The sequence below is a fragment of the Pseudomonas sp. B21-028 genome, from assembly GCF_024749045.1.
Classification (GTDB): Bacteria; Pseudomonadota; Gammaproteobacteria; order Pseudomonadales; family Pseudomonadaceae; genus Aquipseudomonas.
In genome coordinates this window covers 5501447-6411583 of sequence record NZ_CP087184.1, presented here as the reverse complement: position 1 = coordinate 6411583, position 910137 = coordinate 5501447, and the positions used below count along the sequence as shown (strand labels likewise).

General features: G+C 61.1%; 823 protein-coding genes, 11 tRNA genes, 3 rRNA genes, 1 other RNA gene, 16 pseudogenes and 1 riboswitch (2 of these 855 only partly in view). Of the genes and pseudogenes, 453 read left to right on the top strand and 401 right to left on the bottom strand.

Annotated elements, in window-relative coordinates:
• The 3 genes in view from LOY35_RS28030 to LOY35_RS28020 are tightly spaced (at most 10 nt apart) and all read right to left on the bottom strand, a layout consistent with a single transcriptional unit that may run on beyond the window.
• Positions 1-217 carry the 5' portion of a GNAT family N-acetyltransferase gene (locus LOY35_RS28030; RefSeq protein ID WP_258629378.1) on the bottom strand. Its footprint begins 461 nt before the window's first position, so 217 of the gene's 678 nt are visible here — the first part of the coding sequence; its start codon is at positions 215-217; its stop codon lies beyond the left edge, outside the window.
• Positions 218-227: 10 nt separating this feature from the next.
• Positions 228-674, bottom strand: a complete 447-nt coding sequence (locus LOY35_RS28025; RefSeq protein WP_258629377.1) for a GNAT family N-acetyltransferase — start codon at positions 672-674, stop codon at positions 228-230.
• Between the two features lie 2 nt (positions 675-676).
• Positions 677-1318: an FMN-binding negative transcriptional regulator gene (locus LOY35_RS28020; RefSeq protein ID WP_258629376.1), complete on the bottom strand. Its 642-nt coding sequence runs from the start codon at positions 1316-1318 to the stop codon at positions 677-679.
• 100 nt (positions 1319-1418) lie between these two features.
• Here LOY35_RS28020 and LOY35_RS28015 point away from each other — a divergent pair, with 100 nt between their 5' ends.
• The gene (locus LOY35_RS28015; RefSeq protein ID WP_258629374.1) at positions 1419-3044 is read left to right on the top strand and encodes a PLP-dependent aminotransferase family protein; all 1626 of its coding nucleotides are present in this window, start codon (positions 1419-1421) and stop codon (positions 3042-3044) included.
• 40 nt (positions 3045-3084) lie between these two features.
• On the opposite strand, the gene LOY35_RS28010 is transcribed toward LOY35_RS28015, so the two are convergent.
• The 10 genes from LOY35_RS28010 to aspA all read right to left on the bottom strand — a co-directional run bounded on the left by LOY35_RS28010 (position 3085) and on the right by aspA (position 21393).
• Complete coding sequence (locus LOY35_RS28010; protein ID WP_258629373.1) at positions 3085-7698, bottom strand: dermonecrotic toxin domain-containing protein; 4614 nt, start codon at positions 7696-7698, stop codon at positions 3085-3087.
• A 1030-nt stretch (positions 7699-8728) separates the two neighbouring features.
• A complete protein-coding gene (locus LOY35_RS28005) occupies positions 8729-9829 on the bottom strand; it encodes a polyamine ABC transporter substrate-binding protein (protein ID WP_258629372.1) in 1101 nt (366 codons plus the stop codon).
• Between the two features lie 9 nt (positions 9830-9838).
• A complete protein-coding gene (locus tag LOY35_RS28000) occupies positions 9839-10870 on the bottom strand; it encodes a histone deacetylase family protein (RefSeq protein ID WP_258629370.1) in 1032 nt (343 codons plus the stop codon).
• 235 nt (positions 10871-11105) lie between these two features.
• Positions 11106-13433, bottom strand: a complete 2328-nt coding sequence (locus tag LOY35_RS27995; protein ID WP_258629368.1) for a S8 family peptidase — start codon at positions 13431-13433, stop codon at positions 11106-11108.
• Positions 13434-13621: 188 nt separating this feature from the next.
• Entirely contained in the window at positions 13622-14605 is a 984-nt protein-coding gene (locus LOY35_RS27990) for an AAA family ATPase (RefSeq protein ID WP_258629366.1), read from the bottom strand.
• A 242-nt stretch (positions 14606-14847) separates the two neighbouring features.
• Entirely contained in the window at positions 14848-15210 is a 363-nt protein-coding gene (locus LOY35_RS27985; RefSeq protein WP_144928990.1) for a DUF6124 family protein, read from the bottom strand.
• A 533-nt stretch (positions 15211-15743) separates the two neighbouring features.
• Positions 15744-16736, bottom strand: coding sequence for an AraC family transcriptional regulator (locus LOY35_RS27980; protein ID WP_258629364.1), 993 nt, complete (start codon positions 16734-16736; stop codon positions 15744-15746).
• Positions 16737-16935: 199 nt separating this feature from the next.
• Positions 16936-17940, bottom strand: a complete 1005-nt coding sequence (locus LOY35_RS27975) for an asparaginase (RefSeq protein ID WP_258629363.1) — start codon at positions 17938-17940, stop codon at positions 16936-16938.
• 132 nt (positions 17941-18072) lie between these two features.
• Positions 18073-19521, bottom strand: coding sequence for a sodium:alanine symporter family protein (locus tag LOY35_RS27970; protein WP_258629361.1), 1449 nt, complete (start codon positions 19519-19521; stop codon positions 18073-18075).
• Between the two features lie 447 nt (positions 19522-19968).
• A complete protein-coding gene (gene aspA, locus LOY35_RS27965; protein WP_258629360.1) occupies positions 19969-21393 on the bottom strand; it encodes an aspartate ammonia-lyase in 1425 nt (474 codons plus the stop codon).
• Positions 21394-21574: 181 nt separating this feature from the next.
• On the opposite strand from aspA, the gene LOY35_RS27960 reads away from it, so the two are divergent.
• The 5 genes from LOY35_RS27960 to LOY35_RS27940 all read left to right on the top strand — a co-directional run bounded on the left by LOY35_RS27960 (position 21575) and on the right by LOY35_RS27940 (position 25505).
• Positions 21575-22477 carry a LysR substrate-binding domain-containing protein gene (locus tag LOY35_RS27960; RefSeq protein ID WP_258629358.1) on the top strand — a complete coding sequence of 301 codons (903 nt, stop codon included), beginning with the start codon at positions 21575-21577 and terminating at the stop codon, positions 22475-22477.
• A 467-nt stretch (positions 22478-22944) separates the two neighbouring features.
• Positions 22945-23436: a 5-(carboxyamino)imidazole ribonucleotide mutase gene (purE, locus tag LOY35_RS27955; RefSeq protein WP_003196369.1), complete on the top strand. Its 492-nt coding sequence runs from the start codon at positions 22945-22947 to the stop codon at positions 23434-23436.
• 12 nt (positions 23437-23448) lie between these two features.
• Complete coding sequence (locus LOY35_RS27950; protein ID WP_258629357.1) at positions 23449-24534, top strand: 5-(carboxyamino)imidazole ribonucleotide synthase; 1086 nt, start codon at positions 23449-23451, stop codon at positions 24532-24534.
• A 100-nt stretch (positions 24535-24634) separates the two neighbouring features.
• On the top strand, positions 24635-24880 hold the full coding sequence (locus LOY35_RS27945) for a GlsB/YeaQ/YmgE family stress response membrane protein (RefSeq protein ID WP_003187057.1): 246 nt from the start codon (positions 24635-24637) through the stop codon (positions 24878-24880).
• Between the two features lie 88 nt (positions 24881-24968).
• Positions 24969-25505, top strand: a complete 537-nt coding sequence (locus LOY35_RS27940) for a DUF3299 domain-containing protein (protein ID WP_258629355.1) — start codon at positions 24969-24971, stop codon at positions 25503-25505.
• A gap of 132 nt (positions 25506-25637) precedes the next feature.
• On the opposite strand, the gene LOY35_RS27935 is transcribed toward LOY35_RS27940, so the two are convergent.
• Both LOY35_RS27935 and LOY35_RS27930 read right to left on the bottom strand, forming a co-directional pair.
• Positions 25638-26537, bottom strand: a complete 900-nt coding sequence (locus tag LOY35_RS27935; RefSeq protein ID WP_258629354.1) for a D-hexose-6-phosphate mutarotase — start codon at positions 26535-26537, stop codon at positions 25638-25640.
• Positions 26538-26594: 57 nt separating this feature from the next.
• Complete coding sequence (locus tag LOY35_RS27930; protein WP_024777863.1) at positions 26595-26999, bottom strand: acyl-CoA thioesterase; 405 nt, start codon at positions 26997-26999, stop codon at positions 26595-26597.
• 384 nt (positions 27000-27383) lie between these two features.
• Between LOY35_RS27930 and LOY35_RS27925 the strand changes: the two genes are divergently transcribed.
• From LOY35_RS27925 to LOY35_RS27890, 8 genes are all read left to right on the top strand, one after another.
• A complete protein-coding gene (locus LOY35_RS27925; protein ID WP_258629353.1) occupies positions 27384-28682 on the top strand; it encodes an MFS transporter in 1299 nt (432 codons plus the stop codon).
• A 239-nt stretch (positions 28683-28921) separates the two neighbouring features.
• On the top strand, positions 28922-29920 hold the full coding sequence (locus LOY35_RS27920) for a phosphate ABC transporter substrate-binding protein PstS (RefSeq protein ID WP_258629352.1): 999 nt from the start codon (positions 28922-28924) through the stop codon (positions 29918-29920).
• A 470-nt stretch (positions 29921-30390) separates the two neighbouring features.
• Complete coding sequence (locus tag LOY35_RS27915) at positions 30391-32424, top strand: ABC transporter permease subunit (RefSeq protein WP_258633758.1); 2034 nt, start codon at positions 30391-30393, stop codon at positions 32422-32424.
• A gap of 15 nt (positions 32425-32439) precedes the next feature.
• On the top strand, positions 32440-34110 hold the full coding sequence (gene pstA, locus LOY35_RS27910; RefSeq protein ID WP_258629351.1) for a phosphate ABC transporter permease PstA: 1671 nt from the start codon (positions 32440-32442) through the stop codon (positions 34108-34110).
• A 138-nt stretch (positions 34111-34248) separates the two neighbouring features.
• On the top strand, positions 34249-35082 hold the full coding sequence (pstB, locus tag LOY35_RS27905; protein ID WP_258629350.1) for a phosphate ABC transporter ATP-binding protein PstB: 834 nt from the start codon (positions 34249-34251) through the stop codon (positions 35080-35082).
• 112 nt (positions 35083-35194) lie between these two features.
• On the top strand, positions 35195-35956 hold the full coding sequence (gene phoU / locus LOY35_RS27900) for a phosphate signaling complex protein PhoU (RefSeq protein WP_258629349.1): 762 nt from the start codon (positions 35195-35197) through the stop codon (positions 35954-35956).
• 167 nt (positions 35957-36123) lie between these two features.
• Complete coding sequence (locus tag LOY35_RS27895; protein WP_258629348.1) at positions 36124-37077, top strand: response regulator; 954 nt, start codon at positions 36124-36126, stop codon at positions 37075-37077.
• Between the two features lie 164 nt (positions 37078-37241).
• Positions 37242-38138: a M23 family metallopeptidase gene (locus LOY35_RS27890; protein ID WP_258629347.1), complete on the top strand. Its 897-nt coding sequence runs from the start codon at positions 37242-37244 to the stop codon at positions 38136-38138.
• Between the two features lie 184 nt (positions 38139-38322).
• On the opposite strand, the gene LOY35_RS27885 is transcribed toward LOY35_RS27890, so the two are convergent.
• The 3 genes from LOY35_RS27885 to phoB form a co-directional block, all read right to left on the bottom strand.
• Positions 38323-39663 (bottom strand): hemolysin family protein, encoded by a 1341-nt coding sequence (locus tag LOY35_RS27885; RefSeq protein WP_258629346.1) that lies wholly within the window; start codon positions 39661-39663, stop codon positions 38323-38325.
• 124 nt (positions 39664-39787) lie between these two features.
• Positions 39788-41074: a phosphate regulon sensor histidine kinase PhoR gene (phoR, locus tag LOY35_RS27880; RefSeq protein WP_258633755.1), complete on the bottom strand. Its 1287-nt coding sequence runs from the start codon at positions 41072-41074 to the stop codon at positions 39788-39790.
• Between the two features lie 148 nt (positions 41075-41222).
• Positions 41223-41912, bottom strand: a complete 690-nt coding sequence (gene phoB / locus LOY35_RS27875; protein ID WP_003177195.1) for a phosphate regulon transcriptional regulator PhoB — start codon at positions 41910-41912, stop codon at positions 41223-41225.
• A 152-nt stretch (positions 41913-42064) separates the two neighbouring features.
• Here phoB and LOY35_RS27870 point away from each other — a divergent pair, with 152 nt between their 5' ends.
• Complete coding sequence (locus tag LOY35_RS27870; protein WP_258629345.1) at positions 42065-42448, top strand: hypothetical protein; 384 nt, start codon at positions 42065-42067, stop codon at positions 42446-42448.
• Positions 42449-42645: 197 nt separating this feature from the next.
• Here LOY35_RS27870 and ubiA read toward each other — a convergent pair whose 3' ends face one another.
• Positions 42646-43536, bottom strand: coding sequence for a 4-hydroxybenzoate octaprenyltransferase (gene ubiA, locus LOY35_RS27865; protein ID WP_258629343.1), 891 nt, complete (start codon positions 43534-43536; stop codon positions 42646-42648).
• Positions 43536-44099 (bottom strand): chorismate lyase, encoded by a 564-nt coding sequence (locus LOY35_RS27860; protein WP_258629342.1) that lies wholly within the window; start codon positions 44097-44099, stop codon positions 43536-43538. The genes ubiA and LOY35_RS27860 overlap by 1 nt, the downstream gene beginning before the upstream one ends.
• Positions 44100-44275: 176 nt before the next feature.
• Here LOY35_RS27860 and LOY35_RS27855 point away from each other — a divergent pair, with 176 nt between their 5' ends.
• The 3 genes from LOY35_RS27855 to LOY35_RS27845 all read left to right on the top strand — a co-directional run bounded on the left by LOY35_RS27855 (position 44276) and on the right by LOY35_RS27845 (position 46094).
• Entirely contained in the window at positions 44276-44443 is a 168-nt protein-coding gene (locus tag LOY35_RS27855) for a rubredoxin (RefSeq protein WP_139641244.1), read from the top strand.
• Between the two features lie 34 nt (positions 44444-44477).
• Entirely contained in the window at positions 44478-45626 is a 1149-nt protein-coding gene (locus LOY35_RS27850; RefSeq protein WP_258629341.1) for an NAD(P)/FAD-dependent oxidoreductase, read from the top strand.
• A 192-nt stretch (positions 45627-45818) separates the two neighbouring features.
• On the top strand, positions 45819-46094 hold the full coding sequence (locus tag LOY35_RS27845) for an HU family DNA-binding protein (protein WP_024777879.1): 276 nt from the start codon (positions 45819-45821) through the stop codon (positions 46092-46094).
• Between the two features lie 170 nt (positions 46095-46264).
• On the opposite strand, the gene LOY35_RS27840 is transcribed toward LOY35_RS27845, so the two are convergent.
• The gene (locus tag LOY35_RS27840) at positions 46265-46642 is read right to left on the bottom strand and encodes a hypothetical protein (RefSeq protein WP_258629340.1); all 378 of its coding nucleotides are present in this window, start codon (positions 46640-46642) and stop codon (positions 46265-46267) included.
• A gap of 224 nt (positions 46643-46866) precedes the next feature.
• Between LOY35_RS27840 and LOY35_RS27835 the strand changes: the two genes are divergently transcribed.
• From LOY35_RS27835 to LOY35_RS27820, 4 genes are all read left to right on the top strand, one after another.
• The gene (locus LOY35_RS27835) at positions 46867-47301 is read left to right on the top strand and encodes a DcrB-related protein (protein WP_258629339.1); all 435 of its coding nucleotides are present in this window, start codon (positions 46867-46869) and stop codon (positions 47299-47301) included.
• Positions 47302-47328: 27 nt separating this feature from the next.
• Entirely contained in the window at positions 47329-48624 is a 1296-nt protein-coding gene (locus tag LOY35_RS27830) for a PAAR domain-containing protein (RefSeq protein WP_258629338.1), read from the top strand.
• Positions 48621-49154 (top strand): hypothetical protein, encoded by a 534-nt coding sequence (locus LOY35_RS27825; RefSeq protein WP_258629337.1) that lies wholly within the window; start codon positions 48621-48623, stop codon positions 49152-49154. The genes LOY35_RS27830 and LOY35_RS27825 overlap by 4 nt, the downstream gene beginning before the upstream one ends.
• Before the next feature lie 180 nt (positions 49155-49334).
• Positions 49335-50816 (top strand): hypothetical protein, encoded by a 1482-nt coding sequence (locus LOY35_RS27820; protein ID WP_258629336.1) that lies wholly within the window; start codon positions 49335-49337, stop codon positions 50814-50816.
• 334 nt (positions 50817-51150) lie between these two features.
• Here LOY35_RS27820 and LOY35_RS27815 read toward each other — a convergent pair whose 3' ends face one another.
• From LOY35_RS27815 to tssA (LOY35_RS27755), 13 genes are all read right to left on the bottom strand, one after another.
• The gene (locus tag LOY35_RS27815) at positions 51151-51444 is read right to left on the bottom strand and encodes a hypothetical protein (RefSeq protein WP_258629335.1); all 294 of its coding nucleotides are present in this window, start codon (positions 51442-51444) and stop codon (positions 51151-51153) included.
• Positions 51445-51472: 28 nt separating this feature from the next.
• Complete coding sequence (locus tag LOY35_RS27810) at positions 51473-51907, bottom strand: DUF1795 domain-containing protein (protein WP_258629334.1); 435 nt, start codon at positions 51905-51907, stop codon at positions 51473-51475.
• A gap of 18 nt (positions 51908-51925) precedes the next feature.
• Positions 51926-53857 (bottom strand): type VI secretion system tip protein VgrG, encoded by a 1932-nt coding sequence (locus LOY35_RS27805; protein WP_258629332.1) that lies wholly within the window; start codon positions 53855-53857, stop codon positions 51926-51928.
• 158 nt (positions 53858-54015) lie between these two features.
• Positions 54016-56706 (bottom strand): type VI secretion system ATPase TssH, encoded by a 2691-nt coding sequence (gene tssH / locus LOY35_RS27800; protein WP_258629330.1) that lies wholly within the window; start codon positions 56704-56706, stop codon positions 54016-54018.
• Complete coding sequence (tssG, locus tag LOY35_RS27795; RefSeq protein ID WP_258629328.1) at positions 56699-57751, bottom strand: type VI secretion system baseplate subunit TssG; 1053 nt, start codon at positions 57749-57751, stop codon at positions 56699-56701. Before tssG (LOY35_RS27795) ends, tssH (LOY35_RS27800) begins: the two co-directional genes overlap by 8 nt.
• The gene (gene tssF, locus LOY35_RS27790) at positions 57715-59574 is read right to left on the bottom strand and encodes a type VI secretion system baseplate subunit TssF (protein WP_258629327.1); all 1860 of its coding nucleotides are present in this window, start codon (positions 59572-59574) and stop codon (positions 57715-57717) included. The genes tssG (LOY35_RS27795) and tssF (LOY35_RS27790) overlap by 37 nt, the downstream gene beginning before the upstream one ends.
• On the bottom strand, positions 59571-60083 hold the full coding sequence (gene tssE, locus LOY35_RS27785) for a type VI secretion system baseplate subunit TssE (protein WP_024776797.1): 513 nt from the start codon (positions 60081-60083) through the stop codon (positions 59571-59573). The genes tssF (LOY35_RS27790) and tssE (LOY35_RS27785) overlap by 4 nt, the downstream gene beginning before the upstream one ends.
• Entirely contained in the window at positions 60077-60514 is a 438-nt protein-coding gene (locus LOY35_RS27780) for a hypothetical protein (protein WP_258629326.1), read from the bottom strand. The genes tssE (LOY35_RS27785) and LOY35_RS27780 overlap by 7 nt, the downstream gene beginning before the upstream one ends.
• Positions 60511-60969, bottom strand: coding sequence for a type VI secretion system amidase effector protein Tae4 (locus LOY35_RS27775; protein WP_258629325.1), 459 nt, complete (start codon positions 60967-60969; stop codon positions 60511-60513). Before LOY35_RS27775 ends, LOY35_RS27780 begins: the two co-directional genes overlap by 4 nt.
• An 80-nt stretch (positions 60970-61049) precedes the next feature.
• Positions 61050-61538: a type VI secretion system tube protein Hcp gene (locus LOY35_RS27770; protein WP_258629324.1), complete on the bottom strand. Its 489-nt coding sequence runs from the start codon at positions 61536-61538 to the stop codon at positions 61050-61052.
• A gap of 214 nt (positions 61539-61752) precedes the next feature.
• Positions 61753-63249, bottom strand: coding sequence for a type VI secretion system contractile sheath large subunit (tssC, locus tag LOY35_RS27765; protein WP_258629322.1), 1497 nt, complete (start codon positions 63247-63249; stop codon positions 61753-61755).
• Positions 63250-63251: 2 nt separating this feature from the next.
• A complete protein-coding gene (tssB, locus tag LOY35_RS27760) occupies positions 63252-63758 on the bottom strand; it encodes a type VI secretion system contractile sheath small subunit (RefSeq protein WP_003177230.1) in 507 nt (168 codons plus the stop codon).
• Positions 63759-63839: 81 nt separating this feature from the next.
• Positions 63840-64877, bottom strand: coding sequence for a type VI secretion system protein TssA (tssA, locus tag LOY35_RS27755; protein ID WP_258629320.1), 1038 nt, complete (start codon positions 64875-64877; stop codon positions 63840-63842).
• Positions 64878-65296: 419 nt separating this feature from the next.
• Between tssA (LOY35_RS27755) and tagH (LOY35_RS27750) the strand changes: the two genes are divergently transcribed.
• From tagH (LOY35_RS27750) to LOY35_RS27690, 13 genes and pseudogenes are all read left to right on the top strand, one after another.
• Positions 65297-66844 (top strand): type VI secretion system-associated FHA domain protein TagH, encoded by a 1548-nt coding sequence (gene tagH / locus LOY35_RS27750; RefSeq protein WP_258629318.1) that lies wholly within the window; start codon positions 65297-65299, stop codon positions 66842-66844.
• A 66-nt stretch (positions 66845-66910) separates the two neighbouring features.
• Positions 66911-67410: pseudogene (gene tssJ, locus LOY35_RS27745) on the top strand (type VI secretion system lipoprotein TssJ).
• A 15-nt stretch (positions 67411-67425) separates the two neighbouring features.
• Positions 67426-68760, top strand: coding sequence for a type VI secretion system baseplate subunit TssK (tssK, locus tag LOY35_RS27740; protein ID WP_258629317.1), 1335 nt, complete (start codon positions 67426-67428; stop codon positions 68758-68760).
• 6 nt (positions 68761-68766) lie between these two features.
• The gene (locus tag LOY35_RS27735; RefSeq protein WP_258629311.1) at positions 68767-70071 is read left to right on the top strand and encodes a DotU family type VI secretion system protein; all 1305 of its coding nucleotides are present in this window, start codon (positions 68767-68769) and stop codon (positions 70069-70071) included.
• Positions 70068-73568, top strand: coding sequence for a type VI secretion system membrane subunit TssM (gene tssM, locus LOY35_RS27730; RefSeq protein WP_258629310.1), 3501 nt, complete (start codon positions 70068-70070; stop codon positions 73566-73568). Before LOY35_RS27735 ends, tssM (LOY35_RS27730) begins: the two co-directional genes overlap by 4 nt.
• Positions 73565-74218, top strand: coding sequence for a type VI secretion system-associated protein TagF (gene tagF / locus LOY35_RS27725; RefSeq protein WP_258629309.1), 654 nt, complete (start codon positions 73565-73567; stop codon positions 74216-74218). The genes tssM (LOY35_RS27730) and tagF overlap by 4 nt, the downstream gene beginning before the upstream one ends.
• Positions 74219-74950, top strand: a complete 732-nt coding sequence (locus LOY35_RS27720; RefSeq protein WP_258629308.1) for a PP2C family serine/threonine-protein phosphatase — start codon at positions 74219-74221, stop codon at positions 74948-74950.
• Positions 74947-78048, top strand: a complete 3102-nt coding sequence (locus tag LOY35_RS27715) for a serine/threonine-protein kinase (RefSeq protein WP_309475893.1) — start codon at positions 74947-74949, stop codon at positions 78046-78048. The genes LOY35_RS27720 and LOY35_RS27715 overlap by 4 nt, the downstream gene beginning before the upstream one ends.
• The gene (locus LOY35_RS27710; protein WP_258633751.1) at positions 78048-78764 is read left to right on the top strand and encodes an ABC transporter ATP-binding protein; all 717 of its coding nucleotides are present in this window, start codon (positions 78048-78050) and stop codon (positions 78762-78764) included. The genes LOY35_RS27715 and LOY35_RS27710 overlap by 1 nt, the downstream gene beginning before the upstream one ends.
• Positions 78764-79960 (top strand): ABC transporter permease, encoded by a 1197-nt coding sequence (locus tag LOY35_RS27705; protein ID WP_258629307.1) that lies wholly within the window; start codon positions 78764-78766, stop codon positions 79958-79960. The genes LOY35_RS27710 and LOY35_RS27705 overlap by 1 nt, the downstream gene beginning before the upstream one ends.
• Positions 79953-81698, top strand: coding sequence for a formylglycine-generating enzyme family protein (locus tag LOY35_RS27700; RefSeq protein WP_258629306.1), 1746 nt, complete (start codon positions 79953-79955; stop codon positions 81696-81698). Before LOY35_RS27705 ends, LOY35_RS27700 begins: the two co-directional genes overlap by 8 nt.
• Positions 81699-81782: 84 nt before the next feature.
• A complete protein-coding gene (tagQ, locus tag LOY35_RS27695) occupies positions 81783-82721 on the top strand; it encodes a type VI secretion system-associated lipoprotein TagQ (protein WP_258629305.1) in 939 nt (312 codons plus the stop codon).
• A 1172-nt stretch (positions 82722-83893) separates the two neighbouring features.
• A complete protein-coding gene (locus LOY35_RS27690) occupies positions 83894-84271 on the top strand; it encodes a helicase (RefSeq protein WP_258629303.1) in 378 nt (125 codons plus the stop codon).
• A 175-nt stretch (positions 84272-84446) separates the two neighbouring features.
• Here LOY35_RS27690 and LOY35_RS27685 read toward each other — a convergent pair whose 3' ends face one another.
• The 6 genes from LOY35_RS27685 to exbB form a co-directional block, all read right to left on the bottom strand.
• Positions 84447-85844 (bottom strand): aminoacyl-tRNA deacylase and HDOD domain-containing protein, encoded by a 1398-nt coding sequence (locus tag LOY35_RS27685; RefSeq protein ID WP_258629302.1) that lies wholly within the window; start codon positions 85842-85844, stop codon positions 84447-84449.
• Between the two features lie 79 nt (positions 85845-85923).
• Positions 85924-87999: an ATP-dependent DNA helicase RecG gene (gene recG / locus LOY35_RS27680; RefSeq protein ID WP_258629300.1), complete on the bottom strand. Its 2076-nt coding sequence runs from the start codon at positions 87997-87999 to the stop codon at positions 85924-85926.
• A 9-nt stretch (positions 88000-88008) separates the two neighbouring features.
• Complete coding sequence (locus tag LOY35_RS27675; protein WP_258629298.1) at positions 88009-88929, bottom strand: hydrogen peroxide-inducible genes activator; 921 nt, start codon at positions 88927-88929, stop codon at positions 88009-88011.
• Between the two features lie 260 nt (positions 88930-89189).
• Positions 89190-89948 carry an energy transducer TonB gene (locus LOY35_RS27670; RefSeq protein WP_258629296.1) on the bottom strand — a complete coding sequence of 253 codons (759 nt, stop codon included), beginning with the start codon at positions 89946-89948 and terminating at the stop codon, positions 89190-89192.
• The gene (exbD, locus tag LOY35_RS27665; RefSeq protein ID WP_258629295.1) at positions 89945-90373 is read right to left on the bottom strand and encodes a TonB system transport protein ExbD; all 429 of its coding nucleotides are present in this window, start codon (positions 90371-90373) and stop codon (positions 89945-89947) included. Before exbD ends, LOY35_RS27670 begins: the two co-directional genes overlap by 4 nt.
• Positions 90374-90379: 6 nt before the next feature.
• A complete protein-coding gene (gene exbB / locus LOY35_RS27660) occupies positions 90380-91375 on the bottom strand; it encodes a tonB-system energizer ExbB (protein ID WP_258629293.1) in 996 nt (331 codons plus the stop codon).
• Positions 91376-91562: 187 nt separating this feature from the next.
• Between exbB and LOY35_RS27655 the strand changes: the two genes are divergently transcribed.
• Positions 91563-92420 (top strand): SDR family oxidoreductase, encoded by an 858-nt coding sequence (locus LOY35_RS27655; RefSeq protein WP_258629292.1) that lies wholly within the window; start codon positions 91563-91565, stop codon positions 92418-92420.
• A 153-nt stretch (positions 92421-92573) separates the two neighbouring features.
• Here the strand turns inward: LOY35_RS27655 and LOY35_RS27650 are convergent, their stop codons facing one another.
• The 17 genes from LOY35_RS27650 to LOY35_RS27570 all read right to left on the bottom strand — a co-directional run bounded on the left by LOY35_RS27650 (position 92574) and on the right by LOY35_RS27570 (position 113797).
• Positions 92574-93449, bottom strand: coding sequence for a serine/threonine-protein kinase (locus LOY35_RS27650; protein ID WP_408981269.1), 876 nt, complete (start codon positions 93447-93449; stop codon positions 92574-92576).
• Between the two features lie 65 nt (positions 93450-93514).
• Positions 93515-94243 (bottom strand): PP2C family serine/threonine-protein phosphatase, encoded by a 729-nt coding sequence (locus tag LOY35_RS27645; RefSeq protein WP_258629291.1) that lies wholly within the window; start codon positions 94241-94243, stop codon positions 93515-93517.
• Positions 94243-97656, bottom strand: coding sequence for a type VI secretion system membrane subunit TssM (tssM, locus tag LOY35_RS27640; RefSeq protein WP_258629290.1), 3414 nt, complete (start codon positions 97654-97656; stop codon positions 94243-94245). Before tssM (LOY35_RS27640) ends, LOY35_RS27645 begins: the two co-directional genes overlap by 1 nt.
• A 12-nt stretch (positions 97657-97668) precedes the next feature.
• On the bottom strand, positions 97669-98532 hold the full coding sequence (icmH, locus tag LOY35_RS27635) for a type IVB secretion system protein IcmH/DotU (protein ID WP_258629289.1): 864 nt from the start codon (positions 98530-98532) through the stop codon (positions 97669-97671).
• 5 nt (positions 98533-98537) lie between these two features.
• Positions 98538-99869: a type VI secretion system baseplate subunit TssK gene (tssK, locus tag LOY35_RS27630; RefSeq protein WP_258629288.1), complete on the bottom strand. Its 1332-nt coding sequence runs from the start codon at positions 99867-99869 to the stop codon at positions 98538-98540.
• Complete coding sequence (gene tssJ / locus LOY35_RS27625) at positions 99866-100369, bottom strand: type VI secretion system lipoprotein TssJ (RefSeq protein WP_258629287.1); 504 nt, start codon at positions 100367-100369, stop codon at positions 99866-99868. Before tssJ (LOY35_RS27625) ends, tssK (LOY35_RS27630) begins: the two co-directional genes overlap by 4 nt.
• 5 nt (positions 100370-100374) lie before the next feature.
• The gene (gene tagH / locus LOY35_RS27620; protein WP_258629286.1) at positions 100375-101577 is read right to left on the bottom strand and encodes a type VI secretion system-associated FHA domain protein TagH; all 1203 of its coding nucleotides are present in this window, start codon (positions 101575-101577) and stop codon (positions 100375-100377) included.
• Positions 101578-101592: 15 nt separating this feature from the next.
• On the bottom strand, positions 101593-101733 hold the full coding sequence (locus tag LOY35_RS27615) for a hypothetical protein (RefSeq protein WP_055127520.1): 141 nt from the start codon (positions 101731-101733) through the stop codon (positions 101593-101595).
• A gap of 44 nt (positions 101734-101777) precedes the next feature.
• Positions 101778-103295 (bottom strand): sigma-54-dependent Fis family transcriptional regulator, encoded by a 1518-nt coding sequence (locus LOY35_RS27610; RefSeq protein ID WP_258629284.1) that lies wholly within the window; start codon positions 103293-103295, stop codon positions 101778-101780.
• A gap of 10 nt (positions 103296-103305) precedes the next feature.
• The gene (tssH, locus tag LOY35_RS27605) at positions 103306-105876 is read right to left on the bottom strand and encodes a type VI secretion system ATPase TssH (protein WP_258629283.1); all 2571 of its coding nucleotides are present in this window, start codon (positions 105874-105876) and stop codon (positions 103306-103308) included.
• Positions 105877-105881: 5 nt separating this feature from the next.
• Positions 105882-106895 carry a type VI secretion system baseplate subunit TssG gene (tssG, locus tag LOY35_RS27600; RefSeq protein ID WP_258629282.1) on the bottom strand — a complete coding sequence of 338 codons (1014 nt, stop codon included), beginning with the start codon at positions 106893-106895 and terminating at the stop codon, positions 105882-105884.
• Complete coding sequence (gene tssF, locus LOY35_RS27595) at positions 106859-108643, bottom strand: type VI secretion system baseplate subunit TssF (RefSeq protein WP_258629281.1); 1785 nt, start codon at positions 108641-108643, stop codon at positions 106859-106861. The genes tssG (LOY35_RS27600) and tssF (LOY35_RS27595) overlap by 37 nt, the downstream gene beginning before the upstream one ends.
• Before the next feature lie 6 nt (positions 108644-108649).
• Positions 108650-109060: a type VI secretion system baseplate subunit TssE gene (tssE, locus tag LOY35_RS27590; RefSeq protein ID WP_258629279.1), complete on the bottom strand. Its 411-nt coding sequence runs from the start codon at positions 109058-109060 to the stop codon at positions 108650-108652.
• Between the two features lie 9 nt (positions 109061-109069).
• Positions 109070-110557 (bottom strand): type VI secretion system contractile sheath large subunit, encoded by a 1488-nt coding sequence (gene tssC / locus LOY35_RS27585; protein WP_258629277.1) that lies wholly within the window; start codon positions 110555-110557, stop codon positions 109070-109072.
• 25 nt (positions 110558-110582) lie between these two features.
• The gene (tssB, locus tag LOY35_RS27580) at positions 110583-111086 is read right to left on the bottom strand and encodes a type VI secretion system contractile sheath small subunit (protein ID WP_258629276.1); all 504 of its coding nucleotides are present in this window, start codon (positions 111084-111086) and stop codon (positions 110583-110585) included.
• Between the two features lie 32 nt (positions 111087-111118).
• Complete coding sequence (gene tssA / locus LOY35_RS27575) at positions 111119-112675, bottom strand: type VI secretion system protein TssA (RefSeq protein ID WP_258629275.1); 1557 nt, start codon at positions 112673-112675, stop codon at positions 111119-111121.
• A gap of 762 nt (positions 112676-113437) precedes the next feature.
• Positions 113438-113797, bottom strand: coding sequence for a hydrogenase maturation nickel metallochaperone HypA (locus tag LOY35_RS27570; protein ID WP_258629274.1), 360 nt, complete (start codon positions 113795-113797; stop codon positions 113438-113440).
• 266 nt (positions 113798-114063) lie between these two features.
• Here LOY35_RS27570 and LOY35_RS27565 point away from each other — a divergent pair, with 266 nt between their 5' ends.
• Positions 114064-114240, top strand: a complete 177-nt coding sequence (locus LOY35_RS27565; RefSeq protein ID WP_258629273.1) for a hypothetical protein — start codon at positions 114064-114066, stop codon at positions 114238-114240.
• A 349-nt stretch (positions 114241-114589) separates the two neighbouring features.
• Here LOY35_RS27565 and LOY35_RS27560 read toward each other — a convergent pair whose 3' ends face one another.
• Together LOY35_RS27560 and LOY35_RS27555 are read right to left on the bottom strand one after the other, a co-directional pair.
• Positions 114590-115303 carry a hypothetical protein gene (locus tag LOY35_RS27560; RefSeq protein WP_258629272.1) on the bottom strand — a complete coding sequence of 238 codons (714 nt, stop codon included), beginning with the start codon at positions 115301-115303 and terminating at the stop codon, positions 114590-114592.
• A gap of 566 nt (positions 115304-115869) precedes the next feature.
• Positions 115870-116463 carry a papain-like cysteine protease family protein gene (locus tag LOY35_RS27555; protein ID WP_258629270.1) on the bottom strand — a complete coding sequence of 198 codons (594 nt, stop codon included), beginning with the start codon at positions 116461-116463 and terminating at the stop codon, positions 115870-115872.
• A gap of 489 nt (positions 116464-116952) precedes the next feature.
• On the opposite strand from LOY35_RS27555, the gene LOY35_RS27550 reads away from it, so the two are divergent.
• Positions 116953-117402 (top strand): GNAT family N-acetyltransferase, encoded by a 450-nt coding sequence (locus tag LOY35_RS27550; protein ID WP_258629269.1) that lies wholly within the window; start codon positions 116953-116955, stop codon positions 117400-117402.
• A gap of 12 nt (positions 117403-117414) precedes the next feature.
• Here the strand turns inward: LOY35_RS27550 and LOY35_RS27545 are convergent, their stop codons facing one another.
• From LOY35_RS27545 to LOY35_RS27535, 3 genes and pseudogenes are all read right to left on the bottom strand, one after another.
• Positions 117415-117546: a transposase domain-containing protein gene (locus LOY35_RS27545; RefSeq protein ID WP_258629268.1), complete on the bottom strand. Its 132-nt coding sequence runs from the start codon at positions 117544-117546 to the stop codon at positions 117415-117417.
• A gap of 35 nt (positions 117547-117581) precedes the next feature.
• Positions 117582-118118 (bottom strand): annotated as a pseudogene (locus tag LOY35_RS27540) (transposase); the annotation flags it as partial.
• 295 nt (positions 118119-118413) lie between these two features.
• On the bottom strand, positions 118414-118623 hold the full coding sequence (locus tag LOY35_RS27535; RefSeq protein WP_258629267.1) for a hypothetical protein: 210 nt from the start codon (positions 118621-118623) through the stop codon (positions 118414-118416).
• Positions 118624-118651: 28 nt separating this feature from the next.
• Here LOY35_RS27535 and LOY35_RS27530 point away from each other — a divergent pair, with 28 nt between their 5' ends.
• Positions 118652-119065 (top strand): hypothetical protein, encoded by a 414-nt coding sequence (locus LOY35_RS27530; RefSeq protein WP_258629266.1) that lies wholly within the window; start codon positions 118652-118654, stop codon positions 119063-119065.
• Between the two features lie 4 nt (positions 119066-119069).
• Positions 119070-119618, top strand: coding sequence for a hypothetical protein (locus tag LOY35_RS27525; protein WP_258629264.1), 549 nt, complete (start codon positions 119070-119072; stop codon positions 119616-119618).
• 301 nt (positions 119619-119919) lie between these two features.
• On the opposite strand, the gene LOY35_RS27520 is transcribed toward LOY35_RS27525, so the two are convergent.
• Both LOY35_RS27520 and LOY35_RS27515 read right to left on the bottom strand, forming a co-directional pair.
• Positions 119920-120210: a hypothetical protein gene (locus LOY35_RS27520; protein WP_258629262.1), complete on the bottom strand. Its 291-nt coding sequence runs from the start codon at positions 120208-120210 to the stop codon at positions 119920-119922.
• Positions 120211-120888: 678 nt separating this feature from the next.
• Positions 120889-121689, bottom strand: a complete 801-nt coding sequence (locus tag LOY35_RS27515; RefSeq protein WP_258629261.1) for a hypothetical protein — start codon at positions 121687-121689, stop codon at positions 120889-120891.
• A gap of 840 nt (positions 121690-122529) precedes the next feature.
• Between LOY35_RS27515 and LOY35_RS27510 the strand changes: the two genes are divergently transcribed.
• Positions 122530-123960, top strand: a complete 1431-nt coding sequence (locus LOY35_RS27510; RefSeq protein WP_258629259.1) for an IS1182 family transposase — start codon at positions 122530-122532, stop codon at positions 123958-123960.
• Between the two features lie 190 nt (positions 123961-124150).
• Here LOY35_RS27510 and LOY35_RS27505 read toward each other — a convergent pair whose 3' ends face one another.
• Together LOY35_RS27505 and LOY35_RS27500 are read right to left on the bottom strand one after the other, a co-directional pair.
• Positions 124151-124399 (bottom strand): hypothetical protein, encoded by a 249-nt coding sequence (locus LOY35_RS27505; RefSeq protein WP_258629257.1) that lies wholly within the window; start codon positions 124397-124399, stop codon positions 124151-124153.
• 125 nt (positions 124400-124524) lie between these two features.
• Positions 124525-124836 (bottom strand): annotated as a pseudogene (locus tag LOY35_RS27500) (hypothetical protein); the annotation flags it as partial.
• Positions 124837-125482: 646 nt separating this feature from the next.
• Between LOY35_RS27500 and LOY35_RS28735 the strand changes: the two are divergent.
• The 4 genes from LOY35_RS28735 (at position 125483) to LOY35_RS27485 (ending at position 128308) form a co-directional block, all read left to right on the top strand.
• The gene (locus LOY35_RS28735; protein ID WP_408981174.1) at positions 125483-125713 is read left to right on the top strand and encodes a rhodanese-like domain-containing protein; all 231 of its coding nucleotides are present in this window, start codon (positions 125483-125485) and stop codon (positions 125711-125713) included.
• A gap of 67 nt (positions 125714-125780) precedes the next feature.
• Positions 125781-127085: an MFS transporter gene (locus LOY35_RS27495; protein ID WP_258629255.1), complete on the top strand. Its 1305-nt coding sequence runs from the start codon at positions 125781-125783 to the stop codon at positions 127083-127085.
• A 43-nt stretch (positions 127086-127128) separates the two neighbouring features.
• Entirely contained in the window at positions 127129-127512 is a 384-nt protein-coding gene (locus tag LOY35_RS27490; RefSeq protein WP_258629253.1) for a hypothetical protein, read from the top strand.
• The gene (locus tag LOY35_RS27485; RefSeq protein WP_258629251.1) at positions 127493-128308 is read left to right on the top strand and encodes a hypothetical protein; all 816 of its coding nucleotides are present in this window, start codon (positions 127493-127495) and stop codon (positions 128306-128308) included. Before LOY35_RS27490 ends, LOY35_RS27485 begins: the two co-directional genes overlap by 20 nt.
• A gap of 349 nt (positions 128309-128657) precedes the next feature.
• Here the strand turns inward: LOY35_RS27485 and LOY35_RS27480 are convergent, their stop codons facing one another.
• From LOY35_RS27480 to LOY35_RS27455, 6 genes are all read right to left on the bottom strand, one after another.
• The gene (locus tag LOY35_RS27480) at positions 128658-129398 is read right to left on the bottom strand and encodes a hypothetical protein (protein WP_258629250.1); all 741 of its coding nucleotides are present in this window, start codon (positions 129396-129398) and stop codon (positions 128658-128660) included.
• 55 nt (positions 129399-129453) lie between these two features.
• Positions 129454-129834, bottom strand: a complete 381-nt coding sequence (locus tag LOY35_RS27475) for a RidA family protein (protein WP_014340863.1) — start codon at positions 129832-129834, stop codon at positions 129454-129456.
• A gap of 34 nt (positions 129835-129868) precedes the next feature.
• Positions 129869-131974 (bottom strand): bifunctional GTP diphosphokinase/guanosine-3',5'-bis pyrophosphate 3'-pyrophosphohydrolase, encoded by a 2106-nt coding sequence (gene spoT, locus LOY35_RS27470; RefSeq protein ID WP_258629249.1) that lies wholly within the window; start codon positions 131972-131974, stop codon positions 129869-129871.
• Between the two features lie 60 nt (positions 131975-132034).
• On the bottom strand, positions 132035-132298 hold the full coding sequence (gene rpoZ / locus LOY35_RS27465) for a DNA-directed RNA polymerase subunit omega (RefSeq protein ID WP_003177259.1): 264 nt from the start codon (positions 132296-132298) through the stop codon (positions 132035-132037).
• Positions 132299-132465: 167 nt separating this feature from the next.
• Positions 132466-133086 carry a guanylate kinase gene (gene gmk / locus LOY35_RS27460; protein WP_258629247.1) on the bottom strand — a complete coding sequence of 207 codons (621 nt, stop codon included), beginning with the start codon at positions 133084-133086 and terminating at the stop codon, positions 132466-132468.
• A 12-nt stretch (positions 133087-133098) separates the two neighbouring features.
• On the bottom strand, positions 133099-133962 hold the full coding sequence (locus tag LOY35_RS27455) for a YicC/YloC family endoribonuclease (protein ID WP_258629246.1): 864 nt from the start codon (positions 133960-133962) through the stop codon (positions 133099-133101).
• Positions 133963-134229: 267 nt separating this feature from the next.
• On the opposite strand from LOY35_RS27455, the gene rph reads away from it, so the two are divergent.
• A complete protein-coding gene (gene rph / locus LOY35_RS27450; RefSeq protein WP_258629245.1) occupies positions 134230-134952 on the top strand; it encodes a ribonuclease PH in 723 nt (240 codons plus the stop codon).
• A gap of 29 nt (positions 134953-134981) precedes the next feature.
• On the top strand, positions 134982-135350 hold the full coding sequence (locus LOY35_RS27445; RefSeq protein ID WP_258629243.1) for a DUF4870 domain-containing protein: 369 nt from the start codon (positions 134982-134984) through the stop codon (positions 135348-135350).
• A gap of 174 nt (positions 135351-135524) precedes the next feature.
• Here LOY35_RS27445 and LOY35_RS27440 read toward each other — a convergent pair whose 3' ends face one another.
• Positions 135525-136304, bottom strand: a complete 780-nt coding sequence (locus LOY35_RS27440; protein WP_013694557.1) for an exodeoxyribonuclease III — start codon at positions 136302-136304, stop codon at positions 135525-135527.
• Between the two features lie 82 nt (positions 136305-136386).
• Here LOY35_RS27440 and pyrE point away from each other — a divergent pair, with 82 nt between their 5' ends.
• Positions 136387-137031: an orotate phosphoribosyltransferase gene (gene pyrE / locus LOY35_RS27435; RefSeq protein ID WP_041023878.1), complete on the top strand. Its 645-nt coding sequence runs from the start codon at positions 136387-136389 to the stop codon at positions 137029-137031.
• 49 nt (positions 137032-137080) lie between these two features.
• Here the strand turns inward: pyrE and LOY35_RS27430 are convergent, their stop codons facing one another.
• The 6 genes and pseudogenes from LOY35_RS27430 to coaBC form a co-directional block, all read right to left on the bottom strand.
• A complete protein-coding gene (locus LOY35_RS27430; RefSeq protein WP_258629240.1) occupies positions 137081-137950 on the bottom strand; it encodes a hypothetical protein in 870 nt (289 codons plus the stop codon).
• Positions 137941-138996, bottom strand: a complete 1056-nt coding sequence (locus tag LOY35_RS27425; protein ID WP_258629238.1) for a type IV toxin-antitoxin system AbiEi family antitoxin — start codon at positions 138994-138996, stop codon at positions 137941-137943. The genes LOY35_RS27430 and LOY35_RS27425 overlap by 10 nt, the downstream gene beginning before the upstream one ends.
• 138 nt (positions 138997-139134) lie before the next feature.
• Positions 139135-140040, bottom strand: a complete 906-nt coding sequence (gene argB, locus LOY35_RS27420; protein ID WP_258629234.1) for an acetylglutamate kinase — start codon at positions 140038-140040, stop codon at positions 139135-139137.
• 27 nt (positions 140041-140067) lie between these two features.
• Positions 140068-141471, bottom strand: a pseudogene (locus LOY35_RS27415) (phosphomannomutase/phosphoglucomutase); the annotation flags it as partial.
• 254 nt (positions 141472-141725) lie between these two features.
• Entirely contained in the window at positions 141726-142181 is a 456-nt protein-coding gene (dut, locus tag LOY35_RS27410) for a dUTP diphosphatase (protein WP_047702584.1), read from the bottom strand.
• Between the two features lie 6 nt (positions 142182-142187).
• Positions 142188-143396, bottom strand: coding sequence for a bifunctional phosphopantothenoylcysteine decarboxylase/phosphopantothenate--cysteine ligase CoaBC (coaBC, locus tag LOY35_RS27405; protein WP_041022862.1), 1209 nt, complete (start codon positions 143394-143396; stop codon positions 142188-142190).
• Positions 143397-143541: 145 nt separating this feature from the next.
• Between coaBC and radC the strand changes: the two genes are divergently transcribed.
• Positions 143542-144216, top strand: a complete 675-nt coding sequence (gene radC / locus LOY35_RS27400; protein ID WP_258629230.1) for a RadC family protein — start codon at positions 143542-143544, stop codon at positions 144214-144216.
• 127 nt (positions 144217-144343) lie between these two features.
• Here the strand turns inward: radC and LOY35_RS27395 are convergent, their stop codons facing one another.
• On the bottom strand, positions 144344-145930 hold the full coding sequence (locus LOY35_RS27395) for an ABC transporter substrate-binding protein (protein ID WP_258629229.1): 1587 nt from the start codon (positions 145928-145930) through the stop codon (positions 144344-144346).
• 435 nt (positions 145931-146365) lie between these two features.
• Here LOY35_RS27395 and rpmB point away from each other — a divergent pair, with 435 nt between their 5' ends.
• Positions 146366-146599: a 50S ribosomal protein L28 gene (rpmB, locus tag LOY35_RS27390; protein WP_003177273.1), complete on the top strand. Its 234-nt coding sequence runs from the start codon at positions 146366-146368 to the stop codon at positions 146597-146599.
• Positions 146600-146610: 11 nt separating this feature from the next.
• Positions 146611-146766, top strand: coding sequence for a 50S ribosomal protein L33 (gene rpmG, locus LOY35_RS27385; RefSeq protein WP_003177274.1), 156 nt, complete (start codon positions 146611-146613; stop codon positions 146764-146766).
• 131 nt (positions 146767-146897) lie between these two features.
• On the opposite strand, the gene LOY35_RS27380 is transcribed toward rpmG, so the two are convergent.
• Positions 146898-147260, bottom strand: a complete 363-nt coding sequence (locus LOY35_RS27380) for a cupin domain-containing protein (RefSeq protein ID WP_258629227.1) — start codon at positions 147258-147260, stop codon at positions 146898-146900.
• Between the two features lie 233 nt (positions 147261-147493).
• Here LOY35_RS27380 and LOY35_RS27375 point away from each other — a divergent pair, with 233 nt between their 5' ends.
• Both LOY35_RS27375 and LOY35_RS27370 read left to right on the top strand, forming a co-directional pair.
• On the top strand, positions 147494-148987 hold the full coding sequence (locus tag LOY35_RS27375; RefSeq protein ID WP_258629225.1) for an aldehyde dehydrogenase: 1494 nt from the start codon (positions 147494-147496) through the stop codon (positions 148985-148987).
• Positions 148988-149145: 158 nt separating this feature from the next.
• Complete coding sequence (locus tag LOY35_RS27370) at positions 149146-150288, top strand: MFS transporter (protein WP_258629223.1); 1143 nt, start codon at positions 149146-149148, stop codon at positions 150286-150288.
• A gap of 41 nt (positions 150289-150329) precedes the next feature.
• On the opposite strand, the gene LOY35_RS27365 is transcribed toward LOY35_RS27370, so the two are convergent.
• Both LOY35_RS27365 and LOY35_RS27360 read right to left on the bottom strand, forming a co-directional pair.
• On the bottom strand, positions 150330-151898 hold the full coding sequence (locus tag LOY35_RS27365) for a phospholipase D family protein (protein WP_258629221.1): 1569 nt from the start codon (positions 151896-151898) through the stop codon (positions 150330-150332).
• A gap of 61 nt (positions 151899-151959) precedes the next feature.
• Positions 151960-153393, bottom strand: coding sequence for a PLP-dependent aminotransferase family protein (locus tag LOY35_RS27360; RefSeq protein ID WP_258629220.1), 1434 nt, complete (start codon positions 153391-153393; stop codon positions 151960-151962).
• A gap of 181 nt (positions 153394-153574) precedes the next feature.
• Here LOY35_RS27360 and LOY35_RS27355 point away from each other — a divergent pair, with 181 nt between their 5' ends.
• Positions 153575-153820, top strand: a complete 246-nt coding sequence (locus LOY35_RS27355; protein WP_258629219.1) for a DUF1127 domain-containing protein — start codon at positions 153575-153577, stop codon at positions 153818-153820.
• Between the two features lie 67 nt (positions 153821-153887).
• Here the strand turns inward: LOY35_RS27355 and LOY35_RS27350 are convergent, their stop codons facing one another.
• Positions 153888-155201, bottom strand: a complete 1314-nt coding sequence (locus tag LOY35_RS27350; protein WP_258629218.1) for an FAD-binding oxidoreductase — start codon at positions 155199-155201, stop codon at positions 153888-153890.
• A 146-nt stretch (positions 155202-155347) separates the two neighbouring features.
• On the opposite strand from LOY35_RS27350, the gene LOY35_RS27345 reads away from it, so the two are divergent.
• Complete coding sequence (locus tag LOY35_RS27345; protein WP_139641138.1) at positions 155348-155701, top strand: YkgJ family cysteine cluster protein; 354 nt, start codon at positions 155348-155350, stop codon at positions 155699-155701.
• A gap of 133 nt (positions 155702-155834) precedes the next feature.
• On the opposite strand, the gene LOY35_RS27340 is transcribed toward LOY35_RS27345, so the two are convergent.
• Positions 155835-156323 (bottom strand): Lrp/AsnC ligand binding domain-containing protein, encoded by a 489-nt coding sequence (locus LOY35_RS27340; protein ID WP_003206849.1) that lies wholly within the window; start codon positions 156321-156323, stop codon positions 155835-155837.
• A gap of 156 nt (positions 156324-156479) precedes the next feature.
• On the opposite strand from LOY35_RS27340, the gene dadA reads away from it, so the two are divergent.
• The 6 genes from dadA to LOY35_RS27310 all read left to right on the top strand — a co-directional run bounded on the left by dadA (position 156480) and on the right by LOY35_RS27310 (position 162607).
• Positions 156480-157784 carry a D-amino acid dehydrogenase gene (dadA, locus tag LOY35_RS27335; RefSeq protein ID WP_258629214.1) on the top strand — a complete coding sequence of 435 codons (1305 nt, stop codon included), beginning with the start codon at positions 156480-156482 and terminating at the stop codon, positions 157782-157784.
• Positions 157756-158109: a RidA family protein gene (locus tag LOY35_RS27330; RefSeq protein WP_041023333.1), complete on the top strand. Its 354-nt coding sequence runs from the start codon at positions 157756-157758 to the stop codon at positions 158107-158109. Before dadA ends, LOY35_RS27330 begins: the two co-directional genes overlap by 29 nt.
• Before the next feature lie 94 nt (positions 158110-158203).
• Positions 158204-159277 (top strand): alanine racemase, encoded by a 1074-nt coding sequence (gene alr, locus LOY35_RS27325; RefSeq protein WP_258629213.1) that lies wholly within the window; start codon positions 158204-158206, stop codon positions 159275-159277.
• Between the two features lie 128 nt (positions 159278-159405).
• A complete protein-coding gene (locus LOY35_RS27320) occupies positions 159406-159954 on the top strand; it encodes a cupin domain-containing protein (RefSeq protein ID WP_024780576.1) in 549 nt (182 codons plus the stop codon).
• A 169-nt stretch (positions 159955-160123) separates the two neighbouring features.
• Complete coding sequence (locus LOY35_RS27315) at positions 160124-160549, top strand: cytochrome c5 family protein (protein WP_258629211.1); 426 nt, start codon at positions 160124-160126, stop codon at positions 160547-160549.
• Positions 160550-160684: 135 nt separating this feature from the next.
• A complete protein-coding gene (locus LOY35_RS27310) occupies positions 160685-162607 on the top strand; it encodes an acetyl-CoA hydrolase/transferase C-terminal domain-containing protein (RefSeq protein WP_258629209.1) in 1923 nt (640 codons plus the stop codon).
• Between the two features lie 63 nt (positions 162608-162670).
• On the opposite strand, the gene LOY35_RS27305 is transcribed toward LOY35_RS27310, so the two are convergent.
• Positions 162671-163243 carry a xanthine phosphoribosyltransferase gene (locus tag LOY35_RS27305; RefSeq protein ID WP_258629208.1) on the bottom strand — a complete coding sequence of 191 codons (573 nt, stop codon included), beginning with the start codon at positions 163241-163243 and terminating at the stop codon, positions 162671-162673.
• 56 nt (positions 163244-163299) lie between these two features.
• Positions 163300-165309, bottom strand: a complete 2010-nt coding sequence (rep, locus tag LOY35_RS27300; protein ID WP_258629207.1) for a DNA helicase Rep — start codon at positions 165307-165309, stop codon at positions 163300-163302.
• A 247-nt stretch (positions 165310-165556) separates the two neighbouring features.
• On the opposite strand from rep, the gene LOY35_RS27295 reads away from it, so the two are divergent.
• Entirely contained in the window at positions 165557-167227 is a 1671-nt protein-coding gene (locus LOY35_RS27295; protein WP_258629205.1) for a bifunctional diguanylate cyclase/phosphodiesterase, read from the top strand.
• A gap of 126 nt (positions 167228-167353) precedes the next feature.
• On the opposite strand, the gene LOY35_RS27290 is transcribed toward LOY35_RS27295, so the two are convergent.
• Positions 167354-168754 carry a NorM family multidrug efflux MATE transporter gene (locus LOY35_RS27290; protein WP_258629203.1) on the bottom strand — a complete coding sequence of 467 codons (1401 nt, stop codon included), beginning with the start codon at positions 168752-168754 and terminating at the stop codon, positions 167354-167356.
• Between the two features lie 138 nt (positions 168755-168892).
• Between LOY35_RS27290 and LOY35_RS27285 the strand changes: the two genes are divergently transcribed.
• From LOY35_RS27285 to LOY35_RS27275, 4 genes and pseudogenes are all read left to right on the top strand, one after another.
• Positions 168893-169813: a LysR substrate-binding domain-containing protein gene (locus LOY35_RS27285; protein WP_258629202.1), complete on the top strand. Its 921-nt coding sequence runs from the start codon at positions 168893-168895 to the stop codon at positions 169811-169813.
• A gap of 132 nt (positions 169814-169945) precedes the next feature.
• A pseudogene (locus LOY35_RS28730) lies at positions 169946-171073 on the top strand (Cache 3/Cache 2 fusion domain-containing protein); the annotation flags it as partial.
• Between the two features lie 42 nt (positions 171074-171115).
• The gene (locus LOY35_RS28725; RefSeq protein ID WP_408981268.1) at positions 171116-171976 is read left to right on the top strand and encodes a methyl-accepting chemotaxis protein; all 861 of its coding nucleotides are present in this window, start codon (positions 171116-171118) and stop codon (positions 171974-171976) included.
• A gap of 269 nt (positions 171977-172245) precedes the next feature.
• Positions 172246-173460, top strand: a complete 1215-nt coding sequence (locus LOY35_RS27275; RefSeq protein ID WP_258629199.1) for an aldose 1-epimerase family protein — start codon at positions 172246-172248, stop codon at positions 173458-173460.
• Positions 173461-173466: 6 nt separating this feature from the next.
• Here the strand turns inward: LOY35_RS27275 and LOY35_RS27270 are convergent, their stop codons facing one another.
• Positions 173467-174960 carry a YifB family Mg chelatase-like AAA ATPase gene (locus tag LOY35_RS27270; RefSeq protein WP_258629198.1) on the bottom strand — a complete coding sequence of 498 codons (1494 nt, stop codon included), beginning with the start codon at positions 174958-174960 and terminating at the stop codon, positions 173467-173469.
• A gap of 200 nt (positions 174961-175160) precedes the next feature.
• Between LOY35_RS27270 and LOY35_RS27265 the strand changes: the two genes are divergently transcribed.
• Positions 175161-176438 (top strand): sensor histidine kinase, encoded by a 1278-nt coding sequence (locus tag LOY35_RS27265; protein WP_258629197.1) that lies wholly within the window; start codon positions 175161-175163, stop codon positions 176436-176438.
• 20 nt (positions 176439-176458) lie between these two features.
• On the opposite strand, the gene LOY35_RS27260 is transcribed toward LOY35_RS27265, so the two are convergent.
• Positions 176459-176719, bottom strand: coding sequence for an accessory factor UbiK family protein (locus LOY35_RS27260; protein ID WP_258629196.1), 261 nt, complete (start codon positions 176717-176719; stop codon positions 176459-176461).
• Positions 176720-176928: 209 nt separating this feature from the next.
• Complete coding sequence (locus LOY35_RS27255; RefSeq protein WP_258629195.1) at positions 176929-177135, bottom strand: hypothetical protein; 207 nt, start codon at positions 177133-177135, stop codon at positions 176929-176931.
• Between LOY35_RS27255 and glnK the strand changes: the two genes are divergently transcribed.
• The 4 genes from glnK (at position 177134) to sutA (ending at position 179903) form a co-directional block, all read left to right on the top strand.
• On the top strand, positions 177134-177472 hold the full coding sequence (gene glnK / locus LOY35_RS27250) for a P-II family nitrogen regulator (protein WP_002555808.1): 339 nt from the start codon (positions 177134-177136) through the stop codon (positions 177470-177472). The genes LOY35_RS27255 and glnK overlap by 2 nt on opposite strands.
• Before the next feature lie 33 nt (positions 177473-177505).
• Positions 177506-178840, top strand: a complete 1335-nt coding sequence (locus tag LOY35_RS27245) for an ammonium transporter (RefSeq protein WP_258629193.1) — start codon at positions 177506-177508, stop codon at positions 178838-178840.
• 212 nt (positions 178841-179052) lie between these two features.
• On the top strand, positions 179053-179478 hold the full coding sequence (locus tag LOY35_RS27240; protein WP_024780561.1) for a secondary thiamine-phosphate synthase enzyme YjbQ: 426 nt from the start codon (positions 179053-179055) through the stop codon (positions 179476-179478).
• A 101-nt stretch (positions 179479-179579) separates the two neighbouring features.
• The gene (gene sutA, locus LOY35_RS27235) at positions 179580-179903 is read left to right on the top strand and encodes a transcriptional regulator SutA (protein WP_258629192.1); all 324 of its coding nucleotides are present in this window, start codon (positions 179580-179582) and stop codon (positions 179901-179903) included.
• A 187-nt stretch (positions 179904-180090) separates the two neighbouring features.
• Here the strand turns inward: sutA and LOY35_RS27230 are convergent, their stop codons facing one another.
• The 6 genes from LOY35_RS27230 to lptM are packed head-to-tail and all read right to left on the bottom strand — an operon-like array spanning position 180091 to position 184692.
• Positions 180091-180795 (bottom strand): HAD family hydrolase, encoded by a 705-nt coding sequence (locus tag LOY35_RS27230; RefSeq protein WP_258629191.1) that lies wholly within the window; start codon positions 180793-180795, stop codon positions 180091-180093.
• Positions 180792-181691, bottom strand: coding sequence for a tyrosine recombinase XerC (gene xerC / locus LOY35_RS27225; protein WP_258633749.1), 900 nt, complete (start codon positions 181689-181691; stop codon positions 180792-180794). Before xerC ends, LOY35_RS27230 begins: the two co-directional genes overlap by 4 nt.
• Before the next feature lie 2 nt (positions 181692-181693).
• The gene (locus LOY35_RS27220) at positions 181694-182419 is read right to left on the bottom strand and encodes a DUF484 family protein (RefSeq protein WP_258629188.1); all 726 of its coding nucleotides are present in this window, start codon (positions 182417-182419) and stop codon (positions 181694-181696) included.
• A gap of 13 nt (positions 182420-182432) precedes the next feature.
• On the bottom strand, positions 182433-183263 hold the full coding sequence (gene dapF, locus LOY35_RS27215) for a diaminopimelate epimerase (RefSeq protein ID WP_258629186.1): 831 nt from the start codon (positions 183261-183263) through the stop codon (positions 182433-182435).
• Between the two features lie 4 nt (positions 183264-183267).
• On the bottom strand, positions 183268-184515 hold the full coding sequence (gene lysA, locus LOY35_RS27210; protein WP_258629184.1) for a diaminopimelate decarboxylase: 1248 nt from the start codon (positions 184513-184515) through the stop codon (positions 183268-183270).
• Positions 184516-184524: 9 nt separating this feature from the next.
• Positions 184525-184692, bottom strand: coding sequence for an LPS translocon maturation chaperone LptM (gene lptM, locus LOY35_RS27205; RefSeq protein ID WP_258629181.1), 168 nt, complete (start codon positions 184690-184692; stop codon positions 184525-184527).
• Positions 184693-184917: 225 nt separating this feature from the next.
• Here lptM and cyaY point away from each other — a divergent pair, with 225 nt between their 5' ends.
• The 3 genes from cyaY to rnk all read left to right on the top strand — a co-directional run bounded on the left by cyaY (position 184918) and on the right by rnk (position 186187).
• Entirely contained in the window at positions 184918-185250 is a 333-nt protein-coding gene (cyaY, locus tag LOY35_RS27200) for an iron donor protein CyaY (protein ID WP_258629180.1), read from the top strand.
• Between the two features lie 4 nt (positions 185251-185254).
• On the top strand, positions 185255-185473 hold the full coding sequence (locus LOY35_RS27195) for a DUF1289 domain-containing protein (RefSeq protein WP_258629179.1): 219 nt from the start codon (positions 185255-185257) through the stop codon (positions 185471-185473).
• A gap of 303 nt (positions 185474-185776) precedes the next feature.
• Positions 185777-186187, top strand: coding sequence for a nucleoside diphosphate kinase regulator (rnk, locus tag LOY35_RS27190; protein WP_258629178.1), 411 nt, complete (start codon positions 185777-185779; stop codon positions 186185-186187).
• A 5-nt stretch (positions 186188-186192) separates the two neighbouring features.
• Here the strand turns inward: rnk and LOY35_RS27185 are convergent, their stop codons facing one another.
• The 3 genes from LOY35_RS27185 to LOY35_RS27175 all read right to left on the bottom strand — a co-directional run bounded on the left by LOY35_RS27185 (position 186193) and on the right by LOY35_RS27175 (position 189975).
• Positions 186193-189036, bottom strand: coding sequence for a class I adenylate cyclase (locus LOY35_RS27185; RefSeq protein WP_258629176.1), 2844 nt, complete (start codon positions 189034-189036; stop codon positions 186193-186195).
• Positions 189037-189212: 176 nt separating this feature from the next.
• The gene (locus tag LOY35_RS27180) at positions 189213-189458 is read right to left on the bottom strand and encodes a TIGR02647 family protein (RefSeq protein WP_258629174.1); all 246 of its coding nucleotides are present in this window, start codon (positions 189456-189458) and stop codon (positions 189213-189215) included.
• A 232-nt stretch (positions 189459-189690) separates the two neighbouring features.
• Positions 189691-189975 (bottom strand): hypothetical protein, encoded by a 285-nt coding sequence (locus tag LOY35_RS27175; RefSeq protein WP_258629173.1) that lies wholly within the window; start codon positions 189973-189975, stop codon positions 189691-189693.
• Between the two features lie 124 nt (positions 189976-190099).
• Here LOY35_RS27175 and LOY35_RS27170 point away from each other — a divergent pair, with 124 nt between their 5' ends.
• On the top strand, positions 190100-190759 hold the full coding sequence (locus LOY35_RS27170) for a glutathione S-transferase family protein (protein WP_258629171.1): 660 nt from the start codon (positions 190100-190102) through the stop codon (positions 190757-190759).
• A gap of 129 nt (positions 190760-190888) precedes the next feature.
• Here LOY35_RS27170 and argH read toward each other — a convergent pair whose 3' ends face one another.
• Positions 190889-192283 carry an argininosuccinate lyase gene (argH, locus tag LOY35_RS27165; protein ID WP_258629169.1) on the bottom strand — a complete coding sequence of 465 codons (1395 nt, stop codon included), beginning with the start codon at positions 192281-192283 and terminating at the stop codon, positions 190889-190891.
• A 314-nt stretch (positions 192284-192597) separates the two neighbouring features.
• Between argH and LOY35_RS28720 the strand changes: the two are divergent.
• From LOY35_RS28720 to LOY35_RS27130, 8 genes and pseudogenes are all read left to right on the top strand, one after another.
• Positions 192598-192747, top strand: a pseudogene (locus tag LOY35_RS28720) (sensor histidine kinase); the annotation flags it as partial.
• Positions 192744-193490, top strand: a complete 747-nt coding sequence (locus tag LOY35_RS27160; protein WP_047702548.1) for a LytTR family DNA-binding domain-containing protein — start codon at positions 192744-192746, stop codon at positions 193488-193490. The pseudogene LOY35_RS28720 and the gene LOY35_RS27160, both read left to right, overlap by 4 nt.
• Positions 193491-193629: 139 nt before the next feature.
• A complete protein-coding gene (gene hemC, locus LOY35_RS27155; protein WP_258629167.1) occupies positions 193630-194571 on the top strand; it encodes a hydroxymethylbilane synthase in 942 nt (313 codons plus the stop codon).
• Positions 194571-195314 (top strand): annotated as a pseudogene (locus tag LOY35_RS27150) (uroporphyrinogen-III synthase); the annotation flags it as partial. The gene hemC and the pseudogene LOY35_RS27150, both read left to right, overlap by 1 nt.
• A 36-nt stretch (positions 195315-195350) precedes the next feature.
• Positions 195351-196481, top strand: coding sequence for a uroporphyrinogen-III C-methyltransferase (locus LOY35_RS27145; protein ID WP_258633747.1), 1131 nt, complete (start codon positions 195351-195353; stop codon positions 196479-196481).
• Positions 196478-197725 carry a heme biosynthesis protein HemY gene (locus LOY35_RS27140; RefSeq protein ID WP_258629164.1) on the top strand — a complete coding sequence of 416 codons (1248 nt, stop codon included), beginning with the start codon at positions 196478-196480 and terminating at the stop codon, positions 197723-197725. The genes LOY35_RS27145 and LOY35_RS27140 overlap by 4 nt, the downstream gene beginning before the upstream one ends.
• Positions 197726-198015: 290 nt before the next feature.
• Positions 198016-198546 carry a disulfide bond formation protein B gene (locus tag LOY35_RS27135; protein ID WP_258629162.1) on the top strand — a complete coding sequence of 177 codons (531 nt, stop codon included), beginning with the start codon at positions 198016-198018 and terminating at the stop codon, positions 198544-198546.
• 174 nt (positions 198547-198720) lie between these two features.
• Positions 198721-199179, top strand: a complete 459-nt coding sequence (locus tag LOY35_RS27130) for an Rsd/AlgQ family anti-sigma factor (RefSeq protein ID WP_041022643.1) — start codon at positions 198721-198723, stop codon at positions 199177-199179.
• 56 nt (positions 199180-199235) lie between these two features.
• Here the strand turns inward: LOY35_RS27130 and LOY35_RS27125 are convergent, their stop codons facing one another.
• The gene (locus tag LOY35_RS27125; RefSeq protein WP_258629160.1) at positions 199236-199901 is read right to left on the bottom strand and encodes an FKBP-type peptidyl-prolyl cis-trans isomerase; all 666 of its coding nucleotides are present in this window, start codon (positions 199899-199901) and stop codon (positions 199236-199238) included.
• Between the two features lie 191 nt (positions 199902-200092).
• Here LOY35_RS27125 and LOY35_RS27120 point away from each other — a divergent pair, with 191 nt between their 5' ends.
• Positions 200093-201271, top strand: a complete 1179-nt coding sequence (locus LOY35_RS27120; protein WP_258629158.1) for an AlgP family protein — start codon at positions 200093-200095, stop codon at positions 201269-201271.
• On the opposite strand, the gene LOY35_RS27115 is transcribed toward LOY35_RS27120, so the two are convergent.
• Positions 201268-201732, bottom strand: coding sequence for a TIGR02444 family protein (locus LOY35_RS27115; protein ID WP_258629155.1), 465 nt, complete (start codon positions 201730-201732; stop codon positions 201268-201270). The genes LOY35_RS27120 and LOY35_RS27115 overlap by 4 nt on opposite strands.
• Before the next feature lie 50 nt (positions 201733-201782).
• On the opposite strand from LOY35_RS27115, the gene abc-f reads away from it, so the two are divergent.
• The 5 genes from abc-f (at position 201783) to LOY35_RS27090 (ending at position 208151) form a co-directional block, all read left to right on the top strand.
• Entirely contained in the window at positions 201783-203693 is a 1911-nt protein-coding gene (gene abc-f, locus LOY35_RS27110) for a ribosomal protection-like ABC-F family protein (RefSeq protein WP_258629153.1), read from the top strand.
• Positions 203693-204274 carry a mechanosensitive ion channel family protein gene (locus LOY35_RS27105; RefSeq protein ID WP_258629152.1) on the top strand — a complete coding sequence of 194 codons (582 nt, stop codon included), beginning with the start codon at positions 203693-203695 and terminating at the stop codon, positions 204272-204274. Before abc-f ends, LOY35_RS27105 begins: the two co-directional genes overlap by 1 nt.
• 97 nt (positions 204275-204371) lie before the next feature.
• Positions 204372-205004: a homoserine/homoserine lactone efflux protein gene (rhtB, locus tag LOY35_RS27100; RefSeq protein WP_258629151.1), complete on the top strand. Its 633-nt coding sequence runs from the start codon at positions 204372-204374 to the stop codon at positions 205002-205004.
• A gap of 279 nt (positions 205005-205283) precedes the next feature.
• Positions 205284-207380, top strand: a complete 2097-nt coding sequence (tssI, locus tag LOY35_RS27095) for a type VI secretion system tip protein TssI/VgrG (RefSeq protein WP_258629150.1) — start codon at positions 205284-205286, stop codon at positions 207378-207380.
• 24 nt (positions 207381-207404) lie between these two features.
• Positions 207405-208151 carry a DUF4123 domain-containing protein gene (locus LOY35_RS27090; RefSeq protein ID WP_258629149.1) on the top strand — a complete coding sequence of 249 codons (747 nt, stop codon included), beginning with the start codon at positions 207405-207407 and terminating at the stop codon, positions 208149-208151.
• A 35-nt stretch (positions 208152-208186) separates the two neighbouring features.
• On the opposite strand, the gene LOY35_RS27085 is transcribed toward LOY35_RS27090, so the two are convergent.
• Both LOY35_RS27085 and LOY35_RS27080 read right to left on the bottom strand, forming a co-directional pair.
• Positions 208187-209023, bottom strand: a complete 837-nt coding sequence (locus LOY35_RS27085; protein ID WP_258629147.1) for an IS3 family transposase — start codon at positions 209021-209023, stop codon at positions 208187-208189.
• The gene (locus LOY35_RS27080; protein ID WP_258629145.1) at positions 209020-209325 is read right to left on the bottom strand and encodes a transposase; all 306 of its coding nucleotides are present in this window, start codon (positions 209323-209325) and stop codon (positions 209020-209022) included. Before LOY35_RS27080 ends, LOY35_RS27085 begins: the two co-directional genes overlap by 4 nt.
• Before the next feature lie 187 nt (positions 209326-209512).
• Between LOY35_RS27080 and LOY35_RS27075 the strand changes: the two genes are divergently transcribed.
• Together LOY35_RS27075 and LOY35_RS27070 are read left to right on the top strand one after the other, a co-directional pair.
• Positions 209513-209980 carry a DUF3304 domain-containing protein gene (locus tag LOY35_RS27075; RefSeq protein WP_258629143.1) on the top strand — a complete coding sequence of 156 codons (468 nt, stop codon included), beginning with the start codon at positions 209513-209515 and terminating at the stop codon, positions 209978-209980.
• Positions 209965-212490, top strand: a complete 2526-nt coding sequence (locus LOY35_RS27070; protein WP_258629142.1) for a DUF2235 domain-containing protein — start codon at positions 209965-209967, stop codon at positions 212488-212490. The genes LOY35_RS27075 and LOY35_RS27070 overlap by 16 nt, the downstream gene beginning before the upstream one ends.
• Here LOY35_RS27070 and LOY35_RS27065 read toward each other — a convergent pair.
• From LOY35_RS27065 to LOY35_RS27050, 4 genes are all read right to left on the bottom strand, one after another.
• Positions 212487-213230: a hypothetical protein gene (locus LOY35_RS27065; protein ID WP_041021879.1), complete on the bottom strand. Its 744-nt coding sequence runs from the start codon at positions 213228-213230 to the stop codon at positions 212487-212489. The two genes, LOY35_RS27070 and LOY35_RS27065, sit on opposite strands and share 4 nt — an antisense overlap.
• A gap of 3 nt (positions 213231-213233) precedes the next feature.
• Positions 213234-213821 carry a penicillin-binding protein activator LpoB gene (lpoB, locus tag LOY35_RS27060; RefSeq protein ID WP_258629141.1) on the bottom strand — a complete coding sequence of 196 codons (588 nt, stop codon included), beginning with the start codon at positions 213819-213821 and terminating at the stop codon, positions 213234-213236.
• A gap of 155 nt (positions 213822-213976) precedes the next feature.
• A complete protein-coding gene (locus LOY35_RS27055) occupies positions 213977-214348 on the bottom strand; it encodes a YcfL family protein (RefSeq protein ID WP_003206754.1) in 372 nt (123 codons plus the stop codon).
• Between the two features lie 18 nt (positions 214349-214366).
• Positions 214367-215764 (bottom strand): COG3014 family protein, encoded by a 1398-nt coding sequence (locus LOY35_RS27050; RefSeq protein WP_258629139.1) that lies wholly within the window; start codon positions 215762-215764, stop codon positions 214367-214369.
• A gap of 311 nt (positions 215765-216075) precedes the next feature.
• Here LOY35_RS27050 and LOY35_RS27045 point away from each other — a divergent pair, with 311 nt between their 5' ends.
• Together LOY35_RS27045 and LOY35_RS27040 are read left to right on the top strand one after the other, a co-directional pair.
• Positions 216076-217974 carry an FTR1 family protein gene (locus LOY35_RS27045; RefSeq protein ID WP_258629138.1) on the top strand — a complete coding sequence of 633 codons (1899 nt, stop codon included), beginning with the start codon at positions 216076-216078 and terminating at the stop codon, positions 217972-217974.
• Complete coding sequence (locus tag LOY35_RS27040; RefSeq protein ID WP_258629136.1) at positions 217974-218435, top strand: YaiI/YqxD family protein; 462 nt, start codon at positions 217974-217976, stop codon at positions 218433-218435. The genes LOY35_RS27045 and LOY35_RS27040 overlap by 1 nt, the downstream gene beginning before the upstream one ends.
• Positions 218436-218544: 109 nt before the next feature.
• Here the strand turns inward: LOY35_RS27040 and elbB are convergent, their stop codons facing one another.
• On the bottom strand, positions 218545-219213 hold the full coding sequence (gene elbB / locus LOY35_RS27035; protein WP_258629134.1) for an isoprenoid biosynthesis glyoxalase ElbB: 669 nt from the start codon (positions 219211-219213) through the stop codon (positions 218545-218547).
• A gap of 113 nt (positions 219214-219326) precedes the next feature.
• Here elbB and LOY35_RS27030 point away from each other — a divergent pair, with 113 nt between their 5' ends.
• The gene (locus LOY35_RS27030) at positions 219327-220562 is read left to right on the top strand and encodes a sterol desaturase family protein (RefSeq protein WP_258629131.1); all 1236 of its coding nucleotides are present in this window, start codon (positions 219327-219329) and stop codon (positions 220560-220562) included.
• Here LOY35_RS27030 and LOY35_RS27025 read toward each other — a convergent pair.
• A complete protein-coding gene (locus LOY35_RS27025; protein WP_258629130.1) occupies positions 220513-221166 on the bottom strand; it encodes a DedA family protein in 654 nt (217 codons plus the stop codon). The genes LOY35_RS27030 and LOY35_RS27025 overlap by 50 nt on opposite strands.
• 203 nt (positions 221167-221369) lie before the next feature.
• On the opposite strand from LOY35_RS27025, the gene hemB reads away from it, so the two are divergent.
• Both hemB and ppk1 read left to right on the top strand, forming a co-directional pair.
• Positions 221370-222383, top strand: coding sequence for a porphobilinogen synthase (gene hemB / locus LOY35_RS27020; protein WP_258629129.1), 1014 nt, complete (start codon positions 221370-221372; stop codon positions 222381-222383).
• A 17-nt stretch (positions 222384-222400) separates the two neighbouring features.
• Positions 222401-224620 carry a polyphosphate kinase 1 gene (gene ppk1 / locus LOY35_RS27015; RefSeq protein WP_258629128.1) on the top strand — a complete coding sequence of 740 codons (2220 nt, stop codon included), beginning with the start codon at positions 222401-222403 and terminating at the stop codon, positions 224618-224620.
• 75 nt (positions 224621-224695) lie between these two features.
• On the opposite strand, the gene ppx is transcribed toward ppk1, so the two are convergent.
• The 5 genes from ppx to LOY35_RS26990 form a co-directional block, all read right to left on the bottom strand.
• The gene (ppx, locus tag LOY35_RS27010) at positions 224696-226198 is read right to left on the bottom strand and encodes an exopolyphosphatase (protein WP_258629127.1); all 1503 of its coding nucleotides are present in this window, start codon (positions 226196-226198) and stop codon (positions 224696-224698) included.
• Between the two features lie 183 nt (positions 226199-226381).
• A complete protein-coding gene (locus tag LOY35_RS27005; protein ID WP_258629125.1) occupies positions 226382-227119 on the bottom strand; it encodes an amino acid ABC transporter ATP-binding protein in 738 nt (245 codons plus the stop codon).
• Complete coding sequence (locus LOY35_RS27000) at positions 227106-227756, bottom strand: amino acid ABC transporter permease (protein WP_258629124.1); 651 nt, start codon at positions 227754-227756, stop codon at positions 227106-227108. Before LOY35_RS27000 ends, LOY35_RS27005 begins: the two co-directional genes overlap by 14 nt.
• A complete protein-coding gene (locus tag LOY35_RS26995) occupies positions 227753-228433 on the bottom strand; it encodes an amino acid ABC transporter permease (protein ID WP_258629122.1) in 681 nt (226 codons plus the stop codon). Before LOY35_RS26995 ends, LOY35_RS27000 begins: the two co-directional genes overlap by 4 nt.
• 22 nt (positions 228434-228455) lie before the next feature.
• The gene (locus LOY35_RS26990; RefSeq protein WP_258629121.1) at positions 228456-229241 is read right to left on the bottom strand and encodes a transporter substrate-binding domain-containing protein; all 786 of its coding nucleotides are present in this window, start codon (positions 229239-229241) and stop codon (positions 228456-228458) included.
• Positions 229242-229495: 254 nt separating this feature from the next.
• Between LOY35_RS26990 and LOY35_RS26985 the strand changes: the two genes are divergently transcribed.
• The 7 genes from LOY35_RS26985 (at position 229496) to LOY35_RS26955 (ending at position 237741) form a co-directional block, all read left to right on the top strand.
• Positions 229496-230203, top strand: coding sequence for a FadR/GntR family transcriptional regulator (locus LOY35_RS26985; protein WP_258629120.1), 708 nt, complete (start codon positions 229496-229498; stop codon positions 230201-230203).
• 121 nt (positions 230204-230324) lie between these two features.
• A complete protein-coding gene (gene trxA / locus LOY35_RS26980) occupies positions 230325-230654 on the top strand; it encodes a thioredoxin TrxA (RefSeq protein WP_003206727.1) in 330 nt (109 codons plus the stop codon).
• Between the two features lie 240 nt (positions 230655-230894).
• Positions 230895-232154 carry a transcription termination factor Rho gene (gene rho / locus LOY35_RS26975; RefSeq protein WP_003206716.1) on the top strand — a complete coding sequence of 420 codons (1260 nt, stop codon included), beginning with the start codon at positions 230895-230897 and terminating at the stop codon, positions 232152-232154.
• Positions 232155-232311: 157 nt separating this feature from the next.
• Positions 232312-234267 (top strand): acyltransferase family protein, encoded by a 1956-nt coding sequence (locus tag LOY35_RS26970; protein WP_258629119.1) that lies wholly within the window; start codon positions 232312-232314, stop codon positions 234265-234267.
• 78 nt (positions 234268-234345) lie between these two features.
• Positions 234346-235812, top strand: coding sequence for a 4-hydroxy-3-polyprenylbenzoate decarboxylase (gene ubiD / locus LOY35_RS26965; RefSeq protein ID WP_258629117.1), 1467 nt, complete (start codon positions 234346-234348; stop codon positions 235810-235812).
• Positions 235812-236780, top strand: a complete 969-nt coding sequence (locus tag LOY35_RS26960; RefSeq protein ID WP_258629116.1) for a CDP-6-deoxy-delta-3,4-glucoseen reductase — start codon at positions 235812-235814, stop codon at positions 236778-236780. The genes ubiD and LOY35_RS26960 overlap by 1 nt, the downstream gene beginning before the upstream one ends.
• A 292-nt stretch (positions 236781-237072) precedes the next feature.
• Complete coding sequence (locus LOY35_RS26955; protein WP_258629114.1) at positions 237073-237741, top strand: gamma-glutamylcyclotransferase; 669 nt, start codon at positions 237073-237075, stop codon at positions 237739-237741.
• Here the strand turns inward: LOY35_RS26955 and glpT are convergent.
• A complete protein-coding gene (gene glpT / locus LOY35_RS26950) occupies positions 237717-239066 on the bottom strand; it encodes a glycerol-3-phosphate transporter (RefSeq protein WP_258629108.1) in 1350 nt (449 codons plus the stop codon). The two genes, LOY35_RS26955 and glpT, sit on opposite strands and share 25 nt — an antisense overlap.
• A 234-nt stretch (positions 239067-239300) precedes the next feature.
• Positions 239301-240278, bottom strand: coding sequence for an NADPH:quinone oxidoreductase family protein (locus LOY35_RS26945; protein WP_258629105.1), 978 nt, complete (start codon positions 240276-240278; stop codon positions 239301-239303).
• 151 nt (positions 240279-240429) lie between these two features.
• Between LOY35_RS26945 and LOY35_RS26940 the strand changes: the two genes are divergently transcribed.
• Positions 240430-240846, top strand: coding sequence for a flagellar basal body-associated protein FliL (locus LOY35_RS26940; RefSeq protein WP_258629103.1), 417 nt, complete (start codon positions 240430-240432; stop codon positions 240844-240846).
• 124 nt (positions 240847-240970) lie between these two features.
• On the opposite strand, the gene LOY35_RS26935 is transcribed toward LOY35_RS26940, so the two are convergent.
• Complete coding sequence (locus LOY35_RS26935; RefSeq protein WP_258629102.1) at positions 240971-241423, bottom strand: EVE domain-containing protein; 453 nt, start codon at positions 241421-241423, stop codon at positions 240971-240973.
• A 195-nt stretch (positions 241424-241618) separates the two neighbouring features.
• On the opposite strand from LOY35_RS26935, the gene LOY35_RS26930 reads away from it, so the two are divergent.
• Entirely contained in the window at positions 241619-241765 is a 147-nt protein-coding gene (locus LOY35_RS26930) for a hypothetical protein (protein WP_258629100.1), read from the top strand.
• A gap of 35 nt (positions 241766-241800) precedes the next feature.
• Here the strand turns inward: LOY35_RS26930 and LOY35_RS26925 are convergent, their stop codons facing one another.
• The 4 genes from LOY35_RS26925 to LOY35_RS26910 all read right to left on the bottom strand — a co-directional run bounded on the left by LOY35_RS26925 (position 241801) and on the right by LOY35_RS26910 (position 243257).
• Positions 241801-242406 carry a 5-formyltetrahydrofolate cyclo-ligase gene (locus LOY35_RS26925; RefSeq protein ID WP_258629097.1) on the bottom strand — a complete coding sequence of 202 codons (606 nt, stop codon included), beginning with the start codon at positions 242404-242406 and terminating at the stop codon, positions 241801-241803.
• Between the two features lie 117 nt (positions 242407-242523).
• Positions 242524-242703: non-coding RNA, 6S RNA (gene ssrS, locus LOY35_RS26920), on the bottom strand.
• A gap of 30 nt (positions 242704-242733) precedes the next feature.
• Positions 242734-243051, bottom strand: coding sequence for a cell division protein ZapA (locus LOY35_RS26915; RefSeq protein ID WP_024780504.1), 318 nt, complete (start codon positions 243049-243051; stop codon positions 242734-242736).
• A complete protein-coding gene (locus LOY35_RS26910; protein WP_003177365.1) occupies positions 243048-243257 on the bottom strand; it encodes a TIGR02449 family protein in 210 nt (69 codons plus the stop codon). Before LOY35_RS26910 ends, LOY35_RS26915 begins: the two co-directional genes overlap by 4 nt.
• Before the next feature lie 128 nt (positions 243258-243385).
• Between LOY35_RS26910 and LOY35_RS26905 the strand changes: the two genes are divergently transcribed.
• From LOY35_RS26905 to gcvH, 8 genes are all read left to right on the top strand, one after another.
• Entirely contained in the window at positions 243386-243940 is a 555-nt protein-coding gene (locus LOY35_RS26905; protein WP_258629096.1) for a YecA family protein, read from the top strand.
• Positions 243941-243967: 27 nt separating this feature from the next.
• The gene (gene pepP / locus LOY35_RS26900; protein WP_258629094.1) at positions 243968-245302 is read left to right on the top strand and encodes a Xaa-Pro aminopeptidase; all 1335 of its coding nucleotides are present in this window, start codon (positions 243968-243970) and stop codon (positions 245300-245302) included.
• Complete coding sequence (gene ubiH, locus LOY35_RS26895) at positions 245299-246486, top strand: 2-octaprenyl-6-methoxyphenyl hydroxylase (protein WP_258629091.1); 1188 nt, start codon at positions 245299-245301, stop codon at positions 246484-246486. The genes pepP and ubiH overlap by 4 nt, the downstream gene beginning before the upstream one ends.
• A gap of 67 nt (positions 246487-246553) precedes the next feature.
• Complete coding sequence (locus LOY35_RS26890; protein WP_258633745.1) at positions 246554-247771, top strand: 2-octaprenyl-3-methyl-6-methoxy-1,4-benzoquinol hydroxylase; 1218 nt, start codon at positions 246554-246556, stop codon at positions 247769-247771.
• A 215-nt stretch (positions 247772-247986) separates the two neighbouring features.
• Complete coding sequence (locus LOY35_RS26885; RefSeq protein WP_258629090.1) at positions 247987-248991, top strand: extracellular solute-binding protein; 1005 nt, start codon at positions 247987-247989, stop codon at positions 248989-248991.
• 195 nt (positions 248992-249186) lie between these two features.
• On the top strand, positions 249187-250803 hold the full coding sequence (locus LOY35_RS26880) for an iron ABC transporter permease (protein WP_258629088.1): 1617 nt from the start codon (positions 249187-249189) through the stop codon (positions 250801-250803).
• A gap of 317 nt (positions 250804-251120) precedes the next feature.
• Positions 251121-252203 carry a glycine cleavage system aminomethyltransferase GcvT gene (gene gcvT, locus LOY35_RS26875; RefSeq protein WP_258629085.1) on the top strand — a complete coding sequence of 361 codons (1083 nt, stop codon included), beginning with the start codon at positions 251121-251123 and terminating at the stop codon, positions 252201-252203.
• 52 nt (positions 252204-252255) lie between these two features.
• Positions 252256-252642 (top strand): glycine cleavage system protein GcvH, encoded by a 387-nt coding sequence (gene gcvH, locus LOY35_RS26870; protein ID WP_258629083.1) that lies wholly within the window; start codon positions 252256-252258, stop codon positions 252640-252642.
• Between the two features lie 158 nt (positions 252643-252800).
• Here gcvH and LOY35_RS26865 read toward each other — a convergent pair whose 3' ends face one another.
• The 3 genes from LOY35_RS26865 to LOY35_RS26855 all read right to left on the bottom strand — a co-directional run bounded on the left by LOY35_RS26865 (position 252801) and on the right by LOY35_RS26855 (position 255464).
• Positions 252801-253121, bottom strand: coding sequence for a DUF2388 domain-containing protein (locus tag LOY35_RS26865; protein ID WP_173668678.1), 321 nt, complete (start codon positions 253119-253121; stop codon positions 252801-252803).
• Positions 253122-253204: 83 nt separating this feature from the next.
• Positions 253205-254989 (bottom strand): GspE/PulE family protein, encoded by a 1785-nt coding sequence (locus tag LOY35_RS26860; protein ID WP_258629080.1) that lies wholly within the window; start codon positions 254987-254989, stop codon positions 253205-253207.
• Positions 254990-255134: 145 nt separating this feature from the next.
• Positions 255135-255464: a hypothetical protein gene (locus LOY35_RS26855; protein WP_258629077.1), complete on the bottom strand. Its 330-nt coding sequence runs from the start codon at positions 255462-255464 to the stop codon at positions 255135-255137.
• Between the two features lie 125 nt (positions 255465-255589).
• On the opposite strand from LOY35_RS26855, the gene LOY35_RS26850 reads away from it, so the two are divergent.
• Positions 255590-256060, top strand: a complete 471-nt coding sequence (locus LOY35_RS26850; RefSeq protein ID WP_047702505.1) for an Lrp/AsnC family transcriptional regulator — start codon at positions 255590-255592, stop codon at positions 256058-256060.
• An 88-nt stretch (positions 256061-256148) separates the two neighbouring features.
• Here the strand turns inward: LOY35_RS26850 and LOY35_RS26845 are convergent, their stop codons facing one another.
• A complete protein-coding gene (locus tag LOY35_RS26845) occupies positions 256149-257516 on the bottom strand; it encodes an inorganic triphosphatase (protein WP_258629074.1) in 1368 nt (455 codons plus the stop codon).
• Between the two features lie 238 nt (positions 257517-257754).
• On the opposite strand from LOY35_RS26845, the gene argE reads away from it, so the two are divergent.
• From argE to LOY35_RS26830, 3 genes are all read left to right on the top strand, one after another.
• Positions 257755-258915: an acetylornithine deacetylase gene (gene argE, locus LOY35_RS26840; RefSeq protein ID WP_258629071.1), complete on the top strand. Its 1161-nt coding sequence runs from the start codon at positions 257755-257757 to the stop codon at positions 258913-258915.
• 132 nt (positions 258916-259047) lie between these two features.
• Entirely contained in the window at positions 259048-260346 is a 1299-nt protein-coding gene (gene argA, locus LOY35_RS26835) for an amino-acid N-acetyltransferase (RefSeq protein ID WP_258629069.1), read from the top strand.
• A 487-nt stretch (positions 260347-260833) separates the two neighbouring features.
• Positions 260834-262153: an OprD family porin gene (locus LOY35_RS26830; RefSeq protein WP_258629067.1), complete on the top strand. Its 1320-nt coding sequence runs from the start codon at positions 260834-260836 to the stop codon at positions 262151-262153.
• A gap of 63 nt (positions 262154-262216) precedes the next feature.
• On the opposite strand, the gene hepT is transcribed toward LOY35_RS26830, so the two are convergent.
• Entirely contained in the window at positions 262217-262645 is a 429-nt protein-coding gene (hepT, locus tag LOY35_RS26825) for a type VII toxin-antitoxin system HepT family RNase toxin (protein WP_258629065.1), read from the bottom strand.
• On the bottom strand, positions 262635-263030 hold the full coding sequence (gene mntA, locus LOY35_RS26820) for a type VII toxin-antitoxin system MntA family adenylyltransferase antitoxin (RefSeq protein ID WP_258629063.1): 396 nt from the start codon (positions 263028-263030) through the stop codon (positions 262635-262637). The genes hepT and mntA overlap by 11 nt, the downstream gene beginning before the upstream one ends.
• A gap of 334 nt (positions 263031-263364) precedes the next feature.
• Between mntA and LOY35_RS26815 the strand changes: the two genes are divergently transcribed.
• From LOY35_RS26815 to LOY35_RS26775, 9 genes are all read left to right on the top strand, one after another.
• Positions 263365-264003, top strand: coding sequence for a peroxiredoxin (locus LOY35_RS26815; protein ID WP_047702500.1), 639 nt, complete (start codon positions 263365-263367; stop codon positions 264001-264003).
• 299 nt (positions 264004-264302) lie between these two features.
• Complete coding sequence (gene ssuE, locus LOY35_RS26810) at positions 264303-264896, top strand: NADPH-dependent FMN reductase (protein WP_258629060.1); 594 nt, start codon at positions 264303-264305, stop codon at positions 264894-264896.
• An 85-nt stretch (positions 264897-264981) separates the two neighbouring features.
• On the top strand, positions 264982-265947 hold the full coding sequence (locus LOY35_RS26805; protein WP_258629058.1) for a sulfonate ABC transporter substrate-binding protein: 966 nt from the start codon (positions 264982-264984) through the stop codon (positions 265945-265947).
• Between the two features lie 23 nt (positions 265948-265970).
• Positions 265971-267119 (top strand): FMNH2-dependent alkanesulfonate monooxygenase, encoded by a 1149-nt coding sequence (gene ssuD, locus LOY35_RS26800; protein ID WP_258629056.1) that lies wholly within the window; start codon positions 265971-265973, stop codon positions 267117-267119.
• A gap of 7 nt (positions 267120-267126) precedes the next feature.
• The gene (gene ssuC, locus LOY35_RS26795; protein WP_258629054.1) at positions 267127-267909 is read left to right on the top strand and encodes an aliphatic sulfonate ABC transporter permease SsuC; all 783 of its coding nucleotides are present in this window, start codon (positions 267127-267129) and stop codon (positions 267907-267909) included.
• The gene (gene ssuB / locus LOY35_RS26790) at positions 267906-268712 is read left to right on the top strand and encodes an aliphatic sulfonates ABC transporter ATP-binding protein (RefSeq protein WP_258629053.1); all 807 of its coding nucleotides are present in this window, start codon (positions 267906-267908) and stop codon (positions 268710-268712) included. The genes ssuC and ssuB overlap by 4 nt, the downstream gene beginning before the upstream one ends.
• Positions 268713-268816: 104 nt before the next feature.
• Positions 268817-269032, top strand: coding sequence for a molybdopterin-binding protein (locus tag LOY35_RS26785; RefSeq protein WP_024780485.1), 216 nt, complete (start codon positions 268817-268819; stop codon positions 269030-269032).
• Between the two features lie 277 nt (positions 269033-269309).
• Positions 269310-269627 (top strand): transcriptional regulator, encoded by a 318-nt coding sequence (locus LOY35_RS26780; protein ID WP_258629050.1) that lies wholly within the window; start codon positions 269310-269312, stop codon positions 269625-269627.
• Entirely contained in the window at positions 269627-270841 is a 1215-nt protein-coding gene (locus LOY35_RS26775; protein ID WP_258629047.1) for a type II toxin-antitoxin system HipA family toxin, read from the top strand. The genes LOY35_RS26780 and LOY35_RS26775 overlap by 1 nt, the downstream gene beginning before the upstream one ends.
• A 3-nt stretch (positions 270842-270844) precedes the next feature.
• Here LOY35_RS26775 and LOY35_RS26770 read toward each other — a convergent pair whose 3' ends face one another.
• Together LOY35_RS26770 and LOY35_RS26765 are read right to left on the bottom strand one after the other, a co-directional pair.
• Complete coding sequence (locus LOY35_RS26770) at positions 270845-271480, bottom strand: TetR/AcrR family transcriptional regulator (protein ID WP_258629045.1); 636 nt, start codon at positions 271478-271480, stop codon at positions 270845-270847.
• Between the two features lie 218 nt (positions 271481-271698).
• Complete coding sequence (locus LOY35_RS26765; RefSeq protein ID WP_024780479.1) at positions 271699-273075, bottom strand: glutamine synthetase family protein; 1377 nt, start codon at positions 273073-273075, stop codon at positions 271699-271701.
• 615 nt (positions 273076-273690) lie between these two features.
• On the opposite strand from LOY35_RS26765, the gene LOY35_RS26760 reads away from it, so the two are divergent.
• From LOY35_RS26760 to LOY35_RS26730, 7 genes are all read left to right on the top strand, one after another.
• Positions 273691-275049: a glutamine synthetase family protein gene (locus LOY35_RS26760; protein ID WP_024780478.1), complete on the top strand. Its 1359-nt coding sequence runs from the start codon at positions 273691-273693 to the stop codon at positions 275047-275049.
• 59 nt (positions 275050-275108) lie between these two features.
• Positions 275109-276473 (top strand): aspartate aminotransferase family protein, encoded by a 1365-nt coding sequence (locus LOY35_RS26755; protein ID WP_258629044.1) that lies wholly within the window; start codon positions 275109-275111, stop codon positions 276471-276473.
• Between the two features lie 180 nt (positions 276474-276653).
• Complete coding sequence (locus tag LOY35_RS26750) at positions 276654-277751, top strand: polyamine ABC transporter substrate-binding protein (RefSeq protein ID WP_258633742.1); 1098 nt, start codon at positions 276654-276656, stop codon at positions 277749-277751.
• A 184-nt stretch (positions 277752-277935) separates the two neighbouring features.
• A complete protein-coding gene (locus LOY35_RS26745; RefSeq protein WP_258629035.1) occupies positions 277936-279033 on the top strand; it encodes a polyamine ABC transporter substrate-binding protein in 1098 nt (365 codons plus the stop codon).
• 61 nt (positions 279034-279094) lie between these two features.
• Positions 279095-280237, top strand: coding sequence for an ABC transporter ATP-binding protein (locus LOY35_RS26740; protein WP_258629032.1), 1143 nt, complete (start codon positions 279095-279097; stop codon positions 280235-280237).
• Positions 280234-281154, top strand: a complete 921-nt coding sequence (locus LOY35_RS26735) for an ABC transporter permease subunit (protein WP_258629030.1) — start codon at positions 280234-280236, stop codon at positions 281152-281154. The genes LOY35_RS26740 and LOY35_RS26735 overlap by 4 nt, the downstream gene beginning before the upstream one ends.
• Positions 281151-282035 carry an ABC transporter permease subunit gene (locus LOY35_RS26730; protein ID WP_258629028.1) on the top strand — a complete coding sequence of 295 codons (885 nt, stop codon included), beginning with the start codon at positions 281151-281153 and terminating at the stop codon, positions 282033-282035. The genes LOY35_RS26735 and LOY35_RS26730 overlap by 4 nt, the downstream gene beginning before the upstream one ends.
• A 171-nt stretch (positions 282036-282206) precedes the next feature.
• Here LOY35_RS26730 and LOY35_RS26725 read toward each other — a convergent pair whose 3' ends face one another.
• Entirely contained in the window at positions 282207-282845 is a 639-nt protein-coding gene (locus tag LOY35_RS26725) for an HD domain-containing protein (RefSeq protein ID WP_258633739.1), read from the bottom strand.
• A 192-nt stretch (positions 282846-283037) separates the two neighbouring features.
• Between LOY35_RS26725 and LOY35_RS26720 the strand changes: the two genes are divergently transcribed.
• A complete protein-coding gene (locus tag LOY35_RS26720; RefSeq protein ID WP_258629026.1) occupies positions 283038-284003 on the top strand; it encodes a GlxA family transcriptional regulator in 966 nt (321 codons plus the stop codon).
• A gap of 1 nt (position 284004) precedes the next feature.
• Here the strand turns inward: LOY35_RS26720 and LOY35_RS26715 are convergent, their stop codons facing one another.
• The 3 genes from LOY35_RS26715 to LOY35_RS26705 form a co-directional block, all read right to left on the bottom strand.
• Positions 284005-284346, bottom strand: a complete 342-nt coding sequence (locus LOY35_RS26715) for a carboxymuconolactone decarboxylase family protein (protein ID WP_139640956.1) — start codon at positions 284344-284346, stop codon at positions 284005-284007.
• Between the two features lie 105 nt (positions 284347-284451).
• Entirely contained in the window at positions 284452-286860 is a 2409-nt protein-coding gene (locus tag LOY35_RS26710; protein ID WP_258629023.1) for a penicillin acylase family protein, read from the bottom strand.
• Positions 286861-286869: 9 nt separating this feature from the next.
• The gene (locus LOY35_RS26705) at positions 286870-287454 is read right to left on the bottom strand and encodes a DUF6436 domain-containing protein (RefSeq protein WP_258629021.1); all 585 of its coding nucleotides are present in this window, start codon (positions 287452-287454) and stop codon (positions 286870-286872) included.
• Between the two features lie 107 nt (positions 287455-287561).
• On the opposite strand from LOY35_RS26705, the gene LOY35_RS26700 reads away from it, so the two are divergent.
• Positions 287562-288509 carry an alpha/beta hydrolase gene (locus LOY35_RS26700; RefSeq protein WP_258629019.1) on the top strand — a complete coding sequence of 316 codons (948 nt, stop codon included), beginning with the start codon at positions 287562-287564 and terminating at the stop codon, positions 288507-288509.
• A 129-nt stretch (positions 288510-288638) separates the two neighbouring features.
• On the opposite strand, the pseudogene LOY35_RS26695 reads toward LOY35_RS26700, so the two are convergent.
• A pseudogene (locus tag LOY35_RS26695) lies at positions 288639-288821 on the bottom strand (hypothetical protein); the annotation flags it as partial.
• 372 nt (positions 288822-289193) lie between these two features.
• On the opposite strand from LOY35_RS26695, the gene LOY35_RS26690 reads away from it, so the two are divergent.
• Both LOY35_RS26690 and LOY35_RS26685 read left to right on the top strand, forming a co-directional pair.
• The gene (locus LOY35_RS26690) at positions 289194-289667 is read left to right on the top strand and encodes a hypothetical protein (protein WP_258629016.1); all 474 of its coding nucleotides are present in this window, start codon (positions 289194-289196) and stop codon (positions 289665-289667) included.
• Positions 289668-289918: 251 nt separating this feature from the next.
• Positions 289919-290083 (top strand): annotated as a pseudogene (locus tag LOY35_RS26685) (alpha/beta hydrolase); the annotation flags it as partial.
• Between the two features lie 131 nt (positions 290084-290214).
• Here LOY35_RS26685 and LOY35_RS26680 read toward each other — a convergent pair.
• Complete coding sequence (locus LOY35_RS26680) at positions 290215-290958, bottom strand: DUF2059 domain-containing protein (RefSeq protein WP_258629014.1); 744 nt, start codon at positions 290956-290958, stop codon at positions 290215-290217.
• 140 nt (positions 290959-291098) lie between these two features.
• Here LOY35_RS26680 and LOY35_RS26675 point away from each other — a divergent pair, with 140 nt between their 5' ends.
• Both LOY35_RS26675 and LOY35_RS26670 read left to right on the top strand, forming a co-directional pair.
• Positions 291099-291731, top strand: coding sequence for a 2OG-Fe(II) oxygenase (locus tag LOY35_RS26675; RefSeq protein ID WP_258629012.1), 633 nt, complete (start codon positions 291099-291101; stop codon positions 291729-291731).
• A 2-nt stretch (positions 291732-291733) separates the two neighbouring features.
• A complete protein-coding gene (locus LOY35_RS26670; protein WP_258629008.1) occupies positions 291734-292213 on the top strand; it encodes a DUF523 domain-containing protein in 480 nt (159 codons plus the stop codon).
• A 181-nt stretch (positions 292214-292394) separates the two neighbouring features.
• Here the strand turns inward: LOY35_RS26670 and LOY35_RS26665 are convergent, their stop codons facing one another.
• Complete coding sequence (locus LOY35_RS26665) at positions 292395-293768, bottom strand: GTPase/DUF3482 domain-containing protein (protein WP_258629004.1); 1374 nt, start codon at positions 293766-293768, stop codon at positions 292395-292397.
• Complete coding sequence (locus LOY35_RS26660) at positions 293761-295128, bottom strand: DUF2868 domain-containing protein (RefSeq protein WP_258633738.1); 1368 nt, start codon at positions 295126-295128, stop codon at positions 293761-293763. Before LOY35_RS26660 ends, LOY35_RS26665 begins: the two co-directional genes overlap by 8 nt.
• Positions 295129-295223: 95 nt before the next feature.
• Between LOY35_RS26660 and LOY35_RS26655 the strand changes: the two genes are divergently transcribed.
• Positions 295224-295736, top strand: coding sequence for a dihydrofolate reductase (locus LOY35_RS26655; protein ID WP_258629002.1), 513 nt, complete (start codon positions 295224-295226; stop codon positions 295734-295736).
• Between the two features lie 285 nt (positions 295737-296021).
• Positions 296022-297077 carry a haloacid dehalogenase-like hydrolase gene (locus LOY35_RS26650; RefSeq protein ID WP_258629000.1) on the top strand — a complete coding sequence of 352 codons (1056 nt, stop codon included), beginning with the start codon at positions 296022-296024 and terminating at the stop codon, positions 297075-297077.
• 180 nt (positions 297078-297257) lie between these two features.
• On the opposite strand, the gene ilvD is transcribed toward LOY35_RS26650, so the two are convergent.
• From ilvD to LOY35_RS26625, 5 genes are all read right to left on the bottom strand, one after another.
• A complete protein-coding gene (gene ilvD, locus LOY35_RS26645) occupies positions 297258-299099 on the bottom strand; it encodes a dihydroxy-acid dehydratase (RefSeq protein WP_258628997.1) in 1842 nt (613 codons plus the stop codon).
• Between the two features lie 258 nt (positions 299100-299357).
• On the bottom strand, positions 299358-300560 hold the full coding sequence (locus tag LOY35_RS26640; RefSeq protein ID WP_258628995.1) for an MFS transporter: 1203 nt from the start codon (positions 300558-300560) through the stop codon (positions 299358-299360).
• Positions 300553-301506: a diiron oxygenase gene (locus tag LOY35_RS26635; RefSeq protein WP_258628992.1), complete on the bottom strand. Its 954-nt coding sequence runs from the start codon at positions 301504-301506 to the stop codon at positions 300553-300555. Before LOY35_RS26635 ends, LOY35_RS26640 begins: the two co-directional genes overlap by 8 nt.
• Positions 301503-302585 carry a SagB family peptide dehydrogenase gene (locus tag LOY35_RS26630; protein WP_258628990.1) on the bottom strand — a complete coding sequence of 361 codons (1083 nt, stop codon included), beginning with the start codon at positions 302583-302585 and terminating at the stop codon, positions 301503-301505. The genes LOY35_RS26635 and LOY35_RS26630 overlap by 4 nt, the downstream gene beginning before the upstream one ends.
• A gap of 435 nt (positions 302586-303020) precedes the next feature.
• Positions 303021-304217: a class I SAM-dependent rRNA methyltransferase gene (locus LOY35_RS26625; RefSeq protein ID WP_258628987.1), complete on the bottom strand. Its 1197-nt coding sequence runs from the start codon at positions 304215-304217 to the stop codon at positions 303021-303023.
• A gap of 282 nt (positions 304218-304499) precedes the next feature.
• Between LOY35_RS26625 and LOY35_RS26620 the strand changes: the two genes are divergently transcribed.
• From LOY35_RS26620 to LOY35_RS26610, 3 genes are read left to right on the top strand one after another with little or no spacing between them, the layout of a single operon-like run.
• Positions 304500-305315: an HDOD domain-containing protein gene (locus tag LOY35_RS26620; protein WP_258633737.1), complete on the top strand. Its 816-nt coding sequence runs from the start codon at positions 304500-304502 to the stop codon at positions 305313-305315.
• 29 nt (positions 305316-305344) lie between these two features.
• Complete coding sequence (gene mutM, locus LOY35_RS26615; RefSeq protein WP_258628984.1) at positions 305345-306157, top strand: bifunctional DNA-formamidopyrimidine glycosylase/DNA-(apurinic or apyrimidinic site) lyase; 813 nt, start codon at positions 305345-305347, stop codon at positions 306155-306157.
• A gap of 56 nt (positions 306158-306213) precedes the next feature.
• Complete coding sequence (locus tag LOY35_RS26610; protein WP_258628981.1) at positions 306214-306534, top strand: multidrug transporter; 321 nt, start codon at positions 306214-306216, stop codon at positions 306532-306534.
• A 152-nt stretch (positions 306535-306686) separates the two neighbouring features.
• Here LOY35_RS26610 and LOY35_RS26605 read toward each other — a convergent pair whose 3' ends face one another.
• From LOY35_RS26605 to LOY35_RS26585, 5 genes are all read right to left on the bottom strand, one after another.
• The gene (locus LOY35_RS26605) at positions 306687-306938 is read right to left on the bottom strand and encodes a YfhL family 4Fe-4S dicluster ferredoxin (RefSeq protein ID WP_144926124.1); all 252 of its coding nucleotides are present in this window, start codon (positions 306936-306938) and stop codon (positions 306687-306689) included.
• Positions 306939-307074: 136 nt separating this feature from the next.
• Positions 307075-307554, bottom strand: a complete 480-nt coding sequence (gene coaD, locus LOY35_RS26600; RefSeq protein ID WP_040071510.1) for a pantetheine-phosphate adenylyltransferase — start codon at positions 307552-307554, stop codon at positions 307075-307077.
• A gap of 115 nt (positions 307555-307669) precedes the next feature.
• A complete protein-coding gene (locus LOY35_RS26595) occupies positions 307670-309265 on the bottom strand; it encodes a GMC family oxidoreductase (protein ID WP_258628976.1) in 1596 nt (531 codons plus the stop codon).
• Positions 309266-309411: 146 nt separating this feature from the next.
• Entirely contained in the window at positions 309412-309957 is a 546-nt protein-coding gene (locus LOY35_RS26590; protein ID WP_258628973.1) for a twin-arginine translocation pathway signal protein, read from the bottom strand.
• Positions 309958-309985: 28 nt separating this feature from the next.
• Positions 309986-311416, bottom strand: coding sequence for a coniferyl aldehyde dehydrogenase (locus LOY35_RS26585; RefSeq protein WP_258628972.1), 1431 nt, complete (start codon positions 311414-311416; stop codon positions 309986-309988).
• A gap of 148 nt (positions 311417-311564) precedes the next feature.
• Between LOY35_RS26585 and LOY35_RS26580 the strand changes: the two genes are divergently transcribed.
• Complete coding sequence (locus tag LOY35_RS26580; RefSeq protein WP_258628971.1) at positions 311565-312236, top strand: TetR/AcrR family transcriptional regulator; 672 nt, start codon at positions 311565-311567, stop codon at positions 312234-312236.
• Positions 312237-312286: 50 nt separating this feature from the next.
• On the top strand, positions 312287-313141 hold the full coding sequence (locus LOY35_RS26575; protein WP_258628969.1) for a sulfurtransferase: 855 nt from the start codon (positions 312287-312289) through the stop codon (positions 313139-313141).
• 504 nt (positions 313142-313645) lie between these two features.
• On the opposite strand, the gene LOY35_RS26570 is transcribed toward LOY35_RS26575, so the two are convergent.
• Genes LOY35_RS26570 through LOY35_RS26555 form a run of 4 tightly spaced genes read right to left on the bottom strand, consistent with a single transcriptional unit; the run spans position 313646 to position 318124 of the window.
• Positions 313646-314644 carry a hydrolase gene (locus LOY35_RS26570; protein WP_258628967.1) on the bottom strand — a complete coding sequence of 333 codons (999 nt, stop codon included), beginning with the start codon at positions 314642-314644 and terminating at the stop codon, positions 313646-313648.
• Between the two features lie 30 nt (positions 314645-314674).
• Positions 314675-315286 carry a 16S rRNA (guanine(966)-N(2))-methyltransferase RsmD gene (rsmD, locus tag LOY35_RS26565; RefSeq protein ID WP_258628966.1) on the bottom strand — a complete coding sequence of 204 codons (612 nt, stop codon included), beginning with the start codon at positions 315284-315286 and terminating at the stop codon, positions 314675-314677.
• Positions 315286-316776: a pitrilysin family protein gene (locus tag LOY35_RS26560; protein ID WP_258628964.1), complete on the bottom strand. Its 1491-nt coding sequence runs from the start codon at positions 316774-316776 to the stop codon at positions 315286-315288. Before LOY35_RS26560 ends, rsmD begins: the two co-directional genes overlap by 1 nt.
• A complete protein-coding gene (locus LOY35_RS26555) occupies positions 316769-318124 on the bottom strand; it encodes a pitrilysin family protein (RefSeq protein WP_258628962.1) in 1356 nt (451 codons plus the stop codon). The genes LOY35_RS26560 and LOY35_RS26555 overlap by 8 nt, the downstream gene beginning before the upstream one ends.
• A 344-nt stretch (positions 318125-318468) precedes the next feature.
• Between LOY35_RS26555 and ftsY the strand changes: the two genes are divergently transcribed.
• The 4 genes from ftsY to rpoH all read left to right on the top strand — a co-directional run bounded on the left by ftsY (position 318469) and on the right by rpoH (position 322494).
• The gene (gene ftsY, locus LOY35_RS26550) at positions 318469-319839 is read left to right on the top strand and encodes a signal recognition particle-docking protein FtsY (protein WP_258628961.1); all 1371 of its coding nucleotides are present in this window, start codon (positions 318469-318471) and stop codon (positions 319837-319839) included.
• The gene (gene ftsE / locus LOY35_RS26545) at positions 319836-320507 is read left to right on the top strand and encodes a cell division ATP-binding protein FtsE (RefSeq protein ID WP_030137923.1); all 672 of its coding nucleotides are present in this window, start codon (positions 319836-319838) and stop codon (positions 320505-320507) included. Before ftsY ends, ftsE begins: the two co-directional genes overlap by 4 nt.
• Positions 320504-321526: a permease-like cell division protein FtsX gene (gene ftsX, locus LOY35_RS26540; protein WP_258628957.1), complete on the top strand. Its 1023-nt coding sequence runs from the start codon at positions 320504-320506 to the stop codon at positions 321524-321526. The genes ftsE and ftsX overlap by 4 nt, the downstream gene beginning before the upstream one ends.
• Positions 321527-321639: 113 nt before the next feature.
• Positions 321640-322494: an RNA polymerase sigma factor RpoH gene (rpoH, locus tag LOY35_RS26535; protein ID WP_024778906.1), complete on the top strand. Its 855-nt coding sequence runs from the start codon at positions 321640-321642 to the stop codon at positions 322492-322494.
• 183 nt (positions 322495-322677) lie between these two features.
• Here rpoH and mtgA read toward each other — a convergent pair whose 3' ends face one another.
• Positions 322678-323400: a monofunctional biosynthetic peptidoglycan transglycosylase gene (gene mtgA / locus LOY35_RS26530; RefSeq protein ID WP_258628955.1), complete on the bottom strand. Its 723-nt coding sequence runs from the start codon at positions 323398-323400 to the stop codon at positions 322678-322680.
• A gap of 73 nt (positions 323401-323473) precedes the next feature.
• On the opposite strand from mtgA, the gene LOY35_RS26525 reads away from it, so the two are divergent.
• The 4 genes from LOY35_RS26525 to trmB all read left to right on the top strand — a co-directional run bounded on the left by LOY35_RS26525 (position 323474) and on the right by trmB (position 325730).
• Positions 323474-323854, top strand: coding sequence for a DUF423 domain-containing protein (locus tag LOY35_RS26525; protein ID WP_258628953.1), 381 nt, complete (start codon positions 323474-323476; stop codon positions 323852-323854).
• Between the two features lie 98 nt (positions 323855-323952).
• Positions 323953-324153, top strand: coding sequence for a sulfur carrier protein ThiS (gene thiS, locus LOY35_RS26520; protein WP_024778903.1), 201 nt, complete (start codon positions 323953-323955; stop codon positions 324151-324153).
• Positions 324154-324200: 47 nt separating this feature from the next.
• Positions 324201-324995, top strand: a complete 795-nt coding sequence (locus LOY35_RS26515; RefSeq protein ID WP_003177480.1) for a thiazole synthase — start codon at positions 324201-324203, stop codon at positions 324993-324995.
• Between the two features lie 9 nt (positions 324996-325004).
• On the top strand, positions 325005-325730 hold the full coding sequence (gene trmB, locus LOY35_RS26510; protein ID WP_042731255.1) for a tRNA (guanosine(46)-N7)-methyltransferase TrmB: 726 nt from the start codon (positions 325005-325007) through the stop codon (positions 325728-325730).
• Between the two features lie 151 nt (positions 325731-325881).
• Here the strand turns inward: trmB and LOY35_RS26505 are convergent, their stop codons facing one another.
• The 9 genes from LOY35_RS26505 to LOY35_RS26465 all read right to left on the bottom strand — a co-directional run bounded on the left by LOY35_RS26505 (position 325882) and on the right by LOY35_RS26465 (position 332609).
• The gene (locus LOY35_RS26505) at positions 325882-326205 is read right to left on the bottom strand and encodes a DUF3392 domain-containing protein (RefSeq protein ID WP_258628951.1); all 324 of its coding nucleotides are present in this window, start codon (positions 326203-326205) and stop codon (positions 325882-325884) included.
• Between the two features lie 18 nt (positions 326206-326223).
• Positions 326224-327423, bottom strand: a complete 1200-nt coding sequence (gene hemW, locus LOY35_RS26500) for a radical SAM family heme chaperone HemW (protein WP_258628948.1) — start codon at positions 327421-327423, stop codon at positions 326224-326226.
• Positions 327420-328016, bottom strand: a complete 597-nt coding sequence (gene rdgB, locus LOY35_RS26495; RefSeq protein ID WP_258628946.1) for an RdgB/HAM1 family non-canonical purine NTP pyrophosphatase — start codon at positions 328014-328016, stop codon at positions 327420-327422. Before rdgB ends, hemW begins: the two co-directional genes overlap by 4 nt.
• On the bottom strand, positions 328013-328447 hold the full coding sequence (locus LOY35_RS26490; RefSeq protein ID WP_258628945.1) for a DUF4426 domain-containing protein: 435 nt from the start codon (positions 328445-328447) through the stop codon (positions 328013-328015). The genes rdgB and LOY35_RS26490 overlap by 4 nt, the downstream gene beginning before the upstream one ends.
• Before the next feature lie 28 nt (positions 328448-328475).
• Positions 328476-329096 (bottom strand): methionine biosynthesis protein MetW, encoded by a 621-nt coding sequence (gene metW, locus LOY35_RS26485; protein ID WP_041023980.1) that lies wholly within the window; start codon positions 329094-329096, stop codon positions 328476-328478.
• A gap of 7 nt (positions 329097-329103) precedes the next feature.
• Positions 329104-330243, bottom strand: coding sequence for a homoserine O-acetyltransferase (locus LOY35_RS26480; RefSeq protein WP_258628943.1), 1140 nt, complete (start codon positions 330241-330243; stop codon positions 329104-329106).
• A gap of 217 nt (positions 330244-330460) precedes the next feature.
• Positions 330461-331051 carry a YggT family protein gene (locus LOY35_RS26475; protein WP_258628940.1) on the bottom strand — a complete coding sequence of 197 codons (591 nt, stop codon included), beginning with the start codon at positions 331049-331051 and terminating at the stop codon, positions 330461-330463.
• A 10-nt stretch (positions 331052-331061) separates the two neighbouring features.
• Positions 331062-331880, bottom strand: a complete 819-nt coding sequence (gene proC, locus LOY35_RS26470) for a pyrroline-5-carboxylate reductase (protein ID WP_258628939.1) — start codon at positions 331878-331880, stop codon at positions 331062-331064.
• 36 nt (positions 331881-331916) lie between these two features.
• On the bottom strand, positions 331917-332609 hold the full coding sequence (locus tag LOY35_RS26465) for a YggS family pyridoxal phosphate-dependent enzyme (RefSeq protein WP_258628937.1): 693 nt from the start codon (positions 332607-332609) through the stop codon (positions 331917-331919).
• Positions 332610-332664: 55 nt separating this feature from the next.
• Between LOY35_RS26465 and LOY35_RS26460 the strand changes: the two genes are divergently transcribed.
• Positions 332665-333699: a type IV pilus twitching motility protein PilT gene (locus LOY35_RS26460; protein WP_258628935.1), complete on the top strand. Its 1035-nt coding sequence runs from the start codon at positions 332665-332667 to the stop codon at positions 333697-333699.
• 171 nt (positions 333700-333870) lie between these two features.
• Here the strand turns inward: LOY35_RS26460 and LOY35_RS26455 are convergent, their stop codons facing one another.
• The gene (locus LOY35_RS26455) at positions 333871-334482 is read right to left on the bottom strand and encodes a C40 family peptidase (protein ID WP_258628932.1); all 612 of its coding nucleotides are present in this window, start codon (positions 334480-334482) and stop codon (positions 333871-333873) included.
• Between the two features lie 249 nt (positions 334483-334731).
• Between LOY35_RS26455 and LOY35_RS26450 the strand changes: the two genes are divergently transcribed.
• Positions 334732-335160: an NINE protein gene (locus LOY35_RS26450; protein ID WP_408981173.1), complete on the top strand. Its 429-nt coding sequence runs from the start codon at positions 334732-334734 to the stop codon at positions 335158-335160.
• Positions 335161-335283: 123 nt separating this feature from the next.
• Here the strand turns inward: LOY35_RS26450 and LOY35_RS26445 are convergent, their stop codons facing one another.
• The 7 genes from LOY35_RS26445 to gshB form a co-directional block, all read right to left on the bottom strand.
• Entirely contained in the window at positions 335284-336555 is a 1272-nt protein-coding gene (locus tag LOY35_RS26445; RefSeq protein WP_258628931.1) for a dihydroorotase, read from the bottom strand.
• Positions 336552-337556, bottom strand: a complete 1005-nt coding sequence (locus LOY35_RS26440) for an aspartate carbamoyltransferase catalytic subunit (RefSeq protein WP_003177495.1) — start codon at positions 337554-337556, stop codon at positions 336552-336554. Before LOY35_RS26440 ends, LOY35_RS26445 begins: the two co-directional genes overlap by 4 nt.
• A 24-nt stretch (positions 337557-337580) precedes the next feature.
• The gene (pyrR, locus tag LOY35_RS26435; RefSeq protein ID WP_258628928.1) at positions 337581-338087 is read right to left on the bottom strand and encodes a bifunctional pyr operon transcriptional regulator/uracil phosphoribosyltransferase PyrR; all 507 of its coding nucleotides are present in this window, start codon (positions 338085-338087) and stop codon (positions 337581-337583) included.
• Between the two features lie 82 nt (positions 338088-338169).
• On the bottom strand, positions 338170-338607 hold the full coding sequence (gene ruvX / locus LOY35_RS26430) for a Holliday junction resolvase RuvX (RefSeq protein WP_041023970.1): 438 nt from the start codon (positions 338605-338607) through the stop codon (positions 338170-338172).
• Complete coding sequence (locus LOY35_RS26425) at positions 338607-339176, bottom strand: YqgE/AlgH family protein (RefSeq protein ID WP_258628926.1); 570 nt, start codon at positions 339174-339176, stop codon at positions 338607-338609. The genes ruvX and LOY35_RS26425 overlap by 1 nt, the downstream gene beginning before the upstream one ends.
• A gap of 185 nt (positions 339177-339361) precedes the next feature.
• A complete protein-coding gene (locus LOY35_RS26420; RefSeq protein ID WP_041023969.1) occupies positions 339362-340258 on the bottom strand; it encodes an energy transducer TonB in 897 nt (298 codons plus the stop codon).
• A 101-nt stretch (positions 340259-340359) separates the two neighbouring features.
• Entirely contained in the window at positions 340360-341331 is a 972-nt protein-coding gene (gene gshB / locus LOY35_RS26415) for a glutathione synthase (RefSeq protein WP_258628924.1), read from the bottom strand.
• A 223-nt stretch (positions 341332-341554) separates the two neighbouring features.
• Here gshB and LOY35_RS26410 point away from each other — a divergent pair, with 223 nt between their 5' ends.
• The 15 genes from LOY35_RS26410 to madM all read left to right on the top strand — a co-directional run bounded on the left by LOY35_RS26410 (position 341555) and on the right by madM (position 359518).
• Positions 341555-341983: a PleD family two-component system response regulator gene (locus LOY35_RS26410; protein ID WP_258628921.1), complete on the top strand. Its 429-nt coding sequence runs from the start codon at positions 341555-341557 to the stop codon at positions 341981-341983.
• A 47-nt stretch (positions 341984-342030) separates the two neighbouring features.
• A complete protein-coding gene (gene pilH / locus LOY35_RS26405; RefSeq protein ID WP_024778880.1) occupies positions 342031-342396 on the top strand; it encodes a twitching motility response regulator PilH in 366 nt (121 codons plus the stop codon).
• A gap of 10 nt (positions 342397-342406) precedes the next feature.
• Positions 342407-342946, top strand: coding sequence for a chemotaxis protein CheW (locus LOY35_RS26400; RefSeq protein ID WP_258628915.1), 540 nt, complete (start codon positions 342407-342409; stop codon positions 342944-342946).
• Between the two features lie 180 nt (positions 342947-343126).
• A complete protein-coding gene (locus LOY35_RS26395) occupies positions 343127-345181 on the top strand; it encodes a methyl-accepting chemotaxis protein (protein WP_258628913.1) in 2055 nt (684 codons plus the stop codon).
• Positions 345182-345352: 171 nt separating this feature from the next.
• The gene (locus LOY35_RS26390) at positions 345353-351277 is read left to right on the top strand and encodes an Hpt domain-containing protein (RefSeq protein ID WP_258628910.1); all 5925 of its coding nucleotides are present in this window, start codon (positions 345353-345355) and stop codon (positions 351275-351277) included.
• The gene (locus LOY35_RS26385; protein ID WP_258628907.1) at positions 351270-351731 is read left to right on the top strand and encodes a chemotaxis protein CheW; all 462 of its coding nucleotides are present in this window, start codon (positions 351270-351272) and stop codon (positions 351729-351731) included. The genes LOY35_RS26390 and LOY35_RS26385 overlap by 8 nt, the downstream gene beginning before the upstream one ends.
• A gap of 534 nt (positions 351732-352265) precedes the next feature.
• A complete protein-coding gene (mdcA, locus tag LOY35_RS26380) occupies positions 352266-353936 on the top strand; it encodes a malonate decarboxylase subunit alpha (RefSeq protein WP_258628905.1) in 1671 nt (556 codons plus the stop codon).
• Positions 353936-354811, top strand: coding sequence for a triphosphoribosyl-dephospho-CoA synthase (locus LOY35_RS26375; protein WP_258628902.1), 876 nt, complete (start codon positions 353936-353938; stop codon positions 354809-354811). The genes mdcA and LOY35_RS26375 overlap by 1 nt, the downstream gene beginning before the upstream one ends.
• A complete protein-coding gene (locus LOY35_RS26370; RefSeq protein ID WP_258628900.1) occupies positions 354811-355110 on the top strand; it encodes a malonate decarboxylase subunit delta in 300 nt (99 codons plus the stop codon). Before LOY35_RS26375 ends, LOY35_RS26370 begins: the two co-directional genes overlap by 1 nt.
• Positions 355103-355954: a biotin-independent malonate decarboxylase subunit beta gene (locus LOY35_RS26365; RefSeq protein ID WP_258628897.1), complete on the top strand. Its 852-nt coding sequence runs from the start codon at positions 355103-355105 to the stop codon at positions 355952-355954. Before LOY35_RS26370 ends, LOY35_RS26365 begins: the two co-directional genes overlap by 8 nt.
• Positions 355951-356754 carry a biotin-independent malonate decarboxylase subunit gamma gene (gene mdcE / locus LOY35_RS26360; protein ID WP_258628895.1) on the top strand — a complete coding sequence of 268 codons (804 nt, stop codon included), beginning with the start codon at positions 355951-355953 and terminating at the stop codon, positions 356752-356754. The genes LOY35_RS26365 and mdcE overlap by 4 nt, the downstream gene beginning before the upstream one ends.
• On the top strand, positions 356751-357371 hold the full coding sequence (locus LOY35_RS26355; protein WP_258628894.1) for a malonate decarboxylase holo-ACP synthase: 621 nt from the start codon (positions 356751-356753) through the stop codon (positions 357369-357371). The genes mdcE and LOY35_RS26355 overlap by 4 nt, the downstream gene beginning before the upstream one ends.
• Positions 357368-358288 (top strand): malonate decarboxylase subunit epsilon, encoded by a 921-nt coding sequence (gene mdcH, locus LOY35_RS26350; RefSeq protein ID WP_258628892.1) that lies wholly within the window; start codon positions 357368-357370, stop codon positions 358286-358288. The genes LOY35_RS26355 and mdcH overlap by 4 nt, the downstream gene beginning before the upstream one ends.
• A gap of 67 nt (positions 358289-358355) precedes the next feature.
• Entirely contained in the window at positions 358356-358748 is a 393-nt protein-coding gene (madL, locus tag LOY35_RS26345; RefSeq protein ID WP_258628890.1) for a malonate transporter subunit MadL, read from the top strand.
• A 5-nt stretch (positions 358749-358753) separates the two neighbouring features.
• Positions 358754-359518, top strand: a complete 765-nt coding sequence (gene madM / locus LOY35_RS26340; RefSeq protein ID WP_258628888.1) for a malonate transporter subunit MadM — start codon at positions 358754-358756, stop codon at positions 359516-359518.
• 124 nt (positions 359519-359642) lie between these two features.
• On the opposite strand, the gene LOY35_RS26335 is transcribed toward madM, so the two are convergent.
• A complete protein-coding gene (locus LOY35_RS26335) occupies positions 359643-360563 on the bottom strand; it encodes a LysR substrate-binding domain-containing protein (RefSeq protein ID WP_258628886.1) in 921 nt (306 codons plus the stop codon).
• Positions 360564-360886: 323 nt separating this feature from the next.
• On the opposite strand from LOY35_RS26335, the gene LOY35_RS26330 reads away from it, so the two are divergent.
• The gene (locus LOY35_RS26330; protein ID WP_258628884.1) at positions 360887-361504 is read left to right on the top strand and encodes a PAQR family membrane homeostasis protein TrhA; all 618 of its coding nucleotides are present in this window, start codon (positions 360887-360889) and stop codon (positions 361502-361504) included.
• Here LOY35_RS26330 and LOY35_RS26325 read toward each other — a convergent pair.
• The gene (locus LOY35_RS26325; RefSeq protein ID WP_258628880.1) at positions 361501-362418 is read right to left on the bottom strand and encodes a LysR family transcriptional regulator; all 918 of its coding nucleotides are present in this window, start codon (positions 362416-362418) and stop codon (positions 361501-361503) included. The two genes, LOY35_RS26330 and LOY35_RS26325, sit on opposite strands and share 4 nt — an antisense overlap.
• Before the next feature lie 105 nt (positions 362419-362523).
• Between LOY35_RS26325 and LOY35_RS26320 the strand changes: the two genes are divergently transcribed.
• Both LOY35_RS26320 and LOY35_RS26315 read left to right on the top strand, forming a co-directional pair.
• Positions 362524-363765: a D-amino acid dehydrogenase gene (locus LOY35_RS26320; RefSeq protein WP_258628877.1), complete on the top strand. Its 1242-nt coding sequence runs from the start codon at positions 362524-362526 to the stop codon at positions 363763-363765.
• 23 nt (positions 363766-363788) lie between these two features.
• Complete coding sequence (locus LOY35_RS26315) at positions 363789-364691, top strand: transporter substrate-binding domain-containing protein (RefSeq protein ID WP_258628874.1); 903 nt, start codon at positions 363789-363791, stop codon at positions 364689-364691.
• A gap of 126 nt (positions 364692-364817) precedes the next feature.
• On the opposite strand, the pseudogene LOY35_RS26310 reads toward LOY35_RS26315, so the two are convergent.
• A pseudogene (locus tag LOY35_RS26310) lies at positions 364818-365536 on the bottom strand (16S rRNA (uracil(1498)-N(3))-methyltransferase).
• Between the two features lie 166 nt (positions 365537-365702).
• Positions 365703-367109, bottom strand: a complete 1407-nt coding sequence (locus LOY35_RS26305; RefSeq protein ID WP_258628870.1) for an adenosylmethionine--8-amino-7-oxononanoate transaminase — start codon at positions 367107-367109, stop codon at positions 365703-365705.
• Positions 367110-367330: 221 nt separating this feature from the next.
• Here LOY35_RS26305 and LOY35_RS26300 point away from each other — a divergent pair, with 221 nt between their 5' ends.
• The 3 genes from LOY35_RS26300 (at position 367331) to LOY35_RS26290 (ending at position 371546) form a co-directional block, all read left to right on the top strand.
• Positions 367331-369088 (top strand): flavin monoamine oxidase family protein, encoded by a 1758-nt coding sequence (locus tag LOY35_RS26300; protein WP_258628867.1) that lies wholly within the window; start codon positions 367331-367333, stop codon positions 369086-369088.
• 1277 nt (positions 369089-370365) lie between these two features.
• Positions 370366-370917 carry a cytochrome b gene (locus LOY35_RS26295; protein WP_258628865.1) on the top strand — a complete coding sequence of 184 codons (552 nt, stop codon included), beginning with the start codon at positions 370366-370368 and terminating at the stop codon, positions 370915-370917.
• A gap of 32 nt (positions 370918-370949) precedes the next feature.
• Positions 370950-371546, top strand: a complete 597-nt coding sequence (locus LOY35_RS26290; RefSeq protein WP_258628862.1) for a YceI family protein — start codon at positions 370950-370952, stop codon at positions 371544-371546.
• Between the two features lie 241 nt (positions 371547-371787).
• On the opposite strand, the gene LOY35_RS26285 is transcribed toward LOY35_RS26290, so the two are convergent.
• From LOY35_RS26285 to ahcY, 4 genes are all read right to left on the bottom strand, one after another.
• Positions 371788-373641, bottom strand: a complete 1854-nt coding sequence (locus LOY35_RS26285; protein WP_258628858.1) for a DEAD/DEAH box helicase — start codon at positions 373639-373641, stop codon at positions 371788-371790.
• 250 nt (positions 373642-373891) lie between these two features.
• Positions 373892-374656 carry an ABC transporter substrate-binding protein gene (locus LOY35_RS26280; protein WP_258628855.1) on the bottom strand — a complete coding sequence of 255 codons (765 nt, stop codon included), beginning with the start codon at positions 374654-374656 and terminating at the stop codon, positions 373892-373894.
• A gap of 160 nt (positions 374657-374816) precedes the next feature.
• A complete protein-coding gene (gene metF, locus LOY35_RS26275) occupies positions 374817-375662 on the bottom strand; it encodes a methylenetetrahydrofolate reductase [NAD(P)H] (protein WP_258628853.1) in 846 nt (281 codons plus the stop codon).
• Between the two features lie 187 nt (positions 375663-375849).
• A complete protein-coding gene (gene ahcY, locus LOY35_RS26270; RefSeq protein ID WP_024778853.1) occupies positions 375850-377259 on the bottom strand; it encodes an adenosylhomocysteinase in 1410 nt (469 codons plus the stop codon).
• A 23-nt stretch (positions 377260-377282) separates the two neighbouring features.
• A riboswitch (S-adenosyl-L-homocysteine riboswitch) is annotated at positions 377283-377388 on the bottom strand.
• A gap of 190 nt (positions 377389-377578) precedes the next feature.
• Here ahcY and LOY35_RS26265 point away from each other — a divergent pair.
• Together LOY35_RS26265 and LOY35_RS26260 are read left to right on the top strand one after the other, a co-directional pair.
• Entirely contained in the window at positions 377579-377983 is a 405-nt protein-coding gene (locus tag LOY35_RS26265; RefSeq protein ID WP_309475891.1) for a hotdog domain-containing protein, read from the top strand.
• A 192-nt stretch (positions 377984-378175) separates the two neighbouring features.
• A complete protein-coding gene (locus LOY35_RS26260; RefSeq protein ID WP_258628851.1) occupies positions 378176-379066 on the top strand; it encodes a formate/nitrite transporter family protein in 891 nt (296 codons plus the stop codon).
• On the opposite strand, the pseudogene LOY35_RS28715 reads toward LOY35_RS26260, so the two are convergent.
• A pseudogene (locus LOY35_RS28715) lies at positions 379020-379190 on the bottom strand (MFS transporter); the annotation flags it as partial. The gene LOY35_RS26260 and the pseudogene LOY35_RS28715 sit on opposite strands and share 47 nt — an antisense overlap.
• A 288-nt stretch (positions 379191-379478) precedes the next feature.
• Between LOY35_RS28715 and LOY35_RS26255 the strand changes: the two are divergent.
• On the top strand, positions 379479-380312 hold the full coding sequence (locus LOY35_RS26255; RefSeq protein ID WP_258628849.1) for an EamA family transporter: 834 nt from the start codon (positions 379479-379481) through the stop codon (positions 380310-380312).
• A 52-nt stretch (positions 380313-380364) separates the two neighbouring features.
• On the top strand, positions 380365-380748 hold the full coding sequence (locus LOY35_RS26250) for an MAPEG family protein (RefSeq protein ID WP_258628846.1): 384 nt from the start codon (positions 380365-380367) through the stop codon (positions 380746-380748).
• A gap of 137 nt (positions 380749-380885) precedes the next feature.
• On the opposite strand, the gene LOY35_RS26245 is transcribed toward LOY35_RS26250, so the two are convergent.
• Positions 380886-382073 (bottom strand): murein transglycosylase A, encoded by a 1188-nt coding sequence (locus tag LOY35_RS26245; protein WP_258628843.1) that lies wholly within the window; start codon positions 382071-382073, stop codon positions 380886-380888.
• A gap of 125 nt (positions 382074-382198) precedes the next feature.
• Here LOY35_RS26245 and LOY35_RS26240 point away from each other — a divergent pair, with 125 nt between their 5' ends.
• Positions 382199-382648 carry a cytochrome c gene (locus tag LOY35_RS26240; RefSeq protein WP_258628840.1) on the top strand — a complete coding sequence of 150 codons (450 nt, stop codon included), beginning with the start codon at positions 382199-382201 and terminating at the stop codon, positions 382646-382648.
• A gap of 91 nt (positions 382649-382739) precedes the next feature.
• On the opposite strand, the gene LOY35_RS26235 is transcribed toward LOY35_RS26240, so the two are convergent.
• Positions 382740-383135 (bottom strand): DUF1090 domain-containing protein, encoded by a 396-nt coding sequence (locus LOY35_RS26235; RefSeq protein ID WP_041021252.1) that lies wholly within the window; start codon positions 383133-383135, stop codon positions 382740-382742.
• An 89-nt stretch (positions 383136-383224) separates the two neighbouring features.
• A complete protein-coding gene (gene ligB, locus LOY35_RS26230; protein ID WP_258628836.1) occupies positions 383225-384898 on the bottom strand; it encodes an NAD-dependent DNA ligase LigB in 1674 nt (557 codons plus the stop codon).
• A gap of 208 nt (positions 384899-385106) precedes the next feature.
• On the opposite strand from ligB, the gene LOY35_RS26225 reads away from it, so the two are divergent.
• Positions 385107-385727: a LysE family translocator gene (locus tag LOY35_RS26225; RefSeq protein WP_258628833.1), complete on the top strand. Its 621-nt coding sequence runs from the start codon at positions 385107-385109 to the stop codon at positions 385725-385727.
• Between the two features lie 127 nt (positions 385728-385854).
• Here LOY35_RS26225 and metK read toward each other — a convergent pair whose 3' ends face one another.
• Together metK and LOY35_RS26215 are read right to left on the bottom strand one after the other, a co-directional pair.
• Complete coding sequence (metK, locus tag LOY35_RS26220; RefSeq protein ID WP_258628829.1) at positions 385855-387045, bottom strand: methionine adenosyltransferase; 1191 nt, start codon at positions 387043-387045, stop codon at positions 385855-385857.
• A 19-nt stretch (positions 387046-387064) separates the two neighbouring features.
• A complete protein-coding gene (locus tag LOY35_RS26215) occupies positions 387065-388060 on the bottom strand; it encodes a metalloregulator ArsR/SmtB family transcription factor (protein ID WP_258628827.1) in 996 nt (331 codons plus the stop codon).
• 255 nt (positions 388061-388315) lie between these two features.
• Here LOY35_RS26215 and tkt point away from each other — a divergent pair, with 255 nt between their 5' ends.
• The 6 genes from tkt to fba all read left to right on the top strand — a co-directional run bounded on the left by tkt (position 388316) and on the right by fba (position 394676).
• Positions 388316-390313, top strand: a complete 1998-nt coding sequence (tkt, locus tag LOY35_RS26210) for a transketolase (RefSeq protein WP_258628826.1) — start codon at positions 388316-388318, stop codon at positions 390311-390313.
• Positions 390314-390478: 165 nt separating this feature from the next.
• The gene (gene epd, locus LOY35_RS26205) at positions 390479-391534 is read left to right on the top strand and encodes an erythrose-4-phosphate dehydrogenase (protein ID WP_258628825.1); all 1056 of its coding nucleotides are present in this window, start codon (positions 390479-390481) and stop codon (positions 391532-391534) included.
• A gap of 24 nt (positions 391535-391558) precedes the next feature.
• Entirely contained in the window at positions 391559-392722 is a 1164-nt protein-coding gene (locus LOY35_RS26200) for a phosphoglycerate kinase (RefSeq protein WP_258628819.1), read from the top strand.
• A gap of 31 nt (positions 392723-392753) precedes the next feature.
• The gene (locus LOY35_RS26195) at positions 392754-392975 is read left to right on the top strand and encodes a hypothetical protein (RefSeq protein ID WP_258628817.1); all 222 of its coding nucleotides are present in this window, start codon (positions 392754-392756) and stop codon (positions 392973-392975) included.
• Between the two features lie 56 nt (positions 392976-393031).
• Positions 393032-393364, top strand: a complete 333-nt coding sequence (locus LOY35_RS26190) for an MliC family protein (RefSeq protein WP_258628816.1) — start codon at positions 393032-393034, stop codon at positions 393362-393364.
• Between the two features lie 247 nt (positions 393365-393611).
• The gene (gene fba, locus LOY35_RS26185) at positions 393612-394676 is read left to right on the top strand and encodes a class II fructose-bisphosphate aldolase (protein WP_024778835.1); all 1065 of its coding nucleotides are present in this window, start codon (positions 393612-393614) and stop codon (positions 394674-394676) included.
• A gap of 510 nt (positions 394677-395186) precedes the next feature.
• Here fba and LOY35_RS26180 read toward each other — a convergent pair.
• The 4 genes from LOY35_RS26180 to LOY35_RS26165 all read right to left on the bottom strand — a co-directional run bounded on the left by LOY35_RS26180 (position 395187) and on the right by LOY35_RS26165 (position 398156).
• Complete coding sequence (locus LOY35_RS26180; RefSeq protein WP_258628814.1) at positions 395187-395459, bottom strand: I78 family peptidase inhibitor; 273 nt, start codon at positions 395457-395459, stop codon at positions 395187-395189.
• Positions 395460-395740: 281 nt separating this feature from the next.
• The gene (locus LOY35_RS26175) at positions 395741-396025 is read right to left on the bottom strand and encodes a fructose-bisphosphate aldolase (protein ID WP_258628812.1); all 285 of its coding nucleotides are present in this window, start codon (positions 396023-396025) and stop codon (positions 395741-395743) included.
• A 492-nt stretch (positions 396026-396517) separates the two neighbouring features.
• The gene (locus tag LOY35_RS26170; protein WP_041022574.1) at positions 396518-397186 is read right to left on the bottom strand and encodes a polysaccharide lyase family 7 protein; all 669 of its coding nucleotides are present in this window, start codon (positions 397184-397186) and stop codon (positions 396518-396520) included.
• 298 nt (positions 397187-397484) lie between these two features.
• Positions 397485-398156 (bottom strand): polysaccharide lyase family 7 protein, encoded by a 672-nt coding sequence (locus LOY35_RS26165; protein WP_041022573.1) that lies wholly within the window; start codon positions 398154-398156, stop codon positions 397485-397487.
• Positions 398157-398469: 313 nt separating this feature from the next.
• Between LOY35_RS26165 and LOY35_RS26160 the strand changes: the two genes are divergently transcribed.
• Genes LOY35_RS26160 through LOY35_RS26150 form a run of 3 tightly spaced genes read left to right on the top strand, consistent with a single transcriptional unit; the run spans position 398470 to position 401440 of the window.
• Complete coding sequence (locus tag LOY35_RS26160) at positions 398470-400593, top strand: bifunctional diguanylate cyclase/phosphodiesterase (protein ID WP_258628810.1); 2124 nt, start codon at positions 398470-398472, stop codon at positions 400591-400593.
• A gap of 42 nt (positions 400594-400635) precedes the next feature.
• The gene (locus LOY35_RS26155) at positions 400636-401139 is read left to right on the top strand and encodes a M48 family metallopeptidase (RefSeq protein WP_258628809.1); all 504 of its coding nucleotides are present in this window, start codon (positions 400636-400638) and stop codon (positions 401137-401139) included.
• A 4-nt stretch (positions 401140-401143) separates the two neighbouring features.
• Positions 401144-401440: a winged helix-turn-helix domain-containing protein gene (locus LOY35_RS26150; protein WP_258628807.1), complete on the top strand. Its 297-nt coding sequence runs from the start codon at positions 401144-401146 to the stop codon at positions 401438-401440.
• A gap of 67 nt (positions 401441-401507) precedes the next feature.
• On the opposite strand, the gene LOY35_RS26145 is transcribed toward LOY35_RS26150, so the two are convergent.
• Positions 401508-401960, bottom strand: coding sequence for a GNAT family N-acetyltransferase (locus tag LOY35_RS26145; RefSeq protein ID WP_258628804.1), 453 nt, complete (start codon positions 401958-401960; stop codon positions 401508-401510).
• A gap of 255 nt (positions 401961-402215) precedes the next feature.
• Here LOY35_RS26145 and LOY35_RS26140 point away from each other — a divergent pair, with 255 nt between their 5' ends.
• Complete coding sequence (locus tag LOY35_RS26140) at positions 402216-402953, top strand: ABC transporter substrate-binding protein (RefSeq protein ID WP_258628802.1); 738 nt, start codon at positions 402216-402218, stop codon at positions 402951-402953.
• A gap of 118 nt (positions 402954-403071) precedes the next feature.
• Here the strand turns inward: LOY35_RS26140 and yccS are convergent, their stop codons facing one another.
• The 12 genes from yccS to LOY35_RS26080 all read right to left on the bottom strand — a co-directional run bounded on the left by yccS (position 403072) and on the right by LOY35_RS26080 (position 420634).
• Entirely contained in the window at positions 403072-405255 is a 2184-nt protein-coding gene (yccS, locus tag LOY35_RS26135; protein WP_258628800.1) for a YccS family putative transporter, read from the bottom strand.
• A 218-nt stretch (positions 405256-405473) separates the two neighbouring features.
• Positions 405474-406652, bottom strand: a complete 1179-nt coding sequence (locus LOY35_RS26130; protein WP_258628798.1) for an NAD(P)/FAD-dependent oxidoreductase — start codon at positions 406650-406652, stop codon at positions 405474-405476.
• Between the two features lie 148 nt (positions 406653-406800).
• A complete protein-coding gene (gene dbpA / locus LOY35_RS26125) occupies positions 406801-408138 on the bottom strand; it encodes an ATP-dependent RNA helicase DbpA (protein ID WP_258633733.1) in 1338 nt (445 codons plus the stop codon).
• 302 nt (positions 408139-408440) lie between these two features.
• The gene (gene mdtD, locus LOY35_RS26120) at positions 408441-409868 is read right to left on the bottom strand and encodes a multidrug transporter subunit MdtD (RefSeq protein WP_258628796.1); all 1428 of its coding nucleotides are present in this window, start codon (positions 409866-409868) and stop codon (positions 408441-408443) included.
• 223 nt (positions 409869-410091) lie between these two features.
• Positions 410092-411429 carry a TldD/PmbA family protein gene (locus LOY35_RS26115; RefSeq protein WP_258628794.1) on the bottom strand — a complete coding sequence of 446 codons (1338 nt, stop codon included), beginning with the start codon at positions 411427-411429 and terminating at the stop codon, positions 410092-410094.
• Positions 411429-412871, bottom strand: coding sequence for a TldD/PmbA family protein (locus LOY35_RS26110; RefSeq protein ID WP_258628792.1), 1443 nt, complete (start codon positions 412869-412871; stop codon positions 411429-411431). The genes LOY35_RS26115 and LOY35_RS26110 overlap by 1 nt, the downstream gene beginning before the upstream one ends.
• A gap of 357 nt (positions 412872-413228) precedes the next feature.
• Positions 413229-414932: a choline dehydrogenase gene (betA, locus tag LOY35_RS26105; protein WP_258628790.1), complete on the bottom strand. Its 1704-nt coding sequence runs from the start codon at positions 414930-414932 to the stop codon at positions 413229-413231.
• A gap of 218 nt (positions 414933-415150) precedes the next feature.
• Positions 415151-416623 carry a betaine-aldehyde dehydrogenase gene (gene betB / locus LOY35_RS26100; RefSeq protein WP_258628788.1) on the bottom strand — a complete coding sequence of 491 codons (1473 nt, stop codon included), beginning with the start codon at positions 416621-416623 and terminating at the stop codon, positions 415151-415153.
• Positions 416624-416707: 84 nt separating this feature from the next.
• On the bottom strand, positions 416708-417328 hold the full coding sequence (gene betI, locus LOY35_RS26095; RefSeq protein ID WP_258628787.1) for a transcriptional regulator BetI: 621 nt from the start codon (positions 417326-417328) through the stop codon (positions 416708-416710).
• 273 nt (positions 417329-417601) lie between these two features.
• Entirely contained in the window at positions 417602-418780 is a 1179-nt protein-coding gene (gene choV / locus LOY35_RS26090) for a choline ABC transporter ATP-binding protein (protein ID WP_258628785.1), read from the bottom strand.
• Positions 418777-419622: a choline ABC transporter permease subunit gene (choW, locus tag LOY35_RS26085; RefSeq protein WP_258628783.1), complete on the bottom strand. Its 846-nt coding sequence runs from the start codon at positions 419620-419622 to the stop codon at positions 418777-418779. The genes choV and choW overlap by 4 nt, the downstream gene beginning before the upstream one ends.
• A 64-nt stretch (positions 419623-419686) precedes the next feature.
• The gene (locus LOY35_RS26080; protein WP_258628780.1) at positions 419687-420634 is read right to left on the bottom strand and encodes a choline ABC transporter substrate-binding protein; all 948 of its coding nucleotides are present in this window, start codon (positions 420632-420634) and stop codon (positions 419687-419689) included.
• A 427-nt stretch (positions 420635-421061) separates the two neighbouring features.
• On the opposite strand from LOY35_RS26080, the gene LOY35_RS26075 reads away from it, so the two are divergent.
• Both LOY35_RS26075 and LOY35_RS26070 read left to right on the top strand, forming a co-directional pair.
• On the top strand, positions 421062-422438 hold the full coding sequence (locus LOY35_RS26075; RefSeq protein ID WP_258628778.1) for an L-serine ammonia-lyase: 1377 nt from the start codon (positions 421062-421064) through the stop codon (positions 422436-422438).
• 589 nt (positions 422439-423027) lie between these two features.
• A complete protein-coding gene (locus LOY35_RS26070; protein ID WP_024776554.1) occupies positions 423028-424131 on the top strand; it encodes a GlxA family transcriptional regulator in 1104 nt (367 codons plus the stop codon).
• Between the two features lie 142 nt (positions 424132-424273).
• Here the strand turns inward: LOY35_RS26070 and LOY35_RS26065 are convergent, their stop codons facing one another.
• From LOY35_RS26065 to choX, 7 genes are all read right to left on the bottom strand, one after another.
• Positions 424274-424537, bottom strand: a complete 264-nt coding sequence (locus LOY35_RS26065; protein WP_024776555.1) for a hypothetical protein — start codon at positions 424535-424537, stop codon at positions 424274-424276.
• A gap of 86 nt (positions 424538-424623) precedes the next feature.
• Positions 424624-424800, bottom strand: a complete 177-nt coding sequence (locus LOY35_RS26060; RefSeq protein WP_258628775.1) for a hypothetical protein — start codon at positions 424798-424800, stop codon at positions 424624-424626.
• Positions 424801-424887: 87 nt separating this feature from the next.
• Positions 424888-426051, bottom strand: coding sequence for a gamma-butyrobetaine dioxygenase (locus LOY35_RS26055; RefSeq protein WP_258628771.1), 1164 nt, complete (start codon positions 426049-426051; stop codon positions 424888-424890).
• A 20-nt stretch (positions 426052-426071) separates the two neighbouring features.
• Positions 426072-426548: a thioesterase family protein gene (locus LOY35_RS26050; protein WP_258628770.1), complete on the bottom strand. Its 477-nt coding sequence runs from the start codon at positions 426546-426548 to the stop codon at positions 426072-426074.
• A gap of 164 nt (positions 426549-426712) precedes the next feature.
• Positions 426713-427678, bottom strand: coding sequence for an L-carnitine dehydrogenase (locus LOY35_RS26045; RefSeq protein ID WP_258628767.1), 966 nt, complete (start codon positions 427676-427678; stop codon positions 426713-426715).
• A 145-nt stretch (positions 427679-427823) separates the two neighbouring features.
• A complete protein-coding gene (locus LOY35_RS26040) occupies positions 427824-428711 on the bottom strand; it encodes a 3-keto-5-aminohexanoate cleavage protein (protein ID WP_258628764.1) in 888 nt (295 codons plus the stop codon).
• Between the two features lie 72 nt (positions 428712-428783).
• Complete coding sequence (gene choX / locus LOY35_RS26035) at positions 428784-429734, bottom strand: choline ABC transporter substrate-binding protein (RefSeq protein ID WP_258628758.1); 951 nt, start codon at positions 429732-429734, stop codon at positions 428784-428786.
• Positions 429735-429915: 181 nt separating this feature from the next.
• Here choX and LOY35_RS26030 point away from each other — a divergent pair, with 181 nt between their 5' ends.
• On the top strand, positions 429916-430857 hold the full coding sequence (locus LOY35_RS26030; RefSeq protein ID WP_024776561.1) for a GlxA family transcriptional regulator: 942 nt from the start codon (positions 429916-429918) through the stop codon (positions 430855-430857).
• Between the two features lie 118 nt (positions 430858-430975).
• Here the strand turns inward: LOY35_RS26030 and LOY35_RS26025 are convergent, their stop codons facing one another.
• The 5 genes and pseudogenes from LOY35_RS26025 to LOY35_RS26005 form a co-directional block, all read right to left on the bottom strand.
• Positions 430976-431392 (bottom strand): DUF3010 family protein, encoded by a 417-nt coding sequence (locus LOY35_RS26025; protein ID WP_258628756.1) that lies wholly within the window; start codon positions 431390-431392, stop codon positions 430976-430978.
• Positions 431393-431470: 78 nt separating this feature from the next.
• On the bottom strand, positions 431471-432247 hold the full coding sequence (locus LOY35_RS26020; protein WP_258628752.1) for a DUF4239 domain-containing protein: 777 nt from the start codon (positions 432245-432247) through the stop codon (positions 431471-431473).
• 70 nt (positions 432248-432317) lie between these two features.
• Entirely contained in the window at positions 432318-432779 is a 462-nt protein-coding gene (locus LOY35_RS26015; protein ID WP_258628748.1) for a hypothetical protein, read from the bottom strand.
• Between the two features lie 154 nt (positions 432780-432933).
• Positions 432934-433155: pseudogene (locus LOY35_RS26010) on the bottom strand (helix-turn-helix domain-containing protein); the annotation flags it as partial.
• Positions 433156-433172: 17 nt separating this feature from the next.
• A complete protein-coding gene (locus LOY35_RS26005) occupies positions 433173-433574 on the bottom strand; it encodes a lysozyme inhibitor LprI family protein (protein WP_258628745.1) in 402 nt (133 codons plus the stop codon).
• A 234-nt stretch (positions 433575-433808) separates the two neighbouring features.
• Here LOY35_RS26005 and LOY35_RS26000 point away from each other — a divergent pair, with 234 nt between their 5' ends.
• From LOY35_RS26000 to LOY35_RS25955, 10 genes are all read left to right on the top strand, one after another.
• The gene (locus LOY35_RS26000; protein ID WP_258628743.1) at positions 433809-434786 is read left to right on the top strand and encodes a dipeptidase; all 978 of its coding nucleotides are present in this window, start codon (positions 433809-433811) and stop codon (positions 434784-434786) included.
• Positions 434787-434866: 80 nt separating this feature from the next.
• Positions 434867-435397, top strand: coding sequence for a DUF5943 domain-containing protein (locus LOY35_RS25995; RefSeq protein ID WP_041021573.1), 531 nt, complete (start codon positions 434867-434869; stop codon positions 435395-435397).
• A gap of 15 nt (positions 435398-435412) precedes the next feature.
• Positions 435413-437473, top strand: coding sequence for a dimethylglycine demethylation protein DgcA (dgcA, locus tag LOY35_RS25990; RefSeq protein ID WP_024776568.1), 2061 nt, complete (start codon positions 435413-435415; stop codon positions 437471-437473).
• A 169-nt stretch (positions 437474-437642) separates the two neighbouring features.
• Positions 437643-439592, top strand: a complete 1950-nt coding sequence (gene dgcB / locus LOY35_RS25985; protein ID WP_258628739.1) for a dimethylglycine demethylation protein DgcB — start codon at positions 437643-437645, stop codon at positions 439590-439592.
• Positions 439592-440812, top strand: coding sequence for an electron transfer flavoprotein subunit alpha/FixB family protein (locus LOY35_RS25980; RefSeq protein ID WP_258628736.1), 1221 nt, complete (start codon positions 439592-439594; stop codon positions 440810-440812). The genes dgcB and LOY35_RS25980 overlap by 1 nt, the downstream gene beginning before the upstream one ends.
• A gap of 15 nt (positions 440813-440827) precedes the next feature.
• Positions 440828-441598, top strand: coding sequence for an electron transfer flavoprotein subunit beta (locus tag LOY35_RS25975; protein WP_258628734.1), 771 nt, complete (start codon positions 440828-440830; stop codon positions 441596-441598).
• A 193-nt stretch (positions 441599-441791) separates the two neighbouring features.
• Positions 441792-442358, top strand: coding sequence for a GNAT family N-acetyltransferase (locus LOY35_RS25970; protein ID WP_258628731.1), 567 nt, complete (start codon positions 441792-441794; stop codon positions 442356-442358).
• Positions 442359-443399: 1041 nt separating this feature from the next.
• Complete coding sequence (locus tag LOY35_RS25965) at positions 443400-446852, top strand: GMC oxidoreductase (protein ID WP_258628727.1); 3453 nt, start codon at positions 443400-443402, stop codon at positions 446850-446852.
• A gap of 132 nt (positions 446853-446984) precedes the next feature.
• Positions 446985-448853, top strand: a complete 1869-nt coding sequence (locus LOY35_RS25960) for a hypothetical protein (RefSeq protein ID WP_258628724.1) — start codon at positions 446985-446987, stop codon at positions 448851-448853.
• 27 nt (positions 448854-448880) lie between these two features.
• Complete coding sequence (locus tag LOY35_RS25955) at positions 448881-450125, top strand: metallophosphoesterase (protein ID WP_258628723.1); 1245 nt, start codon at positions 448881-448883, stop codon at positions 450123-450125.
• Positions 450126-450232: 107 nt separating this feature from the next.
• On the opposite strand, the gene gbcA is transcribed toward LOY35_RS25955, so the two are convergent.
• A complete protein-coding gene (gene gbcA, locus LOY35_RS25950; protein WP_258628720.1) occupies positions 450233-451528 on the bottom strand; it encodes a glycine-betaine demethylase subunit GbcA in 1296 nt (431 codons plus the stop codon).
• Between the two features lie 283 nt (positions 451529-451811).
• Between gbcA and gbcB the strand changes: the two genes are divergently transcribed.
• Positions 451812-452912 (top strand): glycine-betaine demethylase subunit GbcB, encoded by a 1101-nt coding sequence (gbcB, locus tag LOY35_RS25945; RefSeq protein WP_258628712.1) that lies wholly within the window; start codon positions 451812-451814, stop codon positions 452910-452912.
• 165 nt (positions 452913-453077) lie between these two features.
• Here gbcB and LOY35_RS25940 read toward each other — a convergent pair whose 3' ends face one another.
• From LOY35_RS25940 to LOY35_RS25930, 3 genes are all read right to left on the bottom strand, one after another.
• Positions 453078-453608: an REP-associated tyrosine transposase gene (locus LOY35_RS25940; protein ID WP_258628709.1), complete on the bottom strand. Its 531-nt coding sequence runs from the start codon at positions 453606-453608 to the stop codon at positions 453078-453080.
• A gap of 178 nt (positions 453609-453786) precedes the next feature.
• A complete protein-coding gene (locus tag LOY35_RS25935) occupies positions 453787-454038 on the bottom strand; it encodes a hypothetical protein (RefSeq protein ID WP_258628707.1) in 252 nt (83 codons plus the stop codon).
• A 281-nt stretch (positions 454039-454319) separates the two neighbouring features.
• Entirely contained in the window at positions 454320-455360 is a 1041-nt protein-coding gene (locus LOY35_RS25930) for a low specificity L-threonine aldolase (RefSeq protein WP_258628704.1), read from the bottom strand.
• Positions 455361-455552: 192 nt separating this feature from the next.
• Between LOY35_RS25930 and LOY35_RS25925 the strand changes: the two genes are divergently transcribed.
• From LOY35_RS25925 to fdhA, 8 genes are all read left to right on the top strand, one after another.
• Positions 455553-456257, top strand: coding sequence for a conjugal transfer protein TraX (locus LOY35_RS25925; protein ID WP_258628702.1), 705 nt, complete (start codon positions 455553-455555; stop codon positions 456255-456257).
• 313 nt (positions 456258-456570) lie between these two features.
• Positions 456571-457824, top strand: a complete 1254-nt coding sequence (gene glyA / locus LOY35_RS25920; RefSeq protein WP_024779447.1) for a serine hydroxymethyltransferase — start codon at positions 456571-456573, stop codon at positions 457822-457824.
• A gap of 21 nt (positions 457825-457845) precedes the next feature.
• Positions 457846-459096: a sarcosine oxidase subunit beta family protein gene (locus LOY35_RS25915; RefSeq protein ID WP_258628700.1), complete on the top strand. Its 1251-nt coding sequence runs from the start codon at positions 457846-457848 to the stop codon at positions 459094-459096.
• Between the two features lie 14 nt (positions 459097-459110).
• Positions 459111-459440, top strand: coding sequence for a sarcosine oxidase subunit delta (locus tag LOY35_RS25910; RefSeq protein ID WP_024779445.1), 330 nt, complete (start codon positions 459111-459113; stop codon positions 459438-459440).
• A complete protein-coding gene (locus LOY35_RS25905; protein ID WP_258628697.1) occupies positions 459437-462454 on the top strand; it encodes a sarcosine oxidase subunit alpha in 3018 nt (1005 codons plus the stop codon). The genes LOY35_RS25910 and LOY35_RS25905 overlap by 4 nt, the downstream gene beginning before the upstream one ends.
• A 159-nt stretch (positions 462455-462613) precedes the next feature.
• Positions 462614-463246: a sarcosine oxidase subunit gamma gene (locus LOY35_RS25900; protein ID WP_041022257.1), complete on the top strand. Its 633-nt coding sequence runs from the start codon at positions 462614-462616 to the stop codon at positions 463244-463246.
• Between the two features lie 206 nt (positions 463247-463452).
• The gene (gene purU / locus LOY35_RS25895) at positions 463453-464310 is read left to right on the top strand and encodes a formyltetrahydrofolate deformylase (protein WP_047702346.1); all 858 of its coding nucleotides are present in this window, start codon (positions 463453-463455) and stop codon (positions 464308-464310) included.
• Positions 464311-464438: 128 nt separating this feature from the next.
• On the top strand, positions 464439-465638 hold the full coding sequence (gene fdhA / locus LOY35_RS25890) for a formaldehyde dehydrogenase, glutathione-independent (RefSeq protein ID WP_258628693.1): 1200 nt from the start codon (positions 464439-464441) through the stop codon (positions 465636-465638).
• Between the two features lie 129 nt (positions 465639-465767).
• Here fdhA and LOY35_RS25885 read toward each other — a convergent pair whose 3' ends face one another.
• Positions 465768-466346, bottom strand: a complete 579-nt coding sequence (locus tag LOY35_RS25885) for a hypothetical protein (RefSeq protein WP_258628690.1) — start codon at positions 466344-466346, stop codon at positions 465768-465770.
• A gap of 84 nt (positions 466347-466430) precedes the next feature.
• On the bottom strand, positions 466431-466844 hold the full coding sequence (locus LOY35_RS25880) for a DUF3757 domain-containing protein (protein ID WP_258628688.1): 414 nt from the start codon (positions 466842-466844) through the stop codon (positions 466431-466433).
• 245 nt (positions 466845-467089) lie between these two features.
• On the opposite strand from LOY35_RS25880, the gene LOY35_RS25875 reads away from it, so the two are divergent.
• Positions 467090-467662, top strand: coding sequence for a DUF2780 domain-containing protein (locus LOY35_RS25875; RefSeq protein ID WP_258628686.1), 573 nt, complete (start codon positions 467090-467092; stop codon positions 467660-467662).
• Here the strand turns inward: LOY35_RS25875 and LOY35_RS25870 are convergent, their stop codons facing one another.
• Complete coding sequence (locus LOY35_RS25870; protein WP_258628683.1) at positions 467663-468550, bottom strand: acyltransferase; 888 nt, start codon at positions 468548-468550, stop codon at positions 467663-467665.
• 234 nt (positions 468551-468784) lie between these two features.
• Between LOY35_RS25870 and LOY35_RS25865 the strand changes: the two genes are divergently transcribed.
• The 4 genes from LOY35_RS25865 (at position 468785) to creD (ending at position 473041) form a co-directional block, all read left to right on the top strand.
• On the top strand, positions 468785-469291 hold the full coding sequence (locus tag LOY35_RS25865) for an ATP-dependent zinc protease (RefSeq protein ID WP_258628681.1): 507 nt from the start codon (positions 468785-468787) through the stop codon (positions 469289-469291).
• 69 nt (positions 469292-469360) lie between these two features.
• Entirely contained in the window at positions 469361-470047 is a 687-nt protein-coding gene (creB, locus tag LOY35_RS25860) for a two-component system response regulator CreB (protein WP_258628679.1), read from the top strand.
• Positions 470047-471465 carry a two-component system sensor histidine kinase CreC gene (creC, locus tag LOY35_RS25855; RefSeq protein ID WP_258628677.1) on the top strand — a complete coding sequence of 473 codons (1419 nt, stop codon included), beginning with the start codon at positions 470047-470049 and terminating at the stop codon, positions 471463-471465. The genes creB and creC overlap by 1 nt, the downstream gene beginning before the upstream one ends.
• Before the next feature lie 202 nt (positions 471466-471667).
• Entirely contained in the window at positions 471668-473041 is a 1374-nt protein-coding gene (gene creD / locus LOY35_RS25850; protein ID WP_258628675.1) for a cell envelope integrity protein CreD, read from the top strand.
• A 183-nt stretch (positions 473042-473224) separates the two neighbouring features.
• Here creD and LOY35_RS25845 read toward each other — a convergent pair whose 3' ends face one another.
• From LOY35_RS25845 to LOY35_RS25810, 8 genes are all read right to left on the bottom strand, one after another.
• Positions 473225-473854, bottom strand: coding sequence for a glutathione S-transferase (locus LOY35_RS25845; RefSeq protein WP_258628674.1), 630 nt, complete (start codon positions 473852-473854; stop codon positions 473225-473227).
• Positions 473855-474048: 194 nt separating this feature from the next.
• Entirely contained in the window at positions 474049-474228 is a 180-nt protein-coding gene (locus LOY35_RS25840) for a hypothetical protein (RefSeq protein ID WP_258628671.1), read from the bottom strand.
• On the bottom strand, positions 474225-475355 hold the full coding sequence (locus LOY35_RS25835) for a PepSY domain-containing protein (RefSeq protein WP_258628669.1): 1131 nt from the start codon (positions 475353-475355) through the stop codon (positions 474225-474227). Before LOY35_RS25835 ends, LOY35_RS25840 begins: the two co-directional genes overlap by 4 nt.
• A gap of 112 nt (positions 475356-475467) precedes the next feature.
• Complete coding sequence (locus LOY35_RS25830) at positions 475468-477906, bottom strand: TonB-dependent siderophore receptor (protein WP_258628666.1); 2439 nt, start codon at positions 477904-477906, stop codon at positions 475468-475470.
• 250 nt (positions 477907-478156) lie between these two features.
• Complete coding sequence (locus LOY35_RS25825) at positions 478157-479131, bottom strand: FecR family protein (protein WP_258628664.1); 975 nt, start codon at positions 479129-479131, stop codon at positions 478157-478159.
• Positions 479128-479646 carry an RNA polymerase sigma factor gene (locus tag LOY35_RS25820; RefSeq protein ID WP_144926501.1) on the bottom strand — a complete coding sequence of 173 codons (519 nt, stop codon included), beginning with the start codon at positions 479644-479646 and terminating at the stop codon, positions 479128-479130. Before LOY35_RS25820 ends, LOY35_RS25825 begins: the two co-directional genes overlap by 4 nt.
• A 220-nt stretch (positions 479647-479866) precedes the next feature.
• A complete protein-coding gene (locus LOY35_RS25815) occupies positions 479867-480574 on the bottom strand; it encodes a PolC-type DNA polymerase III (protein ID WP_258628661.1) in 708 nt (235 codons plus the stop codon).
• Positions 480571-482511: a putative nucleotidyltransferase substrate binding domain-containing protein gene (locus LOY35_RS25810; protein ID WP_258628659.1), complete on the bottom strand. Its 1941-nt coding sequence runs from the start codon at positions 482509-482511 to the stop codon at positions 480571-480573. Before LOY35_RS25810 ends, LOY35_RS25815 begins: the two co-directional genes overlap by 4 nt.
• Positions 482512-482762: 251 nt before the next feature.
• Between LOY35_RS25810 and LOY35_RS25805 the strand changes: the two genes are divergently transcribed.
• Positions 482763-483209 (top strand): response regulator, encoded by a 447-nt coding sequence (locus LOY35_RS25805; protein ID WP_041022276.1) that lies wholly within the window; start codon positions 482763-482765, stop codon positions 483207-483209.
• A 92-nt stretch (positions 483210-483301) separates the two neighbouring features.
• On the opposite strand, the gene LOY35_RS25800 is transcribed toward LOY35_RS25805, so the two are convergent.
• Positions 483302-485479, bottom strand: coding sequence for a malate synthase G (locus LOY35_RS25800; RefSeq protein WP_258628656.1), 2178 nt, complete (start codon positions 485477-485479; stop codon positions 483302-483304).
• A 580-nt stretch (positions 485480-486059) separates the two neighbouring features.
• Here LOY35_RS25800 and LOY35_RS25795 point away from each other — a divergent pair.
• Positions 486060-486578, top strand: coding sequence for a glycine cleavage system protein R (locus LOY35_RS25795; protein ID WP_258628655.1), 519 nt, complete (start codon positions 486060-486062; stop codon positions 486576-486578).
• A gap of 216 nt (positions 486579-486794) precedes the next feature.
• Here the strand turns inward: LOY35_RS25795 and rarD are convergent, their stop codons facing one another.
• The 5 genes from rarD to LOY35_RS25770 form a co-directional block, all read right to left on the bottom strand.
• On the bottom strand, positions 486795-487682 hold the full coding sequence (rarD, locus tag LOY35_RS25790) for an EamA family transporter RarD (protein WP_258628652.1): 888 nt from the start codon (positions 487680-487682) through the stop codon (positions 486795-486797).
• Between the two features lie 216 nt (positions 487683-487898).
• Positions 487899-488873: a serine/threonine protein kinase gene (locus tag LOY35_RS25785; RefSeq protein ID WP_258628649.1), complete on the bottom strand. Its 975-nt coding sequence runs from the start codon at positions 488871-488873 to the stop codon at positions 487899-487901.
• Between the two features lie 171 nt (positions 488874-489044).
• Positions 489045-490946, bottom strand: coding sequence for a PhoX family phosphatase (locus tag LOY35_RS25780; RefSeq protein ID WP_258628647.1), 1902 nt, complete (start codon positions 490944-490946; stop codon positions 489045-489047).
• Positions 490947-491013: 67 nt separating this feature from the next.
• On the bottom strand, positions 491014-491778 hold the full coding sequence (locus tag LOY35_RS25775; RefSeq protein ID WP_258628644.1) for a TOBE domain-containing protein: 765 nt from the start codon (positions 491776-491778) through the stop codon (positions 491014-491016).
• A gap of 57 nt (positions 491779-491835) precedes the next feature.
• Complete coding sequence (locus LOY35_RS25770; protein ID WP_258628641.1) at positions 491836-492576, bottom strand: ComF family protein; 741 nt, start codon at positions 492574-492576, stop codon at positions 491836-491838.
• 91 nt (positions 492577-492667) lie between these two features.
• On the opposite strand from LOY35_RS25770, the gene bioB reads away from it, so the two are divergent.
• The 11 genes from bioB to LOY35_RS25715 all read left to right on the top strand — a co-directional run bounded on the left by bioB (position 492668) and on the right by LOY35_RS25715 (position 505737).
• Positions 492668-493723: a biotin synthase BioB gene (bioB, locus tag LOY35_RS25765; RefSeq protein WP_258628638.1), complete on the top strand. Its 1056-nt coding sequence runs from the start codon at positions 492668-492670 to the stop codon at positions 493721-493723.
• A 169-nt stretch (positions 493724-493892) separates the two neighbouring features.
• Positions 493893-495071, top strand: a complete 1179-nt coding sequence (gene bioF, locus LOY35_RS25760) for an 8-amino-7-oxononanoate synthase (RefSeq protein ID WP_258628636.1) — start codon at positions 493893-493895, stop codon at positions 495069-495071.
• Positions 495064-495795, top strand: a complete 732-nt coding sequence (locus LOY35_RS25755) for an alpha/beta fold hydrolase (protein ID WP_258628634.1) — start codon at positions 495064-495066, stop codon at positions 495793-495795. The genes bioF and LOY35_RS25755 overlap by 8 nt, the downstream gene beginning before the upstream one ends.
• Positions 495788-496600 (top strand): malonyl-ACP O-methyltransferase BioC, encoded by an 813-nt coding sequence (gene bioC, locus LOY35_RS25750; RefSeq protein WP_258628631.1) that lies wholly within the window; start codon positions 495788-495790, stop codon positions 496598-496600. Before LOY35_RS25755 ends, bioC begins: the two co-directional genes overlap by 8 nt.
• The gene (bioD, locus tag LOY35_RS25745; protein WP_258628628.1) at positions 496597-497277 is read left to right on the top strand and encodes a dethiobiotin synthase; all 681 of its coding nucleotides are present in this window, start codon (positions 496597-496599) and stop codon (positions 497275-497277) included. Before bioC ends, bioD begins: the two co-directional genes overlap by 4 nt.
• A gap of 105 nt (positions 497278-497382) precedes the next feature.
• A complete protein-coding gene (locus tag LOY35_RS25740) occupies positions 497383-497679 on the top strand; it encodes a pyrroloquinoline quinone biosynthesis protein PqqE (RefSeq protein ID WP_144926547.1) in 297 nt (98 codons plus the stop codon).
• A gap of 273 nt (positions 497680-497952) precedes the next feature.
• Positions 497953-499758, top strand: a complete 1806-nt coding sequence (locus tag LOY35_RS25735; protein WP_258628624.1) for a phenylacyl-CoA dehydrogenase — start codon at positions 497953-497955, stop codon at positions 499756-499758.
• Positions 499759-500091: 333 nt separating this feature from the next.
• Positions 500092-501381: a diguanylate cyclase gene (locus LOY35_RS25730; protein WP_258628620.1), complete on the top strand. Its 1290-nt coding sequence runs from the start codon at positions 500092-500094 to the stop codon at positions 501379-501381.
• Between the two features lie 91 nt (positions 501382-501472).
• Positions 501473-503269: an acyl-CoA dehydrogenase C-terminal domain-containing protein gene (locus LOY35_RS25725; protein ID WP_258628618.1), complete on the top strand. Its 1797-nt coding sequence runs from the start codon at positions 501473-501475 to the stop codon at positions 503267-503269.
• A 201-nt stretch (positions 503270-503470) separates the two neighbouring features.
• A complete protein-coding gene (locus LOY35_RS25720) occupies positions 503471-505249 on the top strand; it encodes an acyl-CoA dehydrogenase C-terminal domain-containing protein (RefSeq protein ID WP_258628616.1) in 1779 nt (592 codons plus the stop codon).
• A gap of 329 nt (positions 505250-505578) precedes the next feature.
• Positions 505579-505737, top strand: a complete 159-nt coding sequence (locus tag LOY35_RS25715; RefSeq protein ID WP_003177654.1) for a YqaE/Pmp3 family membrane protein — start codon at positions 505579-505581, stop codon at positions 505735-505737.
• Between the two features lie 258 nt (positions 505738-505995).
• Here LOY35_RS25715 and LOY35_RS25710 read toward each other — a convergent pair whose 3' ends face one another.
• The 11 genes from LOY35_RS25710 to LOY35_RS25660 form a co-directional block, all read right to left on the bottom strand.
• Complete coding sequence (locus tag LOY35_RS25710; protein WP_258628614.1) at positions 505996-507819, bottom strand: S9 family peptidase; 1824 nt, start codon at positions 507817-507819, stop codon at positions 505996-505998.
• The gene (gene pqqE, locus LOY35_RS25705; RefSeq protein ID WP_258628612.1) at positions 507785-508936 is read right to left on the bottom strand and encodes a pyrroloquinoline quinone biosynthesis protein PqqE; all 1152 of its coding nucleotides are present in this window, start codon (positions 508934-508936) and stop codon (positions 507785-507787) included. The genes LOY35_RS25710 and pqqE overlap by 35 nt, the downstream gene beginning before the upstream one ends.
• Positions 508908-509183, bottom strand: coding sequence for a pyrroloquinoline quinone biosynthesis peptide chaperone PqqD (gene pqqD, locus LOY35_RS25700; RefSeq protein WP_041023926.1), 276 nt, complete (start codon positions 509181-509183; stop codon positions 508908-508910). Before pqqD ends, pqqE begins: the two co-directional genes overlap by 29 nt.
• Positions 509180-509932, bottom strand: coding sequence for a pyrroloquinoline-quinone synthase PqqC (gene pqqC, locus LOY35_RS25695; protein WP_258628609.1), 753 nt, complete (start codon positions 509930-509932; stop codon positions 509180-509182). The genes pqqD and pqqC overlap by 4 nt, the downstream gene beginning before the upstream one ends.
• A gap of 205 nt (positions 509933-510137) precedes the next feature.
• Complete coding sequence (gene pqqB / locus LOY35_RS25690; protein ID WP_258628607.1) at positions 510138-511049, bottom strand: pyrroloquinoline quinone biosynthesis protein PqqB; 912 nt, start codon at positions 511047-511049, stop codon at positions 510138-510140.
• Between the two features lie 80 nt (positions 511050-511129).
• Entirely contained in the window at positions 511130-511204 is a 75-nt protein-coding gene (gene pqqA, locus LOY35_RS25685) for a pyrroloquinoline quinone precursor peptide PqqA (RefSeq protein ID WP_003177660.1), read from the bottom strand.
• A gap of 157 nt (positions 511205-511361) precedes the next feature.
• Positions 511362-513794 carry a pyrroloquinoline quinone biosynthesis protein PqqF gene (gene pqqF / locus LOY35_RS25680; protein ID WP_258628605.1) on the bottom strand — a complete coding sequence of 811 codons (2433 nt, stop codon included), beginning with the start codon at positions 513792-513794 and terminating at the stop codon, positions 511362-511364.
• Between the two features lie 55 nt (positions 513795-513849).
• Entirely contained in the window at positions 513850-514644 is a 795-nt protein-coding gene (locus LOY35_RS25675) for a carbon-nitrogen hydrolase family protein (protein WP_258628604.1), read from the bottom strand.
• 26 nt (positions 514645-514670) lie between these two features.
• Positions 514671-516353 (bottom strand): NAD(P)/FAD-dependent oxidoreductase, encoded by a 1683-nt coding sequence (locus tag LOY35_RS25670; RefSeq protein ID WP_258628602.1) that lies wholly within the window; start codon positions 516351-516353, stop codon positions 514671-514673.
• A gap of 279 nt (positions 516354-516632) precedes the next feature.
• Positions 516633-517094 (bottom strand): Lrp/AsnC family transcriptional regulator, encoded by a 462-nt coding sequence (locus LOY35_RS25665; protein ID WP_060743121.1) that lies wholly within the window; start codon positions 517092-517094, stop codon positions 516633-516635.
• A gap of 35 nt (positions 517095-517129) precedes the next feature.
• Positions 517130-519559, bottom strand: a complete 2430-nt coding sequence (locus LOY35_RS25660; protein WP_408981267.1) for a hypothetical protein — start codon at positions 519557-519559, stop codon at positions 517130-517132.
• 189 nt (positions 519560-519748) lie between these two features.
• Between LOY35_RS25660 and LOY35_RS25655 the strand changes: the two genes are divergently transcribed.
• A complete protein-coding gene (locus LOY35_RS25655; RefSeq protein ID WP_258633732.1) occupies positions 519749-520000 on the top strand; it encodes a helix-turn-helix transcriptional regulator in 252 nt (83 codons plus the stop codon).
• Complete coding sequence (locus LOY35_RS25650) at positions 520000-521196, top strand: type II toxin-antitoxin system HipA family toxin (RefSeq protein ID WP_258628598.1); 1197 nt, start codon at positions 520000-520002, stop codon at positions 521194-521196. Before LOY35_RS25655 ends, LOY35_RS25650 begins: the two co-directional genes overlap by 1 nt.
• Before the next feature lie 127 nt (positions 521197-521323).
• On the opposite strand, the gene LOY35_RS25645 is transcribed toward LOY35_RS25650, so the two are convergent.
• The 5 genes from LOY35_RS25645 to rpsU form a co-directional block, all read right to left on the bottom strand.
• A tRNA-Ile gene (locus tag LOY35_RS25645) sits at positions 521324-521400 on the bottom strand.
• Positions 521401-521415: 15 nt separating this feature from the next.
• Positions 521416-525159 carry a bifunctional diguanylate cyclase/phosphodiesterase gene (locus tag LOY35_RS25640; RefSeq protein WP_258628596.1) on the bottom strand — a complete coding sequence of 1248 codons (3744 nt, stop codon included), beginning with the start codon at positions 525157-525159 and terminating at the stop codon, positions 521416-521418.
• Positions 525160-525282: 123 nt separating this feature from the next.
• Complete coding sequence (gene rpoD / locus LOY35_RS25635) at positions 525283-527130, bottom strand: RNA polymerase sigma factor RpoD (protein WP_258628592.1); 1848 nt, start codon at positions 527128-527130, stop codon at positions 525283-525285.
• A gap of 67 nt (positions 527131-527197) precedes the next feature.
• A complete protein-coding gene (dnaG, locus tag LOY35_RS25630) occupies positions 527198-529156 on the bottom strand; it encodes a DNA primase (RefSeq protein WP_258628590.1) in 1959 nt (652 codons plus the stop codon).
• Between the two features lie 478 nt (positions 529157-529634).
• A complete protein-coding gene (gene rpsU / locus LOY35_RS25625) occupies positions 529635-529850 on the bottom strand; it encodes a 30S ribosomal protein S21 (RefSeq protein ID WP_002551877.1) in 216 nt (71 codons plus the stop codon).
• A gap of 199 nt (positions 529851-530049) precedes the next feature.
• Here rpsU and tsaD point away from each other — a divergent pair, with 199 nt between their 5' ends.
• A complete protein-coding gene (tsaD, locus tag LOY35_RS25620; protein ID WP_258628589.1) occupies positions 530050-531075 on the top strand; it encodes a tRNA (adenosine(37)-N6)-threonylcarbamoyltransferase complex transferase subunit TsaD in 1026 nt (341 codons plus the stop codon).
• Between the two features lie 5 nt (positions 531076-531080).
• Here tsaD and plsY read toward each other — a convergent pair whose 3' ends face one another.
• Positions 531081-531650 carry a glycerol-3-phosphate 1-O-acyltransferase PlsY gene (gene plsY / locus LOY35_RS25615; RefSeq protein ID WP_024777402.1) on the bottom strand — a complete coding sequence of 190 codons (570 nt, stop codon included), beginning with the start codon at positions 531648-531650 and terminating at the stop codon, positions 531081-531083.
• 74 nt (positions 531651-531724) lie between these two features.
• Between plsY and folB the strand changes: the two genes are divergently transcribed.
• Together folB and folK (LOY35_RS25605) are read left to right on the top strand one after the other, a co-directional pair.
• Positions 531725-532078 (top strand): dihydroneopterin aldolase, encoded by a 354-nt coding sequence (folB, locus tag LOY35_RS25610; protein WP_258628587.1) that lies wholly within the window; start codon positions 531725-531727, stop codon positions 532076-532078.
• Positions 532069-532596 (top strand): 2-amino-4-hydroxy-6-hydroxymethyldihydropteridine diphosphokinase, encoded by a 528-nt coding sequence (gene folK, locus LOY35_RS25605; RefSeq protein ID WP_258628586.1) that lies wholly within the window; start codon positions 532069-532071, stop codon positions 532594-532596. The genes folB and folK (LOY35_RS25605) overlap by 10 nt, the downstream gene beginning before the upstream one ends.
• A gap of 126 nt (positions 532597-532722) precedes the next feature.
• On the opposite strand, the gene LOY35_RS25600 is transcribed toward folK (LOY35_RS25605), so the two are convergent.
• The 11 genes and pseudogenes from LOY35_RS25600 to LOY35_RS25550 all read right to left on the bottom strand — a co-directional run bounded on the left by LOY35_RS25600 (position 532723) and on the right by LOY35_RS25550 (position 546813).
• Positions 532723-533949 (bottom strand): multifunctional CCA addition/repair protein, encoded by a 1227-nt coding sequence (locus LOY35_RS25600; RefSeq protein ID WP_258628584.1) that lies wholly within the window; start codon positions 533947-533949, stop codon positions 532723-532725.
• Positions 533950-534013: 64 nt separating this feature from the next.
• Positions 534014-535579, bottom strand: coding sequence for a SpoVR family protein (locus tag LOY35_RS25595; RefSeq protein WP_258628581.1), 1566 nt, complete (start codon positions 535577-535579; stop codon positions 534014-534016).
• A complete protein-coding gene (locus LOY35_RS25590; protein ID WP_139640604.1) occupies positions 535576-536847 on the bottom strand; it encodes a YeaH/YhbH family protein in 1272 nt (423 codons plus the stop codon). Before LOY35_RS25590 ends, LOY35_RS25595 begins: the two co-directional genes overlap by 4 nt.
• Before the next feature lie 120 nt (positions 536848-536967).
• Positions 536968-538890 (bottom strand): PrkA family serine protein kinase, encoded by a 1923-nt coding sequence (locus LOY35_RS25585; RefSeq protein WP_024777408.1) that lies wholly within the window; start codon positions 538888-538890, stop codon positions 536968-536970.
• Positions 538891-539190: 300 nt separating this feature from the next.
• A complete protein-coding gene (glpE, locus tag LOY35_RS25580) occupies positions 539191-539520 on the bottom strand; it encodes a thiosulfate sulfurtransferase GlpE (RefSeq protein ID WP_258628579.1) in 330 nt (109 codons plus the stop codon).
• A 31-nt stretch (positions 539521-539551) separates the two neighbouring features.
• Positions 539552-540433: a symmetrical bis(5'-nucleosyl)-tetraphosphatase gene (locus tag LOY35_RS25575; RefSeq protein ID WP_258628577.1), complete on the bottom strand. Its 882-nt coding sequence runs from the start codon at positions 540431-540433 to the stop codon at positions 539552-539554.
• Complete coding sequence (gene apaG / locus LOY35_RS25570; protein ID WP_258628575.1) at positions 540433-540813, bottom strand: Co2+/Mg2+ efflux protein ApaG; 381 nt, start codon at positions 540811-540813, stop codon at positions 540433-540435. The genes LOY35_RS25575 and apaG overlap by 1 nt, the downstream gene beginning before the upstream one ends.
• A 106-nt stretch (positions 540814-540919) precedes the next feature.
• A pseudogene (gene rsmA / locus LOY35_RS25565) lies at positions 540920-541737 on the bottom strand (16S rRNA (adenine(1518)-N(6)/adenine(1519)-N(6))-dimethyltransferase RsmA).
• Positions 541734-542721 (bottom strand): annotated as a pseudogene (pdxA, locus tag LOY35_RS25560) (4-hydroxythreonine-4-phosphate dehydrogenase PdxA). The pseudogenes rsmA and pdxA overlap by 4 nt, the downstream one beginning before the upstream one ends.
• Positions 542718-544040, bottom strand: a complete 1323-nt coding sequence (surA, locus tag LOY35_RS25555) for a peptidylprolyl isomerase SurA (RefSeq protein ID WP_193753959.1) — start codon at positions 544038-544040, stop codon at positions 542718-542720. The pseudogene pdxA and the gene surA overlap by 4 nt, the downstream one beginning before the upstream one ends.
• Entirely contained in the window at positions 544015-546813 is a 2799-nt protein-coding gene (locus LOY35_RS25550) for an LPS-assembly protein LptD (protein WP_258628564.1), read from the bottom strand. The genes surA and LOY35_RS25550 overlap by 26 nt, the downstream gene beginning before the upstream one ends.
• A 130-nt stretch (positions 546814-546943) precedes the next feature.
• Here LOY35_RS25550 and LOY35_RS25545 point away from each other — a divergent pair, with 130 nt between their 5' ends.
• Genes LOY35_RS25545 through LOY35_RS25535 form a run of 3 tightly spaced genes read left to right on the top strand, consistent with a single transcriptional unit; the run spans position 546944 to position 549406 of the window.
• Complete coding sequence (locus tag LOY35_RS25545; RefSeq protein ID WP_258628562.1) at positions 546944-547969, top strand: aminoglycoside phosphotransferase family protein; 1026 nt, start codon at positions 546944-546946, stop codon at positions 547967-547969.
• A complete protein-coding gene (murU, locus tag LOY35_RS25540) occupies positions 547966-548637 on the top strand; it encodes an N-acetylmuramate alpha-1-phosphate uridylyltransferase MurU (protein ID WP_258628560.1) in 672 nt (223 codons plus the stop codon). Before LOY35_RS25545 ends, murU begins: the two co-directional genes overlap by 4 nt.
• 1 nt (position 548638) lies before the next feature.
• A complete protein-coding gene (locus LOY35_RS25535; RefSeq protein ID WP_258628558.1) occupies positions 548639-549406 on the top strand; it encodes a TerB family tellurite resistance protein in 768 nt (255 codons plus the stop codon).
• An 88-nt stretch (positions 549407-549494) separates the two neighbouring features.
• On the opposite strand, the gene LOY35_RS25530 is transcribed toward LOY35_RS25535, so the two are convergent.
• Positions 549495-550490 (bottom strand): alpha/beta hydrolase family protein, encoded by a 996-nt coding sequence (locus LOY35_RS25530; RefSeq protein ID WP_258628557.1) that lies wholly within the window; start codon positions 550488-550490, stop codon positions 549495-549497.
• 74 nt (positions 550491-550564) lie between these two features.
• Here LOY35_RS25530 and LOY35_RS25525 point away from each other — a divergent pair, with 74 nt between their 5' ends.
• The 10 genes from LOY35_RS25525 (at position 550565) to trpE (ending at position 563233) form a co-directional block, all read left to right on the top strand.
• On the top strand, positions 550565-552961 hold the full coding sequence (locus tag LOY35_RS25525; protein ID WP_258628552.1) for a PAS domain S-box protein: 2397 nt from the start codon (positions 550565-550567) through the stop codon (positions 552959-552961).
• 318 nt (positions 552962-553279) lie between these two features.
• Entirely contained in the window at positions 553280-553909 is a 630-nt protein-coding gene (locus tag LOY35_RS25520) for a response regulator transcription factor (protein WP_047702279.1), read from the top strand.
• 337 nt (positions 553910-554246) lie between these two features.
• Complete coding sequence (locus tag LOY35_RS25515) at positions 554247-555371, top strand: ABC transporter ATP-binding protein (RefSeq protein WP_258628550.1); 1125 nt, start codon at positions 554247-554249, stop codon at positions 555369-555371.
• A gap of 53 nt (positions 555372-555424) precedes the next feature.
• Positions 555425-556468, top strand: a complete 1044-nt coding sequence (locus tag LOY35_RS25510) for an ABC transporter substrate-binding protein (protein ID WP_258628548.1) — start codon at positions 555425-555427, stop codon at positions 556466-556468.
• 208 nt (positions 556469-556676) lie between these two features.
• Complete coding sequence (locus tag LOY35_RS25505; RefSeq protein WP_258628545.1) at positions 556677-557924, top strand: ABC transporter permease; 1248 nt, start codon at positions 556677-556679, stop codon at positions 557922-557924.
• Between the two features lie 12 nt (positions 557925-557936).
• A complete protein-coding gene (locus LOY35_RS25500; RefSeq protein WP_258628543.1) occupies positions 557937-558761 on the top strand; it encodes an ABC transporter permease in 825 nt (274 codons plus the stop codon).
• A 203-nt stretch (positions 558762-558964) separates the two neighbouring features.
• Positions 558965-560113, top strand: coding sequence for an iron-containing alcohol dehydrogenase (locus LOY35_RS25495; RefSeq protein WP_258628540.1), 1149 nt, complete (start codon positions 558965-558967; stop codon positions 560111-560113).
• A 78-nt stretch (positions 560114-560191) separates the two neighbouring features.
• The gene (gene rpe, locus LOY35_RS25490; RefSeq protein WP_258628538.1) at positions 560192-560866 is read left to right on the top strand and encodes a ribulose-phosphate 3-epimerase; all 675 of its coding nucleotides are present in this window, start codon (positions 560192-560194) and stop codon (positions 560864-560866) included.
• A complete protein-coding gene (locus LOY35_RS25485; protein ID WP_258628536.1) occupies positions 560863-561681 on the top strand; it encodes a phosphoglycolate phosphatase in 819 nt (272 codons plus the stop codon). Before rpe ends, LOY35_RS25485 begins: the two co-directional genes overlap by 4 nt.
• 70 nt (positions 561682-561751) lie before the next feature.
• Positions 561752-563233, top strand: a complete 1482-nt coding sequence (gene trpE / locus LOY35_RS25480) for an anthranilate synthase component I (protein ID WP_258628534.1) — start codon at positions 561752-561754, stop codon at positions 563231-563233.
• 129 nt (positions 563234-563362) lie between these two features.
• Here the strand turns inward: trpE and estP are convergent, their stop codons facing one another.
• Positions 563363-565261, bottom strand: coding sequence for an esterase EstP (gene estP, locus LOY35_RS25475; RefSeq protein WP_258628532.1), 1899 nt, complete (start codon positions 565259-565261; stop codon positions 563363-563365).
• 402 nt (positions 565262-565663) lie between these two features.
• Here estP and LOY35_RS25470 point away from each other — a divergent pair, with 402 nt between their 5' ends.
• The 4 genes from LOY35_RS25470 to LOY35_RS25455 are packed head-to-tail and all read left to right on the top strand — an operon-like array spanning position 565664 to position 568846.
• On the top strand, positions 565664-566257 hold the full coding sequence (locus LOY35_RS25470; RefSeq protein WP_019693903.1) for an aminodeoxychorismate/anthranilate synthase component II: 594 nt from the start codon (positions 565664-565666) through the stop codon (positions 566255-566257).
• A gap of 9 nt (positions 566258-566266) precedes the next feature.
• The gene (gene trpD / locus LOY35_RS25465; protein WP_258628530.1) at positions 566267-567316 is read left to right on the top strand and encodes an anthranilate phosphoribosyltransferase; all 1050 of its coding nucleotides are present in this window, start codon (positions 566267-566269) and stop codon (positions 567314-567316) included.
• Complete coding sequence (trpC, locus tag LOY35_RS25460) at positions 567313-568149, top strand: indole-3-glycerol phosphate synthase TrpC (protein ID WP_258628528.1); 837 nt, start codon at positions 567313-567315, stop codon at positions 568147-568149. The genes trpD and trpC overlap by 4 nt, the downstream gene beginning before the upstream one ends.
• A gap of 4 nt (positions 568150-568153) precedes the next feature.
• Positions 568154-568846 (top strand): lipoyl protein ligase domain-containing protein, encoded by a 693-nt coding sequence (locus LOY35_RS25455; RefSeq protein WP_258628526.1) that lies wholly within the window; start codon positions 568154-568156, stop codon positions 568844-568846.
• 46 nt (positions 568847-568892) lie between these two features.
• On the opposite strand, the gene crp is transcribed toward LOY35_RS25455, so the two are convergent.
• Positions 568893-569537, bottom strand: a complete 645-nt coding sequence (gene crp / locus LOY35_RS25450) for a cAMP-activated global transcriptional regulator CRP (protein ID WP_258628524.1) — start codon at positions 569535-569537, stop codon at positions 568893-568895.
• Positions 569538-569775: 238 nt separating this feature from the next.
• Between crp and LOY35_RS25445 the strand changes: the two genes are divergently transcribed.
• Both LOY35_RS25445 and speD read left to right on the top strand, forming a co-directional pair.
• Entirely contained in the window at positions 569776-570198 is a 423-nt protein-coding gene (locus tag LOY35_RS25445) for an OsmC family protein (protein WP_003206127.1), read from the top strand.
• A gap of 239 nt (positions 570199-570437) precedes the next feature.
• A complete protein-coding gene (gene speD, locus LOY35_RS25440) occupies positions 570438-571232 on the top strand; it encodes an adenosylmethionine decarboxylase (protein WP_024777437.1) in 795 nt (264 codons plus the stop codon).
• 68 nt (positions 571233-571300) lie between these two features.
• On the opposite strand, the gene coq7 is transcribed toward speD, so the two are convergent.
• The 6 genes from coq7 to hemJ form a co-directional block, all read right to left on the bottom strand.
• On the bottom strand, positions 571301-571948 hold the full coding sequence (gene coq7 / locus LOY35_RS25435) for a 2-polyprenyl-3-methyl-6-methoxy-1,4-benzoquinone monooxygenase (protein ID WP_258628522.1): 648 nt from the start codon (positions 571946-571948) through the stop codon (positions 571301-571303).
• A gap of 74 nt (positions 571949-572022) precedes the next feature.
• Positions 572023-572361, bottom strand: a complete 339-nt coding sequence (locus tag LOY35_RS25430) for a histidine triad nucleotide-binding protein (RefSeq protein WP_047702266.1) — start codon at positions 572359-572361, stop codon at positions 572023-572025.
• Positions 572362-572441: 80 nt separating this feature from the next.
• On the bottom strand, positions 572442-573230 hold the full coding sequence (locus tag LOY35_RS25425) for an SDR family oxidoreductase (protein ID WP_258628518.1): 789 nt from the start codon (positions 573228-573230) through the stop codon (positions 572442-572444).
• A gap of 62 nt (positions 573231-573292) precedes the next feature.
• A complete protein-coding gene (locus tag LOY35_RS25420; RefSeq protein ID WP_258628515.1) occupies positions 573293-574249 on the bottom strand; it encodes a DUF805 domain-containing protein in 957 nt (318 codons plus the stop codon).
• Between the two features lie 52 nt (positions 574250-574301).
• Positions 574302-575270, bottom strand: coding sequence for a nitronate monooxygenase family protein (locus tag LOY35_RS25415; RefSeq protein WP_258628509.1), 969 nt, complete (start codon positions 575268-575270; stop codon positions 574302-574304).
• Positions 575271-575305: 35 nt separating this feature from the next.
• Entirely contained in the window at positions 575306-575737 is a 432-nt protein-coding gene (gene hemJ / locus LOY35_RS25410; RefSeq protein WP_041023620.1) for a protoporphyrinogen oxidase HemJ, read from the bottom strand.
• A 132-nt stretch (positions 575738-575869) separates the two neighbouring features.
• Between hemJ and argC the strand changes: the two genes are divergently transcribed.
• Positions 575870-576904, top strand: coding sequence for an N-acetyl-gamma-glutamyl-phosphate reductase (gene argC / locus LOY35_RS25405; RefSeq protein WP_258628504.1), 1035 nt, complete (start codon positions 575870-575872; stop codon positions 576902-576904).
• 155 nt (positions 576905-577059) lie between these two features.
• Complete coding sequence (gene erpA, locus LOY35_RS25400; RefSeq protein ID WP_003177727.1) at positions 577060-577410, top strand: iron-sulfur cluster insertion protein ErpA; 351 nt, start codon at positions 577060-577062, stop codon at positions 577408-577410.
• A 79-nt stretch (positions 577411-577489) separates the two neighbouring features.
• Here erpA and LOY35_RS25395 read toward each other — a convergent pair whose 3' ends face one another.
• The gene (locus LOY35_RS25395) at positions 577490-578581 is read right to left on the bottom strand and encodes an anhydro-N-acetylmuramic acid kinase (RefSeq protein ID WP_258628501.1); all 1092 of its coding nucleotides are present in this window, start codon (positions 578579-578581) and stop codon (positions 577490-577492) included.
• Between the two features lie 3 nt (positions 578582-578584).
• Positions 578585-580000: a peptidoglycan DD-metalloendopeptidase family protein gene (locus tag LOY35_RS25390; RefSeq protein ID WP_258633731.1), complete on the bottom strand. Its 1416-nt coding sequence runs from the start codon at positions 579998-580000 to the stop codon at positions 578585-578587.
• Between the two features lie 210 nt (positions 580001-580210).
• Here LOY35_RS25390 and tyrS point away from each other — a divergent pair, with 210 nt between their 5' ends.
• From tyrS to bfr, 56 genes are all read left to right on the top strand, one after another.
• A complete protein-coding gene (tyrS, locus tag LOY35_RS25385) occupies positions 580211-581410 on the top strand; it encodes a tyrosine--tRNA ligase (protein ID WP_258628495.1) in 1200 nt (399 codons plus the stop codon).
• A 561-nt stretch (positions 581411-581971) separates the two neighbouring features.
• Positions 581972-583508, top strand: a 16S ribosomal RNA gene (locus LOY35_RS25380).
• Between the two features lie 65 nt (positions 583509-583573).
• Positions 583574-583650: transfer RNA gene (locus LOY35_RS25375), tRNA-Ile, on the top strand.
• Between the two features lie 26 nt (positions 583651-583676).
• A tRNA-Ala gene (locus LOY35_RS25370) sits at positions 583677-583752 on the top strand.
• A gap of 250 nt (positions 583753-584002) precedes the next feature.
• A 23S ribosomal RNA gene (locus LOY35_RS25365) occupies positions 584003-586894 on the top strand.
• A 170-nt stretch (positions 586895-587064) separates the two neighbouring features.
• Positions 587065-587180, top strand: a 5S ribosomal RNA gene (gene rrf / locus LOY35_RS25360).
• Together the 16S, 23S and 5S rRNA genes with 2 tRNA genes alongside form the textbook arrangement of a ribosomal RNA operon.
• A 134-nt stretch (positions 587181-587314) precedes the next feature.
• Positions 587315-588271: a bifunctional biotin--[acetyl-CoA-carboxylase] ligase/biotin operon repressor BirA gene (gene birA / locus LOY35_RS25355; protein WP_258628493.1), complete on the top strand. Its 957-nt coding sequence runs from the start codon at positions 587315-587317 to the stop codon at positions 588269-588271.
• Positions 588261-589010: a pantothenate kinase gene (locus LOY35_RS25350; protein WP_258628491.1), complete on the top strand. Its 750-nt coding sequence runs from the start codon at positions 588261-588263 to the stop codon at positions 589008-589010. Before birA ends, LOY35_RS25350 begins: the two co-directional genes overlap by 11 nt.
• A gap of 7 nt (positions 589011-589017) precedes the next feature.
• Positions 589018-589461 carry a hypothetical protein gene (locus LOY35_RS25345; RefSeq protein ID WP_258628489.1) on the top strand — a complete coding sequence of 148 codons (444 nt, stop codon included), beginning with the start codon at positions 589018-589020 and terminating at the stop codon, positions 589459-589461.
• Positions 589462-589603: 142 nt separating this feature from the next.
• Positions 589604-589688, top strand: a tRNA-Tyr gene (locus LOY35_RS25340).
• A 25-nt stretch (positions 589689-589713) separates the two neighbouring features.
• Positions 589714-589787, top strand: a tRNA-Gly gene (locus LOY35_RS25335).
• Between the two features lie 26 nt (positions 589788-589813).
• A tRNA-Thr gene (locus LOY35_RS25330) sits at positions 589814-589889 on the top strand.
• An 84-nt stretch (positions 589890-589973) separates the two neighbouring features.
• Positions 589974-591167 carry an elongation factor Tu gene (gene tuf / locus LOY35_RS25325; protein ID WP_053191465.1) on the top strand — a complete coding sequence of 398 codons (1194 nt, stop codon included), beginning with the start codon at positions 589974-589976 and terminating at the stop codon, positions 591165-591167.
• Positions 591168-591221: 54 nt separating this feature from the next.
• A tRNA-Trp gene (locus LOY35_RS25320) sits at positions 591222-591297 on the top strand.
• 45 nt (positions 591298-591342) lie between these two features.
• Positions 591343-591711, top strand: coding sequence for a preprotein translocase subunit SecE (gene secE / locus LOY35_RS25315; protein ID WP_024776457.1), 369 nt, complete (start codon positions 591343-591345; stop codon positions 591709-591711).
• 9 nt (positions 591712-591720) lie between these two features.
• Positions 591721-592254 (top strand): transcription termination/antitermination protein NusG, encoded by a 534-nt coding sequence (gene nusG / locus LOY35_RS25310; RefSeq protein WP_010443972.1) that lies wholly within the window; start codon positions 591721-591723, stop codon positions 592252-592254.
• Positions 592255-592371: 117 nt separating this feature from the next.
• On the top strand, positions 592372-592803 hold the full coding sequence (rplK, locus tag LOY35_RS25305) for a 50S ribosomal protein L11 (protein ID WP_003176435.1): 432 nt from the start codon (positions 592372-592374) through the stop codon (positions 592801-592803).
• On the top strand, positions 592803-593498 hold the full coding sequence (rplA, locus tag LOY35_RS25300) for a 50S ribosomal protein L1 (RefSeq protein ID WP_003186095.1): 696 nt from the start codon (positions 592803-592805) through the stop codon (positions 593496-593498). The genes rplK and rplA overlap by 1 nt, the downstream gene beginning before the upstream one ends.
• Positions 593499-593696: 198 nt before the next feature.
• A complete protein-coding gene (rplJ, locus tag LOY35_RS25295) occupies positions 593697-594197 on the top strand; it encodes a 50S ribosomal protein L10 (RefSeq protein ID WP_024776458.1) in 501 nt (166 codons plus the stop codon).
• 78 nt (positions 594198-594275) lie between these two features.
• Positions 594276-594641: a 50S ribosomal protein L7/L12 gene (gene rplL / locus LOY35_RS25290; RefSeq protein ID WP_258628485.1), complete on the top strand. Its 366-nt coding sequence runs from the start codon at positions 594276-594278 to the stop codon at positions 594639-594641.
• A 219-nt stretch (positions 594642-594860) separates the two neighbouring features.
• The gene (gene rpoB, locus LOY35_RS25285) at positions 594861-598934 is read left to right on the top strand and encodes a DNA-directed RNA polymerase subunit beta (RefSeq protein ID WP_024776460.1); all 4074 of its coding nucleotides are present in this window, start codon (positions 594861-594863) and stop codon (positions 598932-598934) included.
• A 64-nt stretch (positions 598935-598998) separates the two neighbouring features.
• Positions 598999-603198, top strand: a complete 4200-nt coding sequence (rpoC, locus tag LOY35_RS25280) for a DNA-directed RNA polymerase subunit beta' (protein ID WP_258628484.1) — start codon at positions 598999-599001, stop codon at positions 603196-603198.
• 216 nt (positions 603199-603414) lie between these two features.
• Positions 603415-603786: a 30S ribosomal protein S12 gene (gene rpsL, locus LOY35_RS25275; RefSeq protein WP_003186084.1), complete on the top strand. Its 372-nt coding sequence runs from the start codon at positions 603415-603417 to the stop codon at positions 603784-603786.
• A 103-nt stretch (positions 603787-603889) separates the two neighbouring features.
• Positions 603890-604360 carry a 30S ribosomal protein S7 gene (rpsG, locus tag LOY35_RS25270; protein WP_024776462.1) on the top strand — a complete coding sequence of 157 codons (471 nt, stop codon included), beginning with the start codon at positions 603890-603892 and terminating at the stop codon, positions 604358-604360.
• Between the two features lie 30 nt (positions 604361-604390).
• Positions 604391-606493, top strand: a complete 2103-nt coding sequence (gene fusA, locus LOY35_RS25265) for an elongation factor G (protein WP_258628481.1) — start codon at positions 604391-604393, stop codon at positions 606491-606493.
• Between the two features lie 31 nt (positions 606494-606524).
• The gene (gene tuf / locus LOY35_RS25260; protein WP_053191465.1) at positions 606525-607718 is read left to right on the top strand and encodes an elongation factor Tu; all 1194 of its coding nucleotides are present in this window, start codon (positions 606525-606527) and stop codon (positions 607716-607718) included.
• 156 nt (positions 607719-607874) lie between these two features.
• The gene (gene rpsJ, locus LOY35_RS25255; protein ID WP_003186070.1) at positions 607875-608186 is read left to right on the top strand and encodes a 30S ribosomal protein S10; all 312 of its coding nucleotides are present in this window, start codon (positions 607875-607877) and stop codon (positions 608184-608186) included.
• Positions 608187-608266: 80 nt separating this feature from the next.
• Positions 608267-608902 carry a 50S ribosomal protein L3 gene (rplC, locus tag LOY35_RS25250; protein ID WP_041022493.1) on the top strand — a complete coding sequence of 212 codons (636 nt, stop codon included), beginning with the start codon at positions 608267-608269 and terminating at the stop codon, positions 608900-608902.
• 12 nt (positions 608903-608914) lie between these two features.
• Positions 608915-609517, top strand: a complete 603-nt coding sequence (gene rplD, locus LOY35_RS25245; RefSeq protein ID WP_003186057.1) for a 50S ribosomal protein L4 — start codon at positions 608915-608917, stop codon at positions 609515-609517.
• On the top strand, positions 609514-609813 hold the full coding sequence (rplW, locus tag LOY35_RS25240; RefSeq protein ID WP_002555488.1) for a 50S ribosomal protein L23: 300 nt from the start codon (positions 609514-609516) through the stop codon (positions 609811-609813). Before rplD ends, rplW begins: the two co-directional genes overlap by 4 nt.
• Positions 609814-609827: 14 nt before the next feature.
• Positions 609828-610652 carry a 50S ribosomal protein L2 gene (rplB, locus tag LOY35_RS25235; protein ID WP_007924198.1) on the top strand — a complete coding sequence of 275 codons (825 nt, stop codon included), beginning with the start codon at positions 609828-609830 and terminating at the stop codon, positions 610650-610652.
• A 16-nt stretch (positions 610653-610668) separates the two neighbouring features.
• Positions 610669-610944, top strand: a complete 276-nt coding sequence (gene rpsS / locus LOY35_RS25230; protein WP_002555486.1) for a 30S ribosomal protein S19 — start codon at positions 610669-610671, stop codon at positions 610942-610944.
• Between the two features lie 11 nt (positions 610945-610955).
• Positions 610956-611288, top strand: coding sequence for a 50S ribosomal protein L22 (rplV, locus tag LOY35_RS25225; RefSeq protein WP_003103908.1), 333 nt, complete (start codon positions 610956-610958; stop codon positions 611286-611288).
• 13 nt (positions 611289-611301) lie between these two features.
• Positions 611302-611988 (top strand): 30S ribosomal protein S3, encoded by a 687-nt coding sequence (gene rpsC, locus LOY35_RS25220; protein WP_024778328.1) that lies wholly within the window; start codon positions 611302-611304, stop codon positions 611986-611988.
• Positions 611989-612000: 12 nt separating this feature from the next.
• The gene (gene rplP, locus LOY35_RS25215; protein WP_003186052.1) at positions 612001-612414 is read left to right on the top strand and encodes a 50S ribosomal protein L16; all 414 of its coding nucleotides are present in this window, start codon (positions 612001-612003) and stop codon (positions 612412-612414) included.
• On the top strand, positions 612414-612605 hold the full coding sequence (rpmC, locus tag LOY35_RS25210; protein WP_002555481.1) for a 50S ribosomal protein L29: 192 nt from the start codon (positions 612414-612416) through the stop codon (positions 612603-612605). Before rplP ends, rpmC begins: the two co-directional genes overlap by 1 nt.
• Positions 612606-612607: 2 nt before the next feature.
• The gene (rpsQ, locus tag LOY35_RS25205; RefSeq protein ID WP_003194644.1) at positions 612608-612874 is read left to right on the top strand and encodes a 30S ribosomal protein S17; all 267 of its coding nucleotides are present in this window, start codon (positions 612608-612610) and stop codon (positions 612872-612874) included.
• 23 nt (positions 612875-612897) lie between these two features.
• Positions 612898-613266 (top strand): 50S ribosomal protein L14, encoded by a 369-nt coding sequence (rplN, locus tag LOY35_RS25200; RefSeq protein WP_024778329.1) that lies wholly within the window; start codon positions 612898-612900, stop codon positions 613264-613266.
• An 11-nt stretch (positions 613267-613277) separates the two neighbouring features.
• Positions 613278-613592, top strand: a complete 315-nt coding sequence (gene rplX, locus LOY35_RS25195) for a 50S ribosomal protein L24 (RefSeq protein ID WP_003186046.1) — start codon at positions 613278-613280, stop codon at positions 613590-613592.
• A gap of 20 nt (positions 613593-613612) precedes the next feature.
• Positions 613613-614152 carry a 50S ribosomal protein L5 gene (gene rplE, locus LOY35_RS25190; protein ID WP_258628467.1) on the top strand — a complete coding sequence of 180 codons (540 nt, stop codon included), beginning with the start codon at positions 613613-613615 and terminating at the stop codon, positions 614150-614152.
• Positions 614153-614165: 13 nt separating this feature from the next.
• Positions 614166-614471, top strand: coding sequence for a 30S ribosomal protein S14 (gene rpsN, locus LOY35_RS25185; protein ID WP_003186042.1), 306 nt, complete (start codon positions 614166-614168; stop codon positions 614469-614471).
• 209 nt (positions 614472-614680) lie between these two features.
• Positions 614681-615073: a 30S ribosomal protein S8 gene (gene rpsH / locus LOY35_RS25180; RefSeq protein WP_017848802.1), complete on the top strand. Its 393-nt coding sequence runs from the start codon at positions 614681-614683 to the stop codon at positions 615071-615073.
• Between the two features lie 12 nt (positions 615074-615085).
• Positions 615086-615619 carry a 50S ribosomal protein L6 gene (gene rplF, locus LOY35_RS25175; RefSeq protein ID WP_258628465.1) on the top strand — a complete coding sequence of 178 codons (534 nt, stop codon included), beginning with the start codon at positions 615086-615088 and terminating at the stop codon, positions 615617-615619.
• Between the two features lie 10 nt (positions 615620-615629).
• Positions 615630-615980: a 50S ribosomal protein L18 gene (gene rplR / locus LOY35_RS25170; RefSeq protein ID WP_003186037.1), complete on the top strand. Its 351-nt coding sequence runs from the start codon at positions 615630-615632 to the stop codon at positions 615978-615980.
• Between the two features lie 3 nt (positions 615981-615983).
• Positions 615984-616484 (top strand): 30S ribosomal protein S5, encoded by a 501-nt coding sequence (gene rpsE, locus LOY35_RS25165; protein ID WP_003186035.1) that lies wholly within the window; start codon positions 615984-615986, stop codon positions 616482-616484.
• 2 nt (positions 616485-616486) lie between these two features.
• Positions 616487-616663: a 50S ribosomal protein L30 gene (rpmD, locus tag LOY35_RS25160; protein ID WP_003176408.1), complete on the top strand. Its 177-nt coding sequence runs from the start codon at positions 616487-616489 to the stop codon at positions 616661-616663.
• Positions 616664-616666: 3 nt separating this feature from the next.
• On the top strand, positions 616667-617104 hold the full coding sequence (gene rplO, locus LOY35_RS25155; protein ID WP_003186032.1) for a 50S ribosomal protein L15: 438 nt from the start codon (positions 616667-616669) through the stop codon (positions 617102-617104).
• Positions 617105-618433 (top strand): preprotein translocase subunit SecY, encoded by a 1329-nt coding sequence (gene secY, locus LOY35_RS25150; RefSeq protein ID WP_024778331.1) that lies wholly within the window; start codon positions 617105-617107, stop codon positions 618431-618433. It begins immediately after the preceding gene.
• A 30-nt stretch (positions 618434-618463) separates the two neighbouring features.
• A complete protein-coding gene (gene rpmJ, locus LOY35_RS25145; protein WP_002555468.1) occupies positions 618464-618580 on the top strand; it encodes a 50S ribosomal protein L36 in 117 nt (38 codons plus the stop codon).
• A 130-nt stretch (positions 618581-618710) separates the two neighbouring features.
• Positions 618711-619067 (top strand): 30S ribosomal protein S13, encoded by a 357-nt coding sequence (rpsM, locus tag LOY35_RS25140; protein WP_024778332.1) that lies wholly within the window; start codon positions 618711-618713, stop codon positions 619065-619067.
• A gap of 30 nt (positions 619068-619097) precedes the next feature.
• On the top strand, positions 619098-619487 hold the full coding sequence (gene rpsK, locus LOY35_RS25135) for a 30S ribosomal protein S11 (RefSeq protein WP_002555466.1): 390 nt from the start codon (positions 619098-619100) through the stop codon (positions 619485-619487).
• An 18-nt stretch (positions 619488-619505) separates the two neighbouring features.
• A complete protein-coding gene (gene rpsD / locus LOY35_RS25130; protein ID WP_003176404.1) occupies positions 619506-620126 on the top strand; it encodes a 30S ribosomal protein S4 in 621 nt (206 codons plus the stop codon).
• Positions 620127-620148: 22 nt separating this feature from the next.
• The gene (locus tag LOY35_RS25125; protein ID WP_003186012.1) at positions 620149-621150 is read left to right on the top strand and encodes a DNA-directed RNA polymerase subunit alpha; all 1002 of its coding nucleotides are present in this window, start codon (positions 620149-620151) and stop codon (positions 621148-621150) included.
• A 42-nt stretch (positions 621151-621192) separates the two neighbouring features.
• Positions 621193-621579 (top strand): 50S ribosomal protein L17, encoded by a 387-nt coding sequence (gene rplQ / locus LOY35_RS25120; RefSeq protein ID WP_024778333.1) that lies wholly within the window; start codon positions 621193-621195, stop codon positions 621577-621579.
• 224 nt (positions 621580-621803) lie between these two features.
• Positions 621804-623252: a catalase gene (locus tag LOY35_RS25115; protein WP_258628463.1), complete on the top strand. Its 1449-nt coding sequence runs from the start codon at positions 621804-621806 to the stop codon at positions 623250-623252.
• A 158-nt stretch (positions 623253-623410) separates the two neighbouring features.
• A complete protein-coding gene (bfr, locus tag LOY35_RS25110) occupies positions 623411-623875 on the top strand; it encodes a bacterioferritin (protein ID WP_024778335.1) in 465 nt (154 codons plus the stop codon).
• Positions 623876-624035: 160 nt separating this feature from the next.
• Here bfr and uvrA read toward each other — a convergent pair whose 3' ends face one another.
• On the bottom strand, positions 624036-626870 hold the full coding sequence (uvrA, locus tag LOY35_RS25105) for an excinuclease ABC subunit UvrA (protein WP_258628462.1): 2835 nt from the start codon (positions 626868-626870) through the stop codon (positions 624036-624038).
• A 179-nt stretch (positions 626871-627049) separates the two neighbouring features.
• Here uvrA and LOY35_RS25100 point away from each other — a divergent pair, with 179 nt between their 5' ends.
• Together LOY35_RS25100 and LOY35_RS25095 are read left to right on the top strand one after the other, a co-directional pair.
• Entirely contained in the window at positions 627050-628447 is a 1398-nt protein-coding gene (locus LOY35_RS25100) for an MFS transporter (protein ID WP_258628459.1), read from the top strand.
• A gap of 9 nt (positions 628448-628456) precedes the next feature.
• Positions 628457-628972, top strand: a complete 516-nt coding sequence (locus LOY35_RS25095) for a single-stranded DNA-binding protein (protein WP_024778338.1) — start codon at positions 628457-628459, stop codon at positions 628970-628972.
• Positions 628973-629073: 101 nt separating this feature from the next.
• Here the strand turns inward: LOY35_RS25095 and LOY35_RS25090 are convergent, their stop codons facing one another.
• Positions 629074-629631, bottom strand: coding sequence for a cysteine hydrolase family protein (locus LOY35_RS25090; RefSeq protein WP_258628456.1), 558 nt, complete (start codon positions 629629-629631; stop codon positions 629074-629076).
• A gap of 95 nt (positions 629632-629726) precedes the next feature.
• Between LOY35_RS25090 and LOY35_RS25085 the strand changes: the two genes are divergently transcribed.
• The 3 genes from LOY35_RS25085 to LOY35_RS25075 all read left to right on the top strand — a co-directional run bounded on the left by LOY35_RS25085 (position 629727) and on the right by LOY35_RS25075 (position 632786).
• Entirely contained in the window at positions 629727-630722 is a 996-nt protein-coding gene (locus LOY35_RS25085) for a GlxA family transcriptional regulator (RefSeq protein ID WP_258628454.1), read from the top strand.
• A gap of 206 nt (positions 630723-630928) precedes the next feature.
• A complete protein-coding gene (locus tag LOY35_RS25080) occupies positions 630929-632038 on the top strand; it encodes a DUF3182 family protein (protein ID WP_258628452.1) in 1110 nt (369 codons plus the stop codon).
• Complete coding sequence (locus LOY35_RS25075) at positions 632028-632786, top strand: S9 family peptidase (protein ID WP_258628450.1); 759 nt, start codon at positions 632028-632030, stop codon at positions 632784-632786. Before LOY35_RS25080 ends, LOY35_RS25075 begins: the two co-directional genes overlap by 11 nt.
• A gap of 107 nt (positions 632787-632893) precedes the next feature.
• On the opposite strand, the gene LOY35_RS25070 is transcribed toward LOY35_RS25075, so the two are convergent.
• Genes LOY35_RS25070 through LOY35_RS25055 form a run of 4 tightly spaced genes read right to left on the bottom strand, consistent with a single transcriptional unit; the run spans position 632894 to position 636939 of the window.
• Positions 632894-633910, bottom strand: a complete 1017-nt coding sequence (locus LOY35_RS25070) for a lysylphosphatidylglycerol synthase domain-containing protein (protein ID WP_258628448.1) — start codon at positions 633908-633910, stop codon at positions 632894-632896.
• Positions 633897-635195: a cardiolipin synthase ClsB gene (gene clsB, locus LOY35_RS25065; protein WP_258628446.1), complete on the bottom strand. Its 1299-nt coding sequence runs from the start codon at positions 635193-635195 to the stop codon at positions 633897-633899. The genes LOY35_RS25070 and clsB overlap by 14 nt, the downstream gene beginning before the upstream one ends.
• Positions 635192-636016: an endonuclease/exonuclease/phosphatase family protein gene (locus LOY35_RS25060; protein ID WP_258628441.1), complete on the bottom strand. Its 825-nt coding sequence runs from the start codon at positions 636014-636016 to the stop codon at positions 635192-635194. The genes clsB and LOY35_RS25060 overlap by 4 nt, the downstream gene beginning before the upstream one ends.
• Entirely contained in the window at positions 636013-636939 is a 927-nt protein-coding gene (locus LOY35_RS25055; protein WP_258628439.1) for a DUF72 domain-containing protein, read from the bottom strand. The genes LOY35_RS25060 and LOY35_RS25055 overlap by 4 nt, the downstream gene beginning before the upstream one ends.
• Before the next feature lie 337 nt (positions 636940-637276).
• Here LOY35_RS25055 and LOY35_RS25050 point away from each other — a divergent pair, with 337 nt between their 5' ends.
• Positions 637277-639364: a mechanosensitive ion channel family protein gene (locus tag LOY35_RS25050; protein WP_258628438.1), complete on the top strand. Its 2088-nt coding sequence runs from the start codon at positions 637277-637279 to the stop codon at positions 639362-639364.
• Positions 639365-639495: 131 nt separating this feature from the next.
• On the opposite strand, the gene LOY35_RS25045 is transcribed toward LOY35_RS25050, so the two are convergent.
• Positions 639496-643809, bottom strand: coding sequence for a DEAD/DEAH box helicase (locus LOY35_RS25045; protein WP_258628436.1), 4314 nt, complete (start codon positions 643807-643809; stop codon positions 639496-639498).
• A gap of 287 nt (positions 643810-644096) precedes the next feature.
• On the opposite strand from LOY35_RS25045, the gene LOY35_RS25040 reads away from it, so the two are divergent.
• Entirely contained in the window at positions 644097-644981 is an 885-nt protein-coding gene (locus LOY35_RS25040; protein WP_258628434.1) for an NAD(P)-dependent oxidoreductase, read from the top strand.
• Positions 644974-645903, top strand: coding sequence for an NAD-dependent epimerase/dehydratase family protein (locus LOY35_RS25035; protein WP_258628432.1), 930 nt, complete (start codon positions 644974-644976; stop codon positions 645901-645903). Before LOY35_RS25040 ends, LOY35_RS25035 begins: the two co-directional genes overlap by 8 nt.
• Before the next feature lie 136 nt (positions 645904-646039).
• Here the strand turns inward: LOY35_RS25035 and LOY35_RS25030 are convergent, their stop codons facing one another.
• The 5 genes from LOY35_RS25030 to LOY35_RS25010 all read right to left on the bottom strand — a co-directional run bounded on the left by LOY35_RS25030 (position 646040) and on the right by LOY35_RS25010 (position 650212).
• The gene (locus tag LOY35_RS25030; RefSeq protein ID WP_258628430.1) at positions 646040-646738 is read right to left on the bottom strand and encodes an OmpW family protein; all 699 of its coding nucleotides are present in this window, start codon (positions 646736-646738) and stop codon (positions 646040-646042) included.
• 215 nt (positions 646739-646953) lie between these two features.
• Complete coding sequence (locus LOY35_RS25025) at positions 646954-647472, bottom strand: DUF3299 domain-containing protein (protein ID WP_258628429.1); 519 nt, start codon at positions 647470-647472, stop codon at positions 646954-646956.
• A gap of 11 nt (positions 647473-647483) precedes the next feature.
• Complete coding sequence (locus LOY35_RS25020; RefSeq protein WP_258628427.1) at positions 647484-648749, bottom strand: ABC transporter permease; 1266 nt, start codon at positions 648747-648749, stop codon at positions 647484-647486.
• Between the two features lies 1 nt (position 648750).
• A complete protein-coding gene (locus LOY35_RS25015; protein WP_258628425.1) occupies positions 648751-649461 on the bottom strand; it encodes an ABC transporter ATP-binding protein in 711 nt (236 codons plus the stop codon).
• Positions 649462-649621: 160 nt separating this feature from the next.
• Positions 649622-650212 carry a DUF2796 domain-containing protein gene (locus LOY35_RS25010; RefSeq protein ID WP_258628422.1) on the bottom strand — a complete coding sequence of 197 codons (591 nt, stop codon included), beginning with the start codon at positions 650210-650212 and terminating at the stop codon, positions 649622-649624.
• A gap of 132 nt (positions 650213-650344) precedes the next feature.
• Here LOY35_RS25010 and LOY35_RS25005 point away from each other — a divergent pair, with 132 nt between their 5' ends.
• On the top strand, positions 650345-650698 hold the full coding sequence (locus tag LOY35_RS25005; protein WP_258628418.1) for a hypothetical protein: 354 nt from the start codon (positions 650345-650347) through the stop codon (positions 650696-650698).
• Here the strand turns inward: LOY35_RS25005 and trxA (LOY35_RS25000) are convergent.
• From trxA (LOY35_RS25000) to LOY35_RS24990, 3 genes are all read right to left on the bottom strand, one after another.
• Positions 650695-651567, bottom strand: a complete 873-nt coding sequence (trxA, locus tag LOY35_RS25000) for a thioredoxin (RefSeq protein ID WP_258628416.1) — start codon at positions 651565-651567, stop codon at positions 650695-650697. The genes LOY35_RS25005 and trxA (LOY35_RS25000) overlap by 4 nt on opposite strands.
• A gap of 156 nt (positions 651568-651723) precedes the next feature.
• A complete protein-coding gene (locus LOY35_RS24995; protein ID WP_258628413.1) occupies positions 651724-652383 on the bottom strand; it encodes a methyltransferase in 660 nt (219 codons plus the stop codon).
• Positions 652380-652844 (bottom strand): hypothetical protein, encoded by a 465-nt coding sequence (locus LOY35_RS24990; RefSeq protein WP_258628412.1) that lies wholly within the window; start codon positions 652842-652844, stop codon positions 652380-652382. Before LOY35_RS24990 ends, LOY35_RS24995 begins: the two co-directional genes overlap by 4 nt.
• A 127-nt stretch (positions 652845-652971) precedes the next feature.
• On the opposite strand from LOY35_RS24990, the gene nrdR reads away from it, so the two are divergent.
• The 11 genes from nrdR (at position 652972) to LOY35_RS24935 (ending at position 660962) form a co-directional block, all read left to right on the top strand.
• Entirely contained in the window at positions 652972-653436 is a 465-nt protein-coding gene (gene nrdR / locus LOY35_RS24985; RefSeq protein ID WP_013694316.1) for a transcriptional regulator NrdR, read from the top strand.
• Entirely contained in the window at positions 653433-654566 is a 1134-nt protein-coding gene (ribD, locus tag LOY35_RS24980) for a bifunctional diaminohydroxyphosphoribosylaminopyrimidine deaminase/5-amino-6-(5-phosphoribosylamino)uracil reductase RibD (protein WP_258628411.1), read from the top strand. Before nrdR ends, ribD begins: the two co-directional genes overlap by 4 nt.
• A gap of 46 nt (positions 654567-654612) precedes the next feature.
• The gene (locus LOY35_RS24975) at positions 654613-655278 is read left to right on the top strand and encodes a riboflavin synthase (protein ID WP_041022468.1); all 666 of its coding nucleotides are present in this window, start codon (positions 654613-654615) and stop codon (positions 655276-655278) included.
• 16 nt (positions 655279-655294) lie between these two features.
• Positions 655295-656386, top strand: a complete 1092-nt coding sequence (gene ribBA, locus LOY35_RS24970; protein WP_024778362.1) for a bifunctional 3,4-dihydroxy-2-butanone-4-phosphate synthase/GTP cyclohydrolase II — start codon at positions 655295-655297, stop codon at positions 656384-656386.
• 223 nt (positions 656387-656609) lie between these two features.
• Complete coding sequence (gene ribE / locus LOY35_RS24965; protein ID WP_003206025.1) at positions 656610-657086, top strand: 6,7-dimethyl-8-ribityllumazine synthase; 477 nt, start codon at positions 656610-656612, stop codon at positions 657084-657086.
• Positions 657083-657583, top strand: coding sequence for a transcription antitermination factor NusB (nusB, locus tag LOY35_RS24960; RefSeq protein WP_024778364.1), 501 nt, complete (start codon positions 657083-657085; stop codon positions 657581-657583). Before ribE ends, nusB begins: the two co-directional genes overlap by 4 nt.
• Entirely contained in the window at positions 657584-658549 is a 966-nt protein-coding gene (gene thiL / locus LOY35_RS24955) for a thiamine-phosphate kinase (protein ID WP_258628410.1), read from the top strand. It abuts the gene before it with no gap.
• Positions 658546-659049 carry a phosphatidylglycerophosphatase A gene (locus LOY35_RS24950; protein WP_258628408.1) on the top strand — a complete coding sequence of 168 codons (504 nt, stop codon included), beginning with the start codon at positions 658546-658548 and terminating at the stop codon, positions 659047-659049. Before thiL ends, LOY35_RS24950 begins: the two co-directional genes overlap by 4 nt.
• An 11-nt stretch (positions 659050-659060) precedes the next feature.
• Positions 659061-659819, top strand: a complete 759-nt coding sequence (locus tag LOY35_RS24945; RefSeq protein WP_258628406.1) for an ABC transporter substrate-binding protein — start codon at positions 659061-659063, stop codon at positions 659817-659819.
• Between the two features lie 109 nt (positions 659820-659928).
• On the top strand, positions 659929-660546 hold the full coding sequence (gene ribA / locus LOY35_RS24940) for a GTP cyclohydrolase II (RefSeq protein ID WP_258628404.1): 618 nt from the start codon (positions 659929-659931) through the stop codon (positions 660544-660546).
• The gene (locus LOY35_RS24935; protein ID WP_258628403.1) at positions 660543-660962 is read left to right on the top strand and encodes an MFS transporter; all 420 of its coding nucleotides are present in this window, start codon (positions 660543-660545) and stop codon (positions 660960-660962) included. Before ribA ends, LOY35_RS24935 begins: the two co-directional genes overlap by 4 nt.
• A 162-nt stretch (positions 660963-661124) precedes the next feature.
• Here LOY35_RS24935 and dxs read toward each other — a convergent pair whose 3' ends face one another.
• The 4 genes from dxs to LOY35_RS24915 form a co-directional block, all read right to left on the bottom strand.
• A complete protein-coding gene (gene dxs, locus LOY35_RS24930; RefSeq protein WP_258628401.1) occupies positions 661125-663023 on the bottom strand; it encodes a 1-deoxy-D-xylulose-5-phosphate synthase in 1899 nt (632 codons plus the stop codon).
• A gap of 113 nt (positions 663024-663136) precedes the next feature.
• Positions 663137-664024 (bottom strand): (2E,6E)-farnesyl diphosphate synthase, encoded by an 888-nt coding sequence (gene ispA, locus LOY35_RS24925; protein WP_258628399.1) that lies wholly within the window; start codon positions 664022-664024, stop codon positions 663137-663139.
• Positions 664021-664263, bottom strand: a complete 243-nt coding sequence (locus LOY35_RS24920) for an exodeoxyribonuclease VII small subunit (RefSeq protein ID WP_003185917.1) — start codon at positions 664261-664263, stop codon at positions 664021-664023. Before LOY35_RS24920 ends, ispA begins: the two co-directional genes overlap by 4 nt.
• A 142-nt stretch (positions 664264-664405) precedes the next feature.
• Positions 664406-665542, bottom strand: coding sequence for a Fic family protein (locus LOY35_RS24915; RefSeq protein ID WP_258628395.1), 1137 nt, complete (start codon positions 665540-665542; stop codon positions 664406-664408).
• Between the two features lie 236 nt (positions 665543-665778).
• Between LOY35_RS24915 and LOY35_RS24910 the strand changes: the two genes are divergently transcribed.
• From LOY35_RS24910 to LOY35_RS24885, 6 genes are read left to right on the top strand one after another with little or no spacing between them, the layout of a single operon-like run.
• Entirely contained in the window at positions 665779-666567 is a 789-nt protein-coding gene (locus LOY35_RS24910; RefSeq protein WP_258628391.1) for a YfaP family protein, read from the top strand.
• Positions 666568-666600: 33 nt separating this feature from the next.
• Positions 666601-668310, top strand: coding sequence for a DUF2138 domain-containing protein (locus LOY35_RS24905; protein ID WP_258628385.1), 1710 nt, complete (start codon positions 666601-666603; stop codon positions 668308-668310).
• A 59-nt stretch (positions 668311-668369) separates the two neighbouring features.
• Positions 668370-668945: a DUF1175 domain-containing protein gene (locus LOY35_RS24900; protein WP_258633730.1), complete on the top strand. Its 576-nt coding sequence runs from the start codon at positions 668370-668372 to the stop codon at positions 668943-668945.
• Positions 668942-673510: an alpha-2-macroglobulin gene (locus tag LOY35_RS24895; protein WP_258628383.1), complete on the top strand. Its 4569-nt coding sequence runs from the start codon at positions 668942-668944 to the stop codon at positions 673508-673510. The genes LOY35_RS24900 and LOY35_RS24895 overlap by 4 nt, the downstream gene beginning before the upstream one ends.
• 1 nt (position 673511) lies before the next feature.
• A complete protein-coding gene (locus LOY35_RS24890; protein ID WP_258628380.1) occupies positions 673512-675131 on the top strand; it encodes a DUF2300 domain-containing protein in 1620 nt (539 codons plus the stop codon).
• Positions 675132-675134: 3 nt separating this feature from the next.
• Complete coding sequence (locus tag LOY35_RS24885) at positions 675135-675986, top strand: YfaP family protein (protein WP_258628378.1); 852 nt, start codon at positions 675135-675137, stop codon at positions 675984-675986.
• 56 nt (positions 675987-676042) lie between these two features.
• On the opposite strand, the gene LOY35_RS24880 is transcribed toward LOY35_RS24885, so the two are convergent.
• Together LOY35_RS24880 and LOY35_RS24875 are read right to left on the bottom strand one after the other, a co-directional pair.
• Positions 676043-676336 (bottom strand): type II toxin-antitoxin system RelE/ParE family toxin, encoded by a 294-nt coding sequence (locus LOY35_RS24880; protein WP_258628371.1) that lies wholly within the window; start codon positions 676334-676336, stop codon positions 676043-676045.
• The gene (locus tag LOY35_RS24875) at positions 676326-676565 is read right to left on the bottom strand and encodes a type II toxin-antitoxin system RelB/DinJ family antitoxin (RefSeq protein ID WP_047702740.1); all 240 of its coding nucleotides are present in this window, start codon (positions 676563-676565) and stop codon (positions 676326-676328) included. The genes LOY35_RS24880 and LOY35_RS24875 overlap by 11 nt, the downstream gene beginning before the upstream one ends.
• 218 nt (positions 676566-676783) lie before the next feature.
• Between LOY35_RS24875 and LOY35_RS24870 the strand changes: the two genes are divergently transcribed.
• Positions 676784-677674 (top strand): MBL fold metallo-hydrolase, encoded by an 891-nt coding sequence (locus LOY35_RS24870; RefSeq protein WP_258628367.1) that lies wholly within the window; start codon positions 676784-676786, stop codon positions 677672-677674.
• A gap of 61 nt (positions 677675-677735) precedes the next feature.
• Here LOY35_RS24870 and LOY35_RS24865 read toward each other — a convergent pair whose 3' ends face one another.
• The 6 genes from LOY35_RS24865 to LOY35_RS24840 are packed head-to-tail and all read right to left on the bottom strand — an operon-like array spanning position 677736 to position 683472.
• Complete coding sequence (locus tag LOY35_RS24865) at positions 677736-678668, bottom strand: phosphatidate cytidylyltransferase (RefSeq protein WP_258628366.1); 933 nt, start codon at positions 678666-678668, stop codon at positions 677736-677738.
• The gene (locus LOY35_RS24860) at positions 678668-679288 is read right to left on the bottom strand and encodes a 1-acyl-sn-glycerol-3-phosphate acyltransferase (protein WP_258628365.1); all 621 of its coding nucleotides are present in this window, start codon (positions 679286-679288) and stop codon (positions 678668-678670) included. Before LOY35_RS24860 ends, LOY35_RS24865 begins: the two co-directional genes overlap by 1 nt.
• A gap of 9 nt (positions 679289-679297) precedes the next feature.
• Positions 679298-679753 (bottom strand): hypothetical protein, encoded by a 456-nt coding sequence (locus LOY35_RS24855; RefSeq protein ID WP_258628363.1) that lies wholly within the window; start codon positions 679751-679753, stop codon positions 679298-679300.
• Positions 679743-681080, bottom strand: a complete 1338-nt coding sequence (locus LOY35_RS24850; RefSeq protein WP_258628361.1) for a phosphatase PAP2/dual specificity phosphatase family protein — start codon at positions 681078-681080, stop codon at positions 679743-679745. Before LOY35_RS24850 ends, LOY35_RS24855 begins: the two co-directional genes overlap by 11 nt.
• Positions 681080-682837: a bifunctional alpha/beta hydrolase/class I SAM-dependent methyltransferase gene (locus LOY35_RS24845; RefSeq protein WP_258628359.1), complete on the bottom strand. Its 1758-nt coding sequence runs from the start codon at positions 682835-682837 to the stop codon at positions 681080-681082. Before LOY35_RS24845 ends, LOY35_RS24850 begins: the two co-directional genes overlap by 1 nt.
• An 11-nt stretch (positions 682838-682848) precedes the next feature.
• A complete protein-coding gene (locus LOY35_RS24840; RefSeq protein ID WP_258628357.1) occupies positions 682849-683472 on the bottom strand; it encodes a CDP-alcohol phosphatidyltransferase family protein in 624 nt (207 codons plus the stop codon).
• Between the two features lie 424 nt (positions 683473-683896).
• Between LOY35_RS24840 and LOY35_RS24835 the strand changes: the two are divergent.
• Positions 683897-688752, top strand: a pseudogene (locus tag LOY35_RS24835) (RHS repeat-associated core domain-containing protein).
• A 4-nt stretch (positions 688753-688756) separates the two neighbouring features.
• The gene (locus tag LOY35_RS24830) at positions 688757-689152 is read left to right on the top strand and encodes a hypothetical protein (RefSeq protein WP_258628355.1); all 396 of its coding nucleotides are present in this window, start codon (positions 688757-688759) and stop codon (positions 689150-689152) included.
• Positions 689153-689320: 168 nt separating this feature from the next.
• Here the strand turns inward: LOY35_RS24830 and LOY35_RS24825 are convergent, their stop codons facing one another.
• Positions 689321-689542 carry a hypothetical protein gene (locus LOY35_RS24825; protein WP_258628353.1) on the bottom strand — a complete coding sequence of 74 codons (222 nt, stop codon included), beginning with the start codon at positions 689540-689542 and terminating at the stop codon, positions 689321-689323.
• Positions 689543-689644: 102 nt separating this feature from the next.
• Between LOY35_RS24825 and LOY35_RS24820 the strand changes: the two genes are divergently transcribed.
• The gene (locus LOY35_RS24820; RefSeq protein WP_258628351.1) at positions 689645-690061 is read left to right on the top strand and encodes a hypothetical protein; all 417 of its coding nucleotides are present in this window, start codon (positions 689645-689647) and stop codon (positions 690059-690061) included.
• Positions 690062-690258: 197 nt separating this feature from the next.
• Here the strand turns inward: LOY35_RS24820 and LOY35_RS24815 are convergent, their stop codons facing one another.
• Positions 690259-691170 carry a LysR family transcriptional regulator gene (locus LOY35_RS24815; RefSeq protein ID WP_258628345.1) on the bottom strand — a complete coding sequence of 304 codons (912 nt, stop codon included), beginning with the start codon at positions 691168-691170 and terminating at the stop codon, positions 690259-690261.
• Positions 691171-691267: 97 nt separating this feature from the next.
• Between LOY35_RS24815 and LOY35_RS24810 the strand changes: the two genes are divergently transcribed.
• Positions 691268-691714 (top strand): ester cyclase, encoded by a 447-nt coding sequence (locus tag LOY35_RS24810; RefSeq protein WP_258628343.1) that lies wholly within the window; start codon positions 691268-691270, stop codon positions 691712-691714.
• Between the two features lie 13 nt (positions 691715-691727).
• Positions 691728-692648, top strand: a complete 921-nt coding sequence (locus LOY35_RS24805) for an NADP-dependent oxidoreductase (protein ID WP_258628341.1) — start codon at positions 691728-691730, stop codon at positions 692646-692648.
• 28 nt (positions 692649-692676) lie between these two features.
• Here LOY35_RS24805 and LOY35_RS24800 read toward each other — a convergent pair whose 3' ends face one another.
• The 3 genes from LOY35_RS24800 to LOY35_RS24790 all read right to left on the bottom strand — a co-directional run bounded on the left by LOY35_RS24800 (position 692677) and on the right by LOY35_RS24790 (position 693908).
• The gene (locus LOY35_RS24800; RefSeq protein ID WP_258628339.1) at positions 692677-692904 is read right to left on the bottom strand and encodes a hypothetical protein; all 228 of its coding nucleotides are present in this window, start codon (positions 692902-692904) and stop codon (positions 692677-692679) included.
• On the bottom strand, positions 692901-693122 hold the full coding sequence (locus tag LOY35_RS24795; protein WP_408981172.1) for a hypothetical protein: 222 nt from the start codon (positions 693120-693122) through the stop codon (positions 692901-692903). The genes LOY35_RS24800 and LOY35_RS24795 overlap by 4 nt, the downstream gene beginning before the upstream one ends.
• Positions 693123-693302: 180 nt before the next feature.
• Positions 693303-693908, bottom strand: coding sequence for a gamma carbonic anhydrase family protein (locus LOY35_RS24790; RefSeq protein WP_258628337.1), 606 nt, complete (start codon positions 693906-693908; stop codon positions 693303-693305).
• Between the two features lie 182 nt (positions 693909-694090).
• Between LOY35_RS24790 and LOY35_RS24785 the strand changes: the two genes are divergently transcribed.
• From LOY35_RS24785 to LOY35_RS24735, 11 genes are all read left to right on the top strand, one after another.
• Positions 694091-695368 (top strand): cystathionine gamma-synthase family protein, encoded by a 1278-nt coding sequence (locus LOY35_RS24785; protein ID WP_258628334.1) that lies wholly within the window; start codon positions 694091-694093, stop codon positions 695366-695368.
• 150 nt (positions 695369-695518) lie between these two features.
• Complete coding sequence (locus LOY35_RS24780; RefSeq protein WP_258628330.1) at positions 695519-696949, top strand: amino acid permease; 1431 nt, start codon at positions 695519-695521, stop codon at positions 696947-696949.
• 36 nt (positions 696950-696985) lie between these two features.
• On the top strand, positions 696986-697876 hold the full coding sequence (locus tag LOY35_RS24775; protein ID WP_258628326.1) for a LysR substrate-binding domain-containing protein: 891 nt from the start codon (positions 696986-696988) through the stop codon (positions 697874-697876).
• A gap of 16 nt (positions 697877-697892) precedes the next feature.
• The gene (thrC, locus tag LOY35_RS24770; protein WP_258628324.1) at positions 697893-699272 is read left to right on the top strand and encodes a threonine synthase; all 1380 of its coding nucleotides are present in this window, start codon (positions 697893-697895) and stop codon (positions 699270-699272) included.
• A 9-nt stretch (positions 699273-699281) separates the two neighbouring features.
• Positions 699282-699719: an Lrp/AsnC family transcriptional regulator gene (locus LOY35_RS24765; protein ID WP_258628315.1), complete on the top strand. Its 438-nt coding sequence runs from the start codon at positions 699282-699284 to the stop codon at positions 699717-699719.
• A 1494-nt stretch (positions 699720-701213) separates the two neighbouring features.
• On the top strand, positions 701214-702263 hold the full coding sequence (locus LOY35_RS24760; protein ID WP_258628310.1) for a homoserine dehydrogenase: 1050 nt from the start codon (positions 701214-701216) through the stop codon (positions 702261-702263).
• A gap of 3 nt (positions 702264-702266) precedes the next feature.
• Entirely contained in the window at positions 702267-703679 is a 1413-nt protein-coding gene (locus LOY35_RS24755) for an aldehyde dehydrogenase family protein (RefSeq protein WP_258628302.1), read from the top strand.
• A 360-nt stretch (positions 703680-704039) separates the two neighbouring features.
• Positions 704040-704498, top strand: a complete 459-nt coding sequence (locus tag LOY35_RS24750; protein WP_258628299.1) for a GNAT family N-acetyltransferase — start codon at positions 704040-704042, stop codon at positions 704496-704498.
• A 31-nt stretch (positions 704499-704529) separates the two neighbouring features.
• The gene (locus tag LOY35_RS24745; RefSeq protein WP_258628296.1) at positions 704530-705291 is read left to right on the top strand and encodes a DKNYY domain-containing protein; all 762 of its coding nucleotides are present in this window, start codon (positions 704530-704532) and stop codon (positions 705289-705291) included.
• 353 nt (positions 705292-705644) lie between these two features.
• Positions 705645-706103, top strand: a complete 459-nt coding sequence (locus tag LOY35_RS24740) for a GNAT family N-acetyltransferase (protein WP_258628294.1) — start codon at positions 705645-705647, stop codon at positions 706101-706103.
• A gap of 489 nt (positions 706104-706592) precedes the next feature.
• A complete protein-coding gene (locus LOY35_RS24735; protein ID WP_258628292.1) occupies positions 706593-706952 on the top strand; it encodes a DUF6124 family protein in 360 nt (119 codons plus the stop codon).
• 318 nt (positions 706953-707270) lie between these two features.
• Here the strand turns inward: LOY35_RS24735 and LOY35_RS24730 are convergent, their stop codons facing one another.
• A complete protein-coding gene (locus LOY35_RS24730) occupies positions 707271-707888 on the bottom strand; it encodes a hypothetical protein (RefSeq protein ID WP_258628290.1) in 618 nt (205 codons plus the stop codon).
• A 171-nt stretch (positions 707889-708059) separates the two neighbouring features.
• On the bottom strand, positions 708060-708269 hold the full coding sequence (locus LOY35_RS24725; protein WP_258633727.1) for a restriction endonuclease: 210 nt from the start codon (positions 708267-708269) through the stop codon (positions 708060-708062).
• A 549-nt stretch (positions 708270-708818) separates the two neighbouring features.
• Between LOY35_RS24725 and yhdJ the strand changes: the two genes are divergently transcribed.
• Together yhdJ and LOY35_RS24710 are read left to right on the top strand one after the other, a co-directional pair.
• Complete coding sequence (yhdJ, locus tag LOY35_RS24720) at positions 708819-709772, top strand: adenine-specific DNA-methyltransferase (protein ID WP_258628288.1); 954 nt, start codon at positions 708819-708821, stop codon at positions 709770-709772.
• Between the two features lie 208 nt (positions 709773-709980).
• Positions 709981-711177: a hypothetical protein gene (locus tag LOY35_RS24710; protein WP_258628287.1), complete on the top strand. Its 1197-nt coding sequence runs from the start codon at positions 709981-709983 to the stop codon at positions 711175-711177.
• A gap of 670 nt (positions 711178-711847) precedes the next feature.
• Here the strand turns inward: LOY35_RS24710 and LOY35_RS24705 are convergent.
• The 9 genes from LOY35_RS24705 to LOY35_RS24665 form a co-directional block, all read right to left on the bottom strand.
• Entirely contained in the window at positions 711848-712579 is a 732-nt protein-coding gene (locus LOY35_RS24705; RefSeq protein ID WP_258633726.1) for a helix-turn-helix transcriptional regulator, read from the bottom strand.
• Positions 712580-712773: 194 nt separating this feature from the next.
• Positions 712774-713301, bottom strand: coding sequence for an inorganic diphosphatase (ppa, locus tag LOY35_RS24700; protein ID WP_041022311.1), 528 nt, complete (start codon positions 713299-713301; stop codon positions 712774-712776).
• 110 nt (positions 713302-713411) lie between these two features.
• Complete coding sequence (locus tag LOY35_RS24695; RefSeq protein WP_258628284.1) at positions 713412-714224, bottom strand: zinc-dependent peptidase; 813 nt, start codon at positions 714222-714224, stop codon at positions 713412-713414.
• Positions 714225-714230: 6 nt separating this feature from the next.
• Positions 714231-714878, bottom strand: a complete 648-nt coding sequence (locus LOY35_RS24690; RefSeq protein WP_047702720.1) for a DedA family protein — start codon at positions 714876-714878, stop codon at positions 714231-714233.
• A gap of 367 nt (positions 714879-715245) precedes the next feature.
• Complete coding sequence (locus tag LOY35_RS24685; RefSeq protein WP_258628282.1) at positions 715246-715710, bottom strand: N-acetyltransferase; 465 nt, start codon at positions 715708-715710, stop codon at positions 715246-715248.
• A gap of 107 nt (positions 715711-715817) precedes the next feature.
• Entirely contained in the window at positions 715818-716642 is an 825-nt protein-coding gene (gene eutC / locus LOY35_RS24680) for an ethanolamine ammonia-lyase subunit EutC (protein ID WP_258628280.1), read from the bottom strand.
• Positions 716643-716653: 11 nt separating this feature from the next.
• Positions 716654-718048: an ethanolamine ammonia-lyase subunit EutB gene (locus tag LOY35_RS24675; RefSeq protein ID WP_258628278.1), complete on the bottom strand. Its 1395-nt coding sequence runs from the start codon at positions 718046-718048 to the stop codon at positions 716654-716656.
• A 238-nt stretch (positions 718049-718286) separates the two neighbouring features.
• Positions 718287-719657: an ethanolamine permease gene (eat, locus tag LOY35_RS24670; protein ID WP_258628272.1), complete on the bottom strand. Its 1371-nt coding sequence runs from the start codon at positions 719655-719657 to the stop codon at positions 718287-718289.
• 237 nt (positions 719658-719894) lie between these two features.
• Complete coding sequence (locus LOY35_RS24665; protein WP_047702716.1) at positions 719895-721415, bottom strand: aldehyde dehydrogenase family protein; 1521 nt, start codon at positions 721413-721415, stop codon at positions 719895-719897.
• A gap of 515 nt (positions 721416-721930) precedes the next feature.
• Between LOY35_RS24665 and LOY35_RS24660 the strand changes: the two genes are divergently transcribed.
• The 4 genes from LOY35_RS24660 (at position 721931) to LOY35_RS24645 (ending at position 726293) form a co-directional block, all read left to right on the top strand.
• Positions 721931-723838, top strand: coding sequence for a sigma-54-dependent Fis family transcriptional regulator (locus LOY35_RS24660; RefSeq protein ID WP_258628267.1), 1908 nt, complete (start codon positions 721931-721933; stop codon positions 723836-723838).
• 184 nt (positions 723839-724022) lie between these two features.
• On the top strand, positions 724023-725372 hold the full coding sequence (gene mpl, locus LOY35_RS24655; protein ID WP_258628262.1) for a UDP-N-acetylmuramate:L-alanyl-gamma-D-glutamyl-meso-diaminopimelate ligase: 1350 nt from the start codon (positions 724023-724025) through the stop codon (positions 725370-725372).
• Positions 725369-726016 carry a flavin prenyltransferase UbiX gene (gene ubiX / locus LOY35_RS24650; protein ID WP_258628259.1) on the top strand — a complete coding sequence of 216 codons (648 nt, stop codon included), beginning with the start codon at positions 725369-725371 and terminating at the stop codon, positions 726014-726016. Before mpl ends, ubiX begins: the two co-directional genes overlap by 4 nt.
• Complete coding sequence (locus LOY35_RS24645; RefSeq protein WP_041023160.1) at positions 726009-726293, top strand: YceK/YidQ family lipoprotein; 285 nt, start codon at positions 726009-726011, stop codon at positions 726291-726293. Before ubiX ends, LOY35_RS24645 begins: the two co-directional genes overlap by 8 nt.
• A gap of 178 nt (positions 726294-726471) precedes the next feature.
• Here LOY35_RS24645 and LOY35_RS24640 read toward each other — a convergent pair whose 3' ends face one another.
• The 3 genes from LOY35_RS24640 to LOY35_RS24630 form a co-directional block, all read right to left on the bottom strand.
• Entirely contained in the window at positions 726472-727113 is a 642-nt protein-coding gene (locus LOY35_RS24640; protein WP_258628255.1) for an oxidoreductase, read from the bottom strand.
• A gap of 27 nt (positions 727114-727140) precedes the next feature.
• Entirely contained in the window at positions 727141-728859 is a 1719-nt protein-coding gene (locus LOY35_RS24635; protein WP_258628254.1) for a C13 family peptidase, read from the bottom strand.
• Positions 728860-728961: 102 nt separating this feature from the next.
• Positions 728962-729417: a MaoC family dehydratase gene (locus tag LOY35_RS24630; RefSeq protein WP_258628253.1), complete on the bottom strand. Its 456-nt coding sequence runs from the start codon at positions 729415-729417 to the stop codon at positions 728962-728964.
• Between the two features lie 187 nt (positions 729418-729604).
• On the opposite strand from LOY35_RS24630, the gene LOY35_RS24625 reads away from it, so the two are divergent.
• From LOY35_RS24625 to LOY35_RS24615, 3 genes are read left to right on the top strand one after another with little or no spacing between them, the layout of a single operon-like run.
• Positions 729605-729973 carry a CidA/LrgA family protein gene (locus LOY35_RS24625; protein WP_258628252.1) on the top strand — a complete coding sequence of 123 codons (369 nt, stop codon included), beginning with the start codon at positions 729605-729607 and terminating at the stop codon, positions 729971-729973.
• Positions 729970-730686: an LrgB family protein gene (locus tag LOY35_RS24620; protein WP_258628251.1), complete on the top strand. Its 717-nt coding sequence runs from the start codon at positions 729970-729972 to the stop codon at positions 730684-730686. Before LOY35_RS24625 ends, LOY35_RS24620 begins: the two co-directional genes overlap by 4 nt.
• A gap of 9 nt (positions 730687-730695) precedes the next feature.
• Positions 730696-731286 carry an LON peptidase substrate-binding domain-containing protein gene (locus tag LOY35_RS24615; protein WP_258628249.1) on the top strand — a complete coding sequence of 197 codons (591 nt, stop codon included), beginning with the start codon at positions 730696-730698 and terminating at the stop codon, positions 731284-731286.
• A gap of 138 nt (positions 731287-731424) precedes the next feature.
• Here the strand turns inward: LOY35_RS24615 and LOY35_RS24610 are convergent, their stop codons facing one another.
• Both LOY35_RS24610 and LOY35_RS24605 read right to left on the bottom strand, forming a co-directional pair.
• The gene (locus LOY35_RS24610) at positions 731425-732741 is read right to left on the bottom strand and encodes a bifunctional DedA family/phosphatase PAP2 family protein (RefSeq protein ID WP_258628247.1); all 1317 of its coding nucleotides are present in this window, start codon (positions 732739-732741) and stop codon (positions 731425-731427) included.
• Between the two features lie 410 nt (positions 732742-733151).
• Positions 733152-733832: a DNA-3-methyladenine glycosylase gene (locus tag LOY35_RS24605; protein WP_258628244.1), complete on the bottom strand. Its 681-nt coding sequence runs from the start codon at positions 733830-733832 to the stop codon at positions 733152-733154.
• 186 nt (positions 733833-734018) lie between these two features.
• Between LOY35_RS24605 and LOY35_RS24600 the strand changes: the two genes are divergently transcribed.
• From LOY35_RS24600 to LOY35_RS24540, 13 genes are all read left to right on the top strand, one after another.
• Positions 734019-735290 (top strand): glutamate-5-semialdehyde dehydrogenase, encoded by a 1272-nt coding sequence (locus tag LOY35_RS24600; protein ID WP_258628242.1) that lies wholly within the window; start codon positions 734019-734021, stop codon positions 735288-735290.
• On the top strand, positions 735259-735978 hold the full coding sequence (nadD, locus tag LOY35_RS24595) for a nicotinate-nucleotide adenylyltransferase (RefSeq protein ID WP_408981171.1): 720 nt from the start codon (positions 735259-735261) through the stop codon (positions 735976-735978). The genes LOY35_RS24600 and nadD overlap by 32 nt, the downstream gene beginning before the upstream one ends.
• A gap of 70 nt (positions 735979-736048) precedes the next feature.
• Positions 736049-736543 (top strand): ribosome silencing factor, encoded by a 495-nt coding sequence (gene rsfS / locus LOY35_RS24590; protein WP_258628236.1) that lies wholly within the window; start codon positions 736049-736051, stop codon positions 736541-736543.
• Positions 736544-736552: 9 nt separating this feature from the next.
• Complete coding sequence (gene rlmH, locus LOY35_RS24585) at positions 736553-737020, top strand: 23S rRNA (pseudouridine(1915)-N(3))-methyltransferase RlmH (RefSeq protein ID WP_007937439.1); 468 nt, start codon at positions 736553-736555, stop codon at positions 737018-737020.
• Between the two features lie 10 nt (positions 737021-737030).
• On the top strand, positions 737031-738926 hold the full coding sequence (gene mrdA, locus LOY35_RS24580) for a penicillin-binding protein 2 (protein WP_258628234.1): 1896 nt from the start codon (positions 737031-737033) through the stop codon (positions 738924-738926).
• Positions 738927-738957: 31 nt separating this feature from the next.
• The gene (gene rodA / locus LOY35_RS24575; protein ID WP_258633725.1) at positions 738958-740061 is read left to right on the top strand and encodes a rod shape-determining protein RodA; all 1104 of its coding nucleotides are present in this window, start codon (positions 738958-738960) and stop codon (positions 740059-740061) included.
• A 17-nt stretch (positions 740062-740078) separates the two neighbouring features.
• On the top strand, positions 740079-741086 hold the full coding sequence (gene mltB, locus LOY35_RS24570; RefSeq protein ID WP_258628232.1) for a lytic murein transglycosylase B: 1008 nt from the start codon (positions 740079-740081) through the stop codon (positions 741084-741086).
• The gene (locus LOY35_RS24565) at positions 741086-742111 is read left to right on the top strand and encodes a septal ring lytic transglycosylase RlpA family protein (RefSeq protein WP_258628229.1); all 1026 of its coding nucleotides are present in this window, start codon (positions 741086-741088) and stop codon (positions 742109-742111) included. Before mltB ends, LOY35_RS24565 begins: the two co-directional genes overlap by 1 nt.
• 167 nt (positions 742112-742278) lie before the next feature.
• Positions 742279-743436 carry a D-alanyl-D-alanine carboxypeptidase family protein gene (locus LOY35_RS24560; protein WP_258628220.1) on the top strand — a complete coding sequence of 386 codons (1158 nt, stop codon included), beginning with the start codon at positions 742279-742281 and terminating at the stop codon, positions 743434-743436.
• Positions 743437-743515: 79 nt separating this feature from the next.
• On the top strand, positions 743516-743791 hold the full coding sequence (locus tag LOY35_RS24555; protein WP_041024391.1) for a DUF493 domain-containing protein: 276 nt from the start codon (positions 743516-743518) through the stop codon (positions 743789-743791).
• Entirely contained in the window at positions 743791-744438 is a 648-nt protein-coding gene (gene lipB / locus LOY35_RS24550) for a lipoyl(octanoyl) transferase LipB (protein ID WP_041024390.1), read from the top strand. The genes LOY35_RS24555 and lipB overlap by 1 nt, the downstream gene beginning before the upstream one ends.
• Before the next feature lies 1 nt (position 744439).
• The gene (gene lipA / locus LOY35_RS24545; RefSeq protein ID WP_024776648.1) at positions 744440-745462 is read left to right on the top strand and encodes a lipoyl synthase; all 1023 of its coding nucleotides are present in this window, start codon (positions 744440-744442) and stop codon (positions 745460-745462) included.
• Between the two features lie 452 nt (positions 745463-745914).
• On the top strand, positions 745915-746865 hold the full coding sequence (locus LOY35_RS24540; protein ID WP_258628215.1) for an LD-carboxypeptidase: 951 nt from the start codon (positions 745915-745917) through the stop codon (positions 746863-746865).
• Positions 746866-746975: 110 nt separating this feature from the next.
• On the opposite strand, the gene LOY35_RS24535 is transcribed toward LOY35_RS24540, so the two are convergent.
• From LOY35_RS24535 to leuS, 5 genes are all read right to left on the bottom strand, one after another.
• Positions 746976-748298, bottom strand: coding sequence for a lytic murein transglycosylase (locus LOY35_RS24535; protein ID WP_258628212.1), 1323 nt, complete (start codon positions 748296-748298; stop codon positions 746976-746978).
• 72 nt (positions 748299-748370) lie between these two features.
• Positions 748371-748535, bottom strand: coding sequence for an alternative ribosome rescue factor ArfA (gene arfA / locus LOY35_RS24530; protein ID WP_041022108.1), 165 nt, complete (start codon positions 748533-748535; stop codon positions 748371-748373).
• Between the two features lie 253 nt (positions 748536-748788).
• A complete protein-coding gene (gene holA / locus LOY35_RS24525) occupies positions 748789-749826 on the bottom strand; it encodes a DNA polymerase III subunit delta (RefSeq protein WP_024780839.1) in 1038 nt (345 codons plus the stop codon).
• A 39-nt stretch (positions 749827-749865) separates the two neighbouring features.
• Complete coding sequence (gene lptE / locus LOY35_RS24520; RefSeq protein ID WP_258628205.1) at positions 749866-750471, bottom strand: LPS assembly lipoprotein LptE; 606 nt, start codon at positions 750469-750471, stop codon at positions 749866-749868.
• A 90-nt stretch (positions 750472-750561) separates the two neighbouring features.
• Complete coding sequence (leuS, locus tag LOY35_RS24515; RefSeq protein WP_258628203.1) at positions 750562-753168, bottom strand: leucine--tRNA ligase; 2607 nt, start codon at positions 753166-753168, stop codon at positions 750562-750564.
• 292 nt (positions 753169-753460) lie between these two features.
• On the opposite strand from leuS, the gene LOY35_RS24510 reads away from it, so the two are divergent.
• Together LOY35_RS24510 and LOY35_RS24505 are read left to right on the top strand one after the other, a co-directional pair.
• Complete coding sequence (locus tag LOY35_RS24510) at positions 753461-753781, top strand: hypothetical protein (RefSeq protein WP_024780842.1); 321 nt, start codon at positions 753461-753463, stop codon at positions 753779-753781.
• 115 nt (positions 753782-753896) lie between these two features.
• Positions 753897-754658 carry a YdcF family protein gene (locus LOY35_RS24505; RefSeq protein WP_258628201.1) on the top strand — a complete coding sequence of 254 codons (762 nt, stop codon included), beginning with the start codon at positions 753897-753899 and terminating at the stop codon, positions 754656-754658.
• Between the two features lie 191 nt (positions 754659-754849).
• On the opposite strand, the gene lnt is transcribed toward LOY35_RS24505, so the two are convergent.
• From lnt to miaB, 5 genes are all read right to left on the bottom strand, one after another.
• Entirely contained in the window at positions 754850-756373 is a 1524-nt protein-coding gene (gene lnt, locus LOY35_RS24500; RefSeq protein ID WP_258628200.1) for an apolipoprotein N-acyltransferase, read from the bottom strand.
• 27 nt (positions 756374-756400) lie between these two features.
• Entirely contained in the window at positions 756401-757240 is an 840-nt protein-coding gene (locus tag LOY35_RS24495) for an HlyC/CorC family transporter (RefSeq protein ID WP_024780845.1), read from the bottom strand.
• Positions 757241-757280: 40 nt separating this feature from the next.
• Positions 757281-757739 carry an rRNA maturation RNase YbeY gene (gene ybeY / locus LOY35_RS24490; protein WP_047702684.1) on the bottom strand — a complete coding sequence of 153 codons (459 nt, stop codon included), beginning with the start codon at positions 757737-757739 and terminating at the stop codon, positions 757281-757283.
• Positions 757732-758739, bottom strand: a complete 1008-nt coding sequence (locus LOY35_RS24485; protein ID WP_258628188.1) for a PhoH family protein — start codon at positions 758737-758739, stop codon at positions 757732-757734. The genes ybeY and LOY35_RS24485 overlap by 8 nt, the downstream gene beginning before the upstream one ends.
• Before the next feature lie 227 nt (positions 758740-758966).
• Positions 758967-760295: a tRNA (N6-isopentenyl adenosine(37)-C2)-methylthiotransferase MiaB gene (miaB, locus tag LOY35_RS24480; protein ID WP_258628183.1), complete on the bottom strand. Its 1329-nt coding sequence runs from the start codon at positions 760293-760295 to the stop codon at positions 758967-758969.
• A 133-nt stretch (positions 760296-760428) separates the two neighbouring features.
• Between miaB and LOY35_RS24475 the strand changes: the two genes are divergently transcribed.
• Positions 760429-760758 (top strand): DUF1820 family protein, encoded by a 330-nt coding sequence (locus tag LOY35_RS24475; protein ID WP_003185742.1) that lies wholly within the window; start codon positions 760429-760431, stop codon positions 760756-760758.
• A gap of 154 nt (positions 760759-760912) precedes the next feature.
• Here LOY35_RS24475 and LOY35_RS24470 read toward each other — a convergent pair whose 3' ends face one another.
• From LOY35_RS24470 to LOY35_RS24455, 4 genes are all read right to left on the bottom strand, one after another.
• Positions 760913-761467 carry a tetratricopeptide repeat protein gene (locus tag LOY35_RS24470; protein ID WP_258628181.1) on the bottom strand — a complete coding sequence of 185 codons (555 nt, stop codon included), beginning with the start codon at positions 761465-761467 and terminating at the stop codon, positions 760913-760915.
• 217 nt (positions 761468-761684) lie between these two features.
• Positions 761685-762968, bottom strand: a complete 1284-nt coding sequence (hemL, locus tag LOY35_RS24465) for a glutamate-1-semialdehyde 2,1-aminomutase (RefSeq protein WP_258628175.1) — start codon at positions 762966-762968, stop codon at positions 761685-761687.
• Between the two features lie 23 nt (positions 762969-762991).
• The gene (thiE, locus tag LOY35_RS24460) at positions 762992-763618 is read right to left on the bottom strand and encodes a thiamine phosphate synthase (protein WP_258628165.1); all 627 of its coding nucleotides are present in this window, start codon (positions 763616-763618) and stop codon (positions 762992-762994) included.
• Between the two features lie 45 nt (positions 763619-763663).
• Complete coding sequence (locus LOY35_RS24455) at positions 763664-764461, bottom strand: hydroxymethylpyrimidine/phosphomethylpyrimidine kinase (protein ID WP_258628160.1); 798 nt, start codon at positions 764459-764461, stop codon at positions 763664-763666.
• 301 nt (positions 764462-764762) lie between these two features.
• Between LOY35_RS24455 and LOY35_RS24450 the strand changes: the two genes are divergently transcribed.
• From LOY35_RS24450 to LOY35_RS24435, 4 genes are all read left to right on the top strand, one after another.
• On the top strand, positions 764763-767147 hold the full coding sequence (locus tag LOY35_RS24450) for a hybrid sensor histidine kinase/response regulator (protein WP_258628157.1): 2385 nt from the start codon (positions 764763-764765) through the stop codon (positions 767145-767147).
• Between the two features lie 73 nt (positions 767148-767220).
• Positions 767221-768870: an acyl-CoA dehydrogenase family protein gene (locus LOY35_RS24445; protein WP_258628154.1), complete on the top strand. Its 1650-nt coding sequence runs from the start codon at positions 767221-767223 to the stop codon at positions 768868-768870.
• Positions 768871-769102: 232 nt separating this feature from the next.
• On the top strand, positions 769103-770602 hold the full coding sequence (amn, locus tag LOY35_RS24440; RefSeq protein WP_258628152.1) for an AMP nucleosidase: 1500 nt from the start codon (positions 769103-769105) through the stop codon (positions 770600-770602).
• A 139-nt stretch (positions 770603-770741) separates the two neighbouring features.
• The gene (locus tag LOY35_RS24435; RefSeq protein ID WP_258633724.1) at positions 770742-771308 is read left to right on the top strand and encodes a pseudouridine synthase; all 567 of its coding nucleotides are present in this window, start codon (positions 770742-770744) and stop codon (positions 771306-771308) included.
• Here the strand turns inward: LOY35_RS24435 and LOY35_RS24430 are convergent.
• Entirely contained in the window at positions 771303-771512 is a 210-nt protein-coding gene (locus LOY35_RS24430; RefSeq protein WP_003185724.1) for a DUF2788 domain-containing protein, read from the bottom strand. The genes LOY35_RS24435 and LOY35_RS24430 overlap by 6 nt on opposite strands.
• A 237-nt stretch (positions 771513-771749) precedes the next feature.
• The gene (locus LOY35_RS24425) at positions 771750-772229 is read right to left on the bottom strand and encodes an Lrp/AsnC family transcriptional regulator (protein WP_024780290.1); all 480 of its coding nucleotides are present in this window, start codon (positions 772227-772229) and stop codon (positions 771750-771752) included.
• A 436-nt stretch (positions 772230-772665) separates the two neighbouring features.
• On the opposite strand from LOY35_RS24425, the gene LOY35_RS24420 reads away from it, so the two are divergent.
• Positions 772666-773679 carry a DUF6515 family protein gene (locus tag LOY35_RS24420; protein WP_258628150.1) on the top strand — a complete coding sequence of 338 codons (1014 nt, stop codon included), beginning with the start codon at positions 772666-772668 and terminating at the stop codon, positions 773677-773679.
• A gap of 174 nt (positions 773680-773853) precedes the next feature.
• Here LOY35_RS24420 and LOY35_RS24415 read toward each other — a convergent pair whose 3' ends face one another.
• Both LOY35_RS24415 and LOY35_RS24410 read right to left on the bottom strand, forming a co-directional pair.
• Positions 773854-774747: a cation diffusion facilitator family transporter gene (locus LOY35_RS24415; protein WP_258628147.1), complete on the bottom strand. Its 894-nt coding sequence runs from the start codon at positions 774745-774747 to the stop codon at positions 773854-773856.
• Between the two features lie 28 nt (positions 774748-774775).
• Complete coding sequence (locus LOY35_RS24410) at positions 774776-775195, bottom strand: polyribonucleotide nucleotidyltransferase (protein WP_258628146.1); 420 nt, start codon at positions 775193-775195, stop codon at positions 774776-774778.
• A gap of 95 nt (positions 775196-775290) precedes the next feature.
• Between LOY35_RS24410 and hrpB the strand changes: the two genes are divergently transcribed.
• Positions 775291-777807 carry an ATP-dependent helicase HrpB gene (gene hrpB / locus LOY35_RS24405; RefSeq protein ID WP_258628144.1) on the top strand — a complete coding sequence of 839 codons (2517 nt, stop codon included), beginning with the start codon at positions 775291-775293 and terminating at the stop codon, positions 777805-777807.
• Between the two features lie 195 nt (positions 777808-778002).
• Here the strand turns inward: hrpB and LOY35_RS24400 are convergent, their stop codons facing one another.
• Both LOY35_RS24400 and LOY35_RS24395 read right to left on the bottom strand, forming a co-directional pair.
• Positions 778003-779082 (bottom strand): endonuclease/exonuclease/phosphatase family protein, encoded by a 1080-nt coding sequence (locus LOY35_RS24400; RefSeq protein ID WP_258628142.1) that lies wholly within the window; start codon positions 779080-779082, stop codon positions 778003-778005.
• Entirely contained in the window at positions 779079-779738 is a 660-nt protein-coding gene (locus LOY35_RS24395; protein WP_258628139.1) for a YciC family protein, read from the bottom strand. The genes LOY35_RS24400 and LOY35_RS24395 overlap by 4 nt, the downstream gene beginning before the upstream one ends.
• A gap of 177 nt (positions 779739-779915) precedes the next feature.
• Here LOY35_RS24395 and LOY35_RS24390 point away from each other — a divergent pair, with 177 nt between their 5' ends.
• From LOY35_RS24390 to LOY35_RS24380, 3 genes are all read left to right on the top strand, one after another.
• Positions 779916-780686 (top strand): DUF2076 domain-containing protein, encoded by a 771-nt coding sequence (locus LOY35_RS24390; RefSeq protein WP_258628135.1) that lies wholly within the window; start codon positions 779916-779918, stop codon positions 780684-780686.
• 139 nt (positions 780687-780825) lie between these two features.
• Entirely contained in the window at positions 780826-781305 is a 480-nt protein-coding gene (locus LOY35_RS24385; protein WP_030140338.1) for an NYN domain-containing protein, read from the top strand.
• Between the two features lie 22 nt (positions 781306-781327).
• Complete coding sequence (locus LOY35_RS24380) at positions 781328-781939, top strand: PolC-type DNA polymerase III (protein WP_092205262.1); 612 nt, start codon at positions 781328-781330, stop codon at positions 781937-781939.
• 163 nt (positions 781940-782102) lie between these two features.
• On the opposite strand, the gene LOY35_RS24375 is transcribed toward LOY35_RS24380, so the two are convergent.
• A complete protein-coding gene (locus LOY35_RS24375) occupies positions 782103-782555 on the bottom strand; it encodes an Lrp/AsnC family transcriptional regulator (RefSeq protein ID WP_258628130.1) in 453 nt (150 codons plus the stop codon).
• A 161-nt stretch (positions 782556-782716) separates the two neighbouring features.
• Here LOY35_RS24375 and yedA point away from each other — a divergent pair, with 161 nt between their 5' ends.
• Together yedA and LOY35_RS24365 are read left to right on the top strand one after the other, a co-directional pair.
• Positions 782717-783619, top strand: a complete 903-nt coding sequence (yedA, locus tag LOY35_RS24370; RefSeq protein ID WP_144930621.1) for a drug/metabolite exporter YedA — start codon at positions 782717-782719, stop codon at positions 783617-783619.
• A 58-nt stretch (positions 783620-783677) separates the two neighbouring features.
• Positions 783678-785015, top strand: coding sequence for a DEAD/DEAH box helicase (locus LOY35_RS24365; RefSeq protein ID WP_258628123.1), 1338 nt, complete (start codon positions 783678-783680; stop codon positions 785013-785015).
• A 124-nt stretch (positions 785016-785139) separates the two neighbouring features.
• Here LOY35_RS24365 and LOY35_RS24360 read toward each other — a convergent pair whose 3' ends face one another.
• Both LOY35_RS24360 and LOY35_RS24355 read right to left on the bottom strand, forming a co-directional pair.
• A complete protein-coding gene (locus LOY35_RS24360) occupies positions 785140-786381 on the bottom strand; it encodes a TIGR03862 family flavoprotein (RefSeq protein WP_258628122.1) in 1242 nt (413 codons plus the stop codon).
• Positions 786382-786661: 280 nt separating this feature from the next.
• Complete coding sequence (locus LOY35_RS24355; RefSeq protein ID WP_258628121.1) at positions 786662-787582, bottom strand: histone deacetylase; 921 nt, start codon at positions 787580-787582, stop codon at positions 786662-786664.
• Between the two features lie 121 nt (positions 787583-787703).
• Here LOY35_RS24355 and LOY35_RS24350 point away from each other — a divergent pair, with 121 nt between their 5' ends.
• From LOY35_RS24350 to LOY35_RS24340, 3 genes are all read left to right on the top strand, one after another.
• A complete protein-coding gene (locus LOY35_RS24350) occupies positions 787704-788273 on the top strand; it encodes a GNAT family N-acetyltransferase (RefSeq protein WP_258628119.1) in 570 nt (189 codons plus the stop codon).
• A 96-nt stretch (positions 788274-788369) separates the two neighbouring features.
• On the top strand, positions 788370-789239 hold the full coding sequence (gene tesB, locus LOY35_RS24345) for an acyl-CoA thioesterase II (protein ID WP_041023053.1): 870 nt from the start codon (positions 788370-788372) through the stop codon (positions 789237-789239).
• Positions 789236-789829: an HAD family hydrolase gene (locus tag LOY35_RS24340; protein WP_258628115.1), complete on the top strand. Its 594-nt coding sequence runs from the start codon at positions 789236-789238 to the stop codon at positions 789827-789829. Before tesB ends, LOY35_RS24340 begins: the two co-directional genes overlap by 4 nt.
• Positions 789830-789944: 115 nt before the next feature.
• Here the strand turns inward: LOY35_RS24340 and LOY35_RS24335 are convergent, their stop codons facing one another.
• Entirely contained in the window at positions 789945-790892 is a 948-nt protein-coding gene (locus tag LOY35_RS24335; RefSeq protein ID WP_258628113.1) for an alpha/beta hydrolase, read from the bottom strand.
• Positions 790893-791777: a neutral zinc metallopeptidase gene (locus LOY35_RS24330; RefSeq protein WP_258628110.1), complete on the bottom strand. Its 885-nt coding sequence runs from the start codon at positions 791775-791777 to the stop codon at positions 790893-790895. It abuts the gene before it with no gap.
• A 273-nt stretch (positions 791778-792050) separates the two neighbouring features.
• Between LOY35_RS24330 and LOY35_RS24325 the strand changes: the two genes are divergently transcribed.
• Both LOY35_RS24325 and LOY35_RS24320 read left to right on the top strand, forming a co-directional pair.
• The gene (locus LOY35_RS24325) at positions 792051-792827 is read left to right on the top strand and encodes an IclR family transcriptional regulator (protein WP_258628104.1); all 777 of its coding nucleotides are present in this window, start codon (positions 792051-792053) and stop codon (positions 792825-792827) included.
• A 46-nt stretch (positions 792828-792873) separates the two neighbouring features.
• On the top strand, positions 792874-793752 hold the full coding sequence (locus tag LOY35_RS24320) for a DMT family transporter (RefSeq protein WP_258628102.1): 879 nt from the start codon (positions 792874-792876) through the stop codon (positions 793750-793752).
• Between the two features lie 156 nt (positions 793753-793908).
• Here LOY35_RS24320 and LOY35_RS24315 read toward each other — a convergent pair whose 3' ends face one another.
• A complete protein-coding gene (locus tag LOY35_RS24315; protein ID WP_408981170.1) occupies positions 793909-795246 on the bottom strand; it encodes an MFS transporter in 1338 nt (445 codons plus the stop codon).
• A gap of 271 nt (positions 795247-795517) precedes the next feature.
• Between LOY35_RS24315 and quiC the strand changes: the two genes are divergently transcribed.
• Positions 795518-797419 carry a 3-dehydroshikimate dehydratase QuiC gene (quiC, locus tag LOY35_RS24310; RefSeq protein WP_258628099.1) on the top strand — a complete coding sequence of 634 codons (1902 nt, stop codon included), beginning with the start codon at positions 795518-795520 and terminating at the stop codon, positions 797417-797419.
• Between the two features lie 103 nt (positions 797420-797522).
• The gene (locus LOY35_RS24305; protein ID WP_258628096.1) at positions 797523-798200 is read left to right on the top strand and encodes a TetR family transcriptional regulator; all 678 of its coding nucleotides are present in this window, start codon (positions 797523-797525) and stop codon (positions 798198-798200) included.
• A gap of 107 nt (positions 798201-798307) precedes the next feature.
• On the opposite strand, the gene LOY35_RS24300 is transcribed toward LOY35_RS24305, so the two are convergent.
• The 4 genes from LOY35_RS24300 to LOY35_RS24285 all read right to left on the bottom strand — a co-directional run bounded on the left by LOY35_RS24300 (position 798308) and on the right by LOY35_RS24285 (position 802311).
• Positions 798308-799159 carry a shikimate dehydrogenase gene (locus LOY35_RS24300; protein ID WP_258628094.1) on the bottom strand — a complete coding sequence of 284 codons (852 nt, stop codon included), beginning with the start codon at positions 799157-799159 and terminating at the stop codon, positions 798308-798310.
• A 5-nt stretch (positions 799160-799164) separates the two neighbouring features.
• A complete protein-coding gene (gene aroQ, locus LOY35_RS24295) occupies positions 799165-799605 on the bottom strand; it encodes a type II 3-dehydroquinate dehydratase (protein WP_258628092.1) in 441 nt (146 codons plus the stop codon).
• Positions 799606-799939: 334 nt separating this feature from the next.
• Positions 799940-801019, bottom strand: coding sequence for a tRNA (uridine(54)-C5)-methyltransferase TrmA (trmA, locus tag LOY35_RS24290; protein ID WP_258628089.1), 1080 nt, complete (start codon positions 801017-801019; stop codon positions 799940-799942).
• Positions 801016-802311, bottom strand: coding sequence for an NCS2 family permease (locus tag LOY35_RS24285; protein WP_258628086.1), 1296 nt, complete (start codon positions 802309-802311; stop codon positions 801016-801018). Before LOY35_RS24285 ends, trmA begins: the two co-directional genes overlap by 4 nt.
• Before the next feature lie 213 nt (positions 802312-802524).
• Here LOY35_RS24285 and LOY35_RS24280 point away from each other — a divergent pair, with 213 nt between their 5' ends.
• The 5 genes from LOY35_RS24280 (at position 802525) to LOY35_RS24260 (ending at position 807442) form a co-directional block, all read left to right on the top strand.
• Complete coding sequence (locus tag LOY35_RS24280; RefSeq protein WP_258628085.1) at positions 802525-802968, top strand: YolA family protein; 444 nt, start codon at positions 802525-802527, stop codon at positions 802966-802968.
• 72 nt (positions 802969-803040) lie between these two features.
• Positions 803041-803607, top strand: coding sequence for a DJ-1 family glyoxalase III (locus tag LOY35_RS24275; protein WP_258628081.1), 567 nt, complete (start codon positions 803041-803043; stop codon positions 803605-803607).
• Positions 803608-803733: 126 nt separating this feature from the next.
• Positions 803734-804258 (top strand): (2Fe-2S)-binding protein, encoded by a 525-nt coding sequence (locus LOY35_RS24270; protein WP_258628077.1) that lies wholly within the window; start codon positions 803734-803736, stop codon positions 804256-804258.
• Positions 804255-805244: a xanthine dehydrogenase family protein subunit M gene (locus LOY35_RS24265; protein ID WP_258628076.1), complete on the top strand. Its 990-nt coding sequence runs from the start codon at positions 804255-804257 to the stop codon at positions 805242-805244. The genes LOY35_RS24270 and LOY35_RS24265 overlap by 4 nt, the downstream gene beginning before the upstream one ends.
• A complete protein-coding gene (locus LOY35_RS24260) occupies positions 805241-807442 on the top strand; it encodes a xanthine dehydrogenase family protein molybdopterin-binding subunit (protein ID WP_258628075.1) in 2202 nt (733 codons plus the stop codon). Before LOY35_RS24265 ends, LOY35_RS24260 begins: the two co-directional genes overlap by 4 nt.
• On the opposite strand, the gene LOY35_RS24255 is transcribed toward LOY35_RS24260, so the two are convergent.
• Positions 807420-808670 carry an MFS transporter gene (locus tag LOY35_RS24255; protein WP_258628074.1) on the bottom strand — a complete coding sequence of 417 codons (1251 nt, stop codon included), beginning with the start codon at positions 808668-808670 and terminating at the stop codon, positions 807420-807422. The genes LOY35_RS24260 and LOY35_RS24255 overlap by 23 nt on opposite strands.
• Positions 808671-809153: 483 nt before the next feature.
• On the opposite strand from LOY35_RS24255, the gene LOY35_RS24250 reads away from it, so the two are divergent.
• From LOY35_RS24250 to LOY35_RS24240, 3 genes are read left to right on the top strand one after another with little or no spacing between them, the layout of a single operon-like run.
• Complete coding sequence (locus LOY35_RS24250) at positions 809154-810593, top strand: cytochrome ubiquinol oxidase subunit I (RefSeq protein WP_258628072.1); 1440 nt, start codon at positions 809154-809156, stop codon at positions 810591-810593.
• A gap of 3 nt (positions 810594-810596) precedes the next feature.
• Positions 810597-811604 (top strand): cytochrome d ubiquinol oxidase subunit II, encoded by a 1008-nt coding sequence (cydB, locus tag LOY35_RS24245; protein ID WP_258628071.1) that lies wholly within the window; start codon positions 810597-810599, stop codon positions 811602-811604.
• 20 nt (positions 811605-811624) lie between these two features.
• Complete coding sequence (locus tag LOY35_RS24240; RefSeq protein ID WP_258628069.1) at positions 811625-811789, top strand: DUF2474 domain-containing protein; 165 nt, start codon at positions 811625-811627, stop codon at positions 811787-811789.
• A gap of 51 nt (positions 811790-811840) precedes the next feature.
• On the opposite strand, the gene LOY35_RS24235 is transcribed toward LOY35_RS24240, so the two are convergent.
• The 4 genes from LOY35_RS24235 to LOY35_RS24220 form a co-directional block, all read right to left on the bottom strand.
• The gene (locus LOY35_RS24235) at positions 811841-812347 is read right to left on the bottom strand and encodes a GNAT family N-acetyltransferase (RefSeq protein ID WP_258628066.1); all 507 of its coding nucleotides are present in this window, start codon (positions 812345-812347) and stop codon (positions 811841-811843) included.
• A 9-nt stretch (positions 812348-812356) separates the two neighbouring features.
• Positions 812357-812758, bottom strand: coding sequence for a hypothetical protein (locus LOY35_RS24230; RefSeq protein ID WP_258628065.1), 402 nt, complete (start codon positions 812756-812758; stop codon positions 812357-812359).
• A gap of 80 nt (positions 812759-812838) precedes the next feature.
• Entirely contained in the window at positions 812839-813969 is a 1131-nt protein-coding gene (locus LOY35_RS24225) for a class I SAM-dependent methyltransferase (protein WP_258628059.1), read from the bottom strand.
• A 177-nt stretch (positions 813970-814146) separates the two neighbouring features.
• The gene (locus LOY35_RS24220) at positions 814147-814860 is read right to left on the bottom strand and encodes an autoinducer binding domain-containing protein (RefSeq protein WP_258628057.1); all 714 of its coding nucleotides are present in this window, start codon (positions 814858-814860) and stop codon (positions 814147-814149) included.
• 294 nt (positions 814861-815154) lie between these two features.
• On the opposite strand from LOY35_RS24220, the gene LOY35_RS24215 reads away from it, so the two are divergent.
• Complete coding sequence (locus LOY35_RS24215) at positions 815155-815931, top strand: ferredoxin--NADP reductase (protein ID WP_258628055.1); 777 nt, start codon at positions 815155-815157, stop codon at positions 815929-815931.
• Positions 815932-816053: 122 nt separating this feature from the next.
• Here the strand turns inward: LOY35_RS24215 and mscL are convergent, their stop codons facing one another.
• On the bottom strand, positions 816054-816467 hold the full coding sequence (gene mscL / locus LOY35_RS24210) for a large-conductance mechanosensitive channel protein MscL (RefSeq protein WP_175364205.1): 414 nt from the start codon (positions 816465-816467) through the stop codon (positions 816054-816056).
• A gap of 280 nt (positions 816468-816747) precedes the next feature.
• On the opposite strand from mscL, the gene katB reads away from it, so the two are divergent.
• From katB to radA, 3 genes are all read left to right on the top strand, one after another.
• Entirely contained in the window at positions 816748-818289 is a 1542-nt protein-coding gene (gene katB, locus LOY35_RS24205; RefSeq protein WP_258628053.1) for a catalase KatB, read from the top strand.
• A 73-nt stretch (positions 818290-818362) separates the two neighbouring features.
• Positions 818363-818911 carry an ankyrin repeat domain-containing protein gene (locus LOY35_RS24200; RefSeq protein WP_258628050.1) on the top strand — a complete coding sequence of 183 codons (549 nt, stop codon included), beginning with the start codon at positions 818363-818365 and terminating at the stop codon, positions 818909-818911.
• 42 nt (positions 818912-818953) lie between these two features.
• A complete protein-coding gene (gene radA / locus LOY35_RS24195) occupies positions 818954-820321 on the top strand; it encodes a DNA repair protein RadA (protein ID WP_041023273.1) in 1368 nt (455 codons plus the stop codon).
• Between the two features lie 41 nt (positions 820322-820362).
• Here the strand turns inward: radA and LOY35_RS24190 are convergent, their stop codons facing one another.
• Positions 820363-820719, bottom strand: coding sequence for a PilZ domain-containing protein (locus tag LOY35_RS24190; RefSeq protein ID WP_258628046.1), 357 nt, complete (start codon positions 820717-820719; stop codon positions 820363-820365).
• 159 nt (positions 820720-820878) lie between these two features.
• Here LOY35_RS24190 and LOY35_RS24185 point away from each other — a divergent pair, with 159 nt between their 5' ends.
• From LOY35_RS24185 to yjiA, 3 genes are all read left to right on the top strand, one after another.
• Positions 820879-822945, top strand: coding sequence for a carbon starvation CstA family protein (locus LOY35_RS24185; RefSeq protein WP_258628042.1), 2067 nt, complete (start codon positions 820879-820881; stop codon positions 822943-822945).
• 16 nt (positions 822946-822961) lie between these two features.
• Positions 822962-823159 (top strand): YbdD/YjiX family protein, encoded by a 198-nt coding sequence (locus LOY35_RS24180; protein ID WP_003201656.1) that lies wholly within the window; start codon positions 822962-822964, stop codon positions 823157-823159.
• Positions 823160-823852: 693 nt separating this feature from the next.
• Positions 823853-824821 carry a GTPase gene (yjiA, locus tag LOY35_RS24175; RefSeq protein WP_258628040.1) on the top strand — a complete coding sequence of 323 codons (969 nt, stop codon included), beginning with the start codon at positions 823853-823855 and terminating at the stop codon, positions 824819-824821.
• On the opposite strand, the gene LOY35_RS24170 is transcribed toward yjiA, so the two are convergent.
• The 6 genes from LOY35_RS24170 to LOY35_RS24145 all read right to left on the bottom strand — a co-directional run bounded on the left by LOY35_RS24170 (position 824813) and on the right by LOY35_RS24145 (position 834004).
• On the bottom strand, positions 824813-825526 hold the full coding sequence (locus LOY35_RS24170; protein WP_258628033.1) for a GntR family transcriptional regulator: 714 nt from the start codon (positions 825524-825526) through the stop codon (positions 824813-824815). The genes yjiA and LOY35_RS24170 overlap by 9 nt on opposite strands.
• Before the next feature lie 22 nt (positions 825527-825548).
• Positions 825549-826250 (bottom strand): FadR/GntR family transcriptional regulator, encoded by a 702-nt coding sequence (locus LOY35_RS24165; protein ID WP_258628030.1) that lies wholly within the window; start codon positions 826248-826250, stop codon positions 825549-825551.
• Between the two features lie 60 nt (positions 826251-826310).
• The gene (locus LOY35_RS24160; protein ID WP_258628028.1) at positions 826311-827624 is read right to left on the bottom strand and encodes a C4-dicarboxylate transporter DctA; all 1314 of its coding nucleotides are present in this window, start codon (positions 827622-827624) and stop codon (positions 826311-826313) included.
• A gap of 298 nt (positions 827625-827922) precedes the next feature.
• Positions 827923-828447 (bottom strand): hypothetical protein, encoded by a 525-nt coding sequence (locus LOY35_RS24155; RefSeq protein WP_258628022.1) that lies wholly within the window; start codon positions 828445-828447, stop codon positions 827923-827925.
• A 232-nt stretch (positions 828448-828679) separates the two neighbouring features.
• A complete protein-coding gene (gene glyA, locus LOY35_RS24150) occupies positions 828680-829933 on the bottom strand; it encodes a serine hydroxymethyltransferase (RefSeq protein WP_144929931.1) in 1254 nt (417 codons plus the stop codon).
• 222 nt (positions 829934-830155) lie between these two features.
• Positions 830156-834004: a bifunctional diguanylate cyclase/phosphodiesterase gene (locus LOY35_RS24145; RefSeq protein ID WP_258628017.1), complete on the bottom strand. Its 3849-nt coding sequence runs from the start codon at positions 834002-834004 to the stop codon at positions 830156-830158.
• A 272-nt stretch (positions 834005-834276) separates the two neighbouring features.
• Between LOY35_RS24145 and ettA the strand changes: the two genes are divergently transcribed.
• On the top strand, positions 834277-835941 hold the full coding sequence (gene ettA, locus LOY35_RS24140; protein WP_041022763.1) for an energy-dependent translational throttle protein EttA: 1665 nt from the start codon (positions 834277-834279) through the stop codon (positions 835939-835941).
• A gap of 141 nt (positions 835942-836082) precedes the next feature.
• Here ettA and LOY35_RS24135 read toward each other — a convergent pair whose 3' ends face one another.
• The 4 genes from LOY35_RS24135 to LOY35_RS24120 form a co-directional block, all read right to left on the bottom strand.
• Positions 836083-836574: a GreA/GreB family elongation factor gene (locus LOY35_RS24135; RefSeq protein ID WP_258628015.1), complete on the bottom strand. Its 492-nt coding sequence runs from the start codon at positions 836572-836574 to the stop codon at positions 836083-836085.
• 70 nt (positions 836575-836644) lie between these two features.
• The gene (locus LOY35_RS24130) at positions 836645-837001 is read right to left on the bottom strand and encodes a hypothetical protein (RefSeq protein WP_258628014.1); all 357 of its coding nucleotides are present in this window, start codon (positions 836999-837001) and stop codon (positions 836645-836647) included.
• 275 nt (positions 837002-837276) lie between these two features.
• On the bottom strand, positions 837277-839130 hold the full coding sequence (locus LOY35_RS24125; RefSeq protein WP_258628012.1) for a DUF4105 domain-containing protein: 1854 nt from the start codon (positions 839128-839130) through the stop codon (positions 837277-837279).
• Positions 839131-839218: 88 nt separating this feature from the next.
• Positions 839219-839707, bottom strand: coding sequence for a DUF3015 domain-containing protein (locus tag LOY35_RS24120; protein WP_024780764.1), 489 nt, complete (start codon positions 839705-839707; stop codon positions 839219-839221).
• 294 nt (positions 839708-840001) lie between these two features.
• On the opposite strand from LOY35_RS24120, the gene LOY35_RS24115 reads away from it, so the two are divergent.
• The 4 genes from LOY35_RS24115 (at position 840002) to LOY35_RS24100 (ending at position 844518) form a co-directional block, all read left to right on the top strand.
• Positions 840002-842440, top strand: coding sequence for a Lon protease family protein (locus LOY35_RS24115; protein ID WP_258628011.1), 2439 nt, complete (start codon positions 840002-840004; stop codon positions 842438-842440).
• Positions 842441-842750: 310 nt separating this feature from the next.
• Positions 842751-843092 carry a hypothetical protein gene (locus LOY35_RS24110; RefSeq protein ID WP_258628010.1) on the top strand — a complete coding sequence of 114 codons (342 nt, stop codon included), beginning with the start codon at positions 842751-842753 and terminating at the stop codon, positions 843090-843092.
• A gap of 123 nt (positions 843093-843215) precedes the next feature.
• Entirely contained in the window at positions 843216-843704 is a 489-nt protein-coding gene (locus LOY35_RS24105; protein ID WP_047702619.1) for a TIGR00645 family protein, read from the top strand.
• A gap of 196 nt (positions 843705-843900) precedes the next feature.
• Positions 843901-844518: an FKBP-type peptidyl-prolyl cis-trans isomerase gene (locus tag LOY35_RS24100; RefSeq protein WP_041022757.1), complete on the top strand. Its 618-nt coding sequence runs from the start codon at positions 843901-843903 to the stop codon at positions 844516-844518.
• 117 nt (positions 844519-844635) lie between these two features.
• Here the strand turns inward: LOY35_RS24100 and LOY35_RS24095 are convergent, their stop codons facing one another.
• From LOY35_RS24095 to LOY35_RS24085, 3 genes are all read right to left on the bottom strand, one after another.
• The gene (locus tag LOY35_RS24095; protein ID WP_042731942.1) at positions 844636-844893 is read right to left on the bottom strand and encodes a hypothetical protein; all 258 of its coding nucleotides are present in this window, start codon (positions 844891-844893) and stop codon (positions 844636-844638) included.
• Between the two features lie 203 nt (positions 844894-845096).
• On the bottom strand, positions 845097-845438 hold the full coding sequence (locus LOY35_RS24090) for a zinc ribbon domain-containing protein YjdM (RefSeq protein ID WP_258628006.1): 342 nt from the start codon (positions 845436-845438) through the stop codon (positions 845097-845099).
• A gap of 217 nt (positions 845439-845655) precedes the next feature.
• A complete protein-coding gene (locus LOY35_RS24085; RefSeq protein WP_258628004.1) occupies positions 845656-846624 on the bottom strand; it encodes a polyprenyl synthetase family protein in 969 nt (322 codons plus the stop codon).
• Between the two features lie 239 nt (positions 846625-846863).
• Here LOY35_RS24085 and rplU point away from each other — a divergent pair, with 239 nt between their 5' ends.
• From rplU to LOY35_RS24060, 5 genes are all read left to right on the top strand, one after another.
• A complete protein-coding gene (gene rplU / locus LOY35_RS24080; protein WP_003176051.1) occupies positions 846864-847178 on the top strand; it encodes a 50S ribosomal protein L21 in 315 nt (104 codons plus the stop codon).
• Positions 847179-847213: 35 nt separating this feature from the next.
• A complete protein-coding gene (gene rpmA, locus LOY35_RS24075; RefSeq protein WP_003176049.1) occupies positions 847214-847471 on the top strand; it encodes a 50S ribosomal protein L27 in 258 nt (85 codons plus the stop codon).
• 190 nt (positions 847472-847661) lie between these two features.
• Positions 847662-848885 carry an Obg family GTPase CgtA gene (cgtA, locus tag LOY35_RS24070; protein ID WP_258628001.1) on the top strand — a complete coding sequence of 408 codons (1224 nt, stop codon included), beginning with the start codon at positions 847662-847664 and terminating at the stop codon, positions 848883-848885.
• Between the two features lie 277 nt (positions 848886-849162).
• Positions 849163-850281 carry a glutamate 5-kinase gene (proB, locus tag LOY35_RS24065; protein ID WP_041024783.1) on the top strand — a complete coding sequence of 373 codons (1119 nt, stop codon included), beginning with the start codon at positions 849163-849165 and terminating at the stop codon, positions 850279-850281.
• A gap of 9 nt (positions 850282-850290) precedes the next feature.
• Positions 850291-850755 (top strand): CreA family protein, encoded by a 465-nt coding sequence (locus LOY35_RS24060; RefSeq protein WP_258627995.1) that lies wholly within the window; start codon positions 850291-850293, stop codon positions 850753-850755.
• A gap of 263 nt (positions 850756-851018) precedes the next feature.
• Here the strand turns inward: LOY35_RS24060 and rpsT are convergent, their stop codons facing one another.
• A complete protein-coding gene (gene rpsT / locus LOY35_RS24055) occupies positions 851019-851297 on the bottom strand; it encodes a 30S ribosomal protein S20 (protein ID WP_020798646.1) in 279 nt (92 codons plus the stop codon).
• A 254-nt stretch (positions 851298-851551) separates the two neighbouring features.
• On the opposite strand from rpsT, the gene murJ reads away from it, so the two are divergent.
• The 6 genes from murJ (at position 851552) to ispH (ending at position 859022) form a co-directional block, all read left to right on the top strand.
• Complete coding sequence (murJ, locus tag LOY35_RS24050) at positions 851552-853090, top strand: murein biosynthesis integral membrane protein MurJ (protein WP_258627981.1); 1539 nt, start codon at positions 851552-851554, stop codon at positions 853088-853090.
• 129 nt (positions 853091-853219) lie between these two features.
• On the top strand, positions 853220-854158 hold the full coding sequence (gene ribF / locus LOY35_RS24045) for a bifunctional riboflavin kinase/FAD synthetase (protein ID WP_258627974.1): 939 nt from the start codon (positions 853220-853222) through the stop codon (positions 854156-854158).
• A gap of 13 nt (positions 854159-854171) precedes the next feature.
• Positions 854172-857003 (top strand): isoleucine--tRNA ligase, encoded by a 2832-nt coding sequence (ileS, locus tag LOY35_RS24040; RefSeq protein WP_258627972.1) that lies wholly within the window; start codon positions 854172-854174, stop codon positions 857001-857003.
• Entirely contained in the window at positions 856996-857508 is a 513-nt protein-coding gene (gene lspA, locus LOY35_RS24035; protein WP_041024779.1) for a signal peptidase II, read from the top strand. The genes ileS and lspA overlap by 8 nt, the downstream gene beginning before the upstream one ends.
• Positions 857501-857938 (top strand): FKBP-type peptidyl-prolyl cis-trans isomerase, encoded by a 438-nt coding sequence (gene fkpB / locus LOY35_RS24030; RefSeq protein WP_258627969.1) that lies wholly within the window; start codon positions 857501-857503, stop codon positions 857936-857938. The genes lspA and fkpB overlap by 8 nt, the downstream gene beginning before the upstream one ends.
• A 136-nt stretch (positions 857939-858074) precedes the next feature.
• The gene (ispH, locus tag LOY35_RS24025) at positions 858075-859022 is read left to right on the top strand and encodes a 4-hydroxy-3-methylbut-2-enyl diphosphate reductase (protein ID WP_230167279.1); all 948 of its coding nucleotides are present in this window, start codon (positions 858075-858077) and stop codon (positions 859020-859022) included.
• On the opposite strand, the gene LOY35_RS24020 is transcribed toward ispH, so the two are convergent.
• On the bottom strand, positions 858999-859514 hold the full coding sequence (locus LOY35_RS24020) for a GspH/FimT family pseudopilin (protein ID WP_258627962.1): 516 nt from the start codon (positions 859512-859514) through the stop codon (positions 858999-859001). The two genes, ispH and LOY35_RS24020, sit on opposite strands and share 24 nt — an antisense overlap.
• 215 nt (positions 859515-859729) lie before the next feature.
• Between LOY35_RS24020 and LOY35_RS24015 the strand changes: the two genes are divergently transcribed.
• From LOY35_RS24015 to LOY35_RS23980, 8 genes are all read left to right on the top strand, one after another.
• On the top strand, positions 859730-860203 hold the full coding sequence (locus LOY35_RS24015) for a GspH/FimT family pseudopilin (protein WP_047702607.1): 474 nt from the start codon (positions 859730-859732) through the stop codon (positions 860201-860203).
• Positions 860200-860658, top strand: coding sequence for a type IV pilus modification protein PilV (gene pilV / locus LOY35_RS24010; RefSeq protein ID WP_258627958.1), 459 nt, complete (start codon positions 860200-860202; stop codon positions 860656-860658). Before LOY35_RS24015 ends, pilV begins: the two co-directional genes overlap by 4 nt.
• The gene (locus LOY35_RS24005) at positions 860655-861368 is read left to right on the top strand and encodes a PilW family protein (RefSeq protein ID WP_258627956.1); all 714 of its coding nucleotides are present in this window, start codon (positions 860655-860657) and stop codon (positions 861366-861368) included. The genes pilV and LOY35_RS24005 overlap by 4 nt, the downstream gene beginning before the upstream one ends.
• A gap of 11 nt (positions 861369-861379) precedes the next feature.
• Positions 861380-861859, top strand: a complete 480-nt coding sequence (locus tag LOY35_RS24000) for a PilX N-terminal domain-containing pilus assembly protein (RefSeq protein WP_258627954.1) — start codon at positions 861380-861382, stop codon at positions 861857-861859.
• Positions 861846-864968 (top strand): pilus assembly protein, encoded by a 3123-nt coding sequence (locus LOY35_RS23995; protein ID WP_258627951.1) that lies wholly within the window; start codon positions 861846-861848, stop codon positions 864966-864968. Before LOY35_RS24000 ends, LOY35_RS23995 begins: the two co-directional genes overlap by 14 nt.
• Before the next feature lie 11 nt (positions 864969-864979).
• Positions 864980-865378 carry a type IV pilin protein gene (locus LOY35_RS23990; RefSeq protein ID WP_258627934.1) on the top strand — a complete coding sequence of 133 codons (399 nt, stop codon included), beginning with the start codon at positions 864980-864982 and terminating at the stop codon, positions 865376-865378.
• Positions 865379-865435: 57 nt separating this feature from the next.
• Complete coding sequence (gene thiO / locus LOY35_RS23985; RefSeq protein WP_258627930.1) at positions 865436-866536, top strand: glycine oxidase ThiO; 1101 nt, start codon at positions 865436-865438, stop codon at positions 866534-866536.
• A gap of 918 nt (positions 866537-867454) precedes the next feature.
• Positions 867455-867820, top strand: coding sequence for a DUF6124 family protein (locus LOY35_RS23980; protein ID WP_258627928.1), 366 nt, complete (start codon positions 867455-867457; stop codon positions 867818-867820).
• A gap of 204 nt (positions 867821-868024) precedes the next feature.
• On the opposite strand, the gene LOY35_RS23975 is transcribed toward LOY35_RS23980, so the two are convergent.
• From LOY35_RS23975 to LOY35_RS23960, 4 genes are all read right to left on the bottom strand, one after another.
• Complete coding sequence (locus LOY35_RS23975) at positions 868025-869368, bottom strand: sigma-54 dependent transcriptional regulator (RefSeq protein ID WP_258627926.1); 1344 nt, start codon at positions 869366-869368, stop codon at positions 868025-868027.
• Positions 869365-870954, bottom strand: coding sequence for a nitrogen regulation protein NR(II) (locus tag LOY35_RS23970; protein ID WP_258627925.1), 1590 nt, complete (start codon positions 870952-870954; stop codon positions 869365-869367). The genes LOY35_RS23975 and LOY35_RS23970 overlap by 4 nt, the downstream gene beginning before the upstream one ends.
• A complete protein-coding gene (locus tag LOY35_RS23965) occupies positions 870944-871177 on the bottom strand; it encodes a PP0621 family protein (RefSeq protein ID WP_258627923.1) in 234 nt (77 codons plus the stop codon). The genes LOY35_RS23970 and LOY35_RS23965 overlap by 11 nt, the downstream gene beginning before the upstream one ends.
• A 125-nt stretch (positions 871178-871302) precedes the next feature.
• Positions 871303-872319: an outer membrane protein assembly factor BamD gene (locus tag LOY35_RS23960; RefSeq protein ID WP_258627921.1), complete on the bottom strand. Its 1017-nt coding sequence runs from the start codon at positions 872317-872319 to the stop codon at positions 871303-871305.
• Positions 872320-872469: 150 nt separating this feature from the next.
• On the opposite strand from LOY35_RS23960, the gene rluD reads away from it, so the two are divergent.
• The 9 genes and pseudogenes from rluD (at position 872470) to LOY35_RS28705 (ending at position 880067) form a co-directional block, all read left to right on the top strand.
• On the top strand, positions 872470-873432 hold the full coding sequence (rluD, locus tag LOY35_RS23955) for a 23S rRNA pseudouridine(1911/1915/1917) synthase RluD (RefSeq protein WP_041021343.1): 963 nt from the start codon (positions 872470-872472) through the stop codon (positions 873430-873432).
• Entirely contained in the window at positions 873429-874154 is a 726-nt protein-coding gene (gene pgeF / locus LOY35_RS23950) for a peptidoglycan editing factor PgeF (protein ID WP_258627917.1), read from the top strand. Before rluD ends, pgeF begins: the two co-directional genes overlap by 4 nt.
• An 851-nt stretch (positions 874155-875005) precedes the next feature.
• Positions 875006-877570, top strand: a complete 2565-nt coding sequence (gene clpB / locus LOY35_RS23945; RefSeq protein WP_258627914.1) for an ATP-dependent chaperone ClpB — start codon at positions 875006-875008, stop codon at positions 877568-877570.
• Positions 877571-877880: 310 nt separating this feature from the next.
• Positions 877881-877956 (top strand) — tRNA-Asn (locus LOY35_RS23940).
• A gap of 7 nt (positions 877957-877963) precedes the next feature.
• A tRNA-Pro gene (locus tag LOY35_RS23935) sits at positions 877964-878040 on the top strand.
• 5 nt (positions 878041-878045) lie between these two features.
• Positions 878046-878121: transfer RNA gene (locus LOY35_RS23930), tRNA-Lys, on the top strand.
• Positions 878122-878215: 94 nt separating this feature from the next.
• Positions 878216-878292: transfer RNA gene (locus LOY35_RS23925), tRNA-Pro, on the top strand.
• A gap of 149 nt (positions 878293-878441) precedes the next feature.
• A pseudogene (locus tag LOY35_RS28710) lies at positions 878442-879212 on the top strand (MCP four helix bundle domain-containing protein); the annotation flags it as partial.
• Positions 879204-880067: a methyl-accepting chemotaxis protein gene (locus LOY35_RS28705; RefSeq protein WP_408981266.1), complete on the top strand. Its 864-nt coding sequence runs from the start codon at positions 879204-879206 to the stop codon at positions 880065-880067. The pseudogene LOY35_RS28710 and the gene LOY35_RS28705, both read left to right, overlap by 9 nt.
• Before the next feature lie 367 nt (positions 880068-880434).
• Here the strand turns inward: LOY35_RS28705 and LOY35_RS23915 are convergent, their stop codons facing one another.
• The 3 genes from LOY35_RS23915 to LOY35_RS23905 all read right to left on the bottom strand — a co-directional run bounded on the left by LOY35_RS23915 (position 880435) and on the right by LOY35_RS23905 (position 882713).
• Positions 880435-881733 carry an NAD(P)/FAD-dependent oxidoreductase gene (locus LOY35_RS23915; RefSeq protein ID WP_258627909.1) on the bottom strand — a complete coding sequence of 433 codons (1299 nt, stop codon included), beginning with the start codon at positions 881731-881733 and terminating at the stop codon, positions 880435-880437.
• A gap of 81 nt (positions 881734-881814) precedes the next feature.
• Positions 881815-881988 carry a DUF3094 domain-containing protein gene (locus LOY35_RS23910; protein WP_258627905.1) on the bottom strand — a complete coding sequence of 58 codons (174 nt, stop codon included), beginning with the start codon at positions 881986-881988 and terminating at the stop codon, positions 881815-881817.
• Between the two features lie 98 nt (positions 881989-882086).
• Positions 882087-882713: a DUF1780 domain-containing protein gene (locus tag LOY35_RS23905; protein ID WP_003185538.1), complete on the bottom strand. Its 627-nt coding sequence runs from the start codon at positions 882711-882713 to the stop codon at positions 882087-882089.
• Positions 882714-883018: 305 nt separating this feature from the next.
• Between LOY35_RS23905 and LOY35_RS23900 the strand changes: the two genes are divergently transcribed.
• Positions 883019-883705, top strand: coding sequence for an energy-coupling factor ABC transporter permease (locus LOY35_RS23900; RefSeq protein WP_258627898.1), 687 nt, complete (start codon positions 883019-883021; stop codon positions 883703-883705).
• A 63-nt stretch (positions 883706-883768) separates the two neighbouring features.
• Complete coding sequence (locus LOY35_RS23895; protein WP_258627894.1) at positions 883769-883984, top strand: hypothetical protein; 216 nt, start codon at positions 883769-883771, stop codon at positions 883982-883984.
• A 5-nt stretch (positions 883985-883989) separates the two neighbouring features.
• Here LOY35_RS23895 and yacG read toward each other — a convergent pair whose 3' ends face one another.
• The 5 genes from yacG to pilB are packed head-to-tail and all read right to left on the bottom strand — an operon-like array spanning position 883990 to position 888618.
• Positions 883990-884196 carry a DNA gyrase inhibitor YacG gene (gene yacG, locus LOY35_RS23890; protein WP_024779578.1) on the bottom strand — a complete coding sequence of 69 codons (207 nt, stop codon included), beginning with the start codon at positions 884194-884196 and terminating at the stop codon, positions 883990-883992.
• Entirely contained in the window at positions 884193-884816 is a 624-nt protein-coding gene (coaE, locus tag LOY35_RS23885; protein ID WP_258627889.1) for a dephospho-CoA kinase, read from the bottom strand. The genes yacG and coaE overlap by 4 nt, the downstream gene beginning before the upstream one ends.
• Before the next feature lie 10 nt (positions 884817-884826).
• Complete coding sequence (locus tag LOY35_RS23880; protein ID WP_258627888.1) at positions 884827-885696, bottom strand: A24 family peptidase; 870 nt, start codon at positions 885694-885696, stop codon at positions 884827-884829.
• Between the two features lies 1 nt (position 885697).
• Positions 885698-886915 (bottom strand): type II secretion system F family protein, encoded by a 1218-nt coding sequence (locus LOY35_RS23875; protein WP_258627887.1) that lies wholly within the window; start codon positions 886913-886915, stop codon positions 885698-885700.
• A 2-nt stretch (positions 886916-886917) separates the two neighbouring features.
• Entirely contained in the window at positions 886918-888618 is a 1701-nt protein-coding gene (gene pilB / locus LOY35_RS23870; protein ID WP_258627884.1) for a type IV-A pilus assembly ATPase PilB, read from the bottom strand.
• Between the two features lie 223 nt (positions 888619-888841).
• Here pilB and LOY35_RS23865 point away from each other — a divergent pair, with 223 nt between their 5' ends.
• Together LOY35_RS23865 and LOY35_RS23860 are read left to right on the top strand one after the other, a co-directional pair.
• Complete coding sequence (locus LOY35_RS23865; RefSeq protein WP_258627881.1) at positions 888842-889252, top strand: pilin; 411 nt, start codon at positions 888842-888844, stop codon at positions 889250-889252.
• Between the two features lie 355 nt (positions 889253-889607).
• A complete protein-coding gene (locus LOY35_RS23860; protein ID WP_258627876.1) occupies positions 889608-889961 on the top strand; it encodes a BON domain-containing protein in 354 nt (117 codons plus the stop codon).
• Between the two features lie 297 nt (positions 889962-890258).
• On the opposite strand, the gene LOY35_RS23855 is transcribed toward LOY35_RS23860, so the two are convergent.
• The 15 genes from LOY35_RS23855 to dksA all read right to left on the bottom strand — a co-directional run.
• Positions 890259-890555: a DUF2845 domain-containing protein gene (locus LOY35_RS23855; protein WP_144929969.1), complete on the bottom strand. Its 297-nt coding sequence runs from the start codon at positions 890553-890555 to the stop codon at positions 890259-890261.
• Position 890556: 1 nt separating this feature from the next.
• Positions 890557-893490: a DUF748 domain-containing protein gene (locus LOY35_RS23850; RefSeq protein ID WP_258627874.1), complete on the bottom strand. Its 2934-nt coding sequence runs from the start codon at positions 893488-893490 to the stop codon at positions 890557-890559.
• A gap of 117 nt (positions 893491-893607) precedes the next feature.
• Positions 893608-894624 (bottom strand): class I SAM-dependent rRNA methyltransferase, encoded by a 1017-nt coding sequence (locus tag LOY35_RS23845; RefSeq protein ID WP_258627872.1) that lies wholly within the window; start codon positions 894622-894624, stop codon positions 893608-893610.
• Positions 894625-894841: 217 nt separating this feature from the next.
• A complete protein-coding gene (gene acs, locus LOY35_RS23840) occupies positions 894842-896782 on the bottom strand; it encodes an acetate--CoA ligase (protein WP_258627869.1) in 1941 nt (646 codons plus the stop codon).
• Positions 896783-896973: 191 nt separating this feature from the next.
• Positions 896974-898638, bottom strand: a complete 1665-nt coding sequence (gene pgi, locus LOY35_RS23835) for a glucose-6-phosphate isomerase (RefSeq protein WP_258627867.1) — start codon at positions 898636-898638, stop codon at positions 896974-896976.
• A 351-nt stretch (positions 898639-898989) separates the two neighbouring features.
• A complete protein-coding gene (gene panD / locus LOY35_RS23830) occupies positions 898990-899370 on the bottom strand; it encodes an aspartate 1-decarboxylase (protein WP_007963888.1) in 381 nt (126 codons plus the stop codon).
• Positions 899371-899573: 203 nt separating this feature from the next.
• Positions 899574-900431, bottom strand: a complete 858-nt coding sequence (gene panC / locus LOY35_RS23825; protein ID WP_258627862.1) for a pantoate--beta-alanine ligase — start codon at positions 900429-900431, stop codon at positions 899574-899576.
• Positions 900428-901228, bottom strand: coding sequence for a 3-methyl-2-oxobutanoate hydroxymethyltransferase (gene panB, locus LOY35_RS23820; protein WP_024779591.1), 801 nt, complete (start codon positions 901226-901228; stop codon positions 900428-900430). Before panB ends, panC begins: the two co-directional genes overlap by 4 nt.
• Before the next feature lie 365 nt (positions 901229-901593).
• A complete protein-coding gene (gene folK / locus LOY35_RS23815) occupies positions 901594-902079 on the bottom strand; it encodes a 2-amino-4-hydroxy-6-hydroxymethyldihydropteridine diphosphokinase (RefSeq protein ID WP_258627858.1) in 486 nt (161 codons plus the stop codon).
• Positions 902080-902082: 3 nt separating this feature from the next.
• Positions 902083-903480 carry a polynucleotide adenylyltransferase PcnB gene (locus LOY35_RS23810; protein WP_139649759.1) on the bottom strand — a complete coding sequence of 466 codons (1398 nt, stop codon included), beginning with the start codon at positions 903478-903480 and terminating at the stop codon, positions 902083-902085.
• A gap of 814 nt (positions 903481-904294) precedes the next feature.
• The gene (locus tag LOY35_RS23805; RefSeq protein WP_258627856.1) at positions 904295-905728 is read right to left on the bottom strand and encodes a sigma-54 dependent transcriptional regulator; all 1434 of its coding nucleotides are present in this window, start codon (positions 905726-905728) and stop codon (positions 904295-904297) included.
• A gap of 22 nt (positions 905729-905750) precedes the next feature.
• A complete protein-coding gene (locus tag LOY35_RS23800; RefSeq protein ID WP_258627854.1) occupies positions 905751-908705 on the bottom strand; it encodes a sensor histidine kinase in 2955 nt (984 codons plus the stop codon).
• Positions 908689-908865, bottom strand: coding sequence for a hypothetical protein (locus tag LOY35_RS23795; protein WP_003176118.1), 177 nt, complete (start codon positions 908863-908865; stop codon positions 908689-908691). The genes LOY35_RS23800 and LOY35_RS23795 overlap by 17 nt, the downstream gene beginning before the upstream one ends.
• Positions 908866-908942: 77 nt before the next feature.
• Positions 908943-909833 carry a tRNA glutamyl-Q(34) synthetase GluQRS gene (gene gluQRS, locus LOY35_RS23790; RefSeq protein ID WP_258627852.1) on the bottom strand — a complete coding sequence of 297 codons (891 nt, stop codon included), beginning with the start codon at positions 909831-909833 and terminating at the stop codon, positions 908943-908945.
• Positions 909834-910039: 206 nt separating this feature from the next.
• Positions 910040-910137, bottom strand: partial view of an RNA polymerase-binding protein DksA gene (gene dksA / locus LOY35_RS23785; protein ID WP_024779597.1) — the final stretch only. Its footprint extends 346 nt past the window's final position; only the last 98 of its 444 coding nucleotides appear in the window; its start codon lies off the right edge, out of view; its stop codon occupies positions 910040-910042.

Genomic DNA, 910137 nt, shown 5'->3' with positions numbered 1-910137 from the left:
GATTTTCCAGCCATGCGTCGAATGCCTTGCGCTCGGAAAAGGGGCCGTAGGGCAGATAGTCCCAGAGTTTCGGGTCGGCCCCGGGGCCTTCCAGTGCTTGCCACAGACCGTCGGCGTGCCGTGCCGGATCGAGTTTTTCCAGGCGGATGAAGCGCCCTTCGATCAACTGGGTGGACGGTGCCGGGGCACCTTTCCAATCGGCGAGTGAAGTCAACATGCAGCGCTCCTTACAAGGCTTGGCGAAATTGGATGTAGCCGGGACGTTCGGCGATGCGCTCGTAGAGCTGGATCGCCGTGGCGTTGGTCTCGTGGGTCAACCAGTGCACTTTGCAGCAACCATCGGCCTTGGCGGTGGCGTAGACAAACTCGATGAGCTGGCGGCCGACACCGGTGCCGCGGCTTTGCTCCGTGACCAGCAGGTCCTGCAGATAGCAGGAGTTCTCGAGGCTCCAATTGGACCGATGGTAAATGAAGTGCACCAGGCCGATGGCTGTGTCGCCGCGCCAGGCCAGGGCCCCGTGGGTCGGCTCGCGCTCATCGAGCAAGCGTTGCCAGGTGCTTTGGCTGACCGCCGCCGGCAATTCGGTCTTGTAGAACGTCAGGTAGGCCTGCCACAACGGCAGCCACGCGGCGTGATCGTCGGCGGTAACGGGGCGGATCTGGATCTGGCTCATGGTCACTCCTTGGTCGAAAAGTCGGACATCAGGCGCGCGACGGCTTGGTCCTGGGGATCCTGGCTGGCCGCCAATTCCCGGCGCACGCCTGCGGCGTCGGCGGGAGCGCGGTTCTGGCTGAGTTTGCGCTTGCCTTCCAGGCGCTGGATGGGCAGGGCGAAGCCGACGATGGCCTTGAGCATGCTGTCGATGTACTCCGCCGGCGCATCGTCGAGGCTCCATGGCTGGGCGCGGCCGCTTTCGTGGCGGTCGGTGAGGGCGCTCACCAGATTGCGCACACGATGAGCATCGCTGAACACTTCGGCGCTGCCATAGGCGTGTACCGCCTCGTAGTTCCAGGTCGGCACGACTTTGCCGTGTTCGGCCTTGCCGGGGTAGAAAGCCGGGCTGACGTAGGCATCGGCCCCGGCAAATATCACCAGCGCCTCGGCCCCGGCCTCCAGATCGCGCCATTGTGGATTGGCCCGGGCCATATGCCCGTAGAGGCTGCCGTTGGGGCCTTGCCGGGTGTCCAGCACCAGCGGCAGGTGGCTGGCCTGCAAGCCATGCTCGCCATGGGTGACCAGCAGGGCCAGGCGACACGCTTCCATCATCCGGTGCAATTGGGACAGGTCTTCGACGGCAAAGGCTTTGGGGTTGTACATGACGATTTTCCTTGGCGAATGCGAGCATCGTAGGCAGGCTATTGGTCTGTTGTAAGAGCCACTTAAGACCAATTCGATAGGTCCATTTGCGAGGGTTGTCATGAGCAACACCGTGCCGCCACTGTCGTTCAACCCTGCGGGAATCGAGCTGGATCGTCGCCAGGGCCTCAGCCGCCAGCTTTACCAGGCACTGCGGGCGCGGGTGCTGGATGGACGGTTGGGTAGCGGCACGCGGCTACCGGCCAGTCGTGACCTGGCGGCGGCGTTGTCGATTTCACGTAACAGCGTGGTCCGGGCCTATGACCAGCTCTATGCCGAGGGTTTTATCGAGGGGCGGGTGGGGGATGGCACCTATGTGGCGGAGCTGTCTTCTCTCATGCTGGGCCGGCCTCATCGCGAGCAGGCTCGCTCCCACGTTGGAAAGGGTGCCCCTGTGGGAGCGAGCCTGCTCGCGATGGGGTCTACGCCGGAAAACATATCCACAAAAGTGTCCACAGGGTTTTCAACAGGCTTATCCACGGGGTTATCCACAGACTGGCTGGATTTGCCTGTGATTTCATCCAGTAAAGTTATCCACAGTGGCGCCTTGGAACGGGTCGAAAATCACCATTTGCCGCCGCCTCCCAGTGGTCCGCCGCGAGCGTTTCGGGTGGGCGTTCCGGCTTTCGATCTGTTTCCTTTTGACGTCTGGGCCAAGCTGAACGCGGCTTTCTGGCGCAAACCGGACTTGCAGCAGCTGTGTTATGGCGACTCCCAAGGTGATGCGCGTTTGCGTGGGTTGATCGCGGCTTATTTGCGCAGTTCCCGTGGCTTGCACTGCACGGCTGAGCAAATTGTGATCACCAGTGGCGCGCAGCAGGGCATCAGCCTTTGTGCACAGCTGCTGGTGGACCCTGGCGACGTCGTGGCAGTGGAAAACCCGGGCTACCGCGCAGCCGGGCATGCCTTTGCCGTTGCCGGTGCCGACGTGCAAGGCGTGCCGGTGGACGGCGATGGCCTGGACTGCACCGCGCTCGCCTCGTTGAATGCCTGTCGGCTGGCTTATGTGACGCCGTCCCACCAATACCCCACCGGGGTGGTCATGAGCCTCGCGCGGCGGCTGGAGTTGCTGGCCTGGGCCGAGCGCAACGACGGCTGGGTCGTCGAGGACGACTATGATGGCGAGTACCGCTACAGCGGCGCGCCGCTGGCGCCGTTGGCCGCTCTGGACCGTCAGGGGCGGGTGCTCTACGTCGGGACGTTCGGCAAGGTGGCGTTCCCGGCCTTGCGCTTGGGCTATCTGGTGTTGCCTCCCGGCCTGGTGGACGCCTTTGCCCGTCGCCGTGCCGTGGATGTGCGCCACTCCGAAGTCAGCACCCAGGCGGTGATGGCGGAGTTCATGGCGGCGGGGCATTTCCAGCGTCACATCAGGCGTATGCGGCGGGCCGCATTGGCGCGGCGTGATGCGCTGCTGGCGGGCTGGCCAAAAAACATCGCGGGTGTCGGCGTCATGCCGACCGTCGTGGCCGGGCTGCACGTCACGGTGCCGGTGGACAGTATCGAACGTGAGCGCGAACTGATCGCCCGGGCGACGGCGGTGGGGGTTGAAGTCAACGGTTTGAGCAACTACTGGTTGCCCACCACCACTTCGCCAGTGCGTGGTGGACTGGTGCTGGGATTTGCAGCGGTGCCACCTGCGGCGATCGCCACCGCGCTGGCGAGTCTGGTGAACGCCTGGAAGAGCTGATGTGTGAAGGCCGGGCATCGGCAGATGCCCGGCTGTGCATCTATGGCCGCGTTTTTCCAAAGAACACGTCCTTGGCCTGATCCACGGCGATTTCAGCGCGGTAATGGTCGATCAGTTGACGTTGGGTGAGGGATTCGGTGCCGGCAATGACGGTGGTCCTGTGATTGGCTTGGGCAACGGTTTTCAAGCGTGCGGAAAGGAATGTGTAGGTGGGTACCCAGTTTGTCGAGTAACGGAAGTCCGCAAACCAGAGCGCTTTACCGGTTTTCAGGTCCTTGATCTCATACCGGTCGAGAAAGCCATAGGGCGGATACTTGATGCGTTGCCGGCTCTTCTGTTTGGTGATGGAAATCAGGTTGCGACTTTTAAGCCATATGATGCTGCTCATGGTCGGCGGGCGCTGTTTGATGACATTCAGGACGGTTTCGAAGCCCAGGACATAAAGGGCGCTCGCTTCCTTCTCGAGCCGCGCGCGCAAGGTTTCGGCCGAACGTCGCTGCTCTTGCGGCAGTTCGAACGTTTCGTTCGATGCCACGCCTTGGGCCTGGTCGAGGGCTCTTTTGATGGCCGCACTGACTTTCTCCATCCTGCCCGCGTGGGCATTGAGGATCATCCCGATGCCGGCAGGTGTCTTGCCAGGCTGGTTCACGGTTTCCTCTATTTGCGCCTTGAACGCCGTCAGGCCGTTGATCAGGTCGTTGCCCTTCGTGATGCTGACGTCCAGCGCCGGGACGACGGGGGGCGTGGCGTCGGCTTTCATATGCGGGATCCATTCGCCGGTTTCCTTGCGATGGAACGTGACGATGATGTCTCCCGAGAACGGGTTCTTTACATCGAGCCAATCGGTTTCCTCCATCGATCGGGATAAACGCGGCTCGCCGCTGACCAGGCCCCAGAAGCGCGCCCGGATGAACTTTTTCCTCGGCCTGGGGCGTTGCTCATACGGGGAACCCGCGTTCCGCCGATCCCTTCTTTCATCGAGGGCGGTCGCCAGGTGACGCAGTGTCCATTGTTCAAGCGTAGCGATCCCCGAGCGCAGTCGTGCGAGTTGGGGCTGACGCACGCTGCCCTTGTACTCGTTGTTCAGATAGTCGAGGTGTTCGTCGATGGCGGCGAACTGTTCGGCCAGGCTGCCGAATGCGTCGATCCGCTCATCCAGCCGGATCACGCTGCGCTCATCGATCGCATCGCGCAGGCTTTGGTACGCCACCGTGGCGTTATCGACAACCTGGTTGAGCGCTTCCCAGCCTTCGGGCATCGACTCGACACTTTCCAGTGTCAGGCACAGGTGACGAAACATATCGATCTTGATCAGGCGAAGATCGGCGGCCGTATAGATCGGCATCTTCTTACGGTGCCGGCGGATGAATTCGAAGCCTTCATAGCCGATGTTCTTCAGTTCGGTGAAGCGCGTCTCCATGTAGTCCAGGCGCTCGATCATGTCGTCACCGACGCTGACCATGTTCTCGGCGGCGTCAATGTGTTGTTGCTCCAGCACCTTGACCCCGGACGTGATCATGCCCTTGGCTTTGCTCAAGGCCGGGATGAAGCGTTCCTGGAGCGCCTCCATTTCGGCGAACGTGAAGTTAACCTGGGCATTGAGGTAGCCGAGCCGGGTGCGAGGGTAGTCGGGCCTTGACTGGAAAAGTGGCCATTCCATCAGCGTTCGCAACGCTTGCTCGTAGTTTGCCCGCTGGGTTTTCAGCGTGGTGACATACACATCGCGTTTGACTTCCCTGGCAGCGCCCGACGCCTCGTCCATGGCCTTGGCGTGCATTGTCAGGATTTTCTGACTCTGCGGCTTCTTCTCTTCGAATTGATTCAGTGAAGCCAGCAGATCAATCCGACGCCGTTGCGCGTCGGCGATGACTTTGCGCCTGACGCCTTTGGAGCCGCTGCCGCGTATCCGCAGGCGTGTATCGATGTGCCATTTGCCGTGGGCATCACCCATCAGGGGAGGGCCCTCGCGGGCAGGGTTTTTTCCGTCGACGATAGAAACCAGCTCGCCTTCGACCCGCACCTTGAACCACTTGCCCGCCATTTTTGCGTGCCAGTCTCCCATCTGTTCGTAGAGCCCCTTGAGCGTGCCCTCGGTTTGAAGCTCGCCCGGATCTGCGGGCTCGTCGATGCTGAAGGTGTCGATAAACCGTGCGCTTTCCCGCGATCTGCCCATCAAGGCGCCAACGGAACGGATGGTCTGGTAGTGCTCGGTCGGCAGCGACGTATTCGCAAGCGCTCCGAGCTGCTCTATCACCAGTTTATGGGGGGGTTTTGGCAGGTTTTCCAGTTCGCGCACCTCTGGCGAGGCTTTTGCCCGATGCGGACTCCTGGCAGCCCTGGCGCGGTCGATGGCGTGGGTAATGATCGCCAGCGCAATATTCAGCAGCAGGTCAGTGAACGCCTCCCACTTGGCCGGTCGCTCGGCCTCTGGTCTGGTCTGCGTCAACGCATCGACATCGTCCAGGATCTGCCAGAGCCAGGCCGCGGTGCCTACAGCGGTTCCCAGGTAAGGCAGGGTCAGGTTGAACATCAGCCAGCCTGCCCGCTTGAAGGTTTCCCAGCGATTTTCCTGGTTGGACACCGATTGCCGGTCGGCCAGCTCGACCAGGGCATCGGCATTGGCTTTGAACAATTGCGGCAGGAAATCCGTCCCCAGGGTTTTGTCGGTCAAACTGACGGGGCCGCTATACACCAGAGAGGTCAGAGGGTCGGCAACGAACGCCACGATGCTCCAGGGAGAGGGCAGCAGGTCCGGGAAAACCAATCGGCCGTAATCGTTACGCACCCCATCGGGCAGCCAGGCCAGCACCGATTGGCGTAACGAAGGGATTTGCCTGATCGCATACAACAGATTGCTGAACGAGGGGTACTGGCTCAACTGCGGCTCCAGCATGGGGCGATACAGCAGGCAAGGCCCGGCGCTCGCGTCCTCGGGGCCGATGACGAACATATTGGTCACGACGTCTTCCGAGTCACCCAGTTGCAGTTCGGGTACGAAGGCCAGTTGGCGCACGACAATGGTTTTTCCGTCCACCTGGCGATCGGCTTCGTCAGCTTCCATCAGCGCGGCGACGTAGCGGTACCCCCTGTCGTCCAGGTGTCCTTCCCCACGAATTTTGCATTCCAGCGCCAGCATCGGCAGCTGGATGCGCAACTGCGAGGTGTACAGCTTTTCGCGGCGGCTCGACTCTGCCGGATCGTCGAGCAGTTTGCCCTTGACCAGTTCGAGGTAAGTGCGACCGATATCGACTTGGGTGATGAGGTTCTCGATGTAGGCCACGGTCATCCATTCGGGCAACTCGGCCTCGCCCAGGGACTGGACGGTTTTGTCGCCCAGGGGAAGCGCAATCAGGTTCTGCAAGGCGAGCTCAACGAGGCTGAAGCGGGTGGTGTCGATCTTTCCGGGCACGACGAAGCTTCCCCAGATAACGGGGCTGCGCACTTCGAATTCGATTTCATTCAGGTCGAGCGTCGAGGCATCGGGGTGGTCCGAGACCATCTGCTTTTTCAGCTCGCTCAACGCATAGTCCTTGATGGCAGGAATTCCATCCAGATAGGTTTTGCCGACATGGGACTGATTCAATATCGACAGGTTTTTCATGTGCTGGGCAAACAGCGTCTGATCGGACGGCGAGGCCTCCAGCAGCCAATGGGGCATTTGTTTCTGGAACCAGGCCACGAGCGCGTCCTCATCGGCTTCTTCGCCGTTGACAGGAGGCTCGTACGTCACCCATGTCTGCGGAGAAGTGCCGATGACCTTGACCTGCTCGGCAATCATCCCGCAGGCCTTGTGATCGAAAATGTTGCCGTCGGGCTCAAACAGCCGCCACTGGATTTTGCGGTAGGTGGCCGTACCGAAATGGGCCGGGAGGGATTGGCCCAGGGCGTGCTGTGAATCGTACTTCTCGTAACCGTTGACGATCGAGTACTTGAGGATGACCTCCTTGCCTTCGATGGTGCCGATCAGCACTACGATTGAATTGTCGCCCAGGCGGGTCACCTCGGGACCATCCACCTTATCGACGTCGATCAGATAGGCGTGGGAGTCATAAGGGTCGCTTTCCTTGCGGTCCTTGCGGTCGGGGTACTGAAACAACTGCCTGGCCATGTCGCATTCAGCTGCCGTCCAGCCCTCGACGCGCTTGACGTTCCACGCCTTGCGCAGGGCGCTGGAGAGTTCATGCCAGCGTGGGCCGGACTCGCCAAGTGATGCGTTCCAGTACGCCAGTTGTTGTTCCTGGCAGGCCGTCAACATGGCCGGCACCAGTTCATTGATCAAGCGCCCGATCTGGTCGATACGCACCGGCAAATGCACATCCGGGGACGTCAGTGGCAGCTGGGTCAGGTAATGCAGCCCTTCGATCAGCAGCATCGGGTCGCTTTTTTCGTTCACCAGGCCGGCCAGCATTTCGGCAAGGGTTTCATAGCGGGTCGGGCGTCGCACGATTTCGTCGTCGACAATCTCCCAGCTCGGTTCGCCGACCACGGTGTTGTGTGGGTCTAGGTTCAGCGCGGGATAGAGCTTCTTGAGGCCGTCGCGCAGAAGTATGGACGCGACCTCCGGGTATGTGGGCCCGGCGAGCAATTGGTTGAGTACAGCATCCCTGGGGTTGGTGTCGGCCTCGGAGGGCGTGGTGGTAGAAGTGGTTGTCATCTGAGTCTCCCTGTCTCGCGATGAATGGAATCCCGAAGCCGAACGCTTCGGGATATCCATGCTAGTGGGGCGAGAAACAGAGGAGGTGGTAACTATGTATTGCTTGTGTCGTTAAGGGCCAGACGCTTCCAATCTCGATTCTGTGGGAGCGGGCTTGCTCGCGAACGCGTCGGCACATCCAGCATCGCGATAACTGACCCACCGCCATCGCGAGCAGGTTCGCTCCCACAATGGGGTTGGTGGCGTACTCAATATTCATGCACGCCGCAGACCCTGTGGGAGCGAGCCTGCTCGCGATGACATCGGCACATCCAGCATCGCCGGTAACTGACCCACCGCCATCGCGAGCAGGCTCGCTCCCACAATGGGGTTGGCGGCGTACTCAATATTCATGCACGTCGCAGACCCTGTGGGAGCGGGCTTGCTCGCGAACGCGTCGGCAAATCCAGCATCGCCGATAACTGACCCACCGCCATCGCGAGCAGGCTCGCTCCCACAATGGGGTTGGCGGCGTACTCAATATTCATGCACGCCGCAGACCCTGTGGGAGCGGGCTTGCTCGCGAACGCGTCGGCAAATCCATCATCGCCGGTAACTGACCCACCGCCATCGCGAGCAGGCTCGCTCCCACAATGGGGTTGGCGGCGTACTCAATATTCATGCACGTCGCAGACCCTGTGGGAGCGAGCTTGCTCGCGAACGCGTCGGCAAATCCAGCATCGCCGATAACTGACCCACCGCCATCGCGAGCAGGCTCGCTCCCACAATGGGGTTGGCGGCGTACTCAATATTCATGCACGCCGCAGACCCTGTGGGAGCGAGCCTGCTCGCGAACGCGTCGGCAAATCCATCATCGCCGGTAACTGATCCACCGCCATCGCGAGCAGGCTCGCTCCCACAATGGGGTTGGCGGCGTACTCAATATTCATGCACGCCGCAGACCCTGTGGGAGCGAGCCTGCTCGCGAACGAGTCGGCAAATCCAGCATCGCCGATAACTGACCCACCGCCATCGCGAGCAGGTCCCTTGGTCATTGACCCGATTTGATCCGGGTCCAGGCACGCGTCCGCGCCCGTTCGGCATCCCTCGGCAAAGGCTGCAAGGTATACAGGGTCGCCATGGCCGCTTCCGTCGGGTACAGGTTGGGATTGCCACGAATCGCCGGATCCACTTTCTCGGTAGCATCCTTGTTCGGATTCGGATAACCCACGAAATCACTTACCGGCGCAATTACCTCTGGTTGCAGCAAGTAGTTGATGAAGGTGTACGCGTCATCCGGATTCTTCGCCCCTTTTGGAATGGCAAGCATGTCGAACCAGATCGGCGCGCCTTCCTTGGGCAGGCGCATGTCCACCGTCACACCGTTCTTGGCATCCTTGGCCCGATTGGCCGCCTGGGAAAAACTCCCGGAATACCCAACCGCCACGCAAATGTCGCCATTGGCGATATCCGCCATGTACTTGGAAGAATGGAAATACGTAATGTGCGGCCGGATCTTCATCATCAACGCCTCGGCCTTGGCATAGTCCGCCGGCTGCTTGCTGTTGGGGTCCAGCCCCAGTTGCTGCAAGGCCAGGGGCAGGATTTCCGAAGGCGAATCCAGCAGCGCCACGCCGCACTGCTTGAGCTTGCTGATGTTCTCCTCCTTGAAGATCAGATCCCAACTGTCCACCGGCGCGTTGTCACCCAGGGCCGCCTTGACCTTGTCCGGATTGAAGCCGATCAGAATGGTTCCGTACATGTACGGCACGGCGAATTTGTTGTCCGGATCGTTGGCCTCGATCAACTTCATCAACTTGGGATCGAGGTGGTTCCAGTTCGGCAACTTGCTGCGGTCCAGCGGCTGGAACACACCGGCCTCGATCTGCTTGGCAAGGAACACATTGGAAGGCACCACTACGTCATAGCCGGAATTACCGGTCAGTAACTTGGCCTCCAAGGCCTCATTGGTATCGAAGATGTCGTAGACCAACTTGACCTGACTGTTCTGCGCCTTGAAATCTTCCAAGGCCTTGGGCGTGATGTAGTCGAACCAGTTGTAGACGCGCAAGGTCCGCTCTTCGGCCTGGGCGGCGCTACACAGCAGCGCAGTGCAGAGGGCGGGAACCATCCAACGCTTGAGTCTTTTCATGTTCTTTCCTCATTGGGCGCTTTGAAAACCTTCGAGAACGTTTACGGCATTGATGCCGATTTCTGCCACCGCATAGCCGCCTTCCATCACGAACAGCGTCGGCTTGCCGAGTGCCGCGATGCGCTTGCCCATCGCCAGGTAATCCGGGCTGTCGAGCTTGAACTGTGAAATCGGATCGTCCTTGAAGGTGTCCACGCCCAGCGAGACGACGATGACATCGGCGTCGTAGCGTTGGGTTTCGCCGCAGGCTTGCTCCAGCGCGGCGCTCCAGGTATCCCAGCCTGAGCCTGCGGGCAAAGGGTAGTTGAAGTTGAAGCCTTCGCCGCCACCTTCGCCGCGTTCGTCCGCATAACCGAGGAAGAATGGGAACTCGGCTTCCGGATGGCCATGGATCGAGGCGAACAGCACATCGCTGCGCTCATAGAAGATCGACTGCGTGCCATTGCCGTGGTGGTAATCCACATCGAGGATCGCGACCTTCCCACGGCCCTGGTCGAGAAAAGCCTGGGCGGCGATGGCCGCGTTGTTGAGGTAGCAATAACCCCCCATCAGATCACTGGCCGCGTGATGCCCTGGCGGCCGACACAGTGCAAAGGCACTGCGCGCACCCCGTTGGATTTCGGCCTGGGCGGTGAGGGCGACCTGGGCCGCACTATAAGCCGCCTGCCAGGTGCCGGCGGTGATCGGCGCGCCACCGTCGAAGCTGTAATAACCGAGTTGGCCGTGCAAGCTCTTCGGGATGACCGTGCGCAAGGTGCGAGCCGGCCAGGTGAAGGGCAGCAAGTCGCCGTCGCGGTTGTATTCGGCCCAGCGATCCCAGGCGCCTTTGAAGAACTCCAAGTAAGCGGGGGTGTGGATGCGCTGGATCGGGGCTAGTCCGAAGTCCTTTGGCGCTTCCACCGGCCCCAGCGCGCGAGCCTTGACCCGTTCCAGCACGTGGTCGGCGCGGGAGGGCATTTCGAAACAGGGCATGAGCTGCCCGTCCATGAGCTCGCAACGGCCGTGGTGCAGGTGGTGATCGTCTGAGTAGATCGTCAGCATTTGTTGTTCTCCGCAAGAGGACTGATCGGTTGAGGATAGTCTTGCGGCGGGTGGCGCTCAGGAGAACGGTGGGAGAGGCCAAAAGGGGATTGAAATGGCCAAAAGGTTTGACCGGAAATGGCTCTTTGGTGGGGGCATGGGTTCAGGATATGGGCGATTGCGGACTGATCCGACCTTGTGGCAAAGCCCATTCATGTCAGCTTGGCTGAGCATGACTGGGCTAATCCAGGGCGACTTACACAGGGTTTACAATCGCTGTTCTAGCCGCAATCACGTTCTGGATCGCTGCATAGAGGTCGACGTCGGCTTGCTCAGTTTTGATTGAGACAATGAGACTGTACCGGGCACGATCGTTATAGCGCTCCTGCTTTAATAGGGTCTTCCACCAGCCGAGGGCCGGGTAAATGCCGATCATGCTGCGGTCGGCCAGTTCAACGGCGGTACCACGCCAGATATCAGAGTGTAGTGAGCCCCTGTGCCGCGTTTGGGGTCCCAATATCCAGTTCGGATCTGTTCCACCGCCCTGATAGATCCCGTCTTCTTCGTCGCGTGCGCGTTTGTTTATACGCTGCCGGAACTGAGCCTTCTCTTCCGTCGGACGGCTTACATCGAACCGCAGACCGTGAGACTCGTACCTGTAACGTCCTTTGATACCGCGCTCGACGACCCCTGGGTTGGGCTCTACGAAGTAGGAAAGTGTCACTCGCATCTCTACGTTGGTGTTGCCAAGATCGAGTAATTCTTGTGTCGGCCAGGGCAGATCATGGAGATGCATGTCGCGAGCTGTGGGATTGCCCTTTATAGGTTTCATGAACGGTTGCAGCTCGTCCTCAACAATCAAGGTAAGCGAGTCGCCGGCGCTCCACAGTGCTCGCCCCAGGTTGGGCACCCCAAAGCCGCAAGTTTTCACCAATCGCTCGTAATCAGCTTTCGATCCTGCACCCAAGAAGTCGCGCTTCATGCGTTCGGTCCACTCAGCAGAGTGGACCATTAACGCCCGAACAGTTTCGGGCCAGAAGACCGGGTACCTGGACGAAATCTGTGCGGCCATACGAGCTGCCAATGCTGAAGCAGCGCTAGTGGCTCTAGTGAGGTCGAGCAGCCTTACAGCAGGAGTGTGGGAGGTCGTCAGTAAGGAGACGGAGGGGTAGTTGTAAGCGGCCAACTGGTCCTTAACCAAGTTACCGCCCTCGAACACCACATCAGGCTTGAGTGGCCAGGCGGTGCGCTGCCAAGTCAACGACGTGGTGCTGTAAGGGCTCAGGCTTCCTGTGGGCGCCACTAGCTGCAACGTGACATCAGGCGGGTCAATTGTGCCTTTTTGAGTATAAGCCCCTACGCAGAGCGCGTTCCAGGATTGCCCAGGGTCATGAATACCGTCAGTAGCATTGCTGTTTGGGTAGTGCAACGCCTGATTCTGATCTGCATTACCGGCCGAAACTACGATCAGCCGTGGATTCGCCCGCTCGCCGAGAACATCGGAGGCTAATCCATCGACTGCTGCGGACCAAGCAGAGGGACGCCCGCGGTCACGAGAGTCGGTGCTTGTAATGGCCATGCTGAACACCCGAGCCACATTCGGTTTTGCGATTTCTGGTAAGGCAATTGCCGCCATGGTGAGGGCACCATAAGGCTCCTTCTGGTTACCCGTGGCGGTCTGCAGAAGCTTCACCGACTCGACCCGATGCTCAATCGTGATGGGACTTTGTGACGATAGCGGCTCAACCAGATCACCATAAAGGGCGAGCCCAGCCAGACCTGTACCGTGCCCCACGTCGTCCTGGATACCCCACGCTGGATCGACGCTGTGCAAATCGTTGAGACCAACATGCGGAGCCAAAAGTGGGTGTCCCGGGTTCACGCCAGTGTCGAGGAGACAGACGCGGACGCTGTTCTCATCGCCCGCAGCGGTCCGTACGAGCAATTCATCGATCCATGTGCGCTGCTCTATTGCGGGCAGAGTGTCGAAGAATTCTGCGGTTTCCTTTGCCCTTCGAATTTCTGCGACTTCATTGAGAAGCAGAATAGATTGGGTAATTGCCGCCTTCGATGCGAAGACGTTCAGCACCGTGCGCTCAGGGAAGTGAAGAGTTTTGTCCGAGGTGTTGAAGCCGGAGGCTTCTGCGATAGCGCGGAATCGACTGAGTACGGCCTCGCGATCTTGTCGGACCGGCAACCAGAACTCCCACCATATCGCATCAGTATCGTTTGTAGGGAGCACCGAGAGATCATCGGTCCACAGTGCATTAAACGCGGCGAACCGGATCTCCTGGATGGGGTTGAGCAGCGGTGCATTGCGTGGCTGCCCCTTGGTCGTGTTCGCCTCTAGGTACTGGCGTATAAGATTCTCAAAAGCCTTTAGCTGGCCATCAGGAACGAAAACTGTCGCCATGTCGACATGGTTCTTTCGGTCACGGCGAAAGTTGAGCAACTCGATGCGTTGCGCTCCACGGGCAAGTCCCTCGAAGGCCAATTCGAATCCCGGGAAGCTTCTGAACTCGATCTGCAGGCCAAACCCACTATCTCGACCGGATTGGCGTTGAAGGTTAATGGCCTCGGTCATCTGCGCGTCAACGGATCGCAGTTGGCCAAGCAAGGCCGCACCGTGTGTGTTTCGGTCTTGACGCGGGAAGTGTGGGTCTCTGCTTGCGGATGCTGTGGAACGGAATCGTTCTGGCTGTCCCGTTCCCTGGAAATGAAAGTGTGGTCGCTGTCCTGCCTTGGGTTCCGTCATTTAGAGGCTTTACTTCCTTAAGAACGTTGTCTCCCGTGGAAAGCCTTGCGCTCTTCAAGGTGCTTTTCCACATCCTTGATGTCGACCTGTGGGCGGTCCTGAATGATCGCGTCCTTGATCGCATCGTCTGCTGCTTTTCCCAGCTCTGCGTAGCTGAGCCCCTCTGCAATCTTGCAGAGCTTGTCCCAGCTACGAATCGACTTCGAAAAATTAACAAGTCGATTCTTTAGCACTGCTTTGGTTTGTTCCTGATTAGGAAGCCCGTATTCGATAACGTCATCGAAACGGCGGAACAAGGCGTAGTCGAGAATTTCTGGGTGGTTGGTGGCCGCAATGATTAGGCTGTTGGACTGATCCTGCTCAATCATTTGCAGGAAACTGTTCAGAACGCGACGAATCTCGCCTACGTCGTTAGCCAGACCGCGTTGCGAACCGATCGCATCGAACTCGTCAAAAAAATAGATGCCGCGAGTATCGCGTATGGCATCGAAGATCTGTCGGAGCTTCGCAGCAGTCTCCCCCATGAATTTGGTAATGAGACTGTCTAGTCGAACAACGTAGAGAGGAATGCCTAATTCGCCAGCAAGTGCGGAGGCGGTCATGGTCTTGCCGGTACCGGGTGGGCCAACAAGCAGGAGCTTGCGACGTGGCGATAAACCGTGAGCGCGGATCTTCTCGAAGTTACGCTGCTCATTGATGATCCGGGCTAAGCGATTGTGTGTGGCCTCATCCAAAATCATTTCCGCAAATCGAGTACGAGGTAGAGCGGCAGACAGCAGATTGCCCAGCTCGCCCCGTGGTTGACCGATCGGAACCGGAGAGCTCAAGGGCATGCGATTCTTCTTGGCCGAGTCGATGAGAGCTCGCAGGTCTTCCGCAAGCTTTCCATGCCCCTGTTTTGCTTCATGGGCCGCTACCTGCATAGCGACAGACAGGAAATGGGCATCATCTCCCTTGATGTGTGAGCGCAGAAGCGCTTTTAGATGTTCGCTGCTAGCCATAATGTCCAATCCTGCTGTGCCGGTAGTGTAACCGCTTAGAGGCGATTAGCCCTGATCGGATCAATTTTTCCGCTGCTTGGTAGCGGTCCGTGTTGGGCTGAGCGTTTCATTGTCGAGCCGCCTAGATTGACCGGAACTCATTAATGGATGATGGCTGCTTCTGGCCGATTATTGCCTGGTGCCAAGCAGATGAAAGCAAGCCCGACGCAACGCGTCGGGCTTTTATTGTAGGAATTTTGTAGCTACCGCGGCTCAACGTTATCCAACGCCCGGTTCGCCAGTAATGAACTCAGCTCGATCAATTGCTGAATGCCAAGGGCAACGTGGCGGCGAGAGCCATCCAATTCGAATGCGAGATCACTGACCATCGCGTCAGCCGAAGCCAGGGTTTCGCTGAGGTTGGCGAGCAGGCATTCGGTGTCGACGTCTTCTACGACGGTGAACAGCTGACCCGGTTGAGTGGTGGCTTCAGGTTTTTCCGGTTTCGGTAAAAGGTAGAAATCCAGGGCACGTTTGGCGGCGGCGTCGAGTTTTTGGGCGTTGATGCCGTCGGCGTAGGGGGAGGTGGGGTCTGCTTCAGGAGGATTGGGGGTGATCTTGAACATGGTGGTGCTCCTTTCGTAAGAGGAATCGTCACCGTCTGCCGCCAAGCAGATGGGGTGACGGATTACACAAGGTTGGCGGACCGGAACGAAAGGAACCCGGCATCCCCGAGGGGATCCTTGCGCAACCCGTCATAACAAGAGCATGCAAGGCCAGGGGCATTGCAATCATGTTTGAGGGTATTGCGCCTTTCGTGTTCCGGGCCGCCAAGCCCGGTCGCTGAGTGTGCAGCGACGGGGATTACGATAGGGGCCAGGGCCTGGGCGCACAAGCGGGCGGATTCTGGCGTAGTTGTAGGCAAAGGCGCAAGGTTGGGTAGCCTGGTGGAAGGCTGGCGGTCAGGGCATGCGATGCGGGCTGGAGATGGCTGCAAAATGTATGGCGAAGGAGCTTGCTCCCGTTCGGCGGCGTAGCCGTCGTGGGTTGGCTGGTGTGGTTTTCGGTAGGAATGCGTCGGCTGGATTGGGGCTGCTGCGCAGCCCGGCGGGGATAAATCCCCTCGCCACAGGAGATAAAAGCTGTCCCCAGGATGGGCTCAGGGTCTGAACTGGCTCGGCGCCACGCCGCTCCAGCGGACGAAGGCGTGGCGGAAGCTGGCGGTTTCGCTGAAGCCCAGCAGTTCGGCGATGCGGTGGATAGGGAGTTGGTCCTCGCAGAGCATCTGTTTGGCCCGTTCGAAGCGCAGTTCGTCCAGCAGTTCCTGGTAGCTGCAACCCGAATCCTTGAGATGACGGCGCAGGGTGCGGGCGGAGCAGTTCATTTGTTCGGCCAGACCTTCCAGACCTGGGGCGGCGTCGAGTTGGGCGGCGAGCAGTTGGCGGATGCGGCCCAGCCAGGCCTGGCGGCCGGTGAATTCGATGTTTTGCTTGCGGCAGCGTTCGACCATGGCGTGGTGAGTGATGGGGTCGGCCAGGGGAAGGGGGTGGTCGAGCCAGGGGCGGTCGAAGGCAAAGGCGTTGTCGACGGCATCGAAATGGACCGGGCAATCGAAAAGGGCCCCGTAGCGGGCGTGGTAGTCCGGTGCCGGGTGTTCGAAGCGCGCCGCGCGCAAGGGCAGCGCGTGGCCGAGCAGGTCGTTGCAGATGACCTTCAGCGAAACCATGCAGAATTCGGCGTTGAACGCGGCCAGCGCCGGGTTCTCCCGATAATCGCTGGCGCTGAGCCAGACCGCTTCATCGTCTTCCTCCAGGTTCAGCTCGAAGAGTGTTCCCAATAGCGCCGGATAGCGTAGCGCCAGTTGCAAGGCGTCACCTAAGGTGGCACTGGTGAGCAGGGCGTAGCCGAGGATGCCGTAGGAAGAAACGTGCATGCTGCACCCCAATTCCAGGCCGATGTCGCGCTTGAGGGCCACGGCGTTGGCGCAGACCTGCATTTCCTGATTGGTGGTGATACGCGTGTCGGCCCGGCTCAGGTCCGCCGCGCTGATGCCGCTGCCGGCCAGTAATACGTCACTGGGCGGGCCCTCATGTTTGAAGGCGTTGAGCACCAGGGAGACGGCGTTGAGGGTGGTGAGGTGGGAATGAAGCATGTCCGTTTCCAGCCTGGGGAAGCTGTAAATGGAGCAAGTTGTGTGCCGGGAGTAAAGCCCAAAGCTGCCATGCCTCGTGGCAGCAAACTGTAGGAGCAAAGCCTGCTCGCGATATATCGCCGCGATTTCTGAGGATCGCGTCAACTTTGTCGCGGGCAAGCCTTGCTCCCACAGGCCACTCGTCAGGTGTGCGTGGCGGTCAGATCAGCTCGCCGCACAGGTCCAGCTCAACCAGCCGCCGAACCTCGTCCACCGGCAGCCCTGCGCCGATCAGCGCCTGCAACTTGCCGAACGCCGCCTCGCGGGTCATGCCGCCGCCGGACAACACGCCGACGCCGCGCAAACGGCTGCCGGCCTCGTACACGTCCAGCTCGACGCCGCCTTCATGGCATTGCGTCACGGCCACCACCACCACGCCGCTGTCCCGCGCTCGGGCGAGGCTGGCGAGGAAGGCCGGGTTGTCGCTCGGGCCGGTGCCGCTGCCGTAGCATTCCAGCACCAGGCCCTGGATGCCGCTGCCCAGCAGGCCGTCGAGGATGTCGGCGCTGATGCCCGGAAACAGCGGCAGTGCCGCGACGTTGGCCAATTGCTTGGGCTGGTTGTAATTCAGCTGTGCCGGCAGCGAAGTGGCTTTGGCGCCGCCGCCCTGGCGCTCCAGGCGTTTGAACGGATGGCGACCGAAGCTGCGCACTTTCGCGCAACGGGTCGGCGCCAGCAGTTCGCCGTGGAAGTACAGGTGCACACCTGGCGCCAGGCCCTGGCCGAGAGCGACCAGGGCGCCGCTGAGGTTTTCCCAGGCGTCGCTGTCGGTCACACCGGCGGGCAGCATGGAGCCGGTGAAGCAGACACGGGCAGGCAAGCCCAACAGCTGGAAACTCATCGCCGCCGCGCTGTAGGCCAGGGTGTCGGTGCCGTGCAGGATCAACACGCTGTCGCAACCCTGCTCATCCACGGCGTCGACTACTGCTTCGCGCAGTTGCTGCCAATAGGCGGGGGTCATGTTGGCGCTGTCGATCAGCGGCGACATTTCCCGGAAGCGCCATTGCGGGATGACCAGTTCAGGTTGGCTGTGCAGGTAGTCGCGCATGCGTGCTTCGAAGCCGGAGGCCGGGGCGAGGCCGTGGGCGCTGGCTTGCATGCCGATGGTACCGCCGGTGTAGAGCACCATGACGTGCTGGGCGGTAGGGTAGGTCGAGGAATTCATGGTCGTTCTCCGAGGACGAAAACGGCAGCTTCGTCGAGCTGCCCCAACATAAGGTCGAGCATGACGCCGACCTTACGCTGTGTCACGCCGGGCGCAGGGGATGCGCCCGGTTTTTTGCAGCAGGCTTGCCGATCAGCGTTGCGCTGCGGCCACACCGGTCACCGCGTCAGGCTGGGGAGCCGATGCGGATGGGGTGGCTGGCCAGGCTTTGCGGTCCAGGTCCAGGTCCGGGAATTTGCTGGAATCGAAGACCGGAGTCTTGATGCCGGCCGAACGCTGGGCGTCGTAGTCGCGCAGGATGCGCATGCCGACCTTGAACAGCAGGAACAGCGCGATCAGGTTCACGAACGCCAGCAGGGTCATGGTGATGTCGGCGAAGGCGAACACGGTGCTGAGGTTTTCGATGGCGCCCCAGAAAATCAGCACCAGTACCAGTGCGCGATAACCGATCAGTGCCTTGCGGTTTTCACCGAGCATGAAGCGCAGGTTGTTCTCGCCCAGGTAGTAGTTGTAGAGGATCGAGGTGAACACGAACAACGCCAGGGCCACGGAGATGAACATCCGGCCCCAGTCACCGACCACGGCGGCCAGGGAGTTCTGGGTCAGGGCAATGCCGTCGCCTTCGAAGCCAGGGGTGTAGAAACCCGACAGCAGAATCAGCAACGCGGTGCAGGTGCAGATCACGAAGGTGTCCAGGAACACACTGAACGCCTGGACCACGCCTTGGGCGACCGGGTGCTCGACCGATGCAACGGCGGCCACGTTAGGCGCACTGCCCAGGCCCGCTTCGTTGGCGAAGACGCCGCGCTTGACGCCCATGACGATGGCGCTGCCGATCAGGCCGCCGAACGCCTGGTCCAGACCGAAGGCACTCTTGACGATAGTTGCCAGCATGGCCGGTACGTGGTCGAACTGCAGCACGATCACGTAGATGGTCACGGCGATGTAGGCCAATGTCTTGACCGGTACCAGCAGGTCCGCAACCTTGGCGATACGCTTGATCCCGCCGATGAACACCAGGCCCAGCAGCACCGCCAGGCCCAGGCCGGTGTAGGTGGTGTCGAGGCCGAAGGCGTTGTTCAACGAGTGGGTCACGGCGTGGGCTTGCAGGCCGTTGAAGGCGAAGCCGAAAGTGACCAACAGCAGGAAGGCCATGATCATGCCCAACCAGCGCTTCTGCAGGCCGTGCTGGATGTAATAGGACGGGCCGCCACGGTACTGGCCTTCGGAGTCGCAGCGCTTGTACAGCTGGCCGAGGGAACACTCGAAGAAGCTGCTGGACATGCCGACCAGCGCGGTCACCCACATCCAGAACACTGCGCCGGGGCCGCCGAGGGTCACGGCGATGCCGACGCCGGCAATGTTGCCCGCGCCGACACGACCGGCGAGGCTGAGCATCAGGGCCTGGAAGGAACTGAGCTGGTCGGTGCTGCTTTTGAGGCTGTCACGGAACACCGCGAACATGTGGAAGAAATGACGGAACTGGACGAAACGCGAGCGGATCGTGAAGTAGCTACCGAGCCCGACAATGAGCAGGATAAGCACTTTCCCTGAGAGGAAGTCGTTGATGACTTCGAGCATGAGTATTCCTCGCTGTTTTTTGTTTAAGCAAATGCTGGCCATTTGGAAACATCCCGAAACATCCGTCGGCGCACGGCTTGACAGGTGAGGCGAGGTTTCGTCCCGGTCCAATTCGCGGGTTGTTATTAGTTCGGGTTTCGCATGTTTAAGTCTCGCTACCGACGACCACACATGGCGAAGAGGGGCGGCACTATACCTATCAGTGCGATGCCCGTCTGCACGGTTGTGGTGCAAGCGACGAAACGACGCGCTGGAATTAACGAAAATCGCAGCCTTCGACAGCCCTTTTCAGGAGCTGTCGAAGGCTGCGATCTTCTTTCGGTGTTGTCGTTTTCGGCATAAGGCCTCCGTGGCAGTGGCAAAAAAAGGGCTTGGGGAATAATCCCCAAGCCCTCAAAAGGTGAGAGGTGTCTAGTCCCTCGACCTGGTGAGCGGTGGTTGCATCGATCACGCTTTCAGCGGGACCAGACGCGGAGCAATCATGTTTTCCGGGCGCAGGATGTCGTCGAGCATGGCGTCGTCGAGCAAGCCTTCTTCACGCACCAGTTCCAGCACGCCACGGCCGCTTTCCAGGGCAACACGGGCGATGCGGGTGGCGTTTTCATAGCCGATGTACGGGTTCAGGGCGGTGACCAGGCCGATCGAGTGCTCGACCAGTTCGCGGCAGCGCGCTTCGTTGGCGGTGATGCCGACGATGCAGTGCTCGCGCAGCATGTCCATGGCCCGTTGCAGCAGGCGGATCGAGTCGAAGATCTTGAAGGCGATCAGCGGCTCCATCACGTTCAGCTGCAGTTGGCCGCCTTCGGCTGCCATGGTCAGGGCCAGGTCGTTGCCGATGATCTGGAACGCCACCTGGTTGACTGCTTCGGGGATGACCGGGTTGACCTTGCCGGGCATGATCGAACTGCCTGGCTGGCGGACCGGCAGGTTGATTTCGTTGATGCCGGTACGTGGTCCGCTGGACAGCAGGCGCAGGTCGTTGCAGATTTTCGACAGCTTCACCGCGGTGCGCTTGAGCATGCCGGAGAACAGGACGAAGGCACCCATGTCGGATGTGGCTTCGATCAGGTCGGCGGCCGGTACCAGCGGTTGGCCGCTGATGGTTGCCAGGCGCTGCACGGCCAGGGCCTGGTAGCGCGGGTCGGCGTTGATGCCGGTGCCGATGGCGGTGCCGCCCAGGTTCACTTCGGTGAGCAGTTCGGGCGCCAGGGTTTTCAGGCGTGCAAGATCTTCGCTCAGGGTGGTGGCGAAGGCGCGGAATTCCTGGCCGAGGGTCATCGGCACGGCGTCCTGCAGCTGGGTACGGCCCATTTTCAGGACGTGGCTGAACTCTTCACTCTTGTTGGCGAACGACTGGATCAGGCTGTCGAGGCTGGCCAGCAACGCGTCATGACCCAGCAGCAGACCCAGGCGGATCGCGGTCGGGTAGGCGTCGTTGGTAGACTGCGCCATGTTCACGTCATTGTTCGGGTGCAGGTACTGGTATTCGCCTTTCTGGTGGCCCATGGCCTCCAGGGCGATGTTGGCGATGACTTCGTTGGCATTCATGTTGGTCGACGTGCCGGCGCCGCCCTGAATCATGTCCACCACGAATTCTTCGTGGAAATCGCCGCGGATCAGACGGGCACAGGCTTCGCTGATGGCTGCATGCTTGGCTTCGCTGAGTTGGCCCAACTCGCGGTTGGCGTCAGCGGCGGCCTGTTTGACCATTGCCAGACCGACCACCAGCTTGGGGTAATGCGAGATCGGAACGCCCGAGAGACGGAAGTTGTTCACCGCTCGCAGGGTCTGGATGCCGTAATACGCTTGCGCTGGTACTTCGAGTACGCCAAGCAGGTCTTTTTCTGTGCGGAATGATGCAGCGGAGGACATGATGGAAATCATCTCGATAAGGACCCGGTCTGTGCCGGAACGCTGTGGATCGTAGGCTTTCGTAAACGTAAGGGCCAATGCTGTTAAACACTGCCCTATGCTTATTCGGCATAATGTGGATGTGACGTCGGCGGTACGGCGGACGTGTGACCTGTTTTGGTGCATGTTTCGGGAGAACGTGATGAATCTTGAAAGCAAATGGCTCGAGGACTTCAGTGCCCTGGCGGCTACCCGCAGTTTCTCCCAGGCGGCCGAGCGGCGTTTCGTCACGCAACCGGCGTTCAGCCGGCGGATTCGTAGCCTGGAAGCGGCGCTGGGGCTGACCTTGGTCAACCGCTCCCGCACGCCGGTCGAGCTGACGGCGGCAGGGCAATTGTTCCTGGTGACGGCGCGCACCGTCGTGGAGCAACTGGGCGAGGTGCTGCGGCATTTGCATCATCTGGAGGGTGGACAGGGCGAGGTGATCCAAGTGGCGGCCGCGCATTCCCTGGCCCTGGGCTTCTTCCCGCGCTGGATCGCGCAACTGCGCAACGAAGGCATGAACATCGCCACGCGCCTGGTGGCAACCAACGTCGGCGATGCCGTCCATGCCCTGCGTGAGGGCGGTTGCGACCTGATGCTGGCGTTCTACGACCCGGATTCGGCGATGCAGATGGATCCGGAAATCTTCCCTTCGTTGCACCTGGGCCAGACCGAAATGCTGCCGGTGTGTGCCGCCGACGCCAACGGCAAACCGCTGTTCGACCTCGAAGGGGAGGTCAGCGTGCCGTTGCTGGCCTACAGCGCCGGGGCGTTTCTCGGCCGCTCGGTGAACCAGTTGCTGCGCCAGCGGGCGCTGCGCTTCACCACGGTCTATGAAACGGCCATGGCCGACAGCTTGAAAAGCATGGCCCTGGAGGGCCTGGGCATCGCCTGGGTGCCGCAACTGAGCGTGCGCGCCGAACTGGCCAGGGGCGAACTGGTGATTTGCGGCGGCGCGCAATGGCACGTCCCACTGGAGATCCGCCTGTACCGCTGCGCCCTGGTGCGCAAGGCCAACGTGCGGTTGTTGTGGCGCAAGCTCGAAGGCGGCGCTGGCTCCTGAAAGCACGCACAACCCTGTGGGAGCGAGCCTGCTCGCGATAGCGGTGGGTCAGGCAACATTGATGCTGAATGTCAGCCCGTCATCGCGAGCAGGCTCGCTCCCACAGGGTTTGTGTCGTTCACAACGTATGGAATCAATACAGATCAGATGTGGGAGCGGGCTTGCTCGCGAAGGCGGCGTGCCAGTCACCACCTTCTGCACTGATACTCCGCTTTCGCGGGCAAGCCCGCTCCCACAGAGGGATCTGGGGTGTTCTTGTATTGACCTTCAAGTCAATAAAACCGCCGTCCACGCACAAATGACAGATGGTCGCGACAGGGGCTGTTTATCTGCTTCATTGCGGTATACTGCGCGGCCTTCGGCCGGTCCAGATCGGCCATTATTCGTACAACAAGCCACGCCGGTTTCCCGCGTGGCTTGTTGTTTTTTGACGCGCCTGCGGGCGCCCAGAGAGAAGAGGCACATTGATGAGTGCATTGGTTGGCGTGATCATGGGCTCCAAGTCCGATTGGTCCACCCTTAGCCACACCGCCGATATGCTGGAAAAGCTCGGCATCCCTTATGAGGTGAAAGTGGTCTCCGCCCACCGCACCCCGGACCTGCTGTTCCAGTACGCCGAAGAGGCCGAGGCCCGTGGCATCGAGGTGATCATCGCCGGTGCCGGTGGCGCGGCTCACCTGCCAGGCATGTGTGCAGCCAAGACCCACCTGCCGGTGCTGGGCGTGCCGGTGCAGTCGTCGATGCTCTCGGGCGTCGATTCACTGTTGTCCATCGTGCAGATGCCGGCCGGCATTCCGGTCGCGACCCTGGCCATCGGCAAGGCCGGCGCGATCAACGCCGCCCTGCTGTCGGCGAGCATCCTGGGCGCCAAGCATCCACAATTCCATACCGTGCTGAAAAAATTCCGCGCTGAGCAGACAGACAGCGTCCTGGACAATCCAGACCCACGCATTGCCTGAGGTTGTTGACGAATGAAGATCGGTGTAATCGGTGGCGGCCAGTTGGGTCGCATGTTGGCCCTGGCGGGTACGCCGCTGGGGATGAACTTCGCTTTCCTGGACCCGGCGCCGGACGCCTGTGCCGCCGCGCTGGGTGAACACCTGCGAGCCGACTACGGCGACCAGGATCACTTGCGCCAACTGGCCGATGAAGTCGATCTGGTGACCTTCGAGTTCGAGAGCGTCCCGGCCGAGACCGTTGCCTTCCTGTCCCAGTTCGTCCCGGTCTACCCGAGCGCCGAAGCCTTGCGCATCGCCCGTGACCGCTGGTTCGAGAAGAACATGTTCAAGGACCTGGGCATTCCCACCCCGGCCTTCGCCGACATTCAATCCCAGACCGACCTGGAAGCCGCCGTCGCTGCCATCGGCCTGCCGGCCGTGCTCAAGACCCGTACCCTGGGTTATGACGGCAAGGGCCAGAAGGTCCTGCGCAACCCTGAAGACGTCGCCGGTACGTTCGCCGAGCTGGGCAGCGTGGGCTGCCTGCTGGAAGGTTTCGTGCCGTTCACCGGTGAAGTCTCGCTGATTGCCGTGCGCGCCCGCGACGGTGAAATCCGTTTCTACCCGTTAGTACACAACACCCACAAGGACGGCATTCTCAAGCTCTCCGTGGCCAGCACCGACCATCCGCTGCAGGCCCTGGCCGAAGATTATTCCAGCCGGGTGCTCAAGCAGCTCGACTACGTCGGCGTGATGGCGTTCGAGTTCTTCGAAGTGGACGGCGGTCTCAAGGCCAACGAAATCGCGCCGCGGGTGCACAACTCCGGGCACTGGACCACCGAAGGCGCCGAGTGCAGCCAGTTCGAAAACCACCTGCGGGCGGTCGCCGGGCTGCCGCTGGGCTCGACCGCCAAGGTCGGCGAAAGCGCGATGCTGAACTTCATCGGCAAGGTACCGGACACCGAAAAGGTCCTGGCGATTGCCGATTGCCATCTGCATCACTATGGCAAGGCGTTCAAAGTCGGGCGCAAGGTCGGTCACGCCAATCTGCGTTGCGCTGACCGGGCCACGCTGGCCCAGCAGATCATCAAGGTCGAGACGCTGATCGCCGAGCAATAATCTGCAACACGATTGGAACCATTCGTCGGCCGGATTCTCTCATGGCAAGGTGCCAAAGTCTGACTAGGCTTTGGCTATCTCACTTAAAAGGGGAATTGCCATGGGAATCATCGGAACCATCTTCATCGGCTTGATCGTTGGCCTGCTGGCACGCTTCCTGAAACCGGGCGATGACAGCATGGGCTGGATCATGACCATCCTGCTCGGTATCGGCGGTTCGCTGGCAGCCACCTATGGCGGCCAGGCCCTGGGTATCTACCAGGCCGGGCAAGGCGCCGGTTTCATTGGCGCCCTGGTCGGCGCGATCGTGTTGCTGGTGATCTACGGCCTGATCAAAAGAAACTGAGTCAATGCGACAAAGCCCTCTGCGCATGGCGCGCGCAGGGGGCTAGAATGCCCGGCGTTCCATCCATCACTCATTGCCGAGCCCTTTCATGCGCCGTCTAGTGTTGACCCTTCTTCTGCTGGGCAGTGGCCTGGCCCATGCTGCCGAGCTGCCGGAAACCGACTGGCTCGAACTGATGCCCAAGTCGGACCAGAAAGCCCTCGAGGCCATGCCCGAGATCGACCACAATTCCCCCGAAGCCAATGGCACCTTCACCAACAAGGGTGGCCTGAAGCAAAGCAAAGGCTTGCCGGCGGTGATGTATTCGACCAAGACCGTGGCCTCGATGAACGACAAGCACATCCGCATCGGCGGCTACCCGGTGCCGCTGGAAACCGACGCCAAGGGCCGCGGTACGTTGTTCTTCCTGGTGCCATACCCCGGCGCCTGCATCCACGTCCCGCCACCGCCGCCTAACCAACTGGTGCTGGTACGCTACCCCAAGGGCCTGAAGCTGGACGACATCTACACGCCGCTGTGGGTGACCGGCACGCTGAAGATCGAAAAGGTCGACAACGACCTGGCGAGCGCGGCGTATGCGCTGGATGCGGAGAAGGTGAGGGTGGTGCAGGAATCGGATTTGTAGCTTAAATCGACGTGACGCAGATCCCTTGTGGGAGCGAGCCTGCTCGCGATAGCGGTGGATCAGTCAAGGTAATGGTGGCTGACAGATCGCTATCGCGAGCAGGCTCGCTCCCACAGAGGGATGTGATGGGGCTTAGAGCGGTTTGCTCCTGATGCTCACGCCCAGGGTATGACTGGCCTCGGGCAACAGCGTCACCACATCGTCCATCACGTTCGCCGTCTCGATACACAGCATGCGCTGCCAGCCATCGTCGGCCATGTCGCTGAAGGCCTTGGCGCGTTCGGTCCAGGGGTTCCAGATCACCGCCGAGCGTGAGCCGCTGCTGGTCAGTTCGATCCGTCGTTCCCAATGTGGGTCGACGATGCTCAGTGTCGCCGGGGTATCGAGATAGACACGGTCGGTCTCGCCGGCAAAGTGCAGGTCGCCGGCCTGGATGGCGGTTTTCCAGTCGTCCAGGGTTTCGATGTAGTTCAAGCCGGCCACGCCTTCGACGTGCACGTTGCGCACGTCGCTCACGGCGAAATAGCTGTGCAGCGCCTGGCTGAGGCTGACGGTTTCGCTGCCGCGGTTATGGCTGGTGAGACTGATGTGCAGTTGCGCGTCCATCACGATGGTCAGCGTCAGATCGACCTGATGAGGCCAGCCCGCCAGGCCGTTTTCGGGGTAGGGCAGTACGAACTCGATTTTCAGGCCTTCGCCCTCGGCCTCGATGCCTTTCAATTCCCAATCCATCGCCCGCACCAGGCCATGGGCGGTGGCCGGCTCGTTGCTCACGCGCATGGCCTGGACGCTGTCGGGGTTGCGGGTCAGGTTGCCGAACCATGGCCAGCACACCGGCACACCGGCGCGGATGCTCTTGCCGGCCTTGAAGGTCGCCTGGTCGTTGAGCCAGATCAGCGGCGGTTGGCCATTCACTTGATAGCTGAGGATATGCGCGCCTTGCTGGGCCACCAGCAACTCGGCTTGACCGTGACGGATACGCCAGCCATTGAGTTCATCCAGTTTGACGGCTTCGACATTGGGCGTGGGCATACTGCAAACCTCGTTCAGGAACAGGAACCGCAATGGACCACAAAACGGTCGTCGCGTTTAACGAGCGCGCGGCGGAACCGAACGGGTGCGGCCACTGCCGTCGATGGCGACGAAGACGAACACCGCCTCGGTCACCTTGCGCCACTCACTGGACAGCGGGTCGTCGCTCCAGACCTCGACCATCATCTGGATCGAGCTGCGGCCGATTTCCAGGGTCTGGGTGTAGAACGACAGCTGTGCGCCCACGGCCACTGGCACCAGGAACGCCATGCGATCGATCGCCACGGTCGCCACGCGCCCGCCGGCTACCCGGCTGGCCATTGCCGTGCCGGCGAGGTCCATCTGGGACACCAGCCAGCCACCGAAGATATCGCCGAAACCGTTGGTGTCGCGGGGAAGCGCAGTGATTTGCAAGGCAAGGTCGCCTTGCGGGATTGGATCTTCTTGTTCGAGCTCTATCATGCCGGGGGTGCCTCTGACCCGTAACGCTGTCTTGTACTTCAGGTGAATAGCCGTCTTTGTAAAAAACGATTCAGCCCGAACACAGTGCGTTCGTCACGTTTTTCGTAAAGGCGCGCTAAAGGGAGACTCTGCGAAACCGGCTGGCCCTGGTGTTTTCTCCTACAAACCCTGCACCACCAACGACGTTTTCGCACAGCAACCCCTTACAGAGTGTCGCAAGCTAGCGAGTATATCGGGCGATAGCCGTCGAGACGACCACCCGGTTCTGATTTCGACCGAGAATCACGCGCCTCCCTGTGCTTTTTCCAACAATTTGCTATCGTGCCGAACTGCTTCAACCCCGATTTGCGGGTTGCAGAACCGACTATAAGAGAAGCCTTCGCCATGACCACTGCGCCTTCGAGCACGGCAGCCCCTGCGCAACCCGCCCGTCCGCTGACCCGCAACGACTACAAGACCCTGTCGCTGTCCGCCCTGGGCGGCGCCCTGGAGTTCTACGATTTCATCATTTTCGTGTTCTTCGCCACCGTGGTCGGCAAATTGTTCTTCCCCGCCGACATGCCCGAGTGGCTGCGCCTGATGCAGACGTTCGGCATCTTTGCCGCCGGCTACCTGGCCCGGCCCCTGGGCGGGATCGTCATGGCGCACTTCGGCGACCTGCTGGGGCGCAAGAAGATGTTCACCCTGAGCATCTTCATGATGGCCGTACCCACCCTGATCATGGGCCTGTTGCCCACCTACGCGCAGATCGGCATGTGGGCGCCGATCCTGCTGTTGCTGATGCGGGTGATCCAGGGTGCGGCCATTGGCGGTGAAGTGCCGGGGGCCTGGGTGTTCGTCTCCGAACACGTTCCGGGGCGCCACATCGGTTATGCCTGCGGCACGCTCACCTCGGGCCTGACGGCGGGGATCCTGCTGGGTTCCTTGGTGGCCACCGTGATCAACAGCCTCTATACGCCGGTGGAAGTGGCGGATTACGCCTGGCGCATTCCGTTTCTGCTGGGCGGTGTGTTCGGCCTTTTTTCGGTGTACCTGCGCCAGTGGCTCCACGAAACCCCGGTGTTCGCCGAGCTGCAACTGCGCAAGGCCCTGGCTGAAGAAGTGCCGCTGCGCGCGGTGCTGCGCGATCATCGCGGTGCCATTGTTATCTCCATGCTGCTGACCTGGCTGTTGTCCGCCGCCATCGTGGTGCTGATCCTGATGACCCCGACGGTCTTGCAGACGGTCTACCATTTCGCGCCGACCACTGCCTTGCAATCCAACAGCGTGGCGATCGTGATGCTGAGCATCGGCTGCATCCTGGCAGGGGCCCTGGCGGACCGCTTCGGTGCGGGGCGGGTCTTCGTTTTCGGTTGCGCCGCATTGCTGGTCAGTGCCTGGACCTTCTACCACAACCTGGCCGACCATCCGCAGTGGCTGTTCCCGATGTATGCCCTCACCGGCCTGCTGGTGGGCACCATCGGTGCGGTGCCCTACGTCATGGTCAAGGCCTTCCCGCCGGTGGTGCGCTTCAGCGGCCTGTCATTCTCCTACAACGTGGCCTACGCGGTTTTCGGCGGCCTGACGCCGATGATCGTCAGCCTGCTGCTCAAGGAAAGCCCGATGGGGCCGGCTTATTATGTGGCGGTGTTGTGTGGGGTCGGGATGGTGGTGGGTGGCTATCTGTGGAAGAAGGGGCGCTAGCCGTTCGTTTTTCATCGACTTTACTGGCCTCATCGCGAGCAGGCTCGCTCCCACAATGGTTCTGCGCCATCGCGTAAACCCTGTGGGAGCTAGCCTGCTCGCGATAGAGGACTCTGCGAATCATCCTGTAAAACTCAATGCTGGCCTTTCATCCAATTGTCATATTTCAGCCATAGAGTGTTCACACGGCTTACCGATACTTGGCCGACTTAACACACCCTATCTGCTAGGAGTAAGGCATGAAACTGAAGCGTTTGATGGCGGCAATGACTTTTGTCGCTGCTGGCGTTGCGACTGCCAACGCGGTTGCCGCTGTTGACCCTGCGATCCCGAGCTACACCAAGACCACTGGTGTGTCGGGCAACCTGTCCAGCGTCGGCTCCGATACCCTGGCAAACCTGATGACCTTGTGGGCCGAGAACTACAAGAAGGAATACCCGAACGTAAACATCCAGATCCAGGCCGCCGGTTCCTCCACCGCGCCGCCCGCGCTCACCGAGGGCACCTCCAACCTGGGCCCGATGAGCCGCAAGATGAAGGACAACGAACTGCAGGCCTTCGAGCAGAAGTACGGCTACAAGCCAACCGCTATCCCGGTTGCCGTGGACGCCCTGGCTGTATTCGTGCACAAGGACAACCCGATCCAGCACCTGACCATGGAACAGGTCGACGCGATCTTCTCGTCCACCCGCCTGTGCGGCGCCAAGGCTGACGTCAAGACCTGGGGCGACCTGGGCGTGACCGGTGACCTGGCCAACAAGCCGGTCCAACTGTTCGGTCGCAACTCGGTATCCGGCACCTATGGCTACTTCAAGGAAGAAGCCCTGTGCAAAGGTGACTACAAGCCAAACGTCAACGAACAGCCTGGCTCGGCTTCGGTCGTGCAGTCGATCAGCTCCTCGCTGAACGGCGTGGGTTACTCGGGTATCGGCTACAAGACCGCCAGCGTGAAAACCGTCGCCCTGGCCAAGAAAGGCGGCACCGAGTTCATCGAAGACACCGAAGAAAACGCACTGAACGGCAAATACCCGCTGTCGCGTTTCCTCTACGTGTACGTCAACAAGGCACCGAACAAGCCTCTGGCCCCGCTGGAAGCCGAGTTCGTGAAGCTGGTCCTGTCCAAGCAAGGCCAGGAAGTCGTGGTCAAGGATGGCTACATCCCATTGCCAGCCAAAGTAGCCGCCAAGGCGCTGGCTGACCTGGGTCTGTCGGAAGGCGGCAACGTCGCCAAGCAGTAACACCTGAGCCCGGGCCAACGCCCGGCTCTTTGTGGGAGCGGGCTTGCTCGCGAATGCGGTGGATCAGTCGGCATCGATGTTGAATGCTGGTCCCTTCGCGAGCAAGCCCGCTCCCACAGACACTAATTTCCTCTCCGCTGCCAGTTTCCACGGGTGGCGGATTTGTTGCGTCACTGCATTGTCATCTTTCTGTCATACAGGATCGCTAGGGTGTGCGCATGAATGATCTGGCCAATTCCACAATGACTACGACTTCCCCTCCCAAGCGCATTGATTTCAATACGCCTGAGCTGCAACGCAAGCGCCGTATCCGCGCGCTCAAGGACCGCCTGACCCGCTGGTACGTTCTGGTCGGCGGCCTTGCCGTCCTGGCTGCCATTACCTTGATCTTCTTTTTCCTCGCCTACGTGGTGCTGCCCCTGTTCCAGGGCGCGGAACTGACGGCCAAGGACTCGATCACCCCGGCCTGGATGCAGGATGCCGGCAAGCCGCTGATGATCGCCATCGAAGAACAGAACCAGGTCGTCATGCGGGTTTCCGACAAGGGCCAGGCGTTGTTCTACAACATCGACAGCGGTGCCGAGTTGCGCCGTGTCGACCTGCCGGTGCCCGCCGGTGTCCGCGTAACATCCATTGGCGAAGACCAGCCCGGCAGCCCGCTGGTGGCCATCGGTCTGTCCAATGGCCAGGCCCTGGTGTTCCGTCACACGTATAAGGTCAGCTACCCGGACGGCAAGAAGACCATCAGTCCGGCCGTCGAATACCCTTATGGCGAAACGCCTATCGCCCTGAATGAACAGGGCGCGCCGCTGGAGCATGTCAGCCTCAACGCCACCGATTCGACCCTGCTGATCGCCGGTTCCAGCGGCGCCCAGTTGCAGGTGCTGTCGATCACCAGCGAAGAAAACATGATGACCGGTGAAGTTACCAGCGAGCAGACGCGGATCGATCTGCCGCAGATGACCGAGCCGGTGAAGAACATCTTTGTCGACCCGCGCCAGCAGTGGCTCTATGTGGTCAACGGCCGGGCCCAGGCCGACGTGTTCAGCCTGCGGGACAAGAGCCTCAACGGGCGCTACAAATTGCTGGAAAACGCCGACGCCCAGGTGACCACTGCGACCCAACTGGTGGGCGGGATCTCGTTGATCGTCGGCGACTCCAAGGGCGGTCTGTCCCAGTGGTTCATGGCCCGGGATCCTGACGGCGAGCAACGCCTGAAGCAGATCCGCACCTTCCAGATGGGCACCGCGCCCATCGTCGAGATCACTGCCGAAGAGCGCCGCAAAGGCTTCGTCGCCCTCGACGCCGCCGGCAAGCTGGGTGTGTTCCACAGCACCGCCCACCGTACATTGCTGGTGGACCAGGTGGTCGACGGACAGGGCATATTCGGCATGTCGCCCCGGGCCAACCGGCTGATCGTGGAGCAGGGCGGCAAGCTGCAGCCGCTGTCGCTGGACAACCCGCACCCGGAAGTTTCCTGGAGCGCGTTGTGGAGCAAGGTCTGGTACGAGAACTACGATGAGCCAAAATACGTCTGGCAATCGACCGCCGCCAACACCGACTTCGAACCCAAGCTGAGCCTGTCGCCGCTGACCTTCGGTACGCTGAAAGCCGCGTTCTACGCCATGTTGCTGGCGGCTCCCCTGGCGGTGGCCGCCGCCATCTACACCGCGTACTTCATGGCCCCCGGCATGCGCCGCAAGGTCAAGCCGGTGATCGAACTGATGGAAGCCATGCCGACGGTGATCCTCGGCTTCTTCGCCGGCCTGTTCCTGGCGCCCTATGTCGAAGGGCACCTGCCGGGCATCTTCAGTCTGCTGATGCTGTTGCCGATTGGCATCCTGGTGGCCGGTTTTGTCTTCAGCCGCCTGCCGGAGTCTATTCGCCTGAGGGTGCCGGACGGCTGGGAAAGTGCGCTGCTGATCCCGGTGATCCTGTTCGTGGGCTGGCTCTCGTTGTACATGAGCCCGTACATGGAAGCCTGGTTCTTCGGCGGCGACATGCGCATGTGGATCTCCCATGACCTGGGCATCACCTACGACCAGCGCAACGCCCTGGTGGTGGGGCTGGCGATGGGCTTCGCGGTGATCCCGAACATCTACTCCATCGCCGAGGACGCCGTGTTCAGCGTGCCTCGCGGCCTGACCCTGGGCTCCCTGGCCCTGGGCGCCACGCCTTGGCAGACCATGACCCGGGTGGTAATCCTCACCGCCAGCCCGGGCATCTTCTCGGCGCTGATGATCGGCATGGGCCGCGCGGTGGGCGAAACCATGATCGTCTTGATGGCCACCGGCAACACTCCAGTCATGGAAATGAACCTGTTCGAAGGCCTGCGGACCCTGGCGGCCAACGTGGCGGTGGAAATGCCCGAATCGGAAGTCGGCGGCAGCCATTACCGCGTGCTGTTCCTCTCGGCGCTGGTGTTGCTGTTGTTCACGTTCATCATGAACACCGTCGCCGAGCTGATCCGTCAGCGTCTGCGCAAGAAATATTCGTCGCTTTAAGAAAGGTAGAAGTCTGTGAAACAGAACTCCCTGAAAGGATGGTTCAAGAGCGGCGCCCCCGGCGTCTGGATCAGCGGTGGCGCGGTGTCCATCGCGGTTATCATGACCATTGGCTTGCTGGCGGTGATCGCCGTGCGTGGCCTGGGTCATTTCTGGCCGGCGGACCTGATCCACGCCAACTACAACGTGCCGGGCATGCCCGCGCACCTGGTGGTCGGCGAAGTGGTGCAGAAGGAAGAAGTGCCCCGTGAGCGCCTGAAGAGTGCCGGCCTGCCAGTGCCGGACGAAGGCCCCGAGTTCATGACCCGCGAGCTGATCAAGGTCGGCAACCGGGACCTGAACGGCACCGACTTCACCTGGATCGTCGGCGACTGGCTGAACGACCAGACCACGCCGCCGGAGCTGATGGCCATCGAGCGCCGTGAGTGGGGCAACTTCTACGGCTACCTGGTCAACGTCAAGGAAGAAGGCAAGGTCGTCGCCGAGGGCGAGGCTGCCTGGCCGCAGTTGCAGGCTCGCATTGCGCGGGTCAACCAGCTCGCCGCCGAGCTCAAGACCCTGGAAAAATCCGATATCGGCGCGATCAACGCCGGCCTGGAGCGTATCCGCCTGCACGGTCGCAAGCTGGAGCTGGAGGGCAAGCTCGATGCCGCGGCCCAAGCCGATATGGCCAGCGAACGTGCCGAGCTCGATGCGCGCTACAAGGAAATTGAAGCGCGCCTGACCGATCTGCACGCCCAGTTCAACCGCGACAGCCTGACCGCCCGCGATGCCAACGGCAAGGAAGTGGAAATCGGCATCGGCAAGGTGGTGCGCGCTTACCAGCCGAACGGCATGGGCACCTTTACCAAGCTCGGATTCTATTTCAGCAAGGTCTGGGAGTTCCTCAGCGACGACCCCCGTGAAGCCAACACCGAAGGCGGGATCTTCCCGGCGATTTTCGGCACGGTGATGATGACCCTGATCATGGCGATGATCGTGACGCCGTTCGGCGTGCTGGCGGCGGTCTACCTGCGCGAATACGCCCGACAGGGCCCGATGACCCGCCTGATCCGTATTGCGGTGAACAACCTGGCGGGCGTACCGGCCATCGTTTATGGCGTGTTCGGCCTGGGCTTCTTCGTCTATGTGCTGGGTGGCTCGGTTGACCGTCTGTTCTTCCCCGAAGCGCTGCCGGCGCCGACCTTCGGCACCCCGGGCCTGCTCTGGGCCTCTCTGACCCTGGCCCTGCTGGCAGTCCCAGTGGTGATCGTGGCGACCGAAGAAGGCCTGGCGCGGATCCCGCGTACCGTGCGTGAAGGCTCCCTGGCCCTCGGCGCAACCAAGGCCGAGACCCTGTGGAAGATCGTCCTGCCGATGGCGAGCCCGGCGATGATGACCGGCATGATCCTCGCGGTGGCCCGCGCCGCCGGTGAAGTGGCGCCGCTGATGCTGGTGGGCGTGGTGAAACTGGCGCCGTCGCTGCCCCTGGACGGCAACTACCCCTACGTGCACCTGGACCAGAAGATCATGCACCTGGGCTTCCATATCTATGACGTGGGCTTCCAGAGCCCGAACGTCGAAGCGGCGCGGCCCCTGGTCTACGCCACGGCGCTGCTGCTGGTGTTGGTGATCGCCACGTTGAACCTGTCGGCCGTATGGATCCGTAACCACCTGCGCGAGAAATACAAAGCACTGGATAGCTGATTTCACACTGATTTTCTGTGGGAGCGAGCCTGCTCGCGATGGCATCACTTCGGTGCAAAGCCAAACCGAGTCGCCTGGATCGCGAGCAGGCTCGCTCCCACACAACCGAACCGAATTTGTTAGCACAGGGAGCCTCCCATGCAACACGAAGCACATACACGCGGCATCAACATGTCGGCCCTGGGTCGCAACAAGCAGAGCCTGAACCTGGCCGATGAAACCGTCGCCATCGAAGTGCCTGGCCTGAGCCTGTTCTACGGCCAGAAGCAGGCCTTATACGACGTCAGCCTGAACATCCCGAAACAACGCGTGACCGCATTCATCGGTCCGTCGGGCTGCGGCAAGTCGACCCTGCTGCGCACCTTCAATCGCATGAACGACCTGGTGGACGATTGCCGCGTCGAGGGTGAAATCAACCTCTACGGCAACAACATCTACCGCAAGGGCGAAGACGTTGCCGAGTTGCGCCGTCGCGTGGGCATGGTGTTCCAGAAGCCCAACCCGTTCCCGAAGACCATCTACGAGAACGTGGTCTACGGCCTGCGCATCCAGGGCATCAACAAGAAGCGCATTCTCGATGAAGCCGTGGAATGGGCGCTCAAGGGCGCGGCCCTGTGGGATGAGGTCAAGGACCGTCTGCATGACTCGGCCCTGGGCCTGTCCGGTGGTCAGCAGCAACGCCTGGTGATTGCCCGCACCATCGCCGTGGAACCGGAAGTGCTGCTGCTCGACGAACCCTGCTCGGCCCTGGACCCGATCTCGACGTTGAAGGTCGAAGAGTTGATCTACGAGCTCAAGTCCAAGTTCACCATCGTCATCGTGACCCACAACATGCAGCAGGCGGCGCGGGTTTCCGACTATACGGCCTTCATGTACATGGGCAAGCTGGTGGAATTCGGCGATACCGACACCTTGTTTACCAATCCGGCCAAGAAGCAGACCGAAGACTACATCACCGGTCGCTACGGCTAGCGGCAGCTGCGAGCCGTAAGCTTCAGGCGGCAAGTAAAAGCAGTTCAGCGTAACGACACAAATCAGCTTGCAGCTTGAAGCTTGCAGCTCACAGCTTTTGCGGAGCAAAACCATGATTTCGAAGGAAGGCCTTACTCACCACATTTCCGCCCAGTTCAACGCCGAGCTGGAGGAGGTGCGCAGCCACCTGCTGGCCATGGGCGGGCTGGTGGAGAAACAGGTCAACGACGCGGTGACTGCGCTGATCGAGGCTGACTCCGGCCTGGCCCAGCAGGTGCGTGAGATCGACGACCAGATCAATCAGATGGAACGCAACATCGACGAAGAATGCCTGCGCATCCTGGCCCGTCGCCAGCCGGCCGCTTCCGACCTGCGGCTGATCATCAGCATCTCCAAGTCGGTGATCGATCTTGAGCGGATCGGCGACGAAGCCACCAAGATCGCCCGTCGCGCCATCCAGTTGTGCGAAGAAGGCGAGGCGCCACGGGGCTATGTCGAAGTGCGTCATATCGGCGACCAGGTGCGCAACATGGTGCGTGATGCCCTGGACGCCTTCGCCCGCTTCGACGCCGACCTGGCGCTGTCGGTGGCCCAGTACGACAAGATCATCGACCGCGAATACAAGACCGCCCTGCGTGAACTGGCCACCTACATGATGGAAGACCCGCGCTCGATCTCCCGGGTGCTGAGCATCATCTGGGTGCTGCGTTCCCTGGAGCGTATCGGCGATCATGCGCGCAACATCTCCGAACTTGTGATCTACCTGGTGCGCGGTACCGACGTACGGCACATGGGGCTCAAGCGAATGAAGGAAGAAGTTGAGGGCACCCCGTCCGAAACCACTAATGTTCCGGGCGAAACTGACGATAAGTAGGATTGCCAAGAAAAGCGCCCGGCCTTCTGGTCGGGCTTTTTTTTGCCATTTTTTTTATCGACAGCAGCACCCCGTGAACGAAAAGTCCCGGCGTGACTGAAGGTTTTTGGCGATGTGCCATCAGTAAAAGCGGTATGCTTGCCGGGATTTTTTAGAGGTGTATCTGGATGAGTAAGGTCAGTGTGTTGGTCGTGGACGATGCTTCGTTCATTCGTGACCTGGTGAAGAAGTGCCTGCGCAATTACTTCCCGGGCATCCGTATCGAAGACGCAGTGAACGGCAGAAAAGCCCAGGCCCTGCTGGCCCGCGAGGCGTTCGACCTGGTGCTATGCGACTGGGAAATGCCGGAAATGTCCGGCCTGGAGTTGTTGACCTGGTGCCGCCAGCAAGACAACCTCAAGGGCATGCCGTTCGTCATGGTCACCAGCCGTGGCGACAAGGAAAACGTGGTCCAGGCTATCCAGGCCGGCGTTTCCGGCTATGTCAGCAAGCCCTTCACCAACGAACAGTTGCTGACCAAGGTCAAGCAGGCCCTGCACAAGGTCGGCAAGCTCGACACCCTGATGAACAGCGCGCCGACCAAGATGAACTCGGCGTTCGGCAATGATTCCCTCAGTGCCCTGACGGGTGGCAAGGCGGCGCCAGTCGTCGCGGCTACTGCACCTGCGCCTGCGCCCACCAGGCCAGCCGCTGCGGCGCCTGCCGCCCCTGCCGCTGCGCCGGCCCGTGGCCTGCTCAACAGCCCGCCGGTCAAGGCACCCGCAGCATCCGCTTCTGCCGGCGCCAACCGCGGTCAGGGCCAGTTGCGCCTGGCCAGCGGCACCCAGCAATGCGTGATCAAGGCCCTGAGCCTCAAGGAAGCGCTGCTGCTGGTCAAACGCTCCGATACCCTGCCGCAAGTGCTCGAGAGTTCGGTGCTGGACATGGAGCAGGGCGACAACGCCGAAACCGCGCGTCTGAACGGCTACCTGCACGCCATCGTCGCCCACGAACAGACGCCGGACAGCGAGTGGCTGCAACTGACCTTCCGCTTCGTCGACAAAGACCCGCAGAAACTCGACTACATCTCCCGCCTGATCGCCCGCGGCACCGCGCAGAAGCACTTCGTACCGGGCGCCTGATCCGGCGGCGCTTATTGGTCAGCCATCGCGAGCCTGCTCGCGATGGGGCCTTCAAATTCAACATCACTCTCTGATCCAATTTTGCAACATCCGTCGATTACGCATGTCCACCCCAGCTGCTAGGCTGCTGGACAGGCCTCCATTTCTCGACAGAACTTTCGCCCATGCTCGCGCCCCTGCTGTTCGCTTGCGGTCTTGTCCTGGCCTCCACGTCGGCCATGGCCATGACGATCTACAAATCCACGGATGCCAACGGTGTGGTGTCCTACAGCGACCGCCCCAGCCGAGGCGCTCAGGTGTTCGTGTTTCGCGACCGCATGGTCGAACACCTGGAACGCCAGGTATTTCTCGATATCAAGAAGCAGAAGGGCGCGGATGCGGTGTTCGTGCGCAATGACCTGTATGCACCGGTGGAGATCGAGTTGAGTTTCGCCGGGCTGGACAATGTGAGCGGGGCACCGAGCCGGCCGATTCGGCGGGTCCTGCCGGCGCGCAGCAACCTGCGCCTGGCGCTGCTCACGGCCATCCAGCCCGGAAAGCCGTTGATGTACACCCCCAGGTTCGAATATTCCCTGGGTGACCCGGCAGACGCGACACAGGCCTATCGCTACCCGTTGCCATGGCGCGGCGGGCCGTTCCGGTTGAGCCAGGGCGCTAACGGCCAGTACAGCCACTACGGTCCGAAGAGCCGCTACGCCATGGACATTGCCATGCCCGTAGGCACGCCGATCATTGCGGCGCGGGGCGGCGTGGTGATCAAGACCGAAAATGAGCAGACCGGTCGTGGCGATGACCCTTCGGGCAACTTCGTGCGGGTGCTGCACGATGACGGCACCATGGGTGTCTACTTGCACTTGCAGAAAGGTTCGGTGAGTGTTCGGGAAGGGCAGCGGGTGGCGGTGGGCACGCCATTGGCGTTATCGGGCAACACCGGCAACAGCTCCGGGCCGCACCTGCACTTCGTGGTGCAACGCAATACCGGGTTGGGGCTGGTGTCGATTCCCTACCAGTTCGATCAACCGGTGGGGGAGCTGCCCAACTTTGCGGTGGGCAAGCAATAGGCTGGAGATGTGCCAAGGGAGTTTTTGTGGCGAGGGGATTTATCTGTGGCGAGGGGATTTATCCCCGCTGGGCTGCGCAGCAGCCCCCAATACAGCCAACTCAATCCGCCTGAGGCACCGCGCTGCCTGGTTTCAGGGCCGCTTCGCGACCCAGCGGGGATAAATCCCCTCGCCACAGTGATGCTCAATCGAGCATCAACACCTTCGCCAGAATGATCTTCGGTCCTTTCATCTTCTTGATGATGATCCGCAGACCTTCGACTTCCAGCACTTCTTCCTCTTCCGGCACCCGCTTGAGGGTTTCGTAGACCAGCCCGGCAAGCGTCTCGGCTTCGATATGGTCCAGGTCAATGCCCAGCAGACGCTCGACCTTGAACAAAGGTGTGTCGCCGCGTACCAACAGCTTGCCCGGCTGATAGGCCAGGATGCCGCGCTCGGCCTTGCGGTGTTCGTCCTGGATATCGCCCACCAGCACTTCCAGCACGTCTTCCATGGTCAGGTAGCCGATGATGTTGCCATCGGCTTCCTCGACAACGGCGAAGTGCGAGCCGCCCTTGCGGAACTGCTCCAGCAATTGCGACAACGGCATGTGCCGCGACACGCGCTCCAGGGGGCGGGTCAGTTCGGCCAGGTTGAACGACTCGGGAATGTGGTCCAGGGCCGCCAGCTCCAACAGCAGGTCCTTGATGTGCAGCAGGCCGACGAACTCCTGGCGCTCGCTGTCGTACACCGGATAGCGGCTGAATTTGTGGCGACGGAACAGCGCCAGGATTTCCTTGAGCGGCGCGTTGAATTCCAGCGTCACCAGGTCTTCCCGGGAGTTGGCCCAGTCCACCACTTCCAGCTCGCCCATCTCCACGGCCGACGCCAGGACGCGCATGCCCTGGTCGCTCGGGTCCTGGCCACGGCTGGAGTGCAGGATCAGCTTCAGTTCTTCACGGCTGTAATGGTGCTCGTGATGGGGGCCGGGCTCGCCTTGGCCGGCGATGCGCAGGATGGCGTTGGCGCTGGCATTGAGCAGGTAGATCGCCGGGTACATGGCCCAGTAGAACAGGTACAGCGGCACGGCGGTCCACAGCGACAGCAGCTCGGGTTTGCGGATCGCCCAGGATTTGGGCGCCAGCTCACCGACCACGATGTGCAGGTACGAAATGATGAAGAACGCGGTGAAGAACGAAATGCCCTTGATCAACTCCGGCGACTGAACGCCTACCAGGTCCAGCAACGGTTCAAGGATGTGGGCGAACGCCGGCTCGCCGACCCAGCCCAGGCCCAGGGAGGCGAGGGTGATACCCAACTGGCAGGCGGACAGGTAGGCGTCGAGCTGACTGTGAACGGTGCGCAGGATGTGCCCGCGCCAACCGTTCTGGTCGGCGATGGCTTCGACCCGGGTCGAGCGCAGCTTGACCATGGCAAATTCGGCCGCAACGAAAAAACCGTTGAGCAGAACCAGGATCAGAGCAAAAAGAATCATGCCGAATTCGGTGAAGAGTGTAACGAGGGACAAGCCAGGGGAAGGGTCCATGATGGAGTTTTGCAGGTTCCGTAATAGCTGTAGAGGTTAAAAATGAGGGCCTGAAAAAGCAGGCAGAAGTCAGCCAATGTAGCGGCTGACTCAGCGATTGCCTAGGGGGTAGTGCCGACCGGCGTCAATCGGCAGGGTTGGCGAGGCGCGCGCGAACCACCTGTGCCGGGGCGAAATGGCAGGTAAACGTGCTGCCATGGCCGGGTACGCTGCTGATTTCCATGCGTGCGCGATGGCGCAGCAAGACGTGTTTGACGATCGCCAGGCCCAACCCGGTGCCTCCCGTGTTGGAGTTGCGGCTGGAGTCGACGCGGTAGAAGCGCTCGGTCAGGCGTGGCAGGTGCTTGCTGTCGATGCCGATGCCCGAGTCCTGCACGCTCAGGTGGGCACCTTGCACATCGCCCCACCAACGGATGTGGATCCGGCCTTGCTCCGGCGTGTACTTGACCGCGTTGAACACCAGGTTGGAAAACGCGCTACGCAGTTCCGCCTCGCTGCCCTTGAGCTGCACCGCGGGGTCGACTTCCAGGGTAATGGTCTGCTGCTTGGGACCGGACAGCTCCTGGGCGTCCTCGCTGATGATCTGCAGCAGGTCGTCGACGGGCACCGGCTGGTTGTCCGACGGGTAATCGGTGGCCTCCAGTTTCGCCAGCAACAACAAATCGTTGAGCAGGGTCTGCATGCGCCCGCCCTGTTGCTGCATCTGCTGCAAGGCCCGACTCCAGCGCGGATTCACCTCATCGACGTTGTCGAGCAAAGTCTCCAGGTAGCCGCAGATCACCGTCAGCGGCGTGCGCAGTTCGTGGGACACGTTGGCGATGAAATCCTTGCGCATCTGTTCCAGCTGATGGATACGCGTGACATCGCGCACCAGCATCAAGTGCTCATTGTTGCCGTAGCGGGTGATGTACAACTGGATGCGCAACCGGTCGTTGGTCGGCGAGGGAATCTCCAGCGGCTCGGCGTAGTTGTCCTGCTCGAAATATTCCTTGAAGCGCGGATGACGCACCAGGTTGGTCACCGGTTGCCCGCTGTCCTGGGGCGTCTTGAGGCCCAGCAGGGTCTCGGCGGCGCGGTTCCACCACTCCAAATTGCCGTCGCTGTCGAGCATGATCACCGCGTCTTTCAGCGCGGCGGTGGATTCCTGGACCCGGTCGATCACCGCCTGCAGGCGGCCGCGCACGCGCTGGTCGCGCCGTTGCAGGTGATAGATGCTGTCGAACACCTCGCCCCACAGGCCATAGCCGTCGGGTGGCGCTTCGTCGGGCTTGTGCAGGCGCAGCCATTCATGCAGGCGCAGCAGTTGCTTGAGGGTCCAGGCCAGGTAAAGCCCCAGGCCCGCGGCCAGACTCCAGCCGTAATAGCCGCTGATCAGGCCGATCAGCAAACAGCCGGTCACCAGCAACAACATGTGGCGAATCAGGGTGCCATGCCAGTTTTGATTCACGGGGCTTCCTTTGGAAGCAGCTGAAAGCTGCAAGCTTCAAGCTGCAAGTTTGAAGCGGGTCGGTAGTGGCTTTTGCTTGCAGCTTGTAGCTTGAAACTCGCAGCTGCTTTTCTCATGCCTTGGTAGAAAAACGATAACCGGTGCCGCGTACGGTTTGTACCAGATTCTCGTAGGCGTCACCGAGGGCTTTGCGCAGGCGACGGATGTGCACATCCACGGTGCGTTCCTCGACATAGACGTTGCCGCCCCAGACTTGATCCAGCAGTTGCCCGCGGGTGTAGGCGCGTTCCTGGTGAGTCATGAAGAATTGCAGCAGGCGATATTCGGTCGGGCCCATCTCGGCGGGTTTGCCGTCGATGGTTACGCGGTGGCTGATGGGGTCCAGCAGCAGGCCGCCGACTTCAATCGGCGCTTCGCCATCGGTCGGCCCGGCGCGACGCAACACGGCTTTCAGGCGCGCCACCAACTCCCGTGGGGAAAACGGCTTGGTGATGTAGTCGTCCGCACCCACTTCCAGGCCCTGGATCTTGTTGTCTTCCTCGCCCTTGGCGGTGAGCATGATGATCGGGATGTCCCCGGTCAGCTCATCGCGCTTGAGACGGCGCGCCAGCTCGATGCCGGACGTGCCGGGCAGCATCCAGTCCAGCAGGATCAGGTCGGGCTTGCGGTCGACGATGATGGCGTGGGCCTGTTGGGAGTTCTCTGCTTCCATGCAGTCATAGCCGGCCATCTCCAACGCAACGGCAATCATCTCGCGGATGGGCGCCTCGTCGTCGACGATCAGAATGCTCCTGCCAACCATGGGGTAATCCTCTTGTCATTTAACTGTCTTGCGCCGCATTAGATAACGGAATTATTGCAGTCGTGTGACAGTTGTTTCGATGGCCAACGGCGGAGAGGATTCTGGACTACGCTTTTCAGTCCGAATCCTGACAACCACCAAAGAAGGTTTCCATGACTTATTTCACGCAATCCCTCAAGGCGTTAGCGGTAACGGCTGCCCTGGCGTTACCGTCGTTGGCCTTCGCGGCTGAGCCGGCGATGGAAAAGGAGGGCATGCTGACGGACCACAAGGGCATGACGCTGTACACGTTTGCCAAGGACGCGGCCGGCAAGTCGATGTGCAATGACAAATGCGCCGCCAACTGGCCACCGCTGAAGGCTGATAGCGATGCAAAATCCATGGGCAAATGGACCGTGATCAAGCGAGACGATGGCTCGATGCAGTGGGCTTACGATGGCAAGCCGTTGTATACCTTCGTGATGGACAAAAAAGCGGGAGACAAGACCGGCGAGGACAAGATGGACGGTGCCTGGCAGATCGCCAAGCCTGACTGACCCAAGTCTGGCGGAAGACTATTGTGGCGAGGGGATCTATCTGTGGCGAGGGGATTTATCCCCGCTGGGCTGCGCAGCAGCCCTAGAACCAGGCAACTCGGTGCCTCAGATGGATTGAGTCGGCTGTATGGGGGGCTGCTGCGCAACCCAGCGGGGATAAATCCTCTCGCCACAGGATTGCTGTTCAGCAATGAGTCTCAGCGCAACGCGTAATCCAGCACAATCCCCACGAAAATCGCCAGCCCGGCCCAGTGGTTGTGCAGGAACGCCTGGAAACAGCGCATCCGGTCGCGGCCACGGGTGTACCAGAATTCCCAGGCAAAACATCCGGCGGCGACCAGCAGTCCCAGGTGGAACCAGCCGCCCAGCTTGAACTGCGAACCGGCCAGCAACAGGCAGCCCAGGGCCAGGCCCTGCAGCGTCAGATTGATCACCCGGTCGGCATCGCCAAACAGAATCGCCGTGGACTTCACGCCAATCCGCAAGTCATCGTCCCGGTCGGTCATGGCGTAGTAAGTGTCATAGGCCACGGTCCACAGCAGGTTGGCGATGTACAGTAGCCACGCGGCCGCTGGCAAATGGCCGGTTTCGGCGGTGAACGCCATCGGCATGCCCCAGGAGAACGCCGCGCCCAGCACCACTTGCGGATAATAGGTGTAGCGCTTCATGAACGGGTAGGTGAGGGCCAGCGCCAGCCCGCCGAAGGACAGCAGGATCGTCGGCGTGTTGGTGCACAGCACCAGCAGGAAACTCACGGCCATCAGTACGGCGAAGAACACCAGGGCTTCCTTCGAACTGATCTTGCCGCTGGCCAGCGGACGCTGTGCGGTGCGCTTGACGTGGCCGTCCACCTTGCGGTCGGCCCAATCGTTGATCACGCAGCCACCGGCGCGGGTCAGCGTCACGCCGAGGACGAAAATCACGACGTTGGACAGCGACGGCGAGCCGTCACCGGCAATCCACAGCGCCCATAATGTCGGCCACAGCAGCAGATAAATGCCGATGGGCTTGTCCATGCGGGTCAGTTGCACGAAATCCCACGCCCGTGGGTTCAGGCGATTCAAGGATTTGAGCAGTTGCACGTACATCAGCAATTCTCCGAATAGGCACGGGCGACGGTCCATAAGCGGGGCAGGAAGATTTCCGCGACCAGCACGCTCAACGTCCCGCGATCGAAACGTGAACGGCGACCCCACAGGCCGCTGGCGCGTACGTCTTCCGGCAATCCGGCCTCGGGGTAATGGCAAACCTCGATGGCCCGGCGCTGGAACGCCTGGTCGCAAAACAGCAGTTCGCCGAGGGAGCGGCTGCCCAACGCGTCCATCTGTAATCCGTCACCTTGCAAGGCGCTGCGCGCCGCCACACTGCGGGCGAACACCCATGGTTGGTCGCGGCCGCGCAGATACACTTCGCGTACCCAACCCTCGCTGCCCTCGGCCAGGTCCAGCGCGACACATTCGTCGGGGCGCAATGGCTGCCAGCCTTCGAACAATGGTGTCACGTTGAAATGGCCGTCCGACAGGCGTGTAAGGCGCCGGGTCAGGGAGCCTTCGTCGAACAGCCAGTCGAGTACACCTGCATCGGGACGGGGCGACAGCAGGTGCTGGGGTAACCATTGAAGTGTAGGAAATATCGAATTTGTATGCGGCACAGAGGTCTTGAATGGCAGCAAATGAGGCCGCGAGCTTACCATGTCGGACGCTGGTTTTGACTGGCCCGGCCTGCAGCCGGCCGATCGTGCTTGCATCTGCCGCGAGCGATCAGTACAAAACGGCCCTGAGCCGGAAAATACCGGCCAAGGCCCTGACATCTTGAGGAAGAATTGGAATGAAGAAGTGGCAATGTATCGTCTGTGGCCTGATCTACAACGAAGCTGACGGCTGGCCTGACGATGGCATCGCGCCTGGTACCCGCTGGGAGGACGTGCCAGACGATTGGCTTTGCCCGGACTGCGGTGTCGGCAAAATGGACTTCGAAATGATCGAAATCAACTGATCATCCTTCACGTAAAAGCCCCATGGAGAGCAACATGAGCGCACCTGTCGTCATCGTCGGTACCGGTCTGGCCGGTTACAATCTGGCCCGGGAGTTTCGCAAACTCGATAGCGAAACCCCGTTGCTGCTGATCACCGCGGATGACGGTCGCTCCTACTCCAAACCGATGCTGTCCACCGGCTTTGGCAAGAACAAGGACGCCGATGGCCTTGGCATGGCCGAACCTGGGGCCATGGCCGAGCAACTGAAGGCCGAAGTGCGCACCCATACCCGCATCAGCGGCATCGATCCGGGCCACAAGCGCGTGTGGATCGGCGAAGAAGCGCTGAACTACCGCGACCTGATCCTGGCCTGGGGGGCCGAAACCGTGCGCGTGCCGGTGCAAGGCGATGCGGCGGACCTGATCTTCCCCATCAATGATCTGGAAGACTACGCACGTTTTCGCGCCGCGGCCGCCGGCAAGCGCCGGGTGCTGTTGCTGGGCGCCGGCCTGATCGGCTGTGAATTCGCCAACGACCTGATCCTCGGCGGCTACGAAGTGCAACTGGTAGCGCCCTGCGAGCAGGTCATGCCGACGCTGCTGCACCCGGCTGCTGCCGCCGCGGTGCAGGCTGGCCTGGAAAGCCTGGGTGCGCGCTTTCACCTGGGGCCGGTACTCAACCGCCTGCAACGGGGTGCCGACGGGTTGGAGGCGCACCTGTCCGACGGTCAGGTGATCGCCTGCGACCTGGTGGTCTCGGCCATCGGCCTGCGTCCTCGTATCGACCTGGCGGCCGCCGCCGGCCTGGTGGTCAACCGGGGTGTCGTGGTCGACCGACACCTGAAAACATCCCACGCCAACATCTACGCCCTGGGCGACTGCGCTGAGGTCGATGGTTTGAACCTGCTCTACGTGATGCCGCTAATGAGTTGCGCCCGCGCCCTGGCCCAGACCCTGGCCGGAAATCCGACCACCGTCGGTTATGGCCCGATGCCGATTACCGTGAAGACGCCGGTATGCCCGTTGGTCGTATCGCCACCCCCACGGGGCCGCGAAGGTGTCTGGAGCGTCGAAGGGCAGGGCTCCGACATCAAGGCGCTGTGCCGCGACGCCGAAGGCAACCTGCTGGGCTATGCCCTGACAGGCGCGGCGGTGATGGAAAAACTGGCCCTGAACAAGGAACTTCCGCCCCTGCTGGCGTAAATACTGGGGGTTCTGTCGTAAAAGCCATGCTTTTGATGCCACAAAGGTCGCCCTGACACTGGCGTCGTGTCCGGCCCCGTGCCATCCTCACTCCCGTCTGCCGCAGAGTAGAGCCTGCGGTGCCTTAGAGGCTGTTTCCCGAGAGAACAGTCCAGACATAACAACAAAAAAACCGTCAAAGGGGCTTCATTCATGCGTAAACCAGAACTCGCTGCCGCCATCGCGGAAAAAGCGGACCTCACCAAAGAACAAGCCAACCGCGTCCTCAACGCCGTCCTGGAAGAAATCACCGGCGCCCTGCACCGCAAGGACAGCGTCACCCTGGTTGGCTTCGGCACCTTCCTGCAACGCCACCGCGGTGCCCGCACCGGCAAGAACCCACAAACCGGTGAGCCAGTGAAAATCAAGGCCAGCAACACCGTTGCTTTCAAACCGGGCAAGATGTTGAAGGACAGCGTTAACCCGTAATTGCTACGGGCTCCTCGGGCAGAGGAGATAAAGCAGCAACGAAAAAGGGCATGACGAGGGAGTCGGGTGCCCTTTTTTATGGCTTTTTTTCAGTGGTCTGTGCCTGGTAGCCGAGGGATCTGCGAACGACCCCAATCCATTGTGGGAGCGAGCCTGCTCGCGATAGCGGTCTATCGACCCACCACCGGGTAGTGCCTGATGCGGCACGCATAATCATTGCCATCCCCCTTGCAGATGCCATCCAGGTACCGGTAGTCGACGCGCACCGACTGCCCTTTCCCAGGCCATCGCTTGCGGGGCAGTGTGGTTTGGTAGTCGGGTGTTTCCGGTGTGAACGTGAGGCTCGTTCCTTCCTCCGGACATTCGGTCGCGGGGGATTTGCGACTCACTTTCAGGACCTGGGCCTGTAGCTGCGGATACGGCTGCTTCAATACCTCGACGATGCGCAGATCCATACGGCAGATTTGCCACGTTGCCGCGTGTACCGGCGCGCACAGGATCGGAAGGGTCAAGGCCAATAGCGCGCGGCACATTGCCTGGTTGTTCATGATTGTGCCACTCGGATGGGGACTGGAAGGAAGCTTACCTGGCGCCGGACGCAATTCCGAATGGAGTCGCAAACGGGTGACCAGGCAGGCTGCTGGCGAGAGAAAATGAGACGGCTGTCATGGGCCCGTAAACGACCCTTCTCCGTGCCTTGATTGTTACCATCTATTGCTTGAAGATCTGCCGCTGACTCCGCCACTCTCCTTGCCTGGAAACAACCCGAATCATGCCGCTCTATCGCCTCCAAGAAGCCGATCTCGACATTCCCGACAATTGGCATGACCAGAGCATCAACATCTTCAAGTTGCCCGCCGTCGGACCGGCCAGGGAGGCCAGTTTCGTCATCAGCCGCGACCCGGGCCGGGGCGATACGCCGTTCGACGACTACGTTGCCGCGCAACTGGCAAGCGCCGAACAGCAGTTACCCGGATTCAACCTGATCAAACGCTGGGATTTCGCGCTCCATGGCCATGGGGCGGTGTTGCTCGATTACAGCTGGCAGCGCGAAGGGCGGGAGCTGATGCTGCGCCAGGTGTTCATCGACCGCCAGCCCGTGGGGTTGATCACGACACTGACCACCACCCCGAACGATCTCGTGCACCACGAGCCGGCCTGGAAGATGGCCATGCACTCGCTCAAGTTGCGTCCACAGACTGCCTGATTACCCTGCGCGAAGACGATAACTCCAATGGATATGCTGGCTGCTGCGCGCCTTGGCGATGAAATTGCCCACGGTTTTGGTGTTGCCGCGATGGTGGCGGGGGCCGTTGCCGGTGCCTTGATCGGTGCAGCGGTGGTCGCCGCCACCGTGGCGACTGGCGGCGTGGCGCTGGCGATCATGGCCGGTTCGATCGCGGCGGGCGGCTTGTCGATGTTTCAGATCATCAAGGGCCTGAACACCATCTTCAACCTGCCCGAGCCGACCACGGGGGTGTTGATCATGGGCAGCTTCAACGTCCAGATCAACAACCGCAACGCGATGCGTGCGGGCGCAGACGTGTCGTCCACCTGTTCGGGCCTGCCGATGAATCACCCGATCTGGCCATTCCCGGTACTGATCGCCGAGGGTAGCGCAACGGTTTTCATCAACGGCAGGCCGGCGGCGCGGTTGCAGAGCAAGATGGTCTGCGGCGCGCACATCAAGAGCGGCAGCCCCAATACGTTCATTGGCGGGCCGACGGTTGCGGTCGCCTTCGTCCTCGATATCGAAGGCTGGCTGCATACGGGGCTGGAAGCCCTGGGCATGGTCGCCATGGGCGCCGCCGCGGTACTGGCGGCCATGGCTGGTGCGGCGGCCTTTGCCGGGTTCGTGGTGATCGGTGGCGCGATGATGGGGGGCATGGCGCTGTTGGGTCAGTTGGGCGACCGCCTCGGCCCCGGCTATCGCGACTTGCTCCAGGGCATCGCCGGCATGGCGCTGCTGGGCCTGGGGCCGAAAATGGCCCGCCTCGGCGCGGCCTCTACACCCCGCGCGGCGGCCTACAAGGCGGGCGTGACCGAAGCCGATATCATGGCGATTCCCAAGGGCAGCCGACCGCCGCCGCGGGATTATCTGGAAGGCCCGTATGTCGATAAGCACCTCAAGACCTTCGAGGAGGAGGGCGGGAGTTTCCTGTTCACCTCAGACGATATCGCCAACCCCAAATACGGTTCGTTCAACCCGAACAAGTTCGTCATGGCAAAATCCGACCTGAACGCGGTGGTTGCCGAGTACAAGAAAACCGGCGACGTCTCGGTACTGGAATCGGCCCTGGGTTACGATCCGGGATCGCTGGTGGGCAAAGACATCTACATGATGAACCTGGACAACCCCAAGGTGCTGATGCCCACCGGTAACGAAGGCGGGGTGAACTCGCTATGGCGGCCGGGCGGTCTGACCCATCCGGGCGGCATGCGCGAGGCGGTGCTGGACAACGTGCCCATCGCCCACGGCAACGACATCAACGCGTTGATGACCACCCGAGACGTAGTGAGAATCCAATGAGTAATCCAAGCGACAACGTGCTGCTGCTGGCGTTGGCCAATAACGATCTGGACAAGTTCCTGGTGGGCGAGCCGTTCTACTTTCTCGAAGCCAAGAGCGATAACGACGAACCGCAGAACGTGGTGGCCGCGTTCGACCAGTTGATCATGCCGTACTGGCGCCAGACCCACGACGCCAGCTTCCCCATGCGCTTCGTCTCGGCACTGCTGACGATGCTGGCGACGTACCCGGACCGCACGCGGGCGATCTACATCGCTCATGACTGGGTCTGGTACTACCGTTTCTGCCAGGACAAACAGCGCAAGCAGCCGCAAGGCCCTTATGGCGATCTGTTTGACGTGGACATGGGCAGTGTTGCCGTCGCCCTCAAGCGCCTGCTGGAGCGGCACAAGGCCGAACTGGTGGCCGATACCCGCTGGGCGGGCGCGGCGTGGAACAGCCCGGACGGCATGTGGACGCCGTTGATGCGCTCGGCGGTGACGGTACGCGACAAACTGGGCGGTCCGGATTTCGTACCGGCCAATATCTGACGGGGCTGGTCCTAATGCCAGTCAGTGAGGGAATCAAACGGTGCAAAAACCTGTGGAAGCGAAGCTTGCTCGCGATAGCGGCAGGCCGGTCAACATTATTGGTGACTGACTTACCGCTATCGCGAGCAAGCTTTGCTCCCACGGGCTTAACTGACTGGGATTTCAAGGAAGGCAGGCGTGATGCAATCTCGTTTTGATCCGCTGGTGCATATCGACTGGAAAACACCCGGCGGCGAACTCCTTGGGTTGCTCCAGCATTACTACCCCGATATCGACCTGTTTACCGGCCAGCCATTCGAGGCGTTGCTGGATGAACTCTCCAATGAAATGCCCGAGATCTGCTTCCAGGCGCTGGCGAACGCCCTGGCCGAACGCGGCTACGACCTGTGGAACCTGGACGCCTGCGGTGATGATTACCGCCCGGTCATTGTCGCGGCCGATCAGCGCGAGGCATTTGCCAGGCACTGGCAAGACCAGGAGGACTTTACACCGAGCCTGATCGAGCCCGAGAAGCCCGTTGCCGCTGAGGGAAAGGCCGCACGCAAGCCGGCCAAGTCCAAGCGCAGCAAGTTGAACTGGCTGCAGGAAGTGCATGACTATCCCGGCCCCACTTATGTCCATGACGACAACTACCACAACGGCTGGGCCGGCATTACCGAGCAGGACGATGAGCAGTGGCTGTGCTTCCTGATTGACTACAACCAGTGGCCACCTGAAGAGCACGACATGCTTGAGCATCGCACCGATGGGCTCGACGGCGCCGATCTGCAACTCATCGACGCCAATGCCCAGCGCAGCCTGTGGCGGCGCCGAGTCAGGAGGGGCGACTACAGCTCGGACGACCGCTATAAGTACGAAGTTCGCCAAGGCGACGACATCCAGGATTTCGGCCCTGCCCAAGTGGAGTGGCCCGGGTTTGAACAACCCGGCGTCGTGGTGGATGCCGAGGTATTCGAACGCCAGCGCATCTACGAACCGGTGCCGGTGACGCGTATCTGGCGGATCACGGCGCAGGCCAGCGACGTCGTTTTCGAACACCCGGATGAACTGACGATATTGCCCTTCGGTCCCCGTCGCCTGCTGTTCATGCAGCACAACGGCCCACTGTGCTGGATCTGGAGCCTCGACCCACCGCACCAGGCCATCGCCGCCAAGCCGATGCCGGCGGTGGACGGCTACCACCTCAGGGCCTCGACCGCCTATCTGGGGGGCGATGAGATCCTGCTGTTCAGCGAAGACAAGCGAAAGAACCTCGAAGACCCGCGCTACCACGAGACCGTACTGCTGGCGTGGCGCTTCAACGTGGTCACGGGCGCCGCAACGAAGGCGCTGCTCGATGGTTTTGGCAGCGAGGTACGCCAGGACACCCGCCTGCTCGTCACAGAGCCAAAGAACCTCATCACATTACGGACGTTCCACGGGCGTGTTCATGTCAGCCGGGGACACGGTGACTGGTGGGTCTGGAACTACGCCACCAACACGTTCGGCTCGTACACCCTGGCCTGGTTCTGGAATCAGCTCGATAATCAGGGTGCTCAAACTGTCCAGCCAGGATATCCGGCGTATCAAGCCGCAGGTGCGTTACCTGCCGGCCCAGGACCGCTACCTGGCGTTCGAAGCGGATTTCGTTGCCAGGTTGCCGGTGTTCAGCGAAATGCTTGAAGCCAAGGGTGGCGAGGTGCTGGGGTTCGACTGAGGGAGGCGGCAGTCAGGTCGTGCTAAACCCCCTCTTCTCTCTTGGGGGGACAGGTTACGTAGCCTGGCCGAGCGGGTAGGCATGCTGTAGGCATGCTCTGAAAGTAGCCCGCAATCCGTGGCGAGGGGATTTATCCCCGCTGGGCTGCGCTGCAGCCCCAACAACCATGCACTGAGGGGGCTGCTGGAAGACCGCATGAACCTGACTATGGCTGCTGCGCAGCCGAGCGGGGATAAATCCCCTCGCCACAGGATTGTGTTCTTGGTAAGCCTCGATTTCCATTGCATCTTTTTCCGTTGGTTACGGCATGCTCATCAGTGCCATTCTCAGGCGCTTGATCAGTTTCGGACCCTTGAGACAATCGACCGGCCGTATGTTACCCAAGGCGGGCACGACCTGTTCCATCCACCACAAGCCCTCTTTGAGCCCCCGTTTTCCATACAGCACGACGGCCATATCGAGGTTGTCGTCCATGGACTTGGCGAGCGTCCGGGCGCTGTCGTCGAGGTAGTCTTCTTCGTACCGGCGCACGAAAGTTTGCCATTCGGTGTCACCGACGTATTCGTCTTCCAGGCCCATTTCAACAACCTGCAAAGGCGATCAAGTCGCAGCCGCCCATTGATCAGGCCGGCACGTCGAACAACAGCGAACCCTTGATCGTTGCCCAATGCGCGGCCTCGGCATCGCCGAGTGGCTCGGCCTTGACGTAGCTCAGGGCAAACATCTTGCGAGTGCCGGGCAGCACGAGGGCCAACTGGTACTGGAAGACTTTTTCGTTGCCCTTGCTGAACTGGCTGCGCAGCTCGATGCCTTCGACTTCCTGGTTGGCGCCCAGGTGTACCGTGGCGCCCGGTTGGCAGCGCAGTTCCTGTACCTGTTTTTCCAGGCGCTTGAGCTGGTCGTCGAGGTTGCTTTGCAGGGTTTCGCCGTCGGCCAGCAGGCTGCGACTGACGATCAAGGACGTGCCCAGTTCGGGGAACTTGAGGATGTTGATCGTCGCGTCCAGCAATTCGCTGGGCGGCAATTGAAACTGGAACTCATTGATGCGGTAAGTCATGGCGCCTGAATCTCTGGATTAACCCTTGGGGAACGCGGCTTTGACGTTGGCGTCGATGCTGGCCTTGACGCCTTGGCCGTCAGGGGTGGCACCAGGGCCGCCGCCATTGTTCAGGTGCAGGACGCCGCCGGTGTTGAATTCGGCATCGCCCTTGGCATAGAAGCTGATCTGCACGCCGGTCAGGTTGATCTGGCCGCTGGCATTGAGCTCCAAAATGCTTTCACCGCACACCAGCCGCAGGTTCTCGCCCACTTCAATGACGTAGCTCTGGCTGATGCTGTCGGTCTTGCGCAGGCCCACCGAGAGGATGTCTTCCTGTTTGACGATGCGCAGGCGGTTGTTGCCGATGGTCACTGTCTCGTCATGGCCGATGCTCTTGTTGCGGTCATGGCCCACCGAATGACTTTCGTCCATCTCGACCACGATGTCCTGGTTGCGCTCGGCATGGATGTACAACTGCTCGGCGCCTTTCTTGTCCTCCATGCGGATTTCATTGAAGTTCGCCGGCGTGCCGCCCTTGCTCGAGCGGCTCTTCATGCCGCTCTGGGTGGCGTTGTCGGGCAAGTCGTAAGGCACGGTCTGCTCGGCGTTGTAGACGCGACCGGTGATGATCGGCCGGTCGGGGTCGCCTTCGAGGAAGCTGACGATCACTTCCTGGCCGATGCGCGGGATCTGCATCGAGCCCCAGTTCTTGCCGGCCCAGGATTGCGACACGCGGATCCAGCACGAGCTGTTCTCGTTGGACTGGTCGTGACGGTCCCAGTAGAAGTGCACCTTCACCCGGCCGAACTGGTCGGTCCAGATTTCCTCGCCTTTGGGGCCGACCACCAGGGCGGTCTGCGGGCCTTTGACGATGGGCCGGTGGGTGTGGGGCAGTGGGCGGTAGCTCTGCTGGGCGTCGATGCAGGTCAGGCTGCTTTCGAACTGTGCCGAAGGGGCGCCGCCACTGGTTTCGCCGCTTTCCTGGGACAGGTAGTAACGGGCCCCGACGATCAGGTACTCGCGGTTCTGGTCCTGGCGGGTGAAGCCGATCAGGCTGAACAGATGACCCGAGCCCAGGCCCCGCGCATTACCGGCCAGCTCGACCTGTTCGTGCAGGGTCTGCAAGGCTTCGATGCGGGTGCGTGCGTAGTGTTCGCCGTCTTCGCTTTGCACGTAGGTGCCGGGGTAGTCGTACAGCGGATAGTCACCGGCGGCATGGGGACGGGGCATCGCCGAACGTACGTCGATGCGTGCACTGGGACGCTGGAAGTCATAGTCGTTGAGCTCCAGCGAGCCCGGCTGAACCTCCTGGGCCAGGTGCCAGTCGTGAATGTGGTCACGCTCGCGTTGCTGTTCGTTCTTCGGGTAGTAGGGCACCGAGGCGTAGCCGGGCGCGCTGGTGTGCGCCCCGTAGGCATCGGCCAGCACCAGCACGTGACGGCCCTGTTCATGGCGGAAGAAGTAGTAGATCCCTTCCTGTTCCATCAGGCGGCTGACGAAATCGAAGCTGGTCTCGCGGTACTGCACGCAGTATTCCCACTCGCGGTAGGGGCGGCTCAAGGCGTCTTCGAAATCGGAGAAACCCAGGTCGCGGAACACCTGCTTGATGATTTGCGGGATGGTCAGGTTCTGGAAAATCCGGCAATCGGAGGTGCGCGTCAGCAGCCACAGCCAGGGCCGTAGCGTGGCCTGGTAACTGGCGAACTGGCCTTGGTCGACGTTCTGGCTGAAGCGGGCCACGATGCCGTGGAAATGCCGCTCACCACCGCCGTCCAGCTGCATGCTCACGCACATCGGTTTACCGAGCACCTGATGGAGGTCGATGGCGTTGTCCAGCGAGTGCAGCTGCAACTCATAGTTGAACAGCCTTCCCAGCTCTTCGCCGCCGCCCATGTCCTTGAGCAGCAGCACCTCGGGCCCCAGCGGGCTGGTGATTTTGGCCAGGCGTGTGGCTTGGTTGAATAACATCGAGTGTCCCGTGCAAATTGTGTTTGGCTGAAGGAACGCAACCCACTTTGGGAGCGAGCCTGCTCGCGATGGCGGTGTATCAGTCAACACTGGGTTGAATGTAACTCCGCTATCGCGAGCAGGCTCGCTCCCACAGGGCTTTCTGTGTTCCTGTCAGGTCAGACCGCGTCGCTGAAATCGTATTGCAATTCGTTATCCACCGCGCTGATCCGCACGCCGGCCATGGCCTTGCCTTCGAGCATGCGGGTCAGGAACTCGCGGCTCATGTCCGGTAGCAGGCTGTTGGTCAGGATGGTGTCGATCATGCGGCCGCCGCTTTCGGTTTCGGTGCAGCGCGAGACGATCAGGTCGATCACCGCGTCGTCGTAGTCGAACGCGACCTTGTGGGTGCTCTCCACGCGCTTCTTGATGCGGTTGAGTTGCAGGCGGGTGATGGCCTTGAGCATCTCGTCGCTGAGCGGGTAGTACGGGATCGTCACCAGGCGGCCGAGCAGGGCCGGCGGGAAAATCTCCAGCAGCGGCTGGCGCAGGGCCTTGGCGATTTCCTCGGGTTCGGGCACGTCCTGCGGGTTCTTGCAGACCTCGGCAATCAGCTCGGTGCCGGCGTTGGTGGTCAGCAGGATCAGGGTGTTCTTGAAATCAATCACCCGGCCTTCGCCATCCTCCATCACGCCTTTGTCGAACACCTGGAAGAAGATTTCGTGCACGTCCGGGTGGGCTTTCTCCACCTCATCCAGCAACACCACGCTGTACGGTTTGCGCCGCACGGCTTCGGTCAGCACGCCGCCTTCGCCGTAGCCGATGTAGCCCGGTGGCGCGCCCTTGAGGGTGGATACGGTGTGGGCTTCCTGGAACTCGCTCATGTTGATGGTGATGACGTTCTGTTCGCCGCCGTACATGGCTTCGGCCAGGGCCAGGGCGGTTTCGGTCTTGCCCACGCCGGAGGTACCGGCGAGCATGAACACGCCGATGGGCTTGCTCGGGTTGTCGAGGCCGGCGCGGGAGGTTTGGATGCGCTTGGCGATCATCTGCAGGGCATGGTCCTGGCCGATGATGCGTTTCTTCAGGTGCTGGTCGAGGTTGAGCACGGTTTCCAGTTCGTTGCGGGCCATGCGGCCCACCGGGATACCGGTCCAGTCGGCGACCACCGAGGCCACGGCCTGGTAATCCACGGTCGGCAGGATCAGCGGGGTTTCGCCTTGCAGGGCGGTCAGGCGCTGTTGCAGGTCCACCAGTTTTTCCCGCAGGGCGTGGCTTTCGTTGTCGGAAGCTTCGCTGGCGTCCTCGCTGTCCACCACGCCGACGCGCTCGCGCAGGGTGGCGCGGGTGGCGAGCAGTTCGTCCACCAGGGTTTTTTCTTCGGCCCAGCGGCTTTCCAGCTCGGCAAGGCGTTCGCGCTCGGCGCTCAGCAGGCTTTCGGTCTGGGTCTGGCGTGTGCCGATGACCACGCCAATCGCGTGCTCGCGGGCGATGATCTGCAGCTCGGTTTCCAGCGCTTCGATGCGCCGACGGCTGTCATCGACTTCGGCCGGCACCGCGTGCAGGCTGATGGCGACGCGGGCGCAGGCGGTGTCCAGCAGGCTCACGGACTTGTCCGGCAACTGGCGCGCGGGAATGTAGCGGTGGGACAGCTTGACCGAGGCTTCCAGGGCTTCGTCGAGGATCTGCACCTGGTGGTGCTGCTCCATGGTCGAAGCCACCCCACGCATCATCAGCAGGGCCTTGTCTTCCGACGGCTCGGCCACTTGCACCACCTGGAAACGACGGGTCAGGGCCGGGTCTTTCTCGATGTGTTTCTTGTACTCGGCCCAGGTCGTGGCGGCCACGGTGCGCAGGGTGCCGCGGGCCAGGGCCGGCTTGAGCAGGTTGGCTGCGTCACCGGTACCGGCGGCGCCACCGGCACCCACCAGGGTGTGGGCTTCGTCGATGAACAGGATGATCGGCTTCGGCGAGGCCTGGACGTCTTCGATGACCTGGCGCAGACGCTGTTCGAACTCGCCCTTCATGCTCGCGCCGGCCTGCAACAGACCGACGTCGAGGCTGCGCAGCTCCACGTCCTTGAGGGACGGCGGCACGTCACCGGCAACGATGCGCAGGGCAAAGCCTTCGACCACGGCGGTCTTGCCCACGCCGGCTTCACCGGTGAGGATCGGGTTGTTCTGCCGGCGGCGCATGAGGATGTCCACCAGTTGGCGGATCTCTTCGTCACGGCCGACGATCGGGTCGAGTTTGCCGCTGCGGGCCTGCTCGGTGAGGTCGACGGTAAAGCGCTTGAGGGCTTCCTGCTTGCCCATGGCGCTGGGGGCCATGGCACCGCTGGCTTCGCCCGGCACACTGCCGGCGTTGAAGCCATCGCTGGCGGTCAGGGCGTTTTCCGGGGAGTCGCCGACGTACTCGTCAAAGCGCTCGCTCAGGGCTTCGGCCTTGACCTTGTCGAACTCCGACGACAGGCCCAGCAGGGCATGGCGCAGGCTCGGGGTCTTGAGGATGCCCAGCACCAGGTAACCGGTGCGCACCTGGCTTTCGCCGAACATCAGGCTGCCGTAGACCCAGCCGCGCTCCACGGCCTCCTCGACGTGGGAGGACAGGTCGGTGATCGAGGTCGAGCCCCGTGGCAGGCGGTCCAACGCGTCGGTCAGGTCCCGGGCCAGGCGCGCCGGCTCGACATTGAACTGGCGGATGATGCGGTGCAGGTCCGAGTCCTGCAGTTGCAGCAACTGGTGAAACCAGTGGGCCAGTTCCACATAGGGGTTACCGCGCAATTTGCAGAACACGGTGGCGGCTTCGATGGCTTTGTAGGCCACGCTGTTGAGTTTGCCGAACAACGCGGCGCGACTGATTTCACCCATGCTCATGGCTCCTTGAGGTCTGTGAGGTGTTGGCCTGTTCGGCGTAATGCCGGGCCAGTATTAGATCGTTGGCATCGGTTTCGGGCTGCCCCAGCCAGGTATTGAACCCCAGGCGGAAGCGGCCGTTGAGTTGCAGCGCCGGCACCTCGGGCTGTTCCAGGACCAGGTTCAGGTCCCAGTCCAGTTCATGGCCCAGGTACTCGGCGACCCAGGCCACCAGCTCATTGAACGGCTCACCACCGGGCAGCATGCCCATGTAGTCGACGAGCTTGAGCGGCCCGAGGCGAATGCGGAATTTGTGTTGGCGATCCCACACGTAGCGGCCCAGGCAGAAGTCCACGCCCAGTTGATGGGCGCTGACGCCGACGCGGCTGCGCTCCGGCAACTCCAGCCATTGGCCGACGTATTCCTCGATCTCCACCGGCAGGCCGAAGTACTCGCTGAGGATAGCCTTCAAGCCGTCCGGGTAGCGGGTTTGCGCCGCCAGGTGACCGCTGTAATGCAGCTTCGCCGTGTCGGGGATCAGCCCCTGCTTGAGCAGACTCGGCATGCCCCGGCCGCTGAGTGCCGCCAGCCGTGCCGACCAGTAGTCGTCGTCCGGGCGGTCGTGACTGACCGTTGGCCGTGCTTCGGCCCAGGCCCGATAGAACAGGCTGAGCAGGCGATGGTGGAACACATCGAGAAAGCGCTTGCTGGTGCTGTCGGCGTTGTTGCGCTGACGCTCGCGCACGTATTCGGTCATGTGCAATGGCATCGGACCGTTGGGGCCGCCGAGGCCGAAGAAGAACTGTTCCAGCCGCGCCGGCGCACCGTCGACACCCGGCTGCACCGAGGCGAGGGTGGCCGGGGCAAAGGTGCAGTCGGCCTGTTGCCCGAGGCGCAGCGGGTCATCGGCCAGGCGCAGGGAATGGCCCAGGCGCGGCAGCTCGGGGGTTTCGCACTCGATGCGCCGCAACGCCTGGAAGAAGTCGTATTCCCAGGGTTCCTGGTGCATCGCGTCCAGGGTACTCACAGGGTCGGACGACGTCCGGGCTTGGCTTTCCATCGCATGATCTCGCCGCGTTCGGTGGTACGGATCACCGTCTCGGTAAAACTGTTGATCGACACGTAGCGTGCCAGGAAACGTTCGAACACCGCACCGAGCAGAAACACCCCGGTGCCGCGAAACGCGTTTTCATCGAATTCCAGAGTGATCTCCAGGCCCCGGCCGAACACAATCGGGCCGGGCATCGGCAAGCGTCGCGTGCAGGCCTTGCTGCTGACGTCCCGCAGGCCTTCGATCTGCAATTGCAGCGCCGCGTCGTTGCTGTCGCCGTACAGGCGCAACAGTTCGCGCAGGGCGGCGGCGCCCTGGCCTTGTTCACTGAGGGACAGGTAATTCAGCGACAACTGGCTGATCAGCCGCCAGGCCTTGGCGTCGTGGGCATGGCTGGCCCGCGGCCGACTCGGCCCGGCGACGCAGCGCACGGCGCCGACCGGCGCACTGTCGGCCAGGGTGAAGTCGGTCTTGCCGTTGCCCACGCTCATGAACAACGGCAGGTCGCGGTTGGTGCACAGCGCGGTCACGCCCAGTTGGCGCAGGTCATGGCGGTAGGGCGCCTGGTGACTGTCCACCAGGCTGACAAAGGTTTCGCTGCCGATGTAGGTCGAACGCGGGCCGTTGCGTCGCTGATCGCTGGACAACACCCGCGGTTCACGGCGCACCGTGTAATAGGCCTGGTCGCGGCCATAGCGGGACGGGTCGCGCACGGCATAGAACGGCAGGAACGGCTGCTCCGGCCCGGTGCCGTGGCCGGTGAGGCCGGTCAGCGAATGCACTTCGAAATCCATCGGCCGGGTGCGGTCGGCGATCACGTGATGCTCGTTGACCCGGTCCGACAGGTGGATGCGGTCCAGGCGCTTGGGGAACAGATTGACGGCCGGGGTGCAGAACGGCAGGAACTGCGCGGCACCGACGCTGCCTTCCAGGCTCGGGTCGTGGCGGTCGAACAGCACGATCAACTCCAGCTCCTGGCCATCGCAACGTTTGACTGCCCGGCTCAGTTGGGTGAAGTCGACGAACAGGAAGCGCTGGGGCAGGGCGAAGTATTCCTGCAGCAGGCGATAGCCCTGGAACGCTCGCGGCACCACCGGCAGCGCCGCGTCGACGTCATCGAAGCCGCGCGAGCGCAGTGCATCCTGGGGCAGCCGTTCGACCCAATTGCCGCCGGGTTGGCGGGCGAACACCGCGCAGGCGCTGCCCAGCAGTTGTTCGTACAGGCGGAACGGTTGTTCATCGGCGCCACTGAGGTACAGCGGCAGATTGTCCAGGGCCAGGCTGTTGAACGGCAATTCGGCGCCGGTGCGCAGGGTCAGGCGCAAGCCGGCCTTGGCTTTCGGCTCACTGGCGGCCAGGCGTCCGAGCACCGTGGACGGGTTGCCGAAGTACTCGGCCTGGCTGACCTGCAACGGCCACAGCGTCACCGAGTGGGCGGTGCGGTATTCGCAGCAGGTCTGGGTTTCACGCCCCAGGGCGGCGCGCAGGACGCTGTCCCGGGGCAGCTCGAAGCCGCTGCTCAACGACCCTTCGTCCGGGTCGGCCTGCATCTGTACCACGGTCATCGACGGCGTCGGCGCCAGATAATGGGGGTAGGCGATTTCCAGCAGGTTGTGGGTGAAGGTCGGGTACTCGGCGTCGAGCTTGAGTTGGACCCGCGCCGTCAGGTAGGCGAAACCTTCCAGCAGCCGCTCGACATACGGGTCGGCGCAGTCCATGCCGGACAACGTCAGCCGACTGGCGATCTTGGGGTATTCCTTGGCGAACTCCGCCGCGCTTTCGCGCACGTGATGCAGTTCCTGATTGTACAGCTCCAGCAGGCGCGGGTTCATGAGCGTCTCCGCTGATCGGCGTTGACCACGCGCACATGGCCGGTTTCCAGGTCCAGGTCGGTTTGCAGCATCAGGCGCAGCGGCACCGGCTGCGCCCAGAGGTCGCCTTCGATCTCGAAGCTCAAGGCGTTGTGGTTCATCTCGGCCGTCGCCCGGGCCCGCACGCGCAAGGTATGGCGCAGGATACGCGGCTCGAAAGTGGCGATGGCTTGGTGGATCAGGGCTTCCAGCGCCGAAAGATCGACGTTCGAGGCGCTGTTGCCGGCCAGCGCCGGCAGCCCGAAATTCACCACTGAGGTGCCCGCCGGGGTGTGCAGCGTGGCATCGGCGTCGAGCAACGAAGTGGTGTTGAGCAGCCACGCCAGGTCACGCAGCACCGAGGCTTTCAACTGGGTGAGCGACAGGACGCGCTTGTCGGCGCTTTCCTTGGGGTTGGTCGGATCGTCATCGGTCAACCGGTCCAGCAGGGAAGGTTGCAGGCGATCGCGGGTGGCAATTTCGGTTACCAAGTGAACAGGCCTGTGTAATTCTTCTGGTCACCTGCGCCGCTCATGCAACTGGCGGTATTAGCGATGATTGAAGGCTCAAGTTGCCCATTAATCAGGCGGATGGCGCGGTACGCCGAACGACATTCGTGGTTCTCAGCGTCTGCCACCATATGCATAACGATAACAATGGGCACTTCGCCGAAGGTCTCGACGTGCGGTTTTCCATGTCGGTCAACAGTGAACTGGCAAGGCCATGACAAGTCGAGTGGTAGGGTCTGGTCCGGTTTACGTAACACACAGCGCTGTTGGTTGTTCTCCAGCGTCACCTGTTGTCCGCCCATCATGACGACTTGTTGTCCCCCCGTTGCTGATGGCATTGCCAACTGCTGAGCGCAGGCAGTCAAGCTCGATAACAAGCCTCCAACCAATATTGCGCAGTGAGCCTTGATCATAAGAGCTCCCAGAACCAGATCGCCCTTGATCGATAGGAGGGGTCGTCATACCGGCTAGCGGTAAGGCCACGGTTCCAAAGATCAATATGATCGCCAGTGCGGCTATCTGATGACTCGCCCAGTTGTTGAAAACAATCCTTGAAGAAAATGAGCCCCCGTTTGTCCATCAGCTTGCGGCGCTCTTCTGCGCTGCCGCCGAGAATCATCGGGCGCCCCAGATGATGCTTCCACAACCAGTTCGCCAGCGATTCGGCGCCTCGGGCGTGTTCATGGGCACACTTGGGTTCGGTGTAGGTGGATTTGTTGACCTTGATGGTCAGTTCTGCATTCAGCGTGATGCTCATGCGAATGGCGCACTGGTTTGCCCACGGCCCATCGCAGGGTTTCGCGTCGGGGTAGGTCACAAGCAGATCGGAATAGGCTTTCCACAAATTGATAAACGAAGGCTTGGCCATGACTCAGATACCGCGCGCAAAGGATTGGATGAGAGCAAGCACCAAACACCCCCGGCGCGTGGCACCGGGGGCGTGTTCGATTACACCTTGACGTTCTGACGCACGTTCCAGCCGAACTTGACCGGACCGCCTTCCTTGCTGCCGTCGGCTTTCTGCGGCTGGTAGTCCACCAGCACCTTGGCGAAGTTCAGGGTGACGTTTTCGGTCAGGCGATCATCGCTGCCCGAGCCGCCGGTGCTCAGAGAGGTGATCAGCACTTCTTCCAGGTTGATGATCATGTACTCGACCTGGCTCTCACCGCCGGCCTTGCGCACGGTCAGCTTGACCTTGTCGATGTGCTTGCCGCTGGCGCAGTGCATCATCAGGTTCGGCGAAGCCTTGTCGACGTATTTGGTCAGCGACAGGTCCTGGATGTTCACCTTGCCGGCGCCACCGCCACTGCCGGTGTGCATGTTGCCGGACTGGGACATGCCCCAGCTCCAGTTCAGGACGTCGATCTCGTCCTTGTGGGCCTTGTCCATGGACTCGCCCTTGATGTCGCCGATCTTGATGAAAATATCAACAGCCATGTTTTCTCCCTGTGTGGTTTCTAACCACATTGTTTGGTTTGACGCCGACCTGCGAATTCTGTGTTCAACAGGGATCTTCAACTCAACGAAGATCCCTGTGGGAGCGAGCCTGCTCGCGATGACGGCGTGTCAGGCGATACAACGGGTGACTGATCCACCGCCATCGCGAGCAGGCTCGCTCCCACATTTCTACCGCGTACCGTTCAGCTGGTTGTTACGCGCCCTTGGCCGAAGGCAGTTTCGACACCAGGCGCAGCGACACGGTCAGCCCTTCGAGCTGATAGTGCGGGCGCAGGTAGAACTTGGAGTTGTAGTACCCCGGGTTGCCTTCGACTTCTTCGACGATCACTTCGGCCGCAGCCAGTGGGTGCTGGGCCTTGGTGGTTTCGGTGGAGTGCGCCGGGTCGCCGTCGACGTAGTTGAGGATCCAGTCCTGCAACCAGCGCTGCATCTCGTCCTTCTCTTTGAAGGAACCGATCTTGTCGCGCACGATGCACTTCAGGTAGTGGGCGAAACGGCAAGTGGCGAACAGGTACGGCAGGCGCGCGGCCAGGTTGGCGTTGGCGGTGGCGTCCGGGTCATCGTACTCGGCCGGTTTCTGCAGCGACTGGGCGCCGATGAACGCGGCGAAGTCGGTGTTTTTCTTGTGCAGCAGCGGCATGAAACCGTTCTTCGCCAGTTCCGCTTCACGGCGGTCCGAAATGGCGATCTCGGTCGGGCACTTCATGTCCACGCCACCGTCATCGGTGGGGAACGTGTGGGCCGGCAGGTTTTCCACTTCACCGCCGGACTCCACGCCACGGATGCGCGAGCACCAGCCGAAGTGTTTGAACGAACGGTTGATGTTCACCGCCATTGCGTAAGCGGCGTTGGCCCAGGTGTATTTCGAGCTGTCGGCGCCGTCGGTGTTTTCTTCGAAGGCGAAGGCTTCCACCGGGTCGGTCTTGGCGCCGTACGGCAGGCGCGCCAGGAAGCGCGGCATGGTCAGGCCGATGTAGCGCGAGTCTTCCGATTCACGCAGCGAGCGCCAGCCGGCGTATTCTGGCGTGGTGAAGATCTTGGTCAGGTCGCGCGGGTTCGACAGCTCCTGCCAGGAGCCCATGCCCATCACGGTCGGCGAGGCGGCGGAAATGAACGGTGCGTGCATCGCCGCGCAGACTTTCGACAGTTCGCCCAACAGCTCCACGTCCGGTGGCGACTGGTCGAAGTAGTAGTCGCCCACCAGGCAGCCGTAAGGCTCGCCGCCGAACTGGCCGTATTCTTCTTCGTACATCTTCTTGAAGAGCGGGCTCTGGTCCCACGCCGTGCCCTTGAATTTCTTCAGGGTCTTGTGCAGGTCCGGCTTGGAGATGTTGAGCACGCGGATCTTCAGTTGCTCATCGGTCTCGGTGTTGTTGACCAGGTAGTGCAGGCCACGCCAGGCGCTTTCCAGCTGCTGGAAGTCCGGGTGGTGGATGACCTGGTTGACCTGCGCGGTGAGCTTGGCGTCGATGGCGGCGATGATCGATTCGATCGACTTGATGGCGTCGTTGGACACCAGGTCGGTCTGCGCCAGGGCCTGCTCGGCCAGGGTACGCACGGCGGTCTCGACCGCTTCGCGGGCACGCTCGGTCTTGGGCTTGAATTCTTGCAGCAACAGGGACGCGAATTCGCTGGTTTCTTCAGTCGCGCCCAGGTTCTGTGCGCCTTCGCGGACGGTATTGTCGGTCATGATCATTGATCCTGTGCTGGCTTCGGCGCGCTCGCCAGGGCCTGCAACAGCGCTGGGTCCTTGATCGCCTTCATGATGATTTCTTCAGCGCCGGTCTTGCCGTCCATGTAGGTCAGCAGGTTGGCCAATTGGGTGCGTGCTTCGAGCAACTTGTTCAGCGAGTCGACCTTGCGGGCCACGGCCGCCGGGCTGAAGTCGTCCATGCTTTCGAAGGTCAGGTCCAGGCTCAGGTTGCCTTCGCCGGTCAGTTCGTTGGGCACATGGAACGCTACGCGTGGTTGCATGGCCTTGAGGCGCGAGTCGAAATTGTCGACATCGATTTCAAGGAACTTGCGGTCGGCCACGGGTGCCAGAGGCTCGGCGGGCTTGCCGGCGAGGTCGGCCATTACGCCCATGACGAAGGGCAACTGGACCTTTTTCTCGGCGCCGTAGAGCTCGACGTCGTACTCGATCTGCACTCGAGGCGCGCGGTTGCGCGCGATGAATTTCTGAGAACTTTGCTTCGCCACGTTGCTGCTCCTGGTCGCTTGAGCGACGGTGTTGGCGTCATCCGGTGGGGCCGGTGACGTGACTGCGTGATCCGCTCGCTGTTATTCGCTGTCCGGGCCGCGCAGGTTTTCAAATTGACTCATGCCGTCGGGAATCAGGTTGCGCACGATGGCCGCGAAATCGGCGTGCACCAGATTCTTCGCCCGATTCAACAGCACCGGCAGGGGGCTGGAGGGCTCGTGACGAGTGTAGTAAGCGAGAATCCGGTCCAGGCTGCGCAGCACGTCGTCGCGGTTGTTGATTTCACCGCTGATCGTGCTCATGCCGGTGTTGCGCGGCGTGCTCGGCGCGCTGGTGTATTCGGCTGGCGCAGCGCTGTCGTCGGCGACCGTGTCCGAAGGGGCGCTGTCGCCGCTCTGCGGCGCGAACTGACCAAGAATCTGCAAGGCCATCTTCAGTGGCTGCTTCAGCGGGCCGAGGTCCACACCCTGGGCGGAACCGACCTGATCGCTGACCTGCTGTTCGATGGCTTCGGCGGCGGCGCGGGCTTCTAGCAGCGCCGCACGGGTGAGTTCCAGCTGTTCGGGGTCGCAGTCGAGCAACGCGCCGGCAAGCTGTTCGGCACCAAGACTTTCGTCGGCGAAACTTTGCAGGCCGCTGGCGTTGGCGGCGGCGCGCAGGCTGACGGGGCCGAACGCACGCGAGCGGGCCAGGATGCTCTCACGCAGCAGGCGGATGGTGATATCGGACGTCAGCCCGGCGAGGGCGTTGATGCGCACGGTGGGATCGTTGTCGTCATCGGCATCCAGGCGCGGGTGCAGGTCGGCCCAGTATTGCTTGAGCAATTCGCTGATCAGCGTCAATACGCGGGCCAGGCCCGGGAGACCTTCGAGGGCCAGGGAGCTCTGCAACAGGAAATGGGTGATGCGCAGGTCTTTGCTGCGTTGCAGCAAGTCCAGGCTCTGTTGCTGGATGCTGCGCCACTCGGGAGGTTCGGCGGGCAATATCGAGTCGCCCATGCTGCGCTCGGGTTGGCCTCGGGAATCACGCTCCAGGCGCAGGAAATCCGCGTCATATTCCAGGTCTTCGCCACAAGGCGAGTTCGCGGAAACGGCGGCGAGCAACAAAGGCACATCCACTTGGATCGATCTCCCTATCGCCCGCTGAACAATGAAGTCGGGGCAGTTCACACGCAAGTTCCGGATGGAACTTCCCGTGTCCCTTGACGGTAATGGCCCGTTAGATGCTATATGATCTTAAAGTGCCATCATTGATATTCAAGAAGTTGTGCATTTTTGGTGTAGTACTTATCGCTTGTCAAGGTAAGCTATTTCCACTCTGTTACAGTTGTGAGGCGCTTAACAACCCGTGCGACTGACAGGTCGAGGAAGGTACTGAGAGCGGTTTTTTGTCATGCAGGCCGGTTAATATCAGCCTTCATGCTGGCAAAAAGCCGTTTTGCGGTTGTTTGCAAGGTTTTCCGGTGAGCCAGCAGGGCGAATTTTCCCCTCGACTCACCCGCGCGCAGGCGTGTGAAAGTATTTGGCAAGGAGGCGAGATGCCGCTGTGTTTGACTATCACTAGTTATCACAAGATTACCCCCGGTCAGTGTTCTGAAAAGTCCATGGACCAGGGAGTGATGGCAATTGGCCGTAGTTCCGATAATGACTGGGTATTGCCGGATCCTGAACGGTTGGTATCCGGTAAACATTGCGTTATTCAATACAAAGACGGCCGGTATTATTTAACCGATAACAGCACCAATGGCGTGGAACTGGTCAAGGCCGGTGTTCGCCTGCGCAAAGGCAACAGTGAACCCTTGCAGGACGGCGAGATCATCCGCATCGGTGATTATGAAATCCAGGCGCGTGTCGACTTCAACCTGCCGGTCACCGACAGCAATCCCTTTGCCGAGTCGCCCAGCAGCTTCGAAGCGTTGATGGGCCGCCAGGCGGCCGCGCCCGTGAATACCCCCGCGCCGATCCCCATGGTTCCGCCGGCGCAGTTCCAGGGCGTGTCAGCCATGGACACGATGCCGGACCTGTTTGATTTCCTCGCGCCGCCCAGCGTGCCGCCGGCCACCCAGCCGGATCATGTGCCGGCCCAGCAGCACGATTTCCGCCCGCCAACGCCGATTCCCCGTCCCAGCCCACCGCCTGTGGTCGAGCCGGTGACGATGGGTTCTGCCTCGGTGATCCCGGAGGATTGGGACCCGTTCAGCGACAAGCCGGCGCCCGTGCCCGTTGCCCCGGTGGCCGTCGCCCCGCCGCCGGTCGCACAAGTGCCGACGGTCGAGCCGGTCGCGGTAGCCGTGCCTCAGATACCCGAGCCAGCGATCCCGGTGCCGGACATCTTTGCGCCTGAGACGAGTGTCGCCGAGTTCAACCTGGCGGATGTTCGCATACCGACCGAACCTGCGCCGCTGCCCGAACCGCCAGTGGCCCGTGTCGAGCCGCCGGTCGCTCCAGTCGCGCCGGTTATGCCCGTTACGCCTGCTGTTCCGGTAGACGCCGCCCAGCCCGACCTGCTGCAAGCCTTCCTGCGCGGTGCAGGTCTGGATCAGTTGCGCCTGGACAAGGCCCAGGCCGAGGCGCAGATGGAAAGCATCGGGCGCAGCTATCGGTTGATGGTCGAAGGTCTGATCGACGTTTTGCGTGCCCGTAGCAGCCTCAAGGGCGAGTTCCGTATCCAGCAGACGATGATCCAGCCAGTGGAAAACAACCCGCTGAAATTCGCCCCTAACGTCGATGAAGCCCTGTTGCTGCTGTTGCGCCACGGCAACCAGGCGTTCATGGCGCCGGACGCGGCCGTGCGTGACAGCTTCGATGACCTACGGGCCCATCAACTGGCGGTCATGGCCGGTGTGGAAGCGGCGATCAAACATTTGCTGGCGCGCTTCGAACCGGCGCAACTGGAAGAACGCATGGGCAAGCCTGGCGGGCTGTCGGGGATTTTCAGCGGTTCGCGGCAGGCCCAGTATTGGCAGCAGTTTACCGAGCTCTACAGCAATATTTCCCGGGAAGCCCAGGAGGATTTCCAGGACCTGTTCGGTCGTGAATTCAGTCGTGCCTACGAAGAACACAGTACCCGACAGCGACGCCGTTGAGCGTCGCTGTCCATAACCCTTCACAGGACAAACAACGGATAGCTCAAACGTCATTGAGGACGCAGGATGATTTCCAGGTTTTTACTCGCAGTTGCCGCCGCGCTTCTGTTGACGGCGTGTGCCAAGGATGCGGCCAACCCCAGTCCGAAGAGGCTGATACCGCCGCCGTCGAGCTGCACTTCCACGCCATCAACGGTCTCAACCCCGGTGCCACCGGCCAGCCGGCCCCGGTGCGGGTGCGGATCTTCGAATTGAAAAATGCGGCGACCTTCGGCCGCTCCGATTATTTCGCCCTGGCCGAACGGGCCCAGGCGACCCTGGGCGCCGATCTGATCGATCAGGACGAAGTGCTGATCCAGCCCGGCCAGCAGCTGAGCCTGCAGCGCGACCTCGACCCGTCGACCCGCCACATCGGCATCCTGGTGGGCTACCGCGAACTGGATCAGTCGTTGTGGCGCACGGTGTTGAATGTGCCGCCGCGTGAGTACACCGAATACCAGATCAGCCTCGATGTGCGCGCCGTGCGCAGCGACGTCGTCGTTCCCCCATCCAGCCCTGCCCAATAAGCAATCGGAGCCCCCATGTCCTGGAACAATCGCGTGGTCTGGTCGGAAGGCATGTTCATCGGAACGCAGCACTTCCAACAGCACGACCGTTACCTGGAAAACCTCATCGACGCACGCAGCCGGCCTTTGTCGGCCGGCGCCTGGGGCTTTTCCGAATTGCTCATCGACCAGGGCCTGCTGGTCCAGGGCAAGCTGGCGATCATCTCGGCGCGGGGCCTGTTGCCGGACGGCACGCCCTTCAATATTCCCCAGGATGACGTGGCGCCGACCCCGCTGAACATCGACGACAACCTGCGCGACGGCCTGGTCTACCTGGCCCTGCCGCTCAAGCGTGCTGGCGCTCGTGACACCGTGGATGAAGGCGAGCCCCTGGGCGCAGCGCGCTATGTCAGCCAGGTCAGTGAAGTGCGCGACGACAACGCACCGTTTGAAAACCGCGCCCCGGTGGCCCTCGGCTCCCGGGCATTGCGCCTGTTGACCAGCCAGGACGGCATTGGCGACTACGCCGCCGTCGGCGTGGTGCGCATCAAGGAGAAGCGCGCCGACCGCGCCCTTGTGCTCGACGACACCTACATCCCGCCGCTGCTGGATGTGGTCGCCTCCAAGCCGCTGGCGGCGTTTCGCAGTGAGCTGCTGGGCCTGCTCCATCAACGCGGCGAAGCCCTCGCCGGACGGGTGGTGGCATCCGGTGCCGGTGGCGCTTCGGAGATCGCCGACTTCATGCTGCTGCAACTGGTCAACCGTGCCCAGCCGCTGGTCCAGCACCTGAGCCAGCTGAGCCCGCTGCACCCCGAGCGCTTCTACAGCGAACTGGTGGCATTGGCCGGAGAGTTCTCCACCTTCACCGCGTCCGGGCGACGACCGCAGGAATACCCGCCCTACCAGCATGACGACCTGGTGCTGAGCTTCACGCCGGTGATGCAGGCGCTGCGCGAGGCCTTGTCGATGCTGATCGACAGCAAGGCCACACCGATTCCGATTGTCGAGAAAGCCTACGGTATCCACGTGGCAATGCTGGCCGACAAGACCCTGCTCGACAGCGCCAGTTTCATCCTGGTGGTGCGCGCCGACGTCCCCGCCGAAACCCTGCGCAGCCGTTTCGGCCAGCAGAGCAAGGTCGGTTCGGTGGAGCACATCCGCGACCTGGTCAACCTGCAACTGCCGGGCATCGGTCTGCTGCCGTTGCCGGTGGCGCCCCGTCAGCTTCCGTACCACGCCGGTTCCACCTACTACGAACTCGACCGGGGCAGCGACCACTGGCAGCAACTGAGCAACTCCGGCGGTTTTGCGTTCCACATCGCCGGCCAGTTCCCAGGGCTGAACCTGGCGTTCTGGGCGATCCGAGGATAATTCGCGATGAGCAACGACGATCGTACCCAGTTCATGCCAACGCCCGGCGGCCGTGGCGCCGATCCGTTCCGCCCGGATGCCGGTCGCCCTCAGCCCGCACCCGCGCCGCTGTCGATGCCGGCCGCGCCGGTGCTGACCGGCAAGGCCCAGGGCCTTAACCCGCTGGAAAGCGCCGCCGGGCCGCTGCTGGCCCTGCTGACGCGCCTGCGCAGTACCATCGCGCACCCGGCCCCGGCCAGCCTGCGCGCACAACTGCTGGCCTACCTGCGCCAGTTCGAAGAGCGCGCCGAGGCTGCCGGGGTGGTGCGCAACGACGTGCTGCTGGCCCGCTATGCCTTGTGCACCGCGCTGGATGAAGCGGTATTGAGCACTCCCTGGGGCGGCACCAGCGACTGGGGCAAGCAGAGCCTGTTGATCACCGTGCACAACGAAGCCTGGGGTGGCGAGAAAGTCTTCCAGCTGTTGGAACATTGCCTGCAAAGCCCACGGGAACGCTTGTACTTGCTGGAGCTGTTGTACCTGTGCATGTGCCTCGGTTTCGAAGGGCGCTATCGGGTGATGAACGACGGTCGCAGCCAACTCGAAGCGTTGCGCGAACGCACCAGTGCGGTGATCCGCAGTGCCCGTGGCGACTACGAACGCGAGTTGTCGCCACACTGGCGCGGCGTCACCGTGGCCCGCGACCGCCTGGCGCAATTCATGCCGCCATGGATCACCGTGGCCATCGGCGCGGCCTTGCTGCTGGCGCTGCTGTTCGGTCTGCGCATGAAACTCGCCTCCGATGCCGAACCGGTGTTCAAGAACATTCACTTCCTCGGCGAGATCCCGGTGCAGACCATCGACCGCCCTGTGGTGCAGCCGAAAGTGGTCGAGCGTCCCCGCCTGGCCGGTTTCCTGGCCGATGAAATCCGAGCCAATCGGATCGCGGTGGAAGACGCCGTCGACCGTTCGGTGGTGACCATCCGTGGCGACGAACTGTTCGCCTCGGGCAGCGCCAGCATCAAGGACGATTTCGAGCCGTTGATGCTGCGCATCGCCGATGCGGTGCGCAAGGTCAAGGGCCAGGTCCTGGTGACCGGCCACAGCGACAATCGTCCGATTGCCACGTTGCGCTTCCCGTCCAACTGGGCGTTGTCCGAAGCGCGGGCGCAGTCGGTGCTGCAGATTCTGTCGGCCAAGACCGGCCAGCCCGAGCGCTTCAGCGCCGAAGGCCGCAGCGACACCGAACCACTGGCGTCCAACGCCACCACGGAAGGGCGTGCACGCAACCGTCGGGTTGAAATCACCGTATTGGCGGAGGGAGTCGAGTGAAGGCGTTTTTCAGTTTCATGATCCGCTGGGTCATCCCGTTGCTGGGGCTGATTGCCCTGAGTCTGATCATCTGGTTCGTCGGCCCGCTGCTGGACTGGCTGGTGCCCGAAGGGCGGCGCTGGGCGTTGATCATCCTGGTGTTCGCGGTGTGGATCGCCTACCGCGTGTTCCGCATCATCCAGGCCCGTCGTCAGGCCGCCGAAGTCATGCGCAGCCTGGCCGAGCAGACGCCGCCCGACCCCACCAGCATCGCCACCGCCGAAGAACTCGAAACCCTTCGCCAGCGCATGGACGAAGCCCTGGCGCTGTTGAAGAAGGCCAAGCTGGGCGGTGACGAGCGTCGTAACCTCTACGAACTGCCGTGGTACGTGATCATCGGCCCGCCGGGGTCGGGCAAGACCACCGCGCTGGTCAACTCCGGGCTGCACTTCCCGTTGGCGGCCCAGTTGGGCGCCGGTGCGGTGCGCGGCGTCGGCGGTACCCGCAACTGCGATTGGTGGTTCACCGACCAGGCCGTCCTGCTCGACACCGCCGGGCGCTACACCACCCAGGACAGCGACGCGGCCATCGACAAGGCTGCCTGGCTGGGCTTCCTGGGGCTGCTGAAAAAGCAACGGGCCCGGCGTCCGATTGACGGCGCGTTCATCGCCATCAGCCTGTCCGACCTGCTGCTGGGCAGCGACGCCGAGCGCGCTGCCCATGCCGCCGCGATCCGCCTGCGTATCCAGGAGTTGTACACCCAACTGGGCGTGCGCTTCCCGGTCTACCTGATGCTGACCAAGCTCGACCTCGTGCCCGGGTTCATGGAGTACTTCGACACCCTGAGCAAGGAAGAGCGCGCGCAGGTCTGGGGCATGACCTTCGCCCTCGACGATGGCAAGAGCAACGACAGTCCGCTGGCGCACCTGCAAAGCGAATTCACCGGCCTGGAACAGCGCCTCAACGACCGGCTGGTGGAGCGCCTGCAACAGGAACGCGACCCGGCGCGGCGTGATCTGATCTACGGTTTCCCGCAGCAGTTCGGTGCCTTGAAGGATTGCCTGCAAAGCTTCCTCGACGGCGTGTTCAAGCCCAACGCCTTCGAAGAGCGCGTGCTGCTGCGCGGTGTGTATTTCACCAGCGGCACCCAGGAAGGCAGCCCGATCGACCGCCTGATCGGCTCCATGGCCCAAAGCATGAACCTGGACCGCCAGCACCTGGCGCGCCAGACCGGCACTGGGCGCAGCTACTTCATCGAAAAACTCTTCACCGCTGTTGCCTTCGCCGAGCGTGGGCTGGTGGGCGTCGACCCGAAAGTCGAGCGTCGGCGCAAATGGATCGCCCGGGGCGTATTGGCCTCCACCGTGCTAGTGGTGCTGGTGGTCAGCACGTTGTGGTGGGTCAGTTATCGGGCCAACCAGGCCTACATCGCCCAGGTCGACCAGAAGGTCGCGCCGCTGGGCCAGACCGTGCAGAACCTCAGCCCGGCACAGCGCGATGTGCTCGCGGTGCTGCCGTTGCTCAACGCCGTTAAACACCTGGCGGGTGATGCGCCGGATTGGGCCGAGGGCCTGGGTCTGTACCAGGGCGACATGCTGGAAGCCGAGTCCGGCAGCGTCTATCGCAAGTTGCTGATCGCGGTGTTCGCGCCGCGCCTGCTGACGCGCATCGAAGAGCAACTGCACAGCGGCGGCAATTCGGATTTCCTCTACGAAGGCTTGAAGGCCTACCTGATGCTCGCCGACAACGAGCATTACGACGCCGACTTCATCAAGGCCTGGATTGCCCTGGACTGGGATCGCAGCCTGCCCCGTGACCTGCCGGCCGAACAGCGGCTGGCCCTGAGCGAGCATCTGCAAGCGCTGTTCGAACGTCACCCGCCCACCGCACGGCTGGACCCTCGGCTGATCGAAGACCTGCGCCGGCAGTTGCAACAGCTGCCCGTGGCCCAACGCGTCTACGACCGGATCAAGCGGCAGAAACTGCCCGAGGGCATCCCGGACTTCCGCATCAACGAAGCCGCCGGGCGTGACGCCGCGCTGGTGTTCAGCCGCAAGAGCGGCAAGCCGCTGGGCGAGCCGTTGAGCGGGTTCTTCACCGTCAAGGGCTACCGCCAGGGCTTCTTGCTCACCAGCCTGAGCCAGACCGGCACCCTGGCCGAAGAGCAATGGGTGCTGGGCCATGAAGAGGCCGATCAGCAGAACGTTGCCAGCCTGGCCGCCGATGTGCGCCGGCTGTACTTCCAGGACTATCAGCGTCAATGGGATGCCTTGCTCGCCGACATCGATTTCGTACCGATCACCAGCGTGGCCCAGGCCGCCGATGTGCTACGGGTGATTTCCGGGCCGACCTCGCCGTTGAAAAAACTGTTGGTGGCGGTGGCGAAGGAAACCGACCTGCAACAGGACGAACGCCTGCTGGCCGCCAAGGGCGCGCCGGTGGAGGGCGGGGTGGACAAGCTCAAGGAACGCCTGGGCAGCTTGCTCGGCCAGGAGCAGGCGACGCAAAGCGCACCGCAGGCCAGCGACGACCCGATCACGGCGCACTTCGCCGAGCTCAACAGCATCGTCAGCAAAAACGAAGGTGAACCGGCCGCCATCGATGGCTTGCTGGCCGACATGAATGCCTTGTACGTGCAGGTCAGTGCCATGGTCGGCGCCAGCGGCGATGCCTTGCTCGGCGAAGCCAAGAACCAGGCCGCGGCGGCCGCCACCCGGGTCAGCCTCAACGCCGAGCGTCAGCCGCCGTTGGTGCAGGGGTTGGTCAAGTCGGTGGTTAACTCCACCACCAACAGCATGATGGGCGGGGTGCGCAATCAACTGAACGCCGCCTGGACCAGCGAAGTGGTGAACATCTACCGCCAGTCCCTGGCCGGGCGTTATCCGATGTCGCCGGGCAGTGCCCGGGACGCGACCCTGGATGACTTCGGCCAGTTCTTCGGCGTCGGCGGGGTGATGGACAACTACTTCCGCAAGTACCTGCAACCTTACGTCGATACTTCCACACCGACCTGGCGCTGGCAGCCGGGTGCGGCGCAGAAACTCGGCATCGCCCCTGGCGTGCTGCAGACCTTCCAGCGCGCGGCGGCCATTCGCGACGCGTTCTTCCGTTCCGGCGGCACCCAGCCGATGGTGCGCTTCGAGCTCAAGCCGGTGGCGATGGACTCGACCATCACCCAGTTTCTGCTCGATCTCGATGGCCAGCAGTTGAGCTACGACCACGGCCCGAGTCGCCCGACCGCCATGCAGTGGCCGAACCCGGGCAGCATCGGCGTGGTGCGGATCTCGGTCATGCCGCCGTCCTCCAACGGTCGCTCCGGTATCACCCTGGATGGGCCGTGGGCCTGGTTCCGGCTGCTGGAGCAGTCGGACCTGACCGCCGGCAACTCGCCGGACCGCTTCAACCTGCGGCTGCGGGTCGATAACGCCAGCGCTTCCTACGAGCTGCGGGCCAGCAGTGCCTTCAACCCGTTCAAAAGCCGCGTGCTCAGCGGCTTCAGCCTGCCGGAGCGGCTATGAGTACACCGGGTTTCTATGGAAAGTTGGCCAGCCGTGGGGATTTTGTCAGCCGTGGCTTGCCCCAGAGCTTTATTGGCCCGTGGGACTCGTGGCTGGCGGCCGGTTTGCTCGCCAGTCAGACCTGCCTCGGCGAGCGATGGCTGGATGCCTATCTGGTCAGTCCGCTGTGGCGCTTCATGGTCGCCCCCGGCGTGTGCGGGCCGGACGCTGCGGTTGGGGTGGTGATGCCGAGCATCGACCGGGTCGGTCGCTATTTTCCGCTGACCGTCGCGGTGTTGCTGGAGCCCGATGCGGACCCGGCGTCGGTGGTCGGCGGTGCGGATGAGTGGTTCGAGCGGGTGGAGAACCTGCTGCTGAGCACATTGAGCGTAGAGGCCACGTTCGAAGCCTTCGGCGCGGAACTGGAAAACCTTGGCAGCCCGATGTTTCTGCCACGTATCCCCAGCAACCGGTTTGCCAGCCTGCATCGCTTCGATGCCACCGACCCGCAGCGGCGCATGAGTGCCCTGGCCGAGTCGGCATGTGAGGGCGCGAGCCTGTGGTGGGGGCAGGGTTCGGAGCGCATCGCGCCCGGTTTGATGCGCTGCCAGGGCCTGCCGGCCGCTGCTGACTTTGCGCAATTTTTGCTCGGCCAAGAAGGTGTTGTGTAGATGCGTCCAAGTGCTGGGAAAGCCTGCAAATCTGCAAGCAAGAGCCACGTTGGCATGGTCCGCCAGGTTAACGAAGATGCGTGCCTGGACCTGCCGGAAAACGGCCTCTGGGTGGTCGCCGATGGCATGGGCGGGCACGCGGCCGGCGACTACGTCAGCAGCCTGATCGTCGACAGCCTGCGCAACATTGCCGTGGGCCGTTCGCTGGACGAATACATCGCGGCGCTGCAAAGCGACCTGCAGCGGGTCAACGCCGCCGTGCGTGAAGAAACCGCCAACCGTGGCGTGACCATGATGGGCAGCACCGTGGTGGTACTCGCCGTTCGTGACCTGCGCGGCATGTGCCTGTGGGCCGGCGACAGCCGCTTGTATCGCCTGCGCGACGGCGTGCTGGAAGGCATCTCCCGGGATCACAGCTACGTCCAGGACCTGCAGGACAGCGGCCTGCTCAGCGAGGCCGAAGCCCGGGTGCATCCCCGGGCCAATATCGTCACCCGCGCCATCGGTGTCGAGGCGCAGTTGAACCTGGCGATGACCGAGCTGCTGCTGGTGCCCGGCGACAGCTACCTGTTGTGCAGCGACGGGCTGACCAAGACCGTCGAAGACGAAGAAATCCGCGAAGTGCTGAGCCACGACGAACCCGGCGAAATTGCCAGCAGCCTGGTCTCCCTGGGCCTGATGCGCGGCGCCCCGGACAACATCACCGTGGTGGTTGTGAAGGTGCCGTCATGAACTCCGTTTTGAACATCCAGATCCCCGGCTACGACATCGACGGCGAGATCGGCGAAGGCGCGATGGCCAGTGTTTACCTGGCGACCCAGCGCTCATTGGAGCGCAAGGTGGCGCTCAAGGTCATGGCGGCCGCGCTGGCCGCCGACCCGACGTTCTGCGAGCGCTTCCTGCGCGAAGGCAAGACCCTGGCGCGCCTGTCGCACCCGCACACCGTCACCATCCATGACATCGGCAATGTCGGTGAGCTGTATTACATGGCGATGGAGTACCTGCCCAACGGCACGCTCAAGGAACGCATCGCCGCCGGCCTGTCGCCGGAGCAGGGCCTGACCTACATTCGCCAGATCGCCTCGGCCCTGGGCTACGCCCATGGACTGGGCCTGGTGCACCGCGACGTCAAGCCGGCGAACATCCTGTTCCGTGCCGACGGCACGGCGGTGCTCTCGGACTTCGGCATCGCCAAGTCCCTGGACGATCGCACCCAATTCACCCAGGCCGGTTTCGCGGTGGGCACGCCCAGCTACATGAGTCCGGAACAGGCTCGCGGGCAGGACATCGACGGCCGTGCCGACCTGTATGCCCTGGGGGTGGTGCTCTACGAAATCCTCGTCGGCAAGTTGCCGTATACCGGCAACGATGCGCTGTCCACGGCCCTGGCCCACCTGACCGAACCGCTGCCGGAACTGCCGGTGCACCACGGCCGCTACCAGGATGTGCTGCGCAAGCTGTTGGCGAAGGACCCGGCGGAACGGTTCCCGGATGCGGCAGCGCTGTTGCGGGCCCTGGATAACCTGCCGGCGGATTCGGCCGAGGCGACCCTGATCCGGCCATTGCCGCTGCCCGTGCCGCCGCCATCGAGCCGCGATGACCTGGCGGGATTGACGCCGATGTCCATCGACATCCCGAGCGGCCCCGCGCAGCCCCAATCGCAACCGAAGCCACAACCGACGCCAGTCCCGCCACCGGTGAGCCCGCCCCAGCGCCCTGCCGCCACGCAGCCGCGCAAGACCCCGGTGTTCGCCCTTGCCGCCGTCGCGGTGGCCGTGGCGTTGGCCTTGGGTGGCGCGGGGTATTGGTGGTTGTCCGGTGACAGCGGCAAGACCGGCAAGCAGTCCGTGGCATCCACGACCTCGTCCAGCAAACCGCCGGTAAAAGTGCCTGAGACGCCTCCGGTGAAGAACCCCGAGGCGCCACCGGTCAAGCCGCCAGTCAATCCGCCCGTGGCGACGGAAGCCGATGGCGGCCAGCGTCCTTTGTTGATGGCCGGCAAGAAAACCCTGTTCCAGCGGGTGCTGAGCAAACCGGGGGCGAAGCTCGCCGCCGAACCGGGCGCCGCGCCGGGCAAGGAGCTGCCGGCGTTCTCGGTGCTGTACGTGTACCAGCGCAAAGACGTCAATGGCGGCGCCTGGGTGCGGGTCGGCGCCGCCACGGACGGGCGCAGCGACGGCTGGTTGCCGGCTGCCCAGGTCAGCGACTGGAAACAGAGCCTGGTGCTCAAGTTCACCGAACGTTCCGGCCGCGCGCCGGTGATGTTCCTGCGTCAGCCTGGCGAAGTGGAAAAGCTGCTGGCCAACCCGTCGAACGCCAAGAACGTGCTGCTCAAGGCCCAGCAGAACCGCGAGGATAACCAGCAGGTGCTGGCCCTGGAGCCGGCCGCCAGCGCCGTACCGCAGAACCAGTTCTACCTGTTGCCGATCTTCGACTCCCGCGAGAGCTTCGATGAGAATGGTCAGCCGGTGCAGTTGCTCAACGTGGCCTCCATCGACCCTGGCAACACCCCTCGGGCAGCCTCCAACAACACGCCGATCCTGACCGCCAATGCCGATGCGTTCCGCACTGCGGTGGTGCTGGTGGTGGACACCACCGTGTCCATGCAGCCCTACATCGATCAGGTGCGCGACGTGGTGCACCAGTTGCAGGCTCGGATCGCCGAGCGTGGCGAGTTGGACAGCGTCAGCTTCGGCATGGTGGGTTTCCGCAGCAGTGTCAAGAAAACCCCAGGCCTGGAATACGTGGCCAAGACCTTGATCACCCTGGAACAGGGCCGCGACCCGCAACGCTTCCTGGACCTTGCACGGCAGGTCAAGGCGTCCACGGTGTCGAGCCATTCCTTCAACGAGGATGCGTTTGCCGGCGTGATGGAAGCGGTCGAGGGCATGGACTGGTCCGGCTATGGCGGGCGCCTGATCCTGCTCGTTACCGACGCCGGTGCCTTGCGCAAGAACGATCCCTTTGCCGCGACGCAGATGAACGAAGCCGAAGTGCGTCAAGCCGCCCTGGGCAAGCAAATCAAGATCTACGCCCTGCACCTGCTCAGCGACGCCGGCAAGAAAACCCACGCCGGTGCCCAGAGCCAATACCGCACCCTGACTGCCGATGCCAACCCGCAGATCGGTGACTTGTACATTCCCGTCGCCGGCGCGGATGTGCACAAGCTGGGCGAGCGGGTGGACGAGATCGGTTCGGTGTTCGCCGACCTCGTGCATCAGGTGCGCAGCAACAAAGTGCAGGCGGTTCCGCAGTTGAGTGCCGCGCCGAGTCTGGCTGACAAGTCGGCGGCGGTCGGTTATGCCATGCACATGGACTTCCTCGGGCGCAAGGCCGCCAGCCAGGCGCCGCAACTGGTCAGCGCCTGGACCGCCGACCGCGACCTGACCAACCCGGCGCTGCCGGCGTTCCAGGTCTGCGTGATGCTCACCAAGCTGCAACTCAACGACCTGCAACAGTCGCTGAAGCTGATCGTCGACGCGGCCCGCAAGACCCAGAGCTCGCCCAAGGATTTTTTCCAGGAAATTGCCAGTGCCAGTGCCTACATGAGCCGCGACCCCTCGGCTTTGCGCAAGGGCGGCAACCTCGCCGACGGCGGCATCCTCGGCGAGTACCTGGAGGGGCTGCCGTACCGCAGCAAGTCGCTGAGCATGACCCAGGACCTGTGGCTGTCCTTGAGCGTGGCCGAGCAGGAAGACTTCATCGATGAGCTGGATTCGAAAATCCGCCTCTATGAAACCTTCCACAACGACCTCGCCAACTGGGTGCGCTTCGGCGACGCCGAGCCGGGCGATGCGCTGTACCGCGTTCCGTTGTCGACCTTGCCATGATGCTGAGCCTGAGTGCGGTGCACAAAAGCCGGGGCGCCGGCAGCCAGCGCTATAGCCTGGTGATCCCACGGCTGCAATTGCGTGCCGGTGAACAACTGGCGCTGGTCGGCCCCAGCGGCTGCGGCAAGAGCACTTTGCTGGACATGCTGGCGCTGGTGTTGGCGCCGGATCAGGCCGCGCAGTTCGACTTTGCCCCTGCCGATACGACGCTGGACATCGCCCGGCTGTGGCGTGGCACCGGGCAAAATACGCTGGCGCAGCTGCGCAGCCGGCACCTGGGTTATGTGCTGCAAACGGGCGGCTTGCTCGGGTTCCTGACTGTGCGCGGCAACATCGAGCTGTCGCGCAAACTGCTCGGCTTGAAGGATGACGGCAGCGTGGCGCGCCTGGCCGGGCAACTGGATATTGCCGATCAACTGGACAAGAAACCGGCGGACCTGTCCGTCGGCCAGCGCCAGCGGGTCAGTTGTGCCCGGGCCCTGGCCCACGGTCCGCGGCTGCTGCTGGCGGATGAGCCGACGGCGGCCCTCGACCCGTTGAACGCCGAGCGGGTCATGCAGTTGCTGGTGACCCAGACCCGTGACAGCGGCGTGTGCTGCGTGGTTGCCACCCACGATGAAGCCCTGGCCCGCGCCAGCGGCTTGCAGGTGCGGCGCATCAGTTGCCGTCGCGACGTCGACGGCGGTGTCACCGCCACCCTTGGGGAGGCTTGCTGATGCGCGGCGCGCTGGTGGCTTCCCTGGCCTGGCAGGACTATCGCAACGACGCCTGGCTGTCGGCCTGCTCGGTGCTGGCGCTGGTGGCGGTGGTGGCGCCGTTGCTGGTGCTGTTCGGGCTGAAATTCGGCCTGGTCAGCAGCCTGACCGAGCGCCTGCAAAGCGACCCGGCCACCCGGGAGATCATTCCCCTGGGCGGTGGTCGCTTCAGCGCCGAGTTCATCGAACAGTTGGGCCGGCGCGGCGATGTGTCGTTCGCCCTGCCGCGCACCCGGCAGATCGCCGCGACGGCGGACCTGAACAACGCAACGGCGGCCGTCACCGTCGAGATGATCCCCACCGCCGCCAACGACCCCTTGCTCGACCACCTGCCGTTGCCCCAAGGGTTGGACGAGGTGGTGCTCAGCCAGACCGCTGCCGAGAAGCTTGGCGCCAAGGCTGGCGATTGGTTGCAGGCCAGTTTTGGCCGGCAGGTGGCCGGTCGCAGTGAGGCGCAGCGGACCCGGGTCCGGGTGCTGCACGTATTGCCGCTGGAAGCCTTTGCCCGTGATGGATTGTTCGCGCCGCTGGCCCTGCTGGAAGCGGCCGAGGACTACCGCGACGGGCGTGCGGTGCCCGCGCTCGGCTGGCCGGGCGATGCGGTGGGTGTTGCCGGGCAGCGCGTCTATCCGGCGTTTCGTCTGTACGCCCGCAGCCTCGGCGATGTGGAACCGCTGCGGCAGTATTTCGTGGCGCAGAATCTTTTGGTGTCGACCCAGGCCCAGACCATCGCACAAGTGCAATCGTTGAGCCGCAACCTGTCGATCGTGTTCTGGATCATCGCCGGGTTGGCGTTGGCCGGGGCGTTCGCGGCGATTTTTGCCGGAGCGCTGGCGGCGGTCGAACGCAAGCGGCGGGAGCTGTCGGTGTTGCGCCTGTTGGGGGTGTCCACCGCCGCGCTGCTGCTGTTCGTGGTGTTGCAGGCGCTGTACAGCGCCAGCCTCGCGGCTCTGCTGAGTGCCGGGTTGTACGGCCTGGCGCAGTCGGGCCTGAATCATTTATTTGCACAGATGCCGGGCGAGTACGCCAGCCATCTGCTGCTGCGTCACTACACCCTGGCCCTGGTGGCCGTGCTCGGCGTCAGCGCCGTGGCGGCGGCCTGTGGCGGCTGGCGGGTGGCGCGCATCCAGGCCTCTGAAGGAATCCGTGATGTATAAGTTACTGGGCGCCGCCGTGGCGCTGAGCCTGGCCAGTCTGGCCGCTCTGAGCAACATCGCCAGCGCCGATGAAGGCAGCGACAAGCTGGACAACCCCAAGCCGTTGCCCGATGACGTCAGCCTGCCGCTGCCGTGTGACGGACAGATGGTGTTCCGCTACGTCTACATCCTCGCCCAGGGCACCCTGGACGACCGTGAGATCAGCCTGGGCTACCCGTTCAGCGAGGGCGAGGCCGGTTACCAGCAGTCGTTCATTTCCGGCTACCGGCGCGACTTCATCAACGGCCAGTTCACCCTCAAGGATCTGCCCAAGGACTGGAACAAGACCATCACGCCGTTGATGCCCAAGACCGACGCCCAGACGCCGCTCAAGCCGATGCTGTACTTCATCGGCAAATACGAAGTCACGGCGCGCCAATACGCCCAGGTCATGGCCCAGGCCCAGTCCCTGGCCAGCGGTGAGCCGGCACCGGCCTGCGAGACCCTGCAAGCCGAGCTGCCCCAGGGCATGGCCGGGCGCTTGCCCAAAGTGAAACTGTCGAAGTTCGAGGCCGAGCGTTTCTCGGCGGTGTACAGCGCCTGGCTGATGAAATACCACAAGGACCTGCTGCCGGTGAGCGGTCGCGGCACCTCCGCCGAAGACGGCGGGCTGGGCTTCGTGCGCCTGCCCACCGAAGTCGAGTGGGAATTCGCCGCCCGTGGCGGGCAGGCTGTCAGCCGCCAGGACCTGGAAGGACGGCTGTTCCCACGGCGCCTGGAAGGCAGTGAAAGCGACGGACCATTAGCCGATTGGGCGGTGTTCAACCAAGTGGCCGGCGGCACGGGCCAGGCGGCGCGACTGATGCCCATCGGCACCAAGTTGCCGAACCCCGTCGGCCTGTTCGACGTGATCGGCAACGCGGCCGAAATGGTCCAGGAGTCCTTCCAGCTGGTGCATTCCGGACGACGCCAGGGCGCCTACGGTGGTTTCGTGGTCAAGGGCGGCAACTACCTGGAAGGCGAGGGCACGCTGTTCACCGGCATGCGCCGTGAATACCCCTTGTTCACAGCCGACGGCACCGAGCAAAGCAACGAAACCACGGGCTTCCGGGTGGCTGTCGGCGCGCTGTCGGCACCGCGTTCGCGCTACAAGGAACTGTTCGCCCAATGGCAGAAAGAAGGTCGCCTCGCGTCCCTGACCGATGCCATCGACGACGCCCAGGATCCGACCAAGCGCCTGGACAGCATCATCGCTGCCAGCGTCGACCCGCGGCTGCAAGCCGAACTGGGACTGGTCAACGAAGAACTCAAGCGCAACGTCTCGCTCATCGCCCAGCAACGCGAGGAAGCGGCCGGCAACCTGATCCAATCGGCGGCCCTGGTGGCCGAGACCGTCAACAACTACAACATCCGCCTGACCAATCTGCAGCGCAGCCACCAGGTGGCGGTGGACGCCAAGGACGATGCCAGCGCGCAACTGTTCGCCACGGCCATCGACAACGGCCGCAGCGCGCTGGATGGCGCGGTGGCGATCTATATCGACAACCTGGCGACCGGCACGCGTTACACCGATGCCGTGATCCAGGCGCAGTTTCAACGCATCAAGGAGGAGATGGAGCGCAAGCCGGTGCTGGGCAAGAGCCTGGTGGCGCGCGCGACCTTATTCGTTCGTCATGTCGGGGAATATCGTCAACAAAAACGAGCCGACCCGGCGGCGATATTGAAGGAATTGCTGGCAACGAGCGCCCTGCGGTCTTGAGTGCTCACTGTTGGCAAGCTTGGAGGGAACCCATGCGGCGTCGGGCCGTGCTGGGTTGGTCAAAACTTAAAAGAGAACACAACTATGCTTTTCTCCCGTAAACCTTTTGCTTCGGTTTCCAAGCGTCATTTGCTGATGGTCGCCGTCGGCTTCAGCACCGTACTGACCGGTTGCGCGACGTCGCCGACGTCCAAGGTCGCGTCGAGCACCAAGGTCGAGTACTACCCTAACTGCTACGAGCCGGTGCAGCACCTGCGCGCCACCGAAGGCAACATGACCCAGTCGGTTATCACCGGCGCCGCTGTCGGCGCGGTGGGTGGCGCACTGCTGGGTGCCTTGACCGGTGACTCCGATAACCGTGGCCGTAACGCCGCCATCGGTGCCGCGGGCGGCGCCCTGGCCGGTGGTGCAGCCGGTTACTACACCGAGCGCCAGAAGCAGATCGCCGATGACAACCAGCGCATCGCCTCCTACGCCGCTGACGTCAACAAGCGTGTGGGCGACATCGACCGCAGCACCGCCTACGCCAAGGCTTCGCAGCAGTGCTACCAGAGCGCGTTCACCAAACTGGTCGCCGACCGCAAGGCCAAGACCGTCAACGACACCGAAGGCCGCAAGCGCCTGGCGGAAATCGTCGCCGGCCTGAAAGAGTCCAACGACCTGATCGTCGCGGTCAACGGCAAAGCCTCCGAAGACCTGAACAACTACACCCAGGCCTACGAGAAAGACCTGCAGCAAGTAGGTGTGCAGCGCACTGACGTGGTCACCGTGGCAACTGCCGACACTACGCCGGTCGTGACCTCGACCAAGACAAAGAGCAAGACCAAGATAGTCGCGGCGAAGAAGAAAGAACTGCCAACCGTGCCGAAAGAAGCGGTGACCACCGAGAAAACCCTGCAGACCGCCAAGGCCAAGCAGGATGAAAGCAAGCAAGTCGCCAGCGCCGGTAACACCCAGGTCAACAGCATGTGCAAAAACCCGGACCTGGGCGACTGGGCACCGGTTCCTTGCCCGAATGTTTGATTGAGTGATTGCTGCTGATCATTTGATCACTGCATAAACCCTGTGGGAGCGAGCCTGCTCGCGATGGCGTCGGTTCAGTTGGCTTCAATGTCGACTGAGCCTCCGTCATCGCGAGCGGGCTCGCTCCCGCAGTTGTTTTGTGGTGGTCGCAAAATCCGCGTTATCCCCGATTCCCTTGTGGGAGCGGGCTTGCTCGCGAAGGCGGCCTGACAGTTGGCGGGGATTTGTTGATCGGGTGCATATCCATTGCCGCGGTAACGGCTACTTATGGTTCCGCTTTTACAGCGGGTTACTTTTGGCAAACGCCCGGAATGCCGGCCCAGCCAAAAGTAACCAAAAAGGCTTGGCCCCACCACTCGGCACCTCGCCAAGGCGAGGTGTTCCCTCACTCCGGCATTGCTCCGTGGGCCCGCCGCGAAGGGCCATCCATGGCCCAGCGCGGCTATCCCGGCATCCATGCCGGAATGCCCACTACGCAACGCCTGCGTTCGGCCGTCGTGGTTAACGGGGCCTGAAGATCAAAAGCAAAAGCAAAAGCAAAAGCAAAAGCGCGGCGGTCTTATAGCTGACCTGTCTCTTGCGGCTGTACCCGATCCCATTGTGGGAGCGAGCCTGCTCGCGATGGCGGAAGCCCGGCTTGCATCAAGGCTGGCTGACTTACCCCTTGCCTCCCAGCGCCGCCGTCTCCTGCGCTTCCAGACGATCCAGCGCCCGTTCCACCAGCAACTGACCGCTTGCACGCGATTGAAGGTGGCAGCTGTGAGCGAGTGTGCAAGACCGGGTAAAGCCAACCAAACCCCGGCAGACTTCAAGAGTCTCCCGAACACAGCCGCCATAGAACACAGGCACGAACGCGCCTTGAATCGACGGAGGCATTTTGAGGTGGCTGTTTTACTCGGACTTGCACGTCCGTGTCACCGTTTTTTGCGATGACGGATAAAGGTTATCGGTGCCTCGGTCCACTGCCTAGTTCATGAACAGCCCGACGTTTTGAAGGAAATATCTGAAGCGGCTGACGAAAATGAAAGCCCAGGCGTTTATCTGTAAGACGTGACTTGGTAGTCATCTTGCAGGAAAACCTATTCATCTCCCATTAAAGCGATCAGATGATGGCGTTTGGCCGAAGAATCGCTAAACTGCGCCAGCCATTAACTTTCTTCGAGACGTTGCCCATGAAATTTCGTTTCCTGTTGTGGATGCTGGGCTTGCTGATGGGCAAGGCCAGTCGGACCAACCCGGCGTTCCAGCAACAATTGGGCGACAAGGAACTGGTGTTCCAGCTGCAAACCCTGGACGGCAAGGTCGCCCGGCATTTCACCGTGAAGAACCAACGCATCACCAGCCACTCCGGCACCTACCCAACCCCGGCTTTCGCCATCGCCTTCAAGGACGCCGCCTACGGCTTCGCCACGATGCAGGCCAAGAACAAGCAACTGGCGTTCATGAACGGGATTCAGGACAAGGCGATCCAGATCAAGGGCAACCCGGCGCTGGTGATCTGGTTCCAGGGGTTGATGCGGTATCTGAAGCCGAGGAAGACGAAAGCCTAGTGATTGCCTTTGTGGCGAGGGGATTTATCCCCGCTGGGCTGCGAAGCGGCCCTAAAAATCTGCATGCGGGGTGTGCCAGGCTGACTGTATCCAACCTTTTGGGGCTGCTTCGCAGCCCAGCGGGGATAAATCCCCTCGCCACAAAGGCTCGGTGATGCAGTGACCCGCGTGGCCTTCAGCCATGGAACTGCGAAGCCAACTCCCGCAACAACACTTCAGCTTCCAGCACTTTGCTGACCACGTCGTTAGCCTTCTCCCGGGTCAAACCCACACGCTCGAGCAGCGCATCGGGGATTTCTTCGTCCGGGCCGGAGCCGACGCTACGGGCCCGCAGCAGGCGCACGGCCAGGCAGACCAGGTTCGGGTAGGCGGCGTATTCGCCGTCGTAGTGCGGGTCGTGCTGGAAGCGCAGGGCGGTGGCCAGTTCGTCGGGCATGTCCCAGTAGCGCATCAGCCAGGCGCCGATCTGTTCGCGGCTGATGCCTAGCAGGTGCTGTTCCACGTAGCTGTGACACAGGTGCGGGTTGACCTCCAGGTGGCGGCAGATCAACGAGAAGTGCGGTGGGAACACGTGGGCCAGCAGCAAGTAGCCGAAATTGTGCAGCAGGCCGGAGAGGTACGTCAGCCCCCCTTCCGGGCGCTGGGCGCGAGGCATGGCACGGGTCAGGCCTTCGATGACTGCAGCGGTGTAGATCGACTGGTGCCAGTACGGCGTGGCGTGTTGCGGGTGGTCCTTGGGCAGGCTCAGGGTCTTGCCCAGCGCCAGGCCCAGCGCCAGGTTGATCACCAGGTCGAAACCCAGCACCCGGACGATGGCATCTTCCACCGAACGGATCTTGCCCGGCGAGGCGTAGTAGGGCGACGCGGCCCAGCTCACCACCTGCGCGGCCAGGGCCGGGTCGGTTTCGACGACACCGGTGATGTCATCGATGGTGGCATCGGGGTCGACCCGCAGCTTGATGATTTTTTGCGCGGTTTCCGCCAGTGGCGGGATCTCGATGGTTTCTTCCAGTCGTTGCTGGATCCGGCGCGCGGTGAAGGCCTGCACAGCCTGGGTGATTTCCGCGCGGTCGTCGTGCGGGCGGTCCAGGTTGGGAGTGATATTGCTCACGGGCTCGCCGAACGTCGCGGCGCTGGCCTTGGTGAGCATGCTCTTGAAGGCCTCGCTGGTGACTTCCAGCAACACCCCCGGCTCGCCCGAATGGATCAGCAGCTTCGGCTCGCGCAGCAGGCTTTCTTCATACAGGCACGGCGAGCTGGTCAAGGCCGGCAGGCCGGGCAGCAGGCTCAGGTTGTGTTTGCCGAGCATGCGCTCCAGGCGTTCGGTCGGTACCGCCGTGAGTTTGCGACCGGTGAGTTCGGCCAGGCGGTTGAGGTCCAGGAGCTGGCTTTGTGGAAACAGCACCATGAGCGCGCCGACGGCATCGTGCAGCAGAACCGCCTGCACCTTGCGGGCGGGGTTCAGGCTCGGTCGTTCTATCACTTCGTCAAAGCCGATGCCTAATTTCTCGAGCAACTGCCGAATCACTGACGGAGCGTGCGGAATTTCGGGGGCGAGGGCAGCTTCAGTCATGGTCTGTATCCGTTTTCCTACAAGTGCAGCAGTATAACCAGCTTGCCGAGGCAGATGCGCCCGGAAACTGCGAGCGTGCTCACACTTGGCCGTATTGCTGCCCGTGGCGCAGCCAGCGGTCCAGCAGCGGGCTGACGTGGTCGGGCCAGCGTTCCAGCAGAGCCTGGGCGGCGTCGCGTACCGCAGGGAGCAGGTCGGCGTCGCGCATCAGGTCGGCTACCTTGAATTGAAGCAGACCGGTCTGGCGCGTGCCGAGCATTTCACCGGGGCCGCGCAATTCGAGGTCTTTTTCAGCGATGACGAACCCGTCATTGGTTTCACGCATGATGCCCAGGCGCTGACGGCCGATCTGCGACAGCGGCGGGTGATACAGCAGCACGCAATGGCTGGCGGCGCTGCCCCGGCCAACCCGGCCGCGTAGCTGGTGCAGCTGCGCGAGGCCCAGGCGCTCGGGGTTTTCGATGATCATGAGGCTGGCATTGGGCACGTCCACACCGACTTCGATCACCGTGGTGGCGACCAGCAATTGCAGAGCGCCGGCCTTGAATTCGGCCATAACGGCGGCTTTCTCGACGGGTTTCATGCGGCCGTGGATCAACCCGACCTTCAACTCACCGAGGGCGGCGGTGAGGTCTTCGTACGTGGTTTCGGCGGCCTGACAGGTCAGCTCTTCGGATTCCTCGATCAACGTGCACACCCAGTAGGCCTGCCGCCCCTCGGCGCAGGCGCTGCGCACCCGTTCGATCACCTCGACCCGCCGGGTGTCGGTGACCAGCACGGTGTTGACTGGGGTACGCCCGGGGGGCAGTTCGTCGAGGATCGAGGTGTCGAGGTCGGCGTAGGCGCTCATGGCCAGGGTCCGCGGAATCGGCGTGGCGGTCATGATCAACTGATGCGGGCACATGCGCCCGCCCACGCCTTTCTGGCGCAGGGCCAAGCGTTGTTGCACACCGAAGCGGTGCTGTTCGTCGATGATCACCAGGGCCAGGTTCTTGAACTGCACTTCGTCCTGGAACAGCGCATGGGTGCCCACCACCATCGGCGCGCCTTCGGCGATCTGCGCCAGGGCGGCGGTGCGGTTCTTGCCCTTGAGCTTGCCGGCCAGCCAGGCGACTTCGATGCCCAACGGTTCGAGCCAGCGCTGGAAGGTAATAAAATGCTGCTCGGCGAGGATCTCGGTAGGCGCCATCAGCGCCACCTGGTAACCAGCTTCCAGGGCCTGGAGCGCGGCGAGGGCGGCGACCACGGTCTTGCCCGCGCCCACGTCGCCCTGGATCAGCCGCAGCATCGGCTCGGGTTGGCTCAGGTCGTAGGCGATTTCGTTGCCGACCCGTTGCTGGGCACCGGTGGGCGTGAAGCCCAGGTTGGCCAGGTAGCGCGCCGGCAAATCCCGGGCCTTGGGCATGGCCGGGGCGCGCAGCGAACGCAGGCTTTCACGCAGGCGTTGTTGCGACAGTTGATGGGTCAGCAGTTCTTCGAAGGCCAGCCGGTGCTGGGCCCAGTGATGACCGAGGGCCAGCTCCTCGACATCGGCATCGGCCGGCGGATGGTGCAGGTAACGGATCGCATCGGCCAGCGGTGCCAGTTGATAGTCCCGGGCCAGCTCCTTGGGCAGCCAGTCGGGCAGGCTGCTGGGGCCCAACAGGGTCAGGGTCTGCTGGCAGAGCTGGCGCAGGCGCTGTTGGGTCAGGCCTTCGGTGAGCGGATAGACCGGGGTCAGGGTTTCGTCCACCGGCGGCGGTTCGTCGCCGGTGATGGCGCGGTATTCCGGGTGATAGATCTCCAGCCCCGACGCGCCGGGCCGCGCTTCGCCATAGCAGCGCACGCGGGTGCCCCGCTTGAGGCCTTCCTTCTGTGCATTGCTGAAGTGATAGAAGCGCAGGCTGAGCCCGCCGGTGCCGTCCTGCAGGCGCACCACCAGGCTACGGCGGCGGCCCATGACCACGTCGGCGCCGCTGACGGTGCCTTCGATCACCGCATCCTGTCCAGGGCGCAAATGGCCGATGGGCACCACGCGGGTGCGGTCCTGGTAACGCAGCGGCAGGTGGAACAACACGTCCTGGAGGTTTTCCAGACCGACCTTGGCCAGCTTCTCGGCCATGGCTTCACCGACACCCTTGAGGGTCGTGACCGGTACCTTGGACAGCTCAGTCATGGTCGAGGCTTACTTGGCCGAAGGCGGCTTGGCCACGGAACACAGGCGGATCGAGTCAGCGAGGATCTCGATGGCCTTGGGCCGCGGGAAGCTGGCGCGCCAGGCAATGGCAACGGTGCGGAACGGCACGGGTGCCGTCATCGGGCGGACTTCGATCACCCCAGGGGCATAGTGATGGCTGTCCACCGCCGACAGCGGCAGGATCGAAATACCCAGGCCCGACGCGACCATGTGACGGATGGTTTCCAGGGAGCTGGATTCCACCGTGGTGTGCTTGGCGCCTTCGCTGCCCTTGGTCAGGGTCGGGCAGGCTTCGAGCACCTGGTCACGGAAACAGTGGCCCTCGCCGAGTAGCAGCAGGCTCTTGTCGTTGAGCAGGCCGGCGTCGATGGACTTTTTCTGGGTCCAGGGATGCTGGGCCGGCATCAGCACGTAGAACGGCTCGTCATAGAGCGGCAGGGTCAGCACGTCGGCTTCGTTGAAGGGCAGGGCGATGATGATCGCGTCCAGCTCGCCGTTGCGCAGCTTGTCCCGCAGCACGTGGGTGAAGTTTTCTTCGATATACAACGGCATCTGCGGGGCGACCCGGTGCAGTTGCGGGATCAGGTGCGGAAACAGGTACGGGCCGACGGTATAGATGGCGCCGACTTTCAACGGCGCGGTCAGCTGGTTCTTGCCAGCCTGGGCCAACTCGCGGATGCCCTGGGCCTGCTCAAGCACTTTCTGCGCCTGGGCCACGATGCCTTCGCCCACCGGCGTCAGGCGCACGGCGCTCTTGCTGCGCTCGAAAATCAGCACGCCGAGTTCATCTTCCAGCTTTTTCACACCCACCGACAGCGTCGGCTGGCTGACATGGCAACGCTCGGCCGCATGGCCAAAGTGCTGCTCTTGGGCGAGGGTCACGATGTAGCGTAATTCTGTGAGGGTCATGGCGAGCGTCCGTGAAGTTGCGAGCCAAGCATACCGGCTGCAATCGATAGACGCACGTTATCAGACTGGGGGCGCGATGTGACACTGTCCAATGTCGTGTGGCGAGGGGATTTATCCCCGCTGGGCTGCGCAGCGGCCCCAAGGCGATCCGTCTGGTATGCCGAGGTGTGTGGTTTCAGGGCCGCTGCGCAGCCCAGCGGGGATGAATCCCCTCGCCACAAATGAGGCAGCCCCTTTGTAACAGGGGCTTGCACATTGAGTCAGCGCCGCCGCTTCTCGATGGAATACACAAACGGCGCCACGATTTCGATGGAGCCGTTGGTGAGCATGTCGGCCGGTGGCTTGGGCAGCGGCTGGGCGTTGCGGATCATGTCCAGGGTGGCCTTGTCCAGGGACTCGGTGCCGGCGCTGTCCACCAACTTGAACGACAGCACGTTACCTTGGGCATCCACCACGAAGCGCAGGCGGTTGGTGCCTTCCTTGTTCATCTGCCGGGCCCGCATCGGGTACTTCTTGTACTTGGCCAGGTGCGCCAGCAGCGTGCCTTGCCAGTTGGCCTTGGCCGCCATTTGCGCCGGCGACGGGCCAGGGGCCGGTTGCGCGGATTTCTCGCTTGGGGCCTGGGTCGGCTGGGTGTCGCTTGGCTTCTTCTCCGACGGCTCTTCCTTCGGCGGCTCCGGCTTCTTCTCTTCCACCGGCTTGGGCTTGGGTGGTTGAGGTTTGGGCTTGGGCTTGACCGGCTTGGGCACGGAGATTTCCGGCTTCGGCGCTTCGGCGAGCTTCGGCAACGGCAGTTCTTCAACCGGCTCCGGCGGCCGCGGTGGCGTGACGACTTTCGGCGGCGCCGGCGGTGGCGGGGCCGGCAGCGGCGCCAGCTCGACCATCATGGCCTGGGGCGGCAATTCCAGGGGCGGGCGCGACGTCCAGTTCAGCGCCAGCGCAATGGCGAGCGCATGCACGCCCAGCACCACCGCCAGGCTCGCGCTGTAACGCGTCAGCTTTTGGCGCGTCTTGATCATTTTTTCGGCGCCGTCTCGAGTCCGACCAGGCCGACCTTCAGGTAACCGGCGCCGCGCAGGGCGTCCATCACACTCATCAGGTCGCCGTAGTCCACGCCCTTATCGGCCTGGAAGAAGATCGTCGTGTCCTTCTTGCCCTGGGTCTTGGCGTCGAGGGTGGCGCCGAGGGTTTCGGCCTTGACCTCGTCTTCCCCCAGGAACAGGCGCTGGTCGGCCTTGACGCTGAGGAACACCGGCTTTTCCGGACGCGGCGATGGCTTGGCCGTCGACGCCGGAAGGTCAACCTTGATGTCCACGGTCGCCAGCGGGGCGGCCACCATGAAGATGATCAACAGCACCAGCATCACGTCGATGAACGGCGTGACGTTGATTTCGTGGTTCTCGGCCAGCTCGTCGTCTGCGCCTTCCTTCAAATGCAAGCCCATGGCTGATTACCCCACTTTCACCATGTGCGGTTGCGAGCTGCGCTCGGACGGCTGGTGGTCGAGGTCGCGGCTGACCAGCAGCAGCACCTCGGCCGAAGCGTCGGACACCTGGGCCTTGTAGCCGGCGATGGAGCGGGCGAACACGTTGTAGATGACCACGGCGGGAATGGCCGCCACCAGCCCGAGGGCGGTTGCCAACAGGGCTTCGGCGATGCCTGGGGCGACAACGGCGAGGTTGGTGGTCTGGGTTTTGGCGATGCCGATGAAGCTGTTCATGATGCCCCACACGGTGCCGAACAGGCCCACGAACGGCGCCGTCGAACCGATGGTGGCGAGTACGCCGGTGCCGCTGCTCATGTTGCGGCCGCAGGCGGCCACCAGACGCTCGAGGCGGAAGCTCACGCGTTCCTTGATGCCTTCCTTCTCGCGGCTGTTGGCCGACAGGCGCATTTCTTCGAGCGCATCGTGCACCAGCAGGTTGGCGAGGGTGCCTTCCTTCGCCGCCGTGGCACTGGCCTCCTTGAGGGTGGCGGCTTTCTTCAGGGCCGCGATCTCACCGCGCAAGCGACGCTTGGCGCCCATCAGCTCGAAGCCTTTGGCGATCCAGATGGTCCAGGTGATGATCGAAGCGATGGCCAGGCCAATCATCACCAGTTTCACGATGATGTCGGCGTTCTGGTACATCCCCCATGGGGACAGGTCGTGGGCCATGCCCAGGGAGTTGTCGGCCTTCTGCTCCTCTCCCAGATGGTTCATGGCTTCACCGAATTCAGCCAGCGCCTTTTGCATTTCGGGCGTGAGGGCCGAGGTATCGACGCTGCCGTCAGGGTTTCTCGGCACGTCTGCCTGGGTGTTCGCGGCGGGTTCATTGGTGGTCGCAGGGGCGGTGGCATCGGCGAACGCGGCGGCCGGAGCCAGCAGCAGGCTGCACAGCAGCGCTGCCACGGCGCCCCAGGCGCGAGGTCGGTTGGTTGGCGAAGCGGAGGATAGAGAGTGTTTCATGCTGGCCGGACCTGAGAAGTAAAAAAGTCGATGTTCTTCCAGGCCTCGTGAGGCCGAGAACAAAAGTGGGGTGCATTATTGCAATTAATTCTTGTTAACAAAAGTAATACAGTATCTTTTTTTCCTGCATTCCTAGCCGGCCGTCTCTTCCGCACGCTAGTCTGCGGCTTTACCCGAGGAGAGCTTGATGTCCGTTTCTTCTGTTTTGATCGCCGGTTGTGGTGATATCGGTGGCCGCCTCGCCAGCCAATTGCTGGCCGAACATTGGCAGGTCCATGGCCTGCGACGCTCGGTTTCGAGCCTGCCGGCGGGGGTTATCGGGGTGGCGGGGGATTTGTTCAGCGCGCAATGCCCAGCCGCTTGGCCGACCGGGCCGCTGGATTACCTGGTGTACAGCGCCGCTGCCACCGAGCACGACGAAGCGGGCTATCGGGCGGCCTATATAGAAGGGTTACAACATGTGTTGGGCTGGCTGAAGCAGCACGGCCAGCAGCCCAAACGGCTGCTGTTCGTGTCCAGCAGCAGCGTGTACGGGCAGAAGGCGGGGGAGTGGATCGATGAAACCTCGCCCACCGAGGCTGACGGCTATTCCGGCCGGCTGATGCTCGAAGCCGAGCAACTGGCCCTCGACAGCGGCATCCCGGCCAGCCGCGTGCGCTTGACCGGCATCTACGGCCCGGGCCGCGAATGGCTGCTGAGCCAAGTGCGCCAGGGCTATCGCGTAGTAGTCGACCCGCCGCTGTACGCCAACCGCATCCACGCCGACGATGCCGCGGGCTTGCTGGCATTTCTGCTGGAAGCGGATCGCCAGGGCAAACCCCTCGACGACTGCTACATCGGCGTCGACGACGCCCCCGCCGCACTGGCCGAGGTGGTGGGCTGGCTGCGCGAATACATGGGCGTCACCGAATGGGCCGAAGACGCCAGCGTGCGCCGCGCCGGCAGCAAACGCTGCAGCAACGCCCGCGCCAAAGCCCTGGGCTGGACCCCGCGCTACCCGAGCTTTCGCGAAGGCTATGCGGCGATTCTGGAAGGGCGCTGCTGAAAGGCCAATGAGCCAAACGCAGACCCCCTGTGGGAGCGAGCCTGCTCGCGATGAGGCCGGAACAGTCAACATTGATGTTGACTGACAGGTCGTTATCGCGAGCAGGCTCGCTCCCACAAGTTTTTGGGCTTGGCTGACACGTTCCAAAGCCCCTCACCACCAGAACGAAACACTCCCCATGGCATCACGCAACTGAGCCGCGCTTATATTGCGTCTCCGCGGATCAAGCGCCAGGGCCGTTCGCAACGCCGGCCAACAGCGCCTGGGCAGGTTGGGCGGGGCCTTGAGCTTGCATTCCAGCCCGTCATCGCGGGCCTGGGTTGAAGGGAGGCGGCGGAACGGGTGCCTCCCGCTCGCCAGTTCATACAACACGCAAGCCACGCCATAGAGATCGGCCCCCGCCGACAGAGGCGAGCCGTCCAACAGTTCAGGCGCGGCATAGCCTGGGGTCCAGGCGTTGAGGCGATTGCGATTCAGGTGGGGCAGGTCTTTCAAGGGGCCCTCCGTTGCCAGGCCCAAGCCAAAATCGAACAGACGTACGCCGTCTTCGCTCAGCATTACGTTGCTTGGTTTCACATCGCCGTGCAGAACGCCTCGGCGATGGATGTAGGCCAATGCGTCGAGCAGGGGCACGGCAATCGCGTGCCATTCCTGCCAGGGCAATCCGAGGGGGCGCTCGCAAAGCAGTTTGTCCAGGGTCAGGCCGCGCATCAGGTCCATGGTGATGAACGCCCGTCGCTGGGCCGCATCCACTTCGAAGGTGTAGGGGCGCAGCAGGTTCGGATGATGCAATCGCCGGGTCAGGGTGAACTCGCTATAGAGCAGGGCACTGGCGTCGGGGGACTCGTCAACGTCCTCATTGAGCATTTTCAGCGCAATGTATGGATCGGGATCGCTGTATTGCTCCTGCAGCAGGTCTCGTGCGCGGTAGACGACGCCCATGCCGCCGGCACCGAGCAGGTGTTCGAGGCGATAGCGTCCCGCAAGGACGTCCGGCATTTCGCCGATGCACCGTTGGCCGAACGGCATGGCGGATGGAGGGTCGGCGAACGCGACATACGTGGGCTGAGGGGGCGGGGCTGCTTCAGGAGAAGTCACCTTGTGATCACCACGGCCGTCAGGTTATCGCGCGCCGAGCCGTGCAGTACCTGTTCAAACAGATAGTCCAGCGCCATCTGTGGCGAGGACAGGCTCAACCCATGCCCCAGGGTTTGGCCGCTGAGATCCTGATGCAAGCCGTCACTGCACAGCAAGAACGTGTCATCGGGCTTAACGTCCAGCTCCAGTACTTCCAGTGCCAGATCAGGCGCGGCGCCCACCGCACGAGTCAACGCCTTGGCCGCGGGATGAGCGCTGGCCTCGTCGACGCTCAGTTGTTGCTTGTTGATCAGTTGCTGTTGCAACGAGTGATCCTTGGACAGTTGATACAGTCGTCGATCGCGCCACAGGTAACAGCGGCTGTCGCCTGCCCAGATGCACGCACCCCGATCACCTTCCAAGAGCAGCGCCACCACGGTGCTGCCGATGATGGCGGGGTGCTGTTCGGCGGTGATGGTCAATTCCTGGCTGAGTCGTCGATTGGTCCAGCGCAGGCATTGGCGCACAGCCTTGGAACGCTCCCTCAGGTCCGAGTGCAGCGGCAACGCGGCCAGGTTGGCGACAATCAACTGACTGGCGATATCACCGCCGCCATACCCACCCATCCCGTCGGCTACCGCCCACAGCCCCTGCTGCGGGCAGTCGAGAAAGGCATCCTCGTTCCGTGGCCGAAGTTTGCCGGGGGCGGTGCGCGCCGCACTGCGCCAGGTACCTGTGCCGGGCATCAGAGCTGCACCGGCATGCGGAATGTGCGCAGTGCGCCCATGTCGAAAGGGTTCGGCGTGCGCTGGCTCATCAACAGGAAGTTGGCCCGCAGACCGCCCAGGTCTGCCTTGAGCACCCGTACATCGCGTCCGGTCAGGTATTCGGTTTCCATCAGGTCGAAAAGACGAAACAGCGACCACGGCCCGGTGTTTTTCTCGATACCCACGCCGCGTCCGACCCATTTTTCCAATACCAGGGCGGCCCGACCGTCTTGCGCATCGCTCGGCCAGGTGAACGCCACGGGCAGGATCGGGCCATGACGGTATTCAAGCGCCTTGTCGCCGAAACGGAACTCGGAACGACTCACTGCAGGGTCGAGCGTGTACGGTTCAAGTTTGAACTGCACCTGCGGCTCGGCCGGGTTTTCGGCGAAGAAACTCCGGCGGATGGTGTGCGCGGCCGCCAGTTGATCCAGGAAGGCTCGCGATATCGGCAAGCTCTGGCCGTCGATGCCGCGAAGGCGGTAGTGCCCCGCAGAGCCGCTGACGAAAGGTTGCAGGTAGCGCTCGAAGAAGCGATCGACAATACCTTCGTCCTTGAAGAACTCCCGGAAATCGTTGATCGCGACGTCACTGGCGCTGTGGGCGCTGAACGGATAGCGCTTGTTGATTGCCTTGCCGTAGAAGCTGTACAGCTCGCTCTGATAACGCTGGTTCACAAAGCGGTATGAATCGTTGAGCACCAGACGCCAGCTGTCGTCGGCCAGCTTGTTGAACCATGCGCTGATCGGCCGGGGCTGACGAGTGGACGCATCACGCAGGTTGCTCAGGGCATCACGCTTGCCGCTCATGCGACTCCTGGCCAGTTCAAACGCAGCCTGCTCCGGCACGCTGGCACGGGCCAGGCTCGCCAATTGCAATTGCACTTCATCGAGGGCGCGCAGGGCCTGGGTCAGGTCGGCAGAAGGGCCATTGTCAGGGTCCAACAGACGGTGCAAGGGTTCGAAGCGCCGCTGCAGGGATTTCTGCGCGGTGTCCGGCAACTTCTCGGCGAGACTCCCGGAGATTTTTTGGGTGGTGGCCACCAGTTGCACTGCGGCGCTATCCCCGACGCCAGGCATCGCCTCGTCGATACGTTCGGCAACGGTCTGGAGCCGGGTGTTTTCCCGCACCTGGACCAGCATCTGCAGGATCGGCGAATGGGCCGATGTCAGCCCCGCCAGTTGTTCGGCCCCTTCGCCGGTGCCACCGAGCGATTGCAACGCTACGTGCCCAATCGCTTCGCTCCACTGGTCGGCATAGTCGCGAAAGTACAGCTGTTCGAGCTCGGTTATCAGGCGTCGCAAGTCTCCACCGTTGAGGGTTGTGCCTTCGCCCAGTACCCAGTTGTCCCGCAGCAGTTCGGTGATCAGTGTCATACCCTGAACCGAGAAGTAATGTTCGTACCCTCGGCGTGTGTAGAAGCCGGGGATCGGATGATCGATGCCGACCAACAGCCGCCCCTGCGACCCCAGATGCTGGCTGAAGCGGTACTGCGGCAGGTGTCTGGCCTGCTCGCGCAGTATGCGATAGACCACGGCGGCCATGGATTCGCTGCGCAGGACTTCTCGGGCCTCAGCCACTAGAGAGTCATCGAGCCGCTGGGTGAACGGTTGTTGCAGCAAGCGCTCGAAGTGACCACTCAAGCCGTCCGGTAGCGCCGTGTTGCCGGCGTAACGCAAGGACCAATCTTGAGTAACCCGATCCTTGAGCCACGGGGCATCGCGTCGTTCCTGCCGGTTCAGCATCAGGTACGCACGCAAGCTGTTGAACAGGTTTTCGCGGTTATCCAGATTGTCCCGGATATGTCCTTCAAGCATCTGCGTGACCCGGGGTAGCAATTGCTCTCGCAATTCACGCCTGTAGGCGTCAGTCACGGCCGGTTCGCTCGGTTCGCCCTGATACAAGCCGACGCGCTCATGCAGCGGCACCTCTCCAGCGGGCGGGAAAATCCGCGTGGCTGCGAAACGCGTATCGAGGGATTCGCTCAGGGCGAGCCAATTATCATCCAGTTGCAGGGCGAAGTACTTTTGCTCCCAGCGTTGCGCCAATGTGCGCAAGTGTTCCAGACGCTCATGGTTGGACGAAAAACCGTTCGCCCACAACAGCCCGAGCAGGCCGAGGATTGACAGCGCTCCCACGTACAGAGCCCGCTGTCCCCAATGGATACGGTTGCGCTCGCGTTGATCAAGGCCCGCCAGATCGGCTTCGGGGAAAATGATCCGATTGAGGAGTGATTGGATGAACCGTGGGCGTCTGCCAGGCGCGGCACTGGTCAGGTAGAACCCACGCAGCGGGCAAACGCTCCCGGTAAAGGCTTTCTCCACCAGCAGGTACAGATTGGTGCCGATCTGCCCCAACTGATGAGGGAAGTCGAGAATGTGACTGCGGCGCTGGAGATCGCGCTCTTCGTGCATGCGCATGATCACCTGGCTATTGAGCCGATGGAGCAGCGCCTCGAGCTCGTCCCGCAACACGGTCACGTCGGTGCCTCGCTGGTTCCGACTGAACGTCGCCCCCAGCACCTGGTCGCTGTCCTCGCGAGTCAGCGAATCGAAGAACTCGTTGAAGCCCGGCACGCAGTCTGCCTTGCTCAGTACCAGGTAAATGGGTGCATCCATGTGCAGTTGCCGTTGCATCTCCTGCAAACGACCACGGATGTGACAGGCCAGAGTGATGACCTCATCCTCGCTCCCGCGACGCAAGAGCTCGATGGGTACAGTGACCAGAACGCCACTCAGGGGCCGATTGCGGCGACGCTTGCGCAGCCGTTCGAGCAAGGTGTTCCAGGCACTGCCGTCGACTTCGGTGTCCACCTGGCTCAGATAGCGTCCTGCGGTATCGACCATCACCGCCTGCTCGGAAAAGTACCAGTCGCAATACCGGGTGGCCGATGCACCGTCAGTTGGCTTGCGTTCAGGCCGGTCGATGAAGAATTCAATGCCCGAGCAATCGAGCAGGCTGGTCTTGCCGCAGGCTGGCGGGCCTATCAGCAAGTACCACGGCAAACCGTTGTGCAGGCGCAAGTTGTGGCCGGCGTGCGCGGGTGAAGCGTCAGGTATGCGCAACGCTTGCTTGAAGCGCGAGTGCAGTTCGCGTCGTTCATCGTCCATGCTTGCCTGGCGAAGACGGTGATGCCTGTCGGTATCGATTGCCTGGGACGCCGCGCTGGCGCCAGTACGTCCATTGATGAACACCATTGCCAGCCCCCACCCCAGCAACAATGCACTGATGGTCAGCAAACGTGCCGTCGGGCTTGCCCAGAACTTATAGTCATTGACCGCCAGCAGTGGCCCAAGGAACCACACCAACAGCGTTGCGCAAAGGATCAGTAGCAACGTCCAGACCCAGGCTGGACGCACCCAGGCGCCCACCTTCCTGAAAAGAAATTTCATGACACATCCCTGTTATGGCAACGGTTGAGCGGTGACCGGCGCTGGTGATTGATAAGGGTGCAGGACAGTCTTGCGGTGCTCGGCCAGTACCCAGGCAAAGCTCGAATACATCATCCCCAGGCATATCAGGGTGAAGAGCGCCACGGTCCAGGCCTGAACGATGCGAACGGGGTCGCGACGTACCCCTTCGAGGCTTTCGCAATGAGGTGACAGTTCATTGGGAACCTCGCCACGTACCTGGCGGATCAGCCGGTAGAGGCTGTCGCGGACGCCTTCGAGCTCCAGTGCTCCGCGCGCCTGAACCCGGTATTTGCCCTCGAAACCGAGGGAGAGGCACAGGTACAGCAACTCGAGTATCGGCAAGTGTCTGGTGGGATTTTTCGACAAGCGATCCAGCAACTGGAAGACCTTTTCGCCGCCGAAGGTTTCGTTATGGAAGGTACTGAGCAGGCTCATCTGCGACCAACCGTTTCCATTGCCCCATGATGTAGTGACCACCGCTTCGTCGATCACTGTGCAGAGCACATAACGGGCGGCGACCAATTGGCTGCTCTCGACACCGCTCTGCACGGCGCGGGCTTCGAACTGTTCCAGATCCCGGGTCAGTTCGAGTTTGAGGGTTCGCAAGTCCTCACGATCGCGACCATGTTTGAGCCTTGCCAATTGCGACAGCAACCCGGATGCCGCCGCTACCAGCGGATTGAGGCCCGTCGTTGATGTCCGCGTGGATGGCTGGTGCGCGGCGTAGATCATGCGCTCCTGCAACTGCTCTATTCGCGGCGGCGCGGCGGCATTGGTCAATGGCTGCGAAGCCGGACGTTGGCCGTGATGATCGAGCAGGACGGTGGTTTCGTCCTGAGGATTTTCCTTGTCCATTTCAGTCAGTTCCTGATGGCCCAGAAGTTCAGTTCAAGCTCGGTGAAGTCTCCGGAAACATGAAAGGCAAAGCCTGCCGAGCGCTTCAGTTGGGACAGGTCTTCGGGGTTGGGCTCGAGGATGAAGTAGGTCTTGTTGGCATGGAATGCAATCTGCCGCGGCGCCACGGGCAGGGGCCTGATCCGGATCCCGGGCAAGTGCAGATTGACCAACTGACGGATGCGTTCCACCGGACCGACCTTGAGCTGCGAGGGCAAACGCTGGCGCAGCTCTTCGCCGTCGCAATGGGCGCTCGCCGCCAGGACGAACGAAGCCGAGCCCAGCAGTGATAGGTCGTGGACCGGCGAGACGATGATTCCGTATTGACGTGCCTGCAAGGGCAGTTCGATCACATGCTGTTCAAGCACCATGGAAAGCATCTGGCGGATGCCCTGCATCAAGCTTCGAAAGCAACCACCCTGGTCACCGTGGCGATAATGGTTGTTGAGCGGTGGGCGTTTGCTCTCACCGGAAAACGTCGCCAACTCACCCAGCAGGCTCAGCAAGGTGCGGTACAGCCGTTCGGGGTGTACCTGCTCCAGATCCAGGTCATGACGCAACAGCAGTTCGTTACGGTTGATCAACTGCAGCATCATGAAGTCGCCGACTTGCGTGCCTCCGGCCTTGCCGTTGGAGCGAATCCGTTCGGCGAGGCTGTCGCCCCGGTGTCCCAGCATGCCGATGACCTCCTTGAGACACGAGCGCAGATAACTGGATGAACCGGCCTGGATGAAGGTCGGCACAAAGTCCGGATCGAGCCTGATCACCCCATCGGACGTGGTATCGAGTACCTCGCAAAGCTTGAGCTTCACGAACGCCTGATCGGTCTGCTGTTCGCCGAGCAGCAGGCGCAGATCCGGACGGCCGCAACTGATCTGGCTGCTGAGCGTGTCTGCGGCATTGCAATCGGCCACCTGCATTTCGTAGGTGATGTAGCGCGCGAGTACATCAGAATGCTCTGGACGACGGGACTCGACGCGATTGCCGGTTACCAGCGGCAAAGCAAGGTAGATCGACGTATTGCTGGTATTGGGAGGGACTTCCAGGACCAGGGGGCCGGCGCTGCTGTTCAAGTCGAACAGGCTGCCGTCCGGCAGGACGCCAGAGGCTTGGCTGACCACCAACTGACCCATGTTGAGAAACTGGGTGTCGATTTCCAGCGCCAGGAATCCCCAGGTGTACTGGGCCAGGAAGCGCGTGCGGAATTTCAACTGGTGATCGAAGTAGCGATCGTTGTGCTGCAAATGCTGTGGGCGCAGCAGCATGCCTTCCTGCCAGATGACTTTGTCGTGATTCATCGGGCGTCGGTTCCGGCAGGTGTTTCAATGGCGTTGGTAATCCCATCCTGATCGAGGATCAGGCTTGCCTTGTTGAGCTGCGCCGCGGTGACTGGCAAGGTATAACGCCAGCGCGCTTGTGGCAGGTCACGGTACGCAGCGACGACTCCGACGTAACGACCACCGCCAGCGATGTCGAGCTTCAGCTCTACAGTCTCACCCGGGCGCAGCTCCAGTTCTTCGCTGGAAAGCAGGTCCGGCGACAACGTCTCCCTGGCGCGTTCATAGAGGCTGAAGAAGTCCGAATTTTCGAAGGCCACCGGGTGCCTGAGCTCAAACAGCCGCACTACCACCGGCGATGGTCGTCCGTTGAGGTCCGGGTTGAGTTGATCGCTGGCCGTCAGCGTGAGGGCGAGTTTAGTCATCGTCGAAAACGGCGACAGCGTGGTGCAACCGGCCAACAGCAACGTCGTGACAACGGTCGTCAAGGTGGTGAGGAAAAGCATCGTGCAACGAGACATGTGCATCATCCATGGTGATCGGTGTGCAGGGTGGAGACCAGGCGAACCTGTTCTTCGTAGGCCTGGGCGAAATCTCGGGCCAGCAATCGTCCTGTCCAGTCGTCGTCCTGGCACAAGGCCTGGTGATAACGGCCGTAAGCTTTCCAATAGCGACCGCTCGTCCTGATCAGCGGTTTGTAGTCCCGTTCCAGTCGGAACATCAGTCGTTGGGGTGAAAAATGTTCCAGCGTCGCGCGCAACGTGGCGCGGCTTGCGGTGAGCAGCGCCACTTGATGGGCCTGTAGATCGCGGAAGGCGCGGGCAATGGCCTGGTCGGCCGATAACAGGGCAGGTTTGTTCGGTTGCAAAAGCACCTGCAGAGCTTGCTGGGCGTCGTCAGCGAACTTCAATGGGTTCTTCGGCTCACCCTGGATGAGCGTCTGGGCCAGGCGCAGTTCATTCTTCAACTCCGACCGGGTATGCAGGCTTTGCTGCAATCCCTGGATGCTTTGCCTGAGCAACCTCACGACAGTCAATGCCAGGGCTTCGCGGGCCTCGTTGTCCAGGTTTCCAATGTCTATCCCCAGCGCCGTGCCGAAACGTTCCCAGAAGTCTTCATCTGGATGAAGGGGTGTAGTGACCGGCGAGACCGGCTCCAGTTTGGGTTTGGGCGACGTTTCGACCAGCTCCGGCAACAGCAGGTTTTCCATGTCGATGGGGGCGTAGTCGGAGCCCTTGAAAGCATCCGTGGGCATGACAGAGGGGCTGACAAGTTCATCTATTTCCGAAACCACGCCGGGTTGTTGCTCCAACGCCTTCAGCGGGTCGAGACCCAGAAAAGCATCGTCAGGGATCAGGCTATCGACCGACATTGGACGGTCTGGCGGTGCGGTGCCGCTCGTTTGACCGGAAGCCAGCCGCGCCTGAATTTCGAAATCGCCCATGAGGAAGACATCCCCGTCCTGGATGCGTACCGGCTCGCCCTTGGGCAGGCGTGCACCACTTGCGCGATGGCTCACGCCGTTGCCACTGGTGTCGGTCAGGAAAAATGCACCTTCGCGCGCGCTGATCTGCGCATGGCGTTTGGATAACAGGCGCTGGCGGTCGGGAATGATCCAATCACAACTCTCGCCCCGGCCTATCACACCGCCAGCCGCCCGGAACGTCATGCGGCACAGCGGCGCCGGAATAAACTGTCTGGCGTTCAGCATTTCAAGAACAAGCTCCATCGATACTCCTTGCGGTCACTTGCCGCGATTGACGGCCTGGGGATCCCCCAGGGGGCGGTAATCGCTGTCATTGAATTTGTAATTGCCGTTGCAGCCGCCGAGGCCGAATGACACGACGATGGCCAGCAGGACGACTTGCCAGGAAAAATCAGGCATCGGAAGGACTCCAGAATTGAAAGGGCCGGGGGCAGGCGATGGGGTCAGTCATCGAAGTCCCTCGGTTGAATCTTCAGGCGCCCGAGGCGATAGAGCAGGGTGCGGCGTGGCAAGCCGAGTTCGCGGGCCGCCAGCGTCTGGTTGCCGGCGTTCTTGCGCAGGCAATCGATCAGCAGGCCACGCTCGATCTGCCCCAGTCGTTCGCGCAGACCCATGGAGGCACGGGCGGCCGGCGTGTCGAGGTGCAACGCGAAGTGCTCGACCTGCAGCTCGCCGCCCTCGCACAGCAATACGGCCCTTTCCACGAGGGCTTTGAGTTCGCGCACATTCCCGGGGAAGCCATAGGCGGCCAGATGGTCTAAGGCTGCGTCGGACCAACACACGGGATCGCGCCGCAAGAAAGTACAAGCCTTGTCGGCAAAGTGTCGCGCCAGTTCGATGATGTCGCCTTCACGCTGGCGCAATGCCGGTAACTGGATCGGGAACTGGGCGAGTCGGTAGTACAAGTCTTCGCGAAACTGACCTTCTTCCACCCGTTGTTTCAGGTCGCGGTGGGTCGCAGCGATGATCCGAACGTCGATCCTATGGGTTTTGCTGGATCCCAGCGGACGGATTTCGCCTTCCTGCAACACCCGCAGCAGCTTGGCCTGAAGAGACAATGGCATGTCACCGATTTCATCGAGCAATAGCGTGCCGCCCTCAGCCGCATCGAACAGCCCGAGACGATCCCGGTCGGCCCCGGTGAACGCGCCCCTGCGATAGCCGAACAGCTCGCTTTCCAGCAGGTTCTCGGGGACCGCTGCACAGTTCTGCACGATGAATGCCTTGGTTCGACGCGGACCACAATCGTGAATGGCCCGGGCCACCACCTCCTTGCCGGTGCCCGTCTCGCCACGGAGCAGAACGGTGTAGGGGCTGTGCAGGACTTTGCTGATCAACAGGCAGGTCTGGCGCATTGCCGGACTCTTGCCGATCAGGCCGTAGCCGTTGATGCCAGGCACGGTTGTGGTGCCGGCGTCAGGCACGCAGGTGGGCCGGTGCAAGCGCTGCAACAGAGATTTCTGCCGAAGCATGAAAGCACCAAGTTGACTCAGGGATCTGGCAAACCCATGCAGGTCGAGATGCTTGCCGGTGGCGCACAACAACAGGCCTTCGACGGTTTTGCGTGAATTGAGGAGTGGCACGCAGAGCAGCGACTGCCAGGGGGGCGACCGGCTCGGCAGGAAGCCGGTTTCGTGAAGGCTTGAGTTCAACGCGTCGAGGCTGACCACACGGTTCTGGCACAGGGCGAATTGCAGGAGTTGTTCACCGCTGTAATCGGAGGGCAGCAGAGTCCGGTCGCGGAACTGCAACTGGCTCTCCAGGCATTCGGTGTGCATTTCCAGATGGGCATGGGTGGCATCGAGCAAATACAACTGTGTCAGTTCACAACCGCTGAGGCGGGCTGCGGCCTGGATAAAATCCTCCAGTAACGTAGTGATATCCGTTGCGCCTGACAGGCTGGAGAACTGCGTCAGCAAAGCCTCGGCATAAGCCAACGGTTGCGGAACCTGCTCGAACATCGCATCCATCTCAGGTGAACTCACAGACGATGTCAGCGTTGCCATCAAGGGTGGCATGCACCTGTCGCAACGATTCGCCACTGGCCATGGACGCGAGCAGGCGATCGGTTACCTGAGGCACCAGGTGCCGGTCGAGCAGGCGGTCGATTGCGCGTGCGCCACTGTCGCTGCGGATGCAGTGTTCAGCCAAGTGCTCCAACAGCTGTTTGCAGTAACTGAAGCCCAGCCGGCGAGCCTGCAGGCGCTCGCCCAGGCGGTCGAGTTTGATGGCCGCCAGCTCGCGCAGCACCGGGCCACTGACCGGGTAGTACGGCACCACGCACATACGCGCCAGCAGTGCCGGTTGGAAATGCCGGCTGAGTATCGGACGGAGGCTTTCCTCGAGGGATTCGGCGCTCGGTCGCGTGCCGCTTTCGCACTGTTCGCTGATGCACTCACTGCCCAGGTTCGATGTCATCAGAATCAGCGTGTTGCGAAAATCGATTTCTCGCCCTTCGCCATCATTGGCAAGGCCTTTGTCGAAGATCTGATAGAACAGGTTCATTACGTCCGGATCGGCTTTTTCGACCTCATCGAGCAGAATCACTGAATAGGGTTTATGCCGCACGGCTTCGGTGAGCATGCCGCCCTCGCCAAAGCCAACATAGCCCGGCGGTGCGCCGATCAGTCGGGAAACGGTGTGTTTGTCCTGGAACTCGGCCATGTTGATCACGGTGATAAAGCGCTCGCCGCCGTACAACAGGTCGGCCAGGGCCCGCGCCGTTTCGGTCTTGCCGACACCGCTCGGTCCCACCAGCAGGAACACGCCCACCGGGGCATCGGGTCTGTTCAGGCCGGCGGCGGCCGCGCGCATCGCGCGGTCAAGGGCCTGCACGGCCTGTTCCTGACCGCGGATACGGGCGCGCAAATCTGCGGCGAAACCGGCAACGCTCGTGCTGTGTTCCCGCGCCAGTTGTGCCAGCGGTACGCCGGTCCAGGCATTGATGACTTCGGCTACCAATCTTGGACAGACTTCGAAACTGACCAGGCGCTCCTGAGCTTGCGCGGCCATCAGCGCATCATGGGTTTCGCGCAGCGCCGACTTCAGGATCTCGACGTCCGATGTTTGATCCGCCGCGGCCAGTTGCTGACGTAGCGATAGCAGGCGTTCGGCGAGGATGCGTTGCTTGCTCCAGTCTGCTTCCAGCGCCTGGCGCTCTTTTTCGATGGCGTCCAGACGCGTTTCCAGCGCTTCCAGCGCCTGGAAATCAATCGGCAGGCCAGCCTGGGCGTCGCGGCGCAGTGCCTGGCGCTGACGCTCGCCTTCAGCCAGTTCGCCGCGCACCCGCTCGAGGCTTTGCGGCGCAGCGGCGAGGCTGATACGGACGCGAGCGCAGGCGGTGTCGAGCACGTCAACGGCCTTGTCCGGCAGTTGCCGGCCAGTCAGATAACGGGCTGACAACTGCGCAGCCGCGACCACCGCATCATCGCGCAGGTAGATGCCGTGGCTGCTCTCGTAGACCGGGGCAAGGCCGCGCAAGATGGTGACCGCATCCTCGACGGTAGGCTCGTGCAGTTGCACCGGCTGGAAACGGCGAGCGAGGGCAGGGTCTTTTTCAAAGTATTTTTTGTACTCGCTCCACGTGGTGGCGGCGATGGTACGCAGCTCACCCCTGGCCAAGGCCGGCTTGAGCAGATTGGCTGCGTCGGCACCACCGGCGTTGCCGCCCGCGCCGATCAATGTGTGGGCTTCGTCAATGAACAGGATGATGGACTTGGGCGAAGCCTTGACCTCATCGATCACGCCCTTGAGGCGGCGCTCGAATTCCCCTTTGATACTGGCGCCGGCCTGCAGCAACCCCATATCCAGGGAACGCAGTTCGACGTCTTCAAGTACCGCTGGGACTTCCCCTGCAACGATGCGCAAGGCCAGTCCTTCCACGATGGCGGTCTTGCCCACACCTGCTTCACCCACCGCAATCGGATTGTTTTTGCGGCGGCGTGTCAGGATGTCGATCATTTGCCTGATTTCAGCATCCCGGCAAAGCACTGGGTCCAACTGACCGTCGCGGGCTTGTTGGGTCAGGTTCTGGGTAAAGCGCTCCAGCAGCGCATCGCTCTTGGCAGCGTATGAATCGGGGATCGGTTGGGCCAGTTGCGCCAAGGCATACTCTTTCAACCGGCCGATGTTGAGCTCGGCAAGCAACGTTTGATAAGGCGTGCCGGCGTGGTGGGCCGGGTGACGCAGCAACGCCAGGATCAGAGCGGCTTGTCCGACCTGGCGCTCTCCCAGCTCCAGGCTGGCTACTCGCAAGGCGTCTTGCAGCCACTGCACCAGCTCCGGGGCAAATGACGGATTGCATGAGACGCTGTGCCCAGGACGGGGCTGCAGAGTAGCGATCAATTCGCCCGGACTGATGCGAGCATCCTGCAAGGCGCGGGCGAGCAGACTGTCCGGACGTTCCAGAAGGCCCAGCAGCAGGTCTTCCACCAGGACCTTGTCAGTTCCACGGGCCACGCACTGCTCGGCCGAGCGTTCCAGGTCGTTCCTGGTGTCGGCATCCAGCGCCTGGATGAGTTGCTGGAGGTCTACGTTGATCATGTCATTCATTCCCAATGAATTTTGCTGCCCAGGATCACCACGCCATCGGCGCGTTCGTGGCCCAGCCAACTGGTCCATCCCAGGTGGCAGGTGTTCTGTTCGCCAATGCGCAATGCACGTATTTCCTGCCTGCGCAGGACCAGGCGGATGTCATATTCGAGTGGATCGCGCAGGGTGAAGCGCACCAGCGCGCACAGCGGTTGGTAACCGACACCGATCGGCAGGAATTCGTGGAAGCGTTGCCAGCCCAGGTTGCGGATGTGGATGCGGAACTTGCCGCCGCGGTCGCGGACCTGTTCGCCGAGCACCAGATCCTCATGCAGCGCACTGTTGGCGAGCCCCAGGCGATTGCGCTGTTCATCGATGATGTCCACGCGGCGCTCGATGCACTGTTCGAGATTCAGCTCGGCGTGTTTGAAGTAATAGCGCAACACCGCTTCGATCAGCGCCGCCGAGTGAGCGCGAAGGCTCAGGAGGCCCAGGTAGGGCAGCAGTCGTCTCCAGTTCAGTTGAGTGGCCTGGCGGATGGCATCGCCACCCAGGCCAACCAGGGCAAATAGCTGCTTGGAAAACGGGTCTCGGGCACCGCTCCGGAAGCTTGCGCTATAACGGTATTTGCACCAGATCGGCAGCATCAACCGTTGAAGACGATGGTGGAACAGATCGAGGAATTGACGAGTCGGATTGCCGTCCCCGTCATCCCCCAGGGCTTGTTCGCCATAGAACGCCGGCAACGGTGAGCCTGCGCCCACCAAGCCAAGAAGATTCAGGCGCAGGCGTGCCCGCAGTTGCCCATGCTCTTGGAAAAACTCCACGCGATCGATGTCGCTGGCCGCAAACCCGAGGCTTGGGTTGGCCTGGAACTCCAGTAGCTCGTACAGCTGCTCGTCGCTCAGAAGCGGATGGGCGTCGCGGAGTCGGTCGATGACCAGCAACACGGCCTGGAACAGCGAGTATTCGCGTATTCCCCGCGTGAGTACGCTTATAGAAGTGGTTGCTGGCCCATGCGGGGTGTCCATTGGTACACCTCTCCCTGTGTGCTGTTCACCCGCAATTCGTGATACGAATTGAGGCTGGCATAAAGCGCAAAGAACTCATTGAGAACCGACGCGAAAACGAACAGGTCCCCCTCACCGAGATAGCCTTGCGGGTCGATGGTCAGTTCGGTGCGCAGACCGCGAATCGGCAGGCCCCGGTGCAACCGGTCGACATGCCGATGTCTGATGGACTTGAGCCCGTCCAACAGGCACTTGCTGGTTCTTTCTGCCTGTTCGTCGTAATAACGCGGGAAATCGTAGGTTTCGAGAATGACCTTGAGGGCATTCACGTCCGCCAGCGACAGGTAGTTGAGTGACATGTTGCTGATCAGCTTCCAGAGGAAATCCTGATCGAGCGGCGGCGCGAAGCTGGACGTGACCGGGCTGATGTTGCGAAAACCCAGTGACTGAGGGCTTTTTTCACCGGGCTGGTCGATGTCACCCAGTTTGAGTTGACGCGGCAGGTTCTGGTTGGTGCACGTCAGTTCGATCGACAGGGTTTCATGGTGCTGAATGTCCCGGGTACCAAAACCCAGGCAGGTGTCCAAGCCGTCATGCAGCGGCGATGACCGTTGCCGGACGCTGTAATAGGGGCGACCCTGAACATCGACGCTTGAATCGTGTTCGAAGGACTCGAACGGTACATAGGTTCGGTATCCCAAGCCGCCGGGGTTCCAGCCGGTCACGCTTTGCACTGAATACACGCCACAGTGCTCCCGGTCGTAACTGGCCGGCAGCAACAAATACTCGTCCTGCTTTCCATCCAGCCTGATCGGCTCCGCGTCATGCTTGAACAGGTTGACGATGGGGGTGCAATAAAGCTTCACGTTATCCAGTGTCGGATGCAGCCGCTGGATACCGTTCTTGCCGATATCGAAGCGCAGATCCAGGCCACGCATCTGTTTCAGGACGGTTTGTGGCAGGGCATGGAGTACGTTCAAGCCTGTGACGTCGACGAACAGGAACTTGTCCTGAAAGGCGAAATATTCCTGAAGGTAGCGATAGCCGCGAAAGGTATTCAATGGATACGGGACCAGAGCTTCCTCTTCGGCAAACCCCACCGGTTGGACACGGCTGGCAGGAATGCTGAACGTCATTGGCGTGCCGCTGGTCGAGATGACAGGTTGGCCGGCACCGTCCAGCGGGATCAGCTCGATACCTTCGAGATTGCGCAGGAGGCTGAGATAGAGCATCTGGCTGATGTAGCGTTCACCGGCAAAGTGCAAGCGCAAGCGGTTCAATTGCACCTCGCCCAAGTGACCTTCACCGTGCATCTCCAGGCGCAGGTTCAGCAGTGAGCCATCGCCCTTTACCGAATAACTCAGGTTCGTCAGGTCCAGTGGCAATACCTCAGTCGAATAGCACGTACGAAAACGGCATCGCACCCCCAGGACAGGCTTGCTCTCGACCGGCGTATCGCGCTCCACCCGTAGTGGAGGCCCGGACCGCCCCAACGGGTCGAATTGCAGAATGCTGAAAGCCGGCAGCGGCCGCATGTAGTTCGGCCACAACAGCTGCATCAGCGAATGACTGAGTTCTGGCAATTCGTCATCGAGCTTCTGGCGTAATCGTCCGGTCAGGAACGCGAACCCTTCGAGTAAACGCTCCACATCCGGATCCCGTCCGGCCTGGCCCAGGAACGGTGCCAACGCCGGGTTGCGCTCGGCAAATCGCCGGCCCAACTGACGGAGCGCGGTCAGTTCGCTTTGGTAGTAGTGGTTGAATGACATGGTTGGCTATCCTTGGCTGACCTTGACTTGCCCGTTACCGTCCAGGCAAACGGACAAGTTCATCCGTCGCTTCAGGCCCTGCGCATCAAGCAAGGCATCGATGCTGAAGAACAGGCAAAGCGGATTGGCGTCATTCGGTATCGAGGTGACACGGACGTTGTCGAGCCGAGGCTCATGAGCCTCGATGAATGTCCTGATCGCGCTGACGGCCTGGCTCCGCGCGTCATGCAGGCTCAGGCGCATGTCGTTGAGATCGGGTAACCCATAATCGAGTGACGTCTGCGCGCTACCCGCGCGGGTACCCAGCATCCTGGCCAGATGAGCCGCCACGGAGGCCATGGCGCAGGCCTCGCGGCTCAAGCCCGCACGGTCCTCGACATCGCCGTTCAGGCGTTCGAAAAGACTGCCGTAAGTCATGGGCGGCGCTTATGCCTTGTCCAGCTTGCCGACCAGCGACAAGGTGAAATCGGCTCCCATGTACTTGAAATGAGGACGTACATTGAGACTGACCCGGTACCATCCGGGCTCGCCTTCGACATCGCTGACGGCGATCCTGGCCGCACGCAGGGGACGACGGCCACGGACTTCGGCGCTCGGATTCTCCTGGTCGGCCACGTATTGGCGGATCCAGTTATTGAGTTCACGCTCCAGGTCCGTGCGTTCCTTCCATGAGCCCAATTGCTCGCGCTGCAAGACTTTCAAGTAATGGGCCAGGCGATTGACGATCATCATGTACGGCAGCTGGGTACCCAGCTTGTAGTTCAGCTCGGCCTCCTTGTCCTCGGCACCGATGCCGAAAAACTTCGGTTTCTGTACGGAGCTGGCGGAGAAGAACGCGGCGTTGTCGCTGCCTTTGCGCATGGTCAGGGAGATGAACCCCTCTTCGGCCAGCTCGTATTCGCGACGATCGGAAACCAGCACCTCGGTTGGAATCTTGGTTTCGATTTCGCCCATGCTTTCGAAGTGATGCAACGGCAGGTCCTCGACCGCGCCTCCGCTTTGCGGGCCGACGATGTTCGGGCACCAGCGGAATTTGGCAAAGCTGTCGGTCAGCCGTGTGCCGAACGCATAGGCCGTGTTACCCCACAGGTAATGCTCGTGGCTGTTGGCAACGGTTTCCTTGTACACGAACGACTTAACCGGGTTCTCTTCCGGATCGTACGGGGTGCGCAGCAGGAAGCGCGGTACGGTCAGGCCGACGTAGCGAGCATCCTGCGACTGGCGGAAGCTCTGCCACTTGGCGAATTGCGGGCCTTCGAAATGGTCTTTCAGATCCTTGAGGTCCGGCAGGCCAGTGAAGCTTTCGAGGCCGAAGAACTTCGGGCCGGCGGCAGCGATGAACGGCGCATGGGCCATGCAGGCCACGCTGGCGACGTACTGCATCAATTTCACGTCCGGCGAGCTTGGGGACATGAAGTAATTGGCGATGATCGCTCCTACGGGCTGTCCGCCGAACTGACCGTATTCGGCGGTGTAGATATGTTTGTACAGGCCCGATTGCATGACCTCCGGCGAATCTTCGAAGTCATCCAGCAAATCGTCCTTCGAGACGTTGAGCATCTCGATCTTGATGTTTTCGCGGAAGTTGGTCCGATCAACCAGTAGCTGCAGACCACGCCACGCCGACTCCAGTGCCTGGAATTCCGGATGATGAAGGATCTCGTCCATCTGGTGGCTGAGCTTGGCATCGATCTCGGCGATCATGCGGTCGACCATGGCTTTTTTGACGGGCTCGCCGCTGTTCTGTGGTTTGAGCAGTTCCTCGATGAAGGCCGACACACCACGCCTGGCAATGTCATAGGCTTCATCGTCTGGAGTCAGGCGGGTCTGGGCGATGATGCTTTCGAGAATGCTGTATTCGCCATGGTCATGGCTTTGGTCCTGACGCTGTTGCAGTGCTGCATGGGTGCTCATGTTTCGGCTTCCTTGTCTGTCGGGGTCAAGCGTCCGTGGCTGGGGCGTTCAGGCCCAGCTCGTCCAGTACGCGTCCACGGGATTCATCGTCGGTCAGCACATCTTCGATAGCCTTGCGAAACGCTGGCGTATTACCCAGTGGCCCCTTGAGCGCCACCAGGGCATCACGCAGCGCCATCAGCTTCTTGAGCTCTGGCAGTTGCTCCACCAGGTTGGCGGGAGTGAAGTCCTTCATCGAGTTCAAGCGCAGTTGAACGGCCAGTTCGCTGGGGTCGCTCTCCTCCTGAAGACGGTTCGGAACGCTCAGGGTCAGGCTCAGCTCTTGCTTGGCCAGGACTTCGTCGAAGGTCATCTTGTCGACGCTGATCGGCTTGCGGTCCTCGATCTTGCGGTCATCCTTGCGATGGGTGTAGTCACCGATCGCCAGCAGCTTGAGCGGCAGTTCGATTTCCTCCTGAGCGCTGCCAGTGGCAGCCTTGAAGGTGACGTTGATACGTTCCTTGGGGGCGACCGAGCCTTCTTTGGCCATGATTTTTCTCCTTACAATGGGGACCCGGAGGCCTATTCAATGACCCGTTCCAGGTCGAGGTGACACAACCTGCGGAATGTCTCTTCCTTGCGTTCGCGCACGGGGTGGTTCTGCGGCAGCAACTCGCAGCAGTGGTGCAGCAGATGCAATATTTGCAATGCCAGTTCGGGCTCCCACGCGTTCAACTCCGGGTTTTGCAGCCTTTGATCGAGTGCTTCGAGCTGGACCTTGGCGAGATCGTATTTCTTGGCCGAAAAGCACAGCCGGGCCATTGCGAACCGCCAGAGAAACCGCTCGCGAGCACCGTTGGCGGCCTGCATGCCCTGCCGGAGCGACTGCACGGCAGTTTTGAGCCCCTCCCTGAGTACGATTGCCTGAGCTTCTTCCAAAGCCAGCTCCCATGGCGCCTGTTTGTCGGCTACATCGACGGCGGGCGAGGCGCTGGGGTATTGCAGATGGGGCATGATCTGAGCCGCAATCCACGTCCGGGTGGCGGGATCGGCGAACGGGACGCTGTCATGCCAGCGCAGTTCGACAATGCCCGGCAGACGCTGGATGAACAGCGCGAAATGGATCTCCAGCTCACGCATGGCCAGCTCAGCACCGAGGCCTTGCAGGCATTCCCAGGCGAGCCTCTGGCCGTCGAGCCAGAACGGCGCTTTCGCCAGGCTGGCCTCGATCTCCACCAGCAGATCCGCATAATTGCCCCGTTGGAGGCTGTCTTGATAACCCTTGAGCTTGTCCGGCGGCAGCCCGCGCAACAGGGTGATCTGTTCGGCGTTGTGCTCGGGTACTGCATCGATGGCCAGCCAGGGCAAGACGCGATTCAGCCGCAGGGCCCGCACGTCGGTAGCTTTTTGCTTGAGCCACCAGGCGCACAGCGAACGCGCACTATCCTGTTGGGCACGTAGCGCCTTATGGGCTTCTTTTTCGGTTTCGATATGAGTGACAGGGCTGAGCAGTTGAGTGGCGGCTTGCTTCACCTGGGCCACCACCGTTTCGATGGCCGCGGGTGCTGACGAATGCTCGGTAACGCGCCGGATCATGTTTTCTAGCCGGCGGCTCAACGGCAATATCAGGGGAGCTTCATTCCCGAGGTGAGCGGTGCACACGGTCTCAAGGCCTTCAAGCTGTTCCAGCAGATGGCGGAACAACAGCAACTGCTCTTTGATCGCCACATCGTCGCCCAGCGCCTGTTCCAGGCGAGGTAACAGCCAACTGAAACTGGCTGCACGGGTTCTTGCCTTGGCGGGATGGATCTCGGCCCAATGGTGATTGCACAGGTAGTGCAGGAGGCAGAGGCCGGCCAACAGACCCTGGAAAGATTCGCGCTGATACAACGCCCATGTCAGCCAAGCCGCCACTCGCAAATCTTTCGACTGGGTGCGCAACAGGGCTTCACTTTGTTCAAGGACCTTCAACCAATCGACGTGACCGCACGCATGAACTGATTGGGCTTTCCCCAGTTCGCATTCCAACGCTTCGAATTCATTTGAAAAACGTACGTCCACACCCGCGAAGCTGTCCTTGGAAACAGGTGTTCTGGCGAGATCCAGGTAATGGGCGGACAGTTTGTTTGCGTAGGACAATCCATGGCCTTTTGGGGTGGTACGGTTATTGGAACTTTCGGCAGTCAGCAAATGGCTACGAACTTCAATGCGTATTTTCAGCGTTACATGTAGGAAATTTCGCATCGCATAGCCGAATGCTTCGAAACACAGCTCAATCAAACATGGAGCCGCGATTCGGTGCGAAGAATGCCAAAAATAAAAAATGAGGGATGTAGGATTATTCTGTAAAAGAGTTCATCAAAAGGTACTTTGAGATGTGAGGTAACTTTCCGTTAACTATTGGGTGGGCTTTTGAGAAGTTACAATTTCTTACGGGTAGGGTGTTGCATTTACTTGCTTATAAAGGTGAGGGCGCTCCTCAGTGGTTAATGAACTGATGGGGCTGCCGTCTTCGAAGCGCAATTTCCCCAACACCACTCCCCTCTGTGGGAGCGAGCAGGCTCGCTCCCACAGAGGGATCCAAGGCGGCCGCAAAGCCTAGGAAATCCGGGCGCGGCTCAAATACTGATGATAGCTGTGCGCAGGGCGCCCTCGGGCGCGCCGGGTTCCTAGGTCCCCGGTCTACTAACGGAGCACTTAGGGGGCACTAGCCAAGCACTGGAGGACTGCAATTGCCCCTTTACGGTCGTTCACTGCTTGAACTATCTGCGATCGTCCATAAACGACGACTGGCCGGGGCGAACGACAGACTAGGCATGCGATGCAATCGCACTGACGACAGGGTTGGAAAGCATTGCCAATCACTTGCGGTGAGAGTCCATATACGGGTTATTAGCCGCTTTAGAGACCCCAACCACCAATAAACCAGGGACGTGCAGCACTGCCTCTATGCCCTTCATACTCCGATTTCTTTTTAAGCTGTTCTCGACAATAAAATAAACTGATCACTGCTGGAATAAATAATAAGTTGAACAGCCACTGGCGCGCATCGGTTGATTTTGAGGTAATCGCTGCAAGAAAATTGATTAGAGCCACGCCAATGATTAAAAGGTTATATCCAATATGTCGACGCTTCATTAAGGCAAAGCTTTCCCAATCATAACTCAGCCATTCGTGGGAAAATTTGTCACACGTAGGACACCTATGGGTGGGCGGAAGGGAGTCTGCGATATAACCACAGCTAGGGCATCGAAATTTCATGGCGCTATCCTAATACTCTCTCATTAGGTGAAATGCCATATCGCGTTTCTTGTCGCGGTAGCGCGAGGTCTATCGAGGGGAACGTGACAGGAGTGACGGCAAGCCCGACTATGGTAAGAGGGTAGCAGGGCACCACTTATTTGCCACTGGTCTGTCCACCGACTGCTTGGGGCCGATTTCTGCCTGTCGTGAGGGGCAGCAAACGACCCGTTGCGGCTATCCGCAAGAGCCACCAGAATCGGGGACTGTTTGTGGTGAGGTGACGCATGGCGACGATTGAAGTATCAGAAAAAGCCGACTGGAAACTTTTCAAGGACGTGGCCCGGGTTCTTGAGCAAGGGTTGGGCGGTCGCTGGAAAGAGAAGCTTGATGGCCTGGACCAGCGCTACTGGGATCTGTTGGTGGGCAAATACACGCTCATCCTGCACCTTGAGCACATATAGGCATTTTCAATAGTTGTTCCCGATAGCGCAGATGACACAGCTCAAAGAGTATGTGCGTTGCTCAAGCAGCCTCCTTGTGGGTAAGCCCGCTCCAACAAAGATCACAACTGGCTGAATTCTGACCGTCGTGAAGGGCTGAAACCGGCCGAGGCTGTGTAAAAAACGCTTTTGAGCGCGGCAGTTACTCAAAATCGAACTGAAAATTGCGCTTCTACGCGAAATCCACATCTGCTGGCATGCAGATAAATTTCAGATTTAACGTAGACGCGCACACTTCAATTTTGGCGAAGCGTTTTTACACACTCTGGGCCGATTGCCGCCCCTTCAAGCCCAACTCTAATTCAACGATTCATAGCTTGGCATACGCAGCTTCAAAATCACGGAGCGCTTGGTTTACCTTGTATCGAAGCATCAGCGAAGCGGAAAGCTTCACCATTGCCTCGAACAAGACATGTCCTGATTGAATCTCACACTGACCGACGCAATGCTCGGCATACTCCCCAGGCTCATAAGCGTAGACAGTGTAAAAAACCCTGCCGGACTCGCGATTCAGTCCTGCCGAGATACGAGTGACAGAACTCTCTGTCACGCTCAAGTCAGGAAGCGAAAACTCCAAGACGTCATCGAATGGAATGAACATAGCTGAGGCGGACATAACAAATAGACTCGCGATATCCAACGCCTCTTCAACTTTTCCAAGCTCAGGAGTCGCATACTCGTGCTCAAGAATATTTCGTATATCGACGACTTTACGCAACAGACTCGGCGCCAATAACCCAAGTGCCCTTAGCCGTTCGATCTTCTTCGGCACATTCCATCGAAGTGACGAGTAACCAAAAGAGATCAACAACTGATCAAACTGACAGGCAATGGCGCGTTTTGCATTGGTCGTTGCATTGACGAGAGCCGCCAAACCGCCCCGTTCAAAATCATCTTCCGCCAAGGTCAAAAATTCGACAGGTGAGGTTTTCAACTCTGTCATTCCAAAACCACCACCGCCTAACGCGACTCCACATTTGCTCATATCAAATCCATGAGCAAGGCAAAATTCTTTGATATCCATCTCACGCCCCTGTGTATTGGCGGCCAACAGGTGTTCGTTAACAATAGCGTATCAGCGATAACACAGGAAATCTCTGCTGTCGCTAGTGATCAGCATCGAAGCCCCCATCACCCTGATCCCTGCTGCCAATGCACCGCTAGGCCGACCGCTATCGACTCATAGCTGTCGATAGCAGACTCTCGTCGCTATCCCAGCATCCGCTCGGCGAGCAAACCTACAGCGATAAACACTATCGTTGTTCCTGAGGTGCGACTGACCCATTTGGCTGGCGATGGTCTCGTCCGAAGAACTATGTGCGCGCCGAACCCTACGATGAGATAGATCACCGCACAGCTGGCCATATGAATTAGCCCGAGCGTGATGATTTGCAATAGAACAAGGGGTTTTGGTCGCCGAAGGGAGGGAAGGACTCTTTAGCGTGGTCGAGGCCAGTAAGTACGGCAATTGGACCAACATCAGTGGCAGTCGCTGGTGTTGCCGCCTCACTGCAATGGGAAGTGCTGACCTATACGGCCGAGGCAGAATTTGGGGCAGCCCCGAATTCTGCTCGCGTCACATTTAGAGTCTCAAGCGCTCTCAATATCGACAAGCCAGTGTCCGACTACTTTCGACACGTACTGCTTTCCGGTCAGCAGATGGATGTCGCCGTCAGCAGGATCGATGTAGTAAACGCTGTTCAGTTGGTCATGCTGTCCAGGTCTTGCAAGCACGTTGGCGACATACGCGATTACCACGTGATCCATGGTCGGCGACAGGCGCAACTTCAGAATGATGGGGCGTTTGTCTCGTAGCTCGGAAACAGTCAATTCAGGCGAAGGCGATCCGTTAGAAAATTTAGCTGATGATCGCCAGGGTATGCCTTTATGAGTGAATCCCCACGAATTGAGGAATGCTGACATCTCATAGTCGGTTGCTGTTTCGATGGTCACATGCCCCTTCATGGCTGCGACGATTTCAGGCTGGCTCCACTCGATACCCCGATAGTCCAGTAGGGTCTGAATAACAGCTGCCCAGCACCAGACTGGCGTGAGTTGTTGTCTTGCGTGTTTTTTGAAGCCAGGTATGCCAACAGGCTCAGCATTGGCTATCGGAACAAATGCCGTTAGCATCGCGCCGACCCCCGCGATTATCACTTTCCTTCGTGTAAGTGAAATACTCATATTCCCTAGTCCTCAAACGTTGGCTGCGAGAAGTGTTGTACGGGGGGCGGGATAACAGAGGGGCGTTGATACATATCCGCAGCCCATCCCTCCTCTGTATAGCAGTTATGCGGCCGGTCGTTGGGGTTGATCTCAGGGATTAAAAACTGTCGCAATCAGCGCAACCTTCCTCGGCCGCTGCCATTTTCGAAGGCAAACAAGCCTAAAGACAGCTTATCTAGCAGTGCTTTCCCGGAACACTCGTTTTGGCCCTCTCAGTGGGCGTTGTCAGACCATAGGTATTCCTCGTGAATCAAGCATGCCGCCATTGGAACCATTCGGTTGGCCGCAGCCCAAGCCCTTAAGCTTTTGCCGACCTACTGGGACAGGGACGCTCACCGGCTGCATTGGGTCGTTCTCTGCCGGTGATGGTTACGAAGTATGGTAAGCGTCCGGGGAAGGCACATTGCGATGCGCTAAGCTGTAATCCTTTAGGATTGAGGTCTCAGCATGGAATGCGACGTTCGTCCCGCTACGAGCAGAGATGCAGCAGCAATAAGCCGCGTAGTTATAGCCGCCCTGCGTGAGTCAAATTCACAGGACTATCCGCCTGATGTGATCGCTCAGGTTGAGCAGAGCTTTTCTGCTGAGGCCATCACCATACAGCTTACGAAGCGTATGGTCTTCGTTGCCTTATTGGGCGAAAACGTTATTGGCACTGCCGGTCTCGACGGTGATGTCGTCAGAAGTGTTTTCGTTGACCCAGCTCACCAGAAAGGCGGTATCGGGCGGCACTTGATGGATGTCATTCACACAACTGCTACCAGCGCAGGTATTGGAGCTGTACGTGTGCCATCGTCGATTACAGCTGAAAGGTTTTATACCGCGTTGGGTTACCAGAAAGTCCGCGACGAGTTTCATGGGGCGGAGCGCACCATCGTTTTGGAGAAGCAGCTGTAGGATTAGCCCAGACTATTTACCGCAGTTCTGCGGCAACAAATTAGTGATATCACTGGCCCGTTGGGTCGGCAGCCGCATCAGCACATCCTTGAGATAGGTATACGGATCCTGCCCATTCATGCGCGCCGACTGGATCAGGCTCATGATTGCAGCCGCCCGCTTATCGCTGCGCAGCGATCCTGCTTCAGCACGGTCTCACGCAGTGCATCGACCAATGGCTGAAGCCGCACGCCGGTTTGTCCGACCCACTGCGACAGGGTCGAGCGAGCAATTGCCAGCCCGGCGCGACCAAAGATTTTCTCCTGCCGGTACAGCGGCAAGTGATCGGCAAACTTGGCCACCATGACGTGGGCTAGCAAGCCTGCGGTTGGGATACCTTTGTCGATAACTTGGGCTGGTACCGGCGCCTGGATCAGTGTTTCGCACTGACGGCAGGCCCATTTGCCACGCACATGTTGCTCGACAGTAAAAACGCCCGGCGTGTAATCCAGCCTCTCGCTGACGTCTTCGCCGATGCGTTGAAGTTGGCAGCCACAGGCGCACTGGGTGTTTTCGGGTTCGTGACGAATCAACGTGCGTGGAAACTGCGGCGGCAATGGCGAACGTTTCGGGGATTGCCGTGGTTCGGCCTGTGGCGCAGCTGGGAGGAGCTGTTTTAGCTCGGCCTCGATAGCTTCAAGGTCTGTGTCGAGCAGGTCATCCAGCAAGCTGCTTTGCGCTCTGCATATCCAACAAATTTCGGCGTGATGAACAGCCAACCCTGAACTGAAGAAGCTCGGCAACCTCTGACTCGTCAATCAGCTTCTTTCGATGCAAGGTGTAGGGTAGATCGTCCGCAGTTGTGTAGCGTCCTGTCGCTCGGGCAAGAGCAGCGTCTGCAACGCTTGGAGGTCTTCTGCTAATGGGTGCATACCTTTACTCCTTTCGTCCTGCGCCGGAGCAGGTCGGTAGAACATTTTTTACCAGAAAAGCGTTTGACCGGTAGCCGCTAACGCGATTGATCGAAATGACTCAGCCCCTTGCTGCTTGCGTGTAGCTTCCGTCAACCACTTCTCCGCTTTCTTCATTCTCTTGTAAATATTTCCCATGATACTTAATGTTTGTTGTTGCTCCAAATATACCATTTGCAGAAATAAAGTTACGCTTGGCAATAAAAGTCTCTTGACGAAATCGAAATTTCTGCGCTATATCGTCTGTGGCGAATGGCAAAGAGCCTTTCAAAATATGATCACTTCATGCTGAGGTTCTTATGTCGCAACAGCTTTTGCTTGTAGAATTTCCATCTGACGAAAGTGGGAAAATATATGAGCCAGAAACTAATACTATCCTAACAGCTTCCGTAAATAATGCTCTGGTTGAGTATCTTTCTAAAGAGGATCTATTCGAGGAGACCAGTCTTTATGAAGACTCTTCATTTGAAGAGTACACAACAATATTACGCCTGAAGGAGGACCAGATTGGTAATGCCTTGGACTGTATTACAGCGATGTTAACCCAACTTTTGGAGACAGAGCGTGTAGAGAAAATTAAAGCCCTTCAGACAGAGGCTGACATTTCTAACCTGATGAGCGAATTTCAAGTAATCTCTAGTTCATATCAGCTAATCAAACTGAAGCGTGACAATTTTGCCACCTCAATATCAACTATCGTAATGTTGGGGTGATCGCATGAGTAATAACCAAGGAAAAGATGGAGAGATGCGCTTCGCAATAGCGATTGCTGGAGCCTCCATTCGAGAGAACAGTCTCGACTTCACCCGGCATTCTGTAACAAATCAGTCGGACTTAGGTGTTGATTATACCTTGCAAGGCAAAGTTGAAACCTTGATTAGTTTTTGTGAAACGGCAGCAGGCACGAGTTTACCAATGCTTTCAGAAACTCTAGGCGATTTAACCAAAACCGTGGAGGGTCGAGTAGATGTTAAAACAATGGATAGAAAGCTTACTAACGTAGAGGTTAATAAGTTCATTGCAGACATTAAAAAACATCCCAATACTGAGTTGCATATTCTCGCAGGGGGAACTGCACTCACCAAAACTGCACAAAAAAATTTCAACTCTCAGCAAACTAACTTTCGGGAGAATGGCAAAGCGCTTGAATATATTTCAAACACCGGCATTAGGCGATTAGCGAACGAATATAAACCTGAAATACTAAGCGCTTTAGAAGGTCCGGTAGGCTCGAAGCGGAGTCCTTCTGATAATACAGAAAAGTAATGCACCTCATCATACCTTGATACGCACTCGGCTTTCATGTGCTGGAGTGGTTGAGCAACGGTCGCTTCAAGGGTAGAACTGGTTTGGGGGGGGCGCCAAAATTGTCTTGGTGATGCTCATACCATTCATCGCATGGCTCATCTATACCGGCAACCAGTAGAGCCAGCGTCCGCCATGGGTCGATTTCGGTCGGTCGTGAGCGGCAGAAAACGGCCTAAAGCGGCCGCCCACGATCGACCGTTTTCGACCCATTGCAGCCCTGCGGCATGTGGCTAAAATCGGCCACAAGTGGACATGCGAGCTACGCCACCGTGCGAAGCATGTCCATAAACATCGGCCCCGAGAGATCTCGTACCAGGCCATCGTCAGCAACCAGGCACCCCGCAGCACCAGCGAATGACTCTTGTTCATGAGCCGGGATGTTCAAACTGCAATGGATTCGGTAGCGAAATAGCCAACCATCAGCGACGCGACCGCACAGTTCTACTACCTGCTGATAGCCTTCAACCGCCAGCGGCCCGGCACCGTGGTCCTGAGCACGACGATCTGCCGCGCTGTAGGTCGATTCACTGCCTGAAAGTTCTTTTTTCATGCGCATTCGAAATGACAGATGTTGGGCCAATTATCTACATATTCGGACTGAATGTCCGTAGTCAGCATTGGGTCGATTTCTGCCGGTGCCGACCTGCTGCAATGGGTCGTTTGCTGCCCCTCACGACAGGCAGAAATCGGCCAAAAGCGGACGTTTGCCGCGCACCGAAACAAGCCGTCGTTCACTCCTGTGGATAAGGCGCTTCATCTGTCGACTGATGCCAAATAGAACCATGCGCCCGGCTGAGCTCGACGGAATATCTGTCGCACAACATCTCGATGGCAGCTTTATCAAGCGCCTGATCTGAAGAGGAGATCGCCCCACCACAGGTCAGGTACAGGTACAATGCACACAGCGCCTCCAGCCTCGACGAGTCGGACTGCACGGTAAACCTAGAGTCATCTACCTCGCTCGCTTGGATTTCTATGCAAGGGTCATCGCTCTCCCTGTCTTTCACATACAGACATGTCCAGGAGCGGCTGTTCACAGGGTATGAATTACCCTCTGTGTCTACGTTTCGCCCAGGGCCATATAACAGATCCAGGAAGCACCTGAAGTCGGGCCGTTCGCGAACGACGGTCACTGTGTACATCGGTTCTCCTCAGCCTCGTGTGTATCGTCCGCTACAGGTCGGCATCCCGTTGAACAGCTCGAAAGTATAGAGGCAAATCTATAAACTTAAAGTGCAGATCGCTTTTGTTTTGCGGCAGCTGAATTTTTATAGCTATTAATGAAGTCATGTTTTTTAGTTTTAATTTTGAGATCAGCCAGATAGAAATTTCCGCTTCCAACTAACCACATAAGTTTATCAAATTCATAAGGCACAATATTCTGCGCGGAGCAGTATGCGATGACGTCTTTAAAAACCCCGAAGTCAGTCTTGGCCGAGCTTATTCCGACAGCACGACAAATATCATTTATATGCGTGTCTGGCTTGGCGAAACCCGAGTACCCATTCTCTTTCAAAAAGTCACATGACAGAGCGAAGCCAAAGCCCTCTATTTCTTCTTTCAATAAAAGTGGCAGTGCAAGTCGGGAGTATGGGCTCCCATAGAATGACTCTACAAAATCATGGAATTCATCAGCTTTCTTGAAAGAGGCGAGAAACTTTGCCGAAGATATTGCGGATTTTAAGTATATAGACCAGTGGCTGCGATTGTTATTTTTGTCAATTTTTACCGGCGTTTTTACGTTGGCCTTCTTGATTGCATCAATCAAGTCAAAATGATTGTCGTATGCGTCAATAACCTTAGCTGGATTAAACTTGAAAAGTATCTCGGAAAGTTTTTCGATGTCGCCAATGGTATTAGGCATCGACTGTCGATTTTTTGCATGGTTTAGCATTGAGCGATATAGCTTGGGAATTGACGTTTTCTTTCCTACTTTCCACTCAAACAGATGGATATCGATCAGCTCATCATCCACGCCATCGAATGATAGAAGATATGCTCTTGCGCTTCGCATTAATGGTGTCGGCATTTATACTCCAAATCTTCAGTGCTCATCGCCCATTTGTATGAACACCCTCTGTAGCGCCTCTGGGAAATAGAGTGCTTATATTGAGGAAAAACCTATTGCCAGAATTTTTTGAGTTCCAAGACACCATTTCTGTATTGAGCGCAGGGTCTGCCAACTAACTGGCAACGCGCTCATGAATAAATAATGACGTTATGCTACTCATACGTTTCCTTGACTATATTTTTGAGCTTTGCAGCACGCCTAAAAAATCGAAATCTATTAATGACTATCGGCTAGGCCTGAGGAAGCTTTAGTGAGTTCTTTAGCTGTTGGCGGTATCAAGCATCCTTCGGCCACTGTCCGCTTCTGGCCCAGAGTGTGTCAAAACCCTTGTTAGCCGCTTCCACTCTGGAATGCTTTGCCCTACTCAGCCCAGGTCAGACGTCAGTTGCTCAGATTCAGTATAAGATTCCGGAGATCAGCAGGCGCGCCGACAACGTGGGCTAAAGGCTAGAAATCTGGGGGTTGGATGATTGCAAGCAACGTTTCATATCTTTGTCCGGTTTGTGGATACCCCGGGCTTGAAGAGCCTCCATACGATGAGGTTGGTTGCTCTTCGTTTGGCATGTGCCCGTCCTGCGGTACGCAGTTTGGCTACGATGACGCGACATCTGCTCATGCTGATTTGCGGAAATTATGGATCTCTAAAGGAATGCTTTGGTGGAGCAAAGCTCAAGCGTCGCCGAGTGGTTGGGACCCGGTAAGGCAATTACAGGCGGTCGAAAAACGCATCAATGTCTGAACAGAATACCGCCCTTAGCCCTGCTATGATTTCTGTGGATTTCATCGCAGGGATCGCCCATGAAGCGCTTCATCCAAGGTGAACATCGAGGCCAAGGCACCTTACTTCCCGAAAGCCTCGACGACTACGTCAGCGATACCAATCCGGTGCGCATAGTCGACGTCTTCGTCGATGAACTCGACTTGGTCAGTCTGGGTTTTGACGGTGCTATTCCTGCTGACACTGGCCGGTCTGCTTACCACCCCGCAATCCTGCTGAAGATCTATATCTACGGTTATCTCAACCGCATCCAGTCGAGCCGACGTTTGGAGCGAGAAGCCCAACGCAACCTCGAGCTGATGTGGCTGACCGGCCGTTTGATGCCCGATTTCAAGACCATTGCCAACTTCCGAAAAGACAACAGCAAGGCCATCCGAGGCGTTTGTCGCCAGTTCGTCGTACTCTGTCAGCAGTTGGGATTGTTTGGAGAAAATCTGGTCGCCATCGACGGCAGCAAATTCAAAGCCGTCAACAATCGCGACCGCAATTTCACCAGCGCCAAACTGAAGCGGCGCATGGAAGAAATTGAATCGAGTATCAACCGTTATCTGGCGGCACTCGATGCTGCCGATCGGCAAGAACCCACAGTCTCTGAGCCCAAAGCCGTGCGGCTGGAAGAGAAAATCGCCAAGCTCAAAACTCAAATGAAAGAGCTTCAGGCGATCGAAATCCAGCTCAATGAATCGCCCGATAAACAGGTCTCACTGACCGATCCAGACGCCCGTTCCATGATGACGCGCGGCACGGGAATCGTCGGTTACAACGTGCAGACGGCGGTCGATACCCAGCACCATTTGATCGTTGCGCACGAGGTGACCAACGTCGGTTCCGACCGAGATCAACTCAGCTCGATGGCCAAGCAAGCCCGCGAGGTGATGGCGTCAGATACGTTGTCGGTAGTGGCTGACCGAGGTTACTTCAAAAGCGAACAAATCCTCGCTTGTCACGATGCAGGTATCACCGCCTACGTGCCCAAGCCGATGACCTCTGGAGCCAAGGCTGACGGGCGTTTCAATAACGATGCCTTCATCTATGACGCGGCAAAAAACGAATACATTTGTCCAGCTGGCGAGGCGCTGATCTGGCACTACTCCTACGTTGAAAAAGGCCTGAAGTTGCATCGTTACTGGAGTTCGAAATGCCAGGGCTGCGCGTTGAAGACGCAATGCACACCGAGCACGGAGCGACGAATTCGGCGCTGGGAGCATGAAACCGTATTGGAGGACATGCAGCTTCGGCTGAGCAAAGCGCCGGAGATGATGCGAGTCCGAAAACGGACGGTTGAGCATCCCTTCGGGACGCTCAAACAATGGATGGGAGCGACGCACTTCCTGACGCGAAAACTGGCCGGGGTGAGTGCGGAGATGAGCTTGAATGTGCTCGCCTACAACTTGAAACGGGTCATGAAAATCATCGGTACCAACGGTTTAATGAACGCGCTGACGGCCTGAAAAGACTGATTTTGGCCCATTCGAGAGGCTATAAAAGCGGCGTTACGTGCTCCAGGACGCTACCGATGCGTCCCGCGGCACTGACCATACGATCGCTCAACCAACGAAGGTCGATGTTCCAAGCGATGAGGCCCGTGAGCGTTTTTACACACTTTGGGCCAGGAGCAGCCAGTCGGATATGTCTGGATAATCAGGGGAGATCCAGTCGCTTGGTTTTCTCGGTCTTAGATACAGACCGCCGATTTTTTACAATCCTTTCTACCAACTCATTCAAAGCAAACCACACCACAAGCAATAGCCCGACAAAGACCAACGTATTTTGATTATGGAACAGCCCTTGCAGCTTTCCTGCGACCCATGCCGAGACCACGATCAGCGATACAAAGCGCAGTCCTGTGAGTACGGCTTTAACGTATTCATTACCTAGATTTTCGAGCATTCCATGGTCTCTTTAGGTTGCGTATCACACGTTGATTGAAGCTGTCCTTACGGCAGATTACTTTCTGGGGGGGATAGACACAATGCATTGTGTCGCCATCAATAAAATCGAATGCCTAAGTCGAAGATCTGCTTCCCATCCCGGGCAAAGATCCAGGTATTCCCATGGCCGTTCTGTTGCAGCCAGATGGTGTCGTTGCCGTTGCTCATGGTGGCGCAGTCGCCTGCCAGGCACAGGGCGTAGCGGTCGGCTCCCGGCAGGCCGCTGACCTGGCCGTCGGGTTGGAATTCTACGGTGGCGCCTTGGCTGGGGCCGTTGGCGATGTTCCGGGTGCCGCTCAGGTAGGCGGCATATAGCGCTCGCTCGAAACTGGCGCCGATGGGGGCGCCTTCCGGTACCTTGACCTGCATGTGGTAGAACAGCTGCCTTGGGTTGTTCGTCACCAATGGGTTGCACAACCCATGGATGGTAATGCCGTTGTTAGCCATTTGAAGCTCCAACGGTAGTTGATTTACCCGTTCCAGCATCACATCTGCAACGCCGTCGAATGCCTTCGAATAACGTGTGAAAGCACAGAGGCTGCTGAAGATTCAATGATTCGCTTCGTTGTAGCGTAATCAGCCCTATGTCTGAAAGCACGTTAATTGATGAATGACCCGCCGAGGAAGCTTTCGCGGTGAAAACAATCATCCGTCCCAGCGGAATTGCCTCTAACGTAGCCATTTACTGCAAGAAAATTCTCTATGCTGTGTAAGTTATATCCGTAAAAGCAAAACCCCCGCCGAACCATAATAAAAATAATTTGACGACAAGTGTAATGCTGGCCAAAAATTTACGCCGCAGTAGTGTTGAGTCTGCCTGAAGATATGAAAGTCGCAGCCTGAAAAAATGGGAGGGTAACTATTCCCTCCACTCTATTTCGAGCATAACATTGGAGCTTGCTTATACCCCTCATTTCTGGTGGTGCAATAAATTATGCGCAGGTTAAGCTCTAGTCTTCGTCGCCGTAATGCCGAAAAAACTTTAAGGTTATTATCAATGATTTAGCCCCTCGCTTGGGTATTACCAGGGTACAGACACAACTTGGCTAGATTGCATCGGCATTCCAGCTCCTTGGGCGGCAAACTAATTCCGCTTAAAGATATCATCAAACGCCAAGACGAATTAGATCCCGCCCGCCGTGTTGTTTTTTATTGTAAATCCGGAGTGAGAAGCAAGGCAGCCTTACTGGCAGCTCGCAGCGTCAGACATGATGCAGAATTCTATTGCCTTGAGGGTGGTATCGAGCGCTATTTAGCTGTCTATCCAGATTAATCTGTCCCCGTCGTTTCTTGAGCGACCCACTGGCAATAGTCGCCTTATCCAGATCAAAGGTACGTCAATGAGCGTAAAGTTTACTGGTGTAAATTGGAGCTTGCCCGACATCGACCGACGTCTACTAAAGGTACAATTCAGTTTTTTTCTCATGGTATTGGGCGGACGTTGTAATCAACTGGCGGTGGCTTGGTGGGCTTTGCAGGAAACAGGCTCTGCGCTCTATTTTACCAACATGATTGCCTGTTCTATCGCGGCGGAGGTGCTAGCCAAACCTCTGTTGGGTTGGCTCGGTGATAAGTACAATAAAATACTCATTGTCAAACTGACCTCATTGATCAGCTTTCTCGCAGTATTATTGATGGTTTTATTGTCTGCCTCGCAGACATTCAACCCTTGGGCAGTAGGCGCCCTAATGATGCTCAGCAGTGCGATTGTCGGCGTGCGAGACCCTCTCCAGGCGTCGATTATTCCGTTGTTTGCAAATGACGATAAAGTTTCCTTAGCCTTTCGAACTAAAAGTGTGATGTCTTCCTTTTCTATTCTTTTGGGACCGGTACTGGCTAGTGGGTTGATTTATGGGTTCGGTATCACTATGGCCTTTGTCGCCGATTTTTTTGCAGTTCTCATCGCTGGGATGCTGATTGCAACTATCTCGACTCACATCGGTGCAGTTGATCGTTGCGAAAAAGCACCGCGTGCCAGTGGTTTCAGTATGATCTTTTCGGGCTTCAAAGTAGTTTATGGCGTGAAAATCGAGTTTTACTTGGCTATTATCGCGATGCTGATCAATTTCGCGCTTTTTCCATTTTTTACTATCTTGATCCCGTTGTACGTAAAGGACGTCATTCAATATTCGGTCACTTATATTGGTCTTCTTGATTCGTGCTTCGGGCTGGGTATTTTGCTGGGGAGTTACAAAATCATCGGATGGCTATCCGAACGGGTACCTCGGGATATTTGCATTTCCGCTGGTTTTGCACTACTGGGAGGTAACCTGGTGGTGGTTGGCACTGTTTCATCGTCGCTCATCGTACCATTAGCCTTTTTTTGCGGCGGCGTTGGCCTGATGTTAATCAATATCCCTACCTCTGCAGTGAGGTTGCTGGCGACGCCCAAGCTCCATCGCAATCGGATTTTTGCCACGGTTTCTTTTCTGTCTGCAGCGGCAAGCCCCTTAGGCAGTTTTGCGATGAATGCCTTGATCAGCTACTTGGGAGTTACGCTGACAATCACGCTACTAGGCGTCATGGTGTTGTTGTTATCACTAATGGTGCTTCTTGTACCAGACTTTAAACTTTTCATGCGTTCTAAAGATACGCAACTCAGTAATGCATACCTAAACAAATATCCAAACGCGTTTGCACACTAACGTGCCTCACCGTACTCGTGCCTTTTTAACAGAGCGGTCTTATATGATGCGGGACCTCAAGGATCGACCTGGATCTACTCAACACGAACAGATCTTTTGCGGTCAGTATTATGATGACATGGGCTGCATTGGCTTTCTGGGGAACCCGGCTAAGAGTCGTATTTCGATTCTGATGCTGGGACTTTCAGACGGTGTAGCGCTGGCACCAATCGCGGCCAGCAGCAGAGTGGCCAGTCTATTGGCTATTGATCTGGACGAGACAGCACTGATACGCAGCCTCGAAAACCGGAACCGATTGGCTGCGCATATCGATATTGCCACCAAGATCGCTGATGCAGAGCGCTTCCTCGTCGACAACCCTGACCATTATGACGTCATTATTGTCGACCTTTACACTAAGGACGGTTATGCCCCCGATCGTGTTTGAGCACAGCTTCCACCAACTATTGAAGAGCCGCCTCAACCCCCTCGGCCACGTCGTGTTCAATGGCTTTGGTGTCCCAATGAACCTGACTCCATTTGACGGTCCTACACCCCAAGCCTGGCTCGCACACTGCTTAAACCACAGTTGGGGAGACGTTCATTACCTGCCCCACAGACGCAATGCGACGTTCATTATTGGACCTCCGCCATCAGCTAAATTTGACGCGGTACCTGCCGTGGAGTCGTTATGCGCCAGTGACCGACTTTTTATGGACATCATGAGCCTTCGTCTGCGCTACTTGGTGCCTACCGTTATCCAGCACACACCGCCAATCCACCCGGCGCTAGATTTCGCAGGAATTGATCAAGAAGTACGAAAACGTTGGGTGGACGCGTTACCAGCGTTGTCTGCGCTGCTTCCAGCCTCGTTGCGGCTGAAGAAGCCCGACGATCTTCATTCGATATTGGATAACCCCGAAGCTTGTCAGGCGCTGCAAGAGCGATTAGTGAATGAAAAGTCTTCGTTACGCATTACGCTCGCATTGCTGATCGCTGGCGAGGTCAACTTCTCGGACCGGGATGTATCGTGGCTACCAGATTGGGTAGTATCCACGTTAGAAAACAGCGCAGTTATCCACCCGAGAGATTGGCTGGAAGGTCTCCTCCCCTACGCCTACGGTGTCATTACCCATAGGACGAGAGGGGACTTATCAAAATTGGAAGGCTTTCGACGGGCCATAGCACGATTATCAGTCAGCGTATTCCTCACGCCCGCGGGAACAAAATCCACGTCAAAATAGTTCAACTGTCGAGTATCAAATGATCATCCACAACAGGGGGGCTGTTCGGGATTGACGGGTTATCAACGTTGACCAAAATTGCTCAACAGCTCAGTACAGCTCGCAGGCAATTTTTAGAACCTGCTCGGCGGTCCTGGTTTTTTTTGCGTGAAGGAAAAGCAATGAAAAAACGGACAGCGGTTTTGGTGGGCGGCGGCTAGCTCGTGCGTTTTTTATCAGAAAGCACTTCCGTCGTGATTTCGTTCTCACTGCGGAGCAACTGAACACCATCATGCGAGGTTCTTCATACCCATTCTCGTACATGGGGCGCCCGCCGCTGAAGCGGGCGGGCTAGTGCAGGGAGAGCGGGTTACTGCTTTTCCAGCACCCACTGCCGAGGCCCCGCCGTATACGACGGTATCTCATCCGCCAACGACGCATTCACAGCCTGGAATATCTCCAGTCGCTTCCCATCGCGAGCAAAGATCCAGGTATTCCCATGGCCGTTCTGTTGAAGCCAGATGGTGTCGTTGCCGTTGCTCATGGTGGCGCAGTCGCCTGCCAGGCACAGGGCGTAGCGGTCGGCGCCCGGCAGGCCGCTGACCTGGCCGTCGGGTTGGAACTGGATGGTGGCGCCTTGACCGGGGCCGTTGACGATGCTCCAGGTGCCGCTCAGGTAGGCGGCGTACAGCGCACGCTCGAAACTGGCGCCGATAGGGGCGCCTTCCGGTACCTGGACTTGTGCGCGGTCGAAGAGCTGTTGCGGCTCGTTCTCGGTGGCGGTCTGGCTCAGTTGGTCGCCGTCGCGCTTGAGTTCGCTGGCGGCGCTGCCGTAGATGTCGACTTTCCACGTGCCGTCTTCTTGGGCCAGTAACTTGCCTTCGACGTTTTCAAAGCCGTTGGTGTAGCGCGCCTGGCCGGCCCGGGTGTTGACGTCCCATTCCAGGTTGGGGCCATAGGCCTGCAGCGCTTCGCGCAGGGGGCCACCCTTGGCGGCAGCGTCGATGGCGGCCTGGTTGATCCAGGTGCCGCTGATGTCACGGTCGGCAGGGTCGCTGGCGCAGCCGGCCAGGAGGAGGGCGAGTAGCGGGAGAGCAAGCGCTTTGCGCATGGTGGAATCCTTTCAAAACGAAAACGGCGCAGCGGGGGACGCTGCGCCGGCCTTGTTACTCGATGACCAGGATGGCATCCATCTCGACCTGCGCGCCCTTTGGCAGGGCCGCTACGCCGATGGCGGCGCGGGCAGGGTAGGGCTGGTCGAAGTACTTGCCCATGATCTCGTTGACCTTGGCGAAGTGGCTCAGGTCGGTGAGGAAGATGTTGAGCTTGACGATGTCCTTGAACGACCCGCCGGCGGCTTCGGCTACTGCTTTAAGGTTTTCGAAGACCTGTACGGTCTGGGCTTCGAAGCCTTCCACCAGCTCCATGGTTTTCGGGTCCAGGGGGATCTGGCCCGACATGTACACGGTGTTGCCCGCCTTGATCGCCTGGGAATAAGTACCGATGGCGGCCGGGGCCTTGTCGCTGGTGATGACGGTTTTGGTCATGTATGACTCCTTGTAATGGCTGGGCTATTGGGGGTTATGCGCGCATGCGGGTGATGCGGATAACGCCGGTCAGGGCTCGCAGTTTCTTGATCACGCGGGCCAGGTGTACGCGGTCGTGCACGCTGACCACCAGTTGGACGACGCTGATGCGGCCGTCGCGCTCGTCCATGCTGATTTTCTCGATGTTGCCGTCGGCGGCGTTGACGCTGCTGGCCAGCAGGGCGATCAGGCCACGCTGGTGTTCCAGCTCGACCCGCAGCTCGACATTGAATTCGCCGGTGACATCCTTGGCCCAGGAGAGCTGGATACATTTTTCCGGGTTGTGGCGGATTTCGCTGATGTTGCGGCAGTTGTCCAGGTGCACCACCATCCCCTTGCCGGCGGACAGGTGGCCGACAATCGGGTCGCCCGGGATCGGCGTGCAGCACTTGGCGTAGCTGAGCACCAGGCCTTCGGTACCGCGAATCGCCAGCGGGCCTTCGGGGCTTGGCAGTTGTTCGCCTTCGCCCAGCAGGCGGCGGGCGACGACATAGGCCATGCGATTGCCCAGGCCGATGTCTTCGAGCAGGTCTTCGACCAGTTCGAGGCGGTATTCCTGGAGCATCGCCTGCACGCGCTCGGTCGGGATCTTTTCCAGCGAGCTGTCGAAACCGTTCAGCACCTTGTTCAGCAGGCGTTCACCGAGGCTGATGGATTCGGAGCGGCGTTGCAGTTTCAGGGCGTGGCGGATGTGGGTACGGGCCTTGCCGGTGACCACGAAGTTGAGCCACGCCGGGTTCGGCCGCGCGCCAGGGGCGCTGACGATTTCCACCGTGGAGCCGCTTTGCAGCGGTTCGGACAGTGGCGCCAGGCGACGGTTGATCCGGCAGGCGATGCAGCTGTTGCCGACGTCGGTGTGCACCGCGTAGGCGAAGTCGACCGCCGTGGAGCCTTTGGGCAGCTCCATGATCCGGCCCTTGGGCGTGAAGACGTAGACCTCGTCCGGGAACAGGTCGATCTTGACGCTCTCGATGAATTCCAGGGAGTTGCCGGCCCGCTGCTGCATTTCGAGCACGCCCTTGACCCACTGCCGGGCCCGGGCATGGGTGCTCTTGGGTTGTTCGTCACCGCTGGATTTGTATAGCCAATGGGCGGCGATGCCGTTGTTGGCCATCTCTTCCATTTCGCGGGTGCGGATCTGGATCTCGATCGGTACGCCGTGCATGCCGAACAGCGTGGTGTGCAGCGATTGGTAGCCGTTGGCCTTGGGAATCGCGATGTAGTCCTTGAAGCGCCCCGGCAGCGGTTTGTACAAATTATGCACAGCACCCAGCACGCGGTAGCAGGTATCGACCTTGTCGACGATGATCCGGAACGCGTAGACGTCCATGATCTCGTTGAAGGCCCGACGCTTGCCGCGCATTTTCTTGTAGATGCCGTAGAGGTGTTTCTGCCGCCCGCTGACTTCGCCTTCGATGCCGTCGATGGCCAGGCAGTGGCTCAACGACTCTTCGATCTTGTTGACGATTTCCTTGCGGTTGCCCCGGGCACGCTTGACGGCCTGGTTGATGCGCGCCGAACGCATCGGGTGCATGGCCTTGAAGCCGAGGTCTTCGAATTCGATGCGGATCGCATGCATGCCCAGGCGATTGGCGATGGGCGCGTAGATTTCCAGAGTTTCCTTGGCGATGCGTCGGCGTTTTTCGCCGGACAGCACTTCCAGGGTGCGCATGTTGTGCAGGCGGTCGGCGAGCTTGACCAGGATCACGCGAATGTCGCGGGCCATGGCCATGGCCATTTTCTGGAAGTTTTCGGCCTGGGCCTCGGCCTTGGTCTCGAAGTTCATCTGGGTCAGTTTGCTGACCCCGTCGACCAGTTCGGCCACGGTTTCGCCGAACTGCGCTTGCAGCGCTTCCTTGGCAATACCGGTGTCTTCGATCACGTCATGGAGCATGGCCGCCATCAGGCTCTGATGGTCCATGTGCATGTCGGCAAGGATGCCCGCTACCGCGAGCGGGTGTGTGACGTACGCTTCGCCACTGCGGCGGCGTTGGCCGTCGTGGGCTTGTTCGGCGTAGAAGTAGGCTCGGCGGACCAGATTGACCTGGTCCGTGCCGAGGTAGGCCGATAAGCGATCGGCGAGGGCGTCTATGCTCGGCATGATGATGACTCCTGCCGTTTGCTGTGACCCCGCGCCGTGCTACGTCGACCAGGCATAGATTTAGACCGCCTCGTTGGACTCGTCCTCGAACGCTGCGAACAGCGGTTCGTCTTCAACGATTTCAGCGTTGGCGATGAACTCGTAGCTCATCAGGCCTTCGGCGATTTCACGTAGCGCTACCACGGTAGGCTTGTCGTTTTCCCACTGGACCAATGGCTCTTTGCCGCCGGTGGCCAGTTGACGGGCACGCTTGGTAGAGAGCATGACCAGCTCAAAGCGGTTTTCCACGTGTTCTAGGCAGTCTTCAACGGTTACGCGGGCCATGGTATTCCTCGGAGCGAATGCAATATGCGCGCTGCCCGGTTGGGCGAGCGGACTCGACAGTTTAAAAAAACACCAGCGTTTAGGGAAGCGCTGATTTTTTGACCAACCCCCTCGGCGCGCTGCAAGTACCAATGTAAAGCCGTTGCAGCGGTTTTGGGAAGGGCCGGTCAGCCCAGCAGTTCGGCCAATAATTTACCGAAACGTTGCTGCTGGCGTTTCTGTTGCAGCTGATTGGCGCGGAAAACCGCTTTCAGGTCGTCCAGCGCCTGGGCGAACTCGTCGTTGATGATCAGGTAGTCGTAGTCCACGTAGTGGCTCATTTCGCTGACCGCTTCACGCATCCGGCCTTCGATGATCTCGTCGCTGTCCTGGCCACGGTTGGTCAGGCGCTGGCGCAAGGCTTGCTGGCTGGGTGGCAGGATGAAGATCGAGCGGGCCTGGGGCATCAGCTTGCGCACTTGTTCGGCGCCTTGCCAGTCGATTTCCAAGATCAGGTCGTGGCCTTCGTCCAGGGTCTGCTGCAAGTAGCTCTGCGAGGTGCCGTAGAGGTTGCCGAAGACTTCGGCGCGCTCCAGGAAGTCGCCGTGCTCGGCCATCCTCACGAATTCTTCGCGGTCGACGAAGTGGTAGTTCACGCCGTTCACTTCACCCGGGCGCATGGCGCGGGTGGTGTGGGAAACCGAGACGCGGATCTGCGGCTCGGCGTCGATCAGGGCCTTGACCAGGCTGGTCTTGCCGGCGCCCGAGGGCGCGGAAATGATGTAGAGAGTGCCGGTGCTGTGGGTCATGTCGGGTTAGCCTTACTCAATGTTCTGCACTTGTTCGCGCATCTGCTCGATCAACACCTTGAGGTTGACCGCAGCCTGGGTGCTGCGCGGGTCGAAGGCTTTGGAGCCCAGTGTATTGGCTTCGCGGTTGAGTTCCTGCATCAGGAAGTCCAGGCGGCGACCGGCCGCACCACCGGACTTGAGCACCCGGCGGACTTCGATGATGTGGGTGCTCAGGCGATCCAGTTCTTCGGCCACGTCGCTTTTCTGCGCGAGCATGACCATTTCCTGTTCCAGGCGCTGCGGATCCAGCTCGGCCTTCATGTCGGCAAAGCGGTCCAGGACTTTCTGGCGTTGGGTGGCGAGCATCTGCGGAACCAGTTCGCGCAGGGTCGTCACGTCTTCTTCGATGGAGGTCAGGCGCTCATTGATCAGCCGTGCCAGTTCCGCGCCTTCACGCTCACGGCCGGCCTTGAGTTCCTTGAGCCCCTGGTTGAACAGCGCCAGCGCCTCGGCGTTCAGGGCCTGGGGATCGCTGGCATCACCCACCAGCACGCCGGGCCAGGCCAGGACTTCCAGCGGGTTCAGGGCGGCGGGGTGCTTGATCAGGCTGGCGACGGTTTCGGCAGCGGCCACCAGTTGGGCGGCGCGTTCGCGGTCCACTTGCAACGGCTTGCCGGTGCTTTCCTCGGTGAAGCGCAGGGTGCATTCCAGCTTGCCCCGGGACAGGCCCTGGCGCAGTGCTTCGCGCACGCTGCCTTCCAGGTCGCGGAAGGACTCGGGCAGGCGCAGGTGCGGCTCCAGGTAACGGCTGTTGACCGAGCGCAGTTCCCAGCTCAGCGTGCCTTGGGCGCCGGCCTTTTCGACGCGGGCGAAGGCGGTCATGCTGTGCACCATGGGAGGTTCCTCGCAATGCAGGCCGGGCACGACCGGGGTCGTGGCGCCTGGAGTCTGTGGATAAAAAGCCGACGGGCAGCAAAGGCGCAGGATTGTAGCGCAGTGAGGCTCATGCCCCCAAACCGCGCCTGTGACAAAGCGCTGCAGCCCGTCGGGCGGGTCTTTGAGGCGGCGGTTTTTAAAACGGCGCGACGTTTTAAACTGCCCTAGGACGATTCGCGGCTTTATAATGCCGGCAGTTTTCCGTCCTCTGTACAGGTGTTCCCTATGAAACGTCCAAGTGGTCGCGCTGCCGATCAGCTCCGCTCGATCCGCATTACCCGCAACTACACCAAACACGCCGAGGGATCTGTACTGGTCGAATTCGGTGATACCAAGGTCATCTGCACCGTCAGCGTCGAAAACGGCGTGCCTCGGTTCCTCAAGGGCCAGGGCCAGGGCTGGTTGACGGCCGAGTACGGCATGCTGCCGCGCGCCACCGGTGAGCGCAACCAGCGCGAGGCCAGCCGTGGCAAGCAGGGCGGGCGTACCCTGGAAATCCAGCGCCTGATCGGCCGTTCGCTGCGCGCCGCCCTGGACATGTCCAAGCTGGGCGACGTGACGCTGTACGTCGATTGCGACGTGATCCAGGCCGATGGCGGCACCCGCACCGCGTCCATCACCGGTGCCATGGTTGCATTGGTCGACGCCCTGAAAGTGATCAAGAAGCGCGGCGGTCTCAAGGGCGGCGACCCGCTCAAGCAGATGATCGGCGCGGTGTCCGTGGGCATGTACCAGGGCGAGCCGGTGCTGGACCTGGATTACCTGGAAGACTCCGCTGCCGAGACCGACCTGAACGTGGTGATGACCAGCGCTGGCGGCTTCATCGAAGTCCAGGGCACCGCCGAGGGTGCGCCATTCCAGCCTGAAGACCTGAACGCTATGCTGGAGCTGGCGAAGAAAGGCATGAGCGAAATTTTCGAACTGCAAAAGGCCGCCCTGGCCGATTGATCTATAGCGCTTCAGACAAGGAGAGCGTCATGAGTGATGAACAAGTGGTACTGCCCCAGCCAGACAGGGAGGCGCGTCAATGGGCGATGTTCTGCCACTTGTCCGCCTTGTCGGGCCTGGTGATTCCGTTCGGTACGCTGATCGGGCCGTTGGTGATCTGGCAGATCAAGCGCGAATCCGATCCGTTCATTGATGCCCAAGGCAAGGAAGCGCTGAACTTCCAGATCACCGTAGCGATTGCCTCGCTCATCAGCTTCCTGTTGATGATCGTGGTGATCGGCTTCTTCCTGTTCGGGCTGATCGCCATCGGCGCGCTGGTGTTGACTATCATCGGGGGGATCAAGGCCAATGAGGGGCAGCCGTACCGGTATCCGTTTACCTGGCGGGTGATCAAATAACGATCAATGCGTAGCCCTTGTGGGAGCGAGCCTGCTCGCGATGGCGATGGGTTAGTCAACATCGATGTTGAATGTTGAGCCCTCATCGCGAGCAGGCTCGCTCCCACGGGGGAAGTGATTGCCTACAAAAAAACCGACAGTGCTGTCGGTTTTTTTGTATCTGCGAAACGACCCTTAGATCGTCAGCGTCCAGTCGTAATCCACGATCAGCGGCGCATGCTGCGAGAACCGTGGCTGGCGCGGCAAGCGGGCGCTGCGCACGAAACGGCGCAGGCCGGGCGTCAGCAACTGGTAGTCGAAACGCCAACCGAGGTTGAGCATCTCGGCCTGTTCGTTGTCCGGCCACCAGCTGTACTGGTCGCCTTCGCGGCTGACTTCGCGCAGGGCATCGACATAGCCCATGTTGCCGATGATCTCGTCCATCCAGGCCCGTTCAGGCGCCAGGAAACCCGGAGATTGCTGGCTGTCGCGCCAGTTCTTGATGTCCAGCTTCTGTTGCGCCACGTACAGCGAGCCACAATAAATGTACTCGCGACGTTTGCGCCGCTGCTTATCCAGGTAACGGGCGAAATCGTCCATCAACTTGAATTTCTGATTCAAATCTTCATCGCCGTTCTGCCCCGAAGGGAGCAATAAGGTCGCGATGCTGACCTTGTCGAAATCGGCTTGCAGGTAGCGCCCGTAGCGGTCCGCCGTCTCGAAACCGAGACCGTTGATGACAGCCTTCGGTTGCAGCCGCGAGTACAGAGCCACGCCACCCTGGGCGGGGACTTCGGCATCGCAGGCATAAAGGAAGTAACCATCCAGTTGGAAGGCTGCATCGTCCAGTTCAAAGGCGGAGGCGCGGGTGTCCTGCAGGCAGATGACGTCGGCATTCTGTGCTTGCAGCCAACTGAGCAAACCTCGCTCCACTGCAGCCTGAATACCATTGACGTTCACACTGATGATCCGCATAAATGGCCCCAAAAATCACGTGCGTGTATGATACACGCCGTGTACCTATTTAGCTAAATCCGCGGTATTTGAGGCTTTTTTCATGCAGGCGTATCAGCGCGATTTCATTCGCTTTGCCATCGATCGCGGGGTTTTGCGCTTCGGTGAGTTCACCCTCAAGTCCGGGCGCACGAGCCCGTACTTCTTCAATGCCGGCTTGTTCAACAGCGGTTCCGCGCTGGCCCAGCTGGGTCGTTTCTATGCGGCGGCCATCGTCGAGAGCGGCATCCCGTTCGACGTGCTGTTCGGCCCGGCCTACAAAGGCATCCCGCTGGCCGCCACCACCGCCGTCGCGCTGGCCGAACACCACGACCGCGACCTGCCCTGGTGCTTCAACCGCAAGGAAGCCAAGGCCCACGGTGAAGGCGGCAGCCTGGTGGGCGCGCCACTGACCGGTGACGTGCTGATCATCGACGACGTGATCACCGCCGGCACCGCCATCCGCGAAGTGATGCAGATCATCGCTTCCCAGGAAGGCGCCAAGGCCGCCGGCGTGCTGATCGCCCTGAACCGTCAGGAGCGGGGCAACGGCGAACTGTCGGCGATCCAGGAAGTGGAGCGCGACTTCGGCATTCCGGTCATCAGCATCGTTTCGCTGACCCAGGTCCTGGAGTTCCTGGCCGATGACCCGCAGCTCAAGCAGCATTTGCCGGCGGTTGAGGCTTATCGGGCGCAGTTCGGCGTCTGAAAAAAATCCAGGGCTCTACCCACAGGGCCCTGAATTTTCAAGTGGAGGCTCAAGCTCGTAGACGAAGGGCGCGCAGTAACGCATCCACTTGCCCAAAAGCATCCATTTGCCACTGCTCCGAGGTTCGATTTTCAAGGATCTGACTGTCTTCGACGAAGCGTCTTACGGAAGTTGGGCCGTAGCCGTCGACTCCATCGAATTTTTGGCAAATGTACAGGAAGCCTTGTTCGCCGCTACCAGTCTCGATGACTGGCCGACACTCCTCAGCGAGTGCTGCTATGCCACCAGGATAATTTCGAACGCAATAGTAGATGTCGTAAGCGTCTTTTTGCTTATGCCGTCCGTTAAGCGCATATCCCTTCATCGCGAGTAAGGCGGGGATTGAGCACACGGCAACCTCGACGCGGTTGGTACCGCCCGTGGGCATAGGACCTTCAATCGCAACCATTTGGTAGAACCGCGTTGCCAGGTCGGCACCGTCAGCGCGCTGCACAGCAAAGTCACTGAGAATAGGTGGCTTATTCTGGATAATCTCGGCGTCGCGTGGCATCAGAAAGTCCACGATTACGTCTATTGGAGCACCCCCGTCGACTACAGGAACCTGACGAACAAGCTGGAATCGCCGTAACTCTCCTCGCTGCTCATACCCGTTTCCCATCAAGGCTTCGACCAGTGTCGCGTACTCTCCATCGCCAAGCGCCTGTGCATCAAGACTCAAGTCGACATCGAGCGTGCCGACATGCTGCATGTCGTTATTTGCCAGAAGCAGCCAAGGCACCGCGCCGCCGATGACAGTGAATTTACCCTTGAAACTACCCAGAATCTGGCCCATTTCGACGAGTACCGCCTTTACAGCATTCGTCGTTCTGTCTTCATAATCCAAGGCGGATTGAGGCTCTTGCGGCACGACTAAGACCATGTCAGTTTTTCCTGGCGTAAATGCTCGGCTGCTTCTTGCGCGCGCTCCCCGGCAACGGATAGGTCCAAATAAGTTTGGGCGGGGCTGGTGCATATGACGCCGGGGGCGGCCTCGACGGTGTCCAGTAGAAGTCCTTCGTCCTTGGGGATTGTGATCACCACATTTTCGCCCTTGGATGCGGGAATAAGCTCTAGTGCCTTGATCAGCTTTTCCAGCCCTTCGCTGTCCGCATAGAAATGGTGGCTGCTCACCCGGGCATAGGGGGCGAGCCATTGCGCAGCGGAAAATGAGGCGAAGAGCGCACGCCCATTGCTATTTTCACTGACAGCGCTTCGCGCTGCTTTCTCCAAGGCACTACCGTGCAAGGTGGTGTAGAACTTCTTACGTTCCCCTAATGGGGGCTCGTAAACCTGGACCCAGGCGTCCAAAAGGGCTGGGGGATCGCGTAGAACGAATCCGTCGCTTGTCGTTTGTCCCCATTCCCGATCGAGCAGAGCTGTTCGGATATTGCTGACCAGGCCCAGACTTACCCCAGCTACGTAAGAGAGTTCGGAAACTCGCCATGCACGGTTCGGTTCTCGCAACATCGTGCGAAGAATTTGCGCTGATTTTGGTTTGAAAAGAGACTTCAGCTCCCTGTGTTCCGAGGAGGGCTTGTCGGCAACTTGACGGTCAATGAATACGCCATCGAATGAGAGCCACGCATTGCCCAGCAGATCCAAATACCCAACACCCTTTTCCCGACATGCTTGCCTGGTAACAGGCGAAAGATAGGGGGCTATTACGATAGGTGTGGCATTGATCTCCTTGCCAATCACGTAGTCACGAAGCTGAAGTACGGCCGCAGTTACAAATCTGGGCTGTCCATTTGCTTTTATCGTACAGATTAGGAAACGTGATTTGCCTGATACCTCTATCTCCACAATGAAATCAGGATTCCACGCTTGTGTCTGCAGCGCGGTTTTCAGGTTTCTAATTTCAATGAGAGGCACTGTGCTAAGAAGGCTGCTGAGCGCCTCTTTTGAACGTATTTCGAGCTCTTTCATCAAATCTGCCTCTTTCAACGAATGCTGAAAATAGCCATATTAGTGAAAATCGTCTAGCGATTTCACCAGATATAGCTATTTCAGCGTTTGCTGAAGCCCCGCTTTTACTGAAATCCGAGCGGGTCTTCGAGGCTGATATCAGTTGCGCTTGCGATTACTGATCAACGTACCCACACCGGTATCGGTGAAGATCTCCAGCAGGATCGCATTCGGCACTCGGCCGTCGATGATCAGCGAGCTGCCGACGCCGCCTTGCACCGCTTCCAGCGCGCAACGGATCTTCGGCAACATGCCACCGTAGATGGTGCCGTCCGCGATCAGATCGTCGACCTGTTGGGTCGACAGACCGGTCAGGACCTTGCCCGACTTGTCCATCAGGCCGGCGATGTTGGTCAGCAGCATCAGCTTTTCAGCTTTCAGTGCTTCGGCGACCTTGCCGGCCACCAGGTCGGCGTTGATGTTGTACGACTCACCGTTGGCGCCCACGCCGATAGGCGCGATCACCGGGATGAAGTCGCCCTTGACCAGCAGGTTCAGCAGGTCGGTATTGATCCCGACCACTTCGCCTACCTGGCCGATGTCGATGATTTCCGGCTGGGTCATTTCCGGCGTCTGGCGGGTGACGGTGAGTTTCTTCGCCCGGATCAGCTCGGCGTCCTTGCCGGTCAGGCCGATGGCGCTGCCGCCATGGCGATTGATCAGGTTGACGATGTCCTTGTTCACCTGGCCGCCGAGGACCATTTCCACCACGTCCATGGTCTGCGCGTCGGTGACGCGCATGCCATCGATGAAGTGGCTTTCGATCGCCAGGCGCTTGAGCAGGTCGCCGATCTGCGGGCCGCCGCCATGCACCACCACCGGGTTGATGCCCACGGCCTTCATCAGCACGATGTCGCGGGCGAAGCCGGTCTTCAGCTCCTCGCTTTCCATCGCGTTGCCGCCATATTTGATCACCAGGGTCTTGCCGACGTAGCGTCGGATATAAGGCAACGCTTCGGACAGGACCTTGGCGGTGTTGGTGGCGGCTTCGCGTTCGAGGGTCATTCAGGGCTCCAGTGGCGCTTCAAAAAATCAAAACGGTAGTTGAAGATCGGGTGCAACACGTTTGAGTTGGGTGTGGAACACATCCTTGATGCGCTGCAGCTCGGCTTCGTTATCGGCCTCGAAACGCAGGACCAGCACCGGTGTGGTGTTGGACGCGCGAACCAGGCCCCAGCCGTGGGGATAGTCGACCCGCACACCATCGATGGTGGTCAGTTCGGCCCCTTCGCCCCATTGAGCGTCGTGCAGTGCATCAATGATGCTGAATTTGCTCTCTTCGGTCACATGGATATTGATTTCCGGCGTAGAAATATCGTTCGGGAAGGTCGCGAACAGGTCTTCGGCGCTGGATTGTTCCTTGCTGAGGATCTCCAGCAGGCGCGCGGCGCTGTAGATGCCGTCGTCGAAACCGAACCAGCGCTCCTTGAAGAAGATGTGGCCGCTCATTTCGCCGGCCAACAGGGCGCCGCTTTGCTTCATTTTCTTCTTGATCAACGAATGACCGGTCTTCCACATCAGCGGACGACCGCCGTATTCCTTGATCAGCGGTATCAGGCGACGGGTGCATTTGACGTCGAAAATGATCTCCGCATCGGGGTTGCGGGCCACGACGTCCTTGGCGAACAGCATCAGCAGGCGGTCAGGGAACACGACGCTGCCGGTGTTGGTCACCACGCCCACGCGGTCACCGTCGCCGTCGAAGGCCAGGCCCAGGTCGGCGTTGGTTTCCTTGACCTTGGCGATCAGGTCTTCGAGGTTTTCCAGTTTGCCCGGGTCCGGGTGGTGGTTGGGGAAGTTGCCGTCCACCTCGCAGAACAGCGGGATGACCTCGCAGTTCAGGGCTTCGATCAGTTGCGGGGCGATCACGCCGGCCGCGCCGTTGCCGCAATCGACCACCACTTTCAGGCGGCGGGCGAGCTTCACGTCCTTGACGATTTCGTCGCTGTAGCGCTCAAGGATGTCGACCTTGGTGACGGTGCCCTTGCCGCTGCTCAGGTCGTTGGTCTTGAGGCGGGTATGCAGGGCCTGGATCTGCTCGTTGGCGAGGGTGTCGCCGGCGATGACGATCTTGAAGCCGTTATAGTTCGACGGGTTGTGGCTACCGGTGAGCATCACGCCGGATTTGCCGGCCAGTACGTTGGCGGCGTAATACAGCGCCGGGGTCGGGACCAGGCCGACGTCGCTGACGTGGCAGCCGCTGTCGGCAACACCCTTGATCAACTGCTCTACCAGCTCGGGGCCGGACAAGCGCCCATCGCGGCCGACGCACACGTTCGGTTCGCCCTGGGCCAGGCTCTGGGAGCCAATGGCGCGGCCGATCCAGTAGGCGGTTTCGCCAGTCAGGGTTTCCGGCACGACGCCACGGATGTCGTAGGCGCGGAAGATGCTGTCAGGGAAGATCGGTGCGATTGCGGCTGGGGTGTTCATGGGCGGGACGCTCTATTCAGAAGGTGACTGGACAGGCCGACGGTCAGCGTCGGCAGGCTCAAGCTGAAGGGTATGACGGCGTTTTTGACAGAGAGTTCGTGGTGGGAAAGTGCCATGAGACAGCGTTACCCTGGCCTCGCTCGCCTAATACCTTGATTCCGGATGGGAAACCTAGCAGAAAGCCATTGCGCATTTTTTGCCCTGAAACACAAGCTTAATAATAAACCGGCCGGGCAGCGCGCCCGGCCTGATCCCACTGGTCAGTGGCTGCCGGAATGCCCGAAACCACCCGCGCCGCGCTGGCTCTCGTCGAATTCCTCGACCAGTTCGAAGTGGGCCTGGACCACCGGTACCAGCACCAGTTGGGCGATGCGTTCACCCACTGCGATGTTGAAGGCCGTTTGGCCACGGTTCCAGCACGACACCATCAGCTCGCCCTGGTAGTCGGAATCGATCAAGCCCACCAGGTTGCCCAGCACGATGCCATGCTTATGGCCCAGGCCCGAACGCGGCAGGATCAGCGCGGCCAGGCCCGGATCGCCGATGTACACCGACAGGCCGGTGGGAATCAGCAGGGTCTGGCCCGGCTCCAGGACGGTGTCCTGCTTGAGCATGGCCCGCAGGTCGAGGCCGGCGGAGCCCGGCGTGGCGTATTGCGGCAGCGGGAATTCGTTGCCGATGCGAGGATCGAGGATCTTGGCTTGTAGAGCGTGCATGGAAAATTAAACCTGGTTCAGCCGTTCGGCGATGAAAGTGATCAGTTGGCGGGCAATCTTGCCCTTGCTGGTCTGGGCGAAAAGGGTGGCGTGCAACTGGCGGTCGATCACGCTGCAGGCGTTTTCTTCGCTGTTGAAGCCGATGCTCGGGTTGGCGACGTCGTTGGCGACGATCAAGTCCAGGTTCTTGTCCTTGAGCTTGCGCGCGGCGTAATCGAGCAGGTTTTCGGTCTCGGCGGCGAAGCCGACACTGAAGGGGCGGTCGGGACGGGTGGCGATGGTGGCCAGGATGTCCGGGTTGCGGACCATTTGTAATAACAGGCCGTCGCCGCTCGTAGGGTCTTTCTTCAATTTTTGCGGGGCGATGACTTCAGGGCGGTAGTCCGCTACCGCTGCCGAGGCGATGAACAGGTCGCAGGGGATGGCTGCTTCGCAAGCCGCGAGCATGTCCCGGGCGCTGACCACGTCGATGCGGGTCACCCGATCTGGCGTCGGCAGGTGCACGGGGCCGGTGATCAACGTCACCCGGGCGCCGGCTTCCACCGCGGCCTCGGCCAGGGCGAAGCCCATTTTGCCGGAGCTGTGGTTGGTGATGTAGCGCACCGGGTCGATGTTTTCCTGGGTCGGTCCGGCGGTGATCAACACGTGCTTGCCGGTCAGGGCGTGGCGCTGGAAGCAGTCGGCGGCACATTGGGCCAGGTCGGTGGCTTCGAGCATGCGGCCCATGCCGACATCACCGCAGGCCTGGCTGCCGGAGGCCGGGCCAAAGACTTTCAGGTCGCGGCTTTCGAGCAGTTGCAGGTTGGCCTGGGTGGCCGGATCGCGCCACATGGCCTGGTTCATGGCCGGTGCCACGGCGACCACGGCGTCGGTGGCGAGCACCAGGGTGGTCAGCAGGTCATTGGCGATGCCCTGGGCCAGGCGGGCAATGAGGTCGGCCGTCGCCGGGGCGATCAGCACCAGGTCGGCCCACTTGGCCAGTTCGATATGGCCCATGGCGGCTTCGGCCGCCGGGTCGAGCAGATCCAGGTGGACCGGGTGCCCGGACAGGGCCTGCATGGTCAGCGGGGTAATGAATTCACTGCCGCCACGGGTCATGACGACGCGCACTTCCGCGCCCTGGTCGATGAGTCGGCGAACCAGTTCGGCGCTCTTGTAGGCGGCAATGCCGCCGCCGACGCCCAGAACGATGCGTTTCCGATACAGCCGCTGCATAAGCCTGCCTTTGGATTTCAGTGGTCAATGCAGGACGAACCTCTCGACAGCAGCCTGCCAGGGTGCAAATCGCCTGCAAAAAAGATGGGCTACGATATCACAGCGACCGCTATGGAACAGCGGTGCCCACCATCAGGGAGAGCCTATGAGTATTCGGGATTGGCCCGTGGCCGAGCGGCCGCGGGAGAGGTTGTTGGCATCGGGGGCGGGAAGTCTTTCGGACGCCGAATTACTGGCGATTTTCTTGCGCACCGGCGTGTCGGGTAAAAGCGCGGTGGATCTGGCGCGACAACTGTTGACTCAATTTGGCAGCCTGCGCGCGCTGCTTGAAGCCGACCAGATCACGTTCAGCAGCCATATGGGCCTGGGACCGGCGAAATTCGCGCAGTTGCAGGCGGCACAGGAGATGAGCCGGCGGCATCTGGCCGAACGGGCGCGGCAAAGAACGACATTGGAAAGCCCGGGGATCGTCCGTGAGTACCTGAAATCGATGCTGCGCCACGAGCCCCACGAAGTGTTTGGCTGCCTGTTTCTCAATTCCAGGCATCAGGTGCTGGGCTTCGAGACGCTGTTTCGCGGCTCCATCGACAACGCCAGCGTGCATCCCCGGCAAGTGGTCAAGCGCGCCCTGGCCCACAACGCCGCCGCGCTGATCCTGTGCCACAACCATCCCTCCGGCAGCACCGAGCCCAGCCAGGCCGACCGGTTGCTCACCGAGCGGCTTCAAGAGGCGCTGGAGCTGATTGACGTGCGGGTGCTCGATCACTTCATCGTCGGTGATGGGGAGCCGCTGTCGATGGCGGAGTATGGGTGGATGTGAGCGAAGTCGGACGCCCGGAAAATCCTTTGTGGGAGCGAGCCTGCTCGCGATAGCGGTTGGTCAGTGACATTGCCTGTGCTGACACTCCGCAATCGCGAGCAGGCTCGCTCCCACAAGGTTCACCGCATTACTTGAGGCTGACCTTCGAATAATCCTGGCGCCCAAACGGGCTGACCGCATAACCCTGCAGGTCCTTGCGGACCAGGGCGAACGCGGTCGGGTGCGCCAGCGGTAGCCACAGGGCCTGTTGCTGGATCTGTGCCTGGGCCTGCTCATAGAGCTTGGTGCGCACGCCCTGTTCGCCGGTGGTCTTGCCGGCGCTGATCAGCTTGTCCAGGTCCTGGTTGCAATAACGGGCGAAGTTGGTGCCGGACTTGACCGCCGCGCAGGAAAACTGCGGCGTCAGGAAGTTGTCCGGGTCGCCGTTGTCGCCGGCCCAGCCCATGAACAGCAGGTCATGCTCGCCGGCCTTGGCGCGACGGATCAGCTCACCCCATTCGATCACCCGGATCTCGGCCTGGATGCCGATTTCCGCCAGGTCGGATTGCAGCAGTTGCGCGCCGAGGCTGGGGTTGGGGTTCAGCAGGCTGCCGGAAGGACGGGTCCAGATTGTGGTCTGGAACCCTTCCTTCAAGCCGGCCTTGGCCAGCAGCTCGCGGGCCTTGGCCGCGTCATGGGCATAGCCGGGCAGGTTCTTGGCGTAACTCCAGGTGTTCGGCGGATAGGGGCCGTTGGCCGCTTCGGCGGTGCCTTCGAAGACGGCCTTGAGATAGCTGGCCTTGTCGAAGGCGAGGTTGATGGCCTGGCGCACCTCGGGCTTGTCCAGGGGGGGATGCTGGCTGTTGATTGCCACGAAAGCGGTCATGAAGGCGTCGGTCTGCTCGACCTTCAGGGTCGGTTCCTGTCGTGCGGCCTGCACGTCTAGCGGCTTGGGCGACAGGGCGATCTGGCATTCGTTGCGCCGCAGTTTCTGCAGGCGCACGTTAGCATCCGGCGTAATGGCGAAGATCAGCGGGTCGACCTGGGGCTTGCCGGCAAAATAATCGTTGTTGGCCTTGTAGCGAATCGAGGCGTCCTTCTGGAACCGGTTGAAAATGAACGGGCCGGTGCCGATGGGTTGGTTGTTGAGTTTTTCCGGGGTGCCAGCCTTCATCAGTTGATCGGCATATTCAGCCGAATAGATCGAGGCGAAGCCCATGCTCAGGGTGGCCAGGAAAGTGGAATCCGCGTGATCGAGGGTAAAGCGCACGGTCAGCGGGTCCAGGGCGTCGATTTTCTTGATCAGCGCCGGCAGTTGCATGGATTGGGCATGCGGGAAGCCGCTCTGGGCGACTTTATGCCAGGGGTTGGCAGGGTCCAGCATGCGCTCGAAGCTGAACTTCACGTCTTCGGCGCTCAGGTCGCGATGGGGCGTGAAGTAGTCGGTCTGGTGGAACCTGACCTTTGGATGCAGCTTGAACACATAGGTCAACCCGTCGGGCGAGACGTCCCAGTGCTCGGCCAGGCTGGGGACCAGCTTGCCGCTGGCGGCGTCGAAATCCACCAGTCGGTTCATCAGTACGTCGGCGGAGGCGTTGGTAGTCGTCAGTGAGTTGTATTGGACGACATCGAATCCCTCCGGGCTGGCCTCAGTGCAGACGCTCAGGGCGGCAGCCTGGGCCAACGGACTGATCAACAGAGGGGCGAGCAACAGTGATAGGGCAGCGAGGCGCATGATCGGTTTCCTTGTCGGGTCGAAGGCCCATCTGCGAGTGCAGTCTGGAAAAGGCCTACCCTAGTGGGCTCGCTGCCAAATGACTATCCCCTTTTTGCTTTTTCCGGCACGCTTCACCGGCCCATGGATGCGTCAGAACCGGTCGGCGTTGAAAAAAACCGGATGCCGCGACGAGCGGTCACAAGCTTCACCAGCCTTTGCCGCAGCCGTTCGGCACGGCTGGTGGAGGATCCTCGGCAAAGACAAATCACACGGGCTGTTGTTGCACCGAGGTCTTTCTGGTATAAAGCAGCGCTCTTTTCTAGGGGCCCGGTTCCTTCACTGTAGGTGTAGCCGGTAAGACCCTTAAAGAAACGCGGCGCCTGGCGCCAAATGACTGAGAGATTAAGCGGCCAACCCATGCCGGGTTGGGCATGTGGTTTAGAGGGCTGAGGCATGTCTAGAGTCTGTCAAGTTACCGGTAAGGGTCCGGTGACTGGGAATAACATTTCCCACGCAAACAACAAAACCCGTCGTCGTTTCCTGCCGAACCTGCAGCATCACCGCTTCTGGGTTGAAGAAGAGAAACGTTTTGTGCGTCTGCGCGTATCTGCCAAGGGCATGCGTATCATCGACAAGCGTGGCATCAGTGTCGTGCTGGCCGAACTTCGTCGCGATGGCAAGGTTTAAGGGAGCTAATCATGCGTGAATTGATTCGTTTGATCTCGAGCGCCGGTACTGGTCACTTCTACACTACCGACAAGAACAAGCGTACTACCCCGGACAAAATCGAGATCAAGAAATATGATCCGGTTGTTCGCAAGCACGTGATCTACAAGGAAGGCAAAATCAAGTAATTGATTTTCCCTCTTTACAAAAAAGGCCCGTATCGCGAGATACGGGCCTTTTTTGTGGCTGGCTTTCAGGCCTGACCCAATCCCTGTGGGGGCGAGCCTGCTCGCGATGGGTCAGCCCGGCCAACGAAAACTCAAGCCTTCTGCTCAAACACCACATAGATCTTGCGGCACGGCTCCAGCACTTCCCAGGTGCCCTTGAAGCCCGCTGGAATCACGAAGCGGTCGCCTGCGCGAAGTGTCTTGGCATTGCCGTCATTGTCCCGCAACACGGAAACGCCCTGGACGATCTCGCAGTATTCATGCTCGGTGTAGTTGACCATCCACTGGCCGACCGCGCCTTCCCAGACCCCGGCATTCATTTGCCCGCAGGGGCTGTTGTAGTGGTTGAACACGGCTTGTTCGGGATCGCCCTTGAGAACCTTCGCCGGCTCCGGGCGATAGCGATCGGCGACGGTGCTGGCCTGGTTGAAGTCGACGATGTCCTCGATGCTCATTTTGCGAAATCCCCCGTGATTGCTTGGAAGGCTCGAGTCTATGTTTATTAAAACGAACATCGCAAGGCTGTTTGCCGGCCTTGTGTCAAATATATTGAAACTTGAGGGGCGGCTGGTTTAGGGTGGCGGGTGCCCTATGCTGAAAATGTGCGCCTCAACAGGCTGGCTGGGCAGAATTCCTGAGCGTTGCATCCCCTGCGACGCTCATACCCCAATAAGAGGAGGACACACGCATGACCACCCTGACTCGTGCTGACTGGGAGCAACGCGCCCGCGATCTGACCATCGAAGGTCGCGCCTTCATCAACGGCGAATACACCAATGCGGTGTCCGGCGAAACCTTCGATTGCCTTAGCCCGGTTGACGGCCGCTTGTTGGGCAAAGTCGCCAGCTGCGATGCTGCCGACGCCCAGCGTGCCGTCGAAAACGCTCGTGCGGTGTTCAATTCCGGCGTCTGGTCGCGCCTGGCGCCGAGCAAACGCAAAGCCACCATGATTCGTTTCGCCGGCCTGCTCAAGCAGCACGTCGAAGAGCTGGCCCTGCTCGAAACCCTGGACATGGGCAAACCGATCAGCGACTCCCTGAACATCGATGTGCCCGGCGCGGCACAAGCGTTGAGCTGGAGCGGTGAAGCCATCGACAAGCTCTACGACGAAGTGGCGTCGACCCCGCACGACCAGCTGGGCTTGGTCACCCGCGAGCCCGTCGGTGTGGTGGGCGCTATAGTACCGTGGAACTTTCCGCTGTTGATGGCCTGCTGGAAGCTCGGTCCGGCCTTGTCCACCGGTAACTCGGTGGTACTCAAGCCGTCGGAAAAGTCCCCGTTGACTGCCATCCGCATCGCCGCACTGGCCGTCGAAGCCGGGATTCCGAAAGGCGTGCTCAATGTGCTGCCAGGCTACGGCCACACGGTCGGCAAGGCCCTGGCCCTGCATATGGATGTCGACACGCTGGTGTTCACCGGCTCCACCAAGATCGCCAAGCAACTGATGATCTACTCCGGCGAATCCAACATGAAGCGCATCTGGCTGGAGGCCGGCGGCAAGAGCCCGAATATCGTGTTCGCCGACGCGCCGGACCTTCAGGCCGCCGCCGAAGCCGCGGCCAGCGCCATTGCGTTCAACCAGGGCGAAGTCTGCACCGCCGGCTCGCGACTGCTGGTGGATCGCTCCATCAAGGACACCTTCCTGCCGCTGGTGATCGAGGCCCTCAAGGGCTGGAAGCCGGGCAACCCGCTGGACCCGGCGACGACTGTCGGTGCCTTGGTCGATACCCAGCAGATGAATACCGTGTTGTCCTACATCGAAGCCGGGCACAGCGACGGCGCCAAGCTGGTGGCCGGTGGCAAGCGGATTCTTGAGGAGAGCGGTGGTACGTATGTCGAGCCGACGATTTTCGATGGCGTGAGCAACGCGATGAAAATTGCCCAGGAAGAGATTTTCGGTCCGGTGTTGTCGGTGATCGCCTTTGATACCGCCGAAGAAGCCATCCAGATTGCCAACGACACGCCGTATGGCCTAGCGGCGGCGGTATGGACTCGGGATATCTCCAAGGCCCACCTGACCGCCAAGGCCTTGCGCGCCGGCAGCGTGTGGGTGAACCAGTACGACGGCGGCGATATGACCGCGCCGTTCGGTGGCTTCAAGCAGTCGGGTAACGGCCGCGACAAGTCGCTGCACGCTTTTGACAAATACACCGAGCTGAAGTCGACCTGGATCAAGCTGTAACAGCACAACGCTGGTCCCCTGTGGGAGCGAGCCTGCTCGCGATAGCGGTATGACAGTCGACAGCTTTGTTGAATGTTGCGCCGCTTCGCGAGCAGGCTCGCTCCCACATTGTTTTTGAGGAATGCCCGGAATCGATGACTACCCACAGGAGCATGGAAATGCGTTGGGCGACTTATTTCGCCGTGTTGGCCTCTGTCCTGAGCGTCGGCCTTGCCCTGGGGGTAAGCATGCCGCTGGTGTCGCTGCGCCTGGAAGGCTGGGGTTATGGTTCGTTCGCCATTGGCGTGATGGCGGCCATGCCCGCCGTTGGGGTGTTGCTCGGGGCCAAGGTGTCGAGTCGTCTGGCGGCGCGGTTTGGGACGGCGACGTTGATGCGCCTGTGCCTGTGGGGCGGGGCGGTGTCCATCGGATTGTTGGCGCTGTTGCCCAGTTACCCGGTCTGGCTGGTGCTGCGGCTGGTGATCGGGGTGGTCCTGACCCTGGTGTTCATCCTCGGCGAGAGCTGGATCAATCAACTGGTGGTCGAACAATGGCGCGGGCGGCTGGTAGCGCTGTATGGCGCCAGTTATGCCCTCAGCCAACTGTCCGGCCCGCTGTTGCTCGGTGCGCTGGGTACCGTTCACGACTATGGATTCTGGGTGGGCGTCGGCTTGCTGCTGGTGGCGCCCTTGTTGTTGCTCGGTCGCAGCGGCGCGCCTACCAGTGAAGCGGGTAGCGTTACTTTTGGCGATCTATGGGCATTTTGCCGAGGTCTGCCGGCGATCGCCTGGGCGGTGTCGTTGTTCGCGGCTTTCGAGGCGATGATCCTGACGTTGTTGCCGGTGTATTGCCTGCGCCAGGGCTTCAGTGCCGACATCGCGCTTGCGATGGTCAGCACCGTGGTGGTCGGTGATGCCTTGCTGCAACTGCCCATTGGCGCCCTGGCCGATCATGTGTCCCGGCGAGCCTTGCTCACGGGCTGCGCGGTGGCGCTGACCTTGTCGAGCCTGGCGGTTCCGTTGTTGATCGATACCGTACTGATCTGGCCGCTATGGGTGCTGTTCGGTGCCAGCGCGGGTGGCTTGTTCACCTTGTCGTTGATCCTGATTGGTGAGCGTTACCGCGACGATGCGTTGGTGCGGGCCAACGCCCATATTGCCCAGCTGTGGGGAATCGGTTGCCTGATCGGTCCCTTGGTGGCGGGAGCTGGCAGTCAGTGGATCAGCGGGCATGCGCTGCCGTTGTTCATGGCGGCTGGGGCGTTTGGACTGGTGATTCTGTTGTTGCGCCAAGGTGCGTTCGGGGCTACGCAGCCTGCCTGAAAACCCTATGGCGAGGGAGCTTCTTGTGGCGAGGGGCAGCCTTACAACATTTTTTCCAACCCCACAGTCGTCGCAAACCAGGCATTGAACCGGCGCCACCAGCTACCGGGTTCGCGGTCCAGGTCATGGAGTTTGCCGTTGTCTTCGGTGGTCCAGACGAGCTTTCCATCTTCCAGTCGCGCCTGGTAGCTCAGAGCCGGTGCCATGCCCTGCAAGGCCAGTTCACGGACCTGGTCGGCGAGTTCGGGGCTGTCCACCAACACGCCAACCTCGGTGTTCCACAGCACTGAGCGTGGGTCGAAATTGAATGAGCCGATGAACGATTTCTGTCGGTCAAAAATGATCGCCTTGCTGTGTAGGCTCGAGTCCGATTCACCATAGGACTTGCTGTAGAACAGGTGAGGGCTGCTGCCTCCCGTATCCCCGGGTTGGCGCCGCAACTCGAACAGCCGCACACCGTGTTGCAGCAGCGCCTTGCGATAGGGCGCGTAACCGCCGTGCACCGCCGGCACGTCGGTGGCCTCCAGGGAGTTGGTCAGCAGGCTGACCGACACGCCGGCATCGGCGCGGCTGGTCAGGTACACCAAGCCCGGCTGGCCCGGCACGAAGTAAGCCGAGATCATGATCAGTTCTTTGCTGACGCCCGCCAGTTCAGGGCCCAATTGCGTGGTCAACAACAGGTGCGGATCCGGCTCGTCCTTGGCCAGGACTTTGCTGGGCGCATCCCACAGCGCCTGGTTCCAGGCCCAGACCAACTCGTTGCGCCAGATATCCAGCCGCGGCTGGGTCCGGTAGGTGGTCAACTGCTGGTACAGCGCGTGGTTTTCCTTTTGCGTCTGTTCCAGGGACTCTTGCAGGCGCAGGCGGCTGTTGGCCAAGTCCTTGGCGGTGGGTCGATGGGACAGGAATTGTTCAATGGGCTTGCTCAGGGCGCTGTTCCAGTACTGGTCGAAGCTGTGCCCCAACTGTTCGGCCACCGGGCCGACGCTGAGCAGGTCGATATCCGTGAAGTTCAGATGAGGTTCGGCATCGAAGTACTCATCCCCAAGGTTACGCCCGCCGACGATGGCCATGCTGTTGTCCGCCAGCCAAAGCTTGTTGTGCATCCGCCGGTGTTGCAGCGACAGGTTGAACAGCCGGCCGAGGCTGCGGGTCACGCCGGTGGCGCGCCCCAGGTGCAACGGGTTGAACAGGCGGATCTGGATCTGCGGGTGGGCGCCGAGGGTCGAAATGACCTGTTCCTGGCCATCGCTGGTGGTGTCGTCCAGCAGGATCCGCACGCGCACGCCCCGGTCGGCGGCCTTGAGCACCTCATCCACCAGCATCCGGGTGCTGATGCCGTCGTGAACGATGTAATACTGCAGGTCCAGGCTGCTTTGCGCGTTGCGAATCAGCTCGGCCCGGGCGGTAAAGGCATCGGTGCTGTTGGAGAGCAGGCGAAACCCCGAGCGTCCTTCGTGGGGGGCGGCCTGGGCCTGGACGGAGCGTCCGAATGAAGATTCGGAGGCCGGCAGTGCCTGGGAAGGCTCGCGGGTGATATCAACGCTGGCACAGCCTCCCAACAGTGAGGCGACAAGCAGTAGCGCAGGCAGGATCGGTTTGGATCTCACGTCGGATCGTTCCGCTTGTTGGCGTTGATTGACTGTCGGGTGCTGCTTATCCCAGTAGAATTCAGACGCCGTCGCCCTGGGTTTCGTTCAACAGCGCAATGGCGGCGGCCCCTACCTTGCGCACGGCCTCCTCGATCTGTGCCGTTGGCTTGGCAGCGTAGTTCATGCGCAGGCAATTGCGGTACTTGCCCGATGCCGAAAAAATGCTGCCGACCGCAACCTGCACCCCTCGATCATGCAAGACCCGGTTGAGCTTCAACGTATCGAAACCCTCGGGCAATTCGACCCACAGCATGAAGCTGCCCCGGGGGCGACTGGCACGGGTGCCCGAGGGAAAGTAGCGGCTGACCCAATCGATCATCACGTCGCGATTACGCTGGTATTGCGTGCGCATCCGGCGCAAATGGGGTTCGAAATGCCCGTTCTTGAGGAATTCGGCGATGGCGATCTGCGGCTGCGGTGCGGTAGAGCCGGTGCTGATGTACTTCATGTGCAGCACCCGTTCCAGATACCGCCCCGGTGCGACCCAACCCACTCGCAGGCCCGGCGCCAGGGTTTTGGAAAAAGAACTGCAGAGCAGGACGCGGCCATCTTCATCGAAGGACTTGATCGTGCGTGGTCGTGGGTAGGTGTAAGCCAGATCCCCATACACATCGTCTTCGATGATCGCCACGTCGAAGCGCTGTGCCAGGGTCAACAACGCGCGTTTATTCGCTTCCGGCATGATGTAGCCCAGCGGGTTGTTGCAACTGGGCGTCAACTGTATGGCCTTGATCGGCCATTGCTCCAGCGCCAGTTCCAATGCCTCCAGGCTGATGCCGGTAAGCGGGTCGGTGGGGATCTCCATGGCCTTCATGCCCAGGCCCTTGAGGGTTTGCATGGCACCGTGGAAGCTGGGCGAATCCACCGCGACGATATCGCCTGGTTCGCAGGTGGCGCGAATGCTGACCGATAGCGCCTCGTGGCAGCCGGTGGTGACAATCAGATCGTTGGCGTCCAACTGACAGCCCGAATCCAGCAACAGACGGGCAATCTGTTCGCGCAACGCGAGGTTGCCGTAGATGTTGTCGTAATACAGGCCGGGCATGTCCTGCCGACGGCTGATCTGCGCAAGGCTGCGCAGCAACGGCTTCATGGTCGGCGAATGGATGTCCGGCATGCCGCGCCCCAGTTGCACCACATCTTTGCGTGGTACGGCGCGTATCAGTTCCAGCACTTGGTCCCACTGTGAAATGTCCACGGGACGCTGGGCCGGACGGCCTATCGCCGGCAAGTCCGGCAGTTCGCGGCTGACCGGGACGAAATAGCCGGACTTGGGTTTCGGCATTGCCAGTCCGTTGTCCTCCAGCACGCGATAGGCCTGCTGCACCGTACTCAGGCTGACGCCATGTTCCGTACTCAAAGCCCGCACCGACGGCAGCCGGTCGCCGGGGCGATAGAAACCCTGTTCGATGCGGGTGCCGAGCAATTCGGCGAGGTTCACGTAGAGGGTCATGGCGTGCTCTCGATAGGTTGGGGCAACAGGTAACCAATACAGTTGGCCGCTAAAAACAGCATTCAGTGGCAAAAATGCCTTATCTGTATGTAAATAAAATACAGATGTTGAATCTGTATTGATCCTGGCCGTCCGCGCATCATGAAACCTCTGGCTACCCAAGTAAACAGGAGCGACGAAAATGAACGGCTTGAGCGATGTGCGGCTGACGCTACACAGTCAGGAACTGGAGGCTGGACAGGAAAAGGGACTTCGCGGCGCAAGCTTTCGAACTGCCCCAGCCTGCCTGAGCCGCTGGGACTTGTTCTGGCATCGTCTGCATACACGCCGAGTCTTGCTGGAGCTGACACCCGAACAGTTGCGTGATATCGGGATAAGTCGGCAGCAGGCGCGGGAGGAGGGCTTAAAGCCGTTCTGGCGTAGCTGATCCGGGGCGAGGGGATAAATCCCCTCGCCACAAAACAGCACCAGGCTTACCTATAGGGCCATTCGAATCAAACCAGCTCTTTCAACTTGTGCCACAACATCCCCAGCGCCAGCAGCGGCGAACGCAGGTGCTGGCCGCCGGGAAAGGTGATGTGCGGGACCTGGGCGAACAGATCGAACCCACCGCCTTGCTGGCCACTGATGGCCTCGGCCAATAGCTTGCCGGCCAGGTGTGTGGCGTTCACGCCATGGCCGGAATAAGCCTGGGCGAAGTACACGTTGGGCTGGTCCTTGAGCCGGCCGATCTGCGGCAGTCGGTTGGCGCCGATACCGATCATCCCGCCCCATTGATAGTCGATCTTCACCTCCGCCAGCTGCGGGAAGACCTTGAGCATCTTCGGACGCATATAAGCGGCAATGTCCTGCGGATCGCGTCCCGAATAGTGACAAGCCCCGCCGAACAGCAAGCGTCGATCTGCCGAAATCCGGTAGTAATCCACGGCCACTCTCTGGTCGCAGACCGCCATGTTCTGTGGCAACAGCGCTTGGGCCTGAGCCTGGCTCAGAGGCTCGGTGGCGATGATGTAGCTGCCGGCCGGCAGTACCTTGCCGCTCAATTCCTTGTTGAGGCCATTGAGATAGGCATTGCAACCGAGTACCAGGGTCTTGGCGCGAACCGAGCCGTGCTGGGTATATACCTTTACTTCAGGACCATAGTCGATCCGGGTCACCGCCGATTGTTCGAACAGCTTGACCCCCAGCCGCTGCGCGGCGTCGGCTTCGCCCAGAGCCAGGTTCAGTGGGTGCAGGTGGCCGGAACCCATGTCGATCAGGCCGCCGACATAGCGGTCCGAGCCCACCACGCTGTGCATCTCATGGGCTTGCAGCAGCCGGGTCGGGTGACGATAGCCCAGGCTGCGCAGCTCTTCGGCGTCCTCGGCGAAGCCTTCCAGCTCGGAGGGTTTGTTGGCGAGGTCGCAGTAACCCCAGGTGAGGTCGCAGGCGATCTGGAAACGCTCGACGCGCTGCCGGACGATTTCCACTGCCTCGAGGCCCATGAGTTTCATCTGGCGGACGCCCTCGGTACCGATCACCGGAGCGAACTGATCCAGGCCATGACCGACCCCGCGGATCAATTGGCCGCCGTTACGCCCACTGGCTCCCCAGCCGATCTTGTGCGCTTCGAGCAACACGACGCTCATGCCGCGCTCGGCCAGTTCGATGGCCGTGTTCAGCCCCGAGAACCCGCCGCCGACCACGCAGACGTCCGCCAGCAGCTCGCCTTGCAGCAACGGATGGTCCGGTTGCGGCAGGCTGCTGGCGGCATAGTAGGAGGCGGCGTGCGCGTGGCTCGGGACAGGTTGCTGAACACGGGCGTTCATGTGCGTAATCCTGATTATTGTGTTTGAGAAATTTTACGGAGCATAAGCCGCGGATTCCTCCTCGGGCAACAGTGGTCGGCTGGCGCTGTCTGGTCCAAGGCTTTTAGGGCAGAATCCGGGTCAGTCCCGACCAGGTAACCGCCTCGATGAGTTGCAACAGTCAGAAAATCCGTACGCTGCGCCAGCAGATTCCTTCGTTCGAATGCGTACCCGGTTGCCACGACTGCTGCGGGCCGGTAACCACCTCACCCGAGGAAATGGCCCGCCTGCCGCGCAAGACCCGCGCCGAACAGGACGCCGCTCTGGAAGCACTCGATTGCGTGCACCTGGGGCCGAACGGTTGCACCGTGTATGACGAGCGGCCGCTGATCTGCCGGTTGTTCGGTACCACGGCGACGTTGCCATGCCCCAATGGGCGGCGACCGGTGGAGTTGATCCATCCCCGGGTCGAGCAGCAGATTCATGAGTACATGGCTGCCAATCGGCAGGTGTTGGTTTGAAAGTTGCCTGAAGCAGGCTCTTCGGGCCGACCCCATCGCGAGCAGGCTCGCTCCCACATTTGATCTGAGGTGAACGCAGATATCCCGTTCATCTATGGACCCCTGTGGGAGCGAGCCTGCTCGCGATGGCGGTTCAATCTGGAATCGGCAGGTTCAGGCTCTCCTTCACCTCTTCCATCACGATATAACTCTTGGACTCCCGCACATGGGGCAGTTTGAGCAGGATATCGCCCAACAGTTTGCGGTATGAGGCCATCTCGGAAATCCGCGCCTTCACCAGGTAGTCGAAATCCCCCGACACCAGGTGGCACTCCAGCACGTGAGGCAGTTTCAGCACGGCACGTCGGAACTCTTCGAAGGTGTCGCCGGATTTGTAATCGAGGCTGATCTCGACAAACACCAGCAGGCTGCCCTTCAAGTGCTGCGGGTTGAGCCGGGCGTTGTAGCCCATGATGATCCCTTCGCGCTCCAGACGCCGTACCCGCTCGGTGCAGGGCGTTGTGGAGAGGCCGACCTTTTCCCCCAGTTCGGTGAAGGAGATCCGCCCGTCTGCCTGGAGGATACGCAGGATGTTGCGGTCGATCTTGTCCAGCTCGCGCTTGGTCTGGGTATTGGTACGCACAGGGGATGCGCCTCCGTGAAAAGGGTTTTTGCCGAGAATTCTCGCCAAATATAGGCATTTATATAGTGAAAAGCACTGCCTATTCTTTTTTACACTGCGCTCATTACAGTTCTGTACAACAAACGTCAGCGGTTCATCCGCGATGAGGGCGACAACATGCGAGTTCTGGTCTTGGGTAGCGGCGTCATCGGTACCGTCAGTGCTTACTACCTGGCGCGGGCCGGGTTCGAAGTGGTGGTGGTCGACCGTCAGCCGGCGCCTGCCATGGAAACCAGTTTCGCCAACGCCGGCCAGGTGTCGCCGGGTTATGCCTCGCCTTGGGCCGCGCCGGGCGTGCCGCTGAAGGCCATCAAATGGCTGTTGCAGCGCCACGCACCGCTGGCCATCAAGGCGACCGCCGATATCGACCAATACCTGTGGATGGCACAGATGCTGCGCAACTGCACTGCCAGCCGCTATGCCATCAACAAGGAACGCATGGTGCGCCTGTCCGAGTACAGCCGCGACTGCCTCGACGAGCTGCGCGCCGAAACCGGCATTGCCTATGAAGGCCGTAGCCTGGGAACTACACAGTTGTTCCGTACCCAGGCACAGCTCGATGGCGCGGCCAAGGACATCGCCGTGCTGAAAGAGTCCGGTGTGCCGTTCGAAGTGCTCGATCGCGAAGGCATCGCGCGGGTCGAGCCGGCCCTGGCGAATGTCACCGACATCCTGGCCGGTGCCTTGCGTCTGCCCAATGACCAGACCGGCGACTGTCAGATGTTTACTACGCGCTTGGCGGAAATGGCCGTGAAGCTGGGTGTGGAGTTCCGCTTCGGCCAGGATATCCAGCGCCTGGAGCAGGCCGGCGACCGCATCAACGGCGTCTGGATCGATGGCAAGCTGGAAACCGCCGACCGCTACGTCCTGGCCCTGGGCAGCTATTCGCCGCAACTGCTCAAGCCCCTGGGGATCCGTGCCCCGGTGTACCCACTCAAGGGCTATTCCCTGACCGTGCCGATCACCAACCCGGCCATGGCGCCGACCTCGACCATTCTCGACGAAACCTACAAGGTCGCCATCACCCGTTTCGATAACCGCATCCGTGTCGGCGGCATGGCGGAAATCGCCGGTTTTGACCTGTCGCTCAATCCACGTCGCCGTGAAACCCTGGAGATGATTGTCAACGACCTTTATCCTCAGGGCGGTGATCTGGCCCAGGCCAGTTTCTGGACCGGTTTGCGTCCGACCACGCCGGATGGCACGCCGATCGTCGGCGCCACCCCGTTCAAGAATCTGTTCCTGAACACCGGCCATGGCACCCTCGGCTGGACGATGGCCTGCGGTTCCGGCCGCTTGCTGGCGGACCTGATGGCGAAGAAAAAGCCGCAGATCAGCGCCGAAGGTCTCGATATTTCCCGTTATGGCAGCAAACATCAGGAGTCTGCAAAACATGTCAATCCAGCGCCAGCTCACCAATGACCGCATGAGCCAGGTGGTCGTGCACAACGGCACCGTCTATCTGGCCGGACAAGTCGGCGACGACATGAGCGCCGGTATCGAGCAGCAGACCCGCGAAACCCTGGCCAATATCGAGCGTTTGCTGGACTTGGCCGGGACCGACAAGAGCCGGTTGCTGTCGGTCACGATCTACCTGAAAGACATCGAGGCCGATTTTGCCGGCATGAACGCGGTCTGGGACAAATGGCTGCCCAATGGGGTGGCCCCGGCCCGCGCTACGGTAGAAGCCAAGCTGTGCGAGCCAGAAATCCTGGTGGAACTGTCCGTCGTGGCCGCGCTGCCTTAAAGCTGTCGAAACGATCCCTCTCCCGGCGCTGTTGGTGGTCACGACCATCAGCCGGCGCCGGTTTTTTTCATGTTTGCCTATGAAGCCTGCCGTCATGCGTCCTGCTCGTGCCCTTATCGATCTTCAAGCCCTGCGCCATAACTACCAACTGGCTCGCGAAGTCACGGGGGCCAAGGCCCTTGCGGTGATCAAGGCCGATGCCTACGGGCATGGCGCGGTACGTTGCGCCGAGGCTTTGCAGGACACCGCGGACGGCTTTGCCGTGGCGTGCATCGAAGAGGCCCTGGAGCTGCGGGCCGGCGGTATTCGTGCGCCGGTGTTGCTACTGGAAGGGTTTTTCGAAGCCGATGAGCTGTCGTTGATCGTTGAGCACGATTTCTGGTGTGTCGTGCATTCGTTGTGGCAACTCGAAGCGATTGAAAAGGCGGCGCTGGGCAAACCGATCACGGTCTGGCTCAAGCTGGATTCGGGAATGCACCGGGTCGGCCTGCACCCGCGAGACTATCAGGCCGCCTATCGTCGACTGCTGGCCAGTGGCAAAGTCGCGAAAGTCGTGCTGATGAGCCACTTTGCCCGTGCCGATGAGCTGCACGACCCCTCCAGCACCCGGCAACTGGAAGTGTTCGAAGCCGCCTGCCAGGGATTGACGGCCGAGACCAGCCTGCGCAACTCCCCGGCGGTACTGGGTTGGCCGCAGATGCCGAGCGACTGGGTCCGTCCGGGCATCATGCTGTATGGCGCGACGCCTTTCGATGAAGCCAACGCCACCGCCTCGCGCCTGCAGCCGGTGATGACCCTGGAGTCGAAAATCATCTGCGTACGCGAACTGCCGGCCGGCGAGCCGGTGGGGTACGGCGCCCATTTCGTCACCGCGCAGACGACCCGGGTCGGGGTGGTCGCCATGGGCTATGCCGACGGCTACCCGCGCCAGGCCCCGAGCGGAACTCCAGTACTGGTGGACGGCCAGCGCAGCCAGTTGGTCGGGCGTGTGTCGATGGACATGCTGTGTGTCGACCTGACGAACATCCCCCATGCTGGTCTCGGCTCGACCGTGGAACTATGGGGTAAACATGTGCTCGCCAGCGATGTGGCGAAGGCTGCCGGTACCATTCCCTATCAGATTTTCTGTAACCTGCGACGGGTGCCACGGCTCTATTTCGGGGGCTGACGCGCAACCGGATCGACCGAAGGTCGCTTCACCGCACAGGATTCGGGTCAAGGTGTTGTAAATACTGAACGCTGTCGCCATGATAACGCTCACTTTCCACACAACCTGATCCCCTGGAGGTTCCAGCATTGGACGTCGGTGAACGACTGCAAGCCATTCGTAAACTCAAAGGCCTTTCCCAGCGTGAACTCGCCAAACGTGCGGGCGTCACCAACAGCACCATTTCGATGATCGAGAAAAACAGCGTCAGTCCCTCGATCAGCTCGCTGCGCAAGGTCCTTGGCGGCATCCCCATGTCCATGGTCGAGTTTTTCTCCGAAGAAATCCTCCAGGAGAAGCCGACCCAGATCGTCTACAAAGCCAACGAACTGATCGATATCTCCGACGGCGCCGTGACCATGAAGCTGGTGGGCAGGGCACACCCGAGCCGGGCGATTGCCTTCCTGAATGAAATCTACCCGCCTGGCGCCGATACCGGTGACGAAATGCTCACCCATGAAGGCGAGGAAACCGGGATTCTGGTGGAAGGGCGCCTGGAGTTGGTCGTCGGTGCCGAGACGTTCGTGCTCGAGGCCGGAGACAGCTACTATTTCGAAAGCACCAAGCCGCACCGTTTCCGTAATCCGTTCGATGTGCCGGCGCGACTGATCAGCGCAGCCACACCGGCCAATTTCTAAGGAAGGAGGCGCCAGGCCCATGCGGCAATGGCGCCCAAGGGGAAGGCGGTCACGACGAACAAGACCCTTGTGACTTTAGGGTTGTTTCAGTGTGACAGGCTTACCGCTATACTTGCGCCCGCCTGCAACCGTGGCCGCAGGCGTGACTAGCCACCATGAGGGTGTACGCGTGAACCTAATTATGAAAATGCTGGCTGCACCAGCAACCGTATTGGCCCTTTGGGCAGTCAGTGCCCAAGCGGCAACCAACGACGAAATCGCCAAGCGCCTCGAGCCGGTCGGCCAGGTTTGCGTTGCGGGACAGGAATGCAAGGGCATGGAAGTGGCTGTTGCGGCGGGTGGCGGCGGCAAGAAGACGCCGGATGACGTAATCGCTAAACATTGCGGGGCTTGCCACACTGCAGGCGTGCTGGGCGCTCCCAAAATCGGTGACAGCGGAGCTTGGGGCGAACGAGCCAAGAAAGAAGGCGGCGTTGACGGTCTGCTGGCTAAAGCCATCTCCGGTATCAATTCCATGCCGCCTAAAGGTACCTGCGCCGATTGCTCGGATGAAGAACTCAAAGGCGCCATCCAAAAGATGTCCGGCCTGAAATAAGCCAGCATCCTTCGAAAAAGCCGCTTTCGAGCGGCTTTTTTGCGCCTTGGAAACGACCACTCAGGACTATTCATCGCAACCAAGACCCGGCAAGCTCGGTCCAACCCACATTCACGGAATGACCCGGAGGGTAGGATGGTGCAATTGTGTTCAATCGAGCAGGCAGTGGATGACGTCCTGGAACGCCTGCCAGCGCATATCCATCTCGGCATGCCCCTGGGGTTGGGCAAACCCAACCTGTTCGCCAACGCGCTGTACCGGCGCATCGCCCAACTGCCCGAACGACAACTGATTATCTACACGGCCCTGAGCCTGGGCCGGCCGAACCTGGGCGATGGTTTGCAGAAGCGTTTTCTCGAGCCCTTCATCGAACGGGTTTTCGGCGATTATCCAGAGCTTGATTACCTGGCCGATCTGCAACGGGACAGCCTGCCGCCCAACATCCGGGTCGAGCAGTTCTTTCTGCAACCCGGGAGCCTGCTGGACAGCGCTTCGGCCCAGCAGAACTACGTCAGCAGCAACTACAGTCACGCCGCCCGGGACATCAACGCCGCCGGCTTGAACCTGATCGCGCAACTGGTGGCGAGCGATCCGCAGCATCCGGATCGCCTGAGCCTGAGTTGCAACCCCGACATCACCCTCGACCTGCTGCCAATGATCGAGAAGCGGCGGGCGGCAGGGGAGACCATCCTCATGGTCGGTCAGGTCCATAGCGATCTGCCCTACATGCCGGGGGATGCGGAAATCGGCATCGACGCTTTCGATCTGTTGATCGACGAGAAGGACAGCCACACGCTGTTTTCCACGCCGAACATGCCGGTGGGGTTCCAGGACCATTTCATCGGCCTGCACGCAAGCAGCCTGGTGCGTGATGGCGGCACGCTGCAGATCGGTATTGGCTCGATGGGCGATGCGCTGACGGCGGCGCTGCTGGCGCGTCAGGCGGATAACGCCGGGTATCGGGAGTTACTGGATGACCTGAACCTCAGCCAGTGGGCGCAACTGATCGAACGCGAGGGTGGGGTCGAGCCGTTTGCCAAGGGGCTGTACGGTTGCAGTGAGATGTTCGTCAACGGTTTGCTGGTACTGGCGGAGGCCGGGATCATCCGGCGCAAGGTTTACCCCGACGAGTCGACCCAGGAGCGGGCCAATGCGGGTACGCTCGACGAGGCGGCCCAGCCCGATGGCATCTGTGTCCATGGCGGTTTCTTTCTTGGCCCGTGCAGTTTCTACCAGCGCTTGCACGAGTTGCCGCAGAGCCGCCGGCTCGAATTCAACATGACCCGCATCAGCTACATCAACGAGTTGTATGGCCAGGAACGCCTCAAGCGTTTGCAGCGTCTTGATGCCCGCTTCATCAATACCGTGTTCACCATGACCCTGCTGGGCGCCGGGGTGGCCGATCAGTTGGAAGACGGACGGGTGCTCAGCGGTGTGGGCGGGCAGTACAACTTCGTCGCCCAGGGGCATGCGCTGGAAGGCGCGCGTTCCATTTTGCTCTTGCGCAGTTGGCGGGAGTCCGGGGGCGAGATCAGTTCGAACATTGTCTGGGAATACGGCCATTGCACGATTCCCCGGCACCTGCGGGACATCGTGGTGACCGAATACGGTATCGCCGACCTGCGGGGCAAGACCGATGCCGCGGTGATCGAAGCGTTGCTGAACATCAGCGATTCACGCTTCCAGCCGGGGCTGATCGAGCACGCGCAGAATGCGGGCAAATTACCGAAGGATTTCCGTCTCGACCCGCGGTTCGCCGACAACACGTCGGAGCGCTTGCGGGCGATCCAGGCGCGGCATCCGAATCTGTTTCCGGAGTATCCGCTGGGCGCTGACTTCGATGGGGTGGAGCGGGACCTGTTGCGGGCGCTGAACTGGCTCAAGAGCAAATTCAAGCTCACTGAAATGCTCGAATTGGGCAAGGCCGCGCTGGATGCCCCGGAGCCTTCGTTATACCCCGAGCATCTGGAGCGGATGCAACTGGCGAGCACCGATGGGCTGAAGGAAGACCTGTTCCAGCGCTTGTTGCTCGCGGGCCTCAAGGCCACTGCGCAATAGCGGCCGACCCGAAACCTTGTGGGAGCGAGCAGGCTCGCTCCCACAGAGGGGGATTCGTGGCGGTCAGTCGATGAAGGTCACCACCCCGCCCGTCAGGGATTTCACCCGCGCCAGGGACTCGACACGATAGCCCTGGGCATCGAGTTCCGCGCGGCCACCCTGGAACGACTTCTCGATCACGATCCCCAGCCCGGCCACGGTGGCGCCGGCCTGTTTGATGATGGAAATCAGCGCCTGGGAGGCTTTGCCGTTGGCCAGGAAGTCATCGATGATCAGCACCCGGTCGCTGCTGGTCAGGTGACGGGGGCTGATGGCCACGGTGCTTTCGGTCTTTTTGGTGAACGAATACACGGTCGCCGACAGCAGGTTTTCCGTCAGGGTCAGGGACTGTTGCTTGCGGGCGAAAATCACCGGCACGCCAAGATTCAGGCCGGTCATGATGGCCGGGGCGATACCCGAGGCTTCGATGGTGACGATCTTGGTGATGCCCGAGTCCTTGAACAGCGCGGCGAACTCATCGCCGATCTGTTTCATCAATTGCGGGTCGATCTGGTGGTTCAGGAACGCGTCGACTTTCAGGACCTGGTCGGAAAGGACGATGCCTTGCTCACGGATTTTCTGGTGCAGGGCTTCCATGAAGCCTCCTCTGATAACGCCTCAAGGGCTCTGAAGGCGGGGAAAAGTAGTCGATTCTAGCGCTTTAGCATCGCTCGTATATCGGCCAAAGCGCTGTTGCCGCGAACGGCTTTTACTTCAGTCGGGGTGTCGTCGTTGCCTTCCCAGGCCAAGTCGTCCGGCGGTAGCTCATCGAGAAAGCGGCTCGGCGCGCAGTCGATCACTTCGCCGTATTGCTTGCGCTTGGCGGCAAAGGTGAAGGCCAGCGTCTGGCGGGCCCGGGTAATACCCACGTAAGCCAGGCGCCGTTCTTCTTCGATGGTGTCGGCCTCGATGCTGGAACGGTGCGGCAGGATTTCTTCTTCCATGCCCATGATGAACACGTAAGGGAATTCCAGGCCTTTGGACGCGTGCAGCGTCATCATCTGCACGCCTTCGGCACCGTCTTCCTCTTCTTGCTGACGCTCGAGCATGTCCCGCAGCACGAGTTTGCCGATGGCGTCCTCGACGGTCATCTCACCGTCTTCGTCTTTTTCCAGGGTGTTCTTCAAGGCTTCGATCAGGAACCAGACGTTGCCCATGCGGTAGTCGGCGGCCTTGTCGCTGGAGCTGTTGGTGCGCAGCCAGTTCTCGTAGTCGATGTCCATGACCATGCTGCGCAGGGCCGCGATCGGGTCTTCCCCGGCGCACTGCTCGCGGACGCGGTCCATGAAGCGCTTGAAGCGCGCCAGGCGGTCGGTGAAACGGCTGTCCAGGTGTTCGCCCAGGCCGATTTCGTCGGTGGCGGCGTACATCGAGATCTTGCGCTCGGTGGCGTAGTTGCCGAGTTTCTCCAGCGTGGTCGAGCCGATTTCCCGACGCGGAACGTTGATCACCCGCAGGAAGGCGTTGTCATCGTCCGGGTTCACGATCAGGCGGAAATAGGCCATCAGGTCCTTCACTTCCTGACGGCCGAAGAAGCTGTTGCCCCCCGACAGACGATAGGGAATCTGGTGATGCTGCAACTTCAACTCGATCAGCTTGGCCTGGTAGTTGCCGCGGTACAGGATTGCAAAATCGCTGTACGGCCGGTCGGTGCGCAGGTGCAGGCTGAGGATTTCCATGGCCACGCGCTCGGCTTCGGCGTCTTCGTTGCGGCAGCGGATCACACGGATCTCGTCGCCGTGGCCCATCTCGCTCCAGAGCTGCTTTTCGAACTCGTGGGGGTTGTTGGAAATCAGCACGTTGGCGCAGCGTAGGATGCGGCTGGTGGAGCGGTAGTTCTGCTCCAGCATCACCACTTTGAGCGACGGATAGTCTTCCTTGAGCAGCATCAGGTTTTCCGGACGCGCGCCACGCCAGGCGTAGATCGACTGGTCGTCGTCGCCCACCACGGTGAACTGGTTGCGCTTGCCAATGAGCAGTTTCACCAGCAGGTACTGGCTGGCGTTGGTGTCCTGGTATTCGTCCACCAGCAGGTAGCGAACCTTGTTCTGCCATTTTTCGAGGATGTCGGCGTGTTCCTGGAACAGCTTGACCGGCAGCAGGATCAGGTCGTCGAAGTCCACCGCATTGAACGCCTTGAGCGTGCGCTGGTAATGGGTGTAGACGATGGCAGCGGTCTGCTCCTTGGGGTTGCGGGCGTTTTCCAGGGCTTCGGCAGGCAGCACCAGGTCGTTTTTCCAGGCGCCGATCATGTTCTTGATCTCGTCGACGCCGTCGTCGCCCGCGTACTCCTTCTGCATGATGTCGGTCATCAGGGCCTTGACGTCGGTCTCGTCGAAAATCGAGAAGCCCGGCTTGTAGCCCAGTCGCACGTGTTCCTTGCGGATGATGTTCAGGCCCAGGTTGTGGAAGGTGCAGACCGTCAGGCCACGGCCTTCGCCGGCGCGCAGCAGGCCGCCGACCCGTTCTTTCATTTCCCGGGCGGCCTTGTTGGTAAAGGTCATGGCGACGATGTACTGGGCGCGGATGCCACAGTTCTGGATCAGGTGCGCGATCTTGCGGGTAATCACGCTGGTCTTGCCGGAGCCTGCACCGGCGAGCACCAAAAGAGGGCCGCCGACATAGTTCACGGCTTCTTGCTGCCGGGGATTGAGTCGGGACATGACAGGGTCAGGGAGTCGTTTGCGAAAAATGGGTCGGCATTTTAACAGGCTTGGAGAATTGTGCTGCCCTGTCCGACATCAGGCCGTTTCGCCGCCTTGCCGCAGGGATTTGGGGTGAATTGGCGCTGATGTTCGGCCCGGAATGGAAAAAAATCGGCAGAAGCCGGTTTTTGAGAACTATTGGCACTGGTCATTGTCGGTCGGCAAGTCATAATGCCCAGCGCCTACCAGAGTCTACGGAGTCAGCTTGTCCACGCCTGTCGAACCCTTGCGTTTGCTGTTATTGGCCGAAGAGCCTGAGTGGTCAGCGATATTACGCGAGTGCCTGGCACCCATGGCGGGTTCGGTCGTGTTGATCATTGCCCCGAGCTGGGAGTCGGTCAGCAGCCTGTTCGAAGACAATCGCAACGCGGTGCTGTTGACGGTCGCAGCCTTGCAACCGGCTCCCGGCCGTTGTCCTCTGCCGACCATCCTGCTGCTGGAACACGAGCCCGCGACACTGCCCGATGGCGCCAGCGACTGGCTGGTGCGTGACCTGCTCGATACCGCGACCCTGCGCCGTTGCCTGCGTCATGTGCGTGAGCGCGGCGTACTGGAAAGCACCTTGCAGCGTCTCGCCGAACAGGACCCGCTGACCGGCATTGCGAACCGCCAGGGGTTCCAGACCCTGCTGGCGGCGCGCCTGGCTGAAAGCGAAGGCCGGGGCCTGGCGCTCGGTCACCTGGACCTGGACAACTTCCGTCACGCCAACGACGCCCTCGGGCATCAGGCCGGCGATCGCTTGATCCTGCAGGTGGTCTCGCGTCTCAAGGGGGCGCTCGAAGCCGGCGATCAACTGGCGCGGCTGGGCAGCGACGAGTTCGCCTTGCTGATCGACACCCGCCGGGCGCCTCTGCGGGCCGAATGGATGGCCGAGCGCATTACCCAGGCCATGGCCGAGCCCTATTGGGTGGACGGCGAAAGCCTGCTGATCGGCTGCAGCCTGGGCATCGCCCACGCTCGGGCCCAGGCGGGTGCCGATCCGCTGATGTGGCACGCCCACATCGCCATGCAACAGGCCAAGAGCACCCAGGGGTGCACCTTCCATGTCTTCAACGAGCGCATCAACCGCAACGCCCGCAGCCTCGCCGACCTGGAAAGCGAACTGCGCCGGGCGCTGCGTCGTGACGAGCTGGAGCTGCACTACCAGCCCCGCCTCGACCTCGAGGGCGGCCACATCGTCGGCCTCGAAGCGCTGGTGCGCTGGCGTCACGGCGAGCGCGGGCTGCTGCCACCGAGTGAATTCGTGCCACTGGCCGAACAGAGCGGCCTGATCGTCCCACTGGGTTACTGGGTGATTTCCCGCGCCCTGCGGGATATGCAGGCCTTGCGCGAACGCGGTCTGGCGCCGCTGCACATGGCGGTCAACCTGTCGTTCCGGCAGTTCCAGGACAGCCAGTTGCTGCCGACCTTGAGCCGGCTGATCGCCGAACGGGGCGTTGAAGCCCAGTGGCTGGAGTTCGAACTCACCGAAACCGCGGTCATGCGCCGCAGCGAACTGGTCAAGCAGACCATGGATGCCCTCGGCCGTCTGGGGGTGCGTTTTTCCCTGGACGACTTCGGCACCGGCTTTTCTTCGTTCGTGCACCTCAACAGCCTCCCCATCGCCCTGCTCAAGATCGACAAGAGTTTCGTCGGCGGCATGGAGCAACGCGAGGAGAACCGCAAGCTGGTGCACGCGATGATCAACCTGGCCCACAACCTCAACCTGGAGGTGGTGGCCGAGGGTGTGGAAACCCGTGAGCAACTGGACCTGTTGCGCGGCTTCGGTTGCGATCAGGTGCAGGGGTTCCTGATCAGCAAACCGTTGCCGTTGCCTGAGTTGGTGGAATATCTGACGTTCGATGAGCATCAGGCAACGCGGGACTTGGTGGTCTGACCCCAAGCCGGCGGGCTGGCAAAATCCCCTGTGGGAGCGAGCCTGCTCGCGATGGCAGTCGATCAGTCTAGATCGATGTATCAGGCACACCGCTATCGCGAGCAGGCTCGCTCCCACACCGGAGGTTCATTCAGTCTGGATGATCTCGAAACCCTGTTGTCCCGACTCACTCCTGATCATCCGCTTCATCTTCTCTTCGAATGCCAGCGTCAGGCTCACCGCTGCGCAGGCCAGCCCCAGGGCCAGTCCCCACCAGACACCGGTCGGCCCCCAGTTCAGGTGAAACGCCATCCACCAGGCCGCCGGCGCGCCAATCAGCCAATAACAGCCCAGGCCCACGAGGAACGTGGTCTTGGCGTCCTTGAGCCCGCGGATGCAGCCCATGGCGATGGTCTGGGTGCCGTCGAACAGTTCGAACCACGCCGCCACGGCCAGCAGGCTCACCGCCAAGTCGATCACCGGACGGAACGCCGGGTCGTTGTGGTCCAGGAACAAGCCGATCAACTGATTCGGCAACAGCCAGAACACCATGGCGAAGGTCAGCATCACCGCGGCGCCGAAGCCAATGCCGACCCGTCCGGCCAGTCGCGCCATCAGCAGTTGACCGGCGCCGTAGTGCTGGCCGATGCGCATGGTGATTGCGTACGACATACCTGCCGGAACCATGAACGCCACTGAAACGATCTGCAGGGCGATCTGATGGGCCGCCAACGGCGTGCTGCCCATGGTGCCCATGCACAGCGCGGCGAACGCGAACAGCCCGACTTCCACGGCATAGGTGCCGCCAATCGGCAGGCCCAGGCGCCACAGCTCCTTGAGGTACTGGCGATTCGGTCGGAACAGCCCCTCAAGCAGTGGGTATCCGCGGTATGCCGGATGCCGGTGAATATGCCAGGCCAGCGCCAGGGCCATGCAGCTGGCAACGATGGCCGTGACCAGGCCGATGCCCATCAAGCCCAGTTTCGGCAGCCCGAACATACCGGTGATAAGCGCGTAGTTGAGCAGGAAGTTGGCCACCGTGCCGCCGAGGCTGATCACCATGACCGGCGTGGCCCGGCCGATGGCGCTGGTAAAGCCGCGCAAGGCCATGAAGCTCAGATAGCCGGGCAAGGCAAACGGCAGCACCAGCAGGAATTGTCCGGCGGACAGCACGTTGGTTTCGGTCTGGCCGAACATCAGCAGCACCGGCTTGAGGTTCCACAGCAGCAACCCTGCGACCAGCGCCATCAGCCAGGCCAGCCACAACCCGGCCTGGGTCAGTCGGGTGGCCCCCTCGATGTCGCCAGCGCCGTGACGGATCGCCACCAGCGTGCCCACCGCCGCGATCACGCCGATGCAGAAAATCGACACGAATGAATAACTCGCCGCCCCCAGTCCGCCGCCGGCCAGGGCTTCGGGGCTCAGGCGCGCCATCATCAAGGTGTCGGTGAGGACCATCAACATGTGCGCCAGCTGCGAGGCAATCAACGGCCCCGCCAGCCGCAGGATGGCCCGGAGTTCGGTACGCACGGGATGCTGCATGATCATCACGCTCCATGTTCAAACAAGGCTGTAGAGCAACGATTCTCGGCGCTTGCGATGCTTTGCACAAAAGGATAAAAGCGATGGCAGATATGATTAAAACTCATGTATAGGATCTTTTTGCCAGGACTGGAGCGTTTCCCGATGTCGCGTCGTCTTCCACCTCTTTATGCGCTGCGGGCATTCGAAGCGGCGGCGCGCTACAGTTCGTTCACCCGGGCCGCGGAAGAGTTGTCGATTACCCAGAGTGCGGTCAGCCGCCACATCCGCACGCTCGAGGAGCATTTTGCCTGCCGGCTGTTCCAGCGCAGCGGTCGCAATCTGCAATTGACCGAAGCGGCGCGGTTGCTGCTGCCAGGCATCCGCGATGGCTTCATGGCGTTGGAACGGGCCTGCCATACGCTGTCGGGTGAGGACGGCATCTTGCGCATGAAGGCTCCCTCGACCCTGACCATGCGCTGGCTGCTGGCGCGCCTGAGTCGCTTCCGACATCTGCAGCCGGGCAATGAGGTACAGCTGACCAGCGCCTGGATGGACGTCGATTCGGTGGACTTCAATACCGAACCTTTCGATTGTGCGGTGTTGCTGGGCAACGGACATTTTCCGGCGGATTGGGAGGCCAGTTTTCTGTTCCCCGAGGAACTGATCCCGGTGGGCGCGCCGAATCTGTTGGACGATCAACCGTGGGATGTGCAGCGGCTGGCCAACGCCGAACTGCTCCATCCCACGCCGGACCGTCGCGACTGGCGCAGCTGGCTGGCGCGCATGGGTTTGTCCGACAAGGTCTCGCTCAAGGGCGGGCAGGTGTTCGATACGCTGGAGTTGGGCATGATTGCGGCGGCACGCGGTTACGGTGTTTCCATGGGTGATCTGTTGATGGTGGCCGAGGATGTGGCCCAAGGGCGCTTGAGCCTGCCGTGGCCGACCGCCGTCGCCAGTGGCGAGCACTATTATCTGGTCTGGCCGAAAACCCGCCCGGGAGGTGAACGTTTGCGTCGGCTCAGCGACTTTCTGCAAGGCGAAGTCAAGGCCATGCAAATGCCTGTGGTGGAGCGTCTTGGCTGAAACGTTGCAGTACGATTAGTGGCATCCTGACATTAATCCTTCCTGGCCGCTCAAGTATCTGGCTTTGCGGCCGAACCCGTGACATGGAACCCTCGTTCAGAAAGGGCAAAACATATACCTACCTTGAATAAAATGCCGAGCGTGCGACGTGATCAGGATGATCCGGTGTCTCGGCCAGGAGCCGTCATGTCTCAACCCCGTGCCCGGATTGCCTCACAGCTAGGCCTTGCCCTTGCCGTGATACTGGCGATCGTGATCTCCGGCAGTACCGTCTTCGCCTTGCGTTCGCTGGACGCCGCCAACCTCGCCACCCGTGAAGAACATCTGGCCAGCGAAGCGCGCCTGATGGCCGATCAGCTCAATACCTTCCATGGCACCTTGCGCGAAAGCACGCAGCGCTTGGCTGGCCTGTTCGAGAAGCGCTTCAGCGCGGGCCTGCAAGTGCACCCGGACCAACCGGTTGCGGTGGCAGGCGTGCAGACGCCGAGCCTGAGCCTGGGCAGCGAAGTGCTGAACAACAACTTCAAGGAAGTTGACGAGTTCAAGCAGATGACCGCCGGGACCGCCACCGTGTTCGTGCGCAGCGGCGACGATTTCATCCGCGTCAGTACGTCGGTGGCCAAGCAGGACGGTTCGCGAGCCATTGGTACCGTGCTTGACCATGCCAGCCCGGCCTACGCCCGCTTGACCAGTGGGCAGAGCTATATTGGCCGTGTCTTGCTCTTTGGCCGTTACTACATGACCCAGTACAGCCCGGTGCAGGACAGCAGTGGCAAGATCATCGCTGCGCTATATGTCGGTTTCGACTACACCGACGCGCAAAATGCGCAGTTCGAGAACCTCAAGCGCTTCCATATAGGCAAGACCGGCTCGTTGGCCCTGCTGGATGAGCAAAACAAATGGCTGGTGCCGCCGGCCAGGGTCCAGGCCCTTGATGCCGCCGTCACCACCGTCGCAGGTTTGGTAAAAGAACCGGGCAAGGGCGCGTTCTGGAGCGATACCGCGGAAGATTTCTACAGCGTTGCCGTACCGTTCGAGGGGGGACCATGGGCGGTGGTGGCGAGCATGCCAAAGGCCGAGATTCGCGAGGTGACCTGGAGCGTCGGTACGCAGCTGGCCATTGGCAGCCTGTTGGCAATGCTGCTGGCGGTCGGTGCGGCGATGTGGCTGCTGCGCAGCAAGCTGGCCCCCCTGGGCGATCTGGTGCGTCAGGCCGAAGCGCTGGGCGCCGGCGACCTGAGCGTACGCCTGAGCGTGTCGAGCCATGACGAAATCGGCCAACTGTCCCGTGCTTTCAATCAGATGAGCCAGGCGTTGTCGACCATGGTCGAGCACATCCGCAAGGCCTCCCAGGAGGTCAACAGCCGTGCCCAGACCTTGTCGGGGCTGTCCAGCGGTGCCTATGAGGGGATGGAGCAGCAGTCCGGCGAAATCACCAGCATGGCCGGCGCGGTGGAAGAGTTCAGCGCTACTTCGTTGAACATTGCCGACAACATGGGCAATACCGAGCGGCTGGCTCAGGAAAACACCCAGCAGACGCGTATCGGTCGGACATCGATGGATGAAGCGTCTTCCTCCCTGGAGCAGATTGCCGGGGCGTTGAACAGCACCGCCACGGTCATCAACACCTTGGGCCAGCGTTCCCAGGAAATCGGCGGAATTGTTGGCGTGATCACCTCGATCGCCGAGCAGACCAACCTGCTGGCCCTGAACGCTGCCATCGAAGCCGCCCGTGCAGGCGAGCAGGGGCGTGGTTTCGCCGTGGTGGCGGATGAGGTCCGCAGCCTGGCCTCCCGCACCCGTCAGGCCACTGACGAGATCTCCAGCATGATCACCAGCATCCAGCAGGAAACCGGCAACGCCATCAGCACGATGGAGCAGGGCAACCTGTTGATGCAGGAAGGCCTGTCGCGCAATGCCAACGTGGCTTCGGCCCTGGCGCGCATCGACGAGCAAAGCCGTTCGGCCGGCCAGCAGTTCGCGGCGATCACCACCGCCACCCAGGAACAAAGCAGCACGGCGACCCTGCTCAGCAGCAATCTGCAGAGTATCGCCATGGCCAACAGCGAACAGCGCCAAGTGGTCTCGAACCTGGCAATCACTGCCAAGGAACTGGAAAAACTGGCGCAGGACCTGCGCCAGGAAGTTGATCGGTTCCGCTAAGACCCAATAACCGCCGCCAGCAGGCTCACCCCAGACCACTGTGGGAGCGAGCCTGCTCGCGATGGCGTCGACACAGGCGACATCTGTACGACCTGAGCTACCGGAATCGCGAGCAGGCTCCCACAGGTTTCCGGTTTCAACCGCCAAGACTCCAACCTCCCCGACTATTTTCCTCAGCGTGCTTTTTAAGGTTATTGCTGTTTTTAAGCTTGCTGAAACGTTTCTTCAAGTCTATAAAAACCGCACAACTCCAATAAAAGGCCAAGTCCATGACTCCGCTCAAACTCCTTGTCACCCTCGGCGCCCTGGGCGCTGCCTCCCACGCCATGGCCTGGGACTATGTCCTGCTCGATACCGATAAAGCCGCGCAGCCCTGGCAGATCACCAGCCAGCAGCTCGGTGTGAAAACCGACAAACCCTTTTCCGTGACGATGCGCACCCTGCACGGCGGTCGTCAGGAAGGCGTCAGCATCGTCGACATCGACAACGGCACCATGAAGCTTTCGGTCGTCCCGACCCGGGGCATGAATGTGCTGCAAGCGTCGGTCGGGAATGCGCGGATGGGGTGGGACTCGCCAGTCAAGGAAGTGGTCAATCCGGCCTTTATCGAACTCAACGGTCGTGGCGGCCTGGGATGGCTCGAAGGTTTCAACGAGTTGGTCACCCGCTGCGGTTACGAGTGGGTGGGGCACCCAGGCATGGACAATGGTGAACTGCTGACGCTGCACGGTCGCGCCGCCAATATCCCGGCCAACAAGGTCACCCTGCACATCGATGAAAAAGCGCCTTATGCCATTACCCTGAGGGGCGAGTTGAAAGAGCAGGCGTTCAAAAAGGTCGATTTTTCGGTGCAGACCGAACTGGTCACCGAACCTGGCAGCGTAACCTTCGCCCTCAACGACACGTTGACCAACAACGGCGATTATCCGAAGGAGTACCAGGCGCTCTATCACAGCAACTTCAGCACGCCGTTCCTGGAGCAGGGCGCCCGCTTCGCTGCGCCGGTCAAGCAGGTCTCGCCATTCAATGACAAGGCCAAGGGCGATCTGGCCGACTGGCAAACCTACCGCGCGCCCACCAAGGATTACGACGAAACCGTCTATAACGTGGTGCCCTACGCCGACGCCAAGGGCGACACCCTCACCGTACTGCACAACAAGGCCGGTAGTCTCGGTGTATCGGTGGGCTTCAACACCGCAACGCTCCCCGTGTTCTCCTTGTGGAAAAACACCGATACCCAAGGCCAGGGTTACGTGACCGGGCTGGAACCGGGCACCAGTTTTTCCTATAACCGCCATTACCAGCGGCCGCTGGGCCTGGTGCCCACCATCGCGCCGAAAGAGCAGAAGCACTTCCAGATCCACTACAGCCTGCTGGCGGACAAGGGCGCTGTGGACAAAGCGCTCAAACACATCGGTGAGATCCAGGGCGATCGCAAAACCGAGGTGCGAAACACGCCGTTGGTGGACCTGACCAAGCCGTGACACGGTTCAGGCCGTAGCAGGTCGGTATTGCAAGGCTTCAGCCAGATGCTCCCGGCTGATACGGCCCGCTTGCTCAAGGTCCGCCAGCGTCCGGGCGACCTTGAGCAGACGATGGGCGGCCCGCAGCGACAAGGTCAACCGTTCGCAAGCCGTTTCCAGCCACGTTTCATCGGCGGTGGATAACGTGCAGTGCCGACGCAAACCGGGCAGATCCAGAAAAGCGTTGGCACACCCCTGGCGCGTTTGCTGGCGTTCACGGGCTTCGGCCACCTGTTCGGCCACGGTGGCCGTGTCCTCTCCCGATTCGCCCCTGGGGTTCAGTGCCGTGGCTTCCCGTGCGACTGTCAGGTGCAGGTCAATGCGGTCCAGCAAGGGGCCCGAGAGCTTGTTGCGATAACGCTGCACCATGTCGGGCGTGCAGGAGCAACGGCCGCTGGGCTCGCCAAGGTATCCACAAGGGCAAGGATTCATCGCTGCCACCAGTTGGAAGCGCGCCGGGAAGCGCACGCGGTCGCGGGCGCGAGACACGACGATGTAGCCTGACTCCAATGGCTCCCGCAGGACCTCCAGTACCTTGCGGTCGAACTCCGGCAATTCATCCAGAAACAACACGCCATGATGGGCCAGGGTGATCTCGCCCGGCTGGGGTTTGGATCCTCCACCGACCAGCGCCGGACCGGATGCCGAGTGATGGGGCTGGCGAAAAGGGCGTTGCGGCCAATGGCTCAAGGGCACGCAACTGGCAACCGACTGGATCGCCGCGACCTCCAGGGCCTCGCTCTCGGCCAATGGCGGCAGCAGTCCCGGCAGACGACTGGCCAGCAGTGTCTTGCCGGTACCCGGTGGTCCGCTGAACAGCAGGTTGTGCGCGCCGGCGGCAGCGATCAGCAAGGCACGCTTGGCACCGACCTGGCCTTGCACTTCATTCAGGTCGGGGTAGGGCTTGCTGGCCGAGAGCAGCCCGTTCGAAACGAAAGGCTGGACCGGAGCGTGGCCGTTGAAGTGCGCCACCACTTCAAGCAGATGGTCCACGGCGATCACTCTCAGGCCCGACGCCAGGCAAGCTTCCTCGGCATTCGCCCGCGGTACCACCAGCATGCGTCCGGCCTTGCGTGCGGCCAGTGCTGCGGGCAATACCCCGCGCACAGGTCTTACGGCGCCGGATAATGCCAGTTCACCGAGGCATTCCACGTCGTCAAGCGTCAGGGTCGGCACCTGCACGCTGGCCGCCAGGATCCCCAAGGCAATGGCCAGGTCGAACCGCCCGCCGTCCTTTGGCAGATCCGCCGGCGCCAGGTTCAGGGTGATGCGGCGCGCCGGGAAGTTCAGCCCCGAATTGATGATCGCGCTGCGCACCCGGTCCTTGCTTTCCTTCACCGCCGCTTCTGGCAGACCGACCATCGTCAGCGACGGCAAGCCATTGGCAAGATGGACCTCTACGGTAACGGCGGGAGCCTCCACCCCCACCTGGGCGCGGCTATGGACAATGGCGAGCGACATGAATCGTTCCTTGAAAGAGATGAAAGACCGCGTCCTGCGGTGCTTGAAGGTTAGTCAGAGGGGAGTGCTTCGGCGTGGCAACTGATGAGCGAAATTTTGGCAGGATGTTGCGGGGTACGATGGCGGCCTGGGGAATGAGCAAATCGGCCTCTGCTAGACTGCAATCTGTGGCAATTCAATAGCACAGGGAGGACGCGGCCATGAACGATCTGCTGGCGCTGTTGACCGATAACCGCTTCATGCCCCACGGGCATTGCTATCTGTGGCGCCCGGATCTGCTCTGGACCAACGTGATTGCGGACGGGCTGATCACTTTCTCCTACGTCACCATTCCCTTTACGCTCATCTACTTTATCCACAAGCGCAAGGACGTGCCTTTCGACTGGATGTTGGCGGCCTTCGGCGTCTTCATCCTGGCCTGTGGGACCAGCCATGTGATGGAAATCCTGACCATCTGGCAACCCTACTACTGGCTGTCGGCGCTGGTTAAGGTGATCACCGCGGTTGCTTCGGTGATTACCGCCATCCTGCTGGTCCGGCTGGTGCCCGCAGCCCTGAAGATCCCCAGCCCGCAGCAAATGGCCCGGGTCAACGATGAGTTGCGCGAGGCTCAGGCCGAACTGGTCACTACGGCACGCCGGGCCGGCATGGCGGAAATCGCCACGAATGTGCTGCATAATGTGGGCAACGTGCTCAATAGCGTCAATGTGTCGGCCCAGGTCCTGTACGACAAAGTGCACACATCCAAAGGGCAGGGGGTCGCCAAGGTTGTTCAATTGATGAAGGAGCATTCCGATGATCTCGGCGATTTTTTCAGCAGCAACCCAAAAGGTCGCGCATTGCCGAACTATCTCGGCAAGCTGGCCGAGTCACTGGCCATCGAGCAGCAGAGCATGATCAACGAGTTGGCGCAGTTGACCAGGAGCATCGACCATATCAAGGAAATCGTCGCCACCCAGCAGTCCTATGCCGGCAACTCCAGCGTGTTGGAGTCGGGCTCGTTGCGAGAGTTGATCGAGGATGTGGTGCGCATCTGCCATGTGTCCCTGTCCCGCCATCAGGTGACGCTGGTCAAGGAGCTCAACGACATCCCGATCATGGCGCTGGATAAGCACAAGGTGCTGCAGATATTGATCAACCTGATCAACAACGCCAAACAGGCGCTCGATCCGGTCACGGATCGCCCGTCCCGGATCACCCTGCGTCTGAGGGCCGTTGACGACAAGCGCGTACGGATCGAGGTCGAGGACAACGGCGAGGGCATCTCCATGGACAATCTTCCCCGCCTGTTCGAGCACGGCTTCACGACACGCGTCGACGGCCACGGTTTCGGCCTGCACAGCTGCATCCTGGCGGCCCATGAAATGGGCGGTGAACTGACCGTACAGAGTGCCGGGCCTGGGCAGGGAGCCTTGTTTGCGTTGGAACTGCCGATAGCCGTTGATCAGGAGCAATCCCTGCACGCAGCGGGTGGTTGAGCAGGCTTTCTCGCCGCTGTTTACTCCTGCGCTGGAGCCAGCCGAGCCTCCAACTCCGCCACCTTCGCCTCCAGACTTTCCAGCCGCGCCCGGGTACGGGTCAGCACGACCATCTGACTGTCGAATTCTTCCCGGCTCACCAGGTCCAGCTTGCTGAAGCCGCTTTGCAGCAGCGCCTTGAACTGGCTTTCGATTTCGCTTTTGGGCAGCGGAGTGTCGCCGCTCAAGAGGCGGGAAGCGTGGCCGCTGAGGGCGTCGAGCAGGTCTTTGGGGGCAAGCATGGCAGCAATCCTGAAAACGATGGCGGCAGTGTATCACGCAGTGTCTATAGTCAATCCGCGTGCACCGGATGCACGTTTTTCGCGCACAGGGTCGAGCGATGTCGCACTGTTGTTGTGCGTATCGCTGCGGTTCGTGGGGCGGCGCACGTTGATGCGGCAGGTAAGTCACTGAAATCAGGGGACTTTGGCACAGATGGCAAGGTTTCTGCTTAGAGGCTCATGACCCATGCACTGATGCAGTCGTTGTGACGAATGCAGTGCAGCCAGGCGAAGCGGGGAGCTTCGTCAGGCACGGTTGACTGGCGCTGGTCGGGCAACTTGGGCCGACGATGCGTTACAAAGCCAGGCACTGCGCTTAGACTTGAGTCGGGTTTGTTTTCCTGGGGCAAGTCCACCAATTCGGGAGAGAGTTTCATGAAACTAGTCACTGCCATCATCAAGCCGTTCAAGTTGGACGATGTGCGCGAGTCGTTGTCCGAGATCGGCGTGCAGGGCATTACCGTCACTGAGGTCAAAGGCTTCGGCCGGCAGAAAGGTCACACCGAGCTGTATCGCGGCGCGGAATACGTGGTCGATTTCCTGCCCAAGGTGAAGATCGACGTCGCCATCGACGACAAGGATCTTGACCGGGTGATCGAGGCAATCACCAAGGCCGCCAACACCGGCAAGATCGGTGACGGAAAGATCTTTGTGGTCAATCTGGAACAGGCTATCCGCATCCGTACCGGCGAAACCGATACCGACGCCATCTAAGCCGCCAAACCCAACGCCCCAGGAGAAAACAATATGACTCTGCGTAAATTCGCAGGGCTAGGAGCCCTGTTGTCCTTCGTAATGCCTGGCCTGGCCATGGCGGAAGAAGCGGCAGCCCCTGTCCTCAACTCCGGCGATACCGCCTGGATGCTGACTGCCACGATTCTTGTACTGTTCATGACCATTCCTGGCCTGGCGCTGTTCTACGGCGGCATGGTTCGGTCGAAAAACCTTCTTTCCGTGATGATGCAGTGCTTTGCCATTACCGGTCTGATCAGCGTCCTGTGGGTCATTTATGGCTACAGCATTGCGTTCGACACCACCGGCATGGAGCAGGGCGTCGTCAATTTAAATTCCTTCATCGGCGGCCTGGGCAAGGCGTTCCTGGCGGGCGTGACCCCGGCGAGCATCACCGGCCCGGCGGCGCTGTTCCCTGAAGCGGTGTTCGTCACCTTCCAGATGACGTTCGCCATCATCACCCCGGCCCTGATCGTCGGCGCCTTTGCCGAGCGAATGAAGTTCTCCGCCATGCTCATCTTCATGGGCGTGTGGTTCACCCTGGTGTATGCACCGATTGCGCACATGGTCTGGTCTGGTAACGGTGGCCTGCTGTGGGACTGGGGAGTGCTGGATTTCGCTGGCGGCACCGTGGTGCACATCAACGCCGGTATCGCAGGCCTGGTGGCGTGCCTGGTACTGGGCAAGCGCAAAGGCTTCCCGACCACGCCAATGGCGCCGCATAACCTGGGTTACACCCTGATGGGCGCCGCGATGCTGTGGGTCGGCTGGTTCGGCTTCAACGCCGGTTCCGCCGTCGCTGCCAACGGCACCGCCGGCATGGCGATGCTGGTGACCCAGATTGCTACCGCCGCCGCTGCATTGGGCTGGATGTTTGCCGAGTGGATCACCCACGGTAAACCAAGTGCACTGGGCATCGCCTCGGGCGTGGTGGCGGGTCTGGTTGCGATCACTCCGGCTGCCGGCACCGTGGGCCCGATGGGTGCCCTGGTCATCGGTCTGGCCGCAGGCGTGGTGTGCTTCTTCTGCGCAACCACCCTCAAACGCAAGCTCGGCTATGACGACTCCCTGGATGCCTTCGGCGTGCACGGCATCGGCGGTATCCTCGGCGCGATCCTCACCGGCGTGTTCGCCGCGCCGGCCCTGGGTGGCTTCGGCACCGTGACTGACATTGCCGCGCAAGTGTGGATTCAAGTCAAAGGCGTGGGCTTCACGGTGATCTACACCGCGATCGTTACCTTCATCATCCTCAAGGTCCTGGACGCCGTCATGGGTCTGCGTGTCTCCGAGGAAGAAGAGGCTGTTGGCCTGGATCTGGCCCAGCACAACGAGCGTGGCTACAACCTGTAAACCCAGGCAAAAAAATATGCCCGGTTCGCCGGGCATTTTTTTGCCTGGGATTTGTCAACGCTCACAGGAGGAGCCGGTTTTTCCGAAGCCTTTTTGTCTGGTGAGCGACACGGCTTTTCCAGCGCCAAAGGCTTACATCGAAGGTGGAATATTAGGCTCTTTGTTTTTTTCCTGAGCGCGCTAGAATGCGCGCCGAGCGTGCGGAGAACTGTATGTGGCAACAGACGCTGATAACCCTGCGGGCAAGGCCCCGGGGCTTTCATCTGGTGACGGACGAGTTGCTCGCCGGCCTGCCTGAACTCCGGGCGTGTCGCGTCGGTCTGTTGCATCTGTGGCTGCAGCATACCTCGGCCTCGTTGACCATCAACGAGAACGCCGATCCGGCGGTACGTCGAGACTTCGAACGATTTTTCAATCGGCTGATCCCACAAGGAACCGCCGACTATGAGCACAACGACGAAGGCCTGGACGACCTCCCGGCGCACTTCAAGGCCAGCGTGCTGGGATGTCAGCTCAGCCTTCCGGTAACGGACGGGCGACTGGCATTGGGTACCTGGCAAGGTGTTTATCTGGGCGAGCACCGTGATCATGGCGGTGCTCGTAAAGTCCTCGCCACCTTGTACGGTGAAGGGGCATGACCGCCGATTGCCGGTGGATGTTGAATTTTTTCTGGCAGCCTTCGACAGATGGCGTAGCTGGGCTATAACTAATCTGCTTTTCGCAAGTCATGAGGTAGAACATGAGCGACGATGATCTGGAAAACGACGACCTCGAAGTCGGTGAAGAAGACGAGGCCGAAGACGGCCTGGAAGCGGCGGCTGAAGACGTTGCCGACGATGATAGCGCCGATATTCCGGCCCCGACCGCCAAGGGTAAGGCCAAGGCTGCGGTGTCGGTCGACGAGTTGCCGAGCGTAGAGGCCAAGAACAAGGAGCGTGACGCGCTCGCCAAGGCCATGGAAGAATTCCTGGCCAGGGGTGGAAAGGTGCAGGAAGTGGAGGCCAATGTGGTCGCTGATCCGCCCAAGAAGCCTGACAACAAGTACGGCAGCCGCCCTATCTGAGTTCTGCTCCCTGCTTGCTGAAAAAGCCCGCCGTCGTCGCGGGCTTTTTCATGGGCATAGGACTGTTACACAGTCCCTTGTGGGAGCGAGCCTGCTCGCGATGGCGGTGTGTCTGTTAAATGAATGTCACTGGCACTCCCTCATCGCGAGCAGGCTCGCTCCCACAGGGGTGACAGTCTTTCCAGATTCAGCCCTGGCTGTGCCACCCCGCCAACAACCCCGGCAATTCGGTCAGGCTGCGAATCTCTGCATCCGGTACATGGTCGGCGTCCCAGGCTTTGCCTGTCGGGTTGAACCACACCGCCCGCAGGCCAGCCTGTTGAGCGCCGGCGATGTCGTCGCCGGGATGGTCGCCAACATGCACGGCGGTCTGCGCCGTGGCGCCGCCGCGTTGCAAGGCTTCGTGGAACAATCGCGCATCAGGTTTGGCGATGCCGATGTCCTCGGCGCACAGCGCGAACTTGAAGTAGTCCGCCAGCCCGAGGCGACGCACATCGGCGTTGCCATTGGTGACCACGCCGAGGGCGAAGTGGTTGGCGAGGATTTCCAGGGTGGGCTGCACCTCGGGAAAGACCTCTAGTTGATGGCGAGCATGCAGGAACGTTTCGAAGCCCTGGTCCGCCAGTTCGGACGCTTGCCATTGGTCATATCCGGCTTCCTGCAGCGCACGGAACAGCACCCGCCGCCGCAATGCGCTGATGCGGTGCTTCAGGCCGGGTTCTTCGCGCAACACCTGCTCGCGAATCGAAAAAAGATGCTCGACCGGCAAGCCGCCCAGGTTCGGTGCGTTGTCGGTCAGCCACTGGCGGAGAACGGCTTCGGCCGTGGCGATCACCGGGGCGGTATCCCACAAGGTGTCGTCGAGGTCGAAAGTGATGAGCTCGATGGTCATGATTCGTCGCCCTTGATGCGTTTGGCCCTGGGATGGGCATTGTCATAGACCGTCGCCAGGTGCTGGAAGTCCAGGTGGGTATAGATCTGAGTGGTCTTGATGTCCGAGTGGCCCAGCAACTCTTGCACGGCGCGCAGGTCCTGGGAGGACTCCAGCACATGGCTGGCGAAGGAGTGCCTGAGCATGTGCGGGTGCAGGTTCTGCCCCAGCTCGCGTGCGCCGGCGGCCTTGACCCGCACCTGGATCGCCCGTGGACCGAGGCGCCGCCCCTGCTGGCTGACGAACACCGCGTCATCGGCGGGATTGCTCAGGGCGCGTAGCGGCAGCCACAGTTCCAGGGCTTCCCGGGCCTTGCGGCCAATGGGCAGCAGGCGGGTCTTGCTGCCCTTGCCGAGTACCTGGACCATGCCGTCGGCCAGGTCCAGTTGATCCAGATTCAACCCTGTCAGTTCGGAAAGCCGCAGGCCGGAGGAATAGAACAGTTCGAGAATCGCCTGGTCCCGTCGCGCCAGGAAATCATCTTCGACCGCGCCTTCAAGTAATTGCAGGGCGCGGTCGGTGTCGAGGGTTTTCGGCAGGCGGCGCTCGCCCTTGGGCGGTGCCAGGCCGGTGGCCGGATCGTGATCGCACAGGCCTTCGCGGTTGAGGTAGTGATACAGCCCGCGTACCGCCGAGAGCAGGCGCGCCAGGCTACGGGAAGACTGTCCCTGCTGATGCAGGCGCGCCACCAGGCTGCGCAGGCGCTGAATGTCCAGCGCCTGCCAACTGCCGACGTTCTGCTTCTGGCACCAGCCCAGCACTTTTTCCAGGTCGCGGCGATAGGCCGATAACGTGTGGGGTGACACCTGGCGCTCACTGCGCAGATGTTCGCAGTAGGCGTCCAGCTGTCGTTCCATCATCAGCGTACCGAGCGCAGCGAACCGGCAACCCGTGGCAGTACCCGGCCGGTGACTTCGGCGATGTAGCTCAGGAACAACGTGCCCACCGAGCTCTTGTAGTGCTGGGGGTCTCGGCTGGCGATGGCCAGCACGCCATGGACGCCTTGGTGGGCGATGGCGACGACGGCGGTAGAGCCGATCTGCTTGCGTTGTTCTTCACCGAACAGAAAGTCCAGCTCATGTTCGCGCAAGCTGCCACTGACGCTTTTGTTCTCGGTGAGCAGGCCGCCAATGGCGGTCTGCGCTTCGGCGTGAGTCACCCAGCGCCCCACCGGCATGGCGTTATCGCCGAACAGGATCAGGCTGACAAAGGGCACCTGGAAATCCTGGCGCAGGCTGTCTTCGACGCTCATGACCAGGTCTTCGAGGGTGCTGGCGTCCATCAGGGCCAGGATCAGGCGACGGGTCTTGTCGAAGAGCCGGTCGTTGTCCCGGGCGACGTCCATCAGGTGCGAAAGGCGGTGGCGCATCTCGATGTTGCGCTCACGCAGGATTTTCATCTGGTGCTCCACCAGCGACACGGTGTCGCCGCGCCGGTGGGGGATGCGCATCAATGCAAGCAAGTCTTCACGTTCGACGAAGAAATCCGGATGAGCCTCCAGGTAAGCGGCCACCGCCGCGGCCTCCGGAAGCGGGCTCGAGGATTCATCGGGCTGTGGCGCTGGAACCTGTGGCTTGTCGGTCATGGGTTTGGCTCATTCAAAGACGGACTTGTCCTTCGTATACGCGTACTGCCGGGCCGGTCATCATCACCGGTTGGCCGGGGCCTGCCCATTCGATGGACAGACGCCCGCCGGGCAGGTCGATCAGCAGGGGCGAATCCATCCACCCCTGGCTGATCGCAGCGACTGCAGCGGCACAGGCGCCGGTGCCGCAGGCCTGGGTCTCCCCGGCACCGCGTTCCCAGACCCGCAATTGCGCGCGGTGACGGTCGATAACCTGCAGGAAGCCCACATTCACCCGTGCCGGAAAGCGCGGATGGTGCTCGATCTTCGGCCCCAGTTCATGCACCGGCGCGCTATTGATGTCGCTGACCCGAAGCACGGCATGGGGATTACCCATGGACACTGCCGCCAGTTCCGCCGTGGTGCCATCGACGTCCAGCTGATAGCTCAGGGCCTGGGCCGCTGCTTCAAACGGAATATCCGCCGGCACCAGGCGCGGGGCGCCCATGTTGACGCCGATCTGGCCGTCGCTGCGCACGTCCAGCTCGATGATGCCGCTTTTGGTCTCGACGCGAATTTTGCGCTTGGCCGTCAGGCGCTTGTCCAGCACGAAGCGGGCGAAGCAGCGCGCGCCGTTGCCGCATTGTTCCACTTCCGAACCGTCGGCGTTGAAGATCCGATACCGGAAGTCCACGTCCGGGTTATTGGGCGCCTCGACGATCAGCAACTGGTCGAAACCGATGCCGGTGTGCCGATCGCCCCATTGCTTGGCATGTTTGGGCAGGATGTGCGCGTGCTGGCTGACCAGGTCGAGAACCATGAAGTCATTGCCCAGGCCGTGCATCTTGGTAAAACGCAGCAGCATGGTTTTACTCCGGTAGCAGGCTTTCGCCGGCAAACAACTCGGCTACCGTCTCGCGGCGACGCACTTCGAACGCTTGATCACCGTCCACCAGCACCTCGGCGCAGCGGCCGCGGGTGTTGTAGTTGGAGCTCATGACAAACCCGTAGGCACCGGCGGAATGCACCGCCAGCAGGTCGCCTTCTTCCAGTGCCAGCTCCCGGCCCTTGGCCAGGAAGTCACCGGTTTCGCAGATCGGGCCGACGATGTCGTAGTCGCGGGCGGCGGTATCGCGGGGGCGCACGGCGGTCACATCCATCCACGCCTGGTACAGCGCCGGGCGGATCAGGTCGTTCATGGCCGCGTCGACGATGGCGAAGTCCTTGTGCTCGGTGTGTTTGAGGTACTCGACCTGGGTCAGCAGCACGCCGGCATTGGCCACGATGTAGCGGCCCGGTTCGAACATCAGCGCCAGGTCGCGACCGGCCAGGCGCTCCCGAACGGTCTTGACGTAGTCGGCCACCAGTGGCGGCTCTTCATCGCGGTAACGCACGCCGACACCGCCACCCAGGTCGATATGACGCAGGTAGATGCCGCAATCGCCGAGGCGGTCGACCAGCGCCAGCAGGCGGTCGAGGGCATCGAGGAACGGCTCCAGGGTGGTCAGTTGCGAGCCGATGTGGCAATCGACGCCCAATACTTCCAGGTTCGGCAGTTGGGCGGCACGCACATAGACGTCTTCGGCGTCGGCGATGGCGATGCCGAACTTGTTTTCCTTCAGACCGGTGGAAATGTACGGGTGGGTGCCAGCATCGACGTCCGGGTTCACGCGCAGGGAAACCGGCGCGCGCACGCCCAGCTCGGCGGCGACGACCTGGAGGCGCTCCAGTTCGTCGGTGGATTCGATGTTGAAGCAATGCACGCCGACTTCCAGGGCACGGCGCATGTCTTCGCGGGTCTTGCCGACGCCGGAGAAGACGATTTTGTCCGGGCTGCCGCCAGCCGCCAGTACACGTTCGAGCTCGCCGCCGGAGACGATATCGAAACCGGCACCCAGGCGCGCCAGGAGATTGAGCACACCCAGGTTGGAGTTGGCTTTCACGGCGAAGCACACCAGATGTGGCATGCCGGTGAGGGCGTCGGCGAAGGTCCGGTATTGGGCTTCGATGTGAGCACGGGAGTAGACGTAGGTCGGCGTGCCGAAACGTTCGGCAATGGCGGACAAGGCAACACCCTCCGCGAACAGCTCTCCGCCACGGTAGTTAAAAGCGTCCATGGCGTTCCCTTAGTAAGTGGTGGTGTCGTGCGCGTGGGCTTTGGATTGCGACGACTTGGCCTGCTCTTCAGGGGACTTGCTGTCATCAGGCAGGTACAGCGGACCTTTTTGACCACAGGCTGTCACAAGGCAGGCAACCGCGACGAGCGCAGCAAGGGAAGAGATCAGGCGCTTCATGGCGAAATCCTTGAAAATGCGTTAATTGCGCCGGAGTATACCGGCCACCCGGCGGCTTGCCTATGCAACGGGGCTCCCGTCCGGCGGGGCTGTTGGCCGATATGGCCGGTTCCGTGGACATTTCACGGCCCCCGGCAGTGGTTGTCGGTTATCCTTTGCAATCATCGGGAAGCGCCCGTATCTTGCGGCGCTTGAGCATGAGCAGATATTTTCGAGGTTGCCGCAATGAGTTTGACTGAAGCCCGTTTTCACGATCTGGTCGATACTGCCCAGCAAGTGCTGGAGGATATTTTCGATGACAGCGAACTGGACATCGATCTGGAAAGCTCCGCCGGTGTGCTCACCGTCAAGTTCGAAAACGGCAGCCAGTTGATCTTCAGTCGCCAGGAGCCGCTGCGGCAGTTGTGGCTGGCAGCGGTGTCCGGTGGTTTCCACTTCGACTACGACGAGGAAAGCGAGCGCTGGATGTGCGACAAGAGCGAGGAGCAGTTGGGCGAGATGCTCGAGCGCATCGTCAAGCAGCAAGCCGGTGTGGAACTTGAGTTCGAAGGCCTGTGACAACGTGAGCCAGACCGTCCCGGCGCGGCCGCCCAAGCCGCTCTACAGCAACGTCAGTCCTGCCGTGCCGTCGCCGTGCACCAGCGTGTGCAAGCTGGATGAGCAGAAGGTCTGCCTCGGCTGTTTCCGCCATGTGGAAGATATCCGTGAGTGGCGCTCGGCCGATGATGCGCGCCGGCGGGTGATCTGTGCCGAGGCGCTCAAGCGTCGGTCTTTGGTGTAGTTTGTGGCGAGGGGATTTAGCGAAACGTCGCACCGCCCCGCTGGGGCGCGAAGCGGCCCTAAACCTGACGCCTCGATTTGTCAGATAGATTGCTTTGGGGCTGCTTTGCAGCCCAGCGGGGATAAATCCCCTCGCCACAGTTCTACATCTCATGCAATGAGTGCGACCACCTGTGGGTTGTATATTTTTTGAGCTGTGATAGTGTCCGGCTACGCCTCAACTTATCGAGGCTTGTGAAAAACCCCGTCTTTTTGTGGCGGGGTTTTGCTTTTTTCGTGCAGAAGAAAGGAGTCTGCCTGGATCATGACCGCACCTTCCATCACTCTTACCCGCCTGGACGTACAACGTCTGGAGCGCCTGATCGACAGTCTCGACGAAACGCTGCCGGGCGTGATTGCGTTGCAAACCGAACTGGATCGCGCCGAGACCCTGGTGGGTCATGAAGACGTGCCCGCCGATGTCGTGACCATGAACGCGCGCGTGCATTGCCGCGAGGAGGGTAGCGGCAAGGACTACCACCTGACGCTGGTCTATCCGCAGGACGCGAATGCCGACGAAGGCAAGGTCTCGATCCTCGCGCCGGTGGGCAGCGCCTTGCTGGGACTGAAGGTTGGCCAGCACATCGATTGGCCGGCACCGGGCGGCAAGACGCTGAAGCTGACGCTGCTGGCGGTGGAATATCAGCCCGAAGCGGGCGGCGACTTCCACCTCTGAGGGCTTCAGACCAGGGCCAGCGCTTCGTTCAGGGCGCGTTCCAGATCGGCCTTGTAGCGCAGGTACAGATTGCTTGAGCAAGCGCTGTCACCCACCAGGCCCGAGAGGTCCAGGTCGGTGATGTAGCAGCGATAGCGTTCGGCCTCGCGGCGCTGCTCGACGATCTCGCTGGCGACCACACGGAACAGTTGGTCGCCATGTTCCAGTTCCGAAAACTCCTGTTGATTGCAGTACAGCGTGACGTTGACCTGACCATGGGTCGCTTTGCCGATGATGGCCTGAACGTCGTAGAACGGCTTGTTCTCGGGTGTCTGCGGCGCCGGGCGCATTTCGACCCGGCGTGCGCGTCCGTTACCCGAGGGCAGGAGCTGGTAGTAAAGGGTGTCCAGGCTCAACGGCTGGTCGGTTTCCATCGACAGCAAGGCGTCCTGACGGTACAGCACCGATTGCAGGAAGCGCTGCAGCGGTACCAGCAGGCTGTGTTCGTCGTGATAGGGCAGGCGCTGTTGCCACAGGGCATTGAGCTCATCGAGCACATACAGCTCGGCTTCGTCCTCATTGACCCGGTAGAACACCTGGACGCATTCCGGCTGACCCATCGGCAGGATCAGCGCCAGATCGTGGTCTTCCAGAGCCATCGGGTCCAGGTGCAGCGGGCTGTAGGCATTCAGTTCTTCGCCCAGGTAATCCAGCAGCGCCGACAGGCTGCCCAGCGCCACGTGCCTGACTTGGCCGGGGACCAGCTCCAGCACGTGATAATACTGTTGCACCTGCAGCAAGTAGCGGTGATTGAGCCTGCTCAGCAGCAGGGTCTGGGCCGTTTCGATGACTTCTTCGACCCGTCGTGCGATGAACTGCGCCCGGTTGTGGCAGAAACAGCGTACCTGCAAGCGCGGCTGGCGCGCAGTGGCGGGCAGGTCGTTGAGGTAGTCGCGCAGGCAATCAAGCAGCGCGTGTTCGCCATCGAAGCGGTTGACCAGCACTTCATTCCAGCTGTTGAGCGTGACCTGGTCGAGCGTCAGCACCAGGTTTTCCCTGACCCCGGCATAGCTCAGGGAGTCGGTGCGCTCGGTGGTCATCAGGATGTTCAGATCGCGGTGATGCTTGAGCGGGTCGACGCCGACGTTCACCAGGATCAGCACTTCACTGGGAACGCTGGCGTGCAGCAGCTGTTCTTCGCCGACCGTGACCAGGGGCAGGGCAATGGACTGTTGCAGGCTGCCCAGCAGGTTGAACAGTTCGAACTCGCTCAGATCGCTGTCGCCCGGGTGCAGCGCCAGGCGTGTGCTGCTGTCGATCACGCCGTTGCGATGGCACCAGGTCAGCAGCTCCAGCAGTTCGCGGCTGCGCTTGATCGGCGCGAAGTTCTCCCACTCCAGGGCGTTGAGGCTGCCGTTGTAGAGGCCCCACTGGTTCTGCCCGGGTTCTTTTTTGTTGGGCGACTGGACCAGCGTGAGGGTGTCCTCGGCCAGGTCCGGGGCGATGCCGGGGTTGATGAACTCGACCTTGTCGGCCTTGCGTTCGAAGGCTGCATACAGCCGTCGGCCAAGGACGTTGAGGTCGCGCTTGTTGATCAGGCTGACGGTTTTTTCGGTGCGGGCGAACTGGGTCAGGAAGCGGTAGCTGTAGGTCAGTTCGTTGACCAGCGCGCGACGTTCGTTGCTGACCTGGCGCACTTTCCACTGGCTGCGGCTGTCCAGTAACGTGAGCTGGCGCGGGTCCCAGCCCCATTCTCCGGCCAGGCGCTCGAGCAGCGTTCGCTGCCAACTGTTGCTGCGCCCTTGACCGGTGAGCTTGCGGTTGACCTTCAGGTACAGCGCGCGCCGGATCAACTCCAGGCGCTCGGGTTCGCCGCGAGCGTTGAGGTATTCCTCGATACGGCGATACACCAGCATGTATGGGTCCAGCTCCTCCAAGTCCAAGCGGTTGGCGAACACAGCTTGCTTGAAGCGCAGGCTCAGACAGCGGACATCGGGGTGTTCGCTGGCGTAGACCTCCGTCAACAGCAGCTTGAGCACGGACTTGTAGGGCGACTCGATGCCCTTGAACAACTGCCAGAGCCCGGCGCCAATGAACTCGCCCGGCGGAATGTAGGCCAGGTGTCCGAGGTCCAGGGTCTCATCGGCGCGGATGAAGCGCTTGGAAAGCAGCGTATGGGTGTACGCCTCATAATTGTCTTCCTCGTACACCGGCACCAGCCACCAGATCGGTGTACGCCCGGCCAGCCAGATCGCCGTGCGGTAGAACTCGTCCAGCAACAGGTAGTGCTGGGTCGTGCCGCAATCGTCGGAACTGAGTTGATTGTCCCGCTCACCCCGCACGAACCGGGCCGGGTCGATCAAGAAGAAATGCGCTTCCGCGCCCTGGGTCGCGGCCCAGATTTCGAGCAGTTGGCATTTCTTGCGCAGCTCGGCCAGTTCGTTGTCGCTCAGGTCTGGACCATGGCAGACCCAGACATCCATGTCGCTCTGATCCGCCTGGGCGAGCGTGCCCAGGCTGCCCATCAGGTACAAGCCCAGGATGGGGCGCGGCGGATTGTTGCCATGGCGTGGCTTGTAGGAAAACGAACGGGTCAGTCGCTGGGCGTCGGCGAGGACGCTGGCGTCGGGCTCGTAGTTCGACAGCCCGGCCGGTGTACTGCCGGAGACGTAGCCTGGCAGCAGGGGATGGTTGACGTGGAAAAACAGCGGAAGCAGCGTCAGCACGCCTTGCTGGCGAGGCGACAAGCCTTCCATGGCGCGATTCATCCGGACGGTGTTGAGCTTGAGAAAGCGTGCACGCAGTTGGCCGAGAACCTTACGGTCGATTCCTTCGTCCAGATCGGGGCGTATTTCGTGATTGCGGGTCATGTCGGCTCAAACCGGCTCGCGGCGTCGAACGTGGGAAATCAGAAGTGATGGAAGTTTAGCGTCCGGGTTGGGGAATTCTTAAGCTGAAAGTAAGACGTGGACGTCAGATTTTTCATGCAATGCGCCCGCGCCTGCGGAAATCCGGCGAGGCAGATTTCCGTGGGCGACAGGGGGAGTCAGGCGGCTTCTTGAACGCTGAGTATCGTCAGGACGGTTTGTACGTTTTGCGCGGCGTCACGACCCAGGCTGGTCAGGTAACCACCGTCGGGTTGGGTGATCAGTTCCTTGTCGTACAGGCGTTGGGCGGCGGCAACAGCTTTTGGGGCAGCGGTCTGATGGATTTTCAGGCCTTCCTGGGAACTGTCCAGGTTGAAGAGCGCAAGGATTTCCAGTTCGGCAACCAGCTCAGGGGTAAGCGACATAAGGACTCCAGACTTTCTAGGAATATGGTCGATAGCGTCACTAAGGTGAGCGCACTCGGCCGAGCTGTCCAGTGCCGGAGGCAGGCTTTTTTGTTTTTGTGCGACGGAGCGTTAGTGGGAGCAAAGCTTGCTCGCGACGCAGGCGCCTCGATTCATGAGCGATCGCATCGCTTTCATCGCGGGCAAGCCTTGCTCCCACAGTATTTGAAGCAGTCCTCCCGCCACAGCGGGTTCAGTTCTTTTCCGGTGGCAGCTCAGGCAGCTTGCGCAACGCCTCTTCGTACCATTGGGTATCAAAAGGGCGGTCTTCCTCCAGCATGGCGTCGATCTCGAAGGCCAACACATGGGCCATGAGGTTCAGGATGTCTTCGCGCTCGTAATTGACCAGGGTCAGTTTGTTGAAGGTGGCCTTGGCTGCTGGCGGGTTGCCGCTTTCGATCTGGTTTTCAATGGCTTCGATCAGGGTCGACTCGACGAACTCTTCTTCGTCGTTGTCGATGTCGGTTGGCTCGCTCATGACAGGCTCCTGTGGTAAAGGCGCCAGTTTACCTGCATTCAGCGGCGTGATGCGTCTGGCGCGAAAGCTCCCGACAGTCTATAACCCAAGGCTGCCCAACCCACACGGACCGGAGGTACTTGCGATGCTCGAGCTTTATGGTTTCTGCGCCAGTAATTATTACAACATGGTCAAGCTGGCGTTGCTGGAGAAGGGCGTGCCCTTCCAAGAAGTACCATTCTATGGCAGCCAGACTGCGGAAATACTCGCCATCAGCCCACGGGGCAAAGTGCCGGTACTGAAAACCGACCAGGGCTTCATCAACGAAACCAGCGTGATCCTCGAATACATCGAGCAAACCCAGCCCGGCAAGGCCCTGCTGCCCGCCGATCCGTACGAGCGAGCCCAGGTCCTGGCCCTGTGCCGGGAGATCGAGTTGTACATCGAACTGCCAGGGCGTGCTTGCTACGCCGAGGCATTTTTCGGCATGTCTGTACCCGATGTCGTCAAGGAAAAGAGCAAGGCTGAACTGCTGCTGGGGTTCGCTTCGCTGGGCAGGCACGGCAAGTTCGCGCCCTATGTGGCGGGCGATAGCCTGAGCATTGCCGACTTGTACTTTCTCTACGGTGTTTCGCCCGCCTTACAGGTGGGCAAGAAGTTGTTCGATATCGATCTGTTCGCAGACATGCCGGCCGCCAAGGCGCTGATGGAGCGGTTGGGGGCGAATCCGAATGTGCAGCGGATCGCGGCGGACAGGGAAGCGGGGATGCCAGAGTTTTTGGCGATGATCGCTGCCAAGAAGTGAATTTTATACTGCTCTAGCGATTGCTTTCGCGAGCAGGCTCGCTCCCACAGGGGATCTCCATATGTTCACAACTTTGTGTTCACTGAAGATCCATTGGGGGAGCGAGCCTGCTCGCGATGCTTTTAGCTTTTAGCGACTGGCAAGCAGCGCCTGGCCACGTACCACGGCAGCCTTGACCTGTGCTGGCGCCGTGCCGCCGATATGGTCACGGGCGTTGACCGAGCCTTCCAAAGTAAGCACCGCAAACACGTCCTGCTCGATCTGATCGCTGAACTGGCGCAGTTCGTCCAGGCTCATTTCCGCCAGATCCTTACCGTTGTCCACACCGTATTTCACGGCATGCCCGACGATCTCATGGCAATCGCGGAATGGCAGGCCACGGCGCACCAGGTAATCGGCCAGGTCTGTCGCCGTGGAGAAACCACGCAGGGCCGCTTCGCGCATCACCGCGTGCTTGGGCTTGATGGCCGGGATCATGTCGGCAAAGGCGCGCAGCGAATCGCGCAGGGTGTCGGCGGCGTCGAACAGCGGCTCCTTGTCTTCCTGGTTGTCCTTGTTGTAGGCCAGCGGTTGGCCTTTCATCAGGGTCAGCAGGCCCATCAGCGCGCCGAACACCCGGCCGCTCTTGCCCCGTACCAGTTCCGGCACGTCGGGGTTTTTCTTTTGCGGCATGATCGAGCTGCCGGTGCAGAAGCGATCCGGCAGGTCAATGAACTGGAATTGCGCGCTGGTCCATAGCACCAGCTCTTCGGAGAAGCGCGACAGGTGCATCATCGCGATGCTCGCGGCGGCGCAGAATTCGATGGCGAAATCGCGGTCCGAGACGTTATCCAGGGAGTTGCCGCCCACGGCGTCGAAGCCCAGCAGTTGGGCGGTGTATTGGCGATCGATCGGGTAGGTGGTGCCGGCCAGCGCGGCGCTGCCCAGGGGCATGCGGTTGGTGCGCTTGCGGCAATCGACCAGACGCTCATAGTCGCGGCTGAGCATTTCGAACCAGGCCAGCATGTGATGCCCAAACGTTACAGGCTGGGCGGTCTGCAAGTGCGTGAAGCCGGGCATGATGCTCTCGGCCTCACGCTCGGCCTGCTCCAGCAAGCCTTTCTGCAGACGGGTGATTTCGGCCAGGATCAGGTCGATTTCATCACGCAGCCACAGGCGGATGTCGGTGGCGACCTGGTCGTTGCGGCTGCGGCCGGTGTGCAGCTTCTTGCCGGTCACGCCGATGCGATCGGTCAGGCGCGCTTCGATATTCATGTGTACATCTTCAAGGTCGACACGCCAGTCGAATTGACCGGCCTCGATTTCGCCCTGGATGGTCTTCAGGCCGTCGATGATGCTGTCGCGCTCGGCATCGGTCAGCACGCCGACCTTGGCCAGCATGGTGGCGTGGGCGATCGAACCCATGATGTCGTGGCGATACAGGCGCTGGTCGAAATTGACGGAGGCGGTGAAGCGGGCGACGAAGGCGTCGACGGGTTCACTGAAGCGGCCGCCCCAGGACTGATTGGTCTTGTCAGTGCTCATGAATTCGCTCGTGATCGGCTGTGGAGAAAGTAGCGGTTAAAGGCTGCGGCGGATGATAGCAGGGTTGCCGGGGCCAGCGCTGGCACTGGTCGGCAGGTTTTTTACGCATGAGCCGGGCATTCAGGCGGGTTTTGCGCACAACGATATTTTCCGATTGAGCAATATCGTCTTGGCAACCGTCTACAGTGGACGATAGGAGTTTTGCTTTTCCATCATGGGCATGGGTCGAATCAACCAGGGGGTGCTCAATATTGATCAGATTGAAAATGAACCATCCCTACGGCGACGCCGTGCGACAACGGGCCTCGAGCATCGGTCGGCAAGCGCTGGTAAAGATAGGCAACCGCCTCGCGGCACTTTTTGGCCCTCGGGCGAGTCTTAGCGTGGATCGCGGTGACGGATGTCACTTCCCCTGTCTACGCTATCCTTGTGCGAGACTCACGCAGGAATCCAGCGCAATATGAATGTCCTGATCGTTGATGACGAACCACTGGCCCGCGAGCGCCTGAGCCGAATGGTTGGCGAGCTCGAGGGTTACAGTGTCCTGGAGCCGAGCGCCACTAATGGCGAAGAGGCGTTGGCCCTTATCGACAGCCACAAGCCGGATATCGTGCTGCTCGACATTCGCATGCCTGGCCTGGATGGTCTGCAGGTGGCGGCGAAGCTGTGCGAACGAGAGTCGCCCCCCGCCGTGGTGTTTTGCACCACCCGGGACGACTTTCCGCCCGAGGTGTTGCAGGCCGGTGCCGTGGGCTATCTGGTCAAACCGGTGGCATCCGAGGCGTTGCTCGACGCCTTGCGCAAGGCTGAGCGGCCCAACCGCGTGCAGCTGGCGGCGCTGACCCGCCCGGCAGCGGAAAGTGGCAGCGGCCCGCGCAGCCACATCAGTGCGCGAACCCGCAAGGGCATCGAGCTGATCCCGTTGAACCAGGTGGTCTATTTCATCGCCGACCATAAGTACGTGACCTTGCGCCATGAGAGTGGCGAGGTGCTGCTGGACGAGCCCCTCAAGGCCCTTGAAGACGAATTCGGCGAGCGGTTCGTGCGCATCCACCGCAATGCCCTGGTGGCCCGCGAGCGCATCGAACGTCTGCAACGTACGCCCCTTGGGCACTTCCAGCTGTTTCTGAAAGGCCTCAATGGCGACGCGCTGATTGTCAGCCGACGACATGTGGCCGGCGTACGCAAGATGATGCAGCAGCTCTAGTGCAACGCCCCAACGGCATTGCACTTTCGAATTTCCAGGACATTTGACGGCCAGGGAGGCCTTGGGGTCGTGATTCAAGTCAAAGCGGATTTGGCTGAGCTGTTATTATCCGTCGTATCTTTTAAGTACGGATTGATCCATGTCCCCTCGCGAGATCCGCATCGCCACCCGTAAAAGTGCCCTGGCCCTCTGGCAGGCCGAATACGTCAAAGCCCGTCTGGAAGCCGCCCATCCCGGCCTGATCGTGACGCTGGTGCCCATGGTCAGTCGCGGTGACAAGCTGCTGGATTCGCCGCTGTCGAAAATCGGCGGCAAGGGTTTGTTCGTCAAGGAACTGGAAACCGCGCTGCTGGACAACGAAGCCGATATCGCCGTGCATTCGATGAAAGACGTGCCCATGGACTTCCCCGAAGGCCTGGGCCTTTTTTGCATCTGCGAGCGGGAAGACCCGCGCGATGCGTTCGTCTCCAACACCTTTGCCAGCCTTGAAGCGCTGCCTGCCGGGAGCGTGGTTGGCACGTCCAGCCTGCGTCGCCAGGCGCAACTGTTGACCCGTCGCCCCGACCTGCAGATCCGCTTTCTGCGCGGCAACGTCAACACTCGCCTGGCCAAGCTCGACGCTGGCGAGTACGACGCGATCATCCTTGCCGCCGCCGGCCTGATCCGCCTGGGCTTCGAGGACCGCATCACCTCGGCCATCAGCGTCGACGACAGCCTGCCGGCGGGTGGGCAAGGAGCGGTGGGCATCGAATGCCGCAGCGCCGACAGCGAGATCCACGGGTTGCTCGCTCCCCTGCATCATGAAGATACCGCGACCCGGGTCTTTGCCGAGCGCGCCCTCAACAAGCACCTCAATGGCGGCTGCCAGGTACCGATTGCCTGCTACGCCGTGCTCGAAGGCGAGCAGGTCTGGTTGCGTGGCCTGGTGGGTGATCCGGACGGCGGCACGCTGCTCAGTTCCGAAGCCCGGGCGCCCCGTGGCGATGCCGAAGCGCTGGGGGTGCGGGTCGCTGAAGACCTGCTGAGCCAGGGCGCTGGGGCCATCCTCAAGAAGGTCTACGGCGAGGCTGGCCACGCGTGATGGGCTGGCGGTTGCTGCTGACCCGGCCGGAGGATGAGTCGTCGGCCCTGGCGGCTGTCCTGGCCGAGGCAGGGGTATTCAGCAGCAGCCTGTCGTTGCTGACTATCGAACCGCTTCCCTTGTCCGATTCCGGCCGGGCGCTGCTGCAGCGGCTTGACCAGTACTGCGCTGTGATCGTCGTCAGCAAGCCGGCCGCCCGGTTGTGCCTGGAGCAACTGCGCGAGCATTGGCCCGAGCCGCCGGAACAACCCTGGTTCAGTGTGGGGGCGGCCACCGGGCAGATCCTGGCCGATGCGGGCCTCACGGTGTTTTATCCGGACGAGGGCGACGACAGTGAAGCCTTGCTGGAGCTCCCGGCCTTGCGCCAGGCTCTGATCCGGCCCGATCCCCAGGTTCTGATCGTGCGTGGCGAGGGTGGTCGTGGCTTGCTGGCAGAGCGCTTGCGCGAGCAAGGTGCCAGGGTCGATTATCTGGAATTGTACCGGCGAGGCCTGCCTGAGTATCGCGAAGGCGAACTGCTGGCGAAGGTCGAAGCGGAACGCTTGAACGCACTGATGGTCAGCAGTGGGCAGAGCTTCGAGCATCTGCGCCGCCTGGCGGGGGCCGCGTGGCCCGATCTGGCGCGGTTGCCGTTGTTTGTTCCAAGCCCCAGGGTGGCCGAGATGGCGCGGGCCGCCGGGGCCCGATCAGTTGTGGATTGTCGTGGCGCCAGTGCCGCGGCTTTGCTGGCGGCGTTACGGGAACAATCCGTGCCGTTTTCTAATGCAAAGGATGGATACGTGAGCGAAACAGCCTTGCCAAAAGATCAAGACCGACCCGTGATCGATGCACCGGTGGAAACGCCGGCACCGGTGGCGCCGCGTCGCGGTAACGGGTTGGCCATTGTCGCATTGCTGCTGGGGGCCGCTGGCGTGGCCGTTGGCGGCTGGGGTGTCTGGCAGGTGCGTCACCTGCAGGCCAACAACCAGCAACAGTCCGCCCAGGTCCAGGCACTGAATGATCAGGCCCAGAACCTCAAGCTTAATGAGCAACGCCTCAGCGAGCGCCTCGCACAGATGCCGGCGGCCGAAGAGCTGGAGGAGCGACGCCGTCAGGTCGCCCAGTTGCAAGGCGACCAGCAGCACCTGAGCCAGCGTCTGGAAACCGTACTCGGTGCCAGCCGCAAGGACTGGCGGTTGGCCGAGGCCGAGCATCTGCTGCGCCTTGCCAGCCTGCGCCTATCCGCCCTGCAGGACATCAGCAGCGCCCAGGCTCTGGTCCAGGGTGCCGACGAAATCCTGCGGGAACAGAATGACCCGGGCTCGTTCGCTGCCCGCGAGCAATTGGCCAAGACCCTCGCGGCGTTGCGCAGCACCGAGCAGCCGGATCGCACCGGGCTGTTCCTGCAATTGGGGGCCTTGCGCGAGCAAGTGCTGCAACTCACGGAGCTGGCGCCCGAGTACAAGGATCGTGGCGAATCCCTGCTGGGCTTGACGGCCGATGGCGATGGAACCAGCCGCTGGGCGCAGTGGTGGGATCAGATCTCGCGCTATATCCGCATCGACTTCAATGCCGACGAGAACGTCCGTCCGCTTCTGGCCGGGCAGAGCCTGATGCAGGTGCGCCTGGCCTTGAGCCTGGCACTGGAGCAGGCGCAATGGGCAGCCCTCAACGGGCAGGCGCCGGTGTATACCCAGGCATTGGACGAGGCCCGCGATGTACTGAAGAACAACTTCAACCAGGACAACCCGCAGAGCAAAGTCATGCTCGAGCGAGTGGCCGAACTGGCCAAACAGCCGGTGACGGTGGTCACGCCGGACCTGACCGCGACCCTGAGCAGCGTCCAGGCCTACCTGGAGCGCCGCAACCTGAATGCCGAGGAGTCGGTCAAGCCGCTGGCCAAGCCTGCTGAGCAGGAGGCCACGCCATGAAGCGTCTCTACGTGATTCTGTTCGTGGTCATCGCTGCCGCCGCCCTGTTGGGCGTGGCGATTTCCGAGCATTCGGGTTACGTGCTGGTGGCGTACAAGAACTTCCGCTACGAAGCCGGCCTGTGGGTCACCCTGGCGTTGGTGGCGGTACTCTGGCTGTTGTGGCGGGGCGTGCGCGCCCTGATCGGCCTGGTGACCACCTCCGGCGGCGTGGTCAACCCGTGGTCGCGGCGCAATCGCAGCCGACGCGTGCAAGTGGCTATCGAACACGGTCAACTGGACCTTGCCGAAGGTCGTTGGGCCAGTGCCCAGCGGCATTTGCATCGTGCCGCGGAAGCCGAGCGCCAGCCGTTGCTGTATTACCTCGGCGCGGCCCGTGCGGCCAACGAACAAGGTCTTTACGAGCAGAGCGACAACCTGCTGGAGCGCGCCCTGGAACGCCAGCCCCAGGCGGAGCTGGCCATTGCGCTGAGCCACGCGCAGTTGCAGGTGGACCGGGGTGACACCGATGGCGCCTTGGTCACGCTGCAAGCCATGCATGATCGTCATCCCCATAACGTCCAGGTCCTGCGCCAGTTGCAACGGTTGCATCAGCAGCGCGGTGATTGGTCGGCGGTGATTCGCCTGTTGCCGGAACTGCGCAAGGACAAAGTATTGCCTGCGGCGGAGCTGGCGGAACTGGAACGCCGGGCCTGGGGTGAAAACCTCTCCCTGGCGGCCCATCGCGAAGAAGACGGCAGCGTCGGTTTGCAGTCGCTCAACCGCGCCTGGCAACAGTTGACCTCTGCACAGCGCCAGGAGCCGGCGCTGGTGCTGGCCTATGCCGAACAGCTGCGACAGCTGGGGGCACAGGGCGAGGCCGAGGAAGTATTGCGCACCGCGCTCAAGCGTCACTACGACAGCCACTTGGCGCGCCTGTACGGGCTGGTCCGCGGCAATGATCCGGCTCGACAGCTGCAAGCGGCCGAAGGCTGGCTCAAGGATCATCCGGCCGATTCCAGCCTGCTGTTGACGTTGGGCCGCCTGTGTTTGCAGAACAGCCTCTGGGGCAAGGCGCGGGATTATCTGGAGGGCAGCCTGCGGATCCAGCGCAATCCCGAAGCCTGTGCCGAACTGGCGAGACTACTGGCACAACTGGGCGATGCCGAGCGCAGCAACCAGTTGTTCCAGGAGGGCTTGGGGCTGTTGGACGAACGCTTGCTTGCTGCGCCGTTGCCGGTTCCGGCCCAGGCGCTGTCCAGCTAGTGGCCTGTGTGGCTAATTCGTGTACTCGAATTAACCGTACAGGTCACCAGGAACACTGATGGCGGTCGGCGGTTCCAGTCGGTTTTGCCAGGCGGACGACTGCCGATTGCTGCGTAACTCCGGACTCGAATGATGTCTTCGGGAAAGTCCTACAGGGGATTGCGCTGAATCCCCTCGCCTCTGTCGGGAATTCCCTACACCCTTGGTGAAGTGTCTGCGCGGGCCTGCCTTGAAAGCCCCGAGGGCTTTCCTCTACCGTAACTGCTTGTCTCTTCTGTTACGGAACCGCCATGTCTTTGGCTTGCTCTCGCTTCTTGTTTTTCATGGCTTCCGCCGCCGCGGCCCTGGCTTTGGGCATCGCCAGCTATCTGGAGTACGCAGTCGGTCTGACGCCTTGCAGCCTATGTGTCTTGCAGCGTTTGTGCCTGGTGCTGTTCCTGGTGAACGGTCTCGCGGCCTGCATACATGGCCCGGGTCGAAAGGGCAGCATCCTCTACGGTGTGACGGGACTGGTTTTCGTGTCGGGAGGAATGGCTCTGGCCTGGCGTCAGGTTCTGTTGCAAAGCCATTCGCCCGATTGCCTGACCCAAATGAAGGGCGCAAGCTCATGGTGGAGTGCCATGCAGCACGTCCTCGACGGCGCGGTCGATTGTGAGGGTGTCACCTGGACATTGTTCGACCTGAGCATCCCCGAATGGAGCCTGCTGTTTTTTCTCGCCGTATCCATTGCCATGACCTACCTGCTGCTTCGCCTTGTCTGGACCGCTCTGATCCGACCGCTGGGCGACAAGGCGTCGCAATTCGTCCGGGTAGCGGATTAAACACTTGTATGAACTTTGTCGCCTGCGTACCTTGAAGCGGCTGTCGTGCGGGCATAATCTGGCCCGCACGTATCATTGGAATTATGCCGCTCGATATGTTGTGTCCGGCTTGCCATGAATCATCAAGGTATATGCAGGCTGCGAGGGGCATGACTCACAAGGGAAGAAATCGCCATGCTCGAAAGTTGTCAGAATGCTCAGGAACGATGGGGTGGGGTGCATCTGCTGATCGATCGCTGGTTGCAGGAGCGTCACGAACTGGTTCGGGCCTATGATGCTCTCGGTGACAAACCTGAAGCGTTAGGTGAAAGCCGTAAGCCGTTGCAGGAATTCTGCGGTGTGCTGGTGGACTATGTCTCTGCCGGGCATTTCGAGATCTACGAGCAACTCACCGGCGAGGCCAAGGCTTTCAACGACAAGCGTGGCCTGGAGCTTGCCGAACAGATCTACCCGCGCATCGACGTCATCACCGAGAAGCTGCTGGCATTCAATGACCTGTGCGATGAAGGCAAATGCGTAGCGGAAAAATTCAAGGAGCTGGGTGGCCTGCTGCACGAGCGCTTCGAGCTGGAGGACTGTCTGATCGAGGTGCTGCACAACGCCCATAAGGAAGAGGCGGCCGTTCAGGCTTGATGGTTTCGCTAAAAAAAAACGGTGCGCATTGCGCACCGTTTTTCGTTTGGGCGATGTCAGCTCGTCGCACCCAGCAACTCGATCTCGAACACCAGTGGCGTGAACGGCGGAATCACATCCCCGGCCCCTTCGGCGCCATAGGCCTGGGTCGAAGGAATCACCAGTCGCCATTTCGCGCCTACGGGCATTTGCGGTAACGCGCTGCGCCAGCCATCGATCACGCTGTCGAGACTGAACCATTGCGCCTGGTGGTTGGCGTCGAACACGGTGCCGTCGGGCAAGCGACCGGTGTACAGCACCTGCACCTTACCGTGGGGTCCGGCTTTCACCCCATTACCAGGTTTGAGCTCCGTCAGCAGGATGCCGTCTTCCAACTGTTTCACACCTGGCCGGTTTCTTTCTTCGTTGAGAAACTTCTGCTCACTCTTCAGCGCCACTTCTATCTGTGGTGTCGTCGATTGCGCGCTCAGCTGTGCCTGATGCTTGGCCAGGATCTGCTCGATGCGTTCATCCTTGAGCGCCAGTGGCTTGCCCTGATAGGCCTGTTGCAGCCCTTCCACCAATGCCTGGATCTGCAGGTCGGGTACGTCCTGGCGCAGGCGCTCACCCAGGCTCGCGCCCAGGCTGTAGGCCAGGTCGTGGGCATCGTTTGCGCCGGTTTTTTCTACGGCCTGGACCATGGAGCAAACCATGCACAGGAGGAAAAACAGGTGACGCGACATGTGTGCTCTCCGGGCTCGAATGGAGGAATTATGCCTGCGCCGATTGCCGCGAAGTGAGATTGCTCCGGCAATGGCGCAGAAGATTTTTTGTCTCTTGCAACGCAACGTCCTGTGTACTGTCAACATGCCCTAGCGGCGGTTGTAGCAGAGGTCTAGTATGAGCCGCACTCACGTCAGTCAGGAGGTAAACCATGTCGGCCACCAAGAAGCCTGTAAACACTCCGTTGCACTTGCTCCAACAACTCTCGGGCGCCTTGCTCGAGCATTTGGAAAACGCCTGCTCCCAAGCCCTGGCTGATGCTGAAAAACTGCTCGCCAAACTGGAAAAACAACGCGGCAAGGCGCAGGAAAAACTGCACAAGTCGCGCACCAAACTGCAAGACGCGGCTACCGCCGGCAAGGCCAAGGCACAAGCCAAGGCCAAGGACGTCGTGAAAGAACTCGAAGACCTGCTCGATGCCTTGAAGGATCGTCAATCCGAAACCCGCGCCTACATTCTGCAACTCAAGCGTGATGCCCAGGAAAGCCTGAAGCTGGCCCAGGGTGTGGGTCGCGTGCAAGAAGCTGCCGGCAAGGCGCTGACGCTTCGTGCTGCCAAGCCTGCCGCTGTATCGGCCAAAAAACCGCTAGCTAAACCCGTTGTGGCAAAAGCACCGGCCAAGGCAACTGCCAAGCCTGCCGCGAAAGCACCGGCCAAAGCGGCGAGCAAGCCTGCGGCTAAACCAGTCGCTGCCAGCGCTGCTAAACCAGCGGCCAAAAAACCGGCTGTCAAAGCTGTCGCCAAGCCTGTTGCAAAAACAGCGGCCGCCAAGCCTGCTGCGAAAGCTGCTGTGAAACCGGTCGCTAAAAAAGCAGCCGCCGCCAAACCCGCCGCGTCGAAAACTGCGGCTGCCAAGCCTGCTGCCAAAGCCCCTGTCAAAGCCCCTGCAAAAGCTGTCGCAGCGAAGCCAGCGGCCAAGCCAGCGGCGACAAAAGCGGCTGCGGCCAAGCCCGCAGCGACGAAAACCGCTGCCGCTAAACCTGCTGTAACTGCCAAGCCAGCCGCTGCCAAAGCGCCCGCCAAGGCTGCAACTAAACCCGCCGCGGCCAAATCCGCCGCCAAGCCTGCTGCCGCCAAGCCTGCCGCTGCAAAACCTGCTGCTGCAAAACCGGCAGCGAAACCTGCTGCTGCCAAACCCGCTGCCAAGCCAGCAGCCAAACCCGCTGTGAAAAAGCCAGCCGCTGCCAAACCCGCGACTGCGCCTGCCGCCAAGCCTGCTTCGTCGGCCTCGACAGCGACCCCTGCTCCAGCCGCCAGCACTCCGGCTTCGACGGTCAGCCCATCCGCCTCCGTTGCGCCGAGCACCAGCACCCCAACCAGCGCTTCCTAAGTGCTGGAGACCGCGACGCGCAGTTGATGCAGCGCGTCGCGGTTCGCTGGTCCGGCACTCGCCGCCAGTTCTTGCAGCCATTGCGCTGAATCGCTCTGTTGGCCCTCAGGCCAACGTGCAGCCACTGCCTCCAATCGCTCCAACAAACACTGTTCGGCTTCAAGCTCCAGTTTCTTGACCTGCTCGCGCAGGTGCGTGAGGTCCGGGTCTTGAACGGCATCCGCTTTCCATTGGGTGCGAAGCGTTCGTAATGGCTGTACCACCTCTTTGTCCCAAGGCTCTGCCAACTGCCGGAGTTGTTGCAGTCGTTGTTCATCGCAGGCCACGCCGCGCTGTTCCAGCCACAGGCCGCAAAGCAGCAGGCAGACGCTCGCGCCGGCCTCTTGCAATGCCAGGCAGCTTTGCTCCACGCCGGGCCGGGCATAGAGGTCGAGAGAGAAATTCCACAGGTCAGAGGACATCGTGCTACTCGCGCCAGTTGCGAGCGAAGCTGGTAGACTCCGCCGCCATTATGATCCGACTTCAGAACCTGACTTTACAACGTGGCCCGCAACGTCTGCTAGAAGACGCCGAGCTGACCCTGCACGCCGGCCATAAAGCCGGCCTCATCGGTGCCAACGGCGCCGGTAAATCGAGCCTGTTCGCCTTGTTGCGGGGCGAGCTTCACCCGGACTCCGGCGATTGCTCGCTGCCCGCCGACTGGCGTATTGCCCATATGCGCCAGGAGGTCGATACCCTCGAACGCCTGGCGGTGGACTACGTGCTCGACGGCGATATACGCCTGCGTCAGGTTCAACGCGACCTGGCTGTCGCCGAAGCGGCTCACGACGGCGCCGCTCTGGCCCGATTGCATTCGGAACTCGACAGCGCAGACGGTTATACCGCCGATGCCCGCGCCCGCAAACTGCTCGCCGGCCTGGGGTTTACCAACGAACAGATGGATCGCCAGGTCGGGGATTTCTCCGGCGGCTGGCGGATGCGCCTGAACCTGGCGCAGGCTTTGATGTGCCCGTCGGATCTACTGCTGCTCGACGAGCCGACCAACCACTTGGACCTCGACGCCATCATCTGGCTCGAGGACTGGCTCAAGAGTTACCCGGGCACGCTGCTGCTGATCTCCCACGATCGTGATTTCCTCGACGCGGTGGTGGACCACGTGGCTCACGTCGATCAGCGCAAGCTCGTCCTGTATCGCGGCGGCTATACGGCTTTCGAGCGTGCCCGTGCCGAGCGTCTGGCCCAGCAACAGCAGGCCTACGAGAAGCAGCAGGCGCAGCGTGCGCACATGGAAAGCTACATTGCCCGCTTCAAGGCCCAGGCCACCAAGGCCCGTCAGGCCCAGAGCCGGATCAAGGCGCTGGAACGGATGGAGGAGCTGTCCGCAGCCCATGTCGATTCGCCGTTCGATTTCGTCTTCCGCGAGTCCACCAAGATCTCCAGCCCGTTGATCGACCTGTCCGATGCGCGACTGGGTTATGGCGACAAGACCGTGCTGGAGAAGGTCAAGCTGCAGCTGACGCCCGGTGCGCGGATCGGTCTGCTGGGTCCCAACGGTGCCGGTAAATCGACCCTGATCAAGAACCTCTCCGGTGAACTCCAGCCCCTGGCCGGGCGCCTGACCCGTGGCGAGAACACCGTGGTCGGCTATTTCGCCCAGCACCAGCTGGATTCCCTCGATGCCAAGGCCAGTCCGTTGTTGCACTTGCAGCGCCTGGCGCCGACCGAACGCGAACAGACCTTGCGTGACTTCCTCGGCGGTTTCGACTTCCGGGGCGCGCGCATCGACGAGCCGGTGCTGAATTTCTCCGGTGGCGAGAAGGCACGGCTGGCCCTGGCCTTGATCGCCTGGGAGAGGCCTAACCTGCTCTTGCTCGACGAACCGACCAACCACCTGGACCTGGAAATGCGCCTGGCCTTGACTATGGCCTTGCAAGAGTTCAGTGGGGCGGTGCTGGTGGTGTCTCACGATCGACATCTGCTCAAGAGCACCACGGACAATTTCTTCCTGGTGGCCGACGGCAAGGTCGAAGAGTTCGACGGCGACCTCGAAGACTATGCACGCTGGCTGGTGGACTACCGTCAGCGCAATGCGCCGGTCAGCACTACACCCGTGAACCCGGACAAGACCGACAAGAAAGCTCAGCGCCAGGCCGCCGCTGCCTTGCGACAGCAGTTGGCGCCGCACAAGCGCGAGGCTGACAAGCTCGAGTCCGAGCTGGGCAAGCTGCATGAAAAACTGCATCAAATCGAAACCAGCCTCGGGGACAGTGGTCTCTACGAGGCAGCGCGCAAGGATGAACTGCGCGATCTGCTGGCCGAACAGGCCCGGCTGAAGGTTCGGGAAGCGGAGCTTGAGGAGGCGTGGATGCAAGCCCTGGAATTACTGGAAACCCTGCAAGCGGAGCTGGAGGCGCTGTCCTGATGGAAGCGTTGACCTTGCCCATCCCGGTCATGTGGATCGAGCCACTCTGGCTCGGTGTGCAAGTCCTGTTGATCCTGCTGGCCGGTTATGTGATGCAGCGTATCGTGGCGCGTGGGCTCACGGGGCTCGGCGAGCGCTACCCGTTTCCGCCCCACCTGCTGATCGTCCTGCGGGGCGTGCTGCGCTGGCTGATCATGGGCAGCGCGGTGCTGGTAGTGCTCGAGCGCCTGGGGGTCTCGGCCACGGTATTGTGGACGGCGATTTCCGGCTTCGTCGCGGTAGCGGCCGTGGCGTTTTTCGCCATCTGGAGCGTGTTGTCGAACCTGTTGTGCGCCGTCCTGATCTACACCGTCGGGCCATTTCGCCTGGGCGATGTGGTCGAGCTGGTGGAAGCGACCGACAAGCCTGGCATCAAAGGACGGGTGGTCGCGATCAATCTGCTTTACACCACCTTGATCGAGCCTGAGGAGCTCGGCACCGGCAGCTCCATGGTGCAAGTGCCCAACAGCCTGTTCTTCCAGCGTTCGGTCCGACGTTGGCGCGGCAGCGAGGCTTTTCCGGTGGGTGGATTCGTCGAATAGCCAGCCCTGGCCCGTCACGGTTTTGAAAAAAACGATGGTCAGCCGCTCGACGGCGCATTAGCTTAGTCGTCTGGACGAATCTTGGCCGAGGTGTGCAATGGTGCTGGAAACATGGCTTGCGTTTTTCGCCGCTTGTTGGGTAATCAGTCTTTCTCCGGGTGCCGGTGCCATCGCATCGATGTCCAGCGGTCTGCAGTACGGTTTCTGGCGTGGCTACTGGAATGCCCTGGGCCTGCAATGGGGCCTGGCATTGCAGATCGTGATTGTCGCCGCGGGCGTCGGCGCGATCCTCACCGCCTCGGCCACGGCGTTCTATGCGATCAAATGGTTCGGGGTCGCCTATCTGGTGTACCTGGGCATCAAGCAGTGGCGAGCCATCCCTGGCGAAATCAACGACGATGCCGCCCCTCGGCCCATCGGCAAGCCTTTGGCGCTGATGTTCCGTGGCTTTCTGGTGAACATCAGCAACCCCAAGGCATTGGTGTTCATGCTGGCGGTGCTGCCGCAGTTCATCGACCCCCATGCTCCCCTGGTCAAGCAGTACCTGATCCTGGGCGTGACCATGATCTGTGTCGATCTCATCGTCATGGCCGGCTACACCGGGCTCGCCGCCAAAGTCTTGCGCCTGTTGCGCACCCCGAAGCAGCAACGGCGGATGAACCGGACCTTCGCCGGCTTGTTCATTGGCGCGGCGGGACTGCTGGCGACGATTCGCAAAGCCGCCGTGTAAACGCTGGTACTGCATAAGGAAATCAGTGTGGGAGCGGGCTTGCTCGCGAATATGGTTTGTCAGTGAACGTGTTTTTGACTGATGAATCGTATTCGCGGGCAAGCCCGCTCCCACTTTTTTGTGTCTTGCGGTAGGCATCAGCCTACAAATCCGCCTTTTCTGACAGACCAAACTGGGGGTAAGCAGGGAATTTGCCTATGTGGTGTTCGGATTGGGGCGGCATACGACCTGCGTCGATTTTTCGATCATGGAGCTCTCTCGTCCATCCGGTGACCGCAGATGCCCGTTTCCTCCACAGCCCAGTTCAGATTGACGATCGACAACCTGCCCGATGAGTTCGGTGTTCTCGCCTTCGAGGGTACGGAGGCAATCAGTCGGCCTTTTGAGTTCAGGATCAGGCTCGTCAGCGAACATGCCGGCCTGGCGCTTGAACGGTTTCTGCACCGCTCCGCCTTCCTGGCTTTCGACGCGCAGGGCAATGGCATCCATGGACAAATCGCGGACTTCGCCGTGGGCGAGTCCGGGCGAAGGCTGACCCACTATCACGCGACGCTGGTGCCGCGCCTCAGGAGCCTCGACCTGGCTTTCAATCGGCGAATCTTCCAGCGGCAGACCGTTCGCCAGATCATCACCGAGGTGCTCAAGCTGCATGGTCTGCTGGAAGATGCCTTTCGTTTTCAACTGGGCCCCACGAAATATCCTCCCCGGGACTATTGCACCCAGTACGAAGAAAGCGACCTGGCCTTTATCCAGCGCCTGTGCGAAGAGGAGGGTTGGCATTACCACTTCGAACATGGACCGCAGCAGCATGTCCTGGTCGTGGGTGATGACCAGTCCCGGTTCAGGAGTCTGCCCCCCACGCCGTTCGTGCCCGACGGTGCGATGGTCGCCGACGGACCCACGATCCGGACCTTTTCCGTTCGGGTGCGAGGCGCCACCAGCCGCGTAACCTGGCGGGACCATGATTTCAAACAGCCTCGCCTGATCCTGGAAGGTGCCGCTCGCCACAAACCGTTGGCTGAAGAGGGAGCGCAACCGGACCGCGAGGACTATGCCTATGCGCCAGGGCGTTTCCTGACGTTGGCCCAGGGCCGACGGACTGCCCTGCGGGCCCTGCAGCGGCGGCAAAAGGACAGCTGCGTTGCCGAAGGCAGCAGCAATCAACCGGTCTTGGTGAGCGGGCATTTCATGAGGCTGGAGAATCATGCTCGGGCTTGCTGGAACCAGCGCTGGCTGCTCACCTGGCTCAGGCATGAAGGCGCGCAACCCCAGGTTCTTGAAGAAGCCATTGGCAATGTGGCGGAGGGGGTACCGGAGCAGGGCTATGGCAACCGGTTCAAGGCGGTTCCGTGGGACGTGTTCTATCGCCCGTCCGTAAGGCATCGGCGACCGTTGCTGGTCAGTGAAACGGCCACGGTCAGCGGCCCGCAAGGCAGCGAGATTTATTGCGACGAGTATGGCCGGGTCAAAGTCCGTTTCCATTGGGACCGTGCCGAAGGCAACCCGGAGCGGAGCAGTTGCTGGGTGCGGGTCGCCACGGGGTGGGCGGGGGATGGGTTTGGCACCCAGTTGATCCCCCGGGTTGGCATGGAAGTCGTGGTCACCTTCCTGGCGGGCGATCCCGATCAACCGCTGATCACCGGTTGCGTGCCGAACCAGGTCAACCCCGTTCCCCATGGGTTACCCCTCAACGACACCCGCAGTGTCTTCAAGAGTCGGAGCTCTCCGGGCGGGGGCGGCAGCAATGAATTGCACATCGAAGACCGAAAGGGGGCTGAACGGATCTATCTGCGGGCCGAACGCGATCTGTTCGCCAAAGTGCGCAATGACCACACGCTGGAGATTGGCCGCGATCAGCGCATTACCCTGGCGGGTCAGCGTTACAGCGAAGTGCGGGGCGAGGAGCACCACACCGTTGGAGGGCATCGCGTGACGCAACTGGATGCCGACGACTTTCTCAACATCAACGGCAGCCTCCATGCACAGGCCGGCGAGACGCTGGTGATTCGCGCCGGGCAGGTCCTGCAGCTCGAATGCGCGGGGGCGCTGACAGTCAAGTCCGGATCGCAGCTGACTCTGGAGGGCGGTGGGCATTTCCTGCGCATTGGGGCCGACGGCATTTTCAGCAGCACCCCCATCGAGCAGGGAGGTGGTCCGGGTCCCGGAGCGGCGCTGCGGTACAAACCTGCCCGCCGGCCGGGTGAAACCGATGAGCCAGTGGTCGGACGCGCAGGCCTTTCGACTGGCGTCGTCGCGATAAGCGAAGGCGCGACCGGGCCCCCGGCAGGTAACTCGCCCTCATCGATCGGCGTGCTGTGCAAGCGTTGCTTTCAACAAGCCCAAGCCCAGGCCAGAGGCTTGGCCACCCGTCTCTGAGCGGGTCAACTTTCAAGGATGATCATGTCTCCAACTGCCCTGCAATGGTTGCAACATCTGTACGTTCAGGCCAAGGCCTGCGGCCTCGCTCACATGGATCTGCTGATCAACTGCGCGCTATTCGATTATCCGCTGTTGCGACGTTTGAACGAGCTCACGCCGTCGCCGCGCTACCGGCTGCTGCTCCAGGACTCCCCCGAACGAGCCTTCGCTGACCAGGGGCCGGTGCTGGTGCGGGTTCTGCTTTTCAATACCGCGCAGCGGCGCTGGCTGACGGACTTCATCCAGAGCTGCTATCGCCATTCGCGGGTGCTGGCGCTGTTCAGTCGCTGGTCGTTCGACGCCCTTGGCGAACGCCTGGGACGGTGCACCCAGGCCGAATGGGCCCAGGGTCACAGAAGCGGCGTGCTGCGCTACTACGACACCCGCTTGTTCAGGGTCTTGTGCGAACTGCTCGATCCCGATCAGCTCAGGATGCTCCACGAAGGCGTCATCCATTGGCAGTGGATTGACCGCGACGGCAAGGCCTGTCGGATGGCGGGGTTCGATGTCCGGCAAAGGGAGGCGGTGCGGGGCGCGCCAGTGTTGCGGTTGAGCGACGAGCAAGTCACCGGAGTGGGCGTTCTCAGCGACGCGCAGCAATGGTGTGCCCGGCAGGAAATTCTTCCGGGCACTTACGGTTTTGATTCGTTCGAGACGTTCATCTACCAGGCTTTTCGCGTTCATGTCGATGCAGACCGCCAGCATCTGATGGGAGTGGCGCGGGAGTGAACTGGTCAAGTAATCCCGGACACCGGTTACGGTGTTTATGCCGCTTTTTGCTCCATGGCTATTGGCGACAGATAGTTGTTGTAGCTGTGGAGCCTCGTGCGGTTGTAGTACATGAAGAAGCGCACCATATCGGTTCTGGCTTCCTCGATCAGGCTGTAGCCGCCACGAGGCACCCACTCGGACTTCAGCGTGCCGAAAAATCGCTCTGTTGGAGCGTTGTCCCAACACTGCCCGCGATGGCTCATGCTTTGCAGAATGCCATGGCGCATCAGTTCTTCTTGAAACTTGCGACTGGTGTACTGGCAGCCCTGGTCTGAGTGAAACATCAGTCCCGACGGACACGTTCGTACCGCTGTCGCCATGCGTAACGCTTTGCTGACCAAGTTGGCATCGTTGACCAGAGAAAAAGCCCAGCCAATGACCCGGCGAGCATACAAATCAATCACGATGGCCAGATGAACCCAGCGTTTACCCACCATCAGGCTGGTCACGTCGCCACACCAAACCTGATCGATTGCAGTCGGTTTGAAGTTGCGCTTAAGTCGATTGGGCGCGACAAATGCTTCTACACCTTTGGATCTGAAGGGGTGGGGCTGGCGTTGTTTACTGACAATGTTAGCCTCCCTCATCAGCGCTCTGACAAGGCTCCTTCCAGCAATTATTTTCTGAGACTTCAGGCCCATGCTGATCATCCTGGAACCCATGGCCTCCCGGCTTTCGCTGTGCAGTTCAACCACTTTCAGCTTGAGCTCTTCGCGTCTGATCCGCGGTTGGGCTCTGCGCTGAAGCCACTCATAAAAACTGCTGCGTTTCACATCGAAAACACGACACACAATGGCCGTCGGGAACGACTCTCTTAATTCCGCAATCATCGAAAACGATCGGGATCCGACATCAAGAGAGCGGTAGCCTTTTTTAAGATTTCAGCTTCCATCTCCATACGCTTGATCTTGGCTTTTAACTCCTGGATCTGGCGCTGATCTTCGGTAATTGCCTTGGTGCCTTTAACTGGCTGGCCCTCGCTTTCCTTACGAACCTGATCAACCCAGCGTCGTAGAGCGGTGGGCCCGATATCCAGCGAAGCACAGACATCTGGAACCGGGCAATTATCATCAAGCACCATGCTGGCAGCATGCAGCTTGAATTCGCGGGTGTAGACCTTTCTTTCGTTCATGGAACCTCCAAGTTGGCGAAATCATATCGCCCTTAAGAGGTGTCCGGAATTATTAGGCCAGTTCAGAGCAGTTCCTCCAGGGGTGGCTCGCCAAGTGTGCCGCCCAAGCGAAGGGTGAACGAGGTATCAGCCAATGACGTTTCCAGGGACATGGAGGCTGTCGCTCTTTAGTGCTCTTTGCGGTTGCATGCCTGCGCAAACCGGCCTGATCGGTACGCCCATCGAAGGCTATAACCACACGTCGGCGGCCATCCATCACTTTAGTGTCAACCGCAACGGTGGGCCGGACATCGGGCCTTATGGCGGTGGCGGCAAGCAGAACTGTTGCATCGGGATGCCCGTCCAATGGCGTCCGGGGCTGAAGGTGTTGGTGGAGTGGGAGAAGGATCCGGCGCCCCACGCTTATGGCCGTTGGCCTGAGCGTCGACACACCGATGAATGGCGGGCGCGGATGAGCGCACATCGGGCCGGCTACAGCCGGCACAGCGTCTGGGCTGAGGTGGCGTCCTACGAGCGGCTCGGTGTGGTTGACGTGCACTTCCTGCCTTGCGATCAAGTGGCCGTGTCCGCGGGAGTGATGTTGCCAGGCAAGCCCGGTTACCCCTTCGGTTTCCCCCGCAGGATGGAGGCGCCGTCGCCATGCCCGGCAAATTGAAAAACAGGTCACAGGCCCTGGCCGTCACGCCATTCTTTACGAACGAGGGCCTGTTGCCGCGAACGCCCAAGGACGTTACGCGCAATCAGGTCGAACAGCAGAGACTCCTGACTGAGGCTGCGAACATTTCCAGGACGGCTTGCAGGGCGGCGAACGTTCCCTATTCCGGCCCACCCTGCATGGATGTGTTGCACATCACGTTGTGTTTTGACGGCACCAATAACCACGAACCCACGGACAAGCGAAACCACCCGCCGACCACCAGCAACGTGGCGCGGCTGTATCACGCCAGCCTGGGTGGCGATACCGGTCCGGGGCAAAGCCGGGCCAACGAGGCAGGTTTCTATGCCTATTACATGCAGGGTGTCGGCACCGGGTTCCCGGAGGTCGGTGAGTTTGAACCCGACGCCATGGGGTTGGTGGCTGCTCGTGGTGGCGAAAACCGCATCAACTGGGGCCTGACGCGGCTGATCGATGCCTTGCGTCGACACTGTGGGGAGCCGCACCTGGAACCGGCGCAAGCCTTTGCCTGGGTCCGGCAGATGAGCAGTGGCTTAGGTGATGCGCTCAATACCGGACAAGCGCGTAGGCGCGCCGTACTGGAGGAGCCATTGACAGCTTTGCGCGAGACCGTCGAGCGTTTGCACGCCAGTCACGCGATCCCACGGATCAAGGCCCTGCGCCTGTATGTCTATGGATTCTCCCGTGGCGCCGCTCAGGCCCGGACGTTTACCCAGTGGTTGCGTCAACTGACCGAAGTCGAGGCGAACGGCGAAACCTGCCACCTGTTTGCCGGCGTGCCCATCAGCATCGGTTTCCTCGGTCTGTTCGACACGGTGGCGTCGGTGGGCATGGCGTACCTGGCGCCCTTTGTCAGCGGACACATGGGCTGGGCGGACGGTTCGTTGCGGTTGCCCGAGTCGCAGGTATTCCTGGAGCGCTGTGTGCATATGGTGGCAGCCCATGAGCAGCGTGGCAGTTTTCCCCTGGATTCGATCCGTCGAAAAGCCGACCCTGACGATCCCGATTGTCCCTCCACCTATCGTACGGACACATTTGAATACCTCTACCCGGGTGTGCATTCGGATGTCGGTGGGGGGTATCCGCCGGGAGACCAGGGCAAGGCGTTGGGAGGCAATCACGAACTGCTGTCCCAGTTGCCCTTGCAGCACATGTTCCATGAGGCCTATCAGGTCGGCGCGCCCTTGCAGGCACCGGCCGATGCCCTTAGCGATGAGCAGAAAGAGCGCTGGCCGTGGTTGGTCATGGACGGTGGGACATACGACGCGTTCGACATCTCCCCAACGCTGGTCCATCGTTTCAACATCTGGCTCGACGCCCAGGACAATGGGCCGCTCGAACAGGTGATGGCCCGGGAGGCCGGCTTGATCACCGGTTGGCGCATCAGCCGTTATGCCAATTTTCTCTTTCGCACGACCCCGGCCTGGGCCCATGTGCAGGGCAAGGACATGAGCGAAGAGGAGCGTTCGGCCTTCGCCGCGCTACACCGGCGACAACGGGAGGAAGACACGGCCCTGCGTGCCGGCAAGGAGCCTCCCGCCGTACCCGTTGATCATGAAAGCCACTTGGCCCTGAAGCGTGCTTATGAACAACGGACCAGTGTAGGCGAGATCGCGCTCAATACGGCGAAAACGTTCGAACCGAGCCTGGATCAGCGTCAACTGCACGGCGCCATGCTGGATTTTCGCCGCGACTACGTGCCTGAGTGGAACCTGAATCCCTTCGGTTCAGGCCTGAGTCAAGGTCGCCTCATCAATGCCTCGGTCGGCGGCCTGGTGTACCTGCTCAACGAGCAGGATGAGGCGGAGGAATACCGTGACCTGCGCCGGGCCGGCACTCGGGAAGTGACGCGCTGGTTCGGTGAGGACCTTGTGCCTCGGGATGATGAAGCGTGGGAGCTGGCGCGGTTGTTCGATGAGCATGTCCACGACTCTCGCGCCTGGTTCATGAACGCGGTGCTGGACGAGCGGGAAGTGTTCAGTGACTACTTTCGATATCGAGCGATTTTTTTCGATGACGAGTCCAATAAGCGCCTGTCGCTGTTGGCAACGGCCGGGCAGGTCATTGGCGTGGCCGTGGCGCTCGCCGGGGTTGGCTTGAGTGTCAGCCGCCGCGATCCGCGCCTGTTGGTGGGCCTGCTGATGCCGGGGCTCGGCATCCCGGTGCTCCGTGGCAAGCTTGGCATCGTTCCGACGATCGAGGCCTTTGATAGCGCCACCGGTATCGTCCTGCCGTTGGTCGAGGGGCTCGATGAGGTTCGTGCCTACACGCGGCAAGTCGGCAATGTCCTGAAGCTGGCACAGGCCTTACCGTCCCCAACACCGCTGAACGAGCAAACGGCGGATAGCCGCGGGTGGCAGCCATTGCTGGACGCGATTCAATCGGTGAGAAAGCCGGAGGGTGGCTGGTTGGGACGGCTCAGACAGGTGCGTGATGACGCTACAAAAGCCCCTGTCCCGGATCCGGGAGGCAGGGGCTCTGGTGCTTAGCGCAGGATCACCGGTGCGGTGTCCCTGGGCAGGTTGTTGCGCGGTACCGGCTCGCCGGGCAGCTCATGGCTTGGGCCGCCAAGCTGTTCGCTCAGCTGTCGCGCCACGTCTTCGCCCAGGGCCTTGGACACGTCGCGTACCACGCGGGGGCGGTTGAGGCTGATGCGCGCGTCCCGGTGGTTCAGCAATTTGGTGTCCTGGCCTTCACCCATGGCGGTGAACGCCGAGGTGATTTCGAAGGTCCGGGTGTTGATCAGGCTGAAGTCGGCCACCAGCGTCAGCCCAAGCACCGCCGAGTAACTGTCGGTGTTGGCCAGTTCATTGATGTCGCGGGTGAAGTCGATGTCCGACACCGTGCCGAACAGCACGTAGTCGGCGCCCTTGAAGCGTCCGGCCTTGATGCGCTTGATCACATCGTAGACGTCTCCGGTGGAGGACTCGGTGTGAGGCGTGCCCTGTACCAGCTGGAACATGCCGCTGCGCAGGATTTCACCCTTGATGTCTCCGGTGAACTTGCGCAACTCGCCCTGCTCGATGTAGCTGCTGGTGGCTTCCATCTCGTCGTAGCTCGACGACGCGCTGGCACTGTAGGTGTTCGCCTGGAAATTGCTCTGGGCCGAAACGGTGTGGATATATTCCTCCACCCGTTGCTGGTAGGCCAGGTCGGTAACGGCGACTTTCGGGGCCGCCTGCGCGCCGAACGCGCAGGCCAGGGCCATGATGCCTATCCATGTGCGCATGGCTTAGCGCTCCGTGGTCTTGCGGATTTCTTTTTCGTCCATCCACTCGGCCAGACCGCTTTCGACGTCGATCAATTGCAGGCTGAATTTGTAGAAGACGTCCTTGTAGTCGCTGCTGCGCTTGACGATCGAGCTGATGGAGCCCTCGAGGCGGTATTTGGCGGCGATCATGTTGCCGGTCTTGGCCACGGTGCTCTTCTTGTACAGGCCGCTCTGGTTCTGCAGCTTGAGCTGGTCGACCTGGCTGTCCATGGCGGTGTTGTCGCTGGCGAAGCGCGCCGCGCCGGTCTTCATCAGCTGGGTCTTGATGCTGGTGGTGATCTCGCGGGTATCGATGTACTCGCTGGTCTTGTTCTTCACGTCATAGACCTGGACCACCGGACGACCGTGCAGGATGCCGGACTGGGCCAGGGAGCGGGTCATGGACTCGGCGATCATCTGCAGATCGGTGGAGCCGAACTCGTTGGTCACGGTTTCCACGGCCTTGGTGTCGCCGTAGGTAATGTTCTTGTTGCCCAGTACCGGGGAGTTGTTGGCGCAGCCGCTGACCAGCAGGGCGGCGAGGGTGAGGAATGCAATGCGTGTGAACATGGAAGAGCTCTCTAAAGCTGAAAGGGTTAACGCAAGTTGCCGTCAGTCAAAGAACCTTGTGGGGGCGAGCCTGCTTGCGATAGCGATTTTCCAGCCACCGCTTCGCGAGCGGGCTCGCTCCCACAGGGTTTGTATCCGACTGTCGGTCATCAGGCTCAAGGCGTATTGATTTCCAACCGGAAGTCCACGGCCTTGGGTGTCGGCGCGATAGCCGGCAGGAAACTGGTCTGTTCGCCGTACAGCGTCAGGCTCTTCCAGGTTTCCTCTTCGGCAATCGGAAAGCCTTCAGGCCCCAGCCAGGCAAAGCGGTAGTACATGGTCTTGTTGTTGTAGCTGGTGTTGCTCAGCTGCACGTTGACGGTCATGTAGCCATTTTCCCGGGCTACGCGCATGGCGCCGACCACGATGTTCTTCGTCTTGCCCATCGCCACGACCTTGCTGGCGGCGCTGCCCGGCTCAGGGGGCGGCGGGGTGGCGCAACCGGCCAACAAGGCCAGGGCGCCGACGGCGATCAGTTTTAAACGCATGTGAACAAGACTCCGTTCTTAAGGTTGTTTGAGACTGACGACGGCGGTCGGGTCGACACCTGGCATCACCTGGGCGGCCAGGCCACCGGCGAAGACCTGATTGCCCACGGCCCGCAGGGTGATGACCTGGTAGCGCTGGTCGACGACCACCTTGACCACCGAGCCGCCTACCGCGTTGGGCAGGGTGACCTGGTGCTCGCCCTTCTTCAGGCGCAGGCGCACCACTTGGGTGTAGTCCGGCAGGGTGCGCCAGGTCCGGGTATCGGCGCCTTCGAGCACGGCCGAGGTGAGGCCCACGGCCAGGCCGGCCAGAGGATTGGTATCGTTGATCTGCTTTTGCGCCACGCCACGGGTGACGGCTCGCACAGTGGTGCGCAAGATGATGCCGGGCATGTCGTCGCGAAGGGCGCGGCGGGACATGGCGGTGATGCTGTTGAGCTGGGTCAGGTCCATCTGGCGACCGTCGACACCGATCTGGGCGAAGGTCGCGGTGGAGGTGTCAGGCTTGATCACCGGGAACGACAGTGGCGTGATGACGAGGTTGCCACTGATAGGCAATGGCAGAGGGATGCGGATCGAGTCGCGGGACGGCGCCAGGCCGCTTTGCACCACGATCAGGATATCGCTGTCATCGTTCTTGGCGGCAGGCTTGTCCAGGTTCAGCAGTGCCTGCTCCAGCAAGGGGGTGTTGGGGCGCAGCTCGGCGGCCTTGCGATAGCCCGGAGCGGCCAGGTCTTTTTCCCCCAGGGCTTCGTAGACGAAACCGGCCAGGTAATGGCTGAACGCGCTCTGGTAGCTGTTTTTCAGGCCCACCACTTCCGGCGCGTCGAGGCTGGCCACGGGGTAGCCCTGGAGGTCTTTGTACTCGGTCTTGACCCCTTGCTGCTCGGCCTCTTCCTCGCGCTTGAGGTATTCCTTGTCCCGCAGATCGGCAATTACCGCTTCGCGTTCGTGGGTCTTCTTGATCTGGGTCCGGGCGCCGTCGAAATCGTTCACGGCCAGCAGATTCAGGGCCATCTGCGTGGTCAGCATGACCTTTTCGTAATCGTAGCCCTCGTAGCGCCGGACCTTATCGTTGACCAGGAAACTGCCGAACTGCGCCACGTACTTGGCGGTGTCGAGCTTGACCGAATCTTCCCACTGGCCAACCTGCCGATCGGCGCTGGTCCAGGCCGTCTGGCTGCCGGACAGATCGCCTTTGGCACGCAGCAGCTCACCTTTTTCAAAGTAATACAGCAGGTCCCGGTCCTGGCTGGTGTTGTTTTTTTCCAGCAGGGTCAACGCGGCGTCGACGTTGCCAGACGCCAGTTGCTGATTGGTCTGGGCCAGTTCACTGTCGTAGTTGCGAAAAACCGAACAGCCGGACAGCAAGGTGATCGCTCCGAGGGCGACCGAAAAAACGGCACGGGAGGCCATGAACATTCTTCCCTGAGTAGCAGCCAGGTGGGCGGGTCGGGCTGGGTCGATCCACGGACGGCGTAAAGACGCTATCGGTTCCTCATAACCAGAGGAGCTTTTATGCCAAGTTCTTATAAGAAGGCCGCGGGATTATAGACATGGCTGTTAGCTATGTAATGGCTTTTCAATCTCTAAATGGTGTTTTTGTGACATCACTTCCAAAGCATGAAAATCCGATGAAAATGTGCCACCACCGCACATTCACTCTTGAGCCAAAGCTTGTGAGAGTGAACAATGTGTTACTTCTTATTTTCAATTGAGAGTCATTCATGATTGCCCCGCTTCGTTTTCTGGCCTGGCTTGCGCTGCCGTTGCTTGCCCTGTGCAGCAACCCATTGCTGGCCAACACCGTCGAAGGCGCTCCCCAGGCCTTGCACTTGCTGGATTACATCGGGGCGGATTACCCGCAAACCGTCGAAGCGGGCAAGGTCATCGACGAGTCCGAATATCGCGAGCAGCTGGAATTCACCCAGGTGCTGGAAGGGCTGATCGTTGCATTGCCGGCCAAGCCGGAAAAGGCAGAGCTCACGCAGGGCATCAGTGCCCTGCGCCAAGCGATCACCCAACATCAGGATGGCGGCGACGTCGCCCGCCTGGCACGTCAGCTGGGGGCGAAGCTGGCGGTGGCCTATGAAGTCAGCCAGGCGCCGGTCATTACCCCGGACCCGACCCGCGGTGCGCCGCTGTATGCCCAGAACTGCTCGGTGTGCCACGGTGACAGTGGCGCCGGCGACGGCCCTGCCGGTGTCGGCCTGGTACCGGCGCCCTCCAACCTGCGCGATGGGCGGCGTCTCGATCACCTGAGCCTCTACGCGATCTACAACACCCTTGGCATGGGCATCGAAGGGACCGACATGCCGGCCTTCGCCGATCAGCTCGATGAACGTCAACGCTGGGACCTGGCTACCTATATCGCCAGTTTCAGTGCCGACCCGGCGGCGACCAAGAGCGAACAGACCTTCAACCTCGCCGACCTGGCCCGACAGACCCCGGCTGAAGTGCTGGCGGCCCAAGGCCCCGCCGCGGCGGCAACGTTCCGCGCCCAGCGTGCCCAGCCGCCGCAGGTGCAGCGTGGCCCGGCGCAGTTGCTCGACTACACCGCCGCCACCCTGGATAAAAGCATCGCGGCCTATCGTGCCGGTGATCACGACCAGGCCTATGACTTGTCGGTCGCGGCCTACCTGGAAGGCTTCGAGCTAGTGGAAAGCTCGCTGGATAACGTCGATGCGACTGTGCGCAAGGACACTGAAAAGGCCCTGATGGCTTACCGCCAGTCCCTGCAGGACGGCTTGCCGGTGGAGCAGGCCGAACAGCGCCTGGATGCGGCCAAGGCCAAGTTGAAGGCGTCGGCAGGGCTGTTGGGTGGAGACGGCCTGAGTTGGTCGCTGAGCTACATCTCGGGTTTGCTGATTCTGTTGCGCGAAGGGCTGGAAGCGATCCTGGTGCTGGCGGCGATCCTCGCGTTCCTGCGCAACACCGGCCAGGAGTCGGCGGTTCGCAGCGTCAACGCGGGTTGGGGCCTGGCGTTGCTGGCCGGTCTGGCGACCTGGGGCCTGGCGGCGTACGTGATCGACGTCAGCGGTTCCCAGCGTGAATTGCTGGAAGGCGCAACGGCGTTGTTCGCCAGTGTGATGGTGCTGTGGTTGGGTGTGTGGATGCACGATCGCCGTCACGCGGCGGCCTGGCAGGATTACATCAAGAGCAGCCTGGTCGGTGGTGGCGGCCGTTTCGGCTTCGCCGTCCTGGCGTTCTTCTCGGTGTATCGCGAACTGTTCGAAGTGATCCTGTTCTACGAAACCCTGTGGCTGCAAGCCGGCCCCGCCGGGCATAACGCCGTGCTGGCCGGTGGCGCGACGGCGCTGGTGCTGCTGGTAGGACTGGCCTGGGTGATCCTGCGCGGGTCGGCGCGACTGCCATTGGCGCTGTTTTTCAGCATCAACGCCGCGTTGCTGTGCGCGCTGTCGGTGGTCTTCGCCGGACATGGCGTGAAGGCCCTGCAGGAAGCCGGGATCTTCGGCACCCGCCCGGTGGCGTTCTTCGACTTCGATTGGCTGGGTATTCACGCCGATGCCTATTCGCTGACCGCTCAAGTGATCGCGATCCTGGCAATTGTCGTGTTGTATGGCCGTAGTTGGGTGGCGGAGAAGCGTCGGGTGCAGGTTTCCTGATGCGTGTCTGGATCGACGCTGACGCCTGTCCCAAGGCGGCGAAGGAGCTGGTGGTCAAGTTCGCCTTGAAACGCCAGTTCGAGGTCGTGCTGGTGGCCGGACAACCGCAGATCAAGCCAAGCCTGGCCTGCGTCAAGTTGATCGTGGTCCCCAGCGGCCCTGATGCGGCGGACGATTATCTGGTGGAGCACGCGGGGCCGGGTGAGCTGGTGATCTGTAGCGACGTGCCCCTGGCCGACCGGTTGGTGAAGAAGGGCGTTGCAGCCCTGGACCCCCGCGGCAAGGAGTTCAACCCACAGAACATGGGCGATCGGCTGGCGGTGCGCAACCTGTTCACCGATTTGCGTGAACAGGGTCAGATGGGCGGTGGCCCTGCGGCCTACAGCGAGCGGGACAAGCAGGGGTTCGCCAATGCGCTGGATCGGATCCTTACGCGTTTGAGCCGGATGTCCGGAGCCTGACACTGTTCCTTTGTGGGAGCGAGCCTGCTCGCGATGGCGGTGTGTCAGCCAACCGAAGTATCAACTGAACCGACGCTATCGCGAGCAGGCTCGCTCCCACATGGGGTGCTCAGGCATCGTTTTCGTGGGTCAGCTCGAGTATCCGGTCCACCAGCTTGTTGATCCCCGATGCCGCTTCGCTGATGTTCTGCGCCAGCATGTAGGCCGGGGTGCTGACCAATCTGCGTGCGCGGTCTTCGACGATGTCGGTGACGGCGCAGTCTTCATGAGTACCGCCCATTTTGTTCACCGCAGCGGCGGTGTCGGCATCCGTACCGATGGTGCAGGTCACGCCGGGGCCGTAGATTTTTGCCGCCAGGGCCGGGGAAATGCAGATGAGCCCCACCGGCTTGCCAGCCTCGGCGAAGGCCTCGGTCAGCGCCAGGAGCTCCGGCTGGACGGTGCAATCCGCGCCTTCGACGGCAAAGTTGGAGAGGTTCTTCGCCGAACCGAAGCCGCCGGGTACGATCAGGGCGTCGAAGTCCTCGGCCCTGGCTTCGCGCAAGTCCTTCACGTTACCCCGGGCGATCCGCGCCGACTCCACCAGCACGTTGCGGCTTTCGGGCATTTCTGCACCGGTCAGATGATTGATCACATGCAGTTGGGCGATGTTGGGGGCGAAGCACTGGACCTGCGCGCCGCGTTGGTCCAGGCGCAGCAGGGTGATCACGCTTTCGTGGATCTCGGCGCCGTCGTACACGCCACAGCCGGAAAGGATCACTGCAACTTTTTTGCTCATGGGTTTTTCTCCAGATTCATGGCGTTAAATGTCCACTAATTTGTCACTCGTTGCCATAGGGTTGTCCGGCGGCTAAACCTAATCTGCCGACTATCTCCTGCCCGGGTCGCATCATGAATTTCATTCTGTATGCCGTGCCGTTTTTCTTCGTGCTGATCGCCGTCGAGCTGCTGGCCGACCGCTGGCGTGGCGTGAGTCATTACCGCATGGCCGATGCGATCAACAGCCTGAGCACTGGCGTGCTGTCGACCACTACCGGTTTGTTGACCAAGGGCGTGGGGCTGGTGACCTACGCCTTTGCCCTGAAACATCTTGCTCTTGTCCGGCTGCCTGCCGACCAGGCCTGGGTCTGGGTGTTTGCCTTCGTGTTCTATGACTTCTGCTATTACTGGCTGCATCGCATGGGCCATGAGCGCAACATCCTCTGGGCGGCTCATTCGGTGCATCACCAGAGCGAGGACTACAACCTCTCCACGGCGCTGCGTCAGACCAGCACCGGATTCCTCCTGAGTTGGGTGTTCTACCTGCCGCTGGCCGTGCTGGGCGTGCCGCTGACGGTGTTCGTCAGCGTCGCGGCGCTGAACCTGCTGTACCAGTTCTGGGTCCACACCCAGCACATCCCCAAGCTTGGCTGGCTGGAGTGGTGCTTCGTCACGCCGTCCAATCATCGTGCCCACCATGCGCAGAACCCTCTCTACATGGATCGCAACTACGGCGGGGTGTTCATTATTTGGGACCGTCTGTTTGGCACCTTCCAGGAGGAAGACGACCGCGAACCGGTGATTTTTGGCGTGACAACGCCGTTGGCGAGCTGGAACCCGTTGTGGGCCAACCTGCAGTTCTATGTGCAGTTATGGATGGATGCCCGACGGGCCGGGCGGTGGTGGGACAAGCTGCGGATCTGGTTCATGCCCACCGGGTGGCGACCAGCTGACGTGGCGGTGAGATACCCGATGGAAAAGCCGGATTTGAGCCTTTTCCGCAAATTCGAGGTGCCGCTGGACGGACGCCAGCGAGGCTACGTGGCGCTGCAGTTCTGCCTCTACATCGCGCTGGGCAGTTATTTGATGAACCTGGAGAACAGCCTGCCCGTCGCTGCCTTGGTGCTGGGTTGGGGGGCGGTGGCGTTCGGGCTGTTCGTACTGGGCGTGGCCCTGGAAAATCGCCCATGGGCGCAGAAGCTGGAGTGGTTGCGGCTGGCCTCGAACCTGCCGCTGGCGTGGCTGGCGCCGCTGGCCGGATTGTGGCCGGGCGGCCCCGTGGCCTGGGTCGGCGTGCTCAGCTACAGCCTGCTCAGCCTCATGGGGCTCTATTACTGTCGCAACCGGTTTGCTCGGCTGGTGTCGTAGGTTCGCCAGCGGTGGCGCGCTCAAGCCGTTCGGCTTCGAGGACTTTTTTCGCCAGTCGCGCATTCTTGATGCGTCGACGCAACCACAGGCACAAGCCCAGCACCAGTAACGCGCCGAGTACCCACAATTCATATTTCTTGATACTGCCCAGCATGCCTTCGAGCACCGCGCCGAAGTGATAGGCGGCTGCGGCCAGCGCGGTCGCCCAGATCGCCGCGCCAATGCCGTTGAGCAGCAGGTAACGCCCTGGCGGATAGCCTGACAGGCCAATGGCCACCGGCATCACCGTACGCAGGCCATAGACGAAGCGAAAGCTCAGGACCCAGATGTCCGGATGCTTGCGGATGTGCTCCAGGGCACGGTCACCCATCAGTTGCCAGCGAGGCTTGCGCGCCAGCAGCTTGCGTCCATGCTTGCGTCCCAGGAAATACCACAGTTGATCGCCCGCATAGCTTCCGCAAAACGCCACGACCACCACGAGGTTGATGTCCATGTAGCCACGGAACGCCAGGAAACCTGCGAGCACGAGGATGGTTTCGCCTTCGAAGAACGTGCCGATAAAAAGGGCCAGATAGCCGAAGTCATGTAGAAATTGCTGGAGCATTGTCTGGGTGCTGGCGAAATGAACGCGCAGCCTAACCCTTCGGGCACATTCAGGAAAGTGTCGAAATGTGTCTCGACGTGAACATTTCCTACAACGACAATGACTGAGACGAAAGGTCACAGGTGCACATAACTGTCATACGTTGGTCATAATGGCCGCCTATAACTGTCACGCTCGCCCGTCAGTGGGCTCAGGAGTCTGCCGTGAGCTTTACCCCCGCCAATCGTCTGTTCCCTGCCACTCGTCTGCGTCGCAATCGCCGTGATGAGTTCTCTCGCCGGCTGGTGCGTGAGAACGTGCTGACCACCGATGACCTGATCCTGCCGGTGTTCGTGCTGGACGGTGAGAATCGGCGCGAAGCGGTGGCATCGATGCCCGGGGTGGAACGCCTGACCATCGATCTGCTGCTCGAAGAAGCCGTCCAATGGGTGGAACTGGGCATTCCGGCGCTGGCGCTGTTTCCGGTGACGCCGCCGGGCCTCAAGTCCCTGGACGCCGCCGAAGCCTGGAACCCGGACGGCATTGCCCAGCGTGCGACCCGTGCCCTGCGGGCACGCTTCCCGGAGTTGGGGGTGATCACTGACGTGGCGCTGGATCCGTTCACCACCCACGGGCAGGATGGCATCCTCGACGAAGACGGCTATGTGCAAAATGACATCACCGTCGACGCCTTGGTCAGACAAGCACTGTCCCATGCCGAGGCCGGTGCCCAGGTGGTGGCGCCGTCGGACATGATGGACGGTCGCATCCAGGCGATCCGTGAAGCCCTCGAGGTGGCGGGACACGTCAACGTGCGGATCATGGCCTATTCGGCCAAGTACGCCAGTGCCTATTACGGCCCGTTCCGCGACGCGGTCGGCTCGGCCCTGAACCTGGGCAAGGCCAACAAGGCCTCTTATCAGATGGACCCGGCCAACAGTCAGGAAGCCTTGCACGAAGTGGCGGCCGACTTGTCAGAAGGGGCGGATATGGTCATGGTCAAGCCTGGCATGCCTTACCTCGACATCCTTTGCCGGGTCAAAGACGAATTCAAAGTGCCGACCTTTGTCTATCAGGTCAGCGGCGAGTACGCCATGCACATGGCGGCGATCCAGAACGGCTGGCTGAGCGAAGGGGTCATCCTCGAATCCCTCACCGCTTTCAAGCGCGCTGGTGCTGACGGGATCCTGACTTACTTCGCCGTGCGCGCCGCCCAATTGCTACGAGAGCAGAAATAGCCTCCCAGGAACTTGCGATGAATACCGAAGGACTCTCTGAAGTTGCCGTAAAAGACGCTCAACCCGTGGTCGAGCAAATCGCCGAAACACCACCGGAGCTGGAGCCCGCTCCCCCGGTGGTCGCCGCCGAACCCGCCCCGGCCCCGGCGATTGCAATCCCCAGCCTGGATGACAGCAGCTTGTACATCCATCGCGAGCTGTCGCAACTGCAGTTCAACATCCGCGTACTGGAACAGGCGCTGGACGAGTCCTATCCCTTGTTGGAGCGGTTGAAGTTCCTGTTGATCTTCTCCAGCAACCTGGATGAGTTCTTCGAAATCCGCGTTGCCGGCCTGAAGAAACAGATCACCTTCGCCCGTGAACAGGCCGGTGCCGACGGCCTGCAACCCCATCAGGCACTGGCGCGAATCAGCGAGCTGGTCCATGGTCACGTCGACCGCCAATACGCGATCCTCAACGACATCCTGTTGCCGGAGCTGGAAAAGCACCAGGTCCGCTTCATCCGTCGTCGCCACTGGACTACCAAGCTCAAGACTTGGGTACGCCGCTATTTCCGCGACGAGATCGCGCCGATCATCACGCCGATCGGCCTCGACCCGACGCACCCGTTCCCGTTGCTGGTCAACAAGAGTCTGAACTTCATCGTCGAGCTGGAAGGCATCGACGCCTTCGGCCGCGATTCCGGCCTGGCGATCATTCCCGCGCCACGCCTGCTGCCGCGCATTATCCGCGTACCGGAAGACGTCGGCGGCCCTGGCGACAACTATGTGTTCCTGTCGTCGATGATCCACGCCCACGCCGATGACCTGTTCCAGGGTATGAAAGTGAAGGGGTGCTACCAGTTCCGCCTGACACGTAACGCCGACCTGTCGGTGGACACCGAGGATGTGGAAGACCTGGCCCGCGCCCTTCGCGGCGAGCTGTTCTCCCGTCGCTACGGCGACGCGGTGCGCCTGGAAGTGGCCGACACTTGCCCGAAACACCTGTCCGATTACCTGCTCAAGCAGTTCAACCTGCATGAGACCGAGCTGTATCAGGTCAACGGTCCGGTCAACCTGACCCGGCTCTTCAGCATCACCGGCCTGGACAGTCATCCGGAGCTGCAATATTCGCCGTTCACGCCGCAGATTCCGAAGCTGCTCCAGAACAGCGAGAACATTTTCAACGTGATCAGCAAGCAGGACATCCTGTTGCTGCACCCGTTCGAGTCGTTCACGCCGGTGGTCGACCTGCTGCGCCAGGCCGCCAAGGATCCTCACGTCCTGGCGGTGCGCCAGACCCTGTACCGCAGCGGCGCCAACTCGGAAATCGTCGACGCCCTGGTGGATGCGGCGCGAAACGGCAAGGAAGTCACGGCGGTGATCGAATTGCGTGCCCGCTTCGACGAGGAGTCCAACCTGCAATTGGCAAGCCGTCTGCAAGCGGCCGGTGCGGTGGTGATCTATGGCGTGGTCGGTTTCAAGACCCACGCCAAGATGATGCTCATCCTGCGCCGCGAGGCCGGCGAGATCGTGCGTTATGCGCACCTGGGCACGGGCAACTACCACGCTGCCAACGCCCGCCTGTACACCGACTACAGCCTGCTGACTTCCGACGATGCCTTGTGCGAAGACGTCGGCAAGCTGTTCAGCCAGTTGATCGGCATGGGCAAGACGCTGCGCATGAAGAAACTGCTGCATGCGCCGTTCACCCTGAAAAAGGGCATGCTCGACATGATCGCCCGGGAGACCCAGTTCGCCCTGGACGGCAAACCGGCGCACATCATTGCCAAGTTCAACTCGCTGACCGATCCAAAAATCATCCGTGCGCTGTACAAGGCCAGCCAGTCGGGCGTGCGCATCGACCTGGTGGTGCGCGGCATGTGCTGCCTGCGGCCAGGTATCCCGGGGGTCTCCCATAACATCCACGTGCGTTCGATTATCGGGCGCTTTTTGGAGCACACGCGGGTGTTCTACTTCCTCAACGGCGGCGAGGAGCAGATGTTCCTGTCCAGCGCCGACTGGATGGAACGCAACCTCGACAAGCGCGTCGAGACCTGCTTCCCGGTAGAGGGCAAGAAGCTGATCCTGCGGGTCAAGAAAGAGCTGGAAAGCTACCTCACTGACAACACCCACAGCTGGAGCCTGCAGTCGGATGGCCGTTACATCCGCAACACGCCGACCGGCAACCAGAACCCGCGCAGCGTCCAGGCGACGTTGCTGGAACGTCTGAGCAGCCCGGTGCTGGCGGTTAATTAAGGAACTGCGAGTTCAGTTTTTTTTGTGGCGAGGGGATAAGTCCCCTCGCCACAGAGGATCTCAGTGGCTGTCTGATCAGTGGATATTCAGCACAATCCCGACCCGGGTCAGCCATTCCGCTTCCTGGGCGAAGTCGGCCTGGGTCAGTTGGTTTTCTTCCAGCCAGCCCTCGGGGAACATCACGTCAAGTTGAAAGCCGTCGGCGCGCAATGCCACCTGGGGCATTTCCTGGGTGCCGCGGATGTGGTGGAACAGGATCGCGAACCGTAGCAGCACGCACAGGCGAATCAGCTTGATGCCTTCATCGCCGAATTCGGCAAATTTATCCTTGGGAATGTTGCGTCGATGACCGCGTACCAGGAGGGCGAGCATCTGCTGGTCTTCCCGGGAGAAGCCGGCCAGGTCCGAGTGCTCGATCAGGTAGGCGCCGTGCTTGTGGTAGTGGTAGTGAGCGATGTCCAGGCCGACTTCATGGACCTTGGCGGCCCAGCCTAGCAACTCGCGCCAGACCCCATCGTTGAGGTCCCAGTCGTCGGCCACCTGGTCGAAGGCATGCAGCGCCTTGCGCTCGACGCGCACGGCCTGTTCCTGGTCGACGTGATAGCGTTCCATGAGCGAGCCCAGGGTGCGTTCGCGGACATCTTCGTGGTGATGGCGTCCGAGCAGGTCATACAGCACACCCTCACGCAGGGCGCCTTCGCAGTGGTCCATGCGTTGCAGTTCGAGGGCGTCGAAAATGGCTTCGAGAATCGCCAGGCCCGCTGGGAAAATCGCCCGCCGGTCGGGTTTGATGCCTTCGAAATCGATCTTGTCCGAGTCGCCGAGTTTGAACACCTTGCGCTTGAGCCAGGCCAGGCCCTCGGCGTTGACCTCGCCACTGCCATGGCCGCCGGCCTTGAGGGCCAGGCCGATGGCGCGAATGGTGCCGGAGGAGCCGATGGCTTCATCCCAGGTCAGGCGGTGCAGGGCATGCTCGATGCTCATGATTTCCAGCCGCGCCGCCGTGTAGGCCTGGGCGTAGCGGGCCGGCGTGATCTTGCCGTCGCGGAAATAGCGCTGGGTGTAGCTGACGCAGCCCATCTGCAGGCTTTCGCGCAACAGCGGCTCGAAGCGCTGGCCGATGATGAATTCGGTACTGCCGCCGCCGATGTCCGCCACCAACCGCTTGCCGGAGGTATCGGCCAGGGTGTGGGAGACGCCGAGGTAGATCAGGCGGGCCTCTTCGCGGCCGGAAATGACTTCCACCGGATGGCCGAGGATCTCTTCGGCGCGGCGGATGAACTCGCCACGGTTGCGCGCCTCGCGCAGGGCGTTGGTGCCGACGATCCGCACGGCGCCCAGTGGCATGCCGTTGATCAGTTGGGCGAATCGCTTGAGGCAGTCGAGCCCGCGCTGGATGGACTCTTCGCTCAGTTTGCGTTCTTCATCGATGCCGGCGGCCAGTTGGACCTTTTCACCGAGCCGCTCAAGAATGCGGATTTCCCCGTTCTGGGCCTTGGCGACAACCATGTGGAAACTGTTGGAGCCCAGGTCAATGGCGGCGATCAGGGACAGATTCTTGGCTTGGGATGGCGGCATGTCGGAAGGTCTCGGTCGATAACCCTGCCATCCTGCCACGATCAACCGCTTACGCCAACGCAAAGGCGACCGCTTCGCGGTCATTCGCGAGCAGGCTCGCTCCCACAGGGATTTCGAACACCCCGGAATCAGTGTGAGAGCGAGCCTGCTCGCGAAGAGCGCCGGACCTGACGGCGCGGATTTTCAGACAGCAGGCTCGATCATTCCGATAAAATTCGCCAGTTCGGCCGTCTTCGGAGCGGCAAACAGCACCTTGGGATCCCCCACCTCATGCACCTTGCCCTGGTGCATGAACACCAGTTTGTCCCCCACCTCGCGGGCGAAGCGCATCTCGTGGGTGACCATGATCAGCGTCATGCCTTCCTTGGCCAGTTGCCGCACCACGCCGAGCACTTCATTGACCAGCTCCGGGTCCAGGGCCGAGGTGATCTCGTCGCAGAGCAGTACCTTGGGTGACATCGCCAGGGCCCGGGCAATCGCCACCCGTTGCTGCTGGCCGCCGGACAAGCGGTCCGGGAAAGCGTCGAATTTTTCACCGAGCCCGACCCGCTCCAGCATCTCCCGCGCCAGTTCGCTCGCCTTGGCCTTGGATACTTTTTGTACAACCTGCGGCGCGAGCATCACGTTTTCGCCAACGGTCAGGTGTGGGAAGAGGTTGAATTGCTGGAACACCATCCCGACTTTCTGCCGCAGGCTGCGCAGATCGGCGCGAGCGGCATCGAGGTACTCGCCGTCCACTTCGATCACGCCATCGTTGATCGACTCCAGGCCATTGAGCGTGCGCAACAAGGTGGACTTGCCCGAGCCGCTGCGACCGATGATCGCGACCACCTGGCCTTCTTCGACGGTCAGGTCGATGCCTTTGAGCACGTGATGATCGCCGTAGTATTTGTGCAGGGCGGTAATTCTAAGCAGAGGCATGCAGTCTCCTTTCCAGGTAGCGTGCGCTGAGGGACAAGGGGTAGCAAAGGAGGAAATAGCCGAGGGCAACCAGGCCATAGACCATGAAGGGTTCGAATGTGGCGTTGGCGAGCATGCCGCCGGTCTTGGTGAGCTCGGTGAAGCCGATGATCGAGGTGACAGCCGTGCCCTTGACCACTTGCACCGAGAAGCCCACGGTCGGCGCCACGGCGATGCGCAGGGCCTGGGGCAGGATCACGTAGCGCAATTGCTCCAGCCGGTTCAGCGCCAGGCTCGAGGACGCCTCCCATTGGCCATTGGAGATCGCTTCGACGCAACCGCGCCAGATCTCCGCCAGGTAGGCGCTGGTAAACAGCGTCAGGGCAATGGCTGCGGCCATCCACGGCGAAATCTCCACCCCGGCCAGGGCCACGCCAAAGAACACCAGGAACAGCTGCATCAACAACGGTGTGCCCTGGAACAACTCGATATAGGTGCGGGCGACGTGGCGGGGCAGGGGGGCTCTGGCGATGCGCATCACCATGACCAGCAAACCGATCACGCCGCCACCGATAAACGCCACCAGCGACAGCGCGAGGGTCCATTGCAGGCCCGTGAGCAGGTTGCGCACCACGTCCCAGAAAGTGAAGTCGCTCATTGGTCGCTCCTGGCGCTGCTCTTGTACAGGCAGCGACGGCCCACCCAGTTCAGTAACTGGCGGATCAACAACGCCATGCACAGATAGATCAGTGTGGTCAGTGCATAGGTTTCAAAGGCGCGGAAATTGCGCGATTGAATGAAGTTGGCGGCAAAACTCAACTCTTCGGTGGCGATCTGCGCACAGACCGCCGAGCCGAGCATGACGATGATGATCTGACTGCTCAAGGCCGGCCAGACCTTGCCCAGCGCCGGCAGCAGCACCACGTGACGAAAGGCTTCGAAACGACTCATCGCCAGGGCCGCGGCGGCTTCCAACTGCCCGTGGGGGACAGCCTGGATGCCGGCGCGGATGATTTCGGTGGAGTAGGCGCCGAGGTTGATCACCATGGCCAGGACCGCCGCCTGCCATTCGGAAATCTGCACGCCCAGGGACGGCAGGCCGAAAAAGATGAAAAACAGCTGCACCAGGAACGGTGTGTTGCGGATCAGCTCCACGTACACCCCGAACATCGCCGCGAACGGGCGGATCTTCCACGCCCGCACCACGGCGCCGACGATGCCCAGGCCGATCCCGAGCAACGCGCCGATGGCCGTCAGTTCCAAGGTGAACAGCGCACCGCGCAACAGCAGCTCGGTGTTTTGCATCACCGGCAGAAAATCGAACTGATAAGCCATGCTCAGCCTCTCAAAATGGCGGTCAGAGATCGGCCGGCAGCGGCTGCTTGAGCCAGGTCTGGGCGTTTTTCTCCAGGCTGCCATCGGTCTTGGCCGTGGCGAGGATCCGGTTGACCTTGTCCAGCAGCGCGGGCTCGTTCTTGTTCACGCCGACGTACACCGGCGAGTCCTTGAGTTTCACTTTCAGCGCCGGGACACGCTTGGGGTTGCGCTCGCTGATGGCGACCATCACCACGTTGCCGCTGGCGATCAGGTCCACCTGGCCGGCGAGATAGGCCGCGATGGTCGAGTTATTGTCTTCGAAGCGCTTGATGGTGGTGCCTTCCGGGGCGACCTTGGTCAGCTCGATGTCTTCGATGGCGCCCCGGGTGACGCTGACGGTCTTGCCCTTGAGGTCGTCCAGGCCATTGATGGCGGCCTCGGGCGGGCCGAACACGGCGAGGTAGAACGGTGCGTAGGCGCTGGAAAAATCGATGACCTTCTCGCGCTCCGGGTTCTTGCCCAGGCTGGAGATCACCAGGTCGACCTTGCCGGTGGTCAGGAACGGGATGCGATTGGTGCTGTTGACCGGGGTCAGCTCAAGTTTGACCTTGAGCTGGTCGGCCAGCAGCTTCGCGGTATCGATGTCCAGGCCGCGGGGCTTCATGTCCGGGCCTACCGAGCCGAACGGCGGGAAGTCCTGGGGCACCGCGACTTTGAGGGTGCCGCGCTTGACCACGTCCTCCAGCCCGTCGGCATGGGCGGGCAACTGGCAGAGCATCAGGCTGGCAAACAGAACGGTGAGCAGGGCGCTGCAACGCTGGATCATGGCGAATCTCCGCGGTCGATGATGTGATTGCTGCGTTCGGACAGAGCACAGGCCATGCCAACGCGCTTTCAAACCCTGCGAGGCCACGGATTTGCTGGCGGGGTTCGGTCTGACTGGTCTGAACAGTTGGGGCGCGTTTCGCACCTTTATCGGGCGTCGGTATTTGCTGTCGAACCCTGCTGGGGCACGACTTGCCGGGCGCGGCGAATAGCTTTACAACTAGCCGCTCACTGGCTCGATATACCCGAAAAAACATGAATTCCATCTCTCGTGCGGTTCCCGAAGTGGCCTTGCAAGGCATCCGCAAACTGATCGCCGATGAAGGCTTCGGTCCGGGGGATGCGCTGCCGTCGCAACGGGACCTGGCGCTGCAGCTGGGCGTGAGTCGGGCGTCGTTGCGTGAGGCCCTGTCGTCATTGAGCGCGTTGGGGATGATCAGCGTGCAGCCGGGCAAAGGAGTATTCGTGCAATCGTCAGTGGAGGTTTCGCGGGGTGAGCCGACACCGGGCTGGCCGTTCGCGGCCCAGGTCTCGCCACTGGATATCTTCCAGCTGCGCTATGCCCTGGAAGGCTTCGCGGCCGGAATGGCGGCGATGACGCTGAGCCCCGATGAGCTCGATGTGCTGGGAGACAACGTCGAGGCCATGCGCCGGGAGCTGAAATCAGGGGACTTCGACGCGGCGGCGCGGCTCGATTTCGAGTTTCATCGGCGAATCCTGCAGGCCGGCGGCAACCAGGCAATGCTGAACATCCTCACCGCCAGCGCCGAGATATTCCTGGAGAGCCAGAAGTTGCCGTTCATCAGGGCGCAAAGGGCCCTGGAAACCTGGCAGGAGCATCGAAAAATCCTGCGGGCGCTGTCCCGGCGTGCCTCGGGCTCCGCCCAGAAAGCCATGCAGGACCACGTCCGTAACGCTGCACTGCGCACCGGAATCTGCTTCGTCACCCCGGCCACCCCATGACCCGGGTCATGTCCAAATGCGTCCGGCGCCATAGCGAGACTCAATCAACAGTGACTTCCTGAACCCGGGAAGGGCAGCTATGATGGGCCACGTTTTTTTGCTGACAACCCCGGAGATTTCCATGAGCAGCGATCTGATCAAACACGTTAGCGACGCTAGCTTCGAGGCTGACGTACTCAAGGCCGAAGGCGCTGTACTGGTGGACTATTGGGCTGAGTGGTGCGGTCCGTGCAAGATGATCGCTCCGGTCCTGGACGAAATTGCCGAGACCTACAAGGGCAAGCTGACCGTCGCCAAGCTGAACATCGACGAAAACCAGGAAACCCCGGCCAAGCACGGCGTGCGTGGTATTCCGACGCTGATGCTGTTCAAGAACGGCAACGTCGAGGCCACCAAGGTCGGTGCGCTGTCGAAGTCGCAACTGGCTGCTTTCCTCGACGCCAACATCTAAGCGCCGAATGCCGTTGAAAAAGCCCCGCCAATCGCGGGGCTTTTTCGTTATTCGGGGCTAGACGCTCGCAAATCCAGGTGGTACATTCGGCCCCGCACTGGTTTCTCCATTGCCCCCTGCAAGCCGTCGCCGACGCACTCCTTTCGAATAAGTACGCGATCCTGTCGCCTTCTCCGCGGCGCGGCCTCATTAAGCCAAAAGCTTAATTTCCCCCTCCATAAATGATTACGTCATTCCTATATGAATCTGACTGAACTCAAGCAAAAGCCGATTACCGAACTGCTCGAATTGGCCGAACAGATGGGCATAGAAAATATGGCCCGTTCGCGCAAGCAGGACGTGATTTTCTCCCTGCTCAAGAAGCACGCGAAGAGCGGCGAGGAAATCTCCGGTGATGGCGTGCTGGAGATTCTCCAGGACGGCTTCGGCTTCCTCCGTTCCGCGGACGCTTCCTACCTCGCCGGCCCGGACGATATCTACGTCTCGCCGAGCCAGATCCGTCGCTTCAACTTGCGCACCGGTGACACCATCGTTGGCAAGATCCGCCCTCCGAAGGAAGGCGAGCGTTATTTCGCGCTGCTCAAGGTCGACACGATCAACTTCGATCGTCCGGAAAACGCGAAGAACAAGATTCTTTTCGAAAACCTGACCCCGCTGTTCCCGACCGTGCGCATGAAGATGGAAGCCGGTAACGGTTCCACCGAAGACCTCACCGGTCGTGTCATCGACCTGTGTGCCCCTATCGGCAAAGGCCAGCGCGGTCTGATCGTGGCGCCGCCGAAAGCCGGCAAGACGATCATGCTGCAGAACATCGCGGCCAACATCGCCCGCAACAATCCTGAAGTTCATCTGATCGTGCTGCTGATCGACGAGCGTCCGGAAGAAGTGACGGAGATGCAGCGTACCGTGCGCGGCGAAGTGGTCGCCTCGACGTTCGACGAGCCGCCGACCCGCCACGTGCAGGTTGCCGAAATGGTGATCGAGAAGGCCAAGCGCCTGGTCGAGCACAAGAAGGACGTGGTCATCCTGCTGGACTCCATCACCCGTCTGGCCCGTGCCTACAACACCGTGATCCCGAGCTCCGGCAAGGTACTGACCGGTGGTGTCGATGCCCACGCCCTGGAGAAGCCGAAGCGTTTCTTCGGCGCCGCGCGCAACATCGAAGAAGGCGGCTCGCTGACCATCATCGCCACCGCACTGGTTGAAACCGGTTCGAAGATGGACGAAGTGATCTACGAGGAATTCAAGGGTACCGGCAACATGGAACTGCCCCTGGACCGTCGCATTGCCGAGAAGCGCGTGTTCCCGGCCATCAACATCAACCGCTCCGGCACTCGCCGTGAGGAGCTGCTGACGGCCGATGACGAGCTGCAGCGCATGTGGATCCTGCGCAAGCTGCTGCATCCGATGGACGAAGTGGCTGCCATCGAGTTCCTGGTCGACAAGTTGAAGACGACCAAGACCAACGATGAGTTCTTCTTGTCGATGAAGCGTAAGTAACACGAAGTTAGCGCAAGCGACACAAAGTTAGACTGTTAAAAAAGGGCGTCTCGAAGAGGCGCTCTTTTTTTTTCAAAAAATTGTATCGAAATGCACAACTTCCTTAGGTCGTAAGTGTCCGTGTTCATCATGGGTCTTCAAAGCGACAAGGAGCGTTATGCATACGTTTGGCAACCGCCGCGACATTGATGGCTTGAGGGCGCTGGCCGTTATTCCGGTAGTTCTGTTTCACTTCGGTTTTGGCGCATTCAGTGGCGGTTTCGTCGGCGTCGATGTCTTCTTCGTCATTTCCGGGTTCCTGATCACCAGCATCCTGTTTCGCGAGATCAGTGCGCAGCGTTTCAGCTTCGTCGATTTCTGGGCGCGTCGGGCGCGACGTATCCTCCCGGCCTTGAGCGTGGTGCTGCTGGCTTCGTTGGCCGTGGGCTGGTTGCTGTTGACGGCCAAGGACTTTTCAGAGCTTGGCAGGACGGTTCGTTATCAATCGCTGTTTATCTCAAACATCCTGTTCATGCGTGAAGATGGCTATTTCGCGCCTGCCTCGGATTTGAAGCCGCTGCTTCACACTTGGTCCCTGGCTGTTGAAGAACAGTACTACATCTTTTTTCCATTGCTGATGGTGCTGCTGATGCGCCATGTTCGCCATTGGCGTTGGATGCTGTTTGCCCTGCTGCTGATTTCTTTCGGGCTGAATATCGCTTACATCGACCGCAAGCCTGACGTCGCTTTCTTCTCGCTGCCGACCCGCGCCTGGGAGCTTTTATGCGGGGCGATGCTCGCGGTCCTGCCTGCGCCCAGACGCGCTGTTCAACCGTGGGTCTGCCAATTCGTCGCCGTGGCTGGGTTGGCGGCGGTGCTGGCAGCGGTTTTCACCTTCGACGAAACAACGGTGTTTCCAGGCTGGGCCGCTTTATTTCCTGTGCTCGGTGCCACGGCGTTGATCTGGTCGGGCGCTCGGTGTTCAACCTGGGTCGCTCAGGTGTTAAGTACCAGGGCTCTGGTCTGGGTTGGTTTGCTTTCCTATTCCTTTTACCTGTGGCATTGGCCGGTCTACGTCTATGCCAACGCCATCTCCATCGACGGAATCCAGCCCTGGGAGGCGGCGGGCTGGATTCTGCTGGCACTGGTTCTTGCCTGGCTGAGTTGGCATTTCGTTGAGCTTCCGTTCCGTGAGAAACGCTTGCTGGCCGGACGCAAGCCAGTGTTGGTGGGAGGGCTGCTGGCCATGACCGCCCTGGCTGTAACGGGTTCGGTGGTGCGGTCGGCGGATGGTTTTCCTCAGCGCCTTACCGGTAAAGCAATGGAGTACGCGCAGGCACGGGAGTGGCGAGCGGGGCAGATGGAGTGCATGTTGGTGACTTCAGACAAACGTCTGGACAAGGCATGCCTGCTGGGCGGGCACAAGGACGCCCCGGCGACCCGGCTGTTCTGGGGCGACAGCCACGCTGCGGCGCTGTTGCCGGCGATTGAAAGTAGCATCGCGCACGGTAGTGGCCCGGTCTGGCTTTACAGCATGAGCGCCTGCCCGCCAATTCTCAGCGATGACCCGAGGCCGCGTTGCAAGGATTTCAACGAGCGGACCATGGAGCAGGTTCGTCACCTGAAGATCAAGGACGTGGTGCTGGCATCCAACTGGAGCCTTTATGTCTACGGTCGTGAGGACGGCGACAAGAAGGTGTTGCTCGATCCCCGCGACAATACCGCCGAAGCCGAGGCGCGCATGGCCGCAGCGCTCAAGGCACGCGTCGCAGCAATCAGGGCGACGGGTGCGCAAGTCTGGTTGTTCAAGGAGGTGCCATTGCAGCGTAAGGGTGCCATCGGCCGACTGACGAGCCTGGCGCGGATAGGGCGTTCAGCCGAGGGGCTGGGCCGCCCGATCTCGGAACACCTGGCACGCCAACATTTCCTGAGCGCTTTGTTCGACTCGATGAAGGCAGCCGACCCCGGGGTACATGTCATCGACCCTACGCCGTTGATGTGCTCGGATCGGGTCTGCCCAATCGAGGCCAATGGTTACTCGCAATACCGGGATGAAGATCATTTGTCAGACCTCGGTAGCACTCGCCTGGGACCGTTGTTTGCTCCGCTGCTGCTGGGTACGGCTGATAATTGACCGCTCTGCGCATGCGCGGGCTGCTGTTCGGGCGCTGGAGCAGGTAGGATGTACGCCTATTTTCGGGGTGGCATCTCAATGAAATTCAAGGATCTTCGGGATTTCGTGCAGCAGCTTGAGCAGCGCGGCGAGTTGAAACGCATCCAGGTTCCCATCTCTCCCGTGCTGGAGATGACGGAAGTCTGCGACCGCACGTTGCGGGCCAAAGGCCCGGCGTTACTGTTCGAGAACCCAACGGGCTATGACATACCGGTGCTGGGCAACCTGTTCGGCACGCCGGAGCGCGTGGCCATGGGCATGGGCGCCGAGTCGGTCGACGAGCTGCGCGAGATCGGCAAGTTGCTGGCGTTCCTCAAGGAGCCCGAGCCACCCAAGGGCCTGAAGGACGCCTGGTCCAAATTGCCGATTTTCCGCAAGATCATTTCCATGGCGCCGAAAGTCGTCAAGGACGCGATCTGCCAGGAGGTGGTGATCGAGGGTGATGATGTCGACCTCGCGATGCTCCCGGTGCAGACCTGCTGGCCGGGCGATGTGGGGCCGCTGATCACCTGGGGCCTGACCGTCACCAAAGGCCCGAACAAGGATCGCCAGAACCTCGGTATCTATCGCCAGCAGGTGATTGGTCGCAACAAGGTCATCATGCGTTGGCTGAGCCACCGCGGCGGTGCGCTGGACTATCGTGAGTGGTGCGAAAAACACCCCGGCCAGCCCTTCCCGGTGTCCGTGGCCCTGGGCGCGGACCCGGCGACTATTCTCGGGGCGGTCACGCCAGTGCCGGACAGCCTCTCCGAATACGCCTTCGCCGGCCTGCTGCGTGGCAACCGCACCGAATTGGTGAAGTGCCGCGGCAACGACCTGCAAGTCCCGGCCACCGCCGAGATCATCCTCGAGGGTGTGATCCATCCGGGTGAAATGGCCGATGAAGGTCCCTACGGCGACCACACCGGCTACTACAACGAAGTCGACAGCTTCCCGGTGTTCACCGTCGAGCGCATCACCCATCGGATCAAACCGATCTACCACAGCACCTATACCGGCCGTCCGCCCGATGAGCCGGCCATCCTCGGTGTGGCGCTGAACGAAGTGTTCGTGCCGATCCTGCAAAAGCAATTCCCGGAGATCACCGACTTCTACCTGCCGCCGGAAGGTTGCTCGTACCGCATGGCCGTGGTGACCATGAAGAAGTCGTATCCAGGGCACGCCAAGCGGGTGATGCTGGGTGTCTGGTCGTTTCTGCGACAGTTCATGTACACCAAGTTCGTTATCGTCACTGACGACGATATCAATGCACGGGACTGGAACGACGTGATCTGGGCCATCACCACGCGCATGGATCCCAAGCGCGACACGGTGATGATCGACAACACGCCGATCGACTACCTCGACTTCGCTTCGCCGGTCTCCGGCCTGGGGTCGAAGATGGGGCTCGATGCCACGCATAAATGGCCCGGAGAAACCACCCGTGAGTGGGGCCGGGTCATCGTCAAGGATGAAGCCGTTACTCAACGGATCGATGCCATTTGGAATCAGTTAGGAATAGATTGATGCGTGTGACCTTGCAGCCATCCGGTGCGGTGCTGGAGATACGGCCCGCCGAGCGAATTCTCGATGGTGCGCGGCGCCTGGGCTATGAGTGCCCGCAAAGCTGCCGCAACGGCAACTGCCATGTCTGTGGCGCGTTGCTGGTGGAAGGCCGCGTGGAGCAGGCTGGCGACGTGCGTGATCACGGAGAGATCTTCACCTGCATCGCCGAGCCCCTGGAGGACTGTGTGGTGTTGTGGGACGGGGTGTTGGCGCCGGGCGAGTTGCCGGTGCGTCGCTTGGCGTGCCAAGTCATTGGTTGTGTCGATGTGGGTGGCGATGTCTGGCGGGTCAGCCTGCGTGCGCCGGCGGGCAAGCCGCCGCGCTATCACGCTGGGCAGTATCTGATGATCGAGCGGGAGAATGGCGATAAGTCGGCATTCTCCCTGGCGTCGGCGCCGCATTCGGGGCGCGATCTGCAATTGCACGTGCTGGTGCGCGAAAACAGTGCGAAGGCGCTGCTGGAGCAACTGCAGCGCAACCCCAACGTTCATGTCGAAATGCCTTTTGGCGATACTCACTTGTCCGAATTGCCCGACGGCCCCTTGGTGTTGATCGCCGCCGGTACCGGCATGGCGCAGATGCACAGCCTGATCGAGCACTGCCGGGCAGAAGGCTTCAAGCATCCGGTGCATCTCTATTGGGGCGTGCGGCGGCCGGACGATTTCTATGAAATCGAGCATTGGGACGAGTGGAAGAAACTGCCGAACCTGTTCCTGCACAAGGTCGTCAGCGACTTGTGTGGCTGGGAAGGGCGCTGCGGGATGCTCCACGAAGCGGTTTGCGAAGACATCAGTGACCTCTCTGGCGTGCACGTCTACGCCAGCGGTTCGCCGGCCATGATCTACGCCACCCTCGACGCACTGGTGGAAGCCGGGATGGACGCCCACCAGATGCGCGCCGACGTGTTTGCCTACGCGCCTCGCGGCTGAGCCTTGATCTTGAACGATTCTGGATGATGCTTTTTTGTGGCGAGGGGATTTATCCCCGCTGGGCTGCGTAGCAGCCCAAACGGTCCGTCTGGGACACCGAGGTGTCAGGTTTGAGGGCCGCTTCGCGCCCCAGCGGGGCGGTGCGACGTTTCGATAAATCCCCTCGCCACAGGGATTTTCCAGTGTCATGGGGGGACTGGCATCCAACTTGCCTGGGATCTGGCAAGCGTCAGGCCCATGACGCGGGCCAATCCATTTCCCGATCCTCGCGAGGAGCCTTCCGCTACCGGCCATGACCGCTATCGAAACCGCCATTAGCTGCGCCCTGTATCCGCCACGACTCGACCTGGGCGCGCAACTGACCCGAGAACAATTGCTCGCTTCGATGCAATCGACCATGCGTCTTCACCAAGGCGGTCCGGTCTGGCTGTTCGCCTATGGTTCATTGATCTGGCGGCCGGAATGCACGGCAGTGGAGCGGATACGTGGGCGGGTCCACGGTTATCATCGCGGTTTGTACCTGTGGTCCCATGAGCATCGCGGCACGCCGGAGTTGCCGGGGCTGGTGTTCGGGCTGGATCGCGGCGGCTCATGCAGCGGTTTTGCCTACCGATTGCCGGAGGAGAATCTCGAGGACTCGTTGTTTGCCTTGTGGCAACGGGAGATGCCGGTTCCGTCCTATCGTCCGCACTGGCTCAGTTGCCGGCTTGAGAACGGCAACCGCGTGCAGGCCTTGGGCTTTGTGCTGGAGCGACACCTGCCCAGCTACGCCGGCAACCTGCCGGACCATGTGCTGAGCCAGGTGTTCGAAAGTGCCTGCGGGCGTTTCGGCACGACTCGCGATTATGTCGAGCAGACCATTCACGCCCTGCGTAGCCACGCCATGCCGGATCGGAATCTGGAGGCGCGGCTCAAGCGTTGCAGATCAACCCTCGATCAGGCCACCGCTTCGCGGCTCTGACTGCTGACTTGCTTGTGCCCCAGGGTTGGCGCGAGGAACGCCATGGCCAGCAGGCATGCGGCGATCAGCAGGATGAAGCCACCGTTCCAGCCGAAATAGTCCACCGTGTAGCCCATCAGGGCACTGGCCGCGACTGAACCGCCCAGGTAACCGAACAGGCCGGTAAAACCGGCAGCCGTACCGGCCGCTTTCTTGGGTACCAATTCCAGCGCCTGCAGGCCCACCAGCATCACCGGGCCATAGATCAGGAAGCCGATCGCGAACAACGAGATCATGTCGACCATCGGGTTGCCCGGTGGATTCAGCCAGTACACCAGGGTTGCGACCGTCACCAGCGCCATGAACACCATACCCGTCAGGCCACGGTTGCCACGGAAGATCTTGTCCGACATCCAGCCGCACAGCAGCGTGCCCGGGATCCCTGCCCATTCGTACAGGAAGTAAGCCCAGGACGTCTTGTCGAAGTCGAAGTGCTTGACCTCTTTAAGATAGGTCGGCGCCCAGTCCAGGATGCCGTAGCGCAGCAAATAGACGAAGACGTTGGCCAGTGCGATGAACCAGAGCATTTTGTTGCGCAGCACGTATTTGACGAAGATTTCCTTGGCGCTGAATTCGTTCTCGTGGCTGGCGTCGTAACCTTCCGGGTAATCGTTCTTGTATTTCTCGATGGGCGGCAACCCCGTTGATTGCGGGGTATCGCGCATGACAATGAAGGCAAATACAGCCACCAGCAGGGCTACGGCGGCCGGCACGTAGAACTTGCTGTGCCAGTCGTTGAACCACCCCATGCCGAGGATCGCCAACGGGCCGATCAGGCCGCCGCCGACGTTATGCGCGGTGTTCCATACCGAAACCACTCCGCCGCGTTCTTTCTGCGACCACCAGTGCACCATGGTTCGCCCGCTCGGTGGCCAACCCATGCCTTGCGCCCAGCCGTTGATAAACAACAGGATGAACATGATAGTCACGCTGGACGTCGCCCACGGTGCGAAACCGAACACGAACATCACCGCGGCGGACATCACCAGGCCAAAGGGCAGGAAGTAGCGAGGGTTGGAACGGTCGGACACGATGCCCATCAGAAACTTGGAAAGACCGTAGGCGATCGCAATCGCCGACACCGCCACGCCGAGCTGGCCCTTTGTATAGCCTTGGGCGATGAGGTCTGGAAATGCCAGGGTGAAGTTCTTGCGCAGCAGGTAGTAACCCGCATACCCAATGAAAATCCCGGCGAAAATCTGCCAGCGAAGGCGTCGGTAGGTGCTGTCTATTTTTTCTTCAGGCAGGGGTGCCTGGTGTGCGGCAGGGCGAAAGAAAGCAAACATTCAAGGACTCCGGATTCTTGTTATGACTGCGAATGCGAATATTACAGTTTCGTTACCGAAAATAGCATCGCTTGTTTTGCTCTGCACAGGGGAAATGTTGCCGGAAGGATGTTCATAAACGAACGCGTCGCCCAGGTATAAGTTGACGACGTTGTGGGTCTCGGTGCTGCAAGCGTTTCGATGCCATGGCAGTCGCGGCCTGACGCCATTGGCGTCCGGGCCGCATCGATGCAGTCAACGCACCTGCACAACCACCTTTCCCACAGCCTTGCGCTGGCCGAGGTCATTGATCGCCTGGGCGGCGTTGTCCAGTGGATACAACTGCGAGACCAGCGGCTTGAGCCTGCCCTCGGCGAACCAGACGAACAATTGCTGGAAGTTGGCGGCGTTGTCCTGGGGCTGGCGCTGGGCAAAGGAGCCCCAGAACACACCCACCACGGCAGCGCCTTTGAGCAGGGCCAGGTTCACCGGCAATTCGGGGATGCGGCCGCTGGCGAAACCGACCACCAGCAGCCGGCCATTCCAGGCGATGCAGCGGATGGCCTGGTCGAACAGATCGCCGCCCACCGGATCGTAGATGACATCGGCGCCCTGGCCGTCGGTGAGGCGCTTGATCTCGTCCTTGAGGCTGGTTTCGCTGTAGTTGATCAATTCGTCGGCGCCGGCGGCCTTGGCCACGGCGAGTTTTTCCGCGCTGCTGGCGGCGGCGATCACCCGCGCGCCCATGGCCTTGCCGATCTCCACCGCCGCCAGGCCCACGCCGCCGGAGGCGCCGAGCACCAGCAGGGTTTCACCAGGTTGCAGATTGGCCCGCTGCTTGAGGGCGTGCATCGATGTACCGTAGGTCATGCTGAAGGCTGCGGCAGTGTTGAAGTCCATGGACGCCGGGATCGGCAACACGTTGTAGCCCGGCACCGCGACCTGTTCGGCAAAGCTGCCCCAACCGGTCAGTGCCATCACCCGGTCACCGACCTTGAGGTGACTGATCTTTTCGCCCACTTCCCTCACAACCCCCGCCGCTTCTCCGCCGGGAGAAAACGGGAAGGGCGGCTTGAATTGATACTTGCCCTCGATGATCAGCGTGTCAGGGAAGTTCACCCCGGCGGCATGCACGTCCAGCAGCACTTCGTTCATCTTCGCGACGGGGCTGGCGACGTCTTCCAGCACCAGCGATTCGGCGGGGCCGAATTCTTTGCACAGCACGGCTTTCATCAGGGCTATTCCTTTGGGAGTGATGGCCGATAAGTGTAGGTGTGAGAGTCAACGGGTCAACGAGCATGCCCCGCCCTGATAGCCGGCCATAAGCTTGTGCTTGGACGGCGGGTCGGTATGCTGGGCCGCAAAACCGGATGAGGAGTCGAATGTGAAAGCGTGGATCGTGTTGATGCTGGCCTTGTCGCTGCCTGCGGCAGTGATGGCCGAAGAGGCCAAGGAAGCAAAAGAAGGTGAGGCGCCGAAGGTCAGCTACATCACCCTGAGCCCGCCCTTCGTGGGCAACTATGGTCTGGATGGCACGGCGAAACTGAAGGTCTACAAGGCCGACGTGGCCCTGCGCGTGACCGGCGATGCCGCTGCAGCGGCGGTGAAGGCCAATGAACCGCTGATTCGCAACCAATTGGTTGCGCTGTTCGCCCAGCAGAGCAGCGAGACAATGAACAACCTTGAAGCCAAGGAGAAGTTGCGCCAGGAAGCGTTGAAGCAGACCCAGCAAGTGATGAACGACGAGACCGGCAAGCCGATGGTCGATGATCTGTTGTTCAACAACCTGATCATCCAGTAAGTCTTGTGCTGTCTGGGCGGGCCTCATCGCGAGCAGGCTCGCTCCGACACTGGATCTCCACTCGATGAAGACCCCTGTGGGAGCGAGCCTGCTCGCGATAGCGGACTGAGGGGCGCCGATAGCGCTACGACTTCAACGCCATTACCGCTGCCCATTGCTCCGCCGTCACCGGCATCACCGACAGCCGTGAGCCCTTCTGCACCAGCGGCATTTCGGCCAGGGCGGTTTGCTGTTTGAGATAGTCGAGTTTCAGTACGCGGGGAAAGGTTTCGACATGGGCGACATCGATCGCGCTCCAGGGGTTCTTATCCGGACTGGCCTTCGGGTCGAAGTAGTGGCTGTCGGGCTCGAGCGCCGTCGGGTCCGGGTAGGCCGCCCGGACGATCTGTCCGATTCCGGCAATGCCCGGCTCCGGACAGCTGGAGTGGTAGAAAAAGAAGGAATCGCCTTGCGTCATGGCCCGCAGGAAATTGCGCGCCTGGTAGTTTCGGACCCCGTCCCAGCGTGCCTGGCCGAGCTTTTCCAGGTCCTGGATGGACAGTTCGTCGGGTTCGGATTTCATCAGCCAATAGGCCATGACGTCTACTCCTGCGCAATGTGCTAAAAATAGTTCAGCGATTTTATGACAAACCGACGGTCGGTTGACGCCAGCGTTTGCGTGGCGGTCAAGGTTGTCGCAAAATGCCGGCCTTCCAAGCTTGACGCTGCTGCACGGCCAAATAAGAAAACCGCTGCTGTCATCGTGTGTGATATGCCTTGAGGGGGGCAATCGATGAAACGCAAACCGGATTTGTTGTGGGTTCTGGTCATTCTGTTCGGTCTGGGTGTCGTGACCACGGGTTACGCCCAAAGTCTATGGTCCAACAAGACCGAGGCGCCGATGGACATCACCCAATCTGCGCCACCGCTTAAACGCTGAATCTGTCTGCCAGGCGCCGCTGGGTTTCGCGGCGCCTACCCTGCGATATACCAATGCCTGTCACTGACCGTTCCTTGCAACGGTACATCCCAGCTCGCCTGCGCCAGTCTTTCGACTTTCTGGCATTCATGGGCCAGCCCCAGCAACATTGGCTTGCGCCATAGCTTGCGTCGCGCCAGGTACGCCAGGCTGCGGTCATAGAACCCGCCTCCCATGCCCAATCGGCCGCCCACATCGTCGAACCCCACCAGCGGCAGCAACACCAGGTCCAATGCCCAGACCTTGCGTTGCCGGGCGACATCGATCCGTGGTTCGAGGATACGAAAACGATTGGGGTGCAGTTGTTCCCCGGGGCGGATGCGCTGGAAAACCATCTTGGTCCGCGGCCATGGGCTGAGCACCGGCAGGTAAGTGGCCTTGCCCCGGCGCTGGGCGGCGCGCAGCAGCAGGCGAGGGTCGATCTCGCCGTCGTTGGGCAGGTACAGGGCAATGTGCCTGGCGCGGCGAAACATTGGGTGCTGGGCCAGTTGCCGGTAGAGCCCTTGGGCGGCTTGTCGTTGTTGGGCGGGCGTCAGGGCGCGACGGGCCTGGCGCAGCAGGCGTCGAAGTTGGGGGCGGGGCAGCAACGCGGGTTCGGACATGGTCGATGCTTCGAGTCTGGCTTGGATGACACAGCGTAACCGCAAATGTTGCCGCCAGAAATGCCTGTGCCAGACACGACAATGCCAGTCCTTGAGACTGGCATTGTCTGGAAAATCAGGCTCCCCGGATGAACCGCTGCCGGCTTAGCCCTTGAACCCGAGAGTTCAAGGTGGAAGTTGCAGGAGGCGTTAAGGCTTTCCGTCAAGCGGACATGCACACCGGCCCCAACGTGCAACCCCCGTGGTTGTGCGTATCGGCTCAGGGACATCACCAACTGGCAAGCACCCCAGGGAGTGACGCAAGTATACCCCAGGCAGCTTCGCGAATCAGCCCTTGCTGACGTCCGGGTCGGTGGCCAGCACCAGATCCACCCGTTCCAGCAGGTCGCGCACCTGTTCACGGGTCGATCCGCTGACCTGCACGTCCGGCGTATCCTGGCGATGCAGCAGGTCGTGGGTAATGTTCAAGGCGGCCATCACGGCGATACGGTCGGCGCCGATGACTTTGCCGCTGCTGCGGATCTCGCGCATCTTGCCATCCAGGTAACGGGCGGCGCTCACCAGGTTGCTGCGCTCTTCCTGGGGGCAGATGATCGAATATTCTTTGTCGAGGATCTGCACGGTAACGCTATTGCTTGAACTCATGAGTCTTGCTCCAGGGCCTTGAGGCGCGAAATCATCGATTCGACCTTACGCCGGGCGATTTCGTTTTTTTCAATGAGGTGAGCGCGTTCCTCGCGCCAGGTTTTTTCCTGAGCTAATAAGAGTCCGTTCTGGCTCTTTAGTTGCTCGACCCGGTCAATTAGCAATTCGAGTCTGGCCATCAGCGCTTGCAGGTCGGTGTCTTCCATTGTGTCCACTGAAGATTGTGTCTGATGGGGAGGTGTGTCGCACAGCCTCTGATAGTCTTGGCGAGTCTGTCGATGTAGGATACAAGGCCTCCATTCTAGACATAGCGCCGTCTGGCGCCTAGCTGCCCATGCCCATTCAGAATTCCCCGTATCAAGCTTTCGCCACCCTGCTGAACACCAGCGGCCACCCCGTATCGCCTGCCGAACTGCATGGCCTGCTGCTCGGCCGTAGCTGCGCGGGCGCTGGCTTCGACGCCGAAGGCTGGCTGGCCGACGCTGCCGAGCTGCTCGAAGGCGAGCCGGCGGACAATGTCCGTAATGCCCTTATCGGCCTGCAGGAAATGGTCAAGGGCGAGCTGACCAGCGATGACATGACCGTCGTCCTGCTGCTGCCCACCGACGACGCGCCGCTGGCCGAGCGCGCCGCAGCCCTGGGCCAGTGGTGCCAGGGCTTCCTCGCCGGCTTCGGCCTGACCCGCCGCGAATACGCGCTGAGTGAAGAGGCGAAGGAAGTGTTGCAGGACCTGGCGGCGATCTCCCAGGTCCAGGATGCGCTGGAAGAGTCCGATGACGGCGAAAGCGACTACATGGAAGTGATGGAATACCTGCGGGTCGCACCGCTGCTGCTGTTCACCGAGACGAAAAAAACCGCTGAGCCAGCCGCCAAACCGTCCTTGCACTGATCGCTTGAAAGGGAACACCGTCTGCCCATGATCCATATCCCGAAATCGGAATACAGCCGTCGCCGCAAGGCCCTGATGGCGCAGATGGAGCCCAACAGTATTGCAATCCTGCCCGCCGCCGCCGTTGCGATCCGCAACCGCGACGTCGAGCATGTCTACCGCCAGGACAGCGACTTCCAATACCTCAGCGGTTTTCCCGAGCCGCAGGCGGTGATCGTGTTGATGCCCGGTCGGGCCCATGGCGAATACATCCTGTTCTGCCGCGAGCGCAACGCCGAGCGTGAATTGTGGGATGGCCTGCGTGCCGGGCAGGAAGGCGCGATCCGGGATTACGGCGCTGACGACGCATTTCCCATCACCGACATCGACGACATCCTGCCGGGCCTGATCGAAGGGCGCGACCGGGTATATTCGGCCATGGGCAGCAACCCGGAATTCGACCGGCACCTGATGGAGTGGATCAACGTGATTCGCTCCAAGGCCAACCTCGGCGCCCAGCCGCCGAACGAATTCGTTGCCCTGGATCACTTGCTGCACGACATGCGCCTGTATAAATCGGCGGCGGAAGTGAAAGTCATGCGTGAAGCGGCGCGGATCTCCGCCCAGGCGCATATCCGGGCGATGCAGGCGGCACGTCCCGGGCTCTACGAATACAGCCTGGAAGCCGAGCTGGATTACGAGTTCCGCAAGGGCGGGGCAAAGATGCCGGCCTATGGCTCGATTGTCGCGGCGGGCCGCAATAGCTGCATCCTGCATTACCAGCAGAACGACGCGCTGCTCAAGGATGGCGACCTGGTGCTGATCGATGCCGGTTGTGAAATCGACTGCTACGCCAGCGATATCACGCGGACCTGGCCGGTCAACGGCCGGTTTTCCCCCGAACAGAAGGCGATCTACGAATTGGTGCTGGCGGCCCAGGAAGCGGCGTTTGCCGAGATCGCGCCGGACAAGCACTGGAATCAGGCCCACGAGGCGACGGTCCAGGTCATTACCGAGGGCCTGGTGCGCCTTGGGTTGCTGGAGGGTGAGGTGGACGAGCTGATCACCAGCGAAGCCTACCGGGCGTTCTACATGCACCGCGCCGGTCACTGGCTGGGCATGGATGTGCACGACGTGGGCGAATACCGGGTCGGCGGTGAATGGCGGGTGTTGGAAGTCGGCATGACACTGACCGTGGAGCCGGGCATCTACATTGCCCCGAACAACCGCAGCGTAGCGAAAAAATGGCGCGGCATTGGCGTGCGGATCGAGGATGACGTGGTGGTGACCAGAAGCGGCTGTGAAATCCTGACCCGGGGCGTGCCCAAGACCGTCGCCGAAATCGAGGCCCTGATGGCCGACGCACGGGAACAAGTGGCATGAGTCGGGTCAACCTGGCGATCATCGGCGGTGGCCTGGTCGGTGCGAGCCTGGCCCTGGCCCTGCAAGCGGGTGCCAAGGCCCGGGGCTGGAAGATCGTCCTGATCGAGCCCTTCGCCCCTGGCCATGCCTGGCAACCGAGCTACGATGCCCGTTCTTCGGCGTTGTCCTTTGGCTCCCGGCAGATCTATCAGCGCCTGGGGCGCTGGCAGGAAATTTCCCAGCGTGCCGAGCCTATCAAGCAGATCCATGTGTCCGACCGGGGACGGTTTTCCACGTCCCGGCTGTCGGCCAGCGAAGAAGGTGTCCCGGCCCTGGGCTACGTGGTGGAAAACGCCTGGCTTGGCCAGTGCCTGTGGCAGGGCCTGGACCAGGACGTGGTCAGTTGGCGTTGCCCGGCGCAAGTCACCCGGATGGAGCCGCAGGTTGGCGGTTATCGTCTGACCCTGGATGACGAAACGCTCCTGGAATGCGACCTTGCGGTGCTGGCCGACGGCGGTCGTTCCGGTCTTCGGGAGCAACTGGGCGTCGGGGTGCGCCATCGACCGTATGACCAGAGCGCGTTGATCGCCAATATCACCCCCGGCGAAGCCCACGATGGCATGGCCTTCGAGCGCTTCACCGATGACGGGCCGATGGCCTTGCTGCCGATGCCGGAGAATCGCTGCGCCCTGGTCTGGACTCGTCAGGGCATGGATGCGCAGCGGCTGGCGGACCTCGACGAGCGCAGTTTCCTCAGCGAATTGCAAAACGTGTTCGGCTATCGCCTGGGTGCCTTGAAACAGGTGGGCGTGCGACATCTGTACCCGTTGGCGCTGGTGGAGGCCGAGGAGCAGGTACGCCCGCATCTGGCGATCCTGGGCAACGCCGCCCACAGTTTGCATCCGATTGCCGGGCAAGGCTTCAACCTGTCGCTGCGCGATGCCCAGGCTCTGGCCGATGCCTTGCTGGACAGCGAAAGCGCACCGGGGGATTTTGCCGTGCTGCAGGCCTATCGCGAGCGCCAGCGGCTGGACCAGACCTTGACGGTGGGTTTCTCCGACCAGGTCACGCGGTTGTTCAGCAGTCGCCTGCCGCTGGTGTCGGTGGCCCGTAACCTCGGCCTGCTCGGTCTCGACGCGCTACCCCCCGCCAAGCGCTGGTTTGCCCGCCAGGCCATGGGCCTTGGGACCCGGCCCGATGTGTAGGCATGGGGTTGAACATTCTTTTCTTGGGCGGCTGATGTCGCCCGCAAAACAGGCTTAAAGCATGGAATTGCGTGCAGATCTGCTGATTGTCGGTGCCGGTATGGTCGGCAGCGCCCTGGCGCTGGCGTTGCAGGGCAGTGGCTTGCAGGTGCTGTTGCTCGACGGCAGCCCGATGAGCGTCAGACCCTTCGATCCCGAGGCGGCATTCGAACCCCGCGTCAGCGCCTTGTCGACGGCCAGCCAGCGGATCCTCGAACGCCTTGGTGTCTGGGACGGTATCGCCGCCCGCCGCGCCAGTCCCTACACCGACATGCACGTCTGGGACGGCAGCGGCACCGGGCAGATTCATTTTTCCGCCGAAAGTCTGCATGCCGACACCCTGGGGCATATTGTTGAGAACCGTGTGGTGCAGGACGCATTGCTGGACCGGTTGCATGATTGCGACCTGGGCCTGCTCGCCAACGCGCGGCTCGAGCAGATGCGCCGCTCCGGCGATGAGTGGCTGCTGACCCTGGCCGATGGTCGCACTCTGCGGGCACCGCTGGTCATCGCCGCCGACGGCGCGAGTTCCGCCGTGCGCCGCCTGACGGGGATCGCTACCCGTGAGTGGGATTACCTGCACCATGCCATCGTTACCAGCGTGCGCAGCGCCAAACCCCATCGAATGACGGCGTGGCAGCGCTTCACTGACAACGGTCCGCTGGCTTTCCTGCCCCTGGAGCGCGACGGCCGACACGATTGGTGTTCGATTGTCTGGTCCACGACCCCTGGCGAGGCGCAGCGCTTGATGGCTCTGGATGACGCCGGTTTCTGCACCGAGCTGGAGCGGGCCTTCGAAGGCCGGCTCGGCCAGGTCCTCAGCGCCGACCCGCGCCTGTGCGTACCGTTGCGCCAGCGCCACGCCAAGCGCTACGTGGCCGAAGGCCTGGCCTTGATCGGCGATGCGGCTCACACCATTCACCCGCTGGCCGGACAGGGCGTGAACCTGGGCTTCCTCGATGCCGCCGTGCTGGCCGAGGTGCTATTACAGGCAGCCGGACGGGGCGAGCGGCTGGCGGACGTCAAGGTGTTGAGCCGCTACGAGCGACGACGCATGCCCCATAACCTGGCGCTGATGGCGGCGATGGAGGGGTTCGAGCGGCTGTTCCAGGCCGATCCATTGCCGGTGCGCTGGTTGCGTAATACCGGGTTGAAGCTGGTGGATCGCCTGCCTGAGGCCAAGGCGCTGTTCGTGCGCGAAGCGCTGGGACTGATAGGGGATCTGCCGGATCTGGCCAAGGCTTGAGATTTTGGTCTGGAGCTTATGGCCTCATCGCGAGCAGGCTCGCTCCCACAGGGAAATGCAATCCAATGTGGGAGCGAGCCTGCTCGCGATGACGGTTGCATGGCTAGCCTACCATCACGGCAACATTTGGAAATGTCTCCACCCACTGTTTGATTGAGCTGCCAAATGTGAGTCTTTATCATTTGCGCTCGTTCATCCACCGAGAGATCGCTTCCATGTCGGCATCCAAGCGCTTGCTGTCCGTCCTCGCCCTGACCCTGATCGGCTCCACTGCCGTGCAGGCCGCCGATGAGGTGGTGGTCTACTCCTCACGCATCGATGAGCTGATCAAGCCAGTCTTCGATGCCTACACCCAGAAGACTGGTGTATCGGTTAAGTTCATCACCGACAAGGAAGCGCCGTTGATGCAGCGCATCAAGGCCGAAGGTGAAAATGCCACCGCCGACCTGCTGCTCACCGTCGACGCCGGCAACCTCTGGCAGGCCGAGCAGATGGGCATTCTCCAGCCATTCACCTCCCCGGTGATCGACGCCAACATCCCGTCTCAATACCGTGCCTCCTCCCATGCCTGGACCGGCTTGAGCCTGCGGGCACGGACCATTGCCTACTCCACCGACCGGGTCAAACCCGACGAGCTGACCACCTACGAAGCCCTGGCAGACGATCAATGGGAAGGTCGCCTGTGCCTGCGCACTTCGAAGAAGGTCTACAACCAGTCCCTGACCGCCACCCTGATCGAAACCCACGGTGCGAAAAAAGCCGAGAAGATCCTCAAGGGCTGGGTTCGGAACTTGTCCACCGATGTGTTTTCCGACGACACCGCATTGCTTGAGGCGATCAACGCCGGGCAGTGCGACGTCGGCCTCGTCAACACCTATTATTACGGTCGTCTGCACCAGCAGAAGCCGGACCTGAAAGTGAAGCTGTTCTGGCCGAACCAGGCCGACCGGGGCGTGCACATCAATCTGTCGGGCATCGGCCTGACCCGGCACGCGCCGCATCCCGAAGCGGCGAAGAAACTGGTGGAGTGGATGACCACGCCTGAGGCACAGAGCATCTTTGCCGACGTGAACCAGGAGTTTCCGGCCAATCCCAAAGTGGAGCCGTCGAAGGAAGTCGCAGCCTGGGGCAAATTCAAGGCCGACACGCTGCCGGTTGAGGTGGCGGGCAAGCGCCAGGCCGAAGCCATTCGCATGATGGACCGGGCGGGTTGGAACTGACAACAAGGCGAGGTCCCCTGTGGCGAGGGGATTCATCCCCGCTGGGTCGCGGAGCGACCCTGATGGAAGCCATGCGATGTGTCAGGCGGACTGAGTTGTTTTCCATGGGCTTGCTTCGCAAGCCAGCGGGGATGAATCCCCTCGCCACAGGTTTTGTGTGAGCCTGCCCATGCTTCATTTGAACGAGCGCCTTCCTTGACCCACCCCGCCCAACGCCGCTGGTACCCCCTGGTCTTCGCCATCGCCGCGCTGGTCCTGTTGCCCTTGAGCGTGCTGTTGCTGTCCTGGCAAAGCATCGACCTGCAAATCTGGTCCCACCTGTGGGACACCCAGATGCCGCGTCTGTTGGGCAATACCCTGACGCTGATCGTGGGGGTGGGGGTAGGTGTGACGGTGCTGGGCGTCAGTCTTGCCTGGCTCACCAGTCTGTGTGAGTTCCCGGGCCGGCGTTGGCTCGACTGGGCATTGATGCTGCCGTTCGCGATTCCTGCCTACGTGCTGGCGTTTGTCTTCGTGGGCCTGCTGGACTTTGCCGGCCCGGTGCAAACCCTGTTGCGTGACTGGTTCGGCAGCGGCCTGCGCATGCCCCGGGTCCGCTCCACCGGCGGAGTGATCCTGGTGCTGGTGCTGGTTTTTTACCCTTACGTGTACCTGCTGGCGCGCAGTGCGTTCCTGGCCCAGGGCAAGGGCTTGATGGAAGCGGCCCGGGTACTCGGACAATCACCGTGGCAGGCATTCTGGCGGGTGGCTTTGCCGATGGCCCGGCCGGCCATTGGGGCGGGCGTGGCGTTGGCGTTGATGGAGACCCTGGCGGATTTCGGGGCGGTGTCGGTGTTCAACTTCGACACTTTCACCACAGCCATCTACAAGACCTGGTACGGCTTCTTCAGTCTTTCCAGTGCTGCCCAACTGGCCAGCCTGTTGTTGCTGGCGGTGATGCTGGTGCTCTATGGCGAGCGCCGGGCCCGGGGCGCCCAGCGGGCCAGTAGCGAACGGCCCAGGGTCAAGGCCTTGTACGCCTTGCGCGGCCTCAAGGCAGCAGCGGCCAGCGGTTGGTGCCTGCTGGTATTCGCCTGCGCATTTGTCATTCCCGTCCTGCAACTGGTGGTGTGGTTCTGGCAGCGAGGCCGTTTCGATCTGGATGAGCGCTATGTCGGGTTGATCGTCCACACCCTTTACCTGGGTGGCCTGGCGGCGCTGATCACCGTTTGCGTGGCCTTGTTGCTGGCTTTCGCCCGGCGCCTGGCCCCGACCCGCGTCATTCGCGCTGGCGTGGGGCTGGCGAACCTGGGGTATGCCTTGCCTGGCTCGGTGCTGGCGGTGTCGATCATGCTTGCGTTCAGCTATCTGGACCGTGAACTGGTGATCCCGCTGTCGACCTTGCTCGGCGGCGCGGGCAAACCGTTGTTGCTGGGCAGCCTGTCGGCGCTGTTGCTGGCATATCTGGTGCGCTTCCTGGCCGTGGCCTACGGTCCGTTGGAGAGCAGCCTGGCGCGGATTCGTCCGTCCTTGCCCGAAGCGGCACGCAGCCTTGGGGTAAGTGGGCCACGACTGTTTTTCAATGTGTATCTGCCGTTGCTGTTGCCCGGCACCCTGAGCGCAGCCTTGCTGGTGTTCGTCGACGTGCTCAAGGAAATGCCCGCGACCTTGCTGATGCGCCCGTTCGGCTGGGACACGCTGGCGGTGCGGGTCTTCGAGATGACCAGCGAAGGGGAATGGGCGCGTGCCGCGTTGCCGGCGCTGACGTTGGTCCTGGTGGGGTTGTTGCCGGTCATCGGATTGATACGACGTTCGGCCCATCGAAACAGCTAGTGTTCTGTCTCGGAAATACGTTCTCTTTTGGCGAGTGGCTTGGGTGTCCGGACAAGGCGCCGCGACGAGTCATAGCAGGGCTATGGCGAGGAGTGGCAACGCCGGCCGGGCGCCCAAGACGCCGCCAACAGTGAACAGCTTATTTCCGAGACAGAACACTAGGTGCCAGTCCTACCTCATGCGGCTACAATGCGCGGCATTCGGTGCGGTCCGTCTGTCGGACCGGACAACTGAGAGCGTCGGAAAACTCCTTTTTTCAGACGCTCGCGCTATGCAGTGTCCATCCGCACCTTCGCCAAGCCCGGAAGGAGAAACCCATGGGACAGCGTACGCCTCTGTATGACCTTCATCTCGCCCTCGGCGCGAAGATGGTCGATTTTGGCGGTTGGGATATGCCTCTGCATTACGGCTCGCAAGTCGAGGAGCACCATCAGGTACGTCGCGATTGCGGTGTGTTCGATGTATCCCACATGACGGTGATCGATGTCGCCGGTACCCAGGCCAAGGCCTGGCTGCAGCGCTTGCTCGCCAACGACGTCGATCGCTTGCGGGACACGGGAAGTGCCCTCTACAGTGCCATGCTCAACGAGCAGGGCGGCATCGTCGACGACATGATCGTCTACCGCGTCGACGAGGGTTACCGGCTGGTCTTCAACGCCTCGACCCGGGATCAGGATCTGGCCTGGATGCAGGCGCAGCTCGGGGAGTACGACGTGCAATTGCGCGAACGTCCCGAACTGGCGATGCTGGCCATCCAGGGGCCCCAGGCCCGGAACAAGATTGCCGAGCTGGTCTCGCAATCGCGCGGTCAGTTGATCCAGCAGCTCAAGCCCTTTGAAGGCCGTGCCGACGGTGACTGGTTCATCGCGCGCACGGGCTACACCGGTGAAGACGGCCTGGAGATTGTCCTGCCCGCCCACGAGGCACCGAGTTTCTTCAATGATCTGGTGGGGGCGGGTATTTCCCCCATTGGCCTTGGTGCTCGCGATACCTTGCGTCTGGAGGCTGGCATGAACCTCTACGGCCAGGACATTCACCAGGACATTTCCCCGTTGGCCTCGAACATGGCCTGGAACATTGCCTGGGAGCCGGCGAGCCGTCAGTTCATCGGGCGCGGTGCGCTGGAAGCCGAGTTGGCGGGGGGCGTGCAACACAAACTGGTTGGCCTGGTGCTGGAAGAGCGCGGCGTCTTGCGCGCCCATCAGGTGGTTCGCATTGCCGATGTGGGCGAAGGTGAGATCACCAGTGGCAGTTTTTCTCCTACGCTTAGCAAGTCAATCGCCCTGGCACGTGTTCCGATGGCTACCGCCGACCGTGCCGAGGTGGAAATTCGTGGTAAGTGGTACCCGGTACGGGTGGTCAAACCGACCTTCGTCCGCCATGGCAAGACCCTGATTTAACCTTTCACGGCGGGTCGCTGGCCGCTGACACTTTCTCTTGAGGACACAGAATATGAGTGATATCCCTGCCGAACTGCGTTTTGCCGAAAGTCATGAGTGGGCGCGCCTGGAAGCTGACGGTAGCGTCACCGTGGGCATCTCCGACCATGCCCAGGAAGCGCTGGGTGATGTGGTGTTCGTCGAGCTGCCGGAAATCGGTAAGGAGTTTGAGGCCGGTGATGCAGCAGGTGTGGTGGAGTCGGTCAAGGCTGCTTCCGACATCTATGCCCCGGTCGGTGGTGTAGTGATCGCTGTCAACGAGGAGCTGGCCGGCTCGCCCGAGCTGTTGAACTCCGAGCCGTACACCGCCTGGATCTTCAAGCTCAAGCCTTCCAATGCCGCTGCTGATCTCGGCAAGCTGCTTGATGCGGCTGGCTACAAGGCTGCCATCGGCGAGTGACGAACAGCTGATGTGGGAGCGAGCCTGCTCGCGATGGCGGCGTGTCAGTCAGCATGAATATTGCTGACCTGCCGCTATCGCGAGCAGGCTCGCTCCCGCAGGAGGTTACTTGCAGGCAAAAAAATGCCGCTCGATCGAGCGGCATTTTTTATGGGCTATCAGTCCTGGGCGACAGCGTTTTTCGCCAGGATCGCGTTAGCCAGTTCCATGTCGGTGGCCTGCAAGCCCGGGTTGTCGGCACGGACCTTCTGCATCGCGGCTTCCAGGTATGGGCCGCGGATGTTGCCGTCACTGGCGACGAAGCTACCGGCGTCGTCCTGGGCGGCGACGATCAGTTTGTGGTCCTTGAAAGTCAGGTAGGTGGAACCGGTGGTTGCACCGGATGAGATGACGTTACGCCAAAACGTGTCGGCCATTGCCGAGCCAACAGGAAGAGACAGCAAGGCTAGGGTAGCGACAGCAAGTTTGAGACGCATGATGGTGACTCCACTGGGTTAACTATGACTTTGGATTACCTGCCCCTGGATTCAGTTCCGTGACTTATCGGTCAGCGTTACCGGGCTCACTTGTGCTCGCTTTGCGGCGTTACCCGCAGCACCTCCTCGACAGTCGTCAGCCCGGCGGCGATTTTTTGCGCGCCGGACAGTCGCAAGCTGCGCATGCCTTCCTTGAAGGCCTGGCGGCGTACTGCCAGCAGGTCGGTGTCGGCATGGATCAGCCCCTTGATGCTGTCACTCAGCTGAAGTATTTCGTAGACCCCGGCGCGGCCGCGGTAACCGGTATCACGGCATTCCAGGCAACCGACGGCTTGTTGGGCATTGCTCGGCAGCGGGGCCTGCCAGGGCCGGGTCAAGGTCTGCCAGTCTTCCTCGTCCAGGGCCAGGGGCGCCTTGCAATGAGGACACAGCGTGCGCACCAGGCGCTGGGCCATGATCCCGAGGACCGTGGCCTTGATCAGATAGTGGGGCACGCCGAGCTCAAGCAGGCGACTGATGGCGCTCGGCGCATCGTTGGTATGCAGCGTCGAAAGCACCAGGTGCCCGGTGAGCGCCGCCTGGATCGCCATCTCGGCGGTTTCCAGGTCACGGATTTCGCCGATCATGATGATGTCCGGGTCCTGCCGCATGAGCGCGCGCACCCCTGCGGCGAAACTCAGGTCGATGTTGTGCTGCACCTGCATCTGGTTGAAGGACGACTCGACCATCTCGATCGGGTCCTCGATGGTGCAGAGGTTCACCTCCGGCGTCGCCAGCTTCTTCAGGGTGGTGTAGAGCGTGGTGGTCTTGCCGGAACCGGTAGGGCCGGTCACCAGGATGATGCCGTTGGGCTGACGCGTCATGTCTTGCCAGCGGCGCAGGTCGTCGGCGGAGAAACCGAGCTGGTCGAAATCCTTGAGCAGGACTTCGGGGTCGAAGATCCGCATGACCATTTTTTCGCCAAACGCCGTGGGCAATGTCGACAGGCGCAATTCCACCTCGTTACCGTCCGGGGTCTTGGTCTTGACCCGGCCGTCCTGGGGTTTGCGTTTTTCCGCGACGTTCATCCGTCCCAGGTTCTTCAGGCGGCTGATGATCGCCATCGTCACCTGGGGCGGGAATTGATAGACGGTATGCAGCACGCCGTCGATGCGGAACCGCACCGTGCCCTGCTCGCGACGCGGCTCGATGTGGATATCACTGGCGCGCTGCTGGAAGGCGTACTGGAACAGCCAGTCGACGATATTGACGATATGCGCGTCGTTGGCGTCCGGCTCCTGGTCGCTGGCGCCCAGGTTGAGCAACTGTTCGAAGTTGCTGAGGTTGCTCGGTTGCTGGTCGGTCGTGGTGGCGCCGCTGACCGATTTGGCGAGGCGATAGAACTCCACGCTCAGGCGCTGGATGTCCACGGGGTTGGCGACCACCCGCTTGATCGGCAGCTTGAGTACATGGGTCAGGTCCGATTCCCAACTGCTGACGTACGGTTGGGCACTGGCGACGGTGACGGCGTCGCGATCGACGGCCACCGCCAGGATCTTGTGGCGCTGGGCAAAGGCATAGGACATCAGCGGCGTAACGGCGGCGACATTGATCTTCAGCGGGTCGATGCGCATGTACGGCTGGCCGGCCTGCTGGGACAACCACAGGGTCAGGCTCTCCAGGTCCAGGCGCTTGCCGGGGCGGCTGAGGTCGTCCAGATGCTGGTTGGCGATGAACTCCAGCGGGTGCAGCTGGTTGTTCGCGGTGTGGCGTCGCCGGGCATTGAGCGCGGTTTCGGCCGAGTCCTGGCTGATGAAGCCCTGGGTGACCAGTTGGCGCAGTAGATCGTTGAGGTCCAGCCAGCGGTCCTGAGTGGCGTGTTTGGTGGACATGCGGGTTCCTATTGGACAATTGCAGCAAAGCCGCGATACAGACGCTTGCGCGTCCGGAGCCGGTCTGCAAAAGAATAGTCCCGACCCTATGAACCGTTGGGCCACTACCCGACCAATGCGTTTCGAATTCTTGCAGTGCAGCGCTTTAAGCGGTCGCCTGGACCGGCCCAGACCACACATTGTCAGCGCGTTGCAGATCCACCGAGCACACGCTGATCAGGTTGCGTAATTTTTCCGCAAGCACCTGGGCACGGTGCCAGCTCAACCCTTCGATGAGGATCTCCATCGCCAGCAGTTCGCCCTGGCGTTCGACGTGAACCTGCTCTGGCATCAAGCCCTGCAGGGCGAACAGGTTCAGGGCCCGGCACAGCAGATCGGCTTCGGCTTCGGCCAGCAACCGGTATTGCACGCGGCAATGGGCATTGGCGGTATGCCAGACATCGGCGCGCGGGACGAGGGTTTCGAATATGGGCATGGACGGTCTCCTGGGCTGGAGAGAAATATTTACATGCGTGAGGGGGTATTTCTTATCTAAGATGAACGAATTCGTCGAGTCAGTGAATTATTCAATTCTGTATTTGATTTTTTATAGGTTTATTTATGCACAGCGAGCTGGATGGTTACGACCGCAGGATACTGGCGCTTCTACAAGAGGATGCCTCACTGTCCAGCGCGCAGATCGCCGAACAGGTGGGCCTGTCCCAGTCGCCGTGCTGGCGACGGATCCAGCGGATGAAGGAGGAGGGCATCATTCGCGGTCAGGTGACGTTGCTCGACCGCAAGAAAATCGGACTCAACACGCAGATTTTCGCCGAAATCAAACTCAACGCCCACGGTCGTTCGAACTTCACCGAGTTCACCGAGGCGATTCGCGGCTTTCCCGAAGTCCTGGAATGTTATGTGCTGATGGGGTCGGTGGATTTTCTGCTGCGCATCGTCACAGCGGACATCGAGGCGTATGAGCGATTCTTTTTCGAGAAGCTGTCGCTGGTGCCGGGGATACAGGAAGTGAACTCGATCGTGGCGCTCTCGGAGATCAAGTCCACGACGAGTTTGCCGGTGGTGCGCTGATTTTTGCTGTGTCTGTTCCGGCCCCATCGCGAGCAGGCTCGCTCCCACATGGATCCTTGTGGGAGCGAGCCTGCTCGCGATGGCGGTATTACAAGCGCAACAACATCTTCCAGGCCCGATTCTGGTACACCGCAATCGCCTGATGCTTGCGTGCATCCAGGGCTTCGTCGGTAATGGGCTCGTTGGCCAATTGCGCCAGTTTGTTCAGCTCGCCGTAGAGGCGGTCCATCTCAGGTATGTCCAGCACCGCACGGGCATGGTGCAGCCAGACCTGGATGCGCTCGATGCGCGGGAGTTGTTCGGCCAGGTCTTCCGGTTGCTGCTGGTAGCGTTGCAGTTGCAGGGATGAGGCTTCCTCGCCCAGCAGCCGTGGCAGCCAACTGTTGAGTTGCGCCGCGCCCTGGCGATTGCCGCGGGTGTTGCGCTCGGTCGTCCAGCCGCGAGCCAGCAGCCAGCGCGAAACGTTCAGGGAAAACAGGCCCCAACGCGGGTCCTGCAGCTCCTCAAGGAATTGCTCCGGCGCGGCCTTGCGCACGTCTTCGTCGTCCAGGCCGGCCTGGACCAGCGGACGCCAGTCTTCCAGCAGGGCGTCCAGGGCGACGCGCAAGTCGTGGGTCGATTGGCGTGGTGCGGCCTGGCCGAGGCTGCTGAGCAAGGCGCGCAGTTCAGCGAGGTTTTCCACCCAATCCAACAGCAGACGCCAGTGGCCGTTGAAGCGGTATTGCTCGGCCAGGCGCTGGCTGCTGCCCAGCAAATGCCAGCTCAGCGCGGCGAAGGCGTCGTCCAGCGGCATTTCGGCGGTCAATTGCGGGGCGGGCAGGCTCAGGGCGTAGCTGCTTGCATCGTGCAGGCGGTAGCCACGTTCGGCCTTGCTGATGTCGCAGGGCATCAAGGGCAGGGTCGCGGCCAGTTCGGCGGCCAGTTCCAGCAGCGCGGCGGGCTCGCCTTCGCGCAGTTCCAGTTCCAGTTCGCAGATTTCTTCCTTCTGTTTGCCGACCACGACATGGCCCAGATCCAGCGCGGCTTCGATGACTACTTTGCTTTTGCCGCGACCCCAGGCGATTTCGGCGCGTTCGCGGACGAAATCGGTGGTGAAGATGGCCTTGAGGGTTTTCTTGTCCAGTTCGGCCAAGGCCTCGGGCCAGCATTCGCCGTCGAGTTTCTTCAGGTCGAGCTTGGCTTTGGGCAGGTGCCAGTCGTATTCGTTGCGCTCGGACAGGCCGGCGATGCTCTGGCCACGGGTCTTGAGGGTCTGGATTACCTCTTCACCGTCGCGGCGCAGGCGCAGGGCGACCTTGGCCCGGGCCAGATCACGCTCGGGCGTGTCGAAATACTGGTTCATCAGCTCACGGCGTTCCCAGCCGCCTTTGTTGCGTTTTTTCAGCAGCGGATGCTCGCGCAAGGCTGCCAGGGTCTCGCGGCTGACGCGGAGTTTGATTTCGGTTTCTTTCTGCATGGCCGGAAAATCCAGGGATCGGGTGCGCAGCCGGGGGAAGGTGTGGCTGCCAAGGCCGTGCAGTGTACAGGACTCCTCCGTCCTACGCGCCGCGACGAGTCATAGCCCGCTATGGCGAGGAGCGGCAACGCAGCATGACGGCAACGGACACCGTCAAAAAAGAACAGTATTTGTGATGCAGGACACCAGCACCGGATGGTTCTATGATGGGTGTCAACTTGTGAGTCCGGAGCCAGCGATGCCTTTGCCGTCCATGAAAGATCAGTTCGCTGCCCTGATCGCCGCGCCTTCGGTCAGTTGCACGCAGCCTGGACTGGACCAGTCCAACAGCGCTGTGATCGAACTGCTGGCGGGCTGGCTTGGCGACCTAGGGTTCTCCTGTGATATCCAGCAGGTCAGCCCCGGCAAATTCAACCTGCTGGCGAGCTTTGGCAGCGGCCCCGGCGGCCTGGTGCTGGCCGGGCACAGCGACACGGTGCCGTTCGACGGTGCGTTGTGGCAGACCGACCCGCTGAAGCTCACCGAAGTCGATGGGCGCTGGGTCGGGCTGGGCAGTTGCGACATGAAAGGCTTTTTCGCCCTCGCCATCGAAGCGCTCAAGCCACTGCTGGATCAGCCGTTCAAGCAGCCGTTGCTGATCCTCGCCACCTGCGATGAAGAGAGTTCCATGGCCGGCGCTCGTGCCCTGGCCGATGCCGGACGGCCTCTGGGACGCGCCGCCGTCATCGGTGAGCCGACCGGCCTGCGGCCGATTCGCCTGCACAAGGGCGTGATGATGGAGCGCATCGATATTCTCGGGCGCAGCGGTCATTCCTCCGACCCGAGCCTGGGCCACAGCGCGCTTGAAGCCATGCACGACGCCATGGGCGAGCTGCGCGGCCTGCGCCTGCAATGGCAGCGCGAGTTCCGTAACTCGCAATTCACCGTACCGCAACCGACCCTGAACTTCGGTTGTATCCACGGTGGCGACAATCCCAACCGGATCTGCGGCCAATGCTCCATGGAGTTCGACCTGCGTCCCTTGCCGGGCATGGATCCGCAGGTGTTGCGGGCGGCCATCCTGCAAAAGCTCAACCCCATCGCCGAGCGGCACAAGGTCAAGATCGACTACGCGCCGCTGTTCCCCGATGTGCCGCCGTTCGAGCAGTCCGAGGACGCCGAACTGGTCCGCGTGGCCGAGCGACTTACCGGTCATCGCGCCGAAGCAGTGGCGTTCGGCACCGAAGCGCCTTATCTTCAGCGCCTTGGTTGCGAAACCCTGGTGTTGGGCCCTGGCGATATTGCCTGTGCCCACCAGCCGGGCGAGCACCTTGAAATGTCACGTCTGCAACCTACCGTGCAATTGTTACGACAGTTGATCGAACACTATTGCCTGACACCAGCCACCGCCGGCTACTAGATTGCCCCTGTCCGGGCCCATATTCATGAGGAGAGCGCGCGTGTCGCCAAGCCTGTTCCGACGATAACCATCAGCCTGCTGTGCGTTCCGTTTCGTCTTTTTTCGGCTGTTATTTATTACAGGTCCAGGTTCATGCCCGAATACGTCAATTGGCTTCGTCACGCTTCACCCTATATCAATGCCCACCGCGACTGCACCTTCATCGTCATGCTGCCTGGAGACGGGGTGGAGCACCCCAATTTCGGCAACATCGTCCATGACCTGGTACTGCTGCACAGTCTCGGTGTGCGGCTGGTGCTGGTTCATGGGTCGCGCCCGCAGATCGAAACCCGTCTCGCCGCGCGGGGGCTGACCCCGCATTATCACCACGGCATGCGCATCACCGATGCCGCGACCCTGGAATGCGTGATCGATGCGGTTGGCCAGTTGCGCATTGCCATCGAGGCTCGCCTGTCGATGGACATGGCTTCCTCGCCGATGCAGGGCTCGCGGTTGCGGGTCGCCAGCGGCAACCTGGTCACCGCAAGGCCCATCGGCGTGCTGGAGGGCGTGGACTATCACCACACCGGCGAAGTGCGCCGGGTCGACCGCAAGGGTATCAATCGCCTGCTGGACGAGCGCTCCATTGTCCTCCTGTCGCCGTTGGGCTATTCGCCTACCGGCGAAATCTTCAACCTCGCCTGTGAGGATGTCGCCACCCGGGCCGCCATCGACCTGGCGGCGGACAAACTGCTGCTGTTCGGCGCCGAGCAGGGGTTGATAGGCGAAGATGGACGCCTGGTGCGCGAGTTGCGCCCGCAGCAGGTCCCGTCCCATATGCAGCGCCTGGGCAGCGACTATCAGGCCGAACTGTTGGATGCCGCAGCCCAGGCCTGTCGTGGCGGCGTGGCTCGTAGCCACATTGTCAGCTATGCCGAGGACGGTGCGCTGCTGGCCGAGCTGTTCACCCGTGATGGCAGCGGTACGTTGGTCGCCCAGGAGCAATTCGAAGTGGTACGCGAAGCGGCCATCGAAGACGTCGGCGGCTTGCTGGACCTGATCAGTCCGCTGGAAGAGCAGGGCATCCTGGTGCGTCGCTCCCGCGAAGTGCTGGAGCGGGAAATCGAGCAGTTCAGCGTGGTCGAGCGCGAGGGCATGATCATCGCTTGCGCGGCGCTCTACCAGATCGCCGATTCGGACGCCGGAGAGCTGGCCTGCCTGGCGGTGAATCCTGAGTACCGCCACGGTGGCCGAGGCGACGAACTGCTGGAGCGGATCGAGAGCCGTGCTCGCGCAAAAGGGCTCAAGACCTTGTTCGTGCTCACCACCCGTACCGCCCACTGGTTCCGTGAACGCGGCTTTGAGCCCAGCAGCGTTGAACGTCTGCCGGCGGCACGGGCGTCGTTGTACAACTATCAACGCAACTCGAAGATCTTCGAGAAAGCCCTGTAGGGTCCTCCTCTCCATGCGCCCCATTTTCGTGCAATGGGTTGCACTCTTTTTGATTTCAGACAATGAAGTGTCTGTCTCAAAACCTTCACGATTGTGATCTATGCTGCGCCGGACGCATTGAGATAGAGACATCGAGGCTTGCACGGCGAGCCTCGATGTCCAACCTTTTTGCCCTGAAAAAGTGCATGGAAAATAGCCATTCAAGTATTCGCAGGCTGGCCGATATGCCGGGTCTGCCATGAAGAAGCGTTGACGGCATCCATATCTCTAAATTGACTGAAAACTTATGAAACAATTCTTTTTGGATTTATAAATTTTCCCTTATTCTCCCGGCCGGTGTTTCGGCGTTAGACCATCGTCGTAGACACAATTGGTTGCGATTGACTTGTCAGTCACTGTCTGGCGCTAATCGCGCATCCGCGGATTCCGGGCGTTCGATCCAGAACCACAGATACACAAAAGAATTAGAAAACGAGAGGAGCGAAGCATGAAAAAGTCCACCTTGGCCCTGGCTGTGGCCGTTGGGGTTCTGGCGCAGCAAGCAGGCGCCGCCGGTTTTATCGAAGACAGCAAGGCGTCGGTCAGTTCTCGCACGCTGTACTTCAATAACGATAACCGTGATGGCAATGAGGATCTGCGCGAAACAGGCACCGGCCTCAAGTTCGACTACAAGTCTGGCTTCACACAAGGTGTCGTGGGTTTCGGTATCGATGCTCAGGCGCTGGTGGGTATTCGTCTCGATGGAGGCAGGGGCCGTAACGCCGGCTCTTATATGCCAAGCGATACCGATGGTGCTGCGGTGCATGACTGGAGCCGTTTGTCGGGCAACGTCAAGGCGCTGTTCTCCAAGACCGAGGCTCACGTAGGTGGTGCATTGGCACCGAACCTGCCGATCCTGGTGTCCAACGACAGCCGTCTGCTGCCGCAGACCTTTGAAGGTGGCACCATCACCTCCAAGGAAATCGACAACGTGACTTTCAACGCCGGTCAGCTGGAACATGCCACTGGCCGGGCGTCGAGCAACAGCACCGGTCTGGCGATCGCAGGTGGTACCGAGGACAGCAACCAGTTCCGCTTTGCCGGTGCCGATTGGAAGGTCACCAAAGACCTGACGCTGCAGTACTACTACGCCAACCTGCAGGATTACTACAAGCAGCACTTCCTGGGCGCGGTACACGTTTTCCCGATCAGCGAAGGCCAATCGTTCAAGACCGACCTGCGCTACTTCGACAGCAGCTCGGATGGCCGTAACGGCGACGCGACTCACTTCTTCACCAACAACGGCGGGTATGCCAAGAAGCCTGGCGAGGTCGATAACAAGACCTGGAGTGCCATGTTCACCTACACCCTGGGTGGCAGTGCTTTCCTGTTGGGTCACCAGCAAGTCGGTGATGACGGTGGCTTCGTCTACCTGAACCAGGGCAATGTGGTTAATAGCAACGGTCGTCCCGAAGGTGCCGGTGGCGCGAGCTTCTACCTGTTCACCGACAGCATGATCAACGGGTTTGTCCGTGCCGGTGAAAACACCACCTTCGGTCAATACTCCTACGACTTCGCTTCCTTGGGCGTTCCAGGCCTGAAAGCCTCGGTTGCCTACCTGCGTGGTGACGATGTCAAATCGTCTACTGCTGGTGGTAGCGATTACTCCGAGTGGGAACGCGACATGCGTGTGGATTACGTGATCCAGCAAGGCGCATTGAAAGGCTTCGGTACTACCCTGCGTCAGGGTACCTACCGCAGCAGCGGCGCTGGCGACAGCCAGGATCAGACCCGTCTGATCTTCAACTACACTTACAACTTCATGTAAGACGTAGAGCCGTAAAAAAGCCCCGTCCGGCACATGCCGGGCGGGGCTTTTGCGTTTTTTGGTTCAGGTGGCGGACCTTGTCGAATCCTTACGTAGGATGAATGCGCTGAATTCCAGAAAATCATCCAGGTGCCGGGTAATGATGGCGACCATGATCGGCAGTTGCAGGGCTTGATAATCATGCACGGCGATATTTCTGAAACCCACCATGTTTTTCAGATTCTTCACCAGGCCTTCCGCCACCCAGCCACCTTGAAAAAGTAGCTCGAACACGTCCCGAGCGCTTTGTGGCACTCCCAGGCGCTCCCGGCGAATCAAATGCTGACCCATATCCAGCGCCGCTTCACATGCACGCTGAATATTCAGGACGGCCGAATCCTGACGGGTGAAATCAGTGGCGAAGGTGGAGGGATCTTTCTCGTACTCTTCTCGTACCCTGGCGACGCAACGCTCGATGCTTGCCGCTTTGTTGATCAATACATCATCGACCATACACGGTGCCTTCTTCGTGAATATCCTTGAGTAGACCCGCCCGGGCTGTGTCGAAAGCGGTTTTTTCACTGAGAATGAAACTCTCGAACAACCCCGCCTGTACGTCTTTGGCCCACAAGCGCTGACCTCCGGTCACGATCTGGTATTGCATCACAGTGGTTGCCGCGCGCAGATCGATCAGATCGACCGGGCTCCCGGCGATATCCGCCAGGTCTCCCGAAAGCTGCCATAAAAACACCGGGTCGACATGACCGGGTACGAGCACAGCGATATCGACATCGCTATGAGGTCCGGCGGTTCCCTGTGCGTGGCTGCCGAACAGGTACACGGCCAATAAATCGGGCAGATGGTTTTGCAGATACGTCAGCAAGGCTTGATTGTTCATGCTGCCTATCCTAGCCGTTCGTCCTGAAATCGCGGCAATAATTTCCGTAATGTGAATACAAAACAAAAAAAGCCCCGCCCGATAACGCCGGGCGGGGCTTTTACGTTTCGAGTCAAGCCCACCCCTGTAGCCTTCCCCGAAGCGTCTCCTCTTTACAGCAACTCGAGGCCTTCTCGAAACCTCGTCGGGGATGTTGAGCCCATAGGTACATCAGGGCCAGTGAACAGTTTTTTATATTCACAAAAAATCTAGAGAGATCAATATTCATTCTTTTTAAAACCGCCGGAACCGAGGCACAGTCAGGCTCCACAAGATCTCATCCAGGAGCCACACCATGAGCCTTAGACTGGGCGACATCGCCCCCGACTTCGAACAGGAATCCAGCGCCGGCAAAATCCGCTTCCACGAGTGGCTTGGCAACAGCTGGGGTGTGTTGTTTTCTCACCCGGCGGACTTTACGCCGGTCTGCACCACTGAGCTGGGCCTCACCGCCAAGCTCAAGGATGAATTCGCCAAGCGCGGCGTCAAAGCCATTGCCCTCTCGGTCGACCCGGTGGATTCGCACCACAAATGGATCGAGGACATCAACGAAACCCAGAATACCGTCGTCAATTTCCCGATCCTGGCTGACGCCGACCGCAAGGTGTCGGACCTGTACGACCTGATCCACCCTAATGCCAGCGATACCTTGACCGTGCGTTCATTGTTTGTGATCGATCCGAACAAAAAAATTCGCCTGACCATTACCTACCCGGCCAGCACCGGGCGCAATTTCAACGAAATCCTGCGGGTGATCGATTCCTTGCAGCTGACCGACAACCACAAGGTCGCCACGCCGGCCAACTGGCAGGACGGTGATGAAGTGGTGATCGTGCCGTCGCTCAAGGATGAAGAAGAGCTCAAACAGCGCTTCCCCAGAGGATATCGCGCCGTGAAGCCGTACCTGCGCCTGACGCCGCAGCCTAATCGCTGACGCAAAACTTTTGTGGGAGCGAGCCTGCTCGCGACAGCGGTGATCAGTAAATCTTCATGCTGACTGACACGCCGCCATCGCGAGCAGGCTCGCTCCCACAGGTTCTCCATACACCCAAGGGTTCTGGCCGTTTCGACGGCCTTTTTTTGTGGCTTGGAAAAAGATCACCGTATATTTCCTAATTGAATAAATAAATGAATAAATATGATTTATGGATATATAAGCGCCCTGCTATGGTTTGACCCATCCAGCGAGATCGCCCACTGCGAATCGCACAGCGCGTTAAGGAAATGGCAGGCATGTTGGTCGTCTCACTCGGTGGCAGTCCCAGCCAGCGTTCCCGCTCCGGGGTACTGCTGGAACGCTCGCAGCGCTGGTTGCAACAGCACGGTGTGGAAGTGGTGGGCTATCGGGTGCGCGATTTTCCGGCCGAAGATCTGCTCCATGCCCGCTTCGACAGCCCGAAGGTCATCGACCTGCTCCAGCAGATCGAAAATGCCGATGGCCTGTTGATCGCGACACCTGTCTACAAGGCGTCTTTTTCCGGCGCGTTGAAGACCGTGCTGGATCTGCTGCCCGAGCGTGCCTTGAGCCATAAAGTGGTGTTGCCCATGGCCACTGGCGGCAGCATCGCCCACATGCTGGCAGTGGATTACGCGCTCAAGCCAGTGCTGTCGGCGCTCAAGGCCCAGGAAATGCTCCAGGGGATCTTTGCCGAAGACAGCCAGATCGCCTACGGCGAAAGCAGCGCCCAGGCGCAGTTGGCGCCGGCCCTGCAGCAACGGCTGGATGAGGCGCTGGAGCAGTTTTACAGCGCCATGGCCCGTCGCTCCAAGCCGTTGGAGCCAAGCATGTTGAACGAACGCCTGTTGAGTGCTCGCTGGAGCATCTGAACCCGATACCTGATTCAACTCACCTTACTCAGCCGCCAACGGCCCAGCAGGTGCAGCCAAACCCACAGCAAAAAGGAGAAGCGCCATGCGCTCTGTCATTTTGCGTCGCGGGCTGGTCGCTCTGTTTGCTGCGGCTGTGTCCTTCGGCGTCATTACCCAGGCTCAAGCCGAGACCTTGCGGATCGGTTATCAGAAATACGGCACCCTGGTCCTGCTCAAGGCCAAGGGCACGCTGGAAAAACGCCTCGCCGCCCAAGGCGTTGACGTGCAATGGACCGAGTTTCCGGGCGGCCCGCAGTTGCTTGAAGGCCTGAACGTCGGCTCCGTCGATTTTGGTGTCACGGGTGAAACCCCGCCGGTGTTCGCCCAGGCTGCCGGGGCCGATCTGCTCTACGTCGCTTATGAACCGCCGGCCCCCAACAGTGAGGCCATTCTGGTGCCCAAGGACTCGCCGATCCATTCGGTGCAGGACCTCAAGGGCAAGAAAGTCGCGTTGAACAAAGGCTCCAATGTCCATTACCTGCTGGTGCGGGCGCTGGAGGATGCCGGCCTCGCATATGCCGATATCCAGACCGTGTTCCTGCCGCCGGCCGACGCCCGTGCCGCCTTCGAGCGGGGTAGTGTCGACGCTTGGGTGATCTGGGATCCGTACCAGGCTGCCGCCGAACAACAATTGCAGGCGCGCACCCTGCGCGACGGCAAAGGCATCGTCGACAACCATCAGTTCTACCTCGCCACCCGAACCTATGCGCAGAAAAATCCCCAGGTCATCAGCGCCCTGGTGGAGGAAGTGCGCGCGGTGGGGGAGTGGTCCAAGGCCAACCCCGAAGACGTGAGCCGACAGGTGTCGCCACTGCTCGGCCTGCCTGAGCCGATCACCCTGACGTCGATGAAGCGCCAGGGGTTCGGGGCCTTGTTCCTCACGCCGGAAGTGGTCGCGGCGCAGCAGAAGATTGCCGACACCTTCTACCAACTCAAGCTGATTCCCAAGCCCCTGAGCATCCGGGACGTGATCTGGACGCCGCCGACGGCCGTTGCGAACGCGCAGTAATCGGCCCCTATAGGAGAGCACTCATGAGCCTCAATATTTTCTGGTTCCTGCCTACTCACGGCGACGGCCATTACCTGGGCACCGTCGAAGGCGCCCGCGTCGTTGATCACGGCTACCTGCAACAGATTGCCCAGGCGGCGGATCGACTGGGTTTCGGCGGCGTGTTGATTCCCACCGGACGCTCCTGCGAGGATTCCTGGCTGGTGGCCGCGTCGTTGATTCCAGTGACTCAACGCCTGAAATTCCTCGTTGCCCTGCGCCCCGGGATCATCTCCCCGACGGTAGCGGCGCGTCAGGCGGCGACCCTGGACCGGTTGTCCGGTGGCCGGGCGCTGTTCAACCTGGTGACCGGTGGTGATCCGGAAGAGCTGGCCGGTGATGGCCTGTTCCTGGATCACGAGGCGCGTTATCAGGCTTCGGTGGAATTCACCCGCATCTGGCGCCGTGTGCTGGAAGGCGAAACCGTGGACTACGACGGCGAACACATCAGCGTGAAGGGTGCCAAGCTGCTCTACCCGCCCATCCAGCAACCGCGTCCGCCGCTGTATTTCGGCGGTTCGTCGGAGGCGGCCCAGGACCTCGCTGCCGAGCAGGTGGAAATGGTGCTGACCTGGGGCGAGCCGCCTGCCGCCGTGGCAGAAAAAATCCAACAGGTGCGTGTCAAAGCCGCGAAACTCGGCCGTACCGTGCGCTTCGGCATACGCCTGCATGTGATCGTGCGCGAAACCAACGCCGAAGCCTGGCAAGCCGCCAACCGGCTGATCTCCCATCTGGACGACGACACCATTGCCCGCGCCCAGGCTTCCCTGGCGCGTTTCGATTCGGTGGGCCAACAGCGCATGGCCGCGCTGCATGGGGGGCGGCGTGACAAGCTGGAAGTCAGCCCCAACCTCTGGGCCGGTGTCGGACTGGTGCGTGGCGGTGCCGGTACGGCGCTGGTGGGCGACGGCCTGACGGTGGCGGCGCGGGTCAAGGAGTACGCCGACCTGGGGATCGACACCTTTATTTTCTCCGGTTATCCACACCTCGAAGAGTCGTACCGCGTGGCGGAGCTGTTGTTTCCGCATCTGGACGTAGAGCGTCCGGAGCTGCCGAAGGGCCAGGGCTATGTCAGTCCGTTCGGGGAAATGGTCGCCAGTGACATTCTCCCTAAAGCCGCATCCCAGAGCTGAGGCGGCCATGAAGAAACTTATCCACAACCTGACGCCCTGGGCTCTGCCGCTACTGTTGCTGGCGGTGTGGCAACTGGCGGTTTCAGCGGGCTGGTTGTCCACGCGGATCCTGCCCGCCCCGGTGGCAGTGGTCGAGGCCGGAGTCAACCTGGTGCGCAGCGGTGAAATCTGGACCCACCTGGCGATCAGCGGTTGGCGGGCGACGGCCGGTTTCCTGCTCGGTGGGAGTATCGGGCTGGTGCTGGGCTTCATCACCGGCTTGTCGAGATGGGGCGAACGCCTGCTGGACAGTTCGGTGCAGATGGTGCGAAACGTGCCGCACCTGGCGTTGATTCCGCTGGTGATCCTGTGGTTCGGCATCGACGAGTCGGCGAAGATTTTCCTGGTGGCGCTTGGCACGCTGTTTCCGATCTACCTCAACACTTACCACGGCATCCGCAATGTCGATCCGGCGCTGGTGGAAATGTCTCGCAGCTACGGTTTGTCCGGCTTCAGCCTGTTTCGCCAAGTGATCCTGCCGGGCGCGTTGCCTTCGATCCTGGTGGGGGTACGGTTTGCGCTGGGTTTCATGTGGTTGACGCTCATCGTTGCGGAAACCATCTCCGCCAGCTCCGGCATCGGCTACCTGGCGATGAATGCCCGGGAATTCCTGCAGACCGACGTGGTGGTGCTGGCGATTCTGTTGTACGCCGTGCTCGGCAAGCTGGCCGACCTGGCGGCTCGTGGACTTGAGCGGGTCTGGCTGCGCTGGCATCCGGCGTATCAGGTGAGCAAGGGGAACGCCCCATGACCGCCCAACAACCCCCACGCCTGTTGCGAGGCATTCCACTGGCGGTGCGCCAACTGCAGAAAACCTTCGGTTCGCGCCAGGTGCTGCGAGACATCGACCTGCATATCCCGGCCGGACAATTCGTAGCGGTGGTCGGTCGCAGCGGCTGCGGCAAAAGCACCCTGCTGCGCTTGTTGGCCGGCCTCGATCAACCTTCGGATGGTCAACTGCTGGCAGGCTCGGCGCCGTTGAGCGCCGCGCAACAGGACACCCGCTTGATGTTCCAGGAGGCGCGCCTGCTGCCCTGGAAGAAAATCATCGACAACGTCGGCCTGGGGCTCAAAGGCAACTGGCGAGCCCAGGCATTGCAGGCGCTGGATGCGGTAGGCCTGGCCGACCGTGCCGATGAATGGCCGGCGGCATTGTCCGGCGGCCAGAAGCAACGGGTGGCCCTGGCCCGCGCATTGATTCATCGGCCGCGCCTGTTGTTGCTCGACGAACCCCTGGGAGCGCTCGACGCCCTGACCCGCATCGAAATGCAGCAACTGATCGAACGCCTGTGGCAGCAACACGGCTTTACGGTGCTACTGGTCACCCACGACGTCAGCGAAGCGGTAGCCATCGCCGACCGGGTGATCCTGATCGAAGACGGCCGGATCGGCCTCGATCTGCTCATCGATCTGCCACGCCCGCGGATTCGCGGCTCTCATCGCCTGGCGACCCTGGAGACCGAAGTCCTCAACCGCGTGCTGTCCTTGCCCGGCCAACCGCCGCAACCCGAACCCGTTTCACCCTTGCCCACGCAACTGCGCTGGGCGCAATGAAGCAGCTTCAAGCGGCAAGCTACAAGCTGCAAGAAGAGGCGCGTGCTTTTACTTGCAGCTTGTAGCTCGCTACTTGCAGCTCATTTCGACCTAGGAGAAATAGCATGACCATCAAAGCCATCAACGTGCGTAACCAGTTCAAAGGCATCATCAAGGAAATCGTCGAAGGCGACGTACTCTCGGAAATCGATGTCCAGACCGCCTCCGGCATTGTCACCTCGGTCATCACCACCCGTTCGGTCAAGGAGCTGGAACTGGCGATCGGCAGCGAAGTGATCGCCTTCGTCAAATCCACGGAGGTGTCTATCGCCAAATTGTGAACGGTGTGCACCCGATGCCCCGAACGGCGTTGGCCTTTTGGGGCTCATCCCACGCTCTTTGTTTGGGAGTGCGCTGCGGACACATTTGGAACACGGAGCGTCTCTGGCTGCGCTACCACGTAGCGTAGATGGAATTATAAGGGGTCTTTAAATGCTCTTTATTGAAGATAAAGAGACTTATAAGGATGTTAATGCCTGACTTTTTCTAGCGTTTATTTTATTTAAGCGGTGCTATAGTTTGCTTTAGCATGTCTTAGCAGCCTCTGAGCGCCGTTTAATGAATGAGTTTTTCCCTATCGAATGTGCCGACAGCCTCCACGCCATTGGGGTATTGGTAAAAAGCAGGCGCCTGCAAAGCCGACAGCGACAAAAAGATCTCGCCGCGTCATTGGCCGTTTCGGAAAGAACGGTGCGCAAGATCGAGGCCGGTGACCCGTCCGTGGAATTGCGATCATTCATGCTGGTTCTGTGGCAATTGGGATTGACCCAGGAAGTGTTTCAGAGTCGCCAGCAGATCGAAGCCTCATCCCTTGCGTCCGTTCAAGCACCACACAAAACCCGCGTGCGGCTGGCCGGTGCTAAGGGGGACTTCTGATGCCCAAGGCTTATATCTATGTGGAAGATCCCGAAACTGGAGAGGTTCATACACTGGGCCGGTTGAGCATCGAGAATGGTCAGGGGGAGTTTATTTACGACCCCGATTATGTTGCCGGCCATGTCTGGGTACCCGACCCGATCCGTTATCCACTTCGTGTCCAACCCTTCGTTGGCATTGCCACTAACCGTGGCGTACCGGGTTTCATCAACGATGCAATGCCTGATGGTTGGGGGGAGCGCGTTTTGCGGGACCTTCATCGAACGGATCTGAGCCCTGTCGGATATTTACTCAAGTCACCGAACAACGATCGCGCAGGCAATCTGATGGCTGGTGCAACTCCTCATCCGCCCCATGGTGTCGGCCAGGAAGCGTTGCCTTCCTTGAAAGGCCTCGCTGCGTTTATCGAAGCGGCCGACGCCATCTTCGATAACCAGCTGGATGATGAGGCGATCAGGACTCTCCTGCTACGTAAGCAACGCTCCTCTCTGGGGGGCGCAAGACCGAAGCGAACATTGCAGGATGAGGGCGTGTTCATTCTGGCCAAACCCCGGGATCGCTATGACATCTGTGATGTTCCGGCCATGGAGCATGCTTGTATGACGTTCGCGGCATCCAAGGGGCTGAATGTCGCGAAAACTGCGCTATATGCCGGCGCACCCTCAACGCTGCTGGTCAAACGATTCGACCGTTTTCCAATCGCTGAAGCCGGGCGCCGCATACCAATGCTCAGTGGGTTGACATTGCTGGATGCCGATTGGCAATCCAATGATCGCAGCGCCTGGGTTTATGCCGGGCTTGCGAATGAAATGAAGCGGCGGGGAGTACCGGATGACGACTTGCGTGAACTATTCAAGCGCATGTGTTTTAACGCGTTGGTTGGCAATGACGACGATCATCCGAAAAACCACGCAATCCTTTGGCTCAAGGGGCGATGGCGGTTGGCGCCGATGTACGACGTGGTGCCAGGACTCGATGGTTCTTCGCCGCCCTATCTTTCGATGGCAGTCGGTCGGAGTGGGCGAGTCGTCACCCGGGAAAACCTGCTCAGCCACTGTATGCACTTCGCCTTGACGCCCCAGCAGGCAGCCAGTGTCCTGGACGAAGTGATCGGGTGGGAAGATGAGCTTGGCGCCCATTACGGGCGCCACCTGGATGGCGCTGAGCTGGAGCTCGCTCTAGGCGCAATGGGTGCTGTACGTATGAAGGGCTGAAGATCAGACCACGTCGCGCTTGGGCAGATACGGCGGCAGATACAACCCCAGGTATGCATCGAACACTCGCATGCCTTCTTCAGCCAGGCGCGGGGTGATCTGGCCGTGTTGTTGCACCGAGCGGGCGTAGACCCGGTCGCCCAGCTCCATGGCGAGGGCGAAGACGTCGACGTCATTGGGCAGTGTCGGCAGTTCGAAATGCCGGGCGAAGACTTTGTGCATCAGGTCACTCAGCTCGAGATCGTGCTGGCGGTCGGCCTGGGTGACTTCGGTCAGGCCATGCTGGGCCAGGATCAACTGGCGTGCAGCTGCGTCCTGGCCGTAGATCGTCAGCATGCGCTGTTCCACCAGTCGCGACAGGTCGTGCCAATGGTGCAGCGCGTCATGATCGATCGGTGCCTGGAGGCACGCGCGGAAGGCGGCGTGAACGTCGGCGGTGAGCGCTTCGAGCAGGGCCGGCACGCTGGCGAAAAAGTGATACACGGAGGAGGGCGGGATCTCGGCGCGCTCGGCCACGCTGTAGATCGACAGGCTGGCCACGCCTTCAGCCGCCAGCAGCGTGCGGGCGGCATCGAGGATCGAGTCGATCCGGGCCTGGCTGCGTGCGCGGGGTTTGCGAGGGGTGGCGGTGCGTGTCATGGGGGCTCTCCTGCAGGGCTGCGCGCATTGTACGCAGAGCAAGCCGATGATCCATACGCTTTTGTGGCGAGGGGATTTATCCCCGCTGGGCTGCGCAGCAGTCCCCAAAAAAGAAGGGCCGCTTCGCGCCCCAGCGGGGATAAATCCCCTCGCCACAACGGCCATAAAAAACGCCGCGGCCCTGAGGGCGGCGGCGTTTCTCTTTTTACCGCAACCGTTTAAACGGTATGCAGGTACCAGTTGTACTCAAGGTCGGAGATGGAGTGTTCGAACTCTTCCAGCTCGCTTTCCTTGCAGGCCACGAAGATATCGATGTACTTCGGATCGATGTACTTGGCCATGACTTCGCTGTCGTCCAGCTCGCGCAGGGCATCGCGCAGGTTGTTCGGCAGGCTTTGCTCGTTCTGCTCGTAGCTGTTGCCTTCCACCGGTGCCCCCGGCTCGATCTTGTTGACCAGGCCATGATGCACGCCCGCCAGTACGGCGGCCATCAGCAGGTACGGGTTGGCATCGGCGCCCGCCACGCGGTGCTCCAGGCGTACGGCGTCGGCGGAGCCGGTGGGTACGCGCAGGGCCACGGTGCGGTTGTCCAGGCCCCAGGTCGGCGAGTTCGGCACATAGAACTGTGCGCCGAAACGACGGTAGGAGTTCACGTTCGGGCAGAGGAACGCCATCTGCGCGGGCAGGGTCTCGAGCACACCGCCGATCGCGTGACGCAGCGCGGCGTTCTGCTCGGGATCCTCGCTGGCAAAGATATTCTTGCCATCCTTGTCCAGAATCGAAATGTGAACGTGCAGCCCATTGCCTGCCTGGCCCGGATACGGCTTGGCCATGAAGGTGGTGTCCATTTCATGGTCGTAGGCGATGTTCTTGATCAGGCGCTTGAGCAGTACCGCATAGTCGCAAGCCTTGATCGGGTCGGCCACATGGTGCAGGTTCACCTCGAACTGCGCCGGGGCACTTTCCTTGACGATGGCGTCGGCGGGAATGCCTTGCTCCTTGGCACCTTCCAGGATGTCCTGGAGGCAGTCGACGTATTCGTCCAGATCGTCGATCAGGTAGACCTGGGTCGAGTGTGGGCGTTTACCGGAGATCGGCGAGCGGGGCGGTTGTGGACGTCCATTCACGTTCTCCTGGTCGATCAGGTAGAACTCCAGCTCGAATGCCGCGCAGATGGTCAGGCCCAGTTCGTCGAACTTGGTCACGACCTGGCGCAGGACCTCACGAGGGTCGGCGAAGAACGGCTCGCCTTCCAGTTCGTGCATGGTCATCAGCAGTTGCGCGGTAGGGCGCTTCTGCCAGGGTTCGTTGGAAAGGGTGCCCGGGATTGGATAGCAGATCCGATCGGCGTCGCCGATGTCCAGGCCCAGGCCGGTGCTTTCCACCGTCGAGCCATTGATGTCCAGGGCAAACAGGGAGGCCGGCAGGTTGATGCCTTTCTCGTAAACCTTGTGGAGGCTGGTGCGTTCGATGCGCTTGCCGCGCACCACACCATTCATATCCGCAATCAGAAGGTCAACGTACAGAACCTCAGGATGTTCCTTAAGGAACGCGTTCGCTTCGTTAAGCTGAACGGCACGCGGGGGTACCGACATGATGCAACACCTTTGTTGTTAAAAATATCAATCATTGATCTCTTCGAAAGCCAGTCAACCCGAACGGCATGCCGAAGTCAAGCAGGGCCTTTTTTGCCCTAAAAAAGCACCTGGGGGGCTTTTTTGAGGCAGTTTGGGGCGCTTTTTTCCCTTTGAGGGACTTGGCGCCCGCAAGCTTGAGCGGGCCGTGTTGTATTTTTTACGGGGGTGTTGTGTAAAAAAATGAACAAGGCTAAGCTCGATTCAACCCATAACAGCAATAATACCGGGGTGCTTCATGTCTCGCCTGCCGTACCAACGGCCTCACCAACTGTTCCAGCAGATCGGTTGGCATGCTCGTCGCAATGCTCATCGCATCAGTGGCGACACCCGCTCCCCGGCCACGACGAGGGCCACCAGGCGCTTGCCCATGCTGATGTCGCTCCCGGCGGATCAGTCGTCATCATCGTCCAATATTCTGGACGCTCTGGACGAATTTCTCTTTAGCGGCTCTCCTTCAACTTTAGAATCTTTTTCCGGCCGATGGTCGGGCAAGGGCTACACAACGCGACGCCGATGCGTCAAACAACGCCTGGCTACTGAAAGCAGCCAGGAAACTCACGCCTAGAGGCATTTATGAGTAACAACCTCGACCAGCTCACCGATTGGTTGAAAAACCATAAGATCACAGAAGTCGAATGTATGATTGGCGACCTGACCGGCATCACCCGGGGCAAGATCTCGCCGACCAACAAGTTCATTGCCGAAAAAGGCATGCGCCTGCCCGAGAGCGTCCTGCTCCAGACCGTTACGGGCGACTATGTCGAAGACGACATCTATTACGAACTGCTCGACCCTGCCGACATCGACATGATGTGCCGCCCGGACGAAAACGCAGTGTTCCTCGTGCCCTGGGCCATCGAGCCCACCGCCCAGGTGATCCACGACTCCTACGACAAACAGGGCAACCCCATCGAGCTGTCGCCACGCAACGTGCTCAAGAAGGTGCTCAAGCTCTATGCCGACAAGGGCTGGCAGCCGATTGTCGCGCCGGAAATGGAGTTCTACCTGACCAAGCGCAGCGACGACCCGGACTTCCCACTACAACCGCCCGTGGGCCGTTCCGGTCGCCCGGAAACCGGACGCCAGTCGTTCTCCATTGAAGCGGCCAACGAATTCGACCCGTTGTTCGAAGACGTCTACGACTGGTGCGAATTGCAAGAGCTGGACCTCGATACCCTGATCCACGAGGACGGCACGGCACAGATGGAAATCAATTTCCGTCACGGCGACGCGCTGTCCCTGGCCGACCAGATCCTCGTCTTCAAGCGCACCATGCGCGAGGCGGCGCTCAAGCACAACGTAGCCGCTACCTTCATGGCCAAGCCCATGACCGGCGAGCCCGGCAGTGCGATGCACCTGCACCAGAGCATCATCGACAAGGAAACCGGCAAGAACGTCTTCTCCAATGAAGACGGGACCATGAGCGAGCTGTTTCTGCACCACATCGGTGGCCTGCAGAAATTCATTCCCGAGCTGCTGCCGCTGTTCGCTCCCAACGTCAACTCGTTCCGCCGCTTCCTGCCGGACACGTCGGCGCCGGTGAATGTGGAGTGGGGTGAAGAGAACCGTACCGTGGGCCTGCGGGTGCCGGATGCCGGGCCGCAGAACCGTCGGGTGGAAAACCGCTTGCCGGGTGCCGACGCCAACCCGTACCTGGCGATTGCCGCCAGCCTGTTGTGCGGCTTCATCGGCATGGTCGAAGGCATCAACCCGAGCGCGCCGGTGGTGGGTCGCGGGTACGAGCGACGCAACCTGCGCTTGCCGCTGACCATTGAAGACGCCCTGGAACGCATGGAAAACAGCAGCACCATCGAGAAATACCTGGGCAAGAAATTCATCACGGGCTACGTCGCGGTCAAGCGGGCCGAGCATGAAAACTTCAAGCGCGTCATCAGTTCGTGGGAGCGGGAATTCCTGCTCTTTGCCGTCTGAGGCGCCGGGCGGGGTTGCCTCAGGCAGCCTCGCCCCCACCGATATAAAGGAGAATTCGCATGACCCGCAACAATCCGCAAACCCGTGAATGGCAGGCCCTGAGCAGCGATCATCACTTGGCCCCGTTCAGCGATTTCAAGCAGCTCAAAGAGAAAGGCCCGCGCATCATCACCCACGCCAAGGGCGTCTATCTCTGGGACAGTGAAGGCAATAAGATTCTCGATGGCATGGCCGGCCTCTGGTGCGTGGCCGTTGGTTACGGCCGCGATGAGCTGGCCGATGCCGCCAGCCAGCAGATGCGCGAGTTGCCGTACTACAACCTGTTCTTCCAGACCGCCCACCCGCCGGCGCTGGAGTTGTCCAAGGCTATCGCCGACATTGCTCCTGAAGGCATGAACCATGTGTTCTTCACCGGCTCCGGCTCCGAAGGCAACGACACCATGCTGCGCATGGTCCGCCACTATTGGGCGATCAAGGGCCAGCCGAACAAGAAAGTCATCATCAGCCGCAAGAACGGTTATCACGGTTCCACCGTGGCCGGCGCGAGCCTGGGTGGCATGACTTATATGCACGAGCAGGGCGACCTGCCGATCCCGGGCATCGTCCACATCGCCCAGCCTTACTGGTATGGCGAAGGCGGCAACATGAGCCCCGAGGAATTCGGCGTATGGGCGGCCAATCAACTGGAAGAGAAGATCCTGGAGATCGGCGTGGACAACGTCGGCGCCTTCATCGCCGAACCGATCCAGGGCGCGGGTGGTGTGATCGTGCCACCGGACAGCTACTGGCCACGCATGAAGGAGATTCTTGCCAAGTACGACATCCTGTTCGTGGCCGACGAAGTGATCTGTGGCTTCGGCCGCACCGGTGAGTGGTTCGGTAGCGACTTCTACGGGTTGAAGCCACACCTGATGACCATCGCCAAGGGGCTGACCTCCGGCTACATCCCCATGGGTGGCCTGATCGTGCGTGACGACGTGGTCGAGGTGCTCAACGAGGGCGGCGACTTCAACCATGGTTTCACCTACTCCGGTCACCCGGTGGCCGCCGCGGTGGCGCTGGAAAACATCCGCATCCTGCGTGAAGAAAAGATTATCGAGCGGGTCCACAGCGAAACGGCACCCTATTTGCAGAAACGCCTGAGGGAACTGAACGACCACCCACTGGTGGGTGAAGTGCGCGGTGTCGGTCTGCTGGGAGCGATCGAACTGGTCCGGGACAAGGCCACGCGCCAGCGCTACGAAGGCAAGGGCGTGGGCATGATCTGCCGGCAGTTCTGCTTCGATAACGGGCTGATCATGCGTGCCGTGGGCGACACCATGATCATTGCGCCGCCGCTGGTGATCAGCAAGGCCGAGGTGGATGAACTGGTGACCAAGGCGCGGCAGTGCCTGGACCTGACCCTCAGTGCGTTGCAAGGCTAAGTGCTAGGCTCTGTGCGAGGCGCTTTCAAGGGCCTCGCACAGTCTGAACAAAAGGTTGGGCTTGTGTTGAAAGCCTGCCCTGTAACTTGCCAGACTACCGTTGTTCAAGTTGCCCGCGAGCCGGCTACTGAACTGTGGCTAAAAAGAATAACTGGAGCATCATCCATGAAGGCAATAGGTATGAAGATAGCTGGCAAGACCCTCCTCGCCATGTCCCTGATGGGCGTGATGGCGAGTGCCGTTCAGGCGGACGATAAAGTGCTGCATGTCTATAACTGGTCCGACTACATCGCACCGGACACGGTCGCCAAGTTCGAGAAAGAGTCGGGGATCAAAGTGGTCTACGACGTGTTCGACAGCAACGAAACCCTGGAGGCCAAGTTGCTCGCCGGCAAGTCGGGCTACGACATCGTGGTGCCGTCGAACAACTTCCTGGCCAAGCAGATCAAGGCCGGCGTCTACCAGCCGCTGGACAAGTCCAAGTTGCCGAACTGGAAAAACCTCGACACCGACCTGCTCAAGGCCGTGGGCGATGCCAGCGACAAGGGCAACCAGCATGCCTTCCCTTATATGTGGGGCACCATCGGTATCGGCTATAACCCCGAGAAGGTCAAGGCTGCCCTGGGCGTCGACAAGATCGACTCGTGGGACACCCTGCTCAAGCCGGAAAACATCGCCAAGCTCAAGGGCTGCGGCGTGAGCTTCCTCGATTCGCCGACCGAAATGATCCCGGTGGCATTGCACTACCTGGGCTACCCGACCGACAGCCAGGACAAGAAACAACTGGCTGACGCCGAGGCGCTGTTCCTCAAGGTCCGTCCTTCGGTCAGCTATTTCCATTCATCCAAGTACATCTCTGACCTGGCCAACGGCAACATCTGCGTGGCCGTGGGTTACTCGGGTGATATCGAGCAGTCCAAGTCCCGTGCTGCCGAAGCGGGCGGCAAGGTCAAGGTGGCCTACGCCATTCCGAAAGAAGGCGCCGGCTCGTTCTACGACATGGTCGCTATTCCAAAGGATGCCGAGAACGTCGAGGCTGCCTACAAGTACATGAACTTCCTGATGAAGCCGGAAATCATGGCCGAAATCACCGACAACGTGCGCTTCCCGAACGGCAACAAGGCGGCTACGGCGTTGGTGGACAAGGAAATCTCCGGTGACCCGAACATCTATCCGTCGGACGAAGTGAAAGCCAAGCTCTACGCGATCAGCGACTTGCCGCCGGCCACCCAACGGCTTATGACCCGCAGCTGGACCAAGATCAAATCCGGTAAATAAACCGGTCTGAAGCATTTTCCTGTTGTCGCCATCATCGCGGCGGCGGCAACAGGAGCAATTAAATAACTAAAACTTTTGCTGGATCGGTTTATCGAGGGTAAGTTGCGCGCCGGTTTTGTTGCAGGGCTCATCGTGGCCAGGTAACGGGGGCAACTTGAGCCCGACTATTTAAGAGGACCTCCACGTGCCAGTCTTTTCTTTGTTACGCAACGCCTTGCTGGTTGGTGCAGGCCTGACGCTCGCGGTCAGCGTCCAGGCTGCCTCCACCGTGCATATTTATAACTGGTCGGACTATATCGGCGAGACCACTCTGGCGGATTTCGAAAAAGCCACCGGGATTCAGCCGGTCTACGACGTGTTCGACTCCAATGAAACCCTGGAGGGCAAGTTGCTGGCCGGTCATACCGGTTACGACGTGGTCGTGCCGTCGAACCATTTTCTGGGCAAGCAGATCAAGGCCGGGGCCTTCCAGAAGCTCGACAAGGCCCAGTTGCCCAACTACGCCAATCTCGATCCGGCGCTGCTCAAGCGCCTTGAACGTAACGATCCGGGCAACCAGTACGCCGTGCCGTACCTGTGGGGCACCAACGGTATCGGCTACAACGTCGAGAAGATCAAGGCGGTCCTGGGGGTCGACAAGATCGATTCGTGGGCCATGCTGTTCGAGCCGGAGAACATCAAGAAGCTCTCCAGTTGCGGCGTCTCGTTCCTTGATTCAGGTGACGAGATGATCCCGGCGATGCTCAATTACCTGGGGCTGAACCCCAACAGCGAAAACCCCGAAGACTACAAGAAGGCCGAGGCCCAGCTCCTCAAGATCCGGCCTTACGTGACCTACTTCAACTCCTCCAAGTACATCTCCGATCTGGCTAATGGCGAGATCTGCGTGGCGGCCGGCTTCTCCGGCGACATCTTCCAGGCCCGTGAGCGTGCCAGCGAGGCCGGCAAGGGCGTCGACATCGCCTACGTGATCCCCAAGGAAGGCGGCAACCTCTGGTTCGACATGCTGGCGATCCCCCGTGACGCCACCAACGTCAAGCAAGCCCATGCGTTCATCAACTATTTGCTCAAGCCTGAGGTTATCGCCCAGGTCAGCGACACCGTCGGTTATGCCAACCCGAACCCAAAGGCTGGCGAACTGATGGATCAGAAGGTCCGTACCGACGAAGCGGTTTACCCACCGCAAGCAGTCGTCGACAAGCTCTACGTCAACTCCGAGTTGCCGCGCAAGATCCAACGACTGATGACCCGCAGCTGGACCAAGGTCAAGTCGGGTAAATAACTGCTCAAAACCAAGGTTCGTCCGTATGGGGCGAGCTGTAAATTCTGTGGGAGTTTCGTAAATGGCTGTTGCCTCCGGCGCCTATAAGAAAGCCCTCGAGGGCGACCAGACACCCAAGCAGGTGCTGGTCAAAATCGACCGGGTCACGAAGAAGTTCGACGAGACGATTGCCGTGGACGATGTGTCCCTGGAAATCAAGAAAGGCGAGATCTTCGCCTTGCTCGGCGGTTCGGGTTCGGGCAAATCCACCTTGCTGCGCATGCTTGCCGGCTTCGAGCGGCCCACGGAGGGGCGTATTTTCCTCGACGGTGAGGACATCACCGACATGCCGCCCTATGAGCGGCCGATCAACATGATGTTCCAGTCCTACGCCTTGTTCCCGCACATGACCGTGGCGCAGAACATCGCCTTCGGTCTGCAGCAGGACAGGATCCCCAAGGCCGACATCGATGCTCGCGTGGCCGACATGCTCAAGCTGGTACAGATGAGCCAGTACGCCAAGCGCAAGCCGCACCAGCTCTCCGGCGGCCAGCGTCAGCGCGTGGCCCTGGCCCGTTCCCTGGCCAAGCGTCCGAAGCTGTTGCTGCTCGACGAACCGATGGGGGCTCTGGACAAGAAGCTGCGCTCGCAAATGCAGCTTGAGCTGGTCGAGATTATTGAGCGGGTCGGCGTGACCTGCGTCATGGTGACCCACGACCAGGAAGAGGCCATGACCATGGCCGAACGTATCGCGATCATGCACCTGGGCTGGATCGCCCAGATCGGCAGCCCGATCGACATCTACGAAACCCCCACCAGCCGCCTGGTCTGCGAGTTCATCGGCAACGTCAACATCTTCGAAACCGAAGTGGTGGACGACGCCGAAGGCCACGCGGTGCTGACCTGCAAGGATCTGGACCGCAACATCTACGTGGGCCACGGCATCAGCACTTCGGTGCAGGACAAGTCGGTAACGTACGCGATTCGCCCGGAAAAACTGCTGGTGACTGTCGAGCAGCCGACCTGCGAGCACAACTGGTCCAGCGGCAAGGTCCATGACATCGCCTACCTGGGCGGGCACTCGGTGTTCTACGTCGAGCTGCCGAGCGGCAAGCTGGTGCAGTCCTTCGTCGCCAACGCCGAGCGCCGTGGCCAGCGGCCCACCTGGGGCGACCAGGTGTTCGTCTGGTGGGAAGACGACAGTGGCGTGGTGCTTCGCTCATGAACATGCGCAAATTCAAACGCCGACTTGATCGAATAACGCCCGGTGGCCGTCAACTGGTCATCGGGGTGCCCTTCCTCTGGCTGTTCCTGTTCTTCATGTTGCCGTTCTTCATCGTCCTGAAGATCAGCTTCGCCGAAGCCGATGTGGCCATTCCGCCGTACACCGAGATTTACAGCTACGTCGACCAGAAGCTGCAGCTGCTGCTCAACTTCGCCAACTACGCGATGCTCAGCGAGGATGAGCTGTACATCGCCGCCTACCTGGGCTCGTTGAAAATGGCCCTGATCAGCACCGTGTTGTGCCTGCTGATCGGCTATCCGATGGCCTATGCCATCGCCAATGCCCGCAAAGAGATGCAGACGGTGCTGGTGCTGCTGATCATGATGCCGACCTGGACCGCGATCCTGATCCGCGTCTACGCGTGGATGGGCATCCTCAGCAACAACGGCCTGCTCAATGGCTTCCTGATGAGCATGGGCTGGATCAGCGAACCGCTGCAGATTCTCAACACCAACCTGGCGGTCTATATCGGCGTGGTCTATTCGTACCTGCCGTTCATGATCCTGCCGCTGTTCGCCAACCTGGTCAAACATGACCCCAGCCTGTTGGAGGCGGCCTCCGACCTGGGTTCGAGCACCTTCAACAGTTTCTGGAAAATCACCGTGCCGCTGTCCAAGAACGGCATCATCGCCGGCTGCATGCTGGTGTTCATTCCAGTGGTGGGCGAGTTCGTGATTCCGGAACTGCTGGGCGGCCCGGAAACCCTGATGATCGGTAAAGTGCTGTGGCAGGAATTCTTCAATAACCGTGACTGGCCGGTGGCGTCCGCTCTGGCGGTGGTGATGCTGGCGATCCTGATCGTGCCGATCATTCTGTTCAACCGTAGTCAGGCCAAGGAAATGGAGGGCAAGGAATGAAGCGCTTCAGTTTTTCAAGCCTGATGCTGGTGCTGGGATTGCTGTTCATCTACGCGCCGATGCTGATCCTGGTGATCTACTCGTTCAACGCCTCGAGACTGGTGACGGTGTGGGGAGGCTGGTCGGTCAAGTGGTACGTCGGCCTGCTGGACAACACCCAGTTGATGGGCTCGGTGGTGCGCTCGCTGGAAATTGCCTGCTACACGGCGGTCGCCGCGGTGGCCCTGGGTACGTTGGCGGCCTTTGTGCTGACCCGCATCACCCGTTTCAAGGGGCGCACGCTGTTTGGCGGGCTGGTCACCGCGCCACTGGTGATGCCGGAAGTGATCACCGGTCTGTCGCTGTTGCTGCTGTTCGTGGCCATGGCGCAGATGATCGGCTGGCCCCAGGAGCGTGGCATCGTCACGATCTGGATTGCCCACACCACGTTCTGCGCGGCCTATGTGGCGGTGGTGGTCTCGTCACGCTTGCGTGAGCTGGACCTGTCCATCGAAGAGGCGGCCATGGACCTCGGTGCGCGGCCGTGGAAGGTGTTCATCCTGATCACCATCCCGATGATCGCGCCATCGCTGGCGGCGGGGGGCATGATGTCGTTCGCGTTGTCCCTGGATGACCTGGTACTGGCGAGCTTCGTGTCGGGCCCGGGTTCGACGACCTTGCCGATGGAAGTGTTCTCGGCGGTGCGCCTGGGCGTGAAGCCGGAGATCAACGCCGTGGCGAGCCTGATTCTGTTGGTGGTGTCGCTGGTCACCTTCCTGGTCTGGTACTTCAGCCGTCGCGCTGAAGAAAACCGCAAGCGGGCCATCCAGCTAGCCATCGAGGAAAGCGCCGCCGATTCCTGGAAGCAGCCTGAAGTACGCCGGGCGGCTGAGCCAGTCTAATCGCACGCAGGCCATGTGGGAGCGAGCCTGCTCGCGAAGGCGGTGTGACAGTCGACGAAGATGTCGATTGTCCATCCGTCATCGCGAGCAGGCTCGCTCCCACAGGTTTTGCGTTGCCCGTTGCATCCCCGATCCGCTATGTGGGAGCGAGCTTGCTGGCTCCCACAGGGGTCATGAGTTCCAGGGGGATGTGCGGATGATGTCCACAAAGTTCATCGGCTTGAACCCCGGCTCCTGGTCTACCAGGACATCGGTCTTCACATTGCCGAAGGTAGTCTGCGGGCGATGCCGCAAGCCGCTGGCGAATGCGCAGATGATGCACTCCTTGAACCCCTCCCCACGTGGGTGGGCGTGCACCACGGCTTCACGCTGCGCTGCCGGGAAGGCGGCATAGTCCATGCCCAGTACATCCATCTCCACCCCGGCGGTCACCAGGGCGACGGTGGGACGCAAGTGTTTCGGTATGCCCGGCGTGGTATGCAGGGCGATGGACAGCCACACCTGTTCGATATCGTCATCGCTCAGCCCATAGGGTTTGAGAAACGCTGCGGCAGCATTTGCGCCGTCCACTTCAAAGCGTTCATCGTCGCTGCGATGGCCTTCCACCAGGCCTATGTCATGGAACATCGCACCGACGTACAGCAGCTCCGGGTCGCAGGCCAGTTGCCGACGCTGGCCGCTCAAGGCTCCGAACAGAAACACCCGGCGGGAGTGGTGGTACAGCAGATCGGATTCAACGTCGCGGATGTATTCGGTGGTGGCGCGGGCAAGGGCGCTGTCGGGGATCTTGACGCCGGCGATGCTGTTCATGCTGCTCTCCTCTTGACGATGCGCCAGGGCGGCGCCGAAGGCACAAGTCTGGTCGCCGGGATGCGGGGCAACAATCTTCTCGTGGCTGCGATCCATGCCAATGAACCTCGGTTTCGTGCCAAGTGGCGTCCTGCTGATGGATTGGCTAGCGTAGGCTGTGATCCCGTTCAGCTCGAAGGCAAGCAGGCACCCATGGAAAAAACGGTTGCGATCGTGGTGTTCGCTGGCGTCCAGTCGCTGGACGTGAGCGGGCCCATGGACGTGTTCTGCGAGGCCAATCGGTTCCTGGCCCCGGAGGATCACTATCGGCTTGAGGTCATTGGGATCGAGCCGGGAGCAGTTCCCTGTTCCAACGGTTTGTCCCTGAATGCCCATCGTCAATTCAGTGAAGCTACACAGGCATACGACCTGCTGTTGGTGGCGGGCGGGCCGCATTTGCCGTTCATGGATTTCGGCGCGACGTTCGATGCCTGGTTGCGTGAGGCCTGTGGGCGGGCGCGGCGCTTTGGCTCGATCTGCAACGGCGCCTTCATGCTCGCCCGGGCCGGGTTGCTGGCGGGGCGGACCGTCACCACCCATTGGGGCGATGCCGGGGCGCTGGCGCAGTTGTGTCCTTCGACCCGGGTCGAAGCGGATCGCCTGTACGTGCAGGACGGCGTGCTCTATACCTCGGCCGGGGTCACCGCCGGGATCGACTTGTCGTTGTTCCTGCTGGCGCAGGATCATGGGGCGGACGTGGCTCTGAGCGTAGCCAAGCGGCTGGTGGTATTTACCCAGCGTTCAGGCGGGCAATCGCAGTTCAGTCCTTTTCTGGTGCCCCATGCCGCGCCGACGTCCGCCGTGGCTCAGGTCCAGACCTATGTGCTGGCAAACCTGAACGGTGACTTGGGCCTCGCCGATCTGGCCAAGGCCGCGAACATGAGCCAGCGCAATTTTTCCCGGGTATTCACTCGGGAAGCCAAGGTCACCCCGGCGGAGTTCGTCGAACGGGCCCGGGTAGACGCCGCGCGCGTAATGCTGGAAAGCACCCGGGCCCCGCTCAAGACCGTGGCTTGGCAATGCGGCTTTCGCGACGCCCAGCACATGCGCAACGTCTTCAATCGCAGGCTGGGGGTGACGCCGCAGCAGTTCAGGCTCAATTTCGCGGCAATTGTGTAGTTCATTTCTTCAGCGTGTCATGCGCCTCCAGCGCCCGTAGCGAGTAGATGTAGGCCGCGCCGGCATTCAGTGACACAGCGGTGGCCAGGGTTGCGGCGATTTCTTCGCGGGTGGCGCCGGCCTTGATGGCGGCGTCGGTGTGTACGCCGATGCAACCGTCGCAGCGGGTCGTGATCGCCACGGCGATGGAAATCAGCTCCCGGGTCTTGGCATCGAGCACGTCGTTCTCGGCCGCGGCTTCATCCAGGGCCATGTAGGCCTTGACCATTTTCGGGTTGCTCTTGCCCAGGGCACCAAAGGCGCTCTTGATGGTGGGCAGCAGTTCGGACCAGTTATTGAACATCGCAGTGACTCCATTGGGGGATGGACGCAGGGGGAACCCCTGTAGTCTTGACCAACAATGACCATCAAGCCTGTCGGTGACGAAAAAAAGTGAATGCCGTCCGGCTCAGGGCGCTGTCCTGGCCGGCAACAGCTTCAGGGTGTCATGGGTGTTGGCGGTCACTTCTTCCTCGGCCAGGTGCGCCTGGTGAAACAAGCCCTCGATGTAGGCGTCGGCCTGATCGGCGTAATACTTGTCGAACGGCACGCCACTCTGGCCGACCGGGTTGATGGTGACGCTGTGGGTCGGGTCTGCGAAATCGATGATGCGGCGGGTGGATGGGCCGTAGGTGACCGGCCAGGGTGCCGGGCCGATCCTGGCGGAGAGGTTGTTGGGCACTTCATGGGTACCGGGTGCGGCGAATGGGCCGACGTTGAAGATCCGGTCCAAGGGCTTTTGCATGCCCAGTGGGTGCCCGTGGGTGAGGGTATGGGCATTGCCCCATTGCCATTGCGTGGCATCGTCACCGAAGGTGGCCTTCAGGTGCGCCAGGCTCTTGCTCCAGGCCGTCTTTACGATGTCGGCACGGGTTTCCTTGCCCAGGGTCGTGCGATCGTCCCACCAGGGCGAATCCGCCGAGGCGGTCAGACGCGGTAGCGCGGCGTCGATCACTCGGGTCGACAGCGCGGTGTCGAAAAAGCCATCCCCCAGTTCATCGCGCAGGGCGGCATCAGCCAGATTGAACAGGAACTGGTTGAACAGCGTGGCGCTGACTGAATCCAGCGGGTAATCGCCCTGCCATTGCGCCAATTGCTCCACCCACTTGCGTTCCTGCGGGTCGCTGACCACGCTCCTCAACACCGGCAGCAAAGGTGCCAGCAAGCGCGGGCCATAGCCGGTGGTGGTCCCCAGTTGCAGCTTGCGGGTGGTTTCGATGTCCCACTTGGCCTGTTTGTCGCTGAGCTGGAGGTTGAGTTGCTGCCCACGGTCGGCGAGGTTGTAGTAGCCCGGAATCTCGATACCGCCGGGTGAAACCGGCTGGAAATTCGCCGACACGATATAGCCGCGGGCCGGGTTCTCCTCCTGGGGATTGTTGCTGAAGGGGTAGAAGCCTTCCTTCTCCGCCTCCGGGCTGCTGCCGTCGAGCAGGAAGCCAGGTTTCACCCCCGCCGGCCGCTTGGGCAGTTGGGCGGCGGCCCACCAGCCGATATCGCCCTTGGCATTGGCCCAGACGACATTCAACCCCGGTGCATGGATCTTGGCTGACGCTCCCCGCGCCTTGGCCAGTGTGTCGGCACGGTTGAGTTGGTAGAAGGCCTCGAGGATCGGATTGCGGCTTTCCAGGAAACCCCACCACATGGCAATCGGCGTGTGGCCGGCATTGGCGCCGAGTAAATCGTTGACGATCGGGCCGTGGGGCGACTGGCGCAGCACCAGCGTCACCGGCGCCTGGCCTTTTACCGCGATCTGCTGTTCGCTGCGGGTCATGTCCACCCACCGGTCGCGATACCAGACCTGTTCGGGATTGTCCGGGTTGATCTTCTCGGCAATCAGGTCCAGGTCGTCGTTCTGGAACATGGTGACGCTCCAGCCAAAATCCTTGTTCATGCCCAGCGTCGCAAACGGCAACAATGCCTGGTAGTGCCCGTAGAGTTCGAAGCCCGGCGCCGAAAGGTGGGCCTCGTACCACACCGAGGGAGCGGAAAAGCGAATGTGCGGGTCTCCCGCCAGCAAAGGTTTGCCACTGCGGGTATGGCTGCCGGCAACGGCCCAGGCGTTGCTGCCTTCGAATTGGGGCAAGCCGCTTCCGACCAGGGCCTGTTCGCTCAAGCGGGCCAGGGCATCGAGCCCTTTCCAGTCGGCATCGGCCAGGGGCAGGGCGGTTCTGCGGTGTTCGCCCAGCGCACCCTTGGGCTGCCAGTCGAGGTCGAAAATATTCAGGTAGTCGGTGCCCAGTTGATCGCGCACGTAGGTCAGCAGTGGTTCGGTACGAAAGGCGGCGGCGAAGCTGTAGGCCATGTAGCCGGTGATGCTCACCGTGTCTTCGGCGGTGAACGGGCGCTTGGGGATGCCCAGGACATCGAACTCCACCGGCCGGGCGTGGCTGTCCTGATAGCGGTTGATGCCGTCGAGATACGCCTGCATCGCAATCCAGGCCGGGGATTGCGGGTCCTGTTCCGCCACGTAGCGGGCGGCGCGCTCGCGGATACGCAGGCTGCGCATCAGCTTATCGGTGTCGAGCAGCTTCGGCCCCAGCACCTCGGCGAGCTCGCCCCGGGCAAGGCGGCGCATGACCTCCATCTGAAACAATCGGTCCTGGGCATGGACATACCCGAGCGCACGGTACAGGTCGGTTTCGTTCTCGGCGCGGATATGGGGCACGCCGCGCTCGTCGTAACGCACGGTCACCGAGCCTTGCAGCCCCTGCAACTGCACGGTGCCCTGGCGGGTGGGCTGCTTGCTGTAGAGGTAGCCGCCGGCGACGATAATGGCGGTGACGACCAACGACAGAAATGCAATGAGGCTGCGTTTCATGGTGTTCCCTTATTCGGATGATGCGTCCTTGCCCCATGGACAATAACAGCCCACCGCCATCGTGTGGGTTGCATTGACGGCGCGCCCCACGTTCAAGGCCTCGAGAATCGGCTCGATGAAGCTGTTGCTCGAATTGCAGGTCAAGCCTTCGCTGTAGGGACCGAAGTAGGCCAGTTCGCCGGTGCGATTCCAGATCGCTACGGCCGGGCTGGCGGGAATCTGCTCCGAGCCGGGCAATGCCGGAAGCGGCTTGAGGCTGCTCAGCGTGGCCGGTAGCTGGCCTCGAGTGCCGCTTTTCTGTACCGCGTAGAACTCGACACCCTGCGGTGCATATTTATCGACCAGTTCGGACAGGTGCTGCTGATTGCCGACGTTGCACGGGCAGGCCGGATCCCAGAAGTGCACCAGGCGGATCGGGCCGGGCCCGGCCAGCTCGGGCGGCAGGCGCAGAGGGTCGCCGGAAAACACCGCCGTGTGCTGGCTGAAAGCTCGCAGGAAACGTCCCTGGAACCAGTCGTAGGCGACCCACAACACGGCAGCGCAGCCAAGGGCAAGCAGACCGGCAAACAGGGTTGTGCGGTGGGACGGGCGCATGGATTCATCCTCTGAAGCCGCGTAGCTTGCCATGCCTGTCGCGACAGATGAATATCGCAGGTCTACAAAGTCTGTTTCGCGCCTTGTGCATTTGCCTGGAAATATCGATGCCTGCCACTTTTGACCCCGATCACCTGCGTGCCAGCCTGCAACCGTTGGCCCAGTGGCAACCGCTGTCTGCGCAGGCGCAGGCCTACCAACGATTCTATGGTTTGGATTTTCCCCAGCGGACCTTGCGCAAGGGCCTTGGGCGTTTCGAGATCGATGGGTATGAGTTGGTCGGTCAGGTCTGGTGGCCGGAAAAAGCCGTGGCAACACTGTTTGTGTTCCACGGTTACTACGATCACATGGGGCTTTACCGGCACTTGATCGAATGGGCGCTGGAGCAACAGTTTGCGGTGATCGCCTGCGACCTGCCGGGCCATGGGTTGTCCAGCGGTGAACGCGCCAGCATCGGCGACTTTGCCGAGTACCAGGCCACGCTGCAGGGGCTGCTGGCCGAGGCCGGGAAACTGGAGCTGCCGCAGCCCTGGCACCTCTGTGGGCAAAGCACCGGCGGCGCCATCGTGGTCGATCATGTGCTCAACCAAGGCGCAAGCAGCCCGGCCCAGGGCCAGGTCATCCTGTTGTCGCCGCTGGTGCGTCCTCGGGCCTGGGGCTGGTCACGGCTGAGTTATTACCTGCTCAAGCCCTTCGTGACCGGCATCGCCCGGCGCTTCAGCGAAAACTCCACCGATCCGCAGTTCCTGCCGTTCCTGCAAGCCGACCCGTTGCAACCGCTGCGCCTGCCTACCGCCTGGGTGGGTGCATTGGGCCGGTGGATCAAGCGTATCGAAGCCGCTCCGAGCAGCCCGCGCCGGCCCTTGATCGTGCAGGGGCAGGCGGACATGACGGTGGATTGGAAACACAATCTGCAAGTGCTGCACGGCAAGTTCGACCGGCCCCAGGTGCTGATGCTGCCCGAGGGCCGGCATCACCTGGCCAATGAAGTGCTGGCGATGCGGCAGGAAATGTTCGGGTTTCTGACGAAACGGATGAGCCGGATCCGGCGGTGACTACAAAGGCCCTATCGCGAGCAGGCTCGCTCCGACAGGGTATCGAGTGAACTTGGATTCTGCGAACGCCGAAGGTCCAGTGTGGGAGCGAGCCTGCTCGCGATGGCGGAATCTCAGGCGCTGAAGTTTCTACTGCCCGAGATTCTGCCCCACCGCCAACCCCGCCCGGATCGCCGCCAGGGCCGCCTGGTAATAGGCCTGGCCCTCGGCCGATTCGGCAAACGTGGAAAACTTCTCCAGCTCGGTATCGCTCAGGTCGCGGTAGACGTACAGCAATGTGTTGCTCAGGTCCGCGTCGATCTGCTCCATCAAATTTATATGATTTTGTTTAAAGTAAGAGAAATAAATAATGTGGGGATAAATAAGGACGGCTCATGGTTTGGGCTGCCTTGAGTTCTGGTTTCAGATTTTACCTGTCGTTGAGTGGCTTGTTTTTCCAGCGAAAGTGAATGGGTCGGCTTGGTGTTAAATATTTTGGCGAGATTCGGAGTCTCCAAAATATCGATTGGTTATCATGATGGCGGTATATATTTCGGATGAATCTAGCGACCTGTAATTTCTGTCAGTAGGTCGGCCTGTAAATTCGAGCTAGTCTGCTCGTGACTAACCAATAAGTTTTAAAAATGGTTTAGTTGGGCTGCGTTAATAAGGCAGTTTCTTTATATTTATTTGAGAAAGTTTGCCATGCAAAATGATACCGAAACCCTGGACCATAACCAGCCAGCCACTGGCTCTTTCCCTGGAACCTACAAGTTATATAGTTTTGCGGATCCTGCTAAGGTACTTGGGATGCGTACGGTTGAAGGAGTGCGCTATGTCGTGTTGGTTTCTGACTCTGACGACTGGCGAAATTGGTGGAGAATTGAGCTGGTTACCGATCACGGATATGTTCTCCGTCAAGGAACGGAGTCCCTTTTTATGAATTTAATGGATGATGGTGGTGTTCAATGTGTATTTGCCAGCTCCGCGGATCGTAACATTTGGTATCTTAGAAGTTCGGCTGATGTAGCTGTGTATTACATTCAAAATCTCCAATGGTCCGATAAATTTCTCTCTGTACTGTTTCCGCATCTACCGGGTACGGAGCCCCGTATTGTCGGCGGGCTCTATAATGAATCAACCCATATGTGGCAAAAATTCAAAGTGGTAAGGGTGTGAAGTTCTGGCAGTCTGAGCTTTCGGAGTGTTGCGAAGTTACGCCGCAGCAGTCATCAGTCGCCCGTTTGATATGCTAGTTATTCAATCCACTTGCGCTGACAAAGATGACGGCGGTGACAACCGGTAATAGGAAGGCAGCGAGTAAGCGTCTTTATCGGGTGACAGTGGTCCCATGAGCTCGCTGTTGGCCCCCTGTTTTCCTCGGAGGGATTGTTGTCTTATTTACTCACTGGAGGGTCTTGGTCCCGAGGACGGTGGACTGGGTGCACAACCTGCAAGTGCTGCGTGGAAAGTTTAACCGACCGCAGGTGTTGATGTTGCCGGAGGGGCGGCACCGCCTGGCGAACGAGGCCTTGGCGATGCGGCAGGAGATGTTTGGGTTTCTGACCAAGCGGATGAGCCGGATCCGGCGGTGACTACAAGGGCCCTATCGCGAGCAGGCTCGCTCCCACAATGAATCTCGGCGGGTCACAAAATCCGTGTACGCACCCGATTCCCTGTGGGAGCGAGCCTGCTCGCGATGGCGGAACCTCAGGCGCTGAAGTTTCTACTGCCCGAGGTTCTGCCCCACCGCCAACCCCGCCCGGATCGCCGCCAGGGCCGCCTGGTAATAGGCCTGGCCCTCGGTCGATTCGGCAAACGTGGAAAACTCCTCCAGCTCGGTATCGGTCAGGTCGCGGTAGACGTACAGCAGCGTGTTGTTCAGGTCGGCGCCGATCTGATCCATCAGCCGCTGGCGCTGGCCGTTCAGCATGCCCTGGGCCTGGCCGCCGCCCAGCAGGCCGGGGATCATCGAGCTCAAGCTGTCGGCCGCCACGCCGGCGATGGCCAGGCTCACTTCGGCGCCGGCCTCGCGGGCGGGCAGGGCCTGGGCCAGGTGGCCGATGATCAGCAGGCGGTTATCGCTGGCCGGCATCTTGGGCAGGCCCTTGGCGTTCTTTGCCAATTGGTCGCGCCGGGTCGCCAACAGCTCGGCGGCCACCACCTTGCGTCCCAGGGGCGACTGGAAAAATGCCAGCGCCGGATTCGGATCACGAAGATGTTTACGCATCTGCGCTTCGGCCCGCTGGTCCATGGCCTGGGGGGCGAAGCGCTGATTGCTGTTGTTCACCAGGGCCTGAAACACCGCCGGCGGCAGGCTGTTCTGGTAACGCTGCTGCGCGGCGCTCAAGGCATCGTTGAAATGCGCCCGCTGTTCCGGCCAGCCGGCGACCTTGTACAACTGGTCGTAGCTGTCTGCCCAGGCGGGCAAAACGCAGAACATCAACAGTGAGAAAAGCAAACGGCGCATAGGGACTCCTGTCAGCAGCCGACTATTCTCCGTGGGGTGCGGGAACTTGTCGAGAATTCGTATCAAGTTCGTACGGCGGTGCCACCTGGCGCTGCACACCCGCTGCGTGGCGCTGTCGGTTTTGCGGGTACAGGCATACTATGCGCGCCATGCAAATACCATCCGATCACCCGTTGCTGTTACGTATCGTCGACGACCTGGCCGAGCGCGGCTGGTCGCAGCAGAACATCTTCCTGCCGGATGCGCTGACCCGTGCCCTGGCGGCCGAGTGTCGCCAGCGCGCCGCCGAAGGCGAACTGGCCCCGGCTGCGGTCGGGCGCGGCTTGTCTTCGGAGATCCGCGAAGGCATACGGGGTGATCGCATCCAGTGGATCGAACCCGGCCAGGCCGAGGCCTGCGACCGTTATTTGGGACTGATGGACAGCCTGCGCGAGGCGTTGAACCGTGGGCTCTTCCTGGGCCTGGAGGACTTCGAAAGCCACTTCGCCCTGTACCCGCCCGGCGCGTTCTACCTCAAGCACGTCGACCGTTTTCGCGATGATGACCGGCGCATGGTGTCGGCGGTGGTCTACCTCAATGACGGCTGGTTGCCGGAGCATGGCGGCCAGTTGCGCATGTACCTGGAAGAAGGGAGGGAGCAGGACGTGGTGCCCACCGGCGGCTGCCTGGTGGTGTTCCTGTCGGGAAACATCCCCCATGAAGTCCTGCCGGCCACGCGGGATCGCCTGTCCTTGACCGGCTGGTTTCGACGCCGTGGCAACGAGTTGTTCTGAGCATGGAAAAGATTCTGGTCAGTCGTTGCCTGCTCGGACATCGTGTGCGTTATGACGGTGCTGCCAGCGGGCCGTTCGAACAACTCCAGCGGTGGCTCGATGAAGGCCGCGTCGTGCCACTGTGCCCGGAAGTCGCCGGCGGCTTGCCCACGCCTCGGGCAGCGGCGGAAATCCCCGGCGGGCAGGGCGCACAAGTGCTCGATGGCCAGGCGGCAGTGATGACTACCGAGGGGGAGGACGTGAGTGCGCAGTTCCTGACGGGTGCGTACCAGGCCCTGGAGCTGGTGCGTGAACACAGTATCCGGATCGCCGTGCTCAAGGCCAACAGCCCGTCCTGCGGCAACCTGCTGACCTATGATGGGACGTTCGGCGGCGTGAAGGTCCCTGGCGAAGGCGTGACCGCGGCGTTGCTCAAGCGTCACGGGGTGCGGGTGTTCAGTGAGTTGGAGTTGGTTGAGGCTGCGGCGGCGCTCAAGCTTTGATCAACTGCTGATCTCCACCTGAAATTACCGCTTTTGTGGCGAGGGGATTCATCCCCGCTGGGGTGCGCAGCGCCCCCAAAAAGGATTGACGCGGTCTACCTGACACACCGCGGTGTCAGGTTTTAGGGGCGCTGCGCACCCCCAGCGGGGATAAATCCCCTCGCCACAAGGATCGTGTCGCCTATAGCTGCGTGGCCAACTGCTCGATCTGCTCTTGCCGCTCGGCCTGGTTCAACTTTGGATGGGGGTTGAGCGATGACCACTGTGGATACGCTCGAGCCTTGTTCAAGGCTTCGGGCAGTTTGCCTTCGCGCCAGCTTTTGTCCTGGGGCGTGTCGATTCGAATGCTGTCCAGCGCTGCATGGCCGCGCTGGTTCAGGGCCAGCAGCAGTTGCCGTTGGCGCAGGGCCAGCAGGCGCAGCACGCTATCGTCCACCGTCAGTTCCCGCTGGCCCTTGAGTTTGCCCATCAACCGGTTGCCATAGCCGCGGACGGTTTGCAGGGCGCCGCCGGCAATAGCGCCGACCAGGGCGGCGGCACCGAGGGTCAGGCCGCCCACGAGCAAATCCACCCCCGCCCCGGCTGCCGCCCCGGCCGCGATTCCGCCGCCGACCCGTACGCCCAGTTGCTTGAGGGTTGCCGGATTGAACAGGTCATCGCCCCAGCGTCCATCGAGCAGCGGCAGATCACTGGCCGCGGCGTCCCGGGGACGGAAGGCGTAGAGCTTGAGCAGGGCCTCGACGCAGCGTTGTTCCCGTTGGCGCACCGCGTTGCGCAGCTCGCTGATGGCTTGGCCCTCCAGCTCGGCGTCGCTGGTCACGCTGCGTCGGCAGGCGGCGCAGTCGATCAGCAACTCGGCGATCAAGCGCGCCGCACTCTGCTGGCGCGCCAGGCGTTGGGCCTGTTGATCGGCAATCAGTCGTTCCAGTTGGCCACGCGCGTTTTCCAACAACAGCGCAAGACTTTCATACAGCCGCCGCTCGCCATCCTCGGGCGGGGCAACGCTGTCGAAACGCACCAGGGCGTGCAGCCCCAAGCGGGCCAGGGCCTCGCGCCAGTCGGGTTCGCGGTGCTGGGCACTGCTGACGAAATTCAGCACCGGCAGCAGCGGTTTGCCGCAGCTGGCGAGGACCTCCAGTTCATCACGGTACTTCGCCAGCACCGGCTCCCGGGCATCGATCACGTAGAGCCCGGCATCGCTGGCGAGCAGTTGCCGCAGCACTTTGGCTTCCTGCTCGAAACGTTGTCGCGCCTCGCTGCCCTCCAGGAAACGGGCCAGTCGCGCCGGACCGTCCAGGCGTTCGCCGGGACGTTCCAGGCGCTCGAGGTAATCGAGCAAGGCAATGGCATCCTCCAGGCCCGGCGTGTCGTACAGCTCCAGCAGCGCTTCGCCGTCCACCGACAGGCGCGCGCCCTCTACGTGCCGGGTGGTGCTCGGGCGGTGGGACACTTCGCCAAAGCCGACGTCCCGGGTCAGGGTGCGCAGCAGCGAGGTCTTGCCGACGTTGGTGTGGCCGACCACGGCCAGTTTCAGTGGCTTCATGGGCTCAGTCATGGCCGGTCTCCAGCCAGTTCAAGGGCGCGCAGTCGGCGAAGGGCAGCTGCAACTGTTGCAGCGCGTTGTGCCAGTCGCCCAGGCGCTCGGCGTCCAGGGCCTCGCCGGGGGGCGCTTGCAACAGCCAGACGCGGGTCGCACTGGCGCTGCGGGCCAGTTCGGCGATCAACGCCAGGCTACCGCGGTCCGGTGAGCGCCGTGGGTCGCAGGCAATCGCCAGGCGCGCCGGAGGAAAGCGCGACAGCTGTTCGAGGAGCTTGTGACGTGACTCGCGGCTGTCGAGGACGCCGGCGTTTTTCACCGAATCCGGCAGCGTCGGCGGCCAGGGCCGCTCGTCCAGTTCGATCGCCACCAGCAGTGCACCCGCGCTGTCCATCGTGGCGACGGAACGCTCGATCTGATGCAACTGTCCGGGCGCGGCGTCGTTGACCCCCAGCCGCTCACTGCTGGGCATCAGGTGTTCGCGCAATTGCGCGTAGCCTGGCAGGTTCAAATCCAGGCGCAGGGTGGCGCGGCCGCGCCGCCAGCGCCACAGGCACAGCAGCGCCAGGCCCAGGCGCGGCAGCACGCCATACACCAGCATCACGCCCACCAGCCACGCGGCCCAGGCCTGACGAGCGCTTTCGATGTTCAGGGCGCCGTCGCCGCTGGCGCGGATCATCTCGACGGTCGGGACACTGAACCCCAACAGCGCTGGCAACGCGCCCAGGGTGCGGGTCAGGGTAACGAAGGTTTCGCCACCGAGAATGGTGGTTTCCCAAACGAAGCCATAGCGTCGGGTCGCCATCAGCAGCAGTACGATGACCAGCGCACTGAGCATTGCCAGCAGCCACAGACCGTTGACCAGCATGCCGAGGGCCCAGCGATTGAGTTTGTGTCGTTGCAGCAAGAGCAACAAGGCCGGCGCCAGTTGGGCGGCCTTGGCATCGCGGGCGAGTTTTTCGCTGAGCCACAGCCACAGGCGTCCCAGTGTCGCGCCTTGTTCCCCGGCGAATACCAGGCCCAGGGCCCAGCCGATGAGCAGGATCAGGTTCACTCCCAACAGGCTGCCGAGGGCCCAGAATACGTTGACGGGCGTTCGACCGTCGCCGAGCGCGGCAAACCCCAGGCCGGCGCCGCTGATGATGGCGAAGACGGCCAAGACGATCAGTGCCAGGCGTGCCCCTTGCAGCCAGTGGCGCAGGGCTTCGGTGAGGCCGTCACGCTCGGCCAGCCGGTGGGCGCGATGGTGGATGCGGGTCGATAGATCGCCGCCGGCCGCGCGGGCCAGGCGATTGGCTTCCTGGTCTTCGAGCGGACCTGCATGTTCTTCACGCAGGCGTACCGTTTCGGTCAGCCAGAGGTTCTGCAGTTCAGTCAGGGGAGCAGTCACGTGCGCTTCCGTTGCAAATGAGCGTTGAGGATAACCGCTGAGCGCCTGTCAGGGTACGTTGAGCCTCTGCTATCCTCGGCGCCATGAAAAAAACTCTCCCCTTAAGCCTGATCGCAGCCCTCGGTGAAAACCGTGTGATCGGCGTCGACAACAGCATGCCCTGGCACTTGCCGGGGGATTTCAAGTATTTCAAGGCCACCACCCTGGGCAAGCCGATCATCATGGGTCGCAAGACCTGGGATTCCCTCGGCCGGCCGCTGCCGGGGCGCTTGAACATCGTCGTCAGTCGTCAGCCGGGCCTGGTGCTCGAAGGCGCGGAAGTCTTTTCCTCGCTGGAGGCAGCGGTGGAGCGGGCCAACGGGTGGGCGCTGGAGCAGGGTGTCGATGAGCTGATGCTGATCGGCGGCGCCCAGCTGTACGCCCAGGCCCTGGAGCAAGCAGATCGGCTGTACCTGACCCGCGTGGCCCTGAGCCCGGAAGGGGATGCGTGGTTTCCGGAGTTTGATTCGAGCCGGTGGGAATTGGTTTCGAACCAGCCGAACCCGGCGGAAGGGGATAAGCCGGCGTACAGCTTTGAGGTTTGGGAGAAGCGCTAGAAGCATCGCGAATAGGCTTCGCTCCGACAAGGGAATCTTCGTTACCAAAGAGTCTCCGCTAAGACTTGCCAGCCACCTGAAGCTGAGACTGCGAGCAGGGAAGCCTAACAGTCTGAAAATTAATGAATTAATACTAAAAAAGCATGTTGAATGTCGTTTATGGAATAAGGGCTTGGCGTTTGCAGATACGTCGCTGGCGTTATCAAGACGCAAGCGGTCGTGGACAGGCGAGGATCGTCATAAGCATTTGTTAGCGTCGGATCTTTGAATCTGGGAGAAATGCCGATGAAGCTCGTACCTCGTTTTCTCGCTGTCGCCCTGAGCCTTGGCCTCGCCGGCCAGGCACTTGCCACCGAACTCAAGCATTGGCCGGCGGAACAGGCCAAGGCACTGGATGCGATGATCGCGGCCAATGCCAACAAGGGTAACTTCGCGGTGTTCGACATGGACAACACCAGTTACCGCTACGACCTTGAAGAATCGTTGCTGCCGTTCATGGAAAACAAGGGCCTCATCACCCGGGAAACCCTGGATCCCTCCCTGAAGCTGATGCCGTTCAAGGATACGGCCGATCACAAGGAAAGCCTGTTCAGTTACTACTACCGCCTCTGCGAAGTGGACGACATGGTCTGCTACCCATGGGTGGCGCAGGTGTTCTCCGGCTTCACGCTCAAGGAACTCAAGGGCTACGTCGACGAGCTGATGGCGTCCGGCAAGCCTGTACCAACCACGTATTACGACGGCGACAAGGTGGTCAACTACAACGTCAACCCACCGAAAGTCTTCACCGGCCAGGCCGAGCTGTACAACAAGCTGATGGAAAACGGCATCGAGGTCTATGTCATGACCGCGGCGTCGGAAGAGCTGGTGCGCATGGTCGCCTCCGATCCGAAATACGGCTACAACCTCAAGCCGCAGAACGTCATCGGCGTGACCACGCTGCTCAAGGATCGCAAGACCGGCGAGCTGACCACCGCTCGCAAGCAGATCACCGCCGGCAAGTATGACGAGAAGGCCAACCTGGACCTGGAATACACGCCTTACCTGTGGACCCCGGCCACCTGGATGGCCGGCAAGCACGCGGCGATCCTGACCTATATCGACGAGTGGAAAAAACCTGTCCTGGTGGGCGGCGACACGCCGAGCAGCGATGGCTACATGCTGTTCCACGATGTGGACGTGGCCAAGGGCGGTATCCATCTGTGGATCAACCGCAAGGACAAGTACATGACCCAGATCAACGGCATGATGGCCAAGCACGCTGCCGCCCAGGCCAAGGAAGGGCTGCCGGTTACGGCGGACAAGAACTGGGTGATCGTGAAGCCTGAGGACATTCAGTAAACCCAGTAACTCCTGTGGGAGCGAGCCTGCTCGCGATAACGGTGTGTCAGGCACATCGATGCAACTGATCCACCGCTATCGCGAGCAGGCTCGCTCCCACGGTTGATCACCCTTTGCCATGGGATATCAGGCAATAAAAAGCCCCGCACTTGCGGGGCTTTTTATTGCGGCGCTGGAGGCCTACAGCCCGTCCAGCATCGCCTTGTTACGCACCGCGCCCTTGTCGGCACTGGTGGCGAGCAGGGCATAGGCCTTGAGGGCGGTGGTCACTTTACGTGGACGCACTTCCACCGGCTTCCAACCTTTCTTGTCCTGTTCGACGCGGCGCGCGGCCAGTTCTTCGTCGCTGATCAACAGGTTGATCGAGCGGTTCGGAATGTCGATCAGCACTTTGTCGCCGTCGCGCACCAGGCCGATGGCGCCGCCAGCGGCAGCTTCTGGCGAAGCATGGCCGATGGACAGGCCCGAGGTGCCGCCGGAGAAACGGCCGTCGGTCAGCAGGGCGCAGGCTTTGCCCAGGCCCTTGGACTTGAGGTAGGAGGTTGGATAGAGCATTTCCTGCATGCCCGGGCCACCTTTCGGGCCTTCGTAGCGGATGATCACGATGTCGCCGGCCTGCACTTCGTCGGCAAGGATCCCGCGCACGGCGCTGTCCTGGCTTTCGAAGATCTTGGCGTTGCCTTCGAACACGTGGATCGACTCGTCGACGCCGGCGGTTTTCACCACGCAGCCGTCCAGGGCGATGTTGCCGTAGAGCACGGCCAGGCCACCCTCTTTGGAGTAGGCATGTTCGACGCTGCGGATACAGCCATTCTCACGGTCGTCGTCCAGGGTTTCCCAGCGAGTCGACTGGCTGAACGCGGTTTGCGTCGGAATGCCCGCCGGGCCGGCCTTGAAGAAGTGGTGCACGGCTTCGTCGGTGGTCTGGGTGATGTCCCATTTGGCGATGGCGTCGGCCATGGTCTTGCTGTGCACGGTCGGCAGGTCGGTGTGCAACAGGCCGCCACGGGCCAGGGAGCCAAGGATGCTGATGATCCCGCCGGCACGATGCACATCTTCCATGTGGTACTTCTGGATGTTCGGCGCAACCTTGCACAGTTGTGGCACGTTCCGGGACAGGCGGTCGATGTCGCGCAGGTCGAAATCGATCTCGGCTTCCTGGGCGGCGGCCAGCAGGTGCAGGATGGTGTTGGTGGAACCGCCCATGGCGATGTCCAGGGTCATGGCGTTTTCGAAGGCCTTGAAGTTGGCGATGTTGCGCGGCAGCACCGACTCGTCGTTCTCGCCGTAGTAGCGCTTGCACAGCTCGACGATGGTCCGTCCGGCCTGCAGGAACAGCTGTTCGCGATCGCTGTGGGTGGCCAGGGTCGAACCATTGCCTGGCAGGGCCAGGCCCAGTGCTTCGGTCAGGCAGTTCATCGAGTTGGCGGTAAACATGCCGGAGCACGAACCGCAGGTCGGGCAAGCGCTGCGCTCGTACTCGGCGACCTTCTCGTCGGAGGCGCTGGAGTCGGCGGCGATGACCATGGCATCCACCAGGTCCAGGCCGTGGCTGGCGAGCTTGGTCTTGCCAGCTTCCATCGGGCCGCCGGACACGAAGATCACCGGGATGTTGAGGCGCAGGGCAGCCATGAGCATGCCAGGGGTGATCTTGTCGCAGTTGGAGATGCACACGATGGCGTCGGCGCAGTGGGCATTGACCATGTATTCGACGGAGTCGGCGATGATTTCCCGGCTCGGCAGCGAATAAAGCATGCCGTCGTGGCCCATGGCGATGCCGTCGTCCACGGCAATGGTGTTGAATTCCTTGGCCACACCGCCAGCGCGTTCGATTTCGCGGGCAACCAGTTGGCCCAGGTCCTTGAGGTGTACGTGACCGGGTACGAACTGGGTGAAGGAGTTGGCAACGGCGATGATCGGCTTCTTGAAGTCGTCATCCTTCATCCCCGTGGCGCGCCACAGTGCGCGGGCGCCGGCCATGTTGCGGCCGTGGGTGGATGTTTTCGAGCGGTAATCGGGCATGGAGCACTCCGGGCGGCTAATCAGATATCAAGGGGAAAGTGAGCTTCTATTGACGTCTGGAGCACTCGGGGTTGGCCGTGTGTCCGGAAGTGGCCGATGACTGTGCAGGATCGCTGCGCGTCTCAGCATGAGCTCATAAACCCGCCGGGGGATGAATGGCGATGAATGTCGCGATTCTACACCGCTGGCGCCAGGATGAAATGACGCAAAGCGCTGATCGGATGCCAATGTCGTGCTCGGGATGACGACCGGCGGCGCTCAGCCGGTCAATAGCCCCCGGCGACGATGCCGGATCAGGCCATTGAGCGCCAATCCCAGGAGGCTGAGCAGCACCAGGCACAACGCCAGGGTGGTTTGCAGGTCAAGCGGCGTGAGGCTGATCGCGGCACTGGTCAGCCCGCCGACGATGAAGATCAGCACGCTGCCAGCCGAAGCGGACGTACCGGCTTGCTCAGGGAACAGGTTCATGGCCCGGGTGTGGGCCGCCGCACGGGCGATGGTAGTTCCGGCGGTACAGATGATCATGGGCAGCAATACCGTGGTGACCGATAACCCGAGATGGCTGGAAAGCCCGAACATCAAGACGCCCGCCAGCAGGATCAGGCTCAGGCCGGTGATGATCTGTGTCTGTGGGTCGATCCGGTTGCTCAGCACTGTCGCCACCGCGCCGCCGCCGATGTAGGCCAGTCCGTAACCCAGCAGTGCCAGGGAAAAAGCCTCGGGCGAGAGCTGTAGCTGGTCGATGAATACCAGCGGAGAAATGACGATGAATGAAAAGTGGCAGGAAAAAGCCAGTGCCGAGGTCAGCCAGTAGGCCATGAAGCTGAAATCACCGCATACCTTTCGATAGGCGCCGATGAAGTTCAGGCGCCTGTCTTGGCTGCTCGCCGTGGAGTGGCTTAATAAACGCCAGGCGCTCACGAATACGCCGGCTGCCAGGGCAATGAACACCAGAAAGCTGCCGCGCCACCCCATCCAATGCTGCAGCCCGGTACCGGCCAGGGGAGAAACGGAAATGAAAATACCACCGCAGGTGACCAGGAAGATGCGCAGCCGCTGTTGTTCCAGGCCGCTGAACAGGTCCTGGATCAACGCCTGGGACAGCACGAAACAACCGCATCCCAACGCCTGGACGACGCGGAAGAACAGAAATGCCCCGTAGTCGTCGGTGAGTACGCAACCCGTGGCTCCGGCGGCTGAAACGGTGATCCCGATCAACAGCAGGTTCTTGCGTCCCATTGTGTCGGAGAGCGGGCCGATCAGCAGTTGCGAAAGGGCGATGCCTATGGCGAACAGGCTGACCGACAGGGCGATGTCGGACGAGGAACGTCCGAAATGTTCGGACAATGCCGGGAACGAGGGCAACACGACGTCGATCGGGAACACACCGAGCAGGGTCATCGTGACCAATAAGCCGACGGTGGCGGGTTTGCGGCCTGGAAGGCCATTGGGCTCAACCATCGATAAACCCTGTCTGGGCGAAAAGCCGCCGATGGTGTTCGTCGTCGAAAAAACCTGCCTTGCGCATGGCCGCGAAGGTCGACACCGCCCCCGAGCGCACTCGTTGGCCCTGGGCGTCCGGCAGCAGGAGGTCGCCAACGATCTGGAGGGCAGACCGTTCGTTGAAACCGACGCTGGCGAGGCTGCGCTTCAGCCAGGGCATGTCCGGCTTGAAATAGAGGCCGATGATCTGCAGCAGCAGGGTTGCGGCCAGGTCGCGCTGCGTGGGATCCAGGGCGGCCCACAGGTACTGGAACACTTCGCTGAAGTAGCGACTGTGGCGTGCCTCGTCCTCGAGATGACTTCTGAGCATCCGGTATACGGTGCACACCAGGGTGTCGCGGGTAATGGTCAGTAACTCCTTGGCGATGATCGTCTCGGAGACGAACCCCAGCAGGAACCACGCCAGAGGCCGGTCCCCGGGAGCGACGGTATCGATCATGCCCAGCAGGCGCTGGATACGCCTGGGTGGTGGCCGGTCGCTGATCCCGTAGAGGGTCGCGATCTGTTCAGCCACTTCATTGGAAAAAAGTGCGTGGTAGCCCTCGTCGGTATAGAGCTGCAGGGCCGCGGTTTTCATCGGCAGGGGAATCGGCAGGGGCAGCTCGCCATGGACGATGGTTTCCACGGCGCGATTGACGACCCGGTGTTCGAGCAGCGTGGTGTAGTCGAGGAAATGCACCAGGTGGTTGGCCGCAAGGCGCTGTGCAATGGAGCGGCCTGCCTCGTGGATCAACGGATGTTCGATATAGGGAATGAAGGCTGGCGGAAACCAGTCTCGACTGCGGAGCTGTTGTTCCAGGTTCTCCGGCAGACGATAGTCGCCCTTGCCGACGCGTACGGCGGCCTTGTGATCCCAATCGCCCAATGTGTAATGAGGCGCCCGGCTGGAGGCTGAGCTGGTCATGAAGCGACCTCCTGTCGGTCGATCAACGCCATCAGCTCCTTGCAATGCACCTGTCCGTCGCCATGGCCGCAGCCGACAAAAAACAACGGTTGTTCGCAAGTACCTTCAAGGCCGAGCAGGTGTTCGACTTCACGGTCGGCCAATGCTCCGGTCAGCCAGGTATCGAGGCCCAATGCAGTCGCAACCATCAGGAAGGTCTGGGACACATGACCGGTTTCGACAAAAGCCATCCGGTAGGCGCGAGAGTGAGGGTATTTCCACCAGAGCTTGTCGAAGCGCGAGGTGAGGAACAGCCCGAACGGCAGGGGATTGATGAAGTGCTGACCGCACAACAGATTGCCCAGAGATTCGGCGGGCAGCGGCTGGATCAGGCTCAGGGCATGTGCGTCCGGATGATAGGCGTAGACGCCGGGTGCCAGGCCCGTCACGTTGCGTACGTACAGGTAACCCTCGCAGGCATTCAGGCCTCCCCCCGAGGGGCTGCTGCGTCTTGCCCCCAGCGCATCGGGACAGGTGGCCCCCTGGGTGCCCCGGCGTTCGTTCAGGTACCCCAGGGCCAGGTACAGGAGCGTGCCGACCTGTTCGATCGAGATGGCTTGTTCGCTGAATGAGCGGGACGTGCGTCGATCGACCAGGGTCTGGGGCAGAGAAACGTCCGGCATGTCGATCAACGTGCAGGGAGGCAGGACGATCCGGTCGGCGGGATACGTTCTTGTCCGGGTGGGAGGCACTGGTGAAGACAGCACTTCATTGCAATGCTGCAGGTACTCGGTCGCCCATTCATTCACGTCTCTGGGAACTTGTGCACAAGGAATATTCTTTGTGCCGATGTGGAATATCCTGGACAACTCATCCCAGTGCCACTCAATGGGGCTTCCCGGTTCTTCGATGAGTATGTTCGCGTTCATGAAATCGGCATCGATTGAATTGTTGATGTCGAATTGCAGTGGGTTGGCTATAAGTTGCGCCAGTCGTGTCGAATAATGCAGGTCGAGTTCGAATTGGGTATGACGCTCGTAGTTCCATATAACTTGGTGCGGCGGGCGCGCAAGAACGAAGAGGCACGGATTTATATACATGCAAAGGGGTTCCGCTAGGGGTAAGACTTTCCGGATGAGGCTGAGACGCCGGCACTCCTCAGCCCATCGTTTACTTCAAGCTCTTACTGGCTTAGCGGCTCTTTGGAGTAATCAGGCCCGCCAGGTTTGCGATTTTGTCAGCTTCCAGATTGATTGCTTTCATGATGCAGCTCCTTTGCGTTGAATAAATGTTGTGTTCTCAATATTTGTCACTTGTTCAGTGACTGTTCAATCATAGTTTTTAATGAATACTTGGCAAGGGGAGATTGAGTAGGAAAGCTCCAGTAATAATGTGAGAGGGTTCTTACAAAGATGCCGGGTGGGGGTATTAACTTCGAGGTTGGGTAACTTTTCTTACGCAAAAAACAATCGCAGCCGAAGCTGCGATTGTGGGTAGGCCGGATGCCGATGCTCAGGGCGCAGGGCCCCGGTCCATTAGCTGTTGGGCAACAGCCGGCAGGTGATGCTCTTGATATAGCGGGTTTCCGGGATGGCCGGGTGAACCGGATGGTCCGGCCCTTGACCGCCGCGTTCAAGCAATTGAATGTTGCGGTCCAGGTGACGGGCACTGGTCAGCAGGATGTTCTGCAGGTCGTCTTCGGGCAAGTGCATCGAGCACGACGCGCTGACCAGGATGCCGTCCTTGGTGAGCAGGCGCATGGCCTGTTCATTGAGGCGGCGATAGGCACCTTCGCCATTCTTGAGGTCTTTCTTGCGCTTGATGAAGGCCGGCGGGTCGGCCACGATCACGTCGAAACGCTCTTCGCTGGCCTTGAGTTCCTTCAGGGCTTCGAATACGTCGCCTTCAATGCAGGTCAACTTTTCGGCAAAGCCATTCAGTGCCGCGTTGCGTTCGACACCGTCGAGGGCGAAGGCCGAAGCGTCGACGCAGAAGACTTCGCTGGCGCCGAACGCCGCGGCTTGCACGCCCCAACCGCCGATGTAGCTGAACAGGTCCAGTACCCGCTTGCCCTTGGCGTAGGGGGCCAGGCGCGCGCGGTTCATGCGGTGATCGTAGAACCAGCCGGTCTTCTGGCCTTCCATGACCGGCGCTTCGAATTTCACCCCGTTCTCTTCCAGGGCAACCCATTCCGGCACCAGGCCGAACACGGTTTCGACGTAGCGCTGCAGGCCTTCGGCGTCGCGGGCGGCGGAGTCGTTCTTGAACAGAATGCCGCTGGGCTTGAGCACCTGGGTGAGGGCCGCGATCACGTCATCCTTGTGGGCTTCCATGGTGGCGGAAGCGATCTGCACCACCAGGATGTCGCCGAAGCGGTCGACCACCAGGCCCGGCAACAGGTCGGAATCGCCATAGACCAGGCGATAGAACGGCTTGTCGAACAGCCGCTCGCGCAAGGACAACGCGACGTTGAGGCGATGCACCAGCAGGGATTTGTCCAGCGGCAGCTTGGCGTCACGGGACAGCAGGCGGGCGCAGATCAGGTTGTTGGGGCTCATCGCGACGATGCCCAGCGGCTTGCCGCCGGCGGCTTCGAGGATCGCCTGGTCGCCGGCCTTGAAACCGTGCAGCGGGGTGGCGGCCACGTCGATTTCGTTACTGTAGACCCACAGATGGCCGGCGCGCAGGCGACGGTCGGCGTTGGCTTTGAGGCGCAGGCTGGGCAGGGACATGACGTCGCTCCGAAAAAAAGAGCGGGAGTATACCGTGTTGGGGGAGCCGGCGGGCCCGGAGGTCGATATGTGGCAACCGGATCGCCGGTACGAAAAACAGTTCAAGCTCAATGGTGTTGCTGCCGACTCAGGCCTGAGTCTCCATGAAAGTTTCGCCGATCTACCCAAGCGGTGTGTCGGATCCGTCTTTCAGGGTTAGAATCCTTGCCTGTCCCAGAGTGTGTGCCCATGTCCAACGAGCTTTCCGCCGAACAGATCCAACAGTCCCTGCAAGGCATCAGCGTGCCGCCCCAGCCGCAGATCATGGTGGATCTGCAGATGGAACAGTACATGCCCGATCCGGACCTGGAGACCATTGCCAAGCTGATTTCCCAGGACCCGGGGCTTTCGGGGGCCTTGCTGAAAATCGTCAACTCGCCCTATTACGGCCTGCGCAACAAGATCACCTCGATCCAGCGCGCGGTGAACCTGTTGGGCAGCCGTTCGATTATCAACCTGATCAATGCGCAGTCGATCAAGGGCGAGTTGCACGACGATGCCATCGTCACCTTGAACCGCTTCTGGGATACGGCCCAGGACGTGGCGATGACCTGCCTGACCCTGGCCAAGCGGGTCGGCCTGGAGAATGGCGATGAAGCCTATGCCTTGGGGCTGTTCCACGATTGCGGCGTGCCGCTGATGCTCAAGCAGTTCCCCAGCTACATGGCCGTGCTCGAGGAGGCCTACGCCAGCGCGAGCGCCGAATGCCGGGTGGTGGACACGGAGAACCGCGTATTCAATACCAACCACGCCGTGGTCGGTTACTACACCTCCAAATCCTGGCGCCTGCCGGATCATGTCAGCCAGGCCATCGCCAATCACCACAACGCCCTGGCGGTTTTCAGCGACGACTCTTCACGCAACAACAGCTCGCTGAAGAACCTGTTGGCGATCCTGAAGATGTCCGAGAACATCTGTGCATCGCACCGGGTGCTGGGCAATCAGGCCGAAGACCATGAATGGGATTGTGTCGGTCCCCTGGTGCTCGATTACATCGGCTTGTCGGAATACGACTTCCAGACCCAGAAACAGGAAATCCGCGACCTCGCCACTCGTTGAGTGCCCAGCTCGCCTGACTCGAGAGCCTCATGCCAGAACTGCCGGAAGTCGAAACCACCCGCCGCGGAATCGCGCCACACCTTGAAGGGCAGCGGGTCAGCCGTGTGATCGTGCGCGACCGCCGCCTGCGCTGGCCGATTCCGGAAGACCTCGATGTGCGGCTCTCGGGCCAGCGTATCGTGCAGGTGGAGCGGCGAGCCAAGTACCTGCTGATCAATGCGGAGGTCGGTACTTTGATCAGCCATTTGGGCATGTCCGGTAACCTGCGGCTGGTGGAGGTGGGCATGCCTGCCGCCAGGCACGAGCATGTGGACATCGAGCTGGAATCTGGCCTGGCCTTGCGCTACACCGACCCGCGACGCTTTGGCGCGATGCTCTGGAGCCTCGACCCGCTCAACCATGAATTGCTGGTACGCCTCGGGCCGGAGCCGTTGACCGATCTGTTTGACGGTGAGCGTCTGTTCCAGCTCTCCCGTGGGCGTTCCATGGCGGTCAAGCCGTTCATCATGGACAACGCGGTGGTCGTGGGTGTGGGCAACATCTATGCGACCGAAGCGCTGTTTGCCGCCGGCATCGACCCGCGTCGGGCCGCTGGAGGCATTTCCCGGGCCCGCTACCTGAAACTGGCCATCGAGATCAAACGCATCCTTACCCATGCCATCGAGCGTGGCGGCACCACGTTGCGGGATTTCATTGGCGGCGATGGCCAGCCCGGGTATTTCCAGCAGGAACTGTTCGTGTACGGCCGGGGCGGGGAGCTGTGCAAGGTCTGTGGCACGGGCTTGCGGGAAATTCGCCTGGGGCAGCGTGCGAGTGTCTGGTGTCCGCGTTGCCAAAGCTGATTCGTCCTACGGTCTATAGTCAGTAGTCATACTGATCAGCCGAAGGATCGACCCCCATGAGACTGTTTCGACCTGTTGTTTTAATGCTGCTGCTGACCCTGGGTTTGCCTGTTCTGGCGAACAGCGGCAGTGGTGATCCGCGCTACACCATCCAGAATCCGCCCGCCTTCGCCATGATCGGCGACTTGCTGATCGCCCGCCCGCTGCTGCTCGCCGCCACCGTAATCGGTGCGGGGGCGTTCGTGGTGTCGTTGCCCTTTACCGCGTTGGGTGGCGGAGTCGGCGATGCGGGGAAGGCGCTGGTGGTGGATCCGGCGAAGGCCACGTTTGTGCGGTGCCTGGGGTGTGTCGGGGAAGGGTTTGAGCAGCAGGAGTGAATCGTGCGGTGGTGCTGATGGCCTCATCGCGAGCAGGCTCGCTCCCACAGGGAACCTGCTGTGATCAGGGCAGGTGTGTCCGATCCAGATCCCTTGTGGGAGCGAGCCTGCTCGCGATGAGGCCGGTGCAGACGCTACACAAACTTTCTGGCTCAACCCTTGCCAGTGATCTTGCGATATTTCGCCATCAACTGCTCTTCGGTTTCCGGATGGGCCTCGTCCAGCGGAATGCAATCCACCGGGCAGACCTGCTGGCACTGGGGCTCGTCGTAATGGCCGACGCACTGTGTGCACAGGTTCGGATCGATGACGTAGATCTCTTCGCCTTGTGAAATGGCCTCGTTCGGGCATTCGGGTTCGCAGACGTCGCAATTGATGCAGTCGTCGGTGATGATCAGGGACATGCAGGCTCCTGCCGGGGCGTTGGGCCCGGGCATCTGAAAACGAATATGCGCAATTGTGCCGCATTGGCGAGCGCAGTGCACGCGGGTGCGATGGACTGCGTTCGTTCTGCCGCGAAGTGGATCGCAGTCAGTCGGACTACTTCTTGAAGCGCAGGGTCAGCGCATCGGCCACGGCCGGGTGGACGAACTTGGTGATGTCGCCGCCCAGGGCAGCAATTTCGCGTACCAGGGTCGATGAGATGAAGGAATAGCGCTCCGACGGCGTCAGGAACAGACTTTCGACGTCCGGGGCCAACTGGCGGTTCATGTTGGCCAGCTGGAACTCGTACTCGAAGTCCGAAACCGCCCGCAGGCCGCGCAGGAACACATTGGCGTTCTGTTCCTTGGCAAAGTGCGCCAGCAGCGTCGAGAAGCCGACCACCTCTACGTTGGGCAGGTGCTTGGTGACTTCACGGGCCAATTCCACCCGTTGTTCCAGCGGGAACAGCGGGTTTTTCTTCGGGCTGGCGGCAACGGCAATGATCACATGGTCGAACAGGCGCGCGGCGCGTTCGACCAGATCGCCATGGCCCTTGGTAATAGGGTCGAAGGTACCTGGGTACAACACTCGGTTCATCGCGTCGTCCTGGCGGGAGTCCGTTGGGGAGTCGGATGGTATCGCAGCCTTCTCGGTCGGCCAAGTCGGCTGTGGGGTAAGAAAGCACTATAGACGCTGCGAATGATCTGGATATTCATGAATTTCTCAGACGTTCGGCCAGGGATGTCGCCAGTTTTGCCGTCAACCCATACACCGACAATTGCGGGTTGGCACCGATGCTGGTGGGGAACAGCGAGCCGTCGTGGATCGAAAGGTTGCTGAGTTGATGATGACGGCCGAGGCTGTCGGCGACAGCGGTTTGCGGCGTTTCGCCCATCGCGCAGCCGCCCATCACATGGGCGCTGCCCAGGCGTGTGCGATACAGGGCAAGGTCCAGTCCGTCGATCAGGCTTCGGGCCTCGGCCAGGGTGTTCACGTAGCGGGCATCGCTGTGCAGCGGCATGACCGCCCTGGCGCCGCCGGCGAACTGAATCTCGGCCATGCTGTGGAACGCACGGCGAAAGCCGTCCCAGGCGTAGGGTGAAACGCGGTAATCGAGCACCGGGGTGCTATCGCTGCGCAACTCGACACTGCCGCCGGGGCTGTCCGGATGAAAGCCGTCGCGCAGCAAGGCCAGCATGGCATGGGTATGGGGCAGTTGCGCCATGCGATCGGCGTTCTGTATGCCGAAACCGCCCAGCAGCGTGGCAGCGAGGGCGGGGTGCAAGGGGGGGACTTCGAGTTTGTAGGACATTTTGCCGGTAGCGCCGTCCTGCCATTGGAAGTGATCCGAATAGATCGACTGTGGCGCGCCGTAGAACGGGTTGATGACCTCTTCGAACTGCCCGGCCGACATGTTCACCAGATGCAGGAATGTCCGTTTGCCCAGGCGTTCATGGGGGTCTGGTGCATCGGAGCGCAGTAACAATGCCGGACTGTTGATGCCGCCGCCGGCCAGCACGTAGTGGCGCGCCTTGACGGTAATGCGCCGCCCGGTGGGTGCCACACAGCGTTCATCCATGGCCAGGCATTGCAGGTCGACGACCGCATCGTTCTTGAGGGTCAGGCGCTCGGCCCGCGCCAGGTAAAGCAACGCGCCGCCCTTGTCGAGCAGGCTCGGGATGGTGGTGACCAGCATCGACTGCTTGGCGTTGGTCGGGCAGCCCATGCCGCAGTAGCCCAGGTTCCAGCAGCCGCGCACATTGCGCGGGATGACGTGCCAGCTATAGCCCAGTCGTTCACAGCCTTTGCGGATGACGTCGTTGTTGGCATTCGGCGGAATCAGCCACGGTGCCACGCCCAGGCGTTGTTCCATCCGCTCGAACCAGGGCGCCATCTCGGCAGGACTGTGCCCTTTGACGTTGTGCTCGGCCGCCCAGTGATTCAGGGTCTGGTCCGGTGTGCGGAAGCTCGAGGTCCAGTTGATCAAGGTCGTGCCTCCCACGGCACGGCCCTGGAGGATGGTGATGGCGCCATCCTTGCTCATGCGCCCCAGGCCTTCCTGGTACAGGCTGGTGTAGGCCTGATCTTCGAGCAGTTTGAAGTCGCTGCTGGTCTTGAGGGGGCCTTCCTCGATCAGCAATACGTTGTAGCCGGCCGCGCTGAGGATCTCCGCCGTGGTACCGCCGCCCGCGCCGCTGCCGATGATTGCCACGTCTGCTTCCAGGGTCAGGTCCTGGCTCAGCCGAGCGCCGTTGTAGGTGGTCCAGCCGCGGGCAAGGCCCTCGCGGAAGGGGTCGGGTACGGGCATGTTCAGGCTCTCTTGTTGTTCTGGGTGGGCGGTGGTCTTCTTGTGGGAGCGAGCCTGCTCGCGAAAGCGGTGGGCCAGTAACATTGAGGTTGGCTGACACTCCGCCATCGCGAGCAGGCTCGCTCCCACAGGGATTTCGGTGGGTCTCAAACCGTTGGCGGCCCCGGATAGCCGCAATGTGCCCAGGCCTCGGCCCGGCTGTACCACGCCATCATCACCATTTGCAGCAACGAACTGTGGCCCTGGCGCAGCAGGTCCAGCGAGCTGTTTTCCCAGCGATCGAGGAACTGGCGAATGTCATCGGCGCTGGCGGTTTCCCACGGGCCCCAGACGCCGGTCAGCGGCCCGCGGGTAATGCCCAGCGTGAGTACGTCGAACAGTTGGCGGGTGAGCTTGAGCATGGGCGGGGACAGGTGGGCCAGGCCGGTATCCAGGCTGCCCAGGGTGGCGTCAGCAGCGGCTGGAAGTTGTTCGACCGTCACGGCGCCCTCCAGCATCACGGGGATGACGGCGCGTAAAAACGGCAGGTCGCTGTCTCGCAGGGCGGCAAGACCCTTGGCCGGTTGGCTTGGCGAGCAACCGCTCAGGCTGGCTCCCAACCCGACGGTGCTCAGGAATACGCTGGCGCCGAGGCTGAATTTCAGCAGGCCGCGCCGCGACAGTGCGGGTGTATCGGTCAGGCTTGGGTTCATTATTGTTATTTCCCGCTCAGGCACCCGGTTAACGGACAAACAGCTTCTGAATCAACTTCTGGAGCGGCTTGCCGTAGGGCGGATAAATCAGTCTGGCGGCATTGAAGCGTTGTTTGCTCAACACGCCCTTGGCTTTGCTGAAGGTGAGGAAACCTTCGTGCCCGTGGTAATGCCCCATGCCCGAAGGACCAATACCACCGAACGGTAAGTCATCCTGGGCAACGTGCAGCAAAGTGTCGTTCAGGCAAACGCCGCCGGAATGGGTTTCGTGGAGTACGCGATTCTGCTCGGCCTTGTTGTAGCCGAAATAGTAAAGCGCCAACGGACGAGGTCGTTGATTGATGTAGGCAAACGCCTGGTCCAGGTCGTCATAGGGCACGATAGGCAGCAGCGGGCCGAAGATCTCGTCCTGCATGACGGTCATGTCGTCATTGACGTTGAGTAGGAGGCTGTGGGGCATGCGGCGTCCCTGGCCCTGGTCGAACAACTCGATCAGCAACCCGCCCTTGCCGGTCGCGTCGCTGATGTAGCCGTTGAGTCGTGCCAGTTGTCGTTCGTTGATGATCGCGGTGTAGTCCGGGTTGTCAGCCAGGGTCGGATAAAGCCTGCGAACCGCCTCGCGATAGGCATCGACGAACTCGCCGACGCGGTTTTGCGGCACCAACACGTAATCTGGCGCGACACAGGTCTGCCCGGCATTCAGCATCTTGCCGAAGGCGATGCGCTCGGCGGCATCGCTCAGGGGCACGTCGGTGGACACGATGGCGGGCGACTTCCCACCCAGTTCCAGGGTGACGGGGGTCAGGTTCTCGGCAGCGGCCCGCATGACATGCTTGCCAATGCTGGTAGCGCCGGTAAACAACAGATGATCGAACGGCAACCTGGAAAAGGCTACGCCGACATCTGCCTCGCCGAGCACCACGCACACCAGGTCCTGGGGGAAGATCCGCGCCAGCAATTGCTTGAGCAGAAGTCCGGTGGCCGGTGTGGCTTCGCTGAGCTTGAGCATCACCCGGTTGCCCGCCGACAACGCCCCGACCAACGGCCCGATGGCCAGGAACAGAGGATAGTTCCACGGCACGATGACCCCGACCACGCCCAGCGGCTGATAGATCACCTTGGCCGAGGCCGGCTGGAAGGCCATGCCTACCTTGCGCCGGGAGGGTTTCATCCAGCCCTTGAGGCGTCGGCTGGCGTAATGGATGCCGTGCAGGCTCGGCATCAGCTCGGCCAACAGCGTTTCGTCGGCGCTGCGGTGGCTGAAATCCTCGCTGATGGCGTCGATCAGGGCCTGTCGTTCGTTGCTCAGCATTTCCCGGAGGGACTTGAGCCATTGCCGACGCTGCTCGGCGGGAGGCATCGGATGAACGGCATACGCCTGGCGCTGTGCCTCGAAGAGTGACTGCAGCTCATCCAATTGCCGTTGGGAGTCGCGCAGATAAGCAATGTCGGCAGGCATCATCAGGCACCAGTTCTTATTAGTGTGGGTGTTTTCTAGAGCTTATGCTCTATGAAGTCAAATGACATCCTTGATGCCTTTTGGGGTTGTCCTCTGGGCGATAGGTCGTAAGATGCCCCAATGCTTTCGTCGAATTAAAGCCCAAGCCATGGCCATACGAATGAAAACCAGCGAGCGCATCGTGCAAAACAGCCTCGAGCTGTTCAACCAGCAGGGCGAGCGCAGTGTCAGCACCAACCACATTGCCGCCCACATGGACATGTCCCCGGGTAACCTCTACTACCACTTCCCCAACAAGCAGGCGATCATCGCCGTGCTGTTCAGTGAGTACGAAAACCTGGTGGACAGTTTCCTGCGCCCGCCCCAGGGGCGGGCGGCCACGGTGGAGGACAAGCGCTTCTATCTCCAGGAGTTGCTGTCGGCGATGTGGAGTTATCGCTTCCTGCACCGGGACCTGGAGCATCTGCTCGACAGCGATCCGGACCTTGCGGCTCGCTATCGCCGGTTCTCCCAGCGTTGCCTGATCCACGGGACCGCCATCTATGAGGGCTTCGTCGCGGCCGGCATTCTGGAGATGGATCGGGTGCAGATCGAATCCCTGACCCTCAATGCCTGGATCATCCTGACATCCTGGGTGCGATTTCTTTGCACCACGCGGGAAAACTTCAATCATTTGAGCGAACAGGCCATCAAGCGCGGGGTATACCAGGTGTTGGTGCTGGAGGCCGGTTTCGTGACCGATCAGGCCCGCGAAGCGGTGGATGCACTGTTCAAAGAGTATTACGTCCCTCTGCCCCAGACCCTGGAGGACGGGCAGTAGGTATCGGATCTGAACCCTAAAGGCCACTCATTCCGCCACAGGAGCTCTCCATGCCCATCGCGCAACTCATCAGCCCTCAAGCCCTCGAGCAAAGGAAGGCGCAGCCCGGGCTGGTGATCCTCGATTGCCGTTTTGCCCTCGATGACCCGGATTACGGCCAACGCAGCTACGCCGAGGGACATATTGCCGGTGCGTCGTTCGCGGACCTTGAGCGCGACCTGAGTGGCCCGGTGATCAAGGGAGTGACCGGACGCCATCCGCTGCCGGATCCTGGAGCGTTGATAGAGCGCTTGCGGGCTTGGGGTATCAGCAACGACAGCGACATCGTGCTGTACGACGACGGTCCCGGTGCCTATGCGGCCCGGGCTTGGTGGTTGCTGGCCTGGCTGGGCAAGCGCGAGGGTGTTTACCTTCTCGATGGTGGGCTCAAGGCTTGGCATGCCAATGGTTTGCCCTTGAGCCTCGATCCGCCGGCGGGCAGCGTCGGGACGTTCAACGGTTCACCGGATGAAGCTCTGTTGCTTGACGCCCAGGCGCTGCAACAGCGTCTCGGCCAAGCGGAGATGACGCTTCTGGATGCTCGTGCGTTGCCGCGTTTCAAGGGCGAAGTCGAGCCGATCGATCCGGTGGCCGGGCACATCCCGGGGGCGCAATGTGCGGCATTTACCGACAACCTTGGCGCTGATGGGGGTTTTCTGCCGGCAGATCGGCTCAGGCAGCGTTTTGCCGAGAAACTGGGGGAGCGTTCGCCGACTGAGCTGGTGGCCTATTGCGGTTCCGGGGTGACTGCGTGTCATAACCTGTTTGCCTTGTGCCTGGCGGGGTATCCGTTGGGGAGGTTGTATGCCGGGTCGTGGAGTGAATGGATTAATGATCCGGGGCGTGGGGTGGCGAAGGGCGAATAGCTGCGAATGGCGACCTGACAGTCGACCTGGTGTTTTTGACTGGGTACATATCCGTTGCTGCGGTAACGGCGGCTTATGGTTCCGCCCTTACGGCGGCTTACTTTTTTTCAAACGCCAAAAAAAGTAAGCAAAAAAGGCTTGGCCCCACCACTCGGTGCCTCGCCTAGGCTCGGCATCCCCTCACTCCGGCATTGCTCCGTGGGCCCGCCGCGAAGGGCCATCCATGGCCCAGCGCGGCTAACCCGGCATCCATGCCGGGTTGCCCACTACGCAATGCCTGCTTTCGGCCGTCGTGGTTAACGGGGCCCGAGGATCAAAAGCAAAAGCAAAAGCAAAAGCAAAAGCAAAAGCGAGACGGCCGTATAGTCGGCCTGTTTCTTCCTGCTGGCGCTAGTCCCTGTGGGAGCGAGCCTGCTCGCGATAGCGGCGGGTCAGCAACGTTGAAGTGACTGATACTCCGCTATCGCGAGCAGGCTCGCTCCCACAGGGGGGGGTGGCGGCGGTTCACCAGTGACCCAGGCTTGCCAACCACTGGGGAATACGTCGCTCCAGGTAGTATCCGGGCGAGCGCAAGGTGCCTTCGACGAATCCGACGTGCCCACCCTGGGCATGCAGTTCAAGTTGGGTGCAGGCGGACAGCTCGTGGGGTTCGGGCAGGCTGTGGGGGAATACGAAGGGGTCGTCGGCGGCCTGGATGACCAGGGTTGGCGTGTTGATTTCGCTCATGAAATAACGGCTGGACGCGCGGCGGTAATAGTCCGAAGCGTCGGAAAAACCATGCAACGGCGCGGTCACGCGGCCGTCGAAGTCCCAGAAGGTGCGCATGTTTTCCAGTGGGCCCAGTGCCGCCAGGGTGGCCAGGCCTTCGTGGCGCCCGTCGTGCTTGAACCGGCGTTGTTTGTTGCGCACGTAAGCCACCAGTTCGCGCATGAAATGCGCCTGATAGAACCTGGAAAATCCTTGTCCGATGCGGTCGGCACACTGGTCGAGACGAAACGGCACCGAAACGGCCACGGCGCCGAGCAGTTGGCTGTCGTTGCCGGTTTCTCCCAGGTGCTTGAGCAGTACGTTGCCACCTAACGAATAGCCCACCGCAAACAATGGCGCCAGGGGGCGTCGCGTCCGCAGGTGAGCGATGACGGTGACCAGGTCTTCGCTGACGCCTGAGTGGTAGCTGCGCGGTAGCAGGTTCGGTTCGCCTGAGCAGCCGCGCCAGTTCAACGCGACACTGGTCCAGCCCTGATGATCAAGGGCTTGTTGCAAACCGGCCACGTAAGGCGAGTTGGAGGAGCCCGTCAGCCCGTGAAGCACCAGCACCAGTGGCGCCTTGGCGCTGTGGGGGCCATGCCAGTCGAGGTCGAGGAAGTCACCGTCGTCCAGCCACAAACGTTCGCGTTGGCGAACGATGTGCGTGGTTTTGCGCCATAACGGGCCCCACAGGGTTTGCAAGTGCGGGTTGCCAAGACCCCTGGCGGGGATGAATCGTTCAGATGCAGCGGCCATTATTATTGTTCTCGATACTGCGGCCAGCCGTCAGCCGACGGCTTCTGCCATGCGTTGCCACAATGCGTAGTACACCCGTCCGGATTTCTGCTCGCGATGCAAGCGCCAATTGCCCGGCAAGCCGAGGGTCGACGGAGCGGTTTCGCTTTCAGTGTAGACCCAGGCATCATCGGCCAGCCACTGGCGTTCTTCGAGTAACGCGCAGATCGTCGGCAACAGGTTCTGGTTGAACGGCGGGTCGAGAAACACCAGGTCGAAAGGGCTGGCCGGTTGGCTGTCCAGATAGCGCAAGGCGTCGGCGGTCTGCACCTGGCCGACCGTGCAGCGCAGGGTGCCCAGGTGTTCTTTCAGGCTGGAAACCGCCAGGCTGCTAGCGTCCAGTGCCTGGCCCATGGCGGCGCCACGGGACAGGGCTTCGAGAAACAGCGCGCCACTGCCGGCGAACGGGTCGAGTACCCGGGCGCCTGCCACGTAGGGTGCGAGCCAGTTGAACAGGGTTTCACGCACCCGGTCCGGTGTCGGGCGCAAGCCCGGGGCGTCGGGGAAGCTCAGGCGCCGGCTGCGCCATTCACCGCCGATGATGCGCAACTGGTTGATGCCGTTGTGAGTGGGCTTCTTGCTGGAATTCGATGGACGGGCCATTAGTGCTCCGGAACCCCGAGCGGTTGCTCGGCGGGTTTGTCAGTGGGGGCCGGCAACGGCTTTTGCGGCACGGTCGGACCGGCGGTGACGATGACCATCTTGTCGGTGCTCAGGTGCTTGTTCAGTGCTGCCTTGACCTGTTCGACCGTCAACGCCTGAGACTGGCGCATGAAGTCTTCCAGGTAGCTCAGCGGCAAATCATAGAAACCCATGGCCCCGAGTTGGCCGACGATGTCGGCGTTACTCGCGGTGGACAGCGGGAAACTGCCGGCCAGCTCGCGCTTGGCGTCATCGAGTTCCTTCTGAGTCGGACCGTTCTTCAGGTACTCGGCAAACACTTCCTGCACCAGCTTGAGTGTGCCTTCGCTCATTTCGGCACGGGTCTGCAGGTTGATCATGAACGGGCCGCGAGCCTGCATCGGCGTGAAGCCGGAGTACACACCGTAGGTCAGGCCACGTTTTTCCCGTACTTCGGTCATCAATCGCGTGCCGAAACCACCGCCGCCGAGGATCTGGTTGCCCAGGGACACGGCCGCAAAGTCCGGATCATCCCGGTCGATGCCCAGTTGTGCGAGCATCAGGTTGGTCTGCTTGGACGGAAACTCGATGTGGCTGGCGCTCGCCTTCGGCTCCGCTGGCGGCGGGGTTTTTGCCAGGGCCGGCCCTTTGGGCAGCGCGGCGGACACCTGGTTGGCGATCGCCTCGGCCTCGGCGCGGGACAAGTCGCCCACCAACGCAATCACCGCGTTGCCGGCGGCATAGGCCTTGGCATGAAAGGCTCGGGTCTGGGCCAGGGTGATCGGTGGAATGCTTTGCGCGGTGCCATCGCTGGAGTGGGCGTAAGGGTGATCACCGTACAGGCGCTTCATCAGTTCCAGGCCCGCCAGTTTGCCGGGGTTCTGCTTCTGGTACTCGAAGCCGGCGAGCATCTGGTTCTTGATGCGGGCGAAGGAGTCGGCGGGGAAGGTCGGCTTGCCGACCACTTCGGCGAACAACTTCAGTGCCGGCTCCCGCTTGTCCACGGCGCTGAGGCTGCGCAGCGAAGCCACGGCCATGTCCCGGTAGGCACCGTTGCCAAAGTCCGCGCCGAGGTTTTCGAACCCTTCGGCGATGGCGCTGACATCCTTGCCGGCCACGCCCTCGTTGAGCATGGCGTTGGTCAGCAACGCCAGGCCGGGGGCGTTGCCGTCCTGGCTGCTGCCGGCGGCGAAGGTCAGGCGCAGGTCGAACATCGGCAGTTCGCGAGCCTCGACGAACAACACCTTGGCGCCGTCAGCGGTTTTCCAGGTTTGCACGTCGAGCTGGCGGTGGCCGGGCGCCTTGCCGTCCAGTTCCGCCAGCGATTGCAGTTTGTTGCCGGATTTGGCGTTATCCAGGGCCTGGCTGGCCGTGACGTCAGTGGCTGGGGACAGGTAGAAGGCCAGGGCCGCGACCAGGGCGATGACCATCAGGCCGATCAGCAGCAAGCGTGATGATTTGCGCTCACTCATGAGCTTTCTCCTCGGGCAGGACGTGCGCAACGCTCAGGCGCGAGCGGGTGAAATACAGCTGGGCTGCCTTCTGGATGTCTTGCGGGGTCACGCTTTGCAATTCGGCGAGTTCGGTGTCCATCAGCTTCCAGGACAGCCCGACGGTTTCCAGCTGGCCGATGGCGGTGGCCTGGCTGGTGATCGAGTCGCGCTCGTAGACCAGGCCGGCGATTACCTGGGCACGGACGCGCTCCAGCTCAGCGGCGGTCGGGGCGGTGGTTTTCAACTGATCGAGCAAGCGCCACAGGCCGGCTTCGGCCTGGGCCATGGTCTTGTTCTTCTGGGTGTTGGGTGCCGCCGACAAGGTGAACAGCGTATCGCCACGGGTGTAGGCGTCATAGCTCGACGAGCCGCCAGACAACAGCTCTTCCCCGCGCTCCAGCTGGGTCGGAATCCGGCCGCTGTAGCCGCCATCCAGCAGGGCCGAGATCAGCCGCAGGGCGTTGACCGAGCGCTTGTCGGTCGCGGTGGCGATGCTCGGCACGTTGAAGGCCAGCATCAGGCTGGGCAGTTGGGTCTGCACATGCAGGGTGATCTGGCGTTCGCCGGGTTCGGCCAGCTCCAGGGGAATTTTCGCCGTCGGCACTTCACGTCGGGCAACCGGGCCGAAATAACGCTGGGCCAGGGCCTTGACCTCGTCCGGTGTCACGTCGCCGACCACCACCAGGGTGGCATTGTTTGGCGCGTACCAGGATTCGTACCAGTGGCGCAGTTCCTGGACGGTCATGCGCTCCAGGTCGGCCATCCAGCCGATGGTGGGCGTGTGGTAGCCGCTGGCCGGATAAGCCATGGCCTTGAAGCGCTCGAAGGCCTTGGACATCGGCTTGTCGTCGGTGCGCATGCGGCGCTCTTCCTTGATGACTTCGATTTCGCGGCTGAACTCTTCAGGCGGCAGGCGCAGGCTGGCCATGCGGTCGGCTTCCAATTCGAAGGCCACACCCAGGCGATCCCGGGCCAGCACCTGGTAATAAGCGGTGAAGTCATCGCTGGTGAAGGCGTTTTCCTCGGCACCCAGGTCCCGCAGGATCAGCGACGCTTCGCCGGGGCCGACTTTTTCGCTGCCCTTGAACATCATGTGTTCCAAGGCGTGGGACAAACCGGTCTGGCCCGGCGTCTCATAACTGGAGCCGACCTTGTACCAGACCTGGGAAACCACCACCGGCGCGCGATGATCTTCGCGCACCACGACCTTCAGGCCGTTGTCGAGGGTGAACTCATGGGTGGGTTGTGCATCGGCAGCCAAGGCTGAAAGGGGCAGACAAACTGTGCTGAACAGCAGGCCAGCAACGCGGCGGGCAAGAGCATTCATTCGTGTTTAAACCTGTTGGGCTGCCCGCTAGGTCTTAGCGTCGGCGGGCGAGAGGGTGCTAGGATACTGATCCGTTTTACTGGCGGCCACGCCTATCGGGCCTTTTATCGGCCCAGGGTTGTCCGGGTTTTGCGCAGAAGCATCGGGTTTTTCCGTGGATCCCTGCGTTTTCGCCGACGATGCCTTGCCAGTCCTTCGAAAAAATCGACGATGAGGTGTCCTTGGGACATTTCGACAATCTGTTGCGCGTGAACAAGCTGGATGAAACGCAGTCTGTTCAGCATCGAATATTCATCACCGAGGCGCCCTCGTGGCGCGTCGCTACCGTGAGATAGCCGTCCTCCATGTTTGGTTCCAACGACGACAAGAAGACCCCAGCTGAAGCTGGCGAGAAAAAAGGCCTGTTCGGATGGCTGCGCAAGAAGCCGCAGGAAACCGTCGTCGAGCAGCCGCAACCGCTGACCGAGCCTGCCGCGGAACCTGCCGCCGAGGCGGTGGCCGAAGAGGCTGCGCCGATCGTTCTGCCACTGGCCGAACCCGTGCTGCAACCGGCCGAGCCTGAGCCCGTTGCCGCGCCGGCGGTCGAGCAGCCACTGACGCCCCCCGTCGGGCAGAGCCCCTGGCTGACCCTGCCGGTGGCGGAAGAGCCGGTGGCATTGGTCGAGGATGCGCAGGCTCCCCATGTCACGCCGCCGATTCCAGCCCCGACGCCATCTGTTGTGGAGCCGGTTGTCGAAGCCCCGCCGGCCATCGTCGAGCCAGCGCCTTCCTCCGAGTCGGGCAAGGTCGGTTTCTTCGCCCGCCTCAAGCAAGGCCTGTCCAAGACCAGCGCCAGCATTGGCGAAGGCATGGCCAGCCTGTTCCTGGGCAAGAAAGTCATCGACGACGAATTGCTGGATGACATCGAAACGCGCCTGCTGACCGCCGATGTCGGCGTCGAGGCGACGTCGGTGATCATCCAGAGCCTGACCCAGAAGGTCGCGCGCAAACAATTGACCGATGCCGACGCGCTGTACAAATCCTTGCAAGCCGAACTGGGCAACCTGCTCAAGCCGGTGGAGCAGCCGCTGGTGATCGCTTCGCAGAACAAACCGTTCGTGATCCTGGTGGTCGGCGTCAATGGGGCCGGCAAGACCACCACCATCGGCAAGCTGGCGAAGAAACTGCAACTTGAAGGCAAGAAGGTCATGCTGGCCGCCGGCGACACCTTCCGCGCCGCGGCGGTCGAGCAACTGCAAGTGTGGGGCGAGCGCAACAAGATCCCGGTGATTGCCCAGCACACCGGTGCCGATTCCGCTTCGGTGATCTTCGACGCGGTACAGGCCGCCAAGGCCCGTGGCATCGACGTGCTGATCGCCGACACGGCGGGTCGCCTGCACACCAAAGACAACCTGATGGAAGAGTTGAAGAAGGTTCGCCGGGTGATCGGCAAGCTCGATGCCGACGCGCCCCACGAGGTTCTGCTGGTGCTGGACGCCGGTACCGGCCAGAACGCCATCAACCAGGCCAAGCAATTCAACCAGACCGTCGAACTGACCGGGCTGGCCCTGACCAAGCTCGACGGTACCGCCAAAGGCGGGGTGATCTTCGCCCTGGCCAAGCAGTTCGGCCTTCCCATCCGCTACATCGGCGTGGGCGAAGGCATCGACGACCTGCGTACCTTTGAAGCCGAGCCCTTTGTCCAGGCACTGTTTGCCGAGCGGGAGCATTCATGATTCGTTTCGAACAGGTCGGTAAACGCTATCCGAACGGTCACGTCGGCTTGCATGAGCTGAGCTTTCGGGTGCGTCGGGGTGAGTTTCTGTTTGTCACCGGCCATTCCGGCGCCGGAAAAAGCACATTGCTGCGCCTGCTGCTGGCAATGGAGCGGCCCACCACCGGCAAGTTGCTGCTGGCCGGCCAGGACCTGAGCACCATCAGCAACGCCCAGATCCCCTTCCTGCGGCGGCAGATTGGCGTGGTGTTCCAGAATCACCAGTTATTGTTCGATCGCACCGTGTTCAACAACGTGGCGTTGCCCTTGCAGATCCTCGGCCTGTCCAAGGCCGAGATCAACAAGCGGGTGGATTCGGCCCTGGAGCGGGTGGCCCTGTCGGACAAGACCGACCTGTACCCGGGCGACCTGTCCACCGGCCAGCAGCAGCGCGTCGGCATCGCCCGCGCCATCGTTCATCGCCCGGCCTTGCTGCTGGCGGACGAACCTACCGGTAACCTCGACCCGCGTCTGGCGGCGGAAATCATGGGCGTATTCGAAGATATCAACCGTTTGGGCACCAGTGTGTTGATCGCCAGTCACGACCTGGCCCTGATCGCGCGCATGCGCCACCGCATGCTCACGTTGCAGCGCGGTCGTTTGATCGGTGACGGGGAGGCTGGCGTATGAGCGCAACCCGCAGCCCGAAAGTGGCCGAGCGCGTGGCCCCGAAGGCCTCCGACCCGCAACCGCAAAAGAAAAAGCGCGACGATGACGACGGCCCGGACTTCAGCACGCTGCTGCATGCCTGGATCGAAAGCCATCGCGCCAGCCTGCTCGACAGCCTGCGACGCCTGGGTAAACAGCCGATCGGCAGTTTCTTCACCTGCATGGTCATGGCGGTCGCCCTGAGCCTGCCGATGGGGCTGTCATTACTGCTGAATAATGTGGAGCGCCTGGGAGGCTCCTGGCAGCGCGCGGCGCAGATTTCCCTGTACCTGCAACTGGAAGCGACGCCGGGCGAAGGCCAGGCGTTGCGCGAGCAGATCAAAGCCATGCCGGGCGTGGCCGATGCCGAATACATCGGCCGCGATCAGGCGCTTGAGGAGTTCCAGCAGCAGTCCGGCCTGGGCGAGGCGCTCAAGGAGCTGCCGGAAAACCCATTGCCGGGCGTGGTGCTGGTGACGCCGAAGGAAGTCGACAAGCCGACCCTTGAAGCATTAAGACAAAGACTTTCCGAGTTGCCGAAGGTACAACAGGCGCAACTTGATTTAGTCTGGGTCGAGCGTCTTGCGGCGATCCTCAAGCTCGGCGACCGGTTTGTCTTCGGTCTGACGGTGCTGCTGGTGTCTGCATTACTTTTGGTGATAGGCAATACCATTCGTCTTCATATTGAAAACCGCCGCACCGAGATAGAAGTGATTAAACTCGTCGGCGGCACGGACAGTTATGTGCGCAGACCCTTCCTTTATATGGGCGCGCTGTATGGCTTTGGTGCCGGGCTCCTGTCCTGGGGTGTATTGGCGTTCGGCCTGGACTGGCTGAACGATGCGGTAGTGGGGCTGGCCGGTTTGTACGGCAGTGATTTCGCGCTGGCCGGAGTGCCAGTCGCCGACGGTCTGTCGCTCTTGCTTGGCGCGGTGCTGTTGGGTTATATCGGTGCATGGATTGCGGTCGCACGCCACTTGCGTGAGCTTGCGCCAAAATAGAGTCATTTTGCGCGTATTGACCTTTCGGTTTTTGTGGGAACTTGTCCTATGGTTCCCGGTCAATTTTCGCAGTGCTGAACTGCACGAGTTATGTGAGTCGGAGGTTTTTTCGTATGACCACTTCTTTGCAACCTGCGTATGCTCTGGTCCCGGGTGCGAACCTGGAGGCCTATGTGCATACGGTGAACAGCATTCCCTTGCTGACACCCGAGCAGGAGCGTGAACTGGCCGAGAGTCTCTATTATGAGCAGGATCTTGAGGCGGCTCGGCAAATGGTGCTCGCCCACCTGCGTTTTGTCGTACATATCGCCCGCAGCTATTCCGGTTACGGGCTGGCCCAGGCCGACCTGATCCAGGAAGGCAACGTTGGCCTGATGAAAGCGGTCAAGCGCTTCAACCCGGAAATGGGTGTGCGCCTGGTATCGTTCGCAGTGCACTGGATCAAGGCGGAAATCCACGAGTTCATCCTGCGCAACTGGCGCATCGTGAAAGTCGCGACCACCAAGGCCCAGCGCAAGCTGTTCTTCAACCTGCGCAGCCAGAAAAAGCGTCTGGCCTGGCTGAACAACGAAGAAGTCCATCGGGTAGCCGAAAGCCTGGGGGTGGAGCCTCGTGAAGTCCGCGAGATGGAAAGTCGCCTGACCGGCCAGGACATGGCCTTCGACCCGGCCGCCGAAGCCGACGACGACAGCGCCTTCCAGTCGCCGGCCAACTACCTGGAAGACCACCGGTATGATCCGGCGCGTCAGCTGGAAGACGCCGACTGGAGCGACAACTCCAACACCAACCTGCACGAAGCCCTGGAAGTGCTGGACGAGCGCAGTCGCGACATCCTCTACCAGCGCTGGCTGGCAGAGGAAAAGGCCACGCTGCACGACCTGGCGCAGAAGTACAACGTGTCGGCGGAGCGGATTCGCCAGCTTGAGAAAAGCGCGATGAACAAGCTCAAGCTGTCGATTGCGGCTTAACCGAGCAACGGCAATGAAAAACGCCCCGATCAGCGATGATCGGGGCGTTTTCATTCCAGACCCAAGCCATCCCCTGTGGGAGCGAGCCTGCTCGCGATAGCGGTATACCTGATACATGACTGCTGACTGACACACTGCTATCGCGAGCAGGCTCGCTCCCACAAGGGAACTGTGGTGTGGCGGCTATTGAGCCCAGGGCGCTCGCCGAGAATCATTGAGTCCCAACAGGTAACTGTCGCCCCCCAACTGGCTCATCTGCTGGCGTATCCAGCTTGCCCGTCGCAGTACATAAGGGCTTGGGCGGCTGGCGCTCCATTTCCGTGGGTTGGGCAGTACCGCCGCCAGCAGGCTTGCCTGCTGGCGGGACAAGGCGTTGGCGCCAACGCGGAAGTGATGTCGCGCGGCGGCTTCGGCACCGAATACGCCGTCATCCCACTCCACGCTGTTGAGGTACACCTCAAGAATGCGCTGCTTGGGCCAGAGTATCTCGATCAGTGCGGTGAACCAGGCTTCGAAGCCTTTGCGCAGCCAACTGCGGCCGGACCACAAGAACAGGTTCTTGGAGACTTGCTGGCTGAGGGTGCTGGCGCCCCGGATCGAGCCGCCGCGTCCGTTATGGGCGAAAGCGGCCTGGATCGCACCGATGTCGAAGCCCCAGTGTTCGGGGAATTTCTGGTCTTCGCCGGCAATCACCGCGACCTTGAGGTTGTCGGAGATCCGGTCCCAGGGCTGCCAGGTGCGTTGCAGGTCAATCGGGTCGCCGTCGACCCAGGATTCAACCTTGCGCTCGATCATCAGCGCCGTGAACGGCGGCGGCACCACACGCAATAGCAGCACCAGGACTGCGCTGCCAACGGCGAACCAGAGCAGGGCTTTGAGGAATCGTCGAAACAATGTACGCAGCATAGAGATGGCTTGGCCGAACCCGTCGAGCGGGCCATTATACAGACCCTGTCCACCGAGTCTGACTGGAGTTCTCATGCTGCGTAGCTTTCTGATGCTGGCTGCTTTTTTCGGTTTCACCGGCGTGGCACTCGGAGCCTTTGCCGCCCACGGCCTGAAAAACCGCCTGAGCGCCGATTACCTGGCGATTTTCCACACCGGCGTCACCTACCAATTGGTGCACACCCTGGCCTTGTTCGGCGTTGCGCTGCTGGCCACGCACATCCCCGGGCGCATCGTCACCTGGGCCGGAATTTCATTCGTGATCGGTATTCTGTTGTTCTCCGGCAGCCTCTACCTGCTCACCCTGACCGGCATCAGCAAACTTGGCATCATCACCCCGTTCGGCGGCCTGGCGTTCCTGATCGGCTGGCTCTGCCTGGGGCTGGCGGCCTGGCGCCTGCAACTTGCCGCTTGAAGCTTGAAGCCTGAAGCCTGTAGCTGACCAAGGGACTTGGGTCCCCCAGACTGATCGGGCTAGAATGCCAGCCCCTAAAAATGATGGCGGCATCCGGCATGCGCATTCAGTTGAACGGCGAACCCTTTGAATTGCCCGACGGTGAAACCGTTGCGGCCCTGTTGACCCGCCTGGATCTCACCGGGCGCCGCGTCGCGGTGGAACTCAATCTGGATATCGTCCCACGCAGCCAGCACGCCGACACCGCCCTCAACGAGGGTGATCAGGTTGAAGTCGTACACGCCATCGGCGGCGGCTAGGTTTCGCAGCATTTTCGCAAGAACCTCACCCCAACAGAGGATTTCCCATGAGCATCGTTCGTAGCGACAAGCCCTTCGTCCTGGCCGGTCGTACCTACCAGTCGCGCTTGCTGGTAGGTACCGGCAAGTACCGCGATATGGAAGAAACCCGCCTGGCCATCGAGGCTTCGGGCGCCGAGATCGTCACCGTCGCGGTGCGCCGGACCAACATCGGCCAGAACCCGGGCGAACCGAACCTGCTGGATATCCTGCCGCCGGATCGCTACACCATCCTGCCCAACACCGCCGGCTGCTTCGACGCCATCGAAGCCGTGCGTACCTGCCGCCTGGCCCGTGAGCTGCTCGATGGCCACAACCTGGTGAAGCTGGAAGTGCTGGCCGACCAGAAGACCCTGTTCCCCAACGTGATCGAAACCCTCAAGGCCGCCGAAACCCTGGTCAAGGAAGGTTTCGACGTCATGGTGTACACCAGCGATGATCCGATCATCGCCCGGCAACTGGCGGAAATCGGCTGCATCGCGGTCATGCCACTGGCCGGCCTGATCGGTACGGGCCTGGGGATCTGCAACCCGTACAACCTGCAGATCATCCTCGAAGAAGCCAAGATCCCGGTGCTGGTGGATGCTGGCGTCGGTACCGCGTCCGACGCCACCATCGCCATGGAACTGGGCTGCGAAGCGGTGCTGATGAACTCCGCCATCGCCCACGCCCAGCAGCCGATCCTGATGGCCGAAGCCATGAAGCACGCCATTGTTGCCGGGCGCCTGGCCTACCTCGCCGGCCGCATGCCGAAAAAACTTTACGCCAGCGCCTCTTCGCCGCTGGATGGTCTGATCAAGTAAGAGCCATTGATGACTGAATCGAATGACACGCCTGTCCAGCCGGACGAAGGCGAAGAGCGCCAACACCGCCGCATCAAGAGTTTCGTGATGCGCGCCGGGCGCATGACCGAAGGCCAGCAACGCGGCCTGGAGCAGGGCGCCCCTCTGTTCGTCCTGCCGCTGGCCGATGCGCCGGTGGACTTCGACCAGGTGTTCGGCCGCTCGGCCCCGCGCTCGCTGGAAATCGGTTTCGGCATGGGCCACTCGCTGCTGGAAATGGCCGCCGCCGCGCCGGAGCAGGATTTCATCGGCGTGGAAGTGCACCGTCCCGGTGTCGGTGCGCTGCTCAACGGCGTCCTGACCCAAGGGCTGACCAACCTGCGGGTCTACGATTGTGACGCCATCGAAGTGCTCAACCGTTGCGTGGCCGACAACAGCCTGGACCGGCTGATGCTGTTCTTCCCGGACCCGTGGCACAAGAGCCGTCACCACAAGCGCCGTATCGTCCAGGCTTCGTTCGCCGAGCTGGTGCGCAGCAAGTTGAAGGTCGGCGGTGTGCTGCACATGGCCACCGACTGGGAACCCTACGCCGAATACATGCTGGAAGTGATGAACGTCGCCCCGGGTTATCGCAACCTCGCCGAAGACGGCCAGTACGTACCACGCCCGGCCGAACGGCCGATTACCAAGTTCGAGCGCCGTGGCGAGCGGCTTGGGCATGGGGTCTGGGATCTGAAGTTCGAGAAGCAGTCCTAGGCGATAGCTGTGGGAGCAAGGCCTTACCTGTGGGAGCAAAGCTTGCTCGCGACAGCGGTAGACCAGTCGAGATTGTTGGCGGCTGACCTACCGTAGTCGCGAGCAAGCTTTGCTCCCACAGAGCCTTGCTCTCACAGGTGTATCCGGGCTATCAGCGCCGATCCGCCACCACCCCGATCAACACCAGCACCACCAACAGCACCGGTGCCAGGCTGTAATTGTTGAACTGGCTCAGCCCCCGCACCACCCACGGCGTGGCGTAGATCAGCGCCGCGCCGCTGCCAATCATGCACAACAGCGCGATCAGTGGAACGCGCAACGCGCCGGCGATGCTGCCCAGGCGTTGTTCGACCCAGGCCTTGATGTCTGCGCCGAACAGCACCAGCAGGCAGCCGATCAGTGCCAGGGAGATTTCCGACAGGTTGCTGCGGCTCCAGCGGGATACGGTGGCGAGCAGGTCGAGTACCAGATCCATTCGATTTCCTTGTGTTGATCAGCTCAGAAATTTCTGCAGCAAGTCATTGAGAAACAGCTGTCCGCGCTCGGTGGCCGCCAGACGTGACGGTTCGACCTGCAACAACCCGCTTTGTTCGGCTTCATGGCGACCTTCGGCCAGGCTTTGCAGGGGCAGGCCGGTGCGTTCCGGGTATAGCCGCGCTTCCACCCCTTCGGTCAGGCGCAGGGCATTCATCAGGAATTCGAACGGCAGCTCTTCGTTGGCCAGGTTTTTCTCGCCGGCCAGGAAGCGTTTGGCCGGGTTGAGGTAGTCCTTGGGCAGGCGGGTCTTCCAGGTGCGCACGATGCGCCCGTCCGGATGGCTGAGCTTGCCGTGGGCGCCAGCGCCGATGCCGATGAAGTCGCCGAAGCTCCAGTAATTGAGGTTATGCCGTGCCGCTCGACCCGGTTGGGCGTAGGCCGACACTTCATATTGGGCGTAGCCGTGCTCGGCCAGCAGTGCTTGTCCAGCTTCCTGGATGTCCCACAACGTGTCGTCTTCCGGCAATGTCGGCGGCTGGTTCCAGAACACCGTGTTCGGCTCCAGTGTCAGCTGATACCAGGAGAGATGGGTCGGCTTCAGGGCGATGGCCTGGCGCAGGTCGTTCAAGGCGTCGTCGAGGGATTGGTCGGGCAGGCCGTGCATCAGGTCCAGATTGAAGTTATCAAACCCGGCCTGGCGTGCCATGCCGGCGGCGCGCACCGCTTCGTCACCGTTATGGATCCGGCCCAGGGCTTCGAGCTTGGCCTGCTGGAAGCTCTGGACACCAATGGACAGGCGATTGATGCCCAGGGCCCGGTAAGCCACGAATTTCTCTTGCTCGAAGGTACCGGGGTTGGCCTCCAGGGTGATTTCGATGTCGTCGGCGAAGGCTATCCGCGCCTCGACACCCTTGAGCAACCGGCCCAGGGCCTGGGCGCTGAACAGGCTGGGGGTGCCGCCGCCGAAGAAGATCGAGCTCAGTTTGCGGCCATAGACCCCGTGCAGATCCTGGTCGAGGTCGGCCAGCAAGGCGTCGACGTACTCTTCTTCCGGCAGCTGCGGGCTGGCGGTGTGGGAGTTGAAATCGCAATACGGGCATTTGCGTACGCACCACGGTATGTGGACGTACAACGCCAGGGGCGGCAGCACTGGCAGCGGCGCCCGCGGCGTGTGTGCGCCGCCATGAATCAGCGGCGCGGGAGAGTCTTTGTTCATTGCAGGCCCAGGCGTTGACGCAGCAGGGCCATGGCGCGGGCGCGGTGGCTCAGTTGGTTCTTTTCCACCGGACCCAGCTCGGCGCTGGAACAGTTGCGCTCCGGCACCCAGAACAGCGGGTCGTAGCCGAAACCGTGCTCGCCGCTGGCCTCGGTGAGGATGCGTCCCTGCCACAGGCCTTCGCAAAGGATTGGCAGCGGATCATCGGCATGTCGCACCAACGCCAGGACGCAAACGAACTGTGCGCCACGCTCGGCTTCAGGCACGTCCTTGAGGGCGTCGAGCAGCTTGGCGTTGTTCGCCGCGTCACCCTTGCCGTCGGCATAACGGGCCGAGTAGATGCCCGGCGCGCCGCCAAGGAAATCCACCGCCAACCCGGAATCATCCGCCAGCGCCGGCAGGCCGGAGATGCGCGCGGCGTTGCGGGCCTTGAGAATGGCGTTTTCGACGAACGACAGGCCGGTTTCTTCCGGCTCCACTTGGCTGAACTCACCAATCGAGCGCAAGTGCACCGATCCGCCGAGCATGGCCTGGAGTTCCTTGAGTTTGCCGGCGTTATGGCTGGCGAGTACGAGTTGGGTGAAATTCATCATTCGGCCGGGAACAGTTCCTGGTTGAAGTTGAGGGTGTTGACCTTGTCGCCCATCTTTACCTTGATCTCGAAGGTGCGGGTTTCCTGCTGCTCTACCGGATACTGGGCGATGTAGTAGATCGCGCCTTGTTCGCTGATCTGGCGGAACGTCAGGGGGACCGTCTTGCTGGTCAGGTCCTTGATCGTGCCGCTGACCTCGGCCATCAATGGCTTGCCATCCTTGATCACCGACACATTGATCACGCCCTGGTTCTTGCTGCGGACCAGCTCGGCGGCCTTGGCAATGTCCGATGTCAGGTAGGTGGAGTTGAAGGTGTTGTAGTGCACGGTGACGTCACCGAACACTTCCTTGCGCTCGGCCTTGATGGCGTCGGCGGCCATGACGCCGGCGCAGAGGCAAGCGGTGATGAGGAACAACGCGAGACGTTTCATGTTGTGCTCCTGGCAATAGGGTCGGGGTTTACACGGCGACCTGATGATCGGCAAGGCCTGGGCTGCTGACCCGATAGATGCCTATTTCACCTAATAGATTAGGCCATAGCTTGCTGGCCCACCCGTGGCGGTGCTGCTGATCCACCGCCAGGCGATCGATGACCTTGGCCTGGCGTTCGCGGCACAACGCTTCGAAATCCTCGAAGGTGCAGAAGTGGATGTTCGGTGTGTTGTACCAGGTGTAGGGCAGGAACTCCGATACCGGCATGCGGCCCTTGCTCGCCAGGTACCAGCGGCAGCGCCAGTGCCCGAAGTTGGGGAAGGTGATGATGCACTGGCGTCCGACCCGGAGCATTTCGTCGAGGATCCGGTCCGGGTAATGCACCGCTTGCAGGGCCTGGGTCATGACCACGATGTCGAAGCTATTGCTGGCGAAGTTGCCCAGGCCCTTGTCCAGGTCCTGTTCGATGACGTTGATGCCCTTGGCGACGCACTCGGCGATGTTGTCCGGGTCGTTTTCCAGGCCGTAGCCGGTGACCTGCTTGTTGTCCCGCAGCCAGGTCAGCAGTTCGCCGTTGCCGCAGCCCAGGTCGAGCACGCGGCTGCCGGCGGGGATCCATTCCTGGATGATGTCCAGATCGGCTCTCATGGCGTCCTCACAGCGTAATACGGTTCATGTAGTTACCGAACGCCTGCAGGTAGCGCGGGATCGGAATCAGAAAGGCGTCGTGGCCCTGGGGTGCGTCGATTTCCAGGTAGCAGACGTCCTTGCGTGCGGCCATCAGCGCGTCCACCAGCTCCCGCGAGCGCGCCGGGGAGAAGCGCCAGTCGGTGGTGAACGACATCACGCAGAACCTGGCGGTGGCATTGGCGAAGGTTTTCGCCAGGTCATCGTCGAAGTTCGCCGCCGGATCGAAGTAGTCCAGGGCTTTGGTCATCAGCAGGTAGGTGTTGGCGTCGAAGCGCCCGGAGAATTCCTCGCCCTGATAACGCAGGTAGCTTTCCACCTGGAACTCGACGCTGTGGAAGTCGTAGTTGAGCTTCTCGCTCTTGAGGCCACGGCCGAATTTCTCGCCCATGGAGTCGTCGGACAGGTAGGTGATGTGCCCGACCATCCGCGCCAGCATCAGCCCGCGCTTGGGAATCACGCCGTGTTCCTGGAACGAACCGCCGTGGAATTCCGGGTCGGTGAGGATCGCCTGGCGCGCCACTTCGTTGAAGGCGATGTTCTGTGCCGACAGCTTGGGGGCCGAGGCGATCGCCAGGCAATGGCGCACGCGGTCCGGGTAGGTGATGGTCCATTGCAGGGCCTGCATGCCGCCCAGGCTGCCACCGATCACCGCCGCCCATTGCCCGATGCCGAGACGGTCGGCCAGGCGGGCCTGGCTATGGACCCAGTCTTCCACGGTCAGCACCGGAAAATCGGCGCCGAACGGCTTGCCGGTGTCCGGGTTGAGGCTGCTGGGGCCGGTGGAACCGTTACAGCCGCCGAGGTTGTTCAGGCTGACCACGAAGAACCGGTTGGTGTCGATCGGCTTGCCGGGACCGATGCAGCTGTCCCACCAGCCGGGCTTGCGCTCGTCGACGCTGTGATAGCCGGCGGCATGATGATGCCCCGACAAGGCGTGGCAGATCAGCACGGCATTGCTCGCCGTGGCGTTGAGCGTGCCGTAGGTTTCGTAGATCAGGTCATAGGCTGGCAACGAACGACCGCAGGCCAGGGCCAGGGGCTCGCTGAAATGCGCCATTTGCGGCGTCACCAGACCAACGGAATCGGGGGGAAAGGCAGCTGGCATCGACCCTGCTCTCGTTGAAATGAGGCGTAAGTCTAAAGACCGCTGGGGTTAGCGGCAAGCAACCGACGGCGCTGATTCTTCGGTGAACGTAGACCCTGTGGGAGCAAGGCTTGCCCGCGATGGGGACTATGCGGTCTTTTGGGGACCGAGGTGCCTGTTTCGCGAGCAAGCTTTGCTCCCACAGAGATCGGTGCTGATTGATCAGGCCGGTATCGGGTCAGATCAGCAGACGCAAGATCTCCGGCATCATGGTCATGGCCGCGAGGTTGTTGATCACCAGCATGTCGAGCAGCTTGAGCACCATGAACGCCAGGATCGGCGAGATATCCAGGCCGCCGAGGTTCGGCACGATGCGACGGAATGGGGCCAGGGCCGGTTCGCAGATCTGGTTCACCAGTTCGGCGCCCGGGTTGTGGCTGCCCGGGGCGACCCAGGACAGGATCACGCTGATGATCAGGGCGAAGAAGAAAATCTTCAGGAACAGCGCGGTCACGCCAATGATCGACCAGATCAGCAATTGCAGCGGGTTGCCGGTGGTGCCGTAGGTCAGCAGCAGGGTCAAGGCCATCAGCGCCATTTGCACCAGGATCGCCAGTACCAGCGAAGACATGTCCAGACCGAACAGGCTCGGGATGATCCGGCGCAGGGGCTTGAGCAGTGGCTGGGTGGCCTTGACGACGAACTGGCACAGTGGGTTGTAGAAGTTGGCGCGCACCAGTTGCAGCACGAAACGCATCAGCACGATCAGCAGGTACAGGCTGCCAATGGTTTGCAGCACGTAGACCGCTGCGGTGTTCAATCCAATCATGAATGGCTCCTTATTGGCCCAGTTGTTCGGCCATTTCGGCCGAGCGGTGCGCGGCGGCGCCGAGTGCTTTTTCCACCAGGGCTTCGAAACCCCCGGCCTGGAACGATTTGATGGCGGCTTCGGTGGTCCCGGCCGGCGAGGTCACGCGGCGGCGCAACTCAGCCGCATCGACGTCGCTGGAGATGGCCATGTGGGCTGCGCCGAGGGCGGTCTGCAAGGTCAGCTTCGCGGCAATCTCACGGGGCAGGCCAAGTTTTTCGCCGGCGGCGGTCATGGCTTCGATCAGCAGGAAGAAGTACGCCGGGCCTGAACCGGAAACGGCGGTGACCGCGTCCAGTTGCTGCTCGGTCTCCAACCACAGCGCCAGGCCGACGGCCGACAGCAGCTCTTCAGCCTGCTGGCGTTGTCCGGCGCTGACCTGTGGGGTGGCGAACAGGCCGCTGACGCCCTGGCGCAACAGCGCCGGAGTGTTGGGCATGCAGCGCACGATGGGCTGCTCGCCAAGCCACTTGTTCATGCTGGCGCAAGTGATGCCAGCGGCAATCGACACCACCAGTTGATGAGGCTTGAGGCTTGGGCGAAGGGCTTCGCATACGGTTTTCATCGCTTGCGGCTTGACCGCCAGCACGATGACGTCCGCACCGTCGATGGCTTGTGCGTTGTCGGCAAAGGTCTCGATGCCGTGCTCGTTGCTCACCCGGGTACGGGTCTCGATGCCCGGATCGCTGGCGCGGATCTGCGCAGCGTCCAGGCCCTTGGCCCGCAGGCCACCGATCAGGCTGGCGGCCATGTTGCCGGCGCCGATAAAGGCAATACGCGTGTTGCTCATGACAGGTCCTTGATTGAGGAGTTGAGTCGGCATGGCTTACGGCTGGTTCCCGCTGTAGTCGCGGGCACCAAACAGGGCGGTACCGATCCTGACCCAGGTGGCGCCCTGGGCAATGGCGGATTCAAGATCATGGCTCATGCCCATGGACAGCGTGTCCAGCGGCAGGGCCAGGCTGGCTTGCAAGCGTTGGACGGCGGCGAAGGCTGCGTCCTGGGCGGCACGCTCTTCGGTCGGCTCGGGAATCGCCATCAGTCCGCGCAGCGTCAGCCGTGGCAACGCGCCGATGGCATCGGCCAGGGCCGGCAGATCCTCCGGGGCACAACCGGATTTGCTGGCTTCGCCACTGACGTTGACTTGAATGCAGATGTTCAGCGGCGGCAAGCCTTCTGGACGCTGCTCGGACAGGCGTTGGGCAATTTTCAAGCGGTCCACGGAATGCACCCAGTCGAAATGTTCGGCGATAGCGCGAGTCTTGTTCGATTGAATGGGGCCGATGAAGTGCCAGATCAAGGGCAGGTCGGTCAGTTCGGCCTGCTTGCCCAGTGCTTCCTGCAGGTAGTTCTCGCCGAAGTCCCGCAGGCCGGCGGCATGGGCTTCACGCAGGGCCTGGGCGGGCTTGGTCTTGCTCACGGCCAGCAGCTGGACGCTGTCCGCGGCGCGGTGGGCGGCTTGCTCCGCAGCGCGGATGCGCGATCTAACCTGAGCGATGTTGTCTGCTATCGTGGACATAAAGAAGCGCCAGCGGTCTGAGGTTCGCGGCATTCTACTGGAATTGAGGAGCGCTATGGATATCACTGAACTGCTGGCGTTCAGCGCCAAACAGGGGGCTTCGGATCTGCACCTGTCCGCTGGGCTGCCGCCGATGATCCGGGTCGATGGCGATGTGCGGCGGATCAACCTGCCGGCACTGGACCACAAACAGGTTCATGAACTGATCTACGACATCATGCACGACCGGCAGCGGGTAGATTACGAAAAGTTTCTGGAAACCGATTTTTCCTTCGATGTACCCGGGGTTGCACGGTTCCGGGTCAATGCGTTCAATCAGAATCGCGGCGCGGGGGCGGTGTTCCGGACCATTCCGTCGAAAGTCCTGACCATGGAAGAGCTGGGCATGGGCGAGGTGTTTCGCAAAGTGACCGAGGCCCCTCGCGGGCTGGTGCTGGTGACCGGGCCGACCGGCTCGGGCAAGTCCACCACCCTGGCGGCGATGATCGACTACCTCAACACCCATAAGCACCACCACATTCTCACCATCGAAGACCCCATCGAGTTTGTCCACGAGCCGCGCAAATGCCTGATCAACCAGCGCGAAGTGCACCGTGACACCCAGGGTTTTTCCACGGCCTTGCGTTCGGCCCTGCGGGAGGACCCGGACGTGATCCTGGTGGGGGAGATGCGCGACCTGGAGACCATCCGCCTGGCGCTGACCGCCGCCGAAACCGGACACCTGGTATTCGGCACCCTGCACACCACCTCGGCGGCCAAGACCATCGACCGGGTGGTGGACGTGTTCCCGGGGGACGAGAAATCCATGGTGCGCTCGATGTTGTCGGAATCGTTGCAGGCGGTGATTTCCCAGACGCTGATCAAGAAGATCGGCGGCGGCCGGGTCGCCGCTCATGAAATCATGCTGGGCACATCGGCGATTCGTAACCTGATCCGCGAAGACAAGGTGGCGCAGATGTACTCGGCGATCCAGACTGGCGGCTCGCTGGGGATGCAGACGCTGGACATGTGCTTGAAGGACTTGGTGACCAAGGGCTTGATCAGCCGGGAGCATGCGCGGGAGCGGGCGCGTACGCCAGATAGTTTCTGAGGTGTAACCCTGCGGCAAAGGAATTTATCTGTGGCGAGGGGATTTATCCCCGCTGGGCTACAAAGTAGCCCCAAATGGCTAGCTGGAAGTACCGATGCAGGTCTTTGCACCGTTGGGGGCTGCTTCGCAGCCCAACGGGGATAAATCCCCTCGCCACAGGGGGGGCTAGGATCAGCGCTGGACGATCCGCATCCCGCCCGGTTCTTTCGGCAACATCCGCTTGGCAATCACGTAGTGGGTGTTCCAATACGGTTTGTTCAGGGTGTCGATGGTCACCGACTTGCCGCGACGTGGCGCGTGGATGAAGCGGTCGTTGCCCAGGTAGATGGCCACGTGGTTGACCCGGCGGCTCTTGAGCTTGAAGAAGATCAGGTCGCCGGGCTTGAGGTCCTTGCGTTCGACTTTCTCACCGTGACCGGTTGCCATCGCATTCGAGGTGCGTGGCAGGTCGAAGGTGCTGTCGTTGAACGCGTATTTCACCAGGCCGCTGCAATCGAAGCCTTTACTTGGGCTGCTGCCGCCCCAACGATAAGGCGTACCCAGCACATTCACGGCACGGCTCAATACGTTGCTGCTCGCTTTGGTCGCCATGGGTGGCACCAGCTTGCTGTTGCCAATGGTCGTGTACTGGACGCTTGGCTTGTTCTTGCTCGAAGGAGCAGAAACATGAGATTTCGGGGTGTAGCCGTTGACGTTGGGAAGACGTTGCTCACGGTTGGTGGCGTGGGCGGCCAGAGGCAATAATAGGCAAATGGTCAGCCATGTCTTGAAAAATGGACGCATTAGGCAGGGCTCTTAAAGGTTAGCGCGCAACTTTATAACAGCTTTTTTGCTGATTCCGAGGCCGTTTGTCGATTCGAAATCCCGCGCCCGCCCCCTGAAATTGCGGCAGTTTGGCTCGATTGTCCGACACGGGCCCCGGTTTACAGGGCTTTGCAGCGCTGAAGGGGTTCCGAACCGCTTGTCGGCCAGACATACAAAAGTCACAAAAAATCCGAACAAATTTATCTATCGAGGCAAAAGAGAGCATTCATGAACAGCTATCAGCTGGACGCCACCCACGACACTCACAGCAAAGTCATTGGCTATCTGCTCTGGATTTTCGGCTTTACCGGGGCTCATCGTTTCTACTATGGCAAGCCGGTCACCGGCACGATCTGGTTCTTCACCTTCGGCCTGCTGGGCATTGGCTGGCTGATCGATTTGTTCCTGATCCCTGCCATGGACCGCGAAGCGGACCTGCGCTTCACCCCGGGCCCCATTGAATACACCGTGGCGTGGATCCTGTTGACGTTTCTCGGGGTGTTCGGGGTGCACCGGATGTATCAGGGCAAATGGCTCAGCGGGATCATCTACCTGCTGACCGGCGGGGTGTTCTTCCTGGGGGTGCTGTATGACTTCTGGACGCTGAACGACCAGGTTTCGATTCGGAATGCGCAGAAGCGTGGGGCGTTTCAGTAAGGCCGGGTTGCTCCCATCGCGAGCAGGCTCGCTCCCACAGGGATCTTCAGCGCGCACAGATTGTGTGAGTACCTGAAAATCCAATGTGGGAGCGAGCCTGCTCGCGATGGGCGCGACACAGTATCAGGCCTGGTGGGTAACCCGCCCATCCATCAAGGTATAGCGCACCACGCCCGGCAAGCTGTGGCCCAGGAACGGGCAGTTGTCGCCCTTGGAGCGCCAGGCTTCCCCGGCCACTGTGGAGGCGGCCGGGTCAAACAGCACCAGGTCCGCTGCCGCACCCACCGCCAGTTTCCCGGCCGGTAGTTGCAGCGCCTGGGCCGGGCCGGCACTCAGGCGCGCCAACAAGGTCGGCAGGTCGAGCAGACCGTCTTCCACCAGGGTCATCGCCAGCGGCAGCAGCAATTCGACGCTGCTGATGCCCGGTTCGGTCGCGCCGAAGGGGGCCAGTTTGGCATCGCGCTCATGGGGCTGGTGGTGGCTGGAAATGGCCGAGATCACTCCGGATTTCACTGCCTCGCGCAAGCCATCCCGGTCGGCGCGGGTGCGCAGCGGTGGTTGGACGTGATAAACGCTGTTGAAATCGATCAGCGCTTCGTCGGTCAGGATCAGTTGGTACAGCGCCACATCGGCGGTCACCGGCAAGCCGCGGGCCTGGGCCTGGGCGATCAGCGCCGCGCCACGGGCACTGGTCAACTGGCTGAAATGCGCGCGCACGCCGCTTTGCTCCACCAGCAACAGGTCACGGGCCAGGGCCACGGTCTCGGCGGTTTCCGGTATGCCCGGCAAACCGAGGAAGCTGGCGGTCGGGCCTTCATGGGCCAGGCCACCTTCGGCCAGATCGTGATCCTGGGAGTTGAAGATCACCGTCAGGCCGAAAGTGGCTGCGTATTCCAGGGCGCGGCACAGGGTGCGGGTATTGCGGAAGCTGTTCAGGCCGTTGCCGAACGCCACGCAACCGGCATCGCGCAGTGCAATCAGCTCCGCCAGTTGTTCGCCGTCGAGGCCTTTGCTCAACGCACCAATCGGGAAAACCTTGGTATTGCCGGCTTCGCGGGCGCGGTCGAGGATCAGTTCGGCCACGGCCGAGGTGTCCAGCACCGGTCTGGTTTGCGGCGGGCAGCACAGGCTGGTCACGCCCCCGGCGGCGGCCGCCCGGGTTTCGCTGACGATGCTGCCCTTGCGGCTGTAACCGGGCTCGCGTAGGGCGACGTTCAGGTCGACCAGGCCGGGGGCGGCCACCAGGCCTTGGGCGTCGAGGGTCTCGACCGCCACGAAGCCGGCCGGGGCGGCGCCCAGGGCGACGATTTTGCAGGCGTCGATATGGATGTCGGTCACTTGATCCAGGCCGCTGGCCGGATCGATCACGCGTGCGCCGAGAATGCTGAGCTTCACTGGGCGTTCTCCTGGTCGAATTGGCGCTGGGCCGTTTGCCCGCTCATGGCCATGGACAGCACGGCCATGCGAATGGCGATGCCGTAGGTCACCTGGTTGAGGATCACCGAATGGGGGCCGTCGGCCACCGCTGACTCGATCTCCACACCGCGGTTGATCGGCCCCGGGTGCATGACGATGGCATCCGGCTTGGCCCCGGCCAGGCGGGCGGTGGTGAGGCCGAACAGGCGGTAGAACTCGCCCTCGCTGGGCAACAGGCCGCCGGTCATGCGTTCACGCTGCAGGCGCAGCATGATCACCACATCGACATCCTTGAGGCCTTCGGTCATGTCGGTGTAGACCTTCACGCCGTACTGCTCGACGCCAATGGGCAGCAGGGTTTTCGGCGCGATCACGCGGATGTCCGGGCAACCGAGGGTCTTGAGGGCAAGCATGTTCGAGCGCGCCACCCGCGAATGCAGGATGTCGCCGACGATGGCCACCGAGAGGTTCTCGAAGCTGCCCTTGTGCCGGCGGATGGTCAGCATGTCCAGCATGCCCTGGGTCGGGTGGGCATGACGGCCGTCGCCGCCGTTGATGATCGCCACCTGCGGGCAGACGTGTTCGGCAATGAAGTGTGCCGCGCCGGAGTCGCCGTGGCGCACGACGAACATGTCCGCCGCCATGGCTTCGAGGTTGCGCAGGGTGTCGAGCAGGGTTTCGCCCTTGCTCGCCGAGGACGTCGACACGTTGAGGGTGATCACGTCCGCCGACAGCCGCTGAGCCGCCAGTTCGAAGGTGGTGCGGGTGCGGGTGGAGTTTTCGAAGAACACGTTGCACACGGTCTTGCCGCGCAGCAACGGGACTTTCTTCACCGCCCGGGCGCCGACTTCGAGGAACGAGTCGGCGGTGTCGAGGATTTCCGTCAGCAGCTCGCGGCGCAGGCCGTCGAGGGACAGGAAGTGCCGCAGCTGGCCCTGATCGTTGAGCTGCAGCGGGCGCTTGGTTTCGAGAGGCGTCATCGCGATGGACTCTTACAAGGGCAGTTAAAGGGCAAGGTCTTGCAGTTCGAGTTGCAGCGGTGCGGGGCCGGAGAGCTTGACCCGCTGGTGCGCGGCCAGTGCCAGGGTCGCGCCGACCACGTTCGGGCGGATCGGCAACTCGGCGGCGTCCAGGTCCAGCAGGCATACCAGGGTCACGCTGGCCGGGCGGCCGTAATCGAACAGTTCGTTCATGGCGGCGCGGATAGTCCGGCCGCTCATCAGCACGTCATCGATCAGGACCAGGTGCTGGCCCTCGATTTCGAACGGCAACGCCGAAGGGCGTACCTGTGGGTGCAGGCCGTTCTGGCTGAAGTCATCGCGGTAGAAGGACACGTCCAGGGTGCCCAGCGGCGATTGGCTGCCGAGTTCCTCGAGCAAGGCCTGGGCGACCCAGACACCGCCGGTGCGAATGCCGATGTAGCGCGGTTCGCGGATGCCGCGTTGTTCCAGGTGTGCCGTGAGACGGATCGCCATCTGGCTGATCAGGTCGGCAGGATTGGGCAGGCTCATGCTGGCTCCTTCAGGTTCCCGGGCCTGTGGTGAAAGGCTCGGTCTATCGCTAAAAGAAAGCGCCTTGGCGGCGCTTTCAAAATCAGGTGTCGAACAGGGCGCTATTGGCATCGAGCCAGCCCTGCAGCAGCAGGGCGGCGGCGATGGCGTCCACCGGGTTGTCGCGGTAACTGCCTTTCTGTCCACCACGCTCAAGGCGCTCGCCCTTGGCTTCGAACGTGGTCAGGCGCTCGTCGTGGGTATAGAAGGGCAGGTTGTAACGGCCATTGAGCCGGCGGGCGAATTTTTCGGCGCGCACGCACATGTCGCTGGGCGTACCGTCCATGTTCAGCGGCAAGCCGACCACCACGGCGTCGGGTTTCCATTCCTTGATCAGCGCTTCGACCTGGTTCCAGTCCGGCACGCCATTCTGCGCCTTGAGGGTGCACAGCTCGCGGGCCTGGCCGGTAACGACCTGGCCGACCGCGACGCCGATCTGTTTGGTGCCGTAATCGAAGCCCAGCAGCAGGCGCAGGGCCATCAGGCGTGTCCTGCCTGGCTGGTGAGCAGGCTGAGGTTGATCCCCAGGCGGGTGGCCGCCGCTTCCAGGCGCAGTTCGCTGCTGGTGTTGAACAGGATGTCAGCGTCGAACGGGCAGGTCAGCCAGGCGTTGTCGGCCAGTTCGGCCTCCAGTTGCCCGGCTTCCCAACCGGCGTAGCCGAGGGCGATCAGGCTTTTCTCCGGCCCGACGCCGTCAGCGATGGCAAACAGCACGTCCTGGGAAGTCGACAGCGACACGCCGTTGAGGTCCACGGTGGCCTGGTAGCTCGGACCCGACGGATGGAGCACGAAGCCGCGGTCGGTCTGCACCGGGCCGCCGATGAAAATCGGCACGTGCTGGCACAGGATCGGCGGCTCCACCTCAGGGCGCAACTGCTCGAGAATGTCCGCCAGGTTCAGTTCCTGCGGGCGATTGATCACCAGCCCCATGGCGCCATTGGCCGTGTGCTCGACGACGTAGGTCAAGGTGTGGGCGAAGTTCGGATCGGCCATGTGCGGCATGGCGATCAGGAAATGATGCTTGAGGTAGGTGGGGCTGACGTTTTTCATAGGCGATAGTGTGGCGGCGCAGGGGCGAACTGACAAGCTGGGGATGTGCAGGAAATACCCGAGACGGATGCAGACCCCCTTGTGGGAGCGAGCCTGCTCGCGATAGCAGCCTGTCCGTCGACATCTCTATTGAATGAACAATAGCTATCGCGAGCAGGCTCGCCCCCACAGGGGCTGGTGGTGTGTCAGTTACTGGACAACCGATCACCCCGGGAGAATTTCCAGGTGCGGATGATCTCCAGCCGGTCGATGTCCGACAAATCCCCGGTAAACGGCGCGAACGGCGCGGCCAGGCGCACGATGCGCTGGGCCGCCTGGTCCAGCAGCGGCTGGCCGGAGGACTCCAGCACCAGCACTTCATACAGGGAGCCGTCGCGGTTGATCGAGACCATTAGCCGCAGGTTGCCGTAGATCTGCTTGCGTCGTGCTTCGTCGGGGTAATTCAGATTGCCGATGCGCTCGACCTTCTTGCGCCACTCGTCCTTGTACCAGGCGCCCTTGTCGCGCATGGTCGAGGCGGCGCTCAGGCGGTGAATGCGCGGACGCTTGGCATAGAGCTGCTGTTCCTGGGCCAGTTCGGCTTCCAGGCTGGCGATGTCGCTGGACAACTGGGAGCTGTCGAAGGTCGGCGCCGGGGCCTTGGGCTTGGGATCGGGCTTGACCTCTTCCTTGACCGGCGCCTTCTTCGGCTTCGGTGCCACGGTGGTCACGGCCGCCTTGGGGGCGGTTTCCTGCACCTCGGGCTTGGCGGCCGGGGGAGGGGTGGCTTTCTGGACCTGATTGTCCTGGAATGGCGCGATCTCGGTGGTCTTGGGGACCGCCTTCTTTTCCAGGGTGCCGCTACCCTGCTGGTTTTCCTGGGCGAGGAAATCCGCCTGCTTCGGCTTGGTTTCGCTCTTGAAGGTGGCCAGGGTGATTTCCAGGGTCTGGGTGATCTGCTTGGGCTCGACCGTGGCAAATCCGACGCCCAGCAGCAGGGCCAGGTGGATCAGCGCCGCCAGGAACAGGGTAAAACCGAGGCGATCAGCCGGACGCACGCCACGGTGGGCGAGCTCTAGGGGCAGATCGGACGGAAGGGTCATGGCGGCAAAAACCAACATTGCTTCTTTTCAGGGCCCGGCATGATAGCGCAATGTTGGTTTTTAGCTGCAAGCTTCAAGCTGCAAGCGACAAGCTGTACGCATTAAGCTTGCCGCTTGGAGCTTCTAGCTTGCAGCTGCTTCTCTATGGCATCCATCAGCATCCCGCCAATGTCGGTGCCGAAGGCATTGTCGATTTCGCGAATGCAGGTCGGGCTGGTGACGTTGATCTCCGTCAGGTGCTCGCCGATCACGTCCAGGCCCACGAACAACAGGCCTTTTTCCCGCAGGGTCGGGCCAACCTGGGCCGCGATCCAGCGGTCCTTCTCGGTCAGCGGGCGGGCTTCGCCACGGCCGCCGGCGGCCAGGTTGCCGCGGGTTTCGCCCGCTGCCGGAATGCGCGCCAGGCAATAGTCCACCGGCTCGCCGTCGATCATCAGGATGCGCTTGTCACCATCGACGATGGCTGGCAGGTAACCCTGGATCATGATCTGCTGCTGGCCGTGCAGGGTCAGGGTTTCCAGGATCACCGAGAGGTTCGGGTGACCAGCGGTGTGACGGAAGATCGAAGAGCCGCCCATGCCGTCCAGGGGCTTGAGGATCACGTCGCCGTGATGATCGGCGAACTCGCGCAGTACATCCGGGCGGCGGCTGACGATGGTCGGCGGCGTGCATTGCGGGAACAGCGTGGCGAACAGCTTCTCGTTGCAGTCGCGCAGGCTCTGGGGCTTGTTGACCACCAGCACGCCGGCGGTTTCGGCCTGTTCCAGCAGGTAGGTGGAATACACGAATTCCATGTCGAAGGGCGGATCCTTGCGCATCAGGATCACGTCCAGGTCGCTCAGCAACGCATCCTTTTCCCCGCCCAGCTCAAACCATTTCTCAGGGTTGGCGAAGACTTTCAGCGGTTTCATGCGCGCCCGGGCCTGGCCTTCGGCCTGGTAGAGGTCGCGCTGTTCCATGTAGAACAATTCCCAGCCGCGCTTTTGAGCGGCCAGCAGCATGGCCAGCGAGCTATCCTTCTTGTAGGAAATGCTGGCGATAGGGTCCATGACAATGCCGACGCGTACGCTCATGGCTTGGTTCCTCGAAATCTGATGGGCACAAATGGCGTGAAAAAGTGGCGTCAGAGTGGCGCCCGCCGGATTCGCGGTCAAGGAAAAACCACCATGCCGTCCGGCCGATAGCCCGGCGCTGGAGACTGTGCTAAAAAGGCTGCCATGTGGCGCGCGGGCCTTGAACATCAAGGGCTTGCGCCGTCGATCGCATTTACGCGTTTAAAACCGGTTCGCAGTGGCAATGGCAGAGCATCCTACGCAGCAGCAACCCAGCGCCTTGAAGGTCATGGTCATCGATGACTCGAAGACCATTCGCCGTACCGCCGAAACCCTGCTGCGCAATGTGGGTTGCGAGGTGATCACGGCGGTCGATGGCTTCGATGCCCTGGCCAAGATCACCGACCATCACCCGGGCATCATCTTTGTCGACATCATGATGCCGCGTCTGGACGGTTACCAGACCTGCGCCCTGATCAAGAACCACAGCGCCTTCAAGGCCACGCCAGTGATCCTGCTGTCGTCCCGGGACGGGCTGTTCGACAAGGCCAAGGGACGCATCGTCGGTTCCGATCAGTTTTTGACCAAGCCTTTCAGCAAGGAAGAACTGCTGGGCGCGATACAAGCTCATGTTCCGGGCTTTGCCGCCGTCCAGCCGCACCAGGCACATTAAATGACGCCCGGGCGCAGAGCCTGGGGTCGACAAGAATGGGGAACACCATGGCACGAATTCTGATCGTCGATGATTCGCCGACTGAAATGTACAAGCTGACCGGCATGCTGGAAAAACACGGTCACCAGGTTCTCAAGGCCGAGAACGGCGCCGACGGCGTGGCCCTGGCCCGCCAGGAAAAGCCCGACGCGGTGTTGATGGACATCGTCATGCCCGGCCTCAACGGGTTCCAGGCCACGCGCCAGCTGACCAAGGATCCGGAAACCGGGCACATCCCGGTGATCATCATCACCACCAAGGACCAGGAAACCGACAAGGTCTGGGGCACGCGTCAAGGCGCCAAGGACTACCTGACCAAGCCGGTCGACGAAGAAACCCTGATCAAGACCCTGAACAACGTCCTGGCGGGTTGACGGCGCGGCCATGAGCCCATCCCTGACTGCGTTCGAGCTGCTGCTGCAGATCGATCGACGCTGCCGGTCGCTGGCGGCGGACCTGCCGTCCCAACCGACCCACCGTCATGCCTGGAGCGGTATCGGCTTTCGCCTGGGCGAGCGTTGGTATGTGGCGCCCATGGATGAGGTCAGCGAAGTGCTGCACGAGCCGCGTCATACGCATCTGCCGGGGGTCAAGCCGTGGGTTCGTGGCGTGGCCAACCTGCGCGGACGGTTGTTGCCATTGATGGACCTGTGCGGGTTTTTCGGGCATGAACTGTCGACGCTGCGCAAGCAGCGGCGGGTGCTGGTGGTGGATCATGGCGAAGTGTTCGCCGGGTTGCTGGTGGATGAAGTCCTCGGGTTGCAGCATTTCACCCAGGACAGCCTGGAGCCGATGCAGGCGGGCGAGCGCGACTGCCCGGAAGCCGCCTTCGTCAAGGGCCGGTTTCGTGGCGAGCGGCAGTGGCAGGTGTTCAGCCCTTTTGCGTTGACGCAGTCGGCGGGGTTCATGGATGTGGCTATTTAACAGGCACAACGCAGCCTCCTGTGGGAGCGAGCCTGTGGGAGCAAAGCTTGCTCGCGATGCAGACGCCTCGGTCGGCAGCAAACCGTGCTGTTTTCATCGCGGGCAAGCCTTGCTCCCACAGAGCCGCCCTGAGATCAGTCACCCATGGCGAGTTGGATTGGGCAGTACAGGCGGAAATCGATGATCAAAGCAAACACAGGCAAGCCACTGGAAGCGTCGCGCAGTCGTTCGCAGATCATCGTGCTGTTCGTCGCGCTGATTGTCTTCATCATGCTGCTGTTCGCCAATTTCGCGTACCTCAACACCCAGTCCACCTACGATAAACAATACATCGGCCATGCCGGTGAGTTGCGGGTGCTGTCCCAGCGCATTGCCAAGAACGCCACCGAGGCCGCCGCCGGCAAGGCTGCGGCGTTCAAGTTGCTGAGCGATGCACGCAACGATTTTGCCCTGCGCTGGGGTTACCTCAAGCAGGGTGACCCGGTGACCGGCCTGCCACCGACGCCTTCGACCCTGCGACCGCAGATGCGCGCCGTGCAACTGGACTGGGAACGCCTGCTCAAGAACACCGACGCTATCCTGTCCAGCGAGCAGACCGTGCTGTCGCTGCATCAGGTGGCGGCGACCCTGGCCGAAACCGTGCCGCAGTTGCAGGTGGAATACGAGAAAGTCGTCGAGATCCTGTTGCAGCGGGGTGCGCCTGCGGCCCAGGTGGCCATGGCCCAGCGCCAGTCGCTGTTGGCCGAGCGCATTCTGGGCGCGGTGAATACCGTGCTGGCGGGGGATGAAAACGCCAGCCAGGCCGCCGATACCTTTGGCCGCGATGCCGCGCGTTTCGGCCAGGTGCTCAACGGGATGTTGCAGGGCGACCCGGCCTTGAAGATCTCCCAGGTCCAGGATCGCGATGCCCGGGCACGCCTGAGCGAAATCAGTGAACTGTTCGAGTTCGTCTCGGGCTCGGTGGACGAAATCCTCGAAACCTCGCCGGAGCTGTTCAAGGTCCGCGAGTCGGCCGGCAACATCTTCAACCTGTCGCAGACCCTGTTGGACGAAGCCTCGCACCTGACCACCGCACTGGAAAACCTGGCCGGCGGCCGGTCCGTCCACGCCATCGGCGGTTACGTGCTGGGGCTGCTGGCGCTGATGTCGATCATCCTGATCGGCCTGGTGATGGTGCGTGAAACCAACCGCCAGTTGCGTGAGACCGCGGAGAAGAACGAGCGTAACCAGAACGCGATCATGCGCCTGCTGGACGAAATTGCCGATCTGGCCGACGGCGACCTGACCGTCACCGCGTCGGTCACCGAGGACTTCACCGGCACCATCGCCGATTCGATCAATTATTCGGTGGATCAATTGCGCGACCTGGTCGCCACCATCAACCTCACCGCCGGCCAGGTCGCCGCCGCGGTGCAGGAAACCCAGGCCACCGCCATGCACCTGGCCCAGGCTTCCGAGCACCAGGCCCAGCAGATCAGCGAAGCTTCGACTTCAATCAATGAAATGGCCCAGTCCATCGACCAGGTATCGGCCAACGCCGCCGAGTCGTCGGCGGTGGCCGAGCGTTCCGTGGAGATCGCCAACAAGGGCAACGAGGTGGTGCACAACACCATTCATGGCATGGACAACATTCGCGAGCAGATCCAGGACACCGCCAAGCGCATCAAGCGCCTGGGCGAGTCGTCCCAGGAAATCGGCGACATCGTCAGCCTGATCGACGACATTGCCGACCAGACCAACATATTGGCCCTCAACGCCGCGATCCAGGCGTCCATGGCCGGTGATGCCGGGCGCGGCTTCGCGGTGGTGGCCGATGAAGTGCAACGACTGGCGGAGCGCTCTTCGGCGGCGACCCGGCAGATCGAAACGTTGGTGCGGGCGATCCAGGCCGATACCAACGAAGCGGTGATCTCCATGGAGCAGACCACCAGCGAAGTGGTGCGCGGCGCCCGGCTGGCCCAGGATGCCGGCGTGGCCCTGGAAGAGATCGAGGGCGTGTCGAAGACCCTGGCGGCGCTGATCCAGAGCATTTCCAACGCGGCGCAGCAGCAGACCACCTCGGCGGGGCAGATTTCCCTGACGATGAACGTGATCCAGCAGATCACCACGCAGACCTCGTCCGGCTCCACCGCCACCGCCGAGAGCATCGGCAACCTGGCGAAAATGGCCAGCCAGTTGCGTCGGTCGGTGTCGGGTTTTACCTTGCCGGCGGCTAAGAATGAGGACAAGTCTTGATTGTTGGAGGCGGTATGCGGGGCGAGGGGAATCATGTGGGAGCAAGGCTTGCCCGCGATGAGAGCGACGCGTCAGGCCGGAGATTGAGTTGCCTTTATCGCGAGCAAGCTTTGCTCCCACAGATGAATCCTCTCGCCACAAGGAGGGTGTATTTGCCGGATTGGAGCGGTTATGGGTGATCGGCACGATTATGTGGCCCTGGAATGGGTCAAGGGCGAGATTGCCGAAACGCTGAAGCAGGCCCATCTGGCCCTCAACCGGCTGGTGGATGAGCCGCAGGCGGCGGACGCCCTTGAACAATGCCTGGCCTGTATTCACCAGGTGCATGGCGGCCTGCAGATGGTCGAGTTCTATGGCGCGGCGTTGCTGGCCGAAGAAATGGAGCACCTGTGCAGCGCCCTGCAGGACAACCGCATTGCCCATCGCGAAGAAACCATCAGCCTGTTGAGCCAGGCCTTGGGGCAACTGCCGATGTACCTGGATCGCATCCAAGGTGCCCGCCGCGACCAGCCGCTGGTGGTCTTGCCGCTGATCAACGACCTGCGCAGTGCCCGGGGCGAGGGCCTGTTATCGGAAACCAGCCTGTTCAGCCCGGAGTTACCCGATATCGCGCCCCTCGGCGAGGCGACCCTGAAGCGGCTCGAGCCGGCGGACCTGCCCGGCACCTTGCGCAAATTGCGCCAGACCTTGCAGATGGCCCTGGTGGGCCTGTTGCGTGAGCAGGATGACGCCACCCACCTCGGTTACCTGGCCAAGGTCTTCCATCGTCTGGAAGGACTCTGCGCCGGGGCGCCGCTCAATGCCCTGTGGCAGGTGGCGTCGGCGCTGGTCGAAGGCATGCGTGACGGGCGCATCGCCAACAGCCCGGCGTTGCGCAGCCTGTTCAAGGAAGCCGACAAGGAACTCAAGCGGCTGCTCGACCAGGGCATGCCCGGCATCAATCAACCGGCACCGCCACACCTGCTCAAGAGCTTGTTGTTCTATATTGCCAAGGCCGAACATCCCAGCGGGCAGATGCAGATCATGAAAGAACGCTACTCACTGGACGACGCGCTACCTGACAGTGCCATGCTCGACGAAGAACGTGCGCGCCTGGCCGGGCCCGACCGCGATGCCATGCGCTCGGTGCTCACCGCGCTCTGCGAGGAACTGGTGCGGGTCAAGGAGCGGCTGGACCTGTTCGTGCGCAGCGACCGCCAGCACGCTTCGGAGCTGGACAGCCTGCTGGCGCCCCTGCGGCAGATCGCCGATACCCTGGCAGTGCTCGGTTTCGGCCAGCCGCGAAAGGTCATCATCGATCAATTGGCGGTGGTGCTGAGCCTGTCCCAAGGCCAGCGCGAGCCCGATGACGCCACCCTCATGGACGTTGCCGGGGCCCTGCTCTATGTCGAGGCCAACCTGGCCGGCATGGTCGGCACCGTCGAGCCTGAAAGACGCGAAGACAGCCAACTGCCCACCACCGACCTGACCCAGATCCACCAGATCGTCATCAAGGAAGCCCACACCTGCCTGCAACAGGCCAAGGACATGATCGTCGACTACATCGACGCCGACTGGAACAGCGAGCAATTACAAACCCTGCCGACCCTGCTGACCCAGGTCCGCGGCGCGTTGGCGATGATCCCCTTGAGTCGCGCCGCCGGCCTGGTGGAGGCTTGCAACGGATTCATCCGCGACCACTTGCTGCTGGACCAGGCCCGACCGGATTGGGAAGAGCTCGATCATCTGGCCGACGTGATCACCGGCCTTGAATACTACCTGGAGCGTTTGAGCGAAGACCCGGAAACACCCGGCGAGCCGTTGCTGGATGGGGTCGAGGTGAGCCTGGCCGCGCTCGGCTATTTTCCGGACGAAGCCCGGGTACCGTTGCTCGATGATGTGCTGAGTCCCAACGAAGCCCAGGTCATGCAGGACCTGCAAGAGCTGGATGATCCACAGACCGTGCGGTCCCTCGCCGACATGCTGGCCAGCCCGGTCTCGGCGGTCAATCCGCCGGCCAGGGGCACGCCGGGCAGTCTGCTGCCGCCACCGGTGGATGAGCATCCGGTCGACGAAGAGTTGCGAGAGGTCTTTCTCGAGGAAACCGGCGAGGTGCTGGAGGTGCTGCACGAGTACCTGCCGCGCTGGGTCGCTCAGCCCGCTGACCAGGTCGCCCTGGTCGAAGTGCGCCGGGCCTTCCACACGCTCAAGGGCAGCGGCCGCATGGTTCGGGCACTGGTGCTGGGTGAACTGGCCTGGGCAGTGGAGAACCTGCTCAACCGGGTGCTGGAGCGCAGCGTCGAGCCGAGCGCTACGGTCCTGCAACTGGTGGACGACACGGTGCGGCTGCTGCCCGCCCTGGTCGCCGATTTTGCCGCCGATCTCCAGCGCCAGCGTGACGATGTCGACCGCTTGGCCGCACGCGCACACGCCCTGGCCAAGGGCAATGATGAGCTCGATGAAGACCAGGGGGACGTGGCCGCCCTCGACCCGCTGCTGTTGAAGATCTTCGACAAGGAAGCCCAGGGGCATCTCGCCGGCCTCAATCGTTTTCTCGACCAGGCCGCCGAACACCTGCCGTTGCAGGCCAGCGACGAATTGCAGCGTGCCCTGCACACCCTCAAGGGCAGCGCATCGATGGCCGGGGTGCTGCCAATTGCCGAGCTGGCCGGGGCAATGGACCAACTGGCTCGGGAATACCGGGTGCACCTGATTGCCCTCGACCTGGATGAAGTCGAGTGCCTGTTGGAAGCCGAAGGCCTGCTGCGCCTGGGGCTGCGCCAGTTGCACAGCGATCCGCTGGCGCCGATTCCCGGTGCCGCTGATTTGATCCAGCGAACCCAGGCCCTGTTGGTCGAGCGCCTGCAGGCGTCCAGCGGTACCTCGGACAATGGCGCGCGGAACAAGCGCGACCCGCAACTGATCAACGATTTCCTCGCCCAGGGCATGGACATCCTGCTGGACGCCGAAAACCTGCTGCAACGCTGGCAGCAGCACCCCGGCGAAGGCCAGGAATTAAGCGCGTTGCTGGATGAGTTGACGACCCTTGGCGAAGGCGCGCACCTGGCCGATCTTCAGCCGGTGGATGAACTCTGCGAAGCCTTGCTCGACCTCTATGGCGCCGTGGAAGAAAGCAGCCTGGCGGTCAGCGATGAATTTTTCCAGCAGGCGCAACATGCCCACGAGGCGCTGATAGACATGCTCGATGAGCTGGCGGCCGGCCAGCACGTGCATCCACGGCCCGAGCGGGTACAGGCCCTGCGCGCCTTGCTCGAGGCCGGTCTCGATCCGTCGGCCACGGGCCTGATCCGCAGCGATGGCAGCCGCACCTTGAGTATCCGCGAGCTGGGTCATGCAACCGCCGAGCTCGAACGCGACGTGCCCGCTGACACGCCGCTGGACGACGACATTACCTCGATCTTTCTCGAAGAGGCCCAGGACATCCTGGAAAGCGCGGCCCAGGCCCTGCAACGCTGGCTGGCCGACCCGGACAACGGGGCGCCGCTGTCTTCGTTGCAGCGGGACATGCACACCCTCAAGGGCGGTGCGCGGATGGCCGATATCCGGCCGATCAGCGATCTGGCCCAGGAACTGGAAAACCTCTACGAAGGTCTGGTGGATCGCCGCTACAGCCACAGCGATGAGCTGGCTCACCTGCTCAACAGCAGCCACGAACGCCTCGACCTGTTGCTCGGACAATTGCAGCAAGGCCAGACCCTGGGCGATCCGGTTTCGCTGATCGATGCCATCCGCCGGTTCCGTCAGGACAAGCCGAACGCCATTGAAGGTGCAGGGTCGATCCCGGGCGACGCCGCCGGCCATGATCCCGAGCTGCTGGAAATCTTCCTCGAGGAAGGTTTCGACATCCTCGACAGCTCCGGCGCGGCCTTGCTGCGCTGGCAGGCCGAACCGTCGAATCGCCAGGCGGTGGAAACCCTGCTGCGGGACCTGCACACCCTCAAGGGCGGTGCGCGGATGGTGGAAATCGGGCCCATAGGCGATCTGGCCCATGAGTTGGAAAACCTCTACGAAGGTTTGTCCGCGGGCCTGTTGCAATCGACGCCGGCGCTGTTCGTCCTGTTGCAGAGCAGCCATGACCGCCTGGCCCACATGCTCGATGCCGTACGAGCCGGCCTGGCATGCCCGCCGGCGGACCGGCTGATTGCGCAGATCCAGGCGGTCAACCACCCGCAGGACAGCGAGGCGCTGGCGCCGCAGCCCGCCGTGACCCCGACCATGCCCGTGGGCGCGGCCTCGCCCGCCAAGCCCGAGCCCGGTGCATCGGGCGATGGTGCGGACATGGTCAAGGTGTCCGCCGAACTGCTGGACGACCTGGTGAACCTGGCCGGAGAAACCTCGATCTTCCGTGGCCGTATCGAACAGCAAGTCAATGACGCACACGTGGCCCTGAGCGAAATGGAAACCACCATCGAGCGCATGCGCGACCAGTTGCGACGCCTGGACACCGAAACCCAGGGGCGGATTCTCAGTCGCCAGCAAGTGGAAGCCGAGCGCCTGGGCTACGAAGAATTCGACCCGCTGGAGATGGACCGGCATTCCCAGTTGCAGCAGTTGTCCCGGGCGCTGTTCGAGTCCGCCTCGGACTTGCTTGACCTCAAGGAAACCCTGGACCGCAGCAACCATGATGCCGAGAACCTGCTGCAACAGCAGCGGCGCATCAACACCCGGCTCCAGGAAGGACTGATGCGCACGCGCATGGTGCCGTTCGAGCGCATGGTGCCGCGGCTCCAGCGCATCGTCCGGCAAGTGGCCCAGGAGCTGGGCAAGGATGTGGAGTTCGTCGTCGATAATGCCGAAGGCGAGATGGATCGCAACGTACTGGAGCGCATGGCCGCGCCGCTGGAACACATGCTGCGCAACGCCGTCGATCATGGCCTGGAGCCGGCCGACGTGCGCCTCGCCGCGGGCAAGCCGGCCCGTGGACGTATCAGCCTCGACCTGTCCCGGGAAGGCGGCGACATTGTCTTCGACATCCGCGACGACGGCGCCGGCGTGCCGCTGGACGCGGTGCGGCGCAAGGCGATCAAGCGCGGGCTGCTGGCGCCGGACAGCGACATCAGCGACCGCGACGTATTGCAGTTCATCCTGCAGCCGGGGTTCTCCACCGCCGAGAAAATCACTCAGATCTCCGGGCGCGGCGTTGGCATGGACGTGGTCCACGAAGAGGTCCGGCAACTGGGCGGCAGCATGGTCATCGACTCGACGCCGGGGCAGGGGGTGCACTTCCGCATCCGCCTGCCCTTTACCGTGTCGGTCAACCGGGCCCTGATGGTGCAGTGTCACGAAGACCAGTACGCGATCCCGTTGAACACCATCGAAAGCATCGTGCGGGTGCTGCCCGCCGAGCTGGAGGCTTATTACCAACTCGATCCATCCACTTACACCTACGCCGGGCAGCGGTATGAGTTGTGCTACCTGGGCGAGTTGTTGAAAACCGCGCCCCGCCCGAAATTGCTGGGCCAGAGCCAGCCCTTGCCGCTGTTGCTGATGCAATGCAACGAGCGGCATGTCGCGGTGCAGGTGGATGCCACCGTCGGGACCCGGGAGATTGTGGTGAAGAGCCTCGGTCCGCAGTTCTCGGCCGTACAGGGCCTTTCCGGCGCAACCATCCTCGGTGACGGCCGGGTGGTGCTGATCCTCGACCTGTTGGCACCGCTGCGCGCCATGCCCAGCCAGGCCCCACGTCGGTCGGTACTGACCGAAGGCGAGGGCGAGCAGCAGCGGCCGTTGCTGGTGCTGGTGGTGGACGACTCGGTGACGGTCCGCAAGGTCACCAGCCGCCTGCTGGAGCGCCATGGCATGCACGTCCTGACCGCCAAGGACGGCATGGATGCCATGGCGGTGCTGGCCGAACACACCCCGGACCTGATGTTGCTGGACATCGAAATGCCGCGCATGGACGGCTTCGAGGTGGCGGCACAGGTGCGCAACGACCCGCGTCTGGCGCACCTGCCGATCATCATGATCACCTCCCGCACCGGCCAGAAGCATCGCGACCGAGCCATGACCATCGGCGTCAACGACTACCTGGGCAAACCCTATCAGGAGTCGGTGCTGCTCGAGAGCATCGCCCACTGGAGCAAGCCCCATGCATGACCACCGCACCCGCTACCTGACCGGGCTGCTGCTGCCCCTGGCCGACCGACACCTGGTGTTGCCCAACGTCGCCGTGGCCGAGCTGATCGACTATCAGAGCGGCACCTTCGATATGGACACCCCGCCGTGGTTCCTGGGCTGGGTCAGTTGGCGTGAGCGGCAGATCCCGTTGTTGAGTTTCGAATCGGCCTGTGACCAGAAAACCGTGATTGGCGAGCGCGCCCGCATCGCCGTGCTCAACGCGCTGGGTGGCCGCGCGGAACTGAAATTCATCGCCTTGCTGGTGCAGGGCATCCCGCGCTCCTACAAGCTTGATAGCCAATTGAGTTACGTCGACGTGCCGCTCTGCGGTCTGGAGCAGGCGGCTGTGCAGGTGGGCGAGCATGTGGCGAAGGTGCCGGATTTGCTGGCGTTGGAGGAATTAGTAATCGCCGCCGGCCTGATAAAAGCCTAGTCCACGGGAATATGGCGGGTGCGGAGTTTGCGAACCACCTCAACCGAATGTGGGAGCGAGCCTGCTCGCGATGGCGTCGGAACCGTCAATGCAAAGGGTGCCTGACCCACCGCTATCGTGAGCAGGCTCGCTCCCACAAGGGATTGACGGTAGGCGTTACCTTTGTGAACACCACTGAACCTGTGGGCGTCGGCTTGTCCTGATGTCAGTCAGCCAAGAGAAATAAGAGCCTTACATAACGCCTGTGGCGAGGGGATTTATCCCCGCCGGGCTGCGCAGCAGCCCCAGAACAGTCAACACAATCTGCCTGATGCTCCCGAGGGATCAGGATTGAGGGCCGCTTCGCAGCCCGGCGGGGATAAATCCCCTCGCCACAGGGGCTCGCACATGCAGGAATACCGTGTACACCCGTTCCCAGACGAAATTCATTTCAACCATTACTCCAAGCGTAACGATCCGCCGTCGAGCTTGATTGATGCCCTCGCCTCATCACTCCTAAGGTAACCCCCACGACAGCGAACCCGTGGAGTGGTCATGACAACAACAATATCCCCCGACTCGCGCTGGACGCGGCGGCGCGGCGAAAAGCAGCGGCGTCTCGAACAGGTGAAGGGCATGGTCGATGGTGTGGTGTTGCCCACCGACCGGATTGTCGAGGCATTGCAGATCCTGATAGAGCCCGGTGACCGTGTGGTGCTGGAAGGCAACAACCAGAAGCAGGCGGATTTCCTTTCGCGCTCCTTGGCAAAAGCCGATCCTTCGAAGCTGCACGACCTGCACATGATCATGCCCAGCGTCGGCCGCTCCGAGCACCTGGACCTGTTCGAACGCGGCATCGCCCGCAAACTCGATTTTTCCTTCGCCGGGACCCAGAGCCTGCGCATCAGCCAGCTGCTTGAAGACGGTTTGCTGGAAATCGGCGCCATCCATACCTACATCGAACTCTACGCCCGGCTGGTGGTGGACCTGATTCCCAACGTGGTGCTCTCGGCCGGTTTCATGGCCGACCGCGCCGGCAACATCTACACCGGCCCCAGCACCGAAGACACCCCGGCGTTGATCGAGCCGGCGGCCTTCAGCGATGGCATCGTCATTGTCCAGGTCAACCAGTTGGTGGATGACGTCAGCGACTTGCCACGCGTGGACATCCCGGCATCCTGGGTGGATTTCGTGGTGGTGGCCGACAAGCCGTTCTACATCGAGCCGCTGTTCACCCGCGACCCGCGCCATATCAAGCCCGTGCACGTGCTCATGGCGATGATGGCGATCCGTGGGATCTACGAAAAGCACAACGTCCAGTCCCTCAACCACGGCATCGGTTTCAACACCGCCGCTATCGAACTGATTCTGCCGACCTACGGCGAGTCCCTCGGCTTGAAGGGCAAGATCTGCCGCAACTGGACCCTCAATCCGCACCCGACGCTGATTCCGGCCATCGAAAGCGGCTGGGTCGAAAGCGTGCACTGCTTCGGCACCGAACTGGGCATGGAGCACTACATTGCCGCCCGGCCGGACGTGTTCTTCACCGGTCGCGATGGCTCGCTGCGCTCCAACCGCATGGTCTGCCAACTGGCCGGCCAGTACGCGGTGGACCTGTTCATCGGTGCCACCCTGCAAGTGGATGGCGACGGTCATTCCTCGACGGTCACCCGAGGCCGATTGGCCGGTTTTGGGGGGGCGCCGAACATGGGGCACGATCCCCGTGGTCGCCGCCACGGCACCCCGGCCTGGCTCGACATGCGCCACGGTGACGGCGAGGCTCCATTGCTCGAACGCGGCAAGAAGCTGGTGGTGCAGATGGTCGAGACCTTCCAGGAGGGCGGCAAACCAACGTTCGTCGACACCCTCGACGCGGTGGATGTGGCGAAGAAAGCCGGCATGCCGCTGGCGCCGATCATGATCTACGGCGACGACGTCACCCATCTGTTGACCGAAGAGGGCATTGCCTATCTGTACAAGGCCCGTTCCCTGGAAGAGCGCCAGGCGATGATCGCGGCGGTTGCCGGGGTCACCGCCATCGGCCTGCGCCACAACCCGAAAGACACCGCCCGCATGCGTCGCGAAGGGCTGATCGCCTTGCCCGAAGACCTCGGCATCCGCCGCACCGACGCCACCCGCGAATTGCTCGCCGCCAAGAGCGTGGCCGACTTGGTGGAGTGGTCCGGCGGCCTCTACAACCCACCCGCCAAGTTCAGGAGCTGGTAATGCACGCACACAACCTGCAACCGAAACCCCTGACCCTGGCCGAACGGCTGGCGGACCTGGCGGTGGACGCGCTGATCGACGAAGCGGACCTGTCGCCCAAGCCGGCACTGGTGGACCGCCGCGGCAATGGCGCCCATACCGATCTGCATCTTGGGCTGATGCACGCCTCGGCGCTTTCCTTGTGGCCCGCTTTCAAGGAAATGGCTGACGCGGCGATGGCGTTCGGCGAAGTGGGCCTGCCGCTGCGCGAAGCCCTCGGACGGATCGGCCGTGAAGGCGAAGCGGCGATGCTTGCCACCACCGGCGGCGTGAATACTCATCGTGGAGCGATCTGGGCGTTGGGCCTGCTGGTGGCTGCTGCGGCGCTGGAACCTGAATCCAGCACGGCCAGCGCAGTCACCTTGCGTGCCGCACGCCTGGCGCTGCTCGAAGATCGTTACGCACCAAGACCCCTCAGCCATGGCGCACAGGTGGCCCAGCGCTATGGCGCACGCGGCGCAAGGGAAGAAGCGCAGCTTGGCTTTCCTTCGATCATGCAGCGCGCACTGCCGCAACTCAGGCGCAGCCGCAGCCAGGGCCATGGCGAACAGAACGCGCGGCTCGACGCCTTGCTGGCGATCATGACCCAACTGGCGGACACGTGCGTGCTGTACCGCGCCGGCGAACCCGGGTTGCAGGCCATGCAGGCCGGTGCCCAGGCGGTACTGGATGCCGGTGGCAGCGCGAGCCTCGACGGTCGCCGCCGATTGCACGCGCTGGACCAACAACTGATTGCATTGAACGCCTCGCCCGGCGGCGCCGCCGACCTGCTCGCGGCCTGCCTGTTCATCGACCGTATCGAGTCGGGTGATAGCGTCATCCAGGGAGTGTGCTGATGGAAACCTTATCCTTTGAATTCCCCGCCGGGCAGCCGCCACGGGGCCGGGCGCTGGTGGGCTGTGTCGGTTCGGGCGACCTGGAAGTGCTGATCGAGCCGGGGCTGGCAGGCAAGCTGACCATCCAGGTGCAGACCTCGGTCAATGGCAGCGAACAACGCTGGCAGCATCTCTTCACCCGCATGTTCGACGGCCAGGTGCCGCCCGCGCTGTCCATCGACATCCACGATTTCGGCGCCACCCCCGGCGTGGTGCGTCTGCGCCTGGAGCAAGGTTTCGAGGAGATCGGCCATGACTGACAGTGCAGCGTTGCTCAACAAGCACAGCTTCGTCGAACTCGGTGCCCGGCAACGGGCGAAGGCCTTGCTTGATGACGGCACGTTTCGCGAACTGCTCGACCCATTTCAGCGAGTCATGTCGCCATGGCTGCTGCGTCAAGGCGTGGTGCCGCAAAGCGACGACGGCGTGGTAATCGCCAAGGGCAGCATCGACGGCTTGCCGGTGGTGCTCGCCGCCATCGAAGGCGCATTCCAGGGCGGCAGCCTCGGCGAAGTGGGTGGGGCGAAAATCGCCGGCGCCCTGGAGCTGGCCGCCGAGGACAACCGCAACGGCGTTGCGACCCGTGCAGTGCTGCTGCTGGAAACCGGCGGCGTGCGTTTGCAGGAAGCCAATCTCGGGTTGGCGGCCATCGCCGAGATTCATTCGGCAATTGTCGACCTGCGCCAGTATCAGCCGGTGGTCGGTGTGGTGGCCGGCAGTGTCGGTTGCTTTGGCGGCATGTCCATCGCCGCCGGGCTGTGCAGCTATCTGCTGGTGACCCAGGAAGCGCGGCTGGGATTGAACGGCCCACAAGTGATCGAGCAGGAAGCCGGGATCGAGGAATACGACGCCCGGGATCGCCCGTTCATCTGGAGCCTGACCGGTGGCGAGCAGCGTTTCGCCAGCGGATTGGTGGACCGTTATTGCGCCGATGATGTGCAGCAGATCCGCCATCAGGTCAGCCAGTTGTTGCACCTGGGGGTACCCGCCGAACACCGTAGCGGCCAGGCCGAGTGGTTCCTGCAACGCCTGGCCCGATTGGACACTGACGTGCAGATCGAACCGGTTGCGGTTCGCCAGCTGTATCAGGGAGAACGCCCATGAGTTCGTATTCATTGAGAGGCTTGCGCTGGTTCGAAGCCTTGAGTGGCGGCGCCGAGCCGCTGTCGGGGCTGCCCGCTTCGGTGAAAGCGGCCGACGCCAGGTTGGGTGGGCAGACCGTGCGCCTGTTGGCGGTGGTGGCCGACCCCGATAATCGTTTTCCCCGGGCCCGCAACGGTGAGGTCGGCCTGTTGGAAGGCTGGGGCCTGGCCAAGGCGGTGGATGACGCCATCGAGGCTGACCGCGAGGCGTCCAACAAGCGTGCGCTGATCGCCATTGTCGACGTGCCCAGCCAGGCTTATGGTCGCCGGGAGGAAGCCCTGGGCATCCATCAGGCGTTGGCCGGTGCGGCGGACAGTTACGCCCGTGCCCGGTTGGCCGGCCACCCGGTGATCGGCTTGCTGGTGGGCAAGGCGATGTCCGGGGCGTTCCTGGCCCACGGCTACCAGGCCAACCGGCTGATTGCACTGCGCGATCCTGGGGTGATGGTCCACGCCATGGGCAAGGCCTCGGCGGCGCGGGTAACCCTGCGCAGTGTCGAAGAATTGGAAGCCCTGGCTGCCAGCGTGCCGCCGATGGCCTATGACATTGATAGCTATGCCAGTCTGGGGTTGTTGTGGGAAACCTTGTCGGTCGAGCAGATCGAACAGCCATTGGCGACTGATCTGGCTCGGGTCAGCGATTGCCTGCAACAAGCGATCAACGATGTGGCCGATGCGCCTCGAAACTTGAGCTGCCGCCTCGGGGCGCCCCATCGGGCCGCTTCCAGCCACGTTCGCCAGTTGCTGAGCGCGCAGTGGTGAGCACCTTCCTGGCGCACGACCTGTTGTGGGGGATGACCCCGCAGCAGTTGCCAGCGGATGCTCCGGCGTGGGCTGTGCAAGCCCTCGGCCTCGGGCAACCGGTGGTGGTGCGGCGGGCGCTGACGGCACCGGGGCAGGTGGCGGTGGGCGTTCGTGGTCGGGCTCGGGAGCAGCGTTACGCCGCGTTGATGCCGTTGTCGGCGATCCAGCGTCGGGTGCGCCCGGAAGAGCTCTGTCACATCAAGTGCCAACGGGACTTGCCGGCCCTGCAGGCGCTGTCCCGCCTGCGGCCGGTGCTCGACGCCTGCGGCTGGACCTGGGGCATCAGCGGCAGCGCCGGGTTCGAACTCGCCAGCGGCATCGAGGCACTGCATGAGCGCAGCGACCTGGACCTGATCCTGCGCACGCCGCAGCCGATGGATCGCGATCAGGCCAGGGACTTGCTGGCGCAACTCGATGGCTCGGTGTGCGCCGTGGACATGCAGTTGCAGACGCCATTCGGTGCTGTGGCCCTGCGAGAGTGGGCGGGTTCGTCACGTCGGGTCCTGCTCAAGGATGACCTCCAGGCCCGGTTGGTGAGCAATCCCTGGCAGCCGTCGCTGGAGCAAGTCGCATGAGCAGTCTCCTGGTATTCCCCGGGCAGGGTGCGCAGCGTGCGGGCATGCTCCATGGCCTGGCGCCGCATGTGTTGGCTGAAGCGAGCGATGTGCTTGGCGAAGACGTATTGCGCTTGGACAGCGCCGAAGCCTTGCAATCGACCCGCGCCGTGCAGTTGTGCCTGTTGATCGCCGGCGTGGCGGCGTCACGCCGCTTGCTGGAGCAGGCGTCTACGCCGGACTACGTGGCGGGGCTGTCCATCGGCGCGTATCCGGCGGCGGTGGTGGCCGGTGCGCTGGGGTTCGAGGATGCGTTGCGGCTGGTCAGCCTGCGGGGCGACTTGATGCAGCAGGCCTATCCGCAAGGCTACGGCATGACCGCGATCATCGGCCTGGACCTCGCCGTTGTGGAGGGGTTGCTGGCCCAGGTGCACAGCGATGCAACGCCGGTCTACCTGGCCAACATCAATGCCGATAATCAGGTGGTCATCGCCGGCAGCGACGAGGCCATGGCGGTTGTTGCCCGGCATGCACGCAGCCAGGGCGCGGGAAAAGCGTGTCGCCTGGCGGTCAGCGTGCCGTCCCATTGCCCATTGCTGGAGAGTCCGGCGCGAACCTTGGCCCAGGCCTTTGCCGAGGTGCCATTGCAAGCCCCGACATTGGGTTATCTCAGCGGCAGTCGCGCCCGGCCGGTGACAAAGCCCGACGCCTTGCGCGACGACCTGGCTTTCAACATGTGCCGCGTCGTCGATTGGCGCGGCACGGTGCAAAGTGCCTATGAGCGAGGCGTGCGCTTGCAGATCGAGCTGCCACCCGGTGCGGTGCTGACCGGGCTGGCGCGCCGGGTGTTCGAGCAGGGCACTGTCATGGCATTCGACGGCGCGCGGCTCGATACCCTGCAAACGCTGCTCGCAGAGGAGGGAAGCCGCCAACCCTAGACCACCGACTCAAGCTGGCGAAGCACAAAAACAACAACTTCGACGATGCACTTTGAGGACTACGACAATGATTATTTACGGTGTGGCGTTTCTGGCCTTTTGTACCCTGGCGGGTATTTTCATCGGTGAACTGCTGGGCAAACTGATCGGCGTGCCGGCCAACGTCGGTGGCGTCGGCATTGCGATGCTGCTGTTGATCGGCCTGGGCAGTTACCTGAGCAAGCGCGGTCTGTTCAAGGGCAAATCCGAGGCCGGCGTGGAATTCTGGAGTGCGATCTACATTCCCATCGTGGTTGCCATGGCGGCCCAGCAAAACGTCTATGGCGCGCTCAAGGGCGGGCCGATGGCGATCCTGGCCGGCACCCTGGCGGTGGTGATTGCCTTTGCGATGGTGCCGGTCCTGGTGCGCATCGGCCACAAAGAGCCTGAAGCCAACGTTTCCGCGAAGACGGTAGGGTGATCGCCATGTACGAATCAATGATGAAAGTGATTACTGGCTACGGCCTGATCAGCGGTTTCGCGGTTGTCGGCATCACCATGTGGGTGTCGTACTGGATCAGCAACACGTTCACCAAGGGCCGCCTGCACGGTTCGGCCATCGCGATTCTGCTGGGGCTGATGCTGTCGTATATCGGCGGGGCGATGACCGGGGGGCAGAAGGGGGTGGTGGACATTCCGCTGCTTTCCGGGATCGGCTTGCTGGGCGGCGCCATGCTGCGGGACTTTGCCATTGTCGCCACGGCGTTTGGGGTGAGTGTCGAGGAGCTCAAGCGCGCCGGTTTCGTCGGAGTGGTGGCGCTGTTTGTCGGCGTGGGCACCTCGTTCATTGCCGGCGTGGGTGTGGCGATGGCCTTCGGATACACCGATGCAGTGAGCCTGACTACCATCGGTGCCGGGGCGGTCACGTACATCGTCGGGCCGGTCACCGGAGCGGCCATTGGCGCCAGTTCCGAGGTCATGGCGCTGTCCATTGCGGCGGGGTTGATCAAGGCGATCCTGGTGATGGTGGCGACGCCTTTCGTGGCGCCGTTGATCGGACTCAACAATCCACGCAGTGCGGTGATCTTCGGCGGGTTGATGGGTACCTCCAGCGGGGTGGCCGGCGGGCTGGCGGCCACCGATCCGAAGCTGGTGCCGTATGGGTGCCTGACGGCGGCGTTCTATACCGCGCTGGGTTGTTTGCTGGGCCCTTCGGTGTTGTTCCTGATCATGCGTGGGTTGCTGGGCTAGTTTGCAGGCTGCAATTTTGATCGTTCCCACGCTCTGCGTGGGAATGCCTCCTTTGACGCTCCGCGTCACGCTTTTGGGCCGCGGAGCGTCCCGGGCTGCATCCCCACGCAGAGCATGGGGACGATCATGGGATGGCTTGGCGATTGGCATACATCCGGCATTCGGCCAATAACGCCAGCAGGTTCGGATCGCGCTCCTTGGCCTTGAGGAACACCACGCCGATGTGCTGCTGCAAGCGGTACTTCTCCTGCAATGGGATGAGTTTCACCCGGTTCTCATACACCGCCGCAATCCGGCCCGGCAGCAACGCATAACCGACCCCGGAGCTGACCATGCTCAGCAAGGTGAAGATGTCGTTGACCTGCATCGCCACCTTCGGCTCGAACCCCGCCTGCCGGAACACCCGGATCCCGTCCTGATGCGTGGCGAAACCCTGGGTCAGGGTGATGAACGTCTCGTCGCGCACTTCGGCCAGGTCGACTTCGCTGCGTTGGGCAAACGGTGAGTCGGCTGGCGTGGCGAGGAAGATGTCGTCGGAAAACAGCGCGATCTGCTCGCAGTCCGGGTCGTTGACGCTGTCATCCAGGGACACCAGGATCGCATCGACTTCCATGTTCTTGAGCTTGTACAGCAGGTCGATGTTCGAACCCATGATCAGGTCGATGTTGAGTTCGCTGCGACGGATCTTCAGGCCCATGATCAACTGCGGCACGGTCTTGACCGTCAGCGAGTACAGCGAGCCCAACTTGAAGCGCTCGGCGGAGAACCCGGCGGCTTCGCGGGTCAGGCGTACGCTTTCGACCACGTCCTGGATCAGTTTCTGCGCCCGCTCCTCCAGCACATAGGCGCTTTCCAGCGGAGTGAGGTTGCGGCCTTCGTGCTTGAACAGCGGGCAGCGCAGGGCGCTTTCCAGCGAATGAATGGCCCGGTGCACGCTGACGTTGCTGGTCTGCAACTCCGCCGCCGCCCGCGCCAGGTTGCCGGTGCGCATGAACGCCAGGAACACCTCGAGTTTCTTCAGGGTCAATTCTTCGTCGATCAGCATGGGGCGGACTCTTATTCGTGTCATCCGATTGTGCCTCAATCGATCTGATGCAAAGGAGATTTACTGTGGCGAGGGAGCTTGCTGTGGCGAGGGGATTTAGCGAAACGTCGCACCGCCCCGTTCGAGTGCGAAGCGCTCGCCATGGGGGTTGAGTCGCGATACAGAATTTAGGGCCGCTACGCGCCCCAGCGGGGCGGTGCGACGTTTCGCTAAATCCCCTCGCCACAGATGATTGATGGATCGACGAGTGCAGCAAACCATTGCACTTTTGCGCCACAGGCCTGAGCCTTGGCGGCTGTTTCATCATGGAGGGGTAGGAATCGATGTATCACGGCGAACGACTGAACGCCTGGACCCACCTGGTTGGGGCCATCGCGGCGTTTATCGGCGGGGTGTGGCTGGTGGTGCTCGCCGGGCTGACCGGCGATCCATGGAAGATCGTCAGCGTGGCGATCTACGGGTTTACCCTGCTGGTGCTGTACAGCGCCTCGACGGTCTATCACAGCGTGCGTGGGCGCAAAAAAGCGATCATGCAGAAGGTCGATCATTTTTCGATCTACCTGCTGATCGCCGGCAGCTACACACCGTTCTGCCTGGTGACCCTGCGCGGGCCGTGGGGCTGGACGTTGTTCGGGATCGTCTGGGGGCTGGCCGTGATTGGCATCTTGCAGGAAATCAAGCCGCGGTCCGAAGCACGGGTCCTGTCGATCGTGATCTACGCCGTGATGGGCTGGATCGTGCTGGTGGCGGTCAAGCCGCTGCTGGCGGCCCTGGGCAGCACCGGTTTTGCCTGGCTGGCCTCGGGCGGCGTGCTGTACACCGTGGGCATCATTTTCTTCGCCCTCGATAAGCGATTGCGCCATGCCCATGGCATCTGGCATCTGTTTGTGATCGCCGGCAGCCTGCTGCACTTCGTGGCGATTCTGTTCTACGTCCTTTAGCGGCCGGCCGTGAACAGCCGATCCAGTTGCCCCTGGGCCTGGCTGGCGAAAATCTCCAGCAGGGCGCCCAGGGTATGTGCCGGCGCTTCGTTGGCCCGGGTCACGGCGTAGAGCGAGATGGGCAGCGGTGGCGACAACGGTCGGATAGCCGTGCGGGTCTTCGACGCGCCGAGGGCCGTGAACGGGTCGATCACCGCCATGCCGGCACCGGACTCCACCATGGCCCGGGCCAGTGAATAGGTCTGCACGGCGATGCTGATGCGCGGCGCAGGCTCCACGGCTTCGAGATAACCGTCCAGCCGGGCCGAAAGCGGATCGGCGCTGGACAAGCCGATCAGGGGCGCGCCGGCCAGTTCCTGCAGCGACATCGGCTTACCCACCGCCGCGTCGTCCCAATGCCCCTTCGGCGCCAGCGCCACCAGCACACCGCTGGCCAGAGCCTGGGCTTTGAGCCCTGGGTGATCAGGCGGCTGCAAGGTCAGGGCGACGTCGATCTCGCGCATCAACAGGTTCTGCACCAGTTCACGGCTGTGGGCGCTGGACAGCTCACAGACAATGTCCGGGTAGCGCCGGGTCCATTGATGAATGGCCGCCGGTAGCAGCGACAGGGCCAGGGCCGGGGTCGCGCCGATGCGCAGGTTGTGACCGGCCTCGCGGCGCAGGCTCTGGGCCAGTCGTCGCACGCCTTGCAGGCTTTCGCTGACCTTGTCGACTTCGCGCTCCAGCTCCAGGGCTTCAGGAGTGGCCTGCAACTTGCCGCGCACCCGCAGGAACAGGGCAAATCCCAGCTGTTGCTCGGCGTGCTGCAGCACCTTGGTCACCGCCGGCTGGGAGACGTGCAGCAACTGCGCGGCGCCGCTGATGGAGCCGGCCTGGCGTATGGCCTGGAATATCTCGATGTGACGAAGGCGCATGGCAGCCCCATAACCTTTGTTTATAGGTGCTCCATCTTTATTCATTGTTCCGAACCTGTCACCTGCCCCTAACCTCAACTGATCGGAAACGGATGTGAGGCGGACATGGGGCAACGGGTGTGCATCATCGGCGGTGGCGTGGTCGGCTTGGCGACGGCTTATGCACTGGTTCGCGACGGCATCGACGTGACGCTGGTGGAGGCCCGGGACGCGCTGGGCAGCGAAACCAGTTTTGCCAACGGCGGCCAATTGTCCTATCGCTACGTCGCCCCCCTGGCGGACGCCGGGGTGCCCTGGCAGGCACTCGGCTGGATGCTGCGCGGGGATTCGCCACTCAGGTTGCGACCGCGCCTGGACCTTGCCCAATGGCGCTGGATGGCTGCGTTCATCGCGGCGTGCCGGACATCGGTCAACCGGCGTAACGGCGCCCACCTGTTGCGCCTGGCACTGCTGAGCCAGGCCACCTTGCAGGGCTGGCGCGAAGACGATCGCCTCGATGGCTTCGGCTGGCGGCGCAACGGCAAGCTGGTAACGTTTCGTGATGCCGCCCATTTCCAGCATGCCCGGCAACGACTGGCGGACAACGTGCACCAGCAGGTGCTCGGGCCCGCCGAGTGCGCGGGCCTGGAGCCGGCGCTGGCGGGCGTGCCGCTGGTGGGCGGAATCTACACGCCGGACGAGGAGGTCGCCGATTGCCACGCTTTCTGCCAGCAACTGGCCGCACGCTTGCAGGCCTCGGGGCGCTGCAAATTCTTGTTGGGGCAGACCGTGACCGGCATCTGCCACGTCGATGGACAGGTGCAGGCCATTGAGTTGAACGGGCAGCGCTTGCCGGTGGACAACCTCGTGATTGCCGCCGGTCACCGCAGCGCGGCCCTGGCATTGCCAGGGGTGCGAATGCCGCTGTATCCGCTCAAGGGTTACAGCCTGACCGTGCCGATTGGCGCAGCGCATCAGGCCCCGAGCGTGAGCATCACCGACTATGACCGCAAGATCGTCTATGCGCGAATCGGCGACCATTTGCGGGTGGCGGCGATGGTGGATATCGTCGGATTCGACCCGACGCCGGATCCGCGTCGCCTGGCCCTGATCAAACGCCAGGCCCGGGAAACCTTTCCCCTGGCCGGGGATTACGAACACGCCGTCGAATGGGCCGGCATGCGCCCGGCCACACCCAGCGGCGTGCCATTGATCGGCGCCACCGGCTATCGCAACCTGTGGCTTAACCTTGGCCATGGGGCGCTGGGCTTCACCCTGGCTTGCGGCAGTGCTCGCCTGCTCAGCGAACTGATCCGCCAGCGTACACCGTCCATTGACTTGCAGGGCCTCACGCCCCGCGCCGCCTGACCCACCCGCAACGGAGAATAACAATGCAAAAAATCACGTTGATCGGCTGCACCTTGAGCCTGTTGTTGAGCGTCCATGTCCACGCTACGCAAGCGCCTCCGGGCGGCACGCTGGAGAAAATCGCCAGTACCCATGGCATCACTCTGGGGTATCGCGACGCCTCGGTGCCGTTTTCCTACATAGGTGATAGCAGCGGCAAGCCGATGGGCTACTCGGTGGACCTGGCAAACAAAATCGTCGAGCGGATCAAGACCCAACTGGCTCTGCCGCAACTGGAGGTGAAGTACAACCTGGTCACTTCCCAGACCCGTATCCCGCTGGTGCAGAACGGCACCGTCGACCTGGAGTGTGGCTCCACCGGGGTGACGGCCGAGCGGCAGAAGCAAGTGGCGTTTTCCTATGGTTTCATCTACGTGAAGGGCCAGTTGCTGACGGCCAGGGACAGCGGCATCCACAGCTTCGCCGACCTGCGCGGCAAGAACGTGGTGACCACCGCCGGCACCACCAACGAACGTTTCCTGAAAAGCTACAACCAGGACCACAAGGCCGACCTGTTCGTCATCAGTGCGAAGGACCATGGCGAAGCGTTCCAGATGCTCGAAACCGGCCGGGCGGCGGCGTTCTACATGGATGATGCGCTGCTCTATGGCGAACGAGCCAAGGCCCGCGACCCACACAAATGGGTCGTGGTGGGCGAAGAACAATCGCGGGAAATCTACAGCTGCATGGTGCGCAAGGACGATCCGCAATTCCTGGCGCTGGTCAATGCGACCCTGGGGGACTTGTACAAGTCAGGCGAAATCAACGCCATCTATGACCGTTGGTTCCAGAAACCGATTCCACCCAAGGGCCTGAATCTGGAGTTCCCGATGACCAGCGAGCTGAAGGAGATCATTGCCAGGCCTGTGAGTGATCCGGTGCAATAACCGGCACCGCCAATAACCATTGTGGGAGCGAGCCTGCTCGCGAAGGCGGCGTATCGATCAAGAGGTAATTGACTGATACACCGCTATCGCGAGCAGGCTCGCTCCCACAGTGAAACTTCAGCGGATCTAGAAATCCCCCCACAACTGCTGCGCCACCGCCAGTGCGACCACCGGTGCGGTTTCGGTACGCAGCACACGGGGGCCGAGGCGGGCAGCGTGGTAACCGGCGCTCTGGGCCTGTTCGATTTCGGCCTCGGACAAACCGCCCTCGGGGCCGATCAGGAACGCCAGCGTCGAGGGTCTGGCATGGCTGACCAGCGGCTCGGCCACCGGGTGCAGCACCAGCTTCAGCTCGGCGTCGGCCTGCTTCAGCCAGTCGGCCAGCAACAACGGTGGATGGATCACCGGTACGGTCGAGCGTCCGCATTGCTCGCAGGCGCTGATTGCCACCTGGCGCCAGTGCAGCAGGCGTTTGTCGGCGCGTTCGTCCTTGAGGCGCACTTCGCAGCGTTCGCTGAAAATCGGCGTGATCTCGCTGACCCCCAGCTCGGTGGCTTTCTGAATGGCCCAGTCCATGCGCTCGCCCCGGGACAAGCCCTGGCCGAGGTGGATGCGCAGCGGCGATTCAGGTTGCCCGGCGAATTGCTCGTCCAGTTGCACCCGCACGCGCTTCTTGCCGACTTCGGCCAGGCTACCGCGAAACTCCTGGCCCGAACCGTCGAACACCTGCACCGCATCGCCCTCGGCCATACGCAGCACACGGCCGATGTAATGGGCCTGGGCTTCGGGCAACTCGTGATCGCCGAGGCTCAGGGGGTGTCGATGAAGAAGCGGGACAGTCTCATGGGAAATCTCTGAAAAAGTTAAACTGTGGCGAGGGGATTTATCCCCGCTCGAGTGCGAAGCGCTCGCCTTAGAACTACATCGCTAAACAGAACTTGGGACTGCTCCGCAGCCCAGCGGGGATGAATCCCCTCGCCACAACGGTGTTCCAACTGGAGCATCGGGGTTTCAGCCCGGATCACGGTAACCCGGGTGAAAGTCCTTCGGCACCGCTACGCTGACCGTATCCCGGGTGGCAATGTCGATGCCTTCGCTGGCCACTTGCGCCAGGAAGTCGATCTGCTCCGGGGTGATGACGTACGGCGGCAGGAAATACACCACGCTGCCAAGCGGCCGCAACAGCGCACCGCGTTCCAGGGCATGCTGGAACACGCTCAGGCCGCGGCGCTCCTGCCAGGGGTAAGCGGTCTTGCTCGCTTTGTCCTTGACCATCTCGATGGCCAGCACCATGCCGGTCTGGCGCACTTCGGCCACGTTCGGGTGATCGGCCAGGTGCGCGGTGGCGCTCGCCATGCGTTGGGCCAGGGCCTTGTTGTTGTCTATGACGTGGTCTTCTTCGAAGATATCCAGCGTCGCCAGGGCCGCCGCGCAGGCCAGCGGGTTACCGGTGTAGCTATGGGAGTGCAGGAAGGCGCGCAGGGTGGGGTAGTCGTCGTAGAACGCGCTGTAGACGTCGTCGGTGGTCAGGCATGCCGCCAGCGGCAGGTAACCGCCGGTCAGGGCCTTGGACAGGCAGAGGAAGTCCGGTGTGATACCGGCCTGCTCGCAGGCGAACATCGTCCCGGTACGGCCGAAGCCGACGGCGATTTCGTCATGGATCAGGTGCACGTCATAGCGGTCGCAGGCTTCGCGCAGCAGTTTCAGGTACACCGGGTGATACATGCGCATGCCGCCGGCGCCCTGGATCAGCGGCTCGACGATCACCGCCGCCACTGTGTCGTGGTGTTCGGCGAGGGTCTGTTCCATGGCGGCGAACATCGTGCGCGAGTGTTCCTCCCAGCTCACGCCCTCGGGGCGGTGATAGCAGTCGGGGCTCGGCACCTTGAGGGTATCCAGCAGCAACGCCTTGTAGGTCTCGGTGAACAGCGGCACATCGCCTACCGACATCGCTGCAATGGTTTCGCCGTGATAACTGTTGCTCAGGGTGACGAAGCGCTTCTTGTCGGGTCGACCGCGATTGACCCAGTAATGAAAGCTCATCTTCATCGCCACTTCGATGCAGGACGAGCCGTTATCGGCGTAGAAGCACCGTGTCAGGCCTTCAGGCGTCATCTTCACCAGACGCTCGGACAGTTCGATCACCGGTTGGTGGCTGAAGCCGGCGAGGATCACATGTTCCAACTGGTCGACCTGGTCCTTGATCCGCTGGTTGATGCGCGGGTTGGCATGGCCGAATACGTTGACCCACCAGGAGCTGACGGCGTCGAGGTAGCGCTTGCCTTCGAAGTCTTCCAGCCAGACGCCCTCACCGCGCTTGATGGGGATCAGCGGCAGTTGTTCGTGGTCTTTCATTTGGGTGCAGGGATGCCACAGCACCGCGAGGTCGCGTTGCATCCACTGGTTATTCAGGCCCATTTACAGTCTCCTCGAGGCGGCTCGCGGCGGGCGCGGGCCAAACAATCGGGCAAGCCTATGCAATGACGGCCCTGCGAACAACCATTGTGTGGTTCCCGCTGCTTTGAGCAAGGCGATAGACGTCGCTGGCGGCGTTTTGATGGCTGGCGTATTCTTCGCCGTTCTCTGAGCCGGCTGGCTCGAAACCTGAAATTTTCCTGTTTTATTCCGGAGTTCGCTGAATGTCTGCTGGTTGGCTGCGCGCGTGTGCGCTAGTGGTGATAGGGCTGTGCAGTGTTACGGCGCTGGCGAAGGACAAGCAACCGACGGCCATCGTCGTCGGTGGCGGCCTGGCGGGGCTCACGGCGGCCTATGAGTTGCAGAACAAGGGTTGGGCGGTGACCCTGCTGGAAGCCAAGCCCAGCGTGGGCGGTCGCTCGGGCATGGCCACCAGTGAGTGGATCGGCAACGAAAAGACCCAGCCGGTGCTGAATAAATATGTCTCGACGTTCAAGCTGGGCACCACCCCGGCCCCCGAGTTCGTTCGCACCCCCAGCTATCTGATCGACGGCACCTACTTCACGGCCGCTGACCTGGCCGCGAAGCAGCCTGCCACCGCCGACGCCATCAAGCGCTACGAAACCACCCTGGACGAGTTGGCGCGCTCCATCGAAGACCCGCTGAACCCGATGGCCACCAGCACGTTGCATGCCCTGGACCAGATGACGGTCTCCGCCTGGCTCGATCGCCTGCAACTACCGGCCACCGCACGGCAACTGGTGAATCAGGAGATCCGTACCCGTTACGACGAACCGTCGCGCCTGTCGCTGCTGTATTTCGCACAGCAGAACCGGGTCAATCGCGGCGTGTCCGACCGTGACCTGCGGGCTTCGCGCTTGCTCGGTGGCAGCCAGGTGCTGGCCCAGGCTTTCCTCAAGCAACTGAAAACCATCAAGACCGATTCTCCGGTGTCAGCCATTTCCCAGGACAAGGATGGTGTGACCGTCAAGGTCGGCAGTGTCGGTTACCAGGCCGATTACGCGGTGCTGGCCGTACCGCTGCGCGCCCTGAACAAGATCCAACTGACCCCGGGCCTGGATGCCCAGCACCTTGGCGCGATCAAAGGCACCAACTACGGCTGGCGCGACCAGATCATGCTCAAGTTCAAGACCCCGGTCTGGGACAGCAAGGCGCGCCTGTCGGGTGAAATTTTCAGCAACACCGGCCTGGGCATGATGTGGATCGAGCCGGCCATGAAGGGCGGCGCCAATGTGATCATCAACCTCTCGGGCGACAATGCCCGAGTGATGCAGGCTTTTGGCGACAAGCAGATGGTCGATCAGGTATTGATCCGCCTGCACGCCTTTTATCCACAAGCCCGCGGGGCCTTCACCGGTTACGAAATCCGCCGCTACAGCACCGACCCGTCCACGGCCGGTTCGTACCTGGCCTTCGGTCCGGGCCAGATCAGCAAGTACTGGCGCTTGTGGGAAAAGCCGTTGCAGCGTGTAGCCTTTGCCGGTGAACATACGGACGCCTTGTACCCAGGTACCCTGGAAGGCGCGTTGCGCAGCGGCCAGCGCGCGGCCAGCCAGGTGCAAGACCTGGCAGCGGGCAAGTCGTTCGAGCCGGCCAAGGTCGCACCGGCCGCGACGGCTGCTGCTGCGGGGGCGGTCGCGGCGAAGAAAGGCAACTTCTTCAGCAACCTGTTCGGTGGTTCGGATGACGAGAAGAAGCCAGAGCCGGCCAAGGCCCCTGAGCCGGTCGCTCCACCTGCGCCCGCCCCTGCTCCAGCGCCAACCCCGGCCCCAGCACCGGTGGAAGCGCCGAAGCCTGTCGCGCCGGTAAAAGCCGCGCCGACCAAAAAGGCGACAACCAAAGCGGCGGCGAAGAAGCCAGCAGCCAAACCCGCGGCAAAAAAAGCTCCGGCCAAGGCGCCAGTGAAAAAGACTGCACCGGTGAAGAAACCGACGGCAACCACTGAGACCCCAGCTCAGTAGCGTTCAGGCGTAAAAAAAGCGCGGCCCAAGGGTCGCGCTTTTTTTTGCCCGTCTATCTCGCATGGAACATCCGGCTTGCATGTGCCGTGCCTTGGAGTTGCGCAATCACGGCTCCTGTCCTACACGTCTATGCGATATATCAGATGCTTCCCACAAAAGAGTCGGAAGGGAATGATAGATGGCGTCAAGTATTGCGTACTAGTCTTCTGGGGAATATAAAGCCTGGAATGCTTATGAAGTCGCTGACCGAAATATTGATATTGGTATTGCTTTCTAGTGGGTTGATTGGCGGTTGTACGGATGGGCGCTTTATCCTTCAAAAATACGATCCTCAGTTGGCGTATAGGTGTCAGATGGATCCGAATAGACCTGAATGTACGATCAACTAATCTTGCCGTATGAATGCAACTTATAAGTCGAGGGCGTTATTGGAATTAGAGAGGTGGTAATGAGAATGCCCATGTGCGAATTTCTACATCTTCAAATAGGATATTGACTCGCCTTGGTTTAGACAGGCGGCCCGGGACAAAGCCAGAGCGAGCCCAGCATAGCTTTCCTGTTCGCCTGTCATGGATTACCAGATTGCCGTCATCCTGAATGATCATACAAGTGTTGTACCAAAGCGATTTGTCTCTACTATGAGTACTTTCCGCAATCCATAAGCGCCTTCTGGCTGGGTCATATAGAAAACCACTGTTGCTGATTACAAACTGCAGAGGCTCGCGCATTCTTTTGGGATATAAGGTTTTGCTATAGAACTGATTGCCATCTGCGGTCCAGACGACAGTCTCTCCGTCCTTGATGATCAAGCTTCCATCAGCTTGCAGTACCAGTCGATATCGTCCGTTAGGTGATTGAAGGTACTGGCCCGCTGACATTGTTTGGTTGGGAGGCAATATTGGAGAACCGCTTGCTCGAAATGGAGTATAAGGAACAGCCATGTGTTTAACCTTGTTAAATGAACGTTGAGCGCTCATTTAATCAAGGATAGAAACCGAAAAGGCGATACATATATATTGCAAAGCAAATATTTGGGGCGCAATGACGGTCCAACAGGGCTCCTTTGGAGGGTAAGCTTGCTGATGATGGGATCCGTTTTGCCGCTTCATGGTTGCTGGTGCCTCTCGCTAACACGCATCGTGTTGGCTTTAATCTTTCCTTAACCCACCCCACCCAGACTTATGATCGTATTTCTCGATATTTCAAAGCAAAAATTTCCGCTTTAAATCGATAGATAACTCGCTAGTCTTGGTCGCAGTTTTTACAGGATATGAGCAATGCAGCTACGCAACTCTTCTTCTCGCTATGGCTGGGTCAGCATCGTCATGCACTGGGGCGTCGCGCTGGTGGTGTACGGGTTGTTCGCGCTGGGGCTGTGGATGGTCGGACTGGATTACTACAGCACCTGGCGCAAAGCCGCGCCGGACCTGCACAAGAGCATTGGCCTGGTGCTGCTGGCGGTGATGCTGCTACGGGTGATCTGGCGTTTTGTCAGCCCACCGCCACCGACCCTGGACACCTATGGGCGCATGACCCGTGTCGGCGCGAAGCTTGGTCATGGTGCCCTGTATCTCGGGTTGTTTGCCGTAATGCTCGCTGGTTACCTGATTTCCACCGCAGACGGTGTCGGGATTCCGGTGTTCGGCTTGTTTGAAGTACCCGCGCTGGTGTCTGGACTGCCCGATCAGGCAGACGTCGCTGGCCAGATCCACCTGTACCTGGCATGGGCGCTGGTCATTTTCTCCGGCCTTCATGCACTGGCAGCATTGAAACACCACGTTATCGACCGTGACGCGACCCTCAAGCGAATGCTGGGGCGCCAAGCCTGATGTTCAACCTCGACTCCAAAGGAATAGAAAGCATGTTGAAAAAGACCCTCGCCGCCCTGGCAATCGGTTCTGCACTGTTGTCGGCCGGCCAGGCCATGGCTGCTGACTACGTGGTCGACAAGGAAGGCCAGCACGCCTTCGTCGACTTCAAGATCAGCCACCTGGGCTATAGCTACATCACCGGTACCTTCAAGGACATCGACGGCAAGTTCAGCTTCGATGCCGCCAAGCCTGAAGACAGCAAGGTTGAGTTCAACGTCAACACCTCCAGCGTGTTCACCAACAACGCCGAGCGGGACAAGCATATCGCCAGTGCTGACTTCCTGAACGCCGGCAAGTTCGCCAAGGCCACTTTCGTTTCCACCAGCGTCAAATCCACCGGCAAGAACGCCGATGGCAAGGAAACTGCCGACGTTGCCGGTGACCTGACCCTGCTGGGCGTGACGAAGCCTGTGGTGGTCAAGGCCACGTTCCTGGGCGAAGGCAAGGACCCATGGGGCGGCTACCGTGCCGGTTTCGAAGGCACCACCAGCATCAAGCGCTCCGACTTCGGCAAGCAAAAAGACCTGGGCCCATCGTCCGACGTGGTCGAGCTGTACGTGACCTTTGAAGGTGTCAAAGCGAAGTAACATTCGCGCCTGACAAAAAACGCCCTCGATCTTGCGATCGGGGGCGTTTTTTATTGCCCCGGATTCCTTCCACAGAGCTTTCCTGTGGGAGCGAGTCTGCTCGCGATAGCAATCCAACTGTGATGATGAGCTGACCGGCTCACCGCTATCGCGAGCAGGCTCGCTCCCACAAGGGATTTTGTGGCGACCAAAAAAATGCCCCTGATCGTGAGATCAGGGGCATTTTTTAGGTTTGGAAAACTCAGCGATTGCGAGTCAGCAATGCAGGTTTTTCGCCCCGTGGACGGCTTGGCAGTTGGTCCAGTTGCTCAGGCGTCGGGAAACGATCGAGCTTGGATTCCTTGTGCATGATTTTCGGCTGGTTGCCACGAGGATTCTGCACGGCAGGTTCCTGGCTCGCCTGCTCATCACGAGCCGGGCGACGGCGGGTCTCTTCGCGGCGCGCCTGACCATCGCGAGGGCCGCCGCTGCGTGGGCCGTTGCGCTTGGCGGGTGGGGTGCCGGTGGACGAGCCGTTGCTGTTGCGCGGTCCGTTCTGGCGGCCCTGTGACTGGCCGCTGCGTGGAGCGCCTGCGCCAGCCCCCTGTGCGGGAGCTCCCGGACGGCGACCACGACCCTGGGCCGGCTTCTGCTGTGGCACGTAGTCGACGCGGTTACCGAAGTTATCGATATCGTCGTCCAGGAACTCGTCCGGGGCGCGATCAGCGGCGGCACGCGGTGCTGGACGCTGTTGCTCACGGGCTGGCGTGCCTTCGCGGGGCTTCTGCTCGCGCGCCGGGCGTTCGCCGCGACTGCTGCTGGCCGGCTTTTCCTTGCCTTTGTCCTTGCCCTTGTCCTTGCGACCGCCACCGCCGCCATTCGGACCGTCGCCCCGTGGGCCGCGTGGATTACGCGGGTTGCGCACGTCCGGACGCTCACGCACTTCAGGCTTCTCGGCCTCGATGGTGCTGGCATCAAAGCCCATCAGGTCGCCATCGGGAATCTTCTGCCGGGTCATGCGCTCGATGCTCTTGAGCAGCTTCTCTTCGTCTGGTGCGACCAGCGAAATCGCTTCGCCCGAACGACCGGCCCGGCCGGTACGACCGATCCGGTGCACGTAATCTTCATCGACGTTCGGCAGCTCGAAGTTGACCACGTGGGGCAACTGGTCGATGTCCAGGCCGCGGGCGGCGATGTCGGTGGCCACCAGGATCCGTACTTCGCCAGCCTTGAAGTCGGCCAAGGCCTTGGTGCGGGCGTTCTGGCTCTTGTTGCCGTGGATCGCCACGGCCGGCAGGCCATGCTTGTCCAGGTACTCGGCCAGACGGTTGGCGCCGTGCTTGGTGCGGGTGAACACCAGGACCTGTTCCCAGGCACCGGTGGTGATCAGATGCGCCAGCAGGCTGCGTTTGTGGCTGGCGGACAGGCGGAACACGCGTTGTTCGATACGTTCGACCGTGGTGTTCGGCGGCGTGACTTCGATGCGTTCCGGGTTGTGCAGCAGCTTGCCGGCCAGGTCGGTGATGTCTTTGGAGAACGTTGCCGAAAACAGCAGGTTCTGACGCTTGGCGGGCAGGCGGGCGAGGACCTTCTTCACGTCATGGACAAAGCCCATGTCGAGCATGCGGTCGGCTTCGTCCAGCACGAGGATTTCAACGTGGGACAGATCGACGCTGCCTTGGCCGGCCAGATCCAGCAGGCGGCCGGGGCAGGCCACCAGCACGTCGACGCCACGCGCCATGGCCTGGACCTGGGGATTCATACCGACGCCGCCGAAAATGCAGGCACTGACGAATTTCAGGTCACGGGCGTAGACCTTGAAGCTCTCGTGGACCTGGGCAGCCAGTTCCCGGGTCGGGGTCAGGACCAGTACGCGCGGTTGTCGCGGGCCGTGACGCTGGGATTTGTCCGGGTGACCGTTGGGGAACAGCCGCTCCAGGATCGGGAGGGCGAAACCGCCGGTTTTACCAGTACCTGTCTGTGCGGCGACCATCAGGTCGCGACCTTGCAACACGGCGGGAATGGCCCGCTGTTGCACCGGGGTAGGCTCGGTGTAGCCGGCGGCTTCGATGGCGCCGACTAAAGCCTCGGAGAGACCGAGGGAAGCAAAGGACATGAGTAATCCTGTTTTAGTGAGGGCCTGGCCCAATGGGATAATCTTGCCTGGCGCGAATAACGTTCAAAAAGACGTCATCCCGTCCGGTCCTGCCGGGTCTGGAAGACAGCTCCGGACAAGGCTCGCGCGGGCTGGAAGCTGCGCTGTAGCGGTGTCGGGATGCCTTTTGCAAGACCGGGCGTCCGGGCGTGAGCCTGGCGGGAAGGCGCGAGTATAACAGAGCAAACGCCGTGCGCCGCTTTCCTGCTGCTCAACGGTTTATTTCAGCCGTTCGCCGGGGCGCGGTGTCATAGCGCGCGATCAGCTCGGCATAGGCCGGTTCGCGCTTGAAGCGCTTGAGTTCGGCACTGAAGCGCTGCACCAGCAAATCCATCCCGGCCTTGCGCCGCACGGCCAGGTATTGGCTTTGACGGCTCACGACGATGGGGTTCTCGCTGATCTGGTCGCCCAGTTGCATCTGCTTGAGCAAATGCCGACCCACCCGGCGATCGGTGATGAGCAGATCGATCCGGCCCAGCTGCAACTTGCCGAAGTTGGCTTCGTGTGTAGGCGCCGTTTCACGCTTGAACAGGGTCGACTCGCGAAATGCCTGGCTGTAGAGATAACCGGGCGATGTGCCGACGGTCAGGCCGCTCAGATCCGCGAGCGTGCGAAATGGATGGGGCCTGGCGTTGGCGTGGAACATCACGAATTCCACGTCCGACAATGGCTCGCTGGGGTAGAGCAGCATGGAGTCGCGTTCGTCGCTGTGAAAAATGTCCAACGCTCCATCCGCCAGCCCCTGTTCCAGCATCGCCAGGCAACGTTTCCAGGGCAGTAGCTGCCATTCGACATCAATGCCCAGGCGCTTGAACACGATGGCCGTGGTTTCGTAGTCCAGCCCCAGGATCTTGCCGTTCTCTTCGAAGACGTAGGGCGCCCAGGGTTCAGTGACGATACGCAACTTTTCGGCCCGGGCGACGAGGCTCAGGCACAGGAGAAGAAGGGCGGTCAGTATTTGGGCAATGGCGGGCATGGCCTGAGGTTACGATGAGTACGGAGCAAATAGCCAGAGCGCTCTGGCACGAGGCTTCATTGTCGTCGGCCTATTTGGAAGGCCAACAGGCTGGTCGATGGACGCCGGCGATTATCGGACAGCAAAAAGGCCTTGGTTTCGCCAAGGCCTTTTTGTATCGCTAGCGCGGTAGTTGGAGGTTATTCCATACCGCGAGGCTGGGTTCGGCCTGGTTCAGGGTATAGAAATGCAGCCCTGGTGCGCCGCCTTGCAACAAACGCTCACACATTTGCGTGATCACGTCCTCGCCGAAGCGTTGGATGCTGGACGTATCGTCGCCGTAGGCTTCCAGCTGTTTGCGGATCCACCGTGGTATTTCCGCACCGCAGGCGTCGGAAAAGCGCGCCAGCTTGCTGTAGTTGGTGATCGGCATGATTCCCGGCACGACGGGAATGTCCACACCCATCTTGCGCACGCGCTCGACGAAGTAGAAGTAACTGTCGGCGTTGAAGAAGTACTGGGTGATCGCACTGTTGGCGCCGGCATTGGCCTTGTTGACGAAGTTGCGCAGATCGTCTTCGAAGTTACGCGCCTGGGGGTGCATTTCCGGATAAGCGGCGACTTCGATGTGAAAGTGCTCGCCGGTTTCTTCGCGAATGAAGCTCACCAGGTCGTTGGCGTGGCGCAACTCGCCACTGGCCATGCCCATGCCCGAGGGCAGGTCACCGCGCAGGGCAACGATACGCTGGATGCCTGCGGCCTTGTACCGGGTCAGCAGGGTGCGCAAGTCGTCCTTGCTGTCGCCTACGCAGGACAGGTGCGGGGCGGCCGGGATTTTGACTTCGCTTTCCAGCTGCAACACGGTATTCATCGTACGGTCGCGGGTCGAGCCGCCAGCGCCATAGGTGCAGGAAAAGAAGTCGGGGTTGTGGCTCGCCAGCTGACGGGCAGTGGCGATCAGTTTTTCATGTCCAGCATCGGTCTTCGTCGGGAAGAACTCGAAGCTGTAGCGACGGTCTTGGGACATGGAGGGCCTCCAGCTACAAGCTGCAAGCCTCAAGCTGCAAGAGGGCGGTGCGCCTGGTCTTGTGCTTTGCTTGCAACTCACGGCTGCATAATAGCGATGAAGAAGTAAGCTCCAAGCTTCAACCCGCAAGTAAATAAACTGCTTTTACTTGCAGCCTGAAGCTGAAGCTCAAAGCTTGCAGCTGCTGTCAGTACCGGTAAGCGTGCGGCTTGAACGGGCCTTCGACGGTCACGCCGATGTAGTCAGCCTGTTGCTTGGTCAGTTTGGTGACCACGCCGCCGAAACCGCGGACCATTTCCAGGGCCACTTCTTCGTCGAGTTTCTTCGGCAGCACTTCCACGGTCAGGCGCTCGGCTTTCTGGGCCGGCGACAGGTCGGCGTATTTCTGGCCGAACAGGAAGATCTGGGCCAGGACCTGGTTGGCGAACGAACCGTCCATGATCCGGCTTGGGTGACCGGTGGCGTTGCCCAGGTTAACCAGGCGGCCTTCGGCCAGCAGGATCAGGTAGTCGTCGTTCTGCGGGTCAAAGCTGCCGGTGCCAGTGCGATGAACCTTGTGGACCTGTGGCTTCACTTCTTCCCAGGCCCAGTTCTTGCGCATGAAAGCGGTGTCGATTTCATTGTCGAAGTGACCGATGTTGCACACCACGGCACGCTTCTTCAGGGCCTTGAGCATGTTCGCGTCGCAGACATTGACGTTGCCGGTGGTGGTCACGATCAGGTCGATCTTACCCAGCAAGGCTTTGTCGATGCTGGCTTCGGTGCCGTCGTTGATCCCGTCGATGAACGGCGAAACCAGTTCGAAACCGTCCATGCAGGCTTGCATGGCGCAGATCGGGTCGACCTCGGACACCTTGACGATCATGCCTTCCTGGCGCAGGGATTGGGCCGAACCCTTGCCCACGTCACCGTAGCCGATCACCAGCGCCTGCTTGCCCGACAACAGGTGGTCGGTGCCGCGCTTGATGGCGTCGTTGAGGCTGTGACGGCAGCCGTACTTGTTGTCGTTCTTGCTCTTGGTCACCGAGTCGTTGACGTTGATGGCCGGGATCTTCAGCTCGCCCTTGGCCAGCATGTCCAGCAGACGGTGCACGCCGGTGGTGGTTTCTTCGGTCACGCCGTGGACCTTGTCCAGGACGGCCGGGTATTTCTTGTGCAGCAACTCGGTCAGGTCGCCGCCGTCGTCGAGGATCATGTTGGTGTCCCACGGCTGGCCATCCTTGAGGATGGTCTGCTCCAGGCACCACTCGTATTCCTGCTCGGTCTCGCCTTTCCAGGCGAACACCGGGATACCGGCAGCGGCAATGGCGGCAGCGGCCTGGTCCTGGGTGGAGAAAATGTTGCAGGACGACCAGCGCACTTCGGCACCCAGGGCGACCAGGGTTTCGATCAGCACGGCGGTCTGGATGGTCATGTGGATGCAGCCAAGGATCTTCGCGCCCTTGAGTGGTTGTTCACCGGCGTACTTGCGACGCAGACCCATCAGGGCCGGCATTTCGGATTCGGCGATGATGATCTCGCGGCGACCCCAGGCGGCCAGGGACATATCGGCGACTTTGTAATCGGTAAAATCTGCAGGCGTGATAACAGCGCTCATGAAGAGCCTCCATTCGTAATGTATGCGAATGGGCGCCGTTGTGCGTTTAGTGTCCGTGCGGGAGTTCCGAACGAACAACGCCCCATCCGAGCCTGACAGGTCTGGCCTGCTGCAGCGCCCCTCGGACAGGTGGCGGGAACGGTCCAAAGCGTGGACCGAATAAAGCGAGGGCGATTATAGCGGGCTAATCGGATCTTCCAAAGGGTTTCTGTCGGCAAATCAAAAATGCCGATGACTGTTATTGAACCGGCGGCGTAGAGCCTGCCTGCCCGGTCTGCCATGATGCAGCCATCCATCGGCAAGACGCTCAGGAGTGATCATGAATTTCCACACCCGCAAATGGGTCAAGCCCGAAGACCTCAACCCCAACGGCACGCTGTTCGGTGGCAGCCTGCTGCGCTGGATCGACGAAGAAGCGGCGATCTACGCCATCGTCCAATTGGGCAACCAGCGCGTGGTGACCAAATACATCTCGGAAATCAACTTCGTCAGTGCCTCGCGTCAGGGCGACATCATCGAACTGGGTATTACCGCAACCGAATTTGGCCGCACCTCCATCACCCTGACCTGTGAAGTGCGCAACAAGATCACCCGCAAGAGCATCCTGACCGTGGAAAAAGTGGTCTTCGTCAACCTTGGCGAGGATGGCCTGCCGGCGCCCCATGGGCGGACCGAGATCAAGTACGTGAAGGATCAGTTCAAGGATGATATCGCCAGCGAGTGAGATGGGCGATGCACCCATCGCGAGCAGGCTCGCTCCCACAGAAGTCCCCATTCCCCTGTGGGAGCGAGCCTGCTCGCGATAGCGGTCTTGCAAACATTGAAAATCCCTGGTTCCAATCAAGCTTGAGTCACCACTGAACAGCTCCGCACGCCACGTGTCGTAGATTCATCACGCCACCGGTTCAGGAGCTGTATGGACACCCACGACGACGGCAAGACCCCGGACCTTTCCGCCCAGGAAAAGCACGAAGTCGACCGCAACCAGCCGCCGCGGGCCGCGGTGCTGCATGAAATCATCCGCACCCAGGGCAACCAGGAGCTGGAGCGCAGTGTCGCCGCGCTCTGGTGGTCGGCCCTGGCGGCCGGGTTGACCATGGGCTTGTCGCTGATGGCGATGGGACTGCTCAATGCCCGATTGCCGGAGGGCGAGGCCTTCAAGGTGATTGCCAGTTTCGGTTACTGCGCCGGCTTTCTCGCGGTGATCCTGGCCCGCCAGCAACTGTTCACCGAAAACACCCTGACCGCCGTGCTGCCGGTCATGAGCAAACCCACCCTGGGCAATTTCGGTCGGCTGTTGCGGCTATGGGGCATCGTATTGGTGGGCAACCTGTGCGGCACCTTGCTGGTGGCCTACGTGATGCTGCATCTGCCGATCTTCGACCCGCGCACTGACCTGGCTTTCCTCGAGATCGGTCGCAAGGTCATGGAAAACGACACTGGCCAGATGTTCGCCAAAGGCATCATTTCCGGCTGGATGATCGCCACCATGGTCTGGATGATCCCCTCCATGGAAAGCGCCAAGATGTGGATCATCATCCTCATCACTTACCTGATGGCGCTCGGGGATTTCACCCACATTGTCGTCGGTTCCGCCGAGGTGTCGTATCTGGTATTCGCCGGGCAGTTGTCATGGGAGGACTTCTGGCTGGTGTTCGCCGCGCCGACCCTGGCGGGAAACATCATCGGGGGCAGCTTCATCTTTGCCTTGCTCAGCCACGCGCAAGTGCGCAGCGAGAGCGGTACGCCTAATCAGTCGCACCCGCCGGAACACCCAGGCGACGTTGGTGATGAATCAGGCCGGTGAACATCATGGCGATGGCCTGGGCGCGTTTGTTCGGGGCCACCAGCCTGGTCGCCACCACGGAGCCGATACCGAAAGCGGCAACGGCCAAGGCAAGCAAAGCAAAGCGAGTGGCATGCGCAGGGGCTCTGTCTGTAGTCTTGACGCTCTGACCAGGCATACGCATGCCGTGGCCCTGGCTTGAATGAAAAGGGGGCGACGGCAGAATTATTGGAACTGGCTTATGCGCAACTGAATGCGGGCGTGGTCGTTTGCACTATAAACAGCTGCGAACGGATCGCGGAAAATTCATCACCCGGTTGACTGGTAGGAGCTGCCGAAGGCTGGGATCTTTCCACTGCCGCTTGAGTCTTGAGCGAAAGATCAAAAGATCGCAGCCTTCGGCAGCTCCTACGGACGGGATAAGGAGTGTGCCGTGCTTGCAACGGCCTTGGTGCTGGTGGCTGCGCTGCTGCATGCCGCCTGGAATACGTTGATCAAATTCAGCGGCGAGCGTCTTCTGGTGGTCGCGTGCATGGACAGCGTCGCGCTGCTGTTCGCCGTGTCGGCCCTGGGCTTCGTGGCGCTGCCGCCGATGGACATCTGGCCGTGGATCCTGGCGTCGGCGGCCTTTGAGTTGTTGTATCGCTATCTGCTGATCCAGGCGTATCGGGTCGGGGACCTGGGGTTGGTCTATCCGTTGATGCGCGGCTTGTCGCCGCTGGTGGTATTGGCCCTGACGCTGATCTTTGCCGGCGAAGTGTTGACGACTCAACAGACTCTCGGCATTTTGCTGATCCCGTTCGGCATGCTGTGCCTGTTGTGGCAGGGTGGGGGCGGCGAGCGATTGCCCTGGTCGATGCTGCCGGTGGTGGTGCTGATTGGTCTGTGTATCGGCTGCTACACCTACATCGATGGCCAGGCCCTGCGGCGATGGTCCCATCCGCTGGACTACCTGGTCTGGATCACGCTGTTCTGCGCCTGGCCATTCCCGCTGTTGGCCGTGGTGAGCAAGCGACCGGCCTTCGTGCGGTTCTGGCGCGAACAGTGGCGGCTTGGGTTGGCGGTCGGGCTCTGCGTCCTGTTCAGCTACGCCCTGGTGCTCTGGGCCATGCAGTTGGGGTCAATTGCCGAGGCGGCGGCGCTGCGGGAGATCAGTGTGATCCTGGTGGTGCTGTTCGGTATGCGCTACCTGAAAGAACCTTTCGGTCGGCCGCGGCTCTTAGCCTGCGGGCTAGTGCTGATTGGCATGCTGGTGATGAAATTCTGAGCGACTCCCCGATTCTCGATTCCCCTATGAAACTCAAAGAAGGAACTGCGTCATGACGGTTGCCCTGTGGTGTATTTTGATCGCGATCATCCTGCCTTACCTGTGTATCGCCATCGCCAAGATCGGTGGACGATACCGGCTGCAAGACAACCACGATCCTCGGGACTTCCTGGAGACGCTCGAGGGCTTTCCCCGGCGCGCGTATGCCGCGCAGCTCAACAGCTTTGAAATTGCCCCGGCGTTCGCTGCCGCAGTGATCGTGGCGCACCTGGCCGGCAATGCCGAGCTGGTGACCATCAACGTGCTGGCGGTGCTGTTCATCACCAGCCGCCTGCTGTACATCATTTGCTACCTGGCGGACTGGGCCATTCTGCGTTCACTGGTGTGGTTCGTGGGGGCGGGGCTGGTCGTCAGTTTATTCTGTGTTTCTGTCTGAGTCTGGTTGTTGAATCCTGGGGGCCGTGCTGGCCCCCTTCGCGAGCAAGCCCGCGCCCACACTGGCTCTGTGTCGTTCACGAATCAAATGTGGGAGCGGGCTTGCTCGCGAAGAGGCCGGTACAGACAACACATCTCTCAGGGATTGGCGGTGACGGCATTCGCCACCTGTGGCACTTGCGGCAACGTCATGCCCTTGGGCCACAACATCCAGATCTGCCCCTGTTGCTTCATGTCCCCGGCCAGTTGACCGGCGGCATCGCCGGTGCCCCAGAACAGGTCCGCTCGTACTTCACCGGCAATGGCGCCGCCGGTGTCCTGGGCCGCTACCGGTCGGTTCAATGCGCTGCCATCGGGGCGGGTAGTGGAGAGCCATAGCAGGCTGCCCAGCGGGATGACCTTGCGGTCCACGGCCACGCTATAGCCGGCGGTCAGCGGCACATTCAACGAGCCCCGGGGGCCTTCGTTGCTGTCGGGGTTGCGGTTGAAAAACACATAGCTGGGGTTGCTGCCCAGCAGTTCGGGGATCCGTGTCGGATGGGCCTTGGCCCAGGCACTGATGGTGCCCATGGTCACGTCTTCTTTCTTCAGCTCGCCCTGTTCGACCAGCCAGCGTCCGATTGGCCGGTAAGGGTGGCCGTTCTGGTCGGCATAGCCGATGCGCAACTGGCGACCGTCATCGAGCCGAATGCGGCCCGAGCCCTGGATCTGCAGGAATTGCAGGTTCATCGGGTCCGTCAGCCAGGCGATCACGGGCGCCTTCACGCCGTTGGTCTCGATAGTGGCTGCGTCGTCGTAGGGCTTGAGCACCCGGCCTTCGAGGCGACCGCGCAGGCGCTTGCCCTTGAGCTCGGGGTAGAGGCTGTCCAGCGCCACGATGATCATGTCGTCCGGTACGCCGTACACCGGGATGTTGGCGCTGGCGGTCTGGGTGAGGCTGCCCGGGTAGACCGGTTCGTAATAACCGGTGATCAGGCCATTGGGGCTGTTGTCTCCCGAACGCAGACCGTAGACGTCCAGGTTCTGTTTCAGGAAGTTGCGCACGGCGGGAGCGCTCTGCGGCACATTGGCCGCCGCCGCACAGGTGGCTCCCCAGGTCGCGTCGGCCTTGAGCCGGGTGCAGGCGCTGCGCCAGGAGCCGAAACCGGCCAGCAGGTCTTCATCGGAAACCGCTGGCAGCGCTTCCCAGGGGGCGCTGACATAAGTGGCGAGCGCATGGGTCTGGGGCTCTTCGACCTTTTCACCGCGATTGCAGCCGGATAGCAGCGCGATCAGCGGTAGGGTCAATGCCAGGCCTTTGTGCCAGGTCTTGAAGCGGCTGTTCATGAAATTTTTCCTTGCAGTCGTTCGAACGCTGTCAGGCATTCGAACAACCCGTATTGTGAATAGGGCCATTGGTCTTTACCGATGACCCGAGGATACTAACCGCCGTTTCCTGTCCCGAGGCCAAGATGTTTGTAAAACGATTTTCCATGGTTATGCTGGCCTGCCTGATGTTGTCCGCCTGCGGCGGTGTCGATCCCAACTCGCCGCTGGGCCAGCGCAAGGCGATTTTCAAGCAGATGCTCAAGACCAATGAAGAGCTGGGCGGCATGTTGCGTGGCCGGGTCCCGTTCGACGGTGCCCGCTTCGCCGAGGGTGCCGTGCAGCTTGACCAGCTGTCCCGCGAACCGTGGAAACACTTCCCGCCAGTACGCGAGCAGGACCACACCAGCGCCCGGGATGAAGTCTGGCAGAAACAGGCGCGGTTCCAGGAACTGGCACACAGCCTTGAAGCGGCCACCGGGGAGTTGGTGGTGGCCAGCAAGGTCCAGCCCTACAGCGCCAGTTACCTGGGGCCGGCGGTGCAGAAGGTCGAGGATGCGTGCAGTGCCTGTCATAAGGAATTTCGGGACCATTGAGGTGGGACAACTTCAAGTTGCCAGCTACACGCTGCAAGTAAAGGGCTCGCGGTCCGCCGTTACTTGAAGCTTGTAGCTCGAAACTTGCCGCTTATTTATCCAACTCATCCACTGCTTCCTGCAGTTCCTTGCGGGAAGCTGCCAGCTTGTCCTTGCGCTTGTTGATCCGCTCGGGGTCGCCTTTTTTCATGGCTTTTTCCAGGTCGGCCTGGCGGCGGCTGACTTCGTGCTTGGCATCGAGCACCTTGGTTTCACGCTCCTTGCGCAAGGACGCGTCGGTGCAATGGGTGGTGACTTCATTCAGGGCGGTTTCCAGGCCTGCCTGCTGGTCCGCATTGCCGCGGGACTTGGCCAGTTCGATCTGATTGATGATGCCCTGGCGCTTGGCTGCGCAGCCGGTAAGCTCCGGGGTTTGCTCGTCCGCCATCAAGGGCGCGGCCAGGGTGGCGCATAAGACCAGCAAGGCAAAAGGGGGCAGGAAATTCATAGCAACTCCGTAAAAGCTCGCGAGCGGTCGGTCCAGATGCGCTGTTGGAACGCACGTTCGCCCCTTGGGTTCAACTGCGCGGGACAATGTCAGAAACCTTCGACCCCCGCAGCCCGTAATACTTCACTCAACGCCAGCACGTGCGGGTCGCGAAAAAAAGCGCTCAGTTGCGCGGCGCGTCCGGGCCCGATGCCGGCTTCGGCTTGCCATTGTTCGGTCGTCCGTTCGGCGAGCACCTGCCACGGCCCATCCAGGCTGGCCGCTCCGGCAGGCGGTAAACCGAGGGCCTTGAGCCATTGACCGAACGGGCGTTGGTGGGCGCTGTGTAAACTGACGAGCAGGCGGGCGCTGCTGCGTTCGCCGAAGCCGGTCATCTTAGCAAGCTCGGCGGCGTCGAGGGTCATCCAATCCAGCAATCCGTCGAGTCGGCCCGCCGCCAGGAGTTTTTCCCAGGTTCCGCGGCCGACATGGGGCAGGGCGAGGCCGTGCTTGCCGCTGAGCCAGCTCAGCCGGGCCAGGAACTGGCTTTCGCAGCCGGGCGTCGGTTGCCAGCAACTCAGCGGGTGATAATCCGCCGCTACGGGGATCGTGATGGCCGGCCGCTCGACACCGCGCAGTACTACGCCATCGAGTCGCGGGATGGTCAGCCCGGCCAGGCTGATGGCTACCCGGTCTCCGGGACGGATGTCCATGTCCTCCCAGCGCTTGAGAGAGCTGACGCTCACCCGGCGGATCTGTCGGTCGTCGAGCGTGACGGGTTCAAGCTCCAGCAGCGGCGTGATGCGTCCGGTGCGCCCGACCTTGAAGTGCACTTTGCGCACTTCGGCCAGCGCCTGGGCGTAAGGGTATTTCCAGGCCACGCCCCAGAACGGCGCCTGGGCCTGCCAGCGCCCGGCAGGTGGTCGGCGGCTCTGGCGCAGAACGATCCCGTCGCTGGCGAATGGCAGCGCCGTGCGATACCAGTGGTCGCGCCAGCGCTCGGCGTCGGCCGCTGCCTGGACGGGCTGGCTGTAGCCATGGGTGTCGACGAAGCCCAGCGCATTCAATGCAGCCTCCCGCTCGGGCAGGGTGGCGGGACCTTCGGGCCAGTCCCAGGTGAACAGGCCGATACCCGAGGCTTCTTCGGTCGTCAGATCCTTGCGAGCCATCAAGCCCGCCACGGTTGCCCGAGCATTGAGGCTGCCGTCCCTGGCCTGCACATGCTTGTCCAGTCGCCAGTACAGTTCCCCCTGAACGAGCAGGTCCAAAGGCCGGCGCAAGCGTTGGGGAATGGCGTCGATCTTGCGTGCTGTCGGCGTCCAGTCATGGCCTTGAACGCCATCGCCGCGGCTGATCGCCTGATGCAAACGGCCTTCGCGATAGATCAGGGTGACTGCTACACCGTCGACTTTCGGTTGGACCCAGATGTCTTCCCGGTTTTGCAACCAGGCCCGCATGGCGTCGGCATCCTTCAGTTTATCCAGGCCCGTATGAGGGATCGGATGTCGCACTTTGCCGCCCGCCGAGCGCAGCGGGTCAGCGGGTGCCGCAAGATCAAAACAGTTGCGCCATTGGTCCAGTCGCGTGCGGGACTGATCGTAAAGCTCGTCGGCGACCAGCGACCGACCGAGGCGGTGATAGCTGTCGTCCCAGGCGTCGATTTGCCGTTGCAAGGCATCCACCTCCGATCGGGCGCGGTCGTCGGGCCATTCGGGGCAAGACGCGGCGATGACGGGAATGGGGACGAGTATCAAAACGGCGAGTGCACACAATAGCGGCAGCATCGAAGCATCCTTGCTGGGTGATGTGCCTGAAGGCTAGTCACTGACGCGGAGGAGGCGAGGGCTGGATGGTTACCGGATTTTGCCGAAGACTGATGGCATTGCTGTGGCGGTACAGTGGGACGCGATTTGATCGCGCAACTGTCTCTTGAACCCGTTGCTGGCCGGCGCAGAATGGAGTTCCCGATCCACGCAGCCAGGAGTGCACCCGATGGACCTGACGACACTCGCGGTTTTCATTCCGGCCTGTTTCGCCCTGAACATGGCGCCAGGCCCGAATAACCTGTTGTCTATCAGCAACGCCTCGCGTTACGGCTTCGTCCGGGCGTGCAGTGGCGGCATTGGTCGGCTGCTGGCGTTCGCCATCATGATTGCCTTGGCAGCGGTGGGGCTGACGGCCGTGCTGCATACCTCGGAGTTGTTGTTCCTGGGGATCAAGCTCGTGGGGGCCGGGTATCTGTTCTACCTCGCCGTGCAGCTATGGCGGGCCCGACCCGAGGCCGGTAGCGAAGCCGCGATGGGGGCGAAGGGCATGGGGCAATTGGCGCGCCAGGAATTCCTGGTGGCAATCGGTAATCCCAAGGCAATCCTTTTGTTTACCGCGTTTCTGCCGCAGTTCGTTGACCGCTCGGGTACCGTCACCCAGCAATTCGCCGTGCTGGGCGGGTTGTTCCTGGCGTTGGAGTGCATTGCCATCGGGCTGTATTGCTACATGGGCATCTATGCGCGAAAGCTGTTTGCCCAACCCAGCGGCAAGCGCTTGTTCAACCGGATGTGTGCAGGCCTGCTGGCGAGCGCGGCTTCGTTCCTGCTGGTGGCGCGGCGTTCCTGAAGGTCTGCTGGCTTTTGTGGCGAGGGGATAAATCCCCTCGCCACAAAACGCGGTGTGTCAGTTGATACCAAACATGAAAAAGCCCCTGGCGACCAAGTCGCCAGGGGCTTTTTCATGACAGCAGGTATTACAGGCCGGCAGCGGCGCGCAGGGCGTCGGCGCGGTCGGTTTTTTCCCAGGTAAAGGTGGTGAACGTGTCGCCACCGACGGTCTTGGTTTGCGGCGTACGACCGAAGTGGCCATAGGCTGCGGTTTCCTGGTACATCGGGTGCAGCAGGTCGAGCATGGTGGTGATGGCGTATGGACGCAGGTCGAACACTTCACGAACCAGTTTGATGATCTTGTCGTCGCTGATCTTGCCGGTGCCGAAGGTATTCAGGGAGATCGACGTAGGCTGGGCAACGCCGATGGCGTAGGAAACCTGGATCTCGCAGCGCTCGGCCAGGCCAGCGGCGACGATGTTCTTGGCCACATAGCGGCCGGCGTAGGCCGCCGAGCGGTCAACCTTCGATGGATCCTTGCCGGAGAATGCGCCACCGCCGTGACGGGCCATGCCGCCGTAGCTGTCGACGATGATCTTGCGGCCGGTCAGGCCGCAGTCGCCTACCGGGCCACCGATGATGAAGTTGCCGGTCGGGTTGATGTGGAACTGGGTGTCCTTGTTCAGCAGTTCGGCAGGCAGCACGTGCTTGACGATCAGCTCCATCACGCCTTCGCGCAGGTCTTTGTAGGAAACTTCAGGGTTGTGTTGGGTCGACAATACGATGGCGTCGATACCCACCACCTTGCCGTTTTCGTAACGGCAGGTGACCTGGGACTTGGCATCCGGACGCAGCCACGGCAGCAGGCCGGACTTGCGGGCTTCGGCCTGACGCTGCACCAGTTGGTGCGAGAAGGTGATCGGCGCTGGCATCAGCACGTCGGTTTCGTTGCTGGCATAACCGAACATCAGGCCCTGGTCGCCGGCGCCCTGGTCTTCCGGCTTGCTGCGGTCAACGCCTTGGGCGATGTCCACCGATTGCTTGCCGATGATGTTCATCACGCCGCAGGTCGCGCCGTCGAAGCCGACGTCGGAGCTGTTGTAGCCGATACCCAGGATGACGTCGCGGACGATCTGTTCCAGGTCGACCCAGGCCGAGGTGGTGACTTCGCCGGCGATGATCGCCACGCCCGTTTTCACCAGAGTCTCGCACGCCACGCGGGCGAACTTGTCTTCAGCAATGATGGCGTCCAGCACCGCATCAGAAATCTGGTCGGCGATTTTGTCCGGATGCCCTTCAGACACGGACTCGGAGGTGAAAAGGGAGTATTCGCTCATCTCGATGTTTTCCTACAAGTTACCGATGGTGAGTGTCGCCAGCCGGTCGCTGAAAGTGGCGAACCTGGATCTGGAAACCATTACGTAAGCCTACATAGAGGCTTTCCCCGGGCACGAGGCCCGCAGCGGTGGCCCAACGGGCCAGATCGTCCTGTTCAAACCCCAACCAGAGATCACCGCAGGCCTCCCTGGCCCAACTCTGGTTGTGGCTGCATAACTCTGTCACCAACAGGCTACCGCCTGGTTGCAGCAGGCCGGCCATGTGCCTGAGCGCATCGGCCGGTGCGGCGAAATGGTGCAGTACCATGTTCAATACAACGCAATCGGCCTGCAGGTTCACACCCGCCAAGGCATCGGCCAGTTGCAGGCTGACATGAGTCAGCTTTTCGCGTTCGCACACCTGGCGCGCCAGTTCGAGCATGGCCGGGCTGTTGTCCAGCGCTGTCACCTGGCTGAAGCGCCGCGCCAGTTCTGGCAGGAAAGCACCGTCGCCAGGGCCGACTTCAATGGCGGTGGCGGCAGGCTCGAAGCTCAGCTTGTCGAGCAGCGCCACGACGCTCTCGCGGTATTGCGGCAGTCCCGCGATCAGGTCCTGCTGGGCCCGGAATTTTTCTGCTACCCGTGCGAAAAAGTCCTGGCTGGCGGCGGCCCGTTGCCCATGCACCTGGGCGATACGCGCCTGCACATCCGTCGGTAGATCGAGTTCGTCCACTTCGTCCAGCAATGCCGCGTGCAACTTGCCACCCAACAGTTCGGTGTGGGGCAGGGCGCGGCGATAGAAAATGGCGTTGCCTTCGCGGCGGGTTGCCACCAGGTCGGCCTGGGCCAGGACCTTGAGGTGATGGCTCATGCCGGACTGGCCGATGCCGAAGATCTGCGCCAGTTCCAGTACGCCGAAGGAATCGTTGGCCAGGGCCCGCAATACATTGAGCCGCAGCGGATCGCCGCCGGCCTTGCAAAGGGCCGCCAGCTCATCGCTGTCTTCATGGCGAATGGACGGCACGCGTAAGTTCATAGGGCGGCAGTCTAGTGATGGGTCTGGATCATCGCAAGGTCAATATCAAAAAGTTTTGATATTGCTCGATAAATGGCACTTCCTGAAACGGGCTTTACTCTACAAACCATCAGCGGAAAGGTTTCACCTGGCGAAAGCGACTTTATCCACCGGAAAAACTGCTCTGGATGACTATCTGTCATTGCCCCGGGCGGGTGGGTGAGGGAAAATGCACGCCTTTTTTCAGTTTCGTTATTCAAACCCAGGAGATCAGCGATGCCCAGCCGTCGTGAGCGTGCCAATGCCATTCGTGCCCTCAGCATGGATGCCGTGCAGAAAGCCAACAGCGGCCACCCAGGTGCCCCGATGGGCATGGCGGATATCGCCGAAGTGCTGTGGCGCGACTACCTCAAGCACAGCCCGAGCAATCCATCCTTCGCTGACCGTGACCGCTTCGTGCTGTCCAACGGCCACGGCTCGATGTTGATCTACTCGCTGCTGCATCTGACCGGCTACGACCTGTCGATCGATGACCTGAAGAACTTCCGCCAATTGCACAGCCGCACTCCGGGCCATCCCGAATACGGTTACACCCCAGGCGTGGAAACCACCACCGGCCCACTGGGGCAGGGCTTGGCCAATGCCGTGGGTTTCGCCCTGGCAGAGAAAGTCCTGGCAGCGCAGTTCAACCGCCCGGGGCATGACGTTGTCGATCACCACACCTACGTGTTCCTGGGTGATGGCTGCATGATGGAAGGCATTTCCCATGAAGTCGCTTCCCTGGCCGGCACCCTGGGCCTGGACAAGCTGATCGCGTTCTACGACGACAACGGCATTTCCATCGACGGTGAAGTCGAAGGCTGGTTCACCGATGACACGCCGAAACGTTTCGAAGCCTACAACTGGCTGGTGATCCGCAACGTTGACGGCCACGATCCGGAAGAGATCAAGACCGCCATCGAAACGGCCCGCAAGAGCGCACAGCCGACCCTGATCTGCTGCAAGACCACCATCGGTTTCGGTTCGCCGAACAAGCAAGGCAAGGAAGACTGCCATGGCGCCCCCCTGGGTGCCGAGGAAATCGCCCTGACCCGCGCTGCGTTGAAGTGGGAGCACGGTCCGTTCGAAATTCCGGCGGACATCTACGCCGAATGGGACGCCAAGGAAAAGGGTCGTGCCCTCGAAGCCGACTGGGACCAGCGTTTCGCTGCCTATTCCGCCGAATTCCCTGCGCTGGCCAACGAACTGGCGCGTCGCCTCAGCGGTGAGCTGCCGGCCGACTTCGCCGAAAAAGCCTCGGCCTATATCGCCGAAGTCGCGGCCAAGGGCGAAACCATCGCCAGCCGCAAGGCCAGCCAGAACACCCTGAACGCTTTCGGCCCATTGCTGCCGGAACTGCTGGGCGGTTCGGCCGACCTGGCCGGTTCCAACCTGACCCTGTGGAAAGGCTGCAAGGGCGTCAGCGCCGAAGACGCCAGCGGCAATTACATGTACTACGGCGTTCGTGAGTTCGGCATGAGCGCGATCATGAACGGCGTCGCGCTGCACGGCGGCCTGGTACCTTACGGCGCCACCTTCCTGATGTTCATGGAATACGCCCGCAACGCCGTACGCATGTCGGCCTTGATGAAGAAGCGCGTGCTCTACGTCTTCACCCACGACTCCATCGGTCTGGGCGAAGACGGCCCGACTCACCAGCCGATCGAGCAACTGGCGAGCCTGCGTTGCACCCCGAACCTGGACACCTGGCGCCCATGCGACGCCGTGGAATCGGCGGTGGCCTGGAAGTACGCCATCGAACGCAACGACGGCCCGTCGGCGCTGATCTTCTCTCGCCAGAACCTGCAGCATCAGGCCCGCGAAGTCGGCCAGATCGACGAGATCGCCCGTGGCGGCTATGTGCTCAAGGATTGCATCGGCGAGCCTGAGCTGATCCTGATCGCCACCGGTTCCGAAGTCGGCCTGGCTGTCCAGGCCTACGACAAGCTGACCGAGCAGGGCCGCAACGTGCGCGTGGTGTCCATGCCTTGCACCAGCGTGTTCGATGCCCAGGACGCCGGCTACAAGCAGTCGGTATTGCCGCTGCAGGTCAGCGCCCGGATCGCCATCGAGGCTGCTCATGCCGATTACTGGTACAAGTACGTGGGCCTGGAAGGCCGCGTGATCGGCATGACCACCTACGGCGAATCGGCGCCTGCGCCGGCGTTGTTCGAGGAATTCGGCTTCACCCTGGAAAACATCCTGGGTCAGGCTGAGGAATTGCTGGAAGACTAAGTCCAGGAATGTATCGCCTGTTCTGGCGCTATCGCGGGCAAGCCTTGCTCCCAAAGGATGTGTATTCCCACAGGGAAATGCCAATCTGTGGGAGCAAGGCTTGCCCGCGATGACAATCCAATGTTCAGCGCCATATTCATGGATTCACTCAAATCAGAGAGCCCCATGCCCCAACCGCGCCCCTACAAAGTTGCACTCAACGGCTACGGCCGGATTGGTCGTTGCGTCTTGCGTGCATTGTTCGAGCGAGGGGCAGAGGCCGGCTTCGAAATCGTGGCCATCAACGATCTGGCCGACATGGCCAGCATCGAATACCTGACACGCTTCGACTCCACCCATGGCCGGTTTCCCGGTGAAGTGCGGGTCGAGGGCGATTGTCTGCACATTAATGGCAACTGCGTGAAAGTCCTGCGCAGTGCCACCCCCGAAGGCATCGATTGGGCGTCCCTGGGCGTCGATCTGGTGCTCGAGTGTTCCGGCGCCTACCACACCCGCGAAGACGGTGAGCGGTTCCTCGCTGCCGGTGCACCACGGGTGCTGTTTTCCCAACCGATGGCCAGTGAAGCGGATGTGGACGCCACCATCGTCTACGGCGTGAATCAGGATTGCCTGACCGGCCATGAGTTGCTGGTATCCAACGCTTCCTGCACCACCAATTGTGGCGTGCCGCTGTTGCGCCTGCTGGATCAGGCGATTGGCCTGGAATACGTGTCGATCACAACTATCCATTCGGCGATGAACGATCAGCCGGTGATCGACGCCTATCATCACGAAGACTTGCGCCGCACCCGCTCGGCGTTCCAGTCGGTGATTCCGGTGTCCACTGGTCTGGCGCGAGGCATTGAACGGCTGCTGCCGGAACTTGCGGGGAGAATTCAGGCCAAAGCCGTGCGAGTGCCGACGGTCAACGTGTCCTGCCTCGATATGACGATGCAGACCGTGAGTGATACCGACGCCACCGAGGTCAACCGGATCCTGCGCGAAGCCGCTACCAGCGGCCCGCTCAAAGGCCTGCTGGCCTATACCGAGTTGCCTCATGCCAGTTGTGATTTTAACCATGACCCACATTCGGCCATCGTCGATGCCAGCCAGACCCGCGTATCCGGCCCGAGGCTGGTGAACATCCTGGCCTGGTTCGACAACGAATGGGGTTTTGCCAACCGAATGCTGGATGTTGCCGGGCATTACCTGCAAACCGCTTCTAAAAAACCTGCTCTCTAAACAGTTACCCAGGAATTGCGACCCATGACCGTGTTGAAGATGTCCGACCTCGATCTGCAAGGTAAGCGCGTACTGATCCGCGAAGACCTCAACGTCCCTGTCAAGGACGGTGTCGTCACCAGCGATGCGCGTATCCTGGCCTCGCTGCCGACCATCAAGCTGGCCCTGGAAAAAGGTGCGGCCGTGATGGTCTGCTCCCACCTGGGCCGTCCGACCGAAGGCGAATTCTCGGCCGAAAACAGCCTCAAGCCCGTGGCCGACTACCTGAGCCGCGCCCTGGGTCGCGAAGTGCCGCTGGTGGCTGATTACCTGGGCGGTGTCGACGTGAAGGCCGGTGATGTCGTGCTGTTCGAAAACGTGCGCTTCAACAAGGGCGAGAAAAAGAACGCCGACGAGCTGGCCCAGCAATACGCAGCCCTGTGCGACGTATTCGTGATGGACGCTTTCGGCACCGCCCACCGCGCCGAAGGTTCGACCCACGGCGTGGCGAAGTTCGCCAAGGTCGCCGCGGCCGGCCCGCTGCTGGCAGCCGAGCTGGATGCACTGGGCAAGGCCCTGGGCGCACCGGCCAAGCCGATGGCGGCCATCGTCGCGGGTTCCAAGGTGTCGACAAAGCTCGACGTACTCAACAGCCTGAGCCAGATCTGCGACCAGTTGATCGTCGGCGGTGGTATCGCCAACACCTTCCTCGCCGCAGCCGGTCATCCAGTCGGCAAGTCCCTGTACGAACCGGATCTGCTGGACACCGCCCGCGACATCGCCGCCAAGGTCAGCGTGCCGCTGCCGGTGGACGTGGTGGTCGCCAAGGAGTTCGCTGAAAGCGCTACTGCTACCGTCAAGGCCATCGCTGACGTAGCCGACGACGACATGATCCTGGACATCGGCCCACAGACCGCGGCCAACTTTGCCGAACTGTTGAAATCTTCCGGGACTATCCTGTGGAACGGCCCGGTCGGTGTGTTCGAGTTCGACCAGTTCGGCAACGGTACCAAGGTTCTGGCCCAGGCTATTGCCGACAGTGCTGCGTTCTCCATCGCGGGTGGCGGCGACACCCTGGCGGCGATCGACAAATATGGCGTGGCCGAGCAGATCTCCTACATTTCCACCGGCGGTGGCGCGTTCCTCGAGTTCGTCGAGGGCAAAGTGTTGCCAGCGGTGGAAGTCCTGGAAAGCCGGGCCAAGGCCTGAGGCTGCATTGACCAGGCAAGGGAGTGTTTTTATGGTCAAGACGTGGACGCTTTTGTTGTTGACCGCGGCCCTGGTCGCTTGCGGGAGTCACCCGCAAGCGACGCCGGAACCGGCCGCCAGCGATCCGGAGCCAGGCTGCTACCAGGCGAACTGGCAGGCGGAAACCAACCCGGTGCTGAACAAGCGCTCCGGGCCGGACGGTCTGGACAAATACGAAACGCAAACCCCGACCAAGGAACATGGTTGTCCTTGACGGGTCTGACCTTTAACTCATGGCCGGCGACATGCGTCGCCGGTCGAGGAACACGGATGAAAGGCTTGATCGCCGTTGTGGCGTTGGCATTGCTGGCCGGTTGTGCGCAGTTGGGTTTTTCGAGCGCGTCCGAACCCGTGGCGGGTTGGACGACCTGGACCTGTGACAGCGAGGCCAAGGTGCTCTGGCGCTATACCGACGCCACCCGCAAGGCCGTCGACGTGCGCCTCGGTGGGGCCGAGCAGGTTTATCGCCTGAAGCAGGAGCCGGGTGCGTCGGGCGCGCTGTACAGCGACGACATGCTGGCGTTTCACATCAACGGTGATGAAGGTCTGGCCTACTGGGTTGCCACCAATGACTTGATTGGCCGGGGTTGCAAGGCGCGGTAATTGAAACCCCAACGGACCCATGTGGGAGCGAGCCTGCTCGCGGTAGCGATATATCGTCCAATCAGATGTCGACTGATCTACCGCTATCGCGAGCAGGCTCGCTCCCACAGGGTTCTGTGAACGCTGAAGATACAGGTAACACCGAATTCGCGGCCGAGGGCTACCCCCTGACCCGCAATGACTTGAATAGCCACCGCCGCTGCGGCAGGCTGGTACGATTAACGACCCTCGACGGGAGAGATACACAATGGCACTTATCAGCATGCGTCAGATGCTGGACCACGCAGCCGAATTCGGCTACGGCGTCCCAGCCTTTAACGTCAACAACCTTGAGCAGATGCGCGCCATCATGGAAGCCGCTGACAAGACCGACTCTCCGGTAATCGTCCAGGCCTCGGCCGGCGCCCGCAAATACGCCGGCGCGCCGTTCCTGCGTCACCTGATCCTGGCGGCAATCGAAGAGTTCCCGCACATCCCGGTGTGCATGCACCAGGACCACGGCACCAGCCCTGACGTCTGCCAGCGCTCCATCCAACTGGGCTTCAGCTCGGTGATGATGGACGGTTCCCTGGGCGAAGACGGCAAGACCCCGACCGACTACGAATACAACGTACGCGTCACCCAACAAACCGTTGCCATGGCCCACGCCTGCGGCGTTTCGGTGGAAGGTGAGCTGGGTTGCCTCGGCTCGCTGGAAACCGGCATGGCCGGTGAAGAAGACGGTATCGGTGCCGAAGGCGTGCTGGATCACAGCCAGATGCTGACCGACCCGGAAGAAGCCGCTGATTTCGTCAAGAAAACCCAGGTCGATGCCCTGGCCATCGCCATCGGCACCAGCCACGGCGCCTACAAGTTCACCAAGCCGCCCACCGGTGACGTGCTGGCGATCGACCGCATCAAGGAAATCCACAAGCGCATCCCCAACACCCACCTGGTGATGCACGGCTCGTCCTCGGTGCCGCAGGAGTGGCTGGCGATCATCAACCAGTACGGTGGCGACATCAAGGAAACCTACGGCGTGCCGGTCGAGGAAATCGTCGAGGGCATCAAGCACGGCGTGCGCAAGGTCAACATCGATACCGACCTGCGCCTGGCCTCTACCGGCGCCATGCGCCGCTTGATGGCGACCAACCCGAGCGAGTTCGATCCGCGCAAGTTCTTTGGCGCGACCGTGACTGCAATGCGTGATGTGTGCATTGCGCGTTATGAGGCGTTTGGTACGGCGGGTAATGCTTCGAAGATCAAGCCGATCTCCATGGAAGCGATGTTCCAGCGTTATCTGAAAGGTGAGTTGAACGCCAAGGTCAACTAAGTCTTTGGAATCATAAAAACCCGCAGATGCGGGTTTTTATGATTAACAGCAAGTGATGCTGTTATCTCTGTAAATTTACAGAGTTGCTATAACCTGATTCTGTGCTGGGATCACCTTGAACTACATAGGATTGAGCTTGAAGTTGAACCCACTGGTCGGTATTGAGGTTTACGTCGATGGCCCATTGTCCATCGGGACCCGCTACCCCTTGTCCAAATACTACGCCAGTATTAGCCTGTACAATTCTAACTGAGTGGTTAGGCTCTGCCGTTCCCCAAAGTCTGGGTGTAGGGCCAACTCCACCTCCGCCATTTCCGTGGATGACTGGTGTTTGTGCCATGTCATGTACTCCCTTTTATTTTCGATGATAAATGTTCGTTAAAAGCACCGTTAGATTTGCAGTGGTGCTGGTTTCATGATGGAAAAAATTGGCGTTCATGTGACCTGTCATAACTGACAGTTATTTATATATTTTTTGCGTTTTTCCTGGTCTTAATATTCCATGGCTGGCTAGTTACAGTCGATGCTCTTTATATTGCCTTCTCCGTCGACCATAATGCTGAGGCGATTATCCTTTTTTCCTTCTTTAGTCATAAAGATCCCTCCTGGCGATGTGCTTCTTACGATATCCGCTCCCGCTCGAGCCTTTGCATCCTTCTCAGTAGCGGCGTCGAATTTTTTGCCAATAAGATCCTGGACGAGTGCTGCATCGCAGGCGGCCTGCGCATGGGCGGTTGCGCCTAACAACAGGGTCGATGCAAGGATCAGTAATGTATTTTTCATAGATAAGCTCCCTTTGTATGGGCCTCCGTTTACAAACGGGGTGGAGCCAGCCTGAAACTTTGTAATGTTGAAAGCTACTGTCATAGATGACAGTTCTTTATAGGTTTTTGCACTTTTTGGCATATTTGATATTCGATATGAAATACAGCAGCTTCCGACGTTTTGGGCGTCCAGGCGCCCGCTCACCAGATTCAACGGGTGCGAGCTTGTTCGGGATAGCGTTGTGTCAGTTCATGTTGCTGAACCAGCGCATCGCGAGCGGGCTCGCTCCCACAGGTTTTTTATTTTCCTTCGAGCCCACGTTGTTCAATCACCCCAAACACGTCGGTGACATCCTGAACCAGAATCCGGGCGACATTGGTGAGGGTATTGAAGTCGCTGGCGGCGGAATCGCGCAGGGTGGCGCAGGCCATGAGCGTCAGGTAGTCGAGTGTGGCGTGCAAACGTTCGCTGGCGCAGGCGTGGAGTTCGGGGAGTGAGGCCGCGCTGTCGATGAACAGGACGGGTTCGGTGGTTGCGATTGGAGTTAGTGGGGTGAAGCGGCGGGGCGACTGTTCAGTGTTCATGATTATTTCCCAACTCAAACGAAGAAATTGCCGCCGTTTGCTGCGAAACAAATGGGTGGCAGCCGTATGCAGGTTCGCAGACCGAGGAGTTAGGAACTCGGCAGATCCGAGGATCTCCCACACACAGCCGCCATAAAAAGCCGAACGTAGGGAAATCTTCCTATGTCGATTTTTGACGGTTGTGATTCTAACTCACCCGGGCTGCGAAACCCTGTCCCTGACCAAAGCCAGCAGACGAGCCGAACTATAGAAGGCGATTTTCGGCGCAACAACCGACCTGTAGGACGTCCGCAACCCCTGTGGCGAGGGAGCTTGCTCCCGCTCGGTGGCGTAGCCGCCGTAAACCTTGAGGTGAAGGGTGAGTCCGACGAAAGAAGGGGCCGCTTCGCAGCCCAGCGGGGATAAATCCCCTCGCCACAAGGAGCGGATTCCTACGAGATTTTCAGAAGGGCAGGCGCGCAGCATTTCGCTGCTGCGGCGCCTGAGGCGATATCAGGTGTTGTGATCGATATCCAGCTTGCTGAACGTCACTTTCCCGCCTTCGCTGGTATAGCCCGTGTTGTCCTGCACATACACCCCGGCCTTGAAATACAGCGGCCTGACCCGCCACGTGGAGCTGATGGTGGTGTACCAGCTACGACCCGCCGCGGTGATACCCAGGTCCCCGGTCCGATCCAGGTGGATCCGATAAGAGAACGCCTGAGAAAGTTTCACACCGCTGGCGACTGTGATGACCCGGCCCTTGCTGTCATCGGGGCGCATGCGCACTTTGGCGACGATGTCGCCGGTGTCGCTGGCGTCCTTGTACTGGTATTCCAGTTTCACCATGGGTTTGCTGCTGTCCTTGGCATGAATCTGACCGATCACGATCTTGCCGCTGCTGGGCACCTGGTTGACGACCAGGGTCGCGCTCAATTTATTGTCGGCATCGGGATACAGCCAGTTGCGCAAGGTGCCGTCCCTGTAGGTCTCGCGCAATTCGCTGCGTGGGTAGATCGCGTTTTCGGTCTTGGTCCCGGTGACGGGCGACCAGAAATACACGGTGCTGCCTTCGGAGTTGAAATATTTGTCCCGGAATCCATCCACCAGCCGAGGGGTTTCGATGGTTTTCGGCGGACTGCCTTCAGGGATGCTCAGGTTCCAGGTTGCAAGATCGACCATGTTCGGATCCTTTCTGAGAAGAAGAAATGATTTACGCCACAGCCGGAGGCTCTAAGACGCGCTTTTGCTGAGGCCAGATGGAAGCGCGAGCGAGTATTTGGCACATTCGTTCGGCGGAGGGTTGGCGTCAACAGTCCGTCAGAGTTGCGTTTGCCGCTTTTGTGCCCGAGACAGATGACCGTTTGTCGGCCAAGCTGATTTTTCGCGGAACAATTGGCACATGGCCATTTGGCTCTTCGTCGCATACGGACAAAAAAAAGGCATCCGGAAGCGGATGCCTTCAAAGATGGAGCAATAGTTAAAGAGCGGTGTGTTTGATTTCCAGCAGGCTGAACGACACTTTTCCACCTTCGGTGGGGTAGCCGGTGTTGTCCTGCACATATACACCCGCCTTGAAGTACAGGGGCTTGTCCTTCCAGCTCGGGTCAATGGTCGTTCTCCAGTTGTATCCCGCCGCGGTAATGCCCAGGGCACCCTTCGGGCTGAGGTGGATCATGTAGGAGAAGCTACGATCGAGCTTCACACCGGTGGCAACGGTGATGACCTGGCCGGTTTCGTCATCGGGGCGCATCCGTACCTTGGCGACGATGTTGCCGGTGGCGCTATAGGCCTTGTACTGATATTCCAGTTTCACCATGGGGCTGGTGCTGTTCTTGGTGTGGATCTGGCCAATCACGACCTTGCCGCTGCTGGGCACCTGGTTGACGGTCACCGTGGCCCGCAGGGTATTGTCCGCCGCCGAGTACAGCCAGTTCCGCAGGGTACCGTCGCTGTAGGTTTCCCGCAGTTCGCTGCGGGGGTAAATCGCGTTCTCGGTCTTGGAGCCGGTTACCGGCGCCCAGAAAAATACCGTGCCGGTTTCGGCGCTGAAGTACTGATCCTTGAACCCTTGCGCCAGGCGAGGGGTTTCGATAGTCATCGCCGGGCTGCCTTCGGGGATGCTCAAATTCCAAGTGTTAAGGTCGATCATGTTCAGTTCCTGCAATGAAATGTTAGGGCGCAACAACGCGAGGCTCTAGCCCGCGGATTGGGGCGTCCTGATAGCACCGGTTTGAGCTTGTTGTCGTTTTGCGGCGAATGATTGACGTCAAGTGATCGTCACTGTGGTCTATTGCAGTTTCTGTGCCTGAGATGGGTGACCGTTAGTCGGCTATTTTGGGCATTGTCGGGATGATGGCGCGATGACACCTACTGCTTTTCAAAATCACGGTCTAGAGTGAGAACACAGTATTTGTCTGTTTTGCTACGTAAAACGGACGTGGCGCCCCGATAAGAGAAGCAGCATGGAATGCGCGCAACCTACGCTTGGTGAAGACAGCTCCGTCCTTTTGATTGTTGATGATTACCCTGAAAACCTGCTCAGCATGCGGGCGTTGTTGCAGCGTCAGGATTGGCAGGTCATGACCGCAGCCTCGGGTGTCGAGGCCCTTAACCTGCTGCTCGAACATGACATCGACCTGGTTTTGCTGGATGTGCAGATGCCGGACATGGACGGTTTCGAAGTGGCGCGCCTGATGCGCGGCAGCCAGCGCACGCGGCTCACGCCGATCATTTTCCTGACCGCCAATGAGCAATCCCAGGATGCAGTGATCAAGGGCTATGCCAGTGGCGCGGTGGACTATCTGTTCAAACCCTTCGATCCGCAGATCCTCAAGCCCAAGGTCCAGGCGTTGCTGGAGCACCAGCGCAATCGCCGGGCCTTGCAGCGCCTGAGCCAGGATCTGGAAGCTGCCAGGGCGTTCAACGCCTCGGTGCTGGACAATGCGGCCGAGGGGATCCTCGTGGTGGACGAGGCTGGTTGCATCCGTTTCGCCAACCCGTCCACTTGCCGTCTGCTCAATGCAAAGGCCGAGCAATTGCAGGGGACGCCGTTTCTGGACTACCTGCAGAAGCCTCATATCCCACAATGGGTCGATTCCGATATTCATATCGCCTATTGCCGTGGCCAGACCTGGCGTTTGCATGATGCGGTCCTGCGTACCGCGCCTGGTCAACAGGTGTCGGTAGCCTTGTCCTGCGCCCCGCTGCCTTCGGAACAGAAGGCCATGGTGGTGACGCTTCAGGACATGTCGGTAGTCCGGCACCTGCACCAGCAACTCGAATTCCAGGCCGTTACGGACCCGCTGACCGGTTTGCTCAACCGCAGGGGGTTTTATCAGACCGCCGAAAACCTGTTGATGCGTAGCGAGCGGCTGGAAAGCAATTGGGTGCTGCTGTACCTGGATCTCGACGGTTTCAAGCGCGTCAACGACTCGTTGGGACACGATGCCGGTGACCGGGTGCTGCGCTGGGTCTCGGAGCAGTTGAAAGCTTGCCTGCGCCCCTTCGACATCCTGGCGCGTCTGGGCGGTGATGAGTTCACGGCCCTGCTGGACCTGGAGCACCCGGAGCAGGCGGCCAAGATTGCGGAAAAGCTTATCGAACGGGTCGCGATCTGCCAGCAGATCGAAGGCATGGATGTGGCGTTGGGGGCCAGTATCGGCATTGCGACGTACCCGGATTGCGGCGCCAATCTTGACGGGCTGCTGCGTGCGTCCGACATCGCCATGTACGAAGCCAAGCGCGCGGGCCGCCAGCAGTACCGTTTTTACGACCATGAAATGAACGGTCGAGCCCGTTCACGGCTGATGCTCGAGGAAAGCGTGCGCTCGGCTATCGAGAACCGCGACTTCAATATGGTCTACCAGCCACAGGTGAACATCCACGATGGGCGGATTCGCGGGTTCGAGGCGCTTCTGCGCTGGCAGCACCCGAGCGTCGGCGATGTACCGCCGGGCCTGTTCCTGCCCCTGCTGGAGGAAGCACGATTGATCAGCCGGCTGGGCAGCTGGATCTACCATCGCAGCGCGGCCCAGCGCAAAGTCTGGGAGCGAAACTTCGCCGATGACCTGGTGCTGGGGGTGAGCCTGAGCAGTACTCAATTCGGCATGCCGAATCTGGTGACCGAGTTGCGTCAGGTCCTGGAGCGTCATGCGTTGAAGCCTCGACAGCTGGAAGTCGAGGTGACCGAGGATGCGCTGATGCGCAATCCCGACGAAACCCAGAAGCAACTTCGGCTGCTGCGCCACCTCGGGGTGCGGGTAGCGCTGGATGACTTCGGCTCGGGACCGTGCTCGCTGACCCATTTGCGCGACCTTGAACTCGATACCCTCAAGCTCGACCGGCACCTGATCGCCCGATTGCCGGATTCGCCGCGCGATGCTGCCCTGGCGGCCTCGGTGATCGATTTGTGCTCGCACTTGGGCTTGCGGGTGATCGCCGAAGGCGTGGAAACCCTGGAGCAATACCAATGGCTCAAGGACCATGGCTGTGAGTACGTGCAAGGGTTCCTCGTGGCGCGCCCCTTGATCGCCGCAGACACCGATGCGTTCGCCACCCCCTTTGACTGGAGCGCGCTAACGGTCTGAGTTCGTTACACTGACGGCCTTTTCCCACAGTATTGCCGCCCGATGACCGCGCTCAAGTACCTCCAGGCCTATCCCGCCGCCTTGCAAGCTCAGGTGCAGCAGTTGATTGCCCAGGACCGCCTGGGTGAGTACCTGCACCAGCGCTATCCGGGACGACATCCGATCCAGAGCGACAAGGCCTTGTACAGTTATGCGCTGGAGCTCAAGCAGCAGTATCTGCGCAATGCGCCGGCCATCGACAAGGTGTTGTTCGACAACCGCCTCGACCTGACCCATCGCGCCCTCGGCCTGCACACCGCGGTTTCGCGGGTGCAGGGTGGCAAGCTCAAGGCGAAGAAGGAAATCCGCATCGCCTCGCTGTTCAAGGACGCAGCGCCCGAATTCCTGAAGATGATCGTGGTGCATGAGCTGGCCCACTTCAAGGAATCGGACCACAACAAGGCGTTCTACCAACTCTGCGAGCACATGCTGCCGGGTTATCACCAACTGGAATTCGACCTGCGGGTGTACCTGACCTGGCGCGACCTGCAACCACCGAAGGAATGACCGGATGGACGTCAGCAAGACCAAGAGCAGTTTCTATCGCCGCTTGTATGTGGCTTACCTGATCGACAGCGGCGCCGCCAGCAATGTCCCGGCGCTCGTTGACGCGACCGGCATGCCGCGACGCACCGCCCAGGATACCGTCGCGGCGTTGGCGGACCTGGATATCGTGTGCGAATTCGAGCAGCAAGAGGGCGCTCGCAACCATGCCGGGAGCTATCGGATCCGCGATTGGGGAGCGATAGATCGACGGTGGATAGAGGCCAATCTGCTGCGGATCAAGGCAGTGCTCGAATACCCCTGATATGGTCCCATCGCGAGCAGGGGTAGGCATTCCAGATGTGGGAGCGAGCCTGCTCGCGATGACGGCCTCAGGGCCGATGCATGCCGATGTGCGGGATACCATCCTCCAGGTATTCGACCCCCACCACTTCAAACCCATACCGCCCGTAATACCTCTGCAGGTGTGCCTGTGCCGATAATGAAATCGAGGTACCGGGCCAGTGCTTCTCGGCGTGCTTGAGCCCGTGCTCCATCAATGTGTGTCCCAGCCCCTGGCCCCGCGCCTCTGGGGCGATGATCACACGGCCGATCACTACGTCGCTGTTCTGTGAATGAGGATCGAGCAGGCGCAGGTAGGCCACGAGGTGGTTATCCCGCCAGGCCATCAGGTGAAAGGTATCGCCTTCCAGGTCCAGCCCGTCGACGTCCGGATAGGCGCAGTTTTGCTCGACGACGAATACGTCGGCGCGCAATTTGAGAATGGCGTACAGCTGTTCCTTGCTCAGGTCACTGTGGTGTTTGCAGACCCAATCGATGTCCATGTTCTGAATTTCCTGAAAAGCCCGAAGCCAATATTAAGTGCGATGTGTTTGGAAGTCTCCTTCCCGGGTGAGCGAAAATCTGTGACCAAGACCAAATTGCCATCATTCTTCTTTCGCAGCGCTGTAGTCTTTATGTAATCTTCGTCCTAGCGCTGCGCAGCGGTTTCAATGAGCTAATGTTAGGTCGGATGTCTCTGTTTATCTCCCGAATTTCGGCTAAAAACATGGGCTTCGCAACCTTCAAGGATGTATGGCATGCCGCGATTGCATCGAGCTCTTGTTTTGATTGGGTTGCTGTTGCTGGGTCACAACGCCCATGCGCAGAAACTGCGCCTGGTTGCGGATGGCTGGCCACCGTTTACCGACTCCACGCTGGTCAATGGCGGCCTGGCGACCGATATCGTCAGCACCGCCCTGGCGCGTGCCGGCTATGCCACCGAATTTGAACAGGTGCCCTGGGCCCGGGCGATGCTGGGCATCGGCGAGGGGCGTTATGACGTGTTGGTCAACGCCTGGTACAGCGAGGAGCGTACTCATATAGGCCAGTTCTCGGCCGAATACCTGCTCAACCGCGTGCGCTTCCTCAAGCGCAAGGAGGCTTCGATCCAGTTCGACAGCCTGCAACAACTCTACGACTACCCTATTGCTGTGGTTCGCGGTTATGCCTATTCCAAGACGTTCGACGAGAACCAGCAGTTGCAGAAAGTTCCTGTGCATAACTTTGCGATGGCGGTGCGCATGGTCGCTGCCGACCGCGTGAAGTTGACCCTGGAAGATGAGTATGTCGCTCGCTATTACCTGGCCCGCGAATCACCCAAGGTGCGTAACGCCGTCGAGTTCCTGCCCAAGCCGTTGAGCGAAAACAGCCTGCATATCCTGGTCAGCCTGAAGAACCCGGAGCATGAGCGGATCGTGGAGGGGTTCGATCGGGAGATCGCGGCGATGAAGGCCGATGGGAGTTATGCGCGGATCATGGAGATGCACGGTATGTGAGCCGGTTCTGCGCTATCCGTGCCGGCCTCATCGCGAGCAGGCTCGCTCCCACAGGGGGACGCATTCCAAATGTGGGAGCGAGCTGCTCGCGATGGGGTCCGATTGACCGCCGCAGCTTTCAGGCCTCGCTTGTATCCTTGATGAGATGTGCCGCCAGGGTCCGCAACGGTCCAAGCTGACGGCAGATCAACGCCAGTTGCGTCTGTACCAGCCGTTGGCCTTCATCGATTTCGTCAGGCATCTGCTCAAGCTCGTTGGCCAGGGCTTCTTCCTCGTCGCTCTGGATCATGATCGACGTTTTGGTGGCCAGGCCCTGGGCGATTTCGTCGATGCTGGAGACCAGCTTCGCCCCCGCGTCGTCTATCAATTGCTCGCGCACGCTTGTCGGCAGTTCGGTTCCCCGATGGGCACCCAGGCCCGACAGGTAACTGAGCAAAGTGTGGGACAGCACCAAGAAGCGGAACCCGACGTCGGCTTCCTTACGAAAGTGCCCCGGTTCCATCAGCATGTTCGCCAGTGTCGTGGACAACGCAGCGTCGGCGTTGTGGGCGTTGCGTCGGGCCAGGCGATAGGCCAGGTCGTCACTTTTACCGGCGGCGTACTGCTGCATGATCTGCCGCAGGTAGATGCTGTTGCAGGTCAGCGTGTTGGCCAGGACCTTGTTCAGTCGGCGACCCTGCCAGTCCGGCAGGAAGAGGAATACCGCCAGGCCGGCGATCAGGCTGCCGAGCAGGGTATCGAACAGCCGTGGCAGCAACAGCCCGTAGCCGTCGCCGACCTGGTTGAAGCAGAACAGCACCATGACGGTGATCGCCGCTGTCGCCAGGGTGTAGCGGGTCGTGCGGTTGGTAAAGAACACCACCCCGGCGGCAATGGCGAAGCACGACTGCACCAGCGGGTTGGGGAACAGGTCGAACAGCGCCCAGGCCACCGTCAGGCCAATGGCGGTGCCGATGATCCGCTGACCGAGTTTGCGCCGGGTGGCGCCGTAGTTGGGCTGGCAGACGAACAGTGTGGTGAGCACGATCCAGTAGCCCTGGGACGGGTGAATCCAGTGCACCATCGCGTAGCCGACGCTCAGCGCCAGGGGCAGGCGCAGGGCATGACGGAACAGCAGCGAAGTCGGCGTGAGCTGTGTGCGCAGGCGTAGCCAGACATCCTTGAGGTTGTGCGGCGAGCGGTCCAGCAGGCTGCTGTCAGTGGCGTCGGCCAGGGCATCGGGGTTGCTGGCGTCGCTGAGCAAACGGTCAAGCGTGCCGAGGTTCGCCGACAAGGCCCGCAACGAACGCAGCAGGCCACGCCAGGCCGGATTGCTCTGGATGCGCAGGTGCTCCAGAGACGCGTGCAGGTCGTTCAAGGCCTCGGCGAAGCGATCATCGTAGACGAACGGCTGGCGCAGCTGGATCGACTCGGCCAGCGCCTGGCAGGCCTTGCCTTGCTGGCGCAGCAGGCGCTGGCAGCGGAACAGTACGTCGCTGTGGAAGAAGGCGTCGGCCAGGGCGTTGTAGGGATAGTGGGAGGAGCTGGCGCGCTCGTGGATGTCCTGGGCGAGGAAGTACAGTTTCAGGTAACGGCTGACCTTCGAGCCCGGCCGGCCATTGCCGACGCGGTGCAGGATGATTTCCTTCGCCGCGTTGAGGGCCGCCACTACGCGGCCATTCTGTTGGGCCAGCTCCAGGCGCTGGGCTTCGATATCCAGTTGGCGGACCGGTTCGAGCAGCGACGACTTGAGTTTCAGGTAACGCCCCAGCTCGCGGAACAATCGCGCCAGGCTCTGTTGCACCGGCTGGTTGGAAAACAAGACATGCCACAGCACCGAGAGCATGCCGTACCACGCGGCGCCGGCCACCAGCAGCAAGGGTTCGTGCCAGAAATCGGTAACCGCGCCGCCGCGCTGGTCCACGCCGATCACGGTGTAGACCGACAGAATCAAGGTGGCCGAGGCAATCGCGCCATAGCGCTCACCCAGGGCGCCGAGCATGGTCAGGCCGAAACTGGCCAGGGCCAGGGCGATGATAAAGAGGACGGGGTAGGGGAACAGCAGTTCCACCGACAGTGCCGCGACGGTGAAGCAGACCAGGGTCACGGCAAGCGCGTTGAGACGACCCTGCCAGTTATCGTCGGTCTCGGCCAGGGCGCTGGCGATGATGCCCAGGAACAAGGGAATCAACAGGGTCATCTCGTCCAGGTACCAGCACAGCGCCATGCTGCCGGTCAGGGCGATGAACACCCGCACGCTATAACTGAATTTATCCAACGCCCAAAGGCGACGCAGAGACTGACGAAACGAGGTCGATGACATGAAATGCAAGGGCCTGACGGGCAATGACACTAAATTGAGGCAGTAATGACGCCGACGCAATGGCGGCGATTACATGTGGCAGCAAAAAGTGTTCCGCAGTCCACCACTCAGCCCCTGTGGGAGCGAGCCTGCTCGCGATGGGGGCATGTCAGTCAATTCATTATCAACTGAACCACCGCTATCGCGAGCAGGCTCGCTCCCACAGGGGATGTGGCGTGTCAGACATATTGCGCGGCGGCATAACCCGAGGCCCAGGCCCACTGGAAGTTGAACCCGCCCAGGTGGCCGGTGACGTCCAGTACTTCGCCGATGAAATACAACCCGGGGCTTTTCAGCGATTCCATGGTCTTGGACGAGACTTCCCGTGTGTCGACGCCACCCAGGGTGACCTCGGCGGTGCGATAGCCTTCGGTGCCGGCCGGGACGACGTTCCAGCTCGCCAGCTTCTCGGCAATGTCCGCCAGTTCCGCGTGGGTATATTGCTTCATGGGTTTGGAGACGAACCAGGTATCGGCCAGCAGGTTGGCCATTTTCTTGGTGAACAACTCGCCCAAGAGGGTTTTCAGCTCACTGTTGGGGCGTTCGGCCTGCTGTTGTAACAGCCATTGGGGCACGTCGTGGTCCGGCAGCAGGTTGATCTGCACCGTGTCCCCCGGCTCCCAGAACGATGAGATCTGCAGGATCGCCGGGCCGCTTAGACCACGGTGGGTGAACAGGATGTTTTCGCGAAAGCTCTGGTCGTTGCAGCTCACCAGGCAATCGACCGACGTGCCCGAGAGTTCGGTGCACAAGGCCTTGAGTTGATCGGTAATGGTGAATGGCACCAGTCCGGCGCGGGTTGGCAGCAGCTGGTGGCCGAACTGCCTGGCCACCTGGTAGCCGAAACCGGTCGCACCCAGGGTCGGGATCGACAGTCCGCCGGTGGCGATCACCAGGGACTGGCACGCGATGGGCCCGAGGGTGGTTTGCAGCAGATAGCCGCCGTCGGTTCTCTCGATGTGCTCGATCGAGGTGTCCAGGTGCAGGTTGACCCCGACCTGTTCGCACTCATCCAGGAGCATGCCGAGAATGTCGCTGGACTTGTTATCGCAGAACAACTGGCCGAGTTTCTTCTCGTGATACGGCACGCCGTGCTTGGCCACCAGGGCGATGAAATCCCACTGGGTATAGCGGGCCAGGGCCGATTTGCAGAAGTGCGGGTTCTGCGAAAGGAAGTTGCCCGGCTCGGTGTACATATTGGTGAAATTGCAGCGTCCACCGCCGGACATGAGGATTTTCTTGCCGGCCTTGTTGGCATGGTCCAGCAACATCACTTGCCGTCCGCGCCCCGCGGCGGTCAGCGCGCACATCAATCCTGCGGCGCCAGCGCCAATGATCACGACTTCGGTAGAGCGCAAAACGGTGTCCTCTCATGTGTCACCACAAAACCCATTGTGGGAGCGAGCCTGCTCGCGATTGCGGCGGGTCAGTCAAATAAAGGTTGGCTGACCCGCCGCAATCGCGAGCAGGCTCGCTCCCACAGGGGAACTTCGTTGGTTGGGATGGTTACAGGATCCGCACCCGCAACGAACGTCCCTTGATCTTGCCTTCGTTCAGGCGCTTGAGGGCCTGTTTGGCGATGTCCCGTTCCACGGCCACGTAAGCCTGGAAATCGAAAATCGCGATCTTGCCGACCTGGGTGCCGGGGATGCCCGCATCGCCGGTCAGGGCGCCGAGGATGTCGCCGGGGCGAACCTTGTCCTTGCGGCCGGCGGCGATGCACAGGGTGCTCATGGTTGGCAACAGCGGGCCGCCACCCTGGGGCTTGAGGTTGTCCAGCTGATCCCAGCTCAGCGGCGCCTTCTGCAGTTGCTCGATGGCCTGGGCGCGGTGGGCTTCGGACGGCGCTACCAGACTGATGGCAACACCGGTTTCCCCGGCGCGACCGGTACGGCCGACGCGGTGGATATGGATTTCCGAGTCTCGGGCCAGTTCGACGTTGATCACCATGTCCAGGGCATCGATATCGAGGCCACGGGCCGCCACATCGGTGGCCACCAGCACCGACGTGCTGCGGTTGGCGAACATCGCCAGCACCTGGTCGCGGTCACGCTGTTCCAGGTCCCCATGCAGGCCGACGGCGGAGATGCCCTTGGACGTCAGGTGGTCGACGGTTTCCTGAACCTGCTGCTTGGTGAAGCAGAACGCCACGCAAGAGGCCGGACGGAAGTGCGCCAGTACCTTGACCACCGCGTCCATGCGCTCCTCGGGCGAAATCTCGTAGAAACGCTGCTCGATCTGCGCATCGGAGTGCAGTGCCTCGGCTTTCACCTGTTGCGGGTCACGCATGAATTTGGACGACAGCTGCTTGATGCCCACCGGGTAGGTGGCGGAGAACAGCAGCGTCTGGCGACGCTCCGGGGTCTGCTGGATGATGTCTTCGATCGCGTCGTAGAACCCCATGTCGAGCATGCGGTCGGCTTCGTCGAGGATCAGCGTATTGAGGCCGTCGAGTACCAGCGAGCCTTTGCGCAGATGCTGCTGGATGCGTCCCGGGGTGCCGACGATGATGTGGGCGCCATGTTCGAGGGAGGCGATCTGCGGGCCGAAGGAGACGCCGCCGCACAGGGTCAGGACCTTGATGTTGTCCTCGGCGCGGGCCAGGCGACGGATTTCCTTGGCGACCTGGTCGGCCAACTCGCGGGTCGGGCACATGACCAGCGCCTGGCAGCCGAAGTAGCGCGGATTGATCGGGTTCAGCAGGCCGATACCGAACGCGGCGGTCTTGCCGCTGCCGGTCTTGGCCTGGGCGATCAGGTCCAGGCCCTTGAGGATCACCGGCAAGCTTTGCGCCTGGATCGGCGTCATCTGGGCATAACCGAGGGATTCGAGGTTAGCCAGCATGGCGGCGGACAGCGGCAAAGTGTTGAAAGCGGTGGCAATGGTGGTCACGGGACAGGCCTGCAAAACAAAATGTCGCGCAGTGTAGCAGCCTCGTGCCACTTTCTTCGAAAGTTCTGGACGAGCTGTGCGGGGCCATGGGGCGCTGGGAAGGCTGGGCGATTAACCTGTGGCGAGGGGATTTATCCCCGCTGGGCTGCGAAGCGGCCCCAAGAGCTGTGAATAGATCAGATCGACGGCGAGCGCTGCGCACTCGAACGGGGATAAATCCCCTCGCCACAAAAGCCCTTCACCAAAAATCCAGGCTAGTGCTCGATATGCTCATCCGGCCGCTTCGTCCGCCGCCCATCCTGCGTCGACAACTGGGAAAAAATCGTCGCCGCCAGCATCGCCATGGCCCCCACCGTCACGAACGTCAGCTGGAACGCGCCCAGCACCGTGTCGACCCCATCGTTGCCCACCTGGGCGGTAAAGCCGCCGAGCAGGGCGCCGGCACAGGCGACGCCGAGGCTCAGGGACAGTTGCGCTACCACGGACAGCAGGCTGTTGCCGCTGCTGGCGCTGGCATCGTCCAGGTCAATCAGGGTCACCGCGTTCATCGCTGTGAATTGCAGCGAGTTGATCGCCCCCAGCACCGCCAGTTGCGCCAACAGCAGCCAGTACGGGGTGTGCTCGCTGACCAAACCCATGCTCGCCAGCATGATGCCCAAGGCCAGGGTGTTTCCGGTCAGGACGATGCGATAGCCCAGGCGTTCGATCAATGGCCGGGCCAGGGATTTGGCAACCATGGCCGCCGCCGCCAGGGGCAGCATGCTCATCCCGGCCTGGGACGGTGAATAACCCAGGGCCACTTGCAGCAGCAACGGCACCAGGAAGGGCAGGGCGCCGCTGCCCAGGCGGGCGAAGAGATTGCCCAGGATGCCTACTGCGAAAGTCCGGGTCTTGAACAGCGACGGCGCGAACAGCGGATTCTCGACGTGTCCGGCCCGCAACCAATAAGCCGCCAGGCAGGCCATGCCGCCGAACAGCAGCAACATCACCCGCAAGTGCGGCAAATGCAATTCGCCCAGGCCCTCCATGGCGATGGTGATCAGCACCATCGCCGCGCCGAACAGCAGGAAGCCCACGCCATCGAAGCGGGTACGCTCGCCGCCACGCAGGTCAGGGATGAATTTCCACACCGCATAGCAGCCGATCATCCCCACCGGCAGGTTGATGATGAAGATCCAGTGCCACGTCAGGTACTGCACCATCCAGCCGCCCATGGTCGGGCCGAGCAGCGGGCCGAGCAGACCGGGAATGGTGATGAAGCCCATGATCCGCACCAGTTCCGAGCGTGGATAGGCTCGCAGTACCACCAGCCTGCCCACCGGCAGCATCAGCGCGCCGCCCAGGCCCTGGACCACCCGCGCACCGACCAGCATCGTCAGGGAACTGGACAAGGCGCACAGCAACGAGCCGAAGCTGAACAACAGGATCGCGCCGAAGAAGATCTTCTTGGTGCCGAAGCGGTCGGCGATCCAGCCCGAGGCCGGGATCAGCAACGCCACGGTGAGCATGTAGGCAATGATCACGCCCTGCATGCGCAGCGGGTTCTCCGCCAGGTCACTGGCCATGGCGGGCAGGGCAGTATTGAGGATCGTCCCGTCAAGGGACTGCATGAAGAAAGCAATCGCCACGACCCACGGGAGCCAGCGGGCGGTGGTTGCGTCGAGCGGTGCACGGTTGGGCATGGGGCCTCTTGTATGGCGTATTAAACAGGGTGCAGTGATGCTTTTGTGGCTAGAGGATGTATCTGTGGCGAGGGGATTCATCCCCGCTGGATTGCAAAGCAGCCCCCAAACGGCTGAACGCGATCAGTCTGGTCCACCGAGCTGACAGGTCCGGGGCTGCTTCGCAGCCCAGCGGGGATGAATCCCCTCGCCACAGGAAATCTCATACATCAAGGTCATTGTTTTACAACGTCAACGTCAACCGCTTGACCAACGCCCCAGGCAACAACATCGAGGCCGTGGCCCGCTGGCTGTAGGTGCTTGCCGAGAGCAGGAGTTCCCGCTCCCGGGTCAGGCTTTCGAGTTGCGAGCCGAGCAGGCTGTAGACGCTGTCATCGAAGCGCATAGTGCTGACCGGTGCCTGGATTTGTCCGTTTTCGACCCAGAATGTGGCGAAGCGGGTCATGCCGGTCAAGCGTGCGGCTGGCTGATCCGAGTAGTTCAGGTACCAGAGGTTGCTGATATACAAGCCAGTGCCGAGGCGCTCGAGAATGTATTTCTGCTCCAACTGGCCTTCCTGCATGACCAGCGCCGTGGGGTATTCGTAGCTGCTCGCACCGTTGGCGGTGAGGCCGTATTCGGCGGCGCTGCGGGAATTGATCAACCGGGCGTTGGCCGTGCCCTTGGCGATCAGCGCCAGGTCGTCGCGCGGATAGCCTTCATCGGAAAACCCGGGGCTCAAGGAGCCGCTCACCTGCTCGCTCAGCCAGACGACCGGGCTGAGGTACGCATCGCCGGCGTAGAGTTTCTGCAAGGGGCTCTGCTTGCTGGCAATTGCCCGGGCGGAAAATCCCCCTTCGCTGAGCATGATCATGATCTCTTCCAGGGCGGCGGGCGCGAGGTAGGCGCGGTATTCACCGGGCGGCAGCGTGCGCAGCGGCCGGCCGAGAAATGCCAGTTGCTCGCGGGCGTGTGCAAAGCGCTGGGCAAACCCTTCGCTGCTCCATTCATGGCCGGCGTAGCGGGCTTTCACCGCCTGGCCGTTTTCGTGGAACAGGCTGAAGTCGAAGTTGAAGCTATTGGCTTGATGCCAGCCAAACGCCCCCGAAGAACTGGCGAAACCTCGGCTGATGGGGCCGGCGGCGTAGATCCCCACCAGGTCCACGCCTTCCGCGGCCCGGGCGATTTCGGCCACGGCCTGTTCGGTCTCCGGCAGCGGATGGTCCTGCACATGGTTGCTCTGCCAGTGATTGTGGTTGAGCAACAGGTAAGGATCCGGCGGCAGCAGTGGCAGGGTATCGCGCAGTTGTTGCAGGCCTTCGCTCAAGCGCTGCAAGTCTGTCTCGGTCTCGCCGGACAAGGTGATCTGCAGATCGGCGTGGCGCCCGTCATCGATCAGTTTGAAACTCACGCTGGCCTGTTGCACCTGGCCGGCCTGGCGCACCTTGCCATGGTTGAAGCGTACGAAGGCCGAGGACTCCCCGGCGTAGCCCAGGGTGAATTGTTCGGATTCATGCAGCGCAGCGTGTAGCCAGTCGACCAGCGCCTTGAATGCCTCGGCTTGATTGTTGACGGTACTCATCAAGCGTCTCCCCCAAACACATCTACGTTGCTGAACACACAGGCTGGCGACGCATGGCCGACGCGGATGACCTGGTTCGGTTCGCCCTTGCCGCAGTTCGGCGTGCCCAGCACCCGGGAGGTACTGGCATCGCCCACGGCCCGCAGGCTCTTCCAGAATTGCGCGGAAATGCCTCGGTAGTTGGGATTCTTCACCACGCCCTTGAGCTCCCCGTTTTCGATCAACTGGCCCCATTCGCAGCCGAACTGGAACTTGTTGCGTGCATCGTCGATGGACCAGGAGCGGTTGGTACGCATCAGCACGCCGCGCTCGATGTTCTGGATCAACTGTTCCAGGGGCTGATCGCCCGGCTCGATGTTCAGGTTCGCCATGCGGTCGATGGGCGCGCGGTTCCAGCCGCAGGCGCGGCTGTTGGCGACGCCGTCCAGGCCTGCGCGAAACTGTGACAGCGCGCCGCCCAATGGGCGCAGCAACAAGCCTTCGCGAATGAGGAACTGCTTGCTGGCGGCGCTGCCGTCGTCATCATGGCTGTAGCTGGCCAGTTCCTCGGGAATGTCCGGGTCGAACGTCACGTTCAGCAGGCTGGAGCCGTACTGCAAATGGCCGAAATCGCTGGTCTTGACGAAGCTGGTGCCGGCGTAGTTGCGCTCGTCCCCCAAGATGCGGTCCAGTTCCAGCGGGTGGCCGATGGATTCATGGATCTGCAACATCATCTGGTCTGGCATCAACAGCAGGTCCCGCGGGCCTTGCGGCGTGTTCGGCGCCATCAGCAATTGCAGCGCCTGATCGGCAATTTTTTGCCCGGCACCGATCAGGCCGCAACGGCTGATCACATCGAAGCCACCCTGCTGGCCGAAGTTCTCGCGACCCAGGGTGCGGGTCTGGCTGTCATGACCGTCGAAGGCGGTGACGTCCAGTGCCGGATAGATGAAACGCTGGGCCTGACGCAATTCGGCGCCGGCACTGTTGAGGTAGATCTGCTCGACCTGGGTCAAGCCGATGCTGACCTGCCAGTTCACCAGACGTTCGTCCTGGGGCACCGTCGCCGATTCGTCGCCGAGTAATTGGTAGCAATCGCCCAAGGAGGGGAACGCCTGGTCGAAATGCGGCGAGAAGTAATCGGCACGGTCGCTGGCCACCGCCTGCTCGCGCAGGTCGAGCAAGGCGTGGGGCTTGAGCCGGCGGGCCCGTTGCTCGGCGTGTTCGAGTGCTGTTTGCAGGCCGGCCTGGGACAGGTCGTTGGTGGCCGCATAGGCTTCGACACCGTTGACCCGCACGGTGAGCATCGCCCCTTCGTCACGACCCAGGCTGGGCGGTTCGGCGATGTTCTTGCGCACCGACAGATGCTGGCCGGACTCGCGCACGTAACGCAGGGAAAAGAATTCAGCGCCCGTGCGCAAGGCAGCAAAACGCTGCTTGAGCTGGGGGTGGAAGTCGAACATGAAACCTCCTTGTCTGGAGTGGCGGTGCAGCGAGGTGCGGCGCATTGACGCGGCGGCTCTAGAGTAGGCCTGGGCGGGGGAGGGATCAAGGGATGTGGGAGGTCAGGACGCACGCTATCGCGAGCAGGCTCGCTCCCACAGGGGATCTGTGTCGGACACAATATTTGTGTTCACAACGGACTCTCTGTGGGAGCGGGCTTGCTCGCGAAGGCGGTGTGACAATCGATGAAGATGTCGGATATGCCGGCCTCTTCGCGAGCAAGCCCGCTCCCACACTGGACCTTAGTGGTCACAAGAGTTGTGTCCTTCGGAGATCCCTGTGGGAGCGAGCCTGCTCGCGATAGCCGCGCTGCGGTGTTACTGCACGGTTGGCGCCACCTCGCGCACCGGCTTGCCCTTGACCGGCGCATCGCCGGCCACATAGTACGGCGCGGTGCTGCGTGGCAGTGGCTTGCGGCCGCGGATCTTGTCGGCGATTTTCTCGGCGATCATGATTGTCGGCGCGTTCAGGTTGCCGGTGGTGATGATCGGCATGATCGAGGCATCCACCACCCGCAGGCCTTGCATGCCATGCACGCGGCCTTCACCGTCCACCACCGCCATGTCGTCGGTGCCCATCTTGCACGAGCAGGACGGGTGGAAGGCGGTTTCGGCGTGTTCGCGGATGAATTGGTCCAGTTGCTCGTCGGTCTGCACCTCGATGCCCGGGCTGATCTCGCGCCCACGGAACGGGTCCAGCGCCGGCTGCTGCATGATCTCGCGAGTCAGGCGGATGCCGTCGCGGAACTCTTGCCAGTCCTGCTCGGTGGCCATGTAGTTGAACAGGATGCTCGGGTGCTGGCGCGGATCCTTGGACTTCGCCTGGATCCGGCCCCGGCTTGGCGAGCGCATGGAACCCATGTGCGCCTGGAAGCCGTGCTCCTTCACACCGTTGCTGCCGTTGTAATTAATCGCCACCGGCAGGAAGTGATACTGGATGTTCGGCCATTCGAATTCCGGACGGCTGCGGATGAAACCGCCGGCCTCGAACTGGTTGCTGGCGCCGATGCCGGTGCCGTTGAACAGCCATTCGGCACCGATGGCCGGCTGGTTGTACCAGAGCAGCGACGGATACAACGAGACCGGTTGGGTGCAGGCGTATTGCAGATAGAGCTCCAGGTGGTCCTGGAGGTTTTCACCGACGCCCGGCAGGTCGTGGACCACCGGGATGTCGAGGCTTTCCAGCAGTTTGGCCGGGCCGACGCCGGAGCGTTGCAGGATCTGCGGCGAGGCGATGGCGCCGGAGCACAGCAGCACTTCCTTGCGCGCCCGGGCTTCGACGCGCTCTTCAGCGGCGCCCACCAGGTAACGCACACCCACGGCACGCTTGCCTTCGAACAGGATCTTGTCGGTCAGGGCATGGGTGACGATGGTCAGGGTCGAACGCTTCTTGGCCACATCCAGGTACCCGCGCGCTGTGCTGGCGCGCCGGCCATTCGGCGTGACGGTGCGGTCCATCGGGCCGAACCCTTCCTGCTGGTAGCCGTTGAGGTCTTCGGTACGCGGGTAACCGGCCTGCACGCCGGCCTCGACCATGGCGTGGAACAGCGGGTTGTTGCCGGGCTTGGGCGTAGTCACGCTGACCGGGCCGTCGCCACCGTGATAGTCGTTCGGGCCGATGTCCCGGGTTTCGGCTTTCCTGAAATAAGGCAGGCAGTCCAGGTACGTCCAATCCTCGAGACCGGGCAGTTTTGCCCAGTTGTCATAGTCCAGGGCGTTGCCACGGATGTAGCACATGCCGTTGATCAACGAAGAGCCGCCCAGGCCCTTGCCACGACCGCACTCCATGCGCCGGCCGTTCATGTGTGGCTCGGGATCGGTTTCATAGGCCCAGTTGTAGCGTCGGCCTTGCAGCGGGAACGCCAGGGCGGCGGGCATCTGCGTGCGAAAGTCGAGGCGATAGTCCGGGCCGCCGGCTTCGAGCAGCAGGACGGTGACGCCTTCGTCTTCGGTCAGGCGGGTGGCCAGGGTGTTACCGGCGGAGCCGGCACCGATGATGATGTAATCGAATTCTTGGGACATGAAATGCACCCTCTTTTTGAATTGGGTTCAGGTCGCGCTTGCCGGGATGCCACGTAACCTGTGGCGAGGGGATTCATCCCCGTTCGGCTGCGCAGCAGTCGCAAAATCAGCAACTGGTTGTGTCTGAAGGCATGCAGCGTCTGGATTGGGGCTGCTACGCAGCCCAGCGGGGATAAATCCCCTCGCCACAAAGGCTTCACTCCAGATCTCGCGCCGACTCAGAACACCGACGCGTAATCGCCCAACTCGACCTGTACCGATTTGATGCGCGTGAAGTTGTTCAGCGAACTGATGCCGTTCTCGCGGCCCACGCCCGATTGTTTGTAGCCACCGACCGGCATCTTCGCGTCGGACTCGCCCCAGGCGTTGATCCAGCAGATACCGGCTTCCAGTTGGTGGATCACGCGGTGGGCGCGGTTCAGGTCGCGGGTCACGACACCGGCGGCCAGGCCGAACTCGGTGTCGTTGGCGCGGCGGATCACTTCTTCTTCGGTTTCGTAGCTGAGGATCGCCATCACCGGGCCGAAGATTTCTTCCCGCACGATGGTCATCTCGTCGGTGCAATCGGTGAACACGGTCGGCGCGACGAACGCGCCCTTGGCGAACTCGCCCTCGGTCAGGCGCTTGCCGCCACACAGCAGGCGTGCGCCTTCGGCCTTGCCCTTCTCGATATAGCCCAGCACGCTCTCCATGTGGGCGAAGCTCACCAGCGGGCCGAAGTTGGTGTTTTCGTCCTCTGGGTTGCCGATGCGGATGCGCGCCACGCGCTCGGCGATCTTGGCTTCGAACGCAGCCTTGAGATGGCTTGGCACGAACACGCGGGTGCCGTTGGTGCAAACCTGACCGGAACTATAGAAGTTGGCCATCATCGCGGTGTCGGCGGCGCGATCCAGGTCGGCGTCGTCGCAGATGATCAGTGGCGACTTGCCGCCCAGTTCCATGGTCACGTCCTTGAGCGACGAGCTCGAGGCGCTGGCCATGACTTTTTTGCCGGTGTCGGTGCCGCCGGTGAACGAGACTTTCTCGATGCGCGGGTGCTCGGTCAGCCAGGTGCCGACTTCACGGCCGCTGCCGGTCAACACGTTGAAGACTCCAGGCGGAACGCCGGCTTCGGTGTAGATCTCGGCCAGCTTCAGGGTGGTCAGCGAAGTGACTTCGCTTGGCTTGAAGATCATCGCGTTGCCGGCCGCCAGGGCCGGTGCGGACTTCCACAACGCGATCTGGATCGGGTAGTTCCACGCACCGATCCCGGCCACGATGCCCAGGGGCTCGCGACGGGTGTAGACGAATGAGGTATCGCGCAACGGGATCTGCTCGCCTTCAATGGCGGGCACCAGGCCGGCGTAGTATTCCAGCACGTCGGCGCCGGTCACGATGTCGACGTAGCGGGTTTCGGAGTAGGCCTTGCCAGTGTCCAGGGTTTCCAGGGCGGCCAGCTCATCGTTGCGCTCGCGCAGGATGTCGACGGCGCGGCGCAGGATCCGCGAGCGCTGCATGGCGGTCATGGCGGCCCAGATTTTCTGGCCCTTTTCAGCACTGGCCACGGCGCGCTCGACGTCTTCTTTCGTCGCACGCTGCACTTGGGCAAGCACTTCACCGTTGGCAGGGTTGATGGCTTCGAAAGTGGCGTCGCCGCTGGCATCGCTGTACGCGCCATCGATGTAGAGTTTTTGCAGTTCGAAACGGGCCATAAAGTCCTCGCAAGTGCATAAGTGGTTGGCTGCCCCCGTGCGCGTCTTCTAAAGCTGACTACGCGGCTCGGCGGCGGTTCAGGTTCAGGAGTCGAGCGGTTCTGTGTGCTCTGGCGCCCCTGCCTTGCCCAGTTGGAAATCCATGTATTCGTAAGCGATCCGGTGTGCCTGGGCGGTGTCGAACGCGTCTCCCGACAGCGCCCCGCGCAGCCACAAGCCGTCAATCAGCGCGGCCAGGCCCCGTGCCGCGCTGCGTGCCTCGTCAAGGGGCAGGGCGCGGCGGAACTGGCCACACAGGTTGGAATACAGACGGTGATCGTTGATCCGCTGCAACCTGTGCAATGACGGGTGATGCATGCTGGTGGCCCAGAAGGCCAGCCAGGTTTTCATTGCCGGGCCATTGACCTGGCTGGCGTCGAAGTTGCCTTCGATGATTACTTTCAGGTGCGCTCGCGGACTCTTGTCCTCCAGCGCCAGCCGGCGCGCGGTGACGTTCTCGCTCAGCACCTTCATCAGGTACTGGGCCGTGGCCGCGATGAGGCCATTCTTGTCTTGGAAATAGTGACTGATGATGCCGTTGGACACGCCGGCCAAACGGGCGATCAGTGCAATGCTGGCGTCCCCCATGCCGACCTGATCGACAGCCTGCAACGTGGCTTCGATCAATTGCTGGCGGCGGATGGGCTGCATACCGACCTTGGGCATTGGGTGCGTTTCCTCGGGTCATTTGGCGAACGGAGACTGTCCGGCGGAGCGATAAACAGTCTATTTTGTTTTGATTGAACGTTCAATCAATAAAAAAACGGGCGTACTTCAAGGTTCAAGGATCGCTTTCCAGGAATGCAAAACCCTGTGGAAGCGAGCCCGTGGGAGCCGAGCTTGCTCGCGATGAACGATGACGCGGTTTGCAGTTAAACCGTGTCGACTCCATCGCGAGCAAGCTCGGCTCCCACGGGCTCGCTCCCACAGGGTTGAGATTTAGCCCAGGTTCTTGCCAAGCAGTGCGTGGTACAGCTCGCTGTCGCCGAGTATTCCGACTACTTTCTGGTTATCGTGGAGCACCAGTTTATTGCCGGTCTGGTAACGGATCTGCAACGCGTCGCGCATGCCGATGTTGGAGTCCACCAACGTCGGACGACGACCCAGGCCTTCGACGGGTTGCCCCTGGACCCAGTTCTGCAGGTCCAGTGCTGCGCCGTTCTGGCGTGCACCCTTGATGGTGTTGCCTTCGGCCAGGTCGAGCCAGGAGTCGCCACCCGGATCCAGGCACACCGAACCGTTGATGCGCTTGCAGTTGTCCAGGGTGCGCATCAGGCTGCGGCCACACAGGACGTTGAGCGGGTTGGTATGGGCGACGAAAGTGCGCACATAGTCGTCCGCCGGGTTCAAGACGATTTCTTCCGGCTTACTGTACTGGATGATCCGGCCGTCTTTCATGATCGCGATCCGGCTGCCCAGCTTCAGGGCTTCGTCCAGGTCATGGCTGACGAACACGATGGTCTTGCTCAACTTGCGTTGCAGCTCCAGCAGTTCGTCCTGCAGGCCTTGGCGGATCAGCGGGTCGAGGGCCGAGAACGGTTCGTCCATCAACAGAATGTCGGCGTCCATCGCCAGGGCGCGGGCCAGGCCGACCCGTTGCTGCATGCCGCCGGACAACTCGTCGGGCTTCTTGTTGCGCCACTGGGCCAGGCCCACCAGCTCGAGTTTCTCATCCACCAGCTTGCGCCGTTCCTTTTCCGGACGGCCCTGCATTTCCAGGCCGAAGCTGATGTTCTCGCGCACCGTCAGCCAGGGCATCAGGGCGAACTTCTGGAACACCATGGCGATACGCTTGGTGCGCATCATCTTCAGTTCGACGGGGCTGCAGGAGGCAATGTCGATCTGCCGGCCTTCATGCTCGACGAACAACTTGCCACGGCTCACGGTGTTCAGGCCGTTGATGCAGCGCAGCAGGCTGGATTTGCCGGAGCCGGAGAGGCCCATCAGCACGCAGATTTCGCCTTTCTCGATGTCCAGGCTGGCTTTTTCCACGCCAACGATTTGCCCGGTCTTCTTCAGGATCTCGTTGCGGGTCATGCCTTGGTCGAGCAGTTTGAGGGCTTCGCGTGGATCCTTGGCGAAGATCACATCGACCTGATCGAAGCGGATTATGCTCATGCGTCACCCCCTGCTTTGGCGTCGGGTTGTTTGCAGATACGGTCGAGCATGATCGCCAGCAGTACGATCGCCAGGCCGGCTTCGAAGCCCAGGGCGATATCGGCGGTGTTCAGTGCGTTGACCACGGGTTTGCCCAGGCCGTCGGCACCTACCAGCGCGGCGATCACCACCATCGACAGCGACAGCATGATGCACTGGGTGACACCGGCCGCGATGCTTGGCATCGCATGGGGTAGTTCGATACGCGACAGGAGCTGGCGACGGGAGCAGCCAAAGGCCTTGCCGGCGTCCATCAGTTCTTCCGGAACGTCGCAGATGCCCAGGTAGGTCAGGCGGATGGGCGCGGCAATCGCGAACACCACCGTGGAGATCAGACCCGGGACCACACCCAGACCGAAGAGGGTCAGGGTAGGAATGAGGTAGACGAAGGTCGGTACGGTCTGCATCAGATCGAGTACCGGACGCATCATGGTGTAGAACATCGGCTTATGCGCGGCAACAATGCCCAGCGGCACACCGATCACGACGCAGACCAGGGTGGCGAACAGCACCTGGGCCAGGGTTTCCATGGTTTCCTGCCAGTAACCCAGGTTGAGGATCAACAGGAAGGAGGCAATGACGAATACGGTGAGGCCCCATTTGCGCTGGATGAAATGCGCCAGCAGGGCAATCAGGCCAATCAAGGCCAACGGGTTGAACCAGGTCAGCGCAAATGTCACGCCGTGAATCATCGTTTCCAGGAACAGTGCGATGGCGTCAAAGGTGCTGGCGCCATGTTGCGTCAACCATTCGACGAAGCTCGCAATGTACTGGCCCAAGGGTATTTTCTGATCAATCAGCATGGTAGTGAACGTCCGCATGCAAGGGATAAACAGCCCGGGCGGGTGGACCCGCCCGGCATAACTATTACTGTGCGAGCTTGGCTTTCACGGCCTCCAGGCCAGGTTTACCGTCAATGGTGGTCACGCCAGCGAGCCAGGTATCGAGTACCTGTGGGTTTTTCTGCAGCCAAGCCTTGGCGGCAGCTTCAGGCTTCATCTTGTCGTCCAGGACGTTGCCCATCAGTTTGCTTTCCATGTCGACCGTGAACTCGAGGTTCTTCAACAGCTGGCCAACGTTACTGCATTCCTGGGTGTAACCCTTGCGGGTGTTGGTCGCCACGGTGGCGGCGCCAAAATCCGGACCGAAGAAATCGTCGCCGCCGGTCAGGTATTCGATGCTGAAACGGGTGTTCATCGGGTGTGGTGCCCAGCCGAGGAACACGACGTCGGTGCCGCGCCTGGAAGCACGGTCGACCTGGGACAGCATGCCCGCTTCGCTCGACTCGACAACCTTGAAGCCGGCGTCCTTCAGGCCGAAGGCATTCTTGTCGATCATGCCCTGGATCAGGCGGTTGCCGTCGTTGCCCGGTTCGATGCCGTAGATCTTGCCGTCGAGTTCCTTCTTGAACTTGGCAATGTCGGCGAAGTCGTGCAGGCCTTTGTCGTACAGGGCCTTGGGCACGGCGAGGGTGTACTTGGCGCCCTTGAGGTTGGTGCGCACGGTTTCCACGGTGCCGGCGTCGCGGTAGGCCTTGATGTCGTTTTCCATGGTCGGCATCCAGTTGCCGAGGAACACGTCCATGTTCTTGCCGTCGGCCAGGGACTTGTAGGTCACCGGCACGGAAATCATGGTGGTCTTGGTCTTGTAGCCCAGGGCCTCGAGAATCACGCTGGTAGTGGCGGTAGTCACGGTGATGTCGGTCCAGCCGACGTCGGAGAAGTTAACAGTGCTGCACTGTGCGGGTTCAGCAGCGTTGGCCAGCATGGGAAGACTCAGCATGGCGGCCAACAACAACTTCTTGGAACCTTTCATGAGTGGACTCCTGGTGTTTTATCGGCGGTGCCCGGTCGGGACAGCCGCGCTTTTTATTGGATGTTGCAGTTGGGGCGCGTGAACACTGTTCTGACACGCGGCCTTGAAAACGAGCCGTAACCGATCATGTACCAGTGCAAATCTGTCGCCTACAGGGTGAGTCGTATCCAGTACAGGGAGGGTCGCATCCAGTGTCGGTGACGTCGTTTACAGATTTTTTCCGCCTCTGACAGGTCTTTGGCACGCAAAAAAACGGCGAAAAACCCTGTCATGGGACGGGCGACGTTGGTGGGCATAATTGCGTCGGTGTCAGACGTCGACCCCTGTTGCAAAAGCCGGATGATGCGGCCATCCCGGCGTTGAGCGTAGCAGCTCCGTCACCGGGCGCTCCTGCGCCCGGATGTGCCCGTTCTGGAGGTTCTAGGCAATGGCAATCAGTGTATTCGACCTGTTCAAAATCGGTATTGGCCCGTCCAGCTCTCACACGGTCGGCCCGATGCGCGCCGCGGCGCTGTTTGTCGAGGCGTTGCGGGCAAAGGCGCTGCTGAACGACGTGCGGCGGGTCGAGGTGCAGCTTTATGGTTCGCTGTCGGCCACCGGCATCGGCCACGGCAGCGATACCGCGGTCATCATGGGCCTGATGGGTGAGTGGCCGGATGCGATCGATCCGTCGCAGATTGCACCGCGCATCGCCCAGTTGCGCGAAACCGAGACCCTGCAACTGGATGGTCGCCTACCGGTGCCTTTCGTATGGTCCCGGGACATGCGCCTGCTCGACGAGAACCTGCCGTTTCATCCCAATGCCATGACGTTGGTGGCCGAAGGCGCCAGTGGTGAGTTGTTCCGCGACACCTATTATTCGGTTGGTGGCGGTTTTGTCGTCGATGAGGCCCAGGCCTCCAGCGGCGTAGCGGACCTGGATACCACCCAGTTGCCTTACGATTTCTCCAGCGCCGAAGAACTGCTCACGCTATGTCGCACCCACAACCTGCGCGTGGCCGAACTGATGATGGCCAACGAAAAGGTCTGGCGCTCGGAAGAAGAAATCCGCAGCGGGCTGATGAAGCTCTGGCGGGCCATGCAGGATTGTGTCGAGCAGGGTCTCAAGCATGAAGGCATCCTGCCCGGCGGTCTGAACGTGCGTCGGCGCGCGGCCAAGTTGCACCGCAGTCTGCAAGAGTTGAACAAGCCGAATGTCATCGGCTCGACCCTGAGCGCGATGGAGTGGGTCAACCTCTTTGCCTTGGCGGTCAACGAGGAAAACGCCGCTGGCGGGCGCATGGTGACGGCGCCGACCAATGGCGCGGCGGGGATCATTCCGGCGGTACTGCACTATTTCATGAAGTTCAGCGAGGCCGTTACCGACGCCAACGTGGTGGATTATTTCCTCGGCGCGGCGGCAGTGGGCATCCTGTGCAAGAAGAACGCCTCTATTTCCGGCGCCGAAGTCGGTTGCCAGGGCGAAGTGGGCTCGGCCTGCGCCATGGCGGCGGCGGGCCTGGCGGAAATTCTGGGAGCCACGCCGGAGCAACTGTGCAACGCGGCGGAAATCGGCCTGGAACACAATCTTGGCCTGACTTGCGACCCGGTGGGCGGTCTGGTTCAGGTGCCTTGCATCGAGCGCAACGCGATCGCCGCGGTAAAAGCCATCAATGCGGCGCAAATGGCGTTGCGCGGTGACGGCCAGCATTTCATCTCCCTCGACCGGGTGATCCGCACCATGCGTGATACCGGCGCCGACATGCACGACAAGTATAAAGAGACGTCGCGCGGTGGGTTGGCGGTCAGCGCGGTGGAGTGCTGATAGAGACCTGCGCGGTCCTTGTGGCGAGGGGATTTAGCGAAACGTCGCACCGCCCCGCTGGGCTGCGAAGCAGTCCCGATTTCAGACACTCATGGTTGTCTGAAGAACCACAGGGCCGCTTCGCGCCCCAGCGGGGATAAATCCCCTCGCCACAAGAGCCTTGGAACTGCTCAATAAATGAACATTACGCCATAAACCCGCCACCTTTTAGCGCGTCGCAATCAGATAAGACCCCTGTTGTCGGATCAGCCGGTGCGCAGCTTTCGACCGTTCGTCCCCCGCGCTTGCGGTGACACTGTGGCGAAACCGGCGCAGCCCAGTTCCCACAAGTGATACCGAACTGCTCACCGCCCGCAGTGGCAGGCGTCAGATGCCCTTGATGACCCCGATAATCCACACGCAATACGCGCCTTATTTAGACGGCTCGGCATGTCGTTTTCAGGATTTGTTGAATGCGTATTCAAATTTAGGCACGGCAATTGCTCTATCCATAACAAAGCCCGTCTCCTGCGTAGAGACCGAGGGCAATCACCAATAAAAAGAGCCTCCGCCTGAGGCCATCACCCGCTTTGTGTGAGGAGATACCGCCATGACGTCGACCCACTCCGGGGCTCAACCCCAGAACCGTGCGCCTCAGTCCATCGGCTTTTTGCTGCTGGACAATTTCACGCTGATTTCCCTGGCGTCCGCAGTGGAACCTCTGCGCATGGCCAACCAGCTATCCGGTCGCGAGCTATATCGCTGGACCACCCTCACCGTGGATGGCGGGCAGGTATGGGCCAGTGATGGCCTGCAGATCACCCCGGACGCCTCCATGCACAAGGCTCCGGCCCTGGATACCGTTATCGTCTGTGGCGGCATCGGCATCCAGCGCACCGTTACCCGCGAACACGTGTCCTGGCTGCAAGGCCAGGCCCGTCAGTCCCGTCGCCTTGGCGCGGTCTGCACCGGCAGTTGGGCATTGGCCTGCGCCGGTCTGCTCGATGGGTTCGATTGCAGCGTGCACTGGGAATGCCTGGCGGCGATGCAGGAAGCCTTCCCGCGAGTGTCGATGAGCACCCGCCTGTTCACTCTCGACCGTAACCGTTTCACCAGCTCCGGCGGCACCGCGCCGCTGGACATGATGCTGCACCTGATCAGTCGCGACCATGGTCGCGAGTTGTCGGCGGCCATCTCGGAAATGTTTGTCTATGAACGTATCCGCAACGAGCAGGATCACCAGCGTGTGCCGCTCAAGCACATGCTCGGCACCAACCAGCCGAAGTTGCAGGAAATCGTCGCGCTGATGGAGGCCAACCTCGAAGAGCCGATCGACCTGGACGAACTGGCGGTATATGTCGCCGTGTCCCGGCGTCAGCTGGAGCGGCTGTTCCAGAAATACCTGCACTGCTCGCCGTCGCGCTATTACCTCAAGCTGCGACTGATCCGTGCACGGCAACTGCTCAAGCAGACGCCGATGTCGATCATCGAAGTGGCATCGGTGTGCGGCTTTGTCTCCACGCCGCACTTCTCCAAGTGCTACCGCGAATACTTCGGCATTCCACCACGGGACGAGCGCGTCGGTTCCAACACCACGCAACAGGTGGCGATGATGCCGTTGCCACAGGCCCTGGTGCTGTCGCCGTTGTCCGGTCCGCTGTCGGCGTTGAGCCAGGCGCGTAACGAGTCGACGTTTGCCAGCGTAAGGCTCTAAACCGAGGCGCTTTCATCGCGAGCAAGCTTTGCTCCCACAGGCCTGGACTGCTCCCAAGGGTTGCATTTGTGTCCAACTTCTTGGAGGCAGTCCAGGCATGTCGATAAGCCTGCGGGAGCAAAGCTTGCTCGCGATGGGTTTTTCAGGCGCTGTGGTTCTGCTGGTATTGCGCCAGTGCCGGCAACAGCTGCTTATCGATCGCCTGGCGCACGGCCGGCAGGATGGTGGCGCTGCTGGTGTACATCTCCTTGACCATCCGGCGCAGTTCATTGGCACGAGCCTTGTCCAGGCCGCGCACCGCACACTCGCAGGCCTGCTCGGCGGTAGAGCCGCTGGGTATCTGGAGGCCGAGAGCCTTGAGCTGGCCCAGCAGGTCTTCCTGGTCGATCAAATCGGCGTGCATCATGACGCTTTTCCTTGTTCATGGATGGGGGCGTGATCCGATTCTGGTAGCCACCCGAAGCGGCGGCAAGGGCAAATCGTCGCGATGACCTATATGGCTATGAGCGTGTCGTTTTCGGCTAACTGACGCTGATCGGGACTGGGCACACTGGCCTCAAGCTGAATCACGATGGTTTGGTCACCCTCGCGCGACAGCTCCTCCAGTAACGCCTCCTGCCCCGATCCTGTCACGGCTTGATCGGGGATTTTTTTGCCTGCGTTGTCCATGCCGACGCCATCGCGAGCAGGCTCGTTTTCACATAAAGCCCCATTTCCCTGTGGGAGCGAGCCTGCTCGCGATGGCCGCGGCGCGGTCTAGCGCTGCAACACCAGAATCCGCGACAGCAACTCATCCCGATCCACATAGCAGCCCTGGAAATGCCGCGCCCCGGTGGCCGGGTCGAAGGCGTTGCGGGCGTGGAGGGTGCGGCGGTTGTCGAAGCACCACAACTGGCCGGGCTCCAGCCGCTGTGTCAGGCGAAATGACGGCTCGCGGGTCAGGGCGATGAAGCGCCGGTAGGCGCGGTAGAGCCTGGGCATCTGCTCGACCGAGGTGTCGAACGGCCCGCGCAGGAAGTTGGCCATGCGGATTTCCGCAACCTGCCCCAGCGCGTCCAGCGCGATGATGGGCGCCAGGCAGCGATAGTCGCTGTGGCGGTCCTTGTTGCGGAACTCCACCGGGATCTCGCATAACGCGGCAAAGGCCTCGGGGTCTTCCTGGCGCAAGGCTTCGGCGATGGCGAAACCGTCGACGAAAATGCTCTCGCCGCCGGCGGCGTCATTGACCAGGCAATGCAGGAACTGCAACCCTGGCTGCAATTCCCGGGTCGGCAAGTCGCTGTGCAGCGGCAGGTTGAAGGCGGTGTAGGCATTACTGTCGGCATCGGCCTTGGATTGCACATTGAACAGCACGCCGAAGTTGCTCTCGCGGATGAACGAGATGCGCTGGGCAAGCTGTTTCAGCGAACCGGGTTCGGTGGGCACGCCGCGCACCTGGGTCAGGCCGATGTCCCGTACCGCCAGCAGCCATTGCAGCAGCGCGTCGGTATCTTCCATCAGCGTCGGGTAATCGAATACCGGCAAGTGCAGATCGTGTTTCCATAATTGGCGCTTGGCCTTGCCTGCCAGGCGCTCGACCCTGGATTCATCATCGTAGGCGTGGGCGCGCAGCCAGCCCGGATCGAAGCGGCTGCGGTGGCCGTCCTGCCAATCCACGCACAGGCAGTCTTCGGCATCGAGGTTGATCGCGCCAGGCGCCAGGTCCTCGGGCACATCGACGATTTCCAGCACCTGTTCCCGGGTAACGGTATAGACACAGTCTGGGCAGGGGCAGTTATCCCGTAGCCATTGATGATGAAACGGGCTGATCCGGCCGTCGGCCCAGGTGACCTGTATCCGGTCGGCGAAAGGGCTTGCCGCAGTCAACGCGCAAACCCGGGGGTAGCGCCGGGAGTCGGCAACAGCGGCAGCGGTGTTCATGGCGATCTCCTTGTCGAGGTTCAGCGGGCAGGAGGCAGGGCGATGACCCGACCGATGCAGGCCGGCGATGGCAGGTCGGATTGTTCGCTGATCAAGGCCTTGAGTTTGCCCAGGGTCGGCTCGGTGAAGGGGGCCGAGCGCGGGCCCGCCAGATCGACGTGCAGCAACATCTGCTCGTTGCCCGCCAGCTCCTTGTCCCCGCCAACCAGGTGCAGGCTGTGGTAGAGATGCAGGCGTTTGGCGTCGTGACCGATGATCTGCGTATGCACCTCGACGTCGGCGTCGACCTTCACTTCGTGCAGGTAATTGAGGTGCAATTCGAGGGTGAACAGCGAGTGGCCGCTGGCGTCGCGGTTCTGGCTGTCCATGTCGAGCATGTCCATCAGCGCGTCGGTGGCGTAGCTGAAAATCAGCAGGTAGTAGGCGTCGCGCAGGTGGCCGTTGTAATCGACCCATTCGGGGCGGATGTGGGTTCGGTAGGTGGTGAGGGTGGGCATGGTTCAGGTTCCGACAATTATGTTGGTTGGGCGGACGCTATCGCGAGCAGGCTCGCTCCCACAGGGTTCTACTGAGTGAAATCAATCATGTTCACACCGCCAAATACCTGTGGGAGCGAGCCTGCTCGCGATGGGGCCAGAGGGACAGGCCCGGAAATCAAGGTTTACTCAGTGAAGGCCATGCCATGCCTGGCCTTGGTGGCCCTTACCGCCTCCAGCACCGCCAGCAGGCAATCGTCGCGATAGCGCTCCAATGCTGAGATGCTGTGATTGCCCAGTTGTGCGCTGGTCCCATCCACCACGTCATCGATCAGCTTCTCGGTCAGTTCGGGGGCCGGCAGGTAGGTCCACGGCAGTTGCAACGCCGGGCCGAACTGGGCCATGAAATGACGCATCCCGGCATCGCCACCGGCCAGCGTGTACGTCAGGAACGTACCCATGAACGACCAGCGCAGGCCGGCGCCAAAACGGATGGCATCATCGATTTCGCCGGTGGTCGCCACGCCGTCGTTGACCAGGTGCAGGGCTTCGCGCCAGAGCGCTTCAAGCAGTCGATCGGCGATGAAACCGGGCACTTCCTTGCGCACGTGCAGGGGGCGCATGCCAAGCGATTCATAGACCTGCATGGCGGCCCGGATGGCTTCGGGCGCGGTGTTCTTGCCACCGACCACTTCCACCAATGGCAGCAGGTAGACCGGGTTGAACGGGTGACCGACCACGCAGCGTTCCGGATGGGTGGCGCCTTCGTAGAACTCGCTCGGCAACAACCCGGACGTGCTGGAGCCGATCAGCGCGTTGGGTTTGGCGGCGGCGCTGATCTGGCTGTGCAGGTCGAGTTTGAGGTCCAGGCGCTCGGGCGCGCTCTCCTGGATGAAGTCGGCATCGCGCACGCATTCTTCGATGGTCGCGACAAAGCGCAGCCGGTCCTGGGAGGCGTCAGGCGCCAGGCCTTGTTTCTCCAGTGCGCCCCAGGCACTGGCGACGCGTTTGCGCAGCGCTGCCTCGGCACCCGGTGCCGGGTCCCAGGCCACCACGTCCAGGCCATGGGCCAGGGCCCGGCTGACCCAGCCGCTGCCGATGACGCCACTGCCCAGGGCGGCGAAGGTCTTGATGTCGGTGATAAAGCTCATGGTGGTTTCCTGAAAAGGGTCGGTAATCTTCTGTGGGAGCAAGGCTTGCCCGCGATGACGGCGGCACATTCAACGCGGATGTGGACTGTTCAATCGCCATCGCGGGCAAGCCTTGCTCCCACAGAGGGGAGAGTGGAGGGGGCGGTCAGCTGCGCTTGATCAGGCCCATTTTCTTGCGGCCTTCAGCGGGCGTGAGCACGCGGGCACCGAGGCGGCTGAGGATTTCGCCGGCTCGTTCCACCAGTTGGCCGTTGGTGGCGAGCACGCCTTTGTCCAGCCACAGGTTGTCTTCCAGCCCGACCCGCACGTTGCCGCCCAGCAGCACCGCCTGGGCGGCCATCGGCATCTGCATGCGACCGATGCCGAAGCCGGCCCACACCGCGTCTGCCGGCAGGTTGTCGACCATGGCTTTCATGGTGGTGGTATCGGCCGGCGCGCCCCAAGGAATGCCCAAGCAAAGTTGGAACAGCGGGTTGTCCAGCAGGCCTTCCTTGATCATCTGTTTGGCGAACCACAGGTGGCCGGTGTCGAAGATCTCCAGTTCGGCCTTGACCCCCAGCTCGGTAATGCGCCTGGCCCCGGCCCGCAGTTGTGCCGGGGTGGAGACGTAGATGGTGTCGCCGTCGCCGAAATTCAGGGTGCCGCAATCCAGGGTGCAGATTTCCGGCAGCAGCTCTTCGACATGGGCCAGGCGGGTCAGCGGTCCCACCAGGTCGGTGTTGGGACCAAACTCCATCGGCCGCTCGCCGCCGCCGATCTCCAGGTCGCCGCCCATGCCGGCGGTGAGGTTGACGATGATGTCCACGTCGGCCTCGCGGATGCGCTCCATCACTTCGCGGTACAGCGCCACGTCGCGGCTGAACTTGCCGGTCTGCGGATCGCGGACGTGGCAATGGACCACCGTGGCCCCGGCCTTGGCGGCTTCGACGGCGGCCTCGGCGATCTGTTTCGGTGTGACCGGCACGTGGGGGCTCTTGGCGGTTGTGTCGCCAGCACCGGTGAGTGCGCAGGTGATGATGACGTCGTGGTTCATGGTGCGGTTTCCTTCAGGCGTAGTGAGTCACTGCGCAGCCGGACGGGCGCCGCGCAGAGGGATAACGTTCGATCAGTTACTGGTCAGTTTCAGGTTGTCGGCGGCCGGCTTGCCGTCGAAGGTGGTCACGCCTTCGAGCCAGCGCTGCTTGTCCTGGGGATGGTCCTTGAGCCATTGCCGGGCCGATTCGAGCGGATCCTTGTGATCCAGCAGCGGCTGCATCATCCGGCTCTCGTCCTCGGCGGTGAAGGTCAGGTTGCTCAGCAACCGGCTGACGTTCGGGCATTGTTCGGCGTAGTTCGGCGCCGTGACGGTCCATACCGTGGCCATGCCTTCATTCGGGCCGAGGGCGTCTTCGCTGCCGGTGAGGTAGGTCATTTGTACGTTGACGTTCATCGGGTGCGGCGCCCAGCCGAAGAACACCACGGCTTCCTTGCGTCGCACGGCACGGTCCACGGCGGCGAGCATGCCGGCCTCGCTGGACTCCACCAGTTGGAATTTGCCCAGGCCGAACTGGTTCTTGGCGATCATCGCCTTGATCTGGGTATTGGCGCCGGAGCCGGGTTCGATGCCATAGATCTTGCCGCCCAGCTCCTTCTCGAACCTGGCGATGTCGGCGAAAGTCTTCAGGCCCTTGTCGGCCAGGTAGGTCGGCACGGCCAGGGTGGCGCGGGCGTCCTTCAGGCTGGGTTGCTCCAGTACCTTCACCTGCTTGGCCTCGACGAACGGCGTGATGGTCTGGGTCATCAGCGGGTTCCAGTAGCCCAGGAACAGGTCCAGGCGCTGGTCACGGATGCCGGCGAAGATGATCTGCTGGGAGGCGCTGGTCTGTTTGGTCTGGTAGCCGAGGCCGTCGAGCATCACCTGGGTCAGGGCGCTGGTGGCGATGACGTCGGTCCAGTTGACCACGCCCAGGCGCACGTTCTGGCACGCGGCGGGTTCGGCGGCCAGGGTGGCGGCGCTCATGCCCAGGAAGGTGGTACCGCTGAGTGCAAGAACGCAGGAGCTGATCAGTCGTTTCATGTCGGGTTCCTCGGCAGCTTATTGTTATGGGTTCCGGCGTCTGCGCGCCGGTGATGCCAAGTTACGCAGCCGACCCTTTCGCAAAACGCACTGCGGCGACTCGCACTTGCACTGCGGCGACCTCTTGAACGGCTCTGGCAAGTGGCGTATCAAGATCTCCACGCTACCCGTCGAGTGCGCCATGTCCCAGGATTTCTACTTTCTGCTGATGCCGGGCTTTTCGGCCATCGGTTTCATTTCGGCCATCGAGCCGTTGCGGGTCGCCAATCGCTTTCGCGGCGAACTGTACCGCTGGCATGTGTTGAGTGCCGATGGCGGCGCGGTCCTGGCCAGCAACGGCATGTCGGTCAACGCCGATGCCGCGCTGGAACCGTTGAAGAAGGGCGCAACGTTGTGGGTGGTGGCGGGGTTCGAGCCGCTGAAGTTCGCCACGCAGGCATTGCAGCGCTGGTTGCATCGGCTGGACAAGGAGGGCGTGACCCTGGGCGGCATCGATACGGGCAGCGTGGTCCTGGCCGACGCGGGGCTGCTGGAAGGGCATCGGGTGACCCTGCACTGGGAGGCCATCGAGGCATTCAAGGAGTCCTATCCGCAGCTCAGCGTGACCCAGGAACTCTTCGAAATCGACCGTCGCCGCATCACCTGTGCCGGGGGCACTGCCTCCATCGATCTGATGCTGGACCTGATCGGCCAAGCCCACGGCGCCGACCTGGCGATTCAGGTCAGCGAACAATTCGTGCTCGGCCGCATCCGTCCGCGCAAGGATCACCAGCGCATGGAGATCGCCAGCCGCTACGGCATCCGCAACAAGAAGCTGGTGCATGTCATTGGTGAGATGGAAACCCACAGCGAACCGCCCCTGAGCACCCTTGAGCTGGCCGAATCCATCGGCGTCACCCGGCGCCAGCTCGAACGGCTGTTCCGCCTGCACCTGAACGACACCCCCAGCAACTTCTACCTGCGCCTGCGCCTGGAAAAGGCCCGGCAACTGCTGCGCCAGACCGACATGAGTGTGCTGGAGGTGAGCATCGCTTGCGGGTTCGAGTCACCGTCGTATTTCACCCGCAGTTACCGGGCGAGGTTCGAGCGGTGCCCTCGGGAGGATCGGCGCAAGGTGGTCTGATGGCCGAACACGGGCTTCTGTGGGAGCGAGCCTGCTCGCGATGACGGTGGCAAATCCGATAGGGATACCTACTGATCCACCGCCTTCGCGAGCAGGCTCGCTCCCACAGGAGATCTGCTTATTGCTTCATCAGCGCCGCGCACGCCGTTTTGTACGCCTCATGCTGATACTTGTTCAGCGTCGCTGGCAGGGCGAAGTCGTGTTTCTTGTGTTGCGCGTTGATTGTCTGCGGTGACAGCAACGTCACGTCGCAACCCTCCAGCAACTGCAAGACCCCTTCGATTTTGAAGGTGGTCGGGCCGCCGGCAAACTCGCCTTTCTTGCCGCGTTTCTTGATGGCGATGCGTTCGATAGCGTTTTCGGCGACGAACGCCCGTACCCGGGCAGCGAAAGCCTTGACGTTGGCGGCTTCGTCATCATCGTCCAGAGCGATTTTCCGGGTGTTCAGCGCGACGTGACTCAATGTCTGTTGGTCCAGCGAAGCGACGGCGATGATCGCTTCGCTGCCTTTGATTTCGATGCCGCAGATAATCATTCGAGCCTTCGGAGTTGGGGGACATGAGGCTCAAGTCTATCCATATCGGAGCTGGGGGACGTGGTGATTTTTATTGCCTCAGTCCAGGGACTTGCGCAAATCCAGCATGATTTTGTCGAAGTAGTCGACCCGGATGACGCCGAAGCGGGGGTACTCGAAGTCCAGGATCACATACAACACGCCGACCATGACCGCCGCGTAGCCCAGGCTGTGCAGCCAGTGACGCTGCGCCGTACCGGCCATGCCGTAGCCGATCAGCACGGCGCTGACCAGGGTCATGGTCACCAGCATCAGGTAGATGATCAGTGGCGGGTGGGTTTCGTGGGCCACGGCGCGGGTGGTGGTGATATCGATCATTTCGTTTTGCGCCTGCAACGCACTGACCCCAAGGGTCGGCGTGGGCATCTGCAGCAGGGCGGCGACGGTGTGTTTCCAGATGGTTTGCTGCAAGTCATTGGCCCGGTCATGGGCGGCTTCGTCGATCTCGTCCTCGCGCAAGTCGCGGTAGTAGTCGATCCGGGCGTCGACATAATCCCTGAACGCCTGGCGTACCGCCGGTTGCTCGCCGGCCGGTAGCAGGTCCAGGCGCAGCCAGGCGGTGCCCATTGCGTTGGTTTCGGCAACGATCAGCGCTCGCCGTTGATCCAGGCGCGAGGCCGCGCCGGAGAAGGTAAAGGCAATCAGCAGCGCCAGCAGGCCGAACACCGCGCCTTCAATCGCGCCAATGCCCTGGCGGGCACCCTCCGGGTCCAGGGCAAGATGACGGTTGCCGATCCTGCGACCGGCCTCGATGCTCAACACGATGGCGATGAAAATGACCACGCCGTAGAGGGGCAGGACGGTAAGCGCGTGCATACGAAAATCCCTTGATTGTCGTGCTCGACTTGTCTGTACGGCTGGATCCGGCCGATGCCCGGTGGGTGCCTCAAAGGGTGAAGTTGTCCCGTCCCTGGATGGAGAAGCTGCCCTGGATAAGGCTTCCGGCGGGTCCGAAAGTGAAATTGCCAAGGTAGGTTTCTTCCTCATGATTGAAAATCACTGAGACGGAGCCGTTGTCGGCATCGTTGGTCAGGAAGCATGTCTGGCCGTTCTCTGCCCACATTGTCCAGTAAGTGACGTGCACCTTTTGCTCCCCGATCACCAGGGTCTCGGTGGTCACCTCGGGGTCGAACACCATTTCGATGCCGCGAATGACCCGCTCAGGGGCCGTGTCGTCCGGCACCTGGACGGCGGAAAGGGTCAGGCGCAGCTTTCGGTCCGTCGTGTAATAGTCGTAGGCAAAATTGATCATGGTGGACTGGAACGGCGCACCGTCTTCCAGTTGAGCGACCGCATTGCCGGATGAGGGATTTTTCCGCGTCTGGGGAAGAGTATGTTGGGTCAGCATGATCAGCTCCCTGGCGATTAGGCCAAAGTCACGTGAATTCCTGTCACGTGCTGATCCTAGGCTTCTCCGTTTCGCCCGCCTACTGTCAGAGTTGACAGTAGGCGGCTGGTGGCCTGTATGGCTGATTCAATGATCGGATTAACCGGAAAAGCTACTAGAGTTCCAGTTGATCGGCGTGGATACCAAAGGCCGCGGCGATTTTCTCGCGAGTGGCCCGGCGGGGTTTTGCAACGGACTCCTGCTGGGCGAAGGCCGGTTGCGAGATGCCCAGGCGCCTGGCAACGTCGTCCTGGGTCAGGTTCAAATGTTCGCGCCAGGCACGGATGGGGGTTGCGCCGTCTACGATTCGGCTGACGACTTCATGGGGAACTAGATTGCTATTCACTAGCTAATTTACTCCTGTCCGATCGACTCCAAAAACTCCGACCGATCATCGCTCACCTGGGCCATGCAGTCGTTCTCAGCGATCTTGTACGCTTCGCTGCCCGGTTTGGCCGGGAAGGCGGCGATGACGCAGTCGGCGTCGCGCTGCTTCTGCCACAGTTGCTGGGCGGCCTTGATCTTGGCGGTGATGTCGTTGAGCTGGGCCTTGTCGCTGCCGTAGCGGGTCTGCAGGCGTTCGTTCAGGCTTTGCAGGTTTTCGCTCAGCAGTTGTTCGGCAGCCGTCTTGCCGTAGGCGGAGCAGGCGAGGGTCTGGACGTCGTTTTCAACGGCGTCGCAGGGGTTCTGTTCGGTGTCTTCAGTCGCGTGGGCGACGGTGCTGATCAGTGCCAAAGCCAGGAAGATTGATTTCATTGCGTTGCCGCTCGAGTCCAGTGAAAACCAGTGATGCAGCGGATTCTGGCGCAAGCGCCGGGCAAAGAACAGACGGCGAGGGTGGGCCTCGCGCAGCCCTTTGTCGCGTATTGACGCTTTCGGCAATTCCCCTGTCGTTTTTGCACCGGGTCGCCATGGCCCTCAGGCATATGCTGGCCCCAAAGCGCCGGCAGACGATTCGGCGCATGAAATCCGATAAAAGGGGACTGCCTGATGAGCCCAGCCGAATTGCACGCCGACAGCATCGTTATCGACGGGCTGATCATTGCCAAATGGAACCGCGAACTGTTCGAAGACATGCGTAAGGGCGGCCTGACCGCTGCCAACTGCACCGTGTCGGTATGGGAAGGCTTCCAGGCCACCATCAACAACATCGCAGCCAGCCAGAAACTGATCCGCGAAAACAGCGACCTGGTGATCCCGGTGAAAACCACCGCAGACATCCGTCTCGCCAAGGAACAGGGCAAGACCGGCATCATCTTCGGCTTCCAGAACGCCCACGCCTTCGAAGACCAGCTCGGTTATGTCGAGATCTTCAAGCAGCTCGGCGTCGGCGTGGTGCAGATGTGCTACAACACCCAGAACCTGGTCGGCACCGGTTGCTACGAGCGCGACGGCGGCCTGTCGGGCTTCGGTCGTGAAATCGTCGCCGAGATGAACCGTGTCGGCATCATGTGCGACCTGTCCCACGTCGGTTCCAAGACCTCCGAAGAGGTCATCCTCGAGTCGAAGAAGCCGGTCTGCTATTCCCACTGCCTGCCGTCCGGCCTGAAAGAGCACCCGCGCAACAAGTCCGATGAAGAGCTGAAGTTCATCGCCGACCACGGTGGCTTCGTCGGCGTGACCATGTTCGCGCCGTTCCTGGCCAAGGGCATCGATTCGACCATCGACGATTATGCCGAGGCCATTGAATACACCATGAACATCGTCGGTGAAGACGCCATTGGCATCGGTACCGACTTCACTCAGGGCCATGACCAGGCGTTCTTCGAGATGCTGACCCACGACAAGGGCTATGCCCGTCGTCTGACCAGCTTCGGCAAGATCATCAACCCCCTGGGCATTCGCACCGTGGGCGAGTTCCCGAACCTCACCGAAACGCTGCTCAAGCGCGGCCATTCCGAGCGAGTGGTACGCAAGATCATGGGTGAGAACTGGGTGAATGTTTTGAAAGACGTCTGGGGCGAATAAACGCCGCTGCTGCACTGAATCCTTTACCTGCGGCCAACCGCGTCGCAGGCAACATCACGAATTTCCGGAGTCAAGTTTCAATGGCCAAAATCGCCCCTCAACTGCCTATCGAAGTCGACAGCGAAACCGGTGTCTGGACCTCCGACGCCCTGCCGATGCTCTATGTGCCGCGTCACTTCTTCGTTAACAACCACATGGGTATCGAGGAAGTGCTGGGCGCCGACGCCTACGCCGAGATCCTCTACAAGGCCGGCTACAAATCCGCCTGGCACTGGTGTGAAAAAGAAGCCGAATGCCACGGCCTGGAAGGCGTCGCGGTGTTCGAGCACTACATGAAGCGTCTGTCGCAACGTGGTTGGGGTCTGTTCAAGATCCAGGACATCGACCTCGACAAAGGCACCTGCAGCGTCAAGCTCGAACATTCGGCATTCGTCTATGTGTACGGCAAGGTCGGGCGCAAGGTCGACTACATGTTCACCGGCTGGTTCGCCGGTGCCATGGACCAGATCCTCGCTGCTCGCGGTAGTTCGATCCGTACCGTGGCCGAACAGGTCTATGGTGGTTCCGAAGAAGGCCACGATGACGGCCTGTTCATCACCAAGCCGTTGTAAGTCGAGGATTGCGCCATGGCTTTTGAAGCAATGTTCCAGCCGATCCAGATCGGCAAACTGACCATCCGCAACCGCGTGCTCAGCACCGCTCACGCCGAGGTCTATGCCACTGACGGCGGGATGACCACCGACCGGTACGTGAAGTATTACGAAGAGAAGGCCAAGGGCGGCATCGGCCTGGCGATCTGCGGTGGTTCGTCGGTGGTTGCCATCGACAGCCCGCAGGAATGGTGGAGCTCGGTGAACCTGTCCACCGACCGCATCATCCCGCATTTCCAGAACCTGGCCGACGCCATGCACAAGCATGGCGCCAAGATCATGATCCAGATTACCCACATGGGCCGTCGCTCGCGCTGGGACGGCTTCAACTGGCCGACCCTGATGTCGCCGTCCGGTGTCCGTGAGCCGGTGCACCGTGCCACGTGCAAGACCATCGAGCCGGAAGAAATCTGGCGGGTGATCGGCAACTACGCCCAGGCTGCGCGCCGGGCCAAGGCCGGTGGCCTGGACGGCGTCGAGCTGTCCGCCGTGCACCAGCACATGATCGACCAGTTCTGGAGCCCACGGGTCAACAAGCGTACCGACGAATGGGGCGGCAGCTTCGAAGGCCGGATGAAGTTCGGCCTGGAAGTGCTCAAGGCCGTGCGCGCCGAAGTGGGCGACGACTTCTGCGTCGGCATGCGTATCTGCGGTGACGAGTTCCACCCGGACGGTCTGTCCCATGAGGACATGAAACAGATCGCCAAGTACTACGACGACACGGGCATGCTGGATTTCATCGGCGTCGTGGGTTCGGGTTGCGACACCCACAACACCCTGGCCAACGTCATCCCGAACATGAGTTATCCACCGGAGCCGTTCCTGCACCTGGCCGCCGGTATCAAGGAAGTGGTCAAGGTCCCGGTGCTGCACGCGCAGAACATCAAGGACCCGAACCAGGCCACGCGGATCCTGGAGGGCGGTTACGTAGACATGGTCGGCATGACCCGCGCCCACATCGCCGACCCGCACCTGATCGCCAAGATCAAGATGGGCCAGGTCGACCAGATCAAGCAGTGCGTCGGCGCCAACTATTGCATCGACCGTCAATATCAGGGCCTGGACGTACTGTGCATCCAGAACGCCGCGACCTCCCGTGAATACATGGGCGTGCCGCACATCATCGAGAAATCCACCGGGCCGAAACGCAAGGTGGTGGTGGTCGGTGCCGGCCCGGCCGGGATGGAAGCCGCTCGCGTGGCGGCCGAACGTGGGCACGACGTGACCCTGTTCGAGAAGAAGGAATTCATCGGTGGGCAGATCACCACCGCTTCGAAAGCCCCGCAACGGGACCAGATCGCCGGTATTACCCGTTGGTTCCAACTGGAGCTGGCGCGACTGAAAGTCGACCTGCGCCTGGGCGTGGCGGCCGACGCGGCAACCATCATGGACTTGCGTCCGGATGTGGTGGTGCTGGCGGTGGGCGGTCATCCGTTCCTGGAGCAGAACGAGCACTGGGGCGCCGCCGAAGGGCTGGTGGTCAGCAGCTGGGACGTGCTTGACGGCAAGGTCGCACCGGGCAAGAACGTGCTGGTCTACGACACCATCTGCGAGTTCACCGGCATGTCGGTGGCCGACTTCCTCGCCGACAAGGGCAGCCAGGTCGAGATCGTCACCGACGATATCAAACCGGGCGTGGCCATTGGCGGGACGTCGTTCCCAACCTACTACCGCAGCATGTACCCGAAAGAAGTGATCATGACCGGGGACATGATGCTGGAGAAGGTCTACCGCGAAGGCGACAAGCTGGTGGCGGTGCTGGAGAACGAATACACCGGTGCCAAGGAAGAACGCGTGGTGGACCAGGTGGTGGTGGAGAACGGCGTGCGTCCGGACGAGGAAATCTACTACGCCCTCAAGGAAGGTTCGCGCAACAAGGGCCAGATCGACGTCGAAGCCCTGTTCGCGATCAAGCCTCAACCGTGCCTGGAGCAGAGCGGCGATGGCTACCTGCTGTTCCGCATCGGTGACTGTGTAGCGCAGCGTAATACCCACGCCGCGATCTACGACGCCCTGCGGCTGTGCAAGGATTTCTAACGGCTTGTGGATAACCCTGTGGGAGCAAGGCTTGCCCGCGATAGCAGCGATACGGAGCATCTGACTGACCGAGTCAATCCCATCGCGGGCCAGCCTTGCTCCCACAGGAGTCGAGCAAGACATCCAGGTTTCTGTGCCTGCAAGACCTGAGGTCTTTGGGAGCTTCACCATGCTGAACACCCTTCTTCCCATCCTGCTGTTCGCCGCTTTGGGCCTCGCGGTCCTCGGCGCCTTGCGGCGGGTGAACATGTGGCGCCGGGGGCGACCGTCCAAGGTCAACCTGATCGGCGGCCTCTTTGCCATGCCCAAGCGCTACATGGTGGATTTGCACCACGTGGTGGCGCGGGACAAATACATTGCCAACACCCACGTTGCCACGGCCGGTGGTGCGGTGGCATCGCTGGTGCTGGCGATCCTGGTGCACGGTTTCGGCCTGCATAACCGTTTCCTCGGCTATGCACTGCTGTTGATGTCGGCGGTGATGTTCGTCGGCGCGATCTTTGTCTACCTGCGTCGACGCAATCCGCCGGCGCGCCTGTCGAAAGGCCCGTGGATGCGCCTGCCGAAAAGCCTGTTGGCGTTCTCGGCTTCGTTCTTCCTGGTGACCCTGCCGGTGGCCGGGATTCTCCCGGAAAACTTCGGTGGCTGGCTGTTGGCGGCGATCCTGGGCGTCGGCGTGTTGTGGGGCGTGTCGGAGCTGTTGTTCGGCATGACCTGGGGCGGACCGATGAAGCACGCCTTCGCCGGTGCCCTGCACCTGGCCTGGCACCGTCGTGCCGAGCGCTTTGGCGGCGGTCGTTCTACCGGTCTGAAACCGCTGGACCTGAACGATCCGAGCGCACCGTTGGGTGTGGAGAAACCCAAGGATTTCACCTGGAACCAGTTGCTCGGCTTCGACGCCTGCGTGCAGTGCGGTAAGTGTGAAGCGGCCTGCCCGGCGTTCGCCGCCGGCCAGCCGCTGAACCCGAAGAAGCTCATCCAGGACATGGTCGTCGGCCTGGCCGGCGGCACCGATGCGAAGTTCGCCGGCAGCCCGTATCCGGGCAAACCGGTGGGCGAACATGGCGGCAATCCGCACCAGCCGATCGTCAACGGCCTGGTGGACGCCGAGACGCTGTGGTCCTGCACCACTTGCCGTGCCTGCGTCGAGGAATGTCCGATGATGATCGAGCACGTCGATGCCATCGTCGACATGCGTCGTCACCTGACCCTGGAAAAAGGCGCCACGCCGAACAAGGGTGCCGAGGTGCTGGAAAATCTCATCGCCACCGATAACCCTGGCGGCTTCGCCCCGGGCGGGCGGATGAACTGGGCGGCGGACCTGAACCTGAACCTGCTCAGCGAGAAGAAATCCACCGACGTGCTGTTCTGGGTCGGCGACGGTGCCTTCGACATGCGCAACCAGCGCACCTTGCGCGCCTTCGTCAAAGTGCTGAAGGCCGCGAATATCGATTTCGCCGTGCTCGGTCTCGAAGAACGCGACAGCGGCGACGTGGCCCGGCGCCTCGGTGACGAAGCGACGTTCCAGCTGTTGGCCAAGCGCAATATCCAGACCCTGGGCAAATACAGCTTCAACCGCATCGTGACCTGCGACCCTCACAGTTTCCACGTGCTGAAAAACGAATACGGCGCCTTCGATGGCAACTACCTGGTGCAGCACCACAGCACCTACCTGGCGGAAATCATCGACGCCGGCGCCCTCAACCTCGGCCAGCACAAGGGTGACAGCGTGACGTATCACGACCCGTGCTACCTGGGTCGCTACAACGGCGAGTACGAGGCGCCGCGTCAGGTGCTGCGCGCCCTGGGCATCGAGGTCAAGGAAATGCAGCGTTCCGGTTTCCGTTCGCGTTGCTGCGGCGGTGGCGGCGGTGCGCCGATTACCGACATTCCGGGCAAGCAGCGGATCCCGGACATGCGCATGGAAGACATCCGCGAAACCGGTGCCGAGCTGGTGGCCGTGGGTTGTCCACAATGCACCGCGATGCTTGAAGGTGTGGTCGAGCCTCGGCCGATGATCAAGGACATCGCCGAACTGGTGGCCGATGCCCTGCTCGAAGAGGCGGCGCCGAGCAAGTCTGCGGCCCCGGCCAAACGTGAACCTGCGGAGGTGCATTAATGAGCGACATCATCCGCCGCGACCCTCGCGCCGAGTGGATCGCCCGCAACCGCCTGCACCCGCTGCACGCGGCCATGCAGCCGGTCCAGCATAGCTGGATGGGCCCCAACGGCATCATTCGCAAGAATGTCCACGGCGTCGGCTTCATCGGCCCCAACGGTATCAAGCGTATCGACCGCAGCGGCGCCCAGCAGGGCGGCACGGCCAAGCGCAGCGCCGCGGCTGAAGTACAGCTGCCGTTGCATCAAGTGCCACAACCGGCGTTCCACATCTGTGTGGTGCCGGACATGGTGGGCGGACGCCTCAGCAGTCACGACCGCGATCTGCTGGGCCTGGCTCATCAGTTGGCCGGCACGGACGGTGCGGTGCTGGCAGTGGTCTTCGGCGAGCATAAGGAAAGCGCGTTCGCCGCGGCCGGCGTCGACCGCCTGTTGGTGCTGGACGGCGAGGAATTCAGCGGTTACGCACCGGAACAGCGCGTGCAAGGCCTGCGAGCTGTGGATAACCAGTTCAACCCGCGGCATTGGTTGCTGCCCGACAGCCGTAGCGGTGGCGCCGAGCTGGGCCGGCGCTTCGCCGCGGCCCTGGGCGAACGCCCGGCTACCCGCGTCTGGCAGGTCAAGGGCGAGGAGTGCATCGGTCGCGCCGGCGCGGGCCTGCAAGACTTGGCCCGGCCTTTGGCCCGGTTGATCCTGGCAGCCGCCGAATGTGCCGAACCGGTCAGCGAAACCCGACACGAGGCGTTGCCAGTGGAGTTATCCACAAGCGTGGCCCGCAGCTTGTCGCGCATCGAGGATATGGGCGCGGTGGCGGTGGACCCGGGCGCGATCCCGATGGCCGAAGCCGAATTCATTTTCTCGGGCGGCAACGGGGTCAAGGACTGGGCGCTGTTCCACCAGACCGCTGCGGCCCTGGGCGCCACCGAAGGCGCTTCGCGGGTGGCGGTGGACGATGGTTTCATGGCCCGGGACCGTCAGGTCGGCGCCAGTGGTACCTGGGTCACCGCACGGGTCTATGTGGCCGTGGGGATCTCCGGGGCGATCCAGCACCTGCAAGGCATCGGTGCCTGCGACAAGGTGGTGGCAATCAACCTCGATCCGGGTTGCGACATGATCAAGCGGGCGGACCTGTCGGTGATCGGCGACAGCGCGGCGATTCTCCAGGCGCTGATCGCGGCCGTAGAGGCTTACCGCAACGAAGCCAAACGCGATGCGGCTTAAGCTAAGGATTCAACCATGACGACTCAAGTGATCAGCCTCGTCTCCATCGGTGCCCACCCTACCTCCGGTCGGCCAAGGCGTGCCGATCAGGACGCCCGGGCCGTGGAGCTGGGCTTGCAACTGGCCGGAAGCGACCTGCAAGTACTGCATGCCGGCGACGTGGCCGAACCGGCCCTGCGCGCTTACCTGGGCATGGGCCTGGACGAGCTTCGCGTGCTGGAAAACCCGGCGGGGGCCGACGCGCTCCCGGCCCTGACCGATTACCTGCGCGACGCGGGACCCCAGGTGGTGCTCACCGGTAGCCAAGCGGAAACCGGCGAAGGCTCGGGAATGCTGCCGTTCCTACTGGCGGAAAACCTGGGCTGGCCGCTGGTGGTGGGGTTGGCCCAGGTGGAATCCATCGAAAACGGCGTGGCCCTGGTGTTGCAAGCCTTGCCCCGCGGTCAACGGCGGCGGCTGAAGGTGCGCCTGCCGTTTCTCGCCACTGTGGATAATGCGGCGCCAAAACCTCGCCAAAGTGCCTACGGCCCGGCCCGACGTGGCGCCCTGCATGCCGAAGAAGTCGAAGTGATCGACGACGACTTGCTCGCGGCGGCAACGCTGCAACCAGCCAAGCCACGCCCCAAGCGCCTGAAAGTGATCAAGGCCAAGAGCGGCGCCGATCGCATGAAGGCCGCCACGGCCAAGGCCAGTGGCGGAGGCGGGCAGGTGCTCAAGGGTGTGAGCCCGGAGGCCGGTGCCGAAGCGATTCTCAAGTTGTTGGTGGAGGAAGGGGTGGTTCGTTAACCCCACATCCCCGCAAAACCCCATGTGGGAGCGAGCCTGCTCGCGATAGCGGCGTGTCAGCGACAACAATGTTGTTTGATATCCGGCTATCGCGAGCAGGCTCGCTCCCACAGAGGCTCGGGTTTACCCACAACTCTGCATACACCTGTGGATAACCTCCCAAGGCGTCTGACAGCTATTGGAATCCCCTTTCATGACTATTGAATTTCGTCCGGCTTTACCCGCGGATGCGCCCGAGATCGCTCGCTTGTTCCAGATATCCTCCGAAGGTGCTTCGGATTACATCTGGAGCCAACTGGCGGAGCCTGGACAGGACCTCGTCGAGGTGGGCGCGGCTCGCTACGCACGTGAGGATGTTGATTTCTCCTACCAGAACTGCGTCATTGCAGAGGCTGAGGGTCGGGTCATCGGGATGATGCACTGCTACGTGATGCGTCATGATCCGCTGGCGACTCCGGTCACCGATCCGGTGCTTGCGCCTTACGCTGATATGGAAGTTCCCGATACGCTCTATATATCAAGTCTTGCCCTGCATGAAGGTTGGCGCAACAAGGGGCTGGGCGTGCGCTTTCTCGAGCTGGCACAACAGCGGGCCGATCGATTGGAGCTCAAGGGCCTGAGCCTGATCGACTACGCAGCGAACACCGGCGCCCGGCGTTTCTATGAACGCCATGGCTTTGGCATCGTTAAAACCTGCCAGATTGTCCCGCACCCAATGATTCGGGTAACGGGAGAGGCGTATCTGATGTATCGGTCCTGACCGCTGCTGGATGGAAACCCGTAGAGAGCGAGCGGGTTCTTCATCCGGGACCGGTGCTTACCCACAGTTGCTGTATACCCACCTGTGGATAACCTGTTCGTTCCTTGCCATACGCCTTACCAATCAAGCTCTCCAGGGCTTAGATCAAAAATTGATCAGCCCAACTTACGGTTTTTATTGGCTTTTTCCGATCGGCGCGGACAGTGATGATGCACATTTTGCCCCCAATATTTGTTGGCGCTTTTGTGGATAAGATGTTCGCTGTCCTCTACAAGCCACGCGAAGCGGGCCTTTCACTCGATTGATCAGTAAATGATCAATTCGCCTGTCCGATTGGAAAACTCCCCAAAAAACCTTGATTTAAGGGGCCTGCTCACGGTTTTCCACAGAGTCGTCAACTTTACCCCCAAACACTGTTGGCGCTTCTGTGGATAAGGTGTTCGCTTACCGCTGTAAGCCATGTAAATCAAGCTTCTCCGGCTTCTGATCAAAAAATAACCAATATGACAGAAAAACCTTCGACGTACGTAAATCACGGTTTTCCCTGATTTTTTCCTCAGAGTCGCCTATCCCGAATGTACTTGTCCCCATTAGCTGTGGGTGGTCATGTGGATAACTTGTTTGCGAAAGGCTGCGGCCCCCGGCGGGCATAGTCTGAAACGCTATAGATCAAATTTCATACAGTTCTAAGGAACTGCCTTGACGCATACCTGTCGTGTGTCTTCACTCCAACCCACAAGGACATCAGCGTTTTTATCCACATCCGGTTCAGGGAGAGCACAGGATGGATAGCCGACACCCTCACACGTACCTCCCCTCCTCGGTGAATTGCACCCCGATGCCACCCATGTTGTTGCCCAGACGCATCCGTCGTCGCGCCGTCAACCAGCGTGCGCGTCAATAGCGTTCACCCGCACCTCGTTTCCCCCGCAACACCGTTGACTGCCGCGCGTCCCCCTACGGGACAGTGGCCAGGCGTTGGTACGCCTTCGATTTACAGGCAACCGCAGAGTTGCCCTTTCTGCCTGAGAGGACTTGGACATGACACGGATCTCGGCCCCCATCAGCGATATCAAGGAGCATTACGACGTTATCGTCATCGGCTCCGGTTACGGCGGTGGTATCGCCGCTTCACGGCTGTCCCGGGCCGGGCGCAAGGTGTGCCTGCTGGAGCGGGGCCGGGAAATGCAGCCCGGCGAATACCCCAACACCATGCTGGCGGCCACCGAGGAGTTGCAAGTGCACGACCCGGACGGCCACATCGGCTCGCGCACCGGGATGTTCGACCTGCACGTCAATGCCCAGCAGAACGTGGTGGTGGGCTGTGGCCTGGGCGGCACTTCGCTGATCAACGCCAACGTCGCGCTGGAGCCGGAGCCGGGTGTATTCGAAGATCCACGCTGGCCGTTGGAGGTGCGTGAACACCGTGACACGCTGCTCAAGGATGGCTACGAGCGCGCCCGCGAGATGCTCAAGCCCAACCCTTATCCGACCTCGGCGCCGAACCTGCCCAAGCTCGACGCCCACAAGAAATCGGCTGATTACCTCAAGCAAGGCGCGCATTTCTACAAGCCGCCGATCAACGTCACGTTCGACAAGCTACCCAACAACCTCAACCACGTCGGCGTCGAACAATTGCCCTGTAACGGCTGTGGCGACTGCGTCTCGGGTTGTAACAACAAGGCCAAGAACACCACGCTGATGAATTACCTGCCGGATGCCTGGAACCATGGCGCGGAAATTTTCTGCCAGGCCGAGGTGCGGCACCTGGAGCGCGACGGCAACGGTTGGATCGTGCACTTCCAGTATCTGGACAGCGGCCGCGAACTGTTCTCGGCACCGACCCTGTTCGTGCGCGCCGACATCGTGGTGGTGTCGGCCGGCACTCTGGGGTCCACCGAAATCATGCTGCGCTCCCGGGACAAGGGCCTGGCGATGTCCAATCAACTGGGCGAGAACATGAGCGGCAATGGCGACATCCTCGGGTTCGGCCACAACTGCGACCAGACCATCAACGGCATCGGTTTCGGCGCCCACTCGGCCAAGGAGCTGGAGCCGGTGGGGCCGTGCATCACCTCGATCATCGACATGCGCACCGAGGGTGACTGGCGCAGCCGCATGGTTATCGAGGAAGGTTCGATTCCCGGCGCGCTTGGCCGGCCGATGGTGCCGAGCATGGCCGCGTTCGCCGAGATGATTGGCGTGCCCACCGATACCGGCTTCGGGGCCAGCCTCAAATACAAGGGGCGGGAAGCCGAGAGCTTCTTGCGCGGCCCGTACCACGGCGCGCTGCACAACATGCAGACCTACCTGATCATGAGCCACGACAACGGCAAGGGTCGCATGGTGCTCGACAACAAAGACCAGTTGCGCATCGACTGGCCCGGTGTCGGTGAGCAGGAGAACGTCACCCTCGGCAATGAACGCTTGCATCAGAGCACCAAGGCGCTGGGCGGGATCTGGGTCGAGAACCCGATCTGGACCAAGCTGCTCAAACACAGCATCGTCTCGGTCCATCCCCTGGGCGGTTGCGTGATGGGCGAGGACGCGACGCAAGGTGTGGTCAACCACAAGGGCCAGGTGTTCAGTGGCGCCAGCGGTACGGATGTCTACCCCGGCCTGTACGTGGCCGATGGTGCGGTGATCCCGACTTCCCTAGCGGTCAATCCGTTGCTGACCATTTCGGCGGTGAGCGAGCGCAACATGGGCCTGCTGGCGGCCGATCGCGGCTGGCTGATCGACTACACGCTGCCTTCGGCCCCGCGCAAGTCGGTGGCGGCGCCGACCCTCGGCGTACAGTTCACCGAAACCATGAAGGGCTATTTCTCCAGCGCCTTCACCCAGGCCCAGGGCACCGACCTCACGCTTTACGAAGCGGCGGCCAAACGCGGAAAAGCCGACAACTCGACCATTGAGTTCACCCTGACCATCACCGCCGATGACCTCAATCGCATGATCAAGGAGCCGGAACACGCCGCGACGCTGGTGGGCACCTTGGATGCGCCCTTGCTCTCGCCGCAGCCGCTGGTCGCCAGCAACGGCGTATTCAACCTGTTCGAACAATACCAAGAGCAGGTGGGCGTGCGGCACATGAACTACGACATGAAGCTGACCGCCGAGGACGGCAGCGACTATTACTTCAGCGCCTTCAAAACCGTGCCCGAGGACAATGGCGTGCTGAACGTCTGGCATGACACCAGCACCCTCTACGTCACGCTCTATCGTGGGCCGGACAAGACCGGCGCGGTACTCGGCTCGGGTGTGATGCACATCCTGCCGGCGGACTTTGCCAAACAGATGACCACCATGAAGGTGCTCAACGCGCGTAATGAACGTGAGCGGGTAGAGGCTCTGGCGCGGTTCGGCAAGTTCTTTGCCGGCATCCTGTGGGAGAGTTATGGCGGGGTGTTCGCCGGGGATATCTACTTCAACCCGGATGCGCCACCGCGGATCAAGCGGCCCCTGGACGCACCGGCGCCGACCGTGCATTTCTTCGAGACCGAAGACAACGTCCAACTGCGCCTGACCCGCTATCAAGCGGGCAGCAAAGGTCCGGTGATGCTGGTTCATGGGCTGGGCGTGGGCTCGAACATCTTCTCCACCGATACCATCCACACCAACCTGCTGGAATACCTGTGCAAGCACGAGTACGACGTCTGGCTGCTGGACCTGCGGGTGAGCATCCTGCTGCCCGCCAGCAAGCATGAGTGGAACGGCGACCAGGTAGCCCAGTACGACTTCAAGGCAGCTATCGAACAGATCCAGCAGGCGACCCTCGCCCGCGACGTGCAATGCGTGGTGCATTGCTACGGTGCGACGACTTTCTTCATGTCGATGCTGGCGGGCTTGCAAGGCGTGCGCTCGGTGGTTTGCTCGCAGATCGCCGCCGATACGGTGGTCGCCACGGCCACCGGTCTGAAGGCCGGCCTGCACCTGCCGGGGATGCTCGACGCCATCGGCATCAAGTCTCTTACCGCCTACGCCGACACCAAGGAGAACTGGTTCAACAAGCTCTACGACAAAGCGCTGAACGGCTACGCCCGGATCGAGGCCCAGGGCTACTGCACCAACCCGGTCTGCCATCGCATCACTTTCATGTATGCGTCGCTGTACCGCCACGACACCCTCAACGAAACCCTGCACGACAACCTGCATGAACTGTTCGGCGAGTCGAACATGCACACCTTCGAGCACCTGGCGCTGATCGTGCGCAAGGGGCATCTGGTGGACTTCAAGGGCAACGACGTCTACATGCCGCATTTCGATCGGTTGAAATTGCCGATCTGCTTCATCAGCGGTGCCGACAACCAGTGCTACTTGCCGCAAAGCACCCTCAAGACCTATGAGCGGCTGTGCGACATGCACGGTCCGCAACTGTTCAGCCGTCATGAGGTGCCGGGCTACGGTCATATCGACTGCATCTTCGGCAAGGATGCGGTGGTGGATGTGTATCCGATCATCCTTGAGCACCTGGAGAAGACTGCGCTCGGCTAGCGGCGCGTTGACTTCTTCGCGAGCAGGCTCGCTCCCACAGGAGACCGCATGCCCATGTGGGGCGGGCTTGCTCGCGAAAGCGATCGGCAGGGCGCTGCACCTCGTGGATAGGCTTAAGGAAAAAGGATGCCCATGAACACTTACATCCGTTGGTACCAACGCATCATCTGGGTCGGGATTGTCATGAACATGTTCTTCGCGATTCCGGCGCTGTTCGCGCCGGCGTTGCTGACGTCCATGCTCGGGCTACCTCCCGTGCTGTCCGATCCCTGGCTGGAAAACACCGGCATGTTGCTGGTGGGAATCAGCCTGTTCTACATGCCCTCGGGGTTCAATGCGCCGCGTTTCGTGGTGAATTCGTGGTTATGTGTGCTCTCGCGGCTGGTGGCGGTGGTGTTCTGGATCTACCTGATCAACACCAACAACCAGGGCTCGTTGTTCGTACCGATGCTGATGGGCGACCTGAGCATGTTCCTGATACTGGGCGTGCTGCTGTACCTGGGCAGCACGGTTGCCAATCGTCCGCTGGCCTTGCTCTGCACCGGTTGCCGGGAGTGGCGTGAGGGCTGGAGACGGCACTGGCACAGTCCGCGTTTCAGGACCGGCGCGCTGGTCGTGGTACTGGTGCTGGGTTTCATCGGTTACCAGACCTGGTATCAGATGATCCGCGAGGTACCGCAGCCGGACTTCGCTTCCGACGAAGACCATTACAAGTACGCTGCGATCGGCCTCGGCATCGAGGCGCGGATTCCTTACTACCTGTTCGCCGTGCTGCCGCAGATGTGCCCGGAAAAGATGCCCAAGCCCGGTGGCTACGAAGTGTTCGGTTTCCTCTATGAAGACGGTAAGGACCTGCCCATCGGCATGGCCAAACGGCAACTGGGCTACCCCACCGTGGAGCCGAACTGCGCCCTGTGCCACACCGGCTCCTACCGGGCCAACGCCACTGACGTAGCGGTTCCGGTCGCCACCGCGCCGGCCAATACCTTGCAACTGCAGGCTTTCCAGTGGTTTGCCTACGATTGCGCCAGCGACCCGAAATTCACCCCCGATGCGATCATGGCCGCGATCAACGGCAAGTTCCAACTGGGCTTTTTCGAGAAGCTGTACAACCGCTACCTGATCATGCCGATGGCCAAGAGCGCGCTGCTCAAGCAGAAACAGGCCTACGCCTGGCAGAAACTGCGCCCGGCCCAGGGGCCCGGGCGGACCGACACCTTCAACCCGACCAAAATGGTGGTGTTCGGCTTCCCGGATGACTCCACCATCGGCACCGTGGACCTGCCGCAAGTCTGGAACCAGAAACCTCGCGAGTCGATGTACCTGCATTGGGACGGCAATAACAACAAAATCCACGAGCGCAACTACGCCGCCGCCATGGCTGTGGGCGCGACACCGGAATCGGTGCTGCCGCCCAGCTTCAACCGGGTGACCAACTGGTTGCTGGGGCACAAGGCGCCGGCCTGGCCGTTCGCCCTGGACCAGGCGAAGGTGGCCCAGGGCAAACCGATCTGGGAGAAGAACTGTGCCGGTTGCCACGACTTCGGCCGCACCGATACAGGCCAGGTCACCACCAATATCGACCAGTTGGGCACCGATCCCCATCGCCTGAACTCCTTCACCACCGGGTTGGTGACAGCGTTCCATGGCTTCAAGAAACCGCCGTTCGACTTCAACGCCTACCGCAAGACCCAGAGCTACAGCAACACCCCGACCGACGGCATCTGGTTGCGTGCGCCGTACCTGCACAACGGCTCGGTGCCAACCCTGTGGGACCTGTTGCTGCCGCCGGAACAGCGTCCGCAAGTGTTCTACACCGGCTCCGATATCTACGACCCGCAGAAAGTTGGTTTCATCACCAGCGGCGCGCAGATGAAGGCGTCGGCGGATTTCAAGTACGACACTCGCCTGGAAGGCAACCACAACGGCGGTCATCTGTATGGCACGCAGCTGTCGGACACCGACAAACGAGCCCTGATCGAATTCATGAAGACCCTGTAACCCAGGGCACTACGAAGGAGCGTCCACATGTCATTACTGCACCATTGGGAACATGAGTTCGACAAGGTCAAGGTCCGCCTGCACGGGTTGGTCACGCGACTGGAAATGTCTTGGAAAAAACTCGTCAATGACCTGGAGCCCGAGGAGTTCGAGGCCATCGTCAAGCTGTTGCAACGGGGCCATGACCAAGCCCGGCACGCCATCGAACATGGCGACCTGCCGGACGACGAACCGGCCGTGCCGTGGGAATTGGCCCACGGTCTGTCGATCCTGAAGATTGGCAATGCCAAGCCTTTGCCGCAAAGCGAGGACGAATTGCCGACCCGGGTGCTCAAGGATGGCACTTTGCTGGGTTGTCGCAAATGGGAGCTTCTGGACCTGCTGTGGAGCGAGGCGCTGCTCAAGTGGATCGAGAACCTGCGTCACCATGCGACGTTCGGCACGACCCCGGCACTGGTGAAAATGGACAGCGACGTGGTGCTGGCCATCGCTGGCGACTGGGGCACCGGGCCGTTCGACAGCCACGCCCCGGCGGTGGCAGTGGCCAACCAGATGCAACTGGCCCAGGCTGACTTCACCATTCACCTGGGGGATGTCTACTACGCCGGCTCCCACTCCCAGGAAGACGTCGACATGGTTGGCTGGCCCCAGGGCAAGCACGGCTCGTTCACCCTCAATTCCAACCACGAGATGTACAGTGGCGCCCATGGCTATTTCAAGGAATTGGCCAAGCGCTTTCCGGGGCAACAGGGCACCAGCTACTTCGCCTTGTACAACGACGACTGGCTGGTGGTCGGCCTCGACAGCGCCTATGCCTCGGATGCCATGAACCTGTACATGGACGGCACTCTCAACACCCAGCAGATCGACTGGATGAAAAGCCTGCCCAAGCGCAAGAAGCTGATGGTGCTCAGTCATCACCAGGGATTCGATATTTCCGGGCACAACAAGACCGCGCTATACCAACCGGTGTGCGATGCGCTGGGGCGTGAGCCGGACTACTGGTACTGGGGGCATCTGCACAACGGCATCTGCTACGCCACCCAAGGCGGATTGCACGCACGTTGCGCCGGGCATGGAGCGATTCCCTATGGCACCACCAGCGAGCTGAACGGGCATGCGCGGATATTGTGGTCGGAGACGGAACTGGCCGGGGATGAGGTGTATCCGGAGCGGGTGCTCAATGGCTATGTGAAGGTGCGGCTGGTGGGCGAGAACATCGAAGAGACGTTCTACGGGGAGGATGGGTCGGTGCGGTGGTCTTCGAAGTAACGGGTTGATAGTCAGGCCGCTATCGCGAGCAGGCTCGCTCCCACAGGGGATCTTTGGTGGACCGAAGATCGAGTGTGGGAGCGAGCCTGCTCGCGATGCTTTTTGCTTTAGGCCTGGACCTTGATGCCCTTGAGGTACGGCGCAGGCTCGGCCCCCAGGTTGTTCAGCATGCGGCCGCTGTACCAGTCCACGAAGTTCACCACGCCGAACTCATAGGTCTTGGAGTATGGGCCCGGCTGGTAGGCGGTGGAGTTGATGCCGCGCTGGTTCTCTTCGGCCAGGCGACGGTCCTGGTCGTTGGTGGCATCCCAGACTTCGCGCATGCGCGCCACGTCGTAGTCCACGCCTTCGACCGCGTCCTTGTGCACGATCCACTTGGTGGTGACCATGGTTTCCTGGGCGCTGATCGGCCACACGGTGAACACGATGATGTGGTCGCCCATGCAGTGGTTCCACGAGTGCGGCAGGTGCAGGATACGCATCGAGCCCAGGTCCGGGTTCTTGATGCGGCCCATCAGCTTGGCGCAGCCTTGCTTGCCGTCCATGGTCATCGAGACGGTGCCCTTGAGCAGCGGCATGCGCACGATGCGGTTACGCAGGCCGAAGCTGGCGTGGGCGTAAGGGATCTTCTCGGCGTCCCAGGCGGCGGCGGAAGCGGCCACGTGGTCCTTGAACGCCTGGTCGGCGCGCGGGTCGGTGACGTCGTCCCATTCCAGCAGGGTCTTGAGCAATTCGGGGTGGGAGCCGCCGCAGTGGTAGCACTCGCGGTTGTTTTCCAGCACCAGTTTCCAGTTGGCCTTCTCCATCAAGGTGGTTTGCACCGCCACCTTGGTGTTTTCCATGTCGTAGGGTTCCATGTAATGGGCCAGGGTCGACAGGAAGTCATCGATGGCCGGCGGGTTCTCCGCCAGGCTGATGAAGATGTAGCCACCGGCGGTTTTCACGTTCACCGGCTTGAGGCCGTATTCCTTCATGTCGAAGTCGGCGCCCATTTCGGTGCCGGCGAACAGCAGGCGACCGTCCAGCTCGTAGGTCCACTGGTGGTAATGGCAGACCAGCTTGGCGACCTTGCCCTTTTCGCTGGTGCACAGGCGCGAACCGCGGTGACGGCAAACGTTATGGAATGCGTGGACCACACCGTCGGCGCCGCGGATCACGATGATCGGGTTCTTGCCCACTTGCAGGGTGAGGTAGTTGCCCTTGGTCGGGATCTCGCAGGTCATGCCGGCGATCAGCCATTCCTTATGGAAGATCTCCTGCATGTCGATATCGAACAGGCGCTCGTCGCTATAGAATGGCTGCGGCAGCGAGTAGGTGCGCTCGCGTTCCTGCAGCATCTGCACGGTGGCCTTGCGTGCGGGTTCCAGTGGATCGCCCAGGCTCAGGGTTGTGGTCACGTCCATCGTTGTATCCTCATGGCCATCTGTGTGGCCGGCGAAATATGGCTAATCGGTTGTGCTACGCAAGGCAGAAAACGTTGTTTGTCTGTTGAGGCGAGTGTGGGGCCGCGCAGGGGGCGAACCTTATCCATGGGCGACATGGCCCAATCTGTTCCCGACGCGCCAGAGCCGGTAGTTAGGGGCTGGTCGCGATAAGTATGTGAATGTCGCGAATAGGTAAATGGCTGTTTCGGCGCCTGAGCACAATCACAACCATGAAGGCCGGCAGTCGGCCGTGGAGATCAGCATGTCCAATAATTTCCTGAACCCGGTCACTACCCAGACCTGGGCCAATGGCCGACATATCGTGCGTTGCGTCAAAGTCATCCAGGAAACCTGGGATGTGCGCACGTTCTGCTTCATGGCCGACCAGCCGATCATGTTCTTTTTCAAGCCGGGGCAGTTTGTCACCCTGGAGCTGGAAATCGAAGGTCAGCCGGTCATGCGCTCTTACACCATTTCCAGCTCGCCGTCGGTGCCTTACAGCTTTTCGGTGACCATCAAGCGCGTGCCGGGGGGCAAGGTCTCCAACTGGCTGCATGACACCCTGCACGAAGGCCAGGAGCTGGCGGTGCACGGGCCGGTGGGGCTGTTCAATGCCATCGACTTCTCCAGCCCGAAGGTGCTCTACCTCAGCGGCGGTGTCGGCATCACCCCGGTGATGTCCATGGCGCGCTGGTACTACGACACCAACGGCAACGTCGACATGGTGTTCATCCACAGCGCCCGTTCGCCCAAGGACATCATCTATCACCGCGAGCTGGAGCACATGGCGTCGCGGATCGACAACTTCAGCCTGCACCTGATCTGTGAAAAACATGGCCTGGGCGAGCCCTGGGCTGGCTATCGCGGTTACCTGAACCACAAGATGCTGGAGCTGATGGCGCCGGACTTCATGGAGCGCGAAGTGTTCTGCTGCGGCCCGACGCCGTACATGAACGCGGTCAAGCGCCTGCTGGAAGCCGCCGGCTTCGACATGAAGCGTTATCACGAGGAATCTTTCGGCGCCACGCCACCGGAAGCCCGCGCCGACGCGGTGGAGCAGGCCGAACAGGCCGCCGACGCCCCCGAAGTCGATGCCGCGGACCTGCATCTGGTGGAATTCACCTCCTCCGGCAAGAGCATTCGCGTGGCACCGGGAGAAACCGTCCACGCCGCCGCCGCCAAACTCGGCATGATGATCCCCAAGGCCTGCGGCATGGGTATCTGCGGCACGTGCAAGGTGATGAAGCTGGGCGGGGAAGTGGAGATGGACCACAACGGCGGGATCACCGAGGACGACGAGGCCGAAGGTTACATCCTGTCGTGCTGCAGTGTGCCGAAGGGGGATGTGCGGATCGATTTTTGAGTCGATCGCATGGGGCGCTGAAACCGGAACGCGGAGCGTCCCGAGATGCATTCCCACGCAGAGCGTGGGGAACGAGGTGGCAGGTATTGTGCTGATCGTTCCCACGCTCTGCGTGGGAATGCCGCCAGGGACGCTCTGCGTCCCAGCTCCCCAGCCGTCTGCACGCTACCGTCGTTGAATCTCGATCAAGCCTTCCATCCCCGCGTAATTGTGTGCACTGGAATACCGCCAATGTTCCGGTAATTCCACATGCCCACGCTTCACCGGGTTGAAGTGGATGTAATCCAGCTTTTGCCGCATGACTGTTTCGCTATGAATCTGCTCCGCATGTGAGCCTTCCTGCCAAAGCTGATACCCCCGGTCTTGCTTATGTGCCCGCTTGCTGAACCTCAAGCGTTGCAACGCTCGTTCTGCGCCTTTGCTCTGCAGGTCATCAATAATCTGGCGTGCCGTAAATGATTTGAACTGGCGCAAGCACTTGTTCAGGTTCGGTGCCTGGGCGACGAAATGCAGATGATTCTCCAGAACGACATAACCCAGCAGTTGCAGGTTCTGGTGGGCTTGCTGATAACGCCAGCAATCGAGCAGGTGATCGACGAGGTAGGGCCGTACAAACAGCGGCAGCCACTCCACGAGCGTGCAGGTGAGAAAGTGCGGTTTGTCAGGTTCGGTGATGACGTAGCGGCTCCGGCCCATGGGGACATTCCTTTGTAGCGCGTGGAATGGCCATGTTGCAGTTGCCGATTCATGTCGTGATAGGCGAAAAGGGTGCGTGGCAGGTGAGAATAATCTGTTCGTTTGCAGGCACTGAACACGGAGCGTCCGTGACGGCATTCCCACGCAGAGCGTGGGAATGATCAGGAAATTAACAGCCTTATGAGTTGCTTAAGTGAAGTTGCAGCATCCAGTCCGAATCCTCCGGGTCTGTGGGTGTTCTGGAAGCAAAGCTTCGTCTCGCTACTGTTCCAAAGAAATACTTGTCCTCATGCCTGAAACTGATCCCGTCGCCGACCTGGGCTCCGAGCAACATCTCACGGTAATTCTCATGGGGTGGAATATAAACCTGGACCTGGTCAGGGTAGTCCAAGGGGGAGAATGAAATTTCAATGCGTACTGGTTTGGCCATGGCGATTTACCTCTTGCGATCCGGTTCCGAAGTGGAACTGCTCTTGGCCTCAATCGGTACTGTCGAGCGCGAACTGCCTGTCTCACCGTCAAGGAGGTACTTATGTTAGATAGGCGGATTGGCACCGTCTGCTGTCAGGTCTGACAGTAGACGCGTCCCGGATTTGATGCTTCTGGCGGGTGGGGTCTGAGGGGTGAAGCCCCGCTGGGCTGCGCAGCAATCCTTTCGGCGCAGCCCAGCGGGAGCAAGAGGACTTGCAACAGTGTTCTTGGGTGGTCGCTTCAGGCGCTCATCACTTCCCGAATATCCGCCGCCAGTTCCCGTACCCGCGCCTCTTCGGTATCCCACGAGCACATGAACCGTGCGCCGCCTTTGCCGATGAAGGTGTAGAAGCGCCAGCCGCGGGCCGTGAGGGCGGCGATGGCCGGTTCCGAGAGTTGCAGGAATACGCCGTTGGCCTGGACCGGGAACATCAGTTCCACGCCAGGGATGTCGCTCACCAATTGCGCCAGCAGTTGGGCGCAGTGGTTGGCGTGGCGGGCGTGCTTGAGCCAGGCGTCGTTTTGCAGCAGGCCGACCCAGGGGGCGGAGAGGAAACGCATTTTCGATGCCAGTTGCCCGGCCTGTTTGCAGCGATAGTCGAAGTCCACCGCCAGATCGTGGTTGAAGAACAGGATGGCTTCACCCACCGCCATGCCGTTTTTCGTGCCGCCGAAGCACAGCACGTCGACGCCCACTTTCCAGGTCAGGTCGGCCGGTGAGCAGCCGAGGAAGGCGCAGGCATTGGAAAACCGCGCGCCGTCCATGTGCAGGTTCAACCCCAGTTCCTTGCAGGTATTGCTGATGGCGCGGATTTCGTCCGGGGTATAGATGCTGCCGACTTCCGTCGCCTGGGTCAGGGTCACGACCCGGGGCTTGGGGTAGTGGATGTCCTGGCGCTTGAGGGCGATTTCGCGGATCGAGGCAGGCGTCAGCTTGCCGTTTTCAGTGCGTGCCAGCAGCAGCTTGGAACCGTTGGAAAAGAACTCCGGTGCGCCGCACTCGTCGGTTTCGACGTGGGCGGTTTCCGAACAGATCACGCTGTGGTAACTCTGGCACAGCGAGGACAGCGCCAGGGAGTTGGCCGCGGTGCCGTTGAACGCGAAGAACACTTCGCAATCGGTTTCGAACAGGGCGCGGAAATCGTCGGCCGCCCGATGGGTCCATTCATCGTCGCCGTAGGCGCGCTGGTGGCCCTGGTTGGCTTCTTCCATGGCCGCCCAGGCTTCGGGACAAATGCCGGAATAGTTGTCACTGGCGAACTGTTGACTCTTGTCGGTCATGGCCTTGCTCCTGGAGTAGAGGTCCTGGGTAAAGATCCCTGGCAGAAATTCCCGGGTGGGGAGTTTCATGGTTCGGCGTGTTTGATCAACGACGCCGTGGTCGATGTTGGTGCGCACTTTACCCAAGATTAGCGGGGGAACACACCGGATGTTTCTGTCAGGAAATCACAAAGCCGCCGGACGACTGTGCACATGAACCAGCGCGACCGGGCCTTGGACCTGCTCAAGTGGCTGGCTTTGTTGGCGATGGTGCTCGATCATCTGCGATATGTCGGTTTTTCCGCCGATTGGCTCTACGTGCCGGGGCGCCTGGCGTTTCCTGGGTTCTGCCTGGCGATGGCGGCGAATCTGGCGCGGGACGGAGCCGGTGTCGTGCCGTGGCGTTATCTGGGCTGGCTGTTGCTGTTCGGCGCGATCAGTGAAATCCCTTATCGACTGTTCATCCCCGACCCCTCTACGTTGAATGTATTGCCGACGCTGATCCTGGGGCTGCTGGTGGCGCGCGGCTGGCAGGCATCGCAATGGGAGGCCCGATGCCTGGCGTTGGGGGCGTTGCTGCTGGCGGCACTGTGCGCTTCACGACTGATGTTCGGTTTCTTCGGCGTGCTGCTGCCCCTGGCGATGTTGCTGGTGGTTCGTCGGCCCTGGTACTTCGCATGGTTGCCAGGGTTGGTGTGCCTGGCGGCCAATCAGTGGCGGGTACTTTATGGCGCTGCATGGCTGGGGAGTGAGGTGGCGGTATGGGGCATGCTGGCTTGCCTGTTTGCGCCAGGGCTCGGGCTGTTGCTTTTGCGCCGGGCGGGACGTTTTCATCCGCCGCCGATGCGGCGCTGGGCATATGCCTTATATCCCGGACATTTCCTGGTATTGCTTGCGGTTCGTCAAATCGCCGCATAGCGCGTGTTGCCCAGCGAGCTGTGGCGAGGGGATTTATCCCCGCTGGGGTGCGAAGCGGCCCCAAAAGCGCCCAGCTCAATCAATATCACACACGCAGACGTCTGGTTTCAGGGCCGCTTCGCGCCCCAGCGGGGATAAATCCCCTCGCCACAGTGATCGCGTCATATGCCATGTCGTAAACGCGCCTTTGCGTGGCGTCCATAGGCATTTGACCTGCCTGCGCCAGCCATACCATCGCATCCAAAGGGCACTGTCGAACGGGCGGTGCCTCACCAAGACAAAAAGGCGTACCGACGCCGCTGGGAGAGACGCGATGTTCAGCAAGCAAGACCAAATCCAGGGTTACGATGATGCACTGCTGGCGGCGATGAACGCCGAAGAGCAACGCCAGGAAGATCACATCGAACTGATCGCGTCAGAAAACTACACCAGCAAGCGTGTCATGCAGGCCCAGGGCAGCGGCCTGACCAACAAATACGCCGAAGGCTATCCAGGCAAGCGCTACTACGGTGGCTGCGAGCACGTCGACAAGGTCGAAGCCCTGGCCATCGAACGCGCCAAGCAACTGTTCGGCGCCGATTACGCCAACGTCCAGCCGCACTCCGGTTCTTCGGCCAACAGCGCCGTCTACCTGGCCCTGCTGCAAGCTGGCGACACCATCCTGGGCATGAGCCTGGCCCACGGCGGTCACCTGACCCACGGCGCCAAAGTGTCGTCCTCGGGCAAGCTCTACAACGCCGTGCAGTACGGCATCGACACCACCACCGGCTTGATCGACTACGATGAAGTCGAGCGTCTGGCGGTCGAGCACAAGCCGAAGATGATCGTTGCCGGTTTCTCGGCCTACTCCAAGACCCTGGACTTCCCACGCTTCCGTCAGATCGCCGACAAGGTCGGTGCCCTGCTGTTCGTCGACATGGCCCACGTCGCTGGCCTGGTGGCCGCCGGCCTGTACCCGAACCCGCTGCCCTACGCCGATGTGGTCACCACGACCACCCACAAGACCCTGCGTGGTCCGCGTGGCGGCCTGATCCTGGCCAAGTCCAACGAAGAGATCGAGAAGAAGCTCAACGCCGCGGTATTCCCGGGCGCCCAGGGCGGTCCGCTGATGCACGTGATCGCCGGCAAGGCGGTGTGCTTCAAGGAAGCGCTGGAGCCTGGTTTCAAGGCCTACCAGCAGCAAGTGATCGAAAACGCCCAGGCCATGGCTGGCGTGTTCATCAAGCGCGGCTACGATGTAGTGTCCGGCGGCACCGATAACCACCTGTTCCTGGTCAGCCTGATCCGTCAGGGCCTGACCGGCAAGGACGCCGATGCCGCCCTGGGTCGCGCTCACATCACCGTCAACAAGAACGCCGTGCCGAACGACCCGCAGTCGCCATTCGTGACTTCGGGCCTGCGCATCGGTACTCCGGCGGTGACCACGCGTGGCTTCAAGGTTTCCCAGTGCGTGACGCTGGCCGGCTGGATCTGCGACATCCTCGACAACCTCGGCGACGCCGATGTCGAGGCCAATGTCGCCCAGCAAGTGGCGGCCCTGTGCGCGGACTTCCCGGTTTATCGCTGAGTCGGTTTTGGAGTAATGACTATGCAACGCTATTCGGGCTTCGGCCTCTTCAAGCACTCTCTCAGCCATCACGAAAACTGGCAGCGGATGTGGCGTACGCCGACGCCGAAAAAGGTCTACGACGTGGTTATCGTCGGCGGTGGCGGGCATGGCCTGGCGACCGCCTACTACCTGGCCAAGGAGCACGGCATCACCAACGTGGCCGTGGTCGAGAAAGGCTGGCTGGGCGGCGGTAACACCGCGCGCAACACCACCATCGTGCGCTCCAACTACCTGTGGGACGAATCGGCCCACCTGTACGAACACGCGATGAAGCTCTGGGAAGGCCTGTCCCAGGACCTGAACTACAACGTGATGTTCTCCCAGCGCGGTGTGTACAACCTGTGCCACACCCTGCAGGACATCCGTGACTCCGAGCGTCGGGTCAACGCCAACCGCCTCAACGGCGTGGATGGCGAGCTGCTCAACACCAAGCAAGTGGCCGACGAGATCCCGTACCTGGACTGCTCGAAGAACACCCGCTACCCGGTGTTGGGCGCTACCGTCCAGCGTCGCGGCGGCGTGGCCCGTCACGATGCCGTGGCCTGGGGCTTTGCCCGTGCCGCGGACGCCCTCGGCGTGGACCTGATCCAGCAGACCGAGGTAATCGGTTTCCGAAAGGAAAACGGCGTGTGCATCGGTGTGGAAACCAACAAGGGCTTCATCGGCGCCAAGCGCGTCGGCGTGGTGACCGCCGGTAACTCGGGGCACATGGCCAAGCTGGCCGGCTTCCGCCTGCCGGTCGAATCCCACCCGTTGCAAGCCCTGGTGTCCGAGCCGATCAAGCCGATCATCGACAGCGTGATCATGTCCAACGCCGTGCACGGCTACATCAGCCAGTCCGACAAGGGCGACCTGGTGATCGGTGCCGGTATCGACGGCTGGGTCGGCTACGGCCAGCGCGGTTCGTACCCGGTGATCGAGCACACCATCCAGGCCATCGTCGAGATGTTCCCAGTGCTCTCGCGGGTGCGCATGAACCGTCAGTGGGGCGGCATCGTCGACACCACGCCGGACGCCTGCCCGATCATCTCCAAGACGCCGGTGCCGAACATGTTCTTCAACTGCGGTTGGGGCACCGGTGGCTTCAAGGCCACTCCGGGCTCGGGCAACGTGTTTGCCGCCAGCCTGGCCAAGGGTGAAATGCACCCACTGGCCGCACCGTTTTCCATCGACCGTTTCCACAACGGTGCGCTCATCGACGAACACGGCGCTGCTGCCGTCGCCCACTAACAGGAGAAATCCCTATGTTGCACATCTTCTGTCCTCACTGCGGCGAACTGCGCTCCGAAGAGGAATTCCATTCGTCCGGCCAGGCGCACATCCCGCGTCCACTGGACCCGAACAGCTGCACCGACGAGGAGTGGGGCGACTACATGTTCTTCCGCGACAACCCTCGCGGCCTGCACCATGAGTTGTGGATCCACGCTGCCGGTTGCCGCCAGTACTTCAACGCGACCCGCGACACCGTGACCTACGAAATCCTGGAAACCTACAAGATCGGCCAAAAGCCGCAATTCACTGACAAGGCTGACAGTCCGAAAGCGGCCGCACAGGCTCTGGGAGAGAAGGTATGAGCCAGATCAATCGCCTGTCCAACGGCGGACGGATCGACCGCAACAAAGTGCTGAGCTTCACCTTCAACGGCCAGACCTACAAAGGCTTCGAAGGCGATTCCCTGGCCGCTGCACTGCTGGCCAACGGCGTCGACATCATCGGCCGCAGCTTCAAGTATTCCCGTCCACGGGGCATCTTCGCCGCCGGTGCGGAAGAGCCGAACGCGGTGCTGCAGATCGGCGCCACCGAAGCCACGCAGATTCCTAACGTGCGTGCCACGCAACAGGCGCTGTACCAGGGCCTGGTCGCCACCAGCACCAACGGCTGGCCGAGCGTGAACAATGACGTGATGGGTATTCTCGGCAAGGTCGGCGGCAAGATGATGCCGCCGGGCTTCTACTACAAAACCTTCATGTACCCGCAATCGTTCTGGATGACTTACGAAAAGTACATCCGCAAGGCCGCCGGCCTGGGCCGCTCGTCGACCGAGAACGATCCGGATACCTATGACTACATGAGCCGTCACTGCGATGTGCTGGTCGTCGGCGCCGGCCCTGCCGGCCTGGCCGCCGCCCTGGCCGCTGGTCGCAGCGGTGCGCGGGTGATCGTGGCTGACGAGCAGGAAGAGTTCGGCGGTAGCCTGCTCGATTCCCGCGAGAGCCTGGACGGCAAGCCGGCGACCGAATGGGTCGCGGCGGTAGTGGCCGAGCTGCGCTCGATGCCGGAAGTATTGCTGTTGCCTCGTGCCACGGTGAACGGTTACCACGACCACAACTTCCTGACCATCCACGAACGCCTCACCGACCACCTCGGTGACCGCGCGCCGATCGGCCAGGTGCGTCAGCGCATCAACCGCGTTCGCGCCAAGCGCGTAGTGCTGGCCACCGGTGCTTGCGAGCGTCCGCTGGTCTACGGCAACAACGACGTGCCGGGCAACATGCTGGCCGGTGCAGTCTCTACCTACGTGCGCCGCTACGGCGTGGCACCGGGCAAGAAGCTGGTGCTGTCCACCAACAACGACCACGCCTATCGCGTTGCGCTGGACTGGTTCGACGCCGGCCTGCAAGTTGTTGCCGTCGCCGATGCCCGCAGCAACCCACGCGGCGCGCTGGTGGAAGAAGCCCGCGCCAAAGGCATCCGCATCCTCACCGGCAGTGCCGTGATCGAGGCCCGTGGCAGCAAGCGCGTGACCGGTGCCCGCGTCGCCGCGATCGACGTCCGCGGACAAAAAGTCACCAGCCCCGGCGAATGGCTGGACTGCGACCTGGTCGCCAGCTCCGGCGGCTACAGCCCGGTGGTCCACCTGGCTTCGCACCTGGGCGGCAAGCCGATCTGGCGTGAAGACATCCTCGGTTTCGTACCGGGCGAAGCACCGCAGAAACGCGTATGCGTCGGCGGCGTGAATGGCGTCTACAGCCTCGGCGATACCCTGGCCGATGGTTTCGAGGGCGGCGTGCGCGCGGCCAGCGAAGCCGGCTTCAAAACCGTGGAAGGGGTGTTGCCCAAAGCCCTGAGCCGCCACGAAGAGCCAACCCTGGCGCTGTTCCAGGTGCCGCACGAAAAAGCTACCGCACGGGCGCCGAAGCAGTTCGTCGACCTGCAGAACGACGTCACCGCCGCCGCCATCGAACTCGCGACCCGCGAAGGCTTCGAGTCGGTGGAACACGTCAAGCGCTACACCGCACTGGGCTTCGGTACCGACCAGGGCAAGCTGGGTAACGTCAACGGCCTGGCCATCGCGGCACGTTCGCTGAACGTGAGCATCCCGCAGATGGGCACCACCATGTTCCGTCCGAACTACACGCCGGTAACATTCGGCGCGGTGGCCGGCCGGCACTGCGGACACATCTTCGAACCGGTTCGCTTCACCGCGCTGCATGCCTGGCACTTGAAGAACGGCGCCGAGTTCGAAGATGTCGGCCAGTGGAAGCGCCCTTGGTACTTCCCGAAGAACGGCGAAGACATGCACGCCGCGGTCAAGCGCGAATGCAAGGCGGTACGCGACAGCGTCGGCCTGCTGGACGCCTCGACCCTGGGCAAGATCGACATCCAGGGCCCGGATGCCCGTGAGTTCCTCAACCGCATCTACACCAACGCCTGGACCAAGCTCGACGTGGGCAAGGCCCGCTACGGCCTGATGTGCAAGGAAGACGGCATGGTGTTCGACGACGGCGTGACCGCCTGTGTCGCCGACAACCATTTCATCATGACCACCACCACCGGCGGTGCGGCCCGTGTGCTGCAATGGCTGGAGATCTACCAGCAGACCGAATGGCCGGACCTGAAGGTGTACTTCACCTCGGTCACCGACCACTGGGCAACCATGACCTTGTCGGGGCCCAACAGCCGCAAGCTGTTGAGCGAAGTCACCGACATCGACCTGGATCGTGACGGCTTCCCGTTCATGACCTGGAAAGAAGGCCTGGTGGGTGGCGTACCGGCGCGGGTGTTCCGGATTTCGTTCACCGGCGAGCTGTCGTACGAAGTCAACGTGCAGGCCGACTACGCCATGGGCGTGCTCGAGAAGATCGTCGAGGCCGGCAAGAAGTACAACCTGACCCCGTACGGCACTGAAACCATGCACGTACTGCGGGCCGAGAAGGGCTTCATCATCGTCGGTCAGGACACCGACGGCTCGATGACCCCGGACGACCTGAACATGGGCTGGTGCGTGGGCCGTACCAAACCGTTCTCGTGGATCGGCTGGCGTGGCATGAACCGGGAAGATTGCGTGCGTGAAGACCGCAAGCAACTGGTGGGCCTCAAGCCGATCGATCCGAACGTCTGGCTGCCGGAAGGCGCGCAACTGGTCTTCAACCCCAAGCAGGCGATCCCGATGACCATGGTGGGTCACGTGACCTCCAGCTACGCACACAACTCCCTGGGCTATTCATTCGCCATGGGTGTGGTCAAGGGGGGCTTGAAGCGTATCGGTGAGAGGGTTTTCTCGCCGCAGGCTGACGGTAGCGTGATCGAGGCAGAGATCGTTTCTTCGGTGTTCTTCGATCCGAAGGGCGATCGGCAGAATATCTAACACTTGAGCCCTGTGGGTGGGGGCGTGTGGGAGCAAAGCTTGCTCGCGATGCAGGCGACACGGTAGCCATCAGACCGAGTTATCGTTCATCGCGGGCAAGCCTTGCTCTCACAGCGCCACGCACCGGCAGGTCGAGCAAGCATTCATGACAGGTGCTATATGACAGCCGCCAATGTTTACCAACAACGCCCAACCACCGGGGCCAAAGCCGAGTCGTCGCTGCATCATGCCGACCTCGCCAGCCTGGTGGGCAAGGGGCGCAAGAACGCCGGCGTGACCGTGCGCGAGAAAAAACTCCTGGGCCACCTGACCATCCGTGGCGATGGCCACGATGCGGCATTCGCCGCGGGCGTGCACAAGGCCCTGGGCATCGAATTGCCGGGCGCGTTGAGCGTGATCGTCAAGGGTGAGACCAGTTTGCAATGGATGGGGCCGGATGAATGGCTGCTGGTCGTGCCGACCGGTGAAGAGTTCGCCGCCGAGCAGAAACTGCGTGAAGCCCTGGGCGACCTGCACATCCAGATCGTCAACGTCAGCGGCGGCCAGCAGATTCTCGAGCTGTCCGGCCCGAACGTGCGCGACGTGCTGATGAAATCCACCAGCTACGATGTACACCCAAGCAACTTCCCGGTAGGCAAGGCCGTGGGCACGGTGTTCGCCAAGTCGCAACTGGTGATCCGCCACACCGCCGAAGACACCTGGGAACTGCTGATCCGCCGCAGCTTCTCCGATTACTGGTGGCTGTGGCTGCAGGATGCGTCGGCTGAATATGGCTTGAGCGTGCAGGCCTGAGCTATCACGGTCTAAAGCCAAACATTTTTGTGGCGAGGGGATTTATCCCCGCTGGGCTGCGAAGCAGCCCCAATAAAGCTACATACAATCCAGCCTGACACACCGCTGGGGCTGGTTTAGGGCTGCTTCGCAGCCCAGCGGGGATAAATCCCCTCGCCACAGGTTCTGTGTTCGGGGATTAGCCACTACAAACAGGAGTCACCGCAATGAGTCGCGCCCCAGATACATGGATTTTGACTGCCGACTGCCCCAGCGTGCTCGGCACGGTGGACGCGGTGACCCGCTTTCTGTTCGAGCAGGGCTGCTACGTTACCGAACACCACTCCTTCGACGACCGGCTTTCGGGGCGTTTCTTCATTCGTGTGGAATTTCGCCAACCCGATGGTTTCGACGAGCAGGATTTCCGTGCCGGCCTGGCCGAGCGTGCCGAAGCCTTTGGCATGGTCTTCGAACTGACGCCGCCCAACTACCGGCCGAAAGTGGTGATCATGGTGTCCAAGGCCGATCACTGCCTCAACGATTTGCTCTACCGCCAGCGCATCGGCCAGTTGTCCATGGACGTGGTCGCGGTGGTGTCCAATCACCCGGACCTCAAGCCACTGGCCGACTGGCACCAGATTCCCTACTACCATTTCCCCCTGGATCCGAACGACAAGCCGGCCCAGGAGCGGCAGGTGTGGCAGGTGATCGAAGACACCGGCGCCGAGCTGGTGATCCTCGCCCGCTACATGCAGGTGCTGTCGCCGGAGCTGTGTCGCAAGCTCGACGGCAAGGCAATCAATATCCACCACTCCCTGCTGCCTGGCTTCAAGGGCGCCAAACCGTATCACCAGGCCTACAACAAAGGCGTGAAGCTGGTCGGTGCCACGGCGCATTACATCAATAACGACCTGGACGAAGGCCCGATCATCGCCCAGGGCGTGGAAGTGGTGGACCACAGTCATTACCCCGAGGACCTGATTGCCAAGGGGCGGGATATCGAAGGGCTCACATTGGCCCGGGCCGTGGGGTATCACATTGAAAGACGGGTTTTCCTGAACGCCAATCGTACTGTCGTTCTTTAGATGCTTGGCGGCGCTCTGAGGCCCGTTGGCGAGCAGTTCTTCTTTGATAATCCCAGTACTAATCCGAGCACAAACGCGCTGCCTGCCTGGGTGACGCAGTTCCACAAAAACAACAGCGAGGTGAAAGCATGTCCGGTAATCGTGGTGTCGTCTATCTCGGCAACGGCAAGGTCGAAGTACAGAAGATCGACTATCCAAAAATGCAGGACCCGCGTGGCAGAAAAATCGAGCACGGCGTCATCCTGCGCGTGGTATCCACCAACATCTGCGGCTCCGACCAGCACATGGTGCGCGGCCGTACCACCGCCCAGACCGGTCTGGTCCTGGGTCACGAGATCACCGGTGAAGTGATCGAGAAGGGCAGCGACGTCGAGAACCTGAAGATCGGTGATCTGGTGTCGGTACCGTTCAACGTCGCGTGCGGTCGTTGCCGTTCCTGCAAGGAACAGCACACCGGCGTCTGCCTGACCGTCAACCCGGCCCGTGCCGGTGGCGCCTATGGCTATGTCGACATGGGTGACTGGACCGGCGGCCAGGCCGAGTACGTGCTGGTGCCGTATGCCGACTTCAACCTGCTGAAACTGCCGGACCGCGACAAGGCCATGGAGAAGATCCGCGACCTGACTTGCCTGTCCGACATCCTGCCTACCGGTTACCACGGTGCGGTGACTGCCGGCGTTGGTCCTGGCAGCACTGTTTATATCGCCGGTGCTGGTCCGGTTGGTCTGGCTGCCGCGGCCTCTGCTCGTCTGCTCGGTGCAGCGGTGGTGATCGTCGGTGACGTCAACTCCATCCGTCTGGCTCACGCCAAGGCGCAGGGTTTTGAAATTGTCGACCTGTCCACCGACACACCATTGCATGAGCAAATCGCCGCACTGTTGGGCGAGCCTGAAGTCGATTGCGCCGTTGACTGCGTAGGCTTCGAAGCCCGTGGTCATGGTCATGACGGCGTCAAGCACGAAGCCCCGGCCACCGTGCTTAACTCGCTGATGCAAGTGACCCGCGTTGCCGGCAAGATCGGTATCCCTGGCCTGTACGTCACCGAAGATCCGGGTGCGGTCGATGCCGCCGCCAAGATCGGTGCCCTGAGCATCCGCTTCGGCCTCGGCTGGGCCAAGTCCCACAGCTTCCACACCGGCCAGACCCCGGTGATGAAGTACAACCGCGCGCTGATGCAGGCGATCATGTGGGACCGCATCAACATCGCGGACATCGTCGGCGTACAGGTGATCAGCCTGGACGACGCGCCGAAAGGCTACGGCGAGTTCGACGCTGGCGTGCCGAAGAAATTCGTGATTGACCCGCACAAGATGTTCAGCGCGGCGTAAGGTTGGAAGCAAGACGGAAAAAGGGCGACAGTGATGTCGCCCTTTTTATTTGGCTGTAGCGGCAGGTGTCTGCTGCCTATTCTTCCATAAATTGTTCGTTCCATTCCCGTCAGGCCTGGGTAACCCCACTCAGGGCTGGGTTACCGTTGCCGTTTTGACCCGCTCGCAGAAATCGGGGTAGAAACCCCAGACATTCGTGTTCCGGCAATCAAGCTGGGCCTGGGCCAGCGCATCCCTGCCGAAGGTGAGGCTGCGGGGCAGGCTGGCGAAGGTGACATAACCATCCCTTTGGGTCTTGATCGCGTCGAAGCCCTGCATGTCGTAGACCAATTCAACATCGTCGTCGGCAAGGAACCGGGCCTTGACCGTTACCTGGGTGTACTGCTTGCCCCCAGGGGCGTTGTTGAGCGCCGCGAGACCGTGGCCGACAACGCGCAGCAGGCGCGGCACCCAACCCTCGTCATTCTCGGTGGAGGCGTCCGGGCGATAGGTGATGGTGAGCGTTTGCCGATCACGGGTTACCGCCGTCAGGGACGGGTCGAAGCGCTTGATGCGATGTTCGATGGTCAGCCAGGTTTTTTGCTCCTCGCTGACACCATCGGCCAACTCCGGATTCAGCGGTCCTCGCTGGCATTCGTTGACGCCCAGCACAATAAGCATGCCCGTCAGGATGACCGCGAGGGTGGCGCCACCAATTTTTACGTCCATGGGCAAACTCTTCAGTGGGAGGCGCACTGTACGGTATCAGCGGACTGCGGGTCATCTGCCAGCGGCGGGTAAGCGATAAATCAATCAGAAACTCAGGTTGAAGTCGTCAGCATCGATGAGCTTGCACACTTGAAGGGCAAGATTTTCGCAGCGCCGATTCGTCCACTCTGAAACAGGCGGCTGTATCTGAAGATACTGGAGGGCCAGATTTACGGATGCGTATGCGCAAGTGAGGGTTGTTCTTCCCGGTGTTTGTGGGTCGTCAATGTCATGGAGAGCAAACTCGGCACCGTTGAATTGCATGGATGCCGGATCGTCCATTTTAATAGCGCTCTGACTTGCCCACTCTCGATCATCCTGTACTTCCGTGGACTTAACATCCCAGGGTTTGATGTGTTCACTGATATTCGCAATGGCAGGACAGGTTACTTCGCCGGCCTTAACAGGGTTGATAAACAATAGAAGTAACCACGCGCATCCCGTCAGAGTATTTTTCATGTCCAGGCTCCATTGGTTCCAATAGAACATGGTCGCCATTGGAGCCGATCGGGCTACTGTCAATCCTGACAGTTTTTTATGCTTTTTTAGAATAGTTAGAGACGTTCATCGCTTTTGGCGGTAGTCAGCCTCGAAGACGGTCGGAATGTGGACCGGCGGAACGATCCTTACTCTCCTCAGTCCAACCCACGATTTCGTGCCGCCCCCCATCGGGCGGTTTTTAATGGCTCAAGAGGACGTTCGCAATGAAGGTTTCACGCGGTTTCGCACTGTCTTGCCTGCTGTCGCTGGCGGCCAGTCCGGCCTTCGCGCAGTTCAGCCTCAGTGATGCGGCCAACGCAGTGGCGGCCATGCAGGGCGGTCAGGGTGAGCAGGGGGCCGTGGCCGCCGCGCCCGAAGCCGCCGGGTTGCTCAACACGTTGGGTTCGGAGCTGAAGATCACGCCGGAGCAGGCCATCGGCGGTGCCGGCGCGATGTTGGGGCTGGCAAAGAATCGTCTCAGCGAGCCACAGTTTTCCGAGCTGAGCCAAAGCGTGCCAGGCCTGGACCAGATTGCCGGCAACAGCGCCATCGGCGGACTCAATGGCCTGGGCGGCCTGCTCGGTGGTGGTTCGCAGAAGAATGCCTTGCTCGATGGCCTGCTGGGCAACGTCAAGGACACCAACGATTTGAACAATGCCTTCAGTGCCTTGGGCATGGACAGCGGCATGATCGGCCAGTTTGCCCCGGTGATCCTCCAGTACCTGGGCCAACAAGGCGTGGCCAGCACCTTGCTGCAGAACCTCGGCGGCATCTGGGGCACCGGCGCCGGGATCTGATCAGCGGCGCTCGTCGAGCAAGGCGACGATGCGTCGATCCTTTTCGGTCCAGAGCTGGTTGACCCAGTTCTGGACGTGCTGGCGAAACACCGGATCGTTTTCGTAATCGCCTTGCCACAGCGCAGGGTCCAGCGGGCGGGTCTGGATGTCGATGATGACCTTTGGCACGGAACCGCTGATCAAATCCCAGAACCCCGGAATCCGCGCCTGCGGATACACCACGGTCACATCCAGGATCGCGTCCAGTTGTTCGCCCATCGCCGCCAGCACGAACGCCACGCCACCGGCCTTGGGCTTGAGCAGATGGGCAAAGGGTGATTGCTGCTGCTGGCTTTTGGCGGCGGTAAAGCGTGTCCCTTCGAGGTAGTTCACCACGGTGACCGGCTGGCGCTTGAACAGCTCGCAGGCCGCCCGGGTGATTTCCAGGTCCTTGCCGGCCAGTTCCGGGTTTTTCGCCAGGAAGGCTTTGGTATAGCGCTTCATGAACGGATAATCCAGCGCCCACCAGGCCAGGCCCAGGAAGGGCACCCAGATCAGTTCTCTCTTGAGAAAAAACTTGAAGAACGGTGTGCGCCGGTTGAGGGTCTGGATGAGGGCGGGAATGTCCACCCAGGACTGGTGATTGCTGATGACCAGGTAAGACGTATCGCCACGCAAGCCTTCGCCGCCGCGAATATCCCACCGGGTGGGAATGCACAGGGCGAAGATCAGTTTGTCGATCTCGGCCCAGGTTTCGGCGATCCACATTACCGCCCACGAGGCATAGTCGCGAAGGCGCCCGGGCAGGATCAGCTTGAGCAGCGCGAACACCATCAACGGCCCGAACAGCACCAGGGTGTTGAGCAACAGCAACAGGGTGACGAAACAGCCGGTGAGCAGGCGGCGCATAAATGACTCTTGCAAGCGGGTGGGCGGGCCATGATAAGCAGCTTCGGGCGGCAGGCCAAATTGTGCTGGACGAATGTTTCACCTTTTGACCGGTATGCTGGGTTTCCCAACAGGCTTTGCCATCACCCCAATCGGGGCCGCTTCGCTGCCCAGCGGGAGCAAGCTCCCTTGCCACAGACCGAACGAATCCACCGCTCACGGTCTAAAAAGCCACCCCCACAGGAGCCCTATTGCATGAAATCCCTTCTCGCCCTGTTTTCCCTGGTGGCCCTTCCCGTGCTGGCCGCCGAACCGACCCTTTATGGGCGCTACGAATACATCGCGCTGCCGGAAATCGGCGGTGAAGTGCTCAAGGCCAAGATGGACACCGGGGCTCTGACCGCCTCGCTGTCGGCCAAGGACATTGAAACGTTTACCCGCGACGGTGATGACTGGGTGCGCTTCCGCCTGGCGACCAAGGACGCGAGCAACAAGGTCTACGAGCACAAGATCGCGCGTATCAGCAAGATCAAGACCCGTTCCGAGGAGGATGAGGACGAGGACGAAAAGATCGCCCCCACCAAACGCCCGGTGGTGGACCTGGAGCTGTGCCTGGGTGACGTCAAGCGTACCGTCGAGGTCAACCTGACCGACCGCAGCAGCTTCAATTACCCGTTGTTGATCGGCGCCAAGGCACTGCGCGAATTCGGTGCGGCGGTGAACCCGGCCCGACGTTTCACGGCGGACAAGCCCGACTGCTGATTTCCCCGATTGACGTGCCCCGAGGCTTGGGGCACCGTTCCGGCAACTTTACTGCCGGGCTCGCAAGACATGCCTCATATTCTGATTGTCGAAGACGAAGCCGCCATCGCCGATACGCTGGTGTTCGCCCTGCAAGGGGAGGGCTTCGAGACCACTTGGTTGAGCCTGGGGGCCGCCGCGCTCGAACACCAGAAAAGCACCCCCGCGGACCTGATCATCCTCGACGTGGGGCTGCCGGATATCAGTGGTTTCGAGACTTGCAAGAATCTCAGACGTTTCAGCGACGTTCCGGTCATTTTTCTGACAGCCCGGGATGGTGAGATCGACCGGATCGTGGGGCTGGAGATCGGCGCCGATGATTACGTGGTCAAACCCTTCAGCCCCCGAGAGGTGGCGGCCAGGGTCCGGGCGATCCTCAAGCGGGTAGCGCCAGCGCCAAGGCCGGCCACGGAACTGGGCACGGCGTTGTTCCAGGTGGACAGCGATCGCGTGCAGATCAATTATCGCGGCAAACCGCTGAACCTCACCCGCCACGAATTTCGCCTGCTGAACTGTCTGCTGGAGCAACCCGAACGGGTATTCAGCCGCGAACAACTGCTCGACGCCCTGGGCGTGGCCAGCGATGCCGGCTACGAGCGCAGCATCGACAGCCATATCAAGAGCGTGCGCGCCAAGTTGCGCCTGGTCAGGGCCGAGGCCGAACCGATCCAGACCCATCGCGGCCTCGGCTACAGCTACAGCCCGGGGCACAGCTGATGCCGTTGGGGATCCGCATTTTTCTGGTCTATGTGCTGTTCATCGGCCTGACCGGGTATTTCGTGCTGGGCACGGTGATCGAGCAGATCCGTCCCGGTGTGCGCCAGTCCACCGAGGAAACCCTGGTGGACACGGCCAACCTGATGGCCGAGATCCTGCGGGACGACTTCAAGGCCGGGACCCTCAATCGCAATCGCTGGCCTCAGTTGCTCAAGGCCTATGGCGAGCGTCAGCCGGGGGCGACGATCTGGGGCTTGCCGAAGAACCGGGTCAGCCATCGCATCTACGTCACGGATGTCAAGGGTATCGTGGTACTCGACTCCAGCGGTGAGGCCGTGGGCCAGGACTATTCGCGCTGGAACGACGTCTACCTGACCCTGCGCGGCCAATACGGCGCCCGCTCGAGCCGTAGCATCGCGGATGACCCGAACTCTTCGGTGATGCACGTCGGTGCGCCGATCCGCGATAACGGCCGGATCATCGGCGTGGTCACCGTGGCCAAGCCCAACAGCTCGCTGCAGCCTTATATCGACCGCACGGAACGGCGACTGCTGCTCTACGGCGTCGGCTTGATCGGCCTCGGCCTGGTGCTGGGGGCGTTGCTGTCGTGGTGGCTCAGCTCGGCGCTGCGTCGCTTGACCGCCTATGCCCAAGCCGTCAGCCAGGGGCAACGGGTGGAAGTGCCGCATTATCGCGGTGGCGAGTTCGAGCAACTGGCGCACGCCCTGGAGCACATGCGCACACAGCTCGAAGGCAAGGCTTACGTCGAGCGCTACGTGCACACCCTGACGCACGAACTCAAGAGCCCGCTGGCGGCGATTCGCGGCGCCGCCGAGCTGTTGCAAAGCGACATGCCCGCCGCGCAACACCAGCGCTTTGTCAGCAACATCGACAGCGAAAGCGTGCGCATGCAGCAATTGATCGAACGTCTGCTCAACCTGGCCCAGGTCGAACAGCGCCAGGGCCTGGAAGAACAGGTCGCGGTGCCGCTGGCGGGGCTTGTGGATGAACTGCTCGAGGCTCGCAGCGGCTGGATCGAGCGCCGGCAACTTCGGGTCGAGCGGCACATCGCCGCCGACCTGGCACTGACCGGCGAAGCGTTCCTGTTGCGCCAGGCCTTGGGCAACCTGCTGGACAATGCCCTGGATTTCACCCCCGCCAACGGGGTGTTGCGCGTCAGTGCCGGGCGCGGTGGCAACCGTGTCGAGATCCGCCTGTTCAACCAGGCCGAGCCGATTCCCGACTACGCCCTGCCGCGCCTGAGCGAGCGCTTCTATTCCCTGCCGCGCCCGGACAGCGGCCGCAAGAGCACCGGCTTGGGGCTCAACTTCGTGGAGGAAGTGGTGCAGCTGCATGAGGGCGAATTCGGCATCGGCAATGTCGAGGGCGGGGTAGAGGTGGTGCTGCGGTTGCCCTGAAATTCGGCGCATAGCCTTTGTGGGAGCGAGCCTGCTCGCGAATGCGGTGAACCCGTCGACATCATCCTCAATGACACACCGCTTTCGCGAGCAGGCCCGCTCCCACAGGTTCTCTAGTCTCCACACAATCTCCACATTGCCCACATAAACATCCCATACAGCACTTGCAGACTCTCCCCCATTCGAACAGGGAGAGCCCCACATGAACCGCAGTCTCGCCATAAAACTGGGCATGATCGCCCTATTGATTCTCCTGCTGATGATCCCGCTGTTGATGATCAACGGCCTCATCGACGAACGCCAATCCCTGCGCGACGGTGTATTGCAGGAGATCGCCAGCAGTTCCAGCCATAGCCAGCAGCTCATCGGGCCGATGATCGTGGTGCCGTTCCGCAAGAACGTGCGGGTCTGGAATACCAACGAGAAGACCGGTGTGCGTTTCCTGGAAACGGTCGAGCAGAGCGGTGAGTTGTATTTCCTGCCGGAGCAGTTCGAACTCGACGGCCAGGTCCGGACCGAAACCCGCGCCCGGGGCATTTATGAGGCGCGGCTGTTCCACGCCGAGAACCGGATCGATGGTCGCTTCAAGGTGCCTGAGCGCTATGGCCTGGCTGCCAAGGATCTGGCCGATTACCGCTTCGACGAACCCTATCTGAGCGTGGGCATCAGCGACATCCGTGGTATCGAGAATGCACTGACCCTGAAACTCAACCAGCAGACAGTGGATTTCCTGCCCGGCTCGCGGGTTGGCTGGCTGGGGCAGGGGGTGCATGTGCCGCTGCCGATGGTCAACGCCCAGAACAGTGCCGAACTGGCCTTCGGTTTCGACCTGAGCCTGCAAGGCACCGGTGAGTTGCAGATTCTGCCGGTGGGCAAGACCAGCAAGGTGCACCTGACCGCCGACTGGCCGCACCCGAGTTTTATCGGCAACTACTTGCCCATCAGCCGCGACATCAACGAGAAGGGCTTCAGCGCCGACTGGCAGACTTCGTTCTTCTCTACCAACCTTGAAGAAGCCCTGCAGAACTGCGTGTCGAGCGAGGGCTGTGAAACATTTCGCAGCCGGGCCTTCGGCGTGAGCTTCATCGACCCGGTGGACCAGTACCTCAAGAGCGACCGGGCGATCAAATATGCACTGCTGTTCATCGCCCTGACCTTCGCCGGCTTCTTCCTGTTCGAAGTGCTCAAGAGCCTGGCGGTGCACCCGGTCCAATACGCCCTGGTGGGCGTGGCGCTGGCATTCTTCTACCTGTTGCTGCTGTCACTGTCGGAGCACATCGGTTTTGCCTCGGCGTATCTGTTGTCGGCCAGCGCCTGTGTACTGTTGATCGGGTTCTACGTCTGTCATGTGCTGCGCAGCGTGAACCATGGCCTGGGCTTCTCGGCGGGGTTGGCGGCGCTGTATGCCTTGCTCTACGGCCTGTTGAGCGCCGAAGACTACGCACTGTTGATGGGCTCGCTGTTGCTGTTCGGTCTGTTGGGTGTGTTCATGGTGCTGACCCGCAAACTGGACTGGTACGGGGTCGGTTCGAAGCCTGCGCCTGCGATGACTTTCGATCTGGGAGAGGTGAAATGAGCCGGTCGCTGGGGTTGCGGGAGGACCGGCGGGTGAGGGAAGTGCTGGTGGCGCTTGTATCTGGGTTGTTTCCGTTGGATCCGGTGGGCTTCTATCGCGAGCAGGCTCGCTCCCACAGGTCCGGCGCTATCCTTTGTGGGAGCGAGCCTGCTCGCGATGAGGCCATCACATTTGGAGAAAGATCTAGATCCTGGGCACGGTAGCGACCATTGAAGGCCGCAAGCTCACCTCGGCAAACCACGCCGCCAGCTGCGGATGGGCCTTGCGCCATTCCAGGTCGGGATGGCGCAGATCCAGGTAACCCAAGGCGCAGGCGACGCTGATGGACGCCACGTCAAAATGGCTGGCCAGTTCGGCAATCGCCTCGGCTTCGAGCATGCCAAGGGCACGGCGAATCTTGTCCCGCTGGGCATCGAGCCATTCGTCCCAGTGCTTTTCCGCCGGGCGCAAGGCCATTTCATAGCGAATCATCACCGCAGCGTCCATGATTCCGTCGGCCAGGGAGGCCAGGGTCAGGCGCCGCCAGCGGGCCGCGCCGTCACGGGGGATCAGCGGGTTGCCGACATGCTGATGGTCGAGGTAATCGAGGATGACACGGCTGTCGTGGATCACGCTGCCGTTGGCCAGGCGCAGGGCCGGGATTTTGCTCAGCGGGTTGTCATCGATCAGCTTCTGGTCCGGCTTGACGGGCGTGAGCTGGCTGAGTTGCAACGCGACGCGGTCCTGCTGGCCGGTTTCGTGCAACAGCACCAGGACCTTGCGCACGAAGGGCGAGGCGGGGTTGTGGAACAGCGTCATGCTGGGAACGGACATGGCAACGTCTCGATCAGGGAGGATGTCGCGCAGCATAGCGCTTCATCAAGGCGCAAGGCAGAGGTGACCGGACCCTGCGGCCCAGTCTGTACTCTGGGGGCACGTGGCTGGGCATACAACGCTCAGGTAGGTACCCTGGGGGAGGTGGTCATCGTATGGCTGCTGGCTGAAGGGTAATCAGTCGGTCCGCTGGCTCAGCGGCGTGGGACCAGTCCCCAGACCGCCAATGCAGAAGGGATGCCCAGCCCCAGCCAGCTCACGGCATCCCACGGGCCATCGCCGAGCAAGGCGCTGAACAGCCCGGCTGCGCAAAGGGCGCCGATTGCTGCGGGCATGCCGAATACCTTCCAGAAACTTGCCTGGCGGGGCTTCACGAGACCGTCTCCATGTCGACAGCCGTGCGCCGGGGCGCTCGACGCCGCACCACCCACAGGTAAACGCCGCTGCCGAGGACGATGATGGTCAACACGTCCAAGGTCGCCCAGAAGACCTGCATCGGCCTGCCGCCGTAGTCGCCGAAATGCAGCGGCAGCGACAGGCTCATGACGTCCATGTACCAGGGCCGCTCGGCCACGGCAGTGACATCCAGGGTGCTGGCGTCGATCAATACCGGTGTCAGCAGGTGGGAGGTCAGGTGGGAATTGCCTTTCATGAACACGCCATAGTGGTGCTGGCTGGAAAACAGCGTGCCGGGGAATGCGATAAAGCTCGGTTCCATGCCCGGCGCGGCTTCTCTGGCGATGTCGAGCAGGCGGGTGGCCGGCGCCAACCGGGTCAGCGGCGGGGCGTTGCGGTAGGGTTCGACCATGGTGCTGAGGCTGTCGGTGCGCCAGGCGGCAATGATCAGCTCGGCGCACGCGGCAATCACGCCGGTGACCCCCACCGTCAGCGCCCAGACCAGGGTGACCACGCCGATCAGGTTGTGCAGGTCGAGCCAGCGCAGGCGGGTCGACTTGTCCTGGCGGACGGTGGCGAACTTCAAGCGCCGCATGAACGGCAGGTACAGGACCACGCCGGAAATGATGGCGATCACGAACAGCAGTCCCATCGATGCCAGCAATAATTTACCAGGCAGTCCGGCATACATGTCCACGTGCAGGCGCCGCATGACCATCATGAAGCCGCCATTGGCCGCGGGCGTCTCCAGGGCCGCACCGGTACGGGCGTCGAGCATGAAGGTATGGGAGGCATTGGGTTCGGTGCCCGGCGTCGGTGCCATGATGGTGAGGACGCCGTTGGGATCGTCTTCGTCCCAGCCGAAATACTGCACCACTTCACCCGGTCGATGGGCCTTGGCTTTTTCCACCAATTGCTGAAGGTCCAGCTGTGGAGTGTCGGCGGGCATTTCCCGGAACTCGGGAGCATCGCCCAACAAGTGCTCGATTTCATGATGGAAAATCAGTGGCAGCCCGGTGACCGCCAACATCAGCAGGAATACTGTGCAGATCAGGCTGCTCCAGGTGTGGATGAAGGACCAGCGACGGATGGTTCTGCTTTTCATGATGGGTCCGGATGCTGAAGGTTCATGCGGATGTAACTAGGCCCAAGTTCAAGAGTTATTGTGGCGAGGGGATGAATCCCCTCGCCACAAGTGCCCCTCAAAGGCCAACCGATCACCATTTGTAATTCACGCTCGCGACGACGTTGCGCTGGTCACCGTAGTAGCAATAGAAACCGTCGCAGGTGGAGAGGTAATCCTTGTTGAAGATGTTCTTCGCATCCACCGCCACCGAGACGCCTTTGAGGGAACTGCTCACGCGTCCCAGATCGTAATGGGCCGATGCGTCATAGACGGTGTAGGAGCCGACATGGCCCCAATCGGTATTGGTGGTGTTGCCATAGGTATCGCCGACGTAACGCACACCGGCGCCGACACCGAAGCCATCCAGCGGGCCGTTGTGCCAGGTGTAGTCGGCCCACGCGGTAGCCTGGTTGCGTGGCACCTGGGCCATGCGCTTGCCCTTTTCGGCAGCGGTGCCCTTGGTGATTTCGCTGTCGTTGTAGGTGTAGGAACCGATCAGTTTCAGGTTGTCGGTGACGTCGCCGGAGGCTTCCAGTTCCAGGCCGCGTACCCGCACCTCGCCGACCTGGCGGGTGATGCTGTTTTCAGTGACGGAATTGTTTTTCTGAGTCAGGTCGAACACTGCCGCCGTCAGCAAGGTTTTTGTGCCGGGTGGCTGGTACTTGATGCCGGCTTCGTATTGTTCGCCTTCGGTCGGTTTGAACGCATCGGTGCTGTTGACGTTGGTACCGGCCGCTGCCTGGAAGGATTGGGCAAAGGAAATGTACGGTGTCACGCCGTTGTCGAAGACATAACTCAATGCCGCGTTACCGCTGAATTTCTTGTCGCGCTGGGTGTTGGTGACATCGTTCTGGTTGTGGAAAACGGTGCCGGTGTGAATCCAGTCCTCACGACCGCCGAGGGTCAGGCGCCAGTTGTCCAGGGCCATCTGGTCCTGAATGTAGAGACCGCTCTGCTGGGTCTTCTGGTTGTAGTCATACATATCGAAGTACTGGACGTTGGAAAAATCCTGTCCATAGATCGGGTTGTGGATGTTGGTGGTCGGGACGCCGCTGGACCCCCATTTCCAACGTGAATTGCTGTTGGAACGCTGATGGTCCAGGCCAAGCAACAGCGTATGGCTCAGGGCACCGGTCTGGAAGTCCGCCTGGAAATTGTTATCGACGGCGAACTGACTGATGTCTTCGTCAACGATACCGGCACTGCGTTTGACGGTACCGTCGGCGCTCACGGCTTGATCGGGGCCCGCCGGGAAGAACGACCCGCCGGCGGTGAGGCCCTGGAATTCCAGGTCGCTCTTGGTGTAGCGCAGGTTCTGGCGGAACTGCCAGGTGTCATTGAAGCGATGTTCGAAGGCATAGCCGAGGGCGTAATAGGTGCGGTCGTAGAATTCCCAGTCCGGATCGCCCAGGTTCTTGTGGTGGGAGATCCTGCCGGCCGGCGAGGACAGCTTGGTGCCTTGCAAGGGCAGGAATTGCCCGGTGATCCCGGTGTCGTCGCGGGTGTACTGGGACAGGAAGGTCAGGCGAGTGTCGTCGTTGATGTTCCAGGTCAGGCTCGGCGCGATGTTGTAGCGCTTGTCCGGGATGTGATCGACCTGGGCATTGCTGTTGCGCACGGTGCCGCTGAGCCGATAGATAAACTGGCCTTCGTCATCGATCTTGCCGGTGCTGTCGAAGTTGATCTGCTTGTGTTCATAGCTGCCGGCCTGCAACTCGACTTCGTGGCTGCTCTCGGCTTGTGGGCGACGGCTGACCATGTCGAGCATGCCACCGGGTGGCGTCTGGCCGTAGACCGACGATGCCGGGCCACGCAGCACGGCGATGCGCTCCAGGTTCCAGGGCTCGATTTTCGGTGTGATGTAGTTGCCCCTGGGCAGCGGCAGGCCATCGAGGAACTGGGTCGGCACGAAGCCGCGTACCAACAGCCAGTCATTACGCGAGTCCGAGCCGTAGCCGCTGCTCTGTACCCCGGCGGTGTAGCGCAGGGCGTCATTGAGGTTGAGCACCGAGCGATCTTCCATTTGCTGGCGCGTCACCACCGAGACCGAGCGCGGCAGCTCGACGATCGGTGTATCGGTCTTGGTGCCGGCGGCGGTGCGGGTGGCCGCGTAGCTCTCGCTCGGGCCCCAGGCGCTTTCGCTCAGGCCGGCGCCGATCACGCTGGTTTCCGGCAAGGCCATGACACCTTCGGGCACAGCCACCAGGCTGTAGGTGCCGGTGCTGCTTTGCAGCAGTTGCAGACCGGTGCCGCGCAAGGCTTCGCGCAATGCGCCCGGGGCATCGAACTGGCCCTGGACCGGTGCCGAGGTTTTGCCTGCGGCCAGCGCCGGGTCCAGGCTCAGGGCGAGACCGGCCTGGCTGGCGATCTGGTTCAGGGTGCTGGCCAGTGACGCAGCGGGCAGGCTATAGGTGCGCACGCCGGATGTTTGCTCGGCCGCCAGAAGGGGGCCGCTGGTCAACGGGGCGGCAAGGACGATCGCAACGGCCAACAGGCTGGGGCGCAACAGGGTGTCTAGCGGGCGGGACATACGCGGCTCCTGAATGGAAATATTTCTCAATTGCCTGGATGCCGGATGAAAATCGAAAAGTGATAGGGGTAGATGAAAATAATTTAGATTCAATCTGGAGGCTGTTTGGGTTTCTGCGTCGAGTCAGATGGCCTCTTCGCGAGCAAGCCCGCTCCCACATGGATTGAGTGATCCACAACATCGTGAACGCCACAAGTTCTCTGTGGGAGCGGGCTTGCTCGCGAAAGCGTCAATGCTGACACCCCATCCATCAAGGTTGTGACGGGCCCCTCGGCCCGACTACCACCCACCACTGCGTGTGATGCTCGATCTGCACCGGCAAGGTCGGCAGCAGCGCGCTCAGGGCCAGGTCGGTGTCATGCAGGGGGAAGCTGCCGGTGATGCGCAAATCCGCGATTTCTGGCTCGACGCCCAGGTAGCCGTGCCGATAGCGCCCCAGCTCACGCACCAGGTCTTCTAGGCGAGCGTTGTCTACCACCAGCATGCCCCGGGTCCAGGCATCGGCGCCGGGACTCAGGGCCAGGGCGGGGCCAAGACCGTCGCGGCGCATCAGCGCCTGCTGGCCTTCGCGCAGGATCTGTTCTTGCTCCGTGGCCCGTGGATGGGCGGCCACGGCGGATTTCAACACGCTCAGGCGCGTGCCGCTGTCCTCGCGCTTGACCAGGAACCGGGTGCCCAAGGCGCGCAAGCTGCCTTCGCGGGTTTCGACGATAAACGGCCGTGGGTCGTTGTGTCCGGTCTCCACCAGGATTTCACCTTCCTGGAGAACGATGCGCCGTTGTCTATCGTCGAAACGCACGTCCAGCGCGCTGTGGGTGTTGAGGTTGATCAGCGTGCCGTCGGCCAGGCGCAGAGTGCGCTGCTCGCCGGTGGCGGTGCGTTGGTCGGCCAGCCAGTAGTCCAGCGGCAGGTAACGTTCACCGGCAAACAAGGCCAGGCTGATGACCGCGACGATGCTGGCCAGGCCACTACCCACCTTGCGTAGCCGGCGACGGATACTGACCCGCGATTGCAGCAGCGCGGCCCGCGCCGGTCCGTTGGCAACGCTGAAGCGCTGGTCGAGCATGCCCAACTGCCGCCAGGCCCGGGCATGTTCTTCATCGGCGGCGTGCCAGCGGGCGAACGCCTCGCGTTCCTGGGCGCTGCCGGAATCCAGTGACAACTGCCAGGCAATCGCGGCATCCAATACGCTGGCCGAGACCGGCTTGGAATGGGCCGGGTTCATGTCGGCTCCCCGTAGAGTGCGATGTAGCACTGTCGGATGCCCTGGGCCAGATACTGGCGTACCCGCGGCACCGAAACCCCCAGGCGCTTGGCGATCTCGGCGTGGCCGAGGCCGTCGAGCCGGTTGTACAGGAACGCGGCGCGAGCCTTGCTCGACAGCTTGCCGAGAAGGCGATCGATCTGCCTGAGGTCTTCGAGAATCAGTTGCTGTTCTTCCAGCGACGGCTGTTCGCCCTCGGGAATCAACATCAGTTCGGTGAGGTAAGCCTGCTCCAGGGCGGCCCGACGGAAATAGTCGAACAGCAGACCTTTGGCGATGGCCACCAGGAACGCGCGGGGCTCGCGGGGTGCTGTCAGTTCATCACGGCCCAGCAGGCGCACGAAGGTGTCCTGGCTCAAATCCTCGGCCCGTTGCGGACAGGCCACGTTGCGTCGCAACCAGGCCAGTAGCCAACCGCGATGATCACGGTACAACGCACCAACCAGATCGTTGTGGGGGCCAGGGACTGACGACACGGAGCATCACCGATGTTTTAAGTAACGAGAATTGTTCGCGATTGTGGCAGAGGCGGGGGCGGGAATGCAATTGGTGCTGGTCGGGATACTGTCTGTGGGTTTAGGTGACTCTGTGGGAGCAAGGCTTGCCCGCGATGCCGACGACTCGGTCGGCTGTCAATCCCGGGTGATGCTATCGCGGGCAAGCCTTGCTCCCACAGGCCAGCCATGCTGGGCAGCGTTAAATAGAAGGCGCCTGCTGCCGCCGCTTCCACTGACCCAGACATTGCTGCAGGTCGTGCGGGCTGTGGATCTGTTGCTGACGGGCACGACTGAACAGGATCAGCGCCAGTTCGGCCGTGGCCAGGGCGTCGGCGCTGGCGTTGTGACGATCGGCCACTTGCAGCTTGAAAGCGGTGATCCAGTCGTCCAGGCCCGCCTTGCGCAGCGCTGCCTGAGGGCAGAGCATCGGCGCCAGGTCGGCTACGTCGAGGAAGGTGTGTTGCAAGCGATAACCCAGGTGCTCCTTCAGGGCGCGGCCGAGCATGTGGGCATCGAAGGGCGCGTGGAAGGCCAGCAGTGGACTGTCGCCGACGAACTCCATGAACGCCAGCAGTGCTTCGGCCGGCTCGCTGCCGGCGGCGATTGCGCTGGGTGCCAGGCCATGGATCAACACGCTCGGCCCGAGCTTCTGCTTCTCGCATTGCAAGGTGCGCTCGAACTGTTGGCTGAAGTCGATGGCACCGTCTTCGATCACCACCGCACCGATGGACAGCACCTGATCCTTGTTCAGGTTCAGGCCGGTGGTTTCCAGGTCCACCACGACCCAACGCTGCTCCCGCAGGTTGCGCTCATCCAGGGGCGATGGCGGCGAGAGATTTTCCAGGCGTCGCTGCAACGCATCCGACAACATCGGCGAGGCCGGGCGCAACCAGGAAAACAGGTTCACAGTTGATACCTCAGCGTCAGGCTGCTTTGCAGGCGTTGGGCCTGGCGCAGGGACTCACGCAGGATCCGCCGATCCAGGTGATTGAGGCTGTCGGGGTCGACACGGTTGGAGTAGGGCAGGTTCTCGCGGGTCTGCAATTGGTGTTGCTGCATACGGGTTTGCTGGATGAAGTGGTAGGCCTCTTCATAGGCCGCTCCATCCAGGGGATCGATCACTTCTCCGGCGACCAACCGCCGTAGCCGTTCCAGGGTGTTGTTGGCCTCGATGCCATTGGCCAGCGCCAGCAGGCGGGCGCCGTCGACGAAGGGCGTCAGGCCCTGCACTTTCAAATCCAGGGTGGCCTTCTCACCGTTTTTGCGGCTCAGCACGAAATCCCTGAAACGCCCGACCGGTGGGCGATGACGCAAGGCGTTCTCGGCCAGCATGCGCTGGAACAGACGGTTATCGCCCACCTGATCGAGAATCTGCCGACGCAACTGTTCGCAACCTTGCTCATCGCCCCAGACCACCCGCAGATCGAAATAGATGCTGGAGCCCAGCAGGTTTTCCGGCGTAGCTTCGCGGATGAAGGCGGCAAAACGTCGGGACCATTCGGCGCGAGACAGGCACAGTTCCGGGTTGCCGGCCATGATATTGCCCTTGCACAGCGTGAAGCCGCACAGCGCCAGGCTCTGGTTGATCTGTTGGGCGATGGGCAATAGCAGGCCGCGGATCTGCGCCGCATGGGCCGCGTCGCGGGCCTCGAACAGGATGCCGTTGTCTTGATCGGTGTGCAGGGTTTGCTCGCGCCGGCCTTCACTGCCAAAGCACAACCAACTGAACGGCACCCCCGGGTCGCCTTTCTCCGCCAGCGTCAGTTCGATGACCCGGCTCACCGTGTGGTCGTTGAGCAAGGTGATGATGTGGGTGATCTGGGTCGACGACGCGCCGTGGGCCAGCATGCGTTCCACCAGTTGGCCGATCTCGCCTCGCAGGGCCATCAGGTTTTCCACTCGTGGGGCGCTGCGAATGGTCCGGGCCAGGTGCACCAAGTCAACCCGCTGCAGGGAAAACAGGTCCCGTTCCGACACCACGCCACACAGGCGCTGTTCCTTGACCAGACAGACATGGGCAATGTGACGCTCGGTCATGGCGATGGCCGCGTCGAAGGCGCTGTGATCCGGCGAGAGAAAAAACGGGGCCTGGGTCATGTGCGCCGCGATGGCCTGGGAAAAGTCCCCGGAGCCGTCAGCCACCACCTGTCGCAGGTCGCGCAGGGTAAAGATCCCCACCGGCGCCTTGCGCTCATCCACCACCACGATGCTGCCGACCTGCTGCTCGTGCATCAACTTCACGGCTTCACGCAATGGCGTGTCAGGGCTGCAACTCACCGGATGACGCATCGCCAGCTCACCCAGCCGTGTATTCAGGGAATATTGGGTGCCCAGGGTCTGCGCGGATTTTTGCTGGACCTGCTGGTTGACCTGATCGAGCAGGCTGCTGACTCCGCGCAAGGCGAAATCGCGGAACGGGCCGGATAAGGCAAACAGTTTGATGAAGGCCTGTTTGTTCAATTGCAGGCAGAACGTGTCCTCGCCGGCCCGGTGCTCGGTGCGCGTGGCCCGCTCCCCCAGCAAGGCGGCAAGGGGAAAGCATTCACCGGTGGTGATTTCGAAAGTGGTCTCGGTGCCACCCTTGGCCGAGTGCGGACGCTCCCCCACCACCCGGCCCTGCTTGACGATGTAGAAGTGTTCCACCGGGCCGTCGGCCGGCTTGATGATGGTTTCGCCCGGCGCGTAGAAGCGCAGCAGGCACTGTTCCACCAGATAGGCCAGGTGAGCATTTTCCATTTGGTTGAACGGGGGGAAACGCTGGAGGAACTGCAACGTGCCCTGGATGTTCTGCAACACCGCGGTTTTCCCTGCCTGGATGAAGGCGTCCGCTTTTTTCATAACCATTGCGCAATCTTTTTTGAATTGTTGTGGTCGGATCTGTCCCATGGTCGACCTCTGAGGGAGGAGTGCCCATTGGACGTAAGTCTAGGTTCCTGCGAAGGGGGCTGGGCCTACAGAAAAGTCCTGCACGAGGCCTTGAAAAGTCTTCACTGAATTTTCTTGGAAAAAAATCCGACGAAGTGCACATTGAAGCGCTGCCGAACGATGTCTGACCACTGTGCCAGGGGATCGATTCAAGGAATGTAGAGAGCATCATGTCCGACCACGATATTTTGAGTGACGCCGAGCGCGAAGCACTGAGCGCCGTCATGCTGGAGCCTGACCTGCCACCGCAGCGAGTCTTGATCGTCGATGACGACAAGGACGCTCGCGAGCTGCTGTCGGAAATCCTGGCGCTGGACGGTATCCACTGCATGACCGCCGCCAGCGGCGAAACTGCACTCAGGATGCTGGAAACCAAGCCGTCGATCGGTCTGCTGATCACCGATCTGCGCATGGGCAATGTCGATGGCCTGGAACTGATCCGCCTGATCCGCGAGTCGGAGCGGGCCGCGCTGCCGATCATCATCGTGTCCGGCGATGCCGACGTGAAGGACGCCATCGAGGCGATGCACCTGAGCGTGGTGGACTTCCTGCTCAAGCCCATCGATACGGAGAAGTTGCTGGGGTTGGTCAAGCGGGAACTGGGGATGGATCTTTAACTCGCCACAGGAGCTGTTCCTGGCTCTGTTTTATTACAAAAAAAGCCCCGATCTTTTGATCGGGGCTTTTTCATGTCAGCGCTACCGCTCAATCACAACCCATTGGCTGCCTTGAACTCACGGCGACGACGGTGCAGCACCGGCTCGGTGTAGCCGTTGGGCTGCTTGGTGCCTTCGATCACCAGCTCGACCGCCGCCTGGAAAGCGATATTGCGGTCGAAGTCCGGTGCCAGCGGGCGGTACAGCGGATCACTGGCGTTCTGGCGGTCCACCACCGGCGCCATGCGCTTGAGGCTTTCCATCACCTGGTCCTGCGTGACGATGCCGTGGCGCAGCCAGTTGGCGATGTGCTGGCTGGAAATGCGCAGTGTCGCCCGGTCTTCCATCAGGCCGATGTCGTTGATGTCCGGCACCTTGGAGCAGCCGACGCCCTGGTCGATCCAGCGCACCACGTAGCCGAGGATGCCCTGGGCATTGTTGTCCAACTCGTTTTTGATCTGTTCCGGCGTCCAGCTCGGGTTGACCGCCAGCGGGATGGTCAGGATATCGTCCACCGAGGCGCGAGTTCGCTTGGCCAGTTCGGCCTGACGGGCGAACACGTCGACCTTGTGGTAATGCAGCGCATGCAGCGCGGCGGCGGTCGGCGATGGAACCCAGGCGGTGTTGGCGCCGGCCATCGGGTGGGCGACTTTCTGTTCGAGCATCGCCGCCATCAGGTCCGGCATGGCCCACATGCCCTTGCCGATCTGCGCGCGACCTTGCAGGCCAGTGCTCAGGCCGATGTCGACGTTCCAGTTTTCGTAGGCGCCGATCCATTTCTCGGCTTTCATGTCGGCCTTGCGCACCATCGGCCCGGCTTCCATCGAGGTGTGGATTTCGTCGCCGGTGCGGTCCAGGAAACCGGTGTTGATGAACACCACGCGCTCGCTGGCAGCCTTGATGCAGGCCTTGAGGTTGACCGTGGTACGGCGCTCCTCGTCCATGATCCCGACCTTTAGAGTGTTGCGCGGCAGGTTCAGCACGTCTTCGATGCGGCCGAACAGCTCGTTGGTGAACGCCGCCTCTTCCGGGCCGTGCATCTTCGGTTTGACGATGTACACCGAGCCGGTGCGGCTGTTGCGGCGCGAAGTGTTGCCGTTGAGGCTGTGGATCGCCGCCAGGCTAGTCACCAGGCCATCGAGAATGCCTTCAGGCACTTCGTTGCCGTCTTTGTCGAGGATCGCGTCGATGGTCATCAGATGACCGACGTTACGCACGAACAACAGAGAGCGACCGTGCAGGGTCAGGCTCGAACCGTCGACGGCGGTGTACGCGCGGTCGGGGTTCATGGTGCGAGTAAACGTCTGACCGCCCTTGGCGACCTGTTCCGACAGATCGCCTTTCATCAGGCCGAGCCAATTGCGGTAGATCACCACCTTGTCGTCGGCATCGACGGCGGCGACCGAGTCTTCGCAGTCCATGATGGTGGTCAGCGCAGCTTCCATCAGGATGTCTTTGACGCCGGCGGCGTCGGTCTGGCCGACCGGGGTGTTGGCATCGATCTGGATTTCGAAGTGCAGGCCGTTGTGCTTCAGCAGCACCGTGGTGGGAGCCGAGGCGTCGCCCTGAAAGCCGATCAGTTGGGCATCGTCACGCAAACCGCTGTTGCTGCCGCCCTTGAGGGCGACCACCAGCTTGCCGTCGACGATCTTGTAACCAGTGGAATCGACGTGGGAACCGGCCGCCAGGGGGGCTGCTTCGTCGAGGAAGGCGCGGGCGAAGGCAATGACCTTGTCGCCACGAACCTTGTTGTAGCCTTTGCCTTTTTCCGCGCCATCGGTCTCGCTGATGGCGTCGGTGCCGTACAGCGCGTCGTACAACGAACCCCAGCGGGCGTTCGAAGCGTTGAGGGCGAAACGGGCATTCATCACCGGCACCACCAGTTGCGGGCCGGCCATGCGGGCGATTTCGTCATCGACGTTTTGGGTGGTTGCCTGGAAATCCGCGGCTTCTGGCAGCAGGTATCCAATGTCTTGCAGGAAGGCTTTGTAAGCCACGGCATCAAAGGCCTGGCCGGCCTTTGACTGGTGCCAGGCATCGATCCGAGCCTGGAAATCATCGCGTTTGGCGAGTAGGGCTTTGTTCTTCGGCGCCAGGTCGTGGATGACCTTGTCGGCACCGGCCCAGAACTGGTCGGCGGTCAGACCGGTACCGGGGATGGCTTCGTTGTTCACGAAGTCGAACAGGACTCTGGCGACCCGAAGGCCACCGACTTGAACGTGTTCAGTCATTGCTTGCCTCTCACTCTGCTCAGCTATTTCGCTTTTCAGCTCTTCGATTTTGACAATGAAGCCTCGGGACATTTAAACCACAAACCCCGAAACCAGTACATGCCATCGCTGGCGGCTGGGTGGGACCTATCATGGGCGCTAAGCCTTGCTGACGGGGCTTTCAGGGATGCGACTGTGCCTTAAGCAGACATCGGTGCAACATTATGTAGTGCTCGCTGCGGAATACTACATGAACAGTTGCGGTTGTGAAAATTAGACTAATTGCGTCGTTCCGCGACCGACTAAAGCAGTACAGTCACGACGAGGCATTGGATGTTCTCAAAAAACCTATGAATTGTTCCATAAAAATCTTATGACTTGTACACGATTCGTGAGTGGGCCCAGGAATGGATAGACGCGGCCGTCGGGTGTAGGAGCTGGCGAAGCTTGCGATCTTTGATTTTGATCGTTCGCTCTCGATTCAATTGGTATGAGAAAGATCGCAGCCTCGTTGCACTCGACAGTTTTCCTGCACAACTCCTTCCGCAGGTTTTGTGTGCCCTGCCTATACTCTTTCCTCTCACAACAAGAGGGCTGCGCCATGGACCATCTCGTCATCACTGTTTTTGCACCGGACAAACCCGGGCAGGTCGAGCGCATCGCCCAATGTATCGCCGAGCATGGCGGTAACTGGCTGGAAAGCCGCATGTCGCATCTGGCGGGTCAATTTGCCGGGATATTGCGTCTCAGCGCACCGGCCGAATCCCATGAGGAACTGATCGAAGCCTTGCACGGGTTGTCGAGCCACGGCATTCGCGTGCTCATTGCGCAGAACACGCTCGAGGAGTCCTGCAGCTGGAAGCCTATCGCCATGGAGCTGGTGGGTAACGACCGTCCCGGCATCGTGCGGGACATCACCCGTTTGTTGAGTGAGCAGGGGGTCAATGTCGAGCGGCTGGTGACCCATGTCGGGCCGGCGCCGATGAGCAGTGAATTGCTGTTTCACGCCGAAGCGATCCTGGGCGTGCCGTTGACCCTGTCGCTGGACACCTTGCAGGAACGTCTGGAAACCTTGGCCGATGAATTGATGGTGGAACTCAAACTGAGCGATGAGGCGTGAGCCGGTTATCCAAGGAAAAACTGCACCTGCCTGTGGATAACCTGTAGAGACCCGGCGCCAGCCCAGGCCCGGCGTGCCTTTCCCGGCGATGATCAAAAAATCGCCAATTTTCAAGGGCTTGTACACAAACGGCGGGGATGACGCTGTGGATAACCTTGGGGCGGATCTACGCAGGCCACGTCGGACGTGGCCTGCGTAGGAGTGTACGATTTTTGATCAGCTGCGGCGACGCATACTGATCACGGCATCGATGCTGTACACCGCGAGCCCGGCCCAGATAAACAGGAACGCCACCAATGTGCTGGACGACAGACGCTCGCCAAACAGCAGCACTGCGAGCAGTAGCACTAATGTCGGTGCGATGTACTGGAGAAATCCCAGCGTGGTATAGGGCAAATGCCGGGCAGCGGCGTTGAAGCACACCAGCGGAACCAGCGTCACCGGGCCGGCCGCCACCAGCCACCAGGCTTCGGAAGTGGTCCAGAAAGCTGCCTGGGCACTGGTGGCGGCCGGGTTGAACAGCACCCAGGCCAGGGCAATCGGCACCAGCATCCAGGTTTCCACCACGAGCCCCGGCAAGGCCTGGACCGGAGCCTGTTTGCGGATCAGCCCATAGAAGCCGAAGGTCAGCGCCAACGCCAGCGACACCCACGGCAGGCTGCCGACCTGCCAGACCTGCTGCGCCACGCCCACCGCTGCCAAGCCCACCGCCAGCCACTGCATGCGCCGCAGTCGCTCGCCGAGGATCAGCATCCCCAGCAACACATTCACCAGTGGGTTGATGTAGTAACCCAGGCTGGCTTCGAGCATGCGGCCGTTGTTCACCGCCCAGACGTACGTCAGCCAGTTGGCCGCGATCAAGGTGCCGCTCAGCGCCAGGATCGCCAGGCGACGTGGGTTGTCGCGCAGCTCGCGCCACCAGCCCGGGTGTTTCCAGACCAGCAGCAACGCCGAACCGAACAACGCCGACCACAGCACCCGGTGGACGATGATTTCCACTGAAGGGACGGCAGCGATGGCCTTGAAATAGATGGGGAACAATCCCCAGATGACGTAGGCACTCAGACCCAGGATATACCCGCGACGCGGGTTGGCGGCTTGCATGGAGAATCCTTGCTTAGGCAGCTAACAAAGGAGTGATTGTAAGTAGATTTGTCAGGTTTTGGGCGAACCTTTGAGCAACAACGCAAATACCCCCTGTGGGGGCGAGCCTGCTCGCGATCGCGGGGTATCAGCTTACGAATATGGCGTCTGACACACTGCGATCGCGAGCAGGCTCGCTCCCACAGGGGATTGTGGTGATGGTTGGAGTTGCGCTCTTCAGAACAACTTCAACGGCTCTTCATTGAGCGCTGCCAGTTGCTCGCGCAACGCCAGCACCTGGTCGCCCCAATAGCGTTCGCTGCCGAACCACGGGAAGCTGCGGGGAAATGCCGGATCGTCCCAGCGGCGTGCCAGCCAGGCGCTGTAGTGCATCAGACGCAGGGCACGCAGGGGTTCGATCAGCGCCAGTTCCCGTGGGTCGAAGTCGTGGAACTCCTGGTAACCATCCATCAGTTCCGATAACTGGCCCAGGCATTCCTGGCGGTCTCCGGCCAGCATCATCCACAGGTCCTGCACCGCCGGGCCCATGCGACAGTCGTCCAGGTCAACGATGTGGAAGACCTCGTCGCGGCACATCATGTTGCCCGGGTGGCAGTCACCGTGCATGCGAATGTTCTGGTGGGGCGTGGCGGCGTAGGCGTCTTCGACACGCTTGAGCAGATCCCTCGCCACCGACTCGTAGGCCGGAAGCAGGCTACGGGGGACGAAACCGCTTTCCAGCACGGTCGCCAGTGAGTCATGGCCGAAGTTCTTCACGCCCAGGGCCTCGCGATGCTCGAACGGACGGCTGGCGCCTACCGCGTGCAGGCGTCCGAGCAATTGCCCCAGGCGATAGAGTTGGTCGAGATTGCCCGGCTCCGGTGCACGGCCGCCGCGACGGGGGAACAGGGTGAAACGAAACCCTGCGTGCTCATGCAGGCTGGCGCCGTTGTGAATCAGCGGCGCCACCACCGGTACTTCGCAATCGGCCAGCTCGAAGGTGAAGCGGTGTTCTTCCAGGATCGCCTCGTTGGTCCAGCGCTGGGGGCGATAGAACTTGGCGATCAGCGGCTCGGCGTCTTCGATGCCGACCTGATAGACGCGGTTTTCATAGCTGTTGAGGGCCAACACACGGGCGTCGCTGAGGAAACCGATGCTTTCTACGGCATCGAGCACCAGGTCGGGCGTGAGGGTTTCGAACGGATGGGACATGCTGACTCCTGCGCAGCGGCAGGGCTGCCGCGTCCGGCCCAGCATGGTAGCGCAGACGGAGGCAGATAGGTGGTGACTGTGCCGAAGCCATCGCGAGCAGGCTCGCTCCCACATTGGAGCTTCAATGGTGCTGAACGTTGTGGGAGCGAGCCTGCTCGCGATGGGGCCTTATCAGGCGCCGATGATGCCGCCGTCCTCGCGGGTAATCACCATCACCGACGAGCGCGGCTTGCCGTTGGGCAGGTGCTCGGGGAACGTCGAACCGCCGTTCTCACCCGGATGCTGGATCCCGACGAACAAGGCCTTCTGGTCTGGCGCGAAACTGATGCCGGTCACTTCGCAACCCACAGGTCCGACCATGAACCGGCGGATTTCGCCGTTGTCGGGGTCGGCACAGAGCATCTGGTTGTTGCCCATGCCGGCGAAGTCCCCGGTGTTGCTGACATCGCCGTCGGTGAGGATCCACAGCCGGCCGGCCTGGTCGAATCCCAGGCCATCGGGGCTGTTGAACATGTTCTGCGCGTTGACGTTGGAGGAACCGGCTTTCGGCGTGCCGGCATGTACGGTCGGATTGCCGGCCACCACGAACAGGTCCCAGCTGAAGGTCATGGATGCGTGGTCGTCGCGGTCGGTGCGCCAGCGCAGGATCTGTCCATAGACATTCTTGGCCCGAGGGTTGGGGCCGCCCACCGGTTGGCCGTCTTCGCCGCGCTTGGCGTTGTTGGTCAGGGTGCAATAGACCTGGCCATCTTTCGGGCTGACCACGATCCACTCCGGACGGTCCATCCGCGTGGCGCCCACGGCACTGGCAGCCAGGCGCGCATGGATCAGCACTTCGGCCTGGTCGGCGAAGCCGTTGCTGGCGTCGAGGCCGTTCTTGCCATGGCTCAGCTCGATCCACTGGCCCTTGCCTTTCGGATGGTCCGGGTTGCCGTCGCCGGCGTCGAAGCGCGCCACATATAAGGTGCCATGGTCCAGCAGGTTGCGGTTGGCCTTGGCGTTCTTGTGATCGATGCGCTCATGGCTGACGAATTTGTAGATGAATTCGCCACGCTCGTCGTCGCCCATGTAGACCACCGCATGACCATCCTTGGTTTGTGCCAGGGCGGCGTTCTCGTGTTTGAAACGGCCCAGGGCGGTGCGCTTCACTGGCGTCGACTCAGGGTCGAACGGATCGATTTCCACCACCCAGCCATGACGATTGAGTTCGTTGGGGTTCTTCGCCAGGTCGAAGCGCGGATCGAACAGGTGCCAGTTGATCTCACGGCTGGTGACGGTGGCGCCGTAGCGCTTTTGCGCTTCATCGAACTGCAGATCGGCCTTGCTGCTGCCGAAGCAGTCAGTGAAGTTCTCTTCGCAGGTCAGGTAAGTGCCCCATGGCGTCATGCCGTTGGCGCAGTTCTGGAAAGTGCCGAGGACTTTCTTGCCGCTCTTGTCAGCGCTGGTTTTCAGCAGTTGATGTCCGGCCGCCGGCCCGCTCAGTTCGATCGGCGTGTTGCCATGGATCCTGCGGTTGTAGCGCGACGTCTGGACGAACTGCCATTGGCCGCCCTGGCGCTTCACTTCGATCACCGATACACCTTCGCTGGCCTGGGCCTTGTGCACGTCTTCGGCCGACTGCGGCTGGCCGCCATGGGCGAAGAGGTAGCGGTAGTTGGTGTATTCGTTGTTGATCGCCATCAGCGCCCGGTTCTCGTCGCCGGGGAACGGGAACAGGCTCATGCCGTCGTTGTTGTCGCCGAACTGCATTTCCTGGTCACGGGCAGTGCCATTGCCACTCGGGTCGAACTCGGGTGCGTTCTTCTGCAACGGCTGGCCCCAACTGATCAGCACCGAGGACTTGTAGCCAGGAGGCAGGGTGAGGGCGTCGGTCGTGGCGGCAGCAATGCTGTCAAAACCCAGCAACTTGCTATTGCCTTCGCTGACGGCGGCGGCCAGGGCGCTGCGGCTCAGCAGGTTGCCGCCCAGGAACATGACCGCGCCGCACAAGGCGCCGGCGCTGATGAAGCTACGGCGGCTCAGGCCGACGATCTTTTCCAGGTCGGTGGATTGGTTTTCTTCTAATAAGCTCATCTCAGGCTCCCTGCTGGTTTTGGCAGTCACCTTAAAGCGGGTCGATGAAGCTTTTGTTTCAGTGCGCTTATAGCGGCGTCCCGAGCAACACATTCGTTGCTGAAAACACCACTTGCACCGGTGAACCGGTGTTCAGGTTGCGCGCTTGCAGTTGGAGCGGATCGGCCAGGGCACAGAGGGTCTGCCCGTTGGGCAAGCCGATACGCACTTCGCTGGGACCGTCGGTGGCCGTGGCGATGTGTTCGATGATGCCTTGCAGAACATTTGTGCCGGCTTTTTCCAACGACCCGTCGGGAAACAATTCCAGCCAGCCGGCCTTGATCAGCGCAACCACCTCGGTGCCGATAGCCAGCTCCAGGCGCACCGTGCTGTCGTGGGTGATCTGCGCTTCGATGACCAGGCCTCGGGCCAATTCCAGGCGCACCCGGTCGTTATGGCCCTGGGCTTCGATGCCGAGGACTTTGCCGTGCAGCTGATTGCGGGCGCTGGTGCGCAACATCAGGCGACTCAACAGACCGAAGTCCCCAGCATCTTCGCTCGCTTCCAGCAACTGCGCCTGCAAGGTTTGCAAACGCAGGTACAGGCGCAGCACACGCTGTCCTTCTTCCGACAGCCTGGCACCGCCGCCGCCCTTGCCGCCAACACTGCGCTCCACCAACGGCTGGTCCGCCAGGTTGTTCAACTCATCGATGGCATCCCACGCCGCCTTGTAGCTCAGGCCCGCGCTCTTGGCGGCACGGGTGATGGAGCCTTGCTCGGCAATGTGCTGCAACAGGGCGATGCGTTGCGGGCGCCGGACAATGTGCTGGGTCAGAAGCGGGGGTAATGACATGGCGGAAACTGCGCGCAAGAGTGGATGAACGGACGTTGGCGCCTCGGCCTCCGCGCGTCAAGCCGGTTCACCGGGTTTTGGCGTGCGCGCCAGGCAATACACATCGACCCGGGCGGCGCCGCCGTCGAGCAGCAATTGGGCCAGTGTCTGGGCAGTGGCCCCGGTGGTGAGCACATCGTCCACCAGCGCCAGGTGACGGTTGCGCAACGGGGCGTCGGGCGCAAGGGCGAAGGCCTGGCGCAGGTTCTGGCGCCGGGCCCTGGCGTCGAGTGCCTGTTGCGCCGGGGTGTCGTGGATGCGCAGCAGCAGATGTTCTTCGCAGGGCAGTTGCAACGCCGCGCCGAGCCAACGCGCCAGCAGGGTTGCCTGGTTGAATCCGCGCTGGCGCAGGCGTCGACCCGCCAGCGGCACCGGGATCAGCGCGTCGGGCCGTTCCAGGCCTTCATCGAAATGATGCTGCAGCGACTGCGCCAACAGTTCGCCCATGAGTCGACCGAGCGGCCATTTTGCCTGGTGCTTGAAACGAGTGATCAGGCTGTCCACCGGGAAATCGTAAGCCCAGGGTGCCAGGACCCGCTCGAAGGCCGGTGGTTGCGCGGCGCATTGCCCACAACGCAGCCCGGCCATGGGCAGCGGCAGGGCGCAGATGACGCATTGATCACCGAGCCAGGGCAGTTCGCTTTCGCAAGGCGTGCAGATGGGTTGCTGTGTGTCGGTGGCGTCGCCACACAGCAGACAGAATTGTTTGTTTTTTAACCAGATGTAAACCTGGCCTTCGTATCGTGGTTGACAGCGCATGACTCTTCCTTAAATATGCCGAACATCCGTGTCGCGCCTGTGGGTATTGCGTGCCCCCAGTCGCCAGCCAAGCATAATCAAGGAAATACCCATGAGCGCCAGCACCACTGCCAACCTGCGTCATGACTGGTCTTTGGCCGAAGTCAAAGCACTCTTTGTCCAGCCGTTCAATGACCTGTTGTTCCAGGCGCAGACCGTGCACCGCGCGCATTTCGACGCCAACCGCGTCCAGGTTTCCACGCTGCTGTCGATCAAGACCGGCGCCTGCCCGGAAGATTGCAAATATTGTCCGCAATCGGGTCACTACAACACCGGGCTGGACAAGGAAAAACTGCTGGAAGTGCAGAAGGTCCTTGAAGAGGCCGCGCGTGCCAAGGCTATCGGTTCGACCCGTTTCTGCATGGGCGCGGCGTGGAAGCATCCGTCGGCCAAGGACATGCCCTACGTGTTGGAAATGGTCAAGGGCGTGAAGGCCATGGGCCTGGAAACCTGCATGACCCTGGGACGACTCGACCAGGAGCAGACCGAGGCACTGGCCCAGGCCGGCCTGGATTACTACAACCACAACCTCGATACCTCGCCGGAATTCTACGGCAGCATCATCACCACCCGGACCTACAGCGAGCGCCTGCAAACCCTGGCCTACGTGCGCGATTCCGGGATGAAGATCTGCTCCGGCGGCATCCTCGGCATGGGCGAGTCCCTGGACGACCGCGCCAACCTGCTGATCCAGTTAGCGAACCTGCCGGAGCATCCGGAGTCGGTGCCGATCAACATGCTGGTCAAGGTCGCCGGCACGCCGCTGGAAAATGCCGAGGACATCGACCCGTTCGATTTCATCCGCATGCTCGCCGTGGCGCGGATCCTGATGCCCAAGTCCCATGTCCGCCTGTCCGCCGGTCGCGAAGCGATGAACGAGCAGATGCAGGCCCTGGCGTTCCTGGCCGGCGCCAACTCGATTTTCTACGGCGACAAACTGCTGACCACCGCCAACCCGCAGGCCGACAAGGACATGCAGTTGTTCGCACGCCTGGGCATCCTGCCCGAGGCCCGCGAAGAACATGCCGACGAAGTGCACCAGGCCGCGATTGAGCAGGCGCTGGTGGAGCAGAAGAGCAGCGAGCAGTTCTATAACGCGGCTGTCTGATCAATCCCCGATTTTTCTGTTTGGAATGGGGGACCTGTGGGAGCGAGCCTGCTCGCGATAGCGATAGTGCATTCAACATTTACGTCGAATGACACACCGACATCGCGAGCAGGCTCGCTCCCACAAGGGAACCCTGCAATCTTTGAATAGTGGTCACCCCGAGGCCAGCATGCCCTTCGATCTCGCCGCACGCCTGGCTGCCCGTCGTGCCGAAAACCTCTATCGCCAGCGTCCGCTGCTCGAAAGCCCCCAAGGGCCGGAGGTAGTGGTGGACGGTCAACCGTTGCTGGCGTTCTGCAACAACGACTACCTGGGCCTGGCCAATCACCCGCAGGTGATCGAGGCCTGGCGTGCCGGAGCGGCTCGTTGGGGCGTGGGTGGCGGTGCTTCCCACCTGGTGATCGGCCATAGCGGTCCGCATCACGCCCTGGAGGAAGCCCTTGCCGATCTCACCGGTCGTCCGCGGGCGCTGCTGTTCACCACCGGTTACATGGCCAACCTCGGCGCTGTGACCGCGCTGGTCGGGCAGGGCGATACGGTGCTGGAGGACCGGCTCAATCATGCGTCGTTGCTCGACGCCGGGCTGTTGTCTGGTGCGCGTTTCAGCCGTTACCTGCACAACGACGCCCGGAGCCTGGCCAGTCGCCTGGAGAAAGCCACCGGTAATACCCTGGTGGTCACCGATGGAGTGTTCAGCATGGACGGCGACATCGCCGACCTGCCGGCTCTGGCCCGTGAAGCCAAGGCCAGGGGGGCCTGGTTGATGGTCGACGATGCCCACGGTTTCGGTCCGTTGGGCGCGAACGGAGGCGGTATCGTCGAGCACTTCGGCCTCAGCCAGGAAGACGTGCCGGTGCTGGTCGGCACCTTGGGCAAGGCTTTCGGCACCGCCGGTGCATTTGTGGCCGGCAGTGAAGAACTGATCGAGAGCCTGATCCAGTTTGCCCGCCCCTACATCTACACCACCAGTCAACCGCCGGCCCTGGCTTGCGCCACGCTCAAAAGCCTTGAGTTGCTGCGCAGCGAACATTGGCGGCGCGAGCATCTGCAGGTGTTGATCCGTCAGTTCCGCCGTGGCGCGGAGCAGATCGGCCTGCAACTGATGGACAGCTCCACGCCGATCCAGCCGATTCTGATCGGCGACGCCGGTCGAGCGATGCGCCTGTCGCACATGCTGCGGGAACGGGGGCTGATGGTCACCGCGATCCGGCCACCCACCGTACCGGCCGGCAGCGCCCGTTTGCGCGTGACCCTGACGGCCGCCCACAGCGAGGGCCAGGTGCAACTATTGTTGAATGCACTGGCCGAGTGTTTTGCCCTGCTGGGGCCGGAGGCAAGCCATGCGTGATCGATTGATATTGCTGCCTGGTTGGGGTCTGGGCGTTTCCCCGCTGGAGCCGCTGGCCGCGGCACTTCACGGGCTCGATGAACATCTGCGGGTGGAAATCGAACCGTTGCCGGCCCTGACCACGAACGATCCCGAAGAATGGCTCGACGAACTGGACGCCTGCGTGCCCCAGGACGCCTGGTTGGGTGGCTGGTCCTTGGGCGGCATGCTGGCGTCGGAATTGGCTGCGCGTCGGGGCGAACGTTGCTGTGGGTTGTTGACCCTGGCGAGCAATGCTGCGTTTGTGGCCCATGAAGAATGGCCGAGCGCGATGGCCAGTGACACGTTCGACGGCTTCCTCGCCGGCTGTGCCGCCGACCCACGCCAGACCCTCAAGCGCTTCAGTTTGTTATGTGCCCAGGGTTGCAGCGATCCGCGCGGGTTGGCGAGGCTGCTGCTGGCCGGGGCACCGAACACCGCGCCGGAAGTGTCGTTGGCGGGACTGCAGGTGCTGGCGCAGCTGGATACCCGTGCCGCTTTACAGCGCTTCCGTGGCCCGCAACTGCATCTGTTTGCCGGGCTCGACGCCCTGGTGCCGGCCGAGGCGGCGAGTGAATTGCTGGCGTTGTTGCCGGATGTCGAAATCGGCCTGATCGAACAGGCCGGTCATGGATTTCTCCTGGAAGACCCGCACGGTGTCGCGGGGGCGATCCAGGCCTTTTTGCATGAGTCCGGTGATGACTGATTTGTCCCTTCCCAAATTGCCCGGCGCCTTGCCCGACAAGCGTCAGGTAGCGGCTTCGTTTTCCCGGGCGGCGGCCAGCTATGACAGCGTGGCCGAATTGCAGCGCGACGTGGGCCAGCAGTTGCTGGAGCAGTTACCTGCCCCGTTCATGCCGGGACGCTGGATGGACGTGGGGTGCGGCACCGGTCACTTCACCCGGGCGCTGGGCGCGCGCTTCGGCGTGGCGGGCGGTGTTGCGCTGGATATCGCTGAAGGGATGCTCAGTCATGCCCGCCCTCAGGGCGGGGCTGCGCATTTCCTGGCCGGTGACGCGGAGCGCTTGCCCTTGCTGGCGTCGAGCTGCGACCTGGTGTTTTCCAGCCTTGCGGTGCAGTGGTGTGCGGATTTCGCCTCGGTGCTGAGCGAGGCGCATCGTGTATTGAAACCGGGCGGGGTCTTTGCCTTTACCAGCCTCTGCGTCGGTACGCTGTACGAGTTGCGCGATAGCTGGCGTCAGGTGGACGGCCTGGTGCACGTCAACCGGTTCCGGGAATTCGAAACCTATCGACAGCTGTGCACGGAAAGCGGGTTGAAGGTCGTCAGCCTCGAGAACCGTCCCCATGTGTTGTATTACCCCGACGTCCGCAGCCTGACCCATGAATTGAAATCCCTCGGCGCCCATAATCTGAATCCCGGCCGCCCGGGAGGGTTGACCGGCAGAGCGAGGATCCTGGGGATGATTGAAGCCTACGAGCAATTTCGCCGGGGAGAAGGGTTGCCCGGAACCTATCAGGTGGTCTACGCCGTGCTGGAGAAACCCCTATGAGCCAGGCTTACTTCATCACCGGCACCGACACCGACGTGGGCAAGACCACCGTTGCGGCCGGCCTGCTGCACGCCGCACGACAGGCCGGCATGAGCACAGCCGCCGGCAAGCCCGTGGCCTCCGGTTGCGAGGTCACGCCCAAAGGCCTGCGCAATGCCGACGCCCTGGCCCTGCTCGCCGAGTGCTCGCTGCCACTGACCTATGCCCAGGTCAACCCGGTGGCGTTCGAGCCGGCCATCGCGCCGCATCTGGCGGCCCGGGAAGCCGGCGTGGCGTTGACGGTGCAGTCGTTGTTGGGGCCGATGCGTGACGTGCTGGCGCTGCAAGCGGATTTCACCTTGATTGAAGGCGCGGGCGGCTGGCGCGTTCCGTTGGCCGATCAGGACAATCTCTCGGACCTGGCAATTGCCTTGAGTCTGCCGGTGATCCTGGTGGTGGGGGTGCGGCTGGGTTGTATCAGTCACGCGTTGCTCACCGCCGAAGCCATTGCCCGGGATGGCCTGCAATTGGCCGGTTGGGTGGCGAATATCATCGACCCCAAGACGTCGCGCCTGGAGGAAAACCTCGCCACGCTTGCCGAACGCCTTCCGGCGCCGTGCCTGGGCCGGGTACCACGAATCAAGGGCGTGACGGCGGACGCCGTGGCCGGGTACCTGCATCTGGATCTGCTGGATTAGGGTTTGTCTATAACAAGGCACTGTGCCATTAGTGTTTTTGTCGGGCCTTTTCCTACTGCTTCTGATTCAATGGCTCCGTCGACCCTTCAAGAAACGAGCCTTGCCATGGAAATCTCAGGAAATACCGCATTCTATGCCGGTCTGAGCACTATTCAGACAGGGCAGAACCGCGTCGATCAGGCCTCTTCCCAGATCGCCAACAACACCATTGAGCGTGCGGTTACCAGCCAGTCGTCCGAGGTCCAGGTCGATCGCCTGCGGTCAGTGGATCGCAGCCAGCAATCGGACCTGGCCAGCAACATGGTTGAAATGGCCCAGGGCAAGTTCCAGGTACAGGCAGGCGTGAATGTGGCCAAGGCATCCGACGAGATGCTGGGTACGTTGATCGATACCTTCGCCTGAGCTTGAATTCCCGATTGCAAGAACGCCGCGATTATTCGCGGCGTTTTCGTCTCTGGCTCCTTCATGCTCAACTAATCTTTTTCTGCACACGCTGTGGATGTATACCGCGCCGGACGCACGTACCTGACATTTTTTGATGTGACGATGACGAACGGCAAAGGATCGACGCTTGACAAGGTTTGGGCGTAAACGTATGTTTCAAACAACTGTTTGACCGTCACAATAAATCCATGCGGTCGTTCATCCCCGGTTACATCAGCAGAGGTTATCGCTATGCCTGACTACAAGGCCCCCTTGCGTGATATTCGCTTCGTTCGTGACGAACTGCTTGGCTATGAAGCGCATTATCAGAGCCTTCCGGCTTGCCAGGACGCAACTCCGGACATGGTTGACGCCATTCTCGAAGAAGGCGCCAAGTTTTGTGAGCAGGTGCTGGCGCCGCTGAACCGCGTGGGTGACACCGAAGGCTGTACTTGGAGCGAGTCCGGTGTGAAAACCCCGAGCGGGTTCAAGGAAGCCTACAAGCAATTCGTCGAAGGCGGCTGGCCAAGCCTGGCCCATGACGTTGAGCATGGTGGCCAAGGCCTGCCGGAGTCGCTGGGCCTGGCCGTCAGCGAAATGGTCGGCGAAGCCAACTGGTCGTGGGGCATGTACCCGGGCCTGTCCCATGGCGCGATGAACACCATTTCCGAGCACGGTACGCCTGAGCAGCAAGACGCCTACCTGACCAAGCTGGTGTCCGGTGAATGGACCGGCACCATGTGCCTGACCGAACCCCACTGCGGCACCGACCTGGGCATGCTGCGCACCAAGGCCGAGCCACAGGCCGACGGTTCCTACAAAGTGACCGGCACCAAGATCTTCATTTCGGCCGGCGAACACGACATGGCCGACAACATCGTCCACATCGTCCTGGCACGCCTGCCGGACGCTCCGGCCGGTACCAAGGGCATTTCGCTGTTCATCGTGCCCAAGTTCCTGCCTAACGCCGACGGTACCATCGGCCAGCGCAACGCGGTGAGCTGTGGTTCGATCGAACACAAGATGGGCATCCACGGCAACGCGACCTGCGTGATGAACTTCGACGCGGCCACCGGTTTCCTGATCGGCCCGGCGAACAAAGGCCTGAACTGCATGTTCACCTTCATGAACACCGCACGCCTGGGCACCGCGTTGCAAGGCCTGGCCCACGCTGAAATCGGTTTTCAGGGCGGCCTGAAATACGCTCGTGACCGCCTGCAGATGCGTTCCCTGACTGGCCCGAAAGCGCCGGACAAGCCTGCCGACCCGATCATCGTGCACCCCGACGTGCGCCGCATGTTGCTGACCATGAAGGCCTTCGCCGAAGGTAACCGGGCGATGGTCTACTTCACCGCCAAGCAGGTCGACATCGTCAAGTACGGCGTCGATGAAGAAGAGAAGAAAAAAGCCGATGCGCTGTTGGCGTTCATGACGCCGATCGCCAAAGCGTTCATGACCGAGGTCGGCTTCGAATCGGCCAACCACGGCGTGCAGATCTATGGCGGCCACGGCTTCATCGCCGAGTGGGGCATGGAGCAGAACGTTCGCGACAGCCGCATCTCGATGCTGTACGAAGGCACCACCGGCATCCAGGCCCTCGACCTGCTGGGCCGCAAGGTCTTGATGACCCAGGGCGAAGCGCTCAAGAGCTTCACCAAGATCGTCCACAAGTTCTGCCAGGGCAACGAAGGCAACGAAGCGGTCAAGGAGTTCGTCGGGCCGTTGGCCGCGCTGAACAAGGAATGGGGCGAGCTGACCATGAAGGTCGGCATGGCAGCCATGAAAGACCGCGAAGAAGTCGGCGCCGCTTCGGTGGACTACCTGATGTACTCCGGCTACGCCTGCCTGGCCTACTTCTGGGCCGACATGGCGCGTCTGGCGGCGGAAAAACTGGCTGCCGGCACCACCGAAGAAGCCTTCTACACCGCCAAGCTGCAGACGGCGCGCTTCTACTTCCAGCGCATCCTGCCGCGCACCCGTACCCACGTGGCTGCGATGTTGTCGGGTGCCAATAACCTGATGGACATGAAAGAAGAAGACTTCGCACTGGGTTACTAAGCCTTAGGCGGTTCTTCCTAAAAGCCGCTGCCTCCTTCGGGACGCAGCGGCTTTTTTCATGTCCGTCACACAAACTTGTGGGAGCGAGCCTGCTCGCGATGCGGTGTGTCAGTCGACAAAGATACTGTCTGATATACCGCTATCGCGAGCAGGCTCGCTACCATAGGGTTACGCGGTGATTCTGAAACAATATTCATCCAGCCCAGCCCTAAGAAAATATTCCCTCCTGCCGTTACAGCGATGGCAGTGTGACATCTGTCACGTCTCTCGTGCCTTATTGCTCTAATAGCAGGCACAATGCCATCTTTGATCAGCCGGGTTGGAGCTTTACCCTTGCCGCGTTCTTCCGCTGTACGTTTCAGTCATTTCCTACCTTCGCTGTTGCTGTTGCTGGCGGGGCTTGCGGCTGCCTACGTCAAGGATCTCAACGTCTTCTTCACCTCGTTGTTCAACGTTCTTCCTACCCTGGTGTTGCTGTTGGGCGGCGCGTACTGCGCGGTTTATCGACGTCAACGCGAGCTGTTTTTGATGGTCACGGTGTACATCGGCTACTTCCTGTTGGACACACAGACCGATTTCTACCGGGACAATGGCAAGGTGCGCGAAGACGCCGCCGTGGTATTTCACCTGGTCTGCCTGTTGCTGCCGTTGTTGTTTGGCCTGTTCGCGGCGTGGCAGGAGCGTACCCATCTGTTCCAGGACATGGTGGCGCGTTTCGCGATGCTATTGGCCTTTGGCGGTGTGGCATTGGCCTTGGAGCAGAGTTTTCCCCAAGCCTTGTTGCTGTGGCTTTCGGAGATCCGCTGGCCGGCGCTGCATGGCGCCTGGATGAGCCTGATCCAATTGTCCTACCCGGTGTTCCTCGGCGTATTCCTGTTGCTGTCATGGCAATACTGGCGCAATCCCCGGCCCCTGCATGCCGCGCAATTGGTGGGCGTGCTGGGGCTGTTCTGGATGTTGCCGAAAACCTTCATCCTGCCCTTCACCCTGAACATCATGTGCAGCCAGGTGATGCTGATGATTGCGGCGGCGGTTGCCCATGAGGCCTATCAGATGGCGTTTCGTGATGAACTGACCGGCTTGCCGGGACGGCGAGCGCTGAATGAGCGCATGCAGCGGCTGGGTCGCAACTATGTGTTGGCCATGAGCGATGTGGACCACTTCAAGAAATTCAACGACACCCATGGTCACGACGTGGGCGACCAAGTGCTGCGCCTGGTGGCCAGCAAGCTGTCGAAAATCGGTGGCGGCGGTCGGGCTTATCGCTACGGTGGCGAGGAATTTGCGTTGGTGTTTGCAGGCAAAACCATTGACGAGTGCATGCCTCATCTTGAGGTCATCCGCCAGTCCATCGAGACCTACAGCATCCAACTGCGCAATCCGGACAATCGCCCCCAGGATGACCAACAAGGTCGCCAGCGCCGCTCCGGGGCGGGTGCATCCAGCGTGTCGGTAACGGTCAGCATCGGCGTCGCGGAACGCCTCGAGCAGCGTACCCCTGAAGAAGTCCTCAAGTCCGCCGACCAGGCCCTCTACAACGCCAAGGGCGCCGGACGCAACTGTGTGATTGCCTTTGGTCAGAACCGCCGTGGCGCGGTACGCATGGAAGCCGCCGCGGGTTGAGTGATGACGGCGCATTCAGCGTCTGGACTGTGATTGTGAGCCCCGGTGGCCGGCAGTAGGTTTGAACGATCTGCTACCGGAGAAAACCACCATGCCCGAGTACAAAGCTCCCCTGCGCGACATGCGCTTCCTGATCGACCACGTTTTCGATTTCCATGGCCGTTATGCCGAACTGGGGGCCAGCGATGCCAGCCCGGACATGGTCAACGCGATCCTCGAGGAAGGTGCGCGTTTCTGTGAGAACGTACTGGCGCCGCTCAATCGTTCCGGAGACGAAGAGGGCTGCCATTTCGACAACGGTGTGGTGACCACGCCTACAGGTTTCAAAGAAGCTTTCGCACAGTACGTGGAGGGCGGCTGGCACGGGTTGGCCGCCGATCCGGCCTATGGCGGCCAGGGCCTGCCCGGTTCCCTGGGCCTGGTCATCAGTGAAATGATCGCGTCCAGCAACACGTCCTGGGGCATGTACCCGGGCCTGACCCACGGCGCCATGTCGGCCATTCACGCCCACGGCACCGAAGAGCAGAAACAGACCTACCTGAGCAAGCTCACCGCCGGCCAATGGACCGGCACCATGTGCCTGACCGAAGCCCATTGCGGCACGGACCTGGGCATCATCAAGACCCGCGCCGCGCCTCAAGCCGACGGCAGCTACAGGATCTCCGGCAGCAAGATCTTCATTTCCGCCGGTGAACACGACATGAGTGAAAACATCGTTCACCTGGTGCTGGCCAAACTGCCGGACGCTCCCGCCGGCACCAAGGGCATCTCGTTGTTCATCGTGCCCAAGTTCCTGCCCGATGCTACGGGCGAAGCGGGAGAACGCAATGGCGTGACCTGCGGTTCGATCGAACACAAGATGGGTATCAAGGCTTCCGCCACCTGCGTCCTGAATTTCGACGACGCCAAGGGATTCCTTATCGGCGAGCCCAACAAGGGCCTGAACTGCATGTTCACCATGATGAATCATGCCCGGCTCGGCACCGGCATGCAGGGCTTGTGCCTGGGAGAGACGAGCTTCCAGGGCGCGATCAGATACGCCAACGACCGTTTGCAGATGCGCTCGCTCACCGGCCCCAAGGCACCGGAGAAAGCCGCGGATCCGATCATTGTCCATCCCGATGTGCGCAGGATGTTGTTGACCATGAAAGCCTTCAACGAAGGCAATCGGGCGTTGACCTACTTCACTGCGCAACTGCTGGACACGGCGCACCTGGGCGCCGACGAAAGCGCCCGTCAGGAGGCCGAGGATCTGCTGGCGTTCCTCACTCCGATCTGCAAAGCCTTCATGACCGAGACCGGACTGGAGGTGACGAATCATGGCATGCAGGTGTTTGGCGGCCACGGTTTCATCCGCGAATGGGGGATGGAACAGTTGGTGCGGGACTGCCGCATCGCGCCGATCTATGAAGGCACCAATGGTATCCAGGCCCTGGACCTGTTGGGGCGCAAGGTGCTGGGCAGCCAGGGCAAGCTGCTGCGAGGGTTCACCAGGATCGTCCACACATTCTGCGCCGCGAATACCGGGCACTCGCAGCTCAAGGACTACGTCGCACAACTCGACGGGCTCAACCGGCAGTGGGGCGAACTGACCACCCAGGTCGGCATGGCCGCCATGAAGAACCCGGACGAAGTGGGCGCCGCCTCCGTGGATTATCTGATGTACAGCGGTTACATCATCCTGGCCTATCTGTGGTTGCGCATGGCACTGGTGGCCCAGGCGCAACTCGACAGTGGTAGCGGCGATGCCGATTTCTGCCGAGGCAAACTGGCGACCTGCGAGTTCTACTTCAAGCGCCTGTTGCCGCGCACGGCTGCCCATCGGGCCGCGATTGAGGCGGGGAGTGACTGTCTAATGAGTTTGCCGGCCGAGCTGTTTGCTCTTTGATTTTGAGGGAATGCCAACAGATCAAAGGCTCCTAAGGGATGCGCATTTTCATGTAGGAGCCTGCGATCTTTATTGGTGACTAAAAATAACAAAACAGTCATGGGTTGACCCTATGTGTCGCAAAAGTTGTTGAGGTACACTCCGAGCACTGCGAAAACCGTTTCCCCACGGACCCACTGTTTAGATCCTGCGAGGTTTGCCATGGCTGACTACAAAGCGCCCCTGCGCGATATGCGCTTCGTCCTCAATGAAGTGTTCGAGGTCGCGAAACTCTGGGCCGAGCTGCCGGCGCTGGCCGAGACCGTCGACGCTGAAACCGTCGAAGCGATTCTGGAAGAAGCCGGTAAAGTCACCGGCAAAAGCATTGCGCCCCTCAGTCGTGCTGCTGATGAAGAAGGCTGCCATTGGGCGGACGGTGCCGTCACCACGCCAGCAGGTTTCCCACAGGCCTACCAGACTTACGCTGAAGGCGGTTGGGTCGGTGTCGGTGGCGATCCAGCCTACGGCGGCATGGGCATGCCCAAGGCTGTTTCGGCCCAGGTCGAGGAAATGGTCAACTCCGCGAGCCTGTCCTTCGGTCTGTATCCGATGCTGACCGCCGGGGCTTGCCTGTCGATCAATGCCCACGCCAGCGAAGAATTGAAAGCGGCGTACCTGCCGAATATGTACGCCGGCATCTGGGCGGGCTCCATGTGCCTGACCGAACCCCATGCCGGTACGGACCTGGGGATCATTCGCACCAAGGCCGAACCCCAAGCCGACGGCTCCTACAAGGTCAGCGGCACCAAGATCTTCATCACCGGCGGCGAACACGACCTCACCGAGAACATCATTCATCTGGTGCTGGCAAAATTACCGGATGCGCCGGCCGGCCCGAAAGGTATTTCACTGTTCCTGGTGCCCAAGTTCATGGTCAATACCGACGGCAGCCTGGGCGCGCGCAACGCGGCCAACTGCGGGGCGATCGAACACAAGATGGGCATCCAGGCGTCTGCCACCTGCGTGATGAACTTCGATGAAGCCGTGGGCTATCTGGTCGGCGAGCCGAACAAAGGCCTGGCGGCAATGTTCACCATGATGAACTACGAGCGCCTGGGCGTTGGTATCCAAGGCCTGGCGTCCGGAGAGCGTTCCTACCAGAATGCTATCGAATACGCCCGTGACCGCTTGCAGAGCCGCTCCCCTACCGGCGCGCAGAACAAGGACAAAGTCGCCGACCCGATCATCGTCCATCCCGATGTGCGGCGGATGTTGCTGACCATGAAAGCCTCGAACGAAGGCGGCCGGGCATTCTCCACCTACGTGGCGATGCAACTGGATACCGCCAAGTTCAGCGAAGACCCGACCACCCGCAAGCGCGCCGAAGACCTGGTTGCGTTGCTGACGCCAGTGGCGAAGGCGTTCCTGACGGACCTGGGCCTGGAAACCACCGTGCATGGCCAGCAGATTTTCGGCGGTCATGGTTACATTCGCGAGTGGGGCCAGGAGCAGTTGGTGCGTGATGTCCGCATCACCCAGATTTACGAAGGCACCAACGGTATCCAGGCGCTGGACTTGGTGGGGCGCAAGATCGTCGGCAGCGGCGGCGCGTTCTACAAGCTGTTCGCCGATGAAATACGTCACTTCACCGCCACCGCGAGCAGCGATCTGGCCGAGTTCACCAAGCCATTGAATGATGCTGTCGGTACCCTCGATGAGTTGACCGACTGGCTGCTGGACCGGGCGAAAAGCAACCCGAACGAAATCGGCGCGGCGTCGGTGGAGTACCTGCAAGCATTCGGTTACACCGCCTACGCCTATATGTGGGCGTTGATGGCCAAGGCGGCGCTGGGCAAGGAAGGCCAGGATGACTTCTACGCCAGCAAACTGGGGACTGCGCGGTTCTACTTCGCTCGCCTGCTGCCACGGATCCATTCCTTGAGCGCTTCGGTGAAGGCGGGCAGTGAGTCGCTGTTTCTGCTGGAAGCAGGGCAATTCTGAAAACAGCGCAATGTAAGCAAATGCTTACATTGCGTGATGCCGATTTCCCTCTATCGGCCGATTGGATCCAGGGCTAATCTACTTCACATGGACGTCGCGCAGGATGCGCAGAGAAACAACACGGACACGTAGGATTCCGCCAGGATGGTGGAGTGAAAGGGATATCAGGGAAACAGTCTGCAAAGCCCCGCTTCGGCGGGGTTTTCTTTTGCCTGCGTTTTTTGCTCCGGCCTGGACTCGCCCCACTCATTGATGGTTTGAACCCTGACGAGCGGTCGCGGGTCAATGAGCTATATGGCAATGTAGCCATCGTCCATCAGGAGCCCACCATGGATTTCATTCGCATCATCATCGCCATTCTGTTGCCGCCGCTGGGCGTGTTCCTGCAAGTCGGCTTCGGCGGGGCTTTCTGGCTGAATATTCTGCTGACGCTGTTGGGTTACATCCCTGGCATCGTGCATGCGGTCTATATCATCGCCAAGCGCTGATCATTGCAGCGAACCCATGTGGGAGCGAGCCTGCTCGCGATAGCTGTCTGTCATCCAACATAGATGTCGATTGATCCACTGCTATCGCGAGCGGGCTCGCTCCCACACGGGATCCGGGGCGTATGCGGTATTTGTGTTCACTACCAAAACCTTGTGGGAGCGGGCTTGCCCGCGAAGACGGCGGCACATTCAACATCTCTGAGGTAGGCATACCGCTTTCGCGAGCAAGCCCGCTCCCACATCAGTTTCTTCATCGCCTTAAAACTCCATTACCTTCCGATAGAACAACCACTCATGCTCCAGCGCATGGGCCTGGTTCGCCGCCTTGCGAAAGCCGTGACGCTCATCCGCGTAGTAATGCGCTTCGACCGTCACCCCGTTGTCCTCCAGTGCCTTGACCATATCGCGGGTCTGCTGCGGCACGACCACCGCGTCCAGTTCGCCCTGAAAGAAGATCACCGGTGCGCGGATCTGGTCGGCATGTAGCAGGGGGGTACGGGCGCGGTAACGCTCGATGTCCCGCTGCGGGTCGCCGATCAGCCAGTCCAGGTAATCACTTTCGAACTTGTGCGTGGCCCGACCCAGGGCGACCGGGTCGCTGACACCGTAAAGGCTGGCGCCGGCACGAAATACATCATGAAACGCCAGGGCGCAGAGCGTCGTGTAGCCACCGGCGCTGCCGCCGCGGATGAACGCACAGCGGCCATCGATCAAGCCTTGCTCGTCCAGATAGCCAACCACCGCGCAGGCATCCTCGACATCCACCACGCCCCAGTTCAAATGCAGCGCTTGTCGGTAGGCCCGGCCATAGCCGCTGCTGCCACGGTAATTGAGGTCCGCGACGGCAAAGCCGCGCTGGGTCCAGTACTGGATGCGTGGATCGAACAGGGGATAACAGGCCGAGGTGGGGCCACCATGGATGAAGACCACCAATGGCGGCTTGGTTTCCGCTCCCATGGCTGGGTAAAAGAACCCATGAGCCATGCCCGAGGTCGACGGATAGTGCAGGGTCTGCGGGCGGCTGATCTGTTCGACGGGTAACGGCGCGCCGCCGCCGGCCAGGACCTGGGTGTCGTGGCTGTTGCGTTCAATCGCGATGACTGCGGATGGGCTGATCGGTGAGGCGACGATGGCGTAGATGAACCGCTCGTCCAGCGCCAGGCTGCGAAAGCGGGTGTAGGCGCCGGTGAAATCTTCCTGCCCAGCGTCCCCGCGACACAGGCCAAGCCGCCCGAAACCCGCTTCGGTCCAGCTCGCCAGGTACGTCGCGCTGTCCAACGGCAGCCAGGTACAACCACCGAGTTGCCAGGGCGCGGGAGCGTGATCGGCTTCAGCGCAGGGCAGCGGTTGCAGGCCGTCGGTCGATTCAACCCACGGTTGCCAGTAGCCGCCGCGATCGCTCAGGCAGTACAAGCGGTTGGCACTGTCGAAGCGCGGCTGTTGGATGGATTCTTCTTCAGCGTTGCCCGCCACACAGCGCGGTTCACCCCAACCGGAAGCGGTGCGCTCGGCCAGCATCAGTCGCGTGGCCGTCCATGGCTGATGCGGACGGCTCCACTCGATCCAGGCCAGTCGCTGACCGTTGGGGCTCATGGTTGGCGCGGCATAGAAGTCAGCGCCCTCGACCAAGAGATGTCGCTGTCGATCTGCCAGGCCGATCGCTACCAGGCGATGCCTATTGGACTGTTCCTCCACCGCCAATACCTGGCCGGCGGCGAAACTGAGATCGCCGTAGCGACAGTCGCCCGACGTCAGCGCCACGGGCGTCTCGCCGCTCAGCGATTGGCGGTACAGCTGTTGGTCCGCGTCGTTGACGAACAGCACGCCATCGTCGCCCAGGCAGAACGATCCACCGCCATATTCATAGACCCGGCTGCGCGCGCTGAAGCCGTCCGGGGTCAGGCAGCGGGCCTTGGCGTCGTGCCATTGCCAGATCCGGCAGGCTCCGTCTTCCGGGCGATATTCGTTCCAGAACAGACCCAGTGGGCCGAGCTGCAACTCGGCGAAGTCGATCCCCGCCGCAACGGCCTCGGCGGCGCTGAAGGGGTCAGCTTTTGGCGATGAGGTGCGAGTTTCGTTCATTGCGGAAGGCCAGTTGCTCGATGGTCTGGGTGGCGTGCTCGGCTTCTTCCCGGGCCTTGAGGATCACCCCGTGGTGTTCGGATTTGCTGCACACCGGGTCGGCATTGCTGGCGTCGCCCGTGAGCATGAACGCCTGGCAGCGACAACCGCCGAAGTCCTGCTCCTTTTCATCGCAGGAGCGGCACGGCTCGGGCATCCAGTCATAACCGCGGAAGCGGTTGAAACCGAAGGAGTCGTACCAGATGTGCTGCATGCTGTGGTCGCGCACGTTGGGAAATTGTACCGGCAGCTGTCGGGCGCCGTGACAAGGCAACGCGGTGCCGTCCGGCGTCACCGTCAGGAAAAGACTGCCCCAGCCGTTCATGCAGGCCTTGGGACGTTCTTCGTAGTAGTCCGGGGTGACGAAGATCAGCTTGCACGGATGGCCCTGGGCTTCGAGCCTGGCGCGATACTCGTTGGTGATGCGTTCGGCACGTACCAGTTGCTCCCGGGTAGGCAGCAGCCCCACCCGGTTGAGCTGGGCCCAGCCATAGAACTGACAAGTGGCGAGTTCGACGAAGTCGGCTTCAAGGGCAATGCACAGTTCGATGATGCGGTCGATCTTGTCGATGTTGTGCCGATGGGTGACGAAGTTGAGCACCATCGGGTAGCCGTGGGCCTTCACTGCGCGGGCCATTTCCAGTTTCTGCGCGAAGGCTTTCTTCGAGCCGGCCAGCAGGTTGTTCACCTGCTCGTCGCTGGCCTGGAAGCTGATCTGGATGTGGTCGAGGCCGGCCTTCTTGAAGTCGCTGATCTTCTGTTCGGTCAAACCGATGCCGGAGGTGATCAGGTTGGTGTAGAAACCAAGCTTGCGCGCTTCGCCGATCAGTTCGACGAGGTCTTGGCGCACCAGCGGCTCGCCACCGGAAAAGCCTAGCTGCGCGGCACCCATTTCCCTGGCTTCGCGAAAGACCTTGAACCATTGTTCGGTGCTCAGCTCCTTGCCCTGCTCGGCGAAGTCCAGCGGGTTGGAGCAGTAGGGGCATTGCAGCGGGCAACGATAGGTCAGCTCCGCTAGCAACCACAGCGGCAAGCCGATCGCCGGCTGGTCAGGCAAGTTCGATCCAGTGCTCTGCACGGGCGACCTCCATGAATTGCTCGATGTCGTCACCGAGTTCGGGTACGTCGGGAAACTGCTTGGCCAGCTCGTCGATGATGGCTGCGACGTCCCGTTCACCGTCGATCAGGCCGCCGATCAGCGCAGCGCTGTCGTTGAGCTTGATCATGCCTTCAGGATAGAGCAACACATGACCTTTCTGCGCCGGTTCGTACTGGAAGCGATAGCCGGGGCGCCAGCGAGGGGTTTTGCTACGGTCGAAACTCATAAGGGGATTCCTTTGTGCCAAACCCGTTGTCCGGTCACGCTGTGGTAGGGCGGGCGGTTCAATTCGTAGGCCATGCTCATCGCGTCGAGCATGCTCCAGAGGATGTCCAGTTTGAACTGGAGAATCTCCAGCATGCGCTCCTGGCCCGCGCGGGTGGTGTAATGCTGCAGGGTAATCGCCAGCCCATGTTCCACGTCACGGCGGGCCTGACCCAGGCGGGTGCGGAAGTATTCATAGCCGGCCGGGTCGATCCACGGGTAATGCTGCGGCCAGCTGTCCAGGCGCGACTGGTGGATCTGCGGGGCGAACAGCTCGGTCAGCGAGCTGCTGGCGGCTTCCTGCCAACTGGCCTTGCGGGCGAAGTTGACGTAGGCATCCACGGCGAATCGCACCCCGGGCAGCACCAGTTCCTGGGAGCGCAGTTGATCGGGATCCAGCCCCACGGCCTGGCCCAGCCGCAGCCAAGCCTCGATGCCGCCATCTTCGCCGGGGGCGCCGTCGTGGTCGAGCAGGCGCTGGATCCACTCGCGGCGGATCTCCCGGTCCGGGCAGTTGGCCAGGATCGCGGCATCCTTCAGCGGAATGTTCACCTGATAGTAAAAGCGGTTTGCGACCCAGCCCTGGATTTGTTCGCGAGTGGCACGGCCTTCATACATCGCCACGTGATACGGGTGATGAATGTGGTAATACGCGCCCTTGGCACGCAGGGCCGCTTCGAACTCGGCGGATGAAAGGGGGGTGTCAGTCATTGCGGTTCTCCGGGGAATAACCGTGGGTTCTGTGGTGTCTGGGCTGGCCTCATCGCGAGCAGGCTCGCTCCCACATGGGTTCTGTGGTGCATGGCATCCGATGCTACCCCGGACTCCTGTGGGAGCGAGCCTGCTCGCGATGAGGCCAGCCCAGCCAGCATCAACCCAGATGACACGCTGCAAGCCCACAATCGTCTCGCTCTTCCTACAACTCAATACTCATTCCGTCGTAGGCCACTTCAATCTTTCGGCGTACAAGTTCGGCCCGTTCCGGTGAATCTTCATCAAGAATCGGGTTGGTATTGTTGATGTGGATAAGCACCTTGCGCGGCCTGGGCAGTTGCTCCAGCACTTCCAGCATGCCGCCGGGGCCGTTCTGCGCCAAATGCCCCATCTCACGACCGGTACGGGTGCCGACGCCGCGGCGCTGCATCTCATCGTCGTCCCACATCGTGCCGTCCACCAACAGGCAATCGCTGCCGGCCATGATCTCCAGCAACGGCCCATCCACCTTGCCCAGGCCCGGTGCGTAGAACAGTTTGCCGCCGGTGCGCAGGTCTTCGACGATCAGGCCGATGTTGTCCCCTGGGTGCGGGTCGAAGCGGTGTGGCGAATAGGGCGGCGCGGCGCTGCGCAGGGGCAGCGGGGTGAAGCGCAGGTTCGGGCAGGCCTGTACGGTGAAGCTCTGGTCGAGTTCGATGCGGTTCCAGCTCAGCCCGCCGTTCCAGTGGGTCAGCATGTTGAACAGCGGAAAGCCCGTGCTCAGGTCTTCATGAACCATGTCGGTGCACCAGACTTGATGCGGGCAGCCTTCCCGCAGGCTGAGCAGGCCGGTAGTGTGGTCGATCTGGCTGTCCATCAGGATGATGGCGCCAATGCCGGTGTCGCGCAGGGCTCGGCCAGGCTGCATCGGCGCAAAGCCCTGGAGCTGGGCGCGGATGTCTGGAGAGGCGTTGCACAACACCCAGCTCACCCCGTCATCGGAAATCGCGATGGACGACTGGGTGCGCGCCTGGGCCCGCAGGCTGCCGTTGCGAAAACCGGCGCAATTGGCGCAATTGCAGTTCCATTGAGGGAAACCGCCACCAGCGGCGGAACCTAGAATCTGGACGAACATGGCCGCTCCATCTGCAAACCGAAATAAAAAACGCCCCGGGTGACCGAGGCGTTTGCTGCGCGTTCAACCGACTGCAGCAATCAACGGCTGGCGAAGTACATGGTGACTTCGAAACCGATACGCAGGTCGATATATGCGGGTTTGGACCAGGACATGGAAATACTCCTTTGGTTGGGGTGGGACGGTTCGGATCTATACATATAGTCCACCTCCGTTCGGAGATGTTCAGATGCTTAGGCAGCTATGTTACTAAATTAAACAAATTCGTACGCCTCGATTCTCCGAGAAAGCTCATTGCAGACGCTGTAACGATCATTTCGGAGCACGCCAATGCTCCTCCGGGCAAGTGCCGTTGCTCAGGCAATATCGACCACCTTCGGCGTCGATCAGTCGGCGGGCGGCATCGAGTAGCTGCTCGCGATTCAATTCCGCGATCGCATCGCAAAGCTGCTCAAGGTAATCCGACGGGCGGCCGGCCAGTTTGCCCTGCCAAAGCAATTCGGCCGCTTGGGCGCAGGGCAGGGCATCGCTGTGGAATTGGGAGGCGAATGCTCGTTGCTGGCCGAGCAAGGTCGAATCGTCGATCTGTCGGATCAATTCCGGGAACCCTCTCAGGAACGCGTCGATGTGGGTGATCAACTCAGCCGCCGAGGCGCTGGGGGATTGGGCACCGAACAGCAGGCCGGTTTGCCCATCGATCTGCCTCAATCCGCTGAACACCGCGTAGCCCAGTTGCAACTCGACCCGCAGGCGTTGGTAGAACGGCGTTTGACAGAGCTGTGCCAGTAACCGCCAGGCGGCTTCGTCGGACAACGCCAGGGTGGGTGTCGGACAAAACAGCAACACGGCTTGCTCGTCGCCCTGGGTTGGCAATGTGTGCCAGATGCGCTGCGCCAAGAGCGGTGTCGGTTCGACGGGCTGGCCGACGATGCCGGGCACCCTGGCCAGGGCAGGGCCCATGGCGCCCTGGGTCGTTTCAGACAGGCCGATGGCCAGGCCGTCCCACTCGGCGGTCGTCCACAGGCTTGGGTCGTTGTCGGGCTGCGGCAGCGTTTCCGGTCGAGAAGATGGTCCGCAATAGTCCGCCAACGCCTTCAACAAATATCGAATCGGTATCAGCGGCGCTTCCTTCACCGCGTTGGGCAGTGGTTCTCCCAACTTTGTCAGAATCTGTTCGAGTACCAGCGGCATCGATGCCTGTAAACCCACCAGTTTCAACAGGCATTGGCAATCGGTGGTTTCCATGGTGACTTCCACACCGGCCTGCCGGGCCTCTTCTCGCAAATCCAGCAGGTGCCGTTCCAGCCTGGATTGAAGGCCATGCGGTGCTTGAGCCATCAGACGCCAGCGCAGGTACACCACGCCTTCGCGGCCGTTATCCGTCAGCCCCTGCCTGAACTGCATGGGGGAGCGGTCGCGCCGCCCCCGGGAGCGGTCCTGGGCGAAGGTCCGTAAACCGCGATGGGCGCTCGTCTGGCCGCGTATCAGGCCGGCACGGGGTGGCTCGGCGGCCGTTTGCAGGAACGGGTTGGGCGCGGGCAGTTGCCATGCTTCGGTGAAGTGAGACACCGGTTGCAACTGCCTGAGGATTTCCCTGAGCCTCGCGAGGTCGTTCTCCGACAGAGGGGCTCCCCGCCCTTCACTGTCCGAACGGGCCAGTTGCAGCGCCGATCCTGTGGCCTGCCGGCAATGGAGTTGGGCGGTCAATTCCTTGCGCAAGGACGCCCAGTCATCCTGGGCAGCAAAAAATCCCAACCAGTCGTGCAGCAACGACTGTATTTCGTCGTGCTGTTGAGGCTCGTCGAGCTTGAGCTCGATGTGCAGCAGCGCCTGCCGGTCAAATTCATACAGCGGCGTGGCGTTGAGGCTGTCAGCCAGACCACGTTGGCGCAACGTGGCCAGCAAGCCGCCCGGTTTGCTGGTGTTCAACCAAGTGCAGAAAAATTCCAAAGCCTGGGGCGAAGCGCCAGGCAGGTCTTCGAAAGTGAACAGCAGATCGAGGCAACGGTCGCCAACCTGTTGATAGGCAGTATCGGGCGATTCCATCAGTCTTGGTGGCAGCTGCCTGGCAGCCACTTCGCCGGCGGGCAGGTCGTTGCCGAAGGATTCTGCCAGTGTGCTCAACTCATCGAGGCTTTGCGGGCCAACCAGGCTCAGGGTCATCTGGCCGCTGTGGTAGAACCGCTGATAAAAATCCCGCAGTGCCGTCTGGAAGTCAGGCTGCGCCACGGCCAGGCTGTCGCGGTTGCCCGCGTGAAAACCCCGTAGCGGGTGGACCGTAGAGAGGCCATCAAGCAGGGCAACCTGGCGCTGGGCCGCCGCGTCCTGGGACCAGGCGATGAACTCCGCCTGCAACACTTCCCGTTCCCGTAGTTGGTCGGCCTCATCCAGGCGCGGATGGGCAAGCATGTCCCGCAGCCGGTCCAGTCCGCCGGCGAAGGCAGCGGGCGGCAACTCGATGAAAAAGTCCGTGGTGCGTTCGCTGGTGCGCGCATTGACCTGGCCGCCATGCCGTTGCACATAGGCCATCAAATGTTCTCCCGTGGGAAAACGCTCAGTACCGAGGAAGAAAAGGTGTTCGAGGAAGTGCGCCATGCCCGGCCAGGCCAGCGGCGCATCGTGGCTGCCGGCGGCCACCCGCAGCACGGCCGCGCTGCGCTTGAGACCGGGTGCATGACGCAATGTCATCTTCAGGCCGTTGGCCAGGGTTCCAGTAGAGGGGCGGAGGGAGTCGGGGGCCGGCATGAGCGCTTCCAAGGCAGAGATGTGCTCATGCTAGCGGATTGGAGGATGTTCTCAATCAGTGCTTGCGCAAGTCGCCGTAAAGCGCAGGGCGGCGGTCATGCAGGTAGTTGTAGGCTGCCCGGGAGTCGTCCATCAACTGACGGTCCAGTTCACCCACGATCAAGGCTTCATCCAGTCCCGCAAGGGCGGGGCGGCTGCCGTCCGGCGCGGCAATGCTGCTCTGGCCGCAATACTGCAATTCACCTTCATGGCCGCAGTAGTTGGCGTAGGCCACGAAGCACTGGTTCTCGATAGCCCGGGCGCGCACTGTAACGTCGGCGATGAACTCATAGGGCTGCATGTTGGCGGTCGGCACCAGGATCAGCTCGGCGCCGGCCAGGGCCAGGCGTCGGGCGTTTTCCGGGAACTCAAGGTCGTAGCAGATCAGGAAGCCGAGCTTCCAGCCGTTGAGGCTCACGATCGGCAGTGAGTCATCGCCCGCGCTGAACATCGCATGATCGAGGTCCCCGAACAGATGACTCTTGCGATAGTTGGCCAGGCGTTCGCCCTGGGCATCGATCAACTGGACCGAGTTGTAGATCTGCCCGTCCTCGCTGCGCTCAGGGTAACCATAGAGAATCGCCAGGCCGGTGGCCTTGGCAATGCGGCCGATCTGCTGCGCCCATTCACCGTTATAGACCTCGGCCAATACATTCACCGCGTCGACGCCGATGTTGTAGCCGGTCATGAACATCTCCGGCAGCACCAGCACATCGGCGCCCCTGGCCTCCAGCGCCACTTGATGCAGGCGTTGCAGGTTGGCGACCGGATCCAGTGGCAGCGGTGGGCATTGATATAGGGCTACGCGCATCGACAACTCCTTTTATTCGGGCCGTTTCATTCAGGCAATGCGATCGGACCGATCTCGTTGAATACATCACCCGGACCCGGGTTCTCGGCGTGAGTTTCACCGCCGAAGTGCTTCATGATTCCCCACACGGCATTGAGTGAGGTCTGTACCGCGCCTTCAACCCAGGCCGGTGTCCATGAGACGTCATCGCCAGCGATAAAGATCCCTCTTTGTTCAGCCGGCATGTCGTCTTGCATGAAATGCGCGTACATGCGCTGGTTGTAGCGATAGTGACCCGGCAGAGCCCCCTTGAATGCGCCGAGGAAGTGCGGGTCGGCTTCCCAGGAAACGGTGATCGGATCGCCGATGATCCGGGCGGCGATATCCACCTTGGGATAGATCTTCTTAAGGGCATCGAGGGCCAGCTTCACGCGCTTTTCCACGGGATGGGGCAGCATTTTCAGGGCATCGCTCATCCAGGAGTACGACAGGCAGATGACGCCTGGCTTGTCATCGCCGTTGTCGAACAGGTAGGTGCCGCGGGTCAGGCGGTCGGTGAGGGTCATGCTCATCAGGTCGCGGCCGGTTTCCGGGTCCTTGTCCTTCCAGAACGGGCGGTCGACCATGACGAAGGTCTTCGATGATTGCATGTAGCGGGTGCGGTCCAGGGCCATCCACATCTTTTGCGAGAACAGCGCCTCTTCGCATTCGATCTGGGTGGTCAGCAGCCAGCTCTGGCAAGTGACCAGAACCGCGGCGTATTCCCGGGTGTCGCCCCAGACATCCGTCACGCTGAACCGGCCATCCTCGGCGCGAGCGATGCGTTTCACACCACTGCGGGGCGCGCCCAGGTGCAGCGAACTCAGGCTGGTACCCTTCGGCCAGTGCGCACAGCGCTCCGGTACGTGTTTCCAGATGCCGTGCGGCACCTGCTCCACGCCGCCGACCACCAGGTGCTGGTGATCGTCGCAGTTGGTCATCACCACGCGGAAGATTTCCAGCATCGAGTTCGGGAAGTCCGAATCCCAGCCACCGGTGCCGAAGCCGACCTGACCGAATACTTCACGATGCTGGAACGAGAGTTTGGCGAATGCCTTGGAGGTGGCGACGAAATCATAGAAGGTGCGGTCGTCCCACAGCGGCACCAAAGTGTTCCACAGCTCCTTGAGACGCGACACGTCACGGTCGCGAATCGCCTGCTGGATCTCTCTGAAGCGCGAGCCGTCCTCCAGCGCATCGGCCCAGGCATCGGCCACTTCCTGGAACAATGCAGGCAGGTCCGCCAGTTTCTGCGCGTAGTACGTCTGCCCTTCGAGGTCGATGACGGTGCTGCCGGAAGCCGGGGTCAACGGGTTGGGAAACGGCTTGGTTTCCAGCCCTAGCTTGTCGACATAGTGATAGAACGCCGTGGACGACACCGGAAAGCGCATGCCCCCTAACTCGGCGACAATCCCTTCGGTGCCATTGAACGCCTGCGAGCGCAGCCGTCCGCCCATTTTCGACGCTTCGTAGACCACCGGCTTGAGGCCCAACTTCATCAACTCGTACGCCGCCACCAGGCCAGAGATCCCGGCCCCGACGATCGCCACCTCCGCCCCGAGGTTGTCGGCCGGAATACTGCCCAAACCGGCCGGGTGCTCGATCCAGTCGTCAAAGGCGAAAGGAAAATCCGGTCCGAAAATGGTGATGGGCTTCTTACCGTCTGCTGGATGGCGATTGTGCTTGTTCATGGCTGACCTTGAAGGGCGACTCGACGCTGACTCGCGTCTGAGTATAGGAAAGATGCCAGCCATTCTAGAGAGCGCGGAATACGTTAATAAGACGCAATGTGTCGTCGATTTGGATTGTTAGGCGTCATTCTGACGAATAGATGGAGCGTAATGACGAATAACGCTTTCCTGTGGGAGCGGGCCTGCTCGCGATAGCGTCAGTCCAGTCAACACCTATCTGGACTGACACACCGCAATCGCGAGCAGGCTCGCTCCCACATTGGTTCGGGTCGCACAATCCTAGACCGGTTGGCCCCGGTCGATCTTGCTGCTGAGGATGATGGAGGTGGTGGTCTTTTCCACGCCATCCACGCTGCCGATCTGGTCCAGCAACTGATCCAGCTGTTCCGGCGAATCGGTGCGCAACCAGGCCACATAATCGAACTCGCCACTGACCGCGCACAACTGCTGGACCTGGGCCATGGCGCTCAAGCGCCGCAACACGTCCTTGCCGGAGCGCGGCTGGACCTTGATGCCGACGTAAGCCTGCAGGCCGCCATCAATGACTCGCTGTCCCAGGCGCACGCCATAGCCGGTAATCACCTTGGTTTTTTCCAGCCGGGCCAGCCGCGAGGTCACGGTCGTCCGGGCGATGCCCAGTTGCCGGGCAAGCATGGCGACGCTTTCCCGGGCATTGATTTGCAGGGCGGCGATCAGTTGACGATCGATTTCGTCGAGGACGGGAGGGCGGGTGTCAGGCAAGGTGGGCTCCGGCGCGGGCATCGGTGGTGGGCATCTTAAAGGCTCTTGTGCTCGAAATGGCTGATGGCAGGTAACGCCAATGCTCGCCAGTGAGGCGCCAGATGCGCTTGGGAAGCACTGAGCCAGAAACCGTCCAGGCAGATCAGTTGCTCGGTGGGCAATTGCAGCAATAGGGATAACGACAATGAGTGTACTGAACCTGGGTCCTCATCGTCCTCTGCTTCCCAATCCCGTTCAAAACAGCGCACGTGCACTTGCTCGTCATCGAAGCCTTCAAACAGCGGACGATTACCCAGCCATTGAGCATGCACCCGCAACGAGTGTTCCTGAACATCGAGTAGCAACAGCTGCCAGCCGCGATAGCTCCCACACAGCTCCGTCACATCGGTGGCCATGCGGGTCAGCGCGAGATAGCGACCGTCCGGTGACCAGATCATCGAAGGCGCAAGATCAGTCAACGCACAGCCGGATGCGGTCAACAGATAGCCGCCGAGTCGTGGCGTGTTCGCGCGGACCCAGCTGTCGGCATATTCCGTGTCGCTGCCGAACAACCAGGCGGCATCCCGTTGCTCGGGTGAGGGCTGGATGAAGTCACCCTCGGCAGTGGCCGCCTGCGGACGATCTGCCAGGCGCCAAGGGGTAACGCTGCATAACTGTGAGTCGCTCACCCGCAACTCCACGGTGTTATAGAACAGCCGGGAGTGCTCGTCGGAATGAAAGAACGAAGGATCGCCACCGATCTGCGGCGCAGGCACATTGAAGCGTTGCAGTGCGCTGCCGTTCAGGTCCTGATCCAGACGACCGGTGATCGCCGCCAGGCTCAGCAGGCCATTGCGGAAATCGAGTAGTCGGGCCACCCACATGGAGGGCCCTTCCAGCAGGCATCGCGCCTTCACGTCGACAACCGCCGCGTGGGTCGCGACGGTCATCGAGTCTGCAAAAGGCAACAGCGCCAGGTAACGACCGCAGTCGGAAACCCGATGATCCAGTAACCACCGCCCCGGCAACTGCCAGTCACCGATCTGACAGCGATAAGCCCCCAGCCCTTCGCTGTTGTCGCAAAGCCAGATCAGATGAGCGCAGGCACCGTCCAGCATCGGCTGCGTCTCTATGAACGACTCACCTCGCCGGCCCTGACTGTCCAACGGCATCGCAATGCTCATCCGGGTCAACTGAAACCCGGCCACCTGCAGCCGACCCTGAGCGTCATGGCCCGCCTGGATTTCGGTATCACTGTGGATGCTGTCGAGACGATAGCCATACCGGCCAAGGGACGGACGCGGGTAGTCGAGGTACGACCCGATACGCGCATGATGCTCGTCGAGGCCCACCACGTCATGCCAATAAAAAGAGGGTTCGGCATCGCTTTTCACCCAAGGCGAAGGCAGTGCGCGCCAGCCCTGGTCAACCTGCCACAACCAGTAGCGGTCGCCGCCCGGATGCCCGGTTTGCTCCTGAGCTCGGCACACCAGCGCGCGGTGATTGGTACCCCACACCAACGCGGTATCAGCGGCCATCAACAAACCCGACGGCTGCCCATTGACGCTGATGGCATAGCGTGGTGATCGCAGCGGTTCCAAGGGCTGGGGCAGGTCGCGAAAAGTCGGGGGCAATACCACGTTGCCCACCAGGCATTGTTGCCCGTCAGCGGAGCGGCGCTCGAAGGTGTGCGCAATATCATCCGGATACCAGCCCGGTTCCAGCCAAAGATCGGCAACGGGAACCAGATCGGCGGCGCTGGCGGTTTGCAACAGCTCATCAATCCGAGTCTGGCGAACGCTGTTGTCCACCAACGGGCTATGACGACCGCTCAAGCTATTAAGGTCCAGCGTGTCCAGTTCCCAGAATTCACTGTTGTCGCAGCGGTAGATCCGGCGCTGCTGACGGTCCAGGACGACCAGCCCCCAGCTCTGCCGGGATGGCACCGGCGCGGCGAAATAACGTCCGTCGCTGGAGAACACGGACGAAGCGCCAAGGCCTTGCAGGAGCACGCCGTCGGGAAACAGATAGTCGCAATAGGTCGGTCCGCCCATAGCGATTTCGCCGTGGTTGAACGTCCGGATCGGCTCACCCTCAGGCGTCAGTTGCGGCTCGGATCCGCCCCAGGCACTTGGCCCTTTGACAGGATCCGACACCAGGCCGAGGCGTCGCTCCCATTTACTGACGCAGGCGAGCCCGCCGATGATGACGACGATTGCTATCAGGATGCCCCAATACTCGAACAGCACCCTGCCCAGGCTGAAACCCAGGCCAAACACGGCGCCGACCATCAACCGGGCGCAGCCCCGCCCCACTGATAAGAAGCCCAGCCGCGCCGCGATGCCCATCAACAGGCCGAAGAACAGCACCGTTAGCAGTGCCAGCGGGGGTGGCATGACCGTGACGAAAAAGGCCGGCACCAGGAGGATGGTGAGTTGCCAGAACAGCTCCAGGAACAGTCGGGGGAGGGTGGGGGTGGCGATGATGGGCGTCTCGGTGAGGGGGCTGGGTACAGGCTTGGATAAGTGAGGCGGCCACCCTCTCAAAAACAGGAAAGCCGTGCAATGCGTGGTTATACACGCACGTGCTTTCTAATCTTGAAGAAAATTTGTTTTGCCATATTTTTAAAGTTCTGTATACGTTACATTTATCTCACATTGTTATGTATACAGAACATGGATTACTCGCTCATCACATCTCGCCTTGGCGAGCAGCTTAAGCAACGTCGTCTCAATCGTGGGCTGACACAAGCCAGGCTAGCGGGGTTAGCTGGTATTACCCGGCAGAAGGTCATCGCAATCGAGAAGGGTGACCTCTCGGTGGGCATGGCTGCTTATGCACGGGTTGTGGCAGCCCTGGACTGCGAACTTTCTGTAATTCCTGCAGCCATGCCCACGCTGGATGAAATCCAAGGAGTGTTTGACTGATGGTTGCCTCATTGCAGGTCACGACCCCAGAAGGCGACAGCGGAAAGATCCTCTGCAGCGCTGGGCACTATCTGTTTCGCTACCGTGAGGATGCGGCAGCACAGGCGGCGATCAGCTTGTTGATGCCAGTACGTTTGGATGAGTACCGTCATCGGGACCTGCACCCAATCTTCCAGATGAACTTGCCGGAGGGTTACGTCCTGGAGCAGTTGCGTAATCGCTTGGCTAAAGTGGCAAACGTCGATCCCATGTTGCTGCTGGCCTTGTCTGGCAGCAGCTCGCCTATCGGGCGTGTAGCAATCACCTCTGCGAACGTTGATGCGCTCCTGCGACGTCAAGAGTTTCCCGGAGAAAAGCTGGAGGAAATCCTGGCTTGGGATGGTGCGGAGGACATCTTCGTCGATTTGGTCGATCGCTACATCTTGCGTGCTGGGATATCGGGTGTGCAGCCAAAGGTCCTGGTTCCAGAGCGTCAGGCTAGCGCCACACAGCGTTTCACCTCGAAGACCTCTGATCTGATCATCAAAAGCGGTCGTGATGAATTTCCCGGATTGGCAATCAACGAATTCCTGTGCATGTCCGTGGCCAGAGAAGCGGGAATTCCTGTTCCAGAGTTTTACCTTTCCGATAATGCCAAACTGTTTGTCATGCGCCGCTTTGACCGGGACGAGCAGCTCAATCCCGTGGGCTTTGAGGATATGGCAGTACTGATGGGGCTTCCTGCCGAGCAAAAATATAGCAAGAGCTATTCGGCTATTGCCAAGGCTATACGCCTGTTCTGTCCTTCGGAGCATATAGAAGATTCACTGGCGCAACTATTTGCCATCGTAACCTTGAGCTGTATCGTTGGTAATGGTGACGCCCATCTGAAAAACTTCGGACTGTTGTACTCCGAGCCAACCCAGCGCGACGCACGCTTGGCTCCGGCATACGATATTGTTAATACAACGGCGTACATTCCTGCGGACGTTTTGGCACTTGATCTGGTTGGAAACAAGTCCTTATTTGCTTCCCGACAAGGCGTGCTGGAGTTCGCTCAGGTATGTGGCATCGCCGAGCCGGAAACGATAATCCGCAATCAATTACAGGCATTGGAGCGTGTGCTGTCTCGCTCGACTGAGCTTTGTGAGCAGGCGCCTGATGTGGTGGCCGCGATCCGTCGCTGTGCTGAGCCTTTTGTGAAAACCTTTGGCTGATTTTGTCTACGGGGATGTCCAATTGAATTGGACGGACCTTAGACGGAACTGCGTTTTGCAGGGTGAGGAGATGGCGATTTTCAGCTAGCTGAAACGATGAAAGCCGCGCAATGCGCGGCTTTCAAGTTGGTGGGCCCACACGGACTCGAACCGTGGACCAAAGGATTATGAGTCCTCTGCTCTAACCGACTGAGCTATAGGCCCTCAGTAGGCCGCGGATTATAGCGACGGTTTCTCGGCTGTGCTATCCGAAAAATCCGATACGGTCATACGCAGAAACGTTGCGGCAAATTCATCGGCGCACAGAGGCAGGCTGACGATGTAGCCCTGGATCTGTTCGCAGCCTTCTTCAGCCAGGAATTGCTGCTGGGCCAGGGTTTCGACGCCCTCGGCGATGATGGTGAATTGCATGCTGCGACCCAGGGCAATGATTGCCCGCACGATGGCTGCATCGTGGGGGTCGTCGGGCAGGCCGCGGACGAAGGACTGGTCGATCTTGAGGATGTCCAGCGGCAGGCGCTTGAGGTAGCTCAGGGAGGAATATCCCGTGCCGAAGTCGTCGATGGCCAGTTGCACGCCGAGCTTCTTGAGTTGATGCAGCACCGTCAGGGCTTCTTCGGCCTGGCTCATGATGAAGTTTTCGGTAATTTCCAGTTGCAATAGGCCGGGCTTGAGGTGGTTTTCCCGCAGGAGTTGTTCGATGCGTACCAGCAGGTTGGGTTGGCGCAGTTGGGCTCCGGCCAGGTTGACCGACAGGGGGCCGAGGCTTTCGTAGGCGCTGTTCCATTCGCACAGCTGTCGGCACGCGTGCTCCAGGACCCAATCGCCAATCTGCAGGATCATGCCGTTCTCTTCCGCCAGGGGAATGAAGTGTTCCGGTGGTACCTCGCCAAACGCCGGGTGGGTCCAGCGAATCAAGGCTTCGGCGCCCACCAGGCGGTTATCGGCGAGGCTGATTTTCGGCTGGAAAGACAGTGACAACTCGTTACGTTCGATTGCCCTTCGCAGTTCGTACTCCATGGCCACACGCTCGCTGGCCTGGGCGGTGAGGTCGCGGGTGTAGCTTTCCACCCGGTTGCGGCCCTTGGCTTTGGAGCGGTACATCGCCGCATCGGCGTTCTTGACCAGCGTGGCGACGTCGCAGCCATCCTGGGGGTAAAGGCTGGTGCCGATACTGGCGCTGATGAAAAACTCGTGTTCGCCGGCCTGGAATGGCGCGGCGAAACAGTTCAGCAGTTTCAGGGCTATGTGCTCGGCATCGCTGGGTTGCTGCAGGCCCGGCAACAGAATGATGAACTCGTCACCGCCCAGGCGCGCCACGGTGTCGATATCACGCAACTGTTCCCGCAGACGCACGGCGATGCCCTTGAGCAGCAGGTCGCCGACCGGGTGTCCGAGGCTGTCGTTGATGTGCTTGAAGCGGTCCAGGTCCAGGAACAGCACCGCACCCTGCCCGCCGTTTTCCTGCTGGTTGTTGAGGGCCGTCAGCAAGCGGCTTTCGAACAGTGTGCGATTGGGCAGGCCGGTGAGCGGGTCGTGGTGAGCCTGGTAGTCGAGCTTGGCCTGGGCGTGTTTGAGGCTGGAGATATCGGCGAAGACGGCGACGAAATGGGTGACCTGCTGATCACGATTGCGCACCGCGCTGATGGTCAGCCAGCTTGGATACAGCTCGCCGTTCTTGCGACGATTGGAGATCTCTCCCTGCCAATGTCCCTCTGCCGTCAACTGGTGCCACATCGCGGCGTAGAAGGCGCTGTCGTGCAAGCCGGAAGCCAGCAGTCGGGGCGTGTGGCCCAGGGCTTCGGTTTCGCTGTAGCCGGTGATTTCGCTGAAGGCGCGGTTCACGGCGCTGATGTGCTGTTGCGTATCGGTGATCAGCACGCCTTCGGCCGTGCTTTCGAACACGGTGGCGGCCTGTTGCAGTTTTTCTTGCATCAGATGGCGTTCGGTGATGTCTCGGGCGATGGTCAACATGCAGTCTTCATTGCCGATGGGCAGCGGGCGGCTGGAGACTTCGCAGAGCCGTATCTGCCCATCGTTGCGCCGGATATGGCAGCTGAAATCCCTGACGTAGCCGTCGCGTTGCAGCAGATCGAGCATCTGTTTGCGTTCGTTGAGGTTGACCCAGATCCCCAGGTCCAGGGTGGAGCGGTCCACCGACAGAGCGCTGTTGAAGCCGGTAATACGGCTGAAGCCTTCGTTGACTTCGATCAGCAGGCCGTCGCTTTGCCGGGACAACAGCAGGCCATCGGGCGACGCGTGGAACGCCTTGGCGAACTTCTCTTCGGAGGTCTGCAGTTGCTGTTGGGTTTCCTTGAGCTGACTGATGTCCCGCACCACCACGACCAGCGCGGGGGTCGTGTCGAGGTCGAAGGGTTCGGCGGAGATCAGGCCGGTGAACACCTGGCCGTTGCTGCGCCGAAAGGGCATCTCCAGGTTACGGATACTCCCGGCCTGCAAGCGCTGCAGCAGGCTTGGGCCAACGCCCTGGATGCCCCAGATGTTCAGTTCGGTCGCGGTCTGGCCCACCACCTCGTCGGCGCTCAGGCCGATCTGTTCTTCGAAGGCTTTGTTGACTTCCAGCAGGCATCCGTCCAGCAGACGCGCGATCACCAGGATGTCCGGGCACTGGCGGAATACCGAGGCGAATTTCTGTTCCGAGAGACGCAGCGCTTCCTCGGTGCGCTTGGCTTCACTGATGTCGATCATCAGCCCGCGCATCACCGGTTCGTGACCGTGCTCGATCAGGCTGACAATGTCGCGCACCCACAAGCAGCGGCCATCGGCGGTGATGACCCGGTAATCGATACAATGATCGCGCCCGGCGAGCACTTCATGATCGCAATAGGTCTGGGCGCGGATCAGGTCGGCCGGATGAATGATGTTGCGCCAGAAGCCCGGTATCAGCCAGTGGGCGAGGGGATAACCGAGCAGTTCTTCGGCGTGGGGCGACACATAGGTGTAGGTGAAGTCGCTGACCTTGGCTTCCCAGGCAATCGCCGAGAGACTCTCCACCAGTCCGCGATAGTGGTATTCGCTGCTGCGCAACTCCTGTTCCAGGTCGATTCGACGGGCGATCTCCGAGCTGAGGCGGCGATTGATGCGAATCACTACCGCCAGCACACCCATCAAGAGCAGCAGCCCGGGCAGGCCATAAACCAGCAAGTCCGACCAAAACTGTCGGTAGTCGCGGACATTGCCGACCCATTTCTCCTGGATTTCGGCGATCTCGGCCGGACTCATGTCGGCGATGACCTTGTCCAGAATGCTCACCAGTATCTTATTGTCGCGGGGGACGGCCATTGCCAATTGATAGCGATAGGGCGTCTCGCCGCTGACGTAGAGGCCTTCGAGCTTGAGCTGGCGCAGGCTCCAGACGCTGGAGGCAAGGTCGCCTACCACGGCATCCACTTTATCGGTGGCCAGGGCTTGCAGGGCTGAACTGACGTTGGGCAGCGCCACCAGGTTCAGGTCGGGGTGATGATTGCGCAGCAGCTCGTGGGGGGCATAATTTTCCACCACGGCTATTTTCAACCCGTACAGATCCTTGAGGTTGTGAGGCTGGGCTCCGCCTCGGTGGGCCAGGATAACGATCGGAAAGTCCAGGTAAGGGCGGGTGAATGCCAGAAAATTCTGGCGTTCGGGGGTGGACATGATGCCTGGCAGCAGATCGATCTTGCCTTGAGCGACCAATTCCAGCACAGCGGTCCAGCTGACCGGCTCGATGGGGGTGAGCGTGACGGCCAGCCGCTCACGGATGACCTCGACGTAATCGGCGGCGAGGCCTTGATAACGACCCTGATCGTCGCGAAATTCGAACGGAGGCCATGAGGCGTCGACGCCCAGGCGCAGGTCGGGGTGGTCCTTGAGCCAGCGGCGCTCTTCGTCAGTGAGCATCAACGCGCCAGCCGTTGCGGTCCAGGTCATCAGTGACAGCAAGAGCAGGGCCGTCAGTCTGGGCATCACGGTCTCGTCATGGCATAGGGAGGATGTTTCGAGTGTAGACGGGCAATGGGGTGGGGGTGTAGCGAAGGAGATTTTATCTGCATATGACAAAACCCCCGGCAGGGCCGGGGGTTTTGAAGGTCACTCGTCGAGGAAGGAGCGCAGATGCTCGCTTCGTGTCGGGTGGCGCAGTTTGCGCAACGCCTTGGCTTCGATCTGACGAATCCGCTCGCGCGTCACGTCAAACTGCTTACCGACTTCCTCGAGGGTGTGGTCGGTATTCATATCGATGCCGAAACGCATGCGCAGTACCTTGGCTTCACGGGCAGTGAGGCCGGAGAGTACTTCACGAGTCGCTTCCTTGAGACTCTCGACGGTAGCGACATCGATCGGCGACTGCATGGTGGAGTCTTCGATGAAATCACCCAGATGGGAATCTTCATCATCACCGATCGGCGTTTCCATGGAGATCGGCTCCTTGGCGATCTTCAATACCTTGCGGATCTTGTCCTCAGGCATCTCCATACGTTCGCCCAGCTCTTCCGGAGTCGGTTCGCGACCCATTTCCTGCAACATCTGCCGGGAAATACGGTTGAGCTTGTTGATGGTCTCGATCATGTGCACCGGAATACGGATGGTGCGGGCCTGGTCGGCGATCGAGCGGGTGATCGCCTGGCGGATCCACCAGGTGGCATAGGTCGAGAACTTGTAGCCGCGACGGTATTCGAACTTATCCACCGCTTTCATCAGGCCGATATTGCCTTCCTGGATCAGATCGAGGAATTGCAGGCCGCGGTTGGTGTACTTCTTGGCAATGGAGATCACCAGACGCAAGTTCGCTTCGACCATCTCTTTCTTCGCGCGGCGGGCCTTGGCCTCACCGATCGACATGCGACGGTTGATGTCCTTGATCTCGGCGATGCTCAGGCCGGTTTCGGTCTCCAGCGCGCTCAGCTTCTGCTGGCAACGAACGATGTCCGGTTGCAGGCGGGCAATGGCCTCGGCGTACTTGGTCTTGCCTTTGGCCAGTGCATCGGTCCAGCTTTCGTCGACTTCGTTGCCAGGGAACTGGCGCAGGAAGTCGGCGCGTGGCATGCGGGCATCACGAACGCACAGTTGCATGATCGCGCGCTCTTGCTGACGCAGACGATCCAGGGCGCTGCGAACACGCTCGACCAGGCCTTCGAATTGCTTGGGCACCAGCTTGATCGGCATGAACAGCTCGGCCAGGGCCAACAGTTCGGCAATTGCCTGCTTGTTGTCGCGACCGTGCTTTTTCAGCGCCTTGCGGGTGATCTCCATCTGCTCGGCCACGGCGCCGAAACGCTGTGCGGCGACGATCGGATCAGGGCCGCTTTCGGCTTCTTCTTCGTCATCGCTGGCTTCGGCCTCGTCGTCATCGCTGTCGTCGTTGGCCTTCTCGGCCTTGGCGTCGATCGGCGGCGGCACTTCGGCGGCAGGCGGCGTGGTGCCGTCGTCCGGGTCGATGTAGCCACTCAGGACGTCGGACAGGCGCCCACCTTCGGTGGTGACGCGGGTGTACTCGGAGAGAATATGGTCGACCGTGCCAGGGAAGTGCGCGATTGCGCCCATCACTTCACGGATGCCTTCTTCAATACGCTTGGCGATTTCGATTTCGCCTTCACGCGTGAGGAGCTCTACCGTACCCATTTCACGCATGTACATGCGCACGGGGTCGGTGGTGCGACCAATGTCGGTCTCGACAGCCGCCAGCGCTGCGGCCGCTTCTTCAGCGGCCGCCTCGTCGGTATCGGCGTCGGCCAGCATAAGGGCATCCTTATCTGGCGCAACCTCGAATACGTTGATCCCCATGTCGTTGATCATGCGGATGATGTCTTCCACCTGTTCCGGATCTGAAATATCCTCCGGCAGGTGGTCGTTGACCTCCGCGTAAGTCAGGTAGCCCTGCTCACGACCCAATAGGATCAACTCTTTGATACGAGACTGCTGTTGCGCTTTTCCGGACATAACACCCTATCCACTGAAGGTCTTGGCGGGCAAAAAACAAGCCGAGGATTATACCTGAGCTGTGACCTCACGCGCCAGTTGAGGTCGGGTTTGATGCGCAAACATTGCGGTTGAGTAAGTCGCGCAATTGGTTCTTCTCTTCGCTGGTCAGCTCGCTCTGGCGAGCTTTTCGCAGAAGTTGTTCCAGGTTTCGCTCGCGTTGGCGGGCGGACAAGCTAGTAATGGTGTCGAAAAACTGTTGTTCAAGGTTGTCTCCATCAATCAGCCATTCCTTCTCGGCCAGGGCCTTCAACAGTCGTCCCTGCTCGGTGCCATGCCAGCGTGCGATCAGCTGGAACGAGTTTAGCCGGGGGTTCTTCTGCACGGCTTCGAGAAGGGCGATCAGCAATTGTGTATTGCTGTGATCCTCGGCGGCGAAGTGCCCCGCGTCCTCGACCTTTTCAGCCAGTTGCGGGTGATGCAGCAAGGTACGCAGGGCGGCCAGTGTTGGTGGTTCGACGGCGGCCGGCACGCGCGGGGCACGTGGCTGGTCGCGATCGCCGCGCTTGCCGTTCTTGTCCCAGGGTTTCTTGTCCCATTTCTTGCCGCCGCTGCCGGTTTTTTTCGATGTCCATTCCTGCTGCGACGCATAGTCCTGCTGAGGATGATGATAGTCGGCGAAATCCGGCATCGCGTCGTAGTCGATGCCCGGGTCGTATGCCGGCGGCGCCTCCGCAGGGGCGTTGTGAGCCAGTTGGTTGACCGCTTCGCTATTGAGGCCGGTGATTTCGGTCAGGCGCTGGCGCATCAGTGTGCGCAGGTTGGCGCCGGGTACCTTGTCGATCAGCGGTGCCGCGAGGGTGACCATGTGGGCCTTGCCTTCGAGGGAGCGCGGGTCGGCCTCTTCGGTCAACTGCTGGAAAAAATAATCGGCCAATGGTTGCGCGTGTTGATTGATCCGTGCGCGGAACGCATCGGTGCCTTCGGAGCGCACCAGGGTATCCGGGTCCTCGCCTTCCGGGAGGAACAGGAAACGTGCCCGCCGGCCATCCTGCAGGCACGGCAGCGTGGCTTCCAGTGCGCGCCAGGCGGCATTGCGGCCGGCCTGGTCGCCGTCGAAGCAGAACAGCACACTGGGCACGACACGAAAAAGTCGCTTCATGTGCTCTTCACTGGTGGCCGTGCCCAGTGTCGCAACGGCATTGCGCAAGCCTTGCTGGGCCAGGGCAATGACGTCCATGTAACCTTCGACGACGATGATCTCGTCGAGGTTGCGGTTGTTCTTGCGGGCTTCATACAAGCCGTACAGCTCTTGGCCCTTATGGAATACCGGGGTTTCCGGCGAGTTCAGGTACTTGGGTTTGTCGTCGCCCAATACCCGGCCGCCAAAGGCAATGATTCGCCCGCGCGTATCGCGGATCGGGAACATCACCCGGTCGCGAAAGCGGTCGTAGCGCTTGCCGGTCTCGGCATTCTCGATCAGCAGGCCGGCGTCGATCATGGCGCGCTGCTGCAGCGTATCGCTGCTCAAGTGCTTGTACAGATTGTCCCAGCCGGGCGGGGCGAAGCCGAGACCGAAGTCCCGGGCAATTTCGCCGGTCAGGCCGCGGCCCTTGAGGTAATCCACCGCGGCCTTGCGGGCCGGATGGCTTTTCAGAGCCTGGCGATAAAAATCCGCCGCCGCGGTCAGCAGCGGGTAGAGCGGCGAGTCGGTGGGCTGGCGCGGCTTGTGCGCCCGACCGCTTTCCTCGCGAGGAATTTCCATGCCGGCGGCTTTGGCCAGTTCTTCGACGGCCTGGGGGAAATCCAGGTTGTCGTGGTCCATGATGAAGCCGAGGGCATTGCCGCCCGCGCCACAGCCAAAGCAGTAATAGAACTGCTTGTCGGGGCTGACGCTGAAGGACGGGGTTTTTTCCTTGTGGAACGGGCAGCAGGCGGTGTAGTTCTTGCCGGCCTTTTTCATTTGCAGGCGAGAGCTGACCACGTCGACGATGTCGGTGCGGTTCAAGAGGTCGTCAATAAAGCTCTGGGGAATCAGCCCGGCCATGGCGTTCTCATCATCACTGCGCGAAATAGGGGCCCGGAATCAGCAGGCGTAACCGGGGCCTGGTCTTGAGACACTGTAAACGGTGGCTCGACCGGGTTGTCTGCATCATTGCTGTCGGGAAGTGTATCTGCCGATAATCCACTGACGTTAATTACCATCAGTATTCGACTGTTTGAATATGTTGCGCTGAATCCGGTAACGGCCGGTCAGGCCTCGGATAGCTCATCGAGCGGGCACGCAAGCAGGTGCCATGGGCTGATCGTCGTTAGAGGAATCAGGGTGTGCTCGTCAGTAGCCTTGGAAGGCTCGTCAGAAGAGACGTGCACCGCTGGCAAAAGAGCCAGGTCTGACGTGATAAAGCAGTTGTCTCAGTCGCGTCTGCGGCTTTGACAGTGAAGCATCAAGCGTTATTCCGCAAATGCCATAAGCCCGGCTTGAAGGCCGGGCTTGGCAGAAGCTTGCTACGAACGTCTGTGTATTAGTACAGACGTACGGCGCGGCGCTGTTCGCGCTGAACTTTCTTGGCGTGACGCTTAACAGCGGCTGCTGCTTTGCGTTTACGCTCGGAAGTCGGCTTCTCGTAGAATTCGCGGCTACGAACTTCAGCCAGAACACCGGCTTTTTCGCAGGAGCGCTTGAAACGACGCAGAGCTACGTCGAAGGGTTCGTTCTCTTTTACTTTGACGGCTGGCATCCAGAGCTACCTTCATTCATTACCGGGGTCAACATCCTCGCGGCAAAAGAGCACTTGAAGACGTCGGTTTTTAAGGGTTGCGGATGTTAACCCCTCAACGCCAGGAATGCAAAGCCTCTGATCGAAAACCGCTGGTCGGGGCACAACGTGGCGACTATTATGCGCGCCTTCGAATTCAGCCTCCACAAGGCGCAAACCCATGCTAGTACTGGGATTAGAAACGTCCTGCGACGAAACCGGCGTCGCGCTTTACGACAGTGAACGCGGCCTACTGGCCGATGCGCTGTTCAGTCAGATCGACCTGCACCGCGCCTACGGCGGCGTGGTGCCCGAGCTTGCGTCCCGCGACCACGTCAAGCGCATGCTGCCCTTGATCCGTCAGGTCCTGGCCGAAGCCGGCTGTGGGCCGACCGAAATCGATGCTGTCGCCTATACCGCCGGCCCGGGCCTGGTGGGTGCGTTGCTGGTAGGGGCTTCCTGTGCCCAGGCGCTGGCCTTTGCCTGGGGCATCCCGGCCCTGGGCGTGCATCACATGGAGGGGCATCTGCTGGCGCCCATGCTGGAGCCGCAGCCACCGGAGTTTCCGTTCGTCGCTTTGCTGGTTTCCGGCGGCCATACGCAATTGGTCCGGGTCGACGGTATCGGTCAATACGAATTGATGGGTGAAAGCCTTGACGATGCGGCTGGCGAAGCTTTCGACAAAACGGCCAAGATGATGGGTCTCAACTATCCGGGGGGGCCGGAAATCGCACGGCTTGCGTCCCAAGGAGTTGAAGGACGCTTCGTGTTTCCTCGCCCGATGTGCGACCGGCCGGGCCTGGATTTCAGTTTCAGTGGCTTGAAGACCTTCGCTCTGAACACCTGGCAGCAATGCGTCAGCGCCGGGGGCGACCATGAACAAGTCCGTTGCGACATCTCGCTGGCGTTCCAGCAGGCCGTGGTGGAGACTTTGACCATCAAATGCAAGCGCGCCCTGAAACAGGCCGGGCTCAAGCGTCTGGTCATCGCTGGCGGGGTGAGTGCGAACAAGGCCTTGCGGGTGTCGCTGGAAAAAATGCTTGGCGACATGAAAGGCGATGTTTACTACGCCCGGCCGCAATTCTGCACCGATAACGGCGCGATGATCGCCTATGCGGGCTGTCAGCGCCTGCAGGCCGGCCAGCACGAAAGCCTGGCGATCAGCGTGCAGGCGCGCTGGCCGATGGAGCAGTTGTCGCCGTTGTGAAGTATTTAGAAATGTCGTTCGCGCCCGGCGAACAGGTCGCGTAGATTGCCCCGGTGGCGCCAGACGATCAGCGCCACCAGCGCGGTCATCGGCAGCAGGGCCTCGGGCTCCTGCCAGGCCAGCAACGGCAGGGTCAGCGGGGTGGCGATCAGCGCGGCCAAGGAGCTGGTGCGGGTCAGGTAGAACATCAGCAGCCAGGCCGAGACGGCCAGCAGCGCGGCGGGTGGATACAGGCCCAGCAGCATGCCGGCGGCGGTGGCGACACCCTTGCCGCCCCGAAAGCGGAAGTACAGCGGGAACAGATGACCGATGACCGCGCAGACGCCGATCCAGGCCTGTTGCTGTAAGGAAAGTCCTGCAAGGCTGGCGATCAGTACCGGCACCAGGCCTTTGCAGAGGTCGCCGAGCAGGGTCAGGACGGCGAGTTTGCGTCCGGCCAGGCGCAGCATGTTGGTGGCGCCGGCATTGCCTGATCCACTCATTCGCGGATCGGGGTGACCCGTCAAGCGGCTGAGCACAATGGCGAAGGACAGCGAGCCGAGCAGGTAGGCGAGGATCGCCAGTAACCAAAACATGCTAACTATTCCGGGCGAGGATGCCCTGATTCTAACGGCGCATTGCGCCCTTGTCGTGCTGCGGAGAAGAGTGCTTGGACAGAGTGTTTATCGAGGGCCTGGAAGTCGACACGGTGATCGGTGCCTACGACTGGGAGCGAGACATCCGACAGTGCCTGCGGCTCGATCTGAGTTTCGCTTGGGATAACCGCCCGGCCGCAGCGGGCGATGACCTGAATCTGGCGCTCGACTACGCCAGTGTCTCATCGCGCATCCAGGCATTCGCTGAACAGGCCCGGTTCCAGTTGGTCGAGACCTTTGCCGAGCGGCTTGCCCAGGAACTGATGGACGAGTTCAAGATTACCTGGCTGCGTCTGAAAGTGACCAAGCCTGGCGCGGTTCCAGCGGCCAGTGGCGTGGGTGTGGAGATCGAGCGCGGATGTCGCTGACACAGGTTTTTCTCGGGCTCGGTAGCAATATCGAGCGCGAAACCCATTTGTGCGCGGGGCTTGAAGCCCTTGCGGCTTTTCTGGTGGACATACGCTGTTCGGCGGTGTTCGAAAGCCAGCCTGTGGGCATCAAGAGCGGGCCGTTCTTCAATTTTGTCGTGTCGGCCTTCACGGACCTGCCGCTGATGGAGCTGGACCGTCGCCTCAAGTGCATCGAGGCGGACAATGGTCGTTATGCGCCGGACCGCAAGGGGCTGCCGCTGGACATCGACGTGTTGTTGTATGGCGAGCAGGTCGGCAACTTCGATGGCTTGATTCTGCCGCGCGCGGAAATCCTGAAAAACGCTTTCGTCCTGTGGCCATTGTCGCTGATTGCGCCGGATCGCGTTCACCCAGGCGTAGGCAAGAGTTTCGCTACGTTGTGGGACGAATCACAGATTGATCAGGTCCTGGCGCCGGTGGCTTTTGAATGGCGGGGCGTGCAGCTGACGTCTTCGGACTTGCTGCGATCTTCCTGACGCTATCGCGAGCAGGCTCGCTCCACAGTGTCCGTGATACCCCGGATCCATCCTCCTGTGGGAGCGAGCCTGCTCGCGATGGCGGTCATCCGGCCACTGAAAATGCAAGCGGAAACGAAACCCCTGTCAGTTCGCCCCCTCCTTGTACGCTTTCAGCGCCCTGAGCCGCTCGCGCTTGATTGCGTCCCCCAGCTCAGGCCCTTTGAAGCCTTTCTCCAGCAAGGGCTGCACAGCCACCGCACGCGCCGCCGCTGCCGCGCCGCGCAGATAATCAGCCTGTGGGTAACTTCGATTTTCCAAGCCCTTGCGGCCTCGGGCATCCATTTCGCAGGCCGCGATAAACTCTTCGAAGCGTTGGGGGCGGCGGTACACATCAAAGCTCTGTAGCAATTCGAGCAAGGTAGACGCTTTCAATTCAAGCGCCCGATGGCCATGGGTGTGATATTGACCAACCAATAGCGCCAACTCCTGGCAGTCCCGTGGCACTTTGAAGCGCTCGTTGATCGCCTTGATCGGTTTCAAACCCTTGTGCTCATGGGCGATGTGTCGCGGCCATTCCTGCTCAGGTGTCAGGGCTTTGCCCAGATCATGCAGCAGGCAGGCCCAGCGGACCGTCAGTGGTTGTTGATGCAGGGCGGCCTGCTCCAGAACGCTCAGGGTATGTGCGCCGGTATCGATTTCCGGGTGATGGGCTTCGGGTTGCGGCACGCCGAATAGCGCATCGACCTCGGGCATCAGGACCTTCAGGGCATCACAGTCGCGCAGGACCTGGATAAACACCTGTGGCTGGCTTTCCATGAGGGCGCGGGAAATTTCCTTCCAACTGCGTTCGGCGGTCAATGCTTGCAGTTCGCCAGAATCGCTGAGCTGGCGCATCAGCTCCACGGTCTCGTCCGCAACCTTGAAGCCCAGTGGAGCATAACGCGCGGCAAAGCGGGCAACTCGCAGGACTCGGAGCGGATCTTCAGCAAATGCCGGGGAAACGTGGCGGAGCAGGCGGGCTTCGAGGTCCCGTTGGCCGTGGTAGGGATCGGTGAGGTTGCCATGATCATCTTCCGCCATGGCATTGATCGTCAGGTCCCTGCGAACCAAGTCTTCCTCGAGGGTGACTTCAGGGCTGGCATGAAACACGAAGCCGCCATAGCCCCGGCCGCTTTTGCGTTCCGTGCGGGCGAGGGCGTACTCCTCGCCCGTGTTCGGATCGAGGAACACAGGAAAGTCAGCACCCACGGGGCGAAACCCCTTGGCGATCATTTCCTCGGCGGTGGCGCCCACCACGACCCGATCGACGTCGGTGACGGGGATACCCAGCAGGCGATCGCGAACGGCGCCGCCGACTTTATAGATCTGCATAAAAAACCTCCGTTGACCCGACAGGATAACCTTTGCGTCGGATCAAAGGAGGCGAAAAACGGAATCAAAGATGGATGACGGCCAGGTCCAGGCGGCCGTAATCACCTTCGGTCTGTTCGTTTCTGGGTGGAACATGGTGGGTTTTCATGACTTGGTCGCCCTGCAAGGTTTCCAGGTGAATGTCGAAGCCCCACAGGCGATGCAAGTGCTTGAGCACTTCATCCGTGGAGTCACCCAGCGGTTTGCGGTTGTACGCCTGATGACGCAAGGTCAGCGAACGATCTCCCCGCCGATCGATGCTGTAGATCTGTACGTTGGGCTCGCGGTTGCCCAGGTTGTACTGCGCGGCCAGGGTTTCGCGAATGGTGCGGTAACCGCTTTCATCGTGGATGGCGGGTACCAGCAGGTCGTCCTTCTGGTCGTCATCCAGAATGCTGAACAATTTCAGGTCACGGATTACTTTGGGCGAGAGGTATTGCAGGATAAAACTCTCGTCCTTGAAGCTGCTCATGGCGAACTTGATCGTGGATAACCAATCCGAGCCGGCAATTTCCGGAAACCAGCGACGGTCCTCTTCGGTGGGGTTCTCGCACATGCGTCGTATATCGCGGTACATGGCAAAACCCAGTGCGTAGGGGTTGATGCCGCTGTAGTAGGGGCTGTCGAATCCAGGCTGGAACACCACGCTGGTGTGGGACGTCAGGAACTCCATCATGAAGCCGTCGGTGACCAGACCTTCGTCATACAGGTCGTTCATCAAGGTGTAATGCCAGAACGTGGCCCATCCCTCGTTCATGACCTGGGTCTGGCGTTGCGGGTAGAAGTACTGGGCAATCTTGCGCACGATGCGCACAATTTCCCGCTGCCAGGGCTCCAGCAACGGGGCGTGTTTTTCGATGAAATAGAGAATGTTTTCCTGGGGTTCGGCGGGGAACCGTGCGTTGTCCTTTTCGCTGTACTTGTCGGCGCCCTTGGGAATGGTGCGCCACAGGTCATTGATCTGCTTTTGCAGGTGTTCTTCGCGGTCCTTCTGGCGCCGGCGTTCTTCTTCAGCAGAAATCGGGTACGGCCTTTTGTAGCGATCCACTCCGTAGTTCATCAGGGCGTGGCAGGAGTCCAGGAGGTCTTCCACGGCATCGATGCCGTGGCGCTCCTCGCATTGCATGATGTACTGCTTGGCGAACACCAGGTAATCGATGATCGAACTGGCATCGGTCCAGGTGCGGAACAGGTAGTTGCCTTTGAAGAAGCTGTTGTGGCCGTAGCACGCGTGCGCCACCACCAGCGCCTGCATGCAGATGGTGTTTTCTTCCATCAGATAGGCAATGCAGGGGTCGGAATTGATCACGATCTCATAAGCCAGCCCCATCTGGCCGCGGCTGTAGGATTTTTCAGTGCTGAGGAAGTGCTTGCCATAGGACCAGTGGTGATAACCCAGGGGCATGCCGACCGACGCGTAGGCGTCCATCATCTGCTCAGCGGTGATCACCTCGATCTGGTTGGGGTAGGTGTCGAGGGCATAACGGTCCGCGATACGGCTGATTTCGCGGTCGTAGGCCTGGATCAGCTCGAACGTCCATTCGGAGCCGGTGGAGATGGGTTGGCGCTTCTGCTCTTTTTTGGCGGTCATGTCACTAACCTGCGCTGGAAGAGTTCACGGAAGACCGGATAGATATCCCCGGCCGAGACCAGTTGCTGTTGCGCAAACGTGTCGGAAAAGGCTTCGGCGATGCGTTCGTATTCATACCACAGGGCCTGATGTTCCCGGGGCGTGATTTCCACATAGGTGTAGTACTGGACGAACGGCATGATCTGGTTGATCAGGATGTCGCGGCAGATCGGTGAGTCGTCGTTCCAGTTGTCCCCGTCGGACGCCTGGGCTGCATAGATGTTCCATTCGTTGGCCGGATACCGTTCGGCCATGATCTCCTGCATCAGCTTCAAGGCGCTGGAGACGATGGTGCCGCCGGTTTCCCGGGAGTAGAAGAACTCCTCTTCGTCCACTTCCCTGGCGCTGGTGTGGTGGCGGATGAATACCACGTCGATCTTGTCGTAGTTTCGCTTGAGGAACAGATACAGCAGGATGAAGAATCGCTTGGCAATGTCCTTGGTGGCCTGGGTCATGGAGCCGGACACGTCCATCAGGCAGAACATTACGGCCTTGGAGCTGGGGTTTGGCTGTTTGACCAACAGGTTGTACTTGAGGTCGAAGGTGTCGAGAAACGGAACCCGGTGGATACGGGCGCTGAGTTTCTCTATTTCCGCTTCCAGGTCCTGAATGTCGCCGAAATTGTCAGGTTCCTCGCGCTTCAGTCGGGCCAGTTCTTCCTTGACCTCGCGCAGTTTCGCCCGGCTGCTGCCCGACAGGGCGATCCGGCGGGCGTGGGCCGAGCGAAGCGTGCGGATGATATTGATCCGCGACGGATTGCCTTCATTGCTGATGCCGGCGCGCACGGTCTTGAAGGTATCGGTGCCGGTCAGGTTGCGCTTGACCAGGTTCGGCAGCTCAAGGTCCTCGAACATGAACTCCAGGAATTCCTCCTGGGTGATCTGAAACACGAATTCGTCCATGCCTTCGCCGGAGTTGCCGGCCTTGCCGGGGCCCTTGCCGCCCCCTCCACCCGGTGGGCGGGGGATGTGCTCGCCGCTGGTGAATTCCTTGTTGCCGGGGTGCACGACGGTCTGTTTGCCACCGCGGCCATGGTGAAGCACCGGCTCGTCGATGTCGCGGCCGGGAATGCTGATCTGTTCGCCATGCTCCATATCGGTAATGGAACGGCGGCTGACCGCTTCTTCCACGGCCTTCTTGATGTGGTCACGATACCGCCGCAAAAAGCGCTGGCGGTTAACCGTGCTCTTGTTCTTGCCATTGAGGCGTCGGTCGATCACATAGCTCATAGGGCCCTCCGGGCAGCCTCAAGTGATGAGCTACAAGCTTCAAGTAGAAGCACAGTTACCCGATTGCCAGGGCTAACGCGCTTTTTCCTTGTAGCTTGCAGCTTGTAGCTTGTAGCTGTTTTACTGCGATTTCCGGACCCGCAGATACCACTCGGAAAGCAGCCGTACCTGTTTGTCGGTGTAGCCACGTTCGACCATGCGTGTGACGAAGTCGTTGTGTTTTTGCTGGTCCTCCTTGCTGGCCTTGGCGTTGAAGCTGATGACCGGCAACAGATCCTCGGTGTTGGAGAACATTTTCTTCTCGATGACCACCCGCAGCTTTTCATAGCTGAGCCAGGTGGGGTTCTTGCCGTTGTTGTTGGCTCGCGCCCGCAACACGAAGTTGACGATTTCGTTGCGGAAATCCTTCGGATTGCTGATGCCCGCCGGCTTCTCGATCTTCTCCAGCTCCTCGTTGAGCGCTACGCGGTTGAGAATTTCGCCGGTTTCCGGATCGCGGTATTCCTGATCCTGAATCCAGAAATCCGCGTACAGCACGTAGCGGTCGAAGATGTTCTGGCCATATTCGCTGTAGGACTCCAGGTACGCGGTCTGGATCTCCTTGCCGATGAACTCGATATACCGCGGAGCCAGGTATTCCTTGAGGAAACGCAGGTACCGCTCGCGGGTTTCCGCCTGGAACTGCTCCTGCTCGATCTGCTGTTCCAGCACGTACAGCAGGTGCACGGGGTTGGCGGCGATCTCGTGGGGGTCGAAGTTGAAGACCTTGGACAGGATCTTGAACGCGAAACGCGTGGACAGGCCGTTCATGCCTTCATCGACCCCCGCGTTGTCGCGGTATTCCTGGATCGACTTGGCCTTCGGATCGGTGTCCTTGAGGTTTTCACCGTCGTACACCCGCATCTTCGAATAGATGTTGGAGTTCTCCGGCTCCTTGAGGCGCGAGAGAACGGTGAACTGGGCCAGCATCTTCAGGGTGTCGGGGGCGCAATGGGCCTTGGCCAGTGAGCTGTTGAACAGCAGCTTGTCGTAGATCTTCACCTCATCGGTGACCCGCAGGCAGTACGGCACCTTGACGATGTAGATCCGGTCGATGAACGCCTCGTTGTTCTTGTTGTTTCGGAAGGTGTGCCATTCCGACTCGTTGGAGTGAGCCAGCAGGATGCCGTTGAACGGAATCGCCCCCAGGCCCTCGGTACTGTTGTAGTTGCCTTCCTGGGTTGCCGTCAGCAAGGGGTGCAACACCTTGATGGGCGCCTTGAACATCTCGACGAATTCCATCAGGCCCTGGTTGGCCCTGCACAGCGCGCCCGAATAGCTGTAGGCATCGGCATCGTTCTGTGGGAATTCTTCCAGCTTGCGGATATCGACCTTGCCCACCAGGGCCGAAATGTCCTGGTTGTTCTCGTCACCCGGTTCGGTCTTGGCCACCCCGATCTGATTGAGGATCGATGGGTAGAGCTTGACCACCTTGAACTGGCTGATGTCCCCGCCGAACTCGGCCAGGCGCTTGGTGGCCCATGGCGACATGATGGTATTGAGGTAGCGGCGTGGAATGCCGAAGTCTTCCTCGAGGATCGCGCCGTCCTCGGTGGCGTTGAACAGTCCCAGGGGCGATTCGAACACCGGCGAGCCCTTGATCGCGTAGAAGGGCACCTTTTCGATCAGTTGCTTGAGTTTTTCGGCCAGGGACGATTTACCGCCACCCACCGGGCCAAGCAGGTAGAGGATTTGCTTTTTCTCCTCCAGGCCTTGGGCTGCATGGCGGAAATAGGACACGATCTGGTCGATGCACTCTTCCATCCCGTGGAAGTCTTCAAAGGCCGGATAGCGGCGGATCACCTTGTTGGAAAAAATCCGCGAGAGCCTCGAGTTGGTCGAGGTATCCAGCAGTTCGGGTTCTCCGATTGCCAGCAACAGACGCTCTGCGGCGGATGCGTAGGCACTGCGGTCCTGCTTGCAGAGTTCGAGGTATTCCTGCAGCGAGTATTCCTCCTGCCGCGTGGACTCGAAACGTTGCTGGAAGTGGCTAAAAATACTCATGACGTCACCTCGCTCGATACGTGGAGCCGGTGTCGGATCAATCAGTCGTTGCTGGTCAGCCGCTGGGAATCCAGTTGCCGTTTATCCCCCCAGAATGCTTCCAGAATAAAGGCTCCTGAAAGCTGACTCCCGATGATCCGCGCGCCGGTGTACCGGCTCTCCCCTGTTTTGGATGGCCTGAGGCTAAGAATAGTTCGGAATCGGAGAGGCACAGGTGGAATGCGTAATAAGTTATGGCAGACCGTTCGTCTGCTATCGCCCAAGCCCACGGTTCACGCGGGTTTGGGACAGTGTAAAAAATTATTCGTGAGAGCCTTGCGCCGTGTCCGACGGATAAGTCGTGCGCCAGAGCTCAAAGCCGCCATCCAGGCTGTAGACGTCGGTGAAGCCCTGGCCGACCAGGTAAGCGGCTGCACTCTGGCTGGAATTACCGTGATAGCAAACAACCACGACCGGAGCGTCAAGATCGGCCTTGGTAATGAAATCATGCAGGGAGTGGTTGTCCAGGTGCTTTGACCCGCTGATATGAAGGGCGGAAAAAGTGGCGGGGTCACGGATGTCGACGAAGACCGCGCCTTGCTCTCGCAGAGCCTGGGCTTGGTCCGGGGGAATGCGTTTGAATTCAGTCATGGGAAGGCTCCTGTAGCAGGCCAGGCGCCGATCAGACGGCGGTGCCGGTCGGCGATGACGCAAGGGTAGGGTGGGGGTGATCGGGTTTGGCGTGCCCCTGTTCGTCGCAGTCGCAACGCAGTCGTTCGCCGGTATCAACGTTCATCAGTGTCAGCGCTTCGCCCCACACGCAACCGGTATCGAGGGCGAAGAGGTCTGGCTCGTCGCATTGGCCCATCAATGCTGCCCAATGTCCGAAAATGATCTTCAGGTTACGGGTCTTGCGCTCCTTGTGCTTGAACCATGGGGCATAGCCGGGCGGTGCGGTCTCGATGCCTTCCTTGCCCTTGAGGTCGAGCTTGCCGTCGCGGGTGCAGAAGCGCATGCGGGTGAAATAGTTGGTGATGACCCGAAGGCGGGTCACGCCGGTGAGTTCGTTGTCCCATTTGACCGGATCGTTGCCATACATGCCGTCCAGGTAGGGACCGAACAGGTTGTCGTCGCGTAGCGCCTGCTCGACTTCGCCGGCGCACTTGAGCGCCCTGCGCAGGGACCACTGGGGCGGGATGCCGGCATGGACCAGCGCCAGGTTGCGCTGCTCGTCGTAGTGCATGAGCTTTTGCTGGCGCAGCCATTCCAGCAATTCGATGCAGTCGGGGGCATCGAGGATTTCCTTCAAGGTATCGGATTTCTTCAGGCGCTCGATGTTCTGCCAGACGGCCAGCAGGTGCAGGTCGTGATTGCCGAGTACGCACACCAGGGACTGGCGGATTCTGAAGAGATAACGCAACGTCTCAAGCGATTGCGGGCCACGGTTGACCAGGTCGCCCACCAGCCACAGTGTGTCTTTCTGCGGGTCGAAAGCGACTCGCTCCAGCAGGCACTTGAGTGGGCTGAGGCAACCTTGCAGGTCGCCGACCGCATAGGTGGCCATCAGTGCAAGGCTCCGGGCACCGCCAGGCGAAAGGGCTTGATGATGGCATCGAAGCGTTTGCCGTCCTCGGCCAGCATTTGATAGGTACCCTGCATGGTGCCGACCCGGGTCGTCATCACGGTGCCGCTGCTGTAGCTGTGGCTGTTGCCGGCATCGATCAGCGGTTGCTGGCCGACCACGCCCTCGCCACGCACCTCTTCGACATGACCGTCGCCATCGGTGATGATCCAGTGCCGCGACAGCAGTCTGGCCGGTAGCGAGCCGTTGTTGCGCACGGTGATGGTGTAAGCGAAGGCGAAACGGTTATGTTCGGGTTGCGACTGTTCTGCCAGGAAGCGGGTGGTGACGCTGACGTCGACCTGATAACGAGGATCGGACATGCAAAAGGGCCTTAGAAGCGGGACGCGGGCGTGGCTGAAGGGATCAGTCTAGGCAAGTATCGGGTAGTAAACCAGAGGGCGTCCCACCCGAGACGGCCATTGTCCCTCAGATGGCTTCGGCTTTCGGTGCGGCCTGTTCGCTGAGCTTGTCGGCCAGGCGCACGAAGGCCGCCAGATCCAGCTGCTCGGGACGCAGACTGCCATCGACGCCTGCGGCCTCGATTTCGGTGCTGCTAAGCAGCAATTTCAGCGTATTGCGCAGGGTTTTGCGACGCTGGTTGAAGGCTTCGCGTACCACGCGCTCCAGCAGCCGATGGTCCTTGGCCGGATGCGGTAGCACCGCATGGGGGACGAGGCGGACAATAGCCGAGTCGACTTTGGGTGGTGGGTTGAATGCCCGGGGCCGACATTGAACAGATGTTCGACCCGGCAATGGTACTGGACCATGATCGAGAGGCGCCCCCAGTCACCACCGCCAGGACCGGCGGCGAGGCGTTCGACCACTTCCTTCTGCAGCATGAAATGCATGTCGCGGATCAGGCCGGCGTTGCTCAGCAGGTGGAAGATCAGTGGCGTAGAGATGTTGTACGGCAGGTTGCCCACGACCCGCAGGCTGTTCGGCGCGGCGTTCAGGCTGTTGAAGTCGAACTTCAGTGCGTCGCCCTGGTGCAGGTTGAAGTTGCTCTTGCCGGCGAATTGCTGATTGAGGATCGGAACCAGGTCCTTATCCAGCTCCACCACGTCCAGTTGCGCACCGCTGTCCAGCAGGCCCTCGGTCAGGGCGCCCTGGCCCGGGCCGATTTCCAGCATGCGGTCGTCGGGCTTGGCGTTGATGGAGCGCAGGATGCGATCGATCACACCGGCGTCATGCAGGAAGTTCTGGCCGAAACGCTTGCGCGCGCGGTGTTGGTATTGCTCGGTCATAAATGGGTCTCGGCCATCTGGTAGGCGGTTTCCAGCGCGACCTGCAGGCTGCCGGTATCGATCTTGCCACTACCGGCCAGGTCCAGGGCGGTGCCATGGTCCACCGACGTGCGGATGATCGGCAGGCCCAGGGTTACGTTGACTGCCGCGCCGAAGCCTTTGTACTTCAGCACGGGCAGGCCCTGGTCGTGGTACATCGCCAGCACCGCGTCGCAGTGCTCCAGATATTTGGGGTAAACAGAGTGTCGGCAGGCAGCGGGCCATGCAGGTTCATGCCTTCGCTGCGCAAGCGCTCCAATGTAGGTTCAATGATGTCGATTTCTTCGCGGCCCAGGTGTCCGCCTTCACCGGCATGGGGTTGAGCCCGCAGACCAGGATGCGTGGGTGGGCGATGCCGAACTTTTCCTGCAAGTCGGCGTGCAGTATCCGCGTGACACGCTCCAGGCGCTCCGGAGTGATGGCGTCGGCAATGTCCCGCAAGGGCAGGTGAGTAGTCACCAGGGCCACCCGCAGGCCACGGGTGGCGAGCATCATCACGACCTGTGCGGTGTGGGTCAGGTCCGCGAGGAATTCGGTGTGCCCGGAAAAGGCGATGCCGGATTCGTTGATCACGCCCTTGTGTACCGGTGCGGTGATCATGCCGGCGAAAGCGCCATCCAGGCAGCCCTGGCCGGCACGGGTCAGGGTTTCCAGGACGAAGCCGGCGTTGGCCTTGTCCAACTGCCCGGTGATGACCGGGGCGCCAAGGGGCGTATCCCAGACATACAGGCTGGCGGCCGGCGCGGGGACATCCGGCCAGGCGTCCGGTGTCACTGCAAGCAGGTTGACGGCCACGCCCAGCTGCGCAGCCCGCTCAAGGAGCAGGGTGCGGCTGGTGATGGCAATCAGGGGATATGGCTGGGGCTGCGCGGCGAGCAGCAGGCACAGGTCGGGACCAATGCCGGCAGGCTCGCCGGGCGTCAACGCGAAACGCTTGGGTTTCACTGCGCTGCCTGGTCTGCACCAGGGAGTTTGATTTCAACGTAGGCTTCGTCGCGGATCTGGCGCAGCCAGGTTTGCAGCTCTTCGTCGTACTTGCGATTGCGCAGTACCGTCATTGCCTGTTGTTCGCGGGCCTGGGTAGTGCTGTCGGTGGCGCGACGGCCAAGGACTTCCAGGACATGCCAGCCATAAGGGCTCTTGAACGGCTTGGACAGTTGGCCTTGTGGTGTTTCGGCCATGACCTTGCGGAACTCGGGTACCAGTGCGTTTGGATCAACCCAGTTCAGGTCGCCGCCGTTGAGGGCCGAGCCCGGGTCTTCCGAGAAGCTCTTCGCCAGTTCGGCGAAGTCTTCGCCCGCTTCGATGCGGTCGTAGAGTTTCTCCGCCAGGCGCTTGGTTTCAGCCTCGCTGCGAATCTCACTGGGTTTGATCAGGATGTGGCGAACATGGACTTCGTCACGCACCTGCGCGCCACCGCCACGTTTCTCCAACACTTTCAGAATGATGAAGCCGCCAGGAGTGCGGGCAGGCTGAGTAATGTCACCCACCGCCATGGCGCTCAGTTCGCGGTCGAACGGAGGCGGTAGTTGAGCCGGTTTGCGCCAGCCCATGTCGCCGCCTTCCAGGGCGTTTTCGCTGCCCGAACGGGCTACGGCCATCTGGCCGAAGTCGGCACCTTGCTTGAGCTGCTGGTAGACATCCATTGCCTGGCGATAAGCGCTCTGAATCGCTTCGGAGTTTGCGCTCTCCGGGGTAGGAATCAGGATGTTTGCCAGGTGCAGTTCTTCGGAAAGCTGCATCTTGCCCAGGTCGGAAGCGAGGAAGTTCTTCACTTCCTGCTCGGAAACCTGAATGCGTTCAGCCACCCGACGCTGGCGCACGCGACTGATGATCATCTCGCGGCGGATCTGGTCGCGGGCGTCATCGTAGGACAGGCCATCGTGAGCCAGCGCGGCACGGAACTGGTCGATGGTCATGTTGTTGCGCTGGGCGATGGTACCGACGGCCTGGTTCAGCTCTTCGTCGGTGATGCGGATGCCAGAACGTTCGCCGATCTGCAATTGCAGGTTTTCGACGATCAGGCGCTCGAGCACTTGCTGATCCAGCACGCCCGGCGGTGGCAGGCCGCCGCCGCGCTTGGCGATGGTTTGCTGCACTTCATGGACGCGCTGGTCCAGCTGGCTCTGCATGACCACGTCGTTATCGACAATGGCCACCACTTTATCGATGGACTGTACCGCGGCGTTGGCCGCGGTACCCAGGAACAGCGCGCCCAGCATCAGCGGGCGCAGACAATCAGAAAGCTTGGTCTTCACGTTCACGATAACCTTGGATGCCTTTGTCGAGGAAGCTCTCTACCTTGGCGCCGGTGAGGCCGCCGAGTCCCTTCAGGACAATTTGGAGGAAGATGCCGTGGTCGCCTTTTTCGTTTTCCGGGGCGGCTTGACTGAACTCTTCATAGTCGACCCAGTAACGGTTGATCAGGCGCAATTTCCAGCAGCAGTTGTCGTATTCGAAACCGCCGAAGGCTTCCAGGGTACGGTTGCGGTTGTAGTCATACTGCCAGCGGCTGATAGCATTCCACTGCGGAACGATCGGCCAGATGACCGAGAAATCATGCTGCTTGATCTTGTAGTAGTCCTTAACGTAGCCAGGCGTGCCCGGTGTGCCGTAGTCGCCACCACCCACTTGCCATTGACCGGTGGCCTCGTCATAACGGACCTGGTCATTACGATAGCGATAACCGGCGTTGATGACCTTGTTCGGGTTGTCTTCCGGCTGGTAATGGAACATCGCACTGCCCGAGCGCGGGCTGTGGGTATCCGGGTCCCAGTTGTAGGTGGCAGTGGTACGCCAGTCGCGATTCCAGCGGAATTCGTATTCCAGCGCGTACGGAGATACGTCAGATTTGGCGTCTTCGCGGGTCTTGAAATCGATGCCCGGCAGTTGGACTTCGCGATCCTTGAAGTACAGGGCCTGGCCGACGCTGACGCGCTGACGCTCGAAGCCGTTTTCTTCGATCCAGCGGCTGGTCACGCCCAGGGACAGCTTGTTCTCGTCGCCGACACGGTCGGAACCGGAGAAGCGGTTATCCCGGAACAACGAGGAATAGCTGAAGGTCGATTCGCTGGTATCGAACACGGGAATGTCGCTCTGGTCCTTCTCCGGTACGTAGAGATAGAACAGGCGAGGCTCTAATGTCTGACGGTAGTTGGTGCCGAACCATTGGGTGTCGCGGTCGAAATACAGGCCGCTGTCGATGCTGGCAATTGGCACACCGCGGTTCTGACTGCTGCTGTAGGTGCCTCGCAGGCGGTCTTGCTCGGCAGTCTGCCCGGCGATATCCGACTTGCCCTCACCATCAAGGTCGAGGTCATATTGGGTGTACTGGTACTTGAGCGACGGCTTGATATAACCATAGCTTGCGTTCATTGGCAGGCTGACGACCGGTGCCAGATTCAGACGATTACCATTTGCGCGGGCAAGGCCCCAGACCCGGGTATCCAGCCACGGTTTCGTGACACCCTCTTCATCGCTGTAGAGGCCGTCTCGCAAATTACGGTCAAACCGCACCAGCTCTGTCCTGTAGGCAAAGTCCAGTCCATACGGATGCTGTGGCAGGGTGCCGTTGAAAGTGATTTGCGGCAGGCGGTTATACGGCGTGATCTTCGAGATCGTTGCCATCTGATACGCCTGGGCATTCACCCGAGCCGTGTAGCTATCTCCGCGATAGCTGACCGCACCTTGCTGATTCACGTAGTCCTTGGACTCGACCCCGATCTGGTCGGTCTGCAAATCCTGGAAGTAATACGGGTCGCTGATCTTGGTGTAGTCGACTTCCGTCAGCACCCGCGAGTCCAGCCCGCCCTTGTGCTGCCAGTTATACATGTAGCGGGTCTTGCTGTAGTCGGACTGCTTGGCGCGTTCGTCTTCTTCGTCGTTGAGGTACGCCGCGCCGAACTGACCTTCGCTGGACTTGGTCAGGTAACGGAGTTCGCCTTCCATCAGCAGGCCGCGCTTACTCATGTAGCGCGGGTACAACGTGGCGTCGTAGTTCGGCGCCAGGTTGAAGTAGTACGGGGTGACCAACAGGAAACCGGTGTCGCTGCCACTGCCGATGGTCGGCGGCAGGAAACCGGACTGGCGACGGTCATCGATCGGGAAGTAGATATAAGGCGTGTAGAGGATCGGGATGTCCTTGACCCGCAGCGTCACGTTGGTCGCGGTACCGAAGCCGGTGGCCGGGTTCAGGGTGATGTTGTTGCCCTTGAGCGTCCAGGCGTTGCTGTTCGGTTCACACGTGGTGTACGTACCGTCCTTGAGGCGAATGATCGCGTTCTCGGCACGCTTGGCGTACAGGGCGTTACCGCGGATGCGCGACTTGTGCATCACGTATTCGGCGTTGTCGACCTTGGCTTCGCCGGTGTCCAGCTGGACATCGGCGTGGTCGCCGACAATCAGCGCGCCGTTGTCGCGAACCCGTACATTGCCGTTCAGCTCGCCGCGGTTCTCGGCCTGGTAAAGGCTGGCTTCATCCGCCTCGACCTGCATGCTGCCCTGGCGCATGACCACGTCACCGGCCAGGGTCGCCACCTGTTGTTCCTGCTCGTAGCGTGAAGCCTTGGCGCCGAGGAAGGTCGGGGCGTCACTCTTGGCCGTCTTGTCGTTCATGCCAGGACGGGTCGGCTCGATATAGGCACCGGAGCAATAAGGTCCGGTTTCGGCCAATTGCGCAGGCGTGAGGTTCTCTCGTGGAACCCAATCGAGGTGGCTGTAGTCTGCACTGCGCGACTTCAGGCCGCGGCCCTTGGCTTCGGTGACCAGCACGGGCTTGTCGCCGGCTGCTTCAACCGAGCTGCTGCCGGTCGCAGCGTCGCCGCTGTCGGCAACGGCACTGCCTTCATGCACCGGACGTGGCGGCAACGCGGCGGCCGGAGACTTGGGGGAACAGTCCCAGGCACCCGAAGCGGAGACGGAGCAGTCATACTGCTGCGCCGCGACGACGAATGAAGAGGCCAGGGGTTGCAGGGCCAGCAGACTGCCGGTGACCAGCAACGGAAATTTTTTACGAAACGCGGGGGATTTCAATGCCATCTTATTAGTCCGGGCTTCCTGCGTGCCATCTGCCCGCGGTGTGGGCCGCACGCCTCTCGATGGTCTGAAAAAGATGCTGGATAATAAAGCATGACCCGCTTGACGGCTAGGGCCGTCGGAGACCCTTGCAATGCCCGACCAAGATGTACGTTTGCAACACCTGAAAGTTTGGCTCGATGAGCAACTTCCGATCCTTTTTGCCGCCCAAGGCTGGGGTGTCGTACCCCCGGCCACATTGACCGCGGCCAGCAGCGACGCGAGTTTCCGGCGTTATTTCCGCTGGGAAGGCGAGGGCCGCAGTCTGATCGTGATGGATGCGCCGCCGCCCCAGGAAAACTGCAAACCCTTCGTGGATATTGCGTTTTTGCTGGCGAAATCCGGAATTAATGTGCCAAAAATTTATGCAGAAGATCTCGAACGCGGCTTTCTTTTGCTCAATGACCTGGGCAACCAGACCTATCTGGACCTGATCGACGGGGAAAATGCCGACGATTTGTTCCGTGATGCCTTGCAAGCGCTGCTGGCTTTCCAGCAGTTGCCGATGGTTGCGCCGTTGCCCAGCTACGACGTTGCGTTGTTGCGTCGGGAGCTGGAGCTGTTCCCCGAGTGGTACGTCAAGCGCGAACTGGGCATCGAGTTCGATTCGGCACAACAACAGCTCTGGCAGGAGGCCAGCGACCTGCTGATCGACAGCGCCCTGGCCCAGCCCAAAGTCCTGGTGCATCGCGACTACATGCCGCGCAACCTGATGCTCAGCGAACCGAACCCCGGGGTGCTGGATTTCCAGGACGCGGTCTATGGCCCGGTGACCTACGACGTGACCTGCCTGTTCAAAGACGCCTTCCTCAGTTGGCCCGAGGCGCGTGTGCGTGGCTGGCTGGAGGATTACTGGCGGCAAGCTGGCGCGCTTGGTATCCCGGTCCAGCCGGACATCGAAGACTTCTTGCGGGCCAGCGACCTGATGGGCGTCCAGCGCCATCTCAAGGTCATCGGGATCTTCGCGCGTATCTGCCACCGCGATGGCAAGCCGCGTTACCTGGGCGATGTGCCGCGCTTCTTTGCTTATATAGAAGCCGTCCTCGCCCGTCGTCCTGAACTGGCGCAACTGCAAGCGTTGCTGTCCAGCCTGCCTCGTCCGGCTGGAGCGACGGCATGAAGGCGATGATCCTGGCGGCGGGCAAGGGCGAGCGCATGCGTCCGCTGACCCTGACCACCCCCAAGCCGCTGATTCGCGTCGGCGGCGTTCCATTGATCGAATACCATCTGCAGGCGCTGGTGGCGGCCGGCTTCAGCGATATCGTGATCAACCATGCCTGGCTCGGTCAGCAGATCGAGGATCACTTGGGGGATGGGTCGCGATTCGGCGTGCGGATTCGTTATTCGCCCGAAGGGGAGCCGCTGGAGACCGGTGGCGGGATTTTCCGGGCCCTGCCGCTGCTGGGTGGCGAAGCGTTCGTGGTGGTCAATGGCGATATCTGGACCGATTACGATTTCAGTGCCTTGCGCGGGCCGCTTGAAGGGCTGGCGCACCTGGTGTTGGTGGATAATCCCGATCATCACCCGGGAGGAGATTTCATCCTGGCCGACGGAAAGGTTCACGAAGCTGAACCGGCGGCCGACAAACTGACCTATAGCGGCATTGCCGTCCTGCACCCGAGGTTGTTCGAGGGTTGCTCGGATGGCGCGTTCAAGCTCGCACCGCTGTTGCGTCGAGCCATGTCGGAAGGCCAAGTCAGTGGCGAGCGCCTGGAAGGGCACTGGGTCGATGTGGGAACCCATGAACGTTTGATGCAAGTCGAAACCTTGATAGAAGCGAGCCGTTGATATGTGGTGGCCAGGGACTCTGATAGGAGCCGGAGCGGGCTTTGCCATAGCCAGCATTCCGGGGGCCATGCTCGGTGCGTTGTTGGGTCAGGCGCTGGACCGGCGCCTGAACCTGCACGGCTGGGCACAGGTACGTGAGCGCCTGGGCGGTCGTCCGGCGTTGCGCAACGATGAACTGCTGTTTGTCTTGTTGGGACGGTTGGCGAAAGTAGACGGTCGGGTGGTCGACGGTCATATCCAGCAGGCACGCCAGGAAATGCGCGCGCTGGACCTGAGCGAACCGGCACAACGCCGAGCCATAGCGGCATTCAACCGAGGCAAGTCCGGAAACGACCGCTTGCGCGGTTATCTGCGCCGTCTCGCCACTCAACCCTATGCCGCCGAAGGTGTGCTGCGGGCCTGTTGGCGGATGGTCTGGGCTGATGGCCGTGCCGGCGCCAGTGAGCGCGAGTTGATCGTCCAGTGGGGCAAATGGCTGGGCTGGACACCCCAGCAGGTCCAGGCGCTGGCGATTGATTACGAACCACAGAAACCGTCGCTGCCCAACAGCGGCGTGACCTATCAGCAAGCGTTGCGCTTGCTGGGGGTTTCAGCCACCACCGAGCCGTCGCAGATCAAGCGGGCCTATCGTCGGCTTCTCAGTCGTCATCATCCGGACAAAATCGCCGGCAGCGGCGCAACGCCCTTGCAGGTGCGCGAGGCCACGGACAAGACCCGGGAGCTGCATAACGCTTATCGGTTGATTCGGGAACGACGGGATTTTCGCTAGTTTCATTGAATGGATCGTGGCCTTGGGGCGACGTCGCCGCCCGTGGGGATCCACCAACCGGTGCCTGGCGAAAGAGGCGAATTAAGCCTCATTCACCGGGATTCTGCGGGTTCAGCCACCCCCGGACCCGCCGGAACAACTGCTCCTGTTGCGCCGCCGCATTGGGCAAGGCCTTGAGGGACACCTGGCTGAAATTCGAACCCTTCAAGCGTTTGCTGGCCTGCAAGCGTTCCAGCGCTGCGTTGCGATCCAGCGGCCTATCCATGTAAAAGACATCGGCAGTCGCCAGCTTCAACGTCGGCGTCAGTTCGGCCAGGCCGGGTTTGGCGGTGACCGGGGTTTGCGCGGCGACCATCACGAAACGTTCTATCTGCGAAGGCTGCTTTTCACTGAGGTAGCGCGCCGCCCAGTAGGCACCGGTGCCGTGGCCCAGCAGCACGATGCGGCGCGAACTCTGTTGTTCGGCGTAGGCCAGTGCCGCATCGATGCGGGCGAAAATGCGTTCGGCATCGGCGTTGGCATGTTCTTCATCGGCTTCGGCGACGACAGGGTCGACAGCATCGGCCTCGCCACCGGCCACCTGTTCGATCGGGGCCGCCGTCGTGGCGTCCGGGGCAGCGGCAGCCATGTCGGCTGGTTTGGTTTGCGGCGGAGTTTCCGCTGCGCGCGGTGCGATGACATCGCTTTGCGGGTCCGGCAGCGTGATACTCAGGGTGTTCCATTCGACATCAGGCAGTTTTTTACGCAACGGTCCGATGACTCGAGGCCAGTCGGCGGTTTCACCGGCACCGGGGATTATGATGACCGCGCCCTTGGGATCGCTGGTGTTGGCCGGTTTCCAGAGGGCCAGGAAGGTGTCGCTGCCGGTCTGGAGCTGTTGCTGCTCCTGGGTTGGGACTTTTCGCTCCAGCGCGGCCGCTTCTTCCTGGCTACGCTCGAGCAAGGGTTGACGCTCGACCGGTTTTGTCTCGTTGGGTTGATCCGTCACGGCGGGCGCCGGTTCGTCAGCCTGTACAGAAAACGCACTCGGCAGGATCAGCGACAGGCACAATGCTGGCAATGCCAGGCGGTGGACAAAGGGCATCGGATATTCCAGGGCCAGAAGTATTTCCGGCAGCCTAATGGGTTGGTCAGTATTTGTCAGTGCGTGAGACTTCAATGATGCGTTTTTGCTGCCTGTGGGTTATCGGCTGTTTATGGCTTCCCTTGATGACGTGGGCTGCGCCCGCGCCCCCTGTCCATGGGGTGCAATTGAATGCCGGGCAACGCCAGTGGTTGGCACAACATCCCCAGTTGCGGGTTGGCCTGGTTCTGCAGGCGCCGTATGCGCAGTACGATCGGCGCTTGCAGCGCCTGTCCGGCACCAACGTCGAGTTGATGCAGTGGCTGGGCAGGATGTTGAATGTCGAGCTGACCTGGCGCAATTTCCAGGACGTGGCGCAACTGGAAGCCGCGCTGCGTGATGGTGAGGTGGATATCGCCCCGGGCCTGACCCAGACACCGGGCGGACTCAGGCTCTGGCTATTCTCCGATCCGTACATGCGCGTGCCGCAGTTGATTGTCGGTGAGCAAAAGGGCGCCGAGGGTGTGGAGCTGGAAAAGCTCGATGCCCAGGTTCGGGTCGCGGTGCGCATGCCCAGCGCCATAGCGGATTATCTGCATGGCACCTATCCGATGTTGAATCTGCAAGGCGTACCGATGGAGCGTGAGGCCTTGCAACTGCTACTCACTCAGCAGGCCCGCTACGCGGTGGTCGACGAGGCGCAGCTGGGCAGGCTTATGGTCGAGCCGGAGTTCGCCGAACTGGTGGTGGTCGGCGACATCGGCCTGCCGCAATTGCTGCGGGTCGCTACGCGTCGGGACTGGCCGGAGCTGGCCGAGATCGTCGACAAGGGATTGCAGGCGATTCCCGCCAAGGAGCTGGAGCTACTGCACAGCCGTTGGCTCAAACCCAAGTATCCGCGCCTGACCGAGACCCCGGGATTCTGGCAGAACCTGACGTTGTTGACGCTGGCGTTGTTATTGAGCAGCGTCGCCGTTGTGTTCTGGCAGCGTCGCCAGCAACGTGGATTGGAGCGCCGTCTGCGCTCTGCGCGTGAAGACATCGCCCAGCGTGCCGCCAGTGAAGAAGCGCTGCGGCTCACTCAGTTTTCCATCGATCAAAGTACGGTCGGCATTCTGTGGGTCAACTGGGACAGCCATGTGCGCTATGCCAACCGCGCCGCCGAAACCATGCTTGGCTACGGACCCGGTGCGATCATCGAGCGCCCTTTGATCGACTTCGAGCCGGGCCTGCATATGGATCGCTGGTTGAACCTGTGGAAGCGCGCCCGGGCCAGTGAGGACGGACCGCAGAGTTTCGAGACCGAGTGCGTGCGGGCCGATGGCAGCATCCTGCCGGCCGATGTCTCCCTGAGCTTTCTGCGTTTTCGTGATGCCGAATACCTGGTGGTCTACCTCAACGACGTGACCGAGCGTCGCCGTGCGCTGGCGGCGTTGCGCGAAAGCGAAGCGCGCCTGCAAGGCATCGCTGCCAACGTACCGGGCCTGGTCTTTCGCCTGGAGCGGGCACCGGTGACCGGTCAGATCGATTTTGCCTACATCAGCGAAGGCAGCGAGAGCCTGGTGGGTTATTCCCCCGCGACCCTGGCTCGCAGCGACACCGGCTTGCGCAGCCTGGTGCATCCGGAGGACAAGGCCGATTATCACCGTACCCAGGACCAGGCGCTGGACAGCGACAGTGACTGGTCGTGGCAAGGGCGCATCCTGACCCGCGAAGGCCGGGAGCGCTGGGCCGAGATCAAGGCGATCACCCGTCGTCTCGAGGATGGCGCCTACGTCTGGGACGGCATTGTCTGGGACATCACGGAAAGCAAGCGTATCGAGCTGGAACTGGCCAGCTCCCGGGAACAGTTGCGTGAATTGTCGGCGCACCTGGAAAGTGTGCGGGAAGAGGAAAAGGCCCGTATCGCCCGGGAAGTCCACGACGAATTGGGTCAGATGTTGACGGTGTTGAAGCTGGAAACCTCCATGTGCGAATTGGCCTATGCGCAACTGGACCCCGGACTGCAGGAACGTCTCAACAGCATGAAGCGCCTGATCGCCCAACTGTTCCAGCTGGTACGGGACGTGGCGACGGCGTTGCGACCGCCGATCCTCGACGCAGGTATCGCCTCGGCCATCGAATGGCAGGCCCGACGCTTCGAGGCGCGTACGCAGATCCCATGCCTGGTGCAGGTGCCCGACAATCTGCCGCCCCTGAGCGATGCCAAGGCGATCGGGCTGTTCCGTATTCTCCAGGAAGCGCTGACCAACGTGATGCGCCACGCCCAGGCGCACACCGTGGAGCTGACGCTGGTTCGCGAAGGCGATGAATTGTGTCTGATCGTGAGTGATGACGGTGTAGGATTTATTGCCGATACAGGTCGGCCGACATCCTTTGGGTTGGTAGGGATGCGCGAACGGGTGCTGATCATGGGGGGGCGGTTGTCCCTGGAGAGTGAGCTGGGGGAGGGGACTACCCTGGCGGTGCGGGTGCCGTTGCATGAGGCCTGATGGGGGGGCTGGGCGGGCCCAATCGCGAGCAAGCTCGCTCACACATTGATCGTAATGCTGTTCACTTAAGACTTGCCCGGTTCATTGTGGCGAGGGGATTTATCCCCGCTGGGCTGCGCAGCAGCCCCAACACAGGCGATTCAATCCGCCTGATACACCGAGTAGCAGGGTTTTGGGACTGCTTCGCAGCCCAGCGGGGATAAATCCCCTCGCCACAAGTTCATCGCTTTTCTTAAGTGAACAGCATTACCACATTGATTGAGATATATAGCCCTGTGCGAGCCTGCTCGCGATTGGATTCTGAATCTGGAGAAGAACGTGATCCGTGTACTGGTAGCCGAAGACCACACCATCGTCCGTGAAGGCATCAAGCAATTGATTGGCCTGGCGAAGGATCTGGTGGTGGCAGGAGAGGCGAGCAATGGCGAACAGTTGCTCGAGACCCTGCGGCATGTGCCCTGCGAAGTGGTGCTGCTGGATATTTCCATGCCGGGGGTCAATGGTCTGGAGGCGATCCCCAGGATCCGTGCGCTGAACAATCCCCCGGCGATTCTGGTGTTGTCGATGCACGACGAGGCGCAGATGGCGGCCCGGGCACTGAAGGTGGGTGCGGCTGGCTACGCGACCAAGGACAGCGATCCGGCATTGCTGCTGATGGCGATTCGCAAGGTCGCGGCGGGCGGGCGTTACATCGACCCGGATCTGGCCGACCGCATGGTGTTCGAAGTCGGCCTGACCGACACGCGCCCGTTGCATTCGCTGCTGTCCGAGCGCGAGTTCTCGGTCTTCGAGCGCCTTGCCCAAGGCGCGAACGTCAACGACATCGCCCAGCAACTGGCCCTGAGCAGTAAAACCATCAGCACCCACAAGGCGCGGTTGATGCAGAAGCTCAACATCACCTCCCTGGCGGAACTGGTGAAGTACGCGATGGAGCACAAGCTGCTCTAGACCCACCGCAGATCCCTTGTGGGAGCGAGCCTGCTCGCGATAGCGGTGGGTCAGCTTGCATCAATGCTGAATGTGCCGCCGCCATCGCGAGCAGGCTCGCTCCCACAGGGGACTTGAGTTGGCATGTCAATTTGCGACATGCCTCAGAGCCCGCAATTTCAGCGTTTAACCCAAAATCCCCCGGCGCTTTTATCCAATCCCGCCGCCCTTGTAGGGCAATCCCTACCCCGACTCTTCCATCCGGCTGAGGCGATTCTCTCCTGCGCCCCGATTTGCGCGGTCACGAGGCTCCACTAGGCTTGATTCACAAGCAGTCATCAATACAAAAGGTGCGGGTATGAGCCAGGTTGATTCAAGCGCGGGGGCCAGCGATGTGCTGGTCAGCTTTCGTGGTGTGCAAAAGAGCTACGATGGCGAGAACCTGATCGTCAAGGACCTCAACCTGGACATTCGCAAAGGCGAGTTCCTGACCTTGCTCGGGCCGTCCGGCTCCGGCAAGACCACCAGCCTGATGATGCTCGCGGGTTTTGAAACCCCGACCGCCGGTGAGATCCAGTTGGCCGGCCGTTCCATCAACAATGTACCGCCGCACAAGCGCGACATCGGCATGGTGTTCCAGAACTATGCCCTGTTCCCCCACATGACCGTCGCCGAGAACCTGGCGTTCCCACTGACCGTGCGCGGCCTGAACAAGAGCGATGTCAGCGATCGCGTCAAGCGGGTACTGAGCATGGTCCAGCTGGACACCTTCGCCCAGCGTTACCCGGCGCAACTGTCCGGCGGCCAGCAGCAGCGGGTCGCTCTGGCCCGGGCGCTGGTGTTCGAGCCGCAACTGGTGCTGATGGACGAACCACTCGGTGCGCTGGACAAGCAGCTGCGTGAACACATGCAGATGGAAATCAAACACCTGCACCAGCGCCTCGGCGTGACCGTGGTTTACGTCACCCACGACCAGGGCGAAGCCTTGACCATGTCCGACCGCGTGGCGGTATTCCACCAGGGCGAGATCCAGCAGATCGCTCCGCCGCGCACGCTCTACGAAGAGCCCAAAAATACCTTCGTCGCCAACTTCATCGGTGAAAACAACCGCCTCAGCGGTCGCCTGCACAGCCACACCGGCGATCGCTGCCTGGTGGAGCTGGGCCGTGGCGAGAAGGTCGAGGCGCTGGCGGTCAACGTCGGCAAGCCCGGCGAACCGGTGACCCTGTCGATCCGTCCGGAGCGGGTGAGCCTCAACGGTGCTAGCGAACAATGTGTCAACCGCTTCTCAGGGAGGGTGGCGGAATTCATCTATCTGGGCGACCACGTCCGGGTTCGCCTGGAAGTCTGCGGCAAGAATGACTTCTTCGTGAAACAGCCGATTGCCGAGCTCGACCCCGAGCTGGCCGTCGGAGACGTGGTTCCGCTTGGCTGGCAGGTTGAGCACGTGCGTGCGCTCGACCCACTTCTAGAGGCGAATTGATCGCCCCCCTGCTGTAATCAACACACCAACCCTGCACGTGGAGAGAACAATAAATGTTGAGATCCCTGAAGTTCACCGCCCTGACCCTGGGCATGATGGGTGCGGCAAGCGCGATGGCGGCGGGCCCGGACCTGACCGTGGTGTCTTTTGGCGGGGCGAACAAGGCGGCTCAGGTCAAAGCCTTTTACGCACCGTGGGAAGCGGCCGGCAACGGCAAGATCGTGGCTGGCGAGTACAACGGCGAAATGGCCAAGGTCAAGGCCATGGTCGACACCAAGAGCGTCTCGTGGGATCTGGTTGAAGTCGAGTCCCCTGAGTTGTCCCGTGGTTGTGACGAAGACATGTTCGAACAGCTCGACCCGGCGCTGTTCGGCAAGACCGAGGACTACGTCAAGGGTGCGATCCAGCCTTGCGGCGTAGGTTTCTTCGTGTGGTCGACCGTACTGGCCTACAACGCCGACAAACTGAAAACCGCGCCAACCAGTTGGGCGGATTTCTGGGACACCAAGCAGTTCCCGGGTAAGCGTGGCCTGCGCAAGGGCGCCAAATACACCCTGGAATTCGCCTTGATGGCCGACGGTGTCGCGCCAAAAGACGTCTACAAGGTGCTGGCCGGCAAGGATGGTCAGGATCGCGCGTTCAAGAAACTCGACGAGCTCAAGCCAAATATCCAGTGGTGGGAAGCCGGCGCGCAGCCGCCGCAGTACCTGGCGTCCGGCGACGTGGTCATGAGCTCGGCCTACAACGGCCGGATCGCCGCGGTACAGAAAGAAAGCAACCTGAAAGTGGTGTGGAACGGCGGCATCTACGACTTTGACGCCTGGGCCATCCCGCGTGGCCTGGACAAGACCCGCGCCGAAGCGGCGAAGAAATTCATCGCCTACTCGGTGGCGCCGCAGCAGCAGAAGACCTACTCGGAAAACATCGCCTACGGCCCGGCCAACACCAAGGCAGTACCGTTGCTGTCCAAGGATGTCTTGAAAGACATGCCGACCACCCCGGAAAACATCGCCAACCAGGTGCAGATCGACGTCAGCTTCTGGGCTGACAACGGTGAGCAACTGGAGCAACGCTTCAACTCCTGGGCTGCGAAGTAACCTGACTCTCTGAAGGCAGGATGAAGTCCTTGTGGGAGCGAGCCTGCTCGCGATAGCGGTCTGTCAGACACATCAATATTGAATGTGCCGCAGTCACGCGAGGGGGCTCGCTCCCACAGGAAATCAGTCTCGACAGGTTCGGGTGTTTCAAAAGAACAGGGGCGGTACTCCGCCCCTGTAACGATAAAAAAGATTTGCGGAGTTCGCCATGGCTATCGCCGTTCCACTGAACGCGGGCACCAGCCCCACCTTGAAGCAACGGCTCAAGCGCGCCGAGCGGGTCAACCGCTGGAAGGCCCAGGCCTTGATCGCGCCGCTGGTGCTGTTTCTGTTGCTGGTGTTCCTGGTGCCGATCGTGGCGCTGCTGTTCAAAAGCGTGAGCAACCCGGAAGTGGTCGGCACCATGCCGCGCACCGTGGCTGCGATTACCGCGTGGGATGGGCGCGGATTACCCGGGGAGCCGGTGTACAAGGCCGCTAGTGAGGACCTGGCCGAAGCTCGCAAGAATCAGACCCTGGGCGACTTGTCCAAGCGCCTGAACATGGAATCGGCCGGCTATCGCAGCCTGCTGACCAAGACCGCTCGTGCACTGCCGTTTGCCAGCGAGCCGCCTTCTTATAAAGAAGCACTGGAAAACCTCGATGAACGCTGGGGCGATCCTGCGTACTGGCAGGTCATCCGTCGCAACACCAGCAACGTCACCCCCTATTATCTGCTGGCGTCCGTCGATCATCGCATCGACGACCTTGGCGAACTGGCCCCGGCCACGCCTGACCAGGCGATCTACCTCGACATTTTCGCCCGCACGTTCTGGATGGGCCTGGTCATCACCGCGATCTGCCTGGTACTGGCTTATCCGCTGGCCTATCTGTTAGCGAACCTGCCGTCGCGTCAGAGCAACCTGCTGATGATCCTGGTGTTGCTACCGTTCTGGACCTCGATCCTGGTGCGGGTGGCGGCGTGGATCGTATTGTTGCAGTCCGGTGGATTGATCAACGGTGCCCTGCTGGCCATGGGCGTCATCGACAAGCCCCTGGAGTTGGTGTTCAACCGTACCGGCGTCTACATCTCGATGGTCCACATCCTGCTGCCGTTCATGATCCTGCCGATCTACAGCGTGATGAAGGGCATCTCGCCCACCTATATGCGGGCGGCGATTTCCCTGGGCTGTCATCCATTTGCCAGTTTCTGGCGGGTGTACTTCCCGCAGACCTATGCCGGTGTCGGCGCCGGTTGCCTGTTGGTGTTCATCCTCGCCATCGGCTACTACATCACCCCGGCATTGCTCGGCAGCCCGAACGACCAGATGGTCAGCTACTTCGTCGCGTTCTACACCAACACCAGCATCAACTGGGGCATGGCCACGGCGCTCGGCGGGCTGCTGTTGCTGGCGACCATTGTGCTTTATCTGATTTACAGCTGGCTGGTGGGCGCCAGTCGCCTGCGCCTGAGCTAAGGGGAGATCGAAATGCTGAGTCCTTACATGTCTCCCGTCGAACGGGTGTGGTTCTACTCCTTGCGCACGCTCTGCGGGTTGATCCTGTTGTTCCTGATCCTGCCGGTGCTGGTGATCGTGCCGCTGTCGTTCAACTCCGGCAGCTTCCTGGTGTATCCGCTGCAAGGCTTTTCGCTGCACTGGTACCAGGATTTCTTCGCCTCGGCCGAGTGGATGCGGGCGCTGAGGAACAGCATCATCGTGGCCCCGGCCGCGACGTTGCTGGCGATGGTCTTCGGTACGCTGGCGGCCATCGGCCTGACCCGTGGCGATTTCCCGGGCAAGGCGCTGGTCATGGCCCTGGTGATCTCACCCATGGTGGTCCCGGTGGTGATTATCGGCGTGGCCAGCTACCTGTTCTTCGCGCCGCTGGGCATGGGCAACAGCTTCTTCTCGCTGATCGTGGTCCACGCGGTGCTGGGCGTTCCGTTCGTCATCATTACCGTTTCGGCGACCTTGCAGGGGTTCAACCACAATCTGGTGCGGGCCGCCGCCAGCCTGGGCGCTTCGCCGTTGACGGCGTTTCGTCGGGTGACCCTGCCGTTGATCGCCCCGGGGGTGATCTCCGGAGCGCTGTTCGCCTTCGCGACCTCGTTCGATGAAGTGGTGGTGACCCTGTTCCTCGCCGGCCCCGAGCAGGCCACCCTGCCACGGCAGATGTTCAGCGGCATCCGCGAAAACCTCAGCCCGACCATCGCGGCGGCGGCGACGCTGTTGATCGCCTTCTCGGTGATCCTGCTGCTGACCCTGGAGTGGTTGCGTGGGCGTAGCGAGAAGCTGCGTACCACCCAAGCCTGACGGCTTGCACCGCATGAAGGTGAGAGCGAGCCTGCTCGCGATGGCGTCGGATCAGTCGAATCAGTGCTGACTGACCTGCCGCCATCGCGAGCAGGCTCGCTCCCACATTGGGTTTGTGGTGCATTCAGCAGCTGAATGGCAGAACAACGCGCAATACCGAGCTATCCTTGTGCCAGCCCATACTCGAACAAGAGGCCGCGCACATGAGTCTTTCCTCATTCAAGATCGCCCACAAACTGATCACCGGTGCCGCTGCCATCGAGCAACTGGCGGCCGAACTGACACGGCTGGATGTGGATAACCCGCTGATCGTCACCGATGCCGCGCTGGTCAAGTCCGGCACCGTGGACCTGGCCCTGCAACACCTGGGCGGGCGCGACTACGAGATTTTCGACCGGGTCATGCCGGACCCGGAAATCGCCATCGTCGAAGACTGCATGCAGGCCTACCGTGACGGCGGCCATGACGGCCTGATCGGCCTGGGCGGTGGCAGCGCCATCGACATCGCCAAGTGCGTGGGCGTCTACGCCGGTTATCACGGCGAGCTGCAGGACATGTTCGGTGTCGACCAGGTACCCCGCAAGGGCCCGCCGATGATTGCCATTCCCACCACGGCGGGTACCGGCTCGGAGGTCACCAACGTGGCGATCCTGTCCGACAAGGCTGCGCAGCTGAAAAAGGGCATCGTCAGCGATTATCTGTTGCCGGACGTGGCGCTGGTCAGCCCGCAGATGACCCTGACCTGTCCTCCTGGCGTGACCGCGGCCAGTGGTGTCGATGCCCTGTCTCATGCCGTCGAATCCTACCTGTCGCTCAACGCCTCGCCGATCACCGATGCTCTGGCTATCGGTGCGATCAAATTGATCAGCCGCGCATTGCCCAAGGCTTTTGCCAACCCCGGCCACCTGCAGGCCCGTGAGGATATGGCGACCGCCAGCCTGATGGCCGGCATGGCGTTCGGCAATGCCGGAGTCGGGGCGGTGCATGCACTGGCTTATCCGCTGGGCGGACGCTTCCACGTGTCCCATGGCGTTGCCAATGCCTTACTGCTGCCCTATGTCATGCAGTGGAACAAGATGGCCTGCGTGGAGCGTATGCGGGACATTGCCGAAGCGATGGGCATAAAGACCGGCCACCTGAGTGATCTTGAAGCGGCCGACGAAGCGGTGGAGGCCATGGCCGCGTTGTGTAGCGCCGTAGAGATCCCCAAGGGCCTGAGCGGGCTGGGGGTCACCGAGGGCGTGATTCCGTCCATGGCCGTGGAGGCGGCGGGGATCGAGCGGTTGATGCGCAACAATCCGCGCAAGCTGAGCGTCGCGGATATCGAGAAGATCTACCGCGCGGCGTATTGATCGTCGGCCACGGTGGGCGCGCCAAATCTTGAGGTATACAATGCGCGCCATCGCGATTTCGCTCAAAACAGGTGCGTCATGCAGCCCTTCGCCATTGCTCCGTCGATTCTCTCCGCCGACTTCGCCCGCCTGGGCGAAGAAGTGGACAACGTCCTGGCCGCCGGCGCCGACATCGTGCACTTCGATGTCATGGATAACCACTACGTACCCAACCTGACCATCGGCCCGATGGTCTGTGCTGCGCTGCGCAAGTACGGCATCACGGCGCCGATCGACGCGCACCTGATGGTCAGCCCGGTGGACCGTATCGTCGGCGACTTCATCGAAGCCGGTGCCACCTACATCACGTTCCACCCCGAAGCCACGCTGCACGTCGATCGCTCCTTGCAGTTGATCCGTGAGGGCGGCTGCAAGGCTGGCCTGGTGTTCAACCCGGCGACACCGCTGGACGTGCTCAAGTACGTGATGGACAAGGTCGACATGATCCTGCTGATGAGCGTCAACCCCGGTTTCGGCGGCCAGAAGTTCATCCCGGCGACCCTCGACAAGCTGCGCGAAGCCCGTGCGCTGATCGATGCGTCGGGACGTGACATCCGCCTGGAAATCGACGGTGGCGTCAACGTGGGCAACATCCGTGAGATCGCCGCGGCCGGCGCCGACACCTTTGTGGCTGGCTCGGCGATCTTCAACGCGCCGGACTACAAGGAAGTCATCGAAAAAATGCGCGCCGAACTGGCCCTGGCCCGCTCATGAGCGGTTTCGAGCAGCTGTTCCCCGGCTGCCTGCCGCGTCTGGTGATGTTCGACCTCGATGGCACACTGGTCGATTCGGTCCCGGACCTCGCGGCAGCCGTGGACGACATGCTGCTCAAACTCGGACGCCCGCCCGCCGGCCTCGATGCGGTGCGCCATTGGGTCGGCAACGGTGCGCCCATGCTGGTGCGCCGGGCCTTGGCTAATCACATCGATGCCCAAGGGGTCGATGATGTCGAGGCTGAGCGAGCGTTGGAGTTGTTCAACGAAGCCTATGAGGGCAGTCACCCGCTGACGGTGGTCTACCCCGGTGTGCGCTCGACCCTCAAGTGGCTGCACAAGCAAGGCGTGGAAATGGCGTTGATCACCAACAAGCCGGAACGCTTTGTCGCGCCATTGCTGGACCAGATGAAGATCGGCCGCTACTTCCGCTGGATCATCGGCGGCGATACCTTGCCGCAGAAGAAACCCGATCCGGCAGCGCTGTTCTTCGTCATGAAAATGGCCAACATCCCGGCCTCCCAATCGTTATTCGTCGGCGACTCGCGCAGCGATGTCCTGGCGGCGAAAGCGGCGGGGGTCAAGTGCGTGGCGCTGAGTTATGGCTATAACCACGGCCGGCCGATCGCAGAAGAGTTTCCCTCGCTGGTGATCGACGACCTGCGTCTGTTAATTCCCGGTTGCCTGGACCCGGCCGCTGAGATAACGTTGCCCGACGCTGTTCAATCCTCTTCTGGAAACGCCATCGTGGTGGTCACTCGCAAACTCTGGATGAAAGTCATGAAGGCCCTGGCCCGTTGGCGTTGGCGCGCCTGACTTGATCCTGGCCGGTTATCCGGCGCGTTTGCATACCTGACTGTCAGCTCCTCTTGCCACGAGGCACCTCATGATCCGCGAAGAATTCCTGCGCCTGGCCGCTGCCGGCTACAACCGTATCCCGCTCGCCTGCGAAACCCTGGCCGACTTCGACACCCCTCTGTCGATCTACCTCAAGCTGGCCGACCAGCCCAACTCCTACCTGCTCGAGTCGGTGCAGGGCGGCGAGAAATGGGGCCGTTATTCCATCATCGGCCTGCCGTGCCGCACGGTGCTGCGGGTCCATGACCATCGCATCAGCGTGACCCACGATGGCGTCGAGATCGAAAACCACGAGGTCGAAGACCCGCTGGCCTTCGTTGAAACCTTCAAGGCCCGCTACAACGTGCCGACCATTCCCGGCCTGCCACGTTTCAACGGTGGCCTGGTAGGGTATTTCGGCTACGACTGCGTGCGCTATGTGGAAAAACGCCTGGGCACCTGCCCGAACCCGGATCCCCTGGGCGTGCCGGACATCCTCTTGATGGTTTCCGATGCGGTGGTGGTTTTCGACAACCTCGCCGGCAAGATGCACGCGATTGTCCTGGCGGATCCTTCCCAGGACGATGCCTACGAACAAGGTCAGAAAAGCCTGCAGGCGCTGTTGGAAAAACTCCGTCAGCCGATCACCCCGCGCCCTGGGCTGGATTTCAGTAAGCAGGCGGCGGCCGACCCGGTGTTCCGTTCCAGCTTTACCCAGGCCGATTACGAACGGGCCGTCGATACCATCAAGGAGTACATCCTGGCGGGCGACTGCATGCAGGTAGTGCCGTCGCAACGGATGTCCATCGACTTCAAGGCCGCACCCATCGATTTGTACCGGGCATTGCGCTGCTTCAACCCGACGCCTTACATGTACTTCTTCAACTTCGGCGATTTCCACGTCGTGGGCAGTTCGCCGGAAGTATTGGTGCGGGTCGAGGACAACTTGATCACCGTGCGACCGATAGCCGGTACTCGTCCTCGTGGCGCCACGGAGGAGGCGGATCGGGCGCTGGAAGAGGACCTGTTGTCGGATGCCAAGGAAATCGCCGAGCACCTGATGCTGATCGACCTGGGCCGCAACGATACCGGGCGGGTTTCGGAGGTCGGCTCGGTGAAGCTCACCGAGAAGATGGTCATCGAGCGTTATTCCAACGTGATGCACATCGTGTCGAACGTCACCGGCCAGTTGAAAACCGGACTGACGGCGATGGACGCCTTGCGGGCGATCCTGCCGGCGGGAACCTTGTCCGGCGCGCCGAAAATCCGCGCGATGGAAATCATCGATGAACTGGAACCGGTCAAGCGTGGCGTATACGGTGGTGCCGTGGGTTATTTCGCCTGGAACGGCAACATGGATACCGCCATCGCCATCCGGACAGCCGTGATCAAGGACGGCGAACTCCATGTGCAGGCCGGTGGCGGTATCGTTGCCGATTCGGTACCGGTGCTGGAATGGGAAGAAACCCTGAACAAGCGCCGGGCGATGTTCCGTGCCGTAGCACTGGCCGAGCAAACCTCGAACGACTGAGTTCACTTGCATCTGTGAGCCACAATCACTGTGGGAGCGAGCCTGCTCGCGATTGACGGCGGCACATTCCAAGACAATCGTCTGATGTGCCGCCATCGCGAGCAGGCTCGCTCCCACAGGTTCCTTCGATCAAAAGTCCAGGCTGACCCCGACATTCACTCCTTGCTGGGTGAAATCATCATCCTTGCGCAATGTATAGCCGCCCCGCAGCGCCAGGTCGTTGGTCAACTTGTGGCTGACCCCCAGGTTCAGGCGATTCAAGTGGCTCTGTGGCGTGTAGCCTTCGAGCGTGAAGTCGTTGGCTGGCAGGCTGTTGAGGGCAATGTTTACCTTCTGCCTGTCATCTTCATACTCACGTTCGTGGGCATATTCGCCAAATACCTGGGTCTGGCGGGTGAAGTTGTATTTGCCCTGCAAGCCGATGCCCAGGCGTTTCGAGTCGCGGGACTGGTCATCGAACGTCAGGGCCGTGGAACGGTTGCTCTTCTCGGAGTAGCCGTCGACTTGCACCTTCGCATAATCGGCACTGATGAACGGTGACAGGTGCCATTCACCGCCGGGCCGGGCAATGTCGTAGCCCACGCGGCTGCTGAATGCCCAGAGACGGCCGTCGGTATCGCCTTTCTCCTGGGCTTCGTTGACGCCCAGGTCGAACTTGCGCTCAAGGTTGTCGTAGTCGAGCTTGCCACCGGTCAGCGCTGCGTCAGCCCACCAGCGATTCTGCTGGAATTGGGCGAACGCGGTCGCCAGGTAGCTGTTTAGCCTGTAGTCCGAATCGTTATGGCCTGCTTCCATGTCCTGGCGATAGAAGCCAGCGGCCACCCCCACGCGCCAAGCTTCGTCGAGGCGATAACTGCCTCCGACATTCAAGCTCTGGCCGCTGCCGTCGGCGCTGGCGCCGTTGTTCTGGCTGTCCAGGTCCAGATGCTGGCCGCTCCCCGCGACGATCGCTCGCCACTGGCCGACTGCCTGCCAACTGTCCCAGTCCGATTGCCATTGGTTGCGCAGTTCGTCCTGGTGGGCACGGAGCGTCGAATGGGCCATTTCAGGCACCAATGTCAGTTCCCACGGTGCCGAAAGCAGGGAGTAGGCGTAGTCGGCGATCAGCTTCTGTCCGGCTTCGGTAGGGTGGACCGAGTCGTTGTAGACCAGTTTGCTTGGGTCAGGGGTGGCGCTGTGGATGCCATACGTGGTGTTTTCGGTGCAGCCGTTGCCGCTGAAGCAGGTAGCGGTGAGATTCGTACCGCTGGCAAAGCCGAATCGTGTGGGATCGGCGAAGCTTTCCTGCAACAGAAGTGGAATGTTCAGTGGGATGACTTCGGCATCGATGCCTTGCAGTCGGGTGATCAACTGCTGGTTGAACTGGTTGCTGAGCTGCGAGACGGCATTCTGCAAGGGGGTGCCATTCAAGGCTGGCGTCAGGCCCAGGTCGGGCAGCAGCCAGACCATCAGGTATCGGGCGCCCGCTGTTTGCAGGGTCTGGACGCTGTTGGCCAGGCGGTTCGCGGCGTCCTGTGCCTGCCGAGGGGTCAAGACCAGGCCCTGGAGAAAGTCGTTGCCGCCACCGGAAATGTAATACAGCGCGTTCGGATCGGCGCGCAGCCCGTTGGCCAGGTAACCGGCACGGCTGCGTTCGCCGGTATTGGAAACGGTGATGATCGAGTCGAGAATCTGGACGGTGCGATAGCCACCCACGGCCCAGTTGTTGCCATCCGCCAAGCCCGCGCTGGCACGGGCGGCCGAGGTGGAGGCGGCGGTTTCGTCGGCGGAGTAGCCCAGCCGTCCACCGAGCAGTTGGGTGGCGTTGGCGGAATAGACCTCGCCGCTGCCATCCAGGTAGACCGGGCCGGTGCGGTTGGTAAAGCGTCGGGTCGCCCCGGGCGGGCCGTCGGGGTCGGTGAGCTGGCCGGCGTCGTTGAGGCTGTCGCCGAAGACGATGAAGCTGGAGTAGGGGGCTGCGCTTGCATGGATGCTGGCCATCGCCAGCAGGCAAGCGGTGGCAGGTATGAACAGCGTTTGTCTGATCATGGGCAAAGTCCGTTTTGTCTTGTCGTTGTTGGAATAACGACAGCGCCGGACCTTTTGCGTTCGGCCATCCATCCGGAACGTTACGATTGTTTGCAAACCCTTCGAGTCGCTCATATTGCGCGCTCCGCCCAGCTAAGCTACTGTGCCGGAACGTATGAACGAGACTTCCCCCGTGTCGATTGTCAGCAAACTTCCGGATCAAATGATCAAGGCTCACGCCCGTTGGCGTTGGCGCGCCTGACCGTTCTCTGCCGGCCTCGCCGGACCTGTACCGATTTGCCTTCTTTACCCGCTTGAAAGCCGTTTCGCTGGTGCACGATTTGCCCGGCCAAGCGCAGTACCGTGCGGGTTCTCTTCGAAGGCTGTATTTAAAGTCAGTGAATTCAATAGGTTGCTTACGCCATGTTGCTGATGATCGATAACTACGACTCCTTTACCTACAACGTTGTGCAGTACCTCGGCGAGCTGGGCTCGGAAGTAAAGGTCGTGCGCAACGACGAATTGACCATTGCCGAGATTGAAGCCCTCAAGCCTGAGCGCATCGTGGTGTCACCCGGTCCGTGCACGCCGACCGAAGCGGGCGTCTCCATCGAAGCCATCAAGTATTTCGCCGGCAAGCTGCCCATCCTCGGCGTTTGCCTGGGCCATCAATCGATCGGCCAGGCGTTCGGTGGCGATGTGGTGCGGGCCCGGCAGGTCATGCACGGCAAGACCAGTCCGGTATTTCATGAAGACAAGGGCGTGTTCGAAGGCCTGAACCGTCCGCTCACCGTCACCCGCTATCACTCCCTGATCGTCAAGCGCGAAACCTTGCCTGATTGCCTGGAGCTGACCGCCTGGACCCAGTTGGAAGACGGTTCGGTGGATGAAATCATGGGGTTGCGCCACAAGACGTTGAACATCGAGGGTGTGCAGTTCCACCCCGAATCCATTCTTACCGAGCAGGGCCACGAACTGTTCGCCAACTTCCTCAAACAAACCGGCGGCACGCGCTAAGGACTTTCCATGGATATCAAGACAGCCCTGGGGCGTATCGTTGGTCATCTCGACCTGAGCACCGACGAGATGCGCGATGTGATGCGCGAAATCATGACTGGACAATGCACGGATGCGCAGATTGGCGCATTCATGATGGCCATGCGCATGAAGAGTGAAAGCATCGACGAAATCGTCGGCGCGGTCTCGGTGATGCGTGAGCTGGCGGACAAGGTCGAACTCAAGACCCTGGACGGCGTGGTGGATGTGGTGGGCACCGGCGGTGATGGTGCCAATATCTTCAACGTGTCTACTGCCTCGGCCTTTGTTGTCGCGGCCGCCGGTTGCACCGTCGCCAAGCACGGCAACCGGGCGGTTTCGGGCAAGAGCGGCAGTGCCGACTTGCTGGAAGCGGCCGGCATCTACCTGAACCTGACGCCGGTCCAGGTAGCACGCTGCATCGATAACGTGGGCATCGGCTTCATGTTTGCCCAGACCCATCACAGTGCCATGAAGCATGCCGCCGCACCGCGCCGTGACCTGGGCCTGCGTACCCTGTTCAATATGCTCGGCCCGCTTACGAATCCGGCCGGTGTGAAACATCAGGTGGTGGGCGTGTTCAGCCAGGCGTTGTGCCGGCCGTTGGCGGAAGTCTTGCAGCGCCTGGGCAGCAAGCACGTCCTGGTGGTCCATTCCAAAGACGGCCTGGACGAGTTCAGCCTGGCGGCGCCGACGTTCGTGGCTGAACTTAAAAATGACCAGATCAGCGAATACTGGGTCGAACCTGAAGACCTGGGCATGAAGAGCCAGAGTTTGCACGGCCTGGCCGTGGATGGACCGGCCCAGTCGCTGGAGTTGATCCGTGATGCCCTGGGACGTCGCAAGACCGAGAATGGCCAGAAGGCCGCGGAAATGATCGTGCTCAATGCCGGTGCGGCTTTGTACGCCGCCGACCACGCCAGCAGCCTCAAGCAAGGTGTGGAACTGGCCCATGATTCATTGCATACCGGCCTGGCTCGGGAGAAGCTTGAAGAGCTGGGTGCCTTTACTGCCGTATTCAAAGTGGAGAACGAAGGATGAGCGTGCCAACGGTTTTGGAGAAGATTCTGACTCGCAAGGCTGAGGAAGTGGCCGAGCGCAGGGCTCGGGTCAGTCTGGCCGAGTTGGAAAACCTGGCGCGTGCGGCGGACGCTCCCCGTGGCTTTGCCAACGCACTGATCGATCAGGCGAAGAAAAAGCAACCGGCCGTGATTGCCGAGATCAAGAAGGCTTCTCCCAGCAAGGGTGTGATCCGTGAGCATTTCGTACCGGCCGATATTGCCCGCAGCTACGAGAAGGGCGGTGCGACTTGCCTCTCGGTGCTCACCGATATCGACTTTTTCCAAGGGCACGATGACTACCTGAAACAGGCACGCGCGGCGTGCAAGCTGCCGGTGATCCGCAAGGATTTCATGGTCGACCCGTATCAGATCGTGGAAGCCCGCGCCTTGGGCGCCGACTGCGTGCTGTTGATCGTCTCCGCGCTGGACGACGTGAAAATGGCCGAACTGGCCTCCGTCGCCAAGGATGTAGGATTGGACGTGCTGGTGGAAGTGCATGATGGCGACGAGCTGGAGCGGGCCCTGAAAACCCTCGATACCAAGCTGGTCGGCGTGAACAACCGCAACCTGCACACCTTTGAGGTCAGCCTGGAAACCACCTTGGACCTGTTGCCGCGTATCCCGCGTGATCGCTTGGTCATCACCGAGAGTGGCATTCTCAATCGGGCCGATGTCGAGCTGATGGAAGTCAGTGATGTGTACTCGTTCCTGGTGGGCGAGGCGTTCATGCGGGCTGAAAGTCCGGGGACTGAATTGCAACGCCTGTTCTTCCCCGAGCGTGGGACTCCGGTGACGGGTTCGGCGCTGGATTGACCCGATGCCATCGGTGATTTCTCTTTGCGTCGAAGCTGGCTTGCAAGCCGAACAGGATCTGTTGGCCAGTATCTGCGCTGGCGATGCCGAGTTCGGCCTGCTGTTCTGGCGGCCCAATGATCGTGCGCTGGTGATGCCGCGCCGTTTGAGCCGCCTGCCGGGGTTCGAACTCGCCTGCGAAGTTTCGGCTGCCAACGGCTGGCCTGTGCTGCTGCGCGAAACCGGCGGCGAGCCTGTGCCGCAATCGGCAGCGACCGTCAATATTGCACTGGTCTATGCACCGCCCCGCAGCGAAGGCGACCACGGCCGGATCGAAACGGCGTATCGGCGGTTGTGCGACCCTATCTGCCAGTTGCTGGATGAACTGGGCGGTGTGGCTTCGCTAGGCGAGGTGGACGGGGCGTTTTGCGACGGGCGATTCAATGTCAATCTGGACGGCCGGAAAATGGTCGGCACTGCTCAACGTTGGCGCCAGAGCAAAGGCGGGCAACGCCCGGTGGGGCTGGTGCATGGAGCGTTGTTGCTGGAAAACGAACGCGACTCGATGGTCGCCGCGGTCAACCGCTTCAATGAGGCCTGCGGCCTGGAACAACGCGTGCGTGCCGGGAGCCACATTGCCCTGCATGAGAAATTCCCGGCTCCCCACGCGCTGGAGAGGCTCGCGGGGCTTTATCGGGACTTACTCAGCGCGCTCTAGTGGCCTGTGTGGCTAATACGTGTACTCAAATTAACCGTACGGGCCACTAGCGCGTTCCGAACACCACCATGGTCTTGCCTTTGACATTGACCAGGTTGCGCTCCTCCAGATCCTTGAGTACACGACCCACCATTTCCCTCGAGCAACCGACAATCCTGCCGATTTCCTGCCGGGTGACCTTGATTTGCATGCCGTCGGGGTGCGTCATGGCATCGGGCTGCTTGCACAGTTCCAGCAGGCAACGGGCGACGCGACCGGTCACATCGAAGAAGGCGAGGTCGCCCACCTTGCGGGTGGTATTACGCAGGCGCTGTGCGATCTGTCCACTAAGTACGTAGAGAATATCGGGATCTTGCAGGGATAATTCCCTGAACTTGCTATAGCTGATTTCCGCGACTTCACATTCGATCTTGCTCCGTACCCAGGCGCTGCGCTCCTGCTCCTTTCCCGCCTGTTCGAACAACCCCAGCTCACCGAAGAAGTCTCCGGAGTTGAGATACGCAATAATCATTTCCCGGCCATCATCATCCTCGATCAGGATGGTGACCGACCCCTTGATGATGAAAAACAGCGTTTCGGAACGGTCGCCTGCGCAAATGATGTTGTGTTTGGCTGGGTAACGGCGACGCTGGCAATGCATCAAGAGCTTGTCGAGGTTCTTGATCTTGAGTGTGGGAGTAATGGCAACCATGGTTGTGTCCCGAAATACTGCGCGGTGTGTTGGTCTGGTTTTTTTTATGGGAGCGAGTGGCAAATCGCTACGAGCTGGCGATACGCCAGCGGTTGGGCGCCAGCTTAACAGAGGCACTCTCAATTGATTCGAGAATTTACCTGGTTGGAGATGGCCCAGGCGACCTACGGCAAGGGCTTTCCTGCCGGGGCCCTGTGCTAAGCTGGCGACCCTTTTTTTAGACAGTGGAGTCTTGGCGATGAAGGCACGCATCCAATGGGCTGGCGAAGCCATGTTCCTCGGTGAGTCAGGCAGCGGTCACGTGGTCGTCATGGACGGCCCGCCGGAAGCCGGTGGTCGGAACCTGGGTGTCCGGCCGATGGAAATGCTACTGCTGGGTGTAGGAGGTTGCAGTAACTTCGATGTCGTCAGCATTCTCAAGAAGTCGCGCCAGGCGGTCGAAAGCTGTGAAGCCTTCCTGGAAGCGGAGCGCGCCACCGAAGACCCGAAGGTATTCACCAAGATCCACATGCACTTCGTGGTAAAGGGCCGGGCCCTGAAGGAAGCCCAGGTCAAGCGTGCCATCGAGCTGTCCGCCGAGAAATATTGCTCGGCTTCGATCATGCTCGGCGCGGCGGGTGTTGAAATCACCCACGATTATGAAATCATCGAATTGGGTTGAATCGACATTCAACCATCATAAAAGCGGTGCAAGCTCTGGCGGTCAGAAGCCGACGTCTGCATAATGCGCCACTTTTTTCAGGGCAGTGGCCGGTCTCCTGATCGGTCGCTTGTCTGGACAGACAACCAAAATCGCCATCGCGAAGAGGTGTTAACCGTCCTACGCAGATGCGTCGTTCGCATCTGACGGGCATGCTTGATCACGCGGCCGGGCCGCAATACACAGAGAGTTTTCAAACGGTGAAAAGCAAACTCAAGCTCCATGGTTTCAACAACCTGACAAAGACCTTGAGCTTCAACATCTATGACATCTGCTATGCGGAAACCCCGCAAGACCAGCAGGCCTACGTCGAGTACATCAATAAAGAGTACAACGCCAAGCGCCTCACGCAGATCCTCACGGAAGTTGTCGATATCATTGGTGCCAACATCCTGAACATCGCCAGTCAGGACTATGAACCCCAAGGCGCCAGCGTGACCATTCTGATCTCGGAAGAGCCGGTGACACCGACCGACAGCCAGATCGAAGAGTCCCCGGGCCCATTGCCCGAAATCATCCTGGCCCACCTCGACAAGAGCCACATCACGGTACATACCTACCCGGAAATACACCCGGTGGACGGTATTGCGACGTTCCGTGTGGACATCGACGTTTCGACCTGTGGCGTCATTTCACCGCTCAAGGCGCTCAACTTCCTGATCCATCAGTTCGACTCGGATATCGTGACCGTGGATTACCGCGTGCGTGGTTTCACCCGCGATGTGGAAGGTCACAAGCACTTCATCGACCACGAGATCAATTCGATCCAGAACTATCTGTCCGAAGACACCCGCGACGCGTATCAGATGACCGACGTGAACGTGTATCAGGAAAACCTGTTCCACACCAAGATGCTGCTCAAGGACTTCGAGCTGGACAACTACCTGTTTGGCGATGCCACCAGCAACCTGTCTGCTGAACAGCGTGACCAGGTGGAAGAACGTGTGAAGCATGAAATGCTGGAAATTTTCTACGCACGCAATATGCCGCGCTGAAATTTCGGGTACAAAAAAAGGCGACGGAAGTCGCCTTTTTTCATTGCCTGGAGCACGGGGCGTTTCTGTCAGATCCGATAAGTGCTCTTGGTCATGACCTTCGCCAGCAGGCTCATGCCGAATTTCACCGGCGCCGGAAAGCGGAAACCACCAGCCTCCAGTGCACTTTCGGCATGATGCTCTTCGTCTTCGCGCATCTGCTCCAGAATCGCCCGCGACTTTTCGTCTTCCGCCGGCAATTGGCCCAGGTGTTCATTCAGGTGTTTACACACCTGGTGCTCGGTCGCCGCAACGAAGCCGAGGCTGACTTTATCGCTGATCAGCCCGGCCACTGCGCCGATTCCGAATGACATCCCGTAGAACAGTGGATTCAGCACACTGGTATGGCTGCCCAGCTGGCGAATGCGTTGTTCGCACCAGACCAGATGGTCGACTTCTTCCTCGGCGGCATGCTCCATCGCCTCGCGTACCTTCGGCAGCTTTGCTGTCAGCGCCTGGCCTTGATAGAGCGCCTGGGCGCAGACTTCGCCGGTATGGTTGATACGCATCAGCCCGGCTACATGGCGGGTCTGTTCGTCACTCAGTTGCGCGTCCGGCTGCACGATGGCCGGTGATGGGCGATACGGTTGGCCACTGAAGGGCAACAGCGTGCGCATCGCGGCATCGGCTTGCAACAGCAGGCGGTCAAGCGGCGAGTAGTGACGTTGGGTAGTCATGCTTACCTCCGGAAAAAATCATGGCGGCCAGTTTAACCCAATCGGCCGCTCAGGATTTGCGTTGGGTCAGGGTCTCAACCCGGCGGCCAGTTCATCTGGCGCTGCCCGAGTACGTGCATATGAATGTGATAGACGGTCTGTCCACCGAGTTCATTGCAGTTCATCACCACCCGGAAGCCGTCCTCGCAACCTTGTTCCCTGGCAAGGCGCTGGGCTGTGAACAGGATATGTCCGGCCAGTCCCTTGTCTTCCTCGGTCAGGTCATTGAGGGTGCGAATCGGTTTTTTCGGAATCACCAGGAAATGCACGGGCGCCTGTGGGGCGATGTCGTGGAATGCCAGGACCTGGTCATCCTCGTAGATGATTTTCGCCGGGATTTCCCGGTTGATGATCTTGGTAAACAAAGTATCCACAGCTATTTCTCCCTTTGGTTGTGGAAGTCGAGTGTACTGAAGGTTCGGTGGCTGAGGCTGGGTTTCCATTCAAATTTCATTCAGCGTGGGCAGTACGCCTTGTTGATCAGGCCGGCGATGCTCCGCACCATCCATCGCGAGCCTAGCCGCGGCAGCATGGCGAGCCAGCGATTGCGGCGTCCGGGGATGATGATCGCTCGGTTTCTGTCGAGCGCCCGCACGGCATACAACGCCACTTCTTCCGGGCTCATCAGCAGGTTGCTGTCCTTGAGTTTCTGTTCGTCGAGATGGGCCTTGGCGAAGAAACCGGTCTGGGTCGGGCCTGGGCAAAGGACCGACACCTTGATCGCGCATTTTTTCAGCTCGACTCGCAGGGCTTCGGAGAAGTGCAGCACATAAGCCTTGCTGGCGTAATAGGTGCTCATCCAGGGGCCCGGCCGGAAAGCGGCAATCGAGGCGACGTTCAGGATCTGCCCGCCGCCATGCAGTGCCATGCTATTGCCAACGGCATGACAGAGGCGTGTCAGGGCGAGAATGTTGACTTCGATCAGGTCCTGCTCGGTCATCCAATCCTGGCCCAGGAACGGGCCACAGGTACCGATCCCGGCGCAGTTGACCAGCAGATCGATCTGGCGCTCGCTTTCCTCCAGTTCCAGCAGGAAACCTGAAAGCCGTAGCGGCTCCCCCAGGTCGCAGGCCCGGAAAAGCACCTCCACGCCAAACCGCTGGGTCAGTTCGATTGCAATGCTCTCCAACCGATCACGCTGTCGGGCCACCAGCAGCAGATTGCGGCCGCGCCTGGCCAGGGCTTCGGCCATGGCCAGGCCAATACCACTGGAGGCGCCAGTGATCAGGGCGTAACGGGTCATGCGGTTCTCCATCGCAACGGCCCGTCGCCTGTGGACTTGACTGTCACCGGAACGAAGGGCGCTTACTGTTCCTCGGAGTCTACAGAAGGCGCCTCTGCCTCGGCAGGTTCTTCGGCAGGTTCCGCGACGTCTGCATCCGTGGACTCGCTGCTTTCGTAGCTGCTCAGCGAGCTGGTGTCGTAATCCTGTTCAATGGCACTGAAGACGCCGGCCACTGTAGCGAAGATGATCAGTACGATCATGACGAGCCAGAGCGACGCAAGTACCTTGACCCCGGTGTTGTTACGCGGCGGAGGAGGGCCATAGCGATTGGCGCCTTCATTGCCGGGAGCGAAAATGAGCACAAACGGAAAGACGCTGCCCACGAACGGGATGAGGTTCAGTAGCCACAGCCAGCCGGACCAGCCAAGGTCATGCAGGCGCTGGACGTTGAACTGAATGCTGACGTAGGCAAAGCCGAGGAATACGACCGCTGCCAGCAAACCGCCGACAATCATTGCCGCTATCGAGCCCGAGGTGAAAATCCATGCCGCCCCGAGTGCGAAAGCCACGCCGACCACCACCATCATGACCAGGGTCAGGGCCATGGTCCAGGCCAGGTATCGCAGCCGCCCGATGCGCCCATCGAAGCTGAACGGCTTGAGCGTGGCGTACTCGGCAACGGCGTCGCCGACATGGGCCCGGGGTGGCGCATACGGGGAGGCCGGTTCAATGAGCGATTCAGAATGACGCGCTGTCATTGGCGGTGACGATTGCTGCACTTCGTCGAGATTCAGCTGGAGGGCTGGCTCGGCTTCGATGCGTGCATCGATCCCGCTCTGGTTGAGAGCTTCCAGATACTTCTGCGCCTCGGTCTGGGACAGGTTGCTTTTCAGGGCCACCTTGTGTCCGCCGAACAGTCGTTCGATGGCGCTGATGTCGCTTCGGAACAGATTGGCGAGGTTGAGTTTGGCTGTGGTCGCATCGACGCCCGGCAGCAGGGCTCCGTCGAATACGATATTGAAACGGGTTTCACTCATGCCGGGCATCCTTGTCATTGAAAGTTTGATGTTTGTTTGATCAGGCCGATTTTCAGCGGGGCCATCGGCCGCCAAGCTGTACCGTTCGGGCCTGGGCCTCACGGTATTCTTCATCCAGGCGCGCGACCAACTGGTCGACGCTTGGCAAATCACTGATTTCCCCAACGCCCTGACCTGCGGACCAGACGGTTTTCCAGGCTTTGGCTTCATCGTTCAATGGTTTGAGTTTCGAACCGGAAGCCGCGTCACTTTTGCCTTGCAGGGCAGCCAGGTCAAAACCTGCGTTTTCCAGGCTTTGGCGCATGAAACTCGCCGGCACACCGGACACGGCAGGAGTATGCACGATGTCTGCGGCTCGGGATGTGAGCAACATCTCTTTATAGGCGTCAGGCGCGTGACTTTCAGTCGTGCCGATAAAGCGTGTTCCCAGGTAGGCCAAATCCGCGCCGAGCATCTGCGCAGCCAGAATCTGACGGCCGTGGTTCAGGCATCCCGCAAGTAGTACGGTCTTGTCGAAGAATTGGCGGATTTCGGCGACCAGCGAAAAAGGGCTCCAGGTCCCCGCATGTCCGCCGGCACCGGCGGCAACGGCGATCAGACCGTCGACACCGGCTTCGGCAGCTTTCTCGGCATGACGACGTGTAGTCACGTCATGAAATACCAAGCCCCCGTAGCCGTGGACGGCATCGACCAATTCCTTGACGGCGCCAAGACTGGTGATGACGATCGGCACCTTGTGCTCGATGCAGATGGCAAGGTCGGCCTGGAGCCTCGGATTGCTCTGGTGGACGATCAGGTTGACGGCATAGGGCGCCGGGGTCTCCATGCTTGCCAGGCCCGCTTCGATTTCTTCCAGCCAGGTCTTGAAACCACTGCTTTCGCGCTGGTTCAGTGCGGGGAAACTGCCGACGATGCCATTACGACAGCAAGCCAGTACCAGCCGTGGATTGGAGATCAGGAACATTGGCGCCGCCACGACGGGCAGGCGCAAACGTTGTTCAAGCAATACGGGTAGCGACATTGGAAGTGCCCCGAATGAAGAGTACCGATTGGAGGTTAGAACGGCCGAACGACGACCAGGATGACGATAGCCAGCAATATCAATACCGGTACTTCATTGAACCAGCGATAAAAGACATGGCTGCGGGTATTTTCACCGCGAGCGAAGCGTTTTACCTGGGCTCCGCACATGTGGTGATAACCGATAAGGACCACCACCAGGGTCAGCTTCGCGTGCATCCAGCCACCTTGGCCGAAGTAGGCGCCTGCGTTGAGACTGAGCAGCCAGATGCCAAACACCAGGGTGGCAATCATCGCCGGCCCCATGATGCCGCGATACAACTTGCGCTCCATGACGCTGAAGCGTTCCTTGCTGACACTGTCCTCGCTTTGAGCGTGATAGACGAACAGGCGGGGCAGATAGAACAGGCCAGCGAACCAGCAGACCATGCTGACAATGTGAAGTGCTTTGAGCCACAGATAGAGCATTTTTGATGATTCCCAATTTACGGTCGTTCGATAGTAGTCATTCATGCGGCCACACGTCACCTTGGCGGTTGTCGGCAAGCCGCGCGGCCCCTATCATCGACGGCTTTCCAGTGGTTCGTTGAGGGCAGGTTTATGGTCAAGGTCGGTATCGTCGGCGGCACGGGTTACACCGGTGTCGAACTGCTGCGTCTATTGGCACAGCACCCACAAGCTGAGGTGGTGGTCATTACCTCCCGATCCGAGGCTGGCCTGGCTGTTGCCGACATGTACCCGAACCTGCGAGGCCATTACGATGGCCTGGCGTTCAGCGTTCCGGACATCAAGACCCTGGGTGCCTGCGATGTGGTGTTCTTCGCTACGCCTCATGGTGTCGCCCACGCCTTGGCGGGTGAACTGCTGGCTGCCGGGACCAAGGTCATCGACCTGTCGGCGGACTTCCGCCTGCAGGACGCGGATGAGTGGGCCAAGTGGTACGGCCAGCCCCACGGTGCCCCGGAACTGTTGGACGAAGCGGTCTATGGCCTGCCGGAAGTCAATCGCGAGAAAATCAGACAGGCACGGCTGATCGCGGTACCGGGTTGTTATCCAACCGCTACGCAATTGGGCTTCCTGCCGCTGCTTGAGGCCGGCCTTGCCGATGCCTCGCGGCTGATCGCCGACTGCAAATCCGGTGTCAGTGGCGCCGGTCGTGGCGCCAGCGTTGGTTCGTTGTACTCCGAGACATCGGAAAGCATGAAAGCCTACGCCGTCAAAGGTCACCGCCATCTGCCGGAAATTCGCCAGGGTCTGCGCTGGGCGGCGGGCAAGGACGTCGGCCTGACATTCGTGCCGCACCTGGCGCCAATGATCCGCGGCATCCATTCCACGCTGTACGCAACCGTTGCAGATCGCTCCGTGGACCTGCAGGCGTTGTTCGAGAAGCGTTATGCCGACGAACCGTTCGTTGACGTAATGCCCGCCGGCAGCCACCCGGAAACGCGCAGTGTAAGGGGTGCAAATGTCTGCCGGATTGCGGTGCATCGTCCACAGGACGGCGATCTGGTCGTGGTGTTGTCGGTCATTGATAACCTGGTCAAGGGCGCGTCCGGTCAGGCGGTGCAGAACTTGAACATTCTGTTCGGCCTGGATGAGCGACTGGGCTTGTCCCATGCGGGGATGTTGCCTTAGTAGCGGTTTCGAGCCAGAAGCTGCAAGCCTCAAGCTTGCGGCTTAAAGCTCGAAGCTTGCCGCTGCTCTTGTAATAGTTGACCAATTTTCTAGGAGAAGCGGATAATGCCCGCCATTAGGCATTATGGCGGCGTCAGCGCCGGGAGATATTCAGCATGAGCGTCGAAACCTTCACTCCCACAGCTTTGCAATTCACCCACGGTGCCGCGCACAAGGTGAAGAGCCTCGTCGATGAAGAGGGAAATGATCGTTTGAAGTTGCGCGTCTTCGTGACGGGCGGCGGTTGTTCGGGTTTCCAGTACGGCTTCACGTTCGATGAAGAGGTGGCCGAAGATGACACCATTGTCGAGCGCGAAGGTGTGAGTCTGGTGGTCGATCCCATGAGCTTCCAGTACCTGGCCGGTGCCGAGGTGGACTACCAGGAAGGTCTGGAAGGTTCACGCTTCGTGATCAAGAACCCGAACGCTACTACCACTTGTGGTTGCGGTTCTTCGTTCTCGATCTGATCCGCCAACAGCTTCAACAAAACGCCGCGGTGCCTTAGGCCCTGCGGCGTTTTGCTGTCCAGGGATCAACCAAGCGAGATCAAGCGGGGTAGATGGCGCCGAGTACGCGCAAGCCGCGTGCGCCCGTAACGCTTGGGCGATTTGCAGGAATGTTTTCCAGGCAGCAATGCGCGAGCCACGCAAAGGCCATGGCTTCAACCCAGTCCGGGTCTACGCCGTAAGCAGCCGTGCTACTGACCTTGGTGCCTGGCAGGAGATCGGCCAGGCGCTTCATCAACGTGCGGTTGTGCACTCCGCCACCGCAGACCAGTAATTCATCAGTATGCGGTTGGGCGCTTTGCAGTGATTCGACTATGGTCAGGGCCGTCAACTCGAGTAACGTAGCCTGCACGTCTTCGGCAGCGAAAGTGGGCAAATGCGACAGATGCCGGGTCAGCCAGGGCAGGTTGAATACTTCCCGTCCGGTGCTTTTTGGGCCCTTGGTCAGAAAGAAAGGGTCGCTGAGCAGGGTCTTGAGTAACGTCGGTTCTACCTTGCCGCTCGCTGCCCACTGACCGTCGCGATCGAAATGCTCATGGCGCTGTTGGTGAATCCAGGCATCCAGCAATACGTTGCCGGGGCCACAATCGAAACCGGCCACGGACTTTTCAGGTTCTATCAGGCTGAGATTGCTGAAGCCGCCGACGTTCAGCACGGCGCGGTGGCCGATCTGCCCTTCAAACAGCGCTTCGTGAAAGGCGGGGACCAGCGGCGCGCCTTGTCCGCCGGCGGCAACATCACGGCTGCGGAAATCGCTGACGACGGTAATGCCGGTCAGCTCGCTCAGCAGTGCCGGATTGCCAATCTGCACGGTAAAGCCGCGTGCTGGCTCGTGACGGATGGTCTGGCCATGACTACCAATCGCTCTGACATCCTCCGGCTTGAGTTTCTGGCTAGCGAGCAGGGCATGAATGCCTTGTGCCGCCAGTCGTACCCAGTTCTGCTGGGCAATGGCGGAGCGGGCGATCTCGTCGGGCCCGCTGCTGCACAAGCCAAGCAGCTCGGTGCGCAGCGCATCGGGCATGGGAATGTAGTGCGTGGCGACCAATCTGATCGCCGGGGTCAGTTCAACCAGCGCGATGTCCAGGCCATCCAGGCTGGTTCCGGACATCACACCCATATAGAGCGCCATGGCTTAGCGTTTGCTCGAGGCCAGCAGCGTGGCTTTCTCTTGATCCATGCGAGCCATCAGGGGTTGGCTTTGAGCCAGGAAGCGCGCGCGCTCGGATTTGGCGATCGGATCGGCCATCGGCAGTTTCTGGCCGAGTGGATCGACGTGAACGCCGTTTACCTGGAACTCATAGTGAAGGTGCGGACCGGTGGACAGGCCGGTGGTACCGATATATCCGATCACCTGGCCTTGCTTGACGGTGCTGCCCGTTTTCACGCCTTTGGCGAAGCCCTGCATGTGACCGTACAAGGTGCGATAGGTGTTGCCGTGCTGGATGATCACCGTGTTGCCATAACCGCCACGACGCCCGGCCAGCAGTACCTTGCCATCGCCGGCAGCCTTGATGGGCGTGCCACGGGGAGCGGCATAATCGACGCCCTTATGAGCGCGGATCTTGTTCAGGATCGGGTGCTTGCGACCTGCGGAGAACTTCGAGCTGATGCGGGCGAAGTCAACCGGTGTACGGATGAAGGCCTTGCGCATGCTGTTGCCGTCGGCGGTGTAGTAACTGCTGTTGCCTTGTTTGTTGACGTAACGCACTGCGGTGTATGTCTTGCCACGGTTGGTGAAGCGCGCGGAAAGGATTGGACCGTTGCCAACGCTCTTGCCATTGACCACTTTCTGCTCGTAGATGACATCGAATTCGTCGCCCTGGCGAATATCCTGGGCGAAATCGATGTCGTAGCCAAAAACATTGGCCATGTCCATTGTCAGGCTGTGGGAAAGGCCGGCGCGTGCGGCCGATTGCGATAGCGAGCTGTTGATCACGCCATGAGCGTACGCCGAGCGCACGGTAGGCTTGGCGGTCGTGCGGTTGAACACATAGCCCTTGTCATTTTTGGTCAGGGTAATGCTTTCCAGATCGCTCAGCCGGGTGTGCAGACTGGTCAGTTGTCCTTCCGGGTCGAGTTCGAATTCGAGCTTCTGGCCGTGTTTCAACTGGGCGAATTGCCTGGCTTGTTTGTCGCTGTCCAGAACTTCATGGACTGAGGCGGCGGGCAGGCCAACCTTTTCGAAGAGGGTGGAAAGCGTGTCGCCCTTCGCTACGATCACCTCATGGTGGCCCGGTTTTTTCTTCTCTTCCTCGGCTGGAGGCTGTGCCTGGGCAGCTTCGGTCGTGTCTTCGGCGCTATCGTCTATCTGCGCAAAAGGGGAGGCGGCCGGTTCGTTTGTGGCTTGAGCGGCTTCGGCAGCGTCTTGTTCTTGTGTCAGTTGTTCAGCAGGACTTTCCAGTTCAAGACTCAGAGTCGTCTTTTTGGCTTCAACATCGCTGGAAGGAAACACCAGGAGCGCCAGGCTAAGGAGGGCTGCAATGCCGCTGGCGGCAAGCAGGTGGGTCTTTGGGTAAAGCGGCGGCGCTTTAGACGGTTTTGTGGTCATAAGTAATTTGGCTTTTGAAAATATGAATTGGAAAAGATGAATGACATGATGAAGATGAAATAACTGTATAAAATATAACCAAATCCCCTGCGAAGCAAGCCCGCACGCGCTCTGCTTGCGGATTGGTATCCGCGCGCCGGGCAAACCTTGTATTTGGTGCGCGATCTTGTATGGTTGGGGCCCTTTGAATCTGAGCCTTGCGGGTCTGTTATGAAGTCGGTTGAAGAGCAGCTAGCGCTGATCAAACGTGGTGCGGAAGAACTGTTGGTCGAGTCCGAGCTGGTCGAGAAGCTCAAGCGCGGGCAGCCGCTGCGTATCAAGGCTGGTTTCGATCCGACGGCGCCCGATCTGCACCTGGGCCATACCGTGCTTATCAACAAGCTGCGCCAGTTCCAGGATCTGGGGCATCAGGTCATCTTTCTTATTGGTGACTTCACAGGGATGATCGGTGATCCGAGTGGAAAGAGCGCAACGCGTCCGCCACTGACCCGCGAGCAAGTGCTCGATAACGCCGAGACCTACAAGGCTCAGGTGTTCAAGATTCTCGATCCGGCCAAGACCGAAGTGGCTTTCAACTCCACTTGGATGGATCAGATGGGGCCGGCGGATTTCATTCGCCTGACGTCCCAATACACCGTGGCTCGCATGCTCGAGCGCGATGACTTCGATAAGCGCTACACAACCAATCAACCAATCGCCATCCATGAGTTTCTCTACCCGCTTGTGCAGGGCTACGACTCGGTCGCATTGCGCGCGGACGTTGAGCTCGGCGGTACGGATCAGAAGTTCAACCTTTTGATGGGGCGCGAGCTGCAGCGTGGTTATGGGCAGGAAGCTCAGTGCATCCTGACCATGCCGTTGCTGGAAGGTCTGGATGGGGTGAAGAAGATGTCCAAGTCGTTGGGCAACTACGTTGGCATCCAGGAAGCGCCGGGAGTGATGTACGGCAAGCTGGTTTCCATTCCTGACGTGTTGATGTGGCGTTATTTCGAGCTGTTGAGCTTCCGCTCCATGGATGAGATCAATGCGTTCCGCGCAGATGTCGAGGCGGGAGCGAATCCGCGGGATATCAAGATCAAGCTGGCTGAGGAAATCGTTGCTCGCTTCCATGGTGAAGAGGCTGCGACCAATGCCCATCGTGCGGCGGGTAACCGCATGAAAGATGGCGAGCTTCCGGATGATCTGCCGGAGATCGAGCTGTCTGCTGCCGAGTCCATGCCGATCGCTGCCGTCCTTAATAAGGCAGGGTTGGTCAAGAACGCGGCAGTGGCGAGGGACCTCCTGGGTTCGGGTGGGGTGCGTATAGATGGTGAGGTTGTGGATCGCACCTATATATATGAGCTGGGCTCCACCCATGTCTGCCAGGCGGGCAAGAAGGCTTTTGCGCGTATCACGCTGAAATCCGAATAAGACTGCAAATAGATGTTGACGGCAGATTTTGAGTCTCTATAATTCGCCCCACTTCCGGCGCAGTCGAAACGGAAAACTCCTTGAGTTTCAATGAGTTAGATGTTTTCTGGCAGCGCAGGACTTCAGTTCATCGAAGTCCGGAAGGAGTCGGCAGGGCAGGTTGTTTGGCTCGGTTTGACGGTTCGATCTTCTCGGTCGAAAGCGGTGAAAAAGAGGTGTTGACAGCAGCGACCAACGCTGTAGAATTCGCCTCCCGCTAACGAGAGATCGAAAGCGCAAGTGGTTGAAGTTGTTGAGGTTTTGGAAAGCAAAACTTTGAAAACTTCTAAAATAACCGCTTGACAGATACACGGGGCGCTGTAGAATGCGCGCCTCGGTTGAGACGAAAGGCTCAACCCACCGCTCTTTAACAACTGAATCAAGCAATTCGTGTGGGTGCTTGTGGAGTCAGACTGCTAGTCAACAGATTATCAGCATCACAAGTTACTCCGCGAGAAATCAAAGATGTAACCAACGATTGCTGAGCCAAGTTTAGGGTTTTCTCAAAACCCAAAGATGTTTGAACTGAAGAGTTTGATCATGGCTCAGATTGAACGCTGGCGGCAGGCCTAACACATGCAAGTCGAGCGGTAGAGAGGTGCTTGCACTTCTTGAGAGCGGCGGACGGGTGAGTAATGCCTAGGAATCTGCCTGGTAGTGGGGGATAACGCTCGGAAACGGACGCTAATACCGCATACGTCCTACGGGAGAAAGCAGGGGACCTTCGGGCCTTGCGCTATCAGATGAGCCTAGGTCGGATTAGCTAGTTGGTGAGGTAATGGCTCACCAAGGCGACGATCCGTAACTGGTCTGAGAGGATGATCAGTCACACTGGAACTGAGACACGGTCCAGACTCCTACGGGAGGCAGCAGTGGGGAATATTGGACAATGGGCGAAAGCCTGATCCAGCCATGCCGCGTGTGTGAAGAAGGTCTTCGGATTGTAAAGCACTTTAAGTTGGGAGGAAGGGCCATTACCTAATACGTGATGGTTTTGACGTTACCGACAGAATAAGCACCGGCTAACTCTGTGCCAGCAGCCGCGGTAATACAGAGGGTGCAAGCGTTAATCGGAATTACTGGGCGTAAAGCGCGCGTAGGTGGTTCGTTAAGTTGGATGTGAAAGCCCCGGGCTCAACCTGGGAACTGCATTCAAAACTGTCGAGCTAGAGTATGGTAGAGGGTGGTGGAATTTCCTGTGTAGCGGTGAAATGCGTAGATATAGGAAGGAACACCAGTGGCGAAGGCGACCACCTGGACTGATACTGACACTGAGGTGCGAAAGCGTGGGGAGCAAACAGGATTAGATACCCTGGTAGTCCACGCCGTAAACGATGTCAACTAGCCGTTGGGAGCCTTGAGCTTTTAGTGGCGCAGCTAACGCATTAAGTTGACCGCCTGGGGAGTACGGCCGCAAGGTTAAAACTCAAATGAATTGACGGGGGCCCGCACAAGCGGTGGAGCATGTGGTTTAATTCGAAGCAACGCGAAGAACCTTACCAGGCCTTGACATCCAATGAACTTTCCAGAGATGGATTGGTGCCTTCGGGAGCATTGAGACAGGTGCTGCATGGCTGTCGTCAGCTCGTGTCGTGAGATGTTGGGTTAAGTCCCGTAACGAGCGCAACCCTTGTCCTTAGTTACCAGCACGTTATGGTGGGCACTCTAAGGAGACTGCCGGTGACAAACCGGAGGAAGGTGGGGATGACGTCAAGTCATCATGGCCCTTACGGCCTGGGCTACACACGTGCTACAATGGTCGGTACAGAGGGTTGCCAAGCCGCGAGGTGGAGCTAATCCCACAAAACCGATCGTAGTCCGGATCGCAGTCTGCAACTCGACTGCGTGAAGTCGGAATCGCTAGTAATCGCGAATCAGAATGTCGCGGTGAATACGTTCCCGGGCCTTGTACACACCGCCCGTCACACCATGGGAGTGGGTTGCACCAGAAGTAGCTAGTCTAACCTTCGGGAGGACGGTTACCACGGTGTGATTCATGACTGGGGTGAAGTCGTAACAAGGTAGCCGTAGGGGAACCTGCGGCTGGATCACCTCCTTAATCGACGACGGCAGTTGCTTCATGAGCTCCCACACGAATTGCTTGATTCATTGAAGAAGACGATTGGGTCTGTAGCTCAGTTGGTTAGAGCGCACCCCTGATAAGGGTGAGGTCGGCAGTTCGAATCTGCCCAGACCCACCAATTACTGGTGCACCCTGTAGCGATACGGGGCCATAGCTCAGCTGGGAGAGCGCCTGCCTTGCACGCAGGAGGTCAGCGGTTCGATCCCGCTTGGCTCCACCATTACCGATTGGTGACCCTCGTTAAAGCTTAGAAATGAGCATTCCATCAAGACGATGCTGAATGTTGATTTCTAGTCTTTTGATTAGATCGTTCTTTAAAAATTTGGGTATGTGATAGAAAGATAGACTGAACGTTACTTTCACTGGTAACGGATCAGGCTAAGGTAAAATTTGTGAGTGGCTCTTTGAGCACAATCGAATTTTCGGCGAATGTCGTCTTCACAGTATAACCAGATTGCTTGGGGTTATATGGTCAAGTGAAGAAGCGCATACGGTGGATGCCTTGGCAGTCAGAGGCGATGAAAGACGTGGTAGCCTGCGAAAAGCTTCGGGGAGTCGGCAAACAGACTGTGATCCGGAGATGTCTGAATGGGGGAACCCAGCCATCATAAGATGGTTATCTTGCACTGAATACATAGGTGCAAGAGGCGAACCAGGGGAACTGAAACATCTAAGTACCCTGAGGAAAAGAAATCAACCGAGATTCCCTTAGTAGTGGCGAGCGAACGGGGACTAGCCCTTAAGCTTCTTTGATTTTAGCGGAACGCTCTGGAAAGTGCGGCCATAGTGGGTGATAGCCCTGTACGCGAAAGGATCTTAGAAGTGAAATCGAGTAGGACGGAGCACGAGAAACTTTGTCTGAATATGGGGGGACCATCCTCCAAGGCTAAATACTACTGACTGACCGATAGTGAACTAGTACCGTGAGGGAAAGGCGAAAAGAACCCCGGAGAGGGGAGTGAAATAGATCCTGAAACCGTATGCGTACAAGCAGTGGGAGCCCACTTTGTTGGGTGACTGCGTACCTTTTGTATAATGGGTCAGCGACTTATTTTCAGTGGCGAGCTTAACCGAATAGGGGAGGCGTAGCGAAAGCGAGTCTTAATAGGGCGTCTAGTCGCTGGGAATAGACCCGAAACCGGGCGATCTATCCATGGGCAGGTTGAAGGTTAGGTAACACTGACTGGAGGACCGAACCGACTACCGTTGAAAAGTTAGCGGATGACCTGTGGATCGGAGTGAAAGGCTAATCAAGCTCGGAGATAGCTGGTTCTCCTCGAAAGCTATTTAGGTAGCGCCTCATGTATCACTGTAGGGGGTAGAGCACTGTTTCGGCTAGGGGGTCATCCCGACTTACCAAACCGATGCAAACTCCGAATACCTACAAGTGCCGAGCATGGGAGACACACGGCGGGTGCTAACGTCCGTCGTGAAAAGGGAAACAACCCAGACCGTCAGCTAAGGTCCCAAAGTTATGGTTAAGTGGGAAACGATGTGGGAAGGCTTAGACAGCTAGGAGGTTGGCTTAGAAGCAGCCACCCTTTAAAGAAAGCGTAATAGCTCACTAGTCGAGTCGGCCTGCGCGGAAGATGTAACGGGGCTCAAACCATACACCGAAGCTACGGGTATCACGTAAGTGATGCGGTAGAGGAGCGTTCTGTAAGCCTGTGAAGGTGAGTTGAGAAGCTTGCTGGAGGTATCAGAAGTGCGAATGCTGACATGAGTAACGACAATGGGTGTGAAAAACACCCACGCCGAAAGACCAAGGTTTCCTGCGCAACGTTAATCGACGCAGGGTTAGTCGGTCCCTAAGGCGAGGCTGAAAAGCGTAGTCGATGGAAAACAGGTTAATATTCCTGTACTTCTGGTTATTGCGATGGAGGGACGGAGAAGGCTAGGCCAGCTTGGCGTTGGTTGTCCAAGTTTAAGGTGGTAGGCTGGAATCTTAGGTAAATCCGGGATTCTAAGGCCGAGAGCTGATGACGAGTTACCCTTTGGGTGACGAAGTGGTTGATGCCATGCTTCCAAGAAAAGCTTCTAAGCTTCAGGTAACCAGGAACCGTACCCCAAACCGACACAGGTGGTTGGGTAGAGAATACCAAGGCGCTTGAGAGAACTCGGGTGAAGGAACTAGGCAAAATGGCACCGTAACTTCGGGAGAAGGTGCGCCGGTGAGGGTGAAGCACTTGCTGCGTAAGCCCACGCCGGTCGAAGATACCAGGCCGCTGCGACTGTTTATTAAAAACACAGCACTCTGCAAACACGAAAGTGGACGTATAGGGTGTGACGCCTGCCCGGTGCCGGAAGGTTAATTGATGGGGTTAGCTAACGCGAAGCTCTTGATCGAAGCCCCGGTAAACGGCGGCCGTAACTATAACGGTCCTAAGGTAGCGAAATTCCTTGTCGGGTAAGTTCCGACCTGCACGAATGGCGTAACGATGGCGGCGCTGTCTCCACCCGAGACTCAGTGAAATTGAAATCGCTGTGAAGATGCAGTGTATCCGCGGCTAGACGGAAAGACCCCGTGAACCTTTACTATAGCTTTGCACTGGACTTTGAATTTGCTTGTGTAGGATAGGTGGGAGGCTTTGAAGCGTGGACGCCAGTCTGCGTGGAGCCATCCTTGAAATACCACCCTGGCAACTTTGAGGTTCTAACTCAGGTCCGTTATCCGGATCGAGGACAGTGTATGGTGGGTAGTTTGACTGGGGCGGTCTCCTCCTAAAGAGTAACGGAGGAGTACGAAGGTGCGCTCAGACCGGTCGGAAATCGGTCGTAGAGTATAAAGGCAAAAGCGCGCTTGACTGCGAGACAGACACGTCGAGCAGGTACGAAAGTAGGTCTTAGTGATCCGGTGGTTCTGTATGGAAGGGCCATCGCTCAACGGATAAAAGGTACTCCGGGGATAACAGGCTGATACCGCCCAAGAGTTCATATCGACGGCGGTGTTTGGCACCTCGATGTCGGCTCATCACATCCTGGGGCTGAAGCCGGTCCCAAGGGTATGGCTGTTCGCCATTTAAAGTGGTACGCGAGCTGGGTTTAGAACGTCGTGAGACAGTTCGGTCCCTATCTGCCGTGGACGTTTGAGATTTGAGAGGGGCTGCTCCTAGTACGAGAGGACCGGAGTGGACGAACCTCTGGTGTTCCGGTTGTCACGCCAGTGGCATTGCCGGGTAGCTATGTTCGGAAAAGATAACCGCTGAAAGCATCTAAGCGGGAAACTTGCCTCAAGATGAGATCTCACTGGAGCCTTGAGCTCCCTGAAGGGCCGTCGAAGACTACGACGTTGATAGGCAGGGTGTGTAAGCGCTGTGAGGCGTTGAGCTAACCTGTACTAATTGCCCGTGAGGCTTGACCATATAACACCCAAGCAATTTGCTTGCTCCGAGCTGAAAAGCGCAAGGGCACCAGATTGCGGTGTGTGAAGACGAAATGAACCGAAAGTTCGACGCTCACAAAGCACCGAAAGCTGTCACATACCCAATTTGCTGAAGCGAGGCCAGCCGGTCACGAATCAGTACCCGAATTTCTTGACGACCATAGAGCGTTGGAACCACCTGATCCCATCCCGAACTCAGCAGTGAAACGATGCATCGCCGATGGTAGTGTGGGGTTTCCCCATGTGAGAGTAGGTCATCGTCAAGATTAAATTCCGAAACCCCTATCTGCTGACGCAGGTAGGGGTTTTGTTTTGCCCGCAGGAAAGGTGCCTCCGTGTTTCTATGCAACTGTCTTGCGCATGGCTATCATGCGGGCCTCATTATCAGGGCGCAGTTCGCATGCTCACGTTGCTAAAACTTCTGAAGGATGGCCGCTTTCATTCCGGGCAGGCGCTAGGCGCGGCGCTGGGTGTCAGTCGCAGTGCGGTATGGAAGCAATTGCAGCATCTTGAGGCAGAGCTGGGCCTGTCTGTTCATAAGGTCAGAGGCAGAGGGTATCAACTGGCCAGGCCGTTATTGCTTTTGGATGCGACCGAGATTGACGCAAAGGAACCTTGCGAATGGCCTGTTCATATATTCGATTCCATCGACTCCACCAATGCTGAGGCGTTGCGCTCCATAGAGCGCGGGGTGGCGGCGCCGTTCCTGGTGTTAGCTGAGCGGCAGACGGCTGGTCGCGGTCGTCGCGGTCGGAAGTGGGTCAGTCCCTTTGCAGAAAATCTTTATTACAGCCTGGTGCTGCGCATTGACGGCGGCATGCGACAGATAGAGGGGCTCAGTCTCGTCGTAGGGCTGGCTGTCTTGCACACTTTGCATGATATGGGGATCCGGCAGGCGGGACTGAAATGGCCTAACGATGTGCTGGTTGATGGTAGAAAGATTGCAGGGATATTGCTTGAGTTGGTAGGGGATCCGGCTGATGTCTGCCACGTTGTCCTGGGGGTTGGGATCAATGTAAATATGCAGTCCAGCGATGAGGTTGATCAGCAATGGACGTCCATGAATCTCGCGGCTGGTAGAGGTTTTGATCGGAATGAGCTGGTGGCGCGATTGGGTGCGAATCTCCGGCGATTCCTGAAGCTTCACCAGACGTCGGGATTTGCCGCAATACAACCCGAGTGGGAGCGGCATCATTTGTGGCAGGGGCGGACCGTGTCATTGATTGCGGGTGTCAATCAAATCGAAGGCGTTGTGCTAGGTATCGATTACCAGGGCGCGCTGCGTTTGAAGGTGGATGGCGTGGAAAGAAATTTTAGCGGTGGTGAGCTCAGTTTGAGGTTGCGTGATGATTCTTGAGCTCGATTGCGGCAACAGTTTTATCAAGTGGCGCGTACTTCGTATCGACGGCATTACGCCGGTCGACGGAGGCGTGGTCAGTTCCGATAGCGATCTGTTGGCTTGTTTGAGCGACGCTGGAAAGTTTCAGCTCAAAAAGTGCCGTCTTGTCAGCGTGCGCACCCAGGAAGAGACCGAGTCGCTGGTTACTGCGCTGGTTGATGCGTTCGGAGTGTCTGTGGCGAGGGCTGTGCCGACCCGTGAAATGGCTGGCGTGCGAAACGGCTATGAAGATTACGAGCGCCTGGGTCTGGATCGATGGTTAGCCCTGCTTGGAGGGTTTCACCTGGCCTCGGGTGCTTGTCTGGTGCTCGATTTTGGCACTGCTGTTACAGCCGATTTCGTGGCGGCAGACGGTGGTCACCTCGGCGGCTTTATTTGCCCGGGCATGCCCTTGATGCGTAACCAGTTGCGCACCCATACCCGACGGATTCGCTATGACGACATGGCTGCCGAGCGTGCTCATGAGAGTCTCGCTCCTGGGCGGGCGACTGTCGAGGCTGTAGAGCGGGGTTGCATGCTGATGCTCAGGGGTTTTGTCCTTACTCAGCTTGAGATGGCACGGCAGTATTGGGGTGAGGATTTCGTGGTGTTTCTAACGGGAGGAGACGCTAATCTGGTTTCCGGTATTGTCCCTGACGCCCGGGTGGTGCCTGACCTGGTTTTTGTTGGTTTGGCGATGGCCTGTCCTTTGTCTTGAGGTTCCTATGCGGTGGCTGTTCCTGTTATTGCTGGTTTTGAACGCTTTCTATTACGTCTGGCATCAACAGGAAGCTCCGCTTCGTGCCAAGGATGTCACGCCCCTGAGTTTGTATCGCGGTTCGCAGCAGGACATTCATCTCTTGAGCGAGACGGCCGACGCGCTTGTCAGGCGCGATTCGGGGAAGCCTGGTGAGGCACAGAAGACGTGTGTTTATCTGGGTGGTTTTGCTCGTTCGGAAATGAACAGGCAGCTGGAGCAAAAGTTGGCAACGCTGGGGGTCGTGGCTCATGCCACTGCTGCCGGTTCGCCTGAGACCGGATTTTGGGTGCAGGTCTCGCCAGAAAGTGCCGGGAAGGTGAATGAAACGTTCATGCAAAACCTTTCTAAAGAATTCAATGAGTTAAAACATAAAATAATGCCTTGTGAGGGGGTTGCACCCACGGGGTAGTTTGCATAGAATGGCGCCCGCTTCGCAGCGAAGACCTTTAAAGGCCGACGATGCGAAACGTAGTCAACGCAGCTAACCTCAGGTTTTTAATGAGAAAATGCTTGACAGAAGGCTGGCATGATATAGAATGCCGGCTCGCTTAGGAGGGGTTCCCGAGCGGCCAAAGGGATCAGACTGTAAATCTGACGTCTACGACTTCGAAGGTTCGAATCCTTCCCCCTCCACCAGTTTCTAGCGTGAGCTGCAGGCTCCGCGGGTATAGTTTAGTGGTAGAACCTCAGCCTTCCAAGCTGATGATGCGGGTTCGATTCCCGCTACCCGCTCCAGGTTTGCAGGTTGTGCAAAGTGTTTCGCTCTTGTAGCTCAGTTGGTAGAGCACACCCTTGGTAAGGGTGAGGTCAGCGGTTCAAATCCGCTCAAGAGCTCCATCTAACAAGGCAGATATGAAAATATCTGCCTTTGTTTTAATGGCTTGTGTGACTTGCTAAATTCTTCTCCTAGGGGTGATTTCGATGGCTAAGGAAAAGTTCGAACGTAATAAGCCGCACGTCAACGTCGGTACCATCGGTCACGTCGACCACGGTAAAACCACTCTGACCGCTGCTCTGACCCGTGTCTGCTCCGAAGTTTTCGGTTCGGCCAAGGTTGACTTCGACAAGATCGACAGCGCCCCGGAAGAAAAAGCTCGCGGTATCACCATCAACACCGCTCACGTTGAATACGACTCGGCCGTGCGTCACTACGCACACGTTGACTGCCCGGGTCACGCCGACTACGTAAAAAACATGATCACCGGTGCTGCCCAGATGGATGGCGCGATCCTGGTTTGCTCGGCCGCTGATGGTCCGATGCCACAAACCCGTGAGCACATCCTGCTGTCCCGCCAGGTAGGCGTTCCGTACATCGTTGTCTTCCTGAACAAGGCTGACATGGTTGACGACGCTGAGCTGCTGGAACTGGTTGAGATGGAAGTGCGCGACCTGCTGAGCACTTACGACTTCCCAGGTGATGACACTCCAATCATCATCGGTTCGGCTCTGATGGCTCTGAACGGCCAAGACGACAACGAAATGGGCACCACAGCTGTCAAGAAGCTGGTGGAAACTCTGGACAGCTACATCCCAGAGCCAGAGCGTGCTATCGACAAGCCGTTCCTGATGCCAATCGAAGACGTATTCTCGATCTCCGGTCGCGGTACTGTTGTGACTGGTCGTGTTGAGCGTGGCATCGTCCGCATCCAGGAAGAAGTTGAGATCGTCGGTCTGCGCGACACTCAGAAAACTACCTGCACCGGCGTTGAAATGTTCCGCAAGCTGCTCGACGAAGGTCGTGCTGGCGAGAACTGCGGCGTGCTGCTGCGCGGCACCAAGCGTGACGACGTTGAGCGTGGCCAGGTTCTGGTCAAGCCAGGCACCGTCAAGCCGCACACCAAGTTCGTTGCCGAAGTTTACGTTCTGAGCAAGGAAGAAGGCGGTCGTCATACTCCGTTCTTCAAAGGCTACCGTCCACAGTTCTACTTCCGTACAACTGACGTGACTGGTAACTGCGAGCTGCCAGAAGGCGTTGAAATGGTAATGCCAGGTGACAACATCCAGATGACTGTCACTCTGATCAAAACCATCGCGATGGAAGACGGTCTGCGTTTCGCTATCCGTGAAGGCGGTCGTACCGTCGGCGCCGGCGTCGTAGCCAAAGTCATCGAGTAAAACTGTTGTAATGTCTTTTTCGGGCCGGCATAATGGTCGGCCTGATTTTGTTTTAGGTCAGTAGCTCAATTGGCAGAGCGACGGTCTCCAAAACCGTAGGTTGGGGGTTCGATTCCCTCCTGACCTGCCAGATTCACTCAGTGTGTCTGGCTTTCTTTTCACAGGATCTTCATAGATGACTCCTAAAGCTGAAGCTCAAGGCTCTCGCTTCGATCTGCTCAAGTGGCTAGTGGTAGTCGCTTTGGTGGTTGTTGGCGTTGTTGGCAATCAGTATTTCTCTGCTTCGCCGATCCTGTACCGTGTACTCGCATTGCTTGCTATTGCTGCTGTTGCTGCCTTTGTAGGCCTGCAGACAGCCAAGGGCAAGTCTTTCTTTGTACTCGCTAAGGAAGCTCGCACCGAGATTCGTAAAGTCGTATGGCCGACTCGCCAAGAAACCACGCAGACCACGTTGATCGTTGTGGCTGTTGTTCTGGTTATGGCGTTGCTGTTGTGGGGGCTTGATTCCCTGCTCGGCTGGCTTGTTTCCTTGATTGTTGGCTAAGGGTGTCCCGTGGCTAAGCGTTGGTACGTTGTGCATGCTTACTCGGGTTACGAGAAGCATGTTATGCGCTCGCTGATAGAGCGTGTGAAGCTGGCTGGCATGGAAGATGGCTTTGGCGAGATTCTGGTTCCCACTGAAGAAGTGGTTGAAATGCGTAATGGCCAGAAGCGCAAAAGCGAACGCAAGTTCTTCCCAGGTTATGTGCTGGTACAGATGGATATGAACGAAGGGACTTGGCACTTGGTCAAGGATACCCCTCGGGTGATGGGCTTCATCGGCGGTACTGCCGACAAGCCAGCACCAATCACGGATAAAGAGGCAGAAGCAATTCTGCGTCGTGTCGCTGATGGTAGCGACAAGCCGAAGCCGAAAACACTGTTTGAACCAGGTGAAGTGGTACGAGTCACTGATGGTCCATTCGCTGATTTCAACGGCACGGTTGAAGAAGTTAACTACGAAAAGAGCCGGATCCAGGTCGCAGTGCTCATTTTCGGTCGCTCTACTCCGGTAGAGCTCGAGTTCAGTCAGGTCGAAAAGGTCTGATCGAACAGGCATCCCAACCCCGCAGCCCAAGGCTGTGGGGTTTTGTCGTCACTGGGATAAACGCGCAAGTAACCGGGGAGCCTTTCGAGGCGTTCGAACCCGTAATTGGAGTGCCTCATGGCCAAGAAGATTACCGCTTACATCAAGCTGCAAGTGAAGGCCGCTCAGGCTAACCCAAGCCCACCCGTTGGTCCTGCTCTGGGTCAGCACGGCGTGAACATCATGGAATTCTGCAAGGCTTTCAACGCCCGTACCCAGGGTCTTGAGCCAGGTCTGCCGACTCCAGTGATCATCACTGTCTACAGCGACCGTAGTTTCACTTTCGAAACAAAAAGCACCCCTGCTTCGGTTCTGCTGAAGAAGGCTGCAGGTTTGACCAGCGGTTCCGCTCGTCCAAACACCGTTAAGGTTGGCACCGTTACCCGTGCTCAGCTGGAAGAAATCGCGAAAACCAAAAACGCGGATCTGACTGCAGCTGATATGGATGCAGCCGTGCGTACTATCGCCGGTTCTGCTCGTAGCATGGGCCTTAACGTGGAGGGTGTGTAATGGCTAAGCTGACCAAGCGTCAAAAGGCTATCGCCGGCAAAATCGAAGCAGGCAAGGCCTACAACTTTGTAGACGCCGCAGCCCTGCTGGCTGAGCTGTCGACTGTCAAGTTCAGCGAGTCGTTCGACGTTGCTGTAAACCTGGGCGTTGACCCACGTAAATCCGACCAGGTCGTTCGTAGCGCTACCGTGCTGCCACACGGCACTGGCAAGACCGTCCGTGTTGCTGTTTTCACCCAGGGCCCAGCAGCTGAAGCTGCTCTGGCTGCTGGTGCTGATCGCGTAGGCATGGACGATCTGGCTGCCGAAATGAAAGGCGGCGACCTGAACTATGACGTAGTGATCGCATCCCCTGATGCCATGCGCGTTGTAGGTCAGCTGGGTCAGATCCTCGGTCCACGTGGTCTGATGCCTAACCCGAAAGTCGGCACCGTAACGCCAGACGTAGCTACCGCGGTCAAGAACGCGAAGGCTGGTCAGGTTCGTTATCGCACCGACAAAAACGGCATCATCCACACCTCCGTTGGCAAGATCGGTTTCGATGCCGTCAAGCTGAAGGAAAACGTTGAAGCCCTGATCGCTGACCTGAAGCGTATCAAGCCGGCTTCCTCGAAAGGTATCTACGTCAAGCGCGTTACCCTGAGCACCACCATGGGCCCAGGCCTGGTCATCGACCAGAGCTCGCTCGACGCGTAAGACACAGATTGGCGCAAGCGATTGCGCCAATTGAAAAATTGGGGTCCCTGCCTGGCGGGGGCTATCCAAGACCGTAGGCGACGCAAGTCTTAAACCACAAGCCTACGCAGATGGTGCTCCCGGTTCCTTACCGAATCAGACACCAAAACGACATTCGGTTTCGATCGAATGAAACGGTAACAAGCAGGAGTTAAACCCGTGGCAATTAAACTCGAAGACAAGAAGGCCATCGTCGCTGAAGTCAACGAGGCTGCCAAAGTCGCTCTGTCCGCTGTCGTGGCTGATGCCCGTGGCGTAACAGTAGGCGCTATGACCGGACTCCGTAAAGAGGCCCGCGAAGCTGGTGTTTATGTACGTGTCGTACGTAACACCCTGCTGAAGCGCGCAGTTGAAGGCACTCAATATGACGTGCTCAACGACGCGTTCGTCGGCCCGACCCTGATTGCATTCTCGAAAGAACATCCGGGCGCTGCTGCCCGTATCTTCAAAGAGTTCGCAAAGGGTCAGGACAAGTTCGAGATCAAGGCAGCTGCGTTCGAGGGCAAGTTCCTCGCAGCTAACCAAATCGACGTACTGGCAACTCTGCCGACCCGTGACGAAGCAATTTCTCAGCTGATGAGCGTGATTCAAGGCGCTACCAGCAAGTTGGCTCGTACTCTGGCGGCAATTCGCGATCAGAAAGAAGCTGCTGCAGCCTGAGGCTGAGCGTTTCCTTCTCGCGTATTTTTGTTTATTTCGATGGCCTTGCAGGCTATCCCCCAATTCAGGAATTGAGTCATGTCTCTGACTAACGAACAAATCATCGAAGCAATCGGCGAAAAATCCGTAATGGAAATCGTTGAGCTGATCAAGGCAATGGAAGAGAAGTTCGGCGTTACCGCCGCTGCTGCTACCGTTGCTGCTGCTGGTCCAGCTGCTGTCGTTGAAGAGCAAACCGAGTTCAACGTTGTTCTGACCGCCGCTGGCGACAAGAAAGTCAACGTGATCAAGGCTGTTCGCGAACTGACCGGTCTGGGTCTGAAAGAAGCCAAGGAGAAGGTTGACACCGCTCCTCAGGTTATCGCTGAAGGCGTTTCGAAAGATGCTGCCGAAGACGCGAAGAAGAAGCTGGAAGAAGCAGGCGCTTCCGTCGAAGTTAAGTAACTTCGACCTTGCGTCTCCAGCCCGAGCGTCAAGCGAAAGGCTGATGGCTGGTGGCTCTTGCCACCGGCCTTTTTCCGTTATTGGCAGCCGATTGGGTCGGTGCCGGTAACGAGCTGTAACCACCCGAGGCGGTGGCGCAAACCATGGGGTTTGCACGATTTTCTGGCTACTCCCGTCGGGGGGAGCCAAACAAGCAGGTGACCAAGCTGGGGAACGCTGATGGCTTACTCATATACTGAGAAAAAACGTATCCGCAAGGACTTTAGCAAGTTGCCGGACGTCATGGATGTGCCGTACCTCCTGGCTATCCAGCTGGATTCGTATCGTGAATTCTTGCAAGCGGGAGCGACTAAAGATCAGTTCCGCGACGTGGGCCTGCATGCGGCCTTCAAATCCGTTTTCCCGATCATCAGCTACTCCGGCAATGCTGCGCTGGAGTACGTCGGTTATCGCCTGGGCGAACCGGCATTTGATGTCAAAGAATGCGTATTGCGCGGTGTAACTTACGCCGTACCTTTGCGGGTAAAAGTGCGCCTGATCATTTTCGACAAAGAATCGTCGAACAAAGCGATCAAGGACATCAAAGAGCAAGAAGTCTACATGGGTGAAATCCCCCTGATGACTGAGAACGGTACCTTCGTAATCAACGGTACCGAGCGTGTAATCGTTTCCCAGCTGCACCGTTCTCCAGGCGTGTTCTTCGACCACGACCGTGGCAAGACGCACAGCTCCGGCAAACTGCTCTACTCCGCGCGCATCATTCCTTACCGCGGTTCGTGGTTGGACTTCGAGTTCGACCCGAAAGACTGCGTATTCGTGCGTATCGACCGTCGTCGCAAGCTGCCTGCATCGGTATTGCTGCGTGCGCTCGGCTACACCACGGAAGAAGTGCTGGACGCGTTCTACACCACCAACGTTTTCCATGTGCAGGGTGAAAACCTCAGCCTGGAACTGGTGCCTCAGCGCCTGCGCGGTGAAATCGCGGTCCTCGATATCCAGGATGACAAGGGTAAGGTTATTGTCGAGCAGGGTCGTCGCATCACCGCTCGCCACATCAACCAGCTGGAAAAGGCCGGGATCAAAGAGCTGCAGGTGCCTATGGACTACGTCCTCGGTCGCACCACTGCCAAGGTCATCGTGCATCCGGCAACCGGCGAAATCCTCGCAGAGTGCAACACCGAGCTGAGCACCGAGATCCTGGCGAAAATCGTCAAGGCCCAGGTTGTTCGTATCGAAACTCTGTACACCAACGATATCGACTGCGGTCCGTTCATTTCCGATACGTTGAAGATCGACTCCACCGGCAACCAACTGGAAGCGCTGGTCGAGATCTATCGCATGATGCGTCCTGGCGAGCCGCCAACCAAGGATGCCGCCGAAACCCTGTTCAACAACCTGTTCTTCAGTCCTGAGCGCTATGACCTGTCTGCGGTTGGCCGGATGAAGTTCAACCGTCGTATCGGTCGTACCGAGATCGAAGGTTCGGGCGTGCTGAACAAGGACGACATCGTTGCGGTGCTCAAGACCCTGGTCGACATCCGTAACGGCAAGGGCATCGTCGATGACATCGACCACCTGGGTAACCGTCGTGTTCGCTGCGTAGGCGAAATGGCCGAGAACCAGTTCCGTGTTGGCCTGGTGCGTGTAGAGCGCGCGGTCAAGGAACGTCTGTCGATGGCTGAAAGCGAAGGCCTGATGCCGCAAGACCTGATCAACGCCAAGCCGGTTGCGGCGGCGGTGAAAGAGTTCTTCGGTTCCAGCCAGCTGTCCCAGTTCATGGACCAGAACAACCCGCTGTCCGAGATCACCCACAAGCGTCGTGTCTCCGCACTCGGCCCAGGTGGTCTGACCCGTGAGCGTGCAGGCTTCGAAGTTCGTGACGTACACCCGACCCACTATGGTCGTGTCTGCCCGATCGAAACGCCGGAAGGTCCGAACATCGGTCTGATCAACTCCCTGGCCGCTTATGCGCGCACCAACCAGTACGGTTTCCTCGAGAGCCCGTACCGTGTGGTGAAAGACGCTCTGGTCACCGACGAGATCGTGTTCCTGTCCGCCATCGAAGAAGCTGATCACGTGATCGCTCAGGCTTCGGCCACGATGAACGACAAGAAAGTCCTGATCGACGAGCTGGTAGCTGTTCGTCACCTGAACGAGTTCACCGTCAAGGCGCCGGAAGACGTCACCCTGATGGACGTATCGCCCAAGCAGGTTGTGTCGGTCGCAGCGTCGCTGATCCCGTTCCTCGAGCACGACGACGCCAACCGTGCGTTGATGGGTTCGAACATGCAGCGTCAAGCTGTACCGACCCTGCGTGCCGACAAGCCTCTGGTAGGTACCGGCATGGAGCGTAACGTTGCCCGTGACTCCGGCGTTTGCGTCGTGGCTCGTCGTGGTGGCGTGATCGATTCCGTCGATGCCAGCCGTATCGTGGTTCGTGTTGCCGATGACGAAGTTGAGCCGGGCGAAGCCGGTGTAGACATCTACAACCTGACCAAATACACCCGCTCGAACCAGAACACCTGCATCAACCAGCGTCCGCTGGTGAGCAAGGGTGATCGGGTCCAGCGCAGCGACATCATGGCTGACGGCCCGTCCACCGACATGGGTGAACTGGCACTGGGCCAGAACATGCGCATCGCGTTCATGGCGTGGAACGGCTTCAACTTCGAAGACTCCATCTGCCTGTCCGAGCGTGTGGTTCAGGAAGATCGCTTCACCACGATCCACATCCAGGAACTGACCTGTGTGGCCCGTGACACCAAGCTTGGCCCAGAGGAAATCACTGCGGACATCCCGAACGTGGGTGAAGCTGCACTGAACAAGCTGGACGAAGCCGGTATCGTTTATGTAGGTGCCGAAGTAGGCGCTGGCGACATCCTGGTCGGCAAGGTCACCCCGAAAGGCGAGACCCAGCTGACTCCGGAAGAAAAACTGCTGCGTGCCATCTTCGGTGAGAAGGCCAGCGACGTTAAAGACACCTCCCTGCGCGTGCCTACTGGCACCAAGGGTACTGTCATCGACGTACAGGTCTTCACTCGCGACGGCGTTGAGCGTGATGCCCGTGCACTGTCCATCGAGAAGACTCAGCTCGACGAGATCCGCAAGGACCTGAACGAAGAGTTCCGTATCGTTGAAGGCGCAACTTTCGAACGTCTGCGCGCAGCGCTGGTTGGCCACAAGGCTGAAGGCGGCGCCGGCCTGAAGAAAGGTCAGGAAATCACCGACGAAGTTCTCGACGGTCTTGAGCATGGCCAGTGGTTCAAGCTGCGCATGGCTGAGGACGCGTTGAACGAGCAGCTCGAGAAAGCTCAGGCTTATATCGTTGATCGCCGTCGTCTGCTGGACGACAAGTTCGAAGACAAGAAGCGCAAGCTGCAGCAGGGCGATGACCTGGCTCCGGGCGTACTGAAGATCGTCAAGGTCTACCTGGCAATCCGTCGTCGCATCCAGCCGGGCGACAAGATGGCCGGTCGTCACGGTAACAAGGGTGTGGTCTCCGTGATCATGCCGGTTGAAGACATGCCGCACGATGCCAACGGTACTCCGGTCGACGTCGTTCTCAACCCGCTGGGCGTACCTTCGCGTATGAACGTTGGTCAGATCCTTGAAACCCACCTGGGCCTCGCGGCCAAGGGCTTGGGCGAGAAGATCAACCGCATGCTCGAAGAGCAGCGCAAGGTCGCTGACCTGCGCAAGTTCCTGCACGAGATCTACAACGAGATCGGCGGTCGTAACGAAGAGCTCGACAGCTTCTCCGACCAGGAAATCCTGGATCTGGCGAAGAACCTCAAGGGCGGCGTTCCAATGGCCACTCCGGTGTTCGACGGTGCCAAGGAAGTTGAAATCAAGGCCATGCTGAAACTGGCGGACCTGCCGGAAAGCGGCCAGATGCAACTGTTCGATGGTCGTACCGGCAACAAGTTCGAGCGTCCGGTTACCGTTGGCTACATGTACATGCTGAAGCTGAACCACTTGGTGGACGACAAGATGCACGCTCGTTCTACCGGTTCTTACAGCCTGGTTACCCAGCAGCCGTTGGGTGGTAAGGCACAGTTCGGTGGTCAGCGTTTCGGGGAGATGGAGGTCTGGGCACTGGAAGCGTACGGTGCCGCATACACTCTGCAAGAAATGCTCACAGTGAAGTCGGACGATGTGAACGGTCGGACCAAGATGTACAAAAACATCGTGGACGGCGATCACCGTATGGAGCCGGGCATGCCCGAGTCCTTCAACGTGTTGATCAAGGAAATTCGTTCCCTCGGCATCGATATCGATCTGGAAACCGAATAACACGTGACGCGAATCGAGAGCGGGGCTGTCCTGCCCGCTCTCTGCTCCGCCAGGAGGAAAGGCCTTGAAAGACCTACTGAATTTGCTGAAAAACCAGGGTCAAGTCGAAGAGTTCGACGCCATCCGTATCGGATTGGCCTCGCCTGAGATGATCCGTTCGTGGTCGTTCGGTGAAGTGAAAAAGCCGGAAACCATTAACTACCGTACGTTCAAACCTGAGCGTGACGGCCTGTTCTGCGCCAAGATCTTTGGCCCGGTAAAGGATTACGAGTGCCTGTGCGGTAAGTACAAGCGCTTGAAGCATCGTGGTGTGATCTGCGAGAAGTGCGGCGTTGAAGTTGCACTGGCAAAAGTTCGTCGTGAGCGCATGGCGCACATCGAGCTGGCGTCGCCGGTTGCCCACATCTGGTTCCTGAAATCGCTGCCGTCCCGTATCGGCCTGCTGATGGACATGACCCTGCGTGATATCGAGCGCGTTCTCTACTTCGAGAGCTATGTCGTTATCGATCCAGGCATGACCACCCTTGAAAAAGGTCAGCTGCTGAACGACGAGCAGTATTTCGAAGCGTTGGAAGAATTCGGCGACGATTTCGATGCCCGCATGGGTGCCGAAGCTGTCCGCGAACTGCTGCACGCGATCGACCTGGAACACGAGATTGGCCGTCTGCGTGAAGAAATTCCGCAAACCAACTCCGAAACCAAGATCAAGAAGCTGTCCAAGCGTCTGAAGTTGATGGAGGCCTTCCAGGGTTCCGGCAACTTGCCAGAGTGGATGGTGCTGACCGTTCTGCCGGTTCTACCGCCAGACCTGCGTCCACTGGTTCCGCTCGATGGCGGTCGTTTCGCGACTTCCGACCTCAACGATCTGTATCGTCGGGTGATCAACCGTAACAACCGCTTGAAGCGCCTGCTCGACCTGTCCGCTCCGGACATCATCGTGCGCAACGAAAAGCGTATGTTGCAGGAAGCGGTCGACGCACTGCTCGACAACGGTCGTCGTGGCCGCGCTATCACCGGCTCCAACAAGCGTCCTCTGAAATCCCTGGCTGACATGATCAAGGGTAAGCAGGGTCGTTTCCGTCAGAACTTGCTCGGTAAGCGCGTTGACTACTCCGGTCGTTCGGTAATTACCGTAGGTCCGACCCTGCGTCTGCACCAGTGCGGTCTGCCTAAGAAGATGGCTCTGGAGCTGTTCAAGCCGTTCATTTTCGGCAAGCTGGAAATGCGTGGTCTGGCGACCACCATCAAGGCTGCGAAGAAGATGGTCGAGCGCGAACTGCCAGAGGTCTGGGACGTTCTCGCCGAAGTGATTCGCGAACACCCGGTACTGCTCAACCGTGCACCGACCCTTCACCGTCTGGGTATCCAGGCGTTTGAACCGGTACTGATCGAAGGTAAGGCTATCCAGCTGCACCCGCTGGTCTGTGCTGCGTACAACGCCGACTTCGACGGCGACCAAATGGCCGTGCACGTACCGCTGACGCTGGAAGCCCAGCTCGAAGCGCGCGCGTTGATGATGTCCACCAACAACATCCTGTCGCCAGCCAACGGTGAGCCGATCATCGTTCCGTCGCAGGACGTTGTATTGGGTCTGTACTACATGACTCGTGAAGCGATCAACGCCAAGGGCGAAGGTCGTGTGTTCGCGGATCTGCAGGAAGTTGACCGTGTGTTCCGTGCCGGCGAAGCCGCACTGCACGCCAAGGTCAAGGTGCGGATCAACGAAACCGTTAACGATCGTGACGGCAACAGCGTGACCAACACCCGTATCGTCGACACGACCGTCGGCCGTGCGCTGTTGTTCCAGGTGGTGCCGAAAGGTCTGTCCTTCGACGTCGTCAACCTGCCGATGAAGAAAAAGGCGATCTCCAAGCTGATCAACCAGTGCTATCGCGTGGTTGGTCTGAAAGAGACCGTGATCTTCGCTGACCAGTTGATGTACACCGGTTTTGCCTATTCGACCATCTCCGGTGTTTCCATCGGTGTTAACGACTTCGTTATCCCGGATGAAAAAGCCCGCATCATCGGTGCCGCTACCGAAGAAGTGAAAGAGATCGAAAGTCAGTACGCCTCAGGCCTGGTAACCCAGGGCGAGAAGTACAACAAGGTAATCGACCTCTGGTCCAAGGCGAACGACGAAGTCTCCAAGGCGATGATGGCCAACCTCTCGAAAGAGAAAGTCATCGACCGTCATGGCGATGAAGTCGACCAGGAGTCCTTCAACTCGATGTACATGATGGCCGACTCGGGCGCACGGGGTTCTGCTGCGCAGATCCGTCAGCTCGCCGGTATGCGTGGCCTGATGGCCAAGCCGGACGGCTCCATCATCGAGACCCCGATTACAGCGAACTTCCGTGAAGGTTTGAGCGTACTCCAGTACTTCATCTCCACGCACGGTGCTCGTAAGGGTCTTGCGGATACCGCGTTGAAAACGGCGAACTCCGGTTACCTGACCCGTCGTCTGGTAGACGTGGCGCAGGATCTGGTCGTGACCGAGATCGATTGCGGCACCGAACATGGCCTGCTGATGACACCGCATATTGAAGGCGGTGACGTTGTCGAGCCGTTGGGTGAGCGCGTACTGGGCCGTGTCATTGCCCGTGACGTCTTCAAGCCGGGTACCGAGGACGTGATCGTTCCTGCTGGCACTCTGGTTGACGAGAAGTGGGTCGAGTTCATCGAGCTCAACAGCATCGACGAAGTGATCGTGCGTTCTCCGATCAGTTGCGAAACCCGCTACGGCATCTGCGCCAAGTGCTACGGTCGCGACCTGGCTCGCGGTCATCAGGTGAACATCGGTGAAGCGGTCGGCGTTATCGCTGCCCAGTCCATCGGTGAACCGGGTACCCAGCTGACGATGCGTACGTTCCACATCGGTGGTGCGGCAAGCCGGACCTCCGCGGCCGACAGCGTTCAGGTGAAGAATGGCGGTACTGTCCGTCTGCACAACCTGAAGCACGTTGAGCGAGTGGACGGTCACCTGGTGGCGGTATCCCGTTCCGGTGAGCTGGCGATCGCGGACGACTTCGGTCGTGAGCGCGAGCGTTACAAGCTGCCTTACGGTGCTGTGATTTCGGTGAAGGAAGGTGACAAGGTCGAAGCTGGTGCAATCGTGGCCAAGTGGGATCCGCACACTCACCCGATCGTCACCGAGATGAAAGGTACCGTGACCTACGTGGGCATGGAAGAAGGCATCACGATCAAGCGTCAGACCGACGAATTGACCGGTATGACCAACATTGAAGTACTCGACGCCAAAGATCGTCCAGCTGCCGGCAAGGACATCCGTCCAGCCGTGAAGATGGTCGACGACAACGGCAAGGATCTGTTGCTGCCAGGCACTGACGTAATCGCTCAGTACTTCCTGCCAGCCAACGCCCTGGTCGGTGTGGCGGACGGTGCGCGGATCGCGATCGGTGATGTTATCGCTCGTATCCCGCAAGAAACTTCGAAAACTCGCGACATCACCGGTGGTCTGCCGCGTGTTGCCGACCTGTTCGAAGCCCGTCGTCCGAAAGAAGCTTCGATCCTGGCTGAAGTCAGCGGCACCATCGCGTTCGGTAAAGAGACCAAGGGCAAGCGCCGTCTGGTTATCACCCCGAACGACGGTAGCGATCCGTATGAAGAGCTGATTCCGAAGTGGCGTCACCTGAACGTCTTCGAAGGCGAACAGGTAAACCGCGGCGAAGTTATCTCCGACGGCCCGAGCGATCCACACGATATCCTGCGTCTGCTGGGTGTGAGTGCGCTGGCCAAGTACATCGTGAACGAAATCCAGGACGTTTACCGTCTGCAAGGCGTGAAGATCAACGACAAGCACATCGAGACCATCCTGCGTCAGATGCTGCGTAAAGTTGAGATCTCCGAGTCCGGCGATTCCAGTTTCATCAAGGGCGACCAGATGGAGCTGACTCACGTACTGGTAGAGAACGAGCGTCTGAGCGCGGAAGACAAGTTTGTCGCCAAGTTCACCCGCGTTCTGCTGGGTATCACCAAGGCGTCGTTGTCCACCGAATCGTTCATCTCGGCGGCTTCCTTCCAGGAAACCACCCGGGTACTGACCGAAGCGGCAGTCACCGGCAAGCGCGATTACCTGCGCGGCCTGAAGGAAAACGTGGTCGTGGGTCGTCTGATCCCGGCTGGTACCGGTTTGGCCTATCACAGCGAGCGCAAGCGTCGCCGTGATGCAGACAAGCCGTTGCGCGTAAGCGCCAGTGAAGTGGAAGCTGCACTGACCGAAGCGTTGAACTCGAGCGGTAACTGAGTTCTGCAGTAATTAAGTGCCTGGCCCTGGTCGCCTCATTCGCCGGATCGAGACAAATTGTCGAGATCCGGTGAGCGAGGAGGTCGGGGCCTTGCCTTGACTGGGGACAAGATCCTCTTTAGACTCTTGATCCCCTAAATTTGGCGGGAATTCGTTCCTGCCATTTTGCTTTTCTTGTAAGACAATAGCGTCGCAAGACAACAGTGGAGCTAGTAGATGGCAACTATCAACCAGCTGGTACGTCAGCCGCGTAAGCGTATCGTCGAGAAATCCGACGTACCTGCGCTGCAGAACTGCCCGCAACGTCGTGGCGTATGCACCCGTGTGTATACCACCACGCCGAAAAAACCTAACTCGGCACTGCGTAAAGTATGCCGTGTGCGTCTGACCAACGGTTTCGAGGTTTCCTCGTACATCGGCGGTGAAGGCCACAACCTGCAAGAGCACAGCGTGGTACTGATCCGCGGCGGTCGTGTAAAAGACTTGCCAGGTGTTCGTTACCACACCGTTCGCGGCTCCTTGGATACCTCCGGCGTCAAAGGCCGTAACCAGGGTCGTTCGAAGTACGGTACCAAGCGTCCGAAGTAATCGGTCGTTTTGCAGTTTTTCATTTTTATTGAGTCGATAAGAGTAAGGTCGGGCACGCTTTTGCTGTCCCGGGCTAACCTGAAGACCGTTTGAGGGCTTATCAATGCCAAGACGTCGCGTAGCAGCCAAACGTGAGATTCTGGACGATCCGAAATACGGAAGCCAGATTCTCGCCAAGTTCATGAACCACGTTATGGAAAGCGGCAAGAAAGCCGTCGCCGAACGTATCGTTTATGGCGCGCTGGAAAAAGTTAAAGAGCGTAAGAACTCCGATCCCCTGGAACTCTTCGAAAAAGCACTCGACGCCATCGCTCCGCTGGTCGAAGTGAAGTCGCGCCGCGTAGGCGGTGCTACCTACCAGGTTCCGGTCGAAGTTCGTCCGTCCCGTCGTAACGCTCTGGCCATGCGCTGGCTCGTAGACTTCGCCCGTAAGCGCGGCGAGAAGTCCATGGCTCTGCGTTTGGCTGGTGAGCTGCTGGACGCTGCTGAAGGTAAAGGTGCTGCAGTTAAGAAGCGTGAAGACGTGCACCGTATGGCTGAGGCCAACAAGGCTTTCTCGCACTACCGCTTCTAATTTCAGCGTCACTCAATTTGCGAGGGCTTTATGGCTCGTACAACCGATATTAAACGCTACCGTAACATTGGTATCGTTGCTCACGTGGATGCGGGTAAAACCACTACCACCGAGCGCGTCCTGTTCTACACGGGCGTAAACCACAAAATGGGCGAGGTGCATGATGGCGCCGCGACCATGGACTGGATGGTACAAGAGCAGGAGCGGGGTATTACCATTACCTCCGCTGCTACTACTGCTTTCTGGGAAGGCTCTAACAAGCAATTCCCTAAGCACCGCTTCAACATCATCGATACCCCCGGCCACGTTGACTTCACCATTGAAGTAGAGCGTTCGCTGCGCGTACTCGACGGCGCTGTCGTTGTGTTCTGCGGTACTTCCGGTGTTGAGCCTCAGTCTGAAACCGTATGGCGTCAAGCCAACAAATACGGCGTTCCGCGTCTTGTTTACGTAAACAAGATGGACCGTGCTGGTGCCAACTTCCTGCGCGTGATCGGTCAGATCAAGCAGCGTCTGGGTCACACTCCGGTGCCTATCCAGTTGGCTATCGGTTCCGAAGACAACTTCGAAGGTCAGATCGATCTGATGACCATGGAAGCTGTTCGCTGGAACGATGGCGACAAGGGTATGGCTGCCATTCGTGGTCCAATCCCGGCTGAGCTGCAAGAGCTGGCTGAAGAGTGGCGCGGCAACATGGTTGAGGCTGCCGCCGAAGCCAACGAAGAGCTGATGAACAAGTACCTGGAAGGCGAAGAGCTGTCGATCGAAGAGATCAAGGCTGCTCTGCGTCAGCGTACTATCGCTGGCGAAATCGTTCTGGCTGTTTGCGGTTCTTCCTTCAAGAACAAGGGTGTTCCCCTGGTTCTCGACGCCGTTATCGACTACCTGCCTGCACCGGTCGACATTCCAGCCATCAAGGGTTCCGACCCGGATGACGAGACTGTCGAAATGGAGCGTCATGCAGACGACAACGAGCCGTTCTCGGCTCTGGCGTTCAAGATCGCTACCGACCCATTCGTGGGTACCCTGACATTTGCTCGCGTTTACTCGGGCGTGTTGAACTCCGGCGACGGCGTGATCAACTCGGTCAAGGGCAAGAAAGAGCGCGTGGGTCGTATGGTGCAGATGCACGCAAACACCCGCGAAGAGATCAAGGAAGTGCGCGCTGGCGACATCGCGGCCCTGATCGGCATGAAGGACGTCACCACTGGTGACACCCTGTGCTCCGCTGACAAGCCAATCATCCTGGTTCGCATGGACTTCCCGGAGCCGGTTATCTCGGTTGCCGTTGAGCCGAAAACCAAGGATGACCAGGAAAAAATGGGTATCGCTCTGGGCAAGCTCGCTCAGGAAGACCCGTCTTTCCGCGTCAAGACTGATGAAGAGACTGGTCAGACGATCATCTCCGGCATGGGCGAACTGCACCTGGACATCCTGGTTGACCGGATGCGCCGTGAGTTCAACGTCGAAGCCAACATCGGTAAGCCACAGGTTTCCTATCGTGAGAAGATCACGAAGGCTTGTGAGATCGAAGGCAAGTTCGTTCGCCAGTCCGGCGGTCGTGGTCAGTTCGGCCACTGCTGGATCCGTTTTGCCCCTGCTGACGAAGGTCAGGAAGGTCTGCAGTTCGTGAACGAAGTAGTCGGTGGTGTGGTTCCGAAGGAATACATCCCGGCTATCCAGAAGGGTATCGAAGAGCAGATGAAGAACGGCGTTGTCGCCGGCTATCCGCTGATCGGCCTGAAGGCTACCGTGTTCGACGGTTCTTACCACGACGTCGACTCCAACGAGATGGCGTTCAAGGTGGCGGCCTCCATGGCGACCAAGCAACTGGCTACCAAGGGTGGCGGTGTTGTTCTTGAGCCGATCATGAAGGTTGAAGTCGTAACACCTGAGGACTACATGGGCGACGTGATGGGTGACTTGAACCGTCGTCGCGGTCTGATCCAGGGTATGGAAGACACGGTTTCCGGTAAGGTTATCCGTGCCGAGGTTCCGCTGGGCGAGATGTTCGGTTACGCAACCGACGTTCGTTCCATGTCCCAGGGTCGCGCGAGCTACTCTATGGAATTCTCCAAATACTCCGAGGCTCCGTCGAACGTCGTCGAAGCTATCGTTAAAAAACAAGGCTGATTCAGCCCCTTTAGGCTAGGAGTTAATTGTCGTGGCTAAAGAAAAATTTGAACGTAACAAACCGCACGTCAACGTTGGCACCATCGGTCACGTTGACCACGGTAAAACCACTCTGACCGCTGCTCTGACCCGTGTCTGCTCCGAAGTTTTCGGTTCGGCCAAGGTTGACTTCGACAAGATCGACAGCGCCCCGGAAGAAAAAGCTCGCGGTATCACCATCAACACCGCTCACGTTGAATACGACTCGGCCGTGCGTCACTACGCACACGTTGACTGCCCAGGTCACGCCGACTACGTAAAAAACATGATCACCGGTGCTGCCCAGATGGATGGCGCGATCCTGGTTTGCTCGGCCGCTGATGGTCCGATGCCACAAACTCGTGAGCACATCCTGCTGTCCCGCCAGGTAGGCGTTCCGTACATCGTTGTCTTCCTGAACAAGGCTGACATGGTTGACGACGCTGAGCTGCTGGAACTGGTTGAGATGGAAGTGCGCGACCTGCTGAGCACTTACGACTTCCCAGGTGATGACACTCCAATCATCATCGGTTCGGCTCTGATGGCTCTGAACGGCCAAGACGACAACGAAATGGGCACCACTGCTGTCAAGAAGCTGGTGGAAACTCTGGACAGTTACATCCCAGAGCCAGAGCGTGCTATCGACAAGCCGTTCCTGATGCCAATCGAAGACGTATTCTCGATCTCCGGTCGCGGTACTGTTGTGACTGGTCGTGTTGAGCGTGGCATCGTCCGCATCCAGGAAGAAGTTGAGATCGTCGGTCTGCGCGACACTCAGAAAACTACCTGCACCGGCGTTGAAATGTTCCGCAAGCTGCTCGACGAAGGTCGTGCTGGCGAGAACTGCGGCGTGCTGCTGCGCGGCACCAAGCGTGACGACGTTGAGCGTGGCCAGGTTCTGGTCAAGCCAGGCACCGTCAAGCCGCACACCAAGTTCGTTGCCGAAGTTTACGTTCTGAGCAAGGAAGAAGGCGGTCGTCATACTCCGTTCTTCAAAGGCTACCGTCCACAGTTCTACTTCCGTACAACTGACGTGACTGGTAACTGCGAGCTGCCAGAAGGCGTTGAAATGGTAATGCCAGGTGACAACATCCAGATGACTGTCACTCTGATCAAAACCATCGCGATGGAAGACGGTCTGCGTTTCGCTATCCGTGAAGGCGGTCGTACCGTCGGCGCCGGCGTCGTAGCCAAAGTCATCGAGTAAGTCTCTTTTAGAGTCTGCTTGATGAGTTGAAAAAGCCCCCGCCAAGCGGGGGCTTTTTTATTGGGTTGACACCTATCGGGGGCGTCTATAGAATTGCGCCTCCTTTTAACGGGCGTATTGCGCCCGGTGGGAATAGCAGCCGGAGTCTGAAATCCAATGCAAAATCAGCAAATCCGTATCAGGTTGAAGGCCTTTGACCATCGCCTGATCGACCAATCCACCCAGGAAATCGTGGAAACCGCGAAACGTACTGGTGCTCAAGTGCGTGGTCCAATTCCACTGCCTACCCGTAAAGAGCGGTTCACCGTTCTGGTCTCCCCGCACGTCAACAAAGACGCGCGTGACCAGTACGAGATCCGTACTCATAAGCGCGTTCTGGACATCGTCCAGCCAACGGATAAAACCGTTGATGCACTTATGAAGCTCGATCTTGCGGCCGGTGTGGAAGTGCAGATCAGCCTCGGCTAAGACTCGGTCTTAGTCGTGTAACGCTCTGAAATGGGCGGCCATAGCGGGTGAAAGCCCCGTACACTCATGAGGTTTACAACATGACTATTGGTGTAGTCGGTCGTAAATGCGGTATGACCCGTATTTTCACCGAAGAAGGTGTCTCCATTCCGGTCACGGTCATTGAGATCGAGCCGAATCGCGTCACCCAGTTCAAAACTGAAGAGACCGATGGCTATCGTGCAGTGCAAGTCACTGTCGGCGAGCGTCGTGCTTCGCGTGTAACAGCTGCTCAAGCTGGCCACTTCGCCAAGGCGAACGTTGCCGCTGGTCGTACCGTACTGGAATTCCGTCTTGAAGAAGGCGAGTACCAGGCCGGCGATCTGATCAACGCTGAAATCTTCGCTGCTGGTCAACTGGTTGATGTAACCGGTCAGTCCAAAGGTAAAGGCTTCCAGGGTACGATCAAGCGTTGGAACTTCCGCGGGCAAGATAACACCCACGGTAACTCCGTATCCCACCGCGTTCCAGGCTCTATCGGCCAGTGCCAGACTCCTGGTCGTGTATTCAAGGGCAAAAAAATGTCCGGTCATATGGGCGCCGAGCGCGTGACCGTGCAGTCCCTCGAAGTAGTGCGCGTGGACGCTGAACGCAATCTGTTGTTGGTCAAGGGCGCTGTTCCTGGCGCTACTGGCGGCAACGTGGTTGTACGTCCAGCAGCCAAGGCTCGCGGTTAAGGGGAAGCTGACATGCAATTAAATGTAAATGACGCTCAAGCGATCGAAGTTTCCGAACTGACATTTGGCGGCGAATTCAACGAGACGCTGGTTCACCAAGCAGTCGTGGCCTACATGGCCGGCGGCCGTCAAGGTAGCAAGCAGCAAAAGACCCGTTCCGACGTTTCTGGTGGCGGTAAGCGCCCATGGCGTCAGAAAGGTACTGGCCGTGCTCGTGCCGGTACTATCCGTAGCCCAATCTGGCGTGGCGGCGGTACCACTTTCGCAGCTCGTCCTCAGGATCACTCCCAGAAGCTGAACAAGAAGATGTATCGCGCAGCAATGCGTTCCATCCTTGCTGAACTGGTGCGTACTGATCGTCTGGTCGTGGTTCAGGACTTCGCTGTTGAAGCACCGAAAACCAAAGATCTGCTGAACAAGCTGAACGGCATGGGCCTGACTGACGTCCTGATCGTGTCTGACGCTGTTGATCAGAACCTGTACCTGGCTGCTCGTAACCTGCCGCACGTCGATGTTCGTGACGTACAGGGTTCCGATCCGGTCAGTCTGATCGCATACGACAAGGTGTTGATCACCGTGTCGGCCGTGAAGAAATTCGAGGAGCTGCTGGGATGAACCAGGAACGCGTATTTAAAGTTCTGCTTGGCCCGCACGTTTCCGAGAAGGCTACGGTTCTGGCAGACAAGAAAGGCCAGTTCGTTTTCAAGGTTGCTACCGACGCAACCAAGCTGGAAATCAAGAAGGCCGTCGAAAGCCTGTTCAGCGTGAAAGTAGAGCGCGTGACTACCCTGAACGTTCTGGGTAAAAGCAAGCGCACTGCTCGCGGTCTGGGCAAGCGTAATGACTGGAAGAAGGCAGTTATCTCCCTTCAGCCAGGCCAAGATCTCGATTTCAGCAGCAGTGCTGAGTAAGGAAGGGGTGCATCATGGCAATCGTTAAATGCAAACCGACTTCCCCTGGCCGCCGTTTTGTGGTCAAGGTGGTCAACCAGGAGCTGCATAAAGGCGCTCCTCACGCACCGCTGCTCGAGAAAAAATCGAAGTCTGGTGGTCGTAACAACAATGGCCGTATCACTACACGTCACGTGGGTGGTGGTCATAAGCAGCATTATCGTCTGGTCGACTTCCGTCGCAACGACAAGGATGGCATCGCTGCCACCGTCGAGCGTATCGAATACGATCCAAACCGTACTGCTCACATCGCTCTGCTGCTGTACGCAGATGGCGAGCGTCGCTACATCATCGCCCCTAAAGGCGTGAGTGCTGGTGACCAGCTGATCGCAGGTGCCCTGGCGCCGATCAAGCCGGGCAACGCTCTGCAACTGCGTAACATTCCAGTTGGTAGCACCGTACACGGCATCGAATTGAAGCCAGGTAAAGGCGCGCAAATCGCTCGTTCCGCTGGTGCTTCGGCTCAGCTGATCGCTCGTGAAGGTGTCTACGTGACCCTGCGTCTGCGTTCTGGTGAGATGCGTAAAGTACTGGCTGAATGCCGTGCGACCCTGGGCGAAGTCTCGAACTCCGAGCACAGCCTGCGTTCGTTGGGTAAAGCTGGTGCCAAGCGCTGGCGTGGCGTTCGCCCAACCGTTCGTGGTGTTGCCATGAACCCGGTTGACCACCCACATGGTGGTGGTGAAGGTCGTACCTCTGGTGGTCGTCATCCGGTATCGCCATGGGGCTTCCCGACTAAGGGCGCGAAGACTCGTGGTAATAAGCGTACCGACAAAATGATCGTCCGTCGTCGCAAGTAAATAGAGGGATACGACAGTGCCACGTTCTCTGAAAAAAGGTCCTTTTATTGATCTTCACCTACTGAAGAAGATCGAAGTGGCGGCGGAAAAGAACGATCGCAAACCAGTTAAGACCTGGTCGCGTCGTTCGATGATCCTGCCACAAATGGTCGGTCTGACCATCGCAGTACACAACGGTCGCCAGCACGTCCCAGTTCTCGTGAACGAAGACATGGTCGGCCACAAACTGGGCGAGTTCGCCGGTACCCGCACATACCGTGGGCACGTGGCTGACAAGAAAGCCAAGCGTTAAGGGGTAAGGAAATGGAAGTAGCCGCTAAGTTGTCGGGCGCTCGAATCTCCGCCCAGAAAGCCCGCTTGGTCGCCGACCAGATCCGCGGGAAGAAGGTGGGCGAAGCGCTCAACCTGTTGGCTTTCAGCAGTAAGAAAGCCGCCGAGATCATGAAAAAAGTGCTGGAGTCGGCCGTAGCCAACGCCGAGCATAACGAAGGCGCAGACGTTGATGACCTGAAGGTCAGCACCGTTTTCGTCAACGAAGGGCGTTCGCTGAAGCGCATCATGCCACGTGCCAAAGGCCGTGCTGATCGCATCGTCAAGCGGTCTTGCCATATCACTGTCAAGGTTGCTGACAAGTAACGGAGTCGAAGAGATGGGTCAGAAAGTACATCCCATTGGCATTCGCCTGGGAATCGTCAAGGAGCACACCTCCGTCTGGTACGCAGACGGTCGGACTTATGCGGACTACTTGTTCGCTGATCTGAAGGTGCGTGAGTATCTCCAAGACAAACTAAAAAGCGCGTCCGTAAGCCGTATCGATATCCATCGTCCGGCTCAGACTGCACGTATCACCATCCACACCGCTCGTCCAGGTATCGTTATCGGGAAGAAAGGTGAAGATGTTGAGAAACTGCGTCAGGACCTGACCAAGCAAATGGGTGTGCCTGTGCACATCAATATCGAAGAGATCCGCAAGCCGGAGCTCGACGGTATGCTGGTTGCGCAGAGCGTAGCTCAGCAGCTGGAGCGTCGCGTAATGTTCCGTCGCGCTATGAAGCGCGCAGTACAGAACGCCATTCGCATTGGTGCCAAAGGCATCAAAATCCAAGTGAGCGGTCGTCTCGGCGGTGCTGAAATCGCACGTACTGAATGGTATCGCGAAGGTCGTGTGCCACTGCACACCCTGCGTGCCGACATCGACTATGCCAACTACGAAGCTCACACCACCTACGGTGTGATCGGTGTAAAGGTTTGGATCTTCAAAGGCGAAGTAATTGGTGGTCGCCAAGAAGAGCTGAAACCACAAGCACCAGCGCCTCGTAAAAAAGCTGCTAAGTAAGGGGTACGCCAAATGTTGCAACCAAAGCGTACGAAGTTCCGCAAGCAGATGACCGGTCACAACCGTGGCCTGGCATTGCGCGGTAGCAAAGTCAGCTTCGGCGAGTTCGCGCTGAAGTCTGTTGCTCGTGGTCGTCTCACCGCTCGTCAGATCGAGTCAGCGCGTCGTGCTCTGACCCGTCACGTAAAACGTGGCGGCAAGATCTGGATCCGTGTATTCCCGGACAAGCCTGTCACCAAGAAGCCACTCGAAGTTCGGATGGGTAAAGGTAAGGGTAACGTGGAGTACTGGGTTGCCCAGATTCAGCCAGGCAAAGTCCTGTATGAAATCGAGGGTGTTTCTGAAGAGCTGGCGCGTGAGGCTTTCGCCCTGGCTGCTGCAAAGCTGCCGCTCGCCACCTCCTTTGTTAAACGGACGGTGATGTGATGAAAGCGAATGAACTTCGTGAAAAATCAGCACAGCAGCTGAACGAGCAACTGCTCGGCCTGCTGCGCGACCAGTTCAATCTGCGTATGCAGAAAGCAACTGGCCAGTTGGGGCAGTCTCATCTGCTCTCGCAAGTTAAGCGTGACATCGCTCGCGTGAAAACTGTGCTCAACCAGCAGGCAGGTAAGTAATCATGGCTGAAGCCGAAAAAACTGTCCGTACGCTGACTGGCCGTGTTGTCAGCGACAAGATGGACAAAACCATCACCGTTCTGATCGAGCGTCGCGTTAAGCACCCGATCTACGGTAAATACGTTAAGCGTTCGACTAAGCTGCACGCGCACGACGAAACCAATCAATGCCACATCGGCGACAAGGTCACTATTCGTGAAACCCGTCCGATGGCCAAGACCAAATCTTGGGCGCTGGTTGATGTTCTCGAACGCGCTGTGGAAGTCTAAGGGCTAGGGGTCGGAGAAATTATATGATTCAGACTCAATCCATGCTTGATGTGGCCGATAACAGCGGCGCTCGCCGCGTTATGTGCATCAAGGTGCTGGGTGGCTCCCATCGTCGTTACGCTGCTATTGGCGACATCATCAAAGTTACCGTCAAGGAAGCAATTCCTCGCGGTAAAGTGAAGAAAGGTCAGGTGATGACTGCTGTTGTAGTCCGCACTCGCCATGGTGTTCGTCGCGCTGACGGCTCCATCATCCGCTTTGATGGCAACGCTGCTGTTCTGTTGAACAACAAGCAAGAGCCAATCGGCACCCGTATCTTTGGGCCAGTGACCCGTGAACTTCGTACTGAGAAGTTTATGAAGATCGTCTCGCTCGCCCCAGAAGTGCTGTAAGGAGATCCGACATGCAAAAGATTCGTCGTGACGACGAGATCATCGTGATCGCCGGCAAAGACAAGGGCAAGCGCGGTAAGGTGCTCAAGGTTCTCGCTGACAACCGTCTGGTTGTCGGTGGTCTGAACCTGGTCAAGCGCCATACCAAGCCTAACCCGATGTCGGGCGTACAGGGCGGTATCGTCGAGAAAGAAGCGCCACTGCACGCTTCCAACGTCGCCATTTTCAACGGCGAAACCAACAAGGCTGACCGCGTTGGTTTCAAAGTAGAAGACGGCAAAAAAATTCGTGTCTTCAAGTCGACCCAAAAAGCGGTTGATGCTTGAACACTGCTAGGTAGAAGACCATGGCACGACTGAAAGAGATTTACCGGAAGGAAATCGCACCGAAGCTTAAGGAAGAACTTAAGCTGGCGAACGTGATGGAAGTTCCGCGCATTACCAAGATCACCCTGAACATGGGTCTGGGCGAAGCGATCGGTGACAAGAAAATCATCGAGCACGCGGTAGCTGACCTGGAGAAGATCACCGGCCAGAAAGTCGTTGTGACTCACGCTCGCAAATCCATCGCTGGCTTCAAAGTCCGCGAAGGTTGGCCGATCGGTGTCAAAGTGACCCTGCGTCGCGATCGTATGTATGAGTTCCTGGATCGTCTGCTGTCGATCTCCCTGCCTCGGGTTCGCGACTTCCGCGGCCTGAATGCCAAGTCCTTCGATGGTCGTGGCAACTACAGCATGGGCGTGAAAGAGCAGATCATTTTCCCGGAAATCGATTACGACAAGATCGATGCTCTGCGCGGTCTGGACATTACCCTGACCACCACTGCCAAATCGGATGACGAAGGTCGCGCTCTGCTGCGTGCTTTCAAATTCCCGTTCCGCAACTGATTGGAGTAGGAAAATGGCCAAGAAGAGCATGAAGAACCGTGAGCTGAAGCGTCAGCTCACCGTTGCCAAGTACGCCACCAAGCGTGCAGCGCTGAAAGCTATCATCGTTGATCTGAACGCAAGTCCAGAAGCACGTTGGGAAGCTACCGTAGCACTGCAGAAGCAGCCACGTGACGCAAGCGCCTCGCGCATGCGTAACCGCTGCCGCCTGACTGGTCGTCCGCACGGCGTATACCGCAAGTTCGGCCTCGGCCGTAACATGCTGCGCCAAGCTGCAATGCGTGGTGACGTTCCAGGTCTGGTTAAAGCCAGCTGGTAAGCACTGTCAAAGTCTCGGTGGTCGGGATCCCAGGATCCTGACCACCGGTGGCCTTGAAGCAGAATCAAGCCCCTTTTGGGGCTTGATTCATTTCTGGGGTATGTCTAGAATGACCGGCTCGCCTGAGCCCGTGTTTTTCTTGCCCGGAGTTTCTCGGCGACACGTAGTAGCCGCAAGGCTAATTTTTTTGCATTAGGAGCGTCTAGCCCATGAGTATGCAGGACCCGTTAGCGGACATGCTAACTCGAATCCGTAATGCCCAGATGGCTGAAAAGTCCGTCGTAAGCATGCCGTCTTCCACGTTGAAGGTGGCTGTAGCAAAAGTCCTGAAGGACGAAGGTTACATCGCGGGTTATCAGATCAGCAGCGAAATCAAGCCACTGCTGTCCATCGAGCTGAAATACTTCGAAGGCCGTCCGGTCATCGAGGAAGTGAAGCGCGTTAGCCGTCCAGGCCTGCGTCAGTACAAGTCCGTCGAGGATCTGCCGAAAGTTCGCGGCGGTCTGGGCGTGTCTATCGTCTCCACCAACAAAGGTGTGATGACTGATCGTGCTGCGCGCGCTGCCGGTGTCGGCGGCGAAGTTCTTTGCACTGTGTTCTAAGGGGGGATAAGCATGTCTCGCGTCGCTAAGAACCCCGTTAAGCTGCCAGCCGGTGTCGAAGTCAAATTCGCAGGCCAACAGCTTTCGGTGAAGGGTGCCAAGGGCACTCTTGAACTGAACATCCATTCGTCCGTTGAGATCGTTGAAGAGTCCGGTGAGCTGCGTTTCGCTGCTCGCAATGGCGATCAACAGACTCGCGCAATGGCTGGTACCACTCGTGCGTTGGTAAACAACATGGTCCAAGGCGTAAGCCAAGGCTTCGAGCGCAAGCTCCAGCTGGTCGGTGTTGGTTACAAAGCGCAAGCAAAAGGCTCGGTTCTGAACCTGGCTCTTGGCTTCTCGCACCCAGTGGATTACGAACTGCCGGAAGGCATCACCGCTGAGACTCCTAGCCAGACCGATATCCTGATCAAGGGCATCGACAAGCAGCTGGTAGGTCAAGTGGCCGCCGAGATCCGCGACTTCCGTCCACCAGAGCCGTACAAAGGCAAAGGTGTGCGCTACGCGGACGAAGTCGTCCGTCGTAAAGAAGCCAAGAAGAAGTAGGGCATAGCAAATGACCGACAAAAAAGTTACTCGACTGCGTCGCGCTCGCAAAGCACGCCTGAAAATGCACGAACTCGAAGTCGTGCGTCTCTGCGTGTTCCGCTCTTCGCAGCACATCTACGCCCAGGTCATTTCGGCCGACGGCAACAAGGTCCTGGCAAGTGCCTCGACTTTGGATAAAGAACTGCGTGATGGTGCCACCGGCAACATCGACGCGGCCACTAAGGTTGGCCAGCTGGTCGCTACGCGTGCTAAAGCCGCTGGCGTCTCGCAGGTGGCTTTCGACCGCTCTGGCTTCAAGTACCACGGCCGCGTCAAGGCGCTGGCTGATGCTGCTCGTGAAGCTGGGCTGGAGTTCTAAGTTATGTCAAATAACGACCAAAAGCGCGACGAAGGCTACATCGAGAAGCTGGTTCAAGTTAACCGCGTAGCCAAAACCGTTAAAGGCGGCCGTATCTTCACTTTCACCGCGCTGACCGTGGTGGGTGATGGTAAAGGCCGTGTTGGCTTCGGCCGTGGCAAGTCGCGTGAAGTGCCTGCTGCGATCCAGAAGGCAATGGAAGCTGCTCGCCGCAACATGATCCAGGTTGATCTGAACGGCACCACCCTGCAGTACGCAATGAAGTCTGCCCATGGCGCTTCGAAGGTGTACATGCAGCCTGCTTCTGAAGGTACCGGTATCATCGCTGGCGGCGCTATGCGTGCTGTCCTCGAAGTTGCTGGCGTTCAGAACGTTCTGGCCAAGTGCTACGGCTCGACTAACCCTGTAAACGTGGTTCACGCCACTTTCAAGGGTTTGAAAGCAATGCAGTCTCCTGAATCCATTGCCGCCAAGCGTGGCAAAAGCGTCAAGGAGATCTTCTGATCATGGCTACCGTAAAAGTTACGCTGATCAAAAGCATGACCGGCCGCATCCCTAACCACAAACTGTGCGTTAAGGGTCTGGGTCTGCGTCGCATCGGTCACACTGTAGAAGTCCAGGATACTCCCGAGAATCGCGGGATGATCAACAAGGCTTACTACATGCTGCGTGTCGAGGGTTAATCGATGAAACTCAATGATCTGAGTCCAGCGCCGGGTTCCCGTCGCGAAAAGCATCGTCCGGGCCGTGGTATCGGTAGTGGTTTGGGCAAGACCGGTGGCCGTGGCCACAAAGGTCAGACCTCCCGCTCCGGTGGCACCATTGCTCCAGGCTTTGAAGGCGGTCAACAGCCGCTGCATCGTCGCCTGCCGAAGTTCGGTTTCGTTTCCCTGAAGGCCATGGACCGCGCAGAAGTGCGTCTGTCCGAGCTGGCTAAAGTGGACGGCGACATCGTCACCGTGCAGTCCCTGAAGGATGCCAACGTGATCAACCAGAACGTACAGCGTGTGAAAATCATGCTGTCGGGCGAAGTTGCTCGCGCTGTCACCATCGGAAAGGGAATCGGCGCCACCAAAGGTGCGCGTGCGGCTATCGAAGCAGCTGGCGGCAAGTTCGAGGAATAAATGGCTAAGCAAGGTGCTCTCTCTGCGCTCGGCAAAGGCGGTATGTCTGAACTCTGGGCTCGTCTGCGTTTTCTGTTCCTGGCGATTATCGTCTACCGAATAGGCGCACACATCCCGGTTCCAGGTATCAACCCGGACCGACTCGCAGACCTGTTTCGACAGAATGAGGGGACCATTCTTAGCTTGTTCAACATGTTTTCCGGCGGTGCGCTGGAGCGGATGAGCATCTTTGCACTGGGGATCATGCCGTACATCTCGGCATCGATCATCATGCAGCTGATGACAGCCGTCAGCCCGCAGCTGGAGCAGTTGAAGAAGGAAGGTGAAGCTGGCCGTCGCAAGATCAGCCAGTACACCCGCTACGGCACTGTCGTACTCGCTCTCGTCCAGGCCATTGGCATGTCCATTGGCCTGGCGGGGCAGGGCGTTTCGTTCAATGCTGACCTCAGCTTCTATTTCGTCGCGGTTACCACGTTTGTGGCAGGCGCGATGTTCATGATGTGGTTGGGTGAGCAGATTACTGAGCGTGGTGTTGGCAACGGTATCTCGATGTTGATCTTCGCAGGTATCGTCGCCGGTCTTCCGAGAGCGATCGGGCAGTCTTTCGAGTCTGCGCGTCAGGGTGATATCAACATTTTCGCCCTGGTTGCCATCGGTTTGCTGGCAGTAGCGATTATCGGTTTCGTGGTGTTCATTGAGCGTGGTCAGCGTCGTATTGCTGTTCACTACGCCAAGCGTCAGCAAGGCCGCAAGGTGTTTGCTGCGCAGACTAGCCACTTGCCGTTGAAGGTGAACATGGCCGGCGTTATCCCGGCTATTTTCGCGAGCAGCATCTTGCTGTTCCCGGCTTCGTTGGGTGCCTGGTTCGGCCAGTCTGAAGGTATGGGCTGGTTGCAGGACATCTCGCAGTCGATCGCTCCTGGTCAGCCGTTGAATATTCTGCTGTTTAGTGCAGGGATTATTTTCTTCTGCTTCTTCTATACGGCGTTGATGTTCAATCCGAAAGACGTAGCGGAAAACCTGAAGAAGTCCGGTGCCTTTATTCCGGGCATCCGTCCAGGTGAGCAGTCTGCGCGCTACATTGATGGCGTTCTGACTCGCTTGACCATGTTCGGTGCTCTTTACATGACGGCCGTCTGCCTGTTGCCCCAGTTTCTGGTGGTTGCGGCAAACGTACCGTTCTACCTTGGCGGGACCTCGTTGCTGATCGTGGTCGTGGTTGTGATGGACTTCATGTCCCAAGTACAATCGCACCTCGTTTCGCACCAGTACGAATCCCTGATGAAGAAAGCCAACCTGAAGGGCTACGGCAGCGGCATGCTGCGCTGAGTAGCGTCCATAAGGTTCGAGGAGTTGGTGATGAAAGTTCGTGCATCGGTGAAAAAGCTGTGCCGTAACTGCAAGATTATTCGCCGCGAAGGTGTTGTTCGAGTAATTTGCAGCGCGGAACCGCGTCACAAACAGCGCCAAGGCTGAGTGTGATTGTGCTTTAAGCCCGGCAGCTAGTGCGCTGCCGGGTTGATTATTTGTTATTACAGCGATATTATCTCGCGCCCTATTTCTTGGCTTCCGGGGCGTAGGTAGCTGTCAATTGGAGTCCCACTGAATGGCCCGTATTGCAGGCGTCAACATTCCAGATAACAAGCATACTGTTATCTCGCTGACCTACATCTATGGTGTTGGTCGCACTACTGCGCAGAAAATTTGTGCAGTGGCTGGGGTCAACCCAGCGGCAAAGATCAAAGATCTGAGCGACGAGCAGATTGAACAGCTGCGTGGCGAAGTGGCGAAGTTCACCACTGAAGGTGACCTGCGTCGCGAAGTCAACATGAAAATCAAGCGCTTGATGGACCTCGGTTGCTATCGCGGTCTGCGTCATCGTCGTGGTCTGCCAGTACGCGGTCAGCGTACCAAGACCAACGCGCGTACCCGTAAGGGTCCGCGTAAGCCGATCCGCAAGTAATCGCCCCAGCGAATCGACAGGAATTTAATCATGGCAAAACCTGCTGCTCGTCCTCGTAAAAAAGTTAAAAAGACAGTGGTTGATGGCATCGCCCACATCCATGCTTCTTTTAACAACACCATCGTGACCATTACCGACCGTCAAGGTAACGCTCTTTCCTGGGCTACCTCCGGTGGTTCGGGTTTCCGCGGTTCCCGCAAGTCCACCCCGTTCGCTGCTCAAGTAGCTGCTGAGCGTGCTGGTCAAGCTGCGCTGGAATACGGCCTGAAAAACCTCGATGTCAACGTCAAGGGTCCAGGTCCAGGTCGTGAATCCGCAGTTCGTGCTTTGAACGGCTGTGGCTACAAGATCGCCAGCATCACCGACGTGACGCCAATCCCGCACAACGGGTGCCGTCCGCCGAAGAAGCGCCGCGTGTAATCCAGGAGATTGTAAAGAATGGCTCGTTACATTGGTCCAAAATGCAAACTCGCTCGTCGCGAAGGCACCGATCTCTTCCTGAAGAGCGGCGTGCGCGCGATCGAATCGAAGTGCAACATTGAAGCAGCACCTGGTATCCACGGCCAACGCCGCGGTCGCCAGTCCGATTACGGCACCCAACTGCGTGAAAAGCAGAAGGTCCGTCGTATCTACGGCGTTCTCGAGCGTCAATTCAGCGGCTACTACAAAGAAGCTGCTGGCAAGAAAGGCGCAACCGGCGAAAACCTGTTGCAGCTGCTCGAATGCCGTCTGGACAACGTTGTATACCGTATGGGTTTCGGCTCCACTCGTGCCGAATCCCGTCAGCTGGTATCGCACAAGTCGATCAGCGTTAACGGTCAGACCGTAAACGTTCCGTCCTACCAGGTTCGTGCTGGTGACGTGGTTGCTGTTCGCGAGAAAGCAAAGAACCAACTTCGCATTGTCCAAGCTCTCGATCTGTGTGCCCAACGTGGCCGCGTAGAATGGGTAGAAGTAGACACTGAGAAGAAGTCGGGCGTTTTCAAGAACGTTCCAGCTCGCAGTGATCTGTCCGCCGACATCAACGAAAGCCTGATTGTCGAGCTCTACTCCAAGTAAGGGCTAGAAAATAGGTGCATCCATGCAGATTTCGGTAAATGAGTTCCTGACACCCCGCCATATTGATGTGCAGGTTGTCAGTCCAACCCGCGCCAAGATCACTCTCGAGCCTCTCGAGCGTGGTTTCGGCCACACCCTGGGCAACGCGCTGCGCCGCATCCTGTTGTCCTCAATGCCCGGCTGTGCAGTAGTCGAGGCCGAGATTGACGGTGTACTCCACGAGTACAGCGCCATCGAAGGCGTACAGGAAGATGTCATTGAAATCCTGTTGAACCTTAAAGGTCTGGCTATCAAGCTGCACGGTCGTGACGAAGTTACGCTGACCTTGTCGAAGAAGGGTTCGGGGGTGGTTACCGCTGCCGATATTCAGCTGGATCATGATGTCGAGATCGTTAACCCCGATCACGTAATCGCTAACCTGGCGTCTAACGGCGCCCTGAACATGAAGCTCACCGTAGCTCGTGGTCGTGGTTATGAACCGGCAGACTCGCGTCAGAGCGATGAAGACGAAAGCCGCAGCATCGGTCGCTTGCAGCTCGACTCTTCGTTCAGCCCGGTTCGCCGCATCGCATACGTGGTGGAAAACGCCCGTGTCGAGCAGCGTACCAACCTGGACAAGCTGGTTATTGATCTGGAAACCAACGGTACCCTGGATCCTGAAGAGGCTATCCGCCGCGCTGCAACCATCCTGCAACAGCAGTTGGCTGCGTTCGTCGACCTCAAGGGTGACAGTGAGCCAGTGGTTGTCGAGCAGGAAGACGAGATCGATCCGATCCTGCTTCGCCCGGTTGACGATCTGGAACTGACTGTACGTTCGGCTAACTGCCTTAAGGCGGAAAACATCTACTACATCGGCGACCTGATTCAGCGTACCGAAGTAGAGCTGTTGAAGACTCCGAACCTTGGCAAGAAATCCTTGACTGAAATCAAGGACGTTCTGGCCTCCCGCGGTCTGTCCCTCGGCATGCGCCTCGACAACTGGCCGCCTGCAAGTCTTAAGAAGGACGACAAGGCGACTGCCTGATCGTCGTAATCACCGAACGTTGTGTTTGGTAAGGAATGAACCATGCGTCATCGTAAAAGTGGTCGTCACCTGAGCCGCACCAGCTCGCACCGCAAGGCCATGTTCCAAAACATGGCGGTGTCGCTGTTCGAGCACGAGCTGATCAAAACTACACTGCCGAAAGCCAAAGAACTGCGTCGCGTTGCTGAGCCGCTGATCACTCTGGCCAAGACAGATAGCCTGGCTAACCGCCGTCTGGCTTTCGACCGTACTCGTTCGAAAGCTATCGTTGGTAAGCTCTTCAACGACCTGGGCAAGCGTTACGCTACCCGTGAGGGTGGCTACCTGCGCATCCTCAAGTGCGGTTTCCGCGCTGGCGACAACGCGCCTATGGCGTACGTCGAGTTGGTTGATCGTGCTACCGGCGGTGAAGCTGTATCCGCTGAGTAAGACGGCAATATACAAAGAACCGGGCCTAGTGCCCGGTTTTTTGTGCCTGCTAAAAAAGGCGAGAGAGCCGTTGCGGCTGGCTTGGCTATTGGCAATAGGGCGGCGTTAGATAATGACTATCGACGCCCATGATTTAATAAATTTGGATACTGTCACTAACATGCTCAATACTCCTTTTCAGCCGATTAGCCGGCAGTTCGAAGACCGACCGAGGAAGATTGAGCATGAGCCAGATCAAAACGCTTACGACCGCAAGCGGCGCCCCTGTCGCCGATAACCAGAATTCTCGCTCCGCTGGCCCGCGGGGCCCGCTGTTGCTCGACGATTTCCACCTCATCGAGAAGCTTGCTCACTTCAATCGCGAGAACATCCCTGAGCGCCGTGTACACGCCAAGGGCTCGGGCGCCTACGGCACATTCACGGTAACCCGGGACATCACCCAGTACACCAGCGCCAAGCTGTTCGATTCGGTCGGTAAGCAGACGCCAACGTTCCTGCGGTTCTCCACCGTGGGCGGTGAGCGTGGGTCTGCCGACACCGAGCGCGATCCCCGTGGTTTCGCCCTGAAGTTCTATACCGAAGAAGGCAACTGGGACATCGTTGGCAATAACACACCAGTCTTCTTCATTCGTGATCCGCTGAAGTTTCCGGACTTCATCCATACCCAGAAGCGTCTGCCACAAAGCAATCTGAAAAGTGCCCAGGCGATGTGGGATTTCTGGTCTCATTCTCCAGAAGCCTTGCACCAGATCACCATTCTGTTCTCTGACCGCGGCATTCCTGACGGCTACCGTCATATGCACGGCTTCGGTAGCCACACCTACAGTCTGATCAATGCCCAAGGCGAGCGTCACTGGGTGAAGTGGCACTACAAGACCAAGCAAGGCATCAAGAACCTGGCTCCGGCTGAAGCCGCACGGCTGGCGGGCACTGACCCGGACTATGCCCAGCGTGACTTGTTCAATGCCATTGAGCGCGGTGACTTCCCGAAATGGAGCGTTTGCATCCAGATCATGACCGAAGCCCAGGCTGCCGCTCATTACGAGAATCCGTTCGACGTGACCAAGACCTGGTCGCAGAAAGAGTTTCCGTTGATTGAAGTCGGGGAGCTCGAACTCAACCGTAATCCGCTGAACTACTTTGCCGAAGTGGAACAGGCGGCGTTTGGGCCAAGCAACATGGTGCCAGGCGTAGGCCTGTCGCCGGACCGCATGCTGCAGGGCCGTGTGTTCGCCTACGCCGATGCCCACCGCTACCGTGTTGGCACCAATCACCAGCAATTGCCGGTGAATGCACCGCGCAGTCCGGTCAATACTTACCAGCGCGACGGAGCCATGGCGTTTGGCAGCAACGGCGGGGCGGCACCGAACTACGAGCCCAACAGCTACGTAGAGGCGCCGAAGCAAGCCCCGCATTACGCGGAGCCTGCCCTGGCCCTTACCGGGGCGGCGGATCGTTACGATCATCGGGAAGACACGGACTACTACAGCCATGCCGGTGCGCTGTTCCGCCTGATGAACAGCGAGCAGCAAGCCCTGCTGATCAGCAACATCGCCGGCGCAATGGGTGGTGTATCGGCGGATGTCGTCGACCGTCAACTGCAGCATTTCTTCAAAGCGGACGCCGCTTATGGAGAAGGTATCGCAAAGGCGTTGGGCGTACAGCTTAACTAAGTCTAAACGAGAAGCAGAACCGCCCTCATTCGGGCGGTTTTTGCGTTATTTAGCTTGGTTTTCTCAGAATTTCTTCGCATTTATTGCGATGTGGCAGTGACCTGGCGGTTGGCTTGGTTCAAACTAGGGTCTTTCAAGGCTTGTGGAGATGTAGGGCGATGCAAGGTCACCCGGACGTAATCGATTACCTCAACACGCTGCTGACAGGCGAACTGGCAGCCCGTGATCAATATTTCATCCATTCGCGGATGTACGAGGATTGGGGTTTTACCGAGCTCTACGAACGTATCAACCATGAGATGGAAGAAGAGGCACAGCATGCCGATGCGCTGATGCGCCGGATCCTGATGCTCGAAGGTACGCCGCGCATGCGCCCGGACGACCTGGACATCGGCACCACCGTGCCAGACATGCTCGCTGCCGACCTGCGCCTGGAATACAAGGTCCGGGCTGCGCTGTGTAAGGGTATCGAGCTGTGCGAACAGCACAACGACTATGTCACCCGCGAAATCCTGCGTGTTCAGCTCAATGACACCGAGGAAGATCATACCTACTGGCTTGAGAAGCAACTGGGTTTGATCAAGTTGATCGGGTTGGAGAATTACCTGCAATCGCAGTTCTGATCGAGATAAATGGTGGGAGCGAGCCTGCTCGCGATAGCGATTGATCGTCGCATGAATGACAACTGACACACCGCTATCGCGAGCAGGCTCGCTCCCACAGAAAAGCAAAAGCCCCTGTCATCGATGAGATGACAGGGGCTTTTTCATGCTCGGGAATTGATCAGTCCCGATCGCGCTCCAGCAACGGTTTCAGGTAGTGCCCCGTGTGGGACTGCTTCATCCCGGCGACCTGCTCAGGCGTACCTACCGCGATGATCTGGCCGCCCTTGGAACCGCCTTCCGGTCCCAGGTCCACCAGCCAGTCGGCCGTCTTGATCACGTCGAGGTTGTGTTCGATCACCACCACGGTATTGCCGTGGTCGCGAAGGCGATGCAGCACGTCGAGCAATTGCTGGATATCGGCGAAGTGCAGACCGGTGGTCGGCTCGTCGAGGATGTACAGGGTCTTGCCGGTGTCGCGCTTGGACAGCTCCCGGGACAGCTTGACCCGCTGGGCTTCGCCGCCGGACAACGTCGTCGCCGATTGGCCAAGCTTGATGTACGACAGGCCGACATCCATCAACGTCTGCAGCTTGCGCGCCAGGGCCGGCACCGCGTCGAAGAATTCCCGGGCCTCCTCGATGGTCATCTCGAGGGTTTCGTGGATGTTCTTGCCCTTGTATTTGATCTCAAGGGTCTCGCGGTTGTAGCGCTTGCTCTTGCATACATCGCAAGGCACGTAGATGTCCGGCAGGAAGTGCATCTCCACCTTGATCAGGCCGTCGCCCTGGCAGGCTTCGCAGCGCCCACCCTTGACGTTGAACGAGAACCGTCCCGGACCGTAGCCCCGGGAACGAGATTCCGGCACGCCGGCGAACAACTCACGGATCGGCGTGAACAACCCGGTGTAGGTCGCCGGGTTGGAGCGCGGGGTACGACCGATCGGGCTCTGGTCGATGTCGACGACCTTGTCCAGATGCTCCAGGCCCTTGATGCTGTCGTGGGGGGCGGCTTCCAGCGTGGTCGCGCCGTTCAGGGCCGTGGCGCTGAGAGGAAACAGCGTATTGTTGATCAGCGTCGACTTGCCGGAGCCGGACACGCCGGTAACGCAGGTCAGCAGGCCGATCGGTATTTCCAGATCGACGTTGCGCAAGTTGTTGCCACGGGCGCCCTTGAGGGTCAGCGACAGCTTCTTGTTGCGCGGCGTTCGTTTGGCCGGAACCTTGATCTTCACCCGTCCCGACAGGTACTTGCCGGTCAGGGAGTCGGGGTGCGCCATGACTTCGGCGGCGGTGCCCTGGGCAACGATATGCCCGCCATGCACACCGGCACCCGGGCCAATGTCCACGACGTAATCGGCCAGGCGGATCGCATCTTCGTCATGCTCGACCACGATCACTGTGTTGCCGATGTCCCGCAGGTGCTTGAGGGTGCCCAGCAGTCGGTCGTTGTCCCGTTGGTGCAGGCCAATGGATGGCTCGTCGAGGATGTACATGACCCCCACCAGGCCGGCGCCGATCTGGCTCGCCAGGCGGATACGCTGGGCTTCGCCACCGGACAGCGTGTCTGCGCTGCGGTCGAGGGTGAGGTAATCCAGCCCGACGTTCACCAGGAATTGCAGGCGTTCGCTGATTTCCTTGAGGATCTTGTCGGCAATTTCACCCCGGCGACCAGTGAGTTTCAGGCCAGCGAAGTAATTGGTGGCGTCGCCGATGGGCAGGTTGGTCACTGCCGGCAATGTCTTCTCGCCCACCCACACATGCCGCGCCTCGCGACGCAGGCGGGTGCCGCGGCAGTCAGGGCAGGGCTGGGTGCTGAGGAACTTGGCCAGTTCTTCGCGCACGCTGGCCGATTCCGTCTCGCGGTAGCGTCGCTCGAGATTCGGCACGATGCCTTCGAACGGGTGGGAGCGCTTGACGATATCGCCACGGTCGTTCAGGTATTTGAAGTCGACGCTCTGCGAACCGCTGCCATGCAGGATGTATTTCTGCTGGTCGGCGGGCAGTTCGTTGAAGGGCTTGTCCAGGCTGAACTTGTAATGGGCCGCCAACGACCCGAGCATCTGGAAGTAATAGACGTTGCGCCTGTCCCAGCCGCGAATCGCACCTTCGGCCAGGGTCAGTTCGCCGTTGACCAGGCGCTTGGTGTCGAAGAACTGCTTAACCCCCAGGCCATCGCAGGTCGGGCAGGCGCCGGCCGGGTTGTTGAACGAGAACAGCTTGGGCTCCAGCTCGCTGATGGCATGGCCGCAGACCGGGCAGGCAAAGCGCGCGGAGAAAATGATTTCCTCGCCGGGCTCGTCGTCCATCGGCGCCACCAGGGCGATGCCGTCAGCCAGTTTCAGCGCGGTCTCGAAGGATTCGGCCAGCCGCTGCTGCAGATCGGCCCGGACCTTGAAGCGGTCGACCACCACATCGATCGAATGCTTCTTCTGTTTGTCCAGCTTCGGCAGTTCGTCCAGTTCGCAGAGCTTGCCATTGACCCGGGCCCGCACGAAGCCCTGTGCCCGCAATTCTTCGAACACCAGCAGGTGTTCGCCTTTGCGTTCGCGAATGACCGGCGCGAGCAGCATCAACTTGCTGCCTTCCGGCTGGGCCAGCACCAGGTCGACCATCTGGCTGACGGTCTGGGCTTCCAGGGGAATGTCGTGGTCGGGACAGCGGGGAATGCCGACCCGCGCGTACAGCAGGCGCAGGTAGTCGTAGATCTCGGTGATGGTGCCAACCGTCGACCGCGGGTTATGAGATGTCGATTTCTGTTCGATGGAGATGGCTGGCGACAGGCCTTCGATGGTATCGACGTCGGGTTTTTCCATCATCGACAGGAACTGCCGGGCGTAGGCCGACAGCGATTCGACATAGCGTCGCTGGCCTTCGGCGTACAGGGTATCGAATGCCAGCGATGACTTGCCGGATCCGGACAGGCCGGTGATGACGATCAGCTTGTCCCGTGGCAGGGTCAGGTCGATGTTCTTCAGGTTGTGGGTACGGGCCCCACGAATCAGGATCTTGTCCAAAGTGGCCTCGCTCGGCGGGCGTCGAAAACGTAGGAGTATACGGGCAAATACTGGATGGATAAACACTATTGAGCATGCGATCGCAGCCATACATGAAGACTGCGCGTCAAACAGTCGCGATATACCCCCTCAATCGATGGGACTGGTAGAATCGCCGCCGGTTCAGATGAGGTTTTTCCATGCACGATCCCCACAGCGAGCGCATGAGCGGCGGCGAGACCCGGGCGGCAAGCGGTCTGGCCCTGGTGTTCGCCTTCCGTATGCTGGGCATGTTCATGGTGTTGCCGGTGCTGGCGACCTATGGCATGGACCTGGCGGGCGCGACGCCGGCCCTGATCGGGTTGGCGATTGGCGCCTATGGCCTGACCCAGGCCATTTTCCAGATCCCGTTCGGGATCATTTCCGACCGCATCGGCCGGCGTCCCGTGATCTACCTGGGGCTGATCGTCTTTGCCCTCGGCAGTGTGCTGGCGTCCAACGCCGACTCGATCTGGGGCGTGATTGCCGGCCGGATCCTGCAAGGCGCGGGGGCGATTTCCGCCGCTGTCATGGCCTTGCTTTCGGACCTGACCCGCGAACAGCATCGGACCAAGGCCATGGCCATGATCGGCATGACCATCGGTCTGTCGTTCGCCGTCGCCATGGTCGTCGGGCCCTTGCTGACCCGTGCGTTCGGTTTGTCGGGCCTGTTCCTGGCAACCGGTGGCATGGCGCTGGTGGGTATCCTGATCGTGGCGTTCATGGTGCCCCGTTCCACCGGGCCGCTGCAGCACCGTGAGTCCGGGGTGGCGCGCCAGGCGCTGATCCCGACGCTCAAACATCCGGACCTGCTGCGCCTGGACCTGGGCATCTTCGTGCTCCATGCCATGCTGATGTCCAGCTTCGTCGCCTTGCCGCTGGCCCTGGTCCAGAAGGCCGGGTTGCCGAAGGAGCAGCACTGGTGGGTCTACCTGACGGCGCTGCTGATTTCGTTCTTCGCCATGATCCCGTTCATCATCTATGGCGAGAAGCGACGCAAAATGAAACGAGTTCTGCTCGGCGCCGTCGTGACGCTGATGCTCACTGAGCTATTCTTCTGGCAGTTCGGCGACAGCCTGCGCGCCCTGGTGATCGGCACGGTGGTGTTCTTCACCGCGTTCAACCTGCTGGAGGCGTCGCTGCCGTCGCTGATCAGCAAGGTTTCACCGGCGGGCGGCAAGGGCACGGCAATGGGGGTTTATTCCACCAGCCAGTTCCTCGGTTCGGCGCTGGGGGGGATCCTCGGTGGCTGGCTGTTCCAGCATGGCGGTTTGTCGGTTGTCTTCCTGGGATGCGCCGCGCTGGCTGCACTTTGGCTGGTCTTTGCTGTTACCATGCGCGAACCGCCGTATGTGACGAGCCTGCGCTTGCCGTTGTCGCCCGAAGCCATGCGCGAAGCAGGCCTGGTCGAGCGCCTCAGGGCCGTCGTTGGCGTAACCGATGCAGTGGTGGTCGCCGACGAGGCGGCCGTTTATATCAAACTGGACACCGAATTATTGGATCGTGCGACCCTTGAGCGCCTGGTGAACAACCCGGCCCCGAGCGCGTGCGAAGCCTAGGAGAACGTTATGGCCCGTGGGGTTAACAAAGTCATATTGGTCGGCACGTGCGGCCAGGATCCCGAAGTTCGCTACCTGCCTAACGGCAACGCCGTGACCAACCTGAGTCTGGCGACCAGCGAACAGTGGACCGACAAGCAGACTGGCCAGAAGGTCGAGAAGACCGAATGGCACCGCGTGTCGATGTTCGGCAAAGTGGCGGAGATCGCCGGCGAATACCTGCGCAAGGGTTCGCAGGTGTACATCGAAGGCAAGCTGCAGACGCGTGAGTGGGAAAAAGACGGCATCAAGCGCTACACCACTGAAATCGTCGTCGACATGCAAGGCACCATGCAACTGCTGGGCGGCCGTCCACAGGGTGACCAGCAGCAGGGTGGCAACAACTACCAGCAGTCGGCTCCACGTCAGCAGGCACCTCGCCCGCAGTCGGCGCCACAGCCACAACGCGAGCGCCCGGCCCCACAACAGGCCGCGCCGCAACCGGCTCCGGATTTCGACAGCTTTGATGACGATATTCCGTTCTAAAAACAGCTAGTGGCCTCAGGCTTCAAGCCGCACGCTGAAAAACAAAAACCGCGCTTGGATTTCCAGCGCGGTTTTTTGTTTTTCAGCGTTCAGTTTGCAGCTTAACGCTGCGCTTGTTCCAGAAACTGCTCCGTACTCACCACCTTCGCATAAGCAAACCCCAACGCCGACATGAACGCCGCATGGACCTGAGCTGCCGGAACGACGACGCCGTTGAATTCCAGGTCGAGGGTCGCGCAGGCGTCGTGGATCACCGTGACGTCGTAGCCCAGGTCCGCCGCCGCCCGGGTGACACCGTCGATGCACATGTGGCTCATGCTGCCGACGATGACCAGTTGGATGATGCCGTGATGATCGAGGAGGGATTGCAGTTCGGTTTCGCGGAATGAATTGACGAAGTGCTTGAGCACCACCGGTTCACCGGCCTGGTTGAGTACCTTGGGATGCAGCTTCGCGCCGTCGGTGCCCGGTGCGAAGAAGGGCGCATCGGCGGACGTGAACTCGTGGCGGATGTGCACCACCTGGTCCCCGGCCTGACGAAAGGCTGCGATCATCCGGGCGGCGTTGTCCGCGGCGGCTTCGACACCGCTCAGTGGCCATTTACCCTGGGGGAAGTAGTCATTCTGGATATCGACTACGATGAGCGCTTGCTTGGACATGGAGGCTTCCTCGATAAGGTGTGTGGGGCCAGTATTGGCTCTTGCCGCCGGTTCGAGGATTGGCCGCAACGACAATAAGCGAGGGAAAACTGACAATGACGCAGGAAAGGGCGGTCGCCGAGCTGGGAGTGTTGATTTACCCCGGTGCGCAGCTGGCGGCGGTGCATGGCTTGACCGATCTGTTTGCCGTGGCGGAGCGGATCGCGGCCGAGCAGGTCGGCGCGCAGTTGCCACGGCTGCGAGTGAGCCATTGGCGGGCAGAACAAGGCGAGGTGCCGCAGCGGGTGTTCGACAGTGAAACCGGCACTGCGGGCCGCTTGGTCGCGTTGCTGATTCCACCTTCTATCGCCGGTTTCAGCGAAGGGCTTGTCTCCCAGGCGTTGATGGAGTGGCTACGGGCTCAGCACGCTGGCGGCACGGTATTGGGCGGGGTTTGCGTAGGGTCGATCCTGCTGGCTGAAAGCGGCCTGCTCGATGGGCGTAGCGCCACTACCCACTGGACGTCGGCGAAAACCTTTGCCGAGCGTTACCCGAAGATCAAGCTTGACGCCGACAAACCGATTGTCGATGACGGCGACCTGATCACCACCGCTGGGCTGATGGCCTGGGCCGAGCTGGGGTTGCGGTTGGTGAATCGCCTGATGGGCCCCAGCATCGCCACACGCACGGCGCAGTTCCTGGTGATCGAGCACAGCGACAGCGCCCGCGAGTGCGGCAGCAATTTTGCGCCGATCCTCGCGCACGGCGACGGGGCGATCCTCAAGGTGCAACACTGGTTGCAAGGCAGCGGCGCGTTGGACGTCTCCCTGGCTGCGATGGCCGAACAGGCAGGCCTGGAAGAGCGCACCTTCCTGCGCCGGTTCCGTAGCGCCACCGGGCTCAAGCCCACCGAGTACTGCCAGCATCTGCGAGTGGGCAAGGCCCGGGAAATGCTGGAGTTCACCAACGGCACCATCGATCACATCGCCTGGAAGGTGGGTTACCAGGACCCGAGCGCATTTCGGGCGACATTCAAGAAAATCACCGGGTTGGCGCCGAGTGATTACCGGGCAAAGTTCGGGGTGAGTCCGCCAGGCGTTTCGAAACAGTAGCCGATCCCTCACAGGGAATGTCAGATTCAAGGCATCGTGCAATTTGCGGGATGCCCGTCACGGATCGTGCAGAATGAAACAGGCTCGATTCGATCAACTTTTCCGGAATCCGCCCGTTTCCTTGACCATCCGCCCCGGCATTAGCTGTTGGCCTGATCTCTGCACCCTTTTATCCACAGCCATGAGCGCAGGTAAAAGGGCAACGCATGACGCCAGTCAATCGCAACAAAACCGTGGTGGCCCATTCGGTCAATCCTCACGCGCCGCTCCATGAAGTGGAAACCAATCGTGCCTTGGCCCGTTGGCTGGCGCAGATCCTGGGCATTGATTACGGCGGCAGCTATGACAGCCAGCAGCATGCCGGGCGCGATCTTTATCTGCTGCCCACGCAAACCCTGATCGGCCCGGAAGCCGCGCGGCAGTTGGGTGTCTCGGGACCGGACGATCTATGGGGCGGTTACGTCGAGCATGATTTCATTTGCACCAAGGCCATTACCCACGGTCTGCTGAATAAGTATGCCGTTGCCCCCATCGGCTGGTCGCCGCTGTTTGCCAAGCTCGCCCGGACCGTAGTGCTCGACGGCGTGAGCGTCTTTTCACTCAAGGATGCGCGTCTGGCCGCCGAACATCTGTTATACGCCGGCCCCATCCGCTTCAAGCCGATTCATGCCTGTGCCGGGCGCGACCAGCGGGTGATTCGGAACCTCGCACAGTTCGACGAAATCGCCGCTGATCCTGATGCCCAGGCCGTGTTCCGCGACGGTGTGGTGCTGGAGCAGAACCTCAATGAGGTCAGGACCCAGAGCGTCGGTCAGAGCGCGATCCATGGCCATAACCTGAGCTATTGTGGCGTGCAGCACCTGACCCGGGACAGCCAAGGGCTGGAAGTGTACGGCGGCTCGGATCTGTTGGTGGTACAGGGCGGCTACATCGAGTTGCTCAGGCTGGAACTGCCCGACGAGATGCGCGAAGCGGTGCGGCTCGCGCAAGTGTTCGACGATGCGGCCAACCAGGCCTATCCCGGTTTCTTTGCTTCCCGGCGCAACTACGACATTGCCCAAGGCATCGACACCGGTGGCCAGCCCCGTGGCGGCGTACTGGAGCAATCCTGGCGCATGGGCGGAGCCAGCAGTGCGGAACTGGCGGCGCTGCAGGTATTCGTCCAGGACCCATCGACCAGTGTGGTCCGCGTGTCCTCGGTGGAGACCTACATCGATCAGCCGTTGCCTCCCGGCGCCATGGAGGTTTATCGCGGCCCGGCGCATAACGGTGATTTCCTACTTAAATATGTAACGGTTCATTCCCATGACGGCTAGAAGTGAAACCATTCAGATCGAGATCGACGATGAGCACATGAACGGCACGTTTCTGAGCCCCAAGTCGAAAGTCCCTGGCGTGTTGTTCGTACACGGCTGGGGCGGCAGCCAGGAGCGTGACCTGGAGCGGGCCAAGGGCATTGCCGGCCTGGGTTGCGTTTGTCTGACCTTCGACTTGCGCGGCCATACCGGTAGGGCGGGCATTCCTCTGTCCCGGGTGACGCGGGAAGACAATTTGCGAGATCTGCTGGCGGCCTATGACCGGCTGCTCGCCCATCCCGCCTTGGACACTTCCGCGATTGCGGTGGTCGGCACCAGCTACGGCGGTTACCTCGCCTCGATTCTGACCTCGCTGCGCCCGGTACGCTGGCTGGCGTTGCGGGTGCCGGCGCTGTACCGCGACGAGCAATGGCACACGCCCAAGCGCGACCTGGACAAGAGCGACCTGCTGGATTATCGCAGTACCCTGGTGCACGCGGGTACCAACCGCGCACTGCACGCCTGTTCGCAATTCACCGGCGATGTGCTGCTGGTGGAGTCGGAAACCGACGATCACGTGCCCCATGCCACCATCATGAGCTACCGCGCCGCGTGCCAGCAGACCCATTCGTTGACCCATCGAATCATCGATGGCGCCGACCATGCCTTGAGCGACCCCATCTCACAACAGGCCTACACCTCGATCCTGGTGGACTGGATCACGGAAATGGTGGTGGGAGAGCGGTTGAGCATTATTCAGGAGCGTTGAGGGGCGTTGTCCATGCGGGCGCTATCGCGAGCAGGCTCGCTCCCACAGGGGAATGCGAGCCCATGTGGGAGCGAGCCTGCTCGCGATGGCGCCGGGTCAGACGATGATCATTTATGCTCGGGCTTCTTGAGCCCAGGCTTGATCCGTAAGGCCTTGGCCTTTGCCTCGATCACCAGGTACATCACCACCGTGATCAGCAACGGCAAGATGAAGTAGATCGCCCGATAGGCAATCAACCCCGCCAGCAGGCTGCCCCTGGACGCATCGTGTTGCAGCAGCGCGATGAACACCGCCTCCAGCACGCCTAGCCCCGCCGGGATGTGCGTAATGACCCCGGCGATGCTGCTGATCAGCAAGACGCCTAGCACCACCGGGTACTCCAGTTTGCTGGGCAGCAAGGTAAAGATCACCGCCGCCATCAACGACCAGTTCAGCGCCCCCAGGGCCAGTTGCAGCACCGCCATGCGCAGCGAGGGCAGGTTGATTTCCATGCCACGGATCGTCCAGGCGCGACGTTTGGAAAACCGGCAGGCCAGCAGGTACCCGGCGCTCGCCAGCAGCAACAGCGCACCCACCCCCTGCAAGGCATCGCTGCTCAGTTTCCAGCCCGGCGGCATTGTCACCAGGCCGCTGCTGAATACCGCCCCGGCCAGGGTCATGTAGCCGAACCAGTTGGTGGCCAGGCTCAGGCCGAGGATCTTGGCGATGTTGCCATTGCTCACCCCCAGGCGGGAATACAGCCGATAGCGCATGGCAATGCCACCGACCCAGGCGCTGAGGTTGAGGTTGAAGGCGTAGCTGATCACTCCCACCGGCAAGATCTGTCGCCAACCCAGTTTCTGGCGGATGTAGGTGCGCCCGATCAGGTCAAAGCAGGCATAAGTGATGAAACTGACGAGGGTCAGCGTGGCGGCGATGATCAAGGTCCGCACCTTGAAATCCGCCAGTGTGTCGAAGACCTCTGACCAGTCGATGCGCCGGGCCAGGGTGGTGAACAGCACGATCAGCAACAGGAAGAACGCCAGCGTCAGCGGTCTTTTCCAGCGGCTCCAGCGTGATTTGGGCTTGTTCTCGTCCCGGACACGGGCATCGCCTGGCGCGGTATGCGCTTCAGAGTGGTTCATGGGGTTCGCTCCGAACCGCCGTCGGCGGCGAAAAAGGTTTCAGGCGCGGTTTATGGGCCGGTAGCCATCCGGCCCAGGCCGGAAAGTGGCGCAGGAAGTGAAACACCATGAAACCGATAGTCATGCGCCAGAGCAGGCCCCGTCGGGCGTGATTGGCGGGCATGGCGGTGCAGTGCTCGCGGCTCAGGTGATCGAGGCGCTCGAACAGTTCGCGGTTGAACCCCCGATCGCGAATCAGCACGTTGGCTTCCAGGTTCAGCGACAGGCTCAGGGGGTCGAGGTTGCTCGAACCGACGGTACTCCAGTCTTCATCCACCAGGGCGACCTTGCCATGCAGAGGCCGCTCGCAATATTCATAGATCGTCACGCCGGCCTTGAGCAGGTAGTCATACAGCATCCGCGCCGCGAGCTTGGCGATCATCATGTCCGGTTGGCCCTGCAGGATCAGCCGAACCTCCACGCCACGCCGCGCCGCATTGCGGATTTCCCGCAGCAACCGATAGCCGGGGAAGAAATAGGCATTGGCAATGACCACACGCCGCTTGGCGCTGCGCAGCACTTGCAGGTAGACCTCTTCGATGTCGGTCTGGTGCTCGTTGTTATCGCGATAGACCAGCCGCACCTGACCGTCATGGTCGCTGAAAGCCAGCTCGCTGCGCCGGCTGCGGCGCCGCTGCCACCAGTATTTGGCCCGGGCCGGCCGACCGCTTTGCATCAAGGCGAAGTGATGGATATCGACCACCGCCGGGCCCTTGATCTCCACCGAATAGTCCTGCTTGGCCTCGGGACCGAAATCCCCCAGATGGTCGGCGGAGAAATTGATCCCGCCGATGAAGGCGATCACGCCGTCAATCACCACCACCTTGCGATGCAGGCGACGGAACCAGTTGGTGCGAATGCCCAGATGCAGGGGGGCGGGGTCGAACATCTGCAGGCGGACACCGGCATCGCTCAACGAAGCCAGGAAGTTCGGCGTCAGTTCACCGCAGCCGAAGCCATCCAGGCTCAAGGTAACTCGTACGCCTCGCTGGGCGGCGTCCACCAGCACGTCGCGCAATTCGTTGCCGACCTTGTCCTCGAACAGGATGAAGGTCTCGATGAGGATTTCATTTTCGGCTCGACGGATAGCCTCGAACACCCGGGGGAAATACGCCTCGCCATTTTCCAGCAGGGTGACGCGGTTATTGCCATGCCAGCCATATTCGACATCCACCAGCGCCGGATCGCGCTCGGTGGGCGGTGTCTCGACCTGCTCCACCGTCGCCTTGTTCATCGTCGCGCTCATAGTTCGATCTCCACCGACAGCGGCGCATGGTCGGACAGGTGCGACCAGGGGCGCACATTCAGCACTTTGGGCTGATAGGCCTTCAGATTACGCACATAGATTCGGTCCAGGCGCAGGATCGGCAGGCGCGCCGGAAAGCTGCGGGCCGGCTTGCCCCATTGTTCGGCGAAGACTTCCCGCAGGCCGCAGGGTTCGAGCAGGTCGTTGGCCTTGCCGCGCCAATCGTTGAAGTCCCCGGCGACAATTACCGGTGCCTCGGGTGGCAGTTCGCTCAGGCGTTTGCACAACAATTTCAGCTGTTCGACACGATGCCCCTCGCGCAGCCCCAGGTGCACGCAAATGGCGTGGACCTGGGTGCCGTCGCCACCCGGAAGGCGCAACACACTGTGGAGCATGCCGCGGTTCTCATGGCCGCTGATGGAGACGTCCAGGTTGTCGTGGCGAATGATCTGGAACTTCGACAGCAGCGCGTTACCGTGGTCGCCCGCCGGATACACGGCGTTGCGCCCGTAGGCGAACTGCGGCCAGAGACTGTCGGCGAGGAATTCGTATTGCGGCATGCTCGGCCAGTTGGAGAAGCGCTGGGGGTGATGTTCGTGGGTACCGTGCACTTCCTGCAAGAACACCACGTCGGCGGACACGCTGCGCACCGCTTCGCGCAGTTCCGGCAAGATGAAGCGCCGGTTCAGGGCGGTGAAACCCTTGTGGGTGTTGACCGTCAGGACCGTGAAGCGGCTGATCCGGTCGAGATCATGCGCCAGGTTCTGGGGCGCATCGGTGGTTGCGTCGCGGGTCGCTTCGGTAGGGCCAGACGTGCTCATGGCAATACTCCCTCGGCCGGTCGCTCGCCGGGTGTGGTGGCGAGGTCCTTGTCCAGGTCGAAGCGCTCCAGCAAGTGGCGCGCGTCATAAGGGGCGCGGACTTTGATGTCGTTGTCGAAATAGCAGAATACTTCCCGGCTCTTGCGCGCCCTGGGTTTCTTTTTCGGGTCGATCAGGTGGGCGTCTTCGGGTTGCGTGCCGTGGCTCCAGGCCTCGATCCGGTCGCCCCAGCGTTGTAACGCCTCGTCGGTGTAGCCGCTGGCATACAGCTCTTCGGCGCCGTGCAGGCGCAGGTAGACGAAATCGCTGGTGACGTCTTCGCGGTAGGGCCACTTGCCGGCGGTGTCGGCGATCACCAGCGCAATGTCATAGCGCTTGAGCAGGGCGACGAAATGCGGGTCGATGAAGCTTTCATGGCGGATCTCGACCGCGTGGCGCAGCGGGCGCTTCTTATCGGTTTCGGTGCTGGCGTGGCCGTCCAGGCGCGACTCGTGCTCCCGGGCCAGGGCGGCGGCACTGACGGTGTCATGGGGCAATTGCTTGAGAAAATCCTCGAACAGCTCGGGGTCGAATTTGAAGCTGGGGGGAAACTGCCAGAGGATGGCGCCGAGCTTTTCCTTGAGTTCCAGCACCCCGGACGCGAAGAAATTGGCCAACGGCTTGTGGATATCCCGCAATCGCTTGATGTGGGTGATGAAACGCGGCGCCTTGACACTGAACACGAAGTCCGGCGGCGTCTCGGCGTACCACTGGGCATAGCGTTCGGGACGTTGGAGGGCGTAGAACGAGCCGTTGATTTCGATGCTGTTGACCGCTCGCGAGGCAAACTGCAATTCACGCTTCTGGGTCAGCCCCTTGGGGTAGAAATCCCCCCGCCAAGGCGTGTATCGCCAACCGGAAATGCCGATGTGGATTGCCGTCATGTGTCCCTCCCGTGCCAGATGACCTCGTACTGCCGGTGTCTTGCTGATGACTGTCGGGCGGCGCAGAAAGTTTCGACGAAGTGCCCGGTGGTGAAAGCGGTGGGGTTCTTGTGGCGAGGGGATTTAGCGAAACGTCGCACCGCCCCGTTGGGCTGCGGAGCAGCCCCAAGACAATCGACACAATCTGTCTGATACACCGAGGTGTCAGTATTTAGGGCTGCTGCGCAGCCCAGCGGGGATAAATCCCCTCGCCACGGGTTTTGTATTGGCCTTGAGCGAACTTGCCTGCCTGATATGGATCAGTTCCTTACCGATCCCCATCAAGGAGCCTCGCGTTTTGTCTCGATTGAGCCGTGTATTGCTGCTGGTCTTGCTGGCGCTGACCGGCGGTATCGCCTACGGCGCAGCCGCCATTCCCGGCACGCCAGCGCCCAGTGAAGCCCCTGCCGAACCCGAACCTCTGGTCCAAGGCGGCTTGCTGGGGGCGATCAGTTCGAGCATCGATGACGTCCAGGACAAGCTCGATCTCAACCAGAGCCTGATCGATGCCTGGCGCTTGCGCGCGGACCGGGCGGCGGATGAGGTGGACCGGCTGGTGGACCAGACCTCCCGCTCGTCCTGGCGTGTGGCGGGGGATTTCCTGTTGCTCTCCGGCGTCTGGCTGGGCGCCTTCGGGCTCATCTGGGCCGGCGCACGGCTGCTGGTGCGTCACCTGGGCCGGCGTCGTTGGCTGCGCACCCGTCAGCGGGTAGTGGACCTGCTCGGTTACCTGCTGCCCTACACCGCGCCGGCGCTGGTCTGCCTGCCGCTGACCCTGTATGTCAGCCATTTCCTGCAGGTGTCGGTCGGTCGCGCCCTGGCGCTGTGCTTCGCCTATGCCACCAGCAGTGGCGTTTTCTCCACCTCAGCGCTGCTGTGCGTGGTCGTGATGTTCAACGCCGGCCACAAGCGCCGGGCAGTGGCGATCATTCGCCATTTCAGCCCGCGACCGCTGTTCCTGATCGGTTTCCTCGCGGCCTTGAGCGATGCGCTCACCAGTCCGCAGATTGCCCGGCAACTGGGTGGCAACATCACCAGCAGCGTGGCGGTGTTCACCGGCTTGCTGGCCTCGGTGATCTTTGGCTGGCTGGTGATTCGCATGCGCCGCCCGGTGGCCCACCTGATCCGCAACCGGCCGCTGGCCCAACGCCTGAAGCAACCGGCCTTGCAGGAGTCGCTGCGGATCTTTTCCGGGCTCTGGAACTGGCCGATCCTGTTGATGGTGCTGGTTTCGGCGGTGAGCCTGATCGGCGTCGGCGAAGACAACCAGAAAGCCCTGCGCTGCGCGCTGTTCACCACCATCCTGCTGATCGCCACGGTGTTTCTCAGTACCGTGCTCCAGCATGTGTTCAAGTCGCCCAAGGCTGAAACCATCCAGCACAACAGCGCCTACAAGGGCCGGTTGCTGAGCCTGCTCCACGCCTTGCTGCGGATTGTCATGGCAGTGGCGTTCATTGAAATCCTCGGGCGGATCTGGGGGATTTCGCTGTTCGAGTTCGCCTCGCGCAACTCCGTGGGCAGGGCGATCAGCGATTCCCTGAGCCGCATCGGCTTGATTTTCCTGGTGACCTGGCTGATGTGGGTGGTGCTCGACACGGCGATCCAGGAAGCCCTGAAACCGCCGCTGAACAAGCGCGGCGCACGCCAGCCCAGCACGCGGATCAAGACCATCCTGCCGTTGTTGCGCAACGCGGCGAAAATCATCCTGGTGGTGATTTGCGCGATCACCACCATGGCCAACCTGGGCATCAACGTCGCGCCGCTGCTGGCGGGCGCCGGGGTGGTGGGGTTGGCGATCGGCTTCGGTTCGCAGCAACTGGTGCAGGACGTGATTACCGGGCTGTTCATTATCATCGAGGACACTCTGTCCATCGGCGATTGGGTGGTGCTCGACTCCGGCCACGCCGGCACCGTCGAGGGGCTGACCATCCGCACCCTGCGCCTGCGCGACGGCAAGGGTTTCGTGCATTCGGTGCCATTCGGCCAGATAAAAGCGGTGACCAATCAATCCCGACAGTTCGCCTTCGCTTTTTTCTCGGTGCAGTTCACCTACGACACCGACGTGGACCAGGCCATCGAATTGATCCGCGAAGCCGGCCGTTCGATTTCGGAAGACCCGTTTCTCAAGTTCAACCTGCAAGGGCCGCTGGACGTGTTCGGCGTGGACCGGATGGACCTTAACGGCGTGGTGCTCACGGCGCAGTTCCGTACCGTTTCAGGCGGGCAATATGCGGTGAGCCGAGCGTTCAACCAGCGCTTGAAAAAGCTTGTGGATAACCATCCGGCGGTGCATTTCGCGCAGACTTATCCACAGCAGGTGATGTTGCCGAAGCGGTTGATGGAAGAGCCGGTGGAGGGGGCTGAAGTGCCTGATCGTCCTCAGTAGAAGTTGGCTTTGTAGTGGGTTGATGACCCCATCGCGAGCAGGCTCGCTCCCACATTTGAAATGCATTCCTCGGTGAAAATGCATTCCCTTGTGGGAGCGAGCCTGCTCGCGATAGGGCCCGCCCAGCCACCTCAATTTCTCTGGATAAGCTTGCTCCGGATGTCTCCCGTTGCCTGCACATCCAGCTCCAACCAGAAATGCAGCTTCCCGGCAATCTGTGCCGCCACCGGCAGTCCATCGCGATACACCAGCCGATTGCTCGCCAGCGCCGGTACTTTCGCTCCAGGCAGCAATGTACCGGCCAGGTTCAGCGGGTCGACGCCGCACACCGCAATCACGCTGCCGTCGGCGGGACGGCGCCGGACTTCGCGCAACAGCGGGATGGCTTCGGGCAGGGCGAATTGCTCGCCGGCCAGGCCGCTGACGAAGCGCCCGCCACGGATTTCGCCGCGTGCCTCCAGGCGATGGAAGGTGCGCAGCAATTCACGCCAGCTTGGCAACCAATCCGCCTCCCGCTCCAACAAGCGCCAGAACACCACGCCGTAACGGCGCAGCAGGGTCATGGCGATGTGCTCCAGGGTTTCCGGTGGTGTCGGCGCAGGTCGGTTGCCTTCGCTCGGCGCTGGCTGGCTGCGGCGCAACAAGGCCCAGCGGCCGGCATCGTCCATGCCGCCGACAAACGCCCCGCGCCCACGCCGACTGCTGCGGGCCTGGCGCTTGCTGGCGGGCGTGATCAGCGCCCGCAGCCCGGCGAAGCTGTCGGCATTCACCAGGCCGGCGCCCACCAGCTCTTGCAAGGCGATCTCCAGTTCGGCGCGCAGCAGGTGGGCTTCGTGCAGCAACTCGTCGAAAAACAGCGCGCCATGTTCGCTGAGGGCCTGATGGACTTTTTGCGTCTTGAGGGACAGTTCGCTCAATGGCGTCTGCTCTGTCAGGCTGCTCCACAGCGCGACCTGACTGCGCGGCAGCAACACCACCGGCGTGCTGCGCAGGGCCGTGGCGGAGGCTTTCTGCCGGGCGCTGAGGCGAGTCCAGACCAGCTTGCCGCTGCGACACAACTCATCGAGCCAGTTGGCGGAGTAGTCCTTGATCCGCGCCGGCAACAGGTCGCTGTCCCAGGCCGAGGCCGCGGCCGGGTAGCCTTCGAACTGGCTGATGATCGACGGCAGCACAGCGCTGCCCCGGCCTTGGGTCGACGGCGACAGGTGTTGCCAGTCGAACAGGAACCGCATGAAATCCTGCAGCATCACCGGTTCGATTTCCCGGCGCAGGCGCTTGACGGTATAGCGGTGGATGCGGGCCAGCAGATGCCGTTCGCACCATTCCTCCTGGCCGGTGCCCGGTGTGAAGCGGCCGCGCAGCACATAGCCTTGTTGCTCGAGGTGCGCCAGGGCCTGGGTAATTTGCGCTGTCGATAACCCCAACGGATAGGCGATGGCGGTCAGTGGCAGCGGGCCAAAGGCGCTGAGCCGGGCGCGGAGCACTTCCACCACGGCTTCGTCACTGTCCCAGGCCTCATCGAACCCGGCCAGGGGTGTCAGCGCGGGCTGCCATCGGGCTTGTGGATAAATCCCTTGCAGGCAGGTCAGTCGTTCCAGTGGCACCCAAAGACCGCGCTCGGTGCTGATCTGCACATGGCTGGCCCGCCCGCGTTCGGCCAACGCCTGCAGCCAGCCCAGCCACGATTCGTGGGCGCGGGCTTCGCTGTCGGCGATGCAGGCCAGGCTCATCAGCGCTTCGTGCATTTCATCGAGGTTGGCCGGGGTCGGCCAGGCTTCTTCTCTGACTGACTGGATAGCTTCGGCGTCCAGCGCGCCGAGGTCGTCGGTGGATTGCGGATCGCTCCAGCGCCGGTTGATGACTGCCTGGGTTCGTCGTTCTTCCAGCGGCGCGTCGTCGAGAAAGGTGTAGGGCCGGGCGCTGAGGATTTCTGCCGCCAGAGGCGAGGGGGCAGGCAGGTCGCGGCTGATCAGGCGAACCTCGCCCGCTTCCATGCGCCGCAGCAGCGCCAGCCAGCCTTCGCTGTCCATGGCTTCGTGCAGGCAGTCGTCGAGGGTCTGTTCCACCAGCGGGTGGTCGGGGATTTCCCGTTCGCCGGCGAGGTTCTCCAGGCAGGCGATCTGGTCGGGGAAGACGCTGGCGATCAGGTCTTCGCTCTTCATCCGCTGGATCTGCGGGGCGACCTTGCGTCCACCGGTGTAGCGCGGCAGGGCCAGGGCCACCCCGGCATTCCAGCGCCAGCGCACGCCGAACAGCGGCGCATCCAGCACCGCCTGCACCAGGATCTGTTCGGCGCTGTGGCTGTTGAGGTAGCGCCAGACTTCATCCAGCTCGAAACTGTGGCTGGTAGACAGCGACAGTACGATCGCATCCTCGCTGGCGGCAGCCTGCAATTCGAAATTGAAGGTGCGGCAGAAACGCTTGCGCAGGGCCAGGCCCCAGGCGCGGTTGATGCGGCTGCCGAACGGCGTATGGATGATCAGTTGGGTGCCGCCGGACTCATCGAAGAACCGCTCCATCACCAGTGTGTCCTGGGACGGCAGGGCGCCGAAGGCCAGTCGGGCGGGGGCCAGGTAGTCCAGCAGTTGCTCGGCGCTGGCCAGGTTCAGTTGCAGGGTACCGGTCAGCCAGTCGAGGGCCGGTTGCAGATTGCCGGGGGTGGCGCCCAGCAGTTGATCGAGCTGTGCTTGCAGGCGGGCCACGGCCAGGGACAGTTCGGCGCTGCGCCCCGGGGCCTCGCCGAGCCAGAACGGAATGGTCGGCGGCTGCCCCTGGGCATCCTCGACCCGCACGCGACCGGTCTCGACGCGGATGATGCGGTAGGAGGTATTGCCCAGCTGGAACACGTCGCCAGCGATGCTTTCCACCGCGAAGTCTTCGTTGACGCTGCCGATGTTCAGGCCCTGGGGTTCGAGCAGCACGCTGTAGTCGGCGTTGTCCGGGATGGTGCCGCCGCTGGTCACGGCGGTCAGTTTGCTGCCCCGGCGCCCGCGCAGGGTACGGGTGACCGCGTCGCGATGCAGGTAGGCGCTGCGCACGCCCTGGCGACTGTTGAGGCCCTCGGCAAGCATTTGCAGCAGCGCCTGATAGTGGCCGTCGTCCAGTCCGGCGTAGGGCGCGGCGCGGCGAACGGTGTCCAGCAAGGCTTGTTCCTGCCATTCCTGGCAACTGACTTCGGCGACGATCTGCTGGGCCAGCACGTCCAGCGGTGCCTTGGGGATATGCAGGATGTCCAGCTCACCCCGGCGTACGCAATCGAGCAGGGCGGCGCACTCGATCAGGTCGTCACGGGTGGTGGCGAACAGGCGTCCCTTGGGCGTCCCGCCGACCTGGTGGCCAGAGCGACCAACCCGTTGCAGGAACGCCGAAATGGAACGGGGCGAGGCGATCTGGCACACCAGGTCGACGTCGCCGATGTCGATGCCCAGTTCCAGGGACGCGGTGGCGATCAGTACCTGCAACTCGCCACGCTTGAGCCGTTGCTCGGCGTCGAGGCGAAACTCCTTCGCCAGGCTGCCATGGTGGGCGGCCACGGCGTCCTTGCCCAGGCGCTCGCTCAGGTGGCGGCTCAAGCGTTCGGCCAAACGTCGGGTATTGACGAATATCAGGGTGGTACGGTGTGCCCGGGCGAGGTCGGCGAGACGGTTGTAGACCAGTTCCCATACGTCATTGGCCATTACCGCCGAGAGCGGCACCGGCGGCACCTCGATGTCCAGGTCGCGGGGGCGGGCATGGCCGATGTCGACGATTTCGCACGAGCGGCCTTCGCCCACCAGAAAGCGCGACACCGCCTCGATGGGCTTTTGCGTGGCGGACAGGCCGATGCGCATCAGCGGCTCGCTGCACAGCGCTTGCAGGCGTTCCAGGCTCAGGGCCAGGTGACTGCCGCGCTTGCTGGCGGCGATGGCGTGGATTTCATCGACGATCACCGTGCGGGTGCTGGCGAGCATCTGCCGGCCGGAATCGGAGCCGAGCAGCACGTAGAGCGATTCGGGCGTGGTCACCAGAATGTGCGGCGCGGTCTTGCGCATCGCCGAGCGTTCTTTCTGCGGTGTGTCGCCGGTGCGCACGGCGGTGGTGATTTGCAGGGGCGGCAGGCCCATCTGGCGCAATTGTTCGGTGATGCCGGCCAGCGGGGTTTGCAGGTTGATCCGGATGTCGTTGCTCAAGGCCTTGAGCGGCGAGACGTAGACCACCAGGGTCTGGTCCGGCAGGTCGCCCTGTTCCAGGCCACGGTGCACCAGGTCATCGAGCACGGCGAGGAACGCCGTAAGGGTCTTGCCCGAGCCGGTGGGCGCGGCCACGAGAGTCGAGCGACGCTGGCCGATCAACGGCCACGCACGGGCCTGGGCGGCCGTCACCGCCGGGAAGGTCTGGCTGAACCAGGCGCGAACGGCGGGGTGAAAGCCTGCCATGGCGTGGTCGGCTGCAAGGGGCAGATTCATAGGGGCAGTTATGCGGGTGGGATGGGGAAGATGCAAGTGCCGGCGGTATCTCTGTTGCCCGGCAGGACCTCATCGCGAGCAGGCTCGCTCCCACAATGGATCTGCCGCGCTCCGTCCTGTGGGAGCGAGCCTGCTCGCGATGAGGTCCTGGAGTGCGACGAAAATCCCGGATCTGCACTTTACGGGTGACGGTTGCGCACTAAACCCGCAAAATGCAACGATTCCGGCGACGCCCGTGGGCGTTGTCGACCAAATTCTTGTGCCAACAGACTGGGCCTGCTGACTTTATGCGAATGCGCCTTATGTTACTGGGCGGCGGAAATGCCCTTGGGCAGGCGCTGATTCGCCTCGGTGCGGAAGAAGACATCGGTTTTCTCGCCCCCCGCCCCCCAGAAGATGGCTGGGATGCCGCGAGCCTGACGCAGTTGCTCGACGACACCCGTCCGGACGCCTTGATCAACCTGGCGTACTACTTCGACTGGTTTCAGGCCGAGGTCGTCAGCGAGCAGCGCCTGGCCAGCCAGGAGCGTGCGGTCGAGCGCCTGGCCGAATTGTGCCAGCACCACAACATCATCTTGCTGCAACCGTCGAGCTATCGCGTGTTCGACGGCTCCCGCGCCACCGCCTACAGCGAAAAGGACGAGCCCGTGCCCCTGGGCCTGCGCGGCCAGGCCTTGTGGCGGATCGAGCAAAGCGTGCGCGCCACGTGCCCGCAACATGTGCTGCTGCGCTTCGGCTGGCTGCTGGACGACAGCGCCGACGGTATCCTCGGGCGTTTTCTCGCCCGGGCCGAACTGCCAGAAGAGCTGTTGCTGGCCGACGACCGTCGCGGTAACCCGACGCCGGTAGACGATGCGGCCCGGGTGATCATCTCCGTGCTCAAGCAACTCGATTGCGCCGCGCCGCTGTGGGGCACCTATCATTACGCCGGACATGAGGCGACCACGCCGCTGGCGCTGGGTCAGGCAATCCTCACCGAAGCCCGTGCCCTGCATCCGCTGGCAATCGAAGCACCCACGCCCCAGGCTCACGCCGCGCGACCGGATGCCGCGGAAGAGCCGCAGCATGCGGTGCTGGCCTGCAAGAAAATTCTGCACACTTTCGGGATCAAGCCCCGCGCCTGGCGCGCCGCGCTCCCGAGCTTACTGGATAGGTTTTATCGCCATGGCTGACGGCCCTGTTTTAATCACCGGCGGTGCGGGTTTCATTGGTTCGCACCTGACCGACGCCTTGCTCGCCAAGGGACATTCGGTGCGCATCCTCGATGACCTGTCCACCGGCAAGCGCAGCAACCTGCCGCTGGACAACCCCGCCATCGAACTGATCGAAGGCGACGTCGCCGATGCCGCCCTGGTGGCCCGGGCCATGGTCGGCTGCAGTGCCGTGGCGCATCTGGCCGCTGTGGCGTCGGTGCAAGCCTCGGTGGATGACCCGGTGCGCACTCACCAAAGCAATTTCATCGGCACCCTGAATGTCTGTGAAGCCATGCGCCAGTCCGGCGTGAAGCGGGTGCTGTTCGCCTCCAGCGCAGCGGTCTACGGCAACAACGGCGAAGGCCAGTCCATCGACGAAGAAACCCCCAAGGCCCCGCTCACGCCCTACGCCTCGGACAAACTGGCCAGCGAGTTCTACTTCGACTTCTACCGCCGCCAGCACGCGCTGGAGCCGGTGGTGTTCCGCTTCTTCAATATCTACGGCCCGCGCCAGGATCCGTCCTCGCCGTATTCCGGCGTCATCAGCATCTTCAGCGAACGGGCACAGAAAGGCTTGCCGATTACCGTGTTCGGCGACGGTGAGCAGACCCGGGATTTCGTCTACGTCGAAGATTTGGTGGATTTGCTGGTGCAGGCCATCGAGAAGCCTGAGGTGGAAGTCGGAGCGGTAAACGTCGGCTGGAACCAGGCCACGACCCTCAAGCAGATGCTCCAGGCCCTGGCCACGGTCGTCGGTGACCTGCCTCCGGTCAGCTACGGCCCGGCGCGTTCGGGGGATATCCGCCATTCCCGCGCCGACAACCATCGGCTGTTGCAGCGCTTCAACTTCCCGCGGCAGACGCCGATGAGCGTGGGTTTGGCGCGGTTGTTGGGCCGCTGAGTTTTCAGTCGCCACAAAAAACCTGTGGGAGCGAGCCTGCTCGCGATAGCGGTCTGACATTCACCTCTTCAGTGACTGTCGTGCCGCCATCGCGAGCAGGCTCGCTCCCACAGGGACGTCGTATGTTCGAGTTCGGTTAGAACTTGTAACCCAACCCCACCATGTAGATCCACGGATCCACATCGATATTCACCTTGGCCCGGGTGCCGCCAGCTACCGCGTTGTTGTCGACATACGCCGTGGTGTCGATGTCGATATAGCGGATCTGGCCGTTGATCATGATGTTGTCGGTCAGCATGTAGTCGGCGCCCACTTGCCACGCCATGCCCCAACTGTTGCTCGCCCGGAAATTGCTGAAGCCGTTGGCGCTGGCGTCGCTGCCGACATGTTCGTCGTAGATCCAGGTGTAGTTGATGCCGGCGCCGACATACGGCTGGAAAGCCGATCTGGCGTCGAGCGGGTAATAGACGAGGCTCAGGGTCGGCGGCAGGTGCTTGAGGGTGCCGAGCTTGCCGTTGGCCGCGCCCAGGGCGGTGCCCTTGATCTTCACGTCGTGCTCGAAGGGCGAGGCCGCCAGCAGCTCGATGCCCAGGTGGTCGGTCATCATGTAGGCGAAGTTCAAGCCCAGTTGCGTGTCGCTGCTCATGGTCGCCTTGCCGCCCAGGTCGGCGCCGGCCAACGGGCCACGGTCGACCTTGACGCTGGAACTGTCGGCTTTCGGATTGACGGTGATGGCGCCGGCGCGAACGATGATATCGCCGGCCGTATGGGCCTGGGCGAGGGGGGCGGCGAGCGTGAGGGCGACGAGGGAAGCGCTGAGCAAGGACTTGTGCATGGGGGCTCCAGAGGACATTTAAAAAGGATGTCCCATGGTACGGAGCCGTCTGGGCCGGTCTTTTGACTCAACTCAATGAAAGTATGATGAGCCACTTTGAGGGCCTCATCGCGAGCAGGCTCGCTCCCACACTGGTCGTGAGAACACCAAAGATCCCCTGTGGGAGCGAGCCTGCTCGCGATAGCTATTTCACAGACAGTGCATGACTGCCAGGTTCACTCCGGCAGCTCATACACATAAATCTTCTCAGCTTCCATCTGATACCCGGCATCGGCCAGCTCGCTGGTGGACGGCTTGACCTGCATCGGCCCTTCGACCCAGTACGGCTGGTACAGCTCATCGAGCTTCACCCCGACTTCGCTTTTCACATGCACGATCTGATTCGAAGGTGGTGGCGGCACATGGATGCAGGCGCCGAAATACGGCACCAGCAAAAAGTCCGTGGTGCGGCCTTCCTCGCTGACTTCCAGCGGCACGATGTAGCCCGGCAAGCGAATCTGCTGGCCGTCGAGCGCCTTGACCACCGGCGCGTCGGGCAGGTCCTGCTTGGCGGCCGGGGCGGATTCGGCCGACAGTGCCTGGCCCATCTGCGACAGGTCATGCAGCGGGGTCATGTTCGGTACTTCCGGCGGTGCGTCCGGCGGGATCATTTCCGACCAGGCCAGGTCCCTCGGCTCGGCCGCCCACAGCGGCAGGGCGACCATCATCAACAGCGCAAGCAGGGCGCGGGGCATCTTCAATGTCCTCATAAGCGGATCGACAAGCCGTCGGCCAACGATTGGCGATAGGCGCGCCAGGCCGGCACGCTGCCCATCAACAGGGCGGCGACCAGGATGCCAGCCATGAGCGTCCATTCATATTCGCTTGGCCAGCTCAATGGCAGATACAAGCCATAGGCCGACTGTACGTAACCCTGGGCGGCGCCGATGCCGATATACAGCAAGGCCAGCCCGGCGGCCACCCCGGTCAATGCCAGGGCAAAGGCTTCCAGCACCAGCAGGCTTGCGATGTGCCATGGCCGCGCGCCCACTGAGCGCAAGATCGCCATCTCCCGGCGGCGCTCGTTGAGGCTGGTGAGGATCGCCGTGAGCATGCCGATCAACCCGGTCAGGACCACGAACAGCGAAATCACGAACAAGGCTTTTTCCGCCGTGCCCATCAGGCTCCACAACTCTTGCAGGGCCACGCCTGGCAAGATCGCCAGCAACGGTTCGCCACGGAACTCATTGATCTCGCGTTGCAAGGCAAAGGTGGAGATCTTGCTGTTGAGCCCGAGCATGAACGCGGTGATGGCTTGGGGCGTCAGGTCCATGTTGCGGGCCTGGTCGGCGCTGATACGACCGCTGCCCTGGGCCGGCACGCCGTTCTTCCAATCGATGTGAATCGCTTCCATGCCGCCGAGGCTGATGTGCAGCGTGCGGTCCACCGGAGTGCCGGTACGCTTGAGAATGCCGACCACAGTGAATGGCTTGTCGTCGTGCTTGACCAGGCTGATCGTCGCCACGCCGTGGGCCAGCACCAGTTTGTCGCCGAGCTTGTAATGCAGCGCTTCGGCCACTTCGGCGCCGAGCACCACTTCGAACGGGTCAGTGGCAAAAGCCCGGCCATCGGCCAGTTCCAGGTGTTGCTGGCGGCCATACTGGTAGTGCTCGAAATAGGCCTCGGTGGTGCCCATTACCCGGTAGCCACGGTGGGAATCACCGAGGGACATGGGGATCGCCCATTTCACTTTCGGGTTGTTGGCGAAATGTTCGAAGCTGTCCCAGCGGATGTTATTGGTGGCGTTGCCGATGCGAAACACCGAGTACAACAACAGGTTCACCGAGCCGGAACGGGCACCGACGATCAGGTCGGTGCCGCTGATGGTGCTGGCAAAACTGGCTTTTGCCTCGGTGCGCACCCGCTCCACCGCCAGCAGCAGGCAGACCGACAGGGCGATGGCGAAGGCGGTGAGGATCGCAGTGAAGCGGCGGTTCGCCAGGCTGGCCATGGCTAGACGGAACAAATACATCTCAGACCTCGAGTGGCTTGGCGGCACGATTGAGATCGGCCAGCGAGAGGTTGCGGTCGAACAGCGGCGCCAGGCTCTGGTCATGGCTGACGAACAGCAGGCTTGAGCCGGCCTCGCGGCATTCGGCGAACAGCAGCCGCAGGAAGTTTTCCCGGGCGTCGTAGTCCAGGGCCGAGGTCGGTTCGTCAGCGATGACCAGTTCCGGCTGGCCGATCAACGCCCGGGCGGCGGCGACCCGTTGTTGCTGGCCGATGGACAGCGAGTCGGCGCGGCGTTCCAGCAGGTTCGCATCGGTCAGCCCCAGGTGGGTCAACAGCGTGGCGGCAGCCTGGTCGATACTGCCGTGACGCTGGATGGCCCGCTGCGCCCGCAGTTTGGAAAAGTGACAGGGCAGCTCGACGTTCTCGCGCACCGAGAGAAACGGCAGCAGGTTGAATTGCTGGAAAATGTAGCCGGTGTGGTCCACGCGAAAGCGGTCGCGGCTGCCCGCGCCCAGTTCGGTGAGCGACTGGCCGAGCAGGTGGACGCTGCCGCGATCCGGCGTCTGCACCCCGCCCAGCAGCCCCAGCAATGTGGTCTTGCCACTGCCGCTGGGCCCCTTGAGGAACAGGGTCTCGCCGGCTTCGAGGCGAAAGGCCGGGATATCCAGCAGTGGTGGATGTCCGGGCCAGCTGAAGACCAGGTCGGACAGTTCGATGAGTGCTTGGGTCATGGTGGCTGATATCAGGATGATGGAAGCCCTGTGGAGTACCTGTGGGAGCAAAGCTTGCTCGCGATGGGCTTGTCACATTCAACGTCGATGTCGACGGTCGGACCGCTATCGCGAGCAAGCTTTGCCCCACTGGCCTCCACCACAGGAGGTTGCAGCGTATTCAGAACTTCAGCGATGGCGCCTTGGCCGTCACTTCCACGCCTTGCTGGCCGCTCGGGCTGATCAGTTGTACCTGAATTTTCTGGGTGGCCGGGAAGGTTTTGAACAGCGTCGCCAGGTCGAGGTGCTTCAAAGCACCGGGTGTGGCGCAGGTGAACTGGTAGTGGGCGTGGATTTCGCTGTGTTCGTGGTGGTGCTCGTCGCCGTCGGCGTCTTCGTCGTGGTCTTCGTGATCCGGTTCATCGCCGAACAATGGGCTTTCCAATTCCTGCTGGGCCAGGGTGCATTGGGCCGCGGCCGGCAGGTTGAACAGCGCCAGTGGCTTCTCAAGTTGCCCACGGGCAGCCGCGACCTTGGCCTTGTCGGCATCGCTGGTGGCTTCGTGTTCAAAGCCCACCAGGTTCATGGCCGGGCTTTCCAGCTCCAGCTCCAGGGTCTGGCCGTCAAGCGCTGCGTTCAGTCGGCCGACGCCGTGTTCATGGGCGCCCAGGCTGCCGTGCTCATGATCGTGGTCATGGTCGTGCTCGACTGCGGCGTGAGTGACAGCCAATGGCAACAGGGCGAACGGCAAAGCGAGAAGCAGACGACGCATGACGAGTCTCCAGATAAGATGAATGTTTTGTTATGTAATCTTATAACGAATTTGCGCAGAGTTTGACCGTCTGCTTGGCGTCGCGCAAGGCCCATGGGAGCATGGGAACATTAAATCTTCAGGAGGACGGTGATGTTGCGCATCCGCGGAACCGTCGGCGATTGGCCGGTGGACTTGTCGATCGAAATGGACGAAGGCGACTGGGCGCAGCTCGGCGCGCAGTTGCAGGCGGTCAAGCCCGAAGGCGCGGCGATGGCGGCGGCCAAACCGGCGAATCAGGACGATGCGCTGTGGCAGATCGCCAGGGAATTGCTGCGCAAGGCCGGGCAGTTGAGCGGCCCGGACCTGTTGGAGCAACTGGAAGGCCTGACGGGCAGTGCGCCGGCGGGCAAGCGCCTGTTGGTACGCTTGCGCCATAGCGCCGAGGTCAAGGTCTTGAGCGGCGGCGATACGCCGCTCTATAGCTGGGTTGGGGCTGACGCTTAGTACAGCGCGGCAAACAGCTTGCGACGATAGGTCGTCACCAGCGGGTGATCGTTGCCCAACAGTTCGAACACCTGCAGCAGGGTCTTGTGCGGCAGGCCTTCGCTGTAACCGCGGTTGCGGCTGAACAGCTTGAGCAATGCGTCGAGTGCCGGCTCATACTGCTGGCGCGCGAGTTGCTGGATCGCCAGTTGATACACCGCTTCATCGTCCTGCGGGTCTTTTGCCAGGCGGGCCTTGAGGTCGGCGGCGTCTGGCAGATGTTTGGCCAGACCGAGGAACTGGATCTGCGCCTTGGCCCCGGCCAGAGCGGCCTTGTGTTCGTCGCTTTTTACCGAGTCCAGCACGGTCTGGGCTTCGCCCAGCTCGCCGCGCTCGGTCAGGCAACGGGCGAACAGGATCAGCGCCTTGGCGTTGGTGTTGTCTTCGCCCAGCAGCACGGTGAGCAGGGCTTCGGCGTCGGCGAAACGCCCGTCGTCGAACAGCGCCTGGGCTTGCTCGAACGGATCGGCCGCGGCGGGAGGCGGCATCTGCACATGGGGTTCGAGCATCGCCCGCACCGCCGATTCCGGCTGGGCCCCGGCGAAACCGTCGACGGGCTGGCCGTCCTTGAACAGTACCACCGTCGGCAGGCTGCGGATGCCGAAGCGGGCGACGATGTCTTGCTCGATGTCGCAGTTGACCTTGGCCAGCAGCAATTCGCCTTGATAGCTCTCGGCAATGCCCTGCAACATCGGCATCAGTGCCTTGCATGGCGCACACCACTCGGCCCAGAAATCCACCAGCACCGGCTTGTGAAAAGAGTTGGCGATCACCGACTGGTCGAAATCGGCGGTGGTGGCGTCGAAGATGTAGGAGGTGTCCTGGGTCATGGGAATCTCGTAGAACGCTTGAATGGGGCAACTATACGCGGGGTTTTGGGGTGCCTGGTAGGTCGCCATCGCGAGCAGGCTCGCTCCCACAGTTTGACCGCGTTCAATCTGAAGAAACCCGATCACCTATGGGAGCGAGCCTGCTCGCGATGCTTTTCAGGGCGAACGCCGTGCGTGATACAGGCTCACATGCCGAAACTCCTCGGGCTCGGCCAGGTCCGGCAGGGTCATGGCTTCGAGCAGTTCGATGCGCCGGTACAGTGGGTGCTGGAAATCCCGTACCCGGGAGTCGGCCACAAGGGCCTCGCGGCCACGGCTGAGGAACTGGTCCAGCAACGGCAGGTTTGCCCGGTCGTAGAGCACATCAGCGACCAGGATCAGGTCGAAGCGATCCGCCTCGGCGAAGAAGTCCGTCGAATAAGCCAGCTCCACGTCATTGAGCAGGGCATTGGCCCGGCAGGCCGCGATAGCCAGTGGGTCGAGGTCGCACGCCACCACTTCCAGCGCCCCGGCCTTGACCGCCGCGATGCCCGCCACGCCGGAACCGGCGCCGAAATCCAGCACCCGCTTGCCCTCGACCCACTGCGGCCGCTCGGCCAGGTAACGCGCCATCGCCAGGCCGCTGGCCCAGCAGAAGCTCCAGTAGGGCGGTTCGTGGAGGATGCGGCGGGTTTCTTCCGGGCTGAAGGCGCGGTCCATGTTATCGCCGTCGATCAGCCACAGCTTCAGGTCGGTGCCGGGTAGCGGGCAGTCCACCAGGCGCGCGTCCCCCAACAACTCGCCCAGCGCGTGTTGCAGGTCCTGCGGTGCATTCATGGCGCTTTGACGAACTGCAGGGCGCCCAACGCCTGAGTGGTCGGTTGCGCGATGCGCTGTTCCGGCAGGTGCAGAATCAGTTGGCCCGACTGGCTGGCACGGCCGCGCAGCTCCACGCGGGCGCCGACCGGGAAGGCATCCGGGTTGAAGCGCAGGCGGAAGGGCAGGGCGCGGTTGGTGCCGATCAGGCTGGAGCTGGCGAGCAATTGCTGCGGGCGCCCCTTGTCGTCGATCACCAGCAGGGCCAGTTCGACTTCGGCCCCGGTCGGTACGCCTTCGAGGGTACCGCTCAGTTCCCGCTGGTATGCGGGCAATGGCCCCAGCTCGGCGGCTTGCCGGGCTTTTTCCTGGGCCTGTTTCGGCGCGGGCGCCGGTGCAGGCGCGGCGGGCTTGGGAGCATCACTGCTGCACGCCATCAGCAGGCTGAAAAAACTGAGCAAAAAGAGCGATCGTAGCGGCATGTGCGGCTCCAGCAAGGTGAATTCCATGGATCTGACGGTAAGCCCGTCTGTATACCGTAAACCCTATGGCTTGTCTTGCCAGTGGGATGCGCTACCATGGCCCTCCCTTTTTTTGTTGCCTGCCACCATGCACTGTCCCTTCTGCGGTGCCAACGACACCAAAGTCATCGACTCGCGACTGGTCGCCGAGGGCGAACAGGTCCGCCGTCGGCGCGAATGCCTGGCCTGCGGCGAACGTTTCACCACGTTCGAGACCGCTGAGCTGGTGTTGCCGCGCCTGATCAAAACCGACGGCAGCCGCCAGCCGTTCGACGAAGAAAAACTGCGCGCCGGCATGCAGCGCGCGCTGGAAAAGCGCCCGGTGAGCGTCGAACGCCTCGAGGCGGCGCTGGTGCACATCAAGCACAAGCTGCGGGCGACCGGCGAGCGCGAGGTCAAATCCCTGGTGGTCGGCGAGCTGGTGATGGCCGAGCTGCAGAAGCTCGACGAAGTCGCCTACATCCGTTTCGCCTCGGTGTACCGGCGCTTCCAGGACCTGAACGAATTCCGTGAGGAAATCGACCGCCTGGCCCGCGAACCGGTGAAAGAATGACTGTCTCGGCGCAACAGACCGTCCTCGACGCTCATTACATGGCCCGTGCGCTGGAGCTGGCGCGGCGCGGTCACTACACCACCCATCCCAATCCCCGGGTGGGCTGCGTCATCGTGCGTGACGGGCAGATTGTCGGCGAAGGCTGGCACATCCGCGCCGGTGAACCCCATGCCGAAGTCCATGCCTTGCGCGCCGCCGGTGAGCTGGCCCGGGGCGCTACGGCCTACGTGACCCTCGAACCCTGCAGCCACCACGGCCGTACGCCGCCTTGTGCCGATGCGCTGGTCAACGCCGGTGTTGCCCGGGTCGTGGCGGCAATGCAGGACCCGAACCCGGAAGTCGCCGGTCGCGGTTTGCAGCGGCTGGCCCAGGCCGGTATCGCCACCGACAGCGGCGTGCTGGAAGGCGAGGCCCGTCTGCTCAACCAGGGTTTCCTCAAGCGCATGGAGCACGGCTTGCCATTCGTGCGGGTCAAGCTGGCCATGAGTCTTGATGGCCGTACCGCCATGGAAAGTGGCGAAAGCCAGTGGATCACCGGCCCGGCGGCACGTTCGGCGGTGCAACGGCTGCGGGCCCAGGCCAGCGTGGTGCTGACGGGCGCCGATACGGTGCTGGCGGACAATGCCCGGCTGACCGTGCGCGCCGATGAACTCGGCCTGGATGCCGACCAGACGGCATTGGTCCTGAGTCGCCCGCCGCTGCGGGTGCTGGTGGACGGTCGCCTGCGGGTGCCGCTCGATGCACCGTTCTTCAAGGCCGGCCCGGCGCTGGTCGCCACGTGCATGGCGGTGGAAGAACAGTACGCCAACGGCCCCGAATGCATGATCGTGGCAGGCGATGACGGCCAGGTCGACCTGCGGCGCCTGCTGGTGGAGTTGGCGGCCCGTGGCGTCAACGAGGTGCTGGTGGAAGCCGGTCCGCGCCTGGCGGGAGCATTCGCCCGGCAAGGCTTGGTGGACGAGTTCCAGATTTTTATCGCCGGCAAGTTCCTGGGATCTTCGGCGCGACCGTTGCTGGATTGGCCCCTGGCGTACATGAAGGACGCCCCGGCGCTGAAAATCACCGAAATCCGCGCCGTGGGCGATGACTGGCGAGTCATCGCCGTTCCCGTTCCGCCGGCCAGCGTATAATTCCCGGCCTTCGCTCAAGCGGCGGCCTGTTCTCGAGGAGGACTCCATGTTTACCGGCATCATCGAATCCATCGGCAGCATCCGTGCACTCACCCCCAAGGGCGGCGACGTGCGGGTCTATGTCGAAACCGGCAAGCTCGATCTGAGCGACGTCAAACTGGGCGACAGCATCGCCGTGAACGGTGTCTGCCTGACCGCCGTCGAACTGCCCGGCAATGGTTTCCTGGCGGACGTCAGCCGCGAAACCCTCGACTGCACCGCCATGAACGACCTCAAGAGCGGCAGCCCGGTCAACCTGGAAAAAGCCCTGACGCCTACTACCCGGTTGGGCGGACACCTGGTCAGCGGCCATGTCGATGGCGTCGGCGAAGTGGTTTCCCGCACCGATAACGCCCGGGCCGTGGAGTTTCGCATCCGCGCGCCGAAGGAACTCGCCAAGTACATCGCCCATAAGGGCTCGATCACCGTCGACGGCACCAGCCTGACGGTCAACGCGGTGGATGGCGCCGAATTCCTGCTGACGATCATCCCGCACACCTTGAGCGAAACCATCATGGCTTCGTACCGGCCCGGGCGCCGGGTCAACCTGGAAGTCGACCTGCTGGCCCGTTACCTGGAGCGCCTGCTGCTCGGTGACAAGGCCGCGGAGCCTGCATCCGGCAGCAACATCACCGAAAGTTTTCTGGCCGCCAACGGCTACCTCAAATCCTGACCCAAGGGGGTGCCGCGTGGCGCTCAATAGCATCGAAGAGCTGGTTGAAGACATCCGCCAAGGCAAGATGGTCATCCTCATGGATGACGAAGACCGCGAGAACGAAGGCGACCTGATCATGGCCGCCGAATGCTGCAAGGCCGAGCACATCAACTTCATGGCCAAGCACGCCCGTGGCCTGATCTGCATGCCGATGAGCCGCGAGCGCTGCGAGCTGCTGAAGCTGCCGCTGATGGCCCCGCGCAACGGTTCCGGCTTTGGCACCAAGTTCACCGTGTCCATCGAGGCCGCCGAGGGCGTGACTACCGGCATCTCCGCCGCCGACCGCGCACGTACCGTACAAGCCGCCGCCGCGAAGGACGCCAAGGCCGAAGACATCGTCAGCCCCGGCCACATCTTCCCGCTGATGGCCCAGGCTGGCGGCACCCTGGCCCGCGCCGGCCACACCGAAGCGGCGTGCGACCTGGCGCGCATGGCCGGTTTCGAGCCCAGCGGCGTGATCTGCGAAGTGATGAACGACGACGGCACCATGTCCCGTCGCGCCGAACTGGAAGCCTTCGCCGCCGAACACGACATCAAGATCGGCACCATCGCCGACCTCATCCATTACCGGATGATCCACGAACGTACCGTTCAGCGGATTGCCGAGCAGCCGCTGGACAGCGAACTGGGCCATTTCAACCTGGTGACCTACCGCGATTCGGTGGAAGGCGACGTGCACATGGCCCTGACCCTGGGCACCGTCTGCGCCGAAGAGCCGACCCTGGTCCGCGTGCATAACATGGACCCATTGCGGGACCTGCTGATGGTCAAGCAGCCTGGCCGCTGGAGCCTGCGGGCCGCGATGGCCGCAGTGGCGGAGGCCGGTAGCGGCGTGGTGCTGCTGCTCGGGCACCCCCTCGATGGCGACGTGCTGCTGGCGCATATCCGCGAAACCGGCGAGCAATTGCCGGTGAAGAAGACCACCACCTACAGCACGGTCGGCGCCGGTTCGCAGATCCTGCGTGACCTGGGCGTACGCAAAATGCGCCTGATGAGCGCGCCGATGAAATTTAATGCGATATCCGGTTTCGATCTGGAAGTTGTAGAATACGTGCCCTCTGAATAATGACCTCGTTCAATTAGGGAGGTCTTCCCCTCTGTGGGAGCGAGCCTGCTCGCGAAAGCGGTGCGCCAGGCGACATTGATGTCACTGTGCTGACGCCATCGCGAGCAGGCTCGCTCCCACAAGGGGCAGTTTCCCGAACTGAACGGCAGGCCCTGTATTCATGGCTAAACATCACCGAGGAGCGCGCATCGAGCGCGCTCCGGCTCTTTAAGAGAATTGACGAATGACCCTGAAGACCATCGAAGGTACCTTCATTGCCCCCAAAGGCCGCTACGCTCTGGTAGTGGGCCGTTTCAACAGCTTCGTGGTCGAGAGCCTGGTTGGCGGTGCGGTCGATGCCCTGGTTCGCCATGGCGTGAGCGAAAGCGACATCACCATCATCCGTGCCCCTGGCGCCTTCGAAATCCCGCTGGTTGCGCAGAAAGTCGCTCAAAAGGGCGAATATGCCGCGATCATCGCCTTGGGCGCGGTCATTCGTGGCGGTACTCCGCATTTCGAATACGTGGCTGGCGAATGCACCAAGGGTCTGGCCCAGGTGTCCATGGAATTCGGCGTGCCGGTCGCTTTCGGCGTACTGACCGTTGATTCCATCGAGCAAGCCATCGAACGTTCCGGCACCAAGGCCGGTAACAAAGGCGCCGAAGCCGCCCTGTCCGCCCTGGAAATGGTCAGTCTGCTGGCGCAGTTGGAGGCCAAGTGATTAGCGACGAAAGCGATCGTTTCAACCCGCGCGATCCCAAGCCTGCCGATGCCGGCAAGCCTTCGAAAAGCGTCAAGCGTCGCGAAGCCCGCCAGCTTGCGACCCAGGCGTTGTATCAATGGCACATGGCCAAGCAGTCGCTGAACGAGATCGAAGCGCAGTTCCGGGTCGATAACGATTTCAGCGATGTCGACGGCGCGTACTTCCGCGAGATCCTCCACGGGGTTCCGGCGCACAAGACCGAAATCGACAAGGCCCTGGCACCTTGCCTGGACCTGACCATCGAAGAGCTGGACCCGGTCGAACTGGCGGTGTTGCGCCTGTCCACCTGGGAACTGATGCAGCGTGTCGATGTACCGTACCGCGTGGTGATCAACGAAGGGATCGAGCTGGCGAAAGTCTTCGGTTCCACCGACGGGCACAAGTTCGTCAACGGTGTGCTCGACAAGCTTGCCCCGCGCCTGCGGGAAGCTGAAGTGAAGGCGTTCAAGCGCTGAATGGGTGAGTTTGAGCTGATCCGCAGCTACTTCGCCGCCGCGCCTTGTGCGCAGGGCGGCGACGGCGTTGCGCTGGGGATCGGCGACGATTGTGCCTTGCTGGCGGTTCCTCCCGGGGAGCACTTGGCGGTGTCCACCGACACGCTTGTGGCCGGTGTGCATTTTCCGGACCCCTGCGATCCGTTCCTGCTCGGCCAGCGCTCGCTGGCCGTGGCGGTCAGCGACCTCGCCGCCATGGGCGCCAGGCCCCTGGCCTTTACCCTTGCCCTGACCTTGCCGACGGTGACAGCCGATTGGTTGCAGGCCTATGCCCGTGGTTTGAACCAGATGGCCCAGGCCTGCGGGGTCGCGCTGGTGGGCGGTGACACCACTCGTGGACCACTGAGCATGACCATGACCGTGTTCGGCCGCGTGCCGTCCGGCCAAGCCTTGACCCGAAGCGGCGCGCAGCCCGGCGACCTGCTCTGTGTCGGTGGTGAGCTGGGCAATGCCAGCGGTGCGTTGCCCCTCGTGCTCGGCCAGCATCACACTGAGCCCGCCGTCGCCGAGCCGTTATTGGCGCATTATTGGTCACCGCATCCGCAGATCGACCTGGGGCTGGCGCTACGGGGCAGGGCCAGTGCAGCCATGGATATTTCCGATGGACTGCTGGCCGATTGCGGGCATATTGCATTGGCGTCCGGCGTGGCCATCCAGGTTGAACGTGACCGGCTACCGCTGTCCAACGCTTTGCTGGCCTTGCTCGGCCAAACGGGCGCGGAGCAGGCCGCGCTGAGCGGGGGCGACGATTATGTGCTGCTGTTCAGCTTGCCACCGGTCCGATTATCGGCGTTGCAGGCCGAAGGCTGGCCAATCCACGTGATCGGCAGCGTCATGCCGGGGCAGGGCGTCATGCTGGTGGACGCCGATGGAGGCGACATCACCCCGCAAATCCGGGGCTATCAACATTTTCGGGAGACACCGTGACAGATCATCCCAACCAGATTCCAGCCGAGTTCGTGCCCCCCTCGGTCTGGCGCAATCCCTGGCATTTCCTGGCATTTGGCTTCGGTTCGGGCACTTTACCCAAGGCGCCAGGTACATGGGGTTCGCTGGTTGCGCTACCCTTCATACCGTTGTGGCAGATGTTACCGGACTGGGGCTACTGGCTGATGCTCGGCATCACCATGCTGTTCGGCTTCTGGTTGTGTGGCAAGGTGGCGGACGACCTGCGCGTGCACGATCATGAAGGGATCGTCTGGGATGAAATGGTCGGGATGTGGATTACCCTGTGGCTGGTGCCGGAAGGCTGGTACTGGCTGTTGGCGGGTTTCCTGGTGTTTCGCTTCTTCGATATTCTCAAGCCATGGCCGATCCGCTGGATCGACCGGCATGTCCACGGAGGCGTCGGCATCATGCTCGACGATATCCTGGCCGGGGTGTTTGCCTGGCTGGCAATGCAAGGACTGGTGTGGTGTCTTACCTGAGGGATCCAGGCATGGGCGTAAGCCGAGCGTTGTTGCTGTTGTTGTGCCTGGGCGCGAGCCTTGGCGCTCTGGCGGCGGAGCCGACGCCGTTGCCCGGCAAGATCCGCGCCGCCAGCGAGGAGTGGGCGGACTACACCGAGGCCGATGGCCGGGGCATGGCCTGGGAGATCCTGCGCGAGGTGTTTGAGCCTGAAGGCGTGAAGCTGGAAATCCGCAGCGTGCCGTACACCCGCTCGATCGGCTTGGTGCAGCGTGGTGAGGTCGACGCACAGGTCGGCGCCTATCGCGATGAGACCGAAGGGCTGCTCTATCCTCGCTGGCACTACGACGTCGATCATATCTATGCGTTGGGACTGGCCTCCAAGCCGACGCCCACGCTGGAGACGGTCGGCAATTATCGGCTGGTGTGGATGCGCGGGTACGAATACAACAGCTACCTGCCCAACATCCGCCGTTTCAATGAAATCCACCGGGCGGTCGGTATCCTGCCGATGCTGCTGCATGATCGGGCCGATTTCTACATCGACGCCTTGATGGAGATCCAGGGTGTGCTCGCAAAGGCCGACAATCCCCAGCAGTACAAGCTCTCGCCGTTGATCAACCTGCCGCTGTACCTGGGCTTCGCCAACACCGATAACGGACGGGCACTGCGTGCGCTGTTCGATCGGCGCATGGAGGTATTGGTGAAAAGTGGCCAATTGAAACCGATCTTCGAGCGCTGGAAACAACCTTATCCTTTCGATGAGCACGGTAAGCCACCGAAGCCTTAATCAATCTTGTCGATAGTAATAGTCGACAATTCAGCCTAAGCGTCTGCCGGGACCTGCTGTTACAATGCGCTCCTCTGCGAATCTCCAGTACTAGATCAGGAGCACACCGGTGCCTGTCGTTTTTGTTGCCGCTTCCAAGCTGCCAACGCCCTTTGCGCAATTCACCATGCATGGTTTTCTGGATGAGGCCACCGGCCGCGAGCACGTTGTGCTGAGCCTGGGTGATGTTGCCGACGGTGTTCCGGTATTGGGCCGCTTGCATTCCGAATGCCTGACGGGCGATGCCCTGTTCAGCCAGCGCTGCGACTGTGGTTCGCAACTCGAAGCCGCGCTGCAGGCCATTGCCCGCGAAGGTCGAGGCGTGTTGCTGTACTTGCGCCAGGAAGGGCGTGGTATAGGCCTGTTGAACAAGATCCGTGCCTATGAATTGCAGGATGGTGGTGCCGATACCGTGGAAGCCAACGAGCGCCTCGGGTTTGCCGCCGACCTGCGTGACTACAGCATCTGCCTGCCCATGCTCGAACACCTGGGCGTCAAGTCCCTGCGGTTGATGACCAACAATCCGCGCAAGGTCAAGGCATTGACCGACATGGGCATCATTGTGGCGGAGCGGGTGCCGTTGCACACCGGCCATAATCCCCACAACAAGCTCTACCTGGCGACCAAGGCCAGCAAGCTCGACCACATGATGGGCAACGAGCACCAGGGCGAGGCCGACCGGGCGTGACGCGGGGTCAGGTCCGGCGACGGCTGTCCATCAGTTGGTGGAAATACCTGGCGTTGGCGTTGCTGCCGCTGTTCGTGATCAATCTTGTCTTCGGCCAGGGCGAAGCGATTCTGCCCGTGCTGGCAATGCCGTTGTTCATCGCTGGCGTGGCCTCGATGTTCGTCAGCCTGCGATTCTTCGGCGCATACAAGCACGCTTTGATCGCCACCCAGAATGCCCTCGACACTCCCGAAGAGCCTCAGGCCTGGATCACGTTGGCGGCCTGTCGACGTGCTGCTTTCCTGGCTGCCGGGTTGCCGGCCTGGATCGGTGCCCTGGCGGTATTCGTGGGTCTGGAAGCGGTGCCGCTGATGCTGCTGGCCTTGTCCTCCGCGGTATTGTTCTACCTGTATCGCCTTCCGCGTCAGCTCGGCTGATAGGTCGCGGCGTCCCTATCGCGAGCAGGCTCGCTCCCACAATTGCATGATGGTGTTCCTTGTGGGAGCGAGCCTGCTCGCGATGGCGGTGTACCAGTCCAAACAGTCGTCGACTGACACTCCGCTATCGCGAGCGAGCTCGCTCCCACAGGATCGCATGGGTTACAGGCCCAGCAGTTGCAGTCGCTGGCGCACCGATGCTTCGATCCCGGCCTCGTCCAACCCGCACTCGGCCAGCATCTGTGCCGGCTTGGCGTGTTCGACATAGATGTCCGGCAAACCCAGGTGCAGCACCGGCTTGAGGATATTCTCCCGGGCCAGGAACTCACTGACCGCCGCGCCGGCGCCGCCCATGATGGCGTTTTCCTCGATGGTCACCAGTAGCTCATGGCTGGCGGCCATTTCGCGGACCAGGGCTTCATCCAGGGGTTTGACGAAGCGCATGTCCACGACGGTGGCGTCCAGGGTCTGAGCGACTTTCAAGGCTTCGGCCAGTTGCACGCCGAACACCAGCAGGGCGGTCTGCTTGCCCTGGCGGCGGATCACACCCTTGCCGACTTCAATCGGCTCGAGGGTGGCCTCGATGGTTGCGTTCGGTCCGCTGCCACGGGGATAGCGCACCGCCGCCGGGCCATTGAACAGGTGGCCGGTGGTGAGCATCTTGCGCAGTTCGTTTTCATCGCTCGGAGTCATCACCAGCATGCCGGGGATGCAGCGCAAGTACGAAAGATCGAAGCTGCCGGCGTGAGTCGGGCCGTCTTCGCCCACCAGGCCGGCGCGGTCGATGGCGAACAGCACATCGAGATTCTGCACCGCAACGTCATGTATCAACTGGTCGTAACCGCGTTGCAGGAAGGTCGAGTAGATCGCCACCACTGGTTTTGCCCCTTCGCACGCCATGCCGGCGGCCAGGGTCACGGCGTGCTGCTCGGCAATCGCCACATCGAAATAGCGTTGCGGATAGCGTTCGCTGAAGGCCACCAGGTCCGAGCCTTCCTTCATGGCTGGGGTAATGCCCACCAGGCGCGGGTCCGTGGCGGCCATGTCGCACAGCCATTGGCCGAACACGGCGGAATACTTGGGACCACCGGCCTTTTTCGGGGCGCAGGCCGGAGCATCCAGCGGTTCGAGCTTGGTGATGGCGTGGTAACCGATGGGGTCGACTTCCGCCGGGGCGAAGCCCTTGCCTTTCTTGGTCACCACATGCAGGAACTGCGGGCCCTTCAGGTCGCGCATGTTGCGCAGCGTGGCGATCAGCGTCGGCAGGTCATGACCGTCGATCGGGCCGATGTAGTTCCAGCCCAGTTCTTCGAACAGCGTGCCGGGTACCAGCATGCCTTTGGCGTATTCCTCTGTGCGGCGGGCGATTTCCCAGGCGCCGGGCAGGCGCGACAGGACCTTTTTGCTGCCTTCGCGCATGCTGGCGTAGGTACGGCTGGACAGGATCTTCGCCAGGTAGTTGGACAAGCCGCCGACATTGCGCGAGATCGACATGTCGTTGTCGTTGAGGATCACCAGCATGTTGGCGTTGACTTCCGGGGCGTGGTTCAGCGCCTCGAAAGCCATGCCCGCCGTCAGGGCGCCGTCGCCGATTACGGCAATCGCCTTGCGGTCACTGTTCTGCAGGCGGGCGGCAATGGCCATGCCCAGCGCAGCGCTGATGGAGGTGCTGGAGTGGCCGACGCCAAAGGTGTCGTACTCGCTCTCGGAGCGCCGTGGGAAAGCGGCGATGCCGTCCTTCTGGCGCAGCGTGCCCATGCGCTCGCGGCGGCCGGTGAGGATCTTGTGCGGGTAGGCCTGATGGCCGACGTCCCACACCAGCCGGTCGTCCGGGGTGTCGAATACGTAATGCAGCGCGATGGTCAGCTCGATGACGCCCAGGCCGGCACCGAAGTGCCCACCGGTCTGGCCGACCGTATAGAGCAGTTCCAGGCGCAGCTCATCGGCCAGGGTTTCCAGCTCGGCTTCACCCAGCCGACGCAAGCCGTCCGGCGTGTTGGCGCGGTCCAGCAGGGGCGTGGTCGGGCGTTTGCGGGGAATCTCTTGAAACGTCGTGGGCATCAGGCGAATCGTTATAGGTATAGAAAGAGGCGGCAGTTTACCTTATGCATCGCAAGCTGCCCACGCGTTGGCCGGAACTTGGCCGATACGCAGTCTGAAAGGTTGACCCCGTATCAGCTGCGTCGTTCGACGATATAGCGCGCCAGCTCGCGCAACGGTTCGGCCGCCGCGTCAAACGGTCGCAACGCTTCCAGGGCCTGGTCGCGCAACTCCAGGGCGTAGGCCTTGGCGGCGTCGAGACCCAGCAGGGCCGGGTAGGTCGGCTTGTCGCGGGCGATGTCGGCACCCTGGCGCTTGCCCAGGGTCTGGGTATCGCTCTCGACGTCGAGGATATCGTCCTGCACCTGGAACGCCAGGCCGACGGCCCGGGCGTAGCTCTGCAAGGCGTGCAACTGTTCAGTCGTGGCCCGGCCACTGGCGAGGGCGCCAAGCTTGACGCTGGCTTCGATCAGGGCGCCGGTCTTGTGCCGGTGCATGTATTCCAGCGCACCCTGATCCAGCTTCAGGCCGACCGAACCCAGGTCGATGGCCTGGCCGCCGACCATGCCGGCGGGCCCTGCCGCCAGTGCCAGGGCGCTGACCATGTCCAGGCGGACCTGCGCCGGGCAATCGCTCAGGGCCGGGTCGAGCAGGGCGCTGAACGCCAGGCTCTGCAAACCGTCACCGGCCAGGATCGCGCAGGCTTCGTCGAATTGTTTGTGGGTGGTTGGCTGGCCGCGACGCAGGTCATCGTCGTCCATGGCCGGCAGGTCGTCGTGCACCAGGGAATAAGCGTGGATCAGTTCCACTGCGCACGCCGCGCCGTTGGCCTGTTCGGCCACGCCGCCCAGGGCTTCGCATGCGGCATAGGCCAGCAGCGGCCGCACACGCTTGCCGCCGTTCATCACGCTATAGCGCATGGCTTCGTACAGCCGCGCCAGTTCGGGGCTCGGTGCGGTAAACAAAGTGCCCAACGCAGCATTGACCCGGGCCTGGCTGCTGGCCTGATAAGCGCCGATCATTCAGGCTGTTCCGCGTCGAAAGGCTCTTCGGTCAGCTCGCCATCGCGTTCGAGCAGCAACTGCACCTTCTGCTCGGCCTGGGCCAGCGCCGCCTGGCAGTCGCGAGTCAGGCCGATACCTTGTTCGAAGGCGGTCAGCGAGTCTTCCAGCGACAATTCGCCGTTCTCCAGCCGTTCGACCAGCGTTTGCAGGTCGGCCAGGGATTGTTCGAAGTCCAATGCAGCTTTTTTGCGGGCCATGGCGGCTATTCCGGTTGACTGTTAAACCGGCGCGACACTAGCAGACATGGGGTTTTGGGGCAAATCAGTGCGGGCTGGAGGGGGAGTGTTCCTCTGTGGCGTGTCTTTGTCGCAGCAACATCCGCTTCCCGCAAACACAGTCTCACGCAGCTGGATAATTGATTCGGTACCGAGTACTGCGTCCACCTCCCGGTAATCGCTCCAGACAGCCTTTTTTCAGCAACTCCGCCAGGTGTCGGGTTGCGGTTGCCTTGGAAACATTGGCCACGGCCTGGTACTGCGCTGCGCTGATACCGTGCTCAAAACCTTTTTCACCACCATCGAGCAACCGGTTCAGCACTTTGGTCTGTTCTGGGGTGAGTCCCGAGGCGCGGTGAACCTGCCAGAATCGGGCCTTGCCCAATATGCTTTCGATCTGCGCCATGGCTTTGTGCAAGCTGCGCGACAGGGTCTGCAAAAACCAGGTAAGCCAATCGGTGATATCCAGCGTGGCTTTCTGAGCGCTTTCAAGGGCTCGGTAGTAGCCAGCGTGATCATCAAGAATGCTCACGGACATGGCGTAGAAACGGATCGCCTGGGCTTCGCCCTGGGCCAGTGCGAGATCGGTGAGGGTGCGGGTCAGGCTCCCGTTGCCATCGTCAAACGGATGCAGGGTGACAAACCAGAAGTGGGCGATACCGGCCCGCAACAAAGGATCAAGTCCGGATTGATGACGGCTGGCCTCAAACCAGTCGAGGAAGGTCTGCAGTTGCTGTTCGAGACCTTGGCGAGGCGGGGCCTCGAAATGAACAGTGGGACGGTCCAATCTGCCCGACACCACTTGCATCGGCTCGTCCCCCCGCAGCGAACCTACGCGGATGTGCTGATGGGCCAGGTCGCTCGCCTGTTCAGGGAATAGCCACTCGTGCCATTCAAGCAGCCGCTCGACGGTCAGGGGCTGGCTGAAGTGTCGGGTAGCATCCAGCAAAAGGTTCGCCAGGCCCTCACTGCGCGGGCTGACCGGAGTGTCGCTGGCCCGCTCCAGACCCAGGCGTCGGGCCAGGGACGACCGCACCGAGCCCACATTCAATTGCTCCCCTTCAATGGCCGATGAGGTCACGATGTTTTGCAACAACGCATCCAGTTCGTTCTGGGCGTTGAGCGACGCGGTGACAGCGCCGGTCATGCCGAGCAGTTGACCTTGGGTTTGCACGCATTCGCGTAGCAGAGCCGCCAATGTTTCGGGCTGCCAGTGAAAGTTGGGCCAGTCGGGCTGTTGCCAGATCCAATAGGGTTCCATGAGCCTGTCCATACTGGGGATGAGCCGAATAAGTTCACTAATCGGCTCACGCTCTCCTCGATACGTGATTTCCCACACAGAATCACGCGTTCACCGATTGTGAATAACGCGCCGAATCGCTAACCTTCGCGCCATCTATAGCCCCCGTCTGGCGGGCTCCTGACGAAACCTGAAAAAAGATAATCAATGCGCCGAGGATGGGCGCCAGGTTGCGTTGTGCATGGCAGGAGGCACACATGCGTTTTCTTTCATTGCTGATCGCGCTGATGGCCGCGCCGCTGGCGTGGGCCGAGCCTGCGGCCGAGATGTCGGAGCCCGTGGGCGGCTGGCGTTACAGCGGCTTGCTCGATCGCACTGAAAACCCGCAGGTGGCCTATCCCACGCCGCCCATCGACCGTGGCGTGCAGCGCAATCGCACGATGATCGAGGGCCGGCTCAAGGCCATGGGCACCGCCCGTCCGCCCCACAGCCTGGCAGTCAATGGCAATCCACTGAATCTCTATACCGACGACGAAGGCCGTTTCGCCCGGCCGTATGCGTTCGGTGCCGGCTCCAACAGCGTCGAGGTCCGCAGTTCCGAAGGCAAGTCCCTCAAGCGTGTGCAGTTCTACGAGGCCAACAACCTGCGGACTCCGGCGCAGATCCGTGTGGTGCTGGGCTGGGACGATCCCAAGGCCGAGCTGGACCTGCACATCATCACCCCTGACGGCCAGCATGCCTTCTTCGGCCAGCCGGCGCTGAGCAATGGCGGTGGCCTCGACCCGGACGGTGTCGATGGCCCCGGCCCCGAAATGTTCACCATGACCGCGCCGATGCACGGCACCTACCTGGTCTACGTGAACTACTGGGGCAACTACGGCAACGGCGGCTATAACTTCGATGAAACCAGCAACCAGAACGAGGTGATCACCTCGCAGATCAATCTGGTGCTCAACGAAAACACCGTCAATGAGAAACGCGAAACCTTTGTCGTGCCCCTGCGCGCCATCGGCGATCTTTTGCTGGTCAAGACTTTCAACTACTAATTCCGCTCCACGGATGAACAGGCCCTTGTGAATATGAGCGACAACACTGCTTCCCCGACCGTGCCGACACCTGTCGCTAAACCTGCGCGCCGCTGGCCGGCGTTGCTGATCGGGCTGTGCCTGGTGGCCGGTGCGGCTGCCGGGTTGGGCTGGTTCATGACCAAACCCAAGGCGCCGCCTGCGGCGCTGGCGCTGGAGAAGCTCGGCCTGAGTCGTCCCGACGGCCTGCTCGAAGCCCATTCCCTGAGCCAGTTGCCCAAGGATCTATTGGCGGTGCCGTTTCTCAAGGCCACGCTCACCGAGGATTTCGTCTTCTATTACCAGGCCCATGCCGACCGCCTGGGGCTGATCGGCAGCCTGCGCCGGATCATCTACGAGCATGACCTGAAGCTGCAGGACAGCCTGATCGAAGAGCTTTTCGACCAGCCGGCCGATGTGGCGCTGTGGCGCGGCGCGGATGGCCGGCTCAAGGATTTCCTGCTGGTGATGGACCGCGGCGGGCTGGCCAAGGTGCTGGAGCCGCTGGCAAAGGTCGCCCTGGACGATACGCAGTTGAGCAAGCTCAGCGACCTGAAGGTCGGCGGCGATGAAGTCGCGCTCTACCAGCTCAGCTACAACGCCAGTAAATCCCTGGTCTTCGCCTCCCATGGCGACAAGCTGGTGGTGCTGTCCGACCCGAGCAAACTCTATGATCCGGCCAATGGGGCGTTCGACGAACATGGCGCCGTCTCCACCACCGCACTGGCGGCGCTGCTCAATGGCGACAAGCTCTTCACCGAAGCCTTTGGCCTGCCGCCCAAGGCGCCTGAGGTCAAGCAACGCATCTCGGTCAACGCCAGCGTGCTCGCCATGGGCTACCAGCGTTTCATCCCGAACTTCGCCGGGTTGCGTTTCGACATGGACGACAAGGGCTGGCACAGCTTCCTGGCCATGGACGAACTGGAGAACCAACCGGATTTCGACTTCAAGCCGATCTGGCAAGCCATGCCCATGGGCGCGAGTGCCTGCGTGGCCTTGCCATTGGCCGCAGAACAACAGAAGCCGCTGCTGGTAAAACTCGGTGCCGAGGAAAAAGCCGCCCAGGCCATGGTCGACCATATGGCCGGCGCGGCGGGCCTGTGCTGGTATGCCGACTCGCGTTTGTACACGCCGTTGCTGGTGGCCAGCCTGAACGAAGAAGACGGCAAGATCGACGCCGACCTGGGCAATCTGTTCGGGTCGATGGTGGGCGCCTATGAAAACAACGTGGCCGAGCACGCGTTCCCGGTCGTCGAGAAGCAGGAAGGCTCGATACATCATTGGCAGCGCCAGGTGAGCTCCAACTTCGGCCCGTACCTGGCCAAGGACTCGCTGCAGCCCGATGCCATTACCGGCAAAGCGTTCATGCGGGTCAGCCTGGCACGCCACGGTTCGACCCTGCTGTTCTCCCTCGACGACAAACTGGTGGACAAGGCCCTCGGCACTCTCGACAAACACTTCCCGCCGATGGCCGACGTGGTGCCCAAGGACCTGCTGATGCCGTTCTACTTCGGCCCGGACTCCATGGCGCAACTGATGCAGCGTGAAACCCTGGACAGCTTGCCCCAGGACATGGAACCGGTGTTCTACAACGCCGCGCAGACCTACCTGATTCCGAAACTGCGAACCCTCGGTGGCTATGGCAAATACGCACTGACCCTGCCGGCGGGCAGCGAGCCGGACGGCCACTGGCAGTGGTTGCCGCTGGAATGGAAAGCACTGTGATCGGACTGATCCGCAATCTCGGGCTGATAGCACTGTTCCTGGGAGGGCAGGCGTTCGCCATGGAGACGCCGGCGCTGGATGTGCAGCAATCCCAGGTCTTCCGCGCCTGGTTCGTGCGCATCGCCGAGGAACAGTTGAGCCGAGGCCCGAGCCCGCGCTGGTATCAGCAGGACTGTGCCGGGCTGGTGCGTTTTGCCGCCAACGAAGCGCTGAAGGTCCACAACGAAAAATGGCTGCGCAGCAATGGCCTGTCCAATCGCTACCTGCCGCCGGAACTTGAGCTGAGCGACGACCAGCGGCGCCTGGCGCAGCAATGGCAGCAGGGCGGCGGCAAGGTCGGGCCCTACGTCAATGCCATCAAGTTGATTCAGTTCAACAGTCGCCTGGTGGGCCGTGACGTGGCCCAGGCCCGTCCCGGCGACCTGATGTTCTTCGATCAGGGCGATGACCAGCACCTGATGATCTGGATGGGCCGCTACATCGCCTATCACACCGGCACCACAACCCCTACCGACAACGGCATGCGCTCCGCAAGCCTGCAACAACTCATGAACTGGAAGGACACCCGATGGATACCCGACGCAGCCAACCCCAACTTCATCGGCGTCTATCGACTCAACTTTCTCTCCCAATGACCGGTGCCCGCATGCTGCGCTTGTGTTCGAAACTGTCCCTGCTGTTTGCCTTGTTGCTGGCCTCCCTCGTGCACGCCGAGGACACGGTGGAGCCAAGCGGCTACACACCGGTGGCCGGTGAAAGCTTCTTCCTGCTGGCCGACAGCAGTTTCGCCAGCGATGAGCAGGCCATGGTCCGCCTCGAGGCGCCGGGCCGTGATTATCGCCGGTTCCGCATGGAGCCTTACGGTGGCGCCGATATCCGCGTCTATCGCATCGAAAAGCCCCTGGACTTCCTCAAGCGCCAGAAGAACCTGCACCGTGTCGTCAGCGACGGCCAGTTCAAGGGTGAAGGGCTTTCGAACACCCTCGCGTACCTGTGGGACAACTGGTACCGCAAGTCCCGTCGGGTCATGCAGCGGGCGTTCTCCTACGAATCCCGCCAGCAGGTCACCGAGGAAGTACCGGAGCTGAAGATTGGTGATGCCCTGGTCGCACCGACGCCCTACGAGGCACCGGCCCAGTTCGCGCTGATCCCGGGCCTGCCGCTGGTCAGCCAGTTCCGTTATCCGCTGTGGCAAGCCAAGCCGATCCAGCCGCCTGCGGGCGTCAACCTGGCCGGTTCGTCCAGCGAGTTCGTCAGCGTCTCGCCGGGCAACGTCTACATCCCGCTGGGCCAACTCAAGCCTGGCCTGTACCTGGTGGAAGCACTGGTCGGCAAGTACCGGGCGACCACCATGGTCTTCGTCTCGAACACCGTGGCGGTGAGCAAGATTTCCGGCGACGAGCTGCTGGTCTGGGCTGCCCGCAAGCATGAAGGCAGTTCGGTGCCCAAGGTCAATGTGCTGTGGACCGACGGCCTGGGTGTGATGAACAGCGGTGCTACCGACGAAAACGGCCTGCTGCGCCTCAAGCACGTCAGCCCGGAGCGTTCGTTCGTCATTGGCGAGGATGAGGAGGGTGGGGTATTCGTCTCCGAGAATTTCTACTACGACAGCGAAATCTACGACACCAAGCTCTACGCCTTCACCGACCGGCCGCTGTATCGCCCGGGAGATTGGGTCTCGCTGAAAATCGTCGGCCGTGAATTCAAGAACGCCCGCGACTCGGTGCAACCGACGGCGGCCGACGTCAATGTCAGCGTGCTGGATGCCACGGGCACCGCGCTGCAGACCCTGGCCCTGAAGCTGGATTCCAAGGCCGGTACCCAAGGCCGTTTCCAACTGCCGGAAAACGCCGTGGCCGGCGGCTATGAACTGCGCTTCAGCTACAAGGACCAGCTCTACAGCAGCGCCTTCCGCGTGGCTGAATACATCAAGCCGCACTTCGAGATCGCCTTGAACCTGGCCAAGCAGGAATACCGCACCGGCGAGCCGGTCAAGGGTAACCTGGTGCTGCTGTACCCGGACGGCAAGCCCGTGGTCGACGCCACGGTGAGCCTGAGCCTGCGGGCCCAGCAACTGTCGATGGTGGACAACGAGCTGCAATACCTGGGGCAATTCCCGGTTGAACTGACCAGCAGCGAAGTGACCACCGACGACCAGGGTGTCGCGACGCTCGAATTGCCGGCCGCCGACAAGCCGAGCCGCTACACGCTCACCGTGTTTGCCAGCGATGGCGCGGCGTATCGGGTCAAGACCACCAAGGAAATCCTCATCGATCGCGGCGCCGCGAATTTCCGCCTGAGCGCTCGCCAGCGTTTCAGTGCGTCTGGCGAGAAAGTTGCGTTCAGCTACGTCAACGAAGGCGGCAGCGAGCAGAGCAAGGCCGTGACGCCGGCCGGCTACGCCTGGGTGCGCCTGGAAGACCAGAGCACCGGCGAGGGCAAATTGACGGCCAAGGACAAGGGCTTCACCGTGGCCTTTGATCGTCCCGGTACCTATAACCTGACCCTCAAGGACGACCACGGTCGGGTCATCGGCGCTGCTGCTCATGCAGTGACCGGCGAAGGCGTCAAGGCCGTGCCGGGCACCGTCGAGATCGTCCTCGACAAGCCTGAATACAAGGCCGGTGACGAAGCGCTGGCGCTGATCACCTTCCCGGAACCGGTCAGCGATGCACTGCTGTCCCTGGAGCGGGACAAGGTCGAGGCCACTGCGCTGCTGTCCAAGGGCGGCGACTGGCTGAAAATGGAAAGCCTCAGCCCGACCCAATACCGCGCCCGTATCCCGGTGAAAGACAGCTTTGCACCGAACATGACGTTCTCGGTCTTGTACACCAAGGGCGGCCAATACAGCTTCCAGAACGCCGGCATCAAGGTGGTTACGCCGCAGATCGACGTCGCGGTCGTCACCGACAAGACCACCTACCGGCCTGGCGACACAGTGACCGTGGACTTGAGCACCCAGTTCGCCGGCAAGCCGATTCCGGCGCACCTGACCGTCAGTGTCGTGGATGAAATGATCTACGCCCTGCAACCGGAAGTGGCGCCGACCATCGATCAGTTCTTCTATCACCCGCGCCGCAACAACGTGCGCACCAGCGCCAGCCTGTCGTTCATCAGCTACGACGTGGCGTTGCCGGGCAGCCCCGGTGCACCAGGCAAGGCCAACCGCAGCGAGCGTGGGGTCAAAGTGCTGGAACGGCCTCGTCGTGAGGACGTGGACACGGCTGCCTGGCAACCAGAACTGGTTACCGATGCCAACGGCAAGGCCCGTTTCACCTTCAAGATGCCGGACTCGCTGACCCGCTGGCGCATCACCGCCAAGGCCATCTCCGACGACGGCCAGGTCGGTCAGAAAAAGCAATTCATCGCGTCGGAAAAACCGTTGTACCTGAAGTGGAGCGGCCCGACCCGGTTCCGTACGGGCGACAAGCCGCAACTGGGCCTGTTCGCTTTCAGTCAGTCGGATAAACCGCTGAAGGCGGAACTGCTGATCCGTTACGCCGGCGCCGAGCAACGTGTGGCGGCGGACCTGAAGAAAGGCATCAACTACGTGGCGCTGCCAGCCATGGAATTGAGCAGCGGTGACCTGAGCGTCCAGTTGCAATTGAACGGTGAAACCCAGGACGCCCTGGCCGTTCACCTGAACACCAGCGGCAATGGCTGGCAGGTCACCCAGAGCCAACGCCTCGACGTGACCACCGGCGACACGCCGCTGGCCTTGCCGGCCGACGCCAGCGATGTCCGCCTGCGCCTGGACGACAGCCCGCAAGCGCTGTTCCGTTCCGCCCTGGACGACCTGTTGAGCTACCCCTACGGTGGCGTCGAGCAGACTGCGAGTAGCCTGCTGCCGTTGAGCATCGCGTACCCGACCCTGGCGTCGGACTCGCAGACCCGTGACCGCTTGCGCCTGATCATGCAGAACAGCCGCCTGCGCCTGGTGCAGATGGCCGGCCCATCGGCGAGCTTCACCTGGTGGGGCCAGGACGGCGAGCCGGATGCCTTCCTGACCGCTTACGCCTATTACGCCGATTGGCACGCCAGCAAGGCGCTGGACATCAGCCTGCCGCCGGAACACTGGCAGCGCGTGCTGGAGGTCTACGCCAAGCAGGCCGGTGACACGCCGTTGTTGCAGCGCGCGCTGATCCTGTCGTTCGCCAAGCAGATGCAGTTGCCGGTGAACACCTTGCTCAGCGGCCTGATGGACGATCTGGCCAAGGCCGGTGCGGGCAACGCCGAGGGCGTGATGGACAGTGGTGACGACAGTCTGGTCATGAACGCGCCGGATTCGGCCCTGGGCCTGGCCAGCGCACGTGTACTGACCGCAGCCCTTGCCAAGCAGGCGAAAGTGCCGCTGCCGGATGCCTTCAATCGTCAACTGGCCGCCGCGCAACAGCAGCTGGACGTCAGTGTCGAGCCGTTTACCGAGGCCCTGGTGCTGTCGTTGCAAACCTTCGATCAGGCCAGATCCGCCGCGTTGCTGGAGCGGTTGTTGCCGCAACAGTCCACCCTGGAACGGGCCCTGGCCCTGACCTGGTTGCAGCGCAGTATCGAGCAGGCATCGCCGGCCGAGGCATTGACCCCGGGCGAGGGTTGGAAAGCCCGTCAAGGCGCCACCGGGGAAACCTACTGGCAGTGGCAAGGCGCGCAGTTGCCGACCGCGCTGACCCTCAGTGGTACGCAGCAGCGTCCGTTGCAAGCGGCGCTGAGTTTCCAGAGCCAGCAACCGCCGGTGGCACCGATGGCGGTGTCCATCACCCGTCGGCTGTCGCGCCTGGTACCGGGTGTCGATGCCTTTACCTTCACGCTTGAGGCCGTGGGCAACAAACCGTTGTCCAGCGACAGCCTTTACCTGGATGAAGTGATCATCAACAGCAAGGCCGCCATACCGCTGCGCTACGGCATGCTCGAAGTACCACTGCCACCGGGCGCCGACGTGGAACGCACCACCTGGGGCATCCAGTTGCAGGGCAAAGCCGACAGCGAACCGACGTCGCTGGAAAAGGCGCGCTTCGAGCCGGGCCAAATGGCTTATGCGGTGCCGGTGGATGCCCTCAGTGGCGAACTGCGCCTGCGGCATCTGGTGCGCTTCTCGCAGAAGGGGCAGTTCAACCTGCCACCGGTGCGCTTCACTCAGGTCTATGCGCCACAGAATCAGGCCTGGGAAAAGAAACCGGCGCTCGGTCAGGTCACGGTCAACTGACATGCGCAAGCGTTGGGTTGGCTGGCTGTTGTGTTTGATGCCTGCGCTGGCGACAGCGCAGGACGAGCCGTTGCGCCTGGCCTTCGACGGCCAGTTGCTGCGGGTGAGCCAGACCCAGGTACTGGATCGCCAGCCATTGCCCGATTCTCTGCAGGCACCGCTGGGCAGTCTGTGGAAATTGTTCGTCTACGCATGGCTGGTGGACACCGATGCCCACGAGCCGGCCTACGAATGCCGCGGTGAGTCGAAAGAAGAGGTCTATTGCTGCAGCGCCGGGAAAAGCATCGGGCGCGATCAGGCATTGGTGAAGTCCTGCGGCTTGTATTTCGAACCGCAGCGGCTCGGGCTTTCGGCCGCCGGTTGGCGCGACTACTGGCAGGCCCGTCAGGCGCCGGCGTGGCTGCTGGACTTGCCCACCCTGCAACCGCAAAAACAGGTTCCCGTCGCGCAATTGCTCAAGGCATTGGCGACACTACCGGCCCAGGACCAGGCCCGCCGGGTGCTGCTGGACGTGGCGCTCAACGCGGCGGATGGTCGCCTCGTCGGGCAACTGGGCAGCCGTTTGCGGGTCAAGACCTGGAGCTGGCTGGGCGACCAGGGACCGTCGTCGCGCCAGGGCGGCTTCGCCGGGTGGCTGGCCGACGGCACGCCCGTATGGGCCGGTGGGCGCGGCACCAGTCAGCAGGTCCTGAAGGTGTTCGGTGATGGACTGGCCACGGCACTGCCGACCCAGTGGCCGGCCGAAACAGGGCGTTGCGTGGAGGTCGGGTTGTTTGCCCGTTATCCGTTGCAACGGGTCATGTCGGGCAACCAGCCGGCCTCGCCGGGTCAATTGCGCGGCGATTACCGTGTCGAGTTCACCAATGGCAACCAGCTGGATATCCACAGCGATGGCGAACTGTTCCTGATGCCCGGCAAGTTGGTAGCGCGGCTGGATCGGGAGGAGTACGTCGCCCGGGTCCTGCAACGCGAGGCCAAGGCCGAACCCGCCGAAGCGGCCAAGGCCCTGGCCGTGGCGATCCGCACCTACCTGCTGCAAAACGCCCAACGCAACGGCGATTGCCTGAGCATCGACGACAGCAGCCATCGTCAGCGCGTCGCCCCGCGCCCGGCAGCAGCGCAAACCCGTGCCATTGCAGCCTGGACCAGCGATCTGGTCCTGGCCGGTACCGATGTCACCTACCATTCCGACCAGCCCGGCCCGGACAAATTGTCCTGGCTGCAAGCCGTGGAACAAGCCAACGCCGGCCAACGCTACGACGCCATCCTGCTGCATGCCTACCCGCGTGCCAGTCTCAGCCGCTGGGATAACCCCGTGGCGTCTTGCGAGGCACTGCCGGCCGCCCAGGACTGGCTGCTCAAGCAACGTCGAGGCTGGCGTTCCAGGCTGGAAAGCGAAGTGGGCTACAACGAAATCAGCTCATTCGCGGTGTGCCGCGTCGCTTTCGGTCGGCCTTACGTCGACCGCGAACGCCAGCGCATCTACGTCCGTGGCGTGCTGTCGCTGCAGGACCGTCTCGACCTGACGCACGAATATTTGCACCTGGCCTTTGAAGCTCACCCCAATGGCCAGGACGAAGACTATATCGAAGGGCTCGCCCGTCACCTCTTGCTGGAATAGACCATGACACTCCGTTACCCACAGGTCTTGCTGTTGCTCTGCGCCATGACCGCGTTGCCCCTGGCCACTGCTGCCGATGGGATCAAACTCGATACTCCGATTGGTGGGTGGCGCAGCGGGGCGCCGGGCGGCGAAGGCGAAAACTTCAGCCAGACCGTCAATTACCCGGCCTCGTCGGTCAACACGCCCCAGGGCCAGGCCAACACCGCGCGCATCACCGGCCAGATCAAAGCCATGCCCAAGGACAACAACGAGCCGGGCAAGCTCATCGTCAATGGTGTGGCCCTGCCGCTGAAGCTCGATGAGGAAGGTCGCTTCGACCGACCGTTCTCGTTCCCCAACGGCAGCAACAGCGTCGAGGTGCGCAGCCCCGATGGCCAGCATCGTCACCGCACCCAGTTCCTCAACACCAGCGGCGGCGCCACCCCAGCCAAGTTGCGGGTACTGCTGACCTGGGACAGCGACGGCACCGACCTGGACCTGCACGTCATCACCCCGGACGGCGCCCATATCTGGTACGGCGACCGCGTCGTCCCCAACGGCGCGGTCCTCGACGTCGACGTCACCACCGGCTACGGCCCGGAAATCTTCGCCATGCCCGCACCGATCAAGGGGCAATACCAGGTCTACCTGAACTACTACGGCGGTGGTTATCGCAGCGTTTCGGATGATGAGGAAGGCGGTGAAGGCGATGGGGAAAGCGGCGGCGGTCAGGATGCGGTACAAGCGCTGACCACGGCGCAAGTCACCGTAATCACCGAGGAAGGCACCCCGAGCGAGAAGATGGAGACGTTCGTCGTGCCGATGCGGGCGGTGGGGGAGCTGACGTTGGTGAAGAGCTTTAGCTATCCGTGAAAAGGAATTGTCCAACAGCTGTTGGACAATTCAATAAGCCACTCGGAGAGTGCTTATCAATCTGATGAGATGCGCTCCTGCGCATCTTGATAAACTGCTTCACGCTCGCGTTTTCCTATCGCAACAACGAACACCACAACTTCCTGATCAATAACCTGGTAGATCAGGCGATACCCGGCGCTTCGCAACTTCAGCTTGTAGCAGTCGGGAAGTTGTCTAAGTCGATTGGCTTCTATGCGAGGGTTTTCAAGTACCTCGAGCAGTTTATTTTTGAACTGTTGTCGCAATGTATCGCCTAGCTTGTTCCATTCTTTTAATGCACGTCGATCAAACTCAAGGCTATAGGTCATCCAGGCTGACCTTCACTCGTTGAGGGTTGGAAAGACGCTCCGTTACCACCGCAATGAGTGCTTCGTCTTCTTCACTGAGCAGAGCTGCTTTAAAAGGCAGCTTGCCTCGCTCTGCTACGTACTGAAGTGTCTGACGCAGCAATTCGGAAGGTGTGACGCCGAGCTTCTCCAGCTCGGCGAATGATCGCTGCTTCAGGTCGTCGTCGATGCGAATGTTGATAGAAGCCATGGGGTGGTACCTGTAATGACGGTTGACGTTACGTTAACAATTGCCTCTTGTATTCGGCAACCCTCGATTTGCCGATCAGGTGTCTTTCAGACGAAGAGAAGGTCTGACGGGTGCCGCCGCTTGTCGCCTCCCCTGAATTCTCCCCCTTACTTCCAGTCGATTTCAAAGAGCCCATTCATAAAACAGGGCAAGCCCACCCTCGCGACAGGAGGCCATCCATGCGCGTCCATCACCTGAACTGCGGTTGCATGTGCCCGGTGGGTGGGGCTTTGTTCGATGGGTATAGCGGGGGGCTGACGGCGTGTCTGGTGTGTCATTGCCTGTTGATCGAGACAGACACCAACGGTTTGATCCTGGTGGACACCGGTTTCGGCCAGCGGGATGTCCAGACGCCGGAGCGGCTGAGCCGGTTCTTTCGTGTCTTCAACAACATCAAGTTCGAACATCGCCTCACGGCCCTGGAGCAGATCCGGCGCCTGGGTTTCGATGCCCATGATGTGCGCCATATCCTGCTGACCCATCTGGATTTCGATCATGCCGGCGGGTTGCAGGATTTCCCCCAGGCCCGGGTGCATGTGATGCGCGATGAGATGGCGGTGGCCCGCTCTGCCAACACCTGGATCAGTCGGCGTCGGTTCCAGGCCCGCCAGTGGCAGGGGGTGGACAGTTGGGAGTTCTACACCACCGAGGGCGACACCTGGTTCGGCTTCGACTCGGTGCGTGCACTGGTCGGTGCCGAGGAAGAGGATATTTTCCTGGTGCCGCTACAGGGGCACACCGCCGGTCACGCCGGGATCGCCCTGCGCACCCCGGACGGCTGGATGTTGCACGCCGGCGACGCGTATTTCTTTCATGATGAAGTCCACCAGCCCGAGCCCCATTGCCCAGCGGGCCTGAAGCTTTATCAGTACATGATGGACACCCATCGCCCGGCGCGTCTGCATAACCAGGGGCGTTTGCGGGAACTGGCCTTGTCCCGGGACCCTCAACCCGTGGATATCTTTTGCAGCCATGACAGCCGGGAATGGGAGCGCGCCCTTGCCCGGGCGCGCAAGGTCCGGAGCGATTGCACCGCTATGCCCCCAGCCACCGGTAAGCAGTCGACCTGATGCTTTACCGGCGTGGCGTAACACTCGTTTTCCCTTTGCCCACTTCAAGTGGGCTTTTTTTTCAGGTCCACCAGTACCGCACCAGATGGAAGAAGATCGGCGCGGCGAAGCACACCGAGTCCAACCGATCGAGCATGCCGCCATGGCCTTCGATCATGTGCCCCCAATCCTTGACGCCCCGGTCGCGCTTGATCGCCGACATGACGATGCCGCCGGCAAAGCCCAGTAGGTTGATCAGCAGGGCGATGAGGAACGACTGCCAGGGGTTGAACGGCGTGATCCACCACAGCGCACCACCGATCAGCGAAGCCAGGAAAATACCGCCGGCAAAGCCCTCGACGGTTTTCGACGGCGACAGGTTCGGCGCGATCTTGTGTTTGCCGAACAGCTTGCCGCACACGTACTGCAGCACGTCCGACAGTTGCACCACGATCACCAGGTAAGCGATCAACAGCAGGTTGCGCCCTTCAAAACCGGCGATGTCCAGGGTCAGCAAGGCCGGGACGAAGGAGATACAGAACACCGCGATCATCAATCCCCACTGCACTTTGGAAGCGCGCTCCAGGAAGTGCGTACTATCGCCCCCCAGGGACGCCAGGATCGGCAGCAACAAGAACACATACACCGGGATAAAGATCGAAAACAGCCCGTACCAGTCGTAGTAGATCAACAGGTATTGCAGCGGCAACGCCAGGTAGAACGCGGCCACCAACGCTGGATAATCACTGCGCCGGGTCGGTGTGAGGGTCAGGAATTCCCGCAGGGCATAGAACGACACCGCGTAGAACAACAGAATCACCGCCGCATTGCCGAGCCAGAACGCAATGCCGATCACCAGCACCATGATCCACCAGGCGTTGATCCGCGCATTGAGGTTGTCGATGACTGAGTTCGACGTGCCTTTGGTCTTCAGCTTGAGAATGAAACCGATCAGCGAGGCCAGCACCAGAATCGCGCCAATCCCACCAAACAACATAAGGGTATATCGATCCATCAGACGTGCTCCGGGGCCAGTGCCAGCAGCGCGGCGCGGCTGCGTTCAAGGAAGTGCTCTTTGCTTTCACCGTCTTCGATACACAACGGCGCGCCGAAACTGGTGGTGCACAACAGCGGCAGGGGCAGCACGCGGCCCTTAGGCATGACGCGGTTGAGGTTGGCGATCCACACCGGGATCACCTCGACCTCGGGATGACTTTTCATCAAGTGGTAGATCCCGCTCTTGAACGGCAGCAAGCCTTCATCGGGGTTGCGCGTGCCTTCCGGGAAGATGATCAGCGAGTCGCCGTTCTCCAAGGCTTCGAGCATCGGCTGCAGTGGGTTGTAGGACGGGTCCTTGCGCTCTCGATCCACCAGTACACCATTGAACACCCGGTTGATGATGTAGCGACGCACCGGGCTCTTTTGCCAATAATCGGAACCCGCCACCGGCCGGGTGAGCTTGCGCAGCGCCGGTGGCAGCGAGGCCCAGAGCAGCACGAAATCACCGTGGCTGCTGTGGTTGGCGAAGTAGATCCGCTGCACCGGCTGCGGCGCGCTGCCGAGCCACAGGCTGCGGGCGCCCGTGACCATGCGGGCCGCGGAGGTGATGAGGTTGGCAACGACGGGTTCGAGCATGAGGATTCCTTATCCTGAAAAGGCTAACCAAGGGCTGGCCAGGATGAAGCCCAGCGTCAAGACAATTTGTGCGGCCAATAACAGCGACTGCCCGCGCAGCAACCGCAAGGCGCCGTGGCTGCGTTCGCTCCAGGGGCGGCCACCGCGTTCGGCCGGTTGCAGGCCGAGCGTACTCAGTGCCTGATCCAGTGCCTGGGTTCGCTCGGCCAATGGCTGGATACCGTCCGCCACGCGTTGGAACAGGTCGGCATCGAACGCCACGCGCAACGCCCAGTATTTTTGCAACACACCGAGGCTGAACAGCGTGACGCTGAACAGCAGCAACCAGGGATCGACGCTGCCCACCAGCCATTGCCCCAACCCCAGCAGCGCTGCCAGCAGGGTCAACCCGGTAGAAAACTGGTCCAGCGAATGACCCCGGCGCAACAGGCTCGCCACGGTGTGCAGCTGCATATCACTGCTCATGGCGATGGCCTTGGCGCAGCGGTTCCAGCGCCCGACGGTGCGCGTGGTGCAAGACGATACGCGGGCGAACGCGCTGGAGCTGCACAATCGCGGCATCGACGCTCGCTGCCCGGCCGCTGTGCAACAGCCAGGCGATCACGGCGGTGGCGCTGCGCGAGTAACCCAAGGCGCAGCAGACCAGCACCGGCCCTTGCTGGCGCAGCTTTTCAATCGCTTGCGCTGCCTCCAGGCATTGCTCGGCGGTTGGCGCCGTGAGATCGAGCACCGGCAAAGAACGATAGGCGATCCCGCTGCTGTCCATGGACATTTCGGCACAGAGGTCGAGCACCCCGGTAAACGCGCTGTCCTTCAACTCCAGCGGGGTGGGAATGCGCCCCAGCCAGACGTTATCGGTCACGTGATCCGGCTGCGGATGCTTGCGCGTCCACCAGCGAGAGTTGATCCAGGCAGCGGCGAGATACGGCGCCAGCAACCAGCGTACCGCCGGGCTCAGTTGGCCATCGGTACGCTTCTGAAAGCCGCCGGCGTCGAACAGCAGATAATTGAGCGCCACCAACGATACCGCCACCGCCGGCCAGATCAGCCAGAGCCACGCGCCGCCAAAGGCGAATGCCGGGACGAACAGCGCCGCCGCACCCACGCCATAGCGCAGGGCCAAATGCAGACGGCTGCGGTCCGACGTCAGCCGAGCGCTTTGCAGCGGGCTCGGCCGGTCCAGCGGCCACAACCAGACACACAGCCAGCCGGCCAGTGCACCGGTCGGTACGTCGACAAAATGATGCTGGTAAGTGGTCAGCACCGAGACGCCGATCAGCGCGAACCAACCGTGCATCGCCCAGCGCCAGGCGCCCTGCAAGTGCCGCTCATAGCAGACCCAGAGAATCACCAGCAGCGCGATATGCAGCGACGGCGCCTGGTTGAACGGTTTGTCGAAGCCCGCGAGCACGTCGAACAGCCAACCAAACACCCCATCCATCTCCGGTCGGGGGAAGGTGAAGCGCAACGGCCAGATCAGAAAGCAACTGACCGCAATCGCCTGGGCGGTGAGCAAGCGCAGGGCGTGGCGCTTGAGTTCCGCGCGACTGGTGGGCAGCAACAGCGACAGGCCATAAAGCAGATCGATCGACCAGTAGGGCACGATGGTCCAGGCCATGAACGGCATGTGGCTTTCCCAGCCGAACACCAGACTGCCGACGTCGTCGCGCTGGGACGTCACCCAGGTGGCGAAACCATAGGTGCTGAAGAACAGCGGCGCGAGCAACAGAAGCCAGCACACCGCCGGTTTCAGCAGGGCAGGTTCGCGGGGCGGTGCAATGACGGCGCTCATCACTGCACGCGCTGCGCCAGCGAAACGCTGAAGATGCCCCACTCATCGACCCGCAGGGTGATCTTGCGAAAGCCCGCCGCCTCGACCAATTGATCCATTTCGGCCTGGCTGCGCCGACGCATCACCCAGGCCTGGCCGGCACGGTGGCTGGTAAGGGCGCGGGCGATCAGTTCCAGTTGCGGGTGCCATGGCTGGCCGGTGTAGACCAGGTAACCGCCGGGCTCGACCGCTTCGGCCAGGCCGGCGAGCGAACCGCCGACCATCTGGTTATCGGCAAACAATTCGTACAGGCCGGACACCACGGCGAGAGTTGGCTTGGGCGTAAGCGCCGCGAGGTCCTGGCGGTCGAAGGCGTCGCCTTTGACGAACCGGGCGATGTCCTCCAGGCCTTTTTCGACGATCAGCGCGCTGCCGTCGCGCACGTTGATGTCGCTGTAGTCGCGCAGCAGGATCGACTCGGGCAGTGGATTAACGCCGTGCAGCGCCTCGAGAATGTAGCGGCCATGACCGGCGGCGATGTCGACGATGCGCACCTCGCGGTTCTCTTCGCGCAACTTGCCCATCGCCAGGCGCAGCAACTCCTCGACGTTCAGCTTGCGCTGGCGAATGCCGCGCCAGCCGATGGAATTCAGGTAGTTCTGGTCGATCATCTTGCCAATCGGCGAGGTGCCGGTGGGACGATTACGGTAGACGTAATCCAGGGTGCTGCCGGAATCGAAGCCGGTGTCGAAACCCAACTTCACTCCGGCCGATAGCTTGCTGCCGAAGCGCATGCTGGCGCGGGTCATGCGCCAGTACAGGTCGCGCAACGAATTGTGGGGCAGGGGCGTTGCCAAGGCCTCGGACTCGGCGCAGGTCGCGCCCATGCGGTCCGCATCCAGCAGGGACGGGCGGTCCAGCGGACGGGCGAAATTCTGCAGGATGAAACGGCGTGCACTGGCGACGGCCGGCGCACGGTTCTTCTCGCCCAGGGTGTCGTGGAAGAACCCCGGCAGGATGTGTTTTTCCTTGTGCAGGCTGCCCAGCCGCTCGAAGAACTGTTCCTGGGGTTTGCGATGCACCACAAAGTCCGAACCGGAGATCAACAGCTGCGTCGGCACCTGGATCGCCTGGGCGTCGGCGACCACGCGGTCGGCGGCTTCGTACAGGCCCAGCAGTACGTTCACCGAAATCGCCTTGGTGATCAGCGGATCGTTGTCATAGGACGCCACCCGTTCCGGATCATGGCTGAGGAACTTGGCCTTGACGTAGCTGTTGACGAAAAAGTTGCCGCGAAACTTGCGCATCAGCGCCAGCCCCGGGCGGGCGAACGGCACGTACAGTTTCACCTTGAATGCCGGCGATGCCAGCACCAGCGAGCGAATGCGCGGTGCGTAATCGTGGACCCAGGTGGACGCGATCACCGCGCCGACGCTTTGCGCCACCACGGCGATGTTCTGCTCGTCGATCTGATGCGTCACGCCGATGTGATCGCAGAAGGTCTGCACGTCCCGCGCGCTGGTGGCGAAACTCGGGCTGTCGCCGCGTTCACCGGGAGACTGGCCGTGGCCGCGGGCATCCCAGGCAAAGAAGTCGAAGCCGGGCAGATCCAGCTCATCCACCAGATGCGCAATGCGCCCGGAGTGCTCATGACCTCGGTGAAACAGCAACACAGCCTTGCGGGGTTCGCCAGGGTCCGCGTCCACGGCCGGCCAGTGCCGGTAGAACAACTCTACGCCATCAAAGGTGGAGAATGTCCGGTCTTGAGCTTCGCGCATTGCAAGTTCCTTTATGCTGAGGGAGCGTTTTCCTTCACTTGGCCCAGGCCCTGACGGACCCGGTTGACCAAGGTATAAACCAGCAGGGCGGCAACCACCGCCATCACACCATCGACCCACAGCGCCCCGAGCCAACCCAAGGCAATACCGGTCGCCAACACGCCACATACAAAGGCCCGGTCACTCTTGCCCATGGGCCCGTCATAGCGTCGCGAAGCCCCGACCATCGCCCCCAGCACACCCGCGTATTCGCTGAACAACGCCAACAGCGTGACCAACAACACGAGCAACAGACTGGTATCGGGAATCAGGGCAAAGGGAAGGATCAGAGCCGCGTCGGCGATGATATCGCATAGCTCATTCAGGTAGGCACCCAGATGAGATTGCTGGCCGAACTCCCGCGCAAGCATGCCGTCCACGGCATTCAAGGCCATGCGCAGGAACATCCAGACCGGCACCAGCACAAACACCCACGGGTGACTGGCGAACCAGGCGATCACCGCACCCACCAGCACGGAAATGATGCCCGCGAGCAGGGTCACCTGGTTGGCGGTGACGCCCTTGTCGTAGAGCCGTTGGACGGTAGGACGCAGTAGATTCTGGAAGGCGGGTTTGAGTTGGTAGATGGAGGGCATCGGGGCAGGATCTCGGACCGGTTGCGGGCATAAAGGATTCAGCAGCGAGATTACGATAGGTTGAGGGTTTGCTGGTGGTTATTTGTTGGGAATGGGCTTCGGTCTACATCTCGCGCTGAATCAGCCAGCAATGGAAATACCCATTCAAATGTGGGAGCGAGCCTGCTCCGATATCGGTGTGCCAGTCGTCGCTGATGCGGGCTGTGCCGACGCCATCGCGAGCAGGCTCGCTCCCACATGGACTTGCGGATTTCCTGAGTCTTTAGCCCGGCACAGATCCCCTGTGGGAGCAAAGGCTTGCTCGCGATGGTATCGCGCCTGGATTTAGCGAATCGCCCTACATCCAATACCTCCTTCCCTGACTTATTTCTCCAGCCATCCCCGGCAAAGTCTCGCGTCCGTTCCTGTACCGCGAGATCCCTGCATGTTTGCCCCCGACAAACTCCTGGCCCTGAACAACGCCATCGGCTCGCTGGTGGTGGCGGCCATGGACCCCGATCAGCCCGATGCGGCAGCGGTGCTGGCGGATTTTCGCAAATGCCTGAACGACTACGACAGTTGGGCGCAGAGCTTCTGGACCGGCTGGGCGCTGGACATCGAGCAGGTCTTCAAGGTCGGCAACGAGGTAGCTCTCGCAGCGCCGAAAAACCTCGATGAACCCTTCATCACCACCATGGCGACGTGTCCGGCGAGCGGTCCGCTGACGCTGGTGCACATGTTCCAGGCGGCGCGCTTCGTGCCGATCGGCAATACGCCGGTGATGCTGGAGCCGGTCATCGACGGTGAACCGGGGAAGGAAACCTTCGGCGAACCGCTCCATTACACCATCGGCCCCAGCGGCATCCTGGAAATTCCCGAATGCTGGCGGGGGCGCCGCTATCGCATCAGCTTCTTCCCCGAGGTCACCGCGGATCACGTCAAGGCGCTGTACGCGTCTTATCAGGGGGTGATTGGTGAGCTCGAGGGCTGGCTGAAAGAGGAATGGGAAAACCAGTTTCAACCGCTCTGGGTGGAGTTTTCCGACGCCGGGTTTCGCGAGCGCTACAACCTGTTGCAGCAAGCCGACTGGCGCGGCCTCGATAACGCCCTGCAGGCACTGTGGGATGACGTCAAGCAGGTCTTCGAACTGCTGGCGGATTTGCAAGCCAACAGCGAGAAGCTGCTGGAGTACCTGACCCAGGCCGAACTCGACCAGTTGCTCAAGGCTTCATCCGAGGCGATTGCCAAAGGCCTGATGGTGCTGAGCGACGAGCCGTTGCTCTTCGTACACATGGCCGCATTCGCCAGTTGGCTGCGGATGCTGCCGCCCCAGTACCTGGCCGAAGTCGTCGGGCAGATACGGGCCTCGGTGCTGATCAATTTCCTGCTGATCCGCTTGACCGGCGCCCTCGGCCTGGGTGTGCGCATGAGTGGCAAGGTGCTGGACCAGATCCAGTCCGGGCGAGCACGGGAGTGGTTGCGGGCGTCGAGCCAACGGCTGGGCCAATTCGCCCCTGACCGGCTCAACCAGCATGCCGATGTGTTGAAACCGGTGGTGGTCAGCGCCCAGGGCGCGTCGTTGAAACCGACCCCTGTCCGCCCGTTGCAGATCACGCCTGAGCATGGGCCGTCCTTGTCAGTCAGCAATCCCGCCGCCGTGGCGCGGGAAAAATCCCAAAGTGCTACCCGGCTGAGCAAGTACGAACCCCACGACGACGCCCCGGCCCAATCGAAAAACCCCAACGGCGACAGCGCCGACAGCGCGGCCCTGACCCGCACCGACGGCTGCCCGGTGTCGATGGTCACCGGCGAAGAACTGCTGACCCTGGACGACGGCACGCTCGATGGCCGACTGCCGTTCATCTTCACCCGCCTGTACCGCAGCAGCGCGGCGGAGCAGGACGTGGGGCTGGGACGCGGCTGGAGCCATGCCCTGGCACACCGCTTGTTGCTTGAGGGTGAGCAGGTCATCTGGATCGACCAGGAAAACCGCCGCACGACCTTTCCACTGCCCAACGCCCAGCGCCCGGCGATCCACAACAGCCTGGCCCGGGCGGCGATCTACCTGGGCAGCGAGCCGGATGAACTGATCATCGCCCAACCCGGCGAAAACGCACCTTTCCTACACTTTCGCGACGGTTATCTCACCGCCCTCAGCGACCGCTACGACAACCGCCTGACCCTCCAGCGCAACATCCATGGCGACATCTGCCGCCTGGACAACGGTGCCGGGCGCTGCCTGCAGTTGCGCTACGAACAGCGCCACCTCATCGCCCTCGACTACCAGAGCTTCCACCCGGCGCTGACCCTGGACGAAGCCTGGCGCACCGAACAGACCCTGGCGACCTACCGCTACGACGCACGCTCACGGCTGATCGAAGCGACCAACGCGGCCGGCGAAAGCGAGCGCTACGACTACGACGATGCGCACGTCATCCTCCAGCGGCAACTGGCCGGCGGGGCGAGTTTCTTCTGGGAGTGGCAAGGCACCGGACAGGCGGCCCGCTGCGTGCGGCACTGGGCCTCGTTCGCGCAGATGGACACGCGCTATAGCTGGGGCGAGGACGGCAGCGTCACGGTCCGCCACCTCGACGGCAGCGAAGAGACGTATGTTCACGACGACCGTGCGCGGCTGGTGCGCAAGGTCGAGCCCGACGGCGGCGAACACCTCAAGGCCTACGACGCACAGGGCCGGCTGATTGCCGAACAGGACCCGTTGGGCGCCGTCACCGAATACCACTACGACGAAGTCGGACGGCTGGTGGCGCTGATTCCCCCGAAGACGTGCCCACGTCCTACGAATACCGCAACGGTTTCCTGCACGCCCGCGCCCGTGGCAAGGCCGTCTGGATCTACCGGCGCAACGACCGCGGCGAGGTGATCGAGGCCATCGACCCGGATCAACAACGCACCCGCTATGCCTACGACGCCCACGGGCAGTTGCTGTCGATCCACTACCCGGACGCCAGCGAACACCGCTTCACCTGGAACCGGCTCGGCCAACTGACGGAAGAAACCCTGCCTGACGCCAGCCAGTGGGTTTTTGCCTACGACGTCCTGGGGCGCTTGCTGAGCCGCCAGGATGAACACGGCGGGGTGACCCACTACCAATGGGACGCCGTGGGCCGGCTGCTGCAGACCACCTTGCCCAGCGGCACCACCCGCGCCTGGACCTACAACGCCTACGGCAAGGTCACCGCCGAGCGCGACGAACAGGGCCGTGTCACCCGCTACGAATACACCGACGACCTGCACCTGGTCAGCCGCCGCATCAATCCCGACGGCAGCACGCTGCACTACCGCTACGACTCGGCGCAGCTGCTGCTGACCGAGATCGAGAACGAGTCCGGCGAAAAATATCAGCTGGACTACACCCCCAGCGGCTTGATCCGACAGCAAGTCGGCTTCGACGGCCAACGCACCGCCTATGCCTACGACCTCAATGGGCACCTGCTGGAGAAAACCGAGTTCGGTGCCGACGGCAGCCAGCTTGTCACCGCCTACCAGCGTGACGCGGCCGGACGGCTACGGCGCAAGACCCTGCCCGACGGCCAGACGATCCAGTACCGCTACGACGGGCTGGGCCGGCTGGTCGATGTCGATGACGGCAGCGACCATCCGCTGGCCTTCGAGTACGACGCTCAGGACCGGCTGATCACCGAGCACCAGGGCTGGGGCACTCTGCGCTATGGCTACGACGCCTGCGGGCGGCTCAACCACCTGCGCCTGCCGGACAACAGCCAGCTCGACTACCACCACGCCCCGGGCGGCGCACTGACCGCCATCGACCTCAACGGCGCCCGCCTCACCGAACACCAGCTGCGTGGCGGCCGCGAACACCAGCGCCGACAGGGCCTGCTGCTCAGCCGGTACGAACATGACGAACAGGGCCGGCTCAAGGCCCACACCGTGCAGCAGAACCAGCAGACCCTGTTCTGGCGCGATTATGCCTACAGCCCCAAGGGCAACCTCGCCGCGCTTTCCGACAGCCGTCGAGGACGGCGCGAGTACCAGTACGACCCGCTCGACCGGCTGACCCGGATCGACCATTCCCACACCGATCCCACGGAACACTTCGCCCACGACCCGGCCGGCAACCTGCTGATGCAGGACCGACCCGGCCCGACCCAGCTCAAGGGCAATCGCCTGCTGATGGAGGGCGACCGCCACTATGACTACGACGCCTTCGGCAACCTGATCCGCGAACGCCGCGGCAAGGCCCGGGCCCTCGTCACCGAATACCGCTACGACAGCCAGCACCGCCTGATCGGCCTCACCACGGCGGACGGCCGAGAAACGTCCTACCGCTACGACGCCTTCGGCCGACGCATCAGCAAGACCGTGGCCGGCCTGACCACCGAGTTCTTCTGGCAGGGCGACCAGCTCGTCGCCGAAAGCAGCCGCCAGCACCACCGCAGCTACCTCTACGAACCGGGCACGTTCCGGCCGCTGGCACTGCTCGACGGCAAAGGCCTCAATGCCTGCCCGTTCTACTACCACCTCGACCACCTGGGCACGCCCCAGGAGCTGACCAACTACGGCGGCCAGATCGTCTGGTCGGCGCGCTATAACGGCTACGGCAAAGCCCACGGGATAGAACACGGCGGCGGCGAACAACTGGAACAACCGCTGCGCTTCCAGGGCCAATACTTCGACCCGGAAAGCGGCCTGCACTACAACCGACACCGCTACTACAATCCGGAAACGGGGCGCTACCTGACGCCTGATCCGAGCAAGTTGGCGGGTGGGCTCAATGGGTATCGGTACACCCTGAACCCGACGGGGTGGGTGGATCCGTTGGGGTTGGTGGATTGCCCGGGGAAGGGTGGGTGCAAGGCGGCGGTTGGGGAGCAGGATCCGGCTGCGAAGGTTGGGGTGGATGTACGGGAGCCCAATCCTCCTCAAATCAAACAAAAAAATACCTATACCTATCGAGGTGACTCAAGGGAACCTTGGGAAATTTTTGATGTTGGTTTTGAGCCTCTAGGGTTTAGTACCGATTTATTTTTACATGCCAAAAATAATCGAAGTCCACCTAGTATTTATGTCAGTACCACGACTTCGAAGTCGGAGGCAATAAAGTTTGCGACTGGGTTTGGACTCGAGTCAGGGTACGTGTACGTGCTGAAAAATGTGGTGGGTATTGATGTGAATAAGAAATTGGGCTTGCTGTCGCCGCATCGAAAAGAGGTGGAGATAGCCGTTCCTGGTGGGGTTGATAAAAGAGATATAGTTGGGGCTACACCGGTGCATGCCGACGGTTCATATGTTGGTTACTCTATTCCTAATTTTGATAGGTGATGAAATGACTGTTAGGGAAGTTGTGATTGAAGTGGATGGTGTGACTGAGAGCGCGATATTCAAATGCGAGCGGAGAACTGTGACTATGATCGTTACGATGCCGGATGGAGTATCAAGGAGCTACACTGGGGTAGATTTTTATTATTGTTTGGGTAAGGTCAGGCAAGAGTTTCCTGATGTTAGATTTTTATGCAAAGGGGCGAAAATTAATGTCCATCCTTCGCGAATGTCCTCGCAGATGGCCAATGGCATAGTTGCTTATGAGCTGCGCTGGGGCGAGCCAGCAGACGAGGGCGATATAGTGAATATATTTGATTATGAGGACAAAGACTTGGTAACGGATATCCAGGAGCAGTCTGATTACTATCAGAGTTGGCTGCAATCCTTGACCAACTCATGATCCGGATCCAGAAATTTTTCTATCGTCTGACCCACCGCTATCGCGAGCAGGCTCGCTCCCACAGTGTTTCGTGGGTGATCCCGAATCTCAACTTCACCACCAACCCCTGTGGGAGCGAGCCTGCTCGCGATAGCGGCCTATCAGTCACCCACAACATCAAATGCAAAATCAAACCCGCCCAGCCACCTCCTCAACCAACCCTCTGAACCACTGCTGCGTCGGATGAGACTCGCTGCGCCGGTGCCAGATCAGATCGAACGCCATCCGAGGCAACGCCACCGGCGGTGGAAACATCACCAGCTTGTTGCTGCCCGCCGCGCCCATCGCCACCCGTCTCATCACCGTAGCGGTCAGGCGGGTGCGGGCGATCAGCAATGGCACAACGAACATCTATGGCAATGTCAGGGTCATTTTAAATTTAAGAAGCAAAGCGTTCATGACGTAAACCATGGGGGAAAATGCCCCATCCGTACCGCCAGGAGTTATTGAGTAATGAAGGTGATATGCCGAATAAACAATATAAATGATGAAAGCTTGGCACCAGATGCAAGTATGCGGGTTAGGCGGTACGTGTCGATGCCGGATGGTGAACTAAACCTAGAAATAGATAAAGAATATGTGGTTTACGGTATAGAGCTGAGAGATGGTTGCCCTTGGTTTTACCTATGTGATGAAGAGTATGATGAGTATCCCCTGGCGTACGCAGCAGATTTTTTTGAGATTGCGGACAGGCGCCTATCAGCTTATTGGCAGCTCAGCTATAAATGCGCAGGTATTAATGATCGCCACACTCAGTTAGTTTTTTCAGAGTGGGCGCTTGATGAGAATTTTTATGAAAATTTAGTTTCTGGCGAACAGCAAGCGGTAGCCACCTTTGCAAAAGTCAGGAAGCTAATGGATGCGGAGTGAGGGTGAGGAGTCTTTCCTGAACGCGTTACCGAACTAAGCTTCAGCTTTCTGTCGACTGATACACCGCTATCGCGAGCAGGCTCGCTCCCACAGTGTTTCGCGGGTGACCCCGAATCTCACCTTCACCACCAACCCCTGTGGGAGCGAGCCTGCTCGCGATAGCGATAGACCAGACACCCACAACATCAAATGCAAAATCAAACCCGCCCAGCCACTTCCTCAACCAACCCCCTGAACCACTGCTGCGCCGGATGAGACTCGCTGCGCCGATGCCAGATCAGATCGAATGCCATCCGAGGCAACGCCACCGGCGGTGGAAACATCATCAACTTGTTGCTGCCCGCCGCGCCCATCGCCACCCGTCTCATCACCGTAGCGGTCAAGCGAGTGCGGGCGATCAGCGAGGGCACTGCGAACATTTGCGGCAATGTCAGGGCCAGTTCGCGCTGCTGGCCCTGTTGAGCAAGTGCGTGATCCACCAGACCGTGCAAGTCTCCTTCCGGCGAGACCAGCACATGGCGCAGCTCCAGATAGGTCTTCAGGGTCATGGCACGACGGGCCACCGGATGGTCATGGGCGACGATGGTGACGAATTCATCCGTAAGCACGGTCCGGCTCAATATCCGCGCCGCGGCTTGAGTCGGCGGCACGCCCACCGCCGCGTCGATCAGGCCGCTGTCCAACATGTCGACGGCATGGTCACGGTCGTTGAACGCATACACATTCACCGAAACCCCCGGCGCCTGCTCTGCGAGTGCCTGCAACAGCGCGGGCAGGAGCACATAGGCCGGGTAATCGGAGAGGCCGAGTTTGAACACCAGCGAAGCCTTGCCAGGCTCGAACTCGGGCCGCTCTACCAATGTGACTTGAAGCTGGTGCAGCGCTTGGGCAATCGGCACCGCCAAATCCCGGGCCCGAGGTGTGGGCAAAAGCCCCTCGGCACTGCGGGCAAATAACGCGTCGCCGAGCAGCGTTCGCAGCCGCGCCAACGCGGCGCTCATCGCCGGCTGGCTGACCCCCACCCGAGCCGCCGCGCGGGTGACATTGCGTTCTGTCATCAGCGCGTCGAAGGCCACTAGCAGGTTCAGATCAATTCCATGAAAATCCATAAATCAAATAATCATTCATATCGGCTATTTGTTAGACGGATCATAGCCCTCAATCCCAAACTCTCGCTACCACCCCACTTCAATGGCGAGCCCCCCAATGACCCCATCAACCACCCACCTTGCTGAACAGCTGTATGCCGAGCGCCGGGCTGTCGAAACCTTCTACCGCGCGTTCAGCGACCAACAGCCAGACCTCGTCGACGAAGTACTTACCCGTGACTGGGACGACATCCCGTTGGCTCCTGGCCAGGCACCAGGCCCGGAAGGCATCAAGGCCATCATTCGCAGCTTCGTCCAGGCGTTTCCGGATGTGCGGATCGTCGTCCACGACATGGTCCAGGAGCCCGGGAAAATGGGCGTGCGCGCCGAAATTACCGGCACCCATCAAGGCGAACTCTTCGGCATCGCCGCCACCGGCAAGCACGTCAGTTTTCGCATTCATGAATTCCATACATTCCGTGACGCGAAGCTGACCACGACGTGGCACATGGAAGACTGGTTTGCCCTGTTCATCCAACTCGGCCAGTTCCCTGCCCGGGCCTGAAAGGAGGTTTCCCATGAAGAGCGCTTTGATTAATGAGTTCGGCGGCCCGGATGTCATCGTCGAGGGCGAAGCGAGATTGCGACAGCCACAAGCCAACGAAGTGGTCGTGCGCATTGAGGCCGCCAGCGTCAACCCGCTGGACGTCAAGATCCTCGCCGGTTACATGCAGCCGATCTTCCCGGTGGAATTTCCCTATGCGCCAGGGACCGATTTCAGCGGTGTGATTGAGTCCGTCGGCGAGCAGGTGAGCGACCTCAAGGCCGGAGACCGGGTGGTCGGACGAGCCTCCCCCGAACATGGCGGTGCGTTTGCCACCCATCTGGTGATCGCCGCCTCCGAACTCTGCTTCATCCCCGCGCAGATGAGTTTCGAACAGGCCGCTGCATTGCCGACCGCGTATGGCACGGCCACCCAGGCGCTTTTTGATATCGGCAAGTTGCAGCGCGGCCAACGTGTGCTGATCCATGCTGGCGCCGGCGGCGTCGGAAGCATGGCGATCCAGCTGGCCCACCTCGCAGGCTGCCATGTGATCGCAACGGCCTCAGCGAGAAACCTCGAACTGCTGAAAAGCCTGGGCGCCGATGAAGTCATCGACTACCGAAAACAGACCCTGGACAGCGTGGGCGAAATCGACCTGGTGCTCGACACCCTGGGCGGCGAAACGCTGGAGGAGTCCTGGCAAGTGCTGCGTCCAGGCGGACGCATTTCGACCCTGGTGGAATTCAATATCGAAGGCCGGGACGGTCACGCGGGTGAGTTCGTCTTCTTCGCCAGTGCCGTGCCGTTCCTTCCCGAGGCGATTCGGCAGTTCAGTGTGGGGCAGTTGCAGATCGTCATTGATTCAACTTTCACACTGGCTGAAACCCGAGCAGCGTTGGAAAAGGTCGCCACTGGGCGTGCCCGAGGGAAGGTGGTTATTCGCCCGGGTGGCTGATCGTCAACACCACCAACGTCACTGTTGATCAATTGCCGCTGCTGGTCAAAAAAAGCACCATGTTTCGAGGCAGCTCAATTGAGCATGCCTCTTCTAAAGCTTCAATTTGAGCTTTATCTAATTGATAGTCATACAAGTATTCTTCCTCCTTTATCCAATCCATTATTTTAGCTAGGTCCTTGCTCTCAATCGGAAGCGCTATTTCGTATGACGCAAAATCCTCTCCGTCAACTACGCCCATTATTGTGTGGTTCATGGTTCTACCGTCCTGGTCGGGTTGGCTGGTTTGGTTTTCTCGACCGTAGCCCAGCGTTCCTTTTCATAGGCGGCCTGTCGCGCAAGCATGGCTTCGTACTTCAATTGTCCGGCTTCACGCTCGGCCAATTCGTTGGGCGTCATGTCCCGATAGGTGACGTAATGCCCGTCGCCGCCGGGCGGGTTCTTGACTTGGGGGATGTCTTTTTGGCGTGTCACGGAGGGGCAGGTCTCGTCCAGTCGATGCGGGAGAGACGCTAACCCAGGGGCTAAGGCCGAGGCTGTAGGGGCTTTTTCTTATTGGCTACGCCGTTTCCTATAGGCTCTGTAGGAAATGCGCGAGTAGGCGGACCGGGGGCAATCCGCCTCAACTCTAAAGGTCTTGCAGACCAAGCAGAGTCAACCTTCCGTAGAATCGCCGCGCTCGCGCAAGAAGCGTGCGTAACGCTCCATCATTTGCCGGACGACCCCCTCGCTCTCGCGGTCAACGCCAAAAACGTACCGGGGGAAATCCAGATCCTTCTGCACGTTCCAGATCTGCTCATGCTGATCCGGGGAAAAATACTGTGCCGGGTCGCCCACGGCGATCCAGCCGATCGGTACCGTCGCGCCTGGCTCTACCACGGTCTTGATGTGCACCACCCCGTTGATGCGGATTTCCGCGCCTTTGCCGATGTGAGCGCCGTTGAAAACGGACGCGCCGGTGGCGACAAACACCTCATCGTCAATCCGGCAACCGGTCAGGTGACAGTGTGGTCCCACCATCACGTGATTGCCGATCCGGCAGTCATCGTGGGAAGTGCTGCGGATGACTGCATGCTCCATGACGATACAGTTTTCCCCGATCATCAACGCGCCGCCCTCCGCGACGAGCACCGCCCCGTGCCCCACGACAGTCCCAGCACCGATGGACACATTGCCGTCCAGCACTGCGCTCGAGGCGATTCGCGCCGTGGGGTCAATGTTCTGGTGTCGGGTGGTGTTCTGTTCGGATTTGTCAGTCACAGGCAAGGCTCCTCTCCATGATTAAAGCATCGATTCCCCGCCGCATCTTCGCACTCAGCCATTAAAAAAAGCAGACCTTTGGCATCGATAACATCGTTTCTCGGGCGGTTTTCTTTTCCCTATATTGGCTGCCAGATCCGCTGAATGACTCAGCATTCACCCCCTAAGTGCGAGTAGCCTCAATGAATGACAAACCTGACAGCGCAGGGCTTGATAACGCAGGAGCGGGAACCCGGGCGGTCTGGGGTGGCGAGCAGGTCAGGCATCCCTACAACGCCACGCAAACCCCCATCGTGGTCAGCGCCGCGTACGGTTATGACGATATCGACGCCTGGTACGACGTCGCCTTGGGCAAGGCGCCGGGCTTTATCTACAGCCGCATGAGCAACCCCACCGTCGAGACCCTCGAAGCCAAGATCCGTGAACTGGAAATGGCCGAGTCCGCCGTAGCATTCAGCACCGGCATGGCCGCGATCAGCAGTGTGCTCTACACCTTCCTGGCCCAGGGCGATCGGGTGGTGTCCACCAAGGACAGCTACGGCGGCACCAACAAGATTTTCGAAGAATTCCTGCCGCGCATGGGGGTGGAGGCGACCTTGTGCGAGACCGTCGATCACGATGAGATCGAGCGGGAAATCGCCAAGGGCTGCCAGGTGGTGTACCTGGAAACCCCGACCAACCCGACCCTGAAAATCCTCGATATCCAGCGTCTGGTGGCGGCGGCCAAGCGGGTCGGCGCCGTGGTGGTGGCGGATAACACCTTCGCCACGCCGCTCAATCAGAACCCCCTGGCATTGGGCGTGGACGTGGTGATCCACAGCGCGACCAAGTTCCTCAGTGGCCATGGCGATGTGCTCGGCGGCCTGGTCTGTGGCCGCGAAGCCCTGATGGCCAAGGTGCGGCATTACCGGGAAATCAACGGTGCGGCACTGGATCCGTTCTCGGCCTTCATGATCATCCGTGGCATGAAAACCCTGGTGCTGCGCATGCGTCAGCAGCAAGCCAGCGCGCGTGCTCTGGCGGAGTTCCTGTGCACCGAGCCGCTGGTGGAATCGGTCAACTATCCCGGTCTGCCCAGCCACCCGAACCATGCCGTGGCGTGTGCGCAAATGGTCGGCTTTGGCGCCATCGTCAGTTTCGTCCTGGTCGGTGGCATGGACACCGTCACGGCGCTGCTGCCGCGTCTGCGCTTCGCCCATTGCGCGGGCAACCTGGGCGCGGTGGAAACCATCTATGGCCCGGCGCGCACCACCAGCCATGTCGAAAACACCCTGGAGGAACGGCTGGCCCTGGGCATCTCCGAGGGGTTGGTGCGGGTCTCGGTGGGCATCGAAGACACCGACGATTTGCTCGACGACTTGAAGCAGGCCTTCGCCTTTGTCCGGGCTTCGCGGGAACAGCGGACGCAAACGAATACGCACGCTTCAACCCTGGAAGCGTGCGCCGAAACCAGCCGTTGAAATGACAGCGTCAGACCCCCGCGACAAGGCGGTCACTGGGGTGTTCATGAATAGGAAAATAATAAAACCGGATGACGACCCGTGTTGCCTCTGCGCCGTCACTGCGCGCAGAGGTCGGGGCGTGTCCTCACGACTTTCATGAGAACAACCATGTCCATAAAACAAGAACAACTCAGTACGCAGGTCGGCTTCAAGCAAGAAATGCAAACACGCCATATCGTCATGCTGGCCTTGGGTGGCGTGATCGGCACCGGGCTTTTCCTCACGTCCGGCTACACGGTGAACCAGGCCGGCCCGTTGGGTGCGGTGATCGCTTACATCATCGGCGCCTTGATGGTGTACATGGTGATGATGTGCCTCGGTGAACTGGCGGTGCAGATGCCGGAAACCGGATCGTTCAGCACCTACGCCACACGCTTTCTCGGCCCAGGCACCGGTTATACCGTGGCCTGGCTGTACTGGCTGACCTGGACTGTGGCCATCGGTTCTGAATTCACCGCCGCCGGTATCCTGATGGCGCGCTGGTTTCCGGACACACCGGTGTGGATCTGGAGTGCGCTGTTCGCCTGCGTGGTGTTCCTGAGCAACGTGGTCTCGGTGCGATTGTTCGCCGAAACCGAGTTCTGGTTGTCCCTGGTCAAGGTCGCGACCGTGGTGGCGTTCCTGCTGATCGGCGGCGGCGCGATTCTCGGCCTGCTGCACATCGATCAGGCCCACAGCATCGGCTTGAGCAACTTCACCCGCGAAGGGCTTTTCCCCACTGGCTTCATGCCGATTGCCATGACGCTGCTGGCGGTTTCGTTTGCCTTCTCCGGCACGGAGCTGATCGGTATCGCCGCCGGTGAAACCAAGGATCCCCAGCGTAATGTGCCTCGCGCCATCCGCACCACCGTGCTGCGTCTGGCGATTTTCTTCGTCGGGACCATCTTCGTCCTGTCGACCTTGTTGCCCCGCGAACAGGCCGGGATCGTCGAGAGTCCCTTCGTCACCGTGTTCACCTACATCGGCATTCCGTACTCCGCCGACATCATGAACTTCGTGATCATCAGCGCCTTGCTGTCGGCCGCCAACTCCGGCTTGTACGCTGCCTCGCGGATGCTTTGGACCCTGAGCGACCAAGGGCACCTGCCCAAGCAGTTCTCGGCCCTGACCCGGATGGGCACGCCCCTCAACGCGATCATCGTCAGCATGGCCGGCGGTGCCGCCTCGTTGCTCAGCAGCGTCTTTGCCGCCGACACCATTTACCTGGCGCTGGTGTCGATCTCCGGGTTGGCCGTGGTGGTGGTGTGGATGAGCATCGCCGCCAGCCAGATTGCTTTCCGTCGTCATTACGTCGCCAATGGCGGTGATGTGCGCAACCTCAAGTTTCGCGTCCGTGGCTATCCGTGGGTGCCGCTGGGAGCGTTGGTGTCCTGCGGGCTGGCGTGTGTCGGGATTGCTTTCGATCCGGAACAGCGGGTGGCGCTGTACTTCGGCTTGCCATTCATCGCCTGGTGCTATTTCGTGTACTTCATTACCCGCAAAAGCCGCGAGCAACGCTTGCTGGTGAACCCGTTGGCGCAGCCGTCCGATGCAATCTAGGCGGTGCCGGGGGGAGGGCGTCAATGAGGCAGGATCATGAAGCAGAAACCGTTACCCCCGTTGAACTGGCTGCGGGCATTCGAAGTGTCGGCCCGCTGCCTGAACTTCACCCACGCCGCCGAGGAGTTGTGCCTGACCCAAGGCGCGGTGAGCCAGCAGATCCGTCAGCTGGAAAGCCACCTGGGGGTGGCGCTTTTCAAACGTCTGCCCCGTGGCTTGGGGCTGACGGAGGAAGGCCAGTCCTACCTGCCGGTGGTGCAGGATGCGATCACGCGCCTGGCGGTGGGAACCAACGAGATTTTCGGCCAGCACAAGCGCCGGCCGATCAAGGTCCGCGGCAGCCTGGCGTTTTTCGTGCACTGGTTGGCGCCGAAGCTGGTGGATTTTCGCCAGGCCCATCCCCAGGTCGACATCCGCTACATCAGCAATATCTGGGTCAAGGAACTGGACGGCGAGGACGACCTGGAGATTCGCTGGGGCCATGGTCAGTGGTCTGGCCTAGTGTCACAGCGGCTGACTTGGGACACCTTGTTCCCCGTCTGCTCGCCAGCGCTGATGGCGCGTTCGCCGCTGAATGAACCGGCGGACGTGGCGAAGCATCCGCTGCTGCATGTATTGGGTTACGAAGAGGGTTGGGGTTACTGGCTGAACATGGTCGGTGCCGACAGCGTCGACTCGTCGACGGGCATGCAGTTCGACACGCTGGTCTGCACCTTGCGCATGGCCGAACTGGGGCAGGGGATCGCCCTGGCCCGGTCGTCGATGGTCGCTGACCTGCTTGAGGATGGACGCCTGATCGAACCCTTCACCCAGCGCATCGAAGCCAGCGAGTCGTTCTACCTGGTACGCGGTTCCGGGACCGAGCAGCACCCCGACGCCGTCATGTTCGCCACCTGGCTGGTCGAGCAGGCACATCGATTCAAATGAATGGCCGGAGCCAACCATGCGCTATGTAAGTACCCGAAACTCGGCCGTGCAGGTCGATTTCGAAAAGGTCGTGTTATCGGGCGTGGCCCCCGACGGTGGGTTGTTCGTGCCGCTGGAGCTGCCGCTGTTCGAAGCCCAGGAGATTGCCAACTGGTCGACCTTGTCCTATGACGAACTGGCTTATCGAGTGATGAGCCCGTTTGTGGGCGCGACGATTCCCGAGGCGGACCTCAAGCGCATGCTCAAGGAGGCGGGCAGCCAATTCAGCCATCGCTCCCTGGCGCCTCTGCATCAGGTGGATCGCAACGAATGGGTCCTGGAACTGTTCCATGGCCCGACCCGCTCCTCGAAGGATTTTGCCGCCCAGCTCCAGGCTCGGCTGGTGCAATATTTCCTGCGCAAACGCGACCGCCGCGCCGTGGTGATCGGCGCCACCAATGGCGATACCGGGCTGGCGGCCATCGAAGCCTTCAAGCACTGCGAGGAAACCGTGGTGGTCGTGGTCTACCCGGAAGCGGGGGTACCCCAAGACCAGCTCCAGCACCTCCAAGCGGTGGCGCATCCGCGGGTCCACCAGTTCGCCGTCAATGGCAGCTTCGACGAGTGCCAGACCCTGGTCAGTCGGTTGTTCCGCCAGTGGCCGTGGACCCGGCACGAAGCGATCAGTTTCAACTCCAGCAACTGGGTGGGGGTGCTGGCGCAACTGGTGTTCTATTTCCACGCCGTACTGCAACTGGGCGGCGGCCAGCGGCCCATCGGTTTCAGCGTGCCGGCGGCGAGTTTTGCCGAGGTCTATGCCGGCTACATTGCGCAGAAGATGGGCTTGCCGATCACCCAGATGATCGTGGCGACCAACCAGAACGACGCGCTGCACCAGTTGTTCTTGAAGAACCACTATTCCCGGTTGCGCGCCAACAAGACCTTGTCGCCGGCCATGGACCTGTCGATCTTTTCCAACCTGGAGCGCTTTCTCTGGGAGCTCTATGGGCATGACGACCAGGCCGTGAGCGCGCTGATGGAACACTTCGAAAGCAGCGGCGAGATGACCATCGCCAACGAGTTCTGGCTGCAGGCGCGGATGATCATCGACTCCTATGCCGTCAGCGATGAACAGACCCTGGAAGAAATCACCTCGCTGTACCGCGACACCGGCTACGTCATCGACCCCCACACCGCCACCGGCGTGCTTGCGGCCAGGTTGTACCGGCGCAGCCTGGTGGCGCCGATGGTGACCCTGGGGGAAATCTCACCGGCCAAATCGGCGGCGATGCTTGGCGAGCTGGGGATCAGTGTTTCGCCGCTGCATCACCCGCTCGCGGAACACGGCCCGGTGCAGATCCATCGGATCCAGCCGGACGACCTCGACACCCTCCATCAACTGCTCGGCACGCTGTAAGGAGGCGCCGTGAAGCGAATTCTCGACCCGCTCGACGAACGCATCATCGCCGAACTACGCCTCAACGCCCGGGCTGCTCACGCCGAGCTGGCGGCGAAGGTCAACTTGTCGCGCAACGCCGTGCGCCAGCGCATCGAACGGCTGGAACGCGACGGGGCGATCCAGGGGTATACGGTGCGGACGGGGGAGGGACTTTCGGCAGCGTCAAACATCAATGCGGTGATCTTCGTCTACCGCTACGACCGCATGCGCGGCGCGGAAGTGTTGCAGGCGTTGCAAGCCATGCCGGAAGTGCTTCAGTGCGACGTGATGAGTGGCGAATTCGACCTGATGCTGCGGGTCGGCGCGGCGAGCCCGGAGCGGGTGCACAGAGTCTGGAAGGAAATCTCGGCGTTGTCTGGGGTGGAAAATACAGTGACATCGTTTGTGTTGTCGTCGGTGGTCTAGGCACGCTCTCCGCCCATAGAGCACCCTCCTGTGGCGAGGGGATTTATCCCCGTTGGGCTGCGCAGCAGCCCCAAGAGCGCCCAACTCAATCTGCCTGATACATTGAGGTGCCAGGCTTCAGGGCTGCTTCGCAGCCCAGCGGGGATAAATCCCCTCGCCACAGACGATCCTCATCAAGCCGAGCTGGCGACGAAGGTTGAGCCCGAAGCGGGTGCACAGGGGCTGGAAGAGCACGCTCTCCGCCCATAAAGCACCCTCCTGTGGCGAGGGGATTTATCCCCGTTGGGTTGCGCAGCAGCCCCAAGAGCGCCCAACTCAATCTGCCTGATACATTGAGGTGCCAGGCTTCAGGGCTGCTTCGCAGCCCAGCGGGGATAAATCCCCTCGCCACAGACGATCCTCATCAAGCCGAGCTGGCGACGAAGGTTGAGCCCGAAGCGGGTGCACAGGGTCTGGAAGGGCACGCTCTCCGCCCATAAAGCACCCTCCTGTGGCGAGGGGATTTATCCCCGTTGGGCTGCGCAGCAGCCCCAAGAGCGCCCAGCTCAATCTGCCTGATACATTGAGGTGTCAGGCTTCAGGGCTGCTTCGCAGCCCAGCGGGGATAAATCCCCTCGCCACAAACGGTCCTTATCAAGCCGAACTGGCGGTGAAGGTTGAGCCCGAAGCGGGTGCACAGGGTCTGGAAGGGCACGCTCTCCGCCCATAAAGCACCCTCCTGTGGCGAGGGGATTTATCCCCGTTGGGCTGTGCAGCAGCCCCAAGAGCCCCAACTCAATCTGCCTGATACATTGAGGTGTCAGGCTTCAGGGCTGCTTCGCAGCCCAGCGGGGATAAATCCCCTCGCCACAAACGGTCCTCGTCAAGCCGAGCTGGCGGTGAAGGTCGAGCCCGAAGCGGGTGCACAGGGTCTGGAAGGGCACGCTCTCCGCCCATAAAGCACCCTCCTGTGGCGAGGGGATTTATCCCCGTTGGGTTGCGCAGCAGCCCCAAGAGCGCCCAGCTCAATCTGCCTGATACATTGAAGTGCCAGGCTTCAGGGCTGCTTCGCAACCCAGCGGGGATAAATCCCCTCGCCACAAACGGTCCTCATCAAGCCGAGCTGGCGGCGAAGGTCTAGCCCGAAGCGGGTGCACAGGGTCTGGAAGGGCACGCTCTCCGCCCATAAGCACCCTCCTGTGGCGAGGGGATTTATCCCCGTTGGGCTGCGCAGCAGCCCCAAGAGCGCCCAACTCAATCTGCCTGATACATTGGGGTGTCAGGCTTCAGGGCTGCTTCGCAGCCCAGCGGGGATAAATCCCCTCGCCACAAACGGTCCTCGTCAAGCCAAGCTACCAAGCCAACCCCTGTTGGTTTTTTTTATGTCTGCCGCTTCGCCCAACCCCTGGTCAAAACGCCCATGAAATAGAGCAAATTGGCATATTTCACTGCCCGACCCACCCCCCTAACCTAGATCCAACCACCTCATCACCCGGATCAAGGGACACAACAAAAATGACTGAATACAAACTGGCGCTGGTCGGCTTCGGCGGTGTGAACCGGGCATTGGCGCAATTGATCGCCGAGCGTAACGAACGCTGGAAAACCGAACTGGGTTTCACCCTGACAATCGTCGGCGTGACCGACCTGTTCCTTGGCTCGGTCATGGGGCGCGAAGGCCTGGACGCCGCGCTGCTGGCCAAGCTGCCGGCGACCAAGGGTGCCTTCGCGCAATGGCCGGGTGGCAACGCCGAAGCCCTCAATGAAGCCGTGATCAAGGAGAGCGGCGCGGACATCATCGCTGAAGCCACCTTCACCAACCCGGTAGACGGCGAGCCCGCTACGTCGTTCTGCCGCTGGGCCCTGGAAGGCGGCAAGCACGTCGTCACCACCAACAAGGGACCGATTGCCCTGCATGGCGCCGAGCTCAAAGCACTGGCCCGGCGCAACAACGTCGCCTTTGAATACGAGGGCTCGGTGATGAGCGGCACGCCGGTCATTCGCGTCGCCAAGCAGGCGCTGGCCGGCAGCGCGATGACGGGGTTCGAAGGCATCCTCAATGGCACCTCCAACTTCGTCCTCACCTGCATGGAAAACGGACTGGGCTTTGCCGAAGCGGTCGGCAAGGCCCAAGCGCTGGGCTATGCCGAAGCCGATCCGACTGCGGATGTCGAAGGGCACGACGTGCGCCTCAAAGTGGTGATCCTGGCGAACGAACTGCTCGACGCCAAGCTGAACGTCAGCGATGTCAGTTGCAAAGGAATTTCCTCCCTCGACCTCGGCGACATCGAAAAAGCCCGCCAGGACGGCGCCCGCTGGAAACTCATCGGCGCCGCCAGCCGACACGCCAACGGCTCGATCAGCGCCAGCGTCGAACCGCGCCTGTTGAGTCACGATCATCCGCTCGCCGGCGTGAGCGGCGCCACCAACGCCGTGTCGTTCAGCTCCGAACTGCTCGGCGCCGTGACGGTGTCCGGCCCTGGCGCAGGGCGTATGGAAACGGCGTTTGCGCTGCTCTCGGACATCATCGCCATCCACCAGTCTGCCGTGCGCAACCAGGAGTAACCCATGAACGTATCTCGACTGGCCCTGGCCATGACGCAAGCGCACATCGACGTCCTCAACCCCTTTGACGGCAGCGTCGTCGGCACCGTGGCGGATGTCTGCGCCTCCCAGGTCCCGCAGTTGCTGGCGACCGGCCGCAGCGGCGCACGCACCTGCGCCGCGCTACCCCGTCATCGCCGCGCCAGCATCCTCGAGCAGGCGGCATCGAACATCCAGCGCGACGCCCAGGCGTTTGCTCGGCTGATCGTCGACGAGGCCGGCAAAACCCTCAAACAGGCCGAAAAGGAAGTCAAACGCTGTATCAACACCCTCAAGTTGTCCGCCGAAGAAGCCCGGCGCAACGCCGGAGAAGTGGTGCCGTTCGACGCCTATGACGGCGCCGAGTCGCGCCAGGGCTGGTTCTCCCGCGAGCCCCTGGGCCTGATCGTCGCGATCACGCCCTATAACGACCCGCTGAACCTGGTGGCCCACAAACTCGGCCCGGCCATTGCCGGCGGCAACGCGGTGATTCTCAAACCGTCCGAGCTGACGCCGTTGTCGGCCCTCAAACTGGTCTCATACCTGGTCTCGGCGGGCTTGCCTGAAACCGTGGTCACCGTCGCTACTGGCGGCGCCGAACTGGGCAAGGCCCTGGTCGCCGCCCGCGAGGTGCGCATGATCTCCTTCACCGGCGGCTTCGTCACCGGCGAACAAATCGCCCGCACCGCCGGCCTGAAGAAACTCGCCATGGACCTAGGCGGCAACGCACCGGTCATCGTCATGGGCGATTGCGACCTCGACGCGGCCGTTGAAAGTTGCCTGTCCGGCGCCTTCTGGGCCGCCGGCCAGAACTGCATCGGCAGCCAACGCCTGCTGATCCAGGCACCGATCTACGCAGCCTTCCGCGAACGTTTCGTCCGCCAGGCCCAGGCGTTGGTGGTGGGCAATCCCTTGCTGGCCGACACCGACATCGGCCCGATGATCACCCCCCAAGCCGCACAAAACGCCGAGCAGGTGGTGAACGAAGCCCTGCAAGAAGGCGCCACCTTACTCTGCGGCCACCGCCGCCAAGGCGCCTGCTACGCCGCCACCGTCCTGGAAAACGTCGACCACGCCAGTCGCCTCTGGCGCAACGAAGTCTTCGCCCCGGTGGTGGTATTGCAGCCCTTCGACACCTTCGACGAAGCCATCGCTCTGGCCAACGAACCCGACTACAGCCTCCACGCCGGCATCTTCACCAACGACCTCGCCACCGCCATGAGCGCCGCCCGCCGAATCGAGGCCGGAGGCGTAATGATCAACGACTCCTCCGACTTCCGCTTCGACGCCATGCCGTTCGGCGGCTCCAAATACGGCAGCCTGGGGCGGGAAGGGGTGCGGTTTGCCTATGAGGAAATGACCCAGCCGAAGGTGGTTTGTTTGAATACGTTGGGTTGATGGCTCGCTCCCACAGGGATTGGCGGTGAACGCCGCTTCTGGACACCACAAAAACCTGTAGGAGCCGGGCTTGCCTCAATACCAGTCAGTTAAGAATCAAACGACGCAAGACCTGTGGGAGCAAAGCTTGCTCGCGATAGCGCCAGACCAGCCAATATTGATGCAAGCTGACCCAGCGGCACCTCCCATTCTCATGTCGATGCCGACGACATGACGATGAAACATGTACTCAAAATCGACTTTTGACGACATGACAATCCAAACCTCCCTCGCACCGGCTTGCGCCACCACTCCCAACCACGCCAGAATCCGCCGACTTGTGCGCCTTGAGCCACGCAGCTACAACCAGGAACGTTCCAGATGCTGCAAATGGATTGGCTAGATAACCACATGGACAAATGCAACCAGATGGCCGAATGGCTTCATCAGGAATTCAGCTACGAATTCGCACAACAATCCCTCGCCAGTTGGCAGCACGAATTCTCGGCCGGGCAACGCGATGGTCGCTGGAAATGCCTGATTGCCACGGAACAAGGCCAACTACTGGGCGGCGCCTCACTGGCCGACAACGACCTGCCCGACCGACCAGAACTGGGGCCATGGCTGGCGTGCGTCTACATCGCACCAGAAGCCCGACGCAGAGGGCTCGCCGCGCAGTTGATCGAGGGCATTTGTACTCATGCGAGAGAGGCTGGATTTTCCATCTTGTACCTGCACACCCACAGCCAGAGTCATTACTACGCCAAGCTGGGCTGGGAAGTGTTGGAGCGCTTCGAGGCCTGGGGGAAAGAGCAATGTCTGATGGCTCGGGGTTTATAAGCAGCATCTCAAAGGCAGGAACAGACCAACGATGACACGCATTCGCTACGTCGCTGCAACCTGGTTGCTGTCCTGCCATCTGGCTCAAGCCTGCAGCCCTGCGCCAGTTGAACAGCAATACGCCCTGGTCAATGGGCAACTGGTCTACCAGTGGGTGACTGCCGGAAGGGCGGGAGCGATGGAGGCCACATTGATCAATAACGTCGAGGGCGTCGATGTCTCCCGTTTCCACCTGGCGAGCCCTCATACGCCCGTTCAAACCGACAACACCGGCCCGTGGCGTGACGGCGGTCCTCTTCAACGCCCCAGTTACTACACCGATGGCCACAATGTTTACTACAAGGGAACCCAACTCCAGAATCCCGCAGGCACACCGGCGGTGCATGCCGCCAGTTTCGTGCAGCCGTTCGCGGGAATGACCTTCGCGGCTGATAATGAAAGCCTCTACTACGATGGCGAACGGACCGATAACAACACCACTGCTGCGCCGTTAGACATCGCATCGCTGAAAGTTGTGGACGAGTATCTGCTGATGGATATTCGTAACCTCTATCACCGAGGCAAGATTGTCGGTTCGGCAAAAGGATTCCGGATCATCGCATCCAAACCCTATGGCAGCGGTTCCTCATGCAGGCAGGGCAAGCACGTCATTGCGCGTAACAACAAGACCGTGTTCCTGGATGGCGTAGCGATCAACGCCGATGCCACCACCTTTCGAGTAAAGCGCTGGGAGCCCGACACCGTCCTGGATTACGTCGATAAGCATGGCTCGCATACCTACAGCTACAAATAGCCCCACGCGTCGATAACTGACCCCAAGCCAACCCACAATGGATTGGCGGTGAACACTATTTCCGTGAGCACTGCAAAAACCTGTGGGAGCAAAGCTTGCTCGCGATAGCGCCAGACCAGCCAATATTGATGCAAGCTAACCCAGCGGCTTATCCCATTCTCATGTCGATACCGACGACATAACGATGAAAAATGTACTCAAAAATCGACTTTCGACGACATGACAACCCAAACCTCCTCGCACTGCCTTGTGCCATCACTCCCAATCACGCCAGAATCCGCCGAGCTGTGCGCCTTGAGCCACGTCGCCACAACCCATCAGTAACACCAGTGAACACACAAGGAACGTTCCACATGCCGCAAATGGACTGGCTCACCAACCACATGGACAAATGCGACCAGATGGCCGAATGGCTTCATCAGGAATTCAGCTACGAATTCACACAACAACCCCTCGCCAGTTGGCAGCACGAATTCTCGGCAGGACAGCACAATGGTCAGTGGAAATGCTTGATAGCCACAGAACAAGGCCAACTACTGGGCGGTGCCTCACTTGCCGACAACGACCTGCCCGACCGGCCAGAACTGGGGCCATGGTTGGCATGCGTCTACATCGCGCCAGAAGCTAGACGCAGGGGGCTCGCCGCGCAGTTGATCGAAGGCATTTGCCAACATGCGAGAGAGGCTGGATTCACCACTTTGTACCTGCACACCCATAGTCAAAGTCATTACTACGCCAGGCTGGGCTGGGAAGTGTTGGAGCGCTTCGAGGCCTGGGGGAAAGAGCAATGCCTGATGGCTCGGCGTTTATAGCAGCAGCCCAAAGACGGGATCGGACGATCGAAGACAGGCACTCGCTGGCGGCTCGCCCACCATCTGGTCCAGGCTCAATCCCCTGTGGGAGCGAGCCTGCTCGCGAAGCGATCCATCAGCCAGCATCCAACCAACTGCCCCATCGCCTTTCCCCATAACGAAAAACACGACACCGCCCCTACAGCCGACACCGCCTTGCGCCATTGCCTACAACTACGCCAGAATCCGCCGGCTTGTGCGCCCTGGGTCGCGTCGGTAGTTTGAGTTCTGTCACTGCTCATCAGTGATCGGGTTTAGTCGCCCAGGATGAAACAGGTTGTGCAAGGCGTCATCCAGTCAGGATTCCCATCCTGCACTCGATGGTGGCTGTGCGCAGGGCGTCCTCGGACGCGCCGGTTTCTTGTTTCCCCGGTCGACTAACCTGCGTACAGCTGCCTCCCATCGTTTAGTCGCGAGCGGGTGATGGCTCCAACTACAGGAAGCAAGACAATGGCAAAAGTTACTCCGAATCCCCCAGCCACAGACGAAACCGCCTCCCGCGCCCAATCGGCCCGAAACAAGAAACTCGACGACGCTGCTGCGCGAGCCTTGGACTTCTACCTGAAGCCCACGCCTGAAAAAGAAACGTCCGACAACGCTCACCCGCTGTTTCTTATCGCGCCTGATGTTGATTCTGAATGTTTGCTTGCGAACCTCAGTGAGAACCTGGCTTCGGCGAATGCCATGATCAGTGATTTGGCGTTTGATCTGGATGGGTCAAGACGACATGTGGCGTTGGGGATTTTGCAGGTGATCGAGTTGAGTGAACTGCTGGCTAATCGGGCTTTGGATATTGTTGAGGTGAGGTAGGGCAGGGAGTTCGCGGCCCTCTTGACGTAAAAAAAGGTCTTGCTGGGCAAGACCTTTTTTCGTATCCGAGAGCCCGAAATGATACCGGGCGCATTCGTGTCTGAGCTGGGCTTTGAGGGACTGCAATAGGAGGGGCGTTGTGGCTAATGCCAGTCAGTTAAGCCACAAACCCGTGGGAGCAAAGCTTGCTCGCGATTGCGGTAAGTCAGCCAGCAACAATGTTGACGGGTCCATCGCTATCGCGAGCAAGCTTTGCTCCCACAGGCGTTGCGCCGTTTGATCCTTAACTGACTGGCATTAGGCGTTGTGGCTTTGTGTTTAGCCGTTGAAAAGCATATTGCATCGGGTACACCACCCTTCAGCTGCGCTCCGGTTCATTGGAAAACGGAAGGGAGGATGACTTGTATCGGCAACCGTCAAAACCAGTGAGAACCCTATGAATCTACGCCGAATCTCGTCGGCTGGAATGCTCATGCCTGCCCCGTCGACTATTCGAAGAACCCCGCCCGATACCTTGCTGTCAATCCGTCGCCACTCAAAGTGCCAGCCTGTTACCCACGTGAAGTCTCGAATTTGATAATCGCCGGTGGCGCTTTGGCATTGAGCGAGTTTCTTGCTGAAGGGGTCAAAGACAAAAAATAGGGGGCTTGGAAAGCCGAGCCGCTGAGTATCGTCAAGGCTCAAACCTTCTTTCAGGTTGATGGATGCTACAAGTGCCTTTGCTCGTCTCCTGCGCCGTATCAAGTGCCATATGGCGAGGCAAGAAATAGAAACAGAAGCCAGGAAGAGCTGGCGTCCTTCGGCGGAAAGCTTATCGGGCCAATACACAATCACGCCCCACACGAGTGCTATCGTGGTAAGGCCAGATAACCAGGCGGCGGGGATCACCATACTGTTAACGAGGCTGGTTCCGAGTGTCCTCAGACAGCTTTTCATGACTGATCCAATATTATTTATAGGGGAAATTGCAGGTTATCACTGTAACCGTCCAGGCATGACATCTAGCTGGATGAGCTCATAGTTGTGCAACAACCCGTTGCACAATTGGCCCCGATCAAGACGAGACCGGAGCACTGTGTTGGTCAGTCCTCTAAGAAGTAATCGCTATCAAGCTGCCTCACTTCGTAAATCTGTTTTCACGCTGCAACCAGAATTGTTTTCGACCATCAACCGCGCCAACTCCAGACCATCAATCAGCACCACTTTTATATCCAGGCTCATTGCCGCGTCGCGGGCGCCGCTGGAAAAGTCCGAAGTGGTGATGAATACACCCTTGCGGGCGCGCTGGCGGGTAAGGGCTCCGATGAACTTGTCGATCTCCGGGCGGTGTACGGTGTGAGGCCAGCGCTTGGCCTGCTTCCCTGCGCGCCCCCCGTAACCATGGCGATCATCAGATCGACCACCAGTTGCTCGAAAAAGGTCGGCGAGGCGGCGCGCACTTGGGCCAGCAGATCATCCGCCAATGGCTCATGGGGGGTAGCTTGCTCTCCTTCGCTGACTAAAGCCTTGGGCTCGGCCGAGAGGGGGTGTCGCGCATCTTCGATGCTGAGTTCGTTTAGGGCCCAGGGGCTATTCCTGACCTTTTCGGTACGGTGGTGTACTCAGTTTTACGACCGCCGATCTTATCGTTCAGATGGGTGAGACGTTGATAAAAACGCTCCCTTGGAGCGATAGTGCGATCCGTCTGAAAACAGGGCGATTTGGCAGCGGTGAGGAAAAACTCGATGGAAAATATGGCTCGGGCTGTTAACATATATGAAGATTTATTTTTTGTAAAAATCTCAGTGAGTGGCTGCATTTTTTAGTATCTGCTAGTTTGAAGTGTACCTTGATATAGAGTGTAAGTATCAATCAAAAGGGCTGGCAATGACTCAGCAAGAAAATTTTAGTATTTTAAGTGGTATAGAAAAATTCAGTAGTGATAATTGCACTATCTATAAAGGTAGCTGTTTTGATGTTTTGCAAGTGATTCCTGATGGAACTATTGACCTGATTTTCGCTGATCCTCCGTACAATATTGGCAAGAAGTTTGGTGATTTTAAAGATTCTTGGCCGTCTGACGCCAAGTATGCTGAGTGGTGTTACGAGTGGCTGGAGATGTGCATTAAGAAGCTCTCTCCAACAGGCAGTATTTATGTGATGACCAGCACGCAGGCTATGCCATATATTGATTTATGGCTGCGTGAGCGATTGACTATTATGTCTCGTATTGTATGGCATTACGATAGCTCCGGCGTGCAAGCAAAAAAATATTACGGTTCAATGTATGAGCCGATTATTTTTGCTGCAAAAAATCCAAAAAAATATACATTTAATGCTTCGGATATAGAGGTTGAAGCAAAAACCGGAGCCGTGCGGAAGTTGATAGATTATAGGAAGGAGATTCCGGCTCCTTATAATACTAAAAAGGTTCCTGGTAATACGTGGTATATGCCGCGTGTGCGCTATCGTATGCCGGAGTATGAAGAACATCCAAGTCAGAAGCCAGAGGCACTATTGGAGCGCATAATAAAAGCTAGCAGCAATGCGGGTGATACCGTTCTCGATCCATTCAGTGGGACATTCACTACGTGTGCAGTTGCTCAGCGCTTGGGGCGTCGCTCTGTCGGGATAGAAATGCAGGATGAGTATATAAAAATTGGTCTTCGTCGACTAAATATAAGTGATCATTTTCGTGGTGAAAAGTTGAAGCCGTTAGAGAAAACTTTTAGTAAGAAGGGCGAAGTCGCGGAACAAGGCCAGCCCCAAAATCCCGAGTTGACCCTGGATTTCGAAGATTCTATGCCACAGCCCGTAAGATTGGGCGACCTGCTACCTTAACGCCAGCACCTCTGCGTATGGCAATAGAAGCAATGAAAAAACCAGAAGTAAAAATTGGTGATCTGTGTGTGGAGCTTGGAATATCCCGCCAAACACTCTATAGATTGATTTCACCATCGGGAGAGCTGAGGCCTGACGGTGAGTGTCTGTCAACGGAACCTCAACAATTTCAAGTTAAATAGTGTTATTTAGTCGGCGGATGGATTCTATGATGTTAAATAAATATGTGATAGCAGAGCACTCTTTTACTGAATCTATAATTGATATTTTAAAAAAATATTTTGGGGATTATGCGCTGGATGTGTTCGAGTCTAGTCCGTTGCTGGGTTATCTTAATAGTAAAACCAAATCGGCCAATCGCGGATCAAAAGCCCGCGGCTCCTTTGCGAATCACTATGCGCTTTATGTGGTAATTGATGACTATATAAAAAACGGGTTTCTTGAAGATCAGTCAAAGTCTTACAAGGAGTATGAGGGGGCACGGTTCTCTGATTTGTTTGCACGACAGCGCGAACTACCCTTTGGGTCGAAGCTTCAGAATCACGCTTTAAATTCTCGATTAAATGATGAATTCAAAAAATTCTATCCGGCAGTCGGGATTCAGCCAATTGTCCGCGATGTCAGCACTCAGCGCTACTGGATTCATGAAGATCTTTTACAGGTGTCAGTAAGAAGAAAAGACGGTGATGATGCAATATACAATATTGCACCTGCTATTATTGAGGTGATTGATAAGTATGTGGCGGTTAAGTTGGCTGCTTTTGAGATGTTTATTGAAACATGCCGTGAGATTTCTAAAATTGGGGAGAAGGAGCCGCAGCAAGCAATTGACTTTGTTATTGGTCAGCTCCAGTCAAATGTAGATGCTCGTGTTTTTGAAATAGTCAGTTATGCAGTGTTAAAAGCAAGTTATGGGCAAAGAACCGTTTGGGTTGGCGAGGCCAAGGAGAATGTTGCTGAAGAAGGTTTAGTGCTTTATAAGACAGGTAGGACTAATGCTAATGATGGCGGTATTGACTTCGTTATGAAGCCATTAGGCCGTTTTTTTCAGGTTACCGAAACAATCGATGTAAAAAAATATTTTCTCGATATTGATAAGGTGCAGCGTTTTCCAATTACGTTTGTAGTGAAATCAACGGATGATGCAGCACAAATCTTAGAAGCAATTCGCACGCAAGCAGTGGCACGATACAAAATAGATTCTGTCGTGAACTCTTATATGAGTGCTGTTGAAGAGATCATCAATGTTAAAGATCTTGTAATTGCTTTCGAGGAGGTTGTAAAGGCAGGGCGGCTTCGTGATGTGATGGATGAGATTATGGTTCAAAGCAAAGTTGAGTTTAACTACAGCGATGATGATAGCTCTGCTCTTGTTGAAGACGATGTCTCGTTGCTTGATTTATAAAGCCTGTAGTTTGCCAAGCAGCTTTACGACTTCCTCGGCAAGCGGGATTACAACTTATTCCGCGTGCAAACCTCACCATGTGCGCGTGTGCGCTGGTCATGATCAAGAGTTGAGTAGCCAAGACCGCCGGTGTGGTAAGTGTTCGCGTTCCGAGCCTTTCTTTTCAGCGCGACTCAACAGATTGTCTAAGTGCTCATCGTCGGATGAGTTCAAATAGCGTTGAACGCCATCGGACAGGGGGATGCCTGAAACGCCCGGAATGGCCAGGCTATCAGGAGGACTCGGATGGGAAGGATTATTTTGGACAATAAAAAAGCCGGCTTATGGCCGGCTTCTCGTTGACTGACTCAGCTCGTTTTTGACAAACCTTACCAGCCTTCAAAACGTACATCCGGCTCTTGCGGCCGGCTGTGGGACTTGGTCAGAAAGTGATCTGCCTTGTCGGTGCGAGGCGTGGGCTCGCAAATGTGGGGCGCAGGATACGCGGGTTTTCTTCGGAAGCCCAGTGGTAAGTGGTGTGGAATCATTGGGTTACCTGTGATTCAAAGGAAAAGCGGGGGGCTGCTTTGCAGCCCAGCGGGGATGAATCCCCTCGCCACAGAAGGATCTCCTTGGGACAGTAATCTCCTTGAGGCAGGGAGCGCAGGCTACTGTCCTTTAGTCCGCAGGCTCAATCGAACACCTGCGGTCGCTGCTTGTTGAGGGTTGACCACCAGAATACCCAGCCCAATACCCTGATGTTTTGCGCCTCGATCTGTTCAGCGCTGAAGACTTCGTCCGGGTAGGCGGCGCTGTTGTGGCTGCGTAGGCGCAGGCGGTTGCCGGGGATTCGGTGGAGGTATTTGATGCGCAGCATGCCGTCGTGTTCGAGGGCGTAGATCTGGCCGTCGATGACTTGAGTGAGGCCGCGGTCGATGGCGAGAATGGAGCCGTCTTCGATGCGTTCGGCCATGCTGTCGCCGACCATGGTGGTGCAGATGGCGTCGTTGGGGTTTATTTCCAGGGATTCGAGGTGGCTGCGGGGCAGGCGGATGGATTGGTCGGGGATTTCGGTGATGTGGGTTTTGTTGCTGCCCGTCGCGATAGGGGCTTCTGTGTAGAAGGGCAGTTCGATGTCCTGGGTTTCCACCACGCTGTAGACGCCTTGGACCTCGGCGGCTTCATAGGTGGTGCCGGGGCCGAGGCCCAACGGGGTTTGTGGGCCTTCGCCGTGGGCGAGCCATTGCGGGCTGACGGTCAGCAGCCCGGCGATACTGTGGATTCGACCTGGCGGGATGCCGCGGTTGAACCAGTTGTTCACGTGCTGCGATTTAACGCCGTATAACTTCGCGAAGTCGGCGGATCGGATTTGTGCTTCTTTGAGAAGGGCTCTGAAGCGGTCGCCACTGGAGGTCTTTTTCATAAACGGAAAGTTTAGGAGCGACTGTGTTTTGAGCAATAAACAAGTCGTTCAAATTTATAAGACGATCTTTCCGTTTGCAGGATTTGAAAGCGGCGGGATAAACGCAGTTAAACACTGTTAATACAGTTTCGTATTAAGCGCTATTAAGGCATAAAAAAACCCCGGTGCAAACCGGGGTCTTCTTTAAATCAGTTTCAGCCCTTGTAGGCGGCAACCGACTTGGTGATCGCTTCGCGGGCGGCGTCAGCGCCGGCCCAGCCTTCGATCTTGACCCACTTGCCTTTTTCGAGGTCTTTGTAGTTCTCGAAGAAGTGTTCGATCTGCTGGATCAGCAGTGGCGGCAGGTCGGTGTATTCCTTCACGTTGACGTACAGTTGCGACAGTTTGTCGTGTGGCACTGCGATGACTTTGGCATCGCCGCCGCCGTCGTCGGTCATGTTCAGGATGCCGACTGGACGGGCGCGGATGACCGAGCCAGGAGCCACTGGGTAAGGGGTCACGACCAGCACGTCGAGGGGGTCACCGTCGTCGGCCAGGGTATTGGGGATGTAACCGTAGTTGGCCGGGTAGAACATCGGGGTGGCCATGAAGCGGTCAACGAACAGGCAATCGCTGTCCTTGTCGATTTCGTATTTGATCGGGGCGTGGTTGGCCGGAATTTCGATCGCAACGTAGATGTCGTTCGGCAGGTCTTTGCCAGCCGGAATCTTGCTGTAACTCATTGGGCGGTGTCCCCGTTAGTTGACCAAAAGGCTGGTCGGATTGACCAAAAGTGGCGGCGATTATAGGCATATTCAGCCATCGATGCCACGTTACCAGGGTCTTAGAGACCTTAGTATGACGCCTGATAGACCGGATCTTCGGCCTGAAGTTGCCGCAGCCGCGCCAAAGGGTCCTGGCGGTAAAACGCCTTGAGCTGCTCATAAACGCGTGGGTACGCCTGGTGCAGCAGGTCCGGGGCGCTGAAGAGGTATTCGCTGGTGACGGCGAAGAACTCCGCCGGGTTTTCCGCCGCGTAGGGGTCGATGAGGGTGTCGGCGTCCGGGTCTTGGTCCAGTTGCCGGTTGAGGTCGTCGAAGGCTTGCTGCATGGTTTCGGCCCAGTCGCTGACTCGCATGTCGGCGTGCAGCGGTGGCAGGCCGTTGGCGTCGCCGTTGAGCATGTCGAGCTTGTGCGCCAGTTCGTGGATCACCAGGTTGTAGCCGTCCCAGCCACCGCTGGCGAGCACGCCGTCCCAGGCCAGGATGATCGGACCTTGGGGCCAGGCTTCGCCGCTGTGTTCGCCGTCCCATTCGTGTTCGATGCCGCTGGCGTCGCGGTAACGCTGGGGGCTGAGGAAGTCGTCGGGGTAGAGGACGATCTCGTGGAAGCCCTGGTACCAGTTCAGCTCGCCCAGGTGCATCAGCGGCAATTGGGCCTGGGCGGCGAGCAACAGGCGTTGTTCCTGATGCAGTTCGACGCCGGGCAGGGCGGTCAGGTGTTTGTCCTGCAGGAACAGTACGCAGGCCTCACGCAACCACTGGTCCTCGGCGGCATTGATGCCGTCGAGGAAGCTCAGGTGATGACGCACGCGCTGCCAGGTGTCCTCGGCCACGGGATGTTTGGCGAGGGTGCGTTGGCGGCGCCAGTTGCTCAGGGACCACATGGGCGGTCAGGCTTTCGAAGCACGCTGGCCCATTTTGCTGCGGACCAGGCTGATGATCATCGGCAACAGCGATACCAGGATGATGCCCACCACCAGCAGCGACAGGTTCTGCTTGATGAAGGGCACGTTGCCGAAGAAGTAGCCGAGGGTGACCAGGCCGCCGACCCACAGGACGGTGCCAAGGACGCTGAAGCCGAAGAAGCGCGCATAGGGCATTTTCCCCACGCCGGCGACGAAGGGCGCGAAGGTGCGGATGATCGGCAGGAAGCGCGCCAGGGTCACGGTCTTGCCGCCGTGCTTGTCGTAGAAATCGTGGGTTTGCTGCAGGTAGTCGCGGCGGAAGATTTTCGAGTTGGGATTGCTGAACAGCTTCTCGCCCGCGGTGCGGCCGATGAGGTAGTTGGTGCTGTCGCCGAGGATTGCCGCCAGCATCAGCAGGCCGGCCAGCAGGAGTGGGTCCATGGCGCCGCCTGCGGCCACGGCGCCGGCTATGAACAGCAGCGAATCCCCTGGCAGGAACGGGGTGACCACCAGACCGGTTTCACAGAAGATCACCAGGAAGAGGATGGCGTAGACCCACGTGCCGTAGTTGGTCACCAGCATGTCGAGGTACACATCGAGATGCAGAATGAGGTCGAGGGGATTGAAATCCATGCAATACACCTGTGAGAACGGCCGGGTTGGGCGGGCTTTTGGGCCTGGCTTTGGGTAGGGCTACTGGGTTGTAGCTTTTTCTTACACGCCGGGAAGATCGGGATTATACGGGCAGGCGTGTGATAGGCGTGTTGAGTTTGTTGCGGGGGATTTCGGTTTTTGCGGCAGGTTGAGAAGTATCCTTGTGGCGAGGGGATTTATCCCCGCTGGGGTGCGGAGCGCCCCTAAAAAGGCCAATTCGGTGAATCTGAAGCACTGGGTGTTAGGTTTTGGGGCTGCTTCGCACCCCAGCGGGGATAAATCCCCTCGCCACAGGGGAGGCTGTGTGCCAGGGAATCGTTCGCCCAATCCCCTGGCTACGAGGCATTCAGGTGAAGTCCTCGCCAATCGGCAACACGTAGTTCTTGAACTCGGTGTCTTCCTTGAAACCGATGGATTCGTAGGTCTTCTGCGCCACTTCGTTGTTGCTGCTGGTGGAGACGCGCATGCGGACGGCGTTGGTTTCCTTGGCCATTTTTTTCGCGGTGCGGATCAGGTGGTCGGCCACCAGTTGGCGGCGGGCGTCTTCGGCGACGTAGATGTCGTTGAGGATCCACACGCGCTTGAGGGACAGCGACGAGAAGCTCGGATAGAGCTGGCAGAAGCCCAGCAGCTTGCTGTCGTCGTCATCGGGCAGGGCCAGGTAGATCACCGATTCCTTGCGGCGCAGGCGCTTTTCGAGAAAGGCCCGGGATGAATCCGGGTATGGCAGCGAGCCATAGAATTCCCGGTATTTGACGAACAATGGGGTCAGCAGGTCCAGGTGTTCCAGGGTCGCTTGAATAATCCGCATGGCAGGTCCCGTTTACAAAGGTCGACACAAAGTCTGACAACAACGGCGCGCTGCCGTGCTTTTGATGCTGCCTGAAAGCGGATCAAAAACGCAATTGGATCTACGGATCAGCTTTGGGGCGGCATCAGTAGGAAATTACCTTTCATATCGGCACCGTTTTCCGACTCTAGAGTGTGAACCTGTGCCTCGTCCTTCAGGTTGACCCCCGAAAGCTGTCGGCGACAGGCCTCGCGCATCAGGTAGGCCAGGCGATGGGCCGCCATGCCGTAGCTCAAGCCTTCGAGCCGGACATTGGAGATGCAGTTGCGATAGGCGTCGGTCAGGCCGACCTTGGGGTTGTAGGTGAAATACAAGCCCAGGCTGTCGGGCGAGCTGAGGCCGGGACGTTCGCCGATCAGGATCACCGACATTTTTGCCCCAAGGCGTTCTGCCACTTCATCGGCCACCGCGACCCGGCCCTGTTCCACCAGGATGACCGGTGAAACCGACCAGCCATCCGCGGCGATCTGTTCCTCCAGGCGCGCCAGGAACGGCAAGGTATGGCGATGCACCGCCAGTGCCGACAGGCCGTCGGCCACCACAATGGCAAGGTCCACGCCGCCGGGATGGGCCGCCGCGTAATCGTCCAGCGCCTGCGCAGAGGGCTCATCCAGGCGTCGACCCAGGTCCGGGCGCTGCAGATAACTGTTGCGGTCGCTGGCGGCGCTGTGGAGCAACAGGCTCTCGCGGCCGCGCTCGGCCAGTTGTGTGCGAATGCCCTGGTGGTCGAACGCCAGATGCACCGCATCCCGCGCCTGGGCGTGGGCATATTGGAAGTCCAGTTGTGCTTGTGTCGGCAGGCTGGTGCCGGTGCGGCCCAGGGCGATGCGCGCCGGGGTCAGGCGGCGCAGTTCCAGCCAGGGGTTTTGCGAATCGACAGGGTTTTTGTCCATGGGCAGGTCACTCATCCCAAGTGCGCCAGGGCGTGACGAAACGCCGGAGGCAGGTTGTCGCCGAACCGCACCCGGCCGTCGGCCTGGGTGAAGATGCCCATGTTCGCCAGCCATTGTTCGAACTCCGGCGCCGGCTTCAGGCCCAGGGTCTGGCGGGCGTAGAGGGCGTCGTGGAACGAGGTGGTCTGGTAGTTGAGCATGATGTCGTCGGAGCCGGGAATACCCATGATGAAGTTGATCCCGGCCACGCCCAACAGGGTCAGCAGGGTGTCCATGTCGTCCTGGTCGGCTTCGGCGTGGTTGGTGTAGCAGATGTCGCAACCCATCGGCACACCCAGCAGCTTGCCGCAGAAGTGGTCTTCGAGGCCGGCGCGGATGATCTGTTTGCCGTTGTACAGGTATTCCGGGCCGATGAAGCCTACAACGGTGTTGACCAGGAATGGGTTGAAATGTCGCGCCACGGCGTAGGCCCGGGTCTCGCAGGTCTGTTGATCCACGCCATGGTGGGCGTTGGCCGACAGGGCGCTGCCTTGGCCGGTTTCGAAATACATCAGGTTGTTGCCCAGGGTACCGCGCTTGAGGCTGAGCCCGGCGTCGTAGCCTTCTTTCAACACGTTGAGGTTGATGCCGAAACTGGCATTGGCCGCTTCGGTGCCGGCGATGGACTGGAACACCAGGTCCAGGGGCACGCCACGGTTGGCCGCTTCGATGGAGGTGGTGACATGGGTCAGCACGCAGCCCTGGGTTGGGATGTCGTAGCGCTGGATGATCGCGTCGAGCATTTCCAGCATGGCGCAAATCGAGGCCGTGCTGTCGGTGGCCGGGTTGATGCCGATCATGGCGTCGCCGTTGCCGTAGAGCAGGCCGTCGAGGATGCTCGCGGCAATCCCGGCCGGTTCGTCGGTGGGATGGTTGGGTTGCAGGCGCGTGGACAGGCGTCCGCGCAGGCCGAGGGTGCCGCGGAATTTCGTCACCACGCGGATTTTCTGCGCCACCAGCACCAGGTCCTGGACGCGCATGATCTTGGACACGGCCGCGACCATTTCCGGGGTCAGGCCGGGGGCCAGCGCCCGCAGGCTGTGTTCGTCGGCGGCGTCGCTGAGTAGCCAGTCGCGAAAGCCGCCGACCGTGAGGTGGCTGACCACGGCGAAGGCGTGTTTGTCGTGGGTATCGACGATCAGCCGGGTGACTTCGTCGGCCTCATAAGGGATCAGCATTTCTTGCAGGAAATGGCTGAGGGGCAAGTCAGCCAGGGCCATTTGCGCGGCCACGCGCTCGCCGTCGTTGAGTGCTGCGACACCGGCGAGGAAATCCCCGGAACGCGCCGGGCTGGCTTTGGCCATCAGCTCTTTGAGGCTGTCGAAACGACAGGTCTGGGCGCCGACGGAATGGGCGAATGCGGCCATGGGCGGTGTCCTCCTGGTTTTTCATTAACTCAAGCACGCCACCGAACCCTGTGGGAGCGAACCTGCTCGCGATAGCGGAGTGTCAGTAAAACACTGGTCGACTGATACACCGCTATCGCGAGCAGGCTCGCTCCCACAGGGGGACTTGCGTTCAGACAACGAACTCAGTCCCCCAGCAGGCTCTGCGTGCACTTCCATAAGGCTGGCGCCGGCCATGGGGCCCGGCGCCGATGCGATGTCAGATACCTGTGAGCATAGCGTCTGCCGGGGCATCGGAGCGTTGCTTGGCGGTCAGTTGGAAGTACAGATAGCCAACGATCATGAAGGCGAGGAACACCAGGCCGATCAGGGTATTGAACCAGGCCATCGCCACCAGGCACACCACGGCCAGGAACAGCGCGATGCCCGGCACGATGGGGTAGCCCGGGGCGCGGAAGGTGCGTTCCAGGTTCGGCTCGACCTTACGCAGCCGGAACAGGCTGAGCATGCTGATGATGTACATCACGATGGCGCCGAACACCGACATGGTGATCATCGCCGCCGTCAGGCTCATGCCTTGCAGGTTCACCAAACCATCGCTGTAGATCGCCGCGATGCCGATGACGCCGCCGGCCAGGATCGCCCGGTGCGGGGTCTGGAAGCGCGACAGTTTCGCCAGGCCCCGTGGCAGGTAGCCGGCCCGGGCGAGGGCGAAGAACTGCCGCGAGTAGCCGAGGATGATGCCGTGGAAGCTCGCCACCAGGCCGAACAGACCGATCCACACCAGCATGTGCATCCAGGTGGAGTTATTGCCGACCACGGCCTTCATGGCCTGGGGCAGCGGGTCGTTGATGTTCGACAGCTGGCGCCAGTCGCCCACGCCGCCGGCCATGATCATCACGCCGATGGCCAGGAACACCAGGGTCAGGATGCCGCTGACATAGGCACGGGGAATCGTGCGTTTCGGGTCCTTGGCTTCTTCGGCGGCCATGGCCGCGCCTTCGATGGCGAGGAAGAACCAGATCGCGAAGGGGATCGCCGCAAAAATGCCCGGAATTGAAGCGAGGCTGAACTCGTTTGCACCAGACCAGCCGTTGAGCACGAAGTTACTGAAGCTGAAGCCCGGTGCGACCACGCCCATGAACACCAGTAGCTCGGCCACCGCCAGCACGGTGACCACCAGCTCGAACGCCGCGGCGATGCTGACGCCGAGGATGTTGAGAGTCATGAACACGATGTAGGCGCCGACCGCCGCGATCTTGGGGTCCAGCTCCGGAAACTGCACGTTCAGGTAAGCACCGATGGCCATGGCGATGGCCGGTGGCGCGAAGACGAATTCGATCAGCGTGGCGATCCCGGCGATCAGGCCGCCTTTCTCACCAAAGGCCCGTCGGCTGTAGGCGAACGGCCCGCCCGCGTGGGGGATCGCGGTGGTCAGTTCGGTGAAACTGAAGATGAAACAGGTGTACATCAGCGCCACCATCAGCGCGGTGACCAGAAACCCGAGGGTGCCTGCGGTGCCCCAGCCGTAACTCCAGCCGAAGTATTCACCGGAGATCACCAAGCCGACGGCAATGCCCCATAAATGGAGTGTGCCGAGTGTGGGTTTGAGTTGGGTGGTAGTTGTCATAAGTCCTCGCTGTTCTTTTTGATCTGTTGGACTTTCGGTTGGGAGGTGTGGAGCGGGTACGCAAAGCTCATGCCAGCGACAGGGCATTCATTTCTTGTTTCTTGGTGTTGGTGATGACGCCATCGCGAGCAGGCTCGCTCCCACAGGGGATATGTGTTGCTCCACAGTCCCTGTGGGAGCCTGTTCGCGATAGCTATCTAAAGGGCGATGCAGGATGACCTGCATCGCCCCCGAGGCTTAGAAGAAGCCCAGCGGATTGATGTCGTAGCTCACCAGCAGGTTCTTGGTCTGCTGGTAGTGGTCGAGCATCATCTTGTGGGTTTCACGACCCACGCCGGACTTCTTGTAGCCACCGAACGCGGCGTGTGCCGGGTACAGGTGGTAGCAGTTGGTCCAGACGCGACCGGCCTTGATCGCCCGGCCCATGCGGTAGGCGCGGTTGATGTCGCGGGTCCACAGGCCGGCGCCGAGGCCGAACTCGGTGTCGTTGGCAATGGCCAGGGCTTCGGCTTCATCCTTGAAGGTGGTGATGCTCACCACCGGGCCGAAGATTTCTTCCTGGAACACTCGCATTTTGTTGGTGCCCTTGAGCAGGGTCGGCTGGATGTAATACCCGCTGGCAAGGTTGCCTTCGAGTTTTTCCACTTGGCCACCGGTCAGCAACTGGGCGCCTTCGCCCTTGGCGATTTCCAGGTACGAGAGGATCTTGTCGAACTGCTGTTCGGACGCCTGGGCGCCGACCATGGTGTCGGTGTCCAGCGGGTCGCCGCGTTTGATCTGCTCGATCTTCTTCATCACCACTTGCATGAATTCGTCGTAGATCGATTCCTGTACCAGGGCGCGGGATGGGCAGGTGCAGACTTCGCCCTGGTTGAAGAACGCCAGCACCAGGCCTTCGGCCGCCTTTTCGATGAAGCTCGGCTCGGCCTGCATGATGTCTTCGAAGAAGATGTTCGGCGACTTCCCGCCCAGCTCCACGGTGGACGGGATGATGTTCTCGGCGGCGCATTTCATGATGTGCGAGCCGACCGGGGTCGAGCCGGTGAAGGCGATCTTGGCGATGCGCTTGCTGGTCGCCAGGGCTTCGCCGGCTTCCTTGCCGAAGCCCTGCACCACGTTCAGCACGCCGGGCGGCAGCAGGTCACCGATCAGTTCCATGAGCACGCAGATGCCCAGTGGGGTTTGCTCGGCGGGCTTGAGCACCACGCAGTTGCCGGCGGCCAGGGCCGGGGCGAGTTTCCAGGCGGCCATCAACAGCGGGAAGTTCCACGGGATGATCTGCCCGACCACGCCCAGTGGCTCGTGGATATGGTAGGCCACGGTGTTCCCATCGATCTCGGCGGCGCTGCCTTCCTGGGCGCGCAGGCAACCGGCGAAGTAGCGGAAGTGGTCGGCGGCCAGGGGGATGTCGGCGTTGAGGGTTTCGCGCACGGCCTTGCCGTTGTCCCAGGATTCGGTGATCGCCAGGGTTTCGAGGTTCTGTTCGATGCGGTCGGCGATTTTCAACAGGATCAGCGAACGGGCCTGGGCCGACGTGGCGCCCCAGGCATCGGCAGCGGCGTGGGCGGCGTCCAGGGCTTTTTCGATGTCTTCGGCCGTGGAGCGCGGGAATTCGGCAATGGGCTGGCCATTGACCGGGGAAGTATTGGTGAAGTACTGACCTTTGACAGGCGCGACGAACTCGCCGCCGATGTAGTTACCGTATTTGCTCTTGAACGAAACGATAGCGCCTTCAGTACCGGGGTGAGCGTAACGCATGATGAGTTCTCCTTGGCTTTTGTGCTTATACGGGAGGCCGCGCAAATTGAGCGCCGGTAATTAAGCCTAGAGCAAAGGTCGGGCCATTGCCGTGCAGGGCCCGGAAATCAAGACTTTAGGAGGAAAGCGTCGGACGAGCGGAGGGGCTGCGTGACGATTGCGATACAGGGCGCGTGACACTTTGTGCCATTTCTGAAACGGCCGGTGACTGGTGGGTCGCGCCAGCATTGCAAAGCGCTTGTGGCTGGAGGATGCTGGGTTCGCCCAGATGGTCTGCCAAGCACAATTGTGGCGAGGGGACTTATCTGTGGCGAGGGGATTTATCCCCGCTGGGGTGCGAAGCAGCCCCAAAACCTGAACACACGGTGCATCAGACCTCACCGAGTTGGCTGCTTTAGGGCTGCTGCGCACCCCAGCGGGGATAAATCCCCTCGCCACAAGTTGAGTGTCAACTCAGGTCCAGTGTTAAACCGTTGCTCCAGCAAGGCCGCAACCTTCGGGGAGAATAATAAGAAATGCACAGCAACCATTTGAGTCGCCACGCCCAGCAGGTCCTGACGGTCACCCAGGGCAAGGCCCATTTGCAGGGGCCTGGCAGCGATCCGTCGATTGCCCGATCCTGGCTGCGCTGCCTCGAGGACTATCACCTCGACCCGGCCCAGAACCTGGCGCCGACGGTGCTCGAGCATGGCCGGGTGCTGGAGAGCCGGGAGCGTCTGCAACAGGTGCTGCATATCGCCGGCTCCGAAATGACCAGCCTGCATCAGCAACTGTCCGGCGCCGGCCACGCGGTGCTGCTCACCGACGCCCGGGGCGTGATCCTCAACTGTGTCACCGCTCCCAGCGAACGGAAGATCTTCGAACGAGCCGGGCTCTGGCTCGGGGCTGACTGGAGCGAAGCCTGCGAAGGCACCAATGGTATCGGCACTTGCCTGGTGGAGCGCCAGGCGCTGACCATCCACCAGGAAGAACATTTTCGCGGTCGCCACACCGGCCTGACCTGCTCGGCCAGCCCGGTATTTGACCCTCATGGCGAACTGCTGGCGGTGCTCGACGTGTCCTCGGCCCGGCCAGACGTGTCGCGCCAGAGCCAGTTCCACACCATGGCACTGGTCAATCTCTCGGCGAAGATGATCGAGAGCTGCTATTTCCTGCGCTGCTTCGACAATCAATGGCTGCTGCGCTTTCATTTGCAGGCCGAGTCCGTGGGGTTGTTCAGTGAAGGCTTGCTGGCGTTCGACGGCGAAGGACGGATCTGCGCCGTCAACCAGAGCGCGCTCAACCTGCTGGGGCATATTCGTGGCGGCTTGTTGGGCCAGCCGGTAGAAGCGTTTTTCGATTGTTCACTGGACGAGTTACTGGGCCGGGCCAGTGCTCATGCCAACGCCAGTTGGCCGTTGCGCACCCGTGACGGTCGGCATTTGTTCGCGGTGCTGCGTGGTCAGCCTCGCAGCATTCCGGTTCCGCTCGTCCCGGCGCCCAAAGCCATGGAGCCTGCGCGACTGTCAGGCATCTGCCTGGGGGATGCGCAGCTGCAGGAGCATTTCCGCAAGGCGCTGCGGGTATTCGAGCGTGATGTACCGCTGCTGATCAACGGTGAAACCGGTTGTGGCAAGGAAGCCTTCGCCAAGGCCGTGCATCAGGCCAGCCAGCGCGCCGGGAAAAACTTCGTCGCCCTCAACTGCGCGGCCATCCCCGAAAGCCTGATCGAGAGCGAGCTGTTCGGCTATCGCGGCGGCAGTTTTACCGGGGCCCGCAAGGAGGGCATGCGCGGCAAGCTGCAACAGGCCGACGGCGGCACCCTGTTCCTGGATGAAATCGGCGACATGCCCCTGGCCTTGCAGACCCGCTTGCTGCGGGTGCTGGAGGATCGCCAGGTGGTGCCCATCGGCGGCGAACCCGAGACGGTAAACGTGCGCATCATCAGCGCCACCCACCGACAATTGCTCGACCGTGTGCAGGACGGCAGCTTCCGCGAAGACCTGTACTACCGGCTCAACGGCCTGGAAATCCCTTTGCCGGCGTTGCGCGAGCGCAGCGACAAATCGCAGTTGCTGGACTTTCTGCTGGCCGAAGAAAGCGGCACCGAGGCGGTGTTCATCGACGAGCCGGCGCGCCGGGCGCTCCTGGCGTTTGACTGGCCGGGCAACGTGCGGCAGATGCGCAACGTGCTGCGTACCCTCGCCGCGTTGTGCGAGGGTGGCAGGATCGGGCTGGAGGACTTGCCAGCGATGATTCGCCAGGCACGGCCGGCGTTGGAGGACACACCGGCATCCGAACATCCGCTGGAGGATGCGGAACGGCTGGCCTTGCTCAACGCGCTGGAGCAGACCCGCTGGCACATGACCAACACGGCCGAGCAACTGGGTATCAGCCGCAACACCCTCTACCGGAAGCTGCGTAAACACGCGATCGCTCGCTGACCACCACTCCCCCAGGCACCGAAGCCCTGTGGGAGCAAGGCTTGCCCGCGATAGCCTCGACACGATTCCATGGAAGTCCGCGTCATCGTTCATCGCGGGCAAGCCTTGCTCCCACAACTAGAAAGACAAGGTGCGATTTCCCCCTCCCTACGCTAACCTGCGGCCATGTTTTACGAGGTCGACTATGCACATCCATATTCTCGGTATTTGCGGCACTTTCATGGGTTCGATGGCGGTCCTGGCCAAGGAGCTGGGCCATCATGTGACCGGTTCCGACGCCAACGTCTACCCGCCGATGAGCACGCAGCTAGAGGCCCAGGGCATCGAGCTGACCCAAGGCTATGACCCGGCGCAACTGGACCCGGCGCCGGATCTGGTAGTCATCGGCAACGCCATGTCCCGTGGCAACCCGGCGGTGGAATACGTGCTCAACAAGGGCCTGCCGTATGTGTCCGGGCCGCAGTGGCTGGCCGATCACGTGTTGCAGGGCCGTTGGGTCCTGGCCGTGGCCGGTACTCACGGGAAAACCACCACCAGCAGCATGCTCGCCTGGGTGCTGGAGCACGCGGGCATGAGCCCGGGCTTCCTGATCGGCGGCGTGCCGCAGAATTTCTCGGTGTCGGCGCGCCTGGGCGGTACGCCGTTCTTTGTGATTGAGGCCGATGAATACGACAGTGCGTTTTTCGACAAGCGTTCGAAATTCGTCCACTACCGCCCGCGCACGGCGATCCTGAATAACCTGGAATTCGATCATGCGGACATCTTCCCTGATCTGGCGGCTATCGAGCGGCAATTTCACCATTTGGTCCGTATCATCCCGAGCGAAGGTCTGGTGATTCACCCGACCACCGAGCCGGCATTGCAGCGGGTCATCGAGATGGGCTGCTGGACCCCGGTGCAGACCACCGGCGCGGGCGGACAGTGGCAGGTGAAGTTGCTGAAGGACGACGGTTCGCAGTTCGAAGTGATGTTCGAGGGCCAGTCCCAAGGCGTCGTGGAGTGGGAACTGACCGGCCAGCACAACGTCGCCAACGCCCTGGCTACCTTGGCGGCGGCGCGTCATGTAGGCGTGGTGCCGTCGATGGGCATCGCCGCGCTGAGTGCGTTCAAGAACGTCAAGCGGCGCATGGAAAAGGTCGCCGAAGTGCGCGGCATCACCATCTATGACGATTTCGCCCACCATCCGACCGCCATTGCCACCACCCTCGACGGTCTGCGCAAACGTATTGGCGATGCGCCGTTGATCGCGATCATCGAGCCGCGCTCCAACTCGATGAAGCTCGGCGCCCACCGCGATGGCCTGCCGGAAAGCGTGGTCGATGCCGACCAGGTGATCTGGTATGCGCCGGCCAACCTGGGTTGGGACCTGGGCGCCACGGCCGCCTTGTGCACGGTGCCGTCGATTGTCAGCGATTCCCTGGAGGGCATCATCGAGCGCGTGAAGAGTCAGGCCCAGCCCGGCACTCACGTGGTGATCATGAGCAACGGCGGCTTCGGCGGCCTGCACGGCAAACTGGCTGAGGCGCTGCAATGAACACTCGCTTCGAGAGCAATGGTCCGGAGCGCATCACGCTGGCGATGACCGGTGCGTCCGGCGCCCAGTACGGCTTGCGCCTGCTCGATTGCCTGGTGCGGGAAGACCGTGAGGTGCATTTCCTCATTTCCAAGGCCGCGCAGTTGGTAATGGCCACGGAAACCGACGTGACCCTGCCGGCCAAGACCCAGATGATGCAGGCCTTCCTCACTGAATACACCGGGGCGGCGTCGGGGCAGATCCGGGTGTATGGCAAGGAAGACTGGATGTCGCCGGTGGCGTCGGGCTCCGGCTCGCCAGCGGCCATGGTGGTGGTGCCGTGTTCCACCGGCACGCTGTCGGCGATTGCCACCGGGGCCTGCAACAACCTGATCGAGCGGGCCGCGGACGTGACGCTCAAGGAGCGTCGCCAGTTGATCCTCGTGCCGCGGGAGGCGCCGTATTCGAGCATTCACCTGGAACACATGCTCAAGCTGTCGAACATGGGCGTGACCATTCTGCCGGCCTCGCCGGGCTTTTATCATCAGCCGCAGACTATCGACGACCTGATCGATTTCGTGGTCGCGCGGATCCTCAACCTGCTGAATATTCCCCAGGACATGTTGCCGCGCTGGGGTGAGCACCATTTGAGCAGTGATGAATAAGCTGCTGATCGTGCTGCTGGCGCTGCAACTGACCGGCTGCGCCACCGCCCGCACCCTCGACGCCGCCAAGCCTGGCGCGCCGGTGGTGTATGCGGGTACTCGCCTGGATCTTTACGCCCTCAACGGTGGCTGCTGCGCCAAGGATCGCTTTGGCGCCGAAGCGCCGAGCTACCCTGGCGTCGACCTGCCGGGCAGTGCGTTGCTCGACACCTTGCTGCTGCCGTTGTCGTTGTTTACCGCGATGGGGGTGGGGTTCCAGGCGACTGGTGGGTTGTAACACCGTGAACCCTGTGGCGACGGGATCTCTGTGGCGAGGGGATTTATCCCCGCTGGACTGCGAAGCAGTCCCCCCCCTCGATCTGTCTGATACACCGCAGGTTCAGGCTTTGGGGGCGCTTTGCACCCCAGCGGGGATAAATCCCCTCGCCACAAGGGCGCCCCGGCAGCCCTCAGCCTTACTTACCCAACCTACGCAACTCATCCGACTCCACCACCCGTACCCCATCCTGCTCTTCCAACGCCAGGCGCCACATGGCGCGGGCCAGTTGGCAGGCTTCGATGCCGTGATACTTGCCGGGAATCAGCTTCGACAAGGGCCCGGCCAGTTGCTCGGCCAAGCGGGGTTCGACGCGCTCGCCCAACAGCAGGGAGGGACGGCAGATGGTCAGTTGCGGCCAGTCCTGGGCCTTGAGCGCGGCTTCCATTTCGCCTTTGACCCGGTTGTAGAAGACCGATGATTTCGCGTCGGCCCCCAGGGCGCTGATCACGACCAGGTGCCGTGCGCCCAGCTCCCGGGCGCGCTTGGCAAAAGCCACGACCAGGTCCAGGTCCACCGCGCGAAAGGCTTGTTCCGAACCGGCCTTCTTGATGGTGGTGCCGAGGCAGCAGAAAGCGATGTCGACCTGGCCGCTGAGGCGTGGCAGTACGTCGGTCGGTTCCCCAACCGGGTTTTCCAGATGCGGATGCTCGGCCAGTGGCCGGCGGGAGGGCGCCAGGACCCGGCTGATGGTCGGCTCGTTGAGCAGCCGGTCCAGCAGGTGTTCCCCGGTCAATCCGGTAGCGCCGGCGAGCAAAACATGCTGAGGCGTCAAGTACATAGTGTTTCCCCCTTGATACGGTTCAGCTTAGTTGCTCTTTTTGACATCGTCGTTCAGTGCAGCACTTTGCAATGCTTTTCGCGCTTGTAGTTTGCGCAACAGTTGCCAGTGGGAAAGGACCGTCCTGGGAGCCCAGATCTGTGGCTCGGACGCCTCGAAATTATCCGCCTGCTCCCGTTCGGCCACGGTGGCCTTGGCCAGCTTGAAGGCCTGTTCCAGATCGTCGGTCTGGTTCAGCGCCTGGGCGAACAAGGCATCGCCGAAATAGGTGAAGTTGGCTTCCTCGGAGCAACCGAAGGACACCCGGTCGGCCCGTGAAGCGGTCATGACCAAGGTGCGTTCATCTTTGAGCGCCGGGATGAAGCCACCGGAGTAGCAGGCCGAGATCACCACGATCTTGTCGCGGTTCTTCAGCGGTGCCAGCACCACCGCCAGTTCGTCGGCGGGCAGGTCGGCCAGTTCCATGCGCGGCTGGTCGAGCACCAATTCATGTTCGCTGGTGCCATGGCTGGTCAGGTAGATGAAAATCAGGTCTTCCGGACCGCTGCGTTCGGCCAGGGTGTTGGCGGCGCGGCGCAGGCTTTCGCGGGTCGCCATGGGGCGGTCGCCCAGGTGATCGCGATGATTGACCAGGCGGATCTGGCCGACCGCGCCGAAACGGCTGGCGAGCATGTTGGCGACATAGTCGGATTCGCGCAGGAACACGCTTTGCTTGCCGTCGCCGCCCAGGGTCAGACTGTACAGCTCCACCGCCGGTGTCGAAGCGGGGACCTGGGCCAGGGCATCATCCAGCAGGCGGCCCTGGGACAGCAGGCCGAGTTCGAGTACATCCGGCAACAGTTTGCCATCCGCGTCGCGCACCCGCTGGCCATTGGCCCAGGTGCCGCTTTGCACCGTGCCATCAGTCAGCACCAGGGTGCCGCGGCCGTGGTAACCGTCGTTTTCGAACTCACCGATGTAAAAACTGCCGTCGGGCAGGTTCAAACGACCCTGGCCGCTAAAGCGCCATTCATTGAACCGGCCGAGGTAATGGCTGCCATCGGCGCCGATCAGCTCGCCCTTGCCGGTGAGTGCGCCGTCCTTGAACTGGCCGATCCAGACATCGCCGTCGGCATTTTCGTAGCGGCCTCGGCCGTTGAGCTGGTTGTTCTTGAAACTGCCGACATAGACGTCGCCTTCGGCGCTGTTGAACGTGCCTTTGCCCTGCAACTGACCATCGACGAAATGCCCGGTGAACTGGTTGCCGGCGGCATCGAAGCGCTGGCCATCGCCGTTGGGCTTGCCATTGACGAACGGGCCCTGGTATTGGCTGCCATCGGCGAGCTCCAGGCGGCCGAGGCCCGAATAGCGGTCGGCCTTGAATTCGCCACGGTAGGTGACGCCGTTTTCCTTGAGCGTGCCTTCGCCGTCCCGCCGCCCCAGCTTGAAGCCGCCGGTGTAGCTGCTGGTGGGCGTGTCGAGGCTGCCCTGGCCGTGGAACAGGCCCTGCTGGAACTGGCCGCGATAGACCTCGCCATTGCTGCCGTGCCATTCCCCGGTGCCATGCCATTGGCCTTTGTCGAACTGTCCGGCATACCAACTGCCGTTGGGATAGTCGATGCGTCCCTGGCCCTGCAGCAGCCCGTTCACCAGGTCGCCGCGATAGCGTCCGCCATCGGGCAGGCGTGCGTCAGGCGGCAACAGGGAATCGCCATCGCCGCAGGCGGCCAGCAAGAGGGTCAAAGCCAGGGGGAAAAGTAAGCGCATAACAGGATCCAGGTAATCAGGCGACGAGTATGCCGCAGCTATGCGCGATAGAACTAGAGAAGCGGTGCGAAACTGCCTGAGCGGTTTCGCATGCGCGAAGGGTTACACGAAGCAGAGCGACAGGGGGTCGGCGATGTAGGCCGGTTTGTCCGAGCCTTCGATCTCCAGCGTGGCGGTGGCCTTGAGCAGCCATTGGCCGGGTTTTTTCTCGGTGGCGTCCACCAGGTCGACCTTGAGCCGAACTTTGGAGTCGACCTTCACTGGCTGGATGAAGCGCACGCTGTCCAGTCCGTAGTTGACGACCATTTTCACGCCTTCGGGCAGGATCAGGATGTCTTCCATCAGCTTGGGCATCAGCGACAGCGACAGGAAACCGTGGGCAATGGTGCTGCCGAATGGCGTCTGTGCGGCCTTGACCGGATCGACGTGGATGAACTGAAAGTCGCCTGTGGCTTCGGCGAACAGGTTGATACGATCCTGATCGATGGTCAGCCAGTCGGAACGTCCGAGTTCCTTGCCGACATAATCTTTGAGCGCTGCAACGGGAACATAGGGCATTGAGACTCTCCTTGGTTCAACGGTTCTATCTTTGGTACGGGGTAGGTGGCCCCGGGGAACCACTGTAGATCAACATGACGCACAGGGAAGGTCACTGACCATGCTTTTTACGAATGCCGGTCCATAGCCTGGGCGTGCTTATAATGCGGGCGCTTTCATTGGGTAGAGGTTGCAGGGGAGAGGACGGATGTTGTTACGGGGCCTGACCTGGCTGGTGCTGTTTCAATTGCTGGGCACCGCCATCAATCATTTGTTCTTGCCGGTGCTGCCGGGGCCGATCATCGGCCTGCTGCTGTTGCTGGGCTATTTGATCGTCCGTGGCGAAGTCGCCGAGCCATTGAGCCTGGCCGCCGGCAGCCTGCTGCGTTACCTGCCGTTGCTGCTGGTGCCGCCAGCGGTGGGGGTGATGGTCTATGCCCGGGCCATCGCCGCCGATTTCTGGGCCATCGTCGGTGCGCTGGTGTTGTCGCTGGTCCTGTCCATGGCGTTCACCGGGGTGCTGATGCAGCGCCTCGGCCGGCGTCACGTCGCTGCCGTGGAGGAGGACACCCCATGATCCTCGACTGGCAGGGCGCCTGGGCTTCGGTGATCCATCATCCGCTGTTCGGCATCGGCATTACCCTGGGGGCCTATCAACTGGTACTGGCGGCATTCGAGAAGACCCGCTGGGTGTTCCTGCAACCGGTGCTGATGTCGATGGTGGTGCTGATCGGTGTGCTGGTCAGCTGCGGCATCACCTACGCCGAATACCGCAAGAGCACCGAGATCCTCAGCATCCTGCTGGGGCCGGCCACGGTCGCGCTGGCGGTGCCGCTGTACCTGAACCTGCGACGGATCCGGCAATTGTTCTGGCCGATCTTTACTACGCTGGTGATAGGCGGGGTGTTCGCCACCGGTTCTGCGGTGTTGCTGGGCTGGGTGTTCGGCGCCGAGCACATGATCCTGATGACCATGGCGCCCAAGTCGGTGACCTCGCCGATCGCCATGCTGGTAGCCGAGCAGATCGGCGGCGTGGCGGCCATGGCGGCGGTGTTCGTCTTGATCACCGGGGTGCTCGGGGCGATCCTGGGCCCGAGCATCCTGAACCGGCTGGGCGTCCACAGCCCTGAAGCCCGGGGCATGGCCCTGGGCCTGACGGCTCACGCGGTGGGGACGTCGGTGGCGTTGCAGGAAAGCGAAGAGTCCGGCGCCTTTGCGGCGCTGGCGATGAGTCTGATGGGCGTGGCCACGGCAGTGCTGCTACCGCTGGTGGTGTCGATGACGGTCTAGGAAACAGTTATGAATTTGCCGCTTTTTCCGTTGAACACTGTGCTTTTCCCTGGCTGCATCCTCGATTTGCAGATATTCGAGGCGCGCTACCTCGACATGATTGGGCGCTGCATGAAGAAGGGCGAAGGGTTCGGGATAGTGTGCATCCTGGACGGGCAGGAAGTCGGCATTGCGCCGCAAGGCTATGCACGGGTCGGCTGTGAGGCGCTGATCACCGACTTTTCCCAGCAGGACAACGGCCTGCTGGGCATTCGCGTGCAGGGTGGGCGCCGCTTTATCGTGCATGGCAGCAGTGTCCAGTTCGACCAGCTCACCGTGGCCGACGTCGAGTGGCTGGAGGATGAACCGGAGCAACCGCTGCAGGACGAGGACGCCGACCTGGTGGCGCTGCTCCAGGCCTTGGCCGAGCACCCGATGGTCGAGGCCCTGAACATGGGCACCGAGGCGACCGGCCAACAGTCACTGGCCAATCAACTGGCTTACCTGTTGCCGTTCAATGAACTGGACAAGATCGACCTGCTGCAACTGGATGATCCGCAACAGCGCCTGGATGCGATCCAGGCGCTGCTCGATGAGTTGCAGGGTGAGCTGTTCGCCTGAGACTGTCACCGCAAATCACTGTGGGAGCGAGCCTGCTCGCGATGGCGGCGTATCAGCGAAGCAGGTGTTGGCTGATGCACCGCCATCGCGAGCAGGCTCGCTCCCACAGGGTTCCTCTGTGTCTACCGGTTCAGTGTTTCAATAGGCATACCGCAGCATCCCATGAGGCAAGTGCCGCAAGGCGAAGAAGCTGAGCGCTGCCACCAGCGCCGGCAGGATCAGCCACCAGATTTTCGGCGGCATGGCGGGCAGTGCGGTCTGGCGTTGGCTCAGCCAGAGGACGGCGGCGCAGACGCAGGCGGCGAGCATGGCGCCGGCGAGGATGTCGCTGGGCCAGTGGGCGCCCAGATACACCCGGGACAAGGCAATCGCCAGCGCCGGCAGACAGCCCAGCAGCAGCCAGGTCAGGCGCAGGCGTGGCGGTTGTCCGCGACCGGCCAGGACGGCGAGCGCCAGGAACAGCGCGAACGAACCAGAGGCATGGCCGCTGGGCATGCTGTAGCTGGTCAGTGGGTCGGTGAGGATTTCCGGACGCACGCGGGCGAAGAAGTGCTTGAAGCCGGTATTGGCCAGGGCGGTGAACAGCATGGTGGCGCCGGCGAAAATGGCCTGTCGCCATTGGCGGGCCAGCAACAGCAAACCTGTCAGCAGGGCGCTGAAGATCAGCATGAAACGGAATTCGCCGATCAGGGTGAAGGTCACGGCGATTTCGTCCAGCGTCGGGCTGCGATGTTCCTGGACCAGGGCCATCAACCCTTGGTCGAAGGCCGTCAGGTAGCGGAAACCGATGAACAGGCCGAGCAGGATCACCAGACCCAGACCGGCAATCAGCGCCGTGGCGTGTCGATGCCGCCGCAGGCTGCTGTTGACACTCAACCCGATCATCACCGCGATGCTGCCGATGACGATGCCGGCCTGTAGCCAGAAACCGTCGGGCAACGGCAGACGAATCGCCGCTCCGGTGGCCCAGCCCGGCAACAGATACGCCACGCTCCAGCCCGACGCGGCCAGCAGGCTGACGGCGGCAAAGCGGGGGAAGGGCATGTCGCACATCCCGGCCACCATCGGCAGCATCGGTCGCAGCGGACCGATAAAGCGACCCACCAGCAGGCTGGCGATGCCGTAGCGCTGGAAATAGCTTTCCGCCGAATTCATCCATTCCGGGTGGTGACGCAATCCCGGCAAGCGTCGGATGTTCTGGTGGAAGTGCCGGCCGAGAAAATACGACACCAGGTCTCCGAGCAAGCCACCGAGCAAACCCAGCAACAGCGTCTCGCCCAAGGACAACGCGCCACTGCCGGCCAGCACCGCCACGGCAAACAGCAGAACGGTGCCCGGTACGATCAATCCGGCAATCGCCAGGCATTCCACGCACGCCACGATGAACACCGCCACCGCCAGCCATTGCGGGTTGGCAGCCAACCAGCCAGTGATGCTATCGAGCCATGGGCCCATACATACAACTCCATTGAAGGTACATTTTTACTGTGGGGGCGAGCAGGCTCGCGATGGCGGTGTGTCAGTCAATATCAGCATTGAATGTACTGACGCCATCGCGAGCAGGCTCGCTCCCACAGGGGGGCTGTTGTGAAGCAAAAAATCTGGTTCGCACAGGTTCTTTGTGGGAGCCGAGCTTGCTCGCGATGGCGGTGTGTCAGTCAATATCAGCATTGAATGTATTGACGCCATCGCGAGCAGGCTCGCTCCCACAGGGGGCTGTTGTGAAGCAAAAATCCTGGTTCGCACAGGTTCTTTGTGGGAGCCGAGCTTGCTCGCGATGGCGGTGTGTCAGTCAACATCAACATTGAATGTGCAGACGTCATCGCGAGCAAGCTCGGCTCCCACAGGAAATTGTGCTGCATCGCTCAAGGCAGCAAAAAATAATCGCGCCCCTCGACCTGTCCACGCCGCAACGGGTTGCGGGTGCACCACGGTGCGTAGGCGGCATCGACGAAACGATAGGGCAGATGCTCGTCGCGTCCTAATGGGATGCCCAGGCGGGTGGTCTGGATCACATTGACCGTCGGCACTTCCACGTCTTCCACCAGCAACCGCTCGGGATCGAAGCGCTTGGCGTCCCATTCCGGCACCTTCAGCCCCAGGGCCTTGCACAGCAACGTCTGGCCGGCGCAGAGCTTCTGCGGCGTACGAGGGCGGCCCTGGGCGTCGGGGTTGTTCAGCAGCATCTGCGCCAGACTCTCCGGACCGGAGATAGCGTCGACCCAGGGGTACGCCGATTTGATCAGCACCGCATTGCCCGGGCCTTGGGCGCTGAAGTTCAGCGAGTCGCCGCCTCGGGCGTAGTACATATAGATGTGGCCGCCGTCGAGGAACAGGGCCTTGCGTTTTTCCGTATAGCCCAGGGAGGCGTGGCTGCCCTTTTCGGCGAAATAATAGGCTTCGGTCTCGATGATTCGGGCGCTGAGCCACAGGTCACCGACCTTGTGGCGAATGACTTTGCCCAGCAGGTCCCTGGCGAGCACCTGAGCGTCGCGGTCAAAAAAGGCGTGGGGCAGGGCGTTTGGCGTATGAGGCGAATCGGTCATGGCAGTAGACGAACTGAGGCCAAAGGAAGGGCGATGATAGCAACGGAAATCTTAATCGCCGCTGAACAGGTGAAATTCCTGACAGTTTTGTGCCTCCGCCGGTCACCACTGTGAGTCCATGCTGTTAGTCGAGGGTTACGACAGCTATAATCTGCCGCTTTCCTCTTCGCCAAGACCACACAGACCATGACTGAGTCCGTTCTTGACTACATGACCCGCCTGGGTCGCGCCGCTCGCGAAGCGTCGCGCATCATCGGTCGTGCCAGCACCGCGCAGAAAAACCGCGCCCTGCAAGCCGCCGCCAATGCGCTGGACGCCGCTCGCGCCGAGTTGTCCGCTGCCAACGAGCTGGACCTGGCCGCTGGCCGGGCCAATGGCCTCGAACCGGCCATGCTCGAGCGCCTGGCGCTGACCCCGGCGCGCATCGACGGCATGATTGTCGGTCTGCGCCAGGTGGCGGCCCTGCCGGACCCGGTCGGGGCGATCCGCGACATGAGCTACCGGCCATCGGGTATCCAGGTCGGCAAGATGCGCGTGCCCCTGGGCGTGGTCGGGATCATCTACGAGTCGCGGCCGAACGTGACCATCGACGCCGCGAGCCTGTGCCTGAAGTCCGGTAACGCGACCATCCTGCGCGGCGGTTCCGAGGCGATTCATTCCAATCGCGCCATTGCCGCCTGCATCCAGCGCGGCCTGGCCGAGGCCGGTCTGCCGGCCGCCGTGGTGCAAGTGGTGGAAACCACCGACCGCGCCGCTGTCGGCGCGCTGATCACCATGCCCGAATTCGTCGATGTCATCGTGCCGCGTGGCGGCAAGGGCCTGATCGAACGGGTCAGCCGCGATGCCCGCGTACCGGTGATCAAGCACCTGGACGGCATCTGCCACGTCTACGTCAGCGCCCACGCCGAGCTGCCGAAGGCCCAGCGTATTGCCTTCAACGCCAAGACCTATCGTTACGGCATCTGCGGCGCCATGGAAACCCTGCTGGTGGACCAGGCCGTTGCCCAGGACTTCCTGCCGGCGATGGCTGCCCAGTTCCGCGAAAAAGGCGTCGAACTGCGGGGTTGCGAACGCACCCGGGCGATCATCGAGGCGGCAGAGGCCACCGAAGAGGACTGGAACACCGAATACCTGGCGCCGATCCTGTCTATCCGCGTGGTCGACGGGCTGGACCAGGCCATCGAACATATCAATCGTCATGGCTCCCACCACACCGACGCCATCGTCAGCGAGCACCAGGGCGAAACCCGGCGCTTCGTGGCTGAAGTGGACTCGGCGTCGGTAATGATCAACACCCCGACTTGCTTCGCCGACGGCTTTGAATACGGATTGGGCGCCGAGATCGGCATTTCTACTGATAAGCTGCACGCCCGTGGCCCGGTGGGCCTCGAAGGCCTGACCTGCGAGAAGTACATCGTGGTCGGTGATGGCCAGTTGCGCGGACAGGAGCCGGTCTGACTTGGGCGACCTCGACCCGTCAGCCGCTGTGACGACGACAGCCCCGCCCCGGCGCATCGGTATCCTGGGCGGCACGTTCGACCCGGTGCACATCGGCCATTTGCGCGGTGCGCTGGAAGTCGCCGACGCCCTGGGCCTCGATGAGCTGCGCCTGACGCCCAACGCCAGGCCGCCTCACCGGGATACGCCGCAGGTGTCGGCGCAGGACCGTCTGGCGATGGTCGAGTGCGCGGTGGCCGGAGTGCCGCCGCTGGTGGTGGACGCCCGCGAATTGCAGCGGGACAAACCGTCCTACTCCATTGATACCCTGGAGCTGATGCGCGCCGAAATGCCCGCAGACGCCCAGGTTTTCCTGCTTCTGGGCTGGGACGCATTTTGCGGCCTGCCCACTTGGCACCGCTGGGAAGAGTTGCTCCAGCATTGCCACATCCTGGTGCTGCAACGCCCGGATGCCGACAGCGAGCCGCCGGATGCCTTGCGCAACCTGCTGGCGGCACGCTCGGTGAGCGACCCGCTGGCCCTCAACGGGCCGAGCGGACAGATTGCATTCGTCTGGCAGACACCGCTCGCGGTATCCGCCACCCAGATCCGTCAACTGCTGGCCAGCGGTAAGTCGGTACGTTTCCTGGTGCCCGACGCGGTCCTGGCCTACATCGATGCGCACGGGCTGTACCGTGCGTCGAACTGAACGAGGCTGCTTCAAGGCACGTGAATGCGTGTAGCGAAGCGCCCGAATATACGAGCAAAACGAGTTTTATATGACTGACAAAGACGTAAACAAAGTAAAGCGCAAGGGCACCTTCAAGAGCGCCCCGCTGCCGGTGGAGGCCCATACCGGTGCCGTACTGGCCGGCGAGGAGCTGGTCAAGGTGGCCGTTGCGGCCCTGGAAGACGTCAAGGCCCAGGACATCCAGGTGATCGACGTTCGTGAAAAGCAGAGCATCACGGACTTCATGATCATCGCCACCGGTACCTCCAACCGCCAGATCGGCGCGATGCTGGACAAGGTCCGCGAAGCGGTCAAGGCCCAGGGCGTCAAGCCGCTGGGTGAAGAAGGCAAGGGCGACAGCGACTGGGTCCTGCTGGACATGGACGATGTCATCGTGCACATGATGACTGCCTCGGCACGTCAGTTCTACGACCTGGAGCGCCTGTGGGCCGGTGCCGAGCAGAGCCGTGCGGCGGATGCCCGTCACCACAGCCCTGAAAACACCCATGAGCACTTCACCAAGCTCAACAAAGACCAGCAGTAAGGGATCGCTGTGCGACTGCGCCTGATCGCCGTCGGTTCCCGCATGCCCAAGTGGGTGGAAGAAGGCTGGCACGAATATGCCAAGCGTCTTCCTTCCGAGCTGGCCCTGGAACTGGTGGAAATTCCGCTCAACACCCGTGGGAAGAACGCTGACGTGGCGCGCTTCATTCGCCAGGAAGGCGAAGCCATGCTGGCCAAGGTCGGGCCGAACGAGCGCGTCGTCACCCTCGAGGTCCACGGCAAGCCCTGGAGCACCGAGCAACTGGCGGTCGAGCTCGATCGCTGGCGGCTGGACTCACGCACGGTGAACTTCATGGTCGGCGGCCCGGAAGGGCTGGCGCCGGAAGTCTGTGCCCGGGCCGACCAGCGCTGGTCGTTGTCGCCCCTGACGCTGCCGCACCCGTTGGTGCGGATCCTGATCGGTGAACAGTTGTATCGTGCCTGGACAGTCCTGTCCGGGCACCCTTACCACAAGTAATCCTGCCCTCATGCCTCAGCCGATCCGCATCAAGGACCACGAAAAAGACGCCCGCCTGGTGCGCAGTCGCGTCGTGTTCGGTGCCATCACGGTGGTGACGCTGATCGGCGTGCTGATCGCGCGGCTCTATTTCCTCCAGGTGATCCAGTACGAGTACCACTCGACCCTGTCGGAAAACAACCGTGTGCATGTACAGCCGATCCCGCCGACCCGCGGCTTGATCTTCGACCGCAATGGCGTGGTGGTGGCCGACAACCGGCCCAGCTTCAGCCTGAGCATGACCCGCGAGCGGGCCGGCGACTGGCAGCAGGTGCTGGATGTCATCGTCGAAGTGTTGCAATTGACGCCCGAGGACCGGGCCATCTTCGAAAAACGCATGCGCCAGGGGCGTCGGCCGTTCGAGCCGGTGCCGATCCTGTTCGAGTTGACCGAAGAGCAGATTGCCCTGATCGCGGTGAACCAGTTCCGCCTGCCGGGCGTCGAGGTGGTGGCGCAGTTGGTGCGCCATTATCCCCTGGGTGCGCATTTTGCCCACTCGGTCGGCTACATGGGGCGAATCAACGAGAAAGAGCTCAAGAGCCTCGATCCGGTCAACTACAGCGGCACCCACCACATCGGCAAGACCGGCATCGAGCGCTTCTACGAGCCCGAGCTGCACGGCCAGGTGGGTTACGAAGAAGTCGAGACCAACGCTCGAGGTCGCGTATTGCGGGTGCTCAAGCGCACTGACCCGATTCCCGGCAAGGACATTGTCCTGAGCCTGGACATCAAGTTGCAGGAAGCCGCCGAAGCGGCCCTGGGCGGACGACGGGGCGCCGTGGTGGCGCTGGACCCGGCCACCGGCGAGGTCCTGGCGATGGTCAGCCAGCCGAGTTTCGACCCGAACCTGTTTGTCACCGGCATCAGCTTCAAGGCCTATGCCGAGTTGCGCGATTCCATCGACCGGCCCCTGTTCAACCGTGTGCTGCGCGGCCTCTACCCGCCGGGCTCGACCATCAAGCCGGCCGTGGCGATTGCCGGGCTCGACTCCGGTGTGGTGACCGCCTCGAGCCGGGTCTTCGACCCCGGCTATTACATGCTGCCCAACTACGACCACAAGTACCGCAACTGGAACCGTACCGGCGACGGCTATGTGGACCTGGAAACGGCGATCATGCGCTCCAACGACACCTACTTCTATGACCTGGCCCACAAGCTGGGGATCGATCGGCTGGCGTCCTACCTGGGCAAGTTCGGCATCGGCCAGAAAGTCTCCCTGGACATGTTCGAGGAATCGCCCGGCCTGATGCCGTCCCGGGAATGGAAGCGGGCGACCCGTCGCCAGGCGTGGTTCCCCGGTGAAACCCTGATCCTGGGGATCGGCCAGGGCTACATGCAGGCAACGCCTTTGCAACTGGCCCAGGCCACGGCGCTGGTGGCGAGCAAGGGCAAGTGGCATCGCCCGCACCTGGCCAAGACCATCGAAGGCCAGCCTCCCGTGGACTTGAACCCGATGCCGGACATCATCCTGCACAATCCATCGGACTGGCAGAAGGTCAATAACGGCATGCAGCAAGTGATGCACGGTGCCCGGGGGACGGCGCGCAAGGCGGCAATCGGCTCGCCTTATCGCATCGCCGGCAAGAGCGGTACGGCCCAGGTGGTCGCGATCAAGCAGGGCGAGAAGTACGACCGCTCCAAGGTCCAGGAGCGCCACCGCGACCACGCCCTGTTCGTCGGCTTCGCCCCGGCCGACAACCCGAAGATCGTCGTGGCGGTGATGGTTGAGAACGGTGAGTCGGGCTCCGGTGTCGCTGCGCCAGTGGTGCGCCAGGTCATGGATGCCTGGCTGCTGGATGAGCACGGCCAGCTCAAGCCCGAGTACGCAAGCCCCACCACTGCGGAGGCTACGGCCCGTGAAGAATAATTTCGACCGGATCCTCTCCAGCGAAGATGTGATGCGCCGTCGCGCCACGCTGTTGCAGCGCATGCACATCGACGGTCCGCTGCTGGTCCTGCTGCTGATCCTGGCCGCGGGCAGCCTGTTCGTGTTGTATTCGGCCAGCGGCAAGAGCTGGGACCTGCTGGCCAAGCAGGCCACCTCGTTCGGCATCGGGCTGGTGTCGATGATTGTCATTGCCCAGCTCGAACCCCGCTTCATGGCGCGCTGGGTGCCGCTGGCCTATGTGGTGGGCGTGAGCCTGTTGGTGGTGGTGGACGTGATGGGCCATAACGCCATGGGGGCCACGCGCTGGATCAACATCCCCGGGGTGATCCGCTTCCAGCCTTCGGAATTCCTGAAGATCATCATGCCGGCGACCATCGCCTGGTACTTGTCCAAGCGCACCTTGCCGCCGCAGCTCAAGCACGTGTGCATCAGCCTGTTGCTGATCGGCATCCCGTTCGTCCTGATCGTGCGCCAGCCGGACCTCGGCACCTCATTGCTGATCCTGGCCGGTGGCGCCTTCGTGCTGTTCATGGGCGGGCTGCGCTGGCGCTGGATCCTGAGCGTGATCGCCATCGCGATACCGGTGTCGATCGCCATGTGGTACTTCGTGATGCACGACTACCAGAAGCAGCGCATCCTGACCTTCCTCGACCCGGAAAGCGACCCATTGGGCACCGGCTGGAACATCATCCAGTCCAAGGCCGCCATCGGCTCCGGCGGAGTATTCGGCAAAGGCTGGCTGATGGGCACTCAGTCGCACCTGGACTTCCTGCCGGAAAGCCACACCGACTTCATCATTGCGGTAATGGGCGAGGAGTTCGGCCTGGTGGGGATCTGCCTGCTGCTGCTGATCTACTTGTTGCTGATTGGCCGGGGGCTGGTCATCACCGCCCAGGCCCAGACCCTGTTCGGCAAATTGTTGGCGGGCAGCCTGACCATGACGTTTTTTGTTTACGTTTTCGTCAACATCGGTATGGTCAGTGGCTTGTTGCCGGTCGTGGGAGTGCCGCTGCCCTTCATCAGCTACGGAGGAACTTCGCTGGTGACGCTACTGTCAGCGTTTGGGGTCTTGATGTCGATCCATACCCACCGCAAGTGGATCGCGCAGGTTTGAATAAGGTGAAGAGTTCAATGCAAGCAATGCGTGGCTGGTCGGCGCGACATGCGTGGGTCGGCCTGATCAGCTTCCTGGGCGGTGCGTCGCACGCCTTGGCCGGTGAGTACGAAGGCTCGCCGCAGGTGGCCGAATTCGTCGGTGAAATGACCCGCGACTACGGCTTCGCCGGTGAACAACTGATGGGGGTGTTCCGCGAGGCTGAGCGCAAGCAATCGATCCTCGACGCGATCTCCCGGCCCGCCGAGCGGGTCAAGCAGTGGAGCGAGTACCGGCCAATGTTCATCACCGAGGCGCGCATCGCCCGGGGTGTGGACTTCTGGCGCCAGCACGAGGCCGCCCTGGTCCGCGCCGAGCAGGAATACGGCGTGCCGGCCCAGGTCATCGTGTCCATCATCGGCGTCGAAACCTTCTTTGGCCGCAACACCGGGAATTTCCGGGTGATCGACGCCCTGTCGACCCTGGGCTTCGATTACCCGCCGCGCGCCGAGTTCTTCCGCAAGGAACTGCGTGAATTCCTGTTGCTGGCCCGCGAAGAGCAGGTCGACCCGCTGACCCTCAAGGGTTCCTATGCCGGGGCCATGGGCCTGCCGCAATTCATGCCCAGCAGTTTCCGCGCCTATGCGGTGGATTTCGATGGCGATGGCCACATCAATATCTGGACCAACCCGACCGATGCCATCGGCAGTGTTGCCAGCTATTTCAAGCGCCACGGCTGGGAAGCCGGTCAACCGGTGGTCAGCCGTGCCGACGTGCGTGGCGAGCAGGTGGACGAAGGCCTGAGCGAGGGCATCGAGCCGACGAAAACCGTTGGGGAGTTGCGGGCGCTGGGCTGGTCGAGTCATGATGCGCTGCGTGACGACATGCCCGTCACCGCCATCCGCCTGGAAGGCGAGCAGGGCCCTGAATACTGGATGGGCCTGAAGAATTTCTACGCAATTACGCGTTATAACCGCAGTGTGATGTACGCCATGGCTGTGCATCAACTGTCTGAAGAGCTGGTCAAAGCACGGGGCGTCAAATAATGCAGGCATTGCCTACCTATCAACCCCTGAAAGCCAGGCCCCTGAAGTTCGTGGCACTGGCTGCGCTGTCGCTGTTGGTCGTCAGCTGTTCGACCAGTCGCGCGCCGACCCAGAAAAACACCACTGCCGTGCGCGCCATGCCGGGCCTGGACATCAACCGTGCCCACAAGGACGGCGCGCCGTGGTGGGACGTGGATGTCTCGCGCATTCCCGACGCCACCCCGACCCTGCACACCGGCCCCTACAAGGCCAACCCGTATACGGTGCTGGGCAAGACCTATTTCCCGATGGCCGACTCCAAGTCCTACGTTGCTTCGGGCACAGCGTCCTGGTACGGCACCAAGTTTCATGGCCAGAACACCGCCAATGGCGAGGTGTATGACCTGTACGGCATGAGCGCGGCCCACAAGACCTTGCCGTTGCCCAGTTACGTGCGGGTGACCAACCTGGACAACAACAAGAGCGTGATCCTGCGGGTCAATGACCGTGGGCCGTTCTATTCCGACCGTATCATCGACCTGTCGTATGCGGCGGCGAAAAAACTCGGTTACGCTGAAATCGGCACCGCGCGGGTCAAGGTCGAGGGTATCGACCCGCAGGAATGGTGGGCCCAGCGTGGCCGTCCGGCGCCTTTGATGCTCAACGAGCCAAAAGTGGCGCAAAATGCCGCGCCGACCGTGACGGCGTCCACCGGCAAGGTCGAGCAATGGACACCACCGCCGCAGCAACACGCCGCGGCCGTAGTGCCTGTGCAGCTGGATGCAAAAAAAAACGCTTCTGCAACAGCGTCTGGCCAGTATCTGCAAGTGGGCGCGTTCGCCAACCCGGACGCTGCCGAGCTGCTCCGGTCGAAGCTCAGCTCGATGGTGAGCGCTCCGGTGTTCATCAGCTCGATCGTGCGCAACCAGCAGACACTGCATCGGGTGCGCCTGGGGCCGATCGGTTCTCCGGGTGAAGTCCAGCAGGTGCAGAACAGCGTGCGCCTGGCCAATCTCGGTTCGCCGAGCCTGGTCAGCGCCGAATGATTGATTGAAGGCCCGCTTGCGGTTCGAGCGAGTCCGGTTGTTGGCTCCATGAATAACAAAAGCCCGGCAAGGGATGTGAGTGAGCAACCTAATACGCGGTGGCCCGTCAAGAAGGCTGCCTGTTTAGTATTGCCTCCGGGCAGTCCATTAGCGATTTCGAGAGACGGATGAACATTACCACCTTTGCCAAACGCCTTTGCCTGCTGGTCCCACTGCTTCTTTCACCTGCCGCGTTCGCGGTCGAGATGATGCCGGCGCCCCCTCAATTGGCCGCCAAGTCCTTTGTGCTCATGGATGCCAGCAGTGGCGAGGTGCTGGTAGAGGACAACGGTGACCAGCGTCTGCCACCGGCCAGCCTGACCAAGCTGATGACCGCCTACATCGCGACCCTGGAAATCCGTCGCGGCCAGATCGGTGAGAACGATCCGGTGACCGTCAGCGAAAACGCCTGGCGCACCGGCGGTTCGCGGATGTTCATCAAGGTCGGCTCGCAGGTGACCGTCAGCGACCTGCTGCATGGCATCATCATCCAGTCCGGCAACGACGCCAGTGTCGCCCTGGCCGAGCATATCGCCGGCAGCGAAGACGCGTTCGCCGACATGATGAACAAGACGGCCGTCGACCTGGGCATGACCAACAGCCACTTCATGAACCCGACCGGCCTGCCGAACCCCGAGCACTACTCATCGGCGCACGACATGGCGGTCCTGGCCCGGGCGATCATCCACGAAGACCCGGCGCACTACGCCATCTATTCCCAGAAAGAATTCTTCTGGAACGGTATCAAGCAGCCCAACCGCAACCTGCTGCTATGGCGCGACAAGACCGTCGACGGCCTGAAGACCGGCCATACCGAAGAGGCCGGCTATTGCATGGTGTCCTCGGCGGTGCGTGATGGCATGCGCCTGATCGCCGTGGTGTTCGGCACCAACAGCGAAGTGGCCCGTGCCGCTGAAACCCAGAAGCTGCTGACCTACGGTTTCCGCTTCTTCGAAACCCAGACGTTCTACCAGAAAGGCACCGAACTGGCCCAGGCTCAGGTCTGGAAAGGCACCAACAACCAGGTCAAAGCCGGCCTGGCCGAAGACCTGACCATGACCCTGCCAAAAGGCCAGCTCAAGAAACTCGCTGCCAGCATGACCCTGAACCCGCAACTGACCGCCCCCATCGCCAAGGGCGACGTGATCGGTAAGGTTGAAGTCAAACTGGAAGACAAAGTGGTGCACAGCGCCGACTTGATCGCGCTGGACGCCGTCGAGGAAGGTGGCATCTTCCGCCGCATGTGGGATAGCATCCGGCTATTCTTCTACGGCTTGTTCAACTGAATCGAAGGTTGACTGCATGGCCCCGTTCCTGTCCGGTGCGGGGCCTTGTTCGTTATCACGTCTACGAGGCCGTTACGCCATGACAGACTCAGAAGTAAAGGCGCCAAAGATCGAGTTTCCCTGCAAGGACTATCCGATCAAAGTGATTGGCGACACCGGAGTGGGCTTCAAGGACAAGGTCGTTGCCATTCTGGAAAAACACGCCACGGTCGATCTCCTGACCCTGGCCGAGCGCCAGAGCAGCAACGGCAAGTACACGACGATCCAGTTGCACATCGTTGCTACCGGCCAGGAGCAGCTGTACGACATCAATAGCGAGCTGCGGGCGACCGGCGTCGTGCACATGGTGTTGTGATGCCGGGCACGCTGGGCTTTCGCGAGCTGGGTCAGATGGCTTACGAGCCGGTCTGGCATGCCATGCAGCGCTTCACCAACGAACGGGGCAACACCGCCGAAGACGAAGTCTGGCTGGTGGAACATCCGCCGGTGTTCACTCAGGGGCAGGCCGGCAAGGCCGAGCACCTGTTGCTGCCGGGGGATATCCCGGTGGTGAAGGTCGACCGGGGCGGGCAGGTGACTTACCATGGCCCCGGCCAGTTGGTGGCCTACCTGCTGCTGGACGTGCGCAAGCTGGGGTTCGGCGTGCGCGAGCTGGTGACGCGCATGGAAACCTGCCTGATCGAGCTGCTGGCCAGCTATGGTGTCACGGCGCAGGCCAAGCCGGATGCGCCGGGGGTCTACGTCGACGGGGCGAAAATCGCCTCCCTGGGCCTGCGGATCCGCCACGGTTGTTCGTTTCACGGCCTGGCGTTGAACGTAGACATGGACCTTTCGCCGTTTCGACGGATTAATCCCTGTGGCTACGCGGGGCTGGCGATGACCCAGCTGCGCGATCACACAGGATCGATTGAATTTGCCGAGGTAAGTGCCCGGCTGCGCGCGCAGCTCGTCAAACACCTCGACTATGCTGAGCAGACGACCCTTACGGGCGGAATCGACTGATATGACTACTGATGCAGTGCAAACCATGATCCCGACGCAGGACGTTACCGAGCGTCCGGCCCCACGTGCCAAGGTCGAGGCCGGCGTCAAGCTGCGCGGCGCCGAGAAGGTTGCGCGCATCCCGGTCAAGATCATCCCGACCACCGAATTGCCGAAGAAGCCGGACTGGATCCGCGTGCGTATCCCGGTGTCCCCGGAAGTCGACCGTATCAAGGCCCTGCTGCGCAAGCACAAGCTGCACAGCGTCTGCGAAGAAGCGTCCTGCCCGAACCTGGGCGAGTGCTTCTCCGGCGGTACCGCGACCTTCATGATCATGGGCGACATCTGCACCCGTCGCTGCCCGTTCTGCGACGTCGGCCATGGCCGGCCGAAACCACTGGACGTCAATGAACCGGAAAGCCTGGCCATCGCCATTGCCGACCTGAAGCTCAAGTATGTGGTCATCACCTCGGTGGACCGCGACGACCTGCGTGACGGCGGTGCCCAGCACTTTGCCGATTGCATCCGTGAAATCCGCAAGCTGTCGCCGAACGTGCAACTCGAGACGCTGGTGCCGGACTACCGTGGTCGCATGGACATCGCCCTGGAGATCACCGCCGCCGAGCCGCCGGATGTGTTCAACCACAACCTGGAAACCGTGCCGCGCCTGTACAAGGCTGCGCGTCCGGGTTCGGACTACCAGTGGTCGTTGACCTTGCTGCAGCGTTTCAAGCAGATGATGCCGCACATTCCGACCAAGTCTGGTCTGATGTTGGGCCTGGGCGAGACCGATGAGGAAGTCATCGAGGTCATGAAGCGCATGCGTGAGCATGACATTGATATGTTGACCCTGGGGCAGTATCTGCAGCCTTCGCGTAGTCACTTGCCGGTGCAGCGGTTTGTGCATCCGGATACCTTTGCCTGGTTTGCGGAGGAGGGGTACAAGATGGGCTTCAAGAACGTGGCTTCGGGGCCGTTGGTGCGGTCTTCGTATCATGCTGATGAGCAGGCTAAGTTGGTCAAGGCGGAGTTGTTGGGCTCCTGATTTGGGTTGGACCGTATGGGTGTATATCCGTTGCTGCGGTGATGGCGGCTGGCGGTTCCGCCCTTACGGCGGGTTACTTTTGGCAAACGCCCCAAAAGTAACCAAAAGGTCTTGGCCCCACCACTCGGTGCCTCGCCTGGGCTCGGCATGCCCTCACTCCGGCATTGCTCCGTGGGCCCGCCGCGAAGGGCCATCCATGGCCCAGCGCGGCTAACCCGGCATCCATGCCGGGTTGCCCACTACGCAATACCTGCGTTCGGCCGTCGTGGTTAACGGGGCCCTAAGATCAAAAGCAGAAGCAAAAGCAAAAGCAAAGCGGTTTTACAGGCGATCTGTCTTTGAGGCGTACACACTCCCCCTGTGGGAGCGAGCCTGCTCGCGATAGCGGTGGCTCAGTTTGCATGAAGCAACGGATCTGCAAACGAATCTGACCCCCACAGGGAACCCCACGTATGCCCCTTCACCCCATCCAGACCCTGTGCCCCCACCAACCTGTCCCGGCCTTGCCATCCGAAGGGCTGATCGGCGTGATTGCACCCGCCGGCCCGGCCCCGTTGGACACGGACAAGGCGGTGCAGTGGATGCGTGCCCGTGGTCACGAGCTGCGGATATTCCCGGGCGTTTACGAGAAGGACGGCTACCTGGCCGGCAGCGACGATACGCGGCTCAACGACTTGCACGAAGCCTTCGCCGATCCGGAGGTCAACGCAATCATCTGCCTGCGCGGCGGCTATGGCACGCCACGTCTGCTGGATCGTATCGACTTCGAGCTCTTGCGGCGCAACGCCAAGCCTTTTGTCGGTTATAGCGATATCACCGCGCTGCATCTGGCTATCAGCCGTTACGCGGGGTTTGTCACCTTTCATGGGCCGCTGCTCAATGCCGACCTTCTGGGCGGCAAGGAGCCGTCGACGGTCACCTCGTTTTTCAGCCTGCTGCGGGGGCAGTTGAAGGCGGGCAGTGTGCTGAGCCACCCCGAGGCTTATCCCTTGACCACCGTCGGGCCTGGCATCGCCCATGGGCGTCTGTTGGGGGGTAATCTGTCGATCATTGCGGCGACCATGGGCACGCCTTTTCAGATCGACGCCGAAGGCGTGATCCTGTTCATCGAAGACATCAACGAGCCGCTGTATCGGATCGACCGATTGCTGACCCAGCTACGGTTGGCCGGCACGTTGCAGCAGTTGCGCGGGGTGCTGGTGGGCGACGTCGCCGGGGTGGATGGCGAGGCGCTGAACCGGTTGCTCAAGCAGACCTTCGAGCCGTTGCGGATACCGGTGCTGTCCGGCTGGCGCAGTGGTCACTGCGATCCGAACCTGACCTTGCCCATGGGGGCGTTGGTAAGGCTGGATGCGGGGGAGAAGAGGTTGGTGTTGGAGCAGGATGTGGTAGTAGGTCGGTAGTGCGGCGTTGATTGGAAGTCAGTCTTCGCGAGCAGGCTCGCTCCCACATTGAAATGCAATTTCCTGTGGGAGCGAGCCTGCTCGCGAAGCGCCAGTCGCCATACCCCGACTCAACGCTTGCGCAGGTTTTCCAGCAATTGGTGCGTCGGGTACCCATCCGCCGGCCAGCCGAGTGACTGCTGGGCGCTGCGAATCGCTTTTCGGGTGTTGGCACCGATGATGCCGTCGGGGGTGCCGGCATCGTATTGATGCTGAGCCAGCAGCGTCTGCAGCTCTATGCGCTCGGTGCGGCTCAATGGCAGGTCGTCCTTGGGCCACTGGCCATAGACCAGCCCGCCGCCGCCGAAGCGCTCCGACAACAGCCCGACCGCCAATGCGTAGGATGACGAGTTGTTGTACTTGAGGATGGCGCGGAAGTTGTCGAACACCAGGAACGCCGGGCCACGGTGGCCAGCCGGTAGCAGCAGCGCTGCCGGCAGCTGCCGGTCACCCGGAGGAGTCGGCATGCCGTCGTAGGTGGATACGCCCAACTGCATCCATTCGGAGAGCGGCTTGCGGATCGTGCCGTCGGCCAGGGCGTAGTCGAACCCTTCTTTGAGCTCTACTTCGACTCCCCATGGCTGACCGCGTTGCCAGCCGGAGCTTTGCAGGTAATGCGCGGTCGAGGCCAGGGCATCGGTGGAGCTGCCCCAGATGTCGCGGCGGCCATCGCCATCGAAATCCACCGCATGGGTGTTGTAGGTGGTGGGGATGAACTGGGTCTGGCCCATGGCACCCGCCCAGGAGCCGAGCATTTTTTCCGGTGCAATATCGCCCTGTTGCAGAATTTGCAGGGCGGCGATCAGTTGCGCGTGGGCAAAGCCCGGGCGCCGGCCTTCATAGGCCAGGGTCGCCAGGGAGTTGATGACGGATTTGGTGCCCTGGAACTGGCCGAAATTGCTCTCCATGCCCCACACCGCCACCAGTGCCTGGCGATCGACGCCGTAGCGCTGTTCGATGCCTTGCAGGATCTCGGCATGTTCCTGGATCAGGTTCTGGCCCTTGCGCACCCGCAGCGGCGACAGCGCGCCATCGAGGTATTCCCACACGGGCCGGGTGAATTCCGGCTGGCTGCGATCGGCCTTGATCACGCTCATGTCGGGGCTCACGTCGATAAAGGCGCGATCGAACAGGTCGGCGCGGATACCGGCGGCCAGTGCTTCCTTGCGAAAACCGGCCTGCCATTCGGCGAAGGTCTGGGTCGGGACGATGTCCAGGTTCTCACCGGTCGGAACCACAGGCGGCACCATGGCCGGGGCGGTCACGGCAGGAGCGGCTTGGAGCGGTTGGGCATCGGCGGCGGTGGGTTTTTCTGCGCAGGCGACAAGCAGCGCGAAGCTTGTGGCGGCCATCAATTGGCGCAGTGGCCAGCGGCGGGTAAGACAAAAGGGCATGCAGGGGTCCAGAAATGCAAATCAGGTGCTGACCTTATCATGGGCAGGGTGCAAAGGGCTTGTCCGGATGTTTCAAGCCGCCATAAAGCAAGAAGCCTCCCAGTTGTCAGACTGGAAGGCTTCGCGGCGGTAGCTGCCTTTGCCCTTGGCGGGCCGTTCCTGACGGCTGCGGAACAGGGGCTGGGCGATGATGGACTTGGCCTTGTTGGGGCCATGCTTGGATGGCTTTTTGCTCATGCTTGGATCTCTTGTGGGGGTGGGTTTTGCGGGGCAAATCATGGGGCAGGGCTGGGGTGTTGTCCAGTCCCGGTGGCGTGCTTCAATTGTCAGCAAATCGGACAAAGTTGTGGCGAGGGGATTTATCCCCGCTGGGCTGCGCAGCAGACCCGAAACCTGCCACTGCGGTGCATCAGACCGTTTGAATGGGGACGCTTCGCGTCCCAGCGGGGATAAATCCCCTCGCCACAAAGGTATCTGGCAGAGCGGTGGGTTATTCGGCAGGCAGCGCCAGTCGCTGGCCGGCCATCAGCAGGGACAGGCGACTGAGGCTCATCCACGGCGATCCGGCGGCCTGGCCCTTGATTTGTGCGTCGATGCGCTGGGCCTCCAGCAGCAATTGCGCCCAGCGCGGCGCCGAGTAGCGTTGCAGCGCCTTGCTCATCAGCGGCTTGCGTTTGTCCCACACGGGCGGACGGGCCTGGCTGAAGGCCTTGTCCAGCGGCACGCCCTGGCTGTATTGCAATGACAGGTTCGCCAGCAGGCGCAGCTCCCGGGCCAGGGCCCAGAGGATCACCGGCGGTTCGACGCCTTCGCCACGCAGGCCTTCAAGCATGCGCAGGGCGTGGGCGGCTTCGCCGTTGAGGATCGCATCGGTCAGGCCGAAGACGTCGAAACGTGCGCTGTCGGCCACGGCGGCCTGTACCGTTTCCACGGTGATCTGGCCGCCCTCGGCCATCAGCTTGAGCTTCTCGATTTCCTGGGCGGCAGCCAGCAGGTTGCCTTCGACCCGGGCGGCGATCAGTTCCACCGCATCCTGGCTGGCCGACAGCCCGGCCTGGGACAGGCGTTGGCGGATCCAGCTCGGCAATTGGCTGACGTCCACCGGCCAGATCTGTACGAACTGGGTCTGCGGGCCTTCGACCAGCGCCTTGCCCCATTTGGTCTTTTGCGCGCTGCCGTCGAGTTTCGGCAGGCTGATGAGCAACACCGTGTCCTCGGCCGGCCTCGAGCAGTACTCGATCAGCGCGGCGGCGCCCTTGTCACCGGGTTTGCCCGAGGGCAAGCGCAGTTCCAGCAGACGCTTTTCGGCGAACAGCGACATGCTCGCCCCGGCCTGCAACAACGTGCCCCAATCGAAACTGGCGTCGGCGGCGAACACCTGGCGTTCGTCAAAGCCTTGCTGGCGGGCAGCGGAGCGAATGGCGTCGGCGGCTTCCTGGCACAACAGCGGGTCATCGCCACTGATGACATAGACCGGTGCGAGGGCGCCTTGCAGGTGTTTGCCGAGTTGGGCGGGGGCGAGCTTCATAAGAGAAGGCATGCGGGGCGCCGGAGCGCCCCACGAAGCTTATTCAGCCGGGATTTGCATAGGCGACTGCTGCGGGGTTTCCGCCTCAGCCTTGCGTGCCGCTTCCAGCGCCTCGGCGTCAGCCTTGGCTTTGGCGTCGGCGGTCTGTTGCAGCTGTTCCAGCTGGCTCGGGCTCAGCTGTTGCAGGCGCAGCATCATGCGCTGGACCAGGTCGCGACGCATTTCTTCGCGTACCTCGGTCGACTCCTGGTCGGAACCGGTGATGTTGTTGCCGTCGTGCAGGTAGACCTTCTGCACCTGGAGCTTGTCTTCCAGCAACAACAGGTTGTTCTGGCCGCGGATCTCATAGCTCAGCACGTTGTTCAGCTCGTACTCGGCCGAACGACCGGCGCCGGCGTAGCTCAGGCTGCGCTGGCTTTGCAGTTCACGGGTCAACACCAGCTTGTAGGGCGCACCGCTATAGACTTTCACCCCGCTGTTTTCCAGCGTCTCGCGCAGCATCTTCACAGTGTTGCCATAGGCGTCACGTGCGCTGAGGTCCAGTTCATTGATGGCCAGCTCGGTGGTGCCGGTGCCGCGCAGCTGGAAGCCGCAGGCGCTCAGCAGGACCGTCAGGCACATGACCAGCAGATTACGTTTCATCATCTTGTTGCTCCCCTTGAAACCTATGGGCCGGCAGTGCGGCCCCGGCAGGTCATATTCGGCGCCGGGTCCAAGACCCTGCGCCCGATCCAATTAGCTTGCGACGATGTTGACCAGTTTGCCGGGCACGACGATCACTTTACGGATCGTCAGGCCATCGACGAAGCGCAGCACGTTCTCATTGGTCCGTGCGGCCGCTTCGACTTCTTCGCGTGTCGCGGTGGCCGGCATGTCGATCTGGCCGCGCAGCTTGCCGTTGACCTGGATGACCAGGGTCAGGCTGTCCTGCACCAGCGCGCTTTCGTCCACCACTGGCCAGCTGGCGTCGATCACCGGAGTAGCGTGGCCCAGTTGGTTCCACAGCTCGTGGCTGATGTGCGGCGTGATCGGCGCGAGCAACAGCGTCACGGCTTCCAGGCCTTCGTGAAGCAGTGCGCGATCCTGTCCGGTGGCCTGCGCGGCTTTTTCCAGCACATTCATCAGTGTCATCACCTGGGCGATGGCGGTGTTGAACTTGTGGTTCTGGCCGACGTCATGGCTGGCCTGCTTGATGGCCAGGTGGATCGAACGGCGAATGACCTTTTGTTCGTCGTTGAGGCCCGCGACGTCCAGTTTGCCCGGCAGGCCCTGGGCGACGTGAGCCTGGGCCAGGCGCCAGACGCGCTTGAGGAAACGGTGCGAACCCTCGACACCGGAGTCGGACCACTCCGCGCTCATGTCGGGTGGCGAGGCGAACATCATGAACAGGCGGCAGGTGTCCGCGCCGAACTGGTCGATCATCGACTGTGGGTCGACGCCGTTGTTCTTCGACTTGGCCATCTTCTCGGTACCGCCGATTTCCACCGGCAGGCCGTCAGCGATCAATTTGGCGCTGATGACCTTGGCTTTGCTGTCGCGTTCGAGTTCGACATCGGCCGGATTGAACCAGGTGTAGGCACCGTTGGCTTCGCGGCGGTAGTAGGTCTCGGCGACCACCATGCCCTGGGTCAGCAGGTTCTTGAACGGCTCGTTGGAGCTCACCAGGCCTTCGTCACGCATCAGCTTGTGGAAGAAGCGCGCATACAGCAGGTGGAGAATGGCGTGTTCGATGCCGCCGATGTACTGATCCACCGGCAACCAGTGGTCGGCGGCGGATTTTTCCACCAGGCCACCTTCATAGTGCGGCGAGGCGTAGCGGGCGTAATACCACGAGGACTCGACGAAGGTGTCCATGGTGTCGGTTTCACGCTTGGCCGGTGCGCCGCATTTCGGGCAGTTGCACTCGTAGAACTCGGGCATGCGCGCCAGGGGCGAACCGGCACCGTCGGGTACGACGTCTTCCGGCAGGACCACGGGCAGTTGATCTTCCGGTACCGGTACGTCACCGCAGGTCGCGCAGTGCACGATCGGAATCGGGCAGCCCCAGTAGCGCTGGCGGCTGATGCCCCAGTCGCGCAGGCGGAACTGGGTGCGGGAGGCGCCCAGGTTCTTCTTGATCAGGGCGACTTCGATGGCGTCGAACGCGCCGGCGAAATCCAGGCCGTCGAACTCGCCGGAGTTGATCAGCTCGCCGTGTTCGCCATAGGCGTCCTGCCAGGGGGCCGGGGTCTGGTCACCGGCGCTGGTGCGGACCACGGTCTTGACCGGCAGGTTGTACTTGTGGGCGAACTCGAAATCGCGCTCGTCGTGGGCCGGTACCGCCATGACGGCGCCATCGCCGTAGTGCATCAGCACGTAGTTGGCGACCCACACCGGGAGTTTTTCACCAGTCAGCGGGTGCTCGACGAACAGCGAGGTCGGCAGGCCTTTCTTTTCCTGGGTGGCGACGTCGGCTTCGGCGACGCTGCCGCCCTTGCATTCGGCAATGAACGCCTGCAGTGCGGGATCGTTCCGGGCCGCCAGGGTCGCCAGCGGGTGCTCGGCGGCCACGGCCACATAGGTGGCGCCCATCAGCGTGTCCGGACGGGTGGTGAAGACCTTCAGGGTGCCGGCTTCGCCGATGGAGGCGACGTCGTAGGGGAACTGCACTTCCATGCCCCGGGACTTGCCGATCCAGTTGCGCTGCATGGTCTTGACCTGCTCGGGCCAGCCGGTCAGTTCGTCGAGGCTCTCCAGCAGTTCATCCGCATAGGCGGTGATCTTGAAGTAGTACATCGGGATTTCGCGCTTTTCGATCAGCGCGCCGGAACGCCAGCCGCGACCGTCGATCACTTGCTCGTTGGCCAGTACGGTCTGGTCCACCGGGTCCCAGTTCACGGTGCCGTTCTTGCGGTAGATCACGCCTTTTTCGAACAGGCGGGTGAACAGCCATTGTTCCCAGCGGTAATAGTCGGGCTTGCAGGTGGTGACTTCCCGGGACCAGTCCACCGCCAGGCCCAGGCTGCGCAGCTGGGACTTCATGTAGGCGATGTTTTCGTAGGTCCACTTGGCGGGCGCCACGTTGTTCTTCATCGCGGCGTTTTCCGCCGGCATGCCGAAGGCATCCCAACCCATGGGTTGCAGGACGTTCTTGCCTTGCATGCGCTGATAGCGGGAAATCACGTCGCCGATGGTGTAGTTGCGCACGTGCCCCATGTGCAGCTTGCCGCTGGGATAAGGGAACATCGACAGGCAATAGTAGGTTTCCTTGCCTGGCTGTTCACTGACTTCAAAGGACTTTTGCTCGTCCCAGAACGACTGGGCGGCGGCTTCGATTTCACGGGGCTGATAGTGTTCGTGCATGGCTACTTTTGTACTGAATGGGGTGGCCCAATCCTCTTCGTTGCCATGCTGGACGCAGACGACGCCGAATGCGGCGCTTTCGATGCCCAGCGGAGCTGGAAGTGGAGTTACAGGAAGCGCCGTAGCATACATGACCGCACTCTGCGGAGGGAAACCCTGATTGCGTGTCGGACAGTGTCGACAGCCGGCGGCGCCGGGCGTTCAGGGCCGTTGGTCGCGGCGTCCTGTCGGTTTGCCCAGCGAAGCTAAGCTTCTCAGTGGGGAGTGAGTCTTATCTTCAATGAGGTGAGGGATGGTTGAATCACAACGAGAAGTCGCTACACCGGAGTTGTATGAAAAGCTGATCGATCGTCTCGGGGTGGCCCTGGACGCTGCAAGAACCGCCGGACGCTTGCGTAATGAACGTCCGGCAGAGCTGGAACTGCGAGGCTTGAGCCCCGCGGAGTTCGAACTGGTCAAGGCTTACCTCGAACAGGTCGGACATCAGGCCCGCACAAGCGGGGCCCAGGTACTCCAGCGTCTTGATGCGCCCCGTTCGGCCAAGGTTGTCTGGCTCAAGGATCGGACGCCCGACAAGGATGCTGTAAAAGTCCGGTCGCTGCAGTTCAAGTAAAGCCGGATTCACGCGTTGCGCTTTTTTGGTCCAAGCTTTTGATTCAGGTTTGTTTCGAATCTGTTGTCGCTTTGCGTCAACCCACCTAGGCTTCGGGCATCTATGGAGATGCCCGATGCCATTTCGCTATTTCATCAAACAACTGTTACTGCCGCCCGGCATTCTTTTGCTGCTGCTGGCGCTTGCCTGGTGGTGGCGTAATTCCCGGCCGCGCCTGGCGCGCGCATGTTTTATCGCGGGGTTGGGCGGTTTCTGGCTGTTGAGCCTGCCCGTGGTGGTGCAGTGGAGTGCCAAGGCGCTGGAGCGTGAGCCGCCGCTGTCTCGCGATGAATGGGCGACCCTGGCCCAGCGAGCCGATGCCATCGTGGTATTGGGCTCGGGCCGCGAGCGCGGTGACCCAGCCTGGGGCACCGACCAGCCCACCGGGGTCGGGCTGGAGCGCCAGCGTTATGCGGCGCGGCTGGCCAAGGCGTCTGGATTGCCCGTGCTGACCTCCGGCGGCTTGCATTACGGCACGCCGCCCAGCGAGGCAAAGCTGATGGCCGATTCCATGCTGGACGATTTTGGCGTCGCCGTACGCTGGCAAGAGGGACTCAGCCGCACCACCTGGGAGAACGCGCAAATGAGCGCCGGAATCCTGCACCCGGAAGGGATCCGTCGCGTCGTGGTGGTGACCCAGGCATGGCATATGCCGCGGGCTGTCTGGAGTTTCCAGCGCTCCGGGTTCGAAGTGGTTCCTGCGCCGGTGGGCTTCCTGGGGCAGGACAACGCCCGGCCCCTGGGCGGCTGGATGCCAGAGTTCAAGTCGATCTGGCAGTCGGGGCAGTTGATGAATGAGGCGGCGGGGTTGGTGGGGTATTGGTTGTTTTACCGCTGAGTAGCTCAGCAGCGAGGCTGTCTCTGTGGCGAGGGGATTTAGCGAAACGTCGCACCGCCCCGCTGGGCTGCGAAGCAGCCCTAAAAAGCTGACACTGCGGTGTGTCAGACAGTTTGGATTGGGGGCGCTTCGCGCCCCAGCGGGGATAAATCCCCTCGCCACAAGGGGTTCGCTCAAGACCGGGATGAGCCTCAGACGGTCTTGGCGATCCGGCTGGTCACCAACGCCCAACCCAGCAGTAACACGCACAGGATGATCAATGGCCATGAGCGCCATTGCAGGTACGGCGTCAGGTCGTGCATCGGCACCACTTCGCCGTACAGGATGCCGCGTTCGAATTGCGGGATCCGGGCAGTGATCTGGCCGAAGGGGTTGATCAGGCCGGTCACGCCATTGTTGGTGGCGCGAATCATCCAGCGGCCGGCTTCCAGGGCGCGCATCTGGGCCATTTGCAGGTGCTGCAGCGGGCCGATCGAGGTGCCGAACCAGGTGTCGTTGCTGATGGTCAGCAGCAGGTCGCTGCGGGCCGAGAGGCCGGCGGCAAATTCCGGGTACACCACTTCATAACAGATGAATGGTGCGATCTGGTAACCCTTGGCTTGCAACAACGGCTGATCGGCCGGCCCCCGGGCGAAGTCCGACATGGGCAGGTCGAAGAAAGCGATCAGCCCGCGCAACAGCTCCTGCAAGGGCACGTACTCGCCGAACGGCACCAGTTTCTGCTTCAGGTAAGTACCGTCGCCTTCGCCGGTCACGGTGATGCCGTTGAAGTAGCGTTTCTCATGATGGACCAATTGGCGAATCGGTACGCCGGTGATCAACGCCGAATGCCGCTCGGCAGCGAAACTGCCCATCATGTCCAGGTAGCCCTGGGCAGAGTCCTTGAGCACCGGGACCGCGGTTTCCGGCCAGACCAGCAAGTCGACGCGCTTGGAGGTAAAGCTCATGTCGCGGTACAGCGCCAGTTGCGCGTTGAGCTGCTGCGGATCCCACTTCATGCTTTGTTCGATGTTGCCCTGGATGGCGGCAACGCTGAGCGGGTCGCCCGAGGGGCTGGTCCAGGCATGGCCCTTGAGCGTCATGCCGGCTAGCCACGGGCCGATCAACAGGACCACGCCCGCCGCGATAAAGCCCTTGCGTCCGCCGCGGATCAAGCGGGGGAGGTTGTAGAGCAGTGCGGCGGTCAGGGCCAGAGTGAAGGAAATCAACCACATCCCACCCACCGGCGCGAGACCGGCCAAGGGACCGTCGAGCTGGCTATAGCCGGAGTAGAGCCATGGGAAGCCGGTGAGGAACCAGCCGCGAAAGGCTTCCTGGCCCAACCACAGCGCGGCGAACGCCAGGGCGTCGGCCAACGGCGCTTCATTGCGCCGCAACCAGCGAGCCCAAAGCCAGGCGGGCAGGGCGAAGAACCAGGCGATGGCGGCCACGAACAGCAGCATCAACAGCCCGGCAAGCAGCACCGAGGCGCCGCCGAAGTTATGGATGCTGACGTAGATCCAACTGGTGCCGGCGCCGAACAGGCCAAAACCGAAGCACCAGCCCCGGCCCAGGGCCTGGCGCGGCGAGAGTTCGCGCAACCCGGCATAGAACAGCCCGACCGCCAGCAATGCCAGTGGCCAGATGTCGAACGGCGCCAGGGCCAGGGTGGTGATCGCACCGGCCGCCATGGCCAGCAGGTTACCGGGCCAGCCGGGGCGGGTTATCCAGCGCATGTGTGTCCTTAGCGGGTCTCGCAGGGGTTATCGGCCAATGGGTGACAGGCGCAGCAGGTGGATCCGGCGGCTGTCGGCGTTCAGGATGCGGAAGCGCCAGGAGCCGATTTCCGTGGTTTCGTTGCGCTTGGGCAGGTGGCCGAATGCGCTCATCACCAGGCCGCCGACGGTGTCGAACTCGTCGTCGGAGAATTGGCTGTCGAAGAATTCGTTGAAGTTCTCGATCGGCGTCAGGGCCTTGATCAGGAAGTCGCCGCTGGGCAACGGCTTGATGTAGCTGTCTTCCTCGACATCGTGCTCGTCCTCGATGTCGCCGACGATCTGCTCGAGCACGTCCTCGATGGTGACCAATCCGGCCACACCGCCGTACTCGTCGATGACGATGGCCATGTGGTTGTGGTTGGCGCGGAATTCACGCAGCAGCACGTTCAGGCGCTTGGACTCGGGCACGAAGGTGGCCGGGCGCAGCAAGTCCTTGATATTGAAGCTGTCGCCGTTCTCCTGGAGGATCAGCGGCAGCAGATCCTTGGCCAGCAACACGCCCATGACGTCGTCATGGCTCTCACCAATCACCGGGTAGCGCGAATGGGCAGAGTCGACCACGGCCGGCAGGAATTCGCGGGGGGTCTGGGTCGCCTTGATGCTGACCATCTGCGAGCGTGGGACCATGATGTCCCGTACCTGCAGGTCAGCGACCTGGATGGCGCCTTCGACGATGGCCAGCGCTTCGCTGTCCAGCAGTTTGTTCTGGTGTGCATCGCGCAGCAGCTCCAGCAGCTCCTGGCGGTTTTTCGGCTCATGGGCAAAAGCCTGGGTGAGCTTGCCCAGCCATGACTTCTGCCCGTTGCTCGATCGATCTTCGCTCATAGCGATTACTCTGAATCCTTTGTCGTTACAGGTTGATGTATCAGTGCTCGTCGCCGGCGTAGGGGTCGGCATGACCCAGCTCTGCAAGCAACGTTCGTTCCAGTGCTTCCATTTCTTCGGCTTCGTCATCTTCAATATGGTCGTAACCAAGCAGATGCAAGCAGCCGTGAATGACCAGATGGGCCCAGTGCGCCTCGGAAGGCTTGCCCTGTTCCGTGGCTTCGCGCTCCACCACCGGGACGCAGATCACCAGGTCCCCCAGCAGCGGGATGTCGAGCAGTTCGTCGGGCACGTCGGCGGGAAAGGACAGCACGTTGGTCGCGTAGTCTTTCTGCCGCCAGGTATGGTTCAGTTCCCGGCCTTCGGGTTCGTCCACCAGGCGAATCGTCAACTCCGAGTCGGCGCTGCGCTGACGCAGGGCCAGTTCGCACCACTGGCGGAACTGGACTTCGCTGGGGACGGCATGTGCGCTGGCCAGTTGCAGGTCAAGTTCAAGCATCCTGGCGGCTGCCTTTGCTTTCGTGCAGGTCCTCGGCGCGCTGCTCGAAGCGCTCGTAGGCTTCGACGATGCGCTGCACCAATGGATGGCGCACGACGTCCTTGGGCAGGAAATGCGTGAAGCTGATGCCCGGCACGTCCTTGAGCACTTGGATCACGTGGTTCAGCCCGGACTTGGTGCCGCGGGGCAGGTCGACCTGGGTGATGTCCCCGGTGATGACGGCGGTGGAGCCGAAGCCGATCCGGGTCAGGAACATCTTCATTTGCTCGACCGTGGTGTTCTGGCTTTCGTCGAGGATGATGAAGCTGTTGTTCAGGGTCCGGCCACGCATGTAGGCCAGCGGCGCGACTTCGATGACCTGGCGCTCGATCAGCTTGGCGACGTATTCGAAGCCGAGCATTTCGTACAGCGCGTCATAGAGTGGGCGCAGGTACGGGTCGATTTTCTGGGCCAGGTCGCCGGGCAGGAAACCGAGTTTTTCCCCGGCTTCGACCGCCGGGCGCACCAGCAGGATGCGCCGAACCTGTTCGCGCTCCAGGGCATCGACCGCGCAAGCTACCGCCAGGTAGGTCTTGCCCGTACCGGCCGGGCCGATACCGAAATTGATGTCGTTGCCGAGGATTTCCTTCACGTAGCGCTGCTGATTCAAGCCGCGAGGGCGAATCATGCCTTTCTTCGTGCGCAGGGCCACGGCAGGTTCCGCCGGGGCGTGGTTGTCGAGCTCTTCGACGGCCGACTCCTGCAGGAACAGGTGGACAGTGTCCGGCGACAGCTCGCTCCCCTTGGTTTCCCGGTAGAGGCGGCGCAGCAGGTTTTCCGCGGAGGTGGTGTGCTTGGGTTCGCCGATCAGCTCGAACTGGTTTCCGCGGTTGCGGATCTCGATGGCCAGGCGCTGTTCGATCAAGCGCAGATGCTCGTCGAATTGCCCGCACAGATTGGCGAAGCGGCGAGCCTCAAAGGGCTCGAGAATGAAACGATGGGGTTCGATGGGTGCGTTCAAGGTCGTTTTTAGCCGCCCGGGGGCAATTGAGATGAAATCAAGGATAACGCCAGTAGGCTGGGTGCGAAAGCTCTTAAGCGGGGTAAACCCATTCCAGCGACCGACGCGGTCTGTGTGGAAGTGATTTGTGGGAGCGAGCCTGCTCGCGATATCGGTGTGTCATTCAACATGGATGTCGACTGATATGCCCATATCGCGAGCAGGCTCGCTCCCACAGGGAATTGTGCTTACTGAACCAGCGAACCGCGCAGGGAGTGGGGTTGCGCGGAGTCGATGTGCACGTCGGCGAACTGGCCGATCAGGGCCGGGGTGTCGCAGCGGAAATTGACGATGCGATTGTTTTCGGTCCGGCCTTGCAGTTCGCCCGGGTCTTTTTTCGAATAATCGGTGACCAGAATCCGCTGGACGGAACCGACCATTTGTCGGCTGATCTCGAAACCCTGCTGGTTCAGGCGGTGTTGCAAGGCGTTGAGCCGTTCCTTTTTCAGTTCTTCGGGGGTGTCGTCCGCCAGGTCGGCCGCCGGGGTGCCGGGGCGCTGGCTGTAGACGAACGAGTAGGAGAAGTCGAACCCCACGTCCTCGATCAGCTTCATAGTCTGTTGGAAGTCTTTCTCGGTTTCGCCGGGAAAGCCCACGATGAAGTCCGAACTGATGCAGATCCCCGGCACCGCCGCCCGCAGCTTGCGCAGCTTGGACTTGTATTCGAGCGCCGTGTGGTTGCGCTTCATGGCCGCCAGGATCCGGTCGGAGCCCGACTGCACCGGCAGGTGCAGGTGCTTGACCAGCTCGGGGACCTCGGCGTGGGCGAGGATCAGGCTGTCGGAGAACTCCAGCGGATGGGAGGTGGTGTAGCGGATGCGGTCGATGCCGTCCACCGCCGCCACGACGCGGATCAATTCGGCGAGATCCGCCAACCGTCCGTCGTGGGTCAGGCCGCGATAGCCGTTGACGTTCTGCCCCAGCAGCGTCACTTCCCGCACGCCGTTTTCCGCCAGGTGGATGATCTCGGCGATCACGTCGTCGAAAGGGCGGCTGACTTCTTCGCCCCGGGTATAGGGCACCACGCAGAACGTGCAGTACTTGCTACAGCCTTCCATGACCGAGACATAGGCGCTCGGGCCATCGATGCGCGGCTCGGGCAGGTGGTCGAATTTCTCGATTTCCGGGAACGAAACGTCCACCTGCGGCAGCTTGGTGACACGGGCCGCGTCGATCATCTCCGGCAGGCGGTGCAGGGTCTGCGGGCCAAAGACCACATCCACGTAGGGGGCACGGTCACGAATGGCGGCGCCTTCCTGGCTGGCCACGCAACCGCCCACGGCGATGACCATTTCCGGATTGGCCAGCTTCAGTTCGCGCCAGCGGCCGAGCTGGGAATAGACCCGGTCCTGGGCGCGCTCGCGGATCGAACAGGTGTTGAGCAGGATCACGTCGGCGTCTTCGGCGCGTGCGGTGACTTCCAGGGCCTGGTGCTCGCCCAGCAGGTCGACCATGCGCGAGCTGTCGTACTCGTTCATCTGGCAACCGTGGGTTTCGATGTAAAGCTTCTTGGCCATGGAGGGAGTCATCACGTGATTCAAAGAACCGCGCATTATAGGGAACAAGTCCCCCGGTTCCTACCGCTGTGCGAGCAGTGGCTATGCTATAGTTCGCGCCCTCATTTTTACCTGCCGATGTGTTTCGCCCGCCATGACCAAACGTGAAGCTCCAATCTACAAGGTGATTTTCCTCAACCAGGGCCAGGTGTTCGAAATGTACGCCAAGCAGATCTATCAAAGTGATCTGTGGGGCTTCCTGGAGGTGGAAGAGTTCGTCTTTGGCGAGCGCACGCAAGTGGTCGTCGACCCCAGCGAAGAAAAGCTCAAGGCCCAGTTCGAAGGCGTGGTGCGCAGCTTCGTGCCGATGCATTCGATCGTGCGCATCGACGAAGTCGAACGCCTGGGTACCCCGAAGATCAGCGAAGCCCGGGGCGCGGTCGGCAATGTGATGCCGTTTCCGATGCCGATGCCTGAGAAGTAAATCTGGCCTTTGTGGCGAGGGGATTTATCCCCGCTGGGCTGCGCAGCAGCCCCAAGGCAATCACCTCAATTAACCTCTATACCGAGGTGTCAGGTTTTAGGGCCGCTCCGCGCCCCAGCGGGGATAAATCCCCTCGCCACAGGGGACCTTGGGTTCAGGGTAGGGGCGAGAAGGGCGTGCGCCCGTCGGCATTCTGCAGTTCCATCAGGTACTTGCGGAAAATCTGCCCCAGCACCTGGGTCGCCACTTCCAGTTCGTCACGAGGCATCTGCTCGGCGACTTCGTCGGCGGTGTCCAGGGCATCTTCGGCGCCGTTGACCGCCGCCATCTTCAGCACGATGTAGGCCTGGACGTTATTGGCAGGTACGCCTTCGCCATGGAAGAACATGCCACCCAGCTTGAATTGCGCCTGGGCATGGCCCTGCAGCGAGGCTTTTTCGAAATAGTTGAGGGCTTGCTTGAGGTCGCGCGGCGCGGCCTTGCCTTCGTAGTAGAACTCGCCCAACTCGTATTGCGCTTGCGCATCGCCTGCGTCCGCCGCTTTTTGACAGGCGTCGAGTGCCTGTGCGAGATCTTGTGGCTGGGTATTGAGCGTGCAACGGCCCACCGCCGGGATCAACAACGAGTTGCCGCCTGCTTGTGCATTCGCGAGCAGCGGCTGAAGGAGCAACAGGCAGCCCAGGGCAAGGGTGCGGCCGGTGCGGTTCATGGGAATCGACTTACCTCTGAGGGGCGCGCGGACCCTCCGGGGGATCCAATAAGCGCGCATTATGAAATAAGCAGGGCCATCCTTACAAAGTCTTTACTCGTTTTTCTGCTGCCAGAGCATGTCGATGACTGCTTTATAGATCAATACGTAGGAAAAGAGGCGAAGCTTGTCGGTAATCACTGACGCCGGTGTCAGCCAGCGTCAGTTATCCACAGGCTTATTTCATGGCGGCGAAGGCCCGCTCTGCTGCGTCGAGAGTGATCTTCAACTCGGCCTCGCCATGGGCGATGGAGGTGAAGCCGGCTTCGAATGCGCTCGGCGCCAGGTACACGCCGCCCTCGAGCATCAGGTGGAAGAAGCGCTTGAAGCGATCCGCGTCGCTGGCCATCACGTCTTCGAACGTCACGATGTCGTCGGCGCCACTGAAATACAGGCCGAACATGCCGCCGGCCTGGGTGGTCACGAACGGGATGCCGGCCGCGTCGGCGCGAATCTGCAGGCCGTCGAGCAGGCGGGTGGTGAAGTCGGTCAGCTCGGCATGGAAGCCCGGCCGGCTGATCAGGCGCAGGGTGGTCAGGCCGGCGGCCATGGCCAGCGGATTGCCCGACAGCGTGCCGGCCTGGTAGACCGGGCCCAGTGGTGCGATGTATTCCATGATGGCGCGCTTGCCGCCGAAGCAGCCCACCGGCATGCCACCGCCGATGATCTTGCCGAAGGTGCTCAGGTCCGGCGTCACGCCATAATGGGCCTGGGCGCCGCCGAGGGCGACACGGAAACCGGTCATCACTTCGTCGAAGATCAAGACCACGCCGTGTTTGTCGCACAGGCTGCGCAAGCCTTCGAGGAAGCCCGGTGCCGGCGGTACGCAGTTCATGTTGCCGGCCACCGGCTCGACGATGATGCAGGCCACTTCCTGACCGACGTCGGCGAGCATCTTTTCGACTTCTTCAAGGTCATTGAACGGCAGGGTCAGGGTGTGTCTGGCGAACGCCGCCGGTACACCGGCGGAACTCGGCACGCCCTGGGTCAGTGCGCCGGAACCGGCCTTGACCAACAGGCTGTCGGAGTGACCGTGGTAGCAACCTTCGAACTTGATGATGCTGTCGCGACCGGTGTAGCCCCGTGCCAGGCGGATCGCGCTCATGGTCGCCTCGGTGCCGGAGCTGACCATGCGCACCATCTCCATCGACGGCACGATGGTGCAGACCAGGTCGGCCATTTCGGTTTCCATGGCGGTCGGGGCGCCATAGGAGAGGCCGTGTTCCAGCTGCTTGCGCACGGCGTCCAGCACGTCCGGGTGGCTGTGGCCCAGGATCATCGGCCCCCAGGAACCCACGTAATCCACATAGCGCTTGTCGTCTTCGTCCGTTACATAAGCGCCTTCGGCGTGTTTGAAGAACAACGGGGTACCGCCGACGCTCTTGAACGCACGCACGGGGGAGTTCACGCCGCCGGGGATATGTTTCTGGGCGTTGGCAAACAGGGTTTCGGAACGGGACATGGTCGGTCTCTCGAAAACGGAAATTAGTTGATCTTCAACAGATCGTTGAATGCGCGGGCGCGGCGCGTCACTTCATGAGTGCTGTCTGCGCCGAACAGGCCATGCACCACTGCCAGCAGGTCGACACCGTGGGCCACCAGCGGGGCGGCGTTCTCCAGGGTAATGCCGCCGATGGCGCATACCGGTACATGCAGTTTGAGGCGGGCTTGTTCGAGCAGTTCAAGGTTTGCGCTGGGCGCGCCGGGCTTGGTGTTGGAATTGAAGAAGCGGCCGAAGGCGACGTAGCTCGCGCCTTCGGCGGCGGCCTGCGCAGCCAGTTCCAGGCTGGCGTGGCAGGTCGACCCGATAATCGCCTTGTGCCCGAGCAATGCTCGTACCGGCGCCAACGGCCCGTCGGTCTGTCCCAGGTGCACGCCGACGCCCAGGCGCGCGGCCAGTTCGGCGTCGTCGTTGATGATCAGTTGGGTCTTGTAGCGCTCGCACAGGTCGCGCAGGGCTTCGGCTTCGCGCAGGCGCCGGGCCTCGTCACTGCTTTTATCGCGGTATTGCAGCAGGGTGACGCCACCTTCCAGTGCCGCTTCTACATAGGCGAGGAATTTACCGGCCAGCAGCTGGCTATCAGTGATGGCATAGAGGCCACGTAATTTCATTCCACTGCCCTCTGTTTCTGGCAAAAAATGTGACTGGCAAAAATGTTACGAGCAGAAATCCAGCGGCAGGCGACGTGGCACGAACTGGCCTTTGCCCAACTGTTCGGCGTCGCGCAGGGTGCGCCAGGTGTAATCCAGGGCGGTGCGCACGGCGCTGGCGAGCTGTTCGCCCTGGGCCAGTCGACCGGCCAGGGCGCTGGCCAGGGTGCAGCCGGAACCATGGTAGCTACCGGGCAAGCGCTGGCAGGTAAACGTCTCGCGGCGACCGTCACGGCTGTACAGGCGATTATGGACTTCATGTTCGTCGCCATGTCCGCCGGTGATCAACAGGTGCTTGACGAAGGGCAGCAGTTTTTCGGCGCACTCATCGGCGCTGCCCTCGGGCAGTTCGGCGAGAATGCGGGCTTCCGGCAGGTTCGGGGTGGCGATGATCGCCAGGGGCAGCAAGCGTTCGCGCATGGCGTAGCCGACTTCATCCTTGCCCAGGCGTCCACCGCCGCCAGCGCGCAGCACCGGGTCGCAGACCATGGGCAGGTGCGGGTGCGCCTGGAGCAGTTCGACCACGGTGTCGACCATTTCCAGGGAGCCGAGCATGCCCAGCTTGACCGCGGCGACCTGCGAATCGTTGAGCACGGCATTGGCTTGCGCCAGGACCCACTCGCGATCGAGTACGCGGAAGTCGCTCACGTTCACCGTGTCTTGCACGGTCAGCGCGGTAACGGCCGGGGCGGCATGGCAACCCTGGGCGAGCAGGGCTTCGATATCTGCCTGCAAGCCGGCGCCACCACTGGGGTCGTGGCCGGAGAGACAGAGGACAACGGGGCGAGAGCTGTAGATATTCATGGTGCGCGAGCTTACCACCAAACCCCTTCGGTCGGCGCCACCGATAAATTTCCCTGCCATTGCGTGAGCGATGTTCCGACGCCGCATGGCAACTTGGCCAAAGCAACAGCTCTATCTCAATGCTTTGCTCTGGAACGCCCGTTCTAGAGCCTTTTGCCAGAGAAATTTCAATGGTGCAAGTTGGCCATCAACGGCTATGCTAAGGATGGATCCAACTCAATAACAGGTAATGCCGGTTTTACGTCTACTCAGGGAATGGGGGGCTTCCTGACTCAACCGGACAGGCCACGCTGGGGCTTAAATGCGCTATTTGCTGATGTTGCTGCTGTGCTTGTCCCCCTTGGCAAGCGCCCTCGAATTCGACGAGTTCACCCAAAGCCTGCCGCTGGGCCAGGCGCTGCAAGTATTCGAAGACGCAAACGGCACCGCCACCATCGACGACGTGCAGGCCGAGGCCGCAGCCGGTCGCTTCAAACCCCATGACAAGGACACGCTGAATGCCGGTTACTCGCGGTCGGCGTTCTGGCTGAAAATCGACCTCCACTACCGCCCCCGTAATGTGAATGCCCAGCGCACCTGGTTGCTGGAACTGGCCTATCCGCCGTTGGATCACCTTGATCTGTATCTGCCTGACGCCAGCGGCGTCTATCGCCTGGTCCGCCAGACCGGCGATGCGCTGCCGTTCGGCGCCCGGGAAATTCGTCAGAACAGCTACCTGTTCAGCCTGGATTTTGTCCCCGACCAGCACCAGACCGTGTATTTGCGCCTGCAGAGTCAGGGATCGATCCAGGCGCCGCTGATCCTGTGGTCCAGCACTGCTTATCTCGAACAGCAGCCGGTGCGCTTGTATGTGCTGGGTATTATCTATGGCGTGCTGCTGGGCATGCTGGTGTACAACCTGTTCATCTACCTGAGTGTGCGGGACACCAGCTACCTCTATTACATCGTCTATATCGCCTCGTTCGGCCTGTACCAATTGTCGGTCAACGGTGCCGCCGCCGAGTATTTCTGGCCGGACAACCCCTGGTGGACCAACGCCGCGACACCGTTCTTCATCGGCTGCGCGGGCCTGTTCGGCAGTCAGTTTGCCCGCAGCTTCCTGCAAACCGGCCAACACAGCCGCTGGCTCGATCGTCTGCTGTTGGCGTTGATCGTCTTCAGCGCGGTGGTGGTGGGCCTGTCGCTGATGGCCAGCTACGCCTTGGCACTGCGCCTGGCGACGGCGTTGGCGCTGGTGTTCACGGTGGTGATTTTTGCCGCCGGCCTGTTCGCCTGGTGGCGTGGGCTGAGGGTGGCGCGTTACTTCATCATTGCCTGGTCGGCCTTTTTGCTGGGAGGCATCGTCAACACCCTGATGGTGCTTGGTTATCTGCCGAACGTGTTCCTGACCATGTACGCCAGCCAGATCGGCTCGGCCATCGAAGTGGCATTGCTGTCCCTGGCCCTGGCCGACCGCATCAATGCCATGCGCGAGCAACAGGCCCAGACCCTGCTGGATGCCGGGCAGAAGCTGGAAGTGCTCAACCAGCAACTGGCCCACGGCAACAAGCTCAAGGACGAATTTCTCGCGACCCTGACCCATGAACTGCGCACGCCCATGAATGGCGTAATCGGCTCGCTGGAGTTGATGGAAACCGTCGAGATGGACGAGGAATTGAGCCAATACCAACAGACCGCCGCCGGTTCGGCGCGGGACATGATGCGTATGGTCAACGGCATGCTGACTCTCACGGAGTTGCAGGCCGGCAAGCTCAAAGTCAATCCGGCGCCGTTCAGCTTGCGCGGAATGCTCGATGTCTTGCAGGTACAGTTCGCGGCCAATGCCCAGGCCAAGGGCCTGGATTTCAAGGTCGATGTGGCGCCGGGTATCGCGGATCGGTTGCTCGGTGATAGCTGCAAACTGACCCAGTGCCTGGAGTGCCTGTTGGACAACGCCATCAAGTTCACCCGGATGGGCGGCCTGGCGCTGCGAGTCAGCGGCAAGCCGATGGCGCATGATCGCTGGGGGCTGTCCTTCGCGGTGATCGACACGGGGATCGGCTTCACCGACCTGGGCGAGGCGACCTTGTACCAGCGTTTCTTCCAGCTCGACGGTTCCATGACCCGGGAATACGGCGGCTTGGGCGTGGGCCTGGCGATTTGTCGACAGCTGGTGGGGTTGATGGGCGGACGCTTGACCCATTCCTCCGAGCCCGGGCGCGGCAGCCGTTTCCAGTTGGACATCGAGTTTGAAATGGCCTTGCCGATGGCGGGTCCCACGCCATTTCCGTTCCGCAGAAGGCACGGTACCCGTCAACCCCAGGACTGCACGGTGCTGCTGGCCGATGACGACAGCATCGATCAACTGGTCATGCGCGGCATGCTGCTCAAGCTGGGCTACCGGGTGCGTACCGTCGACAGTGGCCATGGGGCGCTGGAGATGTTGCGGGACGAGAGTTTCGACGCCGTGGTGCTCGATTGCCAGTTGCCACCCCTGGACGGTGTGTCGGTCTGCTGCCAGATCCGTACCCTGGCCGGCTGTGAGGATTTGCCCGTGCTGGTAGTCGGCTCGAACCTGGACCCGAATGCTTGCCTGGCGGGCGCGTTGGTTGATTACCTGGGCAAGCCGGTGAAATTCGAGGTACTGCAGGCGATTTTGCAACGTCGCGTGCTGTGTCCTGGGCAGGGTGAAAGCGCCGACATTTAGGCGGGTATGACACTTTGTTCAGCCTGGAGGCGGTGCTTAACTGGTTCCTGCTGGCCGACCGAGGAGCCCCGTCATGAACCTGCACCAGTTCGCCGAAACCCACGACGTCACGAATCAGCCGCCCTCCCTGGACGGCGCCAACCTGTATCGCATCGACTTGCCGCTGCAGCAATGGTCACAGCGTTTCGGTGCCGGCTGGGCCCAGGCACGGATCGATGAGTACGGTGGGTTGGCCGGCGGGCCGCTGATGGAGGCGGGGTTCCTGGCCAACCAGAACCAACCGGTGTTCTCCAGCCATGACCGCTATGGTCATCGCATCGATCTGGTGGAGTTCCATCCCGCTTATCACCAACTGATGCGGACCGCTATCGAACATGGCCTGCCCAGCCTGCCCTGGGCCCATCCGCAACCCGGTGCTCATGTGGCCCGGGCGTCGATGACGTATCTGCACAGCCAGGCCGAAGCCGGCACGGGCTGTCCGCTGACCATGACCTTTGCCAGCGTCCCGGCGCTGCGCCTGCAACCGGATCTGGCCGAGCGCTGGCTGCCGAAAGTGCTCGCCACCGAGTATGACCCGCGCAATGTCGGCATGGCCCACAAGGCCGGGGTCACCCTTGGCATGGCCATGACCGAGAAGCAGGGCGGTACCGATGTGCGGGCCAACACCACCAAGGCCTTCCCGGTGGGCGCCCGGGGGCCGGGCCAGGCCTATGAGCTGGTGGGGCACAAGTGGTTCTGTTCGGCGCCGATGTGCGATGCCTTCCTGACCCTGGCCCAGACCGACAAGGGCCTGACCTGTTTCCTGTTGCCGCGCCATCGCCCGGACGACACCCGCAACCAGTTCTACATCCAGCGGCTGAAAAACAAGCTGGGCAACTGTTCCAATGCTTCCAGCGAAGTCGAGTTCCGCGGTGCCCTGGCCTGGATGGTCGGTGAAGAAGGGCGCGGCGTGCCGACCATCATCGAGATGGTCGCCATGACCCGCTTCGATTGCATGGTCGGCTCCAGCGCCCTGATGCGCCAGGCGCTGACCCAGGCCAGTCATCACTGTGCCCATCGCACGGTCGGCGGCAGGCTGCTGAGTGAGCAGCCCTTGATGCAGAATGTGCTGGCGGACCTGGCGCTGGAAAGCGAGTCCGCGTTGGCCTTGAGCCTGCGCATGGGCCGGGCGCTGGATCACTTGAGTGACGAGCACGAAGCCAAGTTCGCCCGGCTGGTGACGGCGGTGGGCAAATACTGGATCTGCAAGCGTGCCCCCGCGATGATCAATGAGGCCGCCGAGTGCATGGGTGGTGCCGGTTATGTCGAAGACAGCATCCTGCCGCGCCTGTACCGGGAGGCGCCGGTCAATTCGACGTGGGAAGGCTCCGGCAATGTGCAATGCCTCGACGTATTGCGGGCTCTGTCCAAGGAGCCCGGGGTGCTTGAGGTGCTGTTCAGCGAATTGGGCGACGGTCATGGCGATAAACGCCTGGCGGCCCATATCGATCAACTGCATGAGGCGTTCAAGGACACCAACGACATCCAGTACCGCGCCCGGCAATTGACCGAAGACATCGCCGTGGGCCTGCAAGCTCGGTTGCTGCTCGAGGCGGGCAACAGCGACGTCAGCGACGCCTTCATCGCCAGCCGCCTGGGCTCGACTGGCCGGGTCTACGGCGCCTTGCCGCGAGGCCTGAATGTGGAGGCCATCGTGACGCGTTCTACCCCGCAAGGGTTTTGAGATGCCTGCGACAGGCTCCTATCCCTTGTGGGAGATGGTGTGCGCGAGAGGCTGCGGGTGCCTTCGGTCAGGGTGGGAGCGAGCCTGCTCGCGATGGCGCCGGCACATCCAGCATCTATGCAAGCTGACCCACCGCAATCGCGAGCAAGGCTCGCTCCCACATTGGGTCTTCGGTGGATGGTCGACGGTGTCCAACACGCCACTGTTCCCGTAAGACGACGATGCAGGCAAGATGAAGGCCTGCAAGTCAGAACACAGGAAGCTGATCGTGACCGAAGCGTTTATTGTCGTTCAAACCGCCGAACAAGCCGTGGATCGTCTGGCGGCCCTGCACGAGCGTGCGACCACCGCGTTGAACCAGGCGTTGATGCGCTACCTCAAGGACCGCGTCGAGCCGGATGCCGAGCAACGAGCGCTGTTCCGCTATCCGGCGCTGCGCCTGACCTACCACTGCCACGGTGAGGTTCCGCAAACCACCCGCGCCTATGCCAAGGTCCAGTTGCCGGGCACCTACAGCGTCACCGTCACCCATCCTGCCGCGTTTCGTAAATACCTGCTCGAACAACTCGTTCCGCTGATGCATGACTTTACCGTCACCGTGGAAGTGGGCGTCAGCGAGCAGAACATTCCCTACCCGTATGTAGTGGAGCAGGGCGATGAACTGGCCGGTTCCGGTGTAACGGCGGCGGTGCTGGCGCGGGTATTCCCCAGCACCGACCTGTCGGCCGCCACCGATGGTATCGCCGACGGCCTCTATGACTGGGAAAACACCGACCCGCTGCCCCTGTCGCTGTTCGACGCCGCCCGCGTGGATTTCTCCCTGCGCCGTCTCGTGCATTACACCGGCAGTGATTGGCGCCATGTGCAACCGTGGATCCTGCTGACCAACTACCATCGCTATGTCGACCAGTTCATCGTCCATGGCCTGGAACAGTTGCGCAGCGACCCGCGCTTCGTGCGCATGGTTCTGCCAGGCAATGTGATCATCGACAAGAACATGGACCACAGCGAAGCCTCGGCCATCGCCGCCGGCGTGGTCTGGCATCGCTACCAGATGCCGGCTTATCACTTGCAGGCCAACGACGGCCATGGCGTGACCCTGGTGAACATCGGTGTCGGACCTTCCAATGCCAAGAACATCACCGACCACCTGGCCGTGCTGCGACCGCACTGCTGGCTGATGATCGGCCACTGCGGCGGTTTGCGGCAGTCCCAGACCATCGGCGACTACGTGCTGGCCCACGCCTACATGCGCCGTGATGGCATCCTCGACCGGGTGGTACCTCCGAACATTCCGATCCCTGCACTGGCGGAAGTGCAGTTGGCGCTGCAGCAGGCCGCGGCGAACATCACCGGTGAAAAGGGCGATGAGCTGAAGAAACGCCTGCGTACCGGCACCGTGCTGACCTACGACGACCGCAACTGGGAGCTGCGCTGGGCCCAGGAACGTCCGCTGATCAACCTGTCCCGCGCGGTGGCGGTGGACATGGAGAGCGGCACGATCGCCGCCCAGGGTTATCGCCTGCGGGTGCCTTATGGCACGTTGCTTTGCGTCTCGGACAAACCGCTGCACAGCGAGATCAAGCTGCCGGGCTCGGCCAACGCATTCTATGAACGGGCGGTCAATCAGCACCTGAAAATCGGTATCGAGGCATTGGATCTGTTGCGCAACCAGCTCAACTCATTGCATTCGCGCAAACTGCGCAGCTTCGACGAGCCGCCGTTCCGCTGATACGGCGGTGGTTATTTAGCGGTCAGGCCACTAGCATTAGCGGCCCTGACCGTTAGATGTTGTATTCGCCATGCCTCGTCCTCCACGCCCTGCTTCCCGTCGCCCTGGCGCGAAGCCTCCAGCCGCCGCGCCGCGTCGTGTGGCCAAGGCGCCTCCGGCCGAGCCCAAGCTGATCCTGTTCAACAAACCTTTCGATGTGCTGACCCAATTCAGCGACGGCGAGGGGCGGGCGACGCTCAAGGATTTTATCGATATCCCGGGCATCTACCCGGCCGGGCGGCTGGATCGCGACAGCGAAGGGCTGTTGTTGCTCACCAACGACGGGCAATTGCAGGCGCGTATCGCCGACCCTAAACACAAACTGGCCAAGACCTACTGGGTGCAGGTGGAAGGCGAGCCGAGCGCTGAACAGCTACAGCGCCTGCGTGATGGTGTGGAGTTGAACGACGGCATGACGCTGCCCGCCGAGGCGCGACCGCTGGACGAGCCGCCGCTATGGCCGCGCAACCCGCCGGTGCGCTTTCGCAAAAGCGTGCCTACGAGCTGGCTGGAGCTGGTGATCCGTGAGGGGCGCAACCGGCAGGTGCGGCGCATGACCGCCGCCGTGGGTTTGCCGACGCTACGGCTGGTGCGGGTCAGGATCGGCGACTGGACGATCGAAGGGCTTGATCAGGGGCAGTGGAGAGAGGTCCCGGCGCGCTTATAGCGCCCCGGACTCGATCAGGCCGATCACCACGCTCTTGATGACGAACGCCGCCACGCCGAGCCCCAGCACGAAAAACAGGATGAACGAACCGAAACGCCCGGCCTTGGACTTCTTCGCCAGATCCCAGACGATGAAACCCATGAAAATGATCAGGATGCTGACCAGGCCGGTCATCATCCACTCTTCGAAAACAGCAGGATCCATCGAAACACTCCGGCGTGGGCGGGGTTGAAAAGACGGGGCAAGTATACGGCATGGGGGCGGGGCAATGGATTGGCATGCGGCGGTGTGTCGCAGCTGTTCATCGCCTTCCCGACGGTGTGACTGCCCTGATCCTGTGGGAGCCGAGCTTGCTCGCGATGGCGGTGGATCAGCCAAATCATTGTCGACTGTAATGCCGCCATCGCGAGCAAGCTCGGCTCCCACAGGGTTGTGGCGGATTCAGCTGCGCAGATGGGTCAACGGCAACTCGGTACTGCTGAGCACCTGGTTCAGCACGAAACTCGAGCGCACGCTGGTGACGCCGTCGATCCGGGTCAGGTGGCCCAGCAGCAGTTTCTGGTAGTGGTCCATGTCCGGTACCACCACCTTGAGCTGGTAGTCCGCATCCATGCCGGTCACCAGGCTGCACTCCAGCACTTGCGGCAGGTTGCGAATCGCGGCTTCGAAGTTTTCGAAGCGTTCGGGCGTGTGACGGTCCATGCCGATCAACACATAGGCGGTCAGGCTCAGGCCGAGCATCTTGCGGTCGAGCAGCGCGACCTGGCGGGTAATGTAGCCGTCGTCTTCCAACTGCTTGACCCGCCGCGAACAGGGCGAGGGTGACAGGCCGATGCGTTCGGCCAGTTCCTGGTTGGAGATGCGCGCGTCGCGCTGCAATTCCGCCAGAATGCTCAGGTCGTAACGGTCGAGTTTGCTCATCGGTCGGGCCTTTATCTTGATAATTGCGTGGGATTATCTATCCGGAGGTAAAAATTGCGCAAGCGATGTTTAATTGAGCAATCTTCGCAATCATCTGTCGCCGGCCCGGGCCTATTCTTATCACCAAGATCACTGCTCGGACAAACAGTCCAATGCAGCCCGCCCAAGCAGGCCGGCTGCGGTCGCGGCACCCACCGGTGCTCGAATTAGCCACACAGGCCATTCATGACCCCCGAGCTACACACTGTCCAGAAGACGGCGTGAGGTGAGCCGACGTCAAAAGCGTCGAGCACGGACGAAGTTCTCAAGGGGAGGCCGACGGGTCTCCCTTTTTTAATGCCTGCGAAATAAAACGCGCGCCTGATAATCTGGTGCAGAACCGGCCTGGGCTTTTCTCAGTCTTATCATCAGGCCCTGAACCGTTGTGAGGAATAACATGAAGTCGCGCATCTGGCGTCTGGCAGGTGTTGGTCTGTTGTGGGCAAGTGTCAGTGCGCAAGGGATGGCCGATGATCAGCAAAGCCGTGGCGGCCCGGACGGCGGTCGTGACCACGACCAGCGCGGTGGCAACAGCCAGGGCCATGTTGAGCAACCCCGGCCCCGGAACAACGAAATCATCCGTGGCGACAACAGTCGCCAGTTCGAACCCGGCGCTCAGCGCCAGGGTGGTCCATCCTATGAACGATCGCCCCAGGACCCCAACGGTCATGGCCGTGCGCCGCAGCAACACCAGCAGCCGAGCAATAACCTGCCGATTCAGGGGCGGCCCGACAGCGTGACTCAGACCCGGGAGCCGCAACCGGGTTACTACCGCGATATCCCCCGTCGCAGCGACGGCTATCCGAGCAATCGGCCACGCCCCGAGCATGACAATCGCCCCGACCAGCACTGGGCCGGTCGCCCGGATGGGCATGGCAATGGGTGGGGCCCGGGGCCGCAGTATCGTCCCGGTTATGTCATCGACCGCTTCCCGGATCGCAACTACCGTGTGCCCTATCGTGGCCAGGACTATTTCTTCTCGGGCGGCTATTGGTATCGCCCGCAAGGACCACGCTATGTGGTGGTGCAGCCGCCACGGGGCATTCGCACCCGCTACCTGCCCGATTATGCCCGGGAAGTCTGGATCGGCAGCTCGCTGTTCTTCCTCGCCGCCGGCGCCTATTACATTTACGAAGCCAACACCCGGGACTACGTCGTGGTCGACGCCCCAGTCGCCAACCCGCAGCCTCAACCCCAAGGCAACAGCTATGACGTGGTGGCGTATCCAGCCAACGGTCAGTCACCCGAGCAGGTCAACCAGGACGGCTATGAGTGCTATCGCTGGGCGGTGCAGCAGAGCGGTTTCGATCCGCGCAACTACACCTATCCGCCCGCGCCGGAAGTGGTGCAGACCTATCGGCAGGCCCAGGGGAATTGCCTGAGCAGCCGTGGGTATCAGGTGAGTTACTGAGCACTCAGCCTGGAATGCAGTCCCCCTGTGGCGAGGGGATTTATCCCCGCTGGGCTGCGAAGCAGTCCCAAAACTTGCAATTCAACTCGTCAGCCAAACCGAGGTCTCAGGTTTCAGGGCTGCTTTGCAGCCCAGCGGGGATAAATCCCCTCGCCACAATGACTCCTGCAGACATCAGGCGCTGGTGGCTTTCACCACTTCCGACGGGTCGGCATGCACCAGCACCTCGGCCTTCGGATAGGCCCGGTGGATGGCATCGGCGGCCTGGTCGCTGAGGCCGTGGGCCACTGACAAGGTCAGCTCCCCGGGCAATTCCAGGTGCAGTTGCACGAACCAGTGGTTGCCGGAAATCCGCGTGCGCAGGTCATGGGCACCGAGTACGCCGGGCACGGCGCAGGCCAGTTCCAGCATGTGCTGGCTGACGTCGGGTGGCAGTTCTTCGTCCATCAGCACGGAGAAACTTTCCCGGGCGATCTGGATGGCGCTCCAGAGAATGTAGGCGGCGATGCCCAGGCCGAACCAGGCGTCGAGTTGGTACCAGCCGAACCCGGCCAGCACCAGCGCCACCAGGATGCTGCCGTTGAGCAACAGGTCGGAACGGTAATGCAGCGAGTCGGCGCGCACGGCATTGGAGCCGGTGGCGCGGATGACCCGATGCTGCAATGCCAGCAGCGCCAGGGTCAGTGCCAGGGAAAACACGATCACGCCGACACTGAGCCAGGGCGCCTCCACCGGGACCGGGTTTTTCAGGCGCTCGAATGCCTGCAGGGCAATCAACACGGCGCTGCCGCCGATGAACAGCGCCTGGGCCATGCCGGCCAGGGACTCGGCCTTGCCATGACCGTAGCGATGATCGGCATCGGCGGGACGCAAGGCGTAATGCACCGCCAGCAGGTTGAGCAGCGAGGTGACGCCGTCCAAAGCCGAGTCGGTCAGGCCGGCAAGCATGCTCACCGAACCGCTCAGCCACCAGGCCAGTGCCTTGGCGATAATCAGGATCAACGCCACGGCCACCGAGGCGCGGGTGGCCAGGCGTAGCAGGCGAGCGTGTTCGGTGCTGGTGGTCATGGAGCGGTCGTTCCTTCAGTGGCGCCCGTTATGCGGCCGGCTTGAGTCCGAGGGCGGCCAGTTGTTGCGCGCTGCCCTTGTGCTGGATCAGCCGTGGATCGTCGAGGGGGAAGCTGCGGCCCAGTTCGCTTTCCAGGATGGCCTGCAGTTTATGGTTGTCGACGCTGCCGTCAGGGTTGACGGCCTGCTTGAGTTTTTCCGGCGCGACCTGGGCGGTCTTGCCCGGCTCGAAGTAAATGGCGCCGGTGGCGAAGTCCACTGCGAAGGCGATCAGGCCGGGGATGATGTAGAACAGCAGTCCGACGGCGTCGAGCGCGGCAATGGCCGGGTCGATCTTGCCGTCGATCTGGCCGCGACGGTCAGGGTAGAAGATCGAGCCGCAGGCACTGACCTGGGTCAGCAGGGTGGCGGCCAGGACGCCACCGATCACGCGAAAGGGAATACGCATAACAATCTCCTGAGTAGGTAAGGGCGTTGTTGGTTTGAGTCCAGACCACGCCAAACAGTTCGCCGTTATACTCGGCCCTCTGTTTTGGAGCCAGCATGATTTCTTTGCCGATTGATGAAGTTTTACCCGCCCTGCGTCAAGCCTTGGCATCACGCCATGAAGCTGTGCTCGAAGCACCGCCCGGTGCCGGTAAAACCACCCGTGTTCCCTTGGCCCTGTTGAACGAGCCGTGGCTGGCCGGACAGACCATCCTGATGCTCGAACCCCGACGCCTGGCGGCACGGGCGGCGGCGGAGCGATTGGCCAGTGAACTGGGTGAAAAGGTCGGTGAAACCGTCGGCTACCGGATTCGTCTGGACAGCAAGGTTGGCCCGAGGACCCGGATTGAAGTGGTCACCGAAGGGATTCTCACCCGTCGTCTGCAGGATGATCCGGCATTGGAAGGCGTCGGATTGTTGATATTCGATGAATTCCACGAGCGTAGCCTCGACGCCGACTTGGCTCTGGCCTTGAGCCTCAACGGCCGGGAGCTGTTTCGCGAAGACCAGCCGCTGAAGATCCTGTTGATGTCCGCGACCCTGGAAGGCGAGCGCCTGGCCGGGTTGCTGGACGACGCACCGATCCTGCGCAGTGAAGGGCGGATGTTCCCGGTGGTCGTGCGTTGGGGGCGTCCGTTCCAGCCTGGCGAGTTCATCGAGCCGCGGCTGGTGCAGACCGTGCTCGAAGCCCTGCACGATGAAACCGGCAGCGTGCTGGTGTTCTTGCCCGGTCAGGCGGAAATCCGTCGGGTCCACCAGCAACTGGTCGAGGCCCTGGGCGAGGGCGGCAACGTATTGCTCTGTCCGTTGCACGGTGAACTGGATCTTGCGGCCCAGCGCGCCGCCATTGACCCGGCGCCTCCTGGCCTGCGCAAAGTGGTGCTGGCGACCAACATCGCCGAAACCAGCCTGACCATCAACGGCGTGCGGGTGGTGGTCGATGCCGGGCTGGCCCGGGTTCCACGTTTCGACCCGGGCAGCGGCATGACCCGTCTCGACACCCAGCGCATTTCCCGGGCCAGCGCTACCCAGCGGGCCGGTCGGGCCGGGCGTCTGGAGCCGGGGGTGTGTTACCGGTTGTGGTCCGAAGACCAGCACGAGCAACTGGCCGCCTACGGCAGTGCGGAGATCCTTTCGGCGGACCTGGCCGGGTTGGCCTTGCAACTGGGACGCTGGGGCGTGACGCCGCAGCAATTGATCTGGCTCGACGTGCCGCCCAGCGCCGCCTACGCCCAGGCCCAGGACCTGCTGCAACGCCTGGGCGCGCTGGACGGCGAGCAACTGACCCGCCACGGTCAGGCCATGGCCGAACTGCCGGCTCACCCGCGTATCGCTCATCTGTTGTTGCGCGGCCAGGCGCTGGGGTTGGCGGACATGGCCTGCAACGTCGCTGCGCTGTTGGGCGAGCGCGATATTCTGCGTGGCGCCGGCGCGGATCTGCACAGTCGCCTGGCCCTGCTGTCTGGCGAAGAGCGGGCGGCGCGGGGCGCGCAAGGCGGCGTGACACGGGCACGGCAACTGGCCCGGCAGTATCGCGGCTATTTGCGGGGCAAGGCCGAAGAAGCCGTGGCCGATCCCGATCACCCGCGTTGGCTCGGCGCGTTGCTGGCGTTGGCCTATCCGGATCGGGTCGCCCAACAGCGTCGGCCCGGCGGCGCGGAATATCGTCTGGCCAACGGTCGTGCGGCGCTGTTTGCCGAGGCTGACAGCCTGATGAAACAGGCGTGGCTGGTGATCGCCGACCTGGGCAGTCGCCAGGGCCAGCGGGAAGAACGAATCTACCTGGCAACGGATTTCGACCCGACGCTGTTCGATTCGGTATTGGCCGAGCAGGTGCGCACGGTGGATCAGCTGGACTGGGACGAGCGCGAAGGCGTATTGCGGGCCGAGCGCCAGCGCAAGGTCGGCGAACTGGTGCTCAGTCGCGAGCCATTGACTGGCCTGGATGAGTCCGCCCGTAGCCAGGCCCTGGTGAACCTGGTGCGGCGCAAGGGCCTGGAATTATTGCCCTGGACCCCGGAACTGCGGCAATGGCAGGCGCGGGTGGCACTGCTGCGTCGACTGGACCTGGACGCCAAGGGCGAAAGCGAATGGCCCGACGTCAGCGACAAAGCGCTGCTCGACAGTCTTGAACATTGGCTGATGCCGTACCTGGGCCGAGTCTCGCGCCTCAGCCATTTTGCCAACCTGGACTTGTCGAGCATCGTTCACAACTTGCTGCCTTGGCCGTTGCCGCAGCGGCTGGACGAGCTGGCACCCCATCACCTGAGCGTGCCCTCGGGCTCGTCGATCCGCCTGGACTACAGCGAACATCCGCCGATCCTGGCGGTGCGCTTGCAGGAACTGTTCGGCCTGGCCGACACCCCGCGCATCGCCGGCGGACGCCAGGTGGTCAAGCTGCACCTGCTGTCACCGGCACGCCGGCCGGTGCAGGTGACCCAGGACCTGGCGAACTTCTGGCGCAGCACCTACGCCGAGGTGAAGAAAGACCTCAAGGGGCGTTACCCCAAGCATTACTGGCCGGACGATCCGTTGGTGGCGGAGGCGACGGCGCGGGTCAAGCCGCGCAAGTGAACAGACGTTAATCCGAGCGGTATTTGCCCTGTTGAAGAACCAAATCTCCCACATTGGCTCCGGGCTGGCCGCACGATCGCTATCCGTCATCAGAATCCTGTGGGAGCGAGCCTGCTCGCGATAGCGGTCTGTCAGTCGACATGGAAGTTGGCTGACACATCACATTCGCGAGCAGGATCGCTTCCAAGGTGTCCGCTAGGGCGCCGTCGGTAACAGAAACCGCGCGATCACCGGCAGGTGATCGGAGATGCGCAAGGTGTCGTCCTGCCGTACCTGGGCCTCGACCCGTTTGATGCGTGGGCTGTAGAACAGGTAGTCGACGGTGCGGTCCGGGCCGTTGAGGCCGGGGTCGTTCGGGTAGTGGGTCAGCCAGTGTGCACGGTCGATGCCGCTGGCCTCGTTGTTGGTGGGAATCATCGGGTATTTGTCCCACAGCAGGTGCAACGGGCTGTCGGCGGAGTAGGGGGTGCGCTGTTCGGGCGGCAGGCGCAGGTACTGCCCCAGGGGCAGCAGGTTGAAGTCACCGCCGATCAGCCAGGGCATGCCTCGCGATTCGAACTTGTCCAGGGCCTTGGCCACGGCAGTGACCTGCCTGGGCAGGGTGTCGTCCGGCTGCGTGGCCCGCTCCAGATGCGTGTTGAGCACGGCCAGTTGGCTGCCATCGCTCAGCGGCATATAGCTCACCAGCAGCGCATTCTTCGGTTGGAACTGGCGGCTGATGAAGTTGGTCTCGGCCACCGGCAGTTGCACCCGTTCGGCGTGATCGATGCGGTAGCGGCTCAGCGTGGCCAGTTGTCGGCCGACGCTGCCGAAGATATGGGGGGCGGGAATGAAGTCGGCCTTCCAGTCGAAGGCGCTGGTGCTGCAGGGGTAAAGGTCGGCAAGCCGCTCCTGCAACAACTTGAGCTGGTCCTGGTAGTCGCTGGCCTTGGCGCCGTTGTCCAGTTCCTGCAGCAGGACGATGCCGGGCTGCTCGTCACGGATGACCCGTGCCACTTCGTCGAGGCTGAAAGCCATGTCTTCCAGGGTCGGGCTTTCGTCGTCGCCCTGGGCCAGGTCGTGCCAGAACACGTAGCGCTTGCCGGCCAGGAACTGGACGTTCCAGGTCATCACTTTTATCGCCTGGCCGGGCATCAGCGGTGTGGCGCTGGCGGTACAACTGACCGGCAGCGTTTCCCGGGCATGTGGGCGCCAGGTCAGGCCGTAGATTGACAGGGCGGCCAGGCAAAGGACCGATAGCAGACCCAACAGGGTGTAACGCAGGAGACGGGTCATGGCTCGGGTTTTTCCCCCACCAGCATGAATATCCGGAACAGCACCACGCTGGTGAACAGTTGCAGGAAGCTGTGAACACTGTCGATCAACAGGCCGAGCCAGGGGTTCTGGGGCGGCGGGTACACCGAGACGCTGGCGCCCTTGAGCAGCCACAGCGGGGCCATCACGCCCATGATGCACAACAGGATCCGCCAGAACTGGCCACGGCTCATGCGCAGGCTTTCCTTCATCGCCGCCAACGGCGCCAGGCCCCGGAGCACCAGCAGGTATTCGCTGAACGCCAGGGTCACCATCAGCCACAGGCCCGGCAGGATGTACAACGAGATACCCAAGAGGATCAGCAGCGTGTTGAGGGCGGTCAGCAACGCGAAGCGCGGCCAGAGGGTCAGGGCCGCGGCGAGAAGATCACGAATGTGCGGCGATTCGCCTCGGCTGCGGGCGTCGAGAAACAGGATCAGCGCAGCGGTGTACACCGGATACACCAGCAGCCCGACGATCACGCTGTAGCCCGGAAAACCATCCGGGCCGAGAGCGCTGTCGACGGCTTGTTGCAGCACCGCCTCAAGTATCACCAGCGGCAGGCACAGCTGGGCGATCCGGCCCAGATGGCGCTTGAAGAAATACAAAGAGTCGCGCAGCACGTCAAACGGATTCATGAGTCGGGATCGCAGGTCCAGAAGCGGTCTGACACTTTAACCGATCAGGCACCTGCACAAGCAAACGTAAACATCAGGTAAAGACCATTGAAACCTTCGTGGCGAGCCCCATTACTGGTGGGCACCGGTTCTGCGGAACCGGCTTGGTTTTCTACCCGGCAATCTGATGAGGTCGCCATGAACAGCGAAGAACAAACCCTGATCGATGGACTGTTTTCACGGCTGCAACAGGCCGAAAAGGATTCAGCCCCGCGCGACGCCCAGGCCGAGGCGCGGATCAAGGAGCACCTGGCCAGCCAGCCCGCGGCCGGCTATTTCATGGCCCAGGCGATTCTGGTGCAAGAGGCGGCAATCAAGCGCCTCGATGAGCAGAACAGGCAACTGGCCGAGCAAGTCCAGCAACTGCAGGCAGACCTGCAGAGCGCCCGCAGCCAGGCTTCGGCACCCAGCGGCGGTGGTGGTTTCCTCTCAAGTATTTTTGGTGGCGGCAGTCGCGATTCGCGGCCGGCTCCCACTCCAAGCGCTCCGGCAACCGGCGGTGGCGGCTGGCGCGAACCGGCGCGGCCAGCCTTCAACAATGCCCCGGCTCAGCAGGGCTTCGGTGCGCCGCCAGCAGGCTATGGCGCTGCGCAGCAACAAGCCCCGGCGGCGAGCAGCTTCCTGGGTGGCGCCCTGAAAACGGCGGCCGGCGTGGCTGGTGGCGTGATGCTGGCACAAGGTATCAGCAGTCTGTTCCACAGCGGTCAGCAGCCCCAGGAGATCGTCGAGATCATCAAGGAAGAGCCGGCCCAACCGGTCAATGACGTTGGTAACAGCGGCGACAACGGTTGGGGCGACGACCAGCGCATGGCCGATAACGATGGCTACGGCAACGACCAGGGCGGTTTCAGCGACGCGGATTACAGCGACGACTCCTCCTTCTTTGGCGACGACGACTCCTTCGTCTGACCTGCCATTCGTCCGGGGTGCCCACGCGCCTCGGACCGATTATTCGCGGAATCCTCCTTCGGGCTGGCATACTGTGCGCCTTTTCGGGCCCGATGCCTGACCCAGAGCCTGTGCGCTTGTGCATTCAAGAGGAACCGCGGTGAAGAAAATCGCAGTGTTCGCCGATGTCCAGAACCTCTACTACACCGTGCGCCAGGCCTATGGTTGTCACTTCAACTACGCCGCTCTATGGGCCGATGTCAGCAAACAGGGGCAGATCGTCGAGGCCTATGCCTATGCGATCGATCGCGGTGACAGCAAGCAACAGCAATTCCAGCAGATCCTGCGCAACCTGGGTTTCACCGTGAAGCTCAAGCCCTACATCCAGCGCAGCGACGGCTCGGCCAAGGGCGATTGGGACGTGGGCATCACGCTCGACATCATGGACGCCGCCGACCATGTCGACGAGGTGGTACTGGCCTCGGGTGACGGCGACTTCGACATGCTGCTCGAGCGCATCATCAGCAAGCACGGTGTGCAGGCGGTGGCGTACGGCGTGCCGGGGTTGACGGCCAACTCGTTGATCCGCGCCGCCAGTCGCTACGTGCCCATCGAAGGCGCGCTGCTGCTCAAGAATTGATCGTTACGGAGTTCAGACAGGTTTGGAACGCATCGCAGTCATCGACTTTGAAACCACCGGGATCACCCCGAGCAGCAGTTGCCGAGCCACGGAAATCGCCGTGGTGATGCTCGAGCAAGGCCGGATCGTCGACCGCTACCAGAGCCTGATGAATGCCGGCGTGCGGGTGCCGGCCTTCATCGAGCAGCTGACCGGCATCAGCAATGCCATGCTGCGTAGCGCACCGTCGGCCGAGCGGGTGATGAACGAGGTCAATGAGTTCGTCGGCATCACGCCGCTGCTGGCTCATAACGCTGCGTTCGACCAGAAGTTCTGGGACTTCGAACTGGGACGGATCAAGCGCACCCGCCTGCAGAATTTTGCCTGTTCGCTGCTGCTCGCCCGACGCTTGATGCCGGCCGCGCCGAACCACAAGCTCGGCACCCTCAACGCCTTCGCCGGCCTGCCCCATACCGGCCAGGCCCACCGGGCCATGGCCGACGCCGAAATGGCCGCCAACCTCACCGCGCACCTGGCGTCGCAATTGCGGCAGAAGCATGGGCTGCGGGAGTTGTCCCATGATCTGTTGTGCAGTTTGCAGAAAGTCCCGGCGGCGAAGATCAATGAGCATCTCAAGCGTCATCGCGGGTTCTAGGACCACCGCCATCCATATGTGGGAGCGAGCCTGCTCGCGATGGCGGTGTGTCAGTCAGTGCAGATATTGGCTGACCTGACGCTATCGCGAGCAGGCTCGCTCCCACAGGGTCTGGTGGCGTATGAAAAAGCTGCGTACACCCGGTAACCCAGTGTGGGGGCGGCTACTTCCCGTTGCCTTCCAATTGCCCCAGCGGCACTCGCTTTTCAATGGCACTGGACAGCACGATCGAGGTCTTGCTGAAGCCGAACTTGGCGATCCGGTTGATCAGGTCTTCCAGCTCCGGCATCGAGCCGACCGCCGCTTGCATGATCACGCAGGGGTCGCCGGTCACCCGGTGGCATTCGGTCAATTGGGGAATCTTGCACAAGTCATCGTAGGCCTTCTGGTTGCCGTGCTGGTTCATCCGCAATTCGATCACGCACTGCACCGGCAGGCCGATCTTGGCCATGTCGACCTTGGCCTGGTAGCCGGTAATGATCCCGCTGGCTTCCAGCTTGCCGACGCGCTCGGCCACGGCAGGGGCCGAGAGGTTCACTTTGCGGGCCAGTTCGGCATAGGACGCACGACCATTTTCCAACAGGGCGCTGAGCAGCATGCGGTCGTATTTATCCACGGTTTGGCTTCCAGGTGACATGACTTTCGAAAGCACGGTTTATAGCGCTGATCTCCGTTGTTTGAAAAGTGTATGGGTTGGATAAACAGGTTTTGTAGCTTATTTTCCGTTCGTCGCCTTTCTAGAATAGCGTCTCTCATAGTCCTGACTTCGAGCTGACCATGCCGGGCCCACGCCGTTTTCCACTGCCGCTGATCGCTGCCTTCTTCGCCCTGTATGTCATCTGGGGATCGACCTACCTGGTGATTCGCATCGGTGTGGAGCATTGGCCGCCGCTGTTGCTGGCCGGGATTCGTTTCGTGCTGGCCGGCTCGCTCATGTATGGCTTCCTGCGCTGGCGCGGGGCACCGGCACCGACCTGGGCGCAGTGGAAGGCCGGGGCGATCATCGGCGTGCTGCTGCTCAGTTTCGGCAACGGCGCGGTCAGTGTCGCCGAGCACACCGGCGTGGCGTCCGGGGTGGCGGCGTTGGCCGTGGCGACGGTGCCTTTGTTCACCCTGCTTTGCGGGTATTTCTGGGGCGCGCGTAACACGCGCCTGGAATGGGCGGGCATCGTGCTGGGGCTGATCGGCATCGCCATGCTCAACCTCGGTTCCAACCTGCAATCCAGTCCCCTGGGGGCAACCTTGCTGGTGTTCGCGGCGGCGTCGTGGGCCTTCGGCTCGGTGCTGAGCAAACATCTGCCCTTGCCGGCGGGGGCGATGGCCAGTGCCGTGGAAATGCTGGTGGGCGGCGTGGTGCTGTTGATCGGCAGTTTCGCCAGTGGCGAACACCTGGAGCGCATCCCGCCGTTCGAAGGCTGGTTCGCGCTGGCCTACCTGACCTTCTTCGGTTCGATCATTGCCTTCAACGCCTACATGTACCTGCTCAAGCATGTACGGCCGGCGGCGGCCACCAGTTATGCCTACGTCAACCCGGCAGTGGCGGTGCTGCTGGGAATCGTGTTTGCCGGCGAAAGCATCGGCGTCGAGGAGTCCCTGGCGATGCTGGTGATCATCAGTGCCGTGGTGTTGATCGGGCTGCCCCAGTGGCGCAAGCCCAAGCCTGCGCCGGTTGAATCCTGAATTAAGGTAAACTGCCGCGCATTGCACACCCTGCGCTGATTTTTCCTACGGTACTTCCATGACTTTCGCCACCCTTGGCCTGATCGAACCTTTGTTGCGCGCCCTCGAGACGCTCGGCTACCAGACCCCGACCCCGGTGCAGGCCCAGGCCATGCCGGCGGTGCTGGCCGGTCGCGACCTGATGGCCGCGGCCCAGACCGGTACCGGCAAGACCGCCGGTTTCGCCGTGCCGCTGTTGCAGTTGCTGACCACCGAAGGGCCGAAAGTGGCCGCCAACTCGGTGCGGGCGCTGATCCTGGTGCCGACCCGCGAATTGGCCGAGCAGGTCCATGAAAGCGTGCGCCAGTACGCGCAGAACCTGCCGTTGAGCACCTACGCCGTGTACGGTGGCGTCAGCATCAACCCGCAGATGATGAAGCTGCGCAAGGGCGTCGACCTGCTGGTCGCCACGCCGGGACGCCTGCTCGATCTGTTCCGGCAGAACGCGCTGAAGTTCAACCAGTTGCAGACCCTGGTGCTGGACGAAGCCGACCGCATGCTTGACCTGGGCTTCTCCGAAGAACTGGCGAATATCTACAAGGCGTTGCCGAAGAAGCGTCAGACATTGCTGTTCTCGGCGACCTTTTCCGACGCGATCCGTTTGCTGGCCGGGCAAATGCTCAACGATCCGCTGAGCATCGAAGTGAGCCCGCGCAACGTCGCCGCCAACACCGTCAAGCAATGGGTGGTGACGGTGGACAAGAAGCGCAAGCCGGAATTGTTCGTGCACCTGCTGCGCAAGAACAAGTGGAAACAGGTGCTGGTGTTCGCCAAGACCCGTAACGGCGTCGATGCGTTGGTGGAAAAGCTCCAGGGTCTGGGCGTCAACGCCGATGGCATCCACGGCGACAAACCGCAGGCCACCCGTCAGCGCGCGCTGGACCGTTTCAAGCTCGGTGAAATCCAGATCCTGGTGGCCACCGACGTCGCCGCCCGTGGGCTGGATATCGAAGACTTGCCGCTGGTGGTGAATTTCGATTTGCCGATCGTCGCCGAAGACTACATCCATCGCATCGGCCGTACTGGCCGAGCGGGCGCCACGGGGCAAGCGATTTCCCTGGTGTGCGCCGATGAAGTGAACCTGCTGTCAGCCATTGAGATGTTGACCCGCCAGACCCTGACTCGCCAGATGGAGCAGGACTTCGAGCCTGAACACCGGGTGCCGGATACCGACGCCAGTGGCCAGGTGATCAAGAAACCGAAAAAGCCGAAGAAGCCAAAGACGTCGGGCGGTGGCGGCAAGCGCAACCTCGGCAAGTGGGTGGACAGCGGGGACTCGGCGCCGGTGGAACCTTCGGTCAAGCCGGTGCGCAAAGTGCCGGTGTTCAATACCGGGCCGCGTAAACGCAAGCCTTGATGGTTTGTGGCGTCTGATCAGCCCCTATCGCGAGCAGGCTCGCTCCCACATTCGATCGCGTTCTTTCTGAAGGAACCGGATCTAATGTGGGAGCGAGCCTGCTCGCGATAGGAACGCCTCGGTTTCAACGCTTGCGCTGCAACCACTCCAGCATCCCCAACCCCGCCGCCCGCCCGCTGGCAAAGCACGCCGTCAGCAGATAACCCCCAGTCGGCGCCTCCCAGTCGAGCATTTCCCCCGCGCAGAACACGCCAGGTATCCGCTTGAGCATCAGGTTTTCATCCACGGCGTCGAATGTCACGCCACCGGCGCTGCTGATGGCTTCGTCCAAGGGACGGGTTCTGACCAGGGTGATGGGCAGCGCCTTGATGGCCTGGGCCAGGCGTGCCGGGTCGGCGAAGCCATCGGCCGGTGTGAGTTCGCGTAGCAACCCAGCCTTGACCCCATCGATCCCCAACTGACTGTGCAGGTGCTTGGCCATCGAGCGTGAACCGCGCGGTTTGCTCAAGGCCTGGAGCACTTTATCCACAGGCCGGCCCGGCAGCAGGTCCAGATGGATCGTCGCGCTGCCATGGCGATTGATGGCCTCGCGAATCGGTGCCGACAGGGCATAGATCAGGCTGCCTTCGAGACCGGTGGCGGTGATCACGCACTCACCGAGGCGGGGGACGTCGTCGTTCAGGCCGATGGCGATGTTTTTCAGTGGGGCGCCGGCGAATTTGCTGACCATCAGGTCGCTCCAGGCCTGCACGTCGAAGCCGCAGTTGCTGGGTTGCAATGGCGCAAGGGCGACGCTGCGCTGCTCCAGCGCCAGCATCCAGGCACCGTCGGAGCCCAGGCGTGACCAGCTGCCTCCGCCCAGCGCCAGCAGCGTGGCGTCGGGCTGGAGCGTCTTTTCACCTTCCGGGCCGGCTATTCGCAGGCTGTTGTCGGGGTTCCAGCCGAGCCAGCGATGGCGGGTGTGGATCGCCACGCCGGCGTCGCGCAGGCGCTTGAGCCAGGCACGCAGCAGCGGGGCGGCTTTCATGTCGGTGGGAAACACCCGCCCGGAACTGCCGACAAAGGTGTCGATGCCCAGCCCGTGAATCCAGGTGCACAGCTCATCTGCGCCGAATGCCCGCAGCAATGGGGCGATATTCGCGGCGCGTTCAGCGTAGCGGGACAAAAATGCCGGGAAGGCTTCCGAATGGGTGATGTTCATACCGCCGACGCCGGCCAGCAGAAACTTCCTGCCCACCGAGGGCATACCGTCGTACAGGTCGACGTGGATGCCGGCCTGGCTCAACACCTCGGCCGCCATCAGTCCGGCAGGGCCGCCGCCGATGATGGCGATGGTTGGGGTGGTGGATGGGGCGGTCGAGGTCATGGCGTGGACTGCAGAGATGGGAATAAGCGCGGCATTCTATCAGCACGAAAATCCTGTGGGAGCGAGCCTGCTCGCGATTGCGGTAGATCAGCGACATCAATGTTGGATGGTGGACCGCTATCGCGAGCAGGCTCGCTCCCACAGGGGATGAGGGTGTTGCTGAAATGTGCTCAAAAAACAACCAGGCCTCTGCAAGCTATACCCGGCATAGCCTGTAGGTCGTTTCGCTCAGGTTATCCACAGGCCGCTCCACAGGCATTGTGGGTAACGCACCCAGATTTCAATGACACCCTGATGACGTCCAGACCTTTTGTGCGCTGTGATGCAGGATCCCATGGCGCCGGGCCAGAGCCCTGCGGTCCTTGCTGTAGCCGCCGCCGATCACCCCGACCACCGGGATGTCGCGCCCGAGGCAATGACGCATGACGCTCTCGTCCCGGGCGGCGAGCCCTTCGTCTGTCAGCTTCAGGTAACCGAGGGCGTCATCCTTGTGCACATCGACGCCGGCGTCGTACAGCACCAGGTCGGGCTGGTAGAGCGGCAGCAGGTAGTTGAGGGCATCGTCTACCACCTTCAGGTACGCCGAGTCTTCCATGCCCATCGGTAACGGAATGTCCCAGTCGCTCTGGGCCTTGCGTGCGGGAAAATTCTTTTCGCAGTGCAAGGAAACTGTCACTGCGTCCGGGGTGTCATGGAGTATTCGGGCGGTGCCATCGCCCTGATGCACGTCACAGTCGAAAATCAACACCCGCGAGACGCGGCCACTGGCGAGGAAATAGCGGCTGATCACCGCCAGGTCATTGAAAATGCAAAAACCGGCAGGGTGGTCGTAGTGGGCATGGTGGGTGCCTCCGGCCAGATGACAGGCCAGCCCGTGTTCGAGAGCCTGCTCGGCCGCCAGCAGCGAACCGCCCACGGCGCGTACCGTTCGCCGGGCCAGGGCGTCGCTCCAGGGCAGGCCGAGCCGCCGTTGGTCTTCGCGGGACAACTCGCCACTCATGTAGCGTTCGATATAGACGCGATCATGGGCCAGGGCGAGGATCTCGGGCGGGCACAGCGACGGACGCAGCAGATCCGCGTCGCGAGTCAGCCCGCTGTCCACCAGGTGGTCGCGCAGCAGGCGGAATTTGTCCATGGGGAAACGGTGTTCCGCCGGGAATTCGGGACTGTAGTCTTCATGGTAGATAAGCGGCAGCGGCATGGTGTTTTCAGCGGTGATTGAATGACGGATCCTACCAGCGATGTAGACTCTAGTGGCCTGTGTGGCTCATTCGTGTACTCGAATTACCGTACAAGCCACCGGGCATGGAAAGGGAGTGAAGATGGAGCCGATACTGGAACTGGAAAGTGCGCGGTTGCTCATGCGGCAGTGGCACGATGAAGATTTGCCGGCGTTCGCGGCCATGTCTGCCGATCCTCAGGTGATGCGTTATTTCCCGGCGCCCCTGAGCCGCCTTGAAAGTGCCGCGCTGATCGGACGCGTGCGCGGACATTTTGCCGAACATGGCTTTGGCTTGTGGGCGCTGGAGCGCAAGGACACCGGCGCCTTCATCGGTTTTACCGGGCTGGGTGTGGTGGGGTTCGACGCGCACTTCACGCCGGCAGTCGAGATCGGCTGGCGCCTGGCCCGGGAGCACTGGGGCCTGGGTTACGCCAGCGAGGCCGCCTGGACGGCGCTGCGCTGTGGGTTTGACCGCCTGGGGCTGGACGAAGTGGTGGCATTTACCTCGACCGATAACCTGCCGTCGCAAAAGGTCATGCAGGCGATCGGCATGCACCATGACCCGGCTGACGATTTCGAACATCCAAGACTCGCGGTCGATCATCCATTGCGTCACCATGTGCTCTATCGCATCAACCGCGAGCAGTGGCTGCAGACCCTGCACGGTTAACCGACACGGACGTCTACTACACTGCCCGCCAGAATGGGCAACAATTGATCCACCGTCGCGGCGCAGACTGCGCGGTGTGCTGTGTGAGGAAGTCTAATGAGCCACGTGTTGGAAGATCTGGTCGACCTGTTGACCCTGGAACCGATCGAAGAAAACCTGTTCCGCGGTCGCAGCCAGGACCTGGGGTTCCGCCAGTTGTTCGGCGGCCAGGTGCTGGGCCAGTCGTTGTCGGCGGCCAGCCAGACGGTGGAAGAGGCGCGCCATGTGCATTCCATGCACGGCTATTTCCTGCGTCCGGGCGACGCGGCGTTGCCGGTGGTGTACCAGGTGGACCGGGTACGCGACGGCGGCAGCTTCAGCACCCGCCGGGTGACGGCGATCCAGAAAGGCCATCCGATCTTCACCTGCAGTGCGTCGTTCCAGTACGACGAGCAGGGTTTCGAGCACCAGAGCACCATGCCCCAGGTCGTCGGCCCGGAAAACCTGCCCTCCGAACTGGAACTGACCCAGCAGCGGGCGCACCTGTTGCCCGAGCACATGCGGGAAAAACTGCTGTGCCCCAAGCCGATCGAAGTACGCCCGGTTACGGAAAAAGACCCCTACAACCCGCAGCCGGCCGATCCAGTCAAATACGTGTGGTTCCGCGCCGATGGCGCCCTGGCGGATTCGCCGGCGTTGCACAAATACCTGCTGGCCTACGCTTCGGACTTCGGCCTGCTGACCACGTCGATGCTGCCCCATGGCAAGTCGGTGTGGCAGAAGGACATGCAGGTCGCCAGTCTCGACCACGCCTTGTGGTTCCATGCCGACCTGCGTGCCGATGACTGGTTGCTCTACGCCATGGACAGCCCTTGGGCCGGCAACTCCCGTGGGTTTTCCCGTGGCAGCGTGTTCAACCGAGCCGGGCAACTGGTGGCGTCGGTGACCCAGGAAGGCCTGATCCGGCATCGCAAGGACTGGGCATGAGCCTGGTCGATGTACGGCACTGGGTGTTCGACATGGATGGCACACTGACCATTGCCGTGCATGATTTCGCGGCCATCCGCGTGGCCCTGGCGATTCCGGCCGAAGACGACATCCTCACTCACCTGGCGGCCTTGCCGGCGGATGAGGCCGCGGCCAAGCATGCCTGGCTGCTGGAGCACGAGCGGGACCTGGCGCTGGGCTCCAAACCGGCGCCGGGAGCGGTCGAGTTGGTACGTGACCTGGCCGGGCGTGGCTATCGCCTGGGGATCCTGACCCGCAACGCCCGGGAACTGGCCCATGTGACACTCGAGGCCATTGGTCTGGCCGATTGTTTCGCCGAGGAGGACGTGCTGGGTCGTGACGAAGCACCGCCCAAGCCGCACCCGGGTGGCTTGTTGAAACTGGCCGAAGCCTGGAGCGTGGCACCGGCGGACATGGTCATGGTCGGCGATTATCGCTTCGACCTGGACTGTGGCCGTGCGGCCGGCACGCGGACCGTGCTGGTGAACCTGCCGGACAATCCGTGGCCGGAGCTGACGGATTGGCATGCCCGGGATTGTGGTGAGTTGCGGCGGATGATTTCGGCTTGAGAAATTGGCCTACAGGCCAACCGCTATCGCGAGCAGGCTCGCTCCCACAGCAGATCGGTGTCGGTTACAAGATCAGCGTTCGCTTGTGGGAGCGAGCCTGCTCGCGATGAGGCCTTTACTGCCCGAACAAAGCCCTCAGCCCCTCAGCCGAATTGAACATCCCATCCCCGTCATGCCCCACGCCGGGCACTTCGATCAGTCGCTGGTTCAGCCCCTCGGGGTGGCGTCGGGTCAGGTAGTCGAAAAAGAAACGCCCGCGCAGCAACCGATACGGCCCTTGGGTCTGTGCCTCACAGCTCTTATCCAGCGCCGGATGCTCCGGTTCGACGTCCTGTTGCCCGAGCAGGTAGGTGATGTCGTGCTTGATGTAATTCTCCTCCAACTCGGCGGCTATTTGCCCGGCGGCGTAGGCGGGGAGATTGTGCAGGCCATATTTCCAGCGATTGAAACCGGGGCAACCGCCAGGGTCGAACGCCATGGGCCGCTGTGTATCGAAGTAGGCGTAGGACGATGGGTTGGCGATGACGAAGCGTGGGGCGATCCGGTACTGCCCATGGGTGAGCAGGGCATAGCGCTGGACCATCTGGGCGCCGCCGGAATGACCGGCGATGACGATTTCCTTCACATCGGGAAATTGCTGCCGGTCGCTGACCCGCGCAACGATGTCGTCGAGAACCTGGAAGGAACTGACCGGACTCGGTCCTGTGGATAAGGCACCGGTCATCCAGTCGTCACCTTGCCAGCGCAGCAGGTCGTTGGGGAGTTGATGGCGGGCGACGTCCTGCTCGTTGAGAAACTGCGGGGCGATGATCAGCGTGGTGGTCAGTTGTCCGGCCTTGCCGGCGGCTTGCTCGGCGCTGTGCAGGTAGGTGTCGGCATTGCGCAGCCGTCCATGGAGGATAATCAGCACGCGCTGGATAGACGTCGGGGGTGGGCTGACCGCGACGACCATGCTGCCGCCCTTGAGCTGCAACCGCCCTTGCGCCACTGTGCTCACAGCGTGTTCGTCAGCCTGGGCGAAGAGGCTGCACAGCACCAGTGCGATCGATGCGGCACATTTCATCTACAGGTTTTTCGCCGCGAAAGTGTCGCATTGGCTGACCTGGCCCTGGGCGAACCCGGCCTTGAACCAGCGCACCCGTTGCGCTGAGGTGCCGTGGGTAAAGGAGTCCGGCACCACGCGCCCCTGGCCTTGTTGCTGCAAACGGTCGTCACCGATGGCGTTGGCGGCGTTCAAGGCTTCTTCAACGTCTCCAGGCTCCAGCCAGTTCAGGCGCTTCTGCGCATGGTTGGCCCAGACGCCGGCCAGGCAATCGGCCTGCAATTCCTGACGCACCAGCAACCCACCGTCGCCTTCCATCTGCCGACCTTGCTGGCGAGCTTCCTGGATCTTCGCCGACACGCCGAGCAACGTCTGCACATGGTGGCCGACTTCATGGGCGATGACGTAGGCCTGGGCGAAGTCCCCGGCGGCGGAGAAGCGCTGGGACATCTCCTTGAAGAAGCTCATGTCCAGGTACACCTGCCGATCCACCGGGCAGTAGAACGGGCCGGTCGCCGACGAGGCGAGGCCGCACGCCGAGTTGACCCGACCGCTGAACAGCACCAGTTTGGGTTGCTGGTATTGGCGTCCGGCCTGCTGGAAGACCTGGCCCCAGGTGTCTTCGGTGTCACCGAGGATCGAACGCACGAACTCGGCCTGCTCATCGTTGGCCGGTGGCGCCTGGCGGGTTTGAGAAGAGGAGGGCGGAGACTGATCCATCTGCCCGGTCAGTTGCCCGAGGATCTGCATCGGGTCCTGGCCGGTGATCCAGCCGATGCCGACGATCAGGAGAATGGCCGTCAGGCTCAGTCCCTTGCCCCCGCCAAAGCGCATCCCGCCACCGCCGTCACCATCGCCACGGGCGTCCACCACGTTGTCACTGCGGCGACCTTTTTTCCATAGCATGTGGGAGTCCTCTGATTGCCCGTGTGGACAGTGTTGCCGTTGAGTGGGAATGACGCCAGTTTACTAACAGATTTCTGACATAAGCACCCTGTGGGAGCGAGCCTGCTCGCGATTGCGGTGAATCAGCTTGCATCAAGGCTGAGTGTACCGTCGCCGTCGCGAGCAGGCTCGCTCCCACAGAGAGACAGCATCAGCCGATGAAAGTGTACTTGGTTCCAGAATCTGCATTAAGCTTTCAATATTCTGGAATCGATAACATTGCGTCGGGGTCCCATGGCTGGAAGTCAAATTGAACGGGTTTTCGATGTGCTGGAAAGTCTCGCCAGCGAACCTCGTGGCTGGCCACTCCAAGGGCTGGCCGAGCAACTGAAGATTCCCAAGAGTGCCACGCACCGCTTGCTCGCCGAACTGATGCGCCTGGGTTACGTGCGCCAGAACCCCGAGAACCTGCGCTATCACATGTCCACCCGGTTGATCGCCCTGGGGTTCCGCTATCTCTCGCGCAGCGGCGCCGACATCGTGCAGCCGGTGCTGGACCGTCTGGCCCGGGAAACAGGGGAACTGGTGCGCCTGGGTGTCATCGAAGGGGAACGCCAGACCTGGATCGCCAAGTCCCAGGGGGCCCGCTCCGGTTTGCGCTACGACCCGGACATGGGCCGCGAGACGCCGCTGTTCTATACGGCGTCGGGCCATGCCTGGCTGGCGTACATGAGCGATGCCGAGGCGCTGGCGCTGGTCGAGCGCCAGGCTGCGCAGGTACCCGCGGATGTGGGGCCAAACGCGCCCCACAGCACCCATGAATTGCTCGAATACCTGCGTGCGGCCCGCGAACAGGGATATGCCTGTGTCGAAGAGAGTTCGGCGGTCGGCACATCAGCCATTGCCGCCGTGGTGCGTCATCCGCAGGACGGCCGGGTCGTCGGCGTACTCAGCGTTGCCGGGCCCAGTGCGCGGATGACGCGGGTACGGCTGCATGAATTGGCCCCGACCTTGCTGGCGTTTGCCGAGGAGTTGTCGCAAGCGAGCCAGGCGTCGGAGCTGTTCAGCTGATACTTGCAGAGATGGGCCCCTACATTACGTAACTCAGGATCACTCCATGACCGTCAGCACCCCGCTTTCCGGTGTCAATCAGGCCTTCAAGGGCATCCTGCTGATTGTCTTCGCGACGTTCCTGTTTTCCAGCCATGACGCCCTGTCGAAATACCTCTCGGGTTTCTATCCGATCATCATGGTGGTGTGGGCCCGCTATGTGGTGCATACCCTGTTGATGGCGGGCATCTTCCTGCCGCGCTCGGGGTTGCGGGTGCTGCGCACGAAGCGCCCGTTGTGGCAGTTGGCGCGGGCGTTGTGCCTGCTGGGCACCAGTCTGTTCTTCACCACGTCGCTGCTGTACATCCCGTTGGCCGAGGCGACGGCGGTCAACTTCCTGGCCCCCGTGCTGGTCACCGCGTTGTCGGTGCCGCTGCTGGGTGAACGGGTGACACGCGGTCAATGGGTGGCGGTGATTTTCGGCTTCATCGGGGTGCTGATCATTGTCCATCCTGGCGGAGACCTGTTCACGCCGGCGGTGCTGTTGCCGTTCTGTTCGGCGCTGTTCTTCTGCTTCTATCAGTTGCTCACGCGCAAGCTCAGCGAAATCGACAGCCCTACCACCAGCAACTTTTTCGCCGGCCTGTGCAACACGTTGGTGATGAGCGCACTGGTGCCGTTCTTCTGGCAGGTGCCGAGCCTGTTGCATGGGGCAATGATGCTGGCGCTGGGCGCTTGTGGGATGACAGCGCACCTGATGCTGACCCAGGCCTTCCGCGTCGCCGCCCCGGCGCTGCTGGCGCCCTTCAGCTATTGCCAGATCGTGTTCGCCGGCCTGCTGGGGTGGCTGCTGTTCAACCACACGCCGACGCTGACCACGGTGCTGGGTATTGTGCTGATCTGTCTCAGTGGATTGGCCGCGGCGTGGCAGCAGCGACGCAGATGATCCGGACCTGTGGCGAAGGAGTCTTGTGAGAGCAAAGCTTGCTCGCGATGAGCGGAAACACGATCTGTAAATCGAGGTGTTTTCGTCGCGAGCAAGCTTTGCTCCCACAAGCTTTGCTCCCACAGATTTCTCTGGGATCTCTCTTCACCGCGTGAATCAGTTTTCCAGCGTCGGAATCTTGCGCGGTGCCATGAAGTACAGCCAGATCAGGGCCGTGAAGTACATCGCCGGGATCAGGGTGAACAACACGGTGTAATTGTTATTGGTCACCGTCAGGATGTGTCCTACCAACTGGGTCATGAACATCCCGCCGATGGCCGCGCACATGCCGCCGAAGCCGAACACCGTGCTCATCATGTGCTTGGGGGTGTAGTCCATCACCAGGCTCCAGATGTTGGCGGTCCAGGCCTGGTGCGCGCCAATGGCCAGGGAAATGGCGAACACCGCCATCCACAGGTTGGTGGCGCCGGCGGCCATGATCACGCCGACGATGCAGCAGGCGAACAGCAGCATGGAGACCAGTCGTGCCTTGATCGGATTCAGCCCGCGACCGATCAGGAACGAAGAGAGGATGCCGCCGCCCACGCTGCCGAAGTCGGCGGTGAGGTAGATGATGATCAGTGGGATGCCCATCTGCGTCACATTGATGCCCAGGCTGTATTGCTGGTTCAGGAACGGTGGCAGCCAGTAAAGGTAGAACCAGAACACCGGTGCCGTGATCGAGTAGGCCAGGGCGAACGCCCAGGTACCGCGCATGCGCAGGATGCGGGAGAAGGGCACGCGGACCTGCTCTGGTTCGCTTTCACCTTGGATGTAGTCCAGTTCCGATTGTTTGACGCTGGGGTGGTCTTCCGGGTTGAAGTATTTCAGGCCCCAGAACAGCAGCCAGATCCCGCCCAATGCCGCCATGCACAGGAACGCGGCCTGCCAGCCCCACACTTGCAGGACCAGCGGTAGCAGCATCGGCGTGAACATGGCGCCGACGTTGGTCCCGGCGTTGAAGATGCCGGTGGCCACGGCCCGTTCGCCCGCCGGGAACCATAGCCGGGTGGTCTTCACACAGGCGGGGTAGTTGGCCGCTTCGGTGAGGCCCAGGATGAAACGGCAGACCATGAAGCCCGCCGCGGAAGTCGCCAGGCCATGGGCGCCGGTCGCCAGGCTCCAGAGCAGCACGGCGAAGAAGAACACGCGCTTGACGCCGATCCGGTCGATCAACCGGCCCTGCAATATGAAGCCGACCGCATAGCCGACCTGGAACCAGAAGTTGATGTTGGCGTAATCCATCGCCGTCCAGCTCATTTCCTTGGCAAGAATGGGCTGCATCACACCCAGGGCGGCGCGGTCGATGTAGTTCAGCGTGGTGGCGAAAAACACCAGTGCGAGCATGCCCCAACGGGTCTTGCCCACGGCCAGGGCGCCGCGGATCTTGTCACCGATGCCGCCGGTCGTGACACCCATGCCTGGGCTCAGGGGGGAACTTTGAGAAGGATTCATAGGGTTTACCCGTTTTTGAAATTCTTATGGGGTGATCGGGGTTTCATCCATTGATGTCGGCGTTTAGGCCTGCAGCAATGTGGAACCGATGGTGCGCAGTGGACGAAAAATCGTCAATTCGCCCCAGGGCATTTTGTTCGATAATCGCCCATAAAACTAACTGGGTGGTACATATTAAATTGCTGAAAGGGATTGGCGCCTCAATAATCTGTTCACTCTTTCAAAAGCGGCGAATCTTCTGTAGCCGATGCCTGTCCCGGGAGCCCGACCCATGCAGCGTTCCATTGCCACCGTATCCTTGAGCGGTACCCTGCCGGAAAAGCTCGAAGCCATTGCCGCCGCCGGTTTCGACGGGGTGGAGATCTTCGAGAACGACCTGCTCTATTACGACGGCAGCCCTCGGGAAATCCGGCAGATGTGCGCTGACCTGGGCATCGCGATCACGCTGTTCCAGCCATTTCGTGACTTCGAAGGTTGTCGCCGTGATCGCCTGGCCCGCAACCTGGAGCGCGCCGAGCGCAAGTTCGACCTGATGCAGGAGCTCGGTACCGATCTGGTGCTGGTGTGCAGCAACGCCGCGGCCGATAGCCTGGGGGACGAGCGAATGCTGGTGGATGACCTGCGGCTGCTCGCCGAGCGGGCCGGTGCACGGGGCTTGCGCATCGGTTATGAGGCGCTGGCCTGGGGTCGGCACGTGAACACTTATCAACAGGTCTGGAACATTGTGCGTCAGGCTGATCACCCCAACCTGGGTGTGCTGCTCGACAGCTTCCATACCTTATCCCTCAAGGGCGACCCGAGTGCCATCGCCGAGATCCCTGGCGAGAAGATTTTCTTCGTGCAGATGGCCGACGCGCCGATCCTGGCGATGGACGTGCTGGAATGGAGCCGGCATTTCCGTTGCTTCCCGGGGCAGGGCGAATTCGATCTGCCGGGGTTCCTGGCGCCGATCATCAAGAGTGGCTATACCGGGCCACTGTCGCTGGAAATCTTCAACGACGGTTTCCGCGCCGCACCGCCACGGGCCAATGCCGCCGATGGCCTGCGTTCGTTGCTGTACCTGGAGGAGAAGACCCGCCAGCGCCTGGCCGCGGAAGCTGCGCCGGTGGCCAACCTTGATACATTGTTTGCGCCGCCATCGGCCAGCGAATACGACGGCATCGAGTTTCTCGAATTTGCCGTGGACGATAACCTCGGCGCCAAGCTGTGCCACTGGCTGGAACGGTTGGGGTTCGTCAAGGCCGGCCAGCATCGCTCCAAGAATGTGAGCCTGCTGCGCCAGGGCGATATCAACCTGATTCTCAACTGTGAGCCGTACTCCTTTGCCCACAGCTTTTTCGAAGCCCACGGACCGTCGCTGTGCGCCACCGCCGTGCGGGTCAAGGACAGTGCCAGCGCCCTGAAGCGGGCCGTGGATTACAAAGGGCAGCCCTATCGCGGCCTGGTGGGACCCAACGAATTGGAGCTGGCGGCGGTCCGCGCGCCGGACGGCAGCCTGATCTACCTGGTGGACCGGGAGGCGGACGTCTACGGAACGGATTTCAACCTGCAACCGGGTGCGGTCATCGGGGCCGGGCTCAAGCGCATCGACCACATGGCGATGGCGCTGCCGGCCGACAGCCTCGACAGCTGGGTGCTGTTCTACAAGAGCCTGCTGGATTTCGAAGCCGATGACGAAGTGGTGTTGCCCGACCCCTATGGCCTGGTGAAGAGCCGGGCCTTGCGCAGTCGCTGCAGTTCGATCCGCTTGCCCCTGAACATTTCCGAAAACCGCAACACCGCGATCTCGCATGCGCTGTCGAGCTATCGCGGTTCCGGCGTGCATCACATCGCCTTCGACTGCGATGATATTTTCGCCCAGGTCAGCCGCGCCAAGGAGGCCGGCGTGCCGTTGCTGGATATTCCACTCAACTACTATGACGACCTGGCGGCACGTTTCGATTTCGACGAGGAGTTTCTCAGCGAACTGGCGTATTTCAACGTGTTGTACGACCGTGATGCCCAGGGCGGTGAACTGTTTCATGTCTACACCGAACCGTTCGAAGGGCGATTCTTCTTTGAAATCATCCAGCGCAAGAACGGTTATGCCGGGTATGGCGCGGCCAACGTCGCGGTGCGGCTGGCGGCCATGGCCAAGTCCCGCAGCGGTGGCCTGCGGCACGCCAAGTTGTAGGGAAATCGTAAACGCGACAGTAAAACGGCAATCCCGTGCCTTCCTTCACTGCACGGTGCAGCCCATAATCGCCAGCTTGTGCAGTGATGGCCGTGAGCCCGCAATGACTATGAATCCAGAGCTGTCCGATGCCCTCGACGAGCCCCTCGTCGCGCCGCGCAAGAGTCGCAAGAACAACCCGGAAAAGACCCGGGAAAATATTCTTCAGGAAGCCATCGTCGAGTTTGTCCAGCAGGGCCTGGCCGGCGCCCGGGTCGATGCCATCGCTGAGCGCATCCACACGTCCAAGCGGATGATCTACTACTACTTCAACAGCAAGGAGCAGTTGTATATCGAAGTGCTGGAAAAACTCTACGGTGATATCCGCAGCACCGAGAGCCGCCTGCACCTGGCGGAGCTGGCACCGGTCGACGCGATCCGGCGCCTGGTGGAGTTCACCTTCGACCACCACGACCGCAATGTGGATTTCGTGCGCATCGTCTCTATCGAGAACATCCACAACGCCGAATACGTCAAGCAATCAAGCGTGATCAAGGCGATGAACAGCAGCATCCTCGACGCCCTGGACCTGATCCTGCGGCGCGGCGCCGAAGAGGGCGTGTTCCGTACCGGCCTCGAACCGCAGGATGTGCATCTGCTGATCAGTTCGTTCTGTTTCCATCGGGTGTCCAACCGTCACACCTTCGGCGAGATTTTCCAGATCGATCTGGCGGACGAGGTCATCAAGCAGCGTCATCGCCAGATGATTTGCGAGTCGGTGTTGCGCTATCTGCAAGCCTGACGCCGAATCCATTGTGGGAGCGAGCCTGCTCGCGATAGCGGTGTGTCAGTCGAAATATAAGTGACTGACACACCGCTATCGCGAGCAGGCTCGCTCCCACAGGTTCTTCAGTGATTCATGCTTTGGAAATGCTCCAGCATCCGCTGCGCATCTGGCGCGATGCCGCTGAACAGTTCGAACGCCTTGACGGCCTGGAACACCGCCATGGTTCCCCCATCCAGCGTGCGGCAACCCAGGGCGCGGGCGTGGCGCAGCAGTTCGGTTTCCAGCGGGAAGTAGACGATTTCGGCGACCCACAGTTCGCCCCGCAACAACTCGACCGGCACCGGCATGCCAGGGAGTTTCGCCATGCCCATCGGAGTGGTGTTGACCAAGCCGTTCGCCTCGGCGATGGCCGTGGGCAAATCGTGCCCGGCACGGGCGCGGCCAGCGCCGAAGTGCTGGTTCAGATTGTTGGCCAGGGCTTCGGCACGGCTGAATTCGACGTCAAAGATACTCAGCGTCTGGACACCTTCCGTCAGCAGCGCATGGGCAACGGCCGCGCCGGCGCCTCCGGCACCCATCTGCACCACGTGTCGACGCAGGACCGCCCCGAGGCCGCGGCGAAAACCCTCGGCAAACCCGAGGCAGTCGGTGTTGTGGCCGATGCGCTTGCCGTCCTTGAACACTACGGTGTTCACCGCGCCAATGCCGCGGGCCTCGGCCGAGAGGTCATCGAGCAGCGGGATGATCGCCTGTTTGCAGGGGAAGGTAATGTTCAGCCCGGTGAAGTTCATGCGCTCGGCAGCCGTCAGCAGATCGGGCAGGGCACTGCTGTCGAGTTTCAACGCGTCAAGGTCGATCAATCGATAGAGATAACGCATGCCTTGGGCATCGCCTTCGTGCTCATGGAGCGCGGGAGTTCGAGATGCCTGGATACTTGCGCCGATCAGGCCAGCCAGTACGGTGCTATTCGACATGCGCTTCAACCTTTCAACCGCTGACTGAAATGGTCCAGGGCCAGGCGATAGCCATGGCTGCCAAAGCCGCACATCACACCGATAGCGACGGATGAAACGAAGGAGTGGTGGCGGAACGTTTCCCGGGCGTGGATGTTGGACAGGTGGACTTCGATCACCGGCACTTCGCTGGCGACCAGCGCATCGCGGATCGCCACCGACGTGTGGGTCCAGGCTGCCGGGTTGATCACGATACCGGCACAGCGGCCACGGGCACCGTGAATCCAGTCCAGCAGCTCGCTTTCCTGGTTGGTCTGGCGAAACTCCACCGCCAGACCGAATTCTTCAGCGGCACGGCCGCACAGCGCCGAGATATCCGCCAGGGTTTCATGGCCATAGGTCGCGGGCTCGCGGGTGCCGAGCAGGTTCAGGTTCGGGCCGTTAAGCACCAGAACGATCGGAGGCATTACAGTTTCTCCACTTTTTATTGTTGGCTTCGGTCGGGTTTCAACCGGTGGAGATAAATTGTACTAGATGGTTAATTTGGTCAAACGAAGCCGCCGTTGTTGATCAATAAGTGTTCGATGATCGGACACCAGCTCTTAATCAGGCAGGGATGGGTTTGTGGCGAGGGTTATTTGTGGCGAGGGGATTTATCCCCGCTGGGCTGCGAAGCAGCCCAATATCAGGCACTGCGCTGTGACAGGCAAACCGTGTTGGGCGGTTTGCGACTGCTGCGCAGTCGAGCGGGGATAAATCCCCTCGTCACAGATAAATCCCCCCTTTGCCAAGGGATTTGGCTCAACGCCGGGTCAACAACACCCCGGATTCCATGTGGTGGGTCCAGGGGAATTGATCGAACAAGGCGCAGCGCGTGATGCGGTGAGTGTCGTGCAGTTGTGCGATGTTGGCGGCGAGGGTTTCCGGGTTGCAGGAGATGTACAGGATGTTGTCAAAGCGCCGGGTCAGCTCGCACGTGTCCGGGTCCATGCCGGCGCGGGGCGGGTCGACGAAGACGCTGCCGAATGCGTAGCTTTTCAGGTCGATACCGTGCAGGCGACGGAACGGCCGGACTTCGTTCAAGGCTTCGGTCAGTTCTTCGGCCGACAGGCGTACCAGTGTCACGTTGTCCACCGCGTTTTCACTGAGGTTGCTCAGCGCCGCGTTCACCGAAGTCTTGCTGATTTCAGTGGCCAGCACTTTGCGCACACGGGTCGCCAGGGGCAGGGTGAAGTTGCCGTTGCCGCAGTACAACTCCAGCAGGTCGTCGCTGCGATCGCCCAAGGCTTCATAAGCCCAGTTGAGCATCTTCTGGTTCACGGTGCCGTTGGGCTGGGTGAAGGCGCCTTCGGGCTGGCGGTAACTGAAGGTGCGACCGCCCACGTCCAGTTTTTCCACCACGTAGTCGTGGCCGATCACTTCCCGCTTGCCCTTGGAGCGACCAATGATGCTGACGCCCAGGTCGCTCGCCAGCTTCGAGGCCGCTGCGTGCCAGTGCTCATCCAGGGGGCGGTGATAACACAGGGTGATCATCGCGTCGCCCGCCAGGGTGGTCAGGAACTCCACCTGGAACAGCTTGTGGCTCAGGGGCGCGCTGGTCTGCCAGGCTGCCTTGAGCTGCGGCATCAACTGGTTGATGCGCAGGCTGGCGATGGGAAACGCTTCGATGAGGATCGGCGTGCGCTTGTCATCCTGGGAGAACATCGCGTAATGCCGTTCGCCGGCCTCGCGCCAGAGGCGGAATTCGGCGCGCAGACGGAAATTCTGCAACGGCGAGTCGAACACGGCCGGCTCCGGTGCATCGAACGGGGCCAGCAGGTCGCGCAAACGGGCGACCTTGTCCTGGAGCTGGGCGGTGTAGGCCTGGGTATCAAAAGTCATGCGTTGAACCAACCCAACTTGATCACGAACAGAATCGACAGGATGACCAGCGCCGGGTTCAGCTCACGGCCACGGCCGGACACCAGTTTGATGGCGGTCCAGGCGATGAAACCGAAGGCAATGCCGTTGGCGATGGAGTAGGTGAATGGCATCGCCAGTGCGGTAATCACGACCGGGGCGGCGACGGTGATGTCGTCCCAGTCGATTTCCGCCAGACCCGACATCATCAGCACGGCCACGAACAGCAAGGCCGGAGCGGTGGCAAAGGCTGGCACGCTGGCCGCCAGTGGGGAGAAGAACAGCGCCAGCAGGAACAGGATCGCCACGACGATGGCGGTCAGCCCGGTGCGGCCACCGGCGCTGACGCCCGCCGCCGATTCGATGTAGCTGGTGGTGGTGGAGGTGCCCAGCAGCGAGCCGGCCATGGCGGCGGTGCTGTCGGCGATCAGCGCACGGCCCATCTTCGGCATATGACCGTCCTTGCCCATCAGCCCGGCGCGCTTGGCGACGCCGATCAGGGTGCCGGAGTTGTCGAACAGGTCGACGAAGAGGAAAGCGAAGATCACGCTGACCAGACCGATGTCCAGGGCGCCTTTGATGTCCAGTTGCAGGAAAGTCGGGGCCAGGGATGGCGGCATCGACATCACGCCGCCGAACGGCGTGAAGCCCATCAGGATCGAGACGATGGTCACCGTGAGGATGCCGATCAGCACGGCCCCGCGCACTTTCAGTGCTTCGAGGGCGACGATCAGGACGAAGCCGAGCGTGGCCAGAATCGGTGCCGGGTGCTTCAAGTCGCCAAGGCCGACCATGGTGGCCGGATTCTTCACCACGATCCCAGCGTTGCCCAGGGCGATCAGCGCCAGGAACAGGCCGATGCCGGCGGCGATGGCCGAGCGCAGGGGCAGGGGGATGCTGTTGATGATCCATTCGCGGATGCGAAAGATCGACAGCAGGAAGAACAATACGGCAGAGACGAACACCGCACCCAGCGCCACTTGCCAGGTATGGCCCATGTGCAGGACCACGGTGTAGGTGAAGAAGGCGTTCAGGCCCATACCCGGTGCGAGGGCGATCGGGTAGTTGGCGATCAGGCCCATGACCGTGGAACCAATGGCCGCCGCCAGGCAGGTGGCGACGAACACCGCGCCCTTGTCCATGCCGGTCTCGCCGAGAATGCTCGGGTTGACGAACAGGATGTAGGCCATGGCCAGGAATGTCGTGACGCCCGCCAGGATCTCGGTCCGCACGTTGGTGTTGTGTGCCTTGAGTTGAAACAGCCTTTCCAGCATGTCTGCTCCCCGTGGCGCTCCGGGCGCCGTGAATGTATCGACCTCAACAGCAAAGCACAGACGGCCGTTGGCGTCCGGGAGTTTTCTGCGGGTCGGAAAAAGCCGCGCATCATACCAGCAGCGTGGCGATGTGACTGCGATCGTCGTCGATGTTTTACCGAAGCAAAAAGAGGGCCATACTGCGCGCGGTTCCCGGAGGTCGATAGGTGTCCAATGAAAAGAAATCTGCTGGCAGTGGCATGCGCAGTGGGCCTGTGGTTGCCCGGACAGGTCGTCAACGCCGCATCGGCTCCGCCCTTGAGCCAGGTCAAGGTGCTCAAGGTCGAGTCGCCGGCCTGTGGCTTCGAAGACATCACCGAAGGGCAGGCCCAGACCCGCTGTGATCACAGCGGTCCGAATATCAAGGTCTACGTGCTGGAAGTTGGCTACGGGCACCAGCCCCATGTCACGCTCGACGGTTTCGAAGTCGACGGCACCCGTTCGCCGGTGTGTGCGTTCAGCAATGGCAATCTCAATGATTGTTCCGCCCGGACCAAAGTGGTTGGCTATCTGTATATCTTCGATCTGAAGGGCAAGCAGGAAGGCACCTTCAGTTTCAGCAATACCTCGATCAACGCCCCGGGCAATCGCATGGCGACCCAGCTGTACATCAAATAGCCCACGCGATGCTTGGCACGCAATCCGGCAAACCTGACTAGGCTTCCAGTAATCACTCAGCGGAGAGTCGCCATGATTCCTGGAACCAAGATCCCCAGGGCCCTGATCGCCGTCGCCGAAGGTGTCGACGACTTGCAGGCCGTCACCTTGATCGATGTGTTGCGCCGGGCCCAGATCGAAGTCGTCGTGGCGAGTATCGAGGGGCGACGGATGCTGACCTGTGCCCGGGGTACACGCCTGACGGCCGATGGCATGTTGGTGGACATGCTCGTGCAGGACTTTGACCTGATCGTCCTGCCCGGCGGCATCATCGGCGCCCAGCACCTGGCGGCCCATCAGCCCCTGCAACAGTTGGTCAAGGACCAGGCCGCCGCCGGACGTTTCTTCGCCGCCATCGCCGAAGCGCCGGCACTGGCACTGCAGGCGTTCGGCGTCCTGCGCCAGCGGCGCATGACCTGCCTGCCCGCCGTCAGCCAGCAACTGTCCGGTTGCAGTTTCGTCGATCAACCCGTGGTGGTGGATGGCAACTGCATCACCGCTCAGGGCTCGGCGGCCGCCCTGGCGTTTGCCCTGACGCTGGTGGAACAGCTCAGTGGCAAAGGCGTGCGCGCCGTGGTGGCGGCGGAAATGCTGGCCTGACTGACATTGGGCAATGTCTTTCAGGCCTGCGCAATTACCTTGAACACTCACCTCACCCCGAAGTCGTACCCCTTATGACGGCGGTTTTCCAAAACGCCGCGTGTACGACCAACCGTGAGGTGTTCCATGAGCGCGACCCTGTCCGAAGCGCCGCAGGCGTCCTTCGTCCGCCATCCGATCCGTCTGACACTCAATGGGCAAGTGCGTGAGTTGCAGGTGTTGCCCTGGACCACACTGCTGGACCTGTTGCGCGAGCAGTTGGACCTGGTGGGCAGCAAGAAAGGCTGTGACCACGGCCAATGCGGTGCCTGTACCGTGCTGCGCGATGGCAAGCGCATCAACGCCTGCCTGACCTTGGCGGTGATGTGCGACGGCGTCGAGCTGACTACCATTGAAGGCTTGGCCGACGGTGACCGACTGCATCCCATGCAGCAGGCGTTCATCAGGCACGACGCCTTCCAGTGCGGTTATTGCACCCCCGGGCAGATCTGTTCGGCGGTGGGGCTGGTCAACGAGGGGAGGGCACAGACGAGCGGCCAGATCAGCGAGCTGATGAGTGGCAATCTTTGTCGATGCGGTGCCTACAACAACATCCGTGACGCCATCGAAGAGGCACTGCCGCAGTGCCAGCAGCAGGGGGACGACCAATGAACCCCTTCCATTACAGCAAGCCCGACACCGTGCAGGCGGCCATCGACTTGTCGAGCCCCACATCACGCTTCATCGCCGGCGGTACCAACCTGCTGGACCTGATGAAAGAAAACCTCACGCGCCCGGCACACCTGATCGACATTACCGGCCTGCCCCTGGCGGACCTCAGTGAAACCCCTTCCGGCGGCGTGATGATCGGCGCCCTGGTGAGCAATGCCGACCTGGCCTGGCATCCGTGGATCGAGCGTCGTTATCCGCTGTTGTCCCAGGCGATCCTGGCGGGCGCCTCGCCGCAGCTGCGCAACATGGCCAGTACCGGCGGCAACCTGTTGCAACGGACCCGCTGTTATTACTTCTATGACGCCAACGTGTCCTGCAACAAGCGCCGGCCCGGCAGTGGCTGTCCGGCGCGGGACGGATTGAACCGGATCCATGCGATTTTCGGCGCCAGCGATCATTGCGTTGCGACCCATCCTTCCGACATGTGTGTCGCGCTGGCCGCCCTTGAGGCGGTAGTCCATGTCCTCGGTCGAGGCGGGGCGCGGACCATCGAGTTCGCCGACTTCCACCGCCTGCCCGGCGATGCACCGGAGCGGGACAATCAGCTGGCCGATGATGAGCTGATCACCGCCATCGAGTTGCCTGCCGCCGGTTTTGCCGAACACAGCCATTACCTGAAGATTCGGGACAGGGCCTCCTACGCGTTTGCGCTGGTTTCCGTCGCGGCGGCGCTGGAGCTGGAGGGGCCGGTCATCCGCCAGGCGCGCCTGGCCCTGGGTGGCGTGGCCCACAAACCCTGGCGCGACCGGGCCGTGGAGAGTTGGCTGGCGGGCCAGACCGTCAGCCGCGAAACCTTCACGGCCGCTGCCGATGCGCTGCTGCAGAACGCCGAGCCGTTGGCACACAACGGCTTCAAGGTCAGGCTGGCGCGCCGGGCGATCGTTCGCGCCTTGAGCGATGCCGCACTGGGAGGACAAACCAGATGAATGCACCGAACAAACCCATGGGGCAGCCGCTGGACCGGGTCGATGGCGTGCTCAAGGTGACCGGCCAGGCCCGTTATGCGGGCGAATACCCCGAGGCAGGCTTGCTGCACGGCAGCGTCGTGTCCGGCACTGTTGCCCGTGGCCGGGTAGTGCGCATCGATGCCTCCCGAGCCCTGGCGCTGCCCGGCGTGGTCGCGGTGATCGACCACACCAACCGGCCAAGGATCGCCAGCTATGACGAGCCCTACCAGGATGCCGACGCGGCGGATGGTTCGCCGTTCCGGCCGTTGTACAACGACCAGGTGCTCTACAGTGGCCAGCCGCTGGCCCTGGTGGTTGCGGAGAATCTCGAACTGGCCCGTTACGCCGGTTCACTCATTGAAATCGAATATGAAGCCCAAGACCATCAGACCGATCTGACCATCCTGCAAAACGAAGCCCATCCGGCACCGGCCGAACTGCCCAAGCCACGTGGGAACTTTCAGGGTGAGTACGCCAGTTCTGCGATCAATGTGGATGTGTCCTACAGCACCCCCGTGGAACATCACAACCCGATGGAGCCCCACGCCAGTACCGTGCTGTATCAACCTGACGGCAGCCTGCACATCCATGACAAGACCCAGGGCACGCAAAACTGCCAGGCCTACGTGCAAAAGGTGTTCGGGCTCGAGAAAGAACAGGTGCGCGTGTTCGCCGCGTTTGTCGGCGGAGCCTTCGGCTCCGGGCTGAGACCGCAATATCAACTGCCCCTGGCGGTGATGGCCGCGCTGGCGCTCAAGCGTTCGATACGGGTCAGCCTGACGCGCCAGCAAATGTTCACCTTCGGTTATCGGCCGCGGACCTTCCAGCGCCTGCAACTGGGTGCCGCGGCCAATGGACGGTTGCTGGCCGTGGCCCACACCGCCATCGGCCAGACCTCGCGTTTCGAAGACTTCACCGAGCACGTGGTGGAGTGGAGCGGCATGCTCTATCACTGCGACAACGTGGAACTGACCTACAAACTGGTGCCGTTGGACGTCTACACGCCGCTGGACATGCGTGCGCCCGGCGCAGCCCTCGGGTTGATCGGCCTGGAGTGCGCCATGGACGAGCTGGCCTGTGCCCTGGCGATCGATCCGCTCCAGTTGCGGTTGATCAACTATGCCGAGCGTAACGAGAACGAAGGCAAGCCGTATTCCAGCAAGGCGTTGCGCGAATGCTATGCCGAAGGTGCCCGCCGTTTCGGCTGGGACAAGCGCAATCCGGAACCGCGCAGCATGCGCACAGGCCGGCAACTGGTGGGCTGGGGCATGGCGGGCGGTGTCTGGGAAGCCATGCAGCAGAAGGCCAGTGCCCAGGCTTCGCTGGCGGCGGATGGCAAGCTGACCGTCAGCAGCGCCACCACGGACATCGGCACCGGCACCTACACGGTCATGACTCAGATCGCCGCCGAGGCGTCAGGGGTTGCGCTGGAAAATGTCCGTTTCATCCTCGGCGATTCATCCCTGCCTACCGCACCGTTGCAAGGTGGCTCGTTCACCGTCTCGTCGGTGGGCACGGCGGTGCAGCAGGCGTGCGAGGCCCTCAAGGAGAAACTGCTGGCCGTGGCCCGACAGACTTGTCCGGCCTTCAGCGGCGCGACTCTTGAGCAGGTGACATTTGCCGACGGTGAGTTGCGTTTGGGCGATGCCTGCGTGTCGTTGGCGGAGTTGGCGCAGAACAGTGGTGAAACGCCGTTACAGGTCCAGGTGACCGCCGAGCCGGACAAGAAACGCCAGGCCTATGCCACGGCCACGCACTCTGCGGTATTCGTCGAAGTGTGGGTGGACGAGGACTTGGGGACGGTGAAGGTCAATCGGGTGGTCAGCGCCATTGCGGCGGGACGGGTGATCAACCCGAAAACGGCCCGCAGCCAGATCCTCGGCGGCGTGGTCTGGGGTGTCGGCATGGCCCTGCACGAAGAGACCCTGACCGACCATGCCCTGGGTCGCCACATGAACCACAACCTGGCCGAGTACCACGTGCCGGTGAATGCCGATATCGGTGACATCGATGTGGTGTTCGTCGAAGAGCCGGACGACATCGTGAATGCACTGGGTTCCAAGGGCGTCGGTGAAATCGGTATCGTCGGCGTGGCGGCGGCGGTGGCCAATGCGATTTATCACGCCACCGGCAAACGGGTGCGGGACTTCCCCATCACCCTGGATAAGTTGCTTTAGCGTCGTCCACCGGCTCGTGCATCCGGTCGCGGTTGGCCAGGGTCGGGAACAGTTTGATCCAGGCCCCGGTTACCAGCAGCGTACCGACGCCGCCCATGACCACCGCCGGTACCGTGCCGAACCAGTGGGCGGTCAGGCCGGATTCGAATTCGCCCAGCTGGTTCGACGCGCCGATGAACAGCCCGTTCACCGCGCTGACCCGGCCGCGCATCTCATCCGGTGTTTCCAACTGCACGAAGGATGCGCGGATCACCATGCTGATCATGTCCGCCGCGCCCAGCACCACCAGCACCGCCAGGGAAAACCAAAACGACGTGGAGAGGCCGAACGCAATGGTGGCGACGCCGAACACGCCCACGGCGGTGAACATCACCCGGCCCACCTTGCGCTCCACGGCGAACCGCGCCAGCCACAGCGACATCAGCAGGGCACCCACCGCCGGGGCCGAGCGCAACAGGCCCAGACCCCAGGGACCGGTGAGCAGGATGTCCTTGGCGAACACAGGCAGCAGCGCCGTCGCGCCGCCCAGCAGGACCGCGAACAGATCCAGGGAAATGGCGCCGAGAATGTCCGGGCGGCTGCGGATGAAGCGGATTCCGGCCAGCAACGAATCCAGGGTCGCCTTGCCTTTGTTCAGCGGAGTCTGGCGAGCGGGCAGGTTGAGCATCAGGCAGCAGGCGATGAGGTAGAGCACCACGGTCGGCCCATAGACCCAGACGCTGCCGAAGGCATACAGCAGGCCGCCGAGGGCCGGGGCGACGATGGTCGCCGATTGCTGGGCCGATTGCGCGGCGGCCACGGCACGGGGAAACAGCGCGGCGGGCACGATGCTCGGCAACAGTGCCTGGGTGGTCGGCATCTCAAAGGAGCGGGCGGCGCCGAGCAGGAAGGCGAGGATGAAGATCATCTCTCGCGTGACGTTGGCGGTGGCGCTGCCGATCACCAGGGCCAGGGCGATCATCGCCTGCAACGACTGGCAGATTGCCGCGACCTTGCGCCGGTCATAGCGGTCCGCTACATGCCCGGTGTGCAACATGAACAGCACTCGCGGCGCGAATTCCACCAACCCGACAAGGCCCAGGTCCAGGACGTTGCCGGTCAGTTGGTAGAGGTTCCAGCCGATGGCCACGGTGAGCATCTGAAAACCGCTGGCGGTGAAGACCCGGGCCAGCCAGAAGGCGATGAAGGGGCGGTGGTGGCGGAGCAGCGTGGGCGCTTGGCTGGGCATCGATGACGGGTCCACTGATGAAGGCATCGAGATTATCACCGAGCTGTAACTGGAAGTTGCGACCAGCGAAAAAATAGTTAGCCAGACATCGATCTATGGGTGGAACACCGAATTTCTTGTGGGAGCAAAGCTTGCTCGCGATGCTGTTCGAAGTATCCCCCGAGACCGAGGTGCCTGCATCGCGGGCAAGCCATGCTCCCACAGATTTGAGCACAGCCAAGCTGCAACAGCGTTGCCAGCCACTGAGGCAACCTGTCACGCGACAAAAGACCACGCCGTTCATCGGCGAGAATGCGACTACTCTTTGAACATTGCTTGATCCAGATCAACTTCGCTTGGGGCGTCGATCTGGTGGCCATCCGGCCAGGTTTCTGCGTTGTGACGGTTTTAAAAAGAACGATTTGAAAGGCATCGCACTCCATATCCGAGGGGGCGTGATGCAGGCCCCACCCGCAGCCGGTTTTACCTGACAGAGGAAGACTTATGTTCGGTTTGGAGGCGCTCGATCTCGCCCGGATCCAGTTCGCATTCACGATCTCGTTCCACATCCTGTTCCCGGCTATCACCATTGGCCTGGCGAGTTACCTGGCGGTGCTCGAAGGCTTGTGGCTCAAGACCCGCGACGATACCTACCGCGATCTGTACCACTTCTGGTCGAAGATATTTGCCGTCAACTTCGGCATGGGGGTGGTGTCCGGGTTGGTCATGGCCTATCAGTTCGGCACCAACTGGAGCCGTTTCTCGGACTTCGCCGGTGCCGTCACCGGACCGCTCCTGACCTACGAGGTGCTTACGGCGTTCTTCCTCGAAGCGGGTTTCCTCGGCGTGATGCTGTTCGGCTGGAGTCGGGTCGGCCGAGGCCTGCACTTCTTTTCCACGGTCATGGTGGCGATCGGCACGCTGATCTCGACATTCTGGATCCTGTCCTCCAACAGCTGGATGCAGACGCCCCAGGGCTATGAAATCGTCGATGGTCGGGTGATCCCGGTGGACTGGCTGGCGGTGGTCTTCAACCCTTCGTTTCCCTATCGCCTGCTGCACATGTCCACCGCGGCGTTTGTCGCCACGGCGTTCTTTGTCGGTTCATCGGCGGCCTGGCATTTGTTGCGCGGGCGCGACACCCCGGCCATCCGCCGGATGCTGTCGATGGCGATGTGGATGGCCTTGCTGGTGGCGCCGATACAGGCGGTAATCGGCGACTTCCATGGTCTCAATACCCTCAAGCATCAACCGGCGAAGATCGCGGCCATCGAAGGCCATTGGGAAAACGTCGGCAACGAACCCACGCCGCTGATCCTGTTCGGCCTGCCGGACATGAAGGCGGAGAAGACCCGCTTTGCCGTGGAGATTCCTTACCTGGGCAGCCTGATCCTGACCCACAGCCTGGACAAGCAGGTGCCGGCCCTCAAGGAGTTCCCGCCTGAGGACCGACCGAATTCGACCATCGTGTTCTGGTCGTTCCGGGTCATGGTGGGCCTGGGGCTGTTGATGATTTTCACCGGCCTGTGCAGCCTCTGGTTGCGCCGCAACGACCGGCTCTATCAATCGCGGCCGTTCCTCCACCTGGTGTTGTGGATGGGCCCGTCCGGCCTGGTCGCGATCCTGGCCGGCTGGTTCACCACCGAGATCGGTCGCCAGCCGTGGGTGGTCTACGGCCTGATGCGCACGGCCGATGCGTCGTCCGGGCATAGCTTCGCTCAGATGAGTATCACCCTGGTGTTGTTCGTCGTGGTCTATTTCGCGCTGTTCGGTGCCGGCTTGAGCTACATGATGCGCCTGGTGCGCAAGGGACCGGTGGCCCACGAGGCCGAGCCCACCGATGGCGGCCCGGGCCAGAAACGTACTCCGGCGCGGCCATTGTCGGCCGCCAACGAGGGCGACGAAGAGATGGACCACAACGACCGCTCGAACAAGGGGAATTGAGTCATGGGTATTGATCTTCCGCTGATCTGGGCCGTGGTCATCATCTTCGGCATCATGATGTACGTGATCATGGACGGTTTCGACCTGGGGATCGGCATCCTCTTCCCCTTCATCAAGGGCGAGCGCGACCGCGACGTGATGATGAATACCGTGGCACCGGTCTGGGACGGTAATGAAACCTGGCTGGTGTTGGGCGGTGCAGGCCTGTTCGGGGCGTTTCCGCTGGCCTACTCGGTGGTGCTGTCGGCGCTGTACCTGCCGTTGATCCTGATGCTCATCGGCCTGATTTTTCGCGGTGTCGCCTTCGAGTTCCGCTTCAAGGCCAGGGCCGAGAAGCGGCATCTCTGGGACAAGGCGTTCATTGGCGGATCGCTGACGGCCACCTTCTTCCAGGGCGTGGCGCTGGGCGCGTTCATCGACGGGTTCCAGGTGGTCAATCGCCAGTTCGCCGGCGGTTCCCTGGACTGGTTCACGCCATTCACGATGTTCTGCGGCCTGGCCTTGATCGCAGCCTATGCCTTGCTCGGGTGTACCTGGCTGATCATGAAGACCGAGGGCAAATTGCAGGAGCAGATGCACGACCTCGCCCGGCCGCTGGCATTCGTGGTGCTGGCGGTGATCGGCATCGTCAGCCTCTGGACACCGCTGGCCCACGCCGATATCGCCGCGCGCTGGTTTACCCTGCCGAACCTGTTCTGGTTCTTGCCGGTGCCGATCCTGGTACTGGTGACCATGTACGGATTATTCCGCGCGGTTGCCCGCAACGCGCACTACACGCCATTCATCCTGACGCTGGTGCTGATCTTCCTCGGCTACAGCGGCCTGGGCATCAGCCTCTGGCCGAACATCGTGCCGCCATCCATCTCGATCTGGGACGCCGCCTCACCGCCCCAGAGCCAGGGGTTCATGTTGGTGGGCACGCTGTTCATCATTCCGTTGATCCTGGTGTACACCTTCTGGAGCTACTACGTGTTCCGGGGCAAGGTCACTCATGACGACGGTTATCATTGATCGAGCTGCGGGGTATTGAAATGGCCAAACCGGACTTGAAGGACATCGAAGCCGCCGAGCGCAAGCCGCTCTGGCAGCGTCTCGGTTGGCTGGCGGGGATCTGGGTGGGCAGTGTGCTGGCGCTGTTCATCGTCGCCAGCCTGATGCGGATGTTCATGAATGCCGCGGGGCTGACTAGCCACTGAGGGGGTAGTCGTGTGCGCAGCGGCGTTATTGATTGGGTGTTTGGACTGAAGTCAGCCCTGCTTGAACGCCTGAATCAGGGTTGCGGTGGAAAGGAGCAGTCGCAGCGGACTATTTGTCGATGGTACGAAACCAAGCTTGTTCTGGTAGTAATCGGCGGCATTCAGGTCTTTGGCGTCGACAACAATAAACGCCACACCTGATTGCTTGGAAACCGCGTACACGCGTCGGAAGAAATCAGACATCAACCGCTGGCCAAGTCCTTTTCTTCTCATACTCTTGTCAACAGCGAGGCGACTCAGCAGCACCGCCGGCATGGGGTACCGAGGCACCTTCTTTCTTTGCTCTTCGTTGAGTTCACTGAGGGCCACAGAGGTATTCGCCAAGCTATAGTAGCCTCGCAATACTCTGTCTTCGACGTACATGAATGTGCGTGAGATATTGCGCTTCTCGTCTTGCCCAGCATGTTGGGCGATATATGTGTTTAAAGCGGGGTGTACTTCGCAGTCAAACGCAGAGCGATCAATCGACCTGTCGAAGTCGACGGTGATGAAATCCATTGAAAGCCCTTACCGCAAGGTAAGCAGATTGCGAAGTGCCTCAGTGGGCTCTGGAGGGTTGTCGAGCAGTTGATATGCTGTGTCGGCATCAAGCCGGGTCATCCCCTCGACGTCAAAATCAAGAGCCTTTTCTTCATGCGCAACAGAGCGGACGGCCAATGCAGCAACTACCCTCTTGAGTTCTGCCAGCTCGCGCTCAACGTCCGACAAGTGAAGCGCACGTACTGAGCGCCCCTTGGGTATCCCATGCTCCAGTATTCGACCTGCGAGGCTTTGGGTGGCATGCCGCTCAACCACGGCATCAGCATTTGACAGGAAAGCCGTCACCTTACCGTCCTTGTCCCGGATGGTAATCGACGTTTTCTTGCCCGCTGCGAGCCGCGTAGTTTTCCGTTGAGCTGGTTTGTTCACGCTGTATCCCCCTATATGCTCTGGACTCTAGCATATTTCGTTTGAGACCCAGTTCCTTGCCCTCAAACAACGATGGCAAATTATTTCCGAGCCTTGAGAATCACGAACTTCGGTGTAGCGGCCACTTGCTCGACACTGCGGAACAGCCGCGCCAGTTTGCTGTGATAGCCCAGGTGCCGGTTGCCGACGATGTACAGCGCGCCACCGACCACCAGCGCTTCACGGGCCTGCTGGAACATCCGCCAGGCGAGGAAATCGCCCACCACTTGCTGTTGATGGAACGGTGGATTGCACAGCACCACGTCCAGCGACTGCGCTTGTTGCCCGGCCAGGCCATCGCCGGCCCGTACGGTGACCTCGCGCTCGCCCAAAGCGGCTTGCCAGTTCTGGGCGGCCGATTGCACGGCCATGAAGGACTCATCCACCAACGTGTAGCGGGCGTCGGGGTTGCGCAGGGCGCTGGCAATGGCCAGCACGCCGTTGCCGCACCCCAGGTCCGCGACCTGGGCTGTCCCCAGGTTTGTTGGCAGATGCGGCAGGAACGCCCGGGTGCCGATGTCCAGTCCTTCGCGGCAGAACACATTGGCGTGGTTGAGCAATTCAATCTTCGGCTCGTCCAGCCAGTAGCGCGTGGGGTAGGGCGATACGTGGGTTGCTGGCGTGATGGTGTGCGGCGTGGCGATCAGTAATCGAGCCTTTTTCACTGCCAGCGAGGCCTGCACCGGGCCGATGTAACGTTCCAAGAGGTCGCCAGCCGCCCGGGGCAGGTGCTTGATCATCGCGCCCGCCACCACTTGGGCACCGGGGGCCAGTTGGCCTTGCAGGCGAATCAGTTGTTCTTCCAGCAGGGCCAGGGTCTTCGGCACTTTGATCAGGACGTGGTCGAAGGGCCCGGTCAACGGTTCACTGGCCGGTAGCGTCGGCACCGCATCGAAGGGGCGTCCGTTACGGACCAGGTTCTTCTGCAATGCTTGCAAGGCGAGGAACGAGTCGCTGCTACTGATTATTTCAACCTGGCCGGCCAGGCTGGCGGCGAGTGCGCCGAAGCCGTCATTGAGCACCAGGACCCGCGTACTTGCAGCCGGTTGCTGTTCGGCCAGATGGGCGAGCAGGTACTCATCGGCCGCATCGAAAGCTTGCAGCGGTTCGTTCGGCTGTTCGGGTTGGCGGATCAGATCGAGTTGGGCGAAGGGGCTGGCAAGCAAAGGCATGGTGGGGACTCTGGCAATCGACGAATGTCCCGCTGCCCTGGGGCAGGTGTTTCAGCGGGCCGCCTGAATGAACTGCGTCGGGTGCTGAGGGCGACATCATTCAAGTGGGGCCGTGATGGTACTTTTTTTTGCTGCGCATTACCCGAGGGTTTTCAACGTCGACAAGGCCGGTCCGTATCAGATCACGTGAATGTGAGCCGCCTTGGCCACGGCTGAAATCTTGTTGCTGACGTTCAATTTTCGCATGCAGCTGCAGACATGGAAGTTCACTGTACGCTCGGAAAGACACAAGATCCTGCCGACCTCCGATGCGGTCTTTCCTTCGGCAGACCATCGCAGGACTTCGATTTCCCTCGGTGACAAATGGCATTTCTGTGTGGTTGCAGCGGTGTCGGCCATTTTCTTGCTCGCCAGCGCATGCAGTCGTTGACTGGCGAAGATGGCGTAGCCGAGATTCCCGTAATGTTCCTCGATATCGATAGGGGAGTGGGTCCGAGCGAGGCTGAACAGGCTGTAATAGGTTCCATGGTCGTCATGAACGGCTTGTGTCCAACCATATCTGAGGCCTTGTCGATTCAGCTCGAGCCATAACTTGGGTGCCTGGGCAAAGAGGCTCTCATCCCAAAGAATGGGAAGAGGAGATTGATTGCAGTGTGCTATTACTGGGTCGCAGGAGGCATAACCATTCTGTTCATATAGCCTGTCCCACCCATAAGGGTAGTTATTCAGATTCACCTTGCTGGCATGTTTATCCGGGCTACCGAGATAAGACGCAAATGCGCAAAATTCAAATCCTTGATTATTAAAGAAATTAAGGACCAGGCGATAGGCTGTCTGCAGGTCTTTTTCGCAAGATAACTTCCTTAACTGTAAGTCCTTCCACTTGTCCATCGTCTTCTCCTGGATTGACGTTCAACTGCGTGGATCCAATCTGGTGCGAAAGGACAGTGTAGGACTTTTCCTACGCGGTAGTTAGATATTTTTAATATCACGGACTACGGTCAGTATTTACGAAATACACCGTAGAGTTGGCCCTGTTACAGGATTTTTATATTTGTATAACTTTGGTAGATATTCCAGGCAGGTAATGGGGGGCAGTTGTAATTAAAATGCCACTACTCTTTGTCGGTGGTTAAGACGCTCACTTTGCGGGACACTGTGGTCCTCGTCCCTTTGGAGTGGCACATGACCGACAGCGCAGAGAAGTTCACCCGCCAGAGCCTGCTGGACGTGCAGCCATTGACCTCCCATCTGTTTACCTTGCGTACCACCCGGGATCGTGGCTTTCGTTTCCGGGCGGGCCAGTTTGCCCGGTTGGGGGTGCTAAAGGCGAACGGTGATACCGTCTGGAGGGCCTATTCCATGGTGTCCTCGCCGTTCGATGAGTTTCTCGAGTTTTTTTCCATCGTCGTTCCGGATGGCGAGTTCACCAGTGAACTCAGCCGCTTGAAACCGGATGACAGTCTGTTGGTGGATCGCCAGGCATTTGGTTACCTGACGCTGGACCGCTTTGTTGACGGACGGGATTTATGGCTGCTGTCCACCGGCACGGGGGTGGCGCCGTTTCTTTCGATTCTTCAGGATTTCGAGGTGTGGGAAAGATTCGAGCGGATCATCCTCGTGTACAGCGTCCGGGAGGCCAAGGAGCTGGCGTATCAGGAACTGATCGATGGGCTGGGCCGACGCGATTACCTGGCCGAGCATGCCCATAAGTTCCGGTTTATTCCGACCGTGACCCGAGAGCAGCACCCCGGGGCACTGAACGGACGCATCACGACGTTGCTTGAAAATGGCGAGTTGGAGCGAGCGGCCGGGGTCGCACTGACGCCGGAGCATTCGCGGGTCATGTTGTGCGGCAATCCGCAGATGATCGACGACACGCGCAAGCTGCTCAAGGCCAGGGGCCTGCAACTGAGCCTTTCCCGGCGGCCGGGCCAGGTGGCGGTTGAAAACTATTGGTAGGCGAGTGGCGTAGCGCCCGGCAGGAATCTTGTGGCAAGGGAACTTGCTCCCGCTGGACAGCATGGCAGCCCTAATCAGGGCTGCCTCAGCGTTGCGTGACGAACCACTCCAGCAAATAGCGCTCAGGGCCTTTCGTTCTGGGCCTTGAGCAGATCGCGAATCTCGCTCAGCAGCAGTTCTTCCTTGCTCGGAACCGGTGGCGCACTCGGGGCGACGGCCTCTTCACGCTTGAGACGGTTGATCGCCTTGACGCCCATGAAGATGGCGAACGCGACGATGATGAAATCGATGGTGCTCTGGATGAACTTGCCGTAGGCCAATACCACCGCCGGTGCGTCACCTTGGGCAGCCTTGAGGGTGATGGCCAGGTCACTGAAGTCGACCCCGCCAATCAGCAGGCCAATTGGAGGCATGACCACGTCGCCTACAAATGACGAAACGATTTTGCCGAAAGCGGCGCCGATGATGATCCCGACGGCCATGTCGACGACATTGCCTTTGACCGCGAAGGCCTTGAACTCGCTTAACATGCCCATGAATGCTTCCTTGTGACAAATGAGTTGAATGGCAGTGTAATTCAGTCAAACGCACCTCGCTCGACACGTCTACTTACAAAGCTTCCGAGCTATCGACCTGGCTCCCCTCTAAAAGTTTACAAAGTGCCATCAATCGCGCGTGATACGCGGTTTCAAGCGGTCTCCCTACAAGGTTTTTTCTATCAGTGCGGTATGGCATTTCTATTTAGGTTTTGCTTTTTCGAGCACTAGCCTCTGACAAGCGCACATGGATGCGCTCTATAACATCAGAGGAAATTCTATGAACACTTCCCTTGGCGGCGGGACTTTTCCCCAACGTCGCGCCCTTTTTGTGCTGACCGCCGGCCTGCTGTCCTTTTCTGTCAACGCCGCCACCCTGACCCGCGACAACGGAGCGGCCGTCGGCGACAACCAGAACTCGCAAACGGCAGGCCCCAATGGGCCGACCTTGCTGCAGGACGTGCAGCTGATCCAGAAACTCCAGCGTTTTGACCGTGAGCGCATCCCCGAGCGCGTGGTGCATGCTCGTGGCACCGGCGCCCATGGCACCTTCACGGTGTCCAACGACCTCAGTGACTTGACCAAGGCAAAGGTCTTTGCGGCAGGGCAGGCCACCCCCGTATTCGTGCGTTTTTCTGCCGTGGTGCATGGCAATCATTCGCCGGAAACCCTGCGCGACCCCCGTGGCTTTGCCACCAAGTTCTACACGGCCGACGGTAACTGGGATCTGGTGGGGAACAACTTCCCGACCTTTTTCATTCGCGACGCCATCAAGTTTCCAGACATGGTCCACGCGTTCAAACCCGATCCACGGACCAACCTGGACGACGACTCACGTCGTTTCGACTTCTTCTCCCATGTACCGGAAGCAACCCGGACACTGACCGAGCTGTATTCCAACGCCGGCACTCCGGCCAGTTACCGGCAAATGGACGGTAATGGCGTGCACGCCTACAAGTTGGTGAATGCCAAGGGTGAAGTCCATTACGTCAAGTTTCATTGGAAAAGTTTGCAGGGTCTGAAAAATCTCGATCCGAAAGAAGTTGTGAAGGTTCAAGGACAGGATTACAGCCATTTGACCAACGACTTGGTCAGTCATATCAATAAGGGCGACTTTCCGAAGTGGGACTTATATGTCCAGGTACTGAAGCCGCAGGACTTGTCCAAGTTTGATTTCGACCCGCTGGATGCAACCAAGATCTGGCCGGGCGTGCCTGAGCGTAAAGTCGGGCAAATGGTCTTGAACCGCAACCCGGCCAATGTCTTCCAGGAAACCGAGCAGGTGGCGATGGCACCGGCCAATCTGGTTCCGGGCATCGAGCCTTCGGAAGATCGTCTGTTGCAGGGGCGGGTGTTCTCCTACGCCGATACGCAGATGTACCGGATAGGCGCCAATGCCCTGCAATTGCCGATCAACGCTCCCAAGGTGGCGGTGAATACCGGTAACCAGGACGGCGCGATGAACCCGGGGAGCACCAGCACTGGCGTGAATTATCAGCCGAGCCGCCTGATGCCCCGTGAGGAGCTGCAATCGGCGCGCTACAGCCAGACCGCGCTGAGCGGCAACACCCAACAGGCGAAGATCCAGCGCGAGCAGAACTTCAAGCAGGCCGGCGACCTGTACCGCTCCTTCAACCAGAAGGAACGCAATGACCTGATCGAAAGCTTCGGTGGGTCGCTGGCGACCACCGATGACGAGAGCAAGCACATCATCCTGTCGTTCCTCTACAAATCCGATCCGGAATACGGCACCGGCGTGGCCCGTGTCGCCAAGGGTGACCTGGCCCGAGTCAAGGCCCTGGCGGCAAAACTGACCGACTGATCCATAGGTCAGGTACATGCCCTGTGGGAGCAAGGCTTGCTCCCACAGTCTTGTGTCAAAAGGAGGCCCCGTGATGCGTTATTTCCTGTGTTCGTTGCTTGCCATCTGGTCATTGGCCGCGTTGGCCGATCAGCCCCTGCCGACCGACCCGGCAGCTGTACAAGAAGAGTTGCAAACCTATTATTTCGACGCCGCCCGTCGGGGTGATGTGTCTATGCTCGATGCTTTTATCGACGCTCATTATTCACTCGATACCCAGGACGAGAAGGGCTACACCGCCCTGATCCTGGCGGCTTATCACGGTCACGGCCCTGCGGTGGAACGGCTACTGGCCGCGGGGGCCGATGCCTGTGTCCAGGACAAGCGCGGCAACACGGCGTTGATGGGCGCCATTTTCAAGGGGGAAGTGCAGATCGCGCGACGTCTGTTATCCACCGATTGCAGCCCCGACCAGCGTAACGGCGCCGGGCAGACCGCCGCCATGTACGCAGGCCTGTTCAAACGTGTCGAACTGCTCGATGCCTTGAAGGCCAAGGGTGCCGACATGGACGCTGCGGACCCGTTGGGCAATACGGCGGCGAATCTGGCCAGCGGTGAAATCAGAACGCCGGCCCCGCGCTGACCCTCGCCTGGGCTATCATCGCGGTTTTTCCCCGGAGTTCAGATGGCCAAGGCAAAGCGCATGTACGGCTGCACCGAGTGCGGCTCGACCTTTCCCAAATGGGCCGGCCAGTGCGGTGAGTGTGGCGCCTGGAACACCTTGACCGAAACCATGGTGGAAAGTGGCGGTGCCGCGGCGCCCACCGGACGCACCGGGTGGGCCGGACAGCAGGCACAGATCAAGACCCTGGCCGAAGTCAGCGTCGAGGAGATCCCACGATTTTCCACCGCGTCCGGTGAACTGGACCGCGTGCTGGGTGGCGGTCTGGTGGACGGCTCGGTGGTCTTGATCGGCGGTGACCCAGGGATCGGTAAATCCACCATCCTGCTGCAAACCTTGTGCAACATCGCCACGCGCATGCCAGCGCTGTACGTCACTGGCGAAGAGTCCCAGCAGCAAGTCGCCATGCGCGCCCGCCGCCTGGGGCTGCCCCAGGATCAGTTGCGGGTCATGACTGAGACCTGCATCGAGACCATCATTGCCACGGCGCGCCTGGAAAAACCCAAGGTGATGGTGATCGACTCGATCCAGACAATTTTCACCGAGCAGTTGCAATCGGCGCCGGGCGGTGTGTCCCAGGTCCGCGAAAGCGCGGCGTTGCTGGTGCGTTACGCCAAGCAGAGCGGCACGGCGATTTTCCTGGTGGGCCATGTCACCAAGGAAGGCGCGTTGGCGGGGCCGCGGGTGTTGGAGCACATGGTCGATACCGTGCTGTATTTCGAGGGCGAGTCCGATGGTCGCCTGCGTTTGTTGCGGGCGGTGAAGAATCGCTTTGGCGCCGTGAATGAGCTGGGTGTGTTCGGCATGACCGACAGGGGCTTGAAAGAAGTCTCCAATCCTTCGGCGATCTTTCTGACACGTGCCCAGGAAGAAGTACCGGGCAGCGTGGTCATGGCGACCTGGGAAGGGACGCGACCGATGTTGGTGGAGGTGCAGGCGCTGGTGGACGACAGCCACCTGGCGAACCCGCGCCGGGTCACCCTGGGGCTGGATCAGAACCGGCTCGCCATGTTGCTGGCCGTACTGCATCGACACGGTGGTATTCCTACCCACGACCAGGACGTTTTCCTCAATGTGGTGGGCGGCGTGAAGGTGCTGGAAACCGCGTCCGACCTGGCGTTGATGGCAGCGGTCATGTCCAGCCTGCGCAATCGGCCGTTGCCCCATGATTTGCTGGTGTTCGGTGAAGTCGGCCTGTCGGGCGAAGTTCGACCGGTGCCCAGTGGGCAGGAGCGACTCAAGGAGGCGGCCAAGCATGGCTTCAAGCGCGCGATCGTGCCCAAGGGCAATGCGCCGAAGGAAGCGCCGGCAGGTTTGCGAATCATTGCCGTGACGCGTTTGGAACAGGCGCTGGATGCGTTGTTCGAGTAGTGCTGCGCCTGTGATCCTTGTGGCGAGGGGCTACGTACCTGTCAGATCTGGATCAACGCTGCCAATTCCCGTTCCAGCTCATCGTGATCGGCCAGATTCAACTCCACCAACCGACGCAGGTGGGCGATGGAGTCCAGGTCGATGTGCTCGCAGACGAAGCCCAAGTGGCCGTGGTCGTCGTGGGCCAATCGGACCTCCATCCGCACCTCCACCTCATTGCTCAGGTGGATATCGGCCACGAAGGGTTCCTCCGGATTGCCGAGCCAGGGCTCGGGCTTTTTGATCAGCAGGCCCTTGAGGGACAGGTCCAGCAATTCCACTGGCCAGATGAAGGGACCCTGGCTCAGTTCTGTCCTGGCATGAAACTCGATTCGTACGAAGCGGCGGCGTTCGCTCATGACCCGTCCTCTGTGAAGATTCATTGACTATAGACCCAACCTGCGCGTCTTCGTCACCGTTCGGTCGGCGACAGATGAATGTCGGGTATGGCCTTTACTGTCGTTAGAGCTAAACTTCGGTGGCTGTCTTTTTTGTCCACTTCTGGCTGGAATAAAAAAATGAACAACAATAATAGCCTGCTGCGCCATATACCCTGGCTCCTGCTGGCCGTTGTAGGAGCATGCGCCCTGGGCGTCGTGGCCTTGCGCCGAGGCGAGGCGATCAACGCCCTCTGGATCGTCGTCGCAGCCGTGGCCATCTACCTGGTCGCCTACCGCTACTACAGCCTCTTCATCGCCAACAACGTGATGCAACTCGATGCGCGCCGGGCCACCCCTGCCGTGCTCAACAACGATGGCCTGGACTTCGTCCCGACCAACAAGCACATCCTCTTCGGTCACCACTTCGCCGCCATTGCCGGCGCGGGGCCGCTGGTCGGGCCGGTGCTGGCGGCACAGATGGGCTACTTGCCCGGCACGCTCTGGCTGATTGCCGGCGTGGTGCTGGCCGGGGCCGTGCAGGACTTCATGATCCTGTTCCTGTCCACCCGTCGCAACGGTCGCTCCCTGGGCGACATGGTCCGCGAGGAAATGGGCCGCATCCCCGGCACCATCGCGCTGTTCGGCTGCTTCCTGATCATGATCATCATCCTCGCGGTGCTGGCGCTGATCGTGGTCAAGGCCCTGGCCGAGAGCCCGTGGGGGATCTTCACGGTGATGGCGACCATCCCGATCGCGATGTTCATGGGCATCTACATGCGCTACATCCGCCCGGGCCGCATCGGTGAAATTTCGCTCATCGGCGTGCTGTTGCTGCTGGGTTCGATCTGGCTGGGTGGGCAGATCGCCGCTGACCCGGTCTGGGCCAAGGCCTTCAGCTTCACCGGGATCCAGATCACCTGGATGCTGATCGGCTACGGTTTCGTCGCGGCGGTGCTGCCGGTGTGGCTGATCCTGGCCCCGCGGGACTACCTGTCGACCTTCCTCAAGATCGGCACCATCGTCGCCCTGGCGATCGGCATCCTGATCACCATGCCCGAGCTGAAAATGCCGGCGCTGACCCAGTTCACCAACGGCCTGGGCCCGGTGTGGAAGGGCGGGCTGTTCCCGTTCCTGTTCATCACCATCGCCTGCGGCGCGGTCTCGGGCTTCCATGCGCTGATCTCCTCGGGCACCACGCCCAAGCTGCTGGACAACGAAACCAACGCCCGCTACATCGGCTATGGCGGCATGCTGATGGAGTCCTTCGTGGCGATCATGGCGATGGTCGCCGCGTCGGTGATCGAGCCGGGCGTGTACTTCGCCATGAACAGCCCGGCGGCGGTGGTCGGCGGTGACGTCGTGGCCGTGGCCCAGACCATCAGCGGCTGGGGCTTTGCCATCACCCCTGATGCCTTGCAGGCGGTGGCCCGGGACATCGGTGAAACCACCGTCCTGGCCCGTGCCGGCGGCGCGCCGACCCTGGCGGTCGGTATCGCGCAGATCCTGCATTCGGTGCTGCCGGGTGAGAACACCATGGCGTTCTGGTACCACTTCGCGATCCTGTTCGAAGCGCTGTTCATCCTCACCGCGGTGGACGCCGGCACCCGTGCCGGGCGGTTCATGCTGCAGGACCTGCTGGGTTCGTTCGTACCGTCGCTCAAGCGCACCGATTCCTGGACCGCCAACCTGATCGCCACCGCCGGTTGCGTGGCGCTGTGGGGTTATCTGCTGTACCAGGGCGTGATCGATCCGCTGGGCGGCATCAACACCTTGTGGCCGCTGTTCGGCATCTCCAACCAGATGCTGGCCGGTATCGCCCTGATGCTCGCCACCGTGGTGCTGATCAAGATGAAGCGCCAGCGCTACATCTGGGTCACGCTGCTGCCGGCGGCCTGGCTGCTGATCTGCACCACCACGGCGGGTCTGATCAAGCTGTTCGACGCGAATCCTGCGATCGGCTTCCTGGCCCTGGCGCGCAAATACAACGATGCCCTGGCGGCCGGCCAGGTCCTGGCCCCGGCCAAGAGCATCGAGCAGATGCAGCACGTGGTGTTCAATGCCTACACCAACGCCACGCTGACGGCACTGTTCCTGTTCGTGGTGCTCAGCATCCTGTTCTACGCGCTCAAGGTCGGCGTTGCCGCCTGGGGCACGAAAGAGCGCACGGATAAGGAAGCACCTTTCCAGGCCCTGCCGGACGCCTGAAACGAGGATTGCAACGATGTTCAATGACTTGAGTCGCCTCGGTAAATACCTCGGTCAGGCCGCCCGCCTGATGGTCGGCATGCCCGACTACGACAACTACGTCGAGCACATGCAGACCAAGCACCCGGACAAACCGCTGATGGACTACGAGGCGTTCTTCCGCGAACGCCAGGAGGCCCGTTACGGTGGCAAGGGTGGGCCGAAGTGCTGTTGACCGCAGCCCTGAGGTAAACCCTCTGTGGGAACGAGCCTGTGGGAGCAAGGCTTGCCCGCGATAGCATCGCCTCGGTATCACTGTAGACCGAGGCGCCTGCATCGCGGGCAAGCCTCGCTCCCACAGTTATTTTTGGGTAGCCTCAGGTTCTGTGTCCGCCACCGATTCCCTGTGGGAGCGAGCCTGCTCGCGATGGCGTCGGGTCAGTTGATGAGATGTCGACTGACCCACCGCCATCGCGGGCAAGCCTCGCTCCCACAGTTATTTTTGGGTAGCCTCAGGCTCTGTGTTCGCCACCGATTCCCTGTGGGAGCGAGCCTGCTCGCGATTGGCGTGGTGTCAGTCGATATCTAGAGTGGCTGACCCACCGCTATCGCGAGCAGGCTCGCTCCCACAATTGTTTTTGGGTAGCCTCAGGTTTTGTGTCCGCCACCGATTCCCTGTGGGAGCGGGCTTGCCCGCGAAGGCGTCGGGTCAGTTGATGAGATGTCGACTGACCCACCGCCATTGCGGGCAAGCCTCGCTCCCACAGTTATTTTTGGGTAGCCTCAGGCTTTGCGTTCGCCACCGATTCCCTGTGGGAGCGAGCCTGCTCGCGATGGCGTACTATCAGCCGACATTGATAGTGGCTGAACCACTGCTATCGCGAGCAAGCTCGCTCCCACAAAAAAATCCGCATCAAGGAGATTCTGTTTGTCCGCTCCCATTCCTGTGACGATCCTCAGCGGTTTCCTCGGTGCCGGCAAGACCACGCTGCTGCGCCATCTGCTCAAGGCCGAGCACGGCCTGAAAATAGCCGTGATCGAGAATGAATTCAGTGACGCGGGCATCGACACGCAACTGCTGGGCGACGAGCCGGTGCAGGTCATGACCCTGGCCAACGGCTGCGTGTGCTGCACCATCCATACCGACTTGACCAAGGCTCTGTACCTGCTGCTCGAACGGCTGGACAGCGGTGAGATCGCCTTCGATCGTCTGGTGATCGAGTGCACCGGCCTGGCCGATCCGGCCCCGGTGGCCCAGACCTTTTTCATCGACGAGGAACTGCGCGAGCGCTACATTCTCGACGGCATCCTGACTTTGGTGGACGCCGCCCACGCCGAGCTCCACCTGACACAAGCCATCGCCCAGGCCCAGGTCGGATTTGCCGATCGCCTTCTGGTGAGCAAGACCGACCTGGTGGACGCGGCCCAGGTCGAGGCCCTTGGCGAGCGGCTGACCCGCATCAACCGGCGAGCCCCGATCCGGATCGTGGAACATGGCCAGATCGACCTGGCTGAACTGCTCGATATCCGCGGCTTCAACCTCAATGCAGACCTGGGCGCGGGGTTCAGCCTGCGCCCGGTCACCAAGGCAGCCTCGGGCGACCGCATCAGCAGCCTTGTGCTACGCACCGACAAACCGCTGGATATCGACAAGCTCAGCGAGTTCATGAACCAGTTGCTGGAAGACCACGGCAAACAGTTGCTGCGCTACAAAGGGGTGCTGAACATCGCCGGCGAACCCCGGCGACTGGTGTTCCAGGGCGTGCTCAAGTTGTATGGCTTCGATTGGGACACCGAATGGGCCCCCGATGAGGCCCGGGAAAGCGTGATCGTGTTTATCGCCGACGAGCTGCCCGAAGAGAAGATCCGTGCGGGATTCGAGGCTGCTTTAGCTTGACGATGCCGTGCCTGCGACCATCAACAGCCGTTGCTCAAGATGGTCGAGGTGCTCATCCATCAGGCGCACCGCTTCCTCCCTGTTGCGGTTTTCCACCGCGTCCACGATTGCCAGATGTTCCTGCCAGGCGCAATGCCGGCGGGACTTGATCGCGTGTCGGGCCAGGGCCAGCGACGTCAGGGGCACCAGGCTGCCGAGAAACTGCGCCAACGGCGCGTTGCCGGCCATGGAGGCGAGATGCAGGTGAAACTCGCCGGAGAGACGTATCGCCGGGCCGCGTTCGCCGCGGTCCAGGCACTGCTGCTCCCGCGCCACCAGATCGCGCAGATGCTGCAGGTCCCTGGGGTGCGGAGCCTTGCAGGCCAAGTGCACCAATGTCTGTTCGGTCAGCCGGCGGGCGTGCAGGATCTGCCGGGTCTGCTCCAGGTCCGGTGCCGCGACTTGCGGCCGGTGGTTGGGACGCAGGATCACCACTTGCTGATGGGACAGGCGCGCCAGTACCCGACGAATGATGCTGCGGCTGACGCCGAACACATCCCCGAGGCCTTCCTCGGTGAAGCGGCTGGCGGGCGCAATGCGTTGTTCGAGGATGGCGTCGAAGATCCGCGGATAGATATCGTCCACCGACGGCTTGCCGACAGCGCCGGGCAAAGGCAGGGCGGCAAGCACATTGCGTTGCTGTTGATGGGACATGGCGTTGTTCATGACGGTCTCCGCAAGGCGTGGCTCAGGTACCGAGGTTGTCGTCCGGAATATTCAGTTCGATGCCCATGCGCTGGCCCTCCCTGAGGATATGCCGGCGCATTTCTGCACTGGCCTGGGCGCTGTTCTTGCCCCGAATGGCGCGTACCACGGCCTCGTTCTCTTCCAGCCGTTCGGCCAGGTGTTCGGGGGAGTTGCGCAACACATTGGCGCTTTGCTTGAGGGCATTGCTGGTCTGCTGCACCACACTGTGGAAGATCGGGTTGGACGTCAGGGCAAACAGTTCCTCGTGGAACGCGATGTAGGCGCTGGCGCAGGCATCGTTGTCATTGGCTTCCAGGGCTTCGCGCATGTCCATGAGGGTCAGACGCAACTGTCCGACTTCCTTGCTGTTGATGGACTGGGCCACCAGCCCGACGATGAAGGGTTCCAGGGTGTAGCGCAGTTGCAGCACGTCCTCCAGGCTCGCACCGGCTACCGCGCTGCTTTCATGGGTATCGCCGGCGCTGGCCTCCAGCACCACCACGCCTTTGCCGGGCATCGAGCGTACAAGCCCGAGGGTTTCCAGCACGATGACCGCTTCGCGCAGGCTTGGCCGGCTGATGCCCAGTTGTTCGGCCAGCTCCCGCTGGCCCGGCAGCATGTCGCCCGAGCGCCACTGGCCCCGGGCCAGGGCGGCGCGTAGTTTCTCCACCACGGAATTGACGACGGTTGATGAACTGATCACACGGTGCTCCTTCAAAAATCAATCAGGCGATGCCGGCTCGGGGGCCGGCATCGCGGTCTTTCAGAATTGCTGCTGATGGGCGCTGCCCGCCGGTTTTCTCGGTTGGAAGGTATAGCCCTGTTGGCCGGACAGTACTTTGCGCGCACGCGGGACATCGATGTCTTTTTCCCAACGGGCGATTGCCACGGTGGCCACGCAGTTGCCGATCAGGTTGGTCAGGGCGCGACCGATGCCCATGAACCAGTCGACCGCCAGTACCAGCACCAGGCCGACCACCGGAATCGCCGGGATCGCCGTCAGCGTGGCGGCCAGGATCACCAATGCCGAGCCGGGAATTCCATGGGCTCCCTTGGAGGTAATCAGCGACACCAGCAAGATGGTCAGCAGGTCGGTCATGGCCAGGGGCGTACCGGTGGCGTTGGCGATGAAGACGATGGCCAGGGTCAGGTAGATCGAGAAACCGTCCAGGTTGAACGAGTAACCGGTCGGGATGACCAGCCCCACGGTGGAACTGCCGATCCCCAGGTGTTCGAGCTTGCGCATGACTTGTGGCAGCACGGCGTCGGAAGAAGCGGTGCCGAGCACGATGAGCAGTTCTTCGCGCAAGTATTTGAGGAACGGCAGCATCGGCAGGCCCGACGCGCGCATCACCAGGCCCAGGACCAGGGCAACGAAGGCGATGCAGGTCAGGTAGAACAGGCCGACCAGGCTGCCCAAGTGTTGCAGCGAGTCCAGCCCATATTTGCTGGTGGTGAAGGCAATGGCGCCGAAGACGCCGATGGGGGCCAGGCGCACGACCATGCCCATGATGCGGAAGATCACGTGGCTGAGTTCGTTGATCAGCCGGGAGATGCCGGAGGCTGCGTCGCCCACCAGGTTCAGCGCACTGCCGAACAGGACCGAGAACAGCAACACTTGCAGGATGTTGTTATCCGCGAAGGCACCGAGCACCGAGGTCGGGATCAGGTTCATCAGGAACTGCGTGGTGGTCACCAGGTGCTGGCCACGTTGGGCAATGTCACCCACGTCTGCGCTGGAGTACTGCTCCAGGTGGATGTTCGCGCCACTGCCGATGCCGGTGCTGAAGGCCAGTACCAGGCCGATCACCAGGGCGATGGTGGTCAGCACTTCAAAGTAGATGACTGACTTGAGGCCGATGCGCCCGACCTTCTTGAGGTCGCCAGCGCCGGAAATGCCACTGACCACCACGCAGAACACGATCAGGCCGATGAGCATCTTGATCAGCTTGATAAAGCCGTCGCCGAGGGGTTTGAGTTGTGCGGAATATTCGGGAAGGGTCAGCCCACAGACGATGCCGAGCACCAATCCGAGGACAACTTGAAGGAAGATCGAACGCGAGCACCATCTGAGCATGGGAAGGATTCCTGGTTCGGTGTCCTTATTCGCCGGCGTGGGTAGCAGGCGTCGGGACTTAATTATTGTGGTCTTACCGGTTTGTCCAGTGCAGGCGCAGTCTAGGCGCGATTTTTCGGAATCCGCAAGGAGATTTTCGAGATTTTGATTGACCGGTCTTACCAGTTGGGGGTGGAACCCTTGTGCTTGAGCCCTTTGTCCCAGTCAAAAAAACTGCGCGCCAGTGGCGAGGGTCCTTGTCCTCGCCATCCTGGCAAGCAGCGCTACACGCTGATCGAAGGTGCGGGAACGTTGCTGTTCAAATGAGGGTGAGTATAAAAGTCAGCTTGGAGCGTTCTTCTGTTTCTGCCAGATAAACATAAGGCGAACCCCGCATGCGTAATCCTCCTACATATTTATTGTTCTTCGTCTTGAACGACAGTGGGGAGTGCTTGGCGGTTATGTTCTGCAGCGTAATCGCTTTGTTCTGCTCGTCGACCAGCGTAAAGACGGAGGGTGAAGCCGTGTGTTTTGCGCCTAATACCTCAAACCAGCTTCTGCCGATGAATCTGTTGTGGTATTCCCCCTGGTTTTTTATCGACAGGGTGTAGCCGCCGGCGGTGTGGCGAAAGTGCAACTTCAGTGGGGAAAGGGGCGCGTCCTGGGTTCTGGTACGTATACCCAGCAAGCTTGAATGATCGTAAGTGTGTGCTTTTCCGCTGAAAAAGCCGCCGCTGAATGCACTAATGGTCGCCAGTGCGGGTTTTCCATGCAATGTTCCGAGCAAATTAATATTTTTGTCGGGCAGGCTGATGGCAGCGGTAAAAGATAATTTACTGTCCATGTAACGATTGCATCCTTTATTGGGAGTTATGAATTGCCTTGAATGATGAAAATCAATGTTAGGGGGTTATGGAAGCTTTGTGTGGAGCGGGCTGTTTCAAGGATTGAAGTGTCGCCTGGAAGTTCATTGGCTGGATCGGCTGGGTTGATCGGCGTCTCCGTCTTTTGACAGCACAAATAAAAAGGCCCACATCTTTCGATGTGGGCCTTTCGCTGTTACTCAAACGGGCTGATCAGGCGCCGTACACCGGCAGCTTCTTGCAGATCGCCTTGACCTTCTCGCGAACGGCGTCGATCACCGCTTCGTTGTTCAGGTCAGCCAGGATGTCGCAGATCCAGCCGGCCAGTTCCTTGCACTCGGCTTCCTTGAAACCACGGGTGGTCACGGCCGGGGTGCCGAAGCGCAGGCCGGAGGTGACGAACGGGGAGCGTGGGTCGTTTGGCACCGAGTTCTTGTTCACGGTGATGAACGCCTTGCCCAGCGCCGCGTCGGCGTCTTTGCCGGAGATGTCCTGCTTGATCAGCGACAGCAGGAACAGGTGGTTCTCGGTACCGCCGGACACCACGTCGAAGCCACGCTCGATGAACACGCCGGCCATGGCCTTGGCGTTTTTCACGACCTGTTGCTGGTAAGCCTTGAACTCAGGTTGCAGGGCTTCCTTGAAGCAGATGGCCTTGGCGGCGATGACGTGCTCCAGCGGGCCGCCCTGGGCGCCCGGGAACACGGCGGAGTTCAGCTTCTTCTCGATGTCGGCGTTGGCGCGGGCCAGGATCAGGCCGCCACGTGGACCGCGCAGGGTCTTGTGGGTAGTGGTGGTGACCACGTCGGCGAATGGCACCGGGTTCGGGTAGACGCCAGCGGCGACCAGACCGGCGACGTGGGCCATGTCCACGAACAGGTAGGCACCGACCTTGTCGGCGATGGCGCGGAAACGCGGGAAATCGAGGACCTGGGAGTAGGCGGAGAAACCGGCCACGATCATTTTCGGCTTGTGCTCGAGGGCCAGGCGTTCGACTTCGTCGTAGTCGATCAGGCCGTTGCCGTCGATGCCGTACTGGACGGCGTTGTACAGCTTGCCGGAGGACGAAACGCTGGCACCGTGGGTCAGGTGACCGCCGTGGGCCAGGCTCATGCCCAGAATGGTGTCGCCAGCCGACAGCAGCGCCAGGTAGACGGCGGCGTTGGCCTGGGAACCGGCGTGGGGCTGGACGTTGGCGTAATCGGCGCCGAACAGCTCCTTGGCGCGGTCGATGGCCAGTTGCTCGACCACGTCGACGTATTCGCAACCACCGTAGTAGCGCTTGCCCGGGTAGCCTTCGGCGTACTTGTTGGTCAGTACCGAGCCTTGAGCTTCCATCACCGCTGGGCTGGTGTAGTTTTCCGAAGCGATCAGCTCAATGTGCTCTTCCTGGCGCTGAGCTTCTTGCTCCATGGCGGCAAAGAGATCGGCGTCGTACTTGGCAATAGTCAAATCACGGCTGAACATGGCGGTCCTCAAGGATCGGGGCAGAAAAGGGAGGCATTCTACCCCAACCTGTTTTGGAAGGGGTATGAAAGGACGTCATGTGGTGGACGAATGGGATTCACCCAGGACCGGCGTTGCCCGGACTGACCTCATTGCGAGCAGGCTCGCTCCCACAAGGGAATGCATTCCAAATGTGGGAGCGAGCCTGCTCGCGATGAGGCCCGCCCAGGCGCTGCAAGGCCTTCAGTCGAGCATGAACAGCGCATCATTGCTGAACTGCGCTTCGAACCGGTGGGCGGGCATCGGGCGGCCGAACAGGTAGCCCTGGACTTCGTCGCAACCGTGTTCGCGCAGGAAGTCGAGTTGCTCGTGGGTCTCGACGCCTTCGGCGATCACCGCCAGGTTGAGGCTGTGGGCCATGGCGATGATCGCCCGGGCGATCTGCGCGTCCTGTTCGCCGGACGGCAGGCCGTCAACGAAGGTGCGGTCGATCTTCAGCACGTCGATGGGGAATTGCTTGAGGTAGTTGAGCGACGAATAACCGGTGCCGAAGTCATCCACGGCGATGCTCAGGCCCAGGTTTTTCAACCCGGCCAGGATTTGCATCGCCTCGCTGACTTCGCGCATCAGGATACTTTCCGTCAACTCCAGTTCCAGGCAGGCCGGTGACAGGCCGGTGCTGCGCAGGATATTGGCGATTCGCGTACCCAACTGGCCATCGGAGAACTGCCGGGCCGAGATGTTGACCGAGACTTTCGGCACCCGGACCTTGGCCTGGTGCCAGGTCTTGAGCTGCCGGCAGGCTTCGTCGATGACCCAGTCGCCGACGTCCACCACCAGGCCCAGTTCCTCCAGCACCGGGATGAAGTCCCCTGGCGGCACCAGCCCGCGTCGCGGATGGCGCCAGCGCAGCAGGGCCTCGGCGCCGGTCAAGCGTTTGCCGTCGCCACTGAACTGCGGCTGGTAATACAACACGAACTCGTTCTGCTCGAGGGCGTGGCGCAGGTCGCTTTCCAGTTCCAGTCGTTCCAGGGCGCTGGCGTTCATGTCGGCCTGATAGAACTGGAAGTTGTTCTTGCCGCGCTCCTTGGCGTGATACATCGCCGTGTCGGCGTTCTTCATCAACTGGCTCAGTTCGTTGCCGTCCTGGGGACTCAAGGCGATACCGATACTGGCCGTGACGAAGAACTCGCGGCCTTCGAGCACGAAGGGCCGGACCAGGCTGGCGAGGATCTGCTCGGCCACGGTGATGGCCCGGTTCAGCGCCATTTCCCGGCTCGAGCGCGGCTCCAGCAGCAGGGTGAACTCATCGCCGCCCATGCGCGCCACGGTGTCGTCGTCGGTGACGCAGCCGAGCAGCCGGGTCGCCATGTCCTTGAGCATCCGGTCGCCGGCGGCATGCCCCAGGGAGTCGTTGATCGGTTTGAACCGGTCCAGGTCGAGGAACATCAGCACGACCCAGTTCTTCTGCCGCTCGGCCGATTGCAGCGCGGTGTGCAGGCGGTCCTGGAACAGCGTGCGGTTGGGCAGGTGGGTGAGGGCGTCGTAATAGGCCAGGCGATGGATGCGCTGCTCGCTGGCCTTGCGTTCGCTGATGTCGCTGAAGAAGCACACGTAGCTGGCCAGGTCGCCTTCATCATCCAGCACTGCGGTGATGCCGACCCAGGCCGGGTAATGTTCGCCGTTGCGGCGCTTGAGCCAGACCTCGCCTTCCCAGGAGCTGTGCTGTTGCAGTTGCTTGAGCACGTAGCGCAGGTGGGCTTCCTGCTGATCGTCCACGGTCAGCATGCTCGGCAACTGGTCCAGCACTTGGGATACCGCGTAGCCACTGACCCGGCTGAAGGCTTCGTTGGCCTGGACAATGTAACCGGCCGGGTCGGTGATCAGAATCGCCGAGGTCGAATGCTCGAATACCGTGGCGGCCATGCGCAGGTCTTTTTCGGCGCGCCGTTGCTGGCTGATGTCGCGGCCGACGCCAAGCACGCCTTCGAATCCACCGGCATCATCCCAGACCAGTACCAGCCGCAGTTCGATGGGGATCTTGCGTCCGTCGGCACGCAGGCAGTCGAACAGGAACAGCTGGGTCTGCATCTGATTGCGCAGTTCGGCCAATTGTCCGGGCTTGTCGAGGGCCTTGCTGACCCGGTCCATCAGGGTATAGATGCCTGTCAGTTGCTGCGGATTGGCGATGGTCGACTGCCAACCGTTCTGGAAGATCCAGTCGGCGTTGTAGCCCAATACCGCTTGCACCGACGGGCTGACGTAGTTGAGCGAAAGCTTGCTGTCGGTGGAGAAAATCACGTCGCTGATGCTCTCGGCGAGCATCCGGTAGCGCTGTTCGCTGTCACGCAGTGACTCGCTGGCCTCGATCTGCTCGGTGACATCCTTCGCCACGCCGATGATTCGCGTCACCTGGTCATGTCGGTCCCGGGCCAGGGCCTGTTCGCGGATATCAAAGCGTCGCCATTTGCCATCGCGATGGCGGAAACGCAGTTGGCATTGCAACAGGTGCGCATAGCCGCCGCGCCGCTGTTCCTGGCGCAACGTGTGGTAGTGGTCGGCATCGTCGCTGTGCAGCAGGATTTCCCAGAAGTACTCACCCATCTGGTGCAGTTCGGTGCGGTCATACCCCAGGGTCTGGCCCAGGTGGTGGTTGCTGAAGATCATCCGCTGGCTGATGACGTCCTGCACGTAGAGATGATCCGGCACGGTGCGCACCACGTCGGACCAGAAGCCTTCGCGTTCGAGCAACGAGAGTTCGATCAGCTTGCGGCTGGTGATGTCGTTAATGCTCAGGATAACGGCGTTGTAGTCGTCCTGTTTTTCCGGCAGGCGCAGTACCAGCCAGAGATGCTGGTCACGACCGTGGGCGTCCTGGAGCTTGATTTCCAGTTCCAGCTGCTTGTGCTGGTCAAGCAGCGTTTCGAGCAGTTGCGGGCCGACCGGATTGTTGTCCTGCGGGCCCTTGCCCACCAGCAATTGCCAGGCCTGTTCACAGGAGTCGACGTTGAGCAGCCGCAACGCCATCTGGTTGACTTCGGTGATGCGCACTTCCTGTTGCAGTTGCTCGAGCTGGTGCGGGACTTTCATCCACGCCCGCAATTGATCGCCATTGTGCAGGCCGGCCCGGACAAAGAATGACTTGAGACTGGAGAGGTCGAGTACGCACAGGGCCACGCCGGTGCCTTCGAAAATGTCCTGATAGCGCCGACGGCCTTCGTGCAGTTGCCGCTGGCGCCGGCGCATGTTCAGCAGTGCGATCACCGGCAGCATCGAAAACGCCAGGCCCAGCAGGCATTTGCCGATGAAGGCCGGCAGCAGTTGTTCGAGCACCTGGCGACGGTCGAACAGGCCTCGCAGTTGCCAGTCGCTGCTGCTCAGCGGCACGGTCAGTACGGTGTTGTCCTGGTCGTCCGGCGACAGGTGCGAGGGGCTGATCGACGGCAGGCTCTCGTCACGGCTGACGACTTGTTGGTTGAGGCGGTTCTCCACCAGCCACAGCGGGCGCAAACCCGTATCGACTTGTTTGATCAGCGTGGAGAAGAAACCCGGGGTCAGGCGCAGGGCCCAATAACCGCGGGTATTGCCGGTGGCCTGGTGCAACAGGAGATGCACCACGGAACCGTCGTCGGCGTTGCTGAAGTAGTGTGCCTGGTCATGACTGCGGTGCACCAGTTCGCTGAGGTAGCCGGCATCGTGGCTGTCCGGATCGGTGTCGCTGAGCACCATGCCGGACGGGCTCAGCAATGCCAGGCTGCGTAGCTGGGGCAGCGATTGCTGGAGTTTGTGCAGCAAGGCCTGCTGTTCGTCGGCTGTCTGCGGTTGTTCGACGATCGGTAGCAGGTTGAGGGCGATTTGCGCGTTCAGGGCCATGTTCAGGCTGACTTGCGCGGCCAGGTCGGCGGTGTAGTCGATGGTGTACTGGCGCTGTTGCTGCTGGGTGACGCGCAGTTGATCGAGCAACTGCCAGAAGAGCAATCCGAGCAACAGCAGCACCAGCGTGGCCAGGGCGCCCTTCAATGTCCCGCGCAGGGGCGAGCTGGGCACTGTATCCGGTGCGCGTGGGGACAGGGTCGGCGTGACGTTGGACAAGCTGTAATCCTGCGGTTTGCTGGACTGGCGCGACACGCACTATAAGCCGGACGCCCGAAGGGCGGCTAGCATGCCTTGCCTTGTGGCAAAGTGCCAGTCCCTGGTGGCTGGACCTTGACGGACGGTTGAGGTAGCTTTGCCGGTCAAACAAGAGCGTTCCAGCTCCAGATCCCCAGGCTTTATCTGCCCCGCAGGCATTGATGACCGTCAACTGCCGGCGCCGTGCATGGCCTGGTTCGTTCTTTTCACCTGTCACAGACGCTAGGTTCACCATGGCTCAATACGTCTTCACCATGCATCGGCTGAGCAAAGTTGTTCCGCCGAAGCGGGAAATCCTGAAAAACATTTCGCTCTCATTCTTCCCTGGCGCCAAGATCGGCGTGCTGGGCCTCAACGGTTCGGGTAAATCCACGCTGCTGAAGATCATGGCCGGCGTCGATACCGAATTCGACGGCGAAGCCCGCCCGATGCCGGACCTGAACATCGGCTACCTGCCCCAGGAGCCTCAACTGGACCCGACCAAGACCGTGCGTGAAGTGGTCGAGGAAGCGGTCAGCGTGATCAAGGACGCCCAGGCGCGCCTGGACGAAGTCTACGCCGCCTACGCTGACCCGGATGCCGACTTCGACAAGCTCGCCGCCGAACAGGCCAAGCTCGAAGCGATCCTGCAGGCCAGCGATGGCCATAATCTGGAGCGTCAGCTGGAAGTCGCTGCCGACGCCCTGCGCCTGCCGGCCTGGGAAGCGAAGGTCGAACACCTGTCCGGCGGTGAGAAGCGCCGTGTGGCCCTGTGCCGCCTGTTGCTGTCCGCCCCGGACATGCTGCTGCTCGACGAACCGACCAACCACCTGGACGCCGATTCCGTCGCCTGGCTCGAACACTTCCTGCACGATTTCCCGGGCACCGTCGTGGCGATTACCCACGACCGTTACTTCCTGGACAACGTCGCCGGCTGGATCCTGGAACTCGACCGCGGCGCGGGCATTCCGTACGAGGGCAACTATTCGGGCTGGCTGGAAGCCAAGTCCGATCGTCTGGCCCAGGAATCCAAGCAGCAGTCGGCCCATGAAAAGGCCATGAAGGAAGAACTGGAGTGGGTGCGCAAAGGCGCCAAGGCCCGCCAGTCCAAATCCAAGGCCCGTCTGCAACGCTTTGAGGAAATGCAGTCCCAGGAATTCCAGAAGCGCAGCGAAACCAACGAGATCTACATCCCGGCCGGTCCACGCCTGGGTGACAAGGTCATCGAATTCAAGAACGTCACCAAGGGCTACGGCGATCGCGTGTTGATCGACAACCTGTCGTTCTCCATGCCCAAGGGCGCCATCGTCGGTGTAATCGGTGGTAACGGCGCGGGTAAATCCACGCTGTTCCGCATGCTGATGGGCAAGGAAACGCCGGATTCGGGCACCATCGAAGTCGGCGAAACCGTGCAACTGGCCTGCGTCGACCAGAGCCGCGAAGACCTGGACGGCAGCAAGACCGTGTTCCAGCAGATCTCCGACGGTTCCGACCAGATCCGCATCGGCAACTACGAAATCCCGTCGCGCACCTACGTGGGTCGCTTCAACTTCAAGGGCGGCGACCAGCAGAAGTTCGTCAAGGACCTCTCCGGTGGTGAGCGCGGCCGCCTGCACCTGGCGCTGACCCTGAAGGAGGGTGGCAACGTCCTGCTGCTCGACGAACCGTCCAACGACCTCGACGTCGAAACCCTGCGTTCCCTGGAAGAAGCCCTGCTGGACTTCCCGGGCGCCGCCATTGTGATCTCCCACGATCGGTGGTTCCTCGACCGCGTGGCGACCCACATCCTGGCGTATGAAGATGACTCACAAGCGGTGTTCTTCGAAGGCAACTACACCGAGTACGAAGCCGATCGCAAGAAGCGCCTCGGCGAAGCCGCTGCCCAGCCGCATCGGGTACGGCACAAGAAACTGGCCTGATTCCTTCAGCCGGTAAGCCGTAGAGCCTGTGGGAGCGAGCCCTGCTCGCGATAGCGTCGGACCAGCCAACATTCATGTTGCCTGACCCACCGCTATCGCGAGCAGGGCTCGCTCCCACAGTGGTTTATCGGCAGGCAGGAGTCACTCCGGCTCTATCGCCAACACCTCAATCGCCATATCCCCCAGCGGTCGCTTCCAGACCACCTCATCCCCGACCTTGCTTCCCAGCAACGCCCGCCCCAGCGGTGAGCCCCAGTTGATCAATCCGCTGGCCGCATCGGCCTGGTCTTCCCCCACCAATTGCACGCGCTGCTCATGGTCCTGCTCATCGACAAAGGTCACCCAGTGTCCGATTCGCACTTGGTCCGCTGAGGTTGCCGTAACGACCTGTGCGCTTTGCAGGCGCTGGTTGAAATAGCGCAGATCCCGTTCCAGGTCCGCGATGCGCTGTTTGTCCGCCAGCTCTTTGCGGGCTGTCTGCTGGCTGTGCAGCGCCTGCAGCTCGGCGACCCGGGCCTGCAACTGGACGAACCCGGCGGGTGTGACGTAGTTGGGTTGCGCGCTGACCTGGCGTTCTACCGGTTGATCGGCCTGGGCCGCGGCGCTGTCTTCGTTGACGAAGGCACGACTCATGGTGTTCTCCTCTATTGGAGTTTGGGCCATGGTCGCAGGCTTTTGGTTTCGACGGATGTCTGTACGCGACTCACTGCGAGCGATAGGCCCGGGCGGCGTCGCGATCCTTTTCCTGTTGCCAGGCGCGTTCGCGCTCATCCCAGTGACGGTCGCGGTAGGCGTCCCGGTCTTCACTTTCGCGCATGGCCTGGCACTGCCGGAAACCGTCGCTCCAGCCTTCGGCGTAGCGTGCGTCCTTGAGATAGCGCGGGACGTCCTTGCGAAACTGGCCGGTGATCGCGCCGGCGGCTTGCCGGCCACTGCTGCAGCCATCGTCGAAGCCGTCGGCGAACGCCGGTGGATAACCTCGGGCGATCAGGTCCTCATGGGTGGTTTCACAGCCGCCAAGCAACATCACTACCGCCAGTACCGCTACCGCGCGCCTCATTTCCTGCCTTCCTGCCGCATTCACATATACAGGAAGTCTAGAAGCGGATTCGTCAGGCCGGTGTGAAAGCGCTGTGATTAATCTGTTCGTTGTGTTGCCGGTGGGGCATTGACCTGATGCCAATCGATAAGGACCAGGCGCCGCACCACCTGTGGGAGCCGAGCTTGCTCGCGATAGCGGCGGACCTGTCAGCATTGTTGGCGATTGACCCGCCCTCATCGCGAGCAAGCTCGGCTCCCACAGGTATTAATTGACCTGTATTGGGCTTTGCCTGATCAGTAGTGATACCACTTCACCTCCAGCATCACCTCGTTCTCCGGCGAGGCCAGGTGGCTGAATTCCCGTTGGGCGCTCAGGCGCAGGCCGAGGTTGCGGGACAGTTCCCACTGTTGGTTCAGGCTCAGGCGCCGGCGCACCTCACCGTTGACGAAATAGTCACCCTTGGCTTCCAGGCTCAGATTGCCCAGCGGGTTTTTCCACAGCACGCCACTGTTGAACCCGGTGGCCGGGGCGATGAATTGGGCGAAGTCGTTGTTGTGTTCCACCCGCACCGTGCCCAGGGCAAACCCCAGCACGTCCTCGCTCAGCGCCCAGGTGCCGCCGGCACCGCCGTTGACGTGGCTGACCAGGTTTTCATCGTCGTGCTTGCCCGGCACCCGTTCCAGGCCCCCGGTGACCTGCCAGGACAGCGGTTGCAGCAATTCATTGCGCGGCGTCAGGGAGCGGATGGTCGCCAGGTCGAGGCGCTGGACCTGCCAGTCATTGCCTTCGTACTGGCGCAGCTTCAACTGCAGGATTTCAATCTGCGCACCCAGCGGGAAGCTTTCGGCATTGTCATTGAGGTCGTGATAAGCCATGCGCAGGCCATATTCACCGAACGCCCGGTCACCCCGGGTGCCGAGGCCAGCCTGCCAGGTGCGCGATTCATGGCCGTCCTCGGGCAGGCCCGGCTGGGGAATGTCGAGTTCTGGCGCGGGGTTCTGGTTGATCGCCCGCAACAGTTCGAAGCTGCGCTGGGCGCGTTGCGGATCGCGCTCCTGGCCGTTGGCGCGGTAACGCTCCAGGCGATAGGCCGCATCGACGATAAGCGCCTGGCGTTGGCGGGGCAGTGCCTTGAATTCGGGGGCCTGCAAGCGCTTTTGGTCGGCGCTGACCTTCAGTACCCATTGCTGTTCGTCATCGGTGAGTGGCTCGGCGCGGCTGAGCAGTTCCCGCTCGCGGGACGGCCGATATTCGATGCTCTCCACCAACCCGGCTTCCTTCACGGCCTTGACGGTGTCGGTGGGGATCGCCGTCAGCGGAAATTGTTCGGTCAGGCGCAGGCTGGGACGGGCCACTTGCAGCAGTTCCAACAGGCGATAGGAGCAGTTTTCATCGAAGAAAAAATAATCGAACTGGATCTGCTTGAGCTCCCAGACGTGCTCGACCATGCGCTCGGTTTCCACTTGGCTCAGGTTGAGGCGGTATTCCCACAGGTCGCGGTTTTCCAGGCTACGGTACTCGGACAGCTTCTCCTGGTAGGGCACCAGGGCGAACAGGCCGGGATAGCCGCCCATCAAGCCCTTCCAGGCGTAGATGATGCTGTTGTCCGACCCTTCAATGTAGGCGCCGAAGTTGATCGCGTAGCTCAACAGGGCGGTCTTGTCCCGTTGCACGTCGGCCTGGTCGATGCGCAACAGGGTATGGCCGAACATAGACGACGGACTGTTCAGGTAGGCGGCCGGAAAAATCATCACCGCGCTATGGGGCGAGACGTCCTTGAACCATTGCTTGAATTCGCTGCAATCGACTGCTGGCAGATCGGTCAGGTTGAGCTGTGCCTTGAGCCAGCGCGTGCGGGCCGGGTACACGCACTGGGCATGTTGCTGACCGGCGCTGGCCGGGCCGTAGAGGGCCTGCAGCGTGGCGGTCAGTTCATGGTCGGGGTGTTCGTTGCCGTCGGGGGCCAGGAAGAATTTCCTGTCGCTGACATAGCTGCGCCAGCCACCGAGCTTGGCGGTTTCGTAGTGGCCCAGGGAAATCCAGAAGCGGTCATTGGCCAATTGCTGCAAACGTTGAGGGTCGACATGGGGGGCGGCGGACAATGGGGCGCACACACAGAGCGCCAGCCAGGCAAGGCGTTTGAGCATAGTCGGCTACTTGGAAAGTCGAAAATAAAGACCGGATGGGCCCAAAAAAGAAAAACCCGCCCCCCGAAGGGAGCGAGTGGGGTCGAGCTTAAGCTTGAGTGGCGTACTTGGCCAGGCGAGGATCGTTTTTCAGTACGGCCAGGGTATTGGTATGCACGTCTTCTGCGGTCACGTCAGCCTTGCTGAAGATCTGCTGGAAGTGCTCGTGGGTGACAGCTGAGAAGTGGGCGCGATCTTCCGGTGCCACACCCAGTACCACGGCATAGGTGGTCAGCGCTTCGCCCTGACCCTTGGCCATGTCTTCGGACAGCTCGTTCATCATTCCATTCATGGCCAGCCAGGACTTGCCACCGTAGGTCAGTGCTGCGTTGGTCGAGCAGCCGTTGGTGCCAGAGGTCATGCCGAAGGTGGCGTTGCCGGAGGTGCCGTTGGTGGTGGAAGCGAGGAAGTGAGCCGGGGTGCCACGCTGACCTTCGAACAGCATGTTGCCCCAGCCGCAATCCGGGCCGCCCGGCGCCTGAGCCATGGCGTTGAGGGATACAGCGGTGAAGAGAGTACCGAGAAGAATCCGTTTCATAGCTATGTTCTCTTTATGTGCATACCAATGGACAGGGTCTGGCGCCTTCGTGGCCTCAACCACTCGCGCCAGTGGGCCGGTTATTGTTCCAGCCGCGCAGTTTGGAGTTTAGGCACGATCCAAGGGTTCCGTGACATTTTGCAAAAACTATCCTGCAAGTCATGCGGTTACGGGCCTCCACTTCGGTTCGGGGCTGGCCGGTTGACTATGCTTTGACCTGAGGCGCTCCTTGCCAGTCAGGTACGGGCGGCGCCAGAATGCCGTTATCTGCCCCGCCTGATGTAAGGAAGCCCGATGCCTGATCCTGTTGCTGCCAGCTTGCGTCTAGCGCCCGAAGCGCTGACCCGTCCGTTTTCCGCTGAACAGTTCAGCTTCTCTACCACCAATGATCTGGAGCCCTTCCGCGGTGTGCTTGGCCAGGAGCGTGCGGTCGAAGCATTGCAGTTCGGCGTGGCCATGCCGCGCCCCGGTTACAACGTATTTGTCATGGGCGAGCCCGGCACCGGCCGGTTTTCATTCGTTAAACGTTACCTCAAGGCCGAAGGCAAGCGCCTGCAGACCCCGGCGGACTGGGTCTACGTCAACAATTTCGACGAGCCTCGCGAGCCCCGGGCCCTGGAGCTGCCATCGGGTACCGCCGGTGCGTTCATCAATGATATCAACGGCCTGATCGACAACTTGCTGTCGACCTTTCCGGCGGTATTCGAGCACCCGTCCTACCAGCAGAAAAAAAGCGCCATCGACCGGGCTTTCAACCAGCGCTACGACCGCGCCCTGGATATCATCGAACGCCTGGCCCTGGAGAAGGATGTCGCGCTGTACCGCGACAGCAGCAACATCGCCTTCACGCCGATGAGCGAAGGCAAGGCCCTGGATGAAGCGGAGTTCGCCCAGTTGCCGGAATCCGAACGCGAGCGTTTCCATGACGACATCTCCGGCCTGGAAGAACGCCTGAACGAAGAACTCGCCAGCCTGCCGCAATGGAAGCGTGAGTCCAGCAACCAGTTGCGCCAACTCAACGAAGAAACCATCACCCTGGCCCTGCAACCGCTGTTGGCGCCGTTGTCGGAAAAGTACGCGGAGAACGCGGCGGTCTGCGGTTACCTGCAAGCGATGCAGGTCAACCTGCTCCGGACAGTGGTCGAGCAACTGGTGGACGACAGCAAGACCGACGCCATCGCCCGCAAAATGCTGGAAGAGCAATATGCGCCGAGCCTGGTGGTGGGACATCCGGCGAGCGGCGGCGCACCGGTGGTGTTCGAACCGCACCCGACCTACGACAACCTGTTCGGGCGCATCGAGTACAGCACGGATCAAGGCGCGCTCTACACCACGTATCGACAGCTGCGTCCCGGTGCCTTGCATCGGGCCAACGGTGGCTTCCTGATCCTTGAAGCGGAGAAAATGCTTGGTGAGCCGTTCGTGTGGGACGCGCTCAAGCGTGCCCTGCAATCGCGCAAGCTGAAGATGGAATCACCCCTGGGCGAACTGGGCCGGCTGGCCACGGTGACCCTGACGCCGCAGCACATCCCGTTGCAGGTCAAGGTCGTGATCATCGGCGCCCGCCAGCTCTACTACGCGTTGCAGGACCTGGACTCGGACTTCCAGGAAATGTTTCGCGTGCTGGTGGACTTCGACGAAGACATCCCGATGGGCGACGAGAGCCTGGAGCAGTTCGCTCAGTTGCTCAAGACCCGTACTTCGGAAGAAGGCATGGCGCCACTGACCGCCGACGCGGTGGCGCGCCTGGCCACCTACAGTGCGCGCCTGGCCGAACACCAGGGACGCTTGTCGGCCCGTATCGGCGATCTGTTCCAGTTGGTCAGCGAGGCGGATTTCATCCGTCAGTTGGCCGGTGACGAGATGACCGACGCCGGCCACATCGAGCGCGCCCTCAAGGCCAAGGCCACCCGCACCGGGCGGGTTTCGGCGCGGATCCTCGACGACATGCTGGCGGGGATCATCCTGATCGACACCGATGGCGCGGCCGTGGGCAAGTGCAACGGGTTGACGGTGCTGGAGGTGGGCGACTCGGCGTTCGGTGTGCCGGCGCGGATCTCCGCCACGGTGTACCCGGGCGGCAGCGGTATCGTCGACATCGAGCGAGAGGTCAACCTCGGCCAGCCGATTCACTCCAAGGGCGTGATGATCCTGACCGGTTACCTGGGCAGCCGCTACGCCCAGGAATTCCCGTTGGCGATCTCGGCCAGTATCGCCCTGGAGCAGTCCTACGGTTATGTCGACGGCGACAGCGCTTCCCTGGGTGAGGCGTGCACACTGATTTCGGCGTTGTCGAAGACACCGTTGAAGCAGTGCTTCGCCATCACCGGCTCGATCAACCAGTTCGGTGAAGTGCAGGCGGTGGGCGGGGTCAACGAGAAGATCGAAGGTTTCTTCCGTCTCTGTGAGGCCCGTGGGCTGACCGGCGAGCAGGGGGCGATCATTCCCCAGGCCAACGTCGCCACTTTGATGCTCGATGAGAAGGTGTTGGCCGCCGTCCGGGCGGGGCAGTTCCACGTCTATGCCGTGCGCCAGGCCGACGAGGCCCTGAGCCTGTTGGTGGGTGAGCCTGCCGGTGAGCCGGATGAAAATGGCGAGTTCCCCGAGGGCAGCGTCAACGCCCGCGTGGTGGAGCGGTTGAGGGTGATTGCGGAAATGATCAGCGAAGACGACATCAAGGAGGCGGAAAAGGAACTGGCGCAAGCAGCCTTGGCGGAGGCCAAGCCGGCTTGATGGAAGTGAAGACCTGAATGTGGGAGCGAGCCTGCTCGCGAAAGCGGTGGATCAGCATCATTGATGTTGACTGACCCAACGCATTCGCGAGCAGGCTCGCTCCCACATTTGGTTGGGACCGATTCAAAAATGCTTCAGAACGCCGCCGATTTGGCGTCAATATTCACACTATGACCATTCGGCGCATTCTGGTCTCGCTTGGCTTGCAAGCGGAACTTTTCTTCTATCCTCAGTTCAAGGATAACGAGAGTCATCATCGGACCGAAACAGCCCCCCGGGGCTGAATACCGTATCACTGAGGGGCGCCGCCATGTCGCGCAACCTTTGCCTCACCCGTCAATGCCTGGGTCTTGTCACTCGTATCGAATGCGCTATCCGTCCGCTGGCGGGGGATACCGGCATGTGGACCCTGCTTTTTGCCGCCGGAATGGCCGGCGAACAACCTTCCGCCCTCAAGGCCCAGGGCCCGTTTCCCGGCCCGAACGCCGCCGAATCGATCCTCGACACCATCGTCCAGGCGCTGACCCTGCATGGTTATGAACTGGCCAACGACCCGCAGATCTGGTGCCTGCACATGCAGGCCCAGCTACGCGAGATCAATGGCGGTCGTTGCCGCAGTTCCGGCGGCTTCGAGTTCCATCCACCTCATTGAAGGCCGGATCCCGGCACTTGCAACCTGACACCAGAGGCTGCGGCCAGGGACGGCCCTGGCGTTTGTGGGGCTCGTCGTGGCTGATATACTCGCCGCCATTTTCTGGCCCTGGTGTGAGACTCAATGGAACGCTTTATCGAAAATGCAATGTACGCCTCCCGTTGGCTGCTGGCGCCGATCTACTTCGGTCTGTCCCTGGGCCTGCTGGCCCTGGCGTTGAAATTCTTCCAGGAAGTCTTTCACGTCATCCCCAACGTGTTCACCATGGCCGAGTCCGATCTGATCCTGGTGCTGCTGTCGCTGATCGACATGGCCCTGGTGGGCGGCCTGCTGGTGATGGTGATGATTTCCGGCTACGAGAACTTCGTCTCGCAACTGGACATCGATTCCGATAAGGAAAAGCTCAACTGGCTGGGCACCATGGACTCTTCATCGCTGAAGATGAAAGTCGCCGCTTCCATCGTGGCCATTTCGTCCATCCACCTGTTGCGCATTTTCATGGACGCCAAGAATGTCGATCCCGAACACCTGAAGTGGTACGTGATCATCCACATGACCTTCGTGGTGTCGGCGTTCGCCATGGGCTATCTGGACAAGCTGACTAAACACTGAAGCCTCCATTGGCGCAGCGCCCGTCTGTCGAAAGGCAGGCGGGCGTTGTCGTTTCCGGCGAGGCACTTTGACGTGGGCGCTGGTCATCCGTCATGGCATCTGTGCTAGTCTGCTCGCCCTTTTGGTTCCGGGCGCTCCGGGAGGCGCTGTGTCACGCACGGCCATTCCCGAGCCGTCCGCACAGCGGAGCAGCAGCATGTCCGAAGTTAACCTGTCCACCGACGAAACCCGCGTCAGCTACGGCATTGGTCGTCAACTGGGCGACCAGTTGCGCGACAACCCGCCACCGGGCGTCAGCCTGGACGCGATCCTGGCCGGCCTGACCGACGCTTTCGCCGGCAAGCCAAGCCGTGTGGGCCAGGAAGAAATGTCCGCCAGTTTCAAGGTCATCCGCGAAATCATGCAGGCCGAAGCAGCCGCCAAAGCCGAAGCCGCTGCGGGCGAAGGTCGTGCGTTCCTGGCTGAAAATGCCAAGCGCGACGGCATCACCACCCTGGCTTCGGGCCTGCAATTTGAAGTGCTGACCCAGGGTGAAGGCGCCAAGCCGACCCGTGAAGACCAGGTGCGTACCCACTACCACGGCACCCTGATCGACGGCACCGTGTTCGACAGCTCCTACGATCGTGGCCAGCCAGCCGAATTCCCGGTGGGCGGCGTGATCCCAGGCTGGACCGAAGCGCTGCAACTGATGAATACCGGCAGCAAATGGCGCCTGTACGTGCCGAGCGAACTGGCTTACGGCGCCCAGGGCGTTGGCAGCATCCCGCCGCACAGCGTTCTGGTGTTCGACGTCGAGCTGCTGGACGTTCTGTAAGGCAGTAACAGGCCTTTGTGGGAGCGAGCCTGCTCGCGATGGCGGTCGGTCAGTCGAGAGTAATGTGACTGACACGACGTCATCGCGAGCAGGCTCGCTCCCACGGGGCTTGTGTGCTCATCCGTGAAACCTGCCATTGAAATCACCTGTCGGGCGCAACGCCCGGGCATAGCAGAACAGGAACAGGTTTCGCACCAGCTCCTTGAGCACCAGTGGTTCGCTTGAGTTCAGGCTGTTGAGGTCCAGGTCTCCCTGATCCTGTAGTTCGCTCAAGGCTTCTTCTTCAAGCACCGCGCAGACTTCCCCGGTTTCCCGATGCAGGATCCTGAGGTAGGGATGTGGGCGGTCCAGCCAGGCGTCGATCAAATAAGTCATGGTTCTCATCTCCTTGATGGGTTTGATGAGAATAATTCTTATTATCAGAATAGCAAGACTCTATTTGTATTCCGGTTTCTTTTCTGACGATGGGTTTTCGCAGCTCACCATGGCTGGCGTTTGGCTGGCATCTGCGAAGCGGGGCTGGAGCGGGGAGGGCGAAGAACCATCCCACGCCAGGCGCGGGATGGGGTACAGAAGACTCAGACTTTTCTGACGAACTCGGATTTGAGTTTCATCGGTCCGATGCCATCGATCTTGCAGTCGATGTCATGATCGCCGTCGCACAGGCGGATGTTCTTGACCTTGGTGCCCACCTTGACCACCAGCGACGTGCCCTTGACCTTGAGGTCCTTGATCACGGTGATAGTGTCGCCGTCCTGCAGGACATTGCCGACCGAGTCTTTCTTCACGGTGTCGTCGGACGTCGCTTCGACTTCGCCGCTGGCAGACCATTCGTGGGCGCACTCCGGGCAGACCAGCTGAGTGCCGTCTTCGTAGGTGTATTCGGAATTGCATTTCGGGCAGGGTGGCAACGTGCTCACTAAGGTTCCTTGGGTATCAGGAGGACAAAAGGGCGCACATTGTATAGGGTTTTTTGCGAGGCGGGTGGTGCTGCGAAGGCATTGTGGCGAGGGGATTTATCCCCGTTGGGCTGCGAAGCAGCCCCCCAACAAACGATCTGACACACCGTGGACTCAGGCCCTGGGGCTGCTTCGCAGCCCAACGGGGATAAATCCCCTCGCCACAAAAGCCCTTGGATCAGTGGGTACGGGCGACTGCAAACTCGCTCAGTTCCACCAGGGCATCGCGGTATTCGCTGGCCGGCAGGGCATCGAGGCATTTGATTGCGCGGGCGACGTAGTCCTGGGCCAGTTTCGCGGTGTAGTCCAGCGAGCCGGAAGCTTCGACCGCTTCACGAATGCTTTCCAGGTCTTCGATCCCGCCTTTCTGGATGGCTTGGCGTACCAGGGCCGCCTGTTCTGGCGTACCTTCGCGCATGGTGTAGATCAGCGGCAGGGTCGGCTTGCCTTCGGCGAGGTCGTCACCGACGTTCTTGCCCAGGGTCTCAGCGTCGCCCTTGTAGTCCAAAAGGTCGTCCACCAATTGGAAGGCCACGCCCAGGTGGTCGCCGAAGGTGCGCAGCGCTTCGCTCTGCTCGGCGGTCGCGCCGGCCAGCGCGGCGGCGCTGTGGGTCGAGGCTTCGAAGAGCATCGCGGTCTTGCCGCGGATGACCTCCATGTAGGTTTCCTCCGTGGTGCTGGCGTCACGCACCTTGGACAACTGCAGTACTTCGCCTTCAGCGATGATGCGAGTGGCCTGGGACAGGATCTTCATCACCGGCATCGAGCCCAGTTCGACCATCATTTCGAACGAGCGCGAATACAGGAAGTCGCCCACCAATACGCTCGGGGCGTTGCCCCACATGGCATTGGCGGTCGAGCGGCCGCGGCGCATGCCAGACATGTCGACCACGTCGTCGTGCAGCAGGGTGGCGGTATGCAGGAATTCGATGGTGGCAGCCAGCAGGCGCAGGTCGTCGCCTTCGCGGCCCAGGGCCTTGCCACACAGGAGCACTAATAAAGGACGCAGGCGTTTGCCGCCAGCCGAGGTGATGTAGTCGCCGATTTTCGACACCAGCGGCACTCGGGAAGTCAGCTGCTTCTTGATGATGCCGTCGACGGCACTAAAATCGTCCGCCACTGCGCGGTAGAAAGCTTGGGGTTGCATCAGCGACAGGCGCTCCAGAAGGGTTGCGCGGCATGCTAGGACCCACGTCCGGGGCTGTCAAGGCACGATGGACGGCTACTTGCATCGCCAGGACAGCTTGCGTACAATCGCGCACCCTGAACTTCCTGGGCAGCACCTGCCTTACGCAATTGCATCCGGGCCTTCCAGCCCATGCAGCCATGCCAGCCAATACCTCTTCTTATAAAGCGCTGGGTGAGCAGGATTATCGGAGAAATACCATGTCTTATGCAGTAATCGTTACTGGTGGCAAGCAATACAAGGTCGCCCCAGGTGAATACCTGAAGATCGAAAAACTGGAAATCGCTACCGGCGAATCCGTGACTTTTGATCGCGTTCTGTTGGTCGCCAATGGCGATGACGTGAATATCGGTGCTCCAGTTGTTGCTGGCGCTACCGTTGTGGCTGAAGTGATCTCCCAAGGTCGTCACGATAAAGTCCGCATCATCAAGTTCCGTCGTCGTAAGCACCACATGAAGCGTATGGGCCACCGCCAGTGGTACACCGAGATCAAAATCACCGGTATTCAGGCTTAATTTCAGCCTAATTCCTCACTAGGAGAATTGAACTCATGGCACACAAAAAAGCTGGTGGTAGTACCCGTAACGGTCGCGACTCAGAAGCCAAACGCCTTGGCGTGAAGATGTATGGTGGCCAGAAAATCATTCCGGGCAACATCATCGTGCGTCAACGCGGCACCCAATTCCACGCCGGTTACGGTGTAGGCATGGGTAAGGATCACACTCTCTTCGCTAAAATCGAAGGCGTGATCAAGTTCGAAGTAAAGGGCGCTTTCAACCGCCGTTACGTGAGCGTTGTCGCGGCTTAATCGCGAGGATGCTGGAGAAGCCCTGTCTTGCGACGGGGCTTTTTCGTTTGTGGGGTGAGTCTCTTGCAAAGCTGTTTGTATGGGCTGCCGGCGCTGCTATCGTGCGCTTGATCTGGTCGCTGCGTTCATTTTTGCAAGAGTCTTATGTCTTGTTTTTTTCGACTCGTCCGTATGGCGAGAGGCGTGTGTCATGAAGTTTGTTGATGAAGTATCGATTCGAGTAAAAGCCGGCGACGGCGGCAATGGCTGCATGAGTTTCCGTCGGGAAAAATTCATTGAAAACGGTGGTCCGAACGGTGGTGACGGCGGCGATGGCGGCTCGATCTTCATGCTCGCCGACGAAAACCTCAACACCCTGGTGGACTACCGTTACACCCGGCACTTCGATGCCGAGCGTGGCTCCAACGGCGGCAGCACCGACTGCACCGGTAAGAAGGGTGAGGACTTGGTCCTGCGTGTTCCGGTCGGTACCACGGTGATCGACTCCGCGACCCAGGAAGTCATTGGCGACCTGACCAAGCCGGGCCAGCGTCTGCTGGTGGCTCATGGTGGTTGGCACGGCCTGGGCAACACCCGCTTCAAGTCCAGTACCAACCGCGCGCCACGCCAGACCACGCCAGGCAAGCCGGGCGAGCAGCGTGACCTGAAGCTGGAAATGAAGGTGCTGGCCGATGTAGGCCTGCTGGGCTTGCCGAACGCCGGTAAAAGTACCTTCATTCGCTCGGTGTCGGCCGCCAAGCCGAAAGTGGCGGACTACCCGTTCACCACCCTGGTGCCGAACCTGGGCGTGGTCAGTGTCGACCGCTGGAAGAGCTTCGTGGTTGCGGACATCCCGGGGCTGATCGAGGGTGCTTCCGATGGCGCTGGCCTGGGGATTCGCTTCCTCAAGCACTTGTCTCGCACCCGCCTGCTGCTGCATCTCGTGGACATGGCGCCGCTGGATGAAAGCAATGCGGCCGATGCTGCCGAAGTCATTGTCAGCGAGCTGACCAAGTTCAGCCCGGCCCTGGCCGAGCGTGATCGCTGGCTGGTGCTGAACAAGTGCGACCAGATCCTCGAAGAAGAGCACGAGGAACGGGTCAAGGAAGTCGTCGACCGCCTGGAGTGGGAAGGTCCGGTCTACGTGATCTCCGCCATTGCCAAAGAAGGCACCGAGCGCCTGTGCCACGACATCATGCGCTACCTGGAAGATCGCGCCGATCGCCTGGCCAACGACCCTGTCTACAAGGAAGAGCTGGCCGAGCTCGACCAGCGCATCGAGGACGAAGCCCGTGCACAGTTGCAGGCGCTGGATGACCAGCGTGCCCTGCGTCGCAGTGGCGTCAAGTCGGTCCATGACATCGGCGAAGATGATTGGGACGAAGAGGATGTGGATGACGAAGATGGTCCGGAGATCATCTACGTTCGCGACTGATCCTGAGATGTTCGTCAGTTAAGCTGCGAAACCTGTGGGAGCGAGCCTGCTCGCGAATGCGTTATATCAGCCAGTATCCATGCTGCTGATCCAGCGCTTTCGCGAGCAGGCTCGCTCCCACAGGGTTTAAGTGGCTCGGCGCGGTGTTATCATCGCAGCCAGCCGGTTTCCAGGGCGCCGCTCATTCGAGCGGCGTTTTGGTGTCTGCAAAACGCAAATACGAATAATCCCATGGACGGCGCTGGGTCGCGCCGTCCGCTGGCAAAGGTTGAAAATGATGCGGAGCAAGGTGACGGGTGCGCGGCGCTGGGTCGTGAAGATCGGCAGCGCACTGCTGACGGCGGATGGCAAGGGCCTGGATCGCAAGGCAATGGCGGTGTGGGTCGAGCAGATGGTGGCCTTGCATGAGGCTGGCGTCGAGCTGGTGCTGGTCTCTTCGGGGGCTGTGGCAGCCGGCATGAGCCGTCTGGGCTGGACGTCGCGACCCAGCGCGATGCACGAATTGCAGGCAGCCGCCGCCATCGGCCAGATGGGTCTTGTACAGGCCTGGGAATCCAGCTTCGCCGAGCATGGCCGTCATACGGCGCAGATTCTCCTGACCCACGATGACCTCTCCGACCGCAAGCGCTACCTCAATGCCCGCAGCACCTTGCGAGCGCTGGTAGAGCTGAAGGTCATCCCGGTGATCAACGAGAACGATACCGTGGTCACCGATGAAATCCGCTTTGGCGACAACGACACCCTGGCCGCGCTGGTGGCAAACCTGGTGGAAGCCGATCTGCTGGTGATTCTCACGGATCGTGATGGCATGTTCGACGCTGATCCGCGCAGCAACCCCGATGCCAAGCTGATCTACGAAGCCCGTGCCGATGACCCGGCTCTGGATGCGGTGGCGGGCGGTACTGGCGGCGCGCTGGGGCGTGGTGGCATGCAGACCAAGCTGCGTGCTGCGCGTCTGGCGGCGCGCTCCGGTGCCCATACCATCATCATCGGTGGGCGATTGGAGCGGGTGCTGGATCGCCTGAAGGCGGGCGAGCACATTGGTACGTTGCTCTCGCCTGAGCGCGGCATGTTGGCGGCGCGCAAGCAGTGGCTGGCCGGGCACCTGCAAACCCGTGGCACCCTGGTGCTGGATGCGGGTGCCGTGACGGCGTTGTCGAAGGGCAACAAAAGCCTGCTGCCAGTGGGTGTGAAACTGGTCCAGGGTAGCTTCCGGCGTGGCGAAATGGTGGTGTGCGTGGCGCCGGATGGTCGCGAGATCGCTCGTGGCCTGGCTAACTACAGCGCGCTGGAAGCACAGAAAATCATCGGCCAATCGTCTGATGCGATTGTCGGTCTGCTGGGTTACATGGCTGAGCCTGAGCTGGTTCACCGCGACAACCTGATTCTTGTCTAAGGAAATTACATGGGTTTGGCAAAAGGATTGATCGGCCTGCTGTTGGCGATGCCGCTGCTGGCCTCGGCCGAGGAGATTGGCCAGGTATCGACGGTATTCAAGTTTGTCGGGCCGAACGACCGGATCGTGGTTGAGGCGTTCGACGATCCCAAGGTGGATGGCGTGACCTGCTACCTGTCCCGGGCCAAGACCGGAGGCGTGAAAGGTGGTCTGGGTCTGGCCGAGGATCGTGCCGAGGCGTCCATCGCCTGTCGTCAGGTGGGGCCGATCAGCTTCAAGGGTGAGCTCAAGGACGGCGAGGAAGTATTCCGCGAGCGCACCTCGCTGGTGTTCAAGACCATGCAGGTGGTGCGCTTCCTCGACAAGAAGCGCAATACGCTGGTGTACCTGGTCTACAGCGACCGCGTGATCGAGGGCAGTCCGCAGAACGCGGTGACGGCGATTCCAATCCTGCCGTGGGCTCGTCCTCAATAATCAACACATAGCCCCTGTGAGAGGGCTAAATGTGGCGAGAGGATTTATCCCTGCTGGACTGCGAAGCAGTCCCCTCAGCCCGCCTGACACATCGCATGCTCAGGTTTAAGGGTCGCTTCGCGACCCGGCGGGGATAAATCCCCTCGCCACAGGTTTAGCTACTTCCTTAAGTGAGCGGCATTACCCACATAAATTTGCGTGGTGTGAAAAATCCCAGGCAATAAAAACCGACCCTGAGGTCGGTTTTTTAACGAGCGCGTCGCTTAGGCAGCAGCGGCAACGTTCAGGGCCTTTACATGGCCATTCAGGCGGCTCTTATGACGAGCAGCTTTGTTCTTGTGGATGATGCCTTTATCGGCCATACGGTCGATAACAGGCACAGCCAGAACGTAGGCAGCTTGAGCTTTTTCAGCGTCTTTTGCGTCGATGGCCTTAACTACGTTTTTGATGTAGGTACGAACCATGGAACGCAGGCTGGCGTTGTGGCTGCGACGCTTCTCAGCCTGTTTTGCACGTTTTTTGGCGGAAGGTGAGTTGGCCACCGTCGAGCTCCTCGAAAGACTTTTTGGGAAATAGCAAACAAAATAGGCCGCGAATCATGCCGATGAGTTGAGGTCTTGTCAAGGGCGGGTGACGCGTTCCGCTGAATGGCAGGTACAACGCACCGGATGATTTCTTTCCGGCGTGTGACCTGTAAACTCGCGGGCTTTGGCGCTGTGCTGTTTAGCGGCGCGGAGTATCGCACAAGTGGGCGCGTTGTTCGCCTGCTGTTTATCGACAGGCTGAAACTCTTTTCATGAATCTGCTCAAATCGTTGGCTGCCGTCAGCTCTATCACGATGCTTTCCCGCGTCCTGGGGTTTGTCCGTGACACGCTCATCGCACGGATATTCGGCGCCGGAATGGCCACCGACGCCTTCTTCATCGCCTTCAAGCTGCCCAACCTGCTGCGTCGGATCTTCGCCGAAGGGGCATTTTCCCAGGCCTTCGTGCCGATCCTGGCGGAATATAAAAGCCAGAAGGGCGACGAGGCGACCCGCACGTTCATTGCCTATGTCACTGGTCTTCTGACACTGGTGCTGGCGCTCGTCACGACGGCGGGCATGCTCGCCGCGCCCTGGGTGATCTGGGCCACGGCGCCGGGTTTTACCGATACTCCGGAAAAATACCAGCTCACCACGGATCTCTTGCGGGTGACCTTTCCTTATATATTGCTGATTTCCCTGTCGTCCCTGGCCGGGGCGATTCTCAATACCTGGAACCGGTTTTCGGTGCCGGCCTTCGTGCCGACGCTGCTCAATGTCAGCATGATCGTGTTTGCGGTGTTCCTGACGCCGTACTTCAACCCTCCGGTAATGGCCCTCGGTTGGGCGGTGCTGGTGGGTGGCCTGGCGCAGCTGCTGTACCAACTGCCCTACCTGAAGAAGATCGGCATGCTGGTACTGCCGCGCCTGAACCTGCGCGACAGCGGCGTCTGGCGGGTGCTGAAACAGATGTTGCCGGCGATCCTCGGGGTATCGGTGAGTCAGATTTCCCTGATCATCAACACTATTTTCGCTTCGTTCCTGGTGGCCGGTTCGGTGTCGTGGATGTACTACGCCGACCGTTTGATGGAATTGCCGTCCGGCGTGCTGGGCGTGGCGCTGGGCACGATCCTGTTGCCGACCCTGGCCAAGACCTATGCCAGCCGGGACCGCCAGGAGTACTCGCGCATTCTCGACTGGGGCCTGCGCCTGTGCTTTGTGCTGGTGCTGCCTTGCGCGGTGGCCTTGGGGATCCTGGCGGAGCCCTTGACCGTCTCGCTGTTCCAGTATGGCCAGTTCAAGGCGTTCGATGCCCTGATGACCCAGCGGGCCCTGATCGCTTACTCGGTGGGGTTGCTGGGGATCATCCTGATCAAGGTGCTGGCGCCAGGTTTCTATGCCCAGCAGAACATCCGCACACCGGTAAAGATCGCCATTTTCACTCTGGTGATGACGCAATTGTTCAACCTCTTGCTGATCGGTCCCCTGGCCCACGCCGGGCTGGCGTTGGCGATCAGTATTGGCGCCTGCCTCAACGCCGGGTTGCTGTTCTACCAACTGCGCAAGCAGAAGATGTATCAACCGCAGCCGGGCTGGGGCAAGTTCGGCCTCAAGCTGTTGGTGGCCGTGGGGGTGATGGCGGCGGTGCTGCTCGGGGCGATGTATTTCATGCCGGCCTGGGGCGACGGGCAGATGCTCGAACGTTTCCTGCGCCTGGGCGTGCTGGTCGTCGCGGGTGTGGTGGCGTATTTCGGCATGTTGTTGCTGATGGGGTTCCGTCTGCGAGACTTCAATCGCAAGGCCTTGAGCTGAGGGATTACTGTCGATAAGGGCGGGTCGGGCAGCGGTTTTGTCGGTTCGATCACTTTGGGTTACGGTGTTGCCTGTCGTTGACCGCCGGGTGTGGTTATAATCGGCCACTTTATGAGCAAGAAGCGCGTTATGCAGCTGGTTCGAGGCCTCCACAACCTGCGTCCCCGGCATCGGGGCTGTGTCGCCACCATTGGCAACTTCGACGGTGTTCACCGTGGCCACCAGGCTATCCTGGCGCGGCTGCGCGAGCGTGCGCTGGAGCTGGGCCTGCCCAGTTGCGTGGTCATCTTCGAGCCACAACCCCGGGAGTTCTTTGCCCCCGAGACCGCGCCGGCCCGTCTGGCCCGCTTGCGGGACAAACTGCAACTGCTGGCCGCCGAAGGCGTCGACCGGGTCCTGTGCCTGGCTTTCAACGAGCGCCTGAGCAAGCTCAGCGCCGCCGAGTTCGTCGAAACCATCCTGGTGAGCGGTCTCGACGTGAAGCATCTGGAGGTCGGTGACGATTTCCGTTTCGGCTGCGACAGGGCAGGGGATTTCACCTACTTGCAGCAGGCCGGCCTCGCCCGTGGCTTTACCGTTGAAGCGGCGCAGACCGTCGAGATGGATGGCTTGCGTGTCAGCAGCACCCAGGTCCGCAATGCCCTGGCCGCTGCCGACTTCGAGTTGGCCGAGCGCTTGCTTGGCCGTCCGTACCGGATTGCCGGGCGGATCCTGCACGGACAGAAGCTGGCGCGCCAATTGGGTACGCCGACCGCCAACGTGCAGCTCAAGCGCCGTCGTGTGCCGCTGACCGGGGTGTTCCTGGTGAGCGTCGAGATCGACGGCAAGGCCTGGCCCGGCGTCGCCAATATCGGCGTGCGCCCCACGGTCCAGGGAGATGGCAAGGCCCATCTCGAAGTACATGTTCTGGATTTTGCCGGCGATCTGTATGACCGGCGTTTGACGGTGGTTTTCCACCAGAAGCTGCGTGAAGAGCAGCGTTTTGCCTCCCTGGAGGCGCTCAAGACGGCGATCCATGCAGATATCGCCGCCGCCCGTGCCCTTGTCGCAACCAGCGCCAATCGCTAATGAAGAGCCTTAAATGACCGACTATAAAGCCACGCTAAACCTTCCGGACACCGCCTTCCCGATGAAGGCCGGCCTGCCTCAGCGCGAACCACAGATTCTGCAGCGTTGGGACAGCATTGGCCTGTACGGAAAGTTGCGCGAAATTGGCAAGGATCGTCCGAAGTTCGTCCTGCACGACGGCCCTCCGTACGCCAACGGCACCATTCACATCGGTCACGCGCTGAACAAGATTCTCAAGGACATGATCATCCGCTCCAAGACCTTGTCGGGTTTTGACGCGCCGTATGTCCCAGGCTGGGATTGCCACGGCCTGCCGATCGAACACAAGGTGGAAGTGACCCACGGCAAGAATCTGGGCGCGGACAAGACCCGCGAGCTGTGCCGTGCCTACGCCACCGAGCAGATCGAAGGGCAGAAGTCCGAATTCATCCGCCTCGGCGTGCTGGGTGACTTCGCCAACCCCTACAAGACCATGGACTTCAAGAACGAAGCCGGCGAAATCCGTGCCCTGGCGAAAATCGTCGAGGGTGGCTTCGTGTTCAAGGGCCTCAAGCCGGTGAACTGGTGCTTCGATTGCGGTTCGGCCCTGGCCGAGGCGGAAGTCGAGTACGAAAACAAGAAGTCGTCGACCATCGACGTGGCGTTCCCGATTGCCGATGAAGACAAGCTCGCCGCCGCTTTCGGCCTGGGCAAGCTGGCCAAGCCGGCCGCCATCGTGATCTGGACCACCACTCCGTGGACCATCCCGGCCAACCAGGCGCTGAACGTCCACCCGGAGTTCAACTACGCCCTGGTCGACGTTGGCGACAAGCTGCTGGTGCTGGCCGAAGAGCTGGTCGAGTCCTGCCTGTCCCGCTACGGCCTCGAAGGCTCGGTGCTGGCGACCGCGCCAGGCTCGGCGCTGGAACTTATCAACTTCCGTCACCCGTTCTATGATCGTCTGTCGCCAATCTATCTGGCTGACTACGTCGAACTGAGCGCTGGCACCGGTATCGTTCACTGCTCGCCTGCCTATGGTGTGGACGACTTCGTCATCTGCAAGAAATACGGCCTCGTCAACGATGACATCCTCAATCCAGTTCAAAGTAATGGCGTGTACGCGCCATCCCTGGAGTTTTTCGGTGGCCAGTTCATCTTCAAGGCCAACCCGGCCATCGTCGACAAGCTGACCGAAGTCGGCGCGCTGCTGCACACCACCGTCATCGAACACAGCTACATGCACTGCTGGCGCCACAAGACCCCATTGATCTACCGCGCCACCGCGCAGTGGTTCATCGGCATGGACAAGCAGCCAACCAGCGGCGACACCCTGCGCCAGCGCTCGCTCAAGGCCATCGAGGACACTCAGTTCGTCCCGGCCTGGGGCCAGGCGCGCCTGCACTCGATGATCGCCAACCGTCCTGACTGGTGCATCTCCCGCCAGCGCAACTGGGGCGTGCCGATCCCGTTTTTCCTGAACAAGGAAAGCGGCGAGCTGCACCCGCGTACTGTCGAACTGATGGAAGCCGTGGCCAAGCGCGTCGAAGCCGAAGGCATCGAAGCCTGGTTCAAGCTCGATGCCGTCGAGCTGCTGGGCGACGAAGCGCCGCTGTACGACAAGATCAGCGACACCCTGGACGTCTGGTTCGACTCCGGCACCACCCACTGGCACGTGCTGCGCGGTTCGCACCCGATGGGCCACGAGAGCGGCCCGCGTGCCGACCTGTACCTGGAAGGTTCGGACCAGCATCGCGGCTGGTTCCACTCGTCATTGCTGACCGGTTGCGCCATCGACAACCACGCGCCGTACCGCGAGCTGCTGACCCACGGCTTCACCGTCGACGAGTCCGGCCGCAAGATGTCCAAGTCCCTGGGCAACGTGATCGCGCCGCAGAAGGTCAACGACACCCTGGGCGCCGACATCATGCGCCTGTGGGTCGCCTCCACCGACTACTCCGGCGAGATGGCGGTTTCCGAGCAGATCCTGCAGCGCAGCGCGGACGCCTACCGGCGCATCCGTAATACCGCGCGCTTCCTGCTGTCGAACCTGACCGGTTTCAACCCGGCCACCGACCTGCTGCCGGCCGAAGACATGTTGGCCCTGGACCGCTGGGCCGTGGACCGTACCCTGCTGCTGCAACGCGAATTGCAGGAACACTACGGCGAATACCGCTTCTGGAATGTCTACTCGAAGATCCACAATTTCTGCGTGCAGGAACTGGGTGGTTTCTATCTCGACATCATCAAGGATCGCCAGTACACCACCGGCGCCAACAGCAAGGCACGCCGCTCGTGCCAGACCGCGCTGTTCCACATCAGCGAGGCGTTGGTGCGCTGGATCGCGCCGATCCTGGCGTTCACCGCCGATGAGCTGTGGGAGTACCTGCCGGGCGAGCGCAACGAATCGGTGATGCTCAATACCTGGTACGAAGGCCTCACCGAATTGCCGCAAGGCTTCGAGCTGGACCGTGCCTACTGGGACCGGATCATGGCGGTCAAGACTGCGGTCAACAAGGAAATGGAAATCCAGCGCGCGGCCAAGGCCGTCGGTGGCAACCTGCAAGCCGAGGTGACCCTCTACGCCGAAGAGGCCCTGAGCGGCGACCTGGCCAGGCTGGGCAACGAACTGCGCTTCGTGCTGATCACCTCCACCGCCAGTGTCGCGCCGTTGGCGCAGGCCCCGGCCGATGCCGTGGTGACCGAAGTGGCCGGGCTGAAGCTCAAGGTGGTCAAGTCGGGCTTCGTCAAGTGCGCCCGTTGCTGGCATTGCCGCGAAGACGTCGGCGTGAATCCGGAACATCCGGAAATCTGCGGACGTTGTGTCGACAACATCAGCGGCACCGGCGAGGTTCGCCACTATGCCTAACGCAGCGGGCCGTTTCGGACGGCTGGGCTGGCTCTGGTTGAGCGTGCTGGTCCTGGTCATCGACCAGGCCAGCAAGTTCTACTTCGAAGGCTCGTTGACCATGTACCAGCAGATCGTGGTCATCCCCGATTACTTCAGCTGGACCCTGGCCTACAACACCGGCGCGGCGTTCAGCTTCCTGGCCGACAGTTCGGGCTGGCAGCGCTGGCTGTTCGCCCTGATCGCTGTTGTGGTCAGCGCGGTGCTGGTGGTCTGGCTCAAGCGCCTGGGCCGCGACGAAACCTGGCTGGCCGTGGCGCTGGCGCTGGTGCTCGGCGGCGCCCTGGGCAATCTCTATGACCGCATTGCCTTGGGCCACGTGATCGATTTCATCCTGGTGCATTGGCAGAACCGCTGGTATTTCCCGGCGTTCAACTTCGCCGACAGCGCCATCACCGTGGGCGCCATCATGCTCGCCCTGGACATGTTCAAGAGCAAGAAAACCGGAGAAGCCGTCCATGACTGAGCAGCGTATCGCTCAAAACACCGAAGTGAAGCTGCACTTCGCCCTGCACCTGGATAACGGCGACACCGTCGACAGCACCTTCGACAAGGCCCCGGCCGTGTTCAAGGTGGGTGACGGTAACCTGTTGCCAGGCTTCGAGGCGGCGATCTTCGGCTTCAAGGCCGGCGACAAGCGCACCGTGGTCGTGACTCCGGAAAACGCCTTTGGTCAGCCCAACCCGCAAAACGTGCAGACCATGCCACGCTCGCAGTTCCAGGACATGGAGCTGTCCGAGGGCTTGCTGGTGATCTTCAACGACGCGGCCAATACCGAGTTGCCGGGTGTGGTGAAGGCTTTTGACGACGCCCAGGTGACCGTGGACTTCAATCACCCGCTGGCGGGCAAGACCTTGAACTTCGAAGTGGAAATCCTCGAGGTCAAGGCGGTTTAAGGTTTAACGGGCAATTACTGCTCTCACACTACCTGTGGGAGCGAGCCTGCTCGCGATAGCTGAGTCACAATCGCTACCGAGGCGACTGGTCCACCGCATCGCGAGCAGGCTCGCTCCCACAGACACGAGGCACAGCATGCAAATCAAACTCGCCAACCCCCGTGGCTTCTGCGCCGGTGTGGACCGGGCGATCGAAATCGTCAACCGCGCCCTGGAAGTCTTCGGGCCGCCGATCTATGTGCGTCACGAAGTGGTCCACAACAAATTCGTCGTCGAGGACCTGCGCAGCCGCGGGGCCATTTTCGTCGAGGAACTGGACCAGGTGCCGGACGACGTCATCGTGATCTTCAGCGCCCATGGGGTTTCCCAGGCGGTGCGTACCGAAGCGGCGGGGCGTGGTCTCAAGGTGTTCGACGCGACTTGCCCGTTGGTGACCAAGGTGCACATCGAAGTGGCGCGCTACAGCCGCGACGGACGTGAATGCATCCTGATCGGCCACGAAGGGCACCCGGAAGTCGAAGGCACCATGGGCCAGTACGACGCCAGCAATGGCGGCGCGATCTACCTGGTGGAGGACGAGGAGGACGTGGCTGCCTTGCAGGTGCGTAACCCGGAAAAACTCGCCTTCGTCACCCAGACTACCCTGTCCATGGACGATACCAGCCGGGTGATCGATGCGTTGCGTACGCGCTTCCCAGCCATTGGCGGCCCGCGCAAGGACGACATCTGCTACGCCACCCAGAATCGCCAGGACGCGGTCAAGCAATTGGCCGACGAGTGCGATGTCGTGTTGGTGGTCGGCAGCCCGAACAGCTCCAACTCCAATCGCCTGCGTGAACTGGCCGAACGCATGGGAACGCCGGCCTACCTGATCGACGGTGCCGAGGACATGCAGCGCGGCTGGTTCGACGGCGTCGAGCACATCGGCATTACCGCGGGTGCTTCCGCGCCGGAAGTCTTGGTGCGTGGTGTGATCCAGCAGTTGCAGGCCTGGGGTGCCATCGGTGCCGATGAGCTGGCCGGCCGGGAGGAAAACATCACGTTCTCCATGCCCAAGGAACTACGCGTCCGTTCCCTGCTTTAAGCGCTTTTCGCACAGGGCCTGCGCACTTTCCTCGCTGCGCAGGCTGACGCGGCCGGTGGGTGACAGCACCACCTGGTAATGGCTGATGGGCTGGTGTCGGGCACACACGTGCAAGGTACCCGCCTGAAAGGCGCCACTGGGCAGCAATGCCGCGCCATGGCCGGCGAACCTTACCCGGTGCTTCACCGGCCAGTTACCCACCACCCGGGTGCGATTGCTGCGCTGTTCCAGCAATGTCTGACCATCGTCGTCCAACCTGATCTGCCACCCTTGGCTCCAATCGTTGTCTATCCCTTGAATGATCACTGTCCGATTGCGCGTGATGGCTTCGCTGCGGGCACTGCGCAGGCCGCTGGCCAATAGTTGCGCGGTGTCTTTGCGTTCAGTGGTTTCCACAAGCGCTTTGAAACTTGAACTGGCCCATGGCAGAACAATTGCGGCAATCGCCAGTCCCATGAGCAGTTCGATCAGGCTGAAACCCTGTTGGGGCATGGTGTCTCCTCCCTGGAGAGTGTGGAGCGGTCCTTGAGGACTTGGGGGGCTCATTGTGGCGAGGGAGCTTGCTCCCGCTCGGGCGCGTAGCGGCCGTTCTTTTTGGGGCTGCTGCGCAGCCCAGCGGGAGCAAGCTCCCTCGCCACAAGGCAAGCGCCGATGGTTTGTTCTAGCGTTACAGAAGCAGGTATAGCCGACGGCAACGGAGGGCATCGATGGATCTTCGTACAAAAGGTTTCACGCTGATCGAGGTCCTGGTAGCCCTTGGCGTACTGCTGATCCTCATCACCATGGCGGTGCCAGCGTTCACCGGCTCGATGCAGGGCACCAAGGCGGATACCGAGATCGGCGATCTGCGCCGGGCCTTGAACTTTGCCCGCATGGAGGCGATCGACCGGGGTGTCACCACGCGCATTCGCCCCACCGCCCAGGGCAGCGTCTGGAGCGGCGAATTGACGGTGTACGACAGTACTGGCAATCCGGCCAATGTATTGCGGGTTGTTCCCGCAATGAGCAGTGGTGCGACTCTGACGCTAACCTCAGAGGTGACCAACATTGATTTCAACAACCTGGGTGGGTTATCGGCACCGGCCACCCCGGTGAGCTTCAATTATGTGCGGGGAACGCAGAGCCGGACGCTGAGCGTTTGCCTCAATGGACGAATCGTATTGGGTGGAAGTTGCGGATGAAGGGTTGCAGTAGAAGGCCACAGGAGGGCATGACACTGATTGAAGTGCTGGTGGCGGTGCTGATTCTCGGCGTGGGTCTGCTGGGGGCGGCGATGATCCAGCTCAACGCCTTGAAGTACACCGACAGCTCGCGCATGACCAGCCAGGCCAGCTTCATCGCCTACGACATGCTGGACCGTATCCGTGCCAACTCCGGCGCCGACTACACCGTGGCGCCGCCCAGTTCACCCAACCTCAACGTGACCCGGGACCAGGACCTCTACGACTTCAAGACCAACATCACCAGTTTCGGCGGCGCCACGGCCACCGGCACCATCGCGCTGAACCAGCGGGTCTACACCATCACCATTTCCTGGGACGATGCCCGGGCTGCCAACACCAGCAATGCGGCCGATGCCCGGCGTAGTTTCGTGCTGACCAGCCGCGCCGCTGTCGATCCGGTGGCGACGCCATGAACAAGCGCTGCCGGGGCTTCGGCCTGATCGAATTGATGATCGCGCTGGTCATCAGTCTCATCGTGGTCCTGGGCGTGGTGCAGATCTTCATCGCCGCCAAGAACACCTACATCAGCCAGAGTGCGGCGGCGGTGATGCAGGAGGATGCGCGCTTTGCCCTGAGCAAGATGGTCCAGGAGATTCGCATGGTGGGGATGTTCGGTTGCCTGGGCAGCATCACCGACGCGTCCTCGGCAGGGGACTTCAACGCCAGTCAGATCACGCCGATCCGCTGGGACAACGCCAACCAGAAGATGACCCTGGTGACGACGGATGTGGGCAACAGTGGCGGCGTGCCGACCTGGACCGTCCTGTCCGACTGCCGCACCACGGCCACGGCCTATACCGGTGCGCGGGCTCCCGCGGCCGGGCAGTTGGCGTTTCCGGTGCGTCGGTTGATCTACAGCTTCAGCAACAACCAGTTGTCGATGGGCACCGGGGCCGGCAATCCGACCCTGGCGGTGCTGGTGGACAACGTCCGCACGTTCAACGTGACCTTTGGCGTGGCCGGAAGCTCGACGGATATTGCGGCCTCGAGCTACAGCAGCAACCCGCCTGATCCGGCACTGATCCGCAGCGTGCGCCTGACCCTGACGCTCTTCGATCCGAAGAACAACGTGCGCGACCAGACCTTCAACGTGGTTGCCGCCTTGCGCAACCGGCTCTTGTGAGGAGGCGATTGATGAGATCGAGATCCTTCGGGCACCGTCAGCATGGCATGGCATTACTGGTCAGCCTGGTTTTCCTGCTGCTGCTCACGCTGATCGGCCTGTCGTCGATGCAAAGCGCCACCCTGCAGGAAAAGATGACCAGCAGCGTCATGCTGCGCAACCAGTCGTTCCAGATGGCCGAGGCGGCGCTGAGAATGGGCGAGAACGCCGTGCAAGTCGAAACCTACACGCTGGCGGTTTGTACTACTGCGACCCAATGTGCGCCACCTGTGGAATCCGCCACGCTGAAGGCGCCAGGGTACTATTCATCGTCGGGAGTCACTTGGGTCGCCGCCGCCGGTGGGTTCTATGGGGTGCAGAACATCGGCACCACACTCGCGGCGGTCAATGTGCCAAACGGGACATCGGCGACGCTATACCGGATCACGGCAGTTGCGGTGGTGGGGGACAACCAGCGCAGCGTGGTGGAGAGCATCTATGCGAAGTATTGAGGCTCGCCATGGCTGGCGACAGATGCTGTGGGGGGTGTTGCTCAGCCTGTATCTGACGGCCCCGGTCTATGGGTTCACGCCTTCGGATTCGCCGTTGTTGAGCGCGGCCGCGGTGACGCCGAACGTGATGCTGCTGATCGATGATTCGGGGAGTATGAACAACATCATCTGGGCGGCGGGGTTTGATCCGACGCTCAGTCGGCCACTGGTTGAAGTATGCACCGACGATAAAAGTTGCAGTAGCAGCAACAGACGGACTCTTGCGGCGGAAGATGGAAACGTCTTGCTTGCAAGTCTGTTTCGAGGCGGCTGTTTAAGTGGTTGGTACGGCTTTTACCGAGCGGGCTTTGGTCTGGTTTGCCTGCGATTACCCGATCCAGTCGGGGGCGAGAATACCCGCTACACAACTAAATATTTATCTTATTTACTGACCCTGACCAGCGGTTCGAGCCGGGACTTCACCACCGGCTCGATCCCCAGCGATTACCGAATCAACGTGGCTCGGGATGTCTCCAACGACCTGGTCACCAGCAACCGTGCCCTGCGCATCGGTCTTGCCACCTTCAATCCGCCCAACAGCAGCAACTCCGGCCCGGGAGGCTATATCGCCCGCTCCGTCAGCGATCTGTCACCCGTGGCCGGTAGCGTCACCCAGACCCAGGCCAATTCCAACTACACCGCCTTGATAACGGCTATCAACGGCCTGGGCGCGGTTGCGAATACACCGCTGGCCGAGAGCTATTACGAAGTCACCCGCTATTTCCGCGGGATGACGCCTTACTACAACGGTACCCCCAGTACCTATACCAGCCCGATCCAATACCGTTGCCAGAAAAACTTCGGCGTGGTGATCACCGACGGTTTGCCCACCTATGACCGGACGTTCCCCAGCAACGACCCGCAGGTCAGCGCCACGGGCGTTCCCCGCCTGCCAAACTGGGACGGCATCAGCACCAACGACGGGGATGATCCCACTGGCGATGGCGAGGGTGACACGTTGTACCTGGACGACATAGCCAAATTCGCCTTCGACATCGACATGCGCTCCACCGGTACCGATGCCACCGGCAAGAGCTGGGACACCGCGGATTTCCCCCGGCAGTACCTCAATACCTACACTGTTGGCTTCACCGCGACCAACCCGATGCTGTCCGACGCCGCTCGCTATGGCGCAGGCAAATATTACCAGGCCACCGACAGCGAGGGCTTGAGCTCGGCCCTGACATCGGCTCTGAGCGACATCACTTCCAAGGCCGGATCGGGGGGCGGCGGCACCACCAACGGTGCGACGCTGTCCAGCACCTCCAGCTTCTACCAGACCACCTACGATCCCAAGGACTGGCGCGGCACTATCCGGGCGTTCGGCTTCACCTCGGCAGGCACGGTCAACAGGGCTGCGGTGCAATGGACCACGGACACTGCCATTGTCCCTGGCGCCACGGCGCCGCTTTATCAATCGTGGAACACCGCGACCAATGCGCCGGTGACCCTGGCCTACGGCAACTTTTCAACGGCACAGCAAACCACCCTCAACCAGAACCTGCCCACGGGAATTACCGGGAACGATCTGGTGGAATGGAGCAAGGGCACCAACAAGACCGGCTTGAAGGTGCGCAGTGCGTTGCTGGGAGACATCATCAACTCGCCGCTGGTGCTGGCCTCGCCCAATGACCAGACCGCCGCGGACCTGCTGAACGACACCAGCTACAGCACGTACCTGGCGACCAAGGCGACGGCCATGAACACCAGCCTCGTGGTGAATGCCAACGATGGCTTCTTCAGCGTCATCAACGCTGCCAACGGCACACGGCGTTACGCCTATATGCCTTCGAGCGTGTTGCCAGGGCTGGATGACATCGCCAGTACCAATTACATCAACGGGGTGAGCCACAAGTTCCTGGTAGATGGTCAGATTGGTGTATTCGATACGCAATCGGGCAGTGCCTGGAAAACCGTGGCCGTAGGCGGGACCGGGGCCGGAGGCAGGACTTTCTTTGCGGTGCAACTGTTCGATGCGGCGGCCGGCAATACGCTTCGGGCGCTGTGGGAAATCAGCGCGCCGACCGTTGCCAACACGGCCAATACCTTCAATGACCTGGGCTATGCCTATGCCCGTCCTGAAGTCGCCCGGCTGGCGGACGGTCGTTGGGCGGCATTCATTTCCAATGGCTATGGCAGCAACAGCGGCGTGGCAGCGTTGTATGTGGTGGATATCCGTGACGGTTCGCTGATCCGCAAGATCGTCATCAACAGCAGCGAGACCGACAATGGCTTGTCGTCGGTCAAGCTGCGGGTCAACTCCCAGAATGTGGTGCAAGCGGCCTACGGTGGCGACTTGAAAGGACGGATGTGGAAGTTCGACCTCAGTGGCACGTCCCCGACCACCTGGGGCCTGGCGTTTGCCGGCCAGCCCTTGTTCACCGCACCCGGCGGAGCGACTCAGCCCATCACGGTTCAACCGTTGCTGGCGGACAACCCCCAGGGTGGGGTCCAGGTCTTTTTCGGTACCGGTAAGTTCAACGAGGCGACGGACAAGCTCAACAAGGACCAGCAGGCGTTCTATTCGATCTGGGACGCCACCGGTGGCGCCGGGCAGATCACGGTGTCGAGCCTGCAGGCCCAATCGATTACCGGCATATTCTCGGGCGGCAGCACGGGGCAGTTCGTGACCACCAGCCAGACCGACGTGACTTACCCGGCGAAAAAAGGCTGGTACCTGCCCCTGGTGTACAACAACGCGCTGACCGGGGAGCGGGTGATCAACCCGGCCAACCTGGTACTTGGGCGCGTTGTCTTTACCACGGCCGCCGTGGACACCACCGACCCCTGCGCCAGCTTCGGCACCGGCAAGTTGATCGAAGTGGATGCGTTCAGCGGTAAGATGCTCAACTATGCGGTAATCGACACCAATGGCGACGGCAAACTCAACAGCCTCGACACGATCTCCGCCGGGGTGGTGTTTACCGGCGGTATCCCGACCTTGAGTGCCGTCGTCAATGCCAACGGAGCCACCAACATGGTCGTGAACGATTCCGGTGGCGGTATCACCGACCTGCTGAGCAAATCCGTTGGCGGCAGCCGTCGCGTCATGTGGCGACAAATACAGTGAGAGGCAAGGACATGCGCAGAACCAACCGGGGTTTCACCTTGATCGAAATCATGATCGTGATCGCGATCATCGGTATCGTGATCACCGTCGGCTACCCGAGCCTGACCGAATACATGAAAAAGGGCCGACGTACTGAAATCGCCGGGCTGTTGTCGGAACAGGCGCAGATCCTCGAACGCAACTATTCGAAGAACAACGTCTATAGCGCAACCGGGCTGAGCAGCGGTAACGACTTCTATACCATCACGCAGGAACTCACAGACCAGAGCTTCACCCTGACCGCCGTGCGCAGGACTGGCTCGTCCATGGCAACGGACAAATGTGGCGACTTCAAGATCACCAACACCGGCGTACGGAGCGTGGTCAACAATGCTAGTGGTGTGACCGCCAAGGACTGTTGGGGGCGCTAGTTTTTCTTTGTATCGGGCGCTGTGTTGCGCCCTCTGTCCTAAGAGTCGAATCAATACATGACCAGGCAACAGCAAGTGGTGATTGTCGGCGGCGGAGTCATTGGCCTGCTGACGGCGTTCAATCTGGCGTCCGAAGGGCAACGTGTCGTGCTGCTGGAGCGTGCCAGTGTCGGCCAGGAGTCGTCCTGGGCCGGTGGCGGCATCGTTTCGCCGTTGTACCCGTGGCGCTACAGCCCGGCGGTCACGGCGCTGGCGCATTGGTCGCAGGATTTCTATCCACAGTTGGGCCAGCGTTTGTTCGCGGCCACGGGTATCGATCCGCAGGTGCATGTCACCGGACTGTATTGGCTGGACCTGGACGATCAGGACGAAGCGTTGGCCTGGGCGACGCGGGAAGGGCGGCCGTTGCGGCCCGTGGATATCTCGGCGGTCCACGATGCGGTGCCGGTACTGGGCGCCGGCTTCTCCCGGGCGATCCACATGGCTGACGTGGCGAACGTGCGCAATCCCCGGTTGGTGAAGTCCCTCAAAGCTGCTTTGCTGGCGCTGCCCGGGGTCACGCTGCATGAACAATGCGAGGTCAGTGGCTTCATTCTCGACGGCGGGCGTGTCGTGGGGGTGGACAGCTCGGCCGGGGCGATTCGTGGCGATCAGGTGGTGCTGGCTGCCGGGGCCTGGAGCGGGGAGTTGCTCAAGACCCTGGGCCTGAAGTTGCCGGTCGAGCCGGTCAAGGGCCAGATGATCCTGTACAAGTGCGCTTCGGACTTCCTGTCGAGCATGGTCCTGGCCAAGGGCCGTTATGCGATCCCGCGGCGTGACGGGCATATCTTGGTGGGCAGTACGCTGGAACGCGAGGGCTTCGACAAGACCCCGACCGATGCGGCGCTGGAGAGTCTGAAGGCTTCGGCGCAGCAACTGATTCCGGCGCTGGCGGAGGCTGAGTTGGTCGGGCATTGGGCCGGGCTGCGGCCTGGGTCGCCGGCGGGGGTTCCTTATATAGGCGAGGTGCCGGGGTTTGCTGGGCTTTGGTTGAACTGTGGGCATTATCGCAATGGGTTGGTGTTGGCGCCGGCTTCGTGTCGGTTGTTCGTGGATGTGATGTTGGGGCGTGAGCCGGTGATTGATCCTGCGCCTTATGCACCGGCGGGGCGGTTGTAGGGGCTTTCGGTTGTACTTCGATCCAATGTGGGAGCGAGCCTGCTCGCGATGGCGGCCTTGCGGTTGGTCACGGTTTTTGGTCGAGTACATATCCATTGCTGCGGTAACGGCCACTTACGGTTCCGCCCTTACGGCGGCTTACTTTTTTTCAAACGCCAAAAAAAGTAAGCAAAAAAGGCTTGGCCCCACCACTCGGCACCTCGCCTAGGCTCGGTGTGCCCTCACTCCGGCATTGCTCCGTGGGCCCGCCGCGAAGGGCCATCCATGGCCCAGCGCGGCTAACCCGGCATCCATGCCGGGTTGCCCACTACGCAATGCCTGCGTTCGGCCAGCGTGGTTAATGGGGCCCGAAGATCAAAAGCAAAGCAAAAGCAAAAGCCAAAAAGCGAGGCGGCCCTACAGCCGACCTGTGCTTGCGGCTGGCCTCGGTCTCCCTGTGGGAGCGGGCTTGCTCGCGAAGGCGTCGGCACATCCAATATCTATTCAAACTGGCCCACCGCCATCGCGAGCAGGCTCGCTCCCACGAGGATTGGTGTTGGCTGAGAAATAACAGGTTGCCGCAGAGTTGTTGTGAGCGAGCTGACAGCCGTTCGAGATTTGTGGGAATGGTCGGACAACGTCCAAGCTGAAGCTGATTTTTCCGACGAGCTTTGGCGGTTGCCGGGTGGGAAGGCTTATCGCTAACCTTTTTCGGTCGCTGCCAATTCAGCGTCCGGGCGTCGCGGCCCGTTAACTTAGTGCATAATTCCAGCCCTCGACTGTGCTTTGGTACTTGTCGTTTTGTCATGGCTGGCTGTGCGCGGGATACCCTAGGGTATGCCGGGTTTCTAAGGTCTCGGTCCGCGAACCTGCGTACAGCTGCCACCTCCAATCGCGTCGCGGCGATCGGTGGCAGCTCCAAAACCTTGGAGATGCACAATGATCAAAGTCACACCCAATCCCCCTGAAACAGATTCCTCATCAGCCCATGGCGGGCTCGATCCTCAAAAGCTCGATGAAGCCGCCAAGCGCGCTCTCGACTATTACCTAGCCCCTTCACCTGAAGTCAAAAAGAAACCAGCCTCAAGCCAGTTATTCACCGTCATGGAAGGCATTGACGCCGAATGCCTCCTCGCCAATCTCAGCGAAACCCTGGCATCCGCGAACGCAACGCTCAGCGACCTGGCCTTCGAGCTTGACGGTTCGCGTCGGCATGTGGCCCTGGGTGTGCAACAGCTGATCGAGCTGAGCGAATTGCTGGCCAATCGGGTGTTGGATGAGCGGGTGCCGGTGATGGCGGATTAGGAACTGATCAATAGAACGGTCAGGCCAAACACGATTTGTGGCGAGGGGATTCATCCCCGCTGGGCTGCGTAGCGGCCCTAAGACAGTCTATACAATCTGCCTGATACACGGAGGTGTAAGGATTCAGGGCTGCTACGCAGCCCAGCGGGGATGAATCCCCTCGCCACAGGGTGGTCTGAGCCCAGCCATTGGTGGTGGCTCCCCTCAATCCAACCCCAACTTCTTCAGCCGATACCGCATCGACCGAAACGATAGCTTCAACCGTTGTGCCGCCGCCGTGCGGTTCCAGCGGGTTTCTTCCAGGGCCTGGAGGATGACTTTGCGTTCGACGTCTTCCAGATAGTCTTCCAGGTTGTCGACCCGCATCAGATCGGGGCTGGCGGTGTCGGTGATGCCGTTGCCTTCGGCCAGGCGCAGGTCGTCGGCTTCGATCTGTTGGTGTTCGCAGAGGGTGTAGGCCCGTTCGAGCATGTTTTCCAGCTCGCGCACGTTACCGGGGAAGCGGTAGTTTCGAAGGGCTTCGAGGGCTTGGGGATGGAGTCTGGCGGCTGGGTTGCCGGTGTTGGCCACCAGACGCTGGAGCATGTGGTTGGCCAGCGGTTCGATGTCTTCGCGGCGTTCGCGCAGGGGCGGGACGCGGAGTTCGATGACGTTCAGTCGATAGTACAGATCCTGACGAAAGCGTCCGGCGGCGACTTCGGCGTCCAGGTCCTTATGGGTGGCACAGAGGATGCGGACATCCACCACTTCCTCCTGCTGGCCGCCAACGGCGCGCACGGCTTTTTCCTGGATCGCCCGCAGCAGTTTGACCTGCATTGCCAGGGGCAGGTCGGCCACTTCATCGAGAAACAGGGTGCCACCATTGGCGGCCTGGAACAGACCTGGCTTGTCCTCGATGGCACCGCTGAAGCTGCCTTTTCGATGGCCGAAAAACTCGCTTTCCATCAGCTCTGTCGGAATGGCCCCACAGTTGACCGGCACAAAGCTCCGGCTGGAGCGGGGGCCTTGTTCGTGGATCAGCCGTGCCACCAGCTCCTTGCCACAGCCGGACTCCCCGCTGATGTACACCGGTGCCTGGCTGCGGGCCAGTTTTTCGATCTGTTTGCGCACGCTGCGCATCGGCGGCGAGTCACCCAGCAGGCAGCGTTCGATGGTGGTCGGGACGGTGGCAGGCGGCAGGCGCAGGGCGCTGGTGACCAGTTCCCGCAGTCGACCCAGGTCGACCGGTTTGGTCAGAAAGTCAAAAGCCCCGGCCTTGAGGGCGTCGATGGCGGTTTCCAGGCTGCCGTAGGCGGTGATCATCGCCACGGGCAGTTGCGGGAAGCGTTGCTGGATGTGCTGCACCAGTTCCAGGCCGGTTCCGTCGGGCAGGCGCATGTCGGTCAGGCACAGGTCGAAGGCCTCGTCCGCCAGCAGGGATTGGGCCTCGGCAAGATTCCTGGCGCTGCGGGTGTCGAGTTTCATCCTGCCCAGGGTGATGTCCAGGAGTTCGCGGATGTCCGGTTCGTCATCGACGATCAGGATCCGTTGCCGTGAGCGTGTATTCAAATCTGTTTCCGTCCGTGAGCAAAGGTGATGCGAAAGCAGCCGCCGCCTTGGCGTGGTTTGAAGTCTAGGCGGGCCTGGTTGCTTTCGCACAGCTCACGGGACAGATAGAGCCCAAGGCCGGTGCCCTGGCTGCTGGTGGTGAAGAACGGCTCGAACAGGTGCGCCTGTTGGTCCGGTGTCACGCCGGGGCCGTTGTCGATGATATCCAGCGTGGGAAGATGGCTGTGGGAATCGACGAACAGCTCCAGCCAGGCCTCGGCCTGTTCATGGTCCTGGGCGCTGTGGCGCCAGGCGTTGCGCAGCAGGTTGTCGAGCACCTGGGTCAATTGATCGGGGTCCATGAGGGTGGTGTAGTCGCCCGGGGCGATGCTCAGGTGCAATTGCTGGTGCGCGGCCATGTTTTCGCGGGCCTGCTGGACGAACTGGTCGAGCCAGGTGCGCAGGTCCAGGCGCTGGGGCGTGGTTTGTCGGCGACGGGACACCTGCAGGACGTTTTCGATGACGCGGTTCATTCGTTGGGAGTGATCTTGAATAATCTGCGTCAGACGTCGATCCGAGTCGTTCAGTTCCTCGGACTCGCGCAGTAATTGCGCCGCATGGCTGATGGCCCCCAGGGGGTTGCGGATTTCATGGGCGATGCCGGCGGTGAGGCGCCCGAGCGAGGCGAGTTTCAGTTGCTGGGCATGCTGGGCCACCTGGGCCAGGTCTTCGAGAAACACGAGGACCTGATGCTGTTCGTTATGCCCCAGAGCGATGAAGTTCGGTTGCAGGGTCAGGCCCGTGCCGGGAACGGTCAGGCTGGGTGGGCGCAGGCTGGGGTTGTTCAGCCACACTTTCAGGCTGTCGACGAGGGCGCTGGAGTACTCATCGATTGGCTGGCCGACCAGGTCGTGCATGCCCAACAGATTCAAGGCGCTTTCGTTGGCCAGTTGCACCCGGCGTTGACGATCGAGCACCAGGATGCCGGTGCGCATGCGTTGCAGGATCAAGGCATTGAGGGTTTCGAGGCTGGTCACCTCGCTGGCCCGTTGCTCGGCCAGGGTTTCGCTGGCTTCCAGTCGCCGGGTCAGGCCCTGTACCAGCAGCGCGGCGGCAAAGCACAGCGCGCCCAGGGTGCCGGCCTGCAAATAGCTGCCGGGAGGGTTCGAGTCGTTCAGACCAAGGAAGAAACTCGAGCCGACGATGCCGATCGTGGCAACGGCGGCGATCAACAGGCCGATTCGACCGCGCAACAGTGTATTGCCGATGGCCACCGAGACGATGAGCAGGTTGCCGATGGCGCTGGGGGCGCCGCCCGCGACGAAGAACAGCCATGACAGCAGCAGCACATCGGTGAGCGCCAGACCAAACAACCGGGCCGGGCGGCGGGTGTTTTCAAGGAACACCACCAGCAGGATGTTCAGTACCAGGTACAACCAGCTGCCGCTGCGCAACAGGTCGTCGTTGGCGAAGGCCAGCAGGCGGTTGTCCATGTTGCTGGAGATCAGCAGCACCAGGGTAATGCCGATGCTCAAGCGGTACAGGTGATAGAGACGCAGCAGGCGCTGCGTCTGTCTGACGCGAGGGCTTGAAGCCTCAGTGATCACGAGGGCCCGGGCCTTGCTCGAGGTGAGCCTGGCTGCAGTACCATTGTTGTTGGAGGGAGAGTGCCCGGTCACGCGGCAGGTGCACGCCACAGTGGGCGCAGCGAACCATGGGCGGCGCATCCTGCTCCCTGGAGGACTCTGCCGCGGACGCCTTGGGCTTCATGCTGCGAAAGAACCATATGGCGGAGGCAACGATGGCGAACAAGATTATTAGACGAAGCATGATGGGCGGCTTTCTGGCGAGAGATGAGCCAGTTTAGCCAAGGACTGGAGCGGCGCACAGTTCATTAGGATCCAGCTACAAAAAAGGGAGACCGTCGGGTCTCCCTTTCTGTTGATGCCCTGTGCTCAGTCGAACAGGCCGAAGGTCATGTAGCTGAACCAGGAGCGGTCGCTGGAGCTGCTCTCAGGCTCCGGTTCTTCGATCACATCGCCATTCTCATCCTTGGGCTTGAGCTCGTTCGGAATGGCTTCCTTGGCGTCCTGGAACTGACGTTGTACGTCCTGGTTGGCGCGGGTCTCGCCTGGCGGCAGCGGTGGACGGGACTCGATCAGGCCCAGGGTCGCCTTGCTCAGCCATGAGCGGTTGTCGGCTTCTGCAACGCGTGGGGTGAACTGGCCGTCGACCAGGGTAGGGTGGTCCGGGTAGTTCAGTTTCAGGGTTTCCAGGCTGCTGGCCGCCAGTTCGTCCAGGTGCAGGCGTTGGTACGCTTCGGTCATCACCGCCAGGCCGTCGCCCACCGAAGGGGTTTCCTGGAAGTTTTCCACCACGTAGCGACCACGGTTGGCGGCGGCGACGTAGGCCTGACGGGTCAGGTAGTAGTCGGCCACGTGGATCTCGTAGGAAGCCAGCAGGTTGCGCAGGTAGATCATGCGCTGCTTGGCATCCGGCGAGTAGCGGCTGTTGGGGAAGCGGCTGGTCAGCTGGGCGAACTCGTTGTACGAGTCGCGCGCGGCGCCCGGGTCACGCTTGGTCATGTCCAGCGGCAGGAAGCGCGCCAGCAGGCCGACATCCTGGTCGAAAGACGTCAGGCCCTTGAGGTAATAGGCGTAATCGACGTTCGGATGCTGTGGATGCAGGCGAATGAAGCGTTCGGCGGCAGATTTCGCAGCTTCCGGCTCGGCGTTCTTGTAGTTGGCGTAGATCAGCTCCAGTTGGGCCTGATCGGCGTAACGACCGAACGGATACCGCGACTCCAGGGCCTTGAGCTTGGCGGTGGCGCTGGTGTAGCTGTTGTTGTCCAGGTCGTTCTGCGCCTGTTGGTACAGTTCGACTTCGCTCAGGTTTTCGTCTACGACTTCCTTCGACGAGCAAGCAGCAGTCAATGCGAGGATGGCGATCAGCAGCAGGTGTTTCACTTGCATGGCGGCTTGCGTCCCTATGACGGCCGCTGTCTTGGGCGGGGCCGTCCTGTTATGATGAGCGCCCCGTTGAAAGCCTCGGGGCAAAAGACGCCGTATTTAACCACAAGCGCGCAGCCGAAACCAAAGGCTGTGCCGACGCCCAGTCCGAGCATGTCCGATAAAATAGAACTTCGCGCAGAGGTGCCGTCCGATTTGGGCGGCCAACGCCTCGATCAAGTCGCCGCCCAACTCTTCACCGAGCATTCGCGCTCGCGCCTTTCCGCCTGGATCAAGGACGGCCGCCTGACGGTGGATGGGGCGGTCATCCGTCCGCGCGACATCGTCCATGGCGGCGCCATCCTAGAGTTGACGGCCGAGCAGGAAGCCCAGGGCGAATGGGTTGCCCAGGACATCGCCCTGGACATCGTCTATGAAGACGATGACATCCTGGTGATCAACAAGCCAGCGGGCCTGGTGGTGCACCCGGCCGCCGGTCACGCCGACGGCACCCTGCTCAATGCCTTGCTGCACCACGTGCCGGACATCGTCAATGTGCCCCGGGCCGGTATCGTGCACCGCCTCGACAAGGACACCACCGGTCTGATGGTGGTGGCCAAGACCATCCAGGCGCAGACCCAGCTGGTCGCACAACTGCAAAGCCGCAGTGTCAGCCGCATCTATGAATGCATCGTGATCGGTGTAGTGACCGCTGGCGGCAAGATCAACGCGCCCATTGGTCGTCACGGCCAGCAACGCCAGCGCATGGCGGTGATGGAAGGCGGCAAGCCGGCGGTCAGTCATTACCGTGTGCTTGAACGCTTCCGCTCCCACACCCATGTGCGGGTCAAGCTGGAAACCGGTCGTACCCACCAGATCCGCGTGCACATGGCCCACATCAACTTCCCGTTGGTGGGCGACCCGGCCTATGGCGGCCGCTTCCGCATTCCGCCGGCCGCCAGCGTGACCATGGTCGAATCCCTGAAGCATTTCCCGCGTCAGGCGCTGCATGCACGTTTCCTGGAACTGGATCATCCGACCACCGGTAAGCGCATGAGCTGGGAGTCGCCGTTGCCGGATGACTTCGTCTGGCTGCTGACGCTGCTCAAGCAGGACCGCGAGGCGTTCATCGGATGAGTGACTGGCTGATACCCGACTGGCCCGCGCCGGCCCGGGTCAAGGCCTGTGTCACTACCCGTGCGGGCGGCGTCAGCGTGGCGCCGTTCGACAGCCTCAACCTGGGCGACCATGTCGATGATGACCCGGGGGCCGTCGCCGAAAATCGGCGCCGTCTCACCGATCGATTCGACGTGCGTCCGGCCTGGCTGCAGCAGGTCCACGGGATTGCCGTGGTCGAGGCCGACCCGACCCGGGTGGCGACCGCCGATGCCAGCTGGACCGCCATGCCGGGTATCGCCTGTACGGCGATGACGGCGGACTGCCTGCCGGTACTGTTCTGTAACCGCGCCGGGACTCGTGTCGCGGCTGCCCATGCCGGCTGGCGCGGGCTGGCGAACGGCGTACTGGAAGCCACCCTCGACAGCCTCGCAACGCCGGCGGATGAGATTCTCGCCTGGCTCGGCCCGGCCATCGGCCCGCAAGCCTTCGAAGTCGGGCCGGAAGTGCGCGAGGCGTTCATCGCGCACCTGCCCCAGGCGGTACAAGCCTTTGTGCCGAGCCATAACGCCGGCAAATTCATGGCCGACATCTATGCGCTGGCGCGCCTGCGACTGGCCGCACGAGGTGTCTTAGCGGTCTACGGCGGCGGGCTATGCACCGTGACCGATCCCCGCTTCTTTTCCTACCGACGCAGCCCGCGCACCGGTCGCTTCGCCTCCCTGGTCTGGATCGAACAGTAGAAGACTGCCGGATGTGCCGCCGCCATCGCGAGCAGGCTCGCTCCCACAAGTCCCGCGCCGTGCACAAATATTCCATACACCGCAGACCCACTGTGGGAGCGAGCCTGCTCGCGATGGCGGCATGTCGGCTTGCACCCATGTTGAATGTGCCACCGCTATCGCGAGCAAGCTCGGCTCCCACCGGTCCCGCGCCGAACACAAATACTCCATACACCGAAAATCCACTGTGGGAGCGAGCCTGCTCGCGATGGCGGCGTATCTGTTCGCACCCATGTTGAATGTGCCACCGCTATCGCGAGCAAGCTCGGCTCCCACCGTCTCGCGCCGTGCACAAATACTCCATACACCGCAGACCCACTGTGGGAGCGAGCCTGCTCGCGATGGCGGCGTGTCGGCTTGCACCCATGTTGAATGCGCCACCGCTATCGCGAGCAAGCTCGGCTCCCACAAGTCCCGCGCCGTGCACAAATACTCCATACACCGCAGACCCACTGTGGGAGCGAGCCTGCTCGCGATGGCGTCCTGTCAGCTCGCACCCATGTTGAATGTGCCACCGCTATCGCGAGCAAGCGCGGCTCCCACCGGTCCCGCGCCGTGCACAAATACCCCATACACCGAAAATCCACTGTGGGAGCGAGCTTGCTCGCGAAAGCGGTGTGTCAGTTGACCTTTAACCGATTGGCACATTTCTACCGCGAGCCGGATCGTTTCCCCAGGCCCTCATTTGACTGATGTGTATCAACAGAACCTGCTTGAATCTTCCATAATCGACCACATCTATATCGATATCTGGCAGGTTTCTTCATTCAGGATGTTTTTCGGTCCGGCCTGCTCAAAAGGAAGGTGGCCTTATGCGTATTGACCGTTTAACCAGCAAATTGCAATTGGCGCTGTCCGATGCCCAGTCCCTGGCCGTTGGCCTGGACCATCCCGGCATCGAACCGGCGCATTTGATGCAGGCCATGCTCGAACAGCAGGGCGGCTCCATCAAGCCTCTGCTGATGCAGGTGGGCTTCGACGTCAACAGCCTGCGAAAAGAGCTGGCGAAAGAACTCGACCAGTTGCCCAAGATCCAGAACCCGACCGGTGACGTGAACATGTCCCAGGATTTGGCGCGGCTGCTCAACCAGGCTGACCGCCTGGCCCAGCAGAAAGGTGACCAGTTCATTTCCAGCGAACTGGTGCTGCTCGCGGCCATGGACGAGAACAGCAAGCTTGGCAAGTTGCTGCTCGGCCAGGGCGTGAGCAAGAAAGCCCTGGAGAATGCCATCAATAACCTGCGTGGTGGCGAGGCCGTCAACGATGCCAACCACGAAGAATCCCGGCAGGCGCTGGACAAATACACCGTCGACCTGACCAAGCGTGCCGAGGAAGGCAAGCTCGACCCGGTGATCGGCCGCGATGACGAGATCCGTCGGACGATCCAGGTACTGCAACGTCGCACCAAGAACAACCCGGTGTTGATCGGTGAGCCTGGCGTGGGCAAGACCGCCATCGCCGAAGGACTGGCCCAACGGATCATCAACGGTGAAGTGCCGGACGGCCTCAAGGGCAAGCGCTTGTTGTCCCTGGACATGGGGGCGCTGATCGCCGGTGCCAAGTACCGTGGCGAATTCGAAGAACGGCTCAAGGCCCTGCTCAATGAGCTGTCGAAGCAGGAAGGGCAGATCATTCTGTTCATCGACGAATTGCACACCATGGTCGGCGCCGGCAAGGGCGAAGGCTCGATGGACGCTGGCAACATGCTCAAGCCCGCGCTGGCCCGTGGGGAGCTGCATTGCGTCGGCGCGACCACCCTCAACGAGTACCGCCAGTACATAGAGAAGGACGCAGCCCTCGAGCGTCGCTTCCAGAAAGTACTGGTGGACGAGCCGAGCGAAGAGGACACCATCGCCATCCTGCGTGGCCTTAAGGAGCGGTACGAGGTTCACCACAAAGTGGCGATCACCGATGGCGCGATCATCGCGGCGGCCAAGCTCAGCCACCGCTATATCACCGACCGTCAGTTGCCGGACAAGGCCATCGACCTGATCGACGAGGCCGCCAGCCGCATCCGCATGGAAATCGACTCCAAGCCGGAAGTGCTGGATCGCCTGGAGCGGCGCCTGATCCAGCTCAAGGTCGAGTCCCAGGCCCTGAAGAAAGAAAGCGACGAAGCGGCGAAGAAGCGCCTGGAGAAATTGCAGGAAGAAATCGTTCGTCACGAGCGCGAGTATTCCGATCTCGAGGAGATCTGGAATTCGGAGAAAGCCGAAGTCCAGGGTTCGGCGCAGATCCAGCAAAAGATCGAACAGTCCCGCCAGGAGCTGGAAGCGGCTCGCCGCAAAGGCGACCTCAACCGCATGGCCGAGCTGCAATACGGGGTGATCCCGGATCTGGAACGCAGCCTGCAGATGGTCGACCAGCACGGCAAGAGTGAAAACCAGTTGCTGCGCAGCAAGGTCACCGAGGAAGAAATCGCCGAAGTGGTCTCCAAGTGGACCGGTATTCCGGTGTCGAAGATGCTCGAAGGCGAGCGCGACAAATTGCTGAAGATGGAAAGCCTGCTGCACCAGCGTGTGATCGGCCAGAACGAAGCGGTCGTGGCGGTCGCCAATGCCGTGCGGCGGTCCCGTGCCGGGTTGTCGGACCCGAACCGGCCAAGTGGCTCGTTCATGTTCCTCGGCCCGACCGGTGTCGGTAAAACCGAGCTGTGCAAGGCGCTGGCCGAGTTTCTCTTCGACACCGAGGAGGCGATGGTACGCATCGACATGTCCGAGTTCATGGAGAAACATTCCGTGGCCCGCCTGATCGGCGCACCGCCGGGTTATGTCGGCTATGAAGAGGGCGGTTACCTGACCGAGGCCGTGCGCCGCAAGCCGTACTCGGTGATCCTGCTCGATGAGGTCGAGAAAGCCCATCCGGATGTGTTCAACATCCTGCTGCAAGTGCTGGAAGACGGTCGTCTGACCGACAGCCACGGGCGCACGGTGGATTTCCGCAACACCGTGATCGTGATGACCTCCAACCTGGGGTCGGCGCAGATCCAGGAGCTGGTAGGGGATCGCGAGGCGCAACGGGCGGCGGTGATGGATGCGATTTCTACCCATTTCCGGCCGGAGTTCATCAACCGGGTCGACGAGGTGGTGATCTTCGAACCGCTGGCCCGCGATCAGATTGCCGGTATCACCGACATCCAGCTAGGTCGCCTGCGCAGCCGCCTCACCGAGCGCGAGCTGAAGCTGCAACTGAGCGACGAAGCCCTGGATAAGTTGATTGCCGTGGGTTACGACCCCGTCTATGGGGCACGGCCGTTGAAACGGGCGATCCAGCGCTGGATCGAAAACCCATTGGCGCAGCTGATCCTGTCTGGTCGCTTCATGCCGGGCGAAACCGTGACCGGAACGGTGGAAAACGACGAAATCGTCTTCAACTGACCGGCTGCACCGTCGTTGACCGAATGGTCTCGCATTGCGAGGCCATTTTTTTCATCAGGCCGTTGAACTCAAAGGAAAAGGCTTGTAAAGTGCGCCCCGCAGTCAGTCACCCCCAAGGGTTACTTCTCCCTGAGAAGGAATCCAAAATAAGTTGCAAATCATTGTCTTGAAAGCAATTTAAGGGGTTGACAGAGGTTTTTAAGATTGTAGAATAGCGCGCCTCAGACACACGAACGCAGCGATGCAGACGGGTAGAAGAGGTTGAAGCTGGCTTCAATCAGGCTTCAAGGTTGCAACTTGAAATATCAGTTCCGTGATAGCTCAGTCGGTAGAGCAAATGACTGTTAATCATTGGGTCCCAGGTTCGAGTCCTGGTCACGGAGCCATTTCAATCGGGGTATAGCGCAGTCCGGTAGCGCGCCTGCTTTGGGAGCAGGATGTCAGGAGTTCGAATCCCCTTACCCCGACCATATTTGGGTCGTTAGCTCAGTTGGTAGAGCAGTTGGCTTTTAACCAATTGGTCGTAGGTTCGAATCCCACACGACCCACCATTTTTGAGACCAGTTCGCTGGAATCGAATCTTAAGATCAGAGGCCAAAAGCGCTGATCGAAGAAGGCGACTTGAAAAGGTCGCCTTTTTATTACCGGGGTATAGCGCAGTCCGGTAGCGCGCCTGCTTTGGGAGCAGGATGTCAGGAGTTCGAATCCCCTTACCCCGACCATATTGAAAATCCCCGTATCGAAAGATACGGGGATTTTTTTTGCCTGCGCGAAAAGCTGTCTGCAAGTCTTAAGTTATCGTACAACTTGCCGATATCCCGCCGACAGGGGCGTGGCCCCATCTCAGGCCAATAACAAAAAGGCGCCCGTTATGTTTCTTCGTCAACTGAATATCGCCCCTCGCGCGGCGCTGGGTTTTGCCTTGATCGCCGTGCTGGTGGCAATGCTCGGGATGTTTGCGTTGGGGCAGATGTCGAGTATTCGTGACAGTGAGGTCGCGGTGCAAACCCAGTGGCTACCGAGCATTCGCGAGGGTGACGAGATCCGCGAATGGATGCTGCGCATTCGCACCATCTCCCTGCGCATGGCCCTGGACCAAGACCCTAAGAACACCTCGGTCTACCGTGGGCAAATGGATGTCCGCGACAAGGAACTGAGTGAAAAAATCGCCAGTTACGAAAAACTCGTCGTGACCCCTGAAGGCAAAGCGCTCTACGATCAGTTCAAGCAGACGTTCGCCGCCTATCGCTCGGGCATCGCCCAGTCCTTTACCCTGGCTGAGCAAGGGCGTCGGGACGAGCTGATCAAACTGCTGCTGGTGGACATGAAAACCGTCGTGGACGGCTCCGGCAAGCAGCTCAACGATCTGGCGGAACTGTTTTCCAAGCAGGTTTCCATCGAGAGCCAGAAATCCCAGGAGCATTACGCCAGATCCCGGATGATCGTCAGCCTGTTCATCGTGCTTGCGGCCCTGGCCACGGTGGCCCTGGCGATGTTGCTGACGCGCAGCATCGTCAAGCCCCTGGGCGAGGCGCTGAGCGCCGCACAAAGCGTGGCTGAAGGTGACCTGACCCGGCCGATCGAAACCCATGGCAACGATGAGGTGAGCCGCCTGCTCGAAGCACTGGCGACCATGCAGCGGAACCTGCGCGAGACCTTGCAAGGCATCAGCGGCTCGGCGTCACAACTGGCGACCGCCGCCGATGAGCTGAACGTGGTGACCCTCGACAGCACCCACAGACTGCAACAGCAGAACAATGAAATCGAACAGGCCGCCACCGCGGTAACCGAGATGACCACCGCCGTGGAAGAAGTCGCTCGCAATGCGGTGTCGACCTCCGATGCCACGCGTCAGTCCAGTGAGTCGGCGACGTTGGGGCAGGAGCGGGTCAGTGACACTGTCGAGGCCATTGGCGCGCTTGCCAGTGATGTGCAGATCACCGGCGGCCTGGTGCAGTCGCTGGCGAATCAGTCCCAGGACATCGGTAAGGTGCTGGATGTGATCCGGGCTATTGCCGAGCAGACCAACCTGTTGGCCCTCAACGCCGCCATTGAAGCGGCCAGGGCCGGCGAGAGCGGGCGCGGGTTTGCGGTGGTGGCCGATGAAGTACGGGCGCTGGCCTACCGCACGCAACAGTCGACCCAGGAAATCGAGCAGATGGTCCAGGGCATGCGTAACGGGGCCACCCAGGCGCTGGATTCCATGCAGGCCAGTTCCAGTCGTGCAGCCAGTACCCTGGCATTGGCGGAGCGGGCAGGGGAGGCGTTGCAGACCATCACCGCGTCGGTACACGAAATCTACGAGCGCAACTTGGTGATCGCCAGCGCCGCCGAGGAACAGGCTCAGGTGGCCCGCGAGGTCGATCGCAACCTGGTGAACATTCGTGATCTGTCGGTGCGCTCGGCCACTGGCGCGGACCAGACCAGTGCGTCCAGTCATGAGCTGTCGCAACTGGCGAACTCGTTGCGCACGATGGTGCAGCGCTTTCAGGTTTGAGTGCGGGGCTGTAGATCAGCACTGACGGCACCGCCGTCTTCGCGAGCAGGCTCGCTCCCACAGGGGGCCGGGGTGTATGCAGCATTTGTGTACGCCACCAGACCCTGTGGGAGCCGGGCTTGCCCTAATGTTAGTCAGTTAAGGATCAAACGGCGCAACACCTGTGGGAGCAAAGCTTGCTCGCGATAGCGATGGGCCAGTCAACATTGTGACTGACTTACCGCAATCGCGAGCAAGCTTTGCTCCCACAGGTTTGTGGCTTAACTGACTGCATTAGGACTTGCCCGCTTCCACATTGGGCATGCGCTACCAGAACCTGTGGGAGCGAGCCTGCTCGCGAAAGCAGTGTGTCAGGCAACCGCCATTTTCAATGCAGCTTCAGCCGCGGCTCGGTCCCGCGACCGATCTTGCTGCCCAGCATCAACATGGCTGTACGGAACATCCCGTACAACGCCATCTGGTGCATGCGGTACAGCGACACATAGAACATCCGCGCCAGCCAGCCTTCGAGCATCACGCTGCCGGTGAGATTGCCCATCAGGTTGCCCACCGCCGAGAACTTCGACAGCGAGATCAGCGAGCCGTAGTCGGTGTACTTGTAATGCGGCAACGCCTTGCCTTCGATCCGCAGCTTCAAAGACTTGGCCAGCAGCGATGCCTGCTGGTGCGCTGCCTGGGCGCGGGGTGGTACGTTGCGATCGCTGCCTGGTTGCGGGCAGGCGGCGCAGTCGCCGAAGGCGAAGATGTTTTCGTCGCGGGTGGTTTGCAGGGTCGGCAGTACGTGCAACTGGTTGATCCGGTTGGTCTCCAGCCCGTCGATGTCCTTGAGAAACTCCGGTGCGCGAATCCCGGCAGCCCAGACTTTCAGGCTGGCGTCGATCACCTTGCCATCGACGGTGATCAGGCTGTCAGCCGTCACCTGGCCGACCGCGGCGTTGGTCATGACATTGACCCCGAGCTTTTCCAGGGTCTTGTGCACAGGCCCGCCGATACGCTCCGGCAAGGCCGGCAGCACCCGTGGGCCGGCTTCGATCAGGGTGATGTGCATGTTTTCCGGCTTGATCCGGTCCAGGCCATAGGCCGCCAGCTCATGGGCGGCGTTATGCAGCTCGGCCGCCAGTTCGACGCCGGTGGCACCGGCGCCTACGATGGCAACGCTGATCCGCTCCACGGCATCGGTCTGGCCGGCGTGGGCGCGCAGGTAATGATTGAGCAGTTGCTGATGGAAGCGCTCGGCCTGTTTGCGGGTATCGAGGAACAGGCAATGCTGCGCCGCGCCTTCGGTGCCGAAGTCGTTGGTGGTGCTGCCGACGGCAATCACCAAGGTGTCGTAGCCCAGCACGCGGGCCGGCAGCAGTTCCACGCCGGCTTCGTCGTAGGTGGCAGCCAGCTGGATACTCTTGCGTTCGCGGTCCAGGCCGCTCATGCGCCCGAGCTGGAACTCGAAGTGGTTCCATTTCGCCTGGGCGACGTAGTTGAGTTCGTCTTCGGAGGAGTTCAGGGAGCCGGCCGCCACTTCGTGCAGCAAGGGTTTCCAGATGTGGGTCAGGTTCGCGTCGACCAGCATCACGCTGGCCGTGCCACGTTTGCCCAGGGTCTTACCCAGGCGAGTAGCCAACTCCAGGCCGCCGGCGCCGCCGCCAACGATGACAATACGATGAGTCATGGGGATATCTCGCAAGGCTAAAGGAAATCGGTGCCGTTACCCTCGCGAGCGCCGGTGTCGTATCCCTCGACAGCAGGCCGCTCATAGCGTCAGGTAACTGATCAGTCGGCTCAACAGGCCCAGGCTGATCGTCACGGCCAGTACCACCACCAGGAGCATCCACGGCCGGAAAGGCCGGCGCTCGACTCGGTGCTGGGACAGTTGCAGGTACTCTTCGACATGTTTCTGGTCGTCAGGGTTCAGGCGGCTGGTCATAAAGGCCTCGTCAGGTAGACGTTGCGAAGTGTGCGTACGTTACAGGGGATTGCCCGCGGCTGCGAACAGCATAGCCGTTCGGTGGGCACGGTGATGATTCACAGGCTGATCCCCACATCGAACACGATGCTGCGTCCCAGGTTGCCCCGCAGGAAATCCGGCGCATCGGGGTGGGCGAACAGCACCCGGGCGAAGGTTGGTCCCACCAGCGACAGCGAGCGCCAACCCTGACGCAGGTATTCGGTGGGCGGCGGGAAATGGCTGTTGAGGTCCAGTACTTCACGCTTCAGGCTGGCGAAGGCAATGATGTCCAGCTCTCCCAGGTCCATGCCGCGTTCGGTGTAGTTGTGGGCTTTCTTGCGCAGGGTCGGCGCCAGCCTCAGCAGGAATTCATTGGCCGGGATCCGCCTGGGCTTGGCTTCGCGGCGCACCAGTTGGCTCAGTGAGAATGCGCTGCGACGGCGTTGCAGTTCGTCGCGCCATTCGTCATTGAGCCGACGGCCTTCGTCGAGGACGAAGAACACCTCGAAGTTGGCGTCACGGAACAACACGTCCGGTGGCTCCCCGGCGGGGGCGAACTCGTCGGCGCGGTAGGGCACGTTCAGCCCTTGCAGCAGTCGCTGGCAGACCCAACGCTCACGCTCCCATTTGCGGGCATTGGAGAGAAACGCGTTGGCTTGCTCGGCCGCGATGGTCAGCAGGCGTAAATAATCGGAATCATCCATGAGCTCAAGCTTAGCGTTCAATTGCGACAAGCTGGAAGCGTTGCGTTGATGAATGAGTCTGATGAGTGGGGGTGTAGACTCTGCGCGTCAATAGAGACATAAAGCTGTGCACAATTCTTGTGGCGAGGGGATTTATCCCCGCTGGCGTGCGTAGCGCGCCCAAAAGAGTCTGAGGTTGTAGGCGCTGGCGAAGCCTGCGATCTTTTCCCGGACACTGGGCATTCAAGTGCCTGGAAAAGATCGCAGCCCGACGGGGCCTGCGCTGTGCCGGTTGCTGGAAAAGACAAGCGAAAGGTGTAGTTCCCATGATCGGAGCCGAACTGCTCTCACCCCAGACGCTTCTGGCAGGCTGGATGATCTATGTCCCGGTGCTGGCCTGGGCGGTGTGGCGGGCGCCGTGGGTGGAGCTGTTTACCGACAGCCGTCGCCAGCACCTGCTGTTCGGCACGGTGCTGGCGCTGTTCATGTTGTGGCTGGTGCGACGGGATTTCGACACCGGTGTGTCCTATCACTTCATCGGCATGACTGCCGTGACGCTGCTGCTGGACTGGCCGCTGGCAATCCTTGGCGGCCTCATTGCCCAGCTTGCGCTGGTGCTGCTGGGGCGCCAGGACATGGTGGCGCTGGGCGTCAACGGGGTGCTGTTGATTCTGCTGCCGGTGTTGGTCACCGAATGCTGCGCGGTCCTGGTGGAGCGCGCCCAGCCGCGTAATCTGTTCGTGTATATCTTCTGTTCGGGGTTCCTCGCCGCGGCCCTGTCGGCATTGCTGTGCCTGCTGCTGGGGCTGGGTCTGTTGTGGTACGACGGGGTGTTCGCCATGCCTTATTGGCTGAGCGATTTCGTCGGCTACCTCTGGTTGATCATTTTCCCGGAAGCGTTCATCAACGGCATGGTGATCAGTGCGCTGGTGGTATTCAGCCCCGAATGGCTGGAAACCTTCAACCGTACGCGCTATCTGTCGGCACCCTGGAAGGATGACGACAAGGCTTGACGCATATCAAGGTCGTGCAGGCAGGCGCCGTTCATGCTCTGGAAAACTTCCAGGAGCACAACGATGGGTGTCTATGAGTGGGCGAGACAAGAGATCAGGCGTAGCCACGATGCGGCCATGGAGATCGGTTTCGATCCGGGCCTGAGCCTGCGTGCCTTGCTCAGTGCGATCGTGCAACAGAGCAAGACAGTGCGCAGCGCCGAGGACCTGGCCGATGAGTTGAGCTTCCTGGCGGAAAATCTCGACGAAAAACAGGACTACGGGTTCATGCGGCCTTAGGTTTTTCAGTGGTGTGAGCGGGGGTTGAAATCTTCGCTGAACAGTTCGTCCTCGGCATCGGGGCTGACGGGGATCTTGTGTTCTTCCGACGCCCAGGCGCCCAGGTCGATGAGCTTGCAGCGATCGGAACAGAAAGGCCGGAACTTGCTCTCCGGGCTCCATTCGACAGGGGCGCCGCAGGTCGGGCAATCAACGGTTGGGGTCTGGCTCATGATTGGCCTCCAAGCAATGTAAGGTAGAAATGATGCAGGCGTTCGACCTCGCTGTGCAGCCAGGCGAGGTCGCGGTCGTTGACCACCACGTCGTCGGCATGGTCCAGGCGATCCTGGCGGCCGGATTGAGCCTTGAGGATCGCCTGGACCTGTTGCTCGCTGATCCGGTCGCGCTGCAAGGTCCGTTCGATCTGAAGTTGTTCGGGCGCGTCGATCACCAGGATGCGTTGGGTCATGGCGTACTGTCCTGACTCGATCAACAGTGGCGAGACGAGGATTGCGTATGACGATCGGGCCTGGGCCAGGTGGTGGGCAATTTCGTCGGCGATCAACGGATGCAGCAGCGCTTCGAGCCAGCGGCGCTCATCGGCGTTCTCGAAAATCAGCTTGCGCAGGGCCGCGCGATCCAGCGTACCGTCGGCCTGGAGTACGTCCGGGCCGAAGTGCTCAGCGATTTCCACCAGCGCCGGACGCCCCGGCTCGACCACCCAGCGCGCTGCATGATCGGCGTCGATCACATGTACGCCCAGGTCGATGAAGTGCTGGGCGGCGGCACTTTTACCGCTGCCGATGCCGCCGGTCAGGCCAAGAATCCAGGGTCTTTCCACGGGATTGTTCATAAGGAAATCATTAGAAACCGACAGAGTGCCAATAGAAGTCGGTTATTTGACCACCCCAGAGCAAGGCAATCCAGCCGGCAATGGCCAAATAGGGTCCAAAGGGGATCTGTGTCGAAGCCGGAGCATTTCGCATGCGCAACACAATGACCCCGACCACGGCGCCCACCAGCGACGAGAGCAGTAGCGTCAGCGGCAGGATCTGCCAGCCGCCCCAGGCTCCCAGCATCGCCAGCAACTTGAAGTCGCCGTAGCCCATGCCTTCCTTGCCGGTGATCAACTTGAAGACCCAGAATACCGACCACAGCGCCAGATAGCCGGCCACCGCGCCCCACATCGCCTGCTTCAACGAGACGAACACCTCGAAGCTGTTGACGATCAGCCCCAGCCACAACAACGGCAGCACCAGGATATCGGGCAGTAATTGATGTTCGGCATCGATCAGGCTCATGCCCAGCAGGCCCCAACTCAAGACCATCACCAGCGCGGCCTGCCAGCCAAAGCCGAAATGCCAGGCGACGAACGCCGACAGCGCGCCGCAGGCCAGCTCGGTGAGGGGGTAGCGTCGACCGATGGGGGTGGCGCAACTGGAACAGCGGCCATGCAGTGCGAGGTAGCTGAACAACGGGATATTTTCCCAGGCCCGGATGCGGTGGTCGCAGTGGGGGCATTGGGAATGGGGCAGCATCAGGTTATAGGCCGGGCCGGGCGTTTCGGCAGGCAGGCCCAGCAGGTCGTGGGCTTGCAGCCGCCATTCCCGGGTGAGCATCTTGGGCAGGCGCCACACCAGCACGTTGAGGAAGCTGCCAACGATCAGCCCGAGCAAAAGCGCCGTCAGCACAAAGGCCAGGGGATAAAGCGCAAAGAATTCGGTCAAAGGCATGTCAGATCGCAGAGCCGAGTTGAAAGATGGGCAGGTACATGGCAACCACCAGACCGCCGACGACCACCCCCAGGACCACCATGATGAACGGTTCCATCAGGCTGGTGAGGTTGTCCACCAGGTTGTCGACCTCGGCCTCATAAAAACCTGCCACCTTGTCGAGCATGTCGTCCAGCGCCCCGGACTCCTCGCCAATGGCGGTCATCTGGATCGCCAGGTTCGGGAAGATGCCTGAGGCGCGCATGGAAAAATTCAACTGCATGCCGGTCGAGACATCTTGCCGGATGCGCTGGACCGCACGTTTGAACACCACGTTGCCGGTGGCGCCGGAGACCGAGTCCAGCGCCTCCACCAGTGGCACACCGGCGGCGAAGGTGGTGGAGAGCGTCCGGGCGTAGCGGGCTACCGCGGACTTGTACATCAGGGCGCCGACCAGCGGCAGTTTGAGCAGCCATTTATCGCGCCAGTCACGAAAGCCCTGGGAGTGCTTGAGCGCATACTTCACGCCAAAGAATGCGCCCGCCACTGCGCCGAGCAGCAGCCACCACGACTCTTGCATGAACTCCGACAGACCGATGACCATCAGCGTGAACGCAGGTAATTGTGCCCCGAACCCGGAGAATACCGATTCGAATTGCGGCACCACTTTGACCAGCAGAATACCGGTGACCACTGCCGCGACGACTACAACGGCCGCCGGATAGGTCATGGCTTTCTTGATCTTGGCCTTGAGGGCCTCGCTCTTTTCCTTGTAGGTCGCGACCCGGTCCAGCAGGGTGTCCAGGGCGCCGGCCTGTTCACCCGCGTCGACCAGGTTGCAGTACAGCTCATCGAAGTATTGCGGGCACTTGCGCAACGACGCGGCGAAACTGTTGCCGGCGGCGACCTCCTGTTTCACCTCGTCCACCAGCTTGCGCATGTTGGCATTGTCGAAGCCCTCGCCAATGATGTCGAAGGCTTGCAGCAGGGGGACACCGGCCTTGAGCATCGTCGCCATCTGGCGGGTGAAGAGGGCGATATCCAGCGGCTTGATGCGTTTACCCTTACTGAATATCGACGTGGATTTCTTGCGTACCTTTTCCGGGTTGATGCCTTGTTTGCGCAATTGCGCCTTGACCAGCGCCGGGCTCTGGCCGGTCAGCTCGCCGGACATCTTCGTGCCTTTGCGGTCTTTGCCTTCCCAGGTGTAGGTATCGGTTTTTACTGCCTTGACCGCCATGTTCAGTCCTTGGTGACCCGGTTGATTTCTTCCAGGCTGGTCACGCCTTGCATCACTTTGAGCAGCCCTGAAGTGCGCAGGTCATTGAAACCGTCTTTGCGCATTTGCAGGTCGATTTCCAGGGAATTGCCTTCGGCCATGATCAGCCGTTGCAGTTCGGGCGTATTTTTCACCACTTCGTAAACCCCCACGCGTCCTTTGTAGCCACTGTTGCACTGTTCGCAACCGACCGGCTCATAGATCGTGAATGAGCCGATGCGTTCCTTGGGGAAGCCTTCCTTGAGCAGGGTCTCCTCGGGAATCTCCGTGGCTTTCTTGCATTGGCTGCACAGTTTTCGCGCCAGGCGCTGGGCGATGATCAAGTGGACCGCCGTGGCGATGTTGAAGCCGGGGATGCCCATGTTCTGCAAGCGGATCAGGGTTTCGGCGGCGCTGTTGGTGTGCAGGGTGGAGAGCACCATGTGCCCGGTCTGGGCCGCCTTGATGGCGATTTCCGCCGTTTCCAGGTCGCGGATCTCACCCACCATGATCACGTCCGGGTCCTGGCGCAGGAACGAGCGCAGGGCCTGGGCAAAGTCCAGTCCCTGACGCGGGGTCACGTTGACCTGGTTGATGCCTTCCATGTTGATTTCCACCGGGTCTTCGGCGGTGGAGATGTTGATGTCCACGGTATTGAGGATATTCAAGCCGGTGTAGAGCGAGACAGTCTTGCCCGAGCCGGTTGGCCCGGTCACCAGGATCAGCCCTTGTGGTTGCTTGAGGGCCGCGAGGTAGAGCTCCTTCTGATCCGGTTCGTAGCCCAGGGCATCGATGCCCATTTGCGCACTGGAAGGGTCGAGGATCCGGATCACTACTTTTTCGCCCCAGAGCGTGGGCAGGGTATTGACCCGGAAGTCGATGGACTTGGTTTTCGACAGGCGCATTTTCAACCGGCCGTCCTGCGGCTTGCGCCGCTCGGAAATATCCAGGCTGGCCATGACCTTCAGGCGCGCGGCGATGCGGCTGGCCAGTTGGGTCGGCGGCCTGGCCACTTCCCGCAGCATGCCATCGGTGCGCACACGCACCCGGTAGGATTTTTCATAGGGTTCGAAGTGCAGGTCGGAAGAACCGCCCTTGATCGCGTCCAGCAGCATCTTGTTGACGAACCGCACCACCGGCGCGTCGTCGGTATCCTGGCCGGTAATGGCGTCCTGCTTGCGATCGTCGTCCGACTCGATGTCCAGGCCATCGAGGTCGACATCACCCATGCCTTCCAGGCCCGTGGTGCTGGACTCGAAAAACTTCTCGATGGCATCGCTGAGTTTGTCGTCCTCCACCAGGATGGCCTCGGCGGTCAGGCCGGTACTGAACTGGATGTCGTTGATGGCCTGGTGGTTGGTGGGGTCGGAGATTCCCACGAACAGCTTGTTGCCGCGCCGCCACAGCGGCAGGGCATGGTGTTGCCGGACCAGTTTTTCACTGACCAGGCCGGTGGGCTGGCTTTCCTTGTCCAGGCTGTTGAGGTCCAGCAGGGCGACGCCGAAATGCTCCGAGGCGATTTCCGCAACCTGGCGACTCTGGACCAGTTTGTTCTGCACCAGGTAGCTGACCAGGGGCATGCGGTTGCGTTGGGCTTGCTGCTGCGCCTGCTGCGCGCTTTGTTCGGTGATCAGCTCGGCCAGCACCAGTTGCTTGGTCAGGCCGCTGAGGGCGATGTCATTCATGGGGATACCGACTGCTGACAGTTCATGACTTATAGCCTAGTCAAGCATCGACGCCAAACCAGCGGGGCCAGGTGACAAAAAACGTCAGATAGTGCGGATGTTGGAGTAGGACGTAGGGCGTCTGTGGGCTTAGGCCCCTTGCTGGCTGGGCTGGAGGGGTTGGCATGTGCCGTGCAACGCCCCCTCCAACCATGAGATTTCGCCTCATGTAATGGAGATGTCTATGAGCAAGCAGAATGGTTTTACCCTGATCGAGCTGCTGATCGTCGTGGCGATCATCGGCATTCTGGCGACGTTTGCGTTGCCGCAATATTCCAAGTATCAGGCGCGGGCCAAGGTAACGGCGGCGGTGGCGGAAGCGACCGCGTTGAAGGTGCCGTTCGAGGATATGATCAACCAGGGTACTGATCCAAGCTTGGAGACCATCGGTGGAACGGCAACAACCGGCAATTGCACCATGACCGCTTCAGGCTCCGCCACTACCGGCAAGGGTAGCATTGGCTGCACCCTGCTCAATGCTCCCGGCCCGGTACTGGGCAAAACAATTACTCTTACTCGTGATGGGAACGGCGTGTGGACTTGTGCTACCACCGCGGCTAAGGAATTCGCCCCTAAAGGGTGCCCGGGCGTATAAGGCGAACAGTCTGTGACGAGGGAGCGTACTCCTGCTGGGCTGCGTAGCAACTCCATAATAAGGACCTCTGCGCGCTGGGCGGCAACTAGGCCAGCGGGAATAAGCCCAGTTCCCCTCGTCACAAAAAAATCTCCTTATTTCATAAGCTTAGAGAGACCCAAAACCCGCAACTTGCATGTCCTAAATCAACAGCTCATTGCATTTTGCATGATTTTGAAAGTTGCCGTTTCGGTTAACTGTCTGATTTAAAAGGAATTAATGAACGCCTAAAAACTGGCACACCCTTCGCACTACTCCTGATAACCCTGCCGGGATACACCTCCGGCAGTTTCTGAGAAAAACAGGAGTTACTCGTATGAAGAAGTTCGCTATCACTGCCGCTACTGCTGCCGCACTGACCTTGACCATGGCTAACGCATTTGCCGAGACTGCTCAAGCGACCCAGGCTCCGATGATGTTGGCTGCTGGTGAAGTGACTAAAGCCAAGGAAGAAACCAAGGACACCTGGATCACCACCAAGGTCAAAGCTGATCTGATTACCGAAAAAGGTATCCCAGGTTCTGACATCAAGGTTGAAACCAACAAAGGCGTCGTATCCCTGTCTTCAACCGTAGCCATTACCGACGCTCAAAAGACCACCGCCGTAGCAATCGCCAAGAAAATCAAAGGCGTCAAAGCCGTATCGGCTGATGGCCTGAAGGCCGAATAAGGCCAAGACTTCTCGCCTGGACTGGGAGAGGGCGCGGCAAACGGGCTGTGTCATACGTTTGCCGTTGCTTTGGAGTTCATGCGAAAGGCCACAGGGACGTGGCCGCCACAGGCCCTCGGCATTTGCCGGGGGCCTGTTTTATTTTGGGTGAAAGTCAGTCGGCACTTGTGTTGGCTCGTCTACCGCCATCGCGAGCAGGCTCGCTCCCACATTGGTTCTGGGTTGTTCCAAAAGTGTACGGTCGGCGCCGATCCCGTGGGAGCGAGCCTGCTCGCGATGGCGGAGTCATTGCCAGCTTCAGTGCCCACGCCGGCTGGTGATCTGCACCAACCGATTACCCTCGAAGCGCAAGAACTGATACATGCCGCTGTTGGGGCCGTAGGTCCACTCCTCTACCGGATATTCCTCCCGGCGATTGACGCTGCGTTTGTAGCCCAGATCGTCCCGCGCCACCGGTTGCCCGCACTTTTGCAGCACTTCGCTCGAACGGTCGCCCACACTGATCAACTGGCTGCCGCAACGCAATGTGTCGGCAGCCGATGCGTACGGGGTGATGAGCAGTAAGCCCAGGCCGAGCCAGTAGAGACGCTTCATCCTATTCGGCATCCAGATGCAGAGGAGTGATCACACGCCCGTCGCTTTCGGCCTGGCCGAGGCTGGCGTCGATGAAATACACCCGGTCATCGGCCAGTTGGCCCTTGTCCACCAGGAAGTCCTTGATGCTGCTGGCCCGTTCCTGGCCCAGCTCGCGCAGCAATACGTCGCTGCCGCTCCAGAACTTGATGACGCCTTCACGCAGTTTTTCGATGCGGGCTTTTTTATCCAGTTGTGTCCATTCGGCCGGCGGCTGGGTCTTGAGACGGGTTCGGTAGATGCCTTCCAGCAGCGGGGCCTTTTCATCCTCCGGTACCTGCAGCAGCGAAGCCTTGGCTGGAACCTTGTCGCCCCGGCGTTGCAGCATCTTGTAGTAGTTGTACTGGTACTCGCGCTCCAGGCGCTGACTGGCCAGCAGCGGCCCGTCGCTGCTCTCGGCGGCGGTGCCTTCGATTTCCAGGCGCAGCTCCGGACGCTTGGCCAGCGCCTCGGAGAGCTTGAGCAGCACGCCTTCGCTTTCCGGGCTCAGGTCGCTGGAGCCGGCTGCGAACGCAACATTGCCCAGGTCTTCCGAGCCACCGCCGGCCACCAGCCCGCCGATGAGTTTGAACGGCGCCTGGGCCGCTCGCACCACCAGGTTGCGCAGGGTCTGCCAGACAATCGGCATCACACTGAATTGCGGGTCGTTGAGGTTGCCGGACACCGGCAACTCGATGGATATCCTGCCCTCGGAATCCTTCAGCAGCGCGACGGCCAGTTTCAGCGGCAGGCTCACGGCGTCCGGGCTGTCGACCTTTTCCCCCAGTTGCAGTTGCTCGACCACCACCTTGTTCTCGGCCTGGAGCTGACCCTTGGTGATCCGGTAATGCAGGTCGAGATTGAGTCGGCCCTTGCGGATGCGATAGCCGGCGAATTTGCCGGAGTAGGGCGTCAGCGTCGTCAGCTCCACCCGTTTGAAGCTGGTGGCGATATCGAGGCTTTCCATCGGATTGAAAGGGTTGAGTGCGCCCTTGATCGTTACCGGCGCATAGCGGTCGACCTTGCCCTTGACGTCCACGCTGGCCGGTTTGGCCTGGCGGCTGTCGATGGTGCCGATCTGACCGTTGAGCTGCTGGATGGCGGTGGCGAAATTCGGCGTCAGGCTGAAGTCGGCGAAGTTGGCCGAACCGTCGTTGATGGCAATCGCGCCAATGCGGATACCCAGCGGCTTCTCTTGAGAAGCCGGTTTTGCCGTGGTGCTCTTCGTGTCGTTGTCCGGCGGCTGTGGGACCAGCAAGTCATCGACGTTGGTGGTGCGATCGCTGTTGATCATGAAGCGGGCATAAGGCTGGAACAGGTTGACCTTGTCGATGGACAGGCTGTCGCCGTGCTGATAGTTGAGGCCTTCGAGCACCAGGCTCTGCCATTTGACGAAGTCGCGGGTCTTGAGGGTGTCGAGGGTGTGCAGTTGGTCGACCTGGGCGCGACCGGTGACCGCGAAGGCCAGCGGCGCGGTGCTCTTGAGGTCGACCGCCAGGTCGCTGCCGAGCATTCCCGAGCGCAGCTCCAGGCGAATGAATGGGGTGATATAGGCCTGGGCGACACGCAGGTCGATGTCCTGGGTCTTGACCTTGAGCCTGGCGGTGATCGGGTTCAGGTTGACTTCGCCGTCGGCCAGGAGCTTGCCCTGTTTACCCACGCCGCTATCAAGCTTGAGGGTAAAAGGCGAGCCGTTGAGGGTGTCGTAGTTCTGCAGGTCGAGGTTCAGCGGGCCGACGTCCAGTGCCACGGCAGGTTGCGCCTGGCGGTCGGCCAGATGCACCCGGTAATCGCGCAGTTGCACATCCTTCAATAGCACCTGCCACGGCTTGCCGGGTGCCTTTGGTTCAGGTTTGGGGGAGTCGGCCGCTGCCGGGGCCGATGCCGGCTCAACCTTGACCTGCGGTTTGGTCGGCTGGCTGGCGAAGAGTTTCTGCCAGTCCAACTGACCATCGGCCTCGCGTGCCGCCCAGGTTTCGAGCTTCTGGCTGCGGATCTTGCCCACGATCACCTGTTGTTTCGCCAGGTCCACCGTGGTTTCGCTGACATCCAGGCGTTCGAGTTTCGCCAGTGGACGGCCATCGGGGGCCTTGATGGCGAAAGGCGCGACACTGACGGCCACGTTGTTGAGCAGCAGCTCGGTGCCCTTGTCCAGGTTGAGCTTGTAATCGGTGCTCAGATTGAGGATGCCGTTCTCCAGCACCAGCGGTACCGCGTCGCGGACGTAAGGCCACCAGAGTTTCATCTGGCCATCGGTGACCTTGAGCTTGCCCTCGGACGCGATCGGCGAAAGGCTGAAATTACCGGTCCAGTCGATCTTTCCACCTTCGGGGCCGGCGGCCACCAGGGTCATGTCGGCGCTGTCGTCGGGCAGGGTGCTGAGGTTCTTCAGCTCGAAATCAAGGGTGTCGTAGAGAAATTCGATGGGTTCGCTGGGGCGAAGGTCCTGGAAATGGACATAACCGGTGGTCAGCTTGATCCGGTCGACCCGCAGGGGAAACGGCTTGGCCTCGGGATCGGCCGGGGTCGGCTCGCTGGGTGGCAGCTTGAACAGCCCCACGAGGTTCAACTGGCCGTCCTTGGCGAACACCACCTCGGTCTTGGGTTTGTCCAGTTCGATGTCGGCCAGGTGCAGGGCGCCGGACCACAGGCTGTCGATCTGCAGGTTGGCGTAGAGCCGTTCGAAGCCCACCTGCTCCTTGCCCGGCTCGCCGATATTCAGGCCCCAGACGGTGACTTCAAGGCTGAAAGGATTGAGTTCGATACGCTGGATCTGGGCCGGCACCGTGGCATGGTTGGCCAGTTGCTGATTGGCGATGCGCAAGGCAATGCCTGGCAGTATCAGAAAACCCAGCAGGCTGTAGAGGGCCAGTGCGGTGAACAGGGCGCCGAGGGCGCGCAGCAATCCTTTGGGCATGTGTGGCTTCATCTGGTGGAATCGGAGTGCCTTGGAGTATGGCATGCGTTTACGGTTCCGAAGCCACTGGGATTTATGAGAATTGTCCGTTTTTTCCGTAGGAGTCCTGAGGTTGGCTCAGAACTGCAGGATCAGTGTCTTGAGCGGGGGATTGCGGTCCATGGAGGGAAAATCCTCACCGGGCGTCAGCACGCTCCATTCGCGCACCGGCCGGCCGGCTTTTTCCGCACAGCGCAGCACCTGTTCGCGCCAGTCGTCCATGGATACCTTCGCCAGGTTGTTGCAACAGATCAGCACGCCATTGTCGGCGGTGGCGAGCAGCGCCGGCTTGAGCAGGCTCTGGTAGTCCCGCAACAGGTCGACGGTGCTGAAGGCGCTCTTGGCCCAGGCCGGCGGGTCGAGCAGCACCAGGTCGTACTGGCGTTGTTCCAGGCGTACATAACTGGGGAGTTTCTGTCCGCGCCGTTGGCTGATGGGCAGGCCTGCCAGCTGGCGGATCGCCGGGAAGTAGTCCGACTGCACGAACTCCATGGGCAATAACGCGGGGTTGAGCAGGCCATTCTCGCGTCCCACCGCCAGGTTGCCTTCGGCGAAGTCCAGATTACACACCTCCCGCGCGCCGCCAGCCGCGGCACTCAGGCCAACGCCGCAGGTATAGGCGAACAGGTTCAGCACGCTTTTGTCGCGGCTGTGTTCCTTGACCCAGCCCCGGGCATTGCGCAGGTCGAGAAACAGCAGCGGATCCTGCCCGGCATGACGTCCACGCACCCGATAATTCAAGCCCCATTCATGGCCGACCAGGTCTTGCAGGGCGGCTTCTTCGGCCTGATAAACCGTGTCCTGGCGGTCGATCCGCGAGTTGCCCCGGGCGCGGTCGTTGTAGACCAGCAGGGTGTCGAGGCCCAGGGCTTCGTTGACGATGCCGTGCAGCTGCAACAAGGCATCGCGCTCCAGCGACTGATGAAAGCTCTGCACGAGCAATTGCGGGCCGTAGCGGTCGACGGTCAGGCCGGGTGCGCCTTCCTGGCTGCCATGGAACAGGCGATAGCAATCGGTGCCTTGCTGGTGCAACTGGCTGAGCAGGTCCTGACGCTGGTCGAGGGCGGCGCGCAGCGCCTGATTCAAGGAAGACATGCCAAGCGCGCCTTAAGGAAATGAGGCGCGGGAGTTTAGCAGTTATGAACATTGCATGCGGCGAAGAGCCGAGCCCCGTGGCGAGGGGATCTATCCCCGCTGGGCTGCGCAGCAGCCCCAACGCCAGGCACCGCGGTGTAGCAGGTAAACCGCGGCAGCCGGCTTTACGACTGCTGCGCAGCCGGACGGGGATAAATCCCCTCGCCACAGGGGAGTGTTACGACTGATTCAGGCGCTTGTCGATCAGCCCCTCCACCACGCTTGGATCGGCCAGGGTCGAGGTATCGCCGAGACTGTCGAGTTCGTTGCAGGCGATCTTGCGCAGGATGCGCCGCATGATCTTGCCCGAGCGGGTCTTGGGCAGTGCCGGCGCCCACTGGATCAGCTCCGGTTTGGCGAAGCTGCCGATTTCCTTGCTGACCAGGGCCAGCAACTCCTTCTTCAGATCGTCACTGGCTTCTACACCGTTCATGGGCGTGACAAAGGCATAGATGCCCTGGCCCTTGAGGTCGTGGGGGTAACCGACGACCGCCGCTTCGGCGATGCTGTCGTGCAGCACCAGGGCGCTTTCCACCTCGGCGGTGCCGATGCGGTGGCCGGAGACATTGATCACGTCATCGATGCGTCCGGTAATCCAGTAATCGCCGTCCTCGTCACGGCGGGCGCCGTCGCCGGTGAAGTAATAGCCGGGGTAGGGCTTGAAGTAGGTGTCGACCATGCGTTGATGATCGCCGTAGACGCTGCGGATCTGTCCCGGCCAGCTGGATTTGATTGCCAGTACGCCGCTGCCGGGGCCGCTGATTTCCTTGCCCGTTTCATCCAGCAATACCGGTTGCACGCCGAACATCGGGCGGGTGGCGCAGCCCGGCTTGAGTCGCTGGACGCTTACCAGCGGGCTGAGCATGATGCCGCCGGTTTCGGTCTGCCACCAGGTATCGACAATCGGGCAACGCTGCTCGCCCACCGCGTTGAAATACCATTCCCAGGCTTCCGGGTTGATCGGCTCACCGACACTGCCGAGCAAGCGCAGGCTTTTGCGCGACGTGGCTTGTAATGGTCCGGCACCTTCACGCATCAATGCACGCAGGGCGGTGGGGGCGGTGTAGAAGATGTTGACCTGGTGCTTGTCGATCACCCGCCAGAACCGCGAGCTGTCGGGATGGCTGGGGACGCCTTCGAAGATCAGCGTGGTAGCGCCGTTGGCCAGCGGGCCGTAGACGATGTAGCTGTGACCGGTGACCCAGCCGACATCGGCGGTGCACCAGAACACTTCGTTGTCGCGATAGTCCAGCACGTACTTGAAGGTCATGGCCGCCTGCAGCAGATAGCCGCCGGTGGTGTGCAGCACGCCTTTGGGTTTGCCGGTGCTGCCGGAGGTGTAGAGGATGAACAGTGGATCTTCGGCGTCCATCGGTTCGGGCGGGCAGTCGTCGCTGGCGTCGTGCATGGCCTGGTGATACCAGAGGTCGCGGCCTTCGACCCAGCTCACTTCGGCCTGGGTTCGCTCGACCACCAGGACCGTGCTGACGTTCGGGCAGCTTTCCAGGGCTTTGTCGACGTTACGCTTGAGCGGGACGAAGCGCCCGCCGCGCACGCCTTCGTCGGCGGTGATCACGGTGCGGCAATCGGCATCGAGAATCCGGTCACGCAACGAGTCCGGCGAAAACCCGCCGAACACCACCGAATGCACCGCGCCGATGCGGGTGCAGGCGAGCATGGCGTAGGCCGCTTCCGGGATCATCGGCATATAGATGCAGACCCGGTCACCTTTCTTCACACCACGGCTTTTCAGCACATTGGCCAGGCGGCACACGTGATTGTGGAGTTTTCGATAGGTGATTTCCGCCGATTCGGCGGGGTTGTCGCCTTCCCAGATGATTGCCGTCTGGTTGCCGCGCTTTTCGAGATGCCGGTCAATGCAATTGGCGCTGACATTCAGCTTGCCGCCCGCGAACCAGGTGGCATCGCCGTTCTTGAGGTCATAGCGCTGGACGGTTTGCCAGGGCTTCATCCAGTCGAGAAACCGGGTGGCCTGTTCAGCCCAGAAGGTGCTGGGGTGTTCGATGGATTCTTTGTAGAGCCGCTGGTATTCGTCCTGACTCAGTTGCGCAGCCCGGCGGACGGCATCGGCTTGGGGGTACTGGCTGATATCGAACATGACGGTTCCCTATTCTTGTTTTTGCGACAAGTCATAAAGATGCGCCGAGTAGCCGGAGGGTTCAAGTCATGCACAAACGACTGTGGGAGCGAGCCTGCTCGCGATGGCGGCGTGTCAGTCGACATTGATGTCAACTTATCCACCGCTATCGCGAGCAGGCTCGCTCCCACAGGGGTAGTGCGCCGTTTGGATCAGCCGCGATGACGTCCACGGAAGTAGTTGATCAGGCCCTGGGTCGAAGCGTCTTCGGCCGCGCTTTCTACGCTGCCCACCAGACGGTTGTAGACCCCCTTGCCCAGTTCCTTGCCCAGCTCCACGCCCCATTGGTCGAAGGCGTTGATGCCCCAGACCACGCTTTGTACGAACACTTTATGTTCGTACAGCGCCACCAATGCGCCAAGACGCCGTGGGCTGATACGTTCCACCACCAAGGTGTTGCTCGGACGGTTGCCCGGGATGACCTTGTGAGAGGCGAGTTTCTGCACGTCCTCCTCACTGGCGCCCTTGTCCCGCAGCTCGGCTTCGGCCTCGGCGCGGGTCTTGCCGAGCATCAGTGCCTGGCTTTGTGACAGGCAGTTGGCGTACAGCCACTGGTGATGATCGGAAACCGGGTTGAAGCTGACGACCGGCACGATGAAGTCGGCCGGGATCAATTGGGTGCCCTGGTGCAGCAACTGATGGTAGGCGTGCTGGCCGTTGCAGCCGACGCCGCCCCAGATCACCGGGCCGGTGTCGGTGGACACCGGAGTACCGTCCTGGCGCACGCTCTTGCCGTTGGATTCCATGTCCAGTTGCTGCAAGTGCTTGGTGATGTTGCGCAGGTAATGGTCGTACGGCAGGATCGCGTGGCTTTGCGCGCCCCAGAAATTGCCGTACCACACGCCCAGCAAGGCCAGCAGCACCGGCATGTTCTGTTCGAACGGCGCACTCTGGAAATGCTGATCCATGGAATAGGCGCCGGACAGCAGTTCCTTGAAGTTCGACATGCCGATGGCGAGGGCGATCGGCAGGCCGATGGCCGACCACAGCGAGTAACGCCCGCCGACCCAGTCCCACATCGGGAAGATGTTTTCTTCGCGGATGCCGAAGGCCACGGCGGCGGCGTTGTTGCTCGATACGGCGATGAAGTGGCGATACAGTTCCGCTTCGGAGCCGCCCTGGGCGAGGTACCAGGCGCGGGCGGCCTGGGCGTTCTTCAGGGTTTCGAGGGTGTTGAAGGATTTCGACGAGACGATGAACAGTGTGGTCTCGGCGCGCAGTTTCATGGTCAGCTCGTGGAACTCGCTGCCGTCGATGTTCGCCAGGTAGTGACAGCGGACGCCTTTTTGCGCGTAGGACAACAGGGCTTCGGAGACCAGTTCCGGGCCGAGGAACGAACCACCGATACCGATGTTCACCACGTCGGTGATCGGCTTCTCGGTGTAGCCGCGCCACAGGCCATCGTGAATGCGGCCCACCAGGTCGGTGATCTGGTTCAGCACTTTGTGCACATCCGGCATCACATTGACGCCGTTCACCAGCAAGCGGTCGCCCACCGGCCGACGCAGGGCGGTGTGCAGGGCGGGGCGGTTTTCGGAGGCGTTGATGATTTCGCCTTCGAACAGCGCCTTGATCGCGCCCTTGAGGTCGACTTCATTGGCCAGGCCCACCAGCAGGTCGCGGGTCTGGGCGGTGATCAGGTTTTTTGAATAATCGAGAAACAGGCCACAGCTCGACAGGGTGAATTGGTTGAAACGCTGCGGATCGGCATTGAACGCTTCGCGCATGCTGAAATCCTGCATGGCCTTGCGGTGGTCATTCAGCGCCTGCCAGGCGGGCAGGGCGGTCACGTCATGAGGGTTTCGGTAGTACGCCATCGCTGCGGGTTTCCTTTTACTTGAACGACCTTTTGTACACTAAAAATTCCGGCATGGCCCATGGTGGACGTCCGGACACCTGCGTCGACACGATCTGCGGGCGCAGGGCGACTACAGTAAACCTCGCGTTGCGATCTGTCTTGGCTTTGTCAGACCGGTTCCCGGTACTTTTTTATACAACGGGGCTGGGAAGGGGCCGACAGACGGGAGGACGAAGCATTCTTTTGGAGACAAGAGTTACTCACTGTGGGAGCGAGCCTGCTCGCGATTGCGGTGTGTCAGTCGCCAGCAACACCAACTGAATTACCGTAATCGCGAGCAGGCTCGCTCCCACAAGGGGCATGGCGCGGATCAGGCAACCTGCACCGGAATGGCGTTGCTGGTGTGGCTCAGTTCATTGCCCGGCGCCATGTACAGCATGCGCGGTTTGAAGTTGACCAGCTCGGCTTCGCTGTAGTGGGCGTAGGCGCAGATGATGACGCGGTCCCCTACCTTGGCCTTGTGGGCCGCGGCACCGTTGACCGAGATCATCCGCGAACCTTCTTCGCCACGGATGGCGTAGGTGGTGAAACGCTCGCCGTTGTCGACGTTGTAGATCTGGATCTGCTCGTATTCACGGATCCCCGACAGGTCCAGCCACTCCCCATCGATGGCACAGGAGCCTTCGTAGTCGAGCACGGCGTGAGTGACTTCGGCGCGGTGCAGCTTGGCCTTGAGCATGATGGCGTGCATGGTTTTCTCCTCTGGTCGGGTCCGAACGGCGGGCAGTTTGCCCGAAGGCTGCCGAGGCGGCAATGGCTCCACCATCCCCTGTGGGTGAGCCCGTGGGAGCAAAGCTTGCTCGCGATACAGTCACCTCGGTTCCAGGGCCGACCGCGTTAACTTCATCGCGGGCAAGCCTTGCTCCCACAGTTTGTTCCACAGAGGGGATGGTGTCAGGCGGCGTCGAGATCCAGGTGCAGATTGTCGATCAGTCGCGTGGTGCCGAGGAACGCGGCGACCAGGATCACCAGGTCGCGATCTTCAGGCATGGCCGGGCGCAAGGTCCGGGCCTGGCGGATCTCCAGGTAATCGGGGCGCATACCGGCGGCTTCGAGTTGCTTGAGCTGCTCGGCAACCAGGGCCGGGAAGTCCCGTTGCCCCTGTCGGATCGCCTCGGCAATGCTGTTGAGGCTGCGGTAGACCACCGGCGCCACGGCGCGTTGTTCAGGGCTGAGGAAACCATTGCGCGACGACAGCGCCAGGCCATCTTCGGCGCGGACGGTCGGCTCGCCAATGATCTGGATCGGCATGTTCAGGTCGTGGACCAGTGCGCGGATCACCGCCAGTTGCTGGAAGTCCTTCTGGCCGAACACCGCAAGGTCGGGCTGGACCATGTTGAACAGCTTGCTGACCACCGTCGCCACGCCCTCGAAGTGCCCCGGCCGGCTGGCGCCGCACAGGCCTTCGGACAATTGCGGCACGCTGACCCGGGTTTGCCCGGTCATGCCGTCGGGGTACATCTCTTCGACGGACGGGGCGAACAGCAGATGGCAGCCGGCCTGGAGCAGCTTTTCCTGGTCGGCTGCGAGGGTGCGGGGGTATTTGTCCAGGTCTTCGCCGGCGCCGAACTGCAGCGGGTTGACGAAAATGCTCGTCACCACGAAGTCGGCTCGCTGCGCCGCTTTGGTAACCAGCGCCACGTGGCCACTGTGGAGGTTGCCCATGGTCGGCACGAAGGCGATGCGTTTGCCTTCGCTGCGGGCGCGGGCCACGGCGGCCCGCAGTTCACGTACGGTCTTGACGGTGTTCATGCAGAGAATCCGTGTTCGGCGCCAGGGAAGGTGGTCGCTTTGACTTCAGCCACGTAGGCGCTCAGGGCGGCCTGGATGCTGGGTTGCCCGGTCATGAAGTTCTTCACGAACTTCGGTGCGCGGCCCGTGAGCGAGAGCCCGAGCATGTCGTGCAGCACCAGCACCTGGCCATCGGTGGCATTGCCGGCACCAATCCCGATGACCGGAATCTTCACCGCCTGGGTGATTTCCTCGGCCAGCTCGCTGGGCACGCATTCGAGCAACAGCATCGCCGCCCCGGCCTGCTCCAGCGCGATGGCATCGGCGCGCATCTGCCGCGCCTGGTTTTCATTGCGGCCCTGGACCTTGTAGCCACCGAGCACATTGACCGCCTGGGGTGTCAGGCCCAGGTGCGCACACACCGGGATGCCACGCTCGGCCAGCAACCGGATCGACTCGGCCAGCCACAACGCACCTTCGACTTTCACCATGTGGGCACCGGCCTGCATCAGCAAGGCGCTGTTGGTCATGGTCTGTTCGAGGGTGGCGTAGGCCATGAATGGCAGGTCGGCGAGGATCAGCGCATCGGTGTTACCGCGCTTGACGCAGGCCACGTGGTAGGCCATGTCAGCAGTGGTCGCCGGCAACGTACTGTCGTGGCCCTGCAACACCATGCCGAGGGAATCGCCCACCAGGAGCACTTCGACACCGGCCTCGTTGCAGGCGTGGGCGAAGGTTGCGTCATAGCAGGTCAGCATGGCGATTTTTTCGCCTTTCTGCTTGAGACCTTGCAGCGTGGTCAGGGTAATAGCTGGCATGAAAAAGTCCTCATTAGGCGCTCGTGAACTACTGCGAGTAACGCGCATGATTCGTCATTTATACAGGCGCACCCTCTATGCGTGGTGCTTGTAAGGCCTGGATTGCGCCCTTCAATGCCGCGTTGGCGGCAACGGGACGCCTATAGTCGTGAGGAGCACCGGGGAAGTCAATTGGATGTGTTACCGGCGGGTGTTACCGGGGTTACTGATGCGTTTCAGCCGTGGGGGGCGCCTGAAATGTGACTGTCCGGTACTGGGCCCTGTGGGAGCGAGCCTGCTCGCGATAGCGGTGTATCAGTCGACATTCATATTGACTGGCCCACCGCTATCGCGAGCAGGCTCGCTCCCACAGGGGATTGTTTTCGTCAGATGGGCGGCAGGCGTTCCAGGCCGGCGAATGGACACGCGGCCAGCAGGTCCGGGAGCAGGCGCCCGTCAGCCAGGCGCAGGTCGGCGGGGGCCAGCTCCGCCAGCGGGTACAACACGAAGGCCCGGGCGTGCATGTGGTAGTGGGGAACCTTGAGCCGAGGTTCGTCGATCAGCCGATCGCCGTACAGCAGAATGTCCAGGTCCAGGGTGCGCGGACCCCAGCGTTCCAGGCGTTCACGGCCCTGGCCGGTTTCGATGGCTTGCAGCGCATCGAGCAGCTCCAGCGGCGCCAGTTGGCTGTCCAGCGCCGCCACGGCATTGGTGTAGCGTGGTTGGCCGGGCAGCAGTGAATCGCTTTGATAGAACGCCGAGACGCCGATGAATCGGCTGTCGGGCAGATTTGCCAGTGCCCGGAGGGCGCTGCGCAGTTGTGCCTCGGGTTCGGCCAGGTTGCTCCCCATGCCGATGTAGATGCGTTCCATCGATTACTCGCCCGACGCGCTCGGCACACCGGCCCGCTTACGCTTGGCGCCGCTGCTGCGACGACGCTTGCGTGGGCCGCTGGCGCCGTCTTCCTTGCCGCTGAGCTCGCGAATCATCTCGCGGCGCTCGCTGTCATTGGCGTCCTGGTAATCGGTCCACCACTCGCCCAGGCCATCGGTCTGCTCGCCGGCGCTTTCACGCAGCAGCAGGAAGTCGTAGCCGGCGCGGAAGCGCGGGTTGTCGAGCAGCAGGTCGGCGCGCTTGCCGCTGCGACGGGGCAGGCGTTCCTGCATGTCCCAGATCTCGCGGATCGGCATGGTGAAGCGCTTCGGAATCGCGATGCGCTGGCACTGTTCGGCGATCAACTCGTGGGCAGCTTCCTGCATGGCCGGGATCGGCGGCATGCCACGGTCTTGCAGGCGCAATACCCGGGCCGGCAGGGCTGGCCAGAGCAGGGCGGCGAACAGGAAGGCCGGGGTCACCGGTTTGTTCTGCTTGATACGCAGGTCGGTGTTGATCAGCGCTTCGCTGATCAGGGTGTGGGTGTAGGTCGGGTTGTGCTCCAGCGCCTCGGCACTGGCCGGGAACAGCGGATCGAACAGTTGCAGGTCCACCAGCATCTCGAAGGTGTCCGCCGCGTTGCCCGACAGGAACAGCTTGAGCACTTCCTCGAACAGCCGCGCCGAAGGGATTTCCCGCAGCATCGGTGCCAGGTCGCGAATTGGCGCGGCACTATGTTTTTCGATGCCGAAGTTCAGCTTGGCGGCGAAACGCACGGCCCGCAGCATCCGTACCGGGTCTTCCTGGTAACGCTGCTTGGGATCGCCGATCAGGCGGATCAGATGATTGCGGATGTCGTGTACGCCGTTGGCGTAATCGAGGATGCGTTCGCTGACCGGATCGTAATACAGGGCGTTGATGGTGAAGTCGCGGCGTTGCGCGTCTTCTTCCAGCGTGCCGTAGACGTTATCCCGCAGGATGCGCCCGCTCTCGTTGCGGGAAGACTGGTTGCTATCTTCCTCTTCATCGTTTTGCGGGTGGTTGGCGCGGAACGTCGCCACTTCGATGATTTCGCGGCCGAAGTGGATGTGGACGAGCTTGAAGCGCCGGCCAATGATCCGTGCGTTGCGGAACTCGGCCCGGACCTGTTCCGGCGTGGCGCTGGTGGCTACGTCGAAATCCTTGGGTGTGATGTTGAGCAGCATGTCGCGCACGCATCCGCCGACCAGGTAAGCCTGGTAGCCGGCGTTCTGCAGGCGTTCGACGATGTTCACCGCATACCGGCTGAACTGGGCCTTCTGCAATGAGTGCTGGCCGCTGTTGAGCACTTCAGGCGTGCTGCGGATGTGTTGCGTACGACGCAAGGGAGAACGGAGTGACTGGAACAGCTTCTTCAGCATGGGATGCACTGTTTGAAGGAATGTTCGGCCAAAAACGAAGAATGACCGCATGATGGGCGGGGATTCTAGCATTTAGTCTGGGGATCGTGTAGGACGCAGCAGATTTGAGCTGCAAGCTTTAAGCGGCAAGCCTTGTAGGCTTCGGAGGGCGGAACGTCAGAAACCACAAGGGGAGCCGAAGCTCCCCCAGAATTAGTTGCGTGCTCTGTTTTTATTATTGGTTTCGGGCTTCTTGTTTTTGTTGAGTGCCCACGCCACGAGGTTTTCCCTGCGTGGCCCTCCCAATCGGGAGCCAAGAGCAAACGGATTGCTTTGGTCGCTGTGTTGCAGTGATCAATCGATCCAACCAGTTCAGGCACCTGTCTTGAGACAGTTTTTATTGTTCTCGGCCTGGTTGTGGGGCAAGCCCCAAATACAACGCCTCTCCAAAAGAATCAGTTAGCTGCGCCTCTCGCCGTCTTGTTTTTATTGTGCGTGAGTCGATTCGTCTTATTTTTATTGTCTTGTGCATTGCTTGTTATTGTTCTTGTACCAAAGCTATAGCAGGGTGCGTGCCAACTTTTGCGAGACCCAGCGAAACCGGGGGTTCTAAGGTTATGCCGCTTTTTTCGAGGCGAAAAAAAGCCGGGATTTCGTTACCGTAAACCCCGGCTTCTGTTACGTGAAAAAGCTTGGGTAACAGTTTTTTCACATTTATTGCGTTACGACCTTGTACCCCTGCGGGAGCGAGCCTGCTCGCGATTGCGGTGTGCCAGCCACCCTGAATGCAAGCTGATGCACCGTCATCGCGAGCAGGCTCGCTCCCACAATGTCCTCAGCTTTCGCTGGCCACGCCGGTCTTGCGACGTGGTATCCCCAAGCGCTGGCGACGTTCCCACAGGCACTTGCGGCTCACCCCCAGCTTGCGTGCCAGTTCGGTCTCGGTCATGTGGTCCTGATGTTCCAGGACGAAATGCTGGAAGTAGTCTTCCAGAGACAGGTCCTCGGTAGGCTCGTGGCTGGTGTTGTTGGCAGTGCCCCCCTGTTGAGGGGCCAGGCCGATGAACTCTTCATCGTCGAGACCACTGAGTTCGACGTCGATCCCCAGCAGGTCGGCGGAGATTTCCGGGCTTTCGCACAGAATCACTGCCCGCTCCACCGCGTTTTCCAGCTCCCGGACGTTACCCGGCCAGGCGTAATGACGAATGGCCTGTTCTGCGTCGGGGGCGAACTTCAGGTCGGTGCGGTTGACCCGCGCGCTCTGGCGGGCGAGGAAGGCATTGGCGATTTCGTTGACGTCCGCCCCCCGTTCGCGCAGGGCCGGCAGTTTCAGCGCGATGACGTGCAGGCGGTAGTACAAGTCCTCACGGAACTGGCCGATTTTCGCCAGGCTCTTGAGGTCACGGTGGGTCGCGGCGATCAGGCGTACGTCGACCTTCTGCGACTGCACCGAGCCGACCCGACGGATTTCGCCTTCCTGAAGGACCCGCAGCAGCCGTGCCTGGGCCTCCAGCGGCAGTTCGCCGATTTCGTCGAGGAACAGCGTGCCACCGTCCGCGGCTTCCACCAGCCCGGCGCGACCGGCGCTGGCTCCGGTGAAGGCGCCTTTCTCATGACCGAACAGCTCTGACTCGATCAGGCTTTCCGGAATCGCCGCGCAGTTCACCGAGATCATCGGCGCCTTGGCCCGACGGGACAGGTTATGCAGGGCTCGGGCCACCAGTTCCTTGCCGGTCCCGGACTCGCCCTGGATCAGCACGTTGGAGTCGGTTGGCGCCACCTTACGGATCTTGACGTACAGATCCTGCATGGGAGGGCAGGAGCCGATGATGCCGATTTCGCCGTTATTGTTGCCGGCGGCGCCTTTCGTGGCCGTGGTTTTACCGTTCGTCGGCTCCACCGGGTTGCCGGTCGCCGTCTGTCGGTCACGCAGGATACGGGCCACGGCCTGGAGCATCTCGTCGTGGTCGAACGGCTTGGCGATGTAGTCCACCGCGCCCATTTTCATGGAGTCGACCGCCGAGCGCAGGCTGGCGTAGCTGGTCATGATCAGCACCGGTGTGCCCTGGCCGAGCTTGATCAGCTCGGTACCGGGGGCGCCGGGCAGGCGCAAGTCGCTGACGATGAGGTCAAAGGTTGGGATGCTGAATCGTTCTTGTGCTTCCTGCACGGAACCGGCTTCGCTGACCTGGTACTGGTTGCGTTCCAGCAGGCGGCGCAAGGCGGAGCGGATAATTGTTTCGTCTTCGACGATCAAAATGTGCGGCATTGATTCGATTCTCTCGACGGTCTCAGTTCACAGCGGACGTCGCTTCGACATGACGCGGTAATGTCACCCGTATACGGGTGCCGCGTTGGCCTTGTACATCGGCCGGGCTGTCGATGGTGATTTGTCCATAATGCTCTTCAACGATGGAATAGACCAGTGCAAGGCCCAGTCCGGTGCCTTCGCCAGGATCCTTGGTGGTGAAGAAGGGTTCGAACAATCGATCCATGATGTTCTGTGGGATACCGCTGCCTTCGTCTTCGACGATCAGATCGATCGTGTGTTCGCTGGCTTCGCTCTTGACCCGCACGGCGCTGCCGGCCGGTGAGGCGTCGCGGGCGTTGGAGAGCAGGTTGATCAGGACCTGGGCAAGCCGCTGGGGATCGCCGTCGACCCAATGATCCGGGTCGCACAGGTTAAAGAATTGCACTTCGAAATTGCGCCGGTTCAGGGCCAGCAGCCCAATGGCATCCTGTGCCACTTCGGCCAGGCAGACGGGCTCGTCGTTGTGCTGGTGCCCGCCGGCATGGGCGAAACTCATCAGCGACTGCACGATACGCGATACGCGTCGGGTCTGTTCGAGAATCTGGCTGCTGATTTCCGTCAGTTCGCCATCTTCCTCGCGCTCTTCGCGCAGGTTCTGCGCCAGGCAGGCGATGCCGGTGATCGGGTTGCCAATTTCGTGGGCCACCCCGGCTGCCAGCCGGCCGATGCTCGCCAGTCGTTCGGAGTGGACGAGTTTGTCTTCGAGCATCTGGGTGTCGGTCAGGTCTTCCACCAGCAGCACCAGGCCGCTGTTGCCCGGTGCAAGCGGCTCATCGATGGCCGCCTTGTGCAGGTTCAGCCAGCGGGTCTGGCCATCGAGGGCCAGGTGCTGCTTGTGCAGGTGCTCGTCCGGCAAGTCGATGAAACCTTGCAACAAACCTTTCCATGGCTCGCCCAGGGTGCTCAGGCGGGAACCGACCACGCGCTGGGCGGCGATTCCGGTCAGTTCTTCCATGGCCTTGTTCCACATCAGGATTTCCTGGTCCTTGGCCAGGGAACACACGCCCATCGGCAGTTCCTGCAGGGTCTGGCGATGATAGCGGCGCAGGGCATCCAGCTCGGCGGCCAGGCCGGTGAGGCGCGAGTGGTAATCCTCGAGACGGCTTTCGATGAAATGGATGTCCTCGGTGACGTAGTTTTCGCCGCCGGCCTTGTAGGGCAGGAACGTCTCGACCATATCCTGGGCCACGCTGGGGCCCATCAGGCCGGACAGGTTGGCTTCGATCCGGTCCCGCAGCCGACGCAGGGCATAGGGGCGACGCTCATCGAAAGGCAGGTAAAGGTCCCTCAGGGCCTGTTCGACTTCCTTTTGCGCGGCCTTCGCCCCCAGGGGCTTGGCCAGTTGCGTGGCGAACTCCTGAGGCGAGGCGGCGTGCAGTTCACGGCGTTGCGGGCGGCGAACGTTGTCCACTGCGCAGGCTTCGGCGGCGCTGGCCTCTTCGCTGCTGGCGTTGGTGAACAGCGAGATCAGGGTGAACATCAGCACGTTCGCCGCCAGCGACGCGATGGCCGCCATGTGCCAACTGGTGTCGTCGAGCACATAGATCATGTTCAGCAACGGGATATAGAAGCCCTGCAGGTTGCCCAGCAGCGGCAACAGCATGGCAACCAGCCAGACCAGGATGCCCGCCAGCAGGCCGGCGATAAAGCCACGGCGGTTGGCGGTTGGCCAGTACAGTACCGACAGCACGCCCGGCAGGAACTGCAAGGTGGCAACGAAGGCGACAATCCCCAGGTTGGCCAGATCCTGGCCATCGCCCAGCATCAGGTAGAAGCCGTAGCCGGCCATGATGATCGCGACGATCAGTGCCCGCCGGGTCCATTTCAGCCAGCGGTAGATATTGCCCTCGGCCGGTGGCTGGTAGAGCGGCAGCACCAGATGGTTGAGGGCCATGCCCGACAGCGCCAGAGTGGTCACGATGATCAGGCCGCTGGCCGCCGACAGGCCGCCGATATAGGCCAGCAGGGCCAGGGCCCGGTTGTTGGCGGCGATGCCGATGCCGAGGGTGAAGTATTCGGGGTTGGTGCTGGCCCCCAGCTTCAACCCGGCCCACAGGATCAGCGGCACCGCCAGGCTCATCAGCAGCAGGAACAGCGGCAGGCCCCAGCTCGCGCTCACCAGTGAGCGCGGGTTGAGGTTTTCGGTAAAGGTCATGTGGTACATGTGCGGCATCACGATCGCCGACGCGAAGAACACCAGCAACAGCGTGCGCCACGGGCCTTCCTGCAACGGCGTGTGCAGGGCCGCGAGGGCGGTCTGGTTCTGCAGCAGCCACAGTTCAAGCTGTTGCGGGCCGTTGAACACACCGTAAAGCGCATAGAGACCGACACTGCCGATGGCGATCAGCTTGATCACCGACTCGAAGGCGATGGCGAACACCAGGCCCTCGTGTTTTTCCCGGGTGGCGATGTGTCGGGAACCGAAGAAAATGGTGAACAGGATGATCAGGACACAGAAGCTCAGGGCCACCCGATGCTGCACCGGCTCGTGGGTCAGGATGCTGATGGAGTCGGCCACGGCCTGCATCTGCAGAGCCAGCAACGGCAATACGCCCACCAGCATGAAGATCGTGGTCAGCGCACCGGCCCAGGTGCTGCGAAAACGAAAGGCGAACAGGTCGGCCAGGGATGACAGCTGGTAGGTGCGGGTGATTTTCAGGATCGGGTAGAGCAACACCGGCGCCAGCAGGAAGGCTCCCGATACACCCAGGTAACTGGACAGGAAGCCATAGCCATACTGGTAGGCCAGCCCGACCGTACCGTAGAAGGCCCACGCACTGGCATAGACGCCCAGCGACAGGGTGTAGGTCAGCGGGTGGCGGATGATCGCCCGGGGGATCATGCCCCGTTCACTGATCCAGGCTACGCCGAACAGCACTGCCAGGTAGGCCGCGCTGATCAGGATCATCTGGGTCAGGCTAAAGCTCATCGGCATCTTTTTGGCTCTGCAGGATGAAGGTCACGACGATCAGGATCAGCCAGAGCAGATACGGCCGATACCAGGCACCCGTGGCATCGATCCACCAATCCATGATGGCCGGGGAGAACAGATAAATCCCCACTACCAGGAGCAGGACCAAGCGATAGATGTACATCCCGGCCTCTCTTTTTTAAGCGCGTGCCCGAAAACGTGCGGCGATGGTAACGGATGGGCGCCAAGCTGCAAGGGCCGTCAACGTATTTGCGCCTCGGGCAGGGTCATTGTGCGCGGGATCCTTGCCGCATCCCAGTGGCGAACACCCCAGGCCAGCAGCTCCCGAGGGCTGGCATCGACCAGTTCGACGCCCGGCTCCTGGCCCAGTGCCCGCAAGGCCCTGCACAGCAACGGCGTGGCCTGGCCGGCCGCCAAGGGTGGCGAACGGTAGGATTTGCCCAGCTTGTGTCCGTCCGGTTGGGTGATCAACGGTACATGCAGGTAACGCGGTTGCGGCAGCCCCAGCAGCTCCTGCAGATAGAGTTGGCGTGGCGTGGAGTCCAGCAGGTCGGCGCCGCGCACGACATCGGTGACTCCTTGCCAGGCGTCGTCCAGCACCACGGCCAGTTGATAGGCATAGAGCCCGTCGCGGCGACGGATGACGAAATCGCCGACCTCGCGGCCCAGATGCTGGCGGAACTCGCCTTGTACCCGGTCGATGAAGTGGTACTCGAGCTCGGGAACGCGCAGGCGGATGGCGGCGTCTTCGGTGCCGTGCCCGGCGTTTCGGCACAATCCCGGATACACACCCTGATACGCTTCCAGCTGTTTGCGCGAACAAGTGCAGGCATAAGCCAGGCCCTGGCTGAACAGCCTGTTGATGACCTGATCGTAGACCTCATGGCGCTCGCTCTGGCGGACCATCTCGCCGTCCCATTCGAAGCCGTAGCTTTCCAGGGCCTTGAGAATCGCCACTTGCGCGCCGGGTTCCTCCCGGGGCGGATCGAGGTCTTCCATGCGCAGCAGCCAGCGCCCGCCAGCAGCCCGGGCGTCCAGGTACGACGCCAGTGCAGCGACCAGCGAACCGAAATGCAGATGCCCGCTGGGGGTGGGGGCGAAGCGTCCGATGTAGGGAGAGGTGGCAGTCATAGGGAAATAATAGTGGAGGAACACTGCCCCCTGTGGGAGCGAGCCTGCTCGCGATAGCGGTATGCCTGCCACCGCAGAGGTGACTGATCTGGCGCTATCGCGAGCAGGCTCGCTCCCACAAGGGGTTCATGGGTTCTAATTGACCTGATGCAAACAAAAAACGGAGCGTATGAACGCTCCGTTTTTTCGGTGACAGCCCAGGCAAATTACTTGCCGACCTGTTTTTCCTTGATTTCCGCCAGGGTCTTGCAGTCGATGCACAAGTCAGCCGTCGGGCGGGCTTCCAGGCGGCGGATGCCGATCT

Bases quoted from the DNA above. Each gene is read 5' to 3' on its own strand.
- LOY35_RS28025 (WP_258629377.1), bottom strand. From the start codon at position 674: ATGAGCCAGATCCAGATCCGCCCCGTTACCGCCGACGATCACGCCGCG.
- LOY35_RS28020 (WP_258629376.1), bottom strand. From the start codon at position 1,318: ATGTACAACCCCAAAGCCTTTGCCGTCGAAGACCTGTCCCAATTGCAC.
- LOY35_RS28015 (WP_258629374.1), top strand. From the start codon at position 1,419: ATGAGCAACACCGTGCCGCCACTGTCGTTCAACCCTGCGGGAATCGAG.
- LOY35_RS28010 (WP_258629373.1), bottom strand. From the start codon at position 7,698: ATGACAACCACTTCTACCACCACGCCCTCCGAGGCCGACACCAACCCC.
- LOY35_RS28005 (WP_258629372.1), bottom strand. From the start codon at position 9,829: ATGAAAAGACTCAAGCGTTGGATGGTTCCCGCCCTCTGCACTGCGCTG.
- LOY35_RS28000 (WP_258629370.1), bottom strand. From the start codon at position 10,870: ATGCTGACGATCTACTCAGACGATCACCACCTGCACCACGGCCGTTGC.
- LOY35_RS27995 (WP_258629368.1), bottom strand. From the start codon at position 13,433: ATGACCGAGGCCATTAACCTTCAACGCCAATCCGGTCGAGATAGTGGG.
- LOY35_RS27990 (WP_258629366.1), bottom strand. From the start codon at position 14,605: ATGGCTAGCAGCGAACATCTAAAAGCGCTTCTGCGCTCACACATCAAG.
- LOY35_RS27985 (WP_144928990.1), bottom strand. From the start codon at position 15,210: ATGTTCAAGATCACCCCCAATCCTCCTGAAGCAGACCCCACCTCCCCC.
- LOY35_RS27980 (WP_258629364.1), bottom strand. From the start codon at position 16,736: ATGCTTCATTCCCACCTCACCACCCTCAACGCCGTCTCCCTGGTGCTC.
- LOY35_RS27975 (WP_258629363.1), bottom strand. From the start codon at position 17,940: ATGAATTCCTCGACCTACCCTACCGCCCAGCACGTCATGGTGCTCTAC.
- LOY35_RS27970 (WP_258629361.1), bottom strand. From the start codon at position 19,521: ATGCTCGAAGTCATCAACGACTTCCTCTCAGGGAAAGTGCTTATCCTG.
- aspA (WP_258629360.1), bottom strand. From the start codon at position 21,393: ATGTCCTCCGCTGCATCATTCCGCACAGAAAAAGACCTGCTTGGCGTA.
- LOY35_RS27960 (WP_258629358.1), top strand. From the start codon at position 21,575: ATGAATCTTGAAAGCAAATGGCTCGAGGACTTCAGTGCCCTGGCGGCT.
- purE (WP_003196369.1), top strand. From the start codon at position 22,945: ATGAGTGCATTGGTTGGCGTGATCATGGGCTCCAAGTCCGATTGGTCC.
- LOY35_RS27950 (WP_258629357.1), top strand. From the start codon at position 23,449: ATGAAGATCGGTGTAATCGGTGGCGGCCAGTTGGGTCGCATGTTGGCC.
- LOY35_RS27945 (WP_003187057.1), top strand. From the start codon at position 24,635: ATGGGAATCATCGGAACCATCTTCATCGGCTTGATCGTTGGCCTGCTG.
- LOY35_RS27940 (WP_258629355.1), top strand. From the start codon at position 24,969: ATGCGCCGTCTAGTGTTGACCCTTCTTCTGCTGGGCAGTGGCCTGGCC.
- LOY35_RS27935 (WP_258629354.1), bottom strand. From the start codon at position 26,537: ATGCCCACGCCCAATGTCGAAGCCGTCAAACTGGATGAACTCAATGGC.
- LOY35_RS27930 (WP_024777863.1), bottom strand. From the start codon at position 26,999: ATGATAGAGCTCGAACAAGAAGATCCAATCCCGCAAGGCGACCTTGCC.
- LOY35_RS27925 (WP_258629353.1), top strand. From the start codon at position 27,384: ATGACCACTGCGCCTTCGAGCACGGCAGCCCCTGCGCAACCCGCCCGT.
- LOY35_RS27920 (WP_258629352.1), top strand. From the start codon at position 28,922: ATGAAACTGAAGCGTTTGATGGCGGCAATGACTTTTGTCGCTGCTGGC.
- LOY35_RS27915 (WP_258633758.1), top strand. From the start codon at position 30,391: ATGCAGGATGCCGGCAAGCCGCTGATGATCGCCATCGAAGAACAGAAC.
- pstB (WP_258629350.1), top strand. From the start codon at position 34,249: ATGCAACACGAAGCACATACACGCGGCATCAACATGTCGGCCCTGGGT.
- phoU (WP_258629349.1), top strand. From the start codon at position 35,195: ATGATTTCGAAGGAAGGCCTTACTCACCACATTTCCGCCCAGTTCAAC.
- LOY35_RS27895 (WP_258629348.1), top strand. From the start codon at position 36,124: ATGAGTAAGGTCAGTGTGTTGGTCGTGGACGATGCTTCGTTCATTCGT.
- LOY35_RS27890 (WP_258629347.1), top strand. From the start codon at position 37,242: ATGCTCGCGCCCCTGCTGTTCGCTTGCGGTCTTGTCCTGGCCTCCACG.
- LOY35_RS27885 (WP_258629346.1), bottom strand. From the start codon at position 39,663: ATGGACCCTTCCCCTGGCTTGTCCCTCGTTACACTCTTCACCGAATTC.
- phoR (WP_258633755.1), bottom strand. From the start codon at position 41,074: ATGTTGTTGCTGGTGACCGGCTGTTTGCTGATCGGCCTGATCAGCGGC.
- phoB (WP_003177195.1), bottom strand. From the start codon at position 41,912: ATGGTTGGCAGGAGCATTCTGATCGTCGACGACGAGGCGCCCATCCGC.
- LOY35_RS27870 (WP_258629345.1), top strand. From the start codon at position 42,065: ATGACTTATTTCACGCAATCCCTCAAGGCGTTAGCGGTAACGGCTGCC.
- ubiA (WP_258629343.1), bottom strand. From the start codon at position 43,536: ATGTACGTGCAACTGCTCAAATCCTTGAATCGCCTGAACCCACGGGCG.
- LOY35_RS27855 (WP_139641244.1), top strand. From the start codon at position 44,276: ATGAAGAAGTGGCAATGTATCGTCTGTGGCCTGATCTACAACGAAGCT.
- LOY35_RS27850 (WP_258629341.1), top strand. From the start codon at position 44,478: ATGAGCGCACCTGTCGTCATCGTCGGTACCGGTCTGGCCGGTTACAAT.
- LOY35_RS27845 (WP_024777879.1), top strand. From the start codon at position 45,819: ATGCGTAAACCAGAACTCGCTGCCGCCATCGCGGAAAAAGCGGACCTC.
- LOY35_RS27840 (WP_258629340.1), bottom strand. From the start codon at position 46,642: ATGAACAACCAGGCAATGTGCCGCGCGCTATTGGCCTTGACCCTTCCG.
- LOY35_RS27835 (WP_258629339.1), top strand. From the start codon at position 46,867: ATGCCGCTCTATCGCCTCCAAGAAGCCGATCTCGACATTCCCGACAAT.
- LOY35_RS27830 (WP_258629338.1), top strand. From the start codon at position 47,329: ATGGATATGCTGGCTGCTGCGCGCCTTGGCGATGAAATTGCCCACGGT.
- LOY35_RS27825 (WP_258629337.1), top strand. From the start codon at position 48,621: ATGAGTAATCCAAGCGACAACGTGCTGCTGCTGGCGTTGGCCAATAAC.
- LOY35_RS27820 (WP_258629336.1), top strand. From the start codon at position 49,335: ATGCAATCTCGTTTTGATCCGCTGGTGCATATCGACTGGAAAACACCC.
- LOY35_RS27810 (WP_258629334.1), bottom strand. From the start codon at position 51,907: ATGACTTACCGCATCAATGAGTTCCAGTTTCAATTGCCGCCCAGCGAA.
- LOY35_RS27805 (WP_258629332.1), bottom strand. From the start codon at position 53,857: ATGTTATTCAACCAAGCCACACGCCTGGCCAAAATCACCAGCCCGCTG.
- tssH (WP_258629330.1), bottom strand. From the start codon at position 56,706: ATGGGTGAAATCAGTCGCGCCGCGTTGTTCGGCAAACTCAACAGCGTG.
- tssG (WP_258629328.1), bottom strand. From the start codon at position 57,751: ATGGAAAGCCAAGCCCGGACGTCGTCCGACCCTGTGAGTACCCTGGAC.
- tssF (WP_258629327.1), bottom strand. From the start codon at position 59,574: ATGAACCCGCGCCTGCTGGAGCTGTACAATCAGGAACTGCATCACGTG.
- LOY35_RS27780 (WP_258629326.1), bottom strand. From the start codon at position 60,514: ATGATCAAGGCTCACTGCGCAATATTGGTTGGAGGCTTGTTATCGAGC.
- LOY35_RS27775 (WP_258629325.1), bottom strand. From the start codon at position 60,969: ATGGCCAAGCCTTCGTTTATCAATTTGTGGAAAGCCTATTCCGATCTG.
- LOY35_RS27770 (WP_258629324.1), bottom strand. From the start codon at position 61,538: ATGGCTGTTGATATTTTCATCAAGATCGGCGACATCAAGGGCGAGTCC.
- tssC (WP_258629322.1), bottom strand. From the start codon at position 63,249: ATGACCGACAATACCGTCCGCGAAGGCGCACAGAACCTGGGCGCGACT.
- tagH (WP_258629318.1), top strand. From the start codon at position 65,297: ATGCCGCTGTGTTTGACTATCACTAGTTATCACAAGATTACCCCCGGT.
- tssK (WP_258629317.1), top strand. From the start codon at position 67,426: ATGTCCTGGAACAATCGCGTGGTCTGGTCGGAAGGCATGTTCATCGGA.
- LOY35_RS27735 (WP_258629311.1), top strand. From the start codon at position 68,767: ATGAGCAACGACGATCGTACCCAGTTCATGCCAACGCCCGGCGGCCGT.
- tagF (WP_258629309.1), top strand. From the start codon at position 73,565: ATGAGTACACCGGGTTTCTATGGAAAGTTGGCCAGCCGTGGGGATTTT.
- LOY35_RS27720 (WP_258629308.1), top strand. From the start codon at position 74,219: ATGCGTCCAAGTGCTGGGAAAGCCTGCAAATCTGCAAGCAAGAGCCAC.
- LOY35_RS27715 (WP_309475893.1), top strand. From the start codon at position 74,947: ATGAACTCCGTTTTGAACATCCAGATCCCCGGCTACGACATCGACGGC.
- LOY35_RS27710 (WP_258633751.1), top strand. From the start codon at position 78,048: ATGCTGAGCCTGAGTGCGGTGCACAAAAGCCGGGGCGCCGGCAGCCAG.
- LOY35_RS27705 (WP_258629307.1), top strand. From the start codon at position 78,764: ATGCGCGGCGCGCTGGTGGCTTCCCTGGCCTGGCAGGACTATCGCAAC.
- LOY35_RS27700 (WP_258629306.1), top strand. From the start codon at position 79,953: ATGTATAAGTTACTGGGCGCCGCCGTGGCGCTGAGCCTGGCCAGTCTG.
- tagQ (WP_258629305.1), top strand. From the start codon at position 81,783: ATGCTTTTCTCCCGTAAACCTTTTGCTTCGGTTTCCAAGCGTCATTTG.
- LOY35_RS27690 (WP_258629303.1), top strand. From the start codon at position 83,894: ATGAAATTTCGTTTCCTGTTGTGGATGCTGGGCTTGCTGATGGGCAAG.
- LOY35_RS27685 (WP_258629302.1), bottom strand. From the start codon at position 85,844: ATGACTGAAGCTGCCCTCGCCCCCGAAATTCCGCACGCTCCGTCAGTG.
- recG (WP_258629300.1), bottom strand. From the start codon at position 87,999: ATGACTGAGCTGTCCAAGGTACCGGTCACGACCCTCAAGGGTGTCGGT.
- LOY35_RS27675 (WP_258629298.1), bottom strand. From the start codon at position 88,929: ATGACCCTCACAGAATTACGCTACATCGTGACCCTCGCCCAAGAGCAG.
- LOY35_RS27670 (WP_258629296.1), bottom strand. From the start codon at position 89,948: ATGATCAAGACGCGCCAAAAGCTGACGCGTTACAGCGCGAGCCTGGCG.
- exbD (WP_258629295.1), bottom strand. From the start codon at position 90,373: ATGGGCTTGCATTTGAAGGAAGGCGCAGACGACGAGCTGGCCGAGAAC.
- exbB (WP_258629293.1), bottom strand. From the start codon at position 91,375: ATGAAACACTCTCTATCCTCCGCTTCGCCAACCAACCGACCTCGCGCC.
- LOY35_RS27655 (WP_258629292.1), top strand. From the start codon at position 91,563: ATGTCCGTTTCTTCTGTTTTGATCGCCGGTTGTGGTGATATCGGTGGC.
- LOY35_RS27650 (WP_408981269.1), bottom strand. From the start codon at position 93,449: ATGCCGTTCGGCCAACGGTGCATCGGCGAAATGCCGGACGTCCTTGCG.
- LOY35_RS27645 (WP_258629291.1), bottom strand. From the start codon at position 94,243: ATGCCCGGCACAGGTACCTGGCGCAGTGCGGCGCGCACCGCCCCCGGC.
- tssM (WP_258629290.1), bottom strand. From the start codon at position 97,656: ATGAAATTTCTTTTCAGGAAGGTGGGCGCCTGGGTGCGTCCAGCCTGG.
- icmH (WP_258629289.1), bottom strand. From the start codon at position 98,532: ATGGACAAGGAAAATCCTCAGGACGAAACCACCGTCCTGCTCGATCAT.
- tssK (WP_258629288.1), bottom strand. From the start codon at position 99,869: ATGAATCACGACAAAGTCATCTGGCAGGAAGGCATGCTGCTGCGCCCA.
- tssJ (WP_258629287.1), bottom strand. From the start codon at position 100,369: ATGTCTCGTTGCACGATGCTTTTCCTCACCACCTTGACGACCGTTGTC.
- tagH (WP_258629286.1), bottom strand. From the start codon at position 101,577: ATGGAGCTTGTTCTTGAAATGCTGAACGCCAGACAGTTTATTCCGGCG.
- LOY35_RS27615 (WP_055127520.1), bottom strand. From the start codon at position 101,733: ATGCCTGATTTTTCCTGGCAAGTCGTCCTGCTGGCCATCGTCGTGTCA.
- LOY35_RS27610 (WP_258629284.1), bottom strand. From the start codon at position 103,295: ATGTTCGAGCAGGTTCCGCAACCGTTGGCTTATGCCGAGGCTTTGCTG.
- tssH (WP_258629283.1), bottom strand. From the start codon at position 105,876: ATGATCAACGTAGACCTCCAGCAACTCATCCAGGCGCTGGATGCCGAC.
- tssG (WP_258629282.1), bottom strand. From the start codon at position 106,895: ATGGACACCCCGCATGGGCCAGCAACCACTTCTATAAGCGTACTCACG.
- tssF (WP_258629281.1), bottom strand. From the start codon at position 108,643: ATGTCATTCAACCACTACTACCAAAGCGAACTGACCGCGCTCCGTCAG.
- tssE (WP_258629279.1), bottom strand. From the start codon at position 109,060: ATGACTTACGGCAGTCTTTTCGAACGCCTGAACGGCGATGTCGAGGAC.
- tssC (WP_258629277.1), bottom strand. From the start codon at position 110,557: ATGAGCACCCATGCAGCACTGCAACAGCGTCAGGACCAAAGCCATGAC.
- tssB (WP_258629276.1), bottom strand. From the start codon at position 111,086: ATGGCCAAAGAAGGCTCGGTCGCCCCCAAGGAACGTATCAACGTCACC.
- LOY35_RS27570 (WP_258629274.1), bottom strand. From the start codon at position 113,797: ATGAAATTTCGATGCCCTAGCTGTGGTTATATCGCAGACTCCCTTCCG.
- LOY35_RS27565 (WP_258629273.1), top strand. From the start codon at position 114,064: ATGGCGACGATTGAAGTATCAGAAAAAGCCGACTGGAAACTTTTCAAG.
- LOY35_RS27560 (WP_258629272.1), bottom strand. From the start codon at position 115,303: ATGGATATCAAAGAATTTTGCCTTGCTCATGGATTTGATATGAGCAAA.
- LOY35_RS27555 (WP_258629270.1), bottom strand. From the start codon at position 116,463: ATGAGTATTTCACTTACACGAAGGAAAGTGATAATCGCGGGGGTCGGC.
- LOY35_RS27550 (WP_258629269.1), top strand. From the start codon at position 116,953: ATGGAATGCGACGTTCGTCCCGCTACGAGCAGAGATGCAGCAGCAATA.
- LOY35_RS27545 (WP_258629268.1), bottom strand. From the start codon at position 117,546: ATGAGCCTGATCCAGTCGGCGCGCATGAATGGGCAGGATCCGTATACC.
- LOY35_RS27530 (WP_258629266.1), top strand. From the start codon at position 118,652: ATGTCGCAACAGCTTTTGCTTGTAGAATTTCCATCTGACGAAAGTGGG.
- LOY35_RS27525 (WP_258629264.1), top strand. From the start codon at position 119,070: ATGAGTAATAACCAAGGAAAAGATGGAGAGATGCGCTTCGCAATAGCG.
- LOY35_RS27520 (WP_258629262.1), bottom strand. From the start codon at position 120,210: ATGAAAAAAGAACTTTCAGGCAGTGAATCGACCTACAGCGCGGCAGAT.
- LOY35_RS27515 (WP_258629261.1), bottom strand. From the start codon at position 121,689: ATGCCGACACCATTAATGCGAAGCGCAAGAGCATATCTTCTATCATTC.
- LOY35_RS27510 (WP_258629259.1), top strand. From the start codon at position 122,530: ATGAAGCGCTTCATCCAAGGTGAACATCGAGGCCAAGGCACCTTACTT.
- LOY35_RS27505 (WP_258629257.1), bottom strand. From the start codon at position 124,399: ATGCTCGAAAATCTAGGTAATGAATACGTTAAAGCCGTACTCACAGGA.
- LOY35_RS27495 (WP_258629255.1), top strand. From the start codon at position 125,781: ATGAGCGTAAAGTTTACTGGTGTAAATTGGAGCTTGCCCGACATCGAC.
- LOY35_RS27490 (WP_258629253.1), top strand. From the start codon at position 127,129: ATGATGCGGGACCTCAAGGATCGACCTGGATCTACTCAACACGAACAG.
- LOY35_RS27485 (WP_258629251.1), top strand. From the start codon at position 127,493: ATGCCCCCGATCGTGTTTGAGCACAGCTTCCACCAACTATTGAAGAGC.
- LOY35_RS27480 (WP_258629250.1), bottom strand. From the start codon at position 129,398: ATGCGCAAAGCGCTTGCTCTCCCGCTACTCGCCCTCCTCCTGGCCGGC.
- LOY35_RS27475 (WP_014340863.1), bottom strand. From the start codon at position 129,834: ATGACCAAAACCGTCATCACCAGCGACAAGGCCCCGGCCGCCATCGGT.
- spoT (WP_258629249.1), bottom strand. From the start codon at position 131,974: ATGCCGAGCATAGACGCCCTCGCCGATCGCTTATCGGCCTACCTCGGC.
- rpoZ (WP_003177259.1), bottom strand. From the start codon at position 132,298: ATGGCCCGCGTAACCGTTGAAGACTGCCTAGAACACGTGGAAAACCGC.
- gmk (WP_258629247.1), bottom strand. From the start codon at position 133,086: ATGACCCACAGCACCGGCACTCTCTACATCATTTCCGCGCCCTCGGGC.
- LOY35_RS27455 (WP_258629246.1), bottom strand. From the start codon at position 133,962: ATGGTGCACAGCATGACCGCCTTCGCCCGCGTCGAAAAGGCCGGCGCC.
- rph (WP_258629245.1), top strand. From the start codon at position 134,230: ATGAAACGTCCAAGTGGTCGCGCTGCCGATCAGCTCCGCTCGATCCGC.
- LOY35_RS27445 (WP_258629243.1), top strand. From the start codon at position 134,982: ATGAGTGATGAACAAGTGGTACTGCCCCAGCCAGACAGGGAGGCGCGT.
- LOY35_RS27440 (WP_013694557.1), bottom strand. From the start codon at position 136,304: ATGCGGATCATCAGTGTGAACGTCAATGGTATTCAGGCTGCAGTGGAG.
- pyrE (WP_041023878.1), top strand. From the start codon at position 136,387: ATGCAGGCGTATCAGCGCGATTTCATTCGCTTTGCCATCGATCGCGGG.
- LOY35_RS27430 (WP_258629240.1), bottom strand. From the start codon at position 137,950: ATGGTCTTAGTCGTGCCGCAAGAGCCTCAATCCGCCTTGGATTATGAA.
- LOY35_RS27425 (WP_258629238.1), bottom strand. From the start codon at position 138,996: ATGAAAGAGCTCGAAATACGTTCAAAAGAGGCGCTCAGCAGCCTTCTT.
- argB (WP_258629234.1), bottom strand. From the start codon at position 140,040: ATGACCCTCGAACGCGAAGCCGCCACCAACACCGCCAAGGTCCTGTCC.
- dut (WP_047702584.1), bottom strand. From the start codon at position 142,181: ATGCACGCTCTACAAGCCAAGATCCTCGATCCTCGCATCGGCAACGAA.
- coaBC (WP_041022862.1), bottom strand. From the start codon at position 143,396: ATGCAGCGGCTGTATCGGAAACGCATCGTTCTGGGCGTCGGCGGCGGC.
- radC (WP_258629230.1), top strand. From the start codon at position 143,542: ATGAGTATTCGGGATTGGCCCGTGGCCGAGCGGCCGCGGGAGAGGTTG.
- LOY35_RS27395 (WP_258629229.1), bottom strand. From the start codon at position 145,930: ATGCGCCTCGCTGCCCTATCACTGTTGCTCGCCCCTCTGTTGATCAGT.
- rpmB (WP_003177273.1), top strand. From the start codon at position 146,366: ATGTCTAGAGTCTGTCAAGTTACCGGTAAGGGTCCGGTGACTGGGAAT.
- rpmG (WP_003177274.1), top strand. From the start codon at position 146,611: ATGCGTGAATTGATTCGTTTGATCTCGAGCGCCGGTACTGGTCACTTC.
- LOY35_RS27380 (WP_258629227.1), bottom strand. From the start codon at position 147,260: ATGAGCATCGAGGACATCGTCGACTTCAACCAGGCCAGCACCGTCGCC.
- LOY35_RS27375 (WP_258629225.1), top strand. From the start codon at position 147,494: ATGACCACCCTGACTCGTGCTGACTGGGAGCAACGCGCCCGCGATCTG.
- LOY35_RS27370 (WP_258629223.1), top strand. From the start codon at position 149,146: ATGCGTTGGGCGACTTATTTCGCCGTGTTGGCCTCTGTCCTGAGCGTC.
- LOY35_RS27360 (WP_258629220.1), bottom strand. From the start codon at position 153,393: ATGACCCTCTACGTGAACCTCGCCGAATTGCTCGGCACCCGCATCGAA.
- LOY35_RS27355 (WP_258629219.1), top strand. From the start codon at position 153,575: ATGAACGGCTTGAGCGATGTGCGGCTGACGCTACACAGTCAGGAACTG.
- LOY35_RS27350 (WP_258629218.1), bottom strand. From the start codon at position 155,201: ATGAACGCCCGTGTTCAGCAACCTGTCCCGAGCCACGCGCACGCCGCC.
- LOY35_RS27345 (WP_139641138.1), top strand. From the start codon at position 155,348: ATGAGTTGCAACAGTCAGAAAATCCGTACGCTGCGCCAGCAGATTCCT.
- dadA (WP_258629214.1), top strand. From the start codon at position 156,480: ATGCGAGTTCTGGTCTTGGGTAGCGGCGTCATCGGTACCGTCAGTGCT.
- LOY35_RS27330 (WP_041023333.1), top strand. From the start codon at position 157,756: ATGTCAATCCAGCGCCAGCTCACCAATGACCGCATGAGCCAGGTGGTC.
- alr (WP_258629213.1), top strand. From the start codon at position 158,204: ATGCGTCCTGCTCGTGCCCTTATCGATCTTCAAGCCCTGCGCCATAAC.
- LOY35_RS27310 (WP_258629209.1), top strand. From the start codon at position 160,685: ATGGTGCAATTGTGTTCAATCGAGCAGGCAGTGGATGACGTCCTGGAA.
- LOY35_RS27305 (WP_258629208.1), bottom strand. From the start codon at position 163,243: ATGGAAGCCCTGCACCAGAAAATCCGTGAGCAAGGCATCGTCCTTTCC.
- rep (WP_258629207.1), bottom strand. From the start codon at position 165,309: ATGTCCCGACTCAATCCCCGGCAGCAAGAAGCCGTGAACTATGTCGGC.
- LOY35_RS27290 (WP_258629203.1), bottom strand. From the start codon at position 168,754: ATGATCATGCAGCATCCCGTGCGTACCGAACTCCGGGCCATCCTGCGG.
- LOY35_RS27285 (WP_258629202.1), top strand. From the start codon at position 168,893: ATGTCGCGTCGTCTTCCACCTCTTTATGCGCTGCGGGCATTCGAAGCG.
- LOY35_RS28725 (WP_408981268.1), top strand. From the start codon at position 171,116: ATGAGCCAGGCGTTGTCGACCATGGTCGAGCACATCCGCAAGGCCTCC.
- LOY35_RS27275 (WP_258629199.1), top strand. From the start codon at position 172,246: ATGACTCCGCTCAAACTCCTTGTCACCCTCGGCGCCCTGGGCGCTGCC.
- LOY35_RS27270 (WP_258629198.1), bottom strand. From the start codon at position 174,960: ATGTCGCTCGCCATTGTCCATAGCCGCGCCCAGGTGGGGGTGGAGGCT.
- LOY35_RS27265 (WP_258629197.1), top strand. From the start codon at position 175,161: ATGAACGATCTGCTGGCGCTGTTGACCGATAACCGCTTCATGCCCCAC.
- LOY35_RS27260 (WP_258629196.1), bottom strand. From the start codon at position 176,719: ATGCTTGCCCCCAAAGACCTGCTCGACGCCCTCAGCGGCCACGCTTCC.
- glnK (WP_002555808.1), top strand. From the start codon at position 177,134: ATGAAACTAGTCACTGCCATCATCAAGCCGTTCAAGTTGGACGATGTG.
- LOY35_RS27255 (WP_258629195.1), bottom strand. From the start codon at position 177,135: ATGAAACTCTCTCCCGAATTGGTGGACTTGCCCCAGGAAAACAAACCC.
- LOY35_RS27245 (WP_258629193.1), top strand. From the start codon at position 177,506: ATGACTCTGCGTAAATTCGCAGGGCTAGGAGCCCTGTTGTCCTTCGTA.
- LOY35_RS27240 (WP_024780561.1), top strand. From the start codon at position 179,053: ATGTGGCAACAGACGCTGATAACCCTGCGGGCAAGGCCCCGGGGCTTT.
- sutA (WP_258629192.1), top strand. From the start codon at position 179,580: ATGAGCGACGATGATCTGGAAAACGACGACCTCGAAGTCGGTGAAGAA.
- LOY35_RS27230 (WP_258629191.1), bottom strand. From the start codon at position 180,795: ATGACCATCGAGCTCATCACTTTCGACCTCGACGACACCTTGTGGGAT.
- xerC (WP_258633749.1), bottom strand. From the start codon at position 181,691: ATGGAACGACAGCTGGACGCCTACTGCGAACATCTGCGCAGTGAGCGC.
- LOY35_RS27220 (WP_258629188.1), bottom strand. From the start codon at position 182,419: ATGACCGACAAGCCACAGGTTCCAGCGCCACAGCCCGATGAATCCTCG.
- dapF (WP_258629186.1), bottom strand. From the start codon at position 183,263: ATGCTGCTGCGTTTTACCAAGATGCACGGCCTGGGCAATGACTTCATG.
- lysA (WP_258629184.1), bottom strand. From the start codon at position 184,515: ATGGACGCTTTTAACTACCGTGGCGGAGAGCTGTTCGCGGAGGGTGTT.
- lptM (WP_258629181.1), bottom strand. From the start codon at position 184,692: ATGAAGCGCCTGATCTCTTCCCTTGCTGCGCTCGTCGCGGTTGCCTGC.
- cyaY (WP_258629180.1), top strand. From the start codon at position 184,918: ATGAGTTTGACTGAAGCCCGTTTTCACGATCTGGTCGATACTGCCCAG.
- rnk (WP_258629178.1), top strand. From the start codon at position 185,777: ATGACCGCACCTTCCATCACTCTTACCCGCCTGGACGTACAACGTCTG.
- LOY35_RS27185 (WP_258629176.1), bottom strand. From the start codon at position 189,036: ATGACCCGCAATCACGAAATACGCCCCGATCTGGACGAAGGAATCGAC.
- LOY35_RS27180 (WP_258629174.1), bottom strand. From the start codon at position 189,458: ATGTCGCTTACCCCTGAGCTGGTTGCCGAACTGGAAATCCTTGCGCTC.
- LOY35_RS27175 (WP_258629173.1), bottom strand. From the start codon at position 189,975: ATGAGCGAGCCAACCGACATCGACAACGACGAAGAAGAGTTCGTCGAG.
- LOY35_RS27170 (WP_258629171.1), top strand. From the start codon at position 190,100: ATGCTCGAGCTTTATGGTTTCTGCGCCAGTAATTATTACAACATGGTC.
- argH (WP_258629169.1), bottom strand. From the start codon at position 192,283: ATGAGCACTGACAAGACCAATCAGTCCTGGGGCGGCCGCTTCAGTGAA.
- LOY35_RS27160 (WP_047702548.1), top strand. From the start codon at position 192,744: ATGAATGTCCTGATCGTTGATGACGAACCACTGGCCCGCGAGCGCCTG.
- hemC (WP_258629167.1), top strand. From the start codon at position 193,630: ATGTCCCCTCGCGAGATCCGCATCGCCACCCGTAAAAGTGCCCTGGCC.
- LOY35_RS27140 (WP_258629164.1), top strand. From the start codon at position 196,478: ATGAAGCGTCTCTACGTGATTCTGTTCGTGGTCATCGCTGCCGCCGCC.
- LOY35_RS27135 (WP_258629162.1), top strand. From the start codon at position 198,016: ATGTCTTTGGCTTGCTCTCGCTTCTTGTTTTTCATGGCTTCCGCCGCC.
- LOY35_RS27130 (WP_041022643.1), top strand. From the start codon at position 198,721: ATGCTCGAAAGTTGTCAGAATGCTCAGGAACGATGGGGTGGGGTGCAT.
- LOY35_RS27125 (WP_258629160.1), bottom strand. From the start codon at position 199,901: ATGTCGCGTCACCTGTTTTTCCTCCTGTGCATGGTTTGCTCCATGGTC.
- LOY35_RS27120 (WP_258629158.1), top strand. From the start codon at position 200,093: ATGTCGGCCACCAAGAAGCCTGTAAACACTCCGTTGCACTTGCTCCAA.
- LOY35_RS27115 (WP_258629155.1), bottom strand. From the start codon at position 201,732: ATGTCCTCTGACCTGTGGAATTTCTCTCTCGACCTCTATGCCCGGCCC.
- abc-f (WP_258629153.1), top strand. From the start codon at position 201,783: ATGATCCGACTTCAGAACCTGACTTTACAACGTGGCCCGCAACGTCTG.
- LOY35_RS27105 (WP_258629152.1), top strand. From the start codon at position 203,693: ATGGAAGCGTTGACCTTGCCCATCCCGGTCATGTGGATCGAGCCACTC.
- rhtB (WP_258629151.1), top strand. From the start codon at position 204,372: ATGGTGCTGGAAACATGGCTTGCGTTTTTCGCCGCTTGTTGGGTAATC.
- tssI (WP_258629150.1), top strand. From the start codon at position 205,284: ATGCCCGTTTCCTCCACAGCCCAGTTCAGATTGACGATCGACAACCTG.
- LOY35_RS27090 (WP_258629149.1), top strand. From the start codon at position 207,405: ATGTCTCCAACTGCCCTGCAATGGTTGCAACATCTGTACGTTCAGGCC.
- LOY35_RS27085 (WP_258629147.1), bottom strand. From the start codon at position 209,023: ATGATTGCGGAATTAAGAGAGTCGTTCCCGACGGCCATTGTGTGTCGT.
- LOY35_RS27080 (WP_258629145.1), bottom strand. From the start codon at position 209,325: ATGAACGAAAGAAAGGTCTACACCCGCGAATTCAAGCTGCATGCTGCC.
- LOY35_RS27075 (WP_258629143.1), top strand. From the start codon at position 209,513: ATGCCTGCGCAAACCGGCCTGATCGGTACGCCCATCGAAGGCTATAAC.
- LOY35_RS27070 (WP_258629142.1), top strand. From the start codon at position 209,965: ATGCCCGGCAAATTGAAAAACAGGTCACAGGCCCTGGCCGTCACGCCA.
- LOY35_RS27065 (WP_041021879.1), bottom strand. From the start codon at position 213,230: ATGCGCACATGGATAGGCATCATGGCCCTGGCCTGCGCGTTCGGCGCG.
- lpoB (WP_258629141.1), bottom strand. From the start codon at position 213,821: ATGTTCACACGCATTGCATTCCTCACCCTCGCCGCCCTGCTGGTCAGC.
- LOY35_RS27055 (WP_003206754.1), bottom strand. From the start codon at position 214,348: ATGCGTTTAAAACTGATCGCCGTCGGCGCCCTGGCCTTGTTGGCCGGT.
- LOY35_RS27050 (WP_258629139.1), bottom strand. From the start codon at position 215,764: ATGGCCTCCCGTGCCGTTTTTTCGGTCGCCCTCGGAGCGATCACCTTG.
- LOY35_RS27045 (WP_258629138.1), top strand. From the start codon at position 216,076: ATGATTGCCCCGCTTCGTTTTCTGGCCTGGCTTGCGCTGCCGTTGCTT.
- LOY35_RS27040 (WP_258629136.1), top strand. From the start codon at position 217,974: ATGCGTGTCTGGATCGACGCTGACGCCTGTCCCAAGGCGGCGAAGGAG.
- elbB (WP_258629134.1), bottom strand. From the start codon at position 219,213: ATGAGCAAAAAAGTTGCAGTGATCCTTTCCGGCTGTGGCGTGTACGAC.
- LOY35_RS27030 (WP_258629131.1), top strand. From the start codon at position 219,327: ATGAATTTCATTCTGTATGCCGTGCCGTTTTTCTTCGTGCTGATCGCC.
- LOY35_RS27025 (WP_258629130.1), bottom strand. From the start codon at position 221,166: ATGCTCCAGCAATTTCTACATGACTTCGGCTATCTGGCCCTTTTTATC.
- ppk1 (WP_258629128.1), top strand. From the start codon at position 222,401: ATGAATACCGAAGGACTCTCTGAAGTTGCCGTAAAAGACGCTCAACCC.
- ppx (WP_258629127.1), bottom strand. From the start codon at position 226,198: ATGCCGCCATCCCAAGCCAAGAATCTGTCCCTGATCGCCGCCATTGAC.
- LOY35_RS27005 (WP_258629125.1), bottom strand. From the start codon at position 227,119: ATGCCTCTGCTTAGAATTACCGCCCTGCACAAATACTACGGCGATCAT.
- LOY35_RS27000 (WP_258629124.1), bottom strand. From the start codon at position 227,756: ATGAGCGACTTCACTTTCTGGGACGTGGTGCGCAACCTGCTCACGGGC.
- LOY35_RS26995 (WP_258629122.1), bottom strand. From the start codon at position 228,433: ATGGCTTATCAGTTCGATTTTCTGCCGGTGATGCAAAACACCGAGCTG.
- LOY35_RS26990 (WP_258629121.1), bottom strand. From the start codon at position 229,241: ATGATCCAGCGTTGCAGCGCCCTGCTCACCGTTCTGTTTGCCAGCCTG.
- LOY35_RS26985 (WP_258629120.1), top strand. From the start codon at position 229,496: ATGAATTCCATCTCTCGTGCGGTTCCCGAAGTGGCCTTGCAAGGCATC.
- trxA (WP_003206727.1), top strand. From the start codon at position 230,325: ATGAGCAGCGATCTGATCAAACACGTTAGCGACGCTAGCTTCGAGGCT.
- rho (WP_003206716.1), top strand. From the start codon at position 230,895: ATGAATCTGACTGAACTCAAGCAAAAGCCGATTACCGAACTGCTCGAA.
- LOY35_RS26970 (WP_258629119.1), top strand. From the start codon at position 232,312: ATGCATACGTTTGGCAACCGCCGCGACATTGATGGCTTGAGGGCGCTG.
- ubiD (WP_258629117.1), top strand. From the start codon at position 234,346: ATGAAATTCAAGGATCTTCGGGATTTCGTGCAGCAGCTTGAGCAGCGC.
- LOY35_RS26960 (WP_258629116.1), top strand. From the start codon at position 235,812: ATGCGTGTGACCTTGCAGCCATCCGGTGCGGTGCTGGAGATACGGCCC.
- LOY35_RS26955 (WP_258629114.1), top strand. From the start codon at position 237,073: ATGACCGCTATCGAAACCGCCATTAGCTGCGCCCTGTATCCGCCACGA.
- glpT (WP_258629108.1), bottom strand. From the start codon at position 239,066: ATGTTTGCTTTCTTTCGCCCTGCCGCACACCAGGCACCCCTGCCTGAA.
- LOY35_RS26945 (WP_258629105.1), bottom strand. From the start codon at position 240,278: ATGAAAGCCGTGCTGTGCAAAGAATTCGGCCCCGCCGAATCGCTGGTG.
- LOY35_RS26935 (WP_258629102.1), bottom strand. From the start codon at position 241,423: ATGGCCTATTGGCTGATGAAATCCGAACCCGACGAACTGTCCATCCAG.
- LOY35_RS26930 (WP_258629100.1), top strand. From the start codon at position 241,619: ATGAAACGCAAACCGGATTTGTTGTGGGTTCTGGTCATTCTGTTCGGT.
- LOY35_RS26925 (WP_258629097.1), bottom strand. From the start codon at position 242,406: ATGTCCGAACCCGCGTTGCTGCCCCGCCCCCAACTTCGACGCCTGCTG.
- LOY35_RS26915 (WP_024780504.1), bottom strand. From the start codon at position 243,051: ATGAGTTCAAGCAATAGCGTTACCGTGCAGATCCTCGACAAAGAATAT.
- LOY35_RS26910 (WP_003177365.1), bottom strand. From the start codon at position 243,257: ATGGAAGACACCGACCTGCAAGCGCTGATGGCCAGACTCGAATTGCTA.
- LOY35_RS26905 (WP_258629096.1), top strand. From the start codon at position 243,386: ATGCCCATTCAGAATTCCCCGTATCAAGCTTTCGCCACCCTGCTGAAC.
- pepP (WP_258629094.1), top strand. From the start codon at position 243,968: ATGATCCATATCCCGAAATCGGAATACAGCCGTCGCCGCAAGGCCCTG.
- ubiH (WP_258629091.1), top strand. From the start codon at position 245,299: ATGAGTCGGGTCAACCTGGCGATCATCGGCGGTGGCCTGGTCGGTGCG.
- LOY35_RS26885 (WP_258629090.1), top strand. From the start codon at position 247,987: ATGTCGGCATCCAAGCGCTTGCTGTCCGTCCTCGCCCTGACCCTGATC.
- gcvT (WP_258629085.1), top strand. From the start codon at position 251,121: ATGGGACAGCGTACGCCTCTGTATGACCTTCATCTCGCCCTCGGCGCG.
- gcvH (WP_258629083.1), top strand. From the start codon at position 252,256: ATGAGTGATATCCCTGCCGAACTGCGTTTTGCCGAAAGTCATGAGTGG.
- LOY35_RS26860 (WP_258629080.1), bottom strand. From the start codon at position 254,989: ATGTCCACCAAACACGCCACTCAGGACCGCTGGCTGGACCTCAACGAT.
- LOY35_RS26855 (WP_258629077.1), bottom strand. From the start codon at position 255,464: ATGCCCATATTCGAAACCCTCGTCCCGCGCGCCGATGTCTGGCATACC.
- LOY35_RS26850 (WP_047702505.1), top strand. From the start codon at position 255,590: ATGCACAGCGAGCTGGATGGTTACGACCGCAGGATACTGGCGCTTCTA.
- LOY35_RS26845 (WP_258629074.1), bottom strand. From the start codon at position 257,516: ATGCAGAAAGAAACCGAAATCAAACTCCGCGTCAGCCGCGAGACCCTG.
- argE (WP_258629071.1), top strand. From the start codon at position 257,755: ATGCCTTTGCCGTCCATGAAAGATCAGTTCGCTGCCCTGATCGCCGCG.
- argA (WP_258629069.1), top strand. From the start codon at position 259,048: ATGCCCGAATACGTCAATTGGCTTCGTCACGCTTCACCCTATATCAAT.
- LOY35_RS26830 (WP_258629067.1), top strand. From the start codon at position 260,834: ATGAAAAAGTCCACCTTGGCCCTGGCTGTGGCCGTTGGGGTTCTGGCG.
- hepT (WP_258629065.1), bottom strand. From the start codon at position 262,645: ATGGTCGATGATGTATTGATCAACAAAGCGGCAAGCATCGAGCGTTGC.
- mntA (WP_258629063.1), bottom strand. From the start codon at position 263,030: ATGAACAATCAAGCCTTGCTGACGTATCTGCAAAACCATCTGCCCGAT.
- LOY35_RS26815 (WP_047702500.1), top strand. From the start codon at position 263,365: ATGAGCCTTAGACTGGGCGACATCGCCCCCGACTTCGAACAGGAATCC.
- ssuE (WP_258629060.1), top strand. From the start codon at position 264,303: ATGTTGGTCGTCTCACTCGGTGGCAGTCCCAGCCAGCGTTCCCGCTCC.
- LOY35_RS26805 (WP_258629058.1), top strand. From the start codon at position 264,982: ATGCGCTCTGTCATTTTGCGTCGCGGGCTGGTCGCTCTGTTTGCTGCG.
- ssuD (WP_258629056.1), top strand. From the start codon at position 265,971: ATGAGCCTCAATATTTTCTGGTTCCTGCCTACTCACGGCGACGGCCAT.
- ssuC (WP_258629054.1), top strand. From the start codon at position 267,127: ATGAAGAAACTTATCCACAACCTGACGCCCTGGGCTCTGCCGCTACTG.
- ssuB (WP_258629053.1), top strand. From the start codon at position 267,906: ATGACCGCCCAACAACCCCCACGCCTGTTGCGAGGCATTCCACTGGCG.
- LOY35_RS26785 (WP_024780485.1), top strand. From the start codon at position 268,817: ATGACCATCAAAGCCATCAACGTGCGTAACCAGTTCAAAGGCATCATC.
- LOY35_RS26780 (WP_258629050.1), top strand. From the start codon at position 269,310: ATGAATGAGTTTTTCCCTATCGAATGTGCCGACAGCCTCCACGCCATT.
- LOY35_RS26775 (WP_258629047.1), top strand. From the start codon at position 269,627: ATGCCCAAGGCTTATATCTATGTGGAAGATCCCGAAACTGGAGAGGTT.
- LOY35_RS26770 (WP_258629045.1), bottom strand. From the start codon at position 271,480: ATGACACGCACCGCCACCCCTCGCAAACCCCGCGCACGCAGCCAGGCC.
- LOY35_RS26765 (WP_024780479.1), bottom strand. From the start codon at position 273,075: ATGTCGGTACCCCCGCGTGCCGTTCAGCTTAACGAAGCGAACGCGTTC.
- LOY35_RS26760 (WP_024780478.1), top strand. From the start codon at position 273,691: ATGAGTAACAACCTCGACCAGCTCACCGATTGGTTGAAAAACCATAAG.
- LOY35_RS26755 (WP_258629044.1), top strand. From the start codon at position 275,109: ATGACCCGCAACAATCCGCAAACCCGTGAATGGCAGGCCCTGAGCAGC.
- LOY35_RS26750 (WP_258633742.1), top strand. From the start codon at position 276,654: ATGAAGATAGCTGGCAAGACCCTCCTCGCCATGTCCCTGATGGGCGTG.
- LOY35_RS26740 (WP_258629032.1), top strand. From the start codon at position 279,095: ATGGCTGTTGCCTCCGGCGCCTATAAGAAAGCCCTCGAGGGCGACCAG.
- LOY35_RS26735 (WP_258629030.1), top strand. From the start codon at position 280,234: ATGAACATGCGCAAATTCAAACGCCGACTTGATCGAATAACGCCCGGT.
- LOY35_RS26730 (WP_258629028.1), top strand. From the start codon at position 281,151: ATGAAGCGCTTCAGTTTTTCAAGCCTGATGCTGGTGCTGGGATTGCTG.
- LOY35_RS26725 (WP_258633739.1), bottom strand. From the start codon at position 282,845: ATGAACAGCATCGCCGGCGTCAAGATCCCCGACAGCGCCCTTGCCCGC.
- LOY35_RS26720 (WP_258629026.1), top strand. From the start codon at position 283,038: ATGGAAAAAACGGTTGCGATCGTGGTGTTCGCTGGCGTCCAGTCGCTG.
- LOY35_RS26715 (WP_139640956.1), bottom strand. From the start codon at position 284,346: ATGTTCAATAACTGGTCCGAACTGCTGCCCACCATCAAGAGCGCCTTT.
- LOY35_RS26710 (WP_258629023.1), bottom strand. From the start codon at position 286,860: ATGAAACGCAGCCTCATTGCATTTCTGTCGTTGGTCGTCACCGCCATT.
- LOY35_RS26705 (WP_258629021.1), bottom strand. From the start codon at position 287,454: ATGCGCCCGTCCCACCGCACAACCCTGTTTGCCGGTCTGCTTGCCCTT.
- LOY35_RS26700 (WP_258629019.1), top strand. From the start codon at position 287,562: ATGCCTGCCACTTTTGACCCCGATCACCTGCGTGCCAGCCTGCAACCG.
- LOY35_RS26690 (WP_258629016.1), top strand. From the start codon at position 289,194: ATGCAAAATGATACCGAAACCCTGGACCATAACCAGCCAGCCACTGGC.
- LOY35_RS26680 (WP_258629014.1), bottom strand. From the start codon at position 290,958: ATGCGCCGTTTGCTTTTCTCACTGTTGATGTTCTGCGTTTTGCCCGCC.
- LOY35_RS26675 (WP_258629012.1), top strand. From the start codon at position 291,099: ATGCGCGCCATGCAAATACCATCCGATCACCCGTTGCTGTTACGTATC.
- LOY35_RS26670 (WP_258629008.1), top strand. From the start codon at position 291,734: ATGGAAAAGATTCTGGTCAGTCGTTGCCTGCTCGGACATCGTGTGCGT.
- LOY35_RS26665 (WP_258629004.1), bottom strand. From the start codon at position 293,768: ATGACTGAGCCCATGAAGCCACTGAAACTGGCCGTGGTCGGCCACACC.
- LOY35_RS26655 (WP_258629002.1), top strand. From the start codon at position 295,224: ATGAAAAAAACTCTCCCCTTAAGCCTGATCGCAGCCCTCGGTGAAAAC.
- LOY35_RS26650 (WP_258629000.1), top strand. From the start codon at position 296,022: ATGAAGCTCGTACCTCGTTTTCTCGCTGTCGCCCTGAGCCTTGGCCTC.
- ilvD (WP_258628997.1), bottom strand. From the start codon at position 299,099: ATGCCCGATTACCGCTCGAAAACATCCACCCACGGCCGCAACATGGCC.
- LOY35_RS26640 (WP_258628995.1), bottom strand. From the start codon at position 300,560: ATGGTTGAGCCCAATGGCCTTCCAGGCCGCAAACCCGCCACCGTCGGC.
- LOY35_RS26635 (WP_258628992.1), bottom strand. From the start codon at position 301,506: ATGACCAGCTCAGCCTCCAGCCGGGCGCCTCATTACACATTGGGCGAT.
- LOY35_RS26630 (WP_258628990.1), bottom strand. From the start codon at position 302,585: ATGTATATAAATCCGTGCCTCTTCGTTCTTGCGCGCCCGCCGCACCAA.
- LOY35_RS26625 (WP_258628987.1), bottom strand. From the start codon at position 304,217: ATGTCCCTGCCCAGCCTGCGCCTCAAAGCCAACGCCGACCGTCGCCTG.
- mutM (WP_258628984.1), top strand. From the start codon at position 305,345: ATGCCAGAACTGCCGGAAGTCGAAACCACCCGCCGCGGAATCGCGCCA.
- LOY35_RS26610 (WP_258628981.1), top strand. From the start codon at position 306,214: ATGAGACTGTTTCGACCTGTTGTTTTAATGCTGCTGCTGACCCTGGGT.
- LOY35_RS26605 (WP_144926124.1), bottom strand. From the start codon at position 306,938: ATGTCCCTGATCATCACCGACGACTGCATCAATTGCGACGTCTGCGAA.
- coaD (WP_040071510.1), bottom strand. From the start codon at position 307,554: ATGAACCGAGTGTTGTACCCAGGTACCTTCGACCCTATTACCAAGGGC.
- LOY35_RS26595 (WP_258628976.1), bottom strand. From the start codon at position 309,265: ATGCCCGTACCCGACCCCTTCCGCGAGGGCCTTGCCCGCGGCTGGACC.
- LOY35_RS26590 (WP_258628973.1), bottom strand. From the start codon at position 309,957: ATGAACCCAAGCCTGACCGATACACCCGCACTGTCGCGGCGCGGCCTG.
- LOY35_RS26585 (WP_258628972.1), bottom strand. From the start codon at position 311,416: ATGCCTGCCGACATTGCTTATCTGCGCGACTCCCAACGGCAATTGGAT.
- LOY35_RS26580 (WP_258628971.1), top strand. From the start codon at position 311,565: ATGGCCATACGAATGAAAACCAGCGAGCGCATCGTGCAAAACAGCCTC.
- LOY35_RS26575 (WP_258628969.1), top strand. From the start codon at position 312,287: ATGCCCATCGCGCAACTCATCAGCCCTCAAGCCCTCGAGCAAAGGAAG.
- LOY35_RS26570 (WP_258628967.1), bottom strand. From the start codon at position 314,644: ATGGCCGCTGCATCTGAACGATTCATCCCCGCCAGGGGTCTTGGCAAC.
- rsmD (WP_258628966.1), bottom strand. From the start codon at position 315,286: ATGGCCCGTCCATCGAATTCCAGCAAGAAGCCCACTCACAACGGCATC.
- LOY35_RS26560 (WP_258628964.1), bottom strand. From the start codon at position 316,776: ATGAGTGAGCGCAAATCATCACGCTTGCTGCTGATCGGCCTGATGGTC.
- LOY35_RS26555 (WP_258628962.1), bottom strand. From the start codon at position 318,124: ATGAATGCTCTTGCCCGCCGCGTTGCTGGCCTGCTGTTCAGCACAGTT.
- ftsY (WP_258628961.1), top strand. From the start codon at position 318,469: ATGTTTGGTTCCAACGACGACAAGAAGACCCCAGCTGAAGCTGGCGAG.
- ftsE (WP_030137923.1), top strand. From the start codon at position 319,836: ATGATTCGTTTCGAACAGGTCGGTAAACGCTATCCGAACGGTCACGTC.
- ftsX (WP_258628957.1), top strand. From the start codon at position 320,504: ATGAGCGCAACCCGCAGCCCGAAAGTGGCCGAGCGCGTGGCCCCGAAG.
- rpoH (WP_024778906.1), top strand. From the start codon at position 321,640: ATGACCACTTCTTTGCAACCTGCGTATGCTCTGGTCCCGGGTGCGAAC.
- mtgA (WP_258628955.1), bottom strand. From the start codon at position 323,400: ATGCTGCGTACATTGTTTCGACGATTCCTCAAAGCCCTGCTCTGGTTC.
- LOY35_RS26525 (WP_258628953.1), top strand. From the start codon at position 323,474: ATGCTGCGTAGCTTTCTGATGCTGGCTGCTTTTTTCGGTTTCACCGGC.
- thiS (WP_024778903.1), top strand. From the start codon at position 323,953: ATGCGCATTCAGTTGAACGGCGAACCCTTTGAATTGCCCGACGGTGAA.
- LOY35_RS26515 (WP_003177480.1), top strand. From the start codon at position 324,201: ATGAGCATCGTTCGTAGCGACAAGCCCTTCGTCCTGGCCGGTCGTACC.
- trmB (WP_042731255.1), top strand. From the start codon at position 325,005: ATGACTGAATCGAATGACACGCCTGTCCAGCCGGACGAAGGCGAAGAG.
- LOY35_RS26505 (WP_258628951.1), bottom strand. From the start codon at position 326,205: ATGGATCTGGTACTCGACCTGCTCGCCACCGTATCCCGCTGGAGCCGC.
- hemW (WP_258628948.1), bottom strand. From the start codon at position 327,423: ATGAACAAAGACTCTCCCGCGCCGCTGATTCATGGCGGCGCACACACG.
- rdgB (WP_258628946.1), bottom strand. From the start codon at position 328,016: ATGATGAATTTCACCCAACTCGTACTCGCCAGCCATAACGCCGGCAAA.
- LOY35_RS26490 (WP_258628945.1), bottom strand. From the start codon at position 328,447: ATGAAACGTCTCGCGTTGTTCCTCATCACCGCTTGCCTCTGCGCCGGC.
- metW (WP_041023980.1), bottom strand. From the start codon at position 329,096: ATGAGAGCCGATCTGGACATCATCCAGGAATGGATCCCCGCCGGCAGC.
- LOY35_RS26480 (WP_258628943.1), bottom strand. From the start codon at position 330,243: ATGCCAGCTGCCTTTCCCCCCGATTCCGTTGGTCTGGTGACGCCGCAA.
- LOY35_RS26475 (WP_258628940.1), bottom strand. From the start codon at position 331,051: ATGATTGGATTGAACACCGCAGCGGTCTACGTGCTGCAAACCATTGGC.
- proC (WP_258628939.1), bottom strand. From the start codon at position 331,880: ATGAGCAACACGCGTATTGCCTTTATCGGCGCCGGCAACATGGCCGCC.
- LOY35_RS26465 (WP_258628937.1), bottom strand. From the start codon at position 332,609: ATGTCCACGATAGCAGACAACATCGCTCAGGTTAGATCGCGCATCCGC.
- LOY35_RS26460 (WP_258628935.1), top strand. From the start codon at position 332,665: ATGGATATCACTGAACTGCTGGCGTTCAGCGCCAAACAGGGGGCTTCG.
- LOY35_RS26455 (WP_258628932.1), bottom strand. From the start codon at position 334,482: ATGCGTCCATTTTTCAAGACATGGCTGACCATTTGCCTATTATTGCCT.
- LOY35_RS26450 (WP_408981173.1), top strand. From the start codon at position 334,732: ATGAACAGCTATCAGCTGGACGCCACCCACGACACTCACAGCAAAGTC.
- LOY35_RS26440 (WP_003177495.1), bottom strand. From the start codon at position 337,556: ATGACGCCTCTCGAAACCAAGCGCCCGCTGCAGCTCAACGATCAGGGC.
- pyrR (WP_258628928.1), bottom strand. From the start codon at position 338,087: ATGAGCCTGCCCAATCCTGCCGACCTGATCAGCCAGATGGCGATCCGT.
- ruvX (WP_041023970.1), bottom strand. From the start codon at position 338,607: ATGGCCCTGCGCCTGCTGCTGGGCTTCGATTACGGCACCAAACAGATC.
- LOY35_RS26425 (WP_258628926.1), bottom strand. From the start codon at position 339,176: ATGAAAAACGTCAGCCCCACCTACCTCAAGCATCATTTCCTGATCGCC.
- LOY35_RS26420 (WP_041023969.1), bottom strand. From the start codon at position 340,258: ATGACCCTTCCGTCCGATCTGCCCCTAGAGCTCGCCCACCGTGGCGTG.
- gshB (WP_258628924.1), bottom strand. From the start codon at position 341,331: ATGAGCGTACGCGTCGGCATTGTCATGGACCCTATCGCCAGCATTTCC.
- LOY35_RS26410 (WP_258628921.1), top strand. From the start codon at position 341,555: ATGGCAGAGCATCCTACGCAGCAGCAACCCAGCGCCTTGAAGGTCATG.
- pilH (WP_024778880.1), top strand. From the start codon at position 342,031: ATGGCACGAATTCTGATCGTCGATGATTCGCCGACTGAAATGTACAAG.
- LOY35_RS26400 (WP_258628915.1), top strand. From the start codon at position 342,407: ATGAGCCCATCCCTGACTGCGTTCGAGCTGCTGCTGCAGATCGATCGA.
- LOY35_RS26395 (WP_258628913.1), top strand. From the start codon at position 343,127: ATGATCAAAGCAAACACAGGCAAGCCACTGGAAGCGTCGCGCAGTCGT.
- LOY35_RS26390 (WP_258628910.1), top strand. From the start codon at position 345,353: ATGGGTGATCGGCACGATTATGTGGCCCTGGAATGGGTCAAGGGCGAG.
- LOY35_RS26385 (WP_258628907.1), top strand. From the start codon at position 351,270: ATGCATGACCACCGCACCCGCTACCTGACCGGGCTGCTGCTGCCCCTG.
- mdcA (WP_258628905.1), top strand. From the start codon at position 352,266: ATGACAACAACAATATCCCCCGACTCGCGCTGGACGCGGCGGCGCGGC.
- LOY35_RS26375 (WP_258628902.1), top strand. From the start codon at position 353,936: ATGCACGCACACAACCTGCAACCGAAACCCCTGACCCTGGCCGAACGG.
- LOY35_RS26370 (WP_258628900.1), top strand. From the start codon at position 354,811: ATGGAAACCTTATCCTTTGAATTCCCCGCCGGGCAGCCGCCACGGGGC.
- LOY35_RS26365 (WP_258628897.1), top strand. From the start codon at position 355,103: ATGACTGACAGTGCAGCGTTGCTCAACAAGCACAGCTTCGTCGAACTC.
- mdcE (WP_258628895.1), top strand. From the start codon at position 355,951: ATGAGTTCGTATTCATTGAGAGGCTTGCGCTGGTTCGAAGCCTTGAGT.
- mdcH (WP_258628892.1), top strand. From the start codon at position 357,368: ATGAGCAGTCTCCTGGTATTCCCCGGGCAGGGTGCGCAGCGTGCGGGC.
- madL (WP_258628890.1), top strand. From the start codon at position 358,356: ATGATTATTTACGGTGTGGCGTTTCTGGCCTTTTGTACCCTGGCGGGT.
- madM (WP_258628888.1), top strand. From the start codon at position 358,754: ATGTACGAATCAATGATGAAAGTGATTACTGGCTACGGCCTGATCAGC.
- LOY35_RS26335 (WP_258628886.1), bottom strand. From the start codon at position 360,563: ATGCTGATCGACGAAGAATTGACCCTGAAGAAACTCGAGGTGTTCCTG.
- LOY35_RS26330 (WP_258628884.1), top strand. From the start codon at position 360,887: ATGTATCACGGCGAACGACTGAACGCCTGGACCCACCTGGTTGGGGCC.
- LOY35_RS26325 (WP_258628880.1), bottom strand. From the start codon at position 362,418: ATGCGCCTTCGTCACATCGAGATATTCCAGGCCATACGCCAGGCCGGC.
- LOY35_RS26320 (WP_258628877.1), top strand. From the start codon at position 362,524: ATGGGGCAACGGGTGTGCATCATCGGCGGTGGCGTGGTCGGCTTGGCG.
- LOY35_RS26315 (WP_258628874.1), top strand. From the start codon at position 363,789: ATGCAAAAAATCACGTTGATCGGCTGCACCTTGAGCCTGTTGTTGAGC.
- LOY35_RS26305 (WP_258628870.1), bottom strand. From the start codon at position 367,109: ATGGGCCTGAATAACCAGTGGATGCAACGCGACCTCGCGGTGCTGTGG.
- LOY35_RS26300 (WP_258628867.1), top strand. From the start codon at position 367,331: ATGTCTGCTGGTTGGCTGCGCGCGTGTGCGCTAGTGGTGATAGGGCTG.
- LOY35_RS26295 (WP_258628865.1), top strand. From the start codon at position 370,366: ATGCAGCTACGCAACTCTTCTTCTCGCTATGGCTGGGTCAGCATCGTC.
- LOY35_RS26290 (WP_258628862.1), top strand. From the start codon at position 370,950: ATGTTGAAAAAGACCCTCGCCGCCCTGGCAATCGGTTCTGCACTGTTG.
- LOY35_RS26285 (WP_258628858.1), bottom strand. From the start codon at position 373,641: ATGTCCTTTGCTTCCCTCGGTCTCTCCGAGGCTTTAGTCGGCGCCATC.
- LOY35_RS26280 (WP_258628855.1), bottom strand. From the start codon at position 374,656: ATGCCCGCCATTGCCCAAATACTGACCGCCCTTCTTCTCCTGTGCCTG.
- metF (WP_258628853.1), bottom strand. From the start codon at position 375,662: ATGTCCCAAGACCGTCGCTACAGCTTCGAGTTCTTCCCGACGAAGACC.
- ahcY (WP_024778853.1), bottom strand. From the start codon at position 377,259: ATGAGCGCTGTTATCACGCCTGCAGATTTTACCGATTACAAAGTCGCC.
- LOY35_RS26265 (WP_309475891.1), top strand. From the start codon at position 377,579: ATGAATTTCCACACCCGCAAATGGGTCAAGCCCGAAGACCTCAACCCC.
- LOY35_RS26260 (WP_258628851.1), top strand. From the start codon at position 378,176: ATGGACACCCACGACGACGGCAAGACCCCGGACCTTTCCGCCCAGGAA.
- LOY35_RS26250 (WP_258628846.1), top strand. From the start codon at position 380,365: ATGACGGTTGCCCTGTGGTGTATTTTGATCGCGATCATCCTGCCTTAC.
- LOY35_RS26245 (WP_258628843.1), bottom strand. From the start codon at position 382,073: ATGAACAGCCGCTTCAAGACCTGGCACAAAGGCCTGGCATTGACCCTA.
- LOY35_RS26240 (WP_258628840.1), top strand. From the start codon at position 382,199: ATGTTTGTAAAACGATTTTCCATGGTTATGCTGGCCTGCCTGATGTTG.
- LOY35_RS26235 (WP_041021252.1), bottom strand. From the start codon at position 383,135: ATGAATTTCCTGCCCCCTTTTGCCTTGCTGGTCTTATGCGCCACCCTG.
- ligB (WP_258628836.1), bottom strand. From the start codon at position 384,898: ATGCTGCCGCTATTGTGTGCACTCGCCGTTTTGATACTCGTCCCCATT.
- LOY35_RS26225 (WP_258628833.1), top strand. From the start codon at position 385,107: ATGGACCTGACGACACTCGCGGTTTTCATTCCGGCCTGTTTCGCCCTG.
- metK (WP_258628829.1), bottom strand. From the start codon at position 387,045: ATGAGCGAATACTCCCTTTTCACCTCCGAGTCCGTGTCTGAAGGGCAT.
- LOY35_RS26215 (WP_258628827.1), bottom strand. From the start codon at position 388,060: ATGAACTTACGCGTGCCGTCCATTCGCCATGAAGACAGCGATGAGCTG.
- tkt (WP_258628826.1), top strand. From the start codon at position 388,316: ATGCCCAGCCGTCGTGAGCGTGCCAATGCCATTCGTGCCCTCAGCATG.
- epd (WP_258628825.1), top strand. From the start codon at position 390,479: ATGCCCCAACCGCGCCCCTACAAAGTTGCACTCAACGGCTACGGCCGG.
- LOY35_RS26200 (WP_258628819.1), top strand. From the start codon at position 391,559: ATGACCGTGTTGAAGATGTCCGACCTCGATCTGCAAGGTAAGCGCGTA.
- LOY35_RS26195 (WP_258628817.1), top strand. From the start codon at position 392,754: ATGGTCAAGACGTGGACGCTTTTGTTGTTGACCGCGGCCCTGGTCGCT.
- LOY35_RS26190 (WP_258628816.1), top strand. From the start codon at position 393,032: ATGAAAGGCTTGATCGCCGTTGTGGCGTTGGCATTGCTGGCCGGTTGT.
- fba (WP_024778835.1), top strand. From the start codon at position 393,612: ATGGCACTTATCAGCATGCGTCAGATGCTGGACCACGCAGCCGAATTC.
- LOY35_RS26180 (WP_258628814.1), bottom strand. From the start codon at position 395,459: ATGAAAAATACATTACTGATCCTTGCATCGACCCTGTTGTTAGGCGCA.
- LOY35_RS26175 (WP_258628812.1), bottom strand. From the start codon at position 396,025: ATGAACACTGAACAGTCGCCCCGCCGCTTCACCCCACTAACTCCAATC.
- LOY35_RS26170 (WP_041022574.1), bottom strand. From the start codon at position 397,186: ATGGTCGATCTTGCAACCTGGAACCTGAGCATCCCTGAAGGCAGTCCG.
- LOY35_RS26165 (WP_041022573.1), bottom strand. From the start codon at position 398,156: ATGATCGACCTTAACACTTGGAATTTGAGCATCCCCGAAGGCAGCCCG.
- LOY35_RS26160 (WP_258628810.1), top strand. From the start codon at position 398,470: ATGGAATGCGCGCAACCTACGCTTGGTGAAGACAGCTCCGTCCTTTTG.
- LOY35_RS26155 (WP_258628809.1), top strand. From the start codon at position 400,636: ATGACCGCGCTCAAGTACCTCCAGGCCTATCCCGCCGCCTTGCAAGCT.
- LOY35_RS26150 (WP_258628807.1), top strand. From the start codon at position 401,144: ATGGACGTCAGCAAGACCAAGAGCAGTTTCTATCGCCGCTTGTATGTG.
- LOY35_RS26145 (WP_258628804.1), bottom strand. From the start codon at position 401,960: ATGGACATCGATTGGGTCTGCAAACACCACAGTGACCTGAGCAAGGAA.
- LOY35_RS26140 (WP_258628802.1), top strand. From the start codon at position 402,216: ATGCCGCGATTGCATCGAGCTCTTGTTTTGATTGGGTTGCTGTTGCTG.
- yccS (WP_258628800.1), bottom strand. From the start codon at position 405,255: ATGTCATCGACCTCGTTTCGTCAGTCTCTGCGTCGCCTTTGGGCGTTG.
- dbpA (WP_258633733.1), bottom strand. From the start codon at position 408,138: ATGCTGGCTAACCTCGAATCCCTCGGTTATGCCCAGATGACGCCGATC.
- mdtD (WP_258628796.1), bottom strand. From the start codon at position 409,868: ATGCCCAACCGTGCACCGCTCGACGCAACCACCGCCCGCTGGCTCCCG.
- LOY35_RS26115 (WP_258628794.1), bottom strand. From the start codon at position 411,429: ATGAGTACCGTCAACAATCAAGCCGAGGCATTCAAGGCGCTGGTCGAC.
- LOY35_RS26110 (WP_258628792.1), bottom strand. From the start codon at position 412,871: ATGTTCGACTTCCACCCCCAGCTCAAGCAGCGTTTTGCTGCCTTGCGC.
- betA (WP_258628790.1), bottom strand. From the start codon at position 414,932: ATGTCCCAAGAATTCGATTACATCATCATCGGTGCCGGCTCCGCCGGT.
- betB (WP_258628788.1), bottom strand. From the start codon at position 416,623: ATGGCCCGTTTCGAACTGCAAAAACTCTACATCGATGGCGCGTACAGC.
- betI (WP_258628787.1), bottom strand. From the start codon at position 417,328: ATGCCCAAGGTCGGTATGCAGCCCATCCGCCGCCAGCAATTGATCGAA.
- choV (WP_258628785.1), bottom strand. From the start codon at position 418,780: ATGAGCATAATCCGCTTCGATCAGGTCGATGTGATCTTCGCCAAGGAT.
- choW (WP_258628783.1), bottom strand. From the start codon at position 419,622: ATGCTGATTGATCAGAAAATACCCTTGGGCCAGTACATTGCGAGCTTC.
- LOY35_RS26080 (WP_258628780.1), bottom strand. From the start codon at position 420,634: ATGAAAGGTTCCAAGAAGTTGTTGTTGGCCGCCATGCTGAGTCTTCCC.
- LOY35_RS26075 (WP_258628778.1), top strand. From the start codon at position 421,062: ATGGCAATCAGTGTATTCGACCTGTTCAAAATCGGTATTGGCCCGTCC.
- LOY35_RS26070 (WP_024776554.1), top strand. From the start codon at position 423,028: ATGACGTCGACCCACTCCGGGGCTCAACCCCAGAACCGTGCGCCTCAG.
- LOY35_RS26065 (WP_024776555.1), bottom strand. From the start codon at position 424,537: ATGATGCACGCCGATTTGATCGACCAGGAAGACCTGCTGGGCCAGCTC.
- LOY35_RS26060 (WP_258628775.1), bottom strand. From the start codon at position 424,800: ATGGACAACGCAGGCAAAAAAATCCCCGATCAAGCCGTGACAGGATCG.
- LOY35_RS26055 (WP_258628771.1), bottom strand. From the start codon at position 426,051: ATGAACACCGCTGCCGCTGTTGCCGACTCCCGGCGCTACCCCCGGGTT.
- LOY35_RS26050 (WP_258628770.1), bottom strand. From the start codon at position 426,548: ATGCCCACCCTCACCACCTACCGAACCCACATCCGCCCCGAATGGGTC.
- LOY35_RS26045 (WP_258628767.1), bottom strand. From the start codon at position 427,678: ATGAGCTTTATCACCGACATCAAGACCTTCGCCGCCCTGGGCAGTGGC.
- LOY35_RS26040 (WP_258628764.1), bottom strand. From the start codon at position 428,711: ATGAACCACGACGTCATCATCACCTGCGCACTCACCGGTGCTGGCGAC.
- choX (WP_258628758.1), bottom strand. From the start codon at position 429,734: ATGAAACGACTGATCAGCTCCTGCGTTCTTGCACTCAGCGGTACCACC.
- LOY35_RS26030 (WP_024776561.1), top strand. From the start codon at position 429,916: ATGTCCCAGGATTTCTACTTTCTGCTGATGCCGGGCTTTTCGGCCATC.
- LOY35_RS26025 (WP_258628756.1), bottom strand. From the start codon at position 431,392: ATGATTATCTGCGGCATCGAAATCAAAGGCAGCGAAGCGATCATCGCC.
- LOY35_RS26020 (WP_258628752.1), bottom strand. From the start codon at position 432,247: ATGCACGCGCTTACCGTCCTGCCCCTCTACGGCGTGGTCATTTTCATC.
- LOY35_RS26015 (WP_258628748.1), bottom strand. From the start codon at position 432,779: ATGCTGACCCAACATACTCTTCCCCAGACGCGGAAAAATCCCTCATCC.
- LOY35_RS26005 (WP_258628745.1), bottom strand. From the start codon at position 433,574: ATGAAATCAATCTTCCTGGCTTTGGCACTGATCAGCACCGTCGCCCAC.
- LOY35_RS26000 (WP_258628743.1), top strand. From the start codon at position 433,809: ATGAGCCCAGCCGAATTGCACGCCGACAGCATCGTTATCGACGGGCTG.
- LOY35_RS25995 (WP_041021573.1), top strand. From the start codon at position 434,867: ATGGCCAAAATCGCCCCTCAACTGCCTATCGAAGTCGACAGCGAAACC.
- dgcA (WP_024776568.1), top strand. From the start codon at position 435,413: ATGGCTTTTGAAGCAATGTTCCAGCCGATCCAGATCGGCAAACTGACC.
- dgcB (WP_258628739.1), top strand. From the start codon at position 437,643: ATGCTGAACACCCTTCTTCCCATCCTGCTGTTCGCCGCTTTGGGCCTC.
- LOY35_RS25980 (WP_258628736.1), top strand. From the start codon at position 439,592: ATGAGCGACATCATCCGCCGCGACCCTCGCGCCGAGTGGATCGCCCGC.
- LOY35_RS25975 (WP_258628734.1), top strand. From the start codon at position 440,828: ATGACGACTCAAGTGATCAGCCTCGTCTCCATCGGTGCCCACCCTACC.
- LOY35_RS25970 (WP_258628731.1), top strand. From the start codon at position 441,792: ATGACTATTGAATTTCGTCCGGCTTTACCCGCGGATGCGCCCGAGATC.
- LOY35_RS25965 (WP_258628727.1), top strand. From the start codon at position 443,400: ATGACACGGATCTCGGCCCCCATCAGCGATATCAAGGAGCATTACGAC.
- LOY35_RS25960 (WP_258628724.1), top strand. From the start codon at position 446,985: ATGAACACTTACATCCGTTGGTACCAACGCATCATCTGGGTCGGGATT.
- LOY35_RS25955 (WP_258628723.1), top strand. From the start codon at position 448,881: ATGTCATTACTGCACCATTGGGAACATGAGTTCGACAAGGTCAAGGTC.
- gbcA (WP_258628720.1), bottom strand. From the start codon at position 451,528: ATGGACGTGACCACAACCCTGAGCCTGGGCGATCCACTGGAACCCGCA.
- gbcB (WP_258628712.1), top strand. From the start codon at position 451,812: ATGTCCAATAATTTCCTGAACCCGGTCACTACCCAGACCTGGGCCAAT.
- LOY35_RS25940 (WP_258628709.1), bottom strand. From the start codon at position 453,608: ATGGGCCGGAGCCGCTACGTCATCACCGAACCTGACAAACCGCACTTT.
- LOY35_RS25935 (WP_258628707.1), bottom strand. From the start codon at position 454,038: ATGGCCAAACCAGTACGCATTGAAATTTCATTCTCCCCCTTGGACTAC.
- LOY35_RS25930 (WP_258628704.1), bottom strand. From the start codon at position 455,360: ATGACCGACAAGAGTCAACAGTTCGCCAGTGACAACTATTCCGGCATT.
- LOY35_RS25925 (WP_258628702.1), top strand. From the start codon at position 455,553: ATGAACCAGCGCGACCGGGCCTTGGACCTGCTCAAGTGGCTGGCTTTG.
- glyA (WP_024779447.1), top strand. From the start codon at position 456,571: ATGTTCAGCAAGCAAGACCAAATCCAGGGTTACGATGATGCACTGCTG.
- LOY35_RS25915 (WP_258628700.1), top strand. From the start codon at position 457,846: ATGCAACGCTATTCGGGCTTCGGCCTCTTCAAGCACTCTCTCAGCCAT.
- LOY35_RS25910 (WP_024779445.1), top strand. From the start codon at position 459,111: ATGTTGCACATCTTCTGTCCTCACTGCGGCGAACTGCGCTCCGAAGAG.
- LOY35_RS25905 (WP_258628697.1), top strand. From the start codon at position 459,437: ATGAGCCAGATCAATCGCCTGTCCAACGGCGGACGGATCGACCGCAAC.
- LOY35_RS25900 (WP_041022257.1), top strand. From the start codon at position 462,614: ATGACAGCCGCCAATGTTTACCAACAACGCCCAACCACCGGGGCCAAA.
- purU (WP_047702346.1), top strand. From the start codon at position 463,453: ATGAGTCGCGCCCCAGATACATGGATTTTGACTGCCGACTGCCCCAGC.
- fdhA (WP_258628693.1), top strand. From the start codon at position 464,439: ATGTCCGGTAATCGTGGTGTCGTCTATCTCGGCAACGGCAAGGTCGAA.
- LOY35_RS25885 (WP_258628690.1), bottom strand. From the start codon at position 466,346: ATGGACGTAAAAATTGGTGGCGCCACCCTCGCGGTCATCCTGACGGGC.
- LOY35_RS25880 (WP_258628688.1), bottom strand. From the start codon at position 466,844: ATGAAAAATACTCTGACGGGATGCGCGTGGTTACTTCTATTGTTTATC.
- LOY35_RS25875 (WP_258628686.1), top strand. From the start codon at position 467,090: ATGAAGGTTTCACGCGGTTTCGCACTGTCTTGCCTGCTGTCGCTGGCG.
- LOY35_RS25870 (WP_258628683.1), bottom strand. From the start codon at position 468,550: ATGCGCCGCCTGCTCACCGGCTGTTTCGTCACCCTGTTGCTGTTGCTC.
- LOY35_RS25865 (WP_258628681.1), top strand. From the start codon at position 468,785: ATGAAATCCCTTCTCGCCCTGTTTTCCCTGGTGGCCCTTCCCGTGCTG.
- creB (WP_258628679.1), top strand. From the start codon at position 469,361: ATGCCTCATATTCTGATTGTCGAAGACGAAGCCGCCATCGCCGATACG.
- creC (WP_258628677.1), top strand. From the start codon at position 470,047: ATGCCGTTGGGGATCCGCATTTTTCTGGTCTATGTGCTGTTCATCGGC.
- creD (WP_258628675.1), top strand. From the start codon at position 471,668: ATGAACCGCAGTCTCGCCATAAAACTGGGCATGATCGCCCTATTGATT.
- LOY35_RS25845 (WP_258628674.1), bottom strand. From the start codon at position 473,854: ATGTCCGTTCCCAGCATGACGCTGTTCCACAACCCCGCCTCGCCCTTC.
- LOY35_RS25835 (WP_258628669.1), bottom strand. From the start codon at position 475,355: ATGAAAAGCAGAACCATCCGTCGCTGGTCCTTCATCCACACCTGGAGC.
- LOY35_RS25830 (WP_258628666.1), bottom strand. From the start codon at position 477,906: ATGTCCCGCCCGCTAGACACCCTGTTGCGCCCCAGCCTGTTGGCCGTT.
- LOY35_RS25825 (WP_258628664.1), bottom strand. From the start codon at position 479,131: ATGAACCCGGCCCATTCCAAGCCGGTCTCGGCCAGCGTATTGGATGCC.
- LOY35_RS25810 (WP_258628659.1), bottom strand. From the start codon at position 482,511: ATGGTTATGAAAAAAGCGGACGCCTTCATCCAGGCAGGGAAAACCGCG.
- LOY35_RS25805 (WP_041022276.1), top strand. From the start codon at position 482,763: ATGTCCGACCACGATATTTTGAGTGACGCCGAGCGCGAAGCACTGAGC.
- LOY35_RS25800 (WP_258628656.1), bottom strand. From the start codon at position 485,479: ATGACTGAACACGTTCAAGTCGGTGGCCTTCGGGTCGCCAGAGTCCTG.
- LOY35_RS25795 (WP_258628655.1), top strand. From the start codon at position 486,060: ATGGACCATCTCGTCATCACTGTTTTTGCACCGGACAAACCCGGGCAG.
- rarD (WP_258628652.1), bottom strand. From the start codon at position 487,682: ATGCAAGCCGCCAACCCGCGTCGCGGGTATATCCTGGGTCTGAGTGCC.
- LOY35_RS25785 (WP_258628649.1), bottom strand. From the start codon at position 488,873: ATGTCCCATCCGTTCGAAACCCTCACGCCCGACCTGGTGCTCGATGCC.
- LOY35_RS25780 (WP_258628647.1), bottom strand. From the start codon at position 490,946: ATGAGCTTATTAGAAGAAAACCAATCCACCGACCTGGAAAAGATCGTC.
- LOY35_RS25775 (WP_258628644.1), bottom strand. From the start codon at position 491,778: ATGTCATTACCCCCGCTTCTGACCCAGCACATTGTCCGGCGCCCGCAA.
- LOY35_RS25770 (WP_258628641.1), bottom strand. From the start codon at position 492,576: ATGCGCTGTCAACCACGATACGAAGGCCAGGTTTACATCTGGTTAAAA.
- bioB (WP_258628638.1), top strand. From the start codon at position 492,668: ATGAGCGCCAGCACCACTGCCAACCTGCGTCATGACTGGTCTTTGGCC.
- bioF (WP_258628636.1), top strand. From the start codon at position 493,893: ATGCCCTTCGATCTCGCCGCACGCCTGGCTGCCCGTCGTGCCGAAAAC.
- LOY35_RS25755 (WP_258628634.1), top strand. From the start codon at position 495,064: ATGCGTGATCGATTGATATTGCTGCCTGGTTGGGGTCTGGGCGTTTCC.
- bioC (WP_258628631.1), top strand. From the start codon at position 495,788: ATGACTGATTTGTCCCTTCCCAAATTGCCCGGCGCCTTGCCCGACAAG.
- bioD (WP_258628628.1), top strand. From the start codon at position 496,597: ATGAGCCAGGCTTACTTCATCACCGGCACCGACACCGACGTGGGCAAG.
- LOY35_RS25740 (WP_144926547.1), top strand. From the start codon at position 497,383: ATGGAAATCTCAGGAAATACCGCATTCTATGCCGGTCTGAGCACTATT.
- LOY35_RS25735 (WP_258628624.1), top strand. From the start codon at position 497,953: ATGCCTGACTACAAGGCCCCCTTGCGTGATATTCGCTTCGTTCGTGAC.
- LOY35_RS25725 (WP_258628618.1), top strand. From the start codon at position 501,473: ATGCCCGAGTACAAAGCTCCCCTGCGCGACATGCGCTTCCTGATCGAC.
- LOY35_RS25720 (WP_258628616.1), top strand. From the start codon at position 503,471: ATGGCTGACTACAAAGCGCCCCTGCGCGATATGCGCTTCGTCCTCAAT.
- LOY35_RS25715 (WP_003177654.1), top strand. From the start codon at position 505,579: ATGGATTTCATTCGCATCATCATCGCCATTCTGTTGCCGCCGCTGGGC.
- LOY35_RS25710 (WP_258628614.1), bottom strand. From the start codon at position 507,819: ATGAACGAAACTCGCACCTCATCGCCAAAAGCTGACCCCTTCAGCGCC.
- pqqD (WP_041023926.1), bottom strand. From the start codon at position 509,183: ATGAGTTTCGACCGTAGCAAAACCCCTCGCTGGCGCCCCGGCTATCGC.
- pqqC (WP_258628609.1), bottom strand. From the start codon at position 509,932: ATGACTGACACCCCCCTTTCATCCGCCGAGTTCGAAGCGGCCCTGCGT.
- pqqB (WP_258628607.1), bottom strand. From the start codon at position 511,049: ATGTTCGTCCAGATTCTAGGTTCCGCCGCTGGTGGCGGTTTCCCTCAA.
- pqqF (WP_258628605.1), bottom strand. From the start codon at position 513,794: ATGCCGGCCCCCGACTCCCTCCGCCCCTCTACTGGAACCCTGGCCAAC.
- LOY35_RS25675 (WP_258628604.1), bottom strand. From the start codon at position 514,644: ATGCGCGTAGCCCTATATCAATGCCCACCGCTGCCACTGGATCCGGTC.
- LOY35_RS25670 (WP_258628602.1), bottom strand. From the start codon at position 516,353: ATGAACAAGCACAATCGCCATCCAGCAGACGGTAAGAAGCCCATCACC.
- LOY35_RS25655 (WP_258633732.1), top strand. From the start codon at position 519,749: ATGGATTACTCGCTCATCACATCTCGCCTTGGCGAGCAGCTTAAGCAA.
- LOY35_RS25650 (WP_258628598.1), top strand. From the start codon at position 520,000: ATGGTTGCCTCATTGCAGGTCACGACCCCAGAAGGCGACAGCGGAAAG.
- LOY35_RS25640 (WP_258628596.1), bottom strand. From the start codon at position 525,159: ATGCCCAGACTGACGGCCCTGCTCTTGCTGTCACTGATGACCTGGACC.
- rpoD (WP_258628592.1), bottom strand. From the start codon at position 527,130: ATGTCCGGAAAAGCGCAACAGCAGTCTCGTATCAAAGAGTTGATCCTA.
- dnaG (WP_258628590.1), bottom strand. From the start codon at position 529,156: ATGGCCGGGCTGATTCCCCAGAGCTTTATTGACGACCTCTTGAACCGC.
- rpsU (WP_002551877.1), bottom strand. From the start codon at position 529,850: ATGCCAGCCGTCAAAGTAAAAGAGAACGAACCCTTCGACGTAGCTCTG.
- tsaD (WP_258628589.1), top strand. From the start codon at position 530,050: ATGCTAGTACTGGGATTAGAAACGTCCTGCGACGAAACCGGCGTCGCG.
- plsY (WP_024777402.1), bottom strand. From the start codon at position 531,650: ATGTTTTGGTTACTGGCGATCCTCGCCTACCTGCTCGGCTCGCTGTCC.
- folK (WP_258628586.1), top strand. From the start codon at position 532,069: ATGTCGCTGACACAGGTTTTTCTCGGGCTCGGTAGCAATATCGAGCGC.
- LOY35_RS25600 (WP_258628584.1), bottom strand. From the start codon at position 533,949: ATGCAGATCTATAAAGTCGGCGGCGCCGTTCGCGATCGCCTGCTGGGT.
- LOY35_RS25595 (WP_258628581.1), bottom strand. From the start codon at position 535,579: ATGACCGCCAAAAAAGAGCAGAAGCGCCAACCCATCTCCACCGGCTCC.
- LOY35_RS25590 (WP_139640604.1), bottom strand. From the start codon at position 536,847: ATGAGCTATGTGATCGACCGACGCCTCAATGGCAAGAACAAGAGCACG.
- LOY35_RS25585 (WP_024777408.1), bottom strand. From the start codon at position 538,890: ATGAGTATTTTTAGCCACTTCCAGCAACGTTTCGAGTCCACGCGGCAG.
- glpE (WP_258628579.1), bottom strand. From the start codon at position 539,520: ATGACTGAATTCAAACGCATTCCCCCGGACCAAGCCCAGGCTCTGCGA.
- LOY35_RS25575 (WP_258628577.1), bottom strand. From the start codon at position 540,433: ATGGCCACCTATGCGGTCGGCGACCTGCAAGGTTGCCTCAGCCCACTC.
- apaG (WP_258628575.1), bottom strand. From the start codon at position 540,813: ATGTCCGATCCTCGTTATCAGGTCGACGTCAGCGTCACCACCCGCTTC.
- LOY35_RS25550 (WP_258628564.1), bottom strand. From the start codon at position 546,813: ATGGCATTGAAATCCCCCGCGTTTCGTAAAAAATTTCCGTTGCTGGTC.
- LOY35_RS25545 (WP_258628562.1), top strand. From the start codon at position 546,944: ATGCCCGACCAAGATGTACGTTTGCAACACCTGAAAGTTTGGCTCGAT.
- murU (WP_258628560.1), top strand. From the start codon at position 547,966: ATGAAGGCGATGATCCTGGCGGCGGGCAAGGGCGAGCGCATGCGTCCG.
- LOY35_RS25535 (WP_258628558.1), top strand. From the start codon at position 548,639: ATGTGGTGGCCAGGGACTCTGATAGGAGCCGGAGCGGGCTTTGCCATA.
- LOY35_RS25530 (WP_258628557.1), bottom strand. From the start codon at position 550,490: ATGCCCTTTGTCCACCGCCTGGCATTGCCAGCATTGTGCCTGTCGCTG.
- LOY35_RS25525 (WP_258628552.1), top strand. From the start codon at position 550,565: ATGATGCGTTTTTGCTGCCTGTGGGTTATCGGCTGTTTATGGCTTCCC.
- LOY35_RS25515 (WP_258628550.1), top strand. From the start codon at position 554,247: ATGAGCCAGGTTGATTCAAGCGCGGGGGCCAGCGATGTGCTGGTCAGC.
- LOY35_RS25510 (WP_258628548.1), top strand. From the start codon at position 555,425: ATGTTGAGATCCCTGAAGTTCACCGCCCTGACCCTGGGCATGATGGGT.
- LOY35_RS25505 (WP_258628545.1), top strand. From the start codon at position 556,677: ATGGCTATCGCCGTTCCACTGAACGCGGGCACCAGCCCCACCTTGAAG.
- LOY35_RS25500 (WP_258628543.1), top strand. From the start codon at position 557,937: ATGCTGAGTCCTTACATGTCTCCCGTCGAACGGGTGTGGTTCTACTCC.
- LOY35_RS25495 (WP_258628540.1), top strand. From the start codon at position 558,965: ATGAGTCTTTCCTCATTCAAGATCGCCCACAAACTGATCACCGGTGCC.
- rpe (WP_258628538.1), top strand. From the start codon at position 560,192: ATGCAGCCCTTCGCCATTGCTCCGTCGATTCTCTCCGCCGACTTCGCC.
- LOY35_RS25485 (WP_258628536.1), top strand. From the start codon at position 560,863: ATGAGCGGTTTCGAGCAGCTGTTCCCCGGCTGCCTGCCGCGTCTGGTG.
- trpE (WP_258628534.1), top strand. From the start codon at position 561,752: ATGATCCGCGAAGAATTCCTGCGCCTGGCCGCTGCCGGCTACAACCGT.
- estP (WP_258628532.1), bottom strand. From the start codon at position 565,261: ATGATCAGACAAACGCTGTTCATACCTGCCACCGCTTGCCTGCTGGCG.
- LOY35_RS25470 (WP_019693903.1), top strand. From the start codon at position 565,664: ATGTTGCTGATGATCGATAACTACGACTCCTTTACCTACAACGTTGTG.
- trpD (WP_258628530.1), top strand. From the start codon at position 566,267: ATGGATATCAAGACAGCCCTGGGGCGTATCGTTGGTCATCTCGACCTG.
- trpC (WP_258628528.1), top strand. From the start codon at position 567,313: ATGAGCGTGCCAACGGTTTTGGAGAAGATTCTGACTCGCAAGGCTGAG.
- LOY35_RS25455 (WP_258628526.1), top strand. From the start codon at position 568,154: ATGCCATCGGTGATTTCTCTTTGCGTCGAAGCTGGCTTGCAAGCCGAA.
- crp (WP_258628524.1), bottom strand. From the start codon at position 569,537: ATGGTTGCCATTACTCCCACACTCAAGATCAAGAACCTCGACAAGCTC.
- LOY35_RS25445 (WP_003206127.1), top strand. From the start codon at position 569,776: ATGAAGGCACGCATCCAATGGGCTGGCGAAGCCATGTTCCTCGGTGAG.
- coq7 (WP_258628522.1), bottom strand. From the start codon at position 571,948: ATGACTACCCAACGTCACTACTCGCCGCTTGACCGCCTGCTGTTGCAA.
- LOY35_RS25425 (WP_258628518.1), bottom strand. From the start codon at position 573,230: ATGACCCGTTACGCCCTGATCACTGGCGCCTCCAGTGGTATTGGCCTG.
- LOY35_RS25420 (WP_258628515.1), bottom strand. From the start codon at position 574,249: ATGAGTGAAACCCGTTTCAATATCGTATTCGACGGAGCCCTGCTGCCG.
- LOY35_RS25415 (WP_258628509.1), bottom strand. From the start codon at position 575,270: ATGTCGCTACCCGTATTGCTTGAACAACGTTTGCGCCTGCCCGTCGTG.
- hemJ (WP_041023620.1), bottom strand. From the start codon at position 575,737: ATGCTCTATCTGTGGCTCAAAGCACTTCACATTGTCAGCATGGTCTGC.
- argC (WP_258628504.1), top strand. From the start codon at position 575,870: ATGGTCAAGGTCGGTATCGTCGGCGGCACGGGTTACACCGGTGTCGAA.
- erpA (WP_003177727.1), top strand. From the start codon at position 577,060: ATGAGCGTCGAAACCTTCACTCCCACAGCTTTGCAATTCACCCACGGT.
- LOY35_RS25395 (WP_258628501.1), bottom strand. From the start codon at position 578,581: ATGGCGCTCTATATGGGTGTGATGTCCGGAACCAGCCTGGATGGCCTG.
- LOY35_RS25390 (WP_258633731.1), bottom strand. From the start codon at position 580,000: ATGACCACAAAACCGTCTAAAGCGCCGCCGCTTTACCCAAAGACCCAC.
- tyrS (WP_258628495.1), top strand. From the start codon at position 580,211: ATGAAGTCGGTTGAAGAGCAGCTAGCGCTGATCAAACGTGGTGCGGAA.
- birA (WP_258628493.1), top strand. From the start codon at position 587,315: ATGCTCACGTTGCTAAAACTTCTGAAGGATGGCCGCTTTCATTCCGGG.
- LOY35_RS25350 (WP_258628491.1), top strand. From the start codon at position 588,261: ATGATTCTTGAGCTCGATTGCGGCAACAGTTTTATCAAGTGGCGCGTA.
- LOY35_RS25345 (WP_258628489.1), top strand. From the start codon at position 589,018: ATGCGGTGGCTGTTCCTGTTATTGCTGGTTTTGAACGCTTTCTATTAC.
- tuf (WP_053191465.1), top strand. From the start codon at position 589,974: ATGGCTAAGGAAAAGTTCGAACGTAATAAGCCGCACGTCAACGTCGGT.
- secE (WP_024776457.1), top strand. From the start codon at position 591,343: ATGACTCCTAAAGCTGAAGCTCAAGGCTCTCGCTTCGATCTGCTCAAG.
- rplK (WP_003176435.1), top strand. From the start codon at position 592,372: ATGGCCAAGAAGATTACCGCTTACATCAAGCTGCAAGTGAAGGCCGCT.
- rplA (WP_003186095.1), top strand. From the start codon at position 592,803: ATGGCTAAGCTGACCAAGCGTCAAAAGGCTATCGCCGGCAAAATCGAA.
- rplL (WP_258628485.1), top strand. From the start codon at position 594,276: ATGTCTCTGACTAACGAACAAATCATCGAAGCAATCGGCGAAAAATCC.
- rpoB (WP_024776460.1), top strand. From the start codon at position 594,861: ATGGCTTACTCATATACTGAGAAAAAACGTATCCGCAAGGACTTTAGC.
- rpsL (WP_003186084.1), top strand. From the start codon at position 603,415: ATGGCAACTATCAACCAGCTGGTACGTCAGCCGCGTAAGCGTATCGTC.
- rpsG (WP_024776462.1), top strand. From the start codon at position 603,890: ATGCCAAGACGTCGCGTAGCAGCCAAACGTGAGATTCTGGACGATCCG.
- fusA (WP_258628481.1), top strand. From the start codon at position 604,391: ATGGCTCGTACAACCGATATTAAACGCTACCGTAACATTGGTATCGTT.
- rpsJ (WP_003186070.1), top strand. From the start codon at position 607,875: ATGCAAAATCAGCAAATCCGTATCAGGTTGAAGGCCTTTGACCATCGC.
- rplC (WP_041022493.1), top strand. From the start codon at position 608,267: ATGACTATTGGTGTAGTCGGTCGTAAATGCGGTATGACCCGTATTTTC.
- rplD (WP_003186057.1), top strand. From the start codon at position 608,915: ATGCAATTAAATGTAAATGACGCTCAAGCGATCGAAGTTTCCGAACTG.
- rplW (WP_002555488.1), top strand. From the start codon at position 609,514: ATGAACCAGGAACGCGTATTTAAAGTTCTGCTTGGCCCGCACGTTTCC.
- rplB (WP_007924198.1), top strand. From the start codon at position 609,828: ATGGCAATCGTTAAATGCAAACCGACTTCCCCTGGCCGCCGTTTTGTG.
- rplV (WP_003103908.1), top strand. From the start codon at position 610,956: ATGGAAGTAGCCGCTAAGTTGTCGGGCGCTCGAATCTCCGCCCAGAAA.
- rpsC (WP_024778328.1), top strand. From the start codon at position 611,302: ATGGGTCAGAAAGTACATCCCATTGGCATTCGCCTGGGAATCGTCAAG.
- rplP (WP_003186052.1), top strand. From the start codon at position 612,001: ATGTTGCAACCAAAGCGTACGAAGTTCCGCAAGCAGATGACCGGTCAC.
- rpmC (WP_002555481.1), top strand. From the start codon at position 612,414: ATGAAAGCGAATGAACTTCGTGAAAAATCAGCACAGCAGCTGAACGAG.
- rpsQ (WP_003194644.1), top strand. From the start codon at position 612,608: ATGGCTGAAGCCGAAAAAACTGTCCGTACGCTGACTGGCCGTGTTGTC.
- rplN (WP_024778329.1), top strand. From the start codon at position 612,898: ATGATTCAGACTCAATCCATGCTTGATGTGGCCGATAACAGCGGCGCT.
- rplX (WP_003186046.1), top strand. From the start codon at position 613,278: ATGCAAAAGATTCGTCGTGACGACGAGATCATCGTGATCGCCGGCAAA.
- rplE (WP_258628467.1), top strand. From the start codon at position 613,613: ATGGCACGACTGAAAGAGATTTACCGGAAGGAAATCGCACCGAAGCTT.
- rpsN (WP_003186042.1), top strand. From the start codon at position 614,166: ATGGCCAAGAAGAGCATGAAGAACCGTGAGCTGAAGCGTCAGCTCACC.
- rpsH (WP_017848802.1), top strand. From the start codon at position 614,681: ATGAGTATGCAGGACCCGTTAGCGGACATGCTAACTCGAATCCGTAAT.
- rplF (WP_258628465.1), top strand. From the start codon at position 615,086: ATGTCTCGCGTCGCTAAGAACCCCGTTAAGCTGCCAGCCGGTGTCGAA.
- rplR (WP_003186037.1), top strand. From the start codon at position 615,630: ATGACCGACAAAAAAGTTACTCGACTGCGTCGCGCTCGCAAAGCACGC.
- rpsE (WP_003186035.1), top strand. From the start codon at position 615,984: ATGTCAAATAACGACCAAAAGCGCGACGAAGGCTACATCGAGAAGCTG.
- rpmD (WP_003176408.1), top strand. From the start codon at position 616,487: ATGGCTACCGTAAAAGTTACGCTGATCAAAAGCATGACCGGCCGCATC.
- rplO (WP_003186032.1), top strand. From the start codon at position 616,667: ATGAAACTCAATGATCTGAGTCCAGCGCCGGGTTCCCGTCGCGAAAAG.
- secY (WP_024778331.1), top strand. From the start codon at position 617,105: ATGGCTAAGCAAGGTGCTCTCTCTGCGCTCGGCAAAGGCGGTATGTCT.
- rpmJ (WP_002555468.1), top strand. From the start codon at position 618,464: ATGAAAGTTCGTGCATCGGTGAAAAAGCTGTGCCGTAACTGCAAGATT.
- rpsM (WP_024778332.1), top strand. From the start codon at position 618,711: ATGGCCCGTATTGCAGGCGTCAACATTCCAGATAACAAGCATACTGTT.
- rpsK (WP_002555466.1), top strand. From the start codon at position 619,098: ATGGCAAAACCTGCTGCTCGTCCTCGTAAAAAAGTTAAAAAGACAGTG.
- rpsD (WP_003176404.1), top strand. From the start codon at position 619,506: ATGGCTCGTTACATTGGTCCAAAATGCAAACTCGCTCGTCGCGAAGGC.
- LOY35_RS25125 (WP_003186012.1), top strand. From the start codon at position 620,149: ATGCAGATTTCGGTAAATGAGTTCCTGACACCCCGCCATATTGATGTG.
- rplQ (WP_024778333.1), top strand. From the start codon at position 621,193: ATGCGTCATCGTAAAAGTGGTCGTCACCTGAGCCGCACCAGCTCGCAC.
- LOY35_RS25115 (WP_258628463.1), top strand. From the start codon at position 621,804: ATGAGCCAGATCAAAACGCTTACGACCGCAAGCGGCGCCCCTGTCGCC.
- bfr (WP_024778335.1), top strand. From the start codon at position 623,411: ATGCAAGGTCACCCGGACGTAATCGATTACCTCAACACGCTGCTGACA.
- LOY35_RS25100 (WP_258628459.1), top strand. From the start codon at position 627,050: ATGCACGATCCCCACAGCGAGCGCATGAGCGGCGGCGAGACCCGGGCG.
- LOY35_RS25095 (WP_024778338.1), top strand. From the start codon at position 628,457: ATGGCCCGTGGGGTTAACAAAGTCATATTGGTCGGCACGTGCGGCCAG.
- LOY35_RS25090 (WP_258628456.1), bottom strand. From the start codon at position 629,631: ATGTCCAAGCAAGCGCTCATCGTAGTCGATATCCAGAATGACTACTTC.
- LOY35_RS25085 (WP_258628454.1), top strand. From the start codon at position 629,727: ATGACGCAGGAAAGGGCGGTCGCCGAGCTGGGAGTGTTGATTTACCCC.
- LOY35_RS25080 (WP_258628452.1), top strand. From the start codon at position 630,929: ATGACGCCAGTCAATCGCAACAAAACCGTGGTGGCCCATTCGGTCAAT.
- LOY35_RS25075 (WP_258628450.1), top strand. From the start codon at position 632,028: ATGACGGCTAGAAGTGAAACCATTCAGATCGAGATCGACGATGAGCAC.
- LOY35_RS25070 (WP_258628448.1), bottom strand. From the start codon at position 633,910: ATGAACCACTCTGAAGCGCATACCGCGCCAGGCGATGCCCGTGTCCGG.
- clsB (WP_258628446.1), bottom strand. From the start codon at position 635,195: ATGAGCGCGACGATGAACAAGGCGACGGTGGAGCAGGTCGAGACACCG.
- LOY35_RS25060 (WP_258628441.1), bottom strand. From the start codon at position 636,016: ATGAGCACGTCTGGCCCTACCGAAGCGACCCGCGACGCAACCACCGAT.
- LOY35_RS25055 (WP_258628439.1), bottom strand. From the start codon at position 636,939: ATGACGGCAATCCACATCGGCATTTCCGGTTGGCGATACACGCCTTGG.
- LOY35_RS25045 (WP_258628436.1), bottom strand. From the start codon at position 643,809: ATGAATCTGCCCCTTGCAGCCGACCACGCCATGGCAGGCTTTCACCCC.
- LOY35_RS25040 (WP_258628434.1), top strand. From the start codon at position 644,097: ATGCGAATGCGCCTTATGTTACTGGGCGGCGGAAATGCCCTTGGGCAG.
- LOY35_RS25035 (WP_258628432.1), top strand. From the start codon at position 644,974: ATGGCTGACGGCCCTGTTTTAATCACCGGCGGTGCGGGTTTCATTGGT.
- LOY35_RS25030 (WP_258628430.1), bottom strand. From the start codon at position 646,738: ATGCACAAGTCCTTGCTCAGCGCTTCCCTCGTCGCCCTCACGCTCGCC.
- LOY35_RS25025 (WP_258628429.1), bottom strand. From the start codon at position 647,472: ATGCCCCGCGCCCTGCTTGCGCTGTTGATGATGGTCGCCCTGCCGCTG.
- LOY35_RS25020 (WP_258628427.1), bottom strand. From the start codon at position 648,749: ATGTATTTGTTCCGTCTAGCCATGGCCAGCCTGGCGAACCGCCGCTTC.
- LOY35_RS25015 (WP_258628425.1), bottom strand. From the start codon at position 649,461: ATGACCCAAGCACTCATCGAACTGTCCGACCTGGTCTTCAGCTGGCCC.
- LOY35_RS25010 (WP_258628422.1), bottom strand. From the start codon at position 650,212: ATGCGTCGTCTGCTTCTCGCTTTGCCGTTCGCCCTGTTGCCATTGGCT.
- LOY35_RS25005 (WP_258628418.1), top strand. From the start codon at position 650,345: ATGTTGCGCATCCGCGGAACCGTCGGCGATTGGCCGGTGGACTTGTCG.
- trxA (WP_258628416.1), bottom strand. From the start codon at position 651,567: ATGACCCAGGACACCTCCTACATCTTCGACGCCACCACCGCCGATTTC.
- LOY35_RS24995 (WP_258628413.1), bottom strand. From the start codon at position 652,383: ATGAATGCACCGCAGGACCTGCAACACGCGCTGGGCGAGTTGTTGGGG.
- LOY35_RS24990 (WP_258628412.1), bottom strand. From the start codon at position 652,844: ATGCCGCTACGATCGCTCTTTTTGCTCAGTTTTTTCAGCCTGCTGATG.
- nrdR (WP_013694316.1), top strand. From the start codon at position 652,972: ATGCACTGTCCCTTCTGCGGTGCCAACGACACCAAAGTCATCGACTCG.
- ribD (WP_258628411.1), top strand. From the start codon at position 653,433: ATGACTGTCTCGGCGCAACAGACCGTCCTCGACGCTCATTACATGGCC.
- LOY35_RS24975 (WP_041022468.1), top strand. From the start codon at position 654,613: ATGTTTACCGGCATCATCGAATCCATCGGCAGCATCCGTGCACTCACC.
- ribE (WP_003206025.1), top strand. From the start codon at position 656,610: ATGACCCTGAAGACCATCGAAGGTACCTTCATTGCCCCCAAAGGCCGC.
- thiL (WP_258628410.1), top strand. From the start codon at position 657,584: ATGGGTGAGTTTGAGCTGATCCGCAGCTACTTCGCCGCCGCGCCTTGT.
- LOY35_RS24945 (WP_258628406.1), top strand. From the start codon at position 659,061: ATGGGCGTAAGCCGAGCGTTGTTGCTGTTGTTGTGCCTGGGCGCGAGC.
- dxs (WP_258628401.1), bottom strand. From the start codon at position 663,023: ATGCCCACGACGTTTCAAGAGATTCCCCGCAAACGCCCGACCACGCCC.
- ispA (WP_258628399.1), bottom strand. From the start codon at position 664,024: ATGATCGGCGCTTATCAGGCCAGCAGCCAGGCCCGGGTCAATGCTGCG.
- LOY35_RS24920 (WP_003185917.1), bottom strand. From the start codon at position 664,263: ATGGCCCGCAAAAAAGCTGCATTGGACTTCGAACAATCCCTGGCCGAC.
- LOY35_RS24915 (WP_258628395.1), bottom strand. From the start codon at position 665,542: ATGGAACCCTATTGGATCTGGCAACAGCCCGACTGGCCCAACTTTCAC.
- LOY35_RS24910 (WP_258628391.1), top strand. From the start codon at position 665,779: ATGCGTTTTCTTTCATTGCTGATCGCGCTGATGGCCGCGCCGCTGGCG.
- LOY35_RS24905 (WP_258628385.1), top strand. From the start codon at position 666,601: ATGAGCGACAACACTGCTTCCCCGACCGTGCCGACACCTGTCGCTAAA.
- LOY35_RS24900 (WP_258633730.1), top strand. From the start codon at position 668,370: ATGGAGACGCCGGCGCTGGATGTGCAGCAATCCCAGGTCTTCCGCGCC.
- LOY35_RS24895 (WP_258628383.1), top strand. From the start codon at position 668,942: ATGACCGGTGCCCGCATGCTGCGCTTGTGTTCGAAACTGTCCCTGCTG.
- LOY35_RS24890 (WP_258628380.1), top strand. From the start codon at position 673,512: ATGCGCAAGCGTTGGGTTGGCTGGCTGTTGTGTTTGATGCCTGCGCTG.
- LOY35_RS24885 (WP_258628378.1), top strand. From the start codon at position 675,135: ATGACACTCCGTTACCCACAGGTCTTGCTGTTGCTCTGCGCCATGACC.
- LOY35_RS24880 (WP_258628371.1), bottom strand. From the start codon at position 676,336: ATGACCTATAGCCTTGAGTTTGATCGACGTGCATTAAAAGAATGGAAC.
- LOY35_RS24875 (WP_047702740.1), bottom strand. From the start codon at position 676,565: ATGGCTTCTATCAACATTCGCATCGACGACGACCTGAAGCAGCGATCA.
- LOY35_RS24870 (WP_258628367.1), top strand. From the start codon at position 676,784: ATGCGCGTCCATCACCTGAACTGCGGTTGCATGTGCCCGGTGGGTGGG.
- LOY35_RS24865 (WP_258628366.1), bottom strand. From the start codon at position 678,668: ATGGATCGATATACCCTTATGTTGTTTGGTGGGATTGGCGCGATTCTG.
- LOY35_RS24860 (WP_258628365.1), bottom strand. From the start codon at position 679,288: ATGCTCGAACCCGTCGTTGCCAACCTCATCACCTCCGCGGCCCGCATG.
- LOY35_RS24855 (WP_258628363.1), bottom strand. From the start codon at position 679,753: ATGAGCAGTGATATGCAGCTGCACACCGTGGCGAGCCTGTTGCGCCGG.
- LOY35_RS24850 (WP_258628361.1), bottom strand. From the start codon at position 681,080: ATGAGCGCCGTCATTGCACCGCCCCGCGAACCTGCCCTGCTGAAACCG.
- LOY35_RS24845 (WP_258628359.1), bottom strand. From the start codon at position 682,837: ATGCGCGAAGCTCAAGACCGGACATTCTCCACCTTTGATGGCGTAGAG.
- LOY35_RS24840 (WP_258628357.1), bottom strand. From the start codon at position 683,472: ATGCCCTCCATCTACCAACTCAAACCCGCCTTCCAGAATCTACTGCGT.
- LOY35_RS24830 (WP_258628355.1), top strand. From the start codon at position 688,757: ATGACTGTTAGGGAAGTTGTGATTGAAGTGGATGGTGTGACTGAGAGC.
- LOY35_RS24825 (WP_258628353.1), bottom strand. From the start codon at position 689,542: ATGTTCGTTGTGCCATTGCTGATCGCCCGCACCCGCCTGACCGCTACG.
- LOY35_RS24820 (WP_258628351.1), top strand. From the start codon at position 689,645: ATGAAGGTGATATGCCGAATAAACAATATAAATGATGAAAGCTTGGCA.
- LOY35_RS24815 (WP_258628345.1), bottom strand. From the start codon at position 691,170: ATGGATTTTCATGGAATTGATCTGAACCTGCTAGTGGCCTTCGACGCG.
- LOY35_RS24810 (WP_258628343.1), top strand. From the start codon at position 691,268: ATGACCCCATCAACCACCCACCTTGCTGAACAGCTGTATGCCGAGCGC.
- LOY35_RS24805 (WP_258628341.1), top strand. From the start codon at position 691,728: ATGAAGAGCGCTTTGATTAATGAGTTCGGCGGCCCGGATGTCATCGTC.
- LOY35_RS24800 (WP_258628339.1), bottom strand. From the start codon at position 692,904: ATGAACCACACAATAATGGGCGTAGTTGACGGAGAGGATTTTGCGTCA.
- LOY35_RS24785 (WP_258628334.1), top strand. From the start codon at position 694,091: ATGAATGACAAACCTGACAGCGCAGGGCTTGATAACGCAGGAGCGGGA.
- LOY35_RS24780 (WP_258628330.1), top strand. From the start codon at position 695,519: ATGTCCATAAAACAAGAACAACTCAGTACGCAGGTCGGCTTCAAGCAA.
- LOY35_RS24775 (WP_258628326.1), top strand. From the start codon at position 696,986: ATGAAGCAGAAACCGTTACCCCCGTTGAACTGGCTGCGGGCATTCGAA.
- thrC (WP_258628324.1), top strand. From the start codon at position 697,893: ATGCGCTATGTAAGTACCCGAAACTCGGCCGTGCAGGTCGATTTCGAA.
- LOY35_RS24760 (WP_258628310.1), top strand. From the start codon at position 701,214: ATGACTGAATACAAACTGGCGCTGGTCGGCTTCGGCGGTGTGAACCGG.
- LOY35_RS24755 (WP_258628302.1), top strand. From the start codon at position 702,267: ATGAACGTATCTCGACTGGCCCTGGCCATGACGCAAGCGCACATCGAC.
- LOY35_RS24750 (WP_258628299.1), top strand. From the start codon at position 704,040: ATGCTGCAAATGGATTGGCTAGATAACCACATGGACAAATGCAACCAG.
- LOY35_RS24745 (WP_258628296.1), top strand. From the start codon at position 704,530: ATGACACGCATTCGCTACGTCGCTGCAACCTGGTTGCTGTCCTGCCAT.
- LOY35_RS24740 (WP_258628294.1), top strand. From the start codon at position 705,645: ATGCCGCAAATGGACTGGCTCACCAACCACATGGACAAATGCGACCAG.
- LOY35_RS24735 (WP_258628292.1), top strand. From the start codon at position 706,593: ATGGCAAAAGTTACTCCGAATCCCCCAGCCACAGACGAAACCGCCTCC.
- LOY35_RS24730 (WP_258628290.1), bottom strand. From the start codon at position 707,888: ATGAAAAGCTGTCTGAGGACACTCGGAACCAGCCTCGTTAACAGTATG.
- yhdJ (WP_258628288.1), top strand. From the start codon at position 708,819: ATGACTCAGCAAGAAAATTTTAGTATTTTAAGTGGTATAGAAAAATTC.
- LOY35_RS24710 (WP_258628287.1), top strand. From the start codon at position 709,981: ATGATGTTAAATAAATATGTGATAGCAGAGCACTCTTTTACTGAATCT.
- LOY35_RS24705 (WP_258633726.1), bottom strand. From the start codon at position 712,579: ATGAAAAAGACCTCCAGTGGCGACCGCTTCAGAGCCCTTCTCAAAGAA.
- ppa (WP_041022311.1), bottom strand. From the start codon at position 713,301: ATGAGTTACAGCAAGATTCCGGCTGGCAAAGACCTGCCGAACGACATC.
- LOY35_RS24695 (WP_258628284.1), bottom strand. From the start codon at position 714,224: ATGTGGTCCCTGAGCAACTGGCGCCGCCAACGCACCCTCGCCAAACAT.
- LOY35_RS24690 (WP_047702720.1), bottom strand. From the start codon at position 714,878: ATGGATTTCAATCCCCTCGACCTCATTCTGCATCTCGATGTGTACCTC.
- LOY35_RS24685 (WP_258628282.1), bottom strand. From the start codon at position 715,710: ATGCGGATTATTCAAGCGACCCTGGAACACCTGGACCTGCTGACCCCA.
- eutC (WP_258628280.1), bottom strand. From the start codon at position 716,642: ATGGACAAAAACCCTGTCGATTCGCAAAACCCCTGGCTGGAACTGCGC.
- LOY35_RS24675 (WP_258628278.1), bottom strand. From the start codon at position 718,048: ATGGCCGCATTCGCCCATTCCGTCGGCGCCCAGACCTGTCGTTTCGAC.
- eat (WP_258628272.1), bottom strand. From the start codon at position 719,657: ATGACAACTACCACCCAACTCAAACCCACACTCGGCACACTCCATTTA.
- LOY35_RS24665 (WP_047702716.1), bottom strand. From the start codon at position 721,415: ATGCGTTACGCTCACCCCGGTACTGAAGGCGCTATCGTTTCGTTCAAG.
- LOY35_RS24660 (WP_258628267.1), top strand. From the start codon at position 721,931: ATGCACAGCAACCATTTGAGTCGCCACGCCCAGCAGGTCCTGACGGTC.
- mpl (WP_258628262.1), top strand. From the start codon at position 724,023: ATGCACATCCATATTCTCGGTATTTGCGGCACTTTCATGGGTTCGATG.
- ubiX (WP_258628259.1), top strand. From the start codon at position 725,369: ATGAACACTCGCTTCGAGAGCAATGGTCCGGAGCGCATCACGCTGGCG.
- LOY35_RS24645 (WP_041023160.1), top strand. From the start codon at position 726,009: ATGAATAAGCTGCTGATCGTGCTGCTGGCGCTGCAACTGACCGGCTGC.
- LOY35_RS24640 (WP_258628255.1), bottom strand. From the start codon at position 727,113: ATGTACTTGACGCCTCAGCATGTTTTGCTCGCCGGCGCTACCGGATTG.
- LOY35_RS24635 (WP_258628254.1), bottom strand. From the start codon at position 728,859: ATGCGCTTACTTTTCCCCCTGGCTTTGACCCTCTTGCTGGCCGCCTGC.
- LOY35_RS24630 (WP_258628253.1), bottom strand. From the start codon at position 729,417: ATGCCCTATGTTCCCGTTGCAGCGCTCAAAGATTATGTCGGCAAGGAA.
- LOY35_RS24625 (WP_258628252.1), top strand. From the start codon at position 729,605: ATGTTGTTACGGGGCCTGACCTGGCTGGTGCTGTTTCAATTGCTGGGC.
- LOY35_RS24620 (WP_258628251.1), top strand. From the start codon at position 729,970: ATGATCCTCGACTGGCAGGGCGCCTGGGCTTCGGTGATCCATCATCCG.
- LOY35_RS24615 (WP_258628249.1), top strand. From the start codon at position 730,696: ATGAATTTGCCGCTTTTTCCGTTGAACACTGTGCTTTTCCCTGGCTGC.
- LOY35_RS24610 (WP_258628247.1), bottom strand. From the start codon at position 732,741: ATGGGCCCATGGCTCGATAGCATCACTGGCTGGTTGGCTGCCAACCCG.
- LOY35_RS24605 (WP_258628244.1), bottom strand. From the start codon at position 733,832: ATGACCGATTCGCCTCATACGCCAAACGCCCTGCCCCACGCCTTTTTT.
- LOY35_RS24600 (WP_258628242.1), top strand. From the start codon at position 734,019: ATGACTGAGTCCGTTCTTGACTACATGACCCGCCTGGGTCGCGCCGCT.
- nadD (WP_408981171.1), top strand. From the start codon at position 735,259: ATGGCCAGTTGCGCGGACAGGAGCCGGTCTGACTTGGGCGACCTCGAC.
- rsfS (WP_258628236.1), top strand. From the start codon at position 736,049: ATGACTGACAAAGACGTAAACAAAGTAAAGCGCAAGGGCACCTTCAAG.
- mrdA (WP_258628234.1), top strand. From the start codon at position 737,031: ATGCCTCAGCCGATCCGCATCAAGGACCACGAAAAAGACGCCCGCCTG.
- rodA (WP_258633725.1), top strand. From the start codon at position 738,958: ATGCGCCGTCGCGCCACGCTGTTGCAGCGCATGCACATCGACGGTCCG.
- mltB (WP_258628232.1), top strand. From the start codon at position 740,079: ATGCAAGCAATGCGTGGCTGGTCGGCGCGACATGCGTGGGTCGGCCTG.
- LOY35_RS24565 (WP_258628229.1), top strand. From the start codon at position 741,086: ATGCAGGCATTGCCTACCTATCAACCCCTGAAAGCCAGGCCCCTGAAG.
- LOY35_RS24560 (WP_258628220.1), top strand. From the start codon at position 742,279: ATGAACATTACCACCTTTGCCAAACGCCTTTGCCTGCTGGTCCCACTG.
- LOY35_RS24555 (WP_041024391.1), top strand. From the start codon at position 743,516: ATGACAGACTCAGAAGTAAAGGCGCCAAAGATCGAGTTTCCCTGCAAG.
- lipB (WP_041024390.1), top strand. From the start codon at position 743,791: ATGCCGGGCACGCTGGGCTTTCGCGAGCTGGGTCAGATGGCTTACGAG.
- lipA (WP_024776648.1), top strand. From the start codon at position 744,440: ATGACTACTGATGCAGTGCAAACCATGATCCCGACGCAGGACGTTACC.
- LOY35_RS24540 (WP_258628215.1), top strand. From the start codon at position 745,915: ATGCCCCTTCACCCCATCCAGACCCTGTGCCCCCACCAACCTGTCCCG.
- LOY35_RS24535 (WP_258628212.1), bottom strand. From the start codon at position 748,298: ATGCCCTTTTGTCTTACCCGCCGCTGGCCACTGCGCCAATTGATGGCC.
- arfA (WP_041022108.1), bottom strand. From the start codon at position 748,535: ATGAGCAAAAAGCCATCCAAGCATGGCCCCAACAAGGCCAAGTCCATC.
- holA (WP_024780839.1), bottom strand. From the start codon at position 749,826: ATGAAGCTCGCCCCCGCCCAACTCGGCAAACACCTGCAAGGCGCCCTC.
- lptE (WP_258628205.1), bottom strand. From the start codon at position 750,471: ATGATGAAACGTAATCTGCTGGTCATGTGCCTGACGGTCCTGCTGAGC.
- leuS (WP_258628203.1), bottom strand. From the start codon at position 753,168: ATGCACGAACACTATCAGCCCCGTGAAATCGAAGCCGCCGCCCAGTCG.
- LOY35_RS24510 (WP_024780842.1), top strand. From the start codon at position 753,461: ATGGTTGAATCACAACGAGAAGTCGCTACACCGGAGTTGTATGAAAAG.
- LOY35_RS24505 (WP_258628201.1), top strand. From the start codon at position 753,897: ATGCCATTTCGCTATTTCATCAAACAACTGTTACTGCCGCCCGGCATT.
- lnt (WP_258628200.1), bottom strand. From the start codon at position 756,373: ATGCGCTGGATAACCCGCCCCGGCTGGCCCGGTAACCTGCTGGCCATG.
- LOY35_RS24495 (WP_024780845.1), bottom strand. From the start codon at position 757,240: ATGAGCGAAGATCGATCGAGCAACGGGCAGAAGTCATGGCTGGGCAAG.
- ybeY (WP_047702684.1), bottom strand. From the start codon at position 757,739: ATGCTTGAACTTGACCTGCAACTGGCCAGCGCACATGCCGTCCCCAGC.
- miaB (WP_258628183.1), bottom strand. From the start codon at position 760,295: ATGGCCAAGAAGCTTTACATCGAAACCCACGGTTGCCAGATGAACGAG.
- LOY35_RS24475 (WP_003185742.1), top strand. From the start codon at position 760,429: ATGACCAAACGTGAAGCTCCAATCTACAAGGTGATTTTCCTCAACCAG.
- LOY35_RS24470 (WP_258628181.1), bottom strand. From the start codon at position 761,467: ATGAACCGCACCGGCCGCACCCTTGCCCTGGGCTGCCTGTTGCTCCTT.
- hemL (WP_258628175.1), bottom strand. From the start codon at position 762,968: ATGTCCCGTTCCGAAACCCTGTTTGCCAACGCCCAGAAACATATCCCC.
- thiE (WP_258628165.1), bottom strand. From the start codon at position 763,618: ATGAAATTACGTGGCCTCTATGCCATCACTGATAGCCAGCTGCTGGCC.
- LOY35_RS24455 (WP_258628160.1), bottom strand. From the start codon at position 764,461: ATGAATATCTACAGCTCTCGCCCCGTTGTCCTCTGTCTCTCCGGCCAC.
- LOY35_RS24450 (WP_258628157.1), top strand. From the start codon at position 764,763: ATGCGCTATTTGCTGATGTTGCTGCTGTGCTTGTCCCCCTTGGCAAGC.
- LOY35_RS24445 (WP_258628154.1), top strand. From the start codon at position 767,221: ATGAACCTGCACCAGTTCGCCGAAACCCACGACGTCACGAATCAGCCG.
- amn (WP_258628152.1), top strand. From the start codon at position 769,103: ATGAAGGCCTGCAAGTCAGAACACAGGAAGCTGATCGTGACCGAAGCG.
- LOY35_RS24430 (WP_003185724.1), bottom strand. From the start codon at position 771,512: ATGGATCCTGCTGTTTTCGAAGAGTGGATGATGACCGGCCTGGTCAGC.
- LOY35_RS24425 (WP_024780290.1), bottom strand. From the start codon at position 772,229: ATGAGCAAACTCGACCGTTACGACCTGAGCATTCTGGCGGAATTGCAG.
- LOY35_RS24420 (WP_258628150.1), top strand. From the start codon at position 772,666: ATGAAGTCGCGCATCTGGCGTCTGGCAGGTGTTGGTCTGTTGTGGGCA.
- LOY35_RS24415 (WP_258628147.1), bottom strand. From the start codon at position 774,747: ATGACCACCAGCACCGAACACGCTCGCCTGCTACGCCTGGCCACCCGC.
- LOY35_RS24410 (WP_258628146.1), bottom strand. From the start codon at position 775,195: ATGCGTATTCCCTTTCGCGTGATCGGTGGCGTCCTGGCCGCCACCCTG.
- hrpB (WP_258628144.1), top strand. From the start codon at position 775,291: ATGATTTCTTTGCCGATTGATGAAGTTTTACCCGCCCTGCGTCAAGCC.
- LOY35_RS24400 (WP_258628142.1), bottom strand. From the start codon at position 779,082: ATGACCCGTCTCCTGCGTTACACCCTGTTGGGTCTGCTATCGGTCCTT.
- LOY35_RS24395 (WP_258628139.1), bottom strand. From the start codon at position 779,738: ATGAATCCGTTTGACGTGCTGCGCGACTCTTTGTATTTCTTCAAGCGC.
- LOY35_RS24390 (WP_258628135.1), top strand. From the start codon at position 779,916: ATGAACAGCGAAGAACAAACCCTGATCGATGGACTGTTTTCACGGCTG.
- yedA (WP_144930621.1), top strand. From the start codon at position 782,717: ATGCCGGGCCCACGCCGTTTTCCACTGCCGCTGATCGCTGCCTTCTTC.
- LOY35_RS24365 (WP_258628123.1), top strand. From the start codon at position 783,678: ATGACTTTCGCCACCCTTGGCCTGATCGAACCTTTGTTGCGCGCCCTC.
- LOY35_RS24360 (WP_258628122.1), bottom strand. From the start codon at position 786,381: ATGACCTCGACCGCCCCATCCACCACCCCAACCATCGCCATCATCGGC.
- LOY35_RS24355 (WP_258628121.1), bottom strand. From the start codon at position 787,582: ATGCCGCTGCCGCTTATCTACCATGAAGACTACAGTCCCGAATTCCCG.
- LOY35_RS24350 (WP_258628119.1), top strand. From the start codon at position 787,704: ATGGAGCCGATACTGGAACTGGAAAGTGCGCGGTTGCTCATGCGGCAG.
- tesB (WP_041023053.1), top strand. From the start codon at position 788,370: ATGAGCCACGTGTTGGAAGATCTGGTCGACCTGTTGACCCTGGAACCG.
- LOY35_RS24340 (WP_258628115.1), top strand. From the start codon at position 789,236: ATGAGCCTGGTCGATGTACGGCACTGGGTGTTCGACATGGATGGCACA.
- LOY35_RS24335 (WP_258628113.1), bottom strand. From the start codon at position 790,892: ATGAAATGTGCCGCATCGATCGCACTGGTGCTGTGCAGCCTCTTCGCC.
- LOY35_RS24330 (WP_258628110.1), bottom strand. From the start codon at position 791,777: ATGCTATGGAAAAAAGGTCGCCGCAGTGACAACGTGGTGGACGCCCGT.
- LOY35_RS24325 (WP_258628104.1), top strand. From the start codon at position 792,051: ATGGCTGGAAGTCAAATTGAACGGGTTTTCGATGTGCTGGAAAGTCTC.
- LOY35_RS24320 (WP_258628102.1), top strand. From the start codon at position 792,874: ATGACCGTCAGCACCCCGCTTTCCGGTGTCAATCAGGCCTTCAAGGGC.
- LOY35_RS24315 (WP_408981170.1), bottom strand. From the start codon at position 795,246: ATGAATCCTTCTCAAAGTTCCCCCCTGAGCCCAGGCATGGGTGTCACG.
- quiC (WP_258628099.1), top strand. From the start codon at position 795,518: ATGCAGCGTTCCATTGCCACCGTATCCTTGAGCGGTACCCTGCCGGAA.
- LOY35_RS24305 (WP_258628096.1), top strand. From the start codon at position 797,523: ATGACTATGAATCCAGAGCTGTCCGATGCCCTCGACGAGCCCCTCGTC.
- LOY35_RS24300 (WP_258628094.1), bottom strand. From the start codon at position 799,159: ATGTCGAATAGCACCGTACTGGCTGGCCTGATCGGCGCAAGTATCCAG.
- aroQ (WP_258628092.1), bottom strand. From the start codon at position 799,605: ATGCCTCCGATCGTTCTGGTGCTTAACGGCCCGAACCTGAACCTGCTC.
- trmA (WP_258628089.1), bottom strand. From the start codon at position 801,019: ATGACTTTTGATACCCAGGCCTACACCGCCCAGCTCCAGGACAAGGTC.
- LOY35_RS24285 (WP_258628086.1), bottom strand. From the start codon at position 802,311: ATGCTGGAAAGGCTGTTTCAACTCAAGGCACACAACACCAACGTGCGG.
- LOY35_RS24280 (WP_258628085.1), top strand. From the start codon at position 802,525: ATGAAAAGAAATCTGCTGGCAGTGGCATGCGCAGTGGGCCTGTGGTTG.
- LOY35_RS24275 (WP_258628081.1), top strand. From the start codon at position 803,041: ATGATTCCTGGAACCAAGATCCCCAGGGCCCTGATCGCCGTCGCCGAA.
- LOY35_RS24270 (WP_258628077.1), top strand. From the start codon at position 803,734: ATGAGCGCGACCCTGTCCGAAGCGCCGCAGGCGTCCTTCGTCCGCCAT.
- LOY35_RS24265 (WP_258628076.1), top strand. From the start codon at position 804,255: ATGAACCCCTTCCATTACAGCAAGCCCGACACCGTGCAGGCGGCCATC.
- LOY35_RS24260 (WP_258628075.1), top strand. From the start codon at position 805,241: ATGAATGCACCGAACAAACCCATGGGGCAGCCGCTGGACCGGGTCGAT.
- LOY35_RS24255 (WP_258628074.1), bottom strand. From the start codon at position 808,670: ATGCCCAGCCAAGCGCCCACGCTGCTCCGCCACCACCGCCCCTTCATC.
- LOY35_RS24250 (WP_258628072.1), top strand. From the start codon at position 809,154: ATGTTCGGTTTGGAGGCGCTCGATCTCGCCCGGATCCAGTTCGCATTC.
- cydB (WP_258628071.1), top strand. From the start codon at position 810,597: ATGGGTATTGATCTTCCGCTGATCTGGGCCGTGGTCATCATCTTCGGC.
- LOY35_RS24240 (WP_258628069.1), top strand. From the start codon at position 811,625: ATGGCCAAACCGGACTTGAAGGACATCGAAGCCGCCGAGCGCAAGCCG.
- LOY35_RS24235 (WP_258628066.1), bottom strand. From the start codon at position 812,347: ATGGATTTCATCACCGTCGACTTCGACAGGTCGATTGATCGCTCTGCG.
- LOY35_RS24225 (WP_258628059.1), bottom strand. From the start codon at position 813,969: ATGCCTTTGCTTGCCAGCCCCTTCGCCCAACTCGATCTGATCCGCCAA.
- LOY35_RS24220 (WP_258628057.1), bottom strand. From the start codon at position 814,860: ATGGACAAGTGGAAGGACTTACAGTTAAGGAAGTTATCTTGCGAAAAA.
- LOY35_RS24215 (WP_258628055.1), top strand. From the start codon at position 815,155: ATGACCGACAGCGCAGAGAAGTTCACCCGCCAGAGCCTGCTGGACGTG.
- mscL (WP_175364205.1), bottom strand. From the start codon at position 816,467: ATGGGCATGTTAAGCGAGTTCAAGGCCTTCGCGGTCAAAGGCAATGTC.
- katB (WP_258628053.1), top strand. From the start codon at position 816,748: ATGAACACTTCCCTTGGCGGCGGGACTTTTCCCCAACGTCGCGCCCTT.
- LOY35_RS24200 (WP_258628050.1), top strand. From the start codon at position 818,363: ATGCGTTATTTCCTGTGTTCGTTGCTTGCCATCTGGTCATTGGCCGCG.
- radA (WP_041023273.1), top strand. From the start codon at position 818,954: ATGGCCAAGGCAAAGCGCATGTACGGCTGCACCGAGTGCGGCTCGACC.
- LOY35_RS24190 (WP_258628046.1), bottom strand. From the start codon at position 820,719: ATGAGCGAACGCCGCCGCTTCGTACGAATCGAGTTTCATGCCAGGACA.
- LOY35_RS24185 (WP_258628042.1), top strand. From the start codon at position 820,879: ATGAACAACAATAATAGCCTGCTGCGCCATATACCCTGGCTCCTGCTG.
- LOY35_RS24180 (WP_003201656.1), top strand. From the start codon at position 822,962: ATGTTCAATGACTTGAGTCGCCTCGGTAAATACCTCGGTCAGGCCGCC.
- LOY35_RS24170 (WP_258628033.1), bottom strand. From the start codon at position 825,526: ATGAACAACGCCATGTCCCATCAACAGCAACGCAATGTGCTTGCCGCC.
- LOY35_RS24160 (WP_258628028.1), bottom strand. From the start codon at position 827,624: ATGCTCAGATGGTGCTCGCGTTCGATCTTCCTTCAAGTTGTCCTCGGA.
- LOY35_RS24155 (WP_258628022.1), bottom strand. From the start codon at position 828,447: ATGGACAGTAAATTATCTTTTACCGCTGCCATCAGCCTGCCCGACAAA.
- glyA (WP_144929931.1), bottom strand. From the start codon at position 829,933: ATGTTCAGCCGTGATTTGACTATTGCCAAGTACGACGCCGATCTCTTT.
- ettA (WP_041022763.1), top strand. From the start codon at position 834,277: ATGGCTCAATACGTCTTCACCATGCATCGGCTGAGCAAAGTTGTTCCG.
- LOY35_RS24135 (WP_258628015.1), bottom strand. From the start codon at position 836,574: ATGAGTCGTGCCTTCGTCAACGAAGACAGCGCCGCGGCCCAGGCCGAT.
- LOY35_RS24130 (WP_258628014.1), bottom strand. From the start codon at position 837,001: ATGAGGCGCGCGGTAGCGGTACTGGCGGTAGTGATGTTGCTTGGCGGC.
- LOY35_RS24125 (WP_258628012.1), bottom strand. From the start codon at position 839,130: ATGCTCAAACGCCTTGCCTGGCTGGCGCTCTGTGTGTGCGCCCCATTG.
- LOY35_RS24120 (WP_024780764.1), bottom strand. From the start codon at position 839,707: ATGAAACGGATTCTTCTCGGTACTCTCTTCACCGCTGTATCCCTCAAC.
- LOY35_RS24115 (WP_258628011.1), top strand. From the start codon at position 840,002: ATGCCTGATCCTGTTGCTGCCAGCTTGCGTCTAGCGCCCGAAGCGCTG.
- LOY35_RS24110 (WP_258628010.1), top strand. From the start codon at position 842,751: ATGTCGCGCAACCTTTGCCTCACCCGTCAATGCCTGGGTCTTGTCACT.
- LOY35_RS24105 (WP_047702619.1), top strand. From the start codon at position 843,216: ATGGAACGCTTTATCGAAAATGCAATGTACGCCTCCCGTTGGCTGCTG.
- LOY35_RS24100 (WP_041022757.1), top strand. From the start codon at position 843,901: ATGTCCGAAGTTAACCTGTCCACCGACGAAACCCGCGTCAGCTACGGC.
- LOY35_RS24095 (WP_042731942.1), bottom strand. From the start codon at position 844,893: ATGACTTATTTGATCGACGCCTGGCTGGACCGCCCACATCCCTACCTC.
- LOY35_RS24085 (WP_258628004.1), bottom strand. From the start codon at position 846,624: ATGCAACCCCAAGCTTTCTACCGCGCAGTGGCGGACGATTTTAGTGCC.
- rplU (WP_003176051.1), top strand. From the start codon at position 846,864: ATGTCTTATGCAGTAATCGTTACTGGTGGCAAGCAATACAAGGTCGCC.
- rpmA (WP_003176049.1), top strand. From the start codon at position 847,214: ATGGCACACAAAAAAGCTGGTGGTAGTACCCGTAACGGTCGCGACTCA.
- cgtA (WP_258628001.1), top strand. From the start codon at position 847,662: ATGAAGTTTGTTGATGAAGTATCGATTCGAGTAAAAGCCGGCGACGGC.
- proB (WP_041024783.1), top strand. From the start codon at position 849,163: ATGCGGAGCAAGGTGACGGGTGCGCGGCGCTGGGTCGTGAAGATCGGC.
- LOY35_RS24060 (WP_258627995.1), top strand. From the start codon at position 850,291: ATGGGTTTGGCAAAAGGATTGATCGGCCTGCTGTTGGCGATGCCGCTG.
- murJ (WP_258627981.1), top strand. From the start codon at position 851,552: ATGAATCTGCTCAAATCGTTGGCTGCCGTCAGCTCTATCACGATGCTT.
- ribF (WP_258627974.1), top strand. From the start codon at position 853,220: ATGCAGCTGGTTCGAGGCCTCCACAACCTGCGTCCCCGGCATCGGGGC.
- ileS (WP_258627972.1), top strand. From the start codon at position 854,172: ATGACCGACTATAAAGCCACGCTAAACCTTCCGGACACCGCCTTCCCG.
- lspA (WP_041024779.1), top strand. From the start codon at position 856,996: ATGCCTAACGCAGCGGGCCGTTTCGGACGGCTGGGCTGGCTCTGGTTG.
- fkpB (WP_258627969.1), top strand. From the start codon at position 857,501: ATGACTGAGCAGCGTATCGCTCAAAACACCGAAGTGAAGCTGCACTTC.
- ispH (WP_230167279.1), top strand. From the start codon at position 858,075: ATGCAAATCAAACTCGCCAACCCCCGTGGCTTCTGCGCCGGTGTGGAC.
- LOY35_RS24020 (WP_258627962.1), bottom strand. From the start codon at position 859,514: ATGCCCCAACAGGGTTTCAGCCTGATCGAACTGCTCATGGGACTGGCG.
- LOY35_RS24015 (WP_047702607.1), top strand. From the start codon at position 859,730: ATGGATCTTCGTACAAAAGGTTTCACGCTGATCGAGGTCCTGGTAGCC.
- pilV (WP_258627958.1), top strand. From the start codon at position 860,200: ATGAAGGGTTGCAGTAGAAGGCCACAGGAGGGCATGACACTGATTGAA.
- LOY35_RS24005 (WP_258627956.1), top strand. From the start codon at position 860,655: ATGAACAAGCGCTGCCGGGGCTTCGGCCTGATCGAATTGATGATCGCG.
- LOY35_RS24000 (WP_258627954.1), top strand. From the start codon at position 861,380: ATGAGATCGAGATCCTTCGGGCACCGTCAGCATGGCATGGCATTACTG.
- LOY35_RS23995 (WP_258627951.1), top strand. From the start codon at position 861,846: ATGCGAAGTATTGAGGCTCGCCATGGCTGGCGACAGATGCTGTGGGGG.
- LOY35_RS23990 (WP_258627934.1), top strand. From the start codon at position 864,980: ATGCGCAGAACCAACCGGGGTTTCACCTTGATCGAAATCATGATCGTG.
- thiO (WP_258627930.1), top strand. From the start codon at position 865,436: ATGACCAGGCAACAGCAAGTGGTGATTGTCGGCGGCGGAGTCATTGGC.
- LOY35_RS23980 (WP_258627928.1), top strand. From the start codon at position 867,455: ATGATCAAAGTCACACCCAATCCCCCTGAAACAGATTCCTCATCAGCC.
- LOY35_RS23965 (WP_258627923.1), bottom strand. From the start codon at position 871,177: ATGCTTCGTCTAATAATCTTGTTCGCCATCGTTGCCTCCGCCATATGG.
- LOY35_RS23960 (WP_258627921.1), bottom strand. From the start codon at position 872,319: ATGCAAGTGAAACACCTGCTGCTGATCGCCATCCTCGCATTGACTGCT.
- rluD (WP_041021343.1), top strand. From the start codon at position 872,470: ATGTCCGATAAAATAGAACTTCGCGCAGAGGTGCCGTCCGATTTGGGC.
- pgeF (WP_258627917.1), top strand. From the start codon at position 873,429: ATGAGTGACTGGCTGATACCCGACTGGCCCGCGCCGGCCCGGGTCAAG.
- clpB (WP_258627914.1), top strand. From the start codon at position 875,006: ATGCGTATTGACCGTTTAACCAGCAAATTGCAATTGGCGCTGTCCGAT.
- LOY35_RS28705 (WP_408981266.1), top strand. From the start codon at position 879,204: ATGCAGCGGAACCTGCGCGAGACCTTGCAAGGCATCAGCGGCTCGGCG.
- LOY35_RS23915 (WP_258627909.1), bottom strand. From the start codon at position 881,733: ATGACTCATCGTATTGTCATCGTTGGCGGCGGCGCCGGCGGCCTGGAG.
- LOY35_RS23910 (WP_258627905.1), bottom strand. From the start codon at position 881,988: ATGACCAGCCGCCTGAACCCTGACGACCAGAAACATGTCGAAGAGTAC.
- LOY35_RS23905 (WP_003185538.1), bottom strand. From the start codon at position 882,713: ATGGATGATTCCGATTATTTACGCCTGCTGACCATCGCGGCCGAGCAA.
- LOY35_RS23900 (WP_258627898.1), top strand. From the start codon at position 883,019: ATGATCGGAGCCGAACTGCTCTCACCCCAGACGCTTCTGGCAGGCTGG.
- LOY35_RS23895 (WP_258627894.1), top strand. From the start codon at position 883,769: ATGGGTGTCTATGAGTGGGCGAGACAAGAGATCAGGCGTAGCCACGAT.
- yacG (WP_024779578.1), bottom strand. From the start codon at position 884,196: ATGAGCCAGACCCCAACCGTTGATTGCCCGACCTGCGGCGCCCCTGTC.
- coaE (WP_258627889.1), bottom strand. From the start codon at position 884,816: ATGAACAATCCCGTGGAAAGACCCTGGATTCTTGGCCTGACCGGCGGC.
- LOY35_RS23880 (WP_258627888.1), bottom strand. From the start codon at position 885,696: ATGCCTTTGACCGAATTCTTTGCGCTTTATCCCCTGGCCTTTGTGCTG.
- LOY35_RS23875 (WP_258627887.1), bottom strand. From the start codon at position 886,915: ATGGCGGTCAAGGCAGTAAAAACCGATACCTACACCTGGGAAGGCAAA.
- pilB (WP_258627884.1), bottom strand. From the start codon at position 888,618: ATGAATGACATCGCCCTCAGCGGCCTGACCAAGCAACTGGTGCTGGCC.
- LOY35_RS23865 (WP_258627881.1), top strand. From the start codon at position 888,842: ATGAGCAAGCAGAATGGTTTTACCCTGATCGAGCTGCTGATCGTCGTG.
- LOY35_RS23860 (WP_258627876.1), top strand. From the start codon at position 889,608: ATGAAGAAGTTCGCTATCACTGCCGCTACTGCTGCCGCACTGACCTTG.
- LOY35_RS23855 (WP_144929969.1), bottom strand. From the start codon at position 890,555: ATGAAGCGTCTCTACTGGCTCGGCCTGGGCTTACTGCTCATCACCCCG.
- LOY35_RS23850 (WP_258627874.1), bottom strand. From the start codon at position 893,490: ATGCCCAAAGGATTGCTGCGCGCCCTCGGCGCCCTGTTCACCGCACTG.
- LOY35_RS23845 (WP_258627872.1), bottom strand. From the start codon at position 894,624: ATGTCTTCCTTGAATCAGGCGCTGCGCGCCGCCCTCGACCAGCGTCAG.
- acs (WP_258627869.1), bottom strand. From the start codon at position 896,782: ATGTTCGATATCAGCCAGTACCCCCAAGCCGATGCCGTCCGCCGGGCT.
- pgi (WP_258627867.1), bottom strand. From the start codon at position 898,638: ATGGCGTACTACCGAAACCCTCATGACGTGACCGCCCTGCCCGCCTGG.
- panD (WP_007963888.1), bottom strand. From the start codon at position 899,370: ATGCACGCCATCATGCTCAAGGCCAAGCTGCACCGCGCCGAAGTCACT.
- panC (WP_258627862.1), bottom strand. From the start codon at position 900,431: ATGAACACCGTCAAGACCGTACGTGAACTGCGGGCCGCCGTGGCCCGC.
- panB (WP_024779591.1), bottom strand. From the start codon at position 901,228: ATGCCAGCTATTACCCTGACCACGCTGCAAGGTCTCAAGCAGAAAGGC.
- folK (WP_258627858.1), bottom strand. From the start codon at position 902,079: ATGGAACGCATCTACATCGGCATGGGGAGCAACCTGGCCGAACCCGAG.
- LOY35_RS23810 (WP_139649759.1), bottom strand. From the start codon at position 903,480: ATGCTGAAGAAGCTGTTCCAGTCACTCCGTTCTCCCTTGCGTCGTACG.
- LOY35_RS23805 (WP_258627856.1), bottom strand. From the start codon at position 905,728: ATGCCGCACATTTTGATCGTCGAAGACGAAACAATTATCCGCTCCGCC.
- LOY35_RS23800 (WP_258627854.1), bottom strand. From the start codon at position 908,705: ATGCCGATGAGCTTTAGCCTGACCCAGATGATCCTGATCAGCGCGGCC.
- LOY35_RS23795 (WP_003176118.1), bottom strand. From the start codon at position 908,865: ATGTACATCTATCGCTTGGTCCTGCTCCTGGTAGTGGGGATTTATCTG.
- gluQRS (WP_258627852.1), bottom strand. From the start codon at position 909,833: ATGACTGCCACCTCTCCCTACATCGGACGCTTCGCCCCCACCCCCAGC.